795 protein-coding genes, 2 tRNA genes, 3 pseudogenes and 2 riboswitches (2 of these 802 only partly in view) are annotated in these 922746 nt (G+C 63.1%); of the genes and pseudogenes, 390 read left to right on the forward strand and 410 right to left on the reverse strand.

Annotation, left to right across the window (positions count from 1 at the left end; translation table 11 throughout):
- A protein-coding gene (locus AC07UC_RS26385; protein WP_494907898.1) for an electron transfer flavoprotein-ubiquinone oxidoreductase crosses the window boundary here: on the reverse strand, positions 1 to 839 show its start. It extends 841 nt beyond the left edge of the window; the window shows 839 of its 1680 coding nt (coding positions 1-839); its start codon is at positions 837 to 839; the stop codon falls past the left edge of the window.
- 220 nt (positions 840 to 1059) lie between these two features.
- On the opposite strand from AC07UC_RS26385, the gene AC07UC_RS26390 reads away from it, so the two are divergent.
- The 3 genes from AC07UC_RS26390 (at position 1060) to AC07UC_RS26400 (ending at position 3665) form a co-directional block, all read left to right on the forward strand.
- The gene (locus tag AC07UC_RS26390; protein WP_202323227.1) at positions 1060 to 1704 is read left to right on the forward strand and encodes a hypothetical protein; all 645 of its coding nucleotides are present in this window, start codon (positions 1060 to 1062) and stop codon (positions 1702 to 1704) included.
- 51 nt (positions 1705 to 1755) lie between these two features.
- On the forward strand, positions 1756 to 2628 hold the full coding sequence (locus tag AC07UC_RS26395; RefSeq protein ID WP_494907899.1) for a uracil-DNA glycosylase: 873 nt from the start codon (positions 1756 to 1758) through the stop codon (positions 2626 to 2628).
- 224 nt (positions 2629 to 2852) lie between these two features.
- On the forward strand, positions 2853 to 3665 hold the full coding sequence (locus AC07UC_RS26400) for a helix-turn-helix domain-containing protein (protein WP_494907900.1): 813 nt from the start codon (positions 2853 to 2855) through the stop codon (positions 3663 to 3665).
- On the opposite strand, the gene AC07UC_RS26405 is transcribed toward AC07UC_RS26400, so the two are convergent.
- The gene (locus AC07UC_RS26405; RefSeq protein WP_140768598.1) at positions 3666 to 4631 is read right to left on the reverse strand and encodes a DMT family transporter; all 966 of its coding nucleotides are present in this window, start codon (positions 4629 to 4631) and stop codon (positions 3666 to 3668) included.
- The gene (locus tag AC07UC_RS26410) at positions 4628 to 6934 is read right to left on the reverse strand and encodes a xanthine dehydrogenase family protein molybdopterin-binding subunit (RefSeq protein ID WP_494907901.1); all 2307 of its coding nucleotides are present in this window, start codon (positions 6932 to 6934) and stop codon (positions 4628 to 4630) included. Before AC07UC_RS26410 ends, AC07UC_RS26405 begins: the two co-directional genes overlap by 4 nt.
- Before the next feature lie 154 nt (positions 6935 to 7088).
- Between AC07UC_RS26410 and pepN the strand changes: the two genes are divergently transcribed.
- On the forward strand, positions 7089 to 9734 hold the full coding sequence (pepN, locus tag AC07UC_RS26415; protein WP_494907902.1) for an aminopeptidase N: 2646 nt from the start codon (positions 7089 to 7091) through the stop codon (positions 9732 to 9734).
- 196 nt (positions 9735 to 9930) lie between these two features.
- The gene (locus AC07UC_RS26420) at positions 9931 to 12252 is read left to right on the forward strand and encodes a PAS domain-containing sensor histidine kinase (protein WP_494907903.1); all 2322 of its coding nucleotides are present in this window, start codon (positions 9931 to 9933) and stop codon (positions 12250 to 12252) included.
- Between the two features lie 44 nt (positions 12253 to 12296).
- Here the strand turns inward: AC07UC_RS26420 and AC07UC_RS26425 are convergent, their stop codons facing one another.
- The 5 genes from AC07UC_RS26425 to AC07UC_RS26445 all read right to left on the reverse strand — a co-directional run bounded on the left by AC07UC_RS26425 (position 12297) and on the right by AC07UC_RS26445 (position 19936).
- Entirely contained in the window at positions 12297 to 12767 is a 471-nt protein-coding gene (locus tag AC07UC_RS26425; protein ID WP_494907904.1) for an EF-hand domain-containing protein, read from the reverse strand.
- Positions 12768 to 12905: 138 nt separating this feature from the next.
- Positions 12906 to 15866, reverse strand: coding sequence for a bifunctional [glutamine synthetase] adenylyltransferase/[glutamine synthetase]-adenylyl-L-tyrosine phosphorylase (locus AC07UC_RS26430; RefSeq protein ID WP_494907905.1), 2961 nt, complete (start codon positions 15864 to 15866; stop codon positions 12906 to 12908).
- The gene (locus AC07UC_RS26435; protein WP_494907906.1) at positions 15866 to 17347 is read right to left on the reverse strand and encodes a sensor histidine kinase; all 1482 of its coding nucleotides are present in this window, start codon (positions 17345 to 17347) and stop codon (positions 15866 to 15868) included. The genes AC07UC_RS26430 and AC07UC_RS26435 overlap by 1 nt, the downstream gene beginning before the upstream one ends.
- A gap of 8 nt (positions 17348 to 17355) precedes the next feature.
- On the reverse strand, positions 17356 to 18030 hold the full coding sequence (locus AC07UC_RS26440) for a response regulator transcription factor (RefSeq protein WP_027041628.1): 675 nt from the start codon (positions 18028 to 18030) through the stop codon (positions 17356 to 17358).
- Between the two features lie 355 nt (positions 18031 to 18385).
- The gene (locus tag AC07UC_RS26445) at positions 18386 to 19936 is read right to left on the reverse strand and encodes a Do family serine endopeptidase (protein ID WP_140768614.1); all 1551 of its coding nucleotides are present in this window, start codon (positions 19934 to 19936) and stop codon (positions 18386 to 18388) included.
- A gap of 199 nt (positions 19937 to 20135) precedes the next feature.
- Between AC07UC_RS26445 and AC07UC_RS26450 the strand changes: the two genes are divergently transcribed.
- Both AC07UC_RS26450 and AC07UC_RS26455 read left to right on the forward strand, forming a co-directional pair.
- Entirely contained in the window at positions 20136 to 20405 is a 270-nt protein-coding gene (locus AC07UC_RS26450; RefSeq protein ID WP_494907907.1) for a CopG family ribbon-helix-helix protein, read from the forward strand.
- Positions 20402 to 20710: a type II toxin-antitoxin system RelE/ParE family toxin gene (locus AC07UC_RS26455; RefSeq protein WP_494907908.1), complete on the forward strand. Its 309-nt coding sequence runs from the start codon at positions 20402 to 20404 to the stop codon at positions 20708 to 20710. Before AC07UC_RS26450 ends, AC07UC_RS26455 begins: the two co-directional genes overlap by 4 nt.
- On the opposite strand, the gene AC07UC_RS26460 is transcribed toward AC07UC_RS26455, so the two are convergent.
- From AC07UC_RS26460 to AC07UC_RS26505, 10 genes are all read right to left on the reverse strand, one after another.
- Entirely contained in the window at positions 20707 to 21168 is a 462-nt protein-coding gene (locus tag AC07UC_RS26460) for a cytochrome c-type biogenesis protein (RefSeq protein ID WP_140768620.1), read from the reverse strand. The genes AC07UC_RS26455 and AC07UC_RS26460 overlap by 4 nt on opposite strands.
- The gene (locus AC07UC_RS26465; protein WP_494907909.1) at positions 21165 to 23156 is read right to left on the reverse strand and encodes a heme lyase CcmF/NrfE family subunit; all 1992 of its coding nucleotides are present in this window, start codon (positions 23154 to 23156) and stop codon (positions 21165 to 21167) included. Before AC07UC_RS26465 ends, AC07UC_RS26460 begins: the two co-directional genes overlap by 4 nt.
- 26 nt (positions 23157 to 23182) lie before the next feature.
- Positions 23183 to 23626, reverse strand: coding sequence for a cytochrome c maturation protein CcmE (ccmE, locus tag AC07UC_RS26470; RefSeq protein ID WP_140768624.1), 444 nt, complete (start codon positions 23624 to 23626; stop codon positions 23183 to 23185).
- Between the two features lie 8 nt (positions 23627 to 23634).
- Positions 23635 to 24774, reverse strand: coding sequence for a c-type cytochrome biogenesis protein CcmI (gene ccmI / locus AC07UC_RS26475; RefSeq protein WP_494907910.1), 1140 nt, complete (start codon positions 24772 to 24774; stop codon positions 23635 to 23637).
- A gap of 187 nt (positions 24775 to 24961) precedes the next feature.
- Complete coding sequence (locus tag AC07UC_RS26480) at positions 24962 to 25399, reverse strand: RT0821/Lpp0805 family surface protein (protein WP_056565594.1); 438 nt, start codon at positions 25397 to 25399, stop codon at positions 24962 to 24964.
- 187 nt (positions 25400 to 25586) lie between these two features.
- Positions 25587 to 27014 carry an ATP-binding protein gene (locus tag AC07UC_RS26485; protein ID WP_202323241.1) on the reverse strand — a complete coding sequence of 476 codons (1428 nt, stop codon included), beginning with the start codon at positions 27012 to 27014 and terminating at the stop codon, positions 25587 to 25589.
- Positions 26998 to 27663: a response regulator transcription factor gene (locus AC07UC_RS26490; RefSeq protein ID WP_140768630.1), complete on the reverse strand. Its 666-nt coding sequence runs from the start codon at positions 27661 to 27663 to the stop codon at positions 26998 to 27000. The genes AC07UC_RS26485 and AC07UC_RS26490 overlap by 17 nt, the downstream gene beginning before the upstream one ends.
- A gap of 140 nt (positions 27664 to 27803) precedes the next feature.
- The gene (locus AC07UC_RS26495) at positions 27804 to 28103 is read right to left on the reverse strand and encodes a hypothetical protein (protein ID WP_140768632.1); all 300 of its coding nucleotides are present in this window, start codon (positions 28101 to 28103) and stop codon (positions 27804 to 27806) included.
- A gap of 174 nt (positions 28104 to 28277) precedes the next feature.
- Positions 28278 to 28685 (reverse strand): DUF3168 domain-containing protein, encoded by a 408-nt coding sequence (locus AC07UC_RS26500; protein ID WP_056565597.1) that lies wholly within the window; start codon positions 28683 to 28685, stop codon positions 28278 to 28280.
- A 2-nt stretch (positions 28686 to 28687) separates the two neighbouring features.
- Entirely contained in the window at positions 28688 to 28894 is a 207-nt protein-coding gene (locus AC07UC_RS26505) for a hypothetical protein (RefSeq protein WP_494907911.1), read from the reverse strand.
- A gap of 150 nt (positions 28895 to 29044) precedes the next feature.
- On the opposite strand from AC07UC_RS26505, the gene AC07UC_RS26510 reads away from it, so the two are divergent.
- The gene (locus AC07UC_RS26510) at positions 29045 to 29833 is read left to right on the forward strand and encodes a 2-keto-4-pentenoate hydratase (protein ID WP_494907912.1); all 789 of its coding nucleotides are present in this window, start codon (positions 29045 to 29047) and stop codon (positions 29831 to 29833) included.
- Between the two features lie 97 nt (positions 29834 to 29930).
- Here the strand turns inward: AC07UC_RS26510 and AC07UC_RS26515 are convergent, their stop codons facing one another.
- The 5 genes from AC07UC_RS26515 to AC07UC_RS26535 all read right to left on the reverse strand — a co-directional run bounded on the left by AC07UC_RS26515 (position 29931) and on the right by AC07UC_RS26535 (position 34884).
- Positions 29931 to 30737 carry an ABC transporter permease gene (locus AC07UC_RS26515; protein WP_494907913.1) on the reverse strand — a complete coding sequence of 269 codons (807 nt, stop codon included), beginning with the start codon at positions 30735 to 30737 and terminating at the stop codon, positions 29931 to 29933.
- Positions 30737 to 31570, reverse strand: a complete 834-nt coding sequence (locus tag AC07UC_RS26520) for an ABC transporter permease (RefSeq protein WP_140768640.1) — start codon at positions 31568 to 31570, stop codon at positions 30737 to 30739. Before AC07UC_RS26520 ends, AC07UC_RS26515 begins: the two co-directional genes overlap by 1 nt.
- A 19-nt stretch (positions 31571 to 31589) precedes the next feature.
- Positions 31590 to 32702, reverse strand: a complete 1113-nt coding sequence (locus AC07UC_RS26525) for an ABC transporter substrate-binding protein (RefSeq protein ID WP_140768642.1) — start codon at positions 32700 to 32702, stop codon at positions 31590 to 31592.
- A 69-nt stretch (positions 32703 to 32771) separates the two neighbouring features.
- Positions 32772 to 33866, reverse strand: coding sequence for an ABC transporter ATP-binding protein (locus AC07UC_RS26530; RefSeq protein WP_494907914.1), 1095 nt, complete (start codon positions 33864 to 33866; stop codon positions 32772 to 32774).
- A gap of 121 nt (positions 33867 to 33987) precedes the next feature.
- Positions 33988 to 34884: a LysR substrate-binding domain-containing protein gene (locus tag AC07UC_RS26535; protein WP_140768646.1), complete on the reverse strand. Its 897-nt coding sequence runs from the start codon at positions 34882 to 34884 to the stop codon at positions 33988 to 33990.
- A gap of 75 nt (positions 34885 to 34959) precedes the next feature.
- Between AC07UC_RS26535 and AC07UC_RS26540 the strand changes: the two genes are divergently transcribed.
- The 5 genes from AC07UC_RS26540 (at position 34960) to AC07UC_RS26560 (ending at position 41187) form a co-directional block, all read left to right on the forward strand.
- Positions 34960 to 36546, forward strand: a complete 1587-nt coding sequence (locus tag AC07UC_RS26540) for a zinc-binding metallopeptidase family protein (RefSeq protein ID WP_494907915.1) — start codon at positions 34960 to 34962, stop codon at positions 36544 to 36546.
- 40 nt (positions 36547 to 36586) lie between these two features.
- Positions 36587 to 37519, forward strand: a complete 933-nt coding sequence (locus AC07UC_RS26545) for a dimethylarginine dimethylaminohydrolase family protein (RefSeq protein WP_494907916.1) — start codon at positions 36587 to 36589, stop codon at positions 37517 to 37519.
- 192 nt (positions 37520 to 37711) lie between these two features.
- Positions 37712 to 39865: a transglycosylase domain-containing protein gene (locus AC07UC_RS26550; protein ID WP_494907917.1), complete on the forward strand. Its 2154-nt coding sequence runs from the start codon at positions 37712 to 37714 to the stop codon at positions 39863 to 39865.
- 175 nt (positions 39866 to 40040) lie between these two features.
- Positions 40041 to 40625, forward strand: a complete 585-nt coding sequence (locus tag AC07UC_RS26555; RefSeq protein WP_140768654.1) for a DUF1214 domain-containing protein — start codon at positions 40041 to 40043, stop codon at positions 40623 to 40625.
- The gene (locus tag AC07UC_RS26560; protein ID WP_140768656.1) at positions 40618 to 41187 is read left to right on the forward strand and encodes a DUF1254 domain-containing protein; all 570 of its coding nucleotides are present in this window, start codon (positions 40618 to 40620) and stop codon (positions 41185 to 41187) included. The genes AC07UC_RS26555 and AC07UC_RS26560 overlap by 8 nt, the downstream gene beginning before the upstream one ends.
- A 50-nt stretch (positions 41188 to 41237) precedes the next feature.
- On the opposite strand, the gene AC07UC_RS26565 is transcribed toward AC07UC_RS26560, so the two are convergent.
- Positions 41238 to 41423, reverse strand: coding sequence for a hypothetical protein (locus tag AC07UC_RS26565; protein WP_140768658.1), 186 nt, complete (start codon positions 41421 to 41423; stop codon positions 41238 to 41240).
- A gap of 210 nt (positions 41424 to 41633) precedes the next feature.
- On the opposite strand from AC07UC_RS26565, the gene AC07UC_RS26570 reads away from it, so the two are divergent.
- Entirely contained in the window at positions 41634 to 42668 is a 1035-nt protein-coding gene (locus AC07UC_RS26570; RefSeq protein ID WP_494907918.1) for a hypothetical protein, read from the forward strand.
- Here the strand turns inward: AC07UC_RS26570 and AC07UC_RS26575 are convergent.
- From AC07UC_RS26575 to AC07UC_RS26585, 3 genes are all read right to left on the reverse strand, one after another.
- Positions 42646 to 42993 carry a DUF1491 family protein gene (locus AC07UC_RS26575; RefSeq protein ID WP_032929456.1) on the reverse strand — a complete coding sequence of 116 codons (348 nt, stop codon included), beginning with the start codon at positions 42991 to 42993 and terminating at the stop codon, positions 42646 to 42648. The genes AC07UC_RS26570 and AC07UC_RS26575 overlap by 23 nt on opposite strands.
- A gap of 69 nt (positions 42994 to 43062) precedes the next feature.
- A complete protein-coding gene (locus AC07UC_RS26580; RefSeq protein WP_140768662.1) occupies positions 43063 to 43860 on the reverse strand; it encodes a peptidoglycan-binding domain-containing protein in 798 nt (265 codons plus the stop codon).
- Entirely contained in the window at positions 43835 to 45598 is a 1764-nt protein-coding gene (locus tag AC07UC_RS26585) for a sensor histidine kinase (RefSeq protein WP_494907919.1), read from the reverse strand. Before AC07UC_RS26585 ends, AC07UC_RS26580 begins: the two co-directional genes overlap by 26 nt.
- 533 nt (positions 45599 to 46131) lie before the next feature.
- On the opposite strand from AC07UC_RS26585, the gene AC07UC_RS26590 reads away from it, so the two are divergent.
- Both AC07UC_RS26590 and AC07UC_RS26595 read left to right on the forward strand, forming a co-directional pair.
- Positions 46132 to 46482, forward strand: a complete 351-nt coding sequence (locus AC07UC_RS26590; RefSeq protein ID WP_140768666.1) for a DUF5330 domain-containing protein — start codon at positions 46132 to 46134, stop codon at positions 46480 to 46482.
- A gap of 119 nt (positions 46483 to 46601) precedes the next feature.
- Complete coding sequence (locus AC07UC_RS26595) at positions 46602 to 47030, forward strand: SufE family protein (protein ID WP_494907920.1); 429 nt, start codon at positions 46602 to 46604, stop codon at positions 47028 to 47030.
- An 88-nt stretch (positions 47031 to 47118) separates the two neighbouring features.
- Here the strand turns inward: AC07UC_RS26595 and AC07UC_RS26600 are convergent, their stop codons facing one another.
- Both AC07UC_RS26600 and AC07UC_RS26605 read right to left on the reverse strand, forming a co-directional pair.
- Positions 47119 to 47544: a Ros/MucR family transcriptional regulator gene (locus AC07UC_RS26600; protein WP_010915014.1), complete on the reverse strand. Its 426-nt coding sequence runs from the start codon at positions 47542 to 47544 to the stop codon at positions 47119 to 47121.
- A gap of 448 nt (positions 47545 to 47992) precedes the next feature.
- Entirely contained in the window at positions 47993 to 48361 is a 369-nt protein-coding gene (locus AC07UC_RS26605; RefSeq protein ID WP_494907921.1) for an SH3 domain-containing protein, read from the reverse strand.
- 115 nt (positions 48362 to 48476) lie between these two features.
- Here AC07UC_RS26605 and AC07UC_RS26610 point away from each other — a divergent pair, with 115 nt between their 5' ends.
- The 3 genes from AC07UC_RS26610 (at position 48477) to AC07UC_RS26620 (ending at position 51767) form a co-directional block, all read left to right on the forward strand.
- Complete coding sequence (locus AC07UC_RS26610; RefSeq protein WP_494907922.1) at positions 48477 to 50600, forward strand: S9 family peptidase; 2124 nt, start codon at positions 48477 to 48479, stop codon at positions 50598 to 50600.
- A complete protein-coding gene (locus AC07UC_RS26615; protein ID WP_494907923.1) occupies positions 50597 to 51223 on the forward strand; it encodes a LysE family translocator in 627 nt (208 codons plus the stop codon). The genes AC07UC_RS26610 and AC07UC_RS26615 overlap by 4 nt, the downstream gene beginning before the upstream one ends.
- A 154-nt stretch (positions 51224 to 51377) precedes the next feature.
- Positions 51378 to 51767 carry an SET domain-containing protein gene (locus AC07UC_RS26620; protein ID WP_494907924.1) on the forward strand — a complete coding sequence of 130 codons (390 nt, stop codon included), beginning with the start codon at positions 51378 to 51380 and terminating at the stop codon, positions 51765 to 51767.
- A 7-nt stretch (positions 51768 to 51774) separates the two neighbouring features.
- Here the strand turns inward: AC07UC_RS26620 and AC07UC_RS26625 are convergent, their stop codons facing one another.
- The 4 genes from AC07UC_RS26625 to AC07UC_RS26640 all read right to left on the reverse strand — a co-directional run bounded on the left by AC07UC_RS26625 (position 51775) and on the right by AC07UC_RS26640 (position 54987).
- Entirely contained in the window at positions 51775 to 52725 is a 951-nt protein-coding gene (locus AC07UC_RS26625; protein ID WP_494908993.1) for a cytochrome c, read from the reverse strand.
- 9 nt (positions 52726 to 52734) lie between these two features.
- Positions 52735 to 53172 carry a c-type cytochrome gene (locus tag AC07UC_RS26630; RefSeq protein ID WP_140768690.1) on the reverse strand — a complete coding sequence of 146 codons (438 nt, stop codon included), beginning with the start codon at positions 53170 to 53172 and terminating at the stop codon, positions 52735 to 52737.
- Positions 53173 to 53335: 163 nt separating this feature from the next.
- Positions 53336 to 53932 (reverse strand): superoxide dismutase, encoded by a 597-nt coding sequence (locus AC07UC_RS26635; protein ID WP_056563640.1) that lies wholly within the window; start codon positions 53930 to 53932, stop codon positions 53336 to 53338.
- A gap of 176 nt (positions 53933 to 54108) precedes the next feature.
- Complete coding sequence (locus tag AC07UC_RS26640; RefSeq protein WP_172374149.1) at positions 54109 to 54987, reverse strand: branched-chain amino acid aminotransferase; 879 nt, start codon at positions 54985 to 54987, stop codon at positions 54109 to 54111.
- Between the two features lie 155 nt (positions 54988 to 55142).
- On the opposite strand from AC07UC_RS26640, the gene AC07UC_RS26645 reads away from it, so the two are divergent.
- Together AC07UC_RS26645 and AC07UC_RS26650 are read left to right on the forward strand one after the other, a co-directional pair.
- Entirely contained in the window at positions 55143 to 55802 is a 660-nt protein-coding gene (locus tag AC07UC_RS26645) for a haloacid dehalogenase type II (RefSeq protein WP_494907925.1), read from the forward strand.
- Between the two features lie 175 nt (positions 55803 to 55977).
- On the forward strand, positions 55978 to 56808 hold the full coding sequence (locus AC07UC_RS26650; protein WP_494907926.1) for a L,D-transpeptidase: 831 nt from the start codon (positions 55978 to 55980) through the stop codon (positions 56806 to 56808).
- A gap of 84 nt (positions 56809 to 56892) precedes the next feature.
- On the opposite strand, the gene AC07UC_RS26655 is transcribed toward AC07UC_RS26650, so the two are convergent.
- A complete protein-coding gene (locus AC07UC_RS26655; RefSeq protein WP_202323261.1) occupies positions 56893 to 58440 on the reverse strand; it encodes a helicase HerA-like C-terminal domain-containing protein in 1548 nt (515 codons plus the stop codon).
- Positions 58441 to 58741: 301 nt separating this feature from the next.
- Between AC07UC_RS26655 and AC07UC_RS26660 the strand changes: the two genes are divergently transcribed.
- From AC07UC_RS26660 to AC07UC_RS26670, 3 genes are all read left to right on the forward strand, one after another.
- Entirely contained in the window at positions 58742 to 60184 is a 1443-nt protein-coding gene (locus AC07UC_RS26660) for a methylmalonyl-CoA mutase subunit beta (protein WP_494907927.1), read from the forward strand.
- Positions 60181 to 62301 (forward strand): methylmalonyl-CoA mutase, encoded by a 2121-nt coding sequence (gene scpA / locus AC07UC_RS26665; protein WP_494907928.1) that lies wholly within the window; start codon positions 60181 to 60183, stop codon positions 62299 to 62301. The genes AC07UC_RS26660 and scpA overlap by 4 nt, the downstream gene beginning before the upstream one ends.
- 67 nt (positions 62302 to 62368) lie before the next feature.
- Positions 62369 to 62596 (forward strand): AbrB/MazE/SpoVT family DNA-binding domain-containing protein, encoded by a 228-nt coding sequence (locus AC07UC_RS26670; protein ID WP_172351288.1) that lies wholly within the window; start codon positions 62369 to 62371, stop codon positions 62594 to 62596.
- A gap of 6 nt (positions 62597 to 62602) precedes the next feature.
- On the opposite strand, the gene greA is transcribed toward AC07UC_RS26670, so the two are convergent.
- Entirely contained in the window at positions 62603 to 63076 is a 474-nt protein-coding gene (gene greA, locus AC07UC_RS26675) for a transcription elongation factor GreA (RefSeq protein WP_140768705.1), read from the reverse strand.
- Between the two features lie 120 nt (positions 63077 to 63196).
- Between greA and AC07UC_RS26680 the strand changes: the two genes are divergently transcribed.
- Positions 63197 to 64573, forward strand: coding sequence for a TIGR03808 family TAT-translocated repetitive protein (locus tag AC07UC_RS26680; RefSeq protein ID WP_494907929.1), 1377 nt, complete (start codon positions 63197 to 63199; stop codon positions 64571 to 64573).
- 9 nt (positions 64574 to 64582) lie between these two features.
- On the opposite strand, the gene AC07UC_RS26685 is transcribed toward AC07UC_RS26680, so the two are convergent.
- Together AC07UC_RS26685 and AC07UC_RS26690 are read right to left on the reverse strand one after the other, a co-directional pair.
- Positions 64583 to 65587: an asparaginase gene (locus tag AC07UC_RS26685; protein ID WP_494907930.1), complete on the reverse strand. Its 1005-nt coding sequence runs from the start codon at positions 65585 to 65587 to the stop codon at positions 64583 to 64585.
- A 28-nt stretch (positions 65588 to 65615) separates the two neighbouring features.
- Positions 65616 to 66782, reverse strand: a complete 1167-nt coding sequence (locus AC07UC_RS26690; RefSeq protein ID WP_202323268.1) for an acetyl-CoA acetyltransferase — start codon at positions 66780 to 66782, stop codon at positions 65616 to 65618.
- A 199-nt stretch (positions 66783 to 66981) separates the two neighbouring features.
- Between AC07UC_RS26690 and betI the strand changes: the two genes are divergently transcribed.
- The 5 genes from betI (at position 66982) to betB (ending at position 73271) form a co-directional block, all read left to right on the forward strand.
- The gene (betI, locus tag AC07UC_RS26695) at positions 66982 to 67572 is read left to right on the forward strand and encodes a choline-binding transcriptional repressor BetI (RefSeq protein WP_494907931.1); all 591 of its coding nucleotides are present in this window, start codon (positions 66982 to 66984) and stop codon (positions 67570 to 67572) included.
- Positions 67569 to 69098, forward strand: coding sequence for a choline-sulfatase (gene betC, locus AC07UC_RS26700; RefSeq protein ID WP_494907932.1), 1530 nt, complete (start codon positions 67569 to 67571; stop codon positions 69096 to 69098). The genes betI and betC overlap by 4 nt, the downstream gene beginning before the upstream one ends.
- A complete protein-coding gene (locus AC07UC_RS26705; protein WP_494907933.1) occupies positions 69099 to 70100 on the forward strand; it encodes a threonine/serine dehydratase family protein in 1002 nt (333 codons plus the stop codon).
- Complete coding sequence (gene betA, locus AC07UC_RS26710; protein ID WP_494907934.1) at positions 70093 to 71745, forward strand: choline dehydrogenase; 1653 nt, start codon at positions 70093 to 70095, stop codon at positions 71743 to 71745. The genes AC07UC_RS26705 and betA overlap by 8 nt, the downstream gene beginning before the upstream one ends.
- 62 nt (positions 71746 to 71807) lie before the next feature.
- Complete coding sequence (gene betB, locus AC07UC_RS26715; protein WP_494907935.1) at positions 71808 to 73271, forward strand: betaine-aldehyde dehydrogenase; 1464 nt, start codon at positions 71808 to 71810, stop codon at positions 73269 to 73271.
- A 7-nt stretch (positions 73272 to 73278) separates the two neighbouring features.
- On the opposite strand, the gene AC07UC_RS26720 is transcribed toward betB, so the two are convergent.
- A complete protein-coding gene (locus AC07UC_RS26720; RefSeq protein WP_494907936.1) occupies positions 73279 to 75519 on the reverse strand; it encodes an AGE family epimerase/isomerase in 2241 nt (746 codons plus the stop codon).
- A gap of 43 nt (positions 75520 to 75562) precedes the next feature.
- Positions 75563 to 76462, reverse strand: coding sequence for a LysR family transcriptional regulator (locus AC07UC_RS26725; protein WP_494907937.1), 900 nt, complete (start codon positions 76460 to 76462; stop codon positions 75563 to 75565).
- Positions 76463 to 76561: 99 nt separating this feature from the next.
- Between AC07UC_RS26725 and AC07UC_RS26730 the strand changes: the two genes are divergently transcribed.
- On the forward strand, positions 76562 to 77446 hold the full coding sequence (locus tag AC07UC_RS26730; RefSeq protein ID WP_494907938.1) for an NmrA/HSCARG family protein: 885 nt from the start codon (positions 76562 to 76564) through the stop codon (positions 77444 to 77446).
- Positions 77447 to 77521: 75 nt separating this feature from the next.
- Positions 77522 to 77598 (forward strand) — tRNA-Pro (locus tag AC07UC_RS26735).
- Between the two features lie 615 nt (positions 77599 to 78213).
- Here AC07UC_RS26735 and AC07UC_RS26740 read toward each other — a convergent pair.
- The gene (locus AC07UC_RS26740; RefSeq protein ID WP_494907939.1) at positions 78214 to 78609 is read right to left on the reverse strand and encodes a hypothetical protein; all 396 of its coding nucleotides are present in this window, start codon (positions 78607 to 78609) and stop codon (positions 78214 to 78216) included.
- A 1042-nt stretch (positions 78610 to 79651) separates the two neighbouring features.
- Here AC07UC_RS26740 and AC07UC_RS26745 point away from each other — a divergent pair.
- The 3 genes from AC07UC_RS26745 (at position 79652) to AC07UC_RS26755 (ending at position 80833) form a co-directional block, all read left to right on the forward strand.
- Positions 79652 to 79867: a hypothetical protein gene (locus AC07UC_RS26745; RefSeq protein ID WP_494908994.1), complete on the forward strand. Its 216-nt coding sequence runs from the start codon at positions 79652 to 79654 to the stop codon at positions 79865 to 79867.
- 4 nt (positions 79868 to 79871) lie between these two features.
- Positions 79872 to 80309 (forward strand): hypothetical protein, encoded by a 438-nt coding sequence (locus tag AC07UC_RS26750; RefSeq protein ID WP_494907940.1) that lies wholly within the window; start codon positions 79872 to 79874, stop codon positions 80307 to 80309.
- A 179-nt stretch (positions 80310 to 80488) separates the two neighbouring features.
- Positions 80489 to 80833, forward strand: coding sequence for a hypothetical protein (locus AC07UC_RS26755; protein ID WP_494907941.1), 345 nt, complete (start codon positions 80489 to 80491; stop codon positions 80831 to 80833).
- 46 nt (positions 80834 to 80879) lie between these two features.
- Here AC07UC_RS26755 and AC07UC_RS26760 read toward each other — a convergent pair whose 3' ends face one another.
- The 4 genes from AC07UC_RS26760 to AC07UC_RS26775 form a co-directional block, all read right to left on the reverse strand.
- Positions 80880 to 82499: an ABC transporter ATP-binding protein gene (locus tag AC07UC_RS26760; protein ID WP_494907942.1), complete on the reverse strand. Its 1620-nt coding sequence runs from the start codon at positions 82497 to 82499 to the stop codon at positions 80880 to 80882.
- A 32-nt stretch (positions 82500 to 82531) separates the two neighbouring features.
- Positions 82532 to 83653 carry an ABC transporter permease gene (locus tag AC07UC_RS26765; protein WP_494907943.1) on the reverse strand — a complete coding sequence of 374 codons (1122 nt, stop codon included), beginning with the start codon at positions 83651 to 83653 and terminating at the stop codon, positions 82532 to 82534.
- Complete coding sequence (locus tag AC07UC_RS26770; protein WP_140768736.1) at positions 83646 to 84569, reverse strand: ABC transporter permease subunit; 924 nt, start codon at positions 84567 to 84569, stop codon at positions 83646 to 83648. The genes AC07UC_RS26765 and AC07UC_RS26770 overlap by 8 nt, the downstream gene beginning before the upstream one ends.
- 163 nt (positions 84570 to 84732) lie before the next feature.
- Positions 84733 to 86325, reverse strand: coding sequence for a peptide ABC transporter substrate-binding protein (locus AC07UC_RS26775; protein ID WP_140769727.1), 1593 nt, complete (start codon positions 86323 to 86325; stop codon positions 84733 to 84735).
- A gap of 283 nt (positions 86326 to 86608) precedes the next feature.
- Between AC07UC_RS26775 and AC07UC_RS26780 the strand changes: the two genes are divergently transcribed.
- Together AC07UC_RS26780 and AC07UC_RS26785 are read left to right on the forward strand one after the other, a co-directional pair.
- Positions 86609 to 87055, forward strand: coding sequence for a TadE/TadG family type IV pilus assembly protein (locus AC07UC_RS26780; protein WP_140769729.1), 447 nt, complete (start codon positions 86609 to 86611; stop codon positions 87053 to 87055).
- Positions 87056 to 88825, forward strand: a complete 1770-nt coding sequence (locus AC07UC_RS26785) for a Tad domain-containing protein (protein ID WP_140768738.1) — start codon at positions 87056 to 87058, stop codon at positions 88823 to 88825.
- Positions 88826 to 88873: 48 nt separating this feature from the next.
- Here the strand turns inward: AC07UC_RS26785 and bglA are convergent, their stop codons facing one another.
- The 10 genes from bglA to AC07UC_RS26835 form a co-directional block, all read right to left on the reverse strand.
- Complete coding sequence (bglA, locus tag AC07UC_RS26790; RefSeq protein ID WP_494907944.1) at positions 88874 to 90499, reverse strand: beta-galactosidase BglA; 1626 nt, start codon at positions 90497 to 90499, stop codon at positions 88874 to 88876.
- Positions 90499 to 92499, reverse strand: a complete 2001-nt coding sequence (gene glgX / locus AC07UC_RS26795) for a glycogen debranching protein GlgX (RefSeq protein ID WP_494907945.1) — start codon at positions 92497 to 92499, stop codon at positions 90499 to 90501. The genes bglA and glgX overlap by 1 nt, the downstream gene beginning before the upstream one ends.
- 199 nt (positions 92500 to 92698) lie before the next feature.
- Complete coding sequence (locus tag AC07UC_RS26800; protein WP_494907946.1) at positions 92699 to 94327, reverse strand: alpha-D-glucose phosphate-specific phosphoglucomutase; 1629 nt, start codon at positions 94325 to 94327, stop codon at positions 92699 to 92701.
- 3 nt (positions 94328 to 94330) lie between these two features.
- On the reverse strand, positions 94331 to 95776 hold the full coding sequence (gene glgA, locus AC07UC_RS26805; protein ID WP_494907947.1) for a glycogen synthase GlgA: 1446 nt from the start codon (positions 95774 to 95776) through the stop codon (positions 94331 to 94333).
- 69 nt (positions 95777 to 95845) lie between these two features.
- On the reverse strand, positions 95846 to 97111 hold the full coding sequence (glgC, locus tag AC07UC_RS26810) for a glucose-1-phosphate adenylyltransferase (RefSeq protein ID WP_140768746.1): 1266 nt from the start codon (positions 97109 to 97111) through the stop codon (positions 95846 to 95848).
- A 48-nt stretch (positions 97112 to 97159) separates the two neighbouring features.
- Entirely contained in the window at positions 97160 to 99373 is a 2214-nt protein-coding gene (glgB, locus tag AC07UC_RS26815) for a 1,4-alpha-glucan branching protein GlgB (protein WP_494907948.1), read from the reverse strand.
- 106 nt (positions 99374 to 99479) lie between these two features.
- Positions 99480 to 101948, reverse strand: a complete 2469-nt coding sequence (locus AC07UC_RS26820; protein WP_140768750.1) for a glycogen/starch/alpha-glucan phosphorylase — start codon at positions 101946 to 101948, stop codon at positions 99480 to 99482.
- 131 nt (positions 101949 to 102079) lie between these two features.
- Entirely contained in the window at positions 102080 to 102889 is an 810-nt protein-coding gene (locus AC07UC_RS26825) for an ATP-binding cassette domain-containing protein (protein WP_244493895.1), read from the reverse strand.
- The gene (locus AC07UC_RS26830) at positions 102865 to 103926 is read right to left on the reverse strand and encodes an ABC transporter permease (RefSeq protein ID WP_140768752.1); all 1062 of its coding nucleotides are present in this window, start codon (positions 103924 to 103926) and stop codon (positions 102865 to 102867) included. Before AC07UC_RS26830 ends, AC07UC_RS26825 begins: the two co-directional genes overlap by 25 nt.
- 160 nt (positions 103927 to 104086) lie before the next feature.
- Positions 104087 to 105103 carry a sugar ABC transporter substrate-binding protein gene (locus AC07UC_RS26835; protein WP_494908995.1) on the reverse strand — a complete coding sequence of 339 codons (1017 nt, stop codon included), beginning with the start codon at positions 105101 to 105103 and terminating at the stop codon, positions 104087 to 104089.
- A 229-nt stretch (positions 105104 to 105332) separates the two neighbouring features.
- Here AC07UC_RS26835 and AC07UC_RS26840 point away from each other — a divergent pair, with 229 nt between their 5' ends.
- The 4 genes from AC07UC_RS26840 to AC07UC_RS26855 all read left to right on the forward strand — a co-directional run bounded on the left by AC07UC_RS26840 (position 105333) and on the right by AC07UC_RS26855 (position 109332).
- Positions 105333 to 106559, forward strand: a complete 1227-nt coding sequence (locus AC07UC_RS26840) for an ROK family transcriptional regulator (protein ID WP_494907949.1) — start codon at positions 105333 to 105335, stop codon at positions 106557 to 106559.
- Positions 106560 to 107006 carry an RbsD/FucU family protein gene (locus AC07UC_RS26845; protein WP_140768756.1) on the forward strand — a complete coding sequence of 149 codons (447 nt, stop codon included), beginning with the start codon at positions 106560 to 106562 and terminating at the stop codon, positions 107004 to 107006. It begins immediately after the preceding gene.
- Entirely contained in the window at positions 107003 to 107926 is a 924-nt protein-coding gene (locus AC07UC_RS26850; RefSeq protein WP_140768758.1) for a carbohydrate kinase family protein, read from the forward strand. The genes AC07UC_RS26845 and AC07UC_RS26850 overlap by 4 nt, the downstream gene beginning before the upstream one ends.
- Before the next feature lie 263 nt (positions 107927 to 108189).
- On the forward strand, positions 108190 to 109332 hold the full coding sequence (locus tag AC07UC_RS26855; protein WP_494907950.1) for a DegT/DnrJ/EryC1/StrS family aminotransferase: 1143 nt from the start codon (positions 108190 to 108192) through the stop codon (positions 109330 to 109332).
- Positions 109333 to 109345: 13 nt separating this feature from the next.
- On the opposite strand, the gene cysQ is transcribed toward AC07UC_RS26855, so the two are convergent.
- Genes cysQ through cysD form a run of 3 tightly spaced genes read right to left on the reverse strand, consistent with a single transcriptional unit; the run spans position 109346 to position 112993 of the window.
- Entirely contained in the window at positions 109346 to 110137 is a 792-nt protein-coding gene (gene cysQ, locus AC07UC_RS26860; RefSeq protein WP_494908996.1) for a 3'(2'),5'-bisphosphate nucleotidase CysQ, read from the reverse strand.
- Positions 110138 to 110147: 10 nt separating this feature from the next.
- A complete protein-coding gene (gene cysN / locus AC07UC_RS26865; protein WP_181179575.1) occupies positions 110148 to 112085 on the reverse strand; it encodes a sulfate adenylyltransferase subunit CysN in 1938 nt (645 codons plus the stop codon).
- Positions 112086 to 112087: 2 nt separating this feature from the next.
- Positions 112088 to 112993 carry a sulfate adenylyltransferase subunit CysD gene (cysD, locus tag AC07UC_RS26870; RefSeq protein WP_140768766.1) on the reverse strand — a complete coding sequence of 302 codons (906 nt, stop codon included), beginning with the start codon at positions 112991 to 112993 and terminating at the stop codon, positions 112088 to 112090.
- Between the two features lie 593 nt (positions 112994 to 113586).
- On the opposite strand from cysD, the gene AC07UC_RS26875 reads away from it, so the two are divergent.
- Positions 113587 to 114792, forward strand: a complete 1206-nt coding sequence (locus AC07UC_RS26875; RefSeq protein WP_494907951.1) for an O-antigen ligase family protein — start codon at positions 113587 to 113589, stop codon at positions 114790 to 114792.
- Between the two features lie 18 nt (positions 114793 to 114810).
- Positions 114811 to 115764: an NAD-dependent epimerase/dehydratase family protein gene (locus tag AC07UC_RS26880; RefSeq protein ID WP_494907952.1), complete on the forward strand. Its 954-nt coding sequence runs from the start codon at positions 114811 to 114813 to the stop codon at positions 115762 to 115764.
- Here the strand turns inward: AC07UC_RS26880 and AC07UC_RS26885 are convergent.
- On the reverse strand, positions 115743 to 116291 hold the full coding sequence (locus AC07UC_RS26885; RefSeq protein WP_494907953.1) for a sugar transferase: 549 nt from the start codon (positions 116289 to 116291) through the stop codon (positions 115743 to 115745). The genes AC07UC_RS26880 and AC07UC_RS26885 overlap by 22 nt on opposite strands.
- Positions 116292 to 116518: 227 nt before the next feature.
- Entirely contained in the window at positions 116519 to 118507 is a 1989-nt protein-coding gene (locus tag AC07UC_RS26890) for a nucleoside-diphosphate sugar epimerase/dehydratase (RefSeq protein ID WP_494907954.1), read from the reverse strand.
- A gap of 407 nt (positions 118508 to 118914) precedes the next feature.
- On the opposite strand from AC07UC_RS26890, the gene AC07UC_RS26895 reads away from it, so the two are divergent.
- From AC07UC_RS26895 to AC07UC_RS26940, 10 genes are all read left to right on the forward strand, one after another.
- Positions 118915 to 120345 (forward strand): phosphomannomutase, encoded by a 1431-nt coding sequence (locus AC07UC_RS26895; RefSeq protein ID WP_494907955.1) that lies wholly within the window; start codon positions 118915 to 118917, stop codon positions 120343 to 120345.
- On the forward strand, positions 120345 to 121760 hold the full coding sequence (locus AC07UC_RS26900; protein WP_494907956.1) for a mannose-1-phosphate guanylyltransferase/mannose-6-phosphate isomerase: 1416 nt from the start codon (positions 120345 to 120347) through the stop codon (positions 121758 to 121760). Before AC07UC_RS26895 ends, AC07UC_RS26900 begins: the two co-directional genes overlap by 1 nt.
- A gap of 57 nt (positions 121761 to 121817) precedes the next feature.
- Entirely contained in the window at positions 121818 to 122804 is a 987-nt protein-coding gene (gene gmd / locus AC07UC_RS26905; protein ID WP_494907957.1) for a GDP-mannose 4,6-dehydratase, read from the forward strand.
- 38 nt (positions 122805 to 122842) lie between these two features.
- Entirely contained in the window at positions 122843 to 123787 is a 945-nt protein-coding gene (locus AC07UC_RS26910; RefSeq protein WP_494907958.1) for a GDP-mannose 4,6-dehydratase, read from the forward strand.
- Between the two features lie 33 nt (positions 123788 to 123820).
- Positions 123821 to 124606: an ABC transporter permease gene (locus AC07UC_RS26915; protein WP_494907959.1), complete on the forward strand. Its 786-nt coding sequence runs from the start codon at positions 123821 to 123823 to the stop codon at positions 124604 to 124606.
- Between the two features lie 2 nt (positions 124607 to 124608).
- Positions 124609 to 125835, forward strand: coding sequence for an ABC transporter ATP-binding protein (locus AC07UC_RS26920; RefSeq protein ID WP_140768784.1), 1227 nt, complete (start codon positions 124609 to 124611; stop codon positions 125833 to 125835).
- On the forward strand, positions 125832 to 126878 hold the full coding sequence (locus tag AC07UC_RS26925; protein ID WP_494907960.1) for a class I SAM-dependent methyltransferase: 1047 nt from the start codon (positions 125832 to 125834) through the stop codon (positions 126876 to 126878). The genes AC07UC_RS26920 and AC07UC_RS26925 overlap by 4 nt, the downstream gene beginning before the upstream one ends.
- Positions 126879 to 126916: 38 nt before the next feature.
- Positions 126917 to 128506: a glycosyltransferase gene (locus tag AC07UC_RS26930; protein WP_494907961.1), complete on the forward strand. Its 1590-nt coding sequence runs from the start codon at positions 126917 to 126919 to the stop codon at positions 128504 to 128506.
- Positions 128507 to 128521: 15 nt separating this feature from the next.
- Positions 128522 to 129685 (forward strand): glycosyltransferase, encoded by a 1164-nt coding sequence (locus AC07UC_RS26935; RefSeq protein ID WP_494907962.1) that lies wholly within the window; start codon positions 128522 to 128524, stop codon positions 129683 to 129685.
- A gap of 341 nt (positions 129686 to 130026) precedes the next feature.
- Entirely contained in the window at positions 130027 to 130719 is a 693-nt protein-coding gene (locus AC07UC_RS26940) for a methyltransferase domain-containing protein (protein WP_494907964.1), read from the forward strand.
- A gap of 2 nt (positions 130720 to 130721) precedes the next feature.
- On the opposite strand, the gene AC07UC_RS26945 is transcribed toward AC07UC_RS26940, so the two are convergent.
- Genes AC07UC_RS26945 through AC07UC_RS26955 form a run of 3 tightly spaced genes read right to left on the reverse strand, consistent with a single transcriptional unit; the run spans position 130722 to position 134854 of the window.
- On the reverse strand, positions 130722 to 132968 hold the full coding sequence (locus tag AC07UC_RS26945) for a DUF7024 domain-containing protein (RefSeq protein ID WP_494907965.1): 2247 nt from the start codon (positions 132966 to 132968) through the stop codon (positions 130722 to 130724).
- Positions 132955 to 133866, reverse strand: a complete 912-nt coding sequence (locus tag AC07UC_RS26950; protein WP_494907966.1) for a hypothetical protein — start codon at positions 133864 to 133866, stop codon at positions 132955 to 132957. Before AC07UC_RS26950 ends, AC07UC_RS26945 begins: the two co-directional genes overlap by 14 nt.
- Positions 133867 to 133870: 4 nt before the next feature.
- Positions 133871 to 134854, reverse strand: coding sequence for a glycosyltransferase family 2 protein (locus AC07UC_RS26955; protein ID WP_494908997.1), 984 nt, complete (start codon positions 134852 to 134854; stop codon positions 133871 to 133873).
- A gap of 319 nt (positions 134855 to 135173) precedes the next feature.
- On the opposite strand from AC07UC_RS26955, the gene AC07UC_RS26960 reads away from it, so the two are divergent.
- Complete coding sequence (locus tag AC07UC_RS26960; RefSeq protein WP_494907967.1) at positions 135174 to 137300, forward strand: DUF7024 domain-containing protein; 2127 nt, start codon at positions 135174 to 135176, stop codon at positions 137298 to 137300.
- Between the two features lie 91 nt (positions 137301 to 137391).
- On the opposite strand, the gene AC07UC_RS26965 is transcribed toward AC07UC_RS26960, so the two are convergent.
- The 3 genes from AC07UC_RS26965 to AC07UC_RS26975 all read right to left on the reverse strand — a co-directional run bounded on the left by AC07UC_RS26965 (position 137392) and on the right by AC07UC_RS26975 (position 139740).
- Positions 137392 to 137763, reverse strand: a complete 372-nt coding sequence (locus tag AC07UC_RS26965) for an EamA family transporter (protein ID WP_202323303.1) — start codon at positions 137761 to 137763, stop codon at positions 137392 to 137394.
- Positions 137756 to 138535: a class I SAM-dependent methyltransferase gene (locus AC07UC_RS26970; RefSeq protein ID WP_494907968.1), complete on the reverse strand. Its 780-nt coding sequence runs from the start codon at positions 138533 to 138535 to the stop codon at positions 137756 to 137758. Before AC07UC_RS26970 ends, AC07UC_RS26965 begins: the two co-directional genes overlap by 8 nt.
- Before the next feature lie 113 nt (positions 138536 to 138648).
- Positions 138649 to 139740, reverse strand: a complete 1092-nt coding sequence (locus tag AC07UC_RS26975; protein WP_494907969.1) for a glycosyltransferase family 2 protein — start codon at positions 139738 to 139740, stop codon at positions 138649 to 138651.
- 323 nt (positions 139741 to 140063) lie between these two features.
- Here AC07UC_RS26975 and AC07UC_RS26980 point away from each other — a divergent pair, with 323 nt between their 5' ends.
- Complete coding sequence (locus tag AC07UC_RS26980) at positions 140064 to 141188, forward strand: glycosyltransferase family 4 protein (RefSeq protein WP_494907970.1); 1125 nt, start codon at positions 140064 to 140066, stop codon at positions 141186 to 141188.
- Positions 141185 to 142303 (forward strand): glycosyltransferase family 4 protein, encoded by a 1119-nt coding sequence (locus AC07UC_RS26985; protein ID WP_494907971.1) that lies wholly within the window; start codon positions 141185 to 141187, stop codon positions 142301 to 142303. Before AC07UC_RS26980 ends, AC07UC_RS26985 begins: the two co-directional genes overlap by 4 nt.
- A gap of 54 nt (positions 142304 to 142357) precedes the next feature.
- Here AC07UC_RS26985 and rfbD read toward each other — a convergent pair whose 3' ends face one another.
- The 6 genes from rfbD to AC07UC_RS27015 form a co-directional block, all read right to left on the reverse strand.
- Positions 142358 to 143257: a dTDP-4-dehydrorhamnose reductase gene (gene rfbD / locus AC07UC_RS26990; protein WP_494907972.1), complete on the reverse strand. Its 900-nt coding sequence runs from the start codon at positions 143255 to 143257 to the stop codon at positions 142358 to 142360.
- The gene (rfbB, locus tag AC07UC_RS26995) at positions 143254 to 144324 is read right to left on the reverse strand and encodes a dTDP-glucose 4,6-dehydratase (protein WP_494907973.1); all 1071 of its coding nucleotides are present in this window, start codon (positions 144322 to 144324) and stop codon (positions 143254 to 143256) included. Before rfbB ends, rfbD begins: the two co-directional genes overlap by 4 nt.
- Before the next feature lie 13 nt (positions 144325 to 144337).
- Positions 144338 to 144889, reverse strand: coding sequence for a dTDP-4-dehydrorhamnose 3,5-epimerase (gene rfbC, locus AC07UC_RS27000; RefSeq protein WP_202323310.1), 552 nt, complete (start codon positions 144887 to 144889; stop codon positions 144338 to 144340).
- Positions 144890 to 144892: 3 nt separating this feature from the next.
- Positions 144893 to 145774, reverse strand: coding sequence for a glucose-1-phosphate thymidylyltransferase RfbA (gene rfbA / locus AC07UC_RS27005; RefSeq protein WP_494907974.1), 882 nt, complete (start codon positions 145772 to 145774; stop codon positions 144893 to 144895).
- A 50-nt stretch (positions 145775 to 145824) separates the two neighbouring features.
- Positions 145825 to 146892: an NAD-dependent epimerase gene (locus tag AC07UC_RS27010; protein ID WP_494907975.1), complete on the reverse strand. Its 1068-nt coding sequence runs from the start codon at positions 146890 to 146892 to the stop codon at positions 145825 to 145827.
- A gap of 64 nt (positions 146893 to 146956) precedes the next feature.
- Positions 146957 to 147547 carry a biotin transporter BioY gene (locus tag AC07UC_RS27015; protein ID WP_202323313.1) on the reverse strand — a complete coding sequence of 197 codons (591 nt, stop codon included), beginning with the start codon at positions 147545 to 147547 and terminating at the stop codon, positions 146957 to 146959.
- A gap of 114 nt (positions 147548 to 147661) precedes the next feature.
- Between AC07UC_RS27015 and AC07UC_RS27020 the strand changes: the two genes are divergently transcribed.
- A complete protein-coding gene (locus tag AC07UC_RS27020) occupies positions 147662 to 148567 on the forward strand; it encodes an MBL fold metallo-hydrolase (RefSeq protein ID WP_494907976.1) in 906 nt (301 codons plus the stop codon).
- 55 nt (positions 148568 to 148622) lie between these two features.
- Here the strand turns inward: AC07UC_RS27020 and AC07UC_RS27025 are convergent, their stop codons facing one another.
- A complete protein-coding gene (locus tag AC07UC_RS27025) occupies positions 148623 to 149408 on the reverse strand; it encodes a DUF1499 domain-containing protein (RefSeq protein WP_202323315.1) in 786 nt (261 codons plus the stop codon).
- Positions 149409 to 149488: 80 nt separating this feature from the next.
- Positions 149489 to 151117 carry a fatty-acid--CoA ligase gene (locus tag AC07UC_RS27030; RefSeq protein ID WP_494907977.1) on the reverse strand — a complete coding sequence of 543 codons (1629 nt, stop codon included), beginning with the start codon at positions 151115 to 151117 and terminating at the stop codon, positions 149489 to 149491.
- Positions 151118 to 151438: 321 nt separating this feature from the next.
- Here AC07UC_RS27030 and AC07UC_RS27035 point away from each other — a divergent pair, with 321 nt between their 5' ends.
- Positions 151439 to 151795: a hypothetical protein gene (locus AC07UC_RS27035; protein ID WP_140768824.1), complete on the forward strand. Its 357-nt coding sequence runs from the start codon at positions 151439 to 151441 to the stop codon at positions 151793 to 151795.
- A gap of 132 nt (positions 151796 to 151927) precedes the next feature.
- On the forward strand, positions 151928 to 152317 hold the full coding sequence (locus AC07UC_RS27040; protein WP_202323317.1) for a DUF427 domain-containing protein: 390 nt from the start codon (positions 151928 to 151930) through the stop codon (positions 152315 to 152317).
- Between the two features lie 74 nt (positions 152318 to 152391).
- On the opposite strand, the gene AC07UC_RS27045 is transcribed toward AC07UC_RS27040, so the two are convergent.
- The 3 genes from AC07UC_RS27045 to ppdK all read right to left on the reverse strand — a co-directional run bounded on the left by AC07UC_RS27045 (position 152392) and on the right by ppdK (position 157240).
- Positions 152392 to 153132: a polysaccharide deacetylase family protein gene (locus tag AC07UC_RS27045; RefSeq protein ID WP_202323318.1), complete on the reverse strand. Its 741-nt coding sequence runs from the start codon at positions 153130 to 153132 to the stop codon at positions 152392 to 152394.
- Positions 153133 to 153338: 206 nt separating this feature from the next.
- Entirely contained in the window at positions 153339 to 154442 is a 1104-nt protein-coding gene (locus AC07UC_RS27050) for a glycosyltransferase family 9 protein (RefSeq protein ID WP_494907978.1), read from the reverse strand.
- 119 nt (positions 154443 to 154561) lie between these two features.
- Entirely contained in the window at positions 154562 to 157240 is a 2679-nt protein-coding gene (gene ppdK, locus AC07UC_RS27055) for a pyruvate, phosphate dikinase (RefSeq protein ID WP_494907979.1), read from the reverse strand.
- Positions 157241 to 157465: 225 nt separating this feature from the next.
- Here ppdK and AC07UC_RS27060 point away from each other — a divergent pair, with 225 nt between their 5' ends.
- From AC07UC_RS27060 to AC07UC_RS27070, 3 genes are all read left to right on the forward strand, one after another.
- Positions 157466 to 157810: a VOC family protein gene (locus AC07UC_RS27060; RefSeq protein ID WP_494907980.1), complete on the forward strand. Its 345-nt coding sequence runs from the start codon at positions 157466 to 157468 to the stop codon at positions 157808 to 157810.
- Positions 157811 to 157949: 139 nt separating this feature from the next.
- Positions 157950 to 158024 (forward strand) — tRNA-Gln (locus tag AC07UC_RS27065).
- A gap of 349 nt (positions 158025 to 158373) precedes the next feature.
- Complete coding sequence (locus tag AC07UC_RS27070) at positions 158374 to 159246, forward strand: phytanoyl-CoA dioxygenase family protein (protein WP_494907981.1); 873 nt, start codon at positions 158374 to 158376, stop codon at positions 159244 to 159246.
- Between the two features lie 86 nt (positions 159247 to 159332).
- On the opposite strand, the gene AC07UC_RS27075 is transcribed toward AC07UC_RS27070, so the two are convergent.
- Complete coding sequence (locus tag AC07UC_RS27075) at positions 159333 to 160232, reverse strand: LysR family transcriptional regulator (RefSeq protein ID WP_494907982.1); 900 nt, start codon at positions 160230 to 160232, stop codon at positions 159333 to 159335.
- A gap of 128 nt (positions 160233 to 160360) precedes the next feature.
- On the opposite strand from AC07UC_RS27075, the gene AC07UC_RS27080 reads away from it, so the two are divergent.
- Positions 160361 to 161998 (forward strand): ABC transporter substrate-binding protein, encoded by a 1638-nt coding sequence (locus AC07UC_RS27080; RefSeq protein WP_494907983.1) that lies wholly within the window; start codon positions 160361 to 160363, stop codon positions 161996 to 161998.
- Between the two features lie 504 nt (positions 161999 to 162502).
- Positions 162503 to 162850 carry a VanZ family protein gene (locus AC07UC_RS27085; RefSeq protein ID WP_494907984.1) on the forward strand — a complete coding sequence of 116 codons (348 nt, stop codon included), beginning with the start codon at positions 162503 to 162505 and terminating at the stop codon, positions 162848 to 162850.
- A gap of 51 nt (positions 162851 to 162901) precedes the next feature.
- Here AC07UC_RS27085 and smc read toward each other — a convergent pair whose 3' ends face one another.
- From smc to AC07UC_RS27100, 3 genes are all read right to left on the reverse strand, one after another.
- The gene (smc, locus tag AC07UC_RS27090) at positions 162902 to 166360 is read right to left on the reverse strand and encodes a chromosome segregation protein SMC (protein ID WP_494907985.1); all 3459 of its coding nucleotides are present in this window, start codon (positions 166358 to 166360) and stop codon (positions 162902 to 162904) included.
- A 57-nt stretch (positions 166361 to 166417) separates the two neighbouring features.
- Positions 166418 to 167161 (reverse strand): DsbA family protein, encoded by a 744-nt coding sequence (locus AC07UC_RS27095; protein WP_140768844.1) that lies wholly within the window; start codon positions 167159 to 167161, stop codon positions 166418 to 166420.
- Positions 167162 to 167315: 154 nt separating this feature from the next.
- Positions 167316 to 167825, reverse strand: coding sequence for a DUF721 domain-containing protein (locus AC07UC_RS27100; RefSeq protein ID WP_056563897.1), 510 nt, complete (start codon positions 167823 to 167825; stop codon positions 167316 to 167318).
- Positions 167826 to 167880: 55 nt separating this feature from the next.
- Between AC07UC_RS27100 and mutY the strand changes: the two genes are divergently transcribed.
- Both mutY and AC07UC_RS27110 read left to right on the forward strand, forming a co-directional pair.
- A complete protein-coding gene (mutY, locus tag AC07UC_RS27105) occupies positions 167881 to 169020 on the forward strand; it encodes an A/G-specific adenine glycosylase (RefSeq protein ID WP_494907986.1) in 1140 nt (379 codons plus the stop codon).
- Positions 169013 to 169624, forward strand: coding sequence for an HAD family hydrolase (locus AC07UC_RS27110; protein ID WP_494907987.1), 612 nt, complete (start codon positions 169013 to 169015; stop codon positions 169622 to 169624). The genes mutY and AC07UC_RS27110 overlap by 8 nt, the downstream gene beginning before the upstream one ends.
- A gap of 65 nt (positions 169625 to 169689) precedes the next feature.
- Here AC07UC_RS27110 and AC07UC_RS27115 read toward each other — a convergent pair whose 3' ends face one another.
- Positions 169690 to 170823 (reverse strand): site-specific DNA-methyltransferase, encoded by a 1134-nt coding sequence (locus AC07UC_RS27115; RefSeq protein ID WP_140768850.1) that lies wholly within the window; start codon positions 170821 to 170823, stop codon positions 169690 to 169692.
- Between the two features lie 179 nt (positions 170824 to 171002).
- Here AC07UC_RS27115 and AC07UC_RS27120 point away from each other — a divergent pair, with 179 nt between their 5' ends.
- Complete coding sequence (locus tag AC07UC_RS27120) at positions 171003 to 171692, forward strand: HAD family hydrolase (RefSeq protein ID WP_494907988.1); 690 nt, start codon at positions 171003 to 171005, stop codon at positions 171690 to 171692.
- A gap of 42 nt (positions 171693 to 171734) precedes the next feature.
- Here AC07UC_RS27120 and AC07UC_RS27125 read toward each other — a convergent pair whose 3' ends face one another.
- Positions 171735 to 172466: a hypothetical protein gene (locus AC07UC_RS27125; protein WP_140768854.1), complete on the reverse strand. Its 732-nt coding sequence runs from the start codon at positions 172464 to 172466 to the stop codon at positions 171735 to 171737.
- A gap of 129 nt (positions 172467 to 172595) precedes the next feature.
- Between AC07UC_RS27125 and thrC the strand changes: the two genes are divergently transcribed.
- The 5 genes from thrC (at position 172596) to AC07UC_RS27150 (ending at position 180061) form a co-directional block, all read left to right on the forward strand.
- Positions 172596 to 173993 carry a threonine synthase gene (gene thrC / locus AC07UC_RS27130; protein ID WP_494907989.1) on the forward strand — a complete coding sequence of 466 codons (1398 nt, stop codon included), beginning with the start codon at positions 172596 to 172598 and terminating at the stop codon, positions 173991 to 173993.
- A 14-nt stretch (positions 173994 to 174007) separates the two neighbouring features.
- Positions 174008 to 175300 carry a M16 family metallopeptidase gene (locus tag AC07UC_RS27135; protein ID WP_140768858.1) on the forward strand — a complete coding sequence of 431 codons (1293 nt, stop codon included), beginning with the start codon at positions 174008 to 174010 and terminating at the stop codon, positions 175298 to 175300.
- Positions 175301 to 175314: 14 nt separating this feature from the next.
- Positions 175315 to 175911: a GNAT family N-acetyltransferase gene (locus AC07UC_RS27140; RefSeq protein ID WP_202323328.1), complete on the forward strand. Its 597-nt coding sequence runs from the start codon at positions 175315 to 175317 to the stop codon at positions 175909 to 175911.
- A 3-nt stretch (positions 175912 to 175914) separates the two neighbouring features.
- The gene (locus AC07UC_RS27145; RefSeq protein ID WP_056563918.1) at positions 175915 to 178803 is read left to right on the forward strand and encodes an EAL domain-containing protein; all 2889 of its coding nucleotides are present in this window, start codon (positions 175915 to 175917) and stop codon (positions 178801 to 178803) included.
- Between the two features lie 316 nt (positions 178804 to 179119).
- The gene (locus AC07UC_RS27150) at positions 179120 to 180061 is read left to right on the forward strand and encodes an IS110 family RNA-guided transposase (protein ID WP_494907990.1); all 942 of its coding nucleotides are present in this window, start codon (positions 179120 to 179122) and stop codon (positions 180059 to 180061) included.
- Positions 180062 to 180072: 11 nt separating this feature from the next.
- On the opposite strand, the gene AC07UC_RS27155 is transcribed toward AC07UC_RS27150, so the two are convergent.
- Positions 180073 to 180681 (reverse strand): YqgE/AlgH family protein, encoded by a 609-nt coding sequence (locus AC07UC_RS27155; RefSeq protein ID WP_056563921.1) that lies wholly within the window; start codon positions 180679 to 180681, stop codon positions 180073 to 180075.
- 171 nt (positions 180682 to 180852) lie between these two features.
- On the opposite strand from AC07UC_RS27155, the gene AC07UC_RS27160 reads away from it, so the two are divergent.
- From AC07UC_RS27160 to AC07UC_RS27170, 3 genes are all read left to right on the forward strand, one after another.
- Entirely contained in the window at positions 180853 to 181659 is an 807-nt protein-coding gene (locus AC07UC_RS27160) for a protein-disulfide reductase DsbD domain-containing protein (RefSeq protein WP_494907991.1), read from the forward strand.
- 76 nt (positions 181660 to 181735) lie between these two features.
- Positions 181736 to 182218 carry a peroxiredoxin gene (locus AC07UC_RS27165; RefSeq protein ID WP_056563927.1) on the forward strand — a complete coding sequence of 161 codons (483 nt, stop codon included), beginning with the start codon at positions 181736 to 181738 and terminating at the stop codon, positions 182216 to 182218.
- 92 nt (positions 182219 to 182310) lie between these two features.
- Positions 182311 to 182787: a DUF2938 domain-containing protein gene (locus AC07UC_RS27170; RefSeq protein WP_494907992.1), complete on the forward strand. Its 477-nt coding sequence runs from the start codon at positions 182311 to 182313 to the stop codon at positions 182785 to 182787.
- A gap of 4 nt (positions 182788 to 182791) precedes the next feature.
- Here the strand turns inward: AC07UC_RS27170 and AC07UC_RS27175 are convergent, their stop codons facing one another.
- The 15 genes from AC07UC_RS27175 to coxB form a co-directional block, all read right to left on the reverse strand.
- Positions 182792 to 183103 (reverse strand): type II toxin-antitoxin system RelE/ParE family toxin, encoded by a 312-nt coding sequence (locus AC07UC_RS27175; RefSeq protein WP_140768870.1) that lies wholly within the window; start codon positions 183101 to 183103, stop codon positions 182792 to 182794.
- Entirely contained in the window at positions 183093 to 183374 is a 282-nt protein-coding gene (locus AC07UC_RS27180; RefSeq protein ID WP_140768872.1) for a type II toxin-antitoxin system ParD family antitoxin, read from the reverse strand. The genes AC07UC_RS27175 and AC07UC_RS27180 overlap by 11 nt, the downstream gene beginning before the upstream one ends.
- A gap of 121 nt (positions 183375 to 183495) precedes the next feature.
- A complete protein-coding gene (locus AC07UC_RS27185) occupies positions 183496 to 184074 on the reverse strand; it encodes a histidine phosphatase family protein (protein WP_140768874.1) in 579 nt (192 codons plus the stop codon).
- A 40-nt stretch (positions 184075 to 184114) separates the two neighbouring features.
- Entirely contained in the window at positions 184115 to 184648 is a 534-nt protein-coding gene (rnhA, locus tag AC07UC_RS27190; protein ID WP_140768876.1) for a ribonuclease HI, read from the reverse strand.
- A complete protein-coding gene (locus AC07UC_RS27195) occupies positions 184645 to 185622 on the reverse strand; it encodes a homoserine kinase (protein ID WP_494907994.1) in 978 nt (325 codons plus the stop codon). Before AC07UC_RS27195 ends, rnhA begins: the two co-directional genes overlap by 4 nt.
- A 5-nt stretch (positions 185623 to 185627) precedes the next feature.
- Positions 185628 to 186638, reverse strand: a complete 1011-nt coding sequence (gene ispH / locus AC07UC_RS27200; RefSeq protein ID WP_494907995.1) for a 4-hydroxy-3-methylbut-2-enyl diphosphate reductase — start codon at positions 186636 to 186638, stop codon at positions 185628 to 185630.
- A 124-nt stretch (positions 186639 to 186762) separates the two neighbouring features.
- Complete coding sequence (locus AC07UC_RS27205; RefSeq protein WP_494907996.1) at positions 186763 to 187518, reverse strand: SURF1 family protein; 756 nt, start codon at positions 187516 to 187518, stop codon at positions 186763 to 186765.
- Complete coding sequence (locus tag AC07UC_RS27210) at positions 187515 to 187901, reverse strand: DUF983 domain-containing protein (RefSeq protein ID WP_140768882.1); 387 nt, start codon at positions 187899 to 187901, stop codon at positions 187515 to 187517. The genes AC07UC_RS27205 and AC07UC_RS27210 overlap by 4 nt, the downstream gene beginning before the upstream one ends.
- A gap of 2 nt (positions 187902 to 187903) precedes the next feature.
- Entirely contained in the window at positions 187904 to 188395 is a 492-nt protein-coding gene (locus AC07UC_RS27215) for a L,D-transpeptidase family protein (RefSeq protein ID WP_494907997.1), read from the reverse strand.
- A gap of 91 nt (positions 188396 to 188486) precedes the next feature.
- The gene (locus tag AC07UC_RS27220; RefSeq protein ID WP_202323338.1) at positions 188487 to 189365 is read right to left on the reverse strand and encodes a cytochrome c oxidase subunit 3; all 879 of its coding nucleotides are present in this window, start codon (positions 189363 to 189365) and stop codon (positions 188487 to 188489) included.
- 1 nt (position 189366) lies between these two features.
- Complete coding sequence (locus AC07UC_RS27225; RefSeq protein ID WP_140768888.1) at positions 189367 to 189999, reverse strand: cytochrome c oxidase assembly protein; 633 nt, start codon at positions 189997 to 189999, stop codon at positions 189367 to 189369.
- Positions 189999 to 190166, reverse strand: a complete 168-nt coding sequence (locus AC07UC_RS27230; RefSeq protein ID WP_494907998.1) for a cytochrome c oxidase system small membrane protein — start codon at positions 190164 to 190166, stop codon at positions 189999 to 190001. Before AC07UC_RS27230 ends, AC07UC_RS27225 begins: the two co-directional genes overlap by 1 nt.
- The gene (locus AC07UC_RS27235) at positions 190163 to 191107 is read right to left on the reverse strand and encodes a heme o synthase (protein ID WP_494907999.1); all 945 of its coding nucleotides are present in this window, start codon (positions 191105 to 191107) and stop codon (positions 190163 to 190165) included. Before AC07UC_RS27235 ends, AC07UC_RS27230 begins: the two co-directional genes overlap by 4 nt.
- A gap of 76 nt (positions 191108 to 191183) precedes the next feature.
- Positions 191184 to 192836, reverse strand: coding sequence for a cytochrome c oxidase subunit I (ctaD, locus tag AC07UC_RS27240; protein WP_140768894.1), 1653 nt, complete (start codon positions 192834 to 192836; stop codon positions 191184 to 191186).
- Positions 192837 to 192874: 38 nt separating this feature from the next.
- Positions 192875 to 193891 (reverse strand): cytochrome c oxidase subunit II, encoded by a 1017-nt coding sequence (coxB, locus tag AC07UC_RS27245; RefSeq protein ID WP_181179586.1) that lies wholly within the window; start codon positions 193889 to 193891, stop codon positions 192875 to 192877.
- Between the two features lie 259 nt (positions 193892 to 194150).
- Here coxB and AC07UC_RS27250 point away from each other — a divergent pair, with 259 nt between their 5' ends.
- The 5 genes from AC07UC_RS27250 (at position 194151) to AC07UC_RS27270 (ending at position 198394) form a co-directional block, all read left to right on the forward strand.
- A complete protein-coding gene (locus tag AC07UC_RS27250; protein ID WP_202323340.1) occupies positions 194151 to 194711 on the forward strand; it encodes an invasion associated locus B family protein in 561 nt (186 codons plus the stop codon).
- Positions 194712 to 194787: 76 nt separating this feature from the next.
- Positions 194788 to 195255, forward strand: coding sequence for a YbjN domain-containing protein (locus AC07UC_RS27255; RefSeq protein ID WP_494908000.1), 468 nt, complete (start codon positions 194788 to 194790; stop codon positions 195253 to 195255).
- A gap of 117 nt (positions 195256 to 195372) precedes the next feature.
- The gene (tldD, locus tag AC07UC_RS27260; RefSeq protein WP_172351381.1) at positions 195373 to 196785 is read left to right on the forward strand and encodes a metalloprotease TldD; all 1413 of its coding nucleotides are present in this window, start codon (positions 195373 to 195375) and stop codon (positions 196783 to 196785) included.
- A gap of 66 nt (positions 196786 to 196851) precedes the next feature.
- Complete coding sequence (locus AC07UC_RS27265) at positions 196852 to 197559, forward strand: NAD-dependent deacylase (RefSeq protein WP_494908002.1); 708 nt, start codon at positions 196852 to 196854, stop codon at positions 197557 to 197559.
- Positions 197560 to 197755: 196 nt separating this feature from the next.
- Positions 197756 to 198394, forward strand: a complete 639-nt coding sequence (locus AC07UC_RS27270; RefSeq protein WP_494908003.1) for a transglutaminase-like cysteine peptidase — start codon at positions 197756 to 197758, stop codon at positions 198392 to 198394.
- Between the two features lie 164 nt (positions 198395 to 198558).
- On the opposite strand, the gene AC07UC_RS27275 is transcribed toward AC07UC_RS27270, so the two are convergent.
- The 4 genes from AC07UC_RS27275 to AC07UC_RS27290 all read right to left on the reverse strand — a co-directional run bounded on the left by AC07UC_RS27275 (position 198559) and on the right by AC07UC_RS27290 (position 203606).
- Entirely contained in the window at positions 198559 to 198828 is a 270-nt protein-coding gene (locus AC07UC_RS27275) for a hypothetical protein (protein ID WP_140768908.1), read from the reverse strand.
- 245 nt (positions 198829 to 199073) lie between these two features.
- Positions 199074 to 201464, reverse strand: coding sequence for a caspase family protein (locus AC07UC_RS27280; RefSeq protein ID WP_494908004.1), 2391 nt, complete (start codon positions 201462 to 201464; stop codon positions 199074 to 199076).
- A gap of 136 nt (positions 201465 to 201600) precedes the next feature.
- Positions 201601 to 202845, reverse strand: coding sequence for a class I SAM-dependent RNA methyltransferase (locus AC07UC_RS27285; RefSeq protein ID WP_494908005.1), 1245 nt, complete (start codon positions 202843 to 202845; stop codon positions 201601 to 201603).
- Positions 202842 to 203606: a TlyA family RNA methyltransferase gene (locus AC07UC_RS27290; RefSeq protein WP_202323348.1), complete on the reverse strand. Its 765-nt coding sequence runs from the start codon at positions 203604 to 203606 to the stop codon at positions 202842 to 202844. The genes AC07UC_RS27285 and AC07UC_RS27290 overlap by 4 nt, the downstream gene beginning before the upstream one ends.
- A gap of 165 nt (positions 203607 to 203771) precedes the next feature.
- Here AC07UC_RS27290 and AC07UC_RS27295 point away from each other — a divergent pair, with 165 nt between their 5' ends.
- On the forward strand, positions 203772 to 204173 hold the full coding sequence (locus AC07UC_RS27295) for a GFA family protein (RefSeq protein WP_494908006.1): 402 nt from the start codon (positions 203772 to 203774) through the stop codon (positions 204171 to 204173).
- Here the strand turns inward: AC07UC_RS27295 and AC07UC_RS27300 are convergent.
- From AC07UC_RS27300 to AC07UC_RS27325, 6 genes are all read right to left on the reverse strand, one after another.
- Positions 204170 to 204463, reverse strand: coding sequence for a hypothetical protein (locus tag AC07UC_RS27300; RefSeq protein WP_494908007.1), 294 nt, complete (start codon positions 204461 to 204463; stop codon positions 204170 to 204172). The genes AC07UC_RS27295 and AC07UC_RS27300 overlap by 4 nt on opposite strands.
- Before the next feature lie 148 nt (positions 204464 to 204611).
- Positions 204612 to 206525, reverse strand: coding sequence for a 1-deoxy-D-xylulose-5-phosphate synthase (dxs, locus tag AC07UC_RS27305; protein ID WP_494908008.1), 1914 nt, complete (start codon positions 206523 to 206525; stop codon positions 204612 to 204614).
- Positions 206526 to 206627: 102 nt separating this feature from the next.
- Positions 206628 to 207548, reverse strand: a complete 921-nt coding sequence (locus AC07UC_RS27310; RefSeq protein ID WP_494908010.1) for a pirin family protein — start codon at positions 207546 to 207548, stop codon at positions 206628 to 206630.
- 40 nt (positions 207549 to 207588) lie between these two features.
- Positions 207589 to 207855, reverse strand: a complete 267-nt coding sequence (locus AC07UC_RS27315; protein ID WP_379016910.1) for a DUF2277 domain-containing protein — start codon at positions 207853 to 207855, stop codon at positions 207589 to 207591.
- 112 nt (positions 207856 to 207967) lie between these two features.
- Positions 207968 to 208219 (reverse strand): exodeoxyribonuclease VII small subunit, encoded by a 252-nt coding sequence (locus tag AC07UC_RS27320; protein ID WP_056565628.1) that lies wholly within the window; start codon positions 208217 to 208219, stop codon positions 207968 to 207970.
- Positions 208220 to 208222: 3 nt separating this feature from the next.
- On the reverse strand, positions 208223 to 209149 hold the full coding sequence (locus AC07UC_RS27325) for a histone deacetylase family protein (protein WP_140768926.1): 927 nt from the start codon (positions 209147 to 209149) through the stop codon (positions 208223 to 208225).
- 164 nt (positions 209150 to 209313) lie between these two features.
- A riboswitch (cobalamin riboswitch) is annotated at positions 209314 to 209509 on the forward strand.
- A gap of 92 nt (positions 209510 to 209601) precedes the next feature.
- Here AC07UC_RS27325 and bluB point away from each other — a divergent pair.
- Positions 209602 to 210186 (forward strand): annotated as a pseudogene (gene bluB / locus AC07UC_RS27330) (5,6-dimethylbenzimidazole synthase); the annotation flags it as partial.
- Between the two features lie 122 nt (positions 210187 to 210308).
- On the opposite strand, the gene AC07UC_RS27335 reads toward bluB, so the two are convergent.
- Both AC07UC_RS27335 and AC07UC_RS27340 read right to left on the reverse strand, forming a co-directional pair.
- A complete protein-coding gene (locus tag AC07UC_RS27335; protein WP_494908011.1) occupies positions 210309 to 211292 on the reverse strand; it encodes a hypothetical protein in 984 nt (327 codons plus the stop codon).
- 91 nt (positions 211293 to 211383) lie between these two features.
- A complete protein-coding gene (locus AC07UC_RS27340) occupies positions 211384 to 211992 on the reverse strand; it encodes a TetR/AcrR family transcriptional regulator (RefSeq protein WP_202323355.1) in 609 nt (202 codons plus the stop codon).
- Positions 211993 to 212112: 120 nt separating this feature from the next.
- Between AC07UC_RS27340 and AC07UC_RS27345 the strand changes: the two genes are divergently transcribed.
- Positions 212113 to 213336: an MFS transporter gene (locus tag AC07UC_RS27345; protein WP_140768932.1), complete on the forward strand. Its 1224-nt coding sequence runs from the start codon at positions 212113 to 212115 to the stop codon at positions 213334 to 213336.
- A 57-nt stretch (positions 213337 to 213393) separates the two neighbouring features.
- Here the strand turns inward: AC07UC_RS27345 and ribB are convergent, their stop codons facing one another.
- Both ribB and aroC read right to left on the reverse strand, forming a co-directional pair.
- The gene (gene ribB, locus AC07UC_RS27350) at positions 213394 to 214494 is read right to left on the reverse strand and encodes a 3,4-dihydroxy-2-butanone-4-phosphate synthase (RefSeq protein WP_494908012.1); all 1101 of its coding nucleotides are present in this window, start codon (positions 214492 to 214494) and stop codon (positions 213394 to 213396) included.
- Between the two features lie 109 nt (positions 214495 to 214603).
- Entirely contained in the window at positions 214604 to 215710 is a 1107-nt protein-coding gene (gene aroC / locus AC07UC_RS27355) for a chorismate synthase (protein WP_494908013.1), read from the reverse strand.
- A gap of 184 nt (positions 215711 to 215894) precedes the next feature.
- On the opposite strand from aroC, the gene AC07UC_RS27360 reads away from it, so the two are divergent.
- The gene (locus AC07UC_RS27360) at positions 215895 to 216155 is read left to right on the forward strand and encodes a DUF1344 domain-containing protein (RefSeq protein WP_056564015.1); all 261 of its coding nucleotides are present in this window, start codon (positions 215895 to 215897) and stop codon (positions 216153 to 216155) included.
- Between the two features lie 10 nt (positions 216156 to 216165).
- On the opposite strand, the gene AC07UC_RS27365 is transcribed toward AC07UC_RS27360, so the two are convergent.
- The 4 genes from AC07UC_RS27365 to AC07UC_RS27380 all read right to left on the reverse strand — a co-directional run bounded on the left by AC07UC_RS27365 (position 216166) and on the right by AC07UC_RS27380 (position 219221).
- The gene (locus tag AC07UC_RS27365) at positions 216166 to 216753 is read right to left on the reverse strand and encodes a histidine phosphatase family protein (RefSeq protein ID WP_202323357.1); all 588 of its coding nucleotides are present in this window, start codon (positions 216751 to 216753) and stop codon (positions 216166 to 216168) included.
- A 52-nt stretch (positions 216754 to 216805) separates the two neighbouring features.
- A complete protein-coding gene (fabI, locus tag AC07UC_RS27370; RefSeq protein WP_140768940.1) occupies positions 216806 to 217627 on the reverse strand; it encodes an enoyl-ACP reductase FabI in 822 nt (273 codons plus the stop codon).
- Between the two features lie 105 nt (positions 217628 to 217732).
- Complete coding sequence (locus AC07UC_RS27375; protein WP_494908015.1) at positions 217733 to 218659, reverse strand: DnaJ C-terminal domain-containing protein; 927 nt, start codon at positions 218657 to 218659, stop codon at positions 217733 to 217735.
- 100 nt (positions 218660 to 218759) lie between these two features.
- Positions 218760 to 219221: an RT0821/Lpp0805 family surface protein gene (locus AC07UC_RS27380; RefSeq protein WP_140768944.1), complete on the reverse strand. Its 462-nt coding sequence runs from the start codon at positions 219219 to 219221 to the stop codon at positions 218760 to 218762.
- A 40-nt stretch (positions 219222 to 219261) separates the two neighbouring features.
- On the opposite strand from AC07UC_RS27380, the gene pdxH reads away from it, so the two are divergent.
- Complete coding sequence (gene pdxH / locus AC07UC_RS27385; RefSeq protein ID WP_202323359.1) at positions 219262 to 219879, forward strand: pyridoxamine 5'-phosphate oxidase; 618 nt, start codon at positions 219262 to 219264, stop codon at positions 219877 to 219879.
- Between the two features lie 7 nt (positions 219880 to 219886).
- Here pdxH and AC07UC_RS27390 read toward each other — a convergent pair whose 3' ends face one another.
- Positions 219887 to 220636 (reverse strand): crotonase/enoyl-CoA hydratase family protein, encoded by a 750-nt coding sequence (locus AC07UC_RS27390; RefSeq protein ID WP_494908016.1) that lies wholly within the window; start codon positions 220634 to 220636, stop codon positions 219887 to 219889.
- A 19-nt stretch (positions 220637 to 220655) separates the two neighbouring features.
- Positions 220656 to 222425, reverse strand: coding sequence for an acyl-CoA dehydrogenase family protein (locus AC07UC_RS27395; RefSeq protein ID WP_494908017.1), 1770 nt, complete (start codon positions 222423 to 222425; stop codon positions 220656 to 220658).
- Positions 222426 to 222638: 213 nt separating this feature from the next.
- Here AC07UC_RS27395 and AC07UC_RS27400 point away from each other — a divergent pair, with 213 nt between their 5' ends.
- Positions 222639 to 222875: a hypothetical protein gene (locus AC07UC_RS27400; RefSeq protein WP_140768952.1), complete on the forward strand. Its 237-nt coding sequence runs from the start codon at positions 222639 to 222641 to the stop codon at positions 222873 to 222875.
- Between the two features lie 65 nt (positions 222876 to 222940).
- On the opposite strand, the gene AC07UC_RS27405 is transcribed toward AC07UC_RS27400, so the two are convergent.
- On the reverse strand, positions 222941 to 224041 hold the full coding sequence (locus AC07UC_RS27405; protein WP_244735185.1) for an autotransporter domain-containing protein: 1101 nt from the start codon (positions 224039 to 224041) through the stop codon (positions 222941 to 222943).
- 428 nt (positions 224042 to 224469) lie between these two features.
- On the opposite strand from AC07UC_RS27405, the gene AC07UC_RS27410 reads away from it, so the two are divergent.
- The gene (locus tag AC07UC_RS27410; RefSeq protein WP_494908018.1) at positions 224470 to 225912 is read left to right on the forward strand and encodes a caspase family protein; all 1443 of its coding nucleotides are present in this window, start codon (positions 224470 to 224472) and stop codon (positions 225910 to 225912) included.
- A gap of 245 nt (positions 225913 to 226157) precedes the next feature.
- Positions 226158 to 227255 carry a glycoside hydrolase family 25 protein gene (locus AC07UC_RS27415; protein WP_181179594.1) on the forward strand — a complete coding sequence of 366 codons (1098 nt, stop codon included), beginning with the start codon at positions 226158 to 226160 and terminating at the stop codon, positions 227253 to 227255.
- A gap of 17 nt (positions 227256 to 227272) precedes the next feature.
- Here the strand turns inward: AC07UC_RS27415 and purD are convergent, their stop codons facing one another.
- Both purD and AC07UC_RS27425 read right to left on the reverse strand, forming a co-directional pair.
- The gene (gene purD / locus AC07UC_RS27420) at positions 227273 to 228550 is read right to left on the reverse strand and encodes a phosphoribosylamine--glycine ligase (RefSeq protein WP_494908019.1); all 1278 of its coding nucleotides are present in this window, start codon (positions 228548 to 228550) and stop codon (positions 227273 to 227275) included.
- 153 nt (positions 228551 to 228703) lie between these two features.
- Entirely contained in the window at positions 228704 to 229525 is an 822-nt protein-coding gene (locus AC07UC_RS27425; RefSeq protein WP_202323366.1) for a phytanoyl-CoA dioxygenase family protein, read from the reverse strand.
- Between the two features lie 90 nt (positions 229526 to 229615).
- Here AC07UC_RS27425 and AC07UC_RS27430 point away from each other — a divergent pair, with 90 nt between their 5' ends.
- The gene (locus AC07UC_RS27430; RefSeq protein ID WP_202323367.1) at positions 229616 to 230527 is read left to right on the forward strand and encodes a LysR family transcriptional regulator; all 912 of its coding nucleotides are present in this window, start codon (positions 229616 to 229618) and stop codon (positions 230525 to 230527) included.
- Between the two features lie 68 nt (positions 230528 to 230595).
- Entirely contained in the window at positions 230596 to 231579 is a 984-nt protein-coding gene (gene ubiA / locus AC07UC_RS27435; protein ID WP_494908998.1) for a 4-hydroxybenzoate octaprenyltransferase, read from the forward strand.
- A 95-nt stretch (positions 231580 to 231674) separates the two neighbouring features.
- Here the strand turns inward: ubiA and AC07UC_RS27440 are convergent, their stop codons facing one another.
- From AC07UC_RS27440 to AC07UC_RS27450, 3 genes are all read right to left on the reverse strand, one after another.
- Positions 231675 to 232241, reverse strand: a complete 567-nt coding sequence (locus tag AC07UC_RS27440; RefSeq protein ID WP_140768968.1) for a DUF6101 family protein — start codon at positions 232239 to 232241, stop codon at positions 231675 to 231677.
- A gap of 184 nt (positions 232242 to 232425) precedes the next feature.
- Positions 232426 to 233856, reverse strand: coding sequence for an FAD-binding oxidoreductase (locus AC07UC_RS27445; protein ID WP_494908020.1), 1431 nt, complete (start codon positions 233854 to 233856; stop codon positions 232426 to 232428).
- A 9-nt stretch (positions 233857 to 233865) separates the two neighbouring features.
- A complete protein-coding gene (locus tag AC07UC_RS27450) occupies positions 233866 to 234840 on the reverse strand; it encodes an L-threonylcarbamoyladenylate synthase (RefSeq protein ID WP_494908021.1) in 975 nt (324 codons plus the stop codon).
- 178 nt (positions 234841 to 235018) lie between these two features.
- Between AC07UC_RS27450 and AC07UC_RS27455 the strand changes: the two genes are divergently transcribed.
- Positions 235019 to 235462 (forward strand): hypothetical protein, encoded by a 444-nt coding sequence (locus AC07UC_RS27455; protein WP_494908022.1) that lies wholly within the window; start codon positions 235019 to 235021, stop codon positions 235460 to 235462.
- Positions 235463 to 235640: 178 nt separating this feature from the next.
- On the forward strand, positions 235641 to 236030 hold the full coding sequence (locus tag AC07UC_RS27460; protein WP_172351411.1) for a hypothetical protein: 390 nt from the start codon (positions 235641 to 235643) through the stop codon (positions 236028 to 236030).
- 78 nt (positions 236031 to 236108) lie between these two features.
- Here AC07UC_RS27460 and AC07UC_RS27465 read toward each other — a convergent pair whose 3' ends face one another.
- From AC07UC_RS27465 to AC07UC_RS27475, 3 genes are all read right to left on the reverse strand, one after another.
- Entirely contained in the window at positions 236109 to 236450 is a 342-nt protein-coding gene (locus AC07UC_RS27465; protein ID WP_494908023.1) for an ATPase, read from the reverse strand.
- A gap of 110 nt (positions 236451 to 236560) precedes the next feature.
- Entirely contained in the window at positions 236561 to 238996 is a 2436-nt protein-coding gene (glyS, locus tag AC07UC_RS27470) for a glycine--tRNA ligase subunit beta (protein ID WP_494908024.1), read from the reverse strand.
- Positions 238997 to 239071: 75 nt separating this feature from the next.
- Complete coding sequence (locus tag AC07UC_RS27475) at positions 239072 to 239464, reverse strand: endonuclease domain-containing protein (protein WP_494908025.1); 393 nt, start codon at positions 239462 to 239464, stop codon at positions 239072 to 239074.
- A 259-nt stretch (positions 239465 to 239723) separates the two neighbouring features.
- On the opposite strand from AC07UC_RS27475, the gene AC07UC_RS27480 reads away from it, so the two are divergent.
- Positions 239724 to 239900: a hypothetical protein gene (locus AC07UC_RS27480; RefSeq protein ID WP_494908026.1), complete on the forward strand. Its 177-nt coding sequence runs from the start codon at positions 239724 to 239726 to the stop codon at positions 239898 to 239900.
- A gap of 1 nt (position 239901) precedes the next feature.
- Here the strand turns inward: AC07UC_RS27480 and AC07UC_RS27485 are convergent, their stop codons facing one another.
- Positions 239902 to 240822, reverse strand: coding sequence for a glycine--tRNA ligase subunit alpha (locus AC07UC_RS27485; protein ID WP_171883367.1), 921 nt, complete (start codon positions 240820 to 240822; stop codon positions 239902 to 239904).
- A gap of 228 nt (positions 240823 to 241050) precedes the next feature.
- Between AC07UC_RS27485 and AC07UC_RS27490 the strand changes: the two genes are divergently transcribed.
- Entirely contained in the window at positions 241051 to 241512 is a 462-nt protein-coding gene (locus tag AC07UC_RS27490; RefSeq protein ID WP_202323372.1) for a GNAT family N-acetyltransferase, read from the forward strand.
- Between the two features lie 68 nt (positions 241513 to 241580).
- Here AC07UC_RS27490 and AC07UC_RS27495 read toward each other — a convergent pair whose 3' ends face one another.
- From AC07UC_RS27495 to AC07UC_RS27515, 5 genes are all read right to left on the reverse strand, one after another.
- The gene (locus AC07UC_RS27495; RefSeq protein WP_494908027.1) at positions 241581 to 243356 is read right to left on the reverse strand and encodes a tetratricopeptide repeat protein; all 1776 of its coding nucleotides are present in this window, start codon (positions 243354 to 243356) and stop codon (positions 241581 to 241583) included.
- Between the two features lie 183 nt (positions 243357 to 243539).
- Positions 243540 to 243977, reverse strand: a complete 438-nt coding sequence (locus tag AC07UC_RS27500; RefSeq protein WP_494908028.1) for a DUF1284 domain-containing protein — start codon at positions 243975 to 243977, stop codon at positions 243540 to 243542.
- Positions 243974 to 244567, reverse strand: a complete 594-nt coding sequence (locus AC07UC_RS27505; protein WP_494908029.1) for a biotin transporter BioY — start codon at positions 244565 to 244567, stop codon at positions 243974 to 243976. The genes AC07UC_RS27500 and AC07UC_RS27505 overlap by 4 nt, the downstream gene beginning before the upstream one ends.
- 188 nt (positions 244568 to 244755) lie before the next feature.
- On the reverse strand, positions 244756 to 245424 hold the full coding sequence (locus tag AC07UC_RS27510; protein ID WP_096455875.1) for a GntR family transcriptional regulator: 669 nt from the start codon (positions 245422 to 245424) through the stop codon (positions 244756 to 244758).
- 107 nt (positions 245425 to 245531) lie between these two features.
- The gene (locus AC07UC_RS27515; protein WP_140768996.1) at positions 245532 to 246548 is read right to left on the reverse strand and encodes a polyprenyl synthetase family protein; all 1017 of its coding nucleotides are present in this window, start codon (positions 246546 to 246548) and stop codon (positions 245532 to 245534) included.
- 199 nt (positions 246549 to 246747) lie between these two features.
- Here AC07UC_RS27515 and AC07UC_RS27520 point away from each other — a divergent pair, with 199 nt between their 5' ends.
- From AC07UC_RS27520 to AC07UC_RS27550, 7 genes are all read left to right on the forward strand, one after another.
- A complete protein-coding gene (locus tag AC07UC_RS27520; RefSeq protein WP_202323376.1) occupies positions 246748 to 246972 on the forward strand; it encodes a putative signal transducing protein in 225 nt (74 codons plus the stop codon).
- Positions 246972 to 247787, forward strand: coding sequence for a tRNA1(Val) (adenine(37)-N6)-methyltransferase (locus AC07UC_RS27525; protein ID WP_494908030.1), 816 nt, complete (start codon positions 246972 to 246974; stop codon positions 247785 to 247787). Before AC07UC_RS27520 ends, AC07UC_RS27525 begins: the two co-directional genes overlap by 1 nt.
- 80 nt (positions 247788 to 247867) lie before the next feature.
- Positions 247868 to 248728 carry a S49 family peptidase gene (locus AC07UC_RS27530; protein WP_140769000.1) on the forward strand — a complete coding sequence of 287 codons (861 nt, stop codon included), beginning with the start codon at positions 247868 to 247870 and terminating at the stop codon, positions 248726 to 248728.
- A gap of 140 nt (positions 248729 to 248868) precedes the next feature.
- Positions 248869 to 249054 carry a membrane protein gene (locus AC07UC_RS27535; RefSeq protein WP_013896713.1) on the forward strand — a complete coding sequence of 62 codons (186 nt, stop codon included), beginning with the start codon at positions 248869 to 248871 and terminating at the stop codon, positions 249052 to 249054.
- A 26-nt stretch (positions 249055 to 249080) separates the two neighbouring features.
- On the forward strand, positions 249081 to 249968 hold the full coding sequence (locus tag AC07UC_RS27540) for a 4-(cytidine 5'-diphospho)-2-C-methyl-D-erythritol kinase (protein ID WP_202323378.1): 888 nt from the start codon (positions 249081 to 249083) through the stop codon (positions 249966 to 249968).
- Position 249969: 1 nt separating this feature from the next.
- Entirely contained in the window at positions 249970 to 250524 is a 555-nt protein-coding gene (moaB, locus tag AC07UC_RS27545) for a molybdenum cofactor biosynthesis protein B (RefSeq protein WP_202323379.1), read from the forward strand.
- Between the two features lie 142 nt (positions 250525 to 250666).
- Positions 250667 to 251086 (forward strand): GFA family protein, encoded by a 420-nt coding sequence (locus tag AC07UC_RS27550; protein ID WP_494908031.1) that lies wholly within the window; start codon positions 250667 to 250669, stop codon positions 251084 to 251086.
- Between the two features lie 6 nt (positions 251087 to 251092).
- Here AC07UC_RS27550 and AC07UC_RS27555 read toward each other — a convergent pair whose 3' ends face one another.
- Both AC07UC_RS27555 and AC07UC_RS27560 read right to left on the reverse strand, forming a co-directional pair.
- Positions 251093 to 252067, reverse strand: a complete 975-nt coding sequence (locus tag AC07UC_RS27555) for a hypothetical protein (protein WP_202323381.1) — start codon at positions 252065 to 252067, stop codon at positions 251093 to 251095.
- Between the two features lie 144 nt (positions 252068 to 252211).
- Positions 252212 to 252739, reverse strand: a complete 528-nt coding sequence (locus tag AC07UC_RS27560) for a glycosyltransferase (protein ID WP_202323382.1) — start codon at positions 252737 to 252739, stop codon at positions 252212 to 252214.
- A gap of 150 nt (positions 252740 to 252889) precedes the next feature.
- Here AC07UC_RS27560 and AC07UC_RS27565 point away from each other — a divergent pair, with 150 nt between their 5' ends.
- Positions 252890 to 254044 carry a PA0069 family radical SAM protein gene (locus tag AC07UC_RS27565; protein WP_494908999.1) on the forward strand — a complete coding sequence of 385 codons (1155 nt, stop codon included), beginning with the start codon at positions 252890 to 252892 and terminating at the stop codon, positions 254042 to 254044.
- 153 nt (positions 254045 to 254197) lie between these two features.
- Complete coding sequence (gene rnhB, locus AC07UC_RS27570; protein WP_494908032.1) at positions 254198 to 254893, forward strand: ribonuclease HII; 696 nt, start codon at positions 254198 to 254200, stop codon at positions 254891 to 254893.
- A 276-nt stretch (positions 254894 to 255169) separates the two neighbouring features.
- On the opposite strand, the gene AC07UC_RS27575 is transcribed toward rnhB, so the two are convergent.
- The 6 genes from AC07UC_RS27575 to AC07UC_RS27600 all read right to left on the reverse strand — a co-directional run bounded on the left by AC07UC_RS27575 (position 255170) and on the right by AC07UC_RS27600 (position 259339).
- Positions 255170 to 255661, reverse strand: coding sequence for a F0F1 ATP synthase subunit B (locus AC07UC_RS27575; RefSeq protein WP_140769016.1), 492 nt, complete (start codon positions 255659 to 255661; stop codon positions 255170 to 255172).
- 10 nt (positions 255662 to 255671) lie between these two features.
- Positions 255672 to 256274: a F0F1 ATP synthase subunit B gene (locus AC07UC_RS27580; protein ID WP_056564126.1), complete on the reverse strand. Its 603-nt coding sequence runs from the start codon at positions 256272 to 256274 to the stop codon at positions 255672 to 255674.
- Between the two features lie 64 nt (positions 256275 to 256338).
- On the reverse strand, positions 256339 to 256563 hold the full coding sequence (locus AC07UC_RS27585) for a F0F1 ATP synthase subunit C (protein ID WP_013896722.1): 225 nt from the start codon (positions 256561 to 256563) through the stop codon (positions 256339 to 256341).
- Positions 256564 to 256647: 84 nt separating this feature from the next.
- Positions 256648 to 257406, reverse strand: coding sequence for a F0F1 ATP synthase subunit A (locus AC07UC_RS27590; protein WP_019856924.1), 759 nt, complete (start codon positions 257404 to 257406; stop codon positions 256648 to 256650).
- 84 nt (positions 257407 to 257490) lie between these two features.
- Positions 257491 to 257898: an AtpZ/AtpI family protein gene (locus AC07UC_RS27595; protein ID WP_140769018.1), complete on the reverse strand. Its 408-nt coding sequence runs from the start codon at positions 257896 to 257898 to the stop codon at positions 257491 to 257493.
- Between the two features lie 256 nt (positions 257899 to 258154).
- Positions 258155 to 259339: a cell wall hydrolase gene (locus AC07UC_RS27600; RefSeq protein WP_140769019.1), complete on the reverse strand. Its 1185-nt coding sequence runs from the start codon at positions 259337 to 259339 to the stop codon at positions 258155 to 258157.
- Between the two features lie 260 nt (positions 259340 to 259599).
- Here AC07UC_RS27600 and AC07UC_RS27605 point away from each other — a divergent pair, with 260 nt between their 5' ends.
- Complete coding sequence (locus tag AC07UC_RS27605; protein WP_494908033.1) at positions 259600 to 260793, forward strand: acyltransferase family protein; 1194 nt, start codon at positions 259600 to 259602, stop codon at positions 260791 to 260793.
- Here the strand turns inward: AC07UC_RS27605 and AC07UC_RS27610 are convergent.
- Positions 260780 to 262105, reverse strand: coding sequence for an MFS transporter (locus AC07UC_RS27610; protein ID WP_494908034.1), 1326 nt, complete (start codon positions 262103 to 262105; stop codon positions 260780 to 260782). The two genes, AC07UC_RS27605 and AC07UC_RS27610, sit on opposite strands and share 14 nt — an antisense overlap.
- 119 nt (positions 262106 to 262224) lie before the next feature.
- On the opposite strand from AC07UC_RS27610, the gene AC07UC_RS27615 reads away from it, so the two are divergent.
- A complete protein-coding gene (locus tag AC07UC_RS27615; RefSeq protein WP_494908035.1) occupies positions 262225 to 263142 on the forward strand; it encodes a LysR substrate-binding domain-containing protein in 918 nt (305 codons plus the stop codon).
- Between the two features lie 17 nt (positions 263143 to 263159).
- Here the strand turns inward: AC07UC_RS27615 and der are convergent, their stop codons facing one another.
- Positions 263160 to 264599: a ribosome biogenesis GTPase Der gene (gene der / locus AC07UC_RS27620; protein WP_140769024.1), complete on the reverse strand. Its 1440-nt coding sequence runs from the start codon at positions 264597 to 264599 to the stop codon at positions 263160 to 263162.
- Positions 264600 to 264662: 63 nt separating this feature from the next.
- Positions 264663 to 265328, reverse strand: a complete 666-nt coding sequence (locus AC07UC_RS27625) for a tetratricopeptide repeat protein (protein ID WP_494908036.1) — start codon at positions 265326 to 265328, stop codon at positions 264663 to 264665.
- A 194-nt stretch (positions 265329 to 265522) separates the two neighbouring features.
- Between AC07UC_RS27625 and AC07UC_RS27630 the strand changes: the two genes are divergently transcribed.
- Positions 265523 to 266521, forward strand: a complete 999-nt coding sequence (locus AC07UC_RS27630; protein ID WP_494908037.1) for a polysaccharide deacetylase family protein — start codon at positions 265523 to 265525, stop codon at positions 266519 to 266521.
- A 33-nt stretch (positions 266522 to 266554) separates the two neighbouring features.
- On the opposite strand, the gene sbmA is transcribed toward AC07UC_RS27630, so the two are convergent.
- Both sbmA and AC07UC_RS27640 read right to left on the reverse strand, forming a co-directional pair.
- Positions 266555 to 267814, reverse strand: coding sequence for a peptide antibiotic transporter SbmA (sbmA, locus tag AC07UC_RS27635; protein ID WP_140769029.1), 1260 nt, complete (start codon positions 267812 to 267814; stop codon positions 266555 to 266557).
- Positions 267815 to 267925: 111 nt separating this feature from the next.
- Positions 267926 to 269083, reverse strand: coding sequence for a YbfB/YjiJ family MFS transporter (locus tag AC07UC_RS27640; protein ID WP_494908038.1), 1158 nt, complete (start codon positions 269081 to 269083; stop codon positions 267926 to 267928).
- Positions 269084 to 269098: 15 nt separating this feature from the next.
- Here AC07UC_RS27640 and AC07UC_RS27645 point away from each other — a divergent pair, with 15 nt between their 5' ends.
- Genes AC07UC_RS27645 through AC07UC_RS27660 form a run of 4 tightly spaced genes read left to right on the forward strand, consistent with a single transcriptional unit; the run spans position 269099 to position 272151 of the window.
- Positions 269099 to 269491, forward strand: coding sequence for a hypothetical protein (locus AC07UC_RS27645; protein ID WP_494908039.1), 393 nt, complete (start codon positions 269099 to 269101; stop codon positions 269489 to 269491).
- A 32-nt stretch (positions 269492 to 269523) separates the two neighbouring features.
- A complete protein-coding gene (locus AC07UC_RS27650) occupies positions 269524 to 270516 on the forward strand; it encodes a LysR substrate-binding domain-containing protein (protein ID WP_494908040.1) in 993 nt (330 codons plus the stop codon).
- A complete protein-coding gene (locus AC07UC_RS27655; protein WP_494908041.1) occupies positions 270513 to 271769 on the forward strand; it encodes an aminopeptidase in 1257 nt (418 codons plus the stop codon). Before AC07UC_RS27650 ends, AC07UC_RS27655 begins: the two co-directional genes overlap by 4 nt.
- 25 nt (positions 271770 to 271794) lie before the next feature.
- Positions 271795 to 272151: a DUF488 domain-containing protein gene (locus AC07UC_RS27660; protein ID WP_140769035.1), complete on the forward strand. Its 357-nt coding sequence runs from the start codon at positions 271795 to 271797 to the stop codon at positions 272149 to 272151.
- 222 nt (positions 272152 to 272373) lie between these two features.
- On the opposite strand, the gene AC07UC_RS27665 is transcribed toward AC07UC_RS27660, so the two are convergent.
- Positions 272374 to 272724 carry an ArsC family reductase gene (locus AC07UC_RS27665; RefSeq protein WP_494908042.1) on the reverse strand — a complete coding sequence of 117 codons (351 nt, stop codon included), beginning with the start codon at positions 272722 to 272724 and terminating at the stop codon, positions 272374 to 272376.
- A gap of 169 nt (positions 272725 to 272893) precedes the next feature.
- Here AC07UC_RS27665 and AC07UC_RS27670 point away from each other — a divergent pair, with 169 nt between their 5' ends.
- Both AC07UC_RS27670 and AC07UC_RS27675 read left to right on the forward strand, forming a co-directional pair.
- Positions 272894 to 273250, forward strand: a complete 357-nt coding sequence (locus AC07UC_RS27670) for an ArsR/SmtB family transcription factor (protein ID WP_140769042.1) — start codon at positions 272894 to 272896, stop codon at positions 273248 to 273250.
- Entirely contained in the window at positions 273247 to 273726 is a 480-nt protein-coding gene (locus tag AC07UC_RS27675; protein WP_494908043.1) for an SRPBCC family protein, read from the forward strand. The genes AC07UC_RS27670 and AC07UC_RS27675 overlap by 4 nt, the downstream gene beginning before the upstream one ends.
- Before the next feature lie 95 nt (positions 273727 to 273821).
- Here AC07UC_RS27675 and AC07UC_RS27680 read toward each other — a convergent pair whose 3' ends face one another.
- The 7 genes from AC07UC_RS27680 to AC07UC_RS27710 form a co-directional block, all read right to left on the reverse strand.
- Entirely contained in the window at positions 273822 to 274175 is a 354-nt protein-coding gene (locus AC07UC_RS27680; protein WP_494908044.1) for a SnoaL-like domain-containing protein, read from the reverse strand.
- 130 nt (positions 274176 to 274305) lie between these two features.
- On the reverse strand, positions 274306 to 274944 hold the full coding sequence (locus tag AC07UC_RS27685; protein ID WP_494908045.1) for a 2'-5' RNA ligase family protein: 639 nt from the start codon (positions 274942 to 274944) through the stop codon (positions 274306 to 274308).
- A gap of 139 nt (positions 274945 to 275083) precedes the next feature.
- Entirely contained in the window at positions 275084 to 276169 is a 1086-nt protein-coding gene (locus AC07UC_RS27690; RefSeq protein WP_494908046.1) for an ABC transporter ATP-binding protein, read from the reverse strand.
- The gene (locus AC07UC_RS27695; protein ID WP_494908047.1) at positions 276159 to 276767 is read right to left on the reverse strand and encodes a cupin domain-containing protein; all 609 of its coding nucleotides are present in this window, start codon (positions 276765 to 276767) and stop codon (positions 276159 to 276161) included. Before AC07UC_RS27695 ends, AC07UC_RS27690 begins: the two co-directional genes overlap by 11 nt.
- A gap of 176 nt (positions 276768 to 276943) precedes the next feature.
- Positions 276944 to 278011, reverse strand: coding sequence for an ABC transporter substrate-binding protein (locus AC07UC_RS27700; protein ID WP_140769055.1), 1068 nt, complete (start codon positions 278009 to 278011; stop codon positions 276944 to 276946).
- A gap of 26 nt (positions 278012 to 278037) precedes the next feature.
- Positions 278038 to 278859, reverse strand: a complete 822-nt coding sequence (locus AC07UC_RS27705; RefSeq protein WP_494908048.1) for an ABC transporter permease — start codon at positions 278857 to 278859, stop codon at positions 278038 to 278040.
- Complete coding sequence (locus AC07UC_RS27710) at positions 278856 to 279740, reverse strand: ABC transporter permease (protein ID WP_494908049.1); 885 nt, start codon at positions 279738 to 279740, stop codon at positions 278856 to 278858. The genes AC07UC_RS27705 and AC07UC_RS27710 overlap by 4 nt, the downstream gene beginning before the upstream one ends.
- Before the next feature lie 350 nt (positions 279741 to 280090).
- Between AC07UC_RS27710 and AC07UC_RS27715 the strand changes: the two genes are divergently transcribed.
- The 6 genes from AC07UC_RS27715 (at position 280091) to AC07UC_RS27740 (ending at position 285736) form a co-directional block, all read left to right on the forward strand.
- The gene (locus AC07UC_RS27715; protein ID WP_494908050.1) at positions 280091 to 281248 is read left to right on the forward strand and encodes a fumarylacetoacetate hydrolase family protein; all 1158 of its coding nucleotides are present in this window, start codon (positions 280091 to 280093) and stop codon (positions 281246 to 281248) included.
- 103 nt (positions 281249 to 281351) lie between these two features.
- Entirely contained in the window at positions 281352 to 281516 is a 165-nt protein-coding gene (locus AC07UC_RS27720; protein WP_494908051.1) for an ATP-binding cassette domain-containing protein, read from the forward strand.
- Positions 281517 to 281741: 225 nt separating this feature from the next.
- A complete protein-coding gene (locus AC07UC_RS27725; protein WP_019856893.1) occupies positions 281742 to 282677 on the forward strand; it encodes a substrate-binding domain-containing protein in 936 nt (311 codons plus the stop codon).
- Between the two features lie 117 nt (positions 282678 to 282794).
- Entirely contained in the window at positions 282795 to 283781 is a 987-nt protein-coding gene (locus AC07UC_RS27730; protein WP_140769067.1) for an ABC transporter permease, read from the forward strand.
- A 3-nt stretch (positions 283782 to 283784) separates the two neighbouring features.
- Positions 283785 to 284576 (forward strand): ATP-binding cassette domain-containing protein, encoded by a 792-nt coding sequence (locus AC07UC_RS27735; RefSeq protein WP_172351453.1) that lies wholly within the window; start codon positions 283785 to 283787, stop codon positions 284574 to 284576.
- 137 nt (positions 284577 to 284713) lie between these two features.
- Positions 284714 to 285736 carry a LacI family DNA-binding transcriptional regulator gene (locus tag AC07UC_RS27740; RefSeq protein ID WP_140769071.1) on the forward strand — a complete coding sequence of 341 codons (1023 nt, stop codon included), beginning with the start codon at positions 284714 to 284716 and terminating at the stop codon, positions 285734 to 285736.
- A gap of 312 nt (positions 285737 to 286048) precedes the next feature.
- Here AC07UC_RS27740 and AC07UC_RS27745 read toward each other — a convergent pair whose 3' ends face one another.
- Positions 286049 to 286639 (reverse strand): TetR/AcrR family transcriptional regulator, encoded by a 591-nt coding sequence (locus AC07UC_RS27745; RefSeq protein ID WP_202323401.1) that lies wholly within the window; start codon positions 286637 to 286639, stop codon positions 286049 to 286051.
- A 243-nt stretch (positions 286640 to 286882) separates the two neighbouring features.
- On the opposite strand from AC07UC_RS27745, the gene AC07UC_RS27750 reads away from it, so the two are divergent.
- From AC07UC_RS27750 to AC07UC_RS27760, 3 genes are read left to right on the forward strand one after another with little or no spacing between them, the layout of a single operon-like run.
- Positions 286883 to 287134: a hypothetical protein gene (locus tag AC07UC_RS27750; RefSeq protein ID WP_494908052.1), complete on the forward strand. Its 252-nt coding sequence runs from the start codon at positions 286883 to 286885 to the stop codon at positions 287132 to 287134.
- Entirely contained in the window at positions 287128 to 290304 is a 3177-nt protein-coding gene (locus AC07UC_RS27755; RefSeq protein ID WP_494908053.1) for an efflux RND transporter permease subunit, read from the forward strand. The genes AC07UC_RS27750 and AC07UC_RS27755 overlap by 7 nt, the downstream gene beginning before the upstream one ends.
- Before the next feature lie 15 nt (positions 290305 to 290319).
- Complete coding sequence (locus AC07UC_RS27760; RefSeq protein WP_140769079.1) at positions 290320 to 291474, forward strand: efflux RND transporter periplasmic adaptor subunit; 1155 nt, start codon at positions 290320 to 290322, stop codon at positions 291472 to 291474.
- Between the two features lie 44 nt (positions 291475 to 291518).
- On the opposite strand, the gene AC07UC_RS27765 is transcribed toward AC07UC_RS27760, so the two are convergent.
- Positions 291519 to 292427 carry a LysR substrate-binding domain-containing protein gene (locus AC07UC_RS27765; protein WP_494908054.1) on the reverse strand — a complete coding sequence of 303 codons (909 nt, stop codon included), beginning with the start codon at positions 292425 to 292427 and terminating at the stop codon, positions 291519 to 291521.
- A 101-nt stretch (positions 292428 to 292528) separates the two neighbouring features.
- Here AC07UC_RS27765 and AC07UC_RS27770 point away from each other — a divergent pair, with 101 nt between their 5' ends.
- The 9 genes from AC07UC_RS27770 (at position 292529) to AC07UC_RS27810 (ending at position 304803) form a co-directional block, all read left to right on the forward strand.
- Complete coding sequence (locus AC07UC_RS27770; RefSeq protein ID WP_494908056.1) at positions 292529 to 293317, forward strand: HalD/BesD family halogenase; 789 nt, start codon at positions 292529 to 292531, stop codon at positions 293315 to 293317.
- A 122-nt stretch (positions 293318 to 293439) separates the two neighbouring features.
- Positions 293440 to 294165, forward strand: coding sequence for a GntR family transcriptional regulator (locus AC07UC_RS27775; RefSeq protein WP_494909000.1), 726 nt, complete (start codon positions 293440 to 293442; stop codon positions 294163 to 294165).
- 56 nt (positions 294166 to 294221) lie between these two features.
- The gene (locus tag AC07UC_RS27780; protein WP_494908057.1) at positions 294222 to 295325 is read left to right on the forward strand and encodes a mandelate racemase/muconate lactonizing enzyme family protein; all 1104 of its coding nucleotides are present in this window, start codon (positions 294222 to 294224) and stop codon (positions 295323 to 295325) included.
- A gap of 1 nt (position 295326) precedes the next feature.
- Positions 295327 to 296511: a mandelate racemase/muconate lactonizing enzyme family protein gene (locus AC07UC_RS27785; protein WP_494908058.1), complete on the forward strand. Its 1185-nt coding sequence runs from the start codon at positions 295327 to 295329 to the stop codon at positions 296509 to 296511.
- A gap of 266 nt (positions 296512 to 296777) precedes the next feature.
- Complete coding sequence (locus tag AC07UC_RS27790; protein WP_494908059.1) at positions 296778 to 298442, forward strand: ABC transporter substrate-binding protein; 1665 nt, start codon at positions 296778 to 296780, stop codon at positions 298440 to 298442.
- A 134-nt stretch (positions 298443 to 298576) separates the two neighbouring features.
- Entirely contained in the window at positions 298577 to 300937 is a 2361-nt protein-coding gene (locus AC07UC_RS27795; RefSeq protein WP_494908060.1) for a molybdopterin guanine dinucleotide-containing S/N-oxide reductase, read from the forward strand.
- A 2-nt stretch (positions 300938 to 300939) separates the two neighbouring features.
- The gene (locus AC07UC_RS27800) at positions 300940 to 301893 is read left to right on the forward strand and encodes an ABC transporter permease (protein WP_081294671.1); all 954 of its coding nucleotides are present in this window, start codon (positions 300940 to 300942) and stop codon (positions 301891 to 301893) included.
- Positions 301890 to 302768: an ABC transporter permease gene (locus tag AC07UC_RS27805; protein WP_202323407.1), complete on the forward strand. Its 879-nt coding sequence runs from the start codon at positions 301890 to 301892 to the stop codon at positions 302766 to 302768. Before AC07UC_RS27800 ends, AC07UC_RS27805 begins: the two co-directional genes overlap by 4 nt.
- Complete coding sequence (locus AC07UC_RS27810; RefSeq protein ID WP_494908062.1) at positions 302761 to 304803, forward strand: ABC transporter ATP-binding protein; 2043 nt, start codon at positions 302761 to 302763, stop codon at positions 304801 to 304803. The genes AC07UC_RS27805 and AC07UC_RS27810 overlap by 8 nt, the downstream gene beginning before the upstream one ends.
- A gap of 37 nt (positions 304804 to 304840) precedes the next feature.
- Here the strand turns inward: AC07UC_RS27810 and AC07UC_RS27815 are convergent, their stop codons facing one another.
- Complete coding sequence (locus AC07UC_RS27815) at positions 304841 to 305743, reverse strand: LysR family transcriptional regulator (protein WP_494908063.1); 903 nt, start codon at positions 305741 to 305743, stop codon at positions 304841 to 304843.
- Between the two features lie 115 nt (positions 305744 to 305858).
- Here AC07UC_RS27815 and AC07UC_RS27820 point away from each other — a divergent pair, with 115 nt between their 5' ends.
- The 7 genes from AC07UC_RS27820 to AC07UC_RS27850 all read left to right on the forward strand — a co-directional run bounded on the left by AC07UC_RS27820 (position 305859) and on the right by AC07UC_RS27850 (position 313954).
- Positions 305859 to 307514, forward strand: coding sequence for an ABC transporter substrate-binding protein (locus tag AC07UC_RS27820; protein WP_494908064.1), 1656 nt, complete (start codon positions 305859 to 305861; stop codon positions 307512 to 307514).
- A gap of 172 nt (positions 307515 to 307686) precedes the next feature.
- Positions 307687 to 308556, forward strand: a complete 870-nt coding sequence (locus AC07UC_RS27825; RefSeq protein WP_494908065.1) for a DUF427 domain-containing protein — start codon at positions 307687 to 307689, stop codon at positions 308554 to 308556.
- A 93-nt stretch (positions 308557 to 308649) separates the two neighbouring features.
- Positions 308650 to 309414, forward strand: a complete 765-nt coding sequence (locus tag AC07UC_RS27830; RefSeq protein WP_140769102.1) for an SDR family oxidoreductase — start codon at positions 308650 to 308652, stop codon at positions 309412 to 309414.
- Between the two features lie 250 nt (positions 309415 to 309664).
- Positions 309665 to 309820 carry a hypothetical protein gene (locus tag AC07UC_RS27835; protein WP_181179603.1) on the forward strand — a complete coding sequence of 52 codons (156 nt, stop codon included), beginning with the start codon at positions 309665 to 309667 and terminating at the stop codon, positions 309818 to 309820.
- A 27-nt stretch (positions 309821 to 309847) separates the two neighbouring features.
- Positions 309848 to 310822, forward strand: coding sequence for an ABC transporter substrate-binding protein (locus AC07UC_RS27840; RefSeq protein WP_494908066.1), 975 nt, complete (start codon positions 309848 to 309850; stop codon positions 310820 to 310822).
- Between the two features lie 76 nt (positions 310823 to 310898).
- Positions 310899 to 311978, forward strand: a complete 1080-nt coding sequence (locus AC07UC_RS27845; RefSeq protein WP_494908067.1) for a quaternary amine ABC transporter ATP-binding protein — start codon at positions 310899 to 310901, stop codon at positions 311976 to 311978.
- Positions 311975 to 313954 carry an ABC transporter permease gene (locus AC07UC_RS27850; protein ID WP_494908068.1) on the forward strand — a complete coding sequence of 660 codons (1980 nt, stop codon included), beginning with the start codon at positions 311975 to 311977 and terminating at the stop codon, positions 313952 to 313954. The genes AC07UC_RS27845 and AC07UC_RS27850 overlap by 4 nt, the downstream gene beginning before the upstream one ends.
- Positions 313955 to 313975: 21 nt before the next feature.
- Here the strand turns inward: AC07UC_RS27850 and AC07UC_RS27855 are convergent, their stop codons facing one another.
- Positions 313976 to 315334, reverse strand: a complete 1359-nt coding sequence (locus tag AC07UC_RS27855) for a trimethylamine monooxygenase (protein ID WP_494908069.1) — start codon at positions 315332 to 315334, stop codon at positions 313976 to 313978.
- A gap of 260 nt (positions 315335 to 315594) precedes the next feature.
- Here AC07UC_RS27855 and AC07UC_RS27860 point away from each other — a divergent pair, with 260 nt between their 5' ends.
- A complete protein-coding gene (locus tag AC07UC_RS27860; protein WP_140769111.1) occupies positions 315595 to 316314 on the forward strand; it encodes a helix-turn-helix domain-containing protein in 720 nt (239 codons plus the stop codon).
- Positions 316315 to 316643: 329 nt separating this feature from the next.
- Here the strand turns inward: AC07UC_RS27860 and AC07UC_RS27865 are convergent, their stop codons facing one another.
- From AC07UC_RS27865 to AC07UC_RS27880, 4 genes are all read right to left on the reverse strand, one after another.
- Positions 316644 to 317684 carry a heme-dependent oxidative N-demethylase family protein gene (locus AC07UC_RS27865; protein WP_494908070.1) on the reverse strand — a complete coding sequence of 347 codons (1041 nt, stop codon included), beginning with the start codon at positions 317682 to 317684 and terminating at the stop codon, positions 316644 to 316646.
- A 9-nt stretch (positions 317685 to 317693) separates the two neighbouring features.
- Positions 317694 to 318659 (reverse strand): PDR/VanB family oxidoreductase, encoded by a 966-nt coding sequence (locus tag AC07UC_RS27870; protein WP_202323416.1) that lies wholly within the window; start codon positions 318657 to 318659, stop codon positions 317694 to 317696.
- Positions 318656 to 319252 carry a dimethylamine monooxygenase subunit DmmA family protein gene (locus AC07UC_RS27875; RefSeq protein ID WP_494908071.1) on the reverse strand — a complete coding sequence of 199 codons (597 nt, stop codon included), beginning with the start codon at positions 319250 to 319252 and terminating at the stop codon, positions 318656 to 318658. The genes AC07UC_RS27870 and AC07UC_RS27875 overlap by 4 nt, the downstream gene beginning before the upstream one ends.
- Before the next feature lie 120 nt (positions 319253 to 319372).
- On the reverse strand, positions 319373 to 320506 hold the full coding sequence (locus tag AC07UC_RS27880) for an aminomethyl transferase family protein (protein ID WP_494908072.1): 1134 nt from the start codon (positions 320504 to 320506) through the stop codon (positions 319373 to 319375).
- A gap of 286 nt (positions 320507 to 320792) precedes the next feature.
- Here AC07UC_RS27880 and AC07UC_RS27885 point away from each other — a divergent pair, with 286 nt between their 5' ends.
- From AC07UC_RS27885 to AC07UC_RS27960, 16 genes are all read left to right on the forward strand, one after another.
- Complete coding sequence (locus tag AC07UC_RS27885; protein WP_056564288.1) at positions 320793 to 321080, forward strand: hypothetical protein; 288 nt, start codon at positions 320793 to 320795, stop codon at positions 321078 to 321080.
- 12 nt (positions 321081 to 321092) lie between these two features.
- The gene (locus AC07UC_RS27890; RefSeq protein WP_494908073.1) at positions 321093 to 321470 is read left to right on the forward strand and encodes a hypothetical protein; all 378 of its coding nucleotides are present in this window, start codon (positions 321093 to 321095) and stop codon (positions 321468 to 321470) included.
- Positions 321471 to 321508: 38 nt separating this feature from the next.
- On the forward strand, positions 321509 to 321664 hold the full coding sequence (locus AC07UC_RS27895) for a hypothetical protein (protein WP_181179683.1): 156 nt from the start codon (positions 321509 to 321511) through the stop codon (positions 321662 to 321664).
- 14 nt (positions 321665 to 321678) lie between these two features.
- A complete protein-coding gene (locus AC07UC_RS27900) occupies positions 321679 to 323082 on the forward strand; it encodes an APC family permease (protein WP_202323418.1) in 1404 nt (467 codons plus the stop codon).
- Between the two features lie 45 nt (positions 323083 to 323127).
- Positions 323128 to 323817 (forward strand): hypothetical protein, encoded by a 690-nt coding sequence (locus tag AC07UC_RS27905; protein WP_494908074.1) that lies wholly within the window; start codon positions 323128 to 323130, stop codon positions 323815 to 323817.
- Complete coding sequence (locus AC07UC_RS27910) at positions 323814 to 324143, forward strand: hypothetical protein (protein ID WP_494908075.1); 330 nt, start codon at positions 323814 to 323816, stop codon at positions 324141 to 324143. The genes AC07UC_RS27905 and AC07UC_RS27910 overlap by 4 nt, the downstream gene beginning before the upstream one ends.
- A 103-nt stretch (positions 324144 to 324246) precedes the next feature.
- Positions 324247 to 325143, forward strand: a complete 897-nt coding sequence (locus AC07UC_RS27915) for a class II glutamine amidotransferase (RefSeq protein ID WP_202323421.1) — start codon at positions 324247 to 324249, stop codon at positions 325141 to 325143.
- 4 nt (positions 325144 to 325147) lie between these two features.
- On the forward strand, positions 325148 to 325879 hold the full coding sequence (locus AC07UC_RS27920) for a GltB/FmdC/FwdC-like GXGXG domain-containing protein (RefSeq protein ID WP_140769130.1): 732 nt from the start codon (positions 325148 to 325150) through the stop codon (positions 325877 to 325879).
- 6 nt (positions 325880 to 325885) lie between these two features.
- Entirely contained in the window at positions 325886 to 327214 is a 1329-nt protein-coding gene (locus tag AC07UC_RS27925; RefSeq protein WP_010914750.1) for an FMN-binding glutamate synthase family protein, read from the forward strand.
- Positions 327215 to 327249: 35 nt separating this feature from the next.
- Positions 327250 to 328557 (forward strand): type III glutamate--ammonia ligase, encoded by a 1308-nt coding sequence (gene glnT, locus AC07UC_RS27930; RefSeq protein ID WP_140769132.1) that lies wholly within the window; start codon positions 327250 to 327252, stop codon positions 328555 to 328557.
- A gap of 93 nt (positions 328558 to 328650) precedes the next feature.
- Entirely contained in the window at positions 328651 to 329904 is a 1254-nt protein-coding gene (locus AC07UC_RS27935; protein WP_494908076.1) for a sarcosine oxidase subunit beta family protein, read from the forward strand.
- A 16-nt stretch (positions 329905 to 329920) separates the two neighbouring features.
- Entirely contained in the window at positions 329921 to 330196 is a 276-nt protein-coding gene (locus tag AC07UC_RS27940) for a sarcosine oxidase subunit delta (protein ID WP_494908077.1), read from the forward strand.
- Positions 330196 to 333177: a sarcosine oxidase subunit alpha gene (locus AC07UC_RS27945; protein WP_494908078.1), complete on the forward strand. Its 2982-nt coding sequence runs from the start codon at positions 330196 to 330198 to the stop codon at positions 333175 to 333177. Before AC07UC_RS27940 ends, AC07UC_RS27945 begins: the two co-directional genes overlap by 1 nt.
- Positions 333170 to 333793, forward strand: a complete 624-nt coding sequence (locus tag AC07UC_RS27950; protein ID WP_494908079.1) for a sarcosine oxidase subunit gamma — start codon at positions 333170 to 333172, stop codon at positions 333791 to 333793. Before AC07UC_RS27945 ends, AC07UC_RS27950 begins: the two co-directional genes overlap by 8 nt.
- A gap of 269 nt (positions 333794 to 334062) precedes the next feature.
- Positions 334063 to 336432 carry a trimethylamine N-oxide demethylase gene (locus AC07UC_RS27955; protein WP_494908080.1) on the forward strand — a complete coding sequence of 790 codons (2370 nt, stop codon included), beginning with the start codon at positions 334063 to 334065 and terminating at the stop codon, positions 336430 to 336432.
- A gap of 444 nt (positions 336433 to 336876) precedes the next feature.
- A complete protein-coding gene (locus AC07UC_RS27960; RefSeq protein WP_494908081.1) occupies positions 336877 to 338586 on the forward strand; it encodes a trimethylamine N-oxide permease in 1710 nt (569 codons plus the stop codon).
- Between the two features lie 74 nt (positions 338587 to 338660).
- Here AC07UC_RS27960 and AC07UC_RS27965 read toward each other — a convergent pair whose 3' ends face one another.
- From AC07UC_RS27965 to AC07UC_RS27985, 5 genes are all read right to left on the reverse strand, one after another.
- Positions 338661 to 340016, reverse strand: a complete 1356-nt coding sequence (locus tag AC07UC_RS27965; protein WP_494908082.1) for an LLM class flavin-dependent oxidoreductase — start codon at positions 340014 to 340016, stop codon at positions 338661 to 338663.
- Positions 340017 to 340208: 192 nt separating this feature from the next.
- A complete protein-coding gene (locus AC07UC_RS27970; protein WP_494908084.1) occupies positions 340209 to 343349 on the reverse strand; it encodes an efflux RND transporter permease subunit in 3141 nt (1046 codons plus the stop codon).
- Positions 343350 to 343592: 243 nt separating this feature from the next.
- Entirely contained in the window at positions 343593 to 344735 is a 1143-nt protein-coding gene (locus AC07UC_RS27975; protein ID WP_494908085.1) for an efflux RND transporter periplasmic adaptor subunit, read from the reverse strand.
- 48 nt (positions 344736 to 344783) lie between these two features.
- Positions 344784 to 345389, reverse strand: coding sequence for a TetR/AcrR family transcriptional regulator (locus AC07UC_RS27980; RefSeq protein ID WP_140769152.1), 606 nt, complete (start codon positions 345387 to 345389; stop codon positions 344784 to 344786).
- A 439-nt stretch (positions 345390 to 345828) separates the two neighbouring features.
- Positions 345829 to 347469, reverse strand: coding sequence for an acyl-CoA synthetase (locus AC07UC_RS27985; RefSeq protein WP_494908086.1), 1641 nt, complete (start codon positions 347467 to 347469; stop codon positions 345829 to 345831).
- A gap of 201 nt (positions 347470 to 347670) precedes the next feature.
- Here AC07UC_RS27985 and AC07UC_RS27990 point away from each other — a divergent pair, with 201 nt between their 5' ends.
- Positions 347671 to 348636, forward strand: coding sequence for a sugar-binding transcriptional regulator (locus AC07UC_RS27990; RefSeq protein ID WP_494908087.1), 966 nt, complete (start codon positions 347671 to 347673; stop codon positions 348634 to 348636).
- Positions 348637 to 348723: 87 nt separating this feature from the next.
- A complete protein-coding gene (locus tag AC07UC_RS27995) occupies positions 348724 to 350778 on the forward strand; it encodes a bifunctional aldolase/short-chain dehydrogenase (protein ID WP_494908088.1) in 2055 nt (684 codons plus the stop codon).
- Positions 350779 to 350845: 67 nt separating this feature from the next.
- Here the strand turns inward: AC07UC_RS27995 and AC07UC_RS28000 are convergent, their stop codons facing one another.
- The 3 genes from AC07UC_RS28000 to AC07UC_RS28010 all read right to left on the reverse strand — a co-directional run bounded on the left by AC07UC_RS28000 (position 350846) and on the right by AC07UC_RS28010 (position 354535).
- Positions 350846 to 351898 (reverse strand): substrate-binding domain-containing protein, encoded by a 1053-nt coding sequence (locus AC07UC_RS28000; RefSeq protein ID WP_140769162.1) that lies wholly within the window; start codon positions 351896 to 351898, stop codon positions 350846 to 350848.
- Between the two features lie 48 nt (positions 351899 to 351946).
- The gene (locus AC07UC_RS28005; protein ID WP_202323432.1) at positions 351947 to 352942 is read right to left on the reverse strand and encodes an ABC transporter permease; all 996 of its coding nucleotides are present in this window, start codon (positions 352940 to 352942) and stop codon (positions 351947 to 351949) included.
- A gap of 81 nt (positions 352943 to 353023) precedes the next feature.
- Complete coding sequence (locus tag AC07UC_RS28010) at positions 353024 to 354535, reverse strand: sugar ABC transporter ATP-binding protein (protein WP_494908089.1); 1512 nt, start codon at positions 354533 to 354535, stop codon at positions 353024 to 353026.
- Between the two features lie 137 nt (positions 354536 to 354672).
- Between AC07UC_RS28010 and mtnK the strand changes: the two genes are divergently transcribed.
- Together mtnK and mtnA are read left to right on the forward strand one after the other, a co-directional pair.
- Positions 354673 to 355947: an S-methyl-5-thioribose kinase gene (gene mtnK / locus AC07UC_RS28015; protein ID WP_494908090.1), complete on the forward strand. Its 1275-nt coding sequence runs from the start codon at positions 354673 to 354675 to the stop codon at positions 355945 to 355947.
- The gene (mtnA, locus tag AC07UC_RS28020; RefSeq protein WP_140769170.1) at positions 355944 to 357038 is read left to right on the forward strand and encodes an S-methyl-5-thioribose-1-phosphate isomerase; all 1095 of its coding nucleotides are present in this window, start codon (positions 355944 to 355946) and stop codon (positions 357036 to 357038) included. Before mtnK ends, mtnA begins: the two co-directional genes overlap by 4 nt.
- 10 nt (positions 357039 to 357048) lie before the next feature.
- Here the strand turns inward: mtnA and AC07UC_RS28025 are convergent, their stop codons facing one another.
- Entirely contained in the window at positions 357049 to 357588 is a 540-nt protein-coding gene (locus AC07UC_RS28025; RefSeq protein ID WP_202323435.1) for an Lrp/AsnC family transcriptional regulator, read from the reverse strand.
- Between the two features lie 48 nt (positions 357589 to 357636).
- Here AC07UC_RS28025 and AC07UC_RS28030 point away from each other — a divergent pair, with 48 nt between their 5' ends.
- From AC07UC_RS28030 to dhaL, 4 genes are all read left to right on the forward strand, one after another.
- Positions 357637 to 358812: an MFS transporter gene (locus AC07UC_RS28030; RefSeq protein ID WP_494908092.1), complete on the forward strand. Its 1176-nt coding sequence runs from the start codon at positions 357637 to 357639 to the stop codon at positions 358810 to 358812.
- A 102-nt stretch (positions 358813 to 358914) separates the two neighbouring features.
- Positions 358915 to 359073, forward strand: a riboswitch (FMN riboswitch).
- A gap of 77 nt (positions 359074 to 359150) precedes the next feature.
- The gene (locus AC07UC_RS28035) at positions 359151 to 359624 is read left to right on the forward strand and encodes a 6,7-dimethyl-8-ribityllumazine synthase (RefSeq protein ID WP_202323437.1); all 474 of its coding nucleotides are present in this window, start codon (positions 359151 to 359153) and stop codon (positions 359622 to 359624) included.
- Positions 359625 to 359694: 70 nt separating this feature from the next.
- Positions 359695 to 360708: a dihydroxyacetone kinase subunit DhaK gene (locus tag AC07UC_RS28040; protein WP_494908093.1), complete on the forward strand. Its 1014-nt coding sequence runs from the start codon at positions 359695 to 359697 to the stop codon at positions 360706 to 360708.
- 15 nt (positions 360709 to 360723) lie between these two features.
- The gene (dhaL, locus tag AC07UC_RS28045) at positions 360724 to 361368 is read left to right on the forward strand and encodes a dihydroxyacetone kinase subunit DhaL (protein ID WP_494908094.1); all 645 of its coding nucleotides are present in this window, start codon (positions 360724 to 360726) and stop codon (positions 361366 to 361368) included.
- Here the strand turns inward: dhaL and AC07UC_RS28050 are convergent.
- Entirely contained in the window at positions 361363 to 363288 is a 1926-nt protein-coding gene (locus tag AC07UC_RS28050) for an autotransporter outer membrane beta-barrel domain-containing protein (protein ID WP_202323439.1), read from the reverse strand. The genes dhaL and AC07UC_RS28050 overlap by 6 nt on opposite strands.
- A gap of 252 nt (positions 363289 to 363540) precedes the next feature.
- Between AC07UC_RS28050 and AC07UC_RS28055 the strand changes: the two genes are divergently transcribed.
- The gene (locus tag AC07UC_RS28055) at positions 363541 to 364275 is read left to right on the forward strand and encodes a FadR/GntR family transcriptional regulator (protein WP_494908096.1); all 735 of its coding nucleotides are present in this window, start codon (positions 363541 to 363543) and stop codon (positions 364273 to 364275) included.
- A gap of 69 nt (positions 364276 to 364344) precedes the next feature.
- On the opposite strand, the gene derI is transcribed toward AC07UC_RS28055, so the two are convergent.
- From derI to AC07UC_RS28070, 3 genes are read right to left on the reverse strand one after another with little or no spacing between them, the layout of a single operon-like run.
- Positions 364345 to 364788, reverse strand: coding sequence for a D-erythrulose-4-phosphate isomerase (gene derI, locus AC07UC_RS28060; RefSeq protein WP_494908097.1), 444 nt, complete (start codon positions 364786 to 364788; stop codon positions 364345 to 364347).
- A gap of 27 nt (positions 364789 to 364815) precedes the next feature.
- Entirely contained in the window at positions 364816 to 365574 is a 759-nt protein-coding gene (locus AC07UC_RS28065) for a triose-phosphate isomerase (RefSeq protein WP_494908098.1), read from the reverse strand.
- Positions 365575 to 365622: 48 nt separating this feature from the next.
- Positions 365623 to 366393: a DeoR/GlpR family DNA-binding transcription regulator gene (locus tag AC07UC_RS28070; protein ID WP_140769182.1), complete on the reverse strand. Its 771-nt coding sequence runs from the start codon at positions 366391 to 366393 to the stop codon at positions 365623 to 365625.
- A gap of 271 nt (positions 366394 to 366664) precedes the next feature.
- On the opposite strand from AC07UC_RS28070, the gene fba reads away from it, so the two are divergent.
- Positions 366665 to 367729, forward strand: coding sequence for a class II fructose-bisphosphate aldolase (gene fba / locus AC07UC_RS28075; protein ID WP_140769184.1), 1065 nt, complete (start codon positions 366665 to 366667; stop codon positions 367727 to 367729).
- A gap of 64 nt (positions 367730 to 367793) precedes the next feature.
- Here the strand turns inward: fba and AC07UC_RS28080 are convergent, their stop codons facing one another.
- The 13 genes from AC07UC_RS28080 to AC07UC_RS28140 all read right to left on the reverse strand — a co-directional run bounded on the left by AC07UC_RS28080 (position 367794) and on the right by AC07UC_RS28140 (position 382957).
- Positions 367794 to 368735: a sugar phosphate isomerase/epimerase family protein gene (locus AC07UC_RS28080; RefSeq protein ID WP_494908099.1), complete on the reverse strand. Its 942-nt coding sequence runs from the start codon at positions 368733 to 368735 to the stop codon at positions 367794 to 367796.
- Between the two features lie 45 nt (positions 368736 to 368780).
- Positions 368781 to 369869, reverse strand: a complete 1089-nt coding sequence (locus AC07UC_RS28085) for a class II aldolase/adducin family protein (protein WP_494908100.1) — start codon at positions 369867 to 369869, stop codon at positions 368781 to 368783.
- The gene (locus tag AC07UC_RS28090; RefSeq protein ID WP_494908101.1) at positions 369839 to 371356 is read right to left on the reverse strand and encodes a glycerol-3-phosphate dehydrogenase; all 1518 of its coding nucleotides are present in this window, start codon (positions 371354 to 371356) and stop codon (positions 369839 to 369841) included. Before AC07UC_RS28090 ends, AC07UC_RS28085 begins: the two co-directional genes overlap by 31 nt.
- A gap of 45 nt (positions 371357 to 371401) precedes the next feature.
- Positions 371402 to 372442 (reverse strand): 2-hydroxyacid dehydrogenase, encoded by a 1041-nt coding sequence (locus AC07UC_RS28095; RefSeq protein WP_494908102.1) that lies wholly within the window; start codon positions 372440 to 372442, stop codon positions 371402 to 371404.
- A gap of 10 nt (positions 372443 to 372452) precedes the next feature.
- The gene (locus AC07UC_RS28100) at positions 372453 to 374006 is read right to left on the reverse strand and encodes an FGGY-family carbohydrate kinase (RefSeq protein ID WP_202323448.1); all 1554 of its coding nucleotides are present in this window, start codon (positions 374004 to 374006) and stop codon (positions 372453 to 372455) included.
- A complete protein-coding gene (locus AC07UC_RS28105; protein WP_494908103.1) occupies positions 374006 to 375130 on the reverse strand; it encodes an ABC transporter ATP-binding protein in 1125 nt (374 codons plus the stop codon). The genes AC07UC_RS28100 and AC07UC_RS28105 overlap by 1 nt, the downstream gene beginning before the upstream one ends.
- Positions 375127 to 376245 (reverse strand): ABC transporter ATP-binding protein, encoded by a 1119-nt coding sequence (locus AC07UC_RS28110; protein WP_494908104.1) that lies wholly within the window; start codon positions 376243 to 376245, stop codon positions 375127 to 375129. Before AC07UC_RS28110 ends, AC07UC_RS28105 begins: the two co-directional genes overlap by 4 nt.
- Positions 376246 to 376247: 2 nt before the next feature.
- On the reverse strand, positions 376248 to 377105 hold the full coding sequence (locus AC07UC_RS28115) for a carbohydrate ABC transporter permease (RefSeq protein WP_494908105.1): 858 nt from the start codon (positions 377103 to 377105) through the stop codon (positions 376248 to 376250).
- 9 nt (positions 377106 to 377114) lie between these two features.
- Positions 377115 to 378038, reverse strand: a complete 924-nt coding sequence (locus tag AC07UC_RS28120; protein WP_140769198.1) for a carbohydrate ABC transporter permease — start codon at positions 378036 to 378038, stop codon at positions 377115 to 377117.
- Positions 378039 to 378196: 158 nt separating this feature from the next.
- Positions 378197 to 379642, reverse strand: a complete 1446-nt coding sequence (locus AC07UC_RS28125; protein ID WP_494908106.1) for an ABC transporter substrate-binding protein — start codon at positions 379640 to 379642, stop codon at positions 378197 to 378199.
- A gap of 45 nt (positions 379643 to 379687) precedes the next feature.
- A complete protein-coding gene (locus AC07UC_RS28130) occupies positions 379688 to 380662 on the reverse strand; it encodes a sugar-binding transcriptional regulator (RefSeq protein WP_115143718.1) in 975 nt (324 codons plus the stop codon).
- 205 nt (positions 380663 to 380867) lie between these two features.
- Complete coding sequence (gene ftsZ / locus AC07UC_RS28135; protein WP_494908107.1) at positions 380868 to 381905, reverse strand: cell division protein FtsZ; 1038 nt, start codon at positions 381903 to 381905, stop codon at positions 380868 to 380870.
- Between the two features lie 230 nt (positions 381906 to 382135).
- Complete coding sequence (locus AC07UC_RS28140; RefSeq protein WP_244735191.1) at positions 382136 to 382957, reverse strand: LuxR C-terminal-related transcriptional regulator; 822 nt, start codon at positions 382955 to 382957, stop codon at positions 382136 to 382138.
- A 143-nt stretch (positions 382958 to 383100) separates the two neighbouring features.
- On the opposite strand from AC07UC_RS28140, the gene AC07UC_RS28145 reads away from it, so the two are divergent.
- The 11 genes from AC07UC_RS28145 (at position 383101) to AC07UC_RS28195 (ending at position 395609) form a co-directional block, all read left to right on the forward strand.
- Positions 383101 to 385206: a N,N-dimethylformamidase beta subunit family domain-containing protein gene (locus AC07UC_RS28145; protein ID WP_494908108.1), complete on the forward strand. Its 2106-nt coding sequence runs from the start codon at positions 383101 to 383103 to the stop codon at positions 385204 to 385206.
- A gap of 41 nt (positions 385207 to 385247) precedes the next feature.
- Positions 385248 to 386246 (forward strand): ABC transporter substrate-binding protein, encoded by a 999-nt coding sequence (locus AC07UC_RS28150; RefSeq protein WP_494908109.1) that lies wholly within the window; start codon positions 385248 to 385250, stop codon positions 386244 to 386246.
- Positions 386247 to 386310: 64 nt separating this feature from the next.
- Entirely contained in the window at positions 386311 to 387195 is an 885-nt protein-coding gene (locus AC07UC_RS28155) for a polysaccharide deacetylase family protein (protein ID WP_494908110.1), read from the forward strand.
- Positions 387192 to 387905 carry an SDR family NAD(P)-dependent oxidoreductase gene (locus tag AC07UC_RS28160; RefSeq protein ID WP_494908111.1) on the forward strand — a complete coding sequence of 238 codons (714 nt, stop codon included), beginning with the start codon at positions 387192 to 387194 and terminating at the stop codon, positions 387903 to 387905. The genes AC07UC_RS28155 and AC07UC_RS28160 overlap by 4 nt, the downstream gene beginning before the upstream one ends.
- Positions 387906 to 387927: 22 nt before the next feature.
- Entirely contained in the window at positions 387928 to 388668 is a 741-nt protein-coding gene (locus AC07UC_RS28165) for an SDR family NAD(P)-dependent oxidoreductase (protein WP_494908112.1), read from the forward strand.
- 30 nt (positions 388669 to 388698) lie between these two features.
- Positions 388699 to 390072, forward strand: a complete 1374-nt coding sequence (hisD, locus tag AC07UC_RS28170) for a histidinol dehydrogenase (protein WP_494908113.1) — start codon at positions 388699 to 388701, stop codon at positions 390070 to 390072.
- Positions 390073 to 390194: 122 nt separating this feature from the next.
- The gene (locus AC07UC_RS28175) at positions 390195 to 390998 is read left to right on the forward strand and encodes an ABC transporter permease (RefSeq protein WP_140769217.1); all 804 of its coding nucleotides are present in this window, start codon (positions 390195 to 390197) and stop codon (positions 390996 to 390998) included.
- Position 390999: 1 nt separating this feature from the next.
- Entirely contained in the window at positions 391000 to 391785 is a 786-nt protein-coding gene (locus AC07UC_RS28180) for an ABC transporter ATP-binding protein (RefSeq protein WP_244735192.1), read from the forward strand.
- Positions 391786 to 391943: 158 nt separating this feature from the next.
- Positions 391944 to 392642: a GntR family transcriptional regulator gene (locus AC07UC_RS28185; protein WP_494908114.1), complete on the forward strand. Its 699-nt coding sequence runs from the start codon at positions 391944 to 391946 to the stop codon at positions 392640 to 392642.
- Positions 392643 to 393235: 593 nt separating this feature from the next.
- Positions 393236 to 394591 (forward strand): glutamine synthetase family protein, encoded by a 1356-nt coding sequence (locus AC07UC_RS28190; protein ID WP_494908115.1) that lies wholly within the window; start codon positions 393236 to 393238, stop codon positions 394589 to 394591.
- Between the two features lie 133 nt (positions 394592 to 394724).
- Positions 394725 to 395609: a helix-turn-helix domain-containing protein gene (locus tag AC07UC_RS28195; protein ID WP_494908116.1), complete on the forward strand. Its 885-nt coding sequence runs from the start codon at positions 394725 to 394727 to the stop codon at positions 395607 to 395609.
- A gap of 33 nt (positions 395610 to 395642) precedes the next feature.
- Here AC07UC_RS28195 and cuyB read toward each other — a convergent pair whose 3' ends face one another.
- Genes cuyB through AC07UC_RS28210 form a run of 3 tightly spaced genes read right to left on the reverse strand, consistent with a single transcriptional unit; the run spans position 395643 to position 398654 of the window.
- Positions 395643 to 396458 (reverse strand): cysteate racemase, encoded by an 816-nt coding sequence (gene cuyB / locus AC07UC_RS28200; RefSeq protein WP_494908117.1) that lies wholly within the window; start codon positions 396456 to 396458, stop codon positions 395643 to 395645.
- The gene (locus AC07UC_RS28205; protein ID WP_202323467.1) at positions 396455 to 397822 is read right to left on the reverse strand and encodes a dicarboxylate/amino acid:cation symporter; all 1368 of its coding nucleotides are present in this window, start codon (positions 397820 to 397822) and stop codon (positions 396455 to 396457) included. Before AC07UC_RS28205 ends, cuyB begins: the two co-directional genes overlap by 4 nt.
- Before the next feature lies 1 nt (position 397823).
- A complete protein-coding gene (locus AC07UC_RS28210) occupies positions 397824 to 398654 on the reverse strand; it encodes a substrate-binding periplasmic protein (protein WP_494908118.1) in 831 nt (276 codons plus the stop codon).
- A 414-nt stretch (positions 398655 to 399068) separates the two neighbouring features.
- Here AC07UC_RS28210 and AC07UC_RS28215 point away from each other — a divergent pair, with 414 nt between their 5' ends.
- The 3 genes from AC07UC_RS28215 to fhuB are packed head-to-tail and all read left to right on the forward strand — an operon-like array spanning position 399069 to position 404162.
- Positions 399069 to 401258 (forward strand): TonB-dependent siderophore receptor, encoded by a 2190-nt coding sequence (locus AC07UC_RS28215; RefSeq protein WP_494908119.1) that lies wholly within the window; start codon positions 399069 to 399071, stop codon positions 401256 to 401258.
- Between the two features lie 25 nt (positions 401259 to 401283).
- Positions 401284 to 402159 (forward strand): iron-siderophore ABC transporter substrate-binding protein, encoded by an 876-nt coding sequence (locus AC07UC_RS28220; protein WP_494909001.1) that lies wholly within the window; start codon positions 401284 to 401286, stop codon positions 402157 to 402159.
- Entirely contained in the window at positions 402156 to 404162 is a 2007-nt protein-coding gene (gene fhuB, locus AC07UC_RS28225; protein WP_494908120.1) for a Fe(3+)-hydroxamate ABC transporter permease FhuB, read from the forward strand. Before AC07UC_RS28220 ends, fhuB begins: the two co-directional genes overlap by 4 nt.
- Before the next feature lie 19 nt (positions 404163 to 404181).
- On the opposite strand, the gene AC07UC_RS28230 is transcribed toward fhuB, so the two are convergent.
- On the reverse strand, positions 404182 to 405033 hold the full coding sequence (locus AC07UC_RS28230; protein ID WP_140769227.1) for a MurR/RpiR family transcriptional regulator: 852 nt from the start codon (positions 405031 to 405033) through the stop codon (positions 404182 to 404184).
- Between the two features lie 168 nt (positions 405034 to 405201).
- Here AC07UC_RS28230 and murA point away from each other — a divergent pair, with 168 nt between their 5' ends.
- From murA to AC07UC_RS28275, 9 genes are all read left to right on the forward strand, one after another.
- Positions 405202 to 406458 (forward strand): UDP-N-acetylglucosamine 1-carboxyvinyltransferase, encoded by a 1257-nt coding sequence (murA, locus tag AC07UC_RS28235; protein WP_494908121.1) that lies wholly within the window; start codon positions 405202 to 405204, stop codon positions 406456 to 406458.
- Positions 406455 to 407333: a glucosamine kinase nucleotide-binding domain-containing protein gene (locus AC07UC_RS28240; protein ID WP_494908122.1), complete on the forward strand. Its 879-nt coding sequence runs from the start codon at positions 406455 to 406457 to the stop codon at positions 407331 to 407333. The genes murA and AC07UC_RS28240 overlap by 4 nt, the downstream gene beginning before the upstream one ends.
- 169 nt (positions 407334 to 407502) lie before the next feature.
- Positions 407503 to 408426: an N-acetylmuramic acid 6-phosphate etherase gene (gene murQ, locus AC07UC_RS28245; RefSeq protein WP_494908123.1), complete on the forward strand. Its 924-nt coding sequence runs from the start codon at positions 407503 to 407505 to the stop codon at positions 408424 to 408426.
- Between the two features lie 225 nt (positions 408427 to 408651).
- A complete protein-coding gene (locus AC07UC_RS28250) occupies positions 408652 to 410169 on the forward strand; it encodes an ABC transporter substrate-binding protein (protein WP_494908124.1) in 1518 nt (505 codons plus the stop codon).
- Between the two features lie 30 nt (positions 410170 to 410199).
- The gene (locus AC07UC_RS28255) at positions 410200 to 411159 is read left to right on the forward strand and encodes an ABC transporter permease (protein WP_140769237.1); all 960 of its coding nucleotides are present in this window, start codon (positions 410200 to 410202) and stop codon (positions 411157 to 411159) included.
- A complete protein-coding gene (locus tag AC07UC_RS28260) occupies positions 411159 to 411998 on the forward strand; it encodes an ABC transporter permease (RefSeq protein ID WP_494908125.1) in 840 nt (279 codons plus the stop codon). Before AC07UC_RS28255 ends, AC07UC_RS28260 begins: the two co-directional genes overlap by 1 nt.
- A complete protein-coding gene (locus tag AC07UC_RS28265; RefSeq protein WP_494908126.1) occupies positions 411995 to 413743 on the forward strand; it encodes an ABC transporter ATP-binding protein in 1749 nt (582 codons plus the stop codon). Before AC07UC_RS28260 ends, AC07UC_RS28265 begins: the two co-directional genes overlap by 4 nt.
- 223 nt (positions 413744 to 413966) lie before the next feature.
- Positions 413967 to 414965 (forward strand): serine hydrolase domain-containing protein, encoded by a 999-nt coding sequence (locus tag AC07UC_RS28270; RefSeq protein WP_494908127.1) that lies wholly within the window; start codon positions 413967 to 413969, stop codon positions 414963 to 414965.
- Positions 414966 to 414975: 10 nt separating this feature from the next.
- Complete coding sequence (locus AC07UC_RS28275) at positions 414976 to 416091, forward strand: anhydro-N-acetylmuramic acid kinase (protein WP_494908128.1); 1116 nt, start codon at positions 414976 to 414978, stop codon at positions 416089 to 416091.
- A 4-nt stretch (positions 416092 to 416095) separates the two neighbouring features.
- Here the strand turns inward: AC07UC_RS28275 and AC07UC_RS28280 are convergent, their stop codons facing one another.
- The 3 genes from AC07UC_RS28280 to AC07UC_RS28290 all read right to left on the reverse strand — a co-directional run bounded on the left by AC07UC_RS28280 (position 416096) and on the right by AC07UC_RS28290 (position 419927).
- The gene (locus tag AC07UC_RS28280; protein ID WP_140769247.1) at positions 416096 to 416521 is read right to left on the reverse strand and encodes a GNAT family N-acetyltransferase; all 426 of its coding nucleotides are present in this window, start codon (positions 416519 to 416521) and stop codon (positions 416096 to 416098) included.
- A 68-nt stretch (positions 416522 to 416589) separates the two neighbouring features.
- Positions 416590 to 417972 (reverse strand): sigma-54-dependent transcriptional regulator, encoded by a 1383-nt coding sequence (locus tag AC07UC_RS28285; RefSeq protein WP_494908129.1) that lies wholly within the window; start codon positions 417970 to 417972, stop codon positions 416590 to 416592.
- Positions 417969 to 419927: a sensor histidine kinase gene (locus tag AC07UC_RS28290; protein ID WP_494908130.1), complete on the reverse strand. Its 1959-nt coding sequence runs from the start codon at positions 419925 to 419927 to the stop codon at positions 417969 to 417971. Before AC07UC_RS28290 ends, AC07UC_RS28285 begins: the two co-directional genes overlap by 4 nt.
- Positions 419928 to 420094: 167 nt before the next feature.
- Here AC07UC_RS28290 and AC07UC_RS28295 point away from each other — a divergent pair, with 167 nt between their 5' ends.
- On the forward strand, positions 420095 to 421423 hold the full coding sequence (locus AC07UC_RS28295; RefSeq protein WP_494908131.1) for a dicarboxylate/amino acid:cation symporter: 1329 nt from the start codon (positions 420095 to 420097) through the stop codon (positions 421421 to 421423).
- A 70-nt stretch (positions 421424 to 421493) separates the two neighbouring features.
- Here AC07UC_RS28295 and AC07UC_RS28300 read toward each other — a convergent pair whose 3' ends face one another.
- The 10 genes from AC07UC_RS28300 to AC07UC_RS28345 are packed head-to-tail and all read right to left on the reverse strand — an operon-like array spanning position 421494 to position 431005.
- Positions 421494 to 422594: an ABC transporter ATP-binding protein gene (locus AC07UC_RS28300; protein WP_202323482.1), complete on the reverse strand. Its 1101-nt coding sequence runs from the start codon at positions 422592 to 422594 to the stop codon at positions 421494 to 421496.
- Positions 422587 to 423609 carry an ROK family protein gene (locus AC07UC_RS28305; protein WP_494908132.1) on the reverse strand — a complete coding sequence of 341 codons (1023 nt, stop codon included), beginning with the start codon at positions 423607 to 423609 and terminating at the stop codon, positions 422587 to 422589. The genes AC07UC_RS28300 and AC07UC_RS28305 overlap by 8 nt, the downstream gene beginning before the upstream one ends.
- Positions 423606 to 424328 carry a ribulose-phosphate 3-epimerase gene (locus tag AC07UC_RS28310; RefSeq protein ID WP_140769257.1) on the reverse strand — a complete coding sequence of 241 codons (723 nt, stop codon included), beginning with the start codon at positions 424326 to 424328 and terminating at the stop codon, positions 423606 to 423608. The genes AC07UC_RS28305 and AC07UC_RS28310 overlap by 4 nt, the downstream gene beginning before the upstream one ends.
- Positions 424325 to 425158, reverse strand: a complete 834-nt coding sequence (locus AC07UC_RS28315; RefSeq protein ID WP_494908133.1) for an alpha/beta fold hydrolase — start codon at positions 425156 to 425158, stop codon at positions 424325 to 424327. Before AC07UC_RS28315 ends, AC07UC_RS28310 begins: the two co-directional genes overlap by 4 nt.
- Complete coding sequence (locus AC07UC_RS28320; protein ID WP_494908134.1) at positions 425158 to 425976, reverse strand: sugar phosphate isomerase/epimerase family protein; 819 nt, start codon at positions 425974 to 425976, stop codon at positions 425158 to 425160. The genes AC07UC_RS28315 and AC07UC_RS28320 overlap by 1 nt, the downstream gene beginning before the upstream one ends.
- Positions 425976 to 427052, reverse strand: a complete 1077-nt coding sequence (locus AC07UC_RS28325; protein ID WP_494908135.1) for a Gfo/Idh/MocA family protein — start codon at positions 427050 to 427052, stop codon at positions 425976 to 425978. Before AC07UC_RS28325 ends, AC07UC_RS28320 begins: the two co-directional genes overlap by 1 nt.
- An 11-nt stretch (positions 427053 to 427063) precedes the next feature.
- On the reverse strand, positions 427064 to 427885 hold the full coding sequence (locus tag AC07UC_RS28330) for a sugar phosphate isomerase/epimerase family protein (protein WP_494908136.1): 822 nt from the start codon (positions 427883 to 427885) through the stop codon (positions 427064 to 427066).
- Positions 427886 to 427890: 5 nt separating this feature from the next.
- Entirely contained in the window at positions 427891 to 428727 is an 837-nt protein-coding gene (locus AC07UC_RS28335; protein WP_140769266.1) for a carbohydrate ABC transporter permease, read from the reverse strand.
- Complete coding sequence (locus tag AC07UC_RS28340; RefSeq protein ID WP_140769268.1) at positions 428724 to 429656, reverse strand: carbohydrate ABC transporter permease; 933 nt, start codon at positions 429654 to 429656, stop codon at positions 428724 to 428726. The genes AC07UC_RS28335 and AC07UC_RS28340 overlap by 4 nt, the downstream gene beginning before the upstream one ends.
- Positions 429657 to 429658: 2 nt before the next feature.
- A complete protein-coding gene (locus tag AC07UC_RS28345; RefSeq protein ID WP_140769269.1) occupies positions 429659 to 431005 on the reverse strand; it encodes an ABC transporter substrate-binding protein in 1347 nt (448 codons plus the stop codon).
- Between the two features lie 175 nt (positions 431006 to 431180).
- Here AC07UC_RS28345 and AC07UC_RS28350 point away from each other — a divergent pair, with 175 nt between their 5' ends.
- On the forward strand, positions 431181 to 432329 hold the full coding sequence (locus AC07UC_RS28350) for a Gfo/Idh/MocA family protein (protein WP_494908137.1): 1149 nt from the start codon (positions 431181 to 431183) through the stop codon (positions 432327 to 432329).
- A gap of 135 nt (positions 432330 to 432464) precedes the next feature.
- Complete coding sequence (locus tag AC07UC_RS28355) at positions 432465 to 433415, forward strand: alpha/beta hydrolase (protein WP_494908138.1); 951 nt, start codon at positions 432465 to 432467, stop codon at positions 433413 to 433415.
- Here the strand turns inward: AC07UC_RS28355 and AC07UC_RS28360 are convergent.
- Positions 433403 to 434437 (reverse strand): LacI family DNA-binding transcriptional regulator, encoded by a 1035-nt coding sequence (locus tag AC07UC_RS28360; RefSeq protein WP_202323492.1) that lies wholly within the window; start codon positions 434435 to 434437, stop codon positions 433403 to 433405. The two genes, AC07UC_RS28355 and AC07UC_RS28360, sit on opposite strands and share 13 nt — an antisense overlap.
- 265 nt (positions 434438 to 434702) lie before the next feature.
- On the opposite strand from AC07UC_RS28360, the gene AC07UC_RS28365 reads away from it, so the two are divergent.
- Both AC07UC_RS28365 and AC07UC_RS28370 read left to right on the forward strand, forming a co-directional pair.
- Positions 434703 to 435656, forward strand: a complete 954-nt coding sequence (locus tag AC07UC_RS28365) for a sugar kinase (protein WP_494908139.1) — start codon at positions 434703 to 434705, stop codon at positions 435654 to 435656.
- A complete protein-coding gene (locus AC07UC_RS28370; protein WP_494908140.1) occupies positions 435653 to 436936 on the forward strand; it encodes a D-tagatose-bisphosphate aldolase, class II, non-catalytic subunit in 1284 nt (427 codons plus the stop codon). Before AC07UC_RS28365 ends, AC07UC_RS28370 begins: the two co-directional genes overlap by 4 nt.
- A 71-nt stretch (positions 436937 to 437007) precedes the next feature.
- Here the strand turns inward: AC07UC_RS28370 and AC07UC_RS28375 are convergent, their stop codons facing one another.
- The 11 genes from AC07UC_RS28375 to AC07UC_RS28425 all read right to left on the reverse strand — a co-directional run bounded on the left by AC07UC_RS28375 (position 437008) and on the right by AC07UC_RS28425 (position 450728).
- Positions 437008 to 438528, reverse strand: a complete 1521-nt coding sequence (locus tag AC07UC_RS28375) for a zinc-binding dehydrogenase (RefSeq protein ID WP_494908141.1) — start codon at positions 438526 to 438528, stop codon at positions 437008 to 437010.
- A 9-nt stretch (positions 438529 to 438537) separates the two neighbouring features.
- Positions 438538 to 438975, reverse strand: coding sequence for an SRPBCC family protein (locus tag AC07UC_RS28380; RefSeq protein WP_494908142.1), 438 nt, complete (start codon positions 438973 to 438975; stop codon positions 438538 to 438540).
- A gap of 41 nt (positions 438976 to 439016) precedes the next feature.
- Entirely contained in the window at positions 439017 to 441203 is a 2187-nt protein-coding gene (locus AC07UC_RS28385) for a flotillin domain-containing protein (RefSeq protein ID WP_494908143.1), read from the reverse strand.
- An 89-nt stretch (positions 441204 to 441292) separates the two neighbouring features.
- Positions 441293 to 443509 carry an ABC transporter permease gene (locus AC07UC_RS28390; protein ID WP_494908144.1) on the reverse strand — a complete coding sequence of 739 codons (2217 nt, stop codon included), beginning with the start codon at positions 443507 to 443509 and terminating at the stop codon, positions 441293 to 441295.
- Positions 443502 to 444287, reverse strand: coding sequence for an ABC transporter ATP-binding protein (locus tag AC07UC_RS28395; RefSeq protein ID WP_494908145.1), 786 nt, complete (start codon positions 444285 to 444287; stop codon positions 443502 to 443504). Before AC07UC_RS28395 ends, AC07UC_RS28390 begins: the two co-directional genes overlap by 8 nt.
- Before the next feature lie 24 nt (positions 444288 to 444311).
- Positions 444312 to 445559, reverse strand: coding sequence for an ABC transporter substrate-binding protein (locus tag AC07UC_RS28400; protein WP_140769287.1), 1248 nt, complete (start codon positions 445557 to 445559; stop codon positions 444312 to 444314).
- 50 nt (positions 445560 to 445609) lie between these two features.
- On the reverse strand, positions 445610 to 446638 hold the full coding sequence (locus tag AC07UC_RS28405) for a branched-chain amino acid ABC transporter permease (RefSeq protein ID WP_494908147.1): 1029 nt from the start codon (positions 446636 to 446638) through the stop codon (positions 445610 to 445612).
- Positions 446635 to 447636 (reverse strand): branched-chain amino acid ABC transporter permease, encoded by a 1002-nt coding sequence (locus AC07UC_RS28410; protein ID WP_056565707.1) that lies wholly within the window; start codon positions 447634 to 447636, stop codon positions 446635 to 446637. The genes AC07UC_RS28405 and AC07UC_RS28410 overlap by 4 nt, the downstream gene beginning before the upstream one ends.
- 44 nt (positions 447637 to 447680) lie before the next feature.
- Positions 447681 to 449021 (reverse strand): metal-dependent hydrolase family protein, encoded by a 1341-nt coding sequence (locus AC07UC_RS28415; RefSeq protein ID WP_494908148.1) that lies wholly within the window; start codon positions 449019 to 449021, stop codon positions 447681 to 447683.
- Positions 449022 to 449073: 52 nt separating this feature from the next.
- Positions 449074 to 449853 (reverse strand): alpha/beta fold hydrolase, encoded by a 780-nt coding sequence (locus AC07UC_RS28420; RefSeq protein ID WP_140769295.1) that lies wholly within the window; start codon positions 449851 to 449853, stop codon positions 449074 to 449076.
- Positions 449850 to 450728: a fumarylacetoacetate hydrolase family protein gene (locus AC07UC_RS28425; protein WP_140769296.1), complete on the reverse strand. Its 879-nt coding sequence runs from the start codon at positions 450726 to 450728 to the stop codon at positions 449850 to 449852. The genes AC07UC_RS28420 and AC07UC_RS28425 overlap by 4 nt, the downstream gene beginning before the upstream one ends.
- A 224-nt stretch (positions 450729 to 450952) precedes the next feature.
- On the opposite strand from AC07UC_RS28425, the gene AC07UC_RS28430 reads away from it, so the two are divergent.
- Entirely contained in the window at positions 450953 to 451624 is a 672-nt protein-coding gene (locus AC07UC_RS28430) for a FadR/GntR family transcriptional regulator (protein WP_494908149.1), read from the forward strand.
- Positions 451625 to 451642: 18 nt separating this feature from the next.
- On the opposite strand, the gene pobA is transcribed toward AC07UC_RS28430, so the two are convergent.
- From pobA to pcaD, 6 genes are read right to left on the reverse strand one after another with little or no spacing between them, the layout of a single operon-like run.
- Positions 451643 to 452815: a 4-hydroxybenzoate 3-monooxygenase gene (gene pobA / locus AC07UC_RS28435; protein ID WP_494908150.1), complete on the reverse strand. Its 1173-nt coding sequence runs from the start codon at positions 452813 to 452815 to the stop codon at positions 451643 to 451645.
- On the reverse strand, positions 452815 to 453867 hold the full coding sequence (locus AC07UC_RS28440; protein ID WP_494908151.1) for a 3-carboxy-cis,cis-muconate cycloisomerase: 1053 nt from the start codon (positions 453865 to 453867) through the stop codon (positions 452815 to 452817). The genes pobA and AC07UC_RS28440 overlap by 1 nt, the downstream gene beginning before the upstream one ends.
- Positions 453868 to 453879: 12 nt before the next feature.
- The gene (pcaG, locus tag AC07UC_RS28445; protein ID WP_494908153.1) at positions 453880 to 454494 is read right to left on the reverse strand and encodes a protocatechuate 3,4-dioxygenase subunit alpha; all 615 of its coding nucleotides are present in this window, start codon (positions 454492 to 454494) and stop codon (positions 453880 to 453882) included.
- Positions 454494 to 455249 carry a protocatechuate 3,4-dioxygenase subunit beta gene (gene pcaH, locus AC07UC_RS28450; protein WP_494908154.1) on the reverse strand — a complete coding sequence of 252 codons (756 nt, stop codon included), beginning with the start codon at positions 455247 to 455249 and terminating at the stop codon, positions 454494 to 454496. Before pcaH ends, pcaG begins: the two co-directional genes overlap by 1 nt.
- Positions 455239 to 455646, reverse strand: a complete 408-nt coding sequence (gene pcaC, locus AC07UC_RS28455; RefSeq protein ID WP_140769307.1) for a 4-carboxymuconolactone decarboxylase — start codon at positions 455644 to 455646, stop codon at positions 455239 to 455241. The genes pcaH and pcaC overlap by 11 nt, the downstream gene beginning before the upstream one ends.
- Positions 455639 to 456448 (reverse strand): 3-oxoadipate enol-lactonase, encoded by an 810-nt coding sequence (gene pcaD / locus AC07UC_RS28460; protein ID WP_494908155.1) that lies wholly within the window; start codon positions 456446 to 456448, stop codon positions 455639 to 455641. The genes pcaC and pcaD overlap by 8 nt, the downstream gene beginning before the upstream one ends.
- A 93-nt stretch (positions 456449 to 456541) precedes the next feature.
- Here pcaD and pcaQ point away from each other — a divergent pair, with 93 nt between their 5' ends.
- On the forward strand, positions 456542 to 457459 hold the full coding sequence (gene pcaQ / locus AC07UC_RS28465) for a pca operon transcription factor PcaQ (protein ID WP_494908156.1): 918 nt from the start codon (positions 456542 to 456544) through the stop codon (positions 457457 to 457459).
- 98 nt (positions 457460 to 457557) lie between these two features.
- Here pcaQ and AC07UC_RS28470 read toward each other — a convergent pair whose 3' ends face one another.
- On the reverse strand, positions 457558 to 458487 hold the full coding sequence (locus AC07UC_RS28470; RefSeq protein ID WP_494908157.1) for an aldose 1-epimerase: 930 nt from the start codon (positions 458485 to 458487) through the stop codon (positions 457558 to 457560).
- A 61-nt stretch (positions 458488 to 458548) separates the two neighbouring features.
- Between AC07UC_RS28470 and AC07UC_RS28475 the strand changes: the two genes are divergently transcribed.
- The 8 genes from AC07UC_RS28475 to AC07UC_RS28510 all read left to right on the forward strand — a co-directional run bounded on the left by AC07UC_RS28475 (position 458549) and on the right by AC07UC_RS28510 (position 466802).
- Positions 458549 to 459340, forward strand: a complete 792-nt coding sequence (locus tag AC07UC_RS28475; RefSeq protein WP_202323510.1) for a FadR/GntR family transcriptional regulator — start codon at positions 458549 to 458551, stop codon at positions 459338 to 459340.
- Complete coding sequence (locus tag AC07UC_RS28480) at positions 459337 to 461064, forward strand: IlvD/Edd family dehydratase (RefSeq protein WP_202323511.1); 1728 nt, start codon at positions 459337 to 459339, stop codon at positions 461062 to 461064. The genes AC07UC_RS28475 and AC07UC_RS28480 overlap by 4 nt, the downstream gene beginning before the upstream one ends.
- Positions 461065 to 461073: 9 nt before the next feature.
- Positions 461074 to 461853, forward strand: a complete 780-nt coding sequence (locus AC07UC_RS28485) for an SDR family NAD(P)-dependent oxidoreductase (RefSeq protein WP_494908159.1) — start codon at positions 461074 to 461076, stop codon at positions 461851 to 461853.
- Between the two features lie 32 nt (positions 461854 to 461885).
- Positions 461886 to 462884 (forward strand): AraD1 family protein, encoded by a 999-nt coding sequence (araD1, locus tag AC07UC_RS28490; protein WP_494908160.1) that lies wholly within the window; start codon positions 461886 to 461888, stop codon positions 462882 to 462884.
- A 52-nt stretch (positions 462885 to 462936) separates the two neighbouring features.
- Entirely contained in the window at positions 462937 to 463962 is a 1026-nt protein-coding gene (locus AC07UC_RS28495) for an ABC transporter substrate-binding protein (RefSeq protein WP_494908162.1), read from the forward strand.
- 76 nt (positions 463963 to 464038) lie between these two features.
- Complete coding sequence (locus tag AC07UC_RS28500; protein WP_494908163.1) at positions 464039 to 465142, forward strand: ABC transporter ATP-binding protein; 1104 nt, start codon at positions 464039 to 464041, stop codon at positions 465140 to 465142.
- A complete protein-coding gene (locus AC07UC_RS28505; RefSeq protein ID WP_494908164.1) occupies positions 465139 to 466005 on the forward strand; it encodes an ABC transporter permease in 867 nt (288 codons plus the stop codon). The genes AC07UC_RS28500 and AC07UC_RS28505 overlap by 4 nt, the downstream gene beginning before the upstream one ends.
- Complete coding sequence (locus tag AC07UC_RS28510; RefSeq protein ID WP_494908165.1) at positions 466002 to 466802, forward strand: ABC transporter permease; 801 nt, start codon at positions 466002 to 466004, stop codon at positions 466800 to 466802. Before AC07UC_RS28505 ends, AC07UC_RS28510 begins: the two co-directional genes overlap by 4 nt.
- A 15-nt stretch (positions 466803 to 466817) precedes the next feature.
- Here AC07UC_RS28510 and AC07UC_RS28515 read toward each other — a convergent pair whose 3' ends face one another.
- The 7 genes from AC07UC_RS28515 to AC07UC_RS28545 form a co-directional block, all read right to left on the reverse strand.
- Entirely contained in the window at positions 466818 to 468221 is a 1404-nt protein-coding gene (locus AC07UC_RS28515; RefSeq protein WP_494908166.1) for an FAD-binding oxidoreductase, read from the reverse strand.
- 215 nt (positions 468222 to 468436) lie between these two features.
- A complete protein-coding gene (locus tag AC07UC_RS28520; RefSeq protein ID WP_202323516.1) occupies positions 468437 to 469696 on the reverse strand; it encodes an ABC transporter substrate-binding protein in 1260 nt (419 codons plus the stop codon).
- Positions 469697 to 469745: 49 nt separating this feature from the next.
- Positions 469746 to 470177, reverse strand: coding sequence for a DUF4440 domain-containing protein (locus AC07UC_RS28525; RefSeq protein ID WP_140769332.1), 432 nt, complete (start codon positions 470175 to 470177; stop codon positions 469746 to 469748).
- On the reverse strand, positions 470174 to 471229 hold the full coding sequence (locus AC07UC_RS28530) for an aldo/keto reductase (protein WP_494908169.1): 1056 nt from the start codon (positions 471227 to 471229) through the stop codon (positions 470174 to 470176). Before AC07UC_RS28530 ends, AC07UC_RS28525 begins: the two co-directional genes overlap by 4 nt.
- On the reverse strand, positions 471226 to 471579 hold the full coding sequence (locus AC07UC_RS28535) for a TIGR04076 family protein (RefSeq protein ID WP_056564617.1): 354 nt from the start codon (positions 471577 to 471579) through the stop codon (positions 471226 to 471228). The genes AC07UC_RS28530 and AC07UC_RS28535 overlap by 4 nt, the downstream gene beginning before the upstream one ends.
- Before the next feature lies 1 nt (position 471580).
- Positions 471581 to 472057 (reverse strand): DUF3830 family protein, encoded by a 477-nt coding sequence (locus tag AC07UC_RS28540; RefSeq protein ID WP_494908170.1) that lies wholly within the window; start codon positions 472055 to 472057, stop codon positions 471581 to 471583.
- Entirely contained in the window at positions 472054 to 472788 is a 735-nt protein-coding gene (locus AC07UC_RS28545) for a GntR family transcriptional regulator (protein ID WP_140769338.1), read from the reverse strand. Before AC07UC_RS28545 ends, AC07UC_RS28540 begins: the two co-directional genes overlap by 4 nt.
- A 126-nt stretch (positions 472789 to 472914) precedes the next feature.
- On the opposite strand from AC07UC_RS28545, the gene AC07UC_RS28550 reads away from it, so the two are divergent.
- From AC07UC_RS28550 to AC07UC_RS28570, 5 genes are read left to right on the forward strand one after another with little or no spacing between them, the layout of a single operon-like run.
- Entirely contained in the window at positions 472915 to 473715 is an 801-nt protein-coding gene (locus AC07UC_RS28550) for an ABC transporter ATP-binding protein (RefSeq protein ID WP_494908171.1), read from the forward strand.
- A complete protein-coding gene (locus AC07UC_RS28555) occupies positions 473712 to 474461 on the forward strand; it encodes a branched-chain amino acid ABC transporter ATP-binding protein (protein ID WP_494908172.1) in 750 nt (249 codons plus the stop codon). The genes AC07UC_RS28550 and AC07UC_RS28555 overlap by 4 nt, the downstream gene beginning before the upstream one ends.
- Positions 474458 to 475366 (forward strand): branched-chain amino acid ABC transporter permease, encoded by a 909-nt coding sequence (locus AC07UC_RS28560; RefSeq protein ID WP_140769344.1) that lies wholly within the window; start codon positions 474458 to 474460, stop codon positions 475364 to 475366. The genes AC07UC_RS28555 and AC07UC_RS28560 overlap by 4 nt, the downstream gene beginning before the upstream one ends.
- Positions 475363 to 476346 carry a branched-chain amino acid ABC transporter permease gene (locus tag AC07UC_RS28565; RefSeq protein WP_181179614.1) on the forward strand — a complete coding sequence of 328 codons (984 nt, stop codon included), beginning with the start codon at positions 475363 to 475365 and terminating at the stop codon, positions 476344 to 476346. The genes AC07UC_RS28560 and AC07UC_RS28565 overlap by 4 nt, the downstream gene beginning before the upstream one ends.
- Positions 476343 to 477647, forward strand: a complete 1305-nt coding sequence (locus tag AC07UC_RS28570) for an NAD(P)/FAD-dependent oxidoreductase (RefSeq protein WP_494908173.1) — start codon at positions 476343 to 476345, stop codon at positions 477645 to 477647. Before AC07UC_RS28565 ends, AC07UC_RS28570 begins: the two co-directional genes overlap by 4 nt.
- 5 nt (positions 477648 to 477652) lie before the next feature.
- Here AC07UC_RS28570 and AC07UC_RS28575 read toward each other — a convergent pair whose 3' ends face one another.
- Genes AC07UC_RS28575 through AC07UC_RS28590 form a run of 4 tightly spaced genes read right to left on the reverse strand, consistent with a single transcriptional unit; the run spans position 477653 to position 482014 of the window.
- The gene (locus AC07UC_RS28575) at positions 477653 to 478330 is read right to left on the reverse strand and encodes a GntR family transcriptional regulator (RefSeq protein WP_494908174.1); all 678 of its coding nucleotides are present in this window, start codon (positions 478328 to 478330) and stop codon (positions 477653 to 477655) included.
- A gap of 16 nt (positions 478331 to 478346) precedes the next feature.
- A complete protein-coding gene (locus AC07UC_RS28580) occupies positions 478347 to 479657 on the reverse strand; it encodes an aspartate aminotransferase family protein (protein WP_494908175.1) in 1311 nt (436 codons plus the stop codon).
- The gene (locus AC07UC_RS28585; RefSeq protein WP_494908176.1) at positions 479658 to 480716 is read right to left on the reverse strand and encodes a phosphotransferase; all 1059 of its coding nucleotides are present in this window, start codon (positions 480714 to 480716) and stop codon (positions 479658 to 479660) included.
- On the reverse strand, positions 480713 to 482014 hold the full coding sequence (locus AC07UC_RS28590; protein ID WP_494908177.1) for an ArgE/DapE family deacylase: 1302 nt from the start codon (positions 482012 to 482014) through the stop codon (positions 480713 to 480715). The genes AC07UC_RS28585 and AC07UC_RS28590 overlap by 4 nt, the downstream gene beginning before the upstream one ends.
- Before the next feature lie 177 nt (positions 482015 to 482191).
- On the opposite strand from AC07UC_RS28590, the gene AC07UC_RS28595 reads away from it, so the two are divergent.
- The 8 genes from AC07UC_RS28595 to AC07UC_RS28630 all read left to right on the forward strand — a co-directional run bounded on the left by AC07UC_RS28595 (position 482192) and on the right by AC07UC_RS28630 (position 491258).
- Entirely contained in the window at positions 482192 to 482839 is a 648-nt protein-coding gene (locus AC07UC_RS28595; protein ID WP_494908178.1) for a GNAT family N-acetyltransferase, read from the forward strand.
- Positions 482836 to 485550, forward strand: a complete 2715-nt coding sequence (locus AC07UC_RS28600; RefSeq protein WP_494908179.1) for a winged helix-turn-helix domain-containing protein — start codon at positions 482836 to 482838, stop codon at positions 485548 to 485550. Before AC07UC_RS28595 ends, AC07UC_RS28600 begins: the two co-directional genes overlap by 4 nt.
- Before the next feature lie 85 nt (positions 485551 to 485635).
- Positions 485636 to 486757, forward strand: coding sequence for a class II histone deacetylase (locus AC07UC_RS28605; protein WP_494908180.1), 1122 nt, complete (start codon positions 485636 to 485638; stop codon positions 486755 to 486757).
- A gap of 4 nt (positions 486758 to 486761) precedes the next feature.
- On the forward strand, positions 486762 to 487619 hold the full coding sequence (gene urtB, locus AC07UC_RS28610; RefSeq protein ID WP_140769356.1) for an urea ABC transporter permease subunit UrtB: 858 nt from the start codon (positions 486762 to 486764) through the stop codon (positions 487617 to 487619).
- Positions 487616 to 488602 carry a branched-chain amino acid ABC transporter permease gene (locus AC07UC_RS28615; protein ID WP_494908181.1) on the forward strand — a complete coding sequence of 329 codons (987 nt, stop codon included), beginning with the start codon at positions 487616 to 487618 and terminating at the stop codon, positions 488600 to 488602. Before urtB ends, AC07UC_RS28615 begins: the two co-directional genes overlap by 4 nt.
- Entirely contained in the window at positions 488599 to 489303 is a 705-nt protein-coding gene (locus AC07UC_RS28620) for an ATP-binding cassette domain-containing protein (RefSeq protein ID WP_494908182.1), read from the forward strand. Before AC07UC_RS28615 ends, AC07UC_RS28620 begins: the two co-directional genes overlap by 4 nt.
- A 2-nt stretch (positions 489304 to 489305) precedes the next feature.
- Positions 489306 to 490007: an ABC transporter ATP-binding protein gene (locus AC07UC_RS28625; RefSeq protein ID WP_494908183.1), complete on the forward strand. Its 702-nt coding sequence runs from the start codon at positions 489306 to 489308 to the stop codon at positions 490005 to 490007.
- Positions 490008 to 490088: 81 nt separating this feature from the next.
- Positions 490089 to 491258, forward strand: a complete 1170-nt coding sequence (locus AC07UC_RS28630) for a substrate-binding protein (protein ID WP_494908184.1) — start codon at positions 490089 to 490091, stop codon at positions 491256 to 491258.
- A 44-nt stretch (positions 491259 to 491302) separates the two neighbouring features.
- Here the strand turns inward: AC07UC_RS28630 and AC07UC_RS28635 are convergent, their stop codons facing one another.
- Both AC07UC_RS28635 and AC07UC_RS28640 read right to left on the reverse strand, forming a co-directional pair.
- Positions 491303 to 492949, reverse strand: a complete 1647-nt coding sequence (locus AC07UC_RS28635; protein ID WP_494908185.1) for an acetolactate synthase large subunit — start codon at positions 492947 to 492949, stop codon at positions 491303 to 491305.
- 125 nt (positions 492950 to 493074) lie between these two features.
- On the reverse strand, positions 493075 to 494409 hold the full coding sequence (locus AC07UC_RS28640; protein WP_494908186.1) for an aromatic ring-hydroxylating oxygenase subunit alpha: 1335 nt from the start codon (positions 494407 to 494409) through the stop codon (positions 493075 to 493077).
- 134 nt (positions 494410 to 494543) lie between these two features.
- On the opposite strand from AC07UC_RS28640, the gene AC07UC_RS28645 reads away from it, so the two are divergent.
- Complete coding sequence (locus tag AC07UC_RS28645; protein WP_494908187.1) at positions 494544 to 495437, forward strand: LysR family transcriptional regulator; 894 nt, start codon at positions 494544 to 494546, stop codon at positions 495435 to 495437.
- 4 nt (positions 495438 to 495441) lie between these two features.
- Here the strand turns inward: AC07UC_RS28645 and AC07UC_RS28650 are convergent, their stop codons facing one another.
- Together AC07UC_RS28650 and AC07UC_RS28655 are read right to left on the reverse strand one after the other, a co-directional pair.
- Positions 495442 to 496713 carry an NAD(P)/FAD-dependent oxidoreductase gene (locus tag AC07UC_RS28650; RefSeq protein ID WP_494908188.1) on the reverse strand — a complete coding sequence of 424 codons (1272 nt, stop codon included), beginning with the start codon at positions 496711 to 496713 and terminating at the stop codon, positions 495442 to 495444.
- Complete coding sequence (locus tag AC07UC_RS28655) at positions 496710 to 498713, reverse strand: S9 family peptidase (RefSeq protein ID WP_494908189.1); 2004 nt, start codon at positions 498711 to 498713, stop codon at positions 496710 to 496712. The genes AC07UC_RS28650 and AC07UC_RS28655 overlap by 4 nt, the downstream gene beginning before the upstream one ends.
- Positions 498714 to 498932: 219 nt before the next feature.
- On the opposite strand from AC07UC_RS28655, the gene AC07UC_RS28660 reads away from it, so the two are divergent.
- From AC07UC_RS28660 to AC07UC_RS28690, 7 genes are all read left to right on the forward strand, one after another.
- Complete coding sequence (locus AC07UC_RS28660; protein ID WP_494908190.1) at positions 498933 to 499925, forward strand: dipeptidase; 993 nt, start codon at positions 498933 to 498935, stop codon at positions 499923 to 499925.
- Between the two features lie 290 nt (positions 499926 to 500215).
- Positions 500216 to 501775 carry an ABC transporter substrate-binding protein gene (locus AC07UC_RS28665; protein ID WP_140769377.1) on the forward strand — a complete coding sequence of 520 codons (1560 nt, stop codon included), beginning with the start codon at positions 500216 to 500218 and terminating at the stop codon, positions 501773 to 501775.
- A gap of 52 nt (positions 501776 to 501827) precedes the next feature.
- Positions 501828 to 502775 carry an ABC transporter permease gene (locus tag AC07UC_RS28670; RefSeq protein ID WP_494908191.1) on the forward strand — a complete coding sequence of 316 codons (948 nt, stop codon included), beginning with the start codon at positions 501828 to 501830 and terminating at the stop codon, positions 502773 to 502775.
- Positions 502753 to 503643: an ABC transporter permease gene (locus AC07UC_RS28675; RefSeq protein ID WP_494908192.1), complete on the forward strand. Its 891-nt coding sequence runs from the start codon at positions 502753 to 502755 to the stop codon at positions 503641 to 503643. Before AC07UC_RS28670 ends, AC07UC_RS28675 begins: the two co-directional genes overlap by 23 nt.
- A complete protein-coding gene (locus AC07UC_RS28680; protein WP_494908193.1) occupies positions 503640 to 504623 on the forward strand; it encodes an ABC transporter ATP-binding protein in 984 nt (327 codons plus the stop codon). The genes AC07UC_RS28675 and AC07UC_RS28680 overlap by 4 nt, the downstream gene beginning before the upstream one ends.
- A complete protein-coding gene (locus AC07UC_RS28685) occupies positions 504620 to 505597 on the forward strand; it encodes an ABC transporter ATP-binding protein (protein WP_494908194.1) in 978 nt (325 codons plus the stop codon). The genes AC07UC_RS28680 and AC07UC_RS28685 overlap by 4 nt, the downstream gene beginning before the upstream one ends.
- A gap of 44 nt (positions 505598 to 505641) precedes the next feature.
- On the forward strand, positions 505642 to 507669 hold the full coding sequence (locus tag AC07UC_RS28690; RefSeq protein ID WP_494908195.1) for a CocE/NonD family hydrolase: 2028 nt from the start codon (positions 505642 to 505644) through the stop codon (positions 507667 to 507669).
- Between the two features lie 20 nt (positions 507670 to 507689).
- Here AC07UC_RS28690 and AC07UC_RS28695 read toward each other — a convergent pair whose 3' ends face one another.
- The gene (locus tag AC07UC_RS28695) at positions 507690 to 508592 is read right to left on the reverse strand and encodes a LysR family transcriptional regulator (protein ID WP_494908196.1); all 903 of its coding nucleotides are present in this window, start codon (positions 508590 to 508592) and stop codon (positions 507690 to 507692) included.
- Positions 508593 to 508694: 102 nt separating this feature from the next.
- Between AC07UC_RS28695 and AC07UC_RS28700 the strand changes: the two are divergent.
- The 3 genes and pseudogenes from AC07UC_RS28700 to AC07UC_RS28710 all read left to right on the forward strand — a co-directional run bounded on the left by AC07UC_RS28700 (position 508695) and on the right by AC07UC_RS28710 (position 511274).
- Positions 508695 to 509683: pseudogene (locus AC07UC_RS28700) on the forward strand (zinc-dependent alcohol dehydrogenase family protein).
- Between the two features lie 229 nt (positions 509684 to 509912).
- Positions 509913 to 510212 (forward strand): TFIIB-type zinc ribbon-containing protein, encoded by a 300-nt coding sequence (locus AC07UC_RS28705; protein WP_140769388.1) that lies wholly within the window; start codon positions 509913 to 509915, stop codon positions 510210 to 510212.
- Between the two features lie 75 nt (positions 510213 to 510287).
- A complete protein-coding gene (locus tag AC07UC_RS28710; protein WP_494908198.1) occupies positions 510288 to 511274 on the forward strand; it encodes a Tim44 domain-containing protein in 987 nt (328 codons plus the stop codon).
- Positions 511275 to 511309: 35 nt separating this feature from the next.
- On the opposite strand, the gene AC07UC_RS28715 is transcribed toward AC07UC_RS28710, so the two are convergent.
- On the reverse strand, positions 511310 to 512407 hold the full coding sequence (locus tag AC07UC_RS28715; RefSeq protein WP_494908199.1) for a lactonase family protein: 1098 nt from the start codon (positions 512405 to 512407) through the stop codon (positions 511310 to 511312).
- 198 nt (positions 512408 to 512605) lie between these two features.
- On the opposite strand from AC07UC_RS28715, the gene AC07UC_RS28720 reads away from it, so the two are divergent.
- The 8 genes from AC07UC_RS28720 (at position 512606) to AC07UC_RS28755 (ending at position 520164) form a co-directional block, all read left to right on the forward strand.
- Positions 512606 to 513157 (forward strand): MaoC family dehydratase, encoded by a 552-nt coding sequence (locus AC07UC_RS28720; protein ID WP_140769394.1) that lies wholly within the window; start codon positions 512606 to 512608, stop codon positions 513155 to 513157.
- Between the two features lie 2 nt (positions 513158 to 513159).
- Positions 513160 to 514320 (forward strand): CaiB/BaiF CoA transferase family protein, encoded by a 1161-nt coding sequence (locus AC07UC_RS28725; protein WP_494908200.1) that lies wholly within the window; start codon positions 513160 to 513162, stop codon positions 514318 to 514320.
- Between the two features lie 14 nt (positions 514321 to 514334).
- The gene (locus AC07UC_RS28730; RefSeq protein ID WP_494909002.1) at positions 514335 to 515480 is read left to right on the forward strand and encodes a type 2 periplasmic-binding domain-containing protein; all 1146 of its coding nucleotides are present in this window, start codon (positions 514335 to 514337) and stop codon (positions 515478 to 515480) included.
- A gap of 24 nt (positions 515481 to 515504) precedes the next feature.
- Complete coding sequence (locus AC07UC_RS28735; RefSeq protein ID WP_494908201.1) at positions 515505 to 516692, forward strand: ABC transporter substrate-binding protein; 1188 nt, start codon at positions 515505 to 515507, stop codon at positions 516690 to 516692.
- Between the two features lie 66 nt (positions 516693 to 516758).
- Positions 516759 to 517496: an ATP-binding cassette domain-containing protein gene (locus tag AC07UC_RS28740; protein ID WP_494908202.1), complete on the forward strand. Its 738-nt coding sequence runs from the start codon at positions 516759 to 516761 to the stop codon at positions 517494 to 517496.
- The gene (locus AC07UC_RS28745) at positions 517489 to 518247 is read left to right on the forward strand and encodes an ATP-binding cassette domain-containing protein (RefSeq protein WP_494908203.1); all 759 of its coding nucleotides are present in this window, start codon (positions 517489 to 517491) and stop codon (positions 518245 to 518247) included. The genes AC07UC_RS28740 and AC07UC_RS28745 overlap by 8 nt, the downstream gene beginning before the upstream one ends.
- Complete coding sequence (locus tag AC07UC_RS28750) at positions 518244 to 519194, forward strand: ABC transporter permease (protein WP_494908204.1); 951 nt, start codon at positions 518244 to 518246, stop codon at positions 519192 to 519194. The genes AC07UC_RS28745 and AC07UC_RS28750 overlap by 4 nt, the downstream gene beginning before the upstream one ends.
- 1 nt (position 519195) lies before the next feature.
- A complete protein-coding gene (locus AC07UC_RS28755) occupies positions 519196 to 520164 on the forward strand; it encodes an ABC transporter permease (RefSeq protein ID WP_494908205.1) in 969 nt (322 codons plus the stop codon).
- Positions 520165 to 520228: 64 nt separating this feature from the next.
- On the opposite strand, the gene AC07UC_RS28760 is transcribed toward AC07UC_RS28755, so the two are convergent.
- Together AC07UC_RS28760 and AC07UC_RS28765 are read right to left on the reverse strand one after the other, a co-directional pair.
- Complete coding sequence (locus AC07UC_RS28760; protein ID WP_494908206.1) at positions 520229 to 521068, reverse strand: amidohydrolase family protein; 840 nt, start codon at positions 521066 to 521068, stop codon at positions 520229 to 520231.
- 65 nt (positions 521069 to 521133) lie between these two features.
- On the reverse strand, positions 521134 to 521919 hold the full coding sequence (locus tag AC07UC_RS28765) for an IclR family transcriptional regulator (protein WP_494908207.1): 786 nt from the start codon (positions 521917 to 521919) through the stop codon (positions 521134 to 521136).
- A gap of 167 nt (positions 521920 to 522086) precedes the next feature.
- On the opposite strand from AC07UC_RS28765, the gene AC07UC_RS28770 reads away from it, so the two are divergent.
- The 8 genes from AC07UC_RS28770 (at position 522087) to AC07UC_RS28805 (ending at position 529383) form a co-directional block, all read left to right on the forward strand.
- Positions 522087 to 523406, forward strand: a complete 1320-nt coding sequence (locus AC07UC_RS28770) for an ABC transporter substrate-binding protein (protein WP_140769411.1) — start codon at positions 522087 to 522089, stop codon at positions 523404 to 523406.
- Positions 523407 to 523542: 136 nt separating this feature from the next.
- Entirely contained in the window at positions 523543 to 524439 is an 897-nt protein-coding gene (locus tag AC07UC_RS28775; RefSeq protein ID WP_027046570.1) for a carbohydrate ABC transporter permease, read from the forward strand.
- Complete coding sequence (locus AC07UC_RS28780) at positions 524439 to 525305, forward strand: carbohydrate ABC transporter permease (RefSeq protein ID WP_140769415.1); 867 nt, start codon at positions 524439 to 524441, stop codon at positions 525303 to 525305. The genes AC07UC_RS28775 and AC07UC_RS28780 overlap by 1 nt, the downstream gene beginning before the upstream one ends.
- A 4-nt stretch (positions 525306 to 525309) precedes the next feature.
- Positions 525310 to 526407 carry an ABC transporter ATP-binding protein gene (locus AC07UC_RS28785; protein ID WP_494908208.1) on the forward strand — a complete coding sequence of 366 codons (1098 nt, stop codon included), beginning with the start codon at positions 525310 to 525312 and terminating at the stop codon, positions 526405 to 526407.
- A gap of 3 nt (positions 526408 to 526410) precedes the next feature.
- Complete coding sequence (locus AC07UC_RS28790; protein ID WP_494908209.1) at positions 526411 to 527523, forward strand: mandelate racemase/muconate lactonizing enzyme family protein; 1113 nt, start codon at positions 526411 to 526413, stop codon at positions 527521 to 527523.
- A gap of 9 nt (positions 527524 to 527532) precedes the next feature.
- Positions 527533 to 527862, forward strand: a complete 330-nt coding sequence (locus tag AC07UC_RS28795) for an L-rhamnose mutarotase (protein WP_056564736.1) — start codon at positions 527533 to 527535, stop codon at positions 527860 to 527862.
- Positions 527855 to 528931: a Gfo/Idh/MocA family protein gene (locus AC07UC_RS28800; protein WP_494908210.1), complete on the forward strand. Its 1077-nt coding sequence runs from the start codon at positions 527855 to 527857 to the stop codon at positions 528929 to 528931. Before AC07UC_RS28795 ends, AC07UC_RS28800 begins: the two co-directional genes overlap by 8 nt.
- Positions 528931 to 529383 (forward strand): MaoC/PaaZ C-terminal domain-containing protein, encoded by a 453-nt coding sequence (locus AC07UC_RS28805; RefSeq protein ID WP_494908211.1) that lies wholly within the window; start codon positions 528931 to 528933, stop codon positions 529381 to 529383. Before AC07UC_RS28800 ends, AC07UC_RS28805 begins: the two co-directional genes overlap by 1 nt.
- Before the next feature lie 14 nt (positions 529384 to 529397).
- Here the strand turns inward: AC07UC_RS28805 and AC07UC_RS28810 are convergent, their stop codons facing one another.
- From AC07UC_RS28810 to ehuR, 13 genes are all read right to left on the reverse strand, one after another.
- Positions 529398 to 529529 carry a hypothetical protein gene (locus AC07UC_RS28810; RefSeq protein WP_494908212.1) on the reverse strand — a complete coding sequence of 44 codons (132 nt, stop codon included), beginning with the start codon at positions 529527 to 529529 and terminating at the stop codon, positions 529398 to 529400.
- A 139-nt stretch (positions 529530 to 529668) separates the two neighbouring features.
- Positions 529669 to 530376 (reverse strand): GntR family transcriptional regulator, encoded by a 708-nt coding sequence (locus AC07UC_RS28815; protein WP_494908213.1) that lies wholly within the window; start codon positions 530374 to 530376, stop codon positions 529669 to 529671.
- Positions 530377 to 530487: 111 nt separating this feature from the next.
- The gene (locus tag AC07UC_RS28820; protein ID WP_494908214.1) at positions 530488 to 531606 is read right to left on the reverse strand and encodes an acyltransferase family protein; all 1119 of its coding nucleotides are present in this window, start codon (positions 531604 to 531606) and stop codon (positions 530488 to 530490) included.
- 289 nt (positions 531607 to 531895) lie between these two features.
- Entirely contained in the window at positions 531896 to 532897 is a 1002-nt protein-coding gene (gene doeB, locus AC07UC_RS28825) for a N(2)-acetyl-L-2,4-diaminobutanoate deacetylase DoeB (RefSeq protein WP_494909003.1), read from the reverse strand.
- Between the two features lie 5 nt (positions 532898 to 532902).
- The gene (gene doeA / locus AC07UC_RS28830; protein WP_494908215.1) at positions 532903 to 534081 is read right to left on the reverse strand and encodes an ectoine hydrolase DoeA; all 1179 of its coding nucleotides are present in this window, start codon (positions 534079 to 534081) and stop codon (positions 532903 to 532905) included.
- Between the two features lie 90 nt (positions 534082 to 534171).
- On the reverse strand, positions 534172 to 535164 hold the full coding sequence (locus AC07UC_RS28835; protein WP_494908216.1) for a cyclodeaminase: 993 nt from the start codon (positions 535162 to 535164) through the stop codon (positions 534172 to 534174).
- Positions 535161 to 536147 (reverse strand): hydroxyectoine utilization dehydratase EutB, encoded by a 987-nt coding sequence (eutB, locus tag AC07UC_RS28840; RefSeq protein WP_494908217.1) that lies wholly within the window; start codon positions 536145 to 536147, stop codon positions 535161 to 535163. The genes AC07UC_RS28835 and eutB overlap by 4 nt, the downstream gene beginning before the upstream one ends.
- A 5-nt stretch (positions 536148 to 536152) precedes the next feature.
- Entirely contained in the window at positions 536153 to 536932 is a 780-nt protein-coding gene (gene eutA, locus AC07UC_RS28845; protein WP_494908218.1) for an ectoine utilization protein EutA, read from the reverse strand.
- Between the two features lie 3 nt (positions 536933 to 536935).
- Positions 536936 to 537595 (reverse strand): ectoine/hydroxyectoine ABC transporter permease subunit EhuD, encoded by a 660-nt coding sequence (gene ehuD, locus AC07UC_RS28850; protein WP_494908219.1) that lies wholly within the window; start codon positions 537593 to 537595, stop codon positions 536936 to 536938.
- 33 nt (positions 537596 to 537628) lie between these two features.
- Entirely contained in the window at positions 537629 to 538288 is a 660-nt protein-coding gene (gene ehuC, locus AC07UC_RS28855; RefSeq protein ID WP_202323574.1) for an ectoine/hydroxyectoine ABC transporter permease subunit EhuC, read from the reverse strand.
- A 164-nt stretch (positions 538289 to 538452) separates the two neighbouring features.
- Positions 538453 to 539304 (reverse strand): ectoine/hydroxyectoine ABC transporter substrate-binding protein EhuB, encoded by an 852-nt coding sequence (ehuB, locus tag AC07UC_RS28860; protein ID WP_494908220.1) that lies wholly within the window; start codon positions 539302 to 539304, stop codon positions 538453 to 538455.
- Between the two features lie 80 nt (positions 539305 to 539384).
- Positions 539385 to 540170: an ectoine/hydroxyectoine ABC transporter ATP-binding protein EhuA gene (gene ehuA / locus AC07UC_RS28865; RefSeq protein WP_274609139.1), complete on the reverse strand. Its 786-nt coding sequence runs from the start codon at positions 540168 to 540170 to the stop codon at positions 539385 to 539387.
- 125 nt (positions 540171 to 540295) lie between these two features.
- Complete coding sequence (gene ehuR, locus AC07UC_RS28870; RefSeq protein ID WP_140769463.1) at positions 540296 to 541681, reverse strand: MocR-like ectoine utilization transcription factor EhuR; 1386 nt, start codon at positions 541679 to 541681, stop codon at positions 540296 to 540298.
- Between the two features lie 83 nt (positions 541682 to 541764).
- Here ehuR and AC07UC_RS28875 point away from each other — a divergent pair, with 83 nt between their 5' ends.
- The 5 genes from AC07UC_RS28875 (at position 541765) to AC07UC_RS28895 (ending at position 548058) form a co-directional block, all read left to right on the forward strand.
- Positions 541765 to 542256 (forward strand): Lrp/AsnC family transcriptional regulator, encoded by a 492-nt coding sequence (locus tag AC07UC_RS28875; protein WP_494908221.1) that lies wholly within the window; start codon positions 541765 to 541767, stop codon positions 542254 to 542256.
- Positions 542257 to 542386: 130 nt separating this feature from the next.
- Positions 542387 to 543880, forward strand: coding sequence for an NAD-dependent succinate-semialdehyde dehydrogenase (locus tag AC07UC_RS28880; RefSeq protein ID WP_494908222.1), 1494 nt, complete (start codon positions 542387 to 542389; stop codon positions 543878 to 543880).
- 35 nt (positions 543881 to 543915) lie between these two features.
- Positions 543916 to 545295 carry an aspartate aminotransferase family protein gene (locus tag AC07UC_RS28885; protein ID WP_202323577.1) on the forward strand — a complete coding sequence of 460 codons (1380 nt, stop codon included), beginning with the start codon at positions 543916 to 543918 and terminating at the stop codon, positions 545293 to 545295.
- Between the two features lie 9 nt (positions 545296 to 545304).
- Entirely contained in the window at positions 545305 to 546411 is a 1107-nt protein-coding gene (locus AC07UC_RS28890; protein WP_494908223.1) for an alcohol dehydrogenase family protein, read from the forward strand.
- A gap of 150 nt (positions 546412 to 546561) precedes the next feature.
- The gene (locus AC07UC_RS28895) at positions 546562 to 548058 is read left to right on the forward strand and encodes an HAL/PAL/TAL family ammonia-lyase (RefSeq protein ID WP_494908224.1); all 1497 of its coding nucleotides are present in this window, start codon (positions 546562 to 546564) and stop codon (positions 548056 to 548058) included.
- A 12-nt stretch (positions 548059 to 548070) separates the two neighbouring features.
- On the opposite strand, the gene AC07UC_RS28900 is transcribed toward AC07UC_RS28895, so the two are convergent.
- The gene (locus AC07UC_RS28900; protein ID WP_494908225.1) at positions 548071 to 548997 is read right to left on the reverse strand and encodes a helix-turn-helix transcriptional regulator; all 927 of its coding nucleotides are present in this window, start codon (positions 548995 to 548997) and stop codon (positions 548071 to 548073) included.
- Positions 548998 to 549228: 231 nt separating this feature from the next.
- Here AC07UC_RS28900 and AC07UC_RS28905 point away from each other — a divergent pair, with 231 nt between their 5' ends.
- Genes AC07UC_RS28905 through AC07UC_RS28915 form a run of 3 tightly spaced genes read left to right on the forward strand, consistent with a single transcriptional unit; the run spans position 549229 to position 553068 of the window.
- Entirely contained in the window at positions 549229 to 551433 is a 2205-nt protein-coding gene (locus AC07UC_RS28905; RefSeq protein WP_494908226.1) for a TonB-dependent receptor, read from the forward strand.
- A 1-nt stretch (position 551434) separates the two neighbouring features.
- Positions 551435 to 551815 carry a hypothetical protein gene (locus tag AC07UC_RS28910; protein ID WP_202323582.1) on the forward strand — a complete coding sequence of 127 codons (381 nt, stop codon included), beginning with the start codon at positions 551435 to 551437 and terminating at the stop codon, positions 551813 to 551815.
- Positions 551812 to 553068 (forward strand): RhtX/FptX family siderophore transporter, encoded by a 1257-nt coding sequence (locus tag AC07UC_RS28915; RefSeq protein WP_494908227.1) that lies wholly within the window; start codon positions 551812 to 551814, stop codon positions 553066 to 553068. Before AC07UC_RS28910 ends, AC07UC_RS28915 begins: the two co-directional genes overlap by 4 nt.
- A gap of 43 nt (positions 553069 to 553111) precedes the next feature.
- Here the strand turns inward: AC07UC_RS28915 and AC07UC_RS28920 are convergent, their stop codons facing one another.
- Positions 553112 to 554551, reverse strand: a complete 1440-nt coding sequence (locus tag AC07UC_RS28920) for an NAD(P)-dependent oxidoreductase (protein WP_494908228.1) — start codon at positions 554549 to 554551, stop codon at positions 553112 to 553114.
- 265 nt (positions 554552 to 554816) lie between these two features.
- On the opposite strand from AC07UC_RS28920, the gene AC07UC_RS28925 reads away from it, so the two are divergent.
- Both AC07UC_RS28925 and AC07UC_RS28930 read left to right on the forward strand, forming a co-directional pair.
- A complete protein-coding gene (locus AC07UC_RS28925) occupies positions 554817 to 556673 on the forward strand; it encodes an ABC transporter ATP-binding protein (RefSeq protein WP_494908229.1) in 1857 nt (618 codons plus the stop codon).
- A complete protein-coding gene (locus AC07UC_RS28930; protein ID WP_494908230.1) occupies positions 556673 to 558565 on the forward strand; it encodes an ABC transporter ATP-binding protein in 1893 nt (630 codons plus the stop codon). The genes AC07UC_RS28925 and AC07UC_RS28930 overlap by 1 nt, the downstream gene beginning before the upstream one ends.
- 38 nt (positions 558566 to 558603) lie before the next feature.
- Here AC07UC_RS28930 and AC07UC_RS28935 read toward each other — a convergent pair whose 3' ends face one another.
- On the reverse strand, positions 558604 to 560049 hold the full coding sequence (locus AC07UC_RS28935; protein WP_494908231.1) for a DHA2 family efflux MFS transporter permease subunit: 1446 nt from the start codon (positions 560047 to 560049) through the stop codon (positions 558604 to 558606).
- A 320-nt stretch (positions 560050 to 560369) separates the two neighbouring features.
- Between AC07UC_RS28935 and AC07UC_RS28940 the strand changes: the two genes are divergently transcribed.
- Positions 560370 to 560690 carry a hypothetical protein gene (locus AC07UC_RS28940; protein WP_140769485.1) on the forward strand — a complete coding sequence of 107 codons (321 nt, stop codon included), beginning with the start codon at positions 560370 to 560372 and terminating at the stop codon, positions 560688 to 560690.
- Between the two features lie 173 nt (positions 560691 to 560863).
- Positions 560864 to 561208, forward strand: a complete 345-nt coding sequence (locus tag AC07UC_RS28945; RefSeq protein WP_494908232.1) for a hypothetical protein — start codon at positions 560864 to 560866, stop codon at positions 561206 to 561208.
- Positions 561209 to 561279: 71 nt separating this feature from the next.
- Here AC07UC_RS28945 and AC07UC_RS28950 read toward each other — a convergent pair whose 3' ends face one another.
- The 8 genes from AC07UC_RS28950 to AC07UC_RS28985 form a co-directional block, all read right to left on the reverse strand.
- Complete coding sequence (locus AC07UC_RS28950) at positions 561280 to 562062, reverse strand: ABC transporter ATP-binding protein (RefSeq protein ID WP_140769489.1); 783 nt, start codon at positions 562060 to 562062, stop codon at positions 561280 to 561282.
- A gap of 10 nt (positions 562063 to 562072) precedes the next feature.
- Positions 562073 to 562936, reverse strand: a complete 864-nt coding sequence (locus AC07UC_RS28955; RefSeq protein ID WP_140769491.1) for an ABC transporter permease — start codon at positions 562934 to 562936, stop codon at positions 562073 to 562075.
- A 28-nt stretch (positions 562937 to 562964) separates the two neighbouring features.
- Positions 562965 to 563972: an ABC transporter substrate-binding protein gene (locus tag AC07UC_RS28960; protein WP_202327526.1), complete on the reverse strand. Its 1008-nt coding sequence runs from the start codon at positions 563970 to 563972 to the stop codon at positions 562965 to 562967.
- A gap of 214 nt (positions 563973 to 564186) precedes the next feature.
- Positions 564187 to 565485, reverse strand: coding sequence for a hypothetical protein (locus tag AC07UC_RS28965; protein ID WP_494909004.1), 1299 nt, complete (start codon positions 565483 to 565485; stop codon positions 564187 to 564189).
- A gap of 107 nt (positions 565486 to 565592) precedes the next feature.
- Positions 565593 to 566324 (reverse strand): histidine utilization transcriptional repressor HutC, encoded by a 732-nt coding sequence (gene hutC / locus AC07UC_RS28970; protein ID WP_140769493.1) that lies wholly within the window; start codon positions 566322 to 566324, stop codon positions 565593 to 565595.
- A gap of 31 nt (positions 566325 to 566355) precedes the next feature.
- Entirely contained in the window at positions 566356 to 567381 is a 1026-nt protein-coding gene (locus tag AC07UC_RS28975; protein ID WP_494909005.1) for a zinc-dependent alcohol dehydrogenase, read from the reverse strand.
- 15 nt (positions 567382 to 567396) lie between these two features.
- Positions 567397 to 568719: a histidinol dehydrogenase gene (gene hisD, locus AC07UC_RS28980; RefSeq protein ID WP_494908233.1), complete on the reverse strand. Its 1323-nt coding sequence runs from the start codon at positions 568717 to 568719 to the stop codon at positions 567397 to 567399.
- Between the two features lie 81 nt (positions 568720 to 568800).
- Positions 568801 to 569574, reverse strand: a complete 774-nt coding sequence (locus tag AC07UC_RS28985; protein WP_494908234.1) for an SDR family NAD(P)-dependent oxidoreductase — start codon at positions 569572 to 569574, stop codon at positions 568801 to 568803.
- Positions 569575 to 569792: 218 nt separating this feature from the next.
- Here AC07UC_RS28985 and AC07UC_RS28990 point away from each other — a divergent pair, with 218 nt between their 5' ends.
- On the forward strand, positions 569793 to 570896 hold the full coding sequence (locus AC07UC_RS28990; protein ID WP_494908235.1) for a histidinol-phosphate transaminase: 1104 nt from the start codon (positions 569793 to 569795) through the stop codon (positions 570894 to 570896).
- A 167-nt stretch (positions 570897 to 571063) separates the two neighbouring features.
- Positions 571064 to 572347, forward strand: coding sequence for an NAD(P)/FAD-dependent oxidoreductase (locus AC07UC_RS28995; protein WP_494908236.1), 1284 nt, complete (start codon positions 571064 to 571066; stop codon positions 572345 to 572347).
- Positions 572348 to 572393: 46 nt separating this feature from the next.
- On the opposite strand, the gene fghA is transcribed toward AC07UC_RS28995, so the two are convergent.
- The 3 genes from fghA to AC07UC_RS29010 all read right to left on the reverse strand — a co-directional run bounded on the left by fghA (position 572394) and on the right by AC07UC_RS29010 (position 575565).
- Entirely contained in the window at positions 572394 to 573251 is an 858-nt protein-coding gene (fghA, locus tag AC07UC_RS29000) for an S-formylglutathione hydrolase (RefSeq protein ID WP_494908237.1), read from the reverse strand.
- A 317-nt stretch (positions 573252 to 573568) separates the two neighbouring features.
- A complete protein-coding gene (locus AC07UC_RS29005; protein ID WP_202323596.1) occupies positions 573569 to 574786 on the reverse strand; it encodes an NAD(P)/FAD-dependent oxidoreductase in 1218 nt (405 codons plus the stop codon).
- 14 nt (positions 574787 to 574800) lie between these two features.
- Entirely contained in the window at positions 574801 to 575565 is a 765-nt protein-coding gene (locus AC07UC_RS29010) for an HpcH/HpaI aldolase family protein (protein ID WP_494909006.1), read from the reverse strand.
- A 119-nt stretch (positions 575566 to 575684) separates the two neighbouring features.
- Between AC07UC_RS29010 and AC07UC_RS29015 the strand changes: the two genes are divergently transcribed.
- The 18 genes from AC07UC_RS29015 (at position 575685) to AC07UC_RS29100 (ending at position 595483) form a co-directional block, all read left to right on the forward strand.
- Entirely contained in the window at positions 575685 to 576575 is an 891-nt protein-coding gene (locus tag AC07UC_RS29015; protein ID WP_494908238.1) for a 2-hydroxy-3-oxopropionate reductase, read from the forward strand.
- Positions 576576 to 576579: 4 nt separating this feature from the next.
- The gene (locus AC07UC_RS29020; protein WP_494908239.1) at positions 576580 to 577392 is read left to right on the forward strand and encodes a shikimate dehydrogenase family protein; all 813 of its coding nucleotides are present in this window, start codon (positions 576580 to 576582) and stop codon (positions 577390 to 577392) included.
- The gene (locus tag AC07UC_RS29025) at positions 577385 to 578191 is read left to right on the forward strand and encodes an SDR family NAD(P)-dependent oxidoreductase (protein WP_494908240.1); all 807 of its coding nucleotides are present in this window, start codon (positions 577385 to 577387) and stop codon (positions 578189 to 578191) included. Before AC07UC_RS29020 ends, AC07UC_RS29025 begins: the two co-directional genes overlap by 8 nt.
- 40 nt (positions 578192 to 578231) lie before the next feature.
- Positions 578232 to 578606, forward strand: a complete 375-nt coding sequence (locus AC07UC_RS29030; protein WP_494908241.1) for a RidA family protein — start codon at positions 578232 to 578234, stop codon at positions 578604 to 578606.
- Between the two features lie 106 nt (positions 578607 to 578712).
- Positions 578713 to 579501 carry a FadR/GntR family transcriptional regulator gene (locus tag AC07UC_RS29035; protein WP_140769517.1) on the forward strand — a complete coding sequence of 263 codons (789 nt, stop codon included), beginning with the start codon at positions 578713 to 578715 and terminating at the stop codon, positions 579499 to 579501.
- Between the two features lie 291 nt (positions 579502 to 579792).
- On the forward strand, positions 579793 to 580503 hold the full coding sequence (locus AC07UC_RS29040) for an SDR family oxidoreductase (RefSeq protein ID WP_494908242.1): 711 nt from the start codon (positions 579793 to 579795) through the stop codon (positions 580501 to 580503).
- 11 nt (positions 580504 to 580514) lie between these two features.
- Positions 580515 to 581264: an SDR family NAD(P)-dependent oxidoreductase gene (locus tag AC07UC_RS29045; protein ID WP_494908243.1), complete on the forward strand. Its 750-nt coding sequence runs from the start codon at positions 580515 to 580517 to the stop codon at positions 581262 to 581264.
- A 79-nt stretch (positions 581265 to 581343) separates the two neighbouring features.
- Positions 581344 to 582291 (forward strand): LysR substrate-binding domain-containing protein, encoded by a 948-nt coding sequence (locus AC07UC_RS29050; RefSeq protein WP_140769523.1) that lies wholly within the window; start codon positions 581344 to 581346, stop codon positions 582289 to 582291.
- A gap of 87 nt (positions 582292 to 582378) precedes the next feature.
- Positions 582379 to 583413: an amino acid ABC transporter substrate-binding protein gene (locus tag AC07UC_RS29055; RefSeq protein ID WP_494908244.1), complete on the forward strand. Its 1035-nt coding sequence runs from the start codon at positions 582379 to 582381 to the stop codon at positions 583411 to 583413.
- A gap of 82 nt (positions 583414 to 583495) precedes the next feature.
- A complete protein-coding gene (locus AC07UC_RS29060; RefSeq protein WP_494908245.1) occupies positions 583496 to 584659 on the forward strand; it encodes an ABC transporter permease subunit in 1164 nt (387 codons plus the stop codon).
- 3 nt (positions 584660 to 584662) lie between these two features.
- Positions 584663 to 585736 carry an amino acid ABC transporter permease gene (locus AC07UC_RS29065; protein ID WP_202323606.1) on the forward strand — a complete coding sequence of 358 codons (1074 nt, stop codon included), beginning with the start codon at positions 584663 to 584665 and terminating at the stop codon, positions 585734 to 585736.
- 10 nt (positions 585737 to 585746) lie between these two features.
- A complete protein-coding gene (locus AC07UC_RS29070; RefSeq protein WP_494908246.1) occupies positions 585747 to 586511 on the forward strand; it encodes an amino acid ABC transporter ATP-binding protein in 765 nt (254 codons plus the stop codon).
- Between the two features lie 54 nt (positions 586512 to 586565).
- On the forward strand, positions 586566 to 587972 hold the full coding sequence (locus AC07UC_RS29075; RefSeq protein WP_494908247.1) for an FAD-binding oxidoreductase: 1407 nt from the start codon (positions 586566 to 586568) through the stop codon (positions 587970 to 587972).
- 116 nt (positions 587973 to 588088) lie between these two features.
- Entirely contained in the window at positions 588089 to 589759 is a 1671-nt protein-coding gene (locus AC07UC_RS29080; RefSeq protein ID WP_494908248.1) for a thiamine pyrophosphate-dependent enzyme, read from the forward strand.
- Positions 589756 to 591852, forward strand: a complete 2097-nt coding sequence (locus AC07UC_RS29085; RefSeq protein ID WP_494908249.1) for a hydantoinase/oxoprolinase family protein — start codon at positions 589756 to 589758, stop codon at positions 591850 to 591852. Before AC07UC_RS29080 ends, AC07UC_RS29085 begins: the two co-directional genes overlap by 4 nt.
- Positions 591849 to 593468, forward strand: coding sequence for a hydantoinase B/oxoprolinase family protein (locus AC07UC_RS29090; protein WP_494908250.1), 1620 nt, complete (start codon positions 591849 to 591851; stop codon positions 593466 to 593468). Before AC07UC_RS29085 ends, AC07UC_RS29090 begins: the two co-directional genes overlap by 4 nt.
- Positions 593465 to 594667 carry a pyridoxal phosphate-dependent aminotransferase gene (locus AC07UC_RS29095; protein ID WP_494908251.1) on the forward strand — a complete coding sequence of 401 codons (1203 nt, stop codon included), beginning with the start codon at positions 593465 to 593467 and terminating at the stop codon, positions 594665 to 594667. Before AC07UC_RS29090 ends, AC07UC_RS29095 begins: the two co-directional genes overlap by 4 nt.
- A gap of 3 nt (positions 594668 to 594670) precedes the next feature.
- Positions 594671 to 595483, forward strand: a complete 813-nt coding sequence (locus AC07UC_RS29100; protein ID WP_494908253.1) for an NAD-dependent epimerase/dehydratase family protein — start codon at positions 594671 to 594673, stop codon at positions 595481 to 595483.
- A gap of 43 nt (positions 595484 to 595526) precedes the next feature.
- Here the strand turns inward: AC07UC_RS29100 and AC07UC_RS29105 are convergent, their stop codons facing one another.
- The 6 genes from AC07UC_RS29105 to AC07UC_RS29130 form a co-directional block, all read right to left on the reverse strand.
- Entirely contained in the window at positions 595527 to 596255 is a 729-nt protein-coding gene (locus AC07UC_RS29105) for an ABC transporter ATP-binding protein (RefSeq protein ID WP_494908254.1), read from the reverse strand.
- Entirely contained in the window at positions 596255 to 597019 is a 765-nt protein-coding gene (locus AC07UC_RS29110) for an ABC transporter ATP-binding protein (RefSeq protein WP_494908255.1), read from the reverse strand. The genes AC07UC_RS29105 and AC07UC_RS29110 overlap by 1 nt, the downstream gene beginning before the upstream one ends.
- Positions 597020 to 597021: 2 nt before the next feature.
- A complete protein-coding gene (locus AC07UC_RS29115; RefSeq protein WP_244735203.1) occupies positions 597022 to 597981 on the reverse strand; it encodes a branched-chain amino acid ABC transporter permease in 960 nt (319 codons plus the stop codon).
- Positions 597981 to 598892: a branched-chain amino acid ABC transporter permease gene (locus AC07UC_RS29120; protein ID WP_202323614.1), complete on the reverse strand. Its 912-nt coding sequence runs from the start codon at positions 598890 to 598892 to the stop codon at positions 597981 to 597983. Before AC07UC_RS29120 ends, AC07UC_RS29115 begins: the two co-directional genes overlap by 1 nt.
- A gap of 121 nt (positions 598893 to 599013) precedes the next feature.
- Positions 599014 to 600123, reverse strand: a complete 1110-nt coding sequence (locus AC07UC_RS29125) for a branched-chain amino acid ABC transporter substrate-binding protein (RefSeq protein ID WP_494908256.1) — start codon at positions 600121 to 600123, stop codon at positions 599014 to 599016.
- A gap of 157 nt (positions 600124 to 600280) precedes the next feature.
- Positions 600281 to 600913, reverse strand: a complete 633-nt coding sequence (locus AC07UC_RS29130) for an RraA family protein (protein ID WP_494908257.1) — start codon at positions 600911 to 600913, stop codon at positions 600281 to 600283.
- A 231-nt stretch (positions 600914 to 601144) separates the two neighbouring features.
- Here AC07UC_RS29130 and AC07UC_RS29135 point away from each other — a divergent pair, with 231 nt between their 5' ends.
- The 6 genes from AC07UC_RS29135 to AC07UC_RS29160 all read left to right on the forward strand — a co-directional run bounded on the left by AC07UC_RS29135 (position 601145) and on the right by AC07UC_RS29160 (position 606992).
- On the forward strand, positions 601145 to 601921 hold the full coding sequence (locus tag AC07UC_RS29135) for an SDR family NAD(P)-dependent oxidoreductase (RefSeq protein ID WP_202323615.1): 777 nt from the start codon (positions 601145 to 601147) through the stop codon (positions 601919 to 601921).
- 6 nt (positions 601922 to 601927) lie between these two features.
- Entirely contained in the window at positions 601928 to 602584 is a 657-nt protein-coding gene (gene pxpB, locus AC07UC_RS29140; RefSeq protein WP_494908258.1) for a 5-oxoprolinase subunit PxpB, read from the forward strand.
- A complete protein-coding gene (locus tag AC07UC_RS29145; RefSeq protein WP_494908259.1) occupies positions 602581 to 603561 on the forward strand; it encodes a 5-oxoprolinase subunit C family protein in 981 nt (326 codons plus the stop codon). The genes pxpB and AC07UC_RS29145 overlap by 4 nt, the downstream gene beginning before the upstream one ends.
- Before the next feature lie 123 nt (positions 603562 to 603684).
- Entirely contained in the window at positions 603685 to 604851 is a 1167-nt protein-coding gene (locus AC07UC_RS29150; protein ID WP_494908260.1) for an epoxide hydrolase family protein, read from the forward strand.
- Between the two features lie 40 nt (positions 604852 to 604891).
- Positions 604892 to 605923, forward strand: a complete 1032-nt coding sequence (locus tag AC07UC_RS29155; protein WP_140769563.1) for an Ldh family oxidoreductase — start codon at positions 604892 to 604894, stop codon at positions 605921 to 605923.
- Between the two features lie 43 nt (positions 605924 to 605966).
- Entirely contained in the window at positions 605967 to 606992 is a 1026-nt protein-coding gene (locus AC07UC_RS29160; protein WP_494908261.1) for a proline racemase family protein, read from the forward strand.
- Between the two features lie 51 nt (positions 606993 to 607043).
- On the opposite strand, the gene AC07UC_RS29165 is transcribed toward AC07UC_RS29160, so the two are convergent.
- From AC07UC_RS29165 to AC07UC_RS29185, 5 genes are read right to left on the reverse strand one after another with little or no spacing between them, the layout of a single operon-like run.
- Positions 607044 to 607817, reverse strand: coding sequence for a LamB/YcsF family protein (locus AC07UC_RS29165; RefSeq protein ID WP_494908262.1), 774 nt, complete (start codon positions 607815 to 607817; stop codon positions 607044 to 607046).
- A gap of 10 nt (positions 607818 to 607827) precedes the next feature.
- Positions 607828 to 608250 (reverse strand): acetyl-CoA carboxylase biotin carboxyl carrier protein, encoded by a 423-nt coding sequence (locus AC07UC_RS29170; protein WP_202323622.1) that lies wholly within the window; start codon positions 608248 to 608250, stop codon positions 607828 to 607830.
- Complete coding sequence (gene accC, locus AC07UC_RS29175) at positions 608240 to 609613, reverse strand: acetyl-CoA carboxylase biotin carboxylase subunit (RefSeq protein WP_494908263.1); 1374 nt, start codon at positions 609611 to 609613, stop codon at positions 608240 to 608242. Before accC ends, AC07UC_RS29170 begins: the two co-directional genes overlap by 11 nt.
- Before the next feature lie 4 nt (positions 609614 to 609617).
- The gene (locus AC07UC_RS29180; protein WP_246682826.1) at positions 609618 to 610082 is read right to left on the reverse strand and encodes an acetyl-CoA carboxylase biotin carboxyl carrier protein; all 465 of its coding nucleotides are present in this window, start codon (positions 610080 to 610082) and stop codon (positions 609618 to 609620) included.
- Complete coding sequence (locus tag AC07UC_RS29185; protein ID WP_494908264.1) at positions 610082 to 611284, reverse strand: pyridoxal phosphate-dependent aminotransferase; 1203 nt, start codon at positions 611282 to 611284, stop codon at positions 610082 to 610084. The genes AC07UC_RS29180 and AC07UC_RS29185 overlap by 1 nt, the downstream gene beginning before the upstream one ends.
- 211 nt (positions 611285 to 611495) lie before the next feature.
- Between AC07UC_RS29185 and AC07UC_RS29190 the strand changes: the two genes are divergently transcribed.
- Together AC07UC_RS29190 and AC07UC_RS29195 are read left to right on the forward strand one after the other, a co-directional pair.
- Positions 611496 to 612668 (forward strand): NAD(P)/FAD-dependent oxidoreductase, encoded by a 1173-nt coding sequence (locus AC07UC_RS29190; RefSeq protein WP_494908265.1) that lies wholly within the window; start codon positions 611496 to 611498, stop codon positions 612666 to 612668.
- A 121-nt stretch (positions 612669 to 612789) separates the two neighbouring features.
- Complete coding sequence (locus tag AC07UC_RS29195) at positions 612790 to 613443, forward strand: GntR family transcriptional regulator (protein ID WP_140769577.1); 654 nt, start codon at positions 612790 to 612792, stop codon at positions 613441 to 613443.
- 40 nt (positions 613444 to 613483) lie between these two features.
- Here the strand turns inward: AC07UC_RS29195 and AC07UC_RS29200 are convergent, their stop codons facing one another.
- From AC07UC_RS29200 to AC07UC_RS29220, 5 genes are all read right to left on the reverse strand, one after another.
- A complete protein-coding gene (locus AC07UC_RS29200) occupies positions 613484 to 613948 on the reverse strand; it encodes a VOC family protein (RefSeq protein ID WP_244735207.1) in 465 nt (154 codons plus the stop codon).
- Positions 613938 to 614732, reverse strand: a complete 795-nt coding sequence (locus AC07UC_RS29205; RefSeq protein WP_140769579.1) for an SDR family NAD(P)-dependent oxidoreductase — start codon at positions 614730 to 614732, stop codon at positions 613938 to 613940. Before AC07UC_RS29205 ends, AC07UC_RS29200 begins: the two co-directional genes overlap by 11 nt.
- 97 nt (positions 614733 to 614829) lie before the next feature.
- The gene (locus tag AC07UC_RS29210; protein ID WP_494908266.1) at positions 614830 to 616308 is read right to left on the reverse strand and encodes an aldehyde dehydrogenase; all 1479 of its coding nucleotides are present in this window, start codon (positions 616306 to 616308) and stop codon (positions 614830 to 614832) included.
- 8 nt (positions 616309 to 616316) lie between these two features.
- On the reverse strand, positions 616317 to 616904 hold the full coding sequence (locus AC07UC_RS29215; protein ID WP_494909007.1) for a thiamine pyrophosphate-dependent enzyme: 588 nt from the start codon (positions 616902 to 616904) through the stop codon (positions 616317 to 616319).
- A gap of 5 nt (positions 616905 to 616909) precedes the next feature.
- Positions 616910 to 617422, reverse strand: coding sequence for a thiamine pyrophosphate-binding protein (locus AC07UC_RS29220; protein ID WP_181179679.1), 513 nt, complete (start codon positions 617420 to 617422; stop codon positions 616910 to 616912).
- 148 nt (positions 617423 to 617570) lie between these two features.
- Between AC07UC_RS29220 and AC07UC_RS29225 the strand changes: the two genes are divergently transcribed.
- The 5 genes from AC07UC_RS29225 to AC07UC_RS29245 all read left to right on the forward strand — a co-directional run bounded on the left by AC07UC_RS29225 (position 617571) and on the right by AC07UC_RS29245 (position 621838).
- The gene (locus AC07UC_RS29225) at positions 617571 to 618506 is read left to right on the forward strand and encodes a LysR substrate-binding domain-containing protein (protein ID WP_494908267.1); all 936 of its coding nucleotides are present in this window, start codon (positions 617571 to 617573) and stop codon (positions 618504 to 618506) included.
- A 103-nt stretch (positions 618507 to 618609) separates the two neighbouring features.
- Positions 618610 to 618813, forward strand: coding sequence for a hypothetical protein (locus AC07UC_RS29230; RefSeq protein ID WP_494909037.1), 204 nt, complete (start codon positions 618610 to 618612; stop codon positions 618811 to 618813).
- Positions 618810 to 619550, forward strand: a complete 741-nt coding sequence (locus AC07UC_RS29235) for an NAD(P)H-dependent oxidoreductase (protein WP_494908268.1) — start codon at positions 618810 to 618812, stop codon at positions 619548 to 619550. Before AC07UC_RS29230 ends, AC07UC_RS29235 begins: the two co-directional genes overlap by 4 nt.
- A 265-nt stretch (positions 619551 to 619815) precedes the next feature.
- The gene (locus tag AC07UC_RS29240) at positions 619816 to 620883 is read left to right on the forward strand and encodes a pyridoxal phosphate-dependent aminotransferase (protein WP_494908269.1); all 1068 of its coding nucleotides are present in this window, start codon (positions 619816 to 619818) and stop codon (positions 620881 to 620883) included.
- Between the two features lie 49 nt (positions 620884 to 620932).
- Positions 620933 to 621838, forward strand: coding sequence for an allantoinase PuuE (locus tag AC07UC_RS29245; protein WP_494908270.1), 906 nt, complete (start codon positions 620933 to 620935; stop codon positions 621836 to 621838).
- Positions 621839 to 621928: 90 nt separating this feature from the next.
- Here AC07UC_RS29245 and AC07UC_RS29250 read toward each other — a convergent pair whose 3' ends face one another.
- From AC07UC_RS29250 to AC07UC_RS29265, 4 genes are all read right to left on the reverse strand, one after another.
- Positions 621929 to 622831: an SMP-30/gluconolactonase/LRE family protein gene (locus AC07UC_RS29250; protein WP_494908271.1), complete on the reverse strand. Its 903-nt coding sequence runs from the start codon at positions 622829 to 622831 to the stop codon at positions 621929 to 621931.
- A 111-nt stretch (positions 622832 to 622942) separates the two neighbouring features.
- The gene (locus AC07UC_RS29255; protein ID WP_494908272.1) at positions 622943 to 625363 is read right to left on the reverse strand and encodes a GcvT family protein; all 2421 of its coding nucleotides are present in this window, start codon (positions 625361 to 625363) and stop codon (positions 622943 to 622945) included.
- A 125-nt stretch (positions 625364 to 625488) separates the two neighbouring features.
- Positions 625489 to 627144, reverse strand: a complete 1656-nt coding sequence (locus AC07UC_RS29260) for an ABC transporter substrate-binding protein (RefSeq protein WP_494908273.1) — start codon at positions 627142 to 627144, stop codon at positions 625489 to 625491.
- 194 nt (positions 627145 to 627338) lie between these two features.
- Entirely contained in the window at positions 627339 to 628226 is an 888-nt protein-coding gene (locus tag AC07UC_RS29265) for a LysR substrate-binding domain-containing protein (protein ID WP_494908274.1), read from the reverse strand.
- Positions 628227 to 628393: 167 nt separating this feature from the next.
- Between AC07UC_RS29265 and AC07UC_RS29270 the strand changes: the two genes are divergently transcribed.
- From AC07UC_RS29270 to AC07UC_RS29290, 5 genes are all read left to right on the forward strand, one after another.
- The gene (locus AC07UC_RS29270; protein WP_246682829.1) at positions 628394 to 629812 is read left to right on the forward strand and encodes an MmgE/PrpD family protein; all 1419 of its coding nucleotides are present in this window, start codon (positions 628394 to 628396) and stop codon (positions 629810 to 629812) included.
- Positions 629813 to 629876: 64 nt separating this feature from the next.
- A complete protein-coding gene (locus tag AC07UC_RS29275) occupies positions 629877 to 630785 on the forward strand; it encodes a dihydrodipicolinate synthase family protein (RefSeq protein ID WP_494908275.1) in 909 nt (302 codons plus the stop codon).
- An 8-nt stretch (positions 630786 to 630793) separates the two neighbouring features.
- Positions 630794 to 631762 (forward strand): D-2-hydroxyacid dehydrogenase, encoded by a 969-nt coding sequence (locus tag AC07UC_RS29280; RefSeq protein WP_494908276.1) that lies wholly within the window; start codon positions 630794 to 630796, stop codon positions 631760 to 631762.
- Positions 631763 to 631838: 76 nt separating this feature from the next.
- Positions 631839 to 633380 (forward strand): trimethylamine methyltransferase family protein, encoded by a 1542-nt coding sequence (locus AC07UC_RS29285; protein WP_140769601.1) that lies wholly within the window; start codon positions 631839 to 631841, stop codon positions 633378 to 633380.
- A 12-nt stretch (positions 633381 to 633392) separates the two neighbouring features.
- Positions 633393 to 634880 (forward strand): N-acyl-D-amino-acid deacylase family protein, encoded by a 1488-nt coding sequence (locus tag AC07UC_RS29290; RefSeq protein WP_494908277.1) that lies wholly within the window; start codon positions 633393 to 633395, stop codon positions 634878 to 634880.
- On the opposite strand, the gene AC07UC_RS29295 is transcribed toward AC07UC_RS29290, so the two are convergent.
- The 7 genes from AC07UC_RS29295 to AC07UC_RS29325 are packed head-to-tail and all read right to left on the reverse strand — an operon-like array spanning position 634865 to position 642020.
- Positions 634865 to 635530 (reverse strand): cysteine hydrolase family protein, encoded by a 666-nt coding sequence (locus AC07UC_RS29295; RefSeq protein WP_494908278.1) that lies wholly within the window; start codon positions 635528 to 635530, stop codon positions 634865 to 634867. The two genes, AC07UC_RS29290 and AC07UC_RS29295, sit on opposite strands and share 16 nt — an antisense overlap.
- Positions 635527 to 636810 (reverse strand): Zn-dependent hydrolase, encoded by a 1284-nt coding sequence (locus AC07UC_RS29300; RefSeq protein ID WP_494908279.1) that lies wholly within the window; start codon positions 636808 to 636810, stop codon positions 635527 to 635529. Before AC07UC_RS29300 ends, AC07UC_RS29295 begins: the two co-directional genes overlap by 4 nt.
- The gene (locus AC07UC_RS29305; RefSeq protein ID WP_494908280.1) at positions 636807 to 637973 is read right to left on the reverse strand and encodes an NAD(P)/FAD-dependent oxidoreductase; all 1167 of its coding nucleotides are present in this window, start codon (positions 637971 to 637973) and stop codon (positions 636807 to 636809) included. Before AC07UC_RS29305 ends, AC07UC_RS29300 begins: the two co-directional genes overlap by 4 nt.
- A 13-nt stretch (positions 637974 to 637986) precedes the next feature.
- The gene (locus tag AC07UC_RS29310) at positions 637987 to 639303 is read right to left on the reverse strand and encodes a Coenzyme F420 hydrogenase/dehydrogenase, beta subunit C-terminal domain (protein ID WP_494908281.1); all 1317 of its coding nucleotides are present in this window, start codon (positions 639301 to 639303) and stop codon (positions 637987 to 637989) included.
- Positions 639304 to 639315: 12 nt separating this feature from the next.
- Complete coding sequence (locus AC07UC_RS29315; RefSeq protein ID WP_494908282.1) at positions 639316 to 640230, reverse strand: nitrilase-related carbon-nitrogen hydrolase; 915 nt, start codon at positions 640228 to 640230, stop codon at positions 639316 to 639318.
- Complete coding sequence (gene hydA, locus AC07UC_RS29320; protein ID WP_494908283.1) at positions 640215 to 641645, reverse strand: dihydropyrimidinase; 1431 nt, start codon at positions 641643 to 641645, stop codon at positions 640215 to 640217. Before hydA ends, AC07UC_RS29315 begins: the two co-directional genes overlap by 16 nt.
- Positions 641646 to 641669: 24 nt before the next feature.
- The gene (locus AC07UC_RS29325) at positions 641670 to 642020 is read right to left on the reverse strand and encodes a RidA family protein (protein WP_056564911.1); all 351 of its coding nucleotides are present in this window, start codon (positions 642018 to 642020) and stop codon (positions 641670 to 641672) included.
- 304 nt (positions 642021 to 642324) lie between these two features.
- Between AC07UC_RS29325 and AC07UC_RS29330 the strand changes: the two genes are divergently transcribed.
- Genes AC07UC_RS29330 through AC07UC_RS29355 form a run of 6 tightly spaced genes read left to right on the forward strand, consistent with a single transcriptional unit; the run spans position 642325 to position 648484 of the window.
- Positions 642325 to 643578 carry an MFS transporter gene (locus AC07UC_RS29330; protein ID WP_494908284.1) on the forward strand — a complete coding sequence of 418 codons (1254 nt, stop codon included), beginning with the start codon at positions 642325 to 642327 and terminating at the stop codon, positions 643576 to 643578.
- A 10-nt stretch (positions 643579 to 643588) separates the two neighbouring features.
- Positions 643589 to 644338 carry an SDR family NAD(P)-dependent oxidoreductase gene (locus AC07UC_RS29335; RefSeq protein ID WP_494908285.1) on the forward strand — a complete coding sequence of 250 codons (750 nt, stop codon included), beginning with the start codon at positions 643589 to 643591 and terminating at the stop codon, positions 644336 to 644338.
- Positions 644339 to 644374: 36 nt separating this feature from the next.
- The gene (locus AC07UC_RS29340) at positions 644375 to 645400 is read left to right on the forward strand and encodes an NAD-dependent epimerase/dehydratase family protein (protein ID WP_494908286.1); all 1026 of its coding nucleotides are present in this window, start codon (positions 644375 to 644377) and stop codon (positions 645398 to 645400) included.
- Between the two features lie 12 nt (positions 645401 to 645412).
- Positions 645413 to 646348: a polysaccharide deacetylase family protein gene (locus tag AC07UC_RS29345; RefSeq protein WP_494908287.1), complete on the forward strand. Its 936-nt coding sequence runs from the start codon at positions 645413 to 645415 to the stop codon at positions 646346 to 646348.
- 22 nt (positions 646349 to 646370) lie between these two features.
- The gene (locus tag AC07UC_RS29350) at positions 646371 to 647705 is read left to right on the forward strand and encodes a dihydroorotase (protein WP_494908288.1); all 1335 of its coding nucleotides are present in this window, start codon (positions 646371 to 646373) and stop codon (positions 647703 to 647705) included.
- 5 nt (positions 647706 to 647710) lie between these two features.
- The gene (locus AC07UC_RS29355; RefSeq protein WP_494908289.1) at positions 647711 to 648484 is read left to right on the forward strand and encodes an SDR family NAD(P)-dependent oxidoreductase; all 774 of its coding nucleotides are present in this window, start codon (positions 647711 to 647713) and stop codon (positions 648482 to 648484) included.
- A gap of 39 nt (positions 648485 to 648523) precedes the next feature.
- Here the strand turns inward: AC07UC_RS29355 and AC07UC_RS29360 are convergent, their stop codons facing one another.
- Positions 648524 to 649033, reverse strand: a complete 510-nt coding sequence (locus AC07UC_RS29360; RefSeq protein WP_494908290.1) for a hypothetical protein — start codon at positions 649031 to 649033, stop codon at positions 648524 to 648526.
- Between the two features lie 343 nt (positions 649034 to 649376).
- On the opposite strand from AC07UC_RS29360, the gene AC07UC_RS29365 reads away from it, so the two are divergent.
- Positions 649377 to 649925 carry a glutathione peroxidase gene (locus AC07UC_RS29365; RefSeq protein ID WP_494908291.1) on the forward strand — a complete coding sequence of 183 codons (549 nt, stop codon included), beginning with the start codon at positions 649377 to 649379 and terminating at the stop codon, positions 649923 to 649925.
- 89 nt (positions 649926 to 650014) lie between these two features.
- A complete protein-coding gene (locus AC07UC_RS29370; protein WP_494908292.1) occupies positions 650015 to 650815 on the forward strand; it encodes an SDR family NAD(P)-dependent oxidoreductase in 801 nt (266 codons plus the stop codon).
- A 380-nt stretch (positions 650816 to 651195) separates the two neighbouring features.
- Here AC07UC_RS29370 and AC07UC_RS29375 read toward each other — a convergent pair whose 3' ends face one another.
- The gene (locus tag AC07UC_RS29375; protein ID WP_494908293.1) at positions 651196 to 654693 is read right to left on the reverse strand and encodes a hypothetical protein; all 3498 of its coding nucleotides are present in this window, start codon (positions 654691 to 654693) and stop codon (positions 651196 to 651198) included.
- A 751-nt stretch (positions 654694 to 655444) separates the two neighbouring features.
- Here AC07UC_RS29375 and AC07UC_RS29380 point away from each other — a divergent pair.
- On the forward strand, positions 655445 to 655570 hold the full coding sequence (locus AC07UC_RS29380; protein ID WP_494908294.1) for a hypothetical protein: 126 nt from the start codon (positions 655445 to 655447) through the stop codon (positions 655568 to 655570).
- A 427-nt stretch (positions 655571 to 655997) separates the two neighbouring features.
- Here AC07UC_RS29380 and AC07UC_RS29385 read toward each other — a convergent pair whose 3' ends face one another.
- The 7 genes from AC07UC_RS29385 to AC07UC_RS29415 all read right to left on the reverse strand — a co-directional run bounded on the left by AC07UC_RS29385 (position 655998) and on the right by AC07UC_RS29415 (position 666563).
- Complete coding sequence (locus tag AC07UC_RS29385; protein WP_494908295.1) at positions 655998 to 657134, reverse strand: AAA family ATPase; 1137 nt, start codon at positions 657132 to 657134, stop codon at positions 655998 to 656000.
- A gap of 14 nt (positions 657135 to 657148) precedes the next feature.
- Complete coding sequence (locus tag AC07UC_RS29390; protein WP_494908296.1) at positions 657149 to 659041, reverse strand: trypsin-like serine peptidase; 1893 nt, start codon at positions 659039 to 659041, stop codon at positions 657149 to 657151.
- A complete protein-coding gene (locus AC07UC_RS29395) occupies positions 659001 to 660227 on the reverse strand; it encodes a S8 family peptidase (protein ID WP_494908297.1) in 1227 nt (408 codons plus the stop codon). Before AC07UC_RS29395 ends, AC07UC_RS29390 begins: the two co-directional genes overlap by 41 nt.
- 42 nt (positions 660228 to 660269) lie before the next feature.
- Complete coding sequence (locus AC07UC_RS29400) at positions 660270 to 661256, reverse strand: DNA/RNA non-specific endonuclease (RefSeq protein ID WP_494908298.1); 987 nt, start codon at positions 661254 to 661256, stop codon at positions 660270 to 660272.
- Between the two features lie 31 nt (positions 661257 to 661287).
- On the reverse strand, positions 661288 to 664092 hold the full coding sequence (locus AC07UC_RS29405; protein ID WP_494908299.1) for a S8 family serine peptidase: 2805 nt from the start codon (positions 664090 to 664092) through the stop codon (positions 661288 to 661290).
- A 4-nt stretch (positions 664093 to 664096) separates the two neighbouring features.
- The gene (locus tag AC07UC_RS29410) at positions 664097 to 665077 is read right to left on the reverse strand and encodes a hypothetical protein (protein WP_494908300.1); all 981 of its coding nucleotides are present in this window, start codon (positions 665075 to 665077) and stop codon (positions 664097 to 664099) included.
- Positions 665078 to 665165: 88 nt separating this feature from the next.
- On the reverse strand, positions 665166 to 666563 hold the full coding sequence (locus AC07UC_RS29415) for a YcaO-like family protein (protein WP_494908301.1): 1398 nt from the start codon (positions 666561 to 666563) through the stop codon (positions 665166 to 665168).
- Between the two features lie 67 nt (positions 666564 to 666630).
- Between AC07UC_RS29415 and AC07UC_RS29420 the strand changes: the two genes are divergently transcribed.
- The gene (locus tag AC07UC_RS29420; protein ID WP_494908302.1) at positions 666631 to 668664 is read left to right on the forward strand and encodes an AfsR/SARP family transcriptional regulator; all 2034 of its coding nucleotides are present in this window, start codon (positions 666631 to 666633) and stop codon (positions 668662 to 668664) included.
- Positions 668665 to 668686: 22 nt separating this feature from the next.
- On the opposite strand, the gene AC07UC_RS29425 is transcribed toward AC07UC_RS29420, so the two are convergent.
- From AC07UC_RS29425 to tssH, 4 genes are all read right to left on the reverse strand, one after another.
- Entirely contained in the window at positions 668687 to 669091 is a 405-nt protein-coding gene (locus AC07UC_RS29425) for a DM13 domain-containing protein (RefSeq protein ID WP_140775198.1), read from the reverse strand.
- A 17-nt stretch (positions 669092 to 669108) separates the two neighbouring features.
- On the reverse strand, positions 669109 to 670641 hold the full coding sequence (locus AC07UC_RS29430) for a peroxidase family protein (protein ID WP_494908303.1): 1533 nt from the start codon (positions 670639 to 670641) through the stop codon (positions 669109 to 669111).
- 382 nt (positions 670642 to 671023) lie between these two features.
- A complete protein-coding gene (locus AC07UC_RS29435; protein WP_494908304.1) occupies positions 671024 to 671698 on the reverse strand; it encodes an N-acetylmuramoyl-L-alanine amidase in 675 nt (224 codons plus the stop codon).
- Positions 671699 to 671948: 250 nt separating this feature from the next.
- Positions 671949 to 674759 (reverse strand): type VI secretion system ATPase TssH, encoded by a 2811-nt coding sequence (tssH, locus tag AC07UC_RS29440; protein WP_494908305.1) that lies wholly within the window; start codon positions 674757 to 674759, stop codon positions 671949 to 671951.
- Positions 674760 to 675096: 337 nt separating this feature from the next.
- On the opposite strand from tssH, the gene tssA reads away from it, so the two are divergent.
- From tssA to AC07UC_RS29525, 17 genes are all read left to right on the forward strand, one after another.
- A complete protein-coding gene (gene tssA, locus AC07UC_RS29445) occupies positions 675097 to 676269 on the forward strand; it encodes a type VI secretion system protein TssA (RefSeq protein ID WP_494908306.1) in 1173 nt (390 codons plus the stop codon).
- A gap of 6 nt (positions 676270 to 676275) precedes the next feature.
- Positions 676276 to 676815 carry a type VI secretion system contractile sheath small subunit gene (tssB, locus tag AC07UC_RS29450; RefSeq protein WP_140775193.1) on the forward strand — a complete coding sequence of 180 codons (540 nt, stop codon included), beginning with the start codon at positions 676276 to 676278 and terminating at the stop codon, positions 676813 to 676815.
- Between the two features lie 3 nt (positions 676816 to 676818).
- Complete coding sequence (gene tssC / locus AC07UC_RS29455) at positions 676819 to 678321, forward strand: type VI secretion system contractile sheath large subunit (RefSeq protein ID WP_494908307.1); 1503 nt, start codon at positions 676819 to 676821, stop codon at positions 678319 to 678321.
- A 48-nt stretch (positions 678322 to 678369) separates the two neighbouring features.
- Complete coding sequence (locus tag AC07UC_RS29460) at positions 678370 to 678825, forward strand: Hcp family type VI secretion system effector (RefSeq protein WP_027042794.1); 456 nt, start codon at positions 678370 to 678372, stop codon at positions 678823 to 678825.
- Positions 678812 to 679567 (forward strand): type VI secretion system baseplate subunit TssE, encoded by a 756-nt coding sequence (gene tssE / locus AC07UC_RS29465; protein ID WP_140775250.1) that lies wholly within the window; start codon positions 678812 to 678814, stop codon positions 679565 to 679567. Before AC07UC_RS29460 ends, tssE begins: the two co-directional genes overlap by 14 nt.
- Position 679568: 1 nt before the next feature.
- Complete coding sequence (gene tssF, locus AC07UC_RS29470) at positions 679569 to 681443, forward strand: type VI secretion system baseplate subunit TssF (protein WP_494908308.1); 1875 nt, start codon at positions 679569 to 679571, stop codon at positions 681441 to 681443.
- Entirely contained in the window at positions 681407 to 682528 is a 1122-nt protein-coding gene (gene tssG, locus AC07UC_RS29475) for a type VI secretion system baseplate subunit TssG (protein WP_494908309.1), read from the forward strand. Before tssF ends, tssG begins: the two co-directional genes overlap by 37 nt.
- Positions 682525 to 683991, forward strand: coding sequence for a type VI secretion system-associated FHA domain protein TagH (tagH, locus tag AC07UC_RS29480; protein WP_494908310.1), 1467 nt, complete (start codon positions 682525 to 682527; stop codon positions 683989 to 683991). Before tssG ends, tagH (AC07UC_RS29480) begins: the two co-directional genes overlap by 4 nt.
- A 3-nt stretch (positions 683992 to 683994) precedes the next feature.
- Positions 683995 to 684447 (forward strand): type VI secretion system lipoprotein TssJ, encoded by a 453-nt coding sequence (tssJ, locus tag AC07UC_RS29485; protein WP_494908311.1) that lies wholly within the window; start codon positions 683995 to 683997, stop codon positions 684445 to 684447.
- A 39-nt stretch (positions 684448 to 684486) separates the two neighbouring features.
- On the forward strand, positions 684487 to 685821 hold the full coding sequence (gene tssK / locus AC07UC_RS29490; RefSeq protein WP_140775187.1) for a type VI secretion system baseplate subunit TssK: 1335 nt from the start codon (positions 684487 to 684489) through the stop codon (positions 685819 to 685821).
- A 4-nt stretch (positions 685822 to 685825) separates the two neighbouring features.
- The gene (gene icmH / locus AC07UC_RS29495) at positions 685826 to 687148 is read left to right on the forward strand and encodes a type IVB secretion system protein IcmH/DotU (RefSeq protein ID WP_140775186.1); all 1323 of its coding nucleotides are present in this window, start codon (positions 685826 to 685828) and stop codon (positions 687146 to 687148) included.
- A 1-nt stretch (position 687149) separates the two neighbouring features.
- Positions 687150 to 690686 (forward strand): type VI secretion system membrane subunit TssM, encoded by a 3537-nt coding sequence (gene tssM, locus AC07UC_RS29500; protein WP_494908312.1) that lies wholly within the window; start codon positions 687150 to 687152, stop codon positions 690684 to 690686.
- Positions 690683 to 691210 carry a type VI secretion system-associated protein TagF gene (gene tagF / locus AC07UC_RS29505; protein WP_494908313.1) on the forward strand — a complete coding sequence of 176 codons (528 nt, stop codon included), beginning with the start codon at positions 690683 to 690685 and terminating at the stop codon, positions 691208 to 691210. The genes tssM (AC07UC_RS29500) and tagF overlap by 4 nt, the downstream gene beginning before the upstream one ends.
- Positions 691210 to 692313: a DUF2169 family type VI secretion system accessory protein gene (locus AC07UC_RS29510; RefSeq protein ID WP_140775184.1), complete on the forward strand. Its 1104-nt coding sequence runs from the start codon at positions 691210 to 691212 to the stop codon at positions 692311 to 692313. Before tagF ends, AC07UC_RS29510 begins: the two co-directional genes overlap by 1 nt.
- The gene (locus tag AC07UC_RS29515; protein WP_140775183.1) at positions 692310 to 693323 is read left to right on the forward strand and encodes a beta-ketoacyl synthase N-terminal-like domain-containing protein; all 1014 of its coding nucleotides are present in this window, start codon (positions 692310 to 692312) and stop codon (positions 693321 to 693323) included. Before AC07UC_RS29510 ends, AC07UC_RS29515 begins: the two co-directional genes overlap by 4 nt.
- Positions 693320 to 694321, forward strand: coding sequence for a DUF4150 domain-containing protein (locus tag AC07UC_RS29520; RefSeq protein WP_140775182.1), 1002 nt, complete (start codon positions 693320 to 693322; stop codon positions 694319 to 694321). The genes AC07UC_RS29515 and AC07UC_RS29520 overlap by 4 nt, the downstream gene beginning before the upstream one ends.
- Before the next feature lie 63 nt (positions 694322 to 694384).
- Positions 694385 to 695365, forward strand: a complete 981-nt coding sequence (locus AC07UC_RS29525; RefSeq protein WP_494908314.1) for a hypothetical protein — start codon at positions 694385 to 694387, stop codon at positions 695363 to 695365.
- Positions 695366 to 695395: 30 nt separating this feature from the next.
- Here the strand turns inward: AC07UC_RS29525 and AC07UC_RS29530 are convergent, their stop codons facing one another.
- Genes AC07UC_RS29530 through AC07UC_RS29540 form a run of 3 tightly spaced genes read right to left on the reverse strand, consistent with a single transcriptional unit; the run spans position 695396 to position 698518 of the window.
- The gene (locus AC07UC_RS29530; RefSeq protein WP_140775180.1) at positions 695396 to 695746 is read right to left on the reverse strand and encodes a hypothetical protein; all 351 of its coding nucleotides are present in this window, start codon (positions 695744 to 695746) and stop codon (positions 695396 to 695398) included.
- Positions 695746 to 696183, reverse strand: coding sequence for a DUF6484 domain-containing protein (locus AC07UC_RS29535; protein ID WP_140775179.1), 438 nt, complete (start codon positions 696181 to 696183; stop codon positions 695746 to 695748). Before AC07UC_RS29535 ends, AC07UC_RS29530 begins: the two co-directional genes overlap by 1 nt.
- A 10-nt stretch (positions 696184 to 696193) precedes the next feature.
- Positions 696194 to 698518, reverse strand: coding sequence for a type VI secretion system Vgr family protein (locus tag AC07UC_RS29540; protein WP_202323663.1), 2325 nt, complete (start codon positions 698516 to 698518; stop codon positions 696194 to 696196).
- 246 nt (positions 698519 to 698764) lie between these two features.
- Here AC07UC_RS29540 and tagH (AC07UC_RS29545) point away from each other — a divergent pair, with 246 nt between their 5' ends.
- The 7 genes from tagH (AC07UC_RS29545) (at position 698765) to AC07UC_RS29575 (ending at position 711609) form a co-directional block, all read left to right on the forward strand.
- Positions 698765 to 699820: a type VI secretion system-associated FHA domain protein TagH gene (gene tagH / locus AC07UC_RS29545; protein ID WP_494908315.1), complete on the forward strand. Its 1056-nt coding sequence runs from the start codon at positions 698765 to 698767 to the stop codon at positions 699818 to 699820.
- 300 nt (positions 699821 to 700120) lie between these two features.
- The gene (gene tssL, locus AC07UC_RS29550) at positions 700121 to 701602 is read left to right on the forward strand and encodes a type VI secretion system protein TssL, long form (protein WP_494908316.1); all 1482 of its coding nucleotides are present in this window, start codon (positions 700121 to 700123) and stop codon (positions 701600 to 701602) included.
- Between the two features lie 22 nt (positions 701603 to 701624).
- Complete coding sequence (gene tssM / locus AC07UC_RS29555) at positions 701625 to 705182, forward strand: type VI secretion system membrane subunit TssM (RefSeq protein WP_494908317.1); 3558 nt, start codon at positions 701625 to 701627, stop codon at positions 705180 to 705182.
- 159 nt (positions 705183 to 705341) lie between these two features.
- A complete protein-coding gene (locus AC07UC_RS29560; RefSeq protein WP_140775174.1) occupies positions 705342 to 706115 on the forward strand; it encodes a PP2C family protein-serine/threonine phosphatase in 774 nt (257 codons plus the stop codon).
- 5 nt (positions 706116 to 706120) lie between these two features.
- A complete protein-coding gene (locus AC07UC_RS29565; protein ID WP_494908319.1) occupies positions 706121 to 708691 on the forward strand; it encodes a serine/threonine-protein kinase in 2571 nt (856 codons plus the stop codon).
- A 12-nt stretch (positions 708692 to 708703) separates the two neighbouring features.
- Positions 708704 to 709204 (forward strand): DUF1036 domain-containing protein, encoded by a 501-nt coding sequence (locus tag AC07UC_RS29570; RefSeq protein WP_494908320.1) that lies wholly within the window; start codon positions 708704 to 708706, stop codon positions 709202 to 709204.
- Positions 709201 to 711609: a M23 family metallopeptidase gene (locus AC07UC_RS29575; protein WP_494908321.1), complete on the forward strand. Its 2409-nt coding sequence runs from the start codon at positions 709201 to 709203 to the stop codon at positions 711607 to 711609. Before AC07UC_RS29570 ends, AC07UC_RS29575 begins: the two co-directional genes overlap by 4 nt.
- Before the next feature lie 189 nt (positions 711610 to 711798).
- On the opposite strand, the gene AC07UC_RS29580 is transcribed toward AC07UC_RS29575, so the two are convergent.
- On the reverse strand, positions 711799 to 712335 hold the full coding sequence (locus AC07UC_RS29580) for an OmpA family protein (protein WP_140775171.1): 537 nt from the start codon (positions 712333 to 712335) through the stop codon (positions 711799 to 711801).
- A 189-nt stretch (positions 712336 to 712524) separates the two neighbouring features.
- Here AC07UC_RS29580 and AC07UC_RS29585 point away from each other — a divergent pair, with 189 nt between their 5' ends.
- Positions 712525 to 713103, forward strand: coding sequence for a DUF6931 family protein (locus AC07UC_RS29585; protein ID WP_494908322.1), 579 nt, complete (start codon positions 712525 to 712527; stop codon positions 713101 to 713103).
- A gap of 103 nt (positions 713104 to 713206) precedes the next feature.
- On the opposite strand, the gene AC07UC_RS29590 is transcribed toward AC07UC_RS29585, so the two are convergent.
- Positions 713207 to 714445, reverse strand: coding sequence for a caspase family protein (locus AC07UC_RS29590; RefSeq protein WP_494908323.1), 1239 nt, complete (start codon positions 714443 to 714445; stop codon positions 713207 to 713209).
- 7 nt (positions 714446 to 714452) lie between these two features.
- Positions 714453 to 715550: an OmpA family protein gene (locus tag AC07UC_RS29595; protein WP_494908324.1), complete on the reverse strand. Its 1098-nt coding sequence runs from the start codon at positions 715548 to 715550 to the stop codon at positions 714453 to 714455.
- A 523-nt stretch (positions 715551 to 716073) separates the two neighbouring features.
- Between AC07UC_RS29595 and AC07UC_RS29600 the strand changes: the two genes are divergently transcribed.
- Both AC07UC_RS29600 and AC07UC_RS29605 read left to right on the forward strand, forming a co-directional pair.
- Positions 716074 to 716547 carry a hypothetical protein gene (locus tag AC07UC_RS29600; RefSeq protein WP_140775166.1) on the forward strand — a complete coding sequence of 158 codons (474 nt, stop codon included), beginning with the start codon at positions 716074 to 716076 and terminating at the stop codon, positions 716545 to 716547.
- 86 nt (positions 716548 to 716633) lie between these two features.
- The gene (locus AC07UC_RS29605; RefSeq protein ID WP_494908325.1) at positions 716634 to 718712 is read left to right on the forward strand and encodes a sigma-54-dependent Fis family transcriptional regulator; all 2079 of its coding nucleotides are present in this window, start codon (positions 716634 to 716636) and stop codon (positions 718710 to 718712) included.
- 105 nt (positions 718713 to 718817) lie between these two features.
- Here the strand turns inward: AC07UC_RS29605 and AC07UC_RS29610 are convergent, their stop codons facing one another.
- From AC07UC_RS29610 to AC07UC_RS29650, 9 genes are all read right to left on the reverse strand, one after another.
- A complete protein-coding gene (locus AC07UC_RS29610) occupies positions 718818 to 719861 on the reverse strand; it encodes an NAD(P)-dependent alcohol dehydrogenase (RefSeq protein ID WP_027045789.1) in 1044 nt (347 codons plus the stop codon).
- Between the two features lie 37 nt (positions 719862 to 719898).
- Positions 719899 to 721530 carry a molecular chaperone GroEL gene (locus tag AC07UC_RS29615; protein ID WP_494908326.1) on the reverse strand — a complete coding sequence of 544 codons (1632 nt, stop codon included), beginning with the start codon at positions 721528 to 721530 and terminating at the stop codon, positions 719899 to 719901.
- A gap of 77 nt (positions 721531 to 721607) precedes the next feature.
- Positions 721608 to 722405, reverse strand: coding sequence for an iron-sulfur cluster assembly protein (locus AC07UC_RS29620; protein WP_494908327.1), 798 nt, complete (start codon positions 722403 to 722405; stop codon positions 721608 to 721610).
- 5 nt (positions 722406 to 722410) lie between these two features.
- Complete coding sequence (locus tag AC07UC_RS29625; protein ID WP_202323676.1) at positions 722411 to 723433, reverse strand: amidohydrolase family protein; 1023 nt, start codon at positions 723431 to 723433, stop codon at positions 722411 to 722413.
- A gap of 41 nt (positions 723434 to 723474) precedes the next feature.
- Complete coding sequence (locus AC07UC_RS29630) at positions 723475 to 724551, reverse strand: NAD(P)-dependent alcohol dehydrogenase (RefSeq protein WP_140775161.1); 1077 nt, start codon at positions 724549 to 724551, stop codon at positions 723475 to 723477.
- A 91-nt stretch (positions 724552 to 724642) separates the two neighbouring features.
- A complete protein-coding gene (locus AC07UC_RS29635; RefSeq protein WP_056565037.1) occupies positions 724643 to 725014 on the reverse strand; it encodes an MmoB/DmpM family protein in 372 nt (123 codons plus the stop codon).
- Positions 725015 to 725031: 17 nt separating this feature from the next.
- Positions 725032 to 726090 carry an aromatic/alkene monooxygenase hydroxylase subunit beta gene (locus AC07UC_RS29640; protein ID WP_140775160.1) on the reverse strand — a complete coding sequence of 353 codons (1059 nt, stop codon included), beginning with the start codon at positions 726088 to 726090 and terminating at the stop codon, positions 725032 to 725034.
- Between the two features lie 47 nt (positions 726091 to 726137).
- Complete coding sequence (locus tag AC07UC_RS29645) at positions 726138 to 727199, reverse strand: NADH:ubiquinone reductase (Na(+)-transporting) subunit F (RefSeq protein WP_140775159.1); 1062 nt, start codon at positions 727197 to 727199, stop codon at positions 726138 to 726140.
- Positions 727200 to 727250: 51 nt separating this feature from the next.
- Positions 727251 to 728924, reverse strand: a complete 1674-nt coding sequence (locus AC07UC_RS29650; protein ID WP_196772366.1) for an aromatic/alkene/methane monooxygenase hydroxylase/oxygenase subunit alpha — start codon at positions 728922 to 728924, stop codon at positions 727251 to 727253.
- Positions 728925 to 729488: 564 nt separating this feature from the next.
- Here AC07UC_RS29650 and AC07UC_RS29655 point away from each other — a divergent pair.
- Genes AC07UC_RS29655 through AC07UC_RS29670 form a run of 4 tightly spaced genes read left to right on the forward strand, consistent with a single transcriptional unit; the run spans position 729489 to position 731629 of the window.
- Positions 729489 to 729962: a hypothetical protein gene (locus tag AC07UC_RS29655; RefSeq protein WP_494908328.1), complete on the forward strand. Its 474-nt coding sequence runs from the start codon at positions 729489 to 729491 to the stop codon at positions 729960 to 729962.
- Positions 729959 to 730282, forward strand: coding sequence for a hypothetical protein (locus AC07UC_RS29660; protein WP_494908329.1), 324 nt, complete (start codon positions 729959 to 729961; stop codon positions 730280 to 730282). The genes AC07UC_RS29655 and AC07UC_RS29660 overlap by 4 nt, the downstream gene beginning before the upstream one ends.
- A 13-nt stretch (positions 730283 to 730295) precedes the next feature.
- Positions 730296 to 731423, forward strand: coding sequence for a WD40 repeat domain-containing protein (locus AC07UC_RS29665; protein WP_494908330.1), 1128 nt, complete (start codon positions 730296 to 730298; stop codon positions 731421 to 731423).
- Between the two features lie 32 nt (positions 731424 to 731455).
- A complete protein-coding gene (locus AC07UC_RS29670) occupies positions 731456 to 731629 on the forward strand; it encodes a hypothetical protein (RefSeq protein WP_172351756.1) in 174 nt (57 codons plus the stop codon).
- A 198-nt stretch (positions 731630 to 731827) separates the two neighbouring features.
- On the opposite strand, the gene AC07UC_RS29675 is transcribed toward AC07UC_RS29670, so the two are convergent.
- The 4 genes from AC07UC_RS29675 to AC07UC_RS29690 form a co-directional block, all read right to left on the reverse strand.
- A complete protein-coding gene (locus AC07UC_RS29675; protein WP_172351757.1) occupies positions 731828 to 732868 on the reverse strand; it encodes an AI-2E family transporter in 1041 nt (346 codons plus the stop codon).
- Positions 732869 to 733124: 256 nt separating this feature from the next.
- Positions 733125 to 733406: a YMGG-like glycine zipper-containing protein gene (locus AC07UC_RS29680; protein WP_140775155.1), complete on the reverse strand. Its 282-nt coding sequence runs from the start codon at positions 733404 to 733406 to the stop codon at positions 733125 to 733127.
- 307 nt (positions 733407 to 733713) lie between these two features.
- On the reverse strand, positions 733714 to 734958 hold the full coding sequence (gene arcA, locus AC07UC_RS29685) for an arginine deiminase (RefSeq protein ID WP_172351759.1): 1245 nt from the start codon (positions 734956 to 734958) through the stop codon (positions 733714 to 733716).
- A gap of 18 nt (positions 734959 to 734976) precedes the next feature.
- Positions 734977 to 736410 carry a basic amino acid/polyamine antiporter gene (locus tag AC07UC_RS29690; RefSeq protein WP_140775153.1) on the reverse strand — a complete coding sequence of 478 codons (1434 nt, stop codon included), beginning with the start codon at positions 736408 to 736410 and terminating at the stop codon, positions 734977 to 734979.
- Positions 736411 to 736676: 266 nt separating this feature from the next.
- Between AC07UC_RS29690 and AC07UC_RS29695 the strand changes: the two genes are divergently transcribed.
- On the forward strand, positions 736677 to 738107 hold the full coding sequence (locus AC07UC_RS29695) for a basic amino acid/polyamine antiporter (protein ID WP_494908331.1): 1431 nt from the start codon (positions 736677 to 736679) through the stop codon (positions 738105 to 738107).
- Between the two features lie 129 nt (positions 738108 to 738236).
- Here the strand turns inward: AC07UC_RS29695 and AC07UC_RS29700 are convergent, their stop codons facing one another.
- Positions 738237 to 739295 carry a helix-turn-helix domain-containing protein gene (locus AC07UC_RS29700; protein WP_202323681.1) on the reverse strand — a complete coding sequence of 353 codons (1059 nt, stop codon included), beginning with the start codon at positions 739293 to 739295 and terminating at the stop codon, positions 738237 to 738239.
- A 458-nt stretch (positions 739296 to 739753) separates the two neighbouring features.
- Between AC07UC_RS29700 and AC07UC_RS29705 the strand changes: the two genes are divergently transcribed.
- From AC07UC_RS29705 to AC07UC_RS29750, 10 genes are all read left to right on the forward strand, one after another.
- Complete coding sequence (locus AC07UC_RS29705) at positions 739754 to 740947, forward strand: M14 family metallopeptidase (RefSeq protein WP_494908332.1); 1194 nt, start codon at positions 739754 to 739756, stop codon at positions 740945 to 740947.
- Positions 740948 to 741026: 79 nt separating this feature from the next.
- Positions 741027 to 742469 (forward strand): metal-dependent hydrolase family protein, encoded by a 1443-nt coding sequence (locus AC07UC_RS29710; protein ID WP_494908333.1) that lies wholly within the window; start codon positions 741027 to 741029, stop codon positions 742467 to 742469.
- A 137-nt stretch (positions 742470 to 742606) separates the two neighbouring features.
- A complete protein-coding gene (locus AC07UC_RS29715) occupies positions 742607 to 743305 on the forward strand; it encodes an MgtC/SapB family protein (protein ID WP_244735215.1) in 699 nt (232 codons plus the stop codon).
- 20 nt (positions 743306 to 743325) lie between these two features.
- A complete protein-coding gene (locus AC07UC_RS29720; RefSeq protein ID WP_202323684.1) occupies positions 743326 to 743907 on the forward strand; it encodes an HdeD family acid-resistance protein in 582 nt (193 codons plus the stop codon).
- Positions 743908 to 743929: 22 nt separating this feature from the next.
- Complete coding sequence (locus AC07UC_RS29725; protein WP_494908334.1) at positions 743930 to 745066, forward strand: efflux RND transporter periplasmic adaptor subunit; 1137 nt, start codon at positions 743930 to 743932, stop codon at positions 745064 to 745066.
- Complete coding sequence (locus AC07UC_RS29730; RefSeq protein WP_494908335.1) at positions 745063 to 748221, forward strand: efflux RND transporter permease subunit; 3159 nt, start codon at positions 745063 to 745065, stop codon at positions 748219 to 748221. The genes AC07UC_RS29725 and AC07UC_RS29730 overlap by 4 nt, the downstream gene beginning before the upstream one ends.
- Before the next feature lie 670 nt (positions 748222 to 748891).
- Positions 748892 to 749434 (forward strand): HdeD family acid-resistance protein, encoded by a 543-nt coding sequence (locus tag AC07UC_RS29735; RefSeq protein WP_494908336.1) that lies wholly within the window; start codon positions 748892 to 748894, stop codon positions 749432 to 749434.
- A 197-nt stretch (positions 749435 to 749631) separates the two neighbouring features.
- On the forward strand, positions 749632 to 751311 hold the full coding sequence (locus AC07UC_RS29740) for an alpha/beta hydrolase (protein WP_494908337.1): 1680 nt from the start codon (positions 749632 to 749634) through the stop codon (positions 751309 to 751311).
- Positions 751312 to 751517: 206 nt separating this feature from the next.
- Positions 751518 to 752039 carry a DUF1269 domain-containing protein gene (locus AC07UC_RS29745; RefSeq protein ID WP_494908338.1) on the forward strand — a complete coding sequence of 174 codons (522 nt, stop codon included), beginning with the start codon at positions 751518 to 751520 and terminating at the stop codon, positions 752037 to 752039.
- 73 nt (positions 752040 to 752112) lie between these two features.
- The gene (locus tag AC07UC_RS29750) at positions 752113 to 752457 is read left to right on the forward strand and encodes a hypothetical protein (protein WP_494908339.1); all 345 of its coding nucleotides are present in this window, start codon (positions 752113 to 752115) and stop codon (positions 752455 to 752457) included.
- Between the two features lie 232 nt (positions 752458 to 752689).
- Here AC07UC_RS29750 and AC07UC_RS29755 read toward each other — a convergent pair whose 3' ends face one another.
- The 3 genes from AC07UC_RS29755 to AC07UC_RS29765 form a co-directional block, all read right to left on the reverse strand.
- Positions 752690 to 752884, reverse strand: a complete 195-nt coding sequence (locus AC07UC_RS29755; protein ID WP_140775140.1) for a hypothetical protein — start codon at positions 752882 to 752884, stop codon at positions 752690 to 752692.
- A 71-nt stretch (positions 752885 to 752955) separates the two neighbouring features.
- Positions 752956 to 754158, reverse strand: coding sequence for an alpha/beta hydrolase (locus AC07UC_RS29760; RefSeq protein ID WP_244735216.1), 1203 nt, complete (start codon positions 754156 to 754158; stop codon positions 752956 to 752958).
- 176 nt (positions 754159 to 754334) lie between these two features.
- Entirely contained in the window at positions 754335 to 754946 is a 612-nt protein-coding gene (locus AC07UC_RS29765; RefSeq protein ID WP_494908340.1) for an META domain-containing protein, read from the reverse strand.
- 692 nt (positions 754947 to 755638) lie between these two features.
- Between AC07UC_RS29765 and AC07UC_RS29770 the strand changes: the two genes are divergently transcribed.
- Genes AC07UC_RS29770 through AC07UC_RS29780 form a run of 3 tightly spaced genes read left to right on the forward strand, consistent with a single transcriptional unit; the run spans position 755639 to position 757606 of the window.
- Positions 755639 to 755881 carry a hypothetical protein gene (locus AC07UC_RS29770; RefSeq protein ID WP_494908341.1) on the forward strand — a complete coding sequence of 81 codons (243 nt, stop codon included), beginning with the start codon at positions 755639 to 755641 and terminating at the stop codon, positions 755879 to 755881.
- Positions 755882 to 755889: 8 nt separating this feature from the next.
- Positions 755890 to 756942: a helix-turn-helix domain-containing protein gene (locus AC07UC_RS29775; protein WP_494908342.1), complete on the forward strand. Its 1053-nt coding sequence runs from the start codon at positions 755890 to 755892 to the stop codon at positions 756940 to 756942.
- A gap of 55 nt (positions 756943 to 756997) precedes the next feature.
- On the forward strand, positions 756998 to 757606 hold the full coding sequence (locus AC07UC_RS29780) for a L,D-transpeptidase (protein WP_494908343.1): 609 nt from the start codon (positions 756998 to 757000) through the stop codon (positions 757604 to 757606).
- 221 nt (positions 757607 to 757827) lie between these two features.
- Here AC07UC_RS29780 and AC07UC_RS29785 read toward each other — a convergent pair whose 3' ends face one another.
- Together AC07UC_RS29785 and AC07UC_RS29790 are read right to left on the reverse strand one after the other, a co-directional pair.
- The gene (locus AC07UC_RS29785) at positions 757828 to 758148 is read right to left on the reverse strand and encodes a hypothetical protein (RefSeq protein ID WP_494908344.1); all 321 of its coding nucleotides are present in this window, start codon (positions 758146 to 758148) and stop codon (positions 757828 to 757830) included.
- A gap of 282 nt (positions 758149 to 758430) precedes the next feature.
- On the reverse strand, positions 758431 to 758847 hold the full coding sequence (locus AC07UC_RS29790) for a BA14K family protein (RefSeq protein WP_140775135.1): 417 nt from the start codon (positions 758845 to 758847) through the stop codon (positions 758431 to 758433).
- Positions 758848 to 759569: 722 nt separating this feature from the next.
- Here AC07UC_RS29790 and AC07UC_RS29795 point away from each other — a divergent pair.
- The 5 genes from AC07UC_RS29795 (at position 759570) to AC07UC_RS29815 (ending at position 766734) form a co-directional block, all read left to right on the forward strand.
- Positions 759570 to 761045: a Do family serine endopeptidase gene (locus AC07UC_RS29795; protein WP_494908345.1), complete on the forward strand. Its 1476-nt coding sequence runs from the start codon at positions 759570 to 759572 to the stop codon at positions 761043 to 761045.
- Between the two features lie 398 nt (positions 761046 to 761443).
- Positions 761444 to 762427 carry a helix-turn-helix domain-containing protein gene (locus AC07UC_RS29800; protein WP_140775133.1) on the forward strand — a complete coding sequence of 328 codons (984 nt, stop codon included), beginning with the start codon at positions 761444 to 761446 and terminating at the stop codon, positions 762425 to 762427.
- A 331-nt stretch (positions 762428 to 762758) separates the two neighbouring features.
- Positions 762759 to 763880, forward strand: coding sequence for a helix-turn-helix domain-containing protein (locus AC07UC_RS29805; RefSeq protein WP_494908346.1), 1122 nt, complete (start codon positions 762759 to 762761; stop codon positions 763878 to 763880).
- Positions 763881 to 763888: 8 nt separating this feature from the next.
- A complete protein-coding gene (locus tag AC07UC_RS29810) occupies positions 763889 to 764941 on the forward strand; it encodes a helix-turn-helix domain-containing protein (protein ID WP_494908347.1) in 1053 nt (350 codons plus the stop codon).
- A gap of 245 nt (positions 764942 to 765186) precedes the next feature.
- Positions 765187 to 766734 (forward strand): hypothetical protein, encoded by a 1548-nt coding sequence (locus AC07UC_RS29815; protein ID WP_494908348.1) that lies wholly within the window; start codon positions 765187 to 765189, stop codon positions 766732 to 766734.
- A 715-nt stretch (positions 766735 to 767449) separates the two neighbouring features.
- Here AC07UC_RS29815 and AC07UC_RS29820 read toward each other — a convergent pair.
- The 6 genes from AC07UC_RS29820 to AC07UC_RS29845 all read right to left on the reverse strand — a co-directional run bounded on the left by AC07UC_RS29820 (position 767450) and on the right by AC07UC_RS29845 (position 802796).
- Positions 767450 to 797761 carry an LEPR-XLL domain-containing protein gene (locus AC07UC_RS29820; RefSeq protein ID WP_494908349.1) on the reverse strand — a complete coding sequence of 10104 codons (30312 nt, stop codon included), beginning with the start codon at positions 797759 to 797761 and terminating at the stop codon, positions 767450 to 767452.
- 120 nt (positions 797762 to 797881) lie between these two features.
- Positions 797882 to 798664, reverse strand: a complete 783-nt coding sequence (locus tag AC07UC_RS29825) for a SapC family protein (protein WP_140775128.1) — start codon at positions 798662 to 798664, stop codon at positions 797882 to 797884.
- Positions 798665 to 798752: 88 nt separating this feature from the next.
- A complete protein-coding gene (locus tag AC07UC_RS29830) occupies positions 798753 to 799691 on the reverse strand; it encodes a radical SAM protein (protein WP_494908350.1) in 939 nt (312 codons plus the stop codon).
- Positions 799692 to 799709: 18 nt separating this feature from the next.
- Positions 799710 to 800573: a hypothetical protein gene (locus tag AC07UC_RS29835; protein WP_494908351.1), complete on the reverse strand. Its 864-nt coding sequence runs from the start codon at positions 800571 to 800573 to the stop codon at positions 799710 to 799712.
- Entirely contained in the window at positions 800566 to 802002 is a 1437-nt protein-coding gene (locus tag AC07UC_RS29840; RefSeq protein ID WP_494908352.1) for a nucleoside/nucleotide kinase family protein, read from the reverse strand. The genes AC07UC_RS29835 and AC07UC_RS29840 overlap by 8 nt, the downstream gene beginning before the upstream one ends.
- Positions 801999 to 802796 carry a methyltransferase gene (locus AC07UC_RS29845; protein ID WP_494908353.1) on the reverse strand — a complete coding sequence of 266 codons (798 nt, stop codon included), beginning with the start codon at positions 802794 to 802796 and terminating at the stop codon, positions 801999 to 802001. Before AC07UC_RS29845 ends, AC07UC_RS29840 begins: the two co-directional genes overlap by 4 nt.
- Here AC07UC_RS29845 and AC07UC_RS29850 point away from each other — a divergent pair.
- The 7 genes from AC07UC_RS29850 (at position 802764) to AC07UC_RS29880 (ending at position 811988) form a co-directional block, all read left to right on the forward strand.
- Positions 802764 to 803087 carry a hypothetical protein gene (locus AC07UC_RS29850; RefSeq protein ID WP_244735220.1) on the forward strand — a complete coding sequence of 108 codons (324 nt, stop codon included), beginning with the start codon at positions 802764 to 802766 and terminating at the stop codon, positions 803085 to 803087. The genes AC07UC_RS29845 and AC07UC_RS29850 overlap by 33 nt on opposite strands.
- Before the next feature lie 154 nt (positions 803088 to 803241).
- Complete coding sequence (locus AC07UC_RS29855; protein ID WP_494908354.1) at positions 803242 to 804537, forward strand: outer membrane protein; 1296 nt, start codon at positions 803242 to 803244, stop codon at positions 804535 to 804537.
- Positions 804538 to 804799: 262 nt separating this feature from the next.
- Entirely contained in the window at positions 804800 to 805126 is a 327-nt protein-coding gene (locus AC07UC_RS29860) for a DUF3467 domain-containing protein (RefSeq protein ID WP_494908355.1), read from the forward strand.
- 13 nt (positions 805127 to 805139) lie between these two features.
- Positions 805140 to 807023 (forward strand): RND family efflux transporter, encoded by a 1884-nt coding sequence (locus AC07UC_RS29865; RefSeq protein ID WP_140775122.1) that lies wholly within the window; start codon positions 805140 to 805142, stop codon positions 807021 to 807023.
- 1 nt (position 807024) lies between these two features.
- The gene (locus tag AC07UC_RS29870) at positions 807025 to 809178 is read left to right on the forward strand and encodes a PqqD family peptide modification chaperone (protein WP_494908356.1); all 2154 of its coding nucleotides are present in this window, start codon (positions 807025 to 807027) and stop codon (positions 809176 to 809178) included.
- The gene (locus AC07UC_RS29875; RefSeq protein WP_494908357.1) at positions 809171 to 811159 is read left to right on the forward strand and encodes a preprotein translocase subunit SecA; all 1989 of its coding nucleotides are present in this window, start codon (positions 809171 to 809173) and stop codon (positions 811157 to 811159) included. The genes AC07UC_RS29870 and AC07UC_RS29875 overlap by 8 nt, the downstream gene beginning before the upstream one ends.
- Before the next feature lie 4 nt (positions 811160 to 811163).
- Positions 811164 to 811988, forward strand: coding sequence for an efflux RND transporter periplasmic adaptor subunit (locus AC07UC_RS29880; protein WP_494908358.1), 825 nt, complete (start codon positions 811164 to 811166; stop codon positions 811986 to 811988).
- Between the two features lie 53 nt (positions 811989 to 812041).
- Here the strand turns inward: AC07UC_RS29880 and AC07UC_RS29885 are convergent, their stop codons facing one another.
- Positions 812042 to 812938: a LysR family transcriptional regulator gene (locus AC07UC_RS29885; RefSeq protein WP_494908359.1), complete on the reverse strand. Its 897-nt coding sequence runs from the start codon at positions 812936 to 812938 to the stop codon at positions 812042 to 812044.
- 288 nt (positions 812939 to 813226) lie between these two features.
- Here AC07UC_RS29885 and AC07UC_RS29890 point away from each other — a divergent pair, with 288 nt between their 5' ends.
- Both AC07UC_RS29890 and AC07UC_RS29895 read left to right on the forward strand, forming a co-directional pair.
- Complete coding sequence (locus AC07UC_RS29890) at positions 813227 to 813961, forward strand: SDR family NAD(P)-dependent oxidoreductase (protein ID WP_494909008.1); 735 nt, start codon at positions 813227 to 813229, stop codon at positions 813959 to 813961.
- Positions 813962 to 814026: 65 nt separating this feature from the next.
- Complete coding sequence (locus AC07UC_RS29895; protein WP_494908360.1) at positions 814027 to 814626, forward strand: NADPH-dependent F420 reductase; 600 nt, start codon at positions 814027 to 814029, stop codon at positions 814624 to 814626.
- A 224-nt stretch (positions 814627 to 814850) separates the two neighbouring features.
- Here the strand turns inward: AC07UC_RS29895 and AC07UC_RS29900 are convergent, their stop codons facing one another.
- The 5 genes from AC07UC_RS29900 to AC07UC_RS29920 form a co-directional block, all read right to left on the reverse strand.
- Complete coding sequence (locus tag AC07UC_RS29900) at positions 814851 to 815444, reverse strand: DJ-1/PfpI family protein (protein WP_056565099.1); 594 nt, start codon at positions 815442 to 815444, stop codon at positions 814851 to 814853.
- A gap of 69 nt (positions 815445 to 815513) precedes the next feature.
- Positions 815514 to 816464 (reverse strand): substrate-binding domain-containing protein, encoded by a 951-nt coding sequence (locus AC07UC_RS29905; RefSeq protein ID WP_140775115.1) that lies wholly within the window; start codon positions 816462 to 816464, stop codon positions 815514 to 815516.
- 56 nt (positions 816465 to 816520) lie between these two features.
- Positions 816521 to 817519 carry an ABC transporter permease gene (locus AC07UC_RS29910; RefSeq protein WP_056565103.1) on the reverse strand — a complete coding sequence of 333 codons (999 nt, stop codon included), beginning with the start codon at positions 817517 to 817519 and terminating at the stop codon, positions 816521 to 816523.
- Positions 817507 to 819102, reverse strand: a complete 1596-nt coding sequence (locus tag AC07UC_RS29915; RefSeq protein WP_494908361.1) for a sugar ABC transporter ATP-binding protein — start codon at positions 819100 to 819102, stop codon at positions 817507 to 817509. Before AC07UC_RS29915 ends, AC07UC_RS29910 begins: the two co-directional genes overlap by 13 nt.
- A gap of 11 nt (positions 819103 to 819113) precedes the next feature.
- Complete coding sequence (locus tag AC07UC_RS29920; RefSeq protein WP_140775113.1) at positions 819114 to 819815, reverse strand: GntR family transcriptional regulator; 702 nt, start codon at positions 819813 to 819815, stop codon at positions 819114 to 819116.
- 209 nt (positions 819816 to 820024) lie between these two features.
- Here AC07UC_RS29920 and AC07UC_RS29925 point away from each other — a divergent pair, with 209 nt between their 5' ends.
- From AC07UC_RS29925 to AC07UC_RS29935, 3 genes are read left to right on the forward strand one after another with little or no spacing between them, the layout of a single operon-like run.
- Entirely contained in the window at positions 820025 to 821251 is a 1227-nt protein-coding gene (locus AC07UC_RS29925; RefSeq protein ID WP_494908362.1) for an iron-containing alcohol dehydrogenase, read from the forward strand.
- A 17-nt stretch (positions 821252 to 821268) separates the two neighbouring features.
- Complete coding sequence (locus tag AC07UC_RS29930; RefSeq protein ID WP_494908363.1) at positions 821269 to 822747, forward strand: NAD-dependent succinate-semialdehyde dehydrogenase; 1479 nt, start codon at positions 821269 to 821271, stop codon at positions 822745 to 822747.
- Between the two features lie 10 nt (positions 822748 to 822757).
- On the forward strand, positions 822758 to 823582 hold the full coding sequence (locus AC07UC_RS29935) for an alpha/beta hydrolase (protein ID WP_494908364.1): 825 nt from the start codon (positions 822758 to 822760) through the stop codon (positions 823580 to 823582).
- Between the two features lie 130 nt (positions 823583 to 823712).
- Here the strand turns inward: AC07UC_RS29935 and AC07UC_RS29940 are convergent, their stop codons facing one another.
- A complete protein-coding gene (locus AC07UC_RS29940) occupies positions 823713 to 824372 on the reverse strand; it encodes a ThuA domain-containing protein (RefSeq protein ID WP_494908365.1) in 660 nt (219 codons plus the stop codon).
- A gap of 241 nt (positions 824373 to 824613) precedes the next feature.
- On the opposite strand from AC07UC_RS29940, the gene AC07UC_RS29945 reads away from it, so the two are divergent.
- Positions 824614 to 825114, forward strand: a complete 501-nt coding sequence (locus AC07UC_RS29945; RefSeq protein WP_181180079.1) for a VOC family protein — start codon at positions 824614 to 824616, stop codon at positions 825112 to 825114.
- Between the two features lie 24 nt (positions 825115 to 825138).
- Here AC07UC_RS29945 and AC07UC_RS29950 read toward each other — a convergent pair whose 3' ends face one another.
- From AC07UC_RS29950 to AC07UC_RS29970, 5 genes are all read right to left on the reverse strand, one after another.
- A complete protein-coding gene (locus tag AC07UC_RS29950) occupies positions 825139 to 825939 on the reverse strand; it encodes an IclR family transcriptional regulator (RefSeq protein ID WP_140775097.1) in 801 nt (266 codons plus the stop codon).
- Positions 825940 to 826169: 230 nt separating this feature from the next.
- Positions 826170 to 826973, reverse strand: a complete 804-nt coding sequence (locus tag AC07UC_RS29955) for an ABC transporter permease (RefSeq protein WP_181180078.1) — start codon at positions 826971 to 826973, stop codon at positions 826170 to 826172.
- A 1-nt stretch (position 826974) separates the two neighbouring features.
- Positions 826975 to 827886, reverse strand: coding sequence for an ABC transporter permease (locus AC07UC_RS29960; RefSeq protein ID WP_494908366.1), 912 nt, complete (start codon positions 827884 to 827886; stop codon positions 826975 to 826977).
- Positions 827887 to 827888: 2 nt separating this feature from the next.
- A complete protein-coding gene (locus AC07UC_RS29965) occupies positions 827889 to 828941 on the reverse strand; it encodes an ABC transporter ATP-binding protein (protein WP_494908367.1) in 1053 nt (350 codons plus the stop codon).
- A 54-nt stretch (positions 828942 to 828995) separates the two neighbouring features.
- Positions 828996 to 830042, reverse strand: coding sequence for an ABC transporter substrate-binding protein (locus tag AC07UC_RS29970; RefSeq protein WP_494908368.1), 1047 nt, complete (start codon positions 830040 to 830042; stop codon positions 828996 to 828998).
- A gap of 219 nt (positions 830043 to 830261) precedes the next feature.
- On the opposite strand from AC07UC_RS29970, the gene AC07UC_RS29975 reads away from it, so the two are divergent.
- The 4 genes from AC07UC_RS29975 to AC07UC_RS29990 all read left to right on the forward strand — a co-directional run bounded on the left by AC07UC_RS29975 (position 830262) and on the right by AC07UC_RS29990 (position 834171).
- Positions 830262 to 830657, forward strand: a complete 396-nt coding sequence (locus tag AC07UC_RS29975) for a hypothetical protein (protein ID WP_494908369.1) — start codon at positions 830262 to 830264, stop codon at positions 830655 to 830657.
- Positions 830650 to 831294 carry a 4-carboxy-4-hydroxy-2-oxoadipate aldolase/oxaloacetate decarboxylase gene (locus AC07UC_RS29980; protein WP_494908370.1) on the forward strand — a complete coding sequence of 215 codons (645 nt, stop codon included), beginning with the start codon at positions 830650 to 830652 and terminating at the stop codon, positions 831292 to 831294. Before AC07UC_RS29975 ends, AC07UC_RS29980 begins: the two co-directional genes overlap by 8 nt.
- A gap of 65 nt (positions 831295 to 831359) precedes the next feature.
- The gene (locus tag AC07UC_RS29985) at positions 831360 to 832997 is read left to right on the forward strand and encodes a GMC family oxidoreductase (RefSeq protein WP_494908371.1); all 1638 of its coding nucleotides are present in this window, start codon (positions 831360 to 831362) and stop codon (positions 832995 to 832997) included.
- Positions 832984 to 834171: a serine hydrolase domain-containing protein gene (locus AC07UC_RS29990; protein ID WP_494908372.1), complete on the forward strand. Its 1188-nt coding sequence runs from the start codon at positions 832984 to 832986 to the stop codon at positions 834169 to 834171. Before AC07UC_RS29985 ends, AC07UC_RS29990 begins: the two co-directional genes overlap by 14 nt.
- Positions 834172 to 834623: 452 nt before the next feature.
- Here AC07UC_RS29990 and AC07UC_RS29995 read toward each other — a convergent pair whose 3' ends face one another.
- The 12 genes from AC07UC_RS29995 to AC07UC_RS30050 all read right to left on the reverse strand — a co-directional run bounded on the left by AC07UC_RS29995 (position 834624) and on the right by AC07UC_RS30050 (position 850498).
- Positions 834624 to 836108 carry an NAD-dependent succinate-semialdehyde dehydrogenase gene (locus AC07UC_RS29995; RefSeq protein WP_494908373.1) on the reverse strand — a complete coding sequence of 495 codons (1485 nt, stop codon included), beginning with the start codon at positions 836106 to 836108 and terminating at the stop codon, positions 834624 to 834626.
- Positions 836109 to 836568: 460 nt separating this feature from the next.
- A complete protein-coding gene (locus tag AC07UC_RS30000; protein ID WP_494908374.1) occupies positions 836569 to 837519 on the reverse strand; it encodes a LysR family transcriptional regulator in 951 nt (316 codons plus the stop codon).
- A gap of 7 nt (positions 837520 to 837526) precedes the next feature.
- A complete protein-coding gene (locus AC07UC_RS30005; protein WP_494908375.1) occupies positions 837527 to 839404 on the reverse strand; it encodes a hypothetical protein in 1878 nt (625 codons plus the stop codon).
- Positions 839401 to 839865 carry a hypothetical protein gene (locus tag AC07UC_RS30010; protein WP_140775085.1) on the reverse strand — a complete coding sequence of 155 codons (465 nt, stop codon included), beginning with the start codon at positions 839863 to 839865 and terminating at the stop codon, positions 839401 to 839403. The genes AC07UC_RS30005 and AC07UC_RS30010 overlap by 4 nt, the downstream gene beginning before the upstream one ends.
- A gap of 28 nt (positions 839866 to 839893) precedes the next feature.
- Positions 839894 to 842089, reverse strand: coding sequence for a flotillin family protein (locus AC07UC_RS30015; protein ID WP_494908376.1), 2196 nt, complete (start codon positions 842087 to 842089; stop codon positions 839894 to 839896).
- A gap of 59 nt (positions 842090 to 842148) precedes the next feature.
- On the reverse strand, positions 842149 to 842838 hold the full coding sequence (locus tag AC07UC_RS30020; RefSeq protein WP_494908377.1) for a bacteriorhodopsin: 690 nt from the start codon (positions 842836 to 842838) through the stop codon (positions 842149 to 842151).
- 9 nt (positions 842839 to 842847) lie between these two features.
- Positions 842848 to 844248: an ABC transporter permease gene (locus AC07UC_RS30025; RefSeq protein WP_494908378.1), complete on the reverse strand. Its 1401-nt coding sequence runs from the start codon at positions 844246 to 844248 to the stop codon at positions 842848 to 842850.
- Positions 844245 to 845618, reverse strand: a complete 1374-nt coding sequence (locus AC07UC_RS30030; RefSeq protein ID WP_494908379.1) for an ABC transporter permease — start codon at positions 845616 to 845618, stop codon at positions 844245 to 844247. The genes AC07UC_RS30025 and AC07UC_RS30030 overlap by 4 nt, the downstream gene beginning before the upstream one ends.
- A 29-nt stretch (positions 845619 to 845647) precedes the next feature.
- Positions 845648 to 846604 carry an alpha/beta fold hydrolase gene (locus tag AC07UC_RS30035; RefSeq protein ID WP_494908380.1) on the reverse strand — a complete coding sequence of 319 codons (957 nt, stop codon included), beginning with the start codon at positions 846602 to 846604 and terminating at the stop codon, positions 845648 to 845650.
- Between the two features lie 21 nt (positions 846605 to 846625).
- Positions 846626 to 847030, reverse strand: coding sequence for a hypothetical protein (locus tag AC07UC_RS30040; RefSeq protein ID WP_140775079.1), 405 nt, complete (start codon positions 847028 to 847030; stop codon positions 846626 to 846628).
- Between the two features lie 35 nt (positions 847031 to 847065).
- On the reverse strand, positions 847066 to 849240 hold the full coding sequence (locus AC07UC_RS30045) for a YbhB/YbcL family Raf kinase inhibitor-like protein (protein ID WP_181180076.1): 2175 nt from the start codon (positions 849238 to 849240) through the stop codon (positions 847066 to 847068).
- Between the two features lie 97 nt (positions 849241 to 849337).
- Positions 849338 to 850498: an ABC transporter substrate-binding protein gene (locus AC07UC_RS30050; protein ID WP_494909009.1), complete on the reverse strand. Its 1161-nt coding sequence runs from the start codon at positions 850496 to 850498 to the stop codon at positions 849338 to 849340.
- Between the two features lie 166 nt (positions 850499 to 850664).
- Here AC07UC_RS30050 and AC07UC_RS30055 point away from each other — a divergent pair, with 166 nt between their 5' ends.
- Positions 850665 to 851942, forward strand: a complete 1278-nt coding sequence (locus AC07UC_RS30055; protein WP_494908381.1) for a sensor histidine kinase — start codon at positions 850665 to 850667, stop codon at positions 851940 to 851942.
- Positions 851943 to 851963: 21 nt separating this feature from the next.
- Here AC07UC_RS30055 and AC07UC_RS30060 read toward each other — a convergent pair whose 3' ends face one another.
- The 9 genes from AC07UC_RS30060 to AC07UC_RS30100 all read right to left on the reverse strand — a co-directional run bounded on the left by AC07UC_RS30060 (position 851964) and on the right by AC07UC_RS30100 (position 861455).
- Positions 851964 to 853229, reverse strand: a complete 1266-nt coding sequence (locus AC07UC_RS30060) for an NAD(P)/FAD-dependent oxidoreductase (RefSeq protein ID WP_494908382.1) — start codon at positions 853227 to 853229, stop codon at positions 851964 to 851966.
- Positions 853230 to 853252: 23 nt separating this feature from the next.
- On the reverse strand, positions 853253 to 854035 hold the full coding sequence (locus AC07UC_RS30065) for an HpcH/HpaI aldolase family protein (protein ID WP_056565140.1): 783 nt from the start codon (positions 854033 to 854035) through the stop codon (positions 853253 to 853255).
- 17 nt (positions 854036 to 854052) lie between these two features.
- Positions 854053 to 855747, reverse strand: coding sequence for a GMC family oxidoreductase (locus AC07UC_RS30070; protein ID WP_494908383.1), 1695 nt, complete (start codon positions 855745 to 855747; stop codon positions 854053 to 854055).
- A gap of 14 nt (positions 855748 to 855761) precedes the next feature.
- Positions 855762 to 857240 (reverse strand): aldehyde dehydrogenase family protein, encoded by a 1479-nt coding sequence (locus AC07UC_RS30075; RefSeq protein WP_494908384.1) that lies wholly within the window; start codon positions 857238 to 857240, stop codon positions 855762 to 855764.
- An 85-nt stretch (positions 857241 to 857325) separates the two neighbouring features.
- A complete protein-coding gene (locus AC07UC_RS30080; RefSeq protein ID WP_494908385.1) occupies positions 857326 to 858183 on the reverse strand; it encodes an amino acid ABC transporter ATP-binding protein in 858 nt (285 codons plus the stop codon).
- Positions 858180 to 858833: an amino acid ABC transporter permease gene (locus tag AC07UC_RS30085; RefSeq protein ID WP_202323736.1), complete on the reverse strand. Its 654-nt coding sequence runs from the start codon at positions 858831 to 858833 to the stop codon at positions 858180 to 858182. The genes AC07UC_RS30080 and AC07UC_RS30085 overlap by 4 nt, the downstream gene beginning before the upstream one ends.
- A gap of 74 nt (positions 858834 to 858907) precedes the next feature.
- Positions 858908 to 859750: a transporter substrate-binding domain-containing protein gene (locus AC07UC_RS30090; RefSeq protein ID WP_494908386.1), complete on the reverse strand. Its 843-nt coding sequence runs from the start codon at positions 859748 to 859750 to the stop codon at positions 858908 to 858910.
- 28 nt (positions 859751 to 859778) lie between these two features.
- On the reverse strand, positions 859779 to 860771 hold the full coding sequence (locus AC07UC_RS30095; protein WP_494908387.1) for a proline racemase family protein: 993 nt from the start codon (positions 860769 to 860771) through the stop codon (positions 859779 to 859781).
- A 3-nt stretch (positions 860772 to 860774) separates the two neighbouring features.
- Positions 860775 to 861455, reverse strand: a complete 681-nt coding sequence (locus AC07UC_RS30100; RefSeq protein ID WP_064987884.1) for a GntR family transcriptional regulator — start codon at positions 861453 to 861455, stop codon at positions 860775 to 860777.
- 112 nt (positions 861456 to 861567) lie between these two features.
- Between AC07UC_RS30100 and AC07UC_RS30105 the strand changes: the two genes are divergently transcribed.
- Together AC07UC_RS30105 and AC07UC_RS30110 are read left to right on the forward strand one after the other, a co-directional pair.
- Positions 861568 to 862998, forward strand: a complete 1431-nt coding sequence (locus tag AC07UC_RS30105) for an NAD-dependent succinate-semialdehyde dehydrogenase (RefSeq protein ID WP_494908388.1) — start codon at positions 861568 to 861570, stop codon at positions 862996 to 862998.
- 37 nt (positions 862999 to 863035) lie between these two features.
- Positions 863036 to 863572, forward strand: coding sequence for a thiamine pyrophosphate-dependent enzyme (locus AC07UC_RS30110; protein ID WP_494908389.1), 537 nt, complete (start codon positions 863036 to 863038; stop codon positions 863570 to 863572).
- Positions 863573 to 863775: 203 nt separating this feature from the next.
- Here AC07UC_RS30110 and AC07UC_RS30115 read toward each other — a convergent pair whose 3' ends face one another.
- The 11 genes from AC07UC_RS30115 to AC07UC_RS30165 all read right to left on the reverse strand — a co-directional run bounded on the left by AC07UC_RS30115 (position 863776) and on the right by AC07UC_RS30165 (position 875992).
- Complete coding sequence (locus AC07UC_RS30115; protein WP_140775053.1) at positions 863776 to 864705, reverse strand: LysR family transcriptional regulator; 930 nt, start codon at positions 864703 to 864705, stop codon at positions 863776 to 863778.
- A gap of 58 nt (positions 864706 to 864763) precedes the next feature.
- A complete protein-coding gene (locus AC07UC_RS30120; RefSeq protein WP_494908390.1) occupies positions 864764 to 865678 on the reverse strand; it encodes an SMP-30/gluconolactonase/LRE family protein in 915 nt (304 codons plus the stop codon).
- Positions 865679 to 865693: 15 nt separating this feature from the next.
- On the reverse strand, positions 865694 to 867196 hold the full coding sequence (locus tag AC07UC_RS30125) for an aldehyde dehydrogenase family protein (RefSeq protein WP_494908391.1): 1503 nt from the start codon (positions 867194 to 867196) through the stop codon (positions 865694 to 865696).
- Between the two features lie 26 nt (positions 867197 to 867222).
- On the reverse strand, positions 867223 to 868722 hold the full coding sequence (locus AC07UC_RS30130) for an aldehyde dehydrogenase (protein ID WP_446720270.1): 1500 nt from the start codon (positions 868720 to 868722) through the stop codon (positions 867223 to 867225).
- The gene (locus AC07UC_RS30135; RefSeq protein ID WP_140775049.1) at positions 868719 to 869096 is read right to left on the reverse strand and encodes a carboxymuconolactone decarboxylase family protein; all 378 of its coding nucleotides are present in this window, start codon (positions 869094 to 869096) and stop codon (positions 868719 to 868721) included. The genes AC07UC_RS30130 and AC07UC_RS30135 overlap by 4 nt, the downstream gene beginning before the upstream one ends.
- Positions 869097 to 869125: 29 nt before the next feature.
- Entirely contained in the window at positions 869126 to 869533 is a 408-nt protein-coding gene (locus tag AC07UC_RS30140) for a hypothetical protein (RefSeq protein WP_494908392.1), read from the reverse strand.
- A gap of 1 nt (position 869534) precedes the next feature.
- Positions 869535 to 871208: a GMC family oxidoreductase gene (locus AC07UC_RS30145; protein ID WP_172351812.1), complete on the reverse strand. Its 1674-nt coding sequence runs from the start codon at positions 871206 to 871208 to the stop codon at positions 869535 to 869537.
- 36 nt (positions 871209 to 871244) lie between these two features.
- A complete protein-coding gene (locus AC07UC_RS30150; protein WP_202323747.1) occupies positions 871245 to 872213 on the reverse strand; it encodes an ABC transporter permease in 969 nt (322 codons plus the stop codon).
- 2 nt (positions 872214 to 872215) lie between these two features.
- Positions 872216 to 873166, reverse strand: coding sequence for an ABC transporter permease (locus AC07UC_RS30155; RefSeq protein WP_202323748.1), 951 nt, complete (start codon positions 873164 to 873166; stop codon positions 872216 to 872218).
- A complete protein-coding gene (locus AC07UC_RS30160; RefSeq protein WP_494908393.1) occupies positions 873163 to 874704 on the reverse strand; it encodes a sugar ABC transporter ATP-binding protein in 1542 nt (513 codons plus the stop codon). The genes AC07UC_RS30155 and AC07UC_RS30160 overlap by 4 nt, the downstream gene beginning before the upstream one ends.
- A 73-nt stretch (positions 874705 to 874777) precedes the next feature.
- Positions 874778 to 875992 carry a substrate-binding domain-containing protein gene (locus AC07UC_RS30165; protein ID WP_494908394.1) on the reverse strand — a complete coding sequence of 405 codons (1215 nt, stop codon included), beginning with the start codon at positions 875990 to 875992 and terminating at the stop codon, positions 874778 to 874780.
- Positions 875993 to 876307: 315 nt separating this feature from the next.
- Here AC07UC_RS30165 and AC07UC_RS30170 point away from each other — a divergent pair, with 315 nt between their 5' ends.
- The 5 genes from AC07UC_RS30170 to AC07UC_RS30190 all read left to right on the forward strand — a co-directional run bounded on the left by AC07UC_RS30170 (position 876308) and on the right by AC07UC_RS30190 (position 881791).
- On the forward strand, positions 876308 to 877072 hold the full coding sequence (locus AC07UC_RS30170; RefSeq protein WP_140775042.1) for an electron transfer flavoprotein subunit beta/FixA family protein: 765 nt from the start codon (positions 876308 to 876310) through the stop codon (positions 877070 to 877072).
- A 3-nt stretch (positions 877073 to 877075) separates the two neighbouring features.
- Positions 877076 to 878044, forward strand: a complete 969-nt coding sequence (locus AC07UC_RS30175; RefSeq protein WP_494908395.1) for an electron transfer flavoprotein subunit alpha/FixB family protein — start codon at positions 877076 to 877078, stop codon at positions 878042 to 878044.
- Between the two features lies 1 nt (position 878045).
- The gene (locus AC07UC_RS30180; RefSeq protein ID WP_494908397.1) at positions 878046 to 880001 is read left to right on the forward strand and encodes a (Fe-S)-binding protein; all 1956 of its coding nucleotides are present in this window, start codon (positions 878046 to 878048) and stop codon (positions 879999 to 880001) included.
- Between the two features lie 69 nt (positions 880002 to 880070).
- Positions 880071 to 880994, forward strand: a complete 924-nt coding sequence (locus tag AC07UC_RS30185) for an NAD(P)-dependent oxidoreductase (RefSeq protein WP_140775039.1) — start codon at positions 880071 to 880073, stop codon at positions 880992 to 880994.
- Positions 880995 to 881098: 104 nt separating this feature from the next.
- Positions 881099 to 881791, forward strand: a complete 693-nt coding sequence (locus tag AC07UC_RS30190) for an N-acyl homoserine lactonase family protein (protein WP_494908398.1) — start codon at positions 881099 to 881101, stop codon at positions 881789 to 881791.
- A gap of 226 nt (positions 881792 to 882017) precedes the next feature.
- On the opposite strand, the gene bktB is transcribed toward AC07UC_RS30190, so the two are convergent.
- The 8 genes from bktB to AC07UC_RS30230 form a co-directional block, all read right to left on the reverse strand.
- Positions 882018 to 883202, reverse strand: coding sequence for a beta-ketothiolase BktB (bktB, locus tag AC07UC_RS30195; protein WP_140775038.1), 1185 nt, complete (start codon positions 883200 to 883202; stop codon positions 882018 to 882020).
- Positions 883203 to 883452: 250 nt separating this feature from the next.
- Positions 883453 to 884223: an enoyl-CoA hydratase-related protein gene (locus AC07UC_RS30200; RefSeq protein WP_494908399.1), complete on the reverse strand. Its 771-nt coding sequence runs from the start codon at positions 884221 to 884223 to the stop codon at positions 883453 to 883455.
- Entirely contained in the window at positions 884220 to 884825 is a 606-nt protein-coding gene (locus AC07UC_RS30205; protein ID WP_494908400.1) for a 2-hydroxychromene-2-carboxylate isomerase, read from the reverse strand. Before AC07UC_RS30205 ends, AC07UC_RS30200 begins: the two co-directional genes overlap by 4 nt.
- Before the next feature lie 4 nt (positions 884826 to 884829).
- Positions 884830 to 886437, reverse strand: coding sequence for an acyl-CoA carboxylase subunit beta (locus tag AC07UC_RS30210; RefSeq protein ID WP_494908401.1), 1608 nt, complete (start codon positions 886435 to 886437; stop codon positions 884830 to 884832).
- Positions 886438 to 886439: 2 nt separating this feature from the next.
- Positions 886440 to 886937: a biotin/lipoyl-containing protein gene (locus AC07UC_RS30215; RefSeq protein WP_494908402.1), complete on the reverse strand. Its 498-nt coding sequence runs from the start codon at positions 886935 to 886937 to the stop codon at positions 886440 to 886442.
- A 2-nt stretch (positions 886938 to 886939) separates the two neighbouring features.
- Positions 886940 to 888427 (reverse strand): acetyl-CoA carboxylase biotin carboxylase subunit, encoded by a 1488-nt coding sequence (locus AC07UC_RS30220; protein WP_494908403.1) that lies wholly within the window; start codon positions 888425 to 888427, stop codon positions 886940 to 886942.
- A complete protein-coding gene (locus AC07UC_RS30225; RefSeq protein ID WP_494908404.1) occupies positions 888424 to 890256 on the reverse strand; it encodes an acyclic terpene utilization AtuA family protein in 1833 nt (610 codons plus the stop codon). The genes AC07UC_RS30220 and AC07UC_RS30225 overlap by 4 nt, the downstream gene beginning before the upstream one ends.
- The gene (locus AC07UC_RS30230) at positions 890253 to 891035 is read right to left on the reverse strand and encodes an enoyl-CoA hydratase-related protein (protein ID WP_494908405.1); all 783 of its coding nucleotides are present in this window, start codon (positions 891033 to 891035) and stop codon (positions 890253 to 890255) included. Before AC07UC_RS30230 ends, AC07UC_RS30225 begins: the two co-directional genes overlap by 4 nt.
- 224 nt (positions 891036 to 891259) lie before the next feature.
- Here AC07UC_RS30230 and AC07UC_RS30235 point away from each other — a divergent pair, with 224 nt between their 5' ends.
- The gene (locus AC07UC_RS30235; protein WP_494908406.1) at positions 891260 to 892468 is read left to right on the forward strand and encodes an acyl-CoA dehydrogenase family protein; all 1209 of its coding nucleotides are present in this window, start codon (positions 891260 to 891262) and stop codon (positions 892466 to 892468) included.
- Positions 892465 to 893331 carry an SDR family oxidoreductase gene (locus tag AC07UC_RS30240; protein WP_140775029.1) on the forward strand — a complete coding sequence of 289 codons (867 nt, stop codon included), beginning with the start codon at positions 892465 to 892467 and terminating at the stop codon, positions 893329 to 893331. The genes AC07UC_RS30235 and AC07UC_RS30240 overlap by 4 nt, the downstream gene beginning before the upstream one ends.
- 15 nt (positions 893332 to 893346) lie before the next feature.
- On the opposite strand, the gene AC07UC_RS30245 is transcribed toward AC07UC_RS30240, so the two are convergent.
- Together AC07UC_RS30245 and AC07UC_RS30250 are read right to left on the reverse strand one after the other, a co-directional pair.
- Entirely contained in the window at positions 893347 to 894345 is a 999-nt protein-coding gene (locus tag AC07UC_RS30245) for an NADPH:quinone oxidoreductase family protein (RefSeq protein ID WP_494908407.1), read from the reverse strand.
- The gene (locus AC07UC_RS30250) at positions 894342 to 895007 is read right to left on the reverse strand and encodes a TetR/AcrR family transcriptional regulator (RefSeq protein WP_202323762.1); all 666 of its coding nucleotides are present in this window, start codon (positions 895005 to 895007) and stop codon (positions 894342 to 894344) included. Before AC07UC_RS30250 ends, AC07UC_RS30245 begins: the two co-directional genes overlap by 4 nt.
- Before the next feature lie 243 nt (positions 895008 to 895250).
- Between AC07UC_RS30250 and AC07UC_RS30255 the strand changes: the two genes are divergently transcribed.
- The 6 genes from AC07UC_RS30255 to AC07UC_RS30280 all read left to right on the forward strand — a co-directional run bounded on the left by AC07UC_RS30255 (position 895251) and on the right by AC07UC_RS30280 (position 901303).
- The gene (locus AC07UC_RS30255; RefSeq protein ID WP_494908408.1) at positions 895251 to 896327 is read left to right on the forward strand and encodes a phosphotransferase family protein; all 1077 of its coding nucleotides are present in this window, start codon (positions 895251 to 895253) and stop codon (positions 896325 to 896327) included.
- Entirely contained in the window at positions 896324 to 896797 is a 474-nt protein-coding gene (locus tag AC07UC_RS30260; protein ID WP_494908409.1) for a hypothetical protein, read from the forward strand. Before AC07UC_RS30255 ends, AC07UC_RS30260 begins: the two co-directional genes overlap by 4 nt.
- 122 nt (positions 896798 to 896919) lie before the next feature.
- Positions 896920 to 898530, forward strand: a complete 1611-nt coding sequence (locus AC07UC_RS30265) for an AMP-binding protein (protein WP_494908410.1) — start codon at positions 896920 to 896922, stop codon at positions 898528 to 898530.
- 111 nt (positions 898531 to 898641) lie between these two features.
- Positions 898642 to 899844: an acyl-CoA dehydrogenase family protein gene (locus AC07UC_RS30270; protein ID WP_494908411.1), complete on the forward strand. Its 1203-nt coding sequence runs from the start codon at positions 898642 to 898644 to the stop codon at positions 899842 to 899844.
- Positions 899841 to 900299 carry a MaoC family dehydratase gene (locus AC07UC_RS30275; protein ID WP_494908412.1) on the forward strand — a complete coding sequence of 153 codons (459 nt, stop codon included), beginning with the start codon at positions 899841 to 899843 and terminating at the stop codon, positions 900297 to 900299. Before AC07UC_RS30270 ends, AC07UC_RS30275 begins: the two co-directional genes overlap by 4 nt.
- Positions 900296 to 901303 carry a DUF7064 domain-containing protein gene (locus tag AC07UC_RS30280; RefSeq protein WP_210243868.1) on the forward strand — a complete coding sequence of 336 codons (1008 nt, stop codon included), beginning with the start codon at positions 900296 to 900298 and terminating at the stop codon, positions 901301 to 901303. The genes AC07UC_RS30275 and AC07UC_RS30280 overlap by 4 nt, the downstream gene beginning before the upstream one ends.
- Positions 901304 to 901471: 168 nt before the next feature.
- On the opposite strand, the gene AC07UC_RS30285 is transcribed toward AC07UC_RS30280, so the two are convergent.
- The 11 genes from AC07UC_RS30285 to AC07UC_RS30335 form a co-directional block, all read right to left on the reverse strand.
- Entirely contained in the window at positions 901472 to 902182 is a 711-nt protein-coding gene (locus AC07UC_RS30285) for a TetR/AcrR family transcriptional regulator (protein WP_181180069.1), read from the reverse strand.
- Positions 902182 to 903015: an enoyl-CoA hydratase/isomerase family protein gene (locus tag AC07UC_RS30290; protein WP_202323769.1), complete on the reverse strand. Its 834-nt coding sequence runs from the start codon at positions 903013 to 903015 to the stop codon at positions 902182 to 902184. The genes AC07UC_RS30285 and AC07UC_RS30290 overlap by 1 nt, the downstream gene beginning before the upstream one ends.
- A gap of 106 nt (positions 903016 to 903121) precedes the next feature.
- On the reverse strand, positions 903122 to 904645 hold the full coding sequence (locus tag AC07UC_RS30295; protein WP_494908413.1) for a sugar ABC transporter ATP-binding protein: 1524 nt from the start codon (positions 904643 to 904645) through the stop codon (positions 903122 to 903124).
- Positions 904642 to 905571, reverse strand: coding sequence for an ABC transporter permease (locus AC07UC_RS30300; protein ID WP_181180067.1), 930 nt, complete (start codon positions 905569 to 905571; stop codon positions 904642 to 904644). Before AC07UC_RS30300 ends, AC07UC_RS30295 begins: the two co-directional genes overlap by 4 nt.
- A 130-nt stretch (positions 905572 to 905701) precedes the next feature.
- Positions 905702 to 906778: a sugar ABC transporter substrate-binding protein gene (locus AC07UC_RS30305; protein WP_494908414.1), complete on the reverse strand. Its 1077-nt coding sequence runs from the start codon at positions 906776 to 906778 to the stop codon at positions 905702 to 905704.
- Positions 906779 to 906850: 72 nt separating this feature from the next.
- Positions 906851 to 907195 (reverse strand): AtuA-related protein, encoded by a 345-nt coding sequence (locus tag AC07UC_RS30310; protein WP_494908415.1) that lies wholly within the window; start codon positions 907193 to 907195, stop codon positions 906851 to 906853.
- A gap of 1 nt (position 907196) precedes the next feature.
- The gene (locus AC07UC_RS30315) at positions 907197 to 908543 is read right to left on the reverse strand and encodes an acyclic terpene utilization AtuA family protein (protein ID WP_140775017.1); all 1347 of its coding nucleotides are present in this window, start codon (positions 908541 to 908543) and stop codon (positions 907197 to 907199) included.
- Positions 908530 to 909363, reverse strand: coding sequence for an SDR family NAD(P)-dependent oxidoreductase (locus AC07UC_RS30320; RefSeq protein ID WP_140775016.1), 834 nt, complete (start codon positions 909361 to 909363; stop codon positions 908530 to 908532). The genes AC07UC_RS30315 and AC07UC_RS30320 overlap by 14 nt, the downstream gene beginning before the upstream one ends.
- Positions 909364 to 909400: 37 nt before the next feature.
- Complete coding sequence (locus AC07UC_RS30325) at positions 909401 to 910912, reverse strand: aldehyde dehydrogenase family protein (RefSeq protein WP_494908416.1); 1512 nt, start codon at positions 910910 to 910912, stop codon at positions 909401 to 909403.
- Entirely contained in the window at positions 910909 to 913233 is a 2325-nt protein-coding gene (locus AC07UC_RS30330; protein ID WP_494908417.1) for a hydantoinase B/oxoprolinase family protein, read from the reverse strand. Before AC07UC_RS30330 ends, AC07UC_RS30325 begins: the two co-directional genes overlap by 4 nt.
- Positions 913230 to 915422 carry a hydantoinase/oxoprolinase family protein gene (locus AC07UC_RS30335; RefSeq protein ID WP_494908418.1) on the reverse strand — a complete coding sequence of 731 codons (2193 nt, stop codon included), beginning with the start codon at positions 915420 to 915422 and terminating at the stop codon, positions 913230 to 913232. The genes AC07UC_RS30330 and AC07UC_RS30335 overlap by 4 nt, the downstream gene beginning before the upstream one ends.
- Before the next feature lie 366 nt (positions 915423 to 915788).
- On the opposite strand from AC07UC_RS30335, the gene AC07UC_RS30340 reads away from it, so the two are divergent.
- The gene (locus tag AC07UC_RS30340; RefSeq protein ID WP_140775013.1) at positions 915789 to 916517 is read left to right on the forward strand and encodes a GntR family transcriptional regulator; all 729 of its coding nucleotides are present in this window, start codon (positions 915789 to 915791) and stop codon (positions 916515 to 916517) included.
- A gap of 153 nt (positions 916518 to 916670) precedes the next feature.
- On the opposite strand, the gene AC07UC_RS30345 is transcribed toward AC07UC_RS30340, so the two are convergent.
- The 3 genes from AC07UC_RS30345 to AC07UC_RS30355 all read right to left on the reverse strand — a co-directional run bounded on the left by AC07UC_RS30345 (position 916671) and on the right by AC07UC_RS30355 (position 919834).
- Entirely contained in the window at positions 916671 to 917555 is an 885-nt protein-coding gene (locus AC07UC_RS30345; protein ID WP_181180066.1) for an SMP-30/gluconolactonase/LRE family protein, read from the reverse strand.
- A 180-nt stretch (positions 917556 to 917735) separates the two neighbouring features.
- Positions 917736 to 919037, reverse strand: a complete 1302-nt coding sequence (locus AC07UC_RS30350) for an MmgE/PrpD family protein (protein WP_494908419.1) — start codon at positions 919035 to 919037, stop codon at positions 917736 to 917738.
- A gap of 2 nt (positions 919038 to 919039) precedes the next feature.
- The gene (locus AC07UC_RS30355; protein WP_494908420.1) at positions 919040 to 919834 is read right to left on the reverse strand and encodes an enoyl-CoA hydratase/isomerase family protein; all 795 of its coding nucleotides are present in this window, start codon (positions 919832 to 919834) and stop codon (positions 919040 to 919042) included.
- Between the two features lie 181 nt (positions 919835 to 920015).
- On the opposite strand from AC07UC_RS30355, the gene AC07UC_RS30360 reads away from it, so the two are divergent.
- Positions 920016 to 920900: an HpcH/HpaI aldolase/citrate lyase family protein gene (locus tag AC07UC_RS30360; RefSeq protein ID WP_494908421.1), complete on the forward strand. Its 885-nt coding sequence runs from the start codon at positions 920016 to 920018 to the stop codon at positions 920898 to 920900.
- A gap of 86 nt (positions 920901 to 920986) precedes the next feature.
- On the opposite strand, the gene AC07UC_RS30365 is transcribed toward AC07UC_RS30360, so the two are convergent.
- The gene (locus AC07UC_RS30365; RefSeq protein ID WP_494908422.1) at positions 920987 to 921490 is read right to left on the reverse strand and encodes an Lrp/AsnC family transcriptional regulator; all 504 of its coding nucleotides are present in this window, start codon (positions 921488 to 921490) and stop codon (positions 920987 to 920989) included.
- A gap of 114 nt (positions 921491 to 921604) precedes the next feature.
- Here AC07UC_RS30365 and AC07UC_RS30370 point away from each other — a divergent pair, with 114 nt between their 5' ends.
- The 3 genes and pseudogenes from AC07UC_RS30370 to AC07UC_RS30380 all read left to right on the forward strand — a co-directional run.
- Positions 921605 to 921910, forward strand: a complete 306-nt coding sequence (locus tag AC07UC_RS30370) for a hypothetical protein (protein ID WP_494908423.1) — start codon at positions 921605 to 921607, stop codon at positions 921908 to 921910.
- 41 nt (positions 921911 to 921951) lie between these two features.
- Positions 921952 to 922080 (forward strand): annotated as a pseudogene (locus tag AC07UC_RS30375) (hypothetical protein); the annotation flags it as partial.
- A 286-nt stretch (positions 922081 to 922366) separates the two neighbouring features.
- Positions 922367 to 922746: the start of a 2-hydroxyacid dehydrogenase gene (locus AC07UC_RS30380; protein WP_494908424.1), read on the forward strand. 607 nt of this gene lie beyond the right edge of the window; only the first 380 of its 987 coding nucleotides appear in the window; its start codon is at positions 922367 to 922369; its stop codon lies beyond the right edge, outside the window.

Genomic DNA, 922746 nt, shown 5'->3' on the forward strand with positions numbered 1-922746 from the left:
CGCTGGAACTCCTCGAATGGCGAGAGATAGGGGTTCTTGTAATTGAGGTGGAGGACGAAGCCGACCGCCACCTGATTGTCCTCGAGATGGTAGAGGAAGGAACCGCCGCCGGTCTTCATGTCGAGCGGCCAGCCGAAGGAATGCTGCACCAGGCCCGGCCGATGGTTCTCCGGCTTGACCTGCCAGAGCTCCTTCAGGCCGATGCCGTATTTGCCGGGCTCGCGGCCGTCGGAAAGCTTGTATCTGGCGATCAGCTGCTTGGCGAGCGAGCCACGTGCGCCTTCGCCGATCAGCACATATTTGCCCATCAGCGCCATACCCGGCGCGAAGCCCGGGCCATGCGTGCCGTCCTTCTCGACGCCCATGTCGCCAGTGACGACGCCGGTGACGGCGCCTTCCTCATTGTAGAGCAGTCCGGCGGCGGCAAAGCCCGGATAGATCTCGACGCCAAGCGCCTCGGCCTTGGTCGCCAGCCAGCGGCAGACATTGCCGAGCGAGACGATGTAATTGCCGTGATTGTTCATCAGCGGCGGCATCAGGATGTTGGGCAGACGGAACGAGCCGGCGGGGCCGAGCACCAGGAAATGGTCCGCCGTGACCGGGGTCTTGAAAGGATGACCTTCTTCCTCGCGCCAACCGGGCAGCAGCCGATCGATGCCGACAGGATCGACGACGGCGCCGGAGAGGATGTGGGCGCCGACCTCGCCGCCCTTTTCCAGCACGACGACGGAAAGCTCGGGATTGACCTGCTTGAGGCGGATGGCCGCGGCAAGGCCGGCCGGACCGGCGCCGACGATGACCACGTCGAATTCTATGCTCTCGCGTTCGATATCGCTCATCAACCCCTCCGCACTGGCTTGCCGCTGTTGCGTATCTTGCTGGCTCCTGCGCTGCATAGCGCATCAATTGGCGACAGGAAACCGGCGCATACGTGACAATGCGGATTTGGCCAAAAAGTCGCGCATTCCGCCGGATAATAGCCGTCAGCGCCCCGCGAGAACCGCGGTCCCCGCGTTTTTTAATTGTTCGACGGCTTGCTTATCGGCCATACTTCCCGCCATGCGCATTCCTGGGCCAGCCGGCTTTCCTTCGACGCGCTTTGTTTTGACGCCCGGCCGGGCCTGCCGGGCGATTCTTTTGGCCCTTCTGGCGTCGGCGCCGGGGCATGCCGCCGCGGACGAGGTGAAAGTCTGGGCGACGGGCGCCTACTCCTTCTCCGACGAGCTCGGCGGCTTCCGCATCACCGGAGCCTCGGGCATCGGAACCAAGGACGATCCGCTGGTCATAACGGAAGAGCTGAATTCGGCGACACCGGTGACGCTGACCATCCGTACCACCAAGCCGATCCAGACATTCGGCAAGGCGGGCGAGTTCGCCAACGGCATCATGTATATGCGCATCGACGTGCTCAACAACAGCGGCCAAGCCTGGATCGAATTCCAGTTCGAGCTTCAGGAGATACTGGACCAGCCGAGCGTGTTTGGCGACGGGCTTTCGTTCGACCAACGCAACAAGACGCCCGACAATATCTGGTCCAGCAATTTCGCCGATTTCGACCGCGACTTCGAACCCTACGACCGGTTGCTGTTCAAGAACGGCAAGGTCGATCCGCTGAAAACCGCCAGCTTCGAGTTCCTGATGACCGACTACACGCCGCGCTGGACCTTCTATCTGGTGCAGGATCCGCGCATCCCGACGGGATAGGGCGACCGGCCGGCCTTGCAAATTGCAGCCACGCGGACGAATGTGCGCGCCATGACTGCCGCGTCCCCCAACAGCCCGACCGATATTGCCGACATCCTGGCCTTCTACGCCAGCGCCGGCGTCGATGAGGCGCTGGAAGACGCCCCGGTGAACCGCTTCGCCGAGGCGGCACCGAGGCCTGTGGAGCGCACGCCGGCGCAGGTGCCCCCCCCTCGCGAGGACAGGGCGCCGGAGCGGCCCGCCACATCATCCGGGTTGGATGCAAGCAAGGTGCCGGATGCGCCGGCGCGCACCGTGCCCTCCGCCATACCCGACGAGGCGCAGGCCGCTCTCGCCCGGCAAATGGCGGCAAGCGCCTCGACACTGGAAGAGCTGCGCCAGCACATGGCCGCCTTCGATGGCTGCAATCTCAAGGCCACCGCCAAGAATCTCGTATTCGCCGACGGCAACCCGGAGGCCGCGGTCATGCTGGTTGGCGAGGCGCCCGGCCGCGACGAGGACATTGAGGGGCTGCCCTTCGTCGGCCGTTCGGGCCGGCTGCTCGACCGCATGCTGGCCGCGATCGGGCTCGACCGCACCTCGGTCTACATCGCCAACGTCATTCCCTGGCGGCCGCCGGGCAACCGCACGCCGACCCCGCACGAGACCGAGATCTGCCGGCCGTTCATCGAGCGCCAGATCGAGCTGGTCAATCCCAAGGTCCTGGTCAATCTCGGCGGCCCGTCGGCCAAGACCTTGCTCAACACTTCGGAAGGCATTTTGCGGCTGCGTGGCAACTGGCGCGTCCACACCACGGCCTCGGGCACCGCCATTCCGGCCATGCCGACGCTGCATCCGGCCTATCTGTTGCGGACGCCGGCGCACAAGAAGCTGGCATGGCGGGATTTTCTCGAGGTGAAGGCGAAGCTGCGGGCGCTGGGGTGAAGTGCGGCTTCCCCTTCTCCCCTTGTGGGAGAAGGTGGATCGGCGCGCAGCGCCGAGACGGATGAGGGGTGTTCCAGCGGAGTGAGGCGTCGGCGTTCCCTGGAACACCCCTCATCCGACCTCGCTGCGCGAGGCCACCTTCTCCCACAAGGGGAGAAGGGAAGAACCGCGCCATAACCTCCAAGGTAATTGAACTCCGCCCCTCGCCGCCCTACTCATCCCTCATGACCACACCCCAAACTTCCGCCGGCAGTCTCATCCGCGAATGGCGCACGCGACGCCGCATGAGCCAACTCGACCTCGCCATGGAGGCCGAGATTTCGCAGCGGCATCTGAGTTTTGTCGAGAGCGGACGCGCCGCACCCTCGCGCGATATGGTGCTGCATCTGGCCGAGCAGCTTTCAATCCCGCTGCGGCAACGCAATCAATTGCTGCTGGCCGCGGGCTTTGCGCCGAGCTTCAGCGAACGACCGCTCACCGACACGACGCTGGCGCCGGCGATGGCGGCGGTCGAGGCCGTGCTCAAGGGCCATGAACCGTTTCCGGCACTGGCCGTCGACCGGCACTGGAACCTGGTTTCGGCCAATGCCGCGATCGCTCCGTTCCTTGTCGATGTCAGCGAGGCTTCCCTGCTGACGCCCCCGGTCAATGTGCTTCGCCTTTCCCTGCACCCCGGCGGCATCGCACCGCGCATCGTCAACCTCCAGGAATGGCGCACGCATCTGCTGGAGCGTCTCAAGCACCAGAACGATGCGACCGGCGACCCGGTGCTGGTCGAACTGGAGCGCGAGTTGCGCGGTTATCCTTCCGGCCTCAAAGGCGGCCGGCCGGCACCCGTCGAACCGAACGCCATCGTGCATCCGCTCAGGCTTGCCCATGGCGATCAGGTGCTGTCGTTCATCAGCACCATCACCGTGTTCGGCACACCGCTCGACGTGAGCTTGTCGGAACTGGCGATCGAATCCTTCTTCCCGGCGGATGAGCAGACACGCGCCGTGCTGGTGCGGCTGGCGAAGGAACGCGCTGAACGGTCCTGATCAGCCCTGAGGCAACGTCGCCTTGCGCGTTCGCCTGCGTTCCAGGCCCAGTTGCCGTTCGCGCCAGATGATGAAGATGCCGGCCGCGACAACAATCAGGCCGCCGACCAGCGTGCTGAGCGAAGTCACGTCGCCGAAAACGAAATAGCCGACGACGACGCCGAGGATCATCGAGGTGTATTCGAACGGTGCCACCACCGACGCCTCGGCATGGCGATAGGCCGAGGTCATCAGGATCTGGCCGAGGCCGCCGCAGAAGCCGGCCATGATGAGCAGCGCGGCTTGCGCTGGCGTCAGCGATTGCCAGCCGAAAGGCAGCGTCAGCAGCGAGAGCACGCTCGCGGTCGACGAGAACCACAAAACGATGGTCGCCGTCTTCTCCGTCTGCACGAGATTGCGCACAAGCAGCATGGCGACAGCCGAGATCGCGGCGGCCACCAGCGCGGCCATGACGCCCAGGACCTCCTGGTCGTCGAGCGCTTCATCTGAATTGAGCAGGGTCAGTTCCGGCCAGGAGATGATGAGCACGCCAATGAGGCCGACGGCGACAGCGCTCCAGCGATAGACGCGGATCGTCTCGCCAAGGAAGACCGAAGAAAACACCACGACCAGCAGCGGCTGCGCATAGTTCAGGGTGATCGCCTCCGGTAGCGGCAACCTGGTAAGCGCGAAAAAGCCAAGTCCCATGGCACCGACGCCGACGATGCCGCGCGCAACGTGGTTGAAGGGACGTTTCGTGACGAATGCGGTGGCCAGATGCCCTTTCAATGCCAGGAAGGCAATGATCGGGAAGATGGCGAAGAAGGAGCGGAAGAACACGATCTGCCCGGCCGGCACGTCTCCGGCCGCCTTGATGCAGGTTTGCATGCCGACAAAAACCGCCACCGAGACGATCTTGAGCGCGATGCCCCTCAGCGTACCGTGGCCGCCCGTCGTTCCTGGTTCCGCCCCCGCCCCTGATGTCACGTTGGCGATGCACCCCTGATCGCGGCCCAGATGCGCGCCGGCGTCGCCGGCATCTCGATATGCCGGATGCCGTAGGCACGCCACAGCGCGTCGGTCACCGCGTTGAGCGCGGCCGGCGTCGAACCGATCGTGCCGGCCTCGCCCGCGCCCTTGATGCCGAGCGCATTGGTGGTCGACGGCACGTTGCGGGTCTCGAAATGGAAGAACGGAAAATTGTCGGCGCGCGGCATGGCATAGTCCATGAAGCTCGCCGTCAGCAACTGCCCGTCCTCGCCATAAATGGTTTCCTCGGTCAGCGCCTGGCCGATGCCTTGCACGACGCCGCCATGCACTTGACCGGCGAGCAGGATCGGATTCACGGTAACACCGAAATCGTCGACGATCGTGTAACGCACGATGTCGGTCGTGCCGGTGTCGGGGTCGATCTCGACCTCGCAGATATGGGTGCCGTTCGGATAGGTGCATTCGTCCTGGACGAACTCGCCGAAACCCTTGAGATCATCAGGGCTTTTCGCGGCCTTGGCGATGCTGGAAAAATCGATCGTACGGTCGGTACCGACGATGCGGGCAACCCCATCGGCCAGCTCGATATCGCCGGCCGAGGCTTCCAGCTCGTCGGCCGCGATGCGCTTGATCTTGTTGGCCAGGTCCTCGCCCGCACGGGAAGCCGATACGCCCCCCAATGGAATGGACCGCGAGCCGCCGGTACCGCCGCCGGCCTTCAATTCGTCGGTGTCGCCCTGGCGGACATGGATCTTGTCGATGTCGAGATTGAGCTTTTCCGACAGGAACTGCGCATAGGCGGTTGCATGCCCCTGCCCGTTCGTCTGGGTGCCGATCTTCAGCGTCACCGTGCCGTCGCCATTGAGCTCGACAAAGGCCGGTTCGGAGCCAGGGAAGGCGCAAGCCTCGATATAGGTCGCCATGCCGATGCCGCGGATCCTGCCGGCGGTCTTCGACTGCTTCAGCCGCTGGGGAAAAGCCTTCCACTCGGACCGCTCGATGGCGCGGTCCATATGGCCTTCGAATTCACCATTGTCGTACAGGCGGCCAGTCTGCGTGCGATAGGGGAATTGCTCGGGCCGGATGAAGTTGCGACGGCGGATTTCGTCGACAGGTAGGCCGAGATCATGGGCGCAGGCATCGACCAGCTTTTCCAGCAAGAACGCCGCTTCGGGCCGGCCGGCGCCGCGATAGGCGTCGACCGGGCACGTGTTGGTGTAGAGGCCGGTCACCGAGACATCGAGCGCCTGGATGTCATAGACGCCGGTCGACATGGTGACGCCGATATACGGAATGAACGGGCCGTATTGCGAGACATAGGCGCCGATATTGGCGAGCAGCGCGACCTTCATACCGAGGAAGCGGCCATCCTTGTCCATGGCCATTTCAGCCGTAACGGCGTTGTCACGGCCTTGCGCGTCCGTGAGGAAATGTTCGGTCCGGTCGCCGGCCCATTTCACCGGGCGGCCGAGCCGTTTCGCGGCCTCGAGCACCAATGGATATTCCCGGTAGACGAAGCTTTTCGGCCCGAACCCGCCGCCGACATCGGGCGTGATGACGCGCAGTTGGTCCTTCTTGATCTTGAACAGGCTGGCCAGGATATACTGCATGGAATGCACGCCCTGCGACCCGGTGGTCAGCACCAGGCGGTTTTCCTCGACATTCCATTCGCCTATCGCCGAGCGCGGCTCCATGTAGTTGCAGACCAGCCGGTTGTTGACGAACTCGATGCGGGTGACATGAGCCGCCCTGGCGAAGGCCGCCTTCGTCCTTGCCTTGTCGCCCATGTGGTAGGTGAAGGCGCGGTTGGAGCCGAGTTCCGGCCAGACCAGCGGCGTGCCTTCGGCAAGTGCCGTCGCCGTGCCTGAAGCAGCGTCCTCGCCATCGTAATCGACATCGATCAGTTCGGCGGCATCCTGCGCCAGGGCACGGCTGTCGGCGACCACAAAAGCAACGGCATCGCCGACATAGTTGACGCGGTCCCGGCACAGGATCGGAATGTCGCGCGTCGGCGCCTTGGTGCCGTCCGGCTGTACCTGCATGACACCGGACTTCAGATCGCCAAGATGAGCGAGATCCTTGGCAGTCAGCACCAGATGGACGCCGGGTGCCTGCCTTGCCGCTTCCGTCGAACCGATCCTGAAGCTTGCCTTGGCGACCGGCGAGCGCAGGACATAGCCATGCACGACGCCGGCCGGCTTGATATCATCGGTATAGCGGCCCTGTCCCTGGATGAATGCCCCATCCTCGCGCCGCAGCACGGAAGCGCCCATGCCGAATTTCGGTGTGACGACGGTCATGGCTGCCTCGTGATGATGTGGAGAATGAACGCCTGAAATAGGCATCGGTTGAGTTTTGTCGAGGGATCGTTTCGTGTAAAGAGCGCGGACTTCAAATTTCTTGGACCAGCGGGAACTGTCCGCTTCCAACGCAATCGACAGGAAAACCAACGGAATGCGCACGGACACCGGCCAGGTCTTCAAGCTCGAAGACTATCGCCCCAACGACTATCTCATTCCGCAGACCAACCTCACCTTCCGCCTTTCGCCTGAGGCCACGATCGTCACCGCAACGCTGACGATCGAACGCCGCGATGGCGTGTCCGCGACCGCGCCATTGGTGCTCGACGGCGACGGGCTGATACTCAAGCGCATCGAGATCGACGGCAAGAAGGCAAGACCGGCTGACTTGCTGGTGACACCTGACCAACTCACCATTCTCGAACCGCCGGCCACGCGCCGCTTCGAGCTGCTCATCGAAACCGAACTGGCGCCGGCCGGCAACGAAGCCCTGATGGGTCTCTATCGCTCGAACAACGTCTATTGCACGCAATGCGAGGCCGAGGGCTTCCGCCGCATCACCTACTTCCTCGATCGGCCCGATATCCTGTCCGTCTACACCGTGCGGATCGAGGCTCGGCGCGACGAGGCGGCGCTGCTCCTGTCCAACGGCAATCCGGTCGACAAGGGTGATCTCGGCGACGGCTGGCACTATGCCGGATGGTACGACCCCTTCCCCAAGCCATCCTATCTGTTCGCGCTGGTGGCCGGCAATCTCGGCCAGGTCGCCGACAGTTTCGTCACCGCGTCCGGCCGCAAGGTCGAACTCGGCATCTATGTCGAGCCCGGCAAGGAGAAGCTCGCCGGCTACGCGATGGACGCGCTGAAGCGGTCGATGCGATGGGACGAGGAGGCATTCGGTCGCGAATACGACCTCGACGTCTTCAACATCGTCGCCGTGTCCGACTTCAACATGGGCGCGATGGAGAACAAGGGCCTCAACATCTTCAACGACAAATATGTGCTGGCCGATCAGGAGACCGCGACGGACGCCGATTTCGCCAATATCGAGGCGATCATCGCGCATGAGTATTTCCACAATTGGACAGGCAACAGAATCACTTGCCGAGACTGGTTCCAGCTTTGCCTGAAGGAAGGGCTGACGGTTTTCCGCGACCACGAATTCTCCGCCGACCAGCGCTCGCGCGCGGTCAAGCGCATCGCCGAAGTGCGCACGTTGAGGGCGCACCAGTTTCCTGAGGACCAGGGTCCGCTGGCGCACCCGGTGCGGCCGCGCCGCTACCGCGAGATCAACAATTTCTATACGGCGACGGTCTACGAAAAGGGGTCCGAAGTGGTGCGCATGATCCGCACCATCCTCGGGACGGAAGCCTTTCGCGCCGGCATGGACCTCTATTTCGAACGGCATGACGGCGAAGCGGCCACGATCGAGGATTTCATCAAGGTGTTCGAGGATGCGTCGGGCCGCGACCTGTCGCAGTTCGCGCTCTGGTATCATCAGGCGGGCACACCCAACCTGACGGTCAGTTCGACGCACAATCCGGCCGCGCGGGAGTTCACGCTCGAGATCGAGCAGTCGGTGCCGCCTACCCCCTCCGAAAGCCGCAAGCGGCTGATGCACATACCGCTCGCCTTTGGCCTGATCGGCGCTGGCGGCAAGCCTGTCGAGTACAGCGGGGTCGAGGGCGCCAGCGTCGAGGACGGCGTCATCCATGTCCGCAAGCGCCGCCATATGGTGCGCTTTTCAGGCGTTGCCGAACGTCCGGCCGTGTCGCTCAACCGCGGCTTTTCGGCGCCGGTGACGCTGTCTGTCGAGCAGAAGGCCGACGATCAGTTCTTCCTTGCCCGCCATGACAGCGACGCCTTCTCGCGCTGGCAAGCCTTCAATACGCTCCTCACCGATGCGCTGATCGCTGCCTTCCGCGAGATCCTTGGCGGCAAGCGGCCTGACTTCACGCCCCGGCTGACCGAGCTTGCCGGCCGCATCGCCGGCGACGAGGCGCTGGAGCCCGCCTACCGGGCGCTGGCGCTGGCGCTTCCTGGCGATGCCGACATCGCCCGCGACATCGGCAAGAACATCGATCCCGACGCCATCCACACGGCCCGACAGGCCCTTGCGCTGGCGATAGCCACGGCGAACCGGGAACCCTTCGCGCAACTGTATGATCGCCTCGCGGACAAGGCCGTGTTCAGCCCGGATGCAACAAGCGCCGGGCGACGCGCCCTGCGCAACGTCCTTCTGGACTATCTCTCGCTGCTGCCGGGCGGTGCGGCACTTGCCGCCGGACATTTCCAGTCCGCTACCAACATGACCGACCGCGCGGCCGCGCTTGCCGTGCTCGCGCATCGTCACCATGGGTCGCCGGAGGCGAACAAAGCGCTGGCGGCTTTCGAAAAGACCTATGCGTCCGACCCGCTGGTCATGGACAAATGGTTCCAGATTCAGGCCAGCGTGCCAGGGCCGCAGGCTGTCGACACGGTTCGTGCCCTGACTGCTCATGCAGGCTTCTCGATGGCAAATCCAAATCGGGTACGCTCGCTGATCGGTACATTCTCCAGTGCAAACCAGACCGGTTTCCATCGCCCCGACGGCGAAGGCTACCGGTTCTTCGCGCAAACGGTACTCGAGGTCGAAAAGCGCAATCCGCAAGTGGCGGCAAGGCTGGCGACGGCACTGAGATCATGGCGTTCGCTCGAACCGGGCCGGCAGGCCAAGGCCAGGGAAGCCCTGCTTTCGATCGCCAATGCCGAAAACCTGTCGGCGGATCTGCGCGATATTGTCGAGCGCACGCTGGCCTAAATACCCTCGGTCTTCTCCCGTGCGGGAGAGGGCCGAGGTGCCGCACCTCCAAAACCGATTATTTTAGTCGATTTTTAATCTTTTTTCGCCGGACCACTGGACAAGGCGAATCACCTTTGATTCTTTACTGACGATTCGGAAGTGCGGCGTTTGCCGGATCACAAAGCAGCATAGGCAAATTCGGGGAGTGCCATTTATGGCGAAGGCGGACGCGTGGGGCGCGCCCGGTGGGATGGCTTTTGCGCGTCGCGAGACGCGCGGCGACGGCCTTGCCGGGAATACGCGGCTTATCGCCGAGCCGGCCTACAAGCGGCTTCTGGCCGCCGAACCGCTGCTGCGCCGGTCGATACCGGCCCTCATCATCATCTTCCTGCTCGTCATCGCGGCGCTGCGCGTGCTGTCGCTGATGAACGAGCGCGACGACGTCGAGCGTGATGCCAAGGCGATCCTGACGCTGGCGGCGGGCCAACTGGCCAGTTCGCTTGCCACCACCTCGGATACCCTGCCCGGCGCCGTCCAGGACCTGCTGGAGACCACCAGCCGTCAGGGCGCGATGGGCCGCAGCCATGTGCTCGTCATCACCGACAGCGCCTTCAAGATCACCGCGGTGACGCCCCGCTCGATCCCCTGGCAAGGCCATTCGCTCGACGGCCTCGTCCAGGGCGGCCAGCCGCTGTTCATGTTCGGCGACCGCGCCGGCGTCATGGAAGTCAACATCGGCGGCCAGGACTGGTATGCCGCCGTCAGCGTCGCCAAGGATCGGAAGGGAGCCGCGGCGGCTCTGGTGCCGCAGGAAGCGGTCTTCGACACATGGCGGAAGACCGTCTCGCTCAACGTCACCCTGTTCGTGCTGACGGCCGGCGTGCTGATCATCATCCTCTATGCCTATTTCGGGCAGGCGGCGCGCGCACAGGCCGCCGACCGCATCTACCTCGAAGCGCACCGGCGCATCGACATGGCGCTGGTCCGCGGCCGCTGCGGCCTGTGGGACTGGGACATGGTGCGCGGCAAGATGTACTGGTCGCGCTCGATGTACGACATGCTGGGCTACGAGCCCTGCGAGACGATGCTGTCCTTCGGCGAGGTCGACGAGATCATCCATCCCGAGGACGGCGACCTGTTCGAACTCGCCAACAGAATTGTCGCCCGCGAGATCGACCACATCGACCAGGTGTTCCGGATGCGACATGCCGATGGCCAATGGGTGTGGATGCGCGCTCGTGCACAGGTCATGGATCCGGAGGCGCCGGAAATCCAGCTGATCGGCATTGCCGTCGACGTCACTGAGCAGCGCCATCTGGCGCTGCGGTCCGAGGCGGCCGACCTTCGCCTCAGGACCGCGATCGAGAACATCAACGAATCCTTCGTGCTGTGGGATTCGACGCAGCGGCTGATCATGTGCAACTCCAAATACCAGCAGGACAACGGCCTCTCGGATCGCGACGTGATGCCAGGCGTGACGCGCGCTTCCCTGGAAGAGCGGATGCTGGCTTTTGCTTCCGAGCGCAGGCTTGCCAACACCAATGGTCCGCAAGGCGGCGCCACTTTCGAGCGGCAGCTGTCCGACGGCCGCTGGCTGCAGGTCAACGAACTCAAGACCAGGGATGGCGGCATCGTCTCCGTCGGCTCCGACATCACCCAGATCAAGCTGCATCAGGAGAAGCTGGTCGACAGCGAACGCCGGCTGATGGCGACGATCCATGATCTCAGCCTCGCCCGCCGAGCCGAAGAGGAACGGTCTCGCGAACTGGTCGACCTCAACCGCAAATACATGAAGGAAACCGAGCGCGCCGAAGCGGCGAACCGGGCCAAATCCGAATTCCTGGCCAACATGTCGCATGAATTGCGTACACCGCTGAACGCCATCATCGGCTTCTCCGAATTGATGGAACAGGGGCTGTTCGGCCCGCTGGGATCGGAGCGCTACGAGGAGTACGCCACCGACATCAACAGCAGCGGCAAGTATCTGCTCGGCGTCATCAACGACATTCTCGACATGTCCAAGATCGAGGCCGGCCAGTTCTCGCTCGACCAGGAACAGATCGACCTCGGGCCGTTGATCAGCGAGACGGTGCGCGTCGTCTCGCTGCAGGCCGCGCAAAAGGCGATCACCGTGGAAACACGCATCGCCGACGCGCTGACCTTGTTCGCCGATCGCCGCGCGATCAAGCAGATTGTCATCAACCTCCTGTCCAACGCGGTGAAGTTCACCGGCCAGGGCGGCCACATATCGGTCAGGGCCCGCAACACGTCGGGCGCCCTGGTGCTGACCATTGAGGACAATGGCTGCGGCATCCCGAAGGAGGCGCTCGGCAAGCTAGGACGGCCTTTCGAACAGGTGCAGAACCAGTTCTCCAAGAACCATGCCGGATCAGGCCTTGGCCTCGCCATCTCGCGCTCGCTGGCCGAGCTCCAGGGCGGCGCGCTGAAGATCCGTTCGACCGAAGGCGTCGGCACGATCGTGTCGGTGCGCATTCCGGTGAAGAAGGCGCCGGCGGCGGTGAAGGCCGCGGCTTGAACAACAGGCTCCGAGCGATACGCTGGAGCCTGGATCAAACAATCTTATTGGACGCTGCCGTCGTCATCCGATTGGCGGTGATGGCCAAAACGCCCGCCCTTCGGCAGTTCGCTCTTCTCGATCTTGCCGTCATTGTTCTTGTCGAGCATCGCGAACACCTTCTTCTCGCGACCGGTGATGTCATCCGTGGTCAGCGTGCCGTCGCCCCTGGTGTCGTAGCGGGCGATGATGCGCTTGGCCATGCGCTCGAAGCGCGCCTTCTCCAGCGCGTCGGCGAGTTGGGCGACGGTCAGCTTGCCGCCATTGGCGGCAACGAGCTTCTTCAGCCGCGCGTTCATGGCGTCGGAGAACTGGTCGAAGGTGATGGCACCGTCTGAATCGCTCATCGCCTTGTCGAGGCGGGCCATCATGCCGTCGCGCATTTTCGCGCTGGCATTGTTTTCAGCATAGGCGGTGGTGCCGACGGCGCCGGCAAGTGCCGCGAAGGCAAGGGCAAGCTTGGTTGACTTTCTCATGGTCTTCTCCTGTTGCATCGTCACCCCCGATGCGAGAGCGGCGGATCTTCGATCCTGTTGCCACTCCATCTCTTTGTTCGAGCATCGGATCTTCCCAAACCGGTTTCCACTTTTGGGTCCGATGCTTCGACAGCTATTTCACGGTCGTCCGGCACGAAGCAAAAGGTCAAAGTCCTTCCTGACCTTTTGCGACGTCTCCTTGAGGTGTGCTTCCAGCACACCGAAATCCGGCAGGTCGGTAACCGCCAGCAGCAGATCCGAAAGCCCCGGCGGAACGTCGTCGCGCTCGAACGGTCCGGTGAGACAAAGCCGGGTCATCTGGGTCAGCGCCAGATAAAGTGCGAAGGCGGCACCAAGCTCCTGCCTGACGCCGGCATCGGCGAAGCCGGGCACGAGGCGGGACAAGATCTCGGCCGTACCGGTAACACGCGGGCCGGCCTCGACCTGCCCGGTGATGACAGCCACCTGAGCGATGAATTCGAGATCGATCAGCCCGCCGGGGATCAGCTTGATGTCCCAGAGGTCACGCGCCGGCTTTTCATTCTCGATCATGGCGCGCATGTCCGCGGCCTCGGTCTTCACCTTCGCGGCGTCACGCGGCTGGCCAAGGACGGCGGCAACTTCCGCTTCGACCTCGGCGCACAGGCCGGCGTCGCCGCCAATGGCGCGCGCCCGCGACAGCGCCATGTGTTCCCAGGTCCAGGCCTCCTGGCGCTGATATTTCTTGAACGCATCGATATGGGTGGCCACCGGCCCCTTGTTGCCGGACGGCCGCAGCCGCAGGTCGAGTTCGTAGAGCACCCCTTCCGCCGTCGGCGCCGATACCGCCGAGATCAGCCGCTGCGTCATGCGGGTGTAATAGTGGGAAGGCGCCAGCGGCTTGTCGCCGTCGGAATCCTCGGCTTTCGCGTCATGGTCGTAGAGTAGGATGAGGTCGACATCCGACCCCGCGGTCAATTCGCGGCTGCCAAGCTTGCCCATGCCGAGCAGAGAAACCACACCGCCCGCGATCGTGCCGTGGCGCGCCGAGAATTCGGCGGTCACCGCCTGCAAGGCAGCCTCGATGGTGAGATCGGCGAGATCGGAAAAGGCGCGGCCGGCCCGGGCCGGATCGATTGAACCGGCGAGCAGCCGCACCCCGATCAGGAATTTTTGCTCCGAGGCAAAGATGCGCAACCGGTCGAGCACCTCCTCATAGACCCTGTCACCTTCGAGGAAGGCAGAAAGACGTGCCGAGAGATAGGCGCGGTCAGGCAGTTCGCTGAGAAGAGCGGGGTCGAGCAGGCCGTCGAACACATGCGGCCGGCGCGTGATGATCGCCGCCAGCCGAGGCGCCGCGCCCATTATCGTCGCCATCAGCTTGAGCAGTGCCGGGTTGGACTGCAGCAGCGAGAACAGCTGGATGCCGGCAGGCAGGCCGGCAAGGAATTCGTCGAAACGGATCAAGGCTTCGTCCGCCCGGCGCGTCTGACCGAAAGCCTTGAGCAAGGCCGGCGTCAATTCCGTCAGCCGCTCGCGCGCCTCCGCCGACTGGGTGACGCGGTAGCGCCCGAAGTGCCAGCCGCGGATGACACGGCAGATGTCGCTCGGCCGCTGGAAGCCGAGACCGTGCAAGGTCTGCAGCGTGTCGGGGTCGTCGACATCGCCGGTGAAGACCAGATTGCCGATACCCGCCGAAAGCTCGGGTGCCGTTTCGAACAGCGCCGCATAGTGGCGCTCGACCTGCTGCAGCGAGGCGCGGAATGCCAGGGAAAAGGCAGCCGCATCGGCAAAGCCCAGCATATGGGCGATCCGCTCAAGCCCCTCATCGTCTCCCGGCAGCGTATGCGTCTGCTCGTCGGCGACCATCTGGATGGCGTGTTCGACACGGCGAAGGAACCAGTATTGGCTGGCGAGCGCATCACGCGCATCGGCGGTGATCCAGCCGCGTGTGGCAAGCTGGCCGAGCATCGGCACGGTTTCGCGGCCGCGCAATTCCGGGAAGCGGCCGCCTGCGATGAGCTGCTGAGTCTGGACGAAGAACTCGATCTCGCGGATGCCGCCACGGCCGAGCTTGACGTTGTGGCCCTTCACGGCGATCTCGCCGTGCCCCTTGTGGGCATGGATCTGGCGCTTGATCGAATGAACGTCGGCAATCGCCGCGTAGTCCATGTATTTGCGCCAGATGTAGGGCTGCAGCTCCTTGAGAAAGGCGGCGCCCGCCGCCAGATCGCCGGCCACCGGACGCGCCTTGATCATCGCCGCACGTTCCCAGTTCTGGCCACGCGCTTCGTAGTAGCGCAGTGCCGCCTCAACGGGGATCGCCAGCGGGGTCGAACCGGGATCGGGACGCAGCCTCAGATCGGTCCGGAAGACATAGCCGTGCTCGGTGCGGTCCTGCAGGATGCGCACCAGCCGTCGCGTCAGGCGCGAAAACAGCTCGGTGGCGTCGAGAGGATCGACGATGGCGGGCGCTTCCGGATCGAAGAAGACGACAAGATCGATGTCGGAGGAGAAATTCAGCTCATGCGCGCCGAGCTTGCCCATGCCGAGCAGGATCCAGCCCGATTGCCGCGAAGGGTTGTCCAGATCAAGCAGTTTGAGCTTGCCCTGGCCATGCGCGTCGCGCAGCAGGAAATCGACGGCCGCACGGGTGCAGGCGTCGGCAAGATCGCTCAGCCGCCGCACTGTCAGCGACGTTTCCGCCTCACCGGCGAGATCAGCCAGCGCGATCAGGAAATGCGCCTCGGCCTTGCACTGGCGCAGCTCCATCATCAGGCTGGATTCGGAAACCGTCTCAGCCAGTGGCGCCTGGTCGATCGCGGCGGTGATCGCTTTCAGGCGAGCCTCGACCGTCTGGTCGAAAAGAGCATCCAGTATCCGCGGCCGGCGGCGCGCCGTGTCGCGGAGGAAAGGCGAGAGGTCGAAAACTGCAGCCAGGAAATCCTGGGCCTCCCCCTTGGCGCCCAGGAATTTGGCCAACCTTGTCAGCCCTTCTTCGCGTGCCGCCGCGGCAATGTCGGCCAATTCCTGTCGCGCCTGGCCTTCATCGAGAGGGGCAAGCCCAACGGCTGGCTTCAGCAGCCAGTCCGTGACCGTCCGTTTCGCGACCGCAGCCATCAATGATCCTCCCGTGCTGGGAAACTCATGACCACGGATAGTCCCGGATTGCCAGGCAGGAGATCAAGCCGCCCATAATGGAAAGTCATGACAGCCTTGGCGAGGCTGAGGCCAAGGCCGGAACCGGGCTGCGAACGGCTCTTCTCCAGCCGCACGAAACGTTCGGTCGCCCGGGCGCGATCGGCATCGTCCGGAATGCCTTGGCCGTTGTCGGCGACACAAAGCCTGATCTCGCCATGCGTCCGCTCGAGCGTCACACGAACTGTCGGCTTGGACGTGGAATCCGTCGAATACTTGATGGCGTTGTCGACGATGTTGGACAATGCCTGGCCGATCAGCTCGCGGTTACCGTCGACGAGAAAAGCGCCGTTCGTTTCGGCTTCGAGCGAAACGCCAGCCTCTTCCGCCACCGGCTCGTAAAGCTCGACGACATCACGCACCGCCGCCGCCAGATCGACGCGGTTGGTGTGTTCAGACGAATATCCGGCCTCCAGACGGGAGATCATCAGGATGGCGTTGAAGGTCTTTATCAGCTGGTCGGACTCAGCGATGGTGCCTTCCAGCGCCTGGCGATAATCGGCGGGCTTGTGCTTGCCGGAAAGCGTCGCTTCGGCCCGGTTGCGCAGCCGGGTCAGCGGCGTCTTCAGGTCATGCGCGATATTGTCGGAAACCTGCTTCAGGCCTTCGTTGAGCGTCGCGATCCTGGCCAGCATGGAATTGAGGTTTTCCGAAAGCCGGTCGAACTCGTCACCGGCGCCGGTCACCGGCAGCCGGCCCGACAGGTCACCGCCCATGATGCGGCGGCTGGCCTCCGAAACGCTGTCGATGCGCTTGAGCGCGGCGCGGCCGACAAAGAACCAGATCAGGATGCCGCCCAGGCCCATCATGCCAAGCGCCAGCGTCAGCGCACGGCGGATGACGGCGCGGAAACGTTCCGGTTCGCCAAGGTCGCGACCGACCAGCATGATCATCTGGTTGGGCAGCCGCAGCACCAGCGCAATGGCGTTGTGGCCCTGCGCGCCTTCGGTCTGCTGCGCCGCGTTGTCACCGGTTGCGGGAGGTGTTGCCTGATCGGTCGTTCCGCTGCGCAGGCGGTCAAGCTCACCTTCTCCGAAGCGTTTGTAGGAGAACGGCTCGGTCGTCCAGCCCTCGGTGTCGATCACCCCCGGTTCGAGGCTCTGCACGTTGCCGGTCAGGATCTGGCCATTGGCGTCGGCGATCAGATAGAGATTGGCGCCTGGCTGGCGCGATCGGGCCTCCACCACCCTGACTAGAACCGGCAGGCCACCGCGCTGATAGGCCCTGGCAAGACCGAGCACTTCGTCGTTGATGGTCTCCTGCGTCTGCGACGTCAGCATGCGCGCAGACAGCGAGGTCATGTAGAAGACAAGCAGTACGGCGCAGAGCGCGAAGAGCAGAAGGTAGAGCGCCGAGAGCCGCGCTGCCGTCGTCCTCATGATGGCGGGCACGGAAAGCGCCATGCTGCCGCCTAGCCGCCCTTCAGCATGTAGCCGGCGCCGCGAACCGTATGCAGGATCGGCTTGTCGAAGCCTTTTTCAATCTTGCCGCGCAGCCGCGAGACGTGGACATCAATGACGTTGGTCTGCGGATCGAAATGATAGTCCCAGACATTCTCGAGCAGCATGGTGCGAGTCACCACCTGGCCGGCATGGCGCATCAGATATTCGAGCAAGCGGAACTCGCGCGGCTGCAGCGTGATCTCGCGCGCCGCACGTCGGACCGAATGCGACAGCCTGTCGAGTTCGAGGTCGCCAACCCGGTAGACGGTTTCGGCCTCCTTGGCGCTGGCGCGCCGGTTCAACACCTCGACGCGGGCCAAAAGCTCGGAGAACGCATAAGGTTTGGTCAGATAATCGTCGCCGCCGGCGCGCAGCCCGGTGACCCGGTCATCGACCTCGCCCAGCGCCGACAGGATCAGCACCGGCGTGGTGTTGCCCCGGGAGCGGAGGCCGGCAATGACCGACAGGCCGTCGCGGCGCGGCATCATCCGATCGATGACCATCACGTCATAGTCACCGGCATCGGCAAGCGCGAAACCAGTTTCGCCGTCGCCGGCGACGTGGGCGGTATGACCAGCTTCGGCGAAGGCTTTCTGCAGATAATCCGCAGCCTCGCGATCATCTTCTATGACGAGAATCTTCATAGGGCCGTTATACGCGATTTCGCTGGAAGGTTGAGTAGCCGGCATCTGCATTTTAGCCTTTGCCAAAGCGCGTCGCGATCAAGATGATCGAGACCACGCGCGATAAGATCTTGTTCTCTGGTGGTCTTCATCCCGGACATGCCTGCTTTCGAGGCATGATCCTGAAATCACCACATCCTCTCGTCCCGGGTCCGGGGGAGTGTCTTTGGGCGGCTTCCAGAATGTGCGGCAGCGGGCGATGGGAGGCCCGCTGCCGCTGGAGGAGAGCACGATGACTGACTAACGTACCCGGCTCCATGCTTTCCCATGCGGCGGCTCGGGGGTGTTTGAAACCGCCGCATCGGAAAAGTCGTTGTCAGCCCTTGGCGACAGGCAGCGCGACGAAACGATTGTTGTTGTCGCGGGTGATCTGCATCAGCACCGCCTTGCGGCCGGACTTCACCGCGTCGGTCATCGCCTTGGTGACGTCCTCGGTGCCGTTCACCTCGCTCGAATTGACGGCGGTGATGATGTCGCCCGGCTGGATGCCGCGGTCGGCGGCATCGCTGTCGGGATCGACATCGGTGACCACTAGGCCCTTGCCGTTTTCGGACTTGGTTACGGTGAGGCCGAGATCGGCCAGCGTGTCGGGCTTTGCCGGAGCGGCAGGCTGCTGTTGCTGGTCGTTCGAAGCCTGCTTGTCGCTGGCCGGCAGCTTGCCGAGATCGACCTTGACCGTCTGGCTCTTGCCGTCGCGCCAGACGGTGACGTCAACCGACTTGCCCGGCGAATACGCGCCAATCAGGCGGGCGAGTTCCTTCGGCGACGCAACGTCCTTGCCATCGACCTGGGTGATGACGTCACCAGCGGTGATGCCTGCCTTCTTGCCAGGGCCGTCGTCCTGGGCGCTGGATACCAACGCGCCATTGTTGGACTTCAGGCCAAGCGACTCGGCGATGTCAGACGTGACCGGCTGGATTTCGACGCCGAGCCAGCCGCGCTGCACCGCACCGCTCTTCATCAGATCGCCGACAACCTGCTTGGCGGTCGAGGCCGGAATATCGAAAGCGATGCCGACGCTGCCGCCCGAAGGCGAGAAGATGGCGGTGTTGATGCCGACCACCTGGCCGTTGAGGTTGAAGGTCGGGCCGCCCGAATTGCCGCGATTGACCGAGGCGTCGATCTGCAGGAAATCGTCATAGGGGCCGGCGCCGATGTCACGACCACGCGCCGACACGATGCCGGCGGTGACGGTGCCGCCGAGGCCGAACGGATTGCCGACGGCCACCACCCAGTCGCCGACGCGAACCTTGGAATCGTCGGCGAAATCGACATAGGTGAACTTGCCGCCACCATCGACCTTGAGCACGGCGAGATCGGTGCGCGGATCGGTGCCGACCAGCTTGGCGTCGAGTTCCTTGCCGTCATTGGTCACCACGGTGAAGGCGGTGCCCTCTTCGACGACATGGTTGTTGGTGACAAGATAGCCGTCCTCGGAAATGAAGAAGCCGGAGCCCTGGGCCACCGGGCGCGGCTGGTCATTGTTGCGGTCGCGGTGACCGAAGCGACGGTGGCCATCGTCATTCTGTCCGCCCTGGTCGCCAAAGCCGCGGAATTCCTTGAAGAAACGGCGCAACTGCGGATTGTTGGGAAGATTGTCGAAACCATCCTGGTCGTCGGAACCGTCATCTGCGGTCGGCTGGATCTTGGCCTTGACCTTGACGCTGACCACGGCCGGCGAAACGCGCTCCACGACATCGGCAAAGCTCGGAACCTGCGGGGCCTCGACACGCACAGCGTCGGCCAGAACGGGGCTGGTTCCACTGGTCAACGCGCCAACACCGATCGCGCCGGCAATGGCGACGGACGCGGCAGCAGCCAGGAAACGCTTGCGGGTGCGGGAATATGAATTGGGGGCAATATTCATGGGGTCTCGTATCCTCTTTCAAACGGACGCGCCTTGATCGGCATCCTCGAAGAGAGAGAAGTAGAGCGACCCACATTACAGCGCCATTTCCGACGCATGAAACTTTGGTAATGTTGGCGGCAGAAGGGGCTCACAAATTACTTGGTGACAAGCCGCCTAGTGGCTTATGTTGTACACAACTCAGCACAAGGCTTTCACCATGACGACCAGCACCACCATGACAATTCGCGTTTCATCCGAAACCAAGCTGAAGCTTGAAAGGATCGCCGCCGACACCCGCCGCAGCAAATCCTTCCTCGCGGCCGAGGCGGTTTCGGCCTATGTCGACCGCGAACTCGAAATCATCGAAGGCATCAAACGCGGCATGGCCGATGCGGTGGCTGGCAGTATCGTGCCTCACGATGATGCCATGGTGGAAATCGATGCCGTTATCGAGGCCGTGGAAGCCAAGCGCAAGGGCAACGCGTGAAGCGGTTCGTCACCTGGTCGCGAGACGCACTGGACGACACTAAGCAGCAAGTTGCCTTCATCGCGCGAGACAACCCGGCCGCCGCCAGACGTATCGCGGATCGAATTCGTGACACGGGCCGGGGTCTCGGTGACATGGCCACGGGCCGGCCAGGCCGGGTAACAGGCACCTATGAGAAGCCCCTCGGCCGCCTGCCCTACATCATTGCCTATGAGTTGCGGCCGATCGCAGGCCGCGAGAGCGTCGTTATCGTGCGTATCATCCACACGTCGCGGGACTGGCTGCCGGAGGAATGGCCGAATTAGTCACCAAGCAACTTGTCCAGCGCGGCCTGCTCCTCCGCCGAAAGCGCTGTCGATACCGGGCGGCGCGACCGCGCGCTGAGCACGATGAAGACGCCCCCGATCAGCAGCAACAGCACAGGCGTGCCCCAAAGCAAGGCGTTGCGCAGGTCGAAACGCGGCTTCAGCAGCACGAACTCGCCGTAGCGGGACACCACATAGTCCATCACCTGCTGGTCGGTATCGCCGGCGACGAGGCGCTGGCGCACCAGGATGCGCAGGTCCCGGGCAAGATCGGCATCGGATTCATCGATCGACTGGTTCTGGCAGACCATGCAGCGCAGGCCTTCCGAGAGTGTCCGGGCTCTCGCCTCAAGCACCGGATCGGCCAACATCTCGTCGGGCTTCACCGCCAGCGCCGAGCCGGCGAAGCCGAGCGCCAGCACCAGGAAAAGCAATACGACGGAAAACCTTGCCTTCATGGCAGGCTCGCGGTTGCCACGGCATCGGCCTGCTTGCGCCGGCGCGAGGGCGCGCCGACACGCAAGCGCCTGTCCATCAGCGACATGGCAGCACCAGCCATCATCACCAAGCCGCCGCCCCAGATCAGCGTCACCAGCGGTTTCCACCACAGCCGCACCACCACCGATCCGTCCTTGCCCTCGTCGCCGAGCGAAATGTAGAGCTGGGAAAAGCCAAGGGTCTTGATACCGGACTCCGTCGTCGTCGTCTGCCGCACCGGATAGAAGCGCTTGGCGGAACTGATCTCGCCGACAGGACTGCCGCTGACGCCGATCAGCTCGAAACGGCCGCGATCCTCGCTGTAGTTCGGGCCCTGCGCCGGATAAAGACCGACGAAACGCAGTGTATGGCCTGACAATTCCACCGTCTCGCCGGCGCGCATGGTGAGGATCTTCTCAGTGCCGAAGGAGAGCGTGGCGACAATGCCGAGCAACGTCAGGCCAAGGCCGAGATGGGCCAATGCCGTGCCGAAGACCGAGCGTGGCAGGCCGACGAAGCGCCTGAACATGACGGCGGGTGCAACCGATCCGACACCGGACTTGACGGCAAGGTCGGTAAGGGCTCCGGCGACCAGCCAGACGGCAAGGCCGATGCCGAGGGCGGCGAAAACCGAAGCGCCGTCGATGAACAGGCCAGTGACCAGCATCGCCGCCAGCGCCAGCGCGAAGGCAGCCATCAGGCGTTGCGCCGCGGCGAAGACATCGCCACGCTTCCAGGCGAGCAGCGGCCCGAACGGCACAAGGGCCAGAAGCGGCAGCATCAATGGGCCGAAGGTCAGGTCGAAGAACGGCGCGCCGACCGAAATCTTGCCGCCGGTAAGCGCTTCCAGCGCCAGCGGATAGAGCGTGCCGACGAGCACGGTGGCGGTCGCCGTGGTCAGGAACAGATTGTTGAGGACGAGCGCGCCTTCACGCGAGATCGGATGGAACAGTCCGCCGGCCGTCAACCTTGAGGCGCGCAGCGCAAACAATGCCAGCGAGCCGCCGATGAACAGCGTCAGGATGCACAGGATGAAGACGCCGCGCGTCGGGTCGGTGGCGAAGGCATGCACCGAGGTGAGCACGCCCGAACGCACCAGGAAAGTGCCGAGCAGAGACAGCGAAAAGGTGAGGATGGCGAGCAGCAGCGTCCAGATCTTCAGCGCCGAGCGCTTTTCCATGACGATGGCCGAATGCAGCAGGGCGGTGCCCGCCAGCCACGGCATGAAGGAAGCGTTCTCAACCGGGTCCCAGAACCAGAACCCACCCCAGCCGAGCTCGTAATAGGCCCAGTAGGACCCCATCGCGATACCGCCGGTCAGGAACATCCAGGCGACCAGCGTCCACGGCCGCACCCAGCGCGCCCAGGAGGCATCGATGCGGCCCTCGATGAGGGCGGCGACCGAGAAGGAGAAGCAGATCGAGAAGCCGACATAGCCGAGATAGAGCAGCGGCGGATGAATGGCGAGGCCGAGATCCTGCAGGATCGGGTTGAGATCGCGGCCTTCGATCGGCGCCGGGTTGAGCCGGATGAAAGGATTGGACGTCGCAAGGATGAACAGGAAGAAGGCAGCGCCAATGGCGCCCTGCACGGCCAGCACATTGGCGCGTAGCGTTGCCGGCAGGTTGGAGCCGAAAGCCGCGACAAGGGCACCGAAGAAGGTCAGGATCAGCACCCAGAGCAGCATCGAGCCTTCGTGATTGCCCCAGGTTCCGGTGATCTTGTAGATCAGCGGTTGCAGCGAATGCGAGTTTTCCCAGACGCTCGCCACCGAAAAATCGGAGTTCGCGTAGGCGCCCGCCAGGGCGACAAAGGACAGCGCCGTCAGCGCAAAGCCAGTTATCGTGACAGGACCGCCGACAGCCATCAGGCGCTGGTTGTTGAGGCGCGCTCCGAACAGGGGCACGATCGTCTGCACCAGCGAGAGCGCGAACGCCAGGACCAGGGCGAAATGTCCGGTTTCAACCATGATTGCCCCCTGCCCGTCCGCCAGACTCACTCACTCTTGCTCTCCTGCCAGACGCCCTTGGCCTTCAGCCCGTCGGCCACCTCCTTGGGCATGTAGCGCTCATCATGCTTGGCCAACACGCTGTCGGCAACAAAGACCCCGTCCGCGCCAAAAGTGCCTTCGGTGATGACGCCCTGCTCCTCGCGAAAAAGGTCGGGCAGGATGCCGGTATAGGTGACCTTGACCGATTTATGCGTGTCGGTGACGGAAAACGCGACTGTCGCGCCCTGCCCGCGCTGGATGGTGCCTTTTTCGACCAAACCGCCGAGCCTGATGCGCTGGCCGGGCTGGACACTGGCGGTGGTGAGGTCCGCCGGCATGTAGAAATAGGACGCCTTCTGGCCAAGCGCGTAGAAGGTCAGCCCGGTGGCGGCGCCCAGGAAAGCCAACCCACCTGCGATGACCGACAACCGTTTCTGCTTGCGTGTCATGACACGTTCTACTCCGTCGCCGCCAGGCCGAGCGAGGCGGCAAAGGCGGTGAATTTCTTGGCTTCGTCACTGCCGGCGCCAAAGACGGCAATGGCGCGACCCAGCGCCTCGCGCGCCTGGTCGGCCTTGCCCAGCACGACATAGGAACGAACGAGCCGCATCCATCCTTCCGGGTTACGCGGATTTTGCCGCAGTTTTTCATCGAGGCCGGCGACCATCGTGTTGATCATGGCTTCGCGATCCTGCGGCGACATGGAGGACGCGGCGTCGACATCCGCGGCAGCGGGGCCTTTCGCGTCCGTACCGGAAGCGACTTCGGGGCTGGCGGCCTTGGCCAGCGCCTGCTCGACGGCGCCGCGCCAAGGCGAGTCGGGCGGCAAGGTGCCCAGCATGGTTTGCCAGGCCGTGACCGCGTCCTTGTTTCGCCCCTCCTGCGCCAAGGCCACGGCCAGATAGAAGCTGGCTTTAGCGTTGGCCGGATCGAGCTTGAGCGCCGCCTCGAAGGCATCCTGGGCATCGGCCGAAACAATGCCGCCTGCCGCACCGGCGATCGCCTCGCCGAGGCCGGCCTGGCGAACCGCGCTGTCTCCGTCGAGGCGGATGGCATTGCGGTACGCCGCCGCCGCCTCGGAAAAGCGCTGCATGCGCAGATAGACCGGGGCCAGCACATCCCAACCCCTCCCGTCGGACGGATTGGCGGCAAGGTGGGCCTCGGCCCGCGCAACCAACTCGTCGACCGAGCTGTCGGCCGGATTCTTGGTCAATCGCCCGCTGAGCGGCTGCGACGGCAAATCAGGCGAGCCAATCTGGCTGTAGAGACCCCAGCTGACCAGCGGTACAGCCAGCACGGCCACTGTCGCGACAAGTCTCGCCGTGAAAAAAGCCCGGCTGGCCGACGTCTTGCCGGCCGCATCCGCATTGTCGAGGCGAAGGATGCGGCGCGCGATCTCGGCGCGCGCCTCCGCCGCTTCAGCCGGCTGGATCAAGCCGCGTGCGGCATCACGGTCAAGCTCGGACAATTGATCGCGATAGACTTCCAGATCGTGATCGCCGCTCGACGACGTGCCCCTGGCGCCTCCGGCCAGCGGCAGCAGCACCGCAAGGCTCGCACCGAGCGTCAGTATCGCGGCTATGACCCAGAACAGCATGGTTCTTCCAATAACGGCAGAGCCATGCCCTGCCAACACAGGCATCCTGCGACGCTTTGACGGTCAGCGCGCCGAATGTCCTTGATCGACATCAACCGGCCGGATTCCAACCGGAGCCGATCCGATCTTTGTTTTGTGCATGTCGTTGTCCCAAAACCTCTGTGCGCTTTTGGGCGACATGGAGCTCTCAGGTCAGCGGCGTCCAGCTGCCGTCGGCATTGCGGCAAGCGGTTCCGCGCGCCGTGACGCCGGCTCCACCCGTGAAGACGGTCTGCGTGTACTGGCGGCAGTCCTGCGAACCGACGCGATAGGGTTGGGCCGGAACGACCTCGCCATAGCGGGATGCCTGATCGCCCTTCCACGCCACCTTCTGGCCGCTCGTCGTATATTCGAGCGCCTTGTATTCCGCCTCGAGAGCGCTGCGTTTTTCGGATTCACTGAGGCCGGCGCCGATCGAGCCGCCAATGAGACCGCCCCCCATCGCTGAAATGATCGATTTGGTGACCTTGCCACTCGCCGGAGGCGTCGATGCTGGTGTCGGCGCCAAGGTTGGGCCCTTGCCGCTCAAGGTGGTGCAGCCGGACACGGCCAGGAGGGCGGAAACGAGCGCGACGCGAATCTTCATGCCAACAACCGGTTTTCTTGAATTGGAGCCTGCCATGGATGCGCCGGGGGCCGCGTCATCGGAGAAGTAGGTGTGGCCATAGTATTGATATTTGTCGGAAATTTGGCCGCTGCCGGCCGTTCCGGAACCAATCGATAAGCCGCCATGATATGCGCCGTCCATCGCTGCCGATCGGCCCTGAGTAGCATTACTGAAGGCTCCGCAATCGTACCACTGCCTTCAGTCCGCCCATGCCGGACCGTTCGAGCGCCAGAACGCCTCCATACTCGTTGATAAGGTCGGCGACAATGGCAAGCCCCAGACCGGTTCCCGGTTTTGTCTCGTCCAGGCGCCTTCCGCGCTTCAGAGCGTCGCGCGCCTTGTCCTCGGGGATGCCCGGGCCGTCATCCTCGATGCTGATCTCGAAAAAACTGTCATCCTTGCCGGCCAGGGACGCAACCGAGACCGACACGGCGCTTTTGGCCCATTTCATCGCATTTTCGAGAAGATTGCCAAGCAGTTCCTCGAGGTCCTCGCGCTCTCCGGCAAAGACGATCTCGGTGGCCGGCAGCGACAGCGACAGGCTGGTCTGCGGATTGAGCTTCTGCAAGACCCGCACCATGCGCTGGACCAGCGGCGACACCGGCGTGCGATAGACGACGCTGTCGCGCTGTGCAGCGACGCGGGCGCGCTGCAGGTAATGGTCAACCTGCTTCTGCATCGAGGCCGCCTGTTCGGCGATCAATTGTCCCTTGGCGCCGCCAAGTGCCCTGCCCTCGTTGAGCAGCACGGCAAGCGGCGTCTTCAGCGAATGGGCGAGATTGCCGACCTGGGTTCGCGAGCGCTCGACGATGCGTTTGTTGTTCTCGATCAAGGCGTTGGTTTCGTTGGCCAATGGTTCGATCTCAGCCGGGAAGCGGCCGTCGAGCCTCTGTGCGGTGCCTTCACGCACCATGGCAAGTGCGTTCCTGACCCTGCGCAACGGCTGCAAGCCGAGCAGGATGGCGATCGCGTTAATGGCGATCATGCCGACGCCGAACAGGCTGAGATAGGTCAGCAGGCGGCGCTGGAAGGTGGCGATCTCCTGCTCGAGTTCGCTCTGGTTGCCCATGACACGAAAACGCGCGGCGCGATTCTTGGCGTCGAGGACGAATTCGCTCTCGAACACTTCGAGCTGCTCGCCGTCGATGCCTTCGGCCGCATAGCTGCGCTGGAAGCTGGCATTGAAGGGCACCTCGGCCACGCTCGGCGACGGGATCTTGCTTGTCATCGACGACGAGTGAAGGTCGCCATGCACACCTTCCGAGGCAGGCTCAACCGACCAGTACCAGCCCGAATTCGGCTCCGAGAAGCGGAGGTCTCCGAGGTCGGGAGCACCGGTGAGCGCTCCCGTGTCGGAAATGCCGATGGAACCGATCAGGTTGAACAGATGCGCCGACAAAAGGCTGTCGAAGCCACGCTCGCTGGCCTGGCGATAGAGCGTGGTGATCAGGGTGAAGATGACGACAAGGGTCAGGATCGCCCATACGGTGGAAAAGGCGATCACGCGGAACGTCAGCGAACGCGGCCACAAACGCAGCGAAAGCGGCGCCCTTGCGGTTGGTTTGATCGGTTCCGAGTTACGCCTCCGGCTCACGCATGCGGTAGCCCATGCCACGCACGGTTTCGATCATGTCGATGCCCATCTTCTTTCGCAACCGCCCGACAAACACCTCGATGGTGTTGGAATCGCGGTCGAAATCCTGGTCGTAGAGATGCTCGACCAGTTCGGTGCGCGAGACGACCTCGCCCATATGGTGCATCAGATAGGCAAGCAGGCGGAATTCGTGCGAGGTCAGCTTCAGCGGCACGCCGTCGACATCTGCCTTCGACGCCTTGGTATCGAGGCGGACCGGCCCACAGGTGAGTTCCGACGAGGCATGACCGGCGGCGCGGCGGATCAGCGCCCTGACCCTCGCCAGCACCTCCTCGATATGGAACGGCTTGGTGACATAGTCGTCCGCGCCGGCATCGATGCCGGAGACCTTGTCGCTCCAGCGGTCGCGCGCCGTCAGGATCAGCACGGGCATCTTGCGGCCGCCGCGGCGCCAGCGCTCGACCACGCTGATGCCGTCCATCTGCGGCAGGCCTATGTCGAGCACGACGGCATCGTAGGGTTCGGTGTCGCCGAGGAAATGGCCTTCCTCACCGTCAAAGGCGCGGTCGACGACATAGCCGGCGTCGACCAGCGCGTCCGCTATCTGCCTGTTGAGATCCTTGTCATCCTCGACGACGAGTACGCGCATGCGGAGATCGATACCTGTTGAAGAGCTTGGTCAGATTGAAGACTTGGTCAGATTGAAGACTTGGGCAGATTGAAGACTAGGTCAGATATAGGCCGATTCCGGCGGCCTGGGAAACGTGGCCCGTAAAATGGAGCATTGGGTCAGTTTTGCGGGACGACGATCTCGGAACGGCGCGGACGTTGTCCGTCCTTGCCTGGCACCAGCACGACGATGACGCAGACCGGCTGGCCGCCGCGTGTCGACTGTGAGGCCTTGGCCAGCGTTCCGCCATTCTGCTCGGCCACCTGCTGGCCGATCGCGTAGCAGTCGGACGCAGCCAGGACGATCGAGCTGGCCTGGTCTGGCGCGATCACCGGCATCGCCATCGCCTGCGACGCGAGCAGCCCGGCAGCACTGAGCGCCAGGGTCGCGGTTCGAAAGAGGGAGCGAAACGTTTTCATGGTCGGTTTTGTAACGCATCGGTGCTGAACGTGAAATGAACAGTGATCGACACGAAAATCATGCCCGCTACTCCCCCTGAAACGCGAGACGCCCGATGGTGATTTCGACGCCCCAACCCGACGAAATCCCGGAAATGCCAGTCTAGACTCCGTTTCGGTCAGATTGGAAGCGTATCAGGCATTTTCCTGCGTCAGCGCACGAAACCGCAGCAGCCCGTGATGTACAAGGAGATCTTCGTCGTAACGGGCCTCGGTGAATTCGAGCGATAGCCGTGTCTTGCCGCGCCGGCCGACCACCAGCGCGGCGTTGGCAAGGCGGGCCTTGATAGCGGCCATGATGGCAAGGGTTTCGTCTTCACCATGAGCTTTCGACCAGACGTGCAGCGTGATCAGCTGATCATCGTTGTTCTCGGCACCGGTGTCCCAGTCAAAGGCGCTGGTCTGGCCACAAGTCACATAAGGGAACGCGGCATTGTCGGCCGCCCTTTCGAGCAGCCCGGCGCCACCGAGCAGCGCCGACAACGACTTGTCGGTTTTGAGCCTCAGAAAAAGTGCCTGCAGCAGATCGCCGGGCGCTGTCATATTCATTCCTCAAGCCGCTGTGCAACCGACAAATGCGTTTCCAAGCCTGCCGGTTTCCCTATGCCTTGCCAGATATAGCGTTGGCTACGGGAAAACGATGGCGATTCGTCATAAGAATTATGCATACCGATGATCTCGAAAATACGACTTGCCGACAATCCCACCGATAGACGCGGAAGAGCAGGACCAGGAAGCGGCGCATCAAGCATCGGCGCCGCCCGGCAGGTGGCGCATGAATCTGGTGTCCCGCTTGCCTGATCGCGCGATCTTGCCTCATATGGACCGGTCCACGATGGAATGTTCCTTGCCGGCTCTGGCCGGGCAACGGGGGCATTTTCCCCAGATTTTCGGAGCTGATGATGCTCGATCCAGAAAAGGCCAGAGCCGCGTCCCGGTTGCTGGTCGACCATTGGGACAAGGGCACCCGTCTCGACGCCATACCTTTCGAATTGCGGCCGCAAACGCGGATCGACGGTTACGTCATCCAGTCGCATGTGATGGATCGCTCAGCGGCGACGCTTTTCGGCTGGAAGATTGCAGCAACCAGCCTCGCCGGACAAAGGCATATCAACGTCGACGGCCCGATGGCCGGGCGTCTGATCGCCGAGAAATCGGTCGAGGTTGGCGGGACCGTTTCGCTCGCGACGAGCAAGATGCGTGTGGCGGAGATCGAATTCGCCTTCCGCTTCGGCCGCCAGTTGCCGCCGCGTCCAGGACCCTATGAAATCGCCGAGGTGATGGATGCCGTGGCGACCTTACACCCGGCGATCGAAATACCGGACTCACGCTATGATGATTTCTGCGCCGTCGGAGCGCCGCAGCTCATAGCCGACAACGCCTGTGCCAATCTGTTTGTCATCGGCGAGGCGATAGAAGACGACTGGCGCGCCGTGAACCTCGCGGAGCACCCGGTGACCGGGTTCGTTTCCGGCAAATCGCGGCACGATGGAAAGGGCGCGGCAGTGCTGGGCGACCCTCGGATCGCGCTCACATGGATCGTCAATGAACTGTCGGGCCTGGGCATGGCACTCGAGCCGGGACAGGTGGTGATTACAGGCACCTGCGTGACGCCGATAAGCGTCGAGGCCGGCGACGAAGTGATTGGCGATTTGGGCCGGTTCGGCCGCGTGTCGGTACGGTTTATCTAGAGCAATTCCAGGAAAAGTGTGTAACGGTTTTCCGTCCGGAATTGCGTAAAATAAATAGTTAGAGCGGTTCTGCGATTCCGTGAAACGCTGAACCGCTCTAGGCCCCGGCGCGCAACCTGACGACGAAGCTGCGCACCGCAAGCACCAGCACGGTGATGATGATCAGGATCACCGACAGGGCCGCGATCGCCGGGTCGATGTTGTCGCGCAGGCCCATCCACATCAGGCGCGGCAGCGTGATGGCGTTGACCGAGGTGATGAACAGGGTGACGCCGATCTCTTCCCAGGACAGCACGAACGACAAAAGCGCCGCGGTGATGATGCCGAACTTGATGTTGGGCATGATGATGCGGGTGGCACGCTCCCAGACACTGGCGCCTAGCCCCCTCGCCGCAAGGTCGATGCGCCGGTCGATCTGGCTGAGCGAGACCAGGATCAGCACCGTGGCAAAGGGCACCGTCATCACCGAATGCGCCATGGCAACGCCGAGCCAGGTGTCATAGCCAAAGAACGAGCTGAAGCCTGAGATCGAGGTCAGCAGGAAGTAGAGCGTGATTGCCGAGACCACCGGCGGCACCACCATCGGCAACAGCACGAAACCGACGAGCGCGGCGCTGAAGCGGGGCTGGAACATCCAGACGCCAAGGCTGAAGCAGAGCGCCAGCACGGTGGAAATCGCGCTGCTGACGATCCCGATGCGGATCGACAGCAGGATCGACTGGATCCAGCGCGGGTCCTCGATCAGCGAGCGATAGTGGCGCAGCGACAGTTCGCCTGATGGCATCGCCAGCATGCGGCTCGGCGTCAGCGACACCGGAATGACGGCAAGCAGCGGCATCAGCAGGAACAGCGCCACAAGGGCGGCGAGGATCAGCGAGACGGGTCCGGGGCGATAGGTCGGCATCAGATCAACTGCTTCGGTCTGACATAGCGGAACAGCAGCGCCATCAGCGCGCCGACGAACAGCACCAGCACCACGCTGATCGCAGCCCCCAGACCCCAATCCGGGCTCTGGAAAATCCTGAGATAGATCAGTTCGGCGATCATCACGCTGCGGCCGCCACCGAGGATCGCCGGCGTGACGAAGAAGCCCAGCGAGAAGACGAAGACGATCAGCGCTGAGCCGATGATGCCGGAGCGTGTCATCGGCACGAACACCGTCCAGAAGGTGCGCATGCGGCTGGAGCCAAGCCCGCGTGCCGCGAGCAGCACGCGCTCGTCGAGGCTGCGCATGGCCGACGCCAGCGGAAAGACGGCGAAGGGAATGAGGAAATGCGTCATGCCGACGACGACGCCGAACTCGTTGCGTACCAGCGTCAGCGGTTCGGAGATGAAACCGATCGACTGCAGCCAGGTGTTGATCAGGCCGCGATTGGACAAAAGCGCCACCCAGCCGAAGGCGCGCGTCAGCACCGAAATCCAGAACGGCACCAGGATGCAGAATTCGGCGATAAGGCGCTGCGCCGGGCTGCCGCGCACCCAGACGACCGTGATGGCATAGGCGGCGGCGACGGAAACGACAGTGACGATGGCCGCGATGCGCAGCGTGCGGATGAACACCGATTGGACCAGATCGTCGGTGAGCAGCGCTTCATACTGGCCAAGTCCCGGCGTCGGTAGAGTAAAACTCCACTTCACCACGCCGAGAAACGGCCAGGCATAGGCCAGGACGAGGAACAGGAGCAGCGGCGCCATCAACAGCGCCGCGCCCATCCTGTCGGAGAGAACGCCTCTCATCTCAGGTCAGCATCCGCTCTCAGGCGGAGATGATCTTGGTGTATTCGTCGAGCGCCGCCCCGTAGTTCTTGGCGTACCACTCCATGTCGAGCGCGATCTGCTTCTTCATGTTTTCGGGATCTACCGGGTTGATGCGCTTCTTGTCGGCGGGGATCAGCGCGTCGGCCGCCGGATTGGCCGGGCCCTGGCCGAGCTTGTCGAACATGACGAGCTGCCTTTGCGGATCCTGTGCGCTGGCGATGAATTTCATCGCAGCGTCCTTGCCGCCGGGGTTGTTCTTGAGCACGGCCAATGCGCCGGGCGAGATCAGGCCCTGGTCCCAGATGAACTTGATCTTGCCACCGGAATCCTGCTCGATCAGCGAGGCACGGGTGGACCAGACGATGGCCATCGAGGCCTCGCCATTGAGCAGCACGCTCTGGCTCTCGGCGCCGCCGCCCCAGTAGGCGACGACGTTTTCCTTGAAGGCGGCGATCTTGTCATGCGCCCGCTTGAGGTCGAGCGGATAGAGCGAAGCCGGCGCGATGCCGTCGGCCAGAAGCGCCGCTTCCCAGCTCGACACGCCCCATTTGTAGAGCGAGCGCTTGCCGGGGAACTTCTTCACGTCGAAGAAGTCGGCCATGCCTGTCGGGGCATCCTTGCCGTATTTCTCGGAATCGTAGGCGATGACATAGGAGAAGAAATAGGTCGAGGCGGCATACTCCCAGCCGAAGCCCGGCCGCATCTTCGTCTTGTCGACGATCTTGTAGTCGATCGGCTCCAGCGCACCCTGGGCGCCGAGCGTGATGGCCGAGAACGGATCGACGTCGACCAGGTCCCAGGTCGGCGCGCCGCTCTTGAACTGCGCCGAAATGGCTCCTTCCGTCGGGCCCGAGCCGTCCATCTTGACGGTGATGCCGGTTTCCTTGGTGAAGGCCTGGCCGTAAGCGGCATCATAGGCGGTGATGGCGTCGCCGCCCCAGTTGACCAGCACCAGTTCCTTGGCCTGGGCGAAGGCACCGGTCGAGCGCAGCAGCATCGGCGTGCCGGCGAGCACGAGGGCCGCCAACTGCGTGAACTGCCGGCGCGAAATCTCGCCGCGTCTGGTCCTTTCGGACAGCGTTTCGATTGTCTGTTTCTTGGTGTCATTCATGTCAGTTCCCCTTTGTTTTAATTGATTTCAATCCGGAAGCCGGTGCGGCAGATCAAGCCGCGCCAGCGCTCATTGTCCTCCATCCGGAAGGAGGAAACCTTTTTCCGCCGGCCAGGTCAGCCAGACGGAATTGCCCTTGCTCAGCGCCGCGGCCGCAACCTCGTTCGGCACCGAGACGGTCACTTTCGCGCCTTGCCGCGTCGTCAGGTCGAGCTTGGTCGCCGCGCCCAGATAGGTCGAGGCAATGGCGGTCGCGGCGATGCCATTCTCGCCGGCGGCTGCTTCGCGCGCGATCGACATGTGCTCAGGCCGGATCGCCAGGATGGCATCTCCACGGACTTTCTCGGCCTTGCAGTGCATGTTGACAGCGCGATCCTCGCAAAGGCCTGTCGAGCCATTGTCGGCGGGCTTGACCCCCTTCAGCGGCAACATGTTGATCTCGCCGAGGAACTCGGCGACGAAGCGGTTGTCCGGCCGGTCATAGACTTCGTCCGGCGCGCCGACCTGCAGCAATTTGCCATGATTGAAGATGGCGACGCGCGAGGACAGCGCCAGCGCCTCGCTCTGGTCGTGGGTAACGAAGACGAAGGTGGTGCCTGTTTCCTGGTGCAGGCGCTTCATCTCGGCCTGCATCTGGCCGCGCAGGCTCTTGTCCAGCGCCGAGAACGGCTCGTCGAGCAAAAGCACGCCCGGCTCGAACACCAGCGCCCGGGCCAGCGCCACGCGCTGCTGCTGGCCGCCGGAAAGCTGCGCCGGCAGTTTCTTCTCGTGGCCGATCAGGCCCACGCGCTCGATCATCTCGCCGACGCGCTTCTTGATCTCGGAGGCCGATTTCTTGCGGACCTTGAGCGGGAAAGCGATGTTGGCCTCGACGCTCATATGCGGGAACAGCGCATAGCCCTGGAACACCATGCCAGCGGCGCGCTGCTCGGCCGGGCGGTTGGTGATGTCAGCGCCATCGCTGAGGAGACGGCCCTCGGTCGGCTGCACGAAGCCGGCCAGGATCATCAAGAAGGTGGTCTTGCCCGAGCCGGAGGGGCCGAGCAGAGTGAGGAACTCGCCGCGGCCGATATTGAGCGTCAGATTGTCCAACGCACGGAACGAGCCGAAGCTCTTGCCGATCCCGATTGCCTTGATCTCTGCGGCCCGGCCGGGTTGCTGCATCCTGCCTCTTCCTCAGTCCCAGGCGGAAATCGTAGGCAGGCCGGCGGCTCACCGCAACCGAATAGTTTTCGCCTGATCGGCAAATTTGATTCACGTCTGGGCAGCCGGCGCCATTTCGCCTTCAATAGGGCTGAATGCGGTTCTCCGAGAGCTTCGACCTCAGCCACCCCGCGAACGCGTCCAGCACCGGGTGCGAGGCCTTGGCGTGTTCGGAGACCAGGAAATAGGAGCGCGGCGACTTGATCGCGATGTCGAACGGCCTGACCAGCCGGCCTTCGCTGAGTGCCCGGCGGCTGGTCAGTTCGTCGCCCATGGCAATGCCCTGGCCGGCAATCGCCGCCGAGAAGACGAGGTTCATGTCGGAAAAGAAGATGCCGCCCTCGGTGTCGGGGTTTTCGACCTTGGACAGGGCCAGCCAGCGCGCCCAATCCTCGGTGTCATCGAGATGGAGCAGATTGGCGCGCAACACGTCCGCCGGTTTCGAAAAACCGCCGACCTTGTTCAGCAGCGTCGGGCTGCAGAGCGGCGTGAACGAGATTTCACACAGCAACTCGGCCATGCGGTTCGGCCAGTTGCCAACGCCAAAGGCGATGAAGGCGTCGGCATCCGCATTGCTGACATCGTCGAGCCGCCTGGGCGTCAGGATACGCAGCGCCACATCAGGGTACATCTGCCGGAATTCGCCAATATGGGTGCATAGAAACAGCGAGGCGAAGCCCGGCGTACAGGAGACGGCGAACGAACCGCCGACGCCGGTGCCGGCATCGCGCGTCACCGCATCGCCGAGAACGGTGAGCGCCTTGCGCACGTCACTGGCATAGCGCTGGCCGCGCGGGGTGAGCGCGACGCCCTTGCCGATGCGCTCAAGCAGATCGAAGCCGAGGTCGCGCTCAAGCAGCCGCAACTGGTGACTTACCGCGCTGCGGGTGAGGTGCAGTTCGTCGGCGGCGCGCCAGACGCTGCCGTGGCGGGCGAAACTGTCGAGGGCGCGCAGCGCCTGTGTGGAGGGAATTCTCAAGAGGTGAACCGAATTTGCACGAACCGGGAAAACATATCACTTTTTGGCGAGCCGCTTCACTGCTTTCTTTGATGCATGGACAAACCGGTGACGACATCAGCGCAAGCGACCGCGCTTGCCTGCCTCGATGGCATCCAGCCCTCGCTGTCGCAATGGACGCGCACCATTTTCGATTTCGGCGAGACCGCCTGGCGCGAGTACCAGTCGGCCGCCTGGTACGTGGCGCGGCTGAAGCATGAGGGCTTTTCCGTCGAGGAAGGCTCGGGCGGCATGCCGACGGCGTTCTGCGCCCACTGGACGAATGGCGCCGGGCCGACGATCGGCATGTACGCTGAGTACGACGCCGTACCCGGCAATTGCCAGGACGCGGTGACGGTAAAACAGCCACGGCCCGGCCTTGGCGTCGAGGCCGGCGGCCACACCGATCCGCATTCGGGGCTCGGCATGGCAAGCCTCGGCGGCCTGCTTGCCACCAAGGCCGCCATGCAGCGCCACGGCATTCCAGGCACGCTGCGCTTCACCGGCGAGCCGGCGGAGAAGGTGCGCGGCTCCAAGCCGATCCATGCGGCCAAAGGCTACTATGACGGCCTTGCCGGCATGATCTCCTTTCATCCCTTCTACATGCTGCCGCTCTGCAACACGGCGCGCTGGGACACGCATTGCGGTGCTGCCTACGCCGTGATCTACCGCTTCGTGTGCGATGAGCCCGAAAACTGGGTTCGCGCGGGCGACGGCGCGCCGATCCCGCAGGCGCATTCCGCCGTGCGGGCGCCCGGCGCCAACGACGCGCTGATGACGATGTACATGGCCTCCAAGGCGCTGCGCGATTCCATGTTGCCGCACCAGGGCGGCTGGTCGATCAGCGAGGCGATCCTGACCGCCGGCCAGGCAACCGCCGACAATCTGCCGGCGGGGCTGGCCGAGATCCAGTACATGATCCGCGTGCCGACCATCGGCATGGCCGAACAGGTCACCGCCGCGCTCGACCGCAACGCCGCGGCCGCCGCCGCGATCAGCGGCTGTCGGTACGAGCGCCACTGGGTGTCGAAGTCGCGGCCCGGGCTGGCCAATCACGCCATGGCCGGGATCGCCTATGACGCGCTCTCGATGGTCGGACCACCACACTGGGACGAGCCCGCGAAGGCGGTCGCGCGCGAAATCCAGGTCAATGCTGGTGGCGCGGCAACCGAAAATCCCTTCATTGGTGAGCTGGAGAGGCTGATTTCGCCACAGGAGGCCGAGGCGATCCTGCGCCGCGACCTGCCGCCCTCGCAGGTGAATTCGACCTCCGACGACTACACCGACATGAGTTGGCATGCGCCGACCGCGCGCTTCTATGTCGCGCGCCCGGCGCTGCGCTCTGCGAATGGCCACGCCTATCCGTCCTGGGTGATGAATGCACTGGGCGGCATTTCCGCCACCATCGACCCGATGGTCACCTGTGCGGCCAAGACGGTCGCGCTGTCGGCGCTGCGCCTGCTCGAGGACAGAAAAGCCCGCGATGCGGCGATGGACGAGTTCGTCACCCGCACCGGCGGCGGCATTGGCGGCGCGAACTGGATCGCGCCGCTCTGCGACTATCAACCGCCGATCAATTTCCGCTGGCCGGAATATGTCACCACGGCGCGCGGCCGCGACTGGTGGATCCCAAGCAACGCATGACCCCACCAACTCTTGAGAACAAGCCCACGAGGAGAACACCATGACCGTTCATGATCGCATCGTCGCCGAGCCGTTTTCGCTGCAGCGCCGCAATCCGGCCGGCGGCACCAAGCCGCTGACCGTCTGGGGCTTCGCCAACGAAACCGACGTGTTGACCGACGTGCTGCTCGGATCGCCGAACTTCCTGCGCCATCTGTCGACCAGTTCGCTGTCCCGAAAACATCTGCGCGAAGCGCCGTGCAACGTCCAGATCGCGCAGGCGCAGCACAAGGACCTGGTTGCCGCCTACGAGCATTTCGGCGTCAACATCCACTGGCACGAGCCGACGCCGGAACTGCCGATGCAGGTTTATTCCCGCGATTCCAGCGTCATGACGCCCTATGGCGCCATCATCACCGCCATGGCCAACTGGTGGCGGCGCGGCGAGAACTACGCCGCCATCCGCACCTATGAAAAGCTCGGCATCCCGATCTACGACATGGTCACGGCGGGTACGTTCGAGGGCGGCGACTTCAACGTCATCGAGGACGGCGTGGTGCTGATCGGCTGCGGCGGCGCCCGCACGCAGGAGGAAGGCGCCCGCCAGGTGCAGGCCTGGTTCGACAAGGAGGGCTGGGAGACGCGCATCGCCTTCATCGACGAATACTATGTCCATATCGACCTGATGGTGGTGCCGATCGCCGAAAAGCTCACCGCCGTCTGCCTCGCCTGCACCGAGCCCGGCATTGTCGACTGGCTGAAGGGCAAGGGCCACGAGATCATCGACGTGCCGTTCCAGGACACGATGGCGCTCGGCTGCAACTTCATGTCGCTCGGCAAGGACCGGGTGATCGCGCCGACCTCCAGCAGGACGCTGATCGAAAAGCTCAAGGCGCGCGGCTTCGAGGTCGCCGCCGTCGACATGAGCGAGATCTCCAAGACCGGTGGCGGCATCCACTGCATGGCGCAGGCGCTGAAGCGCGAGGCGGCCTGAACAGTCCAGGCTTTTTTGGGCGGGTGATCGATTACGGCCGTTCCCCCGCTCCGCCATCAACAAACCTTGCGGCTGTGTCCTCGCCGCCCTTGTGAGCGTCGGCAAAATGGATGAATAGTCCAAACAGGGCGCCGCCCTGAAATTGCCCGCTTGCGGTTTTCAGGTCGCGCCACAGCCGAGCCGGGTTTTTGAATGGTCAGCCCTGAACCGCGCAAGAGAAGAGGTCCGATCGCCTCCCGCCTTCTGGCGCTGGATGCCTGGATCGATTCCTCGCTCTACGAGATCGGGTTCAAGGCGCGCCAGTTCTGGGAGGCGGCGACGATCTTCTCGCGGCGCTTCCGTCTCAAGGGCTGGCGGCGCGGTATCATCGAGATTTTGAGCGAAGGTTTTACGCTCGGCGCCGGCGGCATCGTGGTGATGCTGGCGCTGGCCATCCCCGCGTTCCAGGATACGGCCGGCGACTGGCGCGCCCAGGGCGATTTCGCCGTCACCTTCCTCGACCGCTATGGCAACGAGATCGGCCAGCGCGGCATTATCCAGCGCGACTCGGTGCCGGTCGACGAGATGCCCGATCACGTCATCAAGGCAGTGCTCGCCACCGAGGATCGGCGTTTCTTCGATCACTACGGCATCGATGTTCTGGGCCTGTCGCGCGCGATCTTCGAGAATGTGCGCGCGAACTCTGTCGTTCAGGGCGGCTCCAGCATCACCCAGCAGTTGGCCAAGAACCTGTTCCTGACCAATGAGCGGACCTTCGAGCGCAAGATCAAGGAAGCCTTCCTGTCGCTGTGGCTCGAGGCCAATCTGTCGAAGAAGGAAATCCTGCAGCTCTATCTCGACCGCGCCTATATGGGCGGCGGCACGTTCGGGATCGAAGCGGCGGCCGACTTCTATTTCGGCAAGAGCGTCAAGGACCTGAACCTTGCCGAGGCAGCGATGCTGGCCGGCCTGTTCAAGGCGCCGACCAAATACGCGCCGCACATCAACCTGCCGGCAGCGCGTGCCCGCGCCAATGTGGTGCTGTCCAACCTGGTCGATTCCGGTTTCATGACCGAGGGCCAGGTGCTGCAGGCAAGGCTGCACCCGGCCGATGTCGTCGACCGCGGCGAGCAGAAGAGCCCCGACTATTTCCTCGACTGGGCCTTCGACGAGGTCAAGAAGATCGCCAAGCCCGGCCAGCACTCGCTGGTTGCCCACACCACCTTCGACGCCAACATCCAGAAGGCGGCGGAAGAGTCCGTCGAATTCCACCTGCGCCAGTTCGGCAAGGAGTACAACGTCACCGAGGGCGCGGTTGTCGTCATCGAGACCAACGGCGCGGTCCGCGCCATCGTCGGCGGCCGCGACTACGGCGCCAGCCAGTTCAACCGCGCCACCAAGGCGCTGCGCCAGACCGGCTCGTCGTTCAAGCCCTATGTCTACGCCACGGCGATGGAGCATGGCTTCACGCCGAACTCTGTCATTTCGGGCGGACCGATCAGCTGGGGCAACTGGTCGCCGCACAATTACGGCGGCGAATCGGCGGGCAACATCACGCTGCTGATGGCGATGGCCAAGTCAATCAACACCGTGCCGGTGCGGCTGGCCAAGGACCATCTCGGTATCGGTCCGATCAAGGCGATGGCGGAATCATTCGGGGTGGAATCGCCGCTGGAGGGGCACAAGACCATGGTGCTCGGCACTTCGGGCATGACCGTGATGGACCAGGCGACGGGCTACAGCGTGTTCGCCCAGAACGGCTTCGTCGGTTCCCGGCACGGCATCACCCAGCTCGTCACCCGCACCGGCGACGTGGTGTATGACTGGACCAAGGATGCGCCGCCACCGCACCGGGTGCTCTCCGAGCAGGCGCTGAAATCCATGAACACCATGCTGACGGCAGTACCCGTGATGGGCACGGCCCGGCGTGCCCAGATTCCCAACATCGTCGTCGCCGGCAAGACCGGCACGACGCAATCCTACCGCGATGCCTGGTTCGTCGGCTTCACCGGCAACTACACGGCGGCCGTGTGGCTGGGCAATGATGATTTCACCCCGACCAAGAACATGACCGGTGGCTCGCTGCCGGCGATGGTCTGGCAGCGCCTGATGGTCTACGCGCACCAGAACATCGACCTGAAGCCGATCCCCGGCATCGACAAGCCGTTCGTCGACGAGCAGATCGCGGCCAAGGCCGCGGACGCGCAGAAGAAGAGCGAGGAACAGGCCGCGGCCGAGGCGGCGGCCGAACGCCCGCCGGTGCTGTCGAGCCGGACCACGCAGACGCTGAGGGATATGACCCAGCTGTTCCGGTCGGCGCCCAAACTTGACGCCCCTGCCCCGCCCGAAACGCTTTCGGCGCTGTGACATCCGCCCCGGCGCGGGTTTTAGCTCTTTGTTTTTATGCATGTCGTTCTCCCAAAACCGAGGCCACTTTCGGGCGACATGCATTAGCCGAGGTGCAAATCCGCCACGCCGGCTTGCCACGAGGCCCCGCGCCGCGATATCCCCGAACGGCAATCCTTCGCGCACGCGGCCCTTCATGCTCAAGAATGCCTTCCTGATGCTGCTTTCGCTTGCCATAGCCATTGGCGGCGGCGGCGCCAGCGTCTGGTACGCGCTGAAGATCCAGGACGGCGTCGGGGCGATCCGCATCGGCCAATGGACCGCCTTCCCCGACATCGGCACGCCGGCCGCCGACCCCTATTCCAAGGCGCGCGTGGCGCGCGAGGGCGTGCTGGCGCTCGGCCGTGCCGAGGGCCTGTCCTTCGTCGCGGAAAATGATGCTGCCGGCGACCAGCTCAAGCGGGAATGCAGCTACAGAATAGAGGGCGGATTTCCGACAGCCCGTTTCTGGACGCTCTACGCCGCCGATCAATCGCTCGGCGTCGTAGACACCGGCAAGCCGCGGCTTGCGGCCCTTCAGTCCTACGAGGTGCTGCGCCAGGCCGACAATTCGGTGATCATTTCGGTCGGCCATCACCCGATGCCCGGCAACTGGCTTTTGACCGACGGTTCCGGCCGGATGTATTTCGTCCTGACCTTCTACGACACGCCGATCGCCAGCAGCACCGGCCTGTCGGATGTTTCGCTGCCGAGGATAGTGAAGGCCGGCTGCGATGCGTAATGTCCCAGCCGCGCTGCGCCGTCTTTTCCATGCCGTCCTGCTCGGCCTTGTCGGCGCCGGCATCGTGCACATCGTGGTGCTGCTTCTGGTGCCGGAATTTTCAGAACGCGACGCCTGGTCGCGCCTGTCCATGGCCTCCGATCTCTACAGAATGAACCGGCTCGATGCCGAGGCGGGCGGCGCGCCGGTGGTGAAATCGGTCGACCCGCTATTCTATGCCACGGCCTGCCGGTTCGACCTGGAGGAAGGAATGGTTCGGATCAAGGCGCCGGGGAACGTCCCCTTCTGGTCGGTCTCGGTCTATGACCGCAGTGGCCACAATGTCTATTCCTTCAACGACCGTACGGCGACCGGCGGCAAGCTCGATGCGGTTGTGCTGACGCCGGCCCAGATGATCGACGTGCGCAAGGACTTGCCCGAGGATCTGCAGGGGGCGATCTTCGTCGAAGCGCCGATCGACGAGGGCATCTTCGTCATCCGCAGCTTTGTACCGGACGACAGCTGGAAGCCGATCGTGTCGCGCTTTCTCGATCAGAGCTCCTGCGAGCTGCAGGACTTCTAGGCCGCTAGCCAAAGCCCAGAGCTGACAGCCTGACGGACCAGGCCGCGACTTCAGTGATGCGGCACCGGCGTGCGCGGCGATCCCGGCTTGTCGGGCCCGGCAGGCCGCGCTTCGCCGGCATTGGACCGCTCATAGCGGATGCCGGGAAAGATGATGACCGCCGCCGGTATTTCGGTGGTTTGCTTGGCTCGATTGGTCGGTGCCGCACGCGGCACGAAAGACAGTACCATGCCCATGATTCGCGCATTCCTCTCGGTTTCCCCGGAGCACAACGCAACGCCTCCAAATATCATTAAGGCCGGCAGAGGGTTAACGGAGCGCTAACGGATCACCGCTAACTTGATCTTTGTCTTGAGGTCTGGACGTTCTGACCGGGGCAATCGCGAAACCGACATAGTCCCGGTTGAGCGTGATCAAGGCTTTGTATCTGTTATCGGGTATCCTTCGTGTCATCTTCGGACTTCAGGCAAATCGCGATACGGACCGAATCGGGCAAGGCCGAAAGGCTGTTCCGCGCCGCGGTGTCGGCGTTCTGCTCGCTGACGCGCCCATCGCGCCGTGAGATCGGCCAGCTCGAAGACCTGACGCTGCCGCTGTTCGACGATGTGTCGGTCGAATCGCGACGCTACGTGGCCGCCGCCCTTTCCGAATGCGAATATGCCCCCGCCGCGTTGGTGCGGCGCCTGTGCGAAGAACCGGTCGACATTGCCGCGCCACTGCTGATCCGCTCGCGCGCCGTCAGCGATATCGACCTGATCGCGCTGATCGGCCGGCACGGACTGCCGCATGCGCGCGCCATCGCGCGCCGCAAGGACCTGAACCCGACCATCGCCGATCTGATCAGTGTGCTCGAAAGACCGACGCTGGTGCGGGTGCGGGATCCGGAGGTGCAGGCCCCCGCGACACCAGCCGCAGCGCTCGTCAATGCGGAAGCGGCAGAGGACAGCGCGACAGCACAACAGCCCCCCGGCATTGCCGCCGAGAATGCACGGCGCAGGCTGCGCTCCATGATGCGCACCGGCGACGAAGCCCTGGCGGCGAGGGTCGACGCGTTCCCCGGTTCGGATACCTATGTCAAACTGCGCGAGACGGCGCTGACCGGAAACGCCGCGTTCTTCCAGACCGCGCTTGCGGACGCCCTCGACATTGATTTCTCGACCGCTCGCTCGCTGACCGCCAACCAGAACTATGCCTCGTTGCTTGCGGCGCTGCGTTCGCTCGACCTCAGCGAGGACCGGGCCTTCCTGATCACGGTCGCCATCTATCCCAGCCTGTTTCCGCATCCGCAGGCCATTCGCACCTATCTCGACCGCTACCGGCTGCTGCACCGCGATGTGGCGCTGGACAGGGTGCGGGGATGGAAGGCCGAGACCGTGTCCAGGATGGTCCGTGACGCCTCGCCTGCGAACAGCGACAGCCGCAAGGCCTCGAACAGCGACGATGCCGCCGCCCCCGTCCTCAGGGTGTCTTCACGGAAATAAGCTCTTCGACCGGAACGGTGCCTGCCTCGATCTCGACCACCCAGATGTCCGGATCGAACTTCTTTTCCCTCTCAAGACGGGCATCGAGCACGGCCGGATCGTCGCCGGCGGCGAGAAGGCTGAAGAAACGGTCATCGGGCTTGGCCGAATCATAACTTGTCTGCGGCGCCGGTCCGTAAAGGGCGACGTCACCCAGCCTGCCCCGCGTCAGCACGAAAACAGCACCCGCCTCGGTCGCGCCACGGTTGACCACGGCGGCAAATCCGCCGGCGCCGAAAACGCGGCGCACCAAGGCGGAAACCCACAGATCCGATGTGACGCGCATGAGACAGCTCCGAAAGCGTGCGGGCTATCTAGCGATAATTCCGCCGCTCGGCGAGCCGTCATTTCCCGATCAGTTGGTCAGGCCGATCTCGCGCATCTTGACGTAGACGATCTCGTCGGGCTCGCCGGTCTGCGGCAGGCCGAACAGCGACTGGAATTCCTTGATCGCCGCCTTGGTGCGCGCGCCGACGACACCGTCCAGCTGCATGTCGTCATTGCCGAACGCCTTGAGCCCGGCCTGGATCTTGACGATGCGGGGGTCCGGTCCCTGGGTCGGGGCGGTGCCCGACTGCCCCGCATTCGCCTGCCCGGAATTTGTCTGCAGGGACACCGGAACGGCGGCCTGCGTATCCGGGCGAGGCTGTGGTTTGGGCACGGAGGCGGTCTTCGGCGTTGCGCCAAGCTGATCGAGCAACAGCGCATCGATCTCGCCGGAAGCGTTGAGCCCGACCTTCTGCTGGTAGGCCTGTATGGCCTTGCGTGTATTGGGGCCCGAAATGCCGTCGACCGTGCCGGAATAGAAGTCGAGATCCTTCAATATGCCTTGCACCTGCTCGACCACCGGATCGCCCTTCATCGGGGCAGGCGCCGCATTGGGCCGCACGATGTTGATCGTCGTCTCCGGCTCGTCGGAGGCAGTGTGCGGAAAACCCTGGAAATTGCGGGTGGCGAAAAACGCCCCGGCATGCGGGAAAGGCTGATACCACAGCGCATTCGCCGAGACATAGAACAGCGTCACCAGGAATGCCGTCGATCCACCCACCAGCACGGGATTGCGCGAAATCATGCCGCCGACGGCTATGGCGCCGTCCTGGAAGGCGTTGCTGCGGCGTTTGACCGCCTTAGCCTGTTTTGCGGAGCGAGCCATTTCTGTCCCCTTTCGCCCTCGTCAGCGGCATTGTCAGCACCCCTGCCTCGTTCGCCGGGCGCCCCTTCGGCCCGTTGACCGGCAGACTGATGGTCACCGTGGTGCCCTCGCCCGGCATGCTTTCGATCGACATGGTGCCTTCGTGCAGCGCCACCAGCCCCTTCACCAGTGAAAGGCCAAGACCGGTCCCCTCGAAACGGCGCGTATAGTCGTTCTGGATCTGCATGAAGGGCTTGCCGAGGTTGGCGAAATCCTCCTCGGCGATGCCGATGCCGGTGTCCCTGACCCAGAAATGCAGGCGCGAGCCGATCCGCTTGGCACCAACGACGACATCGCCGCCATCGGGCGTGAACTTGATCGCATTGGAGACGAGATTGATGAGGATCTGCTGCACCGCGCGGCGATCGGCGTTGATGTCGCCGGCGTCCGGAGCGATCTGCGTCTGCAGGTCGATGTTCTTGGCCTGCGCCTGCAACCGCATCATCGACTGGCACATTTCGACGGCTTCCATGAACCGGAACGGCTCCGGTTCCGCCGTATAGGCGCCCGATTCGATCCTCGACACGTCGAGTATGGACGTCACCACGGCCAGAAGATGCTGGCCTGAATCCCGCACCAGGCCGACATATTCCTTCTGGCGCGGATCCTTGAAGGCGCCGAACATCTCATGCAGCAGCATGTCCGAGAAGCCGATGATGGCGTTCAGCGGCGTGCGCAGTTCATGGCTGACCACCGCCAGGAACCGTCCCTTGGCCACTTCGGCGGCGGCCGCCACCTCATTGGCCTGCGCGAGTTCCCCGCGCAGCCGGGCAGTTTCGTCATTTTCGCGCAAGACCAGCGTGAAGACATCGCCCTGCTCCTCACCGCGCACCAGTTCCAGCAGGAACGGCCGATAGTTATCGGCCATCAAGCGACTGTCATTTTGGCGATTGTCACTCTGGCCGTTGCCGTTCTGGGGCAGCCTGATGCGCAGTTCGAGGCGGCGCGACAGAGCACCATCACGCATGTCGGCAAGGGCGCTGAGATAGGAGACACGGTCCGACAGATGGACGCGGTCGAAGAAGCCGGTTCCGGAAAGCAGTTCAGGCGGCAATTTCAAAAGCGTGCGCGCCTTGGCCGAAGCGTCCAGGACCTCACCGTGGCGGGCGACCCGCAGGACCACCGCGTCGATGATGTCTTCCAGCCTATCACCGGGATCCAGCGTATCAGCCGCACCGGTGGTATCGCGAAACGCCGATATGCGGGGGATGAGCGTCAGTGCCCAGGCCAACGGCACCAGCCAATGCCAGGCGGCAATCTGTGCGCCCGCGAAGGGCAGGAAGGCCACGGCCAGAGGCTGAAGGGCAATGGCGGCAATGGCCGAGACCACTCCCCACAAGGCCGCGCGCCGCGAAGCGCCGATCCACCAGGCTTCGAAAGGCAGCGCCACGGCAAGCATGACGACGGGAGAGCTCAACCCGCCGGCGGCGGCGATGAGACCACCGAGGGCAACAGCCGCCATCGCCAGGGCGATCGGGGCGGCCGCGGCCATCTTGCCGGTCGCAGCCACCAGCAAGGCGACGAACCAGCACAGACCAAAGGCGGCGAAGATGGCGGCCATGGTCACCGCGGCGCCCATGCCTGATGTGACCAGCGTGACCGCGGCACCGGCGGCAAAGAATGGCGCCGCCAGCATGACGCCGATGAAACGGCGCTGGCGTTCGCGGCCGCTCTGCCCAAGAATGGAGGGATGGACCATACGTTCGCAACCGGCGGCAATCGCGCCAGGCAATTCAGCGTATCTGGCCTTGATCGGCATCAACTCAACGCACTCGCACTCGTCGTGAACAGCTCTGCTTTTGCAGATTGTTTTGATTGGCTCTGAAACTCTCATCCAGCGTTTAAGGAATGGATAAGGCAGCGCCGACCAAAGCCCGGCCTGCGGCAAATATCGGGACGGCGGCGGCCGAAAACCCGGGCAAATGCCGCCATAGTAAATGGAGGGTTATCTCCGAAAGCCCGCCGTCAGCGGACCATCGATGGGAAGAGAACCACCCTAATCCGAGGAAACATCAATGGAAACAAGCAGATCGATGGTTATCAGAAGGTAACGAAAATCGTCCCGATATGAAACAAATCCACTGCAAAACGCTTTGTTTCGAATTTGCCTAAAATTTGAGGAAAATTGTCGCCGTGCATGCAAGCCGTCCTTTGTGCCTGTGTGCCAAGATCTTGCCCATAAAAGAGGTCATGCCATATGACGCATGATCCGGTCACGACGAGAGGCGAGGCATGTTCTTCCTGATAAGAATGGCTTTCTGGTTTTCACTGGTGCTGCTGGCGCTGCCGCTGAGTGTCGGTTCCGAGCAGCCCGGGCAGGAAAGCGTCGGGCCGATCCAGGCCCTGTTCGCTGCACGCGACGCGGTGGGTGACATTGCCGGCATCTGCGAGCGCAAGCCCGATGTCTGTGAAACCGGCAAGTCGGCGATGCATACCATCACCGCACGCGCCAAGGAGACGGCCAAGATCGCGGCCGCCATGCTGGACGACAAGTCCGCCGGCCCCGACACCTCGACAATGACAGGCAGCGTGCCGGAAGAGATCGTCCTGCCCGAGACCGTCAACCTGCCGGTAAAGAACTAGGCTGCCGATAAAGAATTGAGCCGTCTCGACGGCACACCGCGGGCCGTCTGCCCTCTCGACGCCCGCGGTGTCCTTGTTTTTTCCGTGACGCAGCACTGCCGCGTGACTATATCCGGGTCATGACGACCACGATCCAGACGATCCGCGACGACTTCTCCTTCCTCGATGAGTGGGAGGACCGCTATCGTTACGTCATCGAACTCGGCGAAGCGCTGCCTCCCTTTCCCGATGCGGAACGCAACGCCGCCAACAAGGTGCCAGGTTGCGTCAGCCAGGTCTGGCTGACCACCGAAAAGGGACCGGGCAGCGATCCGGTCATTAACTTCACCGGCGATTCGGACGCCCATATCGTGCGCGGGCTGGTCGCGATCATGCTGGCGCTGTTTTCCGGAAGGACCGCCAGCGAAATCCAGAAAACCGATGCGGAAGCGACGCTGAAGGCACTCGGCCTGGACGAACACCTGTCGCCCCAGCGCGCCAATGGTCTCCGCTCGATGGTCAAGCGCATCAAGCGCGATGCCGAGGCGGCACTCAAGCAGACCGCCTGACGCCCCTGTCGGCCAACAACCCTGTCCCCAAAAATCAAACGGCGCCCGAAGGCGCCGTCGATGTCGGTTCGACCTGACAGGGCAGCGACTACCGCGCCTTGCGCTTGCGGCCAAGGCCCATCTTCTTGGCAAGCTGCGAGCGGGCCGCCGCATAGTTCGGGGCAACCATCGGGTAGCTCGGGTCGAGGTTCCACTTTTCGCGATACTGGTCCGGCGTCAGATCATAGTGGGTCATCAGGTGACGCTTGAGCGACTTGAACTTCTTGCCGTCCTCAAGACAGACAATGTAGTCGTCATGAACCGAGCGCTTCGGATTGACAGCCGGCTTCTGCTTGTCGGCAGGGGGCTGTTCGGCGGTTCCGCCCACGCGCCCGAGAGCGGCATGGACATCGGATATGAGGTTCGGCAGTTCGCCGACCGGTACGGGATTGTTGCTGACATAGGCGGCCACCACATCGGCAGTCAGCTCGATCAGCGCATCATTGTTTCTGGAAGGTGTTTCGACAATATCCATGATCTTCAGGCCCCAACAAGAGTTACGTCGGTCTGCGCCCCTTTTTACAGGCAGGGCATTGCACGAATTTTATGAAGGTAGAATTTCAGCGATTCGTGTCAGGGTCACATCAATGCGACCATAGACCAAGTAAGTCAATTCGCTCTTTGCCTTATATTTACGAAAATTGATCAACTATTCGCCAATCAGCTTCAATCTTTCGTGCATTATGTAATTTTTCGATATTTCGCGCGCCGAACCGGCAAAAGCTGACGTTACGTCAGATCATCGTTACATTCGCGACAACTCACAAAACAGGTTTCAATGCTCCGGTTTGCTTTGGCATCGGGCGAACAATCTTGGTTGTCACATCTGCCCGCAAAACCACAGGTTGCCGCCACCTTTTCGTGCAGGCGACCAAGGCGACATGTAGCCAGCCGGCCGCCTCGGACCAATCAATGCGGCTCGATCAATACGGGGTGATGAACTTGCCATAGGCCCAGCCGGTGACGAAGGTGCCGTTCTTGGCCGGATCATGCCAGATCTCACACCAGCGATAGCGAACCGTCTGCCGTTGCTTCCATGCCGGTTGATTGGCGATGTCGAGCAGGTTTATGCCATCGGTGCATCGTCCGGTCATCTGCAGGACGGTCCCGTTCGGGTATGCGGCCTGCTTCTGAGATGTGGCTGATGGATATTTGCGCACGTTGAGCGTGTCGCCGAACGGCACATTGGCCACTTGCCAAGCCGCGAATACGGTCGCATGAGACTGGCCGGCAAAGACCAGTGTTAACGAAGCAACGGCGAAAGTCGCGGCAATCCGAGACCGAATGGTCATCATCTTTCCTCCCGGCCCATCTCAAGGAGCCGACACCACCTCTAGGCCGCAGCCCTTGAACCCACCCTGATCGGCGTGTTCATTCACCATTCAAGATATTCCCCAGCGAGACGCAATGACCAAGACTCCCCGATTTCCGATCGTCAGCCCGCCAACACCCGAGAAGCGGCCGGTTTCCGATACCCATCACGGCATCACGCGAACCGATGAGTACGCATGGCTGCGAGCCGACAACTGGCAGGAGATGTTCAGGGATTCTTCCCTGCTCGATGCGGGCATCCGCGCCGAACTCGAAGCCGAAAACGCCTATCAGTCGAAGCTGATGGCCGACACATCGGACCTGCGGAAGCAGCTTTTCAAGGAAATGAAGGGCCGTATCAAGGAAGACGATTCATCCGTTCCCATGAACGACGGGCCCTATGCCTATGGTTCTTCCTTCAAGCTCGGAGGCGAGCAGCCGCGCTATTTCCGCATGCCGCGCGACGGCGGGCCTGAGCAGATCCTGCTCGACGGCGACATGGAGGGGGAAGGCAAAGCCTATTTCCGGCTCGGCGGTGTCGACCATTCGGCCGATCACGGCAAGCTGTTGTGGGCCTTCGACGACAAGGGTTCCGAGTTCTACACGCTGCGCGTGCGCGACCTTGCCGACGGCAAGGAACTGGCCGACGAGATCCCCGCCACCGGCGGTTCGGGTGTGTGGAACGCGGGCAATGACGGGTTCTTCTACACGCGCCTCGACCCCAACCACCGGCCGTCAAAAGTGCTGTTCCACGCACTGGGACAAGACCCTGAAAACGACCGCCTGATCTATGAGGAAGCCGATCCCGGCTTCTTCATGAATGTCGACGGCACCCGCAACAACCAATGGATCATGATCGGCATCAACGATCACGAAACCTCGGAATATCGCCTGTTGAGCGCCAGCGATCCGTTTGCCGAACCCAGGCTGGTATCGGCGCGCGAAACCGGGCTTCAGTATGAGTTGGAGGAAGGCGGCGACGTCTTCTTCATCCTGACCAATGCGGACGGCGCGAAGGACTTCAAGATCATGACGGCGCCGGCAAGCGATCCGGTTCGCGCCAACTGGCGGGAACTGGTCCCGCATGAGCCGGGCCGGCTGATCCTGTCGGTGATCGGCTTCAAGGACCATATGGTCCGACTTGAGCGCAAGGAGGGCCTGCCGCGCATCGTCGTGCGTGACCGCGCCAGTGGCGAGGAGCACCTGATTTCCTTCGACGAGGAAGCCTTCTCGCTCGGCCTGTCGGGTTCCTATGAATACGATACCGACATCATGCGCTTTTCCTATTCGTCGATGACGACGCCGGCGCAAGTCTTCGACTACAACATGCGCACCCGCGAGCGCATGCTGCTCAAGACCCAGGAAGTGCCGTCCGGTCACGACCCGGACCATTATGTCACAAGGCGGCTGATGGCGCCCGCCGCCGATGGCGAACTGGTGCCGATCTCGCTTCTGCACCATCGCGACACGCCGCTGGACGGATCGGCACCTTGCCTGCTCTACGGCTACGGCTCCTATGGCATTGCCGTGCCGGCCGCCTTCAACACCAACTGGTTCTCGCTGGTCGACCGCGGCCTCGTCTTTGCCATCGCGCATGTGCGCGGCGGCAAGGACAAGGGTTACGGCTGGTACGATGACGGCAAGCGTGAGCACAAGATGAACACCTTCACCGATTTCATCGCCTGCGCGCGCCATCTCGTTGCCGAGCGCTATACCGCGCATGACCGCACAGTCGCGCAAGGCGGGTCGGCCGGCGGCATGCTGATGGGCGCCGTCGCCAACATGGCGCCGGACTGCTTTGGCGGCATCGTCGCCGAGGTTCCGTTCGTCGACGTGCTCACCACCATGCTCGACGCGACCCTGCCGCTGACGCCGCCGGAATGGCCCGAATGGGGCAACCCGATCGCGTCCGCCGACGACTACCGGACGATCGCCGCCTATTCGCCCTACGACAATGTCGCGGCACTCGACTATCCGCCGATCCTGGCGCTTGCCGGCCTCACCGACCCGCGCGTCACCTATTGGGAGCCGGCCAAATGGGTGGCGCGGCTGCGCGACCGCAAGAGCGGCGACAATCCGGTGCTGTTCAAGATCAACATGGATTCCGGCCATGCCGGTGCGTCCGGCCGGTTCTCGCGCCTGGAAGAGATCGCCTATACCTATGCCTTCGCGCTGAAGGTGACGGGCAAGGCACAGCCTGCCGGGGAGACACTCAAATGATCGACCTGTCCACGTTGATTGCCTATATCGCCGTCGTGCTCGGCTTTGTCTTCATCCCGGGTCCGGCCACGCTGTTGACGATCGCCCGGGCAACAAGTTCGGGAACAAAGGTCGGGATCGCGACCGGCGCCGGGATCGCGGCCGGCGACATATTTCACACTGTCATGGCGATGGTCGGCATCTCCGCGATCATCGCCACGTCGGCGACGCTGTTCAGCATCGTAAAATATATCGGCGCGGCCTACCTCGTTTACCTCGGCATTCGCGCCATCATCGAGAAAACGCCGGCCGATCCCTCTGCCGGCGCGCTCGCCATCTCCGCCGGCAAGGCGTTTCGGCAGGCCGTCGTGACCGAAGTGCTCAACCCCAAGACCGCGCTGTTTTTCCTGGCATTCCTGCCTCAGTTCGTGCGGCCCGAAAACGGAACGGTGATGCTTCAATTGGCCGTATTGGGAGTTGTCTTCGTCGTGCTCGGTCTCTTCAGCACGGTCGTCTTTGCCGTGAGCGCCGGTCGCCTCGGCAGTTTCCTGCGCCGGAATCCGACCGTGCTGAAATGGCAGGGCAAGGTTGTCGGCGGCATCTACTGCGCCCTGGGCGTACGTCTGGCGCTGCAGCAACGCTGAGGGCTCGGGACAGCACGTTCACTTTTGGGTTCGGCGATCATGACTTTTTGAATTCTGCTTTGCTCATTTGCGCTCGCAATTGTGCCAGCCCCGCGCTAACCAGTGCGCGGCTTTTCGCAAGCCGCGCTTGCCATGTTTGCTACTGGGGTATGCCATGCTGCTCGTCAACGTCTATCTCGACAAATCGCCGATCCAAGGCATCGGCGTCTTTGCCAAGCACCACATCCACAAGGGTACGCTGATATGGAAGCTCGACCCCCGCTTCGACCGGATCATCGACGTCGAGACGTATGAGGGCGAAACCGGGCCGGTGAAGAACTATCTCGACCGCTATTCCTACCCGGACCGGCGCGATCCGGCCTATATCGTCTTCGAAGCCGACGACGCCCGCTACATGAACCATGACGATGAGCCGAATTGCGATGTCTCCTCACCCGAGGAAACCTTTGCGCTGCGCGACATCGCACCGGGCGAGGAACTGACCTGCAACTACAATCATTTCTTCGAGACGGGCTTCGATTTCCTCGGCGACCGGCACCTCTAGTCGATAATCAGTTCGCCGGTTTCTTGCGCGCGGGATAACCGTTCGGATGCGGCGGTACTGCCTTGAGATAGGCGGCGATCGCTGCACGATCCCCCGCAGTCAGCTCGGCCATGTTGCGCTGCACGTCGACCATGGCACCGCCGACGGAATCGAAGTCGGGCGTGAAGCCGGTTTCGAGATAGTTGGCTATGTCGGCTTCCGACCAGTTGGCGATGCCGCCCTTGCCCGACGTGACGTTGGGCACGACGCCTGAACCCTCCGCGGCCACGGCACCCGCCAGCCACTCGCTTTTCTTCGTCCCGCCCGCGAAATCACGCGGCGTGTGGCATTCGCCGCAATGGCCGGGTCCTTCGACCAGATAGCGGCCGGCCATGACCGGATCGGGCGTGCCATCGTGCAAGGCAATGACAGGCTGATCGCTGAGATAGAGCCGCTTCCACAGGCCGATGCCACGGCGGATGTTGAACGGGAATGCCAGCGTATTGGCCGGTGCCTTGCCGGCGACCGCGGGCAGCGTCTTCAGGAAGGCATAGAGATCGGCGATATCAGACGGCTTCATGCGGGCGTAGGACGCGTAGGGAAAGGCCGGATAGAAATGCTCGCCAGACGGCGACACGCCCTTGAGCATGGCGTTGGCGAGATCCTCGACCGACCATGCGCCGATGCCGTCCTTTGGATCTTGCGAAATGTTGGGCGGAACGAAGGTGCCGAACGGCGTCTTGAGTTCGAGGCCGCCCACCAGTTGAAGCCGCGCATCGCCCTGCGAGCCGGGCTTTGCGTGGCAGGATGTGCAGCCGCCGGCATAGAAAATGCGCTTGCCCCGGCTAGCGTCGCCCGGCCCGAGTTGCGCCAGGGCCGTCGTATCCAGCCTGACCGGCGCCGACAAAAGCCAACCGGCGGCCGCGCCGACACCGCCCAGAACGAGGGCCGCGCCGACAAGCTTCTTCAGCCATGCCATATCAGGCAATCAGCCCTTCTTGATCCTGTAGCCCTGATGGCAGGCGCCGCAATCCGAGCCGAGGGTGCCGACTTGAGCCTTCAGCGCGTCGGCATCGGCGGGAGCCCCGGCGACCGCGGCCTTGACGTCGGCGAGATACTTGTCCTCGGCGGCCTTGAAGCCGGCCGTGTCTTCCCAGATCTTCGGCCCCGCCGTGGTGTCGCCGGTATCGCTGCCTTTCGGGAACAAGGCATCGACGTCGAACTTCTCAGCATTCGCCTGCAGCGCCTGCAACTGCGTCAGCACGGCAGCGGCATCAAAGGGCTCCTCGCCCTTGGCCACTTTCGACAGACCGCCGACGATCTTTCCGCGCTCCTTCATCAGAGCCTGCCGGTCGAGGATCGGATCGGCAAAGGCCGCCGAACCGGCGAAGGCGAGCGTTGAGATGGCGATGACAAGCTTTCTCATTCATTTGGCTCCATGATGAAGGCATTTCAGGACAGGACGTTAACGGATGTCGCGGACGGATTATTCCCTTCCTTCGAGCGATTTTTGCCGAACGGTGAGTGACTGAAGATCTCGGCTCTCAAAAAGAAAAGCCCCGGAATGCCGGGGCTCTTCTGCGGGTCGATCAAGCTTTCTCGTACAATTCCAGCACGTGATCCCAGTTGATCAGGCTGTCGACGAACGCCTCGAGATATTTCGGCCGCGCGTTGCGGTAGTCGATGTAATAGGAATGCTCCCAGACATCGACGCCGAGGATAGGCGAGGCGCCATGAACGAGCGGGTTCTCGCCGTTCGGCGTCTTCGAGATCGCCAGCTTGCCGTCCTTGACCGAAACCCAGGCCCAGCCCGAACCGAACTGTGTCGTGCCGGCCGCGATGAAGTCGGCCTTGAACTTGTCGTAGCCGCCGAGATCGCTGTCGAAAGCCTTCTGCAGCGCACCAGGCAGCTTGTTGCCGCCGCCGCCCTTCTTCATCCACTTCCAGAAATGGATGTGATTGTAATGCTGCGCGGCATTGTTGAAGAGGCCGGCATTCTTGCCGAACGACTGCTTGACCACCTCTTCGACCGACAGATCGCCAAGGCCCGCCTCGGCGGCCAGCTTGTTGCCGTTGTCGACATAGGCCTTGTGGTGCTTGTCGTGGTGATACTCCAGCGTCTCTTTCGACATGTAAGGCTGCAAGGCCTCATAGTCGTAGGGCAGAGCGGGCAATTCAAAAGCCATGGGTAGTACTCCCTCGTGGAAAAATCCGGTGTCGATACCGGATTAAGATAGGTCTGGATTGAGCTGGAACAACTCCGGAAGTGAAGCGCCGGTTCCCTTTCTAAGCGGGTTCCGGAAAAAGTCACACGGTTTTCCTGCGGTGAGGCGTGCAGCGACAAAAAGGCCAGACCGGCGCGTCATCCGGCCGATTTCGAATGCGCCCATTCCCAATAGAGCTCACGCGCCTTCTTGGCCACCGGTCCGGGTTGCAGGTTGCGATCCTCGATGCGCGTGATCGGCACCACCTTGGAGTGGTTGCCGGTCGAAAAGATTTCGTCCGCTTCGAGGAAATCGCGCACCGACAAGGTCTTTTCAGTGGCTTTGAATCCGTACTCACCGAGTAGATTTATCGTGCGCGAACGCGTGATTCCGGACAGGAAGGTGCCGTTCGGCGCCGGCGTAAAGACATGTCCATCCTTGACCAGGAAAATGTTCGAGGTCCCGGTCTCGGCGACGTTGCCCAGCATGTCCAGAACCAGCGCATTGTCGAAGCCGCGCATCTTGGCTTCGAGGATGGCGCGGCCATTGTTGGGATAGAGGCATCCGGCCTTGGCATTGGTCGGCATGGTTTCGATCGTCGGGCGCCGGAACGGCGACACCGTCACCGAAAAGCCGGACGGCGAGATCATTGGCGATTCATAAAGGCAGAGGCAGAAACGGGTCGATGCGGGATCGGCCGGCACGCCCATGTAGCCGCCATGCTCGGCCCAGTACATCGGCCTGATATAGACCGCCGTCTTGCCGTCGAACTTCTTCAGCCCATCCCAGGTCAGCCCGACGATCTGTTCGGGCGTCATGTTCGGCTTGAGGCCAAGCGCGATCGCTGAGGCGTTCACCCGCCTGGCATGGAGGTCGAGGTCGGGCGCCACGCCCTCGAACCAGCGCGCCCCGTCGAACACGCTGGTGCCGAGCCACATCGCATGGCTGCGCGGCCCCAGTATGGCGACATTGCCCTCGTACCAGTCCCCGTCGACGAAGGTCCATGTCGCGGATTGCGCCGCTGCCGCCAGTGTCATTGCGTTGTCCCGTTCCAATCAATGTTGTGTGACAACATTGGATGATGCTTTGGCCGCCGCCGTCAACGGGCATCGGGGAGTTTTGTTGAGGCCAGCGGCCGGCGCGGTGCAATCAAGGCTTGCACCGCGCCCCGCCTCGCCTCAAAACTGTCGCCATGCAATACGCCGCCTATGTTTTCGACGCCTACGGCACACTGTTCGACGTGCATGCCGCCGTGCGCCGCCACGCTGACCAGATCGGGCCGGACGGCCAGTTGCTGTCGGAGATCTGGCGCGCCAAGCAGCTCGAATATTCCTGGGTGCGCACGCTGATGGGCGCCTATGCCGATTTCTGGCAGCTGACCGAACAGGCGCTCGACTTCGCCTTGCGCAAGGTCCCGTCGGCCGATTCAAGCCTGAAGGCCAAGCTGCTGGAAGCCTACTGGCGGCTGGATTGCTATCCTGAGGTGCCAGCCGTGCTGAAGGCGCTCAAGGCCTCGGGAGCCAGGCTGGCGATCCTCTCCAACGGCTCACCCGAAATGCTGGAAGCGGCCGTCAAATCCGCCGCGCTCGACCAGGTTCTGGACGACATCTATTCCGTCGACGCGGTGCGCCGCTTCAAGACCGATCCGGCGGTCTACGACATGGTCGCCACCGGCTGGCGCCTCTATCCCGGCGCGGTGTCCTTCCAGTCCTCCAATCGCTGGGACATTGCGGGGGCCACCAAATTCGGTTTCCGGACGGTGTGGATCAACCGTTCGAACCAGCCCGAGGAATATCGGGACTTCCCGCCAACCCTGATCCTGCCGACCCTCGAAGCATTGGTCACCGCCTAAGCTGCCCCTCTGTTGCCCTGACGCCACAGTGGCAGCGCGGTCACAGCTTCGCCTTTGTTTGTCCACGTTCGGGCCAGAATCGGAACCGCCTATCGCGCCAAGTGTCGTCAGGCACCTGCAACGGCGATCGGCGCATTGACGCTTTGTTGCGATTTGAGTCTTAAAGAAGGCAGTCATGTCCATAACCGAAATCGAATCCTATCGCCTGAGCCGTCGCGGCTTCCTCAACGCCGCAGCATTAGGCGCCGCATCGATCGCGGTTTCCGCATGCGCCACCACCGGCCCAGGGCCGGTCGAGCCACCGCCGCCGGCCTATGTCGAGCCGCCGCTTGCCGATTATGCGTCGATGTACGCGGCCGTCAGCGATGGCGGCTTCGACCTGCCGGCCATCCCCGTCGACAGGATCGATCCGCAGTTCCTGCGTCAGATCGTTCCCGACCCGACCGGGCAGAAACCAGGAACCATCGTCGTCGATACGACAGGCCATTTCCTCTATCTGGTTCGTCCGGGCGGTCAGGCTATCCGCTATGGCGTCGGCCTTGGCCGCGCCGGCTTCGAATGGTCGGGCGACGCTGTCGTCCAATGGAAGCAGAAATGGCCGAAATGGACGCCGCCGGATGAGATGATCGCCCGGCAGCCGGAACTGAAGCAGTACAGCGCCGACAATGGCGGCATGCCCGGCGGGCTGAAGAACCCGCTAGGTGCCCGTGCGCTCTATCTCTTCCAGGGCAATGTGGACACGCTTTACCGCCTGCACGGCTCGCCGGAATGGCGCTCGATCGGCAAATCGGTGTCATCGGGCTGCGTGCGCCTGATGAACCAGGACATCATCGACCTGTACGACCGCGTGCCGTCGAAAAGCCCGGTCATCGTGACCAGCGATGCCAGCCAGCCGATGGCGGCGGCGGCGACCGCGAACCACAAGGCCATCCCGATCGATGCCGGCGTGCCGGACGGATCTGTCCTACTCGGCCCCGTGAAAGCGGTCACGAACGCGATCTTCTGATCCGGCTTCGCCCAGGGAATATGCTCGGCGCCGCGTGTCCAAGGGACGCGCGGCGCTATAAGCATAGACTTTGCTGCCCCGGGCTCAGCGCCCTCGCGACAGGCTCCCCAGGATACCGCGCACGATCGCACGTCCGACCGACGAGCCGACCGAGCGCACCACCGACTTGATCGCCGCCTCGGCGACCGTCTGGCGATTGGAGGGGCGCGGTGCCGGCGCGCGGCGGCCACCCGACTGCGGTGCGGGATCATCATTGCCGAAGCCCGGAATTGTCCAGCGCGAGCCGCCGGTGCCTGCCTGCTGCGCCTGCGCTTCGGCGTCCTGCGCGTCCTTGGTCTTCTTCTGCAGGATCTCGAAGGCCGATTCGCGATCAATGACCTGGTCGTACTGGCCGGAGACGGGGCTTTCCGCGACCAGCTTTTGACGCTCGGCGGGGGTTATGGGCCCAAGCCGCGACGACGGCGGACGGATCAGCGTGCGCTGTACCATGGACGGCACGCCCTTGGCCTCCAGCGTCGAGACCAGCGCCTCGCCGGTGGCGAGCTGCGTGATGGTGGTGGCGCAATCGAAGTCGGGATTGGGGCGGAACGTTTCCGCCGCCGTCCGCACAGCCTGCTGCTCACGCGGCGTATAGGCGCGCAGAGCGTGTTGAACGCGGTTGCCGAGCTGTGCCAGCACCTTCTCGGGGATATCGAGGGGATTCTGCGTGACGAAATAGACGCCGACGCCTTTCGAACGGATCAGGCGGACCACCTGTTCGACGCGGTCGATCAGCACTTTCGGCGCCTCGTCAAAGAGCAGATGCGCCTCGTCGAAAAAGAACACCAGCTTCGGCTTGTCGGGATCTCCCACCTCGGGCAGTTCCTCGAACAGTTCCGACATCAGCCAGAGCAGGAACGTCGCGTAGAGCCGCGGGTTCATCATCAGCTTGTCGGCGGCCAGCACGCTGACGGCGCCCCGGCCGTCACGCGTGGTGCGCATGATGTCGGAAATCCGCAGAGCCGGCTCGCCGAAGAAGTTGGCCGCGCCCTGTTGCTCCAGCACCAGCAGCGTGCGCTGGATGGCACCGACCGATGGCTTGGTGACATTGCCGTAGCGGGCGCTGATCTCGTCGGCGCGCCCGGCGATGTTGGCAAGCAGTGCCTGCAGGTCCTTGAGGTCGAGGAGCAGCAGGCCCTCTTCATCGGCAATGCGGAAGGCGATGTTCATGATGCCCTCCTGTGCGTCGGTCAGGTTCATCAGCCGCGACAGGAGCAGCGGTCCCATTTCCGATATCGTCGCGCGGATGGGGTGGCCTTGCTCACCGAACAGGTCCCAGAAGATGACGGGGAATTCCTGGAAATCATAGGGCTCGAGCTTGACCTGCGCGGCCCGCTTGACGAGAAAATCCTGAGCCGTGCCCATCATGGCGATACCGGACAGGTCGCCCTTGATGTCGGCGCAGAACACCGGCACGCCGGCATTGGAAAAGCCCTCGGCCAGGACCTGCAAGGTAACGGTCTTGCCGGTACCGGTGGCGCCGGTCACCAGGCCATGGCGATTCCCGTACTGCAGCAGCAATTGCTCGGGACGCTGATAGCTGTCATCGGGCTTGCGGCTGGCGCCGATGAAAATACTGGTGTCGTCAGCCATATTTCGGGTCTCCGCAAACTGATGTGTCTAAAAAGCCAGCCTTTGCCCGAAGGTATAGTAAGGCTGTTGCACAGCGACAATGCTAATCGTCCAAATTGCCCCAATCGGACCTATCGCCGAAATCGGATTTTGGAACTTGCGGATTTTGCTGGTGTTTGGCAATCGTTCATGGTCCGCCCACCCAAGCTGACCTATATCAAATGGATCGAATTCAAACCCTGGACGCGCATTGCGATAACCGGCCGGGGACCCTAGACTGAGCTGCTCCGGGCTGGTGCGGCGACATAAACGAGGAAGATGGATGGGCGCTGGAGCCTTGACCAGGGATGTTGAACCGGGGGATGCCGAACGCCAGCGGTGGCTGGCCTTGGCGGAAAAAGCGTTGGCCGGCGCATCCTTCGAGGAAAAGCTGGTTTCGCATACCGAGGACAGCATCCGCATCGAGCCGCTCTATGACCGTGCGGCCGGGGCCGAGCCGATCGTGCGGGCGAATCCTCGCTCGCCGTGGATTGTCAGCCAGCGCGTCGACGATCCCGACGTCGATCGTGCCAAGGCCCAGGTCCTGGATGACATCGCGCAGGGAGCGACAGGATTGTCGCTCGTCTTCGAAGGTGCGCCGAACGCATTCGGCTACGGCTTGCCGAGGACCGCGCAGGCACTGGAGACCGTGCTGGAGGGCGTACCCCTCAACCGGATGCAGATCCGCATCGACACCCACCCGTGGAGCCGGCCGATGGCCGACTGGCTGGTGGCGTTTCTGAGCAAGCGCCGCTCCGATCCGGCAAAGCTGAACCTGTCCTTCGGCATCGATCCGGCGGCGATCCTCGCCGGCACCGGCCGGCTGCGCATGTCGATCGAAGCGCTGCAGGAATCGATGCCGCAATCGCTGGCGCATTTCTTCTCGATGGGCGTACCGGGCGTGCTTCTGGAAGCGGACGGCCGCGTCTTCCACAATGCCGGCGCCACGGAGGCGCAGGAGCTCGGGATCATGCTGGCTTCCGCGGTTTCGTATCTTAGAATGTTCGAGAAGGCGCGGCAGCCGCTCGTCTATGCCGCGCCTCATATCGGCTTCGCACTCAGCGTCGACCAGGACCAGTTCCTCTCCATGGCCAAGGTACGGGCCCTGCGCAGGCTTTGGGCACGGGTGCAGGAGGCTTGCTCGATCCCCAATTCCACGGCCAACATCCATGCCGAGACATCATTTCGCATGATGACGACATTGGACCCGGAGACCAACATCCTGCGCACGACGATCGGCTGCTTCGCGGCGGCCGCGGGGGGAGCCGATTCGATCTCCATCCTGCCGCATACGATCGCGCACGGCCTGCCGGCTCCCTTTGCCCGCCGCGTCGCACGCAACGCGCAACTGATCATGGCCAATGAAAGCCATGTCGATCATGTCGCCGATCCCGCCTGTGGTTCCGGCGCGGTCGAGGCGCTGACATCAGATCTTTGCGAAGCCGCCTGGGCGGAGTTGCAGACGATCGAGGCCGAAGGGGGGATACTGTATAGCCTCCGTGACGGGCACATCCAGAAGCGTGTTCGCGCCGCCGCCACTCGTCGCGACGCCGCCTTCAAGTCCGGCGAGCGGGCCATCATCGGCACCACACTCTATCCACAGAAGACCGAGCGCCCGGTCGAGACACTGGACGCAAAGCAGCGGCCGGCTTTCACCGAAGGTGTCGTCCTGTGCGAACCGCTGTTTCCGGCCCGCATCGACCAATCCATCGGGGCGGTCTCTTGATTCCGGATTTCAGTCAGATCGGCTGGGCGCCGCCGCGCCGCGCACCGTTCGAGGTCAAGGGCCAGCGGGTGACGCCGGAAGGGCTTGTCGTCAAGCATCTCTACAATCAGGGCGACCTCAAGGGCCTGCCGTATCTCGACACCTATCCGGGCTTGCCGCCCTTCGTGCGTGGCCCCTACCCCACCATGTATGTCCAGCAGCCGTGGACAATCCGGCAATATGCCGGCTTTTCGACAGCCGAAGAGTCCAACGCCTTTTACCGGCGCAATCTTGCCGCCGGCCAGAAGGGCCTGTCTGTCGCCTTCGATCTCGCCACGCATCGCGGCTATGACAGCGACCATCCACGCGTCGCCGGCGATGTCGGCATGGCTGGCGTCGCCATTGATTCCATCCTCGACATGCGGCAGCTCTTCGACGGCATTCCGCTCGGCGACATGACGGTGTCGATGACGATGAACGGCGCGGTGTTGCCGATCATGGCGCTCTATATCGTCGCGGCGGAAGAACAGGGCGTTGCGCAGAAGGATCTGGCCGGGACCATTCAGAACGACATTCTGAAGGAATTCATGGTCCGCAACACCTACATCTATCCGCCGAAGCCCTCGATGCGGATCGTTTCGGACATCTTCTCCTACACGTCGAAGAACATGCCGAAGTTCAATTCGATATCGATCTCCGGCTACCATATGCAGGAGGCCGGCGCGACGGCCGACCTGGAGCTCGCCTATACGATCGCCGACGGCATCGAATATGCCCGCGCCGGTGTCGCGGCGGGCCTCGACATCGACCGCTTCGCGCCGCGCCTCTCTTTCTTCTGGGCGATCGGCATGAACTTCTTCATGGAAGTGGCCAAGCTCAGGGCCGCGCGCCTGCTGTGGGCGACCCTGATGAAGAAGAATTTCGCGCCGAAGGACGAGCGCTCGCTGTCGCTGCGCACCCATTGCCAGACTTCCGGCTGGTCGCTGACGGCGCAGGACCCCTACAACAACATCATCCGCACCATGATCGAGGCGATGGCCGCGACTCAAGGGCATACCCAGTCGCTGCACACCAACTCGTTCGACGAGGCGATGGCGCTGCCGACCGATCATTCGGCGGGTATCGCCCGCAACACGCAGCTCGTCCTGCAGAAAGAATCCGGAACCACGCGCACCATCGATCCGTGGGGCGGATCGACCTATCTCGAACGGCTGACCCATGATCTGGCGGCGCGCGCATTGAGCCATATCGAGGAGGTTGAGGCTCTCGGCGGCATGGCGGCGGCGACGGAACAAGGCATCCCCAAGCTGCGCATCGAGGAAGCAGCGGCGCGCACACAGGCGCGCATCGATTCCGGCGAGCAGATGCTGGTTGGGGTCAATGCGCATCGCCCCGAGAACGACATCGAAGTCGACGTGCTGAAGATCGACAATGCCGAGGTCAGAGCCCGGCAACTGTCGAAGCTGCAGCGGCTGAAGGGCACGCGCGAGGTCGCCGCCGTGGAAAGCGCGCTCGACGCACTGACCCGCGCCGCGCAAGGCAACGAAAACCTGCTGGAGTTCGCCATCCGCGCCGCGCGCGCCAATGCCACGGTCGGCGAGATTTCGTTCGCGCTGGAAAGGGCCTTTGGCCGCCACGTCGCGACGGTGCAGACCATTTCCGGCGTCTACCGCAAGGCGCTTGGCGACAGTCCCGTGATCGACGGGTTGCAGGACAAGATCAGCGCTTTCGAGAAGAAAAACGGCGGCAAGCCGCGCATCCTCGTTGCCAAGATGGGACAGGACGGCCACGACCGAGGGCAGAAGGTGATCGCCACCGCTTTCGCCGATCTCGGCTTCGACGTCACTGTCGGCGCGATGTTCCAGACACCGGAAGAGATCGCGAAACTGGCGGTCCAGCATGACGTCCATGTCATCGGCGCGTCATCGCTGGCGGCAGGGCACCTGACGCTGATCCCCGAATTGCGCGACGCGCTGAAGAAGCTTGGCCGCGGTGACATGCTGATCGTGGCCGGCGGCGTCATCCCGCCGCAGGACTACGACGCGGTGCTGCAGTCCGGGGCGGCGGAAATCTTTCCGCCAGGCACGGTTATTCCGGAAGCGGCGGACCGGCTGATGGACCGGCTGCTGGCGGGCTGAGCGAAAACATTCTGTATTGCTGAAAAAGGCTGTGCCACAATGACGGGCGCAACCAAGGGTAACGACAGTGAAGACTCTCATCCACAAGCTCGACGACGGATCAGGGGCCGTGATCTTGCCACCGGAAATGCTCGACAGCCTGAAGCTGCAAGTGGGCGATCAACTCCAGATTATCGAAACCGATGACGGCGTCATTCTAAGACCGGTGGAGAGCAACGACGTCGAACGGCAGATGCGCGCTGCTCGCGATGTCATGGACACATATGAGGTCGCGTTGCAAAGGCTGGCCAAGTAGCTGTTGTCAGCTATCCGAGAGCTTGACGATTTCCCATTCCTTGCCGTTGACTGCGGCCACGTCGCCGACCTTCTTGCCGAACAGCGCGACGGCCATCGGCGAAACATGCGAAATGCTTCCCTTGGTGGGATCGGCCTCGTCCTCGCCGACGATCTTCCAATGCACTTTCTTGCCGTCATCGCCTTCCAGCGTGACACCCATGCCGAAGCGGACGACGTCGCTGCCGGGCTCCGGTACGGACAGTTCGGCGCTCTCCCGCCGCGCGGTCCAGTAGCGCAGATCGCGTGACACGACCGCGATGCGCTCGCGATCGGCTTTCCGCTCGGCTTTCGCCAGAACGTCGCGCAGATCGGTCAGATTGTCCTCGATCTGCGCCAGGCCGCGTTCCGTCACAAGATTGCGGTGCGGGCTGATCGGCCGCTCGCCGACGCCGGCGATGGCGTTTTCGCTGTCTTCTTCGCGGGTAAAAGCTCTGCTCATTGCCTGAACTTAGGCGCCGAATGGCTGCTCGACAAGCCATTGTCGATACCTCGTCGAGTGGAACAGGACGTCTGGCACGATTCCTGCGGTGTCAGGGTCGAACACTGGGATTGTGTGCCGATGTTGAACAGACGAACCCTGCTGACGCAAACCGCCGGCTTTGCCGTGATAGGCCTTGCGCTTGGCAAGGCGGCGGCCGCCAGCCTGACCGGCATCGAAAAAGCCTCGATGCGCGGCTCGATCAATGCCACCGAACTTGGCGTGCAGCCCGGGACATTCGACGACCAGAGCAAGGCCTTTGCCAAGCTGCTGCGCGACGCGAACAGCAGGGACATACCGGTGTTCCTGCCGGCGGGCACCTATGTGGTGTCCAATCTCTCGTTGCCCAGCCGCGTGCGTCTTTCCGGCGTGCCGGGGGCAACGCGGATCGTCTATGGCGGCGACGGCCACCTCTTCATGGCTGAACAGGCCGACCATATCGAACTCGCCGGGTTGGTCTTCGACGGTTCGAACCGCTCGATGGGTGACTATGCGCAAGGGCTGCTCGATCTGCGCCGAGTCGGCCATCTCGTCGTCGACAATTGCCAGATAACCGGAAGCGGCAAGAACGGACTGGCGCTGGAACATGCGGCGGGCCGCATCGAACGCTCCGACATATCGGGCGCGGCGGACGCCGGCATCTACTCGGTCGAAGCGGGCGGACTGGCAATCACCGGCAATGCCGTCTCCGACTGCGCCAATGGCGGCATCCTCGTTCATCGCTGGCAGGCGGCGGAAGACGGCACGATGGTCACCGGCAACCGCGTCGAACGCATCGGCGCGCGCAGCGGCGGGACCGGCCAGAACGGCAATGGCATCAACGCCTTCCGTGCCGGCAACGTCATCATTTCGGGCAACGTGGTCTCGGATTGCGCTTTCTCGGCGATCCGCGCCAACAGTTCCAGCAATTTGCAGATATCAGGCAACACCTGCTCACGCTCGGGCGAGACCGCAGTCTATTCCGAATTCTCCTTCGAGGGCGCCGTCATCAGCAACAACATCGTCGATGGCGCGGCCAATGGCATATCGATCGTCAACTTCAACGAAGGCGGCCGCATGGGGGTCTGCTCCGGCAATATCGTGCGCAATCTGTCGACCAGCGGCCCCTATACCGCCGATCCACCCGGGTTCGGCGTCGGCATCGGCGTCGAGGCCGACACCACCGTTTCCAACAATGTCATAGAGAACGCGCCGCTCTACGGCATGTCGATCGGCTGGGGCCCGTATCTGCGCAATGTGGTGGCCACCGGAAACATCATCCGCAAGGCAGGCACAGGCATCGTCGTCAGCGTGGTCGAGGGCGCCGGCACGGCCGTCATCTCCGACAACGTCATCGACGGCGCATTGAACGGCGCCGTCGTCGGCCAGCGCTGGGCGGAGCCGGTGACAGCGGACCTGACCCAGTCAAGCAACAGCGGCTTTGCGCATCTGACCGTCGAGCGCAACCGCGTCAGTTGAGGGCAATCTTCAGTTCAAGGCTGGGGTCGGCCTCAGCGCCCCGACCTTGGCGCCGATCCGGCTTTCGATCGGCGCGTTGGCCAGTTCGAGCAGCTTCGCCGAAAGGGCCTCGTCGGCACGCAGCAGCCTGGCGAGGACGGCGGCGACCATGGCTTCACTGGCGCGGCCGGCGCCATCGTCGCATTTGATCGCTATGCCGAGGCCAAGTTCAGGTATCGCGCTGCAGTGGACGCCTTCGGCGCCGCCCTTCGCAAAGATCCGGCCAGGAGCTGCTTCCATCAGCGCGACATCTTCGCGACCTGTGCCGGCGACAAAGAAGGGCTCCGCCATGCAGGCGGAAAGCAGGCGCTTCGCCGCCTTGGCTCGCTCGGGACCGAAACCATGTGTCGTGGCCATGCGGGCAAAGCCGAACGCGAAACTCCTGAGCGGCACCGCATAGGTCGGGATCGAGCAGCCGTCGGTCGCTCGCTCATCCGGGCCGTGGACAGCGCCGGTGACAGCCTGCATGGCGTCGCGCACCATTTCCTGCAAGGCGTGCCCCGCCTTGACATAACCACGGTGCGCAATGCCGGAGTGCACGCAGGTGCAGAGGAACCCGGAATGCTTGCCCGAGCAGTTGTTGTGCAGCGCGTTGGGCAAATCGCCGGTGCGGGCGAGCGCAATCTCGGCGTCATGGTTCGAGGGCCAATGCGCGCCGCATTCGAGCGCCGACCCGTCCAGCCCGGCCCTGGCCAACATGGAGCGCGCCAGTTCGACATGCGCCGGCTCGCCCGAGTGCGAGGCGCAGGCCAGCGCCAGTTCGCGGTTGCCGAAGCCATAGGCATCGGCAGCACCGCTTTCGACGAGCGGCAGGGCCTGGATCGCCTTGACCGCCGAGCGCGGGAACACCGGCCTCGAGGTGTCGCCGATCTCCAGGACCGCTTTGCCGTCGGCATCGAAGACCGCCACCGCACCGCGATGCGCGCTCTCGACGATCGCGCCGCGCAGAACCTCGATCAGAACCGGATTTGTCATATGACCTCCCGCAAAATGCAGGGGCGGTTTATCTGATCCTGTCGAGAATGGAAACGTAGTTGGCGACCGCCGCTCCGCCCATGTTGAAGATACCGCCAAGCTTCGCGCCCGGCACCTGGATACCGCCGGCTTCGCCGACAAGCTGCATGGCGGTGAGCACATGCATCGAGACGCCAGTTGCACCGATCGGGTGGCCCTTGGCCTTCAGCCCGCCTGATGGATTGACCGGCAGGCGACCGTCCTTCGCCGTTGTGCCGTCCAGCGCCAACCTGGCGCCCTCGCCCGGCTTGGCCAGCCCCATCGCCTCGTATTCGATCAGTTCGGCGATGGTGAAGCAGTCGTGCGTCTCGACGAAGGACAGGTCGTCCAGCGTGACGCCGGCGTTCTTCAGCGCGCGGGTCCAGGCCTGTTCGCAGCCTTCGAAGGACAGGATGTCGCGCTTCGACATCGGCAGGAAGTCCTGCACATGTTCGTTGGCGCGGAAGGCGACGGCGCGGCGCATCTTCAGCGCCGTTGCCGTGTCGGCAAGGACAAGGGCGGCGGCACCGTCGGAGACCAGCGAGCAGTCGGTGCGCTTCAGCGGACCGGCGACGAAGGGGTTCTTCTCGCTCTCCTGCCGGCAGAACTCGTAGCCGAAATCCTTGCGCATCTGCGCATAGGGATTGTCGACGCCGTTCTTGTGGTTCTTGGCCGCGATCATCGCCAGCGCATCCGACTGGTCGCCATAACGCTGGAAATAGGCCTGCGCGATCTTGCCGAAGACGCCGGCGAAGCCCGCGGGCGTCTCGCCGTCCTCCGGCAGATAGGACGCTTTCAGCAGGTTCTTGCCGATCTCGGGCCCGGGCGTCGTCGTCATCTGCTCGGCGCCGACCACCAGCACGATGCGGGCCGCGTTGGCATCGATGGCGCGGATGCCTTGCCTGACCGCCGCCGATCCCGTGGCGCAGGCATTCTCGACACGCGTTGCCGGCTTGAAACGCAGCCGGTCGTCCGCCTGAAGCACCAGGCTGGCGGTGAAATCCTGCGCCGAAAAGCCGGCGTTGAAATGGCCGAGCACGATCTCGTCGACCTCGTCCGGGCCGATGCCCGCATGGTCGAGCGCGTCCGTCGCGACCTTGACGATCAGGTTCTCGAGCGTTTCGCCCTCAAGCTTGCCGAAGCGCGAATGCGCCCAGCCGACGATGCATGCGGTCATGGCAATCTCCATCCTTGGCGCGAGCCTGGCATATGGGCTTACGGCACATCTCGCCTTTATTGTTCAAATATAAACATTCTCGCCCGAGCCGTGAAGGGCCGCAAGCAGACAATCGCTTGGTGCAGGTCGTGCCCACGTCGATTTTTTGTTGATTGACCCGTCAATAAAAAATAACCTCCGCGCAAAAATCGGGAACAACATGCCGAAAGTCGGAATGGAGCCACTGCGCCGCAAGGCGCTCATCGACGCGACGATCTCGGCGATCGGCGAGCGCGGGTCGCTTGACGTGACCATGTCCGAGATCGCCGGACGCGCCGGCGTATCGTCCGCGCTTGCCCATCACTATTTCGGGGCCAAGGACGAGCTGTTGTTCGCGACGATGCGGCATATCCTGGCCGAACTGACCATCGACATGCGCCGGGCCCTGCAATCCGCCGCCTCCCCGCGCGAACGCGTTTCGGCCGTGGTCGCCGTCAATTTCTCCGACATACAGTTCCAGCCGGAAACCATCGCCGCCTGGCTCGCCTTCTATGTCGAGGCGCAGAAATCATCCGCGCTGCGCCGGCTGCTCAGGGTCTATGCACGGCGGCTGCACTCGAACCTGATGAGCGGGCTGACCGGCATCCTGCCCAGGGCAGAGGCCGACCGCGCCGCCGAAGCGACGGCGGCGATGATCGACGGGCTCTACATCAGGCGGGCGCTGAAGGACGGCGTGCCCGACGCCGCGACCGCGATCGCGCTGGTCGAGGACTATCTCGAAACCAAACTCGGCGAGCGGCACAAACAGTGACAGTCAAGCGACCCAATTTCCTGATCGTCATGGTCGATCAGCTCAACGGGACTTTTTTCCCCGATGGGCCGGCCGCGTTTCTCCACGCGCCGCATCTGAAAGCGTTGGCGGCCCGCTCGGCGCGCTTCAGGAACAACTACACGGCCTCACCGCTCTGCGCGCCGGGCCGTGCCTCGTTCATGAGCGGCCAGTTGCCGTCGCGCACCGAGGTCTATGACAACGCCGCCGAATTCGCTTCGTCGATCCCGACCTTTGCCCATCACCTGCGCGCCGACGGCTATCACACCGTGCTTTCGGGCAAGATGCATTTCGTCGGCCCCGATCAGTTGCACGGCTTCGAGGAGCGGCTGACGACCGACATCTATCCCGCCGATTTCGGCTGGACGCCGGACTACCGCAAGCCCGGCGAGCGGATCGACTGGTGGTATCACAATCTGGGTTCGGTGACCGGCGCCGGCGTCGCCGAGATCTCGAACCAGATGGAATATGACGACGAGGTCGCCTTCCACGCGGTGCAGAAGCTCTATGACTTCGCCCGCGTCTCCGAGGATGCCGCGCACCGGCCCTGGTGCCTGACGGTCTCCTTCACCCATCCCCACGACCCCTATGTGGCACGGCGGCAGTACTGGGATCTCTACGAGGATTGCCCGGCGCTCGAACCAGAAGTGGGCTTCATCGCCTATGACGGCCAAGACCCGCATTCGCAGCGGCTCTACAAGGCTTCCGACTACGACAGTTTCGACATCACGGCAGAACAGGTCCGCCGCTCGCGGCGGGGTTACTTCGCCAACATCTCCTATCTCGACGACAAGGTCGGCGAATTGCTGTCGGTGCTCGAGCGCACGCGCATGCTCGACGACACGATCGTCATGTTCTGCTCGGACCATGGCGACATGCTCGGCGAGCGCGGCCTGTGGTTCAAGATGTGCTTCTTCGAGGGCTCGGCGCGGGTGCCGCTGATGATCGCCGGCAAGGGCGTGCCGGTCGGGCTGATCGAGGCGCCAGTCTCCAATCTCGATGTGACGCCGACATTGTGCGACCTCGCCGGCATCGACATGAGCGCGATCGCGCCATGGACCGACGGCCAGTCGCTGCTGCCGTTGCTCCAAGGCAAGCCGCGTACGGCGCCAGTGCTGATGGAATATGCGGCCGAAGGCTCCAACGCGCCCTTGGTGGCGATCCGTGACGGCCGCTACAAGTTCGTCCACTGCGAGATCGATCCGCCGCAACTCCATGACATCGAAGCAGACCCACATGAATTGAGCAATCTCGCAACCGATCCGGCGCATGCGGATCTGGTGGCGGCTTTCATGGAAAAGGTCCGCGCACGCTGGGATATGGCGGCTTTCGACGCTGCCGTGCGGGCCAGCCAGGCGCGGCGCTGGGTGGTCTATCCGGCACTGCGCAACGGAACGCACTACCCCTGGGAGTTCCAGCCGCTGCAGAAGGCTTCGGAACGTTACATGCGCAACCACATGGATCTCAACGTGCTCGAAGAGCAGAAGCGGTTTCCGCGAGGCGAATAAATGGCAGACCTTCTCGTCCCCTCCCTTGACCATCTCAAGCAGGCCTACGCCGTCACCTCCAAGGCGACGCAGATCACGCCGCTGCTGGAATCGGCCGCACTCGCCAGGGAAACCGGTGCGGCCCGCGTCTTCATCAAGCCGGAATCACTGCAATGGGGGGGATCGTTCAAGATACGCGGCGCCTATTGGCGGTTGAAACGGCTTTCGTCCGACGAGGCGAGGAAGGGCGTCGTTGCCTATTCCTCCGGCAATTTCGCGCAAGGACTGGCCGCCGCCGGCCAGGCGCTCGGCATTCCCGTCACCATCGTCATGCCGATCGATGCACCGGCCGCCAAGCGTGACGCGACCGCCGGCTACGGCGCACGCGTCGTGCTGACCGACCATGGCGACCGCGCGCGTGAGGAAGTCGCCTCCGCCAAGGCGCGCGAGATCGCCGAGATGGAAGGGCTGGCACTGCTGCATCCGTTCGACGATCCCGAGATCATCGCCGGCCAGGCGGGCGCCGGCCTCGAAGCGCTCGACCAGCTTGCCGCCAAGGACGCCAGCGCCGACCTGTTGTTCTGCTCGGTCGGCGGCGGTGGACTGATCGGCGGCGTTTCGCTCGCCTTCCACTACCTGTCGCCCGCAACCGAGATTATCGGCGTCGAGCCGGAAGGTTTCAACGGCATGGGTTCGTCGCTGGCGCATGGCAGCATCGAGACGATGCCGATCGGTCCGAAGTCGATCTGCGACGGGCTGATGTCGCGACGGCCGGGCGATGCGCCGTTCGCCGCGGTCAAGGCCGCCGGCGTTCGCGGCATCACCGTCGACGATCAATCTGTGCGCCGCGCCATGCGGATCGCTTTCGAGCGCATGAAACTGGTGCTCGAACCGTCCGGGGCTGCGTCACTGGCGGCACTGCTCGGCGGCAATGTCGATGTGAAGGACAGAAACGTCCTTGTTGTGGCTACCGGCGGCAATGTCTCGCTCGCCGATTTTATGGCGCATATGAACCATGCTTGAAGCGGATTTCGTCATCATCGGCTCCGGCTCGGCCGGTTCGGCCATGGCCTATCGCCTGTCGGAGGACGGCAAGCATTCGGTCATCGTCATCGAATTTGGCGGCAGCGATATCGGGCCGCTGATCCAGATGCCCTCGGCTTTATCGATCCCGCTCAACATGAGCCTCTACGACTGGGGCTTTGCCAGCGAGCCGGAGCCGCATCTCGGTGGCCGCGTGCTGGCGACGCCGCGCGGCAAGGTCATCGGCGGCTCGTCCTCGATCAATGGCATGGTCTATGTGCGCGGGCACGCGCGCGATTTCGACCACTGGGCCGAGCAAGGGGCTACCGGATGGAGCTTTGCCGACGTGCTCCCCTATTTCAAGCGCATGGAAGACTCCGATGGCGGCGAGGATGGCTGGCGCGGCAAAAGCGGCCCGCTGCATGTCCAGCGCGGCTCGCGTAGAAATCCGCTCTATGGCGCCTTCGTCGAGGCGGGCCGCCAGGCGGGGTTCGAACTGACCGACGACTACAATGGCGCCAAGCAGGAAGGCTTCGGCCCAATGGAGCAGACCATTCGCGGCGGTCGCCGCTGGTCGGCGGCATCAGCCTATCTGAAGCCGGCGCTCAGGCGAAAAAACGTGAGTCTGGTCAAGGGCTTTGCGCGCCGGGTGATCATCGAGAATCAACGCGCCATCGGCGTGGAAATCGAAGCTCACAAACAGATTCAGGTCGTTAAGGCGCGACGCGAGGTAATCGTCGCCGCGTCGTCGATCAACTCGCCAAAGATCCTGATGCTGTCCGGCATCGGACCGGCTGAGCATTTGCGCGAAAACGGCATCGCCGTCGTCGCCGACCGCCCCGGCGTCGGCCGCAATCTGCAGGATCACCTGGAACTCTACATCCAGCAGGAATCGACCAAGCCGATCACCCTGAATTCGGTGCTCAACCCTTTTTCCAAGGCGATGATCGGCGCGCAATGGCTGTTCTTCAAGTCCGGCCTCGGCGCCACCAACCATTTCGAGGCGGCAGCCTTCGTGCGCTCCCAGGCCGGTGTCGACTATCCGGACATCCAGTACCATTTCATCCCCGCGGCGGTGCGCTATGACGGCAAGGCGGCGGCGAAGTCGCATGGCTTCCAGGCCCATGTCGGACCGATGCGGTCGAAGTCGCGCGGCTCGGTGACGCTGCGCTCGCCGGACCCGAAAGCGAAGCCGGTGATCCACTTCAACTACATGTCGCATCCGGACGATTGGGCGGAGTTCCGCCACTGTATCCGGCTGACGCGCGAAATCTTCGGCCAGAAGGCCTTCGACGCCTATCGCGGCCAGGAGATCTCGCCGGGCAGCCATGTGCAGTCCGACGACGATCTCGATGTCTTCATCCGCGACCACGCCGAGAGCGCCTACCATCCCTGCGGCACCTGCAAGATGGGCCGCGCCGACGATCTCATGAGCGTCGTCGATGCGGAATGCCGGGTGATCGGTGTCGAGGGACTGCGGGTCGCGGACTCCTCGATCTTCCCGCGCGTCACCAACGGCAATCTCAATGCACCGTCGATCATGACCGGTGAAAAGGCGTCCGACCACATTCTTGGCCGCACGCCGCTGGCGCCGTCCAACCAGGAACCATGGATCAATCCCCGCTGGCAGGCGTCGGACAGATAGAGCATGATCCACCCATAGATTGAGCCGCCCACTTTCGCGGCGCCGGACCATTGGAGACTCCCATGCGCGCCCAGCCCACGGCATCGCACTATGTCAACGGACGCTATATCGACGACGAGCAAGGCGCGCCGCTGCCCGTCATCTACCCGGCAACCGGCGAGACCATCGCCATGCTGCGCTCGGCGACGCCGAATGTCCTGGAACTCGCCATCGAGGCCGCACGGGCCGCGCAGCCGGCCTGGGCTCGGCTGAAGCCGGTCGAGCGCGGCCGTATCCTGCGCCGCGCCGCCGACATTCTTCGCGCACGCAATGCCGACCTCGCCCGCATCGAGACGCTCGACACCGGCAAGGCGATCCAGGAGACGCTGGTGGCGGACGCGCCTTCCGCCGCCGACTGCCTTGAATATTTCGGCGGCGCGGTCGCCGCCTATAATGGCGAGGCCGTCGATCTCGGCGGGCCTTTCGCCTACACACGGCGCGAGGCACTCGGCGTCTGTGTCGGTATCGGCGCCTGGAACTACCCGATCCAGATCGCCGGCTGGAAATCGGCACCGGCGCTGGCCATGGGCAATGCCATGGTGTTCAAGCCGTCGGAGAACACGCCGCTTTCAGCACTGGCGCTGGCCGAGATCTACAGCGAGGCCGGCCTGCCGGACGGGCTATTCAATGTGGTGCAGGGTTATGGCGATGTCGGCGCCGGCCTCGTGGGACACGATGTCGTCGCCAAGGTCTCGGTGACCGGCTCGGTGCCGACCGGACGCAAGGTGCTGTCGCTCGCCGGCTCGAAGATGAAGCACGCGACGATGGAGCTCGGCGGCAAGTCGCCGCTGATCGTTTTCGACGACGCCGACATCGAAAACGCCATCGGCGGAGCCATGCTCGGCAATTTCTACTCGACCGGCCAGATCTGCTCCAACGGTACTCGCGTCTTCGTGCAGAGCGGCATTCATGACCGCTTCGTCGACCGGCTGGTCGAGCGGACCAAGAAAATCCGCATCGGCGATCCGCTCGACCCCGAGACCCAGATGGGGCCTCTGGTCTCGAAAGCACAGCATGAGAAGGTTGTCGGCTATATCGGGATCGGCAAGCAGGATGGCGCCACACTGGCCTGCGGCGGCAATGTCCCCTCGCTGCAAGGTTTTGACGGCGGCTTCTTCATCGAGCCGACAGTCTTCACCGGTGTCACCGACACGATGCGCATCGCCCGCGAGGAGATTTTCGGGCCTGTCATGAGTGTGCTGAAATTCGACGGCGAGGACGAGGTGATCGACCGCGCCAACGACACCGAATTCGGCCTGGCCGCCGGCGTCTTCACCCGCGACCTGCCGCGCGCCCACCGTGTCATCGCCGAATTGCAGGCCGGCACCTGCTGGATCAATGCCTACAATCTGACACCTGTCGAAATCCCCTTCGGCGGCTTCAAGCAGTCCGGCATCGGCCGCGAGAATTCGCTGGCGGCACTGGCGCTCTATTCGCAGCTCAAGTCGATCTATGTCGAGACGGGGGACGTGGCGAGCCCGTATTGAGCCCAGCCTAAGCCGCCTTCTCCGCCGTTCCATCCAGATACTGCGTCAGCGCGCAGACCAGGTGATAAAAGATGCTGGCCGGAACATCCGATGCCAGCGAGCGGCCGCGTTCGTCGATGCGGTCTATCCACAGGCCGAGCGGCGCCGGGTCGATGTGCCAGCGGAACAGCCGGCCAACCCGTTCCTCGATCTCCGGCTTGAGATCGGGGCCGCCCGAACCATCCAGCGCAATCGCCGCCTTGACCGCTTCGGCCTGCGGCCAGCTGCGCGAGATCAGGTCCAGCGGCAGCCCCTGCCGCGAGACCGCCCCATAGGCAAGGCCGGTGGCGCGGTTGAGGCCATTGGCGATGGCCGAGGCATAGAGTTTCCTGGCGAAGCCGCTCAGTTCGGCCTGGCCGCTGCGTCCGGCGAAATCGACCAGCAGCGAAGCCCATTCGAAGTGATGGCCGGGCTCGGTCCACGCGCCCTTCTCACCGGCGGCCGGCCTCCATTCGTCATCGAAATATTCGCCCAGCGTCCAGCTGTCCCGGTCGAAGAAATGGCTGCGGAAGAGATCGATGATGCGCGCCGCGCGGCGCAGGTGAGCACGCTCGCCGGTTGCCTGATGCCAGGCCAGGAACGCTTCAAGCAAATGCATGTGCGGGTTGGAGCGCCGCTCGCCCTTCCCGTCCGATGTTTCGAGGAAACCGGTCATGCGATGATCCTCGAGATGCGCATCGAGGAACGCGAAGGTTTCCTCGCCGAGCCGCAAGGCATCGGGATTGCCCGACATATGCGCATGGGCGAGTGCCAGAAGCACGCAGGAATGATCGTATGCATCCTCGGTGGCATCGGCGACGGAGCCGTCGACATGGAGCGTACGCACCCAGCCGCCTTTGTCGGTGCGGCCATTCCTGGCCATGAACTCGATACCGTGGCTGATCAGCCGGTCGGCCGGACCATGCCAGCCGCGCGCGCTGGCGACCGCGAAGGCATAGACCTGCCTGGCCTGGGTCCGCATGCGCTTGGGCTTCATGAGCGGGTTGGTGTCAAAGCCCAGCGCTTCATGGAAACCGCCATGACGCTCGTCGACGCCTGATGTCGACCACAGCGGCAATGTCTCCTGAAACAGCCAGTGGTGCACACGCCGCCGCCAGGCGCCGCTTTCGATGACGCGGTCATGCGCCGGCGTGAACCTGGTTTCCAGCCGGCCCGATTTCTCGAGCTGCTCGACGATCTTCTTGACGTGCTGGCTGTGACTGACCGGCGCGACGAAAGTCGCGTCGGCGGTCGAAACGATGGCCACATCCTTCATGGCGATCGCCGACAACAGGCGGCCGTCGCTGCGGATGTAGGAGTTCTCGCAATCGATGGCGACGACATCGCCGATGACGACATTGCCTTGCTCGTCGGCCGGACCGACATCGAGCAGCGACTGCCAGGAGCCGAGATCGTTCCAGCGGAAGTCGGCCGGCACCATGGCAATGCCTTGCGCCCGCTCCATGATGGCGTAGTCGATCGAAATCGAGGGGATGGCTTCATAGAGCTCCAGCGGCATATAGAGGCCGGACAGGTCCGATGTCGCCGCCTTGTAGGCGGCCGCGGTGGCCTGCCAGATGTCCGGCTGGAACGCCGCGAAGGCATCGCGCATGGCGCCGGCTCGAAACAGGAAGATGCCGGTGTTCCAGTAAAAGTTTTCCGCCCTGAGATAGCTCTGCGCCGTCGCAAGGTCCGGCTTTTCGACGAAGCGCGTGACGTCGAAGATGCCGCCCTGCGCACCTGCCACCTCGATATAGCCATAGCCGGTCTCGGGCTGTGTCGGCTTGATGCCGAACACCACGAGCCGGCCGGCGCGCGCCGCCTCGGCGCCGGCCTCGATGCTCTGCCAGAATTGCCCTGCGGTCGATATTTCGTGATCCGATGGCACAACCAGGACCAGGCTGTCGCCGAATTCGGACAGGGTGCGCAGCGTTGCCAGTGCGATCGCGGCGGCGGTGTTGCGCCCCGTGGGCTCGAACAGCGGACCCCCGCCCGCTAGATCCAGGCCGGCCAGGTCGGCATGGACGCGCTCGGCATGGCGCTCGGAGGCGATCAGGAAGATCGGCGTTTGACCCGCGGGCCTTGCCGTCAGCCGGCGCAAGGTCTTGGCCAGCATGGAACCGTCGCCGGACAGGTCGTGAAACTGCTTGGGATTGTCCTCGCGCGACAGCGGCCAGAGCCGCGAACCGACGCCGCCGCTCATGACAAAACTGACGATGCGCTGGCTCATTCGGGTCTCGCTTAGAAGTTGGTCTGGGGTAGCAGGCATGCCTTTAAGCCGTGTTTACCCGATTGGAAATGCGCTCGACCGCCAGGTCGATGAAGGCCTTGACCAGGGGGGAAAGGTGCCGGCTGCTGGGATAGAGAACGTGCAGGCCACCGGCCGGTGTCGTATAGCCGTCGAGGACGCGCCGCAACCGTCCCTCGTTGATCAATCCCTCCGCTATCGGCTGTGGCAATTGAGCGATGCCGAAGTCCGCGAGCGCGGCCGCCACCACCGCCTGCATCTCATTGGCGGCGAAGCGCCCGGCGACTACGACGGTTTCCTGGCCTTGTGGGCCATCCAGCACCCAATGAGCGCCTGAGGCCGACGGACCCGCGATGACGCATCGATGGCGGGAGAGATCGGCCGGGCTTTCCGGCATCCCGTATCGGGCGAGATAGGCGGGGCTGGCGCAGAGCAGCCTGTGCGTGGAACCGAGCTTGCGGGCAATCAGCGTCGAATCCTCCAGTCTCCCGGTACGGAAGGCGAGATCGATGCCATCCTCGACCAGATTGAGCTTGTCGTCGGTGAGGCGAAGTTCGACATTGGTCTTCGGGTACAGCGTCAGAAAGTCGACCACGGCGCGGATGAGGAAGTGCCCCCCAAAACCAACCGGAGCCGAGATTCGGATCGTGCCCGAAGGCTCCGCCCTCGCCTCGGCGAGGTGCAGATTCGCCTCTTCTATCGTCCGCAGCCCCTGGCTGCTCCGCTCATAGTAGAGACGCCCGGCATCCGTCAGGTTGAGGCTGCGCGTGGTGCGCTGCAGCAGACGCACGCCGACCTCGCGTTCGAGCGCGGCGACACGGCGGCTGACCGTCGTCTTGGGCATGGCGAGGAGACGCGCCGCGGCGGTGAAGCTGCCGGCTTCGACGACGCGGGCAAACACGACAATATCGTTGAGATCGATCATTGCACTCAAAATTGGGACAAAGTTTTCCAATTATATACAATTATGCATCAATGCAATAGGCCCTAGCTTTGCTCCAGACAAACAGAAGGAGCAGATCAGATGACCAGCAAACGAAACATTCTTGTGACCGGTGCCACGGGCCAGCAAGGCGGTGCGGTGGCGCATGCCCTGCTGTCCAGGGGCCATCGCGTCAAGGCATTGACGCGCAAGCCGGACAGCGAAGCCGCGCGGCAACTGGCGTTGGCTGGCGCCGAGGTTGTTGCCGGCGATCTCGCCGACGCGGTCTCAGTCGTGAAGGCCGCAAAAGGCGCCGACACCATGTTCCTGATGGGCAACAGCTACGAGGCCGGCCTTGAGGAGGAAACCCGCCAGGGGATTCTAGCCGCCGATGCGGCAAAGGCCGCCGGTATCGGACACCTGATCTATTCATCCGTTGCCGACGCCGACAAGAAGACCGGCATTCCGCATTTCGAAAGCAAATACCTGGTCGAGCAGCATGTCAGGCAGCTCGGCATTCCCTATACGATCAGCGCGCCGGTCGCCTTCATGGAGAATGTCGTCGCACCGTGGTCGATCGGCGCGCTCAGCCAGGGCAGCCATGCCTTCGCCATGCCGCCTAAGCGTGTCCTCCAACTGGTCTCGCTGGCGGATATCGGCGCGTTCGTCGCCACTCTGGCCGAGCGGCGCGAACGCGTGTTCGGCAAGCGCTTCGATTTTGCAGGGGATGAATTGTCCGGTGAAGAGCAGGCAAGAACCCTGTCCGAGGCCATCGGCCGCCCGATCCGCTATCAGGAGATCCCGATCGCGGCCGCCCGCCAGCAGAGCGAGGACGCGGCACTGATGTTCGAATGGTTCGACCGCGTCGGCTACGACGTCGACATCGCCGCCTTGCAAAGGGAGTTCCCCGAAGTGCGCTGGCACGGTTTTGCCGACTGGGCGCACGCATTTAACTGGAACATCAGCGGCCTGCGCGACGAAAGCTGATGAAATGCGACAGAAGTGCTGCCATTGCCGCTTGCAGGAATGAAGTGTGGCGGCTATAAGCCCGCCGTCTGGTCACGGAGTGTAGCGCAGCCTGGTAGCGCACCTCGTTCGGGACGAGGGGGTCGCAGGTTCAAATCCTGCCACTCCGACCAGAAAAACAATGTGTTAGCGCATCCCGACTTTGGCGCTTGATTGATATGCCACCTGACAACAGGGCGAGATGATACCCCTCCTCAGTTGAGTTGGCTGAGAGTCATATCCAACGCGCCATGCAGCAAAGAGGAGCGGTAAGCTCCCTGCCGTAATATTGGTTTGCGGCCGTCAGCCATGGGCGCTTCCCAGCATCCGCTCGGCTGATCACGTGCCGACAAGAAGTGTCGACGAACCTTACTCCCGTCACATTTATCGGAGGCCAAAGAAGCTCAATATCGCCAACACGATGACTATCGCTCCAACGAGCCAGATGATGTTGTTCATGATCTCTCTCCTGTCGCCTGGGAAGCCCGCGCCTCTGGCGGAGGACGCGGACCGATCGGCCTTTGCCGGCCGATCTTCGGCAGACACCGAGGCGTCTGCCGCAGGGAGTAGAACTATTCGATAGACCTAATGTTCCGCCGAATGGCAGACCGAATGTCGCGAATTTTTGAGCGCAGATCGTCGCGCCGATTGAATGAGTGCAACCGGTGCATCGGACCACTTCGAAAGGTGCCCCCTTCTCTGCCTTGGGCAATGCGATCGCCCGACCTTCGACTTGCCCGCAGGCATCCCTACCGCCTTGGGAAAGCCCCGGAACCAAAGCGGCCAGCCGCAGTTGTATCCACCGAAGGGCTATTCCAGTCAGTGGAGAAATTATAATGAAAACAATGCTCGTGTGCGCTTTGGCGCTTTCCGTGGGATTCCCGGTCGTGGCCTCGGCAGCCGAGGCCGATGTGGTTATCCGGACCCACCATCGACACCACCAGGTCAGGATCATCAACGAGGATGGACAGCGCCTGCATCACCGTCACCACGGCACGGTTGCTTTCTATGACCATGGCCGCCGGCATCATCACCATCGTCGAGATGCCGTCGTGGTCACGGGTTCCGTCTCCACACACCATCACCGCCATCCCGTGGTGATCGAGAACGGCGGCTACTGATAAACAGTCGCTGGCCCGGCTCATTGTCAGGAGTCGGGCCAACTCGGCCTTTGTCCCAGGTGAACATCCACATAGATGCGCTCGGAGAATGCTCCGGGGTACCCTAACTGGTGCTGGTCCATACCCTCGCCCCGTCAGTCGACGCGAGCTTGACCTACCCACAGGCTGGGCCGGCCAGAATTCAGACCAGAGTCAGGGATGTGATCGGCGGCGTCTTTCGAAGATGTCGATCTTGCGGCTGTATGTCATCCGAATTTGATTGTCACAACCTTCACAGGTCAGCGACTTGACGCTCTTTATCAGGCGACCTTTACGGATCATCATTCGGTTGCATCGAGGACACTGGATCATCATGTCATCATCATACCGGTCCGGTGAAAGTGCCATATTCGCCTCCCAATGACGCTGGCAAGCAACGTACGTGCCGCATGGATATCTCGGTTGTGATGTGTGGAGCGGCCAGCGTTAATCGAGCGTGATTTGTTGGTTCACGGATCCGCGATTCAGGTCTGGCATTGGAGCCATGCGTAGCGGGTTGGTCGCGGAAGTCCGCGCAATCTCACCACTTGTTGTGGAAGTTCTGATCGTTCAGCCCAGGGCGTGACAAACCATTTGTTGCTGCGTTGCCGTCATTCAGCCCTTCTTCCGCTCTCCGATTTGAGACTGAGGGTTCGCCCGCCGCATGGAGGCGGCGGGCGAACCCTATCGGCGCAGGAAGGGACATAGCTGCGCCAATCTGCAAGACATTCGTGCTCGATCTCTCGGATGGTCAGCCAAGAGTTATTCCAATCGCCATGAAGGTGATGGCCACCGCGAAGGTCAGTGCGAGCAACCAGCGTGCTTGGCCAACACTCTTCTCCATCACTTCCTCCTGAACATGCAGCGGACAACGGCTGCGAACGGGGGCTGTTCCGGGCAGCAGCACGGATAGGACCATTGCATTTAAGAGCCAGACTTAAGTCCGGCGCCATACCAGACCGAAGCCCAACCAGGGAACGATTGCGCTTCGACCCTGTTCGGTTGACTGGGCGCGAGGGCGATCAAGCGGAATTGGATGAAAGTCACCATGCCGAACAGTGAGGCCGCAAGATCCGATGCATTGGGGACGCGCGTAGCCGACCTCAAGGCCAGGATGCAGCAAGCCCGGATTACCATCAGCGAAATGAAGACATTCCAAAAGGTCGCGGCGATGATGGAGGACGGACAGGGCAGCATCGGCGGCGATGATTTAATTGCCGCTTCCTTCGTGACCGACACGTTGCTCGACAAGGAAACGCCCTGAGACCATGCGGACTATCAGCAGGCTTTTTGATTCCCATGCCGAAGCGGGCCGGGTTGCCGGAGAACTGGTGGCGGCTGGTGTTCCTCACGTTCAGATTGCCATTATCGGCCCCTACCAGGATGAAGTCGGAGTTCTGAAGTCTCCGGGCGTCATTCTCGGTTTGGTCGGTGCGGCATTGGCGTGCCTTGGCGCCGTGGCCGTCTACGGTGTCACTTCCCTTCAGGCCGGGTTACCGGCAACAGCCGTGATTTGCGCGGTCTGTGGCGGTGCTGGCGGGTTGCTCGGCTCATTCATCACGACGGCTGCCAAACCCGACGATCGCAGCGTCGCCGAGGGGATCGTCCTGGTGACGGCGCATGTCGATGAGAACAAGAGCGATATCGCCCAGACAGTGCTCCGTGGTGATGCCCCCATGGCCGGACTAGCCGTCGAAACAGCGTGAGAATCCCAGGAGATCACAGGCCGACAAGCCGTGCGAACGAGCAAGCGCCGGCATACGGCATCTCGTCACGACCGGCGCGGATCGCGATCGGGCTCGACAGCAGGCGCAAACTTTGTCGAAATGGGCATCGGCTCTAGGCAATTCGATGAAAGCCGGTAAGCTGGCGACCGGATGCGGACATGAATTTTATCTCAACGACAGCCTCGACACCGGTTCTTGTGATTGCCGTGCTTCTCGTGGCCGGCTGCTCCTCGATCAGCAGAACGACAGATCCGGCGAAGTACGACAAGATGACCTGTGTCGAGCTCAACAGCGCGCTGGGCGAAACCGCCAGCGAAATCTCGCAAACCGCGATCACGCGCGGCAAGGTCGCCAACACCAGTGTTCCCCGCTGGCTGCTTGGTGGCTCACGCGTGAAAACCGCCGTCGCCAATCGGGAAACAGCCAGGATAGACCGGCTGAAACAGCAGCAGGATGCCATTGCCGCTGCGCGCGCACGCAAGTGCCCGAGGTCTGCGGACTGAGCGGACGGACGCCGCCACGATGATTGCCTTCAGTTGAAGCGCCGCCTCACGCGCTCAGCCGAAAGCGCGTCACGTCGATCGCCGCGTTCATCAGCGTCTGCGTGTAAGGCGCTTGCGGGTTGCTGAAGATCGCCTCGGTCGGTCCTTGCTCGACAATCTTTCCCTGCTTCATGACGATGATGTAGTCGGCCATGGCGCGCACCACGGCGAGGTCGTGGCTGATGAAGAGGTAGGACAGTTCATGGTCGGCCTGCAGCTTGCGCAGCAGTTCGACGATCTGCTTTTGCACCGAGCGATCAAGCGCGGAGGTCGGCTCGTCCAGCACGACCATCCTTGGCTTCAGGATCATGGCGCGGGCAATGGCGATGCGCTGCCGCTGGCCGCCTGAGAATTCATGCGGGTAGCGGTTGCGGGCGTTGGGATCGAGCCCGACTTCGCGCAAGGCCTCGACCGCGCGCTGGTCACGCTGCTTGCTCGAAAGGTTCGGCTCATGCACCAGAAGGCCTTCGGTGATGACCTGGCCGACGGTCATGCGCGGCGACAGCGAGCCGAACGGATCCTGGAAGACGAGTTGCATCTGGCGCCGCAGCGGCCGCATCGCCTGCCGGTCGGCCGTGGAAATGTCGCGATCGCCAAAACGGATCAAACCATCGCTCGGCAGCAGCCGCAGCAGGGCGCGGCCGAGTGTCGATTTGCCCGAACCGGATTCGCCGACGATGCCGATGGTCTGGTTGCGCTGAAGCCGGATCGAAATGTCATCGACAGCACGCAGCATCAGTGGCTCGCCGGCCATAAACCCGCCGCCGATCCTGAACGTGACTTCGACATTCCTGCCTTCGAGCACCACGGGCGCATTGGCCGGCGGTGGTGCCTTGGTTCCTGTCGGCTCGGCCGCCAGCAGCATCTTGGTGTAGGCGTGCTGCGGGTTTGCGAAGATCGCTTCCGCCTCGCCTTCCTCGACCACCTCGCCCTGGCGCATGACATAGACACGGTCGGCGAAACGCCGGACGATGCCAAGATCGTGGGTGATGAAGACGATCGCCATGCCTAGCTTGCGCTGCAGTTCGGCGAGCAACATCAGGATCTGCGCCTGGATGGTCACGTCGAGCGCCGTCGTCGGCTCGTCGGCGATCAGGATGTCGGGATCGTTGGCCAGCGCCATGGCGATCATCACGCGCTGGCGCTGGCCGCCGGACATTTCGTGCGGATAGGATTTCATCCGCCGCTCGGGATCTGGAATATGCACGAGCCGCAAGAGCCTGAGCGCCTCCTCGCGTGCCTCGGCGGCATTCAGGCCGCGATGCCGGCGGATCGGCTCGATCAGCTGGTTGCCGATCGAATAGAGCGGATCGAGCGAGGTCATCGGCTCCTGGAAGATCATGCTGATCTTGGCGCCGCGCACCTTGTTCAGGTCGGACTTGCTCAGTGTCAGCAGGTTGCGGCCGCGATAGTCTACATGGCCCGTGGCTTCGCCATTCGAGGCCAGCAGACTCATCGCCGCCATCATGGTCTGGCTCTTGCCGGAACCGGACTCGCCGACCACGGCAACGGTCTCGCCGGCATTGACGTGGATGTTGATGCCCTTGACCGCCTCGACGGCGCCGTCGAGCGTGCGGAAGCGGACGCGCAGGTCCTTGACGGCGAGGATCGTTTCGGGAGTGGCCATATCAGCGGTCCCCATCTCAGCGATCCCCCATCTCATCGATCCCTTGGGTCGAGCGCATCGCGCAGGCCGTCGCCGACGAAATTCAGGGCGAACAGCGTCGAGACGAGGAAGAAGGCGGGGAACAGGAGCAGCCAGTTGGCGGTGCCGATGTTCTTGGCGCCGACCGAAATCAGCACGCCCCAGCTGGTCATCGGCTCCTGCACGCCGAGTCCGAGGAACGACAGGAAACTCTCCAAGATGATGACCTGCGGCACCAGCAGCGTCATGTAGATCACCACCGGACCGAGCAGATTGGGGATGACATGGCGCAACAGGATGCCGCGCTGGCCGACGCCCATGGCTTCGGCCGCCTGGACATATTCCTGGCGGCGGATCGACAGCGCCTGGCCGCGCACGATGCGCGCCATGTCGAGCCACAGCACCGCGCCGACGGCCAGGAACATCAGCACGAAGTTGCGGCCGAAGAACACCACCAGCATGATGACGAAGAAGATGAACGGCAAGGAATAGAGCACGTCGACAATGCGCATCATCACCTCGTCGATCTTGCCACCGGAAAAGCCGGCGGCGGCGCCATAGATCACGCCAATCACCACCGCCACGACGCCGGCGAGCAGGCCGATGGCCAGCGAGATGCGCCCGGCCATCAGCGTGCGCGACAGCAGATCGCGGCCGGTGTTGTCGGTGCCGAACAGGAAATATTGCTGCTTGACCGATGTGCTCATCGTCACTTCGAGCCCGTCGGGCGATTTGTTCTCGATCCTGGTGTCGTCAAAGGCATCGGAGCGGTCGAGATAGCGGATGTTGCGATCATCGATCGGTTTGGTCGAGGTGACCGTGACCGTGACGCGGCTGCCTTCCTGATGCCATTCCTTGAGGTCGACACGCATGCGCTTGATGGCGTCCGTGAGCGCGCCCTGGATCATGTCTGGCTTCGGGTAGGCCGACAGGCTTGGCGGCATGCGCACATAGTCGGCATAGATGGTCGTGTATTGATGCGGCACGAACCAGGGGCCGAACACGCTGACGATCCCGATCAAGGCGAGATAGTAGAGGCTGAACATGGCAGCGCGGTTGGCCTTGAGGCGCGCCCAGGCATCGCCCCAGAGCGAGCGGCCAACGATGGTGGGAGCCGTGGCTGCGATGTCAGTCATAGCGCACCCTCGGATCGACGACCGCGTACATGACGTCGACGATCAGGTTGAAGATGATGGTGAAGATGGCGATCACCACCACCGTCCCCATCACCAGCGTGTAGTCGCGGTTGAGCGCGGCATCGACGAAATAGCGGCCGACGCCTGGAATGGAAAAGATCGTCTCGACGATGACAGAACCGGTCAAAAGGGCCGCCGCCGCAGGGCCGGTAAACGAGACGATCGGCAGGATGGCGCCGCGCAGGGCATGCTTGACCACCACCGACCAGTCGGAAAGGCCGAGCGCGCGCGCCGTGCGGATATGGTGGGAGCGCAGAGATTCGATCATCGAGCCGCGCATCAGGCGGGCAACGATGGCGATCTGCGGCAAGGCAAGGGTGAGCACCGGACCGACCTTGTTGATGAAGGCGCCATCGCCCCAGCCGCCGATCGGCAGCAGCTTCCAGGTCAATCCGAAGAGGAGCTGGATCACCGGCGCGATGACGAAGGTCGGGATGGTGCTGCCGGCGGTCGCCAGTGCAATCACCGTATAGTCGCCAAGCTTGTTCTGGTTGAGTGCGGCGATGGTGCCGAGCAAGGAACCGAGCAGCAGCGCCAGGATCAGTGCCGACGCACCGAGTTGCACCGAAATGGGCAGGCCCTTGGCGAACAGTTCGGTGACGGTGAAGTCCGGCATGTTGTAGCTCGGACCGAAATTGCCGCGCAGGAGATTGCCGAGATAGTGGACATATTGCAGCCAGAGCGGGTCGTTGAGGCCGAATTGGGCTTCAAGGTTGGCCTTGATCTCGGGGCTCAGCCCCCGCTCCTGGTTGAATGGGCCGCCTGGCGCGACGCGCATCAGGAAAAACGCCATCGTCACGATGACGAACAGCGTCGGTATGGCGGTCAAAAGCCGCCGGAATACGTATCGTAGCATCGGTGCCCCACTTGATCCGAAGCACCAACGCCCAGTTGGACGATTGCGCTCCAGCCTTCAAATCTTCGCACCGGATTTTCCGAAAATCGATTGCGCTTCCCGGGCCGATGCGATGGCAAACCAGCGCCGCCGCGCGAGGAGTGCGCGGCGGCTTGGCCAGGGATCAGTCCTTGCTGACGAAACGCGACGGATGGACGTCCATCACATTGTCGACGAAGCCATGCAGCTTCGAGGAAACGATGTCGTGGTAGCTGTAGTAGAGAAGCGGAATCTGGCCGACGTCGTCGACAAGAATGCGCTCGGCCTCGGAGAGCTCCTTCATGCGCTCCTCGGGCTTGCCGCCGGCGGCGGCCGCCTTGTCCATGGCCGCTTCATAGGCCGGGCTGTTGTAGTTCGAGTAGTTGTTGCCGCTCGCCTTGCGCGAGATGCCGAGGAAGGTTTCCGGATCCTTGTAGTCGGCGATCCAGGCGGCACGCGCCACGTCATAGTCGCCCTTCTGCTCAAGGAAGGAATAGTGGGTCTTGGTGTCGGTGTTGAGCAGCGTGACGTCGACGCCAAGCGGCTTCAACTGCTCCTGGATGGCAACCGCGGTGTTCTTGTGGTTCTCCGAGGTGTTGTAACGGATTTCCATCTTCAGCGGATGTTCGGGCGTGTAGCCAAGCTTCTCGAGGATTTTCTTGGCGGCGTCCTCGCGATCGATCTGCGGCATGTCGGCGTATTTGGCCATTGCGGGCGTGTAGCCCTCGATGCCGGGAGGCACCATGGAATAGCCAGGCAGCATCGAGTTCTGCCAGACCTTTTCGGCGATGAAGTCGCGGTCGATCGCCATCGAAATGGCGTTGCGCAGTTCAGGGTTGTTCCACGGCGCCTTGTCGGTCTTGATCGCGTAGTAATAGGTGCCGAGATATGGGCCGACATGGATCTGGTCGCCGAACTTGGTCTTGAGGTCGGCGAGCTGTTCGGTCGGCAGATCGTCGTAGCTGTCGAGTTCGCCGGCTTCGAAGCGCTTCATGGCCGAGGAGCGATCCTCGGTCGGGATGTAGTTGACCACGTCGAACTTGACGGTCGCCGCGTCCCAGAATTTCGGATTCTTGACCAGTTTCATATGGTCGTTGGGGACCCATTCGGCCAGCGTATAGGCGCCGTTCGAAACAAGGTTGCCGGGCTTGATCCAGTCAGCGCCGAGCTTTTCGATCGAGGCCTTGCTGACCGGATAGGTCGCCTGATGGGTCAGCATCTCCAGGAAGTAAGGCGTCGGCGCCTTCAGCGTCACTTCCAGGGTGTTGGCGTCGATCGCCTTGACGCCCATGTCCTCGGGCTTGCCCTTCTTGGTGTTGACGTCCTCCGCACCCTTCACCGGATAGAGCATCGAGGCATATTCGGCGCCGGTCGCGGGGTCTTCCAGCCGATGGAAGGCGTAGACGAAATCGTCGGCCGTCACCGGGCTGCCGTCAGACCACATGCCGTCCTTGCGCAGCTTGAACGTGTAGACGGTGCCGTCATCCGATACCGTCCAGCTTTCGGCGGCGCCCGGAATGAGGTTCGCCTTCTCGTCCTGCATGACCAGTCCCTGGAACAGGTCACGCAACACATTGGCTTCATAGACCGTCGAGGTCTTGTGCGGGTCGACCGATTCCGACTCAGCGGCGGTGCCCCTGTTATAGACGGTCTCCGCGAAAGCCGGCGTGTAGAACGCACCGGCGGCTACGGCCATGGTGGTGGCGAACACCGTCGCCTTCAGCATGTTTTTCAGCATGAAGTTCTCCCTGTCGGCGCTGCCGTCGGCGCGCCTTTTCGTGTTGACGCCCCGGGACCGATATCTGGTTCCTTCAAGCGTGCCACCGGTTCCCTCCGGCAGCTGGTGGCAGGAGACTAGACAGGAGGTAAGCTGTTTTCAACCGAGTACTGATTGACCCTAAGTCAATCCTCCCAACCGAAGAAGCAACGGCTAAATTAGAGCGGCTTTTTCAATTGTACGCACTCTCTGGTTGTACCCAGAGTTTTCGCTTTCTGCATGCGAATTTTGGCATGCTGTTATCATGGTTCAGAACCTCATTTCCAAGGCCCGAAAGCGCGCTTTCCGAACAGACAATTCGGGAACTTCAGCGGTTGAATTCGCTTTGCTGTCGCCGCTCTTTATCCTCATAATACTCGGAATGGTTGCGTACGGCATCTATTTTGGCGCCGCCAACTCGATCCAGCAGATCGCGGCCGACGCCGCCAGGACGGCCATTGCAGGATTGAACCAGACCGAGCGGCAAACACTGGTGGCCTCCTTCCTCACCAACAATGCCGGCGGCTACCCCTTCGTGGACGTCAGCAAACTGACCTACCAGGCCAATGACAGCGTAGCCGATGGAAGCCAGTTCGTGGTGTCTATCTCCTACGATGCGCGCAACCTGCCGATCTGGAATCTCTTCCCGGGCATAGCCATGCCGGGGACCACCATCAAGCGCCAGTCAACGATCAGGGTCGGGGGTATCTGAATGCCGCAGCGTCGGGGCAAGGGCATCGGCCGGCTTGTACGGTCGATGCTGGGAGACAGAAATGCGAACTTTGCCGTCATGACGGCACTGAGCGCTCCGGTCGCGCTGGCGCTGGCCGCGGTGGCCATCGATGAAGCCTCCATCTATACCGAGCGCCGCGAAGCCCAGGCGATGGTCGATCTGGCGGCGATCACCGCCGCCTCGAACATCAACAATGTCAACACGGCGGTCGTGACCACGCTCACCGACAACGGCATGCCGGGTGTCGTCGTTCAGGCCTCGGGCCAGACCATTCCCCCGGCCGTCGGAAAGACGGTGGTGACGGTCACAAAGGGCCGATATGCCTCGTCGACTGCCAATGTCACCCAGCGCTTCCAGGCGGGCGTGACACCTTACAATGCAGTGCGTGTCACGCTGGCGAAAATCCCCGCCCGCTATTTCGCGAGCTCGCTCATCCCCACTCCGGTCATCGGCACCCAAGCCACGGCCAGCATGACGCCGCAGGCCGCATTCTCGGTCGGATCGAGGCTACTCAGCGTCAACGGCGGCATCCTCAACGCGCTTCTAAGCGGGCTTCTCGGCGGCAATATCTCGCTCAGCGTCATGGACTATAACGGGCTGATATCGGCCGACGTCAGCGTGCTCTCCTTTGTCAGTGCCCTGGCCACACAACTGAACATCACCGCCGGCACCTATTCAAACGTGCTGGCCTCGAAGGCGACTGTCGGCCAGATCGCCACAGCCATGGCCAACGTTCCTGGTCTCGGCAATACGGCCAAGGTCGCCCTGCAGACCGTCGCCACCAAGTCGACTAGCACGGTCAAGATCCCGCTCAGCAGTCTTATCGACCTTGGTTCCGTCGGCAGCCTGGGCCTCGGACAACAGCCGTCCGGCCTTGGGGTCGACGCAAGCGCCATGGGGATGCTGACCGCCGCCGCCGTGCTCGCAAACGGCACCAACCAGGCGGCGGTCGATCTCGGCGCCACCATCCCCGGGCTGCTCTCCACCAAGCTCAACATCGCCATTGGCGAGCCGGCGCAATCCTCGCCCTGGCTGGCGGTCGATGGCATCGGCACCGTCGTGCGGACCGCCCAGACGCGCATCAAGCTGACGGCCTCGGTCGGCATCGGCACACCCGGCCTCAGCGGCGGCATCAGCCTGCTGGCCGTCAATCTGCCGCTCAATGTGGAAGTCGCCTACGCCGAAGCCAAGCTGACCGACATAACCTGTCCGACAGGGCCTTCCAGCATCAGCGTTTCCATCGCCGCACATCCCGGTATTGCCCAGTTGAACCTGGCCAACAGCAACAACGCCTCCGGTTTCGCCGATTTCAGCCAGCCGCAGACCTTCACCGACGCCGAGATCGCCGATGTGAGCCTGAGGATCCTGCTGATCAACATCCCGCTGATCCAGGTGATGGGTTCGGCCGCGACCGCGATCACCAACAACAGCCCGCAGACCCTGACCTTCAACGCGACCGACATCGCCAACAAGACGATCAAGACCGTTTCGACGCGCAACATCTCGCAGTCGCTCACCACGTCGCTGGTCAACAATTTGTCGCTTTCGGTCAATGCGCTCGGTCTCGGCATCGATCTGACGGCCCTGCTCGGAACGGTCAAACCAGCAGTTGTGGCCCTGCTCAACACCGTGACGGCGCCCGTCGACGACTTGCTCTACAATGTGCTGTCGGCCCTGGGGGTCGGTGTCGGCCAGGCCGACGTGCGTGTCACCGGGGCGACGTGCGGACGCGCCGTGCTCGTTCAATAAGCTTTGTGGCCAGGCGGTCGCCTGGCCCGGACGCGGTCGAACCGCCAGTCAGTCGAGCCGACCAAGGAAGCAACCGAGAGCCGGCAGCGAGAGCGCTTCTTCCCCGACAGCTGCTTCGCCATCCAAGATAGCCGCGATTGTTCCGATGTCCCCTGGCAATTGCCAATTCGCTGGCTCCGCGGCGAAATTGAAGACACAGAGCAGCCTCTGTGCGCCACCTTCGCGGATGAAGGCGAGCACGTCACCCTCGGCGTCGAGAAAGCGGATCGAACCGCTGACCAGTGCTGGATGACGCCTGCGCAAGGCAAGCGTCGAACGGTAGGCGGACAGTACAGATTGGTCGTTGCTGTTCTGCACATCGGCGGCGCGGGCGCGATGGCTGGCCGGGACCGGCAGCCAGGGCCTGGCGGTGGAGAAACCCGCATTGTCGGCGCCGGCCTCCCAGACCATCGGCGTGCGGCAACCATCCCTGCCCTTCACGCCGGGCCAGAAGCGGATGCCAACGGGATCGCGCAGATCCTCGTAGGCCAACTCCGCCTCTTCCAGGCCGAGTTCCTCGCCCTGATAGAGGCAGATCGAGCCGCGCAGGCATGCGAGCAGCATGATCGAAAATCTGGCCACCGTGTCAGGATCGCCGTCCGGCCTTGTCCAGCGGCTGACATGGCGCACCACGTCATGATTGGAGAACGCCCAGCAGACCCAGCCGTCGACGACCGCATGTTCGAAAGCCTCGACGCAGCCGCGCACATGCGCCGCCGAAAATTGCGAACCGAGCAGGTCGAAGGTGTAGCACATCTGCAGCTTGTCGCCGCCGGAAGTGTAGGCGGCCAGCGTCTGCAGCGAGCGGCCCTCGTCGCCGATTTCACCCACCGCGGCACGGCCTTCATACTCGTCCAGCAATGCCCGAAAACGTTTGAGGAAAGCCAGGTTTTCCGGCTGCGTCTTGTCGAACAGATGCTCCTGGTAAAGGTAGGTGTTGGTTTCGCCATTGGTGCCGGCGACACTCGACGCCAAGGGCGGATTGCTGCGTAGCCAGCGGTCGTGGACATAGTAATTGACGGTGTCGAGCCGGAAACCGTCGACGCCGCGCTCCAGCCAGAACCGAACCGTGTCCAGCAGTGCATCCTGGACCTCGCGATTGTGGAAATTCAGGTCGGGCTGCGAGGCGAGGAAATTGTGCATGTAATACTGCCGGCGGGTCGAATCCCACTCCCAGGCAGGGCCACCGAAGACGGACAGCCAGTTGTTGGGCGCGTTGCCGTCGGGCTTCGCATCGGCCCAGACATACCAGTCGGCCTTGGGGTTGTCGCGGCTGGCGCGGCTTTCGATGAACCATTCATGCTTGTCGGATGAGTGCGACAGCACCTGGTCGATGACGACTTTCAGGCCCAGCCGGTGCGCTTCGGCGACCAGGGTGTCGAAATCCTCCAGCGAACCGAACATCGGATCAACGTCGCTATAGTCCGACACGTCGTAGCCCATGTCGGCCATCGGCGACTTGAAGAAGGGCGACAGCCAAACGGCATCGACGCCAAGCGAGGCGATGTGGGCGAGCCTTGCCGTGATACCCCTGAGATCCCCGCTGCCATCGCCGGTCGTGTCCTGGAAGGAACGCGGATAGACTTGGTAGATGACGCAGCCACGCCACCACTCGTTGGCATCTTCATCGGCCATCACGACCCCTTCCCGGCGCCGCCCTTTTGAGTCAGGCGCTCGATCATGAAATTGACGCTGCGGCCCGGCATTGGCCGCGCAAGGTCGACCGCCTGCGTTTCGATCGCCGGCTGCCATCGGAACCCTTCCCTTTCGGGCAAGGTGAAGACGCATTGGCGGCGATCGCCATTGATGATGACGGCAAGGCGGCCGCCGCCTGCATCGCCCAATAGCATGACAAGGCGATGTCGGCCGGGATCGTTCCAGTCCGCCTCGGCCAGCGGCATGCCGGTCTCAGTCAACCAGACGACGTCGGGGATGCCTGAGGCCTCGGCCGATTGTCCCATCAGGAAATGCGTATCCGACAATGCCGGGACGGCGCGGCGGAGTGTGGCCAGCGCCGATGCGTAACGCTCCAGCACCTGGTCGCGGCCCGTCCAATCCAGCCAGGTGACGGCGTTGTCCTGCGCGTAGGCGTTGTTGTTGCCCTTCTGGGTACGACCAAATTCGTCGCCTGCGGTCAGCATGATGGTGCCCCGCGAGGCAAATAGTGTGGCAAGCAGCGCGCACCGGTCTTCGAAGCGCGCTTTGCCGATCGCCGCGTTGTCCGTCTCGCCCTCGGCGCCGTTGTTCCAGGACAAATTGTCGTTGTGGCCATCACGGTTCTGCTCGCCATTGGCCGCGTTATGCTTACGCTCATAGGCGACGATATCGGCCAGCGTCATGCCATCATGCGCGGCGATGAAATTGACCGTTCGGCTGGCTGGTTGGCCTGCCTTGCCAAAAACATCGGATGAGCCGGCAAGCCGGGTCGCCAACGCTCCAACCGCGCCGACATCGCCACGCCAGAAGCGTCTGGCGTCGTCGCGATAGCGATCGTTCCATTCGAGGAAGCGCGCGGGGAAATTGCCGAGCTGATAGCCGTCCGGGCCTATATCCCAGGGTTCGGCGACCAGCACGCGATCGGCAAGGACCGGATCGCTGGCGATAGCCTCGAGCAAGGGCGCGGCGGGATCGAACACGCCATCGACGCGGCCCAGCACCGGTGCCAGATCGAAGCGAAAGCCGTCGACGCCGGCATGGCGGACAAAATGGCGAAGCGTGTCGAGCACCATGTCGCGCACCACCGGATGGTCGCACGCGACGGTGTTGCCAGTGCCGGTGTCATTGACCAGCCTGCCATCCGGCTGGTGCCGGTAGTAGGCTTGATTGTCGAGGCCGCGCAACGACAGCGTCGGCCCCAGCCTGTCGCTTTCGCCTGTGTGGTTGAAGACGAGATCGAGGATGGTGCCGATGCCGGCCTGGCGCAGCCTCGCGACGGTTTCGCGCAATTCGGCCAGACCGCCGGGCGCCAGCCGTGGATCGAGCGCCATGAAGGTGACGGGGTTATAGCCCCAGGCGTTGCTCAGGCCCAGCGGTGGCAGATGCCGCTCGTCGATCGACGCCGTCACCGGCATCAGTTCGACCGCGGACACACCGAGGCGCTTCAGATGCGCGATGATAGCGGGGTGGGCGAGCGCTGCCAGGGTACCGCGCTGTTCTTCCGGCACATCCGGGTGGAGCTTCGTGAAGGAGCGGACGTTCAGTTCGTAGATCAGGCCGCCCGGACGAAACAGCGGCGGCAGCACGGGCACTGCCTTGGGCAAGGTCCTTGCCACGGTCTTGGGCATCAACGGCGCGGTGTCCGCCCCCTCGTTACGCCGCGCGGCGAGCCGCCAGTGATAAGCATAAGGCCGGTCGATTTCCACGGCGTAGGGATCGGTCAGCAGCTTGTCGGGATCGAACCACAGCCCAAGCTCGGGCGCATAATCGCCGTCGGCACGGAAACCATATAGCGTGCCCGCGGCAAGGCCGGAAACGAAGAGCGCATGCACCCCCTCGCCTTCCGGCCTCAGTTCCAGCCGGTCGAGCTCGCGGCCTCCTTGCTGATCGAAGATCGAGACCCAAAGGCGACGGGCCGACGCGGACCATGCGGCAAAGCGGATGCCTTCGGGGGTGATTGTGGCACCGAGTTGGGTCATGCGAGCGCCTCCCCTTCTCCCCTTGTGGGAGAAGGTGGATCGGCGCGCAGCGCCGAGACGGATGAGGGGTGTGTGACGGGACGAGGCGTTGGCAATCTCGATCGAAGAACGCGCCAAGCTGGAGCACCCCTCATCCGACCTCGCTTCGCGAGGCCACCTTCTCCCACAAGGGGAGAAGGGAAAGCCCTCAACGCCACCCTCAAGTAATCACGCTCGGCTTGTTGCGGCCGGTGTGGCTCCTGATCCCGGCAATGTCGTCGGCGGCGGCGATGAGGTCGGCGAGTGCGACCTGGGTGTCGAGATCGTGCCGCGCCTTGTCCGGCTCGTAGCGCTCGATATAGACGCGCAAGGTGGCACCTGAAGTACCCGTGCCGGAGAGCCGGAAGACGACGCGAGAACCGCCTTCGAAGAGCACCCTGATGCCCTGGTGCTCGCTGGTCGAGCCGTCGACCGGGTCATGATAGGCGAAGTCGTCGGCCTTGGTGATCTTCAGGCCGCGCACGCTGGTGCCGGGCAGCGAGCCGAGCTTGGCGCGCAGTTCGTCGACCAGCGCATTGGCGCGGTCGCTCTCGACCTCCTCATAGTCGTGGCGCGAATAGTAGTTGCGCCCGTAGGCCGCCCAGTGCTCGGTGACGACCTGCTTGCAGCTTTCGCCGCGCGCGGCGAGGATGTTGAGCCACAACAGCACCGCCCAAAGGCCGTCCTTCTCGCGGACATGGTTGGAGCCGGTGCCCGCACTTTCCTCGCCACAGATCGTCGCCATGCCGGCATCGAGAAGATTGCCGAAGAACTTCCAGCCGGTCGGGGTCTCATAAATGCCGATGCCGAGTTTTTCGGCGACCCGGTCGGCCGCGCCACTGGTCGGCATCGAGCGGGCGATGCCCTTCAGCCCGTCCTTGTAGCCGGGCGCCAGGCGGGCATTGGCGGCAAGCATGGCCACCGAATCCGACGGGGTGACGAAAATGCCCCTGCCGATGATCAGATTGCGGTCGCCGTCGCCGTCGGAAGCGGCACCAAAATCCGGCGCGTCCGGACCCATCATCTCATCATAGAGGTGCTTGGCGTGGACCAGGTTCGGATCGGGATGATGGCCGCCGAAATCGGGCAGCGGCTTGAAGTTGCGGCAGGTGCCGTTGGGCGCGCCAAGCCGGTTTTCAAGGATCTCCTTGGCATAGGGGCCGGTCACCGCGTGCATGGCGTCGAAGCGCATGCGGAAGCCTGACTTGAACAGTTTGCGCAGCGCGTCGAAATCGAACAGGCTTTCCATCAGTTCGGCATAGTCGGCGACCGGATCGATGATCTCGACCGTCATGCCGGCGGCCTTGACCGTGCCGATCGTGTCGATGTCGATCGGATCGATGTCCGATGTCTTGAAGCTTGAGATCGCCTTGGTTTTCTCGAAGATCGCGTCGGTCAGCTTTTCCGGCGCCGGGCCACCATTGCCGGCATTGTACTTGATGCCGAAATCCTCGTGCGGGCCGCCGGGATTGTGGCTGGCCGACAGGATGATGCCGCCGAAGGTCTTGTATTTGCGGATGACATGCGAGGCGGCGGGCGTCGACAGGATGCCGCCCTGCCCGACCATCACCTTGCCGAAGCCGTTGGCGGCGGCCATGGCGATCGCCTTCTGGATGACCTCGCGGTTGTAGAAGCGGCCGTCGCCACCGATCACCAGGGTCTTGCCCTTGAACCCGTCGAGCGCGTCGAAGATCGACTGGATGAAGTTCTCGGCATAATGCTCCTGCTGGAACACAGGCACCTTCTTGCGCAGGCCCGACGTGCCCGGCTTCTGGTCGGAGTAGGGTTTGGTGGGGACGGTGCGTATCATGCTTCAGGCGACCCTTTTCGAAAGCAGCAGGCGATAGAGTTCAACGTATTTTTCGGCGCTTCGATCCCACGACACATCGGTCTTCATGCCCTGACGCTGGATGGTTTCGAAGACCGCGGGGTTGGCGTAGGCTTCGGCCAGGCGGCTTATGGCGTGCAGCATCGCGCCGCCATTGTTGGGTGCGAACTGGAACCCTGTCGCCACGCCGGCCGCCATCGCCGCTTCGTTGGCGTCGATGATAGTGTCGGCGAGGCCGCCGGTGCGGGCAACCACCGGTACACAGCCGTAGCGCAGGCCGTAGAGCTGCGTCAGACCGCAGGGTTCGAAGCGTGATGGGATGACGATGGCGTCGCAGCCGCCCTGCATGGTGTGCGACAGCCCCTCATCATAGCCGACGACCACGCCGATGCGGCCACGGTGGCGTGCGGCGGCGGCAAGCAATGCGCCTTCCAGGCCGGCGTCGCCCGAGCCCAGTATGGCCAAGCGTACACCGGTCGCGACGACACCGTCGATCACCGTCGCCAATATGTCCATGCCCTTCTGCCAGGTCAGCCGGCTGATGACGCAGACGATGGGGCTATCGTCGCGGTCGAGGCCGAAGCGATCCTCCACGGCGGCCCTGTTCGGTGCCCGCGCCTTGAGCGTGGCGGCCGTATAGTTCGATACCAGATGCTTGTCTGTTTCCGGATCCCAGATGGCTGTGTCGATGCCATTGACGATGCCGTAGAGATCGCTGGAGCGCATGTTGATCAGTCCGCCGAGACCCATGCCGAACTCCGGCGAGCGGATCTCCTGCGCGTAGGTCGGGCTGACGGTGGTGATCGCCCAGGCGGCCTGCAGGCCGGCCTTGAGGAAGCCGACGCCGCCATAATATTCGACGCCGTCAAGCGCCATCGCCGCCGCGGGCAGACCGAGCTCGCCGAAGATGCCGGCGCCAAACTGGCCCTGGAAGGCGAGATTGTGGACGGTCATCATCGAAGGCGTGCCGACCGCCTTGCCGTAGCGCATATAGGCCAGCGTCATCGCCGACTGCCAGTCATGGGCATGGACGATGTCTGGCAGGTAGCCCGAGATGGCGCCGCCGGCGATATCGGCACCGGCCTGGCTCAGCGCCGCGAAGCGCCGCCAATTGTCCGGCCAATCCGCTCCCGAAGCATTGCCATAGGGACCACCGGGCCGGTCGAACAGATGCGGCGCGTCGAGCACGAAAAGATCGAGCCCGGCAAGCTCGACAGAGTGGATGGAGGCCTTGCCGCCTTGCAGCAACGGATACTGGTAGACGGCCTTCCTTTTCTTGAAGCCTTCCATCACCACGGGAAAGCCTGGAATGAGTGTGCGCATGGCCACGCCCTTGGCTGCCAGCGCGACGGGCAGCGCACCGGTCACATCGGCCAGTCCGCCGGTCTTGATCAGCGGGAAGATCTCGGGCGTGACCGACAGAACCTGCATGCGTCTATCCGATCCTGTTCTGAGCAATTCCGGTGGGAAAACCGTTCTCACACTTTTCCTGGAATTGCTCTAGAGCCCGAGTTTGTTGATCATGTCCTGTGTGACCAGGCAGATGCCCTTTTCCGAAACGCGGAAGCGCTTGGCGTCGAGCACGGGATCCTCGCCGATCACCAACCCTTCCGGTATCCTTACACCGTGATCGATGACGACGCGTTTCAACTTTGCGTTCCGTCCGACATGTACGTCGGGCAGCATGACGACCTCTTCCAGCGTCGAATAGGAATTGATGCGCGCGCCGGTAAAGATCAGGCTCTTCTTCAGCGTCGCGCCGGAGACGATGCAATCGCCCGAGACCAGGGAAGAAACGGCCGAGCCGCGCCGGCCATCCTCGTCATGGACGAATTTTGCCGGCGGCTTCAACTCGGCATAGGTCCAGATCGGCCAGTCGCGATCGTAGAGGTCGAGCTCCGGCGTCACGTCGGTCAAGTCGATATTGGCTTCCCAATAGGCGTCGACGGTTCCGACATCGCGCCAGTAGGCTTCGTTTTCCGCGGTCGAGCGTACGCAGGACTTGGTGAAGCGGTGCGCGATCGCCTTACCATGCTGGACGATATAGGGGATGATGTCCTTGCCGAAATCGCGGCTGGAGCCGGGCTCGGCGGCGTCGCGGCGCAGTTGCTCCATCAGGAACTTGGTCTTGAAGACGTAGATGCCCATCGAGGCCAGAGCGAATTCCGGGTTGCCCGGAATGCCTGGCGGATCGGCCGGCTTTTCGACGAAGGCGATGATGTTGTCCTTGGCATCGACATGCATGACGCCGAAGCCTGTCGCTTCCATGCGCGGCACTTCGAGGCAGCCGACCGTGACGTCGGCATTGGCGTCGACATGCTGGCGCAGCATCATCTCGTAGTCCATCTTGTAGATATGGTCGCCGGCAAGGATGACCATGTATTCCGGGCCATAGGCCTCGATGATGTCGATGTTCTGGTAGACGGCGTCCGCCGTGCCCTCATACCACTGCGTTTCCGACACACGCTGGCTGGCGGGAAGGATGTCGAAGCTTTCGTTTCGTTCCGGCCTCAGGAAGTTCCAGCCGCGCTGCAGGTGGCGGATCAGCGAATGCGCCTTGTACTGGGTGGCGACACCAAGGCGGCGAATGCCCGAGTTGAGCGCATTGGAGAGCGCGAAGTCGATGATGCGCGTCTTGCCGCCGAAATAGACCGCCGGCTTGGCGCGACGGTCGGTCAGTTCCTTGAGGCGGCTGCCACGGCCGCCGGCCAGTACGTAGGCCATGGCATCGCGCGCCAGCGGCTGGGTCCGTTTCAAGTCTGCCATTTCTACCCTCCCAAGTTATTCAAGTCTCGCCGTTTCGCCGCGACAGGCTCAGTCGACAACGAGTTCGAGCATGATCGTCGACAGCGGCGGCAGAAGCATCGTTGCCGAGATGCTCTTGCCTTCCGCCCTTGCCTCGACCATGCCGCCATTGCCCATGCCGGAGCCGCCATATTCGGATGCGTCGGTGTTGATGATCTCGCGCCACTTGCCGGCCTTCGGCAACGGCACGCGATAATTGTCGCGCGGCACCGGCGTGAAGTTGGAGATGACGGCCACCGGGCTGCCGCCAGGCGCGTTGCGCACCCAGGCGAAAACCGAATTCTGGCTGTCGTCGACGATCAGCCAGGAAAATCCTTCCGGTTCGCAGTCGCGGCCATGCAGCGCCGGGCGCGACCTGTAGAGATAGTTGAGATCGCGCACCGTCTGCCAGACGCCGCGATGTGGGCGGAAATCGAGCAGGTTCCAGTCGAGCGCGCGTGCCTCGCTCCATTCGCGGCGCTGCGCGAACTCCTGTCCCATGAACAACAGCTTCTTGCCGGGATAGCCCCACATGAAGCCGTAATAGGCACGCAAGGTCGCGAATTTCTGCCAGTCGTCGCCAGCCATCTTGCCCAGCAGCGTGCCTTTGCCGTGCACGACCTCGTCATGCGAGAGCGGCAGCACGAAATTCTCCGAGAAGGCGTAGGTCAAGCCGAAGGTCAGGTCGTTGTGGTGGTGCTTGCGGAAGATCGGCTCCTTGGAAAAATACTCCAGCGTGTCGTGCATGAAGCCCATGTTCCACTTGAAGCCGAAACCCAGCCCGCCCTCATGCACCGGCGCGGAGACCTTCGGCCATGAGGTGGATTCCTCGGCGATGGTCATGACGCCCGGATGATGGCCGTAGACCTCCTTGTTCATCTTCTGCAGGAAGGAGACCGCTTCGAGGTTCTCGCGGCCGCCCTTCTCGTTGGGGATCCATTCGCCGGCCTTGCGCGAATAGTCGAGGTAGAGCATCGAGGCGACCGCATCGACGCGCAAACCGTCGACATGGTATTTCTCGGCCCAGAACAGCGCGTTGTTGACCAGGAAAGACACCACCTCGCGGCGACCGAAATTGTAGATCGCGGTGTTCCAGTCGGGATGAAAACCCTTGCGCGGGTCGGCATGTTCGTAGAGCGCGGTGCCGTCGAAATGGGCCAGGCCATGCGCGTCGACGGGAAAATGCGCCGGCACCCAGTCGAGGATGACGCCAACGCCGGCGCGGTGCGCCCCATCGACGAAACGGGCAAAACCGTCCGGATCACCGAAGCGGGCCGACGGCGCATAGAGGCCGGTCGTCTGATAGCCCCAGGACGGGTCATAGGGATGTTCGGAGATCGGCATGAACTCGATGTGGGTGAAACCGGTCTCGACCACGTAGGGGATCAGCCGATCGGCCAGTTCGTCCCATGACAGGAACGTGCCGTCGTCGCCAAGCTGCCAGGACCCGGCGTGGACTTCGTAGATCGAAATGGCTTCGCGCCGGTGATCGGCATTGCGCCAGAAATTGCGGTGGGCCTCGTCGCCCCACTCATGCCCCGGCGGCACCGCAACGACCGAAGCCGTGGCCGGACGCAGTTCGGATTTGAACGCGAACGGGTCGGCCTTCAGGGGCAGTCTGACGCCATCGGGGCCGATGATCTCGTATTTGTAGGGCCGGCCGGCACCGATGTCGGGCACGAACAATTCCCAGATGCCGGTATCGCGGCGATCACGCATCGTGTGACGGCGGCCATCCCAGTCGTTGAAATCGCCGACCACCGAGACGCGCCGCGCATTGGGAGCCCAGACGGCGAAATGCACGCCGGTGGCACCCTCGTGCTCGATGACATGCGCGCCAAGCTTGTCGAACAGCCTGAGGTGCGAACCCTCGGCGATATAGTAGTCGTCCATCGGCCCGAGCACCGGGCCGAACGAATAGGGATCGGTCAGCCACCAGTCGCCGCCGGCATTGCGCGCGTGGTAGCGCAGCGGTTGCCGCTTCCTGATCGACAGCTTGCCTTCGAAGAAGCCGGCATCATCACGCCTGGACAACTCACCGGCCTCGATGCCCGTCAGCGTATAGGCTGCGACGGTTTCGGCATGCGGAACGAAGCAGCGGGCAAACAAGCTCTTGCCGATCTCGTGGACGCCAAGGACTGCAAACGGATCCCCGTGCGTGCCGGCGACAATCGCCGCAACATCGCTGGCTGGCGCCAGTCCGTCCGGCCCGCTTGTCGCAGCGGTCGCGCGCGGCTTCCTCATCAGGCAGTGTCCCTCCCAGGGCACCAGGTGTTTGTTTCTGGTGATGTGAGTTGACATTCAACCCGCATCACCGGGACCACTTTGTTCGTGGCCTCATGCAATCACATCAGACAGGCACGTTCCAGATTTCTTTCGCGTATTGGCGGATCGTGCGATCGGAGGAAAACCAGCCGACGCGCGCGACATTGCGGATCGCCCGGGCATACCAATCCGGGCTGTTGCGCCAGACGGCGTCGACCTCGCGCTGGGCGGCGGTGTAGGCATCGAAATCGGCGGCGACCATGAACCAGTCGCTGTCGTAGAGGCCGTTGATGAGATCGCGGTAACGGTCCGGGTCGTCCGGCGAGAAGACACCCGAGGATACGGCCGCGACCGCCTGCGCCAGTTCGGAGGACCCCTCGATCACGGCGCGCGGGTTGTAGCCATTGTTGCGCCGCTCGGCGACCTCGGCCGTTGTCAGGCCGAAGATGAAGATGTTGTCGTCGCCGACGCATTCCTTGATCTCGACATTGGCCCCGTCGAGCGTGCCGATGGTCAACGCGCCGTTGAGCGCGAACTTCATGTTGCCGGTGCCCGACGCCTCCATGCCGGCGGTCGATATCTGCTCGGACAGGTCGGCGGCCGGCATCATGATTTCGGCCAGGCTGACATTGTAATTCGGCACGAACACCACCTTCAGCAAACCGCGAACGGCCGGGTCGCGGTTGATGACCCTGGCGACGTCATTGGCGAGTTTGATGATCAGCTTGGCGTTGTGGTAGCTGGGCGCCGCCTTGCCTCCGAAAAACTTCACGCGGGGCATCCAGTCACGCTCGGGATGCGAACGGATCTGGTCGTAAAGCGCAACCGCCTCGAGGATGTTGAGAAGCTGGCGCTTGTATTCGTGGATGCGCTTGACCTGGATGTCGAACAGCGCCGACGGATCGACCTTGATGCCGAGCCGGTCGGCGACGAGATTGGCCAGCCGCACCTTGTTCTGTCGCTTGACGCCCGCGAACTTCTCCCGGAACGCGCTGTCATCGGCAAAGCCGTCGAGCCCTTTGATGCCCTCGATGTCGTCCAGAAACCGGTCGCCGATCGCCTCGCGGGCGAGCGAGGTCAGTCCCGGGTTGCACTGGATCAGCCAGCGCCGCGGCGTGATGCCGTTGGTCTTGTTGTTGATGCGGTCGGGATAGAGCTTGTGCAGGTCGGCGAACACCGTTTCCTTCATCAGCTCGGTGTGCAGCGCCGAGACGCCATTGATGGAGTGCGAGCCGACAAAGGCCAGATTGCCCATGCGAACGCGGCGGTCGCCGTTTTCCTGGATCAGCGAGATGCGGCTGATCTGCTCGCCCGAGAACTGGTTGGTGGCGCGGGCCTCCAGAAGCACCTGCGCGTTGATGGCGTAGACGATCTGCATATGGCGCGGCAAAAGCCGTTCGAACAGCGGCACCGGCCAGCTTTCCAGCGCCTCGGGAAGGAGCGTGTGGTTGGTGTAGCCGAAGGTGCGCTTGGTGATATCCCAGGCGAGGTCGAAGTCCATGCCGTGGACATCCATCAGGAGCCGCATCAGCTCCGGCACCGCGATCGCCGGATGGGTGTCGTTCAAGTGGATCGCGGCCTTGTCGGGCAGCGATTTCAGGTCGCCATACTGGCTCAGATGCCGCTGCGCGATGTCCTGCAGCGAGGCGGTGGAGAAGAAATATTCCTGCCGCAGCCTGAGCTCCTGCCCGGCGACGTGGGAATCGGCGGGATAGAGCACGCGCGACAACGCGTCGGCCTTGTTGCTCTCGGCCAGCGCGCCGATGTGGTCGCCCGCATTGAACTTGTCGAGCAGGATCGGATCGACCGGCATGCCCGACCACAGCCGCAGCGTGTTGACGCGGTTTGCCCGCCAGCCGACGACGGGCGTGTCGTAGGCAACGGCCAGGACATGCTCGGTCGGCTTCCAGACATGGCGCTCGAGCCGGCCATCCTTTGACGTGATTGACTCCACCGAGCCGCCGAAGCCGACCTCGAAGGAGCGTTCGCGCCGTTCGAATTCCCATGGGTTGCCGTGATCGAGCCAGGTTTCGGGCAGTTCGACCTGCCAGCCGTCATGGATTTCCTGGCGGAACATGCCGTTGGCGTAGCGGATGCCGTAGCCATGCGCGGGAATGTCGACGGTGGCCATGCTTTCCATGAAGCAGGCGGCGAGCCGGCCAAGGCCGCCATTGCCTAGCGCCGCATCGGGCTCGAGCGCCGCGATGAGATCGAGGTCGACGCCGAGAGACGACAGCGCCTCGCGCATATTGTCCATCAGGCCGAGATTGGAGAAGGCGTCGCGCATCAGGCGGCCGATGAGGAATTCCAGCGACAGGTAATAGACGCGCTTTTCCTGTTGGTCGTAGGCCTCTTTGGTTGCCTGCATCCAGTGATCGACGATGCGATCGCGCACGACCTTGATCGAGGCGGTCAGCCAATCATATTGCGTCGCGACGGTGGTGTCCTTGCCGACCCTGTATTTGAGGGCCATCAAGACTTCCCTTGCGAGCGTCTTCGGATCTGGATTTTCGAGCAGTGGCGGAAGGGTTTCGGATGTCATCGCGCGCGTCATGCTACCTCTCGTGCGGTTGCAACGATCATACCGGCTTTCACCATTCATCCCAGCCCATGTTACCGCATTGCAGCATATATTCAATCGATTTAGATGAAGGTCCGCCAACTTACCCTGCGGCAATTTGGCGGTCAGGCGGCCAGCGCGGCCTCCGGAGGCGCCTTCGCGCCGGTCATGAAGGCGACCGCATCGGACATCGTATACTGCTTGGGATCGATGACGGCGAGACGACGACCGAGGCGGTGGATGTGGACACGGTCGGCCACCTCGAAGACATGCGGCATGTTGTGCGAGATCAGCACGATGGGCAGGCCGCGCTTCTTGACGTCGAGGATCAGTTCGAGCACGCGGCGGCTCTCCTTGACGCCAAGGGCGGCCGTCGGTTCGTCCATGATCACAACGCGGCTGCCGAAGGCGGCGGCGCGCGCCACCGCGACACCCTGGCGCTGGCCGCCCGAGAGCGTCTCCACCGCCTGGCCGATGTTCTGGATGGTCATCAGGCCGAGTTCTGTCAGCTTGTCGCGGGCGCGCTTTTCCATCGCCGGACGATCGAGCATGCGCAGCCATTGGCCGAGAAAGCCGGGTTTGCGGATCTCGCGGCCGAGGAACATGTTGTCGGCGATCGACAGTGCCGGCGACAGGGCCAGGTTCTGGTAGACGGTTTCGATGCCGGCTTCGCGGGCTTCCATTGGCGACTTGAATGCAACGGTTTTGCCTTCGAGCCGTATCTCGCCTTCATCGGGCACGACGGCGCCCGAAATCGCCTTGATGAGCGATGACTTGCCGGCACCGTTGTCGCCGATGACGGCGAGAATTTCGCCGGGGTAGAGGTCGAAGTCGGCATTGTCGAGGGCGGTGACGCGGCCATAGCGCTTGACCAAGCCACGCGCGGTGAGAATGGGTTCCTGGGTCATGACTATGCCGAAACCTTTCTGATCCATTGGTCGACCGCCACGGCGCCGATGATCAACACACCGGTGAGCAGCACTTTCCATTGCGGATCGGCGCCCAGCATGTTGAGTCCCATCGAGACGACGCCGACGATCATGGCGCCGAACAGCGTGCCCAGGATCGAGCCGCGCCCGCCGAAGAGGGAGATACCGCCGATCACCGTCGCGGTAATCGCCTGCAGATTGTAGTCGGTGACTGCCGCCGACGGCGAGATCGAACCATTGCGGCCGATGGAGACCCAGGCGGCGAAGGCGGCGATCAGCCCGGCAAGGGTGTAGACCGTCACCAGCACCTTCTTGGTCTGGATGCCCGACAGCTTGGCCGCCTCCTGGTCGTCGCCGACGGCGTAGACATGGCGGCCCCAAGCGGTGTGGTTGAGCACGTACCAGAGCAGCAGCACCAGCGCGACCATGGCGATGACGCCGAGCGTCAGCACCGCGGTTCCGACCTTGAAGCTCAGGGCGAACAGATGCAGCAGCGGCGCCTGGGTGTCGACGTCGGTGTCACGGATCGTCTCGTTGGCCGAATAGATGAAGTTCGTGGCCATGACGATGTTCCAGGTGCCCAGCGTCACGATGAAAGGCGGCAGCTTCATGTAGGCAACCAGCAACCCGTTGAGCAGCCCGCAGGCAGCGCCGGCGGCAAGCCCGATCGCCACCGCGAGCACGCTCGGCAGGCCGTAGCTGACGGCGCAATTGCCCATGATCACGGCTGAAATCACCATGATGACGCCGATCGACAGGTCGATGCCGGCAGTCAGGATGACCAGCGTCTGCGCAGCGCCCAGAATGCCGACGATGGCAATCTGCTGCAGGATCAGCGTCAACGTGTAGGACGAGAAGAAGCGCCCGCCAATGGTGATGCCGAAGATCATAATCGACAGGACCAGCACGATCAGCGGCACCGCTGCCGGTGTCGAATGCAGGAAATGCTGGATGCGCCTGACTGCCGATTTGTGCTCGTCGAACGCAGCAACGCTGGTGTCGCTGCTCGAGAGAACTTTCTCGAATTCCTGAGCTTGAGACATGTTTCCTCCCCGTAGGGTGTCAGCCACGCGCCGACGCCCGTCCACGCCTTTCCGGTCTATCGCCGGGATTGTTCGCGGTCACGCGAGCCATCGTCCACCCGAAGCGGCCGGGGATCAAGCCCCGAGCGCTCGAGTTCGGTAATTGCCGGTCAGACCGGCATCAGCCCCAGCACTTGGCGAGGCCTTCCTTGGTGTCGATGGACTTCACGCCCTTGGCCGGCTTGTCGGTCACCAGGTTGACGCCGGTGTCGAAGAAATTCTTGCCTTCGGTCGGCTTCGGCTTGGTTCCATCCTTGGCGAAGGCGGCGATCGCCTCGATGCCGAGCGCTGCCATCTGCAGCGGGTATTGCTGCGACGTCGCGCCGATGACACCCTCTGTCACCGACTTCACGCCGGGGCAGCCGCCGTCGACGGAGACGATCAGCACCTGCTTTTCAAGGCCGACGGCCTTGAGCGCCTGGTAGGCGCCGACAGCGGCCGGCTCGTTGATGGTGTGGATGACGTTGATGGTGTTGTCCTTCTGCAGAAGGTTCTCCATCGCCTTGCGGCCGCCCTCCTCGTTGCCGTTGGTGACGTCGTGGCCGACGATGCGCGGATCGGTCTCATCGCCGATCTTGTTGGGATCCTTCACGTCGATGCCGTAGCCCATCATGAAGCCCTGGTCGCGCAGCACGTCCACCGTCGGCTGCGACGGCGTCAGGTCGAGGAAGCCGATCTTGGCGTCCTTGGCCTTGTCGCCGAGCGTCGCGGCGGCCCAGGCGCCGATCAGCTTGCCGGCTTCCAGATTGTCGGTCGCAAAGGTCGCGTCGGCCGCGTCGATCGGGTCGAGCGGCGTGTCGAGCGCGATCACCAGCAGGCCTGCGTCGCGGGCCTTCTTGACGGTCGGCACGATGCCCTTGGTGTCGGAGGCGGTGATCAGGATACCCTTGGCGCCGTCGGCGATGCAGCTTTCGATCGCCGCCACCTGGCTCTCACTGTCGCCGTCGATCTTGCCGGCATAGGTCTTGAGGTCGACGCCGAGTTCCTTGGCCTTGGCCGTGGCACCTTCCTTCATCTTGACGAAGAAGGGGTTGGTATCGGTCTTGGTGATCAGGCAAGCGCCGACGCCGGCCGCGGATGCGGACGAGGCAAACGCAATCAGACCCAGGGCAGCCGCGGCAAACACGGTCGATTTCAACAGTTTTGTATTGGTCACGATCTTCCTCCCAGTGGAACCATTCCGGATGCCGGCCAACCGGCATCTACGGCGCGTCCAACGAATTTCTCCCAGCGTGGACGCCTCTTCAACAGACACCAGACCGAGGGTCCTGTCAATAATTAAATCACTCTTATTTATTATTGACAGCCTTGCGTCCTTCACTCATTCTGGCCCAAAAGCATTGAGGGGAAACGACGGGAGGAACAGGGTGGAAACCGCCACTGCGAGGCACGGTTCGCCCGAAGCGAATGAGAGCCTGATTCACCGCGGCACCAACCAGAGCGGCATGCGCGACCACAACGAGCGGCTGGTGCTCTCGCTGGTACGTCAGCATGGCAGCCTGGCGAAATCCGATATCGCGCGCATGACCGGACTGTCGGCGCAGACGGTTTCGGTCATCATGCGCGAGCTGGAGGAAGAAGGCCTGCTCGTGCGCCAGGCACCGCTGCGCGGCAAGATCGGCCAGCCCTCGATACCGATGGCGCTCAATCCGGAGGGCGCCTTCTTCATCGGCCTCAAGATCGGCCGCCGCAGCGCGGAACTGGTGCTGATCGATTTTCTCGGGAATGTGCGCTCGATGCTGCAGCACTCCTATCGCTATCCGGCACCGCGCGAGACGGTGGAATTCGTCACCGATGGCATGAAAAAGATGCGCGGCGAACTGACGCCGGCACAGGACAAGCGCATTGCCGGGCTCGGCATCGCCATGCCGTTCGAATTGTGGAACTGGGCCGACACCGCCGGCGCGCCGCGCGACGTCATGGACGAATGGCGCCACCGCGACATCAGGGGCGATATCCAGGCGCAATGCGATTTTCCGGTCTATCTGCAAAACGACGCTACGTCGGCCTGCGGCGCGGAACTCGTCTTCGGCCAGGCGGGCGGCGAGCGTGATTTCGTTTATTTCTACATCGGCGCCTTCGCCGGCGGCGGCATCGTGCTCAACGGCCGGCTGTTCGGCGGCCCGACCGGCAATGCTGGCGCGCTCGGCTCTATGCCGGTGCCGGGACCGGACGGCAAGCCGACCCAGCTGATCGACGTGGCGTCGATCGCCATGCTGGAAAAAGCGCTCAATGCCCGCGGCGTCGAGGCTTCGCATCTGTGGACGTCACCCGAGGACTGGGGCGAGATCGGCTCCGAACTCGACGACTGGATCGCCAGCGCCTCACGGGCGCTTGCCTATGCCATCGTCGCGGCGTCCTCGGTCATCGATTTCGAGGCGGCGGTGGTCGACGGCTGGATGCCGCGGGCGGTGCGCCGCCGGCTGGTCGATGCCATCATCGCGGCGGTCGCCACGATCGACGGCGAGGGCCTGAAACTGCCCGCCGTTCGCGAGGGAACCGTCGGCATCCATGCCCGGGCGCTCGGCGGCGCCAGCCTGCCGCTGTCCGAACGCTTCCTGATCGGTTCGACGACGATTTCCAGGAGCGCCTGAATGCTGATAGGAATCCCGGCGCTGCTCGGTCCGGACCTTCTGGCGACATTGCGCGCCATGGGCCATGGCGACGAGATCGCCTTGGTCGACGGAAATTATCCGGCAGAGGAGCAGGCAAGGCGCCTCATCCGGGCCGACGGTCATCCGCTCATTCCGGTGCTCGACGCGATCCTGAGTATCCTGCCGGTGGATGACGCGGTGCCGGAAGCGTTGTTTCGCGCATCGGTGAAAGGCGACCCGTCGCGCGCCGATCCGGTCCATCACGAGATAGAGGCGATCTGCGCCAAACGCGCGCCCGGCCGCAAGGTGGTTGCGCTGGCCGGCGCCGACTTCTATGCACGGGTCAAATCGGCGCATGCCATCGTCGCGACAAGCGAGCCGCGGCTTTACGCCAACATCATCATCCGCAAGGGCGTGATCTATCCGCCGGAGACCAGGAAGCCATGATCCTTTGCTGCGGCGAAGCCCTGATCGACATGTTGCCGCGCACCACGACACAGGGTGAGCCTGCCTTTGCTCCCTATGTCGGCGGCGCGGTGTTCAACACGGCGATCGCGCTGGGACGGCTCGGCGCGCCGGCCGGCTTCTTTTCGGGCCTGTCGTCGGATCTTTTCGGCGGCCAGTTCAGGGACGCGCTGGGGGCGAGCAAGGTCAGTTCCACCTACGCCCATACCTCGCCCAGGCCTACGACGCTGGCCTTCGTGAAACTCACCAACGGCCAGGCGACCTATACTTTCTACGACGAGAACACAGCCGGACGCCTGCTTACCATCGATGACCTGCCGGCGCTTGGCAACGAGATCGAGGCCATGCTGTTCGGCGCCATCAGCCTGATCTCGGAGCCTGCCGGCAGTGCCTATGAAGAGTTCATGCGGCGCGAGCATGCGAGCCGTGTCATGATGCTCGATCCCAACATCCGGCCGAACTTCATCCCGGACAAGGCCAAGCACCTCAGGCGCATCCGGGAGATGATGGCGATGGCCGATATCGTGAAACTGTCGGACGAAGACCTCAACTGGTTCGGCGAAGCCGGTTCGCACGAGGACGTCGTGCGAAACTGGCTTGAGCGCGGCCCGAAACTGATCGTCGTGACGCATGGCAGCGAAGGTGCTGTCGGTTACACCAAGGACCACGCCGTCACCGTGATGCCGGAAAAGGTCGAGGTGGTCGACACGGTCGGTGCGGGCGATACATTCAATGCCGGCATTCTTGCCTCCCTGCATGAACAGGGCCTGCTGACGAAGGCGGCCATCGGCGACCTCACGCAAGACGCGATCCGCAAGGCACTGGCGCTTGGTGCCAAGGCAGCGGCGGTGACCGTATCACGCGCCGGCGCCAATCCACCGTGGCGGCACGAAATTGCCTGAGCAACGTTCAACATAAGTTGAGCCAGTCGATCACTTTATGTTTCGCAGGACAGATCCCGGGGGCTATAAAGGCCGGATCGCGCCCGACGAGGCCCGGATTTCCGGCATCTGGCCAGCATCCGCCGGAAGCAGTGGTAACAGACCGCAACAGCCAGGCAATCTGCGGCCCCGGCCGTCCGGCTTTCTCGGCAGGCGCAACTCTGGTACCAGCGGGCCGTTATCTGGCTAAACCGCCTTGTTAAAAACCGTTTTTGAGGCCGACCATGCAGTTCATTGATCTTGGCGCGCAGCGCGAACGCATCCGCGACCGGCTGAAAGCCGCGATCGACCATGTTGTCGAGGACGGGCGCTACATCCTCGGGCCCCAGGTCGCGGAATTCGAGAAGAAGCTCGCCGCCTATGTCGGCACCAAGCATGTCGTGGCCTGCGCCAACGGCACCGATGCGCTGCTGCTGCCGCTGTTTGCGGCCGGCATCGGCCCGGGCGATGCCGTGTTCGTGCCGAGCTTCACCTTCGCCGCCACCGCCGAAGTGGTGGCGTTGGCCAAGGCGGAACCCGTCTTCGTCGATGTCGATCCCGCAACCTACAACATCGACATCGCCAGTCTCGAGGCGGCGATCACCATGATCAAGAAGGAAGGCCGGCTGAAGCCGAAGGCGATCATCCCGGTCGACCTGTTCGGCCTTGCCGCCGACTACGAGGCAATCATGGCCATTGCCGACCGCGAAGGACTGTTGGTGATCGAGGACGCCGCCCAGTCGATGGGCGGATCGCATGGCGGCAAGATGTGCGGTGCCTTCGGCCATGTCGGCTCGACCAGCTTTTACCCGGCCAAGCCGCTTGGCTGCTATGGCGACGGCGGCGCGATGTTCACCAACGATGACACGCTGGCCGACAAGCTGCGTTCCTTTGCCTTCCACGGCAAGGGCGAGACCCAATACGACAATGTTCGCGTCGGCATCAATTCGCGGCTCGACACGCTGCAGGCGGCGATCCTCATCGAAAAGCTCGCCATCCTCGAAGACGAGATGGTCGCGCGCCAGGTGGTGGCAAATCGCTATGCCGAAGGGCTCGGCGACATCGTCACGGCTGCCCGCAATCTCGATGGCAGCCGGTCCGCCTGGGCCCAATACGCGATCGAGACGCCCAAGCGCGACGGTCTGAAGGCGCATCTCGGCGAGAAGGGCATTCCGTCCGTCATCTACTACGTCAAGCCGCTGCATGCCCAGGTCGCCTATCGCGACTACCCGCGCACGCCGACCGGCCTTGCCGTTTCGGAGGACCTGCCGAAGCGCATCCTATGCCTGCCGATGCACCCCTATCTCAGTGAAGCCGACCAGGACCGGATCATCGAGACGATCCGCAACTATATCGGCTCGAACTCGGCGCAGGCCGCGGCCGAGTAATCGGCAGCGGCTCTCAGGCGGGGTTTGACCCTGCCCTGCCGCTGGCGATGAAATGCGGATTGGCGAAATCCTCGTCGTCGGCCTGATCGCGTTTGCCGTAGGCCAAGGGCTTGCCGTCAAGCGTGCGTGTCGTACCGCCCGCCGCGCGCAACACCGCGTCGCCCGCGGCCGTGTCCCACTCCATGGTGCGCCCGAAACGCGGATAGACGTCTGCCTCGGCACTCGCCAGAAGACAGAATTTCAAGGACGAACCGACCGAGACGATCTCGGCGGCGCCGAGGTCGCGAATATAGGCTTCGGTTTCCGGCGTGTTGTGCGACCGGCTGGCAACCACGGCCAGCGGGGCTGCTGCGGTCCTCACTGAAATCGGCCTGCGGCCGACGATCTGGTAGTCGCCATCGATTTCCAGGGCTTCCGCCCTGCCCGGCCGGCCGGAAAAGAAACGGCCGGTGCAAGGCGCAAAGACGACACCGACTTCCGGCACACCATGGCGCACAAGCGCGATGTTGACGGTGAAGTCGGTGCGGCGATTGACGAATTCCTTGGTACCGTCGAGCGGATCGACGAGGAAGAACGTGTCGCCAAGATCGGTCGGCATGACACCGGCCGCCGCCTCCTCCTCGGCCACGCAGGGAATCTCGGGAAATGCGGCGCGCAGCCCGGCGAGAATGATCTTCTCGCTCTCGCGGTCCGCCTCGGTCACCGGCGAGGAGTCTGATTTGCGGTCAACCGCGCAGCCGGCGTGGAACACACGCATGACCTCGCGTCCGGCCGCCAGGGCCAGTTGCTCGAAGATGTCGAGCATCGACTTGTCGTCAGATACCGCCGCCGTTGTCATATTGGTCTTCGGCAATGTCACGCTCGTTCAGCCAGTGTTCCAGGGCATCTACCATCTCTTCAGCCGATCTGCCGAGCGTCTTGAGATGGATTTCCGGTTTTTCCGGCGCCTCGTAGGGGGAATCGACACCGGTGAAGTTCTTGATCTCGCCGTTCAGCGCCCGGGCATAGAGGCCCTTCGGATCGCGCCTGGCGCACTCCTCGAAAGGCGTATCGACAAACACCTCGATGAACTCGCCATCGGCCATCAGTTCGCGCGCCATGCGCCGTTCGGCGCTGAACGGCGAAATGAACGAGACAATGACGATCAGCCCGGCATCGGCCATCAGCTTGGCCACTTCGGCCACGCGGCGGATGTTCTCGACCCGGTCGGCATCGGTGAATCCGAGATCGCGGTTGAGACCGTGACGGACATTGTCGCCGTCCAGGATATAGGTGTGCCGGCCGGTGGCGAACAGCTTCTTCTCGAACAAATTGGCGATGGTCGACTTGCCGGAGCCCGAAAGCCCGGTGAACCAGAACACGGCGGGCCGCTGGTTCTTCATATCGGCGCGCACGCGCTTGCCGACATCGAGCGATTGCCAGTGGATGTTTTCGGCGCGACGCAGCGAGTGCACGATCATGCCGGCGCCGACGGTGGCGTTCGAGATGCGATCGATCAGGATGAAGGCGCCGGTGGTGCGATTCTCGGCGAAGGGATCGAAGGCGATCGGCGCCCGCGTCGAGATGTTGCAGATGCCGACTTCGTTCATTTCAAGCGACTTGGCCGCTTCATGGGCGAAGTCGTTGACATTGATGCGGTATTTCAGGTCGGTGACGGTAGCGCTGGTCTGGTCGGTCTCGGTGCGCAGGATGTAGGAACGGCCCGGCAGCAGCGCATGCTCGTCAAACCAGACGATGTTGGCGGCGAACTGATCGGCAACCTGCGGCCTGGCGGCCGGCGAAACCAGCATGTTGCCCCTGGAGACCTCGACCTCATCGTCAAGAACGAGCGTGATGGCCTGGCCGGCCACCGCCTGTTTCAGATCGCCGCCATGGGCGACAATGCGTTTGACATGCGAGGACTTGCCGGATTTGGCGACCACGACCTCGTCGCCTGGCGCAATGGCGCCGGAAGCAATCGTGCCGGCAAAGCCGCGGAAGTCGAGATTGGGTCGGTTGACGTACTGCACCGGAAAACGGAATGGCTGCTCGACAGCAGCCTCTTCGACCGAAACAGTCTCGAGGTGCTCGATCAGCGTCGGGCCGGAATACCATTGCATATTGTCGGAGCGGCCGCTGACATTGTCGCCGTAGCGGGCCGACATCGGGATCGGCACGATGGTCTGGAAGCCGAGGTCACGCGAGAATTGTCCGTAGTCTTCGACGATCCGGTCGAAAACCGCCTGGTCGAAATCGACGAGATCGATCTTGTTGACCGCCAGCACGATGTGGCGAATGCCGAGCAGCGAAGCGATGATCGAATGACGCCTTGTCTGGCGCAGCACCCCTTGCCGAGCATCGATCAGCACGATCGCCAGGTCGGCGGTCGAGGCGCCCGTCGCCATGTTGCGCGTATATTGTTCGTGGCCGGGTGTGTCGGCGACGATGAACTTGCGCTTCGGCGTGGCAAAGAAGCGGTAGGCGACGTCGATGGTGATGCCTTGCTCGCGCTCGGCCTCGAGGCCGTCGACCAGCAGCGCGAAATCGATGTCGTCGCCGGTGGTGCCGTGCTTGCGCGAATCGCGCTCGAGCGCGGCGAGCTGGTCCTCGAAGATCTGCTTGGTGTCGGACAACAAGCGTCCGATCAGCGTCGACTTGCCGTCGTCGACCGAACCGCAGGTCAGGAAGCGCAGCAGCGACTTCTTCTCCTGCGCGGCTAGATAATCACGGACGCTGTCGGTGGGAGCAAGGCTTTTTGCCATGATATGACGCATGGTCAGAAATACCCCTCGCGCTTCTTCTTTTCCATCGAGCCTGCCTCATCACGGTCGATCAGGCGACCTTGGCGTTCAGAGGTGCGCGCGGTCAGCATCTCGCCAACGATGGCTTCGAGCGTGTCGGCATCCGATTCTATGGCGCCGGTGAGCGGATAGCAGCCCAAAGTGCGGAACCGCACCAGCCGGTTCTCGACCGACTCGCCGGGGCGCAGTTTCATGCGATCGTCGTCCTTTAGGATCAGCATGCCGTCGCGTTCCACCACCGGCCGCTCCTTGGCAAAATAGAGCGGCACTATCGGGATGTTCTCCTGCAGGATGTACTGCCAGATATCGAGTTCGGTCCAGTTCGACAGCGGGAAGACGCGGATCGATTCGCCCGATGCGATGCGGGTGTTGAATATCTTCCACATTTCGGGGCGCTGGTTCTTCGGATCCCACACGTGCTGGGCGTTGCGGAACGAGAATATACGTTCCTTGGCGCGCGACTTCTCCTCGTCGCGGCGGGCGCCGCCAAAGGCGGCATCGAAACCGTATTTGTCGAGCGCCTGGCGCAGCGCCACGGTCTTCATCACATGGGTATGGGTGTTCGAGCCGTGGTCGAACGGATTGATGTTGTCGCGCACGCCGTCTTCGTTGACATGGACCAGCAGGTCGAAGCCGAGTTTTTGCGCCATCTGATCGCGAAAAGCGATCATTTCGCGGAATTTCCAGGTGGTGTCGACGTGAAGAAATGGAAATGGCGGCTTGGCGGGATAGAACGCCTTCATCGCCAGATGCATCAGCACGGATGAATCCTTGCCGACCGAATAGAGCATGACCGGCTTGGTGAAGGCGGCCGCAACCTCGCGGAATATGTGGATGGACTCGGCTTCAAGCCGCTGCAGATGCGTAAGCGCTATGGTCATGGACTGTGAGCGTTCTCTCGTGCCTTGCGACAGAAGACCTTGCGTCAAATCATCGAGCTTTTTGCGCCCGGTTCAAGCTTCGCTTCTGGACAAAGTGTTTTCGTGCGGGCGTTCTAGCAGATCGGCGCACGGCAGAACAATGCAAGACGAGCTTGGCGGCTGTCAGTTCGAGAATGAATTTTCCATGCTTTCGCCAGAACCCGGAAATTTCTGTTCGCAGGGCCTCCAATCGAGAAAAGGCAGGAAAAATATTGCCCGGGAGGACGTGACGGCAAACGCTTCCGGAACCCTTTCCCAATCGACGGGCGCCGGCCGCCGATTTTCGGTGACAACCAGCCCCGCCGCACTATCGAAAAATCAGCCCAGCCGCTATACAAGCCTCTCGAAGCGGGCAAGATGCATCATGAGGCATGGGCGATTTCGAGGCGAGCACATTCGGTTCCACTAAACGGGATGTGCCGCATAAAGCTACTCGAGAATAGCGAGCCCGAAACTTGGACCGGCTTTCGTCTGCAAGACAGCAATTCACGCCCTCGCGGATCAATATCTACTTTTCCATTCTTTGCTTCTTTTTTCCTCCGGTTCTGGGATCGGTGGTCAGCTTCGTGTTCAATGGTGGTGGCCTGTGGTCCATCCTGTTGATCGCCTTCAGGAAAAGACGCTTCAACATCGACCCGGCGATGATGGTGCTGACGGTCGCGATCTATGCCTATTGCGCGGCCAATCTCGTGGCTTCCATCGTCAACAACGCGATCATTCGGGACGCGTCGCACCTGATCCCGCTCGTCACCTTCCTGTTTTTCCCCATCTCCTATTCGACCTGGAGCATTACGCGGAAAACGACGCTTGTGCGCATCATCGTGCTGAGCAGCATGGCGGCCTGTTTTGTGGCGCTGTTTCTGGCGGTCTTCCAGCAATATTGGCTTGGTAAGCGCGCCGAGGGCGGAGCCGGCAACGCAATCGTGTTCGCGGAGGTCCTGTGCCTTGGAGTGATGGTCTGTGTGGCCGGTGCCCTGTCGGGCATAGAGCGACGCCGGATCGCCCTCGTCTGCGCGGCACTCGGCGGGACGATCGCCATCATCTACTCCCAAACACGCATTATCTGGCTGGCACTGCTGATCGCCGGCGTCGCCGTTCTGCTGATCAACCAGCAGAAACTGAGAGGAAGAAATGCCGTGCGCCTGCTGTTGCTGTTGCTGGCGGTCGGCGTGGTGGTCGCTGCTGTCGGCTTCCAGACCATATCCGGGCGGGTCGATTTTCTGCGCTCCGACTGGGATGCGCTTGCCACCCATGGCGACCACACGACACCCCTGGGATTGCGCGCCGCTCTGTGGGATATCGGCCTCAAGGCGTTTCATGAGATGCCATTGTTCGGACATGGAGTGGGTGCCACCCAGGCCTTGATAAAACAGGGCTTCCAGGATCAGTTCGGCATGGACGCCGGCTTCAGTCATTTCCACAACGGCTTTCTAACCGCCCTGGTGCAGGCGGGAATACTGGGCGCCGTGACGCTGGCGGCGATCTTCGTGGTTGCCGCCAGGAATGCCGCCCTGGTGCTGCGCAACAGCACGGATCCAATCGAGCGGTTCGGCGCCACCATGATCGTCATCGTTCTGATCACCTATCTGACCGCGGGGATGACGGGCATCCTGATCGGCCATGACATTCTGGATTCGGTGCTGATGGTGTTCCTGGTGTCGGGAACCTATCTTGCCTCCGGGCGTCAGGCTCCGTTGGCGGAAGGCCAGGCACTTTCGCTTGCGACGGAAGAGCAGGCGCTTCCGTCCGCCATCCAATAGCTGTTCCGGGCAAAGGCCATGAAAGTTCTGGTGACAGGCGCTACGGGCTTCATCGGCCGTCAGGTGGTGCACCGGCTTCGCGAGGCAGGCGCCGAGCTTCGCCTCGCGTCCCGCCACCCGGAGAGGCTTGGTCCCGGACATGACGCCATGCGGATGCCCGGTTTCGATGCGCCGGCCGCCGCCTTCCTGGCGCTTACCAGGGATGTCACGGATGTCGTCCATTGCGCAGGCCTGAACAATGATGAAGGCAACGCCACCGAAGCCGATTTCCGGGCGACCAATGCGGAATTGAGTACGCGGCTGGCGCAGGCCGCCGCCGAGCAGGCAAGCGGACGCTTTATCCAGCTCTCCTCGATCCGTGCAGTGATCGGCGCACGCGTCAGCGCAACGATCAACGAGGACACGATGCCCGATCCGCGATGCGCCTATGGGCGCTCGAAGCGTGAAGCCGAAGTCAGGGTGCTGGACGCCTATGCGTCGCATGGCCGTTCCGACGCCACCGTATTGCGGCTGCCTCCAGTCTACGGAAGTGGCATGAAGGGAAACCTGGCAACGCTGATGCGCCTGGCCGACACGGCCCTGCCGCTGCCGACAGGTGCCCTGACGGCAACCCGTTCCCTGCTGTCATCACAATCAGCGGCGGGAGCGATATGGCATCTGCTGAGCCGTTCAGGGCCACTGCGCCCGATCTACATTGCCGGCGATGTGCCGCCGGTTTCGATCGCTGACATTGTGCGCGCCTTCCGCAGCGGTTTCGGACGGCCGACGCGCCTGATGGCCGTGCCGGCCGCGCGGTTGCGGGCAGCCGCGATCCTCTTGGGCAAGCGGATATTCTGGGACAGCATGACCGCGACGCAGGTATGCGACCCTGCCATGCTGGTGTCCGAAGGCTGGCTGCCGGAAACCGGCACGCTGGAACGGCTGGCCGAGATGGCGCGGCTCGCAAACGCTCAATCGCCTCCGTTGCGATAGAGCGTTCCAAACAGGATACGAAGATCAAGCCAGAATGACGCCGTCCTGAGATAGGTGGCATCCGTTTCGGCCAGGAGCCGCGGGTTCGACATGTCGATGCCCTTGATCTGGGCCATGCCCGTTATGCCTGGAAGTGCTGTCAAAACCCCCAGCCGCCTGCGATACTCGATCAATTCCGTCTGTGTCGGCAGGCAGGGACGCGGCCCGACCAGGCTCATCTCGCCCTTCAGGACATTCCAGAATTGCGGCAGTTCATCGAGCTTGAACTTCCGCAAGGTCCTTCCGACGGCAGTCACGGCATTCGCAGGCGCTTCATGCGAGGGCAAGGACGGCGTCCCCTGGACCATCGTCCTCAATTTGTGGCAGCGAAACAACGCGCCGTCGCGACCGACCCGTGTCTGGGAAAAAATTGCTGGACCGGGTGACGATGCCCGCACGGCAAGCATGGCGAGCAATAAAACAGGAGATGTGGCCACCAGCAGCAGGGCCGCGCCGGCAAGATCGAAGATTTTCTTGGCTGCCTTCATGAATGGCCGATCGTGCTCCCTGCCAAAAGCCCCGCGGGACAACACCGCTGATGAAGCCGTCAATCCGGTCGACCTAGCACGTGGTCGCCTCTCGACCAAGCGCACCGCACGGCCATTCAAGGTTCAGTACATGGGGTGCCGGTTGGTCCCGGCGGAAAGCCGCCGATGGAGACAGTTTTTGCGTTTGCGCCGACCAGGTTCCAGGACTCAAAGGTCGGCCCGGCAGGTTAAGTCGCCTGCCCAGCCGTTTTCGGGATTGCCTGCTGGTCCGTGCTCCCCCTCGCCTTCTTGGCGCGGTCGAGACCCGCCAGCACGGCGAGCGACGCGGCCTTGCCCTGATTCTTCACCGATTGCTGAAGCGCAGCAAGTGCGACCTGGACATCCGACCACTCCACAACGTCCGTGCTCAAGCCAAAAATCTTCGAAATGCCGAGTTCGACGAGCTCCTCGTCTTCACCATGCAGCGTTTCATGGAGCTTTTCGCCAGGCCTGATGCCGGTAAAGCGGATTGGGATGTCCGTGTACGGGCTCTTTCCCGACATGCGGATCATCGTTTCGGCCACTTCGAGGATCGGCACCGGCTTGCCCATGTCGAGCATGTAGACGGCATAATCTTCGCCGCTTGGCCGCGATGCGGCATCGGCTGCCGACATGATGACGAGATCGACGGCTTCGGCCACTGTCATGAAATAGCGTGTCATGCGCCGGTCGGTGATGGTGACAGGTCCGCCAGCCTCGATCTGCGACTGGAATATGGTCGCCACGGAACCGTTGCTGCCAAAGACGTTGCCGAAACGGACGGCGATGAACTTGGTGGCGGGGCGGCGCCCACCCGGATCGCTCGGGGGCGTCCCATGCAAGGCGCTGACGATCTGTTCCGCAGCCCGCTTCGTGATGCCAAGCACGGACGACGGATCCACGGCCTTGTCGCTCGACACCAGGACAAACTGCGCCACTCCGCATCTGGCGGCAACCTCCGCGCAGACGAGTGTCCCGAAAACATTGGTCTGGATGGCCGAGTCCCAATTCTCCTCGAGCAGCGGAACGTGCTTCAGCGCCGCCGCATGGAAGATGATATCCGGTTTGAATTCCGAGACGACGCGCGTTATCTGGCGCCGATCAGCGACATCGGCGATGCGGACCTTGAGGCGGTCATGGTGCTGCTCGTCAATATATTGGCTCAACTGGAAGATGCCGAACTCGGAATTGTCGGCAACCAGGACTGCCTCGGCGCCAAGCTCAAGCGACCGTTTGACCAGGGTTCGGCCGATGGAACCGGCGCCACCCGTCACCAGAACCCGCTTACCGCCGACGAAGGCGCCGATGCGTTTGATATCGGACGGCACCGTCGAGCGACGCAGGATCGTTTCCATCTCGACAGCGTCGAGAACGAGCTTTCCCTCCTGCCCCAGTTGCGAAAGCCCCGAGAACTGCACGACCGCTATGTCGCCATGCCGGGCGACCCGAACGAGTTCGGAATATTCTTCGATCTCATGCTCGGCACCGCTGCCGAAAATAAGCAGGTCGAGACTTGCCGTCCCCTTTGCGTATTCCTCGAGCGCCTCGACCAGACGAGGGCGAATGGCCACGACGGGTACGCCCTGGATTCGGGTGCCCTCGGGAGCCCCGTTTTCGATCGCCAGGATTCCGACGATGGAATACTCGGCCGGCTGGGCTGTGCGGGTGAAACGGATGATCACGTCGGCCTCGCTCAATTTGCCGACGAACATCGCCCGCTTGATCGAGGCCTTGCCGGTGCCGCGGCTCAAGATGCGCCAACTCGCACCGTCGCGAAGGAACCGATAGAAAATCCGAGGCGCGGAAATGATGGTGAAAGAAACCAGAAAGAAGACAATAAACTGGCGCTCGTTGAGGCCCGCCACAGGTTGAAAGGAACGGACAACGAGCGAAACGCAGTAAAGCGTGACAGTCAAGATTCCGCAACTCTTCAGGATGTTGAAGAAATCCGGCGTCGAGGCGAAACGCCACACGGTGTTGTAAAGGCCGCAATATCTAAACAGCAGGTGGCTGAGAACGATGATGCTCGCCCAGCAAGCAAAACCCGCTGAGGAAAAGGCTTCGAACGACAGTCTCGATTGCGATAAAGTCAGGCTGAGCGCCACCGCGATCAGGACCATCACGATATCCAGAACCATGATGATAGCGCGACGCACCTTCGGCCGAAGTCCGGATACGGCTTCTATGTGGGATGTCATCGGGCAGTACTGAACTCCGGGCGTGAGAACTTCGACACTAGTACGGAGCCAGATCGAATACCATTCGCCACCGGCCACCTGTTATTAGCGCCAAATCCTCGGCCCCCGCCTTCTCTATCGCATAGCGTGGACTTGAGGCCATCGCCAGAGATTTTTTCACAGGCGGTTTGATCGGGACCGGGCATATCGATCAGGACCACGTGCAACAGCAAGTGCAAAAGTAGCTCTCGCTCATACAAGTCACGAGGCTCCCGGACCGATATTCACCAAGTGTCGTCGAAATCATTGCCGGTGCACTATTTTGATGATCACAAGGGAAACGCTGGACGGCTGGCCAAGCGATTTTCGGTTGACAGAGGAGCCTACTGCAATATGACGGCCTTTCCTTCACCAGCCAAAGCGAAGTGATGAAATTTGGATCGAGTGGCCTTCGAGGCCTGGCTTCGGAACTGCTCGGGAAGCCGAGTGGACTTTACACCGAGGCTTTCGCCTGGCGCCTGGCCGCCGGCGGGGGGCAGCCGAAAGCCAGGGTGCTGGTAGGTCGCGACCTACGCGACAGCAGCCCCACCATTGCCGCCAACTGCATGGCGGCCCTGGCGGCAAACGGACTTCAGCCGATCGATTGCGGCGCCATTCCGACACCGGCTTTGGCGCTCTATGGCCTGCAGCATGGCATGGCGGCGCTCATGGTGACGGGTTCGCATATTCCTGCCGACCGCAACGGCATCAAATTCTACAGCCCGCATGGCGAGATCAGCAAAGCCGATGAAGCCGCCATGGCGCAGTATGCCGCTGAAAAGTCAGATTCCTATCGCTCGCCGCCATCCGCAGAAACCGCATTTCCGACACACCATGATCAGGCGATCGCCGCCTATCGCGCACGCGCTAAGGATATATTGAAGCCCGGCTCGCTTTCGGGTTTAAGGATCGGCGTCTATCAGCACAGCTCGGTCGCGGCGGATCTCCTGGTCGAGATTCTCCGATCCTTCGGCGCCAGCGTAACGCCTGTCGGGAAATCCGATACTTTCGTGCCTGTTGACACGGAAGCTGTGAGCCCCGCCACAATTGCAAAATTCAGGGATTGGGCGCGAGAATTCAAACTCGATGCCATCGTGTCGACAGACGCCGATGCCGATCGTCCGCTCATCACCGACGAGAACGGCGATCTGTTTCGCGGCGACCTGATCGGCCTCGCCGTAGCCTTGTATTTGGAGGCAGATGTTGTCGTGACACCGGTGACGTCCAATTCAGGCATTTCGAAAACCTTCGGTTTTGAGGTGCTGAGGACGAAGGTCGGATCTCCGTTCGTCATCGAAGCCATGGAAGCTTCATACCGTACCGGCAGCATCGTCCTCGGCTTTGAGGCCAACGGCGGCGTGCTCCTTGGGTCAGACTGTTCGCTGCACGGGAGGACATTGACGGCACTGTCGACGCGCGATGCGATGCTCCCTATCCTTGCCGTCCTTGGCACGGTTGCGTCGACAGGAAAAAAGCTGTCGCATCTGCGCGAACTTTGGAAGCTCCCGGCGTGTGCTAGCGAGCGCCTTGAAAATTTCCCGGTTGAAAGTTCGCGCAGCCTGATGCGTCGGCTCGCCGATCGGGAACAATTGCAGCGATTTCTGGCTCCTTTCGGGACTGTCGCCGAAGTCGATGAGACCGATGGCCTCAGGACAAGAATGGCGACTGGCGAGATCATCCATCTGCGGCCGTCCGGCAACGCGCCGGAACTGCGGTGCTACTCGGAGGCTGCAAACCCGGACAGAGCGGCGGCGATCGTGGCGCTTACGCTTGAAAGGGCGCGGGCAATCACATCCACAGACGAAACAGAGGTCGTTTAATGAAAGTGGTTCCCGTCATCATCAGCGGGGGAGCCGGATCGCGGCTATGGCCTGCCTCGAGGCAATCGCACCCCAAGCCTTTCCTCAAAGTGGCGGACGGATACTCTCTTATTCAGCACACCGTGTTGCGCGCTGCTTCGATCGAGGGCGTCGTGGAACTCGTTGCTGTGACGTCCGGGGACCACCTCTTCCTGACCAAGGACGACTTCGACCAGCTGGACTCAGTCGTGCTGCCACGCACATTTCTGCTTGAGCCGGAGGGCCGGGATACAGCCGCTGCCGTTGCCGCCGCCACGATCCACGCCAAGGCGACGCAGGGACCTGACGCAATCCTGTGCGTCTTTCCCGCGGATCACATGATCGGCAATCTGCCTGCGTTTCTGAATGTCATGGGCCGGGCCATCGACCACGCGAAGCAGGGCCGAATCGCAACCCTGGGCATAAATCCAACCAGGCCGGACACCGCATTCGGTTACATCGAAGCCGACGGCGAAAAAGTTGTCCGTTTCGTTGAAAAGCCAGACCTCGAGACCGCTCAAGCCTATCTCGCATCCAAGCGTTTCTTCTGGAACGCCGGCATCTTCTGCTTCACCGCCCAAACCATGCTCACCGAAATGGCCGTGCATTGTCCCGCGGTCATCGAGGCCGTTTCCAGAAGCTATGAGAACGCCCGTTTCAGCGAAGGCGAAGGCTTTGCCAAAATCGAACTCGCGCCCGAGCATTTCGGCTCGGCTCCGCGTATCTCTCTCGACCACGCGGTCATGGAGAAGGCGGGCAATCTTGCCGTGATACCCTGCGACATGGATTGGAACGACATCGGATCCTGGAACGCGATGGCAGAATTGATCGCCCCCGACGAAAACGGAAACAGGATACGCGGCGATATTCACATGATCGGCACCGCCGGCAGCTATATCAGCTCCGACAGACGGGTCATCGGCACCGTCGGCGTCAACGACCTGATAATCGTCGATTCCCCGGATGCGTTGCTTGTCGCATCCCGCGACCGCGTTCAGGACGTCAAAAAGCTGTTCGAAGGTCTCAAGGCTTCCGGACATGGGGCGCATCTCCTTCACAGCACGGTACACCGCCCCTGGGGAACCTATACGGTTCTGGAGGAAGGCGAGCGCTTCAAGATCAAACGCATCGAGGTCAAGCCTGGCAGGCGTTTGAGCCTGCAAATGCATTACCATCGGTCGGAGCACTGGGTCGTGGTCAGCGGCTCCGCGAAAATCGTCAATGGCGACCAGGAGTTGTTCCTGGCAACCAACGAATCAACCTACATCCCCTGCGGCCATAAACATCGGCTGGAAAACCCCGGCAGAATTGACCTGGTGATCATTGAAGTGCAAAGCGGCGATTATCTCGGCGAAGATGATATCGTGCGCTTCGACGACATATATGGTCGCGCCTGACAATCCCCCGGCTCGCGATGCTTGGCGAGCAACCACCAGATACAATCGAGAACATTGATGACAAAGAAAGCTTTGATCACCGGCATTACCGGGCAGGATGGCGCATATTTGGCGCAGTTGCTGCTTTCCAAGGGCTACGAGGTCCACGGACTGGCGCGGCGATCGAGCACGGCTGACGTCAACACAACGCGCCTGAAATGGCTTGGCATCGAAAACGATGTCCGGATCGTTGATGGCAACCTGACGGATCTGTCCGGGCTGGCTCGAACCATGCGCGACGTTAAGCCCGACGAGGTCTACAACCTTGCCGCCCAATCCTTCGTCAAATCATCGTGGCAGCAGCCGATCCTGACGGGCAACGTCACCGGCATAGGCGTGACCAATGTGCTCGAGGCACTTCGCCTCGAATCGCCCGAAGCCCGTTTCTACCAGGCGTCGTCCTCGGAAATGTACGGTCTTATCCAGGAGCCCATGCAGTCGGAGACAACGCCCTTCCATCCGCGTTCGCCTTACGCGGTTGCGAAGCTCTATGGCCACTGGATTACCATCAATTATCGCGAAAGCTTCGGCCTGCATGCCTCGAGCGGCATCCTGTTCAATCATGAATCTCCGCTCCGCGGCATTGAGTTCGTCACCCGAAAAGTCACGGATGCGGTGGCGCGCATCAAGAAAGGCCTGGCAAAGGAGTTGCGACTCGGCAACATCGATGCCAAGCGCGATTGGGGTCACTCCAAGGACTATGTCCGTGCCATGTGGCTTATGGTGCAGCAGGACCAGCCGGACGATTACGTCGTCGCGACAGGCAGGACGACGACCGTGCGCGACATGTGCCGAATCGCGTTCGAGCATGCCGGGCTCAAGATCGACGATCACCTTGTGATCGACCCGGACCTGTTCAGACCGGCCGAAGTCGAAATTCTGCTCGGAAACCCTGCGAAAGCAAAGCAGAAGCTGGGATGGGAGGCGACGATCTCGCTGGAAGACATGATCCGTGAAATGGTGGACGCCGATCTCGAACGTCACGCCAACTCCGCCAAGCGCTGAGTTGAGCGGAGAGCTTTTTTTGCGTTATGGTCGATAGGTTGACGCATCGCATCCTGATAACCGGGGCAACAGGGTTTGTCGGCGCGGCACTGTTGCGGTTGCTGGAGCGGGAACATGCTGGCTGCAAGGTGTTCCCGCTTGGCCATGGCGCAGGCCAACGAAACGCGATCGACCTGCAGGACCGAAAGGGGATCGACGAGGTCGTCCGCGAAGTGCAGCCCACCGCGCTCATTCATCTGGCCGCGGTCGCCGCACCTTCCGATGCGCGCAACGCGCCACGGCATGCCTGGAACGTCAATTTCACCGGAACGATGAACCTCGCCCAATCCGTGCTGCACCACGCGCCGGGCGCCCGGTTCGTCTATGTGGGCAGTTCCGAAGCCTATGGCGCTTCCTTCCGGAGCGCGACAGGTCCGGTGACGGAAGATGTGCCGCTTCGGCCGATGACGGTCTACGGCGCCACCAAGGCGGCCGCGGACCTGATGATCGGGCAAATGGCGTATGAAGGTTTGCGCGCTGTGCGCTTTCGTCCCTTCAACCACACCGGCCCCGGTCAGTCCGATGCCTATGTGGTTTCCGCCTTCGCACGCCAGGTCGCCGAGATCGTGTCCGGCAAAAGCGAACCGGTCATTCACGTCGGCAATCTCGAGGCGGAGCGCGATTTCCTCGATGTTCGCGACGTGGTGCGCGCGTATACGAGTTCCGTGGTGCTGAATCTGGACGCCGCGCCGGACCAAGTCTACAACATCGCATCGGGACAACCCCGGAAAATCCGTGATATCCTGGATACGCTTGTTGCGCAGTCGGGCATCGACATCGAAGTACGCGCCGACCCTGAAAAACTCCGCCCGAACGAGATTCCCACCGCATCAGGCGATGCTTCAAAGGCACGCGCCGAGCTGAATTGGCAGCCTTTGGTGCCGTTCGAGCAGACAATAGCCGACGTTTTCGGGTATTGGCACCGGCTATGTGACGCCCGATGACGACATCACCGCAGCGCGCCAGAGGTTGAGCACATGTTTCGAAGCCTGTGGCAGTACCGCCATTTCATCATTTCCTCCATCAGGGGCGACCTGAAAGGGCGTTTCGTGCGGTCGCGCCTGGGCGGCCTGTGGTTCATCCTTCACCCGCTTGCGCAGGCACTCATCTTCTCGATCGTCCTTTCGGAAGTTCTCAAGGCAAGGCTCCCGGACACGGACAGCCCCGCGGCCTATCCGATCTATCTCCTGTCCGGCATGGCGGCATGGACGCTGTTCAGCGAGATTCTGACACGCAGCATGACCGTCTTCATCGAGCAGGCACCCGTGATGAAGAAGATCGCCTTTCCGCGCTTGTGCCTGCCCGTCATCGTGGGGGGCACGGCACTCATCAACCACCTGCTGCTGCTCGTCGCCCTGTTTGTCATCTTCATCTTCCTGGGGCATATTCCGGGCCGCGCCCTTATCTTGCTGCCGGTCGGGATCATCCTGATTGCCGCGATCGGCTTCGGCCTTGGCGTGATCCTCGGCGTGATGAACGTGTTCATTCGCGATGTGGCGCAAGTCATGATGATCGTGCTGCAACTCTGGTACTGGCTGACGCCGATCGTCTATCCCGCCAATGTTCTGCCCGAAAAATATGCTTTTCTGATCGGCCTCAATCCGATCGCACCGCTGGTGGCGCTCTATCAGGACGCGTTGTTGTTCAACCGCTGGCCAAACCCTGAAAGCCTGATCGTGCCGGCTGTACTTGGAGTTGTGAGCATGGCTTTCGCAATGATCTTCTTTCGGCGCGCAAGCCCCGAACTCGTCGACGTGCTGTAGCCATGACCGTGCTTTCCGTCAGCCATCTGTCGAAACGCTATGCGAGCTACGCAAGCAACCTGGAAAGGTTTGCCGGCTGGTTCGGCGCGCCCGTCAAGCCCACGGAGGAATTCTGGCCGGTAAGGGACATCTCGTTCTCCCTGGCGGCCGGCGAGGCGCTGGGTCTCATCGGCCAGAATGGTGCCGGCAAGAGCACGCTTCTGAAGCTGATCACCGGCACCGTGCGGCCTACCGAAGGCACGGCAAGCGTTGGCGGGCGCATCAGCGCCATCCTCGAACTCGGGCTCGGCTTCAACCCCGAATTCACGGGGCGCCAGAACGCCTACCATGCCGGCGGGCTGATGGGGCTCTCGCAAACGCGGCTTGCCGAATTGATGCCGCATATCGAGGACTTTGCCGAGATCGGCGACTTCTTCGACCAGCCGCTGCGAACCTATTCGAGCGGCATGCAGGCGCGGCTGGCCTTCGCGCTGGCCACCGCTGAACGGCCCGAGGTGCTGATCGTCGACGAAGTGCTTTCGGTGGGCGACAGCTATTTCCAGCACAAGAGCTTCGACCGGATACGCAGTTTCAGGGCCGCCGGCACGTCGATCATTCTGGTCACTCACGGCATGGGCGACGTCAGATCCTTGTGTGACCGGGTGATTCTGCTGGACAAGGGACGTGTGCTGAAGGATGGGCCGCCCGACGAAGTGGTCGACTACTACAACGCCCTGATCGCGACCAAGGAGAACGCCAAGCTGACCATCGAACAACGGCGCGAAAAGGACGATTGGCTTTACAGCAGGAGCGGGACCAAGGCGGCCGCGGTAGAATCCGTCGCGCTGATCGACGGCGAAAACGGGAAGCCGATCAAGACCGCCATCTCCGGACAGAGCGTGACAATTCGAGCCCGGATAGAAGCGAAGGAGGATATTCCGGAACTCGTCATCGGGTTCATGCTGAAAGACCGCGCCGGCCACACAGTTTGGGGAACCAACACCTGGCATACGGGCCAGGTGCTTTCTGGCATCAAAGCCGGGGACAAGGTGGAATGCAACCTGCGCCTTGCCTGCGCACTTGGCCAGGGTTCATACGGGCTTTCCATCTCGCTCCACACGGGAGACGTTCACATCGACAACAATTTCGACTGGATTGAAAACGTCGAGGTTTTCGACGTCATCAATTCAGACCGCCCGTTTTTTGTCGGGACGAGCCGCCTTGAACACGTGTTCGAAATCGTCAGATGAAAAAAACTTTCGATGATCTCTACAAGGCCTTCGAGGATCGCTTTCGCGGCTCGAGGGAACTCGTCAAGGATCGGCTGAAGATCTACCAGCCCTTGCTGGCGCAGGTACCGCGACAGGCTGAGGGACCGACCCTGGCGATCGATCTTGGCTGCGGACGTGGCGAATGGCTGGAAATACTCGCCGAGGCCGGGTTCGACGCCACGGGTGTGGATTTGAACGGAGGCATGGCGCAGGAGGCAGTCGAACGTGGACTAAACATCGAACTGCATGACGCCATAGAATATCTAAAGAGGCAGCCGGACTGTAGCGCTGTTGTGATCTCGGCCTTCCATATGGTCGAGCACGTGCCAACCGAATATCTGATCGAGTTGCTGGACGAGTGCCATCGGGTGATGGCGAAGGACGGCCTGCTTATCCTAGAAACCCCCAATCCGGAAAATATATCGGTGGGCGTGAACACTTTCCATCTCGACCCGACGCATAAGAGTCCCCTGCCGCCGAGTCTTTTGGGATTTCTAGTAGAGCAGGCAGGGTTCCCTGAGACCGCCATTCTGAGGCTGAATGGCGAACCAATGATCGAAGCGGGGCCGATCGAGCGCAGCGTCCATGTTATGTTCGATATGGCGCGAGACTATGCGTGTCTAGCAAGAAAGCGAGATGAGCAATCTGGCGAAAAAGCTGAATCACTTGCCGAATTTGTGCAGGTCGAGTCACAGCAAGCCCCTAACGATATGACTAAAATAAAAAGCTGGCTTCATTCCGCTGACACCGAGATCGCCAGCAACTCGAATACGACTACGTCACAGGTAATTCCTAAAATTGACCATCTTCATCAGCTGATATCAAACCTTACCGCGCAGATAAAACTTTCACAAAATGACATTGACGAATTTCGCCACACCATTTCCCTTCTTGTACAACAAACCGAAGAGAATAATTCGAAGAATTATATAATTGAAAAAAGATTCGCAAAACTTGAGTCAACACTAATATACAAAATATTTAGATTTACCTCTACGCTGTTTTCCAAGGCTGACAAATAGGAATGGCCCGCGCCAGTGAAAATCTCAGGACCGAATTCGTGACAGCTGTCATGCCAAAATCCGCAACAACCACCTCCAAACCTGGCTTCACTTCACCTTCACGAGGCCGCATCCTCGTCGATCTCAGCACCAGCTGGCGTCATCGGTCTTCCCCTCCTGTCGGCATAATCCGATGCGAACATGAGGTAGCGAGACATTTCCTCTCAGAGTCTCCGGGAAGCGTCATTTTTGGATTTTTCTCTGACGAGACTCAAGAATATAGCCAGATCCCGCAAGATATCGTTATGCAGATGATCACAAGCTCCGCGTCTTCGGGCAGCTCGCCTTCATCCAGCAAGGATACCCCAAGCGACCATAATTTGGTTGACGGCTCTTCTTCGAACAAGTCGCACTTCAAGACTTTCGTGGCCGGCTTATTATTCGCCAATTATATGGCGGGACGAGCTTCCGGCTTCAGCAACTGGCGCCTCAAAGGAGCAACACGAGCCAAGCAGTACGTAGCCGACCACCATGACGAGATTGATTTTGACACGTTGGGTAAATTGGCCAGATTCTGGTCCCCCGGCTCCTCAGTCGACCTGAGGGCACCACTTAGCGGTCTTCGCATGACCTTGGTTCACAGCGCACCACCGCCCGGCTCGTTACCGGTGCAGATGGACACCATCGGCGCAATACTACTGCCCGGAGTTTTCTGGGAGGGAAGCAAGGCGAAATGGCTTTGGAAAATAAAGTCACAGAAACATATTCACGTCAGCCTGCTTTTGTTCGACCTTATTCCGATTGTCGTTCGCCAGTTCTCGGAGTCCGGAGCCGCGCAGAATTTTGCCGCGTGCCTCCACTATCTGCTTTGGGCTTGCGACCATTTCTTCTGCATATCTGACAGCACGGCTTACGATCTGCGGCGGTATGCCGATGCATGCGGCTATCCCTCAATTCCGGACAGCAAAGCACAAATTTGTAGATTAGGCCCTGCGCGATTCGTAAACGAAACAACTCCTCATTTGACAGAATATCCACGTATACTTGAATCAAATGGGATCAATCCTGGAGAGTTTGTACTCTTTGTTAGCACGATTGAGTCTCGAAAAAACCATGACTTCGCGTATCATTTATGGCGGCGCCTTGCACTGAAGCACAGCGCAAAGCTATTACCCCTTGTCTTTGCCGGCAAGCAGGGTTGGGACACTGATAGCCTCATGAGGAAGATCGCTCAGGACCCTGCTATTGGTGGACGTCATATCGCCCACTTCGACAACGTTAGTGATGACCAGCTGCGCTGGTTGTACGCAAATTGCGCATTTACAATCTTTCCCTCTCACTACGAAGGCTTCGGCATGACCGTGGCCGAGAGCCTAGCTTTTGGAAAACCATGTATCGCATCGAAGGGGTCATCGATAGAGGAGGCAGGACAAGGGCTTGCAGATCATATCGATACTCTTGACGGCATCGGATGGATTGAGACCATTGAGAAATACATGTTTGACAAAAAGGCTCTTGATCTCAAGTCCGAGCACATAAAGACTAACTACAAATCGTATACTTGGGAAGAATTTACTACGCCGATCGTTCAACACATGCTTGATACCACAGTCTTAACGTCGAGTAATAAATTCGGTATTCGACAGTAGCCAAAGGAAGACGGCATGGATTATGACGTTTCGTACATCGGCGTGTACCCCATCAGCAAACCGTACCATGGAGGGCAGCGAAGAGTTCGAGCATTCGTTGACGCGCTGATCGAGAGTGGGATGCGTGTTGATTACTTACCGATATTCTCAGCTATTTCTTATCCTGAATATGACCGAGGCGAAGGCGAGTTCGCTTTTGGCAGGGAGTTGCATACGGCGCTCGTTTCCGGCGGAGGAAAGTTAGACCTTCATGCGCACTCGATATTCGGCCTGGAGCCCGCATATAAACAGAGTTTCTTGGCCAGGATTAGGCGGTGCTCGCCAAAGGTAATCATCTTTGAACAGCCTTGGCACGCAGCGTTATTATCCGATCTTAGAGAACAAGGCCTAGACGGCGCGAAGATCGTCTATTCGAGTCAAAATGTTGAATCACAGCTTATGGCTTCTGCCCTCGACCGGAGCGAGGCAGAGAGGCTGGAGCGTGAGCTAGTCGAGGCGGCGGATCTGGTGGTTGCTTGCACGCAATACGATGCCAACGTCTACGCGGGATGGGGAGCGAAGAAGATTTGTGTGTTCGGCAATGGACATATACGCCGCAACGCATCTGAAAGTTTATTGCGCTCTTGGCGGCACGAACTTAGATACCGGAAAGTTGCAGTCTTTACCGGCAGTGCGCATCCACCTAATGCCGAAGGTTTTTTTGAATTGTTCCTTCCTGCTCCGGGGTGCATTCCACCTGACGCTAGGCTTGTGGTTGTGGGGGGAGTTTGCGACCTGATTACATCGTCCCCCCTATACGCGTCGAATCGTTCGATATTCGCCGAGACAACAATGCTCATCGGGCGCCAGGAGGAGGATGCGCTGAACGCGTTATTCGAGTTGGCCGAAGTTGTAGTATTGCCGGTAACCTCTGGTGGTGGATCTAATTTGAAAACAGCCGAAGCTCTTCTTTCGTTGAAGCCAATCGTTGGCACCTCTAAAAGTTTCGTCGGATTTGAGGACTACAAGGCGCTGGGAGGGGTTACAATTACCGACGACCCAGCGAAATTCAAACAAGCCATTAGAGACGTGTTTCTATTTGGAGGAAAATCCGCGAGGCGCTTCGAAGAAGTGCGTAATTTGACCTGGGAAAATGTTTTGCGCGGCTATCCGTCCTACATAAAGAACCTTTCACTCTAATTTAAGGCGCCGAATGCGTATGGATTTTTCACTCACTCGCCCCCAAGGGGCGGGCCGCCGATGAGGGCCAATGAAGAAATGGCATGGAAGACGGCAAGCGGCCGAAGCCGGGGCAACGAGCGAATTGGAATGTAAGACGAGTTTATGGGTTTTATCTAATCGTCATCCCCTTGGCCGTCAGGTCCACGAGGCTGTCGCTCCAGCCGCCTTCGAGCAAGATCACGAGAGCATAAGCACCTGCAGGAAATGGGATCCATAAAGCCTCTCGTTTTATGATGAGAAAGAGTTGCGTGTGCGGTTGGGTGGCGTTAGTTGAAAGGACGATATAGGTGGAGACTAACGTGCCAAACGCGTCTGCAAAAAAACAGTCGGAATTGTTCCATTATAAGAAGCTAAATTTAGGATGTGGCTGGGACATCCGAGAGGGCTTCCTTAATGTTGACCTTCATGACTTCCACAAGCCGGATTATGTTGCCGATATCCTGGATTTGCATGAATTACCGAGCGGCCACTACAACGTGATTGTCGCACAGGACGTGCTTGAGCATATCGAACGAGCAAAGCAGGTCCCGGCCCTGAAGGAATGGGCGAGGCTCTTGTCTGCCCACGGGCGACTGAAGATTCGGCTCCCGAGTCTGTTCGACATGTTGCGGACGGGCACCGGACCGGGATGGTTCTCTACCCATGCGCATGCGCATTTGGTCAATATGGTCTACGGCACCCAAGCGTATAATGGCGATTATCACCTCGCCGGGCACACTGCTTTGACCTTGGTGGATGCGGGAAAGCAGGTGGGCCTGGTTATAAGTCGCGCCGCGATCAAGGACGGCTGGCTTTTCGATGTGGAGTTCGCCAGGAATACCGAGGAACTCTCTAAGGAGGAATTCGTCCACAACGTCTATTTCGAGGAGCTCGGCCGCCCGGTCGATCCGTCCGGTCTCAAGATGAGTTTGGACATTTTGGCCCGCAAAGGCCGTGATATGCTCGTGGCGATCATCCGCGACTCTGCCGAGTGGAAGTCCCTTCGGGCTTAGTGTCAGAGCTTAAGACAAGGCTCGTCAGGCTTGGTTAGGCAGATAGCGGCTATACCCAAACCAAGAGTGCGAAGATCGCCTGACACTCCCGCATCCTTTGGGGATTTGGCGTTAGGAATGAAGAATTCTATATCCACGGCGCTGACGCCTTGCGGCAATTCAAGTCGCTCTATCTTGCGTGACGACTGGATCGTAAACTCCCATTCGTCGGACCTTTTGCCGTTGACACTAATTCCAATCTTCTGATTTGCGAGGTTGCCGCCAACGAAGCCTCGAGCATCAAGCTCAAGAACTTTGCGTTCACCGTTGGCGGAGAGTTGATAATAGAGAGTCGCGTGGTTGCCGGCCGTCCAGCGCCCCCAAGCCTCGACGCCAGACCATCCGTTACCACAAACGGCGCTGGGGTCGGAGAACTTCAATCGAGACGACAAAGCAAGGGGAACTCCATCCTTGCAGATATACGCAGCGGCGAGCGCGGAAAGCCTGTCACTGGGCAAGCGACGCAGATCGGGCTTAAGTCGGAGAAAAGTGAAATTTTCAGCGCGAGTGACATCCACCATTCCCGATGATTGAATCTCATCTATGTAAGGTTGCATTTCGTCAGAGTACTCTGGGGCATGCGGCCATTCATGAGCTGCCCATAGTAGATCCATGTAGGGTATCGCCACGACATCCGCATCTTTTCGTGTGAGCAGCGAAAGAACTTTCTTCCCGAAATCAGGGCCAGTCTTACCGATCTCAAATGCACGCATCGTATCGGGCCAACTTCCTATCGCGGCGGTAAGATTCTTATCACCGCCAATGTTATAGGTCTTTATTCCTATTTTGCTTGCCATGTAATTTGCAAAGAAGTCGTTTCGAAATGGCAGAAAGGCAACTTTTTCCGCCGACCGAAAGCTCGGTTTCAGGCCCTCAACATAATCGTCAATATCCGCGATCTCCTGGCGAGAATGCGCGTTGGCGACCATTATTGCGCGCGTTGGAATATTGAAGGCGATGCCAGCTGATATGATTGCAATCGTGATGGCCGACTGTATACGATGACTTGCCACATGTAGCGCCAGCAGTGCCCACGCTCCGAACATGCCAAGCGCTACCCATCTGTAACTGGCGCGCATGTTGTTAAACCCGGGCAAATATGTCGAGAGAACTTCGGTTCCGGTCTGCCATGGGGCATATTGGAGCGGCATCAACGCATCGATACCCTCCGGCCTCAGTACATTTAATTTGAACGACGGCCCCAAGGCCATGTAGAAGCCACAGAGGCTGATAAACAGGAATGCGGCCTTCAATCTAGCGTCGGACGATCTCGTCACGACTGAGTAAATCCCTGCAATTATTAATATTAAAGCGAAAGAATCCTTGAATACCGACCCATCACCAAAATAATCACCATCCTGGCGAATTGCACTCCAGCCTATTAAATCAGCTATCCAAATGATTCCTTTCGTAGGAATAAAAAAGAATTCTAAATTTGCCCCATATGCTCTAAATATATCCAAATTCTCTACATCAAATCTACTTCTACCTATATACAAAGCATACAAGGAATATGACAATAAGAAAGAAACGAATATTATTGGAGATACACTATATAAAATATATTTTCGTGTCGTTGAATTACTTATTATTTCTACAAAAAATAATATTGTAGACCCAACTGCAAACATCATAAAAGTATATCCATCCATAAACACCGCCACAAAAGTGGCCCCAAAGAACAAAATGGATGAAGGCAAACGGCAATTTTCACGCATCAACCGCAATTGGGCGTAGAAGTACGAAGGCAAAAGTGCCATTCCAAGGGACACCATGGAATAGTCCGCGTGCTGCCATATAACGGGTAGAGTGAGCCACAGCAGAGCGCAGACGAGCGAGATTCCACCTTGGGCACCGATGAGGCGTACAAATCTGTATGCGCCGTAAAATGCAACAGTGAACCACAGTGCGAACGCCAACGCATATGCATCGGCAGGTGGGACGCCGATCTTTAGGAAAAGTGCGGTTGGCAAGGCCGCAGCAAGTCCGAATGATATGGCTGCCGGCTCCGGCAAGCCAAAATTAGTCGCATAAATCGAGAAGCCATTGGCAAACGACTGCGCGAAACCCAATGTCCAGATGGCTTGGCCTGTCGTAGGCACCATAAAGCCGGGCAATGCGCCATTCACAAACAGGCCGATAAATAGCACAACCGTCGCAAGCACAGCAAAACTGAATTTGCAGAGCAGGGTTCCGTCAGTCTTGCCCATAGTTCATCCCGTAGAATCTGCCCACAATCTGCCCGCCAGTAAAAAACAAAAGATCGCCCAGGACAGTAACTGTTCGACCGATCACGACCGCCAAAAGAATGACCGGGCCGGGACTAATCCCGCCAAGCATGAACAGCAGGACCGCCTCCCTCACGCCGAGACCTGCGGGCGCGCCAGGCGTAATGAGGCCCACGAGCCAGGCAATTACATAGGCGCCTGCTATTGCCGGATAGAGCACCAAATCACCTGAGCCCCCTGCAAGAACAAAAGCCGCGACAAATACCAAACCCGCAAGCGCGATGAAGGTGAGATAGAAGGCCACAGCCGCAGCGAAATCAGCACCGCCGGTGCGAGCGGCCAACCAAAGCGCGACCGCCAATACAGCGGCAAAGGAAACCCAGCCTAACCAACCGGGCACACCGGCTGCGACGAAAGGAACCACAAGTGGCGTAAACAGGATTCCGGCTGCGGCCTGAATCGCCAATTCGTAGACCGTTGACTTGGCCAGAGGTCCGTTGCCAATGCCCGCCGCCAAACCGATTGCCTGCCGCCCTGCGAACTGGAAAATATTACCGGGAACATATTTGGCCAGTTGCGAGATGGCGTAGGCATAGATTGCCCACGGTCGTGAAACTGTAACATCGAGGTGACGGAGCAGACGCTGCCAGCCGAAAGCCATCAGTAAGTTCAGCACAGCGTACATGCCGGCCAGTGCAGCTGTTGCGATGTAACCGCCAACGCCAATCCGCTGGAAATTGATCTCGCCCGCATAACCGTGGAGCCTGATCCCTACGAAAACAATACCGGCCAGACCCAGTAAACCCCCGATGCGATTGAGCCAGGTTCTGGCATTCGGGCTGAGCGCTATCTCCTGGCTCTGGCCGCCAGCCCCATTCATCTGCCTATCCTGCCTTCTTGTTGTTCCGGGCGGAAGCATGGCCACCAGCCTCCCCTTGCGCCGCGCGCTGCGTATATCGGATGTCCTCCAGAAGCTTGCGATTGGCCGCGATCACGTCGGCCAGGAACGCAACCAGAAGTGCCTGGAAGCCCATCGACATCAGCACGCCCGCCAGGACCACCGACTGGACGTGACCGCTGCTTGCATCAACCAGGTAGAAGTAGAGGAAGCGAAGGCCGAGCAGGAAACCGAGGCCGAAGAGAACGACTGCGACCGCGCCGAAGAACCGGGCCGGCTGGTAGATGACGAAGATGCGCACGATGGTGAAGATCGAGCGCTTGAGATACGACGGAATGCTCTTGACCAGCCGCGACGGTCGCAGATCACCGTTGACGCGGATCGGCACCGAGACCACGCGCATGTTCTTGCGGCCGGCCTGAATGATGGTCTCCAGCGTGTAGGTGTAGTTGTTGAAGACGATCAGGCGCTGGGCCGCGTTGCGCGAGATCGCGCGAAATCCGCTCGGTGCGTCCTGCACATCGGTGCCGCTGCTGACGCGAACCACCCAGCTGCCGAGCTTCTGCAGCAGCTTCTTCGACGGCGAGAAGTGCTCAATCTCCGATATCGGCCGAGCGCCGATGACCATGTCCGCGCGTCCCTCAAGAACCGGCCTTGTTAGGGCCGGCAGATCGGCCGCGTTGTACTGGTTGTCTGCATCGGTGTTGACGATGACATCGGCGCCTCGCGCGAGGCAGGCTTCGATGCCGGTCATGAAGGCATAGGCAAGGCCACGATTGCTGGTATGGCGTATGACGTGATCGACGCCGTTTTCCTCCGCGACCCTAGCTGTGGCGTCGCTGCTCCCGTCGTCGATGATCAACCACTCGACGCTGTCGAAACCAGCAACGGTCCGCGGCAGATCATTCAGCGCTATCGCGAGCGTTTCGGCTTCGTTATAGCAAGGAATCTGGATGATCAGTTTTGGCAGGGGCTTGCTCTCGAATTCGGGCTGAGATCAGTGCATCTACCATCCTCAGGCTGAGGCGCAAGCGGTTTTCCCGGGTAACGATGGTCTTTCCCTCGAACCGCGGAGTCGACGAAAATGTACATTAGCATTACTTCATGACGCCTTATGGCGTGACCATCCCTCGAACAACCCCCTCCCCCTGCGGACACGGTAAGATGCAGAGAGGTTAGGGATCCCTGCCGTGGCTACTTACCGGGATTCGCCATCATTCTGCGAAATAGCGTGCGCATAATGGTTGAATGCCTGGTCAAAATAGTCGACAGGCGGTATCGGAAAATGTTTGGCTAAGGAAAGGCCGCCTGTGATTTTGGCATACGATAAGGTTGCTCGCTTTTCTTCCATTACCTGGACGAATTCCATCCAGCTGTACCGCAATAATTCGACAGCATTTCTGTCAGTTTTCCTGGTTTCGATAGGCATCGCTATCAGCATACGGAATCAAGGACTGTACGCGGTCGTTTTTGCCGACGAATATATCTACAGCAATTTTTCACGACTTAGCGCCATCGCCGGCGCACCTGTCCCATCCTACCTTTTTTTCTCTATCTATAAATACACCAGCTTTTGCGGAGATGGCTTTCTCGCATGCGCCCGCTACCTTAACACAATTTTCTTCATACTCGCTGTGCCATTTATTTTTTCTATATCCTCGCGAATCACCTCCAAGCCGGTCGCGACGCTAATTTCCATTCTGTCTGTCCTTGCGCCGATTAATACATATACCGCATACTATATGCCAGAATCTCTGTATTATTTATTATTTTGGTTTTTTTCCTGGGGAATACTTAGTCTGGATAATAATTCACGTTATCTCAAATTTATTTTTGTAGCACTTATATTTTCCCTGACGACACTCGTTAAGCCACATTCATTATTTTTTCTGCCTGGAGTGGTCCTGTATTTTGCTTACCTAATCAGGCAAAGGCCGGAGCAGAATTGGATCGCCAGATGGCTCCAGGTCTCCACATTGTTTGTCGCCGTCGCCATCGCAGCCAAGATGGCGCTCGGCTTCGCCTTAGCCGGAAGTGCAGGCATTACCCTCTTCGGTCCCGTTTATGGCTCCATCGCCGGTCGAGCAGCCACGCACTATGTCGACCTCATCAAAGTGGCCGGCTTCAGCCTTGCCGGTCATTCCCTTGCTTTATCGATCCTGTTCGGCACGCCTTTGGCCACCGTCTTGTTCAGCCTCCGGAAGGCCCTGTCTCGCAACGAAGCCGGGAATGCTCCGCTTAATATCGCATTCTACGCATTTGCCATCTTTGCTACCCTGATACCTATAGTGGCACTGTTCACTGCCTCAGTTGCCACCGGCGCAGGTGGCGGCGACACACCATTTCGCCTGCACATGCGGTACTACAATTTCGCGTTCCCACTCTTACTAATGGCTATAGCAGGAAGCCTCCAGTCCGCAGAAAATCGTAAAATTACCGCTTATTCTTCAATTTTATTCGCCTCAATGCTAATTCTAGGAATAATCTGCATTTCTACCAGGATGATTCCGTACACCCCTAGCTATATTGACAGTCCAGAAATAAGAGGACTTACATATAATAAATATTACTTCTATATCTTGAGCGGCATAAGCACAGTATCTCTTATTTTTTGGCTAAAAAATCGCAGAACAGGCGCAATAATATTCTTGTTTATCTTCACCCCGCTGTCAGTTGTTTTTACATCTTATTTTTCGAGCCTCGAACTCCGAAATCGGCTTCATCCGGATGCTTTTGACGAGGCAGGCATCTTCGCGCATCAGTATTTGGCTGGCAGTGATGCATCTCGCCTTGCGGCCATGGGTTCGAGTCCAGCGGGATTATTTCGGGCATTGTTCTATCTCGATAACCCTAGGGCTTCGATTGCTCAAATACCGGCAGGCGCTCCAGCGGATCTTTCGAAGGTCCCTCGCGACAAGGAATGGCTCCTTCTTATCGGTGATCACCCTCCCCCGCCTAGCTTTCGTTTCAAGCTGGATCTGAATGGTTTTTCGATCTTTCGGCTCGCGGGATCAGACAGGATAGACTTCACGAGAAGATCCTGGCCCGAAATCCTGACCCGAGCCCAAGGCCTGTCGTTTATCGAAGCCTGGGGGAGATGGTCGGATGGTCCTATGGTCACACTGGAATTCGTAAAGCCGCTTCCAAAAAAATTCGTCCTGCACCTCACGGCAAATGCATTCGGTCCGAATGTCGGGCGACCTATTTCCGTGCACACAGGCTCTCAATCGGCGACGTTCGTGCTGTCGAGATCAGCGCAGGAAATTGCTATCCCATTTGAAAATTCGGAGGCATCGACTTCGATCTCCATTTCGATCCCAAACCCAATTTCACCGAAGGAGCTTGGTCTAAACCAGGATCGCCGAAAGCTTGGAATTGCATTCCGTCAACTGAGCGTGGAGGACTTGACGCAGTAAGTTGAGCAACTGCCCAAACTCGGCGCGGGCTCCTTAGTTCTCACGGGAAGGTGTGCCCTTTGCGCCCGAGGGTCATGCGATCACGACGTGGTCAGGCTAGGACGCCTACCGCAATTCCGGCAATGATCAAAAGGCCACCGATTATTGTCCCGAGACTGATCCCTTCCCCCAGCAGCAGATTTGCCATCAGAGGCACAAATACGAAGGTCAGTGATACAAACAGGAAGGCCCGGTTGATCGGCAGGTTCTGCAGCACATAAAGCCATAGTGACGCCACGACGGCGTAGAGCAGCCCTACAGCAACACCAGGTACAGCGACATGGAGGAATTGCGACATATCGGTCAGAACTGCCCAGCCGCTTGTTGCCAGCCGCCCTGCAACGATTTTCAAGAGTATCTGCCCAAGCGAGAGCAATGCCTGCACAGCGACCGCTGCGGAATAGACCCAAAGCCGATTATCCATCTTGTACCTTGGATTTTCTGAGGAAGACGATCGACGTGTCTCGGGGCAACAGTCCGAGGATAGGAAGAAGTGCCAGCGACCCGATGTAGGTGAGACCGTTCATCAGCTTCGATTGGCCCTGAACGTAGGAAACCCGTTGCCGCAGGCCTTTCGCCGTGATCGGCGCCAGACGAACGACCTCCCCTTGCTCAAAGCCCGCTCTCTTGCCCAGTTCAGTGAGGTGTTCGGCGCTGAAATACCATACATGGGGTGAAGGCAGTCCAAACTGCCACATTCGCAGGAACGGGCCACTAATGCCCAGACGATCCATGAAATTTGCAAGCCTGTAGAATATGCCATCCTTGTCCGGGCAGTTCAGCACCAGAACGCCACCAGGCAGCAAATGCAGGTGGCAAGCAGCTATGGCCTTCTCCACTTGCGGAATGTGCTCCAGCACATCATTGAAGGTGATGGCGTCGAATTGTTCCCCCTCATCGAGGGCGTCCGGAAAATAGCCGTGGCGGACGATAGCACCCGTTGCCGCGCGCGCGCCGTCGACGACATTGGCGTCTGGCTCGATCCCCTCGGCGCAAAAACCCGCGGCAAGCGCGTCTTTCAAGAATAACCCGTGACCGCATCCGACATCGAGCAACGCCCGCTGTGTCGGAGCCAAAATCCGGGACAACACCTCGAGAATGGCGACATTGCTGCGCCTGCGCGCCTCGTAAAGCCCCACTAGCCGCGCCTCTTCATCGAGGACCGTCTCTGTCTTTGCCTGTGGGATCGCCGGCAAGAGCGAAGATGCCAGCAGACCGCATCTGGCGCATCTGAAAAGCCACATCCGCCGTTGCCGAACAAACGCGCCGCTACAAACCGGACAAGGGAGAGTGATTGATGCTTTATCTGTCATACCTGACCACTATCCCTCGGCTCTGAAGGCGAACTCTCGTGTTGATGCTTCATGCTGTCCCTGTGTCTCAGCGCTCGCATCGGTTGGACGGAGGTCTTCAGTCGCAAGTGCAGCGTCGACCGCGGAAGCGACTGGATATCGTAGTTGATGAAGGCAAGCAGGAGCTGGGTCGCAACGATGATCGGCAGCGCTGCAATCATCACGGTGCCGGCGGTGGCCGGCACGGACGTACCCCATTTCGACAGGCCGTACACAACGCCAAACAGCAAAAGCGCCAATCCCAACAAAAGCTCCAACGACGCGATGCTGAAATTGCGGATGAAGTAGTTGTAAAAGATGCGCTTGCCGAAATTCCTCAGATGCGCGAGCGCAAATCGCGGAATTTCGCGATGCGGCTTCATATTGCTTACCTCGTCGGCGTAGTGTGAGTGCATAGGCACGTCGACCACGCGCGCGGTAAGGACGTTCAGGCGGAAAAGAAGATCCGATTCGAAGAAAAAACGCCTCGATATCTTTTCCAACGGCAGAAGACCGACCAGGCTGGCGTGGATTGCGAAGAACCCGTTTGTCGGATCGAAACTGTGCCAATATCCGGTCGACATCTTGGCGAGGAAGGAGAGGCCCGCATTGCCGATCAGCCTGCCTAAAGGCATGGAAGCCACCCCTTCCGGATCGAAAAAGCGGTTGCCTTTCGCATAGTCCGCCTCACCGATAAGAATGACGCCGACGAAGCTCGGAATGAGCGCCGGGTCCATCTGGCCGTCGCCGTCGATCTTCACGATCACATCGGCCCCGTCGGCGGCAGCCTGCTTCATCCCCGCGAGGGTCGCCCCACCGACGCCGAGATTCTGGTCGTTCCACAGCACGTTTACACGGGGATCCGTGACATGCTCCTTGACGAAGCGGCCAGTGTCCTCGGGACAGGCGTCGTCGACGACATAAATGGCAGTGACTTCAGAGCCGATCTGGCCGAGAACGGCGAGAATATGATTGCGCACCCGATAGCTCGGGATGACGACGGCGATGGCAGGCTTTTGTTGTGAGGGCAAAAAGCTCACCCGCAGCCATTCTGGTGGGCCATGTGGCATAGTCTTTCAGTTGCGCCGAGGGCTTTAGCTTAGCTTTATCTCCAGAGCAACCGAAGTCTATCGGCTTGCCGACGACGCATAAAGCTTCGACGCTACGGTGACGAGCGAGTTCCATGAGCCGGCGACGTCCAAGCGAATTCATGTCTCAGGCTGTGGAGCGGCTTTCGCTGCATGACGGCCAGCCCTGATGTTACCGATTCAGAGGATCTATGCTACAGGTGGTTCGTAATGCGCGGTCGAGCGACCACGCTTTCCCGCACCTGCCCTGCTGCCGTCGTAAAAATGTCCGGAATCCTTTGCCCAGTTCATTTCCGGAGACAAGATTGAGGATCGGGATCGACGGCAGGAATCTTGGATCGGCTACCGACGGGATCGGCCGGTTCGTCCACAATGCCGTGAAGGCATTGGCGGCTCTCGGCGCCGATGTGGTTGTCTATGCGCCTGGCAGGATCAATCCGGATTACGACCTTCCGCCTGGCGTCTGCGTGCGGGTCGCCAGCTTCAAGGGGCCTGTCGCCCGCACGTTCTGGGGCCAGGCCGTGTTGCCCTCCTTGGCCCGGGGCGACCGCGTGGAGGTGTTCTGGGGGCCGTCGCACCGTCTGCCCTTTGTGCTGGGCGGCGACATCGCACGGGTGGTCACGATTCACGACCTCGTCTGGCTGCACGCCGCGCGGACCATGCGGACCCGGACCTGGGTGGGCGATCGCCTGCTTATGAAGCCCGCGCTGCGGACCGCCGATGCCGTGGTTGCCGATTCCACGGCCACGGCCACCGCCTTGACGGCCGAGTTCCCCTGGCTGAAATCGCCGGTCAGGACGGTCCACCCCGGCACTGTCACCCTGCCGGCTCCCGGCGATGTTTCGAGCCTGCGGCCGCTCGGCATCGGCAAGCCCTATGCGCTCTTCGTCGGCACAGTCGAGCCCCGGAAGAACCTCGGCAATCTGATAGAGGCCTACGGCTTGCTGCCGGCCGGCATCCGGTCCGGCTGCGATCTGGTCATCGTCGGCGGTACGGGGTGGAAACAGACGAGCCTTGCCGATAAGGTGCGCGCCGGCGGGCTGGAGGCGAATATCAAGTTTACCGGATTCGTCGACGACATGACGCTCGCCACGCTTTATGCGAATTGCCTGTTTCTGGCGATGCCATCTCTCTACGAGGGGTTCGGTTTTCCGATCGTCGAGGCACAGTCTTTCGGCAAGCCGGCGCTGACCTCGAACACGTCGTCAATGCCTGAGGTGGCGGGCGACAATGCCGTCCTCGTCGACCCGAATGACCCCGAGGCAATCGCCGCTGCATTCCACCGGTTGTGCGTCGATGCGGAATTCCGAGACGGGATCGCCGCAGGCGCGAAAAGGAATGCCGGACGCTTCACCTGGGAAAACCACGCCAAGAGCATGCTGCGGATTTTTGAACAGGCCATCGAGCAAAGACGGAAGGCCCGCGTTTGAAAGTCCTGCACTTCTTCAAGACCTACTGGCCGGATTCGTTTGGCGGGGTGGAGCGCACGATACAGGCCATTGCCCAAAGCACCGCGAGCCACGGCATCGAAACGGACGTGCTGTCATTGAGCCCCACTCCGGCCGAGAACACCCAATGGTTTGATGGCCACATGGCCCACAAGGCCAAGCTCGATTTCGAACTCGCCTCGACCGGATTCTCGCGCGCGGTTTTTCGGAAATTCGCGGAACTCGCAGGGAAAGCCGACCTGCTGCACTATCATTTTCCATGGCCGTTGATGGATATGGTGCATTTTCATTCCCGTCACGGCAAGCCGGCCGTCGTCACCTATCATTCCGACATCGTCAAACAGAAGCTGATACTGCCTTTCTATCGACCGCTGATGCTGCGTTTCCTGAAGAACGTGGACACGATCGTTGCGACATCCCCGGATTATCTGGGATCGAGCCCTGTCCTCAAGGCCTTCAAGGCCAAATCGACGATCATTCCCATCGGCATCGACGGAACCGCTTACCCCGCGCCGACCGAATCCGACACCAACTGGCGCCGGTCGGCGGTGGCGGAGCCCTTCGTGCTCTTCGTCGGCGTTCTGCGCTACTACAAGGGACTTGATGTGCTGATCGAGGCCGCGGACAGGGTTCGATGCAAGATTGTCATCGCCGGCTCGGGACCGATCGAGCAGCAACTCAAGCTGCAGGCCAGCACGTTGCGGCGCGACAATGTGATTTTCCTGGGCGAGGTTTCGGAGCCGCACAAAATGGCGCTCCTCCACGGCTGCCTCGGGTTCGTTTTTCCTTCGAACCAGAGGTCGGAAGCCTATGGGCTATCGCTGGTCGAGGCCTCAATGGGCGGCAAGCCGATGATTTCATGCGAGATCGGGACGGGAACCAGTTATGTGAACAAGGCCGGCGAAACCGGGCTGGTCGTTCCGCCTTCCGATCCGGCACGGCTTGCCGAAGCGATCAACCGGCTGGTCGATTCGCCTGACGAAGCAGCGAAGTGGGGGCGAGCAGCCCGAGAGCGCTATGCCAGGCTCTTTACATCGGACAGGATGGGAAAGGCTTATGCCGATCTCTATCACCAGATCGACAGCCGTCGACGTTGAGTGCCGCTGCAAGGCACGGCTTGTGAAATTCAGCAAGCTCTCAAGGACGCTTGGTCATCCGGCCTGGGCCTGCTCGCTGTGGAGCCGACGGACCACCGCCTCCGTCGACTGCCGCCAGTCGGGCGCGCTCCACCCGAATACATCAGCGAACTTCGCGCTCGACAGCCGCGAATTGGCGGGGCGCCGCGCCTTGGTCGGATAGTCCTTGCTGGCAATGTCGCGCACTTGCGCCCAAGCACCGCCGGCCGCCCGGCTGGTGTCCAGGATGTGACGGGCAAAGCCGCTCCAGTTGGTTTCGCCGGTGCCGGCCAGATGATAGGTGCCGAACGCGCCGACGCTGTTGTCGCCATGCAGCGCCGCCGCCGCATGCAGGATGGCGTCGGCCATATCGAGCGCGGAGGTGGGATTTCCCCATTGATCGGCCACCACCGAAATCTCGTCGCGGTCGGCGGCAAGCCGCAGCATGGTTTTCACGAAATTCCGGCCGAACGGGCTGTAGACCCACGCGGTGCGCAGGATCAGGTGGCGCGGGCCGGCAGCGGCCACGGCCTGCTCACCGGCGAGCTTGGAGGCGCCATAGACGCCGAGGGGCGCCGTCGCGTCGGTCTCGACATAGGCGTGAGAAGCACTGCCGTCGAAGACATAGTCGGTCGAAAGATGGATGACGGGAGCGCCGAGCCGAGCCGCCGCTTCAGCCACCTTGCCGGCGCCGGTCGCGTTGACCGCAAAGGCGAGGTCGGGCTCGTCCTCGGCCTGATCCACCGCCGTGTAGGCGGCGGCCGAAACCACGATATCCGGCTTCGCGGCCGCAATGACGTCGATGATGGTCTCGGGTCTTGCCAGGTCGAGTTCCGGGCGGCCGATGGCGACGACCTCCATGCCGGCCTTCCCTTGGCATGCCTCCAGCAGGCTTGCCGCGACCTGGCCTTCGCGTCCGGTGACGACGAGCCTCACGCGCCAGCCTTGCGCGCTTCGCCCAGTCTTTCTCCGGCATAGCGCTGCTCGCGGATCGGGCCCCACCACCATTTGTTGTCGAGGAACCAGTCCACGGTTCTGGCCAGGCCGCTGTCGAAATTCTCGGTCGGCGTCCAGCCGAGTTCACGGCCGATCTTGGAGGCATCGATGGCGTAGCGGCGATCATGGCCGGGGCGGTCGGTGACGAAGGAAATCAGCTCGCGATAGCGCTTGCCGCCGGCCCTGGGACGCCTGGTGTCGAGCAGGTCGCAGATCGTCTCGACGACGGCGAGGTTGGTGCGCTCCGAATTGCCGCCGACATTGTAGCTCTCGCCCGGATGCCCTCTCGTGGCGACGAGTTCCAGGGCCCGGGCGTGATCCTCGACGAACAGCCAGTCGCGCACATTGGCGCCGGCGCCATAGACAGGCAGCGGCTTTTCGTCGAGCGCGTTGAGGATGACCAGCGGGATCAGTTTCTCGGGAAAATGATAGGGGCCGTAATTGTTCGAACAGTTGGAGAGCACGACCGGCAGGCCGTAGGTCTCGTGCCAGGCGCGCACCAGATGGTCCGAGGCCGCCTTCGAAGCAGAATAGGGCGAGGACGGGGCGTAGGGCGTCTCCTCGACGAACATGCCGCCGTCGAAAGGCAGATCGCCGAACACCTCGTCGGTCGAGACATGGTGGAAACGGAAGCGGCTCTTCCTGTCATCGGCAAGGCCACGCCAATATTCGAGTGCGGCATTGAGGATCCGGTAGGTGCCGACAATGTTGGTCTCGATGAAGGCGCCCGGTCCGTCGATCGAGCGATCGACATGGCTCTCGGCGGCGAGGTTCATGACGATGTCGATATCGTCACGGTGCAGGAGATCGAGCACCGCGTTCTCGTCGCAGATGTCGGCCTGGGCGAAGCGATAATTGTGGGCATTCTCGATCGACCGCAGCGAGGCCAGGTTGCCGGCATAGGTCAGCTTGTCGAGATTGGTCACGCGGTAGGCCGGATTGGCGCACAGATGACGGCACACCGCCGAACCGATGAAGCCGGCCCCGCCTGTCACCAGAAAATTCATGCTGCTGTCCTCATCAGGCAAACACCTCGGTGTCGGCGAGCATCGGCGCCTTGCTGTCCTTGTCCGAAAGCTGGAACCCGCCGGCCACCGAAGGCCATTCGATGCCGATCGCGGGATCGTCGAAGCGGATGGACCGGTCGTGCTCAGGCGAGTAGGTGTCGGTCACCTTGTAGAGGACCTCGGTGTCGGGCACGAGGGTCAGGAAGCCGTGGGCAAAGCCCTTGGGCACCAGAATCTGGTTGCCCTTTTCGGCCGAAATCTCGTGGCCGGTCCATTTCCCAAAGGTCTTCGAACCGCGGCGAATGTCGACACAAACGTCCAGAATCCGGCCGCGTATAACGCGCAGCAACTTGTCCTGCGCCCGGGGCGCAAGCTGGTAATGGAGCCCGCGCAAGACACCTGCCTCGGCGGAATAAGAATGGTTGTCCTGCACGAAAAGCAATTTTATTCCAGCCTGCGCAAACCGCTCGGCATTGTAGGTTTCCATGAAGAAACCGCGCGCATCGCCGTGCCGCTTTGGAACGATTTCCAGCACGCCTTCAATGCCGAGGGACCTGATCTCCAACGCCTAGCCCTCCGACAGATCGGCGACACGCCGGCGCAGATAGGCGGCATATTCATTTTTTCCCAACCGGGTTGCCCGCTGCAGCACTTGCTCTGCCGTCAGCCAACCCTGCTCGAAGGCGATCTCCTCAGGGCAAGCGACCTTGATGCCTTGTCGATGTTCGATCGTGCGCACGAAGGAAGACGCGTCGTTCAGGCTGTCATGGGTTCCCGTGTCGAGCCAGGCATAGCCGCGCCCCAATCGATGCACATGCAACAGGCCGCGATCGAGATAGGCGTTGTTGACCGCCGTGATCTCCAACTCGCCGCGGGCCGAAGGTCGAATGGACGAGGCGATGTCGACAACAGTGTTGTCGTAGAAATACAGCCCTGTAACAGCCCAGTTGGATTTCGGCTTTTGCGGCTTTTCCTCGATCGTAAGCGCGGTTCCGGTGACCTTGTCGAAGGACACGACACCATACCGTTCAGGATCATCCACGCGGTAGGCGAAAACCGAAGCGCCCGCCTCGCGCGAAGCGGCGGTGCGGCAAAGCTGCGACAGCCCATCGCCAAAATAGATATTGTCGCCCAGGATCATCGACACACTGTCCTTGCCGATGAACTCGCGGCCGATGATGAAAGCTTCGGCAAGCCCATTGGGGTGCGGCTGCTCCGCATAGGAAATGTCCAGACCGAACTCCGATCCGTCGCCGAGTAAATCGCGAAAAACGGGCAGGTCTCGCGGCGTCGAAATAACCAGAATCTCCCTGATATCCGCGAGCATCAGTACGCTCAGCGGATAATAGATCATCGGCTTGTCGTATACCGGAAGAATTTGTTTGGAGACTGCCAACGTCAGCGGATAAAGGCGTGTTCCACTACCCCCCGCAAGGATAATTCCTTTCAAGAAGCTCTCCCTGACATGCCCAAATCCCCTCGGCGGCAGTGGGAGCCATACTACACCCTGAAAAAGCTGCTGCCAGCGCCCGCTTTTACCGTAGAGTCGTTACCAAAATACGCCAGATACCACTCGACGAATCGCCCTACCCCTTCCGACACGGAGGTACCGGGGCGATATCCGACCGCCTCCTGCAATGCTGAAATATCGGCGAAGGTGTCGGGCACGTCCCCCGCCTGCAGCGGCAAAAGCTCGATGATGGCCTTGCGGCCAAGCGCGTTTTCCAGCGCCTCGACATAGGCGGTCAGCCTCACCGGGTTATTGTTGCCGATGTTGAAGATACGCCAGGGGGCGCTGCTCGTTGCCGGGTCCGGATGGCCGGAATCCCAGCCAGGGTTTCCTGTGGCAGGGCTGTCGCTGGTCCGGATCACGCCTTCGGCGATATCATCGACATAGGTGAAGTCGCGTGTGTGGTTGCCATTGTTGAACAGCTTGATCGGTTCGCCGGCCAGGATGCTCCTGGTGAACAGGAACAGCGCCATGTCGGGACGCCCCCAGGGGCCATACACGGTGAAAAAACGCAATCCGGTGGTCGGCAGCCCAAACAGATGGCTGTAGCTGTGCGCCATCAGCTCGTTGGCGCGCTTGGTCGCCGCGTAGAACTGCAGCGGGTGGTCGGCCGGGCGATGCTCGGAAAACGGCATGTCGGTGTTGGCGCCGTAAACGCTCGAGGTGCTGGCATAGGTCAGGTGCGCTATGCCGCCGCCGCGGCAGGCCTCCAGCATGTTGGTGAAGGCGACGATGTTGCTTTCGACATAGGCGCGCGGGTTTTCAAGGCTGTAGCGGACCCCGGCCTGGGCGGCGAGGTGGATCACCCGGTCAAAGGCGTGGTCGGCAAAGCAGCTGTCGACGATGCCCCTGTCGGCAAGATCGCCGTGGATGAAATGATAGCCGGAATTGGTGCTTCGGCTTGCCTCGGCAAGCAGCCGCAGCCGCGCCTGCTTGATCGCCGGATCGTAGTACTCGTTGATGCTGTCGATACCGACAACCTCGTCGCCGCGCTCCAGGAGCCGCCTGGCGACATGATAGCCTATGAAGCCGGCGACGCCGGTGACCAGAACCTTCATCAGAAGCGCCCGTCCTCGGGAATGGACCCCTGACGTCTATGGCACGCCAAGCTTCCTGAAGACCTCAGGAGCGCTTCAGCAGCGACCAGACGGCCGGCACAAGGCTTGCCGCCAGGGCAACCTTGATCAGATCGCCGACGATGAACGGCACGACGCCGAACTGCCAGGATTTTTCCGGACCGATGAGCAGCGCCAGCCAGGCAAAGCCCATCGCCATCATGACGACTTCGGCGACCAGCATTGCGTTGAAAAGCTTTATCGGGTGGCGATCCCAACCGCGATCCGCGGCCCAGCCGACGATCGCCGCCATGACCACGAAGCCAGCGAGGTAGCCGCCGGTCGAGCCAAGCATGTAGGCGATGCCGATGCCCTTCTCCGGCGTGCCCTGGAAAACCGGGAAGCCCATGGCGCCTTCCGCCATGTAGAGCAGCAGCGTGGCAACGCCGAGGCGCATGCCGAAGGTGGCGGCGATCAGCAAGACGGCGAGCGTCTGCATCGAGATGTCGACGGGGCCCAGCACAACCTTGGTCTTGGCCGACAGGGTCAGCAGCAGCGTTCCGGCGATGGCCAGGAAAAGCTGTGTTGCCAGTCGCGCCGCGCCATCCAGCGGCAAGGCCAGAGAAACAAGCGGGCGCATCGTCGTTGCAGTTGCCATGGTCTTCCCCTATCCGATCTGTCGCGATCCGATAATCGCGGTCTAGCGTTTTCCTATATTGGCTTGCGTGCTATGCGGCAATCGGTTTTGCCGTTCCGGGAACAATGTGCCGATATGGCTCTCAAATTCGATACCAGCTTCGATCCGCATTACGGCCATGGCGTGAGCGTGGCACCGGACGTGCAGCGCGTCACGGTCCAAAATCCCAGCCCCTTCACTTTTCATGGCACCAACAGCTATGTCGTCGGGCGCGACACGCTGGCGGTGATCGATCCCGGGCCCGATGACGACGCTCATCTTCAGACCTTGCTCGACGTGATCGCCGGCAGGCCGGTCAGCCATATCTTCGTCAGCCATACGCATCGCGACCATTCCCCGCTGGCGGCCCGGCTGAAGCAGCGCACCGGTGCCTTGGTGATGGCGGAAGGGCCTCACCGGCCGGCAAGGCCACTGCATGTAGGCGAGACCAACGCGCTCGACGCCAGCGCCGACACCGCTTTCGTTCCCGACACCGCCCTGCCGGACGGCACGTTGGTCGCCGGCGACGGCTGGGCGATCCGCACGGTTCTGACCCCCGGCCACACCGCCAATCACGCGGCATTCGCGCTGGAAGGAACCGGCATCCTGTTTTCGGCCGATCATGTCATGGCGTGGGCGACGTCCATCGTCGCGCCGCCGGACGGAGCGATGGCCGACTACATGGCATCGCTGGACAGACTGATCGAGCGCGATGACCGCCTGCTGCTGCCAGGCCATGGCGGGCCGGTAACGGCGCCGCGCGCTTTCATGCGCGGGTTGAAGACGCATCGCAAGATGCGCGAACGGGCCATTCTGGAGCGGGTCAGAGCCGGCGACCGGACGGTTCCCGACATGGTCAAGGCGATCTATCGGGATACAGATCCGCGGCTGCATGGTGCGGCCGGGCTTTCGGTGCTTGCCCATCTCGAGGATCTGGTGGCACGTGGCGTGGTGTCGACGGACGCGGCCCCCGCCATCGACGGCATTTTCACGCCGGCCTGATAGGCCTCCCCTGGTCCCTAGCCTCCTAGCAGGCATGGGATCGACGGAAAAATGGCTACTCGGCCGGAGCCGCCCCGACCTGGCCGGCGACTTCCTGGTCCAGTTCCGCCAGGAAGTCAGTGATGCGCGAGGCATTGTCGCCAAGGTCGTAGCGTCCGTAACGCGAGGCCGACCGCATGTCGACGATCACCGTATCGCCATCATCCGTCACGCGGATCGCCACATCGGCGGGAAGGCCGAGCACGAAACCCTTGGCGACAGCGGTAATGGTCACGTCGCTTTGCCCGGCGAGGTCGGGATAGGGTTCGGAAAGATCCCAGCCGCGCCGGTCGAGCACGGTCTCCACGGCATTGACGATGGTCTCGAATGGCAGGTCGTAGCTGCGCGCGGTGACCAGTGGATAGCTGTCGGTCTGCAGCCGCTGTTCGCCCGGCGTCGACGGCGAGAGCACGTTCATGTCCTTTGTCCGGTCGCTGATATCGAGCGCGGGCGGATCATCGAAATCGGTCGAGATGTCCCTGAGCGGCGGATAAATCGTCGCCCAGTAGGCGGCAACGCCGTAGGGAACGAGCACCAGCAGGGCCAGCAAGGCGCCGACGGTCAGGTCACGGCCGCCGCGATCACCAAATTTCCATAGTCTCGAAAAGGCAAAGGCGGCGAACAGCAGCGCCAGCGCAGCGAGCAGCGCGACGATGCCCAGCACCCATAGGAACACCGGCGTTTCGACGAGATCGAAGCGATGGCCGACGAAATTGGTCAGTAGAAGCACCGCTGAAAATGCGGCCGTGCGCCGCGACCAGCCGGCAGCCTTCGAGGTTCGCCGTTCGGGAATGCTAACCATTGTTCTCTGCGCTGCCCCAACCCGGACGGAGGTTTAGTGCCTTTTCGCGTCGGCTTGAAGCCGAAACACGCAACATCCCCTCAATCCGTCGGCAGGCGGTAGTCCCTGAACTGTTGGCGCAAGGTGATCTTCTGGATCTTGCCGGTGGCGGTATGGGGTATTTCGCCGACGAAAGCGACATCGTCCGGCATCCACCACTTGGCCACCTTGCCGTTCATGAAGCCGAGAATGTCAGCCTTGGTCGGCTCCTTGCCCGGCTTGGCAACCACGACCAGCAAGGGCCGCTCGCCCCATTTCGAATGATGGACGCCGATTGCCGCCGCCTCCGCCACGTCCGGATGGCCGACGGCCAGATTCTCAAGATCGATGGTCGAAATCCACTCGCCGCCGGACTTGATGACGTCCTTGGCTCGATCGGTGATCTGCATGTAGCCGCCGGCGTCGATGTGAGCGACGTCTCCAGTGTCGAACCAGCCGTCCTCATCGAACTGCTCGGCACCGGCGCCGCCGTAGTAGGCGCGGGCAACGGCCGGTCCACGCACTTTCAGCCGACCAAAGGTCTTGCCATCCCAGGGTTGCGCATTGTTCTCGTCATCGGTCACTTTCATTTCGACGCCGAAGGGCGGGTAACCCTGTTTCTGCTTGACGTCGAGCCGGGCCTCCCCCTCCAGGGCTGCATATTCCGGCTTCAAGGTGCACAGCGTGCCAAGCGGCGACATCTCGGTCATGCCCCAGGCGTGGATGACCTGGACGTCGTAATTGTCCTGGAACTTCGTCATGATCGCACGCGGGCAGGATGAGCCGCCGATGACGACCTTGTTCAGATAGGGCAGTTTCTTGCCGGTCTCCTCCAGATATTGCAGCAGCATCATCCAGACGGTCGGCACGGCGGCACTGAAGGTCACCTTCTCGGTGTCGAGCAATTCATAGATCGAGGCGCCGTCCATCCTGCAGCCGGGCATGACCAGCTTGGAGCCGATCATCGGTCCGCTCTGGCCAAGGCCCCAGGCGTTGGCGTGGAACATCGGCACCACGGGCAGGATGGTGTCGCGTGACGACAGGCCCATGGCGTCGGGCATGGCGGCGATCATGGCGTGCAGCACGTTCGAGCGATGGCTGTAGACGACGCCCTTGGGATCGCCTGTCGTGCCCGATGTGTAGCACATGCCGGCGGCGGTGCCTTCGTCGAAGGTCTTCCAGGCGAAATCGCCATCGGCCTCGTCAAGCCAGTCCTCATAGGCGACGGCATTGGGCAGGGTCGTTTGCGGCATGTGCGCCTTGTCGGTCAGCACAATCACCTTTTTCAGCGATTTGACGGTACCGGCGATCTTCTCGAGCAGCGGTATGAAGGTAAGGTCGACGAAGACGGCCTTGTCCTCGGCATGGTTCATGATCCAGACGATCTGCTCGGGAAACAGGCGCGGGTTGAGCGTATGATAGATCGCGCCGATGCCCATGATGCCGTACCAGGCCTCGATATGGCGCGCCGTGTTCCAGGCCAGCGTGGCGATGCGGTCGCCCAACCCATAGCCGTCACGCTCCAGCCTCTGGGCGACCTTGAGAGAACGACGATGGATCTCGGCATAAGTGGTGCGCACGATCGGTCCCTCGACCGAGCGTGACACGATCTCGCGCGCTCCATGCTGCCGTTCGGCGTTGTCGATAAGCTTGTGGCACAGCAGCGGCCATTCCTGCATCAGCCCCAGCATCCAGCTCCTCCTCCCTCGCGCATTTTGCGTCGTAGCTTCGAACCATTGTGAAGCGAACCGGCGGATTGTCCAGTCGCTCGCTTGCGCGGCGAAGGAATTTCAGCGCCCGTGCCGCAACGGCAAGCGGTTGAATCTTGACATGTTTTGGACTTCCGTCTCCTGGCCACTCGTGCCACCGAGATGGCAAGAGGGTCGAAATCGCCACAGTGGCGGCAGTGCCTTATCCGGCGAAATGACTTGAAAATCCGCCACAATCCGGCCATCGTCGGCGTTAAGTTTCGTTAACGGGCAAGGGGCGATTGGCGACTGAAAGAGGTTCGCATGGACGCGCAGCTCGACGACAAAGCCCTTGAGAGTACAATTGCGGAAAGCCTGGCCGATCTGGTGCCGGACGAAAAGACTGTTTCCGAAGACGAATTTGTTGAAGTTGTCGGCGGCGCGCTCGAAGCGGTCGGCGGCACGCTGCTGTTCAAGATGTGCGTCCAGAACGAAGGCGAAGGCCAGCACGTCGCGGCGGCATCCGTCGGCGATGGCGGCAACCGCCAGTTCCTGCTGCTCACCTTGCCAACCGTTGGTGGCTCGCTGAAAGTCGAAACCGTTTCGAGAAGCAGCAACCCGGTGGCGGGCATCGCAGCCGCCTATGCCGGACTGATGGACGCATTCAAGACCGCCGCCTGAGCTTCGGCGGATACTCGAAAGCGCCGCAGCGCCACGCGTCGGCGATTGGTGCGCCTGTTTTTGTGATGCAAACGGACCTTGCGCAACGGCTGTGCCCGCCACACCTTAGGGAGCCAGGCAAGGAGAACCAGCATGGACAAGATCGCCAACCCGGCACCCGGCTTCCAGCGCAATCCCGACAAGATCATCACCATCGAGCCCTATGTCGGCACCGTCACGGTACGCGCCGGCGATACGGTTGTCGCGTCGTCCACGAAGGCCAAGGTGCTGACGGAGGCTCCCTACCCCGCCGCCTTCTACATTCCGTTCGCCGACATCGATTTCGGCAAGCTGAGCGCTACCGAACACTCGACCCATTGCCCCTACAAGGGCGATGCCAGCTATTGGAGCGTGCTGCCTGCCGGCGAAACCGGTCAGAATGCAATGTGGGCTTACGAGCGGCCTTTCGACGAAATGACCGAAATCCGCGACCACGGCGCGTTCTACGCCAGCAAGGTCAGCATCGAAGCCAAGCCGGGCTGAACGCTTCGACTTTAAGGCCACCGGGGCGCGTTGATATTCAGGTCAGGCCGGCCTCACCTGAATATCAACGCCCCTCAGTCGGTGGTGCCGTGATTGCCGGTACCGTCGGCATCGTCCAGGCGCACGAAGGTCACGCCCTTGTCCTTGAGTGCCAGCAGGCCCTGCACCACGCCCTCGCCGGCGGCATGGGTGGGCTGGTTGATATGGGCGATGATGACGTCACCGTCCTTGGCAGCGGCGATGCGCTTGGCGGTTTCCTTGGCGCCCAGCAGCGAGCCGCCATCGCCATTGATCGAGAAGCCGGCGATCTTGAAACCGAGCTTGCGGATCATCGCGATCGCCGAGGGACTGTATTCGGCGGTTGCGCCGCGGAACCATTTCGGCGCGGGCTCCCCAGTCCTGGCAAGCGCCGCGGCCCCCGACTCGACCTCGGCCAGCACCGCATCCGGGCTGCCGGCGCTGCGTATGCCATAGATCTTCTGCGGCGTGTCGACCGCCGGAACATGGCGCCCGCCGTGATTTTCCAATTCGAAAAGGTCGCGATGCGCCCGCATGATCTCGACGGCCGCGGCATTGCGCTTCAGCCAGATGCCGGTGACAAAGATGGTGGCCGGTATCTTGTTCTCCACCAGCGCCGAGAGAATGCGCGTGTCGGTCTGTCCACCGCAGGCATCGAGCGTGAGCGCGACACGGCCCGCTCCGCTTGCCGCGGGCTTGATGTGCAGCGTGGGCTCGACCAACGGCGCGGCTTGGGCGCTGGATAGCGCCGCCAGCGACATGGCAATCATGCAGAGATGTCTTTGCAGCAGACGCATCAAGCCGAATTCCCGACTGGAGCAGTTCACCGTTTCACGCAAACGGCAACCCGCCCTTTGTTTTGGAGCATTTCCCGTGGGGCGATTTCAAGCCGCCATCCCAAGACCCGCATGAAGGCGGAAATCGGGACGATGGGTAGCAGAAAAATGCATGGCGCGGCAATTTGACCGCCGGCCTTGCGAATGATCCATCCGGCGACAGCCGTTCAGACAGCGCGTTCCCGCTTCATCTCGGTGCGCGCCAGGACCTCGCGCGCCGCCTCGACGACAGGCTTCACTTCCAGGCGCCAGACGCAGCACGCCTTGCGGGGGTCGGTCCGGCGGCACAAGCCCTTGGCCACGCAGTCGCACGGCATCGGCGGACGAAGCGCGATGCTGGGCACGCCGAGAGGCCCCCAGCGCGACGGGTTCGTCATACCGAAGAGGCCGACAACGGGTGTGCCCGCGGCCGCGGCCATATGCATCGGGCCGCTCTCGTTGCCGAGAAACAGCCGCGCCTGCTTGAGCACAGCCAACAAGGTCTCGAGCGACAGCGTCCCGACAAGGTCGACGACCGGCGTCGCCGTCCTGGCGATGATCCGCGCGGCGGTCCCCTGCTCCTCCGGCCCTCCGACCAGCACGAAGCCCAATCCGGTGTCGGTTGCAATCTCGTCGATCGCCTCGGCAAAGCGTTCGGGCTGCCATTGCCGGCCCTTGAAACTGGCTCCCGCGTGCACCGCGACGAAGCCGTTTGGGTCGAGACCATGCTTGCCCAGAAGCGCCAAGGCTTTCAGGGTCTCGAACGGCAGAGGCTGAATGCTTGGCACCGTCACGCGCAGATCAAGGCCGAGCGCTTCAATGGGCGAAAGATAGCGATAGACAAAATGCTGGCCGCCAAATCCGAACGGCTTGGCAAACACATTGGCGGGTTGCCGCTCCAGCAGCTTCAGAGGCCGTTCGGGAGGATTGTAGCCGACGCGGGTCTTGGCGTTGACGAACCCGCTGACGATGCGCGAGGTCTTTGAATCGGTCAGGTCGATCGTAAGGTCAAAGCGGAAGCCGCGTAGGGCCCGCACCATGGCATAGAGCTCTTTTCCACGCTCCAGCGCGGTGCCGCGCATGCGGGATCGCCTGAAGGTGACCACTTCCGAGGCGATACCATGCGCGACCACGAAGCTTTCGAACTGCGCCTCGCAGAGGAACACGATCCTGGCGCCGGGGAATTCGAGTTGAAGGTTCCTGGCGAGCGTCGAGGCGAGGACGATGTCGCCTATGAACTTCGTTTGAATGACCAGGATCGAGCGGAACGGCGCGGGTGATATCTGCAACATGTGATTCCCGGGACAATTGGCGGGCCGTCCGCAAATTGGGCAGGAACAATGTCGAGATTACGCAATGCCTTCAGCACGTTCGCGTGAGTTTTCATACAAAACCGTAAGCTTTGATCGTCCTATCCGCGCCCCGTCTTTGCTACCTGCACCGCGGCCTGCGCGGCCGCCAGCCTGGCGATCGGCACGCGATAGGGCGAGCACGACACATAGTCGAGACCGACCTCCTCGCAGAAACGGATCGACGAGGGATCGCCGCCATGTTCGCCGCAGATGCCGAGCTTGATCTCAGGCCGTGTCGCCCTGCCCTTTTGCGCGGCCATGCGCACCAGTTCGCCGACACCGTCGATGTCGAGCGAGACGAACGGATCCTGCTCGATGATGCCCTTCTGGCGATAAGTCTCCAGGAACGAGGCCGCATCGTCGCGTGAGATGCCGAAGGTGGTCTGGGTAAGGTCGTTGGTGCCGAAGGAGAAGAACTCGGCCGACTCGGCGATCACATGGGCACGGATCGCCGCACGCGGCAGTTCGATCATGGTTCCAGTCAGATAGTCGATCTTGACGCCGGTCTCGTCCATGACGCTCTTGGCGACCGCATCGATGCGCGCCTTCACATAGTCGAGTTCCTTCACGAGGCCGACCAGCGGCACCATGATCTCGGGCACAACCAGCGCGCCGGCCTTCTTGCCGGCTTCGACGGCAGCCTCGAAAATAGCGCGTGCCTGCATCTCCGCGATCTCCGGATAGGAGACGGCCAGCCGGCAGCCGCGATGGCCAAGCATCGGGTTGAATTCGTGCAGGGCCTCGGTGCGCTGCCTGAGCTTGTCGGCCGATACATTCATGACGGCGGCGACCTCGGCGATTTCGGCCTCGGTCTTGGGCAGGAATTCGTGCAGCGGCGGATCGAGCAGGCGGATCGTCACCGGCAGGCCCGCCATGATCTCGAACAGTTCCAGGAAATCCGAGCGCTGCATGGGCAGAAGCTTGGCCAGGGCGGCGCGCCGGTCCTTCTCGGTGTCGGCCAGGATCATTTCGCGCATGGCGACGATGCGGTCGCCGTCGAAGAACATGTGTTCAGTACGGCAAAGCCCGATGCCTTCAGCGCCGAAGGAGCGCGCCATGCGGGCATCGAGCGGCGTTTCGGCATTGGTGCGCACCTTCATGCGGCGCACGGCGTCCGCCCATTCCATGATGGCGGCGAAATCGCCCGACAGTTCCGGCTGCAGCATGGCAACCGCGCCCTTCAGCACCTGGCCATTGCCGCCATCGATGGTGATGATGTCGCCCTTGCGGAAGGTCTGCCCCATCGAGATCAGCGTGCCCGCCTTGTAGTCGACGCGCAGCGAGCCGGCGCCCGACACGCAAGGCTTGCCCATGCCGCGCGCGACAACGGCGGCATGGCTGGTCATGCCGCCGCGCGTGGTCAGGATGCCTTCCGCCGCATGCATGCCGTGGATGTCCTCGGGGCTGGTCTCGATGCGCACCAGGATCGCCTTGCGGCCTTGGGTCTTCAGATCCTCGGCCTCGCCGGAGGAAAAGACGATCTCGCCGGTGGCAGCGCCCGGCGAGGCCGGCAGACCGACGCCGATGACGTCACGCGCGGCTTTCGGATCGATGGTCGGATGCAGCAACTGGTCGAGCGAGCCCGGATCGATGCGAGCGACAGCCTCCTCCTTCGAGATCAGGCCGTCCCTGGCCATCTCGACCGCAATCTTCAGCGCCGCCTTCGCGGTGCGCTTGCCGGAGCGGGTCTGCAGCATCCACAATTTGCCGCGCTCGATGGTGAATTCGAGATCCTGCATGTCGCGGTAGTGCTTTTCCAGGCTGTCGGAGATGGTGACGAAGGACTGGAAGGCGTCGGGCATCAGCTTCTGCAGCGACGGCTTGTCGGAGCCGGCGGCGATGCGGGCCGCCTCGGTGATGTTCTGCGGCGTGCGGATACCGGCGACGACATCCTCGCCCTGCGCGTTCACCAGGAATTCGCCATAGAGCTGCTTTTCGCCGGTCGACGGATTGCGGGTGAAGGCGACGCCGGTGGCCGAGGTCTCACCCATATTGCCGAAAACCATGGCTTGCACGTTGACAGCCGTGCCCCAGCTTTCGGGAATGTCGTGCAGACGCCGGTAGGTGATGGCGCGGTTGTTCATCCAGCTCGAGAACACGGCGCCGATGGCGCCCCAGAGCTGTTCTTGCGGATCCTGCGGGAACGGCCTGCCGAGTTCTTCCTCGACCTTGGCCTTGTAGAGTGCGATCACGCCTTGCCATTCGACGGCCGTCAGCTCGGTGTCGAGTTCATGGCCGAGACTGGCCTTCTGGTCTTCCAGGATCTCCTCGAACACCTCGTGATCGAGGCCCATGACGACATCGGAATACATCTGGATGAAGCGGCGGTAGCTGTCATAGGCAAAGCGCGCATCGCCGGAATCGGTGGCCAACGCCTCGACGGTTTCGTCGTTGAGGCCGAGATTGAGCACCGTGTCCATCATGCCCGGCATCGACGCGCGAGCCCCGGAGCGTACCGACACGAGCAGCAGCTTCGACGGATCGCCGAACTGCCGGCCGGTCAGCCGGCCAATGTGATCGAGTGCGATCGCGACATCGGCTTCCAACCCCGCCGGATAGGCGCGGCCATTGGCGTAATAGGCATTGCAGACCTCGGTGGTGATGGTGAAGCCCGGCGGCACCGGCAGGCCCAGGCTGCACATTTCGGCAAGGTTGGCGCCCTTGCCGCCCAGCAGATTCTTGTCGCCGGCACGGCCTTCCGCCGCACCATCGCCAAAGGTGAAAACCCATTTGGTCATGCTTTGCTCTCCGGTTGCAGGAGATTGGAAAGATTGGCGAAACGGAAAGTTCCGCCCTGGTCCGACTTTGGACCGATATGATGCTGCAGTGCGAAAGGCAAGCACCGGAAAAGCCGTTCCGCCGCTACAATCGATTAAGAAAAAGCCCGGCCCGGACATGCGGCAAAAAGACTTGCCACCTCACGGTTCGACAGCTAGAACATAAAGGGAACAAATAGGTGTCCCATGAAACTGACTGGAAAACTCGACTATCTGGAAATGCCGGCGACCGGCGGCACGCTGGATCGGCTGAAGGCTTTCTACAGTTCCGCCTTTGCCTGGTCGTTCACCGACTACGGCCCCACCTATTCGGCCTTCGCAGAGGGCCTGGATGGCGGTTTCCAGGCCGATGCCGCGGAAGCACCGGCCAAGCCGCTGCCCGTGCTCTACAGCGACGACCTCGAGGAAACGCTTAGCGCCATCGAAAGCGCCGGCGGCACGATCGTCAAGCCGATCTTCGCATTTCCCGGCGGCCGACGCTTCCACTTCGTCGATCCGGCCGGCAATGAGCTGGCAGTGTGGTCCCAATAGCCTGTTCATGGACCATCTGGCGGCAAGGCGCCGCAGGCCAGCCGAGTGTTCTAGCGTCACTCATGAGCATTGTGCTTTGGCATTGTGCTTTTCGGCTGCTCTGCTAATAACGCGCCGCACAAGCGACTCTGACGGCTATTGGGGCGTCGCCAAGTGGTAAGGCATCGGTTTTTGGTACCGACATTCCCAGGTTCGAATCCTGGCGCCCCAGCCATCCCTACAGGTGCGTCCGGTTGTCATTGGGGCCGGTCTCACGGCTCGTTGGGATGACAAAAGGAATGGCAGGGTCAGGCGAGCGATGAATGCCTGATACGGCATGACATTCGCCGAAGCGGACTGTCATCATCCATCAAAGCGATTTTCCATATGGCGCGCTGGATGCGCTGCGTCCGGCCAGACGCCGCGATATTTGCGAGCGGACACCCGGGTCCGGGATTCACGCCCGCCTTCGCCAGCGGCATTTTTCCGATATTCGGGAAAGTCGATGCCAGAATCCACGACTTATCGCCCGCAATCCCTTTGTTACGATCGCCACGGATCACCAGACAGGGGTTGTCAAAGACATGTTGACGGACAAGCAGGCACGCGAGGCGGTGGAGCAGTACCGCGAGGAAGGATATGCGATCGTTCGACAGTTCGTCGACGGCGACGAGATGGCCCGGCTGAAGAAGGAAACGGATGATGTCTACGCCGAAGGGCTCAAGCATCACGCCACCTACAGGCATGGCAATCTCAGCTTCCAGATTCTGCCCGAGTCGGATTTCGGCCAGCGTTACGTGCTGCAGGCCTACTGGTTTTCCTGGATCAATTCCTATTTCGAGCAATTCCGGCGCAGCCCGGACTATCTGAAACTGCTCGAGGGGCTGATTGGCCGCGACATCAGGCAAATCGCCCAGCAACTGCACTGGAAGCCGCCAGGCGCCAATGTCACGGGTTACCGCTTCCACCAGGACCTGCGTTTCCGCAACCAGGCCGCCTTCGACAATGTCGCCGACGCGACCGTGACCACCGGCCTCGCCGTTGACCGCGCGACGCTCGACAATGGCTGCCTCCAGGTCGTGCCCGGCAGCCACAAGCTCGGCTATCTCGGCCTCTCGGACGAAGGAACCGGCGAACTGATGAAGGGCCTGACCGCCGAGGAGGAGTTGCGCAAGGTCGGCATCGACCCGGCGACCATCGTTCCGCTGGTGCTGGAGCCGGGCGACCTTGCCATGTGGGGACTGCTTACCGTGCACGGCTCCTCGCCGAACAAGTCGCGGCACGACCGCGCCTTCGCCCTGTCGAGCTATGTGCGGGCGGACTCGACGCAACGCGGCGAATGGGCGTTCCGGGATGGCGTCTCCGTGCCGCTCGGCGAGACGCCGACGCTGTGCAAATACGAAAAGCTCTTCGAGGAGCCGGGACCGATGTACGACACCACCGCCTGGTGGAAATGACATTGCCGCCTCAGGCGACGGGGGCAAAAGGGGCCTGGCGTTCGCGCCGGGCCCTTGACTGCGTTCGCCAGCGGCCTCGCAAAGTCTCAGGCGGTGAAATCCGCCGACAGTTCGCGTATCAGGAAATCGACGAAGGCGCGCACCTTGGCGGCGATGTAGGTGCGGTGCGGATAGAGCGCATAGATGGGGCTGGAGCCCGGGCGAAACTCGTCAAGCTGCACCTCCAGACGGCCGTCCCGGATCGCGGCATCAACCAGAAGGCTCGGCAGGTTGCCGATGCCGAAGCCGGCGATGGTCATCTGATAGGCGGCCTCCACGCTGTTGGTCGAGACGCGCCCGCCAATGGCGGCGTCGAACGGCCCGTCGGGCCCTATGAACGGCCATGTGCCCAGCCGCTTGGCGAAGTTGCTCAACACGCAGGAATGGCTTGCCAGCTGGTCCGGATGGGTCGGCCGGCCATTTCTGTTCCAGTAGTCCGGCGTGGCGCAGACATAGTTGCGAACCTCGCCAAGGCGCCTCGCGATCAACGCGGAATCAGCCTGTCCGCCGAAACGGATGGCGACATCGTAGCCCTCCTCGACAATGCCGACGACGTAGCGCGCGGTCAGGTCGAACTCGATGCTGGTGAGCGGATTCTCTTCCAGGAATTTCGGCACCAGCTTGGTGATGCGCGTGTGGCCAAGGACATTGGAGCAGGAAACCCGAATCAGCCCGCGCGTCTCCTTGTGCAGGCCGCGCGTCGAATCCTGCAGTTCCGAGATGTCGTCCAGCAGGCTGCGGGCCCGGGGAGCATAGTCACGTCCCGCCTCGGTGAGGCTGAGGCGCCTTGTGGTGCGGTTGATGAGACGCACGCCAAGATCCTCCTCCAGATCCTTGATCATGCGGCTGACCGCCGTGGTCGACATGTTGAGATCGCGCGCCGCCGCCGAGAGGCTGCCCAGCAGGCAGACCCGGTCGAACACCCGCATGGCCGTCAGAAGATTCATCCTGGCTTCCCCTCGCCGCCGCGTCTGCTCCACCCTTCGCGGCTTCCGGCAGAAGACAGCGCCCGGCGATCGTGCGGCAAGGGCATTCCACCGAATTTGGACGTAAAATCAACAATGGGAGAAACGATATGACATCCAAGCCTCTTCATCCCGCGATCGATGCTTTTGCGCGGGGTACAAAAAATGGCGCGCTCAGCCGCCGCGAATTCCTGGCGCTGGCCAGCGCCTTTGGCGCCAGCACGGCGGTCGCCTACGGCCTCATCGGCCAGCCGGTTCCGGCTCTGGCTGAAGAAGCGGCCAAGCCCAGGAAGGGCGGTGTCGTACGCGTCGCCATGCAGGTGATGGAACTGGAGGATCCGCGCAGTTTCAAGGTTTCGCAGATGGGCAACATCGCCATGCAATTTCTCGAACCGCTGGTGCGCTGGAAGCCGGATTTCACCTTTGAGCCGGTCTTGCTGCAGAGCTGGGAAATCAACGCGGACGCCACGGAGTACGTGCTCAAGGTCCGCCCAGGCGTGAAATGGTCGAACGGCGACGATTTCACCGCCACGGATGTTGCCTTCAACATCACGCGCTGGTGCGAGAAGGGTGCCGCCGGCAACTCCATGGCCGGGCGCATGAGTTCGCTGATCGATCCCGACACCAAGGTGGCGCGGGCCGGCGCGATCACGATCCGCGACGACCACACCGTGGCGCTGAAACTGTCGCAACCCGACATCACCATCATCCCGGCGATGACGGATTACCCGGCATTGATCGTGCATCGCAGCTTCAATCCGAAAGAGGCGGCCCTGTCGGCAAATCCCGTTTCCACCGGCCCGTTCGAACTCAAGAAGCTCGATGTCGGCGTCGCCGCCTCGGTGCGCAAGCGGCCGGAAGGCTCGTGGTGGGGCGGCGAGGTTTTCCTGGATGGCATCGATTGGGTCGACTACGGCACCGACTCGGCCGCCACCGTCTCTGCTTTCGAATCGGGCGAGATCGATTTGAACGGCCAGACGCAGTCCTATGACGTCGCCATGCTCGACGGGCTGGGCCTGAAGAAGAGCGAGATCGTCACCGCCGCCACCATCGTCTCGCGCTGCAACGTCAACGCCAAGCCCTACGACGACAAGCGTGTGCGCAATGCCATTCAGCTTGCGGTCGACAATGAAGCGGTGCTGCAGCTCGGCGCCAACGGCATGGGCATGGTGGCGCAGAACGATCACGTCGGACCGATGCACCCTGAGCATGCCGACCTGCCGCCGATCAAGCGCGACCCGGTCCGGGCCAAGGCGCTGCTGGAAGAAGCCGGCCAGCTCGATTTCGAGTTCGATCTGATCTCTGTCGAAGCCGACTACCGCAAGGAAAGCTCCGACGTCGTCGCCCAGCAGATGCGCGACGCCGGCTTCAAGGTGAAGCGCACGGTCATCCCGGAATCGGCATTCTGGAACGACTGGACCAAGTATCCCTTCGCGACGACCAACTGGAACGCCCGCCCGCTCGGAATCCAGACCTATGCGCTTGCCTATCAGAGCGGCTCGGCATGGAATGAGACAGGGTTTGCCGATCCGGCGTTCGATGCCAAGGTTCACAAGGCCAACGCCATTGCCGATCCGGATCAGCGTCGCGCGGTGATGAAGGAATTGCAGCTGATGCTGCAGGAATCCGGCATCATCGTTCAGCCTTACTGGCGAAAGCTGTTCTGCCATATGAAACCTGCCTTGATGGGCTATCAGATGCATCAGGCCTATGAGCAGGATTTCACCAGGGCCTGGCTCGCCGCCTGATTACCAGGACAACAGGGCGGCGCCTTCCGCAGCGCCGCTCTGCCATTTCTTTTCACCGAGCATTTCGCCCCGCGGCGACACTATCATGGACCGATGAGGAGCAGTTCAGGCTTCGCATCGGACACGTCGCGCAGATGCGTCCACACGTGCCTTGCCTCGATAGATCCGCAAGGATCCGTGGCCGTGTCGCCAGGTCCGCCGGACCATCAGGTATACGAGAAATCCCGGTTTCCGCGTCTGTCATCGTCGAGAAGCTCCAGTTCACCAGGAGAGCTTATCTTTGCCGAAATGAAGCGGAACCCGCTTTGGCAGCCAACGACCTTCCCGAAAAACGGGAAAATTAACCCTTCCATGCAGGCGAAACCTCGTTGCTTTTCCGACGATCCGATGCAATCGTGACGCTCTGCGCTTCTCCTGCCTGGTGCATCGGGTTCAGTCGGCAGGCTTCGACCTCAGGGCGGTCGAAATCGCTGTTGGGGCACAATGACATCCTGTTCAGTCGTCTTGCGAACCGCATTTGTCGTTACGTTCGTTGCGGTTCTTATCCTCGCGCTGCTGCCGGAGCCTTGGCTCGAGCAATTCGGGATCGATGTCGGTTTCAGCGATGACAAGCTCAATCACGCCAGCGCATTCGCCGTCCTGGCCGCGCTTGGCAGCCTGGGTTGGCCCAAGCGCAAGCTCTGGCTGGTCATTTTCCTGGCCGCGGTCGGAGCTGCGATCGAAGTCCTTCAGGGCACGTCGGAGATAGCCCGCGATTTCGATGTGTTCGACTGGGTTGCCGATTGTATCGGCATCGCGTTCGGGCTCGTGGCGGCGGGTTGTGCAACCTGGCTCATGCGCCGTCGAGGCTGACCGCCAATCGCACATTGTGCTGACGGCTGGAGCGCTGTCAGCCCGGACGTGTCAGCTCGCCTCGCGCATCGCTTCAGCGGCCTGCAGATCGACCGACACGAGTTGGCTCACGCCCTGCTCGGCCATGGTGACGCCGAACAGCCGGTCCATGCGGGCCATCGTGATCGGATTGTGCGTGATGATGACGAAGCGCGTCTCGGTGGTCTTGGCCATCTCGTCCATGAGATTGCAGAAGCGTTCCACATTGTGATCGTCGAGCGGCGCATCGACTTCGTCGAGGACGCAGATCGGCGCCGGATTGGTCAGGAAGACGGCGAAGATCAACGACATCGCCGTCAGCGCCTGCTCGCCGCCCGACAGCAGCGTCATGGTCTGCGGCTTCTTGCCCGGCGGGCGGGCAAGAATTTCGAGGCCTGCCTCGAGCGGATCCTCGGACTCGATCAGCTGCAATTCCGCCGTGCCGCCACCGAACAGGTGCGAGAACAGGCGCTGGAAATGGCTGTTGACCACGTCGAAGGCGGCGAGAAGCCGCTCGCGGCCTTCGCGATTGAGGCTCTGGATCGCTTGCCTGAGCTTGCGGATCGCTTCGATGATGTCCTCGCGCTCGGAAACGATCGCCTCCAGCCGGTCGGAGAGCTCCTTCTGCTCTTCCTCGGCGCGCAGATTGACGGCGCCGAGCCGTTCGCGCTCGATCTTCAAGCGGTCGAGCTGGCGTTCGATCTCGGCCATCTCGGGCATCGGAGCGTCGACTTCCAGGCCGGTATGGCGAATGACCAGATGCGGCGGCGTGTTCAGCGTTTCCTGGATGCGAGCCTCGACCTCAAGACGGCGCTCGTCGGCCGCCGTCAGCCTTTCCTCGGTACGGGCACGGGTCTCGCGCGCCTCGGCCAGCGACTGGATGGCTGCTGTAGCCAGCTTGTCCAGTTCGGCCTGCCTGTTCTCCGCTTCCTGCAGGCGATCGGCGGCCGCCTTGCGCAAGGTCTCCGCCTCGGTGAGTTGCGACAGCAGCGCGCGCCGCTTGGCGTCGATCTCGTCGGGAGCATCAGCCAGGCGTTCGCGCTCGGCCTCGGCCTCGGCCTTGCGGTCGCCGAGCGAGGCAATCTGCGTCGAGGCGTTTTCGGCACGCACCAGCCAGTTGCTGCGTTCGGCGCCGATCGCATCGAGCCGGCGCGCGCGCGCCTCGGCTTCACGCCGCAATCCCTCATGGACGGCGCGGGCATCGGCAAGCGTGGCGCGGTCGCGCGAGACATTGGCCGAGGACTGTTCGAGCTGCAATTGCAGGTCGCCGAGATCGGGTGCGTCCTGCAGCAGCATTTCGGCCTCGACGAAAGCCGCCGAGGTTTCCTCATGGCTGTCGACGATACGCGCGCGGGCCTCATCGAGCGCCGCGCGCCGGCTCGACAGCTCGCCGCCCGCCTTTTCGGCGTCGGCCAGCGCATTGCGGGCAGCGTCCAGGCGGTGCTGGGCGTCGCGTCCGGCCTGGCGCGTGTTGCGTTCGGCCTCGCTTGCCTGGCGAAGCGCCTGTTCGGCCTGTGCCAGCGCCTCCTCGGCCTGACGCAGGACAAGCGTCGCCTGCACCGCTTCGGCATCGAGTTCGGCAAGCCGGTTCTTCTGCGCCAGCCGTTGTGCCGCGGCTGTCGGCGCATCGGCGCTGGCCGTGAGACCGTCCCAGCGCCAGAGCGCGCCTTCGCGGCTGACCAGCCTCTGGCCCGGCGCAAGCAGCGCCTGCAGCCGGCGGCCGTCGGCGGCCTCGACGATCCCGATCTGCGCCAGTCGGCGAGCCAATTGCGCGGGGGCACGAACCACGCTGCCCAGGCTCTTGATGCCGTCCGGCAGGGCCGCGTCGCCGTGCTGGATCTGGCTTTCGCCCCAATGCACCGGTGCGCTGCGGTCGAGCGGCACGTCGAGGTCTTCGCCAAGCGCCGCACCCAGCGCCGTCTCAAAGCCGCGCTCGACGCTGATCTGCTCAAGCACCGAAGGGAAGAGATCGCCGCTGGCGGCATTGAGTATCTTGGCCAGGGTACGCGCTTCGGTCTCGATGCCCGCCAGCTCGGCCCTGGCGTCCTGAAGCGGCGGCCGGGCGGCGCTTTCGGCGGCACGGGCATCGATGACCGACTGCTCGGCCTGCGCCACCGCCGCCTCGGATTCTTCGAGCAGCGCCACGGCCTGTTCGACCAGCACCCGCTTTTCGGCCGGATCCGGCAGGCCAGCCACCTTGGAGAGGATGTCCGACAATTCGCGGTCGACCTCGGCGAGTTGCCGGGCGAAGCGGTCGCGGCGCTCAGCGGTTTCGCGCAGCGTCCGTTCGATCTGATGGCGCGAGGCGGCGGCCTCGGCCCGTTCGGCGGTCAGCGCTGCGAGCTTGGCTTCGCTCTGCGCCAGCGTCGACGCCGCCTGTTCGAACGCCGCGCGGGTGGTGGCCTCGCGTTCCGCGGCGCCGGCGTTCTCGGAATTCAGTACAGCCTCTTCGGTGCGCAGGCGTTCGAGAACATCGGCATTGTCGCGCACCATCCGCTCCTCGCGGGCGATGTCGCCGTCAAGTTGCTGCAACCGACGCTCGATTTCGGCCTGGCGGTTGCGGATGCGGCCGGCCTCCTCCTCGATCTGCGACTTGGCGATCGACAGGCGCTGGAAGGCGGCCGCGGCGGCGGCTTCCGCGTCGCGCAGGTCAGGCAGGCGGTGGGCGCCGATGCCTTGTTCCCTCGCGGCGGCCATCTGCGCGGCGGCGCGGTCGCCGACCAGGGCGGTGGCGGTAGCCAGCGCCGAACGCGCTTCGCCCTCCTGCGTCTTGGCCAGCGTCCAGCGCAGATGCAGCAATGTCGCTTCGGCCTTGCGGATATCGGCCGACAGGTTCTTGAAGCGTGACGCCTGGCGCGCCTGGCGCTTGAGGCTCTCGATCTGGCTCTCCAGTTCGCCGACGACATCGTCCAGGCGTTCGAGGTTCTGTTCGGCCGCCTTCAGCCGCAGTTCCGCCTCGTGGCGACGGGTGTGCAGGCCGGAAATGCCGGCCGCCTCTTCCAGCAGCGCACGGCGCGCCTGCGGCTTGGCCTGGATCAGTTCGCCGATACGGCCCTGCCCGACCATCGATGGCGAGCGCGCGCCGGTCGACTGGTCGGCGAACAGAAGCTGCACGTCCTTGGCGCGCGCTTCCTTGCCATTGATGCGATAGAGCGAGCCGGCCTCGCGCTCGATGCGGCGCGAAACCTGCAATTCGTCGGCATCGTTGAACGCGGCGGGCGCCGAGCGATCGGTATTGTCGAGGAAAAGCGTGACTTCGGCGGTATTGCGCGCGGGCCGCGTACCCGAGCCGGAAAAGATCACGTCGTCCATGCCGGAAGCGCGCATGTTCTTGTAGGAGCTTTCGCCCATCACCCAGCGCAGCGCCTCGACAAGGTTCGACTTGCCGCAGCCGTTCGGCCCGACAATGCCAGTCAGGCCGCGTTCGATGACGAACTCGCCGGGCTCGACGAACGACTTGAAACCGAGGAGGCGAAGGCGCGAGAACTTCATTCACGCGCCCCATAAAGGCGAGCGCCGAAACGCTGCCGCTTCAGCGCTGACCTGATGTCAGAGCAGAGGGTCGATGATGGCCGACATTTCCTCAATCGACATCGCCCCTTTGTAGGTCTTACCGTTGATGAAGAAGGTCGGTGTCGAGTCGACCTTGAATTCATTGGCGCCGCGCTTCTGGACCGATCTCACATCGTCCAGAAGTTTCTGGTCCGTCAAGCAGGCCTCGAAGGACTCCTGTGTAAAACCGGCGAGCTTCGAGATTTGCAGCAGCGCATCCTTGGTGTTCGATACGCCAACCCAGTTCGCCTGCTGCCGGAACAGCACGTCGACCATCGGGAAATAGTTATCCTTGGCGCAGCGCGCCAGCATGAAACCGGCTTCCGCGCTCGGATCGAACGGGAATTCGCGCAGGATATAACGCGCCTTGCCGGTGTCGATGTACTTGGTCTTCAGATCCGGGAAGGTGGTCTCGGCGAAATGCGCGCAATGCGGGCAGGTCATCGAGGCGTATTCGACGATGGTGACTTTCGCGTCATCCTTGCCGAGCTGTTTGTCGGGCAGCGCGCCCGGCTTCAGCAGTTCGGCCATATCGACGGTGCCCTGCGCTTCCGGAACCTGGACCGCGGCCGGTGTTGCCGGCTTTGCGGGTGCGGCCGGATCAGCAGGCTTCACATCCGCCGCCTTGGCCTCTTCGCCCGAGTCGCTGCAGGCGGCGAGCAGGGCAACCGCCGGGATTGCGGCCAGCGAAGACAGGACGTTTCTGCGAGACAGACTTTTGCCGAACGAAGGACGGTTCATACGAATCACCTGACAAGAGTTGGATTTTGCAATGCAAAGGCACGAAAAGGCGAGAGTTGGCGCGAATTAAGGCATCTCCATCCCCAATCCAATCGCGGAACCTGATAAAGGCGATCACGAATGCGAGATGTTGACGACAAATCCATGACTGTCTTCAAGGGGTTTTTGACTTCCTTTCACCCAGGATGGTTGCGCCAAGCCTTTCCAGCGAGGCGCGCAACCCTTCATCCTCGATCAGTTCGACCGTGCTGGACAATTTCGTCTTCTCCGCCGCCGTCAAGGGCCTGAAGCTGGGTTTAGGCCGTCCTTTGTCCGACGTCACCGGTTTTTGCACGATCCTGATGCGGCCTATTGCCGTAAAGCCGAGGAAGGCGTTGACCCGGTTGATGATCTCGCCGGTCTCATGCTGCAGATGAAGCGCTGCCATCCCCTCGCAGGCGATAACCAGCACCGCCGGCTCGAACGGATCGTCCTCGTGCAGGCGACGCGGCCACTGGATCTTCTCGGGCCGCGAGCGGCTGGCAAGGCGCGGTCCGGCGATCTCTTCCCAGGACTGGACGAGACCGATCGAGATGCCTGCCCTTTTGCGCAGCACCGGATCGAGGATCTCGGTGGCGAGATCGCTCACCGGAACAGGATTGCCGAAGCGCCTTTTCCCTGCCATGTGCGTTTCTCCAGCCACGACCTCACCCGATATCGGCCAGGCCAACACAAGATCAATGGCACCAGCAGACCAGACCCGCAAGGCCCAGACTCACGGGGCAGTATCAGGCGATGCCGCCTCTCGGCTGCTTGCCTGGTACGACGTGCACCACCGCGAACTGCCGTGGCGCGTGACGCCGCGCGAGCATGCACGCGGCGTGCGGCCGGATCCCTACCGCATCTGGCTGTCCGAAGTCATGTTGCAGCAGACCACCGTCGAGGCGGTGAAATCCTATTTCCGCGCTTTTGTCGAGAAATGGCCAGATGTCGAGGCACTGGCCTCGGCACCAACCGAGGACGTCATGAAAGCCTGGGCGGGGCTCGGCTACTATTCCCGCGCACGCAACCTCAAGGCTTGCGCTGATCTGGTGGCGGCGCGCGGCGGCCGGTTTCCCGACACCGAGGCTGCCTTGAGGGACCTGCCCGGCATCGGCGCCTATACCTCGGCGGCCATCACGGCGATCGCCTTCGACCGCCCCGCTGCCGTTGTCGACGGCAATGTCGAACGCGTCATCTCGAGGCTGTTTTCGATCACGACGCCTCTCAGCGAAGCCAAGGCAGAGATACGCGCCCATGTCGAGCGCCTGCTGCCGCGGGCAAGACCGGGCGATTTCGCCCAGGCGATGATGGACCTTGGCGCCACGATCTGCACGCCGCGCCGGCCGCGCTGCATGCTGTGCCCGCTGCGCGAGGACTGCAGCGCCGTCGTTTCAGGCGATCCCGAAAATTTCCCGGTGCGGCTGCCGAAAGCCGACAAGCCGCTGCGGCGAGGCGCTGCTTTCGTGGCCGTGCGTGAGGACGGTGCCATTCTTCTGCGCAAACGGCCCGAGAAAGGTTTGCTCGGCGGCATGACCGAGGTGCCGACCACGGCCTGGACGGCGCGGGTGGATGGGGCCACCACACCGGCAGCAGCGCCCTTTTCCGGCGACTGGCGGCGTGCCGGGACAATCACGCATGTCTTCACCCATTTCGCGCTCGAGCTCGACGTCTTTCGCGCCAACATAAAAGGTGATGCGCCGGCAGGGTGTTTCTGGTCACCCGCCCATGAGATTGCCGGAGAGGCGCTGCCCACTGTCATGAAAAAGGCAATCGAGGCTGCGATACCCGGCGCGACGAAAAAGCCGTCACCGCTCAGTGCAAAGAGGCCCCATGACTGAAATCCGCCACATCGTTTTCGACATCGGCCGTGTGCTGATCCACTACGATCCAAACATCCCGTTCAGTCGCCTCATTCCCGATGCCGAAGAGAGACAGTGGTTCTTCGACAATGTCTGCACGCATGACTGGAACATCGAGCAGGATCGCGGACGAAGCTGGGAAGAGGCCGAGGCGCTGCTGATCGCAGAGCACCCAGATCATTCGGAAAACATCCGCAATTTCCGCCGCCATTGGCACGAAATGGTGCCGCATGCCTATGACGACAGCGTCGCCATCATGCTCGGCCTGATCGAGCGCGGCCATGATGTGACCATGCTGACCAACTTCGCCTCCGACACTTTGGCCGAAGCCCGCAAACGCTTTGATTTCCTCGATCGTCCACGTGGGGTGACCATCTCCGGCGAGATCGGCAAGATCAAACCGGATCGCGACATTTACGACCATCACGTGGCTGCGTTCGGGCTCGAACCGTCGGCGACGCTGTTCATCGACGACAGCCAGAAGAATGTCGAGGGCGCCCGGGCGGCGGGCTGGCAATCGGTGCTGTTCACCGACGCCAGGACGCTTAAAGCGGATCTTGAACGCTTCGGAATCAAGGCGTGATCTGAATCGCTTGCGGCGATCCGCTCAGATCCTGAATCAACGTGAAAGCAGCAATTGGCAGGGGGTCAACCCCCTGCCCGCTCCATGCCGAGGCGGGCAATGCGGCGCAGTTCGTCGATCGGGGTGAGCCCGCCGCTGCGCTCATAGTGCCAGAAGGTCCAGCCGTTGCAGGCATCCAGTCCCTGCACTTCGGCGCCGATCTTGTGGATCGAGCCGGCGCTGTCGCCGATCGCCACCGTGCCGTCGGCACGCACCTTGGCCGCCCAGCGCTTCTTGGCGTCATAGAGCGTGGCGCCCGGCGTCACCAGCCCGGTGTCGATCAGGCTGACGAAGGCGACGCGCGGCTCGGCGCGCTTGCCGGTCAAGACCGTCAGATCGGCATCCTGCAGCGGCCGCACGGCATCGATGCGCTCGTTGGCGGCGTCGATATAGGCCTGCTCGCGCTCGATGCCGACGAAATGGCGGCCGAGACGCTTGGCCACCGCGCCTGTCGTGCCGGAGCCGAAGAAAGGATCGAGCACGATGTCGCCCGGCTTGGTCGAGGCCATCATGATGCGGGCCAGCAGGGCTTCAGGCTTCTGTGTCGGGTGCAGCTTGTCGCCATTGTCGTTCTTCAGCCGCTCGCCGCCGGTGCAGATCGGGAACAGCCAGTCGGAGCGCATCTGGACATCGTCATTGGACGCCTTCAACGCTTCATAGTTAAAGGTGTAGCCCTTGCCCTTCTGGTCACGAGAAGCCCAGATCATCGTCTCATGGGCGTTCTGGAAGCGGCGACCGCGGAAATTCGGCATCGGATTGGTCTTGCGCCAGACCACGTCGTTGAGGATCCAGAACCCCAGATCCTGCATCTTGGCGCCGACCCGGAAGATGTTGTGGTAGGAGCCAATGACCCAGATCGTGCCGTTGGGCTTCAGCACTCGCCGCGCCGCCAGCAACCAGGCGCGGGTGAAAGCGTCGTAGGCTTCAAAACTCTCGAACTGGTCCCACTCGTCGTCGACCGCGTTGACCTTGGACTGATCGGGGCGATGCAGGTCGCCGTCGAGCTGCAGGTTGTAGGGCGGATCGGCGAAGATGACGTCGACCGATTTTTCCGGCAGGCGGTCGAGGGCCGCGACGCAGTCACCTTTCAGGATCGTGTCCAGCCATTCGGATTGCTGGGGGGCAAGGGAAAGCTCGTCGAGAAGACGCACGGCAGACATTTTTACACCCAAGGCACGCGTTACTGTTTACTCCCCGTTATGGTTACCGATCAGCGTAAATATTCGGTGAAGGCCGGCGCCGATCGTCCGTCAGGTTTGCGAAGGCCGGGCCATTGGTGTATGCCGCGCCGCTTGAGCCCCGAGAGGCCATTCCTCCACCCTCCTTGTTCCGGATCACCATGCCCCAGCCAGACCTTGTCATCTTCGATTGCGACGGCGTGCTCGTCGATTCCGAAATCATCGCCGCGCGGGTCGAGGCGGAGTTGATAACCCTGGCCGGATACGAAATCTCGGCCGAGGAGATCGCGGAGACCTATGCGGGGCTGACGTTCAAGGACATCCTGATGCGGATCGAGGAGAAGTCCAAGATCCCGTTCCAGGCGTCACTCATCGATCGCGCCGAGGATCTGGTCGACCGCAAACTGCGAAGCGACGTCCGCGCCATCGAGGGCGTGCGCGAGGCGGTAGCCTCGGTCACGACACAGCGCTGCATCTGCTCCAACTCACGTTCGGAGCGGATCGAATTCATGCTGGAGAAGGTGCATCTGCTGCCGTTTTTCGCCGGCCGTATCTTATCGGCGCTGGAGATACCGAGCAAAAAGACCAAGCCCTCGCCGGACGTGTTCCTGCTCGCGGCGGAAAAACTCGGCGCGAATCCGGCGAACACCTTCGTCATCGAGGATTCCGTGCACGGCGTCACCGGCGCCAGGACAGCCGGCATGCGCGTGATCGGCTTCACCGGCGCCAGCCACAGCTATCCCGGCCATGCCGACGCGCTGACAGAGGCCGGCGCCGAGACGGTCATTCGCCGCTGGGCCGAACTGAAAAGCGTGATCGCGGCACTATCGGAATGGTCGGCTGACGCCTGAGACGCGGGCGCCCAGCTGGACGCACGCTGTGTCCATGGCCGCTCAGTTCGTCGCGGCCGCCTTCTTCCTGTGGGTCTTCTTCGGCTTGTCGGTCGTCCCCTTCGGCGCGGTTTCGTCATAGCCGGCATAGGCCTGATAGTCCTGCGCCGTCGGCGCCGGCACCACGATATTGGAATCGGTGAAGACGAACTGGGTGGCGACCGAGGGATCGGTGACCTGGACCTGATACTGGTGGATCTGCGAGTAGAGCACGTCGGTGCCGTGCATCACCGCGGTGCGGATCGGCATGGTGATGGTGCCGGGCGAGAACTTGGGTCCCGGCACGATCTTGCCGGCGACCGCTATCTTCATCGTCATCTGCCCGTCGGATCGGCTGCAGTCGCGGGTAACGTCGGCAATCGACGCCTGGTAAATGATCCTCGCCGAATCGTCGGGCGGAGTGGCAGCGGCGGCGTCGGCAGCAGCCTGGGCAGCGGCATCCGCCGCGGCGTCGCCTGTCTTCTTGACTTTGGGCTTGGCCTTCTTGACCTCGTTGGCATAGGTGTTGAAGAAGGCCGTACCGTCGCGCACCGTCACCCTCGGGCAATAGGCGTTCAACTGGCTGGCCAGGACCTTGGGATCCTGCGGCGGCGGTGGCGCTGCCGGGTCCTTCTTCTTGCCGAAGCCGAGGTCAAGGATGCCATTGTCGCCCGATTGGCAGCCGGCGGCGGCGAGCATAAAGCCGGTGAGCGCAAGACCCGCCAAAAAGCGGCCACGTGATGTACGAAACGCCATGAAACTGCACTTCCCTCTCGTAAAGCTGGTGACGTATATCAACGGCGCGGCAAAAATGCGACTGGAGCCGGCACAGAAATTAACCACCTTGTGGTGAACGGAAGAGCCGAGCAGCAACGGGACTGAGACATGCAATATGTGAGTACGCGCGGCGAGGCGCCCGCGCTTGGATTTTCCGATGCCGTGCTGGCTGGCCTGGCCCGCGATGGCGGGCTCTACGTACCACGCGAGTGGCCGCATTTCTCGGCGGCCGACATCCGTGCCATGCGAGGCCTTGCCTATCCCGACCTTGCCATACGCGTGCTGACGCCGTTCCTTGGCGGCGAGATCACAGCGCCGGTCTTCGAACGCCTGGTGCGTGAAGCCTATGCCACCTTCCGCCACGAAGCGGTCTGCCCGCTGGTCCAGACCGGCCCCAACACGTTTGTCCTCGAACTCTTCCATGGGCCGACGCTGGCGTTCAAGGACGTGGCGATGCAGTTGCTCGCCCGGCTGATGGACCATGTGCTTGCCGAACGCGACCAGCATGCCACCATCGTCGGCGCCACTTCAGGCGACACCGGCGGCGCGGCCATCGACGCCTTTGCCGGGCGCAGCCGGACCGACATCTTCATCCTTTTCCCGCATGGCCGCGTTTCGCCGGTGCAGCAGCGGCAGATGACGACGTCGAAGGCTGAAAACGTCCATGCGCTGGCGATCGAAGGCAATTTCGACGACTGCCAGGGCCTGCTCAAGGACATGTTCAACGACCACGCTTTCCGCGACCGGGTGGCGCTGTCGGGGGTCAACTCGATCAACTGGGCGCGCATCATGGCCCAGATCGTCTACTATTTCTCCTCGGCCCTGTCGCTCGGCGCACCGGACAGGCCGGTGTCGTTCACGGTGCCGACCGGCAATTTTGGCGATATCTTTGCCGGCTATGCCGCCAAGAAGATGGGCCTGCCGATCGAACGGCTGGTCATCGCCACCAACGACAACGACATCTTGGCCCGCACCTTCGCCACCGGCGAATACCGCACCAAGGGCGTCTTCGCCACCACCTCGCCATCGATGGATATCCAGGTGTCGTCGAATTTCGAACGCCTGCTGTTCGAGGCCTCGAACCGTGACGCGGCGACCGTGCGGCGCTACATGGATGGCCTGAAGCAGTCCGGCGCCTTCACCATTGAAGCCCGTGAAATCAATGGGATGCGGTCCGAATTCGACGCCGGCCGTGCCACGATGGACGAGGTCGCCGCCACCATCCGCTCGACGCTCGCGGCCAGCAATTATCTTCTGGATCCGCATACCGCCGCGGCTATGCATGTCGCGGCCGGCAAAGCATCGGGCGCCGTGCCGATGGTGGTGCTGGGCACCGCCCATCCGGCGAAATTTCCGGCCGCCGTCGAGGCCGCCAGCGGCGTCTCCCCCGCCCTGCCCGCATGGCTAGGGGGATTGATGACATTTGAGGAAAAATACACGGTACTTCCATCCGACCTGAAAATGGTGGAAGATTACGTCAGTCGCCGCGCGCGGGCGGCGCGTTAGGGAGTACGAGCCATATGGGTGTTGAGGTAAGCCGTCTGTCGAACGGCCTGACAGTCGCCACCGAAACCCTTCCAAGTATCGAATCGGTTGCCTTGGGTGCCTGGGTCAAGTCCGGCGCCCGCAATGAACGTGACGAAGAGCATGGCATGGCCCATCTGCTCGAGCATATGGCGTTCAAGGGCACGAAGCGGCGGACGGCCTTTGAAATCGCCTCGGAAATCGAGGATGTCGGCGGCGAGATCAACGCCGCCACCAGCGTCGAGACCACGTCTTATTACGCCAGGGTGCTGTCCGACGACGTGCCGCTGGCGGTCGACATCCTTGCCGACATCCTGCAGGAGTCCGAATTCGACCCGCAGGAACTCGAACGCGAGCAGCATGTGATCCTGCAGGAGATCGGCGCCGCGCACGACACACCAGACGATATCGTCTTCGACCGTTTCACCGAGACGGCCTTTCGCCACCAGACAATCGGCCGCTCTATCCTGGGCACGCCAGAAACCGTCAAATCCTTCACTTCCAAGCAGTTGCACGATTTCATCGAACGCCAATATGGCGCCGAGCGGATGGTGATCGTGGCCGCAGGCGACATCAAGCACGACAATTTCGTGCGCGAGGTCGAGAAGCAGCTCGGCGGCTTTCGCAGCAAGGCCGACAGCACCATTCCGCAATATGCGCAGTATGTCGGCGGCGATTTCCGCGAAGACCGCGACCTGATGGACGCGCAGATCGTGCTGGGCTTCGAGGGCCGCGCCTACCATGTGCGCGACTTCTACGCCTCGCAGGTGCTGTCGATGATCCTCGGCGGCGGCATGTCGTCGCGCCTGTTCCAGGAAGTCCGCGAGAAGCGCGGCCTCTGCTACTCGGTCTATGCTTTCCACTGGGGCTTTTCCGACACCGGCATCTTCGGCGTCCACGCCGCGACCGGCCAGAGCGACATTGCCGAACTGGTACCAGTCATCATCGACGAACTGCAGAAGGCCGGAGAGAGCATCCTGCAGGAAGAGCTCGACCGGGCGCGTGCCCAGTATCGCGCCGGGCTGATCATGTCGGCGGAAAGCCCGGCCAGCCGTGCCTCGCAGATCGCGCGGCAACTGCTCTTGTTCGGCAGGCCGATCGCCAAGGAGGAATTGATGGAGCGCCTCTCGGCGCTGACGGTGGAGCGGCTGACCGACCTGTCGTCGCGGATGTTCTCGACCAAGCCGACGCTTACCGCTGTCGGGCCCGTGGGTACGCTGGCGCCATATGAGGCGATTCTCGATTCGCTTCCGGGCACCCAGACCACGGCCCGCAGGCTCGCCGTCTAAGTCCCCAAAGCGTCGTGTTCGCGCTCCCTTTCTTTCGCCGTGACTTGCCGGCGCTGAAGGGTAACCTCGTTACGCTTCGCGTTCCATACACCAATGACTACCGTGAATGGTCAACGTTGCGCGGCGAAAGCCGGGCATTCCTGGAGCCGTGGGAGCCGCGCTGGACGCCCGACGAACTCGACCGCACGGCATGGCGCCTGCGCATCTCCCGCTACCGCGAGGACTATGCACAAGGGACCGCGATCGCCTTCTTCATCTTCGAGAAGTCGAGCGGCAAGCTGGCCGGCGGAATCACGCTCGGCAACATACGCCACGGTGTCTCGCAAAGCGGCCATGTCGGCTACTGGATCGGCGAGCGCTTCGGCGGCCGCGGGCTGATGACCGACGCGGTCAAGGTCGTGGCCCGCTTTGCCTTCGATACGCTGAGGTTGCACCGGATCGAAGCGGCCTGTATTCCCGACAATATCCGGTCGGTCCGCGTGCTTGAAAAAGCCGGATTCCGGCGCGAAGGACTCTTAAGATCCTATCTCAGGATCAACGGCATCTGGCAGGACCACTACCTCTACGCCCGGATCGCGGACGATCCGCCGAGCGCTGGAACGAAGGACTGATTTTTGACGAATTTCCTGCGCAACGGGCCGCTGTTCGCCTTTGTCCTCGCGGCAATCCTGACGCTGTGCGCGGCATCGTCGGCCTTTGCCGTCGAACCGATCAAGATTGCCCGCGACGACGTCGCGCTCGACCTGTCGCGCGCCTTCGAGATCTACCGCAACCAGGGTGAGAACTTCCAGGTGTCGACGGCGCCCGGGCCAGACGGCATCGTGCGGCGCATCGAGGTCGAGGCCAATGACGCGCGCTCGACCGGCGACTGGGCGGTGTTCGCGCTGGCCAACACCACCGACCAGCAGCTCGACAGGCTGATCGTGGCGCCGCATTTCCGGCTGGTCAATTCAGGCATCTTCTGGCCCGATCTTGGCGCCACCCGCATTGCCGCCATCACGCCCAGCGAGGGCTTCGCGCTCGACCGCCAGACCAGTCCCGACGCCGATGTGTTCCGGGTGACGCTGAACCCGGGAACGGTGATCACCTTCATAGCCGAGCTCGCCTCGCCCAAGCTGCCGCAGGTGTATCTCTGGGAGCCGGAAGCCTACAAGGACTCGGTCAACTCCTATACGCTGTTTCGCGGCATCGTCATCGGCATCGCCGGTCTGCTGGCATTGTTCCTGACCATCCTTTTCGTGGTCAAGGGGACCTCCATGTTCCCGGCGACCGCAGCCCTTGCCTGGGCGGTGCTTGCCTATATCTGCGTCGATTTCGGCTTCCTCAACAAGGTCATCGAGATTTCGCCCGGCAATGAGCAGATGTGGCGAGCTGGTACGGAGGTGGCGCTTGCCGCGACCTTCGTGGTGTTCCTGTTCGCCTATCTCAATCTCAACCGATGGCACGGCCATTTCAGCTATGGCGCCCTGGTCTGGATCCTTGGGCTGCTCTTGATCGCCGGTGTCGCCATCGTCGATCCGGCGGTCGCCGCCGGCATCGCCCGTATCTCCTTTGCCGCCACCGCGTTGACCGGGCTCGGGCTGATCATCTTCCTCGGCATACGCGGCTATGACCGCGCCATCATGCTGGTGCCCAGTTGGGTCATGGTGCTGTTGTGGCTATGCGGGTCGTGGATGGCGATCACGGGCATGCTCGACAACGACATCGCCCAACCGGCGCTCGGCGGCGGGCTGATCCTGATCATCCTGTTGATCGGCTTCACCGTCATGCAGCACGCCTTTGCCGGCGGTGCGCTGCATCAGGGACTGTTCTCCGACCTCGAACGCCAGGCGCTGGCGGTTGCCGGGTCGGGCGACACGGTGTGGGACTGGGACGTTCTGCGCGACCGCGTGGTCACCAAGCCCGATGTCAGCATCCAGCTCGGCCTGGCGCCCAACAGCCTGGGGGGTGCGGCGCGCAACTGGCTGCCGGTGCTGCACGCCGACGACCGCGACACGTTCCGCACGACGCTCGACGTGGTGCTGGAGCATCGCCGTGGCCGGGTGGCGCAGAATTTCCGTCTGCGCGGGGCCGACGGACATTACCACTGGTTCGCCCTGCGCGCCCGCCCCGTCATCGGATCGGACGGCGAGGTCATACGCTGCGTCGGCACCATGGTCGACGTCACCGAGCAGAAGAAATCCGAGGAGCGGCTGCTGCACGACGCCGTGCACGACAACCTGACCGGTCTGCCGAACCGCGAATTGTTCATGAACCGGCTGGAAGCGATCATCTCGATCGCCCGCACCGAAGAGAAAGTGCGTCCGACCGTCTTCGTCATCGACATAGACCGCTTCAAGCAGGTCAATGACGGGCTCGGCATCTCGGCCGGCGACACCATCCTGCTCACCATAGCGCGCCGCCTGCACCGGCTGCTCAAGCCGAAGGATTCACTGTCGCGCTTCGCAGGCGATCAGTTCGCGCTGATGCTTTTGTCCGAACAGGACCCTGCCCGCATCGCCGGTGTGGCCGATGCCATCAAGCATGCGATCAACAACCCGATCACCTTTGCCAAGCGCGAGATCGTGCTGACCGCCTCGATCGGCCTGATCACCTGGACATCGGCGCAGACCTCGGCTGAGGACATGGTCAAGGACGCCGAGCTTGCCATGCACCAGGCCAAGCGTTTTGGGGGCGACAGGATCGAGCCGTTCCGCCCGGCTTTCCGCACCGTCGGAACCGACCGGCTGCAGTTCGAATCCGATTTGCGGCGTGCCATAGAACGGCGCGAATTCACGCTGGCCTACCAACCGATCGTGCGCCTGGAAGATGGCAGCGTTGCCGGCTTCGAAGCCTTGCTGCGCTGGGATCATCCGCGTCGCGGCATGATCCCGCCGGCGGACTTCATCCCAGTCGCCGAAAGCTGCGGCCTGATCGTGCAGCTTGGGCTGTTCGCCATGCAGCAGGCGGCCGAGGATCTCGCTGGATGGCAGAAGCAGATCGGCGATGCGCCGCTGTCGGTCTCGGTCAACCTGTCCAGCCGTCAGCTCATCCGCCGCGACCTGGTCAGCGATGTCCGCTCGGTCATCGCGCGGGCCAATCTGAAGCCACGCTGCTTCCGGCTCGAACTCACCGAGTCCCTGGTCATGGACAATCCAGAGCAGACCGCCCATGTGCTGACCAAGCTGAAGCAGCTCGGCATCGGCCTGTCGCTGGACGATTTCGGCACTGGCTATTCCTCGCTCGCCTATCTGACGCGTTTCCCGTTCGACACCATCAAGATCGACAAGAGCTTTGTCGACGACAACACGCCCAAGCGCGCTGTCCTGCTCAAATCCATGGTCAACATGGCGCATGAACTCGGCCTGTCGGTGGTTGCCGAAGGCATATCCGACGAGCGCGATGCGCTGGAACTGCGCCAGATGGGTTGCGAATACGTCCAAAGCTTCATGTTCGGCGCGCCGATGCCGGGCGACCAGGTGCTGAAGACGTTGAAGGAGCAGTATCCGCTGACGCAGGCGTGATGGGTTCAAAGCGCGTCGCGGACCTCGGCGATTGGCCGAGACGCCTATCGCTTCGTCATCCAAGGGTCTCCGCGACGGAGCTTCGCTCCTGCTTCGCCCCAGGATTGTTTGAGAAGGATCGGGTAGTCTGGCGGCCGGGACTGCGGCCCATCACAACCGGCAGTCCCGGCGGCAGGCGACCGTCCCTGGGATCGGGCAACACCCGACGTCATCATGGTCCCTGCCGTCTTTGTCCGCCATCGCTTGGAGAGTTGATTGGCCGCTGGCTCGCGCCACGCCCGCAAACAATCCGAAGCCTGACAAGGATACCACCAGCATGGCCTTCTTGCACCAACAACCGAAACTGTGCCTCGGCCTCGATATCGCCAAGGACACCATCACCGCCGCCGATGGCACCACCACCCATGTCATCGACAACCAGCGACGCACGATCCGCGCCTTCCTCAAGAGCCACAAGCAGGCAGACCTTGTGGTCTGTGAACCGACCGGTGGCCATGAAGGCCTGCTGCTCGAAGAGTGCCTGCGTGCCGGCATCGCCTGCCATCGCGCCGACACGCTCAAGGTCAAGAGCTTCATCCGCTCCTACGGCACCCACGGGAAGAGCGATGCCATCGATGCCGCGATGTTGAGGGCCTACGGCCGCGAACGCTGGGAAAAGCTGACCCTTTGGCAGGCTCCGGACCCCGACGAGACCCGCTTGCGCGCCTTGGTGCGCCGCCGCCAGGAGCTCATCGCCATCAAGATCGCCGAGAAGAACCGCGCCAAGGCACCTGGTGCTCGAGACCTCGCCGCCTCCTTCGAGGCCGTGATCAAAGTCGTCGAGCGTCAGATCCAGGCGATCGATGCAGCCATGCACGAGCTGATCGCCAACAGCAGCGCCCTCAAGCATCGAGCCGCCATCTGCACGGCCATGGACAGTCTCGGCCCAATCGTGGCCGCCAAGCTGCTGGCCATCTTGCCCGAACTCGGCACCATGACACGTCGAAAGGCTGCCGCGCTTGCAGGGCTCGCGCCTCATCCAAACGACAGCGGGCAAAAGCAAGGCTACCGCAAAATCCGTGGCGGACGACCGGAGATCAGGAGCATGCTCTACATGCCCGCATTGCACGCCGCTGCCGGAAGGGGCGAGTTCGCAACCTTCTACAAACGCCTCATCGCCAACGGCAAAAAGCCAATGGTGGCCATCGCTGCAGTCATGCGAAAGATCGTCGTCACCCTAAACGCCAGGCTCAGAGACGCCACCATTCCTCAGAGTTGATGACGAAGGTGTTATGCGTGTCCGGCGGCGAGGCTGAGGTGCGCCAGATCGATGCCGATCGAGGCGAGAATTCGATCGTATTTGCGCTCGATATCGGCGTCGAACAGAAGCCCGGGGCTGGCCGGGCAGGTCAGCCAGCCATTCTCGGCGATCTCGGTTTCCAGTTGGCCGGCGCCCCAGCCCGAATAACCCAGTGCCATCAGCGCATGGCGCGGGCCGCGGCCCGACGATATGGCGCGCAAAATGTCGACCGTCGCCGTCAGGCAGATGTCGTCGGAAACGGTCAGCGACGATTCCACGCGATAGTCGCCGGAATGCAGCACGAAGCCCCGGCTGCGATCGACAGGGCCGCCATTGCGCACGACGAAATCGCGCGCCTGCGCCGGCAGGCGGATCGCCTCCTGCTCGTTCATGATGCCGAGTTGCACAAGAAGATCCGGAAACAGCATCTGCTGTGTCTGGTTGATGATCAGGCCCATCGCGCCTTCATCGCTGTGCGCGCAGATGTAGATGACCGAGCGCGTGAAACGGTCGTCCTTCATGCCGGGCATGGCAATCAGGAACTGATCGTCGAGGAAGCCGCGTCCAGCGGCCGTCTTCTTGTGGCGCAACAAATCCATGGCACGGAGGGTACCGTGTTTCCCGGGCGCCGAAAAGATGCGCCGCGCCGGATTCGACCAAAGCCCATGTTGCCGGTGGGGCCTGGCTTGCCATCGGGGGTCACGCAAATATGATGCCGGCAAGGCCATGAAATCATTGCACCGCCACGAACGGACGATCAAATCACCGCCATGCAAAGCTTGAAAATCCTGCTGCTCGGCGCCGCCATCGGATCGGCGACCGTCCTCCCCGCCTCCGCTTCCTCATCCGCCTGGTACAACAGCGAAGGCGGCAAGGTGCGGCTGGTGACATCAGGCAAGCCGGACGAGGCCGGCCGCATCCAGGGCGTGCTCGACATAGCGCTCAAGCCCGGCTGGAAGACCTATTGGCGCGATCCGGGTGACGCCGGCGTGCCGCCGCAACTCGACGTTTCGGCCAGTACCAATATCGCCGATGCCGCACTCTCGTTTCCGGCGCCCCAACGCCACGACGATGGTTATGGCAAATGGGCCGGCTACAATTATCCGGTTTCGCTGCCCGTGACATTCACGCTGGCGACGCCGAACCAGCCGGCGGTCATCGACGCCGATATCTTTCTCGGCATTTGTGAAACGATCTGCATCCCCGTGCAGACACGGCTGACCGTCGACCCCACTTCCGATCCCGACAATGCCGACGACGCAGCCCTGGTGAAGGCGAGTTTCACGGCTTTGCCGGCGCCGGCAAAGCCTGATTTCGGCATCAACGTGCTGCCGGGCGATCACGAGACACTGGTTGTCGAGGCAAGCTTTCCCGGTGACCCGGAGGCGGCGGATTTCTTCGTCGCCGGTGAGCGGGACTATATGTTCGGCACCCCTTCCCGCAGCGAGAAGGACGGCAAGCTGATCTTCACCGTGCCGATCCTCGACCGTCCGTCGACAACGCCCACGGATGGCGGACTTCACTACACGCTGACGAGTTCGGCGGGCGCGGTCGAAGGACTGCTGCCTTTCCCTTGATGCCTCGATGGTTGCAGGAAGCCGCCGAGTTCGCTACGCAAGCACGCACTCTTCCCATTCCCCAAGCGAGGAACTCATGACCATTTCCGTTGGCGACAAGCTGCCCGAGGCGACCTTCAAGACAATGACCGCCGATGGCGCCAAGGCGATCACGTCAGCCGAGATTTTCCCGGGCAAGAAGGTGGTTCTGTTCGGTGTTCCCGGCGCCTTCACGCCGACCTGCAGCAACAACCATCTGCCCGGCTATCTCGAAAACCATGACGCCATCCTGGCGCGTGGCGTCGACACCATCGCCGTCGTTTCGGTCAACGACGTTCATGTCATGGGTGCCTGGGCCCGCTTCACCGGCGGTGAGGGCAAGATCCTGTTCCTCGCCGACGGCAACGGCGATTTCGCCAAGGCGGTCGGCCTCGATGCCGATTATTCCGGCGGCGGCATGGGCCTGCGCTCGAAGCGGTTTTCGATGGTCGTCGACGACGGCAAGGTGACCGCGGTCAATGTCGAGACCAAGCCCGGCGTCGACGAGTCCGGCGCGGCTCATATTCTCGGACAGCTCTGAGCTTCGACGATCGCGTCGAGCGAGGCCGCGACGGCTGGCCTCGCCCGAACCGCTTGCATTCCAGAACTGCGGATTTTCGGGGGATCCCAACAATGTTTGACGTCTTCTGGCGCGCTGTCGCGATTGGCATCGGCGCCACCGTCCTGATGGATGTCTGGGCCTTCTTCCTGCACAAGGCATTCGGCCAGCCGAAGCCGAATTGGGGACCGGTCGGGCGCTGGGTCTGGCATCTCGGTGACAAGGTCTTTCACGATGATATCGGCGATGCAGCGCCCTACGCGCACGAAGTGGCGCTGGGCTGGGCCTTCCATTATTTCGTCGGCATCGTCTACGGCATCATCCTGGTCGTGGTGGCTGGTGCGGGCTGGCTTGCCGCGCCGACCTTGCTGCCGGCCTTCATCCTCGGCATCGTCACCGTTGGTGCCGGCTGGTTCCTGCTGGCGCCCGGCATGGGAGCGGGATGGGCAGCCTCGAAGCGACCCAATCCCATGCGGATCCGGGCGCTCAACCTGGTCTCGCACACAGTGTTCGCGCTCGGGCTTTGGGGCACCGCGCTGCTGGTCCGCTAGACAGCTAGAACAGACGGTTTAGATCCCGCCGCCCGTCCACCACACGGACGATTTCAACCGACTCGACTGGGCCGTCATCAGTGTCCGGAATCGTTTCGTAAAGCAGTACAAAAGGCGCCTCCACCAGCATTCGCGCTGAAGGCCTGATGTCCGGTCGCCTAACACCCATTCGGGGCTGGTCAGCCAGTTGCATGGCCCGCGCCTCCAGCCGATCATAATAGCGATCGGCCGCCCGTATGTTTTCGCTGCCTATTATCACGTAGATGTCAATCAGGTCCGCCCTAGCCGCGGGAGACCAGAGCAGCCTAACGGCCATTCGGCGAGGCTTCCGTCAGCTTTTGCCGAGCCTCCTTCCGCAATGCGTCGAAATCCACAGGCTCCGGTCTCCCGCTCGCCTTGCCTTCATCCCACAACCGCCTCAGCTGGCGGATATCGTCATGACGCAGTTCGCGTTTTGCCAGCCAATCCCGCACCGCTTCACGCACAATTTCACTTGCCGTGGCATACTCGCCCGCTTCCACGGCCTCCCGCATGAGGGCTGCCTGTTGCGGGGTTACAGCCACGCTCATTTTTTCAACGTTTGCCATGCTGCGTCCTTATTCATTGCTCCATGGTAGGAAATATTACTCCCATCCATATCATCGATCAACGGCAACGCCGCCAGAGGAGCCTAGCCTGGGCCCTATGCATAAGCCCGCCGGACGCCGGTCAAGGTAGCCTGTCGATCGGCCACCATCCGTGAATGACGTGACGCGCGCCGATATCGTAGGCAAAATAATTGCCGCCGCCGGCCGGCTGATCCTCGTCGCGGCTGATTTCCCGCCCACCGAGGGAGAGAAGGAGGAGCGTTCCCACGCCTCCATGGCCCACAATAGCAATGTCGCCAGCGTCATGGGTGCCGAGCACGGCGCGGACCTCGCTCACGATACGATGCTGCGCATCAATTGCCCGCTCCCACCCGCGAACGCTTTTATACGGATTGGCGAAGAACTCGTTGGCGACCGCTTCGAACTCCAGCGGCGGCAGGAAACCTGTCGCCGACCGGTCATTCTCATGCGTCCGTTCCCTCACATCGACGGCAAGGCCGACATGGCTTGCGAGGATCTCAGCGGTTTCTATCGCCTTGCGTTCAGCGGAAGATACGATGCGCCGGATCGATCCGACCCACGGTTGATCGAGCATCACAATCGCTCGTGCACGGCCAAAATCGGATAGGCCCCATTCCGGCACGGGAACGGTGGCATCGACCTGAACCTGGGGATGCGTCACATAGTAGAGGATCGGCATGATCGAGATTGCTGCCTGGGCACGGACCAGTTGCCGGAAATCAATAGCTCTGTGTCGAACGACGCGCTTTCGTGGCCGGCGGCTGTTTTGCCTGGACATCCGGCCTCGGCGCTGACCCCGCCGGCTTGAAGGAACCTTTCTTGAACGGCGCCATGCCTTCCCTGGCCAACTCGTCCGCGCGTTCGTTCTCGGTATGGCCGGCATGGCCCTTGACCCAGTTCCAGGTGACCTTGTGGCGCCGGTTGGCTTCGTCGAGCGCCTGCCACAGTTCACCGTTCTTGACCGGCTTCTTGTCGGCGGTCTTCCAGCCGTTCTTCTTCCAGCCATGGATCCATTTGGAAATGCCGTCCATGACATATTTGCTGTCGGTGTGAAGCTCGACCGTGCAAGGCTCCTTCAGCGCATTGAGCGCCGAGATGGCGGCCAGCAACTCCATGCGGTTGTTGGTCGTTTCGGCCTCACCGCCCGAAAGTTCCTTGGTCGTGCCGTTGAAGCGCAAGATCGCACCCCATCCGCCAGGGCCAGGGTTGCCCGAACAGGCGCCGTCGGTGAAGATTTCAACCTGTTTGCTCATGATACCCCGTATTCGGCCAACCCATATTCCGAAGCAGATTTGATCGCCCGATGGAAGCGCATCCGTCTGATGTATTCGGTCGGATCGCGCTTCATGACCAGGCCACCATCGGGAACGGTGAGCCAGTCGTAGAGCCGGGTCAACATGAACCGCAACGCCGAGCCGCGCGCCAGCATTGGAAGTGCTGCTTTTTCCTGGTCGCTCAGGGGCCGCACGCTCTGATAGCCGGCGAGCAATGCCTTGCCTTTGGTGAGATTGAAGGAAAAGTCCTTCTCGAAACACCAGGCGTTGAGGCAGGTGGCGACGTCGTAGGCGTAGAGATCGTCGCAGGCGAAATAGAAGTCGATCAGGCCGGAGAGCTTTTCGCCGAGGAAAAAGACATTGTCCGGAAACAGATCGGCATGGATGATGCCTGCCGGAAGACCCTTCGGCCAGTTCCGCTCGAAATCGGCGAAGTCGGCATCGACCTCGGCCGCCAAGCCCGGCTCAACCTCGTCGGCCCGGCCGCGCGCTGCGGTCCACAGCTTGCGCCAGCCGTCGATGGCGAGCGCGTTGGGACGGGTCATCGAAAAATCGGCGCCGGCCAGATGCAGGGCGGCCAGCGCCTTGCCGACCTCGGCGCAATGCGTGGCTGTCGGCCGTCGCAGCGAAAGCCCTTCGAGGAAGGTGATGATGACCGCCGGGCGGCCGGCCAGTGTGCCGATGACGCTGCCGTCATGCGCTGTCACCGGCAGCGGGCAGGACACCCCCTTGTTGGCGAGATGGCCCATCAGCCCGAGGAAGAACGGCAGGTCCGCCTTCTCGACGCGCTTCTCATAGAGCGTCAGGATGTAGGAGCCGGTGGAGGTGTGCAGCAGGAAGTTCGAATTCTCGGTGCCTTCGGCAATGCCCTTGTAGGACAGGAGATCGCCGACCGGGTAGTGCTTCAGGAAAGCGCCGAGTTCGCCCTCCGCAACATCGGTGTAGACCGCCATGTGCCTTACGCGGCTCCATTGACGAAGGCCATGTCGGCCGGCGTCAGTTCGACATCGCGCAATACCCGCATGACCGGAAAATCCTCTGTTTCGGTGGCCGTAATGGCAAGGTCGATGGTGACATCGAAGCGCTGGCGGAACGCGTCGATGATCTCGTCGACGATGATCTCCGGCGCCGATGCCCCCGCCGACAGGCCAAGGGTCGAAATGTTGCCGATGTCATTCCACGGAATCTCGGCGGCGCGCTGCACGAGAAGCGACATCGTCGCGCCGGCACGCTCGGCGACCTCCACAAGGCGGCGCGAATTGGAGGAATTCGGAGCGCCGACGATCAGGTAGAGATCAGCCCCCGGCGCGGTGTCCTTGACCGCTTCCTGGCGATTGGTGGTGGCGTAGCAGATCGATTCCGCCGCAGGCGCCTGAAGGTCGGGAAAACGGTCCTGCAGCGCACGGATGATGCCGGCGGTGTCCTCGACCGACAGCGTGGTCTGGGTGACGAAGCCAAGCGCCTTCGGATCGGTTGGCACAAGCCTGGCCGCATCGGCCTCGGTCTCGATCAGCGTGACCGCGCCCTCGGGCAATTGCCCCATCGTGCCGATCACCTCCGGGTGCCCGGCATGGCCGATCAACAGCACATGGCGGCCAAGCCGCTGATGGCGCATCGCCTGCTTGTGGACTTTCGAGACCAGCGGACAGGTGGCGTCGAGATAGAACAGGTTGCGCGCCTGCGCGTCCGCCGGCACCGATTTGGGCACGCCATGCGCCGAGAAGACGACTGGCGACTGCCGATGCTCGGGCGGGATTTCGGAAAGCTCCTCGATGAAGACGGCGCCAAGGCTTTGCAGTCCTTCGACGACGTAGCGGTTGTGCACGATCTCGTGGCGGACATAGACCGGCGCGCCATATTTTTTCAGCGCCAGCACGACGATCTGGATGGCACGGTCGACGCCTGCGCAGAAACCGCGAGGCTGGCAGAGCCTTATCGTCAGAGGAGGCTTGGCGATTGTCTGAAGCATTGAATCCTGGCCGGTTCGTCAGCGCCGAAATGAGGTGCCTACCCCTGCTCTGTCAAGGGCGTCGGTCGAAAGGGGGGGCATCGGTAGAAAGGGGGCATCGGTAGAGAAGGAGCGTCGGTCGCGTTCATTCCTCTTTCGCGGGACGGCGAAGCCGCAGGATGAGCACGGCTGCGAGTGCCGCGGCAAGCCCATACCAGGTGACAGCATATTGCAGATGGCTGTTCGGCAGGTCGATGATGGTGACGCCTCCGATCGGCAGACCACCGGGATTCGGCGTCTTGTCCGCATCGATGAAGATCGGCACCAGCGTGAACCCGGCGGGCAGGCCGGCGCTCGCCGCCATGACGTCGCGATCCTTCCAGTAGAAGATGTTCTTCGCCACGTCATTGTCGGGAAGCATCATCGACGGTTTCGCCGGGAGCGGATTGCGAGCGAGCCCGGTGATCGTGACCTTGCCGGTCACCTGTCCCTTGGCGCGCTTGGCGGCGTCCTTGAGGTCGTAGGGGATGAAGCCGCGATTGATCAGCACGAAGCGGCCGTCGTCGAGGGCCAGCGGCGTGTAGACGTTGAAGCCGGCCTCGCCTTCCCAGGTCGCGTAGAAATGCCGCTCGCCCGAATGCAGGAACGTGCCGGAGACCGTGACCGGCGTGTAGTCGACGTCGCCGGTCGAGGCGAATTCCTTCTCGACCTCGGCCAGCGGCACAGGCGCCGAGTGGGTGCGTCGATCGATGGTCTGCAGAAGGCCTTCTTTCCAGTACAGGCGCTGGACCTGCCAGGTGCCGAGCGCCAGAAGGATCAAAAGCAGCAGCAGGCCAAGGCCGAGCAGCAACGCCGATCGCGGCCGCGAACGGCCACGATCCTTGACGGAGGCCTCGCTCATTCGCTGTGGTCCAGCCGGCCTTCGGCCGCCTTGTTGGCATATTGCAGGGTGAGCAGCACGCCCTTGATCAGCCGCAGCGCCGTCAGGCACAGCACCAGGGCAAGCGGAATCCATATCAGCAGATGCAGCCAGAGCGGCGGGCTCAGCGTCACTTCCACCCAGAGAGCCAGACCGACGATGATGAAGCCGATGATCAGGATGACGAAGACCGCCGGCCCGTCGCCTGCATCGGCGAAGGAATAGTCGAGGCCGCAATTGATGCAGCGCTTGCCGACGGTGAGGAACCCGGAAAACAGCCGCCCCTCGCCGCAGCGCGGGCAGCGGCCATGCAGGCCGGCCGAAATCGGATCGATGGGAGGCCAGATCGCCTTGTCGTCATTCATGGTTATTTCTCGATCTCGATCGGTGTCCCATCGGTCACCATTGCCCAGATTTCGTCCATGTCGGAATCCGTAACGGCAATGCAGCCATCGGTCCAGTCGACCAATTGAAGCAGCCAGCCCCACCAGCCGAAGCCATTCGGCTGGCCATGGATCATGATCATGCCGCCGGCATCGACATTGCGCGCCTTCGCGGCCGCCAGATCTTCGGCATTGGGATAGGAGATGTGGATCGACTTGTGCGCGATGCTGTTGGGGTTGCGCCAGTCGAGAATATAGCGGCCCTCGGGCGTGCGCTGGTCGCCCTCCTGGCGTTTGTGGCCGAAGGGATCTCCACCGAGCGCGACGCCGTAGCTGCGCAGGACCTTGCCATCACCGACCAGTTCGAGCCGCCGTTCCGCCTTGCGGACACGCACCAGATCGACCTTCTCAGCCGCAAGGACCGGGAATGCCAGGAGAACGAATGCACAAATCGCCCAGGAAACTGTCCGCCGCATCGGCAACCGATCGGCGATCATTGCGCCGAAAAGAAGAAGGCGGCCCGTCGCCGTGGCCGCCTTCCCGAAATCCAAATGCTGAAGGCCCGGCTCAGTGGCCTTCGATCACCGCGCCGACCGATCCCCAGACGTAGATCGATGCAAACAGGAACAGCCAGACCACGTCGACGAAGTGCCAGTACCAGGCGGCCGCCTCGAAGCCGAAATGCTGCTTGGGGGTGAAGTCACCCTTCATCGCCCGGATCAGGCAGACCAGCAGGAAAATGGTGCCGATGATGACATGGAAGCCGTGGAAGCCGGTCGCCATGAAGAAGGTCGCGCCGTAGATGGAATCCTTGAAGCCGAACGGAGCGTGCATGTACTCGTAGGCTTGGACCATGGTGAACAGCATGCCGAGGCCGACCGTCAACACCAGGCCGTTGATCAGCCCCTTGCGATCGCCATGGATGAGCGAATGATGCGCCCAGGTGACCGTGGTGCCGGACAGGAGCAGGATGATGGTGTTATAGAGCGGCAGGTGGAAGGGATCGAGAACCTCCATGCCCTTCGGCGGCCAGACGCCACCGGTAAATGCCTTGCGCGCGTAGTTCTGTGCCTCGCCGGCAAAAAGGCTGGCGTCGAAATAGGCCCAGAACCAGGCAACAAAGAACATCACCTCCGAGGCGATGAACATGATCATGCCGTAACGCAGGTGCAGCGATACGACTCGCGTATGATGTCCCTCATGCGCTTCCTTGATCGTGTCCGACCACCAGGCGAACATGGTGTAGAGCACGATCACCAGGCCGATGAAGAACAGCCACGGATTGGCGATGTTGAAGCCGAAGATCGGGAAGGATCCACCCTTCAGATATTCCATCAGGGCGACACCGCCAAAGGCCATGACGAGCGCGCCAATCGAGCCCAGGAAAGGCCACGGGCTCGGGTCGACGAGATGATAGTCATGATGTTTTGCGTGCGCGTCTGCCATATCAACCCCCGAGATTTGCTTCGGTATCTGAAACTGTCTTGCTGTTGCCCTTGGCCGGCTCCGAGGAGGCGACCGGCTTGTTCTTCTCGACCGGGAACATCGTATAGGACAGCGTGATCGTCTTCACGTCCTTCAGTTCCGGCACATTCACGATATCGGGGTCCACATAGAACAGGACCGGCATGTCCAGCGTCTCGCCGGGCTTCAGCGACGTATCGGTGAAGCAGAAGCACTCGACCTTGTTGAAGTAAGGACCCGCCAGTTCCGGCTGCACGTTGAAGGTGGCACGGCCGGTAACGGGGCGATCGAACTTGTTGGTCGCCTGATAGTGCGCCTGCACCGTCTCGCCGATCTTCATGGTTATCGAACGCTGGACCGGCTGGAACTCCCACGGCACGCCGGCAATATTGGCGTCGAAGCGGACGGTGATCTCACGGTCGAGCACGCGGCCGGCGTACTGCTTCTCGACACGTTGCGTCGTGCCGCCATAGCCGGTCGCCTGGCAGAACATCTTGTAGAGCGGCACGGCGGCATAGGCCATGCCGATCATGCCAGTGAAGAAGGCAAGGCAAACTGCCGCGACGATGCGGTTGCTGTTTTTGCCGGCCGTCTTTCTAGGCGTCTCGACGCTCATCACATCTTGCCCGACAAATTGTGGCCGAACTTCACGATCGTCGCGATGTAGAAAATGACGACCAGCACCGCCAGCGCCACGCCTATGGCGATGGATCGGCTGCGTTGGGCCTTCCTCTGGCGATCGGTCAAGGTGACCGTCTCGAGCTTTTCCTCGACCATGATCATGCTCCACCCATGGCAAGCGCGCGTTCGACAACGCTGTCGGCCAGGTAGGCAGCGAAGATGGCGAAGAGATAAAGCAGCGAATAGGCGAACAGCGCCTTGGCCGGTTTCATGGCGCGGTCATCGTCGGCCATGCCGAGAACTTTCCAGGCGTACCAGACAAAGCCGAGCCCGAGCAGTATGGCGGCCACGCCATAGAAGGGCGTGGTGTAGCCGAGCAGCCACGGCAGCACGCCGACCGGGGCCAGCACCAGCGCATAGGCGAAGATCTGACGGCGGGTCGACGCCTGGCCGGCGACATTGGGCATCATCGGTATGCCGGCGCGCTCATAGTCCTCGGACTTGAACAGCGCGAGCGCCCAGAAATGCGGCGGCGTCCACAGGAAGATGATCAGGAACAGGATGATGCTTTCGAGGCTGACCGAGCCGGTCACCGCGGCCCAGCCTATGACCGGCGGGATCGCGCCGGCCGCGCCGCCGATGACGATGTTCTGCGGCGTCCAGCGCTTCAGCCACATCGTGTAGACGACGGCGTAGAAGAAGATGGTGAAGGCCAGCAGCGTCGCCGACAGCCAGTTGACCAGCACGCCGAGCGTCATCACCGACAGCACCGAGAGCACCAGGCCGAAGCTGAGCGCCTCGTGCGGCTGGATGCGGCCGGACGGCACTGGACGGCTGGCCGTCCTGGTCATGACCGCGTCGATGTCTGCGTCGTACCACATGTTGAGCGCGCCAGAGGCGCCGGCACCGATGGCGATCGAAAGGATGGCGATCACCGCCAGCAGGGGATTGATGGTCACGGGTGCGGCGACCAGCCCGACGAAGGCTGTGAACACCACCAGCGACATGACGCGCGGCTTCAGCAGGGCGAAGAAATCGCCCGCCGTCGCTTCCGACATGCCGAAGCCCGCTTCATCAATGCTGGTTTCGTCGACTAGGGCCATGCGTACTCAAGTCCATCATTCCGTTGGCCAAAACCGCCGGCGGGCCGGCGGTTTCGTGTTCGAGCGGGGAGCCGCCTTACTTGATCTTCGGCAGCTGCTCCCACTGGTGGAACGGCGGCGGCGAAGGCAGCTGCCATTCGAGCGTGGTAGCGCCCTCACCCCATGGGTTGGCACCGGCGATCCGCTTCTTCTGGAAGGCTTCGAACACGCCGTAGAGGAAGATCACCACACCAACGGCCGAGATATAGGAGCCGATCGACGACACATAGTTCCAGCCGGCAAACGCGTCCGGATAGTCGATGGTGCGGCGCGGCATGCCAGCCAGGCCAAGGAAGTGCTGCGGGAAGAAGATAAGGTTCACGCCGACAAAGGTGACCCAGAAATGGGTGTTGGCGATGACAGGCGAATACATGTAGCCGGTCATCTTCGGGAACCAGTAGTACCAGCCGGCGAAGATCGCGAACACCGCGCCCAGCGACAGCACGTAGTGGAAGTGGGCGATGACGAAATAAGTGTCATGCAGCGAACGGTCGAGACCGGCATTGGCCAGCTGGACGCCGGTGACGCCACCGATGGTGAACAGGAAGATGAAGCCCAGTGCCCACAGCATCGGCGTCTTGAAGGAGATCGACCCACCCCACATCGTTGCGATCCAGGAGAAGATCTTCACGCCCGTCGGCACCGCGATGACCATGGTGGCGAAGACGAAGTAGCGCTGCGTGTCGAGCGACAGGCCGGTCGTATACATGTGGTGCGCCCACACGATGAAGCCGACGGCGCCGATCGCGACCATGGCATAGGCCATGCCGAGATAGCCGAACACCGGCTTCCTCGAGAAGGTGGAGACGATATGGCTGATGATGCCGAAGCCCGGCAGGATCAGGATGTACACTTCCGGATGGCCGAAGAACCAGAACAGATGCTGGAACAGCAGCGGATCGCCGCCATTGTCCGGCGCGAAGAAGGCCGTGCCGAAATTGCGATCGGTGAGCAGCATGGTGATGCCGCCGGCCAGAACCGGCAGGGACAACAGCAGCAGGAAGGCGGTGACCAGCACCGACCAGGCGAACAGCGGCATCTTGTGCAGCGTCATGCCCGGAGCGCGCATGTTGAAGATGGTGGTGATGAAGTTGATGGCACCGAGGATCGACGAGGCACCGGCGATGTGGATCGACAGGATCGCCAGATCCATGGCCGGCCCGGGCTGACCCGAGGTCGACAGCGGCGGATAGAGCGTCCAGCCACCGCCGACACCGTAGGCGCCAGGCGCGCTCGGCACGAACATCGAGGTGAGCAGCAGGATGAAGGCCGGAGGCAACAGCCAGAAGGAGATGTTGTTCATGCGCGGGAACGCCATGTCGGGAGCGCCGATCATGATCGGCACCATCCAGTTGGCGAAGCCGCCGATCAGGGCCGGCATGACCATGAAGAAGATCATGATCAGCGCGTGCGCGGTGGCAAAGGCATTGTACATGCTCTTGCCGCCATCGATCGCGGCGTCACCGTTCATGCCGTAGACCATCTGCGCCAGACCGCTGAAGATCTGGATGCCAGGCTCCTGCAGTTCCATACGGATGGCAACCGACAGGGCGCCGCCGATGATGCCGGCCATGATCGCGAAGATCAGGTAGAGCGTACCGATGTCCTTGTGGTTGGTCGAATAAACCCAGCGCACCCAACCGTGATAAGGCTTGTGGTCGTGCCCGTCGTGAGCTGCAGCGTCTGCCATGTTCCGCTCCGTTCCCTAAATCTTGCTAACCCGCGGCATCAATTGCCGGCGGCCGCTACCTTGTTCTGGCCTTCGACCTCGGCCATGAGCGTCTTGTTGGCGCCGGGCAGGTCGGTCTTGGCTGCCGCCAGCCAGGTCTTGAACTGCGCATCCGAGACGACACGAATGGCGATCGGCATGAAGGCATGGTCCTTGCCGCAAAGCTGCGAACACTGGCCATAATAGAGGCCTTCCTTCTCGGCCTTGAACCAGGTCTCGTTGGTACGCCCCGGAATGGCGTCGATCTTGATGCCGAAGGACGGCATGGCGAAGGAGTGGATCACGTCGGTCGCGGTGACAAGTACGCGCGTCATCGTGTTGACCGGCACCACCAACTCATTGTCGACGGCGAGCAGCCGCGGATAGACCTTGCGATCCTCCTTGCCTGCCTTGGCGCGATCGCCATCCTGGAGAATGGCCGAATTGAAGGAAAGCGTGTTGTCGGTCTGGTACTCGTAATCCCAGTTCCACTGGTTGCCGGTCGCCTTGACGGTCAGCTTGGCTTCTTCCGGCGGGGTGTACTGCGCGGTCAAGAGCTGGAACGAGGGAATGGCAAGGCAGAGCAGGACCACGACCGGTCCAACAGTCCAGATCACCTCGATCAGCGTGTTGTGGCTGGTCTTGGAGGGGACCGGATTTGCGCTCGCGCGGAATTTCACGATGCAGTAGGCGAGGAGAAGCAGCACCAGAACGGTGATCGGGACGATGAACCACATCGTGTAGTTTCCGAACCACTCGATCTGCCGCATCATATCGGTCGCCGGCGCCTGGAAGGTCGTCTCCCACGCCACGGGCTGATCGGCATGGGCGGATGTGCCGGCAAAAATCGTGGCAGCGGCACAAGCACTCAGAAACTTGGCACTTGCTAGAAACCTGGCGCCAGCTAGGAAATTTCTCATCGCCCTCTTCGTCTCCCAGTTCCTCGCGGCTGCGCCAACGAGAATAACGAACAATGCCGGGACGGGAATCCCGACAGTCTCAAGGTGGTTCAAACCATACTCTTTTTCCCTCCGCAAGAAAGGAGCGGAGGAAACTGTGCGGCATTTTTGCGCGCAAGCTGGCACGGCTCTTCCGTGGCGGCGGCCACGGCGGCGAATCGCGGATGTTCGGCGGGTCGCCCGCCTCATGCCGGCGGAGCGCGCGAAGCGTCGTAATTCAGGCAAAATTGGCAGGGAAAAGCGCTGTATTGCCTGTTTCGGGACAGTTCGGACGCGGTCTCGTCCTTTACTTGGCATTGGCGCGGCTTAAAGTGCCGTGATTCGCAATGGAGCCGTCATGAACTCTTGGCTTTCGAGACTGAGGCACACGAGACCGGGGCTTTCGACAGCCCTGGCGAAGGTCATGTTTCTCGCCGTCCTGTCCACAGCCGGTCTGTTCGTCGCGAATGAGGCCGATGCGGCCCAGCCGAGCGGCACGGTGCGCTCGACGCATGGCGCCTGGTCGATCATCTGCGACACGCCGGCCGGCGCGACCTCCGAGCAATGTGTCATGATGCAGAATGTCGTTGCCGAGGATCGTCCGGAGATGGGACTGTCGGTGGTCGTGCTGCGCACCGCCGACAACAAGGCCGAGATCCTGCGCGTGCTGGCGCCGCTAGGCGTGCTGTTGCCCAACGGGCTCGGCCTCAACGTCGACGGCAAGGATATCGGCCGCGCCTATTTCGTGCGCTGCTTCCAGGACGGCTGCTACGCCGAGGTCATCCTCGAAAAGCCGCTCCTCGACACGCTGAAGACCGGCACGTCGGCGACGTTCATCGTCTTCCAGACACCTGAAGAAGGCATAGGCATCCCTGTCGATCTCAAGGGATTTGCCGAGGGTTTCGCCGCCCTTCCCTGAGAGCAGGACGCTTGCGAGGAAACCGGTCCTGACGCAGAATTCCCCAGGGATGAGGGTTTTGGCGGTGGGGGTAACAATGCGCTCGTTTTCCTGGCTTCTATCCACTGGTCTGGTTCTGACGGGCGCGGTTTCCGCTGCGTGGGCTGAAGATACCGAAATCATCACGTCGCCTGATCCGGCCGCAATTCTCGACATTGCCAAGGGTTACGGCTCGGCCAAGCTCGACAAGGACGACGGTGGCGATCCCATGGTCTCCGGCCGGCTCCAAGGCATGAAATATGTCATCTACTTCTATGGCTGCGAAAACCACGAGAAGTGCAAATCCATCCAGTTTTCCTCGGGCTACACCGACGCCTTTACGGCCGAGCAAGCCAATGCCTGGAACAAGAAGTATCGCTGGGTAAAGGCGTTTTCGGGCGACGGATCCAACTTCAAGATGGATGTCAGCTTCATCGGCGGCATAACCAAGGCCAATCTTGAAGAACAGTTCTCGAACTGGGATTCAATGACCACCAACATCAAGGACTTCATCAACCAGAAGTGACGCCGGCGGCCTGTCGGCGATCGCATTTGCCCTCATGGCGCGTCGGGACGATTGTCTCGGCGCGGCTTCGCGCCTACATCGTGGGAAACAAGCTCTCTTCCCACGAATGGATGCGCCATGAACAGCCTGATCGGCCAATTCGACATTTCAGACGATCGTATCAAGCAGATCGTTGCCGACACCATAAACGGCGCCGACGACGGCGAACTGTTTCTCGAATACAGCGAGAGCGAAGCGCTGATGTTCGACAATGGCCGGTTGAAGACCGCCAACTTCAACACCGACCAGGGCTTTGGCCTGCGTGCGGTCGCCGGTGAAGCCAGTGGCTACGCTCATTCGAGCGACCTCTCCGAGGCCTCGCTGCTGCGCGCCGCTGCTGCCGTTGCGACCGTCAAGGGCGGCTATTCCGGCACGCTTGCCACGCCGCCCGCCCGCACCAACCGCCATCTCTACGGCGACGAGAACCCGATCCCCTCGCCTTCCTTCGAGGCCAAGGCAAAGCTGTTGCAGGAAATCGACGCCTGGCTGCGCGCCGAGGATCCGCGCGTGCGCCAGGTGACGGCCTCGCTCGCCGCGTCCTGGCAGCATGTCGAGATCGTACGCGCGGACGGTCAGGTGGTGCGCGATATCAGGCCTCTGGTCCGCATCAACGTCTCGGTCGTGGTTGGCGACGGCGACCGCCAGGAAAGCGGCTCCTACGGCATGGGCGGACGCAAGGCCTTTGGCGAATTCCTGATCGAGGACAGTTGGAAGCATGCCGCCAAGGAAGCGCTCCGTCAGGCGCTGGTCAATCTCGAGGCCATTCCCGCCCCGGCCGGTACCTTCGACATCGTGCTGTCCAGCGGCTGGCCGGGCGTCATGCTGCACGAAGCCGTCGGGCACGGGCTGGAAGGCGACTTCAACCGCAAGAAGACTTCGGCCTTCGCCGGCCTTTTGGGCCAGCAGGTCGCCGCCAAGGGCGTCACCGTGGTTGACGACGGCACAATCCCGGAGCGGCGTGGCTCGCTCACCGTCGACGACGAAGGCACGCCGTCGGCCCGCAACGTGCTGATCGAGGACGGCAAGCTGGTCGGCTACATGCAGGACCGGCAGAATGCCCGGCTGATGGGCATGAAGGCCACCGGCAACGGAAGGCGCGAGGGCTACGCGCACCAGCCGATGCCGCGCATGACCAACACCTACATGACGTCTGGCGACATGGAGCCGGACGAGATCATCGCCTCGGTCAAGAACGGCATCTATGCCGTCTCCTTCGGCGGCGGCCAAGTCGACATCACTTCGGGCAAATTCGTGTTCGGCTGCACCGAGGCCTATATGATCGAGAACGGCAAGGTAACACAGCCGATCAAGGGGGCGATGCTGATCGGCAACGGGCCTGATGCCATGCACCGCGTCTCGATGGTCGGCAACGACATGAAGCTCGACAATGGCATTGGCATGTGCGGCAAGGCCGGACAGGGCGTGCCGGTCGGCGTCGGCCAGCCGCATCTCAGGATGAACCAGATGACGGTCGGCGGCACAAGGGTTTGAGGCCTTGGAGCCGTTTTGGTAACATCATCGGCCAAAGTAATGTTTCCGAATGCAGGCGGCCCGACTATGCCCAGATCAAGGATCGTCATCCTGACAGGTGCCGGCATTTCGGCGGAATCGGGCGTCGCGACCTTTCGCGATCCCGACGGTGTCTGGGCGAAATTCAACCTCGAAGACGTTGCGACGCTGGAAGGTTTTGCCCGCGATCCCGCCAAGGTGCAGGACTTTTACAACATGCGCCGGCGACAAATGGACAGCGTCGAGCCGAACGTGGCCCATGCGGCACTGGCGAGGCTGGAACGCGAAGTCCGAGGCGACATCCTCCTCGTCACCCAGAACATCGACGATCTGCATGAGCGCGCCGGCTCGCGAAACCTGATCCATATGCATGGAGAACTCGGCCGCGCGCTTTGCCAGGACTGCGGCGCAAGCAGGGTCTGGGCCGCCGACATCGCCGTTCAATCCGGATGCCTAGCCTGCGGTGCGAAGGGACGGTTGCGGCCTGATGTGGTCTGGTTCGGCGAGATGCCTTACCGCATGGAAGAGATCGGTGAGGCGTTGACGCGTTGCGATCTGTTCGTGGCGATCGGAACGAGCGGCAGTGTCTATCCGGCGGCGGGTTTTGTCGAGGAGGCGCGCGCCGCCGGCGCCTTGACGATCGAACTCAACCTGAAATGCGCCGGCTGGGCCTCCCGCTTCGACGACCAGATGGAAGGACCGGCGACGCAAGTGGTGCCTGCCTTCGTCGAACGTATTCTCTCGGCGACAGGCTGACGCTGACGTTTTCCGGCCTGAATCCTGGCCGGCACCTTGAAGTGAACACAATCCAAGTTAGGAAATTGTTAAGTGTTTAACTGCCTGGGCTGCATTTGCGCACGAACGCAGCACCAGTTCCCTCGTTGCGGTGGTGGTTTTGGCAATGCGGCATTCCCCCGTCCTGACCTCGTCTATCCTGCTTGGCTTCGTTTCGTTGATCGGTGCGACGTCGCTGCAAGTCAGCCCGGCGGCGGCGCAGTCGACCTTGTTCAAGCGAATATCGACGCGCCCATCCACGGATGGGTCACTCTCCGCCGCCGTTGGCGGCTCCACCAGCGTCCCCTACGGTTGGATCGATTTCTGCCATCGCCGACCAAAAGAGTGCAAGGTGCCCGCTCTGCCGGCCGCCAGCGTCAAGCTGACCGCGCAGAACCTGCACACCCTCGAGCGGATAAATCAGAAGGCGAACAGGTCCATCAAACCCGTCAGCAATTTCGACCACTGGGGCACGATGACGGACCACTGGGATTACCCGGTTGACGGCAAGGGCGACTGCAAGATCTACGCACTCTACAAGCGCAAGCTTCTTCAGGAGGCTGGATTTCCCCGGCAGGCGCTGCTGATGACGGTGGTGCACGACCTTGACAATGAAGGCCACACTATCCTGACGGTGAAAACCGACAAAGGCGATCTGGTCCTCGACAATCTGGTCGACGAAATCAGGCCCTGGAACGCAACAGGCTACTATTTTCTGAAACGGCAGTCGCAGCAGAACCCGAATGTCTGGGTGTCGATCAACCAGCGAGGTGGCACGCCGAAGGCCATCACGAATGTTGCCAAGCTCGTGAACTGAACGGCCTGGCGATCCAGCCATTCAGGCGTTTGGTGGGTTTCATCCGCCCTTGATCTGGTCCAGGCGAACAGATCTCAGACGGAAACCCGGTTCACATTTTCCGGAATTGCCGCCAGCCTTGCTGGCAGGCTGGCGGCGAAACCTTCACCCGCGAAGGCGGCTGATCAGCCGGCCTTGCCGCCGTTCTTCTTGCAGTCGGCCCGGAACTTCTCGCGTGCCTTGCCGTGCAGCTTCTGGGCATCGGCAAGCGCGGAACATTGCTTCGAAATCGCGGTTTTCTCAGGCGTCATGGCAGTCGTCTTTGCCTTCTTCGCGGGGGCGGTCGTTGTGGTGGCCGGCGCCGTCGTGGTCGCTGCCGTCGTCGCTGCCGCGGCAGCTCCCGTCGCAATGAACCCGGCCAGGGCGATGGACGTCAGAACGCTTGCAATCCTCATTGTGGTCACTCCCTTTGGCACCCCACCCGACATCGACTGGTAACAGCGAGCCGAGGCACTGCGCAATCTTGGCCGTGGCCAACCACGCAGTTGTGATCTGATCGCAGGTCGCCGCCGCGGCCCGCCATGTTTTGCCGCCGGCCGGCAAAGCCGACTCGCCCCACACCATGCGACCAGCAACGCGCTTCAAGCCTCTGTCTTATGCATGTCCCGACCCAAGCGGATCACCTTTTGGGGGACATGCGCTATTTCTTGCAAGCGGGCTCATTGGGATGCCCGCAAGACGGCTTCCTGGCAGCTGGCGGCTGCGGCGGCCTTGGCTGTGCCTGCCGCTGCACCTGCTGCTTCGGCTGGGCGTGGAACTCTGGCCTCTGCGGCCTGGGCTGCACCTGCTGCCTCGGCTGGGCGTGGAATTCCGGCCTCTGCGGCCTGGGCTGCCCCTGCACTTTCAGCTGCGGGTTGCCGTTGTTGACCTTGAATTTCTGCTGGACATTGCCACCACTGTTGCCGTTGGCAGGTAACTTGTGGAATTTGGGAGCCTTGCCATCGCCCTTGAGCCCATTGCCTTGCCCGTTGGCCTGGGCGTTCGTCTGGCCGCCGCCCTGATTGTGAAGTTTCCTGAACTTGCCGTTAGGCGGATTCTGGCCTGAATTCTGGCCATTGAGCGCCGATGGGTTGTTCGCTCGATTCGCCGCAGGCGTGCCGTTGACGCCCGGGATCTTGCGGAGCTTCTTGCCGGTACCGTTCTGGCCCTGCCCATTGCCCTGGCCATTGGTCCCGTTTTGCCCATTCACCACCGGGTTGCCGGTCACGGCGGCGTTTCCACCTGCCGTGACCTGCTTGTTCAAGAGCTTCCTGGACTTGTTGTTGGGCAGGTTCTGTCCATTCAGCACCGGCTTGCCATTGACGAGCGGCAGGGTCTTGCCGTCAGCGCCGGGCAAGGCATGACCTGTCAGCTTGTCGACAGGCAATGTCTTCGACAGCGGCCTGGCACCGCCCGGCTGTTGGCCACCCTGCCCCGGCTTCAGCGGCAGGCCGCCGGGGTTCTGTTTGGACAGCACGGTTTCCTTTTTCTGCAGGAAAGCCGGCAACGCCACCTTGGTCGCCAGGGCGGCAGCACCCAGGCCCACGGCGCCAGCAGTCAGCTTCTGGCCGGTGGTGAGGCCACCGCCCTGGTTGTTGGTCTCGTTGATCGTCGTGTTGTTGATGATCGTGGTGTTGTGGATGTTGTTGAAGATGACGTCGTTCGGCGGCGGGAAGATGTCGTGTGGCGGGTTGACCCAGGTAGGCACCGGCACAAAGACAGGCGTCGGCAGCACGAATATCCCGACCGGCGGCGGCGGAGGTGGCAATTCGATGAAGTCGCGCGGCCGCGGCGGCAGGAAGATCACCGCCACGGGCGGCGGCGGGTCGAAGTCGAATTCCGGATCGTCGAAATAGAGCACGGGCCGGTCGACATAGACGATCTCTTCCGGCGGTGGCGGCGGCACGTCATAGTCATAGACCGCGAAATTCTGCGGTGGCTCCAGGGCAGCGTCGAAATGCTCGAGCCTGCGGCGGGCGTCCCAGGCATGGGGGCCATGCGGATAGCGATCGAGATAGGACCAATAGGCTTCGGGCGTGTCCCTGAGCCAGGTCTGGCGCCAGGTGATCGCCTCGCGCCGCGCCGCCAGGATCGCGCGCACGCGCTTGGCCATCGGGTCATGCGGATAAGCGACGATGAAATCTTCGTAGCCGCGCATCGTGTCGCGATCCAGAGCCGCGATATAGGCATCATGCGCGTCGAAATCGCGTATCTCCTTGGTTCGGTTGGTACGCACCTCGGCGGCGGAGACCTGCGGCGCCGGAGCATCCGGGCCGCGGTCGAAGAAGACAAAGGGATCGGTGATCTTGGAGGCGTTCCAAGGCACCTCCGCGCCATCAGTCACTTCATTGACCCGCAGCCGTGTGCGGTCAAACACATCGCCCAGCTGCAGGCCACCATCCCTGATCATCTCGGCAAGCGCCTGGGCATAGGCCCCATAGGGCCCCTTGCCTTCCGGCGCGACCGTGCCCGGGGCTGCGTTGAAGGCAATCAGCATGTTCGGGTCGGGATCGACCAGTGCGAGGCCACCGGCCAGCGGCTGGTTCGACTTGGCGAAGGAATTTGGCCGCGCCGCATCGAGCACGACGATGTTGACCTTCGTCGGCAGTGCGGCGAGCGGCTTGGTGAGGTCGGAAACCCGCACCGCGGCCATCGGCACGTCAGCCGCATTGGCGATCTCGGCATCGACGGGCGCGAAATAGTTCTCGCCTTCGAACTGCAATCCCTGCCCGGCCAGATAGACAAACACCACCGCGTCGGGGCCGGCTGCGGTCACCTTGGCGAGGAAATCGCGATAGGCGCCACGCAGCGATTCCTGGTCGACGTCACGCGCGCCGACCACGTCGAACCCGGCCGCCTGCAATGTCTGGGCGATCAAGCCCGCATCATTGGCCGGCGTCGTCAGCGCGCTAGCGGGATAGGCGGCATTGCCGATGACGAAGGCAAGGCGCTTTTCACCTTGCGCCAGCGCCCCGGCCGTCGAGCCGAATGCCAAAATGGAGAGAGCGAGGAAGAAAGCGAGGAATTTCAAGACCGTCCGCATTACGATCATCCGTCAGGTAAGATGCTTCCGCCCCAGAGCCCAGACTAGGCTTGCGCAAAAAGGCGGCTTTGCGGCGTTAATCCGGCGTCTTTCAGTATCGAGCGGTCGATTGCCCGGTTTCAACAAAACGTGATCATTGTCCGGCTCAGCCGCGCCTTTTCCTGGGCTTTTCCAGCAGGGCGACCGCCTCGACATGCGGCGACCACAGGAACTGGTCGATCGGCGTCACGCTTTTCAGGGTGTAGCCGCCGTCGAGGAGGATGCGCAGGTCGCGAGCCAGCGTCACCGGGTTGCAGGACACCGCGGCAACGAATGGAACATCCGAGCGGGCGATCTGCTTCGACTGGTCCTCGGCACCCGCTCGCGGCGGATCGAAGACAAGGCCGTCAAAGGCGTTCAACTCCTTGAAGGTCAAGGGTCGGCGGAACAGGTCGCGGCGTTCGCCCGTCACCCGCTTGATGCCAGTCGCGAAGCGCGATCCCCGGTCGAGCGCCGAAAGTGCCGCCGCATCGCCCTCCACCGCATGGACTTCCGACTTCGCCGCAAGCCGGAGCGCAAAGCTGCCACAGCCTGCGAAGAGATCGGCGATCTTCTTGGCGCGCTTCAGATGTCTGCCGACAATCTCGGCCATGGTCTGCTCGGCTGCTTCGGTTGCCTGCAGGAAGGCACCCGGCGGCACGGCGACAGCAACGCTGCCGAACATCACCACGGGCTTTCTCGGCTCGATGATGATCTCGTCATCGATGGACAGCCTGGCAAAGCCTTGCGCAAGGACAAAATTGGACGCGATGCGGCGCTGGTGTTCGCCGAGCTTGCCGGAGTCATGCACCGCGACATCAAGGCCGGACCCCGTCACGGTGACGGCCATCCGGAACGATTTGGTGGTGGCGCATATCAAGTCGGCGAGCGCCTTCAACTGGCCAAGCGCTCCGACGATTTCGGGCAGCGAGATCGGACATTCCGATATGGAAATGATTTCCGGCGACAGATGGCGATTGAAGCCGAGCAGCATGCCTGTATCGGTGCGACGCGCGGCAAGCACGACACGGCGTCGCGTCTGCGGCGCGCAGGCAACCAGCGCGTCGATGTCGCACTCGATGCCCTTGCCCTTCAGGGCGTGCACCACCTTCTCGCGTTTCCACTGGCGATAGGCTTCGGCCTCGAAATGCTGGAGGGCACAGCCTCCGCACTCCGTGAAATGGCGGCAGGCCGGCTCTATGCGCAGCGGCGAAACCTCCAGCACCGCCATCAACGTGGCGCGATCCCGCTCGCGCGCGGCGGTGACGGTCTCGCCGGGCAGCGTGAAGGGAATGAACAGATCGCCGCCTTCGGTCTCGGCAATGCCGTCGCCCTGGGCGCCAAGCTTTTTGATGGTGAAGCGCGCGCTCATCGATCCTTGATTCCACCGAGCAGGAATTCGCGATTGCCGTCGCCGCCTTCGATTGGCGACAGATGCAGGCCGAGCGAGCGCCAGCCGGGCACGGCGTCCAGCCAATCCTGCAGCAGGCCGGCGACCCGGGCGGCATCGAAGGGGTCTTTCAAGAGACCGCCCTTGCCGATGGCCTCGCGACCCGCCTCGAATTGCGGCTTGACCAGAAAGACCGCGGCGGCACCAGGCTTCGCAATGGCGAGCGCCGGCGGCAGCGCCAACTTCAGCGAGATAAAGCTGACGTCGGAGACGATGAAACCTGGAACACGGCCGGCAAGATCGGCGATGGTGAGATCGCGTGCATTCAGCCCCTCGATGACCGTCACGCGGGGATCGCCACCAACATCAGGATGTATCTGGCCGTGACCGACATCGATCGCCGTGACATGGGAGGCGCCGCGTTCGAGCAGCACCTGGGTAAACCCGCCGGTCGAGGCGCCGATGTCGAGCGCTTCGCAGCCCTCTGGGTCTAGGCTGAAGTGGTCGAGCCCGCCGATCAGCTTCAGCGCCGCGCGCGAGACATAGCCTTGCGCCGGATCATCGATGGCAACAAGGCATTGCGGCGAAACGTTCTGACCGGGCTTGCGGGCAATGGAGCCATCGACCGTCACCGTGCCACGCTCGACCGCGTCGCGGGCACGCGAGCGGCTGGCAAACAGTCCGCGCTGGACGAGCAGGTCGTCGAGCCGCTGGCGGGTGCTGGCTGGCAGAGGCGAGTTCATCGGCCTTCATGGCGAAAGCCGGCGGCGAAGGCAAGGACATTGGGCCGAACAAGCAAAGAGCGGCGAGCGCATCAGGCCGCGCCGCGGCTTGTGTGCATCGCATCGGGTTCGGCAAAATGGTAATCGAAGAGGAGAACCTCCATCGTCGGAACCCGGGGACAACGAATGCTGACGGGAACCTGCCACTGTGGCGCAACCCACTGGACCCTTGAGGGCGATCCCGGGCCGATCACCGCCTGCAACTGCACGCTTTGCCGCCGCTATGGCGTGCTCTGGGCCTATGACTATGTCGATGAGCGTATTCGCGTCGCGGGGCCGATGGCCAGCTACACGCGCGCCGGAAAGGATACGCCTTCGCTCGAAATCCTGTTCTGCCCGACCTGCGCCTGCGTGCTCGCCTGGCGCGGGCTGCGCGCCGATACCTCCGGTCGAACACGCATCGCCGTCAATGTGCGGCTGGCGCCACCCGAGGCCGTCGCCGATCTGCCGATCGACCATTTCGATGGGCTCGACACTTACGACGACCTGCCGCGCGATGGCCGCTGCGTGCGCGACATGTGGTTCTAGAAGATAGTGCGCGACACCTGGCGCTCGACGGCGGGAGACAAGCCATCGTGCCGATCCCCTGAAGCTTGCTCCCGTGGAGGCTCAGCCGCAACCATGGACGCAGACGCGGGTTCCGACACCACGACCAATTGCGGCACCTGCTTATAGGAGAAGCCGCCACGGATATCGCCCATCTTGCCGGCGACGATGCCCACTGCCGCCTTTTCGAGATTGCGGTCATAACGCGTCTCGGCAGCGGCGGGTGTTGCGATGATAGCTAAAAGCGCCACGCCGCACAAAAGCGTCTTCATTGTTATTGTCTCCCTGCCTGACGTCGATCTAGCAGGGCGTCGTTGAAAAACGGCCAAGAGACACGGTAAGCAAAACGCCAAACGGCAGTGTTAACAATGCGTTATGAAATCAAGCCGGCAAACTGATTCAACCGCTTGAGGTTTTGATTCAGGCGCGCTGGGCGCGGGCGGTATGCCCGAGCGCGGTGAAAACGGTGCGCACGATGCCGGCGGCATCGAGGCCGGCATCGGCATACATTTTTTCCGGCTTGGCGTGGTCGGCGAACACGTCGGGCAGTACCAGCGGGCGCACCTTAAGGCCGCTTTCCAGCAGTCCTTCATGGGCGAGGAACTGCAGCACGTGGCTGGCGAAGCCGCCAATGGCGCCCTCCTCCACCATCACCAGAACCTCGTGCGAGCGAGCCAGCCGCCGGATCAGATCCTCGTCGAGCGGCTTGGCGAAGCGGGCATCGGCGACGGTGGTGGAAAGCCCGGCCGCGCCGAGTTCCTCGGCAGCGATCAGACAATCCTGCAAGCGCGTGCCGAAGGACAGCAGCGCCACCTTTGTGCCTTCCCGGACGATGCGGCCCTTGCCGAGTTCGAGAACCGAGCCGCGCTCCGGCATGTCGACGCCGACGCCATTCCCACGCGGATAGCGGAAGGCGATCGGGCCGTCATCATAGCTTGCCGCGGTGCGCACCATGTGGCGAAGTTCCGCCTCGTCGGCGGCGGCCATCACGACAAAGCCCGGCAGGCTTGCCAGGAAGGTGGTGTCGAAGGCACCGCAATGAGTGGCTCCATCGGCGCCGACGAAGCCGGCGCGGTCGATGGGGAAACGAACCGGCAGTTTCTGGATCGCGACGTCGTGGACGACCTGGTCGTAGGCGCGCTGCAGGAAGGTCGAATAGATCGCCGCGAACGGCTTGTAGCCTTCGGTCGCCAGGCCCGCCGCGAAGGTGACCGCGTGCTGCTCGGCGATGCCGACATCGAAGGTCCTGGCCGGAAACACTTCGCCGAACAGGTCGAGACCGGTGCCGCTCGGCATGGCGGCGGTGACCGCGACGATGCGATCGTCCTCACGAGCCTCCTGGATCAGGCTTTCGGCGAACACCTTGGTGTAGGCCGGCGCGTTGGCCGGCGCCTTGGCCTGCGCGCCGGTAATAACGTCGAACTTGTTGACGCCATGATATTTGTCGGCGGCGGCTTCCGCCGGCGCGTAGCCCTTGCCCTTCTGGGTGACGACATGGATCAGCACCGGGCCTTCGCCATTGTCGCGGACGTTTTTCAGGACCGGGATCAGATGCTCGAGATTGTGACCGTCGATCGGGCCGATATGGTAGAAGCCGAGCTCCTCGAACAAGGTGCCGCCGGTGACGTAGCCGCGCGCATGCTCGACCGCCCTTGTAATCGCACGATCGGCACGCTTGCCGAGATAGGACGTCAGTTTCTTGCCGAAGTCGCGCAGGCCGGCATAGGCCTTGCCCGAGGCCAGCCGCGCCAGATAGGCGCTCATCGCACCGGTAGGCGGCGCGATCGACATGTCGTTGTCGTTGAGGATGACGATGAGCCGGGCATCGAGCGCGCCGGCATTGTTCATCGCCTCATAGGCCATGCCGGCCGACATGGCGCCGTCGCCGATGACGGCTATGACATTGTTGCGGCCGCCGGAGAGGTCGCGGGCAGCGGCCATGCCGAGGCCTGCCGATATCGACGTCGAGGAATGGGCGGCGCCGAAGGGATCGTATTCGCTCTCGGCGCGGCGGGTGAAGCCGGACAGGCCGCCTTCCTGGCGCAGCGTGCGGATGCGATCGCGGCGGCCGGTCAGAATCTTGTGCGGATAGGCCTGATGGCCGACATCCCAGATCAGCCGGTCGTCCGGGGTGTTGAAGACATAGTGCAGCGCGATCGTCAGTTCGACCACGCCAAGGCCGGCGCCAAGGTGACCACCGGTGCGGGACACCGCGTCGACCAGCTCGAGGCGAAGTTCTGATGCCAGTTGCGGCAGTTCGCTCTCGTCAAGCGCGCGCAAATCCGCCGGAATGCGGACCTTGTCGAGAAGCGGCGTATGCGGCGTTGCGTTCACGGGAGCTCGGGCTTTCTGTTCAACGGCGGGATAGGCCGCCAGCCTGCGAAAGTAAATGCGTGTCGGCGACGCGGATCAAGCAGGTCCCCTCGCCGATTTTCCTCAGCTCTCCGGCAGCGGAATAAACTCTTTCTCGTCCCCGGGAACGATATCGAAGCGGCCCGTCTTCCATTCCTGCTTGGCCTGTTCGATGCGCTCCTTGGAGGAAGAGACGAAATTCCACCAGATGTAGCGCTGCGAGCCGAGGGAGGCGCCGCCGAACAGCATGAAATGCGCACCGGTTTGCGACGACACGATGATCTCGTCGCCGGGCCGGAACACCAGCAGGCGTTCAGCAGGGAAGACGTCACCCGAAATCGTGACCTCGCCTTCCAGTGTGTAGATGGCGCGCTCCTCGGCATCGGCCGGGATCTTTATGCTGGCGCCGGGCGCCAGCCTGAGATCGGCATAGAGGGTCTCGGCGTCGGCCCGTACCGGGGAACGCAGTCCCTGGAGGTTACCGATCACAACGCGGCCTTTGACGCCTTCGGCATCGATCTCGGGCAGCCGCAAGGCAGCGGTGTTCTCGAATACGGGCGCCACTTCCTCCTTGCCGTCCGGCAGTGCCAGCCATGTCTGCAGGCCGGAGATCGACATCGGCGCGCCGCGCAATTCCTCGGGCGTGCGCTCGGAGTGCACGATGCCACGGCCGGCGGTCATCAAATTCACGTCGCCGGGCTGGATGACCATTTCGGTACCGAGCGAATCGCGATGCCTGATCTTGCCGTCGAACAGATAGGTCACCGTCGACAGGCCGATATGCGGATGCGGACGGACGTCGAGCGCCTGGCCCGCACGCAGGATCGCCGGACCCATGCGATCGAAGAAGATGAACGGCCCGACCAGCCGCCTCCTGGCGGTCGGCAAGGCGCGACGGACCTCGAAGCCGCCAATGTCCTTGGCGTTCGGGATGACCATCAGTTCGATCTGGTCGCTGGCAAAGGCGTCGCCGGCCTCAGGGTCTTTCCCCGGGAAGAAGCTCATGAACTCTCCTTATCAGCGTTCGGTGACCGCTTTGGCGGCATCAGGCAAAGCGGATCGCCGCCTTTGCCCGCAGTTTGGCGGCCACTTCTTCGCGGTTGCGCGGATGCTGGTGGGTTTCGAGCGAATCGAGAAGTTCGCGCGCCGATGCCGCGATGGCCTCCACGGCGTGGTCGAACGCATGCTGGTTCTGTCTCGATGGCCGCGTCGTTCCGCTCAGCTTGCGGACAAATTGAAGGGCTGCGTCGCGCACTTCGTCATTAGTTGCCGGCGGATCAAAATTGAACAGGGTCTTGATGTTTCTGCACATCGCTTCCGTATCTCCTCTTGTCCTGGAGCTGTTTCAATCGGGACGAGTTTTATCCTCACTCATGATCGTGTCCAAAAACCGGTGAGGCAAGACCATGGTTGGCGGCCATGCCTCAGTCCGCGTCGAGCGGCTCTGTTCCAACCGGCTTGCCGTCGCGCGACAATCTGATCTTCTCGACCTTGTCCTCGGCCGCCTTCAGCAGCCGGTCGCAATGCGCCTTCAGGGCCTCACCACGCTCATAGATGCGGATCGACTGGTCGAGCGGCACATCGCCACGCTCCAGATCATCGACGATCTTCTCCAGCGCGTCGAGTGCCTGTTCGAAGCTCATCGCCTTGACGTCTTCGTTGGTCTCAGCAGCCATCATTCATCCTTTCATCAGTCGCCCGACATGGGCGGCGACCGAAAATGCCAGTCCCTGCAGATCGTAGCCGCCCTCAAGCAGGCTGACGAGCCGGTTGCCGCTGTGGCGGGCGGCGCGCTGCATCAGCTGGCCGGTCGCCCAGTCGAAATCGTCCTCGGTCAGGTTGATCTCGGCCAACGGATCACGGTGATGCGCGTCGAAACCGGCCGAAATGATAATCAGGTCGGGTGCGAAATTGTCGAGCGCCGGCAGGACGCGCGACAGGAAGGCATCGCGAAACACCTCGCTGCCTGTCTGCGGCGCCAGTGGTGCGTTGACGATGTTACCGGCGCCGGTCTCGCTCTTTGCGCCAGTGCCGGGATAAAGCGGCATCTGGTGCGTCGAGCAATAGAGCACCGAGGGATCGTCCCAGAAAATATCCTGCGTGCCATTGCCGTGGTGCACATCCCAGTCGACGACAGCGACACGCTCGACGCCGTGCTTCTTCTGCGCATAGCGGGCCGCGATCGCCGCCGTGTTGAAGAAGCAAAAGCCCATTGCGGTGGTCTTTTCGGCATGGTGGCCGGGTGGCCGGGCGGCGACGAAGACATTGTCGGCGCGGCCCGCGAAGACGTCGTCGACGGCCGCGTTGGCAGCGCCGATCGCGGTTATCACCGCCTGCCAGCTCTTCGGGCTGGCGGTGGTGTCGGCATCGATGCGGGCAATGCCCTCGTCAGGGATGGCGGCGCGCACGCGCGCGACGAAATCGGCCGGATGCGCGTAAAGGATGGTGGCCTCGTCGCCTTCAGGCGCCTTGACGCGGTCAAGCTCGGCAAAGGCTTCGTCGTCAAGCACGCGCTCGATGGCGCGCAAGCGGTCCGGCCGCTCGGGGTGACCGGGGGGCGTGATGTGCTCAAGGAAGATCGGATGCGTGTAGAGACGAGTGGCCATCGTCCCTATCTAGTGCCCCAACGCCGCGATGGCCATGCGTCGCGGCCCGATGGCTGGGGAAAATCGCTTCTGCGTCCATTGGCGTCGCTGTGGGGATTGGCGCCGCGAACACTTCGGCATAAGGTCGCCGTCACTGCCTGGTGCCCGCCAGTTTGTTTGTCTAGCCGCATTCTGCGGCGCCAAGTGATTCCACTTGGCTGCAAATGCTCTGGCGGGAGAATCGGGAACACGGTTGAATTCCGTGGCGTGCCCAACGCTGTGAGGGGGACCGCGCCGGTAAATGCCACTGTCGATGACGGGAAGGCACCGGACGCGGGTTGATCCCGAGCCAGAAGACCGGCCTGGCAGGCACCGTCATCCGCATGGTCAGGCGGAGGACATGGTTTGCAATCGCAAGGGGACAAGCGATGCCGGATGCTATGACCGCTCCTGTCAGCGACGGATTTGACCAGATGGCGCGCGACGCGGTCTACCGCGCCATGTTCACGCGGCGCGATGTGCGCAGTCATTTCCTGCCTGCTCCTCTCGACGATGAGGTGCTGGCGCGGCTGCTGCTTGCCGCCCATCACGCGCCGTCGGTCGGGTTCATGCAGCCGTGGAATTTCATCGTCATCCGCGATGCCGCGCGACGGGAGAAAGTGCGCGATCTGTTCCTCGCCGCGCGAGAACAGGAACTGCCCGAAATCGAGGAAGAACGGCAGGCGCTTTACCGCAAGCTGAAGCTGGAAGGCATCTGCGAAAGCGCGCTCAACATCTGCATCACCTGCGACCGCCAGCGCTCGAAGGGCTCGCCACTGGGACGTTGGCACAATCCGGAGATGGACCTCTACAGCACGGTCTGCGCGGTGCAGAATTTCTGGCTGGCGGCACGCGCCGAAGGCGTCGGCGTCGGCTGGGTCAGCATCATCGAGGCGCAGGCACTGAAAAGCCTGCTGTCCATTCCCGACCATGTAACGCCGATCGCTTATCTCTGCGTCGGCCGGGTTTCCGAATTCGCGCCCAAACCGGACCTTGAAACGCACGGCTGGGGCCGGCGCCTGCCCCTGCCCGAACTGATCATGAGCGAGACCTTTTGCGGGCAAGGCGAGGCACCGCTCAAGTCAGCGGTGGCGTGCCTGAACGCCGTCGATACCGCGCAGGCGACCGCCTGCCCGGCCGATCAGCGCGTCGCGCCGGCCGCGCCCCAGCGCGAGCCGCCGAAGGAGGAAAGCGCCTTGTCCTTGAGTTCCCGGAACTTCGACGACGCCTCGGCCAGCCTCGCATCCCAGGCGGGATCAGGCACCTGGCCGGCTATGGTCCTGAAATAGACCTGCATCAGGCAGGCGATGGCGAAAGGTTCGATGAACGCCGCCTTGAAGGCCCAGGCAAAGACGATGGCCAGCACGAAGGCCCAGCCGGCGAGTTGTCCGGGCATCAGGAAGAGAATGGCGCCGGCCGGCGCCAGCATCAGCAGGAAGATCACGAACGACACGCCCCACATGATGACCGCCAGCCAGACGGCGTTCTTGACCATGGTCTTGCCGTTCTGGGCGTAGAGAACGACGCCCTGCCGCGCGGCTTCGAAGGGTGAGGACGAGTTGATGCGGATGTTGTAGCCGAGGATGATCTCGTCGACATAGGTCAACGACAGGCGGATCACCGTGTTGATGAAGGACACCAGGCCGCTCAGGCCCGGAATGGGCAGAAAGGCGGCGACGCCGCCGAGCAGGCCGGTGATGGCGCGGATGGCGCCCTTGACCAGCTGGTCGACGACGAAAAGGATGTTGGCCTCGGCGAAACGCTCGGTCACGACCTGCCGGGCATAGGCGATCTGGTTCTGGCCGTCAGGGACATCATGGCCGTCGATCAGGTGGACCATGACGGCGATATGGCCGGCCTTGACGACGTAGAGGATGTATTCGCGGATCCAGTAGACGGCGATAGAGACGATACCGAAACCGACCACGCCGCCCCACAGGGCAAAGGACAGCGGCCCATCGGGATCGGTGGAGATATGGCCGACGCCATAGCCGACCGAGGCGCCGGTGCCGGTCGCCATGATGTAGGCCAGCGTGATGCCGAAATAGACGATCATGCGAAAGACAATGAAAGGCCAGGTCCGCATCATGATGGACACCGACCTGCCGATCTCGAAATCCCACATGCCCCGAATCTCCCCTCAGAGATGGCTGGGGAGGATGCGCTCTAACCGAAGATTGTCAATCATGGGCGGGCACCAGGCCGCAGACGGGACTTCAGCTCGATTGCGGACCCGGTTCCTTGAGCAGACCCTCAAGCAGTTGCTTGAACGCCGCCACCACCTTCCTCGACGTGGCTTCGGGGTCGTTTGAATTGGCGATCCGCTGCGACGCCTGGCTGCTCGCCCCGTTGATAAGCCGTGCGGCCGTTTCAGGGTCGACGCCCGGGACGACCACACCTTCCCCCTGCAACGCGGTCAGATGATCGGTCATTGAGCCGACGCAGGCATTGGCATTCGACCATTGTGCCGGATCGCCCAGCACAGCAGGGCCATCCCGGAACATGATGCGCTGGATTTCCGGCTCCAGCGCCATCTCGATATAGGTGGTGCATTCGTCGACGAAACGCTGCCAGCGGGTCGGCGCTCTCGACGCGACCTCGTTCACCCGAGCCGCCATCTCGCCGTCGATTTCAGCGATAACCGCCTCCAGCAGCCCCTTCTTGTCGCCGAAGTGATGATAGAGCGCGCCGCGCGTCAGTCCGGCGGATGCGGTGAAATCGTCCATCGACGCCTCGGCATATCCGATCGTCCCGAAGGCCTGGCGGGCCGCGGCGATCAGCTTGGCGCGCGTCTCGGCGATCATCTCCTTGCGGGGTCTGTGCATGCTTCTGGTCCTATTCACATACGTCTCGTATGCCAATTGACATACGTTGCGTATGGTCTATCTAGTTCTCATACGTTCCGTATGTAATTGTCGGAGCGCCTTTTGTCGAGGAACCGGATCATGCAGAACCCTTACTCAGAGATCTTTCGCGCCCCCGGAGCCAAGGGCTTCGCTGCCGCCGGTTTCCTGGCGCGCCTGCCGATCGCCATGGCGCCTATCGGCATCGTGGCGATGCTGTCGCAAACGCGTGGCGAATACTGGCTGGCCGGCGCTGTCTCGGCGACATTCGCATTGGCCAACGCTTTCCTGGCGCCGCAAATATCAAGACTGGTCGACCGCCTTGGCCAGACCCGGATCGTCGTGCCCACCACAATCATCTCCGTGCTCGCATTCCTGGCACTGATTGCATCGGCCAATCAGGACTGGCCGGTCTGGACGCTGTTCGTGTCGGCGTTGCTGGCCGCCGCAATGCCCAGCATGCCGGCAATGGTGCGCGCACGCTGGACCGAGATTTTCCGTGGTCGGCCCGAGATGAACACCGCCTTCGCCTTCGAGTCGGCGGCGGACGAGTTGGTCTACATCGCCGGTGCATCGCTGTCGGTGGGCTTGAGTGCCGCCCTGTTCCCGGAAGCGGGCATGCTGGCGAGCACGCTGTTCCTTGCCCTGGGCTCGACGGCGTTCATCCTGCAGCGATCGACCGAGCCGCAAGTGCGGCCGATGGGTCACGGCTCGAGCGGCTCCGCAATCCGCCTGCGCCCGGTACAGATCATCACATTCGCCCTGATCTTCATCGGCGCCACCTTCGCGACGACGGAAGTCAGCACCGTGGCAATCACCAAGGAACTCGGCCAACCCGGCGCCGCCAGCCTCGTCATTGGCGTCTACGCGCTGGGGTCGTTCGTGCTCGGCATCATTGTCGGCGCGCTCAATCTGAAAACACCGCTGCAACGCCAGTTGGCCATCGCGGTGGCCGTCATCGCGGTCAGCACGCTGCTGCCGCTCACGGCCGGCACCGTGCCGCTTCTGGCACTCACCGTCTTCATCAGCGGCGTGGCCATCTCGCCGACCTTCATCACGGCCTTCGGCCTGATCGAGCGGCATGTGCCCGAAGCGATGCTGACGGAGGGCATCACCTGGGTGACCACGGGGATCGGTATCGGCATGGCGCTGGGCTCCTTCGCCGCCGGCGCCGTGGTGGACGCATTCGGCGCCCAGAACGGGTTCTGGGTTTCAGTGGCCGCAGGCACCATCGCGCTGATCACCGTGCTGCTTGGCCAGCGCAGCCTTGCCACCCACAAATGCGAACTGGAGGGATGCGACGCCGCCGCCGTTCCGGCCGAGTGACCGCCGGGATATGTCGAGGTTCAGGTCAGGCCGACCTCACCTGAATATGAACATGGCCTAGAGAATCTCGGTCTTCGCGATGTGGATGCCAAAGCCTTCAAGGCCGACATAGTGGCGCTCGCGCGAGGCGATCAGGTTGATCGAGGAAATGCCGAGGTCCTTCAGGATTTGCGCGCCGAGGCCGATCTCGCGCCATTCGTTCTCGCGCCGGCGGGCCTCTTCATGATCCTCGCGGTCGCCGCTTGCCGGCCGTTTGCGTTCCTGATGCGCAACGCCGACGGAACCCTCGCGCAGATAGACGATGACGCCGCGCTTGCGCTCGCCCATCGCCTTCATGATGCCGTCCAGCCGATGGCTGGTGCCGAAGACGTCGGTCACCACATCCTCGGAATGCAGCCGCACCGGCACGTCCTCGCCGTCGCGGATGTCGCCGAAAACGACAGCGACGTGATGCATCGTGTCCCACGGCAGCGTGTAGGTGAAGACCTGCGCCTTGCCGCCGAGCGTGTCGATATCGGAGCAGGCGACGCGCTCGACCAGCGTTTCCTTGCGCTGACGATAGGCTATGAGGTCGGCAACCGACACCTGTTTCAGGCCATGCTCTTCGGCGAAAGCCTGCACCTGCGGGCCGCGCTTGACGGTGCCGTCGTCATTGACGAGTTCGGAAATGACGCCGATCGGCGGCAAGCCGGCGAGCTTGCAGAGATCAACGGCGGCCTCGGTATGGCCCGAACGCATCAGGACCCCGCCTTCGCGCGCGATCAGCGGGAAGATGTGGCCGGGACGGACGAAATCGGAGGTGCCGACATTGCCATTAGCGAGGTTGCGCACGGTGAGCGTGCGGTCGTCGGCCGAAATGCCTGTCGTCGTGCCATGCTTGAAATCGACGCTGACGGTAAAGGCGGTGGTGTGGGCGGAATCATTGTCGGCGACCATCGGCTGCAGGTTGAGCCGCTTGGCCTCCTCGCGCGGCATCGGCGTGCACACGATGCCGGAGGTGTTGCGCACGATGAAGGCCATCTTTTCCGGCGTACAGTGAACAGCGGCGACGATCAGGTCGCCCTCATTCTCGCGCCCGTCATCGTCCATGACGACGACGATCTCGCCACGTTCGAAGGCTCGGATGGCTTCGACAATCTTCTTCTGATCGTAAGGCATTGGCGCTCGCTTTGCTCGCAGGGCAGTAGGGGGAATAGGGCAGTAAGGCAGTAGGGAAAAGGAAAATTGGGCTCTTTCGGCAGGCAGCGTAACATACTGCCTTACTGCCCTATTCTCCTCCCTTCCCCGTCTGTCCTCGATGCCGCAGATAATGATCGGCGATCGCGCAGGCAACCATCGCCTCGCCGATCGGCACGGCGCGGATACCGACGCAGGGGTCGTGGCGGCCCTTGGTCATTACCTCGACGTCGTTGCCATCCCTGTCGATCGACTTTCGCGGCGTCAGGATCGACGAGGTCGGCTTGACGGCGAAGCGCGCAATGATCGCCTGTCCGGTCGAGATGCCGCCGAGGATGCCGCCGGCATTGTTGGACAGGAACACCGGCTTGCCGTCATTGCCCATGCGCATCTCGTCGGCATTCTGTTCGCCGGTGATACGGGCGGCCTCGAAGCCGTTGCCAATCTCGACGCCCTTGACGGCATTGATCGACATCAGCCCGGAGGCGATGTCCTGGTCGAGCTTGGCGTAGATCGGGGCGCCGAGACCTGGCGGAACGCCGTCGGCGACGATCTCGATCACCGCGCCGACCGACGAACCGGCCTTGCGGATGCCGTCGAGGTATTGCGTGAAGACGGGAACCGAGGCGGGATCAGGCGTGAAGAACGGGTTCTCGGCATCACCGATGAAATTCCAGTTCCAGTTGGCGCGATCGATCGACTTCTCGCCCATCGACACCAATGCGCCGCGCACCACCATGCCCGGCACGACCTTGCGGGCAAGCGCTCCGGCAGCAACGCGCGCGGCCGTCTCGCGGGCCGAGGAGCGGCCGCCGCCACGATAGTCGCGTATGCCGTATTTGACGTCATAGGTGTAGTCGGCATGGCCCGGCCGGTACTGGCGTGCGATCTCGCCATAGTCCTTCGAACGCTGGTCGACATTCTCTATCAGCATCGAGACCGGCGTGCCCGTGGTGATCATCGTCTGGCCGTCCCCGTCGAGGACGAAGCCGGACAGCACCTTCACCTCGTCCGGCTCGCGGCGCTGGGTGACGAAGCGCGACTGGCCCGGCCGGCGCTTGTCGAGTTCGGCCTGGATCTCGTCCCGCGTGAAGCGGATGCCGGGCGGGCAGCCGTCGACCACGCAGCCGAGCGCCGCCCCATGGCTTTCGCCCCAGGTGGTGACGCGGAAAAGATGGCCGAACGTGTTGTGAGACATGGAAAACTGCCCTGCCCGGCAGCCGAGCCGGTTGAAGCCTGCCTTCTATTGGCGTTTTTTGCGGTGGTCAAACTGTCATCCCCGCCGTTTAAGTTTTGACACATTCGGCTGGTTTCTGCTTTCTTCCATCCGCCGTTGAGGATCCGCCGCCACAGTGCCGGCGCAATGACCAAAGAGGACAATCATGCGTACCCTGATTGGCGCTGTTGCCGCCATGCTGCTTTGTTCCACCGCCGCCTTCGCCGGACAGACCGAGGGCCTGATCAAGAAGATCGACAAGGATGCGCTGACGCTGACGCTGGACGACGGCAAATCCTATAAGCTGAACGCCGAAACCGATCTCGACTCCCTGAAGCCGGGCATGGACATCGTCATCGCTTACGACGTGACCAATGGCGAGAATGTCGTGACCGATATGCAGTTGCCGGACAGCGACACGAACTAGCCCAGGTGGCTTAAAGCCACTCCAGGCTCTGCCCTTCGAGCTTGAGCACGCGATCCTGCGGTATCTCCAGGTTCGCGGCCTCGTCCTCGGCCATGTCAAGCACGAATCGGAACAGGGTGCGCATCACGCCACCATGCGTCACGCAGATCGTCCTGCGGCCGATCTCGTCGAAACAGGGTTTCACCCGTTCGAGCAGCATCTGGTAGCTTTCCGCCCCCTCGCCGGGCGGCTGAAAATTCCATTTGTCCAGGGCGCGTGACCGACTTGCTCCGGGAGACTGCGTCTCGAGCTCGGCAAAAGTAAAGCTCTGCCAGTCGCCGAAATTGACCTCAACCAGCCTGACATCGGTTCGATAGGCGAGCGGATCGAGTTTCATCGCGGCGCGGATGCGTTCCATCGTTTCGCGCGTCCGCCGCATCGGGCTCGCGACGAAATCGAAATCCCTGACATCACCGACAAGTTCGGCCAGCCGATGCCCGTTTCCGGTCGCCTGTTCGCGGCCAAGGGCATTGAGATCGGTGTCGGCCTGGCCCTGAAGCCGGAACTCGGCGTTCCACGCAGTCTGGCCGTGGCGCACGATATAAACCAGCGGGTACATCAGGTCTTCCGGAGGTCGGGCAAGGGCCTGGGCGGAGGATGAGCGGAGGGAGTTAGTCCTTGACCGTCGAAATATCGGGCGCGTCGACCGCCTTCATGCCGACAACGTGATAGCCGGAATCGACATGATGCACTTCGCCGGTGACGCCACGCGACAGGTCGGACAGGAAATAGACGCCGGAATCGCCGACTTCTTCCTGCGTGACCGTCTGCTTCAGCGGCGAATTGTATTCGTTCCACTTAAGGATGTAACGGAAGTCGCCGATGCCGGAGGCGGCCAGGGTCTTGATCGGCCCGGCGGAGATGGCATTGACGCGGATCTTCTTGGCGCCAAGATCGACGGCGAGGTAACGCACGCTGGCCTCGAGCGCGGCCTTGGCGACGCCCATGACGTTGTAGTGCGGCATCACCTTCTCGGCGCCATAGTAGGTCAGGGTCAGCAGCGAGCCGCCATCGGTCATCAGCGCTTCGGCGCGCTTGGCTATGGTGGTGAAGGAATAGACCGAAATGTCCATGGTGCGCAGGAAGTTGTCGCGCGTCGTCTCGACATAGCGGCCAGTCAGCTCGTCCTTGTCGGAAAAAGCGATGGCGTGGACGAGGAAGTCGAGCTTGCCGCCCCAATGCTTGGCGACATTGGCGAAAACCTCGTCGAGGCTCGCCGGATCAGTGACGTCGCAATGGCCGGCGACAAAGGCGCCGAGTTCCGCCGCCAGCGGCTCGACACGCTTCTTGAACGCCTCGCCCTGGTAGGTCAGCGCGATTTCGGCACCATGATCAACGCAGGCCTTGGCGATGCCGTAGGCAATCGACCTGTTGTTCGCGACGCCAAGAATGAGGCCGCGCTTGCCGGCCATCAGGCCCTGTCCACCCGCCATGTGAGCGCTCTCCGCAAGGTTTGTGCTTTGTGGAGTGCCTATCGCACAGGCACACTGCCCCTTCAAGCGCTCAAACCGGACAGTTCGGGGGACAAAAGCGCTGGATCAGCCTTTTTGGCCGCGCAACAGCGTTTCCAGCGCGCTGTCGCCGCCTTCCGGCAGCATGATGCGCACATGGGCGTAGAGGTCGCCATGGCCGCCGGCCTTTTCCGGAAGACCCCGCCCTTTCAGGCGCAACACCTTGTCCGAACTCGACCAGGCGGGAACGTTGACCGCGAGCTTGCCGGTCGGTGTCTCGACCGGCACCTTGGCGCCGAGCACCGCATCCGCCAGCGGCACCGGCAGATCGGCATGCAGGTCGCGGCCTTCGATGCGGTAGCGCGGGTGCCGGCGGATATGGATCTTGACCAGCGCGTCGCCGGGTTGGCCCGGCCCCTGCTCGCCCTGCCCCTTCAACCGGATGGTCTGACCATCCTCGACAAAGGCCGGCAGTTTGACCGCCACTTTTCGGCCATCGGGAAACATCGCCGTCACCTTTTCGGCGTTTGCGGCTTCCTCGATGGTGACGTCGAGCGTGACGTTCAGATCGGCCGCCGTCGCGGGCTGGCGGCGATCGCCCTGGCCTGCGCCGCGCGCGCCGGAAAAGGCGTCGCCGAAAATCTGGCTGAAAATATCGCTGTTGCCGTCGAACGGATCGCCACCGGGACGCCCCGAGCGGAATTCGAATCGCGAGCCGCCTGCCCCTTGCTGGCGGCGAAAGCCGCCGAAGGGATCGCCGCCGCCGGCGCCTTCAAACCCCTGGAAGCGCGGCTTGCCGTCGGCGTCGATCTCGCCGCGATCGAAAGCCGCACGGTTCTTCTCGTCGCCGACGATCTCATAGGCCTGGTTGGCCGCGGAAAAACGGTCCTTCGCCTTGGGATCATTCGGATTCTGATCCGGATGATGTTTCTTGGCGAGTTTCCGGTACGCCGATTTTATGTCCTTGGCCGATGCGTTCTTTGCAACGCCCAGCACCTCATACGGGTCGCGCATGCGTTCTGCCCTGGAGAAGAGTTGAGTCCATACTTGCCCCCTATATGCGCTCGCATAGGAAGAAATTCCAGTAGCGGGGCGTCATATCAAAAGCGGAAAGTCAGAGCGCCTTGAAGCCCTGCATGCGCCAGCCGCCGGCGCCGGCGAGGCACAGTTCACCCTCGAACATGGCAACGCCGTCAAAGCTTTCGCGTGAGGCCCTGAAGCGGCGGCACGTCTGACCCCTGTCCTTCAGCTCCGCCAGTTCGGTGATGGAGCCACGCGACCCGGTGCCGGCATTCGCCCACGGTACGGCCTGGCCGCCGAGTTGCTCGATATCGGCGGAGGACACCGCATTGCCGATCGTCGTCTGATCGGAGTCGCGATCCGAATCGGCGGGCGCTGATGAAGCCGAGGTGCTGCTGGTCAGGATCGAGCGGTCGACTTCGGCTTTTTCCAGGCTGAATCCGCCCGCGCCGCAGCCAACAAGTGGCAGGGCGATTGACACGATCGCCGCTTTCGCGCTGGCCGAAGCGATAACGCTCCATTGCCTGCTGTCAAAAGCTTGCGCAATACGCGACAATCGGCAACCTCCCCCGGTTCATGACAATTTGAGAAAAACTATGAGTGACACAGAGTTAACAAGCAGTGACTTTACCGAGGCGGCCGAGCCGTTTCGGCTCTTTGCCGCATGGCTGGACGACGCCACCAAGAGCGAAATCAATGATGCCAATGGCGTGGCGCTGGCTACCGTCGATGCCGAGGGCATGCCGGATGTGCGGATGGTGCTGCTCAAGGGATTCGATGAAGGCGGCTTTGTTTTCTACACGAATTTCGAGAGCGCGAAGGGCCAGGAGATTCTTGGCAGCATGAAGGCGGCGATGTGTTTCCATTGGAAATCGTTGCGCCGCCAGGTGCGCATTCGCGGCCCGGTGGAGATCGTCAGCGACGCCGAGGCCGATGCTTATTATGCGACGCGGCCGCGCGGGAGCCGCATCGGCGCCTGGGCCTCGAAACAGTCACGGCCGCTCGAAAGCCGCTTCGCGCTGGAGAAGGCGGTCGCCGAATACACGGCGCGTCATGCCATCGGCGAGATTCCGCGGCCGAAACACTGGTCGGGTTTCCGCATCGTCCCGAAGACGATCGAGTTCTGGCACGACAGGCCGTTCCGATTGCATGACCGGGTGGTCTTTTCACGCAGCGCCAAGGGCGGCTGGGACAAGACGCGGCTTTATCCCTGAGGAATTGCTACTTCTTCCTTGTCATGAACGCCGTGAGCGCCGCGCGCGCCTCGTCGGACTTCAGCCGCTCGCGGAAATGCTCGCTTTCCTCGCCGATGCGCGCGACGAGATCGTCGCGTGAGCCGCGCATGAGGTCGCGCGCGATCTTCAGCGCCTGCGGCGGCTTGGCGGCGATCCGGCCGGCAGCCGCCAGCACCGAGGCCTCCAGCGCACCCTCCTCGACCACATCGTAGATAAGGCCGGCGGCCTTCGCGCGCTCGGCGGAAAAGCCCTCGCCAAGGCCAAGCAGCGCGAACGCACCTTGCTGCCCCAGGACCCGCGGCGCCAACAGACTCGATCCGGCCTCGGGCACCAGGCCAAGGTCAACGAAAGGCGTCCTGAACACGGTGCGCGGCGTGGCGAAGGTCAGGTCGCAATGCAGGTTGATCGTGGTGCCGATGCCGACGGCGATGCCGTCAACGCCGGAGACGATGGGTTTTTCGACCCTGGCCAGCGCCATCAGGAAATCCCAGACTTCGGTGCCGCCATCGCCACCAGTGGCCACGACCATGAAATCGGCAAGGTCGTTGCCCGAAGAGAACGCCCCAGGCACGCCGAGAAACACATGGACGCGGATCGTCGGATCGGCATCACCCTCGGCCAGGGTTTGCGACATCTTGGCGTACATGGCGCGCGTCAGCGCGTTCTTCTTGTCCGGGCGGTTCATACGGATGACCTGGATGGCGCCCTGGCGCTCGACGAGGATATGGTCAGTCACAGTGCTTTCCTTGTGAACGTCAGGCTGAGATCAGCGTTTTGCCGGCAGCCACGAGGCTTTCCGCGCCATCGACAACACGCCCTTTCAGGGCACCCGCCTCGCCGAGCAGGTTTTCGGCAAAGAAGCGGCAAAGGCCGATGCGGCCATGATCGGCAAGAGCGCCCCGCGCCAGATAGGCGCCGCCGGCGGCAAGCGAGATCAGCCTGAGATAAGGCGTCGCACCCGCCAGCGCCTCCTCCGTCCGGCCGTCCGCCGACAGTTTTTGCAGGAAACGCGTCGCCTGCGTCAGATCGCCGAGTGCTGCGTCGAGCGCATCCGCGGTGCGACCGAAACCCTGCAGATTTGAGGTCCGCACGGCGTGGGCGGCCGCAGCCAGTTCGCCGATGAAGCCATGCACATGCTCGCCGCCGCCGAGCGGCAGCTTGCGGGTGACCAGGTCGATCGCCTGGATGCCGTTGGTGCCCTCGTAGATCGGCGCGATGCGCGCGTCGCGGTAGAGAGCCGCCGCGCCGGTCTCCTCGATGAAGCCCATGCCGCCATGCACCTGGAGGCCGAGCGAGGCCACTTCGACGCCAACATCGGTCGAAAACGCCTTGGCCAGCGGCGTCAAAAGATTGGCACGATCACGCCAATGCGCGGCCTGGTCACCGTCCGAGACCCGCGCCATGTCGATCGCATAGGCACAGGAGTAGCTGATCGCCCGCGCCGTCTGCGTCAGCGCCTTCATGGTCAAGAGATTGCGTTGCACGTCGGGGTGGTGAACGATCGGCGCCATGCCGGCGCCGGCGTAATCGGCCGCCTTGCCCTGGCGGCGCTCATTGGCATAGGCGATCGCCTTCTGGGTGGCGGCTTCCGCGACGGCGACCCCCTGCATGCCGACGGCCAGGCGGGCATTGTTCATCATGGTGAACATGCAGGCGAGGCCCTTGTTCTCCTCGCCGATCAGCCAGCCAATGGCGCCGGGCTTGGCGCCCTGGAACCCATCGCCATAGATCATGGTGCAGGTCGGCGAGGCATGTATGCCGAGCTTGTGCTCGAGGCCGGAACAGAAGACATCGTTGCGGGCGGCGAGCGAGCCGTCGTCGCCGACCAGGAATTTCGGCACCAGGAACAACGAGATGCCGCGCGTGCCGGCAGGCGCGTCGGGCAGCCGCGCCAGCACCAGATGGATGATGTTGTCGGTGAAATCGTGCTCGCCATAGGTGATGAAGATCTTCTGGCCGAAGATGCGGTAGGTGCCGTCGCCGGCAGGCTCGGCGCGGGCGCGCAAGGCAGCGAGGTCCGAGCCCGCCTGCGGCTCGGTCAGGTTCATGGTGCCCATCCATTCTCCGGAGACGAGCTTTTCGAGATATTTTGCCTTGAGCTCATCCGAAGCATGCTTGTCCAGCGCTTCGACCGCGCCCATGGTCAGCGTCGGGCCGATGCCGAAGGCCATGGCGGCCGAATTCCACATTTCGAGCGCGGCGACGCCCAACATGGTCGGCAGCGCCTGGCCGCCATACTCCTCGGGCCCGGACAGCGCGTTCCAGCCGCCATCGATCCAGCGGCGATAGAGCTCCTTCCAGCCGGGCGGCGTGGTGACGGCAGCGTCCTTCAGCACCGCACCGTGTTCGTCGCCGATCTTGTAAAGGGGAGCCACTTCCTCGGTGGCGAAACGGCCTGCTTCGCCAAGGACGGCATCGACCAGATCCTCGCTGAGATCGCCAAATGCGCCGGTATCGAGCCCCTGCTTGAGCCCAGCCACGTGCTTCAGCGTAAAGGCGATATCCTCGACCGGTGCCCGATACATGCCGCTCGATCCTCCTGATGCATCGGCCTCGCCGACCCTAGAGCCAGTGCCACCGCAAAACCACCCGCCTTTGGGCGGTCTCCCATCTTCTTTTTACGTAAACGTCAAATTTTGTCACGCGGATTTTGCAATCGCGCCGGCCTGTATTAAATTCTATCGAAGCCGGATCAAGTCGACCGGCGGCAGACCAGAACCAGCCGACCGGAACATCTCATGCTCGCCAGACCCGACGCCTACCGCTGCATCGAATGCGGCCTGCCCTATCGCGCTCCGGGGTTCTGGTACCATGAGGGCAGGCTGGAACATGGTGCGGCCTACTGGTCGGATCGCGGCATATTGTGCTCGCCGCAATGCTCGCTGGCCCACCACCGCAAACGCGCCGCCGAAGGCACGCTGCAGCAGGAGCCCGCGCCCGACCCGTTTGAATTTCCGCCAAGCGTCCGGCGCTAGCGGATAATCGCCCGCCGAGCGTCTTGCGTTGCCGGCGACGGAAATGACCATCCTGCCGTCTATGTTCAGAAGGCGATCTTTACGCCCAGCTTGCCGCTGACGGTTGAACTGTCTTGGGACCACTTGCCCCGAATCTCGCTGCTGACTGTGGTCGATTGGGACATTTTCAGATTGAAGCCTGCCGACACCGCCGCCGAGAAGTCCGCATCTTCGAAGCTACTCTCGATACCGGACACGCTCGCGGTGTTTGAATAGCCGAAGCGCTGCTGCAGATCGGCTCGCGCGTAAGGGCTGATCACCATACCGTTTCCGAGTTGATAATCGGCATAAACTCCGGGTTCGAACTTGATCGCGCCAAATGACAGGCGGCTTTTTCCGTACGAAACGCCAGAGCTGTCCGTGTAGTCGTCGCCCGTGAAACTGACACCAAGCAATCCGCCACGCAGATCGAAGCGCACCCGATCGGTCAAGTTGAAGATGTGGCCGATCGACCCCGTCACGGCGTAGCCTTGTGTGTCATACGTGCCGGAGCCGAGGCCTGTGCTTTCGACATCGGTGTTGCCGAGGAACGCCGATGCAGCCACCAGCATATAGCTGGTGCCGCGACGATAGAGCCCATAACCGCCGAACATGCCGCTTCTGTTGGTGGCTTCGCCGTTGGGAGGAAAGAAACCGAGCGCATTGGCGTCCACGTTGGCCGATGCATAGCCGCCAAACAGCCCCAGGTTCAGACCGTGCTCATTGTCGAAACCGAAATGCTTTGCAGCGTTGAAGTCCACGCTGACCGCGGCGGAAAATTCGTCGACGTCGAAATCCGGTCCGGTGATCACGGTCGGTCCCTGTGAAATCGTAAAACCGTCGTGCTTCGTGTGCGCCAACTGGCCCGAAGCGAAGACGCCGAACGGCGTCGACAAAGCTTGCGGAGGTCCGTTCGCAAGGCCGACATCTGACTCGATTGCGTTATCGACAACGCCCAGAAGCGCATCCAGGGACGTGTCGACAACCGCGCCATTGGCTATGCCGTTGAGATAGCACTGCCCTGACAGAACAGTCCCCTCGCCAACGAAGACGCAGGCAGCGGCCTTCGAAGGCAGGAGGACGACCATAGCACCGATCGAGAGCGCAATCGCGTTGACCGGGTCAAAATGCCATTTCCTTGCTGTCATTGTCATTTCCCCTCTTTATTACAAGTAAGACAATAATAATCAGGGATGCAATTCGCCGACGATATTCAAAATATCCGTCCGGCTTCAGCGTGCGCGCTCGACATACTGCGACTTCACTATGACGACTATAACAGGTTATGCCCCGGGAAGATACGGTTTCGAATGTCGAATCGATTTCCGCTTGCCGGCACGGCTGCGGTCCTTGCCGAGCGGGTCTTTCGACGCGCGTGTAAAACGATGGTTCGCGCCGCCCCACTCGGCCGACCAAACGCGGGTCGCGAGACCCTCGCCCTTTCTTTGAGGCGGTTTGTGGTGTAAAATTCACTGGTCTTCGGAGATATGGGTTTCCGGCGTCCGAGGGGCGGCGCATCAGCCGGACGGACACTTCGACGGCGCGAACGTTGTCGCAGCTGAAACGAGCCCGTGACATGACCCACAGTTTCTTCCGGCACTTTGCTGCAATTCTGCTGGTCGTGTTTTTCGGTTCGATGGGGGCCCAAGCCGCGGTCGAGGAAGTGCTTGCATCAAAGCCAAGCAAGCGGCTTGCCATCGTCATTGGCAATTCGAATTACCAAAGCGCGCGCCTTCAACATTTGACCAATGCGGTAAACGACGCCACGCAACTCTCCGAAAGTCTGAAAAGGCTGAATTTCGACGTGCTGACGGGGCTCGACCTTTCGTCGGACGGGTTTGCCAAGCTCTTTGACAGGGCCGACAGCAAACTCGCGACCGCCAGCGCCGTGGTGATCTTCTACGCCGGCCACGGCGTTCAGTTGCAGGGGGAGAACTATCTCCTGCCCGTCGATACACCCGATCCCGAAACCCTGGAAAAACTGACCGCGGGCGCGGTCAAGCTAAACGACGTGATCGCAAAATTTTCCAACCGGGAGAGGCAGACGTTTATTTTTCTTGACGCTTGCCGCAACAACCCGGTCGGCAAAGGCGCCAGCGTCATGGATGGCCTTGCCCAGGTCGAAGTGGGTGAAAACACGTTTGTCGCCTTCGCGACCCAGCCAGGCAACATCACGGCCGATGGCTCGGGAGACAACAGCCCCTTCACCACAGCCCTGTTGAGGAACGTTGAGATTCCCGGGCTCAGCATCTCGGATATGATGATCCGCGTTCGCAACGAGACCGAGGCACTCACCGCAGGTCGTCAGGTTCCATGGGACCAGTCGAACCTTCGCGAGCAGTTCTATTTCACCGAGCAACAAGAGCTCGACCCGGCTCAGTTGAGCGCCAGCCTGTCTCGCATTCTGTCGGACCCGGCCGCCAAGAAAAAACTGCAGGTCGAGCTTGCTTCCAACGACCTGCAGACCGCCGTGCTTATCGTGGGACAAACATTGCGATCTGCCGAGATTTCAGCCCCGCCCAGCGTTTCACCGGAACCGGCAGGTACGCAGCTTGCCAGCCTTGAAGGAGCCCGGCAAAGCGTGGTTTCCGGTCTTGAAACATTGATCGTCGGCACGTCGGCCGATGAGCCGACCCCTGCGAAAGCGACCGACCTCGCACGCAACATCCAGACGGAATTGCGCCGCTTGGGCTGCTATCGCATGACGGTCGATGGAGATTGGGGCAAGCACTCGGTCCAAGCTCTCAACAGCTACTACAAGAACACCAAGCGGGTCGCCTCGGCGACCGAGCCAACGGTTGAACTTCTGGGCGATCTCTTCTTGCACTCCGGCCGCGTCTGCAAGGATCCGGTCATCATGAAGGTCAAGCCGGCGAAGGTCGCGTCGGACGCCGCTCCGCTGCGCCAGAAGGGAGCGGCGAGCCGTAAGGCCTCCACGCCCTCACGCTCGCCATCGTCACGTCCAGCCGCTCCCCCTCCCGACATCAGTGGCGGAATTGGGATTGGCGGTGTGTTCTAACCTGGCACGGGGTGCCCCGGCATCGAGAAGCATTCCTTAACCATGACGGTTCAGGATTTGCCTTTGATCAACGGGGATTCCCTGTTTTGAAATTGCCAAGGCGTTTCCATCGCCGTTCAAAGAGCGCTGTGCCAACGCTCGTCAAACCCCTTTTCCCTAGGCATACAGCTTCTCTAAAACCTCTGTATATTTTCTGGCGACACGCACTGACGCCTCTGGCTTTCGCGGCGACGGTGGCGCTGTCGATGGCGGCACAGGCTTCGGATTTCTCCGAGCCGTGGAAGAATGCCGACCGCGCCCTGGTGGTCGATGCCTACGAATACAATTCAATCGACTGGGCGCAACTTGCCACCGACAAGCGCATCGTCGGATTCATCAACAAGGCTTCCGACGGCATGCCGCCGCCCTATTTCTGTTTTGGCGGCGACACCGACGTGAAGCTCTGCAAGGCGCTGTGGAAACGCCATGCGGTGACGCGCGAACTGTTCCAGACGCGTCGGGTCGTGGCCAAGGCGCTCGGCATGAAATGGGGCGCCTATCACCTGGCCCGCCCCGGCAACCCGGTCGAGCAGGCCAACAATTTCCTCGATTTTGCCGATCCCGCGCCGGACGATCTCATGGTTCTCGACCTCGAGGGCAACGATCCCTCGCAATGGATGTCGCTCGAAGATGCCGAGGAGTTCGTACGCCAGGTGCATCGGCGCATGGGCCGCTTCCCGGTGCTCTATACCAACGGCAAGACGGCCCAGTACATCGCCGACAATCGCTACAAGTACCGGCTCCTGTCGCGGCTGCCGCTTTGGTACGCGCGCTACAAACCTGATATCGACGTGCATTTTCCGATGGGCAACTGGCAAGGCTATGCGCTCTGGCAATTTTCCGCGCAGGCCAATTGCGGCCGCTTCCGTTGCCCCTACAGGGTAGCCGGCACGCCTAACGATATCGACGTCAACGTCGCACCGACCGATGCCGCCACGCTGCGCCAGCAATGGCCCTTTGGCGGGCTGATCGACGTACCATCGGACTATCTTGCCAGCGTGCCGGTGCCGCTCTCGCGCGAGGCAGCGCTCGCCGGCAAGGCGACACTGACCTATGCGGATGTGGCGACGCCGCCGACGTTCGAGGAAATGGTCGCGGTGCTTGGGTCGCGCTGGTCGAAATTCCGCGACGGGTTCCGCATGCCTGTGGTGAAGACGGTGCCGCGCAGGCCGGGCTTCGGCATTGTGCAATATGTCGCCTGGAAGCGAACGGAACAGCGTTCGCCCGAGCAGCTCGACGCCGCCTTCGCCGGGGCCGATCCGGTCAGCACCGCCTCGACCGAAATCGACCGCGGCCAGCAATAAGCCGCCGCGCCGTAATCTCAGCTCGCCTGCTCGCGCGCCACGGCCTGCCAGCCGATGTCGCGACGGCAGAATCCGTCCGGCCAATCGATCCGGTCGAGCGCGGCGTAGGCCCGCGCCTGTGCCTCGCGGACCGTGGCACCGGTCGCCGTGACATTGAGGACGCGGCCGCCATTGGCAACCAGTGCGCCGCCATTGATGGCGGTGCCGGCGTGGAAGATCTGGACGCCTTCCCCCGCCGCCTGCTCGACGCCGCGGATGACAGAGCCTTTTTCCGGAGTGCCGGGATAGCCCCGCGCGGCCATCACCACGGTGAGCGCCGCCTCGTCGCGCCAGCGTATGGAAGTGTGCGCCAACTGGCCGTCCACGGCGGCGTTGAGCAGCACCAGCAAATCGTCCTTCAGCCGCATCATCAGCACCTGGCATTCCGGATCGCCGAAACGGGTGTTGTATTCGATCAGCCTCGGCCCCTTGTCCGTGATCATCAGCCCGGCGAACAGAATGCCGGCGAAGGGTGCGCCAAGATCGGCCATGCCGCGCATCGTCGGCTCGATGATTTCGCGCATCGTGCGCTCGACCATCTCGGGCGTCATCACCGGCGCCGGCGAATAGGCGCCCATGCCGCCCGTGTTGGGGCCGACGTCGCCGTCGCCAACGCGCTTGTGATCCTGTGCGGTGCCGAAAGGCAGTGCGGTGGTGCCGTCGCAGAGGCAGAAGAAGCTTGCCTCCTCGCCGGTCATGAACTCCTCGATCACCACTTCCGCACCGGCGGCTCCGAAGGAACCCTCGAAACAGGCATCGAGTGCCGCCAGCGCCTCGTCCAGCGTCATGGCGACGGTGACGCCCTTGCCGGCGGCGAGCCCGTCGGCCTTGATAACGATCGGCGCACCGGTCTTTTCGACATAGGCCTTGGCGGAGGCCAGATCGCCGAAACGGCCATAGGCGGCGGTCGGGATGTTATATCGCGCGCAGAGGTCCTTGGTGAAACCCTTCGAACCCTCCAGCCGCGCGGCGGCTTTCGACGGCCCAAAGACGCGGATGTTTTCTGCGCGCAGGTCGTCGGCAATGCCGGCGACGAGCGGCCCTTCCGGGCCGACCACGACGAGGTCGATTTTTTTCTCCCGGCAGAAGGCGGTCACGGCGGCATGATCGGTGATATCAAGCTTCACCAGTTCGACCTCGCTGCCGATGCCCGGATTGCCGGGGGCCGCGTAGAGCTTGGTCAGCAGCGGCGAGGCGGCGATCTTCCAGGCAAGCGCATGTTCGCGGCCGCCGGAGCCGAGAAGAAGAACGTTCATGGCCACCTCACAATGCAAACCCTGGAGAGCACCCGCTATTGCTCTCCGGGCGATGGGTCAAGGCATCAGGGTGTTTTGATCAAAATTGCACACGGGAACGTTATCCCGGCCGAATATGGGCGCCGAATTCTGGCGCCCATATTCTGGCCCGCTTCAGGCGGGAAAAACCACCGGGAACCAGTCCTCGCGCAATTTCTGGCCCGGCTGCATGCCATGACCGTGATAGGGCGGCGATGTGCGGCCCGGCCGTTCGACATAATGGGCATCGTCGCCGACCCAGCGCAGTGACAGTGCCCGACGCCGTGCCGCGGTGAGGTTGCCGCGCGCGCCATGTGCTGTGCGGAAGTCGAACAGGATGGCATCGCCCGGCTCCATTTCCCATTCGAGAACCTTCATCGACGGATCGTTGTCGGGATCGGGGACCGGCAGATAGTCGCCCTCGCCGGCATAGAAATTGCTGTCGTCGAGCCAGCGCACCGGCAGGATCATCTTGTCCCATTTGTGCGAGCCGGCGATCAGGCGCAGCGTCGCCTCCTTTACCGGATCGATGGGAATCCAGAAGCTTACCGTCTGCTGGCCGTCGACGAAATAATAGGGGATGTCCTGATGCCAGGGCGTCGGCTTCTGCGTGCCGGGCTCCTTGACCAGAACGTGGTCATGGAAGAACTGCGCGGTGCGCGACTGCATCACCGCCGCCGCCAGTTCGGCGGCCGGCGATTCGCGCACCACCCTGACGAATTCGGGAATACGCTCCCAGTTGCAGTAGTCATCGAAGAAACTGCCGCGACCATTGGCGATGTCGGAAGCGGTGGCGCTGCGGTTTTGCATATTGCGCTCGATGCCGGCGGCAATCGTGTCGACCCAGCCCTTGAAGGCGCCGCGGATGCAGACCGCGCCGTCCCGCTGGTAGTCGGCGATTGTGTCCGCATCGATCAGGTCGGTGTCGATGGCGCGGATAGCAGTCTGGGAAGCCATGGTGTCCTCCTTTCAGGATCGACACGACTATCGCAATCCGTACTCATTCAGTAAAATAATAACTTCTCATCTGACACATAGAGTGAGACTATGAGCCTAAGCCTCACGCAGTTGCGTTATCTGGTCGCGGTGGCCCGCCACGGCAGCGTCACCGGCGCGGCCAGGACACTGAACATCTCCCAACCCTCGATTTCGGTGGCGATCGACGCGATCGAAAAGGATTTCGGGCAAAAGCTCTTCGTGCGCCAGCGTGGAAGCGGCGTTTCGCTGACCTCGTTCGGCCGTGTCGCCGTGGCGAAGGCAAAGCAGGTTCTTGCCGCGACGGACGAACTCATGAGCCTGGGCTCGGGCAACTCGGCCGTCGGCGGCGAGTTGGTGCTTGGATGCTTCGAGGATCTGGCGCCATATTTCGCGCCGGGTCTCATCCGCGCGTTTTCCGAGCGCCATCCAGACGTGGCTGTTGTCGTTCGCGACGAAACGTTCGAAACGCTCGGGCGGCGTGTGGCGGACGCCGCCATCGATCTTGGCCTCAGTTACGACCTCGGCCTGCCGTCGCATTTCGCCCGCATCCTGCTGCACGAACTGCGACCGCACGCGCTGTTGCCGGCAGGCCATGCTCTGGTGGATCGCCCCGAGGTCAGCCTGGCGGATCTGGCCGCCTATCCGCTGATCACGACGGACCAGCCGCAGAGTTGGCAGCACATGCTCGATCTGTTCCGCAGCCGTGGTCTCGCGCCAGTGGCCGACAGGGCGACGAGTTCGTTTGAACTTCAGCGCAGCATGGTGGCGAACGGTTTTGGTGTCGCCGTCAGCTACACAAGGCCGCATGGGGACCGCAGTTATGACGGACTGCCGCTGATCTGCAAGCCGCTATCGGATCCGCTGCCCATGCAGCGCATCATCCTCACCTATGACACGCATCAGCGCGTATCGAATGCGGCACTCGCATTTGTCGAAACAGCGAAGGCCTGGTTTTCCACGCGCGACATCTTCACCTCCTGACGGGTTGACGGTCGTCCCTCGTCCGCTTGCCGCTTGACGGTTTCCACGCCTGCTGCCACTCCATGGACATGGAACCTATCCAGTCGAAAACGGCCCAGGGCCGTGTCGCCGATGCGCCGAATGGCCATTGGGTCTACCGCGTGCTGCCGCGCGCGGTTTGGCCCTACGCACAACTTGCGCGATGGGACAGGCCGATCGGCTGGCAATTGCTTCTGTGGCCGTGCTGGTGGTCGGCGGCGCTCGCGGCGAGCGCCTATCCGCGTCCCGGCGACCCGCTGCTCTCGCTGCTGCCGGCGCCATGGTATCTCGTGCTGTTCCTGGTCGGCGCCATCGCCATGCGCGGCGCCGGCTGCACCTACAACGACATCGTCGACGAAGGCATAGACAACCAGGTCGAGCGCACCCGCTCGCGCCCGCTGCCCTCCGGCCAAACCACGCGTCGGCGGGCCTGGCTCTTTCTTGTACTGCAGGCCCTGGTCGGCCTTGCCGTGCTCCTGCAGTTCAACAGCTTCGCCATTCTGCTCGGCGTCTGCTCGCTGGCGATCGTGGCCATCTATCCATTCATGAAGCGGATAACCAATTGGCCGCAACTGTTTCTCGGCCTTGCCTTTTCCTGGGGTGCGCTGATGGGATGGGCGGTCGAGTTCGGCGATCTCGATGGCCCCGCCATCATGCTCTATATCGGCTCGATCCTGTGGGTGATCGGCTACGACACGATCTATGCGCATCAGGACAAGGAAGACGACGCCATTGTCGGCGTACGCTCGACGGCACGGCTGTTCGGCGACAACACCAAGGCGTGGCTGGCAGGGCTTTATGGCGGCACGCTGGTCTGCTTCGCCATCGCCTTCGCCTCGGCGCAGGCACCGGTGGTGGCGCTGGCGGGATTGATCGCCGCCGGCGCCCACATGGCCCGCCAGATCGCGGTTCTGGATATCAACGATCCGGACCAATGCCTGCGGCTGTTCCGGTCGAACAACCAGGTCGGCTGGCTGATCTTCCTCGGCCTGATCGGCGGCGCATTGTGGGTGGCGCTAAAGCCGCTGGTTTAGCGGCTTTTCTTACGCCTTGGCCCTTCGCAGGCTCAGGGCGTTCGAAGCTCGAAAAGCCAAGCAATTGGCTTTTCGTTCGCTGCGCGAACCGCTTCTCACTCCCTCGAAATAATCTCCTGGCCGCCGATGACCAGCCTGAGACCAAGGTTGCCGGCCCTGCGGCGGGCGAGGAAGCGCGGGCGGCGCGTGGTCGAAATGCGGCCCTTGCGGCGATCCTGCGGCGGCAGCGTCTTGATGGCGGCGCCGAGCGATTCTTCCAGCGTGCGGGCAACGCCGTCCGATTCGATCAGGAGCATGGGCAGCCGGTAGGCATCGGCCCAGGCCCGCCAGTCGGCGGCGACATCATCGAGGTCGTCGGCCACCAGCAGGGGCACCGACAGCATTGGGTCGTTGTGCAGGAGTTCGAGGGTAACCGTGACATTGCCGTCCGGATCCTCCATCGCGCGGGCGGCAACGCCGCGGAACGCATTGGCGGGCAGTGCGATGATCGCCGGCACGCCGCTCATCTCCAGCATGCGACGGATCACGGCGCCGCGCTGGTCGATGGTGAAGGTCACGTCGCCATAGTCGTCGCGTGTGGCGTAGCTAACCACCTGCGGCAGGCGGAATGGGTCGAGGCGCATGTTGCGTCCCGCCCAGACTGGCTTCAGTCCAGTGTTCATAGAGTGCCTTCCTGTCTGTCTCCTGAGAGCCGGTGTCCGGTTCTCTCCGGGCCAGTTTTCCCGGCCTCGTTATGGGGAAACAGTAGCGTGGGCTCCTTACCGCCGCGCTTAAGAAAGTCGGTTAAATTTTGCTGATCTCAGGGATGGTTATCGGAATGCCACCGGACACAAGATGTTGAAAGGATCAGATAACCTTACCAGGATTCATGATGCCGGCAGGGTCGAAGGCAGCCTTCACCCGGCGCATCAGATCGATGGCCATCGGCGGCGCGGTGGCGATCAGTTCGTCGCGCTTCAACTGGCCGATGCCGTGCTCGGCCGAGATCGATCCATGGAAGGACCGCACGACATCGTGCACGGCCTTGTTCATGGGATGGTAGAGGGCGAGAAACGCCTCGTCATCGCCATCGAGCGGCCGCGAGATGTTATAATGGAGGTTGCCGTCGCCCATATGACCGAAGCAGACCACGCGGGCACCGGCACTGACCGAGGCCACCGCGCCGGCGGCCTCTTCGATAAAACGCGGGATCGATGCGATCGGCACCGAAATGTCGTGCTTGATCGAGGCGCCCTCCGGCTTCTGGCATTCCGGTAGCGTCTCGCGGAAATTCCAGAAAGCGTCGCCCTGGGCAAGACTTGCAGCGACCACCGCATCGCCAACGATGCCTTGCTCGAGACCATCCGCCAGCACCTCCTCGATCAACGCCCGGCCGTCGGCTTCCGAGCGGCCCGAGGAAACCTGCATCAAGACATACCAGGGCCAGTCATCGGCCAGCGGTCGCACGACACCTTGACCATGCTTGAGCGTGAAATCGTAAGGTCTCTTGCCGATCAGTTCGAAGGCGGTGAGCGAAGCGCCGGAGCGGTCCATCGCCAGGCTGAACAGCGCAAGTGCCGCGTCGGGCGAAGACAGCCCGGCGAATGCGACCTCGCGCCCCTTCGGCTTCGGGAACAGTTTCAGGACAGCGGCGGTGATGATGCCGAGCGTACCTTCGGCGCCGACGAACAGGTTCTTCAAATCGTAGCCGGTGTTGTCCTTCTTCAGCTTGCGCAAATCGTCGAACACCTCGCCCGTCGGCAGCACCACTTCGACCCCGAGGCAGAGTTCGCGCGCATTGCCGTAGGCCAGCACGCCGGTGCCGCCGGCATTGGAAGACAGGTTGCCGCCGATCTGGCAGGAGCCCTGTGCGGCCAGCGACAGCGGAAACAGCCGGTCGGCGGCATCGGCCGCCTCCTGCAGCGTCTGCAGGATGACGCCGGCCTCCGCCGTGACCGTATTGGACAGGACATCGATCTCGCGGATGCGGTTCAGCCGCGAAAGCGACAGGATGATCTCGTGGCCGGATCTGTCCGGCACCTGGGCGCCGACCAGCCCGGTGTTGCCGCTTTGCGGCACGACCGGCGTTCCCGTCTCGGTCGCCAGCCGCATGATCCGGCTGACCTCGTCGACACTGCCCGGCCGCAGCACCAGCGATGTCGCGCCATGCCAGAGCCCGCGCCGCTCGATGAGATAGGGCGCGATGTCCTGTTCGTCGCGCAGCGCGTATTTTTCGCCAACGATCGCCGCGAAGCGGTCGATGAGAGCGGGATCGAGTTTTTGCGAAATGTCGGTCATGTGGGAAAACTACGGTGCGGGCTGTACATTGTCACGAGGGGCGGCGGCACGCGAGAGCCGGTCGTTGATGGCCTCGCCAAGACCATCGAAAGGAATCGTCTCGACGGCGATGGTGCGCGCGCCGCTGCGGTCGAGTTCCTGCATATAGGCGAAAAGATTGCTTGCCGCTTCGCGCAGGTCACCGGTTTCAGACAAATTGAGGAACGCTGCGGCATCACGCCAGCCTTCGGCCCGCCGATCCCCAAAGGCAAGCAGCGCTTCGCCCTCGCCGACCGTTCCCGCATTGAGCCGCACCCCGGCACCCGGCGCGTAGTGCGAGGCAAGCATGCCCGGCGCCTCGATGCCGGCGGCGCCGCCGCGCAACAGAGCCATGCCGATGGCCGCCTCGATTTCCTCGGCGGCGACGCCGCCCGGCCGCAGCAGCCGCAAGCTCCCTCCTTCGGCCTTGACGATGGTCGATTCCAGCCCGACCGGCGTCGCGCCGCCATCGACCACCAGCTTGATGCGCGTGCCGAGATCCGCCGCCACTGCTTGCGCGGTCGTCGCGCTGATCTTACCGGATGAGTTGGCGCTGGGTGCGGCAAGTGGCCGGCCAAGTTTTGCGATGAGGTCACCGCCAAAGCCCCTCGGCATGCGCAAGGCAATCGTGTCGAGCCCGGCCGTGACCAGCGGATGGATGCCGTTGCCGGGCCGCTGCGGCAACACCAGCGTCAGCGGACCTGGCCAGAACGCCTGCGCCAGTTTCCTCGACAGCGGATCGAATATTGCGATGCGCTCGGCCATCACCATGTCGGCAACATGGGCGATCAGCGGATTGAAACGCGGCCGCCCCTTGGCCTCGAAGATACGCGCCACGCCGATGCCGTTGGTGGCATCGCCGGCAAGCCCGTAGACGGTCTCCGTCGGGATGGCCACGACATCGCCGCCCTGAAGCAGAGCCAGCGCCCGCTCCAGCGCTTCGTCGACGGCAAGTATCTCAGCCACTCTCGTCACCTCGCAGATGCCGGCTGCGTAGTACGATGGCGGCTATTGGGCAAGCCGGCTGTTGGGCAAGAGAGGGTCTTGGCGATTTATCAATTCCTAAAATGCTACGTTTCCGCGAAAGCCGGTATCAATTCCGGTCCGCTACCGTGAGGGTCTGGGCAAAGGGGAGTGGTCAAACGTGTCTGTGCGTATCCTGCTGGGGATCACCCTGGCGGCGTTGAGCGGTGGAGCTCAAGCCTCGTCGCTTGTCTTTCCCGGCGCGCCGGCCGCGACGCCCTCTATCCTTGCCCTGAAGGCGGACGGCATCCGGGCAAGCGACGCGCTGTCCGTCGTTGTGCTCGGCGAACCAGACGTCACCTATGAAAAGGTGGCGGCGATCCCCAACGCGCCCGAGCCACGGCATGGTTTCATGCCAGGCCCGATGATCATTCGCGGCGGCGTGGTCGGCGGCGACTTCTCGACACCGACGCAAGTCAAGGCACCGGCCACGACCACCACCACCACCGCTCCCGCTCCAGCCCAGACTACCGCCTCGGCGGCTCCGGCGTCGGGCACGCAGAAGAAGCCGACCGCACGGGCAGCCGCATCGACGCCCGCTTCCGGGGCCGGCAAGGTCAAGTAGCGGCCGCAAATTGCTGGGCTGGCCAGATCGTTGACAGCTTGACGGCGCCCTGCGCACCATTGCCGCGCGAGTTCGTCCTGGCGTATCTGACCGCTCGAAGCCGCCTGGATTTGGTCAAGCGATTCAGGCTAAGGGGCGGCTCGGGCAGACGGGCTTCGCCATTCAAAGGGGGTTGATCATGAGACTATCCAAGACCGTTACCGTGGCCGCGCTTTTGCTGGCGTCGCTGCTGGGTGCCAGCGCGGCGCAAGCCGATGACATGCTGGGATCCTATGTGGCGCGTATTTCCGATCGGGATCATCAGGCGAGCGACGGCTATGCGCTGGACAGCGCCGCGCAGATGGTGCGGCAGGACCGAGCCAACTGGCACAAGTTCCATCGCCGCGACCGCGACGATGAGGGTGATGCCTGGTTCAGGACCAACGACCAGCGCGCCGATCTGCAGCGCATGCTGGAGCGTCCCGGCGCGATGAGTTCCTCGACCAAGCGCGCCATAGTCAATGGCGAACCGCTGATCCAGGTCGATGTCTACGAAAACAGCGTGCGGGTCAGCATCCTGGAGAACTGACAAGCATCCGGGACGACGGATAAAAAAGGGCGGCGCCGATGCGCCGCCCCTTCTTCCCGACAGAACCGGATTGAAATCTCAGGCCGCTTCTTCCTTGTCGTCGTCTTCCTCGGACTCGCCGTCTTCGGCGTCTTCTTCGCCCTCGTCGCCTTCGGCCTTCACGGCCTCATCAGCGTCGTCTTCGTCCTCATCTTCGTCTTCGTCGTCATCGCCCGAAAGCTTGGCGGCTTCAGCGTCGTCTTCGTCGGACTCTTCGCCGTCTTCGTCGTCGCTTTCTTCTTCGTCGCCGTCCTCGTCATCAGAGTGATCGGCGGCTTCTACCGCTGCAGCAGCGTCGTGATCGGTTTCGGAAGCGGATTCAATCGCCTCGGCGGCGGCCGAGGTTTCTTCAGTCACTTCGATTTCGTGATCGGAATTCATGGAAGCCTCCGTTGGGTTGGGGAACATGTGCCTTTTGCCACGGAGAGATCATCGTCATATGACTGTAAGCCGGCTCGAACGGCCGGCTTACAGATATTTTTCTTAAGGTCTCAACCGGCAATTTTCGCGAAATCCGCGACCTGACCGGTGGCCGCGCGGATGCGGTCGAGCAGCGCCAGGCGGTTGGCACGTACGGACAAGTCCTCATCATTCACGAGAACACCTTCAAAGAATGAATCAACGGGTTCGCATATTTCGCTAAGAGCCCGCAGAGCTCCAGAAAAATCTTCTTTTTCAATGGCCTGGCGAGATTCTTTTTCGGCTTGAATCAAAGCAGAAAATAGCGCCGCCTCGGCATCATCGCGAAACTTATCTGGATCCACGGGGCCTGTAACAACGGTTCCCTTTTTCTCTTCAGCAGCGAGAATGTTTATCGTACGCTTAGCTTGAGCTACGAGGTTCTTGCATTTTTCAGTTTCAATCAAACTCCCAAGGGCTTCGACTTGGCGAACAATCTGCAAAAGATCATCGCTCTTCGATTCGCTAGCCTTGCCTGCTTCACGAGATATCTGCGCATTTCCACCTGCCAACACTGCATCGATAAGATCGTGCCGTGCGCCTCGATCGCGGAGGTAGACTTTCAAGCGGTCGTGAAAAAAGCTGAGTAGGTCGACACGAAGCTTATCTATCTTGTCCACCATTTCTTCGACAACGACATCGACATCAGATCGCAATTTGTCCCTGTCAAAGGTGATGCTTGCGCCCAACGACTTTCCAATGTTGGCCTTGGCTAACGCCAAGACAAGCTCGTCGGTCCTGTTGCGTTCGCCTCTAAACTGCATCTGCTTAACAATGGCACTTCCACCAAGCTCTATCGCAGTGGCGAGACTCAGTCTTATCTCATTTTCGATCAATATTCTGACAACACCCAGCGCAGCACGCCGTAACGCGAACGGATCCTTGCTGCCGGTTGGCTTTTCATCAATCGCCCAGAAGCCGATCAGCGTGTCGAGCTTGTCGGCCAGCGCCACAGCAACCGAAATCGGGTCGGTCGGCACACGGTCCGACGGACCCTGCGGCTTGTAGTGCTCCTCGGCGGCTGCGGCGACAGAGAGATGCTCACCCTGTAGCAGTGCATATTTTCGGCCCATGGCACCCTGCAACTCAGGGAACTCACCAACAACCTCGGTTTGTAGGTCTGCTTTTGCCAATACGGCAGCCCGAGAAACCAACTTGGCTATCTCTTTAAGGTTCAGGTATTCGCTCACTTGAAGAAGCGTGAGGCTATCGTTTTGTGCACGATCTGGCGAAGCTAGAAACCAATCCGATATGGCTGGCGCCAGCTCAACGGCCAGCCGCCTGATCCGCTCAACGCGCGCGCCTTGCGTGCCGAGCTTGGCATGGAAAGTCACGCCGAGATGGTCGAGGCGGGCCATGCGCTGGTCGAGCGGCTTCTTCAAATCGAGCTCGAATTTTTTCGCCGAGGCGTCGAGCTGGACGAGATCAGGCAGATCGCCCTGGTCGGTCGTCCAGAAATAGAGCGCGTCGGAGAGGCGCGCGCGCACCACCTTGCCGTTGCCGTGGGCAATCTCCTTACCACCGTCCCTGGCCTCGATGTTGGAGGTGAGGATGAAGCGGTTGGACAGTGCGTCGCCTTCGCCTTGCGGCCGCGTGACAAAGCACTTCTGGTTGGCGCGGATGGTCAATCGGATCACCTCGGCCGGAATGGCGAGAAATGCCTCTTCAAACTCACCCATCAGCACAACAGGCCATTCGACCAGCCCGGATACTTCCTCCAACAGCCCATCGTCCTCGACCAGGTCGAGCCCGTTGGCAAAGGCGAGGTTGCGAGCGTCGGCGAGGATGATCTCCTTGCGCCGATCGGCGTCGAGCACGACCTTCGCGGCCTCCAGCTTGCTCACATAATCGTCGAAGCGACGCACGGTGATCTCGCCGGGCGCCAGGAAGCGGTGGCCATAGGTGGTGTTGCCGGAGCGAATGCCGTCGATCTCGAAATCGACCACGACAGGCTCCTCGGTCTCCGGGCCGAAGGTGCACAGGATCGATTGCAGCGGCCGCACCCAGCGCAGCGAGCCCGGCTTGGCCGAGGCCGGCCCCCAACGCATCGATTTCGGCCAGGGAAAATTGCGGATGATGCCAGGCACCAGCTCGGCGATGATCTCTTCGGCCGCCCTGCCCGGCTTCGAAATGTGAGCGACATAGAAGTCGCCCTTCTTCGGATCGGAGTGGACATGCGCCTCGGCGACCGAAGACAGCCCGGCCTTGCGCAGGAACCCCTGGACCGCCGGCTCGGGGGCAGTGGTGGAAGGTCCCTTGATCTCTTCACTTATGTCCTTCGAGCGCGCCGTCAGCCCCCTGATGTCGAGCGTCAGTCGCCGCGGCGTCCAGTACTCGCGCGCCGCCTCATAGGTCAGCCCCGCCTCGACCAGACCGTCGGTCAGCATCTTCTTGAGATCACCCGCCGCCTTGCGCTGCATGCGGGCGGGAATCTCTTCCGAGCGGAGTTCTAGAAGCAGGTCAGGCATGGTTAGCTCCTCACCCTCCCCTTGATGGGGAGGGTCGGCGCGTTAGCGCCGGGGTGGGGTGGCGGCGTCTCGGTCTCAAGCGCCTTCGGCGTCTTGCGGGCCAAGGTGGGGTTTTCGTTCTTCCACCGCCGCATAAATCGTATCGAGCACGGAATCCAGTTCGTTTTTGATTTCATGGTTCCAGAAGCGGATGACGCGATAACCCTGGCTCTCAAACCATTTTGTTCGACGCTCGTCATGGCGTTGCTGCTCATCGAAGCTGTGATGGGCACCGTCCACCTCGATGATCAACTTTAACCGATGTGAGATGAAATCAGGGAAGTAGATACCGACCGAAGCTTGCCTGCGAAAATGAGTGCCTTCGACTGGAATGCGCCACAGATGCCGCCACAAGATGCGCTCTTCGTCGGTCATTGCCGCACGAAGCCGTTGCGCGGACTGCAGCTTGAACCGATCGAGTTTCGGCATGGAAAGTCGCGCCAGCACCCCCACCCGCCGCTTCGCGGCGACCTCCCCCATCCAGGGGGAGGTAAGAGGGCATAGCAACTCGGCTGGCCGCTGTCACCCTTTCCGCGAGGTGATCGCCGACTTCGGCTGATTTCCAGAAACTTTGGCTGCCCTGTCGGGGCGCGGCGATCCGGTCCGTCCTTGGGTCAAAGATTTCCATGAACCGAACGCAGCACTGAAGCGACCCACGCTCAGGCAGGGAACTATTGGCTGAACGACGATGAAAACGGCATCCAGACTTCTGCAGATCCTCGCGCTCAGCGCCTGCTTCACGGCGCAGGTCCACGGCGCCTTCTCGATGCCGGGCGTGCGGCAGGCGCTGCGGACGATGGCCGGACAAAGCAGCCAGGTCCTGTCGCCGGTCAACGCTTCACACGAAATGATAAGGGGTGCCTGACTCAGGCCGCCAAACCACCAGCCTGCGTCTTCAAGAACGCCTCGCCGCAGGCCTTCGCCAGATTGCGCACCCGCAGGATGTAGCTTTGCCGCTCGGTGACCGAGATCACGCCGCGCGCGTCGAGCAGGTTGAAGACGTGGCTGGCCTTGATGCACTGGTCGTAGGCCGGGAAGACCATCTTGTGCATCGGCAAATTGTCGTTCGACGCCGGCGCACCGGCATCGAGCAGTGCCTTGCACTCGGCCTCGGCGTCCTCGAAATGCCTGAGCAGCATCGCCGTGTTGGCGTATTCGAAATTGTGGCGCGAATATTCCTGCTCGGCCTGCAGGAAGACGTCGCCATAGGTCACCTTGTCGGCGCCTTCGCGGCCGTTGAAATTGAGGTCGTAGACATTGTCGACGCCCTGCACATACATGGCCAGCCGCTCCAACCCATAGGTCAGTTCGCCGGCCACCGGCGCGCATTCGATGCCGCAGACCTGCTGGAAATAGGTGAATTGCGAGACTTCCATGCCATCACACCAGCATTCCCAGCCAAGGCCCCAGGCGCCCAGCGTCGGGCTTTCCCAGTCGTCCTCGACGAAGCGGATGTCATGCAGCAGCGGGTCGACGCCGATCGCCTGGAGCGAACCGAGATAGAGTTCCTGCAAGTTCGGCGGGTTAGGCTTCAGGATCACCTGGTACTGGTAGTAATGCTGCAGCCGGTTCGGGTTCTCGCCGTAGCGGCCATCCTTGGGACGGCGCGAGGGCTGGACGTAGGCGGCGTTCCAACGACGCGGCCCGAGCGCGCGCAGCGTCGTTGCCGGGTGAAACGTTCCGGCGCCGACCTCCATGTCGTAGGGCTGGAGGATGACGCAACCATAGGCGGCCCAGTAATTGTGCAAGGTCAGGATCAGCCCCTGGAACGAGCGGCTGGGATGCATATGGGCGGGAATTTCAATCGTCACGGGTGGCCTCGACAGCAAAGGCTAGCTTGCCGGCACGTCCTAGAGACACGACGGCGAAGCGTCAAGCAAGGCACGTCGGATGCGGACGCCGAACGGGTGCGACGCAACGTTGAAGGTTTGCCGGGAACTGGCCCATTGCCGACCTCGGGAGGCTGCGGTCTGCTTCGTCCCCTGCAGCCCACAACAATAACGACAGGTCCAATCATGCCTAGCCCCATCCTCGTCCGCCCGGTCACGCGGCAGGATTTCGACCGATGGCTACCGCTGTGGGACGGCTACAACGCGTTTTATGGCCGCTCGGGCGAGACAGCGCTGGCGAGCGAGATCACGGCGATGACATGGTCGCGCTTTTTCGACGCCTATGAGCCGGTCCATGCGCTGGTCGCCGAAAGCGAGGGACATCTCCTCGGCCTCGTGCACTATCTCTTTCATCGCAGCACGACGGCAATCGCACCAAACTGCTATTTGCAGGACCTTTTCACGACAGAGGCTTCGCGTGGAAAAGGCATCGGCCGGGCGCTGATCGAGGGCGTCTATGAGCGCGCCCAGGCCGCCGGCTCGGGCCGGGTGTACTGGCTGACGCACGAGACCAACCAAACGGCGATGAAGCTCTATGACAAGGTCGGCGAACGCTCCGGCTTCGTCGTGTACCGGAAGCTTTTTTAAGAACTGCGCACCGCTCCAAACGAAAACGGGGCCCTGAAAAGAGCCCCGTTCGCATTCAAAAACCGACCTCACCCCTTCGGAGCGGGCACCGGCTCGGGTTTGACCTTCGGGGTTTCCTGCGCCGTGTTGGATTCGATCGGCGGCAAGCCCTTCATCAGCTTCTGCTGCAGCGTGGCCAGCACATCGGGATCGGGCTTCAGGTCGCGGGCCTGGTTCCACTGGAAAGTGGCTTCCAGCTTGCGGCCGACGCGCCAGTAGGCGTCGCCCAGATGATCGTTGAGAACCGGATCCTCCGGCTTCAGCGATACGGCACGCTCCATCTCGCGCACCGCGTCATCGAACCTGCCGAGCCGGAAATAGGCCCAACCCAGCGAATCCACGATGTAACCGTCGCTCGGCCGGAGGTCGACGGCCTTCTGGATCATCGCCAGGCCTTCCTTGAGGTTGGTGTTCATGTCGACCCAGGAATAGCCGAGATAGTTAAGCACCTGCGGCTGGTCGGGCTGCAATTCCAGCGCCTTGCGGAAATTCGGCTCGGCCTTTGGCCATTCCTTCAGGCGCTCATAGGCGATGCCGCGCTGGTAGAAGATGTTCCAGTTGGCCGCGGTCGGGGTCTTCAGCACCTCGACAGCCTTGTCGTAGAGGTTGGCGGCCGAGCGGAAATCATCCTTGGAGGAATAGACGCCGCCGAGCGCCAGATAGGCGCGCATGTCGTTGGGATGGGCGTCGACGAAGGCCTTCAGGTGGGTGATCGCCTCGTCATGGCGGTCGAGATCGGCAAGGTTGAGGCCAAGCTGCAAGTCCGAAAGCTCTTTCAGCGGCGAAGAATCAGGGATGCGCCGATAGAGCGCGATGGCGCCCTCGCCGTCCTTCAACTGTTCGGCGACGGCGGCGAGCTGCACGAGGGCCGCGTCGCTGTCAGGCCGCAGAGCCAGGGCGTATTGCAGATAAAGGCGGACGAACGGCTCGCCGCCACCACGGTTGAGCGCGGTGGCGAGATCGAGCAGGATTTCGGAAGCGCCGTCGGACGGACCTGAGACAAACGGCGCGATCTTGTCGCCCTTGGCGATCCTGTCGCGCAAGGTGACGATTTCGAGCTTGCCCGGCGAAAACGTTTCGGCCTGATCCAGCACCGATATCGCCTTGGCCTTGTCGCCCCTGCGGGCCAGGAACGAGGCATAGGCCTGGGCATTGCGCATCCAGGTTTCAGGCGCCGCGCCGCCGGCGGTCGTGTCCTGCATCGTCGCGGCGTAGATCGCCTCGGCCTTCTCGGGCATGTTGGAGGCATCGGCGATCAGCGCGCGGTGGAAGGACTTGAACAGGCCGAACCAATCCGGGCCCTGAAGCTTGTCGATGGAGGCCATTGCATCGCTGGCCTGGCCGGCACCCTGTTGGGCCCAACCGGACATGACGCCGGAGATCAGCCGGTCGAGGTCGGATTCCAGCGACAGCTTGAGCCAATACTGCGCCTTGGTGAAATCCTTCTTGTGGAAGGAATCGACGGCCAGCGCCAGGCGCGAGAAGCGCTCGACATCGGGCACCTCCTTGAGCTTGTCGGCATAGACCAGGGATTCGTCGAAGCGTCCTTGCGCGATCAGCGACAGCATCAGGCTCTGTTGCAGGCCGGTGTCGCTCGGGTCGAAGGCCAGGGCCTGCTTGTAGTAGGCGATGGCGCTGTCGAGGTCGTTGTCGCCTTCGGCGATCCGGGCGGCCAGATAGGCACCCGAGAACGAGGAAATCTTGACCGGTTCGGTGGATTGCTTGGCATAGACCGGCAAAGCCGAGATCGCCATGCCCGTCACAATTGCCAGCCTTGTCAGCCAGCGCGCACGTCCTTGCTGCATCGTATCCCTTTCAGCCAGGCGCCATCTCCGCGTCAGCGGGATCGACGTAGACTCGATCTTTCCGGGCAAAGCATGGCCTTTTTGGGGTCGCGCTTCAATCCGCCTGAAATTCACAATCGGGTCAGCCGATTAACAAACCATGGCTGGAGCGGATTTTCGACCGGGGAAAAGCCGGCGTCAAGGTCAGCGCGGCACGACGGACCGCTGCACCTTGGTATCGGGAAAGCCGCCGGCCGCTATCGCGCCGCACAACTCGTTCCATTCGCAGCCGCCGCAAGCCTTGCGTACGCCACCAACGGAAAACGCCCGGCGCATCCGCGCCAGTGTTGCCGCATCGAGATCGAGGCGGACGCCGGGTTGGATTGGCAGGGCCAGCAAATCCTCGACATCGCGTGCCGCAAGCCGGTCCCGCTCGATGACGCTCTCGTTGAGACAATGCGGTTCCGGCCCATCGAGCAACGGCGCGCAGACATCATCCGGACCGGAGACGAGGAGAATGTCCTCGCCCCGGCTCAGGCGCAGCGCGATCGCGTCATAATTGACGGTGAAGGCGGGGCTGTACCCCTTGCCCACATAGGTCAGCAGGCAAAGGAGGTGATGGGCGCGCAGCCTGACCGTCACGGATTGGCCGGCCTGGCCTTGCCGCCGCGCAGCGCCATGAGTGTCGCCGCACCGAGCGCCGACTTCAGCAATCCGCCGACGATGAACGGCAGGAAGCCGAAGGTCATGGCCTTCTCGGCGCCGATCATGACGGCAAGCCATGCCGTGCCGAGAGCCAGGCAGGCCAGATTGCCGAGCAGCATGGCGGCGAAGGCAAGCACCACCCTGTTGCCGTTCCAGCCGCGCTCGGCCAGCCAGCCGACCAGCGCGCCGGTGACCGGAAAGGCGAAGAGATAGCCGCCGGTCGGCCCGACGAAATGCGCGGCGCCGGCAGCGCCGCCGGCCAGGACCGGAAAACCGGCCGCGCCCTCGACAAGCCATGCGGCGATGGTGATTGCGCCAAGACGCCAGCCATAAAGCGCACCGATCAATGTCACGGCGAAAGTCTGCATGGTCACTGGCACCGGCACCATCGGCACTTCGATGTAGGATGACAGCGCCAGGAACAGCGTCCCGAGCACGACGGCTCCAACTTGCCAGGCGAGCGAGCGATCCTGGAGCCGAAGCGGGCTGAAGGACGGCTTGCGGGACGTGAATGCGATGTCTGTCATAGGGTTTCCTTCGACCGATTTGAAATTATAGATAATTTCTGTTTTCGATCTATTATCGAATCCACATTTCTCGCGACATAGCAAGCCTTCCCACGACAAAGACCCGTCTGAACTGCGTCGCGACGCGCTTGAGGTCATTGTTTTATGGATGTCGCGCCAAATTGGGAGCCACTTTTGGGCGACATGCCTCAACCCACGATCGCGAAGGCCTCGCGCGTCGCGCCGGAGGCCGTCCTGACCGGCTTGCGGCCGATCCATTGGACATGGCGCCCCAGCGTTGCAGCGGCCGATTCGGTGTTTCCCTGCCGCAAGGCGGTCAGGATCGCCCGATGGTCCTGATCGGTGCGCGTCTCCCATTCCGATCGCCACGCCGCGAACAGGAAGCGGGCACTGGCAGCATGCAGATCGTCGATGGTGGCGAGCAGGCGGGGCATGGCGCATGGCGCCAGGATCAGCCGGTGAAAGGCGCGGTTGGCTTCCTCCCACGACCTGACGTCGCGGGACTTGTCGCCGGCCTTGGTCGCTTCCTCAGCGAGGTCGAGAATGGCCGACGTCAGATGTGGCGCGGCATGGCGCAGTGCCAGCACTTCGAGGGCGGCCCGCATTTCGGCGACCTCCTTGACCTCGCCAAGATCGAATGCGGCGACACGCACGCCGCGGCGCGGTTCGCTGACGGCCAGGCCTTGCGCCTCCAGGCGGCGGAAGGCCTCGCGCACGGGAACATGGCTGGTGTGGAATTCTTCGGCGACATGATCCTGCCGCAGCCTGGCCCCCGGCTCTATCGCACCCGAGATGATGCGGTCCGCCAGCACCTTGCTGATGCGCACCGCGATGGTGTCGTCCGTGCCCTTTGCCATGTTTTATAGATAATTTGCGGCAGGGCAGCTTGTCGAGACGGCGAGGCCGTATTCATCGGCGTTCTCCCCAGCACAGAGCCAAGGGAATTCCGATAGGGCCGGCCTTTTCAGTTCACCCGGCTGATGCAGAAATCGATGACGTCGATCAGCGCCGATTTCTGCGGCGTTTCTTCCAGCGGCGCCAGCGCGTCGCGGGCGATTTCACCGAAATGGCGGGCGCGGCCGATCGTGTCGGCGATGGCGCCATGGCGGGTCATCAGGCCGATCGCCTTTTCCAGGCCCGCGTCGTCGACGATATTATCCTCGATGGCGCGTTTCCAGAAAGTCCGCTCGGCCTTGGTGCCGCGCCGGTAGGCGAGAATGACCGGCAGGGTCACCTTGCCCTCGCGGAAATCGTCACCGACATTCTTGCCCAGATCCTTGCTGGTGCCGCCATAGTCCAGCGCATCGTCGATCAACTGGAAGGCAAGGCCGAGATTCATGCCGTAGGAGCGCAGGGCCGCGCGATCGTTGCGGGTCGCCTGGGCAATGACGGGGCCGACTTCGGCGGCGGCCGAAAACAGCGCGGCGGTCTTGGCCTTGATGACGGCGAAATGCTCGTCCTCGGTGGTCTCCAGGTTCTTGGCGGCGGCAAGTTGCATGACCTCGCCCTCGGCGATGATCGAGGCAGCGCTCGACAGGATGTCGAGCGCCTCGAGCGAGCCGACATCGACCATCATGCGGAAGGCCTGGCCGAGCAGGAAGTCGCCGACGAGCACGCTCGCCTGGTTGCCCCAGATCATGCGGGCGGTCTTCTTGCCGCGCCGCATGCCGCTCTCGTCGACGACATCGTCGTGGAGAAGCGTGGCCGTGTGCATGAACTCGACCGAGGTGGCGAGCTTGACGTGGCCCTCGCCGGCATAGCCGAACATCTGCGCGGCGGCGAGCGTCAGCATCGGCCTGAGCCGCTTGCCGCCGGACGAGATCAGATGGTTGGCGACCTCGGGAATCATCTCGACGTCAGAGCCGGCCTTGGACAGGATCAATTCGTTCACGCGCCCCATATCGGCGGCCGTCAGATCGATGAGATCCTTGATGGAGGCGGGTTCCCGCTTCCCGTTTTCGATGTTGAGAACGACACCCACGACAATCACTCCCGTCTTGGTATAACGCGTGCGACGGCACCCTTAGTCCCGGCATGGACTCTAGGGCGGCGGACACGGCCACGGCAAGTGGCGAATTGGCGCGGCGTCGGTAACAGCCTGTCAACCGCTGGAGGAGCGAGGTTCGGCCAGGGAATCTCCGCCCGTTTACATCAATAGCGCAAACTGCGAGTTTCATCGGATGATAGAACTTGTCCGCACAAACGATGCCGTGATCATCTCCTTCGTCGAATCGCTGATGCGCGACGCCGGCATCGCCTGCTTTGTCGCCGATCAGAATATGAGCATTCTCGAAGGGTCGATCGGTCTTTTGCCGAAGCGCGTCATGGTCGACGCCGACCAGGTCGATGCCGCGCGGCGTATCCTGACGGACGCCGGCATCGCCAACGAGATCCGCACAAAATAATGTCGGCCGCGCCAGCCGCCCCTGCCCTTGATACCCTTGGCCCGGACACGCCGGCCCATACGGTCGACGCCTTCCATCGCGGCCGGTTCTGGCTGGTGCAGCCCAAGCATGGCGGCCATCGCGCCGGCATGGATGCGATGATGCTGGCTGCGTCCGTACCATCCGCCTTTGGCGGACGCCTCGCCGATTTCGGCGCCGGCGCCGGCGCCGCCGGCCTGGCCGTGCTGTCGCGATGCCCCGCGGCCCAGGCCGTGCTGGTCGAACGCGCGCCGGAAATGGCGGCCTTCGCCGCGGCCACCCTTGTTCATCCCGGCAATGCCCATCTCAGCGATCGCGCATCCGTGCTCGTCGCCGATGTCGCGGTATCCGGCCAGGCCCGGGCGGCGGCAGGTCTGGCCGACAATGATTTCAACTACGTCATCATGAACCCGCCCTTCAACGCCGCCCGGGACCGCGCCACGCCTGACCGGCTGAGAAAGGAAGCCCATGTCATGGAGGACGGGCTGTTCGAAAGCTGGATCCGCAGTGCGGCGGCGGTGGTCAGGCCGCGCGGCGGGTTGGCCGTCATCGCGCGGCCCGAACAGCTCGGCGCCATCCTCGACGCGATCGCGGGCCGTTTCGGCGATGCCGAGATGCTCGCCGTGCACCCTCGCCCCGACGCAGCGGCGATCCGCATCGTCGTGCGCGCGGCGCTGGGAGCCCGCGGAAAGCTCGCCATCCGTCCGCCCCTGATGCTGCACGCGCAATCGGGCAATGGCCCCGACGAGCGCAGCGAAATGATCACCAACGGTCTCGCCTCGCTGTTTGGAGATTGAGCTATTCCTGGCCGCCACATTGCCGTTGGCCGGGAAATCCCTACATGCCTGCAACGCAATCGACCGGAGACCGCGTCCTCGTGAAACGTCTTTTCAACCGCCTGCTGCCGAAATCCTGGCGCTCCACCGTCGTCACCATTCCGGTCATCCGGCTGCACGGCACCATCATGTCGGGCGGCCAGTTCCGGCAGAACCTGTCGCTGGCCTCCACCGCCGGCCTCATCGAGAAGGCCTTTTCCTTCGACGCGCCGGCGGTCGCCGTCTCGATCAATTCGCCCGGTGGCTCGCCTGTGCAGTCGCGGCTGATCTTCAAGCGCATCCGCGACCTGGCGAACGAAAAGAACAAGAAGGTCCTGGTTTTCGTCGAGGACGTCGCCGCCTCCGGCGGCTACATGATCGCGGTCGCCGGTGACGAGATTTTTGCCGATCCCTCCTCCATCGTCGGCTCCATCGGCGTGGTCTCGGCGTCGTTCGGCTTTCCTGAACTGATGAAGAAGATCGGCGTCGAGCGCCGTGTCCACACCGCCGGCCAGAACAAGGCGGTGCTCGATCCGTTCAAGCCCGAGAAGAAGGAGGACGTCGAGCGGCTGAAAGCACTGCAGCTTGAGGTCCACGACACCTTCATCGATCTGGTCAAGGAGCGGCGCGGCACGAAGCTGAAGGACGATCCGGACCTGTTCACCGGCCTGTTCTGGACCGGCAAGAAAGGCCTGGAACTCGGCCTCGTCGATGCGCTCGGCGACATGCGCACCGTGCTGAAGACCCGGTTCGGGGCGAAGACCCAGCTCAGGCTGGTCTCGGCGCCGCGCGGCTTCCTCAGCCGCTTCGGCCTGTTCGGCTCGAGCAAGGGCTTTTCGGCGCCCGATATCGCCGGCGCTGCCGCCAGCGGCATCATCGATGCGGCGGAAGAGCGCGCGCTGTGGGCTCGCTTCGGGCTTTGAAAACCGGGCGAAACCGTCTAGCATGAGCGCTTGTAGTCTTGTGCATGTCGTTTTCCCAAAACCGGACACAGTTTTGGGCAACATGCATCAACCGACCCGACCGGCCGCCTTCGCCGGCCCAGCGTGGGAGGAGTTTTGACATGCCGCAGATCATTTTCTTCACCGTCGTTGGCGTCGCCGCCTATTTCGGCTACCGCACTTTCGTCCGGGAAGCCGAGCGTGTGACGGCCAAGGTACGACGGACTGAAAAGCAGGCGGCCAACGGCGCCATGGGGACGCTGGTCAAGGATCCGAAGACCGGCGAATACCGGCTGGCCAAGGACTGAGCATCATCCCCCACACGACTGACGCCGTGGACACCGAGATCGGTTCGCGCACCTGGCCCGCGCATGCCAAGATTAATCTGGCGCTACATGTCACCGGCAGGCGACCTGACGGCTATCACCTGATTGAAAGCCTGGCGGTGTTCACGCGTTTTGGCGACCGGGTCGAAATCGCGCTCGCCGGCAGCGACGATTTCACCGTGTCCGGCCGCTATGCGCCTGCGGTTCCCCTCGACGCCAGCAATCTCGTGCTGAGGGCGCGCGACGCCTTGCGAAGGGAGGCTGGCTCCGAGCGAACTCCGCCCGTCGCCATAAAACTCGAAAAGAACCTGCCGGTCGCCTCCGGCGTCGGCGGCGGATCGAGTGACGCGGCGGCCGTATTGCGCGGGCTGGTACAGACATGGGACCTGGCCATCGACGATGCCGGGCTGGCACGGATCGGCCTCTCGCTTGGCGCCGACGTCCCGATGTGCCTGGCGGCAAAGCCGCTGGTGGCGCGCGGCATTGGTGACGAGCTGTCGATGGTGCCGGATTTTTCGGCGCTTGGACTGGTGCTGGTCAATCCGGGCACGCCGGTCTCGACGGCGGAAATCTTCGCAGCGCTCTCCCGCCGCGACAATGGACCACTGGCGCCACTGCCGCGCAGCATCGATTTTCACAGCCTGCGCAACTGGCTGGAGGTCACCCGCAACGATCTCGAACCGGTAGCCGTGGCGCTGCAGCCCGCCATAGGACGGGCGCTGTCGTGGCTTGATAAGGCCGGATCGGGGTTTTCACGCATGTCCGGATCGGGCGCGACATGCTTCGGCCTGTTCGAGACCGGCAATGTCGCCAAGCGGGCGGCAGCCGAAATACGCGGTCGCCAGCCCGACTGGTTCGTCGCGGCGACGCGCAGCATCGCATCGGAGGCTGAGTGATATGGCTGGGACCAACGAGAGCCGTTCGTTCATTCCGGTTCGCATCGCGGTGCTGACCGTTTCCGATACGCGCAGCCTTGCCGACGACAAATCCGGCCAGACATTGGCCGATCGCATCACCGAGGCCGGCCATATCCTGGCCGCCCGCGATATCGTCACCGATGACCGCGACAAGATCCGCGACACGGTCCTGGCGTGGTCGCGGGACAAGAATATCGATGTCGTCATCACCACCGGCGGCACCGGCTTCACCGGGCGCGACGTGACGCCGGAGGCGCTGGAGCCGATCTTCGAAAAGCGCATGGACGGCTTTTCCGAAGTGTTCCACCGCATCTCCTACGACAAGATCGGCACCTCGACGATCCAGAGCCGGGCGACCGGCGGCGTCGTCAACGCCACTTTCGTCTTCGTGCTGCCGGGCTCGCCCGGCGCCTGCAAGGACGCCTGGGACGGCATCCTGAAGGCGCAGCTCGACTACCGCCACATGCCGTGCAACTTCGTCGAGATCATGCCGCGCCTGGACGAACATCTGCGGCGCGGCAAGTCGGCTCCGTAAAAGCCGAGGGCAAGCCCCGGTTTCACGCCGCGTTTGCCAGGCAGAACGGCGCCGGCGCCTTCGAAACGCCATTCCAAACCGGATGCCGGAGAAAGTACCTTCTCGTGGAACGGCAACAGCCGATCCCGGCAAGGATGATGCGATGAACGAGCATACCGGCGGATGCCATTGCGGCAACATACGTCTGCGATTTTCAACCGAACTCGATCCATCGCAAATCCAAGTCCGCGCCTGCCAATGCCCGTTCTGCATCAAGCATGGCTCGCGCGCCGTCGCCGATCCGGACGGCAGGCTGGCCGTCTCTGTCAGGGATATCGAGCGGTTGCGCAGATACCGGTTCGGGTTGAGGACGGCCGACTATCTGATCTGCGCCGATTGCGGCGTCTATGTCGCCGCGATCACCGGAGACGATGCTAGAGCAATCATCATCATCAATGCCCTGGACGACCAAAAGGCGTTCAGCCGCGAGCCTTTCCCCGTCGATTTCGACGGGGAAAGCAGAGAGCAACGCGAAGCCAGGCGTCGCCTCCGCTGGATGCCGGTCGAGATCAGCTTCGACTGATCCCGCTCAGCGGATGACCGGCTCTCCATGGAAGCGCCGGCGTGACGGGCGCGAAACACCGAAGCCCACCTCCATCATCAGCCTCGGCGTGCGCGCCGGCACGGTGCCCATGTGGAAGCCGAACGGGTCCTCGACGAAGCCGAGGCCAGCTTCGCCTGTCAGCGTCACCGGGCTTTGCTCGCCATAGACGTCCAGCACCTCCTGGGCGGGATGGCCGACCAACAGGGTCAACTGATGCTTTATGGCGCGGCGCCTATGGCTGCCCCTGACATAGACATGCGGACCGGTGTCGGCGTCGACAGGCCTGAGGTAGAAGAAGAATTTCAGCATGCGCCAGTCATCGAGGTCGAAATGATACTTGCCGAGCGAGGCAAGGTTCTTGTCGGCGTCGGAGGCCTCGCCGGTTGGAAAGCTCCACCAGACGCGTGTGGTGATCAGTTTCGCCTGGCCGCCGAGATAGTGCGCGGCTATGTCGAGCAGCAGCGGGTCGCGCTGTATGGCGAGTGCCGCCGGGCAGTCGAGGATGCGCTCGAAATAGTGTCCGCTGAGCAGCGAGCGAGCCAGGCGTTTCTCGGCTTGCGCATGCTCGCCCGGCATGAATTCGAGACGGCGGTCGAAATTGCCGAAGCAAGGCGTGCGGTCCGCGAAACGCGCGATCTCCTCATGAATTTCCCATGGCAGGACCAGGCCTGAAAACAGGCCGTCAGAGCGCAGCGCATCGACCACCGCCGCCCGCTCGACACCGGAAAACATCGTATCCCCAAGATTGTCGGCAGGACGGGCGCGTTTTGCACCCAGCCAATGCATTCGGCGCCCGGGCATTGTGCGCGCCAGCATGAACATCGGCAGCCAGGCAGGGTTTTCGCGCAGGTCCGTGAGATAGGTCGGAATGCGCACGGCGATGCGCCGCAACAGGCCGCCATTGCGCGCAATGGCCTCGAGACTGGCGGCGCCGGATTTGTCTGGGGTTGAAAGGTTCATCGGGTCCTCGTCCGTGAGCGTGAACCCGATGCCGCATCGGTGCTCACCACTCGTATGACCCAAACCCACTTCACCACCTCCGGGAGAGGTTAACCCCGCGTCACGTTTTGTGCAATGCACAATGGACAGAGCACATGCAAAAAATCACTTTGGCGAGCGGTGCTGCTGCTTCGGCGGCGCTACCCAGATCTCGGCGTCGAGCCTCTTTGTCGCCAGGCCACGCGCCAGCGCCTCGGCGCTACCGGCGCTCTTCGACAAGGACGCGGCTTGCCGCTTGCTGATCACCAGCCCATCGGCGAGCGCACGGTTTCCCGAAAAGACCCGAGCCAGGAACGGTGTGCGGCTGCCCCGCGCGCGTGAGAATCGCGCCGCCATGGTTTGCCGCGCCGTGTGGGCGACAACCGCATCGATCCACCCCTCCACCAGCCGCGCGCCCGGCTCCAGCAGCAGCAGCCAGTCACCCTTGGCCTGCCGGATCCCCAAGGCAATGCCGCCGCTTGCCACGTACTGGCAGCCGGCATGCTCGGCGACATGATGCGTCTGGTCCGTGGAGCCGGTGTCGCAGACGACGACCTCGCGCACCACGCCCTCGACAGCGCCGCCAATCAGCGAGCTGAGCGTACGGGCGAGAGCCTCCTCGTCATTGCGCGTTTCAATGAGAACACTGAGCATGTTTAGCCGAATAGCGGAAAGCAGCGCATAGCGCCAGTTTTTGCAGCGCAGCATAGAAAGTTCTTGATTTGTTCTCCTCGAGAAAATAGGAATAATTTCATGAACCGAGCGATTCGAAACAACATGGACAGTCCCTGGGAGCGGGCCAAGATGGAACCGATCGTGCGCGCCGACATTGCAGCCTTCGGAGCTGGACGAGCCGAGATGGCCAATGCGATGATCGAGCAGAGTGGCATGCGTATCCGTCCGGACCGCAATCGCGGCCGGTCGGCGGGCATCAATCCGTCCGGCCGGTTCGAGCCGATCAGCCGCCATGTCTTCGATGATGGCTGGGATTCGCTGGAGGAGCTGCCGCCCTTCAAGACCGAAGTGCAGGTTGAAAAGCCGCGCACCATCATCACCCGCAACGAATCGCCTGACATCTCCTTCGACCGGTCGATCAACCCCTATCGCGGCTGCGAACATGGCTGCGTTTATTGCTTCGCACGGCCGACGCACGCCTTCATGGGCCTATCGCCGGGCCTGGATTTCGAATCCAAGCTGTTCGCCAAGCCGGATGCGGCACGGTTGCTCGACAAGGAACTGTCGAAGGACGGCTACCAGCCGCGCACCATCGCCATCGGCACCAACACCGACCCTTACCAGCCGATCGAAAAGCAATACCGGATCATGCGCGAGATCCTCGAAGTGCTGGAAGCGCGTGGCCATCCGGTCGGCATCGTCACCAAGTCCGCATTGGTGACGCGCGATATCGACATCTTGTCGCGCATGGCCGAGCGCGGACTGGCCAAGGTGGCGCTGTCGGTGACGACAATGGACCGCATGCTGGCGCGCACCATGGAACCCCGTGCGTCGACGCCGACCAAGCGGCTGGAGGCGATCCGGCAGCTTTCGGATGCCGGCATTCCGGCTTCGGTCATGGTGGCGCCGATCATCCCCGGCCTCACCGACCAGGAGATGGAACGGATCCTCGATTCGGCGCGCGCGGCGGGTGCGCGCGAGGCGGGCTACGTCGTTCTGCGCCTGCCTTTGGAGGTCAGCCCGATCTTCAAGGACTGGCTGCTGCGCCACTATCCCGACCGTTACCGCCACGTGATGTCGCTGATCCGTTCGATGCGCGACGGCAAGGACTACGATTCGGAATGGGGCAAGCGCATGAAGGGCGCCGGACCCTACGCCTGGCAGATCGGCCGCCGCTTCGAGATCACCGCCAAACGGCTCGGCCTCAACGCTGAGCGGCGCACGCTGCGCACCGACCAGTTCGTCGCGGCCGGAAAGGACCAGGAGCAGTTGATGCTGCTCTGAACGCCCCCTTCGCCGCCGCCGCTTCATTGCGGTCGCGGCAAAGAATCCCGTCCGGCCTGCCCCGGCCTGCAGACGGTGCCCTCCCGGTCCGGCGCCCCACCCGACCCGGAGGGACTTGCGGAGAATCGGAGCCGATGCGAACCTCGCCGCAACATGGCTCGCGCGCGTTCCGATTCTCCGCTTCTCTTCGAAATCGTCGAGAAACCCGATTTCTCCTTCGAGACGAAGGCGATGGCTGACGGGCTATGGCCTGTCGCGGGAATGGATGAGGCCGGCCGCGGCCCGCTGGCCGGGCCGGTGGTCGCGGCCGCGGTGGTGCTCGACCCCGCCAACATCCCCGAAGGCCTCGACGATTCCAAACGTCTCAGTCATTTGCAGCGCGAGGCGCTGTTCCTGCGCATTCTTGGTTCCGCACAGGCGGTTTCGATGGCCTCGATCAGTGCCGAAGGCATCGATAGCAGCAACATCCTCAAGGCAAGCCTGGAGGCGATGCGGCGCGCGCTGGTCGGGCTGTCGGTCCGCCCGAAACTCGCGCTTGCCGACGGCCGCGATGTGCCGCCCGGACTGCCGTGCGCCGGCCGCGCGTTGATCAAGGGCGATCAACGCTCGCAGTCGATCGCCGCCGCCTCGATCGTCGCCAAGGTGATGCGCGATCGCATGATGTGCGGCTGCGGCAGCCATCACGACCGCTACGGCTTTGAAGTCCATATGGGCTACGCCACGGCCCGCCACCGCACGGCGATCGAGGCGCACGGCCCCGTCGCGCGGCTGCACCGCGTGTCGTTTGCGCCGTTCAGGCTGGGCGGGGCTGAAGTGCTTGAAGAAGAGAGCCTGGCCGGGCTGGATTGAGCTGACGGCGTTATTTCTCGGAGATTGCCGAGGGCAGCGGTGTAGGCCGATCTCCCCCCTCGAAAGGGAGATGGCCGGCAGGCCAGAGAGGGTCGCCGCTCATGAAGCGCCGACTTTTCTATTCTACGTCGCAAAGATTGCGTTGAGACCGGTCGAACCGACCCCCTCTGTCGCCTTCGGCGACATCTCCCCCTCGAGGGGGGAGATTATCCGCGCCACAAACAAAAAAGCCGCCAGGTTGCCCGGGCGGCTCCATGTCGGCGGCTTGAGAACCGCTCAGTTCAGCTTGGCCTTCACGTCCGCGAGCGAAGCCTTGAACAGGTCGGCGCCGGCCTTGACATCGACCTTTGCGGCCAGCAGTGCGCGGGCGGCTTCGACGGCGATGTCGACGGCGCTGGCGCGCACCTCGGCGACCGCATCGCGTTCAGCCTGACCGATCTTCTGTTCGGCAAGAGCGGTGCGCCTGACAACGTAGTCCTCGGTCTTCTTGTGTGCGTCCGCGGCGAGCATTTCGGCCTCGCGCTTGGCGGCCGCGACGATGTCGGCAGCCTCCTGCTCGGCTTCCTTGCGCTTCTTCTGGTACTGGCCGAGCAGCTGCTGGGCCTCGTCGCGCAGCTTGCGCGCCTCGTCGAGCTCACTGCTGATCCTGGCGGCACGGGCATCGAGCGCCTTGGCGATCAGACCCGGCACCTTGATGTAGATGGCGACGCCCAGGAAGATGATCAGGGCTATCGTTGCCCAAAGCGTTGCGAGAGATGTGGCGTCCATGATGCGCTCCTCACCGAGCCACGGATTTGACCGCGGCCGCGATCTCGGTCTTGCTGGCCTTGCCGCCACCGACCAGTGCCTCGACGATTGCCGAAGCTGTATCCTCGGCGATGCTGCCGACTTCCTTCATGGCATTGGCCTTGATGGAAGAAATGCGTGCTTCGGCCTCGCCAAGCTTCTCGTCGAGCGCGGCCTCGATCTTCTTGCGCGTGGTCTCGGCTTCCGCCTTGGCCGCATCGTTGGCCTGCTGGCCGATCGAGTTGGCGTTCTTCTTGGCTTCCGCCAGTTCCTGCTCGTAAGCGGCAACGGCGGCGTCGGCCTCGCCCTTCAACTTGCTCGCCTGGTCGAGATCCTGGCTGATGCGGTCGTTGCGAACATCGATGATGCCGCCGACGCGCGGTACCACGACCCGCTTCAGGAAGAGGTAGAACAGCCCAAAAGTGATCGCCAGCCACAGAAGCTGCGACGGGAAGGTCGCAGGATCGAACGGCGGAAATGCGCCATGTGCCTCGGCAGGCACGCTGGTGCCGGAATGCGTGTCGCCTCCGGTCGCGGCATGGCTGGTATCGGCGGCAGGCGCTGACTCTTGCGCGAAGGCAGATGTCACGAACATGGACTATCCCCTGATATCAGGCCCGCCGCTTTCGCGGCCGGCCTGTCCAATCTTCCCAGTTGCTTCAGCCGAACAGGGCCAGAAGCGCGATGAGAAGCGAGAAGATGCCCAGAGCTTCGGTCACAGCGAAGCCGAAGATCAGGCGGCCGAACTGACCATCAGCAGCCGACGGGTTGCGCAGCGCGCCCGAGAGGTAGCTGCCGAAGATGTTGCCCAGGCCAATGCCCGCGCCACCCATGCCCAGGCAAGCGATGCCGGCGCCGATGTACTTTGCTGCTTCTGCGTCCATTTGTTAACTCCTTTGGATCTGAAATTCCGTTGGTATTCCATCCGGGCCCAATGTTCGAAACTCTTGGGCCGGAAACTCTTTGGCTCAGTGCCCGGGATGCAGGGCGTCGTTGAGGTACATGCAGGTCAGCACCGCGAAGACGTAGGCCTGCAGGAAGGCAACCAGCAATTCAAGCGCCGTAAGCGCCACGGCCATCGCCAGCGGCAGGACAGAGCCCGCCACGCCGACCGCGCCGAGCGCGGAGAGGCTGACGACGAAGCCTGAGAACACTTTCAGCGTGATGTGGCCGGCAAGCATGTTGGCGAACAGACGAACCGAGAGGCTGACCGGGCGCGACACAAAGGAGATGACTTCGATCAGTACCACCAGCGGCAGCAGGAATACCGGCACGCCGTGCGGCACGAATAGTTTCAGGAAGCCGAGACCATGCTTCATGAAGCCGTAGACCACCACGGTTCCGATCACCAATGCAGCAAGGCCGAAGGTGACGATGATGTGGCTGGTGACGGTGAAGAAATAGGGAAACAGGCCGAGCAGATTGGCGACCAGCACGAACATGAACAGCGAGAACACGAACGGGAAGAACTTCATGCCCTGCGTGCCCGCGGCGTCGCGCAACATGTTGCCGACGAATTCGTAGGCCATCTCGGAGATCGACTGCAGCCGGCCGGGAACCAGGCTGCGGCTCGACGTCGTGAGGAACAGGAACGCGGCAGCCACCACCACGGTCGCGACCATGAACAGTGCCGAATTTGTGAAGGACAGGTCATAGCCGCCGATGTTAATCGGAACCAGCTTGATGATATGGAACTGGTGGATCGGATCGACCTTGTCAGCTGCCACGTTCTAACCCCGTCAATGCCGCGAACGGCCAAATTACCATTGCCGCACGAGGGCGGCTATTTCCAAATACCGCCTGAAGGGCGGTCATTTGCTGTCGTCCCGGTCAGAGCGCGATTTATTGCCCTGTCCGAATTCTGCCACAACGCCCGCGGAACGCATGACATTGAGCACGCCGGCGCCGAAACCAAGCAGCAGGAAAACGATCAGTCCCCATGGCGAGGTCCCCGCCATACGGTCGATGATCCAGCCGATGCCCGCGCCCACCACCACGCCAGCGATAAATTCACTGGAGAGTTTGACCGCCTGGCCATATCCGGCCGCACTGCCCGCTTTCGCGTCGTCTTTCCCCTCGAGCCGGTTCGGTAGCCTTGTCGCAAGCGATGCTTCAAGTTCACGCCGACGTCGCTCAAGATCGTCGTCGCGGATGCCGGTTTCATGCTGATTGCCGCGGCCGGTTTCTCCGGTTCCGTCTGGCCTGTTTTTCTCGGCCATCGCAACCCCCCTGCCCGGTCAGACCGTCACCGTCCGTCCGCTTCTAAAGTCGCCGGCAACATAGTTAGAGGGTTTGCGCCCGTCAAGCCACGGGCGGAAGATCATTGCCATGTATTTTTGGCAATGAAATCAAATAATTAGTGAGGTGCGACATCGTGCCCGCCGCGACGATGGGGATGCGTCGCGCGAATCCCCCGGGCAATGGCTCCCCAATCGAGCCCGTAGCCGGCGGAAAAGACCAGCGGCCGACAGCCCCTCAGCTCCACCCGCCGCCATAGGTGCGGTAGAAGATATGCAAGCCGATCTTGGTCATCTTCTGCATCGTGCGAGCCCAGCCCGGATGGACATATTGGGCATAGTAGTGGGTCGACGACCCGACCTCCGGGATAAAGATCTTGCCGGCGGTGACGGCCATGGCGATGTCCTGCGCGGTCTTGTAGGCGACCGGGCTGTCGATGCGCTTCTTCCTGCCGTCGCAAGCGAAGGAGAACTGGCAGCGGTTGAACCAGCTATCGTTCTGGTAAACGACGCCGCAGATCGAATTGGGATAGGCCGGATTGCGGACGCGGTTGAGGATGACCTGGGCAACGGCAGCCTGGCCGCGCACGGACTCGCTCCTCGCCTCGAAGTAGATGCCGTTGGCCAGGCATGCCTGCTCCTTCTTGGAGAAGACACTCTCGGGCAGCGGATTCTGTATCCACCAATGGTCACCCTTGGCCATCGGTGGAATGAAGCGGCCACTGTTGGGCTGCTCATCCTGAAGCAGGGCTTCGAAGGGCGAGGCCTTGGCATAGTCCGGCTCGGATTGCGCATAGGCCGTTGCCAGCACATCCGGATGATCATTGTTGACCAGGGCCGCAAGCATGGCCGGCACGCCGGGATCCGGCTTCTTGTCTTCACGCGCATGGAATTCCGCGGCGATCTGGATTTCCTTGCCTTTGATCTGGGGCTTGGCAAAGGCCATTTTCAGGTCGCTGTCCATGCTCGGCCGCATCAAGGAGGAGGTCCGCTGGAAGATCGAACCGGCGTTGAAATTCTTCGGCGGTGCAACGGGAGACACCTGGACAATGCGGCCCTTCTTGTCGGCGCGCATGACGCGATCCTCGTCGGGCGAGCCGCTGACCTTGCCGCCCTTGCCGCGAAACGAGACAGAGCCGACGCCCGCCAGGTGAATGCCCGATCCGGAGATCGAGCCGGTGACATCGGAATCAACGAACGGCATCTCGGCCGCATGCACGGAACCGGCGACGGATCTCTCGACATAGGAATTCCAGCGCGCGGTCGGCGATTCGAGGCCGGAAACCAGGCTGGTCATGTCCTGGTAGGCGGCGACGGTCGGGAAACCGATCCAGATGCCGAGGCCGATGATGAGCGGAGACACAAAATTGCGCTTCTTCTCACCGGCGGCGGCAGCAAGCCGCTTCAAGACGCGTCGATGCACGGAACTCTCTCCAGGAACGCTACTGACCCCACTGGAGAGCAAAATGATGCATTAACCTTGATGGGACGTTAACGGGATCGATCGGGTTTTCCCGGTCGGCTCAAGGTCGTGGTTTCGAAGTCGGGCGGTTTTGCGGCGGGAGAGCGGGCAGCGTGCGGGCTTGCCGCTGTAGGACGGACTTAACCGGATATCCACATTCCAGCCGTTAGATAAAGCCGGTTCGAAACAGCGGCGCCGCGAGCAGGCGACAGAGGCAGGTCGTGGAGAGCACAACCGCGAATGGCGGAGCAAGGACCGCAGTAGCCCAGCGTCCGCAGCTTCATAGCCTGACCTCGCTGCGAGCCGTGGCAGCCCTGTCTATCTTTTTCCATCACCTGCAGGAATTCGGCATCGATGCGTCTCGACCCATCTGGGGTATGGATCTCGGTTGTGCTGTATCGTTCTTCTTCGTCCTGTCCGGTTTCGTATTGTCATATGGTTTCGAGGGACAGTTCCGGACGTCCCGCGACATGAGAAATTTTATCGCTCAAAGATTTTTCCGGCTGTGGCCGGTTCATATGCTGTGCAGTTTCTTTGCCTTGGTGACACTTCAAGGCCCGGTAAGCGCCCTGACCGCTTATCTGACCACAACGCTGCAAAGTTCGTGGATTCCGGCTTTTGGTACTGCCTTCGCCTACAACGGCGTCTCATGGTCGATATCGGTCGAGCTGTTCTTCTATCTGGTGCTGCCGTTCATCCTCACCCTCAGGCCGCGCCCAGCGACAATGCTGATCTACGGTTGGACACTCGCGGTCTTCGCGTTGCTTACCCTGACCGTAGTTTTGCCGCAGCCGTTTTTTCCTCCACCTTCCAAGCAGCCGATGTTGGACCTCTATGTAACGGATGCTTCCTTCGCCCAGCTCTTTCCGCCCTTGCGCATGGTCGAATTCCTGAGTGGCGTCGCTGTCTATCAGCTGTTCAGGCGCCTCCACATCCCGGACAGATGGGTCACGCCTTGCCAGATCGCTGTTGTCTTCGGCGTGGTGCTTTACGCCAGCCTGCATGCTGGAGTTACGCAAGCGCTCGGCAGGCACACGTCAATCATCGCATCGGTTGCCTATCGAGAATACGGAATGTACCCGCTGTTTGCGGTCATGATTTATGTCTTTGCGCATCAGGGCGGCAGAATCTCAAATATCCTATCCTCCCGTCCTTTGGTTTTTCTGGGAGAAATCAGCTTCTCGTTTTATATGATTCATCAGATCGTCATCATCAATCTGTCCCACAATTTCAATTTTGTTCGTCTCCACGGATCAATCACGGCAGCAATTTCCGCTGGACTGATCAGTCTGCTGTTTTCGATCATTCTACACCGAACCATTGAAAGCCCGTGCATTGCTTGGGCCAAGAGACGGTTTCCATTCATGAGACAGCCGCTGACTTCCGCAGAAATGCCACTTTTCATAGTGCCCTAGCTCGGCCCAAGACCGATCGTGGCAACGGCCGCAGGAAGATCGGCCATGCGATCAGTGCGCAGATGGCGGCCGACAGCCAGACGCCGGACCATGACCACAGGTGCAGCAGCCCGGGAATGGCCACCGGCACCAGGAAGAAGCCAACGAAAACAAAGGTGTTGGCCAGGCTGAGCGCGGTTCCGACATGGCCGGCGCCGGCAAGCGTGGCAAGCTCGGTATAGGCAACACCATGCCAGGCGGAGACCGAGATGCCTGCGGCAATCAGCACCAAGGGAAGAACAGCGATCAGGAAGGGCTGGCCGCCCGGCATGGCGGGGCTAGCCAGGACCAACACCCAGAGCACCACGAAGGCAAGCGCGCTGAGCGCACTGCATCTGCGAAGAAACTGGCGACGATTGCCGTGGCGGTCGGTGAAGCGGCCGCTCCAGACGCGCATGACCATGGCGCCGATCTGCACGGCCGCGAGGCTCGCACTGATCGCGGCGGTTCCCAGCCCTGCGAAGTCGTGCAGAAACACCGACGCGAACGTGAGCACCGCCACCTGTGGGAAGCAGAGCAAGCCGATAGCGGTCGCGATGCGCCAGACCTCGATGTTGCGCAGCGGCGCCGATCCGGCCGCGGCCGGCGAAACGACGTGATCCACGGTCGGCGGCTCGTGCAGCCAACGCCAGGCGAACAGGGCGGAGAGAGCGGAGGTGCCAGCCAGGAGCCCGAACACCGCGGAAAAACCGAAAACCAGGGCGAGCGACGGCAGGACAAGCGCGCCCAGGCCACCGCCAAGCGGCACCGCCGTCTGACGGATGCTCATGGCAAAGCTACGTTCGTTTTCCCGGAACCAGCCCATGATGGCGCGGCCGCTCGAGCCGTTGACGCTGCCGCCCAATAACCCGGTGACGAGCAGGCTTGCCGACAGGAGCGTGACATCGGGAATGCCTGACCTCGTCGGTACAACGAGCATGGCCATGGCAAGCAGCCAGGCCGCCGTCGCGCCAAGCCCGATCAGAAGCACACGGCGATCGCCCCAGCGATCGGTGAGCAAGCCCCAGGGCAATTCGCTGAGCGCAACGCCCAGTCCGAGGAGGCCAAGCGCCAGGCCAAGCTCGGCATTGCTCAATTGGTAGCCCTGCCGAAGCACGACGGCCGTTGCCGGTATGCCGGAGAAGGTGGCCGAAAAACTGGCGTTCGCAGCGACACCGATGCCCAGGACCTTCCAGCGATGGCCGGGGCTTAACACCCTTCTGGCGGGGCCGGCAGCCCTGTCTTGCAGGATTTGTGTTGGCTCTTGGTCGGCGCAGTCGGCGATGGCGGACATGATTTCGTTCCCATGGGGGTCCAGTCGCCTGGACCTTGACGCCATCTCTCTAGCGCCATAGTTTTGTCCTTAAAATCAGGAACTTTTTGACTATACATCCTGAAAAACAGGACGTTTCCATGCAACGCGTGACCTTCGACCTTGACGTTCTGCGCAGTTTCGTCACCGGCATGGAGCTCGGCAGCTTTGCCAAGGCCGCCGAAAGGCTTGGCCGGTCGACCTCGGCGGTCAGCGCGCAGTTGAAGAAACTGGAAGAGCAGGCAGCGACGCCGATCTTCCGCAAATCGGGGCGCGGCCTCGCCTTGACGGAGGCCGGCGAGACCATGCTGGGCTATGCGCGCCGGCTGCTCGAGTTGAATGACGAGGCGGCGGCCGCCATCCACGATGTCGAACTGGAAGGCTGGGTGCGGCTTGGCCTGCAGGAGGATTTTGGCGAGGCGGTGCTGCCCGACGTGCTCGGCCGCTTCACCCGTGCGCATCCCAAGGTCAAGATCGAGGCCAGGATCGCGCGCAGCTTCGAGCTGGCCGACAAGATCACGTCAGGCAGTCTCGATATCGCGCTTGCCTGGCACAATGGCACGATGCTGCCCTATAGCGAGCACGTCGCCGACGTTCCAATGCGCTGGGTTGGTCCGGCCAAGCGCATCGAGACAAGCCTGCGCGACGGCGAGCCACTGCCGCTGGTGGCACTGGAAGCACCGTGCCTGCTGCGCACGGTGGCGACGGAAACGCTCGACCGCGCCGGATTGCCCTGGCGCATGGCCTTCTCCAGCCCGAGCCTTGGCGGCATCTGGGCGGCCGTGGCCGCGGGGCTGGGGTTGACGATCCGCACCGACATCGGCCTTCCAGCCAGCGTCAGCGCGATCAAGCCGGAGATTGCCGGCCTGCCGGCGCTACCCAAGATGGCGCTGTACCTGCATCGCCGGGATGCCGAACTCGAGCCGGTGGCGGCGCGGCTGGCGGACATATTGCTGGAGGCGGCGCGGCAGGCATTGCCCGACAATGCGCGGACTACCGGCTTGCGCGCCGTGGCCTGATCGGACGAGCGCTGGGCTCAGCCGCGTTTCTTCGCCCGGCCAGCGAACGGGTTGTCCGAGGTGCGCAGCGCGATGCGGATCGGCACGCCCGGCATGTCGAAGGCTTCGCGCAGGCTGTTGGAGAGATAACGCACATAGGATTGCGGCATCGCGTCCGGGCGCGAGCACTGGACCACGAAGCCCGGCGGCCGCGTCTTGGCCTGCGTGACGTATTTGACCTTCAGCCGGCGCCCGGCAACCGCGGGCGGCGGATGATGCGCCAGGATGGCTTCAAGCCAGCGGTTGAGCTTGCCGGTCGAGACGCGGCTGTTCCAGACCTTGTGGGTCCTCAGCACCGCGTCCATCAGCTTGTCGAGGCCGCGCCCTGTCTCGGCCGAGACCGGAACGGCCTGGATGCCGCGCACCTGCGGCAGCAGCCGCTCGGTCTTTTCGCGCAGTTCCGCCAGAAGCTCCTGCGGATGATCGATCAGATCCCATTTGTTGAAGGCGATCACCGGCGCCCTGCCCTCGCGGATGATCAGGTCGGCGATCTGCAGGTCCTGCTTCTCGAAGGGGATCGTGGCGTCGAGCACGATGATGACGATCTCGGCGAAACGGATGGCACGCAAGCCGTCTTGCACCGACATCACTTCCAGCTTTTCGTGGATCCTGGCCTTGCGGCGCATGCCGGCCGTGTCGAACAACTTCAGCCGACGGCCATGCCAGTCCCAGTCGACCGAGATCGAATCGCGGGTGATGCCGGCTTCCGGTCCGGTCAGCAGCCGCTCCTCGCCGATCAAGGCGTTGATCAGCGTCGACTTGCCGGCGTTTGGCCGGCCGACGACAGCGATGCGCATCGGCTTGGTGTCGTCGTAAGTGTTCACATCCTCGGCGTCGGGATCAGCAATGTCCTCGCCGATCAGCACCTCACCGGCGGCGATCTCGTCGTCTTCGCCATCTTCGTCTTCACCGAAGGCGCGGGCTTCGCCAAGTGCCGCGATCACCGCGTCGCGCAGATCGGGCATGCCTTGGCCATGTTCGGCCGAAACCGGGATCGGCTCGCCAAGGCCGAGTTCCCAAGCCTCCAGCATGCCGCCCTGGGCGCCTTTCGCCTCGGCCTTGTTGGCGACCAGAACAACCGGCTTGCCGGATTTGCGCACGATTTCCGCAAAGGTCCTGTCGTCCGGCAGCAAGCCGGATTTGGCATCGATGGTGAAGAAGATCAGGTCGGCTTCGTGTATGGCGATCTCGGTCTGCGCGCGCATGCGGCCAGGCAAGGTCGAGGCGGCGGCATCCTCGAAACCGGCGGTATCGATGACATCGAAATGCAGGTCATAGAGCTTGGCGGCATGGACACGGCGATCGCGGGTAACGCCCGGCGTGTCGTCGACAAGCGCCAGCTTCCTTCCCACCAGCCGATTGAAAAGAGTCGATTTGCCGACGTTAGGTCTGCCGATAATGGCGACTTTGAAGGTCATACGGTCCTACAATCATGGATGTCGTTGTCCCAAAACCGCTGCACACTTTTGGGCGACATGCATTTACGAGGCATTGCCCGAGCCGCGGATCAGCTCGGACATCAGCGTTGCCCGCTCGCGGGTGTTGCGCGGGGCGCCATCATCGGCGGCGATCTGGTCGAACAGTTTCAGCGCGTCCTGGGTCTTGCCTTCCTTCCACGCGGCAAGGCCGAGCGCCTCGCGTGCTGTATGGCGTAGCGTGTTGGTGTCCGATGTCAGCGCCTCGACGCGGCTGGACACGTCGGCGAAGGAGCCGTGGTCGACGAGCAGGAGCGCTGCCCGCAGCCGGGCCATGTCGCGAATGCCCTGGGGTATGGCGGTGTCGGCGGCGACTTCGTCGAAGTCCTTGACGGCGGCATCGGTGTCGCCCTTGCTCGCCTTGACGGTGGCGGCGCGCATGCGGGCAAGCAGGGGATAGGCGCCGTAGCCGTCCTTCTCGAGCTGGTCGAGCGCGGCCAGCGCCTCGTCGTTCTTGCCGTCATTGGCAAGCTTCAGCGCCTGCGAGAACGCGTCACCGGAGCGGTTGGCGCGCGTCTCGTCCCAATAGCGGTAGCCGACGAAAGCGGCGGTGCCGAGCACCACCAGGGCCGCGATGACGATCAAGGCGGGGCCAAAACGGTCCCACAGCTTCTGCGCCTGCTCGCGACGGATCTCGTCATTGACTTCACGGATAAAACTGTCGTCGGACATCAATCAAAACCACTTTTGCCCTGGGCCGGGCGGTTCATGAGCCCGCGTTTTAGCGAAATTTTGTCGGCATGGAAGGGGTTCAGCCGGAAAATCGCCTATTCCCCAGGGCAAACGGACAAAAAGGCCCAATCGCACCCACGCCACATTTCGGGGATAGCCGGCTTGCTGACCGCCCGGAGCCTGTAAATTTGCCGATGCCTTGTTTGTCTCGCGTTGTTGCGTTCTCTCTTGCCTCGCTCGCCGCTGCCGGCGCAGCCCTGGCCGACCCACCCGCACCAGCAATGCCGAAGCAGGTGGTCATCATCTCCTTCGACAGTGCCCGCGACATTTCGCAATGGAAGCGCAGCCGGGCGCTGGCGCAGCGCACCGGCGCGCATTTCACCTATTTTCTGTCCTGCGTCTTCCTGCTGTCGCCGGAGACGCGCAAGGAATACACCGCACCCGGCAAGACACCAGGCAAATCGAATATCGGCTTTGCCGCCTCCAAACAGGAAGTGGCCGAGCGGCTGGAGCAGATCGGCCTTGCCGCCCATGAGGGCCACGACATTGCCAGCCACGCCTGTGGTCATTTCGACGCCAAGGACTGGAGCAAGGCCGACTGGGCGAAGGAGTTCGGCTCGTTCGAGCACATTTTCGAGAACGCCTATGCGATCAACGGCATTATGCCCGAACCGGATGGCTGGCGTGATTTCGCGCGACACGCCGTTGTCGGCTTCCGCGCGCCGTATCTGTCAACGAACAAGGCGCTTTACGAGGCCTTGCCCGCCGCCGGCTACCAGTTCGACGCCAGCGGCGTCTCTCAGGGCCCTGCCCTGCCGCCGACCGTCGGCGGCATCACCCGCTTTTCACTACCGCAAATCCCGGAAGGGCCGAAATCACGGCCGGTGATCGCGATGGACTACAATCTCTATGTCAGGCATTCCGGCGGTTTCGAGCGGCCGAGCAAGGCGGGCGAATTCGCCGACCGGACCTATCAGGCGTTTCGAGCCGCTTTCGACACCCAGTATCAGGGCAAGCGTATTCCGCTGGAACTCGGCTTCCATTTCACGCTGATGAATGACGGCGCGTATTGGGACGCGCTGGAGCGCTTTGCCGGCGAGGTCTGCGTGAAGGCCGATGTCGAATGCATCAGTTTTCGCGATTATGTCGCGCGGCAAAGCGCTGGCCAGAGGCAGCCAACGGTCGGCGGCTGAGCCGCCAACCCGCTCGGACCAAACCCGATCGTCTCAAGCCGGATCTTCGGCGCCATGCCTTGCCAGATAACGCTGGTCGATCTCGGGCAGCGGCTCGCCTAGGAGCGTGGCCTCGAAGGCGCGCAGGCGCTTGTGGACCGACTGGAGCTCGACGATGGTCGACCAGGAGGTGAGCAGAAACTGCAGCGAACCCGTCACCTTGCCAAAGGCGTTCGAGATCTGGTTCAGCGCGCCGAACGTTATCTTGTGGGCGACGAGCGACGGACCCAGGATCAGCAGGGAGAAGATATTGTCGGCCTGCAGGTAGGTGTACCGGACGACGTTGAAATAGATGTAGTGGAAATAGAGCCTGAAATAGTTGTGCCTGACATTGGCGAACAGCTCGGCGGTGGTGGCAGGCTGTGCACGATCCGCATGATCCTCGCCGTAAACCAGTTCCTTGCGGTAAGCGGCCTCGACGCGCTGGTTACGGAACTGCAGCCCCGGAAGCTTCAGGCCGGCTATCATCACCGAGATCGTTCCGAACAGACACCAGGCGAGTGCCGCGACCACCAGGGGCTGGGGGATCGCGCCGATGATCGGCAACTCGCTGATATGGGCCTGCAACTGGATCATGACCGGGAGGAAGGCGATCAAGGTCATGATCGACTGCACGAAGCTGGAGCCGAGATCTTCCATGATCTGCGAGAACCGCATCGTGTCTTCCTGGATACGCTGCGAGGCACCCTCGATATGGCGCAACCTGGCCCAGTTCTCGATGAAGTAGTTGTTCATCGCCGTGCGCCAGCGGAAGATCCAGTGGCTCACGATAAAGGCATTGACCACCTGCACATTCATGCCGACCAGCGCGAGCCATGAGAAATCGGCCAGTCCGGTATAGAATTCAGCGTTGGTCGATTTGCCCGTCCCTGACATCAGCCCTTGCACATAGTCAAAGAACGGTCCGTACCAGGCGTTGACGGCGACGCTGACCTGCACATTGAAATAGATGAAGAACAAGATGACCGCCGTCATCAGGATCGACCAGCGTTGCCAGGGATGCGGCGAATACCAGCTCCAGAACGCGTAGAAGATGGCCACGCACACCACGAAGTAGATGTAGAACCAGAGGAACGGCTTCGACACCAGGACGGCAATGCCGATGATCGGCGGCGCGTCGGCGGCCGCCGCCGGCAGGCCGAAAACGGCGCCCAATTGCTCACCACCGAAAAACCAGAACAGGATCGCCGCAAGGCTCCAGATGGCGGCCGAAGAAAAGAAGAGCTTCGGCTGCGGGAAGAAGGATACGAACACTGGGCGAATTCCTTGCTTTAGGCGCAAATCAGCTGACAACAGCGGGCATAAAGTCACACATTAGAGGGAAAGAAAATGCCTGCCCGATGCCCGGTGCCAGCAAGACCACAATCATGGCGATTTTGGCGCGGCCGACCAGGTGACGGCGCCGGAGACCACCAGCATGGCCGCGGCGAGGAGCGAAGCGAGGAAGAAATCACCTGATATCTGCGCCAAAAAACCGGCAACGATCGGGCCGATGATCTGGCCCAGGCCGAACGACGCCGTCATCAACGCAAAGATGCGCCGGGGCGCCTTTGGTGCCTGCTGGCGGGCGGCCTGCAAGCCAAGCGCGGTGATGGCAATGAAGGTGCCGCCGAGCAGCAGGCCGCCAAGCAGCGGCCCCGAATGTCCGCCAAGCGCCACGCTGGCGGTGACGCCGATCACTTCTATGAAACATGCCAGCGCATAGGCGGCGTAGAGGCCAATCCGCGCGGCGATCTTCTGCCAAAGCCACGTCGAGGGAAAACCGGCAAGGCCGGCGACCAGCCACACCATGGCCTCGAAGACGCGGCTGCCGCCGCCCTGGCGGACGATGGCGACCAGGAATGTCGCGGTCACCACATAGCCAAACCCGAACAGGCCGTAGGCGACGATGATCTTCATCAGCGACCGGGCTTTCGGCAAGGCCGGCTCACGGGCGGCTTCGCCGTTAACGAGCGGGCCTTCGTTCGCCAGCAGCGCCACGACGACCAAACCGCAAGCCGAAATCAGAGCCGACCACAACCAGCCCGCCGCCCAGCCGGCATGTTCAGTGACCAGCACCGCCATCATCACCGCCGAGATCGCCATGCCGAGCCCGACACCGCCGAAATGCCAGGCCTGCAGGTCGCCACGACCGGCGGCATTGATGTGGCTGAAGACGATGCTGGCCATGAAGACCATGACGAAGGCGCTGGCCAGACCCGCCAGAAAGCGGATGAGGAGAAAGGCGGGCATGGCGTCGGTCAGCCCCATCAGCGCGGCCAGGACAGTGCTGGCGCCGAGGCCCGCCAACATCAGCAGACGTTCGCGGCCATGCGCCCAACCACCGGCCGCGGCAAACGCGCCGACGAGATAGCCGAGATAATTGGCGGAAGCGATCCACCCGGCATTGGCCGGCGACAGATGCAGCTCTTCCATCATGCCGGGCAGGATCGGCGTGTAGACGAAGCGGCCGATGCCCATGGCGACGGCCAGCGCGATCATGCCGGCGACGGTAAAGCGAAGCTCTGCTGAGGTCGATTTCATTGCGGCGCACAATAAATGCCGACGTCGCTGAAACAACCCGCCTTTCGTTGGGCCAATACGACCGCCAATGCGCCACGCTCTGTCCGACATTTCCTCGAGCCGGACCGCGTGGCCTCGGCTCAGCGGCGTTCACCCAAACCGGCATGGGGTGAGCAGGTCTCGTGCTCGGTCCGCCGCGCCGTCAGCCTGAACGGCATGTCGCCGAGCTCGCGCTCCGACATGGTGTTCAGCACAGGATGTGAAAGCGGGTCTGTCAGCCATCCCTGCGCCTCGCTCCCAGAGCGAGGCGCGCACAAGGTATTCGTGGCGAACATGCCCCTCAGCGACGACACCATCCTCAACATTTCCGGCTCCGCGGGTCTGTCTCCCATCAACAAAGTCTGCCGTTCCGATGTGAGTTTCAATTGAGATTTCGGCCGGACCAGTTTAGAAAATCTCAAATGGCCATGCTCAATCGCGTTCATCTCAACGGCCTTCGGGCCGTCGAAACCGTTGCCCGTCTCGGCTCGCTTGCAGCGGCCGCCGGGGAGCTCAACGTTTCCGTCAGCGCCGTCAGCCAGCAGATAAGCCGCACGGAAAAGCAGCTCGGCCAGGCGCTGTTCGAGCGCACGGCCAGCGGTCTCGTGCTGACCGAATTCGGCGCCGTCTTCGCGACCCGCCTTGGTGCTGGATTTCGCGAGCTTATCCAAGCCGTGGCGCTGGCAGACGAAGCGACCCAATGCACCCTGGTGGTTTCGGTGGCGCCGGCCTTTGCCTCGAAATGGCTGCTGCCGCGACTGTCGCGTCACTTCGACCGGCATCCCAATGTGCTGCTGCGCATCGACGCTTCGGTGCGGCTGGCCAATCTGGACCATTCCGACATCGACATCGCCATCCGGCTTGGCGATGGCAAATGGCCTGGCGGGCGCGCGGAACTGCTTCTGGCGCAGGAGGTTTTCCCGGTCTGCGCTCCTGGCATCGCCATGAAACTGAGCTCGATCGAGGACCTTGCCCAGACCTGCGCCATCACCGACGAGCGGGCGATGATCAACTGGGACAGCTGGTTCGCCGCCGCCGGTGTTCCACCCGTCACCTTCCAGAAGGGCGCCCGCTTCACCGATCCGATGCTATGCCTGGAATCGGCGATTGCCGGCCATGGCGTGATGCTGGGCTGGCAGTTGCTGGCGGCGGATGCGCTGGCCGATGGACGGCTGGTGGCGCCGTTCGGAATCCGTGCACAGAGCGGGCTCGGTTACTGGCTGGTGACCTCGTCGACGAAGGCGGAAAGCCGCAAGGTCCGGGACTTCAAGATCTGGATCAAGGAAGAGATCGAGGCGACGATGGCGCAATTCGGATCGGCGACTACAGCTCCCGCCGGCGCGATCGCGGTGGAAAGCACCGCGTCACCGGTCTATGTAGAGTCGGATATCCAACTACGGCAGGCAGGATCATGACCACACATTCGCGCGGCGTTTCCGCAACGATCGACCCGGTGAAGCTCGACAGGCTGGCGGAAGTCGCCATCAAGGTCGGGCTGCAATTGCAGCCGGGACAGGATCTGGTGCTGACCTCGTCGATCGCGGCCCTGCCGCTGACCAGGCGCATCGTCGAACACGCCTACAAGGCCGGCGCCGGGCTGGTGACGCCGATCTTCAACGACGACGAGATGACGCTGGCGCGCTACCGCTTCGGCGCCGACGCCGGTTTCGACCACGCCGCCGGCTGGCTCTATGAAGGCATGGCGAAGGCCTTTTCCAACAATGCGGCCAGGCTTGCCGTGCGCGGCGAGGATCCCTCGCTGTTGTCGGCGCAGGACCCGGCGAAAGTGGCGCGCGCCAACAAGGCGAATTCCATGGCCTACCAGCCGGCGCTGGAAAAGATCACCGGCTTCGACATCAACTGGAACATCGTCGCCTATCCGGACCTCGCATGGGCCAAGCAGGTTTTTCCCGGCGATGCCGACGATGTCGCCGTGGTCAAGTTGGCCGATGCCATCTTCGCCGCCTCGCGGGTGGATGTGGAGGACCCGATCGGCAACTGGAAGGCGCACAATGCCGCTCTGCGCGGCCGCACCGAATGGCTGAACGGCCATAATTTCCATGCGCTGCATTTCACCGGGCCTGGCACCGACCTGACGGTCGGGTTGGCGGACGGCCATGAATGGATGGGCGGCGCCTCGACCGCCAAGAACGGCATCACCTGCAATCCCAACATCCCGACCGAAGAGGTCTTCACAACGCCGCATGCCAGGCGGGTCGAAGGCTACGTCTCCTCGACCAAGCCGCTGTCCTATCAGGGCACGCTGATCGATGACATCTCGGTGCGTTTCGAAGGTGGGCGAATCGTCGAGGCCAAGGCTTCGAAGGGGGAGGATGTGCTGAAGAAGGTGCTCGACACCGACGAGGGATCGCGCCGTCTGGGCGAAGTCGCGCTGGTGCCGCATTCCTCGCCGATCTCGGCCAGCGGCCTGTTGTTCTTCAACACGCTGTTCGACGAGAATGCCGCCTGCCACATCGCGCTCGGCCAATGCTATTCGAAGTGTTTCGTCAACGGCGCCTCCCTCAGCCAGGACGAGATTGCGGCCCGGGGCGGCAACAAGAGCTTCATCCACATCGACTGGATGATCGGTTCGGACAAGATCGACATAGACGGCGTCCACAAGGACGGCAGCCGCGTGGCGGTCATGCGCAAGGGCGAGTGGGCCTGACGGTTTGCCAGCCTGTGAGGGCAGGATGACTTTCGATATCGCGGTCAAGCGCATCTACGAAGCACCCGACAAGGCCGATGGCCAACGGGTGCTGGTCGATCGCATCTGGCCGCGCGGCGTCAGCAAGGAGCATGCCGCGCTGGCGCTGTGGCTGAAGGAGATCGCGCCGAGCGACGAGCTGCGCAAGTGGTTCGGGCATGAGCCGGCGCGCTGGGCGGAGTTTCGGGAGCGGTATCGCGTTGAGCTGGATGGAAATGACGAGGCGGTGGCGCAACTGCGCGGTCTGCTTGGCGAGGGCAAGGTAACGCTGCTCTACGGCGCGCATGACGAGGCGCACAACAATGCGGTGGCGCTGGCGGGGTATTTGCGCGGGACGGGTTGAAGCGGCTGACATTTCTGAGGTCGGCGGGACAGCGCCCCCCTCTGTCCTGCCGGACATCTCCCCCACTTGGGGGGAGATCAGCAGCTTCGGCGCCGCAGATCCCTTGCAGCGTAACTGATTGGCGAAGGCCACGATGACATCCAATCTCCCCCCTCGTGGGGGAGATGTCCGGCAGGACAGAGGGGGGCGCCGGCCCGCGACGGGCGAAGGCGAAGGTCGCCCCTACTTCCCGACCGCCTGCTCATAAACATCCGGCTTGAAGCCAACCAGAACCCGGTCGCCAACCTCAAGCACCGGCCGCTTGACCATCGTCGGCTTGGCCAGCATCAACGCCTTGGCCTTCCTCTCATCGAGGCCCTGCTTGTCGGCGTCCGGCAGTTCGCGGAAGGTCGTGCTGCCCTTGTTGAGCAGCTTTTCCCAGCCGACCTTGCCAACCCAGCCATCAAGCCGCTTGGCGTCCAGCCCCTCCGCGCGAAAATCGTGGAAACGATAGGCAACGTCATGGCTCTCCAGCCAGACGCGCGCCTTCTTGACCGTGTCGCATGTGGTAATGCCGTAGATCGTAGTCGTCAAAGCGCGTTTCCCTTGGGCTGGCGGTCGAATCCGCCCCACAACCTAAAACCGCCCTTCCCGCATTGCCAGCGCCCAGGCCCGTAACCGCGGAATTTTTGGGGCTTGCCAATACTAAGGAATTTTCCTAAGTATTTTTAGGCCGCTTTTGACAGCGCCTCAGGATCGATCAATGACAAGCCTCCAGACCGCCAATCCGAGCCTCCCGCCGATCGACGGCATCTTCCGCGCGCTTGCCGATCCGACGCGGCGCCGTGTCGTCGAGCGGCTGAACCGCAGCCCGGCCTCGGTCAGCGAACTGGCGCAGCCTTTCGAGATGGCCCTGCCCTCCTTCATCGAACATCTCAAGGTGCTGGAAGGCTGCGGGCTGGTGCGATCGGAAAAGATCGGCCGCACCCGGACCTACCAACTGGCACCCGAGCCCCTGAAGCTCGCCGAAAACTGGCTGGCCGAACAGCGGACACTGTGGGAACGCCGCCTCGACCAGTTCGACGCCTATGTGATGACCCTCAAGGAGCAGGAAAAATGAGCTATCCCTTCAAGCCCGATCCCAGGCTGGACCTCGTGCTGGAGCGCGTCATCGATGCGCCGCGCGAATTGCTGTGGCGGGCGTGGACGAAGCCGGAGCATGTCAAGCAATGGTTCACGCCGAAGCCGTGGATGATCACCGACTGCGAGATCGATCTCAAGCCAGGCGGGTTGTTCAGGACACGCATGCAGTCGCCCGACGGAAAGGAGGTCAACGACCGCCGCTGCTGCTATCTCGACATTGTGCCGAACGAGCGGCTGGTGTGGACGGATGCGCTGCTGCCGGGCTATCGGCCGTCAGGCGAGCCCTTCATCACCGCGGTCATTTCCCTCCAGCCCGATGGCCGGGGCACGCGCTACACCGCCACCGCCATCCACCGCGACGAGGTGACCCGCAACAATCACGAGGAGATGGGCTTCTTCGATGGCTGGGGCACGGTGGCCGACCAGCTTGCCCAGTATGTGAAGACGATTTGAGCCTCTCACATGGCGGCCAGGACGGATGTCCCGGCCGCCATGCTTGTTTCTCGAAGCGAAGAGCCTGCTCCGAAGTCGGAGGTATCTCTGCTGCCTCAGTAGTAAAAGCGCTCTTCGGTGATCTTGCCGTTCTTGACCGTGTACAGGCCAACCTCATCCATGGTGACGCGCTCGCCGGTGGCCTTGGGCGTTACGTCGAACTTGAAGCGCACCGCGAACTGGTCGCCGTTGACATAAGGACCCTCGACCGAGCCACCATGGACCTCGTGGTTCTCTTGCCACCATTGGCCCTTTTGCTTGAGAGCCTCTTTGCCATGGGCCACCGCCATCGGCCCCTCCATGGCTTCGTAGCTGACGATATCGTCGGCGTTGTATTTCTCGCCAGCACCGGCGTGATCACCCTGCTGGAGCAGCTCGGTGAAATCCTTGGCAATTTCCGCGATAGTCATTTTGTGTTCCTCCTGTTCAGACGCACTCGAAGTAGGGAACCGCTTGCCGGCCCGCCACCCTTGCTCGCATGACAGCTGACAAGCTGTGTCAGGACGATCGATATAGCGCGGCTGTGTGACGATGATTTTCTCACATACCGGCCAGGGAATCGTCCTGACCGGTCAATTGCCAACGTCCACATTCATCGTAAACGCCCTTGCCGATGAGACTGTGGATCAGCACAAAATCCCGCACCAACCAGTTGACTGGATTAATGGTCCGTTCGCGGATTTTGGGCACACGCGCTTCATCTCGAAGCAGCGTGACATGCGGTTCAATGGACTTTGTGAGAAAGCATTTCAACGGGCTGTCGGAAATCAGCGCAGTAAGCTTGCGCCAGAATTCTTGTAGCGCCGGATTGCTGCCACTGCCGCCGCGCAGAACAAGCGAACCACCGCCAAAAGCCGACAAGCGATCGAAGGAAACCTCGAAAGGTTTTGCAACGATCATCGAGCCTATACGGCAGGCGGTTTCGACCAACTCCTTCGGAAACCCGTCATGGTCGCCGAGACCGACGAGCGAGATATGGATGTGATTTTCCGGAACAAACCAGCCTTGCAGCCCCAGCTCGCGATCCAGGGCGACGGCCTTCCGCGCGAGAGGGGCGGCAATAGCGTTCTCGGCAAGGACGGCGAAGAATATCCGGTCGTCGAAATGTCGCTCGAACTCTTCCCATTGGAAAAAGGTCTGGCCGTTCCTGGCGGTTCCGAATGCAGGTTGCCCACTCATAACTGAACTCGACCGGCAAATTGTATCCGATCGGAAATTTTAGAACAAAAAGAGAACACGTCAAGCGAAAACGGATGGACACCGGTCCTTCCAGCATGTACCCGCGCAACTGTGCGGCGACCTTGCGAAGCCGGTCAGGCTAGCCCGGCAACATAGGGCAGTTGGCGCCACGGCGCAGGCTGATATGCGCCACGTCGCCGACGCTGAATTGAAAGCCCTCGGCCTGGCGCGGGGCATCGATGACAACAGGCGCGCCTTTTTCGAGTTCGGCATGCAGGCGCAGCGTGCGGCCGTGAAAGACGATGCTGTTGACACGTGCCGGCGCCGTGTCGGGCGCGGCCTCGGTCGTCGCCAGCAGATCCTCCGGACGCACGCCGATGGTGCGCACCTCGCCTTCGCCGGGTGACTGGCCGGTTTCGGAAATGGCCTCCAGCGGCAAGGTGCCGGCGGTGAAACGCAGTCGATCGCCATCGCGGCCGACAAAACGTGATTGCAGGAGATTCATAGTGCCGATGAAGCTCGCCACGAACTTGGTTGCGGGCCGATCATAGAGGGTCGCCGGCGGCGCGATCTGCTCGATGCGGCCCTTGTTCATGACGACGATGCGGTCGGAGATCGACAGCGCCTCGGTCTGGTCGTGGGTGACCATCACGAAGGTGGTACCAAGCCGCGACTGCAGCCGCTTCAACTCGACTTGCATCTGTTCGCGCAGATGCGCGTCCAACGCCGACAGCGGCTCGTCGAGCAGGAGCACGCGCGGCTCGCAGACGATGGCGCGGGCGAGCGCGACGCGCTGGCGCTGGCCGCCCGACAGTTCCAGGACGCGAGCGCGAAGCTTGTCGGCGAGACCGACCATCTCCAGGGCTTCGCCGACGCGCTTCGCCTGCTCGGCGCCGGACAGTTTGCGCAACGACAGGCCGAAGCCGACATTTTCGGCGACGTTCATATGCGGAAACAGCGCATAGTCCTGGAACACGGTGTTGACCGGCCGGTCGAAGGGCCGAAGGGCAGTGATGTCACGACCGTCGAGCAAGACCTTGCCGCTCGACGGGCTTTCGAAGCCGGCAATGACACGCAGGCTGGTGGTCTTGCCACAGCCGGACGGCCCGAGCAGCGTGATGAATTCGCCGCTGACAATGTCGAGATCGACGGCATCGAGCCCGACGATGCCACCTGGAAAAACCTTGGAAACCGCCTGCAGCCGGACGAGTGGATCAGGCGCCATCGCGAACCTCGGACGGCTTCGTGGTGTTGACCCATAGGATCTGGCACTGCTCTGCGCCGGGATTGCGGAAGGCGTGCAAAAGCGTGCTCTTGAAAGCGAAACTGTCGCCGGTCTTCAGCCCGTATCTTGTCGAATCCACCACCAGTTCGACCTCGCCCGAAAGCACGTAGCCGAATTCATGGCCGGCATGGGCGTAGGCTTCCGCCGTGCCGCCACCGGCTTCCACGGTCACCAGCATGCCGGTCAGCGTCGCGCCGGGCGGCGATAGCAGTGCCTTGGCGATGCCTTCGGATTTCACCGGAATCGCGCGGCGGCTGTTGGCGCGCACGCAATAGAGATCGTTGACGGCCTCGTTGCCGTCGGCGATCAGCGCCGAAGGCTCGATGTCCAGCGCGGCGGCGAGCGGCCAGATTACCTTGACCCGCAACGAGGACATGCCGCGCTCGATCTGGCTGAGCGCGCCGATCGACACGCCTGCCCTTGCGGCCAGTTCGGCCAGCGACAGGCGGCGCTCGAGCCTGAGCGCCCGCACGCGCCGGCCGACCCGCACATCGGCATCGTCCTTCGGCTTCTCCGCCGCTTCGTCAAGAACATCCATGCATTCGTCCTCGTTTGCTTCTTCCTTCTCCCCTTGTGGGAGAAGGTGGATCGGCGCGTAGCGCCGAGACGGATGAGGGGTGGGTGACGGATCACCGTCGGTGCCAAGCTGGAGCACCCCTCATTCGTCGCCTTCGGCGGCACCTTCTCCCACAAGGGGAGAAGGAAGAACCAGCGTCAGCCGCCAGCCTTCACTTTCTCGAACATCTTCGCCACATCGTCGTTCTGTTTCATCGGGCCGGTGAAGATGGTGCTCTTCAGCATCACCTCGGGGTCGGACGGCAGTTGCAGCTTCTCCAATTCGTCCTTCGCCACGCCGGCGAAAGCGGTGCTGAGCGAGCTGCCATAGCCATAGGACTGGATCAGGAATTTGCCGGAGTCGGCGTCGAGCCGGCTGTTGATGAAGTCGTAGGCGAGATCGACATTCTTGGCGTCCTTCAGCATGACGAAGCCGCAGGCCCAGGTCAGCATGCCTTCCTTCGGCTTCATGAACTCGACCGGCACGCCCTGCTTCTTCAGCGACGTGGCCGATGCGTTCCAGGTCATGGCGGCGACCAGCTGGCCGCTGGCCAGCGCCTGCTCGACCGAGGTCATGTCGGTGGTGTAGCTCGACAGCAACGGGCGCTGTTCGCGCAACTTTGCCGCGACCTTGTCCATCTCAGCCGGCGTCATGTCGAACGGGTTCACGCCGGCGAGAAGTGCGGCCACGATGGGTGTGTCATGGACGGCGTCGATGGTCGCCATACGGCCGGCATATTGCTTGTCCCAGAGCAGGTTCCAGCTCGCCTCGGGATTCTTCACCAGATCGGTGCGATAGAGGATCGAGGTATTGCCCCAGTCCCAGGGCACCATCCAGACCTTGCCGTCGCCGGCTTGCAGGTCGGGCAGGTTCTTGAACACCGGGAAGATCGAATCCCAGTTCTTGATGCGCTTGGTGTCGATCGGCTGCAGCAGGCCTTCCTTGTTCCAGCGCGCCACCTTGTCATAGCAGGGATGGGCGATGTCGGGACGGAAGCCGGCCTTGACCTTGGTGAAGGCATCGTCGTCGTCGCCGAAGATCGAGGCCTCGACGCCATCGGGATGCGCGGCAAGGAAGCTTTTGTTGAAGTCGGGCAATTCGTAACCCGACCAGGTGAAGTACTGCAGTTTTTCGGCGGCCAGCGTCACGGTCGAAGACAGTGCGAGCGCCAATGCCGCGAGGCCGGCCCGCGCCTTGTGTCCGGTTATCGATTTCAGGAATGCCATTTTCGTTCTCCTCTTGGTTGTTATGGTCAGGCTGGATTGCGGCGCGCCGCACCGAGCCCGCGATGGCGCAGGATCTCGGCGGTACCGGCGACGATGAAGGAAACCGCCAGGATCACCGTCCCCAGCGCCATGACGGTCGGCAGCGATCGGGGGAAGCGCAGTTGGCTCCAGATGTAGAGCGGTAATGTCGGCTCGGTTCCGGCGAGGAAGAAGACGACGATGAATTCGTCGAAGGAGATCAGGAAAGCAAGCATGAAGGCCGACAGTACGGCCGGCAGGCTGAGCGGCAGCATGACGCGCCGGAACGTGGTCCAGTCGGAAGCGCCAAGGTCGAGGGCCGCCTCGCGAACGGTCTTGGGGATGGCGGCGAAACGGCTGCGCATGATGACCACGGTGGTCGGCAGAGCCACCAGTATGTGGCCGAGAACGATGGCGATGCGCGATGGCCCGAGGCCGATCAGGTTGACAAGGATCAGCAGCGATATGCCGACGATGACGCCGGGGATGAGGATCGGCAGCCGTGCGATGGCGCTGATGGTGGCGGCCAAAGGGGAGCGGCCATAGAGATCCATATAAGACACGGTGATGCCGCACAGCGTGGCGCCCGAAGCCGCGACAACGCCGATGACGAGGCTGTTGGCGAGCGCGCCCGAAAGCGCCGGATTGCCGTAGAGCGTCGCATACCATTGCAGCGTGAAGCCCTGCAGGGGAAACGCCGCCTGGATGGAATCGTTGAAGGAAAACAGCGGGATCAGCAGGACCGGCAGATAGAGGAACACCAGATAGGCAAGTACGTAGGGGCCGAGCCAGCGGCCATCCCGTTTCGTGCCGGCGCGTTCGGCCCTCATGTGCGGCTGCCAAATCTGCGGTCGGCGCCACGCGCCACCAGCACAACGAGGAGGATGACCAGCATGACGCAGACCGAAAGTGCCGCGCCGAACGGCCAGTCATTGGCCTTGCCGAACTGTGACTGGATCAGCGTGCCGATCATGGTGCTGGCCGGGCCGCCGACCATGGCCGGCGTGACATAGTCGCCGACCGTCGGCACGAAGACGACAAGGGCCGCGGCCAGAACGCCGGGCATGGAGTTTGGCAAAACGACGCGGCGGAACGCGGTGAACGGCCGTGCGCCAAGATCGGAGGCGGCCTCGAGCAGCGATTTCGGGATCGTGTCCAGCGCCACATAGATGGGCAGGATGGCGAACGGCGCGTAGGCATGAGCGAGCGTGACGACCACCGCCGCCGGCGTGTTGAGGAAGGCCAGCGTGGGCTCGGACCAGATGCCGCTTTCGATCAGCGCCGAGTTCAAGACGCCATTATAAGCCAGCACGATCTTCCAGGCGAAGACGCGCAGGAGATAGCTGGTCCAGAACGGCAGCGTGACCAGGAAAAGCAGCAGGCCGCGCCGATGCCCGGCATGGAAGGCGAGGTAGTAGGCGACGGGATAGGCGGTGACGACGGTTGCCAGCGTCACCAGGCCGGCAATGACCAGCGAGCGCAGCGTCACTGTCCAGTAGAGCGGATCGGTTGCCACGGTGGCGAAGTTTTCGACGGTCAGCCCAACGCCGAGCAGCGAGCCGTCATTGCCGCGGAAGGCGAGGAACAGCACCAGGCCAAGCGCAAACAGGATCAGCAGGAACGTGACTAGTGCCCCCGGCAGCAGCATGGCGAGCCGGAAGCCCGACAAGGACCGGGACTTGGGCACCTCTGCTGCAACCAGGGTCGACATGGACTTGCCCATCGAGATTTTGAAATTGGCTAAGATTTTTTCATATTTGTGAAACTGTCAAGCGGAATCCCGCTGGCAGAAATGGCTGCGATCAACGCCTGAATTCGCCGAGACCGTAGCCGCACGGGCTTACGTGTCCCGCATGAAAATCCATTGAGCGTTTCATGTTCTTGAAATAGCTCGTGGTTTTGTGGCGCCTGGCGCAGACCGGCTGTCCCGGATCCGGAGTTTCACAGCCAAAGCCCGGCACCTTGGATCACCATCGATGGGATAGACCTTTGAGCGGAATCCGGTGAAAGTGCCGCGCCGATCCGGCAAGCCGCATTTTCGATGATCAGAGGATCCCACGCATGACAAACCCGACGCATCTGCCCACCCAGGGCCTTTTTGTCGGCCGCGCCAGGAGTGGCGATGTCTCGCATCCCATGGTGGTCACGGTGCGTGACGGCACCGTCTTCGACATCACGTCAAGCGCGGCGCCAACCGTGCGTGATGTCTGCGAAATGGCCGATCCGGCAGGGCATGTGCGCGCGGCCAGGGGCAAGCCGATCGGCTCGCTCGATGACATCGCGGCCAACAGTTTCGAGGCCAGGCGCGGTCCGGCAAGACCGCACTTCCTCTCCCCTGTCGACCTGCAGGCGGTCAAGGCATCGGGCGTCACCTTCGTCGTCAGCCTGCTCGAGCGGGTGATCGAGGAACAGGCGCGCGGCTCCGCGGAAAAAGCCGATGCCATCCGCGCCGACATTGCCGGACTGATCGGCCATGATTTGTCGAAGCTCAAGCCCGGATCGCCGGAGGCCATGGAGATCAAGGCCAAGCTCATCGTGCGCGGCGCCTGGTCGCAATATCTGGAAGTGGGCATCGGCCCCGATGCCGAGATCTTCACCAAGTGCCAGCCCATGGCCTCGGTCGGCTTCGGCGCCGATGTCGGCCTGCACCCGGTGTCGACCTGGAACAATCCGGAACCGGAGATCGCCATGATCGCCGCCTCGAGTGGCAGGATCGTCGGCGCCACCATCGGCAACGATGTCAATCTGCGCGACGTCGAAGGGCGCTCCGCACTGCTGCTTGGCAAGGCCAAGGACAACAACGCCTCCGCATCGCTTGGCCCCTTCATCCGCCTGTTCGACGAGACGTTCTCGATCGACGATGTAAAGCAGGCCGTGGTGCGCCTGAAGGTCGAGGGCGAAGATGGGTTCTCGCTGGAGGGCGCAAGCTCGATGGCCGAGATCAGCCGTTCACCAGAAGAGCTTGTTGCCGCAGCCATGGGGCCGCACCACCAGTATCCGGATGGGCTGGCGCTCTATCTCGGCACCATGTTCGTGCCGTCGAAGGACCGCGGCGAAAAGGGCAAGGGCTTCACCCACAAGGTCGGCGACATCGTCACCATCTCGTCGGAAAAATTCGGCGCGCTGGTCAACCGGGTGCGGCTGTCGCCTGATTGCCCGCACTGGACCTATGGCGCCAGCCATTTGATGCGCGACCTGGCGAAAGCCGGTCTTATCTAGAATCTCTGCCCAAACGGCCGCAATCAACATGATTTTGTGCGGAACCGGATGAAGGCGGACGCAATCCGCTTCAAGATCGCGGTGCGGTCGGGAAGGCGCTCCGATGTCCAGTTCTCCGATCCTGTTCGTGCGCAACGTCGCCAGGTGCTTTGGCGGCACGGTCGCGCTCGAAGACATGAACCTTATGATCGAGCGCGGTTCGATCCACGCGCTGGTCGGTGAAAGCGGTGCCGGCAAATCGACGCCGACAAAGGTGCTGGCGGGCTGAGCCCCCCTCACCGATCATCCGGCTGCCCTGAAAAGTCACCCCAACTGATGCAATCTGATGGGTCTGCTGATGGCGGCGCGTCAGGCGCCAACTACATCTGAAGATGGAGGCTTGCCATTCGTCGAAAAAGGGAATGCTCTTAGGTATCCGAGCGGCGCTGGCAAAAGACGCAATCCGGCCGAGCCGGAACAAGGGACGGATCATCTTCAACCGGGAGGAAATGAAATGCTGACAAGACTGAGACTTGTGCTCTATGGCCTGCTGGTCGCGCTGACGGTCATTCCCGCCGCGGCGCAGGCCAAGACCTTCTACTGGATTTCACATGGCGGCCCGGCCGACCCGGTCTGGACCTACTTCCTGGCCGGCGCCAAGCAATGGGCCAAGGACACCGGCAATACCGTCAACACCTCGTTCCACAATGGCGATGTCGCCTCGCAGCAGGAAGCGGTTCGCGCCGCGCTGTCGGCCAAGGCCGACGGTATCGTCACCACCAGCCCCGATCCGGGCAGCCTTGTCGAGATCGTCAAGGAAGCCCGCGCCGCCAACATCCCGATCATCAACTTCAACACACCCGATCCCAAGGCCAATTTCAATGCCTATGTCGGCGGTGACAACGTCACCTTCGGCAAGCATTGGGCGCAGTATCTGGTCGACAAGGGCCTGGTGAAGAAGGGCGACTTCGTGTGGATGCCGGTCGAGATTCCCGGCGCCACCTATGGCGTCCAGGAAGAAGAAGGCATCAAGAGCGTGTTCGGACCGCTCGGCATCACCTATGAAGTGACCGAAGCGACGCTCGACCAGGCCGAGGTGATCAACCGCATGGTCGACTACCTCACCGCCCACAAAGGCAAGGTCAACGCCATCATCGGCCTCGGCGACCTCGTCACCGGCTCGATCAAGCGGGTGTTCGACCAGGTCGGCGTCAAGCCGGGCGAAATTCCGGTCGTCGGCTGGGGCAATTCGCTCGACACCACGCAGGAAGTGCTGAACGGCTATGTCAATGCCGGCCAATGGCAGGACCCGCAGGCGACCAGCTATGTCGCGCTGTCGCTCGCCAACATGGCCGCGTCAGGCATTCCTCCGGGCTTCAACGTCATCACCGGCGCGCTCTACGAAAAGGACACGGCCGGCATCTACGACAAGATCCTGTCCGGCAAATAACCGCGATCCTGGCGCCGCACCGTCCTGGCACGCGGCGCCAGGTTTCCCTTGCGCCGCGACTGGCTCGCCCGATGCGGTGGAGATCGCGGCCCGTTCCAACCATGTCGCGGGTTCCCTGTGGAAAATCATTCGCTCATCCAACGCCTGATCGCGCGGCCTGAATTTGGTCCCTTCGTGCTGCTCGTCGTCGAGATCGGCGTTTTCTGGGGCTTCAACCATGACTTCCTGTCGCCGCAGAACATCTCCAACACGCTGGCCTTCACCGTCGAGCTCGGCCTGATCGCGCTGGCGATGACGTTGCTGATGACATCAGGCGAATTCGACCTTTCCGTCGGCTCCCTGTTCGGCTTTTCGCCGGTGCTGATGTGGACGCTGTTCAACAGTGGCGTCACCTCGCTGGAAATGGGCTTCGTCGTCGCGCTGCTGGTCGCCGCCCTGATCGGCCTGGTCAATGGCTGGTTCGTCACGCAGCTCAAGATCCCGTCCTTCCTGGTGACGCTCGGCATGCTCTTGGTGGTGCGTGGCAGCGCCCTTTTCATCACCGACGGTTTTCCGCAGCGCACCTGGAGCGCCGAAGGCAGCTGGCTGGCGGAAGCGCTGGTCGGCGACTTCTTCATCGGGCCGTTCCGCATCTACATGTCGCTGTTCTGGTTCATCGCCGCGGCGATCGCGCTCGGCTATGTGCTGACGCAGAGCCGGACCGGCAACTGGATCCAGGCGGCGGGCGGCAATCCCAACGCGGCGCGGGCCCGCGGCGTCAACGTCAACCGCGTCAAGATCGGCCTGTTCGTGCTCTCCTCGGTCATGGCTTCGCTGGCCGGCGTCATCTCCTCGCTGCGCACGTCCGCGGCCAATCCCAACAGCGGCACCGGCTACGAGCTCGAAGTCATCGCCATGGTGGTGATCGGCGGCACGGCGCTGACCGGCGGGCGCGGCACCATCATCGGCACCGTGCTCGGCATCCTGATCCTGCGCGTGATGCGCAACGGCATCGTGCTGATCGGCGTGCCGGGCCTCGCCTACAACATCTTCATCGGCGCGATCATCCTTGGCATGATGGCGCTCCACTCATGGCTGGAACGCCGGCATCAGGCAGGGACTTGAACCATGGCCGAGCCATTGATCCGCATGCAGAACATCCGCAAGTCCTATGGCCGCGTGCAGGCGCTCGAGGACGCCAATTTCCATGTCAATGAGCGGGAGATCGTCGGCCTGCTCGGCGACAACGGCGCCGGCAAGTCGACGCTGATCAAGGTGCTCTCAGGCGCCGTGCCGCTGACCAGCGGCGACATCTTCATCCGCGGCAAGAAGGTGACCTTGCGCAGCACCAGCGACGCCATCGCCCAGGGCATCGAGACGATCTACCAGGACTCGGCACTGGTCACGCAACTGTCGATCGCCCGCAATTTGTTTCTCGGGCGAGAGCCGATCAAGCCGCCGCGTTTCCTCAACCGCATGGACCAGGAGGCGATGAACACTGTCGCCCGCGACCTGCTCAAACAGGTCGGCATCTCGAAGAACATCCCGCCGACGACGCCAATCGGCTCGCTGTCGGGTGGCGAGCGCCAGGCGGTGGCGATCGCGCGCGCCATGCATTTCGACAGCGACCTCATTATCCTCGACGAGCCGACCAACAATCTTGGCGTCGCCGAAACGCAGGGCGTGCTGAGCTTCGTGCGCAACGCCCGCGATTCCGGCCATTCCTGCATCTTCATCGCGCACAACATCCATCATGTCTTCCAGGTGGTCGACCGCATCGTCGTCATGCGCCGGGGCAAAGTGGTCGCCGACGACATCGACCCGAAGAAGACGACCGTGACGGAAGTCGAACGGATCATCACCGGCATGTCGGACAAGGAAATCCGCGACGCCGTCGCCGACGGCAAGCCGTCACACTGAGGACGGGCGGAAGCCGTCTTGTCGAGGCAGCCGAATGCGCATCGCGGTGATGGGTGTCGATCACCCGTCACTCATATCTCATCGGCCGCCAAATCGCTTGTCTGGCGCGCCACCGCATCGGCGCATAGGGTTACGGCATGAAGGCCACGGTCTCCGATATCGCCAGGAACTGCGGGCTCTCGACCGCGACGGTCGACAGGGTGCTCAACAATCGGCCGGGAGCAAGCGCCGCAAACCGGCAGCGCGTCATGGAGGCCGCCAAGCAGCTCGGCTATCTGCCGGTCGCCGATCAGGTGACGCTTCCCTCGAAACCTGCAAACCTCGAATTCTTCCTGCCGATCGGCAGCAATGCCTTCATGCAGGATCTGGCAAGACACATCGAGGACTATGCATCGCGCCTGCCGCTGGTCGCCTCCTGCCGGATCCACAACCTCGCCGGCATCGCGCCCAATGCGCTGCAGAGCGCCGTCGAGAACCTGTCGCTGAGGGCCAATGGCGTCGGTGTCATCGCCATCGACCATCCGCGAACCCGCAACATCCTGCGCGACATTGTCGACGCCGGCATCCGCCTGGTGACGCTGGTGTCCGATATTCCGGCCGCTCCCCGCTCGGCCTATGTCGGCATCGACAACCGCGTGGCGGGACGGACCGCCGCGCTCTTGATGGGACGCTTCCTCGGCGGCCGCGAGGGCCATCTTGCGATGGTCGTCGGCTCGCGCTCCTATCGCGGCCATGAGGAGCGTGAAATGGGCTTTCGCTCCGTGCTTGGCGAGGAATTTCCCAACCTCACCGTGACCAGTGCCGTCGAGATCAACGATGAGCCGGATGCCAGCTATGCCGAAACCATGAAGGCGCTGCACAACGAACCGGAACTGCTCGGCATTTATTGTGTCGGGGCCGGACGCTCCGGCGTTGCAAAAGCCATCCGGGAAGCCAGGCCCAACCGCAAGCCGGTCTTCATCTGTCACGACCTAACGAGAGAAACGCGCGGCTACCTCGTCGACGACCTCGCCGATGTCGTCATCGACCAGAACGCCAGGCTGATCGCCGAACAGTCGGTCATTCGCCTGCTGGGCTCCATTGCCTCATCGGCCCCCTACCTGACGCGAAAGTTCATCGAGCCACGACTGATCTTCCGGGAAAACGTTCCGGTGCAATGAGAACGCATTTCCCCGCTTTGCGGGCGGCACGGCAAATCTGCACAGCAGCTATGCACAATTCATTGTTGCCGAATCATTGGGCAACTCGTAGCTTCTGGTTGTCGGCCATCTACTCCTCCCAGATGCGATGCCGACGCTGAATGGGGTGCACCTCCTCCCGCACCACATTCGAAATCGAGCCCGCTGCCACCTCCTCCCGGCAGCGGGCTTTTTTCGTTCAGCCATCAGGAGTAGCGGCACAGCCGACGCCAAAGGGCGCACGGCATCGCCTCGGTCATATGACCGGCAAACCACCGACAGAGGCGGCGGAACTCAACCGGCGGCGGTGCCCCGGAAGGAAACGATCAGCCCTTCGGCCATGCGCACGAACTGCGTGCTCGGACCTTCGGCGCCCACCGTCTGCACGCTGACACGCGCGCCCTCGAACAGCAGCGACAGCGTGTCGGCGAGCAGTTCGGCCTGACCAATGCCCGCATCCCGGCACAACGTCACGAGGCGCTCGCGCTGAGCCTCCTTGAGTTCCTTGATCACCAGCCTGGCTGGATGGTCCGGCTCGGTCAGCTCGGCGGCGGCATTGGCCATGTCGCAGCCACGGCCGTCAGCATTGAGCATCGCGGCCGCCTTACGCACCCAGGCATGCAACTGCGCGAGCTTGTCGCCAGGAAATTCGGCCTCGAACGCGTCCCACATGGCGCCGGCCTTGGCCGCGTTGGCGCGCAGGCACTCGACGATCAGCTCGTCCTTGGATTCGAAGTGACGATAGAGCGTCATCTTGTTCGTGCCGGCAGCTTCGGTAATGGCGTCGACGCCGACGCCCTTGATGCCGTGCTTGTGGAACATGTCGCGTGCCGTCTCGAGGATTCGATCCCGGGGACGAGAGCGCTCCACGACGCCGTCTGTCATCATGATCTCCTTTCGTTTCCAAAAAACCCTCGGCCACCCCTTGACTAGGGTGTTACCGGTCTGTAACTTCCAGCATGTTACTTACTGGTAACACCTATGTCGTCCGTCGTCAATAACAAGGCCGTGAACTGGTCCTGCCAGATGAGAGGGACGAGAAACTGCCAATCATGCGGCCTCGGCCGGTGAAGAAATGAAAACGGTTCGCGAGCATGGGCTGCGAATCGACAGACAAGGAGCCGGCCAATGCCACAGCGCCGCGATCTTACCATAGATGAGGCCGTCCGGGATCCGATGATCCGGCTGGTCATGAAAGCAGATGGGGTCGACCCCCGCGCTTTCGAGAAAATGCTTCGCTCGCTTGCCGATGGGCAGCGTCGCGAGGTGCCGTTGCTGCGTTCACGGGAAGCTTCCCGTGACGGGCACGGCCAGTTGTCCAAGGTTGCCAGTGCCTTCGGGCGGGCAAGAGCAGCCGGCGAGGCATGTGTGTCGTGGTAAACTTTTTCATTCACCGTCCGATCTTCGCCTCGTCGATCGCCATCATCATGGTGCTCGCCGGGACGATTTGTTATTTCCTGCTGCCGGTCTCGCAGTTTCCCGACATCACACCGCCCCAGGTGGTGGTCAGCGCCCATTATCCGGGCGCCAGCGCGCAGGTGGTCGCCGATACGGTGACGACGCCGCTGGAGCAGCAGATCAACGGCGTCGAAGGCATGACCTACATGTCATCGACGAGTTCCAATGACGGCTCCTCGACCATCACAATCACCTTCGATGTCGGCTATTCCCTGAGCACGGCCGCCGTCGACGTCCAGAACCGCGTCTCGCAGGCGGCCTCGTCGCTGCCGGCGATCGTCAACCAGGGCGGCGTGACGATCAAAAAGCAGAACCCGAATTTCGTTCTCATCGTCAACCTGACCTCGCCCGACAAATCGGTTGACCCGGTGGCGTTGAGCAACCTCGCCTATCTGCAGGTCGTCGATCCGCTGAAGCGTTTGCCCGGCGTCGGCGACGTGCAGATCTTCGGCGAGCGGCGCTATTCGATGCGTGTCTGGCTCGATCCCGACAAGCTCGCCAATCTCGGCATCACCGCGGTCGACGTCCAGAACGCAATCTCGGAGCAGAACGTCCAGGTCGCGGCCGGCAAGATCGGCCAGTCGCCGGCGCCGGCCGGCACCGCCTTCGAAATGCAGGTCAACGCCGTCGGCCGCCTGAGCGACCCTAAGGAGTTCGGCGACATCGTCGTGCGCGCCAACACCGACAGCGGCTCGCTGGTGCGGCTGCGCGACGTGGCCCGCATCGAACTCGGTGCCCTGCAATATTCGTCCTCGGCCTTCTTCGGCAAGGACCCGACGGTCGTGCTCGCCGTCTACCAGATGCCCGGTTCCAACGCGCTCGATCTGCAGCAGCACGTCAAGGACAAAATGCAGGAGCTGTCGGCACGTTTCCCCAAGGGCGTCTCATACGCCATGCATTACGACACGACGCGCTTCGTGTCGGCCTCGATGCATGACGTGCTGATCACGCTCGGCGAAGCCTTGGTGCTGGTCGTCGCCGTGGTGTTCGTCTTCCTGCAGAGCTGGCGCACGACCATCATCCCGACCATCGCCATTCCGGTGTCATTGGTGGCGACGATGGTCGTCATGGAGATGATGGGCTTCTCGCTCAACATGCTGTCCCTGCTCGGCATGGTGCTGGCCATCGGCCTCGTCGTCGACGACGCGATCGTGGTGGTCGAAAACGTCGAACGACAATTGGAGGCGGGCCTCAAACCGTTGGCGGCGACCAAAGCCGCGATGGCCGAGGTCACCGGACCGATCATCGCAACCACGGCGGTGCTGATGGCCGTCTTCGTGCCCGTCGCCTTCATTCCCGGCGTCTCCGGCAAGCTCTACAATCAGTTTGCGCTGACGGTGGCGATTTCGGTCGGCATCTCGGCCTTCAACTCGCTGACGCTCAGTCCGGCCCTCAGTGCTGCCTTCCTGCGCCATCGCGGCGAGACGCAGTTCGCCCCGTTCCGCTGGTTCAATACAGGCTTCGACAAGGCGTCACATGCCTATGCCCACGGCGTGCGCATCCTCATCCGGCTGCGCTGGATCATGCTCGGCCTGTTCGCGGCCGGACTGGTGGCAACCTACTTCGTCTGGCAGAAGCTGCCGTCGACCTTCCTTCCGGTCGAGGACCAGGGCTACTTCTTCGTCGTCATCCAGCTGCCCGATGGTGCCTCGCTGGAGCGCACCGACGCGGTGGCCCAGAAAGCGCGCGACATATTGCAGGCGACACCCGGCGTCGACATCGTCGGCTCGATCAGCGGCCTGAACTTCCTGACCAGTGCGGCGCAATCGAACTCGGCGGTTGAATTCGCCATCCTGAAGCCATGGGAAGAGCGTGGCCCCGACCAGAGCGCGTCCAAGCTCGTCGCCGATGTACGTGGCAAGCTGATGCAGATTCCGGAAGCCTTCGCGCTGAGCTTCGATCCGCCTTCAATCCCGGGTATTGGTACCACGGGCGGCTTCGAATTCGTCGTCGAGGACCTCACCGGCCGCGGCAGCACGACCCTCAACGACGCGACGCAAGCCGTGATCGCCGAGGCGCGCAAGCAGCCGGAAATCAATCCGCAGCAGCTGTTCTCGCCGTTCTCGACCTCGACGCCGCAGTTCAACTACGACCTCGACCGGGCCAAGGCGAAACTGCTCGGTCTCAACCTGCCCGACGTCTTCAACACGCTGCAGATCTATCTCGGCTCCCTCTACGTGAACGACTTCAACCTGTTCGGCCGCACTTTCCGGGTGACCATCCAGGCCGACAAGGATGCACGTGCGGGTGCCTCCGACATTTCACGGCTCTATGTGCGCAATGCCTCAGGCGGCATGGTGCCGCTCTCGACGTTGGGCAAGCTGGTGCCGTTCGTCGGCCCGGAAACCGTGCCGCACTACAACAACAACGCCTCGGCCACGATCAATGGCGGCGCTGCCCCCGGCTTCTCTTCAGGCCAGGCGGTCGCCGCAATGGAACGAGCCGCTGCCACCGCGCTGCCCAGGGATTTCGGTTTCGAATGGACCGGCATCACCTTCCAGGAGCTCAAGGCAGGATCGATCGCGTCGGTCGTCTTCGGCCTGGCCATCGTCTTCGTCTTCCTGATCCTGGCGATGCAGTATGAGAGCTGGGCGATGCCGTTCATGGTGCTGCTGGCGGTACCACTGGCCCTGTTCGGCGCCTTCGTAGCCCTGTTGCTGCGCGGTATGCAGATCGACGTCTACTCGCAAATCGGCTTCGTCATGCTGATCGGCCTGGCGGCGAAGAACGCGATCCTGATCGTCGAGTTCGCAAGACGGCGGCGCGAAGAGGGCCTCAGCATCGTCGAGGCGGCGATGGAAGCCGCGCGGCTCAGGCTGCGGCCGATCCTGATGACGGCTTTCGCCTTCATCCTCGGCGTACTGCCGCTGATGTTCGCCACTGGCGCCGGTGCCGCGAGCCGTCAGTCGATCGGCACCACCGTGTTTGGCGGCATGGTCGCCGCGACCATCCTGTCGCTGGTGTTCGTGCCGGTCTTCTACGCGGTCATAGAACAACTGCGGGAGCGCCGCGAAAGCGGCGAGCCCGCCTCCAAGCACACTGAACCAACTGCCGAACCCGCCTTCCCTCCCCTGGCGGAAGCGGCCGAATAAGATTGGAGACTAATCATGCGTAAATGGAAAATCGCGTTAGGAACGGCTGTCGCACTGGGCGCGATCTCGGTGGCCAGCGTCCATCTGCTCGACATGGGTAACCTCAGGTTGAGCGGCGCCACGGCGGGAGCGGCGACGCCGGCTCCAGCGGCATTCGTCATGCCGGTGCCGGTGGCAAGCGTCGTCAAGAAGACGATCCCGATCTATCTCGACTATGCTGCCCGCATCGAGCCGATCCGCAGCATCACCCTGCAAGCGCGCGTGCCGGGCTATCTGCAGGAACAGACCGCGCAAGATGGCGCCGATGTGCGGCAGGGCGACCTCCTCTACAAGATCTCGCCCGACGACTTCCAGGCAGCTCTCGACCAGGCGAAAGCCCAGGTGCAGCGCGATACGGCGACGCTCGACTATGCGCGTTCCAATCTCGGCCGCGGCACCGAGCTCGCCAAGAGCGGTTACCTGGACAAGGACAGCTTCGACCAGCGCACAAGCACCTTGCGCGAAGCGCAGGCGTCGCTGGCGCTCAACCAGGCAGCGGTGCGCACAGCGGAGCTCAATCTGAGCTATGCCGAGATCCATGCGCCGTTCACCGGGCGCCTGGGCCGCAATCAGGCTTCGGTCGGAACGCTGGTCAGCGTCGCCGGCACGGTGCTAAACACGCTGGTGCAGCTTGACCCGATCTATGTCACCTTCAATCCGAGCGAGACGGATCTGGCGGAGATCGAGCAGGCCCGCGCGGCCGGCCCGATCGAGGTCGAGGTTCTGCTTCCGGGCGAGACCGAGACCAGCCAGAAGGGCGAACTGACCTTCATCGACAACACGGTCGACCATTCGACCGGAACCATCACCGCACGCGCCACCATCGGTAATGCGAAGTTCACGCTCATGCCTGGCCAGTATGTCCGCGTGCGGCTGCATATCAGGCAGCAGCCTGATGCGCTGATGGTGCCACAGACCGCGCTGGGTTCGAGCCAGCTCGGCAAATATCTCTATGTCGTCGGCAAGGGCAACACGGTCGACCAGCGTCTGGTCTCTCTCGGCCCGACCAACGGCGATCTGGTGGCCATCCTGAGCGGCGTCGCCGAAGGCGACCAGATCATCACAGGCAATCTGCAGAAGATCGGACCCGGAATGCCGATCTCGCCACTGCCACAGAAACCGGCTACCTGAATCCCCCGCAGGCCCGGTTTCCGCGCGGCGCCCTCGACCTTTTCTCAGGTCGCGGGCGCCGTTTTCACGAGCAGGCCGACAAGAGCGGCCACATCGGCGCGATCGGCTTTGGCCGGCGGCATGAAGGCGCAATAGGGATGGCCGAGGCGCACTGAAACGGTGGAAAGCGCAATCAGGCGGCCCGCCTCCAGATCGGCTTGCGCCATCACCCGCTGGCCAAGGGCAATGCCCAGGCCGAGCCTCGCCGAGGCAATCGCCAGACTGGACAGGCCGACGCGGCGCCCATGCGACGGGTCTGGCGAGCGGCTCGCGCCGCATGCCGCGAACCAGTCGGCCCAGGTTGGGTGCGAGGCATAGTTAGGACCCCAATTGGTGTGAATGAACAGGCTCTCATGCAGGTCCGTGAGCCCCGGATCACCATTACCGTGCCGGTGCCAGAATTCCGGCGCGCAGACCGGCAGCACATCGTCATGGACGAGGCGGATCATCCGCAAGCCGGGATAGTGATAGTCGCCATAGGAAATGCGCAGATCGACATTCTGGCGCATCAGATCAATCGGATCGTCTTCCGCGCGCACGTCGATCGCCATGTGCGGAAAGGCATCGAGAAGCGTAGCCAGCCTCGGCGCCAGCCATAGCTCTGCCAGCGAAAACGGCACGCTGACGACCAGACGCGTTCTCAGGCCGCCTTCCAGCATGCGCTGGCCGATGGCGGCGATGTCGCCAAGCGCACGCGCGGTCTGTGGGTAAATGGCGTGGCCGGCGTCGGTCAGCGTGATGCGGTTGCCTGTGCGCACGAACAGCTGCTTGCCGAACCAGGTTTCGAGATTGCGGATCTGCTGGCTGACCGCCGCCGAGGACACGCCAAGCTCGCTCGCGGCCAGGGTGAAGCTGCCGGCACGAGCGGCGACCTCGAAGGCCTTGATCGCGTTCAGCGGCGGCAGTCTTTCCATGCCAAGCTCCATAAGATTTTCTTGGTCAGTCGTAATAATTTTCCGCGTTGAGGGAAAGAATTTTTTGCCGTTCTCTGTGCCCAGCCCAAGGAGCACACGACATGAAGGACATTCTCGATCTCGACCGTTATCCGCTCGACCGCGAAGGCAGCGCCGACTGGAAGCGCCTCGTCGAACAGTCCGTCGTAGCGCTCAAGGCCGACGGCATGTTCAATCTCGAAGGTTTTTTGCGGCCCGGCGTCGCCGAACAGGCGGTGCGGGAAATCAAGCCGGTCATGGACACGCAGTCCCACGTCCACAAGCGCATGCACAACATCTACTTCAAGCCCAGCATCCCCGAACTGGCGCCTGACCACCCCGCTTTGCGCAAGGTCGAGACCATCAGCCACACTGTCTGTGCCGACCAGCTTCCCGGCAGCACCGTGCTTGCCATCTACGAGTACGAGCCGCTTGTGCGTTTCCTGGCGGCGACGATGGGCAAGACAGAACTGCATGTCATGCAGGATCCGCTGGCCCGCACCAATGTCATGGCCTATCGCGCCGGCGAGGCGCTGAACTGGCATTTCGACCGCTCGGAATTCACCACGACGCTTCTGCTGCAGCAGGCGCAGAGTGGCGGCGACCTCGAATACCGCACCGATCTGCGCTCGGACGACGATCCAAACTATGACGGTGTCGCCCGGCTGCTCGAAGGGCGAGATCCCGACGCAAAAATCCTGCGCATGAAGCCCGGTACGCTCAATGTCTTCCGCGGCAAGAACACCGCGCACCGTGTCACCACCGTCGAAGGCGAACGCGAGCGCATGATCGCGGTGTTCTCCTATTACGAGAAACCCGGCGTGATGTTCAGCGCCGAGGAACGGGTCGGCTTCTACGGCCGGGCGGCCTGAGCCGCCTTCCACCCCATCCGGGTCGGGTTTGGCTGGCGCCGAGAAAAAATCCGAAAATGAGACCTTGTTAGATTGTCGACAATCTGATTGTCTTGCGGTCTGTTCTCGCTGGAGTGGGCCGGATAGTGAAGACGGAGTTCAGCCCGATTGCCGACACCACGCGCCGTGCCGAGATCGTGGCGCTGCTGCGGCGCGCGATCCTGACCGGCCAACTGGAGCCCGGCCAGAAGCTCAACGAGCTCAGGATTTCCGAGCAGATGCGGGTCAGCCGCGCGCCATTGCGCGAGGCGATGCGCGAACTGGTGCAGGAAGGTCTCCTCGCCAGCATTCCCTACGCCGGCACCTTCGTCGTCGACGTCACCGCCAAGGACATCGACGATGCCTATTCGTTGAACAAGGTTCTGGACGAATTCGCCATCGAGCGCACCTGGTCTCTGCGCGACCAGCGCTTCTTCGACGAGATCGACCGGCGCCATGAGGCGGTGAAGCAAGCGACGCGGGCTCTCGACACCACGCGCCAGATCGAGACCGCGCTGCAACTGCACGGACTGATTTACGAATGGGCCGACAATTCGGTGCTGCTGGAAACCTGGCAGCGGCTGACCAGCCGGCTGCAGATGTATTTCGCGCTCCATCTGCATGCCCGCAACGAGCCGGTGCCGGTCGAGGACATGCACGAGACCTATGTGCGGCTCATGAAAGGCAAGGATATGCGCGCCGCCCAGCGCTATGCCCGCGAACATATCGACATCGATTTCGAGGAACTGCTCGCCTATGCGCGCGGGCTGGAGCAACGGGAATCGAAGGGCGCCAAGGCCGATCGCGCCGGACGGAACAACAACGGCTGAGGGCTTCGCCGCCACGGCGATGCTTTCCTGAAATCACCCACAACGGACAGACAATAGTGCAGATCAAATCCATCAAGGCCTACCATGTTGTTCAGCCCTTCGTGGACGGCCCCTACCGCATGTCCAAGGGGCGGGTCGCCGACTGCTTCGACGCGGTCATCGTCGCCATCACTTCCGATAGCGGCGTGACCGGCTGGGGCGAGATGGCGCCGCTCGGCAATTTCTACTCGGCCGCGTTTCCGGCGGGGACACGCGCGGGCGTGCCGGAGATCGCGCCGCATCTCATCGGCCAGGATCCGCGCGGGCTGGCCAGCATCGGCCGGCTGATGGACACGGTGTTCAAAGGCCATCCCTACATCAAATCGGCGCTCGACATGGCCTGCTGGGACCTGGCCGCACGCGCCGCCGACGTGCCCCTGGTGACCATGCTCGGCGGCCGCGAGAGCGATATGGCGGAGACCTACCGGGTCGTCACCCACGGCACGCTCGACCAGATGGCGGCACTGGCAAAAAGGATCATCGCCGAGGGCTGTCGCCGTTTGCAGGTCAAGGTCGGCGGCAATGTGCACGACGACATCGAGCGGGTAACGACGGTCGCCTCTGCCGTGCCGAAAGGTACGGTGATTTTCTGCGACGCCAATGCCGGCTGGACACCCTATCAGGCACGGCAGTTCGCCGATGCCACGCGTGGCATAGACTACACGTTCGAGCAGCCCTGCACGACGATCGAGGAGAACATGTCGGTGCGCCGCATGCTCGACAAGCCGATGGTGCTCGACGAATCCGTGACGTCGCTGGAAGAGATGCTGGAGATCCACCGCCTGGGCGCGGCCGACGGGTTGACGCTGAAAATCTCGCGGCTGGGCGGCGTGACCAGGACCCGGCAGATCCGCGACGTCGCCGTCGACCTCGGTTTCATGATCACGGTCGAGGACACAGGCGGCGCCGAGATCGACACGGCGGCGATGGCACATCTGTCGCTGTCTACACCGCAAGAGCGGCGATTGCATGCCATTGCCTTCCATGAATGGGTGACGGTGCGCACGGCCTTCAACGCCCCGCCGGTCACCGGCAGCCATATGGGCATTCCGGATGGGCCTGGCCTCGGCATCGACGTGGACCCGAGCCTGCTCGGCAAGCCTTTCTTCGAGATCGGCTGAGATGAAAATCCGCAGCATCAAGGCCACGCCGATCAATCTTCGCCTCGAAGCGCCCTATGGCTGGGTCTTTGGCGAGCTCGACGGCTTTTCGCAGACCATTGTCGAGGTCGAGACCGAAGATGGGCTGATCGGCCTCGGCGAAGCGCCGACGCCGGCGGCAGCCACGATCATCAACGATGTCCTGGCCGAGCGCCTGGTTGGACGCGATGCCTTCGACATCGCCGGCGCCGAATATGTCTGCCTGCCCTATTGGACCGGCGTGCAGTCGATCAACGATCGCACCCGCATCATGGCCTTCGGCGCCATCGAGATGGCGTTGTGGGATCTGCGCGGCAAGGCGTGGAAGCAGCCCCTCTACCAGCTGCTCGGCGGCGCCGTGCGCAAGGACATCCCGTTCACCGACTATTTTTCGCTGCGCGGCGACGGGCCCAAGGTGAAGGGTGAGACGACGCCTGAAGAAGTCGCCGACTATTGCGTCGAACTCAACGAGACGCACGGCACGACCTTCTTCGAAGGCAAATTCTCGACCGAGGACCCGAAAGTCTCGCTGAGAATGGTCGAGCTGATCCGCGAAAAACTCGGCGACGAGGCGATGATCCGCATCGATTCCAACCAGGCCTATTCGCTGGCCACGGCGCGTCGGCTGGCGCGGCCGCTCGAAGACCTCGGGGTGCGCAACTGGGAGGATCCCGTGGCGACGATCGAGGAGATGCGGCAGTTGCGGCAGCATTGCTCGATCCCGTTCTCGACCCACAACATCGATATCGCGCGCGCCATGGACCTCAAGGTTCCTGACGCCTTCGTCGGCAATCCGACAGCGCATGGCGGCATCGGCCGCCTGCTGCGCTTCGTCGGCGCCTGCGAACATGCCGGCGTCGATTTCTGGTGCTACAGCGGCGACAGCGGCATCGGCAGCGCGGCCTATCTGCATCTGTGCGCGGCGCTCGGCTGGATCCGGGAGCCGAACCAGTCGCTGTTTCGCATGCAGCCGATGGACATCACCGAAGAAGGGCCGTTTTCGCCGAGGAACAACGTCGTGCGCGTGCCGGAAGGCCCCGGTCTCGGCGTTACCTTGTCGCGGAAAAACCTCGCCGCCTGCCATCGCGACTTCACCGAGAACGGCCCGTGCAACAAATATCACGACCCGGCAAAGCCCGGAACATATCGCCGCCTGCCGCTGAACTAGGAGACAGAGAAGGAAAGGAGACTAGCCGACAACAAGGGTCCGCCGCAGCGATTTGCATCGCCAAGGCAGCACCTGACGGGTGGAAGCATTTGCCTCAAGAAAATCTGACCCCTGCGCCGCAAGGATCGGATGGACCAGAAAAGACAGCATGCTACAGTCCCGGTCGACCGACTTCGTTGATGGCCGGGACAGGAGAACTCCACGGAATTTCGTCAACCGCAAGTGCATTCTTCAGCCATAAGAAACAAGGGGAAAGGGTTAAACCCATGAGCAAGAACTACCGCATTCTCGACCTGATCCGGCGCAACCGCTCGCCGCTCGAAAATCACCTTATCGACGGTCTCGTCGACGGCCGCGTCAGCCGCCGCGACTTCATCCGCCACGGCAGCCTGCTCGGCCTGTCGCTGCCACTCCTGGGCGGCATCACCACGGCCGCCGGCCTTGGTGGCATGCCGTCGCTCGCCCGCGCCCAGGGCGCGCCCGGCGCCACCATCCGCGTCGCCAGCAGCGTGCCGGCGGCAGCCATCGACCCGGTCACCATCGCCGACGCCGGCGGCCTGCTGGTCATGCAGCAGGTTGCCGAGTTCCTCTGCGTCGATGGCCCGGACCTCGTGCTCAAGCCGGCGCTGGCCGAAAGCTGGAAGCCGAACGACAACGGCTCGGTGTGGACCTTCAAGCTGCGCAAGGGCGTGAAATTCCACTCGGGCGGCGAGATGAAGGCCGAGGACGTGGTGGCCAGCATCGACCGCCTTGCCGACCCGGCAAACTCGTCCAACGCGCTGTCGGTGTTCACCGGCATCCTGTCGAAAGGCGCCAGCAAGAAGGTCGACGACTACACGGTGGAGTTCCACCTCGACGCGCCGAACGGCAACTTCCCCTACATGCTGTCATCGGACAATTACAACGCCGTCATCATCCCGGCGAGCTACAAGGGCGACTACGAGAAGAGCTTCGACGGCACCGGGCCGTTCAAGGTCGAGAAGTACACGCCGAAAGTCGGCGCATCCTTCGTTCGCAACGAGAATTATTGGGGCGAGAAGGCCCTGCCCGATCGCACGGAATTCACCTTCTTCACCGATGTGCAGCCGATGATCCTGGCCCTGCAAGGCGGCCAGGTCGACATCATCAACCAGATGCCGGTCCTGGCCGGCGTCGCTCTGCTCAGCGATCCGAGCGTCGACATCATCAGCCTGAAGTCCTCGGCGCATCAGCAACTGCACCTGCGCTGCGACGACGGTCCGTTGAAGGACGCGCGCGTGCGCCGCGCCATCGCGCTCAGCATGGATCGCGACAAGCTGGTCGCCGGCCTGATGAAGGGTCGCGCCGTGGCGGGCAATGACAGCCCGTTCGCAGCGGTCTACCCGTCGACCGATACCGGCGTGCCGCAGCGCAAGCAGGACATCGCGCAGGCCAAGCAGCTGATGGAAGCGGCGGGCGTCGGCAAGGGCTTCAAGATCACGCTGACCACCGAGCGCTACCTCGAAATCCCCGAATATGCCCAGCTCATCCAGAACTGGGTCAAGGAGATCGGCATCGAGCTCGAGCTCAACATCCTCGACCAGAGCGCCTATTACGGCGATGCGGTGTTCGGCAAATCGAACTGGCTGGATTCTGTGATGGGCATCACCGACTATGGCCACCGCGGCGTGCCGAATGTCTATCTCGCTGCCCCGCTGAAGAGCGATGGCACCTGGAACGCGGCGCACTTCAAGAACAACGACTACGACGCGCTGGCGACCAGCTACATCGCGGCGCTTGATCTCGAGGCTCAAAAGGCCGACGCCGGCAAGATCCAGAAGCTGCTGCTCGAGGAAACGCCCGTTATCTTCGGCTATTTCTACGACTACCTGACGGCGACGGCGAAAGGCGTGGCCGGCGTACAGCCGACCGCCATGTCGCAGCTGTTCCTCGAAAAGGCGTCGAAGGCCTAAGCGGAGGCAGACAAGCCCATCCCGCGACCGCCAGCCCCCACTGGGGGCTGGCGCTTTCGCTGCCAGGCCGAGGCAAGGCGCTGCGCGCCGGCCTGACGCGGAGCCTCGCGTTGCGGGACGAATGATCATAGCCCATGGAGTCCGAGACCCTGCTCACCACCATGCATTGGGGGACCTACGAAATCCGTGCCGAGAACGGCAGGCTCGTCGGCGTCGAACCATGGAGCGGCGACCCCGATCCATCGCCGATCGGCAAGTCCATGCTCGGCACCGTGCAGGGCGACCTGCGTGTCTCCCATCCCGCCATCCGGCGCGGCTGGCTGGAGGGGAACAGGTCCGGCGGCAAGGACGGACGCGGTAGCGAGGCTTTTGTCGAAGTCTCCTGGGAAACAGCGTTGGACATCGTTGCGTCCGAACTGGACCGTGTTCGCGTCGCGCATGGCAACAGCGCCATCTATGCCGGCTCCTATGGCTGGGCGAGCGCGGGACGGTTCCACCATGCCCAGAGCCAGGTCCACCGCTTCCTCAACACGATCGGCGGCTATACGAGCTCGGTGCTCAGCTATTCCTACGGCGCGGCCGAGATCATCCTGCCGCATGTGCTTGGCGGGACCGATGGCCTGACGGGCAATCATTCCACCTGGGACGGGATCGAACGGCACAGCGAACTGATCATCGCCTTCGGCGGCCTGCCCTGGCGCAATGCGCAGATACAGGGCGGCGGTGCGGCCCGTCACGAAGCCGCCACGGCCTTGCGCAATGCTGTTGCCAACGGCGCCCGGCTGATCAATGTCTCGCCCGTGCGCGATGACGCACCGCGCGGCGTCGAGACCGAATGGCTGGCGCTGCGACCGAACAGCGACACCGCCCTGATGCTGGCCCTGTGCCATGTCCTCCTCAGCGAGCATCGTCATGACGAGGCATTCCTGGCGCGCTACTGCACCGGTTTCGAGGCTGTGCGGGCCTACGTCCTGGGAGAAACCGACGGCCAGCCGAAAAATCCGGCATGGGCCGCCGCCCTGAGTGGCGTTGCCGAGGGCAGGATTGTCGCCCTGGCCAGGGAAATGGCCGCCAAGCGCACGATGTTGATGGTGAGCTGGTCCTTGCAGCGCGCCGACCATGGCGAGCAGCCATACTGGGCGGCGATCACGCTTGCCGCGCTGCTCGGCCAGATCGGATTGCCGGGCGGCGGGCTTGGCTTCGGCTATTCATCGACAAATGGCGCCGGAAGACCGGAGATGGGATTCCGGTGGCCATCCGTGCCGCAAGGCAGGAACCAGGTTCCAGACTTCATCCCGGTCGCGCGGATGGCCGACATGCTGCTCAACCCGGACGGTTCCTTCGAATTCAATGGCGCCGCGATGGCCTATCCCGACATCAGGCTGGTCTACTGGGCCGGCGGCAATCCGTTCCATCATCACCAGGACCTGAACCGACTGGTCGAGGCTTGGCGGCGGCCTGAAACGATCATCGTCAACGAGCCCTTCTGGACGGCGACGGCGCGCCATGCCGACATCGTGCTGCCGGTCACCACGCCGCTGGAGCGAAACGACCTCGCCTTCTCGAACCGGGAAAACCTCGTCGTCGCCATGAAGCAAGCGATCGACCCGGTTGGGGAGGCGCGCGACGATTATCGGATCTTTGCCGACCTGTCGGCGCGGCTCGGTACCGGCGAGGCCTTCACCGAAGGGCGCGCAGCCAGCGACTGGATCCGGTTGCTTTACGAGCAGGCCAGGGACAATGCGAACGCGGCCGGCGTCGGGATGCCGCCCTTCGACCGTTTCTGGCATGACGGCCACGCCGACCTTGCCCGGCAGGTGACGTCGCAGACTCTGCTCGGTTCCTTCCGCGCCGATCCGGAGCGCCATCGGCTGGCGACGCCATCGGGCCGCATAGAGCTGTTCTCGCAGACGATCGACTCCTTCGGCTATGACGACTGTCCCGGTCATGCCGTGTGGCGCGAGCCCAGGGAATGGCTGGGCAGCGAGCTTGCCAGCCGGTTCCCGCTGCATCTCCTGTCACCGCAGCCCGCCGACAAGCTGCATAGCCAGTACGATCACGGCTCGGTCAGCCGGGCAGGCAAGGTGTCGGACCGCGCGCCGCTGTGGATCAACCGGGCGGATGCCGCAGCGCGCGGTATCGTGGACGGAGCTGTCGTGCGCGTCTTCAACGATCGCGGAGCGTGCCTGGCAGGCGCCGTGCTGACGGATGGCCTGATCCCCGGCGTCGTCCAGTTGCCCACCGGTGCATGGTTTGACCCCTCCACGCCGGGACAGCCGCACAGTCTGGAAAAGCATGGCAATCCAAACGTGCTGACGCCCGACCGGGGAACGTCGCGCCTTGCCCAATCACCGACCTGCAATTCGACGCTGGTCGAGGTATCTCGATTTGACGGAGCCGTCCCCCCGGTGACAGCCTTCGATCCGCCTGCCACAGTGCATTTAGCCGATGTGCCCGGCCTGGCCGGACCGCAGCCCCATCACAAGGAGGCTTAGCCATTCTTTCCTTCTTTGCCCGGCGTGTTTCCCTGTCGCTTGTGACGCTGTTCCTGCTCAGCATCATGGTGTTCCTGGGCGGCCAGGTTCTGCCCGGCAATGTCGGGCGTGCGATTCTTGGACCGTTTGCCGACCAGCGCGCGGTCGACGCGCTCAATCATACGCTGGGCGTCGATCGCCCGCTGCTCACCCAATATGCGACCTGGATCTGGAATTTTGTCCGCGGCGACATGGGCACGTCCTACATCTTCCGCTCGCCGGTGGCGCCGTTCGTCATCGATGCCTTGGGCAATTCGATGAAGCTGGCGGCGGTCGCCTTCGTGCTGGTGGTGCCGATCGGCATTCTGGGCGGCGTCGTGGCCGCGCTCAACCTCAACCGCCCGCTCGACCGCATCATCAGCCTTGGCGGCCTGTCGGTGACCGTGCTGCCGGAGTTCGTCACCGGCATCATCCTGATCCTGATCTTCGGCGTGTGGCTGCGCTGGCTGCCGATCTCGGCGGCATGGCCCAAGGATGCCGGCTTCTTCACGCAGCTCTATTATCTGATCCTGCCGTCGCTGCCGCTGTTCCTGGTGCTGTTCGGCTATATCGCGCGCATGGCGCGTTCCGGTATGATCGAGGCACTCGATTCCGACTATACAAGAACGGCGGTGCTCAAGGGCCTGCCCTGGCGCACGGTGATCTGGCGCCATGTGCTGCGCAATGCCTTGCTGCCGACCATCACCGTCATCGCCACCCAGACCGGCTATCTCATCGGCGGCCTGGTGGTGATCGAGACGCTGTTCCGCTACCAGGGCATCGGTTCGCTGATCTTCACCGCCGCGCGCGGCAAGGACTTTCCGATGCTGGAATCGGGCATCCTGACCATCGGCATCGTCTATGCCGTGGCGACATTGATCGCCGACTTCCTCTATTCCGTGCTCAATCCACGCATCCGGCTGGGGTCAGACCAATGAGCGCCGTGCAGACCACCTCTCCCCCACAGGACGGCACCCGCCGGCGCAGTCCCCTGGCGGAAGTCTTCTTCTCGCTCATGCGCTCGCGGACCTTCCTTGTCGGCCTTTTCATCGTGCTGTTCTGGGTCGCCTGCGCGCTGTTCGGCGAGCACTTCGCACCCTACGACCCGCTTGCCGACGACATCATCAACGCGCTGGCGCCGCCTTCGTCCGAACATTGGTTCGGCACCGACCAGATCGGCCGCGACGTCTTCTCGCGCGTCATTGTCGGCTCGCGCGACATCCTCACCGTCGCGCCACTGGCGACCTTGCTGGCGACGGTCGCAGGCACGGCACTCGGCCTGCTCACCGGTTATTTCCGCGGCATTGTCGACGATGTCGTCAGCCGCATCCTGGAAGCCTTCATGGCCATCCCCGTGGTCATCGTCGCGCTGCTGGCCATCGTCGCGCTCGGCACCTCCAAGGCCACCGTCATCGTCGTCATCGGGCTCAGCTTCGCGCCGATCATCGCCCGCACCGTGCGCTCGGCGGTGCTGGCCGAGCGCGAACTCGATTACGTCGCCGCCGCGCAGCTGAGGCACGAGAGCGCCTTCCACACGATGTTCGTCGAGATCCTGCCCAACGTCATCCCGCCGATCCTGGTCGAGACCACCGTGCGGCTGGGCTACGCCATCTTCGCGGTCGCGACACTCTCCTTCATGGGCTTCGGCATCCAACCGCCCTCACCCGACTGGGGGCTGTCGATCTCCAGCAATTACGGCATGATCGGCGGCGGCTTCTGGTGGACGGTGCTGTTCGACGCACTCGCCATCGCCTCGCTGGTGATCGGTGTCAACCTTGTGGCCGACGGCGTTCATGGAGCGCTCAATGACTAACTCCGCGAAAGCGCAAAACGCGCTCGAACTCACCGATCTGTCGGTCGCCTACCGGGTGGCGGGGCGCAACCGCGCCGTGCTGCGCAATCTCAGCCTCAACATCGGGCAAGGCGAGGCCTACGGGCTGGTCGGCGAATCCGGCTGCGGCAAATCCACCGTCGCGCTCACCGTCGTGCGCTATCTGCCAAGAAACGGCTCGATATCGGGCGGCGCGATCTCGCTCGACGGCCAGGACGTGATGAAGCTCGATGCCGAGGCCTTGCGGCGCGCGCGGGCCGAAAGCGTCTCCATGGTCTATCAGGATCCCGGCAAGGCGCTGAACCCGTCGATCCGCATCGGCCGTCAGTTGACCGAGATCTTCGAGCTTGGCGGCATAACGGGCCAGGCGGCCACCGATCGCGCCATCGCCATGCTGAACCGGGTGCGCATCTCCGATCCGCCGGGTGTCATGCAGCGCTATCCGCACCAGCTCTCCGGCGGCATGCAGCAGCGCGTGGCGATCGCCATGGCGCTGGCCAACGATCCCTCGATGCTGATCCTCGATGAACCGACCACCGGCCTCGATGCGACGGTCGAGGCCGAGGTGCTCGACCTCATCGCGCAGCTCAGGCAGGAGCTGTCGGCCTCGATCCTGTTCATCAGCCACAACCTCGCCGTCGTGTCCAACATGTGCGACCGGGTCGGCGTGCTCTATGCCGGCATGCTGGTCGAGGAAGGACCGACCGATGTCGTCTTCAACGATCCGCGCCATCCCTATACGGTAGCACTCCTGCGCTGCCTGCCGCGCGGCGGCCAGCGCAAGGACCAGGGGCGGCTCGACACCATTCCGGGCTTCCTGCCGGGTATCGGCGCGGACATCAAGGGCTGTGCCTTCGCCGACCGCTGTGCCTTGGCGGACGACCGCTGCCGCACCGAATTGCCGCCGCTTTATGATTTGAGCGACGAGCGAGGCAAGCGCCTGTCGCGCTGCTTCCATCACGACAAGGCGCAAGCTTTGCCACGCGCCACACCAAGCGATGTGGCGGCAGCGCCCAAGCCGGCAACCGCACCGGTGCTGCGCGTCGCCGGGCTGAACAAGACTTATGCCAGCCACGGTCATCCCTTGCGCGCCGTCAAGGATGTCTCGCTCGATCTACGTCCCGGCGAGACGTTGGGGCTGGTCGGCGAGTCCGGCAGCGGCAAGACCACCTTCGCCAGGCTGCTGCTCGGCCTTGTGCCGCCTGACGATGGCGGCAGCATAGAGCTTGAGGGCAAGGCGCTGGCGCCGAAGCTGGAGAACCGTGGCGACGACCAGGTCAAGGCGATGCAGATCGTCTTCCAGAACCCGGACTCGGCGCTCAATCGCTCGCATTCGATCCGCCATATCCTTAGCCGCGCCTTGAAGCGGCTGGCTGGCCTCTCCGGCAAGGCGCAAGAGACCCGCCTTGACGACCTAGTCCGCTCGGTACGCCTCACCGATCGGCATCTGGCCGTCAAGCCGCGCCAGCTCTCAGGCGGGCTGAAGCAGCGCGTCGCCATTGCGCGTGCTTTCGCCGGCGATCCGCGCATCGTGGTCTGCGACGAGCCGACCTCCGCGCTCGACGTCTCCGTCCAGGCGGCGATCCTCAACCTGCTCGCCGATTTGCAGGCCAAGGAGGACGTCAGCTACATCTTCATCTCGCACGACCTTGGCGTGGTGCGTTACCTCTCCGACAAGATCGCCGTGCTCTATCTCGGACGCATCATGGAGATTGGGCCATCGGAGGAAGTCTTCTCAGGGCCGCATCACCCCTATACGGAAGCGCTGCTGTCGGCCGTGCCCAAGCTTGACCAGACCGAGACGGCACGCATCCGGCTCGACGGCGAGATCCCAAGCGCCACCAACCCGCCCTCGGGATGTGTGTTCCACACGCGCTGCCCGCGCAAGATCGGCCCGATCTGCGAGCAGCAGGAGCCGCCACTGGCCGAGGCACAGCCCGGACATTCCATCCGCTGCCATATCCCCTATGCGGAGCTGGCAAGGCTGCAGAAGGGGCTCGTGGCCGAACCGGCGTAGCGTGACATCGCAGCAGATGACCGCATGGGCCGGCCGGCTACACCTGGCCGGCCATGCCGAGCGAACGGTCACCTTCCGAAAAGCCCTGGCCTTTGGCCCAATCCTTGGCCAACGCACGCAAACCCGTCAGTGCGACATCCAGCACATCAGACGAAACCGGGTTGGAAGGATAGGCAAGGTAGATCGGCCGCTGGAACACCGGCGCGTTGTCGATGCGCCGCATTTCCCCGCGTTCGACATGGACGCTGACGGCGCTGAGCGGCAGATAGGCCGCCGCCTGCTGCGACAGCACGTGCTGAAGGCCTATGAAGACCAGCCCGGCTGAAATGGCCGGCTTGACCATATCGGCAAAGGCGCGGTCATGCTCGATGCGGAATTCGAGCCCCCAATCCATCAGTATGTAGTTTTCGGTCCATGGCTTCGTCTGCGCGGCGTGCTGGACAAGCACGACCTGATCGACGGCAAGCGTCTCATAGACGATGCCGGGATGCGGGCGCGGCAGATAGAGGATGCAGATGTCGAGCAAGCCTTCCGCCAGTTGGTCGATCGCCAGATCCGGGAAACTGCCTTCGAGCCGCAGCGCCACGTTCGGCCGCCTGGCGCGCATCCACTCCACCCATGGCGAAGTGATGCGCTCCCACAGATAGGCGGGAGCGGTCAGCCGCAGCAGGCTGTCATAGCCATCGGGAACTGCGATATCCTGCCTCGATTGCTCCCAGGTGCGGGTGATGGAAGAGGCGTGCGGCAGGAACTGCCGGCCGGCCGGCGTGAGCGTGACGCCGTCGCGGTCGCGCACGAAAAGTCGGCGCCCCAACTGCTCCTCCAACCCCCTGATCCGCGCGCTGACGGTGGACTGCGCAAGGTTGAGCCGGCCAGCCGCGACGGTGAAGCTGCCATGTTCGGCGACTTCCAGGAAACTGCGCAGGTTCTCGGTATCCATGGCCACACCTCGCATCGAAAATTTCGATGACCCCTATCAAAAAATATCGCTTTCCGGTCGCGGTCAACAATGACCTAAATGGCCGATCCCCCGAGGGCAAGCGAGGAATGCAGCCATGCCAAGGCCTTTCGTGACAATTGACGCCGCCCGCAAAAATCTGACAGCAATCGAAAATTCCGCTGTCGACGAATTGCTGGCCGGCAGGCTCGACCGCCGCGACTTCCTGCGCCATGGCAGCGTTCTCGGCCTTTCCCTGCCATTCCTGGGCAGCCTTGTCGCCGCTGCCGGCCTCGGCACGCAAAAGGCCCGCGCCGAGGGCAAACCGGGCGGCACCGTGCGCGCCGGCGTCGCCACGCCGGGCGGCGCCATCGATCCCGTCACCTATTATGACAGCGGCAGCTACCAGCTGGTCTTCCAGACCGCCGAATTTCTCTGCATCACCCAGCCGGATCTCACCTTGAAGCCAGTGCTGGCGGAAAGCTGGGCGCCGAACGCGGATGGCAGTGTCTGGACCTTCAAGCTGCGCAAGGGCGTGAAATTTCACAATGGCGAGGACTTCAAGGCCGACGACGTGGTCGCGACCTTCGACCGGCTGGCCGATCCCAACGGTGCTTCGAACGCGCTTTCGGTGTTCAAGGGCCTGCTGTCGAAGGGCGGCACGCAGAAGGTCGACGACCACACCGTCGCCTTCCATCTCGATCAACCGAACGGCAGCTTTCCCTATTCGGTGTCGATCGACAATTACAACGCCGTCATCCTGCCGGCGAGCTACAAGGGCGACTACGAAAAGACCTTTGAAGGCACCGGCCCGTTCCGGCTGGAGAGCTACACGCCGAAGGTCGGCGCCACCTTCGTGCGCAACGAGGACTATTGGGGCGAGAAGGCGCTGCCCGACCGGCTCGAATTCAAGTTCTACGGCGACGTGCAGCCGCGCATCCTTGCGCTGCAGGCCGGCGAAGTCGATGTCCTCGACGCCGTGCCGCTCGATGTCAGCCAGGTGGTGCTCAACAGCCCGGACATCACCGTGCTGCGCGTCGCCTCGACCGCGCACCGCCAACTCCACATGCGCTGCGACACCGGCCCGTTCACCGACAAGCGCGTGCGCCAGGCGCTGGCGCTCAGCATCGACCGTTCCAAGCTGGTCGACGGCCTCTGCCGCGGCATGGCGGCGACAGGCAATGACAGCCCGTTCGCGCCGGCCTTTCCCGCCACCGACAAATCCGTGCCGCAACGCGTCCAGGATATCGCCAAGGCCAAGCAACTGCTCGAAGCGGCCGGCCTCGCCAGCGGCTTGGACATGACCCTGACGACGCTGCGCTATTCCGACATTCCGGGCTACGCGCAGCTGTTCCAGAACTTCGCCAAGGAGATCGGTGCCCGCATCGCGCTCAACATCGAGGACCAGGACAAATATTACGGCAAGGCGGTGTTCGGCCAGTCGGACTGGCTGGACAGCCCGCTCGGGATCACCGACTACGCGCACCGCAGCGTGCCCAACGTCTTCCTCAAGAGCCCGCTGGTCAGCGACGGCCCGTGGAACGCGGCGCATTTCAAGAGCCCGGCCTATGATGGCATGGTCACGAGCTATCTCAAGGCGCTCGACATCGGTGCGCAGCGCGCGGCGGCATCCGACATCCAGAAACTGCTGCTCGACGAGACGCCGGTGATCTTCAGCTATTTCCCGGATCTGCTGGTGCCGGTGCGCAAGAATGTCAGCGGCCTGCCGCCGATCGCCGCCGGGTTGCTGCTCGATCGCGTATCGCTGGGATAGAGGCCGGATTGGACAATTCTGCGTTTCGGGCGGTGAGGCTATGCCCTGGCAGGTTGCAAAGAGCGATGGGGGGCCATCGCTCGAGCCGCTCGATGCACGAGAAACCCGCCGCCCGGAAACCCTCCGACACCATGGCTCAATCCAGGTTCATCCCGCTTTGCGCCAACGCTCGATGACAAAAGAAAAGAAACGGGAGACTACCATTCGCAAGCCTCATTTGCGCGGTCGCGGACCGCATTTCCCCCTGCTCGACACTATCGTGCAGTATGAGTCGGAACCCGGCTATGTCGCTTTCACCATGCCGACGCAGAAGCGGCTGCGCGTGCAGGTGGGATCGATGATCGTCGCCGACACGACCAAGGCGCTGGTGCTCTACGAATCCGACCATCTGCCGGTCTATTACTTCCCGATGAGCGATGTGCGCGAGGAGTTCCTGCTGCCCAGCACGACGACGACCGAGAGCCCGTTCAAGGGCGTCGCCACGCATTATTCGCTGAACACCGGCATCACGCTGGTCGAGGATGCCGCATGGCGCTATCTCGATCCGGTCAAAGGATCGCCTGACCTGTCGGACTACATGTCCTTCTATTGGCCCAAGATGACGCACTGGTATGAGGAAGACGAGGAGATTTTCGTCCATGCCCGCGATCCGTTCCGCCGGGTCGACTGCCTGCCGTCGTCGCGGCGGGTGCAGGTCATCCTCGACGGCGAGCAGGTCGCCGATTCACGCCGTGGCGTCTTCCTGTTCGAAACCGGCCACCCGGTGCGCCACTACTTGCCGATCTCCGACACGCGGCTCGATATGCTTACGCACAGCCGCTACATTTCGCGCTGCCCCTACAAGGGCATCTCCAACTACTATCACGTGACGACGCCCAAGAAGCGGCACGAGAACCTCGTCTGGTACTATCCCGAGCCGGTGCACGAGGCCGAGCGCATCAAGGGCCTGGTCTGCTTCCACCACGAACTGGTCGACAAGATCCTGGTCGACGGCGTCGAGATCCCGAAGGAATTCACGGCTGCCTCGAGCGGCTATTTCTAGGCATCACCCGCTCTCCCTTGTCGGCTTGCGCGCCGAGCGCTTGATCGGAAGGCGGCTCCGCGCATACCTTCCCTATGGCAGGGAGGGCTATCGATGGATCTTTTCAAGCTGGACGGCGATGTCGCGCTGGTCACTGGCGCCGGCAGCGGCATTGGCCAGGCAATCGCGATCGGACTGGCTGAGGCAGGGGCCGACGTCGCCTGTTTCGGTCATGCATCGAAAGGCGGGCTGGAAGAAACCGCGCACCGGATCACGGCACTTGGGCGCAAGGCTTTGGTGCTGACCGGCACGGTCACCTCGCAGAGCGATCTGGCGGCGGCAATCGATCGCGTCGAGACCGAACTCGGTGCGCTGAGCGTCGCCGTCAACAATGCCGGCATCGCCGGTTCGGAACCGTCCGAGACCTTGTCGCTGGAGACATGGCAGAAGGTGCACGAGGTCAACGTCGCCGGCGTGTTCCTGTCCTGCCAGGCACAAGCCCGCAAGATGCTGGCGCGTCGCAAAGGCTCGATCATCAACATCGCCTCGATGTCCGGCACCATCGTCAACCGGGGGCTGACGCAGGCGCACTACAACTCCTCGAAAGCCGCCGTCATCCACATGTCGAAGAGCCTCGCCATGGAGTGGGCCGATCGCGGATTGCGCGTCAACGTCGTCAGTCCCGGCTACACGCTGACGCCGATGAACAAGCGGCCGGAGGTGGCTGAGGAAATCAAGATCTTCAAGCGCGACACGCCGATGGGGCGCATGGCCGCGCCCGAGGAAATGGTCGGGCCGACGGTGTTCCTGGCCAGCCGCGCGTCGAGCTTCGTCACCGGCCTCGATCTGATCGTCGATGGAGGCTACGTCTGCTGGTAGAACTATTCAACGGCCGCGTATCGGACTCGCCTTCGCCTGCAGTCTGAAATTGTGCATCAGCGAAGCGTTAGTCGTTGCGCGAGATGAACGTTGGTATATATAATTTCATCTTATGAAACGGTTGGCGAGACGGGGCTCGCCATGCCGGCAGCCGAGATCATGGGACCTTGATGGCTCGCACCTTGCAGGGCGCCGCAAGACTGGCGATTGATCCGCGGGTGATCGCTGCCGCAGCGATCCATCGGCAGCCATGACGCTGACCTTCCCGGCATATTCCACCGTCACCGAAATTCAGCATCATTTCGCCTGCGCCGGCTTCAGCCGCGACGTGGCGGCAACGGTCTTGCGCAACGACCAGCCTTTCGGGAACAATCAAGAAAAGACGCAAGAAGGGAACGACCGATAACCGTCACAGCTTGAAGGAGAACAAGCAATGCCATTTCGCAGTGTGATTTCGAAACTCTCGATGGGAGCCCTGGCCCTTGCCGCGGCAAGCGCAATAAGTCCGATCGCCCAGGCCGCCGCACCGGAATCCAACGACCCGATCAAGATCGCGCTGTTCGACTGGACCAGCGTCAACCTGAACGCCAAGATCCTCGGCGGCATCCTGGAAAAGCTCGGCTATACCGTTGAATACCCGACCGCCGACTACCTCTCCAGCCTGACCACCGGCCTTACCAATGGCGACCTCGATGTCGGCCTGGAATTCTGGGACACCACCGCCGGCGAAGCCATGAAGGCCTCCGATGCGACCGGCCAGACCGAACGTCTCGGCAGGCTCGGACCGAAAGCCAAGGAAGAGTGGTGGTTTCCCGAATACATGAAGGAGAAATGCCCGGGCCTGCCCAACTGGGAAGCGCTGAAGGACCCGAAATGCGCCGAGGCCTTCTCGACGGCGGAGACTGCACCGAAGGGTCGCTATCTCGGCGGTCCGGTGACCTGGGAAGGCTTTGACGACGAGCGCGTCGCGGCGCTGAAACTGCCCTTCACCGTGATCCACGCCGGCACCGACGCGGCGATGTTCGCGGAACTCGATTCAGCCTATCAGCGCAAGGCGCCGATCATGCTGTGGATCTATTCGCCGCATTGGGCGCCGGCCAAATACAAGGGCGAATGGGTGCAATTCCCCGAATACACGCCCGAGTGCTACAACGATCCGAAATGGGGCGTGAACCCCGACGCCAAGTATGACTGCGGCAAGCCGCATGGCGAAATCTGGAAATATGCCTGGAACGGCATGAAGGACAAATGGCCGGTCGCCTACAAGGTTGCCAAGGCCTATACGATCGACACCGACGAACTCAACAAGATGAGCGGCGAGATCGACCTTGACGGCAAGACGCCGGAGGACGTCGCCGCCGCCTGGATCACCGCGCACGAAGCCGACTGGAAAGCCTGGGCGCAGTAATCGTTCGACTGGAAAATGGGACCCGGCTGTCTGATCGGCCGGGTCTCAAATCTTGATGTTCCAGAAGGACGATTGGATGACGGACAGGACTGAACAGGGGTCGGCTCGACCGGGCACGGATGACCGCCCGGTAAAACTTGCCTGCCGCAATGTGTGGAAGCTGTTCGGGGCGAACGCGGCCAGTTTCATCCGCGAGCACGACGGCAAGGCCAGCATGGCCGATGTCACGGCTGCCGGACTGGTCGGCGCGGTGCGGGCCGTCGACCTCGAAATCCGCCAGGGCGAAATCTTCATCATCATGGGCCTCTCGGGCTCCGGCAAATCGACGCTGGTGCGCTGCATGTCGAGACTGGTCGAGCCGAGCCACGGCAAGGTCGAGTTCGAAGGCAAGGACCTGCTGAAGATTTCCGACGCTGCGCTGATCGAACTCAGGCGCCATCGCATGGGCATGGTGTTCCAGAACTTCGCGCTGCTGCCCCACCTCAACGTGCTGGACAATATCGCCTTTCCGCTCAGCATTCAGGGCCAGGACCGGCCGACACGCGAGGCGCGCGCCCGCGAGGTCATCGAACTCGTCGGCCTGCGTGGCCGCGAACATTTCTATCCGCGCGAGCTTTCCGGCGGCCAGCAGCAGCGTGTCGGCATCGCCCGCAGCCTGGCGACAAAACCGGAGATCTGGTTCCTCGACGAGCCGTTCTCCGCGCTCGATCCGCTGATCCGCCGCGAGATGCAGGACGAGTTGATGCGGCTGCAGACCATGCTGCACAAGACCATCGTCTTCATCACCCATGATTTCGACGAGGCGATCAGGCTCGCCGACCGTATCGCCATCATGAAGGACGGCGAAGTCATCCAGACCGGCACGCCGGAGGAACTGGTGGTCAATCCGGCGACCGACTATGTCGCCGAATTCACCCGCGACGTCGACCGCGCCAAGGTGATCTCGGCGCGCAGCCTGATGCGCGCCTGCGACGGCGCGGAGCATGGCGGGACGGTGGCGCCGGAGGCCAAGATCGCCAGTTTTTCCGCCAGCATCGTTTCCGCCGGCAAGCCGTTCGCGGTGGTCTATGGCACCGGCAAGCCAATCGGTGAAGTCACACCGCAAGCGGTGATCGACCTTTTGGCCGGCATCGAACATGCGAGAACCGGCGCATGACGGTGACGGCAAGCGCCAGCGAGCCGAGGCCACCGCTTCAGCGGTGGCTGCTGGTCTGGGCGGCGGCACTTGCCGCCGTGCTGGTGGTGTTCCTGCTGCAGGACAGCGTTCCCTGGGCTGTCGACTATCCGGCCAACGCGATCGTCCCCGTTGCGGACTGGGTCTCCGCGCTGATGGGCTGGATCAAGTCGAACCTGTCGTGGTTGACCCGCTCGATCACCGCGGTGCTCGGCGTGCCGCTCGACTTCGCGCTCAATCTGCTCGCCAAGAACTTCAAGATCGGCCACGGCGCGGACGCCTTCACGCTGCCACGCCTGTCCTGGGTCGGTGTGTGTGCTGTTGCCTTCCTCGCCGGGCATGCCGTGGGCGGTCGCAAACTCAGCCTGCTGGTCGGCGGCTGTTTCCTCTACATCGCGCTGTTCGGCCAATGGACCAGCGCCATGCTGACGCTGGCGCTGATTTCCATCGCCGTGCCGTTCTGCATCGTCACCGGCCTGTTCGCCGGCATCTGGGCCTGGCGCAAGCCATGGGCGGAAAGGCTGATCGTCTCCCCTGCCCTCGACCTGATGCAGACCATCCCGACCTTCGCCTATCTCATCCCGATGCTGCTGCTGTTCGGCAACAGCCCGGTGTCGGCAATGATCGCCACCGCCATTTTCGCCACACCGCCGATGGTGCGGGCGACGATGCTCGGCCTCGCGCGCGTACCAATGGAGATCGGCGAATTCAGCGACATGGCCGGCTGCACGGCGCGGCAGAAACTGTGGCGGGTTCTGCTGCCCTCGGCGCGGCCGACGCTGATGGTCGGCGTCAACCAGGTGATCATGCTGGCGCTCAACATGGTGATCATCGCCTCGATGATCGGCGCCGGCGGTCTCGGCTACGATGTGCTTCTGGCGCTGCGTGCGCTGAAGGTCGGCGAAGCCATGGAAGCCGGTCTCGCCATCGTCGCGCTGGCCATCGCGCTCGACCGGCTGAGCCAGGCCATCGCGCACAAGCAGGCAAAGGGCTATGTTCATCAGGCGGCGAACCCGAGCTTCTGGCGGCGCTACCCCAATCTGACGCTGGCCATCGCCATCCTTGCCGTCACCACGCTGCTCGGCCTGTTCGTGCCGGCTTTCGCGGCGGTGCCGAAGGCCATCACCTTCACCACCGCGCCGCTGTGGAAGGCGGCGGTGAACTGGGTGACGATCAACTTCTTCGATGCGATCGAAGCCTTTCGCGTGGCACTGATCCTCAACGTGCTGAACCCGCTGCGTGCCTTCTGCGAAGGCTTTCCATGGCTTGGGGCGGTGTTCCTGCTCGGCCTCGCCGGCTATCAGCTCTCAGGCCCGCGCCTTGCCGCCCTGGTCGCGGCACTGACCGCCTTCTGCGCCGTCACCGGGCTGTGGGAAAAAACCATGGCGACTGTCTATCTCTGCGGCATCTCGGCGTTCATCGCCTGCCTGATCGGCATCCCGATCGGGCTGATGGCGGCGCGCAGCGACCGCTTCGAGAAAATCGTCACCCCGATCATCGACACGTTGCAGGTGCTGCCGTCCTTCTGCTTCATCATTCCGGTGGTGATGTTGTTCAGGGTCGGCGACGTCACCGCCATGATCGCAACCATCGCCTTCGCCGTGGTGCCGGCCATCCGCTACACCAATCACGGCATCAGGCAGGTGTCGCCGGCATTGATCGAGGCGGCCAAGGTGTCGGGCTGCACGCCGCGCCAGACCTTCTTTCGCGTGCAATTGCCGCTGGCGCTGCCGGAGATCATGCTCGGCGTCAACCAGACCATCCTGATGGCGCTGGCGATGATCATCATCTGCGCCATGGTCGGCACACGCGATCTCGGCCAGGAGGTGTTCATCGCGCTGTCCAAGGCCGATTCCGGCCGTGGCATTGTCGCCGGCCTGGCAATAGCCTTCATCGGCATCGTCGCCGACCGGCTGTTCAACGCCTGGACGGCGAAAGCGCGGGCAAGGCTGGGATAGGGCAGGACGATGCGCCGCGGCCTACTCCGCCGCGACGCCCTTCACCTCGAGATAGCTCTCCATGGAATCGTCCAGCGCCTGCAGCCACGGCGTATGATGCAGCGGCGCCATGGTGCCGGTCATCAGCGAGCGATAGGCGTGATCACGGAAGCTCATGATGTCTTCCACCTTGTGGTGTTCCCATTCCATGAAGGTCTGGTTGACCGCCTCGACATCGAAGCCGGGATAGTCGGTCTGGTCCATCAGTTCCTTGGTGTAGTCGCCCTGGAACCAGATCATCTGCTCGGCGTCCTCCAGCGTCTCCTCCCGCGCCCGCCACTTGGCACTGTGTTCGGCCATCGCCTTGGCCGAGGGAAGCTTGATGCGGCCCATGATGACATCCCGCGCGAACCAGGCCTGCGCGTCGAACATGTTGAAAGTGTAGAACTGGTCCTGCATGCCGATATAGGACAGCTTCGGATTCTTCTCCCACACCACGCCTTCATAGAGGTCGAGCGGCCACATGCGGTTGGCGGTCTTGAGCTTCAGGTCGTCGGTGAGGAAGGGGAAGGAATGCAGATAACCGGTGCACAGGATGATGGCGTCGACATCCTTTGATGTGCCGTCCTTGAAGTGCGCGGTCTTGCCGACGACTTTCTGCAGCAACGGCACCTCTTTCCAATTCTCCGGCCATTTGAAGCCCATCGGCTTGGAGCGGTAGCTGGAGGTGATCGACTTGGCGCCGTATTTGTAGCATTGCGAGCCGATATCCTCGGCCGAATAGGAGCGGCCGATGATCAGGATATCCTTGCCTTTGAATTCCATCGCGTCGCGGAAATCATGGCTGTGCAGGATGCGGCCGTTGAAGGTCGAGAAACCCTCGAAGTACGGCACATTGGGCACCGAGAAATGCCCGGAGGCGACGACGACATTGTCGAATTCTTCGGAATAGGTGACGTCGTTGGTGCGGTCATGCGCGGTGACGGTGAATTTCTTGGTCTCGTCGGAGAAGGTGACCATGCGCACCGGGCTGTTGAAGCGCACCCATTTGCGCAGCCCCGATTTCTCGACGCGGCCCTTGATGTAGTCCCACAGCACGGCGCGCGGCGGGTAGGAGCCGATCGGCCGGCCGAAATGCTCCTCGAATGTATAGTCGGCGAATTCCAGGCATTCCTTGGGTCCGTTCGACCAGAGATAACGGTACATCGAACCGTGCACGGGGTCGCCATGTTCGTCGAGGCCGGTGCGCCAGGTGTAGTTCCACAGGCCGCCCCAGTCGGACTGCTTTTCGAAGCAGACGATTTCGGGAATCTCGGCGCCCTTGTCGGCAGCCGACTTGAAGGCCCTGAGTTGTGCCAGGCCGGACGGTCCGGCTCCGATGACGGCAACGCGAGTTTTCATTTCCAGGCCTCCTTTTTTGATTTCCCCAGCGAAACAAATTTCACTGGGAGTGACAGTAATTGGCCCTTCCGTGCTGTCAACAGACATCTGCTGGAACGGCATTTGCGCGCAACGGATTCCTGGCGAAAAACCTGCGGCGACAGCAATCGCCGAGCCGGCACATGCGACACAAGATGGCTTGCCGTCGCGGTTGCGCTCATGTATCGGCACCTGAGGTGTTCACCGTGAGTGAAATAAATCTGAGGTTGCGGGGGGGCGAGATGGCAAAGACAATTTCCGATTCTAAGGCCGGTTCTGGTCCCGCAAAAGCCAAGCCGTTGCCGAAGGTCTCCGCGGACGGAAAGACCATCCGCGCGCCGCTGACTCAGAACCCGCACGCCATCCGCGACACACGCGAGAAAGTGCTGGAGGTCGCGATCGGCCGCGAGGTGCGGGCGTTCCGCAAGAAGCTCGGCATCACCGTCGCCGATCTGGCGGTCGCCACCGACATTTCGCTGGGTATGCTGTCGAAGATCGAGAACGGCATCACCTCGCCGTCGCTGACCACCTTGCAGGCGCTGTCACGGGCGCTCGGCGTTCCCGTCACCGCCTTCTTCCGCCGCTTCGAGGAAGAGCGAAGTGCTGTCTTCGTCAAAGCCGGCGAAGGCCTTGATGTCGAGCGCCGCGGCACGCGTGCCGGTCACCAGTACAATCTGCTCGGCCATATCGGCTCCAACACCAGCGGCGTCGTCGTCGAGCCCTATCTGATCACCCTGACCGAGGACTCCGACGTGTTCCCGACCTTCCAGCATGAAGGCATGGAGTTCCTCTATATGCTGGAAGGCGAGGTCGTTTACCGGCACGGCAGCAACCTCTACCCGATGAAGCCCGGCGACAGCCTGTTCTTCGACGCCGATGCGCCGCACGGACCGGAGCAGCTGACGAAACTGCCGATGCGGTATCTGTCGATTATTTGCTACCCGCAGAACAGCGCTGGTTAGCTAATCTCCCCCGTTGTGGGGGAGATGTCCGGCAGGACAGAGGGGGGCGCTGTCCCTCGGCATGTCTTTGCTTGGACTGGCTCAAACCGCGCGTTTCGTCACCCTCGGGCTTGACCCGAGGATCCATGCCGTGACCTTCGCCGAAGGGTGCAACTGAGCAGAATTCTCAACCGTTGCAACGCCTTAGCGTCACGGAATGGATCCTAGGGTCTGCGCCGCGTCGCTTCGCTCCTTGCTTCGCCCTAGGATGACGAATTCGATGGTTGCGTTCCTTCGCGCCCCCTCTGTCCTGCCGGGCATCTCCCCCACGAGGGGGGAGATTGGCAGCTTCAATCCGGCCCAAACCCCGGGCTCGTCGCGCTGCCATCATCCAGCCTCGACAGCCATTCCACCAGCGTCGGCCGATACCGCGTCAACCCCTTGTAAGTGGCCAGTTCCTCGGGCAAATCGCGGATGACGCGGTGCAGGCGGCGCGCCCATTTCGGCTGCGTCACCAACTCGTCCATCTTGATCAAATAGCAGCGGATCGGAAAGACGATGCCGTTGGAGCGCGGCAGCCGCCAAAAACTTTGCAGCTCGACGCGCAGATGCACCTTGTCGCCGACATTCTCCGGCGTCACGGTTGTCCGGTCCGGACCCCATTTGTGATAATTCTCCGGGCTGGTGTCGAGGCGCGGATTGATGGTCATCGTCCAGTTGAGACGACGCGCCGGCTTGCCTTGCTGGATGTTGGTGAGGAACTTCAGCGCCCTGACGAAGATCCCCTTCTCATGCGCCAGCGGCACCGGCGCGTGCCATTCGAAGAAGTTCATGCCGATGTCGAAATCGAGCGACCAGTCGGCCTGGGTGGTGACCATGCCGGCATCCATCCACAGATTGCCGTCGCGCTGGTCGAGGATGCAGAAATCGCCCTGGCTCTGGCGGGTGATGTACTCCATCGGCCCGTAAGGCAGCGTCGAGGTGTCGCCGAAGGTGAAGGTATCGTCGATGCCGAGCGGCCGGTTGATCCAGCGCCAGCGGTCACCGTCGCGCGTCAGCGTGAAATGCTCGGGATAGCCGAGCGCCTGCTGCTCCATCAAAAGCTCAAGCAGGTCCCAGCCGGCCAGCGTCATGTGCGGCAGCGACTGGCAGCGCAGCGGATCCTCGGCCAGCACCAGTGCGCGATCCTGCATCTCCGCGACATAGTGCTCGTCGACGTCGATCAGGTTCTCGAGCACGCTACCCTTCGGGCCGACGACATGCGGCTCGATGTTGACGGCATACATGTAGGCGTCTTCATGGAATGGAAACGGGAACCGCCTGATATGCTCCGGGCTGTTCCTGAAGGTGAAATCGTCGCGGAATGTTTCCTTGCGAAAGGTGATGCCCATGATTTCCTCCTACCGCTCCAGCACCAGCGACCGGCCCTCGAAGCGCGACACGCACGGCATGATCTTGCAGCCGGAGCGATGGTCTTCCTCGCTCAGCCAGTGGTCGTTGTGGATGAACTTGCCATCGTAGGAGATGACGTTGGTCTCGCACTGGCCGCAGACGCCGCCGCGGCAGAGATAGGGCGGATCCACGCCGGCCGCCTCGATGGCCTCCAGCAGGCTCTGCTGTTCGCCGACGCGGATCGTCTTGCCGCTGACGGCCAGCGTCACGTCGAAGGGCAGTCCCGGCTGGGGTGCCGCGAAATGCTCGAAATGCACGGCCTCCGACGGCCAGCCCAGGCTTGCCGCGCGGTCGCGCACCCAGTTGATCATGCCGGCCGGGCCACAGACATAGAGATGCGTGCCGAGCGGCTGCGTCGACAGCAGCCGGTCGAGGTCGATGCGCTCGTCACGGTCGTCATGGTAGAGCCTGATGCGCCTGTCGTAACGCTCCCGCAGCACATCGGCATAGGTGCCGAGCGAGGCTGTGCGGCAGGTGTAGTGCAATTCGAAATTGCCGCCCTCTCCGGCCAGTTGCGCGGTCTGCGCCATGAAGGGCGTGATGCCGATGCCGCCGGCAAGCATCAGGTGTTTCTTTGCGCGCAGGTCGAGCGAGAACAGATTGACCGGGTAGCTGATCACCATCTCCAGCCCCGGCTTGACGCTCCGGTGCATGAACAGCGAGCCGCCGCGGCCGATATCGTCGCGGCGCACGGAGATCGTGTATTCGCGCGTGTCGAGCGGCGAGCCCATCAGCGAATAGGGATTGAGCCGGGTGCGATCGCCGTCGCGCATCTCGACCACGACATGGGCGCCGCCGGAAAAGGTCGGCAACATCTGCCCGTCGCGCCGGCGGAAATGGAAGCGGGTGACCAGTTCGTTGACCGGAACGACGTCGCTGACCACGACATTGAGCTTGGTGGTGCCGGTGCTCATGGGAAGGCCTCCTCCGTCGGAGGAATCTCGGAGCGATCCTCGGCGTTGATGCACACGCCCTGGAAAGCGGCGAGGCGCCTGGAATAATGATCGCGCACCAGAAGCAGCAGCCCACAATGCGAACAGTTGGCGGGCTGCGTCGTCACGTTTTCGGTGATGCCTTTGCAGTGCACGCATTGCATGCGCCGCGCCAGGGAACCGCGATGCTCGGTCTGCATGGAGGTATGATCGATGCCGGCTTCGAGCGCGACCTGCATGGCCTGGCCGATCAGCCCTTCGGTGCCGGCGAGGTATAGGCGCAGGCCCATATGGGCATTGGCCAGCGTCTGCTTCAGCCGTGGCAGCAGGCTGGCGAAGGACGGTGCCTGATGAAACTGCGCCGGCTTCAGCGCTTCGAGGACGGCGACGTGCTTGCCGTCGGGGCCCGGGATGAAGACGATCTCGGCGCCGTCGAAGAAGCCGGGCGGAGCCGTCTTTGCCATATCAAGGATCGCCAGCGCACCTTCCGCATCGGCGATGAAAAGATGATGCTTGCCGGGCTGCGGAGACAGGGTTCCGTAAATGGGCCGGCTGATGATCGTCTTGGCTGCCATTCTCTCTAGATCAGTTGGAGCATGATCTTGGACAAACGAAACTGTTTGTCCGAGAAAACCGGTTCCCACTTTTCGGGATCATGCTCTAGTGCCTTAAAACCCCTCGCTGCTTATGATGCCTCAACCCTTGGCGGTGCGCTTGGTCTTTTTGGGATCGTCGAAAGGCAAGGGCTGCGCCGTCGCCTTGATCGATCCGCTCTTGTTGCGGATCTCGAGCTTGGTGTCCTTGACCGCACAGTCGACGTCGAGGCGGGCGATGCCCATCGATTTCTTGACCAGCGGCGAATACATGGCACATGTCACCACGCCGACCTTTTTGCCGTCGCGATAGACCGGTGCGCCTTCATCGGCGGGCTCCTTGCCGTCGAGCAGCACGCCATAGATCTTGAAGCGCTCCTTGCCCTTCAGCCGGTAGTGTTCCTCGGCCCCACGGAAGCCGGTCTTGCCGGGGCTGACCGTGAAGTCGAGGCCGAGCTCCCACAGCGTGTCGCCGGGGCCTTCGTCCTCGAACGGATATTTTTGCGAATTATCGTACGGGTAGAAAAGCAAGTAACTTTCGACACGCAGCATATCGAGCGTGGTGAAGCGACACGGAATGATGCCGGCGCTCTTGCCCTCATCGAGAATCCTGTCCCAGATCGTGCCGGCATCCTGGCCGCGGCAGAAGATCTCGTAGCCGCGTTCGCCGGTGTAACCAGTACGCGAGATCATGACCGGGAAACCGAACAGTTGCGTCTGCGTATGATGGAAATAGTTGAGATCGCGGATACCGGGCACATGCTTGGCCAGGTAATCGACCGCGGTTGGTCCCTGCAGCGACAGATCGTGCAGATTGTCGTCGAAGCGCAGCGAGACATCGCGGCCCATCGCGGCGCGCTGCAATTCCTCATGGCCGGTGCCCGAACCATGCACCACCATCCAGCTGTTCGGGCCGGTGCGGTAAAGGATGCAGTCGTCGGTGAATTTTCCCGCCTCGTTCAGCATGCAGGCATAGGCCGACTTGCCCGGATAGATCTTTTCCACGTCGCGCGTGGTGGCGAGGTCGATGAGGTGCGAGGCATGCGGCCCTGATATGTGAACCTTCTTGAGTCCCGACACATCCATCAGGCCGGCCTTGGTGCGGATGGCGATGTACTCTTCGTCGGCGTCCTTGTCGTAGGTCCAGGCGGTCCCCATGCCGCTCCAGTCTTCGAGCTTCGAACCCAGCGCGCGGTGGCGATCCGCCAGGGTCGAAAATCTCCAGGATGCCGTCATCCGCTCGTCCTCCGTTCAAAAATCCACTGTTCCCTGCTCCTTGGCGCGGGGGCCGGAGCTTTGGCTTGAATATTGACCGCAAACGCGGGAGAGCCGCAATCCCCTGAAAGCAAATAATTTCATTGTCAGGCAAAATTGGCCGTCCCGAGCAAATGGTTAACCCAACGTAAATTCATCTTGACAATTGCGGGAAACGGTCTGAATTTATGAAAAAAATTTCACTCTCTTGAAAGAGAGCGGCGCGCGGAGGATTCGGAACCGGGCGCCCGGAAAAGGGGAAAAACCGATGTCAGACCTGCAGCAGCGCATCGAAGCGCTGTACCGTTCCGACTTGCGCGGAGCCGCGTTGCTGATCATCTGCCTGTGGGCGACGATCCTCTTCGTGCTCTTCATGACATGGCCGTACATTCCGCACGACGGCATCAAGGCCGTCGTCGCGATTGCCGCCGCCGCCGTGCTGATCTTCAACACGGCCGCGATCCTGGCGATGGTCAAGCACTACAAGGAAGACAAGGACTTCATCTACGGTCTCGACATCAAGAACGCCGACGCGTCCCGCAACCGCAAGTCCTGAGGGGTACAACGCATGTCCCGCTATACACCGCCGGAGCAGAGCAAGGCCGGCCAGGTTTTCGACATCGTGGTCGTGGTGGTCGCCATTTTCGTGGCGCTGTGGCTGCCGCTGAAACTGGGCCTTGCCGGAGCCGCCAAATCCATCGACGCGCTCGACGCCAAGACCTGGGAAGCGCTTGGCCAGAACCCGACAATGGCCTCGATCTGGGAAAAGCTCGGCTACACGCCCGAGACCGCGCACGACATCATCCAGAACCGGTTCCACTACGTCATCGACTGGCCGACGCTGATCATCATGGCGGCGGTACTGATCGGCTATTTCGTCTTCCTGTTCCGTGCATCCGATCGCGAATATCGCGACGTCATCAACGAGAAGTTCGACGACAAGTAAAGTTCTGGCGACGAGTCATCGGGGACACGATCATGTGGATGGCACTTTCTTACGCAAGCTGGGGCATCTCGATCTTGCTCGCACTGTGGATGCTCTACGACTGGTTCAAGGTCGATACGACCTATTCCGAGGACGTTCTGACCTCGTCACGCGAAGGCGAGCTTGAAGCCGTTTCCGAAAAACACCGGATCTGAGTGGGGATTGAACGATGACGGTCGCGCTTGAAACGGCAGAAACGGTAGTGCATGGCGACAGGGTCTCGCTGCTCAGGGTGCTTGGCCCTTCCCATGTCTGGGCCCTCGGCGTGGGTATCGTTCTGGTGGGCGAATTCACCGGCTGGAATTTTGCCGCCGACAAGGGCGGCACGCTGGCGGCGCTAATCGTCTGCTGGATCGTCGGGCTGCTCTACACCTCGGTCGCCATGATCGATTCCGAGGTGACGTCGACAGTTGCCGCCGCCGGAGGCCAGTACGCGCAGGCAAAGCACATCGTCGGGCCGTTGATGGCATTCAACGTCGCGCTGTTCCTGGTCTTCGCCTACACCATGCTGGAGGTCTCCGACGCGATCCTGCTCGGCGATACGATCGTCGCCAAGGCGGGGGTCGAGGGGCTGAACCACAATGCCTTCATCGCCGCGACCATCGTCGTGCTGGCCTGGCTCAATTACCGCGGCGTGCTGATGACGCTCAACGTCAACTTCGTCATCACCGCCATCGCCTATGTCTCGATCGTCATCCTGTTCTTCTCGGTCAGCCCGTGGACGCAGGGTGCCGTGCTGAAGCTGAACGAACTGGTCACCCCCGCCAATGCGCTGCCCTATGGCTGGATCGGCGTCATCGCCGCCTTCCAGTTCGGCATCTGGTTCTATCTGGGCATCGAAGGCACCACACAGGCCGCCGAGGAAGTTCGCTCGCCGGCCCGCTCCCTGCCCTACGGCACCATGGCCGGCATGATCACGCTTCTGATCGCCGCCGCCATGACCTGGTATGTCTGCGCCTCGCTGATGCCCTGGGAGTATCTCGGGATCACCTACTACCCGCTGTGGGACGCCGGCAGGCTGACCGGCAGCCCGCTGCTCGAGAACCTGCTGTTCTTGGCCACGCTGCTCGCGGCCCTGGCATCGGCCAATGGCTGCATCAACGACGCGGCACGCGCCTGGTTCTCGCTCGGCCGCGACCGCTATCTGCCGAGCTGGTTCTCGGCCGTGCATCCCAGATATCGCACGCCTTACCGGTCGATCCTGTTCCTGTTGCCGATCGCGCTCGCCTTCGCCTTCATCGCCGACCTCAACCAGGCGATCACCTTCTCGATCCTGTCAGGCGTGCTGCAATACACTTTCATGAGCATCAATATCATGATGTTCCGCAAGAAGTGGCCGCTCGGCACGATCCGCCGCGGCTACACGCATCCCTTCCATCCGCTGCCGGCAATCGTGCTGTTCTGCCTGTGCGTGGTGACCTTCTTCGCCATCTTCCTCGGTTTCGGTTCGCAGCTGAGCGCCATGGTCGCCTTCTACTTCCTGATCTCGCTGTGGTTCCACTTCTACCGCTACAAATTCGTGCGGCGTGGCGACCAGTTCACCATGCCCTGGCCGAAACCGCAGGGCTATTGATGGGAGTAGGCTCGCCCGGATTCTGGGTGAGCCTGGCATGACAAAATGTCCGAAGTGACATCAGCACTGTTTGCCGGGGCCATTGTCCTGGCGCTTGTCCTCCATCTTGCGTGGCTGGCGCGTCGCGGCCGCAACAGGGTCTTGGCGGCGCTTGCCGCCGAGGAGGCCGCCATCCGAACCGTCATCGCCGATGCGGCCAATGTTTCCGACGGCACCGCCGGTGTCATCACCTGGGAAGGATCGTGGAGCGGCCAACACGTTCAACTGCGCACCATCGTCGATACGCTGGCGACAAGAAAACTCCCGGCGCGCTGGCTCAGCATTTCGATCACCGAAAAGGTGTCGGTGCAAGCCACGTTCGACATGATGATGCGGCCGGGCTCGCCGACGACCTTCTCCAATTTCGACCATCTCCAGCATACGCTGCCCAAGGCTCCGGGATTTCCAGCCGAGGCGGTGCTGCGGACCGACCGTCGAGGCACGCGTTTCCCGCAAGGCATCATCGCCGACCACCTGGAGCCTTTTTCGGAAGGGCGCGCCAAGGAACTGTTGATCACCCCCGGCGGCGTGCGCATTGTCTGGCTGCTGGCCGAGGCCGAGCGGGCGCGCTACGGCGTTTTCCGGCAGGCCGCGTTTGGCGACGCACGGATCGATCCGACGCTTGTTCAGCGGCTGCTCGTCTCCCTCTCTGCGCTGCGCGACGCCATCAACCGCAGCGAACGGCAAGCCGCATGACCAGTTCCACCCCGCAGCCGGCGCCGGTGAACCCTTATCTCGTCCTCGGTTCGGCAATCGTGCTGCCCGCAAGCGGCCATGTCATTCTGGGCGTGCCGGTGCGCGGGCTGCAGTTTCTGTTCTTCATGGTGATCCTGGCCTGGGTGACCGTCAGGGTCGCGCCGCCAGATGCCGGCTTCATCGGCCGTCACGCCGGTGGCTTCCTGATCTATGCCCTGTCGATCCTCGACGCCTACAAGCTCGCCCGCATCCGCCACGCCCGGTGGGTTCACAATGCCGTGCAGGACAGCGATAATTCGCATGGCGGCATTGCGCCGCATACGTAACTAGAGGAAAATTTTTTTCATATGATTGAATTCGAGCAACGCATTCGGTACATCATCTCTTAGCTACAAACGATCTCTTAGCTAGAAACGCCGGGAGGCTGACATGTGTGGAATTGTCGGACTGTTTTTGAAGGACAAGTCGCTGGAGCCGAAGCTCGGCGCGATGCTGTCGGAGATGCTGGTGTCGCTCAGCGATCGCGGGCCGGACAGTGCCGGCATCGCCATCTATGGCGCGCCCTCCAGGAATGAAGCCAAGATCACCATCCAGTCGGCAACGCCGGCGCGCGATTTTCGCGACCTCGATACCGAGCTTGCCAAAGCGATCGGTGTGCCGGTGAGCATCGCGGTGAAGTCGACCCATGCCGTCGTCAGGACAACGCCTGCCAAGATCGACGAGGCGCGCGAGGCGATCCAGGCGCTGCGCCCCGACATCCGCATCATGGGCGCCGGCGACGTGGTCGAGATCTACAAGGAAGTCGGTCTGCCGGAGGCGGTCGTCGATCGCTTCGATGTCCGCAAGATGGCAGGCACGCATGGCATCGGCCACACCCGCATGGCGACGGAATCGGCGGTGACGACGATGGGCGCGCATCCGTTCTCGACGGGCGCCGACCAGTGCCTGGTGCACAATGGTTCGCTCTCCAACCACAACAATGTCCGCCGCGAACTGGTTCGCGAAGGCATGAAATTCGAGACCGAGAACGATACCGAGGTCGCCGCCGCCTACCTCTCCTCGCAGATGGCGCATGGCAAGAATCTCGGCGAAGCGCTGGAAGGCACGCTTTCCGACCTCGACGGCTTCTTCACTTTCGTCGTCGGCACCAAGAATGGCTTCGGCGTGGTGCGCGACCCGATCGCCTGCAAGCCCGCCGTCATGGCCGAAACCGACCAGTATGTCGCCTTCGGCTCGGAATATCGCGCGCTGACCAAGCTGCCCGGCATAGACAATGCGAGGGTCTGGGAACCGGAACCCGCAACCGTCTATTTCTGGGAGCATTGAGTTCATGCCGGCAACCAAACTTTCGAAGGCAGCAACGCAAGACCACGCCTCCCGAATCTTCGATCTCGATGTGTCGTCGCTGCGCGAGCTCAACCAAGCGCTGCACAATCTGGCTCCGGGCTCGAATGAAACGGCATGGGAAGTGCTGCACCCGAAGGGCAGCCACTCGGTCGCCGTCGGGGTCGACCAGCCTGTTGCCATCGATGTGCGTGGCAGCGTTGGCTACTACTGCGGCGGCATGAATTCCGGCAGCACCATTACCGTGCATGGCTCGGCGGGACCCGGCGTGGGCGAGAACATGATGTCGGGGTCGATCATCGTGAAAGGCGATGCCAGCCAGTATGCCGGGGCAACCGGCAAGGGCGGCCTGCTGGTCATCGAGGGCAACGCGTCGTCGCGCTGCGGCATTTCGATGAAGGGCATCGACATCGTCGTGCACGGCAATATCGGCCACATGTCGGCCTTCATGGCGCAGTCCGGCAATCTGGTGGTGCTGGGCGATGCCGGCGATGCGCTGGGCGATTCCATCTACGAGGCGCGGCTGTTCGTGCGCGGCAAGGTCGACAGCCTGGGTGCCGACTGCATCGCCAAGGAGATGCGGCCCGAGCATCTCGAGTTGCTGCAAGGCCTGCTCGACCGCGCCGGCGTCACCGGCGTCAAGCCGTCGGAGTTCAAGCGCTACGGCTCGGCGCGCACGCTCTACAATTTCAATATCGACAACGCCGACGCGTATTGAGGCAGCATGACCTATCGCAACCCGCCGACGACGCCGCGCAAATCCGCGACCTTCGACGACTACACGCTTTCCGAAATCCGCCGTGCCGCGGCGACCGGCATCTATGACATCCGGGGCGCCGGCGCCAAGCGCAAGCTGCCGCATTTCGACGACCTCTTGTTCCTCGGCGCCTCGATCTCGCGCTATCCGCTCGAAGGCTATCGCGAGCGCTGCGACACATCAGTCGTACTCGGCTCGCGCCACGCCAAGAAGCCGATCGAGCTGAAGATCCCGATCACCATCGCCGGCATGAGCTTTGGTTCGCTGTCGGGCCCGGCCAAGGAAGCGCTTGGGCGCGGCGCGACGCTGTCCGGCACCTCGACCACGACGGGCGATGGCGGCATGACCGAGGAAGAGCGTGGGCATTCCAAGCAACTGGTCTACCAATATTTGCCGTCGCGCTATGGCATGAACCTGCGTGACCTGCGCCGCGCCGACGCCATCGAAGTCGTTGTCGGCCAGGGCGCCAAGCCGGGCGGCGGCGGTATGCTGCTCGGCCAGAAAATCTCCGACCGCGTCGCCGAGATGCGCACGCTGCCGAAAGGCATCGACCAGCGCTCGGCCTCGCGCCATCCCGACTGGACCGGCCCGGACGATCTCGAGATCAAGATCCTCGAACTGCGCGAGATCACCGACTGGGAAAAGCCGATCTACGTCAAGGTCGGCGGCGCCCGCCCCTATTACGACACGGCGCTCGCCGTGAAGGCCGGCGCCGATGTCGTCGTCGTCGACGGCATGCAGGGCGGCACGGCTGCAACGCAGGAAGTGTTCATCGAGAATGTCGGCCAGCCGACGCTTGCCTGCATCAGGCCGGCGGTGCAGGCACTCCAGGATCTCGGCATGCACCGCAAGGTGCAGTTGATCGTCTCCGGCGGCATCCGCAACGGCGCCGATGTCGCCAAGGCGCTGGCGCTCGGTGTCGATGCCGTCTCGATCGGCACGGCAGCCCTGGTCGCGCTCGGCGACAACGATCCCCGCTGGGAGGCGGAGTACAACGAACTCGGCACCACGGCCGGCGCCTATGACGACTGGCATGAGGGCCGTGACCCCGCCGGCATCACCACGCAGGATCCCGAACTGATGAAGCGGGTCGATCCGGTGGCCGCCGGCCGCCGGCTGGCCAACTACCTCAAGGTGATGACGCTCGAGGCGCAGACCATCGCCCGCGCCTGCGGCAAGAACAGCCTGCACAATCTCGAGCCCGAGGATCTCGTCGCGCTCACCATCGAAGCCGCTGCCATGGCTGGCGTACCGCTGGCCGGCACCAACTGGATACCGGGGAAGAACGGCTTCTAACACATCACGAAATCCATAAGCGAGGGAACTACATAATGGGGAACGATCTCGCCGCATTCGCCAAGGAGAACGGCGTCAAATATTTCATGATCTCCTACACCGACCTGTTCGGTGGCCAGCGCGCCAAGCTGGTGCCGGCGCAAGCCATCGCCGACATGCAAAAGGACGGCGCCGGCTTCGCAGGGTTTGCTACCTGGCTCGATCTGACGCCGGCGCATCCGGACATGCTGGCGGTGCCGGATCCGGATTCGGTCATCCAGTTGCCATGGAAGCCTGACGTCGCCTGGGTCGCCGCCAACTGCATCATGGACGACAAGGAGGTCGACCAGGCACCACGCAACACGCTGAAGCGGCTGATCGCGGAGGCTGCCGGCGACGGCATGCATGTGAAGACCGGCGTCGAGGCCGAATTCTTCCTCATCTCCCCGGACGGCAGCGTCATCTCCGACAAGTACGACACGGCCTCAAAGCCCTGCTACGACCAGCAGGCCGTGATGCGCCGCTACGACGTCATCGCCGAGATCTGCGATCACATGCTGGCGCTGGGCTGGGGGCCCTACCAGAACGACCACGAGGACGCCAACGGCCAGTTCGAGATGAACTGGGCCTTCGACGATGCGCTCGCGACAGCCGACAAGCACTCGTTCTTCAAGTTCATGGTCAAGTCGGTGGCCGAGAAGCACGGCCTGCGCGCCACCTTCATGCCAAAACCCTTCCAGGGCCTGACCGGCAATGGCTGCCATGCTCATATCTCGGTGTGGGACAAATCGGGCAAGACCAATGTCTTTGCCGACAATTCGATGGAACTCGGCCTGTCGGCCAAGGGCAAGAATTTCCTCGGCGGCATCATGAAGCATGCCTCCGCGCTTGCCGCGATCACCAATCCGACGGTCAACTCCTACAAGCGCATCAACGCCCCGCGCACGATCTCCGGCGCGACCTGGGCGCCGAACACCGTCACCTGGACCGGCAACAACCGCACCCACATGGTGCGCGTGCCAGGTCCCGGGCGCTTCGAACTGCGCCTGCCGGACGGTGCGGCCAACCCTTATCTGTTGCAGGCCGTCATCATCGCCGCCGGCCTCGACGGCATCCGCTCGAAGGCTGATCCGGGCAAGCGCTACGACATCGACATGTATCAGTTCGGCCATACGGTGAAGGGCGCGCCGAAGCTGCCGCTCAACCTGCTCGACGCGCTGCGCGAGTTCGACAAGGACAAATCGCTGAAGACGGCGCTGGGTGAGGAATTCTCGTCGGCTTACCTAAAGCTGAAGCACCAGGAATGGAATTCCTATGCTTCGCACTTCACGCAATGGGAGCGCGACCACACGCTGGACATCTAGAAGCATCGGACCGAAAAGTGCGGAGCGGTTTTCGGGTGAATCCGATGCGTTAAGAAAAGGTCCCAGCGGTGCGAGCGGCCTCGGAATGAACTGATGAAATACTCGATCTTCTCGCTCGCACGTGCCGCCCTTTCCGGCCACAAGAACTGGCAGCGTACCTGGCGCGACGCCACGCCGAAGGATCGCTATGACGTGGTGATCGTCGGCGGTGGCGGCCATGGCCTGGCCACCGCCTGGTTCCTCGCCAGCGAATACGGCATCAGGAACGTCGCGGTGCTGGAAAAGGGCTGGATCGGCTCCGGCAATGCCGGCCGCAACACCACCATCATCCGCTCCAATTACGGCCTGCCCGGCAATACCGGCTTCTACGAACTGTCCATGAAGCTGTGGGAGCGGATGGAGCAGGACCTCAACTACAATTCGATGGTCAGCCAGCGCGGCGTCATCAACCTCTACCATTCGGACGCGCAACGCGACGCCTATGCGCGGCGCGGCAACACCATGCGCATCAACGGCATCGACGCCGAATTGCTCGACCTCGCGGCGGTCAAGAAGATGATGCCGTTCCTGAATTTCGACAATGCGCGCTTTCCCGTGCAAGGCGGGCTGTTGCAGCGGCGTGGCGGCACGGCGCGGCACGACGCCGTGGTCTGGGGCTACGCCCATGCGGCGAGCGGGCTCGGCGTCGACATCATCCAGAATTGCGAGGTGACTGGCTTTATCAGGGACGCCAACGGCAAGGTAACCGGCGTCGAGACCTCGCGCGGCAGGATCGGCGCCGGCAAGGTCGGCATGGCGGTCGCCGGCTCCTCGTCGCGCGTCGCTGCGATGGCGGGCCTGCGCCTGCCGATCGAAAGCCATGTGCTGCAAGCCTTCGTCTCCGAGGCGATCAAGCCGCTGATCCCAAACGTCATGACCTTCGGTGCCGGCCATTTCTATGTCAGCCAGTCGGACAAGGGCGGCCTTGTCTTCGGCGGCGACATCGACGGCTACAACTCATATGCCCAGCGCGGCAACCTGCCCGTGATGGAGGATGTCTGCGAGGGCGGCATGGCGCTGATGCCGATGATCGGCCGCGTGCGCCTGCTGCGCCAGTGGGGCGGCATCATGGACATGTCCATGGACGGCTCACCCATCATCGACAAGACGCCGGTCGACGGCCTCTACTTGAACGCCGGCTGGTGCTATGGCGGCTTTAAGGCAACGCCAGGATCGGGCTTTGTCTTTGCCCATCTGCTGGCCCGCGACACGCCGCATGAGGAAGCCGCACGGTTCCGCCTCGATCGGTTCCGGACTGGCGCCATGATCGACGAAAAGGGCCAGGGCGCCCAACCGAACCTGCACTGAGGACGGCCAGAAAATCATGCGTATTGTCTGTCCCTTCTGCGGCGAACGCGAACTCGGCGAGTTCACCTATCTCGGCGATGCCAAACCGGTGCGGCCGGCGGCGGATGCCGGCGAAGACGCCGTCTTCGACTATGTCTATCTGCGCGACAACATCGCGGGCGTGATGAGCGAGAACTGGTACCATGGCGGCGGGTGCCGGGCCTGGCTGAAGGTCACGCGCAACACGCTGACGCATGAGATTTCCGCAGTCGAACCGGCACCGGGCGCCGGTGCCGCGAAGGTTGGCGCGTGATGGCCGGCGCGCAGACAAACCGGCTGGACAATGGCGGTCTCATCGACCGTTCGGCGCCGCTCAACTTCCGCTTCGACGGCAAGAGCTTTTCCGGCTTCCAGGGCGACACTTTGGCGTCGGCGCTCGTCGCCAACGGCGTCAAGCTGGTCGGCCGCTCGTTCAAATACCATCGCCCGCGCGGCATCCTGACGTCAGGCTCGGAAGAGCCCAACGCGCTGGTTGAACTGCGCACCGGCGCCAGGCGAGAGCCTAACACCAAGGCAACGACGGCCGAGCTCTATGAAGGGCTTGAGGCCGCCAGCCAGAACCGCTGGCCGTCGCTGCGCTTCGACGTCATGTCGGTCAACCAGCTGTTCGCGCCGATCTTCGTCGCCGGCTTCTACTACAAGACCTTCATGTGGCCGGCGAAGTTCTGGGAAGCGATCTACGAGCCGGCGATCCGCCGCGCCGCGGGCCTTGGCCGCGCCGCCGGTGTTGCCGATCCCGACCACTACGACAAGGCCTGGGCGCATTGCGATGTGCTGATCGCCGGCTCCGGTCCGGCTGGCCTTGCCGCAGCGCTTGCCGCCGGCCGCAGCGGCGCCCGCGTCATCCTGTGCGAAGAGGATTTTGCGCTCGGCGGCCGCCTGCTCTCGGATGGCGGCACGATCGATGGCCTGCCGGCCGCCGAATGGCTGTCGCGGACCGTGGCTGAGCTCACGGCAATGCCCGATGTCCGCATCATGACCCGCACGACGCTGTTCGGCGTCTATGATGGCGGCACCTATGGCGCGCTGGAGCGGGTCAACGACCACCTGCCCTCGCCGCCCGAACACCAGGTGCGTCAGCGGATGTGGCGGATCGTTGCGAAGCGCTGTGTCGTCGCGGCGGGCGCCATCGAACGGCCGATCGTCTTTGCCGGCAATGACACGCCCGGTGTGATGATGGCCTCGGCGATGCGCACCTATGTCAAGCGCTACGCCGCCACTCCCGCAAAACGCGTCGCGCTGTTCACCAACAATGAGGATGGCTGGCGCACGGTCGAGACCGCACTCGCAGCCGGGCTGCAGATCGCCGCGGTCATCGACGCACGGGCCGACGTCTCCCCCGCCCATCGCTCGCTTGCCTCCAAGGGCGGCTTTCCGGTGCTGCACGGCGCTGTCAGCGGCGTTGACGGCGGTAAGGATGGTGTGAGGAAAATCGCCGTGTCGCTGACCGGTGGCGCACGCGCCGAGGTCGAGGCCGACGGGCTTGCCGTTTCCGGTGGCTGGAATCCGGCGGTCGGGCTCACCTCGTATCATCGCGGCCGGCCAAAATGGCGCGACGACATCGCCGCCTTCGTCCCCGACGGCGCACCTCCCGGCATGGTCGCGGCGGGTGCGGCCAACGGAGATTTCGGCCTTAGCGCCTGTCTGAGCCAGGGCTTTGCCGCCGGCGCGGCGGCGGCGCGTGATACAGGACATGAAGGCAAGGCAGGCACCGCGCCCGGCGCCGACGACGAGGCGTTCTCATTAACGCCGCTCTGGCATGTCGCCGGCAAGGGCAAGGCCTTTGTCGACTACCAGCACGATGTCACCGCCTCCGACATCGAACTGGCGCAGCGCGAGGGTTTTGAATCGGTCGAACATCTGAAGCGCTATACGACGCTCGGCATGGCGACCGACCAGGGCAAGACCTCGAATGTCGCCGGCCTCGCCATCATGGCTGATGTGAGCGGCCGCTCCATTCCCGAGACCGGCACGACGATCTACCGGCCGCCTTATGTGCCGGTCGCCATCGGTGCCTTTGCGGGCCATCATCGCGACGAGACTTTCCACGCCACAAGGCTGACGCCGTCGCATCACTGGGCAGCCGAACAGGGCGCCGTTTTCGTCGACACCGGCCTGTGGAAGCGGGCGCAATGGTATCCGCGCGCCGGTGAGAAGGACTGGCTGGAATCGGTGACCCGCGAAGTCAAGGCGGTGCGCGGTGGCGTCGGCTTCTGCGATGTCTCGACGCTTGGCAAGATCGACGTGCACGGCCCGGATGCCGGCGCTTTCCTCGACCGCGTCTACATCAACACTTTCTCCAACCTCGCCGTCGGCAAGGCGCGCTACGGGCTGATGCTGCGCGAGGACGGTATCGTCTATGACGACGGCACGACGTCGCGGTTGGCCGACGACCACTATTTCCTCACCACCACCACGGCGAAGGCCGGACTGGTGATGCAGCATCTCGAATATTGCCGGCAAGTGCTGTTCCCGGAACTCGACGTCCAGTTGACCTCGGTCTCCGACCAGTGGGCGCAGTTCTCCATTGCCGGACCGAAAACCCGCGATCTGCTGAAGGAGATCGTCGACCCGGCGGAAGACCTGTCGAATGAAGGTTTTCCGTTCATGGGCGCGCGCGAAGTCGCCTTGCGCGGCGGTATCAAGGCACGGCTATTCCGCATCTCCTTCTCCGGCGAGATGGCGTTCGAGATTTCCGTGCCGGCACGCTACGGCGAAGCGATGGCGCGCAATCTGATGCTGGCCGGCAAACAATTCGGCGTCACGCCTTACGGCACCGAGGCGCTCGGCGTGATGCGCATTGAAAAGGGCCATGTCGCCGGGCCGGAACTGAGCGGCACGACGACGGCCGCCGACCTTAGCCTCGGCAAGATGATGTCCACCAAGAAAGACTTCATCGGCCGTGTCATGGCCGGGCGCGAGGCGCTGGTCGCGCCGGATCGTCAGGTCGTCGTCGGCGTCAAGCCCACGGACAGAGCGCGCCGGCTGCGCTCCGGTGCGCACATTATCCCGAAGGGGCAGACGCCCGGGCCAGGCAACGACCAAGGCTATGTCACCTCGGTCTGCTTCTCGCCCACATCAGACCAGTGGATCGGGCTGGCGCTTGTCGAGCGCGGCCGCGAACGCATCGGCGAGATCGTCCATGCGCATGACCCAATACGCGGCGAAGACTATGATGTCGAACTGTGCAATCCCGTCTTCTACGATCCGGATGGAGGGCGCCAGCGTGGCTGAGTTTTCCTGGGACATCCGCAGCCCGCTCCACCGCGCGCTCGTGTCGGGTGCTTATGGCGCACGTGGCGATGCCGGCGTCTTGCTGACCGAGATCCGCAATTTCGACCTCGTCCAGGTGATGGCGCGGCGCGGCAAGGCAGCCGACATGGCCAAGGCCGCGAAGAGCAGGTTCGGCGTTGCCGCTCCGGAAACGCCGAACGCGATCGCGGCGGCGGACGCAACACTGATCTGGTCGGGACCGGATCAGTTTTTCATCCTGTCGCAGGGCAGCAGGCATGGGACGGGAGCGCTTGCGCCTGCCTTTGCCGCATCGACGTCGCTGTCCGACCAATCGCATGCGCGCGTGATGATCAGCATCTCCGGCGCCAAGGCACGCGCAATGCTGGCCAAGCTGTCTTCGATCGATCTGCATCCCGATACGTTCGCGGTTGGGGCGGCTGCCGCGACCTCGATGGATCACACCAGCGTCACGCTCTGGCGCGGCAATGATCGAGATGGATTGGCGGTGTTCAACCTTCTGGTGTTTGCGACTTTCGCCGAAAGCCTGTGGCACACGATGCTGGATTCCGCTGCTGAATATGGCGTTGCTATCGGCCATTCCGAGGAACTGGCGTAGCGTCGGAGCGCGGCCCTTCCTTCTCCCCTTGTGGGAGAAGGTGGATCGGCGCGCAGCGCCGAGACGGATGAGGGGTGTTCCAGCGGAGTGAGACGTTGGCGTTCCCTGGAGCACCCCTCATCCGTCGCCTTCGGCGACACCTTCTCCCACAAGGGGAGAAGGGGGAGCTTACATCACCTTCGCCTTGCCAAACGCTATCGCCCTGCTATTCTCACAGCGAAAATAATTTCACACACAGGCAAACTTGTTTCTCGAACCGCAAGGCTGAGATGAGCCAGTCGCCCTACCCTACGGTCGCAGCAGGACCGCCCCGGCCAAGCCTCATCCTGAGGCCTGGGCAGATCGCGCTGCCGCCGGGCATGGAACGCTACACGATCCAGGGCAATGGCGCGGTGCTGATCGAGGTCGCGGCCGGCGATACGATCACGGTCCGCAATGTCGAGGGTGGCCAGGCCTGCGAACTGCTGGCCTGGGACGCCACAGGCGTCACCGATGCCGCCATCCTCGGCGAAAGATCCAACAGCAATGCCGCCGGCATCAAGGCGTTGCTGACCGAAGGCGATGACAGCCTCGCTGCCCTGCGGCGGGGCATCGCGCGCCGGCAGGTTCAGCTTGACCAGGCCAAGGCGGTCCGCGTCTTCGGCAGTGCCACGCCTGCAGGCGCCGAACAGGGTTTTACCGTCGCTCGCGACGGCTCGATGATCGTCGCTGCCCCCGGCGGCCCGATGCTGGTCGATGGTCACGACACGGCAACGCCGCTTACGGTTGTCGTGCGCCGCGCCACGATCCGCCTCAAACCAAAATCGCAGTTGGCCGATCCGCTCGCCGATCCGGTGCTCGACCTCAGGGTGCACTCGGCAACCGCCGAATCCTATTTCGTCAAGGCGGGCGACTATCTGCAGATCATCGATGTCGATGGGCGCCAGTGCACCGACTTCCAGTGCTTTTCGGCGCGCAAGCTGGACAAGGGCCTCGACCATCCGCTCGACGTGACCACGACGCGCACGCTGATGGGATCGAGCTATCCGATGCCTGGCCTGCATTCGAAATACTACGACCAGGACATGGAACCGCTGGTCGAGGTGGTGCAGGATACATGCGGCCGGCATGACGCCTTCGCGCTCGCCTGCGCGGCGAAATACTATGACGACATCGGCTATCCCGGCCACACCAACTGTTCGGAGAATTTCAACGGCGCCCTGGCCGGCAAGGGCGTCAATCCTCGCGCCGGCTGGATGGCGATCAACTTCTTCTTCAACACCGCGATCGACGCGCATGGCGTCATGGTCTCGGACGAGCCGTGGTCGAGACCCGGCGACTATGTGCTGCTGCGCGCGCTGACCGACATCGTCTGTGTCTCCTCCGCCTGCCCCGACGACACGACGCCGGCCAATGGCTGGAACCTGACTGACATCCACGTGCGGACCTATTCCGGCCAGCACAAATTCTCGCGAGCGATCGCCAGACGCATGACGCCCGATTCGGAACCGAAAATGACCCGCGAGACAGCCTTTCATTCGAGCTTTGCCAAGCACACCCGCAACTTCGCCGAGTACAGGGGCTATTGGCTGGCCAACGCCTTCGCCAAGGATGGGCCGATAGCCGAGTACTGGGCATGCCGGCAGGACGCGGTGATCATGGACCTGTCGCCGCTGCGCAAGTTCGAGGTCACCGGCCCGGATTCCGAAGCGCTGCTGCAATACACGCTGACCCGCGATGTGAAGAAACTCGGCGTCGGCCAGGTCGTCTACTCCGCCATGTGCTACGAGCATGGCGGCATGATCGACGACGGCACGCTGCTGCGTCTCGGCAAGGACAATTTCCGTTGGGTCGGGGGCGACGATCTTTCCGGCGAATGGCTGCGCGAGACGGCAAAAAAGCTCGACCTCAACGTGCTGGTGCGCTCGTCGACCGACCAGATGCACAATGTCGCCGTGCAGGGCCCAAAAAGCCGCGACATCCTCAGAGAAGTGATCTGGACCTCACCGTTGCAGCCATCGATCGATGAGCTCGAATGGTTCCGCTTCGCCGTCGCCCGCATCGGCGGCGGCAACGGCGTACCGGTCGTCGTCTCGCGCACCGGCTATACCGGCGAACTCGGCTACGAGATATGGTGCCATCCGCGCGACGCCGAAAAGGTGTTCGACGCCATATGGGAAGCCGGCCAGCCGCATGGGTTGAAACCAATGGGCCTGCAGGCGCTCGACATGGTGCGCATCGAGGCCGGACTGATCTTCGCCGGTTACGAATTCTCGGACCAGACCGACCCGTTCGAGGCCGGCATCGGCTTCACCGTGCCGCTGAAGAGCAAGACCGATGATTTCATCGGCCGCGAGGCGCTGATCAGGCGCAAGGAAAACCCGCAGAACAGACTGGTCGGCCTCGACATCGACGCCAATGTCGCTGTCGGCCATGGCGATTGCGTCCATGTCGGCCGTGCCCAGATCGGTGTCGTCACCTCGGGCATGCGTTCGCCGGTCCTGAACAAGAACATCGCGCTGGCGCGGCTCGACGTCACCCATGCGGCCATCGGCACCGAGGTCGAGATCGGCAAGCTCGACGGCCATGCCAAAAGGCTGCCGGCGCGTGTCGTCGCCTTCGCCCACTACGATCCACAGAAGACCAGACCCCGTTCCTGAGCTCTGCGACCCTTGCCTTCTCCCCTCGTGGGGTGAGCAGCCGGTTCGCCGAAGGCGAATTCGTCGTGCCAGTGGCACGATGAAAGGCTAGCGAACGCCGGGACGCTGCGAAGCAGCGGGGACCCGGCAGGTGGATCGGCCCCCCGGCCCTTCGCAGGCTCAGGGCGTTCGAAGCTCGAAAAGCCAAGCAATTGGCTTTTCGTCCGCTACGCGAACCGCTTCTCACCCCACAAGGAGAGAAGGGAAGAGCGTGCGCGCGCAAGCGTGATGTGCACGGTTTCACAAAACGCTTGACCTGAAAGCGCGCCGGATCAATCTTCACTCTTAAGAAAAAAATACGACTGAGTGGAAACATTGGAGTCGTGACGTCATGGGCCGGGGAGCAAGCTTCGCAAAGTCGAGGCATCGCCGGCGGGGAACATCGAAAAAGGGGAAGTCACTGACATGAGCACCATAAGTACGGCCCTGGAGCAGCCTGCCGAGAGCAAGCTGCTCAGGCATATCGACTGGCGCGGCGCCTTCTGGGTGGCAAGCGGCGTTCCAGCACTGGTTCTGTTTTCGATCGGCGGCATTGCCGGCACGACCGGGACGCTGGCCTTCCTGATCTGGACGGTGTCCATGATCATGGGTTTCCTGCAATCCTTCACCTATGCCGAGATCGCCGGCCTGTTCCCGAACAAGTCCGGCGGCGCCTCGATCTACGGCGCCACGGCCTGGCTGCGCTATTCCAAGTTCATTGCGCCGCTGTCGGTATGGTGCAACTGGTTCGCCTGGTCGCCGGTGCTGTCGCTCGGCTGCTCGATCGCGGCCGCCTATATCCTCAATGCGCTGGCGCCGGTGCCGCTGTTCACCGAGACCTCGGCGGAAGTCGTCGCCTATATCGCAGCGCATGCCGGAACGGCGCCCGCCGACGCGATTGCAGCGGTGACGACCGCCGCGACGCCGGCAATCCGCAACTGGACGCTGTACAGCCACACGCTGGGTCCGGTCTCCTTCACCTTCAATGCGACCTTCTTCATCGGCGCGGTGCTGATGCTGATCATCTTCTCGATCCAGCATCGCGGCATCCTCGGCACCGCCAATGTGCAGAAATATATCGGCCTGCTGGTCATCGTCCCGATGCTGATCGTCGGCGTCGTGCCGATCTTCACCGGGCAGATCAACTGGGCCAACTTCTCGCCGCTGGTGCCGCTGGCCGCCGCCTATGCGCCAGACCCAGGCGCATGGAACATCCCCGGCTGGACGCTGGTGCTCGGCGGCATGTTTATTGCCGCCTGGTCGACCTACGGCTTCGAAACCGCCGTCTGCTACACCTCCGAATTCAAGAATCCCGGCACCGACACCTTCAAGGCCATCTTCTATTCCGGCCTGCTCTGCATGTTGTTGTTCATCCTGGTGCCCTTCACCTTCCAGGGCGTGCTGGGCCTCAACGGCATGCTGGCAACGCCGATCGTAGACGGCTCCGGCGTCGCTGACGCGCTTGCCGGCATGGTCGGCGGCGGCAAGATCATCCACAGCCTGCTGGTGATGCTGATGATCCTGGCGCTGGTGCTGTGCATCATGACGGCGATGGCCGGCTCCTCGCGCACGCTCTACCAGGGCTCTGTCGACGGCTGGCTGCCGCGCTATCTCAGCCACGTCAACGAGCATGGCGCGCCGACCCGTGCCATGTGGACCGACCTCTGCTTCAACCTGATCGTACTGGCCATCGCCTCGGCCGATGCGACGAGCTTCTTCTTCATCCTCGCCGTGTCGAACTGCGGCTACATCATCTTCAATTTCCTCAACCTCAATGCCGGCTGGATCCACCGCATCGACAACGGCCATATCGCGCGGCCATGGAAGGCGCCGACCTGGCTGCTCGGGATCGGAGCGATCTTCGCCTATGTCAACGCGATCTTCATGGGCGCCGGCGCCAAGGTGTGGAACCCGATGGCGCTGTGGGCCGGGCTGATCACCGCGGCGCTGATCATTCCGGTGTTCTGCTTCCGCCACTACATCCAGGACAAGGGCAAGTTCCCCGACCACATGCTGGCCGATCTCGGCATGACGGGAACTGACCTCTCGGTGAAGAAGGCAGGCATGCTGCCCTATCTGACGCTGGTCGCCGGCGTGGTGGTGATGCTGATCGCCAACTGGATATTCGTCATCTGACAGGGGCAACTTGAAAAGTGTCGGGCGCGCTTCGGCGCGCCCGACACTTTTCGGCCACCAGCCGGGGCTTCACCTCACCCAGCCTTGCGGACCGACGCTTCCGGATCTTCGAAGAACCGATTGGCCGGCCGCTTCAGGCCGAGATTCTCGCGCAGCGTCGAGCCCTCATACTGCCGCCTGAAGATGCCGCGCCGCTGCAGCTCGGGCACCACCTTCTCGACGAAGTCATCGAGCCCTGCGGGCAGATAGGGAAACATGATGTTGAAGCCGTCCGATCCCTCGGCGACCAGCCATTCCTCCATCTCGTCGGCAATGGTTTTCGGCGTGCCGACGAAAGCAAGGCCGGAATAGCCGCCCAGCCTCTGGGCAAGCTGGCGCACCGTCAGGTTTTCATCCCGGGCCAGTTCGATGACGCGCTCGCGGCTGCTCTTCGAGGCATTGGTCTCCGGTATTTCCGGCAGAGCGGCGTCGGGATCAAAGGCCGACGCGTCGTGTCCAAGAGCGATCGACAACGAGGCAATGCCGCTCTCGTAGTAGACCAGGCTGTCGAGCTTCGCCCGCTTGGCCCGCGCCTCCTCGACACTGTCGCCGACAATGACGAAAGCGCCAGGCAGGATCTTGATATCGTCGCGGGAGCGGCCAAGTTTCTGCGCCCTGCTTTTGACATCGGCGAAGAAGCGTTGGCCCGACGCGAGATCACCATGGGCGGCGAAAATGACTTCCGCCGTTTCCGCGGCCAGCTGCCGCCCGGCTTCCGACGCGCCGGCTTGCACGATGACCGGCCAGCCCTGTACCGGCCGCGCGATGTTGAGCGGCCCGCGCACCGACACGTGCTCGCCTTTGTGGTCCAGCACATGCAATTTGGCGGGGTCGAAATAGAGCCCGCTTTCGGCATCGCGGATGAAGGCGTCGTCGGCAAAGCTGTCCCAGAGGCCGGTGACGACATCGTAGAATTCGCGCGCCCGGTGATAGCGCTCGTCATGCTCGACATGTTCGTCCAGCCCGAAATTCAACGCCGCATCGGGATTGGACGTCGTCACGATGTTCCAGCCGGCGCGTCCGCCGCTGATATGGTCGAGTGACGCGAATCGACGGGCGATATGATAGGGCGCGTCAAAGGTCGTCGATGCGGTGGCGACCAGCCCGATGTGATCGGTGACGGCGGCCAGCGCCGACAACAAGGTGAACGGCTCGAACGAGGTCACCGTGTGGCTGCGCCGAAGCGCCTCGATCGGCATATTCAGCACAGCCAGATGATCGGCCATGAAGAACGCGTCGAATTTCGCCGCCTCCAGCGTCTGCGCGAAACGCTTCAGATGCGCGAAGTTGAAGTTGGCGTCGGGATAGGCGCCCGGATAGCGCCAGGCGCCGGTGTGCAAACTGACGGGACGCATGAAGGCGCCGAGCCGCAATTGCTTCTTTTCTGCCATGGGAAGACACTCTGACAAGGACGAGCGTTGCCGCTCCGGTGCCGCTCAGCATGGTACCGCTTGGCCGCGCTGGGAAGGAATTCTGTTTTGCAGAATCGGCGCCAGGGAGCATTTTAATCGGCGTGATGGGATCAGCCGTCGCGCCGGACCATCCGCCACCGACATCAGCGATGGCGGATGATCAGCGCCGCTCTATTCGGCTGCCAGCGCCAGTTGCGGCCTTTCCGGCTGTTCCGTCGCGGATGCTTCCGCGGCGTCGACACCACGCTTCTTCGGCTCGCGGCCAAAGAACAGGGCATAGCCGGCGGGCAGCACCAGGATGGTCAGCACGGTGGCGACCACGATGCCGCCCATCATCGCATAGGCGAGCGGCCCCCAGAACACGGCGCGCGAGATCGGGATCAGCGCCAGCACCGCCGTCATCGCAGTCAGCACGATCGGCCGGAAACGGCGCACGGCCGAACCGATGATGGCCTCCGAGCGCTCCATGCCTCTGGCGATGTCCTGGTCGATCTGGTCGACCAGGATGATCGAGTTGCGCATGATGATGCCGAGCAGCGCGATGACGCCGAGAATGGCGACGAAGCCGAACGGTGCGCCGCTGATCAAAAGGGCCGCGGCCGCACCGATGATGCCGAGCGGACCGGTGGCCAGCACCAGCATCGCCTTGCCGAAGTTCTGCAGCTGGATCATCAAGAGCACGACGATGATGGCCAGCATGATCGGCGCCTTGGCGGCGATGGACGCCTGGCTTTCGGCCGAATCCTCGGCACCACCCTGGATTTCGATCTTGTAGCCGGGTGCCAGGCCGTCGCGCAGGCCTTGTATGTCCTTGTACATCTTGGTGACCACGTCATTGGACTGCACGCCGTCGGGCAGCGTGGCCCGCACGCTGATCGTCGGCAGGCGGTCGCGGCGCCACTCGATGCCTTGCTCCAGCACCGGTACCACCTTGGCCACCTGCGACAGCGGCACGAAGCCGCCGAAATCGGTCGGGATATAGACAGAGTCGACCGACGACAGCAGGCTGCGGCTGGCGTCCGGCTCGCGGGCGACGATGGACACCGTCTCCTCGCCGTCGCGGAAGTTGTCGAGCGGCGCGCCGGACATGGTTGCCTGCAGCATCTGGCGGATGCGCTGCGAGGTGACGCCGAGCGCACGGGCACGGTCCTGGTCGATCACCAGCTTCATCGCCGGCACCGGTTCGAGCCAGTCGTCATGGACCGCGCCGAGCAACGGATTCTCGCGGAACTTCGCCTTCACCTGGTCGGCGATGCGGCGCACCTCCTGGCGATCCGGGCCCATGACACGCATCTGCACTGGCCAGCCGGTTGGCGGTCCGAGGAACAGGCGGTCCACCTTGGCACGGATCGAGGGGAAGTCCTCGGCCAGAACCGTGCGCAGCTTGACGATCAGCCGCTCGCGGGCCGGCTCGTCATTGGCCATCACCAGCATCTGGGCGAAGTTCGGATTGCTAAGCTGTTGGTCGAGCGGCAGGAAGAAGCGCGGCGCGCCTTCGCCGATATAGGTAGCGATGAAGCGCTTGTCCTTGTCGTCCATCATCTTGGCCTCAAGCGCCTTGGCCTGAGCCTCGACCTCCTTGATGCTGGTGCCTTCCGGCAGCCACAGGTCGACGAGGATTTCCGGCCGCGACGATTGCGGGAAGAAGTTCTGCGGAATGAACTGGAACGCCCACAGGCTGGTGGCGAAGGTTACCAGCGTCATGACAAGCACAATGATGCGATGGCGCACCGCCCAGCCGACGGTCGAGCGAAGCCGGCGGTAGAAGCGGGTGTCGAAGGCATCGTGATGGGTACCGGCATGCTTGCGCTGCTTGAGGATCATGTTGCCCAGCCACGGCGTGAAATAGACCGCGACGAACCACGACACGATCAGCGCGATGCCGACGACATAAAACAGCGTGCGCACATATTCGCCCGCCGTGGAGGCGGCGAAGCCGACCGGAATGAAGCCGGCGGTGGTGATCAGCGTGCCGGTCAGCATCGGGAAAGCGGTCGATGTATAGGCGAAGCTCGCCGCCTCGATCTTGACCAGCCCCTCCTCCAGCTTTCGCTCCATCATCTCGACGACGATCATGGCGTCGTCGACTAGCAGGCCGAGTGCAATGATCAGGGCGCCCAGCGAAATGCGCTGCAGGTCGATGCCGAGCTCGTACATGATGGCGAAAGTGGCTGCGAGCACCAGCGGAATGGCGATGGCGATGACCAGGCCGGAACGCCAGCCGATCGACAGGAACGAGACGACAAGCACGATCAGCAGCGCTTCGCCGAGCGCGTGCATGAATTCGGCCACCGCATCCGTGACGACGCCCGGCTGGTCGGAGATCTGGTCGACCGACACGCCATAGGGCAACGCCTCCTCGAAGCGCTTGTAGGTCGCCTCGACATCCTTGCCGACATCGGTGACCTTGAAGCCCTTGGCCATGACGACGCCAAGCTGCACGCTTTCGTGACCGTTGAAGCGGTATTTGCGCTGGAAGGGATCTTCGAGCCCCGAGGTTACGGTGGCGATGTCGCCGAGCCTGGTGACCTGGCCGCCGGCGCGCAGGCGCAGTTCCCTGATATCGGCGGCCTTGGTGACGTCGCCTTCGACCGAGATGCGCACCGAATTGACGCCGGTGTCGACGGCACCGGCCGGATCGACATTGTTCTGGCCCTTGATGGCGTTCTGCAGGTCGGTCAGCGTCAGGCCGCGTTCGGCCAGCGCCTTGGACGAGACGTCGATGTAGAGCTTTTCCGGCTGGTCGCCGATGATGACGGCCTTTTCGACGCCGGGCGTGGTCAACAGCATATCGCGCGCCTGGATGGCGAATTTCTTCAGTTCTGGATAGGAGAAGCCATCGCCGCTGATCGAATGCAGCGTGATGAAGGTGTCGCCGAATTCGTCGTTGAAATAGGGGCCGAGCAGCCCTTGCGGCAGGTCGCCGGATATGTCGCCGACCTTCTTGCGCACCTGATAGAAGGCATCCGTCACCTCCGCGGCGTTGGTGTCGCCCTTGATCTGCACCGTGATGATGGCGCTGCCGGCGCGGGTGAAGGAGCGCACGAAGTCGAGATGCGGCGTTTCCTGCAGCTTGCGCTCGATCTTATTGACGACCTGGTCCTCCATCTCCTGGATCGAGGAACCCGGCCAGATCGCCTGCACGACCATGACGCGGAAGGTGAAGTCGGGATCTTCCTTCTGGCCCATGCGCATAAGGCCGAGCGCACCGGCGATGATGATCAGCCCAAACAGGAACCGCGCTATGGAAGGGTGGCCGATGGCCCAGCGCGAAAGGTTGAAGGGCCGCTTTTCTTCAGTGGAGGTCGTCATCGGTGCTGTCCACCTTGTTGTTTGCCGGCGCCTGATGCTTGGAAGAAGCGCGGCACGCGAAAACGAAATCATTTGCGTTCGATACTGGCTTCCGGGCGGCGAGGCTTTCCGAGCGGAGAGACACTCATCGCGGTGGGACGCTAGGGTCGATGCGGGGGTACATCGGCCTTGACGTCTCGACCTTCGGGCGCACGCCGCCCGGAAACCTGCGGCCGCGGGAACGCGCGGCCGACCTGTCTGTCGTCAGCGCAACCGGCTGGCGTCGTCGCCATCGGCCGAGGCGGACTGCTGCGCGATGCCGCCGGCGAGTTTCACCTTCAGATTCTCGGTCATGAACTGTGTGCCGGCGGCGACCACGATATCGCCGGGATTCAACCCTTCGGCGACACGCACGCCATCGGCGGCGAACTTGGCAACCTTCACCGGTCGGGCATGGACGGTGTCGGCGCCACGATCGACGGTCCAGACGATCGACTGGCTATCTTTCTCAGCCAACGCGCTCAGCGGGATCGATACGAGTTGCTTCTCATTGGCCGCCGACGCCTCGATATTGGCCGTCATGCCGAGAAGGACGCGCTGGTCGTTGGGCAGGCTGACGCGGACGGCGAAGGTGCGCGACTGCGGATCGGCGCTGCCGGCAACCTCGCGGACCTTGCCGTCGAGCGTCAATGTGTTGTCGGACCAGAAGCCGGCCTTGACTGGTTTGCCCGGCTTGAACTCGGCGATCTCCATTTCGGGGACCGCGATCAGCACTTCCTTCTCGCCGTCAACGGCGACGGTGACCACCGGCGCACCGGAGCCGACCACCTGGCCGACATCGGCGTTCACCGCCGTGACGATGCCGTCCTTGTCGGCCTTGAGGTCTGTATAGCCGACCTGGTTCTTGGCCTGTGCAAGCGACGAACGGGCGGAGTCGCGCGTGGCGACCGCCTGGTCATAGGTCAGCGTCGCCTGTTCGAGCTGCGATTTCGGCGAGAAGTTCTTGGCGAAAAGCTGCTCGGCGCGCTTGCGCGCAAGCTCTGTCGTCTCGACCTGCCGTTCGGCGGCATCGAGGGCTGCCTGCGCGCTCTTGACCGACAAGTCGTAGTCGGTGGGATCGATGCGGGCGAGCACATCGCCCGGCGCCACGTGCTGGCCGATGTCGACAAGGCGCTCGGTGATCTTGCCGTTGACACGGAAAGCCAGCGCGCTTTCGGTGCGGGCTCGCACCGAACCGGAATAGGAGAGCGTGCGGGTATCGTGAGCCTGGGCAATCTCGACGACCTTGACCGGGCGGATGATCTCCTTGACCTCGGCCTTCTCCTGGCTGCAGCCGGCAAGCGTGAGCCCTGCAACGACCAAGCCCGCGACCGGCAACCGGCGGATGATGGAATTGGACAAAGACATCGTGGTACTCCCGACTAAAGGCGGACTGTCGACACCGGCGACCGGCGGCTATTTCAAGGCTCTGATGGCGTAGTCGATAAGTTCGTCGGGCATTGCCCGGTTGGTCTTGGCAAGGCACTGCGCCACCATCTGCGGGTGGCAGAGGATGACGGTGGCGGCGCCAAAGCAGCGCGAGGCGGCTTCGGGATCCTGCTCCCTGAACTCGCCGGTCTCGACGCCCTCGCGGATCACCTCGGCGAACAGGTCGTGAATGCTGTTGACGTGCTTGTCGATGACGCTCCAGTCGCGTTCGAGCGCGACGATGACCATCTCATGGACCTTCTGCTCGTCGAGCATGGTCTCGAGCGTCATCTTGTACTGGGCGTGAATGTAGCGACGCAGCCGCTCTTCCGCGCTGATCGGCAGGTGCATGATCTCGTAAGCCATCTTGTAGCTGGCGCCGAGCATCCGGCCGCAGACGGCCTGGTGGATTTCAACCTTGGAGGCGAAGAAACGGTATATGTTGGCCGGCGACATGCCGAGTTCGCGGGCGATGTCCGCGACATTCGTCTTGCCGTAGCCATAGTGCCGGAACAGGCGCTCGGCGCAGTCGAGAATGCGTGTCACATTCTCCTGCCTGGCGGCATCGACCATGATGTTGGCGGCTTCGGACATGGGTCCCTGTCGTTTTACGAGTGACGAATTTCAATTTTCGTCAGTCGTAAATTGAAGACAGGGCGATGTCAACGCGAAATCGACGTACGCGTATAATTGGTGACAGATGGTGACAAAGGGGCAGGTGCGACAACCGGTGCGCTCGCGATTGGCGACGCCGCCCCATGAATTCGTCATCCTAGAGCGGAGCAAGGAGCGTAGCGACGCGGCGCAGACCCTAGGATCCATGCCGCGGCGTCTGCCGAAGAATGAGGCGGATCAAAGCGTTACGCGGCTCAGCTCCGACAGCCTGCGAAGAGCCGTTGGAGCACGGCCGCTAGGTCGCGGCATGGATCCCAGGGTTTCCGCGACGTCGCTTCGCGACTGCTCCACCCTAGGATGACGAAGTCAGGCAGGTGCGCGACAAATTGTCGAGGCCAGAGCAAGAATGACGGTACAGCTACGTCCCCTTGGCCATCTCCCGCAGCCGGAACTTCTGGATCTTGCCCGTCGACGTCTTCGGGATTTCGGCGAAAATCACGGCTTTCGGCACTTTGAAGCGGGCAAGCAGCGCACGGCAGTGCTCGATGATCTCCGCTTCGGTCGCGGTCTTGCCGGGCTTCAGTTCGACATAGGCCACGGGCACTTCGCCCCACTTGTCATCATGGCGCGCCACCACGCCACAAGAGGCAACGGATGGGTGTTTGTAGAGTGCGTCCTCGACCTCGATAGAGGAAATGTTCTCGCCACCCGAGATGATGATGTCCTTGGAACGGTCCTTAAGCTGGATGTAGCCGTCGGGATGCATGACGCCGAGATCGCCGGAGTGGAACCAGCCGCCGGCGAAGGCTTCGTCGCTTGCCTTGCGGTTCTTCAGATAACCCTTCATGACGATATTGCCGCGGAACATCACCTCGCCGATCGTCTCTCCGTCGGCCGGCGTCGTCTGCATCGTCTCGGGGTCCATGACGGTAAGGCCTTCGAGCGCTGCGTAGCGGACGCCCTGCCTTGCCTTCTTGGCGCTGCGCTCGCCTTTTGCCAGACCGTCCCATTCACCGTGCCATTCGTTGACCACGGCCGGACCATAGGTCTCGGTCAGGCCGTAGAGGTGGGTGACGGCAAAGCCGGCATCGGCCATGCCCGACAGCACGGCTTCCGGCGGCGGAGCGGCCGCGGTGTTGAACGTGACGATCTGCGGGAACTCACGCTTGTCCTCGTCCCGGGCATTGATCAGCACCGACATGACGACCGGCGCGCCGCAAAGATGGGTGACGCCGTGATCGGCGATCGCATCGTAGATCGGCTTCGGCCGCACCCAGCGCAGGCAGACATGGGTGCCGGCCTGGACGGCCAGCGTCCACGGGAAGCACCAGCCATTGCAATGGAACATCGGCAGCGTCCAGAGATAGACGGCGTGCTTGGCCATGCCTGCATGGATGGTGTTGGTATAGGCCATCAGGGCGGCACCACGATGGTGGTAGACGACGCCCTTCGGATTGCCTGTCGTGCCCGAGGTGTAGTTGAGCGAGATGGCGTCCCATTCATCGTCGGGCATCGACCAGGCGAAATCCTCGTCACCGCCGGCGACAAAATCCTCATAGTCCGATGCGCCGATCCGCTCGCCTTTCGGATAGGGCGCGTCGGCGGCGTATTCGGGATCATCGTAGTCGATGACCAGCGGCTTGACCTTGGCCAGATCAAGCGCCTGCCGGACGACACCTGAGAATTCACGGTCGACGATCAGCACCTTGGTCTCGGCATGGTCGAGTTGGAAGGCGATGACCGCGGCGTCGAGGCGGGTGTTGAGCGAATGCAGCACCGCCTTGGTCATCGGCACGCCGAAATGCGCCTCCAGCATTGGCGGCGTGTTGGACAGCATGACGGTGACCGTGTCGCCCTTGCCGATGCTGCGCTTCCGAAGCGCCGATGCGAGCTTCAGCGAGCGGCGCCAGAATTCGCGATAGGAGATGCGCTGGCCGCCATGGATGATGGCAACGTGGTCGGGATAGGTCTTTGCCGCGCGCTCCAGATAGGTAAGCGGCGTCAGCGGCTGGTGGTTGGCCGCGTTCCTGTCGAGATCCTGTTCGTAGGGATTGCCCATCCCGTTCTCCCCAAAGTTCTTTTCGAACTTTCTAACCTTAGGACTCTCGTCAGGCCATCCCCCGGATGGCCGAAAATGCTATGCTATCCAGGCTTTGTAGAACGGCGATCCCGGATGAACCTTGCCGAGAGACGATCGTGTCCCCGCATCCGAATTTGACTTTTGTCGAGAGCCGTGACTAATGTCAGCCGAGGAGACGGCATGGCGATCCGACCGGCAGAACAGCTCATTCACAAGGCCGCCTGGCTCTACTACGCGCATGGTCTGCGGCAGGACCAGGTTGCGAGCCAGCTTAACATTTCCCGTGCTTCGGTGGCCATGTATCTGCGCAAGGCGCGCGAGACCGGCATCGTCAACATCTCGACCTCGACCCAGTTGTTCACCGACGATGTCATGGCGCGCAAGCTCGAGGACGCGCTGGGCCTCGACGCGGTCTGGATCGCGCCGGAGAACGGCCATATCCCGGACCCTTCGACTGACATCGCCGTGCTGGCGGCGAGCGTCTTTCTGGAACTGGTCAAGAAGGGCGACCGCATCGGCGTCGCCTGGGGCCGCACAGTCTACATGATCGCAGACATCATGTCCTATGCCGACCTGCAGGATGTCACGGTGGTGCAGCTCTGCGGCAATCTCGGCGCGCCCTACTCCTATCGGCCCGACCAGTGCACCATGGAAATCGCGCGTCGGCTCAACGCCAAGGGGTTGAACTTCTATGCGCCGCTGGTGCTGTCGACGGAAGAGCTGGCGCGCGCGCTGCGGGACGAACCGGTGATCCGCGAGCAGTTGTCGGGAATCAAGGACTGCGATCTCGCCCTCTACTCGGTCGGCGCGGTCGACGCCGAGAGCCATCTGGTCAAATGCGGCGCGCTGACACCGGGCGAGATGGCGGAGTTGCGCAGCCGAGGTGCCGCTGGCGTCATTGCCGGGCAGATCATCGACGCCGAGGGCAAGGTGCTCGACTGCAGCTACAACCGCCGGGTGATCTCCGCCGAGCTTGCCTCGCTGCGCGCCATCGCCAGGCGCCTGATGGTGGTGCAGGAGGACAGCAAGTTCGAACCGCTGCTCGCGGCTATCACCGGCGGGCTTTGCACGCATCTGGTGGTCGGCGCGCACATGGCGCAGCGGCTGCTCGATCATGCCGGAGCGGCAACCCAAAAGGCATCCTGAATAAGCAACCATTCGCCGGCGCATTGTCATCAAGGCGTCGCGGCATTCCTGTTTCACCACCCAAGACAGCAACTGGACGAAGCGAACATGAAGAATCTGTGGAACGACGAAGCGGCCGAGAAACTTGTTGCCGACTATGCCAAGAAGGGCGTCGGCCGCGACCTGGCCTTGCGCGTCTACACCACGCGGCTGCTGGGCGGCGTGCCGCAACTGGTCCTGCATGGCGGCGGCAACACTTCCTGCAAGATCAAGGCGACCGACCTCGTCGGCGATGAATGGGACGTGCTGTGCGTCAAGGGCAGCGGCTGGGACATGGCCGTCATCGAGCCGCAAGGCCTGCCGGCGGTCAAGATGGGCGCCCTGCTCAAGGCGCGCGCGCTGGACAAGCTCTCCGACGAGGACATGGTGGCGCTGCAGCGGGCGAACCTGATCGATCCGTCCTCGCCCAATCCCTCGGTCGAAACGTTGCTGCATGCCTTCCTGCCGCACAAATTCGTCGACCACACCCATTCGACCGCGATCCTGGCAATCGTCGACCAGGAAGACTCGAAGCCGTTGGTGAAGACGGTCTTCGGCAGCAAGATGGGCTACGTGCCCTACATCATGCCAGGCTTCGACCTTGCCAAGGCGGCCGCCGACGTCTTCGATGCCGACCCGACCGTTGAAGGCCTGATCCTCGACAAGCACGGCATCTTCACCTTCGGCGACGACGCCAGGCAGGCCTACGACCGGATGATCCACTATGTGAACGTCGCCGAGGACTATGTGGCCAAGCACGCCAAGCCGAAGGCGGCAAAGGCCGCGCTGCCGGCAAGGCTCGCGACGCCGGCCTCCATTGCTCCGATGCTGCGCGGCGCCGTCGCGGTGTCACGCGGCGAAGGCCGCTTCGACCGCATGATCTCTGACTTCCGCACCTCGGACGCGATCGTCGATTTCATCAACTCGGCCGCGATCGCCGACTATGCCGGACGCGGCGTGTCGACACCGGATCTGTCGATCCGCATCAAGACAGGCCCGATGGCGGTGCCGGCGCCCGATGCCGACAAGGCCGGCGACTACAAGGCCGTCATCAAGAGCCATGTCGACGCGTTCGCCAAGGATTATCGCGCCTATTTCGAGACCAATGACGCGCTCGACGATGTCAAGCGCATCATGCTCGACCCGATGCCGCGCCTGACACTGGTGCCGGGGCTCGGCATGTTCGGCCATGGCCGCACGCTGAAGGATGCCAAAATCGCTTCCGACGTCGGCGAAATGTGGATCGAGGCGGTGCGCGGCGCGGAAGCGGTCGGACGGTTCCATCCGCTGTCCAAGGCCGACTTGTTCCCGCTGGAATACTGGTCGCTGGAACAGGCCAAGCTCGCCTCCAACAAGCCGAAGCGGCTGACCGGCCAGGTGGTGCTGATCACCGGCGGTGCCGGCGCGATCGGGGCGGCAACGGCAAAACTGTTCGCCGACAATGGCGCCCATGCCGTCGTTGTCGATCTCGATGCCGACAAGGCTGCTGATGCCGCCAAGAAGGCCGGCAACAATTCGATCGGCGTCGCCGCCGACATCACCGATCCGGCCCAGGTGCGTGCCGCCTTCGACAAAGCGGTTGCCGTCTTCGGCGGCGTCGACATCCTGGTCTCCAATGCAGGGGCTGCCTGGGAAGGCCGGATCGGCGAGCTCGACGATGCGCTTCTGCGCAAGAGCTTCGAACTCAATTTCTTCGCCCACCAGTCGGCGGCGCAGAACGCGGTGCGCATCATGCTCGAACAGGGCACAGGCGGGGCGCTTTTGTTCAACACCTCCAAGCAGGCGGTAAACCCCGGCCCGAAATTCGGCGCCTATGGCGTACCGAAGGCGGCGACTTTGTTCCTGTCCAGGCAATATGCGCTCGACTACGGCGCCCACGGCATCCGCTCCAACGCCGTCAACGCCGATCGCATCCGGTCCGGCCTTCTGACCGACGCCATGATCGCCAGCCGCTCCGGCGCGCGCGGCGTCTCGGAGAAGGAGTACATGTCCGGCAATCTGCTCGGCCAGGAAGTGACGGCACAGGACGTGGCACAGGCCTTCCTGCATCACGCGCTGGCCGAACGCACCACCGCTGACGTGACGACCGTCGACGGCGGCAACATCGCGGCGGCGCTGCGGTAGGCATTTACGGCTGACAACAAAAAGGGCGGCTCACGGGCCGCCCTTTTCATATCTGTCGTGACGACCCTTACTTGGCGTTCGGGTTCGGCATCCAGGCCGGCATGGCGACATCAGCATGGGCGAATTGCGGCAGCTTGGCCGACAGGTCTTCCATGTTCTTGATGTCCTTGTCGATCAGTTCCTTCTGGGTGATCAGCGTCGGCGGCACGATGACGTTGTGGCCGGGGTCCTCACCGGCGAGCAGCTGTGCCAGAGCGCGCACCGAGACCTGGCCGACAACGGCCGGGTTGGTCGCCGCGGTCGCTGCCCAGGCGCTGTCGGGCTCGCGCATCGCCGCGATATCCGAAGTCGAGATATCGGCCGAATAGATCTTGATGCCCTTGTTGAGACCCGCTTCGTCGACGGCGATCTTCACGCCCTTGGCGAATTCGTCATAGGGGGCGAACATCACCTTGATGTCGGGATGAGCCGACAGCACCGAACGCGCCTGGTTGGCGACGGAGTTGGCGATCGGATTGTCGAGTGTGCCGAACATGGCCACTTCCTTGATGCCCGCATATTTCTTCTTCACATCGACCCAGGTCTCGTTGCGGCGGTCGAGCGGCGCGATGCCGGCGACATAGACATAGCCGGCATTCCAGCTTTCGCCATTGTCCTTGACCGCCTGCTCGAGCGCGAGGCGGGCGAGGTCCTTGTCCGACTGTTCGATCTGCGGGATCTTGGGGTTTTCGACATTGACGTCGAAAGCCACCACCTTGATGCCGGCATCGACAGCGCGCTGGGCAGCGTCCTTCATCGATTCCGTCAGGCCGTGCTGGATGATGATGCCCTGCACGCCGAGCGCGATCGCCTGGTCGACCATGTCGGACTGGAGGGCGGCGTCCTGGCGGCTGTCGAGCACGCGCAGGTCGATGCCGAGCGCTTTCGACTGCGCTTCGACGCCCGAGAGATAGGCCTGGAAGAAGTCGCCGGTCGAGAGATAGCGCACCAGCGCGATCTTGACGCCGGGCTTGTCGAACGGCGCCGGCTTGTCCGCGGCAAGAGCCGGGACCTGCATCAGCATGGTTGCGCCGGCCAGCCCGAGCGCGACCTTCCCCAGAAGTCTTCTTGTGATGTTCACCTTGTTTTCCTCCACTCTTGTTGAGCCCAAAATCCTATCCGGCCGAAACTATCTCCGGCCCCTGCCCGACAAGGCAAAGGTGAAGACAAGGGCGACGACCAGAACCACGCCCTTGACGAAATCCTGCGTGTAGTAAGGCGCGTTCATCATCGTCAGGCCTTGCAGCAGGATGCCGACGAACAGCGCGCCGACGGCGGTGCCGAAGGCGTTCGGCTTGGCGGCGCCAAGCACCGCGTAACCGATCAGCGCCGCGGCGACCGCATCGAGCAGCAAATTATTACCCGAGGCGATATCGCCGCGTCCAAGCCGAGCCGCGAGCAAAATGCCGCCGATCGAGGCAAAAACTCCTGAAATAACGTAGGCCCAGATCTTGTATGCCTTGACAGGCGCGCCGGCGAGTTCAGCGGCGCGCTCATTGCTGCCGACCGCATACATCATCCGCCCGAAGCGCGTGTATTCGAGGAAGAACCAGATCAGCACGGCAAGCACCAGCAGCACGACCACCGACACCGGAATGAGGTTCGGGATGAAGAAATCGAAGCGGTGGCGGCCGAGCGCAAGGAAGGCGTCGGAGAATTTGCCGTTGGCGACCGAACCGTCGGGCATGGTCATGCCTGTGGCGATCGAGCGGCCCTCGGTCGGGATGCGCTGCAAACCGACAAGCAGGAACATCATGCCGAGCGTGGCGAGCAGGTCCGGCACGCGCATGTAGACGATCAGCCAGCCATTGATGAGGCCGACAATGGCACCGATGAGCAGGCAGACGACCACGGCGACGAGGGCATTCTGCTCCAGCACCACCATGACATAGGCAGCCGCCATCATGGCCGATGTGGCGACCGAGCCGATCGACAGGTCGAAGCCGCCGACGACCAGCGTGGCGGTGACGCCGAGCGCCAGCACGCCGGTGATGGCGACGGACTGGAAGATGAAGACGGCACTTTGCGGCGAGACGAAACCGTCGGCCGCGATCGCGAAATAGGCGACGAGCCCGACCAGCAGGACGATGAACCCGTAGCGGATTGCGTAGTCGCGCAGCGTCATTCAGCGCACCCCGGCGCCGCTGCCCACTTTACCCAACTCGAACCCATGGTCTCTCCATTCCAATTCTATCGACCGCCACGCTCAGGCAGCGCTGTGCAGCGGCCCGCCGGCGACCTCGGCCAGCAGGCGATCGAGATCGACTTCGGCGTTGCGGTGTTCGCCGACGATCGTGTGTTCCGACATCACCAGGATGCGGTCGGCCGTCTCCAGCGCCTCGTCGAGTTCGGTGACGAACAAAAGCGTCGCGCGGCCAGGGGCGCTTGCCCTGAGCTTGGCGGCGATGTCGCGCCTGGCCGAGATATCGACGCCCTGAAACGGCTCGTCGAGGATGAACAGCGCGGCGTTCTGCGCCATCCAGCGGGCGACCATCACCTTCTGCTGGTTGCCGCCCGACAGTGCCGACATTTCGTCCTTCTCGGAGCGGCAGACGATGCTGAGCTCCTCGATCTGCCGGCGCGCGGTCGTGCGTTCGAGCCGGCGCTTGAGCACGCTCAGATTCGACATCCGCTTCAGGAACGGCAGGCTGACATTACGCTCGATGTTGAAGCCGCCGACAATGCCGCTGGTGGCGCGGTCCTTGGCGACGAGGAAAACGCCGGCCGCGATCGCATCGCCTGCAGATCGCGGCGCGTAGGGCCGGCCGTTCATCGTCATCGTACCCGACAGCGGCTTGCGCACACCGAACAGTGTTTCGGCAAAAGCGGTCTTGCCGACACCGACGAGGCCGGTGATGGCGACGACCTCGCCATCGCCAAGCGTCAGCGAGATCGGCCTGGCGCCCTGCCCTATACGCAGGCCTTCAACGGTCAGGACCGGCTTGGCGGAACTTCTGGCAACGATCTGGTCGAGATGGATCTTGCGGCCGAGCATGGCATTGACCGCGCCTTCATAATCGAGCGGCTTGGTGTCGAAGGCACCTGAAACGATGCCGTCACGCACGGAGACGATGCGATCGGCAAGCCGCCTGATGTCAGACATGCGGTGCGAGATGTAGAGGATCGCCACACCCTGCTCGCGCAGCCTGTCGACCAGGGCGAACAACCTATCGGCTTCGGCGCTGGAGAGCGAGGAGGTCGGCTCGTCGAGGATCAGCACCTTCGGCTGGTGCGCCAGGGCGCGTGCGATCGCCACCATCTGGCGATCGGCCAGCGAAAGGTCGTTGACGCGGGCCTTGAGATCGATGACCAACCCCATGCGGTCGGCGACGGCCTTGGCCTCGCGGCGCACCCGGGCCGGATTGAACAGGGTCGGCGCGCCCTTGCCGCTCAGCCTGTCGAGCGTCAGGTTGGTGGCGACATCGAGGTCGGCCACGACACCGTCATTGATGTTCTGATGCACGGTGACGACGCCGGAGCGGATCGCTTCCGCCGGCGTGTTCGGCGCAAAGTCCTGCCCGGCAAGCGTCATGGTGCCGCCGCCACGCTCGTAGACGCCGCTGATGATCTTGACGAGGGTGGATTTGCCGGCGCCGTTGGCGCCCATCAGCACGGTGACTTCGCCGGAATGCAGCTCAAGCGCGATGCCGCCAAGCACCTCGTTGCGGCCAAAGGATTTCCTCAGTCCCTCTACGCGGAACACGGCATTGCCGACCATGCGTTCCTCCCTGACCTCGACGCTATGGTCAATATCGGCAATTGTCAACACGATTGACAATTGCCAGACAGCTTCCTAGCTTGGCCCCGCCGCTAAGGCTCCGTTATGATCGGAGCGCACAGGCGGGAGGGAGACGAATGACTGGGAAATTGCCGTTCGAAGCACTGTCGGTGGAGACGCTTGCTACGCGCCTCGGCACGAACGAGGCGCTGTGCGCGAAGATCGGCAAGGACACGACGCAATGGAAGGTTCGCGAAGTCGGCGACGGCAATCTGAACCTGGTGTTCATCGTCGAGGGCGCCGGCGGCGGCGCCATCGTCAAGCAGGCCCTGCCCTATGTCCGGCTGGTCGGCGACAGCTGGCCGCTGCCGCTGAAGCGCTCCTTCTTCGAGTATCACGCGCTGACCCGCCAGGAGGCGCGCGCGCCGGGCTCGGTGCCGGCGATCTATCATTTCGATGAAGGCCAGGCGCTGATCATCATGGAGTATCTGGCGCCGCCACACACCATTCTCAGGCGCGCCCTGATCGACGGGCGCCAGTTGCCCAACATTGCCAGGGATATCGGCCTGCTCATGGCCCGTACGCTGTTTCGCGGGTCCGACCTGTCGATGGTGACCAGGGATCGCAAGGCCGATCTGGCGCTGTTCGCCGACAATGTCGACCTCTGCGACATCACCGAGAACCTGGTGTTCTCCGATCCCTATTTCGACGCCAAGTTGAACCGGCATACCTCGCCGCAACTCGACGGTCTGGTCGCAGATCTGCGTGCCGACCGCGACCTCAAGGTCGAGGCGCAACGGCTGAAGCACATCTTCGCCGCCAATGCCGAGACGCTGCTGCATGGCGATTTGCATTCCGGCTCGATCATGGTCACGGACACGCAGACCCGGATGATCGATCCGGAGTTCGCCTTCTACGGGCCGATGGCCTTCGATGTCGGCATGCTGCTCGCCAATTTCTGGATGTCCTTCTTCTCGCAGCGCGGGCATGAGCAGAACGGCAAGCGCGACGCCATGCGCACCTATCTGCTCGGGGTCACCGCACAGACATGGGCGGTGTTCCGCGCCGAGTTCTCGCATCTGTGGCGCACCGAGCGCACCGGGATGCTCTATCAAAAAAGCCTGTTCGAGGATCAGGGCGACATACTCGCCGCGGAGCAGGCGCTCGATCATGTGCTGCACCAGATCTGGACCGATCTTCTCGGCTTTGCCGGCATCGAGGTGCACAGGCGCATCCTCGGCCTCGCCCACAATGCCGATTTCGAGACCATTGCCGACGAGGATCTGCGCGCCTCCTGCGAGGCGAAGGCGCTCAAATTCGGCCGTCACATCGCCGTCAACCGGCGCCAGATACATAGCATCGACGAGGTCAACAATCTGGCCGCGCTGATCGAACAGGAGAGCAGCATTTGAACGTCGGCGAGCGCCACTATCGCACCATCTGGCTGAGCGACGACGGACGTTCGGTTGACATTATCGACCAGCGCTGGCTGCCACATGATTTCCGCATCGAGACGATCGGCACGGTTTCCGGCATCGCCACCGCCATCCGCGACATGTGGGTGCGCGGCGCGCCGCTGATCGGCGTCACCGCCGCCTACGGTGTTGCCCTGCAGATGGCCGACGACCCGTCCGACGAAGCGCTCGATGCCGTATGGGAGACGCTGCACGAGACGCGCCCAACGGCGATCAACCTGCGTTGGGCGCTCGACGAGATGCGGCGCTTCCTCAAGCCACTGCCAAAAGAACAACGCGCCGAAGCCGCCTATCGACGCGCCGGTGAGATCGCCGACGAGGATGTCGGACTGAACCGCGCCATCGGCGAGAACGGTCTTGCCGTCATCAAGGCGATCGCGGCGCGCAAGCAGCCGGGCGAGACGGTCAACATCCTGACGCATTGCAATGCCGGCTGGCTGGCGACAGTCGACTACGGCACCGCCACCGCGCCGATCTATCTGGCAACCGAAGCCGGTATTCCGGTCCACGTCTATGTCGACGAGACCCGCCCGCGCAACCAGGGCGCCCAGCTTACCGCCTGGGAGATGGCAGGCCACGGCGTACCGCACACACTGATCGTCGACAATGCCGGCGGCCATCTGATGCAGCGCGGCGCGATCGACATGGTCATCGTCGGCACCGACCGGACCACCGCCGACGGCGATGTCTGCAACAAGATCGGCACTTATCTGAAGGCGCTCGCCGCCGCCGACAACAACGTGCCGTTCTATGTCGCGCTGCCCTCGCCGACCATCGACTGGACGGTGCATGATGGGCTGAACGAGATTCCGATCGAGCAGCGCTCGGCCGACGAGGTCTCGCTGGTCTGGGGCAAGACCGCCGGCGGCGAGATCGCCCAGGTGCGCATCTCACCCGAAGCGACGCCCGCGGCGAACCCGGCCTTCGACGTGACCCCGGCGCGGCTGGTGACGGGCTTGATCACCGAACGCGGCATCGCCAAGGCATCGCGCGAAGGCTTGAAAGCGATGTTCCCGGAGCGGGCGTAGCCGTAGCCGATTAATACAGCGGCTTGCTCATGTGGTTGGGCGTTGGCCATTGCGCGGTGACGCCAGGCTGCACCGGGCGCTCGAGATAGGTCGACAGCACCACATAGCTGCGGGTCGAGGTGACGCCGGGCGTTTCGTAGAGGCGAGCGAGCAGGCCTTCCAGCGCCCTCGTATCTTCGGTGCGGACCTTCAGCAACATGCAGGTGTCGCCGGCGACGGTGTGGATCTCCTCGACTTCCGGATATTGCGAAACCGCCATCAGTTCCGGGGTCTTGCCCCAGCCCCTGGTGTCGATATGCACGAAGGCCAGCAGCGGCTTCTTCACCGCCTTGGGGTCGATGATCGCGGCCGTGCCACGAATGGCGCCGCTGCGCCGAAGGCGCTTGACCCGCTCATGCGCGGCTGGCGGCGAAAGCCCGACCCGATCGCCGAGTTCTGCATAACTGACCGTGGCATCGTCGACGAGAACGCCTAATATCTTTCGGTCAATTGCGTCGACATCGCGGGGCGCCGGCATGTTCCGCGGAATGGTATCTGTTTCTTCATCCATATCGACAATCCCGATTGCCACAGAATTTAATACGGCCATTATGGCCATATGTCGAACAACAATCAAGTCGCAGCCCTGCCAACGGATGCCAGGCCACCGATCCCGGCCCTCGCCTATCTGTTGACCGGATGCATCGCCGTGATCGGCTCGAATTCGCTGGTCCTGGGCCCGATAGCCCCGGCCGTGGCGGCCTCCTTCGCCAGCAGCGTCCCGACCGTGATGATCGCGGCGGCCGCGTTTGGCCTCGGCACCTCGGCAAGCGCTTTGTTCCTGGCCCGCTACATCGACCGTCTCGGCGCACGCTGGATGCTGCAGGGAGCATTGCTGTTGCTGGCCATAGCCCTGGTTGCCAGCGCGGCCGCACCGATACTGATCGTGCTGGTCGCGGCCCAGCTCGTCGCCGGTATTGCCGCCGGCGTCGCCATGCCGGCGATCTATGCGAGTTCGGCGGCGATCGCGCCGCCCGGCCGCGAAAGCGGGACCATCGGCGTGGTGCTGACCGGATGGACGCTCAGCATGGTGGCCGGCGTTTCGCTCTCGGCCGTGCTTGCCGATCTCGTGCATTGGCGCGCCGTCTTCGCGGTCGTCTCGGTGCTGGCAATGCTGGCGCTGGCCAGTCTCACCATGACCTCGCTGAGCGGCACAAGGAAGAGCGGCCCGGCCCCGACGCCGCTGGCGGCGCTCAGCATTCCCGGCATCGTGCCGCTCCTCATCGCCTGCGCCGCCTTCATGACCGCCTTCTACGGTGTCTATGGCTATCTCGGCGACCACTTGCACAGTGGACTGGGCAAACCGGTGAGCGCCAATGGATGGGCAGCCCTTGCCTATGGCATCGGCTTCGGCACTGCTGCTCTCCTCGACGGGGTGGTCGATCGCCTGGGCGCTCGCCGCGTCATGCCATTCGCCTATCTTCTTGTCGCCATCGTCTATGTCGCGATCGCAGCGAGCAGCAACAGTTTCGGCCTGACGCTCGCCATGGTGGCGGTGTGGGGGCTTGCCAATCATTTCGGCCTGAATGTCCTGGTGATGAGCCTTTCGGCGCTCGATCCCTCACGGCGCGGCACGATCATGGGCCTGAACAGCTCGGTAACCTATCTGGCGGTCTTTGTCGGCACCACCGGTTTCGGGCCGCTCTACTCCAGCTTCGGCTTTGCGGTCTGCGCGATGGTTGCGGCATTGCTGATGCTGGTTGCCGCAGCGGCGGCCGCGTGGCGCACGCGATAGAACGCTTCTTTTGCGTGATTGCTCCAGTCGGCAGAACGTGATTGGCCACCGGCCTGTCGCCCGGTTGACAGTGGCACCCCTGCTCCTCCATACAAAGCCCGTTAATGTTCTCAGGGCGGGGTGAAAGTCCCCACCGGCGGTAAGGACTCTCGGTTGCACGGGACCCAAGCCCGCGAGCGCTTTCCAAGACAATTGGAAAGGTCAGCAGATCCGGTGTGATTCCGGAGCCGACGGTTAGAGTCCGGATGAAAGAGGACGAAACGGAAAACGGACCGCATCGGCGGGCCGGATTCCGTATCGTGCGTCCTGATTCTGGTTCGAAACGGAAGGATGGACCCATGAATCAGCATTCCCACAAAGACTATGAAACAACCCGCATCGCCGTTATCCGGGCGCGCTGGCACGCCGACATCGTCGACCAGTGCGTAAGCGCTTTCGAGTCGGAACTGGCCAGCATCGGAGGCGACCGCTTCGCCATCGATGTCTTCGACGTGCCCGGCGCCTACGAGATCCCGCTGCACGCCAAGACCTTGGCCGGGACCGGCCGCTATGCCGCGATCCTCGGCACGGCCTTCGTCGTCAATGGCGGCATCTACCGGCACGAATTCGTCGCCAGCGCCGTCATCGACGGCATGATGAATGTGCAGCTGTCGACCGGCGTGCCGGTGCTTTCGGCGGTGCTGACGCCGCACAATTATCATGACAGCGCCGAACACCACCGCTTCTTCTTCGAGCACTTCACCGTCAAGGGCAAGGAAGCGGCCAACGCCTGCGTGCAGATTCTCGCCGCGCGGGAAAAGATCGCGGCATGAAATCTTCCCGGCCGGGTGGAAATCGCGATAACACCCGGTAGTATTTGCGAAAATGCCGAGTTCGGGGAGGATGCCGGTGCAGACCAAGAAGATCATCAATGACGGCAACCGCGCCGTCGACGAGATGCTCGAAGGGATCCTCGCCGCGCATCCTCGCCACCTTGTGAGCGCGGACGGCAGCCCGCGCTCGATCATCGCCCGCGACGGGCCGCGGCCCGGCAAGGTCGGGCTGGTCATCGGCGGCGGCTCCGGCCACGAGCCGACCTTTCTCGGCTTTGTCGGCAAGGGACTGGCGGACGCGGCGGCCATCGGCAATGTCTTTGCCTCGCCACCGCCCGATCCGATCCTGGAATGCGCCAAGGCGGTGAGCGGCGGCGCCGGCGTCCTGTTCATGTACGGCAACTATGCCGGCGACGTGATGAATTTCGACATGGCCGCCGAGATGGCCGCGATGGACGATATCGAGGTACGCACGGTGCTGACCACCGATGACGTCGCCTCGGCACCGCGCGACCAGCGGCAGAAGCGCCGCGGCGTCGCCGGCAACTTCTTCATCTTCAAGGCGGCCGGTGCGGCCTGCGACCTCATGCTCTCCCTGGACGAGGTCGAGCGCGTCGCGCGCAAGGCCAACGACCACACCTTCACCATGGGCGTGGCGCTGTCACCCTGCTCGCTGCCGCAGACAAGGCGGCCGAATTTCGAGATCGGCGCCGACGAAATGGAGATCGGCATGGGCATCCACGGCGAACCCGGCATCGCCCGCGGCAAGCTTGGGAGCGCCGACGAAATCACCGACGAGATGCTGGACAGGATTTTCGCCGAGATGGCGCCGAAGCGCGGCGACAATGTCGCGGTGCTGGTCAACTCGCTCGGCTCGACGCCGCTGATGGAACTCTACATCATGAACCGGCGGGTCAAGCAGCGGCTCGACGACATCGGCGTTTCGATCCACGCGACCTGGGTCGGCAATTACTGCACGTCGCTCGAAATGGCCGGCGCCTCGGTGACGCTTTTCCATCTCGATGAAGAATTGCAGACCATGCTCGACCATCCCTGCGACTGCGCCATGTTCCGTGCCGGCTGACGAAAGAGCGTTCCCGTGACCATCGACGCCACCGACCTGAAAAGAATGTTCGATACGATCGCGGTGGCGATCGAGGCCGACAGGGACAGGCTCTGCCAGCTCGACGGCGTCATTGGCGACGCCGACCACGGCATTGCCATGGCGCTCGGCTTCGGCGCGGTGCGCGATGCGCTGGCCACGCTCGACCTTGCGGCGGTAGAACCAACGGCGCTGCTCAACACTGCGGCGAAATCATTCCTGAATGCCGTCGGCGCTTCCTCGGGCCCGCTCTATGCGACGGCCTTCATGCGCGCCGCCGCCACCGTCAAGGGCAAGGCGACGCTGGCGGAGGTGGATTTCATCGCCCTGTTCCAGGCCATGGCGCAAGGCATCAAGGATCGCGGCAAGGCGGAGCCGGGCGAGAAGACGATGGTCGATGCCTGGCAGCCGGCGGCCGAAGCCGCCGCCGAGGCCAATCTTGCCGGCAAGAACTTGGCCGAGAGCCTCGGGGCAGCACTTACTGCCGCCGAGTCTGGTGCTGAAGCGACCAAGAACATGATCGCCGCCAAGGGCCGCTCCTCCAGGCTCGGCGAGCGATCGCTCGGGCATATCGACCCGGGCGCCGCATCGGCCGTTACAGTGATCGGCGCGATACGCAAGAGCCTGACATCGACCCTATAGTTTCAGATCGAAGCTGACCTTGAAGGCATGTCCCTGAGCGTCCTTCGCAATCTGGCCGGAATAGGATGCGCCAAGCATTGCATTGGGCGACAGGAGAACATCGAAGCCGGCTTCGACCGCCAGCGCATCCCGGGCGATCGGCACGCCGGAAATGGTAAAGGATGCTCCGGTGTTGAAGGCCAGATCGGAGGTCGGACCAACGTTGCCATAGGCGTGTTGCCAGCCCAGCATGCCATGCAGGGCGGCCTTGGTTGCTCCCGTGTCGAACTGGGTCGAAGCGCGAACGCCAAATGTCGAGAAGGTGTTTTCCGTCGTCGTCTTCTGTGCCGTCAGCGCCGAAGTCGTGCCGCCGGTCTCAGCGAAACCATCGGTCTTCAGATTGACGTAGGCGAGATTGGCGAAGGGTTCGAAGGCATTGCGTCCGATATCGAAGCGGTAGGCCAGTTCGCTGAAAGCCTGCGCCGTCGCGGCATTGTAGTCGGCGGAGAGCTGTTCGCTGAAGGCGGGGAAGACCACGTTGCGCCTGGTCTCGATGTCATGCCAGCCATAGATCGCGCCGGCGCGGAAACCGAACTGTCCCAGTTGCGTGCCGGCATATAGGCCGAGATTGTAATTGTCGCTCGAGCCGGATGAAGCGCGGTCGGTGACATCGAATCTCGAATGGCTGTAACCGCCGAGCACGCCGAGCCGCCAGCTTCCAACCGGTGCGTCGGCGCCGCCGATGAATCCCGCCGTGTTGCGGCCGAAGGCAGCGGCATCGCCGGAGCCGTTCGTATCGCCCGTCATTGCAAGTGCCTGACTCCAGATCACGATGCCATCTGCATTGGCGGGTGCGGCGCGCACGCCGTCGGTGTCGATGCTGGCGGTCGTCAGAACCGGTGCGGAGACCCCATCGAAGGCGGACCGAATTCGGCTGTTCGCGGCGTCCCGCGCGAAACGGCTGTCCTCCACCAGCGCGCCACTGATATCGGCGTGGATCTCGCCGGAGAGCGCGTTTCCAAAGGGGCGCAGATATTGATAAAAGGCGACGGTCTTGCCCTCGTTCGGCCCGTCCAGATGTTCCCGGTTGAGGACATGGAGTTTCCAGCCGTCCTTGGTCATCTTGAAGGCAAGGCCCTCGGTTTCCTGTCCGTCCGGAGACTGCAGATTGCCCAGTTTCTCGACTTCTCCAGTCTTGAGGTTTGCCCGGTATATTCCGTTGGTTTCGTCATTCGCGGAAAAATACATCCAGCCGTCGAGGAGCTTGCCGCCTTGTGCCGCGTCGACGGTCTGCGACAGGGGGATGTATTCCTTGAAGCTCCAGTCCGCGAGATTGTAGACCGCCAGTTCCGTGGCGTTGTTGTACGCCATGCCGTAGCCGAGGCCATTCTTGGCATCGACTGCCACCCAACTGGCAATGTCAATGGTGCCGTTGGGCGGATTAAGCGCAAAGGCCTTGCCAGTATAACTCAGGTCACTTGCGTTGTAGATCGCAAAAACGGGATTGTTGTATCTGTATCCGGTGACAGGGTCCGCGACGCTTGAATCCAGCGAAATATACAGAAGCCCGTCTGCATAGTCGATGTCGCCGATGTGGTTGAGGCCTGCGTCGGAGAATTGGGACGGAATCTCCAGAACATGTGGAATGCCGGGCGCCGCAAGCAGGTTGCGGTTGTAGTTTCCATCTGTGCGTTCGAGAATATTGGTACCGGAGAAATACCAATTCGTTCCGTCTGTCGTCACTCCCTGTTTCTTCGATGTTGTGGCATCGCCGGTAAAGACCGTCTTCTCGACCATGATCCAGGGCTCGACGGCGAGTGCCGGCACCGATGTCATCGCAAGCGCGCTGGACAGAACGATGCAGGAGGTTATGGTTTTCGGAAGGCAGGCCGTTCCCTTCAGGGTGGCTCTGCTGGCGTGATCGGTCATCTTGGAAGACATTTCTGGCGCGTTCCTGTTGGTGTTTTATGATCGACGGCCCGACGCGCACGACATCGACCAACGACGGTGGCGGCCGTCGGCGATGGCAAGACTCGAGGTTTTTTGTGGCTCTTCGGGTGCTATTTGCGCTGCGGTTCGTCGATCGCTCTGGCGGAGAGTTCAACGACGTGCTCACTAGGGTGGGCACGTGACAATCGTATGAATAATGGGAATAGTATGAAGAATTCAGCTAGCGCGCCCCGGGCGTCCCGCATGACGTCGCGCATTGCCGGTTCATCGCATTCCGGCCTGCACGCCAGGCTTCTCAACGAAATCGGTCTCAGCATCGTGCGCGGCGAATTGATTCCGGGCGACCAGTTGCCGAATGGCGACGATTGGAGCGCCTCATATGGCGCAAGCCGCACCGGCCTGCGGGAAGTCGTCAAAGTGCTGGCGGGCAAGGGCATGGTGGAAATGCGCCCCCGGACCGGGACCAGGGTGCGCCCGCGCAGGGATTGGAATTTCCTGGACCCTGATGTGCTCTTGTGGCGTTTCGGCTCGAGGACGACTGCCGAGGAGGCGCGTTCGCTGTTCGAACTGCGCCGCGCGATCGAGCCGACGGCCGGGGCCCTGGCGGCGGAGCGCGCCAGTCCGGAGCAGATCGCCGAGTTGAGGGCAATCCTGGAAGAGATGGAACAGGCCGGCGATGACGGCGAACGTTTCGCGGGGCCGGATCTGGCTTTCCACCAAGCGATCCTGCACATGTCGGGCAACGAGTTGATCGGCTCACTCGCCGCTTTGATCGAGACCGCGCTGGTGATCAGCTTCCGGCTTTCGGACGACAACCCAACCGGTCAGCGCCATTCACTCAGCCTGCATCGGCAGATTGTCGAGAACATCGAAATGCGCGACCCGGCCGCCACCAGCAAGGTGCTGATCGACCTTCTGGACGGAGCGGAAGAGGACGTACGGCGTTCCCTCGCCGCCAGGCTCGGCAGGCAGAAATAGACCGGCATCGCCGCATACACAGCACCTGCGCGCCGGGAACCCGCCCAGCCCGTGCCGCGGGCCTGCCGATCATGCAGGCTTCGCCGCATCGAGCCTGTTGATCGCCTCGACATTGCCGGCCGACGGCCCCTTCTCGTCGAACTCGGAGGCAAGCCACGTGTCGACGATGGCCTTGGCCAATTCCGGGCCAATGACGCGGGCGCCCATGGTGATGATCTGCGCGTTGTTGGATTTCGCGGCGCGCTCGGCCGAATAGGTATCGTGGGTGAGTGCGGCGCGGATCCCCGGCACCTTGTTGGCCGAGATCGACACGCCGATGCCGGTGCCGCAGAACAGGATGCCGCGATCGTTCTCGCCGTCGATGATGGTCTGGGCGAGTTTTTGCGAGAGGTCGGCATAGTAGCCGGCCTGGCTGAGATCACTGACCGTCAGGCCGGATTTGGTGGCAAGGTGCGCGGCGATGACATCGAGCAGCGGCTTGCCGGCGCTGTCGGCTCCAATGGCTATTTTCATGGTTTTCCCTTTCGTGTTTGGATGATTTCAGATCGCCGCCAAAGCGCGGCCGAGGATGTCGATGTAGCCATCCGCCTGCCAGGCGGAGCGGCCGATGAAGAGGCCGTCTATATTGGGCTGGCCGAGCAGTTCGGCGGCATTGCCGGGATTGACGCTGCCGCCATAGAGCACCGGCGGCACGGACGGCAGCAGGCCGCCGGCGACCTTCTTGATCAACGCCTGCTGCTTGTCGGCATAGTCGGAGCTGGCCGGAATGCCCTTGTCACCGATCGCCCAGACAGGCTCATAGGCGAACAGGATTTTTGCGCCCTTCGCCTCGCCTTCGAGGAATTGCAGAGCGCCCTCGACCTGGGCGCTCAACACCGCATCGGCCTTGCCGCCTTCGCGCTCGGCCAGCGTCTCGCCGACGCAGATGAGCGGTATCAATCCGTGCTTCACGGCGGCCGCCGTCTTGAGGCCGACGGTGCGGTCGGTCTCGCCGAAATGCTCGCGCCGCTCGCTGTGGCCGAGCTCGACCAGATCGAGCCCGCAGTCGGTCAGCATCAGCGGCGAGATCTCGCCGGTCCAGGCGCCGGCATCGGCCCAATGCATGTTCTGAGCGCCGACCTTGACGCACGTCGACGACAGCGCTTGGCTGACCTCGCGCACCGCCGTGAAAGGTGGGATGACGAAAGGCTGGATGCGGTCATCGAAGCCTGGGATGAAACCGGCCAGGCGCTCCGCGAAAGCCATCGCCTCGGCGAGCGTCTTGTTCATCTTCCAGCTTGTACCGACCCAGTAAACCACGCGTACTGCTCCTTACTTTTGTCCAGCGATCAGCGCCCGCCTTCGGGATCATGATCCCTTGTCGATCACCGTCAGCGACACGCCGGCGGCATCCAGCGCGGCGCGCATCGCCGGCTCGGGCGCGCGGCCGGTGAAGACCGTGTCGAAGGCGCTGAGATCGGTGAGGAAGTGCAGCGCCGTGCGGCCGAACTTGCCGTGATCGACCAGCAGATATTTGCGGGTCGCCGCCGCCATCATCAGCCGCTTGGCCTGCACCACCTCCTGGTCCTGGTGGAAGGCGGAAGCCCCGTGAATGGCGGAGGAGGACAGGAAGGCAACGTCGGCGCGCAGCGATTTGAGCGACGCCTCGGCCAGCAGGCCGAAGAAGCCGTGGAACTTCTTGCTGTACTGGCCGCCGAGCGCGATCAGGCTGATGCCGCCTGCGCCGGCCAGATCCTGGATGACGGCCAGATTGTTGGTGATCACGGTCAGCGGCCGCAGATCGGCGAGATGCCGCGCAATGCCGCCCGCCGTCGAGCCATCGTCGATCATCACGGTCTGGCCGGGCTCGATCATGCCCACGGCGGCAGCCGCCAGGCGCTGCTTTTCCTCGATCGCCTGCTTCTGACGGTAGCGGAAATCGCTTTCGAACAGACCGCTCGGCTGGATCGAAGCGCCGCCGCGCACCTTGCGCAAGAAGCCGCTTTCCTCGAGCTCGTCGAGGTCGCGGTGCACGGTCATCTTGGAGACGCCAAAGAGCAAGGCCAGGTCGTCGACGCCGGCCTGACCGGCGTCCATCAGAAACTCCATGATGCCTTGACGCCTGATATCGCTCTTCATTGCCGCTGACCGCCAACGCCGAGCGTGGCTCCCTGATCGAACCCAAATGATAACAGATATCATCGCAAAAGTAGCAAATATTTTGTGATATTGGGACAATTTTTTGGGATATTCCGCTTGCCCTGATCGCGGCGCTGTAACAAGAATTGCGGCCGGGACGGTCTGTCACGGTTGCGGTTGCGCCGAAATCCGGCCAGAAGCATCGGTGGGCTGGACGATGCGCGGACAGTCCGCAACCACAGGTTCGAAACCAGATACGGGAGACTATTCGTTGGCTCGCATCACACTGAGACAATTGCTCGATCACGCCGCCGAATACGGCTACGGCGTGCCGGCCTTCAACATGAACAACATGGAACAGGGCCTCGCCATCATGGAGGCGGCGGAAGAGACCAAATCGCCTGTCATCCTGCAGGCAAGCCGCGGTGCGCGCGCCTATGCCAATGACGTGGTGCTGGCCAAGCTGATCGACGCGCTGGTCGAAATCCACCCCGACATCCCGGTCTGCATGCATCTCGACCATGGCAACAATGAAGCCACCTGCGTCACCGCGATCCAGTACGGCTTCACCTCGGTGATGATGGACGGCTCACTCAAGGAGGACGGCAAGTCGCCGGCCGACTACGCCTATAATTCAGGCATCACCAAGCGCGTCGTCGACATGGCGCATTGGGGCGGCGTCTCGGTCGAAGGCGAGATCGGCGTGCTGGGCTCATTGGAGAGCGGCGGCGGCGAGCAGGAAGACGGCCACGGCGTCGAAGGCGCGATCAGCCACGACCAGCTTTTGACCGATCCCGAGCAAGCGGTGCAGTTCGTCAAGGACACCCATGTCGATGCGCTGGCGGTGGCCATGGGCACCAGCCATGGCGCCTACAAATTCTCGCGCAAGCCGGACGGCGCGGTGCTGGCGATGAATGTCATCGAGGAGATCCACCGCCGCCTGCCCAACATGCATCTGGTCATGCACGGCTCGTCCTCCGTGCCGGAGGACCTGCAGGAGATCATCAACAAATATGGCGGCCAGATGAAGCCGACCTGGGGCGTGCCGGTGGAAGAAATCCAGCGCGGCATCAAGCACGGCGTGCGCAAGATCAACATCGACACCGACAACCGCATGGCGCTGACCGGCGCGATCCGCAAGGTGCTGACCGAGAACCCGAGCGAGTTCGACCCGCGCAAATATCTGACGCCGGCAATGGCGGCGATGCGCAAGCTCTGCAAGGAGCGCTTCGAGCAGTTCGGCACGGCCGGCAACGCGCCGAAGATCAAGCCGCTGCCGGTCTCGGAAATGGCCAAGCGCTACAAATCGGGCAGCCTCGACCCGAAATTCGGCTGAGTCCGGCCGACCGAAAATCCGGCTGCATCTCCGGGCAGGAGCCGCGCAGGCTCCTGCCCGATCTCTATTCGGCCCTTGGCAAAAGGCTGGGTCTGCCTGTCTCGATGAACGGCGCCCAATAGTCGACGGACTCGCGGATCATGGCGACCACCTGGTGGTCGACCGGCTCACGCTCACGGAACGACAGTTCGAGGCAGATCTCGTTGTCGGTGCCGCCGCCACGCCGCACCGTCTCCAGCAGCTTTTCCGGCGTGATGCGGCCGTCCCTGTTGTAGGCTGATGTGAACGGCCAATGGCCTCCCTTGTTCATCGACGACTGCTTGATGTGGATGATCGGCGACTTCCTGGGAAAGGCCCCAGCCCAGGCATAAGGGTCGATGTCGGCGGGATCGCTTGATGTGACGTCGCCATGGTCGATGTCGACCATCATCTCGAGCGGAATGGCCATGCTTGCGGCGTCGATCGCGTCCTGCAGCTGCCGGCAATTCTCGATGGTGTGGCCGAACTCGCGGCCGACCGACATCGGCTCCCAGAACAGGTAGGTCAGGCCGGCCGCACGAGCATGCTCGGCGACCTCATGCCAGCAGTCCAGCGCGATGTCGAACAGCTGGGCGCGGCGCTCGGGGTCGTCAAAGTCGCGATGGGTGAAGATGGCGAATTGCGTGCCCATGCCGCTGGCGCCAAGCTCGGCCGAGATGTCGGCGAAGGTCTTGAACCAGTCGACATAGTAGCGGCGCACATCCGCGTCGGGGTGGCCGAAATGATTGAGCCGGCCGTAAGGGCCGGTCATGCCGGAGGTGACACGCACGCCGGTGCGGGCGAGTGCGCCGCGAAACAGGCGGACGAATTTGACGATCGTCGCCGCCGGCCAGCCCGGATTGACGAATTCATGCGTGAGCTGCACATCCCGAATGCCAATGCCGTAGGCGATGGTGTCGATCAGATCAGCCGGATCGGCAAAACGGTTGACCAGCGGATTGGTGTTGAGGGAGAGCGTGAAGGCCAAGGCGCGCTTCCCTCTTTCAGCGTTGGCTGGTGGCTAAAACTGCCGTCATTGCAGCGTCGCCCCCTCGCGGTTGAGTTGCTGGCGGTACTTTTCAGCGTCCCAGTTCAACAGTTCGGCATTCTCCTTCGGGCTCAGATAGTTGACGCGCGCCGCGCCATCGACGCGGGCGACGACGTCGGCCAGGCAACGCGCCATCGCTTCGGCGCCTGCATTGGCATCCCTGCGCATCAGCACGCCCTTGCCGGGAAACAGGATGGATGTCGGCGCTACGGTGGTGCGGGCGACGACCGCCGCCGCGTTCTCGCCGGGACCGGCGATCACCGAGCCGACGCCAAGGAAGATGACATGATCCGGGTAGAGGCTGCCGGAAGCCGCGATGCGGCAACTGGCGAGGTCGGTCGCGACGGCATGCGCGGCAGCCGAGGCCGGCAATCGGTAGTCGCTGCCGGCGGCAAGCCTCAGCAGCGCGTCGAGATCGGGGGCTGGGGCCGGCCGCGGCGGCCGCGCGAGCAGCCCGGTCACCCGTTGCAGAAGCAAGGCCGCTTCGGCGACCGTGTCGGCCGCGACCACCAGCCCGTGATTGCCGAGCACGAGCACGTTGGTCGCAGGCTTCAGCCGCTCGGCGATCCCTTGCGCCAGCGGCAGGCCGGGCCGACGATAGGGCACGAAAGCCCAATCGAGGCCACGCAGGCGCTCCTCCAGGAGGGCTTCGGCATTGGCCTGCACGGCGATCGAGATCGTCTCGACGCAATGGACGTGGACGACGACCTTCTGCGGCAGCAGAGCATGCACCGTCGTCTCGATGGAGGGCCGCAGCTGGCGAGGATTGAGGTCCGCCAGCGTGAACTGCCCGGCCGTCTCCGCCGCCGGGCTGCGATGCGCCACGGCATCGAGCAGCGGCGCCAGCGCGACCGGCACCATGATCTCATCGTCGCGCGCGTTCTTCAGCCAGGTGCCCGAGGCTTTGATCCACAGCACGCCGGCCTGCTTGATGGAGGTGTTGCCGCCGGCGCCCTGGACCAGCAGCGGATCGGCGCCGATGCTGGCCGACAAGGAGCGCAGCATGCGGAATTCGGTGGTGCCGGTATCGACGGGATGGACCATCAGCCTGCCTTCGCCAACCGGTTCGCGCACCAGTGCTCGAAGGCCGCCCTCTCCTCGGCGGACAGATGCAGGCCATGCTTGGTGCGCCGCTGCAGGATATCGGCCGACGTCAAAGCCCATTCCCGGTCGAAGAGATAATTGGCCTCGCGCTCAAAGAAATCCTTGCCGAAGCAGCGTCCGAGGTCATCGAGCGAACGGGCCGCGCCAACCAAAGCCCGTGTCCTGGTGCCGTAGAGTCGACCATAATGCTTGAGCAGCGATGCCGGCATCCATGGATACTCGAGTCCGAGATCGCCAAGAAACTGTTCGAAATCGGCATTGGCGATGTCACCGCCGGGCAGATGCGCCTTCGCGGTCCATGGCTTGCCCATTTTGGGGAAGAACGGAGCGATCCTGTCCAGCGCATGCTCGGCCAGTTTGCGGAAGGTGGTGATCTTGCCGCCGAAGACGGAGAGCAGCGGCGCCTGCCCGTCCGATGCGTCGAGCTCGAAAATGTAATCGCGGGTGACGGCGCTGGGGTTGTCGGCATTGTCGTCATAGAGCGGCCTGACGCCCGAGAACGAATAGACGACATCGCCGCGCGCAAGTCCGCGCTTGAAATAGCGGTTGACCACCCTGATCAGGTAGTCGATCTCACTCCCATCCGCCGCCACATCCTCAGGCCGGCCATCATAGGGAATGTCGGTGGTGCCGATCAGGGCGAGATCGTTCTGATAGGGGTTGATGAAGATCACACGCTTGTCGCTGTTCTGGATGAGATAGGCCTGACGCCCTTCCCAGAATTTGGGCACGACGATGTGGCTGCCCTTGACCAGGCGGACATTGCGCCTGGAGTTCTGGCCGGCAACGCGGTTGACGATGTCGTTGACCCAGGGGCCGGCGGCATTGATCAGTGCGCGGGCACGAACCGTCGTCCTGATGCCCGTCCTGCCGTCCTGCGTCTCGACAACCCACAGGCCGTTCTCGCGGCGGGCGGCGGTGCAGGCGGTGCGGGTGAAAACCCTTGCGCCGCGCTCGGCGGCGTCGAGCGCGTTGATGACGACGAGGCGGGCGTCGTCGACCCAGCAGTCGGAATATTCGAAGCCGCGCCGGAAGGCGTCCTTGATCGGGGCGCCCTCGGGCGCGGTGCGCAAATTGAGCGTGCGTGTCGCCGGCAGCCGCTTGCGGCCGCCGAGATGGTCGTAGAGGAACAGGCCGAGCCGCACCAGCCAGGCCGGCCGGTCGTCCGGGCTGTGCGGCAGCACGAAGCGCATCGGCCAGATGATGTGCGGCGCCGATTCCAGGAGCACCTCGCGCTCGATCAGCGCTTCGCGCACCAGGCGGAATTCGTAATATTCGAGGTAGCGCAGGCCGCCATGGACGAGCTTGCCCGAGCGAGAGCTGGTGCCTTCGGCGAGGTCGTCCTTCTCGCACAGGATGACGGAAAGGCCGCGGCCAGCTGCATCGCGCGCAATGCCGGCGCCGTTGACGCCGCCGCCTATGACGAAGAGGTCGACGATTTCAGTGCCACCGCTCATGTCGCCATGGCCTCGATGCCGGTTTGATGCGTCATGGCCATTGCCTCAGCATGGATTGACCGGAGGCAGGCCGGCGAGGTAGCGGCGCACCTCTTCGGCGGCCTGTTCAGCGGCATAGGTGACGGTGCGCACCGAAGCGCCGGCGATATGCGGTGTCAGCGTCACAGTGGGAAGCTGCAGCAAAGGCCAGTCCGATGGCACCGGTTCGACCGCGAACGTCTCCAGCATGGCGCTGGCGATCTGGCCCGAAACCAGCGCCTCGTAGAGCGCATCATAGTCGACCAAAGGCCCGCGCGCGGTGTTGACGAAGATCACGCCAGGCTTCATCCGCGCGATGGTGTCCTTGCCGATCAGGCCGCGCGTCTCCTCGGTCACCCGCGAATGCAGCGTGACCACATCGGAGCGGGAGAGGAGATCGTCAAGCGCGACGAGTTCGACGCCGGCATTGCGGTCTTCGGCACTCAACTGCACATAGGGGTCGCTGACCAGGACGTGGCAGCCGAAGGCCCGCAGCAGGCGCACCACCTTGGTGCCGATATTGCCATAGCCGACGACGCCGACGGTCATTTCGTTGAGTTCGCGACCGGTGCGGTCGGCGCGGTAGAGATCGCCGCGCCATTCGCCCTTGCGCAAGGCCTCGTGGCCGACCCGGATCAGCCGCGTCTCGGCCAGGATGGCGCCGATGGTGAACTCGGCCACCGCGGTCGCGTTGCGGCCAGGCACATTGACCACGGTGATGCCGTGCGCCTTGGCCGCCGCCATGTCGATGTTGATCGGGCCACCGCGCGAAACCGCGACCAGCTTGAGACCCGGCAGGCGGCGCATCATGCCGTCCGACAGGGGCGCCAACTGGGTGACAAGGATCTCGGCATCGCCGATGAAATCGACGACCTCGTCGGGGTGGCCAAAATACTCCTTGATCTTGTCGAGGCCCAGCGCCGGATTGCCGAACTCCATCGGCTCGTCGGGCCAGGCCGTCTGCAATGTCCTGATATCGAGGTTGCCGCTCGCGACTTTCTCGATTTTGGCGCGAAACACCTCCGGAAGCATGAAGTTGTCGCCAATGATCGCTATTGTCTTACGCATACTCGATTTCTCAACTTGCCTGCACTGAAGCCATCGCGCGCCAGACCGGCCGCAATGCCTGGTGCGCCAACATGTAGGATGGGGTCATCTTGTCGTAGATCGCGGCGAGGTTCCGGTCGCTCGGCTCGGCCTCGCCAAGCAGAGGTGTCACCCATTCGCCAACGCACGCATCCATGGACGGGTAGAGTCCGACACGGACAGCGGCGATCATCGCCGCGCCTGCCGCGCCGGCCTCTTCGCGCGCGCTGGTGCGAATGTCTGCGCCCACCGCCGCACCCAGGATCTTGCGCAGTGCCGGGCTTCTGGCCGCTCCGCCTGTCAGGCGGACTTCGCGCGGCAGCGGCCCCATGGCCGCGTAGCAATCCCGTGCAGCAAAGGCCAGGCCCTCGAAGACCGCGCGGACGAGGTCGGCATAGCCGTGCCGCGAGGAAATGCCGACGAAGCCCGCCCGCGCATTGGCATCGACGAACGGCCCCCGCTCCCCCGCCTCCGACACATAAGGTTGATAGAGCAGCGAGGCGGGCTGCGAGGCCGCTATCCAGGCATCGACCAGCGCGATCATCTCGCCATTGCTGCGCGAAATGCCTTGGGAGGCGAGGATGCCGGAGGCAAGGCCAAGCACCCAGTCGATGTTGAGCGTCGCCGCCATGTTCGACTGCATCTGCGCGAACACGCCGGGCGCCGGCATCGCCATGGTGTAGCCCGTCGCCGCGTCGTTCAGCTGTACATCGTCGGGGGTCTCGGCCAGCCGCATATGCATGCCGGTGGAACCGATGATCGAGCAGCCGGGCTTTCGCTCGCGGTCGAGCAGGCCGGCACCGAGCGCGGTGCAGACGACGTCGACATAGCCGAGCACCACCGGCGTACCGGCCAGCATGCCGGTGGCGGCGGCCGCCGCCTGCGACAGCCCGGTGCCGTGCCTGGTGCCGTCGACGATCGGCGGCAGCAGATGCCTGAGATCGGCGACGCCGAGCACGTCGAGCACATCGTCGCAGTAGTCGCGGGTGTGGAAATCGCCGAAGGTGAAGGTTCCCTCGGAGGGATCGGTGGCGCGTTCGCCGGTCAGCTTGAAATAGAGCCAGTCCTTGCAGTGGAAGGCGGTTGCCGCCTTGCCGAGCATTTCAGGCATGGTGCGCTTCATGAAGACGAACTGCGAACCTTGCTGGCAGGCGGCAAGCCCGCTGCCGGTCTTTTCGAAGCGAAGCCGGTCCTCGGGCAGCGCGCGGATCTCCTCGACGACTGCCGCGGCGCGCGCGTCGAGCCAGAGCCAACCCTTGGCCACCGGCTCGCCCTTGGCATCGATCAGCCAGGTGCCATCGCCTTGTCCGGTCACCGCGATCGCCACCGTCCGGCTGGCGAGATCGGGCACCTTGTCGGCGAGCTGGCGCAATGTCGTGGCGGCATCGCTCCATGTGCGCGCCAAATCCTGTTCGGCGCCGCCGCCCGGGAGCGTTTCATAGTGGTTGGGCAGTGCTGCGGCTGCAATCTGCCGGCCGGCCGTGTCGAAGGCGATGGATTTGATGACGGAGGTACCGGCATCGATGCCGATCAGTATGTCGCCCATCACGCAAGCTCCATGCCGTGCGAAATCGCCTTGCCGCTGGCCTGATCGAAGACATGCAGGTTTTTCGGATCGATGCTGACATTGATCGGCGCACCAAGGTCCAGGTGGGTGCGATCATGCTCGACCAGCACCAGTGAGCCGCCGGCGAAGTCGGCGGCTATGTGCGTTTGGTCGCCGAGCCATTGGTTGGCCGAAACCCTGGCGGGAACTCCTTCCTTCGAGCGCCGGACCGCATAGGGCCTGATGCCGATGACAACCCGCTCGCGGCTGAGCAGTTGATCGCGAACCGGCGCGCTGAAGGCGTCCTTGTCGTAGTCGAGCGAAAGGCCGTCGGGCAGCTTGAGATTGATGCGGCCGACGGTCGCGCCGACATAGGCCTCGAAGACGTTCATCGGCGGCTCGCCGACGAAGGTGCCGGTGAACAGGTTCGCCGGGCGCTCCTTGATCCGGTCCGGCGTGTCGAACTGCTGCAGCACGCCGCCCTCCATCACCGCAATGCGGTCGGCCAGCGCGTTGGCCTCGGTCTGGTCGTGGGTGACCAGGATCGCGGTCAGGCCGCGCTCCTTGATGAAGTGCTTGATGCGGCCGCGCAGCACGGCGCGCAGCTGCGGTTCGAGCTGCCCCATCGGCTCGTCCAGAAGATGCAGGTCGGCCTCGCGGATCAGCGCCCGGCCGAGGCTGGCGCGTTGCTGCTGGCCGCCGGAGATCGAGCTCGGATAGCGCTCCAATATGTCCTCGATCTCGAGCAATTTGGCGATGCTGGCGACCTTGGCGTCGACCTCGCTCTTCGGCAGCCTTGCCGCCTTGAGCGCGAAGGCCATGTTTTCGCGCACGGTCAGCGGCGGGTAGAGCGAATAGCCTTCGAAGGCCATCGCCACATTGCGCTTGACCGGCGGCAAGGTGTGAACCTGACGGCCGCCAACAGAGATTGCGCCGCGCGAGACCTCTTCGAACCCGGCGATCATGCGCAGCGTCGACGTCTTGCCGCAGCCGGACGAGCCGAGCAGCGCCACGATCTCGCCCTTGGCGATTTCCATGGTCAGGTTCTTGACCGCATGTACACCCCGGTCGATCGGGCCATAGAACTTGTCGACACCTGATATGGCGAGTGCGCTCTGGCTCATGCCGCTTCTCCATTGCGCAAAGTGACGACGTTCTTCGAGCCGATGCGCTCGCCGCTGGCGTGATCGAACAGCAAGGCGCTCTTGCCGTCGACGGCGATATGGGCCTTGCCTTCGCTGCGGCCCGGCGTTCCGGCCGGGCGCGAAACCAGGATCTCGCGGCCGCGCACGGTGCGCACCAGCGTGACGATCTTTTCGTTGAGCGGCGTCTCGGCCTCGACCGTCACGGGGATGGCGCCGGGGATGCCTTCCTCGACGAAGCTCAACGCTTCCGGCCGCAGGCCGATCACGCAATCGCGGCCGACCGCCGTCTCATAGGCGCCGGCCAGGTGCACCTGGACATTGGACAGGCCGACATAAATCCCCCTGGTATCCCGCGCGGGCTTGACGTCGAGCAGGTTGATGGTCGGGTCGCCGAACAGCCGCGCGATCTCGATATTGGCCGGCTCGCGATAGATCTGCTCGGGTGTGCCGAGCTGCCTGATGACGCCTTGCGACATGACGGCGATGCGGTCGCCGAGCGCCATGGCTTCCTTGTAGTCCTGGGTCACGTAGACGACGGTGGCGCCGCGGTCGGCAAGCAGGCGCGGCAGTTCGAGCCGCATCTCGAAGCGCAGCTTGGCGTCGACATTGCGCAAGGGATCGTCAAGCAGCAGAAGCGGCGGCGAGCCGACCAGCGCGCGGGCAAGTGCCGTGCGCTGCTTCTGGCCGTTGGAGAGCGCGCGCGGCTTGTGGGAGAGCACATGGGCGATCTTCAACAGCTTGGCGAGGCTTTCGACGCCGGCCTTGATCGCGCTTGGCGATGACCGCTTGGCCGCCAAGGGCGTCGCGATATTGTCGAATGCGCTCATATGCGGAAACAGCGCGAAATTCTGGAACGCCATGCCGACGCCACGGAATTCCGCATCGACATCGGTCATGTCATCGCCGCCGATGAAGACCTTGCCTTCATCGGGATCGATGACGCCGGCAACCAGCCGCAGCAGCACCGTCTTGCCGGCCCCGGACGGACCGAACAGCACGAGGGTCTCGCCGTCGGCAACCGTCAGCGACAGATTGTCGAGGACAGTCTGGCTCTTGTAGCGCTTGACGACATTCCTGAGTTCAAGGCTGGCCATGTCTATCCTTTCACCGCACCGAGCGAGAGGCCTTCGACCAGGTAGCGCTGCGCATAGAGGGCGAGCGCCAGTGTCGGCGTGATCGAGAGCACGATGGCCGCCGAGATCTGGCCATATTGGATGCCCGAGGAGGTGATGAAGGCGAGCGCGCCGACCGTCACCGGCTGCTTGTCCGCGGAGGCGAGCACCAGCGCGAAGACGAAATTGTTCCAGGCAAAGATGAAGGCGAGCAGGCCGGCGGCGGCGATGCCGGGACCGGCGAGCGGAAGCGCAATCTTGCGGAAGGTGGCGAACCAGGAATGGCCACCGATGCGGTAGGCATATTCGATGTCGGCCGGGATATCCTCGAAATAACCGCGCACGATCCAAAGGATCAGCGGCAGGCAGATCAGCTGGTAGACCCAGATCAGCCCGATATAGGTGTTGGCGAGCCCGAGCTTCTGGAAATAGAGGGTGAGCGGCAGAAGCACCAGAAGCGCCGGCGCGAATTTGAACGACAGCAGCGTGAAGGCGATGTCCTCCGAGCCGCGGAACTTGTGCCGAGCGAAGGCGTAAGCCGCCGGCACGCCGAGCAGCAGCGAGACCGCAACCGAAGTCACTGACAGGAACACCGAATTCCAGAGATTGCGCATGAAGGCGATGTCGAGCGTGCCGGCGGCGGTGATCAGCTTGCCGGTGATCAGCGCCGTGTAATTGGCGAGCGTCGGCTCGAACACGAGCTGCGGGGGTATCCGCAAGATGGTCTCGTTGGTCTGGAACGACATCATGAAGATCCAGACGATCGGAAACATGAAGAAGATCACGACCAGCGTCAGCGCTATCCCACGCAGAATGCGTTCGAGAAGCGAGGTGTGTTCCAAGACCGCCTCCTATGCCTGGCCGCGGGCGCGTTCGCGCAGCCGCAGCCAGTTCTTGATGAAGATGTTGGAGAGCAAGTAGGTGATCGCCCACAGGATGATCATCAGCGCCGCCGAGCGGCCGACATTGGTCGACTGGAAGAAGTTGAGATAGGCCTCGACCTGGAAGACGGTCAGCGTGTCGCCCGGGCCGCCTTGCGTCATGGCATAGATGATGTCGAACTGCTGGATGGAATCGAGCAGGCGAAACAACGTCGCCGTCAGTATGTAGGGCGTCAGCATCGGCAGCGTGATGCGGAAGAAGACGAAGCTTCTCGGCACGCCGTCCAGCGCCGCCGCTTCGAAGGGCTGCGTCGGCAGGCTGCGCAAGCCGGCGAGCAGCAGGATCATGATGAAGGGCGTGTAAACCCAGATGTCGACGAGTACGACGGTGAACAGCGCCGTCGACGGCGACGAGGCCCACCGGAAATCCTGCAGCCCGATGAGGCTGGCGAGATAGCTCAGCACGCCGAAGCCGGGATTGGTCATCAGCTTCCACATCAATGCCGCGAGCGCGGGCGCCGTCATCAGCGGCATCAGGAGCATGATCGAGATGAAGTTGTTCAGTGTCGACCGCTTCTGCAGCAGCAAGGCGATGGCGAGGCCGAGAAGCAGTTCCAGCACGACGGTGGTGCCGGCGTAGAGCAGCGAGACCTTGAGCGTGTTCCAGAATTTTGGGTCGGTGAAGAAGGAGATGTAGTTGTCGCCCCAGTTGAACTGCCGCGCCCAGGGTTGGCTCAGCCGATAGCGCTGGAACGAATACACGACCGAGGTCAGGAACGGGATCAGGATGCCGATACAGACAAGCAAGGCCGGCAGGCTGAGCACATAGGGCAGCACCCGCTTGCTGATCCTGAAGCCGGATGGCCCGGCCCTTTGCGTTGTTACGGCGGTCATCCGCTGCTCCGTGATCCCTGTTGCTTCGCCCTGCCGGCCGCCCGAGGGAGCCGGACGGCCGGTGGGCGAGTTGGCGGCAACCTCGCGGTGCCGCATCGCAGTCCTGAAATGGTAGGGCAGGACTGGCCTGCCGGAGCAGGCCAGTCTCCGGGTCCGGCCTAGCCGAGACCGGCTTCCTTGAGCTGGCCGTTGATGCTTTCGGCAAGCTTGTCGAGGCCCTCGTCGACCGGCACTTCCTTGGCCACCATCTTCTGCAGCGTCGCCGCCCATTCGGTGGTGAGGTCGAAGAACAGCGGCTGCGCCGTGAACTTGATCGAGGCACCGGCGGCCGAGGCGTCGAACATCTCGACGTAACCCGGATAGCTCTTGTTCAGCTTCTCGCGGAACATTTCGTCCTTCCAGACCGACTGGCGAACCGGATCGACGAAATCCATCTTGGTGGCGCCGAACAGCCCGTGCTCGGGACCCGAGGCCCATTGCAGGAAGTACCAGGTCGCGTCCTTGTCCTTCGAGAAGTTGGACATCGCCAGCGACCAGATCCAGATGTTGGGCGTGGAGGCCTTGGCCTCAGGATTGGCGGTGAAGGCGGCATAGGCAAGCTTGCCGGCCATCTTGTTGTCGCCGCCATTCATGAAGTAGCCGAGGCAGTCGGCGTCGAAGATCATCGCCGAGGCGCCGGCGCCAAGGTCGGTGCCGACCTGATACCAGGTGTAGGTCGACCAGTCCTTGGGGCCGCTCTCCTGGATCATCTGCACCCATTTGGCATGGAAGGCCTTGGAGCCGGCCGTGTTCATCGCGGCCGCGAGCTTGCCATCGGCGGAAACAGTCAGGTCCTTCTCGTTGAAGTTCGAGTAAGCCGACAGGAAGCCCGGATGGATCGTCGCCCAGGAGCGCGAGCCACGAACGCCTATGCCGTAGACCCCGCCGCCAATATCCTTCTGCAGCTTGGCAGCGGTGGTGATCATCTCATCCATATTGCCGGGAACGCCGACGCCGGCCTTGTCGAACATGCCCTTGTTGTAGGTGATGTTGTTCTGTTCGAAAGCCCACGGAATGCACCACTGCTTGGCGTCTTCGGAACCCAGCGCACCGCCCGGCTTGCCGTTCCAGGCGCAGGACGACTTCACGCCCGGCAGGATATCGTCCCAGGCATAGTTCGGGTTGGTCTTGGCCGGGTCCTTGATCCATTCGTTGAGGTCGGTGATCCAGCCTGCAGGACCATAGGTCCAGGTCATGTAGGCCCCGGTCATGAAGGCATCGTATTCGGGCGAGCTTGCCGAAAGTGCTGCCGTGACCTTGTCGAAATAGACGTCTTCGGGAAACACGTCATAGACGACGTTCATGCCGGTCAGTTTCTTGAAGTTCTCGAGGTCGGCGATCATCGCATCGGCATAGGGATGCTTGTTGAGCAGGAGCTTGATGGTCTTGCCCTTGTGCGCCTGCCAATCGAAATCGGCGGCAAGTGCGCGGGTCTGCCCCAGATTGAGCAGCGTGCCGGCGGTGCTGGCGGCAAGGCCCATCGCACCCAGGCCCTTGATCAGTCCGCGACGGTCGACCTGTCCACGCAGGAAGGCGTCTATGAGGTCTTTCTCTTTCTCATGCATTTCGTCTTCTCCTCCACAGGGTAGTTTCAACCAAACTGATGCCGGCTACCCGACCGGCGTCTCCTCCACGAGCGATCGCGCCGTCCGCTCGTCTGTTATCAGGCCCTTGAGATAGCGGCCTTCGAGCACCGACTTGATGGCGCGAACCTTGATCTTGCCGCCGGCGACGGCGACGATCCGGCGGCTGGCTATGTCCTCGCGCGTCAGCGCCAGCGCCCGGTTGGAAACGGTGGTCGCCACCGCCTTGCCGGCTTCATCGAAGAAATGACCGAGCAATTCGCCGACGCCGCCATTGCGGCGGATCTCCTCCATCTCGCCCTTTTCGATCATGCCGGTGGCAACCAGCGATGCCTCGCGCTCGGCGGTGCCGATGCCGGCGAACAAGAGGTCGGCGGACCGCGCGAGATCGAAAACCTCGCTGATGCCCTTCTGTCCGAGCAGAACGGTCCGGTCCTCGGCGGTGTTGGCGAACATCGGCACCGGCATCACATAGGCTTCGGCGCCGGTGCGTTCGGCCAGGCGGTGAATGACGTCGTGCGGGTTGGCCGAGAATTTCCGCGTCAGGCCGCCAAGCAACGAGACGAAGCGGATCTTGTCGGTGGAGGTGCGCGGCAGATACTCCACGCAGGCGGCCAGCGTGCGGCCATGGCCGACACCGATCAGCGCCTCCTCGCCGCGCTCGATCTCGCGCTTGAGGAACTGCGCGCCGGCAATGCCGAGCGCCTTGAGCGGCAGATCCTCGGAATCGAAGTCCGGAACCACCTCGCAATAATCGAGCCCGTAGCGGCGGGACAGTTCGTCCTCGAGCTCGACGCATTCGGAGACTTCGCCGTCGATATAGACCTTCACCAGCCCTTCCTGGTTGGCCTTGGTGATGAGCCGGTGAGCCTTAAGGCTGGTCAGCCCCAGCCGCTTGGCGACCTCGGACTGGGTAAGGCCGCCGGCATAGTGAAGCCACGCGGCGCGCGTCGCCATGCTGGTTTCGTCGTCGCGCAGGAGGCCGTTACCGAACCCTACCATTTCCGCCCTTTGATATTTTTATCAACTGCTGCAAAATTTTTCACAAGGCTCGATCAGAGTCAAGCGCCAGCCTTCCCCCGTCGTGTACGGAGGTTCAAAACGGCTCTTGGCCGTCCGAGGATACGGGGAGCGCCCGAGCGCGCCGCGCCTGCGTTACTTCGCAGGCCGCCTGCCTAGTGGCCGGTCAATTCGAAGGAAAAAAGGTCTACTGCAAGATCCTTGCGGCGGACGGCATGGAATGGTCATGCGCGACGCCGACACCGGCATCGGCATCGGCGATCGCCCTGTCGAGACCGGTTGCCACCACCGAAACCCTGAAGCGGCCTTCCATGCTCTTGTCGAAGATGGCGCCGACGATGATGTCGGCGTCCTCATAGACCTCTTCGCGGATGCGGGTGGCGGCCTCGTCGACCTCGAACAGGGTCATGTCGCGGCCGCCCGATATCGACACCAGCACGCCCTTGGCGCCCTTCATCGACACTTCGTCGAGCAGCGGGTTGGCGATTGCGGCTTCGGCCGCCTTCATCGCCCGGCTTTCGCCTGACGCCTCGCCGGTTCCCATCATGGCGCGGCCCATGCCGCGCATGACCGATTTGACGTCGGCGAAGTCGAGATTGATCAGGCCTTCCTTGACGATCAGGTCGGTGATGCAGCTGACGCCGGAATAAAGCACCCGGTCGGCAATCACGAAGGCGTCGGCGAAGGTGGTCTTGGCATCGGCGATCCGGAACAGGTTCTGGTTGGGGATGACGATCACCGTGTCGGCGGCTTCGCGCAGCCGCTCGATGCCCTCCTCGGCCATCTGCATGCGGCGCCTGCCCTCGAAGGTGAAGGGCTTGGTGACGACGCCGACCGTCAGGATGCCGGCCTTGCGCGCCGCCTGCGCGATGACCGGGGCTGCGCCGGTGCCGGTGCCGCCACCCATGCCGGCGGTGACGAAGCACATATGCGTGCCGGCCAGATGATCCATGATCTCGTCGAGCGATTCCTCGGCCGCGGCGCGGCCGATCTCGGGCAGCGAGCCGGCGCCAAGGCCTTCGGTGACATGCGCGCCAAGCTGGATCAGCCGCGTCGCCTTCGACATGGTCAGCGCCTGGGCATCGGTGTTGGCGGCTATGAATTCGGTTCCCTGAAGCTGTTCCGCGATCATGTTGTTGATGGCGTTGCCACCGCCGCCGCCGACGCCGATAACGGTGATCTTGGGTCTCATCTCGGAGATTTCCGGCTTCTTGAACTCGGCCATGCCTGCTTCTCCTTCGCCAATTGCGCGCTTCACGACCCACCCGCGGATTGCCTGCAAGACATTGCAATCGAGCGGCATGACGCGAATCAGTCCGTTCGGATGGGTACCCCAAAAAGCCAGAGAGCGGCCGGACGTGCAAGTGCGGGCAAGCTCAAGATTTGTGATGAAAGGGCCGACCTCGTGCGACCGGCTGTCCGATCCGGGGCGATCGACCCGTGATCCGGCCTTCTTCAGGACGCCTTGCGCTCCGGAACCTGGCTGGTCGCCCGCTCCAGGATCGGCATCATCAGCGCGAACAGCTCCGCCTGCGATGACAGGCTGCATTTGTTGTAGAGCTGCTTGCGGAAAACCTTCACCGTCTGCGGGCTGACGCCGAGGTTCAAACCGATCGATGGCGAGGAGTGCCCCTGCAAAATGAGGAGCGCCACTTCGGCCTGGCGCTTGCTCAACAGCACATTGTGATGCGTGCGCATCGCCGCGATCAGGCTGTCGGTGATCGACATCGGGCGCGGAGCGACCGCGGGCGGGGCTTCGGACGCAACCCAATGCGCACGCAGCAGCGACATGATCGCCGGCTCATGCGCGCGCAGGCAGTCCTCGGCCTTGGCCGCGAAAGCCTGGCCGGAAGAACCGTCCTTGCCCATCGAAATGGTGATGGTGGCATTCTCGCCGATCGGCAGCACGACCGATATTTCGTCGGTGATGCCGATCCGGCCGTAATACCACTTGAAATAGCGGCTGCGGCGAAACTGGTCAGGCGCCACGTCGAGAAGACGATAGAGCCCAGGCGCGCCACGCCTCAGGTGAAAATGATAGATCGGATCAAGCAGATAGGCGGCCGGCAGATATTGTTCGGCGAGATAGCGAAACACATCGGGACCATAGATCTTCTTGTAGAGCACGTTGGGCACAGCGGTACCCGAGAAAACGATGACGATGACATTGTCGTAGCTCAGGCAGCGCCGCAGATACTCGGTAACAGCCGGATAGAACTCGCGCTTGCCGATCGCATCGATGGCCAGCGCCAGGCCTTCAAAGATGGACTTTGTCACCAATCATACCCCAATGGGGGTATATACCCCCAAGAAACGATGCTCGTAGTGTAAATCAAAAAAAACAGGGGTACGAGAGAATTGTCCAGCATGCCATTCAAGAGAGCCCACAGGCCGGGGTCGCGGCGCGGATCTTTGCCGCGATGAAACGCCCCGTCGATCATGGCGCCATGGCCGTTTCGGGCTATACGGTTCCCTGGCATATAGCGGCCGGAGCGCCCGTGGCGCTTCATGTCTCCTCGTCCCGGCCGGTGCGCGACGTGCGGATCGTGCGGCTCGATACGCCCACGGCCGAGTTCATGGACTGGCGTGTCGAACCGACAGGAAATGCCGCGTCGCATCGCGACTTCGACCATGGGTCCTTCCCTAGGATCGCGGCAACGGAACTGGCCAAGGCCACCGAGATCAGCGGCGTCGCCTTCGAAGTGTATTTGACCCGAAATGACGGCGCCCGCGTGCTCTTCGAATGCGGAAATCTGCGCCTTGGGTTGCAGGACGGGCGCCTGACATCAACCTATGACGGCAAGCCGCAGGAAGTCGGCGAGGCCTTGCCGGCAAACACCTGGCTGACGGTCGAGATTTCGTCCGATGGCAACGCGACGATCCTGAAGATCGGCTCGGACGACCTCTTGTCGCCCTATCGCCTGCATCGTCAATTCGATCGGCCCTGGTCTCCCACCGGCGACATGGTCTTCGGCGCCGGTGCGGCGAACGATGTCAAAACGCTGAATGCCAAGTTCTCGGCGATCGCGCTGCAGACCGCGACCGGACACATTGCCTGGACGTTCCCCACCTTGCTGCCGAGCGGCCCGATCGCCTCGGCCGGCGGAGACAGCGTCCTCTTGCTGGAAACCGTCAACCAGCCGGCATTCTGCATGACCTCGCGGCGCTGGGATGGATCAAGTTTCGACCCCCGGCTGGTGCCGTCGCATTACGACGCGGTGCATTGCCATGACGACGACATGGGCTCGTTGCAGTGGCCGGCCTCGTACCATCTGCATGTTCCCGACGAGGCTCCCGCGGGCGTCTATGCCTTCGAGGTCGGCCATGACGAAGGCGCGGAGCGCATCGTCTTCTTCATCACCTCGTCCGTGCGCCGTGCGCCGCTGCTGTTCCTGGTGCCGACGGCCACCTATCTCGCCTATGCGGATGAATTCCTGCCGGCGCATCTCTACGAATGGATGTGCGAGGATCGTGGCCATCGCTTCGCGATCGATAACAATCTGAAGTCGCTCTACGACTATCACAGCGACCTCAGCGGCGTGTCGATCGCTTCCTACAAAAAGCCGAAGGCGACGCTACGCGACGACTACAATTACCCGCTATGCGGCTGCCCGCACAATCTGCCGGTCGACCTGCATTTTCTGCGCTTCTGCCACAATAACGGCATCGCCTTCGATCTCATCACCGATCGCGACCTGCATGAGCGGGGCGTTGGGGGTTTGCAGGATTATCAAGCGGTCATCACCGGCAGCCATCCCGAATACATGTCGGTCGAGATGGAACATGCGCTGCGCCAGTTCGCCGCGACAGGCGGCGCCATCGCCTATCTCGGCGGCAATGGTTTTGCCGGCAAGGTGGCATTCCAGGACGATCTGATGGAGCTGCGCCGTTCGCCGCTCGAGGCGGGCCGGACCTGGGACGGCCCGATCGCCGAACAGTCGCTGTCGATCACCAACCAGCCGGGCGGCCATCTTCGCGCCAGCGGACGTGGCGAATTCTCCCTGACTGGTGTCGCCATCTCGCTGATGGGTTTCGATGGTGCACGGCCTTTCACGCGCACGCCGGAAAGCTATGAGGTTTCCGCGGCATGGCTGTTCGAGGGCGTCACCAACGAGACCTTCGGCGACGAGGGCATCGTGCTTGGCGGCGCGGCGGGCTACGAGGTCGATGCCACCGATCCGCATCTCGGCACCTCTCCCGATACGACAGTCATTGCGCGCGCAACCGGCTTTCCGGACAGCTTCGTCCATGACGCGACACGCTGGTACGAGGGCGGCGCCGAGGAACGCGCATCGCGGCGCTGCGCGGAGATGACGCTGCGCCATCTGCCTTCGGGCGGTCTGATCTTTTGCGCGAGTTCGGTCGCCTGGTGCGGCGCGTTGCCGACAGGCGATGCCATGAACGACGTTGGCAGGATCACGAAGAATTTGCTGACGCATCTGGCGGCGGCAAAGAGCCGGACGAACCCTGACCGACAGCAACAGAGCGGGGGCCAACCCGCCGCCCGATCGGGTTCGACGGCATAGCGACTGTTCAACATCACACTTTGGGAACAAGGACCAGGATCATGGGATTGAGAAAACATTTCATCGGGGCGGTCGCCCTGTTGGCATTCGCCACGGCAATGCCGTTCGCGACACAAACGGCAATGGCACAGGACCTGCCGGTCGAACCGGGCGTGTTCAAGCTCGCGATATCGCCCTGGCTCGGCTACGGCATGTGGTACATCGCCCAGGAAAAGGGCTTCTTCAAAGCCAACGGGCTGGAAGGCGTCGAGCTGACCAATTTCGTCGAAGACAAGGACATGGGCGCGGCGGTTGCCGCCGGTCAGGTCGACGGCGACAATGAGTCCATCCAGCAGCTGCTGGCCAAGGTGCAGGCAGGCATTCCGATCAAGGGCGTGCTGCTTCTCGATGCCAGCACCAAGGCCGATGCCATCCTGGTCAACAGCGACATCAAGACCGTGGCCGATCTCAAGGGCAAGCAGGTTGCCTTCGAGCGCGGCTCGACCAGCGACCTGCTGCTGAACTACGTGCTGCAGAAGAACGGCATGACCATCGACGACGTCAACGTCCTGCCTATGCCGGCCGCCAGCGCCGGCACGGCGATCATTTCCGGCACCGTGCCGGCGGCCGTGACCTATGAGCCGTATATTTCGGCCGCTATCGGCGCCGACAAGAACATCAAGGTGCTGGCCGAGGCCGGCGAGGCGCCGGGCTTGATCAGCGACGTGCTTTCCGTGCCGGAGGAGACGCTGAAGAAGAAGCCGGGCCAGGTGCAGGCCATGCTGAAGAGCTGGGACCAGGCACTCGAATATTACCGCGCCCACACCGAGGAAGGCCGCGCGATCATCGCCAAGGGCGTCGGCGCCGAACCGGCGGACCTCGCGACGGCCTTCGACGGCGTGTCGTATTATTCGGTCAGCGAAAGCCAGAAGGCACTGAACGGCGTGTTCAAGTCCGACACCTATCCCGGCATCGTCAAGGCGGCGATCGCCGCCAAGCTGATCGACAAGGATATCGCCTACGACGCAGCCATCGACCCTACCGTGGCGCATTCGAAGTAAGCGTTGCCAGACCGGCGGGCGAGCCAATGCGGCTCGCCCGCCAATGGCGGGAAGAAATCAAGACATGACCAGCACCGCCGTTCAAGTGGCCTTGACGTTCGATTTCGATGGCTATTCGACATGGATCGGCAGCCATCGGGCGACGTCGCCGAGCATGCTCTCGCGCGGCGAGTTCGATCCGATCGGCGCGCGCCGCATCCTCAACGTGCTGGAGCAGGCCGGCATCCCGGCAACCTTCTTCGTGCCTGGCCATTCGGCGCTGGCCTTCCCGCCGGTGGTGCGCGCCTTTCGCGATGGCGGCCACGAGATCGGCCATCATGGCTGGGTCCATGAGAACCCCGTGCTGCTGACGCGCGAGGAAGAGCGCACCGTCCTGCTGAGAGGCCTGGAAGCACTGGACAAGGTCGCCGGCGTCCGGCCCTCCGGCTACCGGTCGCCGGCCTGGGACAATAGCCCGTCCACCGTCGAACTGCTGCTCGAATTCGGCTTCGAATACGAGAGCTCGATGATGGGCAACGACCACGAACCGTACTGGTGCCGGATCGGTGACGCGTGGTCGACCACGGAAGAATTCCGCTTCGGCCTGCCGGTCGAGCTCGTCGAAATGCCTGTCGCCTGGCATCTCGACGATTTCCCACAATTCGAATTCCTGGCGACCGACAAGGGCTATCTGCCAGGCGGTCGCGCACCGTCGACGGCGCTTGAGATCTGGAAAGCCGAGTTCGACTTCCTCTACCAGCGGATCGGCAGCGGCGTGATGGTGGTGACCATGCACCCGCAGATCATGGGACGCGGCCACAGGCTGCTGATGCTGGAAGAATTCATCCGCCATGTCGCCTCGCATGAGCGCGCCGGCTTCACGACTTGCCAGGACTACGTGCGGCACTGGCGCAAGGGGCGTTCGCCTTCCCTGCCCGTGGATGCCGGCGACAACAGGTTGGCCAGATGAAGACGGCAATCGTGACAGGGGCCGCCGGCGGGATCGGCGCGGCGATCGCGACGCTGTTCGCCTCGTCAGGCGCGACCGTGATCGCGCTCGACCGGTCGTTCACCGGCGTGAGCGAACAGGCCACCGGCGCCGGCCAGATCCTGTCAGCCTCCTTCGATGTCGCTGATGAAGCCGATTGGACTGCCATTTCCGATATGGTTTCCGAGCGGTTCGGTCATCTCAATGCGCTGGTCAACAATGCCGCCATCTTCAATCCGGTGCCCTTCCTGGAAGAAAGCGTTGCCGGTTTCCAGGCCGTTACCGACGTCAACCAGCTTGGTACGTTCCTCGGCATGCGCGCCGCCGCGGCGCTGATGCCGGCGCAGGGCGGTTCGATCGTCAATGTCTGCTCGACGGGTGGGTTGAGGGGGTTCAGCGGCGCCTTCGCCTATTCGACCTCGAAATGGGCGATCCGCGGCATGACCAAGGTCGCGGCGCGCGAACTTGCCGGCCGCAACATCCGCGTCAACGCGGTGCATCCGGGCCTTGTCGACACGACGATGCTTGGCGAGAACACGGCCGAAAACCTGACCAAGATGGCTGCCTCGGTGCCGCTCAACCGGTTGGCGAGGCCAGAGGAAATCGCGCATCTCGTCGCGTTCCTGGCGTCGCCCGGTAGCGAGTACATCACCGGCTCCGAATTCACGATCGATGGCGGGCAGACGATCTAGATCAGCCTGGGAAGGACTGGCAATGGAAAGGCGATTTCAGGGAAAGACCGCCGTGGTGACCGGCGCCGGCAACGGCATCGGCCTGGCCACGGCCAGGCGGCTGCAGGCCGAAGGCGCGGATGTGCTTTCGGTCGACTGGAACGCGGACTATCTGGCGGATTGCGCGGAACCGAAACTGACGATCGATCTCGCCGAGGACGATGCCCCGGCGCGCATCATAGCTGCCGCCAAGGCGCGGTTCGGAACCGTCGACATGCTGATCAACAATGCCGGTGTCGCCGGGCCGAAGGCGCTTGCCGACAGCAGCGACGCATTGATCGACCATGTCATGGGCATCAACGTGCGCGCGGCGATGCGGCTGACACGCGACATGCTCCCGCATCTGGCGAGGCCGGGCGGCTGCATCGTCAATGTCTGCTCGGTGTTCGGCGAGATCGGATTTCCCAACACCGCTCCCTATGCCGCGTCCAAGGGCGCACTATCGCAACTGACGCGCCAGCTGTCCGCCGACCTGTCGGCCGACGGGATCCGCGTCAACGCCGTGGCGCCCGGCGTCATCAACACGCCGATCGTCGCCGAGCGGATCGCTTCGGACGCCTGGTACCGGCGCGCCATGATAGAAACCACGCCGATCCGGCGCGTCGGCACGGCCGAGGATGTCGCCGGCGGCATCCTGTTCCTGTGCGGCCCTGACGCCCAGTTCATCACCGGCCATATCCTGAACATCGACGGCGGCTGGCTGGCCGCGCGCGTCGCCCCGTGAGGGGCGTTTCGACAGCACGAAGGAAATAGAATGTCACCTGTAGCAATCCACGACCTGGCCAACATGTCCTCAGAGGCGCGCACACGCCTGCTCGAGCGGACCGAGGCCGATCTCACCGACACGATCAGCAAGGTCGAGCCGATCATCGCCGCCGTGCGGACCAGGGGTGACGATGCCCTGATCGAGCTTGCCGCCAAGTTTGACGGCGTGACGCTGGACCGCACGACGCTGAAAGTGTCCGCGAGCCAGATCGTCGGCGCCGAGAAGGAACTCGATCCCGAGATCGTCGCGGCGATCCGGCTCTCGGTGGCGCAGGTGAGGCGCTTCCATGAGGCGCAAATGCCCGACAATCTCTGGCTGAGCGAGGAAACCGAAGGCGCGCTAATCGGCGACCGCTGGACGTCGATCGATTCCGTCGCCTGCTACGTGCCGCGCGGCAAGGGCTTCTTCCCGTCGAGCGCGATCATGACCGCCGTGCCTGCCAAGGTAGCCGGCGTGCCTAGGGTGGTCATCGTGACGCCGCCCGGGCCGGACGGTTCGGCCGACGCCGCCACGCGCTTCATCGCCTCCTTGATCGGCATCGAGGACATCTATCTCTGCGGCGGCGCCCAGGCGGTGGCGGCGGTTGCCTATGGCACCGAGACCGTGCCGAAATGCGCCAAGATCGTCGGCCCCGGCAGTCCATGGGTCAGCGCGGCACGCCAGCTTCTGTCGAACCGGATCGATCCGGGCAGCCCGGCCGGTCCGAGCGAGTTGCTGGTCTATGCCGACAGCTCGGTTCCAGCGGCACTTGCCGCATTGGAGCTGACGGTTGAATCGGAGCATGGCCCTGACTCATCCGCCTTTGTCGTGACGACCGATCGCGCCCTGGCGGAAGCCATCGCCGCCGCGGTGCCGCAGTTCTGGGAGGCAATGGGAGAGTACCGCGCCGATTTTTCCCGCACCGTGCTGAACGGCAGGAATGGCGGCATCGTGCTGGCGCCTTCGATCGAAGCGGCTTTCGACTTCATCAACGACTACGCGGCCGAGCATCTGGCCGTGCTGTCGACATCGGCCTTCGACCTGCTGCCGAGGATCCGGAACGCCGGTGAGATCCTGCTCGGTCCGCATTCGGCAATTCCGATCGCAAACTTCGTGCTTGGACCGAGCCACGTCCTGCCCACGGGCGGGCGCGCCAACACCGCCTCGCCGCTCGCCGTCTTCGATTTCATGAAGCGCTCATCGATCGCCTATTTGTCCCAGGCGGCCTATCAAAGGCTGGCTCCGGCGGCGCGCACCTTCGCCCAATATGAGGGCTTCATGGCGCATGCGAATTCGGTCTCGGAGATCCGCGACCGCATCCTGTCGAACAGCAGCCCCGCCACCGGCGAGTTAGAGCAGTTCACCGTTTCCGTGAAACGGTGAACTGCTCTAACTCTTTGTTTTGACGCAACTCCGGACGGAAAACCGTTTCACACTTTTCCTGGAATTGCTCTAGCGAGATCACGATGACCCTACAGACCGACACAGCCGTCCCGAAGCAGACCATGCAACGCCCCCAGCGCAAACCGTTGCTGAGCATGGCGGCGGAGATTTCCGGCTCGACCTATCTCTTCATTGCCGTCTGCGCCTTCCTGCTCTTCATCGCCGCCTGGTTCCTGGCGACCGGGCTTGGCGTGGCGAAACCGATCTTCCTGCCCTCGCCCGCCGCCGTCGTTGCCAAGCTTGGAAAGCTGGCCGCCGATGGAACGCTGGCCAGCGATGTCGGCAACAGCGTCTACCGCATCATGATCGGCTTCCTCATTGCCTCGGTGATGGCGCTGGCGACGGCCATCCTGATCGGCGCCTACCGCTTCTGGGAGGCGGCGATCGAACCGTTCCTCGACTTTGTCCGCTACATGCCGGTCGTGGCGTTCGTGCCGCTGACCATCCTGTGGAGCGGCACCGGCGACATCCAGAAGTTCCTGATCATCTGGATCGGCACCTATTTCCAGCAAGCACTGATGTTCAAGGACAACATCAAGCGCGTTCCCACAGACTTCATCGGCTTCGGGCGGACACTGGGAATGAGCGATTTGCGTGTGCTGATGCGCATTGTCGTGCCCTCGGCGATGCCGCAGATCTGGGACACGCTGCGCATTTCGCTGGGCTGGGCATGGACCTGGGTGACGCTGGCCGAACTGGTCGCCGCCAATTCGGGGCTCGGCTACCGGATCACAGTTGCCCAGCGCTACCTGCAGACCGACATGGCGATCGGATACATACTGGTGCTCGGCATACTGGGCCTGGCGACGGACCAGATCATGCGTTTCCTCGGTCGGCATTTCTTCAAATATGAGAGGAAGTCCTGACATGCAGGCGCATCCCAAGCTGAAGATCTCGCATCTGCAAAAGTCGTTCACGAACGGACGTTCGACGATCAAGGTGCTTGACGACATCAACCTCGAAGTCGGTGACAACGAGTTCGTTTCGCTGGTCGGCGCGTCGGGTTGCGGCAAGAGCACGCTGCTGTCGATCATCGCCGGCCTGCAGGACTATGAACAAGGCGAGATGCTGGTCGACGGCAGCCCGATCAACGGACCAGGCCGCGACCGTGGCGTCGTCTTCCAGTCCTACACCTTGCTGCCATGGCTGACGGCACTGCAGAATGTCGAATTCGCACTGCGCGAGACCGGGCATGATGCCAAGGACATCCCCGAGGTGGCGCGTCAGCATCTCGACCTGGTGAAGCTTTCGCGTTTTGCCGACAGCTTTCCGAGCCAGCTTTCCGGCGGCATGAAGCAAAGGGTCGCCATTGCGCGCGCCCTCTCCTACCGGCCGAAGATGCTTCTGATGGATGAGCCTTTCGGCGCGCTCGACGCGCTCACCCGTGGCCAGATGCAGGAATTGCTGATGCAGATCTGGCAGGAGCATCGCCTGACCGTGATCTTCGTCACCCACGATGTCGAGGAGGCGGTCTATCTGTCCGATCGCATCTTCGTCATGGGCCTCAACCCTGGTCGCATCAAGGAGTGCATCACTGTGCCTTCCGTCAGGCCGAGACCGACCGGCATTCAGCATGACCGCGACGTCCTCGAACTTCAGGCGCAAGTGCTCAAATCCATTCGCGAAGAGACCCGCCGCGCCGAGTTCGATTGAACGTCATGCTACACGGCTTGCCGCGCAACGATTGAGGCGTCTACTATGCGCCGATAGATTGCCGGCTTCGGCGTCCCGCCATGCCCGGCCCGATCGGATTGTCTGCGGCTGTTGCCGTTAGGGTAGATTTCAGAACGAATGAAGTAGCGCCCCCGCCAATGGCCGACAGAACACAATTCGGGTTGAGCGCGGTCGACACCGTACCCCTGCATGAGAAGGTCTATCTGGAGCTTGTGCGGGCCCTGATGTCCGGTCAGTTCACGCCCGGGCAGAAGCTGACGTCGCGCAAGCTCGCCAAGGAACTCGGCACCAGCGACATGCCGGTGCGCAGCGCCTTCATGCGGCTGCAGGCGCTGCGGGCGCTGAGCCCGATGCCGAACGGCAGCGTCGAGGTGCCGGTGATCTCCGCCGACCGGTTCTCGCAATTGACCGCCGTGCGCACAATCCTCGAAGGCTCGGCGACGGAGCTCGCGACAAAGCTCATCAACGGCAACAATCTGAGGACGATCCGCCGCCATTGCACGGAATTGACCCTGGCGGCGCGCAAGGGCGATATCGGTGACTATCTCAGGAAGAACTACGCTTTCAAATTCTCGATTTATCGTCATTGCGGCAACGAGCAGTTGATCTTCCTGGTCGAGACCGTGTGGATGCAGGTTGGCCCCTTCCTCAGGAATCTCGCCATGGGGTTCGAGGACGATCTCTCCCTGATCCTCGATATCGACTATCACGAGGAAGTCGTCGCGGCGATCGAAGCCCAGGACGCCCAGCGCGCCCGTACGGCCATCGTGCGCGACATCGACGAAGGCGCCGCGCACATCCTGCGGCAGGCCAGATTTCCGGACGTGAGAGGCTAGGATTGTGCTCCTGACAGGCGCCTATCGTTCCTGGAACCACCAACTTCGTCATCCTACGGCGAAGCAGGAGCGCAGCTCCGTCGCGGAGACCCTAGGATCCATGCCGGGACCTTCACCGTGAAGCGCAGCGGAGCAGAATCCTGCACCGTAGCAACGCATTGAAGTCGCGGCATGGATCCCTTGGGCTGCGGAGCAGCTCCAGGGGTCTGCGCTGCGTCGCTTCGCTCCTTGCTCCGCCCGTGGATGACGAAATCATCGATGTCTCCGCCAATCGCCAAGGTGTGCGGTCCATCAACGCAAGGGACCCGTCAAGACTTCGTCGCCGGGGGACCAGGGCATCCGCCCAAGAGTTGGGGGCCGACGTCGCAGCTCGAATGCCCCTTGGCTTTCCACCCTCTTGCCTCTATGTTGCGATCGCAGATCGCGCAATTGGTTTTGAAATGCCTCCCGACATCCCAGCTAGTGAATTGAAAAAATAAGGAAAAATACCCGGCAGCGGCCGGATATTTTTTCCGAAAACTCACAAGCATTTTTACCAGGGATAGCGCAGCCGGCACGGCTTGGGGCACCTTCTAAAACCAGAGGTTTTAAAATTGAGCGATGCAATTGCGGACGTTCTGAGTTGGCTTGAAAGCAGAAACGACATCCAGAGCCTGAGGGCGGCGGTGTGCGACCTCAACGGCGTCATGCGGGGAAAACGCATACCCGTCGAGCAGGCCCGCAAGGCGCTTGAAGGCAAGCTGCGCATGCCCTACTCGCTGATCGGGCTCGACATCTGGGGCGAAGACATCGAAGGCAACACACTGGTTTTCTCGACCGGCGATGCCGACGGCCTTTGCCAATGGACGGGACGCGGCATCCTGCCGGTGGATTGGACCGCGCATCCGACGGCGCTTGTCCCGCTCTGGCTCGCCGACGAGAGCGGCGCGCCCTATCTCGGTGATCCCCGGCGAGCGCTGGCCCGTATCCTCGACCGCTACAAGGCGCTTGGCCTGACCCCAGTCGCGGCGACGGAACTTGAATTCTATCTGGTCGATCCGCAGTCGCAACGGCCGGTCGGACCTGTCTCGCCGGTCACCGGACGGCGTCTCGATTCCGATGCGGCATTGTCGATCGACGAGATCGACGATTTCGAAGCTTTCATCCATGACGTCTACGAGGCCTGCCGGGCGCAAGGCATTCCGGTCGACACGGCGATTGCCGAAAACGGCGTCGGTCAGTTCGAGATCAACCTCAACCATGTCGCCGACGCATTGCGGGCCGCTGACGACGCCGTGCTGTTCAAGCGCACGGTGAAGGGCATTGCCCGCAAGCACGGCTTTGCCGCCTGCTTCATGGCGAAACCCTATGGCGACCGGGCCGGCAACGGCTTTCACGTCCATTTCAGCCTTGTCGACGCCGAAGGCCGCAATGTGTTCGACGACGGCACCGATCAGGGTTCCGAAATCATGCGTCACGCGGTCGGCGGTCTGCTGGCCGCGATGGCCGAGAGCACTTTGGTGTTCGCGCCGCACTTCAATTCCTACCGCAGGCTTCGCCCGCGCTCCTACGCACCGACCGCGGTCGCCTGGGGCTACGAGAACCGCATGGTCGCGATCCGCATTCCCGGCGGCCCGACCGGGGCGCGCCGTATCGAGCATCGCGTGTCGGGAGCGGACGCCAATCCCTATCTGGTGCTTGCCGCGATATTGGGCGCGGCCCTGATCGGCATCGAAAGACAGATGTCGCCGGGCGAGCCGACCGGGAACGACGGACAAGGCGCAGCACCAGCCAAGCTGCCGCCGGACTGGGCCTCCGCGATCGCCACCTTCGAAAGCGGAACGCATGTGGCGGAAATCTTCCCGGCGATCCTGCGCGACTCCTTCGTCGCGTGCAAACGCCAGGAGTTGAACACCTTTGCCCTCAATGTCAGCGACTTCGAGATCGAGACCTATCTCGAAAGCGTTTAGACACAACTGACCATCGGCATCGGCGCGGACGACCTTCGGGCGGCAGTGACGCAAGGGGCTTGCGGCGCAGGCGTCAATCGGGCATAAAACATGATATTTTTTGTCATGTATTATGCCCGGAGACAAACAGGACTTGACCTTCGTTGCGCGCATGGAAAGCCGGATCGAGGGCTTCTCCGTCATCGGCGACCTGAAATGGCACCTTTGGGACGGCGCGGTTGCCGACCTCTGGGATGTCGCGTGCGCTGACCGGGCCGGGGGTTACTATGTCTCTCCCGATCCCCGGCTGTTTGTCGCGTTCGACGTGGATGGCGACGGCGCCTTCTTCGTCGAAGGCGCCAAGGGCGAACTATCCCGCCACGACAGGGCCCTCTCCATGGCCTATATTCCGGCCGGCGTGCCGATCCGTGGCCGGGTCGAGGGCTTGCGCCGCATCAGGCATCTCGATCTGCATTTCGACGTGGCGACGCTGACGCGCCGCTTCGGCCGCAGCCTCGACCGCGAAGCCTTGCAGATGTCGCGCTTCCAGTTCCGCGACGAGCGGATCGCGATGCTGGCCGGGCTGATCGCCGCCGAATGCGGCAGCGAGCAGCCTCTGCACGATCTCTATGGCGAGGGCTTGCTTAATGCGTTGTTCGCGAGCCTGTTCCAGATCGATCCGCCAGGTGCCGTCAGGCGTCGCTCGCCGCTGTCGCGCCGCAAGCTGCGTCTCGTCACCGACTACATCGACGCGCACTGCCTGGACAGGATCCGGCTCGCCGATCTCGCCGCGCTGACCGGCTTGTCCGAGACCGCGATGAGCCATGCCTTCAAGGCGGCAACGGGCGTGCCGCCGCACCGCTGGCAGATGCAGGCGCGGGTCGACAGGGCCAAGGCGATGATGGCGCGTGATGCGGCCTCGCTTGCCGACATCGCCGAGGCGACCGGCTTCTTCGACCAGGCGCATCTGACACGCGTGTTCAAGGCGGTTGTCGGGGTGACGCCCGGCGTCTGGATGAAGAGCGCCGACAACCAGTGACATTTCCGCTTTCACGGAATCGAGCACCGATCCCTACAGGCGCGAACACGGCTGGGCTAGCGTGATCAAGCTGGCGTGCAGCGATCGGTCATGTCCCGGCAGCCGCGATACGGTCGGCAGGCCCCGAGCGTCCTGTGCACCGAAACCCAACCGTGTCAGGCAGGCTCGCGCCAAGGCCGCATTGCTGTCGATGACAACCAATCCACTGACATCGTTGAGGCTGGCGGCCACCACCGACAGTTCGGTGCAGCCGAGAAGAGCGGCATCCGCGCTAGCCGCTTGCGCGATATCAAGCGCGCGCTCTGTCTCGATCGCGGCATCCGCGATCGAACCGGCCTTGACCAGGCTGATCGCGCTGTCGACGCGCTCCTGAAACTCCGGGTTTGCGGGAAGGCAGAGCTCAAATCCCGCCGCCGACATCCTGTCCTGATAGAAGCCCGAGACCAGCGTGCCTTGGGTGGCGAGAATCGCAACCCGGCCCCGGTCCAGGCTACGACGCGTTTGCGCCACCACGGCGGCGCCTATATGGATGATCTCCGCCTGCGAATTCGCCGTCAGTTGGTCGTACCAATGATGGGCGGTGTTGCACGGCATCGCGATGCAGGCAACGCCGAGCGCATTGAGCGTCGAGACCGCGGCCTTCAGAGGCGCCAGCGGTCCGTCATGGTTGCCGAGGATCGCTTCGGTCCTGTCTGGCAGTTGCGGTACGCTGAGGATGACGGCAGGCACATGTTCGCTGTCCCTGAGCGCCTGGGTCATCCGGGTCAGCTTGAAATAGAAGTCAGCCGAAGCAAGCGGCCCGAGACCACCGATGATACCGAGCTGGGGACGGATACTGTCGTCGATCATCGGACGGGCTCTGCTTCGAGCTGTTCCGAGGCGGTTTCGACAGGCTGCGTCACCTCCATTTCCCTGTGGCTGGGAGCGATCATCGCCGTGCTCGCCGCGACGGTGCAAACGCTGGCCAGTGTCATGAACGTATCCACCGCCGCATCCACAGCGACGAACAGGGCGAACGCCGCTTCGAAGGGAAGCTTCAGGTAGCCGCAAACGATGGACATCTGGGACAGGATGAGCAGGCTGCCCATGCCGCCGGTCGTGAGCGCGAGAAGCGCGGAGGCGACGCCGACGAGCACGAGGTCCGGCACGCCGAGCGGGTGGCCGTAAAGCTGAGCGATGAACAGGGTACCCGAGGTGTAGAGCAGCGCCGGGCCGACGCGCAGCAATGCCGCCTGCAGCGGTACGAGCAGTTCGACGACCACCAGGTTGAACCGCAGGCGTTCGGTCAACAGATTGATGACCCACGGCAGCGAGGCGACCGTGGAACGCGTGGTGATGGCTACCATGAGAAGTGGCTGGCAGGTCTTGATCGTGGTCCAGTAGCTTCGTCGTGAGCGGATGGCGATGACGGCAAATGCGCCGGCGAGGAATACGAGGCAGGAAAGCCCCATAACCAGCAGGTAACCGCCCATCAGCATGAGCGGCTTGGTTCCGGTCGACGCGGTCTGGTCCGCGATCAGGATGAAGGTTGCAAAGGGCAGCCCCCAGATGAACCAGTTGGTGAGGACCGTACAGGCCCGGTAGACCGCGTTGAGCGCCTGAGTCAGGCTCATGGACGAGGGCTGCGGGATCTTCCCCATCGCGAGCCCGAAGAGCAGGCAGAACAGCAGGACCTGGATGGTCTGGCCCGAGGCCAGCGCGTTGAAGACGTTGTTCGGCACCAGATCGAGCAGGATCGAATGCCCGCCGTCGGCACCCTCATTGGATGGCGGCTGGAACGGGAAGGCGAGATCGGTGGAAACGCTGCCCTGCGAATTGATGAACTCGCCAAGCTCGATGCGCGACTGAGGGTTCTCGATCTGGCCCGGCTGCAGGATCAGCGACAAGGTGCCGCTCACCAGAACGCCCAGGAACGACACGACCAGGACGGCCATGCCCACCTTGCCCAGGTAACGGACCGATTTGGGATCCTGGACCATCGCCGTGATGGAGAAGATGACCGACGAGACCAAATAGGGCAGGACGACCATCTTGAGGAAATTCAGGTAGATTTGTGCGGCAGGGCTGATCGCGTGGGCAAAGGCCGGATAGTAGAGACCGCACAGGATCCCTGCCCCGATCATCGCAAGCGTCGTCACGGGCGAGCGCAATATGCGCCTTGCCGCGAGGCGCCAATCGAAAGGCGTGGGTCCGGCTACGTCGGAGATGGCCATGTCAGGCTTTGCTCCCCAAGCGATAGCGGGCGATGATCTCGTCCGTGTTGAGAACCTGCTGACCCCGGGCGAGATCGAGATAGAGGTCGACAAAGGCCGCGAGATGCGGATTGTCCGGCCGCACGCCGACGGCGATGGTGTCGACCTTGTCCGTCAGCGTGATCGAGCGCGCAACGACCGTCATCGAAGGATCGTCGACCATCAGCTTCTTGATCTCGAAATCGTCGCGATACGCCATGTCGATCGTCCCGTTGCGGATCGCATCGATGATCAAATCCCAGCTGGCGAAGCGGCGGATCTGTGCGTGCGGGAAGGTTGTCGGCGCATAGGTGGCGAATGAGGAGCCCTCGATCACGCCGAGATCACCCGAGAAGTCGCGGACGATCTGCTCGGGCGGCTTGCCTTGCGCCATGCGCGCCAGGTTGAGACGGTTGGCAATCAGCCCCTGGCGCAGCATGGCATAGGGCCGGGAATAGACGATCGACCGACCGCGCTGGAGCGTCCGGCTGAGTTTGCCGATCGCCAGGTCCGCCTGACCTGAACTCACCAGGTTCACCATGGCGTCGAACGTTACGGCGGACCGGTCGAACACCGGCTCCACGCCAAGCTGCGCGGCGATGCCGTTGGCCAGTTCCATGTCTATGCCATTGTCGCCCTGCCCGTCGGCCGGGAAGAATGGATTGGAGGCGAAGGCCGGCATCGCGATACGCAACGGATCGCCGCTCGCGACCGGCTTTGGGGCGTTCTGCGCCTGGGTGCCGGCCGCCAGAGCCTGCGAGATCAGCAACCCACCGCTTCCGGCCATAAGCAGCGTACGACGCGTAACCGACATGCACATTCTCAATTCGTGCAGGAGAGCAAGACAAACAAGTCTTCCCGGCTCGCAGTATGCACGCGGAGGTTAAGTAAGCGTGTATTTTATATTGTGATCTTTCTATATAGTGGCCAAGGTATCGCAACATCGCGTGATATAAGCACTTCCTGATGTATAAAGATCGCGAAGTGGGCGCGTCATTGCACGTTTGAGGGCAGTCACGGGCTGACGCGCCGGTTCAAATCGTCGGTTGGACCAACGCCCCGCGCATGGGTGAGGAGCAGCGGTCAGCCGTGACATTTCCGCAACATGACGCCGCGATGTCCCTCGTTTGGACAAGAATGGACAAGCCGCCCAAATCCGTCCAATGACCCGCCTATAAGTTGAGGTAAATGATCAAGTATCTCAACGACGACAGGCGGGGCTTTCCTGATGAGCAGACTTTACCGGATGAAGGCGCTTCTGGCGGGCGGCGTCGCTGCCGTCGCGATGATCCAGCCGATGGCCGCTTTCGCGCAAACGGCGCCTGCCAGCACCCAGCTTGAACCGGTGGTGGTCGAGGGCGAGGCCGGCGGCAGCGCCACCGGCCCAGTCAACGGTGTCGTCGCCAAGAAGACCAGGACCGGTTCCAAGACCGCGACCGACATCAAGGAGATCCCGCAGTCCGTCTCGGTGGTCGGCCGGCAGGAGATCGACGACCAGGGCGCGCAGAAGGCGGATGAGGCCCTGCGCTACACAGCCGGCGTCTTCGCCCAGCCGTTTGGTCCCGACAGCGATACCAACTGGCTCTTCATCCGCGGTTTCCAGGCGACGGCTACCGGCACCTACATGGATGGCCTGCAGCTGTTCAGCTATGGTTTTGGCGGCTTCTACGTCGACAGCTTCGGGCTCGAGCGCATCGAGGTGCTGAAAGGCCCGGCCTCGGTGCTCTATGGCGGCAGCAATCCCGGCGGTCTGGTCAACTATGTCAGCAAGCGACCGGAGTTCGAACGCAAGCGCTATGTCGAAACCGGCGTCAACGATGCCGGCAATGTCTATCTCGGCTTCGACATTGGCGACGTGGCCAACAACGGCACGGTCAGCTACCGTATCAATGGCAAGGTCGCCGGCGGCGATACCTACAGCGACCTGCAGAATGGCTGGCGCGGCTTCATCTCTCCCAGCATCACCTGGAAGCCGGACGAAGCCACCACGCTGACCATCCTGGCCAACTACAGCCACATCGACGAGAACCACAATGGCGGCAGCTTCCTGCCCTATGACGGCACGGTGACGGACCACATTGTCGGCGGCGTGAATTACGGCCGCATCGACCCCAACGCGAATTTCACCGAGCCGAGCATCGATCTCTACAAGCGTGAACAGGGCTCGATCGGTTACGAATTCGAGCATGATTTCGACAATGAGTGGACGGTGCGCTCAAACGCCCGCTTCACCGCCGCAGATATCAACGAGGTCAGCGTCTACCCGAACGGCTGGTCAACCATCGGAGGGCCTACCGATCTCGCCCGCATCAATTTCGACCACGACACGACGGCAAAGACCTTCCTTCTCGACAACCAGGTCGAAGGCAAGGTGACGACGGGTCCGATCGAACATACGATCCTCGCCGGCCTGGATTTCAAATATTACAATATCGACCAGGTCCAGTCGTCCGGCCTCTATGATGAGAACTATGACAACCCCATCGACGCGTTCCACCCGGTCTACGGTTCGCCGCTGACGCCGCGCGTCAGCTATCTCAACCAGAACCTGACCCAGAAGCAGCTTGGCTTCTATGCGCAGGACCAGTTGCGCTTCGGCGATGGCTGGCTGGTGACATTGAATGGCCGTTATGACCGGGGCTGGCTCGACGCCGACAATCGGCCCACCTACTACTCGGCAAGTTCCAGCACGCAGACGAGCACGGTCGGCGATTTCTCCGGCCGCGCCGGTATCGCCTATGAATTTGCCAACGGTGTAACCCCGTATGCCAGCATCGCCACCTTCTTCAACCCGATCATCGGCACTGACGCGCTGGGCAATCTGTTCAAGCCGGAGGAAGGCACGCAGTATGAAGTCGGCGTGAAGTATGTGCCGACCTTCATCGACGGGCTGTTCACCCTGTCGTTTTTTGACCTCACTCGCCAGAACGTTCCCTCGAACGTCACTCTCTTCACGCAGATGCAGACCGGCGAAGTGCGTTCGCGTGGCATCGAACTTGAGGGCAAGGTGAATGTAACCGATGACTTCCGGGTTACAGGAGCATTCACCGCCTACGATCTCGAAATCACCAAGGATGCCAATCCGGCGTTGATCGGCAAGACACCTTTCATCGCGCCCGAGGTCATGGCCTCCGCCTCGGCCGACTACACCTTCCGCGGCGATTGGTATGACGGCATCTCGATCGGCGGCGGTTTGCGCTATCTCGGCTCCTCGTGGGCCGACAATGAGAACACGGCGAAGGTGCCGGCCGTGACACTGGCCGACCTGAAGCTCGGCTATGAGAAGGAGAATTGGGGAGTCGATCTCAACGTCACCAACCTCTTCGACAAGACCTATGTTTCCAGTTGCCAGACGACGCTGACCTGCTCCTACGGCGAAGGCCGCTCGTTCAAGCTGAAGATGCACACGACGTGGTAGCCGCAACTTGCCAACCCCGCCGGCGATGATCCATCTGCCCAACAGACGGCAGGTGCTTGCGCTGGCGGCCGCCGCCTTGCTGCCGCCGGCCACCGCCAAGGCAGCGGCGACACGCATTGCCGTGATCGACTGGGGCATGCTTGAGACGTTGCTGGCGCTCGACGTCGAACCGGTGGCGGCGACGGAGTTGATCCAGTTCCGCAAGATCGCGGTCGAGCCGGCCGTCCCTCAATCGGTAACCGACGCCGGGCTGCGTGGCGCCCCCAATTACGAGTTGCTGCGCATCATCGCCCCGGATCTGATCGTCATCTCCAATTTCTACGAGTACCAGCGCCCGATGCTCGAACGCATCGCACCTGTGTTCGCGCAACCGGTCTACGAGGCCGGCGTACCACCGTACGCGCTCGCCGAGGCAGCGACGCTGGCCCTCGGCGAGAGGCTCGGCCGGCAGGCGCAGGCCAAGCGTTGCGTGGACGAGGCATCAGCCGAAATCGCCAGACTTCGCGCCACCTTGCCGCCATCGTCCGGGCAGCCGGTCTTCGTCATCAGCCTGGGCGATAGCAGGCATTTTCGCGCCTTCGGCCGCGACGCCATGTTCGGCGATGTGTTGTCCCGTCTCGGCGTCGAAAATGCGTGGACCGACGAGACGAGCTACAGCGCGGCCGCACCCGTCGGCCTGGAAGCGCTGGCCCGCGTGCCCGAAGCGTCGATCCTGATCGTCTCGCCACTGCCCGCGGATGTCGGGCGCGCGCTTCCAACGAACGCCTTGTGGAACGCTCTGCCGGCAGTCCGCCAGAACCGCGTCGCGGTACTGGAACCGATCAATCATTTCGGCTGCCTGCCGTCGGCACGCCGCTTCGCGCGCCTCGCGACGGCAGCGCTTGCGGGGCATGCTTCATGACCGACCGCGCCGCGACCCGTTACGCGGGGGCCGGCCGTGCCCTGTCGCCCCTGGCCGTGTGGGGTGCCCTGGCGGCGGCGGCCGCTTTCCTGTTCGCATGGCGGGTTGGGATGCAGTGGCTTACAATGCCGCCGGCGGAGGGTGCCGACCTTGATCGCATCATCCTCCTCTACAGCACGTTGCCGCGCGCCGTGGTAGCGGTGGTGGCGGGCGCGGTGCTCGGCCTGTCCGGCCTCCTCCTGCAGCATGTGCTGCGCAACCCGCTGGCCGAGCCGTCGACGCTCGGCATTTCGGCCGGTGCGCAACTGGCCATGACAACAGCCTCGCTCTACGCGCCCTTGCTGATGGGGTGGTCGCAGGGTTTGGTCGCGTTTGCCGGTGGCACCGCGGCTGTGCTGCTCGTGCTGGCATTGACCTGGCGGCGCGGGCTCGAGCCGGTATCCGTCGTACTGGCCGGAATGATGGTGGCACTGACCGCCAGCTCGGTCAGCGCCGCCCTGATCCTCGCCAATGGCGAATACCTTTTCTCGCTGTTCATCTGGGGCGGCGGATCGCTGGTCCAGCAGGATTGGGGGCCGGCCGTCGCGCTGACGACAAGGCTGGCGGCCGGGGCCGTTGCGGCGCTGATGCTGCTGCGGCCGCTGACCATCCTCGGCCTCGACGACGCCTCGGCGCGTGGTCTGGGCGTTGCCCGTCATACCAGCCGCTTTCTCATCATCGCGCTTGCCGTTTGGATGGCGACGACCGTTACAGCCGAAGTCGGCGTCATCGGTTTCGTCGGTCTCGCCGCGCCCGCGCTCGCCGCACTTTCCGGCGCACGCACCTTGCGACAAAAGTTGGTCGCCGCACCGCTGGTCGGCGCCATCCTGCTGTGGCTGACGGATGGGCTGGTGCAACTGGCGGCCGGTTCGGGTGGCGAACGCATTCCGACCGGTGCGGGCACGGCGCTTCTCGGCGGTCCGTTGCTGTTGTGGCTGTTGCCGAGGCTGCGCATGTTCGAATGGCCGCATCTTGGCCCAAGCGATGCCGCGCCGCGCAAGGCCAACCGACCATGGCTCGTCATCATGCTCTTGGCTGTGCTCACCCTTGTTGCCGTCGCGATGGCGCTCATCGTCGGGCGCGGCCCCACAGGCTGGTCATTCGCCAGCGGTGATTTGCTGGCCGATCTCACGGCCTGGCGCGCGCCACGGATCGGCGTGGCGGCTGCCTCCGGTGCCATGCTCGCCGCGGCGGGCGTCGTCATCCAACGGGTCACTGGAAATCCGCTGGCGAGCCCGGAAGTGCTCGGCGTCGGCACCGGCGCCGGCGCCGGCCTGACAGCGGTGCTGATGGTCAGCGCCACGGCCGGGCTTGGCTGGCAGCTCGCCGGCTCGGCCCTGGGTTCGCTGGCGGCACTGATCGCCATGCTCGCGATCGCCGCGCGAGCGAAATTCGGAGCGGAACGATTGCTGCTCGCCGGCATCGCCATGAGCGCATTGTGCAGCGCCGTGATCACCGCGACGATCGCGATGGGCAACGCGCAGTCCTATGTCCTGCTGCGCTGGCTGAGCGGCTCGACCGGCCAGGCGACCATGCTGGACGCATCGATTGCGCTGGCCTGCCTGTTGCCGCTGACGCTGCCGTTGTTTCTCGCGGCGCGCTGGCTCGACATCCTGCCGCTCAGGCCCGACACCGCGCGCGGCCTGGGCGTGCCGGTCGTCGGCGGACGGTTGATGCTGATCATCGTGGCCGCGCTGCTGACCGCGCTCTCCGCGATGATCGTCGGGCCGTTGAGCTTCGTCGGCCTGATCGCGCCGCATCTTGCCCGGCTCGTCGGCTTTTCGCGCGCACAGCTTCACCTCGTCGGCGCGATGCTTCTGGGCGCTTTGCTGATGATCGTCTCGGACTGGCTGTCGCGCATGGCGGCCTTTCCCTACGAACTGCCTGCCGGTCTGTTCGCCTCACTGCTCGGCGGCCCGTATCTTGTCTACCTGCTTGCCAGGGGCGTGCCGCGCCAAGGCTGACCGTCTCGAACTCCCGGGATCATTCGGCCTTCAGCACCGAGACCGCTGCCTCGCTGTTGTGGACATAATCGTTGGCGTCCGGCTGCTTCTGCACCAAGAGGATGAACAACAGGTCGGTCAGCGTCAGCTGCGCATCGCGCGCGGTGATGGAGGAGGAGCGCGCTCGCTCCTCGTCGGCGATGGTGTAAAGGCGGATGTCGGCGACACGGCTCAGCGGATTGTCGTGCAGGCCGGTAACGGCGATCACCATCGCACCACGCTTGCGGGCAAGCTCGGCGATGCGCAAGGTTTCGATGCTGGCGCCGGAATAGGAAAGCGCGAACAGCACGTCGCCAGGCCCGAGCGTCGCGGCATTGGCCATCTGGATGTGGCTGTCGCTGTCGTGCAGCACATTGCGGCCGAGCTTCATCAGCTTGTAGGAGAAGTCGCGCGCCACCAGCGAGGAGGCGCCGACGCCGACCAGATGGATGCGGCGCGCGCCATCCAGCAGCTCCAGCGTGCGGGAAATGATGCGCTCGCTGTTGGCGGCGACGGTCTGCTGCATCGACAGCAGCTTGCTGCCGATCAGTTTCTTCAGGATGACCGGATAGGTGTCGCCGACCTCGATCGAACCATGGATGACACCGGCCGGCACCTGCCAGTCCTGCGCCTTGGCCTCGCTGACGGCGAGCTTGAGTTCCTGGTAGCTGGCATAGCCGAGTTTCTGGCTGAACTTGACGACACTCGACTGGCTGCGGCCGATCTCGGCCGCAAGGGCGGCCGTCGACAGGCGCAGCATCTGGTCGGGATTGTCGACGATGTACTGGCCGATCTCGCGATCACCTGGCGCCATGCCGTCGAGCTTCGCATTGATCGTCTTTAGAACGGACATGAACCCTCTGGAGCGTTTCGCTGCTCGGAGGAATAAAATATTCCAATTTCGATTGACAGCCAAGAATGCAGAATTAATTCTCGAACCGGACCGGCCAGGTTCGGAATCGGATGGACCTTCCGGAGAGACCGGACCCGCCGCCCGGCTTCGCCATACAAGGGTTCAGCCATGGACAGATTGCGGATCGTCGGCGGACGAAGACTGGAAGGCGCGGTCACCATATCCGGCGCCAAGAACGCCGCCCTGCCGCAGATCGCGGCGGCCCTGCTCAGTCCCTACCCGCTCGAACTGACCAACCTGCCCGATGTAACCGATGTCGAAAACATGCTCGGCGTGGTGCGGCTTCACGGCGCCGACGTGACACGGTCGGCCCATGCCGCGACGATCGATACGAGTGCTGCCGTTTCGAAGGAAACGTCTTATGACACGGTGCGCAAAATGCGCGCGACGGTGCTCGTTCTCGCACCGCTTCTGGCCCGTTTCGGCCATGCGCGGGTTTCACTGCCTGGCGGCTGCGCGATCGGCGCGCGGCCGGTCGACATGCATGTCTCCGCCCTTGCCGCGCTGGGCGCTCGGATCGCCATCGAGAATGGTTTGATCGTGGCCTCGGCCCCGAACGGGCTTCTCGGCACGCGCATCGTGCTCAGCTCGCCATCGGTCGGGGCAACGGAGACCGCCATGATGGCGGCGACCACGGCCAAGGGCGAAACCGAGATCCTCAACGCGGCGCGCGAGCCGGAAGTGGCTGACCTCGCCGCTTGCCTCATCGCCATGGGCGCGCGCATCGAGGGCGCCGGCACGCACCGCATCCTGATCGCCGGCGGCACCAGCTGGCATGCCGCCCGGCACGACATCATCCCGGACCGTATCGAGGCCGGCACCTATGCGATTGCCGCGGCGATCACCGGCGGTCAGCTTGAGCTCACCCATGCCCGGCTCGAACACATGGCTTCTGTCGTGCAATTGCTGGAGGCCACCGGCGTCAGCGTCTGGCCTGGAGATCGCGGACTGATCGTGTCACGCGAGCGGCCGCTCAAGGCCGCCGACCTCACGACGGAACCCTATCCGGGTTTTCCGACCGACCTGCAGGCGCAGTTCATGGCGCTGATGTGCTGCGCGGACGGGGCCTCCCTGCTGCGCGAGACCATTTTCGAGAACCGCTTCATGCATGTGCCCGAACTGATGCGGCTCGGCGCTAACATCAAGCTGCAAGGCACGATGGCTTTGGTTCGCGGCGGCGAGAAACTGCATGGCGCGCAGGTGATGGCCACCGACCTGCGCGCCTCGGTGTCGCTGGTGCTGGCGGCGCTGGTCAGCGAGGGCGAAACGATCATCAACCGCGTCTATCACCTCGATCGCGGCTATGAGCAGCTGGATCGCAAGCTGCGTCTCTGCGGCGCCGACATCGAGCGGCTGAGCCCATGAGCGGCCCCGACTATTTTCTCGGCGTCGACGGCGGCGGCACCGGCTGCCGGGCTCGCATCGAGGATGCGGAAGGCAACGTGCTGGGACAAGGCCTGTCCGGGCCGGCGACGACGCGGCTCGGCATCGACGCGGCCTGGGCTTCCATTGCCAAAGCCTTTGGCGCGGCGATCGAGGAGACAGGATTCGGGCCGGCCGAGACAGCGGGGATTCGCGCCGGTATCGGCCTTGCCGGCATCGGCCGCAAGGGCGCGCTGGAGGCGTTGCGGGCGATCGCGCATCCCTTTGCCAGCATCGACTTCGTCAGCGATGGTGTCGGCGCCTGCCTGGGCGCGCATTCCGGCCAGGACGGCGCCATCGTCATTGCCGGGACGGGCTCGATCGGGCTCGGCTTTGTCGAGGGGCGCGACCTGCGTGTCGGTGGTTACGGCTTTCCGATCTCCGACGAAGGCAGCGGCGCCCATCTGGGACTGAAGGCCGTGCAGCTGGCGCTGCGCGCCCATGACGGCCGGCACGAGCGGACGGCGCTGCTGGCGGAAGTGATGCAGCGCTTCGAGGGTGACCCGATGGAAGCCGTCGCCTGGATGGACCGCGCCAGCGCGACGGATTACGCCGCTATGGCGCCGATGGTGATGCGCCATGCAGACCAGGGCGATCCGGCCGGACGGCGCATCGTGCAAAGTGCGGCTGAGCAGATCGACACGCTGGTGCGGGTGCTGTTCGAGAAAGGCGCGCCACGCGTGACCTTGCTGGGCGGCCTCGCCAGCCCGCTCGAACCCTGGCTCTCGCCCGATGTCAGGCGCCGTCTGAAACCCGCCGACGGTGACGCCGTATCGGGTGCGGTCATCCTTGCGAAACGATCGCTCTGCGCACGGTAACCCTGCGAGAGAAGGAATAAAATATTCCAAATATTTGTTGACGGTATGAATATCCAATTCTAAAAAGTTAACGAAGAAAACTGATCGGGCCGGATCGTCCGTGGGCGCTGGCGCCGATTGGATCCGTGCTCGATGCCGGTCGTGCGGCAGGACTTTTGAAAGCATTGGAATGACCGAACAAGGGTTGATGTCTGAGCTGGACCGGCTGGTTTCCGAAGGCCGCAACCCGCGGACCGTCGATATCGACCTGCTGCCGACCATCGATGTCCTGCGCAAGATCAATGACGAGGACAGAGCCGTGCCCGCGGCTGTCGAAAAGGTGCTGCCGGAAATCGCAACCGCGGTCGACCGCATCGTGCTTGCCTTCCAGAAAGGCGCGCGGCTGATCTATATCGGCGCCGGCACCAGCGGGCGGCTCGGGGTTCTCGATGCCTCGGAATGCCCGCCCACCTTCGGGGTGCCTGAAGACATGGTGATCGGCCTGATCGCCGGCGGACCCGATGCATTGGTGCGGTCGACGGAAGGCGCGGAGGACAATCCGAAGATGGGCGTGCGGGCGCTGCAAGATATTGGGCTCACCGCCAGCGACGTGGTCGTCGGAATCGCGGTCAGCGGGCGCACGCCCTATGTCATCGGCGGGTTGACCTATGCGAAGCAAGTGGGCGCAACGACGGTTGCCCTGTCGTGCAATCCGGCGTCGACCATTGCCGGCATCGCCGACATCGCCATTTCGCCGGTCGTTGGCCCCGAAGTCCTCACCGGCTCGACCCGGCTGAAGTCCGGAACCGCGCAGAAACTGGTGCTCAACATGCTGACCACGGCCTCGATGATCCGCATCGGCAAGAGTTTTCAGAACCTGATGGTCGATCTCAACCCGTCCAACAAGAAATTGGTGGCCAGGGCAACCAGGATGGTCATGCAGACCACGGGCTGCACGGCGCAGCGGGCCAAACAGGCACTTCATCGGACCGGCAACGATGTGAAACTGGCGATCCTGGTGACGATCACCGGCATGGATGTCGAGGCGGCGCGGGCTGCCCTCGCGAAGGCCGGAGGTTTCCTGAGAAGAGCGATCAGCGAGAGCGCGGTGTGACACCGCTTGAGACAAGACGGCGCGAAGCCGCAAAGAGCAATTCCAGCAAAAGTGCGCGGCGGTTTTGCGTCCGGAATTGCGTAAAAACAAAGAGATAGAGCATTTGGGGCGATCCTATTTTCGCCGGAAATGCTCTAAACTGGGCCGATACTCCAAAGCATGTGTGTCTTGGAAGCGGCTCGCGGAAACTGCAAGGCATCAAGTCAGATATAATGGGAGACGAAAATGATAGGGCATCTCACAAGAACGCTGCTGTCGGGTATCACCCTGGCAGCGATGCTCGGCATCGCGACGGTTTCGACGCAGGCGGCGACGTTGCACATGGCCTGGTCGCAAGACGCCACCGGACTTGATCCCCACAAGCAGACGGCGTTCTCGTCGCTGCGGCTTTTGGAACTGATCTATGAGCCGCTGGTGCGGGTCGACGCCAGCCTGCAGATCATCCCGGCCGTCGCCACATCTTGGGCGTTTTCGCAAGATGGCAAGGAACTGACCTTCAAGCTCGATCCCAAGGCGAAGTTCCAGGACGGCACGGCCGTCACCTCGGCCGACGTCAAGGCCTCGTTCGATCGCATTCTCGACGAGAAGACGGGAGCAGCGGCCCGCGCCAATTTCCTGTCGATCGCCGGCATCGACACGCCGGATGCCGCCACTGTCGTCTTCCATTTGTCGCAGCCCGACGTGCCGATCCTGACGGCGATGAGCGACGTCAACGCGGCCATCGTTCCGGCGGCCGAGATCAAGGCCGGTTCGATCGGCACCAAGGCCGTCGGCTCCGGCCCGTTCAAGCTCGACAAATGGGACCCCAACGCCAAGGAAGTGCTCAGCGCCAACAAGGACTGGGCCGGCGGCGTGCCCGGTGTCGACGGCATCGAGATCAGCGTGCTTCCGGACGAGGCCGCGATCCTTGCCGCCATGCGCACCAAGCAGATCGATTTCGCGCTGCTCAACGACCCGCTGGTCGCCACGCTGGTGCCGAAGGAAGCCAGCCTGCAGCTGAACCGCGTGCCGGTGCTCGCTTACCACGTGCTGCAGCTCAACCCTTCGCGCAAGCCGATGACCGAACTCAAGGTGCGCCAGGCGATCTCCTGCGCCATCGACCGGCAGGAGGTGCTGGACACCGCCTCGCTCGGCGAGGGCAAGGTCACCGGACCGCTGACCATCCCGGCGCTGGCGACCGATCCGAGCCAGCTGTTCTGCTACAAGCGTGATGTCGAAAAGGCCAAGAAGCTGATGGCCGAGGCCGGTTTTGCCGACGGCTTCTCGGCGACCGTGATCGGCGCTACCGGCGAGCCGCCGACGGCGGCGGCGGAAGCGCAGGTCATCCAGTCGCAGCTCGCCGAAATCGGCGTCAAGCTCGACATCAAGATGATGGAGCTCAACGTCTATGTCGATGCCTGGCTGAAGGGCGATTTCGACATGGCAATCGCGCTCAATGGCGGCCGCGCCGACCCCTACACCATGTACAACCGCTACTGGACCAAGGCAGGCAATCTGCAGAAGGTGGCCAACTACATCGACGATACGCTGGACAGCCAGATGCAGCAGGGCCGCGCCGAAACCGACCCGGCCAAACGCAAGGCGATCTTCGCCGCGTTCGAGAAGCACCTCGCCGAAATGTCGCCCTGGATCTGGCTCTACACGTCCTACAGCTACACGGCCCAGCAGAAGAACATCGCCGGCTTCGTGCCCACGCCGACCGGCACGCTGTTCAGCCTGAGCAAGGTTACCATCCAGCAGTAACCGCAAGCCTGGACGAGAGGTATCCTTCGCGTGAACTATCTGATGCGACGACTGGCGACGTTTCCTCTCGTCCTGCTTGGCGTGTCCATCCTGGTCTTCGTGGCGATCCGGATGGTGCCGGGCGATTCAATCACGGCGATGCTCGGCACCGAGGCCGGCCTGCTGACGCCGGCACAGCGGGATTCGCTCGCCGCCTATTTCGGCATCGACCAGCCCTGGTTCGTCCAGTACTGGCGCTGGATCGGCGGCATCCTGCACGGCAATTTCGGTATTTCCGTCACCTATGGCAGGCCGGTGCTTGACGTCATCCTCGAGCGCTTCCCGCTGACGCTGGAACTGGCTGTCCTGTCGATGATCATCGCGCTCATCGTCGGTTTGCCGGCGGGCATCTTTGCCGCCACGCACAATGAAAAACCGTCCGATCTCGGGGTTCGCATCGTCGCCATGATCGGCCAGTCGACGCCGAGCTTCGTGCTTGGCCTCCTGATCATCTACACACTGTCGGCGGGCTTCGGCGTGCTGCCGGCGATGGGCGAATTCGCGCCGCTCTGGCAGGATCCCTTGCGCAATTTCAGCCAGCTGATCCTGCCTGCCATCACGCTGGGCTTCGCCTTCGCCGCGTCCGTCACCCGCATATCGCGCTCGGCCATGCTCGACGTGTTGAGCGACGATTATGTGCGCACCGCGCGCAGCAAGGGCGCGTCGGCGCGCAGCGTCATCTGGCGGCATGCCCTGCCCAACGCGCTCATCCCTGTGGTGACGCTTGGTGGCATCGAGTTCGGCTATCTCCTGGGCGGCGCCGTCATCGTCGAACAAATCTACGCCCTGCCTGGCCTCGGCCGCATGGTGCTCGACGCCATCCTGCAGCGCGACTACGCGCTGGTGCAGGGAGCCGTGCTGTTCATCGCCTTCAACTTCATGATCGTCAATCTCCTGGTCGACCTCGCCTATGTCGGGCTTGATCCGCGCATCCGTCTGGGAGAGCAGTGATGCGCATCCTGCGCGCCATCTTCGGGCATGGCAGTGGCCGCATCGGCGGCGTCATCGTCGGCGTCTATCTCATGATCGCCATCCTCGGCCTGGCCGGGCTGACGCCGCACAACCCGATCACGCAATTCCGCGTTGACCGGCTGCACGCCCCCAATGGCGCCTACTGGATGGGCACCGACCTGTTCGGCCGCGACGTGGCCAGCCGGCTGATGGCAGGCATCGGGCAGTCTTTCACGGTCGCCTTCTTCTCGGTGACCTTCGCGACCCTTGCCGGCACGGTGCTCGGGCTCGCGGCAGCCTGGCTCGGGCGCCGCTGGGACGGCGTGGTTATGCGCATCATGGACGTGCTGCTGGCCTTCCCGGCGATCCTTCTGGCGCTGCTCATCGTCACCGTCGCCGGGCCGGGCACATGGACCAGCGTCGTCGCCATCGGCATCGTCTACACGCCGATCTTCACCCGCGTGGTGCGCGGCCCTGCTTTGTCGCTCAAGGCGCGCGAATTCGTCGACGCGGCGCGCACCTTTGGCAGCAGTTCGAGCTACATCGTCACGCGCCATCTGCTGCTCAATCTGGTGGCGCCGCTGACCGTGCAGGTGACGCTGGCGCTGGCCTGGGCGCTGCTCACCGAAGCCGGTCTCAGCTTCCTCGGGCTGGGAACGCAGCCGCCCGCGGCCTCGCTCGGCCTGATGCTGAGCGACAGCCGCAATCTGATGGAGACCGCGCCCTGGCTGATGATCTTTCCGGGGCTGACCATCATGATCAGCATCCTCGGCTTCAATCTGCTGGGTGATGCCTTGCGCGATATCCTCGACCCCAGAATGCGGAGGGCGCCGGCATGAGCCCGCTGCTGTCCGTCCGCGATCTGCGCGTCGGCTTCGGCCGCGACCGCCAGGCCAATGAGGTGGTGCGCGGCGTCAGCTTCGATCTTGCCGATGGCGAGACACTGGCCATTGTCGGCGAAAGCGGCTCCGGTAAATCGGTCACCGCACTGTCGATCAACCGGCTGATCGATTTTGGCGGCGGCCGCATCATTGGCGGCTCGATGACGCTGAAGCGTGCCGACGGCAGTCTCTTCGACCTGATGGCTGCCACCGAGGCGCAGCTGACCGGCATTCGCGGCGCCGAGATCGGCATGATCTTCCAGGAGCCGATGACTTCGCTCAATCCGGTGCTGACCATCGGTTCGCAGATCGAGGAATCGTTTCGCCTGCACAGAGGCCTGACCGGCAGGCAAGCCACGGCCGCGGCCAAGGATGCGCTCGACCGCGTGCGCATCCCCGACGCCGCGCGGCGGCTGAAATACACGCCCAACCAGTTGTCCGGCGGCATGCTGCAAAGGGTGATGATCGCCATTGCTTTGGCCTGCAATCCGCGCCTGCTGATCGCCGACGAGCCGACGACCGCGCTCGACGTCACCGTGCAGGCGCAGATCATGGCGCTGCTTGCCGAGCTGAAGCGCGAAACCGGCATGTCTGTCATCTTCATCACCCATGATATCGGCCTGGTTGCCGGCATCGCCGACAAGGTGATGGTCATGCAGAACGGGCAGGCCGTGGAGCAAGGCGAGCTGAACCAGATTCTTGACAGGCCGCAGCACCCCTACACACAGCATCTGCTGCAGGACGTGCCGCATTTCGCCAACGGAAGCGCGACGCGCGCGGACGGACAGCGCGCCAAGGACGCACACGCAGAACCGGCCTTGAAGGTCGACGGACTGGTGGTGCGGTTCCCCCTCAAGAGCAATTTCTTCAGCCGCGCCACCGGCGCTGTGCACGCCGTCGACGGCGTTGATTTCGACCTGATGCCGGGCGAGACCTTGGCCATCGTCGGTGAGAGCGGTTCTGGCAAATCGACCACCGCGAGGGCGGTTCTCGGGCTGGTGCGCTCGACACGTGGCAGCTTCTCGGTCGGCAGCCGAGCGGCTGCCGCCGGGCGCGGCACCAAGCCCGTGCAGATGGTGTTCCAGAACCCCTATGCCTCCCTTAACCCGAGGCTGACCATCGGGAGCATCCTGGCCGAACCGGAGATCGCCGCCGGCGGCCGGGTGAATGCGGAAACGCTGGCGAGGATGGCGACCCTGCTGGAACGCGTCGGCCTGCCCAGGAACAGTCTTGAGCGCTATCCGCATGAATTCTCCGGCGGCCAGCGGCAGAGGCTGTGCATTGCCCGCGCGCTGATGCTCAATCCCTCGGTCGTCGTTCTCGATGAAGCGGTGTCGGCGCTGGACGTCTCGGTGCAGGCCAAGGTGCTGGAGTTGCTGGTCGACCTGCAGCGCGAGTTCGGGCTGGCTTATCTCTTCATCTCGCACGACATGGCGGTGGTCGAGCGGATCGCTCATCGCATCGCCGTCATCTATGCCGGCCAGATCGTCGAGATCGGCGACGCGGCCTCGGTGCTGTCGAAGCCGAAGCATTCCTATACGAAGAAGCTGATCGCCGCCGTTCCGACCATCGAGCGGCGGCGCGAGCATTTCGAACTGGACACACGCCAGATGCCTTCGCTTGTGCGCCCTCGGGGGTTTGAGCCGGCGCCGGCGCGGTGGGAGCAGTTTGGGGGCGATCATATGGCGAGGGTGGAAGGGTGATGGCTCTGGGATATCCGAGGTTGGCGGGACAGCGCCCCCCTCTGCCCTGCCGGGCATCTCCCCCACTAGGGGGGAGATTGGCAGCGTCGCCCGCACCGCCTTTTCTGCAACGCTGGCGATTGGCGAAGGCCGTGACGCATCCAATCTCCCCCCTAGTGGGGGAGATGGCCGGCAGGCCAGAGGGGGGCGCCAAGGATCGCGGCCTTTCAGATGGAGGCCGCCTTTGAGCACCCTCACCCAACTCTTCGACCGCGCATTTCAACCACTGGAAGCGGCTGTAGCAGAGGGTCGTATCCCCGGCGGCGTGCTCGGCATTGTCGACAACCATGGCCGCCGCATCGTCAGGGCAATCGGCTCGGCGCAACTTGTGCCCAAGCAGCGGCCGATGACCGCCGAAACCTGGTTCGACCTGGCGTCCCTGACCAAAATCATCTTCACCACGCCGCGCATCCTGGCGCTGGCGGAGGACGGCGTCGTCGATCTCGACGCGCCGCTGATCTCGGTTCTCCCGGACCTTCGCCAGTATGACGCAGGGGCTTGGGAGCGGAAGGTGACGTTTCGCCAATGCCTCGGCCACCAGACGCCGTTTCCGGCCGTCGAGCCGATCTACACTTACGGGCGTGACCCCGACCTGCTGCGCGCCTTCATCCTGCAGCGCGAATGGCGCGCCCGTGACCCCGTCTATTCCGATATCAATTTCATCCTGCTCGGCTTTGCGCTGGAACGGCTTTCGGGCAAGACCATCCGCGACCTGGATCCCGGCCCCGGCTTTGCATGGTCCACGGAGCCGGATGTCGCCGCGGCGACCGAGGACTGCACCTGGCGTCATCGCGTGCTGTCCGGCGAAGTCCATGACGACAATTGCTCGGCCCTGCAGGGCGCCGGTCATGCCGGCCTGTTCGGCACAGTCGCTTCAGTGCTGGATTTCGCGCAGGAGCTGCTGACCGGCGCTTCCAAGAATTCGATCGCGCTGATGCGCACGCCCTTGTCCGCCACCCGCACCCATGGCTGGGAGCGCCCTTATGAGGGCTGGTCCGGCGGGGCCTCGTGCAGTCCCGGAACAATCGGCCATACCGGCTTCACCGGCACCGGACTGTGGATCGATTTCGACAAGGGCAAGGCCTGGACCTTGCTCACCAACCGGATCCATCCGACACGTCATTTCGACAGCGGCATTGTTTCGCTTCGGCAGACGGTCGGCGATCTCGTCAATGGACTTTAGGAGCTAGATGATGGAACCAATCTGGGCCGTCGGCCTGATGACCGGCACCGTGCTTGACGGCAATATCGACGTCGCGCTGATCAAGACCGATGGCGAGCGGATCGACGATTTCGGCACCTACCGGCTGATGCCCTACCCCCAATCGATCCGCTCGCTGCTGGAAGAGACGCTGACGGCTGCACGGGCCTGGAACTTTGTCGGACCGGAACCGGCGATCTTCCGCACAGCCGAGGAAGCGCTGACGCGTGCCCAATCGGCAGCGGTGAAGGAATTGGTCGAGGGCTATGGCATGACGATGGCCGATATCGGCGTCGTCGGCTTCCACGGCCAGACCGTGCTGCATCGCGCGCCGCAGGTCGGACGGCTCGGCCAGACCCGGCAACTCGGCGACGGCGAGCTGATGCACGCCATTTTGGGCACCAAGGTCGCCTATGATTTCCGTTCGGCCGACATGCGCGCCGGCGGACAAGGCGCACCCCTGGCCGCGGCCTATCACACCGCGCTGATGCGTAGCGCCGGAGCGAGCGGCGAGGTCGCCGTGCTCAATCTCGGCGGCGTCGCCAACATCACCTGGTGGGATGGTGCCGACAATGTCGTCGCCTTCGACACCGGACCCGCCAATGCGCCGCTCAACGATTTCATCAAGTCGAAGGGGCTCGGGGAAATGGACCGCGACGGCGCACTTGGCCGGGCGGGGACGGTCGACGAAGCAAGGCTGGCCAAGCTGTTGCAGCATCCCTATCTCGGCAAGCCCTACCCCAAATCGCTGGACCGCTTCGACTTCGGCGCCGCGATGGCGGATGGCCTCGATGCCGAGGATGGAGCCGCCCTGCTCACTGCCTTCACCGCCGGCGCCGTCGGCAAGGCGCTCGACCTCTTGCCACACCGGCCGAAAAAGCTGGTGGTCAGCGGTGGCGGTCGCCACAACCCGACGATGATGGCCATGCTCGCCAGCCGCGCCGGTGTCGATGTGGTGCAGGCCGAAAGCCTCGGCTGGAGCGGCGACGCTGTCGAGGCCGAGTGTTTTGCCTTCCTCGCGGTGCGCGTGCTGCGCGGCCTGCCGATCAGTTTTCCAAGCACCACGGGTGCGCCGCAGCCGATGCGCGGCGGACGGCTGGCGGGCTGATCACTCAGCCAACCAGTTTCTTCTGCAGGAAGATGCGGCTGCGGCCAACCGGAAAATCGGCCAGCTCGCCGAAGGGCTGATAGCCCTGGCGCTGGTAGACCTTGTCGGCGTTCGGGTTGAAGGTGTCGATCAAGGCGCCATGGCAGCCGCGCGCCACGGCTTCCTGTTCGGCCGCGTCCAGCATCTTGCCGGCCATGTGCTGGCCGCGCAGCCTTTCGTCGACCCACAGCCATTGCACGTAAAGCCAGCCCCAGGCCGTGTAGCCCGAAATGCCGGCGACAACCGCACCATCCTCATCGCGTACGAACACAGCCAGCGCTTTCCTTTCGGACGCGCCGACATCGCCGTCGTTGAACGCCGTCAGGCGCTCGCCGAGAAAGGCCAGTTCTTCCGGCAAGGGGTTTGCCGTTGTTTCGAGGTTCGTCTTCATGGCTCTTTCCGGAAAGCTCGGCTGGATGGGAGTGGAGCGTTACGAGGCGCAAGGCCCTGGCGCAATGCCTATGTCGGCTCTCGAACAGGTGGCGGGTCCCCACCATTGCGGAATTCGGACGCGGCGATGCCGTAGCGCTTGAGCTTGTCGTAGAATGTCTTGCGCGGCACGCCGAGCGCATCGATGGCCCCGCGCACATCGCCGCCATGGTCGCGCAGCGCGTCGCGGATGAGTTGTGCCTCATATTGCCCGACCCGCTCCGGCAACGCCGCCGAGGGTTCGGGCAGCCGCGCGGGCGCCTCGGCTTCGTCGTCCAGGCCGAGACCGAGCGCCACTCGGTCGGCAAAATGGGCAAGCTCGCGCACATTACCCGGCCAGTCATGCGACTGGAGATGATCGCTCACCGCAGCGTTCACCTTTGCGACCGGCCGGCCGAAGCGCTCCGCCGCCTTGCCGAGGAAATGCCCGAACAGCATGGGGATATCGCCACGCCGCTCACGCAGCGGCGGAATGCGCAGCGTCACCACGTTGAGGCGGAAATAGAGGTCCTCGCGGAAATCGCCGCGCTGGTCGGGCCGTCCGAGATCGACCTTGGTTGCCGCGACGACCCTGAGATCGAGGCGCCGGGTCTCGTTCGAGCCGAGCGGCGTGAGGCTGCGCGTCTCCAGCACCCGCAGCAGCTTGACCTGGAGAGCCGGCGGCATGGATTCGATCTCGTCGAGGAAAAGCGTGCCGCCGCTGGAATGCTCGACGCGGCCGATCCGCCGCCGCTGCGCGCCTGTGAACGCTCCCGCCTCGTGGCCGAACAGCTCGCTTTCGATGACGGTCTCGGGCAGAGCACCGCAATTCAGCGCCACGAAGGGTTTTGCCCGTCGCCGGCCCCACCGGTGCAGGAGGTCAGCCACCACTTCCTTGCCGGTTCCGGTCTCGCCTTCCACGAGCACGTCGACATCCATGTCGGCGATCTGCCGCAAGGTTTCGCGCAGGCGGCGGATTGAAGGCGCTTCGCCGATCAGCGGCAGGCCGTCGGCGGCTTGTGCGGCGGCTTCACGCAGGCGCCGGTTTTCCATCACCAGCCGCCGCTTCTCCGATGCTCGCTTCAGCGCCTCGACAAGGCGATCGCCGGCATAGGGTTTTGGGATAAAATCGTAGACGCCGTCCTTGAGCGCGGCGACCGCAAGATCGACATCGCCATGTCCGGTGACCAGGATCACGGGTATGTCGGGGTCGATCGCCTTGATGCGGTCGAACAGCTGCAGGCCGTTCATGCCCGGCATGCGGATGTCGCTGACGACCACGCCGTCAAAATCCCTGTCGACGACGGCAAGTGCTGCCTCGGCGGCATCGCGCGCGACCACCGTGAAGCCGGCGAGTTCGAGCAATTGCGTGGTGGCATGCAACAGGTCGGCATCGTCGTCGACGAGCGCCACCAGCCCTGATCCCTCGTTCATTCAATTCGCCTCAAATCGATGGTGAAGGATGCGCCTTTGGCACTGTCGGGATCGAGCCGCAGCGTGCCGCCCAATTCCTGGGCGATCTCCTGCGAGATCACCAGCCCGAGGCCGAGCCCTTTCTCCTTGGTGGTCTGGAACGGCATGAACAGATTGCCGGCCGCTTCAGGCCCGAGGCCGGGACCGTTGTCGCGCACCGAAATCAGCACCCTGTCGTCGCGCTCCGCAATGTCGATCTCGATGCGGGGAGCGGGCTGGTCCTTCATGGCGTCGAGTGCATTCTGCAACAAGTTGACCAGGATCTGCTCCAGCCGGATGCGGCTTGCCATCACCATCGGCGATGCATTGCCGCGTGGCTTGACGATGGTGACGCCGGAATCGCGGATGCGGCCAGACAGCAGCGACAGCGCGCCGTCGATTGCCTCGCGCACCGGCAGCGGCGAAGCGGCGACACCGGGGCGGCGGGCGAAAGTGCGCAATGTGCTGGTGATGGCGCCAATGCGTTCGGTCATCGAGACGATCGAGGTCAGATTGCCGCTTGCCGGTTCGGTCTTGCCGCCTTCGAGAAAGCGGCCGGCATTCTCGGCATAGGTGCGGATGGCGGCGACCGGCTGGTTGATCTCGTGCGCGACGCCGGCGGCGATCTGGCCGAGGATGGAAAGCCGGTTGGCCTGGGCGAGATCGTCGCGCAGCCGGCGGACCTTGGCTTCGGCGCTCTCGCGCTCTGCGATCTCGCCGGCGAGTGCGGCGTTAGAGCGTGTCAGTTCGGCGGTTCGCGAGGATACCCGGCTTTCGAGTTCGGCATTCATGCGCGCCAGCGCCTCCTGCCGCAGCCGGCGTGTGCGGCGGCGCCTTGTGAGCACATAGGCAAGCAGGCCGGTAAGCAGCAGCCCGAGCAGCGTCGTCAGGCGCGCCGTGTTGGCGGCGGACGAGAGGGCGGCGTCGGCCGGCGTCAGCAGCCAGAGGCGCCAGCCGGGGACCGCACCGGGCAGGTCCTGCACCACCTCGACGAACTGGCGCGGCTTTCCCGAGCTCTCGATCGTCGCCTGGCCGTCGCCGGCACCGCGCCGCATCGGCAGCGGTTCGAAGGCGGCATCGGACAATTGCAGCTGCTCATGGGCAGCGGCGGCATCTTGGGCGGAGAGCGGCGCCAGCGCATGAAACCGCCATTCGGGCTGGCTGGTGGCCAGAACGACGCCGCGTTCGTCGGTGACGAAAACGAGGAACCCGCTGGAGCGCCAATTGGCCTCGACGCCATCGAGTTCGACCTTCAACACCACGACGCCCAGCGGCTTGCCGTTGTCGTCGACGCGACTCGAGAGATAGAGGCCCGGCCGGCCGCTGATCGTGCCCAGGCCATACTGGCTGGCAGAGCCCCTCGCCATTGCCTCGTTGAAATAGTGACGAAAATTATAATCGATGCCGACAAAGCTCGTCGGCTCGCCGGCATTGCTGGCAGATATCGCGACGCCCGCCGTGTCGATGACGTAGATGGCGGAGGCCGAGGCATCGCCGGTGATCGCCTTGAGCTTGTCGTTGAGGGCCGCTTCCTGCATGGTCCCGGCCCGGCGCAGCGCCCCGCGCACGGCATCGTCGCGAGCCAGCACCAAGGGAACCAGGCGCTGCTTCTCGATTTCGCCTGTCAGCGTCCCCGCCGCCAGCGGCAGGGCGGCAAGTGCCGTGTCGCGCAGGTCACTGGTCGCCTGGCCGGTGGCGATGCGCCCCGCGATGGCGATCGCGCCGGCCAGTATCGCAAGGGCGATAATGACGATGAGCCAGCGGCCATCGCGCAGCCGGCCAACCGCCTCGCGCAGCGGTTCGCCGCCGGCAAACCCGGCTGAGCCGCTATCAGTGCGTGCCTGCGGCGTCTGCCTCTCCCTTTTCTCGCGGCCTTGCGGCCACACTCTAATGCGAAATTCCGCCCAGGCAATCGCCTCCTGTGCGGAAATCCGCACACGCCCCCATCGAAGGCCGCTGAAGAACGCCCGGAAACCCGGGATTCCGGCCTTTCCCCGATCTGGCACAGCGCTTGCAAAACTCCTTCCAGCGGCGGGCGACCGGAACGCCGCGATGGGAGAAGTCACGCAGGACGGGTTCCGTCCATCCGGCCAGGGAGAGTTCGATGCACATCGCAGACCAATCGGGCGCGGCCGCCGCGCAGCGCAAGCCCCTCTATGCCCAACTCTACGTGCAGGTGCTGGTGGCGATCACCGTCGGCATCCTGCTCGGCCATTACTATCCGTCGATCGGCGAGAGCATGAAACCGCTCGGCGACGCCTTCATCAAGCTGGTCAAGATGATCATCGCCCCGGTCATCTTCCTGACGGTTGCGACCGGCATCGCCGGCATGAGCGACCTGCAGAAGGTCGGCCGCGTCGCCGGCAAGGCGATGCTCTACTTCCTCACCTTCTCGACGCTGGCGCTCATCATCGGCCTCATCGTGGCCAATGTCGTGCAGCCGGGCGCCGGCTTCAACATCGACCCGGCAACGCTCGACGCCTCGACCGTCAACACCTATGCCGCCAAGGCGCATGACCAGTCGGTCACCGGCTTCCTGATGAACATCATTCCCGGCACGATCGTCGGCGCCTTCGCCGATGGCGACATATTGCAGGTGCTGTTCTTCTCGGTGCTGTTCGGCATCGCGCTGGCGCTGGTCGGCGACAGGGGCGCGCCGGTGCTCAACTTCCTGCAGGCGCTGATGGCGCCGATGTTCAAGCTGGTCAGCGTTTTGATGAAGGCAGCCCCCATCGGCGCTTTCGGCGCCATGGCCTTCACCATCGGCAAATACGGCATCGGCTCTGTCATCAACCTCGCCATGCTGGTCGGCACATTCTACGCGACATCGCTGCTGTTCGTGTTCGTCGTGCTGGGTGCGGTCTGCCGTTACAACGGGTTCTCCATCCTGTCGCTGCTCCGCTACATCAAGGAAGAGCTGCTACTGGTGCTGGGCACCTCCTCGTCGGAAGCGGCGCTGCCCTCGCTGATGGAGAAAATGGAGAAGGCCGGCGCCAAGCGCTCAGTGGTCGGCCTGGTCATCCCGACCGGCTATTCCTTCAACCTCGACGGCACCAACATCTACATGACGCTTGCCGCGCTGTTCATCGCGCAGGCGACGAACATCCATCTCTCGATCGCCGACCAGATCCTGCTGCTGCTGGTGGCGATGCTGTCGTCCAAGGGCGCCGCCGGCATTACCGGCGCGGGCTTCATCACGCTCGCCGCGACACTTTCGGTGGTTCCCTCCGTGCCGGTCGCCGGCATGGCGCTGATCCTCGGCGTCGACCGCTTCATGTCGGAGTGCCGGGCGCTGACCAACTTCATCGGCAATGCCGTCGCCACGCTGGTGGTCGCGCGCTGGGAAGGCGAACTCGACGAGGCCAAGCTGGCGAGAGCCCTGGCCGGAACAGTCGACGACAGCCTGCCGGCGGACATCGTTCCCGCCGAGTGATCCGCAGGAGCGCACGATAGCGAATGGCCGGAGGCATCACCGCCTCCGGCCATTTCATGCCGCGAAGACGTCAGGCGGCGCGCGTTCTGCCAAGTGGCGCCAGCGCTCTGCCATCGGCGGCGAACAGATGGCAGTGGGACGGATCGACCTGCATCGCGATGGGGCTGTGCAGCGGGGTGGTGTCGGTGCCTTCAGTCTGCACGACAAGCCTGGCCGTCTCGCCGATATCGGCATGCAGGATGGTCAGGCCGCCGAGCCGTTCGGCCAGCACCGCCTCGCCCTTGAACTGGCCGGCATCGGCGATGCGGATATGCTCCGGCCGGATACCAAGCAGCAGTTCGCTGTCCGGCGCGAGCGCGCCCGCCGCGGCCGGAACAACCAGGCTGGCCTCGCCCGGCAAGGCAACCACAACGCCGTTCCCATCGGCCGAGACAACCCGCACCGGCAGCATGTTCATCTTCGGCGAGCCGATGAAGCCGGCGACGAAGACATTGGCAGGGCGGTTATAGAGATCGAGCGGGGAGCCGACCTGCTCGATCGTGCCGCCATTGAGGACGACGATCTTGTCGGCCATGGTCATCGCCTCGGTCTGGTCGTGCGTGACATAGACGATGGTGGCGGCGAGCCGCTCGTGCAGTTGCATCAGTTCCAGCCGCATGTTGACGCGCAGTGCCGCATCAAGGTTCGACAGCGGCTCGTCGAACAGGAAGACTTTCGGTTGGCGCACGATGGCGCGGCCGATGGCGACGCGCTGGCGCTGGCCGCCGGACAGTTCCTTGGGCCGCCGGCCGAGCAGATGCGACAGTTGCAGCACGTCGGCGGCGGCCTTGACCTTGGCGTCTCGCTCGGCCACCGGCAGGCCGGCGATCTTCAGCGCGAAGCCCATGTTTTCGGCGACCGTCATATGCGGATAGAGCGCGTAGGACTGGAACACCATGGCAAGGCCGCGTTCGGAGGGATCGACCTCGTTGATGCGGGCGCCGTCGAGCATGAGCTCGCCCGCGGTGATCTTCTCCAGGCCCGCGATCATGCGCAGCAGCGTCGACTTCCCGCAGCCGGACGGGCCGACGAAGACGACGAACTCGCGGTCGCCGACATCGAGATCAACGCCCTTTATGACCTCGGCATTGCCATAGGACTTGCGCACGCCGCGCAGCTTGAGTTCAGCCATTGAAGTCCCTCCTCTTGTCCGGGTAGGTGCTTGGACCGACAGGCATGCGGGCCGCCAACGCACCCAAATCATCAAACAGCACAAGGCTGGCGGCGCCGACCAGCCCAGCATGGCGGCCGAGCTGCGCCTGGACCACCGGCACGTCGCGATAGGCGCGCATGGCGCGTTGCCGGATAGTCGCCTCGATGACCGGATGCATCAGGTCGAGGCCATTGCCGATGCCGCCGCCGACGACCAGCACGTCGGGCGAATAAAGATGCAGAAGATTGGTGAAGCCGACGCCCAGCCAGCGCGCTTCCTCCTCAAGCAGGGCCAAAGCGAGATCGTCCTGCAGCCGCGCCGCCTCGACCACGTGGCGCCCCGTAACCTCGGCGTTGCCCGAGAGGCGACGCAGCGTCGAGCCATCGAATGCCGACGTCGCGGCGTTGGCGCGGCGGCCAAGTGCCGTGCCCGAAGCGACGGCCTCGAAGCAGCCGACGACGCCGCACAGGCAGCGCTCGCCTTCATTGGTGATCGTCATATGGCCGATCTCCGCGGCAAGGCCGCGGCGGCCGTGCAGGATGCGCCCATCGGCGACGACACCGCCGCCGATGCCGGTCGAGACCGTGATGAAGACCAGCGAGCGTGCGCCATGGCCGGCGCCGAAGCGCCATTCGCCCAGTGCCGCCGCGTTGGCGTCGTTCTCCAGCCGCACCGGCAGGCCAAGCCGCCGCTCGAGGATGTCGGCCAGCGGAACGTCCTGCCAGCCGGCCAGCGTCGGCGGCCCGACGGCGATGCCGGCCAGCGGATCCAGCGGTCCAGGCGCGCCGACGCCGACGCCGACAATGGCAAGCCCCGGGGCCTCGGCATGGACGGTGGCCGCGAGCGCCTCGATCTGGCCGATCACCACCTCGGGGCCAGCCTGCGCCTGTGTCGGCACAGCGGCGAAGGCCAGGATCTTACCGTCACGGTCGACCAGCGCGGCACGAAGCTCGGTGCCGCCAAGATCGATCGCGAGGGCGGCTTCAGTGCTCATGCCGCGACCTTCAGCCCATGCAGCCAACCGATGCGGCCGCCCAGATCCTTGTCGCCAAAGGCAAGCGAACCAAGCACCACGGTCTCGGCGCCGGCGGCACGCAGCAGCGGCACGGTCTCGTGGCGGATGCCGCCATCGGCGGCAAGAACGACGGCAGCCTCGCGACCAGCTTCTCGCAGGATGGCGCGGGCAGCACCCAGCCTGTCGCAGGCGGTCTCCGACAGGCCCTGGCCCTTGACGCCGATCGCGGTGCCCAGAAGCGTGACAAAGGCGACCTCGGAGACGAAAGGCTTCACCGCCTCGACCGGCGTCTCCAGCCGCAGCACCACGCCGGCTTCGGCGCCGAGTTCACGGGCCAGTCGAACGGCGCGCAACCCCGCTTCGCCGTTTTCGGCATGAACACTGATCATGTCGGCGCCCGCCTCGATGAACTGGCGTGTCTGTGCCTCGACGATCGCCGCATCGACCATCAGATGGACGTGGATGGGCTTGGCCGTCAGGCCGGCAATGCGGGCGACGAGATCGGGGAAGAACAGGAAGGACGGGGCGAAGTGGCCGTCCGCTACATCGATGTGATGCAGATCGACATAGGGCTCGATGCGCTTCAAGTCGCTCTCGAAATTGGCGAGATTGGCCGACCAGAGCGAGAATTCGGCGATCAAGCGATCGCGCGGCAATGCGGCGATGGCGGCCGGGCCTGACAGAGGCTTTGAAGTCATGATTGGTCCTGATTGTTGAAATTTCTGTCGAGAAAGCCGCCGATGGCGGCGCGGATTTCGGCGAAATGGCGATCCTTGTCGGAGGCCTTTGGCGTGACCTCGGCGAAGACCGCATTGGGGATGGTCTCGGCAAGTTCGCGTGCGGTCACCAGGGGATGGACGAGGTCGATGCCGCTGCCGATGATGAGCGCGGGTATTGCGAAGCTGGCGGCTTGCGCCCGCGTCACGCAAGGCCCGTCATTGGCGATCGCCTGCATCACCTCGGCAAAGACATCAGCGTTTTCGCGCTGGAAGAAGCCGAGCAGCGAGGCGAGATTGTCCGGCGCCTCTGAGCGAAAGCGGGCTGATGTCGCGGAGGACGCGAAAGCGTCGCGGGCCTCAGCCAGTGGACGTCGGCGGATGAGGTCCGCAACTTCCGTGTAAGGGCACATGTTTTGCGGCGCCGCAGCGAAGGCCCAGGCGGGACGCACCAGCACCAGGCCAAGCACGCGGTCCGGGTGGTAGGCGGCAAGCCGCAACGCGATCGCTGCCCCCATCGAGATGCCACCGGCGATGAAGCAGTCAAGCCCGGCCGCATCGGCGGCGGCCAACACGTCATCGGCGAACATCGCGATCGAGAACGGACGCTTGCTGCCAGCACCGGAGCCGCCCTGCGCACGGCACTCGACGGTCAGCCGGCGGCGTGACGGGCTGTCAGGAAAATTCTGCGCCACCTGATTGGCATCGCCGCCGAGGCCATGCTGGAAGACGACGGGAAGCCTGCCCTGCTCCGTGTCGAAGACACGAAGGGCGGCATCGTCGCGACGCATGACCGTAGGCACGGCGCTCATCAGAGCAGTCCCCGCAGGAAGGCGGCGACATCAGGCGCCTCATCAGCGGACAGGCCGTGGGTGACGAGCGCACCGTCGAAACCCACTCCCTTCAGCCGCGCGACGAGATCGGAGAAATCGACAATGCCTTGCCCTGCCGTGGCGAAGCGGCCGTCGCCATGCCGGTCCTTGGCGTGCGCCATGGCGATGTGGCCGGCGGCCTCCTCGATCGCGTCCGCAACGATCGCACGCGCTTCGTCCGGCGTCGCGTGCTCGAACAGGTTCGCCGGATCGAGCACGATCTTGAGATGGCTGGAGCCCATGTCGGCGATCAGGCGCGTCGCATCGGTAGCGGAGGTGACAATGTTGGCCTGCTCGGGCTCGATGCCGAGATCGACGCCGGCTTCTTCCGCCAACGCCAGCGCCTTCGCCATCTCGGCAGCCATGTCGGACCAGGCGGCCGGTGTGGCATTGTCGGGATGATAAGCCCATTGATCGGCGGCATTGCGCGAGCCGGTGCAGAGCGTGACCAAGGGAATATCCAGGGCAGAAGCCGTCTCGATGACGACGGCAAGGCGCCGCAGGCCATCGTCGCGCACGGCCTTGTCGGGATGCGCCATATTGTAGGTGCCCGACAGCGCTGCGAGCGAAACGCCTGATGATTGCGCGGCAGCACGGATGGAAGCGATAGCATCCGCTGGTACCGCATCCGGCATCGACGGCAGGCCGGCGCAGGCGAGATTGAACTGCGTCGTCTCGTATCCGGCCTGCTTCACCGCAGCCAGCACAGCGGCCGGGTCGCTGCCCGTAAAAGTCTTGGCGAAGATGCCGAGGCGCATCAGACCGAACCCGAAACCGAGGTGAGCTCGACCCGCTCGCCGGATACAACCGAGCGCGCAATCGCCACCATGGCGCGGATCGAGGCGATGCCGTCCTCGACATTGGCGCCGCGCATCGGCGCGCCGTTCAGTACGGTATCGGCAAGACCTTCCAGCTGGCGGCGGAAGAAGTGGCCGTCGGCGCCGAGCGGTTTGCGCGAGGTCGCGTCCTTCTCATGAAAGATGTCGACCTCGCTGGCGCGGAAGTACCAGGGGTTGAATGTCTTGGCGATGACCGAACCGTTCTCGCCATAAAGCTGAAACCCTTCGTGCCAGTCCATGCGTACAGCCACCGTAAGATCGAGATGGCCGAGCGCGCCACTGGCGAATTCGGTTTCGACGAACCAGCAATAGGCGCCGAAGCGCTCGTTGAGGCGGGCGCGCACGGCGGTGATCTCACCGCACAGGAAGCGCGCGGTATCGACGAGATGCGAGCCGTGCGCCAGCATGAAGTACTGCCGCAAATCGGCCTTTGGATTGCCCGAAGGTTTCCTCGCCAGCTTGCTGGTGACGGGCAGCGGCTGAATGGCGTCGGTGTTGGTGTAGCGATGGGTGGAATCGCAATACCAGGCCTTCAGCGCCAGCACCTCGCCCATCTCGTCGCGGACGAAGTCGCGGGCCGCCTCCAGTGCCGGGTCGAAGCGCTTCATGTGACCGACCTGCAGCACCTTGCCGGAGCGTTTCACCGCTGCCGCGAGAGCCTCGCCTTCCTCGACAGAGGTGCCGATCGGCTTTTCGCACAGAACATGCTTGCCGGCGTCGAGCGCCTTGATCGACATCGGCACGTGATAGGCGTCAGACGTCGCCACGATCACCGCCTCCAGCTCGGGATCGGCGAGCATCGCGTCATAGTCGGCATACATCTTCCGCGGCTCGTAGGTGGCGCCCATGCGGGCCAGCAGGTCGGGCGCCGCGTCGCAGATGGCGTAGAGGTCGGCATTTCCGGCCTTCGCGCAGGACTGCAGATGCGCGAACTGCGCGATGGGGCCGCAGCCGAGCACACCGACTCTAAGGCGTCTGTCTTGTTTCTTGATCATCGTCTCGTTCTTCAGGCGCCGTAGCCGCGCATTGTCTGGCGATTGGTTTTCACCGCGCCGGCGGGATCGGCGGCGGCCGTTTCGGATTCCTCTTCCAGCACCAGCCAGCCGTTGAAACGCGGCGCGGTGTTCGCGATCTCGATGACCGCAGGCGCGTCGCAGACGCCTTTGCCCAGCATCGCCCAGGTACCGTTGGCGTCGACGTCCTTCAAATGGATATAGCGGATGCGGTCGCGATAGGTACGCAGTGTGTCGGCCATGTCCTTGTGGCCGCGCAATATGTGGCCGGTGTCCGGCACCCAGCCGACCAGGTCGGGGTCGAGCAGTGCAAAGATCCTGTCGTAATCGGCGCGGTCGAACAGCAGCGTGTTGTGGTGGGAGCTCGGATGCACCGCCACCTGGACGCCAGCCTTGCGGCCAAGCTCGCCGGCCTTGTTGTAAACCTCGGCGGCGATGGCGAACTTGTCGTCGCGCGGCCCTTCGGACACCACGGTTGCCGACCCCATCGACACCAGCGCGCCGGGAAAGGCGGAAGCGAAATCGATCCAGCGCTGCGCCGCCTCAAGGTCGGCGCCGATCTCCTCCTTGAGCGTGAAACCGCTCTTCGAACCGAAGGCGAAGGAGACGAGCGTCAGGCCGGACGACTTCAGCGCGGCGGCGAACTCCGACGGCCGGTCGGCGTAGCGGCCGATCATGGTGTCGGTGATCTCGATGCCGGCATAGCCGCCATCGGCGATCGCCTTCAAGAGATCGTCGGGGCCGCCGGTCCAGGCTTTTCCAAGCATTTCCCAGGTGAAGGTCTGGCAGCCGACCTTGAGCTTCGTCTGTGTCATGTCGTTCATTCCTTGACGCCGCCCTGGGTCAATCCCTCGATGATGTGGCGCTGGAAGAACAGCACCAGAAGGATCAAGGGCACCGTCACCACGGCGGAGGCCGCGGCGATGTCACCCCAGGGGACGTAATAGAGGTTGGTGAAGTTGGCGATGCCGACCGGGATCGTCTGCCGGTCGATGTTGGAGGTGAAGGCGAGCGCGAACAGGAATTCGTTCCACGCGGTGATGAAGGCAAGCAGGCCTGTCGTCACCAGGCTCGGCAGCGACATCGGCAGGATGATGCGCCAGAGCAGGCCAGGGACACTGACGCCATCCATGCGCGCCGCCTCGTCGATCTCGCGCGGCAGCGTCTCGAAATAGCCGAACAGCACCCAGGTGACGAGCGGCAGGCCGAGCGCCAGGTAGGTGATGATCAGCGCCGTGTAGGTATCGAGCAGGCCGAGATTGGTGGCGACGAGATAGAGCGGGCCGACCAGCGCGATCTGCGGGAACATCGACACCGACAGGATGACCATGAGGACGCCGAAGCGGCCCTTTATGTTGAGTCGCGAAAGCGCGAAGGCGGCAAGCGAGCCGACAAACAGGCACAGGAAGGTCGTTGCCAGCGAGACCACCAGCGAGTTCCAGACGTAGCGGTGAAGCTGCTTCTCGAAAAAGGCGTTGTAATAGTGCTCCAGCGTGAAGGGATGCGGGATCAGTGACGGCGATCCCGAGGTCAGCATCTTGTCGAGTTGGAACGACGTCGAGAACTGCCAGAGGAACGGCCCGCCCGACCAGACGAGGATCAGCACGGCGCCGGCATAGATGAGGAACGTCTGCAGCGGTGAGCGCGTATCGTTCATCCCGCCCTCCTGATCTGGCGGACGAGATAGACGACGAAGACCAGCGCGATGAGGCCCTCGGTGATGAACATCGCTGTCGACACGGCCGAGCCGTAGCCGAACTGCAGCGTCGAGAAGAGTACCTTGTAGGACAGCGTCGATAGCGTTTCGGTGGAATCGGCGGGGCCGCCGCCGGTCAGCACATAGACGAGGTCGAAAACGCGGAAGGCATCGAGCGCGCGGAACAGGCCGGCGATCAGCAAGGTCGGCATCAGGAGCGGCAAGCGGATATGCCAGAAGGTGATCCAGCCCTTGGCGCCGTCCATGCGCGCTGCCTCGATCAACGAATTGGGCACCGTCTGCAAGCCGGTCAGAAGCAGCAGCGCCATGAACGGCGTCGTCTTCCAGACATCGGCGATGATGATGGTGATCATCGCCGTGTCGGGTGAGCCATACCAATTGATGTTCTGGTCGATCAGCCCGGCATGCAGGAGGATGTAGTTGACGATGCCGTTCTGACCGTCGAACAGCCAGCCGAACATCTTTGAGGTGACTACGGTAGGCATCGCCCAGGGCACCAGCATGGCCGCGCGGACGAGCCCTCGCCCCTTGAAGGCTTCGCACAGGATCAGCGCCATGCCGAGCCCGATCACCGTCTCCAGCACCGTCGAGGCGGCAGTGAACCACATTGTGTGCCACCAGGCGTTCCAGAACTGCGGGTCGCCCCACAGCTGCACATAGTTGGAAAAGCCGATGAAATCCTGATCCTGCGTGATCAGCGAGGTGTTGGTGAGCGAAAGATAGAGCCCGTTGACGATCGGGTAGAAGGAGACCGACGCCAGCGACACGAAGGCCGGCGTCAGCAGGATGAGGGCCCAGAAGGCGCTGGGGAGCGCTCTGCCAAGCCGCCGCGGCCGGCCAGCGCCTGGAATGGTGGCGGCCGCGGTCATGGTCAGGCGACGATCTTGTTGATCTGGTCGGCGAGCGCGTCCATTTCGGCCTGGACCTTGCCGGAAACCAGCGCCTTGGAGATGCCGGACTGCAAGGCGAGCGTCACCTTGGCGTATTGCGGCGTGATCGGCCGCGCCGTGGCGCCGGTGAACACTTTCTCCAGGCTCGCCATGAAGGGCTGTTCCTTCTTGATCTGCTCGTCCTGGAATAGCGCCGGCCGGGTCGGTGCCAGACCGAAATTCAGCGCGATGCGGTGCTGGGTCTCGGTCGACGACAGCCAGGTGAGCAGCTCGATCGCGGCCTCGCGCTGCTTGGAGTTGGCATTGACGCCAAGCTGGTAACCGCCGAGGCAGGCCGAGCTCTTGCCGCCGGGGAACGACGGCAGCGGTGCCACGCCAACCTTGTCGACGACCTGCGAAGCCTTGGCGTCCTGCGCGATCGGGTAGACATAGGACCAGTTGCGCATGAACATCGCCTTGCCCGAGGTAAAGGGCTGGCGCGACGGCTCCTCGTCCCAGGACAGCACGTCCTGCGGGCTGATCTTGGTGGTTGCGATGGTGTCGTGCAGGAACTGGATCGCCTCGACCGCACCCTTCTGGTTGATCAGCGACGACTTGCCGTCGGGCGCCAGGATCGCACCATTGTTGGAGGTGATGATCTCGACGGCGTCGCAGACCAGGACCTCGGCCTGCTTGCCCTGCCAGAGATAGCCGAAGTCGACATCACCGGCCTTTTGCGCCGCAGCGGCGATGGTGGCCATGTCGGCCCAGTTTTCCGGCACCTTGCCGCCGTGCTTTTCCAGCACATCCTTGCGGTAATAGAACATGCCCGAATCCATGAACCAGGGAAGGGCCGTGAGCTTGCCGCCATAGGTACAGGCGTTGAGGGTTCCGGTGAAGTAGGCGCTGCGCTTGTCGGCCGGGAAATACTCATCCAATGGCAGCGCCCATCCGGCGGCGGCAAAGCCGGCGATCCAGATCACGTCCTGGCTGAAGACATCGGGCGTGCCGTTGCGGCGGGCGAGCTGCTGCACCAGACCCTGGTAGACTTCGGTCGAAGAGCTCGGCGGCGGCAGCTCGATGTTCTTGACCAGGATGCGGTCCTGCGATTCGTTGAAGGCCTTGATCAGGTCGCCGAAGGTCTCCTTGCCGAAGAAGGCCGCGCTGGCGAAGCTGATTTCGGCGCGCGACTGGGCACGGGCGCGGCCAATGCCGAGGGACGTCCCCGCCCCGAATGCGGCCGCGCCGAGCAGGCCGGCGGAACCGATGAGAAACTGGCGACGATCGGCGATCGTCACATGACCCACAGGCTTAGGTGCGGCGGTCGGCCGTTTTTTCATATCTGTCATTTTCTCTCCTCCTAGGGCTGGCAGCCTCCCGATGTCGCGCCAGCATTTCCGCATGGTCTATAAAAATTTTACGCGCGTCAATATTTAAAATGTTGTATAGCGCTTTTCGAAGGCGATCCATTGTCAGGGCAGTGGATTCGACAAAGCATGACCATGTTGGGAGGACCGATCGAAAATGCAGGCAGAATCAAAGGCAAAGCTCGCAATCGGCGTTATCGGATGCGGCAACATCTCGATGACCTACCTGCGCAATGCCGCCCTTTTCGGCGGAATCGAGTTGCGGGCCTGCGCCGATATCTCCGCCGATATGGCGGCGTTGCGGGCGAAGGAATATGGCATCGAGGCGCTTGGCGTCGATGCGCTGCTGGCCGACCCCGAGATCGATCTTGTGCTTAACCTGACCATTCCCGCCGCGCATTTCGACATTTCGTTTTCGGCTCTTTCAGCGGGAAAACACGTCTTCACCGAAAAGCCGCTGGCGACTTCGGCCAGCGACGGGCGGCGGCTGGTGGCGGAAGCGGCCAAGCGGGGCGTCCTGCTCGGCTCGGCGCCTGATACGTTCCTCGGCGCCGCCGGCCGCCGGGCACGGCGCCTGATGGATGAGGGCGCCATCGGCCGCCCGGTCTCCGGCACCGCCTTCATGATGGGGCGCGGCATGGAGCATTGGCATCCCAACCCGCAATTCTACTACCAGCCGGGCGGCGGCCCGGTGTTCGACATGGGGCCCTATTATCTGACCATGCTGGTCAATCTGCTTGGCCCCGTCGCGCGCGTCATGGCGATGGCGACGCGCGGCCAGGAGGAACGCCTGATCACTGCCGAAGGGCCGTTCAAGAACACCACCTTCAAGGTCGGCACGCCGACCAACGTTTTGTCGCTGCTTGAATTCCGCTCCGGCGCCACTGTCACCTTCGGCGCTTCATGGGACGTCTTCAAGCATTCCAATCATCCGATCGAACTGCATGGCACGGAAGGCTCGCTGCGCCTGCCCGATCCCGACACGTTCGGCGGCACCGTCTCGCTGTCCGAGCGCGGCGCGGAGTGGAAGGATTTCGCCAGCGAAAGCGAACTCTACGGCGCCCGCAACTGGCCCTATGCAGCACCTGACCGCGCCAACTACCGCATGCTCGGCGTCGCCGATCTGGTGCGCTCGCTGAAGACCGGGGCAACGCCTCGCGCCTCCGGCAATCTGGCGCTGCATGTGCTGGAGATCATGGAAGCGATCCTGCATTCCGGCGAAACCAAAAGCTCGGTCGCCATTGCCGCTGACGTCGTCCAGCCGGCGCTGCTGACCGAGGACGAGGCAAGCAGCCTGCTCGCCTAGAGTCGGATGATTTCAGGTCGAATCGACCCGAAATCATCTCGGCTTTGAATCAGAGAGATAGAGCATGATGTCGTCCGAAAACCGCTTCACACTTTTCGGCATCATGCTCTAGGCACGGCCATGATGGAGATGGCGATGACGCTCGATCCTGATGCCTTGCGCGCCCTCGAAATCGGCCGTGCGGCCGGCGGCGAGCCGTTCGAGAACGGCAGCGTGACGGCGGCACGTGCCGCCTACAGCGCTTCCTTCCCGACGCAGCAGGGCGAGCACGAACCGGTCGCGGCAACCTCGCAGCGGCAGATCGACGGGCCGAATGGCCCGGTCACTATCCGTGTCCATCGCGGCATCGGCGCATCGCGAACCCGGGCACGTGCCGTACTCTATCTGCATGGCGGTGGCTGGGTCATCGGCAATCTCTGCTCGCATGACGAGATCTGCCGCTGGCTGGCCAATCTGGCTAACGCCGTCATCGTCTGCCCCGATTATCGGCTGGCGCCGGAGCACAAGTTTCCCGCCGGGCTCGAGGATTGCACGGCAGCGCTCCGCTTCATGGCGGAAAACGCCGGAGAGCTCGGCATCGACTCGGCGCGCATCGCCGTTGCAGGCGACAGCGCCGGCGGCAACCTTGCCGCCGTTCTGGCGTTGCTCGCCCGGGACAGGCTGGCGCCGCCGCTTGCCGCCCAGATCCTGATCTATCCCAACACCGATGCGCGCCAGACGGCGGATAGCTACCGGCGCTTCGGCGACGGCTTCGGGCTCACGGCCGCCACCATGGCCTGGTTTCGCGACCACTATGTGCGAACGCCGGACGACATCACGGACTGGCGCGTCTCGCCGCTGCTTGCATCAAGCTTGGCTGGCGCCGCACCAGCGTTTGTCATGGTCGCCGGCCACGACATCCTTGCAGACGAAGGGACGGCTTATGCCGAACGCCTGCGCGTCGAAGGGGTGCCGCTGGTCCTGCGGCACTGGCCAGGTCAGATCCACGGCTTCGTCTCGATGGGGCGCCACATTCTGGCGGCGCGGCAAGCGGTGAGCGAGGCGGCGGCCTGGCTGCAGTTGCGGACGCGCGCTCAGGCCGATTGACGCATCACCAGCGTCGCGCCGAGCTTGACGTTGCGCGCCATCTCCTGCCCGGAGGAATCCGCCTCGTCCAGCAAGGCCAGCAGCATCTCGACGCTGCGGCCGGCCATGGCGGCAAAATCCTGCGCCATGGTGGTCAGCGCCGGACAGGTGTAGCGGCTCAGTGGATGATCGTCATGGGCGGCGACACGGAAATCGCAATCGGCCCTACGGCCGATCTTCAGCCCGCGCGAAAAAGCGGCAGACATGACGCCAAAGGCGAGACGGTCGTTCGCGCACAACAGTGTGCGGGCCGGCAGGCCGCCCTTCTCGAGTGTCCTCTCCATCCATTCATGGCCGATGCGCTCGAAATCCCAGCTGTAGTCGCCGGCCGCCTTGAGAACGACGGGTTCCAGGCCGGCGGACTGCATCGTTTCAATATAGCTCCGCAGCCGTTCGCCCGAATTATGGTTGACGTGCGGAATGTCGACATAGACCGGCGGCTCGCCCGACCGGCAGAGATAGTCGACGATGGTCGACGTGCTCTGATGGTTGTCATTGCCGACGAAAGGCGTGTCGCCCTCGATGTAGGTGTCGAAATAGACGATCGGAATGTCCTCGCTCATCCGCTCGAAGACGCCGGGTTCGGAGACCAACCCCAGCGGAGCGACGATGGCGCCGGCAACCTTCAGCGACATCAGTGTCTTGACCGATTCCGCTTCCAGTTTCGGTGAACCGTGCGAGGAGATGACGATCGGCCAGAAACCCTCGTCGCGGCAGCGCAGTTCGATGCGGCTGACCATTTCGGCATAGAATGGATCGGTGAGCGCCGGCACGACAATGCCGACATTGCGGGTGCGCTTGCGGTTGAGATTACGCGCGAAAACATTCGGCTGATAATCCGATGAACGCAGTGCGGCCTCGATGCGCGCCCGGGTCGCCGGTTTCACGCTCGCTGGATCGTCGAAATATTTCGACAGGGTCGGCCGTGATACGCCGGACGCCCTGGCGAAATCATCCATCGTGCGGTGGGTCTTCTCCGCCATCGATATTTCCAGCCCCTTTGCCCCGCGCCCGCCGAAAACTTTCCGGTCGGGCCAGAATCAGTCCTGCGACCGTTGCCGGCAGGCAGCATTGCTTGACCGAATTTGTTCAGTCAAATTTTCGCGTTTCCAGTACAATGCAAAAGCATTGCGCACGTCAAATTATTTATTGACGCTCTGAAAACGGCAACCTAGGCTTTGGACCTGTACGGATGTGGAGAAGGCGCTCGGCAACCGGCCGCGGGGCAGTCTGGTGAATGGTGAGAACATGAAGAAACTGGTTTGCGCCGGCGAGATCCTGGTCGAGATCATGGCCGAGCGGATCGGCCAGAGTTTCCTTGCCCCCGGCCCGCTGGTCGGCCCGTTTCCCTCCGGCGCGCCGGCGATCTTCATCGACCAGGCGGCGCGGCTTGGCCAGCCGGCGGGCCTGATCGCAGCCGTCGGCGATGACGATTTCGGCCATTTGAACATCGAGCGCCTGCGCGCCGACGGGGCCGACATCTCAGCCATCAAGGTCCACCGGGGCGCCGCCACGGGTACCGCTTTTGTGACCTATGAGACCGATGGCAGCCGGCACTTCGTCTACAACATCAAGCACAGTGCGGCCGGCCTGATCGAGATCGGGGCCGAGGCGCGCGCGCTGCTGGCCGGCGCCGACCATTTTCACGTCATGGGCACCTCACTGTTCTCGCCCGAGGTGATCGAGGTGGCGCGCAACGGGATCGAAGCGGTCAAGGCGCGCGGCGGCACCGTTTCCTTCGACCCCAACATCCGCAAGGAGATGCTCGATCTGCCGGGCCTGCGCGACGCGCTGCATTTCGTGCTGTCGAAGACCGATGTCTTCCTGCCGAGTGGTCCGGAACTGTTCATCTTCGCCAAGGCGACCGACGAGGAGAGCGCGGCGCGTGAAATGCTGGATCGCGGTATCTCCACCGTGGTCGTCAAGAAAGGCGCGCAAGGCGCCGTTCATTACGACAAGACCGGACGGACCGCGGCGCCGGGCTTCATCGTCGACGAAATCGACCCGACCGGTGCCGGCGACTGTTTTGCAGCGGCCTTCGTCTCCTTCTGGCTGCGTGGAGAAGCACCCGAGAAGGCGCTGCGCATCGCCAATGGCTGCGGCGCGCTGGCGGTGACGAAGAAGGGACCGATGGAGGGCATCGCCTCGCTTGCCGCCGTCGAAGCCTTCCTTGCGACCGCCAAGGCCGGAGCGCCTGTATGAGCCGTGCTACGGACAGGCTGGCGGCCATAGCGGCGCGCCGAGCGGCGGGCGAACGCTGCGGCATCACCTCGATCTGCTCGGCTCATCCGCTGGTGATCGAAGCGGCGCTGCGCCACGGCAAGGCGCGCGACGCCGATGTGCTGATCGAGGCCACCTGCAACCAGGTGAACCACGAGGGTGGTTATACCGGCATGACGCCAGGGGATTTCCGCCGCTTCGTCGAGACGATCGCCGGCAAGGTCGGCTTTTCCCTCGACAGGCTGGTGCTCGGCGGCGACCATCTCGGCCCCAATCCGTGGAAACACCTGCCGGCGCCAGAAGCCATGGCGAAAGCCGCGCGCATGGTCGACGCCTATGCCATGGCCGGTTTCACCAAGATCCACCTCGACGCCAGCATGGGCTGTGCCGGCGAAGGTGCCGCACCTCCCGATGCGACGATCGCAGCGCGCGCCGCCGAACTGGCGGAAGTGGCCGAGGCCGCGACCGAACGCACCGGCGGCACCAAGCCGATCTATGTCATCGGCACCGAAGTGCCGGTGCCGGGCGGCGCGCTGGAAGCAATGGACCATCTGGCGGTGACGACGCCGGAGGCCGCGCGTGAAACCGTGCGCATCCACCGCGATGCCTTCAGCCGGCGCGGCCTCGACCAGGCCTTTTCGCGGGCGCTCGGTGTCGTCGTGCAGCCGGGCGTCGAATTCGGCAATGCCGAGGTGATCACTTATGAACCGGAACGCGCCCGTGCACTGGCCGGCACGTTGCGGGACCTGCCGCAATTCGTCTTCGAGGCGCATTCGACCGACTACCAGCCGGTCTCGGCGCTGACCGCGCTGGTCGATGACGGCTTCGCCATCCTCAAGGTCGGGCCGTGGCTGACCTTCGCGCTGCGCGAAGCGCTCTACGGCTTGAGCCATATCGCCGAGATTCTGGTTCCCGACCGGGCGCGCGAAACCCTGCCGGCGGCGATGGAGCGCGTCATGCTGGCGGCGCCAGGCAATTGGAAGAATTACTATCACGGCTCCGAGGCCGAGCAGCGGATCGAACGCCATTTCTCCTACAGCGACCGCATCCGCTACTACTGGCCGGCACCGGCAGCCCGGCAGGCTGTGGATGCGCTTATGCAGGCGCTCGGCGACCGCGACATCCCCCTACCCCTCATCAGCCAATATCTCGCCCGTCTCGACGGCGCGGCGGCGATCCGATCCGTGGCGCCAAAAGCCGGAGAACTGCTGATCGCCAGCGTGACGGACGTTCTCGACATATACGCCAGCGCAACCGGCTGACCACAGCTCTATCTCTTTGTTTTTGCCGCAATTCCGGACGGAAAACCGCTCACGCCTTTCCTGGAATTGCTCTAAGGCAGCAGGACCAGCGCGCCCGTCGTGCGGCGCGATTCCAGATCGCGGTGCGCATCGGCGGCATTCGCGAGATCGTAGCGCGTCGGCGCCTCGACCCTGACCACACCCTGGCGAAGCGCCTGGAAGAAGCTGGCGACGTGCGGCGCGAGTTTTTCCGGCGTGTCGGTGAAATGGCCATAGTTGGGTCGCGAAATGGTCAGCGACTTCGACGCGAAGCGGCCAATATCCCAATTGCCGATCGGCCCGGAAGCCTGGCCGAAGCTGACGAGATGGCCGCGCACGGCAAGGGCGGCGAGCGAGCCGGCGAAGGTGTCGTTGCCGACCGCGTCATAAGCGACATCGGCGCCCCTGCCCGATGTCAGCCGCATGACGGCATCGGCGAAATTCTCGCGGGAATAAACGATGACATGGTGCGCGCCGAGACGTTCGACGGTGCGGGCCTTGTCATCGCTCGACACGGTGGCAATCACCGTCGCTCCGAGATGACGCGCCCATTGCACCAGCAACTGGCCGATGCCGCCGGCCGCCGCATGGATGAGGACGATTTCGCCCGGCTTCACGGCATGAACATCGTGCAACAGGAAGCTCGCGCTGACGCCCTTGAGCAGGCCGGCGGCGGCGATTTCATCCGTGATGTCGTCCGAAAGATGAACCAGCAGTTCAGGCGCCATGTTGCGCTGCTCGCTGTAGGCGCCGACCGGCGGACAAGCATAGGCGACGCGGTCGCCGGCCGAAAAGCCGGACACCGCCGAGCCGACTGCCTCGATCATGCCGGCCGCTTCCATGCCGGGCACGCCGGGCGGCTTCAAAAGGTCGAAAAACCCGGTGCGACAATAGACGTCGATGAAATTGACGCCGATCACGGTGTGACGGATCCGCACTTCGTTCGACGCCAGCGGCGGCAGTTCGATGTCCCTGAGCCGCAACTCCTCCGGTCCGCCATAGCGCTCGACAACGATCGCACGGGTCGTCGCGGTCTGGCCAGGCGCGATCCTTGGCGCCGCCTGCGGCATGTCGATGGACGGGGTCGGCGCAACAATTGCCTGGGGCGGTCTCGTCTCGACTGGCGAGCCCACGCTCCGGCGCTTCAGAAGATTGCGCACCGCCGCGAAGCCGGCCTGATAGATGCCTTCCGTGACCAGCCTGACCAGTTCGTCGCGGCGATGCGCCGGCGGCTGGAATTCAGAGCGCCATTCCCAGAAGGTCGCATTGCCATCGGTCACCGGCTTCAGCCGGATCGAGGCGACATAGCCCATCAAAGGCAGCGGTGCTTCGAGCAGGCAATAGCTCAGCCGGCGGTCCTTGTCGGACAGTGCCAGCAATTGTTCGCGCAGTTCGCCACCGTCATTCAGCCGGAAGTGGCGCACGGCGCCAACCGCATCGACCGGCTCGCCGCCCTCGATCTCGCTGAAGGCGATGGCAGGATGCCAGCGGTCATGGCCGTTGAAATCGCGCAGGATCGCCCAGACCTCGTCAACCGGTGCCTCGATGATCGTGCTCTGGCAAACCTTGACCATCGGCCGGCGTCAGCGCCCGAACCGGTGTTTCAGCGCGCTCAGGGCGGTCTGGAAGACGCCATTGCCGATCTGATGCATCAGGGCCGCCTCGCGATCGGGCGCGCAGTCGAACTCCGCCTGCCACTCGGCGAGCGTCAGATTACCGTCGGTGATCGGCGTCAGCGACAGGGTGGCGACATAGTTCTCCACCGCCATCGGGCTTTCGAGGATCGCGTAGCTGCACGACAGGTCGTAGTCGGACAGCGCCAGCAGCCTTTCGCGGATGCGGCCGCCGTCCTTGAGCGTGAAACTCCTGATGCAGCCGATCTGGTCGGCCTGCGCGTTCTGCTCGATGCGGCTCTCGGCGACGAACGGCGCCCAGCTTGGCAATGCGTTGAAGTTACGCACGAGCTTCCAGACTTCCGCGGCCGGAGCCGGAATGACCGAAGAGACGTAGACTTTGGTCATTCTAGGCAACCATCGATATCTGCAGCCGCACGATCATCCCGTCAGTGATCGCGGTCGTCATCGTCGTCCTTGGCGGCCTTGCCCTTGCCCTTCTTGTCACGGGTCAGGCTGGAAATATCCTTGGCGTCGCGCAGCACGTCGGTCATGCGGCCGAGCGAGCCGCCCTCGATGCCGATCTCCTTCATCAGATTGTCGATCATGGGCGCCTGCACCCGGTAGCGCAGCGCGGAGTCGATGACCTCGTCGGTGACGTTGCGGTTGCCGCCCGTACCGCCGTTGATGCCGTCGACATGCAGGATCTTGATGCCGTCGATCTTCTCCATCGGCTTGACGCTTTCGCGGATGATGCCTTCCATGTGGTCGAGCAGTTTGCCGCGCAGTCGGCCGGCGCGCGCTGCCTCGGAAAGGATGTTCTCGGCCTCGTTGAGCTGGCGATGGCCTGATGCGTCGACCTCATAGCGCTGGGCCGCGGCAAGGGCGTGGATCTTCTCCGCTTCCGCCGAAGCGACCGCGGCGATCTTCTGCGCTTCCGCCAGGCTTTTCGCCGCCTTCATCTCGGCATCCGCGGCGGAAGTGATGCGCAGCGCCTCGCGCTCTGCCTCGCGCTGCGCGCCGATCAGGTCGGTCAGCTTGCGGCGCTCGGCGATCTCGCGTTCGCGGGCGGTGAAGGCCTGTTCCTCGGCCTGGACGGCCTTGGCGCGTACCGCTTCGGAAGCCGCGATCGCCGAGGACCGTTCCTGCGTCTTCTTCGCGATGTCGATCGCCTTCTGGATCTCCGCGATCTCGATCTTCTGGTCGCGATCGACGCCCAGTTGGCGGATATCGCGATCCTTGATCAGCCGCGCTTCCTCGATGCCGCGCTCGGTGGTGATGCGGGCGCGCTCGACCTCTTCACTGGCCGAAATCTCGGCCTCCTCGAACGCCTGGCGCTTGGCGATCTGCAGTGCTTCCAGATGCCGCTCGCGTTCGATGCGGATCTCGTCCACCACCCGTTCCTGCGCGATCCGTGCCGTCTCGGTGGCCTGGTTCTCGACGATCTCGGCGCGGCGTTTTTCCGCCTCGGCCCTGGTGACTTCCAGCGCCTTTTCGGCAAGCGCGATCTGGCGTTCCAGTTCAGCGACTTCGAGCAGTTTCTTGCGCTCGATCTCGAGCTTGCTTTGCGCGCCCTCACGCTCGATGCGGGCCTTCTCCAGCGACAGTTCGAGCGCGATCTGCTCGCGCTCGGTCAATTCGCGCATCTTCATCTCGGTCTCGTCGAGCGAACGGCGGCGCGCGATCTCGAGGCGTTGCGTGTCTTCCTCGCTCTTGATGCGCTCCTCGGTGATGTTGCGCTCCTGGTTGAGCCGCGATTTTTCGACGGCCTCGCGCGACGAGAGCTGTGCCTGTTCGGATTCCTGGTCACGCAACGCACGCTCAATGGCCAATTCAGACCGCTGTGCGGCGCGACGGATTTCGACCTCGCGCTCCTGTTCGAGGCGCGCATATTCGGTGTCGCGGTCGATCTCCAGCACCTTGCGCTGTGTGTCAAGGTTCTGGTTGCGGATGTCGACCAGCGTGCGCTGTTCGATCTCGTTGCGCATGCGGCGGCGGGTCTCGATCGATTCCGTCAGCTGCGTCAGACCCTCGGCGTCGAAGGCGTTGGAGGGATCGAAATATTCGAGGCTGGTCTGGTCGAGGTCGACGATGGCGACGCTCTCCAACTCGAGCCCGTTGGCCGCGAGCGACTCCTCGGCCAGCCTGCGCACCTTGGCGGCATAGTCGCCGCGCAACTCATGCATCTCTTCCAGCGTCATCTGCGCGGCGACGGTGCGCAGCGCACCGGCGAACTTGCCTTCCAGCAATTCGCGCAGGCTGTCGGGCTGCAGGGTGCGGCGGCCAAGCGTCTGCGCGGCAGCGGCCACCAGTTCGCGGCTGGCGCCAACGCGCACGAAGAACTCGGCGATCAGGTCGACGCGCATGCGGTTGCGGGTGATCAGCGCCAGCGCATCCTCGCGGCGCACCTCGATGCGCAGCACGTTCATGTTGACCGGAGTGATCTCGTGCAGGACCGGGATGACGAAGGCACCACCATTCACCACCACCTTCTCGCCCATGAAGCCGGTGCGCACGAACGCCGTCTCCTTGGTCGAGCGCCGATAGAGCCAGCGCAAGATGTAGACGGCGATCACCACGACGACCGCGGCAATGATCAGCCACAACAGGAAAGCGCCAAAAGTCTGCGCGTCCATGATCTATCCTCCCCAAGACAATGCGGTCGGCACGGGGCGACCGGCGATATTTTCAAACATCCACCCGCATGGTGGCGAAGTCCAATTCTTCATGCCCGCCTCTGCAGCTTCGGCGTGACCGCGTGGAACGCGGCGATCGCCGCGTCGACGAAAGGCGTGTCGTTGATGTTGGCCCGCACCCGCTCGACATGGCGCAAGGGCGTGCGGCGCACCGTCTTCTCTATCGCCTCGAACAAAGCGTTGTCGGCTTCCGGGTCATGAAAGGGCTGACCGGGCGCGTCGAGCATCGAGACGCCGCCCTCCGGCAGCAGGAAGCGCACCGGACCGTTCATGGCGTTGAGCCGCGTGCCGATCCATTCACCGAAGGCGCGGTTCTCGTCGCGCGTGGTACGCATCAGCGTGACGTTGGGATTGTGGATGACGAATTTGCGGCTGCGGAATTTCTCCGGCACGCTGTCGCGCGGGCCGAAATTGACCATGTCGAGCGCGCCGGCCGAGCCGACATAAGGCAGCCCGGTGCGGATCGCAGCGCCGAAGCGATCCTCCGTCGCCGGGAACACGCCGCCGACGATCATGTCGGCCACTTCCGTGGTGGTAAGGTCGAGGAAGGCCGACAGCAGCCGGGAATCGCCGAGATTTTCCATCGCCCGGCCGCCAATGCCGGTGGCATGGAAGACAAGGCAGTCATAGTCGGCTTCGAGACGTTTCGTGACAGCTTGCACCAAAGGTGTGGTGACACCGAACATGGTGATGCCGACGGCCGGCCGCGCCAGCTTGCGTCTTGCTTCCCACGCCTCGGCATTGGGCAGTTGCGCGACCATGCCTGCCATGGCGTGCGCGGCGTTGGACAACACCTGTTCGGTGATCGAGTTCAGCCCCTGAACATCGGCGACCGAATGGAACATCATGATGTCGGCGCCGCCGACATATTTGGCGACATCGCCGGCCGCCACAGTCGAGACCATCAGCTTGGGGATGCCGACCGGCAGCACGCGCATGCCTGCCGTCGCCAGCGTGGTGCCGCCGGAACCGCCCGCCGAGATGACGCCGCCGATGCGCGGCTCACGCTCGATCCAGCGTGCGAAAGCTTCCGCCATGGCACTGACCGAGCCGCCGCGATCATTGGTGAAGACGGCGGAGGATCCACGCGCGTGCATGCCGGCCACCTGCATGGCGGGCACATCGGCGCTGGTCGGCTTTCCCGATGTCGACAGGTCGACGGTGCGCACGGGCAAACCAAGCGACTTCAGCCGGTCGGCAACGAAGCGCAATTCCTTGCCCTTGGTGTCGAAGGTGCCGACGACCAGCACGGTCCTGCCGATGCGTTCGGCGAAGGGGATGGCGAAGACCTTCTTCAGGTCGTCCTGCGGTGCCGTCTTGTCGACCGCGGCTTGTCGCAATTCGGTGACCGGCACGTTCCAGCGATTGGGCAGTTCGGTGACCGGTCGATAGACGCCGCTCTGCGGCATCGGTTCGGTCGAGGCTGCGCCAGCCCTGTCGACGCGATAGACTTCCGCCAGCTGTTCCCGGGCCTGCGCGGCTTCCGCCGGCGTGACCGATGCCTCCTCGGCATGGCGGCCGACGCCGAGCAGCCGCTGCTGCAACTCACGGTCGGCGGCGAGCGCCTTGGCATCCATCAGCCGGTTGATGCGGCCATTGACCATGATGGCGACCTGGTTCGATACCGTGGTCGCCACGCCGATATTCTGCTCGATGACCAGCACCGCCATCTCGCCTTCGGCGGCGAGGTCAACCAGCATGCGCTCGACCTGGTCGACGATGACCGGCGCCAGGCCTTCGGTCGGCTCGTCCATGACCAGCAGTTTGGGATCGCTGAGCAGCGCACGCGAAATCGCCAGCATCTGCTGTTCGCCGCCCGACAGCTGCGAGCCGCCATTGGTGCGGCGCTCGGCGAGCCGCGGAAAGGTCTGGTAGACGCGCTCGACCGTCCAGCTGGCATCGCGCCTGTTGCCGGCGGCCAGACGCAGATGCTCGTCGACGGTCAGGCTCGGCCAGACACGGCGCCCCTGCGGGACATAGCCGACGCCGAGACGGTGGATTTCGTGCGGCTCAAGAGAGGTGATCTCCCGGCCGTCGACGCGGATCGAACCGGACTTCGCCCGTTTCAGCCCAACGATGGTGTTGCAGAGCGTCGACTTGCCCATGCCGTTGCGGCCGACCACCGACAGCACGCCGCTTTCCAGCGTCAGCGAAACACCTTGCAGCGCATGGCTTTCACCATAGAAGACCTGCAGGTCGTCGATGCGCAGCATTGCCTTGGCGATCTTTCCGGGACGCTCAGCCATGCTTGCCCCCGAGATAGATCTCCTGGACTTCCGGGTCGGCTTCGATCTCCTGCGGCGTGCCTTCCTTGAACAGGCGGCCATTGTGCATCATCGACACATATTCCGAGACGCGCAGCGCGACATCGAGATCATGCTCGATGATGATGTAGCCGATATGCTTCGGCAGCGCGTTGAGGATGGCGACGAGGTCGCGACGCTCGGTCGGCGACAGGCCGGCCGCCGGCTCGTCGAACAGGATGAAGCGCGGCGCGCCCGCCAGCGCCAGCGCGATCTCCAACTGCCGCTGCTGGCCATGGCTCAGCGTCGCCACCAGCGTGTCGCGAAAGGCTTCGAGGTGCACGGCGTTGAGGATCGATTCCGCCTGCACCATGTTGACGTCGGTCGTTGCCGGACGCAGCAGCGAAAACCGCCGACGCGAGACGCCGCGACAGGCGAGAAAGATGGAATCGAGGACCGACAGACCCTTGAACAGTTGCGAAATCTGATAGGTGCGGCGCAGTCCGCGCCGGATGCGTTCATGCGGCGGCAGGTCGGTGATGTCCTCGCCGAAGAAACGGATGCGCCCCGCCGTCGGCAGGAAATCGCCGGTGACGGCGTTGAACAGGGTTGTCTTGCCGGCGCCGTTGGAGCCGAGGACCGCGCGCCGTTCGCCGGCCGCGATCCTCATATTGATGCCCGAGAGTGCCACCAGCGCCCCGAAATGCCGCGCCACGCCATCAAGCTCCAGCGCATAGGCGCCGGTGCTCTGGAGACGGTTTGCTGCGAAGCTTTCGGTCACTGGCGGCTGCACTTAAGCGAGGGGTTACGGGCAGCTCGGATTGTCGCGGTTGACCGCGCCGAGCTTCATGAACTCGTCTTCGGGAATGCCGAGCGTCTGGTTGACCTGCGGCACGACCTTGACCAGCTTGTTGAGGAGATTGCCGTCGGCGCCTTCGGTGACCTCGGTCAGGAAAATGTCGGCGATGGCGTTGCGGTTCTTGTCGAGCGACACCTTGCCCGTCGGCGTGTCGAAGGACAGCTTCGACAGCGCGTCGCGCAACTTCTTGCCGCCATCGGAGACATCGCCGCCGACCTGGTCGAGACCAAGCAGCGTCGCCTTCATGTCGACATAGTAGCCATGGGCGAAGAGCGAGGGTGACGGAAACGCGCCCGGCTGCTTCTTGTAGGCCTCGACGAAGGCCTTCCAGGCAGGCGCGTCGTTGGTGTCGGCGGTCGGGCCAGCGGATGGCGTGCCCTTCAGCACGTCCTTCAGCTTGCCTTTCGACGTCAGCACGGTCTGGTCGACAGTGATCGAGCCGCCGATCAGCGGCGCGGTGCCGCCGCCCTGCTGGTACTGGGTCAGGAAGTTGACCGCATCGGCGCCGCCGAGCGCGACATAGATTGCGTCGACATCCTCAGGAATGGCGGCGATGACCGAGGAAAAGTCCTTGTTGCCGATCGGCACCCAGGATTTCGACGGCACATGGCCGCCGGCCTTGCAGAACTCGGCCATGAAGCCGAACACCTGCGTGTAGGGGAAGGAATAATCCTCTGCGACGGTGGCGACCTTCTTGTAGCCCTTGTCCTTGAAGGCATAGGTGCCGAGGCCGGCCATCCACTGCGCGCCATCGGTCGAGAAACGGAAGAAGTTCTCAGCCGGATCGCGCAACGTGGTGTCCTGCGCGGCCGATGTGCCGTTGATGAAGGTCACGTTCGGTTGCGTCTTGGCGTAATCCTTGACGGCGATGCCTTCGTCGCCCGAAAGCGGACCGACCAGCACCTTGACGCCGTCCTGCTCGACCAGCTTGCGCGCCGCGCGCACGGCGCTGTCGGGCGAAGCATCGGACGAACCCTTGACGATCTCGATCTTCTTGCCGGCGACGGTGCCGTTCATCTCGGCAACGGCGGTCATGGCGCCGCGCTCGCCGTCCTCGCCGAGCACCGTGAACGGGCCCTCGAAGGTGGCGAGCAGGCCGATCTTGATGGTGTCGTCGGCAGCCAGTGCCATCGAAGGCGCCGTCAGCCCGGTGAATACCGCCAGCGCCAGCAATGTCCGTCTATGCATTCTCATCATTTTCCTCCCTTTGATTTGGTTTTGCAGTGGTTCATCCATCCCGGCTCCTATGGACCTGGACGCAAGGACTCCTGGGCAAGATGTGGCTTGATCCTCCCCCACAACCCAAGAATTCCATCCGGTGAGACGAAGACGATCACCAGGAACACCAGGCCGATCAGCGTGTTGAAGCGCTCGGCGCCGACAATGTCGATGGCGAAGGTCTGCATCAGGACGACGACGACCGCGCCGAGGAACGGCCCGATCGGGTGGCGCAGGCCGCCGATGACGGCAATGATCAGCACGTCGATCGCGGCATCGACGCCGATGGTACCGGGCGAGACGCGGCCGTTGAACCAAACCAGCAGCACGCCCGCCAGTCCGGCGATGACACCGGCGAGCAGCCAGGCGAAGACCTTGTGCGCGGTGACATGGTACCCCAGCGCGCGCATGCGGCGCGGATTGTCACGGATCGCCTGCAAGGTCATGCCGAAGGTTGAGCGCGAGCCGTAAAGCACCGCCGCATAAGACAGCGCCGCCAGGCCGAGGCAGAGATAGTAGAATGGCCTGGGATCGCGCCAGTTGACGCCCCAGAAGACCGGCGCACGAATGCCGGCGTAGCCGGAATGGCCGTTGAAGATGGCGTAGTTCTGTTGCGCGAAGTAGAAGGTCGCGGTGGCGATCGCCAGCGTGATCATGATCGTGTAGATGCCCTCGGTGCGCACCGAGATCCAGCCGATGAGCGCCGACGCCAAGGCCGCCGCGAGAACCGCGAACGGAACCGCGAGCCACCACGGCCAGCCGAAACCGAGAATGCTGGAATTGTTGTTGCCAAGGATGGCGATGGCATAGGCCGCTATGCCGGCGACGGTGATCTGCGCCAGGCTGACCATGCCGCCATAGCCGGCGAGCAGCATCAGCGACAGGCCCAGCATGCCGAAGATCAGCGAATAGCCGCCGATCTGCGTCAGAAAGAAATCGGACGCCACCAACGGATATAGCACCAGCGCGAGGGCAAGGATGATGTGGCCGGCGCCGAGCTTCTCCAGCCAGTTCTGCTGCGGCGTGGCGCCGGTGGTGGCGACGGCCAGACTCATCGTGCCTTCCCCATGATGCCTTGCGGCCGCACCGCCAGCGTCACCACCATGATGACGAAGGTCAGCACGATGCCATAGGTCGGGAAGTAGACGAGGCCGATCTGCTCGGCCAGGCCGATCAGCAGCGCGCCGATGGCGGCACCGGTGATCGAGCCCATGCCGCCGACGATGACGACCACCAGCGAGGCCAGGAGATAGCGGACATCCTCGCCGGGCGCGACCGACAGCGCCGAGCCACCGACGACGCCGGCAAAGCCGGCAAGGCCGGCGCCGACGGCAAAGACGATGGCGAAGACCGCATGCACATTGACGCCGGAGGCCTGCAACATGGCGCGGTCGTCGACGCCGGCGCGGATCATCATGCCGACGCGGGTCTTGTGCAGCATCAGCCAAAGACCGACGCCGATGACGATCGCCGCCGCCAGCACCACGACGCGGTAGAGCGGATAGGTGAGGAAGACCGAGGCGCCGTTGGAGCGCACCGCCGTGATAACGGGCAAGGTCAATGCGCCATCGAGCCATTCGGGCGTGGTGATCTGGTAAGTGCCACCGGCCCACACCGCCAGCATCAGGTCGGCGGCCACGATCGAGATGCCAATCGAGACAAGGGTCTGGCGAAGATCGTCGCCCTCCAGCCGACGGAAAACGAAGACCTGCATGACGACACCGACGATGGCCAGCACCGCGAAGCCGGCGGCGACGCCGAGCAGCCAGTAGCCGGTGCGGTTGGTGACTTCGTAGCCGATATAGGCGCCAAGCAGATAGAGCGAGCCATGTGCCAGATTGACGTTGCGCATCAGGCCGAAGATCAGCGTGAAGCCGCTGGCAACGAGGAAATAGAGGCCGGCCAGGGTGATGCCGTTGAGGATGGCGCTGACGAAGGCCTTCTTCGAGATCAGGATGGCGTTCAGCCAATCCGGCCAGACCGCGAAGACCAGCCATGCGACGACAGCGGCGGCGAGCAGGCCAACGAGGCCCCATGCCTGCCGACCTGTCATGCCGCCGCTCTCGGAGAGCGTCTGAGATGGCTGGTCGAGCAGGCTCATGCCGTCAGCCGCCGGCGCTGCTCGTTCATGCGCGGCGCCTTGTGGAACTTGCCGTCCTTCATGATGGCGAGGATGCGGTTCTTGTCCTGCAGGATGCGCACGTCAGAGATCGGATCGCCGTCGATCAAGAGAAGGTCGGCAAGGTAGCCTTCCCTGATCATGCCGAGCTCGTCGCCCATGTTCATGATCTGACCGCCATATTTGGTGCCGGCCAGGATCGCCTCCATCGGCGAGAAGCCCAGCATCTCGACGAAGGTCTGGATGTCCTTGGCGTTGGTGCCTTGCGGCGTCCAGGCAAAGCCATAGTCGCCGCCGATGCAGACGCGGATGCCGCGCCGGTGCATCTTCTTCATCGTCTCGATGCACATTTCGAGTTCGCGCTCGTATTCGAGCGACAGCGGCGAGCCCGGCTTGATGCCCCATTGCTCGGCGTGACGGGCTGTGTTGATCAGCCAGGCGATGCCCGGCGCGACGAAGTGCTTGTCCTTGGCCGCTTCGAGCATGTCGAGCGCTTCCTCGTCGGCGAAGGAGGCATGATAGATGTTCTGGATGCCGTGGCGGATGCACTGTTTGACCGAGCCCGACGAACGCGCATGCGCCGACAGCACCTTGTTGCGGCAGCGCGCCTCGGAGGCGGCCATGGCGACCTCCTCTTCCGACATCGGCGTCTCCTCAGCGCCCATGCCGGTGATGCTCTCGCCGGACAGGTTGAGTTTTATCGAATCGACGCCGTATTTGATCAGCTGGCGCACGGTGCGACGGATTTCCTCCGGTCCCGAGACGACGAGCCCAAGGTTCAGCCCCTCATGTGGGATGTGCGACGGCGCGGAATCGCCGAGGCCGCCGACCGTGGTGATTTCCGGACCCGCCGCGAGGTAGCGCGGTCCCGGAAAGCGGCCCTGGTTGATGAATTTCTTGGCGACGACATCGAGACGCGGCTTCGCGGCGGCGGCACCCCGGCCGGCGGTGAAGCCGGCGTCGAGCACCAGCTTGGCCATCTCCATGGTGACCAGCATGTGCTCTTCGATTTCCATCATCTGGATGGGGTCGATGCCGGGCGCGTTGTTCCAGGACAGATGCAGATGCGCGTCGATCATGCCCGGCATCAGTGTCGCGCCCATACCGTCGATGACGGTTGCACCTCCTGCCGCGCCACCGCTGTAGGAGGACGACGAGGACGAGTTGAAACGCGATGAGCCCTTGGTGATCTGCTTGATGCGGTTCCCCTGCACCAGCACCTCACCGGTGTATGGATATTCACCTGATGCGTCGAGCACGCGCACATTGGTGAACAGCGTGCTGCCCGAACCGTTGCCGTTCCAGCTGTCGTCTGCCATCACAAGCCTCCCAACTTGCCGAGCGCATGAGTTTACGCCCGATCAGAAATCCTCACCTATCAACCCGTCTCAAAAAATCGGCGAGCTTCTGGCTGCTTTCGCGCGGGTTTTCCACCGTGGCCCAGTGCCCGCACCGATCCAGCGACGAGAATACGGCGCCCTTGATCTTGTCGGCAAGCGCCTGGGCGACCCCTGGCGGATTGACCGTGTCGGCGTCGCCGGTGACCAGCAATGTCGGCGCCGAGATCCTGCGCGCATCGACGGCGGTCGCCTTGGCCAGAGCCTCGCAGGTACGGGCGTAGGATTCGGGATCCTGACGCGTGATCGATTCCCGCACGAAGGCCACGGCCGCCGGCGAGGTTTCCCTTGTGTGGGCGGAAATCGCGTTGGCGACGATCTGGTCGGCGATATCGGCAATGCCGCCCGAGCGCGCCAGACGCGCCCGGTTGGCGAGCCCTTGCCGTGTTGCTTCCGCCGGTTCCGCCAGGGCGCCGAACAGCGCCAGCGATGTGACCAGCGACGGCTGCGCCGCGGCGATCTGCTGGCAAACGATAGTGCCCATCGAATGGCCAACGAAGTGCGCGGCAGCAACCCCCATACCGGCCATGGCGCGGATCACGGCCTCGCTCATCCCTTCGACGGTCAGCGGCTCGATCGGGCGCGGCGAGCGGCCGGAGCCCGGCAGGTCGAGCCGGATGACGCGATAGGCGGAAAGCGCCGCCATCTGCGGCTGAAACATGTTCGAGGTGCCGCCAAGGCCATGGATCATCACCACGGCAGCGCCCTCGCCGACAACTTCCGCAACCACCTGACCAACCGTGACCGTGGTCATTGCGCGTGCTCCGCGAAGCGGTTTTCCAGCGTGCCGATGCCATCGATCTCGATGCGCACGACGTCACCGGCCTTGAGGTATTTCGGCGGGTCGAAACCGATGCCGACCCCGACAGGGGTGCCGGTGGCGATGATGTCGCCGGGCTTCAGCGTGATGCCTTGCGACAGTGTGGCGATGATGGTCGGGATGTCGAAGATGAGCAGCGATATGCGGGAATTCTGGCGCAGATCCTCGTTGACGAAACACCGGATGCCGGCGGTTGCCAGGTCGAGTTCGTCCCTGGTCACCGCCCATGGTCCCATGGGGCAGAACGTGTCTTGCGACTTGCCGATCAGCCACTGGCTGTATCTGCCCTGCAGATCACGGGCCGTGACGTCGTTGACGATCGTGTAGCCCCAGACATGGTCGAGCGCATTCTCCTTCGATATGCCGCGCCCGCTCTTGCCGATGATGACGGCCAGTTCCGCCTCATAGTCGATGGCGGTCGAGACCGATGGATCGATCAACACGCTGGCATGGTTGGCGACGACCGATTCAGGAACCTTGGAAAAGATGATCGGATGCTTCGGGATCGCGCCGGCGCCGGCGCTGGAATCGAAGCCGCTGCGGGCGAATTCATGCGCGTGCTCGTGATAGTTCTTGCCGACGCAGAAGATGTTGCGGCGCGGTTGCGGGATAGGCGCTTCGATTTCCACCTGCGCCAGCGGAATGGGCGACAGGGTACGCGGCATGCCGGCGCCGTTGCGCTCGATCAAAGCCAGAATGCCTGATTTGGCCTGGTCGACGGAAAAATCAAAAGGCGCGATTGTCTGGGCGTCAAGATCGACAAGCCCCACGCGGCGCTCCCCGGCGATCGAAAAAGTCGCGACCCGCATCCAGATCCTCCCTGAACCAATATTGAGCCAATTATTCGCTCTTTTGTTACACGCTATCGCCGATTGGTTTAGCCCGCAAGAGGAATCTGGGTTGGTCGTACCAAAAAGGATTTGATTGCCAACCGCACCGCTTCACAGGATATCGACCGCTGCCATGCGATGGACGGCGGTACTTGAAGCTGCTATCAATGGTTCAGTATCGGATCAGATAAAAGTGACCGGACATGCCCAAGCTTGTCGCCAGCGATATCGCCACCGCGCTGAAGAAGCGGATTTCTTCCGGCGAATGGATCGAGAGTGGCCGCATGCCGCCGGAACGCGACCTGGCGAGCGAATTCGGCGTGGCGCGCAACACGGTGCGCCGTGCCGTCTCCTTCCTTGAGGACGATGGCACCGTGGTGCGGCATGTCGGACGCGGCACATTCCTGACCGCCACCAATCCTGGTTCGATGGCGGCGGTTGTCGGCCGGATGGAAGGCACCAGCCCGGCCGACATGATGGAGATCAGGCAGCTGCTTGAGCCGGCGGCGGCGGCCTTCGCCGCCACCAACGCCAGCGCCATGGAACTCAACGCGGTGCGCGAGGCGCACAAGATCGCTTCGGAGTCGCAGGACATGCCGACCTTCGAGCATTGGGATGCGGAATTTCACCACCGCATCTTCGCCTGCTCGCGCAACGACTTCCTCAAGGAGATCCACAATCTGATGCGCATCCTGCGCAATCAGGCGCCATGGTTCGAAATGAAAAAGCGCTCCTTTTCCGAAGAACGCCGCGGCATCTATTGCAGCGAGCACCAGATCGTTCTCGATGCGCTGCTGCGCCGCGACCCGGAGAGCGCCAGCCAGGCCATGCTGGCGCATCTGAGAACCGTCGAGCGCAACCTGCTGGGCCGGTAAATCCGCGCACCGCTATCCTCAATAGGGCAGGCCGACATAGTTCTCGGCGAGCGCGGTCGACGCGGCACGCGAGTGCACGAGGTAGTCGAGTTCCGCCTCCTGGATGCGCTGGCCGAAGTCGCCGGTATCGGGAAAGCGGTGCAGCATGGTCGTCATCCACCAGGAAAAGCGCACCGCCTTCCAGACCCGCGCCAACGCCTTGGCGGAATAGACATCGAGACCCGCTTCGGACTTTCCTTGATAGAAGTCCCGAAACCCGTCGAAGAGATAGCGCACGTCGCTGGCGGCGAGGTTAAGGCCCTTGGCACCGGTCGGCGGCACGATGTGAGCAGCATCGCCGACCAGGAACAGCCGGCCGAAGCGCATTGGCTCGGCAACGAAAGAGCGCAGCGGCGCGATCGACTTTTCGAAGGAAGGCCCGGTGGTGACGCTGGCGGCCGTCTGTTCCGGCAAGCGGCGGCGCAGCTCGTCCCAAAAGCGATCGTCCGACCAGGCTTCGACACGGTCACCCTCGGGGCACTGCACATAGTAGCGGCTGCGATGCGTCGAGCGCATCGAGCACAGTGCAAAGCCCCGCTCGTGATTGGCGTAGACCAGTTCGCGATCTGCCGGCGGCACTTCGGCCAGCACGCCGAGCCAGCCGAACGGATATTGCCGCTCGAACGTTTTCAGCGCCCGCTCCGGCACCGATCCGCGGCTGACGCCACGATAGCCATCGCAGCCGGCAATGAAGTCGCAATCCATGCGATGCGTAATGCCGTCCTTGTCGTAGGTGACGAATGGTGCGGCACCGCCGAAATCATGTAGCGCCACATCCGACGCCTCGTAGACGGTGACCAGGCCGGCCGCGTCGCGCCTGTCCATCAAATCATGCGTCACTTCGGTCTGGCCGTAGACCGTGACATGCCTGCCACCGGTGAGTTCGGCGAGATCGATGCGGTGCAGTCGCCCGTCAAAGGCGAGCGAGATGCCGGAATGCGGCAAGCCTTCGGAATGCAGCCTTGCGGCAGCACCGGCCTCCCCAAGCAGATCGACCGTGCCCTGTTCGAGCACCCCTGCCCGCACGCGGCCAAGCACATGGTCGCGGCTCGAGCGTTCCAGGATGACGGTCTCGACACCGATGCCGGCCAGAAGTTGTCCAAGCAGCAGGCCGGAGGGTCCCGAGCCGACGATGACGACCTGCGTGCGCATCAGTGGCCGAGACTTTCGATCCGTGCGGCGAGTTCGGCGGCAAGGCGCAGCGATGCCGCGGTTGCGACCACCATCTGCGGCAGCAGCAGCCATTCCAGCGTCCATGCCGCGCCCGAACGTTCCTGCTCATGCACCAGAGCCTGATGCATGCCGGAAAGCTGGGTGGCGTTGAAGCGGGCCAGCGCCACCAACGCTTCGGCCTTCACTGGGTTCTGCTTGTGCGGCATGGCCGACGAGCCGCCACCGCCGGAAAGCGCGATGTCAGCGCCGCCCTGCGCCATCAGGGCGATGTCCTGGCCGAACTTGCCGAGGCTGCCGGTCAGTAGCGACAGCCAGCCGGCGAAATCAGCGAGCGCGTCGCGCTGGCTGTGCCATTGCGGCGCATCGCCAAGGCCGAGTTTTGCGGCAAGCGCCGCGCGCACTGCCGGCCCCTTCTCGCCAAGCTTTTCCAGCGTGCCGGCGGCGCCGCCGAACTGCACGACCAGCAAACGTCTCGACTGTTCAGACAATCTTTCCCGGTGCCGCTGCAGCGGCCCGCGCCAGGCGTTCACGCGATCAGCTACTTGAATAGGGATCGCGGGCTGCATGCGGGTCATGCCGGTCAGCGCCCTGCCCCCAAAGCGCTCCTCGAGCGACGTGAGGCGCAAAACGGTCTCGGTCAGGAGCAGGCTGAGATGGTCGACGACGGATTTCAGTCGAAGCACCAAGCCAGTGTCGATGACATCCTGGCTTGTGGCACCGAAATGCACCTTGTCGCCATGCGGCTCGCCAACCGTCTCTCTCAGCTGGCGCACCAACTCCGGCACGATGACGCCGTCCCTGGCGGCAGCGGCGCGCAGCAAGGTCGTGTCCGGCCGGAACGAGGCCAGCACCGACAGGATGGCTGCCGCCGCGTCGTTGGTTATGACCCTGTTTTCGGCTTCCGCTTCCGCCAGCGCGCTCTCGAACGCCAGCATCGCCTCTATTTCCGCCTCGACAGAGAAATGCCTCGCCGCCTCCTCGTCGCCGAGAAAGGCGGAAAGCAATGGATGGTCGAAGGGCGATATGGTCATATCGCGGATCTCCTAGCTGTCGAAGAAGACCGTTTCCTTCTCCCCCTGGAGATGGACATCGAAGACGTAGGTGTCGCCCTGGCGCTCGGCGATCAGCGTCGGCACGCGGACGCGGTGCTCGATACGCGCCAGGATCGGATCGCCGGCATTGGCTTCTTCCTCATCGGAGAAATACAGCCTTGTGTGCAGACCGAGATTGATGCCGCGCGCGACGATCCACAGCGTGATGTGCGGTGCCATCAGGCGGCCATCGCGGAACGGCACGCGGCCGGGCTTGATCGTCTCGAATGCGCAGACGCCGGTGTCCATGTCGGTCGGACAACGGCCCCAGCCGAAGAAGTTCGGATCGGCGGCACCGCGCAATTCGGCCGGCGAATTGTAGAGCCCGTCCGCGTCCGCCTGCCAGATCTCGATCAAAGCGTCCTTGAGCGGCGTCCCGGTGCCGTCAAGCACCCGGATGCGCAGGCCGATGCGCTCGCCTTTTGTCTTGTCGTTGACCATGGTCGCGCCGAGATCGGTCGCATAGACGCCACCGATGTCGCAGAAATTCGGCGTCAGCCCGATATGGACGTAGGGTCCGGCTGTCTGCGAAGGGCTCTCCTTCAGGCTGTCGAGCGACTGGGTCATCAATTGCCCTCCAGCCGGTTTTCGAACAGCGACGAGCGGCGCCCGCGCAGCACGATATCGAACTTGTAGGCGAGCGCATCCATCGGGATCGTCGCCTGCGTGTCGAGGACGGCCGTCAGCGCCTCGATAGCCGCCTTGTCGGCGATGCCGCGAACGATCGGGCATTTCCAGATCAGCGGGTCGCCCTCGAAATACATCTGCGTGATCAGCCGCTGCGCAAAGCCATGGCCAAAAACCGAAAAATGGATATGCGCCGGGCGCCAGTCATTGGGGCCGTTCGGCCAGGGATAGGGCCCGGGCTTGACGGTGCGGAAGGCATAGCCACCATCCTCGCCTGAAATGGTGCGGCCGCAGCCGCCGAAATTCGGATCGAGCGGCGCCAGGTAGCCATCCCTCTTGTGGCGGTAGCGGCCGCCGGCATTGGCCTGCCAGAATTCCAGCAGCACGCCACGCACACCAACGCCGCGTTCGTCAAGCACGCGCCCATGGACGATGATGCGCTCGCCGATGGCGCTCTCGCCCGGCCTGGCGAAATTATGGATCAGGTCGTTGTCGAACTCGCCCAGCATGGCGTGGCCGAAGACAGGTCCCGCTATTTCCGACAGCGTGTTGTCGAAGGACAAAAGCGCCTTCTGCGGCGACCGCAGCACCGAACTCTTGTAGCCCGGCGTCAGCGCCGGCGGGTGCCATGTCCGGTCGCGCTGGAAGAAGGCGCCGGTCTCGGGCCTCCGGTTCGAGCCGGACTCAGCGGGCATTGTTGGCTCCGTCCATCTCCGAAAACACGTCCTTGGCGATCTTGAAGGCACGGTTGGCAGCCGGCACACCGGCATAGATGGCGACATGCAGGAACGCCTCGCAGATGTCGTCGCGCGTGGCACCGGTGTTGGCGGTGGCGCGCACATGCATGGCCACTTCCTCATCATGGCCGAGCGCGGCCAGCAGCGCCAGCGTGACGATCGAACGCTCGCGCCTGGTGAAGCCCGGCCGCGCCCACACCGTCCCCCAGGCGGCCTCGGTGATCAGTTCCTGAAACGGCCGGTCGAAATCGGTGGCCGCGACCTCGGCCCGATCGACGTGGCGGTCGCCGAGCACCGACCGTCGGACGGCAAGGCCTGTCCGATATCTTGCCGTGTTGCCGGGGACTTCATCCATGGGTTTCTCCAGGGGCAAGCGATGCGACAAAACCGCGGATCAGCGCGACCAGCGCCTGCGGCTGCTCGATGCACGGAATGTGCCCGGCGCTACGGATGATTTCGAAACGTGCGCCGGGGATCAGATCCGCCAGAGAGCGGACAAGATCGGGGGGCGTCGAGCCGTCCTGGTCGCCGACAACGCAGAGCGTCGGTACAGCGATGCGGCGCGCGCTCTCGGTGAAATCGGCGTCGCGGACAGCCTTGCATGTCCCGATATAGCCTGGCAGCGCCTGCCTGGTCAGCATGTTGCGGCAACCGGCAAGGTCGGCGGGGCGCCCGACATGGAAATCCGGCGTGAACCACACTTTCATCACGCCATCGGCGATCGCCTCGATGCCGTAGCGCTCCACGACCGCAATGCGGCTGTTCCAGCTTTCGGCGGTACCGATCTTGTGGGCGGTGTCGCTGAGGATCAGGCCCTCGATGCTTTCAGGACGGCGGATATGCAGTCCCTGCGCCACCATGCCGCCGACCGACAGGCCAAACAGCACGACCTTGTTGAAACCGAAGTGGTCGATGAGGGCGTTCAGATCGTCGACATGGTCGTTCATCGAGTGGACGCCGGTGCCGATGTCGGAGAGGCCGTGGCCGCGCTTGTCATAGACGAGCAGCGGCATCTCGCCGGCCAGAAGCGCAACGACCTCATCCCAGATCCGCAGATCGGTGCCGAGCGAATTGATGAACACAACCGGGGGCGTCTTGCCGTCCGCCTCGACATATCGGTGGTGCAGCGTGATGCCGCCAACAGTGACGAATGGCACGATTTCGATCCTCCATCTCCACATTGCACGCCGCATTTGGTTCGGTAAAATGATATTTTGCGCCGTTTCATTAACTCAGGGGTTATCAAATTCATGCCCGGCAGCCGCATCCGGTTCCGTCACCTGCAAGCATTCCTGGAGGTCGCCCGGCAGGGCAGCGTGGCCCGCGCCGCCGACCTCCTGCATGTCAGCGCGCCGGCGGTGACCAAGACCCTGCGTGAACTGGAAGAGGCGCTCGGCATCGCCGTGGTCGAGCGCGACGGGCGCGGCATCCGGGTCACCAGGCTTGGCGAAATCTTCCTGGACCATGCCGGCTCGGCGATATCGGCGTTGAAACGCGGCATCGATTCCGTTCGCCAGGACGGCACCATCAATCGCCACCCGATCCGCATCGGCGCGCTGCCGACGGTTTCAGCGAAGGTCATGCCACAAGCCATGAGCCTGTTCCTCAAGGAGAACACCGGGGCTGCGATCAAGATCGTCACCGGCGAGAACGCCGTGCTGCTCGAGCAGTTGCGCACCGGCGCGCTCGATCTCGTCGTCGGTCGGCTGGCGGCGCCCGAAAACATGACCGGTTTCTTCTTCGAGCACCTCTACTCGGAACAGGTGCTGTTCGTCGTGCGGGCCGGGCATCCACTGCTGGAACCGGGAGCGGATATCTTCGCCAGGCTCGACGAATTCCCGGTGCTGATGCCGACCCGGGAATCCGTCATCCGTCCCTTTGTCGATCGCCTCTTCATCACCAATGGCATGACCGCGCCGGCAACCGAGATCGAGACGGTCTCGGATTCCTTCGGGCGTTCCTTCATGCGGCAGAGCAATGCGGTGTGGATCATCTCGGCCGGCGTGGTCGCCAACGAGCTCGCGAGCCGTGCCTTCGTCGCCTTGCCGGTCGACACTGCGGAAACCAAGGGGCCGGTCGGCCTGACGATGCGCACCGATACCGCGCCCTCGCTCGCCTTCACGATGCTGCTGCAGACCATTCGCGAAGCCGCAAGGCCGGGCGCCTGACCCGTCGGCGCGTTCATGCATCGACCGATGCGGCATCCGCGCGGCCATGTCGTGCCGGGCTCGCTGCAAGGCAGCCAAGCTTGTCGCCGGCGGCAAGGTCAGACAGCCAGTGACGGCGTGAAGCGAACGCTGGCGGATCTCGTCTGCCCAGATGCCAGCATCATGCAGCCGGTGCTGTTGTCCTCGTCGTTCACGCGGTTGAAGGCATCGGTGATGTTGCTGACCGGCTCGGCGCAAAAGAACGGCTTACCCGGCGGCGTATAGAGGACGAGGAAATCGAGCGGTGCCTCGGCCTCCATGTCCAATTGCCGCCCATGCTCCGGCCAGGAGATCCGGGCACGGCGCGTCCATCCGGTGAAAACCGTGTCGAACTCCACCTCCGATACATCAAAGCCAATCGACGGATCGGCCCCCGCCGGCGGCGGGACGTGACGGACAGGCAGGATCTCCGCGTCGGTTTCCCACATGCCGCACACCCACGCCTGGACATGCGTCCAACGTGTCGACGGGAAATAGGGATGGAGGCCGAAGCCAGCCGGCATCGGCGCGTCCGACAGGTTGCGCACGGCAATGGTCATGCAAAGCGCACCGTCAGCCAGCGTGATCTCCTGCTCGGCTTCATAGCTCCATGGCCAGGAATCGGCGGCGTGGCGATAGCGCAGGACAATCGTGCTGGCTTCGTGCCTCACGACCGTCCAAGGGTGGCGCCAGCCATGACCGTGCTCATGGTGCGGGTCCTCCGGCCGACTAGGCAGTTGGACCGTGCGACCCGCGAATTCGAAACGGCCGCCCCTTATGCGATTGGAATAGGGGACGAGCGGGAAGCAGGCCATGGCGCCTGCATCGCGACGGCTGATCGCCAGCGGATCCGCCGGGCGTAGCCAATCCACGACAAAGCCATCTTGCCACCACCGATACGACGCCACGGCGCCGCCGGCAGCAGGAGCAATGTCGACAGTCGCGATGCCGTCACTGATCGAGACCAGTTCGGTGTGCTGCGCGGCAACGGCAGCGGAATTCTTTGTCATCGGCACTCCCCCATCCCTTGACTCTGATCGCCATGGCTATAAGACATATCATATGAATAGTATGAAGAATAAGAAATCTTTCAGCACGGCGCGTACGTCACGGGTTGCCGTCGCGGTTTCCAGCGGCTCCACCGCGCTGCACGCGACCGTCGTCGAGCAGATCGGTTTGCGCATCGTCCAGGGCGACTTCCTGCCTGGCGAGGCCCTGCCCAATGCGGACGATTCCAGCGAGATGCTGGGCGTCAGCCGCACGGTATTGCGCGAGGCGATCAAGGTGCTGGCCGGCAAGGGACTGGTCGAATCGCGGCCGAAGACCGGCACACGCGTGCGTCCCCGCTCCGACTGGAATTTCCTCGACCCCGATGTGCTGTCATGGCGCTATGCCGGCGGCATCAGCACCGACGATGTGCGCGCGCTGTTCGAATTGCGCCGCGCCATCGAGCCGATGTCGGCCGCACTCGCCGCCCAGCGCGCCAACCCGGCGCAGATCGCCGAGATCCAGGCCGCACTCGCCGAAATGGAAGCGTTGAGCGACGATGGCGACCGCTTCGCCAAGCCCGATCTGGTGTTCCATCAGACCATCCTGCGCATGACCGGCAATGAGCTGATCGGCTCGCTGGCCGCACTGGTCGAAACCGCGTTGGTGATGAGCTTTCGCCTCTCCAACGACAATCCGGATGGACAGCGCCATTCCTTGCCGCTGCATCGCGAGGTCGCCGAGAAGATCGCCGCCGGCGACGCGCTCGGTGCGCAGAAAGCGTTGCTGGTGCTCATCGACAATGCCGAGGACGATGTGCGCCGCAGCGTCGAGAACCGCAACAAACGCCGCAACGATCGGGGCCAGCAATCGTGACCGACACCAAACGCAAACTGCGGTCCGAAGCCTGGTTCGGCGGTGAAGGCAAGAACGCCTTCATGCACCGCAGCTGGATGAAGAACCAAGGCATCCCGGCAGACGCCTTCGACGGCCGCCCGGTGATCGGCATCTGCAACACCTGGTCGGAATTGACCCCGTGCAACGCGCATCTGCGCGCCTTGGCCGATCACGTCAAGCGCGGCGTCTATGAGGCCGGGGGGCTGCCGCTGGAGTTTCCGGTGATGTCGCTGGGCGAGAGCAACATGCGCCCGACCGCCATGCTGTTTCGCAATCTAGTAAGCATGGACGTCGAGGAATCCATTCGCGGCAATCCCATCGACGGCGTGATCCTGCTGGTCGGTTGCGACAAGACCACGCCGGCGCTGCTGATGGGGGCTGCCTCATGCAACCTGCCGACCATCACCGTCTCCGGCGGGCCTATGCTCAACGGCAAGTTCCGCGGACAAGACATCGGCTCCGGCACGCATGTGTGGAAATTCGCCGAGGAGGTCAAGGCCGGCCGCATGCCGGTCGCCGACTTCCTCGCCGCCGAGCAAGGCCAGAGCCGGTCGGCGGGCAGCTGCATGACGATGGGCACGGCCTCGACCATGGCCAGCATGGTGGAAGCACTCGGCATCGGCATGCCGGACAATGCCGCGATTCCGGCGGTGGATTCGCGCCGCGGCGTGCTTGCCCAACTGGCCGGACGCCAGATCGTTGAGCTTGTTCGCCGCGACGTGACGATAGCGCAGATCCTCACCAGGCAAGCGTTCGAGAATGCCATCCGCGTCAATGGCGCGATCGGCGGTTCGACCAATGCGGTGCTGCACCTGATCGCCATCGCCAACCGGGTTGGTGTCGATCTCAGCCTCGAGGACTGGGACCGTCTTGGCCGCGACGTTCCGACGATTGTCGATCTGATGCCGTCGGGCCGATTCCTGATGGAAGACTTCTACTATGCCGGGGGGCTAGCTGCGGTCATGGCGTCGCTTGATGAAGTGGGGCTTCTTCATCGCGACGTCATGACCGTCAGCGACAAGACGATCGGTGAATTGATCGACGGCGCGCCCAACTACAACCGCGAGGTCATCCGTCCGCTGAGCGAGCCGCTGACCGAACAGGGCGGCATCTCGATCCTGCGCGGCAATCTGGCGCCCAACGGGGCGGTCATCAAGCCGTCCGCGGCGACGCCCGAGCTGATGCAGCATCGCGGCAAGGCCGTCGTCTTCGAGAACATCGAGCACTACTACGCCCGCATCGACGATCCGGAACTGGATATCGACGCCTCTTCGGTGATGGTGCTGAAGAACTGCGGACCGCGCGGCTATCCCGGCATGGCCGAGGTCGGCAACATGCCGCTGCCGGCCAAGCTGCTCAAGCAGGGCGTCTCCGACATGGTGCGCATTTCGGACGCACGCATGAGCGGCACGGCCTACGGCACCGTCGTGCTGCATGTGGCGCCTGAAGCGGCGGCAGGTGGCGCGCTGGCACTGGTGCGCGACGGCGATCTCATCGAGCTCGACGTTGCCGGCCGCCGTCTGGAATTGCTGGTATCGGACGAGGAACTGGCGATCCGCCGCCGCGACTGGAAGCCCCCGGCGCCGCCCGAAGGCGGTTACCAGAGCCTCTATGTCGAGCGCGTTCTGCAGGCCGACAAGGGCTGCGATTTCGACTTTCTCGTCGGCCGGCGCGATGCCGGCATCCCCCGGCATTCCCACTAGAGGCGCGCGATGACGGATCCAATCGGCAGCTACGCGACCTATCCAAGCCTCAAGGGCCGCAGCGTCTTCATCACCGGCGGCGGCAGCGGCATCGGTGAAAGCCTGGTGCGCCATTTCTGCGCGCAAGGCAGCCGTGTGGCTTTCGTCGATCTGGCCGAGGAACCGTCCCGGCGGCTCGTCGATGCGATCGCGGCCGAAGGACATAGCGCGCCGCTGTTCATTCCGTGCGACCTGCGCAATGTCGAAGAGCTGCAGGCGGCCACCACGCAGGCAGCGCGGCACAATGGCCCGATCCAGGCGCTTTGCAACAATGCCGGCAATGACGACCGGCATCAGACCAAGGACGTCACGGTCGCCTATTGGGACGACCGCATGGCGGTCAATCTGCGCCACCAGTTCTTCGCGGCGCAGGCGGTGCGCCCGCAGATGAGTGCGCAGGGCGGCGGCTCGATCATCAATTTCGGTTCCATCACCTGGATGGTCGGCGATCCCGATTGCCCGGCCTATGTCACCGCCAAAGCCGCTGTCTACGGCATGACGCGGGCGCTGGCCCGTGAACTCGGCCCCGAGCGCATCCGCGTCAACTGCATGGTGCCTGGCTGGGTCATGACCGAGCGCCAGATGCGGCTGTGGCTGAACCCGGCCGGCGAGCGCCAGATCGCGGAAAGGCAGTGCCTGCCGGATCGGCTGCAGCCCTCCGATATCGCGCGCATGGCGCTGTTCCTCGCCGCCGACGACAGCCGCATGTGCACGAGCCAGCAGTTCATCGTCGATGCGGGTTGGGTGTAACCCGCACGGCTCCAAGGGAAGAAGGGTATTTCATGCGTCTTGTTCAGTTCAGAATGCCGGATGGCAGCAGGCGGGTCGGTCGTGTCTCCGATGACGGCAATCACCTGCATCCGCTCGAAAAGACCGCCAGCGTGCTGGACCTCGCCGAAGCGGCGATCGCCGAGGGTGCGTCCATCGCCTCGCTGGTCGAAAAGCGGACGGGCGCCGCGACAATCGACTATGACGAGCTGTTGCGCGATGGCCGCGTGCTCGCCCCGCTGGACCACCCGGAGCCGGCGCGGTTTCTGGTCACCGGCACCGGCCTGACCCATACCGGAAGTGCCGCCGCGCGCAACCAGATGCATGTTCTGACCCATGGCGAAGGCGCCGAGGAATCCGATTCCTTGAAAATCTTCCGCATGGGGTTGGAGGGCGGCAAGCCCGGCGCCGGCAAGATCGGCATCCAGCCCGAGTGGTTCTTCAAGGGGGTCGGCACCTGCATTGTGCCGCCTGGCGCACCGCTGCCGATGCCGGCATTCGCGAAAGCCGGAGCAGAGGAAGCCGAGATTGTCGGGCTTTACCTGAATGGTCCGGACGGCCATCCCCATCGCATCGGCTATGCGCTCGGAAACGAATATTCCGACCACGTGACGGAGGGCGAGAACTATCTCTACCTCGCGCATTCCAAGCTGCGCTCCTGCTCGATCGGCCCCGAACTGCTGATCGGCGAGTTGCCGAACGAAGTGCGCGGCTATTCCCGCATCCTGCGCGACGGCACCGTCATCTGGGAGCAGGAATTCCTGTCGGGCGAGGCGCACATGTCGCACTCGATCGCCAACCTCGAACATTTCCATTTCCGCTACCCGATGCACCGCAGGCCGGGCGACCTGCACGCCTATTTCTTCGGGGCGGCGGTGATGAGCTACGCCTCCGGCGTCAAGACGGCCTCCGGCGACGAGTACGAAATCCAGGCACAGACATTCGGCAAGCCGCTCCGCAACCGAATGGTGTCGGTGCCGGACGAGGGGCTGGTCACCGTCACCCAGCTGTGACGGCAAAAGTCCGACAACTACGGTCCACCAGAACGACAATGGGAGATTAAAAATGGGACTGAAGAAAGCGTTTCTAAAACTGGCGACAATCGGGCTCGGCATCGGCCTGATGACATCGGCCGCACTGGCCGCGAACCTGCGGGTTCTGGCCTGGGACGGCTACGCCGACCCGGACTGGGTGAAGGACTTCACGGCCGCCACCGGCATCGGTGTCGATGTCGTCTTCATCGGCAGCGACGACGAGATCTGGGCCAAGATCAAGGGCAGCGAAGGGCAGGATTTCGATGTCTTCGCCGTCAACACCGCCCAGCTGCAGCGCTACATCAAGGCCGATCTGGTGTCGCCGATCGACATCACCAAGCTGCCCAACCAGAAAGAAGTGCTGCCGCGCTTCCGTGATCTGTCGCAGGTCAGCGGCGACACCAAGGACGGCAAGGTCTACGGCATTCCCTTCTGCTTCGATTCCATCGGACTGATCTACGACACCGACAAGGTCAAGCCGGCGCCGACTTCGATGTCGGTGCTCTGGGATCCGGCCTACAAGGGCAAGATCCTGGCCTATGACAATGGCGAACACAATTTCTCGTTCACCGCACTGACGCTCGGCTACAAGGATCCGTTCAACCTCAATGAGGAGCAGATGGCGGCGGTCAAGGCCAAGCTGGTCGAGCTCAAGCGCAATGTGCTGAGCTTCTACACCACCGCCGACGAGGCGCAGCAGATCTACCAGAACAATGACGTTGCCCTGATCTGGGCCAACTACGGCCAGCAGCAGGTCAAGGCACTGCAGAAGATCGGCGCCCACGTCGCCTACATCAATCCAAGCGAGGGCGCGCTGGCCTGGCTGGACAACTGGGTGATCTCCAAGGGCGTCCGCGACAATGCGGCGGCCGAGAAGTGGATCGACTTCATGCTGACGAAGAAGGTCAGCGGCGAGCTTTCCGAGCGCACCGGCTTCGGCAACACCGTGGTCGAGTCGAGCAGCGCCGGCAGCAACGACAAGCTGGTCTGGCTCAACAATGTCGAGGACCCGCTCAAGCGCTCGGATCTGTGGAACGAGGTCAAGGCGACGCCCTGATCCTTTCCGCGCCTGATTTCGAAGGACCCGGCGGTCCGGGCGTTCCGGACCGCCGCAGCGTATGCGAGACCATATCATGAACCAGAACACCGACCTGCTGACGCTGAGGTCCGTCTCGAAATCCTACGGCACGGTTCCCGTGCTGCACGACATCGACCTGTCGATCAAGGACGGTGAGTTCCTGACCGTGCTCGGGCCTTCGGGTTCGGGCAAGACGACAGTCCTGCGGCTGATCGGCGGGCTGGAGCCTCTGACGTCGGGCGAGATCCGCCTCGACGGCCAGGACATCAGCCGCATGCCGATCAACAAGCGGCCGTTCAACACCGTGTTCCAGGATTATGCGCTGTTCCCGCACATGACGGTTTCCGGCAATGTCGGCTACGGCCTTTCGGTGCGCCATGTCCAACGCAAGGAGATCGCGCGCCGTGTCGCGGAGGCACTGGAACTGGTGCAGCTCGGGCGTTTCTCCGATCGCTTCCCGGCACAGCTTTCCGGGGGCCAGCGCCAGCGCGTCGCCCTCGCCCGCGCGCTGATCTGCCAGCCGCGCCTGATCCTGCTCGACGAGCCGCTCGCGGCACTCGACCTCGAATTGCGCCGGCAGATGCAGGAGTTCCTGAAATCCATCCAGCGCGAGATCAAGACCACCTTCCTGTTCGTCACCCATGACCAGGAGGAGGCGATCGGCATGGCCGACCGGATCTGCGTCATGCAGGCGGGGCATATCCGCCAGCTCGGCACGCCGCACGACCTCTACTACAAGCCGAATTGCGAGTTCGTGGCGCGCTTCTTCGGCGAGAACAATCTGGTGGCGGGGAAACTCGGTCCCGTCCAGGGCGACCTGCGATCGATCGAGACCGCGCTTGGGCGCCTTGTCTGTTCGATCAGCGGTCAGCCGCATTTGCAAGCCGCGCCAGATGGCGCCGCCGCCTTCGCGGCGTTCCGTCCCGAAGCCTTGCATCTTGCCGACGCCAAGGACAGTGGCAACCGCTTTTCCGGCACCATCGCGGACCTGGCCTTTGCCGGCTCGTCAACCGTCGCCACGATCACCTCGGGTGCCGACAATGCCGCGCAACGCCTACGGCTGCGCCTGCCGAGCCGGATCGGCGGCAGCGCGCTGAAATCCGGCGAAACGGTCTCGCTCTGCTTTGCGCCGCATGAAGGCCATCTGGTGCTGGCATGAGCGCGACCGCCTCGACCCCGGAAAGGCGTTTGTCGCTGCTGGTGACGGTGCTGGCCTTCGCCTTGCCTGTCATCTTCGTGCTCGTGCCGCTGGCGATCTTCCTGGTCTACAGCTTCTTCAGCGTCGACCAGGGCACGATCGTCTACGCGCCGACGCTCGGCAATTATGTCAGGTTCTTCACCGACCCGATCTTCCTGCCGGTGTTCTGGAACACCATCGTGCTGTGCTTGTCGGTGGCTGTCATCTGCATCCTGCTCGCCTATCCCGCCGCCTATTTCCTTACGACGCTGAAAGGACGGTGGCGCTACGCCCTGCTGATGCTGCTGCTGGTGCCGCTGCTGATGAGCTACGTCATCAAGATCTACGCGATCCGCAGCATCCTCGGCCTCAACGGCTTCCTCAACAAGGCGCTGGTGGCGCTCGGCATATTGCAGCAGCCGTCGACGCTTTTCGTTTTCAACATGAACGCCATCCTGCTGACGCTGAGCCTGCTTTTGATACCCTTCGCCATCCTGCCGATCTTCCTGTCGCTGGAGCGTATTCCCCAGACCTTGCTGCGCGCTTCCGACGATCTCGGCGCGAGCGGCCTGCAGACCTTCCTGCGCATCACCTTGCCGCTCAGCCTGCCCGGCGTCGCCTCGGCGGCGAGCTTCGTCTTCGTGCTGGCGATCGGCGACTTCCTGACGCCGCAGATGGTCGGCGGGATCAGCGGCTTCACATTCGGGCGCATCCTCTACAGCCAGTTCGGCACGGCCTATAACTGGCCGTTCGGCGCGGCACTGTCGGTGGCGCTGGCAATCGTGGTGATCTGCGCCATCCTCATGGGCGAACGGTTCGGACGCAACCGGGGGACGTCGATATGAGCGCCCTGCCCCGGCCCTCCACCATCTTCCTGGCCGCGATCACAACGCTGGTCGCGGTATTGCTCTACAGCCCGCTGTTCGTGCCGATCGTGTCGTCTTTCTTCACCATCTCGCATGGCGATGTCGACTGGTCGTCGCCCACCCTCTCGACCTATCGGGCGCTGGCCGGGAACGACGACATCCTGGCTGCCCTGCGCACCACGTTGATCGTCGGCGTCTGTACCGTCATCCTCTCGGTGGTCAGCGGAACGCTGCTGGCGCTGTACTATCACGGCCGCCGTTCGGGACGCTCGGTCCTGCAGTTCATTATCTTCATGCCCTTCCTGATGCCGCCGATCATCAGCGGCCTGGCGCTGCTGATCTTCTTCCGCGAGATCGGCCTCGAGCGCTCGCTGCTGACGGTCGTCATCGGCCATACGGTCTTCGTGCTGGCGATCGTCTACCGCACCGTGCTGATGCGCCTGCAGTCGATGAGCCGCACGCTGGTCGAAGCGTCCTACGACCTCGGCGCCACCGGTTGGCAGACCTTCTGGCGCATCATCCTGCCGAACCTGTCGAGCGCGATGGTCGGCGGCGCCATCCTGGCCTTCGCGCTATCCTTCGACGAGACAATGATCACCATCCTGGTCACCGGTACGCAAAGCACGCTGCCGGTCAGGCTGTGGGCAATGATGCGGCTAGGCTTCTCACCCGACATCAATGCGCTGGTGGCGCTGATCCTGATGTTCACCGTGCTGCTCTGCGTGCTCGCCGCCCGCTTCCTGATCCCCAGGCAGATGGCGACGGAACGGACCTGAGTTATCGAACACGCATCATCGTGCGAAGTCCGTCGGATCGAGATCGAAGACACGCCCCCGGTTTAGAATGTTCTTCGGATCGAGCGCCATCTTCAGCCGCCGCATCGTGGCGATCTCGGTGTCGCTGCGAACCAGATGCAGCCACTGCTTCTTGTCTAGGCCGATGCCGTGCTCGGCCGAAACGCCACCGCCCGCCACCGCCACGCCGCAATAGACGATGCCGTAGGCCGCCGCCGGATCGACAGTGCGCACCTGATAATGCAGATTGCCATCACCTAGATGGCCGAAGACATAGATGTCGGCGTTGGGGTCAAAGGCGCGGATCGCGGTCTCAGCTTCTTGCAGGAACGCCCCCATCCGTGCCAGCGGGATGCTGATGTCGACGCCGATCAGGCCTCTGATCGAAAACAGGACGCGATTGGCGTCCTCCCGCACGTCCCATAGCGCCCGGAATTCGCGCGGCGACTGAGAGACCACGACATCGTCGACCACGCCGTCCTCGACCGCCTGCATCAGCACTTCGGCGAAGCGCTCGCTGTCGCGTTCGGGCTCGCTGCCCTGGATCTCGGCCAGCACATAGACCGGTGAGCCGGCCGGCAACGGCGCCGACATCGCCATGCTGCCAACCATGACGTCATAGAGCGGCGCGAAGTTGACCTCATAGGCGGACAATAAAGGGCCGAGCTTTTGCCGCAGCAGCCCAAGCAGGGCGATCGCCGCATCGAGCGAAGCGAGCGCGCAGAAGGCGTTCACCTCGGAGGCCGGCTTCGGGTGCAGCCTGAGCGCGGCGCGTGTGACGACGCCGAGCGTCCCTTCCGCGCCGATGAAGAGCTGGCCGAGGTCGTAGCCGGAATTGTCCTTGGGCAGCCCCTTCAACGAGGACAGCACGCTGCCGTCGGCAAGCACGGCCTCCAGCCCCAGCACCTGCGCGCGGTACATGCCGTAGCGCAGCACACGGATGCCGCCGGCATTGGTGGCGATGTTGCCGCCGACCGTGGCCGAACCGCGCGCGCCGATATCGACGCCGAACATGAGCCCGGCACCATCGGCCGCCTCCTGCACCGCCTGCAGCGTGGCACCGGCTTCGGCGATGATGGTGGCGGCTTGAGCGTCCGGCGCGGCGAGGCCGCTCATGCGTTCCAGCGACAGCACGATCTCGCCCGGCTGGACACGCGTGCCGCCGGCCAGCCCGGTGCGTCCGCCCTGGACGACCACCGGCTGGCCGAGAGCGTTGCACCCGGCGAGTGCCGCCGCGACACCGACGGTGTCGCGCGGACGCAGCACCACTTCGGGCAGCACGCCAAGCTTGCCGTCTGGATCGTCGCGATAGCGTTGTTCGACATCGGAGCCGGCAAGCACGCCGCCCTCGCCCAGCCGATCGCCGAGCGCGGAGAGAAGTCGTTCCGTTTCAGGCGACATCGGGATCAGGCGCTTGCGTGGCGAAGCGCAGCGTCTGCATCCATTGATCGCACGGCCCGATGAGTCTTCGATCCGACACGCTCGCCATCCTTCAATTACCGCCAGCCGATCCTATTCTTGATCGCTTGCCGTGCAAGCGATATCGGCCTGCCCCCAGGCGATGCCGGCATCAAGTCGCGACAAGATGCGATTGATGCCGGAAGCAGTGTTTCAGCTTACTGGAGCTTCGCCTGCAGCGCGTTGACGTCGTCGGTGGTCATTTCGCCATCGGTCGTCACCTTGCCGTCGACGATCTTCCACAGCCGGAACGGGCCGGTGATGTCGCCATATTTGTCGAAGGCGACCGGGCCGATGACGCCTTCGTAGCGGATCGGTTTGCCGTCCTTGATCAGGCCGAGCGCCTTGGCGAACTCCTCCTTGCCGGCAAAGATCGGCGTGCCGGCCGGGTCGACCGCCTTGTACATGGCATCCTTGATCTTTGCCGGATCCTCGGAGCCGGCAATGGCGATGGCCAGCCCGACGATGGCGCCGGCATCATAGGAGCGGTCGGCCGCCGGATTCGACGGCTCGATGCCGGAGAATGCCTTGTAGTTCTTGGTGAAATATTCGGTCGATGCGGTCGGGCTGGTTCCCGACGACGTGCCATAGGCGTCCTTCAGATAGTCCGCGCCGACAGACTCGATGAAATCAGGGCTGTTCATGCCGTCATTGAGCAGGAATTTCTGCACGCCGCCCTGCGAAATCCAGGTGCGGGCTACGGTTGCGCCGTCGACCGGCGTGCTGACGAGATAGAGCCCGTCCGGCTCGCCGGCCATCGCCGCCGTCACTTCCGAGGCATAGCTCGACTGCTTCTCGTTGTAGGGCGTGTCGGAGACGATGGTGCCGCCGAGCGCTTTGTAGGCGCGCGAGAATTCGGCCACCATGTTGACGCCGAAGTCGTTGTTGACGTGGATGATCGACAGCTTCTTGAAACCCTTGTCGATGGCGTATTTGGCGGCGGCGACGCCCTGCAGCGCATCCGAGGTGATGGTGCGGAAGAAGATGCCGTTGGTCTTGCCGTCGCGGCCGAGCGCGGTCAGCGTCGGCGAAGAGGATGCCGGCGAAACCTGGACGATCTTGGCCGGTGCGGTGACCGAGGTCAGGATCGGGATCGACACCGAGGAGATGATACCGCCGATGATGACCGGCACTTTCTTGACTTGAACCAGCTGGGTTGCGGCGTCGACCGCGATATTGCCCTGGCTCTGGCTATCGCGCGTATCGGTCGCGAGGTCGCAGCCGCGGACACCGCCGGCTTCGTTGATGTCGCGGAAGGCCATTTCGACCGACTTGGCACCGGCCTGGCCGTATTCGCCGGCCGGGCCGGTCAACTCCATGACGAGGCCGACGGTGATCTTGCAATCGGCGGCCTGCGCGGCACCCGCGATTGTGACGAGAGCGAGCGCGGTGGTGAGTTGGAGTATCGTCTTTCTCATTGTTGTTCCCCTTGAGTTGTCAGGCAATAATTTGATCTCTGGAGCCTCTTCAGCGTTCCGGCACCTGCAGCCAGGTTTCATGCAGATGCCGCCATTCGACACCGTTGGGCGCCGATGAACTGGTGGTGAAGACGGCGCTCGACTGGCGGCGGCTGTGCTTGCCGCCACGCAATTGCGCCTCGACGTAGAAGACGACAATCGTGTCCGCATCCTGCCAACCGGGCCGGATGTCCTCGATCGAAATGGCGAAGCCGTCATCGCACGTGGCGCGGCTGGAGCGGACATGATCGACGACAGCAGCGCGATCAAGCACGTTGCCGTCCGGCGCGACCATGCTGAAGCCGTCGCCCATGGCACGCTCGAAGCGCGTGAAATCCACGGTGTCAGCGCGCGCGGCGACGAACCAGTCGACGAAGAAGCGATGCAGGCCGACGACCTCGGCGCTGGCCTGCGAAAACAGCGTCGCGTTGGTGGCGCTCATGTGCGGCCTGCGTTGAGATTGTAGTGCATGATCGAGCCGTGGCGGCCGTGGCGGTCACGCTCCAGCGTGTAGACGTCGCCCAGGGGGCCTCGGCCTTGCGCGATCACGGCCGCGATCTTGGCCCGGTCATCGACATCGAGCGCGACATCCATGATGCCCGCGTTAGCCAAGGCATGCGCCTGGTTACGGGCGCCGACGATAACCGCGGCGACTTGCGGCTGCCCCAGCACCCAGGCGCTGGCGATGGTGGCGATGTCGACACCGTGGCGATCCCCGACGGCCTTCAACGCCTGGAGCAGTTGCTGGAACAGGTCCCAGCCGCCGAAGTCGTCGATGATCAGCTTGTATTTGACCAGCGAGCGGTTTTCGAGCGGCGTGGCGGGTTCGGCAACGCCGAGCCACTTGTCGCTGAGAAAGCCACCCGCCACCGAGCCGTAGCAAAGGAAGTGGACGCCGTTTGTCTTCGCAAGCGCGGCGAGGCGGTGAGCGGGCCGCTGGTCAAGCACGGAATATTGCAGTTGCTGGCTGACCAGCGGAATGCCGGCGGCGAGAATTTCGGCGAGCCGTGGCGTGTCGAAATTGGTGGTGCCGAGATTGCGCACCTTGCCCTCCCGGCGAAGCTCGTCGAGCCAGCCCATCGCATCGACATAACGAGGCTGGTCATAGTCCCACCAGTGAAACTGCACGAGATCGAGACGCTCGGTCTTCAGCCGCCGCAGCGACTGGTCGACGATACCCCTGATGTAATCCCGGCTGATGCCGGCCAGCCTTTCGAGGTCGGGCACCAGCTTGGTGTGTACCTTCATCCTGGCCGCGACATCGAGGCCGCGTTCGCTGGCCAGCCGCAAGCGGGCGGCGCCGATCAGTTCCTCGACGCCGGTGTAGATGTCGGCGCAGTCATAGGTCCAGATGCCGGCGTCGAAGGTGGCTATCAGGTCGGTCACCGCCTGGCTGCGGTCGATGGCCCCGTGCCCACCAGCCAGTTGCCAGCCGCCGCGAATGACGCGGGAGATCGTGTAGCCTGGGCCGAGTTCGAAGGTCTTGGCGGTCATGTCTGCTCATTCTCCTTCGGCAGCGGTACGGCCGTGGTCTCGGCATGGCTGAACCGCCGTTTGCCGGTCCTGACGATCCGCAGCCGGCTGGCGCAATTGGGATCGGGACAGGCGATCTCGGCGTCCGAGGTCATCCAGTCATTTGGATGGGTTGGCCGCTGCTTTGCCGCCAGCAGCGGAAGCACGGCGGCAAGCGAGTAGATCGAGAAACCCTGCCCCGCCGGCATCGACAGCATCTCGCCCTTGAGTTCGAAATAGTCTCCGGCCTTGGCGCCGCAATAGATCGGCTTGCCCTCGGGGATGACCGCCTCGACGCGAAGGTCGAAGAGTTCGAAACCGTCGTCGGCCATGTCAGGCCTCCACCAGGCTGAAGGTGATGTCGCAGGTGCCGTTGCGGCGGATCAGCCCGCATGCGGCGGCGAACTGGTCGCGCTCTTCGGCGCGCACTTTCGCCACCACGCTGCCGGCCAGCCAGCCGATCGGGAACAGAAGCCGCGCGCCCTGCCCATAGAACAGACCGATGTCGAAGATGGCGTTGGGATTGCCGCCCCACATGCGCGGCGGCACATAGGACAGCACGATATCGCCGGGCTGCGGCGTCAGCGTCGCGTTTTCCGCCGGCAATGGCCTGGCTTGCCCCTCTATATCGGCAGCGGGAACCGGGCAGGAAATTTCCGGTCCCGTCCACATGGCGTGGATGCCCGGAACGACACGCGGCGTGTCGAGATATGCCTTGAGGAAGGCAGCGTTTTCCGGCGCCTTTTCGGGCAACATCAGCGCCGTGACGCCAAGCTTCGAGCGTGGCTCGGTTATTCTGATGGCGGTCATGTCTGATCTTTCGAGGCGGCCGATTGCAGCTTGCTGCGCAGGAAGGTGAAAGGCCGGCTGATGTCGGCGACCAGCGACTCGCGCGCTGCCTGTGCATCCTGCGTGGCCAGCGCCGTGACGATGCGGCGGTGATATTGGGCGGTGTCGACCTCGCCGGCCTCCGAGAATGCATAGATTGCGACGCGGATGCATGGCCCCGATTGCAGCCACAGGCTCTCGATCATCGGGATCAGCACCGCCGAGCCGCAGCAGCGATAGATCTCGAAATGAAAGCTCTGGTTAAGCGTCACTTCGCGATCGACATCCTTCTTGTGTTTCAGCGCCCGCATCTCGTCCCATTCGCCAAGAATGGTCTCGATGGTGGCGATCTGACGCGAACCCATGCGTGCGGCGGCCAGCGCGATCGCCTCACCCTCGATCAGGATGCGGGCCCGAAGGAGATCGTCGAGCCGTTCCAATGTGATCGGCGGCACACGCACCGAACGGTTGGGCAGCGCTTCGAGTGCCTTCTCCGTGATCAGCCGGCCAAGCGCCTCGCGCACCGGCATGGTCGACGTGACCAGCGCATCGGCAAGCCCACGGATGGTCAGCACCTGGCTCGGTTCGAACAGGCCGCCGATCAGGGCGCGGCGCAATTCCGAATAGACACGGTCCTGCACGGTTTCGCGGCCGACCGGAGCAAGCTGGGCAGCGATCGCCTCGTTGTTCTTTTCGATGGCAGCCTTTTGCATGGAATCCCATTCCCGGCCGGTTTTCGGCTTGCGGTCGAAATTAAAGCCGAATAGCGTGATCAACGCAAGTGTGATCACAAATCAAAAACCAGGGGGCGGCAACGACCGTCTTCGGCCAGAGGGTTGATGAGCGAGGCAGCGGAGCGCCAAGGGCAGGAGGCCCGTGCGTCGGTTCTGACAGCAAGCAACGTCGTCAGACGGTTCGGCGGCCTTGTCGCCGTCAACAATGTTTCGTTTGACGTCAAAGCGGGCGAGATCCTTGGCCTGATCGGACCGAATGGCGCCGGCAAGACAACGATGTTCGACCTGCTTGCCGGCAGTATTCTGCCTTCCAGTGGTGACATCCTTATCAACGGCGTGCGCGTCTCCGGCGAAGCCGCGCATCTGCGCATCGGCCGTGGCCTTGGCCGCACCTTCCAGATCCCGCGCCCGCTGCCCAATCTGACACTGATCGAAAACATCATGCTGGCCGCGCAGGGCCAGGCCGGCGAAAGGCTGCTCGCCAACTTCATCACGCCGTGGCGGGTGGCGGCGCAGGAAGAAGCGGCCAGGGCAAAGGCGCTGGACCTTTTGGAGCTCGTCACCCTCACCCATCTCGCGCATGAGCCGGCGCGTGTGCTGTCCGGTGGCCAGCGCAAGCTGCTGGAACTCGCCCGCGTCATGATGGCCGACCCGGCGATCATCCTGCTCGACGAACCGGCGGCCGGCGTCAACGCGACGCTGCTGGAAGTCATCATCGACCGCATCCGCGACATCAACGCGCGCGGCATCACCTTCCTGCTGATCGAACACAACATCGACATGGTGACGCGGCTTTGCCACCGCGTGCTGGTCATGGCGAGCGGCCAGTTGCTCAGCGAAGGCACGGCGGAAGAAGTCGCCCGCGACCCGCGTGTCATCGAGGCCTATCTCGGGGGCACCGCATGAGCGAGATCGTCCTCGACGTGCGCGACCTCGAAGCCGGTTACGAACCTGGCGTGCCGATCGTGCGCGGCGCCTCGATCACCGTCCGCAAGAGCGAAATCGTCGTCGTCCTCGGCCCCAATGGCGCCGGCAAGTCGAGCTTCATCAAGGCGATCGCCGGCCTTGTCCCGATCACCGGCGGCACGGTGTTCCTGGACGGCAAGGACATCACCGCCGCGCCGGCCCACACCATGGTGCGGCTTGGCCTTGCCTTTGTGCCGCAGACGGAAAACATCTTTCCGCTGATGTCGGTCGAGGACAATCTCAGGGTTGCCTGCGGCATTCTCGAGAGGCGCGAAATCCCCGGCCGCATCGACGAGATGTATGCCGCCTTTCCCGACCTCGTCCGCCAGCGCCGCACCACCGCCGGCAATCTCTCGGGCGGACAACGCCAGATGCTTGCAGTCGCCCGAGCGCTGATCGTCCATCCCAAAGTGCTGGTGCTGGACGAGCCGTCGGCCGGCCTGTCGCCCAAGTTTGTCTCGATGGTGTTCGAGATGCTGGCCGGCATCCGCAAGTCCGGCGTCACCATCCTTTTGGTCGAACAGAACGCCAAGGCAGCGCTTGCGATCGGCGACCGCGCCTATGTGCTGGTCGAAGGCAAGGACCGGCACCAGGGTGTTGCTTCCGAACTGTGGAACGATCCTGTGGTCGCCGAACTCTATCTCGGCCAGCGGCCCTCTCACGCCGGCAAGGGAGGCGCGGCATGAGCCTGCAATTTGTGGTCGACGGACTGCTGACCGGTTCGATGATCGGCCTTGGCGCCATCGGCGTGACGCTGACCTATTCGATCCTGCGCTTCTCGAATTTCGCCCATGGCGACTTCATGGCCTGGGGCACATATGCGACGCTGGCCGTCGTCAGCGCCATTGGTGCGACCTTCGGCAAGGTAGCCCCCATCGCGCCGCTGTCCTTCGGCTGGCCGCTCCTGGTTGCGCTGGTCGTCGGCATGGCCTTCACTGCGCTGCTGGCGCTGCTGCTCGACAGGGTGTTGTTTTCGCGGCTACGCTCGCAAGGCCAGGCGATCATCGTTGTGATGGCGAGCTTCGGCGCCTCGATGGCGCTCAGAAGCCTGCTCGAATTCACCTTCACCTCGCGGCCGACTTATTTCAGCCGCGCGATCCAGATCGCCATGCCGGTCGGCTTCGGCATCCGCATCACCCCCGACCAGATCGCGCTCTTGCTGCTGACCGCCATACTCGTGCTCGGCGTGCATCTGTTGATGACGCGCACGCAGACCGGCCGCTCCATGCAGGCATTGAGTCAGAACCCAGCATTGGCCCGCATCGTCGGCATCGACGTCGCCGGCGTGGTGCGCGTCACCTGGATCATTGGCGGGGCGCTGGCCTGCGTCGCCGGCGTGATGATCGGCATCCTGGTGCAGATCCGCCCGTTCATGGGCTTCGACATGCTGCTGCCGATGTTCGCCGCGGCCATCCTCGGCGGCATCGGCAGCATTCCGGGCGCCGTGCTCGGCGGCCTGATCATCGGGCTCGCCGAAGCCGGAGCGGTGCAGTTGATCGGCGCCGAATGGCGCGCCGCCGTCTCCTTCATCATCCTGATGGCGGTGCTGTTCGTGCGGCCGATCGGCCTTTTCGGAGTTCGGGAAAGATGATCGATCTCATCGGTTACGGCGCCTTCTTCCTGACCACCGCACTGATCTTTTCGCTGGTCACGCTCGGGCTCAATCTGCAGTGGGGGCTGACCGGGCTGTTCAATGTCGGCCTTGCCGGCTTCGTCGCCATCGGCGCCTACACCTCGGCCTTGCTGACCACACCGGATGATGCGGCACGGCTGGGTGGCTTCGGACTGCCGATCCTTGTCGGCTGGCTGGGGGCCATGGTTGTCGGCGGCATCGCCGCTGCCCTCACCGGCATGGCGACATTGCGGCTCAGATCCGACTATCTGGCGATCACCACATTCGGCGTCGCCGTCGTCGTGCAACTGGTCGCGCTCAACGCGCAGAAGCTCACCGGCGGGCCGTTCGGCATCGGCTTCATCCCGCGCCCCTTCGGCGGCCTTGCCGAGACGCCGCTGCTGTTCAACCTGTCGAACCTTGCCGTCGTCTGCGTCGTGACGCTGATCGCCTATCTCGCACTGGAGCATCTGTCGCGCAGCCCGTGGGGACGCGTGCTGAAGGCGCTGCGCGAGGACGAGCGAGCGGCGATTTCGCTCGGCAAGAGCGCGCGCTTCTACCGCGTCCAGGCGTTTGCCGTCGGCGGCGCCATCATGGCGCTGGCAGGCGCGTTGCAGGCGCATTTCACCGGCTTCATCGCGCCGGACAATTATCTGCCGATCCTGACCTTCCAGGTGTGGGTGATGCTGATCGTCGGCGGCTCGGGCAGCAATCTCGGCGCCGTCATCGGCAGCATCCTGGTGTGGGGGATATGGGCCGGATCGGGCACGCTGACCAGCGTTCTGTTTGCGCCCGAGCAGCAGGCGCGCGCCGCCTCACTGCAGATCGTCGCCATCGGCGTCATGCTCTGCGTCATCCTGCTGATCCGGCCGAACGGGCTGTTCGGCGACAGGCCACGGCGACCACGCCTGGACAAGCGGGCGAAGGCGGTCGCGACAAAGGGCAGTTCCGGCTCATGAACGCCGTGACCCGGCAGGAGGCACGGGGCATTTCGCTCTGGCACGCTGTCAGCCGCGACCGCCGCCAGCGGTCGCCATTACAGGGCGAGATCGATGCGGACCTTGCCATTGTCGGCGGCGGTTTTTCTGGCCTCTCGACCGCATTGCACGCCGCCGGGAAAGGGCTTTCCGTCGCCGTCCTCGAAGCCGAAATCATCGCCTGGGGCGCGACCGGCCGGAATGCCGGCTTCATCGTGCCCAACTTCGCCAAGATGGACCCGGACAACATCCTTGCGCATCTCGGCCCCGAGCGCGGTGAACGCCTGATCGACTTTGCCGCCGGCAGCGCCGACCTCGTCTTCGACCTGATCCGGCGACACGGGATCGACTGCGACGCCGTGCAGAACGGCTGGATCCAGCCGGCGCATTCAGCGGCAGCTTTCGAGAAGGTCAAATCGCGCGCCGGGCAATGGGCACGCCGCGGCCGACCAGCCGTTATCCTGGATCGGCAGGACGTTGGGGCGCTAACGGGCGCGCGCGGCTATGTCGGCGGCTGGATGGATCGATCGGGCGGCGTGCTCAATCCGGTTGCTTATGCGCGCGGGCTCGCCGATGCGGCCGAGAACGCTGGCGCGAGGATCTTCGAACGAACGCGCGTCACCTCGATCGATCGCGTGGCCGATGGCTGGTCGCTGAAGACGCCATCAGGCTCGGTGCGTGCCGGCAAGGTGCTGGTCGCCACCAACGCCTATGGCGGGCCGCTCGATCCGTTGCTGCAACGGACCTATATTCCGCTGAAGGTCTTCCAGATCGCAACCGGGCCACTGCCGCGCGATGTGCGCATACGTCTGCTCCCCGGCGGGCAAGGCGTCGGCGACACCAAGCGCAATCTCTTCACCTTCCGCTTCGATGCCGAGAACCGGTTGATCAGCGGCGGCATGCATATTCTGAACGCCGGCGCCGATACGCGCGTGCCGCGAGCGATCTGGCGGCGGCTCGCCCGACATCTCGATTTGCCGGACCTGCCGCCGCTTGCCTATGGCTGGTCTGGAGTGGCCGCCGTGGAACCGGATTTCCTGCCGCACCTTCTGGATCTTGGACCAGGGCTGATCGCCGGTCGCGCCTGCAACGGACGTGGCATTGCCATGACGACGGCGATGGGCAAGGTGCTGGCCGACTGGGCCTCCGGAACCGAGGCGCGTGATCTGCCGCTGCCCTTTGCGCCGCCGGCACCGATCCCCTTTCATGCTTTGCTGCGGCAAGCGCCCAACATGCTGCTTGGCTGGAGCATGCTGCGCGACCGGCTGGACGGGGCCGGATAAGGCGATCATGTCCGGTCTGCGGACGATCGATCGGTCGTGCGAAGATTTTCGGCGAGAATCGCGGCCGCCACGGCGATGTCCTCTTCGAGGAATGCTCGAACGTCAGGGCCATTGCGCTGCTCCAATGCGGCAACAATCCTGCGATGCGCGTCGTTCGACTGCGGAATGTAGCGATCGGCCTGCATCAACAGCTTGAGATACGGCCCGACCCGGCCCCAGAGATCGCGGATCATGTTCAACAGGATCGGCGCACCGGCATGCTGGTAGATGGCGAAGTGAAACGCCTCGTTGAGCGCGAGATAGGCCCTGGCGTCGCCAGCCTCGATGGCGCCCTGCATGCCGGCGAGTGTGGCCTGTATGTCGGCCAGCCCGCTTTCGGCGATCCGCGACCCCGCCATCTCGCCCGCCAGCCCCTCGACGGCGATGCGGATACGCGTCAGTTCCTCGAAGGCAGGCACGGATAGCAAGGGCACGATGACCGAGCGGTTGTTCTGCATCTCGAGCAGCCGCTCGGCGACCAGCCTTTGCAATGCCTCCCGGATGGGCGTCGTCGAAATGCCGAAGGTCTCGGCGAGCTTGCGGATGACCAGCGTCTGGCCTGGGCTGAAGCCGCCTGAAATCAATTCCTGCTTGAGCGCGCTGTAAGCGCGGTCATTGAGGGTTTGATGTTCGAGCTTCAGCATGCGCGCCGCGCTCCGATCACCAGTTCGACAAAGCGCGATCGAGCGTCTCGGCCAGTTGCTCGGCATTGTCCCTGGCAAATGGCAGCGGTGGCCTGATCTTCAACACATTGCCGCGCGGACCGCAGGACGAGATCAGCACACCATCCTCGCGCATGGCTTCGACGACCGCCGATGTCTTGCTGGCGGTCAGCGCGTCGTCGCTGTCGGCAGTCAGTTCGACGCCGAAATAGAGGCCGTTTTGCCTGACGTCACCGACCATGCCGTGCCGGCCCTGCAGTGCGCGCAACAGGTCGCCGGTGTAGGCGCCGACATTGCGTGCATTCTCGATCAAACCCTCGCCTTCGATCACCTCGAGCACAGCAATGCCGACGGCGGCCGCGACCGGATTGCCGCCGAAGGTGTTGAAGTAGCCGGTGTTGGAGCCGAAGGATGAAACAAGCCGCGGCCGCACCAGCACCGCGCCCATCGGATGGCCGTCGCCGATCGGCTTGCCCATGGTGACGATGTCGGGCTCGAGGCCGTAATTGGCAAAACCCCACATGCCCTGGCCAAGCCGGCCGAAGCCGGACTGCACCTCGTCGGCGATGACGATGCCGCCGGCGTTCCTGACGTGATCCGCCGCCTCGCGCATGACAGCCGCATCGGGGAAGAAAATGCCATCGCTGGAGAAGGCCGAGTCGAGCAGCAGCGCCGCCGGACGAGTGTTCTGCGCACGCATGCCCTCGATGGCGGCGGCGACATTCCTGGCGAAATCGCGTGCGGCGCGGCCCTGGTCGCGGAACGTGTCCGGCGCCGGCACGGTCCGGTGGTGCGCGGGCACGCCCTTCGCCCCGACCGCCGCAGGCGACAGCTGCGCGGTGGCGATCGTTGCACCGTGATAGGCGAAGTCGGTGATGATGACGCCACTGTTGCCGGTGGAATGCTGGGCGATGCGGATCGCGAGATCATTGGCCTCGCTTCCGGTGCAGCTGAACATGGCGTGGCCGAGATGGGCCGGAACGGTGCCGAGCAGTTTTTCCGCGTAGTCGAGAATGATCTCGCTCAAGTAGCGCGTGTGCGTGTTGAGCGTGGCGGCCTGGCCCGACAGCGCCTCGACGACGCGCGGATGGCAGTGCCCGACCGAGGCGACATTGTTGTAGGCGTCGAGGAATTTGCGCCCCTGCGCATCGTAGAGCCAGACCCCGCTGCCACGCACCAGATGGATGGGGTTGCGGTAGAAGGCGCGGTAGGTCGGCCCAAGCAATCTGGCGCGGCGCTCGAGCAAAGCTTGCTCGGCTGCCGTCGGTACGGCATTTGCAGGATATGGCGAGGACTGGGACACGAGCATCTACTCCGGATTGGAATGATCTAGAAAAAAGCGGCGGGCATCCGCGGACGACAGCCCATCGAGCCGTTCGAGCGAGGCCCAGACCTCGGTGATGAGGCGCAGCACATAGTCGCGCTTGGCCGGGAACCGTTCGGCCTGCCAGCTGGCGATGTTGGCGATGAGCGCAAGGCGGGCACGGATCAGATCGAAAAGGATGCCGATCTCTTCGGCCTCCAATGGCTGGACCGACTGGTAGCCGGCGACGAAGCGCGCGGCGGGCGCCAGCGGATGCCCCTCCGCCGGCCAGCGGTAGACGGCGCCGATGGCAAGGTCGCAGATCAGCGGCGAATGGATCATGTCGCCGAAATCGAGGATGCCGGTCACAACCTCCGGCCGCGAAGCGTCCATCACCACATTGTAGGAATTCATGTCGTTGTGGACGATCTGGGCGCGCAGGCTCGGGATGACCGGCGCCGCATGCGCCTCGAAGGCATCCATCACACGCTCGACCATGGCCCGATGGCCGGCATCGGCGATATGCGCCAGCATCGGCCGTGTCTTGGCGACCTTGCGAATATCCCAGAGCAGGTCACTGCCGGCTGCCGGATGGAAGAAGCCGCGCAGTGCCCGGCCAAGGCGGGCGAGGAAGATGCCGAGATTGCGATCCTGTGCGGTTGACGTTGGCGAGCGCGACAGCAACTGGCCGGGCAGATAGGTGACCAGCCGGATGATGCGGGGCGCCGATCCGCCGACGCTGACCGTGAACTGCGCTTCGCCCTCCAGGCTCTTGCGCACCGAAGGAACCAGCAAGGTCGGGTCGACGGCAAGGATGTGGTCGAGTGCCCTGTTCTGGAAGTCCGTGAAGCCAGCCTCCTCGGCCGGGTGGGACACCTTCAGAACGAACTCGCCATCGCCTTCGGTCTGGACGTGGAAATTGTGGTCGCGTTCGCCCGGCAGCGGACGCGCGCTACCGATGAGGCCATAGTGCCGGCGCAAGATGGCAAGCGCGTCGGCGATCGAAACGTCAGGCGCGTCCTCGGCGAGCGTTTCACCGAAACCGTCGGGCACGGCTGCATTCATGCGCTCACCTCCGGATCGATGGGCTCGAGACCACACCAGTCGGCGATGAACAGCGCGATGGTCTGGGTGACCTTGCGCACCGAATCGAGATCCACGGCCTCGTCGTAACCATGCGGCATGCGGCAGATCGGGCCATAGACGATCGCCGGAGTGTCGGCATAGAGGCCGAAAAAGCGCGCATCCGTCGTAGCCGAGGTGACGTGTTCCGTCAGTGGCTCGCCCCACACGGCGACATGGCTGCGGCGCAGCACGGCTTCCATCTCGTCGGCGCCCTCCAGCACATAGCCCTCGGCCATGAAGCCGTTATAGGTCATCTTGGGCGGACGATTGGCCAGGAATGGATCGGCACGGGCCGCATCGGCGATGCAGGCTTCGAGCTCGGCCCTGGCATCTTCGAGCTTCTGCCCGGGATAGGTCGCGACCCGCATCTCGAAGACACAGCGCGCCGGAACGCTCGATGTCCATTCGCCACCTTCGATCTTGCCGAGATTGAAGCGGATCGGATGCGGGTGATTGCAGAAATGCGGATCATCGACCTTGCGCGCATTCCAGACGATTTCGAGCTGCTTCAGTGCCTGGATGATGACGAAGGCCTTTTCGATGGCGTTGGCGCCGGCCGAGAAAGCGCCCGAGGCATGCTGCGGATCACCGTCGACCTCGACCCTGAACCAGATCGGTCCGACCTGCGCGCGCATCAATCGCGGTTCCAGTGGTTCGGGAATGAAGGCGGCATCGGCGCGGTAGCCGCGCTGCAGGCAGGCAAGCGCGCCATTGCCGGTGCACTCTTCCTCGACCACCGACTGCAGGAACACGTTGGCGGCCGGCTGATAGCCGAGGCTGCGCAAGGCGGCCAGCGCGTAGAGACAAGCCGACAGGCCGGCCTTCATGTCACCGGCGCCACGGCCATGCATCCAGCCATCCTCGATGGCCGGATCGTAGGGATCGCGCACCCAGCGGTCGAGTGGCCCCGTCGGTACCACGTCTATATGGCCGTTGAGGATCAGCGAGCGGCCGGTGGCGCTTCTCGGCGTGTGGGTGGCAACGACGTTGAAGGCGTCATCGTAGGACACCGCGACGGGAGAAAACCCGGGCAGGTCGCGGATAGCATCGACATCGACACGCCACATATCGACTGCATAGCCATCGGCCTCATAGGCCGCCGCCATGAAGGATTGCGCCGCGTGCTCCTCGCCGCGCTGGGAGGGAAAGCGCACGAGATCCGCCAGGAATGCGACTTGCAGCGCGAAGCCGTCATCGACCGCGCGCAAAATGGCTTCGTCGGCAATTCGCTCAGGCATGATATTCCGCTTTCTCGTGAATGGTGTATCATATCTCATATGCCATTTCCTGGAAAGGCAAAGAGACAGGCCGGGCCAAAACTATGGCCCAACCCGGGAACCTCTTGGCAGGCGGGCTCAGAGTTGGCATCAGCTTCCTGCATGCCTGCGAAACCGCATGGCAGAGATCGAGGACAGATGCTGGTCACCGAAGGCCCCTTGCCGGATGAAATCACCGATCTCTCGTCCGGCTACCGGCGCGTGCCGGCCGGCAAGATCGTCAATGCCGTGACATGGATGGAAGCCTGCGCACCAATGCCGGGTCTCGCCCAACCCCTGGCAATGACCCGGATCACCAAGCCCGACAGTGCCGCCTACCGCACGATCTTCCTCGAGATCGGCGCTCCCTGGCTCTGGGATCGCGCCGCCGAAATGTCGGATGCCGAAGTCGCCGCGCATTTCGCCGACCCGCGCCAGCATCTCTATTACGGCCATGATGAAAGTGGCGGCCATGTCGGCATGGCCGAATTCCGCGTGGCGGACGGCAACGAGATCGAGATCACCTATTTTGGCCTGTTTCCTTCCTTCACCGGCCGGGGTCTCGGCAAACGGCTGATGGCAGGCGCGCTCGACCAGGCATGGCGCCTCGGCCCCCGCCGCATCTGGCTGCACACCAGCAGCATAGACCATCACAGCGTCATCGGCTTCTACAGGGCATGCGGGTTCGAACCCTTTGCGGCGGGGTTCGAAATCACCGATGATCCCCGGATCAAGGGAACCCTGCCGCGCGATGCGGCCCCGCAAATCCCGTTGATCGAAACGGAATGGGTGCCTGGCGCCAGATGAGATCGTCTTCGCAACCTGCCAGCCTTTCGTCATCTCACCATCGCCGGTGGGTACGGCGCGAAAGCATCCTGTCGAGGCTGGAGCGGCACATCGACACGCGCATCGTTCTGTTCGCCGCGCCCGCCGGTTTCGGCAAGTCGACGACGATGGCGCAGTGGGCGGCGGAAGTCGCGCGTCTGGGTAGACTAACCGCATGGTTCTCCTGCGAGGCGACGGACAATGACGAAGGCGCCTTCCTGTCGCATCTGGTGGGCGCATTGCGCCATCTCGTCCAGAACCCAGCCGAACTCGACCTCGCCTTCCAGTCGAGCCCGATCCCGCAGCTCGACGTCGTGCTATCGGCTCTTGTAGCGGGTCTTGCCGCGCGCGACGCCGACATCACCCTGTTCTTCGACGACTACCACGCCATCGAGGCGCCGGTGGTGAAGCGGTTCATGGAGCGCCTGACGAGGCAGGCACCGGCCAACGTCGCCTTCGTCATCGGTTCGCGCAACCTGCCAGACCTGCAACTTGGCAAGCTCAGGGTGCTTGGCGACGTTTTCGAAATCGGCCCGGACGATCTGCGCTTCGCCTCGTCCGAGGCCGAGGCCTTCTTCAACGACAAGTTGGGCCTGAGCGTCAGCAGCGGCACGGTGGAAACGTTGTGTTCACGGACCGAAGGGTGGGCCGCCGGCCTGCAGCTCGCCTCGCTGTCGCTGAGCGCCGCGCATGCGCCAGAAACCGTCATCGGCAATTTCACCGGCGCCAACCGCAACGTCGCCGACTTCCTGATGGGGGAAGTGTTCCTGGAGCTGCCGCCGGCCCTGGCGAAGTTCCTGCTCCACAGTTCGATCTTCGAACGCTTCAGCGCCGAGGCCTGCCGGGCAGTCTTGCGCGCGGCTGATGCCGAGGCCGACATCACCGAGATCGAGACCCGCAACCTGTTCCTGGTGCCACTCGACGAGGAGCGGCGCTGGTTCCGCTATCATCATCTGTTCCACGACTTCCTCAGCCGCGAAATGGAACGGCGCGAACCGGAGATGATCGCTCCGCTGCACCTGGCCGCCGCCGAATGGTTCGGCGAACGCAAGATGCTCACCGAAGCCATCGGACATGCGCTCGCTGCCGGCGACCAGGCGCGCGCGGCGGTGTTCGTCGAAAACAATGCGCTCGAACTCGTCGCCCAGTGCCAGCTGCTTTATGTCAGGCAGTTGCTGGCACTGCTGCCGAGGAAGCTGGTCGACCAGCGCATCCGGCTGCAACTCATCGTGCTGTGGCTGGCGGTGCACTCGAGCCAGCCCGAGATTGCGCAGCAGACGCTCGCCAATGCGCGCAAGCTTGTCGAAACCGGGCCGGCCGACGGCAAGGATCCCGGCACACTGACCGGCACCACCATCGAGACCGAGATCGCTGTCCTCCATGCCGCCGTCCACAGCACGCTGGAGCAGTTCGAGGCCGCGCGCGATACCGCGCTCTCCGCCCTGCGCATCATCGCGCCCGACGCCTGGTTCATGGAGGGCGCGACGGCCAACGTCATCGGCTACAATCTCTATGCGCTGGGCGACCTCGAAGGGGCTCGGGCGGCGGCGGACGCCGCGCGCAAGGCGCATGAGCGAAGCGGCAGCCTGCTCGGCGTCACCATCGCCAATTGCTACATGGCCGTCATCGAGCGCTCGGCCGGCCGCCTGCCCGCCGCCGAAAGGCTGCTGCGCAACACGATCATCGAGGCCAGGACGCGGATCGGCGCAAACTCATATGCCGAGGCGCTCGCCGGGACGCTGCTTGCCGAACTCGCCTATGAGACCAACGCATCCGGCGAGGCGCTGACGCTGGTCGAGAATCTCGGGCCGCTGATCGAGGGCGCCGCCGTCATCGTCTATCCGCTGGCCAGCGTGCCGACCTATGCCCGTGTGCTGCAGCTGACCGGTCGTGGCGACGCTGCACTCGACATGCTGGAGCGCGTCTACCAGCGTGTGCGCGGCTCCGTTTATCGCCGGCTCGCTTCGGTGCTGGTGCATGATCGCATCCGGCTGCTCATCGACCAGAGCCGCGTCGCCGAGGCACGCGCTCTGCTGAGCGAGCATCGCCGCGAAAGCACTGAGACCGCCCCTACTGTCGCCAATGAATTCGAGTTCTTCGCCGAAGGCAGGCTGCTGACAGCGGAGAAATCCCACGCGGCGGCGGCGGCGATTTTTGACACGTTGCTGGAGCGAACGAAAAGCACCGGACGCATGCGTCGCCACATACTGGCGCTGATCCTGCGCGCCAGGAGCGCCGGCCACGACCAGCGCGAAGCTGATCGCTATCTTCTCGAAGCGCTGCGCCTGGCCCAGCCTTCCGGCTTCATCCGCTCCTTCGTCGACGAGGGCAGGCCTGTCGTGGAAGGGTTGATGCGGCTGCGCGCCGCGCAAGCAAAGACCGAGCCGTCACTGTCGGCCTATGCAACGCGCATCATCCATGCCGCGCAGACCATGCCTGTGCCGACGCGCAAGCCGGCGGCACCCGCGCCCGAAAAGGAACAGCTCACCCAGCGCGAGTCCGAACTGCTGCGCTGCCTGTCGGAAGGCATGTCCAACCGCGATATCGCTGTCGCGCTGTCGGTGAGCGAAACGACGGTGAAATGGCATTTGAAGAACATTTTCGGCAAGCTCTCCGTATCGAACCGCGTCCAGGCCGTGCGCGCCGCGCAGGCGGCCGCCGACCTTCGGCCCCCTTCGAAAGGAGGGGCATAGACATCTGGCGCAACCCCCTCTTTCGGGTCGGGCCATGGTATAGTTAGCCTGCTAGCGTCATCCCGGATTGCAGAGGACGCTGCGCATGGCGACAGGTTACGTTTTTCACGAACAGCTGATGTGGCATGACACCGGCCCCAGCGCCGACATGATGCCTCCCGGCCGTTTCGTGGAACCCGGGCGGCATCTGGAATCGCCAGGGTCGAAGCGCCGGCTCAACAACCTGATCCAGGTCAGCGGCCTGGGGCGCCATCTGGTGCCGATCATTCCCGAGCCGGTGACGGTCGAGGACCTGCTGCGCGTGCATACGCAGCGCCACGTCGACGATATCAGGACACTGAGCGAGCGCGGCTCCGGCTTCGCTGGCCCGCAGGCGCCGATCGGCTTCAACAGTTTCGACATCGCCCTCTTGTCCGCCGGCACCACCTATGCGGCAATGCGCGCCGTGCTCACCGGCCGTGTCGACAACGCCTATGCGCTGGCGCGCCCGCCGGGTCACCATGCCGAGCCCGACCAGGCGATGGGCAACTGCCTGTTCTCCAACATCGGCGTCTCCGTGCGCCGGCTGCAGCATGAAGGCCTGCTCGGCCGTGCCGCGATAGTCGATTGGGACGTGCATCACGGCAACGGCACCGAGACGGTGTTTTATTCCGATCCATCGGTGCTGACCATTTCGCTCCACCAGGACAATCTCTACCCGACCGGGCGCGGCGCGCTGGCCGATAATGGCAAAGGTGAAGGTGAAGGCTACAACATCAACATCCCGCTGCCGGCCGGCAGCGGCACCGGCGCCTACGAAGCGACGTTCGACCGCATCGTTGCCCCGGCGCTGCGCGCCTTCAGGCCGGACCTCGTCATCGTGGCTTCCGGTTTTGATGCGTCCGGCTTCGATCCGCTCGGCCGCATGATGCTCAACAGCGAATGTTTCCGGCGCCTTGCCGCGCGCATGGTGGCGCTGGCCGCCGAGACATCGCAGGGACGCCTGATCATGACCCATGAAGGCGGCTATTCCGAAGGCTATGTGCCGTTCTGCGGACATGCCGTCATCGAGACGCTGGCAAACCATCGTACCGAAGTGGTCGATCCCCTGTCGGATCATATCGACGAATGGGCCGGACAGGACCTGCAGCCGCATCAGGCCGCGGTGATCGACGCCGCCGAAGGCCTGCTCGCCGGCCTGCGTCAACGCCTCGCAAGTGCTACCTGACACGATGGATTTTCTGATCACCACGCTCCTCAACGCGCTGACGCTGATCAGTATCCTGATGCTGGTCGGGCTCGGGCTGGCGATCAGCTTCGGCCTGATGAACGTGACCAATCTGGCGCATGGCGAATTCGTCACCGTCGGCGCCTTCGCGGTCTATTTCGTCCAGAGCATCGGCGGCTCCTTCTGGCTGGGGCTGGCCGCTGCCCCCATCGCCGGCGCGGTGGTCGGCTGCATCCTGGAATTCGCCATTATCCGCCACCTCTATTCGCGGCCGGTCTCGACCGTGCTTGCCACCTGGGGCGTCAGCCTGATCCTGCAGCAAGGGCTGGAACTGACCTTCGGTCTCGGCGCCAAGCCGGTGACGCCACCGATCGAGGGCACGTTCGACCTCTTCTTCACCGTCTATCCCGCCTACCGGCTGATCCTGATCGCCATCGCCATGCTGACCCTGCTCGGCGTCGTGCTGCTGATCAGCCGGACATCTTTCGGCCTCGATATCCGCACCGTCATCCAGAACCGCGAGATGGCCGAGGGCGTCGGCATCAACACGCGGCGCACCTATGCCATCGCCTTCACCTTCGGCGCGGCCATCGCCGGGCTCGCCGGCGGGCTGGTCGCGCCGCTGGCGATCGTGCTGCCGCAGATGGGCGTAAACTATCTCGCCAATGCCTTCTTCGTCGTCATTGTCGGCGGTGTCGGTTCGATCGGCGGCCTTGTCGCCGGCAGCGTCTTCGTCGGCGGCCTGACCAGCATCCTCAACTACCAGATCTCGCCATCCCTGGCGCAAGCGATCGTGCTGCTCGCGGCCATTGTCGCTGTGCGGCTGCGGCCCAACGGCCTGTTCAACGGGGCATCACGATGATCGCCCGGGACCGCAACTGGCTGCTGATCTTCGCCGTCTGCGCAGCACTCGCCGTCATCTATCCCTTCTTCGCCGACGGCTACCAGCTGACGGTGATCCGCGACGCCCTGATCTTCGGCCTGTTTGCCGCGAGCCTCGACTTCTTCTGGGGCCGCACCGGCATCCTGTGTTTCGGCCACGCCGCCTTCTTCGGCATCGGCGGCTACATCATGGCACTCATCACGCTCAATGATGCCATCCCCTTCGGCAGCCTGCTTGGCATCATGGGCGCGGTGGCTGGCGCCGCATTCGTCGCCGCCATCATCGGCTACTTCCTGTTCTTCGGCGGCATTCGGGGCAGCTATTTCACCATCGTCACGCTCGCCATGGGCGTCATCTGTCAGCAGGCCGCGATCTCCTGGAGCTCGGTCACCGGCGGCGACAGCGGCCTGATCGGCATCCCGCCGATCGAATTCGATCTTGGCGGGATGCATGTCGATCTCAGCCAGGACCTGCCCAGCTACATCTTCGTCGCATCCATCGTCGCGGTGGTCGTGCTGGCGCTGTGGTCGATCAGCCGTGGCCGCTGGGGTACGGTGCTGACCGCCATCCAGGACAATGAGGTCCGGGCGGCAGCGCTTGGCCACAATGCGCCGTTGCGGCTGCTCGTCACCTTCGTCCTGTCCGCTGCCATCGCCGGGCTCGCCGGCGCGCTTTATGTTTGCATGGCCGGGCTGGTGGCCCCCGACCTGTCCGGCCTGCTTCTGTCGACCGAAGTCATCGTCTGGGTAGCGGTCGGCGGGCGCGGCACGCTGCTCGGTCCGGTGCTGGGCGCCATCGCCATCCAGCGCGCGCAGCAGACAATCAGCAGCTTCAATCCGAGCCTGTGGCCGCTGCTGCTCGGCTGCGTCTTCGTCATCATCGTCTTCGTGCTGCCGGACGGCATCCTGTCGATCTACGCGCGGCTGAAAAGCCTGTTCAAAGGCAGGAGGCAGGCGCAATGAGCGACGTGCTGCTTCAAGCCGAGAATGTCGGCATCCGCTTCGGCGGGCTGCAGGCGCTGGAAGGGTTGAACCTGACGGTGCGCGACAAGGAACTCTGCTGCATCATCGGGCCTAACGGCGCCGGCAAGAGCACCTTCCTCAACGTGCTCACCGGCACGCTTCGCCCGTCCAGCGGCAGCGTGCGCTTCCTCGGCCACGACATTGCCGGCCTGCCGCTGCACCGCATCGCCAGGCTCGGCATCGCCCGCAAGTTCCAGATCCCGTCGGTCTTTCCGAACCTCTCGGTTGAAGACAATCTGAAGGTGGCACGGTGGGGTGCGCCCTCGCCGGTTCGCCCGGTCGGCGAATTGCTGGAACTGGTGGCGCTCACCAATCGAGCCGCCACGCTGGCCGGCGAACTGGCGCACGGCCAGAAGCAATGGCTGGAGATCGGCATGGCGCTGGCGATCGAACCACGGCTGCTGCTGCTCGACGAGCCGACGGCCGGAATGACACCGCAGGAAACGATGGCGACCGCGCAGATGCTGCTGCGGCTCAAGGGCGAGTTCTCGATTGTCGCCGTCGAGCACGACATCCGCTTCGTGCGGGCGCTGAACTGCGAGACGCTGGTGCTGCACCAGGGGCGCCGGCTGCGCAGCGGTCCCTTCCACGACATCGAGGCCGACGAAGTGGTCCGCGACGTCTATCTGGGGAGGCGCTGACCATGTTGCGGACATTTGCCGTGTCGGCAGGCTACGGCCCGCTCCCGGTGCTGAACGGCATCGACCTCGGCGTGGCGCCGGGCGAAGTCGTCGGCTTGCTCGGCCGCAATGGTGCCGGCAAGACGACGCTGCTGCGCGTCATCGCCGGCGCCTTGAGGGCCAGCAGCGGCGCCGTGGTTCTCGGCGGCCAGGATCTCACCAATGCAGCGGCCTTCCGCCGTGCGCGGGCGGGCATCGCGCATGTGCCGCAAGGCCGTGGCATCTTCAACCAACTCACCGTGCGGCAGAACCTGGAAGTCGGCACGCGTGCCGCCCGTGATCGCGGCGACGGCGGCATTCCGGCCGACATCTTCGGCTATTTTCCGATCCTGCGCGAACGCGAGGCACAGATCGCCGGCACGCTCTCGGGCGGCCAGCAGCAGATGCTGGCGATCGGCCGTGCGCTGTGCGGCCTGCCGTCGGTGCTGCTGCTCGACGAGCCCTCGGAAGGCATCCAGCCGAACATCGTGCAGTCGATCGCTGAACTGGTGCCGCGGATCGCCCGCGAGCGCGGTATCGCGATGGTTCTGGTCGAGCAGAATCTCGATCTCGTTCTCAAGGCGGCGGACCGCTGCCTGGTGATGGAGAAAGGCAGGATCGTGCATGAAGGCACGCCGGAGGCGTTCGCCGACGAGAGCCTGCTGAAGGATTTGTTGGCCCTGTAAGGCGCGGCTGAAGCGTGCCTGGGACCTGTTGGCTTTGTAAGGCGTGCATGGGGCGCGCCTGGACTGGAAGGGAACACAAAAATGATAAGCAGAAGAACTATCCTGAAATCCGGCGGCGCTGCCGCCGCCTTCGCCATAGTCGGCGCGCCGTCGATCCTGCGCGCCGCCGACACCGTCAAGGTCGGCCTGTCGATTCCGATCACCGGGCTGCAGGCGATCCTCGGCGAGACGCTGCTCAATTGCTACAAGCTCGCCGCCGCCGAACTCAACGCCGCCAACGGCATCGGCGGCCGTCAGGTCGAGCTGTTCATCGAGGACAACCAGACCACGACCAAGGGCTCAATCGACAAGGCACGCAAGCTCCTAAATGAGGACAAGGTCGACGTGATCATGGGCACGATCATCTCGCCCGAGCGCAGTGCGACGCTGTCGGTGACCTCGAAGGCCAAGAAGCTGTTCTTCTACCCGACCAATTTCGAGGGCGGCGAATGCAACCGCTACTTCGTCGCCACCGGCCCGATCCCGATGCAGCAGGTCGACCCGATGATGCCGTGGGTGGCCGAGAACCTCGGCAAGACCATCTACATCATGGCCTCGGACTATGCCTGGCCGCAGAAGATGACCGAGGCGATCACGGCTGCCTACGAGAAGGCCGGCGGCAAGATCATCGGCGCCGACTACTATCCGTTCGGCACCACGGATTTCGGCCCGGCCTTCCAGAAGATCAAGTCGCTGAAGCCCGATGTCGTCTGGTCGATGGTGGTCGGCAACGACGCTGTCACCCAGCTCAAGCAGTATCGCAGCTTCGACATCAAGCAGCCACTGATCGCGCCGCTCGACGAGGTCTTCAACAAGGACGCGCTGCCGCCCGGCGTCGCCGCCGGCACCTACGCGCCGCAGCCCTACTGGATGGCGCTCGACAATCCGGTGAACAAGAAGTTCATCTCGAGCTTCCGCGAAAAATTCGGCCAGGAAAAGATGGTCAACGGCATCGGCGAGGCCGGCTATAACGGCCTGCACCTCTATGCGCTGGCCGCCGAGAAGGCCGGATCGCTGAAGGACGACGATGTGCTCAAGGCGCTGCCGACCATCGAGTTCGACGCACCGCAAGGCAAGATCCGCGTCGATGCCTCCAACAACCACACGCTCTGCCATTCCTATGTCGGCAAGGCGGCGGCCGACGGCATCAGCTACGAGATCGCCAAGGATTTCGGCACCATCGCGCCGGTCACGCCCTACTGCAAGGTGTAGGCCCTCGCACCCAACCAATCCTGACGGCGGCGTTGCCGCCGCCGTCAGGGCTTCTGTGGCGCCGGCAGCCGCTCGCGCAGTTCGTCGACAAGCACACGGGTGTTTTCGGAATAGTCGATGGGCACGACGACCAGATGCACGCCGCCGCCGGCAAAGGCCTGCTCCAGCGCCGGCCGCAATTGGGCGATCTCGCCGACCCTGGTTCCCCTGGCGCCATAGGCCTCGGCATATTTGACGAAATCGGGGTTGCCGAAGGTCATGCCGAAATCCGGGAAATCGTCTACCGCCTGCTTCCAGCGGATCATGCCATAGGCATGGTCTTCGAGCAGCAGAACGACAAGGTCTAGCTTGAGCCGAACGGCGGTCTCCAGTTCCTGGCTGTTCATCATGAAGCCGCCGTCGCCGCAAATGGCCATGACGCGGCGTTGGGGGTAGAGCAATGCCGCCATCATCGCCGACGGCAAGCCGGCGCCCATGGTGGCCAGCGCATTGTCGAGCAGCAGCGTGTTCGCCATGCGCGTGCGGTAATTGCGCGCGAACCAGATCTTGTACATGCCGTTGTCGAGGGCAAGGATCCCGTCCGCCGGCATCACGGCGCGCACGTCATGCACGATGCGCTGCGGCGTGAAGCGGTCTTCGGTGGCGCGCGCGGCGATGCGGCTCAAAATGCCTTCACGCAGCGGCAGCAAGGCCTGTGCATTGGGGATCTTGCCTTCGACGCGGTCGGCCAGGAACGCAAGCGAGGGGCCAAGGTCGCCGACGATCTCGGCCTGCGGGAAATAGACCTGCTCGACATCGGCCGAGTGATAGCCGACATGGATCACCTTCGGCCCGTTGGTACCCATGATGAAGGGCGGTTTCTCGACCGTATCGTGGCCGATGGTGATGATCAGATCGGCCTGTTCTATGGCCTCGTGCACGTAGTCGCGCTCCGAGAGCGCCGCCGTCCCCATGTAGAGTTCGGTGCCGCCAGGCACGGTGCCCTTGCCCATCTGTGTGGTGAAATAGGGTATCTGTGTGCGCAGCACGAACTGAGCGATATCCGGGGTCACGCGCGGGCGCGACGCCGCCGCGCCGAACATCAACAGCGGACGCTTCGCCTCCATGATCATCCGGGCAGCCCGATCCAGCGCGTCCGCGTCGGCAATGGGCAGGTCGACCGGATGCGTCGGCACCAGCGCGACCGGATCGCACTGGGCCGCCGCTATGTCTTCCGGCAATTCCAGATGCACCGGCCCTGGACGCTCCTCCTGCGCGACGCGGAAGGCCTCACGCACCAGCGAGGGGATCATCTTGGGCGAGACGATCTGGCGCGACAGCTTGGTCAGCGGCTTCATCGCCGCGACGATATCGACGATCTGGAAGCGCGCCTGCCGCGATGACAGGATGCCCTTCTGGCCGGTGATCATGATCATCGGCATCGCGCCGAGCAGCGCATAGGCAGCGCCGGTCGTCAGATTGAGCGCGCCGGGGCCGAGCGTGGTGATGCACACGCCCGGCTTGCCGGTGAGCCTGCCGTAGGTAGCGGCCATGAAGGCCGCCGCCTGCTCGTGGCGGGTCAGGATCAGCTGAATCGACGAGCGGCGAATGGATTCGACGATATCGAGGTTTTCCTCGCCCGGAATGCCGAAAATCCGCTCGACCCCTTCGTTTTCGAGGGCCGCCACGAACAGATCCGAACCCTTGGTCATGAACCGTCTCTCCTGCAATGTGCACATTCCGTCAGCCACCTTCATATGGCACCGGAACGCGACGCCTCAAAGACCTGAAGCGTGCACTCATTCTGCAGGAGAGACCCGAATCCGCGTCCTACCGGTCAAAGGCGCGTTGAGCAGGCCGCCTTGGGCGATGCAAAGAGCTGCGCCGGCGCAGACCACTGGCTGGCCGGTGCGCCGCGCGTGCCGGTGATCAGCGAGCGCAGTTCCGACAGATAGGTCTGCACGAAGAAGGAGGTCTGGCTTTCCAGCGGCGTATAGGGGCCCGGACGGTAGGCGCGCGACAGGATGCCGTCGGCATTGTCCTCGGTGATCTTCTTGTCCTGCACGGTGGTCACGTCCCACATCCAGCTGATTGCGTCTGCATCGACGTCCTGATCGGCGTCCTTGTCGACGAGCCAGGTCAGGATGACGTCGGTCTCCATGGCATTGCGCGGTATCATCTGGAACAGCGTGACATAGTCGTTGGCAGCGCTGGCGAAGGACAGCCGCCCGAGGCGGAAGCCGCTTTCGCCGCCATCATAGGCATTACGGCCGCCCATCAGGCACGAGACCCCCTCGCCTGTATTGGACAAGGTGTTGCGGCCCGAGCCGATCGGCTTGCGGTGCATGGCGAACGGCATAGTGTCGAGGTCGCCCGGCTGCCATGAGCCCTTGTGGAATTCGGCATCGCCGATGACGCTGTGCCAGGCCTCGATTTCATTCTGCCATTCGACCGCCTTGTCGGCGTCGCGGGTCGCGGTGACTTTGACATGGCCGTTGACGCGGTAATATTCGGGATGCGCCGGCCGGCAATGGTAGCATTCGAGGAAGTTCTCGAGCACCAGCTTCCAGTTCGCCTTGGTCAGGTAGTTCTTGCGGGCGACAATGCGCGCCTGGTCGAGGCCATTTTCGCGCAACCCATCGGTCAGCCCCGCCGCGACAGGCTCGATGTCGGGCAAGGAATTGGCGTCCAGGCCACAGAACACCAGGCCGCCGAAACATTTCGAGGGCACGCGATGCAGTCCGAGCGCCTCCGGGTCCACGCTTGGCGGAAGATCCTGCCGCGACTGCAGTTCGCCGGTCAGCCTGAACGACCAGGCGTGATAGGGACAGACCAGAAGCTTGCCGCGGCCATCCTTGGTGCAGAGCCGCGAGCCGCGATGGGTGCAGACGTTGTAATAGGCCGCGATGTCCTCCTCGCCGTCACCGAAGCGCACAACGATGATCTCCTCGTCGAACAGCTGACGCACGATGTAGCGCCCTTTCTCGGGCACCTCGCTGGCATGGGCGACAAGCACCCATTGGCGCGGGAACCACAGATCCCGCTCCAGCGCGAAGATGGCCGGATCCGTATAGAAAGCCTGTTCCAGCGACCAGTCCTGACGCTGCCGGTCAATCAGGCGGACAATCTCGTTTCGATCGATGGGCTGGCTGTTCGGTGTGTTGGCCTGCACGGCGAACACCTTTCTGCACGCTGGCGTTAGGATGATGTTTCGATAGAGTTTGCGATGCCGAAAAGCTTGCGGCAAATACAGAAATAGTAGACCTTCATATCGAAAAGGCATGAAGACAGAACCGAGCCCCAATCGTGAAGACTCTCAAGACGTCACTTCCGCTTCTGAACGCCATGGTCGCCTTCGAGGCGGCCGCGCGGCATGGAGGCCTGACACCCGCCGCGCAGGAACTCAACATCGCGCAATCCGCGGTCAGCCGCCACGTCGCCAATCTCGAGAGGCAACTTTCGGTCGAACTGTTCACGCGTCAGGGCAACCGCGTCGCCATCACCGGAGCCGGCATGGCGCTGGCCGAAGCGATCCGCGAAGGGCTAACGACCATCAGGCAAGCGGTGGAGGAGCTGACCGAGCACGACAGCGACACATTCGTCGTCGGCTGCAGCCATGACCTGGCGCAAGCGTGGCTGATGCCCCGCTTCGGCCTGATCACTTCGCTTGTCGCCGATGGCCGCGTGCTGCTGCAGACATCCAACGACTACAGGGATTTCGACCAGCCTGAAGTGGCACTGTCGATCCGCTTCGGCGAACCCGAACAATGGCCTGATCTTGTTGCCGAAAAGCTGTTCGACGGAGAATGGTATCCCGTCTGCGCGCCCGCTTTCCTGGCCCGGCATCCGGCGCTTGCGACGGAAGAGCCGGAGGCTTTCCTTGACGTGCCTCTGCTGCATCAGGCCACGCCGCCCAGGGCGATCGATAGCTGGCAATCGTGGATCGGAACCGACCGCAAGCTCGAGGGTCCGAGGTTCACGAGCTATATGTCGATGATACACGAAACCATCGCCGGCCGCGGCGCGGCACTGGCCTGGGCCGGCTTCGCCGACGAGCAGCTTCGTCGCGGCCAGCTCATCCGTTTGACCAAGGCCTCGCGTCGCCACGCCGGCTCCTTCCACATCGTGATGCGGAAGAATGCCGGTCCGCTGGTCAGGTCGGTGGCGCAGGCACTGCTTGGCAGCGTCGGCACCACCTGAGGGATCAGGCTTCGCGGCCAAACCGTGAGGCGTCGTGGCGCGCGCCCCAGGCCGGCATGGCGGCCTCGACCTCGGCTTCCGACTTGAAGGCATCGGAGGCGTAACGGTCGACACGGAAGCGTCCGGGCGAGACGAACGGGGTCTGGCCGAGGGCGAGTTCGCAGGCGAGCCGGCCAAGGCCCGGGCCATGGGTGACGCCGCTCTCATTGTCGCCGCCGGCGATCACGACGTTGTCGCTGCCCGGGATCTTGCCGACCACGAGGCTGTTGTCGGGTGTGTAGCACGGCACGCCTTGCGCCCAACTCGCGATCCTCGAACCGCGCAGCGGCGGGAAGATCGTCTGCAATTCCGCAAGCTCTTGTTCGGACGTCGCCTGCATCAGTTCCAGATTATGCGGCTGACCGGGTTCGATGTCGCTGTCGGCCGTTTTGTAGAGAGGTTGATAGTGCCGGCCGGTGCCCCACATGACGGCGCCGAATGTTTCGCGCAGCCACAGCCGCAACTCGCGGCACTGGACTGTCGGGATCGTCGACGGCAACCCCCTGTTGTCGGTGACGATGCGCGTCGCGACGACCCGCAGCAGCGGCAGCTGCCAGCCAAGGCCTGCGATCACCTGGTTGTTCCACGCGCCGGCGGCAACGATCGCGCCATCGGCTTCAATGCTGCCCTGGTCGGTTTCGATCGTCACCCGATCGCCCGCATCCTGGACGGCGGTGACGCGCGTCCCGCTGCGGAAGACACCGCCAAGCTCACCGATCTGGCCGGTGAGCACCTTCATCGCCAGGGTAGTATCCAGCTGGATGCCGTGCGGGTTGTAAGCCGCCGAGTGGACGCGCGTCGGATCGATCAGGCCCTGCATCTTCTGGCCGATCTGCGCGGCGTTCAGATCCTGCATTTCCGGCGGCGCGTAAGGAGAGTCCAGCACCGGACGCACGAAGCGCTCGCGTCCATCCTCGGTCAGCGCCATGATCAAGGTGCCGTTCGGCCGGTAGCCGATCTCGACGCCGACCTCGTGCAGCCGGCGATAGAAATCGAGCCCATACTGCTGCAGCTGAAAACCTTCCTCGCCGAGCGGGATCATGCCCGCGGACCAATGCGAGACGAAACCCGCACCGGCGCCGGTGGTCGCCGCGCCCGGCTGACCCGCATCGATGATGGTCACCTGGCGCACGCCGTATCGCAGCAGATGCACGGCCGCGCTGCAGCCGATGATGCCACCGCCGATCACGGCGATATGTCGGTTGCTGCCTCCGGTGTGGTTGCCGTTTGTACTCATCTCTTCCGTTCTCCCTTCACTGATGGCCCGGTCCCGCCGGCGGGACCGATATGTCTTTCCAGCCACCACAGGATGCGCGCGGCACTGTCGATGTATTCGGGGTAACCGCGCAGGCTGTGGCCAGCCTTCGGATAGATAACGAGAGCGCTCGGCGCTCCGGACCTCAGGGCCGCGAAATGGCATTCCTCGGCCTGTCCCGGCGGTGTGCTCTTGTCGATGGCGCCGGCCATGATCAGCGACGGCACGATCTTCTTCTGCTTGTGGAATGCGGGGCTGCGCGAAAAATACTCGCCGCCGGATTGCCACGGCGACGTCGTCAGCATGATCTCGTCAAATTCAGGGATTTGCGACGTGCGGTGCTGGCTATACCAGTCGCCAACCGGAGAGATCGGCACCGCCACAGCGAAGCGGTCGCTTTGCGAGGGCAGCCAGGCCGACATGAAGCCACCATAGCTGGTGCCGGTAACGGCGACGCGCGTGGCATCGACCAGCCCGCGCGCGATCAGCGCGTCGACCCCACTGATGATGTCCTGCGCGTCGGCGCCGCCCATGTCGCCCCTGACGGCACGGGCAAAGTCGTCGCCGCGCCCGGTGCTGCCACGCGGGTTCGGGAACAGGATCGTCCAGCCACGGATGGCAAGGATGGCGCCGGCGCGCGAACGGCCAAGCCAGCGGTTGCGGTGCGCCGAAACCGGTCCGCCATGAACATCGACCAGGAGCGGCGTCGGGGCCGTCGCGCCAGACGGCCGCACCAGCCAGCCCTGGATGGTCAGCCCGTCCGGCGCCGGCCATTCGAAGGGTTCGACCATACCGCAGGCGGCCATCGCCTTGGCAGCATCGGGCGCGGCCAGCGAGGCCAGTTCAACAATGGAGCCATCCGTCTCTTCGGCCAGGAACGGCGCGCGCGACCAGGATTCGGCGATGAACAGCGAGCCCCTGTCTCCGATCGGGTGAGACGCGGGCACCCACTCGCCATGGGTGAGTTCACGCGACGCCCAATGTTGCGTCGCGACCGCACTGTCGAGCGCGAAATCGCCGCTCACGGTTTCTGGGCCGCCGGCACCGGCAAAATGGATGACCGTTGCCGAACGCCATTCGACCGATGTCACATCGATGCCCGGCGTGTCGGCAATTACAACCGCGCCGGTTTTCAGATCGAGGATGGAAAGCAGGCCGGCAACCAGCCCGCGATCGCTGCAGAATGCCTGGACGAAGGCGACCTTGTCTCCGCCCGGACCGCCCCTGACGCAACCGATCTGGTCCTTTGGCGTATGGATCGTCCGCGCGGAGCCCGAGCCGGCGTCGACCAGCGCCAGATGCGCCCTATACCAGCTGCCCTCGCCATGATCGTCGCTGACCAGCGCGGCAATGCTGTCGTTGCCGGACCAGCTCGCCTCCCAGACGTTCAGCGGCGGGGCGGTGAGCGGGCGAGCGGCACCCTCGATGTCCCAGATCCATATGCGGCGCCAAAGGTCCTCGCCCTCGCCCAGCCGAACCTCGGGCAGCCAGGCGACGGCTTCCGCCTGTTGTTTCTGGGCATAGCCGCCGTGGATACCGGCAAGGTCGGCCGCGGTTCCGGCAACCACCAGAAGAAGTTTCCTGCCGTCCGGCGACCAGTCGAGCTGTTCGATGCGCCCTTGCAGGACGGCGCTCGCTACAACGGCACTGTCGAACCATATCTCGATCAGGTCCGTCGCGGTGCCGTCACCCTGGCAGGCGAATGCGAGCCGCGACCCGTCAGGCGACAAACGGATCTGCCGCGCTTCCCTTTCGCTCAGCCGTTTGAGCGGACCGCCGCCGCGTGCGACCTGGTAGAGCCTGCTCGCGGGTCCATCCTCGATCGTTCCTTCGAAACTGTGGCCGATGAAATGGAGTTGTCCCGCGCCATGATGGCCGCACAGCGAGCGACCGCCGAAGACGTGGCCGGGGGCGTCCAGAAGATCGCTGTAGAAGCCGTGGACGGCTTCGAACTCCGCCGAGGAGCGAAAATCCCGTTGCATCGGATACCCTCATAATCATGCGTTGCGAACCCACGACGCAGAGCCGCGCCGCACTGTCCTGATGGCAACGACGGCGACCATACAGGCTCAATCGGAGCTGTCTAGACACATGTGTCTGTGGCCTGATAATTGATAGGCACTGCATCTGGATCACGCGACCGGAACGCTGATTGATCCGGCATTCCGAGATGTGGGTACTGCCGAGAGAGCGAGGAAAAAGTGACCGTTTCGAATGCCGCCCGGGCAATTTTTGACAGTGAAATCATTTGGGACGCGCATTCCGGCTTCATGCCGGATCCGGCGGCGGACCTGAACAATCTGCAGATCTGGCGCGATGCCGGCATCGACTATCTGTCGATCGACGTCGGCTTCGATTTGTTGCCCTGGGAGCAGACTGTCAGGACGCTGGCGAATTTCCGCCACTGGATCCTTTCCAATTCCCAGCACTACACGCTGGTCTCCTCGGTCACGGAAATCCGCAAGGCCAAGGCCGAGGGCAAACTCGCGATCACCTTCGACATAGAGGGCATGAACGCGCTCGACGGCCGCATCGAGATGGTGGAGTTCTACCACCAGCTCGGCGTGCGCCAGATCCTGTTTGCGTACAACAGGAACAATCTGGCCGGCGGCGGCTGCCACGATGTCGAGACCAGCCTGACGGCGTTCGGCCGCGAGGTCATCGACGAGATGAACCGTCTCGGCATGTTTGTCGACGTCACACATACCGGCTACCGCACTTCGATGGAGGTCATGGAGTATTCCAACCGGCCGGTCATCTTCTCGCACTCCAACCCCAAGGCGCTTTGCGGCCACGGCCGCAACATCACCGACGATCAGATCAAGGCCTGCGCACGCACTGGCGGCATTGTCGCAATCGTCGGGCTCAATCGTTTCCTCGGCGAAGGCCGGACGGATTCGGAGAGGCTGGCCGACCATATCGAGTACCTCGTCGATCTGATCGGCCCGCGCCATGTCGGCATCGGGCTGGACTACGCCTTCCCGGTCGACGTCAAGGGCATCGACCGCATCATCTCCGACAACCCGCAATTCTGGCCCAAGAACGAATATCCGGAGGGTGCCACGACCTACTCGGCCCCGGGCCAGATGCGCGAACTGGCCGAGGTGCTGCTGCGCCGTGGCCAATCGGAGCAGGCAGTGCGCGACGTCATGGGCGGCAATTTCATGCGGCTCGCGAGCGAGATCTGGAAGTAGGCGAGAACGCGGGCCGCGCTTCGGCTTTTGATCCAGCTTCCGCCGACCGGCGGGCCAGCCTGCCCGGGGTGGGCCGATGGCATTTCGCCCCCGCCGGAGTGCCGGCAGGGGCGGATCGGATATCGGGATTTTGCGCAAGACCGGCCATATCCAAGATTCGAACATGCCAGCAAAATTTTCGCTAGACATACATGTCTATCCCTAGCAGTTTTAGCTGACCGATAAATTCGGCGCGGTTCGAAAAAGCCAGCAGATCAAGCACGACAATTAAAACAGCAGAGGGGTAGAGCATGTCCATTTTTACCGACACCAGGATTTCGCGACGCGGCCTGCTGGCTGGAGCCGGAGCCTTTGGTCTTGCCTCGATGGTCAATCCGAAAATCTCCTGGTCGGCCGATGGTCCGATCCTGAAGGTGCGCTCATACGCCGACATCCAGACGCTCGACCCCTGCTTCCGGCTGGCCGCGCCCGAAGGCGATATCACCAGCGTCATTTTCGCCGGGCTCGTCGTCACCACGCCTGGCGAGAGCTGGGGCTGGCGGCCGATGGCGGCGGAGACGATCACACAGCTCGACCCGCTGACCGTCGCCTTCAAACTGCGCGACAATATCGGCTTCACCGACGGCTATGGCCAGATGACGGCGGAGGACGTCAAATTCTCGATCGAGCGCATCGCCGACCCGGCCAACAAGAGCCCCTATTCCGGCGACTGGGCGACGCTCAAGGAAGTCGAGGTCAAGGACAAGCTCTCTGGCATCATCCATCTCAAGCAGGCCTTCGCCCCACTGTGGACATCCACCTTGCCGACGCCGTCCGGGACCATCCTGTCCAAGAAAGCCATCACCGAACTCGGCGGCAAGTTGGGCGTCAAGCCGGTTGCGCAGTCAGGCCCCTACATACTGAAGGAATGGCTGCCCAAGCAGCGCACCGTGCTGGTGCGCAACCCTGACTGGAAGTACGAGCCGGGCGGCTTTGCCGAAATCCACATCCATCCGATCGAGGACGAGAAGACGGGCGAACTCGGCTACGAGGCCGGCGATCTCGACTACACCTGGACCGCGGTCTCCTCGATCTCGCGGCTGAAACAGACGCCGCCACCGAAGACCAAGGTCGTCGAGAAGCCGTCGCTGGCCTTTGTCTGGCTGGGCATGAACCAGGATGTCGCGCCGTTCAACAATCCGAACATGCGCCGCGCGGTGCAATATGCCGTGGACCGCAAGGCCGTCGTCGATGCCGCCTATTTCGGCGCGGCCGCCACCGCGACCGGCATCATCGCGCCCGGCCTGCCCGGCCACCGCGAGAAGAACCTCTTCGACTACGATCCGGACCGCGCCCGCGACATGATCGCCAAGGAGGGGCTCGCCGGCACCACGATCACGCTCGACATCCTCAACAAGACCGAGCGCCTCACCGCCGCTCAGGTGGTCCAGTCGAACCTGCAGGATGTCGGCCTCAACGTCGAGATCAAGCAGAACGACAGCGGCACCTTCTGGACGCTCGGCGCCAAGGAAGGCGACTACTGGAAGAAGCTGCAGATGGTCATCAGCCGCTTCTCCATGCAGCCGGATCCAAGCTGGGCCACCGCGTGGTTCACACGCGACCAGATCGGCGTCTGGAACTGGGAGCGTTTCTCCAGCGAGGAATTCGACAAGCTCAATGCCGAGGGCATGGTCGAACTCGATCCGGCCAAGCGCGATGTCATCTACAAGAAGCTGCAGGACCTGATGGAGGAAAACGGCAACTACGTCTTCCTCACCCACGAAGTCACCGGCGTCATGTATCGCGACTCGGTCGTGGCCGGCCTGAAGCCGAACGGTGAACCAGTGTTCACCGATTTCAAACCGGCATGACATCGACCCGCGGGGGCTTGCCCCCGCCGGAGACGTTCCGACGGGTAATGACATGATCCGCTACGCTCTCAAGCGTCTGTGGCTGGGCGCCATCATCATCAGCTTCGCGCTGATGATGATGTTCGCCATGGTTTACCTCATCCCCGGCGACCCGGCCTCGGTCGCGCTGGGACCACGCGCGACGCCGGAGATGAAGGAGGCGTTGCGCGAGCGCATGGGCCTGGATCAGCCCGTCTGGCGGCAATTCGTGAACTTCTATGGGTCGGCCTTGCATGGCGATCTCGGCACGGAAGTCTTGTCCGACCGGCCGGTGCTGAACGTGGTGATGGAGCAACTGCCGTTCACGCTGGCGCTCATCATCGGCGGCATCACCTGGTCGGTGGCGCTCGGCATTCCGCTTGGCTGTATCGCGGCGGTGCGGCGCGGCGGCGTCGTCGACCAAGTGATCGGCGTATTGTCGGTGGCGATGATCGCGGTGCCGTCCTTCGTCGTCGCCATCTATTCGCTACTGGTCTTTGCCGTTGCCCTGCAATGGCTGCCGGCAATCGGAGCCGGCGACCCCGGAAACCTCGCCAGCCAGCTTCAGCATCTCATCCTGCCGTCATTAGCGGTCGGCCTTGGCTGGATCGGCTATATCTCGCGCATGGTTCGCGCCTCGATGCTGGAGACGCTCGAGGCCAGCCATATCCGCACGGCGCGCGCCTTCGGCCTGCCGGAACACCGCATCATCTACACCTACGCGCTGCGCATCGCCGTGCTGCCGACCATCACCCTGCTCGGCGTCGGCATCGGCCATATGCTGTCGTCTTCGGTCTTCGCCGAAATCGTCTTTGCCCGCCCTGGCATCGGCAAGCTGGTCTATGAAGCGATTTCGGTGCGCAACTACCCCATTGTCTCCGGAGCCGTGCTGGTCACCACGGTCTTCTTCGTCCTCGTCAACGTAGCGGCAGACATACTGGTCGGCCTATTGGATCCCCGTGTCAGATCAAGTTTCAACTGAGCTGTCCTTTCGCGGCAGCCGCCTCGGCGGCGTGTGGCGCACCCTGCGCCGCATCATGCGCGAGCCGCTCGGCGCCATCGGCCTGACGCTGGTGGCGGTGGTGGTGCTTTCGGCTGTGTTCGCCAGTGTCCTGACCAGCTATACGCCGAGCAAGATTTCGCCGGCCGAGCGCTTCGCCTCGCCCAGCCTTCTGCACCTGCTCGGCACCGACCATCTCGGCCGCGATCTCTTCACCCGGGTTCTCTACGGCGGACGCGTCGCGCTGATGATCGCGCTGGGCTCAACCCTGGTGTCGCTGATTGTCGGCGTGGTGCTGGGCCTGATCGCCGGCTATGGCCCGCGATGGCTCGACAATGTGCTGCTGCTCGTCTTCGACGCGGTGAAGAGTTTCCCGACCGTCATGCTGGCGCTGACGCTGGTCACCCTGTTCGGCCCCTCGCTTTACGCGGTGGTGCTGGTGGTGATGCTGGTCAACGTACCGGGCTATGCGCGCATCATCCGCACCCAGACGCTGGTGCTCAAATCCGCCGAACATGTCATGGCGGCACGCTCGATGGGCGCAAGCGCCGGCCGCATCCTGCGCGTCCATATCCTGCCCAACATTATCGGCCCGATCCTGATCCTGGTGTCGATGGACATCCCCGTGGTGGTGGCGATCGAGGCCGGCATGAGCTTCCTCGGGCTTGGCGTGCGGCCGCCGACACCGAGCTGGGGCGCAATCCTCAATGACGGCTTCGCCAACATCCGTGATTCCTACTGGATCGTGATCGCCGGCGGCCTGCCGATCGTGCTGACCACGCTCGGCTTCACCTTCTTCGGCGAGACCTTGCGCGATCTCTTCGATCCCCGGCTGAAGGGGCGGTCATGACGGTTCTCGCGGTCAAGAATCTCAGCGTTGCCTTCCACACCGAGAGCGGCCGGCTGGAGGCGCTGAAAGACGTCAGCCTTTCCGTGCCCTCCAACCGCAGCGTCGGCGTGGTCGGCGAATCCGGCTGCGGGAAGTCGACGCTGATCAACGCCATACTCGGCCTGCTCGCCGACAATGGCGAGATCTCGTCGGGCGAGATCGTCTTCGAAGGCGACAAGGACCTCACCCGGCTTGACCCGACCGCGATGCGCGGGCTGCGTGGCCGCAGGATCGCCACCGTGTTCCAGGATCCGATGGGCGCGCTCAATCCCGTGCTTTCGGTGGGACGGCAGATGCGTGATATCCAGTATCGCTCAGGCCTGTCGAAGCGGGACAAGGACGCGCGCTCGGTCGCCATGCTGCGCAAGGTCCGCATTCCCGATCCGGAAAGCCGGCTGGCGCAGTTTCCGCACGAATTCTCCGGCGGCATGAAGCAGCGCATCGCCATCGCCATGGCGCTGATGATGGAACCGGCGCTGCTGATTGCCGACGAGCCGACCACCGCGCTCGACGCGACGCTGGAGGTGGCCACTATCGAGCTGCTCAAGGACCTGCAGCGCGAGATCGGCTGCTCGGTGCTTTTCATCTCGCATCACCTGGGGGTTATCGCCGAACTCTGCGACGAGATGATCGTCATGTATGCCGGCGAAGTGGTGGAGAGCGGCACGACCCGCGAGATCTTCCATGATGCGCGTCATCCCTATACGCAAAAGCTGCTCGCCTGCGATCCGGCGCGGCTGTCGCAACGGGTCGCCCGCCTGCCGACCATCGCCGGAACCTTGCCGGATCTGCGCCGGCGGCCGAGCGGCTGCGTCTTCCAGCCGCGTTGCGACCGCGCCGATGCGCAATGCCTGACGACACCTCCCAACGCTCCACTTGGCGGATCTCACATCGCCCGATGCTGGCACGCGGACGTTCCCCTGGGGGTGATGAGCGCATGAGCTCCGACGACCTGCTCCGCGTCAGCGATTTACGCGTCTCGTTCCGGGTCGGCGGGCTGACCGCCAGGCTGGCTGGCCGCGCCACGGAGATCGAGGCGGTCTCCGGTGTCAGCTTCAACCTGCAGCGCGGCACCACTTTCGCGCTGGTCGGCGAATCCGGCTCCGGCAAGACCACTCTTGCACGCACGATCAATGGTCTTCAGCCCGTCAAATCGGGCACGATCCTGTTCGAAGGACAGGAGTTGCAGGGTCTCTCCAACGCCGCGATGAAGCCGGTGCGGCGGCGCATGCCGATGATGTTCCAGGATCCGATCGGGTCACTGTCGCCACGGCTCAGCGTGCGGTCGCTGCTGTCGGAGCCCTTCGTCATCCATGGGCTCTCCAACCGTGATCTCAACGCCGAGGTCACGCGACTTCTGACGCTGGTCGGGCTGCCGCGCGAGTTCGCCGACCGCTATCCGCACCAGCTGTCCGGCGGCCAGGCACGCCGCGTCGGCGTCGCGCGGGCGATCGCGCTCGATCCCGTGCTGGTGGTTGCCGACGAGCCGACGGCCGGCCTCGACGTTTCCGTACAGGGCGAGGTGCTGAACCTGCTCAACGATCTGCGCGACCGCATGGGCCTGTCGATGCTGATCATCACCCACAATCTGCATGTCGTGCGCCAGATCGCCGACCGCATGGCGGTCATGTATCTCGGCCGCTTCGTCGAGCAGGGCGAGACCGAAGCGATCTTCCGCGCGCCGCATCATCCCTATACGGCGGCCCTTCTATCGGCCAATCCGGAGCCCGATCCCGACAGGATGCACCAGCGCATCACGTTGCCGGCGGACGTACCGTCGCTGCTGGCGCGGCCCAAGGGCTGTGAATTCCATACACGCTGCCCGCAAGCACAGGACCGTTGCGCGGTCGATGCCCCTATCCCGGCCGCTGTAGGCGACAGCCGTCTGACCTGCCATTTCCCGCTGAACACATAAGGACAGCCTCGGCACATATGGCCGGGGCGTCGAGAGGAGCCGCCATGCAAGATATCCGCGTCATCACCGATTTTCCGCGCAAGGTGCGCGAGATCGAGAACCTGTGGATTCCGATGCCGGACGGCGTCAAGCTGGCGGCGCGCGTCTGGCTGCCGGAAGATGCCGACGCCGATCCGGTGCCGGCGATCCTTGAATACCTGCCCTATCGCAAGCGCGACGGAACGGTGGAACGCGATGCGCTGACGCATCCCTATTTCGCCGGGCACGGCTATGCAGGCGTGCGTGTCGACATGCGCGGCTCGGGCGACAGCGAAGGGCTGTGCAAGGGCGAGTATCTGAAGCAGGAACAGGACGACTGCCTGGCGGTGATCGAATGGTTGGCCCGGCAACCCTGGTGCTCGGGCAGCGTCGGCATGATCGGCATCAGCTGGGGCGGCTTCAACGGGCTGCAGGTCGCCGCCCGGCGCCCGCCGGCGCTGAAGGCTGTCATCTCGCTGTGCTCGACCGACGACCGCTACAATGACGATGTGCATTACCTCGGCGGCGCCATGATGTGCGACAATCTGATGTGGGGAACGACTGCCTGGGCGATCGCCATGACGCCACCTGATCCGCTGATCGTCGGCGACCGCTGGCGCGATCTCTGGGAGCAGCGGCTGAACGGCAACGGCATATGGATGCAGGACTGGTTCGAACACCAGCGCCGCGACGATTTCTACAAGCATGGCTCGATCTGCGAGGACTATGCCGATGTTGAAATCCCGGTCTATGCCGTCGGCGGCTGGGCCGACGGCTATCCCAACCCGATCTTCCGCATGCTGGAAAACCTGCCCGGCCCCCGCAAGGGCCTGATCGGCCCCTGGGGGCACAAATATCCCCACTTCGCCATGCCCGGCCCGCGCATGGGCTTCCTGCAGGAATGCCTGCGCTGGTGGGACCAGTATCTGAAGGGGATCGACACCGGCATTGCCGACGAGCCGATGCTGCGCGCCTGGATCCAGGATCCGGCGCGGCCGGCCGCGATCTATGATGAGCGGCCCGGCCGCTGGGTGGCCGAGCCGTCCTGGCCGGGACCGGGCGTCGGGCAAAAGGTGCTGAACCTTGCACCCCATGTGCTGAGCGAGGCCAGGGGCGATAACGCGATCCTGGAGATTTCATCGCCACAGACGGCCGGCCTGTCTTCAGGCGCCTGGTGTGGCTACGGCGTCATGCCGACCTTGCCGGTCGACCAGCGGACCGAGGAAGGCAACGCCCTGATCTTCGAGACAGCGCCGTTGACCGAAGCCGTCGAGATCCTCGGCTTCCCCGAATTCGAGGTCAAGCTCGCCTCAGACAAACCGGTCGCGCTCCTCTCCGCCACCCTGTCGCAGGTGTTCGCGGACGGTGCGGCCTCACGTGTCAGCTACGGTATCCTCAACCTCAGCCATCGCAACGGCGACCTGGAGATCGAGCCGCTGGTGCCAGGGCAAGCGGAGACGGTGCGCATCAAGCTGCGCTGCTGCGGGCAGCGTTTCGAGGCCGGCGAGCGCATCCGGCTGGCGCTGGCGACGTCGCACTGGCCGATCGTCTTCCCGACGGCCGAACAGGCGACGCTGTCGATCCATTGCGGCGACAGCCGGCTGATCCTGCCGGTGCGCGCAGCGCAGAAGCTGGACGACACGCTGGGAGCATTTCTCGGCCCGGAGAGCGCCAGCCCGATGGAGCAGGAGGTGCTGGCCAAGGGCGACGGCTTCCAGCGCTCGGTGTCGACCGACCAGGTCACCGGCGAGACCGTCTACCAAGTGATCAATGACGGCGGCACGGTGCGGCACCCGCATACGGGAATGACCCTTTCGGCAAGGCATGTCGATCGCTTCACCATCCACCCCGACGATCCGAACACGGCGGTCGGCACCTGTACATGGGAGAAATCCTACGGCAGGGGCGACTGGCAAGCGCGTGTTTCGGTCAAGGCGACGGTGCGCGCGCTGCGCGATGTCTGGCGGATCGAGACCCACATCACCGCGCATGATCGCAACGAGGTGGTCGTCGACCGAAGCGAGGTCAAGGAGTATCCGCGCGACCTCAACTGAGGGCCCGGCGCGGCTCGCGATCACGCCATCAGTTTCGGCAAGGCGGCCGCCAGCGCATCGACGGCGAGCCGCACCTTGAGCGGCAGATGCGGCGTCCGCAGCCAAAGGGCGTGGCAGTCGTAGGGATAGCGCGGCTGATCTGGAAACAGCGCCACGAGCGCACCGGCCCGAATGCGCTCGCGAACCAACCACCAGGGCAGCCACGCCAGCCCCATGCCTTCGACAGCAGCATCGGCGATGGCATCGAGATCGTCGAGCCGCAGCCGGCCGCTGGGCACGATCTCCCGCGCTGTCTGCCCTTCACGCGCAAACAGCCAGGGCTGAACGACCTGGCCAAGCCGGCGATAGACGATTGCATGATGATCGGCGAGGTCCTCGACCCGCCGCGGTTCGCCATGGCGTTGCAGATAGGAGGGCGCCGCGCAAACGATCATGCCCTGGCGCGCGACGCGGCGCGCGATGACGCCGGCCTTGTCGTCCAGATCGCCGGTCCGGATGGCGAGATCGTAGCCGTCCTCGGCAAGATCGGCGAAGCGGTCGCTGAGCGACAGGTCGAGTTCCAGCATCGGATATTGCCGTGCCAGTTGCAGCAGCACGGGGGTGACGCAGTGGCGACCGAAATGCGCCGGCATGGTGACGCGCAGTTTTCCGCGCGGTTCGGAGAGTTGGTCGGCAGCCAGCGCATCGGCGGCTTCCGCCTCGGCCAATACGACCCGGCAGCGTTCATAATAGGCGCGGCCGAAATCCGTCAGGCTCTGACGGCGCGTGGTGCGGTTGATGAGGCGCACACCCAGCCGTTCTTCGAGAAAGCGGACATGCTTGCCCACCATAGGTCCGGACAGGTCGAGCGCGACCGCGGCAGCCGCGAACGAGCCAAGGTCGGCCGCCTTGACGAAGACGGCCATGCTCTCAAGCCGATCCATATTCGAAACCTTCGGTTTCTACTGCTTTATCCCTACGCCCATTTATCCATGAAACCTTTATCCGCATAGCTCATTCGGTTCAGATAATTTGGAGTAACCCGAATGGCACGTATCGTCCGCTTCCACCAGCATGGCGGTCCCGAAGTCCTGCGCATCGAGGATATCGCCCCCCGTCACCGGGCCCTGGCGAGGTTCAAATCCGCGTCAAGGCACTCGGCATCAATCGCGCCGAGGCGCTGCTGCGCGCCGGCACCTATGTCGAGACCGCTGCCCTGCCCTCCGGGCTTGGCCTTGAAGCGGCGGGGGTTGTCGAAACAGTGGGCGAAGGCGTGAAGGATTTCGTCCCGGGCGACGCTGTCAGCGCCATCCCTCCACAGTCGATGGTGCGCTGGCCGGCTTATGGCGAATTGGTCACCTATCCCGCCGCGCAGCTCGTCAAGCACCCACCGTCGCTTGACTGGAAAGGGGCGGCGGCGGTCTGGATGCAATATCTCACCGCCTATGGCGCGCTGATCGACATTGCCAAACTTGGCAGTGGGGATGCCGTCGTTATCACAGCGGCGTCGAGCAGCGTCGGGCTTGCCGCCATCCAGATCGCCAACAAGGTTGGCGCAACGGCGATTGCGGTGACGCGGACATCGACGAAGAAACAAGCCTTGCTCGACGCCGGAGCGGCTGAAGTCGTGATCCTGGCCGAAGAGGATCTCACCGCACGGCTGAACGCGATCGTGGGAGCGAAAGGCGTTCGAGTCGTGCTGGATGCAGTCGGCGGCCCGATCTTCGGGCCGCTGACGGCAGCGATGTCAAAGGGAGGCATTCTGATCGAATATGGCGGCCTTAGCAGCGAGCCGACGCCGTTTCCCCTGGCTGCCGTGCTGGGCAAGACGCTGACGCTGCGTGGCTACCTCGTCCACGAGATCACCGGCGACCCGACGAAATTGGAGGCAGCAAAGGCGTTCATCCTCGACGGCCTGGAGACCGGCACGCTGAAACCGATCATCGACCGGAGCTTTGCCTTTGACCAGATCGTCGAAGCGCACCGCTATCTCGAATCGAACGACCAGTTCGGGAAGATCGTAGTGACGATCTGAGATCGTAGTGACGATCTGAGATCGTGGTGACCGTCTGAGCAACGGCAAACAAATCAGCCCCTGCCGGCACTATCGCCCTTGAAGGCGCGGCTCCGCATTCCTAACTATCCGGTGCGGGCCGGGCCCCTCTGACTGTCGCCAATGGTGACCGTGATGTCGGACCGCTTTAATGGGCCCGTTTCCATCCTTTTAGGTCAAGCGGGCTCAATCCTTCGGTTTGGAGCCCCGTATGACGTCTTCCCTCCTTGGTCTGGTTTGCCCCTCCTGCCGCGTCGCGCTCACAATGAGCGAACGCCAGGGTATCGAAATCGACTACTGTCCGCAGTGCCGCGGCGTCTGGCTTGATCGAGGCGAACTCGACAAGATCATCGAGCGTTCCGGCAGGGAGGCGTCGCCCGCGCCGCAGCCACAGCCGGCAGCCTTCTCGCAGCCGCAGCAAGGCCATGGCCGCGATGATGATTATTCGCGTTCGCAGGGTCACCGTTATCCCAAGCGGAAGAAATCATTCTTCGAAGAATTGTTCGATTGACCGGATGTCGCTCCGGTGCCCGGGCCGACGCTTGCTGAAAATTTCTAAAACCACATCGATAAAGGTTCATTTCCGATGATGTCTCGCACCAGCCGATTTGCAACCCTGTTTGCCGGACTGCTTCTCGCATTCTCCATGGTCGCGATCGATCATGCGGAGGCACGGCGCGGCGGCAGTTTCGGCAGTCGCGGCACGCGCACGTTCCAGTCGGCACCGCCGACCAGGACCGCTCCGGCGCCGACCGCTCCGGTCGAGCGTTCGATGACGCCCAACACCGGTGTGAATTCTGCCGCCCGGCAGCCGCAGGCCGGCCCGCAGAGACCCGGCTTCATGAGCGGCTTCGGCGGAACGATGATGCGCGGCCTGCTGATCGGCGGCCTGATCGGGCTGCTCTTGGGCCAAGGCTTCGGCGGTCTGGCCGGCATGTTCGGCTTCCTGCTACAGGCCCTGCTCATCGGTGGCGCGATCATGCTGGCCATCCGCTTCTTCCGCTCGCAATCCGCGCGCGGCCCGGCGCCGGCGCTCGCGGGTGCCGGCGGTGTCCAGGCGTCGCGATTTGAGAACCGCGCAACGGGACAGCAGACGGCGGGCTCGTTCTCAATCCCCGGCTTTGGTGGCGGTTCGGGCGGAGGCTCTCCGGCCGCTGCTGTCTCCGAGGAGATCACACTGGCTCAGAGCGACCTTGATGCGTTCCAGCAGTTGCTGACCGACGTCCAGGAAGCATTCGGGCGCGAAGACCATGCCGCCCTGCGCCGGGCGACGACACCTGAGATGGTATCCTATCTCTCGGAAGAACTGGCCGACAACGCCCAGAAAGGTCTCAGGAACGAGGTGTCCGACATCACCTTGCTGCAGGCCGACATCGCCGAAAGCTGGCGCGAGGATGACCGCGACTATGCCACGGCCGCGCTGCGCTACGAGTCTCGCGACGTGATGCGCGAACGGGCCAGCGGCAAGGTCGTCGAGGGTGACGAGGGCCATCCGACCGAGACGACCGAGCTGTGGACATTCACGCGTCAGAATGGCTCAAGCTGGAAGCTCTCGGCCATACAGCAGGCCTGAGCCCGGCCAGTTCACCCGAAGGTCGTTGCGGACGTTCAGCGCACGATCCTGACGCACATCGGCGTGCCGATCTCTATGGCGCGTCCGGTGTTGGTCAGCATGCCGCTCGCCGCGTCACGCGCGAAGATCGAGATGCGGTCGGCATTCTGGTTGGCGGAGAACAAATGGCTGCCGGAGGGCGTCAGCGCCAGGTTGCGTGGCGTGGCACCCCCGCAAGAGGCATAGCCGACGAGGCTCAGCGCGCCGGTCTGCTGGTCGACAGCCATGATGACTACGCTGTCGTGACCACGGTTGGAGCCGTAGACAAAACAGCCATCCGGCGAGATCTGGATATCGGCGCAGTGATTGCTGTCGCGCGCCTCGGCCGGCACCGCCGGTTTGGCGTCGATGATGGAGAGCTTGCCTGATGCTTCGTCCAGCGCCATCGACACGACGGTCGAATCCAGCTCATTCATGACCAAAACGAAGCGTCCGTTCGGATGCAGTGCGAGATGGCGAGGCCCCGCGCCCGGCGTCAGGACGGACTCGGTGAGCTTCGTCAGCTTTCCATCCTGCCCGATCCGGTAGGATACCAGCCGGTCGATGCCGAGATCGGCGACGATGGCCGTTCCGCCGGCAATGGTTTCGGTGACGCTGTGGGCGTGCGAGCGTTCCTGCCGCGCCGCATTCGGGCCACTGCCCCTGTGCGAAACACTGGCCAGCGGCGGCGTCAACGCGCCGTCCTTCTCAAAGCCGTAGACCGCCACCGCACGATCCGGACCGCCCTCCCCCATGCCGTAATTGGCGACCAGCAATTTGGTCCCATCGCGGGTGATGGTGTTGTGAGCGGTGATGCTGCCCAGCGATGGCTGCTTGTTCAGATAGGTGAGCGTGTTCGAACCACGGTCGAAGCGATAGGCGGAAACCGTCCCCTCGCGCCAGGCGAATACTTCCGAATTGGCGTAGATGCGCGAACCATCCGGCGTCACCGACAAGAAGGTCGGATTGTCGACGTCGTTGGTCTCCGCCAGTTTTCGTATTTCCAGCGTTGCTTCGTCGAAGCTGTAGACGCCGAGCCCAACGCCGCGCGCGCCCTGAAAATAGGGCGCCTCGCGGTTCAGGCTGCCGACGAAGACCAGACAATCCTTGCTCATGATTTCCTCCCTGCCCACCTGCGCCTGGGCGTGCGGGGCCGGCCAAAATTTCGCCTGTCCTCGCTTGCAACGCAACCCCATATGTGAAAATACTATTTACAAAAGAAGATTGACGGGAGGAGACGTCGTGCAACCACGCGCTTTCAGCGGTAGTCAAGCGGTTGCCCGGAGCCTCTTGCGAGACCGCCGGAGCCAGCCATGACCGACTTCGCCCCCACCGTCGGGGTCGCCTCGACGCACCCGAAGAACATGCCCGAGGAGCACGCCGCCTTGCCGGTGTGGAATGCCGAGAACTGGTTCTACGAAGACTGGCCGGTCGGGCAGAAAATCCGCTCCTTGCGGCGCACGATGGCCGAGGGCGACAGCCATCTGTTCAACACGCTGGTGCTCGACATCCACCCCTACGTGCAAGACCAGATGTTTGCCGAGAACGAAGGCATTTTCGGCAAGCGGCTGATCGCCGGCGCTTTCGTTTTTTCAGCGGGCCTCGGGCTGGTCGCCACCAACTGCGTCAACGCCTTTTCCTACGGCTATGACAAGCTCCGCTTCATAAAGCCTGTCTTCATTGGCGACACGATCTATTCGATACGCTCCAACCTCGACAAGAAGCCCCGCTACAAGGAGATGGGGCTGATCCGCGCCAGCTACGAAGTGTTCAAGGGCGAAGGCGAGCTCGTTCTGTATTGCGAGCATCTGCAGACGGTGAAGTACCGCAACCCCGCCGACTTCGTCGGCAAGACGGAGAAATAATGATGCCGGCAGCAGCCGAATTGCCGCTCGCCGGTCTCGTCGTCGTCGACATGAGCCAGTTCCTGTCCGGGCCCTATTGCTCGCTCCGGCTGCTCGATCTCGGCGCCCGCGTCATCAAGATCGAGCGTCCGGACGGCGGCGACCTGTCGCGCCGACTCTATCTCAGCGACACCGAGATCGGCGGCGATTCCACCATCTTCCACGCCATCAACCGGGCCAAGGAAAGTCTCGCCATCGACCTCAAGAACGAAGCCGATCTCAAGGCGTTGCGCGGGCTCCTGGCCAAGGCCGACGTGCTGATCCAGAATTTCCGCCCAGGCGTCATCGAACGGCTCGGCTTAGATCATGAGGCAGTCCGCAAGATCAATCCAAGGCTCGTCTATGCCTCGATCAGCGGCTATGGCGAAGAGGGTCCATGGGTAAAGCGGCCCGGCCAGGACCTGCTGGCGCAGTCGCGCTCCGGCGTGATGTGGCTGAATGGCGACGAGGATCAGGGACCGGTGCCGTTCGGGCTCGCGATCGGCGACATGCTGGCGGGTGCTGCCTGCGCTCAGGGCATTCTGGCGGCCTTGGTGCGGCGCGGCATCACCGGCCAGGGCAGCCATATCGAAACCAGCCTGCTCGAGGCGCTGGTCGACTTCCAGTTCGAGGTGCTGACGACGCATCTCAATGACGGCCGCCGCTTGCCGCGACGCTCGAGCTTCCGCAGCGCACATGCCTATCTCTCGGCGCCCTACGGCGTCTACCCTGCCGAGGACGGCTATCTCGCCATCGCCATGACGCCGATCCCCAAGCTGGCCGATCTTCTGTCGCTTGAGGAGTTGGCGCCTTATCGCGACAGGCCGGCATCGTGGTTCACCGCGCGCGACGATATCAAGGCGATCATCGCGCAGAGGATTGCCACCAAGACCATCGACGAGTGGCTCGCCATTCTGGAGCCCGCCGACATCTGGTGCGCCAAGGTGCTCACCTGGCCGGAGATGCTGGCAAGCGAGGGATTTCAGTCGCTCGACATGCTGCAGACGGTGACGCGCGAGGACGATGTCTCGATCCTCACCACCAGTTCGCCGCTTAGGGTCGACGGCATCAGGGCCAAGGTCGATCGCGCCGCGCCGCGCATCGGCGAACACAGCGCCGCGATCCGCGCGGAGTTCGGCCTGTGACCACGCTCAAGGGCATGACCTGGAGTCATCCGCGCGGCTATGATCCGATGGTTGCCTGCTCGTCTCTCTGGCAACATAAAACCGGCGTCGCCATCGAATGGGACAAGCGCTCGCTGCAGGATTTCGAATCCTTCCCGGTCGAGGAACTGGCACGGGCCTATGATCTGATCGTCATCGACCATCCACATGTCGGCCAGATCACGGCGGAAAGCTGTCTCGCGCCGCTGGATGTTGCAGGTCGCGAGACGGAGCGTGCCGCGCTCGCCGCGGGCAGCGTCGGCCAGTCCTATCCGAGCTACGCTTGGCAAGGGCAGCAATGGGCTTTCCCGATCGATGCGGCGACACAAATACAGGCATGGCGGCCGGACGCACTCGATACGCCGCCGGCGCGCTGGAGCGAGGTGCTCGATCTCGCCCGGCAAGGCCGCGTGCTTCTGCCATTGCGGTCGCCGCATGTGCTGATGGTGTTCTACACGCTTGCCGGCAATCTCGGTCACCCCTGCGCCACCGATCCGTCCCGCGATCTCATCGATATCGAGACCGGCGCCCAAGTTTTCGAAGCGATGCGCGAGATCGCCGCGCTGGTCGAGCCGGCCTGTTTCGAAATGGACCCGATCGCGGTTTCCGAACGTATGGCGGAGGCCAATTCCAAGATCGTTTGCGCGCCGCTGATCTATGGCTATGTCTCCTATGCGGTATCAGGGTTTCGCGCGCACCGGCTGGCCTTCACCGACATCCCGGCCGTCGGCTCCAACGGCGCGGTCGGTTCTGCACTGGGCGGCACCGGCATAGCAGTGTCGGCCTTTTCCCAGGCAAAAGAAGCCGCGATCGATTTCGCCTACTGGGTCGCCAGCGGCGATGTCCAGCGCGGTCCCTATGCCGCCGCCGGCGGACAGCCGGGCCATGCCGCTGGCTGGGAAGACCAGACCGTCAACGCCGCGACCGGCAATTTCTATCGCGATACACGCGCGACGCTCGAGGGCGCATGGGTGCGGCCGCGCCATGACGGCTACATGGCGTTCCAGCAGGCAGCGTCCGACCGCATCCTTTCCGGCATGACTTCCGGGCACAAAGCCGCCCAGGTCGTTGCCGATCTCAATCGCCTGTTCGGGGAGAGTTCCCCCGCACAGGTGTCCGGCGCTGCCGGTGGAGGAGCCTGAACGAAACCGAACGGAGGAGACACAATGAAAAACATGATGCGCGGCCTGATGGCCGCAACCGCCTTTGTATGCATAACAAGCGTTGCCCATGCCCAGGATGTGCAAGGCGTCATCGGCGGCCTGCCGACCGAACTCAAGGCGCAGTATGACGGCGCGCCGCAGAAGGTACTGCCTTCGGCCTGGGACAATTTCACCCCGCCGCCGAAGCCGTGGAAATGGTGCCACTCGGAATCCTACCAGGGCAATCCGTGGCGTGTGACGGTGACCAAGGAGCTGAAGCGTCTCGTCGACGGGCTGATCGCCGATGGCACGGTATCGAGCTTCGAAGTGTCTGATTCCAACAACGATGCCAGCCAGCAGATCAACCAGATCCGTGCCTTCATCGACAAGAAATGCTCGATCATCACCTCGATCCCGGGCTCGGCTACCGCACTCGATGACGCCATTGATGCCGCCGCCAAGGCCGGCATTCCGTTCATCACCGCCGCCGGTTCGGTGACCAGCCCGAACGCGATCAACGTCGATTCCAACTATGCACGCTGGGGCTATGACATGATGACCGCGATCGGCAAGGCTCAGCCGGACGGTGCCAGCATCCTGCTCGTCGAAGGCATTGCCGGCCACCCGATCGTGGTGCAGGAACGCCAGGGTGCCGACAAGGCGCTGGCCGAAAATCCGAAGCTGAAGATTTCGCGCAACGTCAACGGCAACTGGACGGCCAATGTGACCAAGACGGTGGTTCTCCAGGCGATCGCCACCAACCCTGCACCGATCGATGCGGTGTGGACGACCGGCAGCGAAAGCCGCGTCGTCGCCGAGGCCTTCGCCGAGGCAGGACGGCCGGCGCCGCTGATCACCGGTTCAATCACCGGTGATGCGCTGGGCTATTGGAAAGCCAACCCCGACAAGTACCGCTTCGAAGGCCATGCCGTGCTGCCGCACTGGACCGCCGAGACCCTGTTCCGTGTCGGTGAGCGCATGCTCGACGGCCAGAAGCCGAAGCTCAACACGCTGCTGATCCCGATCCCGCCGGTGCACAGCGCCGATCTCGGCCAATGGTACAAGGACTGCATGACGACGGATGCCGTCTCGATCTTCCCGATCCCGCCCAAGGATCCGATGCCGGAGGAATGGCTCGACGCCTATTTCTCCAACCCGGCGCCGACCAAGGGCTGGGATTATTCAAAGGTACCCGACGCCTGCGCCAAGTGACGGCTAGGACAGACCCAGCAAGCCGGCTTCCTTGGGGGAGCCGGCTTGCCAGCTTCGAAACACGGCATGCTTGAAATCAGAACCATATCCAAACGCTATGGCGAAACGGTCGCGCTCGCGGACGCCTCGATCGCGTTCCGGGCGGGGACCATCCACACCATCCTGGGCGAGAACGGTTCAGGCAAGAGCACGATGGTGAAACTGTTGTCCGGCATCGTCCAGCCTGACCGCGGCGCGATTATGCTGCAAGGCAAGCCGTTTTCCGGCGCCAGGCCTTCGGCCTTCCAGGCGCAAGGTTTTGCCACGGTGTTCCAGGAGGTGCTGATCGCACCGGACCGCAGCGTGACCGACAACATCCTGCTCGGCCTCGATGGGCTGATCCGGCGTGCCGTGCCGCGCAACGAGCGTCGCGACCGGGCAGCAGCCGCATTGAAGCGCTTCGCCGTCACCAAGGTCCCCCTCGACACACCGGCCGGCCTGTTGCCGTTGGCCGCGCAGCAATTGGTCGTTCTTGCCCGCGCCCTCGTGCGCAACCCGAAAATCCTTATCCTCGACGAGGTGACTGCGGCGCTCGACTTCGCCGACCGCGAATCCGTCTTTTCACTGATGCGCACCCTTGCGGGCGAAGGCTGCCTTATCCTGTTCATCACCCACCGCATGGATGAGGTGATATCGCTCTCAGATCGCATCTCGATCCTGCGCGGCGGCGGCGTGGTTCGGACCGAGGAGCGCGGCACCTCGACGCCGGCGGAGCTGCTCAAGGCGATGGCGCCACGCACGGCAGCGGAGCTGGCGCATGGCTGATCTAACGGCTCCCGACTTTCGCGGCCTCGCCATTCGCGGCCTCGTCATCGCGCCCGGCGCCAGCGCGATAACGCAAACCATCGCTCCCGGCGAGATCGTCGGTCTTGCCGGCCTCGACGGCCATGGCCAGGAATTGTTCCTCAAGATGCTTGCCGGCCTGACGCCATCACTGGGCGGCACGATTGAACTTGCCTTGCCAGGTGGCCGCCGAGCGATCACCGGGTTCCGCAAGGCGGTCGCCAGCGGCGTCGCCTACCTGCCGCGCGACCGGCGCGCGAACGGCATTTTTCCCACCCAGTCGGTGCTCGACAACTTCGCCGTGTCGACCCTGTCGCGTGACACGCGCCTTGGCCTGATCAGCCCGGCGGCGCGCAAGGCGCGCTACGACATCTACCGCGAAAAACTGTCGATCGCAGCGCCCCGTCCCGATGCGCCGATCACCACGCTGTCTGGCGGCAATCAGCAGAAGGTGCTGCTGGCACGGGCGCTGGCGCTGGAGCCGGCCATCCTGCTGCTCAACGATCCGACGCGCGGCGTCGACGTGGCGACGCGGCATGTGCTCTACGACGTCTTTCGCGGCCTGGCGACCGACGGCATGGGGCTGGTCATCCTGTCCAGCGAGATCGAGGAGATCCTTCTCCTGTGCCATCGCGTGCTGGTGTTCAGGGAAAACGAGGTCGCGGCCGAAATCACCGGTGAAGCGATGACCACAGACAGCGTGATTTCCGCCATGTTCGGACGCGCGGCATGAGCCCTGTCGCGCGCCTCCTGTCGCTTGGGCGAAGCCTCGGCTTCGCCGTCGTGCTGCTGGCCATCCTGCTTGCGGTCAATCTCATCCTCAGCCCGGCACGATTCCAACCGGGGTCCTGGGGCGCGCTCATCGGACTGGCCGCGCCGCTGATCGGCGCGGCGATCGCCTCAACGCCGGTGATCCTCGCCGGGCGTGGCGGCATAGACATCTCGGTCGGACCCTTGATGGGGTTCGTCAATGCCGTCGTGATCCAGCTGTTGTTTCTCAAGGCCGGCATCTCCTCGCCGCTGCTGCTTGTCCCGGCGGCCCTGCTCATCGGCGCGCTGGTCGGCGTGGCGAACGGCTTCCTGGCGACGGTCGTGCGCATCCAGCCGATCGTCGCCACGCTCGGCACCTATCTGATCCTAACCGGTGTGACGCTGACCATCCTGCCGGCGCCGATCGGCCCGGCGCCCGCCTGGCTCAAGGCGTTGGCGGGTCCTTGGTCGCTGCTGCCGCTGCTGTTGATGTTCCTTGCCTGGTGGCTGGTGCGGCGCATGCCCTACTACGACCAGCTGATGGCGGTCGGCAGTGACGATCGCGCCGCCTACACCGCCGGCGTCGATGTCACGCGCGTGCGCTTCATCGCCTATGTCATGACCGGCATTCTCGGCGGCTGTGCCGGGCTCATGCTGACGGCGTTGATCGGTTCGGCCGATCCCAATATCGGGCCGACCTACACGCTGATCGCCATCGCCGCCGTAGCACTTGGCGGCGTCAGCCTGGCCGGCGGCCGTGGCGGCGTCGCCGGTGCCGCGATCGGTGCCATAGACATCTTCCTGCTGCAAAGCGTGCTGACGACGTTCAACGTCTCCACCTTCGTGCTGCAGATCGCCTATGGCGCAATACTGGTTCTGGCCGTGATGCTGACGGCGCTGCAAGAACGCCTTGCCACGAGGGGACGCTGACATGACCGGGCGAAACCTGTTCGCGACCACCAATGCCCGCGTCGTCGGCGCCTTCTGCGTCGCGGCGCTCCTGCACCTCGCAGGTGCAGTCCTCATTCCCGGCTACTCCTCGCCTTTCGCGGTGCGCGCCATGCTGGTGCTCGCTTCGCTGCTCGCAGTGGCCTCGATCGGACAGACACTGGTCGTCATCATGGGCGGCATCGACCTGTCCATCCCCTTCGTCATCGGCTTCGCCAATGTCGTGGCCGCGCAGCTCTACGGCGATGGCTGGAATTTTGTCCTGGTCTGCGGCCTCGTCGGCGTATTGGCGATTCTGATCGGCGGCCTGAACGGCCTGATCGCGCGCAGCCTCGACATCCAGCCGCTCATCGTCACGCTCGGCATCGGCATGGTGGTGCAGGGGCTGGTGTTGTTGTGGACAGCCGGTTTCCCGTCAGGCTCGGCACCGCAATCGGTTTCCAGCTTCGTGTCGATCGGCGGATCGGCCGGGCCGCTGCCGGTGCCGTGGCTGGTGCCAAGCCTCATCGTGCTGGCGGCACTCGTCGTGTTAGTGCTGGAGCGGACGCCCTACGGGCGCCGGCTCTATGCGCTGGGCAGCAATCCGGGCGCGGCACCGTTGGCGTTGATCGATCCGGTTCGCATGTGGATGATCACCTACGCGGCAAGTGCCTTCTTCGCGGCCGTCGCGGGCGTGCTGTTGCTCGGCTTCACCGGCTCGGCCTATGGCGATGTCGGCCAGCCCTATCTGTTCCAGACCATCGCGGCCGTGGTCGTTGGCGGCGCCGCACTTGTCGGCGGCCGCGGCAGCTATCTCGGCACCATAGCCGGCGTGCTGGTGCTGACCGAGATCAACACGCTGCTGATCGGCCTCGGCTTTCAGCCCTCGGCGGTGCAGGCCGCACTGGGTCTCATCATCGTGCTGCTGGTCTCGCTCTATGGCCGCGAGCGGCACGTCTCGACGACGATCTGAAGGCGATTGTTTGTTTGACGCAATTCCGGACGGAAAACCGCTCCGCACTTTTCCTGGAATTGCTCTACTTCAACCGCCAGAGCTTGCGGGCATTGCCAGACAACAATCTGTCGCGCTCCGCGACGCTGCAGCCGGAAAGCAGCGCCTGGGTAGCGGCAACCCAGGTCGAGAGCCCGCCGCCAAGCGTGCAGACCGGCCAGTCGCTGCCCCAGACGACACGGTCCCAGCCGAACGCAGCGATGGTGTGTTCGACATAGGGCCGCAGCGTCTCGACCGTCCAGTTGCCAGGATCGGCATAGGCGACGACGCCGGATATCTTGGCCATGACGTTCGGGCGCCGCGCGATCTCGCTCATGTGCTCGCGCCATGGGTGCTCGCCATTGCCCTTGATGTCGGGGACACCGCAATGGTCGAGAACGAACTGGACATCGGGCGCCAGGTCGGCCAGCGCGACCGCCTTGGGAATCTGGTGCGGCAGCACGACGAGATCGAAGGTCAGGCCGGTGCCGCCAAGCCGCTTGATGTTTTCACGGAACAGATCGCCTTCCGACAGGTCATCGGGCACAACGTGGAGCACGCGGCGGAAGCCCTTGACGAAGGGATTTGCCCGCTGGCGTTCGAGATAGGCGGCAAAGTCAGCCTCTTCCGGCCGACACGATGCGATCACTCCCGCCAGCATGCTGCCCGCCTGCCGCGACAGGCCCTGGACGCGGGCGGTCTCTGCCTCGATGTCGGCCGGATCGACATCGACCTCCATGTGCAGCACGCGCTGGACGCCGACACGTTGCGCCTCGGCAGCGTACTCCTCATAGGAGAAATCGCGGTTGAGCTCCGGCACGCCGGCAAGCCAGGGATAGCGCAAGGCCGAGCGATCGATGAGATGCAGATGGGTGTCGATGATCATGGCGAGGCTCCTCCCCCAGCGTTTTCAAATCATCTCACGGAGGAATTCTTCATTCAAATAAGAATTCATGCCGATGAGCCGACAGTCGAACCGGCCAGATGCGACAGCTTCTCGCATGTCGCCAGCAGGAGTTCGATGGTCCGGGTAATGTCCGGCGCGGAAGGCGTGTTGATGACGGTGATGTAGGGGATCGACAGGGCGGCGATCGCCTTGCCGTCGGAACTGCGCACCGGTGCCGAAAGGTTGAAGACGCCGGCGGTCTGCATCGAGGCCATCATCTCGTAGCCACGGTCGCGGATCTGGTCGAGACGGGTGAAGAACTCGGCCGATTGCGCCGTCTTGTCGGTGCTGCGGACGTGCTCGGAGATCATCATCTGCCGCTCTTCCTGCGAGCGGAAGGCGAGCAGCACATGGCCCGAACCGGTATCGAACAGGCTGATGTGCGAGCCGACCCGGATCGAGATGCCCCAGTAATTCGGCGCCTCTTGCTGGGCGATCACGACGGCGGAACCACGATCAAAAACAACGAGTTGGTTGGCCTGTTGCGACGTCTCGGCCAGTTCGCGCATCAGCGGCGTGGCGTAGGAAACCAGTCGCCGCACCGGGGCATGCAATTGCGCAAGGCCGAACAGTTTGAGCGTCAGCGAGTAGCGGTCGCCGTCCAGCCTTGTGACGTAGCCGCGCCGGACCAGCCGGTCCAGCATGCGGTAGAATTCGTTGGGACTGCGGTCGAGTTTCTTGGCGATTTCCGCCTGCGTCAGGCCGCCGTCGACGCCGGCCAACAGCTCCAGGATGTCGAGCCCCTTGTCGAGCGCCGGCGCGCGATAGCGCTCGTCTTCGCTGTCATCCATGGGCATTTCTCCAGTGAATTCTGTCCTTCATATACGCAGGAACGTGGCCGGCGGAAACAAATTTCGCCTTGACGTATGTATGAATGTTTTGTTTGTATATGAATGTAGCACTTCTTGTCACGCGGACAAGTTGCGGTCGCGCCAAGGCGCACCCAGGGAGGAAACCAATGAACAGACTGCTTTCCGGCGTCTCCGCCGGCGCATTGGTGCTTGCATTTGGTGCAGGCACGGCCCTTGCCGGCGACCTGCCCGGCAAGTTCGAAGGCGTGACCGTCGACGTGAAGCTGATCGGCGGCCAGCAATATGAAAAGCTCTATGAGCGCATCCCCGAATGGGAGAAGGCGACCGGCGCCAAGGTTAACATCCTGACCAAGAAGAACGGCTTCGACATCGACAAGGAGCTCAAGTCCGACATCGCCTCGGGCAGCACCAACTGGTGCGTCGGCTGGAACCATTCGTCCTTCGCGCCGCAGTATACGGGCCTCTACACCGACCTCAGCAAATTGCTGCCCAAGGCGGAGATCGACGCCTTCGTGCCGTCAACGATCAAGGCCGCGACCATCGACGGAAAGCTGGAAATGCTGCCGCGCGCCCAGTTCGACGTCTCTGCCCTCTACTACCAGAAGAGCCTCTATGAGAACGCCGACAACAAGGCCAAGTTCAAGGCCAAATACGGCTATGACCTGGTGCCGCCGGACACATGGAAGGAAGTCACCGACCAGGCCGAGTTCTTCGCCAACCCGCCCAATTTCTACGGCACGCAGTTCGCCGGCAAGGAAGAAGCCATCAACGGCCGTTTCTACGAGATGGTGGTCGCCGAAGGCGGCGAATATCTCGACAAGGACGGCAAGCCTGTCTTCAACTCCGAGGCTGGCATCCGGGCGCTCGACTGGTTCGTCAACCTCTACAAGGCCAAGGCCGTGCCGGCCGGCACCACCAATTACCTCTGGGACGATCTCGGCCAGGGCTTTGCCTCGGGCACGGTGGCGATCAACCTCGACTGGCCGGGCTGGGCCGGGTTCTTCAACGACCCGAAATCGTCGAAGGTCGCCGGCAATGTCGGCGTGAAGGTCGCGCCGAAGGGGTCTTCCGGCAAGCGCACAGGCTGGTCGGGCTTCCACGGTTTCTCCGTGACAGAGAACTGCCCGAACAAGGAAGCCGCGGCTTCGCTGGTCTGGTGGCTGACCAATGAGGACAGCCAGAAGCTGGAAGCCGCCGCGGGCCCGCTGCCGACCCGCACGGCGGTCTGGGACTGGGACCTGAAGCAGGCCGAAAACGATCCTTACAAGAAGGAGGTTCTCTCCGCCTTCCAGGAAGAAGCCAAGCACGCCTTCGCCGTGCCGCAGACCCCTGAATGGATCGAGATCTCGAATGCCGTCTATCCCGAACTGCAGGCGGCGATCCTTGGCGACAAGACCTCCAAGCAGGCACTGGACGAAGCGGCCGCCAAGGCGACGCAGATCCTGCAGGACGCCGGCAAGCTCTAGCAAAAGCTCCCAAGGCTGCCTCCCCCATCAGGAATGGGGGAGGCGATCGCGTCTTGCCGGTGCGGACCCTAACCTACCCAGCTAGGGCTCGACGAACGGGCGGCTGACACTTGGATACAAACCCCAAAGGACTCTGATGAAGGGCTTCAAGCCATCGGCGCCGTTCCTGCTGCTGCTTCCAGCCTTCATCGTGCTGGCGGCGGTCGTTGTCGTGCCGCTGCTCTTGTCGCTCTATTCCAGCTTCACGCCCTTCCGCCTGACCAAGCCCGAGACATTCTTCGTTTTCGTCGGCTTCCGGAACTATCTCTCGATCCTGGCCAACACCGATTTCTGGTGGGCATTCGGGCGCACGGTTCTGCTGCTGACCATCGCGCTCAATCTCGAGATGCTGCTGGGCCTCGGCCTCGCCATGCTGGTCGAGAAGGCAACACGCGGCCAGCGTATCCTGCGTACGCTGATGATGTTTCCGATGATGTTCTCGCCGATCCTCGTCGGCTTCCAGTTCAAGTTCATGTTCAACGACAATATCGGCTTGGTGAACAACGCCCTGCAGTCGCTGGGCATCACGCAGGACGCCATTCCGTGGCTGATCGAGGGCCATCTCGCCTTCATCGCCATCTCAATCGCCGAGATCTGGTCGTCGACCGCGATCTTTGCCATCCTGATCCTCGCCGGCCTGCTCGCCATGCCCAAGGAGCCGATCGAGGCGGCGCGCGTCGACGGCTGCACGCCGTGGCAGACATTCCGGTATGTGACGTGGCCGTTCGTCATGCCCTTCGCCTACATCGCCATGACCATCCGCTCGCTCGACGTGGCGCGCGCCTATGACATCGTCAAGATCATGACCGACGGCGGCCCGGCCGGCCGCACTGAACTGCTCTGGACGCTGGTGGCGCGGACCGCCTACAGCGACGGGCGCATGGGCATGGCCAACGCCATGGCTTATTTCTCGATCCTGCTGTCGATCGCCTTCACCGTCTACTTCTTCAACAAGCTCGCCGCGGCGCGCACGCAGATCGGTGCGGAGTGGTGATGGACGAGAATTCTTCCGCCCGCCTGAAGCGCCGGCTGCTGGGTGTCGTCTATCGCATCGGCCTGTTCCTGGCGATGTTGACCATCTGCCTGCCCGGACTGTGGATCGTCATCTCGTCGCTGCGGCCGACGGTCGAGATCATGGCCAAGCCGCCTGTGTGGATCCCGCAGGAAGTCTCATTCGACGCCTATGTCGCGATGTTCTCAGGCATCGGCAAGGGCGGCATCCCGGTCATCGAATATTTCCGCAACTCGCTGATCATCTCGGTGACTTCGACTGTCATCGCGGTCGCCATCGGCATGGCCGGCGGCTACGCCTTCGCGCGCTACCGTTTTCGCGGAAAGTCCAGCGTCTTCCTCGGCCTGATGCTGACGCGCACGGTGCCCGGCATCGCGCTGTCGCTGCCGCTGTTCTTCCTCTATGTGCGGCTCGGCATCATCGACACGCATTTCGGGCTGATCCTTGCCTATGTCGCGCTCAACGTGCCGTTCACCATCTGGCTGATCGACGGCTTCTTCCGCCAGGTGCCGAAAGACCTCGCCGAAGCCGCACAGATCGACGGCTGCACGCGCTGGCAGGCGTTCTGGCAGGTCGAGTTCCCTCTCGCGGGGCCGGGCATCGCATCCGCCGCCATCTTTGCCTTCCTGACCTGCTGGAACGAGTTTGCCTTGGCCTCGCAGCTGACCCGTTCGGTCAGCGCCAAGACGCTGCCGGTAGGCCTGCTCGACTATACGGCCGAATTCACCATCGACTGGCGCGGCATGTGCGCGCTCGCCGTGGTGATGATCATCCCGGCGCTCACCCTCACCTACATCGTCCAGAAACACCTTGTCGGCGGCCTGACCTCCGGCGCGGTGAAAGGCTGATCCCATGGCAACGGTTTCCCTCAAAAAGCTGACCAAGCGCTACGGCAATGTCGGGATCGTGCATGGTATCGATCTCGATATCACCGACCGCGAATTCATCGCGCTGGTCGGCCCGTCCGGCTGCGGCAAGTCGACGACCTTGCGCATGATCGCCGGGCTCGAAGAGATCAGCGGCGGCTCGATCGAGATCGGCGGGCGTGTCGTCAACGATCTGCCGCCGCGCTCGCGCAACATCTCGATGGTGTTCCAGTCCTACGCGCTCTATCCGCACATGACGGTGCGCGAGAATCTCGGCTTCTCCCTGAAGATCGCCGGTGCCGCCAAGGAAGAGATGGACCGCCGCGTCGCCGAGGCCTCGGCCATCCTCGGCCTCGACACGCTGCTTGACCGCCGACCGTCGCAACTGTCCGGCGGGCAGCGACAGCGGGTCGCCATGGGCCGCGCCATCGTGCGCGACCCCGACGTCTTCCTGTTCGACGAGCCGCTTTCCAATCTCGACGCCAAGCTCAGAACGCAGATGCGCACCGAGATCAAGAAGCTGCATGCCAAGGTGCAGTCGACGGTGATCTACGTTACCCACGACCAGGTCGAGGCGATGACGCTGGCCGACCGCATTGTCATCATGCGCGACGGATACATCGAACAAGTCGGCACGCCGGACGAGGTTTTCCGGCGACCGGCGACACGCTTCGTCGCCGGCTTCATCGGCTCGCCGCCGATGAACCTGCACGAGGCGACGATCGATGACGGCCAGATGGTGTTCGCCAGTGGCGAGAAACTGCCTTTGCCCGGCCAGTTCAAGGCCAATGTCGCGACCGGCGACAAAGTGGTGTTCGGGCTGCGGCCGGACGACATCTATCCGACCGGCCACGGCATCAGCTCCGGCGGTGCGGCAGATGTCCACCAGATCGAATTGCCGATCACAGTCACCGAACCGCTCGGCAACGAGACGCTGGTGTTCGTCGAATTCAACCGCGAAGACTGGGTGTCGCGCATGCTGAACCCGAGGCCGCTCAAGTCGGGCGAGCGGGTCGCCATGAGCCTTGACCTGTCGCAGGCACATCTGTTTGCCACTGAGACCGGAAAGACATTGCGGAGCTGACCGATGGCTAGAATCGAGAAAATCGAACTGCGGATGGTGGACCTTGTGCCCAAGGTCAAGCGTACCGACGCGATCCAGAGCTTCGTCAGCCAGGAAACGCCGATCGTCACGATCACCGATTCCGACGGCGCGGTCGGCACCGGCTACAGCTACACGATCGGCACCGGCGGTTCGTCGGTGATGCGGCTCTTGTCCGATCATCTGGCGCCGCGCCTGATCGGCCGTGACCCCGACATGATCGAGGCTATCTGGCACGATCTCGAATTCGCCACGCACGCCACCACGATCGGCGCGATCACGGCGATCGCCATCGCGGCGATCGATACGGCGCTTTGGGATCTCAGGGCGAAGAAACAGAACCTGCCGCTGTGGAAACTGGCCGGCGGCGCCAAGGACCGCTGCCCGCTCTACACCACCGAGGGCGGCTGGCTGCACATCGAGACGGCCGCACTTGTCGACGATGCACTGGCCGCCAAGGCCAAGGGCTTTCGCGGGTCGAAGGTGAAGATCGGCAAGCCGCACGGATCGGAGGATCTGGCGCGCCTGTCGGCGGTGCGTAAGGCTGTCGGCGACGGCTACGAGATCATGACCGATGCCAACCAGGGTTTTTCTGTCGACGAGGCGATCCGGCGTGCGGCGAGGCTACGCGAACTCGACCTTGCCTGGATCGAGGAGCCGCTGCCGGCCGACGACATTGACGGGCACGTGCGGTTGTCGAATTCGACGCCGACGCCGATCGCCATTGGCGAGTCGCTCTACTCCATGCGCCATTTCCGCGAATACATGCAGAAACGCGCCTGTTCGATTGTCCAGGTCGATGTCGGCCGCATCGGCGGCATCACGCCCTGGCTCAAGATCGCCCACGCGGCGGAAGCCTTCGACATTCCGGTCTGCCCACATTTCCTCATGGAACTGCATGTCAGCCTGACCTGCGCTGTTCAGAACGGCCGATATGTCGAGTACATTCCGCAGCTCGACCAGTTGACCGGCAAGCATATGCGCATCGAGGATGGGCATGCACTGGCGCCCGACGAGCCCGGCATCGGCGTCGATTGGGACTGGGACGCGGTCAAGGCCATGAGCATCGCCGAGTTCACCACGGCGATCACCAAATAGGAGACGGATATGCAGCGGATGGGGATGGTGCTGGGGTTGAAACCGGAAAAGGTCGAGGAGTATGTCCGCCTCCACGCCGCCGTCTGGCCCGACGTGCTGACCATGATCTCGGCCTGCAACATCAAGAATTATTCAATTTACCTGAAGCGGCCGGAGAATCTCTTGTTTTCTTATTTCGAGTATCACGGCACCGACTACGCGGCCGACATGGCCAAGATGGCAGCCGACCCGAAGACGCAGGAATGGTGGGCGGTCTGCATGCCGTGCCAGGAGCCGCTGGCGACCCGCAAGGAGGGCGAATGGTGGGCTTCGATGGACGAGGTCTTCCATCATGACTGAGGTCGGTTTCGACCCTGCCTCGCTCATCCAGTCCTGGCCCAAACCCTCAAAGCCCCGGCCGATCGTCACTTTCGGTGCAGGTTCGATCGTCGGAGATGCGCATTTCCCGGCCTACAGAAAGGCAGGTTTTCCGGTCGCCGGACTTTATGATCCGGACCAGACAAAGGCGCAGACCCTGGCCGAGAAATGGGGCGTCACCGCATTCCGCTCGGTGGAAGAAGCGGCCACCGTCGAGGATGCGATCTTCGATCTGGCTACGCCGCCGGGACGGCACGCCGAGATCCTGAAGGCTCTCCCGGACGGCGCGGTCGCATTGATCCAGAAGCCGATGGGCAACTATCTTGGCGAGGCAACCGAAATCCTCGAAATCTGCCGCGCCAAGGATCTCAAAGCGGCCGTGAACTTTCAGCTGCGCTTCGCGCCGATGATGCTGGCGCTCAAGGATGCGATCGCCAAGGGCTGGCTCGGCGAGGTCGTCGATTTCGACGCCTGGCTGGCGCTGGCGACGCCGTGGCAATTGTGGGAGTTCCTGCTCAAGGCGCCGCGCGTCGAGATCGCCATGCACTCGATCCATTATCTCGACCTGATCCGGCAGTTGCTTGGCGACCCCAAGGGCGTGCACGCCAAGACGCTCGGCCATCCCAACCACAAGGTGGCGCAGACGCGCACCAGCGCCATTCTCGACTATGGCGAGACGGTGCGTTGCGCGCTGTCGATCAATCACGACCATAAATTCGGCCGCCGGCACCAGGCCTGCGAATTCCGCATCTGCGGCACCGAAGGTGCGGCCTACCTCAAGCTCGGCCTCAATCTCGATTATCCCACTGGCGAGCCGGATATCCTGGAAATCCATCCGAAGGGTGGAACGGACTGGGTTACCGTGCCGCTTGCCGGTGAATGGTTCCCCGACGCCTTCGTCGGGCGCATGGCCAATGTGCAGCGCTTTGCGGCCGGAGAAGACGACGAACTGGTAAGCTCAGTCGAGGACGCCTGGAACACCATGGCGCTGGTGGAAGCCGCCTATAAATCGAGCGCGGCGCCGGCGACGCCGATCGCGGAAAGACCCTGATGGAACGGATTCAATATTTCGAGGATTACGAGATCGGCTCGTCGCGCCTGACCAGCGGCCGAACCATCACCGAGACGGATTTCATCGTCCATGCCGGGCACACGGGCGACTTCTTCCCCCATCACATGGACGCCGAATACATGAAGACGACGCCGTTCGGCCAGCGCATCGCGCATGGCACGCTGGTGTTCTCGGTCGGCATCGGCCTGACGGCAAGCATCGTCAACCCGGTCGCCTTCTCCTATGGCTATGACCGACTGCGCTTCATCAGACCGGTGTTCATCGGCGACACGATCCGCACGCGCACCACCATCACATCCAGGGAAGACGATCCCAAGCGGCCGGGTTCCGGACGCGTGATCGAACGTTGCGAGGTGATCAACCAGCGCGGCGAAGTGGTGCTGGCGGCCGACCACATCTACATCGTCGAACGCAAGCCGGCGCAGAGCTGAAGCTCAGGCAATCCTCAAGAACCGGTGGCGCGCTTGGTGATGCGTTCGAGCCCGAGCAACAAGACCAGCGTCGCTGCCACCAGGATCATGGTGAGCGCTGCTCCGGCAAAAATATCGCCGCGATCGGTTAGGCTGAAGATCGACACCGGTAGCGTCGGCGCGGGGCAAGGGCGCGCGCCGGCAAGTGACTGACGGGAGACATGGCGATCCTCGCGGGGCATTGATGTTGCAATATGTGGCAGCTAACGGATATTGACGCAACTGCACTTGGCGTGCCGGTATCGATCAGCCCTCGGCATTGCCTGTCGGGGCTCGTATTTTTCGCGACAGGCCGCCGCCCTCTATCGCTTTGACGAGCGTCTCGCTTCCTTCACGCAGATGCCGCCGCAGAATGCTCACGGCCGTCTTGCCGTCGCGCTGGCGGCAGGCGGCCAACAGGTCGCGATGCTCGCTCTGCGAGCGCGCACGATAGTCGAGGTTCGATAAGAGGATGCGGACATAGCGATCGGCGGCGTTGTGATGCGCCTCGATCAGGCCGAGCAGACGCCGGTTGCCGCAGGCATTGTAGAGCGACAGATGAAAGGTGCGGTTCAGGGCACCCCAGCGGCCGATATTGCGCTCCGCATCGATCTGATCGAGCGCCTGTTCGGCCTCGTCGAGCTTGCCGCCGGACAAGACGGGCACGGACAGCCGCAGCGCTTCGCACTCGAGCAATTCACGCACGGCGTAGATCTCGCTGATTTCGGCGCTATCCATGCGGGCGACATGCGCGCCCTTGGTCGGATGGATGGAGACAATGCCCTCCGCCTCCAATTGGCGAAGGGCGTCTCGAATCGGCATGCGGCTGAAGCCGAACTGCTCGGCCAAGTCGTCCTGGCGCAGCGCGGTTCCCGCCTTCAGCGTCCCGCTGGCTATGGCCTCGCGCAGGACATTGGCAACCTGCTCCGCCACGGTCTGCGGCCTCCCAATCAGGCCTTCGGAAAATCCGCGCAATCGATGCTCCCCTGACACGCGATATCCAGCCTAGTGGAAAAGCACTGGGGATATAAGTATCCTCGTGTACGAGCGGGGTCCGATTGCAGTCTTGCGCCGACTGCCGGCGCCTTAGGCTGCGGCGGCTGGCTGCCCAACCGGGATCGGATCGGCGCTTGCCGGCTCCGTGTATCGCATACGCATGCGCAGGAACGGCGCTTCGACACAGGTGTAGCTGAGATAGCCGATCGGGATCGTCGCCAGGAAGCACAGGCCGGACCAGACGCAAGCAAGGTAGAAGTTGCTGATATTCATGACGTTCGTGTTTATGAACGCGGCAAGCTGCATGACGAAGAACAGGTGCAGAAGGTAGATCGAGTAGCTGTAAGCGCCTGCCTTCTCCACGACCTTGAAAGGCAGGCTGGTTCGCTTCCTTGGAAAACTTGTGTCGTAGTAGGCAATGCCGAAGGAATAGGCCGCCGCCTCCAGCGTTGGCAGTATGATCCATATCGAATGGGGCGACGGATAACCCCCAAGCTGGTAAAATCCGCCGGCGGCATCGAACCACCAGAAGAACCCCGAAAATGCCATGAGAACGACCAATGCCAGCCAGTGCCGATCTTTGGCATGGGCACGGAGATGAAAAGCGAGAATGCCGGCCAGAAACTGATCGGCATGGCCTATGATGGTCCAGGCCGCCGCCAACTGCACCTCGCCGAGATGCACGTAGAGCGCCGACCTCAGCAAAATCGCTGCCGCGATGAATAGCAAGGGCGCGAACAGGAAGCGTCTGGACGCCATCAGCAGGAACGGCAGCAGAATGTAGAAGTGGGCTTCCACGGTTATCGACCAGCCGCCGCTCGGAAGAGTCGGGAAAATCAACCCCTTGCCAACATCGGTGAAATACTCGCCCAGGGGCTGGCCCGCCTCATATCTGCGGCAAGCCTCGATTGCTATCACGGCCAGCAAAAGCGGAAGCAGCCTCAGCGCTCGGTTGGCAAAGAAGGGCAGATACCTGACTTGTTTTCCATCGAGAAGCTTGGCGAACAGATAACCTGAGAGCGCCATGAACAGTGAAACGCCGGTGTTTCCTTCATCCAGCAGGCTGAAGATGGGTAAAGCCGGCACGAAGCCATAAGGAACCGGACCATCGGGAGACTGGTGAAGGAAATGCCAGGTGAAGACCAGAAAAGCCGCAAGGCCACGAATATGGTCCAGCGCCGGATAATGCTCTCCAGTCGAAGACTTCATGATTCAGACCAAGCGCCCCGTGCCTTGAACGATCGTCGCCATTGCGCCCGGCCAGCAATGGCACCGGAGCGGGGATTCCAACCCGCCCATGCCTACTTTGTCTGTCTCTCGTTAATTTTGATTTCCATGTGCCGGGAAAATCTATTCCCAGAACAGCCCAGCGAGTGGATATCCTCCCACTGGAACTGTCGGAAGGGGCCACGACGGGCGGCCCGATCGCGGCCTCAGGCCTGTCGCGCAATATGCAGGCTGTCCATGTCTCTGTCTTGTTCGAGCAAAAACCGATTGATCAATCGACCTGCACGGCGACCACCGCCACGCAGTCGCCGGCCTTGACCAGCCCTGGAAAATGCCGCGCCGCCAGCATGCCCGACATTTTTGCCCGGATTTCCAGCGGAGCGATGCCGGTGCGGCCAACGGAGTGGATGCGCGCCAGAACCGAGCCTTCCTGGACGGGCTCGCCGAGATCGACCATGGTCTCGATCATGCCGTCGTCCTCGGCGAAGGAGAAGCAATCGCCGGACGGCATGTCCAGCCACTGAGTTCTGCCCTTCTCGACCGCACCGGCAACAATGCCGGCATGGCGCAACACATTGAGAATGCCGCGCCGCGCGATCCGCACCGTTTGCGCGCGTGAGGTACCGCCGCCACCAAGCTCGGTGCTGACGAACACCTTGCCCATTTCCTCCGCTGCCGTGTCGTACATGCCGACGGCATCGATCTCGATCATGCGCATCGAGAACGGGGCAGAGAATGCCGCCACCGCATCGAAGGCTTTCTGCTCGAGCGCCTTGTCGGGCAAAGTGTGCGCGGCGCAGAACGGGACGAAGTCCAGCGTCTTTCCACCAGAGTGAAAATCGAACACGATGTCGGCGCGGGGCAGCAATTCGCGCTGGAAATAGTCGGCGATCTTCTCTGTCACCGTACCATCCGGCCGGCCGGGAAAGCTGCGGTTCATGTTGCCTTTGTCGATCGGCGATGTCCGCGTGCCGGCTCTGAAAGCAGGATAGTTCATCGCCGGCACGATGATCACCGTGCCGCTGACTTGCGCGGGATCGAGCGTACGGGCGAGATCGTAGAGCGCCAGCGGCCCTTCATACTCGTCGCCATGGTTGCCGCCGGAAAGCAACGCCGCCGGTCCCTTGCCATTGCGGATGACGCAGATCGGGATCATCACCGAACCCCAGGCAGAGTCGTCTCGGCTGTAGGGCAAGCGCAAGAAACCGTGCTGGACACCGTCGCGGTCGAAATCGACGGTCGGTGCGATCGGCGACGGGCGGAGGCTGGACAGCGGGCTCAATTCTTCACCACCAGTTTGCGCGGCACATTGGCTAGGCACTCTACACCGGTTTCGGTGATCAAGATGGATTCGGTGATTTCCAGGCCCATCGTCTCCAGCCACAGACCGGTCATGAAATGGAAGGTCATGCCGGGCTTGAGTTCGGTGCGGTCGCCGGGGCGCAGACTCATTGTGCGCTCGCCCCAATCCGGTGGATAGGACAGGCCGATCGAGTAGCCGGTACGATTGTCCTTGACGATGCCGTATTTCTTCAGGACGGCGAAGAAGGCGTTGGCAATGTCCTCGCAGGCGTTGCCGGGCTTTGCGGCCGCCAGCCCGGCCTCCATGCCTTCCAGCGTCGCTTTCTCGGCATCGAGAAATTCCTGCGTCGGTTTGCCGAGGAAGACGGTGCGCGACAGCGGACAATGGTAGCGGTTGTAGCAGCCGGCGATCTCGAAGAAGGTACCCTCGCCCCGCTTCATCGGCTGGTCGTCCCAGGTCAGGTGCGGCGCCGAAGCGTCCACGCCCGAAGGCAGCAGCGGGACGATCGCCGGATAGTCGCCGCCGATACCGTCAACGCCGCGCGTGCCGGCGTCATAGATCTCGGCGACGAGGTCGCATTTGCGCATGCCGACTTCCATTCTGTCGACGATGCGCTGATGCATGGCTTCGACGATGCGGGCGGCCTTGCGCATATAGTCGATCTCGGTTGGGCTCTTCACCGCGCGCTGCCAGTTGACCAGGGCGGTGGCATCGACGAAGCGGGCATTGGGCAGATGCTTCTGCAGCGAGGCGAACGCAGCGGCCGAGAACCAGTAATTGTCCATCTCGACGCCGATGGTGAGCTTGCCCCAACCGCGATCGGCCAACACGCTCGACAGAAAGTCCATCGGATGGCGCTCGGTCGACTGCACGTAGTGGTCGGCGTAGCCGACGATGTTGTCATGCGCGAGATAGGCGGTGCGTTTGGCGCCATTGGCGTCCTGGCCTCGGCCATACCACACCGGCTCGCCCGACGGCGGCACGATGACCGCCTGGTGCACATAGAACGACCAGCCGTCATAGCCGGTCAGCCAGGCCATGTTGGAGGGGTCGCTGACAACAAGGAGATCGACGCCCTTGACCTCCATGGCTTTCCGCGTTTTCGCGAGGCGATCGGCAAATTCGCCGCGCGAGAATTTCAGGTTTGGTTGCATTGTTCTGGGTCCTCGTTTGTTGGAGCTTGCGCATGATCTTTTTCGGAAAACCGGTTTCCGCTTTTCCGGATCATGCTCCTGCGGCCAGCATCAGCTTTCAAAAATGGTTCCGGCGTTGGTCGCCCGCGCGCGTTCGCGGGCGAGCGTGGCGATCGCGGTGTCCTGCACGCCAGTGCCGGTGAGATCAGCGATGGTGATGTCGCTGGCCGAGCGCCGGCCATGTTTGACGCCGGCGATGATCTGGCCGAGTTCGATGACTTCAGCATCAGCCGCCATCACTCCCGCCGCGATCGCATGGTGGAGTTCGCCCAGCCGCCGTGTCTGGCGGGCGCTATCAGCGACATAGAGATCGGCCATGCGCAGGATCGCAGGCGCGATCTCGTTCTTCTGCTCGGCGTCCGAGCCCATGGCGGTGATGTGTTGGCCGGCGGACACGAAGCCGGCCTTGATCAACGGCTCGGTCGACGGCGTGGTGGTGACGACGATGTTCGCGCCGGCAACGGCGCTTGGCGCGTCACGCTCGGCGCGCACGACAATGCCCAGTCTTTCGCTCAAGCGGGCAGCGGTGGCTTCGGCCTTGGCGGCATCGCGCGCCCAGATGCGTGCTTCCTTGATCGGCCTGACAAGGCGCAGTGCCTCCAATTGCAAACCTGCCTGCAAACCGGCGCCGAAGATCGCCGCTACGGTGGAGTCTTCGCGCGACAGATGCTTTGCCGCGACCGCGCCTGCCGCGGCGGTGCGGACATCGGTCAGGTAGCCATTGTCGAGCAGCAGCGCTTCGACCACACCCGTCTTTGCCGAAAGCAGCACCATCATGCCGCCACCGCTCGGCAGGCCGAGTTTTGGATTGTCGAAGAAGCCGGAGCTGATCTTGACGGCGAAGCCGTCGATACCGGGTACGTAGGCGGACTTCACGTCGACCTCGCCGCGATGTTCCGGGATGTCGAGCCGCAGGATCGGCGGCATCGCCACCGGCAAGGTGGCGAGCGCGCGAAAAGCGTTTTCGACGCAGGTAATGGCGTCGAGGTCGAGCGTCACGATCTTGCGCAGCTCTCTCTCGGTGAGGACCGTCATTCGGCTCATGCGGCACGCTCCGCGATCGCCGCACCGCAGATGATCCCGCGGTGCGCATTCATGTCGATGTTGCGGCCGGAGAGCAGCACCACCACAGGTCCTTTCGTCTTGACCTTGCCGGCGAGCAGGGCGGCGATGCCGACCGCGCCGGCACCCTCGACGACCTCGCGTTCCTGTTCGTAGGCATGGCGGATGCCGGTGGCGATCTCGTCCTCGCTGAGCAGAATGACATCGTCGAGCAGGTCACGGCACATGGCGAAAGTCAGCCTGTTGTCGAGGCCGATGCCGCCGCCGAGCGAATCCGCGAGCGTCGGCAATTCCTCCACGAGAACGGGGTGGCCGGCATCGAGGCTCGCTTTCATCGCGGCACCCCGCGCCATCGAAACCCCGATGATTTTTGTCCCGGGGCTGACAGCCTTCACCGCTGCGGCAACGCCGGCGGCCAAACCACCGCCGGAGAGCTGCACGAGAACGAGATCGGCATCCGGGACCTGCTCGATCATCTCCAGCCCGAGCGTGCCTTGCCCGGCGATGATGGCGGGATGATCGAAGGGCGGTAGCATCACCAGCCCCTCCTGCGCCACCAGCCGCTCGACCTCCTGCTGCGCGTCGTCCTGGCTGTTGCCGACGATGCGGACCTCGGCGCCGAGCCGGCGGATTTCGTCGAGCTTGTTCCAGGGCACCAGACGCGACATGCAGATCACGGCGCGCATGCCTTCGAGTTTCGCCGCGTGCGCCAGTGCCCGACCGTGATTGCCGGTCGAGGCAGCAACGACACCGCGCGTCTTCTCTCCCGCGCTGAGCGAGGCGACGGCATTCGAGGCGCCGCGCAGTTTGAAGCTACCGGTGGTCTGGCGGTGCTCGAGCTTGAGGTAAACCGGCACGCCAAAGCGTTCCGAAAGACTCTGGGACGTGACGGTTGGTGTCCGCTCGACCTTGTTGTGAATTCGCTCGCGCGCGGCATGGATATCGCTCAGGCTCACTGTCGCCATAGTGGTCAGTCGCGCGGCAAAGGCAGCGTCATCAGACGGCCGAATTCAGGATGGGCTGTGTCGTCGCCACACAGCCGCAGACAATTCCAGGCGCTGGCCTGGTTGCTGGTGACCACCGGGCGACCGATCGCCTGTTCCATCCCTGTGGCCGCAAGCGCGCCGCGCAGCGCCGTGCAGGACACGAAAAGGGCGTCGGCCTGTGGGTGGGTCGTCTGCCGCGCGAGATCGACAAGCGCTGCCGGCGGAATCCGCGCCATCTCGCGATCGTCCTCAAAGCCGAGACAGGTGAAGCTGGCGATCTCGAAGCCACGCGCCGCGAAATACGTCGCCATCGGCATGGAGGTTTCGACCGTGTAGGGCGTCAGGATGCTAATACGACGCACGCCGAAGGCGTGCAGCCCGCGCACGCCTGCCATCGGCGGCGTGACCACGGGAATGCCTGATTTGGCGGCCTGGATTGCCGTCTCGATTTCGGCATCGCCGATCACCACCGAGGCCGAGGTGCAGGAATAGCAGATCGCGTCGAGCTTTTCGTCAGGCAGGATCAATGCCGCGCCTGCCGTCAGCGCCGGCTGCATCTTGCGCAGGTTTTCCGGCGTTGTCGGATTGGCATAAGGGATGCGCGCGACATAGACGCCGATGCGCTCGCTCGCGACCATGCGGCGAAAGTCCGGTTCGCTGGTGTGATCCGTGGCCAGGATGATCAGGCCGATACGCTTGTCGAGCGGACGATCATCGAGCAATGGCCGCTTCGGATGGACTGTGATTTCGGGCAAGGGTTTCATCGGTTACCTCTCGATCTTGCCGTAACGACGCTCCAGCCAGCGCAGCAGCACGACCGAACAAAGACTGATGGCGAGGAAGAAGGCGCCAACCAGCGTGATCGGCTCCAGATAACGATAGTAGGTGTTGGCGACGCTTTTCGCCTGGTTCATCAATTCCAGTACGGTGATCGCCGAAAGCAGCGGCGTCTCCTTGAACATGGCGATGAAATAGTTGGCCAGCGCCGGTATCATCGGTGGGATGGCCTGTGGGATGATGATGTGCGTCCAGGTCTGCCGGGCGTTGAGGTTGCAGGCCTTGGCGGCCTCCCACTGGTCACGCGGTACATTGTCGATGCCGGCGCGGTAGACCTCCGCCGTGTAGGTGCCGTAATGCAGCCCAAGCCCGATGACACCGGCAACGAGCGGCGGCAGAAGAATGCCGATGTCGGGCAGCACGTAGAAGATGAAATAGAGCTGCACCAGGAGCGGTGTGCCGCGGATGAATTCGGCCGCCCAGCCGACGGTACGCGACAGCACCTTGTTGGGCGAGCGGCGCGCCAGCGCAATGCCCAGCCCGACGATCGCCGCCAGCACCGAGCCGAGCAGCGTCGCCAGGATGGTGATCTTCACCCCCTGGATCAGCGTCGGCAGGATCTGCAGGACAAAATCCCAATCCCAATCCATCAGCGAACCCTTGCCATCAGCGCGCCCCGGCCATCAGACACGCACTCCGTCAAGGCCGCGCGCCATGCGGCGCTCCAGCGAGCGCACGCCCCACGAGATGAGCAGCGCCAGGATGAAATAGATGACCAGGATGGTTGCGAACGGCACCATGGTGTTGCCGGTCTGGGCGCGCACCACCTGCGCCTGGAAGGTGAGATCCGCGAGCGAGATGAGAGAGACGACCGATGTCGCCTTGAGCAATTCGATGGCGTTGTTGCCGAAGGTCGGCAGCATCACCAGAAACGCCTGCGGCAGGATGACGTGGCGCAGGCCTTGCCAGCGGCCGAGATTGAGCGCGATGCAGGCTTCATGCTGTTCGCGGCCGATCGATTGCACGGCGCCGCGCACCACCTCGGCGGCATAGGCGCCGACATTCAGGCCGAGCGCCAGCACGCCGGCCTGCAGCGGGGTCAGTTCGAAACCCACCAAGGGCAACACGAAATAGGCGAAGAACAGCTGCACGAAGATCGACGTGCCGCGGAAGAATTCGATATAGGCGGTGGCAAGCGCGCGCAGCATGAAGAAGCGCGACAGCCGCCCCATGCCGGCCAGAAAGGCCATGATCAGCGCAAGCACCGACCCCATCAGCGTCAGCTCGATGGTGACAAGCGCTCCCTGCAATATCAGGCCGAAATAGCCGGACCACTGGGTCATGTAATTCGAGGTTTCCAACGTTTGGTTTAGGAGCCTTCTCCCCGTTCACGGGGAGAAGATGCCGGCAGGCAGATCAGGGCAGCGCTAGCTTCTCCAAACTCGGCGCCGCCCCTCATCCGTCACTTCGTGACACCTTCTCCTCGTGAACGGGGAGAAGGCAAAAATCACTTCGCCGCGCAGAGCTTGTCGCGCGTCGTCGACATCGCCGCTGCAGCCGAGAAGCCGTACGGCTCTATGATCTTGGCGAAATCGCCCGACTTCTTCATCTTGGCGAGTTCGACGTCAAAGGCATCGCGCAACGCCTCGTCGCCCTTCTTGAAGGCGGCGCCATCGCAATAGACCGGCGCACCCTGCACCGGCGCGATGACCTCGAGGTTCGGATCATTGGCCTTTTTCATCAGATCGTTGATCGACAGAACCGGCAGCGAGTAAGCGTCGATGCGGCCATCCTGAACCATCTTCAGGCCGCTCTGGCCGTCCGGCACGACGATGACACGTTCGCGCGGCACGCCGGCGTTGAGCGCCAGTTTCTCCTCGGTGCCGCCGCCGGGCGCGCCGATGGTGGCGGACGTGTCCTTGGCGACGTCCTCGTAGCTCTTGAAGCCCTTCGGATTGCCCTTCTTCACCAGCATCGCCTCGGCGTCGCACAGCACCGGTTCGGAATAGGCGACCGCGGCGCAACGCTCCGGCTTCATGAACAGGCCGGCGGTGACGACATCGAAGCGACCGGCCTGCAGGCCGGGGATCATGGCGCCATATTCCGAGATCGAGGCAACGACATCGGCGACGCCCAGCCGCTTGAAGATCTCGCGCGCCACGTCGGGCGCGGCGCCCGAAACCTTGCCGTCGGCGGCGACCGCCGTATAGGGCGGTTCATTGGCGATGGCGAGGCGGGCGAAGCCCTGCGACTTGAGCTGCTCGAGCTTGCTGTCGTCAGCCGAGCCCGGAATCGAGGCGGCCAGCACCGCCGTCAGTGCAAGGCCGGCGACGCCGGCCAGAATGCCAAGTTTCTTCATTGTTCCCAACTCCTTGTTTCTTGGTTTTGTCATTTTGGTTTTGATTGCGGGACGGCTTCGCCTTCCCTCAGGCATGGCGGTCAGACGCGATGTCCAGCCGCGATGATCTTCTTCAGGAAGCCTTGCGTGCGCTCCTGCTTGGGATGGCGGAAAATCTCGTCGGGCTTGCCTTCCTCGACGATCTTGCCGCGATCGAAGAACAGCACCCGGTCGGCGAAGTCGTGGGCGAAGCCCATCTCATGAGTGACCAGCAGCATGGTCATGTCGGTCTCGGCGCAGAGCCGCCACAAGACGTTCAACACCTCCTCGACCAGCTCCGGATCGAGCGCCGATGTCACCTCGTCGAACAGCATGATCTTGGGCTGCAGAGCGAGTGCCCTGGCGATCGCCACGCGCTGCTTCTGGCCGCCGGACAGCTGCGCCGGCATCGCCTTGGCCTTGTCGGCCATGCCGACCATGTCGAGCAGCTCCATCGCCCGCTTCTCGGCGGCAGCGCGCGGCGTGCCCTTGGTCAGCATCGGCGCCAGCGTCACATTGTCGATGACGCTCTTGTGTGGAAACAGGTTGAACAGCTGGAAGACCATGCCGATCTTCTGGCGCATCCGCGCCAGATGCCGCTCGTCGGCCGGCAGCAGCTGGCCGTTGCGCTCCATGTGGTAAAGATGCTCGCCCTCGATCTGGATGTGGCCGCCGTCGATGCGCTCCAGCGTCATCAGGATGCGCAGGATCGTCGTCTTGCCCGAGCCGGAGGGGCCGATCAGGGCCAGCTTCTCGCGCGGCATGACCTGCATCGACAGGCCGTCCAGCACCTTGAAGGCGCCGAAGCTCTTCGAAATGGCATCGACCTTGATGATGGGTGCGGACAAATGAATTTCCCCGTGCTGGAGAAGCCTGTGCCCTTAACGATGCGGAACGCGCCAAATCATGTCAATTGGGAAAATAATATCATGACAATTATTCTGATTCCGCACAATTTCGAAGCATGGTCGGCCTAAATCGCCAGCAGCAGATGCTCCGGATCGCCAAGCAAGAGCTTGGTGACAACGCCGAGACCGGCGCGCAGTTCCCCTTCGGTGGTCGAGCCCAGCGAGATACGGACAGCCGGATGCCAGGGCGCATCCGAAATGCGGAAGGATGTGCCAGGGGCGATCGCCACGCCCTGCAGCCGGGCCTGGGCGACAAAGCCCTCCTCGGCGCGGTCGTCGGGCAGCTGCAGCCAGACGTGCAGCCCGTCGCGCCGGGCGCGATAGTCGATCCCGGCAAGCACCTCCGCTGCGATATCCTGCCGCCGCCGCAGGGCCGTGCGCTGCCAGCGGACGAGTTCCATCGCGGTGCCGTCGGTCACCCATTTGGTGGCGATCTCGGCCACCAGCGGCGTTGCCATCCAGTTGGAGACCAGGTGCCGGTTGGCGACGGCGGCGACATAGCGGTCGGGCGCGGCGAGATAGCCGATGCGCAGGCCAGGCACGGTGATCTTGGTGAAGGAGGTAACGTAGAGCGTGCGCTCCGGGGCGAAGGCGGCAACCGGCGGCGGCCGGTCCTCGACCAGCGGCCCCAGCACATCGTTCTCGATGATGGCTATGTCGTGCTTGCGCGCGACCGCGGCGATCTCGGCGCGCCGTGCCGCATCCATCAGCGTTGCCGTCGGATTGATCACGGAGGGCTGTACAAACACGGCGCGGATGTCGGAAAGCCTGCAGGCTTCGTCCAGCGCTTCCGGGATCAGGCCATTGTCGTCGATCGGCAGGCCTTCGAGGTTGAAGCCGAGATAGCGCGCCAGCGGCACCAGCGTGTGATGGCCGATCGCCTCGGTGGCGACGGTCGATCCCGGCGGCGCCACGCTCATCAGCGCCACCGTCATGCCGGCGGTGGCGCCGTTGGTCAGGCTGATGTTCTGCGCCGAGGCCTCGAGCCCGCACAGTTTCAGCCATTCGACCGCCACGGCACGGTGGCGCGGAAACACCATGTTGGGCCGGAAGGACAGCGCCGAACTCGACGGCAGGTTTTCGGCTAGCCAGCCCAGCGCCTGCTTCAACCGCTCCAGATGCATAGGCTCGCAGACCGGCTTCAGGATGGACAGGTCGATGACCTCGCCGAGACGCTCCGGCAGGTAGGGCGGCTCCGGTTCGCGGCGCTGCGTCTGGACAAAGCTGCCACGACCGATCTCGCCCGAAATCAGGCCGCGCCGGATCAGTTCCTCATAGGCGCGGCTGACCGTTTGCACCGACAGTTTGAGGTCATCGGCCAGGCGGCGATGCGTGGGCAGACGGGCGCCATTGGCAAGACGCCCGTCATGGATGGCGCGCGCGAACTGGTCGGCCAGCGATTGATAGGCTGGCCGCCGGATGAGCGCGGGATCTGGTTGCCACAATGTCATGACTTATTAGAGATCGAAATCAGTGCAATTGACAATCGAAATAATGCGCCATCATGGTACCGTGGACGAAAAAGTGGACTCTGATGACTGCTGCGAAACTCGACGCTATCGACCTCAAAATCCTCGACGCCATCCAGCGCGACGGGCGCATCACCAAGCTGGCGCTGGCCGAGCAGGTGGGACTGTCGCCGACGCCGTGCTGGATGCGGCTGCGCAAGCTGGAAAAGGCCGGCATCGTTTCGGGCTATCACGCCCGGATCGCCATGCGCGTCGTGGCGCCGGTCGCCACCGTACTGATGGAGGTGACGCTGGCCAGCCACCGCCAGGCTGATTTCGACCGCTTCGAGCGCGTCATCCGAGACATCCCCGAGATTGTCGCCTGCTGGTCGGTGGGCGGCGGCGTCGATTATCTGCTGAAGGTGATGGCGCGCGACATCGACGCCTACCAGCGGCTGGTCGACGGCTTGCTCGAGCGCGAGATCGGGATCGACCGCTACTTCACCTACATCGTGACCAAGACGGTGAAGGAAGAGATCGCGCTGCCCATCGCCGAATTGCTGCCGTCGGCGCCGTAGTGCCGGAGAGATCGTCTGCCGAGACGGCGCAATAGAGAGAATCTCTCTGCTTCAGGGCGCCCAAACAGCCTCTCTGTCCGCGCATGACGGATAGTCTTCCCGCATCAGTCCGAACCGGGAGGCCTCGACCATGTCCGCGCATTTCGCCCGCTCGCATCGCCACGAAGCGCTCGACCGCCTCGCCGACCGCCGGTTGCTGCGCGAGTTGGCCTATGTCGACGGCCATTGGACGGCGAGCGAGGCCGCCGAAAGTTTTGAGGTCACCGATCCGGCGACCGGCACCACCGTTGCCTTCGTTGCCGCGCTGGATGCGCGGCAAACGACAAAAGCGATCGATGCCGCCGCGCGCGCTTTTCCTGCCTGGCGGTCGCTGCTGCCGCAGGAGCGGTCAAGAATCCTGCGAAAATGGTTCGAGCTGATCATCGGCGCCAAGGAGGACCTCGCCCTGCTGATGACGCTGGAACAGGGCAAGCCGCTGCAGGAGTCGCTCGGCGAAATCGACTACGCCGCCTCCTTCGTCGAATGGTACGCGGAGGAAGCCAAGCGCCTCAACGCCGAGAGCGTCACCAGCCATCTGCCGAACGCGGAAATGATGGTGCGGCGCGAACCGCTTGGCGTCGCCGGTGTCGTCACGCCGTGGAATTTTCCGTCGGCCATGTTGACCCGCAAGGCGGCCGCCGCCCTTGCCGCCGGCTGCACCATCGTCGCGCACCCGTCCTCGGAAACGCCGCTGTCGGCGCTGGCGCTGGCCGAACTTGGCGAGCGCGCCGGCCTGCCGGCCGGCGTCTTCAACATCGTCACCGGCAAGGCCGTGACCATCGTCGGGCGGATGTGCGAGGATCCGCGAATCCGCGCCATGAGCTTTACCGGCTCGACCGAGATCGGCAGGCTGATCGCGGCACAGAGTGCGCCGACGATGAAGCGGCTGGTGATGGAACTCGGCGGCCATGCACCGCTGATCGTCTTTGCCGATGCCGATCTGGACAAGGCCGTGAGCATCGCCATCGACGCCAAATTCGCCACATCGGGTCAGGATTGCCTTGCCGCCAACCGGATCTATGTCCAGCGTCCGCTCTACGAGCGCTTCTGCGCCGCCTTTGCGAGGCGCATCGAGGCGCTGCGGACCGGTAACGGCCTTGTCGATAAAACCGACATCGGACCGCTGATGCATGAGCGCGCCGTCACAAAGGTCGAGGATCAGGTCGCCGATGCGCTTGCCCATGGCGCGCGCTGTCTCACTGGCGGCAAGCGGCATCAGGCCGGGCCATTGTTCTACCAGCCGACACTGCTGGCCGATGTCACCGATGAGGCGTTGATCATGCACGAAGAGACCTTCGGGCCGGTCGCGGCGGTCACGCCCTTCGACAGCGAGGATGAGGTCATCGGACGGGCCAACGCCACCGAATACGGCCTGGTCGCCTATGTCGTGACAGAGAACGGCGCGCGCCAGCAGCGCATGGGCCGCGCGCTCGACTATGGCATGGTTGCCGTCAATCGCGTCAAGATCACCGGCGCGCCGATCCCGTTTGGCGGCGTCAAGCAATCCGGCATCGGCCGCGAAGGTTCGCGCCATGGGCTGGAGGCTTTCACCGATCTCAAATATCTCTGCCTGGATGTGGCGTAAGCCGCGCCCGGTTTGTCTTTCAAGGAGTCAAGAAAATGCTCGATCAGTCCAACGAACTCAATGCCTGGGATCGCGACCACTTCTTCCATCCCTCGACGCATATGGGCACGCATGCGCGGGGTGAGAGCCCGACCCGCATCATGGCCGGCGGTGAAGGCGTCACCGTGTGGGACAACAATGGCAAGAAGAGCATCGATGCCTTTGCCGGCCTCTATTGCGTCAATGTCGGCTACGGCCGCCAGAAGATCGCCGATGCGATCGCAACCCAAGCGAAGAACCTTGCCTATTATCATGCGTATGTCGGCCACGGCACCGAGGCCTCGATCACGCTTGCCAAGATGATCATCGACCGCGCGCCGAAGGGCATGTCGAGGGTCTATTTCGGCCTCTCCGGCTCGGACGCCAACGAAACCAACATCAAGCTGATCTGGTACTACAACAATGTGCTGGGCCGACCGGAGAAGAAGAAGATCATCTCGCGCTGGCGCGGCTATCACGGCTCGGGCGTGATGACCGGTTCGCTGACCGGGCTCGACCTGTTCCACAACGCCTTCGACCTGCCGCGCGCGCCAGTGCTGCACACCGAAGCGCCTTACTATTTCCGCCGCGCCGACCGCTCGATGAGCGAGGAGCAGTTCTCGCAGCATTGTGCCGACAAGCTCGAGGAGATGATCCTGGCCGAAGGGCCCGAAACGGTTGCCGCCTTCATCGGCGAGCCGATCCTCGGCACGGGCGGCATCGTGCCGCCGCCGGCCGGCTACTGGGAGAAGATCCAGGCCGTGCTGAAGAAGTATGACGTGCTGCTGGTCGCCGACGAGGTGGTGACGGGTTTCGGCCGGCTGGGCACCATGTTCGGCTCCGATCACTACGGCATCAAGCCGGATCTGATCACCATCGCCAAGGGGCTGACCTCGGCCTATGCGCCACTTTCGGGCGTCATTGTCGCCGACAAGGTGTGGCAGGTGCTGGTCGAAGGTTCCGACAAGCTCGGCTCGCTCGGCCATGGCTGGACCTATTCGGCGCATCCGATCTGCGTTGCCGCGGGTGTAGCCAATCTCGAACTGATCGACGAGATGGATCTGGTGACAAATGCCCGCGAGACCGGCGCCTATTTCCGGGCCGAACTGGCAAAGGCCGTTGGCGGCCACAGACACGTCGGCGACGTGCGCGGCGACGGCATGCTGGCGGCGGTCGAGTTCGTCGCCGACAAGGACGACCGGGTGTTCTTCGATGCTTCGCAAAAGATCGGTCCGCAAGTGGCGACAGCGCTTGCCGCCAGCGGCGTCATCGGCCGCGCCATGCCGCAGGGCGACATACTCGGCTTCGCGCCGCCGCTGTGCCTGACGCGCGAAGAAGCCGACATCGTGGTGGCCAAGACCGCCGATGCGGTGAAAAGCGTGTTTGCCAATCTCTAAAATCGACCCATGAATGCCATGACAAAAAAACTCCCCGCCACCATGGCCGCCGTGCTGCTCACCGGGCACGGCGGACCGGAAAAGCTCGTCTACCGCACTGATGTGAAAGTGCCGGCACCCGCGCCTGGCGAAGTGCTGGTCAAGGTCACGGCTTGCGGCATGAACAACACCGATGTCTGGGTGCGCCAAGGCGCCTATGGCACGGAGGAAGACGCTTCCGCCGTGTCGACCTGGCGGCGGCAGGGCAACACGCTTGTTTTCCCGCGCATCCAGGGCACCGACACGGTCGGTGCCATCGTTGCCGTCGGCGCCGACGTTTCGCCGGACCGTATCGGCGAGCGGGTTATGGTCGATTTCTCGATCTACAATCGCGACGACGATTCACTGGCCGACATAGACTATATGGGCCACGGCCGCGACGGCGGTTACGCCGAGTATCAAACAGTGCCGGCGCAGAACGCGCATATCGTCGACACGGAGATGAGCGATGTCGAACTCGCCACCTTCTGCTGCGCCTACCTCACCGGCGAACAGATGCTGGAACGCGCTGGCCTGAAGGCCGGCGAGCGGGTGCTGGTCACCGGCGCCTCCGGCGGCGTCGGCTCGGGAATCGTACAGCTGGCACGGGCGCGCGGCGCTATTCCCTATGCCGTCGTCGGCAAGGGCAAGGAGCAGGCGGTGCTCGACATCGGCGCCGAGGCGGTCATCACCCGTGGCGTCGCCGACCTGCCGCAAGCCGTGACTGAGGCGACCGGCGGCCAGCCGATCGACGTGGTGGCCGATCTCGTCGGCGGCGCGATCTTCAATGATCTGTTGCGTATTCTCAGGCCCGAAGGCCGTTACACCACCGCCGGTGCGATCGCCGGTCCGGTCGTGCAGCTTGATCTCAGGACCATGTATCTCAAGCAGCTGCAGTTGCACGGCTCCAGCCAGGGCACGCGCGCCGATTTCCGCCGCATCGTCGGATACATCGAGGCGAAAAAAATCCGGCCGCTGGTCGGCGGCGTCTACAGGCTCTCCGATTTCCACCACGCGCAGGCGGATTTCATCGCCAAGGATTTCGTCGGCAAGCTCGTGGTTGTGCCAGACGCTGTCGCGGAGCGGCCGGCGTCGTAGCAACAAAAGTCCTGGGCCTTCGCTTGTTAGCTTGGCTTCCAGACTCTGTCCCAATCGGAATGGCTTGCAGTCAGATCGGCAAGCCGCCACAAACAGTGACGCCCACCGCGCCGCTGGTCCGGGCATCAGGTCACAGGATACAGGCGAGACATGACAGGCCGAATGATACTGCTCGACGCCAAGCCGCTCGGCGTGGCTGACGTCGCCGAGATCGCACGGCGCAACGCCCGGCTCGTGCTGGGTGAAGCGGCACTGAACCGCATCCGGGCGAGCCGCGCCCTCATCGAGCATCTCACCGGGCTTGGCAAGCCGATGTACGGCGTCACGACAGGCCTCGGCGCATGTGTCGACACGCCGCTCGCGCAGGCCGACCTGATCGCCTTCCAGCACAGCGTGCCGCTCAGCCACAGCATGGGCATCGGCCCCGCCCTGCCGACCGAAGCGGTGCGGGCGCTGATGATCGCGCGCATTTCGGGCATGGCCGCCGGCGGCACCGGCACCTCCGAACGCGTGGTCATGGGTCTTGTCGCCGCGCTCAACGCCGGCGTCCATCCGGTGATCCCCACCTGGGGATCGATCGGCGCGGCCGACCTTGCCCATCTCGGCCATATGGCAAGATCGCTGCGCGGCGATGGCGAGGCGGAGTTCCAGGGCAGGATCATGCCCTCCGCCGAGGCATTGGCTCTCGCCGGGCTCGAGCCGCTCGACCTGCGCGAAAAGGACGGCCACGCCATCATCGTCGCCAACAGCCTGTCGACCGGGACGGCGTGCCTGTGCCTCGAAGACGTCGCCCATCTCATCGACTGGGCGCTGGCTGCAGTGGCGCTCAACTATGAGGCGTTTCGCTCCTCCCTCACCGCGATCGACGCGGATGCCCTTGCCGCGCGGCCGGCCTTCGGCCAGCGCGAGATCGGCGCGCGGCTGCGCAAGGAGCTTGTGGGTAGCGGCCTGTGGCAGGACAAGGCGGCGCGGCGCCTCCAGGATCCGCTCAGCTATCGCTGCGTGCCACAGGTCTGGGGCGGCCTGCTCAATGCGTTCGAACAGGCAAGGCTGGCAACGGAGATCGAACTGACCCATTCGGGCGACAACCCCGTCATCCTGCCGGAGGACGAGCGGGTGGTTTCCAACGGCAATTTCGACCTCACTGCAATGACGCTCGCCTGGGAGCAACTTGGCCAAGCACTTGCGCATTGCGCCGTCGGCACCGCCAATCGCTGCATGAAGCTGATGTCACCTGTTATAGCGGACCTGCCGCGCTTCCTGTCGGCCAGGGGCGGCAGCCGCCAGGGCTATGCGGAGTTGCAGAAACCATTGTCAGCGCTCGAAGCCGAAATCCGGCATCTGGCCAACCCGATGTCGCTGAGCCCGCTGGCGGTTTCGGACGGCATCGAGGACCAGTCGTCGATGGCGCCGCGTGTGGTGGCCAAGACGGCCGAGATCATCGAGCGCATGCGCTATCTCGTGGCGATGGAACTGATCTTCGCGGCGACGGGCGTGGAGTTGCGCGGCGTCGTCGACAGCCTGGGCGAAGGGCCGCAGCGCACCTTCGCCGCTGTGCGCGCGCTCGTCAGCCCGCTCGACGACGACCGCGAGATGAGCGCCGACATGACGCGGGTGGCGCGGATGGTGGCGGGACCAAGATACTGAGCAAGGCGGACCTCACTCGTCTGCCGCGCTTTGCTCCCTAACGGCGGATGGCGCCACGCCATAGCGCTTCCGGAAAGTGCGGTTGAAGTAGGAAATATCTCCGAAGCCGACTTCGTAGGCGGTGGCGCCGATCGAACGCGCGCCCGAGCCCCGCGACAGCAGTTTGCGCGCCTCGGCGAGCCGCCGTTCGAGAAGATACTTCGAAAAGGTCGTCCCCTCACGCTGAAACAGCTGCTGGACATATCTCGGCGTGACACCGAGAACTCCAGCCACGATGGAAATGTTGAGACCACCATCGCGCAGATGGTCGTCGACGTAGCGCTTCACAGGCGACAGCCGATCCCGGTCCTGCTCCGATGGAGCTTCCAGATAGGCAACGACCAGTGGCAGTATTTCGTTGAAATGGGCGTTCGCCATCTCAGCCTCGCCAGCCGAATGCGGTCCACGCATCAGCAGATAGGCGCCGTAGGTGATCAGAAGCTGCAGCGGCGGGAACGTCCTGGGGATCGGTCGCAGCATCAGCTTCGACAGGGTTTCGTTAGAAATCCTGAACGCGCTGCCCGGCAGGCTGCCGCAGTCCAGCCGCCCTCCTTCCGGCAGATACCAGCTAAATGGCGTCTCGCCGGATACGAAAAGAAAATCGCCTAGCGCGGCTTCCGTCCTCAGCCCGCCCTGCTCGACGACGAGGGGACCTTCCATGCTTCGCAACATCAGAACCCTGTCCGAACCGGACGTTCCCTTGCCCGACAGTCGCAATGGCGAGGACGGGAAGAAGCATGTCATGACGCTCAGATTGTCGAGACCGCATCTGATGCCGCGCATCCCCGGAAGGACACCCCGGCCTGCCTCCAGCGCAACCTCGCCGATGATCTCGCGGAGCTGAGCGGCGCATGACCGCCTGGCTTCGGCATCGTCATGACCCGACATGTCGAAGTTCACCGGGCTGATCCCGCCGGCATTGATAGGCCTGTGATATAACTGCAACATTTCCAAATCGGCTTGTCCGAGTTCGTTTTCAGCAGTGCCGGCTTCGCTTTACCCCAAGCGTGCCGCCGCCTCGATCGATAACATGAGTAATTGAGACATGTTTATTCGATCCGGGACAACGGAGCCAGTGCTTTATGGCTCGCGCCTTGACGGCGCCCGGATGGCCAATTTGGGGGTGCCACTATGTTTGACAGGCTGCTCGCGGGGACTTGCCTCGCACTGCTTCCACTTGTTTCCACCACGCTTCCGGCTAGCGCTGAGGACGGGACGGAACAGACGCCCGCGACGCTGCTCGAGACGGTGGTGGTGACGGCGGGCCGAACGGAGCAGCCGATCTCCAGCATCCCCGGCTCAATTCAAGTCATCGAAGGTGCCGAGCTTGCGCAACAGCTGAAGCAGACGAGCGACCCTGCAACGCTGATTTCCAGGCTGGTACCTGGATTTTCGATCGCCAACCAGACAATTTCGGGAGCTTCCGAAAGCTTTCGGGGCCGTGGCGTGCTCGTGTTGGTCGACGGCGTTGCGCGCAACACGCCGCTGCGCGACGTTTCGCGCACGCTTGCGCTGATCGACCTCGGCAAAGTCGAGCGCATCGAGGTGGTCAACGGGGCGAGCAGCCTCTACGGCTCGGGCGCCACCGGCGGCACCATCAATTTCATCACCAGGCGAGACGCGACCGAAAAGCCGACCGTGACGGTGGAGACGAAGGTGAAGGCCTTCACTTCCAATCCCGGCAAATCCGCCGCGCCCGAAATCTCGCTCTCGGCCACGCAGAAGATCGGCAAGTTCGATTACCTGGTCTCGGCAAGCGGTCAGCGGACGCGGCGGACCTATGATGGCGACGGCCGCGAACTGCCATCCGATGCCATGCTCGGCCAGGGCGGCGGCGACCGCACCGACTTCGGCAACCTTTATGCAAGGCTGGGATATGAGGATGGGTCTCGCCGCTTCGAGGTCTCCGGCGAACTGGTCCGCATGGAGCAGAATCCGGACTGGTTCTCCAATTTCCAGGCCACGCCGGCGGTGCCAGACTACACGGCGCCCTATACGGGCGAATCCGTGATGGAGAATTCGAAGTATTTCACCGCGCGCTATACCGACACGGCCTTCGCGCTGGGTTCGCTCGAAGTGAAGTCTTTCTACAACGACATGGAGAAGCGCTTTCCCTTCACGCGCTTCGACCGCTTCGTCAACAACCAGGTCTATTATTCAGGCAACCCGCTCAACCCGCAGGCGAGTTTTGCCCAGACCACGCTCTTCAGCAAACGCGCTGGCGTCACGGCGACGGTCGAGACCCCTCTCGACGTGCTGCTGCAAGGCGCGACGCTGACCTGGGGGCTGGACTTCGTTCATGACAACACCTTCCAGCAGCTCGAGAACGGCTGGGACGTCATCAGCCCGATGAAGCAGAATTCGGTCGCCGGCTTTGCCCAGCTGCAGGTTCCGGTGACGGACCGGCTTCGCCTGCAGGGAGGGTTGCGCTACGAGCGCTACTTCCTCGACATTGAGGACTTCAATCGCCCGGCCATCTTCTACATCAACCGGCCCTATCCGGCGATCGACGTCATCGGCGGTTCGTTCGACTACGACAATCTGACATTCAACATCGGCGGCACGTTCGACCTGACGCCCGATGTCCAGCTTTATGGCGGCTTCTCGCAAGGGTTCTCGCTGACCGACATCGGCAGCTTCACGCGCCGGGCCGGCGCCAACAGCAGTGCCGAGCTGTGCGACGCCTATGGAGCGCTGGCGTGCCCCGGCGCCGGTGCGCCGGACTATACGGTCAGCTACGCCGATATCGCGCCCAGCCCGCAGATCGTCAACAATTACGAGATCGGCGTTCGCGGCGGCGAGGCCGACCATGGCGGCTCGCTGTCGGCTTTTCTTTCCACCTCCGACCAGGGCGTCAACTACGACATCGCCTCCAACCGCGTCTCGCAGCAGAAGGAGGAAATCTGGGGCGTCGAAGCCACCGCGTGGTGGAACCTCACCGGCAACCTCACTGTCGGCGGCATCCTTGGTTACACCGAAGGCCGCTACGACAAGGATGGTGATGGCAAGATCGACGACTGGCTGCCGAACAACAGGATAGCCACGCCGGTGCACGGCACCGTCTACGGAACCTATGTCTTCGACAACGGCCTCAACCTGCGCGGCGAAGTCCAGTTCTTCACCGGCCGGGACAAGATCACGACGGTGCCCGAGATCAAGGGAGCGGCGCTGGTAAACGTCCTTGCGAGCTACAAGGTCGGCGAGGGCGACCTCAGCGTCGGCATCGAGAACCTGTTCGACACCGACTACATGAACCCGACAGCAAGCGCCACGCGCAACAACGTCGTCAACGGTTTCGGCCGGACGATCTCGCTCGGCTACAAGGTCACCTTCTGAGATGGTCCACTTCGAGATGCATGATGACGGTATCGTCGATCTGCGGCTCTACCCGCCGCACGCGCAAACCGATGAGGCCGACTATCTCTCCGCGCTCGACCGCATCGGCCATCTCGAAGGGCCTTATGCCATCGTGGTCGACATTGCGGGCAACACGCATCTGTCCCGCGAGGGTGAAATTCGTCAGGCGGCATGGGCAAAGGCGACACGACAACGCATTTCCAGTTCGTGCCGGGCGCTGGCGTTGGTGCGCGAGAATCCCAACCCACGATCACGCCAATCCTTCGAACGGCTCTGGGCCATTCCGGTCCATGTCACCAGCAACCGCGACGAAGCGCATCAATTCGCCGCCAGGCATCTCGGCAGGGCCGCAAGACCATGACCGAGCTCGCGCCGCAAGCCATTGGTACAACGGCCGGCCAGCGGGGTTCGGGCCGCCTGCGGCTCTTTGCCGTCCTGGCTGGTCTGTATCTCGCGCAAGGCATTCCGGGGTATCTCCTGGTCGCCGCCGTGCCGCCGATCATGCGCGAACTTGGGGTGTCGCGAACCGCCATCGGCATGCTTGCCATACTGATGATCCCGCTGACGATCAAATTCCTCTGGGCGCCGCTGGTCGACCGTATCAGGCCGATGGCGATCGGGCATCGCCGTGGCTGGATCCTTCCCACGCAGATCGGCACGGTGATCGCGATCGCGGCACTTGCCCTGGTGGAACCGACCGATCTGAAAGCCATATTCGTCATAGGGTTCGCGATTGCGGTGCTGACATCGACGCAGGACATCGCCACCGACGGCTATGCCACGCTTGCCCTGGAGCAAGAGGATCGTGCCATGGGCAATGCGATCCAGGGCGGAGCGGTTGCGCTCAGCGTCATCGTCGGCGGCACGGTTTCGCTGCTTCTCTACGGCTGGGTCGGCTGGCAAGCCATGGTGCTGACGATCGCGGCGATCTCGGCATTGCCGTTGATCGCGATCGCCTTCATGCCGGAGGACACGATCACAAGAACTGTGGAGACGCGTGCAAGACCATCGCTTTCCAGCTTCCTGAAGCGGCCGGAGGCCGTGACGGTTCTGATGATCGCCTTGACCTACCGCGCGAGCGAGGGGGTGGTGAAATCTATGGAAGGGTCCTATCTGGTCGACGCCGGTTTGCCGTTGTCGGCGATCGGATATCTGAGCGGCATCTCGGCGGCAACGGCCGGCATTGCCGGTTCCTTCATCGCGGCCATGCTGGTTCGACGCTCGGGTGCGGGCGGGACGTTGCTTTTGCTCGGCACGCTGCGCACGGTCTGTTTCCTGTTGTTTGCCCTCCACGCGGCCGGCCAGGTGACAGGCATATGGGCATTGCTGGGAGCGGCTGGATTTCAGACCTTGATCCGCTACATGGAGATCGTCGCGCTCTACAGCCTGTTCATGGCGGTGTCGTCAAAGGACCAGCCGGGGACCGACTTCACCATTCTATCCTGTGCCCAAATCATCATCTATCTGGTTGGCTCGATGATGGCCGGGGCAATCGCCGACCGCATCGGCTATTCCGCGCTCTTCTTCATCGCCACACTTGTTTCCGGTCTGGCCACAGTGCTGACGGTGCATCTTCTCTCGAGGCTCGCGAGAAAACTGCCTGGAGCAGGATAGCGTCCTGAAATGACGCGCCTGGGTGGGGCACGGCAGGCCGAAACTATTGGTAAGGACCCCTGAGATTGAGCTTGTCGGCCAGGAGGCAGAAGCGGTCGATCAGCCGGACAAGTTCTTCGCCTTGTTCACCGACAATCGCGCCTCGCTCGGCGGGCGGCGCGTCCGATAGAGCCTTCCACAAGCGGCTTTGCCGGTCACAGACATCAGCCAGTTCGGAGCATTCGCCGGCGGTCAGTTTCAGGAGATGATCAGCCGTCACCGGTCCGATGCCGGGCGGCGTCGTCGCGCCAAGGGAAAGATAGTCCGGCGGCACTGTGCCTTTCGCATTGGTCACCGATTTGCGGCAGATGACATCGAAAATCTGGTCGACGGCCTGCTTGGCACCAGCGACGCGCGAGGGATGGTCCGTGTCGGCCGCGGCATGCGGCAGGAGTTCAAGCCTGGTGCCATGCCTCTCGACAAGGTCGAGATAGGGCAGCATCGGGCCGGAGAGACGCCCGGTCGATACATCGCTGAAGAGATCGGCATCGATGGCGGCGTGGCGCACCTGCCCCGCATCCAGCGCGTCGCCAAGCGCCGCAACGTCGACAAGCTCACCGCGGTCGTAATTGACCAGCACCGCGCCCCTGTTCATGCGTAACAGGACACCCGAACCGATGAGCCCGGCATTGGCGTAGCGGCCAGTCTGCGCGTCCTGCTTGCCCAGGCCGACATGGACACTCAGCACATCGGCGCCTTCCGCCGCATCGACGAGGTCCGCCGCATAGGTGAAACCCTCGGCTTCGATCCAGTCGCGATGCCGTGGCCGTGCATGGATCACCACGCGCATGCCGAAGGCGCGGGCGAGCTTGGCCACCTCGCGGCCGATATTGCCATAGCCGATGATCGCGATTGTCTTGCCTTCGAGCTTCTCGGTCGGAAAATCGCGCAACTCCCTGCCGGTATCGAAGGCGCCGCGCGCCACCCGGTCGTGCAGCAAGTCGACCGGGAGATCCGGCAGCACTTTCAGGATGGCCTTCATCACCATCTGCGCGGTGGCGCGGCTGTTGATGCCGGGCGTGTTCATCAGCACCGCGGTGCCGCCCTCGCCGCTGCCGCCGCCCCAGGAGCGAGAGCCCATATTGCCGGTGCCGGCGCCGATGCGCACGCCGGCCAGCGGAAAAACGGTCTCGGCGGGCAGAAAGGTCGCCGCCGCGATGACGGCGTCATAGTGTCCGTCGCCCGCGGCTTCGATCAACTCTTCCCGGGTGCTGAGGTCCGGCTGGTAGAAGAAATGCACCCGGCCCTGTTCGAGATCGGCTTTGTCGCCAAGCGCGGACAGGTGGAAGCGGCCGCCCTTGGCCTCGATATGGGCGCGCGCCTCGCTCGGATCAGGCTTGCCGTCGGGTCCGAGGCGCAGGCCGACCAGATCGCAGATCAGAACCGCGTAGACGGTTTGCGGATCGATCAGCTCCGCGGCCTGTGTGCTGGTGTTTGTGGTCACGTCGTTCCCCATGCGAATGCGGCAAGCCCTGCTTCGGCAGCAGGGTATCCTGAATAGCCAGAACCTATCGGCCCGGAAAGGTCTCGGATCGATCGCTGGCGGCAAACCGGCGGCAAGTTGCGACACGATCGCCTTTTCAGGCACAGTGCGATGCCGCCATTGGCCCCTTGAAGGGTCAAGTCCGACACGCGTAACATCGCGCCATCAGAACTGAGTCTGCTTTATTCATCCGGGCTAATGTCCGGATTGGACTGGATATTTTCCTTTGAGTACGGATGCAGCCAGCGGCGTGGCGAAGCGCGGCAAATCGTTTGCCCATGTGGCGGAAGCCTCCTGGGGCAAGGGCCTCAGCACCTTGCTGCGGATCGTGCGCATGACGCTGCGCCATCCCTGGCAAGTCGCCATCACCCTCGGCTCGACCTTCATCGCCGCGACGCTGCAGCTTTTCATTCCGCGCTTGCTCGGACGCGCCATCGACCAGGCTCAGGGCGTGATGGCCGCTGGTGCCGGAGCCGCGGCCGAGCAGGCGCTCTGGAACACGGCGCTGACGCTGCTCGTCGTCAGCATCCTGCGTGGCCTCTTCACCATGGCGCAGAACTATTATGGCGAGGCGGTCGGCCACCAGACCGGCTATGAACTGCGGCTCGCTTTCTACGAAAAGATCCAGCGCCTGAGCTTCTCCTTCCACGACCGGGTCCATACCGGCGATCTCATCACGCTCGGGCTGCTCGATCTCGACGGCGTGCGCATGTTCTTTTCCACCGGCATCCTGCGCGTGGTGCTGCTCGGCGTGCTGATCGGCGTTGGCGCCTACCTCCTGATCAGCACCGATCTCGTGCTCGGGCTGTTGAGCCTCAGCTTCGTGCCGTTCGTTGCCTGGCGCTCCTCGGTCACTCAGCTCAAGCTGCGCAGCACCTGGCTGACCCTGCAGGAACGGCTGTCGGTGTTGAGCCGGGTGATGGATGAGAATCTCGGCGGCATCCGCGTCGTTCGCGCCTTCGCGGCGCAGCGCCATGAGCTCGCAAAATTCGACCGCGCCAAGCAGGACGCGCTCGAACTGGCCAATGAACGCGTCGACATCCGCGTCTCCAACACCAGCGCCATGAACTTTTCCTTCCTGGTGGCGATGGGGCTGGTTCTGTGGTTCGGCGGCCAGAAGGTGATCGCGGGCCAGATCAGCGTCGGCACGCTGGCCCAGTTCCTCACCTTCATGACCATCCTGCAGATGCCGGTGCGCCAGCTCGGCCTGATGGTCAATTCGTTCGCGCGCGCCTCGACCTGCGGCACGCGGCTGTTCGAACTGCTCGACACCGAGCTCGACATCAAGGACGCGCCCGATGCCAGGGAACTGGTCATCACCGACGGCGTGCTGCGTTTCGACAATGTCGGCTTCCGGTATGAGGGCGCGGGCGGCCGCCCGACCCTGTCCGGCATCTCTTTCGAGGCCAAGTCCGGCGAGACGGTCGGCATTGTCGGTCCACCCGGCAGCGGCAAGTCGACCATCGCGCATCTGATCCCGCGCTTCTACGACGTGACCTCGGGCGCGATCACCATCGACGGCCAGGACATCAGCAAGGTCACGCTGCAGTCGCTGCGCAAGGTGGTCGGCGTGGTTCAGCAGGACGCGTTCCTGTTCACCACCTCGATCGAGAACAACATCGCCTACGGCAATCCATGGGCGCGGGAGACCCGCATTGGACAGGCCGCCGAGTATGCCCAGTTGCACAACTACATTATCGGGCTTCCAGCCGGCTACACCACGGTCGTCGGCGAGCGCGGCGCGTCGCTTTCCGGCGGCCAGCGCCAGCGCCTGACCATCGCGCGCAGCCTGATGCTGCGGCCATCGGTGCTGGTTTTCGACGATTCCACCGCGGCCATCGATGCCGGCACCGAGCAGCGCATCCGCGCGGCGATGAAGCGCTTCGCCAAGGATCGTGTGACGCTGATCATCTCGCACCGGCTGAGCTCGCTGATGCATGCCGACCAGATCCTGTTCGTGGAGGGCGGCCGCATCGTCGAGCGCGGCACGCATGAGGAATTGCTGGCGCTCGGCGGGCGCTATCGCGCGCTCTACGACCTTCAGCTGCGGCCGGACGAAGACCGGCTCGAGGGAGCCGCGTGATGCCGACGCAGGACGACGACGAGAAGGATGACAAAAGCGGACGGCCGACAAAGGCGGTCGTCGGCTCGCATCGCGACGAGGAAGAGGTTTTCGGCAAGGCCTATGACCCCCGCATCATCAGGCGCATCTGGAGTTTCGTCAGGCCGTATCGGGGCCGGATCTTCATCTCGGTCGCCGCGGTGCTGGTGTTCACGCTGACCCAGCTGGCGATCCCGCTGGTCATCCGCTACGCCATCGACCATGGCATGACTCCGGGCAAGCTCGACCGCTCGGTGATGATCTCCGCGATCGCCTCCTTCACCGTGATCATCCTCGTCAACTACGCCGCCAGCCATGTGCAGGAGAGCGTCGTCGGCAAAGTGGCCGAGAACGTGCTGTCCGATCTGCGCCGCGCCATGTTCAGCCATCTCCAGCGCGTCTCGCTCAGCTTCATGGACAAGACCGAGGTCGGCAGGCTGATGTCGCGCCTGCAAGGCGACGTCAATTCGATGCAGGAATTCCTCGAAACGTCGGTCATGTCGGTGGGCGACATCGTGCTTTTGTTCGGCATCGTCACCGTCCTGCTCTGGCTCGATTTTCGGCTCGGGCTGCTGACGCTGTCGACCATGCCGATGCTGTTCATCGTGCGCCTGTTCTGGCTGCCGCGCGCCAAGGTCGCCTTCATGGCCGCGCACGAGACCAACTCCATCGCCAATGGCGCTCTGGCCGAAGGGATCCACGGCGTGCGTACCGTGCAGAGCCTCGAGCGCCAGCATGTCAACTTCGACCTGTACGACGAGAAGGTGCTGGCCAATCTCAATGCGCATCTGCGGTCTGCGAAATACGCGCAGGTGATGGTGCCGATCGTCGACACGCTTACCGGCATCGCCATGGCGACGGTCATCGTGGTCGGCGGTTCGATGGTGCTGTCACACAGCCTCGATGTCGGCGTCATGGTGGCGTTCCTGTTCTATATCCAGCGTTTCTTCGACCCGATCCGCTCGCTGACCATGCAGTACAGCGTCATGCAGCGCGCCATGGCTTCGGGCCAGCGCATCTCCGAAGTGCTCGATGTGCCGGTGGATGTCAGCGACAAGGAAAACGCGGTGGCGCTGTCGCGCGACATGGACGGCTCGGTCGAATTCAAGAACGTCACCTTCGGCTACCGGCAGAACCAGCCGGTGCTGAAGAACATCTCCTTCCGCGTCAATCCGGGCGAGACCGTGGCCCTTGTCGGCCCGACCGGATCGGGCAAATCGAGCTCGATGGCGCTTATGCACCGCTTCTACGATGTCTGGTCGGGCGAGGTTCTGGTCGGCGGCCATGATGTGCGCGACCTGACACAGGATTCGCTCGGCGACCAAGTGGCCATGGTGCTGCAGGAGCCGTTCCTGTTCTCCGGCACGGTGCTGGAAAACATCCGCTACCACAAGACATCAGCCAGCCGCGAAGAGGTGGTGCGCGCCGCACAGGCGGTCGGTGCGCACGACTTCATCGAGCACTTGCCCGATGGCTACGACACCGAGCTCGAACAGCGCGGCGGCAATCTCTCGCTCGGCCAGCGCCAGCTGATCAGTTTTGCGCGCGCGCTGGTGGCCGATGCCAAGATCCTGGTGCTCGACGAGGCCACCGCCAGCATCGATTCCTACACCGAGATGCTGATCCAGAAGGCGCTGATAAAGCTTCTGGAGGGCCGCACCGGACTGGTGATCGCCCATCGGCTGGCCACCATACGCGGCGCCGACCGCATCATCGTGTTGCAGAATGGCGAGATCGTCGAAAGCGGCAACCATGAGCAGTTGATGCAGAGGAAGGGCCTTTACGCCCGCCTCTACAACATGAACTACGCTTCGTTCGACGACGTTTCCGAGGAAGAGATGGGAATGGACGCGGCGGTCGGCAAAGCGACCTGAGCGGTTCGAACTGATCGCCCTGCCCTTCCCCGAGAGATTTATTTGCGGGGTCGCCTGACGTGGCCGCTGACCTGCACGCCGTCCTCGGCGCGCAGGTAGAGGAAGCCCGGGATCGAGAGCAGCGGGATGATCGCGGTCAGCAGGAACACCTGGTGGAAACGTTCCGGCGTGAGCACGTGGGCCTCCCCCGCGATCAGGCCCAGCAGCATGGCTGCGATCGAGACGCCAAGCGAAACGCTGAGCTGCTGCAGCACGCCGCCGAGGCTGGTGGCGCGGCTGAGCTTGTCCGCGGGCAAGTCGGCATAGGACAGCGTGTTGGAGGTCATGAACTGCGCCGAGCGGACGATGCCGAACAGAAAGACGTAAACGCCGATCATCCAATGCGGCGTATCGGCATTCATCAGGGCGAAACCAGCCACGGTGGCGGACCCGACGACGGCGCTGCCGATCAGCACGACGCCGAAGCCGAAGCGCCGCAGCAGCGGCGACAGCAGCGGCCGCATCAGCAAGGCACCGAAGCTACCGACGAATGTCAGCGAGCCCGAGGTGACCGGGCTCATGCCGAAGCCGACCTGCAACATCAGCGGCATGAGGAACGGCACGCCGTTGAGACCTACGCGGCACAAGCCGCCGGCAAGAGTGCCGACCCAGAAGGAGCGAAATCGAAACAGCGTCAGGTCGACGGCCGGAGCCACGACGCGGCGCGCATACCGCCCGAAAGCCAGCAGCAGCAGGATGGAAGCGGCCAGGACCAGCACTGTGGCTGAAACGGGAACGATCGGCCGGCCGATGCTTTCCAGTCCGAATTGCAGCAGCGCCACGCCGCATCCCACCATCAGGAACCCGGCGAAGTCGAAGCGCTGCACCGCTTCCTCGTGGAAATCGTCGACGAAACGCAGCGCCGCCAGGATGCCAACGCAGCCGAACGGCACGTTGACGTAGAATATCCAGCGCCACGAGGCGTAGGTGGTCAGCAGGCCGCCGAGCAGCGGCCCGATGACCGGCCCCATGATGGCCGGCAAGGTCATGTAGGTCATGGCGGTGATCAGCCCGCTGCGCGGAAAGCTGCGCAGCAGGATGAGCCGCCCGACCGGCGTCATCATGGCGCCGCCCAACCCCTGCAGCGCGCGCATGGCCAGCAGCATGCCGAAACTGTTGGCCATGCCGCACAGAGCCGAGCCAAGGGTGAAGGTGAACAGCGCCAGCGCGAACACTTTTCGCGCGCCGAATCTGTCGGCGAACCAGCCACTGACGGGAATGAACACGGCGAGCGTCAGAATGTAGGTGGTGATCGCAAGGTTGAGCCGGACCGGCGTCGTGTCGAGGCTTTGCGCGATGGCCGGGATCGCGGTGGTGATGATGGTGGAGTCGAGCTGCTCCATCAGAAAGGCGATGGCGACGATGATCGGGATGATCAGCCTCAGCCTCGGATCGCGCTCGGTGGCAAATTGAGGCTGTTCCAATGCTCCGGCCAATTCCGTCATGCAGGCTGCTTGTAGGTTGTAGCCAAAGTGGCGCATCCCGGTTCAAAGGCAAGATCGCCTCACGTGCCAGGCGGCCGCAGCCTGCCAGCATTGGCCGTCTTATGGTCTGACAAATAGGTTGGGGGTAGTCCTTTCCACCCTGCCGGAAGTCAACAAATCTTGACCGGCGCCGTGAGCGGGCTGGGCACCGGCTTGACCGGCGACGTCACCCAAAGACGCCGCGCAATTCGGCGAGCCCCCGTCCCGGTTTCGTGAAGGAACGTGTCCGGCGGGAGACGCCTTTCCTTCCCATATCTCTGGAACGGAAAGGAGACATTCCCATGAAAAGACAACTCGTATTCATCAGCTCCATCCTGCTGACCCTGGCCACCAGCGCTATCCCGTTTGCAACCGTCGCCGATGCCGCCGTCGTCAAGCATCATTATGTCCACCTCACCGCTGCCCATGGCGGCCATTCGAATGGCGGGCATGGAGGTCACGGCGGCTGGGTCGGCGGCGGTTGGACCGGCGACAATTCGGCCACCGGCAATGGCTGGATGGACAACTACTACAACGGTTACGGCAGCTACCATGGCTACGCTGGCGACTTCTGCGGAACGATCGCGTGGACGCTGGACCTGTGCGGTCCCCACGGCCCCTGATCGCTGACCGCACCACACCGGCCCGGGCAAGACAGACGACCCGGATGTCCCGGGACGCCTCGTTGCGCAACGCGCCGGGTCACGTTCCGTCCCGCTTTCGTGAAGGAACGTGTGCAGCGAGGAGGCCGTTTTCCTCCCATGCGCAGTGTCGCAAACAAATAGGAGTGACGCTCATGAAAAGACAATTCGTTTTCGCAAGCTCGGTCGTGCTGGCATTGGCAGCAGGCACGACCTCATTTGCCACCACGGCCGACGCCGCGTTCGTCAGGCACAATGGCGGTGGCCATGCCATGGGCCATTTCCGAGGCGGTCACTTTGGTGGCGGCCATTTCGGTGGCGGGCATAGATACGCCTTTCACCGCGGATATGGACACGGTCGCCATTGGGCCGGCGGCGGCTGGCGAGGCGGCTATTACGGCGGGTACTATGATGACTACTATTGCGGACCCGTCCAGCTGGCGCTCGGGCTGTGTGCCCCATACCGCCCCTATTATTATGGCCCGTTCGGAATCCTCTGATCTATGAGCCATGGCACCCGCGCGCGGGTGCCATGGGACCATTGGGATCAGCGACGTTGGCGGTCCGGATGCTAGGCGATTTCGGGGCGTCTTGATGCCTCACGGATCGCCTTATGGACGCCTCGCTGCAAATCCATGAAGGCCGGGGTTTCCATCACCTCTTCGCGGCGTGGGCGCTCGATGTCGACGTTGAAGGTCTGCATGATGCGTCCCGGGCCGATGCCCATGACGACAATGCGGTCCGACAGGTAGACCGCCTCCTCCACGTCATGCGTGACGAAGAGCACGGTCAGCCTGTGTTCTTCCCAGATCTGGGTCAACAGTTCCTGCATCTGGTGCCGGGTCAAGGCGTCAAGCGCGCCGAACGGCTCGTCCATCAAGAGCATCTTGGGGCGATAGGACAGCGCGCGCGCAATGGCGACGCGCTGCTTCATGCCGCCCGACAGTTCGGACGGAAAGCGGTCGGCACTCTGCGACAGCTTGACGAGGTCGAGATGCTCGAGCGCGATCTCACGGCAGGCCGTGCGATCGTACCCGGCGGCCTTGAGGGCGAACTCGATGTTCTGCCGCGCCGTCAGCCAGGGAAGCAGCGTGTAGGACTGGAAGACGACGCCACGGTCGAGACCAGGCTGCAGAATGGGCGCGCCATCGATGCTGAGATCGCCGGCGTCGAAGTCCTGCAGTCCGGCGACGATCGACAGCAGCGTGCTCTTGCCGCAGCCCGACGTTCCGACAAGGGAGACGAACTCATTGTCGGCAAGATCGAGGTTGATGTCGCGCAGCACCTCCGTGCGCCGCTCTCCCGTGCCGAAGCTCTTGTCGAGACCGGCGATGCGCAATTTGGGAACAGTCATCGGCGGTTCCTCATTGCGAATGGCCATCCTGCCGGAACAGAACCTTTTCCAGGGCCTTCATGACCTGGTCGGTGATGAGACCGAGTACGCCGAGAAGCAGGATGTAGCCGATGATGGTGTTGGTCTGGAAATAGCGCTGCGACACGGTAATGCGATAGCCGAGGCCAGACGTCGCCGCGACGAGTTCGGCCAGCACCAGCCAGGTCCATGCCCAGCCCAGGCTGATGCGCAGCGTATCCCAGATGCCCGGCAAGGCGCTGGGTACAACAATGCGCGTCAGGATCTTGCGGTCCGGCAGGCCGAGCGTGCGGCCAAGGCCGATGAAATCGGCGGGAACCCGTTTCACATTATCCATGATCATCAGCACCTGCTGGAAGAAGGTGCCGATGAAGATGATCAGGAATTTCTGCGTATCGCCGGTACCGGCCCACAGGATGGAGAGCGGCACGAAAGCGACGACCGGCATGTAGCGGATGAAATCCACCAGCGGCTCGATACCAGCCTCCCAGGAGCGGAAGCTGCCGATCAGCACGCCGATCGGGATCGACAGCGCAGAGGCAATGAGGAAGCCGATGGAGATGCGATACGCCGAAGCCGTGAGATCTATCCACAGCGTGCCGTCCGTGGCGAGCTTGGCGATCTGGGTCGCGACGCTGCCGGGCGACGGCAGAAAGATGGGTTTTACCCACTCCAGCCCGGTCGCCGCCCACCAGGCAAGGCCGAGCCCGACAAAGACGGCCACCGCGATCATCAGGAAACGCGACCGGGGGATGGGCACGCCGATCCCGGAGGATCGGCGGCGCCTGGCTTGTTTCGCGACCGGTCTCGCTGCGGGACGGGTCAGGCCGGTTTTCGCGGGGGGCTCTCCGGACATTTGCGTTACCACCGCGATCCGGCCTTTGTCATTCCGCCGCCTTGACGAAGGACGGGTCGATCATCTGCTCAGGCGTCACATCCGCCTGCAGCAGCTTGGCGTTCTTGGCGGCCGCTTCGACATCGGCGAATGTCTTGGTGGTGAAATCGCCGGTCAGCGCGGTCTTGTTTTCGGCGAGCGAGTAATAGCGCACGCCGTCGAAGGCGGTGTTCAAGTCCTTGACGTCGGAACCGACTGCCTTGGCGATGATGGCGCGGCCGCCGGGTGTGTCTGAATTATAGTCCTTGAGCGCGGCGTCCCAGCTCTTGATCATGGCCAGCACCTGACCGGGCCGCGACTTGATCACCTCATCGCGCACCACCAGCACGTCGCTGATCAGGCCGGGATCCTCGCCGGCGGTGAACAACAGCTTGACGTCCTTGTTCTGCGCCATGGCGACAGTGAGGTACGGCTCGTAAGTAACGGAGACCGGCACGCGGCCGGCGATCAAGGCGCCGCCGGCATCGGCGGCCGGCATTGGAACCGGCTGGATATCGGCGACCGACATGCCGTTTTTCGCGAGTGCGTATTTGAGCAGGATATCACTCGTCGTGCCTTCCTCGAAAGCAACCTGCTTGCCCTTGAGGTCGGCGATGGAGGTGACGTCCTTGCCTGCGATGATGGCGTCGGCCGTCATGGAGACATCGAGCAGCAGCACGATCTTCACCGGCAGGCCGGCGGCGACCATGCCCATCGCCGTGTGGGTGGCGATGTTGGCCGCGTCAAGCTGGCCGCTGGCCAAGGCGGCATTGATGTCCTTGTCCTCGGCGAAATTGACGATCTGGACGTCCGACAGGCCGTTTGCCTTGAACAGGCCCTTGGCGTCAGCGACGTGCCACTGGCCATAGCCAAGCCAGGGCTCGATGCCGATCTTGAACGACCCGGCCTCGGGCGTCGTGGGAATGGCCGCATCGGCCGCGTGGGCCACTGGGGCGGCGACGAGCCCGATGGCGGCGGCCATCATGAGCGCGCGAAATTGTCCTGCTAGGTTACGCATCATCTAGTTCCCCTTGATGATCAGACCGCTCTTATACCCAGGCATCCGGTCTGGTGAGACTGTGGGTTTCTGCTCTCGCGGCACTGTGCCCCGGCGTCTTGCCCACCACTTCGTGGTGAAGTGCAAGGATATTTCAGCGTCAGCGGCAGCGGATGTCAAGGCTAAAATACATACATGCATATACAAGTTGGCGTGACTCTTTTTTGCCCTGTGATCAGGCGCGTTCGCCAGCCCTTTCAGGATCGATCCGGTCGAGGAAGTCGGTGACCCGGTCGGCCCCGGCATCGGGCTCGCTGCCAACCATGACCGCGACCGAAAAGGCAATCAGGGAAGAGACCGGCGTGTGGCTGCGCGCGCCGGCCCGCAGGTTCATGACCAGGGTCGGCGACAGGAAAAGCCCTGCGCGCAGAACCGCGCGCCAATCGGCCGGCAGCATGCCGCGCCGCTTGAGCTCGAGCAGCAAGGGCCGCCACAAAGCGGTTGCCTTGACCTCCAGCAGGTCGCGGCGGACCGGGCTCAGATCCCAGTCCGTTTCGACGTGGAAGAGGTTTCCTTCCAGCCGCGCCCGCGCGCGAAAAACCTCGGTCGCGATGGCCGGATCGTAGAGCCAGAACGGGTGAGCGAAGATGTTGTGGAACGTAGCTTTCACCTCGGCCAGCAGCGTGGGGATGTGCGAACCGGCGAAGGCAGGATCGAAGAAAGACAGTTCCGCCCTCCCCGCTTTCCCGGTGTACCAGACATTGGCGTTGTGGGCATCGCCATGGGCGACCACGCCGCCGGCATCGGCAAGCCGCTCTGGCCGCAGTCGCGCGGCCGCGGCGTCGAAAAGCTCACCGATGCTGCTGGTGTAAGGCCGGTCGTTGATGACGAATTTCAGCCGGGAGAACTGATCCCAGTCCAGCTCCTGGCCCGGGAAGACAAACGGCTTGCCGATATAGAAATCGGCCAGCCGGCCGCCCGGCGACGAGCGTGTATCGGCGTCGATCAGCCGCTCATGAAACAGCCGGTGGATAGGCTCCGCCGCGACCTGCGCGACCGTCACCGGATGCAGCGTCTCGAGATAGACAGCAAGCAGCCTGGCGGACAGGTCGCGCTCGGCAAGAACCGCCTCGCGCCGCTTGCCAGCATCATCCTCGGTATCCAGCGCGAACAGCACATCCGAAAATCTCGGATCCGTGCGGCGGCGATAGACAAGGATCTGCTCGCCTGGCTGGGCGGACATATGGACGGGCTGATCGACCGGCAGGCCGGCACGCGACAGGATCTCGGCCCGGTAGTACTCACCGGTCATGCCCTCTTCGCGTTCTTCCTGATGGAACTTGAAGAAGTAGGCCTGGCCTTCGCTGTCGAAGAAGCCGTTCAACGAATTGAGGCTGTATTTGTCGACATTGATGCGGACATTGCTGGGGCTCATCCCGAACAGATCGGCCAGCAAAGCCATCAGCGCGCGCTGCGCCTCGGCGACATCGTGCTGAGCGAGAGCGCGGATCCGCGCCGTGCGACTCTGCGTCATCGGTCGTCCCTTCCAGCCATTCCGCCCGCAAGGCAGGAAACGGCTCTTATCAATACATGTAAATACATCTGTGCCGAAGGCTTCGTGATCTGCATCCGCTTTCGACGTCAGTTGGTCCTGGAGGGGGAATACCGGCTGCCGAGCGAATAGCGGCTGCCGGCATAAGTCAGCTTGCTGATCGTGGCCACGACGGCGCCCGTCCATGTCCTGCGATGCAGGAACAGACAGCAGCTGCCGACATCGATGTTCAGATGCCGCGCCGTCTCGGCGTCGGCGGGGATGGCGGAGATGATATGCTCGACCTCGGTCACCGGAGTTTTCTGCATGAGGTAGTCGTAGGTCGCGGTCTTCGAAAAATCCTGCTTGTCGTAGTCGGGGATCAGGCTCGGATTGACGAAGCGCTCTTCCAGTTGCACCGGCAAATCGTTCTCGAAATTGACGACGACCGAGTGATAGATCGAAACCCGCTTTGGAAACTCGAAGGACAAAGCGAGCTCCTTGGTCGGCATGATGGTTTCGAGCACGAGGACTTCGGAGCGATGCCGGTTGCCGCGCTCGACGATTTCGGCCGCGATGTTGTTGATCTCGATCAGCGTCGATTGCGGCCGGGGCGGCGCGATGAAGGTGCCCACACCTTGCAGCCGGATCAGGAACCCCGCCGCGGTCAGTTCCCGCAACGCGCGGTGAACCGTCATGCGCGAGACACCAAGCGAAACCACCAGCTCGTTCTCTGACGGCAGCTTGCGATCCTTGCCCCACCGGCCCGTTCCGATGTTGGCCAGGATGTAGTCCTTCACCTTCTCGTAAAGGGGGCTCGCCGTATCGGGCAAATCGATCATTTCAAAATCCTTTCCGGCAATTTATCGGAAATCACGCCGGCTCAACAGGTTGCCGCATGCGGATGATTGTTTTCAAGCCGTCGCTCTGCCCCGCCAACAGGCGCTCATAGGCGGCCGGAATGTCGTCGAGACCGATCTCGCGATCGATCAGGGCGAGCAGCGGGTCGCTCAATTCGCCCAGCATCCGCACGGCGTCGGGTAGCTCGTCGGCAAAGGCATGACATCCCAGCAACGCGATCTCGCGTTCGACCAGGAGATTGGGGTCGATGTCGAGACGGCCATGGAAAATGCCGACCATCGCCACAGCGCTGCCGGAATCGAGAACGCCGAGCAACTGGGTGAAAGCGGCGACGCTGCCGGTCGCCTCGACAGCTGCCAGCAGCGGCGCATTGCCGGTAGCTGCCGCAATGGCATCGCGGTCGAGGTCGACAATCCTGGCGCCGGTCACCTTCGCCACGCGGGCGCAGCGCGCCTGGTTGCGGTCGGCGACAAGCACGGCGCCAGGGAAAGTCCGGGACAGCAGCAGCGCGGCGAGACCACCGATCGGCCCGCAGCCGACGACAAGCACGGAGCCTGCCGTCTTCGGCAGGCGCCGCACCGCGTGCAGCGCCACCGCGAGCGGCTCGGCCATTGCCGCGACCCGCTCGTCAAGCGCGGCATCGACAACATGCAGCAGGCGTGCGGGCAGCACCGTCTGTTCGGCGAAGCCACCGTCGCAGACTTCGCCGACGAAACCCAGAGAAGCACAGAGATGGCGCCGGCCGGCACGGCACTGCGCGCAGTCTCCGCACCAGAAACGGGAATCGGCGACCACCCTGTCGCCGACGGCGACGGTGTCGACGCCCTCGCCCAAGGCGATCACCGTGCCGGTCAGTTCATGGCCGGCCGTCGAAGGCGAGCGGCTTATCCATTGGCCGGTGCGGAAATTGTGCAGGTCCGACCCGCAAATGCCGGCGGCATCGATGCTGAGCTTCACCCAGCCCGCATCCGGAATGCCCGGTGCGGCGATCTCCTCCACCCGCAGATCGCCCGGTCCATAAAGCCGTGCCGCCTTCATCACGATCGTCTCCGTTCAGCCGGCGAGGTAGCGGTCACGGATCTCCGAGACCGCGTTTTCATGCGAGCTGAAGCCCTCGTAGCGAGCAAGCCTGCGGGCATGCTTCGCCAGTTCCGGATAGGCGGCCGACGTGACATAGCCGACCGACGAGCGCTTGACGAAATCCGTCACCGAAAGCGGTCCATAGGTACGCGCCCAGCGGCTGGTCGGCAGCACCGCGTTCGGCCCAAGGACGAAGTTGGCAAGGGTCACCGGCGTGTGCGGACCCATGAGGATTTCGGCCGCCTCGGTGATGTGTCCAAGATGCGCGAACGGCTCCTTCGACAGTATTTCCAGATGCTCGGGCGCATAGTCGTTGATGAAGTGATAGCTGTCTTCCAGCGACGCGGTCAGCACGATGCCGCCGCGCTTTCCCGTCAGCACCCCGCGTGAGAACTCCACGCGCTGTTCGGTCATCCGCGACCAGTGCTCGGGGAGTGCAGCCAGTGCCGCCTCGGCGACCTTGCGGCTGTGCGTCACCAGATAGGCCGAGGAATCCGGCCCGTGCTCGGCTTCGATCAAGAGGTCAAGCGCGGCCAGGCCGCCATCGACACTGTCATCGGCAAAGATGATGGCCTCCGAGGGACCGGCCGGAAGACCGGTGTTAATGATCGACGACAGCACGCTCTTGGCCGCAACCACCCACGGGCTGCCGGGACCGACGATCTTGAGCGCGGGCTTCACCGTCTCGGTGCCATAGGCGACGGCGGCGACGGCCTGGGCGCCGCCACATTTGTAGACGGTGTGCACACCGGCGAGGCGAGCCGCGACCAGCGTCGCCGCATCCACCGAACCGTCCGATGTCGGCGGGGTCACGATGGCGATCTGCGGCACGCCGGCAATGACCGCCGGGACCGACGTCATCATCGTCACCGACGGAAAGGCGCCCTTGCCGCGTGGCACGTAGAGCGCGACGGAGGCGATCGGCGTGTAGCGATCGCCGGCATAGGCACCCGGCCGGACTTCCTTGAGCCACATCGTCTCCGGCTTCTGCTCCTCATGGAAATGCCTGATGTTGTCGATGCCGAAGCCGATGCTTTCCACGACATCCTTTTCGACCTTGTCGAAGGCCGCGTCGAACTCGGCTTCCGAGACCTTCAGCCCGCCTTCGCCGACGTTGGCCTTGTCGAGTTCCCTGGCGAAGCGGATCAGCGCGGCGTCACCCTCGTCCTTGACGGCCTGGATGATCGGGCGGACCTTTTCGACGAAGACCGACAGATCGCTTTCGGCGCGTTTCAGCAGGCCGGCCCGCTGGGTGGCGTCGAGGGATGACAGATCGTGGAAGCTGATGTCGGACATGGATATTCCTCTTTGTTGGAACGCAATGTGCCGGCCGGTCACAGTGCGGAAGACTTTGATTTCGACCTGTAGCGAGCCGCCTCAAATCGATGCCAGGAAGCCGCCATCCACCGGAATGGACTGGCCGGTGATGTAGGCCGCCGCATCCGAGGCAAGGAACACCGCGACGCCGTGCAGATCGCCGAGATCGCCGAAACGGTGCTGCGGGATCTTGGCCAGCATGGACTTCTGCCATGCCTCGTTGCTGTAGAACACATCCGTCATCGCGGTCCTAAAGTAGCCCGGAGCGATGGCGTTGACCCTGATGCCGAGATCCGCCCACTCCGCCGCCAGCGCCCGCGTCATGCCGAGCAGGCCTGACTTCGACGAGCCATAGGGCACCGCAGTGGGAATGCCGACTTCCGACGTCAGCGAGCAGAGGTTGATGATGGCGCCGCCACGCCCGGCGTCGCGCATCTGCCGTGCCGCGGCCTGGGCGCAGAAGAACGCGCCCTTGAGATTGGTATCGACGATCCGGTCCCACAGCGCCTCGTCGACATCGAGCGAGGGCCGGACCTCTTCCATCCCGGCATTGTTGACAAGGATGTCGAGACCGCCAAGCAAGCCGGCGGCCTCAGCGGTGGCAGTCCGGCAGCGATCGACATCGGTGACATCAAGGGCAACGGCATGCGTCACCCCGCCGGCCGCACGGATCGCCGTTGTCGTCTCGTCGAGGGAGGCCAGGCTGCGCGCGGTGACCGCGACGTCGGCGCCGGCAGCGCTCAACGCCTCGGCGATGCTGCGGCCGATGCCTCGGCTGGCGCCGGTGACCAACGCCTTCCTGCCGGCGAGATCGAACAGAGAAGCATTGCGCATGTGATCCTCCTTGCCGCTTGCATCGCGAGACTATCAGATCAAGTTACATATACAAGCATATACAAACCGTTTCGGCTACGCTACTCCTACCAAAAAATTCACCGCACCAAGGCGGCCGCCAGCGACCTGGCGCGCGCCGGGGGCATGCTGCGAAACCAATGTTTGAGAACCCGGTCGATGGACAGGAATCTGTCGGCCGACCACAGAGGAGCCCGCTCGTGTCGAAAGCTTCAGACATGGTCCGAACCGAAGTCACACGCCTGTCGCCTTACAATTCCGGACTGACCATCGCCGAAGTCATGCAGCGATATGCTCCGGCCAGGATCGCCAAGCTGGGCTCGAACGAAAACCCGATTGGCCCGAGCCCGACGCTCGCCACAATGATGCAGGCCGGCGCCGAGATGTTCCGGCTCTATCCGGATCCGGCCGGGCGCGAGCTGCGCCAGGCCATCGCCGCCAAATATGAATTCGGCGAGGACCAGGTCATCCTCGGCAATGGCTCGGAGGACCTTCTCTCCGTCATCAGCCGTGCTGTGCTGCGCCCCGGCGACGCAGTCGTCACGCTCTATCCGTCGTTCCCGCTGCATGAAGACTATGCGACGCTGATGGGCGCGACCATCCACCGTGTGGCCGTCAACGACGATCTCACGATCAATGTCGACGCCCTGATCGAGGCAGTGCGCGAACGGCCGCGCTTGCTGATGTTCTCGAACCCGATGAACCCCGTCGGCAGTTGGCTGTCCGCTGGCGATCTGTCGAAGGTGCTGGATGCAGTCAGCAGCGAGACGCTGATCGTCATCGACGAAGCCTATGCCGAATATGCGGAAGGCGAGGACTATGCCTCGTCCCTGCCTTACCTCTGCAAACGCGATCGGCCCTGGATCGTGCTGCGGACATTTTCCAAGGCGTTCGGCCTGGCCGGATTACGGATAGGCTTCGGCATCGTCGGCGATCCGGAATTGCGTGCGCTGCTCGACAGGGTGCGCACACCGTTCAACGCCAATGGCGTTGCGCAGGCCGCCGCGCTGGCGGCACTCGCGGATGAGGAACACCTCACCAAGGTCGTGGCGCTGGCCAGGACGGAGAGAACACGCGTCGAGAGTTTCCTCAGGAATAAGGGCCTCGAAGTCGCTCCTTCGCGAGGCAATTTCCTGTTCTTCAACTGCCGGCAAGATGCCTCCGCCTTCGTCGAAGGCCTGCTGCGCGAAGGCGTCATCGTCAAACCGTGGAAGCAGGAAGGTTTTGACAGCTACGTGCGTGTCAGCATCGGCTCGCCAGCGGAGAACGACCACTTCATGACGGCGCTGTCGCAGCTGTTGTGATTTCCCGAAAGCCATGCTGAATTGCCTGGCGCGCACCGGGCACGATGTCCGACGGTCCGCCGTTGCCATATGGAGTTTTTCGCAGGTGGCGCATCTCCTTTCGCCCGACGGCTTCCGTCCAGCCTCTCGGGCCTGCGTTCCTCCCTGTTACCTTGACGATGCCCAGCATGCTTGAGAGCAACCCACCGAAGAGCCTCTACCGCGAAACGGCCGGGGGCACCGGCGACTACCCTGCCCTTGCCGGCGCGCAGCGGGCGCGAGTCGCGATTGTCGGCGGCGGCTTCACCGGCCTTTCGACCGCCCTGCATCTGGCGGAAGCCGGCGACGACGTTGCCGTGCTCGAGGCCCGAGAGCCGGGCTGGGGCGCGTCGGGCAGGAATGGCGGCCAGGTCAATCCCGGCCTCAAATACGATCCCGACACGATCGAAGCGATGTTCGGCCCTGAGCTTGGGCCACGGATGATCGATTTCTCCTATGGCGCGCCGGATTTCACCTTCGGCCTCATCAGGCGCCTGTCGATCGCCTGCGAGGCGCGGCAGAACGGCACCATACGCGCGGCCATCCGGCCGAAGCCGGAAGCCGCCGTACAGACCACGGCCGCGCAATGCGTGCGGCGGGGAATGCCGGTCGAAATGTTGGACGCAAGGGCGATGGCGAGGCGAACCGGGACCGACCGCTACATATCCGGCATGTTCGACGCCCGCGGTGGTGACCTCCATCCCCTCAAATACGCACTTGGCCTGGCAGAAGCCGCGCGGGACGCCGGCGCGCGGATATTCGGCGAGAGCGAAGTCATCTCGCTGCGCAAGGAGGGCGGACGATGGCTCCTCAAAACCGCCAACGGCTCCGTCAGCGCCGAGAAGGTTCTTGTCGCGACCAATGGCTATACCGGGACCCTGTGGCCGGGCCTTGAGCAATCGCTGGTTCCGGTGTTCAGCGCGATCGCGGCGACCGAACCGCTTTCGCCGGCGGTGGCGACCCAAATTCTCCCCAACAGGCCTGTCGTCTACGAGGCCGGCAACATCACCGTGTACTACCGCATCGATGCCCAGAACTGTCTTCTCATGGGCGGCCGGGGACCGATGAGGCCCATCGGAGATGCTTCCGCCATCCGCTACCTCACCGATTATGCGCTGCGACTTTGGCCAGCGCTTGCCGGGGTTCGCTGGACACATGGCTGGAACGGCCGGGTTGCGATCACCAAGGACCATCTTCTGCACATTCACGAGCCGGAAGACGGCGTAATGATCTGCCTTGGCTACAATGGCCGCGGCGTCGCCATGGCATCGGCAATGGGTGCTGCCCTGGCGCAGCGCCTGCGAGGCAACGAGACGTCGCCGTTTCCCATGCCGATATCGCCGCTCAAGCCAATCCGGTTTCACCGTTTCTGGCCGCTCGGGGTGAAGGCCGCGATACTTTCCGGGCGACTGAAGGATCGGTTCGGGATCTGAAGCGAGAGCCCGCACGGACTGACGGCTCATGGGATCGCGAGAAAAACTATGCTTTCAGGTCAGACAATCTTTGGGCATGCCATCTCAGATGGTCGTCCATGAATGTCGAAATGAAGAAATACGAGTGGTCGTAGCCATCCTGCATGCGCAGGGTCAGCGCAATGCCGGCCTTGGCGCAGGCAGCCTCCAGAAGCCAGGGCTTCAGCCCGTCATCGAGAAATCCGTCCGACGTTCCCTGATCAACGAAAAACTCGGGGAAGCGGTGGCCATCCTCGATGAGCAAGGTGGTGTCGTAAGGCCGCCATGATGTCTCGTCCGCGCCGAGATATTTTTCGAAAGCCGGCCGCGACCAGCCGGCGGTGCTCGGCTGCACGATCGGCGCGAAGGCCGAGCAGCTTTTGAAGCGTTCAGGATTTTTGAGCGCGATCGTCAGCGCGCCATGCCCGCCCATCGAGTGGCCGAAGATCGCCTGGCGCGTCATGTCAGCCGGAAATTCCCGCGCGATCAAGGCCGGCAATTCCTCGGTGACATAGGAATACATGCGGTAGTTCCTAGCGTAGGGCTCCTGCATCGCATCGAGGTAGAAGCCGGCGCCGCCGCCGAACTGCCAATTGTCCTTCTCGTCGGGAATGTCGGCGCCGCGAGGGCTGGTGTCGGGACAGACGACGATCAGGCCAAGCTCGGCGGCCATCCGCCTGTACTCACCCTTGTCCATGACGTTGGCGTGGGTGCAGGTAAGGCCGGAGAGGTACCACACGACAGGACAAGGTTTTTCGCGAGCCTGCGGCGGCACGAAGACGGCGAAAATCATGTCGCACGAGCAGACATCCGAAGTGTGGGAATAGACGCCCTGCACGCCGCCATGCGACTTGGCCGAGGAGATGGTCTTCATCCGGTCCGACATCTTATTTCTTCTCCGCCAAACGTCCTTCACGGCCGCCTGTCTACGGCATGGGCCGGGACCGCGGCAACCCTGATGGATTGGACTATGGTTCTCAGGCCAGGCGGCGGCCGAAAATCATCCCCACAAGGGCCAAGCCATTGACCGTCACCCAGTGCAGGTTCGGGCCGTCCGAGTCGTCCGACGTGGTGCGCGTAACGACGCTGACGATGGGTGGCTCTAGATCGGCCGAATACTCGAAAGCGATCCTTGCCCAGTTTTCATCGGATGCATTGGATTCGCTGCCACCAGGCCGGGCAAAGCCCAGACGACCCCTCGCCTCAAATAACCGCTTCTTCCAGGAACGGCTCGTTGCGCGCAATGCGCTCGTAGCAGAACGGCGACAGGTCGAGCGTCTGGAAAGACCCGTGAACGATGAGTTCCGAGACCGCACGCCCCACGGCCGGCGACTGTTGCAGCCCATGCCCGGAGAAGCCATTGGCGAACATGAAGTTTTTCACCTCAGGGTGGAAGCCGACGATGCCGTTGTGGTCGAGCATGTTGTATTCGTAATGGCCGGTCCAACTGGTCTGGACCTTCAGCGCATCGAAGGCGGGAATGCGGTGCCAGAGCGACGGCCAGATATAGTCGTCGAACTCCTCGAAATGCATTTCGAAGTCGTCATAGTCGGCCGGGCCGTCGCCTTGCGGCGTGTTGCCGGTGAGGAAAAGCTCGCCTTCCGGCCGCACGAAGGTGCCGGAGAGGTCGATGACGTTGGGCATGCGGCCGGGGATCGGATTGGCGCTGGCGAAGACGAAGCTGTAGCGCTTGTAGGGCGCGACCGGGATGGACAGGCCGGCCATGGCGGCGACCTGCTGCGCACGCGGGCCGGCGGCGTTGACCAGGGTTCCGCAGGAAATTGTCTCTCCGGTCGCCAGGCGCACCGAGACGACCCGCCCATCGGCGAGGTCCAGTCCGGTCACGGCGTTGTCGATATATTCGACGCCACTGGCGCGCGCGGCGCGGCGGAACCCGTTGAGCAGGCCCATGGAATCGAACCAGCCCTCCTCGCGCGAGCCCCAGGAGCCGCCGCCGAGATCATCGACGTTCAGCCAGGGGAAACGTTCCTTCAGCGGGCCGGGTTCGAGGAAGACAGTGTGGGCACCGAGGCTACGCTGCAGATCCACCCTTTCGCGCGCCGCTTCCACGCCTTCAGGGGAGCAACAGTAGAGATAGCCATATTCCTTGAAGCCGAGATCGGGCGCCGGTTCATCCTTGTAGAAGGGCGCCATCCGCTCCGGAAAGCCACGGATGATGTCGATCCCGAACTGGCTGATCTTCACATTGATCGGATTGGAATATTGCTGGCGGATGGCGCTGGTGGAGAGCGCCGTCGACGAAAAGGTGTAGCTCGAGTCGCGCTCGACCACGAGGATCGATGCGCCATTGCCCAGTGCCTGGCTGAGCCAATAGGCCGTCGACGAACCGACAACCGCACCGCCGACGATGACGATGTCGTAGGCGGTGCGCGACGGCACCTTGTAGGGAGGAATTGCCACGATCTGTCTCCGGTCTACTGGTTGAATGAAGCGATCAGCGCATCCGAGCCGCGAGCCAAAAGACCGAGGTCCGAGCCCACGGCAACCATGGTGAAGCCGTCGGCGAGATAGCGGTCGGCATCGGCCTTTGCCGGCGCCAATATGCCACTGGCCTTGCCCGCGGCCTTTGCGGCCTTGCGCACCGAAGCGATCGCCTTCTGTACATGCGCGGCACCCGGATTGCCCATCGAGCCCATATTGGTGGAGAGGTCGCCGGGGCCGACGAAGAGGACGTCCACGCCATCGACGGCCGCGATCTCGGCGGCATTGGCAACACCCAGTTCATCCTCGATCTGCACGGCGAGAAGCTGCTGCTCACGTGCCTTGGCGTGGTAGCCTGCGATGCGGCCGAAGGCGTTGGCGCGGTGACCGACCGAGAAGCCACGAAACCCACCGGGCGCATAGGTCATGGCGGCAACGATGGCGCGGGCTTGCTCGGCGGTCCGCACATTGGGGATCATCAGGCTGCGCGCGCCGATGTCCAGGGCCTGCTTGATCAGATTGGGATCGTCCGACGGCAACCTGACAACGGCCTCGCTGTCGAAGCCGCCCATGACCTGGAGCTGCGCCATGATGCTGCGCAGATCGTTGGGGCTATGCTCGCCGTCGATCAGGACCCAACCGGCTCCGGAGCCGGCGACGATCTCCGTGGTGAGGGCCGATGCCAGTGAACACCAGATGCCGATATGAGCCCGGCCGGCCGTCACGGCGGCCTTCAATGTGTTGCGGCGCTCCTGCATTTCGCGATCGGTCTCCAGCCAAAGAAGATGCATTGAAATTTGTATGATGTCCTATATCATATGGCTGACTTTGACCGCAAGGCCGGTTTGATTGACGGTGTCTGCTTGGGAGTTTGGACATGAAGATCGGCTTCATCGGGCTTGGCGTCATGGGTGCACCGATGGCGCGCCATCTCGCCGCTGCCGGGCACGAGATCGTGACGGTCCTGAACCGCTCTCCCCTGCCGAGCGACCTGAAGGCATCGGTCGTCGCCTCCCCAGCCGAGGTGGCGCGGCTGTCCGAGATGACAGTCACCATGCTGCCCGATACCCCTGACGTGGAGCGCGTCCTGTTGGGAAAGGACGGCGTTGTCGAGGGACTATCGGCCGGCAAGCTGGTGATCGACATGAGCTCGATCAGCCCGATCGCCACGGCCGGGTTCGCGGCGAAGGTTCGCGAGACCGGAGCCGGCTATCTCGACGCGCCGGTCTCGGGCGGCGAGGTCGGCGCCAAGGCGGCGAGCCTCACCATCATGGTTGGCGGGCCGGCCGCTGAATTCGAACGGGCGCTGCCCATCTTCGAGACGCTCGGCAAGAACATCACCTTGATCGGCGAACAGAATGGCGCCGGACAGACCTGCAAGATCGCCAACCAGATCATCGTCGCGCTCAACATCGAGGCCGTGGCCGAAGCGCTTGTCTTCGCCAGCAAGGCCGGCTGTGACCCGGCCAAGGTGCGCAGCGCGCTGATGGGCGGCTTTGCCGCTTCGCGTGTGCTGGACGTGCATGGCGAGCGCATGATCGCCCGCACGTTCGCACCGGGCTTTCGCATCCGGCTGCACCAGAAGGATCTCAATCTCGCGCTCGAAAGCGCCCGCGCGCTTGGCGTGGCCCTGCCGAACACCGCCATGGCGCAGCAGCTTATGAATGCCTGCGCCGCCCGGACAGGCGGCGCGGAAGCCGACCACTCGTCCCTCGTCAAGGCGCTCGAGATGCTGAGCGACCATGAACTGTCAAACGGAAAGGAATAAATCGATGCGCGGAACCGGCAAGGCCGATGTCTTCGTCATGCTGGCCCATCCCGTGGGCCACGCCAAGAGCCCCGGCATGTTCAACGAGATCTTCGAGCAGAAGGGCCTCGACAGCCTGATGGTGCCGCTGAGCTGCCGCCCGGAGGACTTCGAGACCTTCTGGGCTGGCATTACGGCGGCCGAGAACATCCGCGGTGTCATCATCTCGGTGCCGTACAAGGTCGCGGTCTACCACAAATGCTCGGCCGCGCATGACCGCGCCGCGCGGGTGGAGAGCGCCAACTCCGTGCGGCGGCTGCCCGATGGAAGCTGGTATGCCGACAATTTCGACGGCGTCGGCTTCATCGACGGCCTCAGGGCTGGCGGACACCAGATTGCCGGCCGCCGCATCCTCCAGGTCGGCGCCGGCGGCGCTGGCGCCTCGCTGACCTACTGCCTGGCCGAGGAAGGCGCGGCGGAGATCCGGCTGACCGACATCGACAGGGGACGCGCGGAGAAGCTGGCCGCGCTGGTCGGCAAGTCCTTTCCAAAATGCCGTATCGAGGTTGGCCAACCCGATCCGTCCGGCATGGACATGGCGATCAACGCCACGCCTTCCGGGCTGAAGGCCAGCGATCCGCTGCCCATGGATGTGACGAAGCTGACGCCTGACATGACGGTTGTCGACATCATCATGGAACCGGCCGAGACGGCGCTGCTCAAGGCAGCAAAGAAGATCGGCTGCCGCATCCAGCCCGGACGCCCGATGATGGACTTCCAGGTTGAAGCCATGGCCGAATTCTTCGACATCGAGCGCAAGGACCGCGGCCATGGCTGAGACATTGACGGCCGTCGTCATCGGCGGCACTTCCGGCATCGGCCGCGCGATCGCCTTGCGCTTCGCGCAGGACGGTTACCAGGTGGCCGTCGCCGGCCGGGACGCGATCCGGGGCAAGGAGGCGGCCAGCGCCTGCGAGACGGCGGGCGCGCCCCGCGCCTTGTTCGTCCAGACCGATGTCGCCGAAGCCGCCTCGGTGGAGGCGTTGGCGCAGGCCGTCAGCGCTGCGTTCGGCACGCCTGAAGTCGTCGTCAACTGCGCCGGCATCCTGCAGAGCGGCAAGCATGTGCTTGATCAGGATCTGGACGAGGACGAGAAGATGTGGCGGGTGAATTATCGCGGCACGCTGCTGGGATGCCAGGTGTTCGGCCGGCTGATGTCGGCCGTCGAGCGCGGCGCCATCCTCAATGTCGGCTCGCTCGCCTCCTTCGCGCCGCTTTCGCTGCCGGCCTACACGCCTGGAAAGCATGCGGTTCTGGCACTCACCCAGATCCTGGCGGCAGAACTCGGCCCGCACGGCGTCCGCGTGAACGCGGTCGCCCCCGGCTACACGCTTTCCGATGGGCTGAAAGCCAGGATCGCCAAGGGCGAGCGAAACCCCGAAGCGATCCAGGCGACCACGGCGTTGCGCCGCTTCGTCGAGCCGAGCGACGTTGCCGAGGCGGCATTGTTCCTCTGCTCGGATCGTGCGGCATCGATAACCGGCGTCACCTTGCCCGTCGACGCCGGCTGGCTCGTGCAGGCGCCCTACGCGCAATACCTGCAAGGCAATCCCATCCGGCGAACGCCGGCAATCTGACCCCAGCCGGCGAATGCCGGCAAACTGACCCAGCCGGCGGATGCCGGCAAACCGACAAGGACAACCCGTGAGCGACATCAAGCGTTTCGACTTCGACACCCGCATCCACCACGGTGTCATCCACAATGGCACGCTCTATCTCACAGGCCAGGTCGCGAGACCCGGCCAGTGCGCCGCCGACCAGATGCGCGAGGTGCTGGGCAAGATCGATGCACTGCTGGCCAAGGCGGGCACGGACAAGACCCGCATCCTGCACGTCCAGATGTGGCTGGATGACGTCAGGGACTTCGACGAGGTCAACACCGTCTGGGATGCCTGGATACCGAAAGAACATGCGCCGGCGCGCTCTTCCGGCGAGGGACGAATGGCCAAGCCCGGAATGCTGGTCGAACTGATCGTCACCGCCGCAGTTTGAATGGTCCTGCCGGTTCGGGCATCATCGCGAATCTGGTTAGAGCAGTTCGCAATTCCGGACGGAAAGCCGTTCACACTTTTCCTGGAATTGCTCCAAGGGGAAACTGATGACGAAGCGCAAGCCGCTTTCCACCGTCGTGGCGGAGAGCCTGTCCGAAAAGATCCGTTCCGGACAGCTGCTTCCCGGCGCCCAGTTGCCGACCGAGGCGGAGCTTTGCGCCGAATACGACGTCAGCCGCACGGTGGTGCGGGAAGCAGTAGCGCGGCTGCGCTCCGACGGCATGGTGGTGCCGCAGCAGGGGCGCGGCATGTTCGTCAGCGAGACGCCGGCGCCACGCAATTTCTCGATCCCGGACGAAGCGCTCAGGACCTTGCCGGAAACCATCGCTTTGCTCGAACTGAGGCTGAGTGTCGAAGTGGAGTCCGCCGGGCTCTGCGCGGAACGGCGGACCGACGCGGAGGCGAACGGCATCCGCGCCCTGATGGAGCAGGTCGACGCCCAGCAGGCGGATCCGGCCGTGGTCCAGATCCACTACGACTATGATTTCCACCTGGCGATCGCCAAGGCGGCCCGCAATGAATTCATCCACGGCTTCCTGGCCTATCTCAGGCCCATGATCGTGCCGCGCTTTCAGCTCGGCTACGTGGTCACGCCGGAGCGCAAGGACAGCTACTACACGCGCATCCACAACGAGCACAAAGCCATCGTCGACGCCATCGAAAGGCAGGACGGTCGCGCCGCGCGCCAAGCCATGCGCAAGCACCTGCACAACAGCCTCGGGCGCGTGCGCGCGCTGGCCCGGGCTTCCGGCGTCGAGGCAATCGAGGCGGAGCAGAAGGCGGCAGCGGCCTCTCTGTTCACCGATATGAAAAGGCCCTCTCCGGCCGGCGGATAGTGCCTAGTGATGTTGATCGCCCAGGCATTCGCCAGGATTCAGATTGGCCACGCATTGCGAAAGCCATGTTTTTGCTCGGCTGGCTGACCGAAACCGTTTTCAACAGGCGGTGAATGTTGCTTTCCCGCCGTTTCCCCGGATTTTCAGCCTCCTCGCCGGGCTGACCGTCTGTCCAGTTTTCGGGCAAGAAAAAAGGATTCGAAAGTTTATCTTTCCTTTTTGCTGGTTTTCTTGGTTTCGCGTCGCCGGCCCGCGCCGCAGACTGAAAACCAGGCAAACGGGGAAGCCCACGTGACGACAGCCTTCATCACCGGAGCGACGAGCGGCATAGGACGGGCGATGGCGATCGCGTTGAGCGATGCCGGCTATGACGTCTATGCGGTTGGGCGCAGCCAGGCCGCGCTCAAGGAGTTACAGGCCGAGCGGCCGGGCATCGTGCCGATCGCCGTCGACGTCACCGATCGCGAGGCGCTGGAGGCGGTTCTGGCGGATCTCACGATTGATGTGCTGATCAACAATGCCGGAATCATGCCGCCACTCGGCAATTTCGCCGACATGAAGATATCAGACATCGACACCACGCTGGAGGTGAACCTCAGCGCGGCGATCCTGCTCACCCGCCTCGTCGTCCCGCAGATGCGCGAGCGGCAGTCTGGCCACATCCTGTTCACCGGCTCCACGGCGGGCCACGCGGCCTATTCCAACATTGCCGTCTATTCAGCCACCAAGGCGGCGATATCAGGCTTTGCCGCCGCGTTGCGCGCCGACCTCTCCCCATCAGGCATACGCGTCACCGAGATCGTCGCCGGCCGTGTCGAGACACAGCTCTACCAGGACATCCTCGACGCCAAGGCACGTGCAGCCATGTACGCCAGCAAAGTCGTGCAGCCGGATGACGTGGCCAGGATGGTGGTCGGTGTGCTTGCGCTCCCCGCATGGGCCGACGTTACCCGTTTCGACATCATGCCGACCTGGCCAACCTCGCCAAGCGGCACCAAGTAAGGAAGACTGGAATGAAGGATCTTTCCGTTCTGATCGTTGGCGGCGGCGCCGGCCTCGGCGCACTCCTGGCCGAGATGGCCGTGGGGGCCGGGGCGGCAAAGATTGGCATCATCGACATCAATCACGAAGCTGCCCAATCCGCGCTCGCGCCGGCGAAGGCCAAGGGCTTGCCGACCGCGACCGCTGCCTGCGACATCCAGGTCGGCCCTCAGTGCCATGCGGCCTTCGACGCCATCGTTTCGAAGCTCGGGCGCGTCGACACGCTGATCAATTGCGCCGCCATCTACCCGCGCCGCCCGCTCTTGGAAATCAGTGACGCCGATTGGGATGCCTCCAACGGCATCAACATCAAGGGCACCTATCACATGATGGTGGCGGCGGTTCGCCATATGCAATCGCAGGAGCCGAAGGCGCATGTCCGCGGCCGCATCGTCAACCTGACCTCCGTCGACGCCTTCAAGGCGCATCCTCAGAACGCCCACTACGCGGCAACCAAGGCCGCCGTCGTCAGCCTGACGCGATCCTTCGCCCATCACGTGGCGAAGGGCGGGATCCTGGTGAATTCGGTGGCACCGGCCGGCATGGCAACGGAGCGGGCGAAAGCGCTCGGCTTTCTGGAGGAACTGGCCAAGGCAAGCCCGCTCGGCCGTGGCGCCGAGCCGACAGAAATCGCCGAATGGGTGCTCATGACGGGCGGCCCGAAGAACACCTACATGACCGGTGAAAACGTAATTGTTTCAGGTGGTTATATCTACGCCTGAGGCGGTTTTCCGCGACCGGCGACTGGAATATGGCAGTGCATGATCAACGGAGCCTCGAGCGGAAGGAGCGGAATTTTCGATGACCGGCAAGCTGCGCCTTCCCTCGCTGAATGCTCTTCGCGTCTTCCACGCCGTTGCGCAGCACAGGAGTTTTCGGCAGGCCGCGGATGAATTGCTGGTCACGCCGCAAGCGGTCGGCCAACAGATCAAGCTGCTGGAAGACACACTTCAAGTGACGCTGTTCGAGCGCAAGGGCCGGTCGATCGAACTGACCGAGTCAGCCATCCTTCTCTCGCATTACGTCAAGGCCGGCTTCGACGAGTTCTCGGAAGGTGTGCGCCGCGTCACCAAATCGAACTACCGCGACCGCATCAACCTCAATGCGAGCCCGTATTTCGCCACGCACTATCTGCTGCCCCGGCTTTCGCTGTTCCGGGAAATCCTGCCGGGCGCGGATCTGCGGCTGACGACGATGGTCGACCTGCCCGATTTCGGGCGCGACGACATCGATATGACCGTGCAGTGGGGTTACGGCAACTGGCCGGACTATGAAACCACGCTGCTGGTGCCGGACCCGAAGATCATCTGCTGCACGCCGGCGATCGGCGAAAAGATCAAGTCGGCGCATGACCTGACGAAGTTCACGCTGCTCGACACCGTCAAGTCGAAGCGCCTGTGGCCTGACATATTGCGCCACCTTGGCGTCGAGCTGACGGATGGCGACCGCAGCATCAGCTTCGACGATGCGGCCACCATGCGCCGGGCAACCCTGCAAGGCATTGGCGTGGGTCTGGTTTCCGTCATCGACGCCGAGGAAGATTTCCGGGCGGGCACGCTGGTCGCGCCGATCGGCCGCAACGCCATCGCTGATATGAGGCCGGAAGAAGTCCCCGGCTTCTTCCTTGTCGTCCCGCGCGGGCACCTGCGCGTGAAGGCCGTGGCTGCCCTGCATCGATGGCTGGCCCAGCAGGATTGGCGAAGCGACCTCACGATCCCCTTGCCGAAACCGACCCCGCTTTCCGACTAGGAAGCGGCTTCGAGACCGAGCCTCGGAAGTTTCTTTCGGGGCTCCAACAACAAGAAACGGAACAACCTCAACAGTGGAGACAACATCATGAAGACGATGAAATGGGGGGCTGCGGCCCTGGCCCTTGGCCTTGTGCATTTTTCGGCGCCGGCGCAAGCCGCCGGCGGCAAGACGCTCGAGACGGTCAAGGCACGCGGCGTGCTGAACTGCACCGGCCATGACGGTTCCTATCTCGGCTTCGCCGAGGTGGACGACAAGGGCAACTGGAAGGGCATGGACATCGATCTCTGCAAGGCAGTGGCCACGGCGGTGTTCGGCGATCCGGCAAAGCTGAAGGTCGTTCCGATCAGCTGGGCGCAGCGCTGGCCGGCTTTGCAGTCGGGTGATGTCGACATCATCATCAAGGCGTCGGGCGGCACGCTCAGCCGCGACACGGAACTCGGTCTGCAGTTTTCCATGTCCTACTACCTCGGCACGACCAAGGTGATGGCGCACAAGGAACTCAATCTGAAGTCGCTCAAGGATGCCGCGGGCGGCACGATCTGCATTCCCGCCGGCACCTCGCAGGAGCAGCAGGTCGCGGCCTATACGGCCAAGCTGGGCATCAAGCTCGAGCCCGTGCTCATCGAAAAGACCGAGGAGCTCGAACAGGCCTACTTCTCGGGACGCTGCGATCTCTATGCGCAGTGGGGTCCGACGCTTGCCATTGCACGCATCGCCAAGGGCAAGGTCGAAGACCATGTCATCCTGCCCGACGTGCTGGCGGTCGAGCCTGAAGTGATGATCATGCGGCAAGGCGACGACAATTGGGTCGATATCGCCAACTGGACGCTGAGCACCCTGATCTTCGCCGAACAGGAAGGCATCACCTCCAAGAATGTCGATGAGATCAAGGCCAAGCCGACCTCGCCGCAGGTGGCCAAGTTCCTCGGCGTGACGCCGGGCATGGGCAAGGGCCTCGGACTCTCCGATGACTGGGCCTACAAGGTGATCAAGAATGTCGGCAATTACGGCGAAATCTTCGAACGCGATCTCGGCAAGGATTCGCCGTACAAGATGGATCGTGAACTGACCAATTTGTGGAACAATGGCGGTGTCCTGTTCCCGCTGGTCATCGACTGATCCGGTCTGAACGCATCCTGCTTCAGGCTCCGCCCGGCCTCTGCCGGGCGGAGCCTACGGCAATTTCGAGAAAGATTGGTCAATGAGCAGCCTGCTGAGAAATCAGAAGGTCCGCAACACGCTGTTGCAGGTTCTCTATGTCGGCTCGATCGCAGCGCTGGTGCTTGCCGGCGTGGTGATCGCGCGACGGAATCTGGCCGAGCAAGGGATCACCTCCGGCTTCGACTTCCTGTTCAAGTCGACAGGCTGGGACGTGAACTTTACGCTGCTGCCCGCCACGGCCAATGACCCCTATTGGTGGTTCTTCCTCATCGGCATCACCAACACGCTGTTCCTGGGGACCGTCGGCCTGGTGCTGGCAACGATAGTCGGCACGATCGTCGGCCTGGCGCGAACCTCCTCCAACGAATTGGCGCAACTGCTCGGCCGCACCTATGTCGACATCTTCCGCAACATCCCGCTGATCCTCCAGGTCTTCTTCTGGTACGCGCTGATCACGCATTTGCCGACGCCGCGTGCCGCGCACGAGGCCTGGGGCTTTCTGCTCACCAGCCGGGGACTGTATATCCCGTCCCCGAATGTCGGCGGCGTGGCAATGGCACTGGCCCTGTTTGCCTTGATCGCGGCAATAACGCTGCCGATCTGGCTGGGCAGGACGTCACGGCTCAGCCAACCCGTTGGCGGGCGGCAGGCCATCCAGTTCGCCGGCGCGGCGGCGGCACTTGCCTGTGCCGCGATCATTCTGGCGATCGGCCGCCTGCCCGACGCGCCGTTCATCGACTTTCCGGCACTGCAGGGCCTGAACCTCAGGGGCGGCCTGCGCATTCCGCCGGAATTTTCCGCGCTCGCCATCGCCATCGCGATCTATGGCGGCTCCTACATCGCCGAGATTGTGCGCGGTGGTTTCAAATCTGTCGGCAAGGGTCAGATGGAGGCGGCGCTCTCGCTGGGCCTGAGCCCATGGCGGGTGTTCACGCTGGTGCGGCTGCCGCTGGCGCTGCGCGCCATGCTGCCGATCCTTGCCAACCAGTATGTCTGGCTGATGAAGGCCACCACCATGGGCATCGCGGTGGGCTTCACGGATTTCTTCATGATCGTGGCGCTGACGATCAATCACTCCGGCCAGACCCTCGAGGTGATCGGCATCCTGATGGCGGGCTTCCTTGCCATCAATCTCTCGCTGGCCGCCCTGTTCAACCGCCTCAACAAGGCCATTGCCCTCAAGGGCAATCAATTGAGGGGCTGAGCCATGGACATTGTCGCTCCACCCGCCCCCGGAAAGATCGAGGATCTGAGGCGACGCTTCTTCGCAACGCCGCTTCAGGCCGTGATGTCGCTGATCTCACTGGCGATCATGGCTTTCATCGTCTGGAAGCTGCTGACCTGGGCGGTCTTCTCCGCTGTCTTCACCACGAGCGGCGGGCCCGAGGCCTGCCAAGCCGCGGCCGGGGCCTGCTGGTCGGTCATCGCGGCCAGATGGCGCATTATCCTCTTCGGCCTCTACCCCTATGAGGAGCAATGGCGCTCGGCGCTGGCCTGCGTGGCCGTGGTGGTGATGACGGTGCTGAGCTGCATTCCAGCCTTCTGGACCGGCCGCCGCATCGCGCTGGTGTGGGGGATCGGAACCATCGTCTTCTACGTGCTGATGAAAGGCGGCGTGCTCGGCCTGCCCTTCGTCGGCGAGGAAGCGTGGGGCGGGCTGGCGCTAACCCTGTTCATCTTTGTCACCACCTGCCTGATCGGCTTCCCGTTGGCGATCTGCCTGGCCTTGCTGCGCCGGTCGGAACTGCCCTGGATTTCCCGTACCACCGGCCTGATCATCGATGGGGTGCGCTCGCTGCCGCTGATCTCGATCCTGTTCACATTCGCCATCGTGCTGCCTTTCGCGCTGCCGCAATGGCTGCAGGGCGACAAACTGTACCGGGTGATCCTGGGATCGGCCCTGTTCTTCTCCGCCTACCAGGCGGAGATCGTGCGCGGCGGCATGCAGGGTGTTGCCAAGGGACAGGAGGAGGCAGCCATGGCGCTCGGCATGCGCTATTGGCAACGCATCGGCCGCATCCTGCTGCCGCAGGCCATGCGGAACGCCTTGCCCGCGACGATCAACCAGTTCGTCATCTCGTTCAAGGAGACCTCGCTGGTTGTCATCGTCGGCTTCTTCGAGATCCTGGCTTCCGGCAATGCCGCCTACGGCACCGGCGAATGGCGTTTCGCCTATGTCGAGGTCTATGCCTTCATCGCCTTCATCTATTTCGTCTTCGTTTTCAGCCTGTCCCGCTACGGCGCCTTCCTCGAGCGCCGCATGTCGGTCAGCGAACGCTAGGGAGGCGGTCGTGATTGCAGCCAAGTCGACCCCATCGGCCGGACCCGCGGTGCGCATCGAGAAGCTCGACAAATATTATGGATCGTTCCGCGCGCTGCGAAACGTCAACCTGTCCGTGGAGCGCGGCGAGAAGATCGTCGTCTGCGGTCCGTCCGGCTCGGGCAAATCGACCATGATCCGCTGCATCAATCGCCTCGAACAACATAACGCAGGTCGTATCACCGTACTCGGAACCGAGCTCAACGACGATGTCGGCAACATCGACGAGATCAGGCGAGAGGTCGGCATGGTGTTCCAGCATTTCAACCTGTTCCCGCACATGACGGTGCTCGATAACTGCATGCTGTCGCCGATGATCGTGCGCAGAAAGCCGCGTGCTGAAGCAGAGGCAACCGCCCGGCGCTATCTGGAGAAGGTCCGCATTCCCGAACAGGCGATGAAGTTTCCCGGCCAGCTCTCCGGCGGCCAGCAGCAGCGGGTCGCAATCGCACGCGCGCTGTGCATGCAGCCGCAGATCATGCTGTTCGACGAGCCGACCTCGGCGCTCGATCCCGAGATGATTTCGGAAGTGCTCGATGTCATGGTCACGCTTGCCTCCGAAGGCATGACGATGATCTGCGTCACGCATGAGATGGGCTTTGCCCGCCGGGTCGCCGACCGGGTGGTCTTCATGGATGGCGGCGAGATCGTCGAGGAGGCGCCGCCGGAAGAGTTTTTCACTGCGTCCCGCAACGAGCGTACCCGACAATTCCTGTCGCAAGTGCTGGGCCATTGAACGGCATTTTTTAAGATGCAACGTTCAAGCAGCACACCACCTTCAGGGATTTCCATGACTGACCCGACAGCCGCGTTGCACGATATCCTCGGACCGAAAGGCTGGCTTTCGGGCGCCGATGCCGAGCCCTACCAGCGCGATTGGCTCAACCGCTATGGCGTTGCGCCGCTGGGCGTTGCCAGGCCAGCGGACACCGCCGAAGTGGCCGCGGTTGCCGTGGCATGCCGGGAGGCCGGATTGGCGGTGGTGCCGCAGGGCGGCAACACAGGGCTTTGCGGCGGTGCCGTCGCGGAGCGGCCGAACGCGGTGATCGTCTCGCTGTCGCGCATGGCAGCGATCGGCGAACCGGATCTCGACAGCGGCTCGATCGTCGTCGAAGCTGGCGTCGTGCTCGCCGCGCTGCACGAGGCGCTGGAACCGCATGGCCTGATGTTTCCCATGCATCTCGGCGCCGAAGGCAGCGCCAGGATTGGCGGGCTGATCGGCACCAATGCCGGCGGCAGCCAGGCTTTCCGATACGGCATGATGCAGGATCTCGTGCTCGGCCTCGAAGTCGTGATGCCGGACGGCGCGGTATGGGATGGACTGCGCGCGGTGCAGAAGGACAATGCCGGCTACCAGCTGCGCAAGTTGTTCTGCGGCGCGGAAGGCACGCTCGGCATCGTGACGCGCGCGGTGCTTCGGCTCTATCCCACGCCGAGGCAGCAGGCGAGCGCACTTCTGGTCATGCCCGACTTTGCCGCCGCCGTGGCGTTCGGCGCTTTCCTGCGCGGCGAGGCAAGCGAATTCCTCACCGGCCTCGAATTCTTCAGCGATGTCGGCCTGACACTGGCTCTCAAGCACCTGCCTGATCTCGCCTACCAATTGGAGACGCGCGGTGACGTTTATCTACTCGTCGAACTGGCTTCCGGTTCGCCCCGCGTTCCCTTGGACGAAATCCTGAATTCGGCATTGGAATGGGGGATGGAGCAAGCTCTGGTCCTGGATGGTGCGCTGGCGACGTCGGGCGCGCATCGGGCGCAGTTCTGGCGGTTGCGCGAGGAACAGCCGGAAGGGCAACGGCTGGAGGGCGAGCAGCTCAAGCATGACATCTCGGTGCCGCCGGGCGCGATCGCCAGCTTTGTCGAGGCCGGCGCCAAGCTCTGCCACGAGATTCTGCCTGGCGTGCGGATCAACCCGTTCGGCCATCTCGGCGACGGCAACATCCACTACAATCTGTCGCCACCGGAGGGCCGTGCCAATTTCAACGGCAAGGCCGGGCAGTTCGCCGAGGCGCTGTCGGCGCTTGCCACGGAAATGGGCGGCAGTTTCGCGGCCGAGCATGGGCTTGGCCGGGCAAAGATCGCCCTGGCCGAGCGCAATCGCGGTTTGGTGGAGCGGGACCTCATGGCACGGCTGAAGGGCGCATTCGATCCTTTGGGCGCAATGAACCCCGGCGTTCTGGTGCGGACTTCCAAGTAAAGAAAAACTTTCGAATAGACCGCATTTCTTGATTTCGTCCCGATCCGCCAGCGTGCACGTATGAATCCGAAAGGCAGGCCGGATCCGCTTGCCGCCAGACCGAGGATGCCGAAAACATGATCCGCAATGGCGGCCGCCTTCTTGTCGAATGCCTGATCGCTCTTGGCGCGACCAAGAGCTTCGGTGTGCCCGGCGAAAGCTACCTGGCCGTTCTCGACGCGCTGCACGACACGCATGGGAAGCTGGACTATGTGCTCTGCCGCAATGAGGGCGGCGCGGCGTTCATGGCTTCGGCCTATGGCAAGCTGACCGGATCGCCCGGCATTTGCTTCGTGACGCGCGGCCCGGGCGTCACGAATGCCAGCATCGGCGTGCATACGGCCATGCAGGACAGTTCGCCGATGATCCTGTTCGTCGGCCAGGTCGGCACCGACATGAAGGGCCGCGAGGCCTTTCAGGAGATCGACTACCGAGCCGTCTACGGCACCGTCGCCAAATGGGCGGTCGAGATCGACGACGTCTCCCGCGTGCCCGAGATCGTGGCGCGGGCCTGGACCACCGCCTTGACCGGACGGCCTGGCCCCGTCGTGGTGGCACTGCCGGAAGACATGCTGACGACCCTGACCGAAGCCGCCCCGCTCCGCGGGCCGGCCGCAATCTTCGAAGCGGCTCCGGCGCAGGACGCGATGGCCGCGGCTCTCAAACTTTTGGAAGCAGCCGAGAGGCCGGTCCTGCTGATGGGCGGAGCCAACTGGACGGCGGATGGACGCATGGCGCTGCAGGCTTTCGCCGAGGCTTCCGACATCCCGGTCGTGGCAGCGTTCCGCTACCAGGATCAGTTCGACAATCATTCGCAAGTGTTCGTCGGCGAGGCCGGTGTCGGCATGGTGGCGCATGTCAAGAAGCTGATCGGCGACGCCGATGTGATCCTGGCCGTCAATGTGCGCTTCGGCGAGATGACCACGGATGGCTATACGCTGCTGTCGGTGCCGCAGCCGCGCCAGAAGCTGATCCATGTCCACGGCTCCGACCGCGAGATCGGCAAGATCTACGTGCCGGCAATCGGCATCCACGCCGGCCCGAACGCCTTCGCCAAGGCGTTGACGCCGGTGAAGGGCGGCTGGACGGAGTGGCGCGCGTCGGCGCGCAGAGCCTATGAAGGGACATTCGCGGCTCCCGTCCAGCTCGGCCCGGTGGATATGGTGGCGGTCAGCGCCTGGCTGCGCGAGACCTTGCCCGCCGACGTCATCCTCACCAACGGCGCCGGCAATTTCACGGTGTGGCCGAACAAGTTCTTCAAGTTCGGGCCGCAAGCGCGACTGCTTGCGCCGCAATCCGGCGCCATGGGCTATGGCCTGCCGGCGGCCGTCGCGGCAAAGGTCGCATTCCCGCAGCGCACGGTGGTCTGCTTTGCCGGCGACGGCGATTTCCAGATGAACTGCCAGGAGCTCGGCACGGCGATGCAAGCCGGCGCGCAGCCGATCGTGCTGATCATCAACAACGGTATCTACGGCACGATCCGCGCGCACCAGGAACGCAACTACCCGGCCCGCGTCTCGGGAACCTCGCTTGAGAACCCGGACTTCGTCACGCTGGCGAAGGCCTATGGCTTTCATGCCGAGCGGGTCGAGACGACGGCGGATTTCGCCGCTGCCTTCGGTCGCGCGCTCAACTCGGCGACGGGCGCCGTTCTCGACATCGCCATCTCGCCCGAAGCGCTGACGCCCCGGCAGACCCTCTCCCAGATGCGCGAAGCCGCTCTCGCTTCGCAGAAGGCCAAGGCATGACCTCCGGAACCGACGACATCCGTCTTGGCGCTGACATAGGCGGCACGTTCACCGACATTGCCCTCGAGCTGCGGGGCACGCTGTTCTCCACCAAGGTGCTGACCAATTATGCGGCGCCCGAGCAGGCGATCCTCGACGGCATTGCCGTCGTCACCCGCGATGCCGGCATTTCGCCCTCCGAGATCGGCATTATCATCCACGGCACGACGCTCGCCACCAACGCCCTGATCGAGCGCCGCGGCGCGAAGACAGCATTGGTCACGACCGAAGGGTTTCGCGACGTGATCGAGATGCGGACTGAAAACCGTTTCGAACAATACGATCTGAACCTGCAGCTGCCGACGCCGCTCATCCCGCGCGAGCACCGCTTCACGGTCAAGGGCCGCATCGGCGCCGAGGGACAGGAGTTGCAGCCGCTCGATGAAGCCGCCCTGGAAGAGATCGCGGAGCGGATCGCGGCCGGCGGCTTCGGCTCGGTGGCGATCGGCTTCATCCATGCCTACACCAACCCGGCCCATGAGCGCCGTGCGCGCGAGATCCTTTCCCGCCACCTCAACATCCCGATTTCGATCAGTGCCGAAGTGTCGCCGCAGATGCGCGAATTCGAGCGCTTCAACACGGTCTGCGCCAACGCCTATGTGCGGCCGCAAATGGCCGACTACCTCGCCCGCTTCCAGATCCGTCTCAAGGAGATGGGCGCCGAGTGTCCGGTCTTCATGATCCATTCGGGCGGCGGCCTGATCTCGGTGGAGACGGCTTCCGAATTTCCCGTGCGCCTGGTCGAGTCCGGCCCGGCCGGCGGTGCGATCTTCGCCGCCGACATCGCCCGGCGCTTCGGCCTGGAAAAGGTTGTCTCCTACGATATGGGTGGCACGACCGCGAAGATCTGCCTGATCGAGGACTTTGCGCCACGCACGGCCAGAACCTTCGAGGTGGCGCGCACCTACCGCTTCTGCAAGGGTTCGGGCATGCCGATCTCGATCCCTGTCATCGAGATGATCGAGATCGGTGCCGGCGGCGGCTCCATCGCATGGGTCGACGCCATGGGCCGGATCCAGACCGGACCGGAAAGCGCCGGGTCGGAGCCGGGGCCGGCCTGCTACGGCCGCGGCGGCAAGCGTCCGGCGATCACCGACGCCGACCTGGTGCTCGGCAAGCTCGACCCTGACAATTTCGCCGGCGGCGCGATCCGGCTCGACACGGCGGCGTCGGAACAGGCCATCCTGCGCGACGTCGGCGAGCGCCTGTCGCTCAACGCCATGTCGACGGCCTTTGGCATCTGCGAGGTGGTGGACGAGAACATGGCCAATGCCGCCCGCGTCCATGCGGTCGAGAACGGCAAGAACATCTCCGACAATCTGATGATCGCCTTTGGTGGCGCAGCCCCGCTTCACGCGGCGAGGCTCTGCGAAAAACTCGGCATCGAACGCTGCATTATCCCCAAGGGGGCTGGCGTCGGCTCAGCAATCGGCTTCCTCAAGGCGCCATTCGGCTACGAGGCGCTGGCATCGAAGCTCACCCGCCTGTCGCGGTTCAAGCCGGCCGAGGTCAATGCGCTGCTCGGCGACCTCAAGGCGTCAGCCGAAAGCTTCGTGCGCAGCGGCGCCAGCGGCAGCATCACCTGCGAAATCACTGCCTTCATGCGCTATGCCGGCCAAGGCTGGGAAATCCCCGTACCACTGGCAGACGAGCCGTTCGGCGACGATGCCGTCACAAGGCTAAAAGAGCTGTTCGAGGCGAACTACCAGCGTTTCTTCGGCCGCGCCATCGAAGGGCTCGACGGGCTGGAGATCGAGATCGTCACCTGGTCGGTCAAGGCGACGGATGTCAGGCCTGATGTCGCCAGGCACGAGCTTACGAGCGGCAAGCGAACCAACGCGCCGACCATCACCCGCGCAGTGTTCGATCCGGCGAGCGGCGAACCGCAAATCTATGGCATCATCGAACGCGATGCGCTCTGCGCCGGCGACCGCGTGACCGGTCCCGTGGTCATTGTCGAACGCGAGACGTCCACCGTCGTCACCACCAGCTTCGACGCCGTCATCCAGAGCGACGGCGCAATCCTTCTGGTCCGCAAAGGCAGCCGGTCATGAGCGACATCAGCGAAATCCGCATGCAGGTGATGTGGAACCGGTTGATCTCGGTGGTCGAGGAGCAGGCGCTCACCTTGCTGCGCACGGCCTTCTCGACTTCGGTGCGCGAATCCGGCGACCTGTCGGCGGGCGTGTTCGACCCGCGCGGCCAGATGCTGGCGCAGGCGGTCACCGGCACGCCCGGCCACGTCAACACCATGGCCGAGGCCGTGCTGCATTTCATGAATGAAATCCCGCGCGAGGCCATGTTCGAGGGCGACACCTACGTCACCAACGATCCCTGGCTGGGCACAGGCCATCTGCACGACATCACCATGGTGTCGCCGTCGTTCCTGAACGGCGAGTTGGTGGCCTTCTTCGCCTGCACGGCGCATGTCGTCGATGTCGGCGGGCGCGGCTTCGGCGCCGACGGCAAGTCGGTCTACGAGGAAGGTATCCAGATCCCGATCATGAAGTTCGCGGAGAAGGGCAAGGTCAATCTCGACCTCGTCCGGATCCTGCGCGCCAATGTCCGCGAGCCGAACCAGGTCGTCGGCGATTTCTATTCGCTCGCCGCCTGCAACGAGGTCGGCCATCGCCGCCTCGTCGACATGATGAAGGAGATTGGCCTGGCATCACTTGATGGCCTTGGCGACTTCATCTTCTCGCGCACACGCGACGCCATGCTCGAACGCATCAAGGCGCTGCCGAAGGGCAGCTGGTCGAACGAGCTTGTCACCGACGGCTATGACGCCCCGGTGAAGCTGGCGGCAAAGGTGTCGGTCCGCGACGACCATGTCGAGGTCGATTTCACCGGCACCGATGCGATGAGCCGGTGGGGCATCAACTGCCCGATCATCTACAGCAAGGCCTATGCCTGCTACGCGCTGAAATGCGTGGTGGCGCCCGACATTCCCAACAACGCCGCCTCACTCGCCTTCTTCACGGTGACGTCGCCGGTCAACATCCTGAACGCGGTGCGGCCGGCGCCGGTGGCACTGCGGCACATTTTCGGCCATATGGTTCCGGACTTGGTGCTGGGCGCGCTCTCCCAGGCCTTGCCGGGCAAGATCCTTGCGGAGGGCGCCGGCGCGTTGTGGAACATCCACATCTCGGTGCGCCCGGTCGCGGGCGGTTTTGGCCGCCGCGCCGAGGTGCTGATGTTCAATTCCGGTGGCATGGGCGCGCGGCCCGGGCTCGACGGCCTGTCGGCGACCGCCTTCCCGTCCGGCGTGCACACGATGCCGATCGAAGCGACCGAGCATACCGGGCCGATCGTTATCTGGCGCAAGGAGCTTCGGCCGGGTTCCGGCGGTGACGGAGAGTTCCGTGGCGGCCTCGGGCAGGTAATCGAGATCGCCGCGATCGAGGGCCATGAGTTCGACTTCTCGGCGATGTTCGACCGCGTCAATCACCCGGCGCACGGACGAAATGGTGGCGAGCCTGGCGTCGCCGGCGTGGTCAGGCTGGACGATGGCACGCAGATGCGGCCCAAGGGCTGGCAGCACGTCCCGGCAGGCCGCCGGCTGATCCTCGAACTGCCTGGCGGCGGCGGCTATGGCGATCCGGCCAAACGCAGCACCGAGGCGCGGGCGAACGACCGCTCCAAGCAATACATTTCGGAGAACGGCAAATGAGCTACATTGCCTCGCGCCTGTCGGCGGTGAAGCCCTCGGCTTCGATGGCGGCGTCGCAAGCCGCCAAGGCGCTGCGCGCCAAGGGCGTCGACGTGATCGATCTCGGCCTGGGCGAACCGGATTTCCCGACGCCCAGCCACATCATCGACGCCGCCCATTTCGCGGCGAAGGCGGGACAGACGCTCTACACCGGTGCGGCCGGCACGATAGAAGTGCGCGAAGCCATTGCCGGCAAATTCAGACGCGAGAACGGGCTGGACTACACCGCCGACGACATCGTCGTGGCCAACGGCGCCAAGCAGGTCATCTTCAACGCGCTGATGGCGACACTCGAGACTGGCGACGAGGCCATTCTGCCGGCGCCCTATTTCGTCTCCTATCCCGAAATGGTGAAGCTGCTCGGTGGCACGCCCGTCACCGTCGAATGCCCGGAGACATCAGGCTTCCGGCTGACGCCGGATGTGCTGGAGAAAGCCATCACGCCAAGGACGAAATGGCTCTTCCTCAACATGCCGGGCAACCCGTCCGGCGCCGTCTATTCGCAATCGGATCTGCAAGCGCTGGGCGCGGTTCTGGCAAGGCACCCGCAAGTGCTCGTGCTCTCCGACGAGATCTATGAGCACATCCTGTTCGACGGCCGCGAATTCGTTTCCTTCGGCAAGGCCTGCCCGGAACTCAGGGACCGCACGCTGATCGTCAACGGCGTCTCGAAATCCTACGCGATGACCGGCTGGCGTGTCGGCTATGCGGCCGGACCAGCACTGCTGGTGAAGGCGATGTCGACCATCCAGAGCCAGTCCTGCACCTCCGTCTGCTCGATCGCGCAGGCGGCGACTGTCGCCGCGCTCAACGGTCCGCAGGACGAGGTGGCGCGCTTCCGGCAAGCCTTCGAAGCGCGCCGTGACCTCGTCGTCGATGGGATCAGGAAAATCAACGGGCTGACGCTGTCGCCGCCGGACGGCGCCTTCTATGCCTATATCGGCTGCGCCAGCCTGATCGGCCGCAAGACGCCCAAGGGCGTCGTACTGGAAGACGATGCGGCGGTGGCGAACTATCTTCTGGGCGAAGGCCGCGTGGCATCGGTGCCGGGCGTGGCCTATGGACTTTCACCCTATTTTCGTATCTCGACCGCGACCAGCGAAGAGGTGCTGACCGAGGCGATCGCGCGGATTAACGCCGCCGTCGCGCAAGTGGAGTAGATGATGCCGCATTACGACCGTATCCTGATCACCGGCGCCGCCGGCCGCCTCGGTTCCGAACTGCGCAAGGGGCTGGTGCCGCTGGCGAAAACCATCCGCCTGGCGGGACGCCTACCGTTCGGCGACCTCGCGCCTCACGAAGAAGAAGCGGTCTTCGATCTCGCAGACATGGAGGCGACGATCGCGGCTACCAAGGACTGTGACGCGATCGTTCACTTCGGCGGCGCGCCGCTCGAATGCGAATGGCAGACGATCCTGGATTCCAGCATACGCGGCTCCTACCACATCTACGAAGGCGCCCGGAAACACGGCGTCAAGCGCGTCATCTACGCCTCCTCGGTGCATGCGATCGGCTATCACGAGGTCGGGGCGCATATCGGCGTCGACGCGCCGGTGCGCCCCGACAGCCTCTACGGTGTCTCGAAGAATTTCGTCGAGAGCCTCAGCCGGCTCTACTGGGACAAATTCGGCATCGAGACGGTGTGCTTGCGCATCTTCTCATCCTTCCCCGAACCGGCGGACCGGCGCATGCTGTGGTCCTACCTCTCCTTCGCCGATTGTGTGCGGCTGGTCGAGGCGGCGCTCACCGCGCCACGCGTCGGCCACACGATCTCCTTCGGCATTTCGGACAACAAGGTGAAAACGGTCGACAACAGCGGCGCCAACCATCTGGGGTTCATCCCCCAGGACAGCGCCGAGCCGTTCCGTGCCGCCGTGGAAGCAAAGACCCCCATTCCCGATCCGAAAAGGCCGTCGGTAAAATATCTCGGCGGCTGGTTCTGCGAGCTCGGCCACCCCGACGACAAGCCCGCATGACTATAGAGCGGGCCACCGTTTCGGTGAAACGGCGGCCCCGCTTTCAGGCAGCAGCACCGCCCAGATAAGCGCCGATGACCGCGTCGTTGCTCGCGAGATCGCTGCCGGTTCCCTCGAGGACGATGCGCCCGCCTTTCAGGACATAGCCGTAGTCGGCGAATTTCAAGGCAACCTTGCTGTTCTGCTCCACCAGCAGGATGGTCACGCCTTCGCGGTTGAGGCGCTGCACGATGTTCATGACCTCCTTGATCAATTGCGGTGCCAACCCCATTGACGGCTCATCAAGCAACAGCACCTTCGGCGCGGCCATCAAAGCCCTGCCGATCGCAAGCATCTGCTGCTCTCCGCCGGACAGGTTCCTTGCATCGCCGTTGCGCCGGCGCGCCAGGATCGGAAAAAGTTCGAAAACGTGATCCATCCGCCGGCGCCGCTCGGCATCGTCGGTCAGCGTGAACGAGCCCAGGTCAAGGTTCTCCTTGATCGTCATGTCGCCGAATATGCGCCTGCCCTCCGGCACATGGACCAGCCCGCGATGCGGCAGGCGATGGGCGGCAACCCTGGTTATGTCCTCGCCCATAAATCGGACACTTCCGGAGGATGCCGAGATGAGGCCGGACAGTGTGCGCAACGTCGTGCTCTTGCCCGCGCCATTGGCGCCAAGCAGCGTGACGATCTGGCCGCGCTTGACCGAAAGGCTGACGCCGTGAAGGGCTTCGATGCCGCCATAACGCGTGACGATCCGGTCGGCGGAAAGAACAATATCGGCGTCCATCAATCCTCCGTCCCGAGATAGGCTTCGATGACCTTGGGATCCGCACGCACGGCCTCCGGCGTCCCATCGGCGATCTTCTGGCCGTGATCGAACACGACGATCCTTTCCGATACCTGCATGACCAAGCCCATATCGTGCTCGATCAGCAGGACAGTCACACCGGTTTCGTCGCGGATGCGGCGGATCAGGTTCACTAGGTCCAGCTTCTCGTGCTCGTTGAGGCCGGCGGCCGGCTCGTCCAGCAAGATAAGCTCGGGCGTCGATGCCAGGGCTCTTGCGAGTTCGAGCCGCCGTTGATCGCCATAGGAAAGACCGCCGGCCTGGCGATGAGCATGTTCTTTTATGCCGACGAAATCGAGCCAGCGCATGCCGGCCGCGTGAATAGCTTCCTCTTCGCGCCGCTGCGACGGCAAGTGCAGGATCGCCGAGACAATGCCGTGGCGGCTGCGGCAATGCTGGCCCGACATGGCGTTTTCCAGAACGGTCATTTCCTTGAACAGCCTGATATTCTGGAACGTGCGGGCAAGCCCAAGCGCGGTGATACGATGCGGCGGCAGACCGGTGATCGACCGGCCGGCCAGGCTGATCGACCCACCCTTCGGCTTGTAGAAGCCGGTCAGGCAGTTGAAGAGCGACGTCTTGCCGGCGCCATTGGGGCCGATCAAGCTGTTGATGGCGCCCTTCTCCACAGAGAAGGAGATGTCATGAAGGACCTTCAGCCCTCCGAAGCTGAGACGCAGATCGTGGACTTCCAGCAAGGCCATGGTCAACCCCGCTTGTCCGGCCACAGGCCGTTCGGCCTGAAAAGCATGATTGCCAGCAGTGCCAGAGCAGTCACGAGCGGACGATAGGTGCCCGCCCCACGCAGCACCTCCGGAAGCAGGGCAACCAGGACGGCGCCGAGCACGACACCGGGAATGCGGCCCATACCGCCAAGGACGACGCCGAGAAGGATGAGAAGCGACTGGTTGAAGGTAAAACTCTCAGGCGAGATGGCGGTCATCTTGGCGGCGTAGAGGCAGCCGGCCACGGAGGCGATCACCGCCCCCATCATGTATGCCTGCAGCTTGGCCGCGACCCGGTTGATGCCGATGCCGGCGGCGGCATCCTCATCATAACGAACATAGAACCAGGCCCGCCCCATTCGCGACCGCTCCACGCTCAGGCAGACGAAGACGGTGACGAGGGCCAGCACCAGGAACGCATAGTAGAAGTGTTGCACATGCATCAGTTTGAAACCGAAGATCTCGGGCCGCTCGATGCCGACGAGGCCACTGGCGCCACCCGTGATATCGAGATTGCGGGCGATGATGCGCACGATCTCGCCGAAGCCCAGCGTCACGATAGCCAGATAGTCGCTGCGCAGCCTCAGCGTCGGCGCGCCGATGATGATGCCGGCCACGCAGGCTGCCGCCATGGCGATCGGGATGGTGAGCCAGAAATTGAAGCCGAACTCCGCGGTCAGGATGCCTGATGTGTAGGCGCCCACCGCAAAGAAGGCGGCATAGCCGAGATCGAGCAGGCCGGCATAGCCGACGACGATGTTGAGGCCGAGGCACAGGACGACATAGAGCAGCGTCGTCGTCGCCACCTCCGTCACATAGGCGTTGGCGAATTGCGGCAGCGCCAGCGCGCAGGCAAGAGCCGCCAGTGAGGGCAGTACAATCGACCAGCGCACCGATCGCGCTTGCGCGGCGGCCGGCAAGATCCTTGCTTCGTCGCTCATCACACCCGCTCCACGACGGCGCGGCCAAGAATGCCGGTCGGCTTGAAGACCAGGAACAGGATCAGGGCGCCGAAGACGAAGACGTCGCGCCATTCCGATCCGACGAAGGGCAAGGACGACCCGAAGGCCTCGAGCAGGCCGAGCAGCAGGCCGCCGAGCATGGCTCCCGGCACGCTGCCGATCCCGCCGATGACTGCGGCGGTGAACGCCTTCAGCCCCATGATGAAACCCATGAAAAAATGGACGCTGCCATAGTAGGCGCCGGCCATGACGCCGCCGCCGGCGGCGAGCGCCGAGCCCATGAAGAAGGTCAGCGCGATGACCCGGTCGACATCGATGCCCATCAGGCGGCTGGCGCCCATGTCGATGGAAACGGCGCGCATCGCCTTGCCGTACATGGTGCGCGAGATGAATATCTGCATGCCGGTCATCAGGGTGATGGAAGCGCCGACAAGCACCATCTGCGTGTAGGTGATGTGGACCGAGGAAACATCGATGCCGGCAAAACCGAGATCCGTGCTGAAGGCATAATGCCGCCCGCCGGTCAGGGCGAGTGCACTGCCGTTCAGCACCATCGAGGCACCGAGCGCAGTGATGAGTATGGAGAGGCGCGGCGCATTGCGCATCGGCCGATAGGCGAAGCGCTCGATGACGACACCCAGCAGGCCGACGACCAGCATCGACGCGAGCAGCGCGCAGACGACACCCAGCCAACCATTGCCGACCCAGATGCCGACGAAGGAAAACACGATAAGGCCGATGAAGGCGCCGCTCATGTAGATATCGCCATGAGCAAAATTCAGGAGCTTGATGACGCCGAAGACCATGCTGTAGCCGAGCGCGATCAGGGCATAGAACGAACCGACGATGAGGCCGTTCACCAGTTGCTGAATAACCAGGTCGAACGTCATTGATGCTCCAGATCTGGAAATTGAGACGATCTTGTCCAGGTGGCACGGCTGCGTCCCAGACAAGCGGCAACGATACCGGGGCGGGTTCGGGCCCCACCCCGGCATCGATCCGTTTCGCCTTTTATTCGGCGGCCACCCACTTGCCGCCCTTGGCGATCACCGGGCGGAAGTTCGACGTCTGCAGCGTGTTCTTGTCGGTGAACTTGATCTCGCCGGCGAGGCCCTTGAAGTCGCTTGCCTTGAGCGCCTCGATGATTGCCTTCTGATCCGCCGACTTCGCCCGCGTGATCGCGTCGACAATCAAGTCGCCGACATCATGGGACAGAGCGGCATAGGCACCGGCATCGCGGCCATAGGCCTCCTTGTACTTGGCCTTGAAATCGCCCGCGCCGGACAGGAGATCGACGGTCGGCGGAGACAGGAGGTACACACCCTCGCCGGCCGAGCCGGCGATCTCTAGATATTCCGGCGAATTGTTGCCGTCGCCGAGCACGATGCCACCCTGGAAACCAGCCTGGCGAAGCTGCTTGGTGAGCAGGGCGCCACCGGCATGATAGGCGGTCCAGAAGACGGCGTCGGCGCCGCTTGACTTGACCTTGGTGACGACAGCCGAATAGTCCTGCTCGCCGGCAGTGGTGGTTTCCCTCGCGGCAATCTCGCCGCCGGCGTTCTTGAAGGCTTCGGCGGTCAGCTTGGCCAGGTCGGACGAATAGGCGTCGCCCTCGTCGATGACCGCGATCTTCTTGTAACCGTTCTTCTTGAACAGCTCGACGGCCGTTACGGCCTGCATGTCGCCGGTTGAATTGGCGAGGAAGGCATTGCCCTGATTGGCGGCGACCAGCTTGGTCGAGTTCGCGCCGATGATGATGAACGGAATGCCGGCATCACCATAGATCTTCAATGTCGGCAAGACCGCGCCCGAGCAGTAGCCGCCGACGATGGCGGTCACGCCTTCCGAGACAAGCTTGCTGCCCGCGGTCACAGCTTGCTGCGGATCGCAGGCGTCGTCGGCGGTCGTGGTGACGATCTTGTCGCCGTTGGCGCCGCCCTTGGCATTGGCGGCGTCGATCGCCATCTTGACGGCGTTCTCCATGTCCTGGCCTTCGCTGGCGAGTTGACCCGTCATCGGGGCGATGATGCCGACCTTGATGTCGGCGGCCGCGGCCGCCGCTGTCATGACCAACCCGGCAAGGGCGGTGGCGCAAGCGAGCTTCTTGAAACAAACAACCATTATTCTCTCCATTTCCCCTGTTGGCGCATCCAGGCGGCGTGCCCGGAATGCATTCTTGTGTTCTAGTCGAACCGCCCTCGGGCGATCGGATGTGGTTGGCTCCCCTAGCCGGGCGCGGAGCATGTCACGCTCGACGGCAAGGACCTCGCCCGGCAGGTCAATGCCCGCCGGCGGCCTGGGCATAGGCACCCTGGTAGCGGTTCTCCCTGATGCTCTGCATGATCTCGGCTTCGCGCGCTTCCTGTGCCCGGACGGCGGCCAGCAAGGCCGTGGCACCGTCAACCGGAAAGGCCACGACGCCGTCCTCATCGCCCACGACGATGTCGCCTGGGCTGACAACCATGCCGCCCACACAGACCGGAACATTGATCGCGCCTGGACCGTCCTTGTAAGGGCCGAGATGGATGGCCGAACGCGCGAAGCATGGAAATGAGCTGCGGCCGATGGCGCCGGCGTCGCGAATAGCGCCGTCGAGGACAATGCCAGCCGCGCCGCGCGAGGCCGCCACGCTCGTCATGATCTCACCGACCAGCGCGCGCCCTTCATAGCCGCCACCATCGACGACAATGACGTCGCCGGGCTGCAACAGGTCGAGCGCGCGATGGATGAACTGGTTGTCGCCCGGGCGGGTCCTGACCGTCAGCGCCCTCCCCGCCATGACGCCACCCAGGCGGTGAAAGGGCCGCAATCCGACAGCCCCGGGGACACGCAAAAGGTTGTCGCTGATCAACGGGGTGGCGAATGCGCGGAACGCGTCGATGAGTTCGCTGTCCTGACGCCTATCTGCCATCTTCCGCTCTCCCATAGTCGGCACCTTTTATGAATATATTATCCAATCACGATTGAAGCGAGAAAGTCAACCGGGTTCCGACAGCTCACCAAAGAAAGCCGTAACGCGAGGAAAACCCCGCATTTCCTACCCACCTTGGCGGTTCAATCACTCCAGCCGTGGGCTTGCAATTACGCAAAAGCTTGAGATAGATTGGATAACATATCCATATTCGTCAAAAAAGGAATCGCCGTGAAGCACGCAGGAAAAGTCGCGATCATTACCGGGGCAGCTCAAGGATTGGGCCTTGCCTGCGCCGAGCGCTTTCATGCCGATGGCGCCAATGTCGTGCTTGTCGACGTCCAGGCCGATCGCGGACGCGAGCATGCCGAACGCCTTGGCGAGCGCGCCGCCTGGCTATCGGCGGATCTGTCCGAATGCACCCAGAAAATGGCAGCCGATATCGTTGCCAAGGCCACGGAGAGATTCGGCGGCATCGATATCCTCATCAACAATGCAGGCGTCATCCATCTGGATAATTTCGTCGACTTCCCCGAAGAGGCTTTCGACTGGGTCCAGCGCATCAATCTCAAGGCGCCCTTCCTGCTCGGCCAGGCGGCGGCACGCGCCATGATCGCGCAGGGACGCGGCGGCTCGATCATCAACATGTCGTCGATCAACGCCATTCTGGCCATTCCCAATTCCGTCGCCTATGCCGTGTCCAAGGGTGGCATCAAGCAGCTGACGGCGGTGATGGCGGTCGGACTGATCCCGCACAACATCCGCGTCAATGCCATCGGCCCGGGCACCATCCTGACCGACATGGTCAAGAGCTCAGTCATGGCGAGCGAGGAGCAGCGCCAGACCATCCTGTCGCGCACGCCGAGCGGCCGCTGCGGCGAGCCGTCGGAAATCGCCAGCGTCGCCTCCTTTCTGGCCAGCGACGACGCCTCCTACATTGTCGGCCAAACCATCTATCCCGACGGTGGCCGGCTGATCCTGAACTATACGGTGCCGGTCAAGGACTGAGCGCCCATGACCATGCCCCGCATCAGCCTCGCCGGGTCCGGTGCCCTGCTTCTCGATGGCGCGCAGGGCCCCTTTGACGATGCTGTTCAGGAACTGGTCTGGGCGGTGACGAAGGCCGCGCTGACCCTGGAGGGGGTGCGCGAGGCCGTGCCCGGCATGAACAACCTGCTCGTGCTGTTCGACCCGCTGACCACTGACGCAATGAGCATCGGCGCGCAGCTAAGGTCGCTCTGGACCGGCACCGATGCCCGCGCGGTGGCCGGCACCGATCACACCGTTCCCGTCAACTATGGCGGCGCGCGTGGCGAGGACCTGGCCGGCTGGGCCGCGCATTGCGGCATGACTATTGACGAAACCGTCAAGCGCCATGCCGCGGCCACCTATACGGTTGCCGCCATCGGCGCCATGCCGGGCTTTCCCTATCTCTCGGGCCTTGACCCTCGACTTGCCTGGGCAAGGCGGGGCACGCCGCGCCTGAAAGTGGCCGAGGGTGCCGTCATCATCGGTGGCGCGCAGGCGGGCATCATGCCGATGACCGCGCCGTCCGGATGGCACATTGTCGGCCATACCGACATGAAGCTCTTCACGCCCGAAGCGCAATCGCCGGTGCTGCTCAAGCCCGGAGACAAGATCCGGTTCACAATCGCCGATATCGAAGCATGATCGAGATCCTCACCACCGGCCTGCTGAACACGGTCCAGGATCTTGGCCGGCCCGGCCATCTCGCGCTCGGGGTCAGCCATGGCGGCGCCATGGACAAGCAGGCGCTGGCAGTCGCCAACCTCATGCTGGGCAATGACGTTGCCGCGGCCGGGATAGAAGTCGCGCTGCATCCGTTCCGGTTCCGCGCCCATATGGACACAGCCGTCGCCGTCACAGGCGCGGATTGCGCCGTCAGCATCGCCGACCGGCCCTGCCCGCCCTGGTGGGCGATGACGATCCGCGCTGGCGAGACGCTCGTCATCGACGCGCCGCGCACCGGTGCTCGCTCCTACATCGCCTTCGCCGGCGGGCTCGATCTGCCGTCGGTGATGGGATCGCGCGCGACAGATCTGAAGGGCAGTTTCGGCGGGTTGGCAGGGCGCGGCCTGGCACGCGGCGACAGGCTCGCGCTCAACCCCGCGCAATGCCCGCTGCCGGCGGGCGGCCTTGGCGCAGCGCTGGAGGAGCGACGCGGCGCGGCCGATGGCATTGCCGCCGCCATCAAACTGCGGGTTCTGCCGGCGGCCGAGTTCGACGCCTTCACGCCGGAGGCCCAGGCAACCTTCACCACCGGCGAATGGAGCATCACCAACGATGCCAATCGCATGGGGTATCGGCTGTCCGGAGAGCCGCTTTCGCTCATCTCGCCGCTGGAGCTTTTGTCACACGGTATCGTACCAGGCACCATTCAGGTGCCGCCATCCGGGCAGCCGATCATCCAGCTTGCCGATGCCAACACCTGCGGCGGCTATCCGAAGATCGCCACTGTGATCGAGGCCGACCTCTGGCGGTTGGCGCAAGCGCCGGTCGGCGCAAATCTGCGCTTCTTGCCGGTCTCCGTCGAAGCGTCGACAGACGCGCTCCGCGCTGGCCAGACGTGGCTTCACGACTTCGCCGCCGCACGCAACCTCGTGGCCGCACGGCCACGGCCGGGTTGAACGAAAAACGTGCGCGCTCTCCCACCGTGCCGATCGGGCCGAGATTCGACGACGATGACAGGGGGGGCGGTACGATATCCGCATTCGCTTCGTTCGGCAGGTATCAGCGAGCAGGACAGGTCCATGGAAATCCGCCCTTTCACGATCCAGATTGCCCAGGCTGAAATCGATGAATTGAAGAAGCGCATTTCAGCCTGGCGCGCGCCGGACCAGTTGCAGGCAATAGGATGGGCGCAGGGAACCGAGTATGAGGCGCTGCGGCGGCTTATGCAGTATTGGGGCACCGGCTTCGACTGGCGCAAGCAGGAAGCCGCCTGGAATATCCATCCGCACTACCAGACGGATATTGGCGATCAAACCATCCATTTCATCCATGCGCCCGCCGCCGTCGCGACCCGCAGGACGGTGATCCTCACCCACGGCTGGCCGGGCAGCGTCTTCGAATTCCACAGGCTGATCCCACTTCTGACCGACCCGCTTTCCCATGGCGGAAGACAGGAGGATGCCTTCAATGTCGTGGTCCCGTCGATCCCTGGATATGGCTTTTCAAGCCGGCCAGGCAGGCCCGGTCTCAACCTGTTCACCGTTGCCGGGCTCTGGGCGGAATTGATGCGCCGTCTCGGCTACAAGCGATATCTCGCGCAAGGCGGAGATCTGGGCGCCAGCGTCTCGACATGTCTGGCATATGCGCATCCCGACAGTCTTGCCGGGGCCCATTTGAATTTCATTCCCGGCTCATACCTGCCCCCCCACGACGCGGCTCCGGGCGGCGACCTGACTTCGGAAGAACGCGCGTTCCTGCAACGGAAAGCCGAATGGGCGGATCTCCACGGCGCCTACGGCCATATCCAAGGCACGCGCCCCCAAACGCTTGCCTACGGGCTGACGGATTCGCCAGTCGGACTGGCGGCGTGGATGATCGAGAAGTTCCGCGACTGGAGCGATTGCGACGGCGATCTGGGCAAGGCCACCTTTTCGCAGGACGACATGCTTGCCAACATTTCGCTCTACTGGTTCACCCGGACGGTCGCCTCGTCGATGCGCCTCTATTGGGAAACGCGCGCGCGCCCGCTTGCATTCCCACAGGGCACGGCAATCGACGTCCCGCTCGCGGTGGCGTTGTTTCCGAAAGAGCTGCCAATGCCGCCGAGGAGTTGGGTCGAGCGTGTCTTTCGCGACGTGCGGCGGTGGACCGCGATGCCGCGCGGCGGCCATTTTGCGGCTCTCGAGCAGCCTGTGCTGCTTGCGCAGGATCTCATAGACTTTGCCCGCGACCTGAAATTTTCCTGACGGCAGATACGTCGCGTGCCGCCAACCCAGAGGCCAGAAAATGAGCACCAGCGTTCTCAGCACCGATGCCTTGTCCGCGCGCGTGGACACAATTTTTCACAAGGCCGGTCTCAACGCCCTCCAGGCCAGCGCCATCACGCGGGTCATCGTCGCCGCGGAGCGCGACGCCTGCAAGTCGCATGGCATCTATCGCATCGAAGGGGCGCTACGCACGATCAAGGCCGGGAAGGTCACGCCAGACGCGGTGCCCGAGTTGCTGCCGCAACAGGCACCTGCCATCGTGAAAGTGGACGCCAAGGGCGGCTTCGCCAACCCGGCCTTCGAAGTCGGCCTGCCGGCGCTGATCGAGCGGGCACATGCCTGTGGCGTCGCGGCGCTGGCGATCAATGACGCCGTGCATTTTTCCGCTCTCTGGGTCGAGGTCGAGGCCTTGGCGCAAGCCGGCCTTGCCGGCCTCGCCATGTGTCCGAGCTATGCCACCGTCGCCCCGACCGGCGGCAATAGGCCGTTGCTGGGCACCAATCCCTTTGCTTTCGGCTGGCCGCGCGAGGGACAGCCACCATATGTCTTCGATTTCGCGACCTCGGTTGCCGCGCGCGGCGAGATCGAACTCCATCGCCGGGCTGGCAAGCCGCTGCCTGAAGGTTGGGCCATCGATTCGGACGGCAAGCCGACGACGGATCCCGAGGTCGCGCTCGCCGGCGCCATGCTGTCCTTCGGCGGGCACAAGGGTTCCGCCATCGGCACGATGATCGAACTGCTCGCCGGCATCATGATTGGCGACCTGACCAGCCCCGAGGCGCTGGACCTGATCGGCACCACGACGCTTTATCCGTCGCATGGCGAGTTGATCATCGCCTTTTCGCCGCAAGCCTTCGCCGCCGGCCGGGCCGGCAATCCCCTGGCTCGCGCGGAAACCCTGTTCGAAGCGATCCTCGGCCAAGGCGCGCGCCTGCCCTCGCAGCGGCGGTTCCTGGCCCGCGAAAAGTCGGAGCGCGACGGCATTGTCCTCACGCACCAAGAAATGGAGCAACTTGACCGTCTTCTCGAGCAAGGGCTCGACGCGGTCTGAACCGATATGGCCAAGGCCAAGACCAACCACAGGAGGGACAGAAATGCGCTGGACGAAAACATTCACGGTCGTCGGCTGCCACGCCGAAGGTGAAGTGGGCAACGTGATCACCGGGGGCGTCAGGGACGTTCCCGGCAAAACGATGTTCGAAAAGAAGGAATATCTCGAAGAGCATATGGACGACATTCGTGGATTGCTCTTGTTCGAGCCGCGTGGCGCACCATACGTCAACGGCAACATCATCCTGCCGCCTTGCGACCCCTCGGCCGATCTCGGCTATGTCATCATCGAAAGCACCGAGTATCCGCCCATGTCGGGCTCGAACACGATCTGCGTCGCCACGGTGGCACTGGAAACCGGGATCATCCCGATGCAGGAGCCCGAGACACTGCTGCGCATGGAAGCCCCGGCAGGAATGATCGAAGTGCGCTGCCTGTGCGAGAACGGCAAGGTGAAGCAAGTGGAATTCACCAACGTGCCGGCTTTCGCGCTCCATCTCGACACGCCGGTCGAGGTCGAAGGGCTGGGCACCATCACCGTCGACACCTCGTATGGCGGCATGACTTTCGCCCATGTCAACGCAAGCACGCTCGGCTTTGCCGTCACACCCGACGAAGCTCATCAAATGTCCCTGACAGGCCAAAGGATCAAGAAGGCGGTCAACGAGCAGCTCAAGGTGGTGCATCCGGAGAATCCGAAGATCCGCGATGTCTCCAACGTCATCTTCGAAGGCCCGATCGCGCGCGTCGACGGGCGCGTGGAAAGCATCAACGGCACGGTCTGCCTGCATGGCAGGCTCGACCGCTCTCCAACCGGAACCGGCACCACCGGGCGTCTGGCGGTAATGTCGGCAAAAGGTCAAATCGCCAAGGGCGAGCTGTTTCGCAACAAGTCGATCATCGGGACCCATTTCGATTCGCGCGTGATCGCCAACGCACGCGTGGGCGACCTTGATGCCGTCGTGGTCACCATCGCCGGACAGGCCTGGATCACCAGCATCGGCCAGTACGGCCTCGACCCGACAGATCCTTATCCGCGCGGCCACAGGCTGGCAGACGTCTGGTTCTGAAACAAACGAGGCCGTGCCGGCAGGCACGGCCTCGTTTCTGTTCCGCCATGCTCAGGCTGTTGTCACGAAGGCTCTTACCTCGACACCGCTCTCTTCCAGCCGGGCCCGCACACGCGCGGCGATGGCGACGGCCGCCGGCGTGTCGCTGTGGACGCAGATCGAATCGATCGGCGTTTTCAGCAACTGCCCCGAAATCGTCTCGATGGCACCTTGCCTGACCATGCGGACGACCCGTTCCGCCGCCTTCTCGGCATCGTGTATGACCGCGCCCTCCAGCTTGCGCGAGACAAGAAAGCCTTCCTCCGTATAGGCGCGGTCGGCGAAGATTTCGGACCGGACCGTCAGGCCGGCGTCGCGCGCGATCCTGTCCTGGAAGCCCAGCGCGATGGCGAGACATATCAGGTCGGGATCGACGGCCTTGACCGCCCGCGTCACGGCTTCGGCGACGCCACGGTCGGTCTGGGTAAGATTGCCCAGCGCGCCATGCGCCTTGACGTAGCGGATCGGATGGCCGGCATAGGCGGACAGCGCCTGCGCCGCACCAACCTGGTAGGCCACCAGCCTTTCGATCTCATCCATGGAATGCGGAATGACACGGCGTCCGAACCCCCACAGATCGGCGAAGCTCGGATGCGCGCCAACCGCGACGCCCTTCTCGCGCGCCATCGAGAAGGTGGCGGCCATGATCTCCGGGTCGCCGGCATGAAAGCCGCAGGCGACATTGGCGGAACTGACGATGCCGAGGATCGCGGCGTCGTCGCCGAGCCTGTAGGCGCCGAAACCCTCACCCATGTCCGAATTGATATCGACCTGCAGTCCGCTCATGGCGCCTTCCTCATTGTCTTGCACGATCGGCTGTTGCCAGCGCGTAGAGCGGCGTGCCGTAACCGACCACCGCTCCGTCCTCGACCAGTGCGGCGCCCAACACGCCATCGTCGGGCGCAAGCACGGCTTTCAGGTGTGACCCGACTTGCAGGACACCGACTGTCTCGCCTTTGCGAACCGTCTGGCCTGATGCGGCAACCGGGCGACCGGTCGTCGGATGATCGAGACGGAAGACGCCGACGCCTGGTGCGCGCACGCCGTTGAAGGCCGCTTCGGCCTTGGGGGTCGTGGCCACAGCCAAGGACGTTTCGGCGACGGACGATTGCAGGTTCAGACGCAGGCGCAGCGAGAAGCCGGTCTGCGCCAGCTCGATCTCACCGATGCCGGCGCGTGTGCACCAGCCGGCCAGCCTTTCGATTTCTTCAAGCGTCATCGCCGCCCCGTCCCTTGAGCAAGCCGCCTTCGATGAGACGTTCAAGATGATGAATATCGAAGCCTCCGGCGGCGAAGCCGGGCTCCTCCATCAGCAGGCCATGCAGCGGCGCGTTGGTGGCGATGCCGACAGCCTCCATCTCGGCCAGCGCGCCGCTCATGCGCCGGATCGCCTCGGCCCGCGTCGCGCCATGCGCCAACAGCTTGGCCACCAGCGAATCGTAGTGCGGCGGCACCGTGTAGCCGGAGTAGAGATGCGATTCGACGCGGATGCCCGGGCCGCCCGGAGGCGTCCACCGATCGACCCGGCCTGGATGCGGCCGAAAGTTGTAGGGATGCTCCGCGTTGATGCGGCATTCCAGAGCGTGGCCCTGAATGCTGATGTCTTCCTGCCTGAACGACAGATGCTCGCCCTGGGCGATGCGGATCTGTTCGCGCACGATATCGATGCCGGTGACGAGCTCGGTGACGGGATGCTCGACCTGCACCCGGGTGTTCATCTCGATGAAATAGAAGCGCCCGCCCTCGTAGAGGAATTCGAAGGTACCGGCACCGGTATAGCCGATGGTCAGGCATGCACGCGCGCACAGTTCGCCGATCTCGGCGATCGCCTCGCGCGCGATGCCGAGCGCCGGCGCTTCCTCGATGATCTTCTGGTGGCGCCGCTGCATGGAGCAGTCCCGTTCACCGAGCCAGAGCGCCGTCCCGTGCCGGTCGGCCAGCACCTGGATCTCGATATGGCGCGGGTGCTCGAGGAATTTCTCCAGATAGACTTGCGGATTGCCGAAAGCCCGGCCCGCTTCCTCGCGCGCCAGCGACACGGCTTCCATCAGCCCGCTTTCAGACCGCACGATGCGCATGCCGCGCCCGCCGCCGCCGCCGGCTGCCTTGACAATGACCGGATAGCCAACGGCCGAAGCGATGCCGCGCACCGCCTGCTCGTCTTGCGGCAGCGCGCCTTCCGAGCCTGGAACGCAGGGAACGGCGGCGGCAATCATCGTCCGCTTGGCGGACACCTTGTCGCCCATCGCGCGGATCGCCGCCGACGACGGGCCGATGAAGGCAAGCCCGGCATTCTCGACGGCTTCGGCGAAGGCGGCGTTCTCCGAAAGGAAACCATAGCCCGGATGGATCGCGCCGGCGCCGGTAAGCTGCGCGGCGGCGATGATCTCGCCGATATTGAGATAGCTTCCAGCAGCGGTCGCCGGGCCGATGCAAATCGCCCTGTCCGCCAACGCCACGTGGCGAAGGCTGGTATCGGCTTGCGAATGGGCCGCGACCACCTTCAATCCAAGGGCCCGGCAGGCGCGCAGGATGCGCAGCGCGATTTCACCACGGTTGGCGATAAGGACGGTATCGAACATCGCCTCAGCCCGCCTCTTCCAGGACGAACAGCACGTCGCCGGACTGCACACCGGCATGGTCCTCGAAAGCGATCTCGACGATCTTTCCAGCGCGGTCGGATTCCACGACGTTGAACGTCTTCATGGCTTCCAGCACACCGATTTTCTGCCCCTCCTCGACAATGTCGCCGACGGAAACGAGCGGTGGCTCGCCTTCGGCGGCGGCGCGGTAGAAGACACCGGTCAGCGGGGCACGGATCGAATGCCGCGCGATCGTCAAGACCATTGGGGCGGAAGCAGCGGGAACGACCGCGACGGCAGTTGGCAAAGGCTGTGCCGACGAACCGGCCTGCGTCGCGGATGGCGTCGCTGACATCTGCCTTGCGAGGCGCACGCGCACGCCGTCGCGCTCGACTTCCAGTTCATCGATGGGCGAACGCGCGACAAGCTCGATCAGCCCATGGACGAAGTCCAGATCCATCGCCGACATTACCGCAGCGCCTGGACAGCCTCGGCGATGCGCCCGATCGCTTTCTCGATCTGGTCCATCGACGTGGCTATGGAAATGCGGAAATGCGGCGACAGGCCGTAGGCCGAGCCCTGAACCACCGCGACCCGCGCCTGGTCGAGCAGATAGAGCGAGAGGTCGTCGTCGCCACCGATGACAACGCCGTCGGGACGGCGTCGGCCGATAAGGGCCGAACAATCGGGGTAGAGATAGAAAGCCCCCTCCGGGGTCTGGCAGGTGAGGCCGGGGATTGCCCGCAGCAGTTCCAGCGCCCGATCGCGCCGGTCCTGGAATTCGAGCGCCCGCGGGCGAAGAAAATCCTGCGGACCCTCGAGCGCGGCTATGGTCGCGGCCTGCGAAATGGAGGACGGGTTCGACGTGCTCTGGCTCTGCACCGTCGCCATGGCGCGGATCAGCGGCTCCGGTCCGCCGGCGTAGCCGATCCGCCAGCCGGTCATGGCATAGGCCTTGGACACGCCGTTGACCGTCAGCGTGCGGTCCTTCAGCCGCGGCTCGACACCGGCGATGGTGTCGAAGGTGCGGCCGTCAAACAGGATATGCTCGTAGATGTCGTCGGTCAGCACATGGACCTGGCGGTGGTCGAGCAGCACTTCGGCCAATCCGGCGAGTTCGTCACGGCCATAGACGGCGCCCGTGGGATTGGAAGGCGTGTTTAGGAGCAGCCATTTCGTGCGTTCGGTGATTGCGCCGCGCAGAGCCTGCGGTGTCAGCTTGAACCCATCGGCCTGCGTGCAGGGAACGACCACCGGCCTGCCTTCGCCCAACAGCACGATGTCGGTGTAGGAGACCCAATAGGGTGCGGGAACGACAACCTCATCACCGGGAGCGAGCGTCGCCAGCATGGCGTTGTAGATGACCTGCTTCGCGCCACCGGCGACAGAGATTTGCGACGGCTTGTAGTCAAGACCGTTTTCACGCCTGAACTTGTCCGCCACCGCCTTCTTCAGCGCGGCCGTACCGTCGACCGCCGTGTAACGCGTCTCGCCCCTGCGCATCGCCGCGTAGGCCGCCTCGACGATATGCGGCGGCGTCGGAAAGTCCGGCTCGCCGGCGCTGAGGCTGATGACGTCGATGCCGGCAGAGCGCATTTCGATGGCCCGGGCGGTGACCGCCATGCTCGGGCTTGGCTTGATGACGTCGAGACGGGGAGCAATGAGGCCCACGGAACGTTCCTCGGCATGGCCACCTCGATTGCCGAGGCAGATCCTGTTCTGTTTAAAATTGGATAATGTATTCCTTTTTTCACGTCAAACCCCTTTTTCTCTATCGGAGACCGGGCTATGACTGGGTGAAGGAGGCGAGATTGGCCACGAAAGTATCCAATCCATCGCCAGACCATATATCGGCCGGATAGGGAACACGACTGGAATGGGCATGAAATATGATGTGGTGATCATCGGTGGAGGCGTTGTCGGAAGCTCGATCGCCTATTTCCTGTCCGCCAATCCGGATTTCAGCGGCAGCATCGCTGTGATCGAGCGCGATCCCTACTACACTGCCTCTTCGTCCTCGCTGTCGACCAGCGCCATACGCCAGCAGTTCGGCACGCCGCCGAACATCGCCATGTCGAAATTCAGCATGGAGTTCCTGCGCAATGTGGGGACGCGGCTTGCCATTGGCGACGAGCCGGCGGACATCGGGCTCCATCAGCCCGGCTATCTCGTGCTGGCAACGCCCGAGCGGGCAGACGCACAACGCGCAAAGAACCGGGTTCAGCGCAGCATGGGCGTCGACATCGAGCTGATCGAACAGTCCGATCTGGCGCGGCGCTTGCCCTGGCTCAACACGGAAGACCTCGCCCTTGGCTCATTCGGTGTCGGCAGCGAGGGCTGGTTCGACGGCCCCGGCTTGATGCAGGCATTTCGCCGAAAGGCGCGCGCTCAGAAGGTCGACTACATCGCCGCGACCGTGACCGGACTGGCCATGGCTTCATCGCGCAGGGTTGGTGAGGTGGTGCTGGACAATGGCGAACGGCTGGTCGCCGGCACGGTGATCAACGCGGCCGGGCCATGGAGCGCGGGCATCGCCCGGATGGCCAGTGTCGAGGTGCCGGTCGTGCCGAGCAAACGCTGCGTTTTCGTCTTCGAGACCCCGGCAAGGATCGAGAACTGCCCCTTCGTCTTCGATACGAGCGGCTTCTGGCTGCGGCCGGAGGGCCAGCTTTTCCTGTGCGGGATTCCGCCGCTGCACGAGAATGATCCGGACGATTTTGGCCTGGATGTGGACTACGAGCTGTTCGACGACCTGATCTGGCCCGCACTCGCCCATCGTGTGCCCGGGTTCGAGCAGCTCAGGATGCTGCGCGCCTGGGCAGGGCTCTATGAGTACAATACTTTCGACCACAGCGGCATTATCGGGCGTCATCCGGAGGTCTCGAACTTCGTACTGGCCACCGGCTTCAGCGGACACGGCATGATGCACGCGGCGGCAACAGGCTCAGGGGTCAGCGACCTGATCGCCTACGGAGAATACCGCTCCATCGACCTCTCGGCCTTCCGCTATGAGCGCATCGCCAGCGGCCAGCCCATCGAGGAACATGTCTACTGAGGCGAAACCGGCGGCGGGCCTTCGGAGTGACAACAACCTATGCGCAGTGCTATGCGTCCGTTTCTTCAATCAAAATTGCGCCGCATGCCAAATCACAAGGCGGTCGCCCCCAGGCTGATCAATGCTCGTACAGAAGAAAACCATCTCGGCCCAGGTCGCGGACGCCATCAGGCAGAAAATCCTGATCGGCGAATACGAGGCCAACTTCCAGTTGCGGCAGGAACATCTGGCCACCGAGTTCGGCGTCAGCCGGATACCGGTACGGGAAGCGCTGCATCAGCTTCACTCCGAAGGCTTTGTCACGCTCGTCTCCCACAAGGGCGCGGTCGTCACCTCGATCTCCCTGGACGAGATCCTCGAGCTCTACGAATTGCGGGCCCGGATTGAAACCTGGCTGCTTGCCCTTGCCATTCCGAGGATGACGGAGGCCGATCTCGCGCTTGCCCGTGAACGGGCAAAGCAGCACCAGGAACAAGGCCGGACCGGTGAATATTCCAACCAGTTGAACTGGAACTTCCACGCAGCGCTCTACGCGCCGTCCGGCCGCAAGGCGACGATCGAACTGGTCGGGCGCATCTACCAGCAGCTGGAACGATACACGCGCATGATGGTCACGCTCACCGAGATCCAGGCACAGTCTGACCGTGACCACTGGCAACTCATCGAGCTCTGCGAAGCCAAGGATACGCTGCGCGCCGTCAGCCTCCTGGAAATGCATATCATCACCAGCGGCAAGTTCCTGGTCGACCGGCTCCAGGAATTGCGGGGCAGCTGACGAAGCGACCCCGATCCCCGGCCGGCCACCCCGGCACGGATCATTTGCCGGGCAGATTGGTTGCCCGGGTCAAAAGGATGACACCAGCCTTGTCGGCCGTATCGTAATAGGTGAAGCCGGTGCGGTTTTTCCTGCGCCCGCGCATCAGCACGGACAGCCCATCGATTTGCGCCTTGGTTTCGGCCGCGTCGGCATCACGAACCTCGAAGCCGATGTGGAAGACACCCTCGCCCTTGGTGTCCAGATGGATCCGCTGCGGTGAAGGATCACGGCTCGGCTGGCAAAGCTGCAGCTGAACATTCGGCAGGTTGCAAATACGGTATTGCATCACCTTGAACCCCTCGGGGCTGGGCACCTGGAGTTCCTCATATTCGGCCAGCGGCGGATAGGCTTCCCACGGCCCTATACCGATGGAATCGTAATAGGTCTGCGCCTTGTCGATATCATGCACGACGATGCAGATGTGATGCAGCTTGTCGAAATTGCCCATTTCCTCACTTCCCATTTTTCTCACTCTTGACCGGAACCGTATAGTTCAGCACGCGGCGTCCCCCGTCGGGATAGATCGTCTCGCCGGTGATGTAGGAGGCATCGTCGCTGGCCAGGAACGCCACGACAGAAGCGATCTCGGCCGCCGTCCCGAGGCGCCCCAGCGGTGTGCGCGAAAGGATCGCCTGCCGCATTTCTTCAGAATCGATGAAGGTCCCGTCCATCACCATCTCTGTTGCGATGGTGCCCGGGCCGACGCCGACGACACGGATGCCATGGGGGGCGAAGGCGACGGCCGCGGTGCTGGTGACCTGGTTCATGCCGCCTTTGGAGATCGCGTAGGTGGCGACGCGCGGATTGGCGAGGCCGGAATTGATGGAGGACATGTTCACGATAACGCCACCATTGCCTTGCGCGATCATCTGGCGGGCCGCGGCCTGGGTGCCCATGAACGCGCCCTTCAGGTTGACGGCGAGAACCCTGTCGTAGTCCGCCTCTGTGATGTCGAGAAAGTCCTGGACCGGAGCGATGCCGGCATTGTTGACCATGATGTCGAGGCGGCCGAACTTCGCCACCGCCGCCGCGACCAGCGCATCGACCTGATCCTTCCTGCTGACATCCGTGATCACTGCCAGGACGGTCTCGTCCGTGCCGATTTCAGCGGCGCATTTCTTCAGTTCCGCGGCATCGATGTCGCCGATCACGACATAAGCGCCTTCGGCCAGAAAGCGTTCCGCGCAAGCGCGCCCGATGCCGCGCGCCGCCCCGGTGACAACAGCCACCTTGCCCGCCTGTCTCATGTGCAATTCCTTCGTCATTGTGAGCAGGTCACCGTTCGTGGGATCGGCACACCAAGCTCGGCCACGGATAGGGATAATTCTCCCACCGAAGCCTACCTTAGCGGATCACGAACGGGTTGGCGGTCTTGCCAACCGTGTCTATCCACACCGTCTTGGTCTGCAGATAGGCATTGATCGCCTCCTGCCCGCTCTCACGACCGATACCGCTTCTCTTGTAGCCGCCGAAGGGCGCCATATAGGAGACGGCGCGGTATGAATTGATCCAGACCATGCCGGCTTCCATCGCGGCCGCGCCGCGCAGCGCCCGCCCCATGTCGCCGGTCCAAATACCTGCCGCCAGCCCGTAGGGGCTGTCATTGGCGATGGCGAAGGCCTCTTCCTCGTCGTCGAACGGGATGACGGACAGGATCGGCCCGAACACCTCTTCGCGGGCGATCCGCATGGTGTTGTTGACGCCAGTGAAGATGGTGGGCTGGACGAACCAGCCGTCGGCCAGTTCGGCCGCATCCGGCTTGCCGCCGCCAAGCACGCACAGCGCACCCTCGCGCCGTGCGATGCCGAGATAGGAAAGCACCTTGTCGCGCTGGGCATGCGTGGTGATCGGCCCCACCTGCGTTTCGGCCAGCGCCGGATTGCCTATCCGGGCACTTGCCGCCAGCGTGATCACATCTTCCACGAACCGGTCGTGTATCTTGCGGTGGACCAGCAGGCGCGAACCGGCAATGCAGGTCTGGCCGCTGGCCGCGAAGATGCCGGATATCGCGCCGTTGACCGCGCTCTCGAGATTGGCGTCGTCGAAGACGATGTTGGCCGATTTGCCGCCCAGTTCCAGCGTCACGGTCTTCAGTCCCTCGGCCGCCGCGCGATAGACGGCAAGACCGCCCGGCTCGCCACCGGTGAAGGCGATCTTGGCGATGTCGGGATGGGAGACGAGCGGCACGCCGACGTCCTGCGGCATGCCGGTGACGGTGTTGACGACGCCCGGGGGGAAACCCGCCTGCGCGAACAGTTTCACGAATTCCAGCGTCGAGGTCGAGGCGTGTTCCGACGGCTTGATGACGACCGTGTTGCCTGCCGCCAGCAGCGGTGCGAGCTTCCATGTCAGAAGCAGCAGTGGCGAATTCCAGGGCACGATGGCCGCGATGACGCCCAAGGGCTCATGCCTGGTGAAAGCGAACATATCAGCCTTGTCGATCGGTAGCACCGAGCCTTCGATCTTGTCGGCAAGCCCGCCGAAATAGCGGAACCATTCGGGGATATAGCGCAGTTGCGCCGTCATCTCGGTGAGCAGCTTGCCATTGTCGCGCGTCTCGATGGCGGCAATGCGCTCGGCGTTCTCGGCGATCAGATCCGCCAACCTCACCAGCAGCTTGCCGCGCGCGGTTGGCGTGAGGCCGCCCCATTCCTTCGACCGGAAAGCCGCCTTGGCAGCCGCCACGGCGGCGTCGACCTCGGCCTTGCCGCAGCGCGGGATCAGTGCCCAAGCCCTGCCGGTAAACGGATCGTGGCTCTCGAATGCATGGGCAATCGATTGCAGCCGACCGCCGACCGTGTTCTGGAAGCTAATCAGCGGCATATCGGCCCTCAACAGGTGGCGAGGCCCAGATGGGCGCGAAAGCGGTTCTTGACCTCGACCGCGTCGCGCGGCGGCAGCGAGCGTGGCAGATTTTCGGCTGCGATCTTCAGCACGAACAGGCGCGGGCCTTCGGCCGGGCGGCGAAGCTGGTCGCACAGCGCCTCGACCTCCTCCAGCGAACGCAACTCGCGGGTTTCGGCGAAGCCGCAGGCGGCCGCGACCTTGTCGAAAGCGATGCCCTTTCCGGTGTGGCTCGACTGCATGCCGGTCTCGCCGAAATGCTGGTTGTCGAGCACGATCAGATCGAGGTTTTTGGGCCGCACCACCGAGATCGTCGCCAGCGACCCGAACGCCATGAGCTGTTCGCCGTCACCGGTAATGACCATGACCCGCTTCAGCGGCTGGGCCTGAGCAAGTCCGAGGCCGATCAGCGCCGCACCGCCCATGGCGCCCCAGAGGTAATAATTGTCGTCGCGATCACCGGCAGCGTGCACGTCGTAGCTCGGCGAGCCTAGACCGGTCACCACCAATGCGCCGTCGCGGGCATCGAGGAGCTTCTTCACCGCGACCCTACGGTCCATCGTCGGCAAGTTCATGTCGCTCACCACTTCTTCTTGCCAAGCAGCCGCTGCCCGATCAGCACGGCGATCTGCTGGTCGGCGTCGAACGCCATCGAGGCCGCCTGCGCCACCGTCTCGACTAGATCTGGACCGGTCTCGGCGCGCAGTACCCTGAGGCCGATCGCCTTCAGCGAGGCTTCCGTCGCCTGCCCCATCGGCACCTGCCACGGGTTGAACTCGGCCCATTCGCCGCGCATCGTCACCAGGACGAGCAGGGGAAAGCGTGCCTGCACGGGAAGCGACAGCATGTTGATGCAGTTACCGACGCCGGAGGACTGCATGAGCACGACGCTGCGCTTGCCGCCGAGCCACGAGCCGGCGGCGATGGCGATGCCCTCTTCCTCGGTCGTCAGCACGTTGGTCACGACCTCCGGATCTTCACTGAAGCGGCGGATCAAGGTGGTGTGGCCGGCATCGGGCACATAGGACATCTGGCTGATGCCGGCAGCCTTGAGCACATCATAGACCTGATCCGGCCACTGCTTTTCAGGCACCGTGGAAGCGGGTGTCTCCGCTTGTCTTGCTTTCAGGCTCGCTGTCACCTTGGACCCCCGAGGATTGGATTGGCGTCAGATTACCTCTGTTCTGCGATCCAATCTTCGTCTCTTTCTTGTGATCAGATATAATGATATTCGATAACTCATGGAGCTATCGCAACTGCGCACCCTGATCCACGTCGCCGATCTGGGCAGCCTCAGCAAGGCAGCCGACCGGCTGCACATCGCACAGCCGGCTCTCAGCCGGCAGGTGCGCATGCTGGAGGAAGAACTGGGATTTGCCCTGTTCCTGCGCCACGGACGCGGCATGGTGCTGTCCGAGCAGGGCAAGGAAGTGCTGGCGCACGCCATGCGCGTGATGGCCGAGATCGACGAGATCCGCGCCACGGCCACGCCCGCCGACGCGCCGCTGACCGGCGAGGTCGCCATTGGCCTACCACCCACGGTGGCAGACATCATTTCGCTGCCGCTCGCCGCCGCCTTCGGCAAGGCCCACCCCAAGGCCAAGCTCAGGCTGGTGAGCGCCTATACGGGTTATCTGCTGGACTGGCTGCACCGCGGCGAGGTCGACGTCGCAGTGCTCTACGACCCGCGCATGGCAAGATCGCTGCGCTCCCGCCCGCTGCTGCTGGAAAACCTCTTCCTGATCGGTCCACCCGAGGCCGGCTTCTCCACGGTGCGCGCGGTGCCGTTCGCATCGCTCGCCGGCAAACGCCTGCTGATGCCCAGCATCAAGCATGGGCTGCGCATCATCGTCGAACGCTGCGCCGCAGAATCAGGCATCACGCTCGATGTCGGCATCGAAGCAGATTCGTATGCCGCGCTGAAGGACCTGGTACGCAACGGCCATGGCTGGACGATCCTGCCGCTCGCTCCCATCCACGCCGATGTCGCCGCCGGCCTGCTGACCGCCGCGCCGCTGATCGATCCCGTGCCCGTGCGCCGCCTCATCCTTGCCTACCCGGCCGACCGGCCCGCCTCGCGGCTGGCACGGTTTGCCGGCCAAGCCATAGAAGACATCGTCAAGGACCTTGTCGAAAGGACCGTATGGGTCGGCCAGCTTCTTGGCTCCTCACCCTGAGCGTTAGAATTCCGGCATATCTGATAACGCCAGCCTTGCATTGCGGATGGGGAGTGCCGCAACGATAATACGGCCTGCGCGAGACAGAAGGCCGGGGCCCCTCATGGACCAGTACCAGGACATTCGCGACGCCGCCGCCAGGCTCCGCACACGGTTTCCCGGCTTCGCGGAGGGATACGATGTCGAGCGCAAGTTCCGCGAGACGCGTCGCTATCAGGTCGCGCCGATCTCGACCAACCTCATCCTGTCAAACCTTTCCGAGCATGTGCTCGGCCTGCCGCGTTCCTACCAGGAGCTATCGCCGTGAACATCCTCATCGTATATGCCCATCCGGAACCGAAATCCTTCAACGGCGCCATGAAGGATCTCGCGCTGGAAACCTTGACCCGCGCCGGCCACGAAGTCGTCGTCAGCGACCTCTACGCAATGGGCTTCAACCCTGTCGCCGGGCTCGGCGACATATCAGGTGAACGCAACGATCCGGAGTTCTTCAGCCTGCCGCGCGAACAGACCGCCGCCTACGAGGCCGGCGTGCTCTCGTCCGACATCGCGGCCGAGATCGAAAAGGTAAGGCGGGCCGACTTCGTGCTCTTCCAGTTTCCCATTTGGTGGTTCGGCATGCCCGCAATCCTCAAGGGGTGGGCCGACCGTGTGTTCGCACGCGGTTTCGCCTATCTGCCGGGCCGCAAATATGACACCGGCATGTTCAAGGGCAAGCTCGCCATGGTGGCCGCCACCACGGGCACATCGGCCGACACCTATGCGCCCGATGGCATTGACGGCGATATCCTCACCGTGCTGTGGCCCGTGCATAACGGCCTGCTGCGCTATTCGGGCTTCGACGTGCTGCCGCCCTTCGTCGCCTACATGCCGGGCCGTGTCGGCGACGATGGCCGCCAGGCCTATCTCGAGGCCTACAGCAAGCGGCTGGCAGAGATCGACGACACGCCGCGCCTGTTCTTCCACCCCGCCGAGGATTACGGCAAGAACGAGCGGCTGAAGCCGGGCGTGCTCGCCCGCTCGGGAGTGCAGCGCAATAGCTGACGCCGGCGCGCGCCCGCTGGAGGACCTGCTTACCGCTTCCACCGAGCAGGTGGCGCCGCGCCGCTTCGCACGGTCCGCCTTCGCCGACGACTGAAGCGGCATTGCCGGATGACAAGCGCATCGCAGAACAAGGGCCAGAATTTCGGAGCCATTGCGCGGTAAGTTTTTGCTTGTGAACAGGCTGGCGGATTGTAGCCTGCGCACGAGCCGGTCCAACAAAGGTGGTGCGCGAGATGGTCGACATCCAAATTCCGATGGATGCAGCGTGCCGCTGAAAGCAGGAGCTCATATCGAGGCCATGTCCGCCTTCGCGCTTGCGAATTTCGGTGGCTATGACGGGCCAACCCTTGCTCAGAACGAAAGCGCCTTTCCGCCCAGCCCCAAGGCCATCGCCGCTGGCCAGGACGCGATTGCCCGCAGCCATCTCTATCCCGACCCGGACTGGACGGCCCTGCGCGTGGCGATCGCGCAAGCCTATGGGGTCGAGCGCGACATGATCCTGTGCGGCGCCGGTTCGATGGACCTGATCAGTTGCACCGTCGCGGCGTTTGCGGGCCTGGGCGAGGAGGTGCTTGGCACCTCCTATGCCTATAATTTCGCCGCATCCGCCGCCGCGCGTGTCGGTGCGGCCTACGTCAAGGCAGCAGAGCATGATTTCACCGTTTCGATCGACAGCATCCTGGCTGCGGTCACGCCCGCAACGCGCATCGTCTTCGTCTGCAATCCGGGCAACCCGACCGGCACCCGTATCCGCAACAGCGAACTGCTGCGACTGCGCGCGGCGTTGCGGCCAGACGTGCTCCTGGTGATCGATCAGGCCTATGGCGAATTCGACGACCAAGACCCCGGACCGATCCTTGCGCTCGTCGCGCGCGGCGATACCGTCGTGCTGCGCACCCTCTCCAAGGCTTATGGCCTCGCCGGGGCGCGCGTCGGCTGGGGCCTGTTTGCGCCTTCGGTCGCGGCGCAAGTGCGCAAGATGCAGAATTCGAACCAGGTCACGACGCCTAGCCTCGCCATGGCCGTCGCGGCTGTGGAGGACCAGGCCTATATGCGCGAAACGGTGGCCCGCACGGCCGGAATTCGCGACCGGTTTGCGCAGGATCTGAGGTCCGCCGGGTACCATGTTCCCGAAAGCCGGGCGAATTTCGTGCTGATCCGCTTCGCCAGCGTAGCCGCCGCGGAGGCTGCCGAGAGAACCTTGCGCGGCGCCGATATCATCGTGCGGAGCCTGGGGGGCTACGGCCTCACCGACTGTTTGCGCGCGACGATCGGCCCGCAAGAGATGATGGACCGGGCGCTGCGCGTACTGATCGACATGCGCGGCGACTAGATCCGGCGACCGCATGTTTTGCGACTTGCACCCTGGGGAGATTTGAGAGATGCCGTACCTGCCCGTCCGAGACTTCATCGGCTATGGCGAAAAGCCGCCCGCCGCGCAGTGGCCTGCCGGCGCCAAGCTGGCCCTCAACATCGTCGTCAACTATGAGGAAGGCGCCGAATACAGCATCGGCGAAGGCGACGGCGTCTCCGAGGCGATCCTGTCGGACCTTGCTGTGTCCCCGGCGGCGCCGGGTCTGCGCAACCGCAACATGGAATCGCTCTACGAATACGGCTCACGCGTCGGCGTATGGCGGCTGGCCTCGCTGTTCCAGGAAAAGAACATCATCCCGACCTTCTACGTCGTCGGGCGAGCGCTCGAACTCAATCCGGCCGCCGGCAAGGCGATCGCGGCACTTGGCAGCGACATCGTCTGCCATGGCTGGCGCTGGATCGACTACGCGCCGCTGAGCGAGGACGAGGAACGCCAGCACATCGCGATGACAGTGGACACCGTCCAGCGCCTGACCGGCATTCGCCCGCTTGGCTGGTACACGGGCCGGCCCAGTCTCAACACCCGGCGGCTGGTGGCGGAGCATGGCGGCTTCCTGTTCGACTGCGACGACTACAATGACGACCTGCCTTATTTTGTCGACGTCGATGCCAAGCGGCATCTGGTCGTGCCGCACAGCTTCGACAACAATGACAGCCGGTTCTCGCGCGGCTCCGGCCTGGAGACAGGCAGCCAGTTCTTCGAATATGTCAGCGATGGCGTGGACTGGCTGCTGGCCGAAGGCGAAAAGACGCCGCGCATGATGACAGTCTCGCTGCACTGCCGGCTGGCGGCCCGGCCGGGCCGCATGATCGGGCTCGCCCGCTTCCTCGACAAGATCAAGGCCAATCCCGATATATGGATCTGCCGCCGCTCCGACCTTGCCCAACATTGGCTGGATCGGTTCGGCGGCTGAGAAAGCATTCGGCGGCATTGTTTTGACGCAATTCCGGACGGAAAACCGCTTCGCACTTTTCCTGGAATTGCTCTGGCCGCCGGCTACACCCTACTTGTTCGGAACCTCGTAGACCTTGCCGTGCCATGGCGCCGCGTCGATCTGGTCCAGCGCCATCACGTAGAGTTCTTTCTCGTCCGGTCCGAAGGCGAAATTCGGCATGGACGGCGACGGAACCGAAAGCGTGCGCAGCAGCTTCGCATCCTTGTCGACGACGATGATCTTGCCTGGCGCATCGAGCGAGCGCGGGCTCTGGCCGATATACATCTCGCCGGCCTTGTCCATCTTGATGCCGTCAGGCCAGATATGCGGCTGGTTCGGGAACAGGTCGTCGAGGCGCAGGAAGACGCGGCGGTTGCCCAGGCCGTGGTCGGGCTGGACGTCGAACTCGATGATCCTGTTATCCTCGGTCTCGACCAGGTAGAGGATTTTTCCATCGTTCGACATGACCAGGCCATTGGCATTGTGCAGGTCGCCGGCAACCTTCTTCACGCTGCCGTCCTTGCCGATGTAGTAGGCCGAGGCGTCGATCAGCGGTCCGCCCTTGCCGGACCCAGTGAAGTAGATGCCGCCATCCTTGTCGGGCGCGAAGTCATTCGGTCCGCTGAACGGCTTGCCGTCCGTATCCTTGTCATAGGCCGGCAGCGTCTTGCCGTCGGCGGAGATGCGACCGATCGAGTTGCTGTCGTAGCAGGTGACAAGAAACTCGCCGGATGTCGTCGGTAACACCGCTGAAGGGCCACAACCGTCCATCTTCCAGAAGATCTCGTTCTTCTTGCCGTCCCATACGGTCACCGTGCCGCGGCCGTATTCGACGTAGAAGAGCTTGTCCTGATACCAGATCGGACCTTCGGCGAACCACGCGTCTTCATTGATGACCTTGACGTCTCCCGCATGCGCGGAGGATGTGAGGGCCAGGGCAAGCATGGTGCCCAGCAGATGCCATTTGATCATGCGATTCCCCTTTGTTTTCAGGTGGTCGAAATCTTCCTCGCTCAGCTTCGCCGGCGTTTCCGGCCGGCTACGGTTTTCGTCAGTTGGTCGAATGGATGGACGGCCGTGTCTCTATGAGCGCAACCGCTTGCCTTCGGGGTCGAATGGTGGATGCGGCAGCAGGATCGCCTCATGCGGCCTTCCCAGTATGGCGACCGAGACCTTGTCCCCGGCCTTGGCCGAGCCGGCCTTGACATAGCCGAGCGCCAGGGACTTCTCGACGAAATAGCCATAGGCGCCCGAAGACACCTGTCCGATCGGCGTGCCGTCGGTGAGGAAGATCGGTTCGCCGCCGGTTGCGTCGGCATCCCTGGCGTCGATCGACAGCATGATGAGTTCATCGCGCGCCGGCTTGCCGGCGATGGCGGCATAGGCATCGCGGTTCAGGAACGCTCCCTTGTCCATTTTGACAAGGCCATCGAACTTGACCTCCTGCGGCCAATATTCGGGCGAATATTCGCGACTCCAGCTGCCATAGCCCTTTTCGACGCGCAGTGACATCAGCGCACGCGATCCGACCGGTCCGGCGCCGACTTCGTTGCCGGCCTTGAGCAGCGCGTCGTAGAGCTCGACCTGGTCGGTGGATTTGCAATGCAGTTCCCAGCCAAGGTCACCGGTGAAGGACACCCTGAGCGCCACCACATAGATGCCGGCGACGGTGATCCGTCGCGACTGCATGAAGGGAAATGCCTCGTTCGACAGATCCTCATTGGTCAGGCGCTGAAGCAGGTCGCGCGAGCTCGGTCCCGCCACGTTGAAGCCGCAGAGCTCCTCGGTGCGCGAGCGGAAGGTCGTGCCCTCGGGCAAGGGGACGGCCTTGAAGAACCTTTGGTGGAAGCGTTCGGCCATGCCGGAGCCGATGACCATGAATTCGTCGTCGGCGAGCCTGGTCACGGTGAAGTCGCCGGCGATGCCGCCGCGCTTGCCGATCAGCGGCGTGAGACAGGAGCGGCCAACCTTTAGCGGCATGCGGTTGGCGAACAGCGCGTTGAGCCAGGCCTCGGAGCCTGGACCCTTGACCTCGTATTTGGCGAAATTGGAGATGTCGATGATGCCGGCTCGTTCGCGCAGCATGCGCGCCTCGCGGCCCACCGGTTCCCACCAGTTCTGGCGCGTGAAGCCGATCGTCTCCTCGCGCGGCTCGCCCTCGGCGGCGAACCACAGCGGGTGCTCCCAGCCGAAGTTGAGGCCGAAGACGGCGTTCATTCCCTTTTGCGTGTCGTAGACGGGCCTGGTGCGCACCGGTCGCCCGGCGGCGCGTTCCTCGTTGGGGAAATGGATCTTGAAGCGATGGCTGTACTGATCCTGGACGCGGGCCTTGGTGAAGGCCTTGCCGGCCCAGTGGCCGAAGCGCGCCATGTCCCAGGCGAACATGTCGAGCGAAGGCTCACCCTCGATCATCCACTCAGCCGCCAGCTTGCCCATGCCGCCCGACTGCGAGAAACCGGGAATGATGCCGTTGCAGCAGAAATAGTTGCTGAGTTCGGGCACCGGCCCGAACAGCACCGCGCTGTCCGGCGACCAGATCATCGGCCCGTTGATCACCTTCTTGACGCCGGCTGTGCCGACGGCCGGCACGCGCGCGATCGCGCGCAGCATGTTCTCCTCGATACGGTCGAGATCGTCGGGAAAGAGTTCGTGGCCGAAGTCCAGTGGCGTGCCGTCCTCGGCCCAGAATTTCATCTTGCGCTCGTAGGCGCCGATGAGCAGCCCGAGGCCCTCCTGGCGCAGATAGTACTCGCCGTCACGATCGGCGACCGAAGGCAAGCGGCGGCCCATGGCGGCGATTTCCGGAATGGTCTCGGTGACGAAATACTGGTGCTCGGTCGGGATCAGCGGCAGCTGCAGGCCAGCCATGGCGGCGACCTCCCTGCCCCACAGGCCGGCGGCGTTGACCACCCATTGCGTGTGGATGTCGCCCTTCGGCGTGCGCACGATCCAGCTGCCGTCTGCTTGCGCCTCGGTCGCGATCACCGGCGTGAAGCGATGGATCTCGGCGCCGCGCTGGCGCGCGCCGGCGGCGTAGGCTGCGGTGACGCCGGACGGATCGACATTGCCGCCTTCCGGCTCGTACATGATGCAGCGTATGCCGTCGAAATCGACCAGCGGATGCAGCCGCTCCGCCTCGTCGCGCGCGACTTCGTAGAAATTCATCTTGTAGCGTCGCGCCTTGGCCTCCTGGAGCCTCAGCTGATGCTCGCGCGCCTCGGTCTGGGCGAGATAGAGCGAGCCCGGCTGGAAGATGCCGCAACCCTGGCCGGTCTCGGCTTCCAGTTCCTTGTAGAGCGCCATGGTGTAATGCTGGAGGCGGCTGATGTTGGTGGAATCATGCAGGCCGTGGATGTTGGCCGCCGCGTGCCAGGTGGAGCCGGAGGTCAGTTCGCTGCGCTCGAGAAGAACGACATCCGTCCAGCCGAACTTGGCAAGGTGATAGAGGATCGAGCAGCCGATCAGACCGCCGCCGATGACGACGGCTTGTGCATGAGTACGCATGTTTCTTCCCTTTGTACGGCGACTTTATCCTGGCGTTTGAATTAGCTGACTGGTCAATCGCAGTCGCCCGGCGAGTTCGGGGGCGCAACTTGCGCCCCCGAGATGTTTGCTGTGGTTGAACCGGCCTATGCCTTGTCGAGCCAGACCTTATCCAGCTGCAGTTCGAATGTCTGATGCATGCCAAGGTTCTTCACATAGGTTGCGTGGTGCCGGTACAGCGAACGCCAGAACGCCTGGATGAGGATGCCGGAGTCCTGCAGAATGGATTCGACGTCCTTCATCAGCTCCTTGCGCTTGTCGACGTCCGCCACGGCGAGCGCCGCGCTGAGTTTCTTGTCGAATTCCGGATTGGCGTAGCCCGACTCGTTCCAGGCCTCACCGCTGCGATAGGCGATCGCCAGCACCTGGACGCCGAGCGGCCGCATGCCCCAATCGGTGGTCGACCACGGATATTTCGTCCAGTCGTTCCAGAACGACGAGCCCGGAATGATGGTGCGCTTGACCTTGAAGCCGGCCTCGCGCATCTGCGCGGCGACGACGTCGGCCGGGTCCTTCACATAGTCCGCATCGTAGGAGATCAGCTCGAACTCGTGATCCGTCTGGCCGGCCTCGGCCATCAGCGCCTTGGCTTTGGCGAGATCGCGCGGAACTTTCGGCAGCGCGTAATATTCCGGATGGATCGGACAGACATGGTGGTTCTCAGCGACCTGCCCGAGGCCGCTGTAGCCGAGCTTCAGCACCGTCTCATTGTCGACCGCGAGCTGGATGGCGTTGCGCACGCGTTTGTCGTCATACGGCTTGTTGGTCACATTGGTGCGCAGCACGATGGTACCGGCGGTGACCACCTGCTCCTTGACCAGCCCCATGCTGTCATAGAGGTCGACCGTGCCGCCCACCGTCTGGTAGTTGCAATCTATCTCACCGGCCTCGAAGGCGCTGCCGATGGCGGGGTTGGACGCGTCCGATCCGTAGTCGGTCCAGTCGACGCCATCGAGATAGGGCTCGCCGCCGAACCAGGTGAAGTCCTTGCGCCGCCGCACCGAGGCCGACTCGCCGACCTTGTACGAGATCAGCTCATAGGGACCGGTGCCGGGCGTCTTGAGCATGTCGGCGCCGCTCTTGTCGAAGTCACGATGGACGATGACCGCCGGATAATCGGAAAAGCCCGGAATGATAGTGACGTCGGACTGATTGCACTTCAGCTTCACCGTGTGGTCGTCGACCTTGGTGATGGCGCCGGCCGCGGCTTTCTTGGTGGCGGGATCGATCAGGGAGCTCATGCGCCCGGCCATCGAATTGCCCTCGGCTGCCTTGTCGCACCAGCGTTCGAGGTTGTGGACGATGTCGTCGGCGTTGAAGTCGTCGCCGTTCGACCACTTCACGCCCTTGCGCAGATGCAGCGTGTATTGCGTGGCGTCGTCACTCACTTCCCAGCTCTCGACCAGATGTCCCTCGAAGGTGAAGTCGGTGGTGTAGCGGATCATGTAATCGTTGCACTGGCGCATGACGTTGGCGATCTCGGACCAGTCCCAGGAGCGCGGATCCTTCATGTCCTTGATGATCATCTGCATCTTCAGGATGCCGCCCTTCTTGCCGGGCACGATCGTCGCGGCCTTGGCCGGGGCGATGCCGGCCATCGAATAGGCGAACGCCGAGGAGGCCCCCATCGCGCTTGCCATGGCCAGGAATTCGCGGCGATCCATCTTGCCGCTTTTGACTTCGGCTGCGTAGCTTTCGATAACCGCCGGGACGCGGTCACCGTTGCTCTTGAACATTGTCATCGTTGTTCTCCGGTTCAGGGCTTTCCGCCCGTTACATTCCCCTTGCGATATTCATGTTAGGGGCGATGCAAAAATCCCGGAAGGGCTCAAGCCGTGAAGAACCGCCAAAACGCGGCCCTAAAGACCTAAAAAAACGATGCCATTGGCGTGTCAATTTTTTGAGCGCAGGCCTGTCGCCCGCTCGCGGACGGCTATCAGGCGCTGTCTTCGCGTGCTCGCGAGAGGATCCATTCGCGCACAATGCGAGCGATGTTTCCTTTCGAGAGCTGGCTCTCGGTGAGGTAGTAATTCCAGGGGCTTGGCGGCCGAACCGGAAAGGGTTCGACGAGCAGTCCGCGACGCAGATAGGCATGGGCAAGCGACCGCTGGGTGGCGACCAGTCCGGCCCCCATGGCGGCGAGTTCGAGCGCGATGTTGGAGGCGTTCGTCGACAGCCCCTTGTCGTGGTCGTCCATGTCGACGCCGAGCGCGGTGGCAACAACCTGCCAGTATTCCTGGCGGCCGTGCACGAAGATCCAGTCCACCTTGAGGATATCCGCCGGCGCCTTCACGGCATGCTCGCCTTCGAGCAGCGAAGGCGCGCAAAGCAACAGCAGTTCGTCGTTCCAAAGCGGGATGCCGGCAGGCGGGCGATCGTCGAAGCGGCGCGTCGAAATTGTGATGTCGGCGATCTGTTCACTGATATCCTCCCAGATCGTACCGTGCAGCACGATTTCGATCTCGGGATGTTTCTTGCGAAACGCGGCCATGCAGCCCGCCAGCCAGTTCTCAGCCAGGCTCATCGGGCATGAGACGACCACGGTGCGGTTGCGCGAAGAGGTCACGATCGCCTCCGTTGCCTGGTCGATCTGATCGAGGGCCTGGCGCAAGGTCGGCAGGAAGGCCTCGCCCATCTCGGTGAGCTTGAGGCTGCGCGGGTAGCGGATGAACAATTGCCGTCCGATGTAATGTTCGAGCGCGCGGACATGGGTGCTGACCGCGGCCTGCGTGTATCCGAGTTCGTTGGCGGCGGCGGTGAAGGAGAGATGCCGGGCCGAACTCTCAAAGGATCTGATATAGTTCAACGGGGGTGGCGGCTTCATCGCTAACTCCTGCAAGACGCAGTGATAGCTATCCCACAGACAGGGCGGCGTTCAATCGTGACCGACCACAAGACGTGAATTTTTTTGGCCAATGCCGCCGAACTAATTGCGTGAAAGCACGATGAACCCAAATTAATGATGTCGTGACGCAGAGGGGAGTAATGCAAGTGGCTGTGCCGTCGCATCGGCGTGAAGGGCCTGACGCGAGTACCAGCGTTACCGTCCGCCTGGCTGATTTCGTGTTACGGCGGCCGGCGGCGGCATTCCCCGCCTCGGTCCTCGAGCAGGCGCGCTATCTCCTGCTGGACACAATCGGCATTGCCATTGCCGCCGGTCCGATGGAAGCGGGCCGGATTGCCCGCGACACCGCAGCACTTCTCTACGGTTCGACCGACCCGCGGCATTCGGCACGCATGCTTTTCGATGGACGCCGTGCCAGCATCGCCGGAGCCGCCTATGCGGCAGCGACTCAGATCGACAATCTCGACGGCCATGACGGATACAGCCCGACCAAGGGCCATATCGGCGTCGCTGTCGTGCCGGCGCTGGCAGCGCTTGCCGAGGCACGCCCCGACCTTGGCGGGCCGGAGGCACTGGCGGCCCTGGTCGTCGGCTACGAAATTGCCGGGCGGGCGGGCATCGCGCTGCACGCGACTGTGTCGGACTACCATACATCGGGCGCCTGGAATGCGCTGGGCGTCGTCGCGGTGGCGGCGAGGTTGCGGCGGCTCGACGACAATCAACTGCGCCAGGCGCTTGGCATTGCGGAATATCACGGCCCACGCAGCCAGATGATGCGCGAGATCGCGAACCCGACGATGCTGCATGACGGCTCGGGCATCGGCACGCTGGTCGGCCTGTCCGCGGCAGTGCTTGCCGAACGCGGCTTTACCGGCGCGCCGGCGATCACGATCGAGGAGCCCGAGGTCGCGCCGCATTGGCAGGATCTCGGCGCCTTCTGGCAGGTGCTGCATCAGTATGTGAAGCCGTACCCGATCTGCCGCTGGGCGCACGCCGCGATCGACGCGACACGCGGGCTCTGCCATTCGCATCATCTCGCGCCCTCCGACATCAGCCACGTCGAAGTGAACAGCTTTCATTACGCCGCCACGCTGTTCGACGGCATGCCGGACACGACCTCGAAGGCGCAGTACAGCCTGCGCTTCGCCGTCGCGACCTTTATCGTCCATGGCCGTATCGGGCTCGAGCACATTTCCGGCAGCGGGCTGGAGGATGCTGCCGTGGCGGATATGCTGAGCCGCATCACGGTCCTGGAGTCGGAGCGCCACAGTGCCCGTTTTCCGGCGGGCCGCTGGGCCGACGTGGCGATCACGACATCAGATGGGCGGATCCTCGCTTCCGGAGACGTCCATGCGCGCGGCGGACCGGAGGCGCCGCTGACCCAAGCTGAAATCGAGGCCAAGTACATGGAATTCGCCGCGCCGGTACTCGGACAAGGCCGCGCCGAGGCGATCCGCGACGCGGTGCTGTCGCTCAGCGACCGCGACAGCCTCTTCAGCGATCTGTCGGCATTGCTCTACGATCCTCCTGTCATCACCAGGATGCTGCAACGGCCAGCGTGGTAGCGGCCGGACAGCGGCAGCGGCGGTCACACACGGCATCGAATACCATCACGCACAGAGGACACAGATGACCCGCCCGCAAGGAACCATCGCACCGATCCTGACGCCATTCGCTGACGACGGCGGCATCGCACGCGACCTCTTTGTGTCCCATGCCAGATGGGTTCTGGACCAGGACGCGCATTTCCTGTCCCCCTTCGGCACCACCGGCGAGGCGCTGTCGCTCTCGCTGGGTGAGCGCATGCGGGCGCTGGAGTGGCTGATCGAAGCCGGCATTTCGCCAGATCGTCTGATGCCCGGCACCGGCGTCACCGCGCTGCCCGAAACCGCCGAACTGTCGAAGCATGCGGTCGAGCTCGGCTGCGCAGGAGTGATGGTGCTGCCGTCCTTCTTCTACACCGCCGCCGGCGATAGCGGCCAGGCGCGCTACTACAGCGAACTGATCGAGCGGGTGGCGAACCCGGCAATGAAGATGATCCTCTACCATATCCCGCAGAACTCCGGCGTGCCGGTGAGCCCGGCCTTGACCGCCCGGCTGAGCGCGGCGTTTCCCAACACCGTTGTCGCTTACAAGGACAGCGCTGGTGACTGGAACAACACGGCAGCGGTGATTGCCGCGGCGCCTAAGGTTGCGGTGTTCCCGAGTTCTGAGGCGCAACTGACCAAGGGCCTGGCCAGCGGCGCGGCAGGCTGCATCTCGGCCACCGTCAACCTCAACGCCGCGGCCATCCGCTCCCTTTACGATCGCACGCTGGCCGGGGAGGACGTTGCCGAAGCGGATGCCGCGATCAAGGCGTTCCGCAAGATCATCCAGGATGCCGGTCTGATCCCCGCTATGAAGGCCGTGCTGGCGGTGCGCTCGGGTGACCGGCGGTGGCTGAACCTGCGCGCTCCACACGAGAATGCGACGCTTGAGAACGGTGAGAAGCTGCTCGCGGCGCTCGGCTCTTCGGCAGATCACATTGGCCGGAACTGAGCGGCACCATGTCGGCTGAGCCATCCGTCATCCTGCACACAGACCGGCCGGGCGCGGCGCTGGCCGTGCTGATGGAGACGCATCCGGACCTCGCGATCCATGCTTGCGACAGTTACGCCGCCCTGCCCGAACTGATCGGGCGCGTGGCGGCGGAAGTGGTTTATTCCGTCCGCTTCGACGGCACGCCGCGCTTTCCGCGCCAGGCCCTGGTCGAAAGCCCGACCGTGCAATGGGTCTCGGTCGGCGGCTCCGGCACCGATCATCTCGGACGTTGGGACCCGGAGCGGCTGACGGTGACGAACGCCGCGGGCGTTGCCGCCGGCATGCTTGCCGAATATGCGCTCGGCGCCATGCTGTCCTTCTCGCTCGACCTGCGCGGCTTTGCGGGCCGCCAGCAGGCACGACAGTGGGGCGGCGGCCGCGTTGAGCCGATCGAAGGCAAGACGGTGCTGATCATCGGCCTTGGCAAGACCGGCGAGGCCGTCGCCAGACGGGCGCACGCGATGGGCATGCGCACGCTCGGCATCCGCGCGCGCCCCAAGCCGACACCAAGCCTGGATGAGGTTCATGGCGTTGACGCGCTGCTGCCGCTCGTCGGCCGCGCCGATTTCATTATCTGCTGCGTGCCTTTGCTGCCGACCACGCGCGGCCTGCTCGGCAAAGCGGCCTTCGCAGCGATGAAGCCCTCCGCCGTGCTCATCGATATTTCGCGCGGTGGCGTGGTCGATGAGACCGCGCTGCTCGAAGCCCTTGACGACAAGCGGATCAAGGGGGCGGCGCTCGACGTCTTTGCGACCGAGCCGCTGCCCGCCGAGCATCGTTTCTGGGGTTACGACAACATCGCCATCACGCCGCATTGCGCGGCGGTCTATGACGGCTGGGACATCAAGTCGGTGCGCATGTTCACCGACAATCTGGCGCGCTATCGCCGCGGCGAGCCGCTGGAGAATGTGGTCAGTCCGGAGCGCGGCTATTGAAAGCAATTCCAGGAAAAGTGTGCAGCGGTTTTCCGTCCGGAATTGCGAAAAAGAGAGTCGGGAAGGAATAAATCCGATGTCACAGGACAGGCGCGGCGGCGGCCGCAGATCGAAGCTCGGGCGCAGCGGTGGCGGCATCGCGCAACTGCCGTGGCAGAGCGTCAAGAATCCCTATCCGCCCATGCAGCTTCTCGACGAAGAGCGGATGCAGCAACTGCACGACACCTCGATGCGTATCCTGTCCGAACTCGGCATCCGCGTCATGAGCGAGCGGGTGATGGACCTGTTCGCTTCCGCCGGCGCCATCGTCGATCGCGAAGAGAAGACCATCCGCATCGATGAGAGCCTCGTGCGCGAGGCGCTGCGGGCGGTGCCGTCCTCCTTCACGCTGACCAGCCGCAATCCGGAAAAGCAGGTCCATCTCGGCGGCAACTCGCTGGTCTTCGGCCTGGTGGCCGGCCCGCCCAACGTGCATGACCGCATCAACGGCCGCCGTCAGGGCAATCTTGCCGACTACCAGAACTTCATCCGGCTCGCGCACCACTTCAACGCCATCCACATCATCGGCAACCAGGTGGTGGCGCCGATGGAGCTGCCGGCGAATGCGCGCCATCTCGACACCTACCATGCCAATCTGACGCTGAGCGACCTCTCCTTCCACTGCACCGCGATCGGCCGCGCCCGGGCCATGGACGGCATCAACATGATGGCGATCGCGCGCGGCATCTCCGTCGAGGAGATGCGCGCCTCGCCTGGCGTGACCACGATCATCTCGATCAACTCGCCGCGCCTGTTCGACGACGCCATGGCGGAGGGCCTGATCGCCATGGCGGAGCACGGCCAGCCGGTGACCGTCACGCCTTTCACGCTGATGGGCGCGATGACGCCGGTGACGCTGGCCGCCGCACTCTGCCAGCAGAACGCGGAGGCGCTGTTCGGCGTGGTGCTGACGCAGCTCGTCAATCCCGGCACGCCTGTGATGTACGGCGCCTTCACCTCCAATGTCGACATGAAGTCCGGGGCGCCGGCCTTCGGCACGCCGGAGAATGCCAAGGCCAACATCATCGCCGGGCAATTGGCGCGGCGCTACAACCTCCCCTACCGCACCTCAAATGCGAATGCCTCGAACGTGGTCGACCTGCAGGCCGCCTACGAGACGGAAATGGCGACGTGGGGCGCGGTGCTCGGCGGCGCCAACCTGATCTACCACGCGGCAGGCTGGCTGGAGGGCGGGCTGACGGCGTCCTATGAAAAGCTCGTGCTGGACGTCGAGATCCTGCAGAACATGATGGAGTTCCTGCGGCCGCTGCCGTTCCAGGAGGACGATTTGGGGTTCGAAGCGATCAAGTCGGTGCCGGCCGGCGGCCATTTCTTCGGCGCCGAGCACACCATGTCGCGCTACACCACCGCCTTCTACCAGCCGATGCTCTCCAACTGGCAGAACCATGGCGCGTGGGAGGAAGCCGGCGGCAAGGATGCGCTGGAGCGGGCTACGGAGCTCTGGCAGCAGGCGCTGCACGATTACGAAGAACCGGTGATGGACCCCGCGATCCGCGAGGAGCTCGACGCCTATGTCGCGCGCCGCCGCGAGGAGATCGCCGCCAATCCGGAAGGTTAGGATTTCTACCCGATGCACCATGATCTCGTCATCCGTCACGCGACGCTGATCGCCGGCGACGGCTCGAAACCTTTCGAGGCCGACATCGCCGTCACCGGCAACAGGATCGCCGCCATCGGCCGGCTGGACGACGCGACTGGCATCGAGGAGATCGATGCCAGGGGCAAGGTGGTCGCGCCCGGCTTCATCGACGTGCACACCCATGACGATGGCGCACTGCTGGCGCCCCGCGGCATGGATCCGAAGATCAGCCAGGGCGTGACGACGGTGATCGCCGGCAATTGCGGCGTCAGCCTGGCGCCGCTGCTTCTCGACAGGACGCCACCCCCGCCCTTCACGCTGGTCGGCGGCCGCGAGAATTTCCGCTTCGATCGCTTTGCCGACTATGTCGCCGAGCTCAGGCGGCGCGGCATCGCCACGAACGCGGCTCTATTGGTCGGCCACACCACTTTGCGCCAGCGCTGCATGCCGGTGACCGACCGTCCGGCCAACGAAGCGGAGACGGCGGCGATGCAGGAGGCGGTCGCCGAGGCCATGGCCGACGGCGCCTTCGGCCTCAGCACCGGGCTCGACTATCCGCCCGCCGTGAAGTCCTCGACCGAGGAGGTCAAGGCGCTCGCAGCCATGGCGGCCGGCCTCGGCGGCCCGTATGTCACTCACACACGCAACTATTTCGAAACGATGGACGAGGCGATCGAGGAGGCGATCGACATTGCCGATCATGCCGGCGGCAAGCTGTTCATCTCGCACCACCAGTGCACCGGCCGCGCCAATTTCGGCAAGAGCCGTCCGTCACTGGAAAGGATCGACCGGGCGCGCGAGACGATGGACATCGGCATGGATGTCTATCCCTATGCCGCAAGCTCTACCGTGCTTCGCCTGGAACGTTGCGACACGGGCCTGAAGATCCTCGTCACCTGGTCGGATCCGCATCCGGAGATGGCCAGGCGCGAGATCGCCGACATCGCGCGGGAATGGAATTGCAGCGAGCGCGAGGCGGGTGAGCGCCTGCTGCCGGCGGGTGCTGTCTATTTCCAGCTCGACGAGACGGATGTGCGCAACATCATCGCCCATCCGCGCACCATGATCGGCTCGGACGGCCTGCCGCACGATATCCACCCGCATCCGCGCCTGTGGGGCACCTTCCCGCGCGTGCTCGGCCACTATGCCAGGGATGTCGGCCTGTTCAGCCTGGAGGAGGCCGTGTTCCGGATGACCGGGCTGCCCGCGAAGGAATTCGGCATGGCGCAACGCGGGCTGCTGGTCGAAGGCAATTTCGCCGATCTCGTCGTCTTCGATCCCGACACGATAATCGACACCGCCACGTTCGAGGAGCCGCGTCGGCCCGCCGCCGGCATCGAGCATGTCTTCGTCAACGGCGTATCCGTATGGCGCGGCGGCAGGGCGACCGGCGCACTGCCTGGCACGGTACTCAAGCCCTCGGCCTCAAAGGTCGTCAGGGGCGCATGCGGCTGCGGCGCCGATCACAGCGCCTCGTAAATCCGGTCGACCGTTTCGAGCGTGTAGACGAATTCCACCGGCCGCGTGCAGCGCCAGCCGTCGAAAGGCTGGCCGGCGAGCGCCTTCAACGCCTCGGGCAGGCGCAGGATGCCGCCGCCATAGAGCCGGTTGGCCATGTCGAGCATGCCGGTGCGGTGCATGGCCTCGCTCATGCTGCCGCAGGCGTCCTTGACCAGCCAGACCCTGAAACCCTGGTAGACCGCGTCGAACACGCTCTCGGTCACGCAACTGTCGGTCAGCACGCCGGTCACGATCAGGTTCTCGACCTTCAGGCCGGCCAGCCGTTTTGAAAGATCGGTGCGGCGAAAGGCGCTCGGCCAGTGCTTGTGGATGATGATGTCGCCGTGCAGCGCCGCCACTTCGGCGCAGATCGCCGCGCCATCGCTGCCGGCCACGGCGGAGCGGAATTCCTCGGTCAGGATCTCCTCCTGCCTTGCGTAGCCGTCGCGTTCCTCCGGCTTCACCCAGGCCTGCGCATGGATGACCGGCACGCCTGCCGCACGGGCGGCTGCGATCAGCGTCGCGGCATTGGCGAGCACGGCGTCATAGCCGATCACCGGCCAGGCCGCACCGGGGCGGTATTCGTTCTGCAAATCGATGACGAGCAAGGCGGTCGCGGCAAGGTTCATGGCTGTCCCAGGGGATTGTCGAAGTCAGTGATGAAACGAAGAAGCAAGCGGATCGCCTGATCAAGGTCGGCGATCTCCATCGCTTCATGCGGGTTGTGGCTGCCGTTCTCGTTGCGAACGAAGATCATGGCGGTCGCGATGTCGGCGCCTGCGAAGGTGGCTGCGTCATGCCCCGCCCCGCTCGGCACATGCGGCGCCCGCATCTGCAGTTCGGTGGCGGCACGGTCCAGCCTTGCGATCAGAGCCGGCGACATGGTTGCCGGCTCCCAGGTGAAGCGTGGCCCGGCCTCGAAGCTGACGCCGCGTTTCCTGCCGACTTCGGCGAAGAGCGCGTGCAGTCTTGCGTCGACCCGTTCAAGAACAGCGGCCTCGGCACTGCGCACATCGAGCGTGAAGCGGAGTTCGCCCAGGACGCGGCTGCCCCCGTGCTGGCTCGGATCGGATTCCACCCGGCCGAAGGTGATGGTGGCCTCATGCCCTTCACGCTCGAGCGCGTCCCATTCCGCTTCAAGGCCGGCGACCAGATCGGCAAAGCCGAGCACACTGTCATGGCGGGCAAAGCGCGGCTCGGCACCTGAATGCGCGTAGGCGCCAAGGCATTTCGCATCGACATAACGGAAGCCGCCGGCAATACCGGTGACGATGCCGACCGGCGCACCGGATGCGACAAGGCGCGGTCCCTGCTCGATATGCACTTCGACGAAAGCCGCGATGCGGCCGGCATCGATGCCCGGCACGCTACGCCGCACGGCATCGGGGTCGAAGCCTTCCTCACGCATGTGATCCGCAAGCGTGCGTCCGCTGTCCGACCGCCTCGCGTCCAGCGCCGCCGGCTCAAGCAACCCAAGTGCGGCCTGGCTGCCGGGATAGGATAGCGGAAACCACACCGCTTCCTCGGCGCGGGTCGCCAGCACGATCAGATCGCGTGACAATTGGATGCCTTGCCCGACCAGTTCGGCCATCACCGCCAGTCCGGCCACGACGCCCGCAGCGCCGTCGAAATTGCCACCATGCGGCACGCTGTCGAGATGCGAACCGACAACGATCGCCGGCAGGTCGGGGTCGCGGCCCTTCAGCGTCAAATAGAGATTGCCGGCGGCATCGACATGCGCCGTGGCGCCGAGCTTTTCCGCTTCATCGCGCACGAGATCGTGGGCGAAGCGTTCACCGGGTCCATAGGCGATACGCGTGATCCCCGGCGCATCGGTGGTGGCGTGCGCAAGCCTGTCCAGCAGATGCCCGGCCAGCCTGCCGCCGGCCGTGAGTGCGGCATCGCTCATGACGCAACCTGTCTGGCTTGGGACTCGACGCCGCGCAGCCGGTGTGGCGCGAGATCTTCCATAGACACGCCCTGCCTTGCGACATCATCTGGAAAGCCCTTGCCCGCGATCAGGCTGGCGCAGACGCGCGACAGCCCCGGCGAGGTCTTGATGCCGTAGCCGCCCTGCCCGACCAGCCAGACGAAATCCGGTACTTCGTCATCCGGTCCGACCACCGGCGACCCATCGGCGACGAAGGTCCGCAAGCCTGCCCATGAGCGCGACACGCGCTGCACCTCGATCGTCGTCGCCCGCTCAAGACGTTCGGCGCCGATCGCCACATCGATATCCTCGGCATAGGCATCCATCGGTGCTGAGGGCGTCGCATCGGCAGGCGAGACGAACAACTGCCCTGCATCCGGCTTGAAATAGAATTCGGCGCCGACATCGTTGACCAGCGGCCACTCTGATATGTCGACACCGGCGGGCGCCGGGATGTTGAAGGCGGTGCGGCGCTTCGGCTGCAGGCCGATCGGGCGCACGCCAGCCATGACGGCGATCTCGTCACCCCAGGCACCGGCGGCATTGACGATCTGTGGCGCAAGGAATGTTCCCGCCGGGGTTTCGACCCGCCATTGGCCGCCTTGCCGGCCGATGGCGTTGACGCCGGCATTGGTGACGATCCTGGCGCCGTGCGCACGGGCGCCACGCAAGAAGCCCTGGTGCAGGCCGTTCACATCGATGTCCATCGAATGCGGTTCGATATAGGCGCCGGCGAGATAATCCGCGCGCAGCACCGGCACGCGCGCAATCGCCTCGGCCGGTGTCATGGCGACGATCGACGGCACCAGCGCCCGCGCGGCCTCGAGATCCTGAGCCAGGAGATCGAGCTGATCGGCGCGCGCCACGGTGATCATGCCGCGTTTGCCGAGAAGCGGATAATCAGTGAAGCCAGCCGGCGGTTCGGTCAGGAAAGACCGGCTCGCCAGCACGATCCGGCGGATAATGCCGTTGCCGTAGTTTTCGGTAAAGCTTGCCGCCGAGCGGCCGGTGGTGTGGTAGCCGCAATGGCTTTCCCGCTCGAGCACGACCACCTTGGCCGAGCGGGAAATCTCGAAGGCGGCGCCGGCGCCGGCCATGCCGCCGCCAATGATGATGATTTCGGTTTGCTCGGCGGCACTCATATCAGCTCATCCTTTAACAAGATCGCACAGCCTTGCTTTCACGCGGCACGGCAGGCGGCTCACCCAGGCGTCCGCGCCGGGCGCGGTCGCGGGCGCCACGCCCCTCGGCCAGATTTTCGGCCAACGAATTCTGCGCGGCGCAATCTTCAAGTGCGAGGTCGGTGACAAAAGGCATCGGCTTGCCGGCGATCGCCATGCCTTTCAGCCGCGCCCAGACGGCGCGCCGCTTGCGCACCTGATGCGACTGCAACTCACTGATCTCCGCCATACTGGTTTCCCGCTTGATCTCCAGCGCGCCGGCTTCGACCGCCGCGTCGAACAGCTCAAGGCCGCGCCTAGTGCGCACGATGATGCCGTTGAGCGCCTCGTCCTCGACCGCCGGCCCGCCGTTCAGCCAGGCGTCATGAACCGCGATGTCCGCCACCTGGCCGATCGCATCCGGGCAGATCTTGCAGCGCGGCTGGATCATCCATTTATCCTCGTCTTCCCACAGCTGCCGATAGGTGAGTTCGAAGGCGCGCCCGTCGCTGGTTTCGATTCGGTTGAGGCCGGGGTTGCCGTGACCCCGATAGCGGAACAATCTGAGTTCGTCCTCGCCGAGGCCGAAGCGCTGCAACGCCTGTTCCGATTTCGACAGATCCGAGGCACCGCCGCAGACGAAGGCCAAGGCATATCGCATCAAATCATCGACGCGGGGATCGAGCCGCGCCAGGTTGCGCACGGCGGTGACGTCGCAAGGCTTGGCGATCAGCGCGAACGGCTCGCCGCGATCGAGGATGTCGCCGAAATCCACCAGGGTCGCAGCCGGGCCATAGCGCGAGCCGGCGCCCTCAAGCACCGAAGCGGCATCAAAGCTCAGGCGGCGCTCGCTGCGCATCGGCTGGGAATGCGATGCGGCGACATGCAGCACGAACTTGACGCGTCCGGAACTCAGGAGGAATTGGCCAAGCGCCGTCAGCACCCCACCTCCCGAGCCGACAAACCGCACCGCGGGATCTCCCGCGCAGCCGAGCACAAGCCGTTCGGCAGGGCCCCAGACGGTGTCCGTTACTGCGGCATTGCTTGCCTGCGCCCGCGACGGACCGGCGATGCGCGTTCCCGGACAGACGGCGTTGATCCGCATCAGCGTCGACCTGTCCAATGCCTGGTTCGCCACCGGCCGCTCGCGCCCCTCCGGCGTCATCATCATCTCGACCGCGCCACGGCCGGCGATCGATCGGCAGAGGCCGCAGCCGATGCAAAGACCGTTCTCGACGATCTCGCTCAGCGAAAGTGGATCGGTCGGCAGCATCATCGTGGCTTGGCTATGGCTGGCTTCGATCAGGCCCATCTCGTTTCGATCTCAGACCGGTTCCGAAATACGCCGGTACTGATCGGGGCGGCGATAGAGCGCGAAATTGAAATTCACCTTCCGGCAGGTCTCGATCAGGTCGAGGTCAGCGCGATGGACGATGATCTCGTCGCCGAGCGACATCGCCTGCGCAGCAATCTCGCCGGTCGGCGCGATGATGCAGGAGCCGCCTATCAGTGCCTGGCCGTCTTCCAGCCCGGCCTTGGCGGCGGCCGCCACCCACAGCGTGTTCTGGTAGGCGCCGGCCTGCATCGGCAGATGGTTGTGGAACATCCTGAGATGCGCCAGCGCCGGCGCCTCGTCCAGCAGCAGCGGCGTGTTGTAGCCAAGCAGAGCTACCTCGGCGCCGTTGAGGCACAGCATACGATAGGTCTCCGGCCAGCGGCGGTCATTGCAGATCGCCATGCCGACACGGACGCCGCGATAGTCGAAGACCGGGAAGCCGAGATTGCCAGGCTCGAAATAGCGCCGCTCGAGATGCGTGGTGGTGCCTTCCTCCGGCTCGCTCGACCCCGGCACATGCATCTTGCGATAGCGGCCGATGAAGCGCCCGTCCGGGCCGACAAGGTCCATGGTGTTGAAATGGCGCGTCCGGCCGTCTTCCCCAGCAATCTCGCAATAGCCGAGCGCGAAGCCGACCTTGAGGCGCGCGGCGGCGTCATAGAGGCGCTGCGTTGCGGGGCCAGGCATCGACTGTTCGAAGAAAGCGTCGATCTCAGCCTGATCGTCGATGCGCCAGCGCGGGAAGAAGGTGGTCAGCGCCATCTCAGGGAACGCCACAATTTCCGCACCCGCGGCCGCAGCCTGTTCCAGCAAGTGGACGAGGCGATCGACAGTTTCGGCACGCGAGGCGCTGCGCTGGATCGGTCCGGTCTGGGCGACCGCTATAGTCAGGCATCGAGCCATGGCGTCGTCTCCTCGACTGGTTTTCCCGAGCGGGCCGGATCGGCCGCGCTGCGCTCTACGAATTGTCCGAACCCAGGCTGCACCTGCAGCACGCCGTCGGCGACCACCGGCACGCCGCGCACCAGCACGGTGGTCGGCTTGCCGGTCACGCTCCTGCCCTCGTAGGGCGTGAAGTCGACGCGCGAATGCAGGGCCGAATGGCCAAGCGTCCAGGTCGCCGTGGGATCCCACAGCGCCAGATCGGCATCGAGGCCGACCGCTATCCGGCCCTTGGCGTGGGCCAGACCATAGATCGCGGCGGCATTGCGCGAGGTGAGATCGAGATAGCGCTCCAGCGTCAGCCGGCCGGAGAGCAGTCCTTCCGAGAAGAGCAGCGGCAGACGAGTCTCGATGCCGGGGATGCCGCTCAGCGTGGTGGTAAAACCGGGCGTCCGCGATCGCGCGATCTTGTCGGCGAAGAAATAGGGCGAATGGTCGGAGGACCAGAGATCGATGCCGCCATCGATCAGCGCCTGCCACAGATGCTCATGGCTGCGCGGCGAACGCGGCGGCGGTGAAAAGACGAAGCGCGCGGCATCCAGGGCCGGCCGATCGAGGTCGGCAGCGCCGATGAACAGATATTGCGGACAGGTCTCGGCGATCGCATCCACACCACGAGCCCGTGCCCGCGCCACCTCCTCGGCCGACTGCCAGGAGGAGACGTGGACGATGGTCATGCGTGCGCCGGTCATTTCGGCGAAGGCCAGCGCACGATGCGTGGCCTCGCGCTCCATCGTCTCGCTGTGGGCAACGACATGGTAGCGGATGTCGGTTCGGCCGAGATCGATCAGCCTCTGGCGCGTGCGGCGGATGGCGGCGTCGTTCTCGGCATGGACCATGACAATCCAGCCAAGCCTGTGCGCGGTATCGAGTACCCTGAAGAAGAGATCGTCGTCGACCGCAAAACCCTGATAGGTCATGAACAGCTTGACCGAGGCGATGCCGCGTCCAGCGAGCTGCGAAAGCTGTTGCTCGACATTCGAGCCGGTGCCCATGGTCACCACGGCGTGCAGCCCGTAGTCGATCACCGCGCGCCCTGTGGCGCGATCGAGCGCTCGATCAATGGCGCCGACAGTGCTCATCTCCGGACCCGGCATGCCGAACGGGACGATGCATGTCGTGCCGCCGAAGGCGGCCGAGATGGTGCCGGACTCGAAATCGTCCGCATTGCCGGCCCCGCCCCAGACCGGTTGGTCGAGATGGCAGTGGGCGTCGATGCCGCCGGGCATGACCCAACGACCGCCGGCGCCGATCACGGATTTACCGGCCAGGCCGGTCCCGATGGCGGCGATGCGGCCCTCATCGACGGCGATGTCGCATTCGGCCCAACCGTTGTCGAGCGCAACCCTTCCGCCTTTGATCACCAGCTCATGCATCCGGTTTGCCCACCCCAATCGGCGTCAGCCGACGGCCGCCGTGACCATGATCTCGACGCGATACTGGTCGCCGGCAAGTCGCGCCTCGACCGTTGCGCGCACCGGCATGGCGCTGCGGTCGATCCAGGCGTCCCATGCCGCATTCATCATCTCGAAGTCGGCGATGTCGCGCAGCCAGATTTGGGCGCTGAGAAGCTTCGACTTGTCGCTGCCGGCCTTGGCCAGAAGGGTATCGATCTTGGCGAAAATCTGCTTCGTCTGCGCGGTGGTGTCGCCGGAAAGGTCGTCCGCCGTCAGGCCGGAGACATAGACGGTGCCGTTGTAGCGCAGCACCCGGCAGAAGCGTTGCCCGTTCTCAAGACGTTCGATCGTCATACCCTGGTCTCCTCTCGATCTTCGGCAGGTGACCTATCGTAGGGAGCGTGCAAAAGGACTGTAAAGCCTGTCGCACGGCGCAACGCCGTTTTCCGCCACCGGGATGGCCAAAAAAAATCACGCCATAGCCGTGTCAATCTTCGCTTGTGGCGTGCATGACGAAGTGTAGCTTCTGTCTGGGAGAGCAGCCGCTGGCCGGCGTGACTGCCAAGGGGAGCCGTCGCAATGCATCAAGGTTCAGCGTCGGTCATTGACCCTGCTTGCGATCGCCGGCGCCTGTCCTAGCCGGCTGACGGCGGCATTCATGGGGTCGATCTCTCAATCCGCGATGCGCTTCTGGCGGAACGCCGAGCGCTCCCGCGCCACGCTGCCGATCATGGCAAGCGTCTGTCTCGCCTGCATCGGCAGCGCCATGCTGACGACCGCGGTCTCGTTCCATCTGGGCAAACCTGGCGTCGACCCCGACGTCGTGCAGATCGTGCTGACCGCCTATCCGGTCGGCTTCCTGATCGGATGCCTGATGACGCGTCCATTGGTCGCCCGCTATGGCCATGAGCGGACCTTCCTGCTGATCCTGACAACCGCGCTGCTGTCGGCCCTGGGCTTCATCTTCACCGACTTCATGCCGAGCTGGTTCTGCTTCCGGCTGCTTGGCGGCATGTCGATGGCCTCGATGTTCGTCGTCTGCGAGAGCTGGATCAATCTCTATGCCGAACAGCACAATCGCGGCGCGATGTTCTCGATCTACATGCTGACGACAGCGATCGCCGTGCTGCTCGGCCAGATACTGGTCGCGCTGGTCGGTCCGAAATCTCCGCATCTGTTCTTGGTGGCGACGGCGACGGTGCTTCTGGCCTTCGCGCCAAAATTCGCGGGGCTACGCTGGCCGACGCTGCCTTCGGTGCCGGCCGATCCGGCGCCCACGCCCGGAGCGAAGGCAGACAGGCGGCTCGGACCGCTCGCGCTTTTTAGGCTGGCGCCGGTGACGGTCGTCGCCATTTTCCAGGCCGGCATCACCAACATGAACATCTTCGTGCTGACACCTCTTTACGGGACGCAGATCGGACTGTCGGCGGTGGCTACCGTCTGGCTGGTGACCATAATTAGCATAGCCGGCATGCTCGCGCAGACCCCGGTCGGCTGGCTGTCGGACCGGTTCGACCGTCGCCTGATGCTGCTCATCCAAGGGCTGGTGTCAGTGACGACCTGCGCCGCGATCGCATGGGTCGGCACCCTGTCGGTGCCGCTGCTGTTCGTGCTGTTCTTCCTCTATGGTGCCACGGCGCTGACGATCTATCCGGTGGCGATGGCCTTCGGCGCATCGCAGCTTCACAGCCGGCACATGGTCGCCGCGTCCGGCACGCTGCTCCTGCTCTACTCGATCGGCAATGTGGCGACGCCGGGCGTCGCCGCGGGATTGATGGCGCATCTTGGCCCTCCCGCCATGTTCCTGCTGCTCGGCGGCGGCGCTGCCCTGGTCACGGTCGCGGCCTGCTACAATCTTCTGCGCCGGCCGGTCACGGCGCCGGTCATGCAAAGTGTAGAGGAACGAGTTTGAGGTCGCCGCGATGAACCGATTGCAAGGCAGCGTTGTCCTGATCGCGGGCGCCGCAAGCGGCATTGGCGCCGCCATTGCCCGGCGGTGCGTCGCGGAAGGCGCCAGCGTGGTCTGCGCCGACTATGATCTCGCGGCCGCGACACAGCTTGCCGATACACTTGGCCCTTCGGCTGCCGCCTGCCAATGTGACGTGACCGACATCGGTTCCGCCCGGGACGCCGTCGAATTCGCGAGACAAGAATTCGGCCGGCTGGACGGACTGGTGCACAACGCCGCCGCGCCGTCGACGAACGCCACCGTCGTCGATCTTGACGAACAGTCGTGGCGGCGCGAACTCGATGTCGGCCTGACCGGTGCGTTCCTGATGAGCAAGTACGCGGTGCCGTTGATCGCGGCCGGCGGCGGCGGTTCGGTGGTGTTCATCGGCTCGCAGTTCGGACGGGTCGCGACCACCAAGGCCGTCGCCTACTGTGCTGCCAAGGCGGGACTGATCCATCTCGCCAAGGCGATGGCGGTCGACCATGCGCCGGACAAGGTGCGCGTCAACAGCCTGTCGCCGGGCGCCGTGGCGACGGCGCGCCTGTTGCGCAGATTTCCGGACTTCGAGGCCGCCAATGCAGGTCTTGGACCCGCCCATCTGCTCGGCCGCATCGCGGAGCCGGATGAAATTGCCGCGGCGGCGGCCTTCCTTCTGTCATCGGACGCGTCCTTCGTCACCGGATCCGACATGCTCGTGGATGGCGGCTATGCGACGCGCTGACTTCGTCCCTCTTCGTCCAGCTTCAAAGGAGTTCGCATGACGCTGCTCGTCACCGGTGGCACCGGCTTTGTCATGAGCGTGGTCGCACGCGCATGGCTGGACCGTGACCCGCAAGCCCGTGCCGTGATCCTCGACCGGTCCGGCCTCGACGCGGCGGCCGAAAAGCATTTCGCTCCGGTGCGCGACCGGCTCACGGTAATCGCCGCCGATGTGCTCGACCCGAAGAGCTGGTCCGCGACGCTTGACGAGCAAGGCATCACGGCAATCGTGCATGGCGCGACGATCACGCCGATCTCGCGTGGCAGCGCCTCGGAGGCAAAACGCCAGCCGGAGGCCGAGGACCCCGCCCGCATCGTCGACGTCAATCTCATGGGCACCGTGCGGATGCTGGACTGGGCCCGCGAGAGACAGGGTCTCAAGCGCTTCGTCTATGTCAGCTCCGGATCCGTCTACCGCCACAACGGGCCCGACTGGAGCAGCGAGCCACTGCCTGAAGACGGCTATGTCGCGCCGCTGACGCTCTACGGCATCTCGAAATTCGCCTCCGAAATGGTGACCAACCGCTATGCCGACCTGTTCGGCCTGTCGGCAGTCTCGGTGCGGCTTGCTTCCGTCTATGGCCCGATGGACCGCGCCACCGAGAGCCGCAACTTTCGCCATGTTCCCAACCGCGTCGCGCATATGGCCCTGGCCGGCGAGACGATCAGGCCGAACAGCCTGGAGCCGGTCGGTGACTACGCCGCCTCTACCGACGTTGCCGCCGCGATCCTCGCACTGATCGATGCCCCACGCCTCAATTACCGCCACTACAATATCGGCTCCGGCTCCAGCCAGACCATCGGCGAGATCATCGGCTGGGCAAGGGAACGCGTGCCCGGACTGAAAGTCGAGGTGACATCGGGAGAAGACGCCAACATCGTCCAGGATGTTAGCCTGAAAGGCGGCATGTGGGGGGCGTATGACATCGCCCGCATCCTGCGCGACACCACATGGCGGCCGCGATCCGGCAAGGAAGCCTTCCACGCTTACATGGACTGGATAGAAGCCAACGAAACGAGCTGAGAGGAAATTGTCATGACGCACAGCGTTGCCTCGCAAGCGCCACAGCCGCGCGACTTCGTCGGCTACGGTCCGCGCCCGCCCTTCATGACCTGGCCCGGTGGTGTCAAGCTCGCCATCAACCTCGTGCTCAACTACGAGGAAGGCTCGGAGTATTCCTGGCTCGAAGACGGCCGCAACGACAATTGGGGCGAATACAATCTCACTTCCAGTCCGCCGGTGCGCGACCTCGGCACCGAGACGCATTTCGAGTACGGCAGCCGGGCCGGCGTATGGCGTCTGGCGCGTCTGTTTGACCGTTATGATATCCCGATCACCATCTCCGCCTGTGCGGTGGCGCTGGAGCAAAACCCGCCCTTCGTCGAATGGATGAAGACGCGACGGCACGACCTGCTCGGCCACGGCCTGCGCTGGATCGACTACACGACGATGGAGCGCAGCGAGGAAAAGCGCCATCTGCATGAAGCCGTGGCTCTCTACGAGAAGCTGCTGGGAAGGCGGCCGTTGGGCTGGAACTGCCGCTCGCTGCCCAGTGTCAACACGCGCGGTCTGCTCGTCGAGGAAGGCGGATTCCTCTACCACTCCGACCCCTGCAATGACGATCTGCCCTACTTCGTCGATCACCAAGGCACGGAGATACTGGTCGTTCCCTATTCCAAGACACTCAACGACAGCCGCTATCTGGTGGCGCCCGGCTACAGCAACCCGCGCGACTTCGCCGAGGATTGCCGCTCGGCCATCGATTACATGCTCGACGAGGCGGACGAGACTGGCGGGCGCATGCTGACGATCGGCATCCATGCGCGCTGGATGGGCCAGCCCAACCGGGCATCCGGGCTGCGCGAGGTGATCGAGCACGTGAAGCAGAACCCGGCCGCCGCCTTCATGCGGCGCGAAGACATCGCCCGGTTCTGGCTCGCCAACCATGCCGGCTTCGAGCGGCGCGGCTGACAAGAGCAAAGAGAATGGCGGCATGTTCGAAACGCTGATCCGGGGAGCCACCATCGTCAATGCCGAAGGGTCCGAGCGGCGCGATGTAGGCGTCACCGACGGAAGGATCGTAGCGCTCGTCGCCCCCGGTGAGACGGTTTCGGCCGGAGCCATTTTCGATGCCGCCGGTGCCTATCTGTTGCCCGGCCTGGTCGACGCGCACGCGCATCTGCGCGAGCCGGGCCTGACGCACAAGGAGGATTTTTCCTCCGGCACGCATGCGGCGGCCCTTGGCGGTGTGACGACGGTGCTCGACATGCCGACCGACGAGCCATGGACGGCCACGGCCGAACAGCTTGCCGACAAGATGGCGATGGCCAAAGGCCGCATCCATGTCGATGTCGGTCTGCAGACCGTCGTCAGCCGCAACCTGTCACACATACCAGGCTTGCTCGATCTCTCGCCGGTTTCATTTGAGCTGTTCACCGCCGATGTGCCCGATGACTTCCTCTTTGCGACGCTCGACGCCGTGGCCGAGGCGTTGAAGGCTTTCGCAGGCACCGATACTTTGATCGGCATCTCGCCCGGCGATCAATCGATCCTGGCCGGCAGCACACTGCGCGACCGCTCAGGAACCATCGCCGCCTTTCAGGCCAGCCGGCCGCCGCTCGCCGAGGCCAACGGCATCGCCCGAGCGCTTGTCGTCGCCGCCTCGGCCGAGGCCAGAATTCATGTCCGCCAGATCAATTCCGAACTCGGCGTCGAGACGTGGAGCCGGCTGCGCGGCATGGCCGACGCCAGCGTCGAAACCACGCCGCAGAACCTCTTCTTCAACGCCAGCGACTATGAGATGCAAGGCGCCAATCTCAAGGCCTCGCCGCCCTTGCGCTCGCCGCATGATGTGGATGCGCTGCGCGCGGCACTCGGCGCAGGACTGATCGACATCGTCGCCACCGATCACGCGCCGCACGCGCCAGCCGAAAAGGCGGCGCCCTGCGCGGCTTTCGCCGACATTCCGGGCGGCATGCCGGGGCTGCAGACGCTGCTGCAGGCGATGTTGAAACTGGTCGACGAGAGCGTGATCACGCTGCCCGATCTGGTGCGCCTGAGCGCCCGCAATCCAGCCGAGCGCTTCGGCCTTGGCCGGCGCAAGGGGAAGATCGCCAGCGGCTACGATGCCGATATCCTCATCCTCGATCCGCGCCGGTCCAGCACGATCGCCAATGCCGATCAGGTGTCGCGAGCGGGCTATACGCCATTCGACGGCTGGACCGTCCAGGCGCGGCTGACAAGCGTCTTCCTGCGCGGTCGCGAGATCGTGCGCGAGGGAAAACTGATCGGCCCGAAAGTCGGAAACATCGTCACCCGGGAAAGCTGAGGACCATGCCCCTGCTCACAGACAAGACCGCCATCGTCACCGGAGGCAGTTCCGGCATCGGCCGTGCGATCGCGCTGAAATTCGCGGCCGAGGGCGCGAGCGTCGTCATCGCCGACACGGTCGAGCAGCCGATCGAGGGGGGTGAGAACACCGTGGACTTGATCCGCTCGGCCGGCGGAGCTGCCGTTTACATCAGGACCGACATCTCCGACTGGAGCGCCGTCGATGCGCTGGTTGGTGCGACGGTCGAGCAATTCGGACGGCTCGATGTGATGGTCAACAACGCCGCGATCTACACCAGCACCAATCTGATCGACACCACGCCGGAGCAGTGGAACCGCGTCATCGGCGTCAACCTGACCGGCTTCTTCTACTGCTCGAAGCGGGCGGTGACGCAGATGCTCGCCCAGGCGCCCGTTGACGACGTGCGCGGCCGCATCATCAACATCTCCTCGCAGCATGGCATGGTGGCCTGCCCCGGCGACCTTCCCTATTCGGTGAGCAAGGGCGGCATCGTGCAGATGACGAGGCAGATCGCGGTCGACCACGCCGACGATCTGATCGTCTGCAACGCCATCGCACCCGGCAAGATCATCACCGGCAAGCCGGGCGTGGCCAACGACCCCGATGCGCTCGACTATTCGCTCCGTCGTACGCCTTGGCCGCGGCTTGGAACCCCGAACGATGTGGCGGGAGCGGCGCTGTTCCTTGCCAGCGACATGGCAAGCTACGTCACCGGCATCAACCTGATGGTTGACGGCGGCTGGATGGCGGGCTGACGGATACGGGCTGGCCGCAAGGCGACCAGTCAGGTTTGATCATTGCCTGATGAACGGGCCCCTATAGGTCTGGCCGGCGAGCGCATAGGTTCCGGCCAGGGTCCCATCGGGCATCATCGTCAGACTGATGTCCGCGCCATTCGGCAGGCGCCCGAGCTTCAATGTGCTCCCGACAATTCTTCCTTCACCGGCGGCCTCGCCCGGATTGTTGTCGCCCAGATTGCCCCAGGCAAAAGTGACCGTCACCTTGCCGTTTGCGGAAATCGTCTGCACGGCGACTTTGGCTTCATACGCCCCCTCCAATCGCCCAGCCCACATGCCCGAAAAAGCGGCGTACTTTGTTGGAACGCCCTTCGCAGGGGGAGTGATCGTCACGGATGGATCCATGATTGCCGAACCCGCGGGGGCCGCGGCGGAGTTCGAGACCGGCTGAGCAGGAGTGCCAACAGGATCCGGCGCAGGTTCGAGAGCGGCGGGTTGCGGCCCTGCGGGAGCCGATTGGCACGCGACGAGCGCAAGCGCCATGAAGCCCAGCATCGTGTTCCGCATCGAATTCTCCACATCGTTTCGCGGACTGTCGGCGGGCCGCGACCCGCCGAATTGCACGTCACTCTACGCTACCGCCCTATCCAAAGCGTATAGCGCTTTACATCAAAGACGCCGTCAACAACCGTGCTTCTGATTTTGGCTGATCCCCTTCCAATTTTGAGGTGAGAAGCCCAGCACGACCTTTGCCTAAGACCGCTATAGCTCAGCATCAGCCACCGCGTGGGGGTGGCGAAAACGTGATCTTGCAAATCCGGCAATCTCAGCTCCGGAGAATAGCTTTCCTTGACGGGAGCCAGGAAGCCACCAATGTACCGGGCGATCTCACCTGCAGGGTATTTTGCTTATGACAGCCTCGATCCACGATATTCCGTTCAGCCGCGCCGACGGCTCAACCACAAGCCTGGGCGAATATGCCGGCAAGGTCTTGCTGATCGTCAACGTCGCCTCCAAATGCGGCTTCACCAAGCAGTATGACGGACTGGAGGCTCTCTATCGCTCGTATCGCGACCAAGGCCTTGTGGTGCTCGGCTTTCCGGCCAATGACTTCGCCGGGCAGGAACCGGGCACGGATGCGGAAATCCAGGAATTCTGCCGGTTGACCTATGGTGTCGAGTTCCCGGTGTTGGCCAAGATCGCGGTGACGGGACCGCGAAAGCATCCGCTCTATCAAGCGTTGATCGAGGCGCGGCCACAGGCTGTCTTCAAGCCGGACAGCACGCTGCTGACCCGGCTGGCCGGGAAAGGCGCCGCGCCCGCGGCCGGTGAAGTGAGCTGGAATTTTGAGAAGTTTCTGGTCGACCGCAAGGGGGTCGTCGTCGCCCGCTTCGGCTCCGACACGGAGCCGCAGGACGAGGCGATCGTCGGCGCCGTCCGCAAGCTTCTGGCGGTTTGAGGCAAGAAGCGAAGCTCCCAACACAGATCAAATTTGCGGCAACATCCGGCTTCCGCGGAGAAGCCGCCCGCATAACCGAGGACCAAGCCATGGATCTGCAACTGAACGGCAAACGCGCGCTGATCACAGGCGGCAGCAAGGGAATTGGCCGCGCCATCGCCCGGCAATTGGCCCTGGAAGGCGTGGACCTTGTCATCGCCGCCCGCAACGCTGCCGATCTGGATATTGCCGAGCGCGAACTGGCCGCCGAAACCGGGCGCAAGATCGTCGGACTATGCGTCGACACACAGGACGACAGCTCGGTCAAAGCGCTGGTGTCAGGGACGATCGCGGCGCTCGGCCGCCTCGACATCCTGGTCAACGCCGCAGCCAAGCCGGGCGGCCAGACACCACCGCCCAAGCTGGCCGAGATCACCGACGACCTGTTCTGGGATGACGTTGACGTCAAGGTGATGGGCTATCTGCGTATGGCGCGTGAGGCCGCGCCTCATATGGCCGCCGCCGGCTGGGGCCGGATCATCAACGTAAGCGGGCTCGCTGCCCGGCAGACAGGCTCGATCATCGGCTCGATCCGCAATGTTGCCGTCTCTGCCCTGACGAAGAACCTCGCCGACGAATTGGGCCCGAAGGGGATCAACGTGACGGTGGTCCATCCTGGCCTGACCCGCACGGAAAAGACCGCTCCCCTGGTCGCCGCCCGCGCGGCTTCGGCGGGCGTTTCGCCCGAGGAAATCGAACGGCGACTTGCCGCCAACGTCACGATCGGCCGCCTCGTCGATATGGCCGAAGTCGCTGATGTCGTCACATTCCTCGCCTCGCCGCGAAGCGTAGCCATCAACGGCGATGCGATCGCCTGCGGCGGCGGGGCCATCGGGCCGATACATTACTAGAGCAAAATCCAGGAAAAGCGTGAAACGGTTTTCCCAGGGGAATTGCGTCAAAACAAAGAGTTGGTCCGGCAGGACCTGACCCTACTTTCCTTTTTCGCCGCCGAGCGCCGGGGGTGGGGCCGGCGACGGCTGTTGCGCCGTGTCCGAGCCGACGGCGCCATCGATCGGAGGCGGGACAATGTCGTTGGCAGGATTTGCGGGCAGCCTGGGAGAAGCTTGCCATGCCACGCCGAGGCCAAAGCAAAGAAGCACCAGAGCAAGCGTCCCCACGGCGGTTGCGATCCCCCAAGGACCCAGCAGGGCCAGCAGGAAGGCCAGGAGATTTGGAAATGAAGTGGCCGGCAGGCTATGCCGATCGGGATCCGGTGTTGTCAGCTCAGTCATTGGCGCACTGCTTCTTCCCTGGAGGTGCTCGCGGGATTCGAGACAGCCTCATTCTCTGAACCGAAGACAGCTTCCCGGCCGGCCACCACCTTCCGCACGCTTCCAAAAATGGCTTCGCTCAGGCGGCCGAGCGCGCCCGACAATAACCACCTGCTTTCCTCGTGGCGGCCAAGCATCATATCCGACGCGGTTTGACCGAACCGGATAAATGCCGCGACAAGCATCATGGCGGGCATTGATGCCACCAGATCGGCGAGAGGCGATGTCAGAGCCTCCGGCTGCGTCACGAACACGACGCCGGTCCACGAGCCGCTGCTTGCCAACGCCGCATAGAACGGCGCCAGGGCAGTGACGGCAGCCAGGATCGAGCCGGCCACAAGAAGAAGAAACCGCATCCGCTCCCGAGGGGGGCTCAACAGGCCGATCGTGAGGGATAGTATGGCTACGGTCGTTCCCGTCGGCTTGTACAGAACTCCTGTCGGCAGTTGAATGAACGTGCCCACGGATACCCCACCATTGCCGAAGCTCAGGACGATTGCCGCCGCGATCATCGCGCCGAGAGGGATCGCACTTGCGGCCAGTGGCACGCGCCACAACCTCCTGGCCATCGGCACGGCAAAGTAGGCGAGCACCAGATCGAGCGCCTCGCCAGGGGACAATCCAAGGCCAAGATCGATGCCGGTGTCAGCCAGAGCATGGCTGAGCTTGCCGACGGGAAGTCCGGCGAGAGCGACGTGCAGGCCAAGGGCGATGAGCACGGGCCAGCGCGGCAATCGCATGGCACCGATCAGCACGAAGACAGCCACCCTCGCCAGATCCGGATCGATCCTCACCGTCAAGCCGCCGGTCTCGGATCCGCTGGTCAAAGTGGGCGACAGCAGCAGCACTAGGCAGAAGATAAGCGCGAAGATGATAAAGGAATTGGCTGGCCGGCCGCCAAGACTTCCGCCGAAGCGCAGCAGACGCTGCGCCAGAGCGGGCTCCCGCGCCAGGCGCAGCAGCAGGAATACGAGAGGAACCATCCAGACCCCGCCGGGCGTCGACACTGGCAGGATGGTCACAGCCAGCAGGAAGGGCAGCAAGCCGATGAAGATCGTCCGATCCGCAACGGGACCATTGCGCAGGCCAAGGCCGAATGCCACCGGCAAGGCGAGGTAGGCCAGCCAGGACCATGTCGAGCCGCCGAGCCAGAACAGCACCCGCAAGGTCCAGGTAAGCGCCGCTGTTGTCGAATCGATCGCGGCGAAGCCTTGCGCGCCAAGCTTGCTGAGTGCCCCCATGTTCATCAGGTCGGCAGTCGAGAGCCAGTTGTGCAGGGACGGCGGCAGGATCGCGACGGCCCACAGGATAAGCACCACCAACCATCGCGCAACGGCCGATTGCTGCCGCCTTTGTGCCAGGGCCGCGGCAGGTGCCTTCGCTACCCGATAGATCCTCATCGTAAGACGGCAGAGGGCATAGCTGGCCAGGAGGAGCGAAATCACGGCGGCGGCCTGTGCCGGCAGTTGCGGGTCAACCTTCGACGCCAAGCCCGGCAACCGTATCAGCTGCGTGGTGGACACTATGCCGGTTCGCAAAAGCAGGAGAGCAACGACAGCATTGGCGACAAAGGCAACGACGGTGCCGCCGAGAATGGCCTTGAGGAACAGGCTGACCCAGGCGGACCCAAATCGCCCGGTCGCACCGAGTGTCAAGAACCTCAAGGCATATATCGCCAGACGAAGCCCGATACGCCGGTTCCTCAAAACGAGGTACCAACCGAGCACAATGGCGCTCGCCAGGAGACCCAGGATCGACAAGGCCGCAGTCGAGGCAAACGTTCGATAATACAGCAGTGAAACGAAGGCCGCCGACGTGGTGGATCCGAAGACGAAGAGGACGCGTTTCAGATTTATAGAATTTTCGCCAACAAAGGGAGCGGTTCCGATCAGAGGAAGGCAAATCGCGATATAGACTGGAATCTTGTAATATTCATAATATCTGTCGGGAAACTTGTAGATGATTGAATTGGCGATGTCAGTGAAAAGGAAAAATATCGTTATCTGCCAGAACAGGATGAATGCACCAAACGTCACCCTTGATCTTGAGACATTGGATCCTGCCGAAAAGGCAAACAAAAACGACATGATAGCCGCAGGAATAAAAGCGGCAAATTCGTCGAAAAAATTGTTCAAGGATATGGGAAGGAGAGCGAAGAACAAAGAAACGGCTATCGAAAACCTGATGGAGATCGAATTTACCTTACCTGCCTCGGGAAACTCCACCTCCGCTGGCGATTCGAAAATGAGTCTCGGCAAAAGTGCTGCCACACCAAGAAATGATCCATAGAAAATTGCGTATTGAATTATGTCGAATGCGTCTCCACCGGACCTTATCGACGAAACCGCTGCGTACTGAATGGTGTGACACACCATCTCAACCAGCAATACGCAGACATAAAATCCGTATGCGTATGTGGTTCTCGGATAATTTCTTATCCGAAAAATGTCCCTGAACGATAGACCGATCCCTACTGCCAGGATCGGCAGGCAGGCGAGCAGCATGTACACCTGGGTGGTAGGCTGGTCGCGATTGAGATCGAACCTCGCCGCCGCCCATGAATATGCTGCTCTCAGGCCCCAGGGCGCGAACGCGGCCGCAACGATCGCGGCAATGCCGAAACCCAACAGCGAAAGGCGCATTGCCGGCGTAAGCCGGTCCGGCGCGGGGATGTGCACGGCGAGATCCGCATCAGCCACCTCGCCGCTCTCGACGAAGGTCAGGAACAATCGTTCTTCGACCAGTGCCCGAGAAGCAGGATCGGCGCCTTTTCGCAGCTCGCGCATCTGCGACAGCAATTTCTCGGCAGTCGTCGATGGGCGATAGACCTGGGTACCGAATGCGGCCGACGACCTGACCAGGCACAGATTGGCAAAAACGGTGAGATCCGTGCGGAGTTTCTTCCAGAGATCCTGCCTGGCAAACCGCTCGGTCTGGCGCTGGAAGCACCTGGCGAGGTCGGAGCGGAACCAGTCCGGCATGCGTCCCACCCGGAACCAGGGCAGCCGGGCAAGTCGTGCAAGCCGGGCAGCACTCGGCGCCTGCCCAGTCGCCTGCCGCCACAGCGCCGGCGTGAAATTGGGATCCAGCCTGGGAAACAAGGCGAGCGCCGCCAGCCCGGCTCCCGCCCGCAACGCGAAATCGTCCTGCTGGTAGGGGTCGTCAGGCAGTTCGCCTTCCTCCGGCTCGCCTATGCGGGCGCAGGCATAGGCGGTGACGCGCCGCGCCAGCCGGTCGCGGAAGGCATCGTCGACGGGCGGTATGTCGCTCGCGAAGTCGCCACGATCAAGTTCCAGCAGCAGTGGATCATAGCCGGGAGTCGCTTGCGCCATCACGCCACGATCGACGGCCTGCGACCGCTTGCTTGTGACAATAGCTTCGACCGCGCTTTCCAGACCGGCGTTCGAGTCCTCGGCCAGGCCCAGGCTGATGACGGCGAAGCCGGCCTCCTGCAAGGCGCGCTCGGCCGGCCCCCAACGATCGGGCGGAGACGGCGTCATCAGGATCGGGGGCTCGCGAAAGGCCGGAAGGGCGCGCGGCAGCTGCCGTAGTTGTCGGTCGGCGTCACGATAGTCGACCCATGGCAGTTCCTCGGGCTCGCCGAAGAAGGGTTTGCCGCGCCGCAGCTTGTTCTGTTCATAAGGCTCGAAAAAGCCGCGCCCCGTGCCGACGACGACGACCCGGGCTCCCGGGTGGCGGCGGGAGAGGGCGGCGAGCGAAACCACCGGCTGGCCGCCAAAACGGCGCCCGACGGCTTCGAGCACGTCAGGAAAGACCCGGAATTCGTAGCGCAGCAGATCCGCGCCACCATCGCGCAACCGTTTGGCCAACGCGTCGGCAAGAGCCGCCAGGTGGTCGTCATTGCCGAGGCGTTCGATCAGCATGAGGCAATCGGGAGCACGCGGTTCCACGCCCGTTTCCAGAGTCGGGTAGCCGGCGGCCTCGATCGACGCTGCGACGCTGCGGCGTATGTCGATGCGGTGGCCGGAGACACGAACCGGCCGACGCAACAGGCGGCCAGCCCGCCGCACCACCGCGGTGGGAAACAGAATCTCGCTGGCTTCCGGCGACATTGTCGAGGCCACGGTGCCGTCTTTCCTGTCACGAGCAAGACGCTCGTCGCGCCGCTTGCCGGCATAGCCCCACCAGAGCGCGGCAAAGCACAGCACCGCAAGAACGGCAAACAGACGATGCAGGAGGTCCTGCATGAAGAGTTCCGCCAACCACGGCCAGAAGGTTGCGGATGCCTGCCGCGAAGGCGGCGGCGGCTGGACAGAGGGCGGCTTCGGCGTGATTTCAACCGCCGCATGCGGCACCTTGAAAACAACATAGCCCACGGCGAGGACCAGGATTGCGATCAGCGTCGCGACAAGCAAACTGCGATAGCGCAGCTTGTAGAGCCGTTCCTGCCACGGCACGGCCAAAACCTGCTTTTCTTGATCGCGTATGGGCGGGCCCGATTGCTGCCGATCCCAGAAAGTCGCTATGGCGGCACGCCCTGCCAGTTGCGCTTCGCCGTTGACCGTGAGCAGAGGCATCATCACATCGGCGGCTTCGGTCGCCGATGCGAAACGCACTTCGCGGCCCGCAAGCACCGCCAGTGCAACGCCCAACCTCGTCACCCGGTCTACGCCAAGCGCAACGCCGGCGATGCCGGCCAGTTCCGACAGCAGGTTCTCGATGTCCCCGCGACCGCCAAGCTCGTCCCAATACCCCTGAAGCGGGTGGGATTGCGGCGTGCTCGGTTCGCGCGAGCCGGTCATCGTGTTTGCGACAGGGACGGGAATACGTCGAGCGCCTTGCCGAGATCGTCAGCCGTCTTCACCAGGACGCCAAGCAGGGCCTTGATCAGATCGAGCGGGGGCGCCTTGACGTTGCTGTCCATGGCCGCCAGGAATTCGGCGGCGCTGATCGGCGAGACATGGACTGCACGCGCAAGCGCGATGTATTCGGCGGTACCTGGAGGGCGCGACGAACCCTTGATCCGGTTGGCCACCTGGTCGCCGACGGCGAAGGCCGCATTAGCCAAGTCACTGGCCTTGCCGTCGTCGAGCTTGTCGATGGTCCTCAGATGCTCGGAAACAATCCGCTTCAGCTGCGCCTCGTCAGGCATGGCGATTTCGTGAAACACGCAACGCCGCAGAAAGGCGTCCGGCAAATTGTTTTCCGCATTCGTGGTGGCAACGATCACCGGCCGCGAGCGGCGACGCTCTGTGTCGTCCCCGGCGGCATCCTTGGCGCCGATCTTCAGGCCGAGCTCATCGATGGTGAAGCGCATCGCCTCGAAACTCTCGAGCAGATCGTTGGGCGTATCGCGCGGAGCCTTGTCGATCTCGTCGATCAGCACGACGCTGGGCCGGGGTTTGTCCGGCGGACATTCCGCCGGCTGAAAAAGGTCGCGCAGCAGCAGCGGCCCCGGCTCCCGCGCCACGTCGCCGACGATTGCCGCAATGCGCGATGGCTCGGTGACCGGCTGATCCGTGGCCGCGTCCAGCACCAGCGCGCTGCCGCCGCAGGCGGTCACGATGGCGCGCCCGAGCGCCTCGAAACGCAACAGGCGTCGCAGCGGCAGATCCCTGTCGTGAAAACGGGTCAAAAGGTCGAACTTGTAGAGGAGGTCGCGGCCCGTGGTTTGTGTGGTTACGGTGACGCGGATCGGCTCCTGGCCCTCACCGAACAGGCTGGAGGCGATGTGGTAGGCCGCCCCGGTCTTGCCGACACCCGGCAGGCCGCTCAACAGCAAGGGCTGTCCCAACAGGACCGCCAGGGCGGCGGCTGTCGTCAGGCTGTCGTCGGGCAGATATGGCCGCTTCTTGGCGCCGGTGGCGCGGCCGCCGAAAGAAGTGCCGTCGAGCCTTTCAGCAAGAAGATCGCCATTGAGAACGAGGCGGGTCATACCGGTCTCCTGTCCTATTTCAGAGCGCTGAGGCTCTTCTGGATGAAATTGAACCGCAACTCGCCACCGGTGAACGGTGGGTCCATCGCGTTGCCGAGCATGTCGAAGACGTTGGCCGCACGGAACTGCTGCGTGCACCAGTCGCGGAAGTCCGTGAACGAAATTTCGTCCAGCGGCTTGGTGCAGATTTCACTGTGCATGCCTTCGGGCGGCGGGCACTTCTGGAACAGGGAAATGGCGCGTTCGACCAGGCCTTTGGCCTGTTTGAACGCCTGCCCGGCCTCCCGCGACGATACATAGATGGTCAAGACCGTGACGAGAGGATTGCCCCGTTCGAACGAAATTCCGGACGGCGGGACCGGGCCTTGTTTCGCCCAGCCGGTAATTTCCTGCATCAGTTGCCGCAGCGTGGCGATGGCCCCTTCCAGGGGCTCGCCGGTGTCTTCATCGAACAGCCTGTTGTCGACGACATCGAACAGCAGCAGGCGCGGGCTGGCGCCGCTGGCCAGCCTGTCGGCGATGGACGGCTGCGCCGGATTCTCGCCCGGCGCCCGTGCCCCGATATTCTTGGCGAGTTCGGCGAGCAGACGGGCGCATTCCTCGGCGCCGTTCATGTCCTTGATGGTTATGGACGGAGGCGCGGAGGCGAAGGTGCTGATGTCGAAGAACGGCTCGTCGTTCTCGGTGCTTACTTCCTGCAACCGTCTGCAAAGCGCATCCGGACCGTCCCAGTACGTTGTGACGAAGACATAAAGGTAGCTGCGCGGACGCTTGGTTCGAAACCCGTCGAGATAGATCTTCACCGGTCCCGTGCGGTCGAGGCGATGAATGACTTCCCGCGCCCGCTGGAAAGGATTCTCCTCGACGGCGGAAGCGGACGCCTTGGGCACAAACGCCCAGAATCCGGCATCGGCCTGTGCAGGATCGGGCTTGGGAACCGGTGCAATGGTCAGCAGACCCTGCGCGGCGTGCTCCGACAGCACGCGGTTGAGTACGCCATAGACCTCGGCACATCCCGTGGCATCGTCCATCCGGTAGACGGCCGCGCCGGACGCCCCCGCATAGGGATGCGGCAATTCCGGGGTCGGCAACCAGACTTGAGGCAGGTTCAGGAAAATGAGGCCGGCGGCCGTTGGCTCAACCTGCTCTATCGTGCCGCCAAAGGGTATCGCCGCTGGAATCCCCGCCTGGCCGATGGCCTTCAGCACGTTCTTCAGGACCAGATCCCCAGCGATGGGATAAGCCATGAATTTAACAGGGGGCGGCCTGTCCCCGGCCACGCCAAGACGAATGCGTTTCGTGGCTTCTTCAAGCTGGTACTTCTTGATCAGGTCTTGCGCCGCGTCGACACTGTCTTCAGGCAGGGGCTCGCCTTCCCGCAGACCGTCATTGTCCAGCGCCAGAAGCGCGACATCGGCGGAATCGATCGATGCGAGCGAGCCGGCGGGCGGCCACACCAGCCGCGCCGGGTAGAATTTCACGGCAGGCCGGGGCCCTCCTGCGATCGACCGGGATGCTATCTCGAAGCGGACGTAGAGCCGCAATTCATGATGTGACGGCACGACGGCGCCCTCATGAAATGGGCAGATCACGTGCAGCGCCGTCATCACCAGACGCTTCGATACCAGCAGGCCGGTACCCGTTTCGTCGCCATCCGCGCTCTGGCGCATGACGAACATGGTAAGGTCTACTATGGGATCCTTTTTTTCCGCCACGCACCGCCCCCGGACGCTGCCTATTTGACTATGGGAACAATTCTTGCTGTGAGAGAGCCTCTGGAAACACCTGCCGTCAGGGCAATGATATCTTGCCTTGCAAGGATTTCCCGGCGCAAACCCACAATAGACATGGTGTAGATTGCCCTGTTCATTTCGCTTGAGGCGCCTGGACCAGGCCGTAACCGACATCTTCCTGCCTGAAAAGCGGCCCCATACCCGATGCCGTCTGTTTGATCTTGTCGATGACATTGGCGGCGCTGAATTGTTTGTCCTGCATGAGACGGCCGGCCCATAGCGCGGCGACCCCGGCAACGTGCGGAGCCGCCATACTGGTGCCGCTCATGGCGACGAGACCACCGCCCTTCTGGGCCGAGACGATCTCTTCCCCCGGCGCCGCGATCGTCGCGCCTTCATTGGAGAAGGGTGCGACGCGAAATGTCTTGTCCTTCTTGCGGCCGAGTGCCGCCACGGACATGAAACGCTCACCTGTGGCCGGCGGTGCCACGATGATGGAATAGTCGGGCCGGTGACTTTCATTGCCAGCGGCGGCCGTGACCACCGACCCGGCCATCAGACCGTCATGGCCGACCATGCTGCGTGACAATTCGTCGAAAAGCCTGGTGTTGAGCCGGTAGCCCGCCAGCGCCAGCGACGTGGCCTGCTGTGCCTTGTAGCCGTATTCGGTCATCAACAATTGCTGGTAGCCGGGAAAATCCATGCCCAGCGACATCGAGATGACATGGGCGCCTTCGAACTGTGCCCACTGGATCGCCTTTACGATCTGTTCGGACGAACCGCCCCCGTTTCCCAGGACCTTGCCGATCAGCGCCCGCTTGACGCCCCTGGCAACGCCGATCCGGCAATTGTCGACATCGCGCCCGAATATAGTGCCGGCGCAGTGGGTCCCGTGCCCTTCCTCGTCCGTCACATCCTGGAGGGAGCCGCCGATGAAATTGCGGGGAACCAATTCGACACCGGCAAACGCCTCGTGATCCTTGTCTATGCCGGTATCGAGCACTGCCACCGTCACGCCGTCACCACCGAACGGGCTCGTCGAGGCTGCGACGGCTTCAACGCCCCAGCTGATGACAGGAATGGTTTTCGGCTCGGGTTTGGCCGAAGGGAAGGCTCGAATGAGCATGACCGGCATCCGCGGCGTGATCGACAGCACCGTCGGGTCGGCGGAAATACGCCGGTGATCGTCAGCGCTCATTGTGTCCAGCTCGACGTCGATATCCTCGATGCCGCGGGCGAACGGACGCACGCGCCTGGCCGAGATCAATTGCGGATCCCGGGTCGCCAGGCTTTCGACCACGGCATCAGGAGCACGTGGCACGCGGCTGCGAAGCACCACCATTTCCAACTTCTTCTTCATGCCATCCCCCTTGCCTTGCGCTATGCTCCCCGCGAAAGCGCTTTAGACGCGCACATCGCCCAGCACCCTGATCTCCGACGAAATGGACAGGCCGCCTTCGATCTCTTCCTCGTTGGAAAACCCGTCGAAATTGGCGAGCGAGCCGAAAGAGAGGCCGGAAAGCCCTTCGACATATTTGACGCTGCGCTGGTAGGTTTTGTAGGCGCCGAACGCCGCCTCCAGCTCACTGAGCTCCCTTTCCTGCTCAACCACATAGGCCGTCGCCGACGGGCGGCCGTCATCGGAGATGAACGACACCACTTTCCAGAAAGCTTTCGGAATGAGCGCATCGCGGTAGCGAAGATCAGTGGCGCCGAAGACGGGTCCGGTGAACACGGAACACCGCTCGGCCCAGGCCCGCGCATTCTGCAGGATGTAGTTCTCAAGTCCGAGCCAGGTCTTCTGATTGACGATGTCCATCTGCGGCGCACAGTTCGTGAAGTGAAACGTGTCCGCATTGGCGACGAAGGCGTTGGCGCCCCAATTGGGATCCTCGCGCCTGACGAGGTGTCCTCTGTCGAGGCGATTGCCGGTGTAGAGGTCCTCACCGAGCTGCGCTTCGGCCGGTAGGCGCCCGTCGAGCGCCCATTTGTCGTCCTCGCGCCCAATCGAAATGGAGCGGGCGCCCTCGATATTGACGGCAGTGAACATGGCCATGCGCCGCGACGCGCACATGACGACGGAAAAGTTGCAATAATCGAGCCGGCCGCTGGCATCGCCGCCAACCGGCGTTATGTCGCGGGATCGCTGGCCGGTCGGCTTGGGCAGGTCGATCGGGAATCTGGTCAGGAAAGTCCGATCGAAGCCGGTACGGCCAGCAAAGGACTGAGGCGACGACGTGCGCGGTCGCGCCGCGCGCTCGGCCATGGCACCCTCGCTGCGAATGTGCGTTTCGAGAGCTGCCCCGGCCCCCGGCCCGCGCAGGCGCCGCATATCGCGAAGCTGCGGTCGCCGGTCCATCCTTACGGTCACAAGTTCAGTCGCAGACATGAGTTCTCCAATCGAAAAAAAGCCGAGGACATCACCCGGCGTTGAAAAAATTTCCAAAGGCCTTCAGGTCGAGCAGTTGTGCATCGCCGTCGACGGCATGGCGAATGCTGGCCAGATCGTGGGCGAGGTTCTGCCGCAGCGTCTGCCCGCCAAAGTGCAGGCCGCCTATGCCATAAGGATTGCGCAAGCTGATAAGGGGAGCGCCCGAGTTGCCAGCAAGGGTGGTGCCGTCATGGCTCACGGCCCAGCGGTGCTGGTCCCCGACCATCTCTCCCGGCTTGTTGACGATCTGACCGGGACTGACATATTTGGTGCCATACTCGTCGCCGAACAGCTCCCAGAAACGGTCCCATATATCGGTCGAGACCTCGCCGGTGTCCGGGTCGATGGCCGCCGACAGGTTGGGCTTTGCCGGGTACCCGACAGCGATGAACTTGGACTGCTCGGCCGATTCCATGAAAAGCGGCCCCGAAGGGGCTGGCTCCGGCAGGCCGGCGCCAGCGGCGTTCGTGGTTTCCACTTCGAGGATGGCGATGTCCAGCTTGCCGATATCGGCGAACTGGCCGATCTGCCAAGGCCCCGCCGTCAGCACGCTCTTGACCAGGAAGCGGCGCTTTTCGTCGATTGCAGCCTCGTCAAAGCAGATGGACACCGGCGCGTTGAGCACAAACCGGCGTGGTCCGCCAGAAGACGGAACCGGCTCGGAAAACGCCTCGATGACGTGCCGGTTGGTCATCACCAGGCCCTTGGCGATTACCGTGCCGGTGCCGACATGCGAATGGCTGCCGGCCTCGTCGATGTCGATGCGGCCAACCGCATCGATGAGCGGCTTGAGAACCTTTCTCGGCGGCCCCAGATCGCCGGCCCAGAACTCCAGCTGCGGATCCTTGGGATCGACCATCCCGGCCACGACCCGGAGCGCGGGACGATCGGTCAGCCGCACGATCGCTTCCGCCGTCGCCCTTACGGCCCCGACCGATCCGGCATCGATACTCCTGCCCTTCGCCCAGGCGTCGACGACGCCTTCGGCATGAGTCATGATCACGCGGCCGGCTGCGCGGGCGGATTCGGTTGTGCCCGCCCGCGCGCCGCGGCTGCTCAGGACCTTCTCGATACGGTCGAGCATCTCCTGTTTTCCGGAACGGGCAAGCATCGTCTGCGCGGTGATGGGCGGCGGCACCGCGCTTTCGGAGGCGGAGCCTCGACGCGGCCGCGAAGCCCCTGACGGCGTGCGTGGGCCGACGAAAGCGGTGAGTGGTCCCGATGGTCCCGGCAAGGTAGTGCGGTCGAGCAGCACGGCCGCGGCGCCAGACGGACCGATGGCTGCTGCCAGGGCCCGGCTGGGGCGCGGTGCAACCGCGCTTTCGAGTGCCCCAACACGTTTGGGGTCCACGCGCTGGCGCCGATCAAGCGCCAGAAAGCCTGCCTCCGTGACGAAGCGTTGCGGGTTGGACGTCGCCTCGAGGATCGGTTGGCCGGGATGTGCGCTTTCCACGGGAACGGCAGCCGGGATGTCGGAAAGCGGCAATGCCAGCAGTTGTTCCGCATCGACCACACCGGCGCCCATGGACCTGCCGGGCCAGTTCGCGGGTTTGCGCGCCGATTTCCTGACGGCGGCGCGAAACAGTTCCTGGATGTTCACACCGCGCCTGGCCGCCTCGGCCTTGACCGCGGCAGGGGAGTGCCTGGCCAGCCAAAGTGCCGCGCACCCGGCAGTTAGGGCCACGGCAAAGGATGTCCCCTGGCCTGGCTCGACAACCGATTTGTCGGCATCCATGGGCCGGTTCCGCCGCGCCACATAGACATTCTCGCCCGGAGCCGAAATGTCGACCTTGGGGCCGCTGGATGTCCCCTTCCAAGGTCGATCGTTGAGGTCGACACCAGCCACGGCGATGACATTGCGGTCCCAGGCGGGATAGACGACGGTTGGTATGCAATTGCCGGCCGCGGCCACAACGATCATATTCGCCTTGACGGCCCTTTCTATAGCCCGCCGCAAATCCGCGCCTTCGATCGGCCCGCCAAGGCTCATCGTGATGACGTGGCATTTCGCCAGGCGGGCATGGTCAACGGCGGCCGCGACGGCGGCGCCACTGCCGATCACGACCGAATTGACGCAACGGATTGGGACCAGCGTCGCTCCGGGGGCTGCACCGACGATCGCCAGAGAGGGACGGCTCACGACCGTACTCGATGTCGCCGTACCATGGCCCGGCGAAGACATCGACGAGGAGAGTGGGTCGATCGGAAGGCCGCCGCCGGCCAGAATGTCCGTGCCTTTTGCCAGATCGAGCGCACCATCCAGTTCGCGATGATCGGCGACGCCCGTATCGGGCTGGCCGACGAGAATCCCCTGGCCGGTGGTGCCGAACCTGGCCCATGCCCGGTCGGCCCGCACCGCCGAGATCGCCCAGCGGATGGTCGAGGGAACCGGAGCGCTCGACTTGCATAGCGTCCAGACGATACCGCCCACCGATTCCGGTGCGTTGCGGTTAAGCTCGTCATCGGCAATCCAGCCCGGATCGACATCGGGAACGCAGGAACGCAGGCCGCAGTCATCGATGAGATTCTGCGCGACCTCGAAGAGGAACCCCGCCGATTGCTCGCGCCGCACATTGGGAAACTGCAAGATGTGGACGAGCGGATCTTCACCCGGCGGCAAAGGGAAGAAAGCAAAGCGCTCGCTGCCGATCAGTCCCGCCAGCTTCGCGCGTTCCGCCGGAAGATCGGGCGGCGCGCCGTATTCGAGCGTGAAACGGATGATGTCCGGTGCGAGCGCTTTCGAATCCGGGTCATCGGTTGCGTCGGCGGCTGCCTTCAGGAATTGACGATACATGTCGTTATCCTCCCGCGTTCAAGTCGACGCCGGCATTCCGCTCGAGCGTGATTTCGAAGTCCGCTATCGCCCTGTCGGCAAACGACCCGGTCCAACTCCAGATCGGCTTGAGCGTGGTCTTGATGACTTTTTCGCCCTTTGTCGGCGGAGGATCCTGCACGACTTGCGACAGCGTGATCGCGTAGGGCTTGCCCGTTGGCACGGTGTAGCCGCCGCTCGACGGGTAACGCATCGGATCGCGCGAAAAGACCCGCTTCAATCTCTCCCCCACACTGCGCGTGGCCAGCACGCCAAGCACGGGATCCCCGGCCATTGCTTGGTCAGCCAAGGCCAGGCCAACGACATAGTCGACCCGCGGGGCGCTTCTCGAAGCGACCACCCGCACTGAAAACCACGCCGAACCGGTTTGCGGCTTGGGCGCTTCGGCGGCAGCGGAAGGCGTGCGCAAGCCAAGGTTGACCAGCAAGGTGTTCACGCCGGCGCTTCCGCCTGCGATGATCAATGCCGACAGGACGGTGGTCAGCACCGTTGTCGGCATGGTCGCCGGCACCTGCTGGACGCCGGTGGCAAAGCCGATGATCTTGCTGACGGGATCGTATCCGGAGAGGCCGACGAACAGAGCCGCGATAACCAGCATCACCAACGTCTTGACCGCTCGCGCCGAAAAAAACTCCTGATAGAGCCGCCAGTTGAAGATTGCAGCGAACGCCTGCTCGAACACCGCGGCGATCAGAAACACCTTCATCAATTCGGTGAGGATGTTGGAAGCATTCGGGATGTCGTTGCCCTGCGCGACCGCCTGCTGGGTCGATATGATAAGAACCGGAAGAACGTACGCAAGGGCCTTGCGCCAACCTGCGGCGGGTGACCGGATACCCACCGCGTCCGCGCAACGCTTCTCGCCAATCTTGCGAGCCGCCACGGTTTCCGGCGCCCTTGTCGTCGCGCCGGATTTGACGTCGGTCGAACTGTATCGGGTCTTCATCACCGCACCCCTCCCCCTACCTGTCGCGGCAATTTGGGAGGAGCACCGTGAACTCAGCGTGAAATCAACCCCAGGCGGAGCCCAAACCTCAGACGAAGAGAGGCATCAGCCGCTCAAAATCGCGGCGTCCGTAAGTTGCCTGCCAACCCCGCTGTTGAGGCAACATCCAGAGCCGCTCACACCCTGGCCGCGGCTTGAAGTGTGCGAGACCGACGCAGATCGCCTTGACCACGGGGACCTCGAATGCGGGCCGCTGCAAGTCCGCGAACCATACATTGCCGCCGCTTGCGGTGTTTATCTCTTCCATCAGGCGCGACAGCATCCCTGCTTGGCCTGTCTGCGTTGCCGAGCGCGGATCGGAGCCGCTCAAAAAGCCCATTGTGTCGAGATTTGCGTGCTCCAGCCAGGCCGCGACGCGACGGTCCACGGCAGGCATCGGCGCATCGCCGTTTGTTGCGACCCGCATCTCATGGGCATCGAACGCCAGCTCGGTCTGGATCATCTCGAGGAACGCGGCCTTGGCCGCCGCCTGCAAATCGAAGGCCGCCGCAAATCCGACCGCCACGCGCCGGCCGTCCCCCTCGCACGATATAGCGGCTGCCACATGCGCGCTGTGAAAGGTTGAAATGTCGAGGAACCAGACACGCCGCCCGGTTTCGACGGCGTGCTCCTTCAGGGCCGCTGACAGGGAAGCATCATCCCCGGTGGGCGCAAAGCGCCGACGCCGGCAGCCCCGCCACCACCATATGCCGGTTGCATCGCGCTCAACGAGTTCCAGCACGGCGCGCGACATAGCGGCGTCGATCGTGCTTCCGGCGGCGCAGCCATTGGAATCGGCGTTCAGGCTGTCGTCTCCATGGACGGCTTCGCCAAAGCCACCGAAGCAAAGAAATGCGGGGCACATCGCGGTGCGCGAGCCCACGAAATCGCGCACGCGGGCCAACCGGTCGGGATTGTACAGTTGCCCGGGCGGGGGGATCGCATCCCAGCCTTCCCACATGCGGTTGAGACGGCGGCGCTGCTGTATCTGGCGCCTGGAAAAACCCAGTACCGCCTCGGCCGAGATGATATCGCTGGCCTGGTCGGCCGCTACAAGCTTGCTCTCATCCAAGGCCTGATACATCCAACTGCTGATTTCCACGGCTTCGCCAAGGCATCCCAACAGGGCCTGTGACCGGCTGTATCCCTTTCCGCTCACAGTCAACCGGCGGATACCGCCGCTCCACGCCAGACCGAGGTTCGCCGCTGCCAGAATGCCGCCCGGTATCTCGAAGAGATCGACAATCAGGCCGTGACGGGCGGCGAAGCTGTACAGACGCAGGCGATCGGAAGCCTCGACATCCATCTCCGGCCGGAGTTCCAATCCCGCGAGCCGAAGATCCTGCCTTATTGTATCGGGCACCTTGTCGAGCACCGCGTTTGAAGAGCCGACAGCGGAATGCGGCTGTGCGCAGAGCACTTCCCAATGACCTTTTTCTAGCCGCATTCTTCGATCTTCGCTTAACGTCCGCCCGGTTCTGGTATTAAATGATCAGAGGGCGTTTGGGTCGATCATGTCAGTAACCATGATCCACAGGCAGAGAGAAAGAGGCTCTTCCAGGAAAAGCCTCGAGATCAAACTCGTCGGCAATTTCGAGATACGCAGCCTCGACAAGGTTTATGCTCTCGACAAACGCAAGGCCGGCGCGATCCTGGCCTATCTCATTTTATCCGAACAGACGCGCGAAACACGCGGGCGTTTGTCCGCGCTGCTGTGGAGCGACAGCGATGAAGAACACGCACGCGCCTCGCTGAGGCAATCCATCCGCGATCTGAAGCAGATCGAACTCAAGACGGGGGTGCAGTTTCTGGTCCTCGACAAGCTCTCGGTCGGGATCGACCCCAATGTCCTGCGAACGGATCTCGCGGCTCTGCGCCATGCGCTCAGGGACCGGGATTTCCCGACTGTCGACGGCATCCTGGCACGAAGCGACAGATCACTTTGCATCGGGCTTCAAGATTGCGATCCGGTATTCGACAACTGGATCGGGATGATTTCGACCCAGTGGTCGGATGGTCTGACCCATCAACTGTCGAAATCGCTCAACGAGGCAAATTCGAGCCTGGCGGAACGTAAGGCGATCGCCGGCTGCATCTTGCGCCTCGATCCTTTCCATGAATCGGCGGTCGTCAGTATGCTGGGGGCGCTGCATCGGGAAGGCGGCTATGCCAGGGCCCGCGTTTTCTTCGAACGCTATGTCAGCGACCTGAGGTCGGAACTCGATCTCGCTCCGCCACGCGAAATCATCCAGCAACTGGAGCGGTTCAAGACAGCGGCCCAGGACGGGGCGGATGCGCAGCCGCGAGCCGCCTTCGACCCTGCCGCGCCGCGGCAGCTCGTCGAAAGGCCGACGATCGTGCTCGTCACGGAAAAACACAGGAGCGCCGACGCGCACATTCAGTTCGCTCTGGTCAGTGAACTGTCCGCCACCCTCTCGCGGTTCAGGCATTGGACCGCAATCCACACCGAGCTTGATCGCGACACGATCCGATCGGGGTCTGTCGAGACGCTTCGTGCCGCCGTGGGGGAAACCGCCGACCTTGCCGTGATCATAACCGCGACCGATGACGAGGACGAACCGCATTTCGATATTTCATGCCGCACGATCGCAACGGGCGTGTTGCAGTTCTCCACCACCGCGCCTCGAGAACCGGCGGCATGGAGACCCGTCTTCAATGAAATCTGCGCGCGGGTTGCTTCACGCCTCCAGTTGGTGATTTCCACCACGCGCCTCCATCGCATCGACGAACAGTCGCCAAACTACATCTCGGCCTATGACAACTGGCTCGACGGACAGCGGCTTTCGACGCTGTGGCGCAAAGACACCGACGCCGTCGCGATCGCGCGTTACGAAGAAGCCATTCGCCAGGACCCTAGCCTGGCTTGCGCCTATTCGAGCCTGGCTGTGATCCTGAATTCGCGGTGGATCGTGCTGCCCGGCTATCCAGTCGAAAGTGCCGACCTCGACCGTGCATTCGACCTCGCCAAGAAGGCGGTCGCGCTCGATCCTCTCGATCACCGCAACCAGGTCAACCTGGCCTGGAGCCACCTCCTGGCGCGGCGCTGGGAACTGGCGGAATTTCATTTCGGACTGGCGCACGACCTCAACGCCGCCAATCCGGCGACCCTTATCGCCTATTCGCTTTTCAGTGCGTTCATCGGAAATCATCAGCGAGCGGTCGACCTGTCGCGACGGTCGTTCGAGCTCAACCCGCTGCATGAGCCGCACTACCATGGTTACCATGCGACCGTTGCATTCCTGGCGGGCGACCTGCAGGGCTGCGTCGAGGCTGTCGAGAAAAGCGACGGCCTGTTTCCCGATATCCGAGGCTGGTCGGCTGCCGCCCATGCCTTCATGGGCGATGACGCGAAAGCCGCCACCGACTTCAGGATATTTCTGAAGGGTATCACGACCGCATGGCACAATGGCGAGCGCCCGACCCGGCGAAGTGCGATCGACTGGTTCAAGAACGTCTTCCCGATCCGCCTGGATGCCGATCGCGCGAGACTGAGCGAAGGCATCGACCGCGCCTCACGGCTGGCATGACGCGGCCGAAGCCGGGCGCATCTTATCTGCAGCGCGACATAACATAGTCGCCAAGCCGGCAACGGTAGCCCCGGAGCCGGTTTGCCTTCTTCTCCTCGACCGTCGAGCCTGCATTAGGGTCGAATTTGTAGTGCGCCGGGAAAGGATAGTCCTCTCCGGGGCCGACCTCGGGCGCGATCGTCCGCACGGTCTCCTCGACGTCCCCGGTGAAAGGAAAGGCAATGTTGACGACGTTCTCTTCATCGAAATGCGCGATGATCTCGATCTCGTCCCAGGTTTTGCCGCGCGGGTTCATGAACCCTCTGAGCAGGTCTTTCTTCTCGTTCTGTGTGCCGTGTCTGAATATCTCCATGGTGGCGGGATCCTTTATGGCTTCTCGAATAAAGGCTCCCAACGCTTCGAACTGCACATTCTCGAATTTGGCCATGACCCCTCTCCATTTCTTCAGGTTGCGACGTTGCCGGTTCTTCGATAGGCCCGCCCCGGCATGTCCAGGTTAGCGTACCGCTTGAAGTATTCGTAGAGCTCGTCGTCTGAAACCAGCCTGTCGTCGGCCAGCCCCAATAGCCCCGCCAGATTGCCGGGTTCGGCCGATGATAGGGACAGCGGCACCTGGATTTCGCTGTCCCCGGCATTGAACAGTGCAGCGGCGACGGTGGCCGCGACGATGAACGAGCCGGTCGGTCCCAGCCGGTTGCCGTCATCTCCGAGCACTGCGGCTTCCTGCATGATGTAATAGGACAGAGGTGTTTCGGTCAGGAACTGCGGATGGGCCAGCAGCGTCTTCTCAAGCACGCCAGCCTGGAAGCTGTAGCGTTTCCTGCAGCTTTGCGTGGGCAGCATGGCAGCGCCGGAAAGTACAGGCACATCCGCGGAAAGCGCCGCAGCGACGGCGCCGGCAATCGTCTGGCCTGATGCGATGCCGAGATCGTAACAGCGCCAACAATCCATGAAGGCGATGGACCGAGGTGTCCCGTCGAAGTCGGCGGCGTGCTGAACCACCGCCATCTCGTAGTTGAGAAACGGACTGATACGGCGTGCCTTCAGTGCCTTTGCCGCGTCGCCCGGCTCGATGAAACGGCTCCAGTCAACGGCCCAATTCACACGGACCGGAACGTCACCGTTCGGGCGCTGGCTCGAAAATGCCAGGATTTCGCGCAAGGTGCCGGCTTCTTCTTCGAATGCCTTGTTGAGGGCGTAGCGGTCGCGGACCATCGAATGCGCAAACCGCGAGGCGCCAAATGTGAACTCCATCGGCAAGTCCGCCAGCGGCTTCAGCGATGCGACGCCGGGGCCGCGAAACTCCTCGCCATCGAAGAAGTGCGCCCAGACTGCCGGGGCCAGAATTCGCCTGAGATAGTCGTCAACGACCACGCGGCGATAGACACCGGTCAGGTAAAGCCGCGCCTGATCGAAGGCGGTCTGCGGCGGTACAGCGCGGCGCGCCATCAGCAAATCGACGAGACGGTTGTGCACCTGCATCAACGAGCATTGCAGCTGGGAGAGAATGAGATTGTCGTCGTTCCTGGGGTCGCCGATCAGAGGACGGTAAGGCGCCTTTCGTCCGCACACGCTCAAAAAACCGCTGGAGGCGTCGACGCGCGGGACGTCTCGCGCCCTTTCGACCGCACCATCGACGGGAAGTTTGACCTGCTTGTCGCTGACTCCGGGCAGGCCGATCGGAAATCGACAAAGAGTGGTGTCGCTTTCCGATGCCGAGTCATAGAGGTGCGAGTCCACAATCAGGCCTCGTCCATAAAGGCCCGACAGATCGAGACTGCCCGAGACGGCATTTCTCAAGGTGAACCCGGCACGATCGCCCGGCATGCCAAATATGCGGCTAAAGACGATGTCGTGAAACGTGAACTGGCCGAAATAGGTATAAGCAGCGGGATTGTCGCTGAGGTCGGGGGAATCGATGGGACCGAGCATGCAGTTCGAGATGTCGGTGAGCGCCGCCTGGGTTCTCTCCGTCATGGAGCCATCTTCTCCAGCCGGCATGAGGCCTATCGGCTTTTCGGCGAGATCGGGAAACAGGAGCCGGCGCCGAAGAGCGTCGCCCGCGTCCGCACCTGCCGCTTCGACGGTGGGACCTCCGGCAGTCCTCGCCATCGCGTTGAGCGCGCGGCGGTGATTTACCAGGGTTTCATATGTCGCATATTCGCCGTGTCTCATCGCCAGCCCTTTTCGTCAAAGACTATTCCATTCGCACGCGGTCGGCGATACCAGGCCGGCCATATCTTGCGCCCCCGGCCAAACGGCCTGGCCCAAGGGCGGGACGGATTATGTTGGGAGGCCCAAAATCCGTCCCGCCGCCAGCCCCCCGGCCGACTTGAGATGCATAGTTGAAGCCTACCGATCACCCGGTGCAACAAGTCCGGACATCAGTTGGTGCAAGTTTGCCCATCGGGGTCACGCCGGCAATCATCGACGATACGGATTCCGTGCCGGGAGGCGATATGACGAGCTGGCGAAAACGGTTCCAGTCGAAGTTCATGCCTGGATCGGGCCGGCCGGCCGGATCGAGCGCGGCATGCGAAACGATGGTCTTGAGGTTCGGGTATTTTGCCCAGCAATAGCGGACAATCCTCGCCGTCACTTCGACCTGCCAGCTTGAGAATGGGTCCGCGACCTGGCTGTTGACGACTTCAATGCCAAGGCTCCAGTGGTTGACGCGCTTGGCGCCGCCATTGACCCGCGGATGGCTCTTGTCGTTTCCCACATGCCAGGCCGCCCGCGATTCCGGCGCACACGCCCAGACAATGTTTCCGTGCTGGCTTTCGTTCTCATCGGGAACCAGCCAGTGGAAACTGCCGCTGCCGGCCTGCATCACCGACATTGCCCTTGCCGAGCTGCCGCCGGCAGTCGCATGAATGACCACCGCGTTGATGCCGAGGATCGGATCGAAACGCCGCAACGACGTCGAGCGCGCCCAGTAATCCTGAACGCCTGGATAGAGCACCTCTGGGATCGCAAATGGCGCCGGCCTACCCGCGGCCGGCAAATCGAACAGGTATGTCTTCGGATCTGGCATCGCTTGCTCCTGCAAAGCTCGCGTTTGACGATCCGTGTATCGCAACGTTGGCGTGAAACGAGCGTGAATCATGTCCCGCCGCCCGGGAGGCATCGCCGGCCATCAAGAGAGTTCCGTCGACCAGGAGCGCCCGATCGGTCCGATTCTCAAGAGAATCCAGCACGTTCTGGGGGGATGATTGCCGGGATATCCCATGCCCCAAGCGGCTGCGCCCCGTGGCAAGCCTTGCTTGATCGACGTTCGCCCGAAGCTACTCGAAGGAATAGGTGAAACCTTCCTTGGAGGCGCCAACGGTGACCTTTGTCATTTTTTCGCCCGCGAGCGACCGGTTGAGCACGCCGCGGCTCAGTTCCGGCAGCAGCGTGTTGGTCAGGATGGCATCGATCATCCGTCCGCCGGATTCGATCTCGGTGCAGCGGGCCTTGACCAGATCCATGACACCGTCGCCGATCACCAGTTCCGCATCGTTGGTCGTGCGCAGCCGGCGAGCGATCTTGGCAAACTGGTGACGGGTGATGGCTTCGATCATCCCGTCCGAGAGCGGGTAATAGGGAATGGTCACCACCCGGCCGAGGAAGGCGGCCGGGAAGACCTTCAGCAGCGGGCTACGCAAGGCGATGTCCAGATCGTCAAGCCCGGCCCGTATCGTGCCGTTCCGGGTCCGCTCCATGATGACCTCCGAGCCGACATTGGAGGTGAGCAGGATCAGCGTGTTCTTGAAATCGATCCGGCGCCCCTCGCTGTCGTCCATCATGCCCTTGTCGAAAACCTGGAAGAAGATCTCGTGCACGTCGGGATGCGCCTTCTCGACCTCGTCGAGCAGGATCACCGAATAGGGTTTTCTACGCACGGCCTCGGTCAGGATACCGCCCTTGCCGTAACCGACATAGCCGGGTGGCGCGCCCTTGAGTGTCGAGACGGTGTGCGCCTCCTGGAACTCGGACATGTTGATCGAGATCAGGTTCTGTTCGCCGCCATAGAGGGTTTCGGCCAGCGCCAGCGCGGTTTCGGTCTTGCCGACGCCCGAAGGACCGCAGAGCAGGAACACGCCGACCGGCTTTTCCGGTGCGCCGAGCCCGGCGCGGCTGGTCTGCACGCGTTTGGCGATCATCTCCATGGCGTGGTCCTGGCCGACGACCCGCTCCGAAAGCGTGGTGGCGAGCTTGAGCGCCTTTTCGGTCTGGCTGGACAGCATCCGTCCGGTCGGGATTCCCGTCCAGTCCTGGACCACGGCGGCCACGGCGTTGCGGTCGACCGAGGGCAGGATCAGCGGCGCCTCGCCCTGCGCCGTAGCCAGTTCGGCCATCAGTTCGCGCAACCGGGCAAGGTCGGCCGCAGGATCCGGCGGCGCAGGATCGGCAACCGCCGGCACCTCCGCCTTGGCCTTGGCTGCCTTGGTCTTCGCCGTTTCCGTCATCGTCGTTTCGGCCTTGGGCGGCTCAGTCTTGGGCACCTTGGTCTTTTCTGCGTCCGTCACTGCCGTTTCAGTGTCGACCTCAGCGGTCGCCTCCGCATCGAGCGGCACGCCCTCACCGCGCAGCCGCGCGCGCAATTCGAGTATCTCCGCAACCAGCGCCTTTTCACGCTCCCAGCGCCCCTCGGCGGCAGCCAGCGTGGTCTCGGTTTCGGCTAACCCGGCTTCAACCCGCGCCTGGCGCTCGGCCACCTCGATGCCGATGGCGGCCTCGCGACCGATGATGCCGCGCTCGACCTCCAGCGCCTGGCGGCGGCGCATGATGTCCTCGACCTCGGCCGGCGTGGCGTGCTGCGATATGGCGACACGGGCACAAGCGGTGTCGAGAAGGCTCACCGCCTTGTCCGGTAGTTGCCGTGCCGGGATGTAGCGATGCGACAGGCCGACCGCCGCCTCGATCGCCTCATCGAGCATCTGCACCTCATGATGCTTCTCCAGAACGCCGGCCACGCCGCGCAACATGAGTACGGCCACCGCCTCCGACGGCTCGTCGATCTTGACCACCTGGAAACGGCGGGTCAGCGCAGGGTCTTTCTCGATGTGCTGTTTGTATTCGGCCCAGGTCGTCGCCGCGATCGTGCGAAGTTCACCGCGCGCCAGCGCCGGTTTCAAGAGATTGGCCGCGTCGCCTGTTCCAGCCGCGCCGCCGGCGCCGATCAGCGTGTGGGCCTCGTCGATGAACAGGATGACCGGCGTCTCGGACGACTGAACCTCGTCGATGACAGCCTTCAGCCGTTTTTCGAATTCGCCCTTCACGCTGGCGCCCGCCTGCATCAATCCGACGTCGAGCATGCGCACGCTGACGCCTTGCAGTGTGGGCGGCACGTCGTCCGCGGCGACACGCAAGGCAAAGCCCTCGACCACCGCGGTCTTGCCGACACCGGCCTCGCCGGTCAGGATCGGGTTGTTCTGCCGGCGCCGCATCAGGATATCGACGATCTGCCGGATTTCCGGATCGCGGCCGACGACCGGATCGATCTTGCCGTCGCGGGCGCGCTGGGTCAGGTCCGTGGCGTATTTCGCCAGCGCTGAATCCCCACCCGGCCCCCGCCGCGGCGCTTCTGGAGCGGAGACCATGGTCGAGGCACCGGCTTCGAGCGAACCCTCCACGACATCGGCGAACCGCGCGATGACCGCGTCGGCGTCGATCTTGTCGAACTCGCCGCTGATCTTCGACAGCAGGCCTTCCAGCACCGGCGTCTTCAGGCAGGCAAGCAGGATATGTGCGCTGCGGACTTCCTCGACGCCGAACTCGAGCGTTGCCAGGTTCCAGGCCTCCTGGATGGCATGGAAGATGTGGTCGGAGAATTCCTCGATCGATGTGGCGCCATAAGGCAGCTTGTCGACGGCGCGGGTCATGTCGGCCGTGAGCCGGCTCGCATCCACGCCCGCATCGGCGATGATCATCTGCACATCGGAGCGGTCGGAAAGCACCAGTTGCTCGATGAAATGGACCAGTTCGACATAGGGATTGCCGCGCAGTTTGGCGGCATCGGCGGCAGCCTTGAAGGCGCGGACGCCGACAGGATTGAGCTTGCCGACCAGTTCCTTGCGCTTGAAAGTCTGCGATGACCGGCGCTGTTCCATCGAACGTGCTCCTGCAGTCTGCCAGCCGATAAACTGCCACATAAGACGTCACTTGACAAAGCGCGTCATGGACCGATGTCCCGGTGCCCGGTTTAGCCGGCTCCTTTCCATTTGTTGAAAGTCCCGCACCATTGACTGCAAACAGCCACGTCGCCGCATGCCTCTGCGCGATACGGTTCGCATGCGGCCAAGGCAACCACGCCGTGGATTTCTGCGCTTGTGAGGCGATCGCGTTTAGCTTCTGTTAATTTTTGAGCGCTCGTTGAATTGTGGTAAAGTGCAACCGTGTGATAACGTTGCGTCACGTATGGCTTGAGGCTGGTCGCTGGGGGTTTGTGTGATTGATGTCGCACTCTGGCTTAGTCCGCTTGACGGTGGAAATCCGTCAGGGGAAGACTTGCGCAACGACCCGGCTTTTCACGAGCTGGAGCGCCTGACCGAACCCGAGATCAAGGTCGTCCACGACGGCAACAACAAGCCCACGTCGCAAAGCACCATTCCGGTCGACTGGTCCGCCGTGCTGGCGAAGGCGGGGGAACTGCGTGCGCATGGCCGCGACCTGCGGCTGCTGGTCATCGTCACCCGCGCACTGGCCAATGAAGAAGGGCTGGCCGGGCTAGCGCAGGGGCTGACCCTGATTGCGCAGACCTTCGACCAGCATTGGGAAACCATGCATCCGGCACTGCGGCCCAACGCTTCGCCTCGCGATGCCGCCTTGCGCCGCATCAACGCGCTGCTCGACCTCCAGAATAGTCAGGGCGGGTTGTTGGCGAACCTTAGGCAGATGATTTTCTTTGCGCGGCGCTCGATCGGGCCGATCAGCGGACGCGACCTGGAACAAAGCGCGCTCGACGACCGTGTCATGCTCCAGGAAGCCGCCTCCGGCTTGAATACGGCGGAAAAGGCGGCACTGGTCAGCGCGCACGGACAATTGTTGAACCGGGTGCGTGCCGGATGTGCGGCACAAATGGATCAGGCCGGTGCGGAGATGATCTCGCTGGTCGCCGATGCCCGGGCTGCGATCGCAGCCCTTGACGCGGTCGAGACCGCGCTCGGCGCCCGCCTCGAGGGCGGCGGCGCCCCTGTTCCGGAATTAAAACGATTTCTGCAGCGTTTGCTGACGACCCTCGAACGGAACTCGGCAGCGGGTGCGGTGGCGAATGGCGTGGCCAAGCCGCCCATCCCGGCAGAACCGGCAACACCTGCTCGAAACGGTCATGGAGCCGAGACTATGGCAAGTGCGGCAAGCTACGCGGACTCGAGCACGGGGCTTCCCGACCGGATCTCCTCGCGCGACGACGTGGTGAAGTGCCTCGACCTCGTTGTCGCCTTCTATGACCGCACCGAACCGTCGAGCCCCATACCGCATCTGGCCCGGCGTGTGCGCCGGATGGTGCACATGGATTTCGTTGAACTGATGGAAGATCTCGCCCCGTCGGGGCTGAAGGAATTCCGGCTCCTCGCCGGCGTTCCCGATGCCAAGAAGACGGCTCAGAAGGATGAAAGGTAACAGCACATGCCAGCCGAAAGCAAAGCGAAGGTCATCGAACGAAATCGTGCGCCGCGGGTGCAGATCGCCTACGATGTGGAAACCTACGGTAGCCCGACGACGATCGAATTGCCGTTTGTCATGGCCGTGATGGCCGACCTTTCCGGCGCTTCGCAGACCAGGGAAGCGTCGAAATCGGTGCTGGACCGAGCCTTCGTGGAGACCGACGCGAACCGCTTCCCCAAATTCATGGAGGCGCTCGGGCCCCGCGTCAAAGCCCGGGTGAAGAACACGTTGCCGCAGGCCGAGGGCCAGGAGCGCGACGAGGAACTGGCACTCGATCTCACCTTCACCAAGATGGGCGATTTCGCTCCCGACAAGATTGCCGAGCAGGTGCCGCAACTGGCCGAGATCCTCAAGATGCGTCGCCAGCTCGAGGAGTTGCTCGGCTTCATGGATGGCCGCGTCGACGCCGAAAAGCGCATCGCGCAGCTGCTGAACAACGAGCCGCTGCTTGGCAAGATCGCCAGCCAGGCACTGGCCGACGACGACAAGGCAGGGGAGTAAGTCATGGCCGAACAGCAAAAGACCGCCGTCGCCGCCGAGGCCGAAGCCATCGACCTGGGAGAATTCAGCGGGCTCCTCGAAAAGGACTTCAAGGTCAAGAAGGACGACAGCGAGAAGCTGCAGCAGCTCGTCCGCAATCTCGCGCTCGCGGCGCAATCGCGTTCCGACACCACGACCATCTCGTCCAATGCGATCAAGTCGATCAAGTCGCTGATCGCGGGCATCGACAAGATGCTGACGACACAGGTCAACGAGATCCTGCACGCGCCGGAAGTGCGCGAGATGGAGGGCACATGGCGCGGCCTCTGGTATCTCGTCAACAACACCGAGACGGACCAGAAGCTGAAGATCCGGGTGATGAACATCTCCAAGGAACAGCTGGCCGACACGCTCGAAGACTATGAAGGCCAGATGTGGGACCAGAGCCCGATCTTCAAGAAAGTCTACACGGACGAGTATTCGATGCTGGGCGGCGAGCCGATCGGCTGCGTGATCGGCGCCTACGAATTCTCCAACCACCCACGCGATGTCGGCCTGCTGCGCAATATTTCGGGCATCTGCGCCTCGGCACACACGCCGTTTATCGCCGCCGCCTCGCCGCGCCTGTTCCGCATGGACAGCTGGCAGGAACTGCCGAACCCGCAAGACCTGCAGCAGATCGTCTCCAACCCGGCCTATGCCTCGTGGCAGTCGCTGCGTGAGAGCGAGGACGCCCGCTATATCGGCCTGACCATGCCGCGCGTCCTGGCCAGGTTGCCCTATGGCACCGATACCGTTCCGGTGAAGGGCTTCACCTTCGAGGAAGAGGTGCGGGGCGATCACAACAAATATGTCTGGATGAACGCCGCCTTCCCGATGGGCGTCAACATCAACCGCAGCCACAAGCTTTTCGGCTGGGGCACGCAGATCCGCGGCGTCGAGAATGGCGGCACCGTGCTCAACCTGCCGGTGCACAGCTTCCCGACCGACGATGGCTCGATCGCGATGAAATGTCCGACCGAAGTCGCCATCGACGACCGGCGCGAGGCCGAACTGGCCAAGCTCGGCCTGATGCCGATCCTGCACCGGAAGAACACCGATCTCGCGGCCTTCATCGGCGCCCATTCGCTGCAGGACGACGAAACGCGCGCCGGCCGACTGGTCGACCCCGATGCCCAATCGAACGAGCGGCTGAGCGCCAACCTGCCTTATCTCTTCCCGGTCTCGCGCTTCGCGCATTACCTCAAGGCGATCGCGCGCGACAAGGTCGGCTCGTTCAAGGAACGCTCCGACATGCAGATCTGGCTGACCGAGTGGATCAACCGCTACGTGCTGGCCAACCCTGCCTTCGCCGACGACAAGGCGCGCGCCAAGCGCCCGCTGGCGGCGGCCGAAGTCCAGGTGGACAGCGTGGAGGGGCGGCCGGGCTACTACAACGCCCGCTTCTACCTGCGCCCGCATTACCAGCTGGAAGGCATCAACGCCTCGCTGCGGCTGGTATCGGAACTGCCGTCCGTGAAGACCTGATTTGCAGCAACCAGACCTTGTTTTGTTTGAAAGCGGTGGAGAAAGACAATGCCAGTCAAGATTGATGGTTTTCTGAAGGTTCCCGATATCAAGGGCCCAAGCACCCGCGACGGCCACTCGGACGAGATCGAAATCCATGGCGTCGACTACAAGATGGTCGCGCCCTATGATCCGAATTCGCTCTCACGCCGTGGGCGCGTGTCGATGGGCATGATCAAGTTCATCAAACATTACGACAAGTCCTCGCCCTATCTAAAAAAGGCTCTTTTCGAGAACAAGGCCCTGGATGAAGTGGTGTTCTCCGCACGGCGGACCATCGATGGCGAGACCAAGGACTACCTGGTCGTCACGCTCACCGACGCCTCGATCATGGAATACGACATGTCGCAGGCCGAGGATGAGGAAGACCTGATCCAGGAGGAGGTCAGCTTCGCCTACAAGAAGATCAAGTTCGTCTATGACGGCAATGATGAAGCCGAAATGGATGTCTATGTCGGCAAGTGAGGTTCGGCGGCCCGGCGCGGGCAAGCAGCAGATAGCCGGCAGCTTGCGGGCAAAAAGCGAGGCCGTCCAGCCATCGCTATGGGATCGTCTTGTCAACGACCTGCCGGGCCTGACCTCGGAGATAGACGGGCTGCGCCATGTCCTGCTGGACGAGCTTGGCGCGGACCGTCTCGACACCTTCGCTGCCGGCAGTGCACGGACCATCGATGCCGATGCGGAGCTGACGCCCGACCAGAAACGGCGTCTGCATCGCCTGGCCTTCCAGACCCAGCACCGCGCGGAGATCGAAAGCCGCGGCGTGGTGGTATCGGCCCGCGTGCTAAGGGAAGCGGTGCGGCGCGACATCGAGGCTCTGTTCAACACCGAGCGTTTCGAGGCCACGCCGCTGCTTTCCGACCTGGAAAATGAGCAAATGGCGGACAATCCGCCGTCGCTCGCCGATTTTCCGGAGGTCCGTCGAAGCGTGGTCAATTACGGCGTGCCCTCCTTCTCGGGCCGGTCGTCCCGCGACTTCGACCGCGACGTGCTGGCCCGCGAAATCCGCTCGGTGCTCGCCACCTTCGAGCCCCGCCTCAAGGAAGGCGCGACGAAGGTTACCGTCACCCTGGGCGACAAGACCGTGGGCCTGAAGATCGAGATAGACGCCGTGCTGATCATGACGCCCACACCGGAACGCATGCGCCTGCGCACCACGATCAATCTCGACAACGGCTTGGCACGGACCGAAATTAGGGACGCCTGAGATGGATCGGGTCTTCGTCGAATATTACGAGGAGGAACTGACCCATATCCGCGGCCTCGCGGCGGAATTCGCCGACATGCATCCGGCGGTGGCGCGCAACCTTTCCCTCGACACGGTGCCCTGCCCGGATCCTTATGTCGAACGGCTGCTGGACGGCGTCGCCTTCCTCGCCGCGCGCACCCGGCTGAAGGTCGACGCCGAGCGCTCGCGATTTTCGCGCAGCGTGCTCGACGTCCTCTATCCCGATCTGGTCACGCCGGCGCCGGCAACGGCGATGGCCGTGCTGAAACCCGGCCAGCAGGTGCAGACCATGCCCGCCGGCCACGTCGTCAAGCGCAACACGCGGCTGGTCTCCAGCCTGCAACCCGGCCTGTCGACGCGCTGCACTTTCTCCACCGCGCAGGACATGACGCTGTGGCCGATAGCGATCACTTCGGTCAGCTATTTTCAGGATCGCAGCGCGCTGGCCGCGGCCGGCATAGGACCGATCGGCGGTACCGGCGGCGAGGCGGCGCTGCGCCTGGCGCTGACGCGGACCGGAAAAGGCAAACTCGACGAATTGGCGCTCGACCAGCTTGACCTCTATTTTGCCGGACGCACCAAGGCGCCGCTTCTGTTCGACGCGATCTTTGGCGCCTGCGTGGCTGTTGGCGCGCGACCGGAAGGCAAGACCAACCGGCTGTCGCCCTTGCCGGCACCCGAAATGGTCGGCATCAGCGACGACGAGGCCTTGATGCCGCGCACCCGCCCGACATTCGAAGGGTACCGCCTGCTGCGCGAATACTTCGTCATGCCGGAGCGCTTTCACTATGTGCGGGTCCTGGGACTGCAGACCGTGGTGCGCAAATGCGAGGCCGGCCTGGAGATCATCTTCCTGTTCCGTCGCCCGGTGCCCGAACTCGCCGACCTGACGCCGGCGGATTTCGAACTTTTCGCGACGCCGATCATCAATCTGTTCGAGCGTGAGTGCAACGTCGTCGAGCTCGACGCGCGCAAGACGCGGCAGGTGATCCACGCCGACCGCACGCGGGCGCGCGACTTCGAGATCTATCGTGTGATCCGCGTCGAGGATGCCGACAGTGAAGGCAGCGATGCCGAGATACCGGAGTTGTTCAGCCTCGGGCAGAACCGCGGCAGTGGCTGGGTCTATTCGACGGAACGGCGCCCAAGGCGGGCAACGGAGGATGAACGGCGCGAGGGTCTGACCCGCACGTCATACACCGGGGACGACGTTTTCCTGGCCGTATCACGGCCGCTCGCAAGTCCCGCGAACCGGCCGCTGAAGCGTCTCGACATCATGGCGCTTTGCACCAATCGTGATCTGCCGATCCTCGATGACAATCCGACCTTGACGCTCGAGGCCGGTGACCCGGTCGAATCCGTTCGGCTGCTTGGTGCGTTGCGTCCGCCACAGCCCGCCATCCCGGCGGCGCTGCCCGCCGGGGCCGATGGCGAATCCCGTGCCGACGATCTCGCCTGGCGACTGGTCGCGCAGCTGGCGCTCAATTTCTTGAGCCTTGCCAAGGAAGGCCGCGGCGTCGATCCGCTGCACGCGCTGCTTGATCTTTATGCCGACCGGGGCGATCCGGGCCTTGCCCGCAACGTGCATTCGATCGTGCGCATAGATTCGCGGCCGGTGGTCGAACGGCTGCAGATCGATGGGCCGATGTGCTTCGGGCGCGGCACTGAAGTGACGCTGCATGTCGATCAGTCGGTGCTGGCGGGGCAAAGCAGCTTGCTGCTGTCAGCCTTGCTGGCGCGGCTGTTTGCCCGTCATGCCGGAATAAACGGCTTCGTGCGAACTCGCACGCGGCTGCTGCAGAAGCAGGAGGATGTGCCATGGCCGATGACGCCCGGCAATCGCTACCTGATCTAGACAAGTCACCTGATCCGGAAAAGACACCTGATCTGGACAAGTCACCTCATCTGGACAAGGCTGGCCCGGACCGGGCCGAAGGTCTCTCCGAAGCGTTCGATTTTTTCGAATTGCTGCGCCGTCTTGAACAGCGCAGCGGTCTGTTCGGCCATTCCGGACGGCCCGACCGCGAGCCCGCGAGGCTCGGCCAGCATGTGCGGCTGGCCTTTTCCGCGCGGGACCTGGTTCAATTTCGCGAAGCCAACGACAAGGCGCCGGCACGGGTCACGGTCGCAAATCTCGGCCTGTTGGGGCCCGAGGGCCCAATGCCGCTTCATCTGACGCGCTGGGTGCTCGACCGCCTGTCGCAGCGCTGGTTCGCCGGCGCCGACGCACAGCAGACCAGCGACACGACATTCGTGGACTTCGTCAACATCCTTCAGCACCGCATGATTGCCCTCTACTACCGGGCCTGGGCGGATGCGCATCCCGCTGTCCAGGTCGAGCGCGCAGTCGGTGGCCGCGTTCGCGCCATGCTTGAGGCGATGGCGGGGATCGGGCTTCCCGGCACCCAAGATCCCGATCTCGACACCGTCAAGCTTCGCCAGGCCGCGGCGCTCGCCAGCCAGGTCGACGGCCCCGAAAGGCTGACGCTGTTCCTGGCGGAAGCATTCAAGGTACCGGTTCAAATCAAGGAGTTCATCGCTGCCTGGATAACCATCCCAACGGGGCTCCAGACCCGGCTCGCAAAAGCCTATGCGGGGCTCGGCCGGGGGGCAACCATCGGTCCGCGCGTTTTCAACCGCCAAAGCAGGATCGAACTGCGTGTCGGCCCTCTCGGGCTTGAGGAATTCAAGGCCTTCCTGCCGGGAGGGTCGCGCCTCAAACTGTTCAAGCAGGCCGTTCGCGACATGGTTGGGGAAACGCTCGACGTCGACCTGCGCATCGTGCTGGCGCGTGAAGCCGTGCCGCCGCCTTGTATCGGAACGCTCCAGCTCGGCCGGACCGCCTGGCTTGCGCGGCCCACCGAAAGGGGGGATGCTGACGATCTGCGGCTGCGGACAATTGTCGGATGGCGGCCGGAAATGGCGGAGGGCGCGGCATGAGCCTGCTGCTGACGCTGGAGCAAGGGCCACGCACCCAGACGGTACGGCAGACCCGGCTGGACGAGGGCGAGCTGGTGATCGGCCGCAGCGCGGACGCAGGCTGGCAGATAAACGATCCCGACATGTTCGTTTCCCGCGCTCATTGCAAGATTTCGGGCGGGCGGGACGGATACTTCGTCACCGACACGTCGAGCAGCGGACTGTTCATAAACGACTCCGACAGCCCGCTTGGCCCCGGCAAGTCGACGCGCCTTCAAAACGGCATGCGGCTGAGGCTGGGCGACTACGTCGTCCATGTCGACTTGCAGACGCCAACCGCCCAGGCACCCACAGCCAGCCAGCCCATTCCGGAACGCCTGCCGCCGGCATCGCGAGCGCCGGTGAGCATCGGCCGTGATGATTTCTTTTCCGCCAAGGTCGAGGAAGAGCCGCGACGGCCGCGCCCGGCCGACCTGCCCAACCCGTTCGAGCAGCCGGTTGCGGGCGCGTTCGAGCGTGCCGCGTCCAGCCAGCGCAGTTCGCCTGCTTTCGATGACCCATTCAGCCTCGATCCGGTTTCGACGCCTGTGTCGAAAGACGCCGCTCCTTACCTAGAACCCGGCGGCACCGAGAACCAAACGGACCCGTTCAGCCTCGACCCCTTGCCGTCCCTCGGACGCGGAGCCCAGATCGCTCGGGGAAAGCCGTCCGATTTCAATGATGATTTTGGTTTCGGGCCAGCCGCCGCAACCGGGTCGGCAAACGGTGCCGGCTCGGCCGGACAGCGCGAGCGCGTTGCCCAGCGACCCGCCAATCCCTGGGATTTGCCCGTGCAAGCGGCAGACGGCCCGTCTCCGGCGCGCACGGGTGCCGCTGCCGCGCCTGCTCGCCTGCCGCAGGCGGCCCAGCCGGGAGACATGGTGCTTCGTTCCGCGTTCCTGCGCGGCATGGGCGTCGAGGAAGCCGATTTCCCCGGGCGCGACAGCATCGCGGAAATGGAGAAATTCGGCCGTGAATATCGGCTGATGATGGAAGGCCTGATGCAGCTTCTGCGCAAGCGGGCCGAGGAAAAGGGAAACGCCCGCGTTGCCCAGACCATGGTCGGGGCTTCCGAAGTCAATCCGCTCAAGTTTCTGCCGACGGTCGACGACGCCATCGTCACGCTTATCGCCGAGCGCAGTCCCGGATTCCTCGCCGGCGAAGCGGCTATCGCCGACGCGGTTCGCGATCTCGCTCAACATCACGTGCGCGCCTGGCGCGGCGTGCAAGGCGCCTTGCGGCGGATGATCGACCGCTTCGACCCGGCAGCGATCGAGGAAGAGCTGAAATCGAATTCGGCGATCGGTACCCTGCTTTCGGGCGGACGCGGCGCCAAGCTGTGGGAACTCTACCAGAAACGCCATCGTGAAATCGCCGAGAGCGCGGAGAAGAGCTTCCTTGGCGAGATCGGCGCTGATTTCCGGGACGCATATGAGGAGGAGTGAGACATGATCGATCGACGCGAATTTATCGTTGCCCTTGGCGCAACGGGGCTGCTTGCGGCTTGCCAGAGCGGCCCGCCAAAACCTTCGGTGATCACCGTCAACGTGTCCGGCGGGGCCGGCATGAACCCGGGACCGGGCGGCGGCGACCGGCCGGTGACCGTCCTCGTGATGCGGCTGCGCAGCACCGGCAAATTCAATTCCGCCGACTACTTTGCCTTGCAGGGCGATGCCGGTACGGCGCTGGCAGGCGATCTTATCGGATCCGACCAGATTGCCGTCGGGCCGGGAAAATCCGCGTCCAAGACCATCACCGTCGAGCCGGATGCCACGGCGCTGGGCTTCGTTGCGCTCATCCGCGAGCCTACAGGCAGGAATTGGCGGACGACCAAGTCGGTGTCGCCGGGATCCAAATTCACGATCAATGTCACGCTTGGCAGCGGCGGTATTTCCGCCTAGCGGCCGGGGCAAGGAGAGCTCGATGCAGAGAGCAGCGGCATGAGCGATGCAAACAGGGTGCTGTGGTCCGAAGGCCTTTTCCTGCGGACCCAGCATTTCCAGCAGCAGGATCGTTTCTTCGAGGCGACGGTGCGCGGCGCGTTGCAGGCCGGGCAACTGCATACGTTCGGCTTTCAACAGCTGACGCTGGACCAGGCGTTGCTAGAGGCCGGCCAGATCTCGATCCTGTCGGCGCGGGGCATCTTCCCGGACGGGACGCCGTTTTCCATTCCCGACATGATGGACGCGCCGCGACCTTTGCCGGTCACCCCGGACACAGGCGCCGGACCGGTGCTGGTCGCCTTGCCGCTGGAGCCGCCCGGTGGTGTCGGCTTCGATCCGGCACACGCGGCCGCTTCGGGAGCACGCTATCATGGGCGGATCGTTTCGGTGCGCGACGCCGTCCAGGGCGGTTCGGACCCCGAAGAAATCGAAATCGCACGGCCGCAGGCGCTGCTGCTTGCGCCCGGCAGGTCGGTTGGCGGCTACACTGCCTTGCCGATAGCCGACCTCAAGGGGATTCGAGCCGATGGCGGCGTCTCGCTGGACGAGACCTTCCTGCCACCGACCCTGGTTACCGGCGCGGTGGCCTGGTATCGGCAATTGCTTCTGGAAGTCGTCACGGGTCTCGACCAGATCGCCGAGGCACATGGCAAGATGGTGATGGGCGGACCGGGGCGCAGCGTCGAAGACCTGCTGATGCTTAACCTCGCCAATGCGGCGCGGCCGCGGCTGGCCCATATGCTGGCGCAGGATGTCTTCCATCCGGCCGAGCTTTACCTGGAGCTCGCCGGGCTCGCCGGTTCGATGGCGACCTACGGATCGAGCGCGCGGCGGCTGGGCGAGTTGCCGGCTTACGATCACATGGCACCCGGGCCGGCCTACATGGCGCTGGCGGATGCACTGCGCTCGCTCATCCTCAGCCTGCGCTACATCGAGCCGAAATCGCGGGCACTGCCGGTCATGCGGCATTCGACCAATGTCTGGAAAATCCGCATCGACAATCCGAAGCTGCTGGTCGCCAGCCGCATCGTCATCCGGGTCGGTTCCGAGCTGTCGGAAGACGCGCTGCGCAAGATCTTCGTCAATCAGGCGACTGTCGGCTCGGCCGACCAGTTCGAGGGCCTGTGGAAATCGCGCCTGCCCGGCATACCGCTGAAACCGCTTCACTCCCAGCCGCGCGAAATCCCTTACGACGGCGATCGGCTATGCCTCGAACTGGATCAGAAAAGCGAGCATTGGGCATCGCTGCTCGATGCACCCGGCTTCGTCATCGGCGTTTCGGGCGTGTTGCCAAGCGAGCCGCAGGTGGACTGCTATTCGGTGAACAGGTGAGATGATGAGCCGCGATGATCCTTTCGGACTGTCGGAGGATCGCGAACGAACCCGCATACGGCTGACCGGCGCGCCGATGCCGCGGCCGATGGCGCCGCTCTTGCCGGGCACGGCGGTCAAGCGGTCGCGCACGCATCCGAACGCGCTTGTCAACGCGTTCGCGCCCTTGCTCGAATTCGCGCCCGAGCTCGAAAGTGCGCTGGCGCCGGAGAACCCGGAAGCGTTGCGCACCCGTCTGCTCGAAGAACTGGTTCGGGCACGCGACACGGCGATGGCTACGGGGTCTTCGCTGGAGCGCGCCGATCAGGCAGCCTGGGTGGTGGCGGCGTTGCTCGACGATCTCGCCCTGAACACGCCGTGGGGCGGGGCCAGCGCCTGGCCGCGGCAGCCGCTTGTGGTGATGCTGCGCGGCGATGTCGATGCCGGCACGCAGTTCTTCACGCGTCTCGACGAACTGGAACGCCATCCCAACCGCGACCGCGAATTGCTGGAACTGCAGTATGACTGCATGGCGCTCGGCTTCCGCGGCAAATATCGCGTGCCCGGCCGGTCGGGCGACCGATCGCTCAATGCGGTTCGCGTGGCGGCGGCACGCTTCCTGCGCGATGCCGATGCGGAGGGCGCGCCGCTGTCGCCAAACTGGAAAGGCGTCATCGCATCCGACGAACCGCAGCGCTTCATCGTGCCGATCTGGGTCATGGCGCTCGGTGCGGCGGTTGTCGCCACGGCCGTCCATGTCGGGCTGTCGATGGGATTGAGCAGCCAGGCGGTCGAGCTTTCAGCTCTTGTTCGGGCCTTGCCGCCGCCTGAACGCGGCGACATCAGCCGGACCTCGCCCAAGGTCGACGCCCCGCCACCGGAGAAAGTGGATTTCGCGCTGTTGCCGGAATTCCAGGCCGGCGCGCCGGCTGACCTCAAATCCGCGCTTAGCGGCACCGAGAGCGTCTCGCTGGCCAAGCTGATCATCCAGGCCTCCAACCCGGAACTGTTCCAGTCGTCGCGGCCACAACTGACCGAAGGCTTCGAGCCGCTGATCGGTTCGATCGCCAAGGTGATCCTCGCCAATCAGGAGCTGATCGGGAACATCACGGTGATCGGACATACGGACGGCATTCCCCTGCAGAAGACCAATCCGCTGTCGACCAACCAGCGGCTGTCGGAGGCCCGCGCCCAGACGATCGCCGACATGCTGGTCCAGAACGGGGTGCCGCAGGACCGCGTCCATTCCGAGGGCCGCGCGGCGACCGATCCAGTGGCCAGCGACAGCACGCGCGAGGGGCGAGCCTTGAACCGCCGCGTCGAGGTGCTCGTCGAAAAGAGGCTGTGAGATGTTTATCCTGCGCTTCCTCTGGGCGGTTCTGACATCGCGCTGGCTGTGGACGCTGATCGGCATCACGCTGCTTTCGCTGGTTATCTGGGTGTTCGGTCCGATCGTCAGGGTCGGTCCCTATTCGCCTTTCGATTCCGACAATGTGCGCATTGCCATGATCGCGGGCCTGATCATCCTGTGGCTGATCTGGCTGATTATCGCGCAACGCCGCGCCATCCGTGCCAATCGCCTGTTCGTCGCCGAGATCGCCGCGCCGGTTGCGGAGAAGCCGCTCAGCCCCGGCGAAGAGAACGTCGCTGCCGTCGGCGCCAAGTTCGCCGAGGTGATGGCCGAACTGAAACGCCGCAAGCTGGGCGGGCGCAAGTTCCTGCGCGAGATGCCCTGGTATGTGATCGTCGGGCCGCCGGCCACCGGCAAGACCACGGCGCTCAGGCAATCCGGACTGAATTTCCCGATCGACCTCACCGACGATCTACAAGGCGTCGGCGGCACGCGTAACTGCGACTGGTTCTTTTCCGAGAACGCGGTTCTGATCGACACCGCCGGCCGCTATGTCCAACAGGAAAGCCAGCCCGATGTCGACGCGGCGGAATGGCTGGGCTTCCTCGACCTTCTGAAGAAACATCGCGGCCGCCGCGCGCTCAACGGCGTGATCGTGGCGCTTTCGACCGACGTGCTTTCAGAGGGCGACGAAGCCATCAAGGCACACGGCCGCAAAATCCGCCGCCGGCTGGCCGAACTCAACGACCGGCTCGAAATCCGCCTTCCGGTCTATCTGATGCTGACCAAGGCCGATCTGATCAAGGGTTTCGAGGCTTTCTTCGGCGGCCTGTCCACCGCCTCGCGCGAACAGGTCTGGGGAACGACCTTCGCGCTGGATGCGCGCGTCGATGCCAAGACCATCGAGCGGGAAATTTCAATACTGGCGACGGAACTCGAGCGGCGGCTGGTGCCGCGCCTGGAGGACGAGGACAAGCTCGCCGCCCGCGCCGAGATCTTCAGGTTTCCAGCCCAGTTGTCCAGCCTGTCCGAGCCGATCCAGGTTCTGGTCGAGGCGATGTTCGGCGAAAGCCGGTATGAAGAGGCCGCCTGGCTACGTGGTCTCTACCTGACATCGGCGACGCAGGAAGGGGCGCCCATAGACCGGCTGACCGCGGCGCTGTCGTCGTCCTTCGGCCTGCCGCCACGGCGCGCCCTGCCCGCACCAAGAGTCGAGAAGCGCAGCTTCTTCCTGAAGAACCTGCTCACCGAAGTCATCTTCAAGGAAGCCGGCCTCGGCACGTTCGACCCGTTGGCGCAACGCCGTCGCGCCTGGATCTGGCGAGGCGCGGCGGCCGCGTGCGCGGCCGGCGCCTTGCTGGCCGGCGGGCTGTTCACCTGGTCCTATTTCGACAACCGCAACGCGATCACGGCCCAGGCAAGCCAGTTCGAATCGTTGCAAGCGCCGCTGACCTCGGCTGCCGCAAGCCCGGCATCGGTGCAGCAGCCCGCCATCGACGGCGCGCTCGAGGCGATGGACGCGGTCGCAAATGCCCGGACTGCACCGCCGGGCGCCGCCCAGGATCTGCTGGGTCCGTCGGCCTCGGCCGAACTGGTGCGGGCGCAGAGCGACACATACGACCATGCCCTGCGCAATGTTCTCGAGCCACGCATGGTCGCTCTGCTCGAGGCGACCATGTGGCGGCAGATCCGCGATCCGGATTTCATGCTCGGTGCCCTTAAGACCTATCGCATGATGACGGGCCTGTCGCAGATGGATGCCGATTTCACCCAGAACTGGTGGGTGAACAGCTTGCCGGAATTCGCGGCCGCGGCACCATTTCCGACCGCCGACGCCGAAGAGCATCAGCTTGCCGCCATCCGCCGCATGGCGGTCGACGAAAGCTATGTCGCGCCCGACCAGGCCCTGGTTGCCGAAGCGCTGAAAACGGTCTGCACTATCTCGCTGCCGGCGCGTGCCTACAAGCAGTTGCTGGCCGACCCGGAGGTGGCCGGGCTCAAGGAGTGGATCCCGGCCAATTTCGCCGGCCCCAATGGCGGCAAGGTGTTTGCGCGGCGGTCCGACAAGACACTTCGCGTCGGCGTTGCCGGGGCATTCACCTATGCCGGCTTCCACGACGCCATTCTCGACCGCATCGACGATGTCGCCGCCCAGGCGGCGCTCGACCGCGCGGTTTTCGCCGGCGGCTGCTCGGAAAACTCCGAAACCTCGGTCTCGGCGCTGTCCGAGGATATTCTGAAGCTCTACTATGACGACTACATCGCGCAATGGGACAGCTTCCTGCGAGACATGCGGCTCGCGCCATTGACCGATCTCAATGTCGCCAGTGAAAATCTGAAGGATCTGTCGAGTGCCGATTCAGCCCTGAAGCGGCTGCTGACGGCGGTCGTGCAGGAGACCGAACTGACGCGCTCCGACGAAGCGCCAGCCGACGACAAGACAGCCGCCAAGGGCGCTTCGAAACTGCTCGGCAAGCTTGGCAAGCTCGGCAAGCTGGCGACATCAGGTGCGAAACTGCTTCCGCGCGCAGGGTCAGCCACAGAGGTGGACCTGACCGGCAATCTGGTGGCGGCACATTTCAAGCCGCTGAAGAGCACCATTGCCGAGGTCGACGGCCAGCCGCCGGCACTGGATGCCGCGGTCGTCGCGCTGACCGCGCTGTCGAACGTCCTGCAGACGGTCACCGCGAATCCCAATCCGCAAGACGCCATCAAGAAGCAGGGCGGCCTTGCCGAACTGACCGGCGCGGTCGCCAGGCAGGCACAGATCCTGCCTGACCCTATCAACGCCTGGCTCAGCGGGATTGCCGGTGACACCAGCAATTTGACGCAAAAGGCTGTGACCTCGGAGCTCAACGCCATCTGGCGGGCCGACATACTGCCTTTCTGCCAGGCGGCGCTGAACGACCGCTATCCGTTCAGCGCCGACAGCGCGGTGGACGTCAATGTGCGTGATTTCGCCCGCCTGTTCGGGCCGGCCGGACTGATCGACGGTTTCATCAACGACCATCTGATCAACTATGTCGACACGACCAGCCAGCCGTGGAAATGGCGCGCCGATTTCGGCCTCGATCCCTCGGCGCTGGCGGCGTTCGAGCAGGCCAGGCATATCCGCGACGATCTTTTTCCTGGCGGCACCGGGCCGGTGATGAGCTTCACGCTCGAACCGAAAGACCTGTCTCCGAACGTTACGCGCGTCACGCTCAATCTCGATGGCCAGAGCCTCGTCTATTTCAACAATGCGACGCGGCCGCAACCGATGACGTGGCCGGGCAAGGACGGCACCGGGGTCATATCGCTCGCCTTCCAGCCGATCGACGGCTCGCCCGAAATCATGCTCAACGAGACCGGCAGCTGGGCGTGGCTGAGGATGCTGCGCAACGGCCGTTTCGCCGGCACGTCGCTGTCCGATGTCTACAGCCTGCGCCTGGGCACGAAGGGAATGTGGGCCGATTTCGAACTCAAGGCCGCCAGCGTCGAGAACCCCTACAATCTCCAGATGTTCAAGAAATTCTCATGTCCGCCGCAGATATGATCTTGCCCGGCTTTTACGGCAAAATGCCAGCCACCGGCGATTTCGTGACGCGGCGGCTCTCCGGCGACTTTGTTCGCGGCTGGGACCGCTGGCTAGCGCAGCATCTCGTCCCGCTGTTCGGCTCGGAAATTTGGCCAAGTACGACCGCGCTACGCTTTCTGGCCGGCCCGGCGTCCTTCAGCGCATCGGCAGGCATCATCGTGCAAAGTGCCGACAGGGTCGGCAGGAAGTTCCCTCTGAGCGTCGTCGCACAGCTTGCCGAAGCGCCCATTCAGCTGGCTGACGCCGAGGCGTGGTTTTCCCAGATCGAAGCGGCGGCCATCGCCGCCCAGAACGGCGAGTTGACGCCGGACGAACTGGATACCGCGCTGGCCGGACTGCCGGCGCCATCAGTCGAGCCGGGTGAAGAAGTCATCGGCGACATGGTGATGTGGACGGCCCGTTCGAACATTTTCGACATCGATCCGCAATCGCCGCAGGCGGTTCTGGAGCAGATCCTCGCCGCAAGCTGGGAGACCAGCTGATGCAGATCTGGAACCAGATGGGCTATCCGCACCAATTCACCATGGGCATGGACAAGGCCGGCCATGAGTGGATTGTCGTGGTCGTCAAAGGCACGTTCGACTTCCCCGACAAGCCGGGCGGACTGGTGCAAAAATCGGCGGAACAGGTGCCGCTGGTGATGGCCGACACACAAACCGGCGTGCCCGGCTACTCGGCCACGCTGTGGGAGACCGACTTCGCCTTCCGCAAACCGCGCTGCGACGTGATCGCCAATGGCTGCGCCTACGCGCCGGGCGGGCGCCCGGCAGCGCGCGTGCCGGTCGGCATCAAGGTTGGCAATTGGTCAAAATTGTTCGAGGTCGTCGGCCACCGCGAATGGCGCGCCATCGGCCCGATCTTTACTGCCACATCGCCGCAGCCCTTCCTGAAACTGCCCATCTCCTATGACGTCGCCTGGGGCGGCGTCGACAGGCTGGATCCGGAAGACAAACTCCCGGGCAGCTACAAATACAACCCGGTCGGCACCGGCTGGTCGCGCACCAGGAACCAGCGCCTTATTCCAGGCCTGCGGCTGCCGAACACCCAGGCGGTCGACGAAGAGATCCGCTCGCCATTTGGCGACTACAAGCCGATGAGTTTCGGGCCCATGGGCCGGGGCTGGCCGGGCCGCATCGAATATGGCGGCACCTACGACCAGAACTGGATCGACAATATTTTTCCGTTCTTGCCGCCGGATTTCGATGAACGCTATTTCCAGATGGCACCACCGGACCAGCAGATCGACCACCCAAGGGGCGGCGAGGACGTACAGTTGATAAATTTGACGCCGGCAGGCAAGGAAAGCTTCCGCATGCCAACGACAGCGTTGCCGCTGACGCTGTTCAAAGGTCGCGAAAAAGCGTTCGTGGGCGAGCTTCTGCCGGATACGGTGCTGTTCGATCCGGAGAGGCGGCGGTTTTCGCTGGTCTGGCGGATGCAGCAGCACCTCCAGCGCACGATCCTCGATTTTTCGGAATGCTGGGTCGGGCCGCCAACACCCGGCATGCAACGCGCCTATGCCAAGCGCAAACGTTACATCCGCAAGTTCAACACTCCGCTTCGCGATGAAGACGAGGCCGCATGAACGCTGACCTCGACATCGTCTCGGCGGGCATGGTGACGGCAGTCGGCCTCGACGCGCCATCGAGCTGCGCCGCGATGCGCGCCCGTCTCGACGGTTTCCAGGAAACGCATTTCCTTGGCGCCGCCGGCGAGTGGCTGATCGGTGCGCCCGTCCCGCTGCCGCGCAACTGGATGGGCGCAAAGCGCCTTGCCCATATGGCCGCCGCAGCAATTGTCGAAGCGTTCGAAGCGATGCCCGAGGCCCGGGGCAGGACGGCCCTTGTTCTTTGCCTGGCTGAGGAGGATCGTCCCGGGCGTCCGGCGCCTGACAGCCGGAACCTGCTTGCCCAGATCGAGCAAATCACGGAAATCGTCGGTCCCATTGCCTCGCGCGTCGTCGCGCATGGCCGCCCGTCCGGCCACGTCGCGTTGGAGGCGGCCCGTCGCCTGCTCGCCTCCAATACTGCTCCTTTTGTGATAATTGTCGGGGTGGACAGCTATCTGACCTCCCAGACCATAAACCATTATCTCGCCCGTGAGCGGTTGCTCACGCCACGAAACTCGAACGGCTTCATTCCGGGGGAAGCCGCGGCTGCGATTCTCTGCGCGCGCGCGGGCGGCACCATGCACCTCACAGGGCTCGGCCTGGCACGGGAGGAAGCTCATATTTACAACGAGATGGATATTCCCTTCCGAGGGCAAGCGATGACAACGGCTTACAAGGAAGCGTTTGCCGGGTCACGGCGCCTCCATTCAGATATCACTCTCAAGATGGGAGATTTCGTCGGCGAAACATACTGGTTCCGGCAATGTGCCCTCGCCATGCTGCGCACACAACGCGAGCACTCGCAGGTGCGGCCAATATGGGCGCTGGGCGCGAGCTTGGGGAATGTCGGGGCGGCCGCTGTCCCGGTGATGCTGGGGTGGGCGCTGTCGGCGATACAACGTGGCTACGCGCCATCGGGGCCGATCCTGATCGAGGCCTCGGGCGATGACGGTGCATGCGGCGCTGCGGTGGTGGAGGCAAGATGACTGTCTTCGCGAACGGGCGAGAGATTTCGGCGGAGGCGCAAGGGTGCAAGGTCATTGCGGATTTCCCCGACACATGTTTCACCCCGCCCGAGAATCCGGCAACCCCGCCGGGCGTGCCCGTCCCATACCCTGATTTCGGGGTCGACTCCGATCTGACGTCGGGTAGCGGAACCGTGAAGATTGGCAACAAGCCTATCAGCCAGGAAAATAGCAGCTACTACAGCAAATGCAGCGGCGATGAGGCTGGGGCGGCGGCAAAAAAAGGAATAATCACCTCAAAAAATACCGGCAAGGTCTACGCACACGGCTGGTCGTCAGACGTCAAGGTCGAGAGCAAGGGTGTCGTTCGACTCGGCGACATGGCCACCAGCAATCACGGCACCGATCCCGGCGATGCGCCCCCAATGGTGATCGTCGGAAAGCCGGCATTCGGAATTCCTGGCGATGAAGACTGCATGGTCGGCAGCTTCGAGGATATTCACGAAAAGTGTAACGCCAAAAAGGACCCTACTGATCCGTTGGCCAAGCCGGGCACGCAAGGTGTGGCTCACCAAGCTCACCATATCGTTCCGGACCGCTGTTTTCGCGTCAATAGCGAAGATCGAATGGCGAACCCGCCATTTCCCAGCAGGGACCAGGGCATTTGTATCTGCATCCCTCGCGTGAACCACTCGGCGGCTCGGCCGCCGACAGGCGAAGACGTCACCGTGCACCATCACCTGGACAATGCTCTGACCGAACTCGGCGAGCAGGTCGCAACAAGAGCCAACCCGCGCGGCGTCGAGAAGGTGGATAAAATAAGAAATCAATGTTTGGATGCTCTTGCCGAACTGGTCGATGATCCTGTGTCCGCGGACTGCTTCGAAGTGGCATGTGAAAAGGTGACCGAGCAAACAGAGCCAATCAAGGACAAGTATGCTCGTGCGGAGAAGAGCTCCAGCAATATGAGTCCTGCCGCCAAGGGCGTGCTGAACAGGCAGCATCTGCCAACAGCATGAGATCGCTGCCAAGGGAGTATTGAGCAACCGATGAGGCGAAAACCAGAGATAACAGGAGGTGTCGTGAGCGTGGACAGGACCCTCTACATCCTGTTCAAAGCGACGCCGGGAGAAGACGATGACCGGCTCGTCGCCTCCGGTCGCGTTGCCGATGGTTCGGTTGTGCTTCGGCCTCGAGAGGAGGTCGCGGACCTAATCTCTTTCACGGCCCTGCAGCAGCCCTTCGAAGCCCAAGCCGCTGGACTGACTGGAGAGGGCGAGGTGGTGTATTTTTTCGACGCCGTCAGTCAACGTGAGCAGATATCGGGAGCCGGATTCGCCTCCGAGAATGCGATGAAGTTCGGCCGCATGACAAAGATACTGCAGATCGGCAATCGACTGTTGGCGCTCGGCTATGGGGGGCAAGTCTACATGCGGACGCCTTCGGAGGGCTGGAGGTTTCTCGCGGGCCCGAAAGGCAGCGATGACGGGTCAACAAACCTGGTCTACTTCTGCGCCGTTGCGCACAAAGGCCGGCTGTATTTTGGCGGAACGGAGACGAAGCGATTCAGGAGCACGGCAGAGATTGACGCAGCGAGCCAAGCCGGCGATGGCCGGCGTCTCGCGCGTGCCATCCTGGCGGCGAAGGTACCGGACAAAGCGGTGGTCGGGGTATACGACGGTTCGTGGAGCCAAGCGGATTTTGATCATCCCGGAACTGTCGTCGAGATGCTGGAGGCAGGCAGATCCATCGAGATTTTCACAACCAATGGACGCATTGTCTCGACACCCGATTTCCAGGAATTCAGCGACGTATTCGCATTCGGCAAGAAGAAATCTTTCTGGGATATAAAAAGAACGGAACAAGGGATCCTTGTGTACTTCGACGGCACACTTTTCCGGTGGACCGGCGAGATGGAGCCGTTCGAACCGTCGCTGCCTGGCGTTGACGAAAGTTTCATAAACGTTTCGAGCTATGCCGGATTCCTGGCAGCGTTCGCCCCGCATCAAATCTACAAGCTAGATGAAGACGATTGGGGCGAAGTTACTTACACTTTGTCGTAAGGGGCAGCGGGAAGGTCGTATAAAAATTCTTCAGATATCAGCCGCTGGCAACTTGGCAGCTAGATATTTGCGCACTTGATCGAGGTTCAACTGCTTGAGAGGGAGAGGACTACTGGCTTCCAGCATCCGGACCACAAAAAGCTCCCCAGCTTCCGAAAATTCGTCGAAACGCTCCTTTGCGATACGCTTGCCTTCGACACCCGCAACACGCAGCCCAAGCAGATGTGCTTCCAGCCGCTCTAAGAGCCGCTCCACGCGCTCCTCGTCCATCTCGGGGTTCTCGCCGGGATGCAGCAGATGGTGGTCGTAGACCGTCCAGAGGAAGGCCGCCATTTCCGCGTGCTGACGTACTATGTGTTCGAGTATCGGCGGCTTTGGCATCAATTCAGATTCACGGAGCCGCCACGGATACGGTTGGAGGCGCTGGCGTGGCTAACCAGGTTGGTGCCTCGTATGGTGAGATGGCCATCCTTTTCCATAATGATGACCGACTTGCCGCACCTCAGCTCAAGCCGCTCGCTCGAACTGATTTTCACCGTTTCACCGTCGCGCACGACATGACTGTTGTCCCGGCTGTTTGTCTGTCGTTTTGCGGGATCGACAATACGCCCTACGATCAGCGGTTTCAGCGGATTGGCATTTTCGAACAGCAGTGCGACTTCTGACCCGATCATGTCAGACGACAGTTCGGTCAGACTTCGCGCCTGCAGGGCTACCTCCTCCCGATTTCCGGGAAACACCACGAGTGGCGCACCTTGGTCGAACCCAAGCAGCAAACCAATCACCACTCCATCAATCCGTTCGTCAATATCGCTCATGGGTGCGTCCTCAGTTCTGCTTTATCTCCGAGCCTTTCATGATGATGTCGCTCGAAGCATTGACGTCTATCTTTCCTGAACCCTTGATGGTGATGTCTTTGCCCTTAATCGTGATCGTCCCATCCTTTTTCATGACAATTTCGGCACTTCCTGTTTTGATCGTGACGGACTCCTTGGCCTCGATGGTCAGGTTCTTGCCGACCACCATGCCCGCGTCCTCGCCGACCTGGATAAGGCTCTTTTTCCCGACCTTGAGCTCGTGCGCCCCATTGACTTGAGTTGAGGCATCCTCGCCGACCTTGATGATATGCGTTTTGCTGATTTGTGTGTTCTGGGCCCCGCCGATCTTGACGCCCTGATCAGACCCGATCTGTATGCCTTGGCTTGTTCCGACGTTCCAACTGTCCGACGCGCCAACATCGTGGCTCTGGCTGATGCCGACCGTGACCGAGCGGGCGGCGCCAATCGTGTTGGTCTGAACGCCGCCTACAGTTCGGGTTTCGGCAGCGCCCACCGTGTCGATGCGTGCTGCGCCCACGGTGACCGTCTGAACCAGTCCCACGGTCTGCGAATGGTTGGCGTCGATGTTTTCGGTCGAATTGGCGACGACGTGGATCGTCTCGTTCGCCCCCACCGTAAGCGAGCGGTTCGCGCCCACCGTCTCGGTGTCGTTCGAGCCGATATTCGTGGTCTGGTCGACGCCGACCTTGACCGTCTTGTTGTTGCCGACGTCCTCGTCGAGGTTGTGGCCGACGGAGTGCTTGGCGTCGTGGTCGATGCGGTCGGACTGGTCGTGCTGGACCAGCTTGGTGCGGTCGTGCTTGATCAGCAGGTTGTGGTCCTTCTGGGCCTGGAAGTTGACCAGCTCGGAGCCGGCCTTGTCCTCGAACATCAGCTCGTTGTAACCACCGCCGCCTTTCGAAGAGTTGGATTTCCAGCCCGATTGCGTTGCGTTGCCCGGCAAGCCGTAGGGCGGCATCTGCGAGGCGTTGTAGACCCTGCCGGTGATGATGGGCAGGTCAGGGTCGCCTTCGAGGAAGTCGACGATCACCTCCTGGCCGATGCGCGGTATCTGAATGAAGCCCCAGCCGCTGCCGGCCCAGGTCTGTGAGACACGCACGAAGCAGGAACTGTTTTCGTTCTTCTTGCCCAGGCGGTCCCAGTGGAACTGCACTTTCACCCGGGCATATTTGTCGGTGAATATCTCCTCGCCGGAAGGGCCGACAACCGTCGCCGTCTGCGGCCCGCGCATGATCGGCCGCGCCGTGATCCGGGGCGGGCGATAGGGCAAGGCAGTCGGCGCAACGCCCAGCACGACCTTGAAGTTTTCGCTGTGGGCCTCGTTCTGGGTTCTGTAGCCCGGATCGAACAACCTGTATTCGGCGCTGATCACCAGATATTCCTGGTTCTGGTCATCGCGCGGAAAGCTCTCCAGCTTGAAGGTACAGCCGGAATGGAGGCCGCGCACGGTTCCAACGGCTGTGATGCGCTGGTGCACGGCCTGGAGTTCCTCGCGCCGGATGCCGGCCAGGGTGTCGCCGCGCCCCACATCGAGATGCGCCCCGGGCTGGCGATAATTCTCGCCGGAGGCTTCCTTGTGGCTGAACGGCTGGGCGGACTTCGCCATCAGATCGGCGCCAGGTTTCTGGAAATCATAGTCGGTATGGGCATAGGCCCCCGGCCGCACCGAACTGCCCGGAATCCATTCGGTGATGTATTCGACGTCGCGCCGCGAGCCCTGTCCCTCGAAATTGTAAAGGATCTTCTCGTAGCCCGGCGCCGGCTTCAGCTTGTTCATGGCGTCGCACAGCACGAGCGTGTGCTTGCCCTCGTCATGCTCGAAGAAATAGAAGATGCCTTCGTGCTCGAGCAGGCGCTGCACGAAATCCAGATCGCTCTCGTCATACTGCACGCAGTATTCGCGCGAGGGGTACGACCCTTGCAGCCGCTTCTCGAATTTCGCCGTACCGTATTTCGAGAAGATCTTTTCGACGATCTCGACAGCGGTCATGTTCTGAAAGATCCGGCAATCGGTGGTGTTGCCGAGAAACCAGAGCCACGGCCTGACGACTGCTTCGTAGTAGGCCAGCCGGTCCTCGATGCGGGTCAGGCGAAACTCGGACACCAGGCCGCTGAACCACCGTTTCGGATCGGATTCCCCTTCGACCGAAACCGCGCCCCCAAGCATCTTCGCTGGATCGATGTCCGAGTTGGGCCCGACGAACCCGACCGTATAGGCAAAGCAGCGACTGATCTCGTCGCGCCCGACAAGATGCGTGAAGGTCAGCTCGGCGCCGACCGGCGTCTGCACAACCGTGGCACGTTCGTTCGGCATGGGTCGAGCCCCTCCTGGACGCGGCCGCCGACGCGGTGGATTTGAAGTTCCATCTGCTGAGGAACCTTTTAGGACCCGCCGCACCAGGCCATGTTGAGCCTACCACATATTGTTCTGCCAACCAAAGAGGACACACGGCGGCTAAACCTTGCCCTGTCGATGCAACGGCTCGAAACACTGCTGTCCTGTTGTATGTGCAAACTGCTAGAATGTGGAGTATCGGTCAGCGTTCGACGGCGATCCTGGATGTATATCAGTCTGCAAATCAACAATGTCGACGCCTTGCCCGCCGGCATCTCGACCGGCTACGCGGCGCGCGATCGCAGCTTCGAAATCGGACGCGATGCTTGCGACTGGACCTTGTCGGACCCCGACAAGTTCATCTCGGGCCGGCATTGCGAGGTTCGATACGAGGCAGGCGCGTTCTGGCTGCACGATGTCTCGCGCAACGGAACCTACGTCAACGGATCAAGCCAGCGCATGGCCGGCCCACACCGGCTGGGCCATGGCGACCGGATGCTGATCGGCCGTTATGTCATCTTCGTGTCGATCGACGAGGAGCGCGCCGCGACAGGTCATCCCAGCCGCAGCCCGACGCAGCGAGAAATGCCGGCCGCGACAAATCGGTCGCTGGAATTCGGAGATGGACCCTTCTTCGATCCTGCGGAGCAACGGTCCGGGCAACGGGTTACGGCTCCGGCATTCTCGTCGCAACCCTCGTCGCTTCCCTCGACACGAGACGAGGTGCTGCGGGAAATCGCGATCGCCGCCGGCATCTCGCCGGAATTGCTGCAATCGCGCGACCCGCATGAGGTTGCCGCCGAAATCGGCGCGGTGCTGCGGACGGTGGTCGAGGAACTGACCTTGCTGCTGAAAGCCCGCGCGGCCGCGAAAATGCTGGCCAAGAGCACACAACGAACGATGATCAGCGCCGCCGACAACAATCCCCTGAAGTTCGTTCCGGGAACCGACGACATCCTCGAAATCATGTTCGCACGGCGCCGTGCCGGCTATCTCGATGCCAGGCGCAGCATCGAGGATGCGTTCCGCGATCTCAAGACGCACGAATTCGCCACCTATGCCGCCATGCAAGCGGCACTGTCGCGGCTGCTCGACGACCTGTCTCCTGAAGCGATCGGAAGAAAGCTTCCGCCGACGTCGTTCTCGTCGAAAAAGAGCCAGGCCTGGGACGCTTTTGTCGCGACCTGGCGAACCATGGAGGAAGCACACGAGAACGGCATGCTGGACATATTCCTGGCCTATTTCAGCGAAGCCTATGCCAAGGCCGACAAGCAGAAATAGGCGCTTTAGGGGAGCCGTGGCGCCACAGCCAACGAAGATACCTCTTCGGTGCGCGGCATCCGGTTCCAATCGGGAGTTTCTGAGACTACGATCGCATACGACAATTCGCCAAGCGGGTAAGGCTCATCGACCTGGGGGTCTGAGGCAAATGTCATCTTACGGCGGGATAGCGAGATATAGCCGACCGTCCTCAAGACACTGCCCTGCCCCGCAGGGCCCGGCGTTGCTTTACCTGACCGCGAAAGGCTCTGCGCCTGTCCGGCAAGAGAGCGGGTGCCTGGCGCGAACGGACGATCGGCGATGAGCTCGAAGGACGATCCTTTCGGCCCGGCGGGCAAGACCGTCATTCGCGCCACGCCACGGCGTGAGCGAAAACCGGCACCGAGCCCTCCCGTCGCGGATGGCGGACAGCCCTCGCAGGTCAAGGACTCGACCGTGTTCGATCCCGGCGTCGGCCGGCATACACCGCCCGGTTGGACATCCGGAACCGTGATTTATCAAGGAACACCTTCCGCGGACGCTCCGGCTCCGGCCCTGCCGCAGGAGACCCTGCTCAATGTCACGGACAGTGTCCGATATGCCGCGGCAAATCAGATCCTTGCCGCGGCCGCACCGTTGCTGATGCTGTTCGGCCAGCTCAGGCTTATCCCGGTCGAGAGACAAGCGGAGCCGTTGGCGGAACACGTCACCGAGGCGATCGACAAGTTCGACAGCGCACTGGAGAAAGCAGGCGTTGCCGAAGAGGATGCGCGGATTGCGAAATTTGTCCTGTGCGAAACCGCCGACGATCTCATCGGCAACCTGCCGTGGCCATCGAAAGACGCCTGGGCGCGGCACAGCATGCTGTCGCGGTTCTTCCACGTCGAGCCCAACGGCACGGGCTTTTTCGAAGCGCTGAATAAAGTCTTGGCCAGCCCGGAGGCGCACTACGATCTGCTCGAACTGATGCATGTGTGCCTGTCGCTGGGGTACGAGGGCCAATATCGCGGCCTGACACGCGAGGACACCAATCTCGAACGCGTCCGGCGCGACGTCTACGAAACACTTCGCTATTTCAGGCCCCGCGCCGACGAAGACATCTCGCCTCGCTGGCAGGGCCTGGCGGCGACGATGACGCAGTCTTCGACGCGCCTGCCGCTCTGGGCCGTTGCGGCAGCGGCAGCGGCGCTGCTGACGGCGGCATTCTTCGCGTTGCGGATCGTCATCACCAATGAAGGCGACGCCACCGCTGGTGAATTGCTGGCCCTCAACCCGTCGACACCGATCGCCATCGAGCGCGCCAGCGTGGCGCCTTTGGCCGAGCCGGAGAAAGCCACCCCTCCGGCAGCCACGACCACGCAGATCGATCGCATCCGCTCGGCACTGGCCAAGGATGTCGGAGCCGGCGGGTTGACCGTCGGGACGAAGGGCGACTTCATCGTCGTGGAAATCAACAATCTCCTGGTGTTCCAGTCCGGCAGAGCCGACGCAAAGCCGGAGTTCCAGCCGATAGCCGCCGACATCGCAGCCGCCCTGGAACCCGAGCGCGGACCAATCAGGATTGTCGGCCATACCGACAATGTGAAGCCGCGAAAATCGAGCCCGTTCAAGTCCAACTTCGATCTTTCCGTCGCCCGGGCGAAGGCCGTCGAAACCATGATGGCGCAGAAGTTGAGCGATCCTTCGCGACTGACGGTCGACGGCAAGGGCGAGGACGAGCCGATCGCCGACAATGCAACACCGGAAGGCCGCGCCAAGAACCGCCGTGTCGATGTGATGATCGCCAAGGAGGAGACATTGTGAGCAGGGCCGGTTGGATGCGCCGATGACGCGTTGGCTGCTGCGGATATTCAGCGTGATCGCGCTGGCCGGTTTTTCGGCGGCAGTGTGGTTTGCCGGACCTTTGATCCGCTTCGCCGATAGCCGTCCTCTTGGGCCGGCCTGGTTGCGCGCGGCAATCATCGGTGTGATCGTGGCGGCCGTGGCGCTCTTCTATGGATTGCGTTTCTGGCGGATGCGCAAGGCACAAAAGGCGCTGGAGACCGCCGTTGCCCGTAATGACGACAGGGATGACGACTCACAGGTGCTCGAGGCGCGCATGAACGAAGCGATCGCCGCGCTCAAACGGTCGAGCGGCAAGCGCAATTTCCTCTATGAGATCCCCTGGTACATCATCATCGGCCCGCCCGGTGCGGGCAAGACAACGGCACTGGTCAATTCGGGTCTGAATTTTCCGCTGGCAGGTTCGGGTGATGCCCAGCCGGTCGCCGGTGTCGGCGGAACACGTGCCTGCGACTGGTGGTTTACCGACGAGGCCGTGCTGATCGACACCGCCGGACGTTACACGACGCAGGATTCCAATGCCGAGAGCGACAAGAAGAGCTGGCTCGCCTTCCTGTCGCTGCTCAAGCAGTTCCGCACGCGGCAGCCGATAAACGGCGTCATCCTGGCGATCAGCCTCGCTGATCTCATCGGCCTCGACGATCAGCAGCTTGATGCTCACGTCGTGGAGATACGCAGCCGGCTGCGGGAAATCCATGAGACGCTGAAGATCCAGTTTCCAGTGTATCTGCTGTTCACCAAGGCCGATCTTGTTTCCGGGTTCATGGATTACTTCGGCGCTTTCGACGAGCCCCGCCGGCGCAAGGTCTGGGGCGCGACATTCCAAACCACGGATCGCAACAAGAACATGGCGGCCGAGGCCCCGGCCGAATTCGATGCGCTGGCAAGACGCCTGGTCGAGGAGATGCCCGACCGCCTTCAGGAAGAGGTCGATCCGGTCGCGCGCATATCCGCCTTTGGTTTTCCGGCGCAGTTTGGTGCGCTGAAGAGCCGAATTACGCGTTTTGTCGCCGGCTTGTTCGATCCGGCCCGCAGCCAGGTGAATGTCAGCCTGCGTGGCCTCTATTTTTCGTCAGGCACGCAAGAGGGAACGCCAATCGATCAGGTGTTGGGCGCGATCGGCCGCAGCTTCGGCGGCAATTCCCGCGCCCATCTTTCGGGAACCGGCAAAAGCTTCTTCTTGCATGACCTGCTGACGGGCGTCATTTTCGCTGAATCCGGATGGGTCTCCTACGACAAATCGGCTGTAAGGCGTGCGGCGATCGCCAGATTTGCAGGACTTTGCGCCATCGCGTTGATCGCCGCGGCGGCCCTCGGCACCTTGGCCCTGAGCTTCACGGCCAACAGATCACTGATCGCCTCCACAACGCAGGCCATGGGCCAGTATCGCGCGACGGCGGACACGCTGCTCAAAAGTACCGAGGTCACCGACGTCGACCTCGAAAACGTCATTGGCCCGCTCGACCAGTTGCGCGATCTGCCGGCTGGATTCGAAACCGGCGACATGTCCACACCGATCGAGGAGACCTTCGGCCTCAGCCAACGGGAGAGACTTCTTTCGGCATCCAGGACGGCTTACCGGCAAGCGCTGGAACGCATGTTGCGGTCGCGTTTGCTGATCCAGGCCGAGCGGACGATCCAGGCCAAGATGGCCGATCCCGCCGCGCTTTATGAGCCGTTGAAGATCTATCTGATGCTCGGCGGCAAGGCGCCGAAGGTCGACGACGCGTTGATCGTTTCGTGGATGAAGCAGGATTGGGAGCAAAACCGGTATCCAGGCGAAAACAACCGCGCGGGACGCGAGCAACTCGAGAAGCACCTGCGCGCCATGCTTGCCCTGGACGACGCCTATGATCCGGTTTTCGAACTCAACCAACCCCTCATCGAAGCCGCCCAGCGTTCGCTCGGGCGCATGAGCCTTGCCGACCGCGCCTCCGCGTTGATCAAGTCGGCGGTGTATTCGGCGGCGCTGGACGATTTTTCCGTTTCCGTAAAAGGCGGACCGGAAGCGCAGCTATTGTTCGAACGTGTCGATGGCAGCGACCTCTCAGGCCTTCGCGTGCCCGGCCTCTACACCTGGGCCGGCTTCAATCACTTCTATCTCGGTCAGCTCTCGCACATTGCGCAGATGCTCGTCGACGACCAGTGGGTGCTCGGCGGCGGCGGCGAGCAAGGCGGCATCGACCAGGACCTGCTCAAGCTCGGCCCCGAACTTCTCGATCGTTACGGGAAGGAGTTCGCAGCCGCGTGGAACGGCGTTCTCGACGGGTTGAAATTCAAGGCGATGCTGAAGGACAAGCCGCATTATATCGCGCTTTCCGCCGTCGCCTCGCCATCCTCGCCGATCGAACAGCTGTTTACCGCGATCGCCGACGAAACGGCACTGACGCGGGGCGCTGTTTCCGGCAAGGACTCAGGTGCCGAAGCCGGCACGGTTCAAGGCCAGTCACAAGAGGCCGTAAACATGGCCAGGGGCCTGGCTCGCATCGGCATACAAATTGCCACCGGAAAATCGCAAAGCCGTGCCGGCACAGGATCCGCAAACGCGCAAAACCAGAATCCCGGGGCCAACGTCGAAGCGCAGTTCAGATCGTTCCAGACCCTGGTGGGCGGTCCTGCCGGACACCGCCCGATCGATGCCTTGACCCAGAATTTCCGCGATATCTACCAGAGCCTGCAACTGGCGACCGACGTTCCCTCCCAGACGGAACGCGTCAACGCAAACCTGCAGCTCCAGATAGCCACTCTTCGCGCCAATGTCTCACGCCTGCCCAAGCAACTCGCCAGAATGGTCAATGCGACGGCGGACGAGTTTGAAGGTAACGTCACCGAGACCTCGGTGGCGAATTTGAACCAGATGCTCGATCAGTCGGTCACGGCGCCCTGCGAGGCGGCCGTCAACGGCCGTTACCCTTTCTCCGGCAATGGCTCCGAGGACATGGCAATGGCGGATTTCGCGAAGCTGTTCGCCCCCGGCGGGCTGATGGACCGGTTCTTCGCCCAGAATCTCGCATCGCTGATCGACATGACGGGCCAGGAGTGGAGCTGGAAGCAGGATGCGCGCTTCGGGCGCGACCTGTCGAAGTCGACGCTGAAGAACTTCCAGCTGGCGGCCGAAATCCGCAGCGCCTTTTTTCCCCAGGGCGGTTCGGTGCCCTCGGTCAGCATCACCTTCACGCCGTTCTCACTGCATGGCGACGCCGACGCGGCGGTGCTCGATGTCGATGGCCAGACAGTCCAGAGCAACCAGGCGGGCAATACGCCGAGCACCGTCACCTGGCCGAGCGGCACGGCTTCCGGATCCGCCAGTCTGAGCCTGACGCCGGAGATGCCAGGCCGCGAATCCGCCATCAAGTTCGAAGGTCCGTGGGCGCTGAAACGCCTGCTGGACAAGGCGACCATAACCGGCAACGACCCCAATGTCGAAGCCCGCTTCGTGATCGGCGGGCGTGACGTCACCTATACGATCCAGACTGGCTCCGGGCCCAACCCCTTCTTCCTTCCCGCACTTTCGGGATTCAGCTGTCCGAAGGCGTTTTGAGATGAGTTTCGAGCTTTTCAATGCGTTGATACGCTGTATGAGCCCCACGCGCCCGGACCTTAATTTCTATACTTTAATGGTCGAGCCTGTGGCAAAGTGGCGAGAGCGAGCGCCCGCGAGTGCGCCGCAGAGGACGCGCAAGACGCGTTTGGTGGCAAGTTGAGCAATGTCGCCCTTCCCTTTGACAGCTTCGGCGTGAGCCATAAAGGCTGTGTCCGCGAGGTCAACGAAGACAACTATCTGCTCGAACCACGAACCGGGCTTTGGGTGGTGGCCGACGGGATGGGTGGGCATGATGCCGGAGAGGTCGCCTCGGCCAGCATTGTCGACCATCTGGCCACGATCGGCATCGCAAGCTCCGCTCCGGACCTGCGGGCGCGCTTCGAGGACAGGCTGAGCCGAGCCAATGCCGAGATCCGCAGGATATCGGAATCGCGCGGCATCACCATCGGCTCCACGGTCGCCGCCCTGTTGGCGATGGACGGACGGTTTGCCTGTCTGTGGGCGGGCGACAGCCGGATCTACCTGATCCGCAACGCCTCGATCTCGCAGATTTCGAAGGACCACACCGAAGTGCAGGAACTGCTCGACCGGGGCATGATCAGTGCAGCCGAGGCGCTCACCTGGCCACGCCGCAATGTCATCACGCATGCGGTCGGCGTCAGCGATGACTTCATCATCGACTTCCAGCAAGGCGAACTGATGCCGGGAGACATTTTCGTGCTGAGCACCGATGGGCTGACAGCGCATGTCACCGACGCGGAGATCGAGGCAGCGGTGGTGTCGGCAACGCCGCAGGCGGCCTGCGAAAATCTCTTGGAAACGGTGCTGGCGCGGGGCGGAACGGACAATGTCACCATTGTGCTGGTGAAGATCGGAAACGGGCGCAATGGACAATCGCTGCGCGCTGATCTGTCGAGAGCGGAGGGCTGAGGCTGATGAGCGCCGACGACAAGACGCGAATATCGCCGCAGGTGGCAAACACCGCCGTAGGCACGCAGCTCAGCGGCATCTACGAACTTGACGAGCGGATCGCATTCGGCGGCATGGGCGAGGTCTATCGTGGCCATAACATCCAGACCGGAGACCACGTCGCGATCAAGATCGTCCTGCCCGAGTTTGCCCGTGACCAGACGATCCTGTCCTTGTTCCGCAAGGAGGCCTCGATCCTCAACCATTTGTCGCATGACGCGGTCGTGCGATACCACGTCTTCACCATCGATCCCGGGATCGGCCGTCCCTACCTTGCCATGGAGTTCGTCGACGGCGAGTCGCTGTTCGACATCATGCGACGCGGGCCGATGCCGACGGAAGAGGTGCGCAAGCTCTGCCATCGCCTCGCATCCGGCCTGAGCGCCGTGCATCAGGCGGGCGCGATCCATCGCGACCTTTCACCCGACAACATCATCCTGCCGGGAGGCCGCGTCGACCGCGCAAAGATCATCGATTTCGGCATTGCGCGGTCGGCGACCGTGGGCGGTGAGACGCTGATCGGCGGAAAGTTCGCGGGAAAGTACAACTACGTTTCACCCGAACAACTCGGCCTTTACAGCGGCGACGTCCGTGAACAGTCCGACATCTACAGCCTTGGGCTGGTGCTGGCCGCCGCCCTGCGCGGCAAGCCGATCGACATGAGCGGATCACAGTTCGAGATCATCGAAAAGCGCCGGACGGTGCCCGACCTCTCCGACATCGACGAGGATTTTCGCGGCATTGTCGAAGCCATGCTGCAACCGGATCCGCAGGACCGGCCGGTCAGCATGGCGGATATCGCCAGGATGACGCGCGACGAAGACGAAGGAACAACGCCGCCGACGTCGATCACCCCCCGCGACCGGCCCGGCTTGCCCAGAGCCGGGCAGACCCTTGCTCCCGATCCCAGAGCGCAGCCCCAGCCATCCAACGTCCTGGGACACAGTGCGCCGGCGGCAGTGGGCGCGGGCGCGCAACCCTTCGTCCCGCATGTCCGGCCCGCGCTTTTGTCCGAACCGCAGCCTCGGGCGAACCCCAGCCCGCCACGTGCGGCCGCCCGCAACGCCCCCGGAAAACCCGCAAGGACCCGCACCGTCGCGATCGCCGCCCTGGCCACGCTGGCTGTCGCCTCAGGTGCCGGCCTTTACCTGGGCGGCTTCATGACGCCCGCGCCACCGACTGCGAGCAAGACGTCGCTTTCCGCGCCCGAACCGTCAAAGCCTGCCGCGGAAACGGCAAAGCCGCTCCCGGCCGACAAGATCGCGAACGCCCCGGAACCGGCAAAGCCGGTTCTGCCGGCGCAGCCGCAAGCCAGCGTAGCGCCGACTGAAAGTCAGCCGGAGACGGAGGGGGCTCAAAAGCCGCAGCCGGCCAAGCCCGCGGAAGCGCCCTCGCCGGCTGAGGCCCCGCCGAAGCCGCCGGCAATGGCGGCGCAACCGCAAACAGAAGCGAGCACGTCGTCGGCCGAAAACCAGGCAGATGCCAAGCCGGTGCAAGCGCCGGAGCCGGCGAAGCCCACAGCCCCGCAAGCAGCGAAGCCCCTGGAGCCTTCGGCAACGAACGCGCAGCCAGAGACATCGCCGGCAATCCAGCCGGATACGATGGCCAGCAACAGTCAGATGCCGGCCCCGGCATCCGAGACGACAGCTCCAACGCCGCCAACCGGAAAGGTCGCAGCGCCGCCGCCGGCCCAGCCAGAGGCCGTGCAGATCCAAAAGCCCGAGTCACAGATCAGCCAGCCGGAAGCACCCAAGGCGGCCGTGCCGGCACCCAAACCCACTGCAAGCCAGACAGATGCCGCGAACGCCGAGGGCCAAAAAACCTCGTTGCCGCCAACCAAACAGCCGGACCAAGCTGTCGTCGCGTTGAGCGTGCCCAAACCAGCGATCCCCCCGGCCGTCGACGACAGCGCGCAACGAGTCTCCTGGGTTCGCGACTTCAGCGGCGGCGACTGTTTCTATGCGACCATGACATCGTCAGCCGACAAGGCCCCCGCGATCGAAGGATTTGGCACGGCTGTCCAGCCATTCGAACAGATGCTGGGCGCTTTCCAGGCAAAATTCCATGTCGAGCCGGACATCAGCGTCCGCCTCATTGAGCCGAGCCAATGCGAAGTCACCAACTTTCTGCGCTTTCTGGGGCAGACCGCGGCCGACAGACCGCAGCTTGTTCTCGACCGGACATCGGTGCCGAACGGTACGCCGATCCGCGGCACGCTGGTGACCCATGGCGGGCTCATTTCCAGTGTGCTGCTGATCGACCACAAGGGCATGGTGTTCAACCTCGACGACCGCATCGTCGTGCAATCGGACAAGGCTACCTTCAGCATCCCGATTGGGCTGGGCGCCGCCGACAAAGCCGCAGGAAAGGCCGTGCCTCAGATCATAATGGTGATCACGGGCCCGCAGGATATTCAGGCGGCTGCCTTCTCCGCGCCAACGCCAGCATCGGTGCTGCTGCCCAAGATTCTCGAGGAGATCGAAACCGACGGATCTCAGTTTTCAGCCACTGCCAAGTATTTCCGGCTCGGCGGATAGCATGGGCGCCCGATGGAACTCAGCCGCGCGTGTTTGCCCCCTGCCGGCCTGCCCATAGAGCAGCGTGATCCGGCTCCAACCCTGCCTGCCCTGACGGGTCGCATCAAGCTTGCGATCATGGCTGGAGCGGCACTGCTGGCCGTGCTGGCATCCAGCGAAGCGCGCGCCGAATTCACGGTCTGCAACCAGACGCTCGACGTCGTCAATCTGGCGGTCGGCCAGAAGGTCGACAATGGGGACCAGACCGACGGCTGGTGGACCATCGGCGCAAATCAATGCGTGAATGTCATCCGCGAGGAACTGACGAACCGCTACATCTACATCTACGCAACGGACGTGTTTGGCCATGCGATCCTGACAGGCTCGACGGAAATGTGCATCGAGCGCCGGCGTTTCTCAATCCGCGGCATCGACGACTGTTGGCAGCGTGGCCATATCGCGGCGCAATTTCTCGAAGTCGATACGCTGGAACAGGTGCGGTGGACCTTTTTCCTGACCGGAAGCAGTCCGTGACGCACAGTATCGACACCAGCTTCAAGCAGAAGAAGCAGGCGCGCGCCGCGCTGCGCAGGCGCACGTTTTGGCGCAGGCTCATTGCCGGTTTCGCCGTCATGGTCCTGCTGTCCATCGCCGCCGGTTTCTACTTCACCGCGGACTATTGGTCGTTCGGCGACGAAGACGAGGAATTGCACGCGGTCGAAGGTGCGGACGATGTGCCGGCCGATGCCTCCGTCTACGTGCCTGCCATCATCGACCTGGCGGGAGATCCGATGTGGATCACCCTTGCGCCCGATGCCGACACGGCAAGCAAGGGCCATACGGTGGCGCGCCCGGCCGAACTCGACAGTTCCGGCGCCTCGCCGCAGATCGAGATCCTCTCCGACGTGATGCTTAGCGCCAGCGAAAAGTTCATGACGACGATCCCGTCGACGCAGGAGGACTTCGCGTTCTTCCAGGCGCAGCGGCGGACTGCTCCGGCATCTCCGGCTGCCGCACCCACTGAGCAGGCCGCTCCGCCTGCCCCGGTGGCGGCATCGGACGACCAGCAGGGCGACCTGAATAATGACCTTCAGGCGGCACCCGACGCGAGTGGGCCCCCAGCCGGTTCGGTGCCCAAGCAGGATGCCGACGACCCGGAGGCCGGCTGGGGAGAGACCGTCAATCAGGGCGAGGCAGCGCTGCCCGCCTTCACGAAGACCCAGATCGAGAACAATACGACCGTCGCAACCGTGACCAGCGAGTACCAGCGCTTCGAGGCGACCGAAGACACGTTCGTGAAGATCCTCAACGACCGCAGCCTGGACAGCGTTGCGCTCGATGCACATTTCTCCGCCGACGATGCCAAGCTGGCGGGCGAAGCGCTGAAGGCGCTCTTCAACCGGGACGGGCTGGAACCGGGTTATGTCGTCGCCATGCGCGGTTTCCGGCCGAACCGCGGGACGACCACGATGTCGCTCATGCAGGTTTCGATCTACGCCAAGAATGTCTTTGTCGGCACGCTGACACGCAACGCCGCGGGCGCCTTCGTGTCGGGTGTCGACCCTTGGGTGCGCGAGGACCTGTTCAACTATTCCGGTACCGATCAAGGCGGGCCCAAGCGGCAATACCGCCTGCTCGACGCGATCTATTCGACGGCCGCGCGCAACAAGGTTCCGACCGGCGTCATCGGCGAAGCGATCATGTACCTGTCACGAGGACAGGACCTCGACGCCTTCGCCAGCGAGGACCAGCGGCTGGTGCTGATCTACTCGCAGACGCCGCGCGGCAAGGACGAGACGTCCGGGCGGGTGCTTTATGTCGGCGTCCAGGGCGGTGAGAAGACCATCGACTGTTTCGTCTTCCAGCAGAGCGACGGCCAGTTCGCCTGCGTCACGGGCAATGACCAGGTGCGCTCGCTGACTGTTGCCAACGGCATGGTCACGCCGGTGAACGGGGTCATGACCTCGACCTTCGGCCCGCGCAAACACCCGATCCTCGGCGTCGTTCGCATCCACAAGGGTGTCGATTGGGCAGCCCCTGTCGGCACGCCGGTCGAGGCGGCCTTCGACGGCGAGATCAGTTTCCAGGGCGATGGCGGCAGCTATGGCAATCTGGTGAAGATCTCGCATGCGAACGGGCGCGAGACGCGCTACGCGCATATGCAAAAATTCGCCATTCCGAGCGGCGTCGGCACCAAGGTGAAGGCCGGCGACGTCATTGGCTATATCGGCACCACCGGGCTTTCGACCGGCCCGCACCTGCATTTCGAGCTCTACCAGAATGGCGAGGCGATCGATCCGCTGGGGACCGCCACCACGGTCGCCACCTATGATGCCGGCAATTCCGGTGATGTCGCCGTTGAAACGCTGACCGAGCGGATCGTTCATGTCGAAAGCGGCGGCAGCGCCCGCGCCAAGAACCCGAATTCCTCGGCGACCGGCGCCGGCCAGTTCATAACCAAGACCTGGATCCGGATGATGAATACCTATCGTCCGGAACTCGCGCGCACGCTGTCGACCGCCGACCTCTTGGCCCTGCGCTACGACGCTACGATCTCTCGAGAGATGGTGCGCAATCTGGCGCGCGAAGGCGAGGCTTATCTTAGGGCGCGCGGCCACCAGATCACGGCCGGCCGGCTCTATCTCTGTCATTTCCTGGGAATGGAAGGCGCGCACCAGGTGCTGGCGGCGCCAGCTTCGGCGCAACTGAGCGCCGTGCTGGGATCGGCCGTCATCCAGGCCAACCCGTTTCTCACCGGCAAGACAGCCAGCTATGTGGTGGACTGGGCCGAAAGGAAAATGGGCCAAAAGCTGAGCCGTGTCGCCACCGACGCCAACCCGCAGACAACGACAACGGAAATCCGACAGACATCGCCGGAGTTCGAAAAATACAAGCAGGCTGTCACCGCCCTCATAAGTTCGATTCAGACTACGCTTTGAGGCCGCCCGTCATGGCATTGCGGTCCAGATCACAAACGCCCAGCAGGTCGTTGAAAAGTGGCGCAACCGCGGCTGTGCGGCGAGATGATCCTCCGCCACCCCGGCGCAACAACGACTTACTGCCAAAGGCACTGACCTTCGGCGCCGGTGTGACCGTGGCTGGCGCGCTCAACCGATGACCGGTGCGCGCTACTGCGTCTTTATCCGCATTTCCACGCGGCGGTTGACCGGATCGTACGGGTTGGGGCTGCGTGGATTCTTTTCGCCCATGCCGATCGCGTCGATGCGGGCCGCCTCGATACCCTTGGCCGTCAGGAAGGCTGCCACCGATTGCGCTCGTCGTTGCGACAAGCCTTCGTTGTAATGCACCGTGCCGGTGGCGTCGGTGTAGCCTTCGACGACGAAGCTGAAAGTGCTCAGCCTGCTGTCCTTGAGTGCCTTGGCGAACTCGTCGAGTTCAGCGCGCGCGGTGGTGTCGAGCGCGGCCGAATCCAATCCGAAATTGATCAGCATATCGAGGCTGGATTTTTCGGCCGGCCCTTCCTTTGCCTTGCTCTTGCTTTTGCACTCCTCCTCGGTGCCGACACAAATTCCGCGCGACTTGCCAAGATCGGCCGCGCCGGCAAAAAACTTCACGATGTCTTCTGATTTCTGAACGGGGTCGGCGGAAGCGTGGGTCGAGAAAAACACGACCGCCAACACAAAGGCTGTACTGCCCCACTGCATAGCGGTTACTCCTGTTTGAGCATCCGATTTCGACGACCATGATGATATCAAATTGCAAGGCGATTGTCTGTCGATAAACGCTGGGGCACGATTGTGCCGACGGGTCCCGCGGCGTCACAGGTTCAGACTTGACCCGCGCCGCGCCTGAGGCTTGAGTGGCCAAGGCTTCTCGATGAAAGCGTGGCGGTCATGGCCAATGGGCTCCGATTCAAGACGGCACGGGATCTTTTCATGGCTTGTCCCGCCATTGCCAGGGACATGGGAACCCTTCCAACCGAACAGAACTCGATCGCGTTTTGCCGCGACCTCCTTGCCGGGCGCGTTCCCGAGGAAGCGATTACCTTTTGTGCCTACCTGCTTCCCGAGCGGGCCGCGGTCTGGTGGGCGCATGAATGCCTGAGCCACCTGACCGACCTGTTCGATGGGACCGATCAAGAACTGCTAGCGCATGTTCGCGACTGGGTGGGTGAACCGGACAATCCCCGTCACCGGGCAGCCGTCGGCACAGCCGCGGCGGCACCACCGACAACGCCGGTCGGCTGGATTGCTCTGGCCGCCGGATGGCGTGACAACGGCTCGACCATGGCCACGACCGAGGTAGCGGCCTTGCAACCATTTCCAGCTGCCCATGCAGTCAATGCCGGAATACTGGCCGGACTGGCCCGTGTCGCCCTCACGGACCGGTTTGCCGTTCTTTCGGCATTTGTGGACATGGGCATCCAGATGGCCGAGATCGAGGCGTTGCGCCAGTCGGCGGATGCCTATTAGGGGCAACTCCAGGAAAAAGTGCGAAGCCGTTTCACCACAGGAACTGCGTCAAACAAAGAGTTAGAGCCGCATCCCGGTCGGATGGACGCCGTCACCTGCCTGCCTATTTGCAGCCGCCCTGCGCCCATTTGGCAAGCGCCACCTTGAAGCGTGTACCCAGCGGGTGTTGCAGGCGCAGCACCGAGACATCGTTGGCGGCAAAATTCTTCGCCTGATCACACAGCCGGGCCTCGTTCCATTCGTGGCAGCCGTCGCAGTGCTTGCCCTCCCAGACCGACTTGTCCAACCCCTCCACGGGGCTGAACAACGGCTTGCCCTTGATCAGTTCGGCGATGCTCTTGCCGTCGATCGCCGCTTCGCCGAAGTCGATCGGATGGTCGAAAAGGATCGGGGCATCCGACGCCAGTTTGGGGATTTTCTGACGCAGCACATCGAGCGCAAGCTGGTCATCGCCCTGGTTCGCCGCCGCGCCGGTGTTGCGCGCTTCGGAGCCGCTTTCCGCCTGAGGCGTGCTCGCCTCGCCAACGATCAATGGCGCATTGAGATCGACCTTGTGGAGGACGACCTCGGTGGTCAGCGAAACGTTGATCCAGGGGCGCTGCTTGCCGGCGGTTGCCTTGAAGACGTCGCTGGTGACCCTGTTCATGGCCTCGGTGATGGAGACGTTGGATTCGCCGATGTGCTGAAGCAACGCCGCGGTGAAGGGCGAGTGCTCGCCCGACCCGTCATAGGCGAGCTGATTGGGGCTGGCGGCGAAAGCGACGAGCGTGCCGGCGCCTCCATTCTCGATCGGAATCTCGGCCAGGCCGCTGCTCGCGCCGTTGACGCCTGCGGTCTTGGCCAGCGCCTCGGCGAGAGGATTGTCGCGGCAGGCGTCGAGAAACACCAGCCTGATGCTGGTCTCCCGGGACATCTGTCGCAAAACGAAATCGACCGACACAGCCTCGAAGTCGAGAGAGGTCTCGTCCTCCAGCGCGGCGTCGACCGGAAGCAGGTAGTTCTTGCCGGAAACCTGCAAGCCGTGGCCGGCGTAGAAGAAGAGCGCGATGTCGGCACCACGCACCTGTTTTGCGAACTGGGCAATCGTCGCCTGCGTCTGCAATTTGGTCTCGTCGAAGCCGGAAACCACCTCGAAGTCGAGCTTCTTCAAGCGTTCGGCCATGGCCTGGGCGTCGCGCACCGGATTGGCGAGCGCCGCCGCGTGCTGGTACTGGGCGTTGCCCAGGACAAGCGCCACGCGGCGCTCGGCGCTGGCGCCCGTCAAAGTCAACAGCAAGGCGAGCGCCGCAAGACAGGCAGCGCGAAAGAAGCCACCGCGAAGGGCGATCGGATCGGACTTCACCGCAACCTCAAAGCTTGGTAGCGGAAAACTCGATCCGCCGATTGAGCGCCTTGTTCTTGGGGGTATCGTTGGCGGCAACCGGCCGCTCCTCGCCATAGCCCGCGGAACTGACCTGGTTGCGTGGGATGCCGGCAGCAACCAACGCGTCCGCAACCGCTTGGGCCCGGCGCTCCGACAACAGCTTGTTCGCCTCCGGCGATCCGTCTGAATCGGTATAACCGGAGACCTCGACCTTCAGGCTCGGGCATTTTCCGACGACGCCTTCAACCTCGGTCAGCAAGGGGCGGCTTTTCGCATCGAGCCGCGCACTGGCGGGCCGGAAATAGATGGCGCCGGTGCGCGAGAGCACGGCGAACCTGTTCAGGCATTCCTCGTCGCTGAAGTTCGCCTTGGCGGCATCCGTTGCAACCGGACCCACATCGGCCGAACTCGCCGCGGCGACCTGCGTGGCGGCCGGCTTGCTGCCATCCGCGGTAAAGACGAAATCGAACGATACCGACGCAGTGGGCACAATGTTGGTGACGTTGGCGGCCTGCTGCAGCTTGTCGATGTTCGGCAACAGGCCGAAATCCTCGACATGGACCGCGACCGGAGCCTCCGAAGCTACCGACACCATGGTGTCGCTGATCATGGTGACGACGACGCTGGCCTCGAGGTCCTTGTCGACGCCGTGCATATTGAGGCGGAATGGCAGCGTTGCCTTCACCCTGCGCTTCGTCGCGAGGTCGGCGAATGCGGCAGGATCCACCTTCGCCGTAAGCTCGGCGGTCGGGTACTTGAATGTCTCGAAGAACAGGAAGCGCATGCGAACGTTGCGCAGATCGACACCGGTATCGACCGAATTGAGGTCGAACGTGACCTTGGCATCACCCGCCGAGCTAAGCGTGCCGGTGATGTTCCTGATCTTGTTGGTCTCGACGATCGTGTTCTTCTTGACCGACTGGTAGGTGATCACCGAAGCGGTGGGATCGAGCGTCCAGTTCGGCGCGGCTCCCGCTTGCGATCCGAACAGCAGCAGCCCGGAGAAAGCGACGATCAGGCCAAGAGCCCTTATGGTGAGGTTCCCAAACCCCGTTTTCCACCGGAATGCGACGACTTCGAACATGGAACGCCCCTGCCCAGGACAACCGTACCTACTTCGCGCGAACGCAATTGAAGTATAGAGTACTTGCGCCCTTTTGGCGAGCAGCCAGTCTTCCGGTCAAGGCCGCTGCGAATTTGGCATGCCAAATGGTGGCGAGCGGGTGTGGTTGCACCAAGTCAACCGCGGAGCGCCGCGAAAACCTTGACCTGCTGTTGAACGCTCATCCCCCAGCCGCCACCAAAGGTTGAACCGCGACAGGTGCTGTTTCCTGAACCGGCTTGATCACTTTCTCGGCAGTGACCTTCTTCTGCTGGCCGATCTTCGGCGTGGACGTCGCGCGAAGCAGCTTCGGTCTGTGACCCTCGGGGACTACTCAGACGCCGGAGCGCCGGAAATCCGGTGTAGCAGCCACCTGCTACCAACGAAGTGAACTTCGGCGCTACCTATTGTGAATGGCGCATCTGGCGATGGCAGTGTAGGGTTCGCCGCACATAAGAATGACCGTACCTGCGGCACCGCCAAGCTGACGAATCTGGGAGGATTCATGGTCGAGATCATCTCCAAGCGGGACGGCCCGCGTCGTGAGGATGTTCAGGTCAAACGGCTGATCGAGCAGAACCGCTCGACTATCGTTCGACTTGCCGACCAGATCAGCGGCGGCGGCTATTCGGCTTCCAGGAAGCCACGCCAGCAACCCAAGGCCGAGGGCCTGATCATCCACGTTGGCGGCAGCGCGGCCACCGTGACCGAGGCCAAGCCGTCCATCCGCGTCACCATGAATGGCCGTGTGATCTCCAAGGATCAGAATACCGGCCGCCAGCTTCATCATATCGGCGATATCCGCAATCGTGATGGAGAGCAGATCTTCGTTCTGGGAACAAAGCAGAACGGCTTTTTCTCGCCGGTCGACGAAGCCATCGGTGAGGCGCTCACCGAGTTGGACGGGTCCCGGCTGACCGCGACTTACACCGAGGAGCAGCTTGCAGCCGACATCGGCGCGAAACTCGGCATCGACTGACGGCAGGCTGTTGGGCGTCACTGAGCATGCCCAATCCGCGACAGCATACAGAAATGGCATACCTCAAAAGGTACTGTGATGACTGAATGAGACACGCGAGCGGCCCCGATCAGATGAAGACAAAGGCTATTCCGTCGCGTGCGTCGATGGCCACCGGACAGTTGGTTCTGGACAACATCGACTATGACGAGCGCGCCACCATGCGCGCTTGGGAAAGTTTTCTGGCTGACGCGCCGAAGTGTGCCCGCGATCCGGTCCATGTCCGCTCGCTGATCCACGATTCCTGGTACCGCAGCGCCACCGGCGGCATCAACGCTCAAGGCATCGAGGCGCCGCTCAACAGCGACCGTGACGAGATCGAATATCTGACCCGCGCCAACGCCGAGCTGCTTTCGGCGGCGCGGCGATCATTTGCGTCCCTTGGTCCGTTGCTGGAGGGGACGGGAGCCATGCTGGTGCTCGCCGACAGCGACGGCGTGCTCATCGACGCGATCGGTGACAAGAAGACCCTGCATAACGGCCAGGACATTCATCTGGGCATCGGTGGCAAATGGAACGAGGATGCCGTTGGAACCAACGGCATCGGCACCGCGCTGTGGACTGGAGAGCCGATTTTCGTCCATGCCGCCGAACATTTCTGCGCCGGCATCAAATCCTGGACCTGCGCCGGCGCGCCGATCCGCGATCCCCTGGACGGCAAGATCATCGGCGTTGTCGACCTGTCGGGCTATTCTCCGATCTTCCGGCCGCACAACACCGCGCTGGTCGCGGCCACCGCCAGGCAGATCGAAAAGGCCCTGGCCGAACAGCAGCAGGAACAGCGCACGCGCCTGCTCGAAGCCTTCATTTCCTCGGCACCCAGCTACCGCCGCAAAGATGGGCTGGTGATAGTCGATCATCGCGGCCGCGCGATCTTCTGCAACAACGTGCCCAATGGCGACACAACAGAGATGATGGACGGCCCGATGGAACCGGGGCGTGGCCGATGGCTGATGAACCTGCCGGCCTCCGGCTCCGACACCGATCTCGCCAACGCGCTGCCGGCGCATCTGCGATCCTGCCATGTCACGCCGCTGAAGCTTGACGGCGATCTTCGCGGCGCGGCTCTGGTGTTTCCATCGGTGCCGGCCGTCTCGACCATGACGGTGATCCGCCGAGAGGAAAACAAGCACCTGCGGACAGCCGCGGCGATGATCGTCGGCGAAAGCGAAAAATTGCTGGCTGCCGTCGATGTCGCCTCCCGGGTGGCCGGCTCGAACGGTGTCACCTCGTTGCTGATAGAAGGCGAAACGGGCGTCGGAAAAGAACTGTTTGCCCGGCTTGTCCATGCCGGCAGCCGACGCACCGAAAACGATCCTTTCATTGCCATGAACTGTGGCGCGATCACCAAGGAACTGTTCGGCAGCGAATTGTTCGGTCACGTCGGCGGCGCCTTCACCGGAGCTTCGCGCGAAGGCAAGCCGGGCATCTTCGAACTCGCCAATGGCGGCGTGCTCAGCCTTGACGAAATCGGTGAGTTGCCGCTCGAAATCCAGCCCTTCCTGTTGCGTGTCCTGGAGGAGCGTGTCGTCCACCGCATCGGCGATTCAAGAGGCCGGCCGGTGGATGTGCGGCTGGTCGCCTCGACCAACCGCGACCTCAAGCAGGAAGTGGCGGCCGGGCGCTTCCGCAGCGATCTCTATTACCGCATCGGGGCTGTCTCGATCCATGTCCCGGCGTTGCGTGAACGCGGCGACGACGTGCTGCTGCTGGTCGAGCATTTCAACCGGAAGATCGCGAAGCTGGCCGGCAACGACCCGCTGGAGTTTTCAAACGACGCCCTCGACGCGCTGCTGGCCTATCGCTGGCCGGGAAATGTGCGCGAATTGAAGAACCTGGTCGAGCGCCTGCATATACTGGCGCGCGGCGGCACGATCGATCTCCAGGACCTTCCCGGGGAAATCAGCGCGGGCAATCGCGACACCATGGCCATGCACGGCGACCATCCCCCGACCATGCTCGAAGCGCCCGTATGCACCTTCGAGGATGCCGAACGCCAGGCGATCAAGAATGCGCTTGTCGCGGAGAGCGGCAATCTCAGCAAGGTCGCGCTGAGGCTCGGCATTTCGCGGCCGACGCTCTATCGCAAGCTCGGCCAGTACGGCATCCGGCGCGGGTTCCTCTGACACGCAGGAAAAAAGAACCCCACGGCATTCGCGCCATGGGGTTGGGGGAATTGCGGCCGATGGATCGGACTGGCGATCGGCCTACGCCTGCATTCCGGCCGAGCGTCAGGGAACGATGACGCCACGCCCGGTGAACCGCCGGTTCTTGAAATCGTCGAGTGCGGTGTTGATGCTGGCGAGATTGTATTCGGTGTAGTGCATCTTGACCTTGCCGTCGGCGTTGAGTTCCATCAGTTCGACAAGCTCGGTGAAATTGCCGACCAGGCTGCCGCCGATGTTGATCTCCTCGATGACGAGATGCGCGGTCGGCACATTGATGTTGCCGCCATAGCCGACGACGAACAACTGCCCGCCCTTGCGCACCATCTTCCAGCAGATGTTCTCGACGCCGAGTTCGCCGACGAAGTCGATGACCACATGCGCGCCGCCGCCGGTGATCTGGCTGACCTCCTCGACGACGTTCGGCCCGCCATCAAGGATGAAGTCGGCACCCAGATCCTTGGCCAGCACCCGCGCCGCCGGTTCGCGATCGACGGCGATGATGCGGCAACCAGAGATCGCGTGCAGCGATTGCAGCGCGATGTGGCCGAGCCCGCCTATGCCGAGCAGCACGCAATAACTCCCCGGCCGCAGCAGCTTGGCGGCGCGTTTGGCGGCGCGGTAGGCGGTGATGCCGGCATCGGCCAGCGGTGCCACCTCGATCGGCGTGATGTTGGCGTTGAGCTTGATCAGCGAGCGTTCGCTGGTGATGAAGTATTCGGCGAAGCCGCCATTCATGCCAAGGCCGGGGAACTGCCCGTTGTCGCAATACATGTCCTCGCCATGGCGGCAGTTGAGGCAGATGCCGCATGAGCGGAAGGGATGGCAGATCACCGCGTCGCCGCGCTTGACCGATTTGACGCCGCTGCCGACCTCTTCGACCCAGCCGGCATTTTCGTGCCCCATGATGTAGGGCAAAAGCGTGCCCTCGGGATCCATGGTCGGCTTCCAAACGCCCTCGATGATGTGCAGGTCAGTGCGACAGAGACCGGCAGCGCCGACCCGTACGATCACCTCGTCGGGTGCGGTGATTGTCGGCGCCTTGACCTCCTCGATCTTGAGCTGGACGTTCATCTTCGGGTCGTATTCGTAGAGTCTGGCAGCTTTCATGGTCGTATCCTTCAACGTCGGGATTGTCTGGATTGCTTCAGGCGCGGCCGAGTTTTTCCGAGCCGCCGCCGCGCGCCGGACCGGCCGTCGGATCCTCATCCTCGGCGAGGTCGCCAATCAGCGTTTCGGTGGTCAGGATCAGCGTCGCCACCGACGCCGCGTTGGCGAGCGCGGTGTAGGTGACACGAACCGGATCGATGATCCCTGCCTCGAACATGTTCTGGTAGGCGCCGGTCGATGCGTTGTAGCCATAGCCGCCATTGATGCGGGTGACCTCGACCACCACGGCTTCGGGATCGGCGCCGGCATTTGCGGCGATGCGCCAGAGCGGTCGCGTCAGGACCGAGCGCACCAGGCGCACGCCCTCGGCGACGTCGCCGTCGACCCCGGCCGCCACCTTGTCGAGCAACGGCGCGATCTGTGCGAGTGCCGAGCCGCCGCCGGCGACCACGCCCTCTTCGGATGCGGCGCGCACCGCGTTCAAGGAATCCTCGATCAGCTGGATGGTCCGCTTCTGCTCGACCGGCGTGACGCCGCCGGCATAGAGGATCGCGGTGCCACCCGAGAGCTTGGCCAGGCGTTCGCGCAGCTTGTCCTGGTCGATGTTCGGCTGCGAGGCCTCATACTGCCGCTGAACCTGGGCGCGGCGCGAGGCGATCGCCGCATGGTCGCCGCCGCCGCGAATGATCGAGGTGTAGGACGAACTGGTCTTCACCCGGTCGGCGGTGCCGAGATCCTCGGCGGTGACATCCTCGAGCCGGCCGCCGAGATCGCGCGCGATCACCTTGCCGCCGGTGATGATGGCCAGATCCTCCATCATCGCCTTGCGCCAATGGCCGTATTCCGGCGGATGAACGACAAGGTATCGTCCCGGCCCCTGCTTGCCGAGCAGCGTCACCACCACTTCCGGCGACATCTCCTCGGATACGATCAGCAACGGCCGGCCATTCTCGTCGGCAATGCGGCGAACCGCATCGAGCTGTCCCGGCTCCTTGATCTTGAGGTCGGTCATCAGGATGTAGGGCCGTTCGAGAACCGCCTCCATCTTCTCCTGGTCGGTCACCATGTGATGCGAGAGATAGCCGCGTTCGAAGGACATGCCCTCGACGACGTCGAGCGTGGTCTCGGTGGTAACGCTGAAATCGGTGGTGATGACGCCTTCGGCACCCACCCGCTGATGCGCCTCCGCCACCAGGGCGCCAAGCTTTGCGTTGGTCGCCGCGATGTTGGCGACCGACGCCAGGATGCCATTGCCCTTGGCGGGTTTGGCGGACGTCTTGAGCGCGGCCACCACCGCCGCCACGGCAAGGTCGATGCCCTTGCACAGATCGACGGATTTCACCCCGCGCTCGTTCGCTTCGACACCGCCCTGGATCAGCGCGTTGGCGAGCACGATGGCCGTCGTGGTGCCATCGCCGGCGACCTCGTTGGTCTGCATCGATACTTCGCGGACGACTTGCGCGCCCATGTTTTCGAAACGGTCATGCAGCTCGATCTCGGAGGCGATGCTGACACCGTCGCGGGTCACCATCGGCGTACCTATCGGCCGGTCGATCATGGCGTTCATGCCTTTAGGGCCGAGCGTCGGCTCGACGGCGGCGGCGAGCCGGAAGACGCCACGGGCGAGAGCGCGGCGAGCTTCGGAATTATGAAGCATTATCTTGGGCATGGTTCCTCCTTCCGCCTTACGGGCGGGTTGTTGGTTAGGGGCCTCGTGCAAGGGAGGCCGTTGCTGTCGGCTCTGCTTCAGGCGGTCGGTGCGACTCGCACCGGCACGCGATCCATGATGAAATCGACCAACGTCGGTTCGCCGTCGACCACATCCAGTTCCTTGTATCGGGTCTGCTTGAGTCCCCGGCACAGCGCGCCGTTGAACTCCATGTTGATGCGCACGCCGCGCAATTCGGCGAGGTGGGCGCTGAGTGCGGCAGGCGGTACGGGTTGCCCTTCCCAGGTCACGAAGACGGGTTCGTCCGCCCTGCGGCCCGGAAAACGCTCGAGCAGGGCCGCCCGGTATCTCGGCTTCTGTTTGGCTGCCTCGCCCGGCTCGAAACGCGCGACGTCATATGCCGGCAGGTCCATGCCGAGGATTTCGCGATCGGTGAGACCGTGCGCCTTGAGGCCGCGCAAAAGTGCCTCCTGTCGCCGCTTGAAGGCCTTCATCGCGAAGGTTTCGCGCAAGGCGCCGAGATCCTGATCCTCGGCAAGCACGGCGAAGATGTCGCCGAACGCCTTGCCGGCCTCCATGCCGCGATTGACCTCTTCGGCAAACATGTGATCGTGCAGCTTGACGCGATAGGCCGGTGACCAGGAGAGCTGGTCGAGCGCCTTGCGCACGCCGTCCAGCATCAGGAACGCGAAGTTGGGCGAGCACCAGTAGGTCGGCAGCCGGAAATCTATCTCCACGCTGCCATCGCCTTTCACCTCGCCCCGCTCGACGAAACCCATCTCGGTGATGGGTTCGTCAAGTTCAGGGTCATTGACCTCACCAAGGCGCTGCCAGAGTTCCTTCTGGCGATCGCCGGAAACGGTGGCGGTTGCCATGGCCCCTACTCCGCCGCGATGCTAAAGGGCGCGCTGGCGAGCGCCTTCTTCTTGGCTTCGATATCGATGTTGTAGAGGCGCGCCGCATTGAGGCCGAGGATCTTCTCCTTGATCTCGTCGGTCAGTTGCACACCCCGCTCGGCGGCGATGTCCTGCGGGATCTGGTAGGCCCAGAATTTCTCGACCAGCCAGCGCGGCGTCCAGATCGCGTAGTCTGAACCGAACAGGATCTTCTCCGGCCCAAGCCAGAACAGAAGCTCGGCGATGACCTCGCCGAAATAGCGCGGGCGAGCGTGGATAAAGGGCAGTGCCACCGCCAAGCCGCCATAGACGTTGGTTTCCTGCGTCGCGATCCAGCAGAAATCGTCGAGGCGCGGCAGGCCGCAATGCTCGATGATCCAGTTGAGGCCCTGGAAATCCGTCGCCGCGTGGTCGACGTCATGCACGTCGAACGCATCCTTCGAGAGCGGCAGGATCGTCGGGCCCTTGTGGACGTGGATGTTCCTGATGCCGAGCTTGTCGCAGAGCTCGAAGCATTTGTAGGCATCGGGATCGGTGAGCTTCCAGCCCTTGGAAGCGCCGTTCCACTCGGCCGTGTACATCTTCACGCCCTTGACGTTGTAGGTCTCCTTGAGGAAGTGGATGTATTCCAGCGCCTTCTCGCCATCGCGCGGATCGAAGGCGCCGTTGACGATGAAACGCTCGGGATAGCGCTTGGCCACCTCGGCATTGCGCTCGATCGTGTTGAAGCCGTTCTTGTAGAAGTCCTTGAGATAGGTCGACTGGACGATCGCCACATCGTCGGGACCGTCGATGAACAGGTCGCGATAGAGGTCGTCGGCGCTGTATTTCTCGAACTTGCTCTTCTCCCACAGCTGTTCCTTGGGGCTCAAGCCCGTGTGGTAGGCATAGAAGCACTCGATGAACTGCTTGCCGTGGATGTTCTTCTGGTTTTCCGGGCTGCCGTCCCAGAAATGGGTGTGGCCGTCGACTATGAAGATGTCCTTGCCTTCCGGTGTTCTGTACATGTTTTCCTCCACGCGAATGGGTTGATTTGAATGGCTGCGGATCAGATTGTGATTGCGACCTTGAGGACGCCGTCGCGCTGGTTTGCGAACAGCTCATAAGCGTCCTCGATCTGGTCGAGTTTGAAGCGGTGCGTGACCAGGCCGCCGAGATCGACCCGGCCTGCCGAGATCACTCCCAGCATTCTGCGCATCCGCTCCTTGCCTCCGGGGCAAAGGGACGTCCGGATGGATTTGTCGCCCAGGCCCGCGGCAAATGCATCGAGCGGAATCTTGAGATCGGAGGAGTAGACGCCGAGGCTGGACAGCACGCCGCCCGGACGCAAGACACGCAGGGCGGACTCGAACGTTGCCTGTGTGCCCAATGCTTCGATCGCGACATCGACGCCGCGCCCGTCCGTCAACCTCATAATGGCGTCGACGGGGTTCTCCTTCTTGAAGTCGACGACGATATCAGCGCCCATCCGGCGGGCCATTTCCAGGCGAGCCGGCACAGTGTCGACGGCGATGATCGTGGTTGCGCCCATGAGCTTTGCGCCAGCGGTCGCGCAGAGACCGATCGGTCCCTGGGCAAATACCGCGACGGTGTCGCCAATCCGGATGCCCCCGGTTTCGGCACCGGCGAAGCCGGTCGACATGATATCCGGGCACATCAGCACCTGCTCGTCGGTGACACCGTCGTCAACCGGCGCCAGATTGGCCATTGCGTCCGGCACGCGGACATATTCGGCCTGGCAGCCGTCAATGGTATTGCCGAACTTCCAGCCGCCGATCGCCTGCCAGCCGTGCTTGGTGCCGGCACCATCCTGAGAACCACAACCGCACAGGCAGGCATGGCTCCAGCCGGAAGGAGTGATCGCGCCGGCGATGACACGCTGACCCTCCTTGAAGCCGCTGACGCCTGATCCGAGCTTCTCGATGATGCCAACGGGCTCGTGGCCAATTGTCAGACCTTTGGCGACCGGATATTCGCCTTTGAGGATATGGACATCGGTTCCGCAAATGGTCGTGGTGGTTACGCGAATAAGCGCGTCCTGAGGACCGATATCGGGAATTGGCTTGTCCTCAAGGACAATGCGCCCTTTCTCGACAAACACCGCGGCTTTCATTTTCGAAGACATTCGTATTTCCTCTGTGGTCCGGCAATTCTCAATCACCTTGCGTAGGCCAGTGCCGGAAAAGCATCCGCTTTTCCGGCACTGGCCTTGGCGGCTATTCGATGTATTCGAACATCTCGTCCATGTTGCCGAACAGGATCACGGTGTTGTCGTCGACACGAACCATGCGGCCGTAATGGGTGGAGGTGTTGACCTCGAAGGTCTCGGCCGACATCTCGCGACCGAGATATTCGCCGATCGCGTCCATCTTGAAGATCAGCTTGCCGTCGCCGTCGATGCGGATCAGTGCCGGCTGATAGGTGATGGTCACCCCAGGCTTCTGGCCCATGAATTCGGCGATGGCACGTGCCTCGACCGAGTCGTTCATGGTGACGCCGCACTGATGCGAAATCGTCTGCTCGAAGGTGATATCCTTCATCGCCTTGAAGATGTTGGAATGCGTTGCGTCGCGTGCAGAAAGTGACATGACGATTTTCTCCTGTTTCAGCGCTTGAGGCCGAGTTCGCCGAGGATCTGGCCAATCCGTTCCTCGGATTTGGCACGGACATCGACGAATGCGACGGGCTTGGAATGCGGCATCGACCAGATCGGCTGCAGGCCGGTGGCTGCCTTGTCGGCGAGTGCGCCGTGCTTCTTGACCCAGCCCTGGAAGAGCTTCTTGTTCGCCGCGCCGTATTTCTCGTCGTTGGCGAGCATGTGGATCAGGTCGATCGTGTTGGCGAGGTTGCGCTCGTAGTCCGCCTCGGCCGCCGAGATCACCGCTGGCGTGATGAAGTCGTGGTTGGCGGCGGCGATCTGCATCAGGAAACCGGAGCGGAACGCCTCGCCGACCAGCGGCTCGAAGACGATGTTGATGGCGAAATACTGCTCGAGATAATCGGTCGCGCCCATGATGGTCTCGACCGCTTCGCGCGTGCCCTGCCAGTTCTTGTCCTCGAGCCAGGCCTTCTTGCCGAGTTCGTCGTCCCAGCCCGGCAGGTCCATGCCGATCTCGGCAAGGTAGAGCGTGATGTCCTGGGCAAGCCGCAGCTTGTAGGACGAGTTGGTCAGCGTCGCGTTGTTGATCATCTGGGTGTAGCCGTAACGCTGCGCCTGCATCAGCGAGGTGCCGAGCCCGAATTCGGCATGTTTCCAGGCGCCGAGCTGCGTCTGCAGGATCTTGACCCAGGCCTTGTCGAAGGTCTTCGGCGCACCCGACTTGCGGGCATTGTTGATGACGCTCTGCACCATCGTCTCGATCTTCGACTGGCGCTGATAGTGGGTGCGCTCCCACTCCTGGTCGGGGGCGCGGAAGGCATGCCAGTTGGAGCTCTGGGCGGCGGTGTTCTGCTTGACATAGGCGCCCTTGCCGTCGGCGAAGGAGATGATCCAGTCCTGGATCAGGTAGCGTTCCGGATCGGGCTGAACGTCGACCGTCATGTCCTCGTAGTGTGTGGCACGCTGGCCTTTCGGCTCGAAGTACCGGTATTTCCGGCTGTCGGAGTCGGCGAAGATCGCGGCACCAGCGGCTCCGGAACCGACTGAACTCGAGGTTGCAGGCATAGTCTCTCTCCCTTGTTGCAGTTGTGGTTGGCTTGGCACGTCCGCCCTCAATGGGCCGGCGTTGCGCCTGCCGATGTGGTGAACTTGTCGAAGAAGATCCGCTCGGTCTCGAAGCCGTTCATGAACAGCACCGGCTGCAGCGCATCGATCATCGGCGGCGGGCCACAGGCATGGACATCGCCCTGCCCGTCGACCGCCAGTTGCTTGAGCTTGGCATCGACACTCTGGTGCACGAAGCCACGCTCGCCTTGCCATTCGGCGTCGTCATTGGCGTGCGACAGCACGGGAATGAAGGTGACGTCGGAATGATTGCCGACCAGCTCGGCGATCCTGTCGAGATAGAACAGGTCGTTGCGGGTGCGGGCGCCGTAGAAGAAATAGACCGGACGTTTCTCGCCGCTCTTCAGGTGGTCGTTGAGGATCGACCAGATCGGCGACATACCCGATCCGGCCCCGACCAGGATCAGCGGTCCTTGCCGTTCGTCGCGGCGGAAGCAGGTTCCGTAGGGTCCGACGACGGTGACTTCGGCTCCGGCCCTGATGCCTCCGGAATCGAGTTCTCCCGAGAACTTTCCTTCGGGGTATTTTTTGATGATGAAGGAGAGTTTTTGGGTTTGGTCCGGCGTATTTGCCATGGAGAACGAGCGCGTAATCGTCTCCCCTTTTTGCGTGGTAACCGTGATGTCGACATATTGTCCCGCCCAAAACTTCATCGGCGAGCCGAGTTCGATCTCGATGCCGCGAATGTCGTGGGTCAGCTGCTCGATGCGAGCAATCCGGCCCTTGTACGTTTTCACGGCGATCGCCTTCGCCAGAATCTCCTCGTCATAGTTGAGAAGCTCGACTTCCAGGTCGGAGTAGGCGATGCAACGGCACAACAGGACGTGCCCGCTTTCCTTCTCCATGTCGTTCAGGGCGAAGGTCGAGTATTTCAGCATGTCGACTTCGCCTTCGAGCAGCACGCTTTTGCAGGCCGAGCACTGCCCTTCCTTGCAGCCGTGCGGCAGCGCGATGCCCTGACGAAACGCGGCGTTGAGCACCGTTTCGCCATTCTCGACATCGAACTCGACACCGACTGGGCTGAGCCTGACCGTGTGGGTTTCCGACATACGGACCTCCAGTGAAAGCAAGGGGCGGGACGAACCCGCCCCCTGGCCTGATCAGTTGCAGGGATTGATGGTGAAGCCGGCCCGGTATTCGGCCAGATGCTTCTCACGGTCCGCGGGCGACATGGCACGCAGGGCGTTGAGCGGCGATCCGAGCGTGTTGCCGCGCACATCGTCAAGCGTCCACATCTCCTTGTCGTCGAAGCGCAGATGCGGTTGCGGAACCAGCGTCTTGCCGTCGGAGCGGACGAAGTTCAGGTCCTTGATGGCATCGGCAAGGTCCCAGCCGTCATAGAGCGTCTCCCATTCGCGCTTGCCGCTGAAACGGCCCATCGCGGGCGTCGGACGGCCCTCATACTCGTCGTTGAAGGCGACCATCGTGGTCCAGCGGTCGAGCTCGTGAGCGAATGTGTAGAGTTCGCCGTTGATCTCGCCGACCACCATGTCCTCGCGGATCAGGCAGGGGACGAGGCAAGACCAGCAGCGGTGCGGATAGACGTAGCCGACGTCGCTGTTGAACAGCAGCACCTTCTCGCCCTTGTGGCTGAGCTTGGCATACCATTTCCAGAAGTCGCCGAACTCGGCGTACCAGCCCGGATACTTGTGCTCGAACCACTCGAAGTCCTTGTCGGTCTGGGCCTCGATGCGCCAGAAATTGACCGGCCAGCCGACCGCGAAGAACTGCCCGACCTTGTGGACGTAGTTCTTCTTGGTGATGCGCTCCCAAGCCGCCTGGACGTCGTCGTGATGGACCTTGATGCCGTATTTCTCGAGCGGCAGCATGTAGGTGCGGTAGTAGTCCTCATAGATCCAGCGGTGCCACATTTCCGCGTAGGACTCCTTGTTCTTGTCGCGGTTGGTGGTGCCGTATTCGATGAAGGTGCCAATGGCGGCATCGACGATCGCGTGGTTCTGCCAGAAGGCGTAACGCAGGTCGCGTTCAAGCAGCAGATGGTTCTCCGGCTCCTTGAGCGCGGCCATCAGCAGCGAATGGCCATTGCCGATATGCCGGCTCTCGTCGGACTGCACCGACAGGAAGACTGTCGGCAGCGCATAGTCACCGTTGCGGGCGGCCTCCGAAGGCATGGCGACGAACAATGTGTTGGTGAAGGCAGTCTCGGCCACCACGGTCAGGTACATGCAGGCGGCGGTCATCGTGTCGCCGGTGATGAAGCCTTCGGCGAACTGCCGGCCGATGGTGGTGGCGTAGCACTTTCCGAAGGCTTCCTCGGTGATGTCGAAGCCGGCCGGATCGATGTAGTTCTCCATGTACCATTTCTTCAGATTCATCTGGATCGTCGAGTGACGGAACTCGTCGATCATCTGCATGGTGAAGCCGGTTCTGAGTTCCTCGCCGGGCGCGATGCGGGCAACCATCGCCATCGAGCGGGCGGCGGAGATTTCCGGAAAGGGAATGATGGCCAGGAAGAGTTTCATCCACTCGACCCAGCGCGGTTCGACGTTGCGGAACATGTCGCCGCGCAATGCCGCGTCGAGCGCGCCATAGACGCGGTTGTCCTTCTCTTCCTGCATCGGGAAATAGGACCGCAAAACCTGCTTCATCGGGTCGCGCGGCGTCTTGTTGATCTTGTAGTCGGTCGGAAACGTCATCGCTTCCTGCACATAGGAAGGATTCCAGCCGAGGTCGGCAATCTTCTTGGTCGCCTCGCCGACGGAGATTCCGCGCTGCGAGGTAATCTTGTTGAGCGTCAGAGACGTCATGGTCATAAGCCTCCACCAGGTTTGAGCCGCGGGTCCCTTGACCCCGGCATGAAGCGGCACAAAACGCCGCCAGTGAGAGTGCGAACGGCATGACAAGGGGTTGCGCATCAGGGCGCGACTCATGGTCCGGCCATTCAAGTGGATCGCGGCAAAGGTTCTTGAGGCGCTTGGCAGAAACCCGCAGCGCCAACCGCATATGCGATGGGCGTATCGAAGCGGAATGTGTCTCTGCTTTCCTCCGTTCCTTCGTTCTTTTGGCACCGCGCCAAGCGCGATGGGCTTCTTATGAGAATGAGCAAAGCAAGCAGCGTGCCAGTTCCAGGCCAGCACTCATGCCCAGGGCTAAAAACAAGATCGCCACCCCTCCGGCGCAAAACCCCGCATCCGAATGTAACGTTTCTTTACATCCGTAACTTACGCCTGTAATATTTGGTATATATTCGCACTTGCAACATATCTAGTTAGCAATTGCAGCAAATATCAAAATCCATATCGCCTGTTTAATTCTTCGTCTTTCTCTACTATTTGAAAGCCACGGCCCATCAACGGGCTTCGCGCTGGAGAAAGACCATGCCGAACAATGAAGACAGAAGCGGGCTGCCCGGACCAATGTCCCGCCATGCCGACGGCGTCGCCGGCGAACTTGTCAAGCTGATGCCGCGCGACCTGGTCTTCGTCATGCGTTTCATGGGCGAGAGCCAGCACCGCCTGCAGGCCCATTTCCAGGACTTCATCCGGGCCGAGCTCACCGCCGGCGGCGTCACCACGGAGACGCATCCGATGATCCATCTGTTCATAGAAAGCCATGCGATCCTGTTGCGGGACTTCGTGTTTTCAGGTGTTTCGCTGACGCGTCAGTTCCGTGTCGAGGAGATCGAGCGCCTGACCGGCGACACGACGTCGATGATCCGCGTCGACATCTGGGACCAGCTCAAAAGCCACATCGAAACGGCCGAAAAGCAGTTCCAGTCGCAGGCCGGCACGCTGCCCAAATTGCTCTCGGCTTTCGAAAAACCACCCGGGCCTTTGGGGAGCGAAAAATGACCAAGGGATCCCAAACGGCCAAGCGTGACGCGCTGCTTGCGCGCCGGCTTGATCTTGTCGCCAGCGTCTCGGCTCTCACAGCGGAAGCGTTGCGGCTCAACCAGAAGCGCGCCGGCATCGAAATGGACGTGCTGCGCCTGGAGCTGGAAATCGGCAGAAGCGGGGCCAGCGCGCAACTGGTGCGGGACTTGCATGATGCAGAGCAAAGCGCGGCGGCAATCATGCAGGCATGCGCGGCGTGCGAGCAACGCATTGTCGCGGCCGAAGGTGATGTCGATGACGTTGATCGCCGGCTTGCCGCAACGACGAACAAGGACTGATGGGAGAGAAAGCATGAACCAGCAGACGATGCAGAACCTGACCTTGTTCGACCTCTTGGCGCGCACCTGGCAACGACCGTCGGCGATCGCGGATCTGCGCTTCAGCGCCGACGGTTCTGCTGTCGCTTTCACTTCGGTGGACGGAACCGTCGCCATTGCCGCGGTCGCGGACAACGAGCCGCCGGAAGCGCGGATCCGGGTGAGCAACGATCTCGGCCAGACGACGATCCGCCCCCGGGAAAAGCCGGCAGTGCCATTGATCGCCACGGCGGCATTCGCCGAGGGCGATGTCCCGCTCACCACCCATCCGCATTCCGGCTTTCTGGTTGGCGCGGCCAGCGGCGAGGTGCTGCATCTGAGCGCCGGCGGTGAAGTCGCGAACCCTCTGGTCAGGATAGACGGGCCGATCGTCGCGATCGACCACAGCGCGAGGGCTGGCACGACAGCCGTCAGCAACGGGCATGATGTCTTCCTCTCGCAGAGCGGAAGCGGCGCCGCGCGACTGGAACGCGATGAGACATCGTCGACGGATTCCCTTGCCTTCTCGCCAGGCGGCCGGCGCCTCGCCTTGGGCCTTGGCGAGGGGCTGTCGATCTGGGCGGTCGAAGGCAACGCGGCCTTGATACGCGATGTTTCGCTCCCGGCACGCCCGGTGTCGATCCGATGGAGCCGTGACGGCACGTGGCTGGCCTGCGGGCTGGAGGCAGGTGGCCTTGGCCTGGTCAGCGTCGCCGATGGCCAAGCTGACATCGTCGAGGAGTTCCCCTCGCCTGTTCGGACCGTGTGCTGGAGCTCGCCGGGAAATGCGCTGTTTGCCTCGGGCGCGTTCCGGATCGCTGGCTGGTCGATGACCGCCCTGCCGGTTGGCGGCGAAACCTCGGGTGCGTTGGAAACGGGTCGCGCCGGGCTGGTTCTGGTCGAGGTGGTGGCGGCGCACCCGGAAAAGAAGCTGATCGCGGCTGGCTACGCCAATGGCCGCATCACCGTCGCCCAGGTCGGCATGCGTGACGAGCTCCTCGTCAGGCCGCTGGGCAGCGCGGTAACCGCGCTTGCCTGGTCGGGCGATGGACGGCATCTGGCGATGGGCGCCGTCGACGGCACCGCCGCGATCGTCACCTTCCCCGCGCAGATGTTCAAATAGCGGACGCTGTCCGCATGACACAGGAGGATGAAATGCAGACCGAACTCACCGCAGAGGACAAAAGCAAGGACGAATTTTTCGAACGGCTTGCCGATCTGTCGGAAGAAATGGTGGCCAAGCACGGCAAGGATTTCAGCATGGGCGCGCTCGTCCTGGCCGCCCGCTGGATCGCCGAGAACCGCGTCGGCAAGCTAAAGACCAATTAGCAATTACAGGAAAGTGTGAAACGGTTTTCCCAGAGGAATTGCGTAAAAACAAATAGTTGGAGCAGTTCGCCGTTTCCATGAAATGGCGAACTGCTCCAGCTTGGGAAAGTGAAGGTCAAGGCGGTGATGTCGACCAGTCCCGCACGACCGGACGGCTTGCCGAAGGCGCATGGCTATCGAGCGCGGTTTTTGCAGGCTTCAAGTTTCATCCCTGTTTGGGATGCGGCCCGGCGGGCCAAGCAATTGAGCGACCCAGCGCGTCGATGGCGATTGCATGCAATAGGTGAGCACTGCGATGGTGATGGGAACGCCTATGAACGCACCGAACACACCCCACAGAAAAGACCAGAAGAATACCGAGAACAAGACCACAAAAGGCGATACCGCCAATGCGTAGCCAGCCACCCGCGGCTCGATGTAGCTGCCGATCGCGAACTGGATGACATTGAGACCGGCAAAGATCGTTATGGCGGCCTGCGGTGAGCCGAATTGCGCCAGGGCATAAAGCGTGGGCAAGGACGTCGCAACGAGCGGGCCTATGAACGGAATATAGTTCAGCGTGAAGGCGATGACGCCCCATTCGGCTGCAAATCTCAGGCCGAAGACGGCTGACAGCGCCCAAACCATCGAGCCCGTTGCAAGGCTCATCAACGTCCTGACCAGCATATAGCGGCGCAACTTCGATGCCGTCTGGACACTTCCATCGATCAGCACGCTCGCGGTGCCGGGGTCTAACGCCGCACGGGCATTGTCAGCGATCGTCTTGGTGTCAAGCAGGCCCAGCAAGACATAGACGACAACCACGATCCAGAACGAGATCATCGTGTTCAGCCGCGCCGTCACGCCTTGCGCTATCCGCACGAGCCAACCCACGTTGAAATGCTCGGCCCATACCCCGGCCACAACGATACCGTGGCCCTCAAGCCAATCGGCAAGCTGGCCGTAAAGCAACTGGAAGCGGGCGCTGTCGGCAATGACCGATCGACCTATGCGGCTAAATCCCCAGGTCGCGGCCGATGCAAACACGAAGAAGCCAAGGACGACGACGCAGACGACAACCGCCAGAGCGAGCAGCTTTGGAAGAAATCGCTGCAAATTCTGTTGCAAAGGCCATACGAGCGCTATCAGGAACAGAGCGCAGGCGACCGGCGCCAGAACCGAGGCTGCGGTGTAGAGCGCTGTCACCACGGCGATTATCGCCAGGATGCAGATAGGTGCGACAAGCGCTCGTTCTGTCATGATATGATTTCGGACCTCGCGTGCAGCGATTGCATCGCAGACACTTCTAGAACATCGCTGGAAACAGGCAGACTTTCGGAGCAACGACACAAGACAGCACTATCATACCATGACATTTGCTGCCGAAAGCCTGCAAATATAGCGTTATCCGGATCAATTCCGACGGGTCGAAATCGCGGCAGTATCAATTGCCGCCATGGCGAAGGAGAAGAGGGGCAGGATGCGATGATGCTCCGGCCCCAGTTCCACTGTGCGTTCAGCAACGCTTCGTGACGGGCCGTCCGTTGCGGTCACGTATCTTGTGGCCCCACCGGTCGCGAGCCCAGCATTCGCGAGGCGCCGTGGCGGCGCCGACGACGGCACCCGTGCCTCCGCCGATTGCCGCGCCCACGAGCGCCCCACGACTACCATTGGCAAGGCCGCCTATAACCGCACCAGTGCCTGCGCCGGCCAAGGCCGTGCCTGCGGTCCGCTGTTCAGTAGCCGTGCATCCTGACGCCAGTACGGCCAACACAGCAGCAAAAGCAATCTTGCGCATTCTCTATTCTCCGAACGATTTCACATAGCTCTGAATTAGAGCTATCATATTGAATTATTTACCAATTAAACAGGAGGCACATGAGCGGGAAATCCAAAAAATGTGTCCTCCGTCTCTGATTCATCTGGCTCCAGCTCAAGCCCGAAACGATGGGATCGTGGGCACGCCAGAGGCCGCCCGATGACGACCCGCGCACTTATGGATTGACAGGATGCCGCTGCGGCCTCTTGGGCACGGGGAGTGTCGAGGTGGGGCCATGTTCCCACCTCGATCGGCTCAACAACGTCCGCGCCTTGGTCCTTGACGGTCAATAATCGACGGCGTCGCGGATGATCGGACAGGTCATGCAGTGACCGCCGCCACGTCCACGCCCGAGTTCGGCGCCGGTGATGGTGATGACCTCGATGCCTTCCTTGCGAAGCAGCGTGTTGGTGTAGGTATTGCGGTCATAGGCGAACACCACGCCTGGCGAGGCACAGACAAGGTTAGCGCCGCTGTCCCACTGGGTGCGCTCACGCATGTAATCGTTGCCGCCGGTTTGAACGACGCGCATCTTCTTGAGACCAAGCGCATCGCGCACCGTCTCGACGAAACTGCCCTTGTCCTTGTGGAGTTCGACGCCGCCCTTCCCGTCGGGGCGATAGGAGAATGCATCGATGCCATCGACGATGTCCGGATACAGCAGGACGCAGTCACGATCGGCAAAGGTGAACACCGTGTCGAGGTGCATCGCCGCGCGCAGCTTGGGCATTGCCGCCACGATCACACGCTCGGCAGCTCCTTTCTCGAACAGGGCCGCCGCCACCTGGCTGATGGCCTGGCGCGAGGTGCGCTCGCTCATGCCGATAAGCACGTTGCCCTTGCCGATCGGCATGACGTCTCCGCCCTCGAATGTGGCAAGTCCCCAGTCCTGGGTCGGGTCACCCCACCAGACATTGACCTTGCCGGCGAAGTCGGGGTGGAACTTGTATATCGAGGTGGTGAGGATGGTCTCCTCGTGGCGCGCGGGCCAGTACAGGGCGTTCAGCGTCACACCGCCATAGATCCAGCAGGTGGTATCGCGGGTATAGAGCGTGTTCGGCAGCGGGGGCAGCAGATATTCGTTGACGCCGGCGGCGTCACGGATCAGCGCCAGTTGTTCGCCGCCGATGCTTTCCGGGAATTCGAAGGTCGACAGCCCGCCGATCAGCGTCTCGGCGAGTTCGCGATTGGAGAGGCCCTCTAGATAGGAACGGACCTCGTCGATCAGGCCGAGGCCGACCTGGTTCGGGACGACCTGCTGGTCGAGGATCCACTTCTTGGCTTCCGGGATGGCGACCGTCTCGGCCAGCAGATTGTGCATCTCGACCACCTCGACGCCCCTGTCGCGCATCTTGGTCATGAAGTCGAAATGATCGCGCTTGGCATTGTCCACCCAGAGCACGTCGTCGAAGAGGAGAGCGTCACAATTGCTGGGTGTCAGTCGCTGGTGGGCCCGGCCGGGGGCGCACACCATGACCTTGCGCAACTGACCAACCTCGGAATGAACGCCGAATGGAGTATTGTTTGTCATGACCTTCCTGCCTTCTGTTCAAGGTGCGATGGCGCCTGTCAGCAGCCCGTAGGCTCCGATCAGGCCAGCGATGAGCGTCACGGCGAACACGAAAAGTTCGGCGAGCGTGAACAGCTGCAATTTCTGCTCGCGCCGCGCCCAGACATAGAGGATGGTTCCAGGCACGAAGAGGACGGCGACAAGCAGCACGTATTTGAGCCCGGCGGCGACGAACATGAAGATCGTATAGATCGCCGCGATCCAGGCGAAGATCTGGTCGCGGCCGCGCTGATCCGGCGTCTTTTCATAGCCAACGCCGCTGCGGGCGAGCAGGATGCCGTAGCCGGCCACCAGCAGGTAGGGCAGCAGCGCGGTGACGCTCGTCATGTCGAGCATGAAGTTGAACGCATCCCGGGACCAGTAGGTGGAGATCACGAAGAGCGACACGACGATGTTGGTCAGCCAGAGCGCGTTGGCGGGAACCCTGTTGCCATTCTGCGCCGCGAAGAGCTTTGGCATGTCCTGCGACTTTGCCGCCGCGAACAGCACCTCGGCGCAGATGAGGGACCAGGCCAGATAGGCGCCGAGCACCGAGACCAGAACGCCGATCGAGATGAAGACCGCACCCCAGTGACCGACGACCGCCTCGAGAACGCCGGCCATCGACGGCTGCTGGACACCGGCGATGGCTGATTGCGGCAGTGCCGCGTAGGGCAGCAGCGTGACCGCCACCATCAGGCCGGTGACGCCGACGAAGCCGAGGATCGTCGCCGTGCCGACGTCGGAACGCACCTTGGCAAAGCGGGAATAGACGCTGGCGCCCTCGATGCCAAGGAAGACGAAGACCGTGATCAGCATCGTGTCGCGCACCTGGGCGATCAGGGACTTCGGCGGCATGTCCAGCCCGCCGAAGAAATTCTCGCGGAACTGCCCGAAATGGAAGAAGAAGATCAGGAGCAGGATGAAGACCAGGATCGGCACGATCTTGGCGATCGTCACGATGGTGTTGATGAAGGTCGCCTGCTCGACGCCGCGAAGGATCATGAAGTGGAAAGCCCAGATGCCGATCAGCGACACGATGATCGCGATGGCGCTGCTGCCGTCTCCAAATATCCCGGGAAAGAACCGCCCCAGCGTCGAGCCGATGAGCACCCAATAGAAGACGTTGCCCAGGCAACTGCCAAGCCAATAGCCGAAGGCGGACAGGAAGCCCATGTAGTTGCCGAAGCCGGCCTTGGCATAGGCGAAGACGCCTGAGTCGATGTCTGGCCTCTTCTCGGCCAACGCCTGGAACACCCGCGCCAGCATGTACATGCCGGTTCCCGCAATGGCCCAGGCGATGATCGCGCCGAACGGACCTGTCGCGGTCGCGAACCGGCCAGGCAGATTGAAAATGCCCGCGCCGACCATCGATCCCACAACCATGCTGGTCAGCGCAAACAGCGAAAGCTTCTGATTATCGTTTGAAGCCATAGACCTCTCTCCTGGCTGCGCGAACCAGAGTTCGCGATCGGACGCCTCGCCGACACGTCTCGATCCAGCAAGGTTATGTATGATCAGAAGCAGTAAATCCGGACGTCGGCAACCGGTTACACGAGCCACGGGAAAGGTTTGGGACGTCAGGTATACTGGCGGGATTTTATGCCAATCACATGGGCGTCAGACTCGGGCTAGGTTGCGGGCGTGACAAAGAGGCCTCCTGAACGGTCCATCGGCCAAAGGAATTGTTGATCCATTCGATGAACTCAGCCGTTCAGCAGAAATTCTCGATATGGACCCTGACGGCCATGGTCGTCGGTTCGATGGTCGGCGCGGGCATCTTCTCGTTGCCGCAGGCCTTCGGCCGCGAAACCGGCCCGTTCGGGGCCATGATCGCCTGGGCCATTGCCGGCGTCGGCATGCTGATGCTGGCGTTCGTCTTCCAGACCTTGTCGCTTCGCAAGCCAGATCTCGACGCGGGCGTATACGCCTATGCCAAGGCCGGCTTTGGCAACTATCTCGGCTTCCTCTCAGCCCTCGGCTACTGGTCTGCCGCCGTTCTCGGCAACGTCTCTTATTTCGTGCTGATAAAGTCGACGCTAGGGCTTTTCTTTCCGGTGTTCGGCGACGGCAATACCGTCACGGCGATCGTCATTTCCTCGATGCTCCTGTGGATCGTGCATTCGCTGGTCCTGCGCGGCGTCAAGGAAGCGGCGGCGATCAATACCGTCGTTACCTACGCCAAGATCATTCCGATCTTTCTCTTTATCGTTTTCGTCATCTACGGCTTCAGGGCAGATATCTTCACAGCCAATTTCTGGGGCGGGGAAGAAGTCAGCGTTGGCGCCATCGCGAGCCAGGTTCGCGGGACGATGCTGGTGACCGTATTCGTCTTTGTCGGAATCGAAGGCGCGAGCGTCTATTCGCGTTACGCACGCAATCGCGGGGATGTTGGGGGCGCGACGCTTCTTGGTTTCCTCGGCGTGCTGTGTCTGCTCGTGCTGGTGACCATCCTGTCCTACGGGATCATGCTTCGTCCCGAGCTGACAGCGCTGCGCAATCCATCCATGGCCGGCGTATTGGAGGCGGTGGTCGGACCATGGGGCGCCAAGTTCGTCAGCTTCGGCCTGCTGATCTCCGTTGCCGGCGCCTATCTGTCCTGGGTGCTGCTGGCCGCCGAAATCCTGTTCACCGCATCACATCACCAGACCATGCCGCGTTTTCTTGCACACAAGAACAAGCATGGCGTGCCGTCGAGCGCGCTCTGGCTGACCAATACGGTCGTGCAGGTCTTCCTGATCCTCACGCTGTTTGCTCAACAGGCCTTCAGGCTCGCGCTCGAACTGACGAGTTCCATGATCCTCATCCCTTACCTTCTCGTCGCCGCCTACGGGTTCAAGCTTGCATGGAGTGGTGAGAGCTACGAGAACGACCCCGCGGCGCGGCGCGTCGATTTCGCAAGGGCAGCAATAGCATTGGTGTATACCGCCGGTCTCATATACGCCGCCAGCGCCAAGCACCTGCTGCTCTCGGCCGCCATCTACGGACCGGGTACGATCCTCTTTATCATGGCTCGCAAGGAACGCGGGCAGAGGATATTCACTCCCGTCGAGATGGGGATGTTCGCCGTCGCCGCGCTTGGCGCGGTCGCGGCAATCTACGGCATCCTTGCCGGCCTCATCGCGGTCTAGGGCGTTTCACCGTTTCACCGTTTCACCGAAACGGTAAAACGCTCCATCTCTTTGTTTCAACGCAATTCCCCAGGGAAAGCGCTACGCACTTTTCCCGGGAAAACCGATCACACTTTTCCTGGAATCTCTCTAGGGTCCAAAGCTGTTTCGCAGCAGAAGACCGCTCAACGTGTGTGCCCTGCTCTCGGCATGACCGATGTGCTGCAAGGTCGCGGCCTGGGCACCTCGCCAGCCTTCCGCGCGTGCCTCCTTTGGCGTGATGCCGAATTCCTTCCTGAACATCCGGCTGTATGCCGATGGATCCGTGAAGCCCCATTCCCCGGCAACGGTGGAGATCGGTCGTCCATCCAGGCTGTCAGCAAGTATATCGCGTGTCTTGATGAGACGTTTGTGGCGAATATAATTCGAAACACCTCCAGCGGATTCAAATATCCGGTAGAGGCGGGAGCGGGACACGCCGAGGTCGCGGCAAAGCCTGTCGGGTGTCAAGTTCCGATCGCTCAGGTTTTTTGCAATGATCTTGGCGGCGCGCTCGACGATCACGGCGTCTATCACACGCTGTGCCTCGGTGACGCGCTCATGCGATGGCAACAGGCACGCGGCCAGCAGATTGGTGGTCGCAGTGGCAATGTGCGGTATGTCCACCGCTTTCAGATCGGGAAGCGAGCGGTACAAGAGCAGCACATAGTCCGCCAAGAAGCGTTTCGACTCCTCGCGAATTTCGATCCTGGATGATTGGATGAATGGCAGATCGCGGGGCAAGAAAAGCGCAAGAAGGGCATCATCCTCCATCATGCATTCATAGGGCTCTGCAAAAGATTGCAGGGTCGTTTTCACGACCTGCCAATTTCCAGGATGCCTGCCCTTGGATAGGGGCAGGCTCAAATACCAATTGTCTACCGAAGGGTTTTTCAAATGCCGCCAGCGCCAGCGACAGCGGTAGGCATTGCCGGGCAATTCGAGGAACATGACACCCAACGTTCCCAAATCCCACACTGTTTCATGTGCTGGAAACGAATGGCTCTGGTCTTGCAGAAGTTCAGCGTCGGCAACACCTTGATGCCAGCTTCGAAACAGGTCGAATTGCTCGGCGGGTGGTGCCGAGGAAGTGTCCATGTCGACGACGCATTGCAGGGGCTCGTCATCTGCTTTTCCGGATCGCCCGGCGGCATCATCCTTGGCATCCATGACAACTCTCCGTCTTATTGCTGCAACACGGATCACGTCTTCTTCATGATAGCCTAGCCGCCTCAAGCAGACCAGTTGCCGGGGGCTAATGTAGCGCCTGCCAGTTTCGCAGCATCGAAATCACACTAACCAATCGTTAAGCTGTTATCCGGCCTTTCTGATTGATCTGCTGGCTAATCCGCGGACCGATCCTGATCACGTGCATCGAAGCCCGAGGCGGTTGTATCGCACCCGGCGCTTTCACATGAGTTGCGGGGGCTGTCCTTTCAGTATGCAAAGCATCCCAATCATAGACCACCAGTCCATTTTTCTTGTCTGAGGCTGTACTCCCTGAAACGTCCGGTGGACTAATGCCCGAACACCATGCGCTCAACAGGGATCGGCAGAGATGATCTGGCCGCCCCGTAGGCGTCACCGCGAGATCCGCAGCATGATCCTGATCGGCAAGGGGCACAGCCATGGCGAATGAAACCAACGAGGGCCTCGGCCGTCGGGACTTCATGATCGCATCGGTCGCCACGATCGGCGCCGCCGCTGCGCTCATGGCCGGACCGGCGCAGGCACAAACGGGTTCGGCACCTGCGACTGCGTCCCCCGCCAGCACGTCGGGAACCGTCTACACCGGCGATGTCATCGACGGAAAGAAGGTCATCAGTTCGCTTGACATCTCGGATCTGGAACCAGGCAAGCACAGCTTTTATTTTCAGGGCGTGCAGGCGCCGACGGGCCAGCACTGGCACGTGTCGGTGATGGTAGCCAAGGGCTCGGCTCCCGGCAAGCGCGTGGGGCTGATCAGCGGCGTGCACGGCGACGAAATGAGTCCGATCCGCACCTTGCAGAAGGTCATGGAAGCGCTCGATCCCGCCGCCATGTCCGGATCGGTGGTGGCCGTATTCGACCTGTCGCGCCCGGCCCTCGAGTCCATGGGCCGCAGATGGCCGAACTCAGGCCGTGGCATCGACCTCATCGACATCAACCGCGTGTTCCCCGGCAACGAAGACGCCGCCGACGCACCGTCGCGGCACGCTGCCCTCGTGTTCAACAGGCTGCTGAGGCCGAATCTCGACTATGGAATCGATTTTCATACGAGCGCCACCGGCATGGATTGCACGGCGTTCCACCTGGCGCGCATGGATTTGCCGGAAGTGCGCGCGATGGCGGAACTCTATCCAATCGACCAGATTTTCGACAATTTCGCCGAGCCGGGCATTCTGCCGAACGCGCTTATAAACGTCGGCATCCCCGCCTTCACGCCGGAGATCGGGCGTCCTCGTGTCTTCGACAATGACATGATTGCGCTGTTCGTCGAAGGAACAATGAATGTCCTTAAGCTCCATGGCATCATTTCCGGCCCGATGGGCAGAACGGGCAAGGACACGAATATCTTCGTCGCCGATGGAATGGTTCCGATAATCGCGACCCATGGCGGCTTCGTCGAGCTTCTGGTCGAACTCAATCAGGCCGTGCAGGTCGGCCAAAAGCTCGCCGTTCAGAGGAACACGTTCGGCGAGATCGTCGCGGAGTACATCGCGCCGGTTGTCGGCGAGGTTGGCGGACGGCGCACCGACGCAACGGCCGAACCGGGAACGACGATCGTGTTTCTTCTCTTCGATAGCGCCAATCCTGTCGGCGGAGACGTGCTGGTCGAGTGACGGGATCTGAAACAACAAGAACAGCGACACGAAGCGCCGCCCGGCAGGTGCCAGTGTCGCTCAACCGAAAGCAAAAGACATGCTGCGGCTAGGCTCCAAGTACGGTCACCTCGTTCACAGTTCCGGTTGCGGCTGCTTCAACCCCGACCTTCAAAAGGCTTCCCGTCGCCTGGAAGCCTTTTCGCGGCGCAGTTTTCTTTCCGGTCTTGGGGCCACGACCATTGCCGGCGTGCTGGCCAAGCCTGTGTTCGCGCAGACGGCCGCGCCTCCCTCCAAGATCCTGTTTCGCGAGGTTCGACTTTTCGACGGCAAATCGGGCACGGTGAAGGATGGCGCTCAAATCCTGGTGGAGAACAACAGGATTTCCAGCATCGATATGACGAACGCGCCTGCGCCGAGCGACGCAACGGTGGTCGGCTGCCGCAATGGCGTGCTTATGCCGGGTCTGATCGATGCCCACTGGCATACGATTTTCGCGGCGGTTCCGCTGAACATTCTGCTGAATGGCGATCCTGGCATCATCTTCGCCGCATCCACGGCCGAGGCGGATCGCACCCTGATGCGCGGGTTCACCACCGTTCGCGATTTGGGAGGCCCCTCCTTCTCGTTCAAGCAGGCCATAGATGCCGGAATGATTCCCGGTCCGCGCATTTTCCCGGCTGGCGCGATGATCACGACTTCCGGAGGGCATGGCGATCTTCGGTTGCCAAGCGAGATTCCGCGTGACGGCGGCAAGCTCAGCAAAGGCGAATTGCTGGGCGGATCGGCCATCGTCGACGGTATCGATGACCTGAAGATGCGCATACGCGAACAGCTTCTCCAGGGCGCATCGCAGATCAAGCTGGTGGGCGGTGGCGGCGTGTCGTCGCCGCGCAGTCCTCTGGACATGGTCACCTTCAGTGAAGATGAGCTTCGGGCCGGCGTCGAGGTCGCGCAGGATTGGAATACCTACGTCACCGTACACGCCTATACCCCCCGCGCCGTGCAGCGTGCGCTGGCCGCTGGCGTGACCTGCGTCGAACACGGCCATTTGATGGACGAGGAAACGGCAAGGATGATCGGGGAGAAGGGCGTGTGGCTCAGCATGCAGCCCTTCCTGACGATGGAAGATGCCGCATCGGCAAGCGGACCAGGCGTCGAGCGCGCCAAGCAGCTCTTCGCCGGAACGCCAAGGGTGTACGATTTTGTCCGCAAGTACGGCATCAAGACAGGGTGGGGTTCCGACGTGCTGTTCTCGCCCGAACTGGGGCCACGCCAGAATGTCATGCTCACGCATCTGGCCAATTGGTACAAGAATGCCGAGGTCCTGCAGATAGCGACATCGGTCAATGCCGAGTTGCTTGGCCTCTCCAATCTCCGCAATCCATATCCTGGCAAGATCGGTGTCATCGAGGAGGGTGCGTTTGCGGACCTGCTCGTGGTCGATGGCAACCCGGTCGACGACATCAGGCTGCTTGAAGACCCGCAGAAGAACTTCACGGTGATCGTGAAGGACGGTCGACTGCACAAGAACATCCTGTGAGCAGCGGCGGAACCGCATATGCTGCACTCACCGCGCGGCGCCCAGTCAATCCATCCTGACTTCATGGCCTTGACGAACAAGCGATCGCCGAGGGCCTCGTCCTCGGCTGGCCGTGATGTCAGGCATCGGCGCCGCCAATGATGGCCGATCTGATAGCAGCGCATTCGATCATGCTGAAGCTGGCGCTATCGCTGCTGCTTGGACTTATGATCGGCGTGGAGCGCCAATACAAGCAGCGCCATACCGGGCTCGTGACCCATGCCCTGGTTGCGCTGGGCGCCGCGTCTTATGCATCCTTGCCCGGCGCGCTTGGTCTGGAACTGGATCTGCGCATGGGATCTCAGGTGGTGACCGGCATCGGCTTTCTGGGTGCCGGCCTGATCATGAGGGATGGCACCAGCATAAAGGGGCTGAGCACGGCCGCCACCGTCTGGAGCACTGGAGCCGTGGGGGTGTTTGTCGGCTACGGCTTCTTGCTGCTCGCGGCAGAAACAACCTTGTTCGTGATCTTGTCGAATATTTTCCTTCCCCGACTTGCTCTTCACGTGGCCGGATACTCTGCCCTGCCCGCGGATAGCGAGAGAATTTATCTTATAAAGATACAGTGCGATCTGCAAAAATCGGATGTCGTGAAGTCTTCAGTCATTCAGGCGGTAGCAATGAAAAACCTTAGACTTATGTCCATGGACAGCGACGCCAATGAGGACAAAGGTCTTTCGGAAATACACGTCTCCGTTGCCCCTGAAAAAGGAGAAGAAAAATCTATTGACGCCCTGATCGGCTTCTTGGCCATGAAGGAAATTGTTCATTTCGTCGGGCGCGAGACCGATATCTAGAAGGTGCTCGGAGCGGGAAGATGACAGGAAATCCAGACCAATCCCCTGCGACGGCATCCGAAAGAGCCGAAACCGAGCAAGGCAAATGGCGCCGGTTTCTGCTGTTTGGATTCCTCTTGCTGGCTGGCGGAGTATTTTCCGTCGCGGTCCCGGCCGTTTCCAATTTCGCGTCCAGTGTCGTGTTCGCCGTCGCCCTGATCGGGGTTGGCGTCACCAAGGTTATACAGTCCCTTTGGATCAAAAGCTGGACCGGCTTCGTATGGCAGGAGCTGACCGGTTTCTTCGAGCTCATTGGCGGCATCATGATTTACTTCAATCCTGTAAAGGCTTCAGCCGCGATATCGCTGTTCATTGCTTTCGTATTATTCGTCCACGGAATCCTTCAAATAATAATAGCAATCGAGGTCAGGAAGGCGAGCCGATGGTATTGGTTCGTCATTTCCGGTGCCGTTGCCGTACTGGCAAGTCTATCCATAATTCTGAAGTGGCCAATGGTCAGAGAGATGCCAACTGGCCTTGTGGCCGGCTTCTCCCTGATGATTGCTGGACTGGCGTATCTCGTCATTGCGCTGAGCGTGCGCAAGACGAAGATTTTGTCTTGAGAACAGGATGCGAGGATCCGCTATGGGAAGCAGTTTCGATTTTCGACCCGCGGTCGCGGCGGCCGCATTCCTGGTCGGAGTGGCCGGCTTCACGGGTACGGCGCATGCGCAGACCGTGCAACCGTCGGCGGCAGTGCCGGTGGTGGTGGAAAAAGTTCTTTCCGGCCCGGCAAGCCCGCCGCTGACGTATAATGCGCAGGTCGAGGCGATCGAGGCGGTCGACATACAAGCACGCGTCTCCGGCCTGCTGAAGGCGGTCAAGTTCTCGGAAGGCCAGGGCGTGAAGGAAGGCGACCTGCTTTTCGAAATCGAGCCGGATCAGCTGTCGGCGGCACTGATGTCCGCGCAGGCGCAGGTGGCCAGGACGGAAGCCACGCGCAACGCCGCGCAACAAAGCCTGTCACGCGCCAGGGACCTGTTCAACCGCAGGACCATTCCGCAGGCCACGTTGGATGACGCGCAGGCTGCATTCGACGTCGCCGCAGCGGACGTCCAAAGCGCCAATGCAGCCCTCAACACGGCCGAACTCAATCTTTCCTACGCCCAGATCAAGTCGCCCATCGACGGGACCATCGGCCGCTCCCTGGCGACGCCTGGAAATCTCGTGGGGCCTGGCTCCGGACCGTTGGCGCGCATTGTGCAACTCGACCCCGTCCGCGTCGCATTCTCGATCGCCGACAGCACCTTGGTCGACATCAGGCAGAAACTCGCTGGCGGGCAGAGCATCGATCGGAACCAGTTCCACCTGAGCCTGTCGCTTGCCAACGGCACGCAATACGCTTCGCCGGGGCGGGTGCAGTTCATCGACAATGAGGTCGACCTGCAGACCGGGACCGTGGCCGTCCGCGCGCTGTTTCCCAACCCCGACCACATATTGACGCCTGGCCAGTTCGTCCGGCTCACCGTCGTCGACGAAGCGGCCAAGGAATTGCCGCTGGTGCCGATGGCGTCCGTTCTTCAGGACCGCCAGGGCAAATTCGTCTTCGTGCTCAACAACAATACCGTGACCAGGCAGGCGATCACGACCGGCGCGCGCATCGACAATCGGTGGGCGGTGACGAGCGGATTGAAGGGCGGCGAAACAATCGTCATCGAGGGGTTGCAACGCATCTCCGATGGTCAGCAGGTCACACCACGCGAAGCGGAGCGCGCGCCATGATCTCCGATCTCTTCATCCACCGCACAAGGCTTGCGATCGTCATCTCGATCCTCATTTCGATCGCTGGTGCGATCGCGGTGTTTTCCCTGCCGATACAGCAATATCCGCAGATTACGCCTCCAACGGTCACCGTGTCGGCTTCCTACCCGGGAGCAAGCGCGGAAGTGATCGCAGACGTGGTCGGCGGCCCCCTCGAGACGGCCATCAACGGCGTGGATCACATGATGTACATGTCGTCCACCAGCTCCAACGCCGGCCAGTACACACTGTCGGTGACCTTCGAAGTTGGAACCGATCCAGAATCGGCGCAGATCAACGTGCAGAACCGCGCCCAGCTGGCGATTTCGCGCCTGCCGGCGGCAGTCGCCCAGCAAGGTGTATCCGTGCGTGCCCGCTCGCCGGATTTCGTCCTGGGCATCGCTTTCTATTCTCCGGACGACAGCCTCGATGCTCTGGCGATCACGAATTTCATCACCACGACGGTCGCTGACGCGATATCGCGCGTGCCGGGCGTGGGCGAAGCTTCCGTTGCCGGCGCCTCGGAATACTCGATGCGGGTGTGGCTCAATCCGCAGCGCATGGACGCGCTCGGATTGACGCCCGATGACGTTTCCGCCGCCATCCAACGACAGAACATCCAGGCCACGCTCGGACAGGCCGGCGCGCCGCCGCAGGCACAAGGCTCGGAACTGCAATACACGCTGGTCGCGCAGGGGCGGCTGAGGAGTGCCGAGGACTTCGGCGACATCGTCGTGCGCACAGGGCCCTCGGGGGCCAAGGTCTACCTGCGCGACATAGCCCGGCTCGAACTTGGAGCGCTAAGCTACGCTTCGAGTGCCAGCTTCGCCGGACACGCGTCGGCGATGATGCAGGTCAACCAGTCTCCCGGCGCCAACGCCATCCAGACCGCAACGGCGGTCCGCGCCGAACTGGAGCGCCTTTCGTCACGCTTCCCGAAGGGCATGCAATATCACATCGTCTACGATGCGACCCGCTTCGTGAATGCCAGCATCTCGCTGACGACCAGAACCCTGCTTGAAGCATTCCTGATCGTGCTCGCCGTCACCTATGTGTTCCTGCAGGATTGGCGCGCCACATTCATCTCGGCACTTGCCATCCCCGTCTCCATGCTGGGCGCCGTGGCGGTGCTGTTTGCCGCCGGCTATTCGCTGAACATGATTTCCCTTCTGGCACTGGTGCTGGCGATCGGCCTGGTGGTGGACGATGCCATCCTCGTTGTCGAAAACGTCAAGCATGTGCTGGAAGATACGCCTGACATCGGGGTCGCCGACGCCACGCGCAAGGCGATGCATCAGATCACCGGGCCGATCATTTCCACGACCCTGGTGCTGCTTGCCGTGGTGACGCCGACGGCGTTTCTCGGCGGCATAGGCGGCCAGCTCTACCGCCAGTTCGCTGTGACCTTGTCTTCGGCGCTGGTGATCTCCTCTTTCGTCGGCTTGACCTTGAGTCCCGCGCTGGCCGCACTGCTTCTGCGGCGCGATGTGGGCTATTTCAAACGTGGCCCGCTGGCCTGGTTCACGGGATTCATGAACAAGACGCGCGACGGCTATGGACGGCTCGTCGGGTTTCTGGTGGGGCATTGGTATGTACCGCTGGCGGGATTGCTTGCCTGTTTTGTCGCCGCCTATCTGATCTTCATCGCGCTACCGTCGACTTTCCTGCCCGACGAGGACCAGGGGGCGCTGTTCGTCGACATCCAGTTGCCGAATGCCGCATCGCTCGATCGAACGAAGGCCATCGTGGAGGATGTGCGCAAGATTCTCGCCGACACTGGCGGCGTGCAGGACGTCATAACGGTTGCGGGGTTCAGCATCCTTCAGTCGACGAGTTCGCCGAGCGGCGCAATGGCGGTAGCGGCGCTGAAGCCGTGGGATGAGCGCACGTCCAAGGAGCTGCAGCTTGCCGGCATCCTGCAGGCGCTGCGGATGAAGTTTTCCCAAATCCCGGGAGCGAACGTCGCCGTCTTCGCTCCGCCGGCGATTGCCGGCATCGGCTCGGTCGGTGGCCTGGACTTCCGCCTGCAGGCGCTTGAAGGACAGCAGCCGCAAGAGATCGCCCAGGTCGTCGGCGCCCTGCTCGGCGCCTTCAATCACCTGCCGGAGCTCGGCGGCGCCGCCACCACCTTCAGCGCGAATGTCCCGCAGGTCTATGTCGACGTCGACAGGACGCGCGCCGAGGCGCTTGGGGTAAGCGTGTCGGACGTCTATTCCGCCATCGGCGCGGCCTTCGGATCGCGCTATGTGAATGATTTCACGCTCAATGGCCGCGTGTTCCAGGTCAATCTGCAGGCGGATGCAAATTTCCGCGCCCATGCGGAGGACATTTTCAAGCTGCACGTGCGCAGCCGGAACGGCACCATGGTGCCATTGAATAATCTGGCGTCGTTGACGACCATCCTGTCGCCGTTCGCCATTCAGCGTTACAATCTGTCGGTTGCCGCGCCTATAAACGCCATTACGGCGCCTGGAAGCAGCAGCGGCGCGGCCATGGATGCCATGGAGAAGACGACCGCCCAGGTGTTGCCGAACGGCTATGGCTTCGAGTGGTCGGGACTGTCGTTCCAGGAGCGCCGCGGCAGTGGCCAGGAGGGGCTGGTCTTCGCGCTGGCGTTCCTGTTCGCCTATCTCTTCCTTGTCGCTCAGTATGAGAGCTGGTCGCTTCCGTTGGTCGTCATTCTTTCGCTCGGAGCCGCTCTCTTTGGCGCCGTGGCGGCGTTGAGGGCCTTTGGGTTGCAGAACAGCCTCTACGTGCAGATCGCCATTGTGCTGCTGATCGGGCTGGCGGCGAAAAATGCCATCCTGATCGTCGAATTCGCCAAGGAGCGGCGTGCTGAAGGCCTCAGCATAATGCAGGCCGCGCGGACCGGGGCCGAGCAGCGCTTCAGGGCCGTCATGATGACAGCGGTCTCCTTCATTCTCGGAATCATTCCCCTTGTCGTGTCGACAGGCGCCGGCGCAGGTGCGCGGCGGGCTGTTGGCGTTACAATCTTTGGAGGCATGATCGCAGCCACGACGATCGGCTTGTTGATCGTTCCTGGGATCTACTTTCTTGTCCAGACAGCAACCGAACGCCTGTCACTGAGGGCGTCACGAGATCATGCTCAACAAAATTCGATCAATCCACGCCAGTGAATGTGTCGGTAGACCGTCTGCTGGAAGAACCAGCGCCAACGGTTTGACGTGATCTAAAACGGGTTAGGCCGTGGTCGCACAAGCCTGCCTAAATTCGCCACGCGCTAGGCTTCTTCGATCTCCGCTCCCGGCACGACAGGCGGAGGTCCCCACCAGCAATTCGTAACAGCCCGCCGACCGCAGTCTTCCTGGCCGCCAAACATGGACAAATAGTCCAGATCCTTGGCCTGGCGTCCCTAAAGCACCAAGGCACCTTGCCAGCTTGTTGACATCGCAGCGGCCTGTGAACTGATGGTTCTCACAATACTTTCGTGGCGAGAACGAACATGTTCAGAAATTCCCTGGCGGCTCTGGCAGTCGCGATCAGCCTTACGGTGCCGACCGCGGTTCCCTCATTCGCGGAGGTGGCGGCGTTCAACATGCCGGTCGGCTCCAGCCTCAACAACGGCAGAGCGATCACGTGCGGCCAAGGTCAGAGGCTGCTCCAGAATCGTGGCTTCCGAGATGTCCGCCGCGTGAGCTGCCGCGGGCCATTTTTCAAGTATCATACACGCCGTGCCGGCGGCCGATTTGAAGTGACGCTTAATTCCCGAACGGCTCGCGTCGTGGATATACGCCGTGTCCGTTGGTGAGTGGCGTCGCATTCAAGGAAGTCGGGAAGCCATAGACAATGACGAACCCGTCGACCGCTGAACAGCCGGCGCGATCCGCTTCCGCCAATTCGGCCATAGGAGTGGTGTTTATCCTTGCGGGTTTCTTCGTCCTGGCCGACGTGACCCTTGCCACCACCATAAGTACCCTTCTTCTTGGCGTCATCGTCATATGCGCGGGGTTTGTTGAGATCGCCATGGCGGTATGGGCCGGAGGATGGCGTGGCTTTCTGTGGCAGACGTTTCTCGGCATCCTGTACGTCATTTTCGGTTGTGTGCTGATCGGCATACCCGCTCTTGGATCCGCGATCCTCACCTGGATTTTGGGGTTCGCGCTTTTGATTTCAGGGATTGGAAGAATATTGTTGGGAAACCGCTACTTGCGTAGCGGCAGGCGGCTGATGTTTGTTTCCGGCTTGTTCGGCCTGGCCGCGGGCCTCCTGATACTGCTTGGATGGCCCTCAACCGGAATTTGGGTGATAGGGGCACTTTTGGGTATCGACCTCGTAGCCCACGGACTCGGGTGGCTGGCGGCTGGGGGCCGACCGGCGGTCTCGGCATAAGCGCGGTTGATTTGGCACTGTCGCAGCCAAGCGATGCATGGGCGCCACGGCACGGCTGCTTGCACGGTCTCTCCTGACGCGATAATGGGGCGTTGACTGTGAATTGATTTCGACGTTCCGAACTGTATCTTGAGATACTCGAGTGTTCTCCGCCGAACACCTCCTCTATTCGACAAAGTAAAACTGGCAACACAGGCATGGTAGCATTCGTTGCAACGCGGCTATCTGCCGACCTCCTGGTGAGGTTCTTGCGCTCGCTTTCCGCCGGAGGCGTTGTCCTAGGCACCTTGTTCTTCGTGGCCTCGCTAACCCCTACGCTCGTTCCCCGAACTTATGTGACACAAGGTATTCTCTCCGGCGCCTGTTTTGCAGCCGGATATGGGATTGGGGTCGCCTGGCGGTGGCTCTGGCAATACATGCAACTGCCGGAACCCAATGGCCGCGTCCAGAGATGGCTCAAGATCGCCTCGGCGCTGGTGTGCACCGTCATCGCCTTGTCATTCCTATGGCGAACGACCGAGTGGCAGAACTCGATCCGCGGGCTGATGGGGCTCGAACCGGTGACCAGCGCCCACCCGTTCGAAGTCTGCGTGATCGCGGTCATCGCCTTTGTGGCACTCATTGTGTTGGCCCGCCTCTTCAAGGCTGTCTTGCGCTTCACGTCGAACGCCGTCGGCCGTTTCGTGCCGCCGCGGATCTCGCAGGTGATCGGCTTCACCGTGAGCGCCCTATTGTTCTGGACGATCGCGAACGGCCTTCTCATCCGCACAGCGCTGCATCTTCTCGACTCGTCCTTTGCAGCGTTCGACGCGCTCATCGAACCCGACCGGGTGCGCCCAACCTCCCCGCTCAAGACAGGCAGCGCAGCCTCATTGGTCGCTTGGGAGAAACTTGGACGAGCGGGCCGCGAATTCGTCGCGACCGGCCCCAGCGCGGCAGAAATCCAGGCCTTTACCCAAGCACCTGCGCTCGAGCCGATCAGGGTCTATGTCGGGCTTGGGGCAAGCGATACTGTCGAACAGCGCGCAAAGCTGGCCCTCGACGAGCTGATACGCGTTGGCGGTTTTGACCGCTCGGTGCTGATTGTCATCACGCCGACAGGGACCGGGTGGGTCGATCCCTCGGCGATGGATGCGGTTGAATACCTGCACAATGGCGACGTGGCGAGCGTCGCCATGCAATATTCCTATCTATCGAGCCCGCTGTCGCTGCTCGTACAGCCGGGCTATGGCGCGGAGGCTTCGAGGGCGCTGTTCGCCGCCGTCTACGGTTATTGGACGACCCTGCCGAAGGACCACCGGCCGAAACTGTACCTGCACGGACTAAGTCTTGGGGCGATGAATTCCGAACGTTCGGCTGAGCTCTTCGAGATACTCGGCGATCCGATCCAAGGTGCCTTGTGGAGCGGGCCGCCTTTCGAAAGCAGGATTTGGCGGCGGGCCACCGATGCGCGAAACCCCGGGTCGCCTGCCTGGCTGCCGCAGTTCGGAGACGGCTCGGTTGTCCGCTTCATGAACCAGCATGGCGGGACGGTTGCGCCGGGTACACGATGGGGGCCCATGCGCATCGTCTACCTGCAGTATGCAAGCGATGCGATCACCTTCTTCGACTATCGGGATCTTTACCGGCGCCCCGACTGGATGAGCGCACCGCGCGGTCCTGATGTGTCACCACAATTGCGGTGGTATCCGGTGGTGACGATGCTGCAACTGGCACTCGATATGGGCATGGCAACCTCGACGCCGATGGGTTACGGGCATGTCTACGCGCCCGAGCACTATGTCGACGCCTGGTTTGCCGTGACTGATCCCAAGGGTTGGACCGCCGACCGGATAGAACAGTTGAAACGACACCTCGCGCAGCGCAGTGGAAGATAGCCCCACCAGTGCGGCAGAGCGCCCCGCAACCGCGTCCAAAACGCTCATCAGACATGCCGTGCGAAACGCCGCCCATCAGGAAAATCGCCGAGCCCGATGTAAAAATGGGACTGACGGCACATTGCCTGGATTTACGGCTCAATCCTTCGGCGTCTCGGCTGTGTAAGAAACCTCCACTGCGTAGAGTCTCACCCTAGGGGGTTCATATGTCCGACCTGATCGTCATCGTATATCCGACCGAGACCAAGGCTGAAGAAGTGCGCCAGCTCCTTCTGACATTGCAAAAGGAATACATCATCAAGCTGGGTGACGCGGTTATCGCGACCAAAACCGAAGCAGGCACGATCAAGCTCAACCAGCTGATGAATACGACCGCCACGGGCGCGATCTCCGGCAGCTTCTGGGGAATGCTCGTCGGTCTCCTCTTCCTGAATCCGCTGGTCGGCCTTGCCGTCGGCGCCGCATCAGGGGCCCTTGGCGGCGCCCTGACCGATGTTGGCATCAACGATGCGTTCATGCGCGATCTGTCGACCAGCATCCAGCCCGGCAACGCCGCGCTTTTCGTCCTCGTCCAGGAAATGACGGCAGACAAGGTGCTCAAGGAAATCCAGGGTTTCGGTGGGGTGGTGCTCAAAACATCCCTGGACGAAACCAAGGAGCAAGTCCTGCGCGACGCACTTCAGCGTGCGTCGGCGGCGGCCGCCCAGGAATCCGGCTCAAACACCTGATGGCCCGCAGCGTCGGAATTTTTCCAGGGTGCGGCCTCCGGCTTCCCTGCGTGTCGGGCCGCATTGATTTGACATGTCCGGTCTTGAAATAGCGATCCTGCTTATATTCGAGGCGGTTTGCGGAGCCGCCGGAGCCACGGCCGCGGCCCGGCTGTGGCGCGGGATCGGTTTTGGATGGAAATCCATCGCCGCCATCGGCGCGCTTGGGGGCTTGATTCTGACACTTCTTGCCACGCTGTTTCCAGGCCTGGCGCGCTTCGTCGGCTATATGGGAGGTGCTTTTGACGCCCTGTCACGTGGCTCCGGCGGGTTCACACTTGAAATATTGATCGGTGTGGGTGTTGCCGGACTTCTGGGCGGCATCATTGCAATCTGCATTGCCCGGCTTGCCAGGGGCACGAATAGTTCTCCTCGATAGAGCCGCGATACAGAAGCTCGACGCGTATCGACGGCATTGGCCTCGCCGTATCGGCGCAACGGCAGCGTCGGGCAATGGCCGAACCAGCCTGCGATTGCCAAATGGGGACGCTTCTCCAACTGGCCGCGTGCCGAGTTGAGGTACGATCGCTCCGGAGCGGTCCAGCGATTGGCAGGATCGCTGAACCACCCTAACCATCTGTTCTTGGGCAACCCCGAACGAAAATCGCCGCTCAAGGCGTCCCGTTGTTTCGACGGGCGATCTTCAGAATCAAGAGAATGACGCCGATAATCAGAATAAGGCATCCGCCCAACAGGGTTGAGGTCGAGCCATAGCGGTAACCAGATGCAAGAATGAGAAATCCCACAACCAGAAAACCGATAGCGGTCAATTTGTTGACCAGCAGAGACCCTGAATTTACAGCCATAGTCACCTCCATAGAAACAATGAAAGAAATTGGACACTCGTCATCTGCGTTCTTGACCAGATCCTTCGAGCTTATCTCGACACATTGCCACCATCCAAAACCGGCCGAGATTGTCCAGTGCTCAACCCCTCAAGAATTCTGACCGGCAGGTGGATCGCCAGGGCGGCATTTTCGAATACGGCCTGTCCCGCCTCCGCAACCTTGCCGTTGGCAGTTGCGTCTTCGTCGGTCATCAGGCGGCGCAGGAGACGGTCAGAGCCCAGCAGTTTGATCAGCGTGCCCGAACTTGCGAACCCGCTATGTCCGCCACCATCGACGTCGGAGATGTCGATCACCTGAACATTTTTCTTCTGGAGAAGCGGAATATTGAAGCCACTGCCGATCCTGTGGCCGCCGCCAGTCAGGCGCCTTGAGATATTCAATGCCCGGTCGCGGCGCGAAACGATGACGGTAAACGGCTGCGGAAGCACGGGGATATCATCGACCTGACTGCTGAAGACATCCGGATCGATGTCTGGGGCGGCCAGCATGACGCCACGTATCCTTGGGAAAATACGGCTCTCGCCTCTCAATGCCAGGGTTCGCAGCGCCTCCATCACGACATATGAGCCCATTGAATGGCCGACGATGACGATCCCGCTCGCATTGGACCGCGCTGCGATTTCGATCGTTTCGGCAAGGCCGTTCCTGGCCAGCAGAGCGCTGTCCCGATCAAAGAGGTAACCGCTGAAGGATGCGGCGGACGCCCACGAAAAATGCAGCGGCACGGAGGAGATATTGTAGTCGTGAACGATCTGGGCGTTGCGAAACAAGCCCTCCGCAAAGTTGTTGTTATAGCCGTGAACAAAGATGAATATTTCCCGCTGTGATGGCGGGCGCTCTGCCAGTCGCGCGTTCAACAGGGACAGGAATGACTTGCTATCGGCAATGGGGGTGAGATTGCGTGCCGAGAAATGGCGCGCCGGATCAGGGATATCAGATGAAGTCTCGACCGAACCGGGTCTATGGGCCGCCGGCACGAGAACGTTCACCTGCGAAAAATTCAACGCCAAGGAGCGATCACGAGAGTAAGGCGGTTCGGGTGTAGCGGACGCTGCACGCGTAGTCGCTACAAGGAAGGGGATCGTCGACAAGTACCGCGCATCGGACTGAGTGGGAGAGGCAAGGCCAGTGACGGCCCTTGGACCGGCGCAACCCTGCAGAAGCGCCGCCAACAAGATGAGCGGAACAAGCCGTATCGCGGTTTTCTTCATGCGGCTGACGGCACCGACCATGTGGCTGTCCCGAGACCCGTTTCAAGTTGCGCGCGCGGCGATGACAGACAAACACATGATAGCCGTGCCACTAGTGAAGGATAGAGCACTGAATTCTTGATGAAGTCGTCATTGCCTATACCTTTTCCTGCGCGACCAGCCCAGGCCGGCATTAGGGCTCTCCTCGCGAAGAGCGTCTATTTCCCCAGGCTTACGAGCGTCTGGCCGTCCTTGCCGAGAAGCCGCAGTTGCCCTGTCGATGCGACCTCGAAGCGACGAACCGCTTCGAGGGCGGCCAGAAGATTGCGCTCCTGGTCCATGAGCGGTTGATCGCACATCATCATGGATGCGCCCGTCTCTGAAATCGTCAAACCTTCCCCGTTCAAGGTGAATTTGCCAAGAAATCGGTTGCACGAGCCATTCCCGTGGATGCTTCCGTCCTGATCGAAGGCAAGGGTGGGCTGGGATCCCGCAACAAGGGCCGATCCAGCTATCATTTCGACAGGCCAATCCCCGTGAAGCAGGTCTGCCGGTTCGCCCGCGCACCCTGCCAACTTGCGGTCATCCACCATCACGGTCGCGGTTTTCGGATATGGCATTCCCGTCATCGTGTCGGCGCACACCGCTTCCGCAAGCGTCAGCGTGAAGTGTCGGCCATCAACAGTCGCGGTGTATACATCGGTACCGTCCTTTGTTGTGGGCTGCGGCACCGGTTCAATCGTGAAGGTCTCTCCCTCCAGGGCACGAAAGGAAATCGCCTTGTCGGACACCACGACTTGCCAACCGGGTTCGTTGCCGCGCGCTGTCAAGGTGGCAGCCTCGGCACTGTCTGCGGCGGCAAGACAGAAGACCAAGAATGGCGCGGCGATCCTGAACAGGGAGCACGATCTTCTGGACAGAATTACTACCTCCCATGATCGCCAGCCGACCATATTTTTCTGAACACGGGTCAGTACCGGCCGAATGACGGTCAAATCACCAGCGGTTGTTCAAACCGAATGTCCCATGTCCGATGGAGAGTCCACGCCACCGACCGGAGAACAAAGCCCGGAGCCGAAAAAATGGACGGGATGCCTAGAGTTGGGATGGCCAGCGCACTCGCCGGATTTCCAGAAGGAAGAGCCTACCTCCGGCGTCTGCTCGCTCCCGGCGCCACAGGAAGCAGAAAACGACGACTGTCTGTGCAATGGTTTTCCCGGAGCCAACAATCTCAACGATCCGAGACATGATTTTGCGTCCTCTCTGTGCGTCACGAGAAATCCACATGTTGCTCGATCAGTCTCATTGCGAAGCGCAAGAAATAAACGCCTGATCCACGTTTGGGATTCACAGCATATTCCAAAAAATCGCAGTGCCGGCTTAGAGTTACTTCAATCCGATCTCATCCTCGGCGGCAGTTTGACGATCCAATTTATTGTTTGTTTTCCTTTGCGGGAAGTCGGCCTGTCGCGCAATGAACTGCCCAGATCATGGCAGCTCTCATGCGGGACAGGAGTTTGTCATGGACGCAAGAGTAAGCGCAGCCGGCATTCCCAGCGATCCCCACGCTGCCGAACCCTTGAGATGCGCCATCGACCAGAGCACCGCGTCGGTGCCTCCAGCCGAACAGTTCGACTTCTTCCGGACCTGGTACGCCGGGGTTGCCGAGATGCAGCTTCTTCGTGCCGAACAGCCCCTGTTCCCGGCCCATCATCAGGTGTGGCGATTGGGAGATCTGGGGCTGTCACTTTCTTCCAAGCGATGAGTTGTCTCATGCAGGCACGCACTATCAGCGGAAGCGCCAGGACCGGCACCACGGAGCCTCTGAGGTGCGTCGTCGACATCGACACCTCTTCGGCGCCGCCCGCTGAACAGTTCGACCTCTATCGAAGCTGGCACGCCAACATCGCCGACATCGAATTGCTTCGGGACAAGTTCGGTTCGTTCGCCGCGCGCGAGCGGGTGTGGCAGCTGGGCGGCCTCGTCCTGGCCTGCATCGAATATCCCGGAACCGGCTATCATCGCCGCTGGAGCAGCAAGAAGAATCCGGTCTTCGATCATTGGCTTCTCTGCGTGCCGCAAACAATCCCTTCAGGCGGCGGGCAGCCGCGGAGTGGACCGCTGCGCTGGCAGTGCCTGGCGACACCGCATCAGGGCCAGGGCGAGGATGATGGCGTGATTTGCCTGTTCCTTCCGCGAGACTTCGCGTTCTCGCAGCCCTTCACGCTCGACATCCGCCAGGAGATGGCGGCGTTCGTCGCCGATTACATCCTGCTGCTTTATCATTCCCTTCCAAACCGCACGGAGAACGATGTTCCCTATATAGCGGCGGCGACCACCAGCCTGCTCGCCGCCTGCATCTCCCCGTCCCGGGATCACTTCTTCGAGGCCCAGGAACCGATCGATGCCGTCATCATGGCCCGCGCCAACAAGCTCATTGCCGCCAGGCTTGCCGATCGGGACCTGACGCCGGAAAGGCTCTGCCAGGAACTCTCGATCTCACGCTCGCGCCTCTATCGGATTTTCGAACCGGCTGGCGGCGTCTCACACTACATCCGGCGCCAGAGGCTGCTGAGGACAAGGGATGTCCTGGGCGACAGCACGGACGGACGGCCGATCTCCAGCATCGCGGAGGAATGGGGCTTTGTAGACCCCTCCACATACAGCCGAACATTCAGGAGAGAGTTTGGAATCTCACCCAAGGAGGCACGCGAGGCTGGCTGGCTGGGCATCAACCATCCGCCCCTGGCCGAGCGACCAGGCGACGACAGACCTTCCCTAAACAGCCTTCTGGCCAGCAACTATCTGCTTGGCCGCCAACTGTAGAACACGTAGTTAGTGAATTCGGCTGACGTGACCGGATCGAGGATAGGAGATTCATTTGGTAAATTCTTTAGACAGACGGTCCGTCATTGTTGGAGGCATATCATTTCTGGCGCTGTTTGGTCGCGCGGAGGCCTCCCAGAAGAATTGGTATATCGGGAGGATCCCAGACAAGCCGTTTGACGTTCCTCTCGTCGACAAGGGAAATATTCCCCAGCAGTTCCGTCGGCAAACGGTGCCTTACTTGGGCAAGGAACCTTTGGGAACAATCCTTATCAACAAGCAAGAGCGCTTCCTGTATTATGTCGAAGATGCCGGCAGGGCGATCCGCTTTGGGATTGCAGTCGGTCGCGACGGACAGAGATGGAACGGAGAGGCGATAGTCGGACGAAGAGCCAAATGGCCAACCTGGACTCCCACCGCCAACATGCGACGCCGCAATCCGAGCTTGCCGCAGCGCGTCCCCGGAGGCCCAAACAATCCTCTCGGGGCACGGGCGCTGTATCTGTATCGCAATGGCCAGGATACGCTTTACCGCATCCATGGGACCAATGAGCCGTGGAGTATCGGCAAAGCCGCATCGTCCGGCTGCATCCGGATGTTGAACGAGCACATTTTTGAACTCTACGGGACAGTACGCAACGGCGCCCGCGTTATCGTTCTCTAGCAGGCAGTTGAAAGACTGTTTTGCTGACGGAACGTATCAGAATCAGGCCGAGCGCAGATCGGATTCAAACGGGTATCCCCGATCCTACGTCGCCGCCATGCCTCGGCCGGTGTTCGTGGTTGCAACAGAACAGAGCCGATGACGCCGCCAGCCGGCGATGCAACGCGCGAACCGAACGGGCGGTCTTTGCATTTCAATTCTCCTTACAGGGAGATAGATACTCAACCGCCGGCGCATTCGGACGGCACAGCTCGGCCAACGCCCCACGACAGGCGTCCCTGTATGATGGTGATCGTCCATCGGCCGTTCGAATAGGTCGTTCCTTCCGGCCCCATCGAGGGCAGATCAACCTCGGCCGCGTCGTTGACGGACACGGAAGCGCGATCACCGAGGAGACGCACTGCCAGACGCGTGCCGTCCTGGCATGTGTAGTTGCTGACCGGATAGGGATTGCCCGCGCCAATCGACGCGCCTGACGCGGAATGCTCGAAGCTTGCAATCATCAGGGTGCTCATTGCCGCGATCGACAGGTTTCTCAGCACGATAGTCTCTCCCAAACTGGCGCATCAGCGCAATCGGCCAATATGGCGGAGACATTCCGTAGGATGTCACCCGTGCGGACATGTGTAAACTGATCGGCAAGGCCCGTTCAATCATGCATCTTCTCGGAAATGCTCTTTGAGCAGGCGGGCGCTTCCGGCCGACTCACGCCAACGGCGTTGTTGGCCTTTGCCTGGGTCGGTACTTGCTCCGGTACCAGCTTGGATTCAGCCGTTGCAACAAATCCAATCGGGCTCGCCAGAACCAGCGAGCCCGCAGGACGCTCAGAAGGGCGAGATGCACTGCCGGCGCGGGCCATTGTTAGGCTGCCAGCTATTGTCCGAGACTCGATAGGAGCGATAACGCTGCGAGCACCAGTTCACATGGTTGTTCCACGCGTTGTGATTGTGCTGGCGAGCAGCCGAGACCGCCATCCCGCCGAGCAGCATTCCGCCAATCACGCCCGCCGCGACGGCCCCACTATTGTTCCTCGAATGACGGTGGTGGTGACGGGAGGGCCGATGATGAGGAGGCCTGTGGTGCGGTGGCCGTACTCCGTGTCCCGGTCTATGGCGGGGGGGCCTCCTCAGATCGACGTTCGTGACCGTATCGGAGACTGACGGCCTCAACGCTCCGACGGGCATTGCCCATGTGGGTGCCGCCATGCTTGCGACGAGCGCGGCGATGATGATGCGCTTCATATGCCTCTCCGTTAGCTGCGTCCGCCGCCGTACAACCTGCCGCCGCGGATGGAGTCAAATCGAAGCAACCTTACGCCAGCACGTCGTCTTGTTGGAATATGCCGTGAATCCCAAACGTGGATAGGGCGTTTATTTTTGCACTGCCTCCGTTAACCGCGTCCGCTGACCGCACTTCCTCGATGCCCACGACAGGCCTCCCGCCCTCTCTCGTCGAGACGAAAATCACCCGTTGGACAGCGCCCCACCCCACGAAAAGTCACAATCTAGAGCCGCTTCCCGGCGGCCGCGGGAAATGACGACAAAGGCGAGCCTGATGGTATGCGCGCCGCTTTCAAATGCGCCGCCATACAATCAACGTATAGGGCACTTTTGACGAAATTTGACCGGAAATCGCCGGCGCACGACCCTCGAATCAATGTAGCGTAAACACCGAATAAGTCGGACGGTATATTGTATTTTTTTGATTTCGATATTGGTTTCTTTGACATCGAACAATCATCTCTTTCGATGCACCTGAATTACAGATCATACAAAAATCCAAGTTACAATTTTGCAATCTTTCCAAAAATAAGCCGACAGCATCTTTATATACATATGCTCTCAGTCTTCGGAAAAATGACAAAACTTTCATGCAACGGAAATGGCGCTGTAATGTGTGCCCCTCTAGTCCTCCTCCCCAGGACGCTCATCTGGAGCGCATCCTTACAAGAGGATCCCAACTCATGACTATCGCCCACAATTCATATTCCAGCACGCGTCGGCGCCTGACAGCGGCCGTGGCGTCACTGGCAGTCGTCGGCGCTGTCGGCGCCACCGCGGTTTTCTCCGGAACGGTTCCCGTTCTGGCGGGTGCCGTGCATGTCGATGCGCCACAGTCGACGGGCTTTGCCGACATCGTCGAACGCGTCTCGCCCGCGGTCGTCAGCGTCAAAGTCAAGTCGACGATCCAGCCTGCGGCCGATGAAGGCTCCGACGACCAGGATGGCTTCGACAACCTCCCCGACAACCCGCAACAACACGACTTCAAGCATGGCAATGGCAAGGCGCGCCCGGTCGCGCAAGGCTCGGGCTTCTTCATCTCCGAGGACGGCTACCTCGTCACCAACAATCACGTCGTCTCGGAAGGCTCGTCCTTCACGGTTGTCACCAGCGACGGCAAGGAACTCGACGCCAAGCTGGTCGGCACCGATCCGCGCACCGACCTTGCGGTGCTGAAGGTCGACGGCGGCGACAAGTTCACCTATGTCGACTTCGCCGACGATTCCAAGGTTCGCATCGGTGACTGGGTGGTGGCCGTCGGCAATCCGTTTGGCCTTGGCGGCACCGTCACTTCCGGTATTGTCTCGGCCCGCGGCCGGGACATCGGCGCTGGCCCCTATGACGATTTCATCCAGATCGACGCTCCGGTCAACCACGGCAATTCGGGCGGTCCGACCTTCAACCTCAACGGTGAGGTGATCGGCGTCAATACAGCCATTTTCTCGCCATCGGGTGGCAGCGTCGGCATTGGCTTCGACATTCCGGCGTCAACCGCCAAGCAAGTCGTCGATGACCTTATGAAGGACGGTTCCATCAAGCGCGGCTGGCTCGGCGTTGAAATCCAGCCGGTCACCGCCGAGATCGCCGACTCGCTCGGCCTGAAATCGGACAAGGGCACGCTGGTGTCGAACGCCCAGGACGCTGGTCCCGGCGGGAAGGCTGGCATCGTCGCCGGTGACGTTATCACGCAGGTCAACGGCAAGAACGTGGACTCGCCGAAAGAACTCGCCCGCACGATCGGCGCCTATGCGCCGGGCAAATCGGTCGACGTCACAGTCTGGCGCGACGGCAAGAGCCAGACGATCAAGGTCGATCTGGGTACGCTGCCGTCCGGCGACAAGCAGGGCTCAAGCGATGACGGCAAACAGGCCGCGCCCGCCAAGACCGACGCATTGGCCGATCTCGGGCTGACCGTCACCAAGTCGGACAACGGCAAGGGCCTTGTGGTCACCGATGTCGATCCCAACAGCGATGCCGCCGACCACGGCATCCAGCCCGGCGACGTCATCACCACGATCAACTCGGCCAAGGTGAGCACCGCCGGCGACGTCACCAAAGCCATGTCGGATGCCGCCAAGGCAGGACGCAAGGCCGTGCTTATGCAGATCACACGTGACGACGCCAACCGCTTCGTCGCTGTACCGGTCAGCAAGGGCTGAGAACGTCCCCCGAGACCAAACCTGGCTTTCGGGGGCCGCTTCAGAACGCTGAGGGCATCGCTGGCGTACTCGGGGTGTGCGGCGCTTTCAGCTAACGAGCTTCCTCGCAGCGAAGTCTGCCGCCAAGCCGCTGCGGGGAACAAGGAGCCGAACACATCCGTCAATCGTGGTGTTCGCTCCTGGCGGCAGCGGGCTCCCCTACGCCCGCTGCCGTTTCGGCGCCGATGTCGACCCGTCCGCCCGCAACATTGCGCCTGCCATCAGTCACGTGATTGGCGTTATATATCGTAACCTTGATTTGACCTGACCTGCGACGGACAGCTGATGATCCTGTTTGCCATCGTGGGGAACCGCGTCCGGTATCTCCCAGTTCGGACGACACTTTGTGGAGGCCATGGATGTTGGAGGCACCGAACTGGTACGCGCGTAAATACAACTCCGTCGTGGCCCGTACCGGCGGATCCGATCCCGACGCGGAATTCCATATCCGGCAGATCGGATCACAGCGCCATGCATCGCGCCTGGCAACCATCGACTATGGCGACGCATTCATCCTCGACCTGCAGGACAAAGGTGGCATCGCGATGTCGGGGGCGATCAATGACGATGCGCTGACGGCGGTATTCCTTTGGGGTGAAGGCACCACCTTCAACGGGCAACGGAGTGAAGTACCGCGGTTGCGGGTCATCGGCCCGGGAACGGAATTCAACCTGGAGATGCCCGGTAGCTATCGCCTCATGCGGATCGGCCTGCGTAGGTCCGCGCTCGATTCTCTGCGTACGGCATCTGCTTCCCGCCTGGACGGGCGGAACTGGCTGATGCCTGGGGTGCACGGGCAGCGCTTCGCCCCGGCAACCGAACTGGAGCTTCAACAGAAGCTGCTGCTGACCGTTGGATACGCGCAGGCCGCCGCCGCGCGGCCTGGCTACGACCTGAGTGCCGGCCTGGCGGTTGCAGCGAGCGAGGCGGGCGCCGCGCTCGCGCAGGTGCTCTTCCACACGGAGGGCCCGCCCGCCCGCGGCCTCGGTTCCGGCGATCGACGCGATATCGTCGACGCCACTCTCGCCATCCTCGAGACGAAACCGCACGGCCCGGTTTCGGTCAGCGACGTCTGCGGGATACTGGGCGTCGGCGAGCGAACGTTGGAGCGCGCGTTTCACGAACACCTGGGGGTCAATCCCCGCGCCTATGAGCGGGAGCGGCGGTTGCGCGCGGCGCACGGCCTCATCCTGACGCAGGGCGATCGCCTCTCGATCACCGACATCGCCATGAGCTTCAGCTTCTGGCATCTGGGCCGCTTCGCGGGGGCCTATGCGGCGCTCTTCGGATGCTCGCCCAGCGAGACGCGGCGGCGCATTTGGGGGCACGCGCCGCAAGATTGATGGATGTCGTCGATCACGGCTTCAACGCTTTCCGGCAGCCGCTCCGCCCTGTCGGAAAGTGGATAGAGATTGGCTCGCCCTCAGGAGATTCTGGTGATGCGGCGTCGTTGCCGCCGGAGCGCCGCTGATCCGCGGATGCCGGGAGCCAGGGTTGGCCGAAATGCAGGAGAGCGGAATGGTGTCCGATCAGCCTTTATAGGCGCAGCCGTCATGCCGCCCCGCTCACGTGACCCGGGCGCGCCGGCATCATCCTGACCATACAACGCGCGGCTCCCAAGGCTGGAAGTCGGCGGAAGCCGAAACAACCCCGACAGATGGCTGGGAAGAGGCGGTGGTGGCTCGCCACGGGCCTCCCTGGCGATGGCGTGACAGGAGTTTTGTCATGGACGTAAGAGTAAGCGCAGCCGGCATTCCCAGCGATCCGTACGCTGCCGAGCCACTGAGATGCGCCATCGACCAGAGCACCGCGTCGGTGCCTCCAGCCGAACAGTTCGACTTCTTCCGGACCTGGTACGCCGGGGTTGCCGAGATGCAGCTTCTTCGTGCCGAACAGCCCCTGTTCCCGGCCCATCATCAGGTGTGGCAATTGGGGGATCTGGCACTGGGCACCATCGAAGTTCCCGGTTCCGGCTACGACATCCGATGGGAACATCGCAAACGGCCGCTGCTGGACCATTGGGTCCTGTCCGCGCCGGTTGCACGATCCCGCGGCGGGAAGATGCCCCCTGGAAAGCCTCGCCTGCGGTGCCTGGCCCTGCCCGATGTCGCGGTGACCCATGATGACCTGACCGTCACGCTCTTCCTGCCGCGCACATGGCCGGCGACCCGCTCGTCAAAAATCGAAGCGAGCGACGCGACATTGGCCTTCCTGGCCCACTACGCGATCCTGCTCTACCGCTCTCTCCCCAATCTGAGGGAAGGAGACCTGCCGCACGTCGTCACGGCGACCGCCAATCTCTTCGCGGCGGCACTGACGCCCTCAAAGGATCATCTCGCGGCCGCGCAAGGACCAGTAGACGCCGTCACCATCGCGCGTATCGCCAAAACCATCGTGGAAAGGCTGACCGACCCCGATCTGACGCCCGCCAAGCTCTGCCGTGCGGCCGGCATCTCACGCTCGCGCCTCTATCGGATTTTCGAGCCGGCGGGCGGCGTGGCCAATTATGTGCGCCGCAAGCGGCTGCTCAAGACACGCGATGCCCTGGCCAACAGTTCGGACAGGCGCACGATCTCCAGCATTGCCGAGGCATGGGGCTTCACCGATCCTTCCACTTACAGCCGGATGTTCAAATTGGAGTTCGGCGTGTCTCCCAAGGAGGCGCGCGAGCTCGGATGGCAAGGCATCAAGCACTCCACCTGGCTGAGCATCGACCAGCCGCTCGATGGTGTCGGCACCCTGGGCACCCTTCTCATCAACAATTCCCTGGGGCTGTCACTTTCTTCCAAGCGATGAGTTGTCTCATGCAGGCACGCACTATCAGCGGAAGCGCCAGGATCGGCACCACGGAGCCTCTGAGGTGCGTCGTCGACATCGACACCTCTTCGGCGCCGCCCGCTGAACAGTTCGACCTCTATCGAAGCTGGCACGCCAACATCGCCGACATCGAATTGCTTCGGGACAAGTTTGGTTCGTTCGCCGCGCGCGAGCGGGTGTGGCAGCTGGGCGGCCTCGTCCTGGCCTGCATCGAATATCCCGGAACCGGCTATCATCGCCGCTGGAGCAGCAAGAAGAATCCGGTCTTCGATCACTGGCTTCTCTGCGTGCCGCAAACAATCCCTTCAGGCGGCGGGCAGCCCCGGACAGGACCGTTGCGCTGGCAATGCCTGGCGACGCCGCATCAAGGTCAGGGCGAGGATGATGGCGTGATCTGCCTGTTCCTTCCGCGAGACTTCGCGTTCTCGCAGCCCTTCACGCTCGACATACGCCAGGAGATGGCGGCGTTCGTCGCCGATTACATCCTGCTGCTTTATCATTCCCTTCCAAACCGCACGGAGAACGATGTTCCCTATATAGCGGCGGCGACCACCAGCCTGCTCGCCGCCTGCATCTCCCCGTCCCGGGATCACTTCTTCGAGGCCCAGGAACCGATTGATGCCGTCATCATGGCCCGCGCCAACAAGCTCATTGCCGCCAGGCTTGCCGATCGGGACCTGACGCCTGAAAGGCTCTGCCAGGAGCTCAGCATCTCACGCTCGCGCCTCTATCGGATTTTCGAACCGGCTGGCGGCGTCTCACACTACATCCGGCGCCAGAGGCTGCTGAGGACAAGGGATGTCCTGGGCGACAGCACGGACGGACGGCCGATCTCCAGCATCGCGGAGGAATGGGGCTTTGTAGACCCTTCCACGTACAGCCGAACATTCAGGAGAGAGTTTGGAATCTCACCCAAGGAGGCACGCGAGGCCGGCTGGCTGGGCATCAAGCATCCGCCCCTGGCCGAGCGACCCGGCGACGACAGACCTTCCTTAAACAGCCTTCTGGCAAGCAACCTTCCACTCGACGGCCACCTGTAGGCACGCGCGAGCGAACTCGTTGCGGCGATCAATGGGTAATTGCCGTATCCTAAAAATGCGCTATTCCGGGCCAATTTTAAGTGTAACCAGTAATTCTGCAGTCTGTCCAATTTGTCCCACCCCTATGCGTGGGGTCCATTTTTATCGGATTGATGGCTAATCGCCGCAAATCTCGAATTCCGTGGCTTTCGACTTTTCGCGATGGGAAATATGCTTCTTCGGAACCTTGCCTAAGGAGCTGCCGAATGAAAAGACGCACATTTCTGACTGGGAGCGCGGCTGCCGTTGCCGGACTATCCGTAGATCCCGTCTTTTCACATGCGGCCACCGCCGAACGCCAGCCGCTCACCGTCACGGACCTCGAAAACTCCGCCGCCCAGCTTCGAAGCCGTTTTTCCCGGGACTTCGATCCCGCTTATATCGAAAACGCAATCCTTCCCTTCTTCCTGGTCAGCGTCTATCAGGGGGAGCGTGCGATGCTGCCCATGATCGATGAGGCGCTGAGCAAGGAAAATGCCCTTCCCACATATCTGTGGGGCCTGATCAGCGAGAGTTGGCGGCCGGCTCCGGAGAAAGGCGTAACCGTCTTCCTTCAGGGCTTGGACAAGCGCGGCCCAGACAATCGCCGCAAGCGCATCTACATGAGCGCCGTCACGCCGGATCTCTATCAGGAGATGTACAGCGCCAAGGTGACAGCGTTCTTTGAAGGCCTGCTGTCGAAGGGCAATGCCGGCAAGCCGTTGATGCGCCTGTACCTCGATACGTTCTGGGACATGTACTGGGACCTGCACCTCGGAGTCAGCGGCGATGCAATACCCCCGAAGGTGCGCCAGATCGGCATGAGCTTCAACACGGTTCTCGCCTATCTCGATCCGACCCAACGCATCGTCTACGAAAACTACATGGTCGTCCGGGACAATCTCGATTTCCTGAAGTCATGGATTGGGGAGCGGCTTGCCGATCTTGAGACGGGAAAGACGCCCCACCCACACAAGACATTTGCCTGGTACTGGCTCAAGAACGGCGAAGGTGACGACAATTTCGCTCACAAGGACGTGGTCTTTGAGTGCTTTCACAACTTTGTGGCGTTCAGCCAGTGGGGCAACTCGCTTTACAACATGATGCTGAAGCTCGGCACGGCGACCGGCGACCCGGACACACGGGCGTCGTTTGCAAAGACGATGAAGGGCAGCTTCGATAGCGTCGGCGAATCCTCTTTCAGCCCACTCGAGCGTTTCGTCATGGAGCTTTTCCGCATCATCTCGCCGAACAGCGGCAGCATCTCCTCGTTGCAGGAAACTTCCCCACCTGCGTTCGAGCGGTCCGGCTACATCATCAGCCCTCACACTTCGACCAGCCTCGACCCGGTTCACTGGAAGAATCCGGAAGAGTTCGATCCATCACGATACGAGCGTGTCCCGACGAGCGCACAGGTCGACGAAAAGCATGTCGAGCGAATCGGGATGGCCCGGTGTCCCTTCGAAAAAACCAGCTTCGACGTGAAGGACGGCCGGAAGGCATCACTGCACAACAGCGCGTTCGGAACCGTTTTTGGTGTTGCCGATGGCAAAACCCTGCCGGTGTGCGACCATGCGGGTTTCGCGCCTTTTGGTTTCGGCTACCGGCGCTGCCCCGGCGAGCAACTAACCATCAATGCGTTCGAGGACTTCCTTCGTACGGTCTGGAAAAACAAGATCGACTTTGTGAAACTCAACCTGGCCCAGGCAGAGGTGTTGCCCATCGGTCCGATGACGGTAATCCGTGACGATCTGGGATTCACCGGATCTGCCTGACGACGCGAGTGCGGCGGTCGCCAACTGGGTGTGGAATCAAATCGCGCGTGCCTTGGAAAAGCATCTGGAAGGCACGACCGGGCTCTTCTGAACCCTCCGGGTCTGGGGTGTCCCGCATCCCAAGCGGAGATGCTTGTTCGATGATTTGTCCTCAAATGAGCGCGAAACATTCCTGACAGCGTGTTGGGAGGCAGGAGCATCGAGGAACGAGGGCTCCCATGAAGAACCTGGCCCATGGCGCATCCCTTGATTCTGAGGACAAGGGTGCCTCATCAGCCTGAGATCAAGCGGCTAGGGAGAGTTCAATCAAATCCACGCGGTTGTCGGAACGGCCGGCGTGGTGATGTGAACCCTGTTTGCAGACCCATGAGGCGGCCCCAAACCAGGAGCCGGGATGGGTCGGCATATCTCCCCAAGCGTGGCCAGGACGGACGGTAAGGGCGACATATCGCGACGTTCGTCCGGACCTGGGCAATCGCAGACTTCCGTTGATTCCGAATAGTACCGCGACCACCGCTGCCAGATTTGGCACTAGCCAGGGTACGGCGCCAATTCCAGTGGTGTCGTACCCATTGGAAGTGTCAGATGCGCTCGGTCTATCTGATGATCCATGACTTAGAGCACTTCACCGTTTCATAGAAACGGCGAACCACTCTAACTCCTTGTTTTGACGCAACTCCGGACGGAAAGCCGCTCACACTTTCCTGGAATTGCTCTAGTGAAAAGCGATATCGTCGTCATGATCGGCGGGCAGCTCGAACGAACCGGTCTCGGCATCGAAGAACAGGACGTCGCGATCGATGTAGGGGGCGGCCCCCAACTCTTCCCTGATCCGGAATGCTACATTGCCAACACTGCGAATGACATCTTTCGAAGGCGTCGGAACGACTGTGGTGCCCTTGATGGTGATGTCGCCGCTGCGAATGCCCGATATCAGCTGGGACGGCGCCGCAGTATTTTCCTTCTTCACGGGGGTAGCCAAAGTCTTCACCGCAGGCGCAACCGAAGCCTTCATTGCCGGAGCCGCCGCTGTCTTGACCACGGGCGCAACCGAAGCTTTCGCCGCCGGAGTTGCCACTGTCTTGACCACGGGCGCAGCTGAAGCCTTCGCCGCCGGAGCCGCCGCTGTCTTGACCACGGGCGCAACCGAAGCTTTCGCCGCCGGAGCCGCCACTGTCTTGACCACAGGCGCAACCGAGGCCTTCGCCGCCGGAGCCGCCACTGTCTTGACCACGGGCGCAACCGAGGCCTTCGCTGCCGGGGCTGCCACTGTCTTGACCACAGGCGCAATCGAGGCCTTCGCTGCCGGAGGCGCCACTGTCACAACAGGCGCAGCCGGAGCCTTCGCTGCCGGAGGCGCCACTGTCACAACAGGCGCGACCGGAGCCTTCGCTGCCGGAGCTGCCACTGCCGGAGCAGCCGCTGGCTTCACCGCCGCCGCGGAAACCTGCACATCCGTTTGCGGCTTGGCAGCCGCAAACGCCATCAGGAGTCCGGCCGCGTTGGGCAGCGTCGTTTCATCGAGACCCTTTATGAACGTCAAGTCAGCGGTCGGGCGATAGACCGGCGGCTGAGCGACCGTGTTGATGATTTTGGGCGTCGTGCTGATGCCATTCGCCGGGGCTGACGCGGCGCCAACCCTGACCGAATTCAATCCGATCGGGTCCAGCGATGCTGCCGCGGTCCTGGCATTGGCGCCAAGTTGCGTCATCAGCGGGCTGATCCAGGAGTTGCCCAGCACCAGGCTGCTGGAGCCTGCATCCAGCGACTGACGGACCACATCCGTGCCGCCGCCGGCCTCGACCTTGTCACGTGTCCGATCGAAGGCATAGATGTTGGTGCCGATACCGCCATTGACGGTATCGAAGCCGTTGCCGCCGGACAGTTGATCGTTGCCTGCGCCGCCCGAAATATAGTCGTCGCCGAGCAGACCATAGAGAACGTCGTCACCGTCGTTGCCGATAAGCCGATCAGCATCGATCTTGAACAGCGATGGCGTGTTCACATCGGTCGTCAAGGCGCCATGCAAGGCACCGAACGCGCCATAGTTGTAGACGTAACGGAGCGTCGCCGTCAGCGTAGCGGCGGTTTCCCCGACAGGCAGGACCCGCATGCTCTGGATCATGCCGGCGCCTGTGGTGCCGGTGACGATCGGAATGACGGCCGCCATATCGCCGAACATCAGGTCATTGCCGATGCCGCCGTCCATGACATCGCTGTCGAGGACGATGTAATCGGCGGCAGGACGCTGCGACTGGCGCTTGTCCTGGGTATTGAGCAGCCAGGAACTCCTTGACCCGTTCTGCGACCAGTCCACGGTCTTGGAAGCGGTAAGCGTCGACTGTACGCCCCAAGCCTCGGCACGCGCCCGCGTCGCGCTGATATTGCCCAGATAGAGCCGATCGATCGTCTTGAAGAAGGCGTCTTGCAGACCGTCGGCAATCGACTTGGCGGTCGACGACGTGCTCGCGATCGTCAGCATCGGCTGCTCGATCAGCCCCACGTCGCCGATCAGGACATCGTTGCCGGCATCGCCGAATATCTGGTCGTTGCCGACATTGAGCGTATAGCCCAGGCCGTTACCGAACAGCCAGTTGCCGACCTTGTTGGCGTTGGCGTTGATGGCGTGGTCGCGCGCTATATGGGCCGCCAGCGCGGTGGTCCGGGTTTTGTCCTGCGCCGCCAGCGCGGCGTTGACAGCGGAGAGTTCGGCCGTCGAGACGCCGGCCAGCGTGGCTGAATTCGCCGCGCTTACGGCCGGCAGCACGACGATGCCGTTGTCGCCGACGATGAAATCGTTGCCCAGGCCGCCATGGATGACGTCGTTCCCGATGTTCAGCCGATAGGTTGCGCCCCGCAGCGTCGACTGACCGGCAACGAAGGTGGCATTCGTCGTATTGGTCTTGACGCCGAAATCGGCGATCACCTGTTCGCCGGCCGCATGGGCCGTGTACGACATGTCGGTGACGACGGTCTGGAAATCCATCAGCCAGTTGTGCAGGCTGAGCGCCCCAGCGGTGAGGTTGGTGCCGACCATGGTCAGCGCGGTCGCCGGCACGATTATGGTCCCGGTATCGCCGAATATGGTGTCGTCGCCATCGCCGCCGGTGATCTGGTCCGCCCCAACCGTCACATTGATGATGGCCGCTTTTGGAGCCGCATCGAGCGCGTTTTTGGCAAATCCAAGCGATGACAGGTCGAGCAGCAGGTCGTTCATCGAGACCGACAGGCCGGCAACCTCGTTGTCGATAGCCGTCAGGCCGGTCTCGGTGATGGTGGTGATACGTCCGTCGTCGCCGAAAATGCTATCGTTGCCGGCACCGCCATCGATTATGTCATTGCCGTAAGCCAGGTCCTTCACCCGCGTCACATCCGACAGCACCGAGGCAAACACCTCGATATGCTTTCCATCGACGCGCATGATGTCGTTCTTGGCCGAGAACTCGCCAAGGAAGCCGCTGGCCCCCGGCAGAATCTCGAGCTGCGGCAAGGAATTCGTCAATTCCGATGGCAGCAGGTTTGCACCCGGCACCACCAGCTGGCCGCCGATCGGCAGCGAGATGTTGAGACCCGCTGCCGCGCCGATGATGCGATAGGCATTTACGATCTTGGGCAGGTCCGTCTGGAAACCGCTCCCGTTGGAGGCGCGGTCGCCGAAGATCGTGTCGTCGCCGAGCCCGCCAAGCAGCGTGTCGTTGCCGCGCTGGCCGAAGATCACATCGTTGCCGTCGCCACCGTCGATGTGGTCATCATAGGCGGCTTCAAGGTCTATGCCGATCGCCTGCGTGTCCCATGTCCCGCCAGCCAACGTCACCTGGACGCCATTGGCATCGACGACCCCGCCGACCAGCAGCATGTCGGGACTGAGCAGGTTCGAAGCCAGATTGGCGCGCGATGCCGTCTTGCTGGAACTGATCGAGACGATGCTGACCATCGTGGCGACTTCTTCCAGCACCACATCGCGGTGCCAGCTGCCATCGCTGTTCAGCAACGCGGTTCCGTTGGGGTTGAAAGCTCGCAGAATCTGGCCTTCGTCGCCGAGCAGATAGTCCACCCCAGCGCCGCCTTCGATCGTGTCGGACCCGAGGCCGCCGACGATCTCGTCGATCCCGTTATCGCCATACAGACGGTCGTCACCACGCTGGCCGAAAATCCGATCATCGCCGTCGCCGCCGTGGATCTCATCCTTGCCGCCGACGCCATCGATCAGATCGAAGCGGATGACGTCTCGAAGCAACGACGGCGCTTTGCCGGGAATTGCGGGATCGAGCTGCCATACGGTGTTCTTCCACGACGTTCCGCCGACCACCTTGCGGGCGATCAGGCCATTGTCGCCAAGCACGACGTCTTCGCCGGCCCCACCCTCGACATAGTCGTCGCCGTCAGCGCCGCCGATTACATTGTGGCCGCCGGTGATGTCGTCATCGCCATCGCCGCCGAACAGCCGGTCGTTGCCTTGCTGGCCGACGATAATATCGTTGCCGGCATCGCCGTAGATCGTGTCGTTTCCAGCGCCGTCCTGATTGGTGGTGTAGATCGAGATGATCCGCTGGTTTTCCGGCAACGTCAGGTCGAACAGCGCATGATCGCCGAACAGGCGGTCGTCGTTCGCGCCACCGTGGATCTCGTCCGCGCCGGTACCGCCGACCGCAATGTCATTGCCGCCGCCCGCATTGATCAAGTCATTGCCGCCATCAAGCGGATTGATGGTGAAGCCTCTCTGCAGGTTGGCAACGCGCTGTCCCAAGACAGTTGCGATCGCGAATTCGAACCGGGCGTTGTCGCCGAAGATGACATCGGCACCATTTCCGGTGGTTATCGCGTCGCCAAAGGCGCCGCCAGCCACGATGTTGTCGCCGTCGCCGGTCGTGATCGTGTCGGCACCACCCTTGGCGGTGTCGATCGAATAGGCGAGCGTCGGCAAGGTGTTGTCGAACTCGGCATATCCGCTGTCGCCGAAGACGACGCTGTTGCCGGTACCGATCTTGATCTTGTCACCTGCACCGCCGCCGAACACGACATGGCTGCCGTTGCCGGCCTGGATATCGTCGATGCCGTCGTCCTTGGTCCATGCACTGCGCACTGACCTCATCTTGCCATCGACGTAGAGGGCAATGCCGTTGTCGCCCAGGATGACATCGTTGCCGCCGCCGGCAACGATCTTGTCGGCGAACGAACCGCCCATCAGCACATGATTGCCGCTGGCGATGGTGATGGTGTCGTTGCCGCCATAGGTGACATCTGTCGTCTCGACCGAGACACGCCGGCCTGTCGCATCGAAAACCGCCAGGCCGTTGTCGCCGAGGATGACGCTGTCGCCGTCGCCGGCGGTGATATCGTCGTCGCCATTGCCGCCGAAGACGACATTGCGGCCCGATCCGGCCTTGATCGTATCCTTGTAGCCGATCAGCACAGGTGCGCCGTTCAGAAGCGGTGCGAAATCGGCGAAGGTGCTTTCGATGCGAAGCAAGATGTTGTTTGCGAACGTCGCCTTGCCATTGTCGCCGAGGATAACATCGTCGCCGCCCTGCGAGGTCACCTTGTCGTTGCCTGAGCCGGCAATCACGATGTTGTCGCCCGCACCCGTCTCGATCACATCGTCGCCGTAGTAGATCGGGTCCGTGCTTTCGATGCTGGTGACATTGCCGATGGCGTCGAACAGGATCACGCCATTGTCGCCGAGCACGACGTCGCCGATGTCCATGGCGCTGCCGCCGAGGACCTTGATGGTGTCGCCGGCCGAGCCGCCGACCAGGATGTTGCGGCCGCCGGCGCTGGTGATCTGATCGGCGCCGCCGAACTGCGGATAGGTGGTCTTGACGATCTTCGGCAGACCGTTGGCGAATTCGGCGCTGCCATTGTCGCCGACGATCAGGTCCTGGCCGCCGGTGCTCTTGATGATGTCGGCGCCGAAGCCGCCGAAGACAATATTGGGTCCCTTGCCGGCATCGATCTGGTCGTTGCCGCCCACCGACGGGTTCGATGTCTCGACCTTGATCACCGCGCGGTCGACCATCATGTCGAGCGTGCCGGGCACCAGAACGAGGCTGGAACCGGCGATGGTCGCAACCTGCGTGATGATGCCGTGATCGCCAATGATATCATCACCGGTGTCACCACCGGTGATGATATCGGCGCCGGCCGTTTCAGTGACGCCCTGGGCGTTGATGCCGTCATCATCGATGATGACGGTGCGGTTGAGGTAGTCGACGTCGAAGGACGAGTCGCCGATGATCCAGTTCTTGCCGGTGATGCCACCGAAGATATGGTCGGCGTCGGCGCCGCCGGCGATGAAGTTCGTGCTGTGGCCACCGGTCAGGGTGTCCTTGCCGGCGCCTCCGTCGATGACGACGATACCATGGGCGCCCGATGCGTCGATGATGTCGTCACCGGTGTTGAGGAACGAATAGGCGGTGCCGTTCGGCGTGCCGGGCGTCGAGCTGTAGCGCAAGCCATTGGCCGAGGTGTCGCCGAACAGGACGACCGGTCCGGTGCTGTCGTGGACAGTCAGCGTATCGCTGCCACCGCCGCCATGCACGACGGTCAAGGTCTGGTCCTTGGTGCTGTTGATGGTGAAGTTGTCGTTGGCCACGCCAAGCAGAACCTCGACCACCTGCAGGTTGGTGTAGGTGATGCCGCGCGGCACGTTGACCGGCGGATTGCCGTCATTGTAGTCGACCGACAACGGGTTCGCCGGCATGCCCAGGCCGGATATGTGCGTGTCGGTCAACACGCCGGTCAGCGGCGCCTGGGCGGTGTCGCTGAATACGACGAGCTGGTCCACATCGGTGCCGTCATCGACCTCTATCTGCCGGATCACTTCCGGGTTGAACTCGTCCGGCAGCGCCACCGAAGGCGTCAGCGAACGGTCTTCCGATCCGACACCGCCTTCGACGAACAGGGGGCCGCCGATGCGGGTCAGGTCATGCGGCTGCTGGGAGAAAACACGGATGCCTTCCGGCGGCGCCTGGCCGGCGGCGTCGAAGACCAGGTTGACGGTAACCGGCTGATCCCAGTTGGTGTCGTTGAACGTCACGAAATAGCCGCCGGCGTCCTGTTGCACGCCTGGAGAAGCGGCGAGATCGACGCGCGCCTGGCCGTCAATGGCAATATGGACCGTGACCGGCGCGGTCGGCTTGGTCGTCAGCACGATCTGGTAGCTGTCGGTTTCGCCTGCTTGCGACACGACGGTGCTGCCATTGGTTTCGATGATCCGAACCGCTGCCGTATCGGAATCGACCACCTCGACACTGACCTTCTGGGTATCGACGACGGCATAAACGCCATCCGCCTTGTCCGAAGTGACGACATTGCTGATGGTGGCGACAATACGGTTCTCGGGCGTGGAATCGGTCGGCGAGGACACAAGCACGGTCTGCGCGTCGTTCCAGGCGAAGACATTGTTTGCGGCATCCGCGACCAGCCCGAACTTGATGGCGGTGCGCGACAGATCAACCTGGTTGCTGCTGGAGGACAATGTCACGGTGACGGTTTCGCCGACTGCCGGCGGCTTGTTCAGCACGACAGTATAGCCATCGGCGGCGCCGCCTTCGATCACACTCGTCGAGCCGCCGCTTTCGGTGATGATGGCGTCCGGTTTGTCGTCGTCGATGACGGTGACAAGCACGTTCGGGATCTCGAGATTGTTGAGCGGCTGGGCGACGCCATTGCTGTCGACATTGATGACCGAATGGCTGATGGCAACGACGGTCTTGCCCTCCTCGGCGTTGTCGGAGATCGCCTTGACGAAGATCTGCCGCCCTGCCTGCCAGTTCGAGCCGTCGAAGGCGACGGTCACGGCTTCGTGCCAGTCGTCGGCGTTTCCGGTCAGCGAGACCAGGATGGTCTGGCCCTGCTTGGCACGCTGCTGGGCCGACGCCTGCGCGGCCGAGACCGTGACATAGGCGATGGTGCCGGCAACCGGCGCCATCGGCAGCGTCAGCGTGTAGCTGTCCACCGAGGTCGCGTCGTCTTCCTTGACCGTGAGCCCGTCGCCGACATTGACCGCAACGGCCGTGCTGCCCTTGGTGGTAAGATCGATACCGGGCGTGAACAGGCCGCTGTAGCGCGGGTCGGCGCTGGTCACCGTATGCGTGATCGTGCCGCTGTCGCCATTGGTATCGTCCGACACAACGGTCTGCGTTACGTCGCCCGCGACGTTGAAGGTGTCGCTGCCGAGGCCGCCAATCAGGGTGGTGACGATGTCGTCGGCGGTCGACAGCACGTAGAACGTGTCGTCGCCCTCGAGGCCGTCGACATCCATCGCCTCGGCGTTGCTGACCTTGACCGTCAGGCCGGCGCCGTAGACGCCGTCCTTGGTGATGACAAACGTGTCGGCGAACTCGGTGCCCAACACCACGACCCTGTCGAATCCGGCGCCGCCGTCGATGTTGACCGGCGCGTTGACATTGTACTGGATGACGTCGTCGCCATTGCCGCCATTGACCTTGACATTGACGCCGTCGGCCAGCGCGAAGGCGCGGATGATGAACTCGTCATTGCCGTCCTCGCCCTCGAGCCTGAGGTCGGCATGGTTGGAGTAGACGACGAACATGTCCTCGCCACTGCCGCCATAGAGCACGGCAGGCACGCTGATGCCTTGCGACAGGTAGCCAAGGGTCGTCTCGATCGTGGCGAAGCGGTCTTCCTCCGAGATGATGGCATAGGCGCCGTTCGGGTCGAGTTTGCCATTCGCATCGACTTTCTGGTCGCGTGAACTCCCGAAGATCTGGCCAACCTGGAAGAAGTCGTTGCCGATGCCGCCGTCAACGGTGAGGATCGCCGAATTGTCGTCGAAATAGAAGCGGTCGTCACCGTCATTGCCTTCGACGATGACGCGGCCGTTGCTGCTGGCATCATAGTTGATGCGCTCGACGGCGGACTTGTAGCCGCCGCTGCCGTCCGGCACCATGTGGGCGATGAAGTTCTTGCGGAACAGGAACGTGTCCGCGACGCTCGTGCCCTCGATCGTCAGCGTGTCGACGCCGTCACCGCCGGCGCCGCTGTCATGGATGTTCATGACGTAGTCGGCATTGCCCTTGATGTTGACGAGCACGGAATCCGTGCCGCCCTCGCCGTCGATCGTCAGTTCGTCGCGAATGATGCGACCGGTCGCGTCGCGGCCGAAGGCCGGCAGGCCGTTGGCGCCCAGCGCCACGTCCTTGCCCAGGTAGGTGGTCATCGACGGCAGCTTGTTGACGGTGATGAGATCCTCGTCTCCTCCGCCATGGACAAGCGTATTGCCGCGCAGCGCGGCCACGTCGATCAGGATGTTGTCCTTGTCGCCGCCGCCCGCGATCTCGATCTGCGGCGCCTGCAGCGTGCCGTGCAGTTCGATGCTGGAGCCCACGCCTGGATCAGGGTCTGTCACCGCCGGAGCCTGATAGTCGCCGGCAATCAATATCTTGGTGGGCGAGATGATGACCGAGGTCGCATCGGTATAGACGTTGTCGCCCGCCAGGATACGAACATCGCCGACCGAGGCTTCCAGTGTCACGCCCGCCGCGACGGTGATGTCGTCCGGCAGGTCGTCATCGCCAATGTGTGTGCCCTCAAGGTCGTCCTCGGCCCAGAATTCGAGCGTGGCGTGCTGGGCGATACTGCTTTCGGTGATCAGGATCGGGCTCGACGCCATGATATAGGCGCCGCCCCCGGCATTGACGCCGGAGGTCTCGGCGCGCACGCCGCCAACTTCGAGCGCACCAAGATTCTGAATCCACGTGTCGTTCTCGTAGGACCAGGATTCGAGATTGGCGACCGAGGTTGTGACGCGCTTCGAGGACGTGCCGATGCTCTTGGAAGCGAACAGATAGGTTTTCTTCGAAATGACATTGGCAAGGCCGTCGGTGCGACCGTTCAGGATGCTGCCGTTGACCGCGGTGATGAAGGCCACCGCGTCGGCGAACGCCGCTGCATTGGCCGTCCCGGCGCCGACCTCGTTGAGGACGAGATCGCCTGAGGTCTCGATGAGATAGATGCTCTCGAGATCGGTGTGCGCACTGACAGTGCCCGGCCCGGACGCGGAGCTGTCGATATCAAGCTCGTTGGCGACGGTGCCGATGCCGAGATGCGCGGTGAGGTTGATGTTGCGGCCGATGACATCGGCCTTTGGCAGCACGACTGCCCGTGTCGGATGCGACGGGTCGATATTCGAGTCCGGAATGGTGAGATTGTAGTTTGGATCGGGAAGCTCGGCATCGATGATCGATCCCTCTTCGGCGACCAAAGTGACATCCCCGTTGATCGAATGGATGCCGCGGACATTCATGTCGCCGTGCGTTTCCGTCAGGAATATCGAGCCGCCCGCTATCGCGATGATCGTGCCGCGGTTCGTCGCATTGATCGCAGGGTCGCTCGACAGGTTACCGGTGACGTCGATCTCGAGCGCGTTGGTGCTCGTTCCGATGCTTTCGCCGGCACTGAGCGATATATGCTGTGCCTGCACCTTGGTCGCGGTCGAGCCCGGCAGCGCGTCGAGGATCGACTGCACCGTCGCGGTCAGGAAAGCGTCGCCGCCCTTCGAATAGACGGATTCCACCCTGAGGTCGCTGGTCGGCGCGGTGATACGGACATCGTCCTGTGCCCTGGCAATGAGCCCGCCCTCGCCGCGCATCGTTACGGTGACGGGAGTGCCGTCCTCGCCAATGTGGCCCTTGCTGGCTTCCAGCAGGATGTTGGCGCCGTCCAGATTGACGCCGCTCGTCGCGCCGTTGATCAGACTGCCGCTGGTCTTGATGCGGATGTCGTCGCCGTTCGCGTGGCCCTCGCCGGCAACCACATTGCCGAGCTTGATGGTGGTTTCGGAACCGAGATAGATGGCGCCCCCGGCCTTGGCCGTAAGCAGGTTGCCCACTGTCAAGTCGACGTCTTCGCGGCGATTGACGATGATGCGGGTAATGCGCTCGGTCGTGCTCAGCGGATCGTCGACGACGGCGGCGAGCGTGACCGTGCGGCCGAGCTCGGTGACGAACGACTGATCGGGAGCAAGGTTTACCGTGATCACGTTGCCGACCACCGAGGCAATGGTGAAATAGGCGTCGTCTTCGGTCGTGTTCTGTGTGTTTCCGGCGATGTAAAGCAGGTCACCCGGCTTGAACATGCCGGCCGGCCAGGCGCTGGCGCCGGTGATCGTACCTTTCGTGCCGCCGGCCAGGGCGGCAAAGTTGACGACTGTCGAGGCGATATAGGAACTGGCAACGACGCCAGGCGAGGTCTCATAGCCGCCGACATAGACGATGTCCTGCCGCTCGGCGGCAGCGAGCGCGACGCGCTGGTCGTCGGTCAGGATGATATGCTTGTTGCCGTCGCTGAGATCGATGTTGAGTTCGCCCAGCACGATGCCGATGTTCTGGCTGGTGTGGATCTCGATGTTCTTGCCGACGATGTTGGCGCTTTCGATCACCACTTCGGTGTCGGTCACCGACTTGGTCAGTCCGGATCCGAACGCGTTGAGCAGTTCCGCCTCGGACCAGACCTTGATCGTGCTGGTGAGTTCGGCCGCCTTTTCGCCCTCGGCAAACAGGAGCTTGTATCCGAAGGTCCGGCTGGCGTCCTCCTGCGTCTCGTTCAGCGTCCCGAACTGCTCGTTGAGCTTGTGGTATTCCGTGGTGCGGATATCGCGCTCGGTCTGGATCCCATCGGCCACATAGGCGTCGAGGGCACTCCCGGAAAGGCCGCTGAGCTGACCCTTCGTCGTCAGATCGCTTGTCAGGCTGGTCAATTCGGCGCCGGTGATGGCCACGACATATTCGGGATCGAACTTCGTCGGATCGGTCTGGCCGTTCCGATAGTTCCAATACTGGTCATAGTCGGCCTTGATATCGGCGCTCATGAACAGCGTCGTGTCCTGCTGCGTCTCGCCGAGGCGGCCGAACATCATTTGCAGGTCGGCATAATCGGTGAGTTGGCCCGCCGTCAGGCCGACGGCGGTGCCGGGATTGTAGCTGGTCGCATCCGCCTGGGTGTGGCGATAAGCCCAATACTGCTTGTAGGCGGTTTCGATGTCCGGACGATAGGTCGAACCATAGCTGGCGTAAATTGCGTCGAGACTGGTGAACTGCGCCGTCCGAGAGGCTTCAAGCGTAGCAATTGCTGCCGCGGCGTCATCCGGGGAAAGCGTGTCTTCGTAGTACTGCCGCTCGGCATCGCTGAGCTTTACCGTCCCCGAGACCTGGTCGTAGTTCGCCTTGAGGCGCCAATAGGAGTCGTAGTCGCCACGCTTCAGCATCTCGTAGCCGAGCAGCGTCGAGTTGATCTTGTCCTGCACACCGGTGGTCCCGGTCAGCTGCAGGTCGGTCCAGACGCCGGCCTTCAATTCATCATAGGTGCGCTTGTCCTTGACCGAGACGTCGTCGGAATCGAGCAGCGAGCCGTTCTGGACCTGGATCCAGACGTCGCCCTGGGTAATGGCACGCTCAAGGTGGAGGTCACCGGCAACTTCGGAGACGAAGACGTCGCCCTGCGCTCTGACATTGACCTTGTCGTCCTTGGTATCGCCCGAGTCGAGCAGCAGCGGACGCAGCGCCGAATTGCCGACACCGCCCTGCGCGCCGACCGGCAAGGCGCCCTGCCCGTCGACATAGGTGTCGGCGACCAGCGTGATCTTGGCACCCTTCACCAGACCCTGCAGGTAGGTGCCCGGCCCGGAATCGGCGACGACGATGCCGGCCTGAGCCGTCAGCGTCACATTGCCCTTGTCGGCAACGACCGAATTGATCGACATGTCGCCGGTGCGTTCCTTGATGTAGATGTCGCCATTCGCGGAATGGCCGGTCAGATAGGCGTAGGCGGTCGGCTTCACGCCGGACTGGCCCTTGTAGCCTTGGGGGTAGAGGTCGACGAGATCGATCTGCAGCGCCCGTTCGGCGGTCCCGACGCCCAGATTGCCGTCGAGCGTGACGCGCACGCCCTGCACGACGGAATCGTCGTTGCTGGCCTCGATCGTGGTGTTGGAGACGATCTGAGTAAGGCCGGTATCGTTGTAGATGCCGTTGTCGATGATGACCTTGCCGGCCCCGGTCGAATTGACCTTAACCGTCGCTTCCTCGTAGCCGATGAAGCTGATCTGCACCGGCAGATCGGCCTTGATCGAATTGGTCGCCGTCGTCTGCGTGCGACGCTCGACAGTGTATTTCTGGTAGTAGGTCTTCTTGCCGTACCAGGTGCTGGTCGTCCACTTATCGCCGGGCACTGGAGGGGTTTCGCTCAGTGTCACGGTCGATGAGCTGTGGGTATAGGGGTCGGAGACGTTGCTCTGGTAGAAATAATCGCTGCCGGGGACCAGGGTCGGCTTCTCGAGCAGCGTGTATTCCGTATTGACGACGTTGTCCGGATCCCTGGCGAGGAAATCGATCCCCAGCCAGGCCGACGTGCCATAGGTGGTCGTCACGCTTTCCAGCGTCTTGGTCGCAACCGACCAACCGTAGCGCCATCCCGCCTGCGGGTTGTACTGCGTGACGTAGTCCCAGGTGCCGTTGTGCTGGCCTGTATAGGTCTTGAGTGTTGCCGTTCCGGCTTCGACCATCTGTTTGGTTGGCACGGGCTGGCCGTTCGCGCCGAGCGCGTTCAGCACCGGCGCGAAGTCGACAACGCGCACGTCGACCGTGCCGTCGATCTGCGTCTGGTACCAGGTCTGCGTGTAGCCGCCGTCGGTGCGCTTCGACTTGTCGTTCAGGATGATCGTGCCGAGGCCGCGCTCCGTCACGTCGATCCGCTTGATCAGCACGTCGTAGTTGGACGCATTGTTGACGGTGACGTTGACATAGGCACCAAGCGCCTTGATCTGCCCGTTGCCGGTGTTCATCAGCTTGCCGGTGATCGTGATCGATCCGGCCGGCGTCCTGAACTCCTGGACGACGATCTTGCCGAGGTCGGAATCCCAGTACGCCTTGAATTCGTTGTACTGGACGGTCTTCAGCATGACCTTGCCGCCCTGGATCTTGCCGCTGGCAATGTCCTTCTTGATCTGGTCGATCTCGGCGATCGTGTCGGCGCCGATGTTCAGGACATAGTCGCTCGAACCGCTCTGGATCAGGCCGTTGAGGTTCACATATTCGGCGTTGATCGAGATCAGGCTGGCATAGATGCCGCTGGTCGGCTGCTTGGCGAGTTCGGCGTCGCGGTTGGCGTCGGTCGCCGCGCCCATGCCATCCGGACTGGTGATCTGCTTCCACGCGATATAGGGGTCGCCGCCGGTGTTGAGCACGCTGCCCGGCGGCAGGTCGATCACCACCATGCCGGCGGTGATGACCTTCAATGAGGCGCTGTGGATACTGCCGGTGATGGTAATGTTGCCAGAGCCGACGTGGTTATCGATCGTGACGTCGGCCGAGATCGCGTCGATGTCGCCGGAGATCGTTATTCCCGGCCACGGGTTGTGGGCGGTATCGACGATCAGCGTGTTCTGGATGAGCACCTTGTTGACCGGCGCAACACCGAAGGTGCGGGTGATGTCAAGGTTGACGAGGCCCGGCACCAACACCGGCTCGCCGCCGCGCTGGCCGTCCGAATTGTCGGAGTTGGCATTGGCCTGGTTCTGGGCGGCGATCACGCCGTTGAGCAGGCCGCGCACCACGGCCGGATCGGTCGCCGGATTGTCGATCTGCGAAATCTCGTTCTGGAAGCCGTTGAAGTAGACGCCGCCATTGTTCTCGGGGATGTAGATGCCGCCGATGTCGAGGAATGCGACCGTGTTGTTGACGATCGTGACGTTGACGTTGCCGGGCGCGTCGAGCTTGCCCTGGCCCTGCAGCACATCGCCCCGGATGTCGATGTACCCGGCCGCCGCCAGGATCGGGTCGACATGGATTGTCAGCACCTTTTTCTGGACCGCGAAAAGCGCGGTCTGAACATGCCCGTTCGAGTCCAGGATCGGGTTGCCGTTACCGTCAACAAGCGTTTCCACCTTGGCAAGCCCAAGGAAGAGCAGCTCGTTGGTCATGCGCGCGATCTCGCGATCGTAGAAATCGACGAGGTCTTGGTTGTCGGCGTATTGGGCCTTCTTGCTTTCCGCATCGGCGATCAGGTCGAAATAACCGGAAACCAGCGGCGCCTGATCAACGCTCAGCGAGACGGTCTCGGAGCCGGGACCGCTATATTCGATCGTCGGGTTGGCCGTTGTCCCGCCAATTTTGTTGATGGTGATATTGATGTTGCGGTTGAGGCCGGTCCTCACCGTGCCGTCGACGGTGACGAAGGCGTGCGAATCGGTGTGCGCGGTGCCGTCGAACTGTGCGTACGCATTGCCGCCCAGCGCCTTGTCGATGGCGCCCGACAGCGACGAGGCCCAGTTGACCGCCTTGCCTTGCGAGGTCATGTCGGCGAAGGCGGATTTATCGGCGAACAGCCTGACGTTGCCGCCGGTCTCGACCAGCGCGGCGGTATAGATGGTGATGACGTTTTCCTGGTACAGGAGCGCGTCTGAAACCACGTGGTCGATCGGGATGACGCTGCCGGCGAAGGTGTCGCTGTAGACCGCCACGCGATAGACGTCGTGGTTGGAGTTAGCATCCATGCCCGACAGCATGTTGACGTCGGACAGCGCCTTGATGTGCGAGCCGTTGCCGACGAGGATGCTGTTGGTCGGGCTGAGATTGATGGTGGCGTCGGCCACGGACACGGTCACGCCGCCATAATTGTCGACGCTGACATGCAGTTCCGCATTTGCGTTGGTGTCGGCCTTGAGATCCATCTCGCCGACGGTGCTCAGTTCGACATTGCTGTCGACGGCCGTGTTGGTGCCGATCTGGACGGTCGCGAAGACATTGTCGGCGTCAAATGTGCTCTCTGCGCCAATGCCGGACCCGAGACCGCCGCCCTTGTAGGAGACGTTCTCGTAGAAGGTGATGTCGTTTCGCGCCGCGAGCGTGAACTCGCCGGCGTTGATCGACGTCCCGATCACCTTGAGCTGGGCGTTGTTCTTGACCAGCGTCTTGGTGTTCAGCGTCAGGTGCGTGTCGCTGCTGACGCCCGCGCCGTTGACCAGGCCGCCGGTGCTGCCGTTGACGTTGTCGCCGATATTCGGCTTGTCGAACCGGTTGAGCGACGTGGCGTTGATCGCATAGGCGGTGACCTTGGCGCCGTCGCCGACGATCACGTTGGAGGTCGAGTTGATGTTGTTGTCGGCCTCGGCGCCCGAACCGGAAAGCAAGCCATAGGCGCTGGTGACGATCACAGTGTTGGCGCGCGCCAGATGGTCGGAGGTCATGGCGAAACGGCCGGCGATCCCCTGGTAGGCGGTGAAGGCCGCCGCGCTCTCGCCGGCCAACTGGGTAGCGGCCTTGGACAGCGTTACCTGCGTGTTGTTTCCCAGCACCGCCTGGGTGACGGCGTTGGAGGTCGTGTCGGCCACCGCCGCGGCGATGCCGACGAGGCCGCCGGCGCCCGGCGAGCTCGATGCCTTGTTGTCGTCGCTGCCCAGCGCCGAGATGCTCATCGCACCAGCGCTGATCGTGACATTGTCGGCCACCTGGGCCGTGGTGTTGGCGACCGGCACCCCATTGCTGGAATGCTGCAGCGACTGCGCCTTGGCCTTGGTGGCGCCCGCGGCGACCAGACCGTATGCAGCGCTGTTGGAATCGGCGCGCTGGCGGCTGTCGTTCTGCGCCGCGACGCTGACGCTGCGGGCCGCCGTGATGAGCGTGCCGGTGCCGAGCAGAGCGACCACCGTGCTGGTGTTGATTGCTTCGGTAATCGTCGCATCGACACCGATCAGGCCGCCGGCAAGGCCTTGGGCCTTGGCGTTGGCGGTATCACCGATCGAAGGCAGCGTCTGGCTTGCGGCGATGCGCAGGCTGTCCACATTGAACGTGGTGCTGCTGGTCTGGGCGCTCACATGCGTGTCGACATAGGCCTTGGCCACCGACACACCGACCGCTGCGGTGCCGGCGTTGACGCCGGCCGCCTGCGAGCGCGCTTTCGGCGTCATCACCGCCTCGACATCGACCGCCCCGGCCGTGACCGTCGAGCCGGAAATCTCAGCCGAAACGCTGGAATTGACATTGGATTGCGCCGATGCCCCACCGGCGGCAAGGCTGAAGATGCCGATCGCCAGCGAAATCGCCTCGACCTCAGTGACCACAGAGGTGACGTCGCGCGCGCTCATGGTAAACGCGCCGTTGACGTTGATGGTGCTGCCGGTCAGCGAGACCGCCGTGCTCGATGAGGCGGTGTTTTTAGTGACCGCGCCGCCACCGGCTACGGTGACGCCGATATCCGTCGATGCCGCCAGCGAGGCCATGATGGCGGCGGACGAGAGCGAGGCGCTTTCCCTGGCGGTGATCGCCAGCGACCCAGTCTTGGCCTGATAGGCAGGCATGACGCGATCGTACACCGGCGGGATAAAGACGAGCACGTTGTTGACCACGGTCGAGATGCCAGTGCCCGGATGGACGCCGCCGGGCAAGGTGTAGATATAGCCGTTCGACTGCACCGGAATCTGGCCGGTCGCGGTGATGTTCGTGTTCTTGGCGTAGGCCGAGATGTCGTTGGAGATCAGGTTCTCGGCATAGGCGACGCCCAGCGCCAGCGCGCTGCTGCCGCCGCCGAAGCCGACGGAGATGGCCACGGCGGCCGCGCCGGCAAAGGCATCGATGGAAGACGAGTCGATCGCTTCGATGGCAACGTCGCCGGCTTTGACGATGCCACCCTCGATGAAGCCGTGCACGTCGGCGCCGACGCGATTCAGCGTCGTGGCGGCCGCGCCCGCGGCGCTGAAGGAATACATGCCGACGGCGAGTGCGACAGATGCGGCGGCGACATTGGCATCGATGGACTGGTTGGAGTTCGCCGACACGCCGAGCGCGCCATATGTGTCGACATTGGTGTTCTTCAGGTAGGCCGAAACCTCGACCGCCGAGCGCGCACCGCCGACCGTGTAGCCGATGGAATTCAGCGCGACGCCGAAACCGAGCGAGGCACCGACCGAAACGCCGCCGATCGCCACGCCAACGGCCGCGGCGATGATGTCGGCCGAGATGGCCGATGTGTTCGCGGCGCTGAAGTCAATGTCGCCGCCTGCGTCGAGTACGCTGTCGAGCGCGTAGGCGCGGGTTCCGCCAAGAATGACGTTGGTCGCGACGGCACCGCCGCCAGCGACGGACACGGCCACCGCGCCTCCGGAAATGGCGACGGCGGCAGCGGCCGAAATGGCGTCGATCGTCGCGCCTTCCGTAGCCGAGACCGTGATCTTGCCCGGCGTGGGCGCATTCGCGGCAGGTTCATTCTTGTCGACCACGGCCACGCCTGTCGGATCATTGGTATAGACCGGATCATGCGTGAAGTCGGGATTGTGGATCGGTATGTCGGTGACAGCCACATCGGCGAAATCGAGATGGGCGTCGACGTCGTTGGCGATCGTGTTCTTGGCGATTGCGACACCGAAGCTGACGCTGGCGCCCACTAAACCGACGGCCGCCGAGATCGCGGCAGCGCCGGCTTTGGCCGTGATGTGCGAGGTATCTTCCGCGCTCACCGTCACATTGGCCGCTCTGATCGTCGCCTTGTCGGCGGCGGACTTGCCGGTGATCGAGGCTTCGGTCAGCACGCCGATCATGTTTTCGGTGTAGACGCCCGCGCCGGCGACGCCGACACCGACAGTTCCGGCACCGAGCGCAACGGCGCCAGAGATGACCAACGCGTCGATTGTCTGGTCGGCCTTGGCATGAACCGTCAGAGTGCCGCCCGCCGTCACGCCGCTGTTGATGATCGTGGCACTGACGCCACCGCTGCCGGTCGCGTTGAAGATCGGCGCCAGGGTCGGATCATTGTCGGGATTGTTGAGAACAGTCCAGTTGCCGATCCGGTTGATGGCGACCGAGACACCGATGGCGGCACCGATGCCGGGGCCTGCCGACGCCCCGACCGCGAGCGAGAGCGCGGCGATCTTGGCGGTGATGGAGGAGGTCGAAAGCGCCTCGACGGTAACCGCGCCGGCGCTGACCAGCGTGCTGTCGACGACGGTCGCGATCGTGTTGTCGTTGATCGTGTTCTTGGCGGCCGCACCCGCGCCCGAAAACGCGAAGCCGCCCGCACCGCCGATGCCGATGCCGATCGATGCCGCCACCGAGATGGCGTCGATCGTGGCGTTCTGGGTAGCCTTGACGGAGATCGCGCCCGACGTCGTGGTCAATGTCTGGCCGTCGAGGACGCCGGCATAGGTGTCGTTGTGGATGTCGTTGAGGGCGACCGAGATGCCGATGGTGACGGCGACACCCACGGCGCCGAAGCCGGCCGCCAGCGACGCCGCCCCGACGATCGCGTTGATGTGGGACGTGTCGGTGGCGCCTATAGCCGCCGAGCCGACAGTGATGACGGACCCGGCCTGATCGATCGGATCGTCGAGGAACGCAGCGGTACGCACCGCGACCGTGTTGCGGGTACCGGCGCCGGCGCCGCTGATGCCTATGCCGGCCGTGCCGGCGCCGATCGCGGCCGACCCGGCGGCGACGATGGCGTCGATGGTTCCGCTCGAGGTCGCGCTCAGCGCAAGCGCGCCGGTGGCTTCGATGGAGCTGCCGCGCACATAGGCCTGCACCTGGTCGCGATCCGCCTCGCCATGACCGATCTCGTTGACCGCCACGGCCGCGCCGAAGGATACGGCGCCGCCGACATCGCCGCCGATACCGAGCGAAAGCGATACAGCGAGCGTCTCCGCCTTGATGGTCGAGGACCCGTTCGCGGTGACCGAGACGGAATCCGCCTGTGAAATGCCGCTCGCCTCGATGAAGGCATTGGTGTCGGTGGCGATGTTGTTGAGCGCCACCGCGCCGCCGCCGCTGAACGAAATGCCGGTGGAACCGCCGATAGCCACCGAGATGGAGGCGGTGGCAACCGTCGAGTGGACCTTGGCGGCGTTTTCGGCACTTATCGAAATGCCGCCCGCCGTCGCGTCCACGCTGTCGGCGTTCTTGAGATAGGCGGCAACGTTGTTCTCTATCTTGTTCTGCGCCATGGCGAAGCCGATCGACACGGCGACGCCGGTGGTGCCGGCCATGCCGGCGGCAAGGCTTGCCGCGCCGGCCAGCACGTTGATCGTCGTCTCGTCCTTGGCCGAGATGTCGATCGATCCGACGGAGACGCTGCTGGCGTCGGTGATATAGGCTTGGGTCGCCACCGCGACGAAATTCAGCGTGTACACGCCCGCGACGCTGAAGCCGACGCCGGTCGACCCGCCGGCGATCGCAACCGATCCAGCCGCGACAATGGCTTCGATCGAACCGGTGGAATGCGCATCGACCTTCACCTGGCCGTCGCTGTTCACATCGGTGTTGCTTATGAAGGCACGAACACCGTTGGTGCCGTCGCTTGCAAGCGTTGCATTGCCTGTCGGCAAGGTCTGGCCGCTCGCATCGTCTTCCTCTTCCTCGACCGACCAGTCGCCGATGCGATTGATGGCGACGGCGGCACCGATCGAGGCGCCGATGCCGGCATTGGCGCCCACGCCGATGCCGACGGACGCGGCAAGCACGGTGGCGGTAATCGTCGATTCGCTCAGCGCCTCGACATCGACGCTGGCGCTGTCGATGATGTCCGAATCCACGATCGAAGCCGAAGTATCGACGTTGATGATGTTGGACAGCGCGGCGCCCGCGCCGCTGATGGCGATCGAATTGTTGCCGGAGAAACCGACCGTTATCGATGCCGCGGCGCCCTTGGCATCAATGACAGCGTGGTTGTCGGCCTTTACCTTGACCGCTCCGTCCGAAGTCACATCCGTGTCGGCGATGCCTGCGCCAACGCTGCCCTTGATGTCGTTGAGCGCGACGGCAAGGCCGATCGATATAGCGGTCGCATTTTTAGCGGCAAAGGACGCGGCGACGGTTGCGGCCGCGGCCAGCGCATGGATCTCGCTTGTGTTCACTGCCTCGACATCGACGCCGCCGGCGCCGGCGGTGATGGTCGATTTGCCGTTGGCGACGGTGCCGCCGTCGATCAGCGCCGTTGTGTCGGCGGCGATGCTGTTTTGGGCAAACACGCCGCCGGCGCTGAAGGACGTGCCGTTGCCTGAAGCCGAAATGCCGACCGCGACGGAACCCGCAACGGTGAGCGCATCGATGGTCTGGCCGGAAGTCGCCGACACGCCGACCTTGGAACCGCCGACGCTGGAATTGCGGATGCGAGCCTCGGTTTTCAGCGGTGTCGCCACCCCGGGTGCTTCGATACTGCCGGCATAACCGACATAATTGAAGGCAAGCACGATCCCAACGGCAATCGCGGTGCCCGACGAATTGAAACCTCCGGCGACCGAGGCGGCCGCGGCCGCTATGGTGGCGTCGATGTCGGCGCTGTTGGTGGCGGACACGGTGACGTCGCCGGTCGCCTGCACATCGCTGTCCTGGATCAGCGCGTCGACCGCGCCCAGTATGGTGTTGAAGGCAATGGTGCCGGCGACGCCGACTGCCAGCCCGCTGCCGGTTCCGGCAGCCACCGACACGGAAGCCGCCGCAGCGGTGGCGTCGATCTTGCCGGCCTGCGAAGCAGTGACCGAGACGCTGCCCGCATTGAGGTCGGACACGTTGTCGATGGTGGCGGAAACCGTGGCGTCGATCGCATTGCGCGACACCACCAGCCCGATCGAAACGGATTTGCCGTCGGGATCCTGGCCGTAAGTGTAGTTTATGGCTATGACGGGCAGGACCACATGCGATGTGATCTCGCTGATGTTGCTGGCCGAGACCGTAACCAGGCCGTCTGCGTCGATGCTGGTCGAATCCTCGATTACCGCCTCGACGGAATTGATGACCCGGTTGAGGGCGAAAACGCCGCCGACGCTGACCGCCGTCGGGGCACCGCCGCGCAGGGTTTTCACGTAGTTGGAGATTTCCGCGTTGATCGTCTGCGAAGCCGTCGCCGAGACGGTCAGGGCACCGCTCATGTCGGTGGTCGAATTCGAAATCCGCGCGCTGACCTGCGCGGCCGGATCGTGGCCGTAGATGGTGTCGACAAGATTGGTGCCGACCAATGCATCCACGGTGTTGAACAGGAAGTTCTGCCCGGCGAGCCCGATCGTGTTGAACGCCAGCGTGATGCCGGCCGCGGTCGCCTTGGCGATCGTGTCGGCGTCGATCGACGCGTCGATCGACGCGTGGCTTTCCGCCGTGACGGCGAGGTCGGCGCCTTCGACGTGGCTGTCCTCGACCAGCGCGGTGGCATGGCTGACGACGTTGTTGGTGGCGATGACGCCATTGACGGCGATCGACTTGCCCTTGGCGCTGCCCGTAGCCTCTACGCGCGCCGTGGTGGTGGCCACGATCATCCCGGTTTGCAGCGCCGAGACCAGCACGTTGCCGGTGGCGATGATGCTGGCCGCCGTGACGGTGGCGGACGCGCCGCTGTCAATGTCATTGCGGGTGGCAATGCCGCCCGCCGCGATGGCGCTGCCGCCGGCAAGGCTGGGCACGAGGTTGGTGTTGATCCAGTCGATAATGTCGGTAGCGATGAACTTGGACCAGTTGCCGTCCGAGAAATCGATGTTCGACAGATCGATCGACGCGCCGTCGGGGCCGTCATAGACCCATTTTTCGCCGGTTGCCGGACCGTTTAGGCCCGTATCGTCGTCGATATAGACGAGGTCGCCGCTGTTGACCGTCTGGACACCGGACTTGGTGGTGAACTGATAGCTGCCGAGCGCCGAATTGATCAGATTGGTGACCACCGAGGCGCCGTAATCGTTCTTGATCTCGGCGAGCGCCTGAACTTTGCCGTCGGACGTGATCGAGGCATCGTCCGTCGAGGCCACCGTGACGTCCGTGCCTTTGACCTGGGCCGTCGAGGCGCCGCTGTTGTCTATGGAAGCCGAGGATTCGCTGGCGATCTTGTTCATCGCCAGGATGAAGCCGAAGGCCTTGCCGTCCGTGCCCGAAATCGAGGTCGAGGACGAGGTAGCCTTGTTGCCGACCGTGGCGTCGATGATCGACTTGTTGTCGGCCGTCACCGAAACAGCACCACCGGCCGCGATGTTGGAATCGACGATGGTCGCCTGCGTCATCGCCGGATTGCGGCCACCGAACGCATCGGCGATCAGGTCGTCGCCAAGCAGGGCGTCGACGCCGTTGAAGAGCACATTGCTCGCCTTCCAGCCGATCGTATTGAAGGCGAGCGTCACGCCGCCCGTGTCGCCGCCGCTCGTGTAGGCCGAACTCTGCGTATCGGCCTTGATTGCAGACACGTTCTGCGCGGCCACGGTCACGGCGCCGGCGCTGGTCACGTCGCTGTTGGAGATCGTTGCCGTCGCACTGCTCTGCACGATATTGGTGGCGATGGTGCCGTTGATCGCCAGCACCTTGTCTGCCGGTGTTTCTTCCTTCGGATCGGTCGGCGTCACGGGATTGGCCGGATCGGCCGGCGAGCCCGGCTTGTGGTTGGTGCCGGGATCCGTGTCGGCCGGCTTGCCGTTGCTGCCGTCGGTCTTGGAATCGCCGTCCCAGTCGATCGAACTGCCGCCATTCGCCGTGATCGACGTGTCAACCTTGGCTTTGATGTCGGCGCTTTCCAGCGCCACAACCTGCACGTCGCCGGCAGTGGTGGAGACGGTGGCGTTCTTGATCGAAGCGTCTGAACCGCCGCGCACGTCGTTCATGACCACCAGGCCGCCAACCGCCCGCGAGGGCGCCGCCGACAGGTTCAGATCCTGCAGCAGGACAGTCGCCTCCGGCGCTTCCTTCCAATAGCCAAGATTGGTGAAGTCGGTGCTGGCTAGATCGAGCCCCTGCCCGCTCGCGTTGTCGCCCATGTAGATATAGATGCTGCCGGCGTTGCCGCCGATGCGGGTCCAGTTGGGATCGTTGTCGATGTCTTCCGTGCCAGCGTCGATCGCATTGACCAGCGCCTCGAGATCGATGACGCCGTCCTCGCCATTGTACTGGTAGATCGGACCGCTGTCCTCGCCTTCGGGGGCCTCGAACTGGACCGCGTCGCCGTTCGAGATCGGGAATTTCGACGGCGGCAGCATCTGGTCGAGGTTGATGACCACATTACCGGTGTAGTCGTCGGCGATGCGCACACGGTCGCCAAATTTGATGTCGCGGATCTTGGTGCCGATGCCCGCGTCAGGCCTCGTGTCGTAATCGGCCGGCAGGATGTCGTTGATGGTCTCCTGGATGATCGATGCGCCGCCGTCGGTGCTGACCGAGGTCTCGGCGACCAGCTTGGAGTTCGAATAGATGCCGGAGGAATCGTTGGCCGTGACGGAGATCGTGTCGCCTGCACTGATCGTCTTGCCGGTCGTGCCACTGTTGTCGATGGTCGCCTTGGCGGCCCCCGACACCTTGTTTCCCGATATCACAGCGCCGTAGGAGGCGCCGGATGCCCCGTATAGCGCCGCCGTGTCGGTCACGGCCGCATTGGATACGGTGGCGTTGATCTGCGCGTTGTTGAGTGCCGAGACGTCGATGCCGCCATCGGCGTCGACGGAACTCCTCAGAATCGAGGCGGTGGCGTCGGCGCCGACATTGCCGTCGAAGGCATTGTCGGCGAGGTAAGGCGAACCGATCAGCGTGTCGAGCGTGTTGAACAGAATGTTCTGCGCTTCCCAACCGACGGAATTGTAGGCGAGCGTCACGCCGACAGCCGTCGCGCCGGATACGCCCGACGAATAGAGCCTGGCGTCGATGCGCGCCTCGTTGTCGGCCGACACGACCAGCTTGCCGCTGGCGGTGACCGAGCTGTCCTCGATGCTGGCCGAGGTCTTGCCGAGCACGACATTGGTGTCGATCTGGCCGCTGAAGCCGAGCACGTCGCCGGAGCCGTCGATGCCGCTGCCGCCGGCGGCCGAAACCGTGTTCGTGGTATAGGCCGTGATCGTCGACGCGCCCTTGGCCGCAACAGTCAAGTCGCCGCCATTGGCCGCGACCGTCGTGCCCTTGATGTAGGCTTTGGCATCACCACGGGTGTCGTTGTAGGCGATGGACAGGCCGATCGCCTTGGAATTGGTCGTCACCACATTCCCGATGGCCGGGAAGAAGATGTCCTCGAAGTCGGACGTCTTCAGCTGCTGCCATTTCGTGGTGTCGGAATAGTCCACCACTGCGGGATTGTGGCTACCGAGATCGCCCGTAAACGGCGTGTCGCCGATATATTTGTAGACCTCACCCGAATTGACATCGAGAGCCTTCCACTGCGCCGTATTGGTCAGGGTGATGCCGCTTGTCTGGGTGATCGGATCGTCGCCGAGATAGCGGTAGATGGTGCCACCCTTCTCGACCAGATCGCCATGCGTGATCTCGACGGCCCCGCTCACCGTGTCGAGATCGTATTTGGCGTCGAGATAGTCGAGCGCGACACGGACCTTGTCGCCGTTCTCGACCGTGCGTGTTCCGGACTTGGTTGTATATTTGTAATCGCCGGCGCCAAGTTCATCGGCCACCTTGCTGACGACATCTTGCAGCGCGCCGAGCGTGCTGCCGGGCGCGGCTGTCGACACCACCGATATGTCGGCCGATATCGTCGCCGCATTCGAGGTCTCGATGTCGACCGCGCCGCCCGCGGTGACTGTCCTGGCCGGGGTACCACTGTTGTCGATATAGGCGGACGCGCCCGAACTGACCTTATTGCTGGCCAGGATCGCTCCGGCCGCGGTGCCGCTGACGCCATACTTGGCGGAGGGCGTGAACGTGTTCGTCCAGTCCATCGCCGTTTCGTTGCCGGTCGTGGCGGTGATGCCGGCCTCATTGACGGCCGACAGATTGATGTCGCCGGCGATGTCGATGCTGGAGTTCGTGATGAAGGCGGTGGTCAGCACCGGTGTTTCGTTGCCGAGCGCCTTGCCGATCTCGGGTGAACCGATCAGCGTGTCGACGGCGTCGAAGAGCAGGTTCTGTGGCTGCCAGCCTACGGCGTTGAAGGCGAGCACGAAACCGTAGACACTGCCCGAGCCATAGGCTTGGCTGAGCGCCGTTGCGTCGATCGTCGCTTTGGTCGTCGCCTTGACGGTCAGGTCGTTACCGGCAACCCCACTTGTTGCCTTGGTGACAGAGCTGTTCTCAACGGAAGCCGACGCACCACCCTGCACCGTGTTGGAAACCGAGACACCGCTGGTCGAATCCCAGGAATCGATGACGCTGGTGTCGACGGCGGTGATGGTGGCGGACTCATCCGCCGTGACCGAAACCGCGCCGCTCGTGGTCACCGAAGTGTTGACGAGCTTGGCGATCACATTGCTCTTGACCTGATTGCGGTCGAAGATGCCGCCCAGGCCCGTGGCATTGCCGACGACGGATTTCTCCGACATGCCGGCCGCCAAAAGACCCGTCTTGGCGAGATCCGCCGGGATCAGGTTGTCGCTGTTGAGTTTCTTCCACAGGCCGAAATCGTCGAAATTGGCCGTCGCCAGATCGACGGCCGCGCCGTCCGGTCCCATGTACTGGTAGATGCCGCCCTTCTCGCCGGTGCCCGCATAGTCATCCGCGTCGCTGATACGGACGGTGTCGCCCAGATTGAGATGAGGCGTGCCCGACTTCGTCGTATATTTGTAATCGTCCAGCATGTCGCTGGCGATCTCGTTGACGATGTTGACGCCATTGGTGTTGTCGAGCTGGGAACTGACGCCAAGGCCGGTGGTGGCTTCGATGCCGGCCTCGTCGGCGGCACTGACCGCGACTGTCTTGGCGACGACCGTGCCGCCGCTGATGAACGCGGTCGCGGTGCTGCTGACCTTGTTGCCGGAAATGACCGCGCCGTAGCCGGTCGTCGCGCCGTCGAACAGGGCTTCGACCGAGGCGGAGGCCTCGTTGGTGATCGTCGCGGTGATCAGAGCGCTTGATACAGCCTCGACAAGCACTTCGCCATCGGAGGTGACGTTGGAATTGGTGATCGAGGCTTCGACATTGAACGGGTTTTCATGGCGCAGCGACGTGTTGGTATTGCCCGTCGCGCCGGCGACATCGGCGACGACGTCACCGAGCAGCGTCTCCACCGTGTTGAACAGGAAGTTGCCGCGCTCCCAACCGATCGTATTGTTGGCGATCTGGAACGCTGCGGCCTTTTCGCCTTCTCCCACTTCGGCGACGGTCTTGTTTTCGGACTCGATCAGCGAATGGTTCTCGGCGTGGACGGTCACGTCGCCGACCGTGTTGGCGCTCGTACCGATGGTGGCGCCGGTGATCTTGGCTGAGGTCTGGCCCTGGATCAGGTTGGTTGCCACGATGGCACTCTGCCCGCTGGTAGCGCCTGCCTTGAACAGGAAGCCCTTGACCGAACCGAGCGCCTTCTGGACCAGCGCATCCTGGTTGAACGGCGAACCGCCTTCGGCTTCGCTGAGCACATCCGCCATGGCCAGGATGGCGCCGGTCGAATCCGCCGTCACCGAGACAGTGGCGGCCTGGACTTTGGCCTTGTTGATGAGCGCGGCCGCACCGCCGCGCACGTCGTTGAACACGATGGCCGCGCCGATCGCGCTGCCGCCGGTCGCGCGCAGGTTGAAATCGAGTATCGAATAATCGAGATCGGCCTTCCACAGGTCCTTGTCGGTGAAATCGACCTGGCTCGGATCCGTCAGGTCGAGCGTCGGATTGTCGGCGCCCAGATAGGTGAAGGTCTGCCCGCGTTCGCCGGTCAGCAGGACAAAGTCGGGATCGGTCGCGAAATCGACGGTCGTGGAGCTATGCGTGAAATCGATATGCTTGTCGGGGCCGGTATATTTGTAGAGATGGCCGGCGCCGCCCAGCACCGAGACATAGACGATATCGCCGGTCTTGACGTCGATCGACCCGGTGTTGCCGTCGGTCTTGACGTCGTAATCGAGCCCGACCTTGGTGCCATAGGCCAGCGGCACCACCTTGTCGTCGGTCAGCAAGCGGTCGGTGTCGGGCTTCTGCCCGTCATCGAACAGGTCCGCAAGCGCATGCAGTCCGCCGTCGCTGGAGGCGATCGCCGCCGTCTCGATCTTGGTGTTGGAATTGATCGTGGTGTCGTCCCGGGCGCTGACGTCGAGCGCGCCGCCCGCGGTGACCTGCTTGGAGGTTGAACCGCCGTCGATCGTCGCCGAGGCAAGCCTGCTGACCTGGTTGCTCGACAGGATCGCGCCGATCGACTTGGCGCCGCTGGAGAGAATGCCGCCTTCGGAGACATTGCGCGAGGCATTGCTGACCGTGGCGTTGACGACGCCTTTCGAAAGCGCCGTGACCATCAGCGCGCCGGCCGCCGCGACCACGGAATCCGAGATCGTGGCACTGACCTTGACCTGTTGCTCGCTGGTCCAGAACTGGGTGCCGAGCAGGACATCGAGCGTCGCCCTGGCGATACCGGCGGCCGTGCTGCCGACATTGAAGCCGATGACGTTGAGCGCCTCCAGCCCGGTCACAGCCTTCGAAGAACCCATGGCCAGGCTGACCGGACCACGGCCGTCGATATCGACATAGATGGTTGCGTCGACGAAGCTGTTGTCAGTGGCCGAAACGACGACATCGGCGCTGCCGGTCGTCTGGACATTGCTGAGATTGATCGTTGCCGTGGTCGAGCCATTGACGACATTGACGGCCAGCACGCCGGCGACCGCTGTCTTGGCGACAACCGGGGCATCCGCACCGACCGGGGCGGAGGACGAGTAGGCCAAAAGGTTGGTCTGGTTTATCGCGGCGACCGTGACCGTGCCGTCGCTGTCGACATTCGACTGCGAAATCGAAGCGGCGGTCGTCTTGGTCACCATGTTGATGACGCTGACGCGCGCGACCTGCGTCGAGGGCGCTGGGTCGTTCGGGTTCACGCGCGGCTGGAAGGGTGTCGCGATCGCGATGAAGGTCGAATAGTCACCGGCCAGAACCGAAACACCGCCAGTGCCGGCGTTGACAACGCTCTCGTCTATCCCGGCGCTGGTTTCGCCGGTGACGCGATTCTCGGCGTCGAGACCGGTCGAACGGTAGGTGGTCGCGCTGTCGGCCGTGACCGCCAGTCCACCGGCATTCACGGTGATCCCACGGGCCAACGCCTTCGTTGTATCGGAGGCGACATTGGTCACCGAGCCGAGCGAGCCCGAGACAATGGCGTTGCGCACCTCGCCCTTGCTGGACGCGGCGACCGCGACATCGCCACCGGCACTGATCGCGATTGGATGCGTGGAGACGGCGGCGGTTGCGGGACCGACGGTGACGCCCGTGGTCCGGTTGACATTGGTGTCCGAACTGACAGCCGAGAAGATGACAATCCCCTCGGTGCCCGGAATCAGCACATCGGTTTCGGTCTGGAGATTGACCGCAACGCGGCTGTCGTCGGCGGCCGAGATTTGCACGTCCGTCACGCCATCGTTGATCGTGCCGCCGGTCTGAATGATCTTTGCGGCGGCATCGACCGACGTTGTCGTCGTGTTGGTGACAGTGACGTTGGATTGAACCTGCGAGTTCGTAAAACCGTTGATGACGGTCTTCGCCATCGTCGCCAGGTCTTCCGCGGCAATCTCGCCGCGCGACAGCGCGTCATTGAAAGCCTGCGAGCCGGTATCGAAAACGCCGCCGGAGCCGGCCTCGATCTGGGCGATCGTGTCTTGCGGGATGCTGGTAAGTGCAAGAACGCCGGGGGGAACGACGACTTCGGTCAACCCGAGAAGATTGGGGATCGGCACCTCGGTGATCATCAGGTCGACATCGACACCGGTATTGGCCGCTATCGTTATCGCCGATCCGGTGAGCGACGCCGTGGCGGCCAGCGTCACCGTCGATGTATCGGTCAGCGTCGCGGCGATGGTGCGCAGGCTGGGCAGGGCCTTGCCGTGGGCCTTGACCGTGTTCGACACCTGAGACGAGACCGTCACCGCACCGCCGGCCGCCGCAAGCGATCCGGCGATGGTGACGGTTGCCGACGTCGCCGTCGTTGCACTGAGCGTCGAAACGATCCCGGCGGCGTCGATCGATGTGCGGGCCCAGTCAACGGCCTCGATGTCGATCGACTGCGCGCTGATCACGGCCGAGGAGCCGATGTTGATGTCCTCGGCGCTCAAGCCAAGGCTGCCCGTGGTTGAAATGACCGAATTGACGGCGATCTCCTCGCCCGCATCCAGCATCAGCGAGAAGCCGGCATCGCTGGGCAACGACGAAAGCGTCGTCACATTGGCGCTGTCGCCGAGATAGAGCCAGACTTTGCTGGTCGCCGCCGAATCGTAATTGGTGCCGTCGATGATCACGCGCAGGGAGTTGGTGCCGTTCGCCTGCACGGTGACGTTCTTGTTGGTTGCCGCCGAAACCGTCGCCGAGCGGTCAACGACGAGCACGCCGCCGCCGACGGCGAAAGGCTCCATGTTCTCGAAGGCAAGTGTCGAGCCGTTCGGATTGGCGAACGTGACCTTTCCGGAGCCGTTCGCCCCCAGCGTCGCGCTGCTGGCGGCCAGGCCTCCAGAATAGACGATCGTATCGTGGCCGCCGAAGCCGCCATCCATCGTGCCGCTGAGCTTGCCAGCGGCTGCGATTGTGAAGGTGTCGTTGTTGCCGTCGGCGCCCTTCAGGTTCTCCGTGCCGGTGAATGCCACATTGACATTCGCGCCATTGACGGTGCCGGCATTGTTGCCGTTCAGCGTCCAGGCGGCGTTGGCGGAGCTATCGAACACCACCTTGTCGTTGCCGCCGCCGCCGTCGAACAGGATCGACTTGGAAAGCGTATTGGCGCCAAACGAATCCGCGTCGATCTTCAGCGTATCCCTGCCGCTACCGCCCGTGATCGAGATCGACGACGTGTTTGCGCTGGCATTGATGGTGCTCAGGTCGCCGAATGCCAGCACCTTGCCGCCATTGGTCTGGTCGATGATCTGGACCTGCTGGATGGTGGTGGTGGTGTTGCCGACCGTCTGCACCTCTTCGAGCAGACGGACCAGGATTTCATGGTCGACGTTCGGGCCGTCGGTTGCCAGATTGACGTTGAGGTCGGCATTGAGCAGCAGGCGCGGCTCGAGGGGATCGAAGATCAGCCGAATGCGGTCGGCGAGTTCGCGCTGCACGCGCGAGCCCTTGAGCAGGCGCGCCAGTTTGGCTTTCAGGATTTCAGAAAGCTTCGCCCGCCGGTGCGATATAGGCCTGCCCGAAATGCCTTCCGACTTGAACGGAAATGCCATCTTCGCTTACCCCCCGCTCGCGCGCTCATCTCAATGAACCGCGCGGAACGCCCCAAAATTCCCTGCCCATTTCCATGCCCAGTCACGAAAAAGGGCGCATTGAATGCGCCCTCCTTCAAATCATGCGTCCGCAGGCTCCGGAGCAGTTTCCGGCTCGGGCGCTTCATCTTTCACCCCGACCGCTCCCGCTCCCATGCGCTCGGCCGTCGCCGACAGATGGCGCATTGACTGCAGATGCAAATAAATCAGTTCCAGGTCATCGGCCCTGGCAAGCTCGGCCAGTTGATCGCCAGACAACGCCTTCAGCCGATCGCGGTTGACCGCGAAAAACCCCGACAGCATCAGCGTCTTGCCATCGCGCAACGTGAAGCGCGCCTGCATCGCTTCGAACAGGTTGAGATCGTTGAGGCGCTTGGTCAGCGCCTGGGTGCGCTGGAACTGCACCTGATAGGCCTGCAGGAAACCAAGCACGTTTTGCAGGTACAGTGTGCGTTCGCCGTCGCCGTCGAACAGCCGCTCGCCGCGCCCCTTGCGGTTGCAGCCTTCGAATTCCTCATCGACGCAAAGCGTGAAATTCGCACCGTCATCGGTGCTCGAGAAGACGAAGGGATAGCGGCGCAGGAACGCCGGGACATAGCGCCCGCCCCAGGATCCGTCCTCATTGACAAAGAGATTCTCGCCGTCGCGCACACCGAGAAGAACCACCGGAATTATACTTTCGCCCTGGCCCGCGAAAACCACGGCATATTCGGCCGCGGCACCGGAAAACTCGGCGGCCATCAACGGCACAGAGTTAACCTGCCTGGCGAAAGCAAAATTGTTGCCGGTCTTGACGGACAAGTCGCCATGGCTTTGGCGTGATACCGGTACCGCCCGCTCATATATTAAAAGTTGCTTTACCATTCCCCACCCGTATCAGCACAAAAAAGCAACCGAACGATCCCGCTCGGCCCCCGTCCAAAAAACATTAAGGAAACCCTTAATTAGGAAACTAGACGATGGTTTCCGCAAGGGCAACAGCTTCTTTTGAAGAATTGATCAGCGGGACCAGTCGATCTGCGTGATCGCCATATCTTTTGACATAAGCGCTGTTGAGGCCAAGGCATTGTGTTGACGCGCAACTGTCCCTGTAGGGGCACTGATAGAAGCCGTTTTTCGCGAACTCGTCCCAGAAGGCAGGGTCGATGTAAAGTTGCGGCTGATCGTTAACCAGAAGTAAAGAATCGTCGCCGAGCAGGCACTCGGGAAAATTCTTGATCTCCACCGAACGGCCGTGCGCGCGCGCTTTGCGCGCCGCTTCCTTCAGGTAGGGCAATACGTCCAGATGGTTGGCGGCCAGGCCTTTTTCGTCGGTCTCGGCCATCGGCCAATACAGCCAGAACTCCATCTGCGTAAGCCGCTTCAGATGCGCAAGCCTGTCAACAACGGCCGGCAACAATCGATAGCTGGCTTCAGTTACGACAGTATTGGTGATTGTCGCGACGCCCGGATATTCGTCGAGGATCTCCAATCCGCGTACCGTCTTCTCAAACGAACCTTTGACCGTGGTTATCGTGTCGTGGGTCATGGCGTCGCTTCCGGCGACGCTCACGAAAAATTCATCGACGCCCGCTTCAACGAGGCTCTCACTGTACGCCCGGCGGCCCAGATGCATGCCGTGCGTCTGTATGCGGACATGGTCGAAGCCGGCGGCACGTGCCTGGCGAGCCAGGTCCGGCAGGTCGCGGCGAAGTGTAATCTCCGAGCCGGTGAGGATGAGGCCGGTCCATTGCCGGGTGCGGCTGTTGTGGGCGAGCAACTCACGGAAGCTTTCATCGCTCTCGGGCGCAAGGCGATCCATCGTGCCCTCGATCATGCAATGCACGCATTTGAGGTTGCAGCGGAACTCCATCGTCAGCGAGACGTATTTGCTATGATCGTAGATTGCCATCACGCGCCCATGAGAAATCTACAGAACGCCGTAATAGGCGCTCTTGAGAATTTCCAGCCTGCCGCCGATCATACGGTAATCGATACCAACATCATAGAGCATGTGGTCGAGCCGGGTTTTATTGGCGGTCAGGAAGGCTTGTATAGCGTCGGGATAGCCTAGCCTGTCGACGAACCAGATCAGTTGGTCGATGCGTATCCGGGAGAAATAAACACCGTCATTATACTTCTTGTTGGCAACGACGATGATGCCGCAGTCGCAGAGTTCCGGCCACAGGATGGAGGAGATATCGAGGCCGTCGAGGTCTAGATGCGCCGACGCCGCGACCTTGCCGACAATATCTTCCCAGTCATCCTTGGCGTCGAAGAAATAATAAAGGTTGTCGAAGCGCAAGCCGGACGGGCTGAGCTGGTAGCAGAGCCCGGAGGAAACCACGCTGCTCGGATTGCCGAGATAGACACTGATCTCTTCGATCCCGCGCTTCCGCTCGCCAAGTGCGGCATCGAGATCGAGCGAGAACATGAAATAGGGGCGCTTCGGCGACAAGGCGAGCGTCGACGGCGCATAGGGCGCCAACGCTGCCAGCACCCTTTCTATCGAGACTTCTCGCTCAAGGCGCTCGTAGTCGTAGAAATAGAGCTCCCAGCTGAAATCGCTCCCTTTCTGCTTGACGCCCCACACTGTCCGGAACGGACCGATTTCGCCCTGCACCGCGCGCACCATGTCGTTCAGCAGGGGCGGAGCGCCAAGCGCCTCGAAGGATTGCCAGAGCAGCGTCGAGGAGCGAAGCTTGCCCGCCGTGGCGGCCACCGGTTTGTAGGGCCAAAGGCAATAGTCGAACTGCTTGTCTCCCGGCTGCGTCCACTCAAGAAAGTCAGCCACGGCCAACGCCCTTTCTTGCGGATGCGCCAAAGTAAAGCGTCGCGAAATCCCGGCCATTGCGTCCAATTCCGCCAGACAGATGACCGAGCGGTTCGCCGGCGATCCGCGAAAGCCATCCATCAATATTAGCCGGCTCGATACCGTAGGCACGCCCCAGCCGCCTGACCGTGTCCTCCACCGAGGCAACCTGGAGACCGGCCGAGTAGAAGTTGATGTCGAAGGAATGCCGCGGCGATCCGTCTTCCTGCACCTCCATGAAGAAAATCCGGTCGTCCGGGCAATGGTGGCGCGCCGCCTCGATCATCTCAAAGGCGGCATCGACCGAGGGAAAGGCAGCGGCATTGGCGCGCAATCCGGCTAGACGCTGCTGGATTGCGGCGACGCCACGTGCTTCGGCCGGCCAGAGATAGCGCGAAACCCTGGCGGATTGCGGGTCGTCAGGCCGCCATTTGACGGCGACATGGACCATCTCGGTCACCGGTTTCGCGCCCTTGGCCAGACCGCGCCGGACTCGTCCGGAAAACTCGACATAAATCTTGTACAGTCCGGCCTTGCCGCCCTCGTAACCGAAATGCACGATCTCGGCCTCGCCAAGATGTTCGCACAACATGGCAAGCATGGCTTCCGGCAGCGACAGCTTGCGGGCAATCGAACGAAGTCCGGCCTTGGCATCGGTTCCCAGCGAATCCTTGTGCACGATGGCGAGGAACCGATCCTCGTTGATCTCGCTATCGCCAAGCTTGGCCGATCGCTCCAGCCCGAATGGGCAGTTCAGATCCTCGATCAGCGAAAGCATGCGCTTGCCTTGCGCTTCGATCGGCGTCCGCTTCGGGTCGCCGACCTCGGCAAACCGGTCCAGCCGCTGCAGGATCGCAAGCACTGCCTCTTCGGCGAGCCTGTCCACCGAAGCCCGGCCATCCATGACGATGTCGGCGGCGGGCCGCACCCGTTCGCGTTGCATGGCATAAGTGCCGGCGATGAATCCCGTGTAGTGCGCGAGGTAAGACTCCAGCCATCCCATGAAGGCCGGCGCTTCGCCGGGGGTCGCGCGTGCCCTGCCCGCTGCTTCGCCGATCTTGCGGGCCAGCGCTATGTCGGGCGGTGTATCGACCCAGATCAGCGTGTCGATCAGTTCGCCGGTAGCGCCGTGCGCGCGCCCGAGCAGCGTATCGAGCAGCACGCATTTCGGAGGTGGCGTGGTCTCGGCAAGCCGGATCATCTCCCGGACCAGCGGCTCCAGCATGATCTCGTCGTAGTTCGACCCACGTTCGATCCAATCCCTGATCTTTGATGGCGGCGAAGCGGTGATGGTCTCGAAGTCGTCATAGTGCAGGGCCGGCACGCCGAGTCGATCCTGCAATGCCTTGGTCAGAGAGGTTTTGCCGCTGCCGGGGTGGCCTGATATCGCGACAATGGGCGCTCGCTTCATTGCCATTTCTTTCTCGCGGTGATCAGCGCAAAAGGCATCTCGATCCCGACGGACTGGACACTGATATCGATAAAGCCGAGTTTGTCGAGTTCGACCGCATAAAAATCCGGCTTGCGAAAAAACGGCAGGAAAACAAGGTTGGCGACCATCGAATAGGGAAGCCTGGTGCCGGCGGGCTCGATCGGCATGCGCTCGAAGATCACCATGCGCCCACCGGGTTCGAGCGCGGCGGCGGCTTCCCGCATGAACGTGGCGGCGTCGTCCTGCGGCCAGTCGTGCAGCACCGACTTGAAGCTGATGATGTCGTGGCCGGCCGGCAACCGGTCGCGGCGAAAATCGCCCTCCTTGAAGGTGATCCGCGCCGCCTGCGGCGAGCCTGAAACATGGCGCCGTCCAAGCGCGCAGACGACGGGCAGATCGAAAACCGTCGCTTCCATCGACGGATTGCGCTCGCATACCTGCCGGGCGAATTCACCGCTGTTGCCGCCGACATCCAGGATCCTCCTGTGTCCGGCGAGGTTCAGCCGGTCGAGACAGGCCGGCGCTTCGTATCGGGTGAGCGTTGAGGTGTAGCCCACCCATCGCCAGGTGGCGGCGAGGTTTTCCGGCGTCACCTCCATGCAGCGGTCATAACGGAAAAGCTCGAACACCTGGGCTCGCGCCATGAACTGCGGAATATCCGAAAGCAGCTCAGCAAAAAGGCCATGAACGTCCGGCGCCACCAGATTGGCGAACCAGAGCTTTGCCTCCAGCAGGTCACGGTGGGCCAGCGCGTCGCGGAAATCGGGCGTCAAGCGGAGCGGATCCTCGCCACGAACCACGCCATTGCTTGCCAGCAGCTGAAGAAAGAAGTCGAAAGCAGTCTCGGGCATCTGAGCCAAACGATGGATATCGCTTCGAGCCGCCGATTGTCGGCCAGCCAGCAGGTCGACCAGCCCACGCGACAAGGCGAGAGCCAGGGCCCGCGACTCAATCTCGGTTTCGAGGAAGCGGTCTACCTGCCGTATCGGGTCGGTATTGATCACGCCCAGTCCTCGCCCACGTTCCAGTTGCCAGCCTCATCGATCAGAGCTTTCGACAGTTGAGGCCGTCGATTTTCACCGGCATCGTCATCTATTGTGGCAGATTCAACACAGTACATCGCAAGTGTATAGGATCGAGACCAATCCACGGACAATTTTTTGACACATTTCAGAACCGCGTGTTAGTCGCAATAGCATTGGGTGAGGGAGTGACTTTATGGTCCGCAGTCTGTTTGCAGCGTCGGTCACGATCGCCGCGCTCGTTTCCGTCACCTCGCTTTCACGAGCCGCAGACCAAGTCGTCGCGCCCCAGGAAGCCACCGGCCCGTCGTGGACCGGATTTTTTGTCGGCGTGCACGGCGGTGGTGCCTTCGGCAATATGGGCTACGACTTCCCGTCGGACCCCAATTCGCTCGATTATAAGTTCGGAGCCGCGGACTTCGCCTACGGCGTCCATGGCGGCTTCGATTACCAGTTCAGCAATCGCTGGGTGGCGGGTTTTGAACTGGACTATACGCAAATCGACGCCGACTATTCGCCTTTCGCCGCCGGCGGCTTCGGAACGCTGGTCAAGGCAAAATCGATCTATTCGGTATCCGGTCGCGCGGGCTACCTCGTGACGCCGCAGACGCTGGTCTATGGCCGGCTGGGATATGCCGGCATCAAGCTTGACGATATCGAGCAAGGCTTTTTCGACACTGTCAGCAAGACTGTTGGCGCGGCTGAAATCGGCATCGGCGCTGAAACCTTCCTGTTTGGCAATCTGACGGGGCGGATCGAGGCGAATTATTACCACCCCTTCGACAAGTTCACGAACACTGATGCCGAATCCTTCGATCCCCACTATCTCCTGGTGACGGCGGGCCTGTCCTATCGCTTCAACGCGCAGAACGGCTCCGCCTACCCAGTCCAATCGGCACCCGATATGAATTGGGGCGGTTTCTATGCCGGCGTCGATGGTTCGTACAATTTCGGCAACATGCATCTCGATGTCGATGTGCCAGGCGCAACCGTCGGTCCCTATGGGGCGCAGAGCATCGGCGGCGGAATCTTTGCCGGCTACAATTTCCTTCTGGGCTCTTCCTATCTGCTTGGTGTCGAAGCCGGTGCCGACTACCTTGATGCACGCTTCAAGGATCCGTCGCAGAATTCGCTCGATCCGAGCGCTCCGACGCTGTTTGGCACCGTCAAGGCTGAGCTCTCCCTCACTGCTCGCGCCGGCTACTTCGCCACGCCTTCAACCCTTGTCTATGCCAAGGGTGGCTTTGCTGGTCTGTGGACCGACGCCAATGATGAGTTCTTCGGGCTCGACGGTGGCGGCAGCAAGATGCTGTCGGCCTACCAGATCGGCGGCGGTATCGAATCGGCCCTGACAGACAAGCTCAGCCTGCGTGTGGAAGGCCTGTACACCAAGGCGGTGGATGGCCTGACCGTCGCCAACACCCAGCTTGATCAGAATGAGCTGAAGCCGTCGCTGCTGACCGGCAGGATCGGCCTCGCCTATCATTTCTAGCCCAGGCCGGTTCTCGGCTCGCACCCGATTCTTCGCGGCTCGGGCCGTGCGCGGGCCGCGGTAACGTTACCTCCCGCTTCTCCCTTTGCGCTGCGAAGACGTCTTTCGGTCCCGACCCATTTGAATTATTGTCCGCCTCGGGCGTGTCGACCGAAATGGTCGGTGCCTTTCTCGGGGCGAGAATCGTAAAAACCGGCAGCGCATTCGACGATCGCGGTTCTCGACCGCGATCGAGTCAGCGACGACAGGCATGGGAGACCAAATGGCCAAGACACCAGCATCCGCTAAGCCCGCAAGATCCGCAGCACCCAAAAAGGAAGACGGCACGGCGCGCAAGGGCGTCCAGTGGCTTGAAGACCAGATGGCCACCCACTTCGCCAATGTGGTCAACGTTCAAGGCACCAGGGAGCAGGTCGACCTGTTCTTCGGCACCAACCGGACCTGGAATGTCGAGGATGGCGGCTCCGTTTCTGTCGAGCTGTCCAATCGCATCATCCTGACGCCCCTGGCGGCGAAACGGTTGTGGACCGTGCTCGGTGGCGTGCTGCGCGAGCATGAGGCCCGCTACGGGTCACTCAACGTCGAGTAAGCGACCGGGAAAAATGGCCAAGGTCACGCAAAGCGACGATGCGGATGAGGCCGAAGAGGCCGCATCCGCCAGTTCCTTGACGCTTCTTGCGCCAGCGCTCTGGAAGCGCCTCTCCGAAGCAAGCACGTCCGAGGATCTGGCCACCGCATGGCTTGCCTTGCAATGCAGCATGATCCCCGGCGCGTCGAAGGGCATCGTGCTCGTTGAAGCGCGTGGAGGGATGCGCCTGCTGTCGGCATGGCCCGAAGCGAACGACGAACCAGCAGACCTCAAGAGCACGACGGAGCTGGCCCTGTCCGAACGCCGTGCCGTGGCACGCGGCGCGACCGCCGATTCCGTCGCCAGTCCTTCCGTGGCCTTCCCGATCCTGCTCGACGACGCCGTCATCGCAGTGGTTGCGGTCGGGATCGCCGTCGCCAAGCCGTCGCAGGCCAAGGAGGCGATGCGAGCCGCCATCCGGCAGATCCAGTGGGGCTCGGCCTGGCTGCGCGACCATCTGCGCGGCCAGCGGGCCAGCACCAATGTGCGCCAGCTCGACCGTTCACGGGCCACGCTCGACCTGATCGCTTCGGTTCTCGAACACCAGCGATTTGCTCCCGCGACCATGGCGGCCGCGACGGAACTCGCGATCCGCTTCGACTGCGCCCGGGTCAGTATCGGCTTCACGCGCCGCGGATCGGCCCGTATCGCCGCCATTTCGCACACCGCGCAGTTCGGCCGCCAGATGGGCCTCGTGCGCGCCATTGGGGCGGCCATGGACGAGGCCATCGACCAGCGCTGTTCCATCCTCTATCCCATCGGCGTCGATGAGCCGATCGCCACCCACGCGCACGGCGAAGTCGCCCGGCTACAGCATGACGGCCAGGTGCTGACGGTGCCGATGTTCGTCGTCGACGCCTTTGTCGGCGCCATCACGTTCGAACGCCGGCGCGGTCATGCCTTCGAGCCTGAGATCGTGCAGATCCTCGACATGATCGCCACCGCCATCGGTCCCATTCTCAACGAGAAACGACTGAACGACCGCTGGCTGATCTTCAAGATCGGCGAGTCGCTCTGGCAGCAGATCAAGCGGCTGCTCGGGCCTGGCTACACGGGCCGCAAGCTCGCCGCGATCGGCCTCGCCGCAGCGGCGGCCTTTGGTTACTTCGCCACCGACACCTACCGCGTCAACGCCGACGCGCAAATCGAGGGATCGGTTCGCCGCGCGATCATTTCCTCCTATGACGGCTTCATCCAGGAGGCCAAGGCGCGGGCCGGCGATGTGGTGAAATCCGGGGATGAACTGGCGACGCTCGAAGACCGTGAACTGGCGCTCGAGCGGCTGCGCTGGGCGACCCAGCGGCAGCAATACAGTTTCGAATACGACAAGGCCCTGGCGACCCGCCAGCCGGCCACGATCAATGTCGTTAAAAGCCAGATCGACCAGGCCGACGCGCAGCTCAAGCTGATCGACGAACAGATCGGGCGCACCAGGATCGTGGCGCCGTTCGATGGCCTCGTCGTGTCCGGCGATCTCAGCCAGCGGATCGGCGGCTCGGTCAGCCGCGGTGAATTGCTTTACGAGATCGCGCCGCTGACCGATTACCGCGTCGTCATGCAGGTCGACGAACGCCAGATCGCCGATGTCAGCGAGGGCCAGAAGGGCGAGGTTATCTTCGCGTCCCTGCCGGAAGAGCATTTCGAGCTGACTGTGGGCAAGATCACGCCGGTGGCGCAGGCCAAGGACGGCAAGAACCTTTTCCAGGTAGAGGGCAGCCTGACGCAGACGTCGCCGCGGCTGCGGCCCGGCATGATCGGCGTCGCCAAGATCGCGATCGACCAGCGTCGACTCGTCTCGATATGGGCGCGGCCGGTGCTGGAATGGTGGCGCCTGGCAAGCTGGCGCTGGATGCCGTGACGTGGCCAAGTCGCTGTTCAGCCCGTCCTGGTATCGCGTCGCCGAGCTGAAGGTCAGGCTACGCAGGCATGCCCAGATTCACCGGCAGAAATTCCGAGGCGAGATCTGGTACGTCTTGCAGGATCACCAGACCGGGCGCTTCCACCGGCTGTCGGCGTCCGCCAATCTGATGATCTCGCTCATGGACGGCAGGCGCACCTTGCACGAGATATGGGATCTCGTCGGGCGACGCGCCGGCGACGACCCGCCGACGCAGGATGAGGCCATCCACCTGCTTGCCGAACTGCACGCCTCAGACCTTCTGCAGGGCGAGCTGCCGCCCGATTTCCAGGAACTGACCGACCGCTCCGCCAAGCAGGCGCGCAACGAGGTGATCAACAAGCTGCGCAACCCGATGGCGCTGCGCATGCCGCTGTTCGATCCTGACCGGTGGCTCGATCTCACCATGCCGCTGGTTCGGCCGCTGTTCACAATTTATGGCTTGATCGCATGGCTGGCGCTGGTCGGAACCGGCATTGCGTTGGCGGTGCTTCATTGGTCCGAACTGAGCTCCGATGCATCGGATCGCCTGCTCAGCGCCGGCAATGTCGCCTTGATCATCGCCATCTACCCGCTGGTCAAGACGTTCCACGAAGCCGGCCACGCCTACGCCACCAAAGCGTGGGGCGGCGCGGTGCACGAAGTCGGGCTGATGCTGCTCATTTTCGTTCCGGCGCCCTATGTCGATGCAACCGCATCGACCGCCTTCCGCGAGAAATGGCGCCGCGTGGTCGTCAGCAGCGCAGGCATCATGGTCGAATTCGCATTGGCCGCCGCCGCCATGATCTTCTGGGTCAACGCGGAGCCTGGCCTTGCCCGCGCCGCCGCCTTCAACGTCATGGTCATCGGCGGCATCTCGACGCTGTTCTTCAACGGCAACCCGCTGCTGCGCTTCGATGGCTACTACATTTTCGCCGATCTGATCGAGGTTCCCAACCTCGGCACCCGCGCCAATCGGTACTTCTGGTATCTCGTCCAGCATTACCTTCTGGGGATCACGAATATCGACAATCCGGCCTCGGCGCCGGGTGAACGCAAATGGCTGTTCGGCTACGCCGTGCTGTCCTTTTGCTACCGCATAATGCTCAGCCTCACCATCGCATTGCTGGTCGCCACCAAGCTGTTCTTCATCGGCGTCCTGCTCGCCCTGTTCACGGTTTTCGGCACCGTGGTGATGCCGATCTTCAAGGGCCTGAAATTCCTGATGACGACGCCTCGCCTGCAAGGCCAGCGCGGTCGCGCCATCGCATTGAGCGGAACCGCCGTTGCCGGGCTCGCCACGCTCGTACTGTTCGTGCCCATGCCATACGGCACGGTGGCGCAGGGTGTGGTCTGGATACCGGACCGCGCCGAAGTGCGGGCCGACACCGCCGGTATCGTCACCGAAATTCTCACCGCGCCGGACACGATGGTTTCGGCCGGAACGCCGCTGCTGCGGCTGGAAGATCCAGGCATCAGCGGCCGCGTCGCGCTGATCGAGGCGCAGCGGCACGAGTTGCAACTGCGTTACGAGGCGGTGCGGTTTTCCGATCGCGTCGAGGCGGACGTCCTGCTCGAGCAGATAAAAAACATGGAGGGCGTGCTCGCCTCGGTAAAGCAGCGGCGTGACGGACTGGTGGTGAGCGCCCATGACGCGGGACGATTCATCCTGCCAAAGGCGGCCAATCTGCCCGGCCGGTTCCTCAACCAGGGCGACCTGGTCGGTTATGTCGTCTCGACCGCCACGCCGCAGTTGCGCGTGATCGTGCCGCAAAGCGAGGTCGATCTGGTGCGCGCGCGCACTGACGGCGTCGAGGTCCGGTACGCGGGCGAGTCCGGAAGGCCGGTGCCGGCCCGTATCAGCCGGGAAGTTCCGGCAGCCCAGTTCGATCTGCCAAGCCTGGCGCTTTCCGTGGAAGGCGGTGGAACCGTCGCCATGCGGTCTGGAAACGACGCCAGCGGCAAGCCGCGTGCGCTGGAAGGATTGTTCGTTTTCGACATAGCCCCCCAGCGGGCAGGCGAGCATCTGCTTCTGGGCAGCCGCGTCTTCGTTCGCTTCGACCACGGCAGGGAGCCGCTGATCTGGCGCTGGGTGCGCACCGTGCGCCAGACCTTCCTGAGCCGCTTCAATGTCTGACGCCGCTCTGATCAGGCCGCCGCTGCCGATCCTCTATGCCGAACGGGAAGATGCCAAGCGGGCGCCACTCGATGAATTCGCCTCGCGTGTCCTTGCCTATGGCGTCGTCGCGGGCTCCGGGCGCCGTGCCCGCCGGCTCGCCGATATCGTGCCCAAGGCAGATGCGTTCGACGGCGAGATGCGGGCGTTGTCGGACGAAGCGCTTCGCCTGCGAGCGCGGCATGTGTCGGTGTCGCTCAGGCGCAGGCGCGGCTTTCCGGAAGAAACCGTCGCCGAATGTTTTGCAATCATCCGCGAGCTGTCGGCGCGTTTGAGCGGCAGGCGCCACTACCCCGTCCAGATGATCGGCGCATATGCGATGATCCGCGGCTACCTCGCCGAGATGGCCACAGGCGAAGGCAAGACGCTGACGGCGGCGTTGGCTGCCGGCACGGCGGCGCTCGCCGGCATGCCGGTTCATGTCGTGACCGTGAACGATTACCTCGCCAAGCGTGACGCCGAGCTCACCCAGCCGATCTACGATGCGCTCGGCCTGTCCGTCGGCGTCGTCGTCAGCGGCCAATCGATGCAGGAACGGCAGGCGGCTTATGGTGCCGACATCACCTATTGCACCAACAAGGAACTGGCATTCGATTACCTGCGCGACCGCATCGTGCTCGGCCAACGCGACGGGAACCTGCGGTTGAAGCTCGAGGGCCTGCAGGACGAGACACCACGCTCGAAGAAATTGCGCCTGCGCGGCCTGCATTTTGCAATTGTCGACGAGGCCGACAGCGTGCTGGTCGATGAGGCTCGAACGCCGCTGGTCATTTCGGGCGAAGCGAAGGGCGAAATTTCGGCGGAGGCGGCGCTGGAGGCGTTGGAACTCGCCGCCACGCTGGAAGCGGGTACCGACTATCTGCTTTTGACCGAACAGAAGCGAGTGGTGTTGACCGATGCCGGGCGCGAACGTGTCGCCGAGTTCGCCGAGGCCCATGGCAAGGAATGGCGCGGTGTCATCGTCCGTGAGGAATTCGCACGCCAGGCACTGTCGGCGCTGCATCTTTTTCACCGCGCCGAGGAGTATCTCGTCCGTGACGGCAAGGTGCAGATCATCGACCAGCACACCGGTCGCCTGATGCCTGACCGCGCCTGGACCGACGGGCTGCACCAAATGATCGAGGTCAAGGAGGGCTGCAAGCCCTCGGCGCGGCGCACCACCATAGCCCGCATGACGTATCAGCGCTTCTTCCGCCGCTACGCACATCTTTCCGGCATGACAGGAACGGCACGTCAGGTCGCCCGTGAATTCTGGAATGTCTATCGGCTACCGGTGGTGGCGATCCCCACGCACCGGCCGAGGCGGCGCAAGAACCTGATCGATCGGGTACTGCCCGACGAAGAGGCCAAATGGGGGCTCGCGGTCAACCGCATCGCCGAGCTGCACGCACGTGGCGTGCCGGTTCTGATCGGCACAGGCTCCGTGGCTTGCTCGATGATCGCCAGCGAGCATCTTGCCAATGCCGGACTTCCGCACCTTGTTCTCAACGCCGCGCAGGACAGCGCGGAAGCCGCCATCGTCGCGCAGGCCGGCGAACTCGGCCGCATCACGGTCGCCACCAGCATGGCGGGGCGCGGCACCGATATCCATCTGGCCGAAGGCGTCGAGGAACTCGGCGGATTGCACGTCATCATGATGGAGCGCCACGAGGCGCGCCGCATCGATGACCAGCTCGCCGGCCGCAGCGGCCGGCAAGGCCAACCGGGTTGCTTCCAGGCGATCCTATCGCTCGACGATCCCCTTGTCGAATTTGCAGCCAGCCGGGCGTTCAAGAACCTCGCCCGGGCAGCTGCTCCGATCCTCGGCGAAAGGCCGTCGCGCTGGTTGCTGCGCCACGCCCAGCGCCGTGCCGAACGTGTGCATGCGGGCATGCGCAAGGACCTGTTGGCTTCCGATGAAAAACAAAGCCGCACCCTCGCCTTCTCCGGCCGTCCAGAGTGAACCAATGAAGCCAATCGTCGCCGTTGCAGCCGCCCTTCTTTCCGTTGCCGTCACCGCCGTCAGAGCCATGACGTTCGACTGCGTCGCCGAGCCGGCGCAGCGCGTCCAGATCGGTACTCCGGTCACCGGTCTATTGGCGTCTGTCGCTGTCGGTCGCGGCGCCCTCGTGTTGCCTGGCGACGTGGTGGCGAAGCTGGAATCGACGGTGGAGGAGGCCAATGTCGCGCTTGCCAAGGCGCAGGCGGAGGCCGACGAGGCCGTGCAGGCGCAGCAGACACGGCTGACGCTGGCCGAAGCAGATTTGTCCCGCTCGAAGAAGCTGGTGAACTCAGGATCCGTCGCCACCTCGAAGGTCGAGGAGCTGGAAGCCAATGTCGAGATCGCCAAGCGCGACCTCGACACCGAGAAGCGCAAGATACTGCTCGCGCAGATCGAGCTTCAGCGCCAGCAGGCACTGCTTGATCGGCAAAGCATCCGCAGCCCAATCAAGGGATTTGTCGCCGAACAGAGCCTGCGCGCCGGTGAATTCGTCCGCCAGGACAGCCCTATCATGACGATCGTGCAGATCGATCCCCTGTTTATCGAGGCCTATGTTCCCGTCGATCTGTGGGGCAAGATCATCGTCGGGACTCACGGCTCGATCATCCTCAACCAGCCTGACCAGCAAAGGCGTGGAGCAGCGGTCACCGTGGTGGACAAGGTCTTCGACGCCGCCAGCGGTACGTTCGGGGTTCGATTGGAACTTCCCAATCCCGATGACCAAATTCCGGCAGGCCAGAGATGTCAGGTCGATTTTGACGTGCAGTCGCAGGCAACCGTCTCGCCCTGATCGCTGTTTGATGGAGAAAAGCAGAACGGACCCACCGATCTGCGCGCGGCGCATCAGTCGCGCGATATGGACAGCCCCGCCAGAAGCGGCCCGTACGCGGCGAGCCTGCCGGATACGAACTCGGTGAAGAGCCGCACGCGCTTCGTCTTGCGTGTCTCCCCCTGCGTGAGAAGCCAGAGCGTTCCGTACATGTGCAGGTTGGTGCCCGGCACCCTCACCAGCAGCGGGTCGGCATCTCCGACGAAGCACGGCAGCGTCGTCATCCCGAGCCCCTGCCGCACCGCGACGACCTGCGCCTCGGCATCCGTGACCCTGAACGGAACCTCGGCGGTGCGAACCTCACCCTCGTGGGCCCAGTCCGGAATTCCATGAATGCTTATGACGATCCACCGGATGGGATCAGGCGCGCCCGCACGCCACGCGGCTAGTCGATCGCGGGATATGTAGATACCGCCGAACAGCTCCGGTCCCTTCAGGCCGTGAAGATTGAGCGGCAGGGTCTTGCGGTCGTAGACGACACGGATCGCCACGTCGGCCTCTCGGTTGGTCAGGTTCGCCAGCTCGCCGGACGACAGGATTTCCATCTCGATGTCCGGATGCAGACGCGCGAAATCGGCGAAGTCCGGCATGAGCAGGTGTGTCGCGAGGGGCGGTGCCAGCGTCACCCGCAGAAGCCCGCGCACGCTCTGGTCGCGGCCAAAGACGCGCGTCTCCAGCTGGTGCGACGACGCTTCCATCTGGGCAGCGAGCTCGAGGACCTCCTCCCCCGCGGCCGTCAGGCGGTAGCCCGAGGGCAGCTTCTCGAACATGTGCGCCCCGAGGCGTTCCTCGAGTTGGGCGATGCGTCGCAGCACGGTCGAGTGGTTCACACCGAGGCGCTCGGCGGCGGACCGCACCGAGCCGCCGCGCGCGACGGCAAGAAAGTAGCGAACGTCATCCCAGTCGATCATGGTGCAATCTCGCACCGCGCGGTGCGCCTTCCAAAGCCCAAATCTAATACATCGAACCGTATCTCGTCTGTGGGCAGCACGATGGCCATCGTAGCCCAAGCCGGCAAGTACGGCCCAATCCCGAACGGCGGTGCCGATCGTCGCTCCTGGCGTCATTGGTCCAGCCGGATCGATTTCGCACCACCGATGTGCGTGCTTCCGCACTCAACGCCTGACGTCGGCAGACTTATTTCCAGGCTCTCGGGGTTCTTCCCGAACGACCAAAGGCAGAGCCTGAAAGGAAAAGTCATGGGAAAGCTAGACGGTAAGGTTGCAGTCGTCACGGGTGGATCGAGCGGGATGGCGCTGGCGAGCGCCAAGCGGTTCGTTGAAGAAGGCGCCTATGTTTTCATCACGGGCCGGAGACAAGAGGCGCTGGACGAGGCGGTCAAGCTGATCGGCCGGAACGTGACCGGCGTGCGTGGCGACGCGGCCAATCTCGAGGACCTCGACCGCCTGTTCGATACGGTCAAGCAGGTAAAGGGCAAGATCGACGTCCTGTATGCGAGCGCCGGCACGGGCGAAGCCGTCCCACTCGGCAAGATTACCGAGCAGCACTTCGATGCGGCCTTCAACCTGAATACGCGCGGCACGCTGTTTACGGTTCAGAAGGCGTTGCCGCTCTTCAACGATGGCGGATCGATCTTCATGACCGGGTCAGTTGCTTCGGTGAAAGGTTTTCCGGGTTACGGCGTGTATGCGGCGAGCAAGGCGGCGCTGCGCTCATTCGCACGCACTTGGCTCAACGAATTGAAGGGCAGGAATATCCGCGTGAACGTGCTGAGCCCGGGGCCGATCGCCACACCGATGCAGGACCAAGTTCTCACCGAGGAGGCGAGGCGGATGTTCGAATCCCTGATCCCGCGGGGAAAGATGGGGCGTCCCGAGGAAATTGCGGCGGTCGCGCTGTTTCTTGCTTCAGACGATTCGAGCTTCGTGAATGGGGTGGAGTTGTCTGTCGACGGCGGCTTCTCGGCCATCTGAAATCGCGCCGGCCCAGCGCCGTTGAAGGCCAGGGAATCAATACCAACACAGATCGGAGAAACATTATGAGCTATGCGATTGTAGGATTCGGTAAGATAGGCCAAGCCCTCGCCCACGCCTTCGCCCGTAGGAACATCGACGTGACCGTCGCGAGCCGCCGGCCGCCCGAGGCGTTGGCGCCGCAAGCCCGGGCGATTGGACCCACGGTCGTCGCCAAGTCGCTGCGGGATGCGCTCGAGGCCGACACAATCATCCTGGCGGTCCCGTTCGGGGAACATCGCGAGATTGCGAAAGCCCTGCCGAGTTGGAAAGGCAAGACGGTCATCGATGCGATGAACGCGTTAGTCCCCCTTGAGGAACTGGACGGCCTCCCGTCCTCCGCCTTCGTTGCGAAGTCGTTCGCTGGCGCCAAGTTCGTGAAAGGCTTCAATCACTTGATCGCAGCCACCCTGGCCACCGATCCGGTCGTCGAAGGCGGCCACCGGGTCGTCTTTCTGTCGAGCGACGATGAGGACGCGACCGCTCCCGTGGCGGATTTGGCCAAACAACTCGGGTACGCACCCGTCAAGCTGGGAAAGCTCGACGAGGGTGGCGCGCTGGTGCACGCACGCGGCCGCACTTGGGGCCAGCTCATCTTCCAGGATTTGTTCAAGAAGGAGCAGTAATCGATCCACGACCGTGTGAACGACGCCGAGGACTGGTCGCGCGCTAACTTCTTCGAGCAGCGCGCGACCGAATATTTGCAGGCTACAAAGTCGCGAAGGTACCGTGCGGAGCCATCAGGATCGAGTGTATGTAGCGTCTCGACCAGAGCTTTGTGCACTTGGAGCGGTGCAAGCTCAAACCAGGATGGGTGAACCGCTCCAAGTACTTTCTGCTCAGACTATCTTTAGTTGTGCCGGATTTCCGTGCCGAGCACTTTCAGGCATTCCCGAATGAAGGCTGCCAAGGCCGTCCAGCCTTTGGCTGAAACCATCGTCCCGTCGACATAGGCCTCCGTCGGAGACAGGTCGATGTAGGTGCCGCCGGCGAGTGTGACTTCCGGCTCGCAGGCCCCCAATGCACCAACCTTCTTGCCGCGCACGACGCCATCGACTGCAATGAGAATCTGAACGCCATGGCAGATCGTGAAGATCGGCTTTTGGGCTTCGTGGAAATGACGCACGATCGCCTGAACGCGCTTGTCGGTGCGGATGTACTCGGGGCCACGACCGCCAGCGCAGTAGACCGCGTGGTACTGGTCGAGCTGCTTCTCGGCGTCGGAAAACGTCTTGTTGATCAACGCGTAGTGGCCGAGCTTTTCGGTATAGGTCTGGTCGCCCTCGAAATCGTGCAGCGAGGTCTTGATCACGTCTCCAGCGTTCTTGTCCGGGCACACGACGTGGACCGTGTGACCCACGGCTTCCATCGCCTGCTGATAGACGAAGATTTCGTATTCTTCGGTGAACTCACCGGTCAGCATCAGTATCTTCTTGCCTGGCATGGCTCTTCCTCTCGGTTTTGGCTCGGCAAGGCGCAGATCGCGCCTTGCCCTTATGGGAATCGGATCGGATCAGAATGGCGAGTCAGGGAAATAGTATTCCTTGGCATTGGCCTGGGTGATCAGCGGCGCATCGAGCTTGACGGTGCCGCGGACAGGTGCCTGGCCAATCAGATTGGCAACGGTCATGTAGATCGCCGTCTTGATCATCGACGGCGGGTATGGGGTCTCGACCGGCGTCATCGCGTCGCCGTCGATCACCTTCTTGACGATGTCCTTCATGCCGTTGCCACCGAGGGCCAGCTTGATATCTGTCCGGCCCGATTGCTTCACGGCCTCGAGCACGCCAAGCAGCATGTCGTCGTCATTGGCCCAGACCGCATCGATATGCGGATACTTGGCCAGGTAGTCCTGCATCAGCTTGAAGGCCTCGTCGCTGTTCCAATGCGCGTACTGGATGTCCAGCACCTTCAGTCCGGTGCCCTTGATCGTGTCTTGGAAGCCCTTGATGCGCTCGTCATCGATGACCGTCGGAATGCCGCGCAGCACCACGAGATCGCCCTTGCCACCCAGCTTGTCGATCATGAACTTCGCGGTATTGGAGCCCACCGCGATGTTGTCGCCGGCGAGATAGAGGTCCTGAATCGAGGAATCGGTCAGCCCCCGGTCGACAACCGTGATGAAGGTCCCCGCGCCCTTGATGGCCTTGACCGGCTGGGTCAGTTCTTCCGAACTGTATGGCAGGATGACCAAGGCATCCAGTTTGCGGCTGGCGGACAGATCCTCGAGCGCGCTGACCTGCTCGGCGGCCGATGGCGACGTTTTGACGACCACTTCCACGCCGGGGAATGCCGCGTTGATTTCCTTGGCGGCCTGCTGGGCATGATAGACGACGCCCGCGGTCCAGCCATGGTCGGCCGCCGGTATCGACACCGCGACGACCTTCTTGTCTTGTGCCATGGCCTGGCCGGCCAGCAGCAGCGAGCCAAGGGCGGCCGCCGCGATCCATTTTCTACTCAACATTCTCTTCTCCCATTGGACCTACAAAAACCTGGCTCCCGCGTGGTCCGGACACGAGGCTATTTCGAATTGGAAAACCGCTGGATGAGCATGGCGATGATGATGATGACGCCCTGAACGGCGGCCACGAGGTACTCGGAAACGAAGTCCGACAGCACCATCAGGTTGGCGATCAGTTCCAGGATGACCGCGCCTGCGACTGTTCCCCACACATGGCCCTTGCCGCCGCGCAATGCGGTGCCGCCGATCACCACGGCGGTGATCACCTGCAATTCCCAGAGCTGTCCGGTGGTCGGCGTGGCGGCGCCAAGGCGCGGCACGTAGCAGATCGCGGCGATCGCCACGCACGCGCCCTGGACGATGTAGGCGATGGTGCGCGTCTTGATGACCGAGATGCCGGAATAGCGCGCGACATCCTCATTGGCGCCTACAGCCGCGCATTTGCGTCCGTATTTCATCTTGTAGAGGATGAAGGATGCGACGGCCGCAACCGCGATGGATATCAGGATCGGGATCGGAATACCGGCGACCGTACCGAAATAGACAGGTCGGTAGGCGTCGCGCAGCGACCGGTCGATCGGGATCGTGCCGCCGTCGGTCAGATAGGTGATCAGCGCCCGGAAAATTCCCATCGTGCCAAGCGTCGCGATGAACGGCTCGATCCGGCCGACCGTGACGATCAGCCCGTTGGCGAGCCCACACAGCAACCCGACCAGGATCGCAACGACCATTCCGGCGGGAATGGCCCACAGGCCGGCATGCGGTGCCATCGCGTTCATGAACATGATGGTGATGCCGGTGACGAAAGCGGCCATCGAGCCGACGGAAAGATCAAGCCCTCCCGACGAGATCACGAACGTCGCACCTACCGCGATGATCGCGATGAAGGCGCTGCGGGTGATCACGTTGGCAAGGTTGGTGGCCGAGAGAAAGTCCGGATTGATAAGAAAGCCCGCCACGAGCAGGGCAGCCAATGCCAGGAAAGGTCCGACGTCGGTCCAGGTGAGATTCAAATCGCTGATCCGGCGCGTCGTCGGGGATCCGGTCATGACAGCCATTCTGTTTCTCCCTTGGCCTTTGGCCCCGGCTTCGGGCCGCTGGTTGCCAGCAGCGCCACATTGCTTTCAGTCATTTCGGCGCCGCTGACTTCCCCGGTGACATGCCCCTCACGCATCACCAGGATGCGATCGCAGATGCCGATCAGCTCCTGCATCTCCGAGGAGATGACGATGCAGGCCTTCCCCTTGGCGACCAGGCCGTGGATGAAGGCGTAGATCTGCGCCTTGTTGGCGATATCGATGCCGCGCGTCGGCTCATCGATGATGACCACCGACGGGTTGGTCAAAAGGATCTTGGCCAGAAGCAGTTTCTGCTGGTTGCCGCCCGAGAGTTGGGCCGCCTTTGCGGCCGGGCTTTTCACCCTGATGTCATAGGTCTCGACGGCCTTTTCCAAGGCCTCCGTTTCGCGTCGGCGGCCTATCGAAAGGCCGGGATGGAAGACGCCGAGCGCGGAGAGTGTCAGATTGGGTGCCAGGCGCTCCTGCAGCAGCAATCCCTTGCCCTTGCGGTCCTCGGTCAGGTAGCCGATGCCGGCGTCGATCGCGGCGCGCTGCGACTGGAAGTGGACCGGCTTGCCCTCGAGCTCGACCGTCGCGGTTGCCGGGCGCAGGCCGACGATACCCTCGAACAGCTCGGTGCGGCCGGCGCCGACCATCCCGGCAAAGCCGAGTATCTCGCCCTTGTGGACCGTGAACGATACATCCTCGGCATAGCCGGGAACGGTGGCGTTCCTGACACTCAGCATCGGGATATCGGATGATGCCCCGATCTTTTCGGGGTAGAGCGCGGCCAGTTCACGCCCGACCATGAGGCGCGCCATGTCCATCTGGTTCAGCGTCTTGCCGGGATAGGTGCCCACCATCTTGCCGTCGCGCAGCACGGTCACCTTGTCGGCGACCCTTTGCACCTCGTCCAACCGGTGGCTGATATAGAGCACGGCGGTGCCGTGGGCCTTCAACTGCAGAACGATTTCCAGCAGCCGTTCGACCTCTCCGCCGGTCAGCACGGCGGTCGGTTCGTCGAAGATCACCACCTTGTAGTCGTCGAGCAACGCGCGGGCGATCTGCACCATCTGCCGGTCGGCCAGCGAGATGTCGCGCACCAACGCGGTCGGCGATACGAAACAGCCGATCTGCGCCAGCTTCTCGGCCGCCAGCCGCCGCATGGTACGGTCGTCGACGACCGGGCCGCGCGAAAGCTCACGCCCGAGAAACAGATTGTCCGCCACCGTCAACGCCTCGGCGAGCAGGATCTCCTGATGCACCAGCGCGATGCCGGCATCCTGGGCCTGGCTGGGTTTGGTGAATTTCACGGGGTGGCCGTTCATCGACAAGGTGCCGCTGCTTGGCTCGACATAGCCGGACAGCAGCCTCATCAATGTCGACTTGCCGGCCCCGTTTTCGCCGATGATGGCGTGGATCTCACCGGGCAGGACGTCGAGCGTGACGTCCGCGAGCACCGTCACCGGGCCGTATTGTTTCGACAGGTGCGCGGCGCTCAGCACCGGCTCGACGGCGCCCGGCATGTCACCAGAGGGCAGCGTGCTTCCTCCCTCCCCTGCGATATTGGCGGCAATGGACATCGGTTCCAGCCTCAATCGAATGCCGGAAGCAAGCGATCGCGGGAATGCTCGATATGGACGCGCATAGCCTCTTGGGCGGCGTCCGGGTCGGCCCGACCGAATGCGGCGAGAATCGCCTCGTGTTCGTCGAGCGCTTCCTCGGTCACGCGGGAATGGTACATCAGGCGGAAGATGTGGAAGTGGGTGTGCTGGTGGCTCAACGTCTCCCGAATGAGTTCGTTTTCGGAAAACTCCATGATCTTGTCGTGGAAGATCGCGTCCTGCCGGGCGAAATTCGAATAGCGCAGGCGATCGTCCTTGCCTTCGCGCCGTGACATCACGCCGGCCGCTTCCAGCAAAGTGTTGAGCTTCGCTTCGTCCATGGCAGCGGCGGCTTTCGCCGCGGCATGCGGTTCAAGCAGAAGGCGCATCTCGTACAATTCATCGAAACGGCGACGGGTAATCTGGGGTGCCGCTCGGTAACCAATGAGATGCGTCTTGAGCACCAGGCCTTCACCCTCGAGGCGGCCGAGCGCCTCCCGGATCGGCGTGTGCGAGACGTTGAATTCCTTGACCAGGCTATCGACGGTGATGCGTGAACCCGGCGCGATCTTCAGCGCCATAAGCTGAGCGAAAATCGCTTCGTAGACATCCTCGACCAAGCTGTTGGAACGCTGGATGCGACCGCCGCCAGCGGTCGTTTCAGTCGTGTCGGTTAAGTTCGCGGTCTGCATCTTTTTGCCTCTTGACAGTGAGGACTGCTAACACGATGCTCTGGCCGATGCAATCCTATATCCTATACGATTTTAAAGCGGATATGTTTTTTGAACCGTCACGAGGGTGCTGCAGGGCGTCCAAGAGCCTGTGCGGACAGATGGCGGATCCGTCGCGATAGCCTTTCCCAGTTCCCAGTTGAGCCGCCGTCAAAGGACAAAAGATCATCATGAGCCTCTTCGCCGCCCTCCGGCTTCCGCGTGAAATCCTTTTCGGCAAAGGCCAGCGTCATGCGCTGCCGGCAGTCGCCAGCAGGTTCGGGCGGCGCGCGCTGGTCTGTACCGATGAGCGCTTCGCCGGCACAGCGGTGTTCGCGGAGGTCGTCAAATCGCTCCAGGATGCCTCAATGGAGGTGCTGGTGCATGACCGCGTCCTTCCCGACGTGCCGCGTGAAACCGTCAGCATCTGCGTCGACGAGGCGATGGGGTTCCGGCCCGATATGGTGATCGGCATCGGCGGTGGCAGCTGCCTCGACTTTGCCAAATGCACCACCTTGCTGCTCAGCCATGGCGGCAAACTCCAGGACTATTATGGGGAGTTCAAGGTGCCCGGTCCCACGCTGCCGCTGATCGCCGTGCCCACCACAGCGGGCACCGGCTCCGAAGTGACGCCGGTCGCGGTGATCTCCGATCCCGACCGGACGCTCAAGGTCGGCATATCGAGCCCGTATCTGATCGCCGCGGTTGCCTTGTGCGATCCCGACCTGACGATGACCTGTCCGCCCGGGCTGACAGCGATCGCCGGCGCCGACGCATTGACACACGCAATCGAGGCCTTCACCGCCATGCGGCGCGGCGAGGACCCGGACCTGCCGCAAAAGCACGTGTTCATCGGCAAGACGGCGTTGACCGATCATTTCGCGCTGCTGGCCATAGAGCTGCTGGGGCGCAGTCTGCAGAAAGCCTGCACGGACGGCACCGATGCCGATGCGCGTGCCGATGTGATGATGGGCGCGTTGGCGGCAGGGTGTGCATTCGGCACCGCCGGAACGGCGGCGGCGCATGCCGTGCAATATCCCGCCGGGGCGCTCACGCACACCGCGCACGGCTTGGGTGTGGCAACCATGATGCCCTACGTCATGACCTACAACAGACGTGTGGCCGCCGCCGAAATGGCCGAGATCGGTCGCGCGCTCGGGCTCTCCGCGGATGGGCGCAGTGAAGACGAGCAGGCCGGCGCTGCCATAGAGGAGATCAGGCGGCTGTTCGCGGCGATCGGCATCACCTCGACGCTGGCGGATCTTGGCCTACCCGCTGATAAACTAGACTGGACCGCCGAGCAGGCGCTCGGCATCGACCGCCTCATCAAGAACAATCCGCGCCCATTCGATCTCGCCACCATGCGACGCCTGGTTCAGGCAGCCCACGATGGCGACCTCGCGGCCTGCGCCAATTGAACGAACGGAACAAGACGATGAACCTTGCCCAGCAAATCGACCAGGATGGCTATGACGTGCGCCGGTTTTCGCACGGGCTCTACATCGACGGCACGTGGCGCCCCTCTTCCGATGGCCGGCTCATCGATGTGGTCGATCCGTCCTCGGGGGCCGTGATCGCAGCGGTTCCCGATGCAACGCTCGAGGATGCCACAACTGCCGTCGAGGCCGCGACCAGGGCTGCCAAGGGATGGCGAGAGACGGCGCCGCGCAAACGCTCGGAAATCCTTCGGCGCTGTTTCGAACTCATGGTCGAACGGTCTGAAACGCTCGCCATGCTGATCTCGCTGGAGAACGGCAAGGCGTTGCGGGACGCGCGTGGCGAGGTGGCGTATGCGGCCGAGTTCTTTCGGTGGAACGCCGAAGAAGCGGTCCGGATCACCGGCGAATTCGGCACCGCCCCCTCCGGCACCAACCGGATCGTGGTCGACTATGAGCCGATCGGGATCTGCGTGCTGATCACGCCCTGGAACTTTCCCGCCGCGATGGCCACCCGCAAGATTGCGCCGGCACTGGCGGCAGGTTGTACGGTCATCCTGAAACCCGCCAGCGAAACGCCACTGACGGCCTACGCTTTGGCCGCGCTCTACAGTGAGGCCGGTGTGCCGGCCGGCGTCGTCAACGTCCTCACCACGACCAGTCCTGGTCCGCTGACATCGGCCATGCTGGCCGATCCGCGTGTCAGGAAGCTCTCCTTCACCGGCTCCACTGGGGTCGGCCGAACCTTGCTCGGCGAGGCCGCCAAGCATGTCATTTCCTGTTCGATGGAACTCGGCGGCAATGCGCCCTTCGTCGTGTTCGACGATGCTGATCTTGATGCGGCGCTCGACGGTGCAATGATCGCCAAGATGCGCAATGCCGGCGAAGCATGCACCGCCGCCAACCGCATCTATGTCCAGTCAGGCATCCACGAACGGTTCGCTGACGGGCTTTCCAAACGCATGGCGGCGCTCAAAGTGGGAGCGGGCACCAATGCCGATACCGAGTGCGGCCCGATGATCACAAAAAAGGCCGTGGACAAGATCGACCGTCTCGTCAAGGACGCGGTGGAGCGGGGAGCCAAGGTGCTTTGCGGCGGCTCGATTTTGGACAGCGAAGGCTTTTTCTATCCACCGACCGTACTGTCGGCGGTATCGCCCGAAGCCGAAATGGCGCATGAGGAGATCTTCGGGCCGGTGGCGCCCATCACCATGTTCGAAACCGAGGCGCAGGCCATCGCATATGCCAATGACACGGAATATGGCCTTGCCGCCTATATCTATACGCGCGATGTGGGACGTGGAATGCGTGTGGCGTCGGGTATCGAGGCCGGTATGATAGGGCTCAACCGCGGGCTGATGTCCGATCCAGCGGCGCCTTTCGGCGGCGTCAAGCAAAGCGGCCTTGGCCGTGAAGGCGGTCAGCATCACGGCATCGCTGAATTCATGGAGGCGAAATACATCGCCGTCACCTTCTGATCGGGCTCCCATGCAGAAAGACCCCTTCCGCACCCGCGACCACGTTGCCGATTTTGATGACATCGTGGCCGATATCGTCGCGCGCAGCGCCGCGACCCGGGCGACGCTGGCCATGGCGGGCGATCTCGCCTATGGCGAGCACCCTGCCGAGAAGCTCGACCTGTTTTTTCCGCCCGGCCGGGGCAGCAATCTTCCGGTTCATATCTTCATCCATGGCGGCTATTGGCGCATGTTCTCCAAAGCCGACTATTCCTATGTTGCGGATACCGTGACCAAGGCTGGCGCGATCGCGGTGATCGTCGATTATGCGCTGATGCCCGAGGTCAGGATGGCGGCTATCGTCGATCAGGTCCGGCGCGCCAAGCAATGGGTGCTGGACCACATCGCTGGCCATGGCGGCGACCCAGGCCGGATAAGCCTCAGCGGCCATTCCGCCGGGGCGCATCTGGCGACATTCCTGTTCGAAAAGACGCCGGCGCCGTCACACATCCGCGCAGTGCTGCTGCTGAGTGGCCTCTACGACCTGAAGCCCCTGCAGACGTCTTTCCTCAAGCCACTAATCGGCATCACCGACGAGGAGGCTTTAGCCTTCACGCCAATGACGCGGCAACACGATCCTGATACCGACGTGACGATCGTGGTAGGCGCCCAAGAAACGCCGCCATTCCAAAAGCAGGCGGCTGATTTCGCCACGCGATTGCGCGCGCACGGGCTCGGTGTCCGCAACCTGTCCCTGAAAGATCGGAACCATATGAACAGCGTGCGGGATCTGGGCATCAGCGGCACGCAAGCTGGCGATTGCTTACTAGAAATTATCGAAGCGACGCGCGACTAGTCCGGCTGGGTTTCCGCGCAATGGATGGCGCCGGCTTGCGCACGTCAGTGCCTTGGCGGCTGGCGATGGTGATCGTTGTCTACCGCCCGTGCATCGGCTTACGGCAACGAGCGCCGCGCGACGGTTCTACCTACTGAGGCCGAGACCTCGTGCGGCTGGCCCAATTCAGCCCTCGCCGCAGGATAGTACCCATGGACGGATTGTCGAATTCCTCCGGGACATGTCCGAGTGCGCTGAAGAAGACACGGCCGTGGCCGAACGGCTTTTTCCAAACTGTCGGCATAACCACGCCGTCGATCCAGGGATAGTCCTCGCCGGTGAAACGGACGGTCGCCAGCACCTCGTTCGCCGGATCAACATGCATGTAGTACTGCTCAGAATGATATTCGAAGTCGGAAATACCAGCCATGATCGGGTCGTCCCGGCGTGCGATCTCAACCGTATAGCGTTTTATGCCGCCGGGTTCGCGCACATAGGCGCCGCCGACCATGTAGCGGAACCGGTCGTTGTCACGGAATCCGTCGGCCATGCCGCCATGGAAGCCCCCAAGTCCGACACCCGACCAGATTGCCGCCCAGAGCTTCTTTGAGGTGTCGACACTCATCTGGCCCACCGTCCAGTTGGGAACGATCAGGTCATAGCCGGCGAGATCTTCCAGGTCATAGGCACTGAGCGTTTCGCTATGCGTCACGGCGAATCCGTCTTCCTCGAGCATCAACCTGACGCGCTCGCCAGCCTCGACGGCGCGATGCGGCGCATAGCCTCCGGAAATGATCAGACACCGCCTCATGAAATCCCTCTTCACCTTTTGGCCATCCACATTGCGGATACGCATATCGTACAGAACAACAACTGTATCAAATTTTCAAGGCGAACATAGGGTTCCATAACGAAACCCTCGCTTATCGACCCTTTGGCGACTTCTCTGATGTATCTTATGTAACAATAATTGTTGATATTTATTGTGAGTTGCGCGATGTTGCCGGGGATTTCGGCCGACGAACGGCCGCACCCGCCCGGAGGAGCGAATGATGAGCCAACGACCGCAGTCAGCCACGCTGAACCATGTCAGCATTCCCGCCCACGACCTTGCGGAGTCGGAGGCGTTCTATCGCGAAGTGCTGGGATGCGAGCGCGTACAGGCGCCGAATTTCGGCTTCCCGGTGTGCTGGATGCGGCTCGGCAATTTGCAGCTCCACCTCCAGCAGGTCGGCCCGACCGCTGGCGTGCGCACCTACCAGCATTTCGCGGTCGAGGTGGCCGACTTCATGGGCGCCTACCGGGCATTGCAGGCGCGGGGCGCTTTCGAGGAAGGCACACGCTATGCCGACCTGTGGCTTTTGCCGTCGGGCGAATTACAGATGTTCGTGCGTGATCCCTCGGACAATCTGTTCGAGATCGACCATCCCGATGCCACGCAGCTTGACCTGTCGGCCTTCGAGACCCCCTTGCGCCGGCTGGAGAACGAGCAGGAACAGTCGCAGCAGAACCGGCTTGCCACCCTCTTCCTCTACCGCAAGGCGGCAGCCTGATCGCGGGCGTGCAGGGCGCGCGTGCTACACGGCAAGATTCGTGGTGATCTCGTTGCCCATCGCCTGGATGGAATGGATCAGATGCTCGAACCTGCCGGGCTCCGCGCCCACCAGCGCCGTCACGCAGGTGATGCCGATCGAGGCGACGGGAATGTTGTCCTTGCCAAAAATCGGGCGGGCGACGCAGGTCAGCCCCTCATGGGTCTCGTTCGCGTCGATTGCATAGCCGCGCTCGCGCGTGACCGCCAGATCGATGCGCAGTGCATCCGCGTTCATGATGGTGTTGCCGGTAAGGCGGACGAACTCGATGTTGTTGATCAGCGTCTCGCGCTGTTCCTGCGGCAGGAAGGCGAGCACGGCCTTGCCCACGGCGGAACTGTAGAGCGGCTCGAGAACGCCGATGCAATGGCGGATCGAGATGATCGAATCCGACAGCGCGAAGTCGGCCAGCAGCACCCGGTCGTTGACAAACAGCCCCAGATGCGTGGTCTGCTGGGTGATGCTGGCCAGCCGCTGCAACTGGTCGTGGAAGGAATCGATCAGCCGCGTTTTCTCGCGCAGCCGCGACGCCCAATAGTAGATGCGGCCGCCGACGTCATACTCCTTGGTCGTGGTGTCCTTGCGCAGGAAGCCGCGATGCTCGAGCGTCTGCAGGAAACGAAAGGCGGACGCACGATCCATGTTGAAGCGCCGTACAATATCCGACAGCTTGAGCGGCGCCGGCGCCTCGATGATCTCGTCGAGGATCCGCAGGCCTTTTTCGAGGCTCTGGATGTGGCCGGCCGGACTCTCGCCCTCGTGCGCGGGGTTCGGATTGTCCAACATTGTCTCCCGAAAGTTTGATTATGAAACAATGGAATAGGCTGTCGGCCCTCACCTGTCAAACGAACAAACCGGGCGCGTCTGGTCGAGCCCTGCGCAAATGCTGGCAGTACGAACACACCGTGACGCCAGATTGTCGATCCGATCGCCCGAGGTCCGCCAGACACTGACAAGCTCCCCAAGACAACAATTGTTTCTCAATGACTTTGCAAACACGCCGAACTCGGGCGACCTCAGGCCTTCAGCGCTGCCACACCCTTTCGCAGGATGACGATCACCGCCAAGGTCGCGACCACCAGCAACACCGTCGACACGACGGCGATGGTCGGGTCGATCTTGTCGCGCAGCGCGGTGAACATCACCTTGGGCAGCGTCGCATTGTTGCCGCCGGACACGAACATGGCCACCACCACCTCGTCGAGCGAAGTGACGAAGGCAAGCAGGCCGGAGGCGACAATGGGTCCACTCACTTGCGGCAGCACGACCCTGAGCCAGGCCTGGTGCCAGCGCGCGCCCAGGCTGCGCGCGGCGCGTTCCTGGCTGAAATCGAACTGGCTGAAGGCGGCGCTCATCACCACGAACACCACCGGGATCGCCAGCGCCACATGGCCTAGCACCAGCCCGGTCATGGTGCCGACCATACCGATGCGAGCCAGCACGAAGAACAGGCCGATGGCGATGAGGATCGACGGTATCACTGCCGGCAGGACGATGAGCCCGCTGACCAGCAGCCGCCAGCGCTGGCTCAGTTGCGTGGCGCCGTAGGCGGCGAAGATGCCGATCGGCACCGACACCAGCGTGGTCAGCGTACCGGCGGTGAGCGACGCGCGCGCCGCCTGGGTCCAGGTGATGGAGTCCAGAAAATATTGATACCAGCGCAGCGACAGCGACGGCGGCGGAAACGCCAGGAAATCCGACGATGAAAACGACATCGGTATGACGATGAAGGACGGCGCCGCCAGGAACACGACCAGCAGAATGGCAAGCAGCCATTTCAGTCGCTCGATAAGCGGCGTGTCCTCGAACCCATCAAGCATGTCAGCTCCTCTGCCGCGAAAGCAGGACGCGCTGCACCCCATAGCTCAGCGCGAACAGCAAGGCCGTGAACACCAGCAGCAGCACGCCGAGCGCGCTGGCGGCGCCCCAGTTGGAATAGTTGGACAGGCTGCGCGCGATGCGCATCGAGATGACGTTGACGTTGCCGCCACCGAGGATGGCGGGCGTGACGTAGAAGCCAAGGCTCATCACAAAGACGAGGATCGCGCCGGCCGCAATGCCCGGCACGGCGAGCGGCAGGAAAATCCGGCGATAGGTATAGGACTTGGACGCCCCCATGCTGGCCGCGGCGCGGATCAGCGCGCGGTCGATGTTGCGCATGGCCCCCAGCACCGGAAGGATGAAGATCGGCAGCATGATGTGGGTCATGCCGAGCACCGTGGCGAAATGGTTGAAGGCAAGCTCCAGCGGCGCCTTGGTGATCCCAAGCCACATCAGCATCGAATTGACGATGCCGGTGCGCTGCAGCAGCACCAGCCAGGCATAGGCCCGCACCAGCAGCGAGGTCCAGAACGGCAGCAACACCGCCGCCAGGAAGATCACGGAGCGCCTGGGCGGCAGGCCGTTGATGAAGGTGGCGAAGGGCACGCCTATCACAACGCACGCGGCTACCGTTGCCAGCGCGACCTGAAAGGTCGTGACGAAGATGCGCGCGTAGCTCGCTCCATCCAGGATGCGCTGGTAGTTCTCGAAACTTGGCTTGCCGTCGGCGCCGAAGGCCGACAGGAAGAACAGCCAGGCGCAGGGTACGAGGACGCAAAGCGCCACGACCGCCAGGCAAGGCAGCGTGAAGGCCAGGGAGACGAAGCGCTCAAGCCTGGCGTCCCATGCCAGCCGCCCGCCATTGTCGGCTTGCGCCGCAGAGTTCGGAATGGTCGCATTCAGGGCGGACATGTCTACACCTGAAGGAAATGCACGCGGTCGCGCCGAACGTGCAGGTCGATGGGCTGCCCCACCTGGAGGTCGGCGACCTCGGAACTGAAATGCTTTTGCGCGCGCGCCGTGATGGCTTGCCCGCCGGCAAGGTCGACCTGCAGCAGCCAGCTGTCGCCTTGGAAGACGACGCCTCGCAGCAGGCCGGCGATCGCGAACCAGTCGCTCTCGTCGCCGCTCCTGGCCAGGCAGAAATCCTCGCTGCGCACCATCAGCGCATGCGCCGAAGGCGCCACCGCACCGAGATCACCAGACACAACGCCGCGCGCCTCGGCCAACGGCAATATGGTCGCCTCGCCGATGAAGCGGGCGACGAACTCGTTGGTCGGCCGCCGGTAGATGGTTTCGGGACTGTCGAGCTGGACGATCCTGCCCTTGTCCATGACGGCGACGCGATCGGCGATTGTCAGCGCCTCGCGCTGGTCATGGGTCACGTAGAGCGTGGTGATCTGCAGCTTGTTGTGCAGTTCGCGGATTTCGATCTGCATCTCCTCGCGCAGGATCTTGTCGAGGGCCGATAGCGGCTCGTCCATCAGGAGCACCTTGGGCTCGAACACGATGGCGCGGGCGAGCGCCACGCGCTGACGCTGGCCGCCCGAGAGTTCGCCGATGCGCCGCGATCCGTAGCCGCCAAGCTTGACGACGTCGAGCGCCGCCAGTGCCCGCTTGCGCGCCGCGTCCTGCGGCACGCCGCGAACCTCCAGCGGAAACGTCACATTGGCCATGACGTCCATATGCGGAAACAGGGCATAGCTCTGGAAGACGACGCCGAAGCCGCGCTGATTGGCGGGAAGCCTGACGATGTCGCTGTCGCCGAAGAAGATCCGCCCGCGATCGGGGCGGATGAAACCGGCGACGGCCATCAAGAGCGTGCTCTTGCCTGAGCCCGAGGGACCGAGAATGGCGACGAATTCACCGGCCTCCACCGTCAGGCTGACATCGTCGAGGGCGCGGAAATCGCCATACATCTTGGACACGGCCTCGATGCGGACCGATTCTGCGGAACGACTGCTCATATGACCTGTCTGGCTGCGGGTGGAGGCCGGGGAAAGAAGCATAGGGGACAGCGCCTATTCGGTCATCATGTCTTCGAACAACTGCTGGACGTGGTCGTTGTTCTTCGCCCACCAGTCGATGTCCTGAACGATCATCGCGCCCGAATTGGCCGGGCTCGTCGGCAGCACGGCCTCGGCTTCCTTGCTGATGATGCCGGTCTTGTAGGCGCCCTGGTTCAGCGGACCGTAGGAGACGTATTTGGTGAGGCCGGCCTGCGACTGCGCCGACGACATCTCGTTGATCATCTTCATCGCCTCGGCCTTGTGGGTCGAGCCCTTGGTCACCGCGAAACAGTCGTAAGTCAGGATGCCCTGGTTGTAGGTGTAGTTCACGGGGCCCCCAGCTTCCTTGGCGGTCTGGAAACGGCCGTTCCACCCGGTCGTCATGTCCACCTCGCCGTCCTTCATCAACTGCCCATGCTGCGCACCCGAAGACCACCAGACGGAGATACTGGGTTTCAGCGTTGCGATCTTGGCGATGGCGCGTTTGATTCCGTCCTCGGTGCCCAGCACCTTATAGACATCCTTGGGCGCCACGCCGTCGGCCAGCAACGCCATCTCGACCTGCGCCTCCGCGTCGGAACGCATCGAGCGCTTGCCCGGAAATTTCTCGACATTCCAGAAATCGGCCCAACTCGAAGGCGCGTCCTTGGCGTAGGTCTTGGTGTTCCATGCCATCACCGCCGCGTAGCCGTAGATGCCGACGCAATAGGGCGCCGCCGTTCCCGGCAGGAACTCGGAAGCGTCGACGGCCTTGTAGTCGATTGGCTCCAGCATGCCTTCGGCCCCGGCGATCGCCGCCTGGTAGCCACTCATGATGATGATATCGGTCTTGACCGAATTGGAGCCCACCTCGAGCCGAAGTACGTCGAGGGCGTTGTCGGCCGTCTCTTCCTTCACCTGGACGCCGAGCTTCTTAGCAGCCGGCCCCCAGAGCACGGCGCGCCCACCTTCCTGTACGGCACCGCCGGGCGTGTTGAGCGTAAGCGTTGCCTCATCGGCGGACGCCGTTCCGGCAAACGCGGCCGCAAGAATGCCTGCAGCCAGTATCGAACCACGCATAAATCGTCTCCCATTCTTGTTCAGGTCGTTAGCAATTGTTGTTTTTAACACAACGTTTATGCCTAACAATTCGATGTAAGGCCACAGGGCCACCGATTGTCAAGCAATTTCGTTGGCTTTTTGCGATGATCGCAATTTCTTTTTCTTATAAAACAATTTCTATTGATCAAGATTCCGGCGGTCGATATGGGTAACCCGGACCAAGGAGGATGGCGCCAGATGAGTGACGGCGAGGCAAAACTGATCAATCTCGCATTCCGCGTCGGCAGCGTGGCCGAAGCGGAGGCGCTGGTTGAAAGCACAGGCGGCTGGTCGAAGCGGGCCATGCACGACATCGATGGCGAACAGTTCCTGGAAGCCCGCTTTGGCGGCATCAGCATCAATTTCTTCGAGACCGCGCTCTATGACGGAAAGAACGCGCCTTCGGCCGGCGGCTTCCTGCACGCAAGCTTTGCCGTGCCGAGCCTTGCCGCCATTCTCGAAAATCCCGACTGGAACGCCAGGCTCATTTGGGGCCCCTCCACGATTCGTGGCGGCTTCGGCCATCGCCGGATCGCCTTTTTCGAACCACTACCCGGCTGCCGCATAGAATTGATGGAGGAAATCGATGATTGAAGCATCGCAGTTGCGGTTCTTCGCCCGCGCTGGCGCGGCCACCGTCTATGAAGCTTACGGGCGCATCGGCGATCTCGATCCGGGCGTGCGGACGATGGTGCCAGGCCTCGCGATTGCCGGTCCGGCCTTCTGCGTCAGCTGCGAGCGCGGCGACAATCTGGCGCTGCACCGCGCGGTGGCCGAGGCAGCGGCCGGCGACGTGATCGTGCTGTCTGGTCATGGCGAGGCCTGCGGCTATCTGGGCGACATCCTCGCCGAGGCGGCGGCATGCCGGGGCATTGCCGGTGTGGTGGTGGACGGCTTCGTGCGCGACGCGGCAGAGCTAAACAAGATGCGCTTTCCCGTATGGGCCCGGGGCCTGGCCATCCGCGGCGCGACCAAGATCCATGCCGGATCGATCGGTGCCCCGGTACAATGCGGCGGCGTCCGCATCGCGCCCGGCGACCTTGTGGTCGCCGATGACGACGGGGTGTGCGCGGTGGCGAGCGTCGATCTTAGCCGCGTCTTCGAAAGCGCCGGAGAGCGCCTTGCACAGGAAATCGCGATGCGCGACCGGCTGCGCCAAGGCGCGCTGACGCTGGATCTTCTCGATCTTCGCAAATATCTGTCGGCCGCCGGCGAGGAACTGCCGCGATGATCCATTGCCAAGACTGTCGCCGGCCGCCCGCGTGCCAGTCCCTTTCGTGTCCGAGGTCCTAGACGATGCCCGATGCCCAGAATGCCCTGCTGCTTGACGGCGGCCCCTATGACTTCATCGTCATTGGCGCGGGTTCGGCCGGTGCGGTGCTGGCCGCGCGCCTTAGCGAAAGCGGCCGCAAAAAGGTCCTGCTGCTCGAAGCCGGCCCCAGGGACCTGAACCCCTGGATCCACCTGCCCATGGGCTATTCCAAACTGTTCACCGACAGCCGCTACAACTGGATGTACGAGAGCGAGCCGGAGAGCGCCCTTCGGGGGCGCGTGCTCTACCAGCCGCGCGGCAAGGTGTTGGGCGGATCGAGCTCCATCAATGGCATGATGTATGTGCGCGGCAACGCCGAGGATTTCGACGATTGGGCAAAGGCCGGCTGCGACGGCTGGTCTTATGACGAGGTCCTGCCCTATTTCCGCAAGGCCGAAGACCAGTCGCGCGGTGCCGACCATTGGCATGGTGCCGGCGGCCCGCTGAAAGTGTCAGACCAGTCGTTCGACCACGAACTGCCGAACGCGCTCTGCGCGGCGGCGGTGCAGGCCGGGCTTGAGCGCAACGACGATTTCAACGGCGCCGCGCAGGACGGCTTCGGCTACTACCAGATGAACATCCACAGAGGCCGGCGCTGGAGCACGGCGCGCGGCTATCTGACCCCGGCCCGCAAGCGCGCCAACCTCAGGATCGTCACAGGTGCCCGGGTGGAGCGGATCGTCGTCGAGAACCGCGTCGCCACAGGCGTATTGTTCAGCCAAGGCGGGCAAAGGCGGATCGCGACAGCTGGCGAAATCATCCTGTCGGCAGGCACAATCGCCTCCCCGCAACTACTCATGGTGTCCGGGATCGGGGCCGCCGCGCCGATGCAGGACCTCGGTATCGGCTGCGTCCTTGACCTGCCGGAAGTCGGCCGCAACCTGCAGGACCATACCTGCGTCCAGCTGATGTTCCGCTGCACCAAGCCGATCACCGTCAACGACATCGCCAACAGTCTGGCGAGGCGGATCGGCGTCGGCATGCAATATGCTGTCACCCGCAAGGGCTACCTCGCCGAGACCGGCATCTATGTCGGCGGCTTCGCGCGCAGCGACGATACGCAAGACCGGCCGGACATCCAGATGGCGATGGCGGCCTGGAGCGTCGGCGAGCGCACAGCCAAAGGTGCGAAGCCGCATCCATTTTCCGGCTTCAGCTTCAGCCCCGAACATGTCAATCCCGATGCGCGCGGTGCGGTCACGTTGCGCTCAGCCGATGCCATGGCCGCGCCGAGGATCAGCTTCAACTTCTTCCAGACCGAATACGACATCCGCGCCATGACCTTCGGTATAAGGTTGGTGCGCAGGATTTCCGAGCAGCCAGCCATGAAGCCCTACGTCGCCTCGGAATTGCAGCCGGGCAAGGACGTACAGACCGATGACGAGATCCTCGACTTCATCCGCCAGAAGGCGGGCTCCGACATCCATGCCGTCGGCACCTGCCGGATGGGCCCTGATGCCGGCGCCGTGGTCGATCCACGCTTGCGCGTGAACGGCATCGCTGGCCTGCGCGTGGTCGATGCCTCCATCATGCCACGCATCGTGCGAGGCAACACCCATGCCGCCGTGGTCATGATCGCGGAAAAGGCGGCGGACATGATCCTGGCCGATGCGCGATCCTGAACCCGGGCGCCTGCCCCGTCCCGAGGACCTGACACTGGCCAACTGGGACCGCGCGCCTCGCAATCGCTGGGCCTACCAACATGTGAGCGATTTCCTGCCCACGGCCCCCATCGCCGGCGCGGAACCGATGCCGCTCATAGCGGCGCACACCGGCCTCGACCTCGCCGCCCTCACCTTCGTCGACCATCGCGGCGACAGGGTCAATGCGGCGGCCGTGCTCGACGGCTCATGGACCGACGGCTTTCTCATCCTGCATCGCGGCCGGGTCGTCGTCGAGGATTACAAGAACGGCATGCGGCCTGGCAGCGTGCATCTGACGCAGTCGGTTTCGAAATCGGTCGTGGCAGCGCTGGCCGGCATCCTCCATCACCAGGGCAGCCTCCCGCTGGACAGGACCGTGGCGGCCTATGTGCCCGAATTCTCGGACTGCGCCTATCGTGACGTCACCGTGAGCCAGTTGCTGGACATGACCAGCGGCGTGCACTTCCCCGAGGATATGGCGGACCCCGTGTCCGGCATCGGCCTGATGGACATCGCGGTCGGCTGGAAGCCCGCGCCGGCGGGGAATACGAGCGCGAGGACAGTGCGCAAGCTGGTGGGGTCCCTGCGCGGCCTGTCGCGCCCGCACGGCCAGGAGTTCGAGTACCGGTCGATGGAAACCGAAGTGCTGGGTCTTTGTATCGAGGCGGCCGTGCGGGGCAGGCTCGCCGATCTCGTTTCCGAACTGATCTGGCGACCCATGGGCGCCGAGGACGAGGCGAATTTCGCGGTCGATCCGGAAGGATATGCCATCGCCGACGGCGGCCTGTCGGCAAGCCTGCGCGATCTCGGCCGCTTCGGCCTGATCTACGCGCAGGACGGCTGCGCCAACGGCAGGCAGATCGTGCCGGAGCAATGGGTGGCGCACACGCGCATCGGCGACACCAGCCTGTTCCCCGAGCGCTACCGGGCCGACCGCCCCAATGGCGCCTACCGCAACCAGTTCTGGATCGCCGATGTCGATGCCCCGGTCATCCTGGCGCTAGGGGTCTACGGGCAGATGGTCTATATAGATCATCAACGGGATTTCGTCGGGGTGAAACTGTCGACCTGGCCGAAGGCCATCAACCCGGACATGCGCATCGACGTGCAGAACCTGATGGGGACGATCGCCGAGAATCTCAGTTCGATCTGAAGGCGGTCTGACGGTTTCGGCTGAAATTCGGAGACGTGCGGTACTCGGTTTGGCTCTCGGGCTTATGTGGCTGAAGGTCGACCTTTTGCGCTGTGCTGACCGCTTGCCGCCGTTGCTTTCTCCCGCGCCGCGCGACGGTTCTGCCTGCCAGAGGCGAGACCTCGTGCGGCCCGCCCAATTCAGCCCCGCCCTAGGATAGTACCCATGAACGGATTGTAGAATTCCTCCGGGGCCGATTGCGCTGAAGAAGGCGCGGCCTTGGCCGAACGGATGGCGACATCACTATGTTCAAGAACATTGGCGGCAGTCGTTGGCGCTTCACGCCAGGGTTTCGAGTTCTGCCTCGTGAACTGACATCACTCTCGTTCGAGGCACCCGGAAGTCGCTGGTTCCATGCAACGGCCCCTGGATCCCACATGCACCTCCACACATGAGCGCCAAGCCTGCGCGCGTTAAGCGATACCGCCGAAGCAAAGATATTTGAGTTCCGTGAAGTCATCGAGACCGTACTTCGAGCCTTCCCGCCCAAAGCCTGACTGCTTGATACCGCCGAACGGCGCTACTTCCGTCGAAATCAGGCCAGTGTTGATGCCGACCATGCCGTACTCGAGGGCTTCGGCCACAGCCCAGACGCGCGACATATCCTTGGCATAGAAATAGGCCGCCAGCCCAAACTCGGTGTCATTCGCCATGGCAATGACATCCTCCACCGTATCGAAACGGAACAGGGGTGCCAGGGGACCAAACGTTTCTTCACGGGCTACCGCCATTTTGGCTGTCACGTCGGTCAGGACGGTCGGCCAGATGAAATTGCCGCCCAGGGGGTGCTCCGGGCCGCCGGCCACGATGCTGGCGCCATGAGCGACGGCGTTTTCGATGTGGCGCCTGACCTTGGCCACGGCGCGATCGTCGACCAAGGGACCGATCTCGGTGCCTTCCGCGAAGCCGTCGCCCACCTTGAAGGCTTTCACACGACGTGCAAGCTTTTCCGCAAACTCCTCGTAAATGCCGGTCTGCACGTACAGGCGGTTGGCGCAAACGCAGGTCTGTCCGGCATTTCGATACTTTGAGACCACGGCTCCCTCGACAGCGGCATCGATGTCGGCATCGTCGAACACGATAAACGGTGCGTTGCCGCCCAGCTCCATGCTGAGCTTCATCACCTGCGCCGATGCTTGCGCCATAAGTGTGCGGCCGACTTCAGTGGATCCGGTAAAGGTGAGTTTGCGTACCTTTTCGTTTTCGCAGACCTCATCACCGAAGTCCGAACTCTTGGTGATCGGGACCACGCTCAGCAAGCCGGCCGGGACCCCTGCCCTTTCCGCAAGCACGGCCAGTGCCAAGGCAGACAGAGGGGTCAGGGCTGCCGGTTTGAAGACCATCGAACAGCCGACCGCCAAGGCCGGAGCGATCTTGCGCGCCACCATCGCCGAAGGGAAATTCCAAGGCGTCACGGCCCCGACGACGCCTACGGGTTGCTTGATTACGACGATCCGCTTGTCACGAGCATGCCCAGGGATGGTGTCACCATAGACGCGCTTGGCCTCCTCGCCGAACCATTCGATGTAGGACGCGCCGTAAAGGATTTCGCCTTTCGACTCTGCGAACGGCTTGCCCATCTCGGCGGTCAAGATGGTGGCCAGATCATCCAGATTCGCAATTGTGAGATCGTACCAGCGACGCAGAACGGCAGCGCGCTCCTTGCCCGTACGGGCAGCCCAGTCCTTCTGCGCCCCATAAGCTGCGTCGATGGCTTTCGCGATTTCCACTCGCGTGAAATCCGGCAATGTCGCCAGCACCTCGTTCGTTGACGGGTTGGTAACGTCGAAGGTTTGGCCGGACTGCGATCGACCGAGCCATTCTTTGCCGATCAATCCCGCTTCGCGGACCAGGTCCTTGTCCTTGATCCTGCTTAGGAGCGTCGCTGATACGGCCATGACTATTCACCTTTACTGGATTGCTGGCGCCCGCAATTAACCATCAGGCGCTCCGCGCGATACGGACTTGGGGACGAGCATCCCCGGCGGCGTCGAAAGAGCCCCAGCGAACGTCTCGAGCGGTTCCGAACTACCGCCGGCGACAAGTTGCGCGCGGGCTTTTTGCAAGAGTTCGATCGCCGTCACCGGGTTGTCGGGATCGCCCTTGGTGTCGTGGCGTGCAGCGGAGACACGTCTTGCGGGGGCGGTTTCCACTACGATCTTGGCTCCCCATGCTTCAGGTGACGGTCGTTCCCTCCAGCGCGCCTGGTATGGCTCGCTCCATATCCTGCTTTTCCGATACCATCGCACCGGAAGGGGGTCCTCCGTCAAATAGCGTTTTGTAATGGGAGATATAGCGAAACGGCACACTCGGCTCCCTACGGGGTGATGGTAGGGCCGCGAGGCAATGCCTCTTATTCTAGCCCTGTCCCAACGACACCGTGTCTGCGCTACCCTGCGATTTCTTCAGCCGCTGCGCCAACCGGCGGATTTCGTCAATCAGGATGGGGAGGACGACATGCTGGGCCGCGCTTTCCTGCGGCCGCACCAGGGCGATGGTTCGCGTCATATCCCTGTCGGCGATGGCGGAGGCACTCAATGCGTGTTGAGAGAGTTCACGGGCCACGCTTGAGTGAGGCAGAATGGTTGCATATTGCGTGGCCTTATCAGCGATCACGGTTTTGACCGCGCCAAGGGAATCGAGTTCCAGCTCTGGCTTGAGGGCAATGCCCTTTGCCCGGTAGACCCGATCGATAATTCGCCGCAACTCATGGATTTCGCTGGGGAGGATCAGCTTCAGACGGCTGATATCGCTGAGCTGGCGCGGTGGCTGGAGCTTCACACCGGCATAGGACGTTACAAGTACAAGGCGCTCTGAGAACAGATCGATGATATCGAGCCTTTCCGGCGAAGTAGGCCGATAGGTGAGCGCGGCGTCGAGACGTCCGCCGCGCATGAGGCTGGCGAGGTCGCCGCTGTAGGCCTCGACCACGTTCAGCGTCACGCCCTGATATTGACCTCCGACGAAACCGCGGATGTCCTCGAGGAACAGCGAAGCGATAGTTGGGCAGATGCCCAGCGATATCTCGCCTTTCAGTCCATTGGAACGCCGACGCATCTCGCGAACGGCGTCATCCAGGCCATCAATGTGAAGGCGGGATTGACCCAGCAGGAACCGGCCTTCTGCCGTAGGCTCGGCGCCCCGCCCGCTGCGGTTGATCAGGGAAACCCCGACCTCCTTCTCAAGCAGTTTGATCTGCCGCGTCAGCGAAGGCTGCGCTACGCCGATGGATTGGGACGCGCGAGAAAATCCTCCGTGCTCGCACACCGCAATGAAATAGCGCAGGCGCCTGAGATCGATGCCCTCCATCTCCCCGCTACCTGCCCGTGACACGGTCAACGAGCCGGGCAATCCACGGCGTCGTGGTTGGCTCAAACAAGGGGTTGACGTCAGGCACGAGGTTGATCTGGTGGCGCGGCAGTTGATCTATCACGGATAGCCGGCCCTGATAGGCTAGCCACCACACGATGAAGACGCCGACGAACCAGAACAGCACCTGCCAGATTAGTAGCGATGGCACGCCCGGCGCCACGACAGTTCCGGCAAAAATCGGCTGGCTGAAGAACTTGTTGCCTAGGATCGCTCCAGGCCCGAGCGCGAAGAACGCCCAGAGCAGGGTCAGCGACCATTTCGCGGTCGTGGCCGCAGGGTTGCCATTGCGCGCCGGTTGGCTTTTCTCAAATGCATCGTGGAGGCGGTCCCTGCGATCTCTTTCAGCACCACTTCGCGTGAACAGGGAGACCAGGAGGCACGCCGCAAAATTCGGGATCAGCCCCCATCCGGCCGAATGCACCGATAGAGGCCAACGACCCCACGGCAGGTCGATGAACAGTCGCTCGAACAGGACCAAGCCGAAGCTCTCTGTAAACACCACGAAGAGACCTCCGACAATTAGCCCCGTCAGCACACCGCTGCGGCTAATCCAACGCACCCAGCAAAGGCCTAGTACTGCCGGCAGGAGCTGCACGGACAGACTGAGCGTGAGAGACGAAAAGATCGTCGCGCCGAGCGGCGCATAACTCGCGGCGATGGCGACGGCGCCATAGACGAGGGCCAAGGTTACACGTGCCGCAAACCGCATCGTGCGTTGGTCCATGCCCGGAACAATGTAGCGGGAAGTGAGCTCGAGCGTGCAAATGGAAGCACCCGATCCGGCGAAAAACGCCACGGCAATTTGGGATGCCGCCACCAAAAGAACAATGAAGCCCACCGCCACCATCTGGTCGAGCGATGCAAGGCGCGTGGTGAAGGCGGTCAGAGGTCCTCCTGCCGCGATCTCGCCGGCCAGGATCGGCCCGACCAATATCAGTGCACCGGCCGCGACCCCCGCGATCATCCAGACCTGGCCAAATGCAAAGCCGCGATGCGGCTTACTTGTCATGCCGAGGAAGCTGAACCCGGGACTGATGGCGATGCCGCCCAAAGAGAGTGCGAACGTCAATCCCGCAAACGTCGTCCAGATGCCTCCGATCGGGAGTTCCTTGCCGATACCGGCTGTGAACTGGATCACTCCGGGGATCATGTCGGGCAGCACGCCCCCGGTTGTCGCAATGCCGCCAGCGGTAAACGCGAGCTTGCCAACCGTGAAGCCCGTGAAACCGCCGAAGAACAGAAGGAGGGCCAGGACCAGCAAGGACTGGGCGGCAACGAAATAGGCGGTGCCGCGCCAGCCGCCGATCACGCTGCAAACGAAGAGCGCAAACGCAATCGCCCAGATTGCAAGCCCGGACGGGATGTCGCCCGCGGTTGAAGCGTCCACCAGTTCGCCCGCCTGAGACAGAGCCATCGCCGCGAACGGAATGGTGAAGAGAAACAACAAGACAAGCATGAAAATGCGCAGGGTGGTGCTGCCAAAATAATCGCCGAGCAGGTCACCCAGGGTTCGCAACGAGGTCAGTCTCGAAGCGAGCCACAGGCGCTTCTGCGTGAGGGCTGCGACGAGGGCGACACAGATGATCCCGACAGCAATCTGATTGTATTGCAGGCCGAAGGTGGAGAGCAAAACCAGGTGGCCCGAAAGGCTGAGACTAGCCAAGGTAATGCCGGCACCAGCGAAGATGATCACCCAAGGCGGCAATGATTGACCGCCGTCCACGAAGTCAGACGCCTGCTGGGTGTGACGGCCGCTGATGGTTGCGAGATAGAGACCGAAGACCGCAACGATAGCGAGTATGGAAACCAGCAGGGGGGTCATTCGGAGGCTCGCGTCGAACGGGTTGAATCTCGGTCGCCCGAACGGAAGTCGCGGATGGCGTCGAACCCTTCAAATGCCTGTCGCGCTCCATACCGGATGATCAGGTAGAAAATCACCACGGCCCCTGTGGTGATAAAGCCGACGCTGAGCGGCATGAAGTTATGCACGGCCAATGGCGCGCCAACGAGCGACAGAGCTACGAAAAGGACGAGGCCGAATCCATAGATGATGAGGCCAAGTCCCAATTCGCGGGGCGAGAACCCTGTGCCGTAAACAGCATTTACGATCACATGCGCCACAAATCCCGCCAGAATAATCGCGAACCCGGAGAGGAGATAAGGCGCCCCGCCTTGGCCGAATCCGTAGTCAAACAAGAATGCGGCCGGCAGGGCCGCTGCCAACCAGCACGCCATAACCAGGGCGTGGCGGTCTAGCGTTTCATTTGGGCCGAGCGGGGTCATGAAAGATTCTCGCTAAAGCGGGCCGCGTTCAGTCGTCCTTGTCCTTGGGAGCATCCGGCCCCTGGAAGTTGCGGAACGACATCCCGCCCGCGCTCCCGAGATTCTCGATCGGCAGCCCGAGGTCCTTCATGAGCCCGTCTACGAACGCTACCTGGGTGCGGTACTTCATGGCGGAGTTCACGACGCGATCCGTCATGTTGCCGCCACCCGAGCCGCCATTGCCCGCGCCAGCCGTTTCCGAGGGGCTGTTGAGGCCTGGCAGTCCATCGACCTGCAGGATCTTGATAGATTCGATGTTTTCCATCGGCTTGACCGTCTCGCGAATAATACTCGGCAGATTGCTGACGAGGTTCTCGTAGATGGCACTCCGCCTGCTGGCGTCCGAACGGGTGTTTTCCGACTCGTTGAGCATGCGCTGCCCGGCGGCGTCTTTGGCGTAGCGGATTTCGGCTGCGTTGGACTCGGCGATTTCAGCCTGCGCCCTTAGTTCCGTAGCTTCCTTCTCGGCTTTTGCCGAAGAGACCACGCGTTGGGCGTCGCGCTCGACCCTGGACGAAGACTGGATAAGCTCGATCCGCTTGATGCGTTCGGCCACCTCTTCTTCGCGTGCGCTGTTGACCTGCTCTTCCTGTTCAACCTGCTTTTTCAGGGCTTCCGCGGCTTCCGTCTTCGCGTAGGCTTCCTCGATCGACTTGTTGATCACCGCGATGAGCCGTTCCTTGTCGACGATTTCAACCTCCTTCTGCTGTTCGATCTCATACTTGTCGACAAACTTCCGCGCCGCGATGCGCAGCTCATCAATCTGGCGGTTGGCCTCGATCGACGCGTCCTGGATTTCTTGGAATGCCTTGGTCTCGGCAAGCTTGATTTTCTGGTTTTTCTCGATCTCGAGTTGCACGATTTCCTCGTCAACCCTCAAGCGTTCGACGTCGACATCGTAACGCTTCTGCAGGCGCGCCTTTTCCTGGTCCGCTTCGGCAAGCTCATTGCTGATGCGAACCTCTTTTGACTTCGCCACGGCCAGCAATTCAATGGTTTTGTCGGTTTCGATACGGTGTGTCTCGGTGACCCGTTGGTTCTGCAGTTTGGCCTGGTCGATCTCGGCCGATGAGGTCGTCTCAATAATCGACAACTCCTGTCGCGACCGGATTTCCGACTCCTTCACATGCTGCTCGTTTTCGATCCTCTCGGCCTCGACTTCCCGGCGGTTCTGGATCCGTTGCATCTCGAGCTCGCGGCGCGACATGATCTCCGTCAATTCAGTCTCTTGCTGTTTCTTGATCTCCAGCGACCGAACCTCCGACTGGGTAGTGATCCGTTCGGAATCAATCAGTCGGTCCTTGGCGATCCGGATCCGCTCGCCTTCTTGCTCGCTGCGAATCCTGGCGTTTTGAATACTGATCGTGGAGCTGGACCGCTCTGCCTCGATTTCCGCCAACTGGGAGGCCTTGCGGATTTCGATTGCCTGCGTCTGTTCAATGCGAGCGTACTCAAGGTCACGCTCGATCTCCAGAGCCCGCTGCTCCGTCTCGAAATCCTTGAGCTTGATACCAATCCGCGATTCGTTTTCGATGCGGTTGCGGAGCTGACGGCGCTCTTCAATCTGCTCGGTCAGCTGGGTCAGTCCTTCAGCATCGAACGCGTTGGACGGGTCAAATACAGAAATGGCGGTCTGGTTGAGGTTGGTCAGCGAGGCGTTTTCAAGCTCGAGACCGTTGGAGCCGAGAGTTGTCGCCGCCAGAGCGGCGACCTCGCTCATGTAACGACCGCGGTTGGTGTGGATCTCATCCATCGTCATTGTGGAAGCGATGGCCGACATTGCGTCGACGAACCGGCCCTGAACGATCTCTTTTAGCGCGGCCGGATTCTGGGTGCGCTCTCCGAGCGTCCTGGCGGCGGTCGAGACACCGGCTTCCGTCGGCACGACCCGCACGAAGAACTCGGCGATGATATCGATGCGCATCTTGTTCCTGGTGATCAGGGATTGCTCGCCGAGTCTCCTGATTTCCACCGGGATCGCGTTCATGTTGACGCGAGTGATGTCGTGGACGATCGGGATGATCAGCGCACCACCGCCCATGACCACTCGCTCGCCCCCGAGGCCGGTCCGGACGAAGGACTGGTCTTTTGACGAGTGTCTGTAAAGCCAGTGCAGCAGATAGACACCGATCGCGATGATGATCGTTACGAGAATAACGATTGCGATCACATCTGAGCCATTCATGGGAAGATCCTCCACTTAACCGCGGGCGCCGAGCAGATTGGCGCGAAGATTGACAGCCCTCAGAAACGCTCCTCGCCGGCGACGGCAAGTACGATCATTGAGGCGGCGATGAGATTGATAAGGTCAGCAACGGTGTAGAGCACGATGATCGGCGCCACATGTCCCGTGCCGATAACGACATCCACGAAATGCAGGATCGGGTAGATCGCCCAACCGATGGTCAGGATCAGCCTGATCCAGAAATAACCGAGCCGGATTGGCCGCGTCGACTTGCTGACGGCATCCGCCATCGCGCCGAAATACATCTCGCCGAGAATGTAGAGCCAGAAGGCGATCGACAGCAGCACGCCAAGGGTTGGATTGAAAATCCGTGCGTCACCAAGGTACCGTGCGAGAACCATCAGGATTGCAGCTGCCAGTGTCCGCCAGAAGACACCGACGGGCACTTTTCCCGCGATACTCGCAAAGAAGAACACCGAGGCCACCTGCATCGGCTGAACCACAAACCACGCAACATAGCGCGAAGCCGCACTGAGCTGCTGGCCCGTCAGCCAAATGTTCGATGCAGCGTAGTATTCAATACCCGATGCGAGAAGCGCGACGCCTGACAGGGCCAGCGGAACCCGCCACCGCTCGGACGTCCACGTCAGCCCCAGCATCGCCAGGGCAGCGGTTGCAAACGTGGCAAGGGTAGCAACGCTGAGCGCGGTGCTCACAACGGCGCTGGACTGAAAGAGTGTTCCAAACATGGGCTTTCCCTAAACTTGGGCTCTGATGTCTGGGGCGCGGCCGTAGAGCGCGACCATCGGCAGGATCAGAAGACCGAAAATGAACTGTTGCCATTCGTATTTGAGCCCGATGCCGATCAGGAAGGCACTCAGGACTTGCAGGACGAGAACCCCGATCACCGTGTAGCCATAGCCACCGTACCCGCCCATGAGCGAGGTTCCGCCGATCACCACAGCAGCCAGGGTTGTGAAAAGATACTGGTCACCGACCCCGATGAATCCGCCGCCGCTCCATCCCAGCAGCAGGCATCCTGTCAGCGCGGCCGAGAAGCCGCTTATGGTGTAGGCCACGGTCCAGTATTTGAACTCGGATACACCGATGAGCTTGGCGGAACGGCGATTGCCGCCAAGAGCATAAATATACCTGCCAAAGGCGGAATACCGCAGTCCGACAATGACGATGATCGCAATGACGATCCACAGGAGGATTGTCGGCGGAACGGCCAAACCGAAGGTACGACCATTCATGGCAGCGAGGTTCTGGAGCCATTTGGGCACTGTCCCAAAAACATTGCCGCCAAATGACGATCCGATGCTGGTCAGGATCTGGACCAGACCTGCAATCGCAAAGCCCATGCCGAGCGTCAGGATCAAAGCCTGGCCCTGCAGCCTGTATGACAGGACGCCGTTGAGGAAACCCAGAGTGGCGCCGATGATCAGCACAAAGACGACTGCCAGCCACGATGGCACGCCGAGCCCGATCAGGAAGAGCAGCCCGATATTCGAAGACCCGATGACAAATGGGATCGACAGGTCCAAGCCGCCCAGCAGCGCAACCAGCGTTTGGCCAACACAGGCGATACCCAGGAAAGCGGCAAACAGCAGAATCGCCTTGATATTGGGAGCGGAGAGAAACCCGTTGATCGTGAAGGAGCTGATCACAATCAGCGCCAGCAGGACAATCAGCCCGATAAACGCACTCCGGCCGTGAGCGAAACGGTTGCTGACCTTGAACGCGAAGACCAGGATCGCTTCCAGCAAAAGGAAGGCGATCAGGTTGCCAAGGCTTCTGAAGGACGGGACCGTAGCGGTGATCAGCAGGTACACAATCAACATCACCGACATGGTGATGATCAGAACCCGGTTACCGGCCCAGACGCCGCCGGCAGCGGCGGGCGCGCGCTCCGAGTCCAGTGACGAAGGCCGCGGCTCAAATATGACCGCTATGTAGTTGATCAGCCAGAAAAGCACCGCGGCCAGCACGACCGTGTAGAGAATGACAACCTGGGCGCTGATTCCCTGCCAGAATCCCAAGCCAAAGCTGATCGCGGCAACTACGAACGTGACCGCCAGGTTAAGCCACACCAAAGCGCGTGATCGCGGAACAAACAGGCCGCCACTGCGGCTGCCGTCGCCAAACGTCTGGGTCATGTCGTGATCCCCACAAATTGTCCTGCCGCCAAAATGCCGGCCGCATGGCTTTGCTCGCCGACGACCAGAAACAGGAGCAGGATGAGTGCCGAGACGAACACATAGATGAACGCGCCGAGGCGCACCGATACGGCTTCAGACACGACCACACGGACCGTAAAGGTCAGCACGGCCAGTATCGCGGCGAAGCCAAAGACAGCCTTTTGAAGCGGGGAAAGGTCGGGCAAAGCGGCTCCGCTTCCCGGTTGCGGGGGCAGCAGCAAATAGCGGGTCAACACGTCCGGATTGGTCTTCAAGGCATCACTGGCCACAGTCGCCACGCCATAGGTATCGCGGGTGCTGACATACAGCATGATCCCGAGAACCACGCAGCCCAGGACGACAAATGCCGCGAAGGGCGAAATGAAATAAAGGTATCGCCCGATAACTGGGACGAGCAGGGTCAGCAGCAGCGAGAGAACGAGGATCAGCCCATAGAAAAGCTGCGTCACAAACGCTTGCGTCGAGCCGAAATTGAACGTGGCGAGCACATAGCCGATCAGGAAGAGGTTGAGCGCGCCGAGCAGCCCACCCGCCACGCCACCGCGCCCGCCGGACAGGCTGACGCCCCCGAGCACGAGGGCGGTCACCGCCGTCAGCGTCATGGTGGTGCCCTGCGTCGGATCTCCGGAGGAAATCAGCGCGGTATAGCAGATCGCGCCGAGGCCGACGAAGAGACCGGCGATGACATGAGCACCGATCCGAACCACGTTGATGCGCACGCCGCTGGTGTAGGCCGCGCGCTCATCGTAACCCATCAGACGCAGGTTTGCGTAGAACGAGGTCATGGTGAACAGCAACCATGCCGCGATAGCCAGCAACACGATCAGAAGGACCGGTGAAAAGATGGTGTTGCCGAGGCCCCATGACGACATCCAGTCAGGCGCGGTGCCGCCAGGTCTCGGGAGGATGACGAGGTTGATGCCGGTCAGGGCCAGAAAGCCACTCAGCGCTACAATGATCGGCTGGACACGCACGAATATGATGATGAGGGCGAAAAAGAGCTGGTAGAGCACGCCGATCCCAAGGGCGACCAGAATGACACCAAAGGGACCCGTCACGATGCCAAGCCCGTTGAGCTTGACGATCGTGACATTGATGAAAGCGAGCAGCGGCCCGACTGCCAAGTCGACAGTGCCGCGTCCCGCCACAGCCAGGGCCATAAGGGAGAATGTCGCCAGTATCAGGGGCGCCGACACGATGATCGCGCTGCCGAATCCCGATAACGATACGAGGTTCGGCCCCCTGATGACCGCAGTGCTCAGGAGCAGCGCGATCAGCAGGATCGGGACCAGCAGGTAGGTGTTTTGGGAGGCCCTGGACTGCGACATTACCATTTGTCTTTCGTTGCTAACGCAACCTAGAACTCAATGACCTTCCGGCCCTCGTTGGGCCGCTCGTTGCGAGACGATGACCGGCTTTCAGAAATGCTCCGCCCCGACAGGGCATTGCCGCCTTGACCGCGCCTTTCCGGATCCGCATTGAGGATTTTCTTCAGCACGGGAGAGATGACCTCCTTGAATTTCGCCGGGTCTTCCGACGTCGGGAAGTGACCGCCGCCAAAGATGATGCATTCGGAATTCTTGACCTTTTCGGCGGTACGCTGGGTCATTTCCGGCGTACAGGCGAAATCGTACTCGCCAGTCAGGAAGTAGATCGGCACCTTCCCCGAGATTTTCTGGCACTGGTCGCGGAAATCCGAATCGACGCTGTAGAAATAAAGGTCGCCCTTGAAAATGCCCGGGCCGCCCTGCGCGTAGTACCACCAGGTTTCCCACCGATAATCGTCGGGAGAGAGCGGCGCCATCAGACCGAACACCGAGGTCGCGACCACTTCGCCACCATGGATGTGGGGGTGGTGCAGCGGATCGATCCACCATCCCGGCGAATAGTCGCAGGCTTCAAGAGCGATGAAGGCAGAAAACTCGCTTTCATAGCGCAGTGCCAGTGCCAGGCAGATGTTGCCGCCCATTGACTGGCCCATCAGGACCGGCTTGCGCAGATCCAGCGCCCGGCAGAACGCCACGATGAACTCACAATAGAATTTGGTCGTGAGTTTGTATTCGTCTTCCATCAGATGGAAGTCTGCCGGCGGGATCGATTTGCCATGCCAAGGCATGTCGAAGGCGATGACACGGAAATTCTGGCTGATATCGGGATCGCACAGCTGATGCCGGTACTGGCGCCCGTCAGTGCCGGCGGTATGCAGGCAGACCATCGGAATGCCTTCGCCGTGCTCCTCGTAGTAGGTGCGATACGTTTTGCCTTCGCACTGGACATAAACGTAACGCCCGACAATCGGATCGTGTGTATTCATGACAACTCTCCTGCGCTGCCGTTAAACTTGTCGCATCAGCGAGAGCATACGCGTCAGCGCCCGCAGATTCTGCCAGAAGGGGAGCGAATTGCCCTCAATAATCAGCTGCTTGTGCAGCGGATGCGCCATCGCCCAGATGTCGTTGAACATCGGCGGCGGGACTTCCTGGGCAAACTTCGACCAGGCGCTGCTCGGAGCCTTGAGCCAAAACTCCACGCCCATGTCATTGGGGGTGAGACCCTGTGCAATCTTCTGAATTTTGCCTCCCCGAACATCCACCAGATACTCGGTGTCATCGAAACCCAGGACGAATTTGCTCGTAAAAAAACGGCCGACAACCGGCAGGATACGGTCATCGTTGACCTTCCTGGCCCATCGCTCGATCCATTCCAGATCAAAGCTGCTCCTGCTTCCATATCTACTCATATGATCCTCCTGATTGGGGAATTCCTGACCCGTTCCTAACCGGGTAGTGACTTCTTTGCGGGCCCGTAAACTGCCACGAACGACGCTGCATCGATCGCAACCGGCATCACTGCAGCCGCAAATACCGCGAAATCGGCTTCGGCCGGCAACTCGACTTTGTCCACCTTCAGCGCATAGAGCGTGAAGAAATACCGGTGCGCTCGGTCCGGCGGCCAAGGTCCGCCGTATCCCTTGCCAAATCCCGGGATCTTGAATGTCACGAAGTCGCTGTTGAACTCGACAGCGCCGTGCGGCATTCCCAGACTCCCGCTCGCCCCTTCCGGCAGTTCCCTAAGTTCCGCCGGAATGTTTGCCACCAGCCAGTGTGCAAACGAGCGGGGGAAATTAAATGCTTCTGGCAGATCAGGATCGGTGATGGCCAACGCGAAGCTGCGCGTGCCTTCCGGAGGACCTGACCAAACCAACCTGGGCGAGAGGCGGTTGTCTTCGGCGAACCGGTCAGGGATAACGCGCCCCGGCGCAATATCCGGACAACTCAGCACGAAAGATGGTGTTGCCGCCATATGGTTCACCTCCTGGTTCAGCAGGGTCACAGACCTCGGCACCGGCCGGCCCTGCTCAAGTCTCGGACTGTGGCTATCTGCGACCGGCATCGGGTTGTCCGGGTCATTCTCGTTGGCGGCCTCCCCGGGCAACCGCGCCGTTGCGCGGCGACCGAACATGGCATTGAGGATGACGTGTCCGTCGAACGGCGGCTCAAAATCAGCCGAAATCGCGCCATTGCGAAACACGTGAACCCGCGTGCACAGGTTCAGGAATTCTTCGAGCTCGCTGGATAGGAACACCACCGCGTTGCCGCGGGCCGCGAATTCCTTGAGGTTGCGGTAAAGGTCCAGCTTGGCCCCGACGTCGATGCCGCGGGCCGGATCGTTGAGCACCAAAACTACCGGCTTTTCGGCAAAGGCCCTCGCAATCAGCACCTTCTGCTGGTTGCCGCCGGACAGCGATGTGATCAGGTTCTGGGGGCTTCCCATCTTGACGGCCAGTTTGCTGGACTCCCACTCGAAAACCGGCGTCAGCTTGGTCCGGTTGATGAAGTTCAGCACACCGCCGGACCGGAACTCGCGATACACCGGGAGCAGCAGATTTTCGTATATGCTCAGATTGGCGAAGATGCCTTCTTTCTTGCGATCGCCGCTCACGTAGCTGATGTTGTTTCGTCGCGCCGATGCGAGATCAGTAACCTCGCTGGCCTTGCCGTCATTAACCACCACCAGCCGGCCGGCAATCGGAGACTGGATGCCGGCGATGCACCTTACGAAATCCGCCTGCCCTTGCCCGTCCAGGCCGGTGATCCCGATGACCTCGCCAGGGTACACCGTGAAATTGACAGCTGCAGCGTCTGACCAGACCCGAAGGTCAGTCGCGCGCAGGACCGGTCGGTCGCCAAGGCGCGTCGGCAAAGACTGATCACGGCTGGTCCCGCTGCGCTCGGCACCGGCAATCAGCTCAAGAATCCTGGACTCGGTGATCTCCTCTTTGGCCAGCTTGCCGACATCCACGCCGTCGCGCAGGACCGTCGCGCGGTCTGCAATACGCACCAGCTCGGCGATACGGTGGGTGACGATCAGAATGCTCGCCCCCCTTTGCTTCAGCTGCCGCATCTTGCGGAACAGCCTCTCCGTGGAATCGAAGTCGAGCGCGGCGGACGACTCATCGAGGATCAGGACCTTGGGATCGGTCAGCAGAGCCCTGGCGATCGTGACCCACTGTTTGACGCTCAGGGGCAGTTCGCCCACGAGGCCGGAGAGGTCGATGTCGAAGCCGAGGAGCTCGCGCATCAGCGCGGCTGCCTTGGCCTCCTTTTCCTCCCGGTTCATGGATGAACCCAACAGGCTGTCCGCGCCTAGGTAAAGATTGTCCAGTACCGAGCATTCATCTGCAACAAGCACCTCCTGAAAAACATTGGAGATGCCCAGCTGGCGCGCTTCGTGTGGAGACGTTGCCGACTTTCCAAGGATTGAAACCTGGCCGCTGTCGGGAATCAGAACGCCGGAAATAACCTTCGCGAGCGTGCTTTTGCCCGAGCCATTACCACCAATGATCGCGTGAACCTCGCCCGCATACGCCGTCAGGTTGCACCCGCCGAGCGCTACCGTCGGCCCGAAGGTCTTCCTGACCGATGAGAGTTCAACCGTGGGGTACGACATCATAGGTCCAGTTGGCCGACGTTGGTCGGCTAGACTTGCATGGAATGAAGGAAATGCCACCCCGTCGGCGTCGAAGGGGTGGCCAGACCAGTGGCGGTCACTGCGCCTTGAAGGCCTCGGGATCAGCCGGGCGCAGGAAAAACTGGTCCAGGTAATCCTTGCCTGCCCAGTTCTGGGCGCCGACGTTGTACCAGCCGTCAGAGTCTTCGCTGCAGTCGGCCGGGACGGCCTTTTCCAGCTGCTCGTAACTGAGCGTCTGCGGCTTCGTGAGGATGGACTGGACCTTCGGCCCCTGTCCCTGAAGAGTGCGCATCATGATGTTCCATGCGAACTCAAAATCATCACCTGGGGGCCATGCCTGGACCGCCTGACTGACGAAATCCTTGTTGTTGCGCCAATAGCAAAGCGCACCGATTTCGCCGCCGATCGAGAACGGCACCATGTCGCGTCCACTCTGTTGCAGAGCGCGCAAGGCACCCAGTTCAGACGCCGACTGGATGATGATGCCGTTCAGATCGCCCGGATTGGTGGCCAGCCATTTCTGGATCTCGGACTGGGCAACCTGGTCGGTCCACATGCCGGCGACTTGACCCACCACTTTGATGTCGGGGTATTTCGCCAGAGCCTTCAGCACGCCAACGTTCTGGGAATCCGATGCCGAAGCGCCGGGAATGCCTTCGACAACAAGGACGTTGCCCTTGCCATTGATCTGCTTGGCCATCCATTCGCCGAGCATGCTGCCACCCACCACGAAATTCGCGGAGGCGTTCACAGCATATGGAGATGTCAGATACCCGGTGGCCGAAAACACCGGTATGTCACGCTGGTGAGCGTATTCAACGGTCTGGTTCAGCGAGGTCGGATTGGAGCAGCAGACAATGATTGCGTCGACGCCCTGGTCAACAAGCTGCCGCATCTGCTGGATCTGCGTGGAGTCGTTCAGGTTCGACTGGGTAATGATCACGTCCTTGACGAGGCCGAGCTTCTTCCATTTCGGAATGAGCTCCTCCTGCAGACGTTTCATCACGTCAGCGCGCCACGTATTGCCCGCATATGAGCTCGCATAGCCGATCGTCCACGGCGGACCCTTCTTTGGCTTCCAATCGCGATACGCACTCTCCGCGAGCGGCTGCATTGGATCCATCATGTCCTTGTTGTAAAGTTCGTCCTGGATGTTCTTGGGCAGCTCATCCACGCCACCGGCAAATGCCGGACTGAAGCTGGCGATCGTTGCGACAGCGGCAAGCGATCGCAACATGGTTGCGAATGTCGTCAATTTTTCCTCCCTTAGTGCCGGGCGTTGAGCCGTGTGCACGCTGAGTTCAGTGGAACCCGCGAGGGACTATCGGGCAATCAGGACCTTGGAGGTAATACATTTTTCAAATGCGCTCTATACGCTTTCGCTATGGAGATCGCTCTGCTGAATGGTCATATGGCTCTGCGCCGTTGTCTGGATCGGGCTGGGCAGCCGGTCGGAGCTGGAGCATGTTCTCGACACCCGACTTCAGGAAGCCGCTCGCATGGTTCATTCCATGGTGGCGAGCGGCAATGTCAACGCATCCTCGACGCTGCCGGCCCTTGAGGACGGCGCATACGAACGTCAGCTCTCCTGCCAAATCTGGTCACTTGACGGCCACCTCGTCGCCCGATCGAGCGGCGCCCCGGATCAAAGTCTGGCAGAGGACCAGGAGGGTTATGCGGACAGGACCGTCAGCGGTGAGCTTTGGCGGGTCTACACCATCGTCGATCATACCAAGGGCGTAAGGGTCGCCGTCGGGGACCGGATCGGGCTACGCGACCGGCTGGTGCGCGACATCCTCGTCGGCCTGATCGGGCCTGCCCTGCTGATCGCCCCGATCCTCGGGATTTTGATCTGGCTTGCGCTGGCGCGGGGGCTGGCGCCTCTGAAGGCGGTCACCGATGAGATCGCCAAGCGGGATGGCGAGGATATGCGACCGCTTTCTCCACGCGATCCGCCGGAAGAGATTAAACCGCTGACATCCGCTTTGAACGAACTATTCTCCAAGGTCGAGGCGGCCCGGCGTCATGAGCGGGAAATCACGGCGTTTGCCGCGCATGAGCTTCGCACTCCCCTGGCGGGCTTGAAGACCCAGGCACAGGTGGCGCTTGCAACCCCTGATGGGCCCGGCCGCGAACAGGCGCTTCGTCATATCGTCACGTCTGTCGACCGCACCAGCCGAATCGTTCGTCAATTGCTGGCGCTCGCAGCGCTCGAAGCGGCGCCGCCGCCCTCCGCAGGCGCGATATGCAATATAGGCAGCGTCCTGCGCGACATCGTCGGATCGATGCCCAAATCCGATCTCGTGTCGGTCGTGATCGATGATGCTCTCGACGCCGTAACCCTAAACGGTGATCCCGACGACCTCAAACTCGTGCTTCGCAACCTGAATGAAAACGCGCTCGAGCATATGGCGAATGCGGGACGCATTACGTGGTATGCGCTGCCTGACCGAAATGGCGTGGCGATCTCCGATGAGGGGCCAGGCGTGGATGACGATGAGCTGCCACGCATCATCGAGCGGTTCTATCGAGGACGCAACAAAAGCGCTTCCGGCACCGGGCTTGGTCTTACGATCGCAACAATGGCAGCGGCGCGACTGGGAGCGATCCTCAGGTTCCGGAATCGATCCGACCGGCAGGGGCTGATCGCCGAGTTACAATGGCGCACGACCTCTCGGTGAGGCCGCATCACGCATCCGGAATCAGAACCTATCCGCCCGGAAAGGTGTCAGATCGATCGCCGGCGGCAAACCGGCGGCAAGTTGCGACACGATCTTGCCGGTGACAGCACCTCCGATCAGACCCTGATGGCCATGGCCGAAGGCGTAGATGACGTTCTTCGCCCGCGACGCCCGGTCGATAACCGGAATGCTGTCGGGGGTTCCCGGCCGATGACCCATCCAGCGCGCAACCTCGCCGACCTCCAATTTCCTGAACATGGGTCTCGCCTGCTTCAGGAGAACATCCGCCCGGTTCATGTTCGCGGGCGCCTTCAAGCCGGCAAACTCGACATTGCCGGCGATCCGCAGGCCATCTTCCATCGGCGAGGCGACGAACTTGCGGTCGGCCGAGATGGTCTGGATGCGCAGGCCGGTATCGGCGCCCTTGACCATGATGTGGTAGCCGCGCTCGCTCTCAAGCGGGATCCGGTCGCCAAGCTTGCGGGCAAGTTCGCCCGACCAGGCGCCGGCGCAAATCACCACGGTCTCAACTGGCATGCGATCGCCACCTTCAAGTCGCACAGCCGAAGGGCCGCTGGCCCCCATGTCGAAGCCGATGACTTTCGCCCTGACAAACCGTGCACCCTGTCGTGCCGCGTGTTCGGCAAGCCTGGCGACAAGCCGGCCAGGATTGGGGCACTGCCCCTGTTCGGGCAAATAGACCGCGCTCTTGAAGATCGGTGCCAGGGCCGGTTCGAGCTGGCGGATTTCGTCGGCATCGAGAATGTCCACCTTGACGCCGTGCTCACGCCGCAGCCCGAGGCCATAGGCACCCTTCGACGGACCATCGGCCGTTTCGTGGACGAAAAGCTGGCCGCGCTTCTGCAGGAGATCCTCGCAGCCGGCGGCCGTGATCAGCGGCTCGTAGCACTCGAATGTGTAGCGGTGCAGCGAGCGCATCGCCGCTGATATCTCCTCGACGCGCGGTCTGCGGCTGGCGGCGAGGAAGCGCAACAGCCAGGGCAGCGCGTGCGGCAGATAGGCGAGCCGCACGATCAGCGGACCTTCCGGATCCATCAGCCATTTCGGCACGTTGCGAAGCACACCCGGCATCGAGTTCGGGATGCAGGATCCCGGGCAGATGCCGCCGGCATTGCCGAAGGAGCACTGCTCCTCCGATCCGGGCAAGGCCGGATCGACCACCTCGACGGCAAAACCCTGCTCGAGCAAATAGTTCGCGGTGCAGACGCCGATGATGCCGGCGCCGATGACCGTCACCTTGCCGCGCGACGTGCTTGTCGATGTCATGGCGATCGATCCGGATGTGCCGATCAGGGCGCGATCGCGCTCGGCGTGCCGGCGCGGAAGGCCGGCAGCGACCGCGCCACCATCTGCTGCAGCATGCGGAAGTCGGAGAGATAGGCCATGAAGCGGTAGCCCATCTTGCGCATGTCGACGCCATAGGCGACCGAGCCGCAATGGATGCCCGGAATGACGCCGGCTTCCTTGCACTTGGCGGCGATGTATTCGATCGCCTCGTAAACCGAGGGATAGCGCGGATCGAAACCGGGCGCCTCGCCCATGGTGACGGCAAGGTCCGACGGACCGACGAAGATGGCGTCGAGGTTCGGGGTCTTCAGAATGTCTTCCAGGTTCTTCACGGCCTGGTCGCTCTCGATCATCGCCATGGTGATGATGGTGTCGTTGGCGTGCTGGAAATAATCCGCCCCGGCATAGAGCGAGGCGCGCAGCGGGCCTACGCTGCGGCCGCCCTTGGGGAAATAGCGGCAGGCCTTGACGAAGGCATCCGCTTCCTCGGCGGTGTTGACCATCGGGCAGATCACGCCATAGGCGCCGGCATCGAGCACCTTGCCGATGATCGCCGGATCATTCCACGGCACGCGCACCATCGGCGTCGTATCCGTCGTCGAGATCGCCTGCAGCATCGGCACGGCGTCGACATAGTCGGTCGCGCCATGCTGGAGGTCGACGGTCAGCGCGTCCCAGCCTTGCTGGGCCATCAATTCCGCCGAGATCGACGACGGAATGCCGAGCCAGCCCGTCACGACTTCGCCGCCGGCGGCCCAGATGTCCTTCACCTTGTTCTTGCGCATAGCCTTGAGGTCCTTTGCTATTGTCGGGAATTCAAAATCAGGTCCGCCGCTTTTTCAGCGATGGCGATGGTGGTGATGTTGGTGTTGGCCGCGACGATCGTCGGCATGATCGAGGCATCGACGACGCGCAGGCCCTGCACGCCGCGCACGCGGCATTCGGCATCCAGCACCGCCAACGGATCGCTGTCGGCGCCCATCTTGCAGGTGCCGGAGACATGCCAGCCCGACCAGACGGATTGCTTGACCCAATCGGCGATCAGCTCCTCATTGCCGAGCATCGCCTGGATGCGGTCGGTGGTGCCGAACTTGCGCTTGAGCAAGGTTTCGCGGAAGAACGGCGCGTAGTCGAAGAGGTAGGCCGCGGTTGCGGTCTTGATCCAGTTCGACGGCTTGCGGACGCTGAGCGCACGCGCCTCGTCGCTGTAGCCGGCCAGGAACCAGGTGTTGACGTGCTGCTGGACGCCGGGCGACTGCATGATCTTGCAGATGCGCTTGAAGCCGTCGACAAGGCGCATCAGGTCGCGGCCGTCGGAGGCCATGTTCAGATCGACGATCGGCTCATCGGTCTGCACCGCGGACTTCAACGTCACGGTGCCGCGCGAATAGGATTTGTTGACGCAGACATTGAGCGCGCCCATCGCCTTGCCGAGCGGGTGCCAGCCGGCGCGGTTGACGGGCATCAGCAGCATGTCGCCGGGGTGACAGTTGGCATGGTTCGAAGAGTATCTGACGCCCAGAAATATGTGGCGCCGCTGACCGGGCTTGAGCCGCGCGGATTTCTTGAAATGCGCGCCGACGGCCAGATGCGGATGATCGGTCAGGTTCTCGCCGACACCGGGGCGGTCGGCGACCACGTCGATGCCCAGCCGCTTCAGCTGCGCCGCCGGACCGATGCCGGCGCGCAGCAGGATGGCCGGCGAATGCAGGGCGCCAGCCGAAACGATCGTCTCGTTGGCGCTATGGATCTTCGTGCGGCCGGCGATCGTGACCTCGACACCGGTGATGCGCGTCCCCTTGGTCACCAGTCTCTCGACAAAGGCATTGGCGAAGATGTGCAGGTTCTTGCGGGCGCGCGCCTCGGCGTCGAGATAGCCGATCGCGGTCGAGACGCGGCGGTCGTTCTCGTTCGACAGCGGCAGCGGGAACGAGCCGTCCTCGAAACTGCCATTGTAGTCCGGCCGGTAGGGGTATTCGCTTTCCGTCACTTTGAGGACGGATCTGGTGAATCCGGCCCAGTCCTGCGGAAAGACGCGGCGGATCGGAATCCGCCCGGTCTTGTTGTGAAGCTCGCCATCGAAATCGAGATCGCGTTCGAGCTTCTTGAGGTAGGGCAGCATGCTGTCCCATCCCCAGCCGGGCAGGCCGAGACCTTCCCATTCGTCATAGTCGTGCGGCATGCCGCGCACCGCGAACTGGCCGTTGATGCTGGAGCCGCCGCCCATCACCTTGGCCTGTTCGAGTTTGGCCGTCTTGACCACTTGCGCATTCTGCTTGGGCGAGCGGTTGAAGACGCGCAGTTCGGTCCAATGGTATTTCGGGTCGAAATAGGACAGGCCGGGATAGCTGTCGGCGATCACCTCCGGAACGTCATCCGGCGGCGTGTCGGGCCCGGCTTCGAAAAGCGCGACTTGCTTCGTGCCGTTCTCCGAGAGACGGCTGGCGAGCACGGCACCCGCCGAGCCGCCGCCGACAATGATGTAGTCGAATTGCATGTGCTTGCGCTCGCTCAGCCGTAATTGGCCCAGATGGCTTTCTGGCGCAGGAACGCCTCGATGCCGGCACGACCCATGTCCTTGCCGAAGCCGGAGCCCTTGTAGCCGCCGGCCGGATAGGTGAACTCCGGTCCGCGCCCGTGCTGGTTGATCCAGACCATGCCGGCCTCGATCGAATCCGCCGCCTTGAGCGCCTTCTTCAAATCCGTGGTGTGGACGCTGGCGGCGAGCCCGTAGACCGGATGCGCCGCCAGGGCGAGGCCTTCCTCAAGATCGGCAAAGGTGCGCACCGTTAGCACCGGACCAAAGAACTCGTCCTTGAAGCCGATATTGTCGTCGGCGACGTTTTCGAGGATCGTCGGCGCGAAAAAACTGCCTTCGTTGCGTCCTTCCAGCACCGTGCCGCCGGTGACGACCGAGGCGCCTTCGCTGATGCTGGCGCGCACCATCGTATCGATGCGCTCAAGCTGCTTGCGGCTGATGATCGGCGCGAAGGTGGTCGTCTCGTCCCAGGTCGGTCCCGCCTTGATCGCCTTGGTCCGGGCGATGACGCGTTCGAGAAGTTGATCCGCGATCTTGTCCTCGACGATCAGCCGCGAACCGGCCGTGCAGACCTGGCCCGCATTGTCCATGAACGCCGCCGCGACGCGGCCGGCCACCACATCGATGTCGCCGGCATCGGCCAGCACCAGCTGCGGGCTTTTGCCGCCGAGTTCGAGCGTGACGGGCTTGATGCCGGACTGGGCCGCGAGCGTCATGATCGCGGCACCGGTCTGCGTCGAGCCGGTGAAGGAGATTTTCAGGATGTCGGGATGGCGCACGATCGCCGCACCGGTCGTATGACCATAGCCGTTGACGACATTGAACAGGCCGGCGGGAATGCCGGCCCTGGCGGCAAGCTCCGCCAACGCCAAAAGGCTGTGCGGCGTCAGTTCCGACGTCTTCATCACCACCGCATTGCCGGCGGCCAGCGCCGGGGCGAATTTCCAGGCCGCGGTGATCATCGGGAAGTTCCACGGAACGATCGCGCCGACAATGCCATAGGGCTCATGCTTGACGATGCTCAGCGCATTCGCCTCGGTCGCTGTGACCGTGCCCTCGATCTTGTCGCAGAACTCGGCGTAGTAGCGCACGACGCCGGCGGTACGTACCGCGTCGCGAGCAATCGTCATCGAGATCAGCCGGCTCGATCCCATCGCTTCCAGCTGTCCGAGATAGGTCGCGTTCTCTTCGATCAGCGCAGCAAAACGCATGAGCACGGCGGCGCGATCGCGTGGCGCGATCTTCGCCCAGCGACTCTGCGCCAGCGCCTTCTTCGCGGCATCGACGGCTTGCTGCACCGCTGCCTCGCCGCCATCGGTGATCAACCCCATGGGTTGGAGATCGGAAGGGCGAAGAACCTCGATCTCCACGCCAGGCAGTTCAATGTACTGCCCGCCGATATGATGGCCCCTGGGAATAGCGATTGTGGCCGGATCGAAACTCAGTGTCATTGATGTCTTCCTTTTGCGGCCAGCTCGAAAGGGGGGCGCATTCGACGATGTCCGCTTGGCTGTTTTCGCGTGAATCGGCGTGCCTTCAGCACGCCTTCTCGGCTTCACGCGCCTCAAGGAACGGGCGAAGCAGGTCCGCCGATTCATGGAAGCGTCCGACAAATGTCTTCAGACGCGGATGTTCGGGATGCAGCAGCACCTTGGCGGGTGGCCCCTGCTCCGCCACCAGCCCCTGATCGAGGAATACGACCCGATCGGCGACCTCGAAGGCGAAGCCCAGCTCATGGGTGACGATCACCATGGTCATGCCGCTCCTGGCCAGCTCGACCATCGCCTTCATGACCTCGCCGACCAGTTCGGGATCGAGCGCCGAGGTCGGCTCGTCGAACAGCATCACCTTCGGCTGCATGGCCATGGCCCTCGCGATCGCGACGCGCTGCTGCTGGCCGCCGGAAAGCTGGCGCGGATATTTTTCGACGTGCTGCGACAGCCCCATGAGATCGAGCAGTTGCAGCGCCTTCTGGCGTGCCTGCTCCTTCGGCTCCTTCTTGACGATGACCGGGCCTTCCATGACGTTTTCGAGCGCCGTCATGTGCGGGAAGAGATTGAACTGCTGGAAGACCATGCCGGTCTTGGAGCGGATGCGGTTGACTTCCTGCGCTGGTATCTGGGCACCCTTGCCGTCGGCCTGCCTGTCGAACAGCGTCTCGTCATCGATGACGATGCTGCCGCTGCTCGGCACGTTGAGCAGGTTGATGCAGCGCAGCAGCGAGGTCTTTCCCGACCCGCTGGCGCCAATCAGCACGACCACCTCGCCTTCGACGACCGAGAGATCGATGCCGTTCAGCACACGCTTGTCGCCGAATTTGAGGCAGATGCCGTCCAGCCGCAGGACAGGCTTGTCGCCTTTGTCGATCACGGCGCTTGGTTCGCTGATGCTCATTTGAGGCTCCCGCTCTTTTCGAGCTTCCGGGACAGCAGTGTCAGCGGCACCAGGATGATCAGGAAGATGACGCCGACGGCGGTGTAAACTTCCATCGGCCGATAGGTGAAGCTCGAGATGTAGCTCGCCTGATAGAGAAGGTCGGGAACCGTGATCATCGACAGCAGCGTGGTGTTCTTCATCTGGATGATCGACTGGCCGGCCAGTGGCGGGATCATCTTGCGGAAGGCCTGCGGCAGGATGATGCGGCGCATGCGCTGGCCGTAGGACATGCCGATGGCGGTCGCCGCATCCGTCTGGCCGGGATCGACCGACTGGACGCCGGCGCGCAGGATTTCGGCGTAGAAGGAGCCGACGTAGCAGCTCAGCCCGATGAAGCCGGCCCAGAATTTCGTGACATTGATGCCGGCGAAAATCGGGAAGGCGTAATAGACCCACAGAAGCGTGACGAGCAGCGGAATGTTGCGGAAAAACTCGACATAGATCTGGCCGAGAATGACCAGCGGCCTGAACGTGCTGAGCTGGATAAGCCCGATAAACAGGCCGATCAGCATGCCGGCGCCGATGGTGATGACGGTGAAGTACAACGTCATCAGCAGGCCCTGCCAGAGCAGCCCGATATTGTTGGTTATGACTGTATAGTCGAACATGGCGTCCTCACTGGTTCGATGCACGTCCAGTGGTGGCCTGACCGCCGCACCAGGCGGCGGTCAGGCTGTTGCGATCAGAAGGAGAACCCTGCCGGAAGGATCGACAGGTCGATGCCGCGGGCTTCCCACGAGCGGGCAAGCTTGCCCTGGGCGAGGCCGAGCGAACGCTCCTGCAGGATCCAGTTGGTCAGGAAGTTGATGTAACCGGCATTCCCCGGCTTGCGGGCGACGGCCAGCGTCGCCGGATTGCGCAGGATCGGCTCGGGCAGCGAAACATTGCCGATCTTCTGGTTGGTGATCTGCAGCGCATCGAAGATGGAAAGCACGACGCCATCGGCGCGGCCGGCCTGCAGTTCCATCAACGCCAGGCCACGATCTTCCACCGGCGTGATCTTGGCTTTCGGCAGCAGGGCTTCGGCGACGACCTGCATGGTGCTGCCCTTCTGGACGACGACGGTCTTGTCGGGCGTGTTGAGCCCGGCCCAGGTCTTGACCGGCTTGCCGGGAGGCGTCAGCACGGCCCAGGCGTCGGTGAACAGGGGCTCCCACAGATAGTCGACGACGAGACCGCGCTTCGGGTTCGGATTGACGCCGATGGCGATGTCGATCTTGTTGGACTGGAAGTCGGCGGCCAGATTGCCCCAGGTGGTCTCGACAGGCTCGAGCTTGACGCCGAGCTGGGTCGCGATCTCGCCCAGGAATTCGTAGTAGAAGCCGCTCCATTGGCCGGTGGCCGGATCCTTGATGTAGCCCGGCTCCTCGCCGGTCATCACAGGAACCTTGAGCACGCCGCTGGCGCGGATCTGGTCGATGACGGCGGACGGATTGTCGTCGGCGGAAGCAGCGATCGGCGCGGTGAGCAGGCCAAGACCGATGGTCAAAGCGGCCATGAACGTGCGCATTACTGTGAGTTTCATGTCATTCCCCTTTCTGAGTTATTTGTGGTTAGCGGGCTAGAAATCCCTTCGAGAGGGGGTCGCCCTTCTCGAAGTAGATTGTCTGGGTCGAGGTGATGAAGGCCGAGCCCTCGATCTCGATGATCATCGCCTCGCGGCCTTGCTCCTCGACGCGCCTTTGCAGGCGCGCCTCGAACGGAATGCCGAAGATATTCTTGGCGTGATAAGTCTGGTCGGGGTCGATCAGCCCCTTCCCGAGCAGGTAGGTCAGGCGCGCCGAGGTGCCGGTGCCGCACGGCGAGCGGTCGAACTTGTTGGATTCCAGGACAAGAAAATGCGTCGCCGAATGCGCGCTGTCGGCATCGTGGAAAAGCACGCTCGGCGCGGCAGCACCTGCCAGCAGAGGCAGGTCCTTCGTCGCCGCCTTGATCGCGTCCTTGATCCTGGCGCCGGCCTGCATCAGGGCCGACGCATTGTCCGGGATCAGCTTGAAGCCGAGTGGGCCGGCATCCACCAGCGCATACCACATGCCGGCGTAGACGATCGCGGCATCGACCTTGCCGACGCCTTCGACGGAAACGCTCAAGCGCTCCAGCCCGACATAGCTCGGGACATTGGCGATCCGCACACGGTCGAGCGAGCCGTCTTCGTTCCAGACCAGATGAACGGTCACGATACCCGCCGGCGTTTCCAGCGTGAAGCTGTCGCCCGTTTCGACAGAGATCTGGCCGGTGAAGGCCAGCGTCCTGGCGAGGCCGATCGTGCCGTGACCGCACATATCAAGATAGACATAGGACGAGATGAAGAACGCACCATAGTCGGCGACATCGGAAGCGACCGGCACGAGACCGACCATGGCGGCATGGCCGCGCGGCTCATGCAGCAGCGCCGGGCGAAGATGGTCGAAGCGCCGGCGGAAATAGTCCCGCTTCTCCCGCACGCTCGAACCGGAGAGTTTCGGAACGCCGCTGAGGATGACGCGCGTGGGGTGGCCGGCGGTATGGGAATCGATGACGCTGAACGCTGACGAGAAGCTGGACACGGACTAGCCCTCTCCGAAGGCGTCGCGAATGCCGGCCCGCATGCTCTGCCAGATTTCCCGAATGAGGTTTTCGGTCATGGCCTTGGCGCTTTCGCCATCACCGGCGGTGATCGCATCATAGATGCGGGCCGTGTCGTCCAGCGACAGCTGGATGATCTTCGGATCCTGCTCGTAGGCATGATAGCGGTAGCGCAAGGCCTGCTTTTCCAGCCCGCCAAGCAGGCGTGTCAGCGTCTTGTTGCCGGCCAGCGTGTAGGTCAGGAAAGAGCCGCGCACGTCGACGATGAAGAACTGCCGCGCATCGTTCCTGGCCTGAGCCTGCTTCAGCTCCGACAAAAGGTTCTTGAATTCGGCCTTCTTTTCGATGTCGGCGGATTCTGCCGCCTGCTTGGCGACCAGCCCTTCGAGTTCGATGCGGCAGGTATAGACCTCGTCGAAATCGCGCTGCGACATCGGTGAAACCCAGATGCCGCGCCTGGCCTCGCGCATCACCAGGCCGTCGCGCTCGAGCAGTCTGAGCGCCTCGCGCACCGGCGACCGGCTGACGCCGTAACGCGCGGCGACCATTTCCTCGGTCAACCGCTCCCGCGATTTGAGGCGGCCGAAGATGATCTCTTCCTCGAGCATCTCGGCGAGATTCTCCGGGATGGCGACCGATAATTTCTGGATGCGCGCTAAAATCATGTCGACACCATACTGTATACAATGTACAGGTCAAGCCATCGCGGAAATTTTCTTGTGACGTGCAATCCGCCGGCGGCTTTCCGCGCCCCGCCGGGCTGAAAGGGCCAGGAACATGTATCCAGAGACGATCGAGCTGCTGATTGACGGCGTGTGGCGCCAGGGGTCGGACGGCAAGTCCGAACCATTGATCAATCCTGCCACCGAGGAGGTGTTGGCTATCGTGCCGCATGCCACGGTGGCCGATCTCGACCGTGCTCTCGCCGCATCGCTCAAGGGCTTCAAGCTTTGGAAGACGATGACCGCGATGCAGCGCTGGGCGATCATGGACAAGGCCGCCGACCTGATCGAGCAGCGCAAGAACGCAATCGCCCGTATCCTGACGATGGAGAACGGTAAGGCGCTGGCGGAGGCCACCGGCGAGGTGCAGTTCGCGGCGGACGCGACCCGCTGGTATGCGGAAGAAGGCAAGCGCGCCTATGGCCGCATCGTCCCTGCCCGGCTGCCCGGCGTGCGGCAGATGGTGCTCAAGGAGCCGGTCGGGCCTGTCGTCGCCTTCGCTGCCTGGAACTTTCCGGCCAGCAATGTCATCCGCAAGATTTCAGGTGCGCTCGGCGCCGGCTGCTCGATCATCCTGAAGCCGGCGGAGGAAACGCCCGGAACCGCCGTCGCCATCGCCCGCTGCTTCCAGGACGCCGGATTGCCGGCGGGCGTGCTGAACATCGTGTTCGGCGAGCCGGCCAAGGTCTCGTCCTATCTCATCGCCTCGCCGATCCCGAAGAAGGTCTCGCTGACCGGATCGACGGCCGTCGGCAAGCTGTTGCAGAAGCAGGCGGCGGATACGCTGAAGCGCTGCACCATGGAACTGGGCGGCCACGCCCCGGTCATCGTTTATGAGGACGCCGATCTCGACAGGACGCTCGACACGCTCGTCGCCTTCAAGTTCCGCAATGCCGGCCAGGTATGCACCTCGCCGACCCGCTTTTACGTGCATGAGGCTGTCTATGGCCGCTTCATCGAAGGCTTCGCCTCGCGCGCCGAAAAGCTCAAGATCGGCGACGGGCTCGATGCAAACGTGCAGATGGGCCCGATGATCGCGCCGCGACGGCTGGACGCCATGGACGGCTTCGTCAGCGATGCGACGGCGAAGGGGGCGAGCGTCGTCACCGGCGGCAAGCGGATCGGCAACAAGGGTTATTTCTACGCGCCGACCTTGCTGAAGGATGTGCCGGACACGGCGCGCATCATGTCCGAAGAGCCATTCGGGCCGATCGCGCCGACCACCACCTTCTCAACCTTCGACGACATGATCGAACGGGCAAATTCGCTGCCTTACGGCCTGGCCTCCTTCGTCTTCACCCGCAATCTCAGCCTTGCGCAGAAGACCGAGGCAGCGCTGGAGGCCGGCATGGTCGGCGTCAACCACATGATGGTGTCGACGCCGGAAACGCCGTTCGGCGGCGTCAACGAATCCGGCTACGGCTCGGAGAGCGGCATCGAAGGCCTCGACGCCTATCTGCGGACGAAGTTCGTGACGGAGATGTAGAGCGCGCAATCGATGCGTGCAGAGATGATTGTCGAGCGTGGGGATCAAGGCGGGGCATGGCTTCCGTTTTGCGAGCGCGATGCCGAGCCAGACGATTGTGGACGAGAGCGTCAGCTTCGGCCGCGATTTCTTCTCCGAAACCCAGGATGCCGCCCAGCACGACTGGCTGCAACTTACGGGCGGCGCGATTGGCGCCGGTATTCCGCTCGCCACGGGAGCGGCCATTGGCGCGCCCGGGCGAAGGATCGTCAACCTGCAAGCGGACGGATCCGCACTTTATTCCGCACAGGGGCTGTGGACGCAGGCACGCGAAAACCTCGATGTCACGACGATCATTCTTTCCAACCGCAAATACGCAATTCTGCTGGGCGAATTGGCCAATGTCGGAGCCAATCCGGGGCGGGTCGCGCTCGACATGATGAGCCTTGAGAACCCGTCGATCAGCTGGATCGATCTGGCAAAGGGCTACGGCGTCGAAGCGGCACAAGCGGCTACGATGGAGCGTTTCACGCAATTGCTGACGATGTCGTTTCGACGCAAGGGGCCATTCCTTATCGAACTGGTTGTACCCTGATCACATGGCTGGCAACCGAGTTGCGTGCACGCTATCGCGAGTTTAGCCAATGTCCTGGCCTCAAGCCCGACACCTCGACAATCGTCATAGGTCTCACCGTCACTCGAATGCTGACGGGTAGTTCAGGGCATTCGGCATCGACCCGGCGGATAAGCGGGTTGCGGCCGATCTTTCCACCCGATCGGGGATGACGGCACCAACACTCATTCAGGATAAGTTGTCGGTTTCCAGATGTGGGTGGAAATGATGTCCCGCAGTTCCGTGCGCACCGCGCGGAAGAGTGGGCGAAAGTTCGAGGACATCGGTCGCTGCGACGAGGTCGCGAGGATCAGCTGCCGGGTAATCGGCGGATCGAATGGCCAGACCTCGATGCGGCCAGCCTCGACAAGGAGATGGACGGAAGCATAGGGCAGAACCGTATAGCCAGTGCCCTCCTCGACCAGAAGCAAGGTTGAAGGCATTGCCTCCAGCTCCATCTCGACGCGCGGATAGATGCCATGCTCCGCCAGGGTGTTGTCGATAAGCCGCCGCAACCCGTGCGGGCGGCTGGGCAGGATCATCGGCAGCTCGGCGAAGATGTTGAGGCCGACCGGCCCGCGCGGCAGCACGCGCTCGGACAAGACCGGTCCGATCAGAAACAGCTCGTCATCGGCGAGCGGCTCGGTCAGCACCGAGGGATGGTTCGGCGAATTGTAGAGCACGGCGGCATCGATGCGGCCGGCGATCAGCCATTCCAGGATATGGCCGCTGAAGCCTTCGATCACCTGCAGCGCGACATTGGGAAACTCGTTCTTGATCTTCTTGACCAGCGGCACCGTCAACACAGTGCCGACCGAAGGCGGCACGGCCAGCACCAACCTTCCCTTCGGCGAGGATTTGAGGTTCGAGACGGCATTTTGCGCCAGCCGCATCCGCTCGACGATCTCGTCGGCATGGGCCTTCAGGAGCACGCCCGCCTCGGTCAGCACGACACCGCGGCCGTTGCGATAGAACAGCTCGACGCCGAGTTCCTCCTCAAGCCCGCGAATATGGCGCGTGACCATCGGCTGGGTGACGCTGAGGTCGAGTGCGGCCTTCGAGAAGCTGCCAGCCGCGCCGACGGCGATGAATACCTGTAGCTGCTTCGTGTCCAACTTTCACCCCAACCATCCGCTGCCGCAGCGCTTCCAAGCTCCCCCAGTGGTGTCCGTGTCACGTGCCGAACGGGTACTTCTGGCCTCGGACATTCAGGAACACGGCATAGACCGATGTTGTCGCCGTGATGAACAGCCGATTGTTGCGCGGCCCGCCAAAGGCCAGGTTCGCAACCATTTCCGGCACCTGGATTTTCCCGATGAGTTCACCCTCGGGCGTATGGCATTGTACGCCATCCCAAGCGCTGATCCAGAGATTGCCCATGACATCAACGCGAAAACCATCCGGAATGCCAGGCGATATGTCGGCGAAGATGCGGGAATTTGCCAATCTGTCGCCGTCAACGTCAAACTGCCTGACGTGATGGGGAGCGCTGCGGTCGGTTAGAAAACCGGAGTCCGAAATATAAAGGTGCTTCTCGTCGGGCGAAAAGGCGAGCCCGTTCGGCATGGAAAAATCATCGGCAACGACGGTGATCTTCCCCGATACCGGATCGATCCTGTAGACGCGGCAGCCCGGCTGCTCCTGCAGGCCCTTGCGCCCGACATAATCGGAGATGATCCCGTAGTTCGGATCGGTGAACCAGATGCTGCCGTCGGACTTCACGACAACATCGTTCGGCGAGTTCAGCGGCTTGCCATCGTAGGCGGAGGCCAGCACCGTGATCGAGCCGTCCCACTCGGTACGCACGACACGGCGTTCCCCCTGCATGCAGGTGACCAGCCTTCCACTACGATCGCGCGTGTTGCCGTTCGGGTTGGAGACATGGCTTCGGAACAGCGAAACCGCGCCCGTCTCCTCGTCCCATCGCAGCATGCGGTCGTTGGGAATATCACTCCAGATCAACGAGCGAAGGTCGGCGAAATAGACCGGCCCCTCCGCCCAGCGATTTCCCGTGTGGATGGTTTCGAGGAATGCGACCGGATCGATCAGATCCCCGAACCGCGCATCGATCGTCTCGTAGCAGGACATCGGCCGCCCCCTCGCCTATGGCAGCCGGATCGCGACGGTCTTGGTCTCGGTGTAAAGCTGGAGCGCCTGTTCGCCAAGTTCTCGCCCCCAGCCCGATTGCTTGAAACCGCCGAACGGCATGGTGACGTCATTGAAGTTATGGCAGTTCACCCAGACCGTGCCGGATTTGATCTTCGCGGCCAGCCGATGCGCGGCGCCCAGATTGTTGGTCCAGATCGATGCGGCCAGGCCATACTCGGTGTCGTTGGCATCCCTGGCGAGTTTGTCCAGGTCCTCGTCGTCGAAGGGCATCGCGCAGGCCACCGGCCCGAATATCTCTTCGCGGATCACCGACATGTCAGGCCGCGTACGGGAAATGACCGTCGGTTTGACGAAATAGCCGACGTCACCCGCACGCGCGCCGCCAGTGACGATCTCGGCGCCATCGCTCCTGCCTTCCGAGATCAGCCGGGTGATGCGTTCCATCTGCTGCTGAGAGACGACGGGGCCAAGCTCCGTCGCAGGATCAAGCCCGGCGCCGAGCTTCAGCTTTTCGGCGCGCTCCGCGATCCCGGACATGACCTTGTCGTAGATCTTCTTGTGAACGAAGAAACGCGTTCCCGCGCCACAGCTCTGCCCGGCATTGAAGAATGCCGCGCTTGAGGCGCCGGCCACCGCCATGTCGATGTCGGCATCGCCAAGCACGATGGTCGGCGCCTTGCCGCCAAGTTCCAGGCTGACCTTCTTGAGATTGCCGGTCGCGGCGCGGGCAATCAGCCGGCCGACCTCGGTCGAACCGGTGAATGCCACCTTGTCGATGTCGGGATGGGCAGACATCGCCGCACCGACGGTTTCGCCAAAGCCGGTCAGGATGTTGACTACGCCTTCCGGAAAACCGGCGTCCTGGACCAGCCTGCCGAAATAGAGCGCGCCGAGCGGCGTCTGCTCGGCCGGCTTGAGCACGATCGTACAGCCGGCCGCCAAGGCCGGCGCCACCTTCCAGGCGAGCATGCTGAGCGGGAAGTTCCACGGGATGATCTGGCCGACGACGCCGACCGGCTCGCGGCGGGTGTAGGCGTGCCAGTCGCCGGGCGCGTTGATCGTCATCGTCTCGCCATTGATCTTCGTGGCCCACCCCGCATAGTAGCGGAACGTCTCGGCCGTGAATGGCACCTCGCCATTGCGGGAATCACCGATCGGCTTGCCGCTCTCATAGGAATTGAGCGTCGCCAGCATATCGACATTGGCATCGATCAGATCGGCGAGTTTCCAGATCAGCCTGGCGCGCTCGGCCGGCACCATTTTCGACCAGGGGCCGTCGATCGCCTTGCGCGCGGCCCGGACCGCCAGATCGACATCGGCGCTGTCGCCGGCCGGCACTGCGGCAATGATCCGGCCGTTCGAAGGATCGACCACTTCCAACGTCTTTCCCGAGGCCGCCGGGAGCCACGTGTTGCCGACAAGCATCGCATGGCTGCCGCCGACGAACGCCGCCACCTTGGGATCGAGTGGCGGCACGGCATCGAAACGTATGGTCATGGTTTCCTCCCGAAGCATCTGGTCGATTAGCGCTGGACGAATGGCGCGGGAATGGAATTCCCGGCATCGATCCAGATGCTTTTTTCCTGAAGATATTCGTAGATGGCGGTCTGGCCGTTCTCGCGGCCGATGCCCGACTGCTTGTAGCCGCCGAATGGCGAGAGATAGCTGGTGGCGCGGTACATGTTAACCCAGACGCTGCCGGCTTCGAGCCGCTCGGGCAGGCGGATCGCCCGACCAAGGTCCTGCGTCCACATCCCGGCCGCAAGGCCGTAGATGGTGTCGTTGGCGATAGCCACCGCCTCGTCCTCGTCCTCGAAGGGAATGACCGACAGCACCGGTCCGAAGACCTCTTCCTGGGCGATGCGCATGGACTGCTTCACGTTGCCGAAGATCGTCGGCTCGACGAACCAGCCGTCGGCAATCGACGTGTCCTCGGGTACCTTGCCGCCGAGCAATTGCGCGGCGCCCTCGCCATTGGCGATGCCGATGTAATCGAGCACCTTGGCGCGCTGCGGCAAGGTGGTGATCGGACCCACCTGGGTCTCGGGATCAAGCGGATCGCCGATCCTCGCGGTCTTTGCGAAGGCGACCAGCTTCTCCGTCACCTGGTCATAGACCGAGCGCTGCACGAGCGCGCGCGATCCGGCGATGCAGGTCTGCCCGGTCGCGGCGAAGATCCCCGAAACGAGGCCTGGAATGGCAGCGTCCATCTTGGCGTCGGCAAAGACGATGTTGGCGGATTTGCCGCCGAGTTCGAGCGTAACCTTCTTGAGCCCGCCGGCGGCGGACTGATAGACGCGGCGGCCGGTCGCGTCGCCGCCGGTGAAGGCCACTTTGGCCACATCGGGATGCGTGACCAGCCGATCGCCGATTTCGTGGCCGAAACCGGTGACGATGTTGACGACGCCCTTGGGAAAGCCCGCCTTCTCGAAAAGCTGGCCGAAGAACAGAGCCGACACCGAGGAGAATTCCGACGGCTTCCAGACGACCGTGTTGCCCGCGGCGAGCGCCGGAGCAAGCTTCCATGTCGCCAGCATCAGCGGCGAGTTCCATGGGGTGATCGCGGCCACCACCCCGAGCGGCTCGCGGCGCGTGTAGTTGAACACGCCCGGCTTGTCGATCGGGATGACGCGCCCCTCGATCTTGTCGGCGAGGCCGCCAAAGAAGCGGAACCATTGCGGGATGTATTTGCACTGCATCCGCATTTCATTGATCAGCTTGCCGTTGTCGCGGGTTTCGAGAACGGCCAGGGTCTCGGCCTCCTCCGCCACGAGGTCGGCAAAGCGCGTCATGATCTGTCCACGCGCTGTTGGGGTCATTGTCCGCCACTCGCCGCGGAAGGCGGCCGCGGCTGCCTGAACGGCCGCATCGACATCGGCTATCCCGGCGCGCGGGAGGAGCGCCCAAGCCTTGCCGGTGAAGGGATCGAAGGATTCGAAATAATCCCCCGACTGCGCGGCGGCCTGGCGGCCGCCGATCAGCATCGACAGCTTTTCCGTGGCGAGCGGCGGACGGGTTGTCATGCTCCGACTTCCTGCAAAGCTTCGCGCGCCACCCGGAAAGAATCCACGCCTGCGGGCACGCCGGCATAGATCACGACCTGTAGAAGGACTTCGCGGATTTCGTCCTTGGTCACACCGTTGGTCAGCGCGCCCTTCACGTGCATCTTCAGCTCGTGCGGACGATTGAGGGCAGCGAGCATGGCGAGGTTCAGCATGCTGCGGGTCTTCTTGTCGAGCGTGTCGCGGCCCCAGACGGCGCCCCAGCAATATTCCGTCACGAGTTCCTGCAGCGGACGATTGAAATCGTCGGCGCTGGCGAAGGACTTCTCGACGAATTCTGCGCCCAGAACCGATTTGCGGATTTCAAAACCCTTGTCGAATACATCTTTGCTCATTGGATTGTCCTTTCCGGTTGATTGGGAGATCAAAGGCCGGGAGTCGGCCGATATTTGCGGCCGCGCGCAATGACGTGGCCGAGCGAGCCGTCGGTCAGGTAAATCTGCGTCGCCTTGGAATCGTAGGGGACGTTCTCCTGGCCGGGATAGCCGATCAGTTCGCGCACGCGCGGGCTCATATAATAGGTGGCGATGGCAATCGTTGTGATCGCCGAGAAGGCTTCGCCATCCTGTTTGTTGAGGCTTTCCAGGCAAGCCTCTGCGCCGCTGGCCGGATCGACCGCGATGCCGCGCGCAAAGCCCGGCTTCAGGTCCGTGCGAAAATCCAGCGACTTCTCGACGTCGGCATAGCCGCAGACATCGCTGAACTTCGGCATCTTGCCATATGCGGGGATGAGGAAATCGGCGAGCGCGAAGAAGGTGTTCTCGTTCGACATGTCAGGCCACCTTCTGGTTGCGGCGCTCGGCGATCATGCGTCGCGTGTTGCGCAGCGCGACCGCCATGATGGTCGCCGTCGGGTTGGTGGCGCCCGAGGTCGGGAAGGTCGACGCGTCCATGACGTAGAGGTTGGGCACGTCGTGGCAGGCGCCCCATTGATCGACGACCGAGCGCTTCGGATCATCGCCCATGACGGTGGTGCCGATGAGATGCCAGCCCGATTCTCGCACCGGTGTCGAAACCAGCGTCTCGATGGCGCCGGCGGCGCGCACCGATTCCAGGCAGCGATCGATGTTGAACTTCAACAGCCGGTTGGAGTTCTCGTTGACCTTGTAGACGATCTGCGGCGCGGGCAGCCCGTCGGAGTCCGTCAGATCCTTGGACAGGATCACCTGGTTGCTCTCTTCCGGAAGATCCTCACCGACGATGCCCCAGATCAGCGAGTGGCCGAAGCGACGCGCCACATTCTCGTGCAGGTTGGCGCCCCAGAAATCCTGGAACCGGCCGCTCTCGGCGACATAGACCTTGGATCCGGTTGCCCCGGATACGCCAACCGGTCCGCCCGAGGGCATGCAATTCCATTTCGAACCGCGCACGAAGCCGCGGCTTTCGTCGGTCTCGTAGAACTCGAGCGAATAGACCTGCTGGCCAAAGGGGCCGCGCCAGGAATCGAGCGGATCCGCGTAAGAGGCAAGCACGCTGGCGAAGGGATGCATCATCAGCCTTTTGCCGACCATGCCCGACGAGTTGGCAAGGCCGTCCGGGTTCCTGGACCCTCCTGACATCAGCAGCAGTCGCGGCGTGCCGACGCCATTGGCGCACAGGATGACCACCTTGGCGCGCTGGCGCCGCTCCCGGCCGTTCGCGTCGATATAGACGACACCGGTCGCCAGCCCTTGCTCGTTGGTCTCGACTTCCTTGACCCGGGCACGGGTGACCAGCCGCGCGCCGGCTTTCAATGCCAGCGGCCAATGCGACCGGTCGGTCGTGGATTTCGCGCCCTCCGGACACCCGGTAAGACAGGTTCCGCGGCGCACGCACGGATTGAGTTCGCCGAACGTCTCCGACGGGATGGCATTGCTGCCGGGCCACCAGTGCCAGCCCATCTTTTCCATGCCCAGCGCACCGCGCAGACCGACGGAGCCGATGGGCAGCGCCGGGAAGGGATAGGCACCGCGGGGCGGATAGGCCGGATCGCCGGCGAGACCGGAAACGCCCACCTCGCGCTCGATCTCGAGCTGGTAAGGAAGCAGGTCCTCATAGCTGAACGGCCAGTCCTCGGCCACGCCGTCCATCGACCTCACGCGGAAGTCCGACGGCAGGAAATGCATCCACTGCGCGCCATAAAGCGTCGCGCTGCCGCCGACGCCGGCGAACATCAGCGGGTTGATGTCCGTCGTCGACGTGTCGACCGGATAGTCGTTGGGATTGTCACGGACGTTGGGATTGGGATGCCAGAGCTTGGTGCTGACAAGTTCGTGCTCCGGACGCGCGCCGGTATAGTCGGCATAATCAGGCCATTCGCCCTGTTCGAGCACGACAACGGAAATGCCGGCACGCGCCAGGTGAAGCGCGGCAACCGAGCCGGATGGGCCGGCCCCGACGATCACGACATCCACTTCCTCGTCGCGCCTTGCCCGTGCACCGCGATCCGCCAGAACTTCAACGGTCATTTTCTTCCTCCCTTGGGGTCCAACGGCAGCATCGGGTCAGGCGAGCCGCGTCCGGTAAAACGCCGCCGCGCCGATGATGATGACGCCCTTGATGATGAGCTGCATCTCGATCGGAAATCCGAGCAGCAGCACGAGATTGTTGATCACCACCAGAACAGCCACGCCAAGCAGCGCCGCGAAGATGTTGCCGCGCCCACCGGTAAGCGCCACGCCGCCCATCACCGCGGCAACGATGGAGTCCAGTTCGTAGCCTTGCCCGACCCAGTTCGAGACGGTACCGACATAGCCGAGCAGGAACAGGCCGCCTATTCCCGCGCAGACCGAGCAGATGACGTAGCAAAGGATGACCACGCGATCGGGCGCGACACCGTTGAGGAACGCGGCCTTCGGATTGCTTCCCACCATGAATATCTCACGGCCGAGGCGCGACCGGTGCAGCACGATGCCGAACGCGATCGCCAGGAATGCCAGGGTGATCAGATTGACTGGTACGCCAAAAATCCGCCCCGAGGCCAGAAAGCCCATGCCCGGCGGCAAGGTGCTGATCGGCGCCCCGCCGGTATAGGCGAAACGAATGCCCTGCAGGATGATCATCATCGCCAGTGTCGCGAGAAACGGGCTGACATTGCGCTTGGCGACGAGCCAGCCGTTCACCAGGCCCACCATGGCCGACAGGGCGATCGCGGCGATGAAGATCATCGGAATCGCTTCATTGGTGGTGGCTTTGAAAGCGGTCGCCAGCACCGCCACCGTCGCCATCAGCGAGGCCACTGACAGGTCCAATCCGCGCACCAGGATGACGAAGGTCTGACCGATCACAACCATGCCAAGCGGTGCCGCGATGGTCAGCACATTGACCAGGTTGGCCGGTCGCAGAAAGGTCGGTGAGGCAAGAGCCGCGACGGTCATCAGCACGACCAGGAAGACCACCAGCCCGTAGCGCTCGAAGACAGACGCCAGGGAAATGCCTTGCGATCGCGGCATCGGGGTATCGAGAGGCGCCATCATTATCTCCGCCTTGGTGTGTGGATGCCGACGGCGATGATGATGATAAGCCCCTGGATGACCCACTGGTAGTAGGACGAGACATTGACGAAGTTCAGCAGGCTGTTGAGCATGGTGACGAGCAGCACGCCAAGGAAAGTGCCAAGCACGCCGCCTCTTCCGCCGGCGAGGATGGTGCCTCCGACCACCACCGGCGTCACCGACTGCAGCGTCAGCGCGGCACCGATGCGCGGGTCGCCAACGCCAGTTCGCGCAGTCAGGAAAATCGCCGCTATGCCCGCGCACAGGCCCGACAGCGCGTAGGCAAGCACCACGATACGATCGACCGGCAACCCGTTCAGCCGCGCCGCTTCCCGGTCGCCGCCGACGAAGTAGATGCTGCGGCCGGTGCGCGTGCGCTGCAGCCAAAGCCCGGCGAGCGCGAAAATCACGACGAGCACGACGGCGCTGAGCGGAATGCCGCCGACCTTTGCATAGGCGATATCCGCGAAGGCACGCGGTACGGAGCCACCGGGCTCCTTGCGGTACATCAGCGTTCCGCCGAAGATGATCGAGGACATGCCGAGCGTGACGATCAACGGATGGACGCGCAGCACGACCGTCAACAACCCGTTGAGCGCGCCCACAGCGGTCGCGGCGACCAATGCGAGCGGCAGTGCAAGCCACACCAGATCGGGGCGCCATTCGAGGAAGTTCGCCAGAAAGACGGTGAGCGCACCAACCAGCGAACCGACCGCCAGATCGATGCCGCCCATCAGCACGACAAACGTCTGGCCCAGGCTGACCATGCCCAGCACGATGAGCTGCTGGAACAGGTTGCCGATGTTGCGCCAGGTCAGGAACCGATCGGACAAGAAGCCGCCGGCGACCGCAAGCAGGACCAGCAGCACAGCCACGATCAGATAGGAAAGCATCAGCCGGTTGCGGCGAAGATCCATCGTGATCGCACTCATCCTACCGGCTCCGCACGTTGATCAATTTCCGCCTTGCGGTGCCCGACAGATCGCACGGCGAGATCCATGATCGCCTCCTCGCCGAGCGCATCGCCTTTGATTTCGCCGACGACATAGCCTTGCGCCATCACGAAGACCCTGTCGGAAAGGCCGACGATTTCGGGCAGTTCCGAACTGATCATCAGCACGCCGACGCCGGAATCCGCCAGCCGGCGCACGATGCGATAAATCTCCACCTTGGCCCCGATATCGACCCCGCGCGTTGGTTCGTCGAGGATAAGCAGCCTGCTGGCGATCCGCGACCAGCGGCTGAACAACACCTTCTGCTGGTTTCCACCGGAGAGATTGCCGATCTTCACGTCAGGCGACGGCGTCGCGACCGAAAAGTCCTGGATCTGCCGCATGGCCACCGCACGTTCCTGCTTGCGGTCGATCAGGCCATGTTTCGTTATGCCTTCGAGGTCGGGCGCTACGATGTTGGCGGAAATCGGCAGGCCGAGAAACAGGCCGTCGTCCTTTCGGCTCTCGGTCAGAAAACCGAGCCCGTGGCGTATCGAGCCCTTCGGAAGCTTCGCCGCAAATGGCTTGCCATCGAATTCGATCACACCACTCTCCACGGCGCGCGTGCCGAAGATCGCCTCGGCGACCTCCGTGCGCCCCGAACCGACCATGCCGGCGACGCCGACGATTTCGCCAACCTTGACGTTGAGGCTGACGTCACGGACGCGCGGACCAGCCTTGAGGTTGCGAACGGCGAGCACATCCGGGCCGCTCGCCGGTGCGGTGCGCCGCGGCGGATAGATCTGGCTGAGCCGGCGACCGACCATCCGGGTGATCATCTCTTCGCGCGTGAGCGCGCTTACCGGGCTCGTGCCGACGAGCTGGCCGTCCTTGAGGATCGTGACCGTGTCGGCGATCTCGAAGATTTCCTCCAGCCTATGGGAGACGTAGACGATACCGACGCCTTCGTTGCGCAGCCTGCGCATGTTCTCGAACAAAAGATCGACCTCGCGTCCGGCGATGACCGCCGTCGGCTCGTCCAGGATGAGCAGCCGCACCTTGCCGACCAGAGCTTTCGCGATCTCGACCATTTGCTGGTCGGCAAGCGGCAATTCGTCGATCCTGGCGTGGGTTGGAATGTCGACGCCGAGCTGTGAGAGAATTTCAGCGGCGCGGACGTGGCGGGCGCGGTTTGAAATGAGACCCAGCATGCCGCGGGGCTGCGTGTCGACCAGAATGTTCTCGGCAACGGAAAGCTCGGGAAAAAGAGCAAGCTCCTGATGGATCACGTGGATGCCGGCCGCGCGTGCTTCCTTCGGCGACTGCCAGGAAGCCGGCCTGCCGAGGTAGGTCATGGTCCCGGAATTCGGTTTGGTCACGCCGCCCATGACGCGGATCAGCGTCGACTTGCCCGCGCCATTTTCGCCGAGAAGGGCGTGAATCTCGCCGGGTTGCACGGCGAAATCGACCTTGTCCAGGGGTTTGACTCCAGGATAGTCCTTCTCGATCTGACTGAGTTCAATAACAGACGCTGACATATCCGGTGCTCGAACTGTTCAATGCACGTCCGGTGCGCGCCCAGAAGGGCGCACACCGGGTCGCTTGGGAGGCTTACTTCGGATAGTCGGGATTGAATGTGCTCGGATTGTAGCCGGCAGGCAGCCCGTTGCTTGGCGACAGATCGCCCGGGTCGCTCATGCTGACATGGTCGAGCAGATGCCTGTCGCCCTTGACCGAGACCGTATCCGCGCCGGGCGACGTGACGACCTGGAAGCTCACCTCGACCTTGTCCGGGACCGAGATACCCTTGAGCACGTCGAGCGCGGTCTCGATGCCGGTGATGCCCATCGACGTCGGATAGTCGATGCCGACCATCTTGATGTTGTGCTTGTTGGCCAGCTGATACATCCGGGCAACGTCGCCACCGGTCATCGGCGGGAATTCGCCGTCCTTGTAACCGGCGTCAAGAAACGCTTCGATCGCGCCATAGCCCTGTAGCGCGCTGTCGGCCAAGACACCGTCGATGGCCTTGCCGTGCTTCTGGATCAGCGCGGCCATCACCGACTTGCCGGTTGCCGGATTCCAGTCGCAATACTGCTTCTCCAGCACCTTGATGTCGGGAAACTTCGAGAACACTTCCTCGTTCGCCTTGATGCGGATTTCCGCGACGCTCGACCCGGCGATGCCCGGCAGCATCACGATGTTGCCCTTGCCGCCCAGCGTCTCGCACAACCACTGCGCCTCGAGACGGCCCAACGCCCAGTCGGATGCCGTGACGTAGGTGATGTAGTTGGCCGGCGTCTTCACCTTGCGATCGACCATGACAACAGGGATGCCCTGTTCGGTTGCACGGCCGACGACGGAATCGAGCGCGTCCTCGGTCGAGGCCGCAATGAGCAGAATATCGACGCCCTGGCTGATCAGATCCTGGATATCCGCGATCTGCTTGGAAGGATCGTCATTGGCGTCGGTGACGAGAAGATGAGCGATCTCGTCGCGATGCTGGCCGGCGGACCACAGGACGCCATGCTGAAAGGCGACGCGCCAGGCATTGGAAATCGAAGCATTGGAGAACCCGATCGTGTACGGACCCGCCTTCTTCCATTTCGAGGTGTCGACCATGGTGTTGGCATTGGGGTTCCACATCCAGGTGCGCGGCGCGCCGTAGTAGCCAGGCTTCTTTTCCGCCGTCTCTGAAGCGACGGCCGCGCTGGTCTGGGCGAGTTGGATGGCCGGCGCGGCGGCCATGGCTGCCGCCACGGCCGGCATGCCCCGGATAAAGCCCTTACGGGAAATCTTGTGGTCTAGAATGCTCTTTATTGACATTGGTTCCTCCTCCTTAACGCTCGACAGAGCGTTTAAAATTCTCCTCAGATATTCTCGCACACGAGAAAGTATAAACAAAGAATATATGTTTATATCTCGGGCAAATCGCACGAGCATTCTCCTGACAACCTCCAACTCAGGAAAATTCGATTGGACGCGATTTGACGCAAATTAGCAGTCGATTACCCATGATCGTCAATCTGCCGTCTTGTAATAGCTGCTATTACCTTTTTGGCCATTGGGAGCAGCGAAGAATACGACTTATCTAGCAGCCGGTTCTGGGCGCTTGAGGTGCGTTCCGTCGGAGGAGAGGCCGTGAATATTCTTGTCGTCTTGCGCATGATCCCGGATTCCGCGGGCGAGCTGCAACTCGCCGAGGACGGCCGCAGCATCGATCGGGAATGGCTGGATTTCCAGCTCAACGATTTCGACGATCATGCCCTCGAGGAAGCAATCCTGCTCAAGGAAGCCGTCGGTGCGAAGGTAACGGCGGTGGCCGTTGGCGAAGGCGCCAACCGGGTCCTGCAGATGGCCGCGGCGCGCGGCGCCGACGAAGTCGTGGCCCTCCAATTCGAGGAGGACGCCATGATCTCCTCACGAGAGATCGCGGCTTCCATCGCCGCGATGGCGAGGGCAAGGTCGGCAGACCTGGTTCTGTGCGGCGTCCAATCGAGCGAGGATGTCTTTGGCCAGCTCGCGCCCTATGTCGGCGCGCTGCTCGACTGGCCGCATGTGTCGGGAACCAACCGTATCGTTGCGAACGGCGCCGTGCTTCGGGTCACGCAAGAGCGCGGCGCGGGTGTCGCCGTCACCTATGAGCTGGCCACGCCGGCGGTGCTCGGCGTTCAGACCGCGTCGAAGGCGCCCCGCTATGTCTCGGGCAGCAAGCTTCGCGAGGCGTCCAAGACGCCCATCGGCCGCGCCACGCCCGAATTGTCGGGCTTCGAGCGTACCGCCGAGATCATCACATTGCGCCTGCCAGTCCAGGGCGGCTCCGGCGAGAACCTCGGCGGCAATGCTGAGACAGTCGCGGATCGCTTGATCACCATCCTGGCAGCCAAAGGCCTGGCGAGGAACTAAGCCATGAAATTGATTGCCTGTACCGAAGGCCATTCCGGCAAGATCGAAGCCTTCTCACTTGAGATGATCGCCGCGGCGCGCTCGCTGGCCCAGGCCGACGACGAAGTCGTTGCCTTTTTCGCCGGTCGTGACGCGGAAGGCGCATCCACTTGCCTTGGTGCCGCCGATCGCCTGATAGTGGCCCGCTCGACAAAATCGGATGTCATTCCCGCCGAGGCCTACGCGCTGCTTCTGCGCGACGTCATCACCGCCGAAAGCCCCGGCCTGATCCTGGTTCCCTATTCGGCAAACGGACTGGACGTGGCAGCGGACATCGCGGCGCGAACCGGCTGGCCGCTCATCTCCTATGTCAATGAAATCAAGCGGCATGGCGAAGCCCTGACGATCGTCGCGCAGATGTATGGCGGCAAGATACTGGCCGAATGCGAAGTGCGGCTGCCCGCGATTCTGATGATCAACCCAGGAGCCTTCGCGACGGCAGCGCCGGATCCGATCGCGCCCATGAACGTGCAGACGATCGATGCCGAACCCGTACTCACCAGCGGCAAGGTGAAGATGGTGGCCATCGACATGCCGGATTATGCCGACGTCGATCTGACGACAGCCGACAGGATCGTGTGCGTGGGCCGCGGCATCGGCGACGAGGCAAGCATCGACCTTGCTCGCAATCTGGCGACGATGCTGGGGGCGGAGATCGCCGGCAGCCGTCCTGTGGTCGACAATGGCTGGCTGCCGAAGCTGCGCCAGGTCGGCAAATCCGGCCAGAAGGTGAAGCCGAAGCTTTACCTGGCGCTCGGCGTGTCCGGCGCGCCCGAACATCTCGAGGGCATGTCGCAGGCCGACCTCATCATTGCCGTCAACACCGACCCGAAGGCCCCCATCTTCAATGTCGCGCATTACGGCGCGACCTGTGACCTGTTCGATCTCGTCGCCAATCTGAGCGACAGGCTGCGAGCCGGCTCTGGCCGTTGAGATGGCATCGACCCTGCCACTCTGGATCCTGGTCATCACAGCACTCGCGTTGACGGCCTGGCGCTCTCGCCGTTACGCGGTCGCTCTCGCCAATGCACCGGCAGCGGCCCGCTTCGACCGCCCGATGCTGCGTCTCCAGGGCGTGATGGTCGCCATCGGCATGCACCGGAAAATGCTCCGCAAGCCGCTTTCCGGCGTGCTCCACGCAATCATCTTCATTTCATTCTTCGTGCTGTTCACCGCCACCATCGATGCCTTCGGCTCGCGGCTGTTTCCCGGGTTCTCGCTTGCGCCCATCGGAGGCGAAACCTGGATTGCCGCTCTGCAGGATATCTTTTCGGTGCTGATGCTGGTCGGCGTCGCACTTGCACTCTATCAGCGCTACGTGCTGAGGCCTGCCCGCTTCGATGGCTCGAGCGGCAGCGATGCGGCAATCATCTATGTGTTGATCGTTCTGATCGTGGCGTCTCTGCTGCTCGAGGCGGCGGCGCGCATAGCCGGCGGCGCCGACGGCTCGTGGCGGCCCGTCGCGTCGGCGCTTGCCGGACTGCTCGAGCGTGCCGGCATACCGGGACATGCGGGCGAAGAGCTGTTCTACTGGGTTCACGTCGGCGCCATTCTGGCGTTCCTCGTCTATATCCCCGGCTCGAAACACCGGCACATGTTCCTTGCCGCGCCCAACATCTACTTCCGCAGCCTCGAGCCGCGCGGCCTGGCGCCCGCGGTCCCGGAAGCGCGTGAGGCTCCAGGCATCGACAGCCTGGGACAGTTCGACTGGAAGCAGCAGCTTGACCTTCTGTCCTGCACCGAATGCGGCCGCTGCCAGGCGGTCTGCCCAGCCTATGCGGCCGGTCTGCCGCTCAGCCCGAAGTTGCTGATCACCGACATGCGCGATGCGCTTGCCGCGGGACCATCGGCGGCCCCGCTGGTCGGCGGCGTGATTTCCGAGGAGACACTGTGGGCCTGCACCACCTGTCGTGCCTGCATGGAAGCATGCCCGGTCGAGATCGAGCATCTGCCCAAGATCATCGACATGCGCCGTCATCTTGTCGACGAAGGCCGTATCAGCCCCGGGCTCCAGGAGGCGCTATCGAGCCTGACCCGCCTCGGCAACTCCATGGGCAAGCCTTCCAAGATGCGGGCCCGCTGGACCAAGGAGCTCGGTTTTCCGGTCAAGGACGCGCGCGAGGAGCCTGTCGACGTTCTGTGGTTCGTCGGAGACTACGCGTCCTACGATCCGCGCGTTCAGGAAATCACCCGCAAGGTTGCCGAACTGCTGACCGCGGCCGGTGTCGACTTCGGCATTCTCTTCGATGCCGAGCGCAACAGCGGCAACGATGTGCGGCGGGCCGGCGAAGAAGGTCTGTTCGAGACGCTCGCTCAGTCCAACATCGATGAGATCAAGGCGTGCAACTTCAACCGGATCATGACCACCGATCCGCATAGCCTGAATGCGCTGAAGAACGACTATCAGCATTTCGGCGCGGCGTTCGAGGTGCTGCACTATACGGCGCTGCTGGCGGAACTCATCGCGGCGGGAAAACTCGACCTGCATGTCGCCGACGGCGCCAGGGTCACCTATCACGATCCCTGCTATCTTGGACGCTACAATGGCGGCTTCGATGCGCCGCGCGACCTGATCCGGGCCGCCGGCTATACGCTTCATGACATGCCGCGCTGCCGGGAGAATTCCTTTTGCTGCGGCGCCGGCGGCGGCCGCATCTGGCAAGGTGACGACGGTGTGACCGAGCGGCCGAGCGAGAACCGCATCCGCGAGGCACTGAGCCTGGGCGACGTCGCTTATTTCGTCGTCGCCTGTCCGAAGGACAAGGTGATGTACACAGCCGCGATCGATGCACTCGGCGTGGCCGACAGATTGAAGGTCGTGGACATAGCGGAACTTCTCGTGCCGCGTACAAGCCAGGCGCTCGAAATGCCCACGGTGGAAACGACCTGACGGAATGCGATCCGGGAAATCGAGACCAAGCACCATGGGCAATAGGCCCCGAAGGAGGAGAGAGCGATCATGTCGACCCTGAAAATCGGCTTTGTTGGCATTGGAAAAATGGGCACGCCGATGGCGACCCGTCTCATCCAGGCCGGCTATGAGGTGATAGTCCACGATATCGACGCCAACGCCGTGCTGGAACTGACCAATTCGGGCGCAAAGGCCGCAGGCAGCGCAGGCGAGGTTGCCGATGCCGCGGAGATCGTCTTTGCCAGCTTGCCCAGCCCGCAGATCCTGGAAAAGATCGTGCTCGGCGATGGCGGCATCGCCGACGGCAAGGCCGTCCGCATCTTCGTCGACATTTCCACTACCGGCCCGCGAACGGCCGCCAGGGTTGCAGAAGGCCTTGCAGCCAAGAACATCGCCATGATCGATGCGCCCGTCAGCGGCGGATTGAAGGGAGCACGCAACGGCACCCTCGCCGTCATGGTCTCGGGTCCCAAGGCCGCCTTCGAGACGGCGAGGCCGGTCATCGAGAATTTCGGCCGGATATTCTTCATGGGCGAGGTTCAGGGCGCCGCCCAGACCATGAAGCTAGCCAACAACCTGCTTGCGGCGGCGGCCCTTGCGGTCTCCTCCGAGGCGGTGGTGATGGGCGTGAAGGCGGGCCTCGATCCGAAGGTCATGATCGACGTCATCAACGCATCGAGCGGCCGCAACAGTGCCACCGAGGACAAGTTCCCGAAATCCGTCCTGCCGCGCACCTTCGATTTCGGCTTCGCCACCGGCCTGTCCTTCAAGGATGTGCGGCTGTGCGTGGATGAGGCGGAGGCGATGGGCGTGCCTATGGTGGTGGGCAGTGCCGTGCGCCAGCTGCTGAGCGTGACGAACCAGCTCTATGGGCCGGATTCCGATTTTACCTGTATGGTCAAGACGGTTGAGACATGGGCGCATGTGGAGGTCGGCTCAGCCCAGACCCCAGATGTCGCCAAAGCGAGCTGATCATGGGTGACTCCGAACGCTATGATATCCATGCCGTTCGCTACGGCCATTTCGAACGCCGCTCGGGTGAGAATTTCCTGGGCGGGGACACACATGATGTTCCCATGCCGCTCGACTACTTCGTCTGGGCGATCGTCGGCGCGAAGCGCACTTTCATCGTCGACACAGGTTTCGACAAACCGACCGGTGACAAACGCGGACGCAGTGTCGTGAGGCCCGTCGATGACGGCCTGGCGGCAATCGGCATCAACCACGCCGACGTCAGCGACGTCATCGTCTCACACATGCATTACGACCACTGCGGGAACCATCATCTGTTTCCGAACGCGACCTTTCACCTGCAGGATGCGGAGATGGAGTTCGCGACCGGCCGCTGCATGTGCCACCACGCCATGCGCCATCCCTTCGAGGCCGAAGACGTCACCACCATGGTGCGGCGCGTCTTTGCCGGAAAGGTTTGCTTCCACGACCCCGAGTCGCAGATCGCGCCCGGCATCACGCTCCACAAGGTTGGCGGCCACTCGCGCGGATTGCAGGTGGTGCGGGTGGAAACCGACAACGGCGCGGTCGTGATTGCGTCCGACGCAGCCCATTTCTACGCCAATATGGAGCGCGAAAAGCCCTTTCCGGTCTTCGACCGACTGAGCGACGTGATCTTCGGGGTGGAACGGATGAAGCAGCTTGCCAGTTCGCCCGCTCACATCGTGCCGGGGCACGATCCGCTGGTGCTCAAGCGCTTCGCGCGCAGCCGCCAGGACGTCGAGGACATTGTAAGCCTTACCCACCCGTTGGACTGATCATGTCGATGCCGTGACGGCAGGGATCCAGCGGCACCTTCGGGAAGCCGGCCGGGTCACAGCCATGAATTGGTTCCCGGCCTCGCCAGGAGCGCGCACCGAGCATTCGGATACGCGCGGCCTCGCACGGATCAAGGCGATGACCGACTTCATCGCCAGCGCGGTGCGTGGGCGGGAGATCTGTTCGTGCCGAGACAGAGACAGGACGGTGGCCGAAAGCCGCGGCTCAGATCCTTTCTACAGCCAGCGCTATGCCTTGCCCGCCGCCGATGCACATGGTGATGAGCGCGAGACGTCCCCCGGTCCGTTGAAGGTAATTGATTGCCTTGACGGTCAGGATCGTGCCTGTCGCGCCGACCGGATGGCCGAACGCGATAGCGCCCCCTTCGGGGTTCACCTTGGCAGGATCCAGTCCGAGTTCGCGATTGACCGCCAGGGCCTGCGCGGCAAACGCCTCGTTGGACTCGATCACGTCGAAATCCTCGATCTGAAGCCCCGAGCGGGCGAGAAGCGCGCGCACCGCCGGCACCGGACCAATGCCCATGATGCCCGGCTCGACGCCGGCATGCGCGTAGGCCGCGATCCTGGCGAGCGGCCTTGCGCCGCTGCGTTTCACATAGCCCTCGCCCGCAAGGATAACGGCCGCGGCGCCATCGTTGATGCCGGAGGCATTCCCCGCCGTAACCGAGCCGTCCTTCTTGAAGGCCGGTCGCAACGCCGCCAACGATTCGGCCGTCGTGCCCGGCTTTGGATGTTCGTCGGTCTCGAACCTTACCGTCTTGCGGCCAGCCGTCACGTCGATCGGCAGGATCTGTTCCTTGAAATGGCCGGCGTTGATCGCCTCGGCGGCGCGGCGCTGGCTCTCCAGAGCGAAGGTGTCCTGCTGTTCGCGCGATATGCCAAACTTCGCCGCCACGTTCTCGGCCGTCATGCCCATGATGCCGCTGCCGAAAGGATCGGTGAGGACGCCCGTCAGGCCATCGGCCATGGAGACATCCCCCATCTTCTGCCCAAAGCGCCCGACACCAAGATAGTGCGGCGCCCTGCTCATCACTTCCGCGCCGCCGGCAAGCGTCACATCAGCGTCACCGAGCATGATCGACTGCGCCGCCGACACGATGGCCTGCGCGCCGCTGCCGCAGAGCCTGTTCAACGTCATGGCAGGTGTTTCCTTGGGAATGCCGGCGTCGATCGCCGCCACGCGGGCGAGATAGGCATCCTTCGGTCCGGTCGGTATCACATTGCCGAAGACCACATGGCCGACTTCGGAAGGCTCGATGCCGGCGCGCTTGATCGCTTCGGCGGCTACCCTGGCGCCAAGCGCGGCCGGCTCCTCGCCGCTAAGCGTTCCACCGAAAGTACCGATGCCGGTACGTACGCCCGAAAGGATGTAGGTCGTCTGGATGGTCATATGCTGTCACCGTTCCTTCTGGCATCCTGGGGATTTTTCATGCGCCCGGTCTCGAGATGGGCGAGCAAACGCGGATAGAACGCCCGCCTGCGAAGACAGCGTCATCGAGCAGCGGCGAAAGCGCGGCGAGGTTCACCGCTCTTTCGAGCGGCCCGCCGGCCCCCGCGTGCCGGGCGGCGAACTCGCGCACAGCGGGATGGTCGCTATCGATGAAGCGGGGCGGTCTCAGCGCTGTCTCCATTGCCGGATCCTACTCTTTCCGCCGAGCGAAGAACTCCGCGATGCGCGCCTTCATCGCCGGAGAACGGCCCGCCTCGCCTTGCAGATCCTGCTCAAGTTGAAGCTGTTCGCTCGCGCCGAAATCAGCCGCGCCCGCTATCAGTTGCTTTGTAGCCGCCACCGCCTGCGCGTCGAGAGCCGCGAGCCGCGCGCAAATCGCGAGAGCGGCGGCATGCAGACCGTCGTCCTCCACGATCTCCCAGACAAGGCCCCATTGCAGCGAGCGTTCCGCTGTGATCCGGTCCCCCAACAACATCATGCCGGACGCGCGTACGCGGCCAAGGATGCGCGAAAGAAAAAGCGTGTTGCCGGCATCGGGCACGAGCGCGATGCCGACGAAAGGCTCGTAGAAATAGGCCGAGCGGGCGGCGATGACGATGTCGGCTGCGAGCGCGATACCCACGGCAGCGCCGGCGCAAGGGCCGTTCACGGCTGCCACGATGGGCAAACGCGACGCCCGCATTGTCTCGACGAGAGGGTTGAAGTGGCGCTCCAGCACATCGTCGAGCGCGGGAGTATCGCCCGGGTCGATCGTCGACAGGTCGTAGCCTGCCCCGAACGCCCTTCCTTCTCCGGTTAAAAGAACCGCCCGCACATCGCGATCGGAGGCCGCTTCGGTGATCGCGGCACGCAGTTCGTCGGCCGTTTGGTTGCGATAGGCATTGAGCTTCGCCGGTCGGTTGACCGCGACGCGCGCGACCCCGTCGGACACGCTGTAGCTCACGTCTTCGTACCGGTTCATCCACCACCTCCTGCCAGGAACCATCGCAGTTGCGGAAGCCTATCGGCCCCGAAGAACCCTTCTCCGTCGACCAGGACGTAGGGCGAGCCCACGACCCCTGCGTCGATTGCCTCGCGCACGGCAGCCTCCAAGCGCGTACGGCCGAGCTGCCCGTGCATCGCTTCAAGCGCCTCCGCCTCGGAAATGCCAGTCTCGCTGGCAAGGGCGACAAGCGTTGCCTCGTCGGAAATGTCCTGGTGCTCCACGAAAAAAGCGTTGAGCAAGCGGCGCGCCAAGACGTCGACGAGATCTTGGGCAAGCCTGTCGCAGCAGCCGTGGAACAGACGCGCCGCCAGGTGGGATGAGAGCGGCAGCTTCACCGGATGGCGGTAAGGCAATCCATGAAAAGCGGCAGAGCGCCGCATGTCCTTGAGGAAATAGTCGCGCTTGGCCGGCGGGTCCATTGGCGCCTGTATCCCAAGCGCCTTGAGGACCGCCCACACCAGGATCGGCCGCCGCTCCACCGGCCGCCCGAATTCCTCGCCGATCCGGTCGATCTCAGCGGCCGCGAAATAGGCGTATGGCGACGCGAAGTCGAAATAGAAGCGGATGGGCCCGGCCACCTGCCTAGAACCTGAAGACGCCGTAGCCCGCCTCGCCCAGCGGCGCGTTGAGCGAAACGGAGATCGCGATGCCCAGCGAATTGCGCGTGTCCAGCGGGTCGATGATGCCGTCGTCCCAAAGTTCGGATGTCGAATAGTAAGCCGATAATTGCTCCTGGTAGGCGGAGCGGGTCGCGTCCCAGACGCGCCTGACTTCCGCCTCGTCGACGGTTCCTCCGTTGCGCCGCATCTGGTTCACCTTGACTTCGGCAAGCGTGTTCGCGGCCTGATCGCCACCCATAACGCCGATCTGGTGGTTCGGCCAGGTGAAGAGGAAACGTCCGTCGAAGGCGCGGCCGCACATGCCGTAATTGCCAGCGCCAAACGATCCGTTGCACATGACGGTGAATTTCGGCACCCGGCTGCAGGACTGCGCCATGATCATCTTGGCGCCGTCCTTGGTGATGCCCTTGCGCTCGTATTCGCGTCCGACCATGTAGCCGGTAATGTTTTGCAGGAACACCAGCGGCGTGTTGTTCTGGTTGCAAAGCTCTATGAAATGGCCGCCCTTCAGGGACGAGTCGTTGAACAGCACGCCGTTGTTGGCAAGGATACCGACCTTGAAGCCCCATATGTGCGCGAACCCGCAAACCAGCGTGGTGCCGTAGTTGGGCTGATACTCATGGAAGCGGCTGCCATCGACGATGCGGGCGATGATCTCGCGCATGTCGAAGGACTTCTTGATGTCGTCGGGAACGATCCCGTAAATCTCCTGCGGGTCGTAGGCGGGGTCCTCCGGCGTTTCCCGCTGGCAATCCCACTTCCTGGGTCTGTCCCACTGCGCGACGATCTCGCGCCCGATATGAATCGCCTCCTGCTCGCTCGATGCGGGATAGTCGGCGGTACCCGAGACGCTGGTGTGCATGTCGGCCCCACCGAGTTCCTCGACCGTGACCTCCTCACCGGTGGCAGCCTTCACCAGCGGCGGACCGCCCAGGAAGATCGCCCCGGTCTTGCGCACGATGACGCTGTAGTCCGACAAGCCGGGAATATAGGCGCCGCCCGCCGTGCAGTGTCCGAACACCAGCGACAGCTGCTTGATCCCGAGCTTGGAGAGGATCGACTGGTTCCTGAAGATGCGGCCCGCCATGTACTTGTCGGGAAACACCTCGGACTGGAGCTGCAGTAAACCACCGGCGGAATCGCACAGATGGATCACGGGCAGCCTGTTCTCCATCGCGATGTCGAGCGCGCGCACGATCTTCTTGGCTGTCAGCGGATACCAGGCGCCGCCTTTCACCGTCGGGTCGTCGGCGCGCACCACCACCTCGCGCCCCGAGACGATGCCGATGCCGACGATCGAGGACGCGGAAGGCGAATCGCCGTCATAGGCCATGTTGGCGGCGAGCGAGGAAAGTTCGAGGAAGGGCGTGCCGGGATCGAGCAGCTTTTCGATCCGCTCCCGCGGTCGCATCTTGCCCTGGCTGGCCAACCGGTCGAGGTCGCGCGTCGGCCGCTTGTACCGGCTGGCCTCCTGCTTTTCGCGGAACTCGGCGACAAGTCTGCGATTATGCGCGTCGTTGCGGCGGAAGTCCGCCGATGATGTGCTGAGCGAGGACTGGATCTTGCGCATGGTCAGACGTCCTGTGGCTCGAGCATGGCGACGACTTCGTCCTTCTCGAACGTGGCGCCGGAACTGCGCAGTATCTTGGCGACCACTCCGTCGCGCGGCGCGGACAGGACCATCTGCAGCTTCATGCTTTCGATCGTCAGGATAGGTTCTCCACGGACGACCTTGTCGCCGACTTCGCGATGGACATCGACGACGGCGCCAGGCATCGGCGCCTTGATTGCATCCTGCGGGCCTGCCCCGCCCGCCTCGCCGGCGAAGGGATCGACCATGCCCACTTCAAATGTGCGGCCCGCCAGCCGGACGATCTGCCGGTCGTGGAAACCGGCGCGCGCGAAAGCGACGCTGTGCCCGGCGATGCCAAGCACGCGGCGCCCGTCCCCGATATCGGCCACCTGGTCGATTTCGTGCTCTCGGCCGTCGATCGAGATCACCAGGTGCGGCCGCCGGCGCACGATCGTCACTTCGTGGGTATGGCCGTCCAACGTCAGCCTGAAAACCATGCTCAGTTCCTCCAGCCGCCGATGGCCGCGTAGGGCTCGGGCGTGCGGATCGCGAGTTCATGGAAATCGCGGAAGCCGAGCGCCGCCGCCGCCAGCACCTGGACGCGCAGGGCCTCGCCGACCGGAGCCGGCGCCAGGGCACCGCCATGCTCGGTCACAAAGGCTGTATGGAGATCGCCCGCGCGGAACGAAGCATGGCCGAGGACCCGCATCAGATAGTCGACATTCGTCCTGACGCCGAGCACGGCAAGCATGTCGAGGGCGGCTATGGACCGCTCGATCGCCTCGTCGCGGCTTGCGCCGTGAACCACCAGCTTGGCGAGCATCGGATCGAAGTCCGACGTCACCTTCCTGCCCTGGTCCAGCGCGTTCTCGAAACGGAGCCAAGGCTCCTCGGGCACCCCGATATACGCGATCGTGCCCGTCTCCGGCATGAAGTCGCGTTCCGGATCCTCAGCGCAGATCCGGCACTCGATCGCATGTCCGCCGATCTTCGCCTCGTCCTGCCGAAGCGGCAGTCCCTTGCCCGCCGCGATCTCTATCTGCGCGCGGACAAGGTCGAGGCCGGTGATCATCTCGGTCACTGGGTGCTCGACCTGGAGGCGGGTGTTCATTTCGAGGAAGAAGAAGCGTCCATCCGCGCCAAGGATGAACTCGACCGTTCCTGCATTGCTGTACTTGGCCGCGGACGCAAGACGCACCGCGGACGCACAGATCTCGTCGCGCAAGCCGGCGGGCAGGTTGGCGGCTGGTGCCTCCTCGATGATCTTCTGGAAGCGGCGCTGCACCGAGCATTCCCGCTCGAACAGGTGGATCGCCCCGCCTTCGCCGTCCCCCAGCACCTGCACCTCGATATGGCGAGGGCGCTCGACATAGGTTTCGGCATAGATCCGTCCGTCGCCGAAATAGCGCTGTGCCTCGCTGGCCGCGAGGGCGGAAGCGCGGTGCAGTTCGCCGGCTGAGCGGACGATGCTCATGCCCTTGCCGCCGCCGCCGGCCGCGGCCTTGATGAGCAACGGAAAGCCGATGGTCTCCGCCTGCCTCGTGAAGTCCTCTATACTGTCCGTCGGCATCACGGATGGCGCGACCGCGACGCCGTTCGCCGCCGCGAAATTGCGCGCCGAAATCTTGTCCCCCATGAGCGCGATTGTCTCGGAATCCGGACCTATGAAAGTCATGCCGGCCTGCGCCACGGCGGCGGCAAAGCGGGCGTTCTCGGACAGGAAACCATAGCCGGGATGGATGGCGTCGGCTCCGACGGCAAGCGCCGCCTCGACTATCCGGCCGATGTCGAGATGAGCCGCGACAGGCGTCTGACCCTCGATCTCGACGGCTTGTGAAGCCATGCGCACATGCCGGGCGCCTGCCTCGACACGATGATGGATCGCCACGGACTGAATGCCCATGGCATCGAGGGTCCGGAAGACGCGACAAGCGATCTCGCCCCGATTGGCAACCAGGACCTTCTTGAACAAAGGGGTCTCGCTCATGGGGCGACATCTTCCTGCCAGGCAGCCAACGGCCCGTCCAGGTCGAGCCAGAAGGCGGGAACCTCGATCGGGATATCCATCAGGATTTGCGCCAGGGCCTTGCCCTGCGGATCATGGCGCAGCGAGGCGATGCCGCCCCCGCCGAGGCCCTGATGCAGGAGGAAATTCAAACCTTGCAGTCCGGGCCAGTCGTAGCGGACCACCTTGCCATTGGCGAAATGCGCGAAGTAATGCCGCACGGCTTCCTCGGTCAGGCTGCGGCGGATCCATGGGAGATAGTCACCACGCCTTGCCAGAACACCGATATTGCCGATGTCGCCCTTGTCGCCGCTGCGACCGTGGGCAAGCGCGATCAGCGGGACGGCGGCGAGAGCAACGCCCGCGGCATCCGCGTCGGAAACGCTCGTCGACCCGCGAACAGACAGGCTTGCGCCGTCGTTCGGGGTGAAGGGGGCGACGATAAGGCTCGTGCCGCCGATCTCGACCGTCGCCGCGATGTCCCCCTTGGGAACGAGGAAGGAGAACAGCCGGATGACCGGCTGCGGCTCCGGGCGGCCGCCCGCGAAGCCGGTGATGCCCTGCGCCATCGCGGTGGCGGCCGGATAGATCTCGCGCGCGAATATCCCGAGCGCATCCTTCTGCGGATGGCGGACGCCGATCTTGAGGATCACTTCGCGCGCGCCGGTCGCGCGGGATTGGGCGCCGTAGTTCGATTCAGCGCCCAGCAACTCGATCGACGTCTCAGCGAAACCGCCGAACCCCGCGGCGTGCATGAGCCGCTCCGACCGTTTGAGGATCGCCTCGCCGGTTGCCATCGCCTTTTCGGCGGCATGACGTCCCGCTATCATCATGGTGGCGCCGGCGCGGTAACCGTCCGCATAGGTCGCGCTTGCCTTGTAGCTTGCGGTGGGCGCGGCGCCCCGGGCGCCGGAGACGCGGACACGCTCGGTCCCTGCCTCCTCGAGCTTGACCGCGCTCCAGTCGGCGACCACGTCAGGCAGGATGTAGCGGCTCGGATCACCCACCTCGTAGACGATCTGCTCCGCCACCGTGCGTGGCGTGACAAGCCCCCCGGTTCCGGCAGGCTTGGTCAGGACAAAGCTGCCGTCGGCCGAGCATTCCGCGATCGGAAAGCCCATGTCGTCCCAGCCTTCCACCTCTCGCCAGTCGGTGAATACGCCGCCTGTCGCCTGCGTGCCGCATTCGACGACATGGCCGACCAGGCTGCCGGCTGACAGGAGATCATAGTCGGTCGGCCGCCAGTCGAACTCGTGGATGAGCGGCCCCAGCACGATGGCGGAGTCGACCGCGCGCCCGGTGATGACAACATCAGCTCCGGCATCCAGCGCGGCCGCAATCGGAAAGGCGCCAAGATAGGCATTCACGCTCGAGAATGACGCCGGCATCGGCGCGCCCGAGAACATCTCGCGAATGCCCTCGGCGCGATAGCGGTCGCAGGAGGCGGACAGGTCGTCGCCCAGCACAACGGCGATCTTCAGGTCCACCCCCGCTTCGGCGAACACGGCCTGTAAGGCTTCGCGACAGGCAAGGGGATTGACGCCACCGGCATTTGTGACCACCCGGATTCCCTGCTCCGCGATATCGCGCGCCAGGGGTCTCATGACCATCGAAACGAAGTCGGTGGCATAGCCGAGTTCCGGCCGCTTCACCTTCATCCGCACCAGGATCGACATGGTGATCTCGGCCAGATAGTCCATGACGAGATAGTCTATCCCGCCAGAGCGGACGAGCTGCGCCGGTCCGTCCGGGCTGTCTCCCCAGAACCCGGCGCCGCAACCGATGCGAACGACACGGCCAGCCGCGCTCATTCCGCGGTCCATTCCGGCGCGCGCTTCTCGTTGAAGGCCGACAGTCCCTCGCGGGCGTCCCGGGTCCGGACCATGTTGGTCAGCATGAACTGTGCGTATTCGAGCGCGCTGTCCGTCGACATCTCCCGGATCTTTGCCAACGCCTGCTTGCCCAGGCGGATACCTGTGGGCGACTTGTCCACGACACGCGCCAGCAGCCAATCGAGCCGGGTATCCAGCTCTGCGGCCGGCACCGCGTAGTTGATCAGATTTTCGGCGGAGGCCGCGCCGGCCGTCATGGCCTCGCCGGTGATGCAGAGTTCCATCATGCGGCGATAGGAAACCGTTCGCAGCAAATAAGGCAGGATCATCATGGGAAAGAGCCCGACCTTGACCTCAGACACACCGACCAGCGCATCCTCGCGCGCCACGACCAGGTCACACGCACAGACAAGCCCGAAGCCTCCCGCTAGCGCGTGGCCGTTGACCCGCGCAATCAGCGGCAGGCGGCAGGCATCCATCCGGCGCAGCAACCGCGCCACATAGTGGCGCGGATCGGCTGCATCGATGGTGAACGGCGTTCCGTCCGCCTGCAATTGCAGGTCGCCGCCAGCGCAGAAGGCCTTATCGCCGGCCCCGGTCAGGACCACCGCGCGTACATCGCGATCGGCTTCCGCCATGTCGAGCCCCGCCTCGATACCGCGTGCCACGGCCTCATTAAGCGCGTTGCGCCGCGCCTCGCGATCGATGGTGATCCACAGGGCCGCGCCACGGCGCTCGATTTTGACCGGCTCCTCCACTCGTCCTCCTTGGTCGCAGGCATCGGCAAGCACATAAATGAATTGAATTCATCAGCGTTGTCAATCGCGGCAGCAAGAACATTCCTGTGAAAATTTTGGCAATTGCACTATCATACGCCCTGGTGAATGGCCGGTTGACAACCTCTTCATCATCTGATGATGAAATTGTCTCATTAACGTCTGATGCAGATCGGAACCTTTGGACGAGGGAGGAAGGACGCCAGATGAGCGACGCCACGGGACAGACTGATCCGGCCGCCCGCTTCGGTCTCGACGCCGAACAGCAGATGATCCTCGACAATGCAGACCGCTTCGCGCGCAACGAATTCTATCATCTGTCCGAGCGCATGGACGCGGAGGAGTGGTGGCCCGAAGACGTGTTCCCGAAAATCGGCGACAACGGCCTGTTCGGGATCACGATTCCGGAAACCTATGGCGGCGCCGGGCTCGACCTCGTCGCGGCCGGGCTGGTGCTGCAGGGCTTTGCCCGGTGGAACCATGCGATGGCTCTTGCCTGGGTCGCGCATGACAATTTGTGCGCCAACAACATCTACCGCAATGGTAGCGAGGACCAACGGCGGCGCTACCTGCCGGACCTTTGCGCCGGACGCAAGATCGGCGCGCTGGGGCTGACCGAGCCGGGGGCAGGGTCCGACGCGCTCGGCTCCATGCGCACGACCGCCCGCCGCGACGGCGGCCACTACGTCCTGAACGGCAGCAAGATCTACATCACCAACGGGCCGGTCGCCGATGTGCTGCTGGTCTATGCCAAGACCAGCCGGGACAAGGGGACGCACGGCATTTCGGCCTTCATCGTCGAGAAGGGCATGCCGGGCTTCACCGTCGCCCAGAAGCTTAACAAGATGGGATATCGCGGCAGCCAGACCGGCGAGCTTCTGTTCGAGGACTGTCGCGTTCCGGCCGAAAACCTGGTCGGCGGCGAGGATCGCGGCGTTGCCGTCGTGATGAGCGGCCTGGACCTGGAGCGCGCCATGATTGCGCCGCTGTGCCTCGGCGTGGCCGAGCGCGCGCTGGAGCTCTCGGTCGACTACGCCAAGACGCGCAGGCAGTTCGGCAAGCCGATCGGCTCTTTCCAGATGGTCCAGTCGATGCTGGCCGACATGTATGTGCAGGTGGAAACCGCGCGCAGCCTCACCTACCGCGTCCTGGCCGCGGCAGCACCGCTGGAAGTCGGCGGAGGCGGCCGCGGCGACATCCACATGCTGACGGCCGCATCGGTGATGTACGCGGCGGAGGCCGCCCACAAGGTGCTCGATCTCGCCGTGCAGATCCATGGCGGAACCGGCTATATCTGGGAGTCGGAGATCAACCGCCTGTTCCGCTCCACGAAGCTGATGGAGATCGGGGCCGGCACGACCGAGATTCGCAAGATGATCATCGCGGGCGAATTGCTGAAGGGGATGGACCGGTGAGCGAGCTTGAAGCCGAACCTTTCGGGTTAACCGAGGCCGAACTCGCCGAACACCCTACTGTCTTTGCCGGCGGCACATTCGCGGGCAAGGTTGTGGTGGTATCCGGCGGCGCCGGAGGAATCGGCCGCGCGACAGCCTGGCTGTTTGCCCGGCTCGGGGCGCATGTGGTGGTGGCCGGACGCAGCGAGGGCAAGGTCGCCGATGTTGTCGGCGCGATCGGCGCGCGCGGTTTTCCGTGCAGCGGCCATACGGTCGATATCCGCGAGCCGGACAGCGTCGCGGCTTTCTTCGATCGCGTCTGGACCGACCATGGGCGCATCGACGCACTGGTCAACAGCGCCGGCGGCCAGTTCCCGCAACCCGCGATCGACTTCAGCGTGAAGGGCTGGAACGCCGTCATCAACACCAACCTCAACGGCACCTGGTTCATGATGCAGGCGGCCGCGCGCAAATGGCGTGATGCCGGCGCGGCAGGCAACATCGTAAACATCGTTGTCGTGACGACCCACGGCCTCTACGGCGTGGCACATTCGATCGCCGCGCGATCCGGCGTCATCGGATTGACACGTAGCGTGGCGGTCGAGTGGGCGCCGCTCAACATCCGCGTCAACTGCGTTGCTCCGGGAGCAATCGAAACCGAGGGCTGGAAAGTGTACACGCCAGAGGCGCGGGCGGCTTATCCGCGCTCGAACCCGATGATGCGACCGGGCGACGTCTGGGACATTGCCGAGGCCTGCGTCTATCTGGCGGGGCCGTCGGGCAAATACATCACCGGCGAGCTGCTGACGGTCGACGGCGGCAGTCAGCTCTGGGGCGAGACCTGGACAACCGGAAAGCCCGACTACTTCAAGACGCCGGAATAGTCGGTCCCCTCGCGCTCAGGGGACGGTCACCACGATCTTCCCGCTTGCCCGGCGCGCCGCCAGTTCGGTAATCGCGTCGGCACCGCGTTCCAGCGGAAAACGGGCTGATACGACCGGCTTCACACGGCCCTGCCGGTAGAGCGCGAAAAGCTCGGTCAGCGCCTCGCGATGACGCCGCGGGTCGCGCTCCATCGCCGCCCCCCAGAAGATGCCGAGCACATCGCAGCCCTTGAGCAGCGGAAGGTTGAGAGGTATCCGGGCTATGCCGGCCGGGAAGCCCACGACGAGGAAGCGGCCTAGCCAGGCAATGCCGCGCAGGGCAGGCTCGGAATAGGCTCCGCCGACCGGATCCAGGACCACGTCCGCTCCGCCGGAGCCGCAGAGCTTCTTGAACTCGGCCGCGAGTGCCTTCTGACCGTCGCCTTCCGTCAGCCGCGCATCGTACACGACGCCCGCATCCGCGCCGAGGCTGATGGCAAGGTCGACCTTCTCCTTGCTCGATGCCGCGGCAACCACGCGCGCGCCGAGCGCCTTGCCGATCTCGACGGCGGCAAGTCCGACGCCTCCGGCGGCCCCCAGAACAAGCAGCGTCTCTCCGGCCTTGAGGCCGGCACGGTCGACCAGCGCGTGGTAGGATGTGCCGTAGGTGAGCAGGAAGGCCGCCGCCTCGTCGAGAGGCATGTCGTCGGGTATGCGGGCGCATCGCCAGGCGTCCACCGCCACCTTCTCCGACATCGCGCCCCAGATCGTCATCGCCAGGACGCGGTCGCCAGGCGCGAAATCCGTGACGCCCTCTCCCACGGCTTCGACCGTTCCAGAAAACTCACCGCCGGGGGCGAAGGGCCGCTCGGGCCGGAACTGATACCGATCGGAGATGATCAATGAATCCGGAAAATTGACGCCGACGGCGGCAACGCGCACGAGCAACTGGCCGGGCCCCGCGGCCGGCTCGGCGACATTCTCCAGCACCAGCGTATCGGGACCGCCGGGAGCCTTGCTCAGAAGGGCTTTCATGATTTGAACACCGTTCCCGTGACGAGTTTCATGTAGACATCGACGACAAAGGCCGGCGGCCGCGTGAAATGACCGTCGACAAAGCAGAACCGCGCGCTGAGATACTCGCGCGACGACAGCAGCATCTGCACCACCACCTCCAGTTCCTCCGGATCGGTGACGATCAGGTTGCCGCGTTCCAGTTCGAAAGCCAGCGCGCGGCGATAGCTTGCCGTCTGCTGGTCGAGATGCCGCCGGAAGCCGAGCGGCGCCTGGACGGGCCCCTCGCTGAGTATCTTGAAAAGGTGCGGCGCCGTCTCGAGAAATTCGAAGAAGGCGCTGATGCGCGCCCGTTCCCGCTCCAGTGCGTTGTCGGGCGCCGCGCGGACACGCGCCCTCACCATGTCGTGCAGCTTGTCGCTGATCGCAGGCAGCAGCTGATCCAACAAATCCTGCCGCGATTCGAAATAGTTGTAGAACGTACCCTGCGCGACCTCGGCACGAGATGTGATGAGCGCCACCGAAGTCGCCGCATAGCCGGATTCGCCAACGATCTCCACGGCGGCGTCGAACAGGCGGCTGCGTGTCGCCTCCGCCTTTTCCGCGCGCGTCAGCCTGCCCTTCGTGCCTTTCGCTGGCGCGGCATGACTTCCGGATTCTCCCAGTGTGGCGGGACCATTCATGACGAAAAGCCTAGGTGCGGCCAGCGAGCCTGTCAAACAAAATGAATCATGAACCATGAGTCATTTTTGTTTACAACAGCGAAAATCCGGTTAGCATGATTTGCATCGGAGGCGGTCGAGAAGGATCGCCATCTCCGGCCGCGCCCAGGCGCTGTCCGGGCGGAACCCGTTTCCGGGCAAGCCGCGCTGATCGAGGGAGGAGGCCCCTGTGAGCATGAACGCATCTGCAGGCGATCTTCGCGCATGACCGCCCTTGCCGTCGGCCAGCAGCAGGTGTCGCGCCTGTTCGACGCGACGGATGTAGACGCGGTCCGCGCGGCTCTCGCGGATTTCGTGCGGGTCCAGACGAACGGCCCGGTCGAGATCGGGCCGCTGCGCCGTTTCACCGTCGGTTTTTCCTGGGTCACCTATGGCTTCCAAGCGAAATGGAGCGAGGGCGGACAGGTCCATCAGAAAGACCTCATCTTGAGGGTCGGCCCTCCGACCGGCATCTTCGGCCCCTACCGCGCCTATCCCGAGTTCGTCACCTTGCGCGCGCTTGCCGGCAGCGCGGTGCCGGTTCCACGGGTCTACTGGCACAGCGACGACGATTCTGTCCTGGGCGCTCCGTTCTTCGTGGCCAGCCTTGAGCCTGGCGAGGCGCCGATACCCTGGACGAAAGACGGGGGGCCGGCCTTTGACGATGCGCGACGGGCCGTGCTCGGCGAGCAGTTCGTCGGCGCGCTGGCGGCCCTCCATGGGTTTGAATGGCAGCGGACCGCTGTCGCGAATATCGATGGAACGAAGGATGTCCGGCGCGCCGCCGTCGATCAGGTGGATCACTGGATGGGCCTGCTCGCCAGATGGTCCCCGGAGCGCGTACCCATGCTTGAAATGGCGGCGCTGTGGCTGCGCGAGAATGCGCCCGTCGCGAGACGGATCGCCATCACTCACGGCGACTACCGGATCGGCAATTTCCTGGTGGTGGAGGACCGTATCACCGCTATCCTCGATTGGGAGCTTGTCCGCCTTGGCGATCCGGTCGAGGATCTGGGCTGGATCTGCCTGCAGGCCTGGCGGGGACGTTCGCCCTATATGTGCCATCTGTTCGAGCGAGAGGAATTACGCGACCGTTACGCGGCGCTCTCCGGCCAGGAGGTAAGCCTGGCCGACATGGCCTACTGGGAGGCGTTCGGAACGCTGAAGCTCGCCGTCATGCATTTCGGCGCGACCGATTGTTTCGCCCGGCGCGGCTTCAACGATCTGCGCATGGCGGGCATGGGCGCGCAAATCCCCCGCATGCTCCTCCAGGTCGAGTCCGCAGTGGAGCGCGCCTCATGAACATCCCTCTTTCACGCCTCATCGAAGGTATCATCGCGACCATGCGCAGCGACGTCATTCCGCATGTCGGCGATGCCTACGCGCGCGGCCAGGCGGTCGGCGTGATCGATCTGCTGAACAACATCGCTCCCCGGGTGGAATGGGCGCAGGCGCCCCTGGCCGCGGCGGTCAGGCAGAAAGTCGACCTTCTGGAGAATGTCTCCGGGGTCATTCCCGAATCTGCCGTCGATGCTGTCGGAAACGATGCCTCGACCGCGGAGGCGCTCCTGGCGCGCAAGGCGGAACTCGATGCGGCACTCGGAGACGTGCTGGCGCAGGCATGGCCGCGCCGCCGCGAGGAGGAATCCAGCCGGGCCGTCGCCGCGATCAAGGCACATCTGCACGCCGAGGCGGACGCCGAGTTGAAGAAGACGCGCAAGCCTCTGTTCGCGGAGATCGCCAGCGGCAAGGACGGCGCGAAACACGACTAGACCAATTCCAGGAGAAGCGTGGAACGGTTTTCCGTCCGGGATTGCGTAGGAATAAACAGTTAGGGCAGCATTTCCATGAAACTGCGAGTTGCCCGTCAAGTCGCTGCAGGGAGGCGGTGACCATGGTCAGTCATCTCGATCCAAGGATGCCGGCACCCGAAGCCTGCGTTCAGCGTTACATGCTGGAACGCTGGGCGAGGACGCAGCCGGACAAGATATTCGCGATCTTCGCCGACGGCTCACGATGGACCTATGCCGAGACACTGGCAAGCACCATCCGCACGGCGAATGCGCTCAAGGCGCTGGGCGTTCGGCAGGGCGATCGCGTTCTGTGCTGGCTGCCTAATGGGGCCGACTGCCTACTCTCCTGGCTCGGGCTCAACTACCTCGGCGCGGTGTTCGTGCCGATCAATCTTTCCTATCGGGGCAACATCCTGGCGCACACCGTCAAATTGTCGGAAGCGCGGCTGGGCATCGTTCATGCCGAGTTGCATCAGAGGCTGGGCGATGTCGAGCGCGCCGGACTGGAGCAGATCGTCGTGCTTGGCGGCAAAGGACACCCGGTCCCGGGCCTGAGGGTGCACCAGGCCGAGAGCTTCACCTCGACCGACGACAACCCGCCGGCGCTAGAGCGGCCGATCGTGCCGTGGGACATGCAGGCGATCGTCTTCACCTCCGGCACTACCGGCCCCTCCAAGGGCGTGATGTCGTCCTACATGCATATCTACAGCATGGCCGTCTCCGCACCTTTCCTGGGCAGCGACGACCGCTATCTCATCCACCTGCCGCTCTTCCATTCCGCCGGCGTGATGCCGATCACCGCGATGCTCATCCATGGCGGGTCGGTCGTTGTGGTCGAGGCGTTCAGCACCGAGGACTTCTGGCCACTCGTGCGTCGCACCGGCGTCACCACGGCCATCCTGCTCGGCGTCATGGGCGGCTTCCTCCTCAAGCGCCCTCCGAGCGGGGACGACAGGGAGCACACGCTGCGGACCTGTACCTACGTGCCGCTCAACGAGACGGCGCTGGAATTCCATCAGCGGTTCGGCACCGAGATCCACACGCATTTCAATATGACCGAGATCTCGATGCCGATCGTCTCCGAGGCCAACCCCAAGGCGCTCGGAAGCGCCGGCAAGCCTCGCGCCGGCGTCCAGGTCAGGATCGTTGACGAGAACGACTGCGAGGTTGATGTCGGCGCCGTGGGCGAACTGGTGGTTCGCACGGATTGCCCGTGGGCGATGAACCACGGCTATGCGCTCGATCCTCAGGCGACAGTAGCCGCCTGGCGCAACGGCTGGTTTCACACCGGCGACGGCTTCCGGCGCGATGCGGATGGCAACTTCTATTTCGTCGACCGCCTGAAGGATGCAATCCGCCGCCGTGGCGAGAACATCTCCTCCTTCGAGGTTGAATCCGAGGTCCTGGCGCATCCTTCGGTACGCGAGGCCGCGGCGATCGCGATCAAGAGCGAGATCGCCGAGGACGAAGTCCTGGCGGTCGTGTCCCTGAAGGACGGCGCCACGCTCGACCCCGCCGAACTGATAGAGTTCCTGCGACCCCGCATGGCTCACTTCATGATCCCTCGCTACGTGCGCGTGGTGGAGGCCCTGCCCCGCACCCCGACCGCAAAGATCGAGAAGATCAAGCTGCGCGAATTCGGGATAACCGCCGACACCTGGGACCGTGAAGCCGCGGGGATCGTCGTCAAGCGCGAAAAGATCGGCGCCTGAAGTAGTCGTGCCCGATGCGCGGTGGCCCGAGAGGATGTCGCGCATCAGAACAAGAACCTGAGGCGAAGCCGGCGCGACGGCACCGGTCCTCTTCGACGGAGTCAGCCGTTCATGTTTGCAGAGCTCTCGGCGCATGCCGCCGCCATTCGAGACCGTCTCGTCGATTTCATGAACGAGCACGTCTATCCGAACGAGCGTGAATTGCTGGCGCCGCCGCCGGAAGACGAGCGGTGGGCGCCGCGACCGCTCGCCATGGCCCTCATGGCCAAGGCCAGGGAGGCCGGGCTGTGGAACCTCTTCTACAACCACGGGCCCGAGGGCACCGGCCTATCCAACTTCGAATACGCGCAGCTCTGCGAGATCTTCGGCCGATCCCTCGCCGCGCCGGAACTGTTCAACTGCAATGCGCCCGATGTCGGCAACATGGAGCTTCTCGCCGCCTATGGCTCGCAGGAGCAGAAGGATCAATGGCTACGTCCGTTGCTCGCCGGCGACATCCGGTCCTGCTTCGCGATGACCGAGCCCGCGGTAGCGTCCTCCGACGCGACCAACATCGAAACGCGTATCGAGAGCTACGGCAACGACTATGTGATCAACGGACGCAAATGGTGGGTGACCGGCGCGCCGTCGCAACGCTGCAAGGTCGCGATCGTCATGGGCAAGAGCGACCCTTCCGCGCCCAAGCACAAGCAGCAGTCGATGATCCTCGTGCCGATGGACACGCCCGGCCTGACGGTGGTGCGGCCGCTCACGGTCTATGGCTATGAGCATGCCCCGCTGGGTCACGCCGAGGTCGATTTCAAGGACGTGCGGGTCCCGGCGCGAAACATGCTCCTCGGCGAGGGGCGAGGCTTCGAGATCGCACAGGGTCGGCTGGGTCCGGGCCGGATCCATCATTGCATGCGTTTCGTGGGACTGGCGGAGCGAGCGGTGGAGAGCATGTGCAGGCGGGCCCGAAGCCGGTCCGCTTTCGGTTCGACGCTTGCCGAGATGGGCGGCGTGCGCCAAGCGATCGGCCAGTCCCGCTGCGAGGTGGAACAGGCACGGCTGGTCACGCTCAAGGCCGCATGGATGATGGACAAGCTGGGTAACAAGGCCGCCCGCAACGACATAGCGGTGGCGAAGATCGTCGTGCCGAGCCTGGCCGGCGCCGTCATCGACCGCGCCATCCAACTCCATGGCGGCGCGGGCCTGTCGCACGACTTCTTCCTCGCCGAGGCCTTTGCCGAAACGCGCTTCCTGCGCATCGGCGACGGACCGGACGAGGTGCATCGCGAAGCGCTGGCGCGCGTGGAACTGGAGCGACAGAAATGAACATTGCAGGAGCTCCCCTGGTTCAAGGACTCACCGCCGAATCGGCGGGGCGCACGATCGGCGAAGGCGACGTGAATCTGTTTGCCGGACTCGTTGGCGATTTCACGCCCATCCACGTCGACGAGACGGCGGCGGCCAGGTCGCCGCACGGCACGCGCATCGCTCACGGACCCCATTCGATGGCGACGGCGATCGGCATGGCCACTCATACCGGCCTGTTCGGTGAACGCGTCATAGGCCTGGTCAACCTGAATTGGGACTTCTTCGGCGCGGTGAGGCTGGGCGACACCATTCGCTCGAGGGTGACCGTGGAGGCATTGCGTCCGACATCGAAACCCGGTCGCGACCTCGCCACCTACGCGTTCGAGGTGCTCAACCAGAACGACGAGATCATACAGCGCGGCCACCTCAAGGTGATCGTCCGCGCCGACAAAGATGAGGAGACCCAGCCGTGAAAGACGGCCAATTCGTCATGCTGCCGCGGCACGAACTGCCGCATGAGCCGGACGGCTCGCGGAACTTCAACGAAAGCGTCTATACCAACGCCTTCGACACCGCCTCGCCGGTCGGAGGGTGGATGCGCCTCGGCAATCGCGTGAACGAAGGATATGCCGAGCTTTCGGTGTGCCTGTACCTTCCGGATGGCCGCATCGCATGCCAGTTCGCCCGGCCGCAGATCACCAGCAATGACCGCTTCGACGCCGGTGGCCTGTCCTACGAGGTGATCGAGCCGCTGAAGAGCGTTTCCATGACTTATTCGGGCGACCTCATCATCGTCGAGGACCCGGAGGCCCTCCGCGATCCGGCAAGCCTGTTCCAGGGCGGCCAGAGGCTACCTGGACGCGCGCATTGGGTTCATGAAGCCGAATCCCCTGTTCACGGCGGCGAGCCCGCCGACGACAGCGTCCAGACGATGTACGGACGCGATTTCTCCTTGGGCCATTTCAACCAGCACGGCCGCGCCAGGGGAGAGATCCGCGTCGGCGATCAATCCTGGACGATCGACGGTCGCGGATGGCGCGATCATTCCTGGGGTCCGCGCTACTGGCAGGCGATCTACTTCTATCGCCTGTTCATCGCCAATTTCCCCAATGGCGACGGTTTCATGCTGCTGAAGATCACCGATCGCGCCGGCCGGGTGCGACGCGAGGGCGTCCTGCTCGTGGACGGGCGCTACGAGCCCGTGCTCGATCTCGACGTCTCCACCGAATGGACCGGGGATCGCGATCCCGCCTTTGTTCGCCTGGGCGTGCTCACCGCCAACCGCAAGGCCCGGATCGACGCCGAAATCCTGCAACTGGCGCCGTTGCGGAACCGGCGCCGGGCCGGCGATGAAATCCTTCTCTCGCGGATCGCCGAAGGCTTCACCCGGTTCCACTGGAACGGCCAGCAGGGACGCGGCATGACTGAGTACATAGAGCGGCTGGAAGACGGCAATCTTGCCGGGTTCCCGCTCTAGAGCGTTTCACGGAATCGCAGAACCGCTCTAACTATTTGTTTTTACGCAATTCCGGACGGAAAACCGTTACACACTTTTCCTGGAATTGCTCTAGACCAGGACAGGCTCTGAAAGCAGCGAAAATCTCCCGGTCACGGCAGTGGCCGGGAGGCATCGCACCCGTGGGTTTCAGGGATTCTTGCCGCCCGCCAGACTTTCCAGGCGCGCCACCGCCTTCTCGATCCGTTCGGCCACATCGGCGCGACCGGACGCAGGGTCCGGCCCCAGCTTGCGCAGGCCGCTGAGGATCAGTTCGACAATCGCGTCGGCGGTCGCGTCGGGGTCGAACTCGCCTTCGCCGCGCAGATACGACCATGTTCGGTGCTCCACGCAGCCGTAGATCATGTCCCTGACGAGCGCCAACGAAACATCGTCGCGCAGTTCGCCGGCATCGACCCCCTCGCGCACGATATCCAGCGTACGACGCGTGTAGCGGCGGTTCAGTTCGTGGACGGCGGTGTGGCTGTAGTCCTTGCCGGTGCGCAGGAACTGGAACATCAGGTTACACAGCGCCGGTTCGTCGTGGATCGTCTTCAGGTGGCGCCAGATCATGTAGCGCAGACGGTTTCGAGTGCCCGTAATGCCCGCCAGACGCTGGTCGTAGTCGGCCAGCATGCTTTCGTACCAATCCTCGATGACCTTCACCAGAAGATCGCGCTTGTTCTCGAAGTATCGGTAGATGCTGCCTTCCACGACATTGGCGCGCTCGGCTATGTCGGACAACGGCGCGTCCTCATAGCCCTTCTCGCGAAAGACCGACCGTGCGGCAGCCATGATGTCGGAGACGCGGCGCTCCTTCGAAAGCCGGAAAACCTGTCGGCGTGCGGTGCCGTTCGTCATCAGTCCCCTGCTCGGAAGCTCGGATTCCTTTTTTCCGTGAAGGCGGCCATCCCCTCCCACCATTCGGTGCCGGCGGCGGCGGACGCGACGGCGTCGAGCGCGATCTGGTCCGCTTCCTGCCCTCCCACGGTCTCGCATCGGTACAGGGCGCGCTTCGTCTCGGCAATCGAAATCGGGCTGCAGACCAGGAAGCGCCTGGCAAAGGCCTCGGTCGCCGAGGCCAGTTGATCGGCGGGGTGGAGCGATGTCGCCAGCCCGGCCGCAAGCGCCTCCTTTGCGCTGAGTTGATCGCCGAGCAAGGCGATTTCGAGGGCTTTCGCGCGACCGACCACACGGGCCAGCAACTGCACTCCTCCCGCAGCGGCGAGCGCGCCGATCCTGGTCTCGGTCAGTCCCATTCGTGTGTGGTCGGCCATCAGCCGGAAATCGCAGGACAGAGCCAGTTCGCAGCCGCCCCCAAGCGCGAAGCCGTTGATCGAGGCGATGGTGACGCAGGACGCGTCGCGAACCTTGCTGAATACGTTCAGGATGGCGACCACATAGTCGTCGCGTATGGCGCGCGCGTTGCGATAGAGCGGCGATTGCGGATCGGTGAAATAGGTGATCTGCGCGCCGCCGCAGAAGGTGCGGCCCGATCCGGTGAGGATGAGGACGCGTGCCTTCCGCGCGCTGACTTCGTGCAGGAGTCGGCCCACCGTGTCGAGGAAGTCGAATGTCACGGTGTTGTGGCTGTCGCCGCGCGTGAAGGTTATGCGCGCAATGCCCTCGTCGATCCATTCCAGAACAGCGGGAGCTTCCTGCGCGTTCCGCTCGTCCAACCTCGACCCTGTCACCCTTAACCTCCGGCTCTGCCCTGCCTGGAGCATGATGCCGAAAGGTGTGAAGCGGCTTTCGACGACATCATGCTCTATCTCTTTGATCTGGAGACGGCTTCCGACTCTAGGCGTTTAGCACGGCTCCTGCCGTCGTGACTGCCCGTACGAGCGCCTCCGAGGTGATTTTCCCGCCGCTCAATTCCGTCGAGACCTGGCCCCGGCTAAGCACGAGGACACGATCGGCAAGGCCGACCAGTTCTTCCGGTTCGCTAACCGCCACCACCACCGAGCGCCCCTCGCCGGAAATCCGGGCAAGCAGGTCGTGGATTTCCTGCCTTGCCTTCACATCGACGCCGACAGTCGGGTCGTCCAGGATCAGGACGCGGGCGTCGGCCAGCATGCAGCGCGAGAGCAATATCTTCTGCCTGTTGCCGCCGGAGAGGGCGCGCAAAGGCTCCTCGATTCTGCGCTCGAGGCCCAGTTCCGAGACGACGGGCCGCACGAAACGGCTTTCCATCGCGGCATTGAGCACCCCGAGACGGCCGACCCGTGGAATGCTGGAGGCCATCAGGTTCGCGCGGATGGTAAGATCCAGCATGCCGGCCCGGGCCCTCTCGACGGGCAGGTACGAGATCCCGCAAGCCAGCGCATCCGCGGGATCGGCGAAGGCCACTTCGCGTTCGTCGACAAGGATCGAGCCACGCACGGGCCGCTCCGCGCCACCGAGTATCTCCATCAGTTCGTTGATGCCCGACCCCGGCAAGCCGCACAGGCCCAATATCTCGCCGCGACCGAGGCTGAGGCTGACACCGCGCAGGCGTTTGCCGACGATATCGCGGACCGCCAGCAATGCGGGAGAGGCGTCGTAACGGCCGCGCGCGCGCTCCGGCGCACTGCCCGTCTCGCCCTCGGCCATGATCGCGGATACCAGCTCATGCTGGTTGCAACGATCCCCGATAAGCCTGTCGACGGTGCGGCCGTCGCGCATGACGGTCACCTCGTCGCAGAGCCGCTCGATCTCGCCGAAACGATGCGAGATATAGACGACGGCAACCCCTGCTTCCCGGAGTGTTTCCACCACGCCCAGGAAGACTTCGGCCTCTGTCGCGTTGAGCGCGGCAGTGGGCTCGTCGAGAATGACGGTGTGGGCTCCCGCGTGCAACGCGCGGGCAAGCATGACCACGCGCTGCGAGGCCGGTCCGAGCTCTCCCGCCGGCGTCGCCGAGGGAATGTCGACATTCATGCGCCGCAGCACCGCTTCGGCGGCGCGCACAGAGTGGCGCGGGCTGAGCATACCCCACAGCGAAGGCTCGCGGCCGAGCGTGATGTTCTCGGCCACCGACAGCTCCGGGACGATGGTGAGCTCCTGCGGCATCACGACGACGCCGGCAGCCAGGGCGTCAGGCACCCCCTGGAAGTGGACAGCATCGCCCCGTACCCGGATTTCTCCGGCGTCCCGTCTGACTTGTCCCGACGCGATCTTGACCAACGTCGACTTGCCGGCGCCGTTCGGCCCTACAATACCGTGGATTGTGCCGGCTTCCACGCGCAGGCAGCCGTCCCGCAGGGCCGGCGCGCCGCCATAGGCTTTCTGGATGCCCTGCATCTCGAGGGCGATTGCAGGGGCGATGGAGGGTTGGCCCGTCATCTCGTTCGCGCCGCCCTGGCGACCAGCACGGCTGACACAAGGACCGCGCCCTGGACGAAATTGTCGACCCATGAAGGGACCTGCAGCATGATCAGTCCGGTGGACAGCGTGCCCATGAAGAGCACGCCGAAATAGGTATAGGCAGGGTAGAAGCGGTTCGCGCCCGCGGCGCTCCAACCGAGGAAACAGGCCGCGAAGGCCGGCAGCAGCAATCCGACCCCGCTGTTGGGATAATAGGAACCCGCCTGCGATGTCAGCAGGATGCCCGCGAACGCCGCGGTCAGACCCATCACCACGAATGTCAGCCAGCGCACGCGCTTGGTGCGGATGCCGGCGATCCTGGCGGCCTCGTCGCTGCCGCCGATGGCATAGATGCGGCGGCCGAACACGGTAAAGGATGAGATCAGGCTGAGCGCGATCACCACGAGGATCGAGATGATAACGATCAGTGGCAAGCCGGCGAAGCTGGTCTCGGTCAAGGCGACGTATCCCGGCGGAATACCGTCATAAACGGTGTTGTCGTTCATGACAGCGCGTTCGAGCCCAAGCGCCATCGAGCCCACGGCCAGGGTGGCGATGAGCGCCGGCACCTTGCCGTGGGCGACGATCATGCCGCTGATGGCGCCGGCCGCAAGTCCCGCTATCAGGGCAAGCAGGATGGCGATCGGAACCGGCAGTCCGAGCATATACATGGAATAGACGGCAATGGCGCCCGCGAGGCCGGCGACATTGCCGAAGGACAGGTCGAATTCACCGATCGCCAGCACCAGCGTAAGGGCCGAGGCCACCACGCCGAGGACGGCCGCGTCGACCAGGATCGCCCGCAGCGTATCGATCTGCAGGAACGTTCCGGGCCGAAGCACCGAGAATATGACGAGCATGATCACGAACACCGCGAACACGCCGTATCTGAGGAGAAACTGCATCGTGCGCTCCGCGCCTTTCCGGACCTCCGCCCCGCCTGCGCCCGCCACGGGCGCAGGCGACTTCGCGACCTGCTGCATCGACATTCTTCAAACCCTGGTCGTATGTTGTTCGGACTGGATGCTGGCGGGATCAGTTCCCGCCATACTCCTTCGTCCACTTCTCCTTGTACTGGTCGATGTACTTCTTCACCGGATACGGGGTGAGGAAGTCCTCGCCAGCCGGCGGCAGGTTCTCGAGGGTGAATATCTCGACAGGAACCTCCAGGCGCTGGGCGGCGGACGAATCGAACGGCTTGTTCGCCTTGAAGTGACCCAGCAGCTGGTCGACCGCCAGCAGACCAACCTGCTCCACCGGACCGTCGGCAACCGCCTTGAGGGGCGAGCCTTCGGTCTTCATGTAGGGCACGTTCACGGCGTCGGCGAAGAACGAATAGACCGACACCTTGTCGGCCCGGCCGGCGCTCTTGATCGTGTTGCCGGCGGGCGCGGCGAAGAAGTCGTACACCGCCAGGATAGCCTTCAGGTCCGGATTGGCCGTCAGATAGGTCGATACGATCTTGCGCGAGTTGCCGACGATGTCGGTCAGATTGACCGATTGGTCGCCCACGATCACCGCCTTGGCTCCCGCCATGCCTTCCTTGACCGCGTTGGTGCGGATCTTGCCGGCTAGGATGACGGTGTCGCCGAGGATACCGACCTGGGCGTTGTCGCCGATCTGCTTGCCGACATACTCGCCCAGCGCATGGCCGACGGCGGCGTCGTCGAGCGGGAACGAAGCGTCCCACGCCTTCTCGTCGGTCATCGGGCAGCCTGCCTGGACAGCCGGGATGCCCTTGCTCTTGGCGAGTTTCAACGCCGGGCGCATCGGCGCCGAGTCGGCGCAGGAGACGACAAGCGCGTCGATGCCCTGGTTGATCAGGTTGATCGCTTCCGTGTTGGCCTTGGTCGGATCGCCTTGGGCGTCCTGGAAAATCACCTTCCAGCCGAGAGCGTCGGTGCCGGCGGTGAAGTAGCTGTAGAAGCGGCGCTGCATGGCACCGGAGGCAATCAGGTCGACATAGCCGATCGTCTTCTTGTCGACCGGAAACGAGACCGTCTTTTCTTGCGCGCTGGCGCTGCTCAGTGCCGCCGTGCCGAGTGTAAGGCCGGCGGCAATCGCGGCGACTGTCTTGCGCAATCGCAACCCGCGCTTCGTTGGAAATGTCATTATCTATCCTCCCTTTGGACTACCCTCTGCGCGGCGGCGCCCGCGCACCCAGGCTCGTGAATACGAGCCCGGCTACGCCGTTGGAGCTGATACCTCAGCCTCCAAGATCAGCGACTGGAATGACTTGCCGTGTCCATCGACACGCAGGGACATGGAGACGCCGCCGGCGAGCGCGCCCTTCATGACGAAATTGAGCGCGCGCGTTCCCGGCAGCTCGTAGCGAGTGATCTCGCCGCTGACCAAGCCGGCGTAAAGCCGGCGCACGACATCGATGGTCACCTGTTCCCTGATCAGTTCCCAGTGTTTCTTGTCATAGGGGATTACGGACACGTTGATCGTGTCGCCCTTGTCACCGGATCGGGAAAAGGCGATCTCGCGCAAGGGAATGAAACCGCTGCTGGACTTCGACGATCCCATGTCAGGTCTCCATGTAAGAGATGGACGGGGTGACGACGCCGGCGTCGATGTAGATCGGGAACACGCCCAGCGCCGGTTCGACGCGCCTGACGACGCCGCCGCCGCCGGCGGGCCCTTCCAGGTAGAGCCGCTCGACTTCGAGCGAGAGACGCTCGGCCGCCTTGCGCGTGCGGCAGCGCGCCGCGACGCGCATGCGCACCTCGACGGGATCCTGGTTGCGGCGGTCGCGGAAGGTATCGCCGACAAGCGTATTGAAGCCGTGCAGATCCTGTCGCGATTCCAGAATGTCTCCGCCCATCGCCGCCAGCTTGTGGGCGATGATCTTCTGCGCCAGTTGGGCGCGCGACAGGCAGCCCGCGGCCGCGTAGGAGATCTCGGCGACGACCTTCCACCCCATGTCGATGCCGACGAGCACCTTCAGCTTGTCCGGGCGCGCGCTCCCCCTGGCGCCACGAACCAGGACCCGGTGCGGCGCCACGGTCTCGGCCGTGACCTGCGTGAAGTCCGCGACGATATCGGGATTGGTGTAGGCGGCCGGGTCATGGACTTCGTAGGACACCTGGGCCGCGATGATCCGGTCGTCCACCAGGCCGCCGGTGCCATCGAGCTTGGTGATGATGGCGTGTCCGTCGCTAACTTCCGCGAGCGGGAACGGCAGGTTCTCGATACCGTCCACCTCGCGATAGGGCGGGTCGGCGAAGAAGCCGCCGGTAATGTGCGTGCTGCATTCCAGGAGGTGACCTACGAGTGTCGCATGGGCGACGCGGTCCCAGTCGTCGAGCGACCAACCCATCTCGTGGCAGATCGGTCCAACATAGAGCGACGGGTCGCTGAGGCGGCCGCCCACGCACCACTGCGCCCCCTGCCCGAGCGCCTCGACGATCTCGCGCGCGCCGAGATAGGCGTTGGCCGAGATCACCCGCTCGCCGAGATCGCCTATGCGCTTGTCGAGTTCCTCGATGAACGGGTTGATCTCGCGGACCTGCTTCAGCACGTCGTCGCCGACGATCGCGGCGACCTTGACGCCGCGATGACCCGCGTTGCGGAAGCGATCCACGATCACCTCGGCCGCGGCCTCGACATTGGCCGCGCCGAAGCTGCCGACGACCTTCAGGCCATTGGCGACATATGGCGCAAGACCGTCAAGCGTGTCCTCCAGCCGCGTGTCGTAACCATGCCGCGGGTTTTCCTGCCGCCGCAGTTGCGCCATGGCCAGGGTGCGCTCCGCAAGCGCGTCGAATGCGAGATAGTCGACCCTCCCGCTGGCGGCGAGATCGAGCGCGGGCTCCAGGCGGTCCATCGCAAAGCCGGAACCACAGCCGACGCGGACGGTCTTAGCGTGCGACATAGCCACCATCCACGGGTATGGCCGTTCCGGTCACGTAGCGCGAGGCCTCGCTGGCGAGGAACAGGGCGATCCCCGCCACCTCCTCCGGCACGCCGGTCCGGCCCAGCGGGACGAGTTGCTTGAAACGGTCCACGCCCCCGGCGACGTCGGCTCGCGTCGCGGCCTTGGGATCGGCAACATCCGCCGTGGCCCGGAAGAAATCGATCAGCATCGGGGTTTCCATCGTACCGGGGCATATGGCATTCGCCCTGATGCCTTCCGGGCCGAGAGCCGCGGCCACCGCCTTGGTGAAACCGACGATGGCGTGTTTCACGGCCGAGTAGAGCGGGCTGTTCGGCGAGGCCACCAGGCCGGCTATCGATGCCGTGTAGATCAGCGATCCGGCCTTGGACTTGCGCACAAGCGGAAGCGCCTTGGACGTCAGCAGGATTGGCACGCGCAAGTTCAGGTTAGTGCCCGCGAGCCAGTCGTCATTGGTCAGCGCCAAGCCAGGAGCGCACGCACGGCCGGCATGGTTGAACAGCACGTCGATGCGGCCCTGCTCGCGCTCGATACGGGCAAGCACCGCATCGATCGCGGCGTCGTCGCTTGCATCGATCGCCACGGCATGGATTCGACCCTGGGCGGAGGACACCTCCCCGGCAACCGCCTCCACGGCTTTGCCGTTGAGGTCAAGGCCGTAGACAGTGGCGCCGGCCTCGGCAAAGGCCCTGGCGCAGGCGCGCCCCATGCCGGAGCCCGCGCCGGTGATCACGGCCACGCGATCCCGCAGGCTGAATGCCGAGGGCAGCGACAGCCCTTCTCCCTGGTGTACCGTCATTCCCAACTCCTGTTATGGCCGGCAGCCGTCTGTCGTCTCACTTGGTGCCGAATGGCTTGGTTGGCTCGCCGTCGAGCGGCCACTGGATGTGCTTGGTTTCGAGATATTCGAGGAAGCCGTCCTCGCCGCCTTCGCGACCGAGCCCGCTGAAACCGTAGCCGCCCCAGGGAACATCGGGCCGCATGCCGCCGCCGCCATTGATGGTGACGGTGCCCGACCTTATGCGCCGGGCGACGTCGATCGCCTCGGAGGTCCTGCCCCAGATGTTGGCGTTGAGGCCGAACGAACTGGTGTTGGCGATGCGGATGGCCTCCTCGACGTCGTCGAAAGGCATGACCACGCCGACCGGGCCGAACAGCTCCGTCTGGGCGATGTCGCTGTCGTTGGTGACGCCGCCGATCACCATCGGATCGACGAAGTATCCTTGCTGACGATCCTTCGGATTGCCGGCCTCGATGCGGCCACCGCCCGCCAGGGCACGATCGACATGTCCCTGCACGAAGTCGCGCTGTTCGGCGCGAATGAGCGGGCCGAGATCGGTCTTTTCGTCACGCGGGTCACCGACGACCAGCTTTCCGAGAGCATCGCGGGAGCGCTCGACATATTCGTCATAGGCCTGGCGCGCGACCAGAGTTCGCGTCGTGCAACCGCATCCCTGACCGCTGTTCAGGCAGAAGCGCAGCAGGGATGGCGGCACCGCCACGCTGAGATCCGCGCCGGGCAAGATGATGTTGGGCGACTTGCCGCCAAGCTCCAGCGTCACGCGCTTCAGGGTGCTGGACGCCTGCCGCATGACCTGGGCGCCGACCTTGTGGGAGCCGGTGAAGCTGACCACGTCGACATCCGGGCTCTCACTCAGCCGGCGGCCGACATCCACGCCACCGACGACGAGATTGACCGTTCCCTTCGGCAGATCCGCTTCGGCGAGAAGTTCCATGAAGGCGATGGTCGAGAGCGGCGCGCGCGGCGACGGCATCACCACGATCGTACAGCCCGCGGCGAGTGCCGGACCGAGCTTGCGCCCGAGCAGGAGCAGCGGGTTGTTGTAGGCTGTGATGGCGGCGACCACGCCGGCGGGTTCCCGCACCAGCATGCTGGCCGACAGAATCGGCTGCTTGTGCAGGTTCAGGAGTTCCTCGAAGCCGCCACGCGGTCCCTCGGCGGCCTTGTCCGCGAACCAGCGCAGCACATCGATCGCGAACTGGATCTGCAGGCCGTGCGTGATGCGGATCGGTGTGCCGACCTCATCGACTATCAGCTCCGCGAGCTGCTGGCGCCGCGCCTCGAACAGGTCGACCAGATGGTGCATGCGCCGACTCCGCTCGCGCGGAGCCATGCGGGACCAATGGCCCTCGAAGAACGACCTGCGGGCGGCGGCGGTAGCCCGGTCAGCCTGCTCGACGGACGCTCCCGTCAACCGATGCAGGACAGTCTCGTTCGCGGGATTGACGACGACGATTTCCTCGCCCTCGCCTGTTTCCCAGACGCCGTCGATGAGGCATCCCGGCGACGACGGCAGCGTCGCGCCCTTCCCAACCATGACGTTCATGACCGCGCGCCCTCGCGAGTGACCGTGATGTCGTTGAAAGGCTCGTCGGCCGGGCGGCAGATGACGCCGTCGAGAGCCGAACCACAGGACGGGCAGAGGAAGCGACGGAACACGAGCGCATCGGTTACCTGCGTCGACGGATCGCCGAAATAGGGCGAGATCGAAGGCAGCGGCATGTCGAGCTCGGCGCAGCCGGCGCGATAGCCGGTTTCGCCGGTGCCGAGGCCGGTACCGCAATGGCTGCAGGTGAGGACGAGACCTTCCGCATTTTCGCAGACATTGACGGTGGCGAGCACCTTGCCGATCACCTTGCCGGATGCCCGGGACAAGCCCGGACGGTGCGGCTTTCCGGCCTGCGACAGCCTCTGCTCATAAGCCTTCTTGCGGGCCTGGGCGGTGGCGTCGGCGTCGACGGAGCCGTCGTCCTTCAACACCACCCCGTAGATGCGCAAGGCGTCACCTTCGAGAAGGCGGCCGGAGGAACCATCGCCGGCGACGAGCTGTGGGTCGCGGAGCAGGGGATCGCCGTAACCTGCGCCCGGTTGCGCCCAGCTCTCGAACACATCGCCCTCGGCGAGCCGGTTGTCGAACTTCTTGGTCGGCGGCGGCGCAAGGTCCGGCACCAGTTGCTCGAGTTCCTCCGGGCCGCCCGGCAACGTACCGCCGGCCAGCAGGGCCGGCACGCCGGTTCCCGTCGCATGGCGCATCAGCCCGGCCGTCGCCGGAAAGCCGCCTACCAGGCCAAGTCCCTGCGTGACCGTCTGGAACAGGCCGCCCGAGGAGATGAAGGCGTGGTCGGTCCGGTGACCGGTGAAGCCCGATACGAAGGAGCAGCCGCCGCGGAACTGGCCATGACCGCCCGAGGCCGGCATTTCCTTGCGATAGAGATACAGGAACGGAATCTCGCGTTCGTAGCCCTCGCAACTGCCCACCGGGTTCATCATCGACAGGATGCCGCCACCATGATCGATACCGTCCCGGAACGTGAAGGCCCCGATCGCGCCGACGACCGAGTCGAAGGGGAAATTGGCATAGGGGGTGCCGTTCTCGTCGCGTCCGAACACCTGGTTCACGACCAGCGTGTGCAGGCAGGACGCGGCGAACACATGCGCGCCGAGTTCAGGATCCGCCGAGAGCATCTTGGCGGCGAGATAGTGCGCCTGGGCGCCCGCCGTGCACATGCCGATCGACGTGCTGACCGCCGCCGGATGGCGCGCGGAGGTTATCCGGTCGCCGCCCTCCACGAGGAAATCGATCTGCCGCAGGACGCCGGCTCCGCAAAGGAACTGGTCATAGGCAAGAAGCGGGATGAACACATTGGCGATGACCGCCCGCAGGACGCCGCGGGTGATATTGAAGGAACCGACGCTTCGATCCGTGCCTTCATTTGTGACACGCAGCCTGTCGCCGCGCTTCTCGAAAGTCAGGCCGAGCTTGTAGAGGTTCTTGTCGCCCGGGCTCGACCCGGCGACATAACGAAGGTCCCGCCACGTCGCATCCGGCAGTTTTTCGAGCCTGCGGCCCACTGTTCGGGCGGCGTTGTCGATGACGCCCCGCATGGCGCCCTTGACGACGGCGGCGCCGTAGCGCTCGATCATTTCCTCCAGGCGCCGCTTGGCGAACTGGACACCGGCCAGTTGCGCCTTGGTCTCCAACGTCATCAGGTCGGGCAGGCGCGAGCGCCGGACCCACATGTCCAGCACGTCCTCGCGCAGCTCGCCGCGATCGACGATCTTGATCGGCGGCATGAATGTTGCTTCGCTATAGACGTCCTGGGCCTGCTGGACGAAGCCGCCCGGCTCCACGCCGCCCAGCTCGCGCTGGTGCACGACATTGTAGACCCACGCGAACAGCTTGCCGTCCACGAAGACCGGGGCGAACACCGCCGTATCCATCTGGTGGTTGGTGCCGACCCAGGGATCGTTCTGCATGAAGACGTCGCCCGGATTGATGCCGGAGCCGCCGGAGCGATGCTCCAGCGTCCATTTCACGCACAGATCGGCGCAGCCCGCGAAGAAAAGGTTGCCGGGCCCGAACACGACGCCCTCACCCTCCTCCGTCTGGATAGAGGTGTTGAAGTCGAAGCCGTAGACGACCACCAGCGATCCCGACGCGCGCCGCAGCGCCTCCTGGTGGTCCCAGTTCAGGTTCCAGAACTTCGAGCGCAGCACTTCGTAGGTGACAGGATCGAGGTTCTTCTCGTAATCGCGATGGAAAGCCACGCTCGGATCGACGATGAGCTTTTCACCGGGCATGTAGCCGTCGAGCAGGCTGGCTGCCCGGCGCCGGGCTTCACTGGGATGGGTTACGGCGATATTCATGACGCCACCTTCTGCTTGGCAGCCCGCACACTTCCGATGGCCATGGCGGACAGGTCGATGACGACATTGCCTATCGGGTCGATTTTCGCGGTCTGGTTGGGACGAACGACAACTGTCGTATGCCGATATTCGATAACAGCCGGACCTTCGATCCGATGACCGGAGTGGACAGAGCCGCCGGCGTAGATCGGCGTTTCCACGGCCTTGCCGTATTCCTGCCAGTAGACCTGCCTGCTGGTCCGCCTCGCGAGCGGCTTGTCGGTCGCCGCCTCGCGCGGCACCTGCGGCCGGTCCCAGGCGACGGAAGCGCGCACGCGCACTTCGGTCAGCGCGTAGCCCGCTTCGGCATAACGCGACCCTTTCCCGTAACGCTGTTCGTAGGCGGCATCGAAGTTGGCGATCAGCTTGGCCGCGCCGGCTTCGTCGAGATGCCCGTCGGGGACAGGGGTCTCGACCTCAAACACCTGCAAAGCATATTTGAGGTTCGCCGTGCGCTCGATCTTGACGTCCTGCGGACGGGCACCCATCGCCACGCAATCCTGGATTGCCGCCTGCTGTAGTTCGGCGAAGGTCTGGTTCAGCGTGTCGATGGCCGTCTGGTCGAACGGGGTGCGCAGGTGCCGGCTGGCCTCGCGCGTCCTCACGATGTCGGCCGTGCCTATGCCGAAGCTCGAGAACACCGAGGCCAGGTTGCCCATCGGCACGACGACCGTCTGCACGCCGAGATCGCGCGCGTAAAGGGTCGCGTGGGCGCCGGCGTGACCGCCATAGGCCCAGAGCTGGAAGTCGCGGGGATCATGGCCGCGCTGCAGCGTCACTCGCCGCACAAGGTCTTCCATTTTGCTGTCGACGATCTCGACGATGCCTGCCGCGCATTGCTCGACCGTCATGCCGAGCCGTTGCGCCAGTTCGCCGACGGCGGCCCGCGCGGCCTTGCCGTCGATCTTCAGGTCGCCGCCCAGACTGCCTTCGGGGTCGATGATGCCGAGAACGACGTCGGCATCCGTCACGGTGGCCTCGCGACCGCCGCGACCGTAGCAGGCCGGTCCCGGGACGGCGCCCGCGGAATGCGGCCCCACCCTGAGCGTGTTCGATTCCTTGTCGATCCAGGCGATGCTGCCGCCGCCGGCGCCGACCGACTCGACGTCGACCTTGCGCAGATGGAAGGCATGCTGCTCGACGCTCGCGACATCGGCAACACTCGGGCGGCCATTGTAGATGACGCTTACGTCGAGCGTGGTGCCGCCCATGTCTGTCGCGATCACGTTCGGCATGCCTCCATAGAGGCCGACATTGGCGCTGGCGACGACGCCGCCCACCGGACCCGACTGCAACGTGATGATGGGATGGCGACGAGCGAAGTCGGCCGTGACCAGACCGCCGTCGGAATGGGCGAACAGCACATCGCCGCCAAAACCGTGCGCAGCCGCGCCGTCCACGATCGCCCCGATATAGTCGTGCATCAACGGGCCGACATAGGCATTGAGAACGGTCGTCACCGTGCGCTCGTACTCGCCGAGACGCGGATCGGTCGCGTGAGCCAGCGATATGAAAGTATCCCCGGCCTCTTCGCGGATGATCTCGGCCGTGCGCAACTCATGCTCCGGCCGCAGGAAGCCCCAGAGATAGGAAACGGCAAAGGCCTCGACACCGCCGGCGAGGAGCCGGCCCACGCCACGGCGCACCTCGTCCTCGTTGAGCGGGACGACGATGCGCCCCTTCGAATCCAACCGCTCTGTAACCTCGACAATGTGCTCGCGCTCGACGAACTGGCGCGGCCGCTTGGAGCGCGTGTAGTCGAGGACTTCCTCGATGGAGACGCCGGTTATTCGGCCCGAATTGTCCATGATCCGGATTGCGTCGCCGTGGCCCTTGGTTGCCAGCAGGCCAACCTTCGCGCCGGTCCGCGTCACGATCGCGTTGATGCCCACCGTGGTGCCGTGGGAGAGACGCTCCGAGCGCCTGTAGAGCTCGTCGACGCCGATGCCGATCTGAGCCGCGGCGTCGGCGATGGAGCCGAAGAACCCTTCGGAAAGCGCGTGGCGCGTCGTCGGCACTTTGCCGACATAGATGGCCCCACCGCGCGACACGACCGTGCAATCGGTGAATGTCCCCCCGATATCGACCCCTATGCCGTATCGCTCACCTGCGCGCGCGGCGGCATTGCTGGCACCCGGTTCTCCTCCCAAGGCGCACCTCCCTCACTATTTGGCCTCAAAATCGCTAACTGAGTTGGACTTATCAATGCGATCGGCTGAAAATGTACACGATTGACCTCTTCGCGCAACCCATAATCACCAGACTGTCATCGGTAATCGCGAATTTCGCCCGAAATTGTGTACCATCAAAACAGATGGATAAGCGTAAAAACTGATAAATGAATTACGCTCACTAGAAGTTTGTGTACATCACCATGCAGGCTGGCACGAAGTGTTCCATATTTTTCAATATGTTAGAGGTATCCATCATTTCGCGCAACTCGGGATTGTGTACGATCCTGCGCTGGTGTAGGACTGATAATGACGCCGGGCACATCGAGAGAATAGCGTTCGCACATGTCGACAACCGCCGAACTGCAGGATTCCCGGGCGATCGAGGACGATCGCTCTTTTGAAGCCGAAAACTCGCTCCTGCGCGCCAGCACGCAACCCCTTTATGAGGGCCTTCGCACGGAGATCCTCAGAGGACGTCTCCTGCCTGGCTCGCATCTGGTGGAGTCGCAGATCGCACAGACCTACGGGGTGAGCCGGACGCCCGTAAGAGCAGCCCTCGCGCGGCTGGAAGGCGACGGTCTCGTGGAGATCATCCCGAATCGTGGAGCATTCGTCAGCCGGCTCACCGACACCGACTTCGAGGAGATCTACGGGCTTCGCGTGCGGCTGGAGCCTTACGCGGCGCGTCTCGCCGCGGGCAAGATCGAAATGCCGGAACTGAACCATCTGGAGGAGCTGACCACCGCCATGACGCAGTTGCTCGATGCCGGGACGGATGGCTGGATCGAGCGGTGCACCGACCTCAATGCCGAATTCCATACCGCGATCCTGCGAGCCTCCAATTCGCCAAGGCTCGTATCGATCGTGACGGCGCTGACGGAACTGCCGATGGTCAGGCGTGCCATCAGCCTCTATCCGCGCGACGTCTTGCGGCGCAGTTTCGAACAGCACAGCCAGATATTGCAGGCCTTGAGGCAGGGCGACGGCGAATGGGCCGAAGCCTTGATGTCTGCCCACATACTGGGAGCGCGCCAAGCGCTTCGCCTGCAGAACGATGCGGCCTCCCTTTAGGGCGGGCCGCAACAGGCCGGCGGAAATCCGCGAGTGTTTCGCGGCAAGGCTCCCTAAGCCTGGAGGTAAGCCCGGTCGGACTGAAGCAGCCATCGGGTTCGATCTTTCACCGACAGGCGACGCCGGCTCGGCGGAAACGCCGTGCGCGGGTGATCAGAACGTCCAGTTCCAGTGGACGGGACGCACGCCGGGAACCGGTGAGCGGAAGGTCGGGAAACAGTTCATCTTGAGCGTGCCTAGATAGGCGGTTCGCATATCCTCCCCGCCAAAGGCGATGCTCGCGATGTGGTTGAGCGTCTTGCCCGCGTCGGCATAGAGGATTTCGGCGGTCAGCCCCTCCTTCTTGAAGCTCTGCTCGGCCATGGCCACGTAGGCCGGGTCGGCGTCTTCGAACATCAGGCGCGGCCTGCCGTCGGGCTCGAAACGATAGATGCGGTTGGAGACCACACTGGTCAGCCAATAGCCACCCATGGCATCGAAAGTACCTCCATCCGGATAATCTCCGATGCCGAGCTCAGCAAAGGTTTCCCGTGCCCCGAGGGAACCATCCGCGGCGACAGGAAGGCGAGAAATCCGCCTGGCAAAGGTCTCGTTGACATAGAGATAGGCGCCGTCGTTCGACAGCCGGCACTCGTTGGTATAGCCGAAACCCTCGGCAACGATCCTGGCGGTCTTGCCGTCCCACAGCACGATGTAGCCATCCGCGATATCGTGACGATAGGCTTTGGCGCGCGGCACCTGGCAGGTGCTGACGGAAATCCAGAGCCGGCCTTCCTTATCCGCGAGCACGAAATTCACCGGGTAGAGATGCCGTCCCTCGACTTCCATTAGAAAGGGCCGGCAATCCCCGCTGCGGTCGACCTGCCAAACCCCGCCTTCCAGGCCGCTGTTTGCGATCATCAGCCGGCCATCCGGCATCAACGCGATGCCGTTTGGCGTGAACTGCTGGGAAGTTACGCCATCCTGGCGGCCATAGAGCTTTCGGCTGCCATCCGCGGCAATGTGAAGAACGCCTATCGGGTCGTGCGATACGAACATGCCCGCCGAAGCAGTGCACAGAATGCACTCCGGCCGGCTCAAGCCGTTGGAAACGAAACTAAGTTCACTCGGGTCTATCTTGTCCATACTGCCCCCAATTGGCGCGCAATGATTCCGGCGGCGGCGGCGTTGAGCCGCTTCCACCCTCGACATTCCTGGTTATCGCGATCCGCTTTCCTGTCAGGCGTTCCCCGCGAATTGCTTCGCCATCGACCTGAACCGTGCGGCAAGATCCTTCTCGTGCGGGGCGCCCATCGCAATGCAATCCGAAAGCTTGGCCTCGAGCGCCGCGTCGGTGATCGGCGCGGCGGGTGACCCAGGATAGGCCTCGATCGAGATGCGCGCGGCAACCGAACCTCCCCTGACGAGGCTGACGGTGACGCTGCCGCGATCGATGCCCACGCCGGCTTCTCCCGTGGTACTTGTCTCCCGCAGGACAACGCGCCTTGCGATGCCGGCAAATTCAGGGCTTGCGACGCTTTCGGGAACGAATGCCGACAGGCCCAGCCGTCCAGTCGAGAGCGCGTGCGCCACTGTATATTTGCCGGAGAATTTGGCTTCGGATCCGCTTGCCGGAATGTCGACCGTGAGCGCCTTGAGGCAGCCCGGCGGAACCTCGACCTCAACCCCGGTATCCTGATCGGCGAGCAGGTCGGACGCTCCCGCTTCGTGAAGACGGATGGCGGCGGCTACCGGCCGATGGGCCATATAGCAGCAGGCGAACAGCTTTCGCGACAGGCCGGCGACCGCCGCCTCAATGTCCAATTCGAGCCGGGTATCCGGCGGTCCCTCGAAGACGGCCAGGAAGCCGTTATTGCCGGTGAAGACATCGCCGGGCCCTTCCAGGCCCGACCTCGCCAGGTGCGCGGCGCGGATGCCCGCTTGCGCGGCAAGACCCGCTTGCAGCGGCTTGATCATGGTGCCGAAATTGCGCTGCAGCCCTCCCGACTGGGCCGCGGCGACGGCGAGGCTGGAGCGGAAGGCGCGCTCGTCCAGGTCCAGCAGGTGCGCGATGGCCGCTCCCGCGGCCACGGCGCCGATGGTGGATGTGGCGTGCCAGCCTTTTTCGTAATGGGCGAAGCCCATGGCATTGCCAAGGCCCACGTTGACGGCAAGGCCGACCGCAAACGCTCCAGCCTTCCTGCCACCGGTGCCGGGAACCAGCCGTGCGACGGCTTCTATGGCAGGTACAAGAACGGCGCTTGGATGCGTGACGCTGGTCATATGGACGTCGTCGTAATCCAGCGCATGGGCAGCTGTGCCCCAGGTCAGCGCCGTCGTCTCCGCATCGGACGGACTGACCGCCTCCCAGGGTGCGCGAACATGTGGGTAGGTCTGGCGCAAAGCCCTTGTGACCGGTTCATTCCACCCGGCACAAAGCACTGCCAGCGTGTCGATATAGGCGCGTTCGACTTCCCGTTTCGTGGCAGGCGACAAATCGCCAATGCCCTTCGAAAGCGCGAAAATCTGTCCCGCAGGCATGTTCAGCATCCCCTGAAAAGCGGCGCGCGCTTTTCGTTGAAGGCCCTGACGCCCTCCAGCCGGTCTTCGGTCGGAACAAGCCGATTGTAGGCTTCGATCTCGAAGGCCATTCCATCCGAGAGCGACAGGCCGGAGCTGCGCGCGATCGCCTGCTTGGCCTGCCGGACCGCGAGTGGCGCGTTGATCGATATCCGCATGGCGGTATCGAGGGCCCTGCCGGTGAGCGCATCGGCTGGGCACACGGCGTTGACGAATCCCCATTCCAGGGCGTCGGCGGCCGAGAAGGAACGTCCAGTCAGGATCAGTTCCTTGGCTCGCCTTTCTCCGACCGCCCGCGCCATGGACTGCGTACCGCCGGCCCCCGGGATGATGCCGAGCTTCACTTCGGTAAGTGCGAATGTCGCCCGCTCGGAGGCATAGATGAAATCGCAGGCCGCCGCGATCTCGCAGCCGCCGCCATAGGCAGCGCCGTTCACCGCGGCGATGATCGGCACCGGGCAGTTCACCAGTGCCCTCGCCATGCGTTCGAACACGAGGTGCTGGGCGGTCCAGGCCTCGACGGACATGCCGTTGCGCTCCTTGAGGTCGCCGCCGGCGCAGAACGCCTTTTCTCCCGCGCCCGTGAGGATCACGCAGCGCAGCCGCGACGGCGTCATCGCGAGCGCTTCGAAATAGGCAACCAGTTCCTCGCCCATGCGGGTGTTCAGCGCGTTCGCCGCTTCGGGCCGGCTAAGCGCCACCGTTTCGACGTGCTCGCGTTCCTGTATGACTTCAAGGGTCTGGAAATCGGCTGTCATCCGCTGCCCATGCGGTTGTGGGTCCGCGCGCAAGGCGCCAGGATCAATGCCGCGACAATAGTCGAACCGGCCGCGCCACCCTCATAGTTCCTCGTGATAGATTCATACGTCGATCCGAATACTAGGCGCCTCCTCGGTGCAGTATCCGTCGCGGCGATACCCAGCATGGTGGAGGACGCGGATGACGAAGGACTTTCGCCTTGCCAGGTCGTGGCTTTTCGTACCTGGCGATTCCCAGCGCAAGCTCGCCAAATGCTGGTCGAGCGGCGCCGATGTCATCATTGTCGACCTTGAGGATTCGGTGACGGCCGACAATAAGGCGGCTGCGCGCGAGACGGCCGCCGAGGCTATCCGCAACGCGCGGGCCGAGGGCGTGACGACGGCGATCGTGGTTCGCCTGAACGCCCTGCAAACCGGACTGGCCGAGCGGGATATCTCCGCAACGGTCGGCGCCGGCGCTGACGGCTACGTCGTTCCGAAGGTCGCCGGCGCGCCGGACGTGGTGGAATTCGCGCGGATGCTGGAAAGCGCCGAGGCGCCCGGGGCCAGGCCCATGGCGCTTATTCCGATCGCAACCGAACTCCCGGAGGCGATCTTCCATCTGCGAGAGATCGCACTCGCGCACCCGCGCGTCGGCGCGATGTTCTGGGGCATGGAGGATCTCGGCGTGGAGGTCGGCGCGCGCCGCACGCGCCACGACAATGGCGATATCCTCGAGGCCTTCAAGACCGTGCGTTCGCTGGCTATGTTTGCCGCCTCCGCCGCCGGCATCGCCTGCGTCGACACGCCATTCATCGACATCGCCAATGGCGAGCAACTGAAGCGGGAAGCGACCGAGGCAAGCTGGATGGGCTTTTCCGGGAAGCTCGCCATCCATCCCTCGCAGGTCGAGCCGATCAACGCGGCGTTCTCACCTTCGGTGGAAGAAATGGACGATGCGCGCACAATATTGCGGATGTCTCGCGAGGGTGGAGGCGCTGCCTTCCGGTATAAGGGCCGGATGATCGACACGCCTCATCTCGCGGCGGCCGAGCGCCTGCTGGGTCGGATGGAGAAGACTTTCTAGCTATTCTGCAGCCAGATGGCATCGCTGGCACCGCTCGGCGTTACTGAACGGATCCTGGATTTCACGCAAACGCGGGGCCGCTTTCCTCAGCCCACCGCCAGCGGATCGACCGAGACAACCCGCTTCAGCGCCCGAAGCGAGAAGGTGCTGCGCGAATGCCGGATGCCGTTGATGCGGTACAGCCGTTCGCGCAGGAAGCGCTCGTAGTCGGCGGTGCCGGCGACCGCCACCTTGACGAGATAATCGTAGTCCCCCGTCACAAGGTGGCACTCCAGCACCTCGGGTATGCGTGCGAGCTCGCTGCCGAACTGCTGCAGCACATGTTCGTCATGCTGCTGGAGCGTGATCTCGATGAAGACGATATCGCCGAGGCCCAGCGCCGACTGATCGATGACCGCCGTATAGCCTTCGATCGTGCCGTTTGCCTCAAGCCGCCTGACGCGCGTCCAGCAAGGCGATGGCGAAAGGCCGACCTGCTCCGCCAGTTCGTTGTTGGTGAGGCGCGCATTCCCTTGCAGGGCGGATAGAATCTTTCGATCAATGACGTCCAGTTCGCCAGATATCTGCCTGTGCTTCCTTACAGAAGACATATCGGTCAACTCCGTCTTTTGCAGAAGATCCTGCCGACAATATCCTGCTTCTGGCGGAACAAAAGAAAGAAATCGGACGTGGATCGGAATAGGCTGCCTTGGCTGGGGGGCGCCATGCTGGACGAAAGATCGAAACTTCGAATGGACGTGCTCCAGATATCGACAGTGCTCGTCGATCCGTTCGATGGAGCGATCCGGATCCTTGGCGATGCCCAGCGCTTCGGCCTGACATTGCGCAGGCTTCACCTTGAACCGCTGCCGGGTGGCAAATCGACCATGAACCTCGAACTGCTGGTGCCCGCCGGCTCGGATCCAATCCTGCTCACGTCGCGTTTCGCGCGGCATGGCGCAGTGGTCAGCATCGAACAGTCCTCACTTGGAGCTGACATGCAGGAAGACGGCGCCCCTGCCTTGGCGTAGCGGAGCCACCCTCGCGGCCAGGCCAGCAAGGCGATTACAGCCACCTGCATTTTTCGGCGGCCGGAGACGTCGCAAGGCTCGCGGTGGACGCGGACGCTGCCAGCATCACGGATCTGACCAGCGGGCTGGTCCGCGTGCTGGATGATGACGGCATCGCCAGGAGGCCGTAGGATCCCAGCCTATCCGCCGATGCCATGCGGGCCGACCTGCGCGCCACGTCTGCTCCCAGCCTGAAAGTCCGGTCGTCATCGCGAAACGCGATGTGGCGATAAGCCGAAGCTTGTTTGGCCGCGCGACCCCGCAAAATAGTCTGTCCGGATGTTTCCGGTGGGCTCGCTGCGGAGCGCCGGCATCGAGGGGTCAGGCATCCGCAGCCGGTTCGAGGGCCGCGTGGGTGAATGGCAGCGATGGATGGACGTCGCGCTTGACCCAATCGCGTAACAGGAGATCGAGACCATGACCGTGCAACAAGACAAGAGGCCGGTTCTCGTCGCCTGCGCGCTGCCGGATGCAGCGCTTGCCGTGCTGAATGACGCCTTCGACGTCACGGTTGTGGCCACTCCGGAGCGCCCCGAGCCGGAACAGGTGGTGGCGATGGCGCAAGGCAAGGAAATCCTGCTGCTCAGCGTCACGCTGCGTTTGACGCGGGAGCTCATCGAGCGGCTGCCCGATTCCATTCGTGGGGTCGCAACCTATTCGGTCGGGTACGAACACGTCGATATGGACGCCTGCCGAAATCGGGGCTTGGCCGTCTTCAACACTCCGGATGTGCTTACGGACGCGGTCGCGGAAGTTGGCCTCCTGCTTCTGCTCGGAGCCGCACGGCGGGCACGGGA

The sequence above is a fragment of the Mesorhizobium sp. GW821-FHT04C10 genome, from assembly GCF_059420305.1.

Bases quoted from the DNA above. Each gene is read 5' to 3' on its own strand.
- AC07UC_RS29160 (WP_494908261.1), top strand. From the start codon at position 605,967: ATGCGCTGGACGAAAACATTCACGGTCGTCGGCTGCCACGCCGAAGGT.
- AC07UC_RS26530 (WP_494907914.1), bottom strand. From the start codon at position 33,866: ATGCAGCAACCCGGCCGGGCCGCAGAGATCAAGGCAATCGGGATCGGC.
- AC07UC_RS29350 (WP_494908288.1), top strand. From the start codon at position 646,371: ATGTTCGAAACGCTGATCCGGGGAGCCACCATCGTCAATGCCGAAGGG.
- AC07UC_RS27175 (WP_140768870.1), bottom strand. From the start codon at position 183,103: ATGGCCGTTAGGCTGCTCTGGTCTCCCGCGGCTAGGGCGGACCTGATT.
- AC07UC_RS30320 (WP_140775016.1), bottom strand. From the start codon at position 909,363: ATGACGGTACACCAGGGAGAAGGGCTGTCGCTGCCCTCGGCATTCAGC.
- AC07UC_RS28030 (WP_494908092.1), top strand. From the start codon at position 357,637: ATGTCGAACAACAATCAAGTCGCAGCCCTGCCAACGGATGCCAGGCCA.
- AC07UC_RS26785 (WP_140768738.1), top strand. From the start codon at position 87,056: ATGCCGCAGCGTCGGGGCAAGGGCATCGGCCGGCTTGTACGGTCGATG.
- AC07UC_RS28180 (WP_244735192.1), top strand. From the start codon at position 391,000: ATGCAGGCGCATCCCAAGCTGAAGATCTCGCATCTGCAAAAGTCGTTC.
- AC07UC_RS27310 (WP_494908010.1), bottom strand. From the start codon at position 207,548: ATGAGCTTCTTCCCGGGGAAAGACCCTGAGGCCGGCGACGCCTTTGCC.
- AC07UC_RS28800 (WP_494908210.1), top strand. From the start codon at position 527,855: ATGACTGAGGTCGGTTTCGACCCTGCCTCGCTCATCCAGTCCTGGCCC.
- AC07UC_RS29030 (WP_494908241.1), top strand. From the start codon at position 578,232: ATGCCGGCAAACCGACAAGGACAACCCGTGAGCGACATCAAGCGTTTC.
- AC07UC_RS30210 (WP_494908401.1), bottom strand. From the start codon at position 886,437: ATGCGCAAGATCCAGTCCTCGCTCAGCACATCATCGGCGGACTTCCGC.
- AC07UC_RS27890 (WP_494908073.1), top strand. From the start codon at position 321,093: ATGTCCCGCTATACACCGCCGGAGCAGAGCAAGGCCGGCCAGGTTTTC.
- AC07UC_RS26830 (WP_140768752.1), bottom strand. From the start codon at position 103,926: ATGTCTCAAGCTCAGGAATTCGAGAAAGTTCTCTCGAGCAGCGACACC.
- AC07UC_RS26465 (WP_494907909.1), bottom strand. From the start codon at position 23,156: ATGGTTGAAACCGGACATTTCGCCCTGGTCCTGGCGTTCGCGCTCTCG.
- AC07UC_RS26400 (WP_494907900.1), top strand. From the start codon at position 2,853: ATGACCACACCCCAAACTTCCGCCGGCAGTCTCATCCGCGAATGGCGC.
- AC07UC_RS28905 (WP_494908226.1), top strand. From the start codon at position 549,229: ATGTTTGACAGGCTGCTCGCGGGGACTTGCCTCGCACTGCTTCCACTT.
- AC07UC_RS30120 (WP_494908390.1), bottom strand. From the start codon at position 865,678: ATGTCCTGCTACGAGACGATCGATGCGCGGTTCGGGGATCTGATCGAT.
- AC07UC_RS27265 (WP_494908002.1), top strand. From the start codon at position 196,852: ATGCCCAGATCAAGGATCGTCATCCTGACAGGTGCCGGCATTTCGGCG.
- AC07UC_RS28935 (WP_494908231.1), bottom strand. From the start codon at position 560,049: ATGACGGAATTGGCCGGAGCATTGGAACAGCCTCAATTTGCCACCGAG.
- AC07UC_RS29855 (WP_494908354.1), top strand. From the start codon at position 803,242: ATGGTCCGCAGTCTGTTTGCAGCGTCGGTCACGATCGCCGCGCTCGTT.
- AC07UC_RS29915 (WP_494908361.1), bottom strand. From the start codon at position 819,102: ATGTCCATTGCCGCCAATATCGCAGGGGAGGGAGGAAGCACGCTGCCC.
- tssF (WP_494908308.1), top strand. From the start codon at position 679,569: ATGGATCGGGTCTTCGTCGAATATTACGAGGAGGAACTGACCCATATC.
- AC07UC_RS30160 (WP_494908393.1), bottom strand. From the start codon at position 874,704: ATGTCAGCGTCTGTTATTGAACTCAGTCAGATCGAGAAGGACTATCCT.
- AC07UC_RS27970 (WP_494908084.1), bottom strand. From the start codon at position 343,349: ATGACGACCTCCACTGAAGAAAAGCGGCCCTTCAACCTTTCGCGCTGG.
- mutY (WP_494907986.1), top strand. From the start codon at position 167,881: ATGGCACCAGCAGACCAGACCCGCAAGGCCCAGACTCACGGGGCAGTA.
- ehuR (WP_140769463.1), bottom strand. From the start codon at position 541,681: ATGACATTGTGGCAACCAGATCCCGCGCTCATCCGGCGGCCAGCCTAT.
- AC07UC_RS27705 (WP_494908048.1), bottom strand. From the start codon at position 278,859: ATGAGGGCCGAACGCGCCGGCACGAAACGGGATGGCCGCTGGCTCGGC.
- AC07UC_RS27995 (WP_494908088.1), top strand. From the start codon at position 348,724: ATGAAGAATCTGTGGAACGACGAAGCGGCCGAGAAACTTGTTGCCGAC.
- AC07UC_RS28685 (WP_494908194.1), top strand. From the start codon at position 504,620: ATGAGCTCCGACGACCTGCTCCGCGTCAGCGATTTACGCGTCTCGTTC.
- AC07UC_RS28240 (WP_494908122.1), top strand. From the start codon at position 406,455: ATGAGCGGCCCCGACTATTTTCTCGGCGTCGACGGCGGCGGCACCGGC.
- AC07UC_RS29935 (WP_494908364.1), top strand. From the start codon at position 822,758: ATGCAGAAAGACCCCTTCCGCACCCGCGACCACGTTGCCGATTTTGAT.
- AC07UC_RS27710 (WP_494908049.1), bottom strand. From the start codon at position 279,740: ATGTCGACCCTGGTTGCAGCAGAGGTGCCCAAGTCCCGGTCCTTGTCG.
- AC07UC_RS29090 (WP_494908250.1), top strand. From the start codon at position 591,849: ATGAGCGACATCAGCGAAATCCGCATGCAGGTGATGTGGAACCGGTTG.
- hisD (WP_494908113.1), top strand. From the start codon at position 388,699: ATGTCACCTGTAGCAATCCACGACCTGGCCAACATGTCCTCAGAGGCG.
- AC07UC_RS29965 (WP_494908367.1), bottom strand. From the start codon at position 828,941: ATGAGCAGTCGTTCCGCAGAATCGGTCCGCATCGAGGCCGTGTCCAAG.
- AC07UC_RS27160 (WP_494907991.1), top strand. From the start codon at position 180,853: ATGCAAAGCTTGAAAATCCTGCTGCTCGGCGCCGCCATCGGATCGGCG.
- AC07UC_RS27360 (WP_056564015.1), top strand. From the start codon at position 215,895: ATGCGTACCCTGATTGGCGCTGTTGCCGCCATGCTGCTTTGTTCCACC.
- pdxH (WP_202323359.1), top strand. From the start codon at position 219,262: ATGAGTGACACAGAGTTAACAAGCAGTGACTTTACCGAGGCGGCCGAG.
- AC07UC_RS29625 (WP_202323676.1), bottom strand. From the start codon at position 723,433: ATGTACAGAACACCGGAAGGCAAGGACATCTTCATAGTCGACGGCCAC.
- AC07UC_RS27795 (WP_494908060.1), top strand. From the start codon at position 298,577: ATGGAGTCCGAGACCCTGCTCACCACCATGCATTGGGGGACCTACGAA.
- AC07UC_RS27825 (WP_494908065.1), top strand. From the start codon at position 307,687: ATGACAAAAGAAAAGAAACGGGAGACTACCATTCGCAAGCCTCATTTG.
- AC07UC_RS27120 (WP_494907988.1), top strand. From the start codon at position 171,003: ATGCCCCAGCCAGACCTTGTCATCTTCGATTGCGACGGCGTGCTCGTC.
- AC07UC_RS29955 (WP_181180078.1), bottom strand. From the start codon at position 826,973: ATGCTTGATGGGTTCGAGGACACGCCGCTTATCGAGCGACTGAAATGG.
- AC07UC_RS28725 (WP_494908200.1), top strand. From the start codon at position 513,160: ATGCCGGCAGCAGCCGAATTGCCGCTCGCCGGTCTCGTCGTCGTCGAC.
- AC07UC_RS26635 (WP_056563640.1), bottom strand. From the start codon at position 53,932: ATGGCTTTTGAATTGCCCGCTCTGCCCTACGACTATGAGGCCTTGCAG.
- AC07UC_RS28340 (WP_140769268.1), bottom strand. From the start codon at position 429,656: ATGACCGCGGCCGCCACCATTCCAGGCGCTGGCCGGCCGCGGCGGCTT.
- AC07UC_RS29110 (WP_494908255.1), bottom strand. From the start codon at position 597,019: ATGGCCTTGCTGGAAGTCCACGATCTGCGTCTCAGCTTCGGAGGGCTG.
- AC07UC_RS30060 (WP_494908382.1), bottom strand. From the start codon at position 853,229: ATGACATCGACAAGCACGTCGCGCGGCAAGGTGACGGTCATCGGCGCC.
- AC07UC_RS29410 (WP_494908300.1), bottom strand. From the start codon at position 665,077: ATGAAGACCCGATACAGTTCGACCGACGTCAAATCCGGCGCGACGACA.
- AC07UC_RS29420 (WP_494908302.1), top strand. From the start codon at position 666,631: ATGTCAGTAACCATGATCCACAGGCAGAGAGAAAGAGGCTCTTCCAGG.
- AC07UC_RS28535 (WP_056564617.1), bottom strand. From the start codon at position 471,579: ATGGCCGACGACGGTTTCGAACTCTTCGACCTTCGCGTCGAGGCGGTC.
- AC07UC_RS26650 (WP_494907926.1), top strand. From the start codon at position 55,978: ATGTCCATAACCGAAATCGAATCCTATCGCCTGAGCCGTCGCGGCTTC.
- AC07UC_RS27225 (WP_140768888.1), bottom strand. From the start codon at position 189,999: ATGAGCGTCGAGACGCCTAGAAAGACGGCCGGCAAAAACAGCAACCGC.
- AC07UC_RS27425 (WP_202323366.1), bottom strand. From the start codon at position 229,525: ATGGCTTCCCAGACTGCTATCCGCGCCATCGACACCGACCTGATCGAT.
- AC07UC_RS26610 (WP_494907922.1), top strand. From the start codon at position 48,477: ATGACCAAGACTCCCCGATTTCCGATCGTCAGCCCGCCAACACCCGAG.
- AC07UC_RS30045 (WP_181180076.1), bottom strand. From the start codon at position 849,240: ATGTCGTACCCCACGGTTGAACTCTCATCGGTCAGGAAGACCTTCGGG.
- AC07UC_RS28205 (WP_202323467.1), bottom strand. From the start codon at position 397,822: ATGGCCATCTCCGACGTAGCCGGACCCACGCCTTTCGATTGGCGCCTC.
- AC07UC_RS26855 (WP_494907950.1), top strand. From the start codon at position 108,190: ATGCAGTTCATTGATCTTGGCGCGCAGCGCGAACGCATCCGCGACCGG.
- AC07UC_RS29060 (WP_494908245.1), top strand. From the start codon at position 583,496: ATGAGCAGCCTGCTGAGAAATCAGAAGGTCCGCAACACGCTGTTGCAG.
- thrC (WP_494907989.1), top strand. From the start codon at position 172,596: ATGCAATATGTGAGTACGCGCGGCGAGGCGCCCGCGCTTGGATTTTCC.
- AC07UC_RS29180 (WP_246682826.1), bottom strand. From the start codon at position 610,082: ATGTCGGCGATGGATCTGGACTTCGTCCATGGGCTGATCGAGCTTGTC.
- AC07UC_RS28375 (WP_494908141.1), bottom strand. From the start codon at position 438,528: ATGGTCAAGGTTTGCCAGAGCACGATCATCGAGGCACCGGTTGACGAG.
- AC07UC_RS27990 (WP_494908087.1), top strand. From the start codon at position 347,671: ATGGCGATCCGACCGGCAGAACAGCTCATTCACAAGGCCGCCTGGCTC.
- AC07UC_RS30020 (WP_494908377.1), bottom strand. From the start codon at position 842,838: ATGTTTGGAACACTCTTTCAGTCCAGCGCCGTTGTGAGCACCGCGCTC.
- AC07UC_RS28930 (WP_494908230.1), top strand. From the start codon at position 556,673: ATGCCGACGCAGGACGACGACGAGAAGGATGACAAAAGCGGACGGCCG.
- AC07UC_RS28520 (WP_202323516.1), bottom strand. From the start codon at position 469,696: ATGAGAAAGACGATACTCCAACTCACCACCGCGCTCGCTCTCGTCACA.
- AC07UC_RS26585 (WP_494907919.1), bottom strand. From the start codon at position 45,598: ATGGTCCATCCCTCCATTCTTGGGCAGAGCGGCCGCGAACGCCAGCGC.
- AC07UC_RS27910 (WP_494908075.1), top strand. From the start codon at position 323,814: ATGACCAGTTCCACCCCGCAGCCGGCGCCGGTGAACCCTTATCTCGTC.
- AC07UC_RS29075 (WP_494908247.1), top strand. From the start codon at position 586,566: ATGACTGACCCGACAGCCGCGTTGCACGATATCCTCGGACCGAAAGGC.
- AC07UC_RS28025 (WP_202323435.1), bottom strand. From the start codon at position 357,588: ATGGATGAAGAAACAGATACCATTCCGCGGAACATGCCGGCGCCCCGC.
- AC07UC_RS27845 (WP_494908067.1), top strand. From the start codon at position 310,899: ATGACGGACAGGACTGAACAGGGGTCGGCTCGACCGGGCACGGATGAC.
- AC07UC_RS27875 (WP_494908071.1), bottom strand. From the start codon at position 319,252: ATGGCAGCCAAGACGATCATCAGCCGGCCCATTTACGGAACCCTGTCT.
- AC07UC_RS27920 (WP_140769130.1), top strand. From the start codon at position 325,148: ATGCCGGCAACCAAACTTTCGAAGGCAGCAACGCAAGACCACGCCTCC.
- tagH (WP_494908315.1), top strand. From the start codon at position 698,765: ATGTATATCAGTCTGCAAATCAACAATGTCGACGCCTTGCCCGCCGGC.
- AC07UC_RS26880 (WP_494907952.1), top strand. From the start codon at position 114,811: ATGAAAGTTCTGGTGACAGGCGCTACGGGCTTCATCGGCCGTCAGGTG.
- AC07UC_RS27735 (WP_172351453.1), top strand. From the start codon at position 283,785: ATGGCCGAGCCATTGATCCGCATGCAGAACATCCGCAAGTCCTATGGC.
- AC07UC_RS28680 (WP_494908193.1), top strand. From the start codon at position 503,640: ATGACGGTTCTCGCGGTCAAGAATCTCAGCGTTGCCTTCCACACCGAG.
- AC07UC_RS28500 (WP_494908163.1), top strand. From the start codon at position 464,039: ATGAACCAGAACACCGACCTGCTGACGCTGAGGTCCGTCTCGAAATCC.
- AC07UC_RS27480 (WP_494908026.1), top strand. From the start codon at position 239,724: ATGAAAACGGCATCCAGACTTCTGCAGATCCTCGCGCTCAGCGCCTGC.
- AC07UC_RS29155 (WP_140769563.1), top strand. From the start codon at position 604,892: ATGAGCACCAGCGTTCTCAGCACCGATGCCTTGTCCGCGCGCGTGGAC.
- AC07UC_RS28295 (WP_494908131.1), top strand. From the start codon at position 420,095: ATGCACATCGCAGACCAATCGGGCGCGGCCGCCGCGCAGCGCAAGCCC.
- AC07UC_RS28690 (WP_494908195.1), top strand. From the start codon at position 505,642: ATGCAAGATATCCGCGTCATCACCGATTTTCCGCGCAAGGTGCGCGAG.
- AC07UC_RS28985 (WP_494908234.1), bottom strand. From the start codon at position 569,574: ATGCGCAATGCTTCTCTGTTCGATCTCGCCGGCAGGAAGGCGTTGGTC.
- AC07UC_RS29585 (WP_494908322.1), top strand. From the start codon at position 712,525: ATGGCCAATGGGCTCCGATTCAAGACGGCACGGGATCTTTTCATGGCT.
- AC07UC_RS27765 (WP_494908054.1), bottom strand. From the start codon at position 292,427: ATGGAAAGACTGCCGCCGCTGAACGCGATCAAGGCCTTCGAGGTCGCC.
- AC07UC_RS28875 (WP_494908221.1), top strand. From the start codon at position 541,765: ATGACTGCTGCGAAACTCGACGCTATCGACCTCAAAATCCTCGACGCC.
- AC07UC_RS28955 (WP_140769491.1), bottom strand. From the start codon at position 562,936: ATGTCCGGAGAGCCCCCCGCGAAAACCGGCCTGACCCGTCCCGCAGCG.
- AC07UC_RS28570 (WP_494908173.1), top strand. From the start codon at position 476,343: ATGAACGCCGTGACCCGGCAGGAGGCACGGGGCATTTCGCTCTGGCAC.
- AC07UC_RS29085 (WP_494908249.1), top strand. From the start codon at position 589,756: ATGACCTCCGGAACCGACGACATCCGTCTTGGCGCTGACATAGGCGGC.
- derI (WP_494908097.1), bottom strand. From the start codon at position 364,788: ATGAAAATAGCCATTGGAGCCGACAGCGCCGGCAAGCCGCTGCTCGAT.
- AC07UC_RS29875 (WP_494908357.1), top strand. From the start codon at position 809,171: ATGTCTGACGCCGCTCTGATCAGGCCGCCGCTGCCGATCCTCTATGCC.
- AC07UC_RS27715 (WP_494908050.1), top strand. From the start codon at position 280,091: ATGACAAACCCGACGCATCTGCCCACCCAGGGCCTTTTTGTCGGCCGC.
- AC07UC_RS29650 (WP_196772366.1), bottom strand. From the start codon at position 728,924: ATGACCATGACGTCTCTGACGCTCAACAAGATTACCTCGCAGCGCGGA.
- AC07UC_RS27985 (WP_494908086.1), bottom strand. From the start codon at position 347,469: ATGGGCAATCCCTACGAACAGGATCTCGACAGGAACGCGGCCAACCAC.
- AC07UC_RS29400 (WP_494908298.1), bottom strand. From the start codon at position 661,256: ATGTCTGCGACTGAACTTGTGACCGTAAGGATGGACCGGCGACCGCAG.
- AC07UC_RS30225 (WP_494908404.1), bottom strand. From the start codon at position 890,256: ATGAGCGCGGCTGGCCGTGTCGTTCGCATCGGTTGCGGCGCCGGGTTC.
- AC07UC_RS30345 (WP_181180066.1), bottom strand. From the start codon at position 917,555: ATGTTCGTATCGCACGACCCGATAGGCGTTCTTCACATTGCCGCGGAT.
- AC07UC_RS29790 (WP_140775135.1), bottom strand. From the start codon at position 758,847: ATGAAGCGCATCATCATCGCCGCGCTCGTCGCAAGCATGGCGGCACCC.
- AC07UC_RS27535 (WP_013896713.1), top strand. From the start codon at position 248,869: ATGCCGCAGATCATTTTCTTCACCGTCGTTGGCGTCGCCGCCTATTTC.
- AC07UC_RS27170 (WP_494907992.1), top strand. From the start codon at position 182,311: ATGTTTGACGTCTTCTGGCGCGCTGTCGCGATTGGCATCGGCGCCACC.
- AC07UC_RS27670 (WP_140769042.1), top strand. From the start codon at position 272,894: ATGACAAGCCTCCAGACCGCCAATCCGAGCCTCCCGCCGATCGACGGC.
- AC07UC_RS28530 (WP_494908169.1), bottom strand. From the start codon at position 471,229: ATGACCGCCAAGACCTTCGAACTCGGCCCAGGCTACACGATCTCCCGC.
- AC07UC_RS27375 (WP_494908015.1), bottom strand. From the start codon at position 218,659: ATGCGCGACCCGTATGAGGTGCTGGGCGTTGCAAAGAACGCATCGGCC.
- AC07UC_RS29755 (WP_140775140.1), bottom strand. From the start codon at position 752,884: ATGGCTGTAAATTCAGGGTCTCTGCTGGTCAACAAATTGACCGCTATC.
- AC07UC_RS28320 (WP_494908134.1), bottom strand. From the start codon at position 425,976: ATGCGCCTCGGCATCTTCGCCAAGACTTTTACGGGCAGCGACCCGGCC.
- AC07UC_RS27740 (WP_140769071.1), top strand. From the start codon at position 284,714: ATGAAGGCCACGGTCTCCGATATCGCCAGGAACTGCGGGCTCTCGACC.
- AC07UC_RS28805 (WP_494908211.1), top strand. From the start codon at position 528,931: ATGGAACGGATTCAATATTTCGAGGATTACGAGATCGGCTCGTCGCGC.
- AC07UC_RS27835 (WP_181179603.1), top strand. From the start codon at position 309,665: ATGACGCTGACCTTCCCGGCATATTCCACCGTCACCGAAATTCAGCAT.
- AC07UC_RS30360 (WP_494908421.1), top strand. From the start codon at position 920,016: ATGACGAAGGACTTTCGCCTTGCCAGGTCGTGGCTTTTCGTACCTGGC.
- AC07UC_RS29975 (WP_494908369.1), top strand. From the start codon at position 830,262: ATGAGTGACGGCGAGGCAAAACTGATCAATCTCGCATTCCGCGTCGGC.
- AC07UC_RS27855 (WP_494908069.1), bottom strand. From the start codon at position 315,334: ATGAAAACTCGCGTTGCCGTCATCGGAGCCGGACCGTCCGGCCTGGCA.
- AC07UC_RS27465 (WP_494908023.1), bottom strand. From the start codon at position 236,450: ATGAATTCCGATCACGAAATCGAAGTGACTGAAGAAACCTCGGCCGCC.
- AC07UC_RS28385 (WP_494908143.1), bottom strand. From the start codon at position 441,203: ATGGACGCGCAGACTTTTGGCGCTTTCCTGTTGTGGCTGATCATTGCC.
- tssJ (WP_494908311.1), top strand. From the start codon at position 683,995: ATGATCGATCGACGCGAATTTATCGTTGCCCTTGGCGCAACGGGGCTG.
- AC07UC_RS27885 (WP_056564288.1), top strand. From the start codon at position 320,793: ATGTCAGACCTGCAGCAGCGCATCGAAGCGCTGTACCGTTCCGACTTG.
- AC07UC_RS27575 (WP_140769016.1), bottom strand. From the start codon at position 255,661: ATGGACGCCACATCTCTCGCAACGCTTTGGGCAACGATAGCCCTGATC.
- tldD (WP_172351381.1), top strand. From the start codon at position 195,373: ATGAACAGCCTGATCGGCCAATTCGACATTTCAGACGATCGTATCAAG.
- glgX (WP_494907945.1), bottom strand. From the start codon at position 92,499: ATGACCCAACTCGGTGCCACAATCACCCCCGAAGGCATCCGCTTTGCC.
- AC07UC_RS30175 (WP_494908395.1), top strand. From the start codon at position 877,076: ATGAAATTGATTGCCTGTACCGAAGGCCATTCCGGCAAGATCGAAGCC.
- AC07UC_RS27565 (WP_494908999.1), top strand. From the start codon at position 252,890: ATGGAACCGATCGTGCGCGCCGACATTGCAGCCTTCGGAGCTGGACGA.
- AC07UC_RS30310 (WP_494908415.1), bottom strand. From the start codon at position 907,195: ATGGGATCGTCGAAGTCCAGCAGCGGTTTCATTCCCTTGCGCGAGATC.
- AC07UC_RS27025 (WP_202323315.1), bottom strand. From the start codon at position 149,408: ATGGTTAGCATTCCCGAACGGCGAACCTCGAAGGCTGCCGGCTGGTCG.
- AC07UC_RS27895 (WP_181179683.1), top strand. From the start codon at position 321,509: ATGGCACTTTCTTACGCAAGCTGGGGCATCTCGATCTTGCTCGCACTG.
- AC07UC_RS27485 (WP_171883367.1), bottom strand. From the start codon at position 240,822: ATGCATCCCAGCCGCTCGTTCCAGGGGCTGATCCTGACCTTGCACAAT.
- AC07UC_RS30025 (WP_494908378.1), bottom strand. From the start codon at position 844,248: ATGACCCAGACGTTTGGCGACGGCAGCCGCAGTGGCGGCCTGTTTGTT.
- fhuB (WP_494908120.1), top strand. From the start codon at position 402,156: ATGACCGACCGCGCCGCGACCCGTTACGCGGGGGCCGGCCGTGCCCTG.
- AC07UC_RS27290 (WP_202323348.1), bottom strand. From the start codon at position 203,606: ATGAACTCGCCTCTGCCAGCCAGCACCCGCCAGCGGCTCGACGACCTG.
- AC07UC_RS28350 (WP_494908137.1), top strand. From the start codon at position 431,181: ATGCAGGCAGAATCAAAGGCAAAGCTCGCAATCGGCGTTATCGGATGC.
- AC07UC_RS28095 (WP_494908102.1), bottom strand. From the start codon at position 372,442: ATGCGTAAGACAATAGCGATCATTGGCGACAACTTCATGCTTCCGGAG.
- cysD (WP_140768766.1), bottom strand. From the start codon at position 112,993: ATGACCATAGCGCTTACGCATCTGCAGCGGCTTGAAGCCGAGTCCATC.
- aroC (WP_494908013.1), bottom strand. From the start codon at position 215,710: ATGTCTCACAACACGTTCGGCCATCTTTTCCGCGTCACCACCTGGGGC.
- AC07UC_RS29540 (WP_202323663.1), bottom strand. From the start codon at position 698,518: ATGCCGAACGAACGTGCCACGGTTGTGCAGACGCCGGTCGGCGCCGAG.
- AC07UC_RS29145 (WP_494908259.1), top strand. From the start codon at position 602,581: ATGATCGAGATCCTCACCACCGGCCTGCTGAACACGGTCCAGGATCTT.
- AC07UC_RS28710 (WP_494908198.1), top strand. From the start codon at position 510,288: ATGATGTCTCGCACCAGCCGATTTGCAACCCTGTTTGCCGGACTGCTT.
- AC07UC_RS30200 (WP_494908399.1), bottom strand. From the start codon at position 884,223: ATGAACCGGTACGAAGACGTGAGCTACAGCGTGTCCGACGGGGTCGCG.
- AC07UC_RS30285 (WP_181180069.1), bottom strand. From the start codon at position 902,182: ATGACGAACGGCACCGCACGCCGACAGGTTTTCCGGCTTTCGAAGGAG.
- AC07UC_RS27840 (WP_494908066.1), top strand. From the start codon at position 309,848: ATGCCATTTCGCAGTGTGATTTCGAAACTCTCGATGGGAGCCCTGGCC.
- AC07UC_RS29600 (WP_140775166.1), top strand. From the start codon at position 716,074: ATGGTCGAGATCATCTCCAAGCGGGACGGCCCGCGTCGTGAGGATGTT.
- AC07UC_RS27405 (WP_244735185.1), bottom strand. From the start codon at position 224,041: ATGACAGCAAGGAAATGGCATTTTGACCCGGTCAACGCGATTGCGCTC.
- AC07UC_RS30075 (WP_494908384.1), bottom strand. From the start codon at position 857,240: ATGACACTGAGTTTCGATCCGGCCACAATCGCTATTCCCAGGGGCCAT.
- AC07UC_RS29045 (WP_494908243.1), top strand. From the start codon at position 580,515: ATGAAGGATCTTTCCGTTCTGATCGTTGGCGGCGGCGCCGGCCTCGGC.
- AC07UC_RS29950 (WP_140775097.1), bottom strand. From the start codon at position 825,939: ATGTTGGACAATCCGAACCCCGCGCACGAGGGCGAGAGTCCGGCCGGC.
- AC07UC_RS28695 (WP_494908196.1), bottom strand. From the start codon at position 508,592: ATGGATCGGCTTGAGAGCATGGCCGTCTTCGTCAAGGCGGCCGACCTT.
- AC07UC_RS28505 (WP_494908164.1), top strand. From the start codon at position 465,139: ATGAGCGCGACCGCCTCGACCCCGGAAAGGCGTTTGTCGCTGCTGGTG.
- AC07UC_RS30165 (WP_494908394.1), bottom strand. From the start codon at position 875,992: ATGTCAATAAAGAGCATTCTAGACCACAAGATTTCCCGTAAGGGCTTT.
- AC07UC_RS30270 (WP_494908411.1), top strand. From the start codon at position 898,642: ATGTTTGCAGAGCTCTCGGCGCATGCCGCCGCCATTCGAGACCGTCTC.
- tssM (WP_494908312.1), top strand. From the start codon at position 687,150: ATGTTTATCCTGCGCTTCCTCTGGGCGGTTCTGACATCGCGCTGGCTG.
- AC07UC_RS27695 (WP_494908047.1), bottom strand. From the start codon at position 276,767: ATGGATGTTCTTGACGAAGCGGCGGAGAAGCCGAAGGACGATGCCGAT.
- AC07UC_RS28620 (WP_494908182.1), top strand. From the start codon at position 488,599: ATGAGCGACGTGCTGCTTCAAGCCGAGAATGTCGGCATCCGCTTCGGC.
- AC07UC_RS28150 (WP_494908109.1), top strand. From the start codon at position 385,248: ATGGGATTGAGAAAACATTTCATCGGGGCGGTCGCCCTGTTGGCATTC.
- AC07UC_RS28655 (WP_494908189.1), bottom strand. From the start codon at position 498,713: ATGCAACGGGATTTTCGCTCCTCGGCGGAGTTCGAAGCCGTCCACGGC.
- AC07UC_RS26950 (WP_494907966.1), bottom strand. From the start codon at position 133,866: ATGAATGGGGCTGGCGGCCAGAGCCAGGAGATAGCGCTCAGCCCGAAT.
- AC07UC_RS27155 (WP_056563921.1), bottom strand. From the start codon at position 180,681: ATGGATTTGTTGCGCCACAAGAAGACGGCCGCTGGACGCGGCTTCCTC.
- AC07UC_RS28475 (WP_202323510.1), top strand. From the start codon at position 458,549: ATGAAGAATAAGAAATCTTTCAGCACGGCGCGTACGTCACGGGTTGCC.
- AC07UC_RS26555 (WP_140768654.1), top strand. From the start codon at position 40,041: ATGCTCAAGAATGCCTTCCTGATGCTGCTTTCGCTTGCCATAGCCATT.
- AC07UC_RS27690 (WP_494908046.1), bottom strand. From the start codon at position 276,169: ATGGCGCCTGATCCACTCGTCCGGCTGCAGGCGGTTTCCAAGGTTTTT.
- AC07UC_RS27645 (WP_494908039.1), top strand. From the start codon at position 269,099: ATGCCGACGTCGCTGAAACAACCCGCCTTTCGTTGGGCCAATACGACC.
- pcaC (WP_140769307.1), bottom strand. From the start codon at position 455,646: ATGGATGAAGTCCCCGGCAACACGGCAAGATATCGGACAGGCCTTGCC.
- AC07UC_RS27805 (WP_202323407.1), top strand. From the start codon at position 301,890: ATGAGCGCCGTGCAGACCACCTCTCCCCCACAGGACGGCACCCGCCGG.
- tssK (WP_140775187.1), top strand. From the start codon at position 684,487: ATGAGCGATGCAAACAGGGTGCTGTGGTCCGAAGGCCTTTTCCTGCGG.
- AC07UC_RS27180 (WP_140768872.1), bottom strand. From the start codon at position 183,374: ATGGCAAACGTTGAAAAAATGAGCGTGGCTGTAACCCCGCAACAGGCA.
- AC07UC_RS30185 (WP_140775039.1), top strand. From the start codon at position 880,071: ATGTCGACCCTGAAAATCGGCTTTGTTGGCATTGGAAAAATGGGCACG.
- AC07UC_RS30155 (WP_202323748.1), bottom strand. From the start codon at position 873,166: ATGAGTGCGATCACGATGGATCTTCGCCGCAACCGGCTGATGCTTTCC.
- AC07UC_RS27285 (WP_494908005.1), bottom strand. From the start codon at position 202,845: ATGAGCGCGCGCTTCACCATCAAAAAGCTTGGCGCCCAGGGCGACGGC.
- AC07UC_RS29125 (WP_494908256.1), bottom strand. From the start codon at position 600,123: ATGGTTGTTTGTTTCAAGAAGCTCGCTTGCGCCACCGCCCTTGCCGGG.
- AC07UC_RS30010 (WP_140775085.1), bottom strand. From the start codon at position 839,865: ATGACCCCGCTCGGCCCAAATGAAACGCTAGACCGCCACGCCCTGGTT.
- AC07UC_RS28600 (WP_494908179.1), top strand. From the start codon at position 482,836: ATGAGATCGTCTTCGCAACCTGCCAGCCTTTCGTCATCTCACCATCGC.
- AC07UC_RS28400 (WP_140769287.1), bottom strand. From the start codon at position 445,559: ATGAGAATGCATAGACGGACATTGCTGGCGCTGGCGGTATTCACCGGG.
- AC07UC_RS26525 (WP_140768642.1), bottom strand. From the start codon at position 32,702: ATGAATGACACCAAGAAACAGACAATCGAAACGCTGTCCGAAAGGACC.
- AC07UC_RS27595 (WP_140769018.1), bottom strand. From the start codon at position 257,898: ATGGCCGAGAAAAACAGGCCAGACGGAACCGGAGAAACCGGCCGCGGC.
- AC07UC_RS29130 (WP_494908257.1), bottom strand. From the start codon at position 600,913: ATGGCAGATAGGCGTCAGGACAGCGAACTCATCGACGCGTTCCGCGCA.
- AC07UC_RS29020 (WP_494908239.1), top strand. From the start codon at position 576,580: ATGCGCGGAACCGGCAAGGCCGATGTCTTCGTCATGCTGGCCCATCCC.
- AC07UC_RS29080 (WP_494908248.1), top strand. From the start codon at position 588,089: ATGATCCGCAATGGCGGCCGCCTTCTTGTCGAATGCCTGATCGCTCTT.
- AC07UC_RS27865 (WP_494908070.1), bottom strand. From the start codon at position 317,684: ATGGGCATCACCTTTCGCAAGGAAACATTCCGCGACGATTTCACCTTC.
- pcaQ (WP_494908156.1), top strand. From the start codon at position 456,542: ATGCCCGGCAGCCGCATCCGGTTCCGTCACCTGCAAGCATTCCTGGAG.
- AC07UC_RS29940 (WP_494908365.1), bottom strand. From the start codon at position 824,372: ATGAGGCGGTGTCTGATCATTTCCGGAGGCTATGCGCCGCATCGCGCC.
- AC07UC_RS28525 (WP_140769332.1), bottom strand. From the start codon at position 470,177: ATGAGCGCCACCAACGCGACGCTGTTTTCGCAGGCCAGCGCCGAGGTC.
- bglA (WP_494907944.1), bottom strand. From the start codon at position 90,499: ATGGCCGATGAAGATGCCAACGAGTGGTGGCGTGGCTGCGTCATCTAC.
- AC07UC_RS28160 (WP_494908111.1), top strand. From the start codon at position 387,192: ATGAAGACGGCAATCGTGACAGGGGCCGCCGGCGGGATCGGCGCGGCG.
- AC07UC_RS29995 (WP_494908373.1), bottom strand. From the start codon at position 836,108: ATGGCCGTATCAGCGACGCTCCTAAGCAGGATCAAGGACAAGGACCTG.
- AC07UC_RS26495 (WP_140768632.1), bottom strand. From the start codon at position 28,103: ATGAAAACGTTTCGCTCCCTCTTTCGAACCGCGACCCTGGCGCTCAGT.
- AC07UC_RS28105 (WP_494908103.1), bottom strand. From the start codon at position 375,130: ATGAGCCAGAGCGCACTCGCCATATCAGGTGTCGACAAGTTCTATGGC.
- AC07UC_RS28995 (WP_494908236.1), top strand. From the start codon at position 571,064: ATGCTTGAGAGCAACCCACCGAAGAGCCTCTACCGCGAAACGGCCGGG.
- AC07UC_RS27870 (WP_202323416.1), bottom strand. From the start codon at position 318,659: ATGAGCACCGGCACCACCAAGCTCAATGTCGTGGTCAGCGACGTCGTT.
- AC07UC_RS29150 (WP_494908260.1), top strand. From the start codon at position 603,685: ATGGAAATCCGCCCTTTCACGATCCAGATTGCCCAGGCTGAAATCGAT.
- AC07UC_RS29535 (WP_140775179.1), bottom strand. From the start codon at position 696,183: ATGAGCGATATTGACGAACGGATTGATGGAGTGGTGATTGGTTTGCTG.
- AC07UC_RS29980 (WP_494908370.1), top strand. From the start codon at position 830,650: ATGATTGAAGCATCGCAGTTGCGGTTCTTCGCCCGCGCTGGCGCGGCC.
- AC07UC_RS28345 (WP_140769269.1), bottom strand. From the start codon at position 431,005: ATGACAGATATGAAAAAACGGCCGACCGCCGCACCTAAGCCTGTGGGT.
- AC07UC_RS29230 (WP_494909037.1), top strand. From the start codon at position 618,610: ATGGACCAGTACCAGGACATTCGCGACGCCGCCGCCAGGCTCCGCACA.
- AC07UC_RS29120 (WP_202323614.1), bottom strand. From the start codon at position 598,892: ATGACGTTCGACCTGGTTATTCAGCAACTGGTGAACGGCCTCATCGTC.
- AC07UC_RS28410 (WP_056565707.1), bottom strand. From the start codon at position 447,636: ATGACAGGTCGGCAGGCATGGGGCCTCGTTGGCCTGCTCGCCGCCGCT.
- AC07UC_RS29390 (WP_494908296.1), bottom strand. From the start codon at position 659,041: ATGTCGGTTACGGCCTGGTCCAGGCGCCTCAAGCGAAATGAACAGGGC.
- AC07UC_RS27700 (WP_140769055.1), bottom strand. From the start codon at position 278,011: ATGGCATTCCTGAAATCGATAACCGGACACAAGGCGCGGGCCGGCCTC.
- AC07UC_RS26575 (WP_032929456.1), bottom strand. From the start codon at position 42,993: ATGCGCGTCACATCGGATCTGTGGGTTTCCGCCTTGGTGCGCCGCGTT.
- AC07UC_RS29265 (WP_494908274.1), bottom strand. From the start codon at position 628,226: ATGAAGCCGCCACCCCCGTTGAACTATATCAGATCCTTTGAGAGTTCG.
- AC07UC_RS27915 (WP_202323421.1), top strand. From the start codon at position 324,247: ATGTGTGGAATTGTCGGACTGTTTTTGAAGGACAAGTCGCTGGAGCCG.
- cuyB (WP_494908117.1), bottom strand. From the start codon at position 396,458: ATGATCGACGACAGTATCCGTCCCCAGCTCGGTATCATCGGTGGTCTC.
- AC07UC_RS29200 (WP_244735207.1), bottom strand. From the start codon at position 613,948: ATGGGAAGTGAGGAAATGGGCAATTTCGACAAGCTGCATCACATCTGC.
- AC07UC_RS29385 (WP_494908295.1), bottom strand. From the start codon at position 657,134: ATGACCCGCCTCGTTCTCAATGGCGATCTTCTTGCTGAAAGGCTCGAC.
- ehuC (WP_202323574.1), bottom strand. From the start codon at position 538,288: ATGACCCAGTGGTCCGGCTATTTCGGCCTGATATTGCAGGGAGCGCTT.
- AC07UC_RS29905 (WP_140775115.1), bottom strand. From the start codon at position 816,464: ATGTTGAGTAGAAAATGGATCGCGGCGGCCGCCCTTGGCTCGCTGCTG.
- AC07UC_RS29345 (WP_494908287.1), top strand. From the start codon at position 645,413: ATGACGCACAGCGTTGCCTCGCAAGCGCCACAGCCGCGCGACTTCGTC.
- AC07UC_RS30340 (WP_140775013.1), top strand. From the start codon at position 915,789: ATGTCGACAACCGCCGAACTGCAGGATTCCCGGGCGATCGAGGACGAT.
- AC07UC_RS28540 (WP_494908170.1), bottom strand. From the start codon at position 472,057: ATGACCGCCATCAGAATAACCGAGCCACGCTCGAAGCTTGGCGTCACG.
- AC07UC_RS29700 (WP_202323681.1), bottom strand. From the start codon at position 739,295: ATGGATGCCAAGGATGATGCCGCCGGGCGATCCGGAAAAGCAGATGAC.
- AC07UC_RS27135 (WP_140768858.1), top strand. From the start codon at position 174,008: ATGGGTGTTGAGGTAAGCCGTCTGTCGAACGGCCTGACAGTCGCCACC.
- AC07UC_RS29025 (WP_494908240.1), top strand. From the start codon at position 577,385: ATGGCTGAGACATTGACGGCCGTCGTCATCGGCGGCACTTCCGGCATC.
- AC07UC_RS26750 (WP_494907940.1), top strand. From the start codon at position 79,872: ATGCGGACTATCAGCAGGCTTTTTGATTCCCATGCCGAAGCGGGCCGG.
- AC07UC_RS27650 (WP_494908040.1), top strand. From the start codon at position 269,524: ATGGCCATGCTCAATCGCGTTCATCTCAACGGCCTTCGGGCCGTCGAA.
- AC07UC_RS29610 (WP_027045789.1), bottom strand. From the start codon at position 719,861: ATGAAAGCTGCCAGACTCTACGAATACGACCCGAAGATGAACGTCCAG.
- AC07UC_RS29595 (WP_494908324.1), bottom strand. From the start codon at position 715,550: ATGTTCGAAGTCGTCGCATTCCGGTGGAAAACGGGGTTTGGGAACCTC.
- AC07UC_RS29210 (WP_494908266.1), bottom strand. From the start codon at position 616,308: ATGCCGCTGATTAGCTTCCAGAACACGGTCGGCGGTCGGCTGCAATCG.
- AC07UC_RS26500 (WP_056565597.1), bottom strand. From the start codon at position 28,685: ATGACAGCGCCCGGCGATCTGCTGCAGGCACTTTTTCTGAGGCTCAAA.
- AC07UC_RS29820 (WP_494908349.1), bottom strand. From the start codon at position 797,761: ATGGCATTTCCGTTCAAGTCGGAAGGCATTTCGGGCAGGCCTATATCG.
- AC07UC_RS30260 (WP_494908409.1), top strand. From the start codon at position 896,324: ATGAACATCCCTCTTTCACGCCTCATCGAAGGTATCATCGCGACCATG.
- AC07UC_RS28880 (WP_494908222.1), top strand. From the start codon at position 542,387: ATGTCCGCGCATTTCGCCCGCTCGCATCGCCACGAAGCGCTCGACCGC.
- AC07UC_RS27320 (WP_056565628.1), bottom strand. From the start codon at position 208,219: ATGGCTGCTGAGACCAACGAAGACGTCAAGGCGATGAGCTTCGAACAG.
- AC07UC_RS27205 (WP_494907996.1), bottom strand. From the start codon at position 187,518: ATGAGCGAGGCCTCCGTCAAGGATCGTGGCCGTTCGCGGCCGCGATCG.
- AC07UC_RS27410 (WP_494908018.1), top strand. From the start codon at position 224,470: ATGACCCACAGTTTCTTCCGGCACTTTGCTGCAATTCTGCTGGTCGTG.
- AC07UC_RS28285 (WP_494908129.1), bottom strand. From the start codon at position 417,972: ATGAACGAGGGATCAGGGCTGGTGGCGCTCGTCGACGACGATGCCGAC.
- AC07UC_RS29010 (WP_494909006.1), bottom strand. From the start codon at position 575,565: ATGCAGGAGCGCCGCAACACATTGAAGGCCGCCGTGACGGCCGGCCGG.
- mtnK (WP_494908090.1), top strand. From the start codon at position 354,673: ATGACTGGGAAATTGCCGTTCGAAGCACTGTCGGTGGAGACGCTTGCT.
- AC07UC_RS26430 (WP_494907905.1), bottom strand. From the start codon at position 15,866: ATGGCTGCGGTCGCGAAACGGACGGTCACGGACTGGCTGCTGAAGCCA.
- AC07UC_RS27100 (WP_056563897.1), bottom strand. From the start codon at position 167,825: ATGGCAGGGAAAAGGCGCTTCGGCAATCCTGTTCCGGTGAGCGATCTC.
- AC07UC_RS26640 (WP_172374149.1), bottom strand. From the start codon at position 54,987: ATGACACTGGCGGCAGCGGCGCAATCCGCGACATGGACCTTCGTCGAC.
- AC07UC_RS28575 (WP_494908174.1), bottom strand. From the start codon at position 478,330: ATGCTGAAGCTCGAACATCAAACCCTCAATGACCGCGCTTACAGCGCG.
- AC07UC_RS28050 (WP_202323439.1), bottom strand. From the start codon at position 363,288: ATGTCTTCCAAGATGACCGATCACGCCAGCAGAGCCACCCTGAAGGGA.
- AC07UC_RS27790 (WP_494908059.1), top strand. From the start codon at position 296,778: ATGAGCAAGAACTACCGCATTCTCGACCTGATCCGGCGCAACCGCTCG.
- AC07UC_RS28750 (WP_494908204.1), top strand. From the start codon at position 518,244: ATGAGCCCTGTCGCGCGCCTCCTGTCGCTTGGGCGAAGCCTCGGCTTC.
- AC07UC_RS29165 (WP_494908262.1), bottom strand. From the start codon at position 607,817: ATGAGCGGACTGCAGGTCGATATCAATTCGGACATGGGTGAGGGTTTC.
- AC07UC_RS30090 (WP_494908386.1), bottom strand. From the start codon at position 859,750: ATGAAACTCACAGTAATGCGCACGTTCATGGCCGCTTTGACCATCGGT.
- AC07UC_RS26550 (WP_494907917.1), top strand. From the start codon at position 37,712: ATGGTCAGCCCTGAACCGCGCAAGAGAAGAGGTCCGATCGCCTCCCGC.
- AC07UC_RS28765 (WP_494908207.1), bottom strand. From the start codon at position 521,919: ATGGATGACAGCGAAGACGAGCGCTATCGCGCGCCGGCGCTCGACAAG.
- AC07UC_RS26410 (WP_494907901.1), bottom strand. From the start codon at position 6,934: ATGACCGTCGTCACACCGAAATTCGGCATGGGCGCTTCCGTGCTGCGG.
- AC07UC_RS26730 (WP_494907938.1), top strand. From the start codon at position 76,562: ATGACCAGCAAACGAAACATTCTTGTGACCGGTGCCACGGGCCAGCAA.
- AC07UC_RS26440 (WP_027041628.1), bottom strand. From the start codon at position 18,030: ATGAAGATTCTCGTCATAGAAGATGATCGCGAGGCTGCGGATTATCTG.
- AC07UC_RS27550 (WP_494908031.1), top strand. From the start codon at position 250,667: ATGAACGAGCATACCGGCGGATGCCATTGCGGCAACATACGTCTGCGA.
- AC07UC_RS29705 (WP_494908332.1), top strand. From the start codon at position 739,754: ATGGCGAATGAAACCAACGAGGGCCTCGGCCGTCGGGACTTCATGATC.
- AC07UC_RS28305 (WP_494908132.1), bottom strand. From the start codon at position 423,609: ATGAGCACTGAAGCCGCCCTCGCGATCGATCTTGGCGGCACCGAGCTT.
- AC07UC_RS27400 (WP_140768952.1), top strand. From the start codon at position 222,639: ATGCTCGCCAGACCCGACGCCTACCGCTGCATCGAATGCGGCCTGCCC.
- AC07UC_RS28470 (WP_494908157.1), bottom strand. From the start codon at position 458,487: ATGACAAAGAATTCCGCTGCCGTTGCCGCGCAGCACACCGAACTGGTC.
- AC07UC_RS28960 (WP_202327526.1), bottom strand. From the start codon at position 563,972: ATGCGTAACCTAGCAGGACAATTTCGCGCGCTCATGATGGCCGCCGCC.
- AC07UC_RS28885 (WP_202323577.1), top strand. From the start codon at position 543,916: ATGCTCGATCAGTCCAACGAACTCAATGCCTGGGATCGCGACCACTTC.
- AC07UC_RS29105 (WP_494908254.1), bottom strand. From the start codon at position 596,255: ATGGACGCCGATATTGTTCTTTCCGCCGACCGGATCGTCACGCGTTAT.
- glgB (WP_494907948.1), bottom strand. From the start codon at position 99,373: ATGAGGAAGCCGCGCGCGACCGCTGCGACAAGCGGGCCGGACGGACTG.
- AC07UC_RS28165 (WP_494908112.1), top strand. From the start codon at position 387,928: ATGGAAAGGCGATTTCAGGGAAAGACCGCCGTGGTGACCGGCGCCGGC.
- AC07UC_RS28605 (WP_494908180.1), top strand. From the start codon at position 485,636: ATGGCGACAGGTTACGTTTTTCACGAACAGCTGATGTGGCATGACACC.
- AC07UC_RS30140 (WP_494908392.1), bottom strand. From the start codon at position 869,533: ATGTCGAACGAGAACACCTTCTTCGCGCTCGCCGATTTCCTCATCCCC.
- AC07UC_RS29665 (WP_494908330.1), top strand. From the start codon at position 730,296: ATGAACCAGCAGACGATGCAGAACCTGACCTTGTTCGACCTCTTGGCG.
- ctaD (WP_140768894.1), bottom strand. From the start codon at position 192,836: ATGGCAGACGCTGCAGCTCACGACGGGCACGACCACAAGCCTTATCAC.
- AC07UC_RS30035 (WP_494908380.1), bottom strand. From the start codon at position 846,604: ATGAATACACACGATCCGATTGTCGGGCGTTACGTTTATGTCCAGTGC.
- AC07UC_RS27980 (WP_140769152.1), bottom strand. From the start codon at position 345,389: ATGTCCGAAGCCGCCAACATCATGGTCGATGCCGCCAGGCAGGAGAAT.
- AC07UC_RS29330 (WP_494908284.1), top strand. From the start codon at position 642,325: ATGGGGTCGATCTCTCAATCCGCGATGCGCTTCTGGCGGAACGCCGAG.
- AC07UC_RS27935 (WP_494908076.1), top strand. From the start codon at position 328,651: ATGAAATACTCGATCTTCTCGCTCGCACGTGCCGCCCTTTCCGGCCAC.
- urtB (WP_140769356.1), top strand. From the start codon at position 486,762: ATGGATTTTCTGATCACCACGCTCCTCAACGCGCTGACGCTGATCAGT.
- AC07UC_RS27830 (WP_140769102.1), top strand. From the start codon at position 308,650: ATGGATCTTTTCAAGCTGGACGGCGATGTCGCGCTGGTCACTGGCGCC.
- AC07UC_RS27820 (WP_494908064.1), top strand. From the start codon at position 305,859: ATGCCAAGGCCTTTCGTGACAATTGACGCCGCCCGCAAAAATCTGACA.
- AC07UC_RS29370 (WP_494908292.1), top strand. From the start codon at position 650,015: ATGGATCTGCAACTGAACGGCAAACGCGCGCTGATCACAGGCGGCAGC.
- AC07UC_RS30245 (WP_494908407.1), bottom strand. From the start codon at position 894,345: ATGAAAGCCCTTCTGAGCAAGGCTCCCGGCGGTCCCGATACGCTGGTG.
- AC07UC_RS28420 (WP_140769295.1), bottom strand. From the start codon at position 449,853: ATGACCACGGTCACGGTTGGTCAGGTGGTTGCGGAAGTTGTCGGCGAG.
- AC07UC_RS30370 (WP_494908423.1), top strand. From the start codon at position 921,605: ATGCTGGACGAAAGATCGAAACTTCGAATGGACGTGCTCCAGATATCG.
- AC07UC_RS26565 (WP_140768658.1), bottom strand. From the start codon at position 41,423: ATGGGCATGGTACTGTCTTTCGTGCCGCGTGCGGCACCGACCAATCGA.
- AC07UC_RS29620 (WP_494908327.1), bottom strand. From the start codon at position 722,405: ATGGCAACCGCCACCGTTTCCGGCGATCGCCAGAAGGAACTCTGGCAG.
- AC07UC_RS28780 (WP_140769415.1), top strand. From the start codon at position 524,439: ATGGACGAGAATTCTTCCGCCCGCCTGAAGCGCCGGCTGCTGGGTGTC.
- AC07UC_RS27115 (WP_140768850.1), bottom strand. From the start codon at position 170,823: ATGTCTGCCGTGCGTCTTCTCGACGAGCTTTCCCTTGCCCCCCAGCAA.
- AC07UC_RS28100 (WP_202323448.1), bottom strand. From the start codon at position 374,006: ATGGGCGACATACTGATCGGCATCGATGCCGGTACCTCCGTCATCAAA.
- AC07UC_RS27250 (WP_202323340.1), top strand. From the start codon at position 194,151: ATGAACTCTTGGCTTTCGAGACTGAGGCACACGAGACCGGGGCTTTCG.
- bktB (WP_140775038.1), bottom strand. From the start codon at position 883,202: ATGACCATCCAGACGACCTACATCCTTTCGGGCGTACGTACCGGCATC.
- purD (WP_494908019.1), bottom strand. From the start codon at position 228,550: ATGAACGTTCTTCTTCTCGGCTCCGGCGGCCGCGAACATGCGCTTGCC.
- AC07UC_RS26915 (WP_494907959.1), top strand. From the start codon at position 123,821: ATGTTTCGAAGCCTGTGGCAGTACCGCCATTTCATCATTTCCTCCATC.
- AC07UC_RS28545 (WP_140769338.1), bottom strand. From the start codon at position 472,788: ATGCAAAAGGCTGCCATCGAAAAGAACAACGAGGCGATCGCTGCCCAG.
- smc (WP_494907985.1), bottom strand. From the start codon at position 166,360: ATGAAGTTCTCGCGCCTTCGCCTCCTCGGTTTCAAGTCGTTCGTCGAG.
- AC07UC_RS27745 (WP_202323401.1), bottom strand. From the start codon at position 286,639: ATGACAGACGGCGTCGTGGAGCGCTCTCGTCCCCGGGATCGAATCCTC.
- AC07UC_RS26895 (WP_494907955.1), top strand. From the start codon at position 118,915: ATGAAATTTGGATCGAGTGGCCTTCGAGGCCTGGCTTCGGAACTGCTC.
- AC07UC_RS29840 (WP_494908352.1), bottom strand. From the start codon at position 802,002: ATGAAGCGAGCGCCCATTGTCGCGATATCAGGCCACCCCGGCAGCGGC.
- AC07UC_RS30145 (WP_172351812.1), bottom strand. From the start codon at position 871,208: ATGACCGTTGAAGTTCTGGCGGATCGCGGTGCACGGGCAAGGCGCGAC.
- AC07UC_RS26515 (WP_494907913.1), bottom strand. From the start codon at position 30,737: ATGCCGACCTATCGCCCCGGACCCGTCTCGCTGATCCTCGCCGCCCTT.
- AC07UC_RS30130 (WP_446720270.1), bottom strand. From the start codon at position 868,722: ATGACAACCCGTCCGCCGCTCGCCACGGAAAAGCTGTCGATGCTGATC.
- AC07UC_RS27430 (WP_202323367.1), top strand. From the start codon at position 229,616: ATGAGCCTAAGCCTCACGCAGTTGCGTTATCTGGTCGCGGTGGCCCGC.
- AC07UC_RS27750 (WP_494908052.1), top strand. From the start codon at position 286,883: ATGCCACAGCGCCGCGATCTTACCATAGATGAGGCCGTCCGGGATCCG.
- AC07UC_RS28380 (WP_494908142.1), bottom strand. From the start codon at position 438,975: ATGACCAAAGTCTACGTCTCTTCGGTCATTCCGGCTCCGGCCGCGGAA.
- AC07UC_RS30215 (WP_494908402.1), bottom strand. From the start codon at position 886,937: ATGGTTTTCAGGCTGACGTTGGACGGCCATACCCACGAAGTGACGATC.
- AC07UC_RS28950 (WP_140769489.1), bottom strand. From the start codon at position 562,062: ATGACTGTTCCCAAATTGCGCATCGCCGGTCTCGACAAGAGCTTCGGC.
- AC07UC_RS29740 (WP_494908337.1), top strand. From the start codon at position 749,632: ATGGTAGCATTCGTTGCAACGCGGCTATCTGCCGACCTCCTGGTGAGG.
- AC07UC_RS28325 (WP_494908135.1), bottom strand. From the start codon at position 427,052: ATGATCAAGAAACAAGACAGACGCCTTAGAGTCGGTGTGCTCGGCTGC.
- AC07UC_RS28670 (WP_494908191.1), top strand. From the start codon at position 501,828: ATGATCCGCTACGCTCTCAAGCGTCTGTGGCTGGGCGCCATCATCATC.
- AC07UC_RS26645 (WP_494907925.1), top strand. From the start codon at position 55,143: ATGCAATACGCCGCCTATGTTTTCGACGCCTACGGCACACTGTTCGAC.
- AC07UC_RS27440 (WP_140768968.1), bottom strand. From the start codon at position 232,241: ATGAACACTGGACTGAAGCCAGTCTGGGCGGGACGCAACATGCGCCTC.
- doeA (WP_494908215.1), bottom strand. From the start codon at position 534,081: ATGCAACCAAACCTGAAATTCTCGCGCGGCGAATTTGCCGATCGCCTC.
- AC07UC_RS29295 (WP_494908278.1), bottom strand. From the start codon at position 635,530: ATGAACCTTGCCGCGACCGCCTTGCTCGTCATCGATTTGCAGAACGAA.
- AC07UC_RS28335 (WP_140769266.1), bottom strand. From the start codon at position 428,727: ATGAACGATACGCGCTCACCGCTGCAGACGTTCCTCATCTATGCCGGC.
- AC07UC_RS30275 (WP_494908412.1), top strand. From the start codon at position 899,841: ATGAACATTGCAGGAGCTCCCCTGGTTCAAGGACTCACCGCCGAATCG.
- AC07UC_RS29435 (WP_494908304.1), bottom strand. From the start codon at position 671,698: ATGCCAGATCCGAAGACATACCTGTTCGATTTGCCGGCCGCGGGTAGG.
- AC07UC_RS28185 (WP_494908114.1), top strand. From the start codon at position 391,944: ATGGCCGACAGAACACAATTCGGGTTGAGCGCGGTCGACACCGTACCC.
- AC07UC_RS29015 (WP_494908238.1), top strand. From the start codon at position 575,685: ATGAAGATCGGCTTCATCGGGCTTGGCGTCATGGGTGCACCGATGGCG.
- AC07UC_RS28145 (WP_494908108.1), top strand. From the start codon at position 383,101: ATGAAACGCCCCGTCGATCATGGCGCCATGGCCGTTTCGGGCTATACG.
- AC07UC_RS29895 (WP_494908360.1), top strand. From the start codon at position 814,027: ATGAGCTATGCGATTGTAGGATTCGGTAAGATAGGCCAAGCCCTCGCC.
- AC07UC_RS26540 (WP_494907915.1), top strand. From the start codon at position 34,960: ATGGACAAACCGGTGACGACATCAGCGCAAGCGACCGCGCTTGCCTGC.
- AC07UC_RS29890 (WP_494909008.1), top strand. From the start codon at position 813,227: ATGGGAAAGCTAGACGGTAAGGTTGCAGTCGTCACGGGTGGATCGAGC.
- AC07UC_RS30220 (WP_494908403.1), bottom strand. From the start codon at position 888,427: ATGAGCGAGACCCCTTTGTTCAAGAAGGTCCTGGTTGCCAATCGGGGC.
- AC07UC_RS29520 (WP_140775182.1), top strand. From the start codon at position 693,320: ATGACTGTCTTCGCGAACGGGCGAGAGATTTCGGCGGAGGCGCAAGGG.
- AC07UC_RS27010 (WP_494907975.1), bottom strand. From the start codon at position 146,892: ATGAAGGTTCTGGTCACCGGCGTCGCCGGCTTCATAGGCTATCATGTC.
- AC07UC_RS28260 (WP_494908125.1), top strand. From the start codon at position 411,159: ATGCGCATCCTGCGCGCCATCTTCGGGCATGGCAGTGGCCGCATCGGC.
- AC07UC_RS29910 (WP_056565103.1), bottom strand. From the start codon at position 817,519: ATGGCTGTCATGACCGGATCCCCGACGACGCGCCGGATCAGCGATTTG.
- der (WP_140769024.1), bottom strand. From the start codon at position 264,599: ATGACCTTCAAAGTCGCCATTATCGGCAGACCTAACGTCGGCAAATCG.
- AC07UC_RS28555 (WP_494908172.1), top strand. From the start codon at position 473,712: ATGAGCGAGATCGTCCTCGACGTGCGCGACCTCGAAGCCGGTTACGAA.
- AC07UC_RS27060 (WP_494907980.1), top strand. From the start codon at position 157,466: ATGAAACTGACTGGAAAACTCGACTATCTGGAAATGCCGGCGACCGGC.
- AC07UC_RS30000 (WP_494908374.1), bottom strand. From the start codon at position 837,519: ATGGAGGGCATCGATCTCAGGCGCCTGCGCTATTTCATTGCGGTGTGC.
- AC07UC_RS27220 (WP_202323338.1), bottom strand. From the start codon at position 189,365: ATGGCAGACGCGCACGCAAAACATCATGACTATCATCTCGTCGACCCG.
- rnhB (WP_494908032.1), top strand. From the start codon at position 254,198: ATGGCTCGCGCGCGTTCCGATTCTCCGCTTCTCTTCGAAATCGTCGAG.
- fabI (WP_140768940.1), bottom strand. From the start codon at position 217,627: ATGGCGGGTGGACAGGGCCTGATGGCCGGCAAGCGCGGCCTCATTCTT.
- murQ (WP_494908123.1), top strand. From the start codon at position 407,503: ATGACCGAACAAGGGTTGATGTCTGAGCTGGACCGGCTGGTTTCCGAA.
- AC07UC_RS29750 (WP_494908339.1), top strand. From the start codon at position 752,113: ATGTCCGGTCTTGAAATAGCGATCCTGCTTATATTCGAGGCGGTTTGC.
- AC07UC_RS29715 (WP_244735215.1), top strand. From the start codon at position 742,607: ATGATGGCCGATCTGATAGCAGCGCATTCGATCATGCTGAAGCTGGCG.
- AC07UC_RS29745 (WP_494908338.1), top strand. From the start codon at position 751,518: ATGTCCGACCTGATCGTCATCGTATATCCGACCGAGACCAAGGCTGAA.
- AC07UC_RS28615 (WP_494908181.1), top strand. From the start codon at position 487,616: ATGATCGCCCGGGACCGCAACTGGCTGCTGATCTTCGCCGTCTGCGCA.
- AC07UC_RS26560 (WP_140768656.1), top strand. From the start codon at position 40,618: ATGCGTAATGTCCCAGCCGCGCTGCGCCGTCTTTTCCATGCCGTCCTG.
- tssE (WP_140775250.1), top strand. From the start codon at position 678,812: ATGTCGGCAAGTGAGGTTCGGCGGCCCGGCGCGGGCAAGCAGCAGATA.
- AC07UC_RS27165 (WP_056563927.1), top strand. From the start codon at position 181,736: ATGACCATTTCCGTTGGCGACAAGCTGCCCGAGGCGACCTTCAAGACA.
- AC07UC_RS27975 (WP_494908085.1), bottom strand. From the start codon at position 344,735: ATGTCTTTGTCCAATTCCATCATCCGCCGGTTGCCGGTCGCGGGCTTG.
- AC07UC_RS26920 (WP_140768784.1), top strand. From the start codon at position 124,609: ATGACCGTGCTTTCCGTCAGCCATCTGTCGAAACGCTATGCGAGCTAC.
- AC07UC_RS29710 (WP_494908333.1), top strand. From the start codon at position 741,027: ATGCTGCGGCTAGGCTCCAAGTACGGTCACCTCGTTCACAGTTCCGGT.
- AC07UC_RS27215 (WP_494907997.1), bottom strand. From the start codon at position 188,395: ATGCGGCGGACAGTTTCCTGGGCGATTTGTGCATTCGTTCTCCTGGCA.
- AC07UC_RS28130 (WP_115143718.1), bottom strand. From the start codon at position 380,662: ATGGTAGGGTTCGGTAACGGCCTCCTGCGCGACGACGAAACCAGCATG.
- AC07UC_RS27490 (WP_202323372.1), top strand. From the start codon at position 241,051: ATGCCTAGCCCCATCCTCGTCCGCCCGGTCACGCGGCAGGATTTCGAC.
- AC07UC_RS27020 (WP_494907976.1), top strand. From the start codon at position 147,662: ATGGCTCTCAAATTCGATACCAGCTTCGATCCGCATTACGGCCATGGC.
- AC07UC_RS29100 (WP_494908253.1), top strand. From the start codon at position 594,671: ATGCCGCATTACGACCGTATCCTGATCACCGGCGCCGCCGGCCGCCTC.
- AC07UC_RS28010 (WP_494908089.1), bottom strand. From the start codon at position 354,535: ATGGTCGGCAATGCCGTGTTCCGCGTAGAGGGACTGAGGAAATCCTTT.
- AC07UC_RS27625 (WP_494908036.1), bottom strand. From the start codon at position 265,328: ATGTCCGACGACAGTTTTATCCGTGAAGTCAATGACGAGATCCGTCGC.
- AC07UC_RS26510 (WP_494907912.1), top strand. From the start codon at position 29,045: ATGCTCGATCCAGAAAAGGCCAGAGCCGCGTCCCGGTTGCTGGTCGAC.
- AC07UC_RS26850 (WP_140768758.1), top strand. From the start codon at position 107,003: ATGATCCTTTGCTGCGGCGAAGCCCTGATCGACATGTTGCCGCGCACC.
- AC07UC_RS28210 (WP_494908118.1), bottom strand. From the start codon at position 398,654: ATGTCGGTTACGCGTCGTACGCTGCTTATGGCCGGAAGCGGTGGGTTG.
- AC07UC_RS30355 (WP_494908420.1), bottom strand. From the start codon at position 919,834: ATGACAGCCGATTTCCAGACCCTTGAAGTCATACAGGAACGCGAGCAC.
- AC07UC_RS27725 (WP_019856893.1), top strand. From the start codon at position 281,742: ATGCTGACAAGACTGAGACTTGTGCTCTATGGCCTGCTGGTCGCGCTG.
- AC07UC_RS26765 (WP_494907943.1), bottom strand. From the start codon at position 83,653: ATGACTGACATCGCAGCCACGGCTCCCACCATCGTTGGCCGCTCGCTC.
- AC07UC_RS29515 (WP_140775183.1), top strand. From the start codon at position 692,310: ATGAACGCTGACCTCGACATCGTCTCGGCGGGCATGGTGACGGCAGTC.
- AC07UC_RS27675 (WP_494908043.1), top strand. From the start codon at position 273,247: ATGAGCTATCCCTTCAAGCCCGATCCCAGGCTGGACCTCGTGCTGGAG.
- AC07UC_RS29885 (WP_494908359.1), bottom strand. From the start codon at position 812,938: ATGATCGACTGGGATGACGTTCGCTACTTTCTTGCCGTCGCGCGCGGC.
- AC07UC_RS27015 (WP_202323313.1), bottom strand. From the start codon at position 147,547: ATGGCAACTGCAACGACGATGCGCCCGCTTGTTTCTCTGGCCTTGCCG.
- AC07UC_RS30190 (WP_494908398.1), top strand. From the start codon at position 881,099: ATGCCGCTCGACTACTTCGTCTGGGCGATCGTCGGCGCGAAGCGCACT.
- AC07UC_RS27475 (WP_494908025.1), bottom strand. From the start codon at position 239,464: ATGCCGAAACTCGATCGGTTCAAGCTGCAGTCCGCGCAACGGCTTCGT.
- AC07UC_RS26965 (WP_202323303.1), bottom strand. From the start codon at position 137,763: ATGGATAATCGGCTTTGGGTCTATTCCGCAGCGGTCGCTGTGCAGGCA.
- AC07UC_RS26460 (WP_140768620.1), bottom strand. From the start codon at position 21,168: ATGAAGGCAAGGTTTTCCGTCGTATTGCTTTTCCTGGTGCTGGCGCTC.
- AC07UC_RS27785 (WP_494908058.1), top strand. From the start codon at position 295,327: ATGAAAATCCGCAGCATCAAGGCCACGCCGATCAATCTTCGCCTCGAA.
- AC07UC_RS29815 (WP_494908348.1), top strand. From the start codon at position 765,187: ATGAAAAGACGCACATTTCTGACTGGGAGCGCGGCTGCCGTTGCCGGA.
- AC07UC_RS26595 (WP_494907920.1), top strand. From the start codon at position 46,602: ATGACGACCACGATCCAGACGATCCGCGACGACTTCTCCTTCCTCGAT.
- AC07UC_RS30325 (WP_494908416.1), bottom strand. From the start codon at position 910,912: ATGAACGTCATGGTTGGGAAGGGCGCGACGCTGCCGTCGTCGCCGGGA.
- pcaH (WP_494908154.1), bottom strand. From the start codon at position 455,249: ATGCCCGCTGAGTCCGGCTCGAACCGGAGGCCCGAGACCGGCGCCTTC.
- AC07UC_RS28425 (WP_140769296.1), bottom strand. From the start codon at position 450,728: ATGCGGGTCGCGACTTTTTCGATCGCCGGGGAGCGCCGCGTGGGGCTT.
- AC07UC_RS27295 (WP_494908006.1), top strand. From the start codon at position 203,772: ATGCTGACGGGAACCTGCCACTGTGGCGCAACCCACTGGACCCTTGAG.
- gmd (WP_494907957.1), top strand. From the start codon at position 121,818: ATGACAAAGAAAGCTTTGATCACCGGCATTACCGGGCAGGATGGCGCA.
- rfbB (WP_494907973.1), bottom strand. From the start codon at position 144,324: ATGAATTTTCTGGTGACAGGCGGGGCCGGCTTCATCGGTTCGGCGGTG.
- AC07UC_RS27050 (WP_494907978.1), bottom strand. From the start codon at position 154,442: ATGTTGCAGATATCACCCGCGCCGTTCCGCTCGATCCTGGTCATTCAA.
- AC07UC_RS27660 (WP_140769035.1), top strand. From the start codon at position 271,795: ATGACTTTCGATATCGCGGTCAAGCGCATCTACGAAGCACCCGACAAG.
- AC07UC_RS28790 (WP_494908209.1), top strand. From the start codon at position 526,411: ATGGCTAGAATCGAGAAAATCGAACTGCGGATGGTGGACCTTGTGCCC.
- AC07UC_RS27080 (WP_494907983.1), top strand. From the start codon at position 160,361: ATGACATCCAAGCCTCTTCATCCCGCGATCGATGCTTTTGCGCGGGGT.
- AC07UC_RS29630 (WP_140775161.1), bottom strand. From the start codon at position 724,551: ATGTCTTCGAAAATGAAAGCCGCGGTGTTTGTCGAGAAAGGGCGCATT.
- AC07UC_RS28485 (WP_494908159.1), top strand. From the start codon at position 461,074: ATGACGGATCCAATCGGCAGCTACGCGACCTATCCAAGCCTCAAGGGC.
- AC07UC_RS29380 (WP_494908294.1), top strand. From the start codon at position 655,445: ATGAAGAGTTCCGCCAACCACGGCCAGAAGGTTGCGGATGCCTGCCGC.
- AC07UC_RS26705 (WP_494907933.1), top strand. From the start codon at position 69,099: ATGGCAGACCTTCTCGTCCCCTCCCTTGACCATCTCAAGCAGGCCTAC.
- AC07UC_RS28795 (WP_056564736.1), top strand. From the start codon at position 527,533: ATGCAGCGGATGGGGATGGTGCTGGGGTTGAAACCGGAAAAGGTCGAG.
- AC07UC_RS29640 (WP_140775160.1), bottom strand. From the start codon at position 726,090: ATGCCTGCAACCTCGAGTTCAGTCGGTTCCGGAGCCGCTGGTGCCGCG.
- AC07UC_RS29690 (WP_140775153.1), bottom strand. From the start codon at position 736,410: ATGGCTTCAAACGATAATCAGAAGCTTTCGCTGTTTGCGCTGACCAGC.
- eutA (WP_494908218.1), bottom strand. From the start codon at position 536,932: ATGAAACCCTTGCCCGAAATCACAGTCCATCCGAAGCGGCCATTGCTC.
- AC07UC_RS27900 (WP_202323418.1), top strand. From the start codon at position 321,679: ATGACGGTCGCGCTTGAAACGGCAGAAACGGTAGTGCATGGCGACAGG.
- ccmI (WP_494907910.1), bottom strand. From the start codon at position 24,774: ATGCTGTTCTGGGTCATAGCCGCGATACTGACGCTCGGTGCGAGCCTT.
- AC07UC_RS27395 (WP_494908017.1), bottom strand. From the start codon at position 222,425: ATGTATCGGGCACCGGTCGAGGATATCGCCTTTACGCTGAAGCACGTG.
- AC07UC_RS28440 (WP_494908151.1), bottom strand. From the start codon at position 453,867: ATGACCATATCGCCCTTCGACCATCCATTGCTTTCCGCCTTTCTCGGC.
- AC07UC_RS29660 (WP_494908329.1), top strand. From the start codon at position 729,959: ATGACCAAGGGATCCCAAACGGCCAAGCGTGACGCGCTGCTTGCGCGC.
- AC07UC_RS28230 (WP_140769227.1), bottom strand. From the start codon at position 405,033: ATGTCCGTTCTAAAGACGATCAATGCGAAGCTCGACGGCATGGCGCCA.
- AC07UC_RS29695 (WP_494908331.1), top strand. From the start codon at position 736,677: ATGAACTCAGCCGTTCAGCAGAAATTCTCGATATGGACCCTGACGGCC.
- AC07UC_RS29770 (WP_494908341.1), top strand. From the start codon at position 755,639: ATGGACGCAAGAGTAAGCGCAGCCGGCATTCCCAGCGATCCCCACGCT.
- AC07UC_RS26780 (WP_140769729.1), top strand. From the start codon at position 86,609: ATGGTTCAGAACCTCATTTCCAAGGCCCGAAAGCGCGCTTTCCGAACA.
- AC07UC_RS28820 (WP_494908214.1), bottom strand. From the start codon at position 531,606: ATGAAGTCTTCGACTGGAGAGCATTATCCGGCGCTGGACCATATTCGT.
- AC07UC_RS28275 (WP_494908128.1), top strand. From the start codon at position 414,976: ATGGAACCAATCTGGGCCGTCGGCCTGATGACCGGCACCGTGCTTGAC.
- AC07UC_RS29920 (WP_140775113.1), bottom strand. From the start codon at position 819,815: ATGCAGACCGCGAACTTAACCGACACGACTGAAACGACCGCTGGCGGC.
- rnhA (WP_140768876.1), bottom strand. From the start codon at position 184,648: ATGAGCAAACAGGTTGAAATCTTCACCGACGGCGCCTGTTCGGGCAAC.
- AC07UC_RS29680 (WP_140775155.1), bottom strand. From the start codon at position 733,406: ATGCGCAAGATTGCTTTTGCTGCTGTGTTGGCCGTACTGGCGTCAGGA.
- AC07UC_RS27495 (WP_494908027.1), bottom strand. From the start codon at position 243,356: ATGCAGCAAGGACGTGCGCGCTGGCTGACAAGGCTGGCAATTGTGACG.
- AC07UC_RS29245 (WP_494908270.1), top strand. From the start codon at position 620,933: ATGCCGTACCTGCCCGTCCGAGACTTCATCGGCTATGGCGAAAAGCCG.
- AC07UC_RS27680 (WP_494908044.1), bottom strand. From the start codon at position 274,175: ATGACTATCGCGGAAATTGCCAAGGATTTCACCGAGCTGCTCCAGCAG.
- AC07UC_RS29510 (WP_140775184.1), top strand. From the start codon at position 691,210: ATGCAGATCTGGAACCAGATGGGCTATCCGCACCAATTCACCATGGGC.
- AC07UC_RS28585 (WP_494908176.1), bottom strand. From the start codon at position 480,716: ATGAATGCAGCCGTGCCCGACGGTTTCGGTGAAACGCTCGCCGAGGAC.
- AC07UC_RS29635 (WP_056565037.1), bottom strand. From the start codon at position 725,014: ATGTCACTTTCTGCACGCGACGCAACGCATTCCAACATCTTCAAGGCG.
- AC07UC_RS27810 (WP_494908062.1), top strand. From the start codon at position 302,761: ATGACTAACTCCGCGAAAGCGCAAAACGCGCTCGAACTCACCGATCTG.
- tssC (WP_494908307.1), top strand. From the start codon at position 676,819: ATGGCCGAACAGCAAAAGACCGCCGTCGCCGCCGAGGCCGAAGCCATC.
- AC07UC_RS29395 (WP_494908297.1), bottom strand. From the start codon at position 660,227: ATGAAGAAGAAGTTGGAAATGGTGGTGCTTCGCAGCCGCGTGCCACGT.
- AC07UC_RS26740 (WP_494907939.1), bottom strand. From the start codon at position 78,609: ATGAGCCGGGCCAGCGACTGTTTATCAGTAGCCGCCGTTCTCGATCAC.
- tssB (WP_140775193.1), top strand. From the start codon at position 676,276: ATGCCAGCCGAAAGCAAAGCGAAGGTCATCGAACGAAATCGTGCGCCG.
- AC07UC_RS28740 (WP_494908202.1), top strand. From the start codon at position 516,759: ATGCTTGAAATCAGAACCATATCCAAACGCTATGGCGAAACGGTCGCG.
- AC07UC_RS30350 (WP_494908419.1), bottom strand. From the start codon at position 919,037: ATGCCTGCGGGACAGATTTTCGCGCTTTCGAAGGGCATTGGCGATTTG.
- tssM (WP_494908317.1), top strand. From the start codon at position 701,625: ATGACGCGTTGGCTGCTGCGGATATTCAGCGTGATCGCGCTGGCCGGT.
- AC07UC_RS27945 (WP_494908078.1), top strand. From the start codon at position 330,196: ATGGCCGGCGCGCAGACAAACCGGCTGGACAATGGCGGTCTCATCGAC.
- AC07UC_RS28745 (WP_494908203.1), top strand. From the start codon at position 517,489: ATGGCTGATCTAACGGCTCCCGACTTTCGCGGCCTCGCCATTCGCGGC.
- AC07UC_RS28360 (WP_202323492.1), bottom strand. From the start codon at position 434,437: ATGGCGGAGAAGACCCACCGCACGATGGATGATTTCGCCAGGGCGTCC.
- AC07UC_RS26630 (WP_140768690.1), bottom strand. From the start codon at position 53,172: ATGAGAAAGCTTGTCATCGCCATCTCAACGCTCGCCTTCGCCGGTTCG.
- AC07UC_RS27505 (WP_494908029.1), bottom strand. From the start codon at position 244,567: ATGACAGACATCGCATTCACGTCCCGCAAGCCGTCCTTCAGCCCGCTT.
- AC07UC_RS26390 (WP_202323227.1), top strand. From the start codon at position 1,060: ATGCGCATTCCTGGGCCAGCCGGCTTTCCTTCGACGCGCTTTGTTTTG.
- AC07UC_RS27345 (WP_140768932.1), top strand. From the start codon at position 212,113: ATGCAGAACCCTTACTCAGAGATCTTTCGCGCCCCCGGAGCCAAGGGC.
- AC07UC_RS27235 (WP_494907999.1), bottom strand. From the start codon at position 191,107: ATGGCCCTAGTCGACGAAACCAGCATTGATGAAGCGGGCTTCGGCATG.
- AC07UC_RS29355 (WP_494908289.1), top strand. From the start codon at position 647,711: ATGCCCCTGCTCACAGACAAGACCGCCATCGTCACCGGAGGCAGTTCC.
- AC07UC_RS28280 (WP_140769247.1), bottom strand. From the start codon at position 416,521: ATGAAGACGAACCTCGAAACAACGGCAAACCCCTTGCCGGAAGAACTG.
- AC07UC_RS30235 (WP_494908406.1), top strand. From the start codon at position 891,260: ATGAGCGACGCCACGGGACAGACTGATCCGGCCGCCCGCTTCGGTCTC.
- AC07UC_RS29725 (WP_494908334.1), top strand. From the start codon at position 743,930: ATGGGAAGCAGTTTCGATTTTCGACCCGCGGTCGCGGCGGCCGCATTC.
- AC07UC_RS27880 (WP_494908072.1), bottom strand. From the start codon at position 320,506: ATGACGGCATCCTGGAGATTTTCGACCCTGGCGGATCGCCACCGCGCG.
- AC07UC_RS30300 (WP_181180067.1), bottom strand. From the start codon at position 905,571: ATGCAGTTTCTCCTCAGATACGGCGTGTTCGCGGTGTTCGTGATCATG.
- AC07UC_RS26720 (WP_494907936.1), bottom strand. From the start codon at position 75,519: ATGAGCCAGCGCATCGTCAGTTTTGTCATGAGCGGCGGCGTCGGTTCG.
- AC07UC_RS27255 (WP_494908000.1), top strand. From the start codon at position 194,788: ATGCGCTCGTTTTCCTGGCTTCTATCCACTGGTCTGGTTCTGACGGGC.
- AC07UC_RS29225 (WP_494908267.1), top strand. From the start codon at position 617,571: ATGGAGCTATCGCAACTGCGCACCCTGATCCACGTCGCCGATCTGGGC.
- AC07UC_RS27580 (WP_056564126.1), bottom strand. From the start codon at position 256,274: ATGTTCGTGACATCTGCCTTCGCGCAAGAGTCAGCGCCTGCCGCCGAT.
- AC07UC_RS30080 (WP_494908385.1), bottom strand. From the start codon at position 858,183: ATGAGCATCAGCGAACCAAGCGCCGTGATCGACAAAGGCGACAAGCCT.
- AC07UC_RS28390 (WP_494908144.1), bottom strand. From the start codon at position 443,509: ATGGCTGAGCGTCCCGGAAAGATCGCCAAGGCAATGCTGCGCATCGAC.
- glyS (WP_494908024.1), bottom strand. From the start codon at position 238,996: ATGCCTGACCTGCTTCTAGAACTCCGCTCGGAAGAGATTCCCGCCCGC.
- AC07UC_RS29775 (WP_494908342.1), top strand. From the start codon at position 755,890: ATGCAGGCACGCACTATCAGCGGAAGCGCCAGGACCGGCACCACGGAG.
- AC07UC_RS28265 (WP_494908126.1), top strand. From the start codon at position 411,995: ATGAGCCCGCTGCTGTCCGTCCGCGATCTGCGCGTCGGCTTCGGCCGC.
- AC07UC_RS28155 (WP_494908110.1), top strand. From the start codon at position 386,311: ATGACCAGCACCGCCGTTCAAGTGGCCTTGACGTTCGATTTCGATGGC.
- AC07UC_RS27685 (WP_494908045.1), bottom strand. From the start codon at position 274,944: ATGAGTGGGCAACCTGCATTCGGAACCGCCAGGAACGGCCAGACCTTT.
- betA (WP_494907934.1), top strand. From the start codon at position 70,093: ATGCTTGAAGCGGATTTCGTCATCATCGGCTCCGGCTCGGCCGGTTCG.
- AC07UC_RS30005 (WP_494908375.1), bottom strand. From the start codon at position 839,404: ATGACCCCCCTGCTGGTTTCCATACTCGCTATCGTTGCGGTCTTCGGT.
- AC07UC_RS27925 (WP_010914750.1), top strand. From the start codon at position 325,886: ATGACCTATCGCAACCCGCCGACGACGCCGCGCAAATCCGCGACCTTC.
- AC07UC_RS26755 (WP_494907941.1), top strand. From the start codon at position 80,489: ATGAATTTTATCTCAACGACAGCCTCGACACCGGTTCTTGTGATTGCC.
- AC07UC_RS27335 (WP_494908011.1), bottom strand. From the start codon at position 211,292: ATGTGGGATTTCGAGATCGGCAGGTCGGTGTCCATCATGATGCGGACC.
- AC07UC_RS29825 (WP_140775128.1), bottom strand. From the start codon at position 798,664: ATGGTAAAGCAACTTTTAATATATGAGCGGGCGGTACCGGTATCACGC.
- AC07UC_RS26885 (WP_494907953.1), bottom strand. From the start codon at position 116,291: ATGAAGGCAGCCAAGAAAATCTTCGATCTTGCCGGCGCGGCCCTGCTG.
- AC07UC_RS28415 (WP_494908148.1), bottom strand. From the start codon at position 449,021: ATGGCAGACGACAGCTGGAACGGCAACGGTTCGGGCAGCACGCTGTTC.
- AC07UC_RS27760 (WP_140769079.1), top strand. From the start codon at position 290,320: ATGCGTAAATGGAAAATCGCGTTAGGAACGGCTGTCGCACTGGGCGCG.
- AC07UC_RS27110 (WP_494907987.1), top strand. From the start codon at position 169,013: ATGACTGAAATCCGCCACATCGTTTTCGACATCGGCCGTGTGCTGATC.
- cysN (WP_181179575.1), bottom strand. From the start codon at position 112,085: ATGCGTCATATCATGGCAAAAAGCCTTGCTCCCACCGACAGCGTCCGT.
- AC07UC_RS27940 (WP_494908077.1), top strand. From the start codon at position 329,921: ATGCGTATTGTCTGTCCCTTCTGCGGCGAACGCGAACTCGGCGAGTTC.
- AC07UC_RS28705 (WP_140769388.1), top strand. From the start codon at position 509,913: ATGACGTCTTCCCTCCTTGGTCTGGTTTGCCCCTCCTGCCGCGTCGCG.
- AC07UC_RS30055 (WP_494908381.1), top strand. From the start codon at position 850,665: ATGGTCATATGGCTCTGCGCCGTTGTCTGGATCGGGCTGGGCAGCCGG.
- AC07UC_RS30250 (WP_202323762.1), bottom strand. From the start codon at position 895,007: ATGAATGGTCCCGCCACACTGGGAGAATCCGGAAGTCATGCCGCGCCA.
- ftsZ (WP_494908107.1), bottom strand. From the start codon at position 381,905: ATGGCCGAGTTCAAGAAGCCGGAAATCTCCGAGATGAGACCCAAGATC.
- AC07UC_RS27585 (WP_013896722.1), bottom strand. From the start codon at position 256,563: ATGGACGCAGAAGCAGCAAAGTACATCGGCGCCGGCATCGCTTGCCTG.
- AC07UC_RS29300 (WP_494908279.1), bottom strand. From the start codon at position 636,810: ATGAGCGATGCCGCACTCACGGCCGGCGGCAGGCTGGCCGGGCATCTG.
- AC07UC_RS30135 (WP_140775049.1), bottom strand. From the start codon at position 869,096: ATGAGCAAAGATGTATTCGACAAGGGTTTTGAAATCCGCAAATCGGTT.
- AC07UC_RS30295 (WP_494908413.1), bottom strand. From the start codon at position 904,645: ATGACGGGCCAACCCTCCATCGCCCCTGCAATCGCCCTCGAGATGCAG.
- AC07UC_RS28370 (WP_494908140.1), top strand. From the start codon at position 435,653: ATGAGCCGTGCTACGGACAGGCTGGCGGCCATAGCGGCGCGCCGAGCG.
- AC07UC_RS26590 (WP_140768666.1), top strand. From the start codon at position 46,132: ATGTTCTTCCTGATAAGAATGGCTTTCTGGTTTTCACTGGTGCTGCTG.
- AC07UC_RS27960 (WP_494908081.1), top strand. From the start codon at position 336,877: ATGAGCACCATAAGTACGGCCCTGGAGCAGCCTGCCGAGAGCAAGCTG.
- AC07UC_RS27720 (WP_494908051.1), top strand. From the start codon at position 281,352: ATGTCCAGTTCTCCGATCCTGTTCGTGCGCAACGTCGCCAGGTGCTTT.
- AC07UC_RS29065 (WP_202323606.1), top strand. From the start codon at position 584,663: ATGGACATTGTCGCTCCACCCGCCCCCGGAAAGATCGAGGATCTGAGG.
- AC07UC_RS27955 (WP_494908080.1), top strand. From the start codon at position 334,063: ATGAGCCAGTCGCCCTACCCTACGGTCGCAGCAGGACCGCCCCGGCCA.
- AC07UC_RS27070 (WP_494907981.1), top strand. From the start codon at position 158,374: ATGTTGACGGACAAGCAGGCACGCGAGGCGGTGGAGCAGTACCGCGAG.
- AC07UC_RS29970 (WP_494908368.1), bottom strand. From the start codon at position 830,042: ATGCGTGGTTCGATACTGGCTGCAGGCATTCTTGCGGCCGCGTTTGCC.
- AC07UC_RS29795 (WP_494908345.1), top strand. From the start codon at position 759,570: ATGACTATCGCCCACAATTCATATTCCAGCACGCGTCGGCGCCTGACA.
- AC07UC_RS29190 (WP_494908265.1), top strand. From the start codon at position 611,496: ATGAAATATGATGTGGTGATCATCGGTGGAGGCGTTGTCGGAAGCTCG.
- AC07UC_RS28665 (WP_140769377.1), top strand. From the start codon at position 500,216: ATGTCCATTTTTACCGACACCAGGATTTCGCGACGCGGCCTGCTGGCT.
- AC07UC_RS29340 (WP_494908286.1), top strand. From the start codon at position 644,375: ATGACGCTGCTCGTCACCGGTGGCACCGGCTTTGTCATGAGCGTGGTC.
- ccmE (WP_140768624.1), bottom strand. From the start codon at position 23,626: ATGACACGCAAGCAGAAACGGTTGTCGGTCATCGCAGGTGGGTTGGCT.
- AC07UC_RS27150 (WP_494907990.1), top strand. From the start codon at position 179,120: ATGGCCTTCTTGCACCAACAACCGAAACTGTGCCTCGGCCTCGATATC.
- AC07UC_RS29095 (WP_494908251.1), top strand. From the start codon at position 593,465: ATGAGCTACATTGCCTCGCGCCTGTCGGCGGTGAAGCCCTCGGCTTCG.
- AC07UC_RS27230 (WP_494907998.1), bottom strand. From the start codon at position 190,166: ATGATCATGGTCGAGGAAAAGCTCGAGACGGTCACCTTGACCGATCGC.
- AC07UC_RS28330 (WP_494908136.1), bottom strand. From the start codon at position 427,885: ATGACACAGACGAAGCTCAAGGTCGGCTGCCAGACCTTCACCTGGGAA.
- AC07UC_RS26480 (WP_056565594.1), bottom strand. From the start codon at position 25,399: ATGAAGATTCGCGTCGCGCTCGTTTCCGCCCTCCTGGCCGTGTCCGGC.
- AC07UC_RS28715 (WP_494908199.1), bottom strand. From the start codon at position 512,407: ATGAGCAAGGATTGTCTGGTCTTCGTCGGCAGCCTGAACCGCGAGGCG.
- tssL (WP_494908316.1), top strand. From the start codon at position 700,121: ATGAGCTCGAAGGACGATCCTTTCGGCCCGGCGGGCAAGACCGTCATT.
- AC07UC_RS29305 (WP_494908280.1), bottom strand. From the start codon at position 637,973: ATGAGTGCCGCCGAGCAAACCGAAATCATCATCATTGGCGGCGGCATG.
- AC07UC_RS29055 (WP_494908244.1), top strand. From the start codon at position 582,379: ATGAAGACGATGAAATGGGGGGCTGCGGCCCTGGCCCTTGGCCTTGTG.
- AC07UC_RS29930 (WP_494908363.1), top strand. From the start codon at position 821,269: ATGAACCTTGCCCAGCAAATCGACCAGGATGGCTATGACGTGCGCCGG.
- AC07UC_RS30365 (WP_494908422.1), bottom strand. From the start codon at position 921,490: ATGTCTTCTGTAAGGAAGCACAGGCAGATATCTGGCGAACTGGACGTC.
- AC07UC_RS29810 (WP_494908347.1), top strand. From the start codon at position 763,889: ATGCAGGCACGCACTATCAGCGGAAGCGCCAGGATCGGCACCACGGAG.
- AC07UC_RS27510 (WP_096455875.1), bottom strand. From the start codon at position 245,424: ATGGCAAAGGGCACGGACGACACCATCGCGGTGCGCATCAGCAAGGTG.
- ehuB (WP_494908220.1), bottom strand. From the start codon at position 539,304: ATGAAGAAACTTGGCATTCTGGCCGGCGTCGCCGGCCTTGCACTGACG.
- pepN (WP_494907902.1), top strand. From the start codon at position 7,089: ATGCGCACGGACACCGGCCAGGTCTTCAAGCTCGAAGACTATCGCCCC.
- AC07UC_RS29735 (WP_494908336.1), top strand. From the start codon at position 748,892: ATGACGAACCCGTCGACCGCTGAACAGCCGGCGCGATCCGCTTCCGCC.
- AC07UC_RS29425 (WP_140775198.1), bottom strand. From the start codon at position 669,091: ATGGCCAAATTCGAGAATGTGCAGTTCGAAGCGTTGGGAGCCTTTATT.
- greA (WP_140768705.1), bottom strand. From the start codon at position 63,076: ATGAGCAGAGCTTTTACCCGCGAAGAAGACAGCGAAAACGCCATCGCC.
- AC07UC_RS28090 (WP_494908101.1), bottom strand. From the start codon at position 371,356: ATGAGCGGTGGCACTGAAATCGTCGACCTCTTCGTCATAGGCGGCGGC.
- AC07UC_RS29925 (WP_494908362.1), top strand. From the start codon at position 820,025: ATGAGCCTCTTCGCCGCCCTCCGGCTTCCGCGTGAAATCCTTTTCGGC.
- AC07UC_RS28300 (WP_202323482.1), bottom strand. From the start codon at position 422,594: ATGGCTGAACTCAAGCTGCGCGGCGTGCGCAAGTCCTATGGCAATGCC.
- hydA (WP_494908283.1), bottom strand. From the start codon at position 641,645: ATGCATGAGCTGGTGATCAAAGGCGGAAGGGTTGCGCTCGACAACGGT.
- AC07UC_RS27610 (WP_494908034.1), bottom strand. From the start codon at position 262,105: ATGTCCGCCATCGCCGACTGCGCCGACCAAGAGCCAACACAAATCCTG.
- AC07UC_RS29280 (WP_494908276.1), top strand. From the start codon at position 630,794: ATGTCGGCTGAGCCATCCGTCATCCTGCACACAGACCGGCCGGGCGCG.
- AC07UC_RS30030 (WP_494908379.1), bottom strand. From the start codon at position 845,618: ATGTCGCAGTCCAGGGCCTCCCAAAACACCTACCTGCTGGTCCCGATC.
- AC07UC_RS28125 (WP_494908106.1), bottom strand. From the start codon at position 379,642: ATGCATGAGAAAGAGAAAGACCTCATAGACGCCTTCCTGCGTGGACAG.
- AC07UC_RS28430 (WP_494908149.1), top strand. From the start codon at position 450,953: ATGCCCAAGCTTGTCGCCAGCGATATCGCCACCGCGCTGAAGAAGCGG.
- AC07UC_RS26890 (WP_494907954.1), bottom strand. From the start codon at position 118,507: ATGACATCCCACATAGAAGCCGTATCCGGACTTCGGCCGAAGGTGCGT.
- AC07UC_RS28595 (WP_494908178.1), top strand. From the start codon at position 482,192: ATGCTGGTCACCGAAGGCCCCTTGCCGGATGAAATCACCGATCTCTCG.
- betB (WP_494907935.1), top strand. From the start codon at position 71,808: ATGCGCGCCCAGCCCACGGCATCGCACTATGTCAACGGACGCTATATC.
- AC07UC_RS29215 (WP_494909007.1), bottom strand. From the start codon at position 616,904: ATGAACTTGCCGACGATGGACCGTAGGGTCGCGGTGAAGAAGCTCCTC.
- AC07UC_RS28120 (WP_140769198.1), bottom strand. From the start codon at position 378,038: ATGACCGCCGTAACAACGCAAAGGGCCGGGCCATCCGGCTTCAGGATC.
- AC07UC_RS27075 (WP_494907982.1), bottom strand. From the start codon at position 160,232: ATGAATCTTCTGACGGCCATGCGGGTGTTCGACCGGGTCTGCCTGCTG.
- AC07UC_RS26725 (WP_494907937.1), bottom strand. From the start codon at position 76,462: ATGATCGATCTCAACGATATTGTCGTGTTTGCCCGCGTCGTCGAAGCC.
- AC07UC_RS28915 (WP_494908227.1), top strand. From the start codon at position 551,812: ATGACCGAGCTCGCGCCGCAAGCCATTGGTACAACGGCCGGCCAGCGG.
- AC07UC_RS29275 (WP_494908275.1), top strand. From the start codon at position 629,877: ATGACCCGCCCGCAAGGAACCATCGCACCGATCCTGACGCCATTCGCT.
- AC07UC_RS28040 (WP_494908093.1), top strand. From the start codon at position 359,695: ATGCCGGTGCAGACCAAGAAGATCATCAATGACGGCAACCGCGCCGTC.
- betI (WP_494907931.1), top strand. From the start codon at position 66,982: ATGCCGAAAGTCGGAATGGAGCCACTGCGCCGCAAGGCGCTCATCGAC.
- pcaG (WP_494908153.1), bottom strand. From the start codon at position 454,494: ATGACCCAGTCGCTCGACAGCCTGAAGGAGAGCCCTTCGCAGACAGCC.
- AC07UC_RS26770 (WP_140768736.1), bottom strand. From the start codon at position 84,569: ATGCTACGATACGTATTCCGGCGGCTTTTGACCGCCATACCGACGCTG.
- AC07UC_RS30330 (WP_494908417.1), bottom strand. From the start codon at position 913,233: ATGAATATCGCCGTAACCCATCCCAGTGAAGCCCGGCGCCGGGCAGCC.
- AC07UC_RS28035 (WP_202323437.1), top strand. From the start codon at position 359,151: ATGAATCAGCATTCCCACAAAGACTATGAAACAACCCGCATCGCCGTT.
- AC07UC_RS29285 (WP_140769601.1), top strand. From the start codon at position 631,839: ATGTCACAGGACAGGCGCGGCGGCGGCCGCAGATCGAAGCTCGGGCGC.
- AC07UC_RS27815 (WP_494908063.1), bottom strand. From the start codon at position 305,743: ATGGATACCGAGAACCTGCGCAGTTTCCTGGAAGTCGCCGAACATGGC.
- AC07UC_RS29570 (WP_494908320.1), top strand. From the start codon at position 708,704: ATGGAACTCAGCCGCGCGTGTTTGCCCCCTGCCGGCCTGCCCATAGAG.
- AC07UC_RS29035 (WP_140769517.1), top strand. From the start codon at position 578,713: ATGACGAAGCGCAAGCCGCTTTCCACCGTCGTGGCGGAGAGCCTGTCC.
- AC07UC_RS29960 (WP_494908366.1), bottom strand. From the start codon at position 827,886: ATGTCCGCCCTGAATGCGACCATTCCGAACTCTGCGGCGCAAGCCGAC.
- AC07UC_RS28785 (WP_494908208.1), top strand. From the start codon at position 525,310: ATGGCAACGGTTTCCCTCAAAAAGCTGACCAAGCGCTACGGCAATGTC.
- AC07UC_RS26605 (WP_494907921.1), bottom strand. From the start codon at position 48,361: ATGACCATTCGGTCTCGGATTGCCGCGACTTTCGCCGTTGCTTCGTTA.
- AC07UC_RS28560 (WP_140769344.1), top strand. From the start codon at position 474,458: ATGAGCCTGCAATTTGTGGTCGACGGACTGCTGACCGGTTCGATGATC.
- AC07UC_RS26615 (WP_494907923.1), top strand. From the start codon at position 50,597: ATGATCGACCTGTCCACGTTGATTGCCTATATCGCCGTCGTGCTCGGC.
- AC07UC_RS26925 (WP_494907960.1), top strand. From the start codon at position 125,832: ATGAAAAAAACTTTCGATGATCTCTACAAGGCCTTCGAGGATCGCTTT.
- accC (WP_494908263.1), bottom strand. From the start codon at position 609,613: ATGTTCGATACCGTCCTTATCGCCAACCGTGGTGAAATCGCGCTGCGC.
- tssH (WP_494908305.1), bottom strand. From the start codon at position 674,759: ATGGAACAGCGCCGGTCATCGCAGACTTTCAAGCGCAAGGAACTGGTC.
- ubiA (WP_494908998.1), top strand. From the start codon at position 230,596: ATGGAACCTATCCAGTCGAAAACGGCCCAGGGCCGTGTCGCCGATGCG.
- AC07UC_RS28590 (WP_494908177.1), bottom strand. From the start codon at position 482,014: ATGCCTGAGCGAATTGCCGACGAAGCCATTTTGCGCGCGGTCGATGAC.
- AC07UC_RS29900 (WP_056565099.1), bottom strand. From the start codon at position 815,444: ATGCCAGGCAAGAAGATACTGATGCTGACCGGTGAGTTCACCGAAGAA.
- AC07UC_RS28940 (WP_140769485.1), top strand. From the start codon at position 560,370: ATGAAAAGACAACTCGTATTCATCAGCTCCATCCTGCTGACCCTGGCC.
- icmH (WP_140775186.1), top strand. From the start codon at position 685,826: ATGAGCCGCGATGATCCTTTCGGACTGTCGGAGGATCGCGAACGAACC.
- eutB (WP_494908217.1), bottom strand. From the start codon at position 536,147: ATGGCGACAGTGAGCCTGAGCGATATCCATGCCGCGCGCGAGCGAATT.
- AC07UC_RS28945 (WP_494908232.1), top strand. From the start codon at position 560,864: ATGAAAAGACAATTCGTTTTCGCAAGCTCGGTCGTGCTGGCATTGGCA.
- AC07UC_RS29405 (WP_494908299.1), bottom strand. From the start codon at position 664,092: ATGTATCGTCAATTCCTGAAGGCAGCCGCCGACGCAACCGATGACCCG.
- glnT (WP_140769132.1), top strand. From the start codon at position 327,250: ATGGGGAACGATCTCGCCGCATTCGCCAAGGAGAACGGCGTCAAATAT.
- AC07UC_RS30305 (WP_494908414.1), bottom strand. From the start codon at position 906,778: ATGACATTTCCAACGAAGCGCGGGTTGCGATTGCGCAAGACAGTCGCC.
- AC07UC_RS29365 (WP_494908291.1), top strand. From the start codon at position 649,377: ATGACAGCCTCGATCCACGATATTCCGTTCAGCCGCGCCGACGGCTCA.
- AC07UC_RS29415 (WP_494908301.1), bottom strand. From the start codon at position 666,563: ATGCGGCTAGAAAAAGGTCATTGGGAAGTGCTCTGCGCACAGCCGCAT.
- AC07UC_RS26450 (WP_494907907.1), top strand. From the start codon at position 20,136: ATGACGACCAGCACCACCATGACAATTCGCGTTTCATCCGAAACCAAG.
- AC07UC_RS27850 (WP_494908068.1), top strand. From the start codon at position 311,975: ATGACGGTGACGGCAAGCGCCAGCGAGCCGAGGCCACCGCTTCAGCGG.
- AC07UC_RS28770 (WP_140769411.1), top strand. From the start codon at position 522,087: ATGAACAGACTGCTTTCCGGCGTCTCCGCCGGCGCATTGGTGCTTGCA.
- AC07UC_RS26600 (WP_010915014.1), bottom strand. From the start codon at position 47,544: ATGGATATTGTCGAAACACCTTCCAGAAACAATGATGCGCTGATCGAG.
- AC07UC_RS29865 (WP_140775122.1), top strand. From the start codon at position 805,140: ATGGCCAAGGTCACGCAAAGCGACGATGCGGATGAGGCCGAAGAGGCC.
- AC07UC_RS28310 (WP_140769257.1), bottom strand. From the start codon at position 424,328: ATGACTTCAAAGCCTCTGTCAGGCCCGGCCGCCATCGCCGCATTGCCG.
- AC07UC_RS29800 (WP_140775133.1), top strand. From the start codon at position 761,444: ATGTTGGAGGCACCGAACTGGTACGCGCGTAAATACAACTCCGTCGTG.
- AC07UC_RS28625 (WP_494908183.1), top strand. From the start codon at position 489,306: ATGTTGCGGACATTTGCCGTGTCGGCAGGCTACGGCCCGCTCCCGGTG.
- AC07UC_RS29860 (WP_494908355.1), top strand. From the start codon at position 804,800: ATGGCCAAGACACCAGCATCCGCTAAGCCCGCAAGATCCGCAGCACCC.
- AC07UC_RS29115 (WP_244735203.1), bottom strand. From the start codon at position 597,981: ATGAGCGACGAAGCAAGGATCTTGCCGGCCGCCGCGCAAGCGCGATCG.
- AC07UC_RS29360 (WP_494908290.1), bottom strand. From the start codon at position 649,033: ATGCGGAACACGATGCTGGGCTTCATGGCGCTTGCGCTCGTCGCGTGC.
- AC07UC_RS28495 (WP_494908162.1), top strand. From the start codon at position 462,937: ATGGGACTGAAGAAAGCGTTTCTAAAACTGGCGACAATCGGGCTCGGC.
- AC07UC_RS26900 (WP_494907956.1), top strand. From the start codon at position 120,345: ATGAAAGTGGTTCCCGTCATCATCAGCGGGGGAGCCGGATCGCGGCTA.
- AC07UC_RS30255 (WP_494908408.1), top strand. From the start codon at position 895,251: ATGACCGCCCTTGCCGTCGGCCAGCAGCAGGTGTCGCGCCTGTTCGAC.
- AC07UC_RS27210 (WP_140768882.1), bottom strand. From the start codon at position 187,901: ATGAATGACGACAAGGCGATCTGGCCTCCCATCGATCCGATTTCGGCC.
- AC07UC_RS28720 (WP_140769394.1), top strand. From the start codon at position 512,606: ATGACCGACTTCGCCCCCACCGTCGGGGTCGCCTCGACGCACCCGAAG.
- cysQ (WP_494908996.1), bottom strand. From the start codon at position 110,137: ATGCTCGACATCTTCGAGCAACTGGCCCTGGCGGCCGGACGCGAGGTC.
- AC07UC_RS26685 (WP_494907930.1), bottom strand. From the start codon at position 65,587: ATGACAAATCCGGTTCTGATCGAGGTTCTGCGCGGCGCGATCGTCGAG.
- AC07UC_RS28890 (WP_494908223.1), top strand. From the start codon at position 545,305: ATGAATGCCATGACAAAAAAACTCCCCGCCACCATGGCCGCCGTGCTG.
- AC07UC_RS26545 (WP_494907916.1), top strand. From the start codon at position 36,587: ATGACCGTTCATGATCGCATCGTCGCCGAGCCGTTTTCGCTGCAGCGC.
- AC07UC_RS29945 (WP_181180079.1), top strand. From the start codon at position 824,614: ATGAGCCAACGACCGCAGTCAGCCACGCTGAACCATGTCAGCATTCCC.
- AC07UC_RS29990 (WP_494908372.1), top strand. From the start codon at position 832,984: ATGCGCGATCCTGAACCCGGGCGCCTGCCCCGTCCCGAGGACCTGACA.
- AC07UC_RS28070 (WP_140769182.1), bottom strand. From the start codon at position 366,393: ATGAAGAGCGATATCAGGCGTCAAGGCATCATGGAGTTTCTGATGGAC.
- AC07UC_RS28110 (WP_494908104.1), bottom strand. From the start codon at position 376,245: ATGGCCAGCCTTGAACTCAGGAATGTCGTCAAGCGCTACAAGAGCCAG.
- AC07UC_RS30125 (WP_494908391.1), bottom strand. From the start codon at position 867,196: ATGACCATACGTTTCGATGCCGTGCCGCCACTCGATCCCAAGGTGGCG.
- AC07UC_RS26445 (WP_140768614.1), bottom strand. From the start codon at position 19,936: ATGAATATTGCCCCCAATTCATATTCCCGCACCCGCAAGCGTTTCCTG.
- AC07UC_RS26395 (WP_494907899.1), top strand. From the start codon at position 1,756: ATGACTGCCGCGTCCCCCAACAGCCCGACCGATATTGCCGACATCCTG.
- AC07UC_RS29250 (WP_494908271.1), bottom strand. From the start codon at position 622,831: ATGATCAAATGGCATCTGCTGGGCACCATGCTTGCCCTGGCCCTCACA.
- AC07UC_RS29675 (WP_172351757.1), bottom strand. From the start codon at position 732,868: ATGACAGAACGAGCGCTTGTCGCACCTATCTGCATCCTGGCGATAATC.
- AC07UC_RS27860 (WP_140769111.1), top strand. From the start codon at position 315,595: ATGGCAAAGACAATTTCCGATTCTAAGGCCGGTTCTGGTCCCGCAAAA.
- AC07UC_RS28315 (WP_494908133.1), bottom strand. From the start codon at position 425,158: ATGAGCGCCGTGCCTACGGTCATGCGTCGCGACGATGCCGCCCTTCGT.
- AC07UC_RS27640 (WP_494908038.1), bottom strand. From the start codon at position 269,083: ATGAAATCGACCTCAGCAGAGCTTCGCTTTACCGTCGCCGGCATGATC.
- AC07UC_RS26520 (WP_140768640.1), bottom strand. From the start codon at position 31,570: ATGAGAGGCGTTCTCTCCGACAGGATGGGCGCGGCGCTGTTGATGGCG.
- ribB (WP_494908012.1), bottom strand. From the start codon at position 214,494: ATGCCTTACGATCAGAAGAAGATTGTCGAAGCCATCCGAGCCTTCGAA.
- AC07UC_RS27045 (WP_202323318.1), bottom strand. From the start codon at position 153,132: ATGCGTCTGCTGCAAAGACATCTCTGCATGATTGCCATGTCGCTGGCG.
- AC07UC_RS27365 (WP_202323357.1), bottom strand. From the start codon at position 216,753: ATGTACCCGCTGGTTTATATCGTGCGCCACGGCCAGACTGCGTGGAAC.
- AC07UC_RS27460 (WP_172351411.1), top strand. From the start codon at position 235,641: ATGAGACTATCCAAGACCGTTACCGTGGCCGCGCTTTTGCTGGCGTCG.
- AC07UC_RS28580 (WP_494908175.1), bottom strand. From the start codon at position 479,657: ATGCTCGTGTCCCAGTCCTCGCCATATCCTGCAAATGCCGTACCGACG.
- arcA (WP_172351759.1), bottom strand. From the start codon at position 734,958: ATGACAAACAATACTCCATTCGGCGTTCATTCCGAGGTTGGTCAGTTG.
- AC07UC_RS26745 (WP_494908994.1), top strand. From the start codon at position 79,652: ATGCCGAACAGTGAGGCCGCAAGATCCGATGCATTGGGGACGCGCGTA.
- AC07UC_RS26975 (WP_494907969.1), bottom strand. From the start codon at position 139,740: ATGCCACATGGCCCACCAGAATGGCTGCGGGTGAGCTTTTTGCCCTCA.
- glgC (WP_140768746.1), bottom strand. From the start codon at position 97,111: ATGGCAGACTTGAAACGGACCCAGCCGCTGGCGCGCGATGCCATGGCC.
- AC07UC_RS29260 (WP_494908273.1), bottom strand. From the start codon at position 627,144: ATGACAATGTTCAAGAGCAACGGTGACCGCGTCCCGGCGGTTATCGAA.
- AC07UC_RS27325 (WP_140768926.1), bottom strand. From the start codon at position 209,149: ATGGCCACTCGTCTCTACACGCATCCGATCTTCCTTGAGCACATCACG.
- AC07UC_RS26435 (WP_494907906.1), bottom strand. From the start codon at position 17,347: ATGGCGCTTTCCGTGCCCGCCATCATGAGGACGACGGCAGCGCGGCTC.
- araD1 (WP_494908160.1), top strand. From the start codon at position 461,886: ATGCGTCTTGTTCAGTTCAGAATGCCGGATGGCAGCAGGCGGGTCGGT.
- AC07UC_RS28835 (WP_494908216.1), bottom strand. From the start codon at position 535,164: ATGAGCCGAATGACGGTCCTCACCGAGAGAGAGCTGCGCAAGATCGTG.
- AC07UC_RS28635 (WP_494908185.1), bottom strand. From the start codon at position 492,949: ATGACCAAGGGTTCGGATCTGTTCGTGGCGGCCCTCGAAAACGAAGGG.
- AC07UC_RS29615 (WP_494908326.1), bottom strand. From the start codon at position 721,530: ATGCCCAAGATAATGCTTCATAATTCCGAAGCTCGCCGCGCTCTCGCC.
- AC07UC_RS27315 (WP_379016910.1), bottom strand. From the start codon at position 207,855: ATGTGCAGAAACATCAAGACCCTGTTCAATTTTGATCCGCCGGCAACT.
- AC07UC_RS27445 (WP_494908020.1), bottom strand. From the start codon at position 233,856: ATGACCGACATTTCGCAAAAACTCGATCCCGCTCTCATCGACCGCTTC.
- AC07UC_RS29325 (WP_056564911.1), bottom strand. From the start codon at position 642,020: ATGACGATCGAACGTCTTGAGAACGGGCAACGCTTCTGCCGGGTGCTG.
- AC07UC_RS29335 (WP_494908285.1), top strand. From the start codon at position 643,589: ATGAACCGATTGCAAGGCAGCGTTGTCCTGATCGCGGGCGCCGCAAGC.
- AC07UC_RS27415 (WP_181179594.1), top strand. From the start codon at position 226,158: ATGGCGGCACAGGCTTCGGATTTCTCCGAGCCGTGGAAGAATGCCGAC.
- AC07UC_RS26620 (WP_494907924.1), top strand. From the start codon at position 51,378: ATGCTGCTCGTCAACGTCTATCTCGACAAATCGCCGATCCAAGGCATC.
- AC07UC_RS30070 (WP_494908383.1), bottom strand. From the start codon at position 855,747: ATGCAATTCGACTACATCATTGTCGGCGGCGGCTCGGCGGGTGCCGTG.
- AC07UC_RS27560 (WP_202323382.1), bottom strand. From the start codon at position 252,739: ATGCTCAGTGTTCTCATTGAAACGCGCAATGACGAGGAGGCTCTCGCC.
- AC07UC_RS28215 (WP_494908119.1), top strand. From the start codon at position 399,069: ATGAGCAGACTTTACCGGATGAAGGCGCTTCTGGCGGGCGGCGTCGCT.
- AC07UC_RS26825 (WP_244493895.1), bottom strand. From the start codon at position 102,889: ATGGATCAGAAAGGTTTCGGCATAGTCATGACCCAGGAACCCATTCTC.
- AC07UC_RS28565 (WP_181179614.1), top strand. From the start codon at position 475,363: ATGATCGATCTCATCGGTTACGGCGCCTTCTTCCTGACCACCGCACTG.
- AC07UC_RS30100 (WP_064987884.1), bottom strand. From the start codon at position 861,455: ATGATTTTAGCGCGCATCCAGAAATTATCGGTCGCCATCCCGGAGAAT.
- AC07UC_RS27655 (WP_494908041.1), top strand. From the start codon at position 270,513: ATGACCACACATTCGCGCGGCGTTTCCGCAACGATCGACCCGGTGAAG.
- AC07UC_RS28650 (WP_494908188.1), bottom strand. From the start codon at position 496,713: ATGAGTACAAACGGCAACCACACCGGAGGCAGCAACCGACATATCGCC.
- AC07UC_RS28355 (WP_494908138.1), top strand. From the start codon at position 432,465: ATGACGCTCGATCCTGATGCCTTGCGCGCCCTCGAAATCGGCCGTGCG.
- AC07UC_RS29205 (WP_140769579.1), bottom strand. From the start codon at position 614,732: ATGAGACAGGCGGGCAAGGTGGCTGTTGTCACCGGGGCGGCGCGCGGC.
- AC07UC_RS29255 (WP_494908272.1), bottom strand. From the start codon at position 625,363: ATGCGTACTCATGCACAAGCCGTCGTCATCGGCGGCGGTCTGATCGGC.
- AC07UC_RS29655 (WP_494908328.1), top strand. From the start codon at position 729,489: ATGCCGAACAATGAAGACAGAAGCGGGCTGCCCGGACCAATGTCCCGC.
- AC07UC_RS29310 (WP_494908281.1), bottom strand. From the start codon at position 639,303: ATGGGCCTGATCGAAGCCAGCCATAGCCAAGCCACGATGATGCTGCCG.
- AC07UC_RS28005 (WP_202323432.1), bottom strand. From the start codon at position 352,942: ATGACGCTGCGCGACTACGCAATCCGCTACGGGTTCATCGTCCTGCTG.
- AC07UC_RS26655 (WP_202323261.1), bottom strand. From the start codon at position 58,440: ATGGCTGACGACACCAGTATTTTCATCGGCGCCAGCCGCAAGCCCGAT.
- AC07UC_RS30150 (WP_202323747.1), bottom strand. From the start codon at position 872,213: ATGGCGCCTCTCGATACCCCGATGCCGCGATCGCAAGGCATTTCCCTG.
- AC07UC_RS26490 (WP_140768630.1), bottom strand. From the start codon at position 27,663: ATGCGCGTACTCGTCGTCGAGGATGACAAGGATCTCAACAGGCAGATA.
- pxpB (WP_494908258.1), top strand. From the start codon at position 601,928: ATGACCATGCCCCGCATCAGCCTCGCCGGGTCCGGTGCCCTGCTTCTC.
- AC07UC_RS26935 (WP_494907962.1), top strand. From the start codon at position 128,522: ATGGATTATGACGTTTCGTACATCGGCGTGTACCCCATCAGCAAACCG.
- AC07UC_RS28760 (WP_494908206.1), bottom strand. From the start codon at position 521,068: ATGATCATCGACACCCATCTGCATCTCATCGATCGCTCGGCCTTGCGC.
- AC07UC_RS26425 (WP_494907904.1), bottom strand. From the start codon at position 12,767: ATGAGAAAGTCAACCAAGCTTGCCCTTGCCTTCGCGGCACTTGCCGGC.
- fghA (WP_494908237.1), bottom strand. From the start codon at position 573,251: ATGTCGGACCGGATGAAGACCATCTCCTCGGCCAAGTCGCATGGCGGC.
- AC07UC_RS29530 (WP_140775180.1), bottom strand. From the start codon at position 695,746: ATGCCAAAGCCGCCGATACTCGAACACATAGTACGTCAGCACGCGGAA.
- AC07UC_RS28515 (WP_494908166.1), bottom strand. From the start codon at position 468,221: ATGTCGCCTGAAACGGAACGACTTCTCTCCGCGCTCGGCGATCGGCTG.
- AC07UC_RS29565 (WP_494908319.1), top strand. From the start codon at position 706,121: ATGAGCGCCGACGACAAGACGCGAATATCGCCGCAGGTGGCAAACACC.
- AC07UC_RS28405 (WP_494908147.1), bottom strand. From the start codon at position 446,638: ATGAGTCTGGCCGTCGCCACCACCGGCGCCACGCCGCAGCAGAACTGG.
- AC07UC_RS29670 (WP_172351756.1), top strand. From the start codon at position 731,456: ATGCAGACCGAACTCACCGCAGAGGACAAAAGCAAGGACGAATTTTTC.
- AC07UC_RS28910 (WP_202323582.1), top strand. From the start codon at position 551,435: ATGGTCCACTTCGAGATGCATGATGACGGTATCGTCGATCTGCGGCTC.
- AC07UC_RS26625 (WP_494908993.1), bottom strand. From the start codon at position 52,725: ATGGCATGGCTGAAGAAGCTTGTCGGCGCGGCCCTCGTTCTGGGCGGT.
- AC07UC_RS28735 (WP_494908201.1), top strand. From the start codon at position 515,505: ATGAAAAACATGATGCGCGGCCTGATGGCCGCAACCGCCTTTGTATGC.
- hutC (WP_140769493.1), bottom strand. From the start codon at position 566,324: ATGATCGATTTGCCCGATACGGCGAGCCCCCTTTACGAGAAGGTGAAG.
- AC07UC_RS27040 (WP_202323317.1), top strand. From the start codon at position 151,928: ATGGACAAGATCGCCAACCCGGCACCCGGCTTCCAGCGCAATCCCGAC.
- AC07UC_RS27630 (WP_494908037.1), top strand. From the start codon at position 265,523: ATGCCTTGTTTGTCTCGCGTTGTTGCGTTCTCTCTTGCCTCGCTCGCC.
- AC07UC_RS28365 (WP_494908139.1), top strand. From the start codon at position 434,703: ATGAAGAAACTGGTTTGCGCCGGCGAGATCCTGGTCGAGATCATGGCC.
- AC07UC_RS26580 (WP_140768662.1), bottom strand. From the start codon at position 43,860: ATGGCTCGCTCCGCAAAACAGGCTAAGGCGGTCAAACGCCGCAGCAAC.
- AC07UC_RS26820 (WP_140768750.1), bottom strand. From the start codon at position 101,948: ATGACGCGCGCGATGACATCCGAAACCCTTCCGCCACTGCTCGAAAAT.
- AC07UC_RS27185 (WP_140768874.1), bottom strand. From the start codon at position 184,074: ATGCCGATCCTCTACTATGTGACGCATCCCCAGGTTCAGGTCGATGCC.
- AC07UC_RS29830 (WP_494908350.1), bottom strand. From the start codon at position 799,691: ATGGCAATCTACGATCATAGCAAATACGTCTCGCTGACGATGGAGTTC.
- AC07UC_RS29195 (WP_140769577.1), top strand. From the start codon at position 612,790: ATGCTCGTACAGAAGAAAACCATCTCGGCCCAGGTCGCGGACGCCATC.
- AC07UC_RS28510 (WP_494908165.1), top strand. From the start codon at position 466,002: ATGAGCGCCCTGCCCCGGCCCTCCACCATCTTCCTGGCCGCGATCACA.
- AC07UC_RS27525 (WP_494908030.1), top strand. From the start codon at position 246,972: ATGTCGGCCGCGCCAGCCGCCCCTGCCCTTGATACCCTTGGCCCGGAC.
- AC07UC_RS30180 (WP_494908397.1), top strand. From the start codon at position 878,046: ATGGCATCGACCCTGCCACTCTGGATCCTGGTCATCACAGCACTCGCG.
- AC07UC_RS30085 (WP_202323736.1), bottom strand. From the start codon at position 858,833: ATGTTCGACTATACAGTCATAACCAACAATATCGGGCTGCTCTGGCAG.
- AC07UC_RS27520 (WP_202323376.1), top strand. From the start codon at position 246,748: ATGATAGAACTTGTCCGCACAAACGATGCCGTGATCATCTCCTTCGTC.
- AC07UC_RS29290 (WP_494908277.1), top strand. From the start codon at position 633,393: ATGCACCATGATCTCGTCATCCGTCACGCGACGCTGATCGCCGGCGAC.
- ppdK (WP_494907979.1), bottom strand. From the start codon at position 157,240: ATGACCAAATGGGTTTTCACCTTTGGCGATGGTGCGGCGGAAGGCCGT.
- AC07UC_RS27275 (WP_140768908.1), bottom strand. From the start codon at position 198,828: ATGAGGATTGCAAGCGTTCTGACGTCCATCGCCCTGGCCGGGTTCATT.
- ispH (WP_494907995.1), bottom strand. From the start codon at position 186,638: ATGCTTCAGACAATCGCCAAGCCTCCTCTGACGATAAGGCTCTGCCAG.
- AC07UC_RS27340 (WP_202323355.1), bottom strand. From the start codon at position 211,992: ATGCACAGACCCCGCAAGGAGATGATCGCCGAGACGCGCGCCAAGCTG.
- AC07UC_RS29580 (WP_140775171.1), bottom strand. From the start codon at position 712,335: ATGCAGTGGGGCAGTACAGCCTTTGTGTTGGCGGTCGTGTTTTTCTCG.
- AC07UC_RS29880 (WP_494908358.1), top strand. From the start codon at position 811,164: ATGAAGCCAATCGTCGCCGTTGCAGCCGCCCTTCTTTCCGTTGCCGTC.
- AC07UC_RS28730 (WP_494909002.1), top strand. From the start codon at position 514,335: ATGACCTGGAGTCATCCGCGCGGCTATGATCCGATGGTTGCCTGCTCG.
- AC07UC_RS28755 (WP_494908205.1), top strand. From the start codon at position 519,196: ATGACCGGGCGAAACCTGTTCGCGACCACCAATGCCCGCGTCGTCGGC.
- AC07UC_RS28965 (WP_494909004.1), bottom strand. From the start codon at position 565,485: ATGACGCAGAGTCGCACGGCGCGGATCCGCGCTCTCGCTCAGCACGAT.
- pobA (WP_494908150.1), bottom strand. From the start codon at position 452,815: ATGCGCACGCAGGTCGTCATCGTCGGCTCGGGACCCTCCGGCCTGCTG.
- tagH (WP_494908310.1), top strand. From the start codon at position 682,525: ATGAGCCTGCTGCTGACGCTGGAGCAAGGGCCACGCACCCAGACGGTA.
- AC07UC_RS29760 (WP_244735216.1), bottom strand. From the start codon at position 754,158: ATGGTCGGTGCCGTCAGCCGCATGAAGAAAACCGCGATACGGCTTGTT.
- AC07UC_RS26945 (WP_494907965.1), bottom strand. From the start codon at position 132,968: ATGGGCAAGACTGACGGAACCCTGCTCTGCAAATTCAGTTTTGCTGTG.
- AC07UC_RS27280 (WP_494908004.1), bottom strand. From the start codon at position 201,464: ATGATCGTAATGCGGACGGTCTTGAAATTCCTCGCTTTCTTCCTCGCT.
- glgA (WP_494907947.1), bottom strand. From the start codon at position 95,776: ATGCAGGTTCTGTCGGTCACGCCCGAGATCTTCCCGCTGATCAAGACC.
- AC07UC_RS26845 (WP_140768756.1), top strand. From the start codon at position 106,560: ATGCTGATAGGAATCCCGGCGCTGCTCGGTCCGGACCTTCTGGCGACA.
- AC07UC_RS27035 (WP_140768824.1), top strand. From the start codon at position 151,439: ATGGACGCGCAGCTCGACGACAAAGCCCTTGAGAGTACAATTGCGGAA.
- AC07UC_RS28055 (WP_494908096.1), top strand. From the start codon at position 363,541: ATGACGTCGCGCATTGCCGGTTCATCGCATTCCGGCCTGCACGCCAGG.
- AC07UC_RS28250 (WP_494908124.1), top strand. From the start codon at position 408,652: ATGATAGGGCATCTCACAAGAACGCTGCTGTCGGGTATCACCCTGGCA.
- hisD (WP_494908233.1), bottom strand. From the start codon at position 568,719: ATGTCCGACATCAGCTTCCACGATCTGTCATCCCTCGACGCCACCCAG.
- AC07UC_RS29050 (WP_140769523.1), top strand. From the start codon at position 581,344: ATGACCGGCAAGCTGCGCCTTCCCTCGCTGAATGCTCTTCGCGTCTTC.
- AC07UC_RS28895 (WP_494908224.1), top strand. From the start codon at position 546,562: ATGACAGGCCGAATGATACTGCTCGACGCCAAGCCGCTCGGCGTGGCT.
- AC07UC_RS26660 (WP_494907927.1), top strand. From the start codon at position 58,742: ATGGGCGCTGGAGCCTTGACCAGGGATGTTGAACCGGGGGATGCCGAA.
- AC07UC_RS29720 (WP_202323684.1), top strand. From the start codon at position 743,326: ATGACAGGAAATCCAGACCAATCCCCTGCGACGGCATCCGAAAGAGCC.
- AC07UC_RS27770 (WP_494908056.1), top strand. From the start codon at position 292,529: ATGAAGGACATTCTCGATCTCGACCGTTATCCGCTCGACCGCGAAGGC.
- ehuD (WP_494908219.1), bottom strand. From the start codon at position 537,595: ATGGATTGGGATTGGGATTTTGTCCTGCAGATCCTGCCGACGCTGATC.
- AC07UC_RS29315 (WP_494908282.1), bottom strand. From the start codon at position 640,230: ATGGCTCGATGCCTGACTATAGCGGTCGCCCAGACCGGACCGATCCAG.
- AC07UC_RS27095 (WP_140768844.1), bottom strand. From the start codon at position 167,161: ATGAACCGTCCTTCGTTCGGCAAAAGTCTGTCTCGCAGAAACGTCCTG.
- AC07UC_RS29985 (WP_494908371.1), top strand. From the start codon at position 831,360: ATGCCCGATGCCCAGAATGCCCTGCTGCTTGACGGCGGCCCCTATGAC.
- AC07UC_RS28175 (WP_140769217.1), top strand. From the start codon at position 390,195: ATGCAACGCCCCCAGCGCAAACCGTTGCTGAGCATGGCGGCGGAGATT.
- AC07UC_RS26775 (WP_140769727.1), bottom strand. From the start codon at position 86,325: ATGCTGAAAAACATGCTGAAGGCGACGGTGTTCGCCACCACCATGGCC.
- moaB (WP_202323379.1), top strand. From the start codon at position 249,970: ATGGCTGGGACCAACGAGAGCCGTTCGTTCATTCCGGTTCGCATCGCG.
- AC07UC_RS30065 (WP_056565140.1), bottom strand. From the start codon at position 854,035: ATGCGCAAGAACAAGGTGAAGGACATCTGGGCCGCCGGCGGCGAAGTC.
- AC07UC_RS28630 (WP_494908184.1), top strand. From the start codon at position 490,089: ATGATAAGCAGAAGAACTATCCTGAAATCCGGCGGCGCTGCCGCCGCC.
- AC07UC_RS27300 (WP_494908007.1), bottom strand. From the start codon at position 204,463: ATGAAGACGCTTTTGTGCGGCGTGGCGCTTTTAGCTATCATCGCAACA.
- AC07UC_RS26760 (WP_494907942.1), bottom strand. From the start codon at position 82,499: ATGGCCACTCCCGAAACGATCCTCGCCGTCAAGGACCTGCGCGTCCGC.
- AC07UC_RS29430 (WP_494908303.1), bottom strand. From the start codon at position 670,641: ATGACGGAGAGAACCCAGGCGGCGCTCACCGACATCTCGAACTGCATG.
- AC07UC_RS29460 (WP_027042794.1), top strand. From the start codon at position 678,370: ATGCCAGTCAAGATTGATGGTTTTCTGAAGGTTCCCGATATCAAGGGC.
- AC07UC_RS28220 (WP_494909001.1), top strand. From the start codon at position 401,284: ATGATCCATCTGCCCAACAGACGGCAGGTGCTTGCGCTGGCGGCCGCC.
- AC07UC_RS30050 (WP_494909009.1), bottom strand. From the start codon at position 850,498: ATGTTGCGATCGCTTGCCGCTGTCGCAACGATCGCCAGCTTCAGTCCG.
- AC07UC_RS29645 (WP_140775159.1), bottom strand. From the start codon at position 727,199: ATGTCGGAAACCCACACGGTCAGGCTCAGCCCAGTCGGTGTCGAGTTC.
- AC07UC_RS26800 (WP_494907946.1), bottom strand. From the start codon at position 94,327: ATGATACGCACCGTCCCCACCAAACCCTACTCCGACCAGAAGCCGGGC.
- AC07UC_RS26505 (WP_494907911.1), bottom strand. From the start codon at position 28,894: ATGCTTGATGCGCCGCTTCCTGGTCCTGCTCTTCCGCGTCTATCGGTG.
- AC07UC_RS29730 (WP_494908335.1), top strand. From the start codon at position 745,063: ATGATCTCCGATCTCTTCATCCACCGCACAAGGCTTGCGATCGTCATC.
- AC07UC_RS30265 (WP_494908410.1), top strand. From the start codon at position 896,920: ATGGTCAGTCATCTCGATCCAAGGATGCCGGCACCCGAAGCCTGCGTT.
- AC07UC_RS28975 (WP_494909005.1), bottom strand. From the start codon at position 567,381: ATGAAGGCGGCACGGCTTTATGGACCGGGCGATCTGCGGGTGGAGGAG.
- AC07UC_RS30015 (WP_494908376.1), bottom strand. From the start codon at position 842,089: ATGAATGGCTCAGATGTGATCGCAATCGTTATTCTCGTAACGATCATC.
- AC07UC_RS27125 (WP_140768854.1), bottom strand. From the start codon at position 172,466: ATGGCGTTTCGTACATCACGTGGCCGCTTTTTGGCGGGTCTTGCGCTC.
- AC07UC_RS26420 (WP_494907903.1), top strand. From the start codon at position 9,931: ATGGCGAAGGCGGACGCGTGGGGCGCGCCCGGTGGGATGGCTTTTGCG.
- tagF (WP_494908313.1), top strand. From the start codon at position 690,683: ATGATCTTGCCCGGCTTTTACGGCAAAATGCCAGCCACCGGCGATTTC.
- AC07UC_RS27555 (WP_202323381.1), bottom strand. From the start codon at position 252,067: ATGAACCTTTCAACCCCAGACAAATCCGGCGCCGCCAGTCTCGAGGCC.
- AC07UC_RS30105 (WP_494908388.1), top strand. From the start codon at position 861,568: ATGTATCCAGAGACGATCGAGCTGCTGATTGACGGCGTGTGGCGCCAG.
- AC07UC_RS27030 (WP_494907977.1), bottom strand. From the start codon at position 151,117: ATGCTGGGGCTGATGCAGGAATGGCCGCTGCTGTGCCACAAGCTTATC.
- murA (WP_494908121.1), top strand. From the start codon at position 405,202: ATGGACAGATTGCGGATCGTCGGCGGACGAAGACTGGAAGGCGCGGTC.
- AC07UC_RS27965 (WP_494908082.1), bottom strand. From the start codon at position 340,016: ATGGCAGAAAAGAAGCAATTGCGGCTCGGCGCCTTCATGCGTCCCGTC.
- tssG (WP_494908309.1), top strand. From the start codon at position 681,407: ATGGCCGATGACGCCCGGCAATCGCTACCTGATCTAGACAAGTCACCT.
- AC07UC_RS30040 (WP_140775079.1), bottom strand. From the start codon at position 847,030: ATGAGTAGATATGGAAGCAGGAGCAGCTTTGATCTGGAATGGATCGAG.
- AC07UC_RS27905 (WP_494908074.1), top strand. From the start codon at position 323,128: ATGTCCGAAGTGACATCAGCACTGTTTGCCGGGGCCATTGTCCTGGCG.
- AC07UC_RS27615 (WP_494908035.1), top strand. From the start codon at position 262,225: ATGCAACGCGTGACCTTCGACCTTGACGTTCTGCGCAGTTTCGTCACC.
- AC07UC_RS28550 (WP_494908171.1), top strand. From the start codon at position 472,915: ATGAGCGAGGCAGCGGAGCGCCAAGGGCAGGAGGCCCGTGCGTCGGTT.
- AC07UC_RS27195 (WP_494907994.1), bottom strand. From the start codon at position 185,622: ATGGCGGTCTACACCGATGTTGCGGAGGGCGAACTCGGCGCTTTCCTG.
- AC07UC_RS29170 (WP_202323622.1), bottom strand. From the start codon at position 608,250: ATGACGCTTGAAGAAATCGAAAGGCTGGCCGGCTGGTGCACACGCGCC.
- AC07UC_RS28775 (WP_027046570.1), top strand. From the start codon at position 523,543: ATGAAGGGCTTCAAGCCATCGGCGCCGTTCCTGCTGCTGCTTCCAGCC.
- AC07UC_RS26690 (WP_202323268.1), bottom strand. From the start codon at position 66,782: ATGACCGCATGCATCGTCGGCTGGGCGCATTCGCGCTTCGGCAAGCTT.
- AC07UC_RS30315 (WP_140775017.1), bottom strand. From the start codon at position 908,543: ATGTCGCACGCTAAGACCGTCCGCGTCGGCTGTGGTTCCGGCTTTGCG.
- AC07UC_RS26680 (WP_494907929.1), top strand. From the start codon at position 63,197: ATGTTGAACAGACGAACCCTGCTGACGCAAACCGCCGGCTTTGCCGTG.
- AC07UC_RS29605 (WP_494908325.1), top strand. From the start codon at position 716,634: ATGAGACACGCGAGCGGCCCCGATCAGATGAAGACAAAGGCTATTCCG.